Consider the following 907,010-nt stretch of genomic DNA (forward strand, 5'->3'; position numbering starts at 1 on the left):
ACGACGAAACCCAGACCTCACCGCACACAACCAGTCCGATCGGCCAGCAACTCGAAACGAGTTCTAAGAAATCAAGTGGACCAAGGATAGGCTGAAGCTCTCCTGCAGCTCGGTTGCAGCATGTGGCTGGCTGAAAGATGACCGGAGCTGCGAGATCGAGCCCGATGCCCAAGTAGCGCAGCGGTCTAGAGCTCCAGTGGGCCGAGGACGGTCTGGAGCTCGCCTGCGGTCTGGAGCAAGCGCCCACGGAGTGCGTGTTTCCGCACGTGGTAGTCCCGGTCGAGGACCGATGTGGTGAGTGCGAACCTGGTGTGGGTGTAGTGGGATTCGTGGGCGATGACGGCGATGCAGGCCCCGACCTCGCAGTATTGGCCTCGTGCGCTCCAGATGCCGCGCGGCCCCGATTCCAGGTGCGGTTTCAGGTCTTCGATGGTGGTCGGGCTGCGGTCGGTCAGTGCGGGCATGCCGATCCGGTCAAAGTATCGGTACAAGTACCAGTTCGGTCTGTTGGAGAGCAACGCATGGCCAGCCGCGGTCGCGTGCGCAGAATCCCGGCGCAGTCCCGATAGCAGCGCGGGTTCGGGCCCTTCGTGGGGCTCGACGTAGAACGGCAGCCGGAGGCCATCCTCGGCGAGGACGGCGAGGGCGATGTCGTGGCGGGTCTCGGCGGCGTACTCGGCCAGGGCGGCCATAATCCGGTCTGGATCGGCTGCTGTCGGGCGAATCGGTACGGCGTCAGGATCGAGGTAGTACCGGTGGTCGCTTTCGTCGAAGTGGACTTTCCCTTCGAGGATGAGCGCTTCGAGGTAGGGCCTGAGGGTTTCGGTGTGCACGCCGAGTTCGCTTGAGGCTCGTCCAATGGTGACGCCGTTGTGCTGTTGTTCCTCCAGGTATGCCAGCACTCGGAAGGTCCTGCGCGCTCCTTTTGACGCTCGAGGGCGGTGGATCGCCCGTGTGGGCGGTGTCTGTTCGTCGGTGGGCATCGGATGTCCTTCGGCTGCGGGTCGCTGAACCCAGGCCCTGAATATTTCGGATTTTGCCCCCAAGTCTCCGGTTGTAGGGGAGGCACTGGCAGATGTGGGCCGCGACACTAGGTGAATGGTCGAGACGAAGAATGTTACTCACGGTTACGTGCTAGGTACAAGTGTTCGAGCGCTGATCGCGGCGGCGAGCGGGGTGCTGCTCACCCTCTCGGCATGTTCGTCCGAATCCCCCGAGCAGGAATCGGCCCCGGATTCCACCGACGACGCGACCAGGAGCTACCCGGTACCCGAAGAGATCCTTGATCCGGCGGATGCCGCTGTCGCCGCGTACGAGCGGTACTGGCGCACCGTTGCCGAGGCGACCGCGATCCCCGACCCCGAATACCCTCAGCTACTCGACGCCGCCGCGGGTCAGGCCTTGGAATGGGGCCAGTCGCTCGTGCAAGGCGGCGTCGACCGAGGCCAGATCGGTTCCGGCTCGCCCAGTCACGACGCCGTGGTCACTGACCTGTATCCGGACGACGAACCGACCGAGGTCGTCATCGCCGATTGCATCGACTCCACCGGCTGGCTGGTGCTCGACGCCGATTCGGGCGAGCCGGTTTCTGGAGAGGAGTACGGGACGAGCAAGGTCAGTGCCCTCGTCGAACGCATCGAAGGGCGCTGGCTCGTCACCGAACTGGTCAAGCAAGGGATCGGGACATGCTTACTCGCCGCCGAGCCTGGTTCGCGGTCGCCACCGGGCTCGGGATGACTGCGACCATTCTCAGCGCCGGAACAGCCAGCGCTGAGTGGACCGACGTCGAATGCGACCGCAACAAGTACGAATGCGAGGTCTCGGCTGGAAGTGACGCCGATCCTGGAGGCACCGCGGGGGTGCCTCCGGGTGAGGGGGACGACGGGGCGTATGGCGACGGTGAGGAGCCGCCGTCGGTGTCCGATCCCGGTGTGCCGGACCAGGAAGTGTGCGAGTCGTGGATCGATGCGACGTTCGATCTGGACTCGGACTATCGGGCGGGCCCGCGTCCTTCTGAGGACCACAAGCTCATGCACACCTCCTGCAAGTACCCCGATGGGACCGGGTCGATCGATTCGGAGTGGGTGGAGGTCGACGAGGACGGCAATGTGGTCGTCGATCCTGCGGTTCTCGCGCAGCAGGCCGTCGATGCATTGGCGCTCCCGGCCCCGCGAATCGATGCCTCGCCGCCGGGTGCGCAACTGGTGAACCTGCCGGTGTGGCTGTGGCTTGAAGACGACTCCTGGCAGGAGCAGACCGCGACGGCCTCGGTGCCGGGGACGACCGTCACCGCAGTCGCGGTCCCGGTCCTGGCTACCTGGGAGATGGGCGACGGGGCCACGGAAACCTGCTATTCCGCTGGCACCGAGTGGACCGAGTCCGCCGAAGCCGAAGATGCCTCGCCTGACTGCGGCCACACCTACACCAGCACCTCTGCCGGAGCGCCCGGCGGCGAATACCCGGTGGACGTCACCGTGACCTGGAACATCACGTGGTCCGGGGGCGGGGAGTCGGGGACCGAGCCGGACATGACCACCGCCGCCGCGACGTCGTGGCCGGTGGCGCAATCGCAAGCGGTCGGCGAGGCCGACTGACTGCAGCACCGACACATTGACGCGGATCATCACGGGGGATGCGATGACGCTGACACGGGAGCGACCGGCTGTCGCCGGTCCTAACGAAACCGACGCCGGTCGGAAACGATCTGGCAGGAGCTGGTGGCGGGGGCGGCGCTGGCCGCGCGCGCTCATCGGCGTGGCCCTGGTGGTGCTCTGCATTGCTGCGGCCTACCAGTACACCGCCGGGGCCGACGACCGCCAGACCGTCCTGATCACCGCGACCGCGCTGCAAGCGGGCCAGACCATCACCGAGGCCGACCTCGCCCAGACCGCGATCGACCCCGGGGATCTCGTGGTCGTCGATGCCGCGGACATGGGCTCGCTGGTCGGGCGGACCGCGGCGCTGCCGGTCGCCGCGGGCACGGTCCTCACCCCGTCAATGATCGGGGCCGCCGCCGTGCCCGGCCCGGGCCGCGCCGAGGCGACGCTCGCGCTGGCCGACGGCGCCTTCCCGGCCGGCCTGGCGGCGGGGGCGAGCGTCGTGGTCGTCGCGCTGCTCGAAGGCGTGCCCGACCCGTGGCAGCTGGCCGCGGTCGTGCGGCACGTGGAGCTCGTCGACGGCGGGGCCGAGGTCGGCATCGAGTTCGATGCGGTCGACACCGGGGGGCTGGCGCGGGCGCGTCTGGCCGACCCGGTGCTCATCAGCGTCGGCCCGGTCGTCGAGGCGGGTGAGTGACATGCCGACCGTGACTGTCGCTTCGCTGTCCGGGGCCCCGGGCGTCACTGCGACCGCGCTCGCGCTCGGGGCCTGGTGGCCCGAGCCCGATCGCGTGGTGGTGGAGGCCGACCCGTCCGGGGGGAGTCTGGCGGTGCGCTGCGGTCTGGACGCGCGGCCGGGTCTGGTGGAGGTCGCCGTCGCCGACGGCCACGACGACCTCGACGGGACCGGGGCGCTCGCGGAGGGCGTGCAGACCGCCCGCTGCGGCGGCCGGGACGTGCCGGTGGTGTGCGCGCCGGTCGAAGGCGTGCAGGCCGCCCCGACGATCCGCCGCCTGACCCGCCCCGACTCCAAGGCCCTGCACCCCTCGGGGATGTGGGTGGTGGCCGACTGCGGGCGCGCCTGGCCCGCCTCGCCCGCATGGCCGCTGCTGGCCCGCTCCGACCTCCTCGTCCTGGTCGTCCCGGGCACCGTCGCGCAGTCGATGAACGCGCTCGGCGCCGTCCCGGCCCTGCACCGCGCCGGTGTCCGCGTCGCGTGCCTGGTCGCGGCGGGCCGCTACGACGCCGAGGCGTTCCGGTCCCTTGTGGTCGCTGAGGATCTGCACCTCCCGGTCCTGGGGGACCTGCCCCCGGAGGCCGGGCCGGGACGGGCCCGGCGGGGGAGCGCGCGGGCATGGAAGAACGTGGCGCAGCGGGCGCGGGAGTGCGCCCGGGTGCCGATGGCGGCCATCGGGGCCGCATCGGAATGGGGGAGTGAGACATCATGACCGTGTTGAACGGGACGCGCAGCGAGGTCGTGCTCGACCTGGCCAGCCGCGCCCGCGCCGCCCTCGCGCAGGTGCAGGAGGCGCCCGCTGATCCTGCGGGCCGCCGCGACCTGCTCCAGGAGACCGCGGCGCAGATCGTGCGGTCCTTCCAGGCCGAGCGGCTCCAGGCCGGGGCCGACATGCTCGGCGATGACGAGGCGAGCGACCTGGCCGCCGACCTGGTCCGGCGGCTTCAGGGGCCCGGCAGGCTCCAGGCGCTCCTGGCGGATGCGACGGTGCGGGACGTGTGGTGCGAGGGCTGGGACGTGGTGTGGGTGCTGCGCACCGACGGCACGAAGGAGCGCGTCGCGCCCTTCGCCGACTCCGACACCGACCTGGTCGCCCTTGTCGTCCAGCTCGCCGCCGACGCCGCGCACGCCACGGAGCAGGAACGCCGGTTCGACCCCTCCGCGCCGATCCTGGATCTCCAGCTCGAAGACGGCTCGCGCCTGAACGCCGCCGCGTGGGTGTGCAAGCGGCCCTCGCTGTCGATCCGCAAGCGCCGCAAGGACTTCAAGAGCCTGAACGACCTCGTCGCCTCGGGGATGATCACCGAGGAGGTCCGGGAGTTCCTGACCGCGGTCGTGCGCTCCAAGTGCAACTGCGTGGTGGCCGGGCCGACCGGCGCGGGCAAGACCACGCTGGTGCGGGCCCTGGCCGATGTCATGCGCTTCGACGAGCACCTGATCACCATCGAGGACGTCTACGAACTGGGCCTGGACGAGGACACCGCACACCATGGGATCGTTACTGCCTTCCAGGCCCGCGAGGCCAACGGCGAAGGCGCCGGGGCGGTGTCGATGGACGCGCTGCTCAAGTGCGCGCTCCGCAAGAGCCCCGACCGAATCCTCGTCGGCGAGGTCCGCGGCGAAGAAGCGGTGACGATGCTGGAGGCGATGAGCAAAGGCGACCGGGGGTCGCTGTCGACCATCCACGCCGAGTCCTCGCTCGGAGCGATCAACATGCTCACCCTCCAGTGCCTCAAAGCCCAGACCCCGCTCACGTCCGCCGCGGCCGCACGCCTGATCGGCCTGGCCGTCAACGTGATCGTGGTCCTGGAGATGAACGCGGACGGCGTCGGCTACGTCGCGGCCATCCGCGAGATCACCGGCTCCAGCAATGAGACGCCCACCAGCAACGAGCTGTGGGAGCCCGGACCGGACCGCCGCGCCCAGTGGGCGCTGTGGCCCAGCCACGACCTCGCCCGACGCCTGGCCCAGGCGGGCTGGCAGGGCGTCCGCGAACGGGGGCTGCGATGAGCACCGCCGCACTCGCCATCGGCGCCCTGGCCGGACTCGGCCTGTTCCTGGCCGTCAGCGCACTGTGGCCGCGCACCGAACCCGACCCGCTCGACCCGGCCGCGTACTGGGGCCTGCGCGCGCGCATGTGGCTGCGCGCCAACGTCAAGCGCCTGCTGTGGGCGCTCGCTGCTGCCGTGCTCGTCTGGATCGTGACCGGCGGGTGGATCGCCGACGTGATCGGCGCCGCGGCCCTGGCGTACTTCGCGCCCGTCGTCTTCGGCGACGCGAAGCAGCTCAAGGCCGCCGCCGACCGCGCCACCGCCGTCGCCTCCTGGACCGAGTCGATCCGCTCGGCCCTGACCGGATCGGCCGGACTCGAACAAGCCATCAGCGCGGCCGCGGCCTTCCCGCCCGCCGGGCTCGAAACCGAAACCGCCGACCTGGCCGCAGCCGTCCGCAGCGGCCAGCGGCTCGACCTGGCACTGAGCGACTTCCGCGACCGCATCGACGATGCGACCGGCGACATCGTCGTCTACACCCTCCAGCGGGCCTGGCGCCGCGGCGGGAACCTCGGCGACGTCCTCGCCCGGCTCGCCGCCGCGGCCCGCGACCGGGCCCGCATGCAGCAGCGCGTCTCGGCCGCCCGCGCCGGGAACCGCACCACACTGCGCCAGTTGACCGTCGCCGCCCTGTGCTTCGCGCTGGTCCTGCCGCTGCTCAACCCGATCATGCGCGATGCGCTCGACACGCAGTGGGGGCAGGCGTTCCTGTTCATATGCGACGGGCTGCTGGCGGCCGCCATCCTCATGATGGTCCGCCTCGCGGCCTGGGAGCGCCCGCCCCGGCTCATCGCACAGGAGGACCGGCCATGAACACCGCAGTACTTCTCCTCGGCGCAGGCACCGGGACCGGGCTGGCGATGATCGCCAGCGCCCTGTGGCCCACCCGCCCCACCCTCGCCGGAGCCGTCAGCGCCTACCGCGCAGACACCGCTGGGGCGAGTGCGCCCAGGGCTGGGCGCTCGGGCAGCGAGCAGGAAGCCGGCGACATCGCCTGCCTCGGCCTCGACCCCGCCGCGGTGCACCAGCGCCGAACCCGGACGCAAACATGGCTGGTCGCCGCCGGTCTGGGCCTAGCCCTGCTGCTGGCCGCGCGAGGATCCACCGCCTGGCCCCTGGTGCTGCTGGCCGCAGGCGGGTGCGCGCTGGCGGTCCCGAGACTCGCCGCGATGCGCCTGCACCGCAAGGCCGAGGCCGCCCGCGCGGACTTCCGGTACGTGACCGGCACGATCGCGGACGTCGTCACCGTCGACCTCGCCGGAGGCGCCGGTGTCGAAGGCGCCCTGGAGGCCGCGACCGCGGCCGGGGAGGGCCGCGAGTTCGCCGCGCTCCGCGCGGTCCTGAACCGCGCCCACCTGTCCGGCCAACCGGTCTGGGAGGCGCTGCGCGCCTTCGGGTCGCGCATCAGGGTCCCGGCCCTGTTCGACCTCGGCGGCGTCATCGGGCTCTCGGCGACCGAAGGCGCCCAGGTGCGCGAGACCCTGACCCGCCGCGTCGAGTCCGCGCGCGCGAGCGACCTGGCCGACGTCGAGGCGGCGAAGGCCGCCGCCACCGAGCAGATGACCGTCCCCATCGTGCTCATCGTCGCCGCCATCGTGCTGCGCCTCATCGTCCCCTCCATCGTCGCCGTCCAGAACACCATCTGACACCGAACACGAACGAAAGCGAGGCCGTCATGAACACCGATCACCATAGGAGACAAGGGCTCCTGCCGCCGATGTCCGACAGCCCTGCCACCGGGCCGCGCGAGCGCCTGCGGGCCCTCATCGACAGCGGCGACCGCGGCGCCTCGGCGATGGAGTACGCCGGTGTCACCGGCGTCGGCGCGCTGCTCGTCGCGGCGGTCTACCTGCTGCGAGACAAAGTCGAGTCGCTGGTGGACGCCGTCACCGGCTATCTGCCGTTCTAAGGCGCAAGCGATGACCTTGCAACTCCAGCTGCAACGGCCCACGCTCGACCGCGGCGCGGTCGCCTTGGAGGGCGTCAACGCCTGGGGGCTGGGGCTGCTCACCCTCATGGCGTTCTTCACTGTGGTGATGTGGGGCCTGGCCAAGGACTCGGCGCGCGCCGCCGCCGAAGCCGCGCTCTACGACGCCCAAATGGAGTACGCGACCGCAGGCGACGGCATTGCGATCGGCAGTGAGGTCGTCGACGTGCGTGCTGGCCAGACGCTTCAGAACGCGGAGGTCACCGTCGACCGGGGCGAGGAGACGGTCACCGTGACCGTCACCGGCGACGCCTACCCCGTCCCGCTGCCGATCGAGGTCACCCTCGCCGGGCCGGTCGAGCGGTTCGTCCCCGAAGGAGCGGGCCGATGAACCGCATGCCGCCGCTGCACCACCGGCACCGGCTCGACCGGGGCGCGGTGTCCCTCGAATTCGTCGCCGGGTGGCTCCCGCTCATCGTCGTCCTGATCCTGGCCGTCGTCGACTCGATCGCGGCGAACTCGGCGAAGTCCGACGCGTACAACATCGCGCGGTCGGCCGCCCGCGCCGCCAGCATCGCCACCGACGCCGCCGCCGCGCATGCCGAGGCCGAAGCCGTTGCCGCGCAGGGGTTGGACGACCGCGAATGCGTCGACCCGGAGGTGGTGGTCGACGTCGGCGACTTCGCGCCCGGCGGCATGGTCACCGTCACCGTCACCTGCGGCTTCGACCCCATCCTCGGGACACCGCGCCGCTACACCAAAGTTGCCGCCTCCCCCGTCGACCAGTGGCGGGTGACCGGCCCATGACCCGCGCACTGCGCTCCCAGGAGCGCCCGCCCGGCACGGTGCGGCGCGGGATGGCTCTGCCCATCGTCCTGCTGATTCCGATCGCCGTCATGTTCTGGGGGATCACTGCCGACGGCGGCAACAACAACGTCTACCGCGAAGAAGCCCGCGACACCGCCACCCAAGCCGCGCGGGCCGGGGCCGACGAGATCGACCTCGACTACCTGCGCACCACCGGCATCGTGCGCCTCGACCCGGCCGCCGCCGAGACCGCGGCCGCCGCGTGGATCGCCGCGACCGGCCACACCGGCACCGTCGCCGCCACGGTGGACTCCGTGACCGCCACCGTCACCATCGACCAGCCCCTCAGCCTGCTCGCGCTCACCGGGCGCGAGTCCGTCGACGTCACCGTCGCCGCGGCCGCCGCGCCCCGCACCGGCGTCACCGAACCCGGAGACCTGGGAGGCACCTGATGGACACCACACTCGATGCCCAGCACCGCGCCAGCACCGCGCGAGCCGTCGGCGCCGGGCTGATCGTCGCCGCGCTCCTGATCGGCCTCCCGCTGATCCTCATCAACACCACCGGGGCCCCCTGGACGTGGGACCCGGACTGGATGCGGGTGCGCAACGCCCTCACCCACTGGCCCTGGCCCCAGACCGCGATCCCCTACCTCATCGCGGTCCTCGGCTGGGCCGCATGGGCGGCCATCGCCGTCGCTATCGGCCGCGACGCCGTCCTCGTCGCCACCGGCCGCGCCACCGAGCGCCCCGCGATCACCCCCCTGCGTATCTTGACCGCCACCCTCCTCGGCTCGGTCGCGGCCACCGCGCCGGCCTGGACCGCCAGCGCCGAGGCACCTGCCGCCACCGAGACCTGCCCTGTCCCCGGCGAACCCGCCCCTGCTGATGCAGCAGAAGCCGACCCCGAACCCGAACCCGTGGCTGATGCGGTCGTGACCGTCGATCGCCACGACCCGGACCGGGCGACGCTGTGGGGCATGGCCGAGGACCACTACGGCACCGGCACCGAGTACAAGCGGATCTTCAACGCCAACAAGGGCATCACCCAATCCGACGGATCGATCCTCACCGACGAGGACCACATCGTCGACGGCACCGCCATCACCATCCCCGGCACCGCACCCGACCCCGAGCCAGAGCCCGATCCCGAGCCGGAAACGGAACCGGAGCCGGAGCCGGAGCTCGAACCCCAGCCCGAGGAAGACCCGCCGGACGAGGCCAGCGCCCCCGACGACGACATGGCCGAACCGCCCGGCGCCGCACCGGACACCGATGCCGAATCCGAGCCCTCGCAGCCGACGGCCACCGCCGACGAACCCGCAGCCGCACCCGCGTTCGACCGCGGCGCCTGGATCGGCGTCGGATCATTCATCGCCCTCAGCACGGCCGCAGCACTGCTCGTCCGCCACCACCGCCGGAGCCGGGCGAAACCAGAGCCCGAACCGGCCGCACCCGACACCGTCGTCACACCAGCCGGTGCCGAACCTGAGAGCGAGGAGCCGTTCACCGGCCGCCTGGTCGACCTCGAAGGACTCCTGCAGCAGCACCAGGAGGCCGAGCACAACCGCGCACCCGAACCCGCCTTGTCCACCGGCACCACCGAGACCAGTGAGATCACCGTCCTGGACCACGCCCACGGCGGCCTCGGCCTGACCGGGGCCGGCGCGCCCGGCGTCGCCCTCGCGGCCGTCTGGAGCGCACTCGCCTCCGGCGCCACCGTCGTCACCGACGCCGACACCGCGACCAGCCTCGGACTCCACACCCACGACACCGCCCTGCCACTCGAACTGCGCGTCGTCCAAGACCCCGCCGACCTCGCCGTCGCGGTGCGCATGACCCAGTCCCGCATCGCATACGACACCGCAACCGACACGCTCGCCCAGCGCGCCACCATCATCGTCACCGACCACGCCACCGCCACCGAACTGCGCGCGGGGCTGCTGGACGAGGACGCCACCTATGCGATCGTCCTCGGCCCGTGGGAGCACGCCTGGCTCGACGTGGCCGCCGACGGCACGCCCACCGGCGGACGCCTCAACGCCGGTCCCGTCGCCCACCTCGGCCAGTGCTACCTGCTCGACGCCGACACCTGCAACGACCTCATCGCCGACCTCGCTACCACAGCAGCAGCCGACACCACCGCCGAAGCGAACGAGGACAGCACTCCGGAAGCGGCCCCGCCGGAAACCGCCGAGCAGCCCGCCCCCCACGACTCCGCCGCCGACCCCGCCGACGATGCCGATGCCGATGCGCCGCACGGGACGTTCGAGCTGACGCTGTTCGGGCGGCCCCGGCTCACCTGGGACGGCGCAGAAGTGCGCTTCACCCGCAGCGCCTGCATCGACACCCTGGCCGTGCTCGCCCTCCACGACGGCGCCATGACCGCCGACGAACTCTCCGAAGCCATCACTCCCGACGCTTCCATTTCACAGGCCGCGACCCGCCGGACCTCCACCATCAGTGCCGCCCGCGCCGCCTTGCAGACCCGCACCGGCACCAAGGAGCAGTTCATCACCTACGACCGGATGACGAACACCTACCACCTCGACCGCTCCTGGTTCCACACCGACCTCGACACCGTCACCGAGCACCTCGCCCAGGCATCGGGCACCGACGACCCCGCCGAGCGCACCGCACACCTGCAGGCCGCCCTGCGCCACTACGCCGGTCCGCTCGCCGCCGACCTCGACGAAGTCTGGGACCTCATCGAGATGCGACGGCACTGGCAGCAGACCCTCCACCGGGCCGCGCTCGACCTCGCCGCGCTCTACACCGATACGGGCGAGCACGAACGGTGCACCGCCGCACTCGAACGCGCCATCGCCATCGACCCCGACGCCACCGAGGGATGGGCGCAGTTGGCGGCGCACCACCGTCACCTCGGCGATGACGCGAAAGCCGACGAGATCGAGTCCCGCGCCCACCACCACCGTGCCACCAAGCTCGCCCGGCACCGCCACGACCAAGGAAGGCGATAAGCGATGACCACCACCATGCCGCCCGCCGCGGCGGGCACCACCGCCGACCACATCAGCGCCGCCATCGCCGCGCTCCCCGAGCCCGAGCGGGACATCCTCCTGCGCCACGGCCTCCACCCCGACCCGCCGCCGCTGGCCCGCCTCGCCCGCCAGCACGGCATGCAGCGCCAGCAACTGCACAACCTCGAGGCCAGAGCCCGCAAGCACCTCGCCAGCGCCTGCCAGACGCCAGCGCTGCACGAGCTGTACGCTGCAGCCGCGCAGATCATCACCGATGTCGTGCCCCTGCAACGGGTCCTCGACCGCGTCCCGCAGCTCCGCGCCGAGGCCGAGGGGGTGCCGCTGTGGCGGGTCCTCGCCTGCGCGATGCGGCGCTGGTGGACCGAAGACGAGTGGATCGCGCCCCAACCCGTCGCACGCGCCGCCGCCCAGTGCGCCATCGCCGTCACCGCACTCCTGGACGAGCACGGCGCCGCCCCGCAATGGGTGGTCGAAGACGACCTGCCCCGCTCCCTGACTCCAGCCGAGGCCCAGCGGTGGCTGGCCTACTGCGGCGGCTTCACGGTCCGGTCGGAGTACGTGCTCGCACCGTCCACGACGATCGCCGACCGCGCCGCGCACCACCTCGTCCTCGCGGGCACGCCCCGGGACTTCGAAGAGGTCTACCAGCACGTCGGCGCCGGGTCGAGCCGCATGTCGGTCTACCAGGCGCTCATCACCGATCCGCGCCTGATCCGCTGCGCAGCGCATACCTGGGCCCTCGCCGCATGGGACATCAAACCGGCCCGCGGCATCAAAGACCTCATCGGGAACGAACTCGACGCCGCGGGCACGCCACTGCCCGTGCACGAGGTCGTGGCCGCCGTCCTGTCCCAGCACCCGGTCACCGCACCCAGCGTCCATAGCGCTGCCTCGAAGCCTCCGTTCACGATCGTGGACGGCCATGTCACCTGGCTGCATCCGGCAGCCGACCAACGAAAGGAAGCCCGATGACCACCCACACCGAGATCGTCCGCACCGACGACCTCACCGGCGAACCCGCAGCGCAGCCGGTGGTATTCGGCTGGGGCCCGCACGTCTACGAGATCGACCTCGCCGACGCCAACGCCACCGCGCTCAGCGCAGCGCTCGCACCGTTCATCGAAGCGGGCAGGGTGATCGGCGGCATCCGCACCCGCGCCGGCCGAGCCCTCGCCGGAGCCGAGGTCACCGGCCGCCCAATAGAAGCCCACGGGCGCATCAGAGAGGCGTTGAGCGATGTCTACCAGTAGACGGCCGAGCTGGCGCGCGCTCGCGGCCGCAGTCGCCTCCAGCGCGCTGCTGGTCGTGGGCTGTTCCTCGCGGGCACCAGTCCCCGGGGAAGGCGGGACGATGAACCCCGACGGGAGCGATGCGGATATCGGGTCCTACAGCATCATGGCCGAGTGGGACGGGTGCACTGTGCTTGACGATTTGGCTGCCGTGGAGGAGCACATGGGCATCACGGCGTGGGGGACGAACGGACTCCTGTCGACGGACATCCCCGGCGGCATGGACGGCGAGGCGTACAACTGCACCGCCTACCTCGCGCAACTGCCCGCGTATGAGCACCGCAGCGAGGTGACCGGCGACAAGACCTTCTCGGGCAATGCGAACATCGATGTCGGTGTCACGCCATGGGATTCCGATGCGGAGGCGACCGAGAACTTCCAGGTCCGCGTCGAGCAACTCACCTGGGCCCTCGACACTGGCGGCACCGAGTACACCGGCGTGGTCGACGGAGCGTTCCCGCAGGAGGCGGCAGGGGAATGGGACGAGACCTACTACCACGGCGGCCGGTCCAGCACCGGCTACGTGCTCTCGGCCATCGCCCGCCGCGCTGATCTGGTGATGTATGTGTTCGCCGACTACTCCAACGACCCGGCCGCCACCATGGACAAGGACCCGGTCTACCCGTTCACCGACCAGTCGTACACAGACTGGATCCTCGGGGAGTACCTACCCGACACGTACGAGCACGTGATGGCGCTGAAAGCCCAAGGGACGCAGGCAGGTATCGCCGCCGAATGACCCACCGACCTGGAGGGGGGAGCCGGGCCGACGCGGGTCGGGAACGGCCGGGCCGCGACACGTCAGGTGTCCGCCGCGGACTGGCCGTAGCCCGTGGATTCATTGTACGGGTGTTCCCCTGAGCCTACTTCTTGCTGTATTCGATGTAGTTGACGAGACTTCTGTGCCTGATGTTGTGTGGGTGAAGTCTTGTTTTCTCTAGATGTCCTTGATGCAGAAGCTGGGGCGGCTTAGCGCCCTCGTCCGGTGGTTGACCGGAGAGGAGCGAGTGTGCTGGTTCGGGTTCCTTTCCCGTTGACGGGCTTCAGCAGACGCCGCGGTCGTCGGCGCCGGTGCCATTGCCGTAGACGCCGAGGCTGATCTCGGCACTGGTGTCGGCGACCATGTCAATCGGTTCCTGCTCGACGATCTCACAAGTGTCCCTGCCCTGGCCGTAGTAGTCCATGTAGTCGACCGACCAGAAGGTCACGTTGTAGAAGCCTGCTTGGTTGAGTTCGGCCTCGGCCGCGTCGAGTTGGAGCGTGCGCACGTCCGGGACGGTGACGCCGTCGGGTTCTGCGGATGGTGTGTCGTTCTCGGTACCCGTGGGGCTGTCGGTATCCCCGCTCGACGGATCGGTCGGCGCACCGCTGAGGTCCGTTTCCGCATCGCTCGTCGTCACCTCCGGAGTTGACCAGTCCGGACCCCACGTCGTCTCCTGGTCACCAGAGGGAGCCTTCCCCGGTTCCGAGGCCCACAAGGCTATTCCTGACAGCGTCAAGACTGCGACGACGGCCGCAAGGATGCCGGACGGAGAACCCCAGAACTCCCAATCCCGCGGCCCCGCAGGCACGCGCGACCGGCGGGGCCGCCGTGGGGGTGCTTCGGTGAGCCATCGCGGCAGGCTCGGCAAACGCAGCCGCGGTTCGCGCACGGTCCGCTGGAGCACCGCTGAGCGCGTAAGCCAGACCGCGCATACTGCCAGGAGGACACCGACGCTGATCGTGACCCATCCGAGCGTCACCGCTTGTCCTCCAACCGTGTCACCACGAAGCAGCAGGCGCAGATGACGACCATGATCACGAACACCGCGAAGGACCCCGCGGCAGTGAAATCGCGTTCGAACCGGTCGCCAGCGCGGATGGTCGCGGCGATGTCCGCGTACCACAGGGACGCGAAGATCATCAGGATCACGGTGCATCCGGTGAGGGAGGTGCGGAAGACAAGGAAGCGGCGGGTGCGCGCGCCCATGAGGTCCCCGGTCGCGGTCGCACCGAGGACGGTGGCGACCAGGAGCAGTTCGCCGCTGCCGAGAACGGCCGTTGGCGAGGCTTCCATGCCGCGGGTCTGCAGGCTCATCCAGTTCACGGCTACGGGAAGGACCGCAAGGACGATGCCGTACAGGAGCCACCGGATGAACGCGGCCCACAGTTCGGCGAGGTCAGCCGGGTCCGCTGGCTCCTCGTCTCGGGCCGGTTCGGTCGCGTCAGTCGTCGTTCGAGTCATAGGGGGTGCTCGTTCGGTTCAGGTTTCGGGTGCCTCCCAGGGTACGGGGAGGACGCGACGCATACGGCCCCAGCCGTTCCGGACGCAACCCTCCGAGGGATGGCGTGATGCTGCGTTCTGCATGCATCGTGCCAGCGGGCGTCGTGTTCGACGTCGCTGGCGGTGCTCTGCTCCCCCCGCGGCCCTGCACCGGCAACGTTCCAAAGCGACCCGGTGAGATCGCATCGACATGTTCGAGTCCGCCCCAGCTCGACCAGACCTCATGACAAGGACACCGTCCTCTACACAGAGGGCCTGAGCAAAGCCGCAATCTTCATGCAAGCCCTGGGGAACACCTGTGCGAAAATATCGGGCGTGAGAACTACGGGGAACTGCCGACGCCCGCACCTGTCCACCTTCATGGAGTGGGCCGCCGAGCCGATACTGCACCTGCACGCCCTCCCGACCGGGCCGTTCACCTCGCGCAGCGTCCAAGTCCGCGAGCTCCGGCTGTGGGTCGTAGTCACCGCCGACCAGTACGCAGCAACCGAGTTCGACGCGTATCCGCTCGACCTGGCGGCGCTGGCGGCCGCCCAGGAGGTCACCCGGGATCCTGACACGAGGGGGATCTACCGCACGTGGGTCCCCGACGGCCAGCAGCCGCCCGGCGAGCCGATCACCGGTGCGGCGCGGGGAGTGTTCCGCTCGGATTCTGCCGACTGCGGGCGCTGAAGCCGGGGCGGCGACAATGCAAGAGCCGATGTTCACCGCCGGAGCGGGATCGCCGCGCCCCATGTGGCCGCATCCTCGCTGACGGGCGTTCGTTACACCAGCATGGACGACAATCCCACCCCGATGCCCTCCCATGCCGACCTGGAAGCCCTGATCGGCCTGCCCGTGCCCCAGCCCGGCTCCGAGGACTGCCTCGTCTGCGGCGGGACCGGATGGCTCGAATGGGCCATGATCGAACCGGTCGAGGAGTCGGATCTCCCCGGGCCAGACCTCGCCGAACGCGTCGGTCTCGATTCCGACCCCGACGATGTCGTCCCCTGCGGCGCCTGCCAGGAGATGCCCCCCGGCATGGAGTGGGCACTGCCGGACCCGCTGCCGGAGATGCCCTCGCGTTGATCGGGAGACGGGGCCGGGGTAGGGCCGGAGTCGTGGCGTTCCTGGGGCGTCCCTACTGGGGTGGTGTGAGTTTCAGGGCTTCGTCGGCCAGGAGGACTGAGCGGGCCAGGTGCGCGCCGCGGGTCGTCAGGTCGTAGTCGTCCAGGAGGTTGGCCGTGTCCTGGATGCGCTCGGAGGTCAGGGTGACCTCCGGATACCAGCGGTGCAAGCTCATCTCCAGCCATGCGGGGAACGGGTCGCCGGGGATCGCGGTGGCAGCCATGACTTTCTCAGCAGCCTGCTGGTTGACCTGGTGGACCAGGACCACCCAGCAGAGGTAGAACACCGCGGCGCTCGCTTGCGCATCGCGGGACGCGAGCGTCAAGTACCGGCCCTGGCACTCATCGCATTCGGCGGCCCGCGCCCGGATCAGCTTCCCGCACAGCTCCCAGAAGGGCACCTCCGAGCGCTCGAAGCGCTGCAGCAGCTCTGCCTCCACCGGGCTCGGCGCCTGCTCGTGCCGGTGCGCCATGACGGCCTCCTCAAAGATCGGCGGTCCCCGTCCTCGGCGATTGTCGCAAACCATCGGAGCGGCTCGCGCGAGCGACGAGGGGCCGTGTTCTGCCCGCGGCCCAGCGAACGGCCAGGTGAGGCACATGGAAGCGGCCCGCCTCGCCCTCGGCCTGCCGACAGGTCCGGGCCCGGCCCCGTCGTGGTGCACGCGAAATCACCGGAAAGAGGGGTTCCCCTCATGTGGCCGGGGTGTCCCAGGTGTCGTCCTCGAGGAGGCGGGCCAGCGGTGTCCTCCAGGCTTCGCTGCGGGCGCGAGCGTGGTCCTTGGCGGCGTGGCGAGCCGATCACCGGTGTACAGCGCGGGCGGTGAGGGCCCATCGCGGCCGCGGCATGCGGGTCTATAACGGACCGCGGCACCTAGTCGCAAGCGTACGCTGACAGGAAATGAACATGTTCAAAAATCTCTGATTGGTTGGGACGCACATGCCCACGCCCCGCCCCGCACCGCGCCACACTTATTTCGCCGCTCTCGCCACCGTGGCCGCGACTGTGCTCGCCTGCGGCGGATGGGGCGGCCCAGCACCCCATGAGGAAGCCCCCGCCGAGCCGGTGCACATCGACACCGTGCTCGGCACCTGGCAGGATCCGAGCGGTCGCACCATCGAATTCTTCGACGACCGCACGTTCGTTGCAGTCGGCGACACGTTCGGCCCCGGGTTCGGGCACGAGGTGCCGACCGGGGTCGTGGAAGGCGCCTGGCGGCTGTGCTCGGACCATCGAGGCTTCCACGACTGGGACGACGACGCGGCCGTCGACACCGGATGCTCGGCGACGGCGGCTGAGGGGCGCTGGATCGCGCTCGAGGACCCCGATGAGGTCGTCGAGGGGTGGATCGACGACCTGTTCTTCACTGGCGAAGGCGAGCAGCTCCAGCTCTACCCCTGGTTCATCGACGTCGGCCCTGACGAGGACGACTTCTACACGAAAGTCGACTGAAGCGATCGGCCACAGGGCCATGGCCAGTGCCGAGGTTCCGGCCGCCGCGACGCAGACAGCACCGGTACACCGATCCCCCCGAGAGGTTGCGCAGTGAAGCAGTTCTGGAAGTCGTTCCTGCTCTGGTCCGCCCTGAACACCGGCATCATCGCGGTGCCGTCACTGCTCCTTCCGCTCCTGGCGACCGGTGGGCCTGATATCGACGGGCTGGAGCTCATGGCGCACGTCGCCGCTAGAGGGGTTGTTCTGGGCGTGGGGTTCGTGGTGTTGCCGTCCGCGCTGCTCACCACGATGCGGTCCGTGACCCGTTCGAGCAGCTGGCACTTCATCCCGTATCTTGCGATGGTGCCGTACGCCGTCGCGGCCATGGCCGCCGTCGGCATCTTCTTCGGGTACCTGCTGGTGCTGCAGTTGATCAGCACGGTGGTCATGCACGGGATGATCGCGCATCGCCTTCACGAAACGGCATGATGGTGGCCTTTAGTTCTTGCCGTTCCCGGCCAGATAATGCCAGCAGTGTGAGGTCTGGGGACATGCTTGACGAAACGTTCTCCAGAGATCCTTGACGGAGTCGCATGAGATCGTTGACGGTCCCCGGACTTGCTTGACGGCCTTCGGAGTCAGAGGCTGCGGCCGTTGATGCGGTAGCTTGTCCCGGCTTCGGCGGTTCTGGGGTGGGTGGAGATCTCGGTATCGCCGTCGAGGACTCGGAAGAGGTGTTCCTCGATGATCACGGTGACGGTCCGGCCCCCGGTCGACCTCCAACTCCCGCCAGCAGTGAGGCGTTCGCCGCGCCGTCGACGCACGAGGACACTACCGCGAGCACCGCCCGACGCGCCGTCCCGGAGCACGAGGGCGACATCGGGGCCGTCGAGTGGGACGACGTCGTCGCCGCCAACGGCAGGCTGCGGCTGCCAGGAGGCAAGCAGGAGCTGAAGTTCCAGATGGCCCTCGCAGGAACACCGGTCGCCGTCTGGGCGGACGATCGCAGCATCCACATCACCCGGGACGGGCACCTGCTTCGGTCCCGTCCATCGCGTTACGCCGCAAGCGACCTGGTCAAGCTCATCGAGCACGGCGCACACCCTGCCGGTCCCGAGCCGGCCCCGAAGGCGTTGATCGACGAAAGCGGCACGGGCATCGTCGAGGTTGAGCGAACCGTCTCGCGCGACGGCATGGTCGGCCTCGGAGGAAAGCTGCTGAAGCTTCCGCTCTGGCTTGTCGGCCAGGAGGTCACGCTCCGGTTCGACCGCGATCTGCTCTACGTCATCGCCGCCACCGGACTGGTCGCCAGCATGCCCGCCGAGGTTCCAACCGAGAAGCGAGCCTGTCCGGCGCACACGCCCCCACGACGGAGACCTTGCCTCCACCCGCACCGCTCCCGAGGACCGTCCGGCGCGTCTCGCCCGGAGGCGAGGTCAGCATGGCCGGACAGCGGCTCAAGGTCGGACCGTCCTACGCGAGTCGCGACGTCACGATCGTGATCGAGGACCACCTGTTCCGCGTTCTCCACAACAACATCGAGATCGGCGCCTTCACCCGCGAGAACCCCGACAAGCCGATCCACTTCAAGACCAAACCGACCTGGTAACCAGGACATACCATGCGATTCCGGGAAGTCACGAACCTGTCAACGATTACCTGGAACTGTCAACGATCTCGTGAAGCAGTCAAGTCAACGATGTCCTGTGAACCCTCACACTGACAACAAACACCAGATAAATGGCCGGGAACCTGGATTTCTAGGTGGCCACCCTCATAGGCGCAAGAGGGCTGGGTACGGTCGCCAGCCACGGTTCAGCACCGATCATCCGCAGGCCCCTTGTCGACCGTGAGGTTGCGTGCCTGGCCAGGTGCGGGCCTGACCGATAACGCTGGCGAGCGGGGAGGCCCTGGCCGACATCGGCTACCGCGGGCCGCCGCAGGCGGTTCGCGGTGGTCCTGACCATCAAGCGCCGCGCCGCGCCACGTCCGTCGGACCGCCGGCTGCGCGCTGGTCTCCGATGCAGGACTGGGGCGCGCGAGCCGACCGGCCGTGAACCGGGCCGCGCTGCGAAGGGTAGGCGCGCCTGTGGTGATCAACGAAGCGCCCCCTGCGTGACATGTGCCGCCGAGCCCATCGGATCCGCCGCGACCAGCGGATATGGTTGATTTGTCACCGCTTCGGTCGAGCCGGATCTTCACAGGAGCGACCATTCCCAGCTAGAATGGCGCCATGAGATTGCGAGATCGACTGTTCGGGAGCATCTCCCGTGACCAGTTCGACCCACAGTCGCTGTACCTCGTCGGTACGGGCAAGGACGATCGACGCCCAGGTCGGGTCATGTCCACAGATCGGCTCTGGGAACAGCATTGGACCGATGGCCTGAGTGCCCCCCGGCTGCGGGAGGCAGGGCGCCGACGTCGGTCGAGACTCCGAACATCTGGGTACCTGGCCTTGGTGCTCTTCCAAGACGCGCCCTGGACTGAGGACGATCTTGAGCTTCTTCGCACCGCCCCCGCGGTGACTCCGCGAGCTGACCCGGACCTTGCCCAGCAGGACGTCGTCTCCTGGAACGACGAGATCATCGCACTTACACCACTCTACGTCCAAGAGGAGGGCCGCTGGTACCTCCAGGCGCACAAGCAGCGACTCCGTGCCACGGTCGTCGACCCGCGATCGGTGCGCGCCCTGCCTGATCATCTCCAGTCAGGACGCTGCGGCTAGGGCTGAACACTTCGCACCGGTCTGGCCAACCGGCCAGACCCGTGCGAAACGACCGCGACAGATGAGAACCTACGAGCGACTCATCGGCGGTTCGCCAGTTGCCGCCTGGTCTTGGCGTACTCAGCGAACCGGAATTTGACGATTTTCGAACGATCGTTCGTTCGCGCCACCAGCCCTTCGGGGGCGCCGGTTCCGGACTCGTCGATGCCAGCGCACGAGGCGGGAATGAGATCGGCCATCCATTGCTCGGTCTCGTCACGCCCGGTCGGGATGTCGTCGCCGTCGCAGGTCGCGATCGGCGGGACTTTCTTCAATCCGATGCTGTCCGCGATCTCCGTCGACACGGGAGCGAATCCCTCATGGCCGCGTTCCCGCCAGCCCGCGATCCGATCGAGGGACCAGGTCAGCACCGTCGGGGGGATGGTGCGGGCGTCGAACCATCGCGCTCCTGCCTTGGTCTTGTCGGCTGTGTACTGCGTCCAGGCGCGGCCGATTCCGGCCCCGAACACTTCGGCGTACACCACGAGAACGGTGTCGCCCTGCCACACTTCGGCGAGGCGCTCTGCGGCGGGCCGCAGCGCGGCGACCATCGCGAGGTTATCCTCCGACTGGTTGGCGAGCCGGTCACCGCGGGCGTAGAGCAGTTGCTTCCGGTTCCCGATGACGTAGTCGTTGTCAGGGAGGATGATCATTCGGCAGTTCGCACCGTCGACTTTCTCGGTGAGGAGGATGTCCTCGCCGGGCTGGAACGTCACGTTCGTTGCGTCGCCGAGCATGCCGCGTTCGCCGATGACGTGGTAGGTGGGTATCGAGGGATAGGCAGTGGCCGTGTCGAGCGCGGCGAAGTCGAGGTTCAACGTGTTTTCTTCCGGGAATGTGGAGTGTGAGAAGCGGCTGCTAGCTGTTGCGGTCCTCCACCTCGAGCCGTAAGAACCTCGCTCCCCGGTCGCGCATAAGCTGCGCGACCGGGAAGTTGTCGAGTCTGGTCCTCCGCTATCTGCGGATCCGAGGACGCCATATCACCGCCTCCGACGTAAGAACATGGCTGGATGCTCCGGAAGCATGCCGATCCTTCCTGCCCAAGTTGCAGTTTGGCCGGTAAGGCGGCGCCCCGTTGCAGGTCAGAACGATGAAACTGAGGACTTGCGCGGGCCGTGGGGACCCAAAACAGGGCAGACTGCGCCAGGCGCAGCCGGTGCTAGCCGGATGCACTTCCTGGTTGCTTGCGGTTCCTCAGGCGTGCAGCGGCCCTATAGTGGCCCCAATCTGTTCTAGACTTCCATCAACGGGTTGAAAATGCTGCTCATTGGGGACGAAGGCGGAAAATCGGCGTCCGCCTGAAAAGCGGACGCCTGCAAGAGAGCTACTGCTGGGCCTGCTGGGTCGTTGGGTTCAGGCCGGGTCGCGTGTCGACGCAATCGGTGTCTGATTGCCTTCGGGGTCGTGCCCACTGTCGATGGAGTGGGATCCGTATGCCTGTTATCAAGCTGTGATGATGTCTGGTGTTGAGTGGCCCGAGGGTAGTGGCCTCGGTCCAGAATGCGGGTGACCGCGGTGCCGACCTGGCCGTGTGCGGAGTCGAGGTTCGCCAATGAAGGCTTCGAGGGGAAGCTTCGGCGGCATTCGTGTTGAATGTTCGACATGATTCGTCCCTTTTGGTGTTGTTGTGGAGGGTGCGCTTGGTCTTGACAGGACGGTTCGGCAACCGATAGCTTTCCATACCGTTGCGGTCGGTGTTCGACTGCTCGCTGAGCCCATAACTGAAAGCGACCCCCGTGAAGCCCCACCTTCCCCCCATCACCCTTCGCGCTGTCTCCGCCTCTGGAGCCTCGGCAGCATCGGTGACCTTTCTCCGCGGTGTGCGCGACTCGAAGCGCTGGCGTGTTCCGCTGCTGGTCTTTACGGCGTCGGTTTCGATTGCGTCGGGACTGCTGGCGGTTCCTGCCTCTGCGGAGGACGGTGCCCCGGCCGCGTGCGCTATCGATGCCGGTGCGGTCGCGGAGATCGAGGGCGAGCTTGAGGCGGTCGAGCAGGCGGCGGTGTGCGGGCGGACTGTGGAGGTGACCGATCAGCGCAGCGAGTTCGGGACCGTGGTGGCGCTGCCGTCGGGGGGGTTGAAGGCGCAGATCGGTGTGGAGCCGATCCAGGCTCTGGACGAGTCTGGTGAGTGGGCGCCGATCGACACGACGCTCGAGATCGCCTCCGACGGGTCGGTGCGGCCGGTGAACATCACCGAGGAGGTGGCGTTCTCCGCGGGTGGTGCGGCGCCGTTGGCGACGGTGGACTACGGTTCGGCCGGTGTGTTCGCCCTCGCCTGGCCCGGCGAGCTCCCTGAGCCGGTTCTCGATGGGCCGCAGGCGGTCTACGCCGATGTCATGGCCGGGGTGGATCTGGTGGTCGAGGCGACCGCGCAGGGCTTCCGGTATGACCTGGTCGTGGCCGACGCCGAAGCGGCGGCCAACCCCGACCTGGAGGCGATCGTCTTCGATGTCGAGGCTACCGGTGTCGAGGTGGCCGAGTCCGCGTCCGGCTCGGTCGAGGTCAGCGTCGACGGGCAGGCCGAGATGGCCTCGGGTGAGGCGCTCATGTGGGAATCGCCCGCCGGCAGCGACGGGACCGCGACCGTCCCGGACCTGACACTGATCACCGACACCCCGACCGATCCCGATCAGGAGGTTGCGCCGGTCGATGTGGCTCTGGAGTCTGCGGACCTGGTGCTGCGCCCGGACCTGGAATTGTTGCGCGGGGCGGACACTCGCTACCCGGTGGTGATCGACCCGCAGTGGGATGGCGGCATTCAGGACAACCTGTGGGGACTGGTGAACACCAAGTACCCCGACTCGACGTTCTACCGGGGCAAGAACACCTCGGGCGACTACTTCATGTCCAACACCAGTACCTATGGCAACGCCGGGGCCGGGCAGACCTGCGATTCCTGGTCGGAGTTGACCTGCTACTCCAGCACCTACGACATGCGGTCGATGTTCCGCATGGACACCGACACCATCACGCAGAACGACTACCGGGTCCCGAGCAAGGGCGTGTTCAAGATCGTCCAGCGGCATTCGGCGTCGTGCTCGAACGGGGCGGCGCGGATCTACCGCACCGGCGGCTACAACGCGGACGACACTTGGAACACCCAGCCGTCGTGGAACGAGTACGTGGCAATCTCCTCGGCGAACAACGGCGCGCTGTGCGACGGGTCGGCGTACGTGTCGTTCAACGTCACGAGCATGGTGCAGATGGCCGAGGACAACGAGTGGGCGAACCTCACCCTCGGATTGCGGGCGCCCGATGAGTCGCCCTCGCCGGATCTGCTGCAGTGGAACCGGTTCGACTCCTACACCGCGGTCCTGGAGATCACCTACGACGTCATCCCGTACACGGTCACCAAGCTCCAGCTCAACGGCGCTTCATGCACCGCAGTGTCGGCAGACACCCCATGGATCACCGACCGGACCCCGGAACTGAGTGGCCTGGTGCGCTCCTCCGATGCCACGGTGAAGTGGACCATGCAGGTCAAGGAGTCCGGCTCGAACGAGACGCCCTTCTACGAGTACACCTCCGGGGCGCTGACTTCAAACTACCGGCAGTCGAGAACGGTGCCGACCTCACCGGTGCTGGGGGACGGTGTCTACTACTGGCATGCCAAGGGCATCAGCGCCACGAACAGCTCACTGACGTCGTCGTGGTCCTCGCCGTGCCGGTTCAAACTCGACGGCACCAAACCCTCGACGCCGAGCGTCACACCCGGGGCCGAAGCGCCGTACGCGGTCGGTGACACGCTCTCGCTGACGCTGCAATCCACCGACTCGACGGTGAACGGCGTGTCCTCAGGGATCGCGCGCTTCGAGTACTCGTGGCAGACGAACACTTACGACCAGTCGCTGGCCTCGACGGGAACGGCGACGCTCACCCGCGCGAACTTGACCGCGGGGCGGCACGTGCTGTACGTCCGCGCGGTCGATGCGGCCGGGAACGCCTCCGACGCGAAGACGTACACGTTCTTCGCAGGCAACGACATCCCGGCGACTCCCATGGCGGCCTGGCGGTTCGAAGGCGACACCGCCGACGACACCGGTGAAGGCCACCACCTCACCCTGGCGGCCGGGGACGCGGTCGCCTACACCACCGACCGCGACGGCCGTCCGAACTCGGCCCTGGCCCTGGACGGTGCGACCTGCCTGCACACCGGCGACGGCGTGATCTTCACCAGCGGCGCCTACTCGCTGACCGCATGGGTGCGGCTCGACACGGTCGACAACACGACCGAGCGGCCGCTGGCGCAGATCGGCGACAGCGGCGCGGGCTTCCAAGTGTGGTACTCCGCGAGCGCGAACCTGTGGTACTTCTCGGTCCTGGACGCCGACCAGAACTGGTACAGCATCGGTGCCGCACCCACCGCAGCGCTCGGTGAATGGGAGCACATCGCCGCCACCTACGACCCCGACGCGCAGATAACCCGCCTCTACCTCGGCGGGACCCTCGTCGCCGAGCGAACGGCCGCATTCACCCCTTGGAACGCCGCCAGTGATTTCGGGGTCGGCTGCAAACCCGACGCCTCAGCTACGACCGCGGTCAACGGCGCGATCGACCAAGTCGGCGTCTGGCAGGGCCTGCTCACTGACGCCCAAATCCAGGCCGCGATGACCGACCTGCCCGGCGCGAGCGTCCAAGCAGACTGGACCTTCCGCGACGACGGCACCGACGAGTCCGGCCACGGACGGAACCTCGACACCGACGGCCTGACCGTCGGATCGGACCCCTACCACCGCCCCTCCGGATCGGTTGAGCTGGACAACTCCACGTGCCTGGAGTACCCCGAGCCGGTCGTCAGCACGGACCGGTCGGTGACCATCGCCTCCTGGGTCAAGTTCGATATTTCCGGCGAATCCGACACCATCGCAGCCATCGCAGGCGTCAACAACGCCGCGATCGTGCTCCGCAAACTCACCTCCGACCAGATCCAACTGCGGATCACCTCCAGCGACAACCTCGAAGACGGCACCGCAACGGCTCCAACCGTGTACTCGCGGACTACCGCGGCTGATGCGCCACTGAGCCCGGGCGAGTGGTACCACGTCGCCGGGACTTATGATGCCGCTGCGGGCACGATGAGCCTCTATCTCAACGGTGTGCTCGCCTCCACCCGGACCGTCCCGGTCGATCTGTGGCGTGCCGAGGGGCCGACACTGATCGGCTGCAACGGCCGCACCTCCGACGGCTACCGCACCGGCCACCTCAAAGGCGCGCTCCACGGCCTCAGCCTCTGGCGCGGCGCCGTCGACGCCGCCCAGATCGCCGGACTCATGGGCAACCCGCCCGCCGAGATCGCCGCATGGTGGGACTTCAACAGCTTCCAGTCCGATCCTGAGATCCCGGTCGATCCAACCGCGGACGTCTCCGGCAACGGCCATGGATTGACGTTCTCTGAAACGGTCGATCCGTACACGATCGGTTGGAACAGCGAGCTTGACAACGCGCTCGGGTTCGACGGCACCGCGTTCGCCCAGACCTCGGGGCAGGTGATTGACACCGATGCGTCGTTCACCGTAGCCACCTGGGTTCGCGCCGACAGTCTGGCCGCCGACGGGGTCGCAGTGAGTATCGCGGGCGAGAGCCGGGGCATGATCACGCTCAAGTATTCGGCGGCGAACGCAGCCTGGCAGTTCGCTGCCCCGCCGACCAGCGAATACGGATGGCGGACCGCAGGGTTCGCCGCGACCCCCGTCGCGGACGACTATACGTTCCTGGTCGGTGTGTTCGACCTCCTGAAGAATGAACTGCAGCTCTATGTGGACGGAAAGCCGGTCGCGACCAAGAGCGACGTGGTCCTGCCCGCGTCGACAGCGCCTGTCGTGATCGGTGCTGAGGGCAATGCGGACGGCACCATCCGCAACGGCCTCATCGGCGCGGTCGACGACACCGTCATCTGGCAAGGTGCCCTGGACTGCCGGGAGATCGCCACAATCGTCGATCCGCAACTCCCCGAAGAAGTGTGCTGACATGCCCGACCGCTCCACCTCCTCGATAACTCTGCACCAGCTTCGGAGGATCTCAATGCGCTTGCCTTCGTGGCAGAACCGGTCCCGCGTTTTGCTCGCGATGACGGCTGCGGCAACCGTACTCACGGCCGGCCTGACCTCCGGCCCGGCCTGGGCAGCAGATTTCCAGCGGGATGCGCAGACGTTCTCCTCCAGCTCGGTATCGTCCGTCGGGTCCGCGGAGTCGGCCTTCGAAGACAGCGCTACGAACTGGGGTGGCGGTGGGGCCGACGCCGCCGAAGGCTCTGGTCAGTGGACGGCTACCGACCTGTCTTCGGCCGGTTCCTGGTCCCAAGGCGGCTCGTCGGGCTCCTACAACTACTCGTACGCTCTGCGGGTCCCGCCTGCGACGGGCCCGACTCCGAGCCTGTCCCTCTCCTACTCGTCGGCCTCCCATGACGGGTTGACCTCCGGGACGAACAACCAGGCCTCGTGGATCGGCGACGGCTGGGGCTACTCACCCGGCTTCATCGAACGCACCTACACCGGATGCGGCTCCGAAGCTGAGCAGGACGGCAACAACGGCACCGATCAGACCGGCGACCTCTGCTGGGACGGCGACTCCCCGTCCATAACCATGGCGCTGGGCGGCATCAACACCGCACTGGTCCTCGATGACGAAAGCGGCACCTGGCGCGCCGCGGGTGACGCGAACTGGCGCATCGAGCACCTCGGCAGCGCGGCCACCGCCTCGACAGCGACGAGCGAGCAATGGAAGGTGACCGGCAGCGACGGTACGCAGTACTTCTTCGCAGCCGACCCGGTGAACAACGGCTCGCGCTGGACCGTACCGGTCTTCGGAAACCACTCCGGGGAGTCATGCTACAAGTCCGGGGACTTCCCCGGATCCCGATGCAACCAGGCATACCGATGGATGCTGGACAAGGTCGTCGACCTCAACGACAACATGACCCGCTACGTGTACGGCACCGAGACCGGATACTACTCGCCTGCCGCCGACAGCACCGAGAACGCGGTCGCGTTCACGCGATCCGGCTGGATCAAGCGGATCGAGTACGGTCTGCGCAGCGACGACTCTGCCGTGACCGCAACCGGACGAGTACAGTTCCTCTCCGACCAGCGGTGCCTGTCCGACTGCTACACGACATCCGGAGACCCGAAGTCCTCGAACTGGCCCGACACACCATGGACCCTCGACTGCGAGACCGGGACGGGTTGCGAGCAGTACGCGCCGGTGTTCTTCTCCACCAAGCGCCTCGGTGAGGTGATCGCCGAAGTCTGGAACCCGGCCACGGGCGTATTCGACACCGTCGACTCCTGGGAACTCACCCATGAGTTCAAGGACTACGGGGACAACTCCCAGGTCGTACTCTGGCTCGCGGCGATCCAACACACCGGCCATGTCGGCGACGGCGAGATCTCGACTCCGGCAGTCGAATTCGGTGCCCAGTTCCTTCCCAACCGAGTTGACGACGGCTCAGCGGACCCGATGATCTGGCGGCCCCGCCTGACCTCGATCAAGAACGAGACCGGCGCCGTCACTACCGTCAACTATTCCGAGCCCGACTGCGGCGAAGGCGATCTGCCCACTGTCGAGGAATCGAACTCCCAGCGATGCTACCCGGCGCAGTGGATCCCCGAGGGAACGTACAACGCCGTCGACGCCTACTTCCACAAGTACGTCGTCACCTCCGTCGCCGAGACCGACACCACCGGCGGAGCGGACACCGCTTGGACCTACTACGAGTACTCGACCGCCGGGGGCGGCATCGACGTCCTCTGGGCATGGAACGACTCCGAATTCACGCCTGACGATCTGCGCACTTACAGCCAGTGGCGCGGATACGCCCAGGTCACGACCCTGACCGGCGATCCCGCTGACCCAGGTCCTCAGCTTCGGAGCGCCTCCCGCTACTACCGGGGCATGGACGGCCAGCCGCTGCCCGGAGGTGGCGAGCGCGACGTCGCGCTGACGAGCACGCAAGGCGATTCCGAACCCGACCATGAAGCCCTCGCCGGACAGGTGTGGGAGCAGATCACGTACGACAACACCACCGTCATCGGTTCGACCGTCACTCGCTACTGGACGAAGAACACGGCCACCAGATCCCATGACGGCGGGGACCTGAAGGCCTGGATGACAGGGCCGGATGAAGTCCTCGCCCGCACCAAACTCTCAGCCACCTCCTGGCGCGAGACCCGTGCGACCACCACGTACGACTCGAAGGGCCGTGCAACGGAGGTCAGCAACGAGGGCGACACGGGCCAGTCCGGCGACGAAATGTGCACGACGACCGAGTACGTCGACAACGTCGACAAATGGATTCTCGATGCACCCTCCAGGATCGAGACCGTGGCCGTTGACTGCGGCACGACTCCGTCTCGACCCGGCGATGTCCTCAGCGATGTCCGTGCCTACTACGACGACAATGCGTTCGGAGAGGAACCCGACTTTGCGCGGATGACGAAGTCCGAAGCCTTGGACCGGTGGGACAACGGCCCGAAGTACGAGACCCTGGCCGAATCCGCCTACGACGACCTCGGACGTGAGATCAGCTCCACGGACCCACTCGGCGCCGTCACCACGACCACCTACACCCCCGCCGGGGCGGGCCCGGTCACCGCAGTGACCACGACGAACGCGCTCGGCCACGTCGACTCGATGACCCTCGACCCGTCCTGGGGATCGGTCACCTCCGCCACCTCTGCGGCAGGCCGCACGACCACGATCACCTACGACGCGATCGGCCGGTCGACCGCTGTCTGGTACCCCGGCCAGGACGCGCCGACCGAAGTCCCGAACCTGAAGTTCACCTACAGTGTCTCCGACACCGCCCCGAGCACCACCACCACCGAGACCATGATCTGGGACCAGACCTACCTGACCGAGATCAAGATCTTCGACGCTTTGATGCGGCCCCGCCAGACCCAGGCCGAGACCTACGGCGGTCGGTTGATCAACCAGACCGAGTACAACTCGTACGGGCAGGTCGTCTACTCCTCCGGCGCCAACTTCAACAACGAATCCGGTCCCACCGGCAATCTGGTCCGCATCTCCCGGTCCAACGACGTCGCGCGCACCGAGTACGTCTACGACACCGCCGGCCGCGTGACCGCTGAAGTCTTCGTCGTCAAGGACGAGGAGCAGTGGCGAACGACCACCGCATACGGTGGCAACGACGACTACTGGCAGACCACCGTCACCCCGCCCGAAGGCGCATCGGCGACAGCGACGCTCACCGACGCGCAAGGCCTCATCGCACAGGCGCTCCAGTACCACGGCAATGCCCCGACCGGCGATCCCGACACCACCTCGTACACCTACACGCCGATGGGCCTACTGGAGACGGTCACCGACCCGTCCGGATACGAATGGACGTTCGACTACGACCTGCGCGGCCGCCAAGTGGCCGCTAACGATCCCGACACCGGCACCACCACCACGGCATACGACAAAGCAGGCCAGGTCCTCTCCACCACCATGATCGGGGACCCGAACACGACCGACGACGACACGACGCTCTCCTACGACTACGACGACCTCGGCCGCCAGATCAAGAAGTGGGAAGGCACGGGCGAGGACAGAACGCTCCTGTCCGAATGGGTGTACGACACCGCCTCGAGCTACGGCAAGGGCGCGCTGCACAAGTCGATCAACTACGTCGACAATCAAGCCTGGGTCCAGGAGTACCGCCGCTACGACGTCACCGGCGGTCCCACACAGGTCCTGACCACACTCCCCGCCGCCGCAGGCGGCCTTGCAGGTTCCTACTACGAGGCGTTCACTTACAACCCCGATGGCAGCATGCGGACCTCGGTCGGCAACGCCACCGGCGGCCTGAAGGCCGAGACCATGACCTACGGGTACGACGAGATGGGTCAGCCCGACCGTGTCTCGGGCACCAGCGCCGACTTCGGCACCGGCACCATCTACGTCGACGACGCCGTCTACTCCCCGTACGGACAACTGCTCCAACGGCGCCTCGGCGACCCCGCCGACGTCGGCGGCACCTCCGGCCAGACGTGGCAGACATGGATCTACGAAGAGGGCACCGGCCGGCTCGCCGAGTTCTACTTCGACAAGGACACCGCCGGCGAGTTCGACGGCACCAACTACGGCATCGCCGCACTCTCCTACGAGTACGACGACGCCGGGAAGATCCTCTCCATCACCGACCAGCCAGTCCACACCTCCGACGCCCTCCAGCCCGAAACCCAGTGCTTCCAATACGACTACCTCAACCGCCTCACCGAAGCCTGGGCCCAAGCCGGAGCGACCGAATGTGCTGACACCCCGACCGACGCGTCGGTCGGAGGACCGGGCGCCTACTGGTCCTCCTACGAGTACAACCTCGCCGGGAACCGCACCAGCGAAACGCACTGGACCACGAGCGGCCGCTTCACCGACACCTACACCTACGAGCAGGGCACCCACGCCCTCACCAACGTCGCCACCACTGAGAACGGCGAAGAGAACACCAACTTCACCTACAACGCGACCGGATACACCACCTCCATCGACCGCGGAGCCAGCGGCGGCGACCTGACTTTGCTCGACTGGAACTCTGCAGGCCGCCTGGCCACTTCCACGAACGGCGAAAACGTCACCCGGTTCTACGACGACGCCGACGGCAGTCGGCTCGTCCGCAAGGACCCCAACGGCGACATCACCGCCTGGGTCGCCGGCTACGAACTCCACTACGACGCCGCCGCAGGTACCAAGGTCGCCACGCGGTACTACACCCACGGTGGTTCCGTCGTCGCCCAACGCGTCGGCCTGGGAGACATCCTCTTCCTGTCCGGCGACCATCACGGCACCGGGCAGTGGATCGTCAACGGCGGCACCCTCACCGCCACCGTCCGCCGCTACGACCCCTTCGGCAACGAACGCGGCCTCACCCTTGGCACTTGGCCTGACGAACGCGGCTTCATCGGCGGCATCGACAACGAGACCACCGGCCTGACCACCATCGGCGCCCGAGAGTACGACCCGACCTTCGGTCGCTTCGTATCGGTCGACCCAGTCGCCGACTACACCGATCCGCAGCAACTCAACGGCTACGCCTACTCCAACAACAACCCCGTCAACCTCTCCGATCCGACCGGGCTATGCGCGACCGGACCCAGCGTCATCCCTGGCACCTGGGAGGGTCCCTGCGCCGGATCTGGACCGAGCACAGGTGGCGGAGGCAGTGGTGGAGGCTCGTCCAATGGACCTACTGCAATCGCGGCTAGTGACGATGGCACAATCTATGGTGAGCAGTACTCAGATGGCGAAGGCGGTTGTGTCTACTTCTTGCAAGGTGCTGTAGGTGTGCCTTGTGATATGTGGCAGGGAGATCTTCAGGAACTCGTTGAGGAGATCGAGGAATATCTTTATGATATTGGTGAAAATCCCGACGTTGTTACTGAAATGTTCGACCCAACTCAAATTGCGTGGGCGACAACTGACCTATGTTTCGGTGGCGACTACTACGCGAATGTGGTCGACAATTGCCAGATGGACTATCTAGAGACACTCGATGATCAGAGGATGATCCTGGATCAAGCCTGGGCGATGGATGCTGCGGAGAGTAACCATATGGCTGCAGCTTGGATTGCCGATCTCTCGGGCGGCATTCTCCAGGCTGGAAGTGCATCCTTTTCGATGCCGTGGGTGAAGACGAACACTAGTCTGCGCACCTATTTCCGAAGTTCATGTAAGTCCTTCGAGGCTGGCACGCTTATCCTAATGGCTGACGGCTCGAAGAGGCCAATTGAAGAAGTCAATGCAGGTGAGAATGTTCTATCCGTGGACATGCTTACTGGAGAGACTACTTCCTCTGCGGTCCTCAACACCTTTGCGACGCCTGAGCAAGTTAGAAGCCTAGTCACTATCGGCGTAGACGCGAACAACGATGGTCGAACTGACAGCGAGATTCTAACAACCCAGGGTCACGCTTTCTGGGCTGTTGACGTCGAAGAGAACCCTCGGTCAGGCGATACTGGTACTTGGGTTAACGCCGGAGATCTGACAACTAATTCTTGGATCAAGACCTCCTCGGGAACCTGGAGTCCCGTTACTGCGGTCACGGCGCTGGCTGCGCCCCAGGAAACTTTCAACCTCAGCGTAGCCGAGACGCATACTTACTTTGTGGCTGCTGACGACGCGGCCCTTCTAACTCACAATTGCATGTGGGACTTGGATTCTCTTGCGTCTAGCGCGCTGAGGCCTGACAAGAACGGTCTTACCGTCGCAGGCCGCTCGTATCAAAAGCATATGAACCGTGGTGACCTTGATCAGGTTCAAGGACGAAACCTCAACTCGACGGGACAGGATCTTCTTGAGGACATTCTCACGAATCCGGGAACCAAAGTTGAGCAAGTCAATTCAGGCAACTTCGCTGGCGGGGTACGATTCATTATGCCGGGGAAAGATGGCGGACGCGGTTACGGCGCTACATTCGATTCAAATGGTGTGTTCCAGTACTTTGGGAGGTATTAGCGGAATGAGACTCGAGCCTTGGAATGCTAGCCCTCTCGACAATAGTCTCGGAGAATGGGCTAAACCAATACTTTTGAATACCGTAGTATTGGTGCGTTATGTTTCACCTCTAGGGGAGGACTGGCCCTCAGGGCATCAAGCACGAGGCACTCACGAGGTTGACATGGCGGTTCAGTTTCAAACTCAGGACGATCGTTCGCTGATCTTTAGTTGGTCGATGAACGGAATCGAGGAGGGTGTCGCCCTCGAGCAGAGAATTCCGGGCGAAGCTGATGACGGTCTTTTCGGTACTCCAGTCGACGTAAGCCAGGTTGATGATTGGAATCGTCTCATTCCAATCCGAGTGTTCGGGCTTGAACCGGTTTGGCACATACCGAACGAAGGTGCGAAAAGGTCACCCTGTGCATTCCGTGTACTGGTCGATGAGGGGCGCGAGCTCGTGATTTCGCTTGGGAAGATTGAAAATGGGCGTCCAACGTACATCCCGGATAGTTTGTTGGTCTTCTTTGACCCGGCCAAAGCCCGGGATTACTTGGCGTCGCTTAATTCAATTGTTGGTAGCGGATTACTTGGAGCTGGTTTCAGGCCGTAGTCGTTTCCGGTTCTCCAACTCGGATGGGTTGTATCAGGCGGAAGTCTGTATGGGAGTTCCCTCGAGAAGAGGACATGATTTCGCGTTATTGACAAGTCACTCAACGGTGTCCACAGTTCAATGGATTCCTAGCGACGCGTTCACCAGGGAAAGTGTGTGCCGTCGGGCAGCACGCAGGCTCCGTGATCGGCGGGCCCGAGCTGTTCGATGCGGTCGGCGACGCCCGGAATCGCCTCATCGAGCGGGGTGGCTTTCTCCGCGTGGTCGTTGAGGTCGGTGCGCAGATATCCGGGCCACAACGCCGCTACCACTTGGCTGGTGTCGGTCAGCTCCACCGCGATCATGCGGGTAAGCGCGTTGAGCGCGTACCGGCTGGCGATGAATGCATGATTCTCGGTGCGGCTCAGATCGCCGAGCGCTCGGGTCGGCATGGTGATGTTGACGAGCCGTGCAGCTGGGCGCAGCAGTGGCAGAAACCGCTGGGCTACCAGCAGCGGGCCGACCGTGTTGACGCTCAGCAGGTCGAGCATCTGTTTCCCGTCCACATCGGCGAGTCTGGCGCTGTGATGAAGGATCCCGGCGTTGTTGACCAGCAGGTCCAGCCCGCCGCATCGTGAGGCAACCAGCTCGCCTGCGGCGTCGATGTCGCGCTGTGACCGTACGTCCAGGGGTATCACCTCCAGCCTGTCGGTGGCCTGAGCGGCGAGTGCCGGGGCGCGGCCGGGATCACGGACTGCAGCGAACACCCGGGAAGCGGGTGCGGCGGGGATCTTCGGGGTCTCGGCGAAGTCGATCGGGCGGTGGAGGGCCCGCCGGGAAGCTGATGGCGCCGAAGGGCTCCGGTCGCAGAAGACCGGCCGCAAGACCGGGTCGGGGCGGTTCCTGAGCGAGTCCGAGGAGGCCGCGGTGCGCCAGACGATCCTGGACTTCACTCCCGAGGATCTGGGCCTGGGCGGGCTGTTGTGGACGACCGGGAAGGTCCATGCCTTTATCAAGGCGCACTTCGGTGTCCGGTTCTCCCACGGCGGGAGGTGCAAGCTGCTCGACCGGCTCGGCCTTTCCTTCCAACGTCCCGACCACCGCGCCCGCGAGGCCGACCCTGAAGCGATGGATGCCTGGACGAATAGCGAGTTCCCGGCCATCCGGGCCAAGGCCGAAGCCGAGGACGCGGTGGTCATGTTCGCAGACCAGGTCGGGGCGCGTTCGGACCATCTCTCGGGTCGCACGTGGGGCGAGCGGGGCAAGACGCCGGTCCTGGCGCGGACGGGGAAGCGCTTCGGACTGAACGCGATGAGCGCGATCTCGACCCGGGGCAAGCGGTACTTCACGATCTTCCCCGGGAAGTTCGACGCGAGGACGGGAGTGGGTCACCGCCAGGGCCGACGCGATCGAGCTCCATTTCCTGCCCTCCTACGCCCCGCACCTCAACCCCGACGAGCTGGTCAACGCCGACCTGAAACGCCAGCTCGCCGACAAGGTCATCACCACCAGGGAAGAGCTGGTCGCCGAGACCCGCTCCGTGCTCCGCAGTATCCAGAAGCAATCAGAGCGCGTCGTCGGCTACTTCCAAGCCCGCTACACCAGATACGTTCTGGACACCGTTGAGTGACTTGTCAATATTTGAAGTGTATGCATTCGATTTTCATGCTCGACCGACGATCGGTACTAACTTGGTTTTTATCCTCGCCTCCGTCTGCCGGGGGCTCCACCTCACCTGAAGTGACTGCGTCGCTTCGTGCTGGCCGACGGCTTTTATGGTGTGGCGATGGATGGTTTTGACAGGGAGATCGAGCGAGCCGTGAACCGGGCCGGTGGGACCGCGCTTGGACTGAATCTGGTCGCGGTTGTCCTCGTGGCGCTCACCGCACTCGCCATGGCCGGACTTGGCAACAATGGCGCCTCGCACATCGAGGCCGGCTCAGCAATCGCTGCGTTCGTCGCCGCGGCCCTCCTCCACGGACTGGCGAGGCTGGTCCATCTGAACGCCATGCAGCTCATGGAGATCTGGCGGCAGGGTAGCCGCTCTGACCACTAGTGATCTCTAACCAGCGGTGCTGGTTAGGTGTCCCCGGTTGAACGCAAGTGAAGCCCTTGCTCGATGATTCTTGTTGCGACACAAGGAATCACAAACAGCAAGGGCTTCGGTTGTCTATTCTTCCCGATGGCGGGCTCGCTGATGCCGCGGGGTCGTTGGCGGCGTTCCGCGCCGGGTTCTACGGGTGCATGACCGCTCGACCTGATGCGTGAGGGACCCGACCACACCCGATCCTAGACACCTCGACGCCCGGCAGGCGTGATCGAAACGCATCCGGTTGCGCGATCTCCCGCAAGCCGAAGCGCCCGTCAGCGGACGATCGCGGGAGGGAGGGCCGGGACATGGTGATCCCACAGCGGCGGCAGCACCGTCGGCTCCCATTCCGAGTCCGGCTTGAACTCGGTCAGGGTTCCGTCAAAGGGATACGCCCCGGCCTCGATCAACGCGATCACGCGTTCGCCCTCGGCCCTGATCGGGGCCGCTTCCTCCACCGACCAGTAGTCGGGATGGCCCGTCCGCTCGGCGAACTCGTCTTCGTCCTTCCAGTTCCATGACCGATCGGGTCTCACCCAGATGTCGAGCACCAGGTCGGTCATGTCGATGCCGCCCGACCATCGCCGCGAGGGCGTCTCCAAGTTCACATACCAGCCGAAGAAGACCCCATCGGCGTCAAAGAACCACCAGATCGAATGCGAGGCGCCCGGCGGGGTGAGCCACAGGACATTGGTCCCGGCCCACCGCCCCGGAGACAGCATCGTCGGGACCACGGCCAGCTCGTCGACGCTGAACTTGCGGACACGCTCGCCGTTCAACGTTGTTCGCCACATGACCTGCGATCCTTCTGCCGTCCAGGTCATCAGTCCGCGGGCGTCGTCGGCGACGACCCGCGCCGCCATCGCTGAGGTGATGCGGCCATCGTGATGGATGTCCCGGCGGAGGACTGTCTGTCCGGCCTGAAAGCTCATGGCGCAGAGCCTAAAACAGAGAGATCCTTCAGCTACCCAAGGTCGGACGCGTCCCAAACTTTCCGCCCGAACCCGTCCCGGCACGGATCGAGCCAGGCCGAGCGCGATCCAAACTTTCCGCCCGAACACTGCGACCCGACTTTCCGTCGATCAGCGTCCATCGATGTCTCGCCGCCCGCACTGCGACCCAAACTTTCCGCCCGAGCGCGTCCCAAACCACCTGTCGAAATCAATGTAGTTGGGCGTAATGGGTCCCTAGCAGGCGTGATCAACTTTGTTTTGTTGTTTGATATTGTGTATGTGGATGCGGCCATGATGAAAGCGGCAGAGGAGGATCAGGTTGTCGGCGTTGGTGTCGCCGCCGTCGGCCCAGTGGGTGATGTGGTGGGCTTCGGTCCAGGCGACCGGCCTGGTACAGCCGGACCAGGCGCACCCTTCCCGCTGCTCCAGTTCGAGCTTGCGGCGCAGGGCCTGGTTCGGGAGGCGGGCGGCTCTGCCGAGTTCGATTGCCTCGCCGGTGGCGTAGTTGAAGACGCCGGGGATGATCCCGGCTTCGCAGGCGAGGTAGCGGGCCTTGGCGACTGAGATGGGCTGGCCCTCCAGGAGGGGAGTGCGGCCGGTGTCCTTGCCCTGCAAGGTGTCGATGTCCACCATCAGGTCCAGGGTGGCGGTGTGGCCGTGGCGCTTGACTGCGTCGGGGCTGGTGCCGTAGCCCGCCAGGAGCTGGTGGAGGGCTTCGGCGTGCCGGTTCGGCTGGGCCGGAAGCACACCCTCACTATCGGCCTCGTCTTGGCGCGGGGGCGGGCAGGCGGTCTTGAGGTACTTGTCGAGGAGCCTGCCCGTGTCGCCTGAGAGTTCGCCGGAGAGGGCCCACATGCCGTTGTCGGTCTCGGCCAGTTCGATCCATTGGAGGGACTGCTCGCCGAGGGAGTCGAGGAGTTCGGACTCTTCGGCGAGGTGGGCGGCCAGTTCGTCGAGGTGCCGTTGGAGGTCTTTGAAGGGGGCGTGGGTGCAGTACTGGGCGATGAGGTGTTCCGGTGTCGCGCAGAGGGTGTCCGCATCGAAGGGGGAGGGGACCGGGGTGCGGAAGGGGGTGAGGGCGAACAGGCGCACCGCTGGGGTCCGGTCCAACTGCCGCACCGCGTAGGCGACCTGGTCGATCCTGGCCTGCCCCGAGACGGCTGCTTCGACCAGTGCCCGGAACTTGGTGGAGAGGCGGGCGATGGCCGCGATGTCCGAGGCAGTGCGGTGGGTGAAGTCGAAGGTGGAGACGAGCCAGTCGCGCAGGGCTGAGAAGCCGAAGGCGGTGCGGTGGAGGTTCGCCTGCTTGGCGTCGATGACCGCGGCGAGGACCTGGGCGTACTGGGAGTTGACCACCGAGGCGGCGGTGTCGAGGAGGGTCCGGATGGTCTGGGCCTGGTCGCTGCTGCTGCGGGCTTGGATCGTGTTGGTCGCCATCGGGATCACCCCCTCGCCTGTCGCTGTTCTCGAATCTCTCGCCTGTTTCCGTCTGCCTGTTCGATGATCGTGCTTCAATTGTGACTCTGTGTGCTAAAGTGCGTCAACACCCAGAAGGGTGATCTTTGGTGAGGAAGTTTCACCCAGCCCCACCCGAACCACCCGCGGACCCCAAGGCCGCCAACCCAACCCAAGCGCAATGGGACCTCTTCGTCGCTGCCCGCTCTAACCAGGACCCAATGCGACCCGCAGGCTGAAACGTCACCAGCCAGCAGGCCGCAATTCACCCACCCGTCAGTCCGAACCTCCAGGCTGAGGCGATGAGACGTTTGCTCACCGCTGGCGCGGTGGCGGTCGTGGCCGCCTCCGCGCTGTTCATCGCCATGCCCTCGCCCGCCGACGCGCACCCGAAGCGCGACTTCGACCTTCAGGCCCACCGCGGCGGGATCGGCCTCGTCGTCGAGAACACCTTGCCCGCGTTCGCGAACGCCCTCGAACTGGGTGTGTCCACGCTTGAGCTGGACGTGCAGATCACCGAGGACGGCGAAGCTGTCGTCACCCACGACCGCAAGGTCTCCGGGGCGAAGTGCCTCGACACGGCCCCGGCGTTCGCGGGCGACCCCGAGTACCCCTATGTCGGGAAGTACATCACCAACCTGACCCTCGACCAGGTCCGCACGCTCGACTGCGGGTCCCTCGCGCAGGCGGCCTTCCCCGGGCAGGAGCTGCACCCGGGGGAGCCGATGCCGCTGCTGTCGGAGGTCTTCGGCCTGGTGCGCGAGTACCGCGCGAACGGCGTGAAGCTAAACATTGAGACGAAGGTCGAAGCCGGTGCGCCGCAGGAGACCGCGCCGCGCGAGGCGTTCGTGGAGACGGTGGTCGCCGAGATCCGGGAGGCCCGGATCGGCCGACAGGTGACCATCCAGAGCTTCGACTGGGGCGCACTGATGCTCATGGGCGAGACCGCGCCGGAGCTGCCGCTCGTGGCGCTGACGAACATCGACTTCCTCCAGACCGGGAAGCCCGGGGCGTCGCCGTGGCTGGGCGGCATCGACATCGACGACTTCGGGGGCGACCCGATCGCGGCGATCGACTCGTTCGGCGCCGACGCGTTCTCGCCGGTCCACGGGTCCCCGCAGAACGGCAAGGTGGGCGACGCGGACTACGTGCCGTACGTGACCGAGGCGATGGTGGACCACGCGCACGACTACGGCATCAAGGTGATCCCGTGGACCGTCGACGACGAGGCGACCATGCGCAAGCTCATCGACGACGGGGTGGACGGCATCATCACCGACTACCCGGACGTGCTGCGGAACGTCATGCAGGACTACGGGTTCAAGCTCCCGAAGCGGTACCGCTCCTGCTGACCGCTCGATTACGGTTCGGCCACAGGCGGAACCGGGACGCGCGCCGGGCGTCTCATGGGGGACCCCTTGAGAAGGAGACCCCCATGAGACGCCTCATCGCCATACCCGCCGCGGCCCTGCTCGCGTTCGCCGCCGCCTGCTCCGAGGACAGCGGCGAAAGCGCCACGACCGCGGACATGTCGGGCCAGGCCGCGCCGGGCGCGGTCGAGCCCTACGACCCCGACGCGGAGATGTACGAGGTCAACGAGGCCGTCGACCCCTCCGAGGAGCCCGAGTCGACGTTCGCCGTCGACGTCGACACCGCGTCCTACGACTACGCCCGGCGGGCCCTGCTGGACGGCGAGCTGCCGCCGCAGGACCAGGTCCGGCCCGAGGAGTTCGCGAACTCGTTCGACTACGGGTACGAAGAGCCCGAAGGGAACGGCTTCTCGGTGCGGTTCGACCGCCAGGAGCTGCCCGACTGGTACGACTCCGGGGACGCCTCGGAGGTGCTGCGGGTCGGGCTCCAGACGCGGACCGTCCCGGACGAGGAGCGCGCGGACGTCAACCTCACCTTCGTCATCGACGTCTCCGGTTCGATGGAGGGCGACCGCATCCAGATCGTGCGCGACTCGCTGACGATGCTCGTGGGGCAGCTGCGGCCGACCGACTCGGTCGCGGTCGTCACGTACGAGACCGACTCCGACGTGCTGCTGGAGATGACCGAGGTCGCCGACGGCGACGAGATCCGCGACGCGATCGACGACCTCGAAGCGCGCGGGTCCACGAACATGCAGGCGGGCCTGGAGGACGGGTACGAGCTGGCCGCGGAGTCCTTCGACGCGGACCGCGACAACCGGGTGATCCTGCTGTCGGACGGCGAGGCGAACGTGGGCCTCACCGAGCACGACGCGATGCTGGAGGAGATCGGCGGCGAGATCGCCGACGGGATCACGCTGCTCACGGTGGGCGTGGGCGACTCGTACAACCAGGAGCTGCTGGAGCAGCTGGCGGACAACGGGAACGGCTGGGCCGTGTACTTCGCGTCCGAGGGCGGGGCCGAAGAGGTGTTCTCCGAGCGGCTCACCTCGACGCTCGGCGTCGCCGCGGAGGACGCGAAGGTCCAGGTCGTGTTCGACCCGGCCACGGTCGCCGACTACCGGCTCATCGGGTTCGAGAACCGGGCGCTGGACGACGACGAGTTCGAGGACGACTCGGTCGACGCGGGCGAGGTCGGGCCCGGCCACGCCGTCACGGCGCTGTACGCGGTCACGCCGACCGGCGAGGCGGGGGAGTACGCTTCGGTCGCGGTCCGCTGGACCGACCCCGAGACCGGCGAGACCGGGGAGGCGTCGGCCGAGGCGGCCGTGGACGCCGATGCGGGGCTCGACACCGCGCTCCTCGCGGCGGCGTTCGCCGAAGTCCTCCGCGGCTCCGCGTCGTTCACGTGTGCGGATCTGCTCGACGACGCGGAGGCGCTCGCCGCCGCGAGCGACGACCCCGATGTGGACGAACTCGCCGACCTGATCGCGATCGCGGCCGAACTCGGCGCGTGATCCCGGAGGGGCCGGGCGCCGCGTCCGGCCCCTCCCGATCGAAAATTGAGCGCCGCCGCCTCCGGCCGCTAGCCGCGCGGCCGGACTTGCAGCGCATCGCGTGTTTTCGCAGGCCCCAGCGTTTTTGAACACGTTCGGAACACACCTTCCGAGGCTTGTGAAAGCTTTCACAAGAACGTGGATCCGGACGTTCCGGCACCTATCTTCAAGGCATGGACGCAACCCAGCTCCTCGCCCAGGCCGCCGAAGCGGCGGCCGACCCCGCGGGCCTCATGCCCGCCCGGCAGCAGATGGCGCTGTCGCTCGGATGGCACATCATCCTCGCGTGCTTCGGCGTCGCCTTCCCCGCGATCATCTTCGCGATGCACCTGCGCGGCATCAGGAAGAAGGACCCGGTCGCCCTCGGACTCGCGAAGCGGTGGGGCAAGGCCTCCGCGGTGCTCTTCGCGATCGGCGCGGTCTCCGGGACCGTCCTCAGCTTCGAGATGGGCATGCTCTGGCCCGGCCTCATGGGCACCTACGGCGACGTGCTCGGCCTCCCGTTCGCGTTCGAGGGCCTCGCGTTCTTCCTCGAAGCGATCTTCCTCGGCATCTACCTGTACGGCTGGGGGCGGATGCCGCAGAAGCTGCACCTGCTCATGGTGGTGCCCATGGCGATCACCGGCGTCATCGGCACGTACTGCGTGCTCGCCGTGAACGCCTGGATGAACGTCCCGGTCGGCTTCGACGTCATCGACGGCGAGGTCACCAACATCGAGCCGTGGGCGGTGCTGTTCAACCAGCACGCGTTCATGCAGTTCGCGCACATGTGGGTCGCCGCCTACATGGTCGCCGGGTTCTCCATCGCCGCCGTCTACGCCGCGGGGATGCTCAAGGGCCGCCGCGACCGCCACCACCGGCTCGGGTTCATGGTGCCGTTCGCGTTCGCGACGATCGCCGCGCTCGCGCAGCCGTTCGTGGGCCACTTCCTCGGCGAGGGCCTCGACGAGCGCCAGCCCTCGAAGCTCGCCGCGTTCGAGCTCGCGCAGGAGACCGACGAAGGCGCCTCGCCGCTGCGCCTCGGCGGCGTCATCATCGACGGGGAGATCAAGGGCGCCATCGAGATCCCCTACCTCGGGTCGATCATCTCGATGGGCTCGCTCGACCCCGTGCCCGGCCTCGACCAGATCCCCGACGAGGACGAGCCGCCCGTCAACTTCACCCACCTCGCGTTCCAGGCCATGATCGGCCTCGGGCTGCTGCTCATGGCCGCCGTCGCTCTCTACTGGTTCCTCAGATGGCGCAGGCGGGACCTGCTCGACAACAAGTGGTTCCTGCGGTTCATGGCCGTCACGGGCGTCCTCGCGGTGCTCGCGATGGAGGCCGGGTGGATCGCCACCGAGGTCGGGCGGCAGCCGTGGATCGTCTACGGCGTCATGCGGACCACCGAGGCCGCGGGCGACCACGCGGGCGGATTGTGGGGGATCTACGGCGGCTCGGTCGTCCTCTACGGCGCCATGTCGGTCGGCGCGATCGTCGTGCTCCGGTCGATGGCCCGGCGCTGGCGCAAGGGCGCCGCGGACCTGCCGAGCCCGTACGGGCCGCAGTCGCCGCTGGCGCGGGCCGACGGGCCCGACGAGGTCCGCGACTGCACGGATGAGAAAGGCGCAGACGAGAAGGAGGACGCCCGATGATGACCCTCGAATTCGCCGTCGCCGCAGCGCTGTTCGCCGGGGTCCTGTGCTACGCCGTGTTCGGCGGGGCCGACTTCGGGTCCGGGTTCCACGACCTGACCGCGGGCGGCAGCCGCCGGGGCGCCGAGGTGCGCACCCTCATCGACCAGAGCATCGGGCCGGTGTGGGAGGCCAACCACGTGTGGCTCATCTACGTGCTGGTGATGTGGTGGACCGGGTTCCCCGAGTCGTTCGCCGCGGCCATGACGACCCTGTACGTGCCGCTGCTGCTGGCGCTGGTCGGGATCGTGCTGCGGGGCGCGAGCTTCGCGTTCCGCAAGTACAGCGAGACGCTCGCGCAGGCGCGGCTGTTCGGGGTCGTGTTCGCGACCTCCTCGGTGCTCGCGCCGTTCTTCCTCGGCACGATCGCCGGGTCGCTCGCGTCGGGGCGGGTCCCCGCGGGCGGGTACGGGGACGCGTGGTCGTCGTGGATCGCGCCGACGCCGCTGCTGACGGGCGCGATCTCGGTGGGCACGTGCGCGTTCCTGGCCGGGTCGTTCCTCACCGCCGACGCGGCCCGGCGCGGCCGGCGGGCGCTGGCGGAGCGGATGCGGCGCCGGTCCATCGTGGTCGGCGCGGCGACGGGCCTGATCGTCTTCGCGGGGCTCATCCCGATCGAGCACGACGCGCCGACGCTGTGGGAGGGCCTGATCGGCCGCGCCGCGCCGGTGATCGCGCTGTCCGCGCTCGGCGGGGCTGCGACGCTGGTCCTGTTGTGGCGCAGGCGGTTCGGGCTGGCGCGGGTGACGGCGGTGGTCGCGGTGGCGGCCGTGATGGCGGGCTGGGGGATCGGCCAGTACCCGTGGGTCCTGGTCGACCAGGTGACCATCGCGGAGGCGGCGGGCGCGCGGGCGACCTTGCAGGGGCTGCTGGTGGCCGTGGGCCTGGCGGGCGTGATCGTCGGCCCGGCCCTGGGTTATCTGCTGTACCTGACGCAGACGCCGCAGTGGAGCGACCAGGGTGCGGAGGGTTCCGAGCGCGTCCACTGGAGCGCCCGGATGAGCGACTGAACGCCAGTACTTGACTACATAGGACATACTTGGTTCCGCGGTGGATACAGTGGAGGGCCGGGCGCGCGATGCGCCCGGCCCTCCGCGCGAGCCCTGGGGGACCGCGGGGGAGTGCTTAGATGCTCAGCGACCAGCTGTTGAACGTGCCGGTCGAGCCGCCGCTGTAGGTGTCGGTCACCAGCAGCGTCCAGGTGCCGGACCTCGCCTCGCTGGAGAGGTTGAGGCTGTAGGTGCGGCTGCCGAAGTTGCCGGTGCTCGAACTCGACGCCTGGACCGTGCGCACGGTCCCGTCGGGGGCCTGGAGCTGGACCTGGATGTCGCCGTAGTACGGGTGCGTGATGCTCACCGTGACCGAGCTGGCGGTCGAGGCGGAGCCGGTGCAGCTCAAGGAGATCGCGCGGGTGATCGTGCCGCCCTCGGTGATCGTCCCGGCGGTGGTGTTCGAGCCGGTGCACCCCGTGGGGGTGCCGCCGGAGGAGCCGCAGTAGTTCGTCAGGTGCGACTGGATGGCGGTCTTCTCCGCGGAGTCGATCGTCAGGTCGTACAGGTACTTGACGTGGGTCCAGGCCTTGACGTAGTCGCAGCGCACGGAGCTGTTGGAGGGCATCCACTCCGCGGGGTCGTAGTCGCTCTTCGAGGAGTTCGCGGAGGTCGTGGCGATCCACAGCTGCGGGGAGTTGATGTCGTTGGCGAACGCCTGGCGCTCGGCGGTGGTCCAGGCCCACGCGCCCGACGCCCACGCCTCGGAGAGCGCGACGACGTGGTCGATGGTGGCGTTGGAGACCGAGGTGGTCCAGGTGTTGTCGAAGTCGGACTGCCAGTTGCCGGAGGTCGGCTGGCAGCCGTCGGAGGTGACGACGTTCTGGCCGTCGCGCTTGAGGATGTACTGGCGGGCGGTGCAGCTGCCGGTGCCGCTCACGGACTTCCAGTGCGGGAACAGGTCCCGGTCGTAGGTCGAGCCGTGGGACTCGGCGGCGACGGTGAGCGCGTTCAGCTCGGACTGCGCGGTCGCGGTGGAGGGGATGCCCGGCGGGCGCACGGCCTCGGCGGGGGCGGCGTCGACCGCGAGGAGGCCGAGCAGCGCCAGCGCGGCGGCGGCGAGCGCGGCCGTGACGCGGCGGGTGAGGGTCCAGGATGACATTCGGGGCTCCTGAGGCGATGGGGGAAGGTGATGGGGAACCGGTTGCGGGGCAGGCTGACGGGGGATCCGGTGCATCGGCCTCCCTCGATGTAAACATGGGATCATGGGCTCAGGCAAGGGTTTCGGGCGAATGTTCACGAGCCGGACATGACGGCGCCGCCCGGCCGACGGCCGGGCGGCGCTGGAGTTCCCGTCCCTACTGGACGTCGCGGCGGGGGCTGAGCCGGTCCACGAACCAGATGTCGAGGACATCGCCGACGACGGTGCGGACCGCGTCGTTCGCCTCGGTGAGCGCCTCGCCGTCGGTGCGGCCGATGACGACGAACATCAGGTAGTGCCCGTACGTGTTGTAGCCCAGCTGGGTGTCGGCGCGGCCGAGTTCGGCGGCGTCGCCGTCGGTGCGCAGCACGGCGAATCCGCCGTCGAGGTCGCTCGCGATCGCGGCCCGGATCGCCTCGGCCTCTTCGGCGGTGGCGAGGTTGAGGACGCCTGCGGTGGCGGCGTACTCGCCGTCGGGGTTCACGATCGTGGCGCGCGCGGCCTGCGTGCAGTCGGCGTCGGCGAGGAGGTCGGCGAGTTCGTCGAGCGCGGCCTCGGCGCAGTCGGTGAGCTCTTCGGTCTGGAGGACCTCGTAGGTCCCGGCGGCCCCCGCGGGCGCGAGCGGGCCGGTGCCGAACAGCTCCTCGGCGGTGAACGGCGCGGCGTCGGTCTCGCGGCTCGCGATCGGGTCGACGACCTCGGGCGCGCCCGACGCGTCATCCACTGAGGACTCCTGGTCGGCGACGCCCCCGTTCGGCGCCTCCGGGTCCTGCTCGCCCTCGCGGAGCACGATGAACGCGCCCGCCGTGCACGCCGCCGCGACCGCCAGGCCGCTCACGACCGCGAGCGCGACCAGCCACCACTTCGTGCGGCGCCGCGCCCGCTGGGCGGCGCGGCGCAGGGGGCGCGAGGCCTGGATGCTCTCCAGGTGCGCCTCCATCTCCTCCTCCGGCGAGCGCGTCGCGTCCAGTGCGAGCTGCGCGCGCTCCTCCTCGCTGAGACGGACGGTCGGCGCGTTCATCCGCGCGCGCTCGTCGTACTCGTCCCAGTCGAATCCCGGTTCGTGCTGGTTCCCTTGCCCCGCCTGCTGCGGGACCCCGAAGGGGGACGGGCCGTGTGCCATGCTGGCAGCTTAGCCCCGCACCGGGGCGAAACGGTGAATCGTTCCCCCTGGAGATGGACGGCGCGAGCCCCGTTCACCTCAGCGGGCGACACCTGTGACCCGCGGTCCCCCGCCCGCAGGTCCCGGCCCCTCGCCCCGGCCCGGCGAGCGACAATGGTCGGCATGTCCAATGGCCCAGCCGACCAGCCCGAGCACTACTTCAGCGAGCAGCCCGCCGTCGACGACCGCGAGCGCACCATCGCGTTCGACCTCGACGGCGTCGAATACGAGCTGACCACCTCCACCGGCGTCTTCTCCGGCAGCCGCCTCGACCCCGGCACGAGCGTGCTCCTGCACAAGGTCGTCCTGCCCGACACCGCCGGCGTCTTCCTCGACCTCGGCTGCGGCTACGGGCCCATCACCAAGGTCCTCGCCCAGCGCGACGACGCCGAAGTCTGGGCCGTCGACGTCAACCGCCGCGCCCTCGACCTCACCCGCCGCAACACCGAGCGGGCCCCGGGCACGGTGCACGTCGCGGTCCCCGAGGAGGTCCCGGAGGACCTGCGCTTCGACGAGATCTGGTCCAACCCGCCCATCAAGGTCGGCAAGGAGGCCCTCCACGACCTCCTCGACACCTGGCTCCCGCGCCTCAAGGACGGCGGCGTCGCCTGGCTCGTCGTCTCCAAGCACCTCGGTGCGGACTCGCTCGCGCGCTGGCTGGCCGAGCGCGGCTGGACCGTCGACAAGCACGCGAGCGCGAAGGGCTACCGGGTGCTGAGGGTCGACCGGTCCGGGTCGTAACGGCAGAGGTGCCTTTGCTTGCAAAGCAAAGACACCTCCGCCACGAGAACACCTTTGCTTTGCAAGCAAAGACGCCCCCATTTGACAAACGCCTTTGCTTTGAAAGCAAAGGAAACGGCGAGGCGCCGGAGGCGCCCCGCCGTCACTGCGTTACTGGATGCCCTCCTTGATCAGCCGCCACTGCTGGCAGGCGGCGCCGTTGGCGGTGTACTGCTGCGCCACAGCGCCGTCCGCCGTCGAGCAGCCGTCGATTTCGAGGAGCTTGCCGCTGTTGGCGTTCGCGAACTTCCAGTAGCCGCCGCTGGTCGCGGCCGTCCACGACTGGGTCGAGCTGCCGGTCGGGCCCCACTGGACGGCGTCGACGCCGTCGGCGGTCTGCGCCGAGGGGATCTCCAGGAGCTTGCCGCTGTTGCGGTTGGTGAACTGGACCGTGGAGCCGCCGGAGACGGTCCACCGCTGGGTCGCGTGGTTGGTGTCGCCCCACTGGCCGACGGCCGCGCCGTCGGTGGTCAGGGCGCTGATCACTTCGAGGTACTTGCCGCTGTTGCGGTTCTGGACCTGGAAGACCGGGTCGAGCGCGGTGCTGCGGTACAGGTGGATCACGTCGAGCTCGGCGAAGTTGGTGGCCTTGGTGAACCGGATCGTGTTGTTCCCGGCGTTGAGCGTCACCGACTTCTGGGCCCAGCCGAACCGGCCCCAGTCCACGGTCACCGGATAGCTGATCGACGAGGCGGTGCCGCCGTTGACGCTGACCGAGTGGGTGGCGGCCGAGCCGTAGCCGTTGTCGTAGCGCACGTTCATCGTGTAAGTGCCCGCGGCGGGGACGTTCACGGTGAACTCGACGTAGTCGCCGGTGTCGTTGATGTTGCCGATCTTCGAGCCGTTCGACGCCTGCACGTGGGTGACCGTGGAGACGCTGTTGAGCGTCGCGTTCTCGGCCTCGTACTGCTGGGCGTCGAGCGGGATCGAGCCGACGCGGATGTCGTTCAGGTCCGTGGTCGTGTTCTCGACGTTCACGGCCTGGTAGAGGGTGCGGCCGTCGGCGCTGTAGTCGATGCCCTGGGCGAAGCCGGAGAAGTTCCCGCCCTGGGTGTCGGTGGCGTCGTAAGTGACCGCCATCGGCAGGCGCTCCCACGGGCCCTCGCCGAGGTTGTAGTTGACGTAGAAGTTCTGGCCGCCGTCGATGTTGCCGCTCGCGTCGAGCGACCACTTCGAGGCCACCACGACCATCCCCTTCGGACCGCCGCTCGGCACCCACTTGACGTACGGGGAGGAGCCGATGCCGCGGCCGTTCGCGAGCTGGATCGGTGAGCCGATGCTGGTGGTGGTGCCCCAGTTCAGGCCGTCTGCGGAGATCTTGTAGTAGACCGGCGCGGTGTTGTTGGACTGGCTGGGGCGGTTGACGACCTCGAAGGTCGCCATGTAGCGGCCGTCGGGCAGCTCGGTGACGGTGATCATGCCGGGGCGGTCGCTCTGGTTGGTCGGGGCCGAGACGTTGACGAGGGAGCCCCAGGTCTGGCCGCCGTCGGTGGAGCGGCGGTAGGAGACCGCCTGGAGGACGCCGTTCGCCTTCTGGCGCTCGTCGGAGAAGTACGCGACCAGGCCGCCGCTGCCGTCGATCGCGAGCGAGGGCTCCCACACCGTGGTGGTCGTGGACGACGGGGACGGGTCGTAGACCGCGGGGCCGCCGGTGTCGATGGTGGACAGGTAGCTCCAGCTCGTGCCCTGGTTGGTGCTCTTGTAGACGACCAGGCGGCTGGAGGAGCGGTCCTCGGGCATGATCATGCCCGCCAGGAGGATCGTGCCCGCCGTCAGGTTCCCGGTGGTCTCGGTGACCTCGAACAGGAACGGCTGCGCGGTGCGGGTGAGCGCCGGGAACTGGTCGCTCGGGTTGACGTCGGTGACGTGGGTCCAGCTGGCGCCGTCGTTGGTGCTGCGGTAGATCGGGTAGACCTGGTCGCCGTTCTGGAGGACCAGCTGGTCGTACGTGACCAGTTGCGTGCCATTGGAACTGCCGCTGTTCTTGAGCACGATGATCTTGGCGTAGGTGGTGCCCGCGGGGGTGCCGCCCTCGGGGTTGAACGAGCTGCCGGCCGCGGGCGAGTACACCAGCGCGCCGTTCCCGGTGGTGACGGCCGCCGCGGGAGCGGGCCACCCGATGACCGCTGCCATGGCGGCGGCGAGGAGGAGGACCGCCGCGAGGAGGAGGGCGCCTCCTCGCCGGAGGTCGAGGGATTGGGCTTGTCGCATGAGGAGCTCCCGTTCTTTACAACGTTGTAGTTTGGGTGCGGGTCATCGTAAGACCCGATGGGACTGGAGGTCAAGTCCCAGGTCACGGATGCAAAACCGGCCTCAAACGGGCCGCGGAGGGCAATGGCGACAGCCCCGCGGATCCGCGATGCGCCGTGTCCGCTTGCTGACACACCGGTTGCGAAAACCGCTCGCGATGGCGTAGCGTGACCGCCGAACAACGAAACCCGCGGGAGTCCGATGCATCGGGCTGAGAGGGGACTCGGTAGTCCCGACCGTCGAACCTGATCCAGGTCATGCTGGCGCAGGGAGAAGGAGCCATGCGAGCGATTCGTCTTCCCCGACTTCACGTCATCACCGACACCCGCGCCGCCGTCGCGCCGACGGCCGCCGAGGCCGCCTCCTCGGGAGCGGCTGCGCGCCGGCGCGACCCGCTCCGCGTCGCCGCCGCCGCGCTGGCGGCCGGGGCGCGGCTGATCCAGGTCCGGCCCGAGGACCACTACACCGACCGGGCCGCCTTCGACCTCGCCGCCGCCGTCGCGGCCCTGTGCGACGCGCACGGGGCGGTGTGCCTGGTCAACGACCGCGTCCACATCGCGCAGGCCGTCGGCGCCGACGGCGTCCACCTCGGCGCCGAGGACCTCCCGCTCGACGCCGCCCGGCGGCTCCTGCCCGCGGCGATCATCGGCGGCACCTGCCGCGACCCCGAGTCGGCGCGCGCCGCGCGGCGCGCCGGGGCCGACTACCTCGGGGTCGGGCCCGTCTGGGGCACGACTACGAAAGCTGGTCTGCCGCAACCGATCGGCCTCACCGGCCTCGCGGCGGTCTGCGCCGCGGTGGACCTGCCGGTGATTGCGATCGGCGGCATCACCGCGGAGCGCGCGGCCCTGTGCCGCGAGGCCGGGGCGCACGGCGTCGCGGTGGTCGGCGCGGTCGCCGCCGCGGCCGATCCCGCCGCGGCTACGGCGGAACTCCTTGCGGCCGTGGGCGAGACGCCTGACGCGGCGCGGGCGGCGGGACCGGCCTCGACCGATGATGCCGCGCACCGTCGGATCACGACGCAAACCGGGGGCGACGCTCCGCGTCGAGGAGCGGTCGGACCGTCCGCGGCCGAAGGCGCTGCGCGCCATGAGGAGGCGTCGGCATCGATCGCCTCGCGACCAAGCGACTCCCTACGAGGGACGGGCGCGGGCTGATGCGGGTCGCCGTCGTCGGTGGCGGCTCGATCGGGCTCGCCGTCGCGTGGCGGGCGGCGCAGGCCGGTGCGGAGGTCGTCGTGCACGACCCCGAGCCCGGGTCGGGCGCTTCGCGCGTGGCCGCCGGGATGATCGCGCCCGTCACCGAATCCCATTACGGCGAAGCGGCGCTGACGCCGTTCATGGCCGCCTCCGCCGACGCCTGGCCTGCGTTCGCCCGCGAACTCGAAGCGGCCTCCGGCCTGCCGGTCGGATTCTGCGACATCCCCACCGTGGTGGTCGGCGTCGAGGACGGCGACCGCGCCGAGGTCGAGCGCCAGACCGAGTTGTACCGCGAGACCGGGCGCGGTGTCGAAGTCCTTGGGGGACGGGCGATCCGCAGAGCCGAGCCGCTGCTCAGCCACCGGGTCCGGGCCGGGGTGCTCGCGACCGAGGACCGGGCCGTCGACCCGCGGGCCGTGCACGCGGCGCTGCTCGTCGCGGCCGAGCGCGCGGGCGTCAGGTTTGAGGCGGGCGAGGTTGCGGAGGGCGAGGTCGCGGACCTAGGGGCGCTCGACGCCGACCAGGTCGTCATCGCGGCGGGCTGCGGCTCGGCGCGGTTCGGGCTGCCGGTGCGGCCGGTGCGCGGGGTCGTGCTGCGGCTGCGGGCCGCCGCCGGGCAGGCGGTGCCGCGGACCACGGTGCGCGGCTACGTGAAAGGCCAGTCGGTGTACATCGTGACCCGCGAGAACGGCGAGGTCGTGGTGGGCGCGACGAGCGACGAGCGCGGCTTCGACCGCACCACCGGCACCGCCGGGGCGGTCCACGACCTGCTGCGGTGGTCGATCGCGCTCGTGCCCGAGATCGCCGAGTACCACCTCGGCGAAGTGACCGTCGGCTTCCGGCCCGGCACCCCCGACAACCTCCCGATCATCGGCCGCCTCGGCCCGCGCCTCACCGCCGCGACAGGCCACTACCGCAACGGCATCGCCCTCATCCCGGCCACCGCCGACGCGACCGCCGCGATCCTCCGGGGCGAAGCCCCGGCGGCGGTCGCACCATTCGATCCGGCGAGGTTCGGCCCGGCAGCGCCAGGTCCGGCAGCGCCCGGCTCCGGGGACGGACCCGCACCTGCGGCGACCGGATTCGAAGGCAGCCCCGAGCCCCGGCCCGAGCCGAAATCAGCCGCCCCGGACACAAGGGTGCCCCGGGGGTCCGACAGTTCCGGGCTCGGCCGGTTTGCGGGCAGCGCCGAGCCCCGGCGCGCGACGGATTCGAGCGCCCCCGAATCAACAGTGCCCCGCGGGTCCGACAGTTCGAGCGATCGGGAGGAAATGTGAGCGTTGTTGTGAACGGGGAAGCGCGAGAAGGGATCGCGACCGTCGCCGATGCGGTGGCGGCCGTGACCGAGGCGCGGCGGGGGATCGCCGCGGCCGTCAACGGGGAGGTGGTGCCGCGGTCGGAGTGGGACCGGGCCCTCGCCGACGGGGACGCCGTCGAAGTCCTGACCGCCACGCAGGGAGGCTGACCGTGGACACCGTGCTCAGCGAACGCGACACCGCGTTCACCATCGCCGGGCGGACCTTCGGGTCCCGCCTCATCCTCGGCACCGGCGGCGCCGCCAGCCACCGGCAGCTCGCCGAGGCCATCACCGCCTCCGGGACCGAGCTGGTCACCGTGGCGCTCAGGCGCGTCGACCCCGGCGCGACCGGGTCCGTGCTCGACGTCATCGAGCAGTGCGGCGTCGGCGTCCTCCCCAACACCGCGGGCTGCTTCACCGCCGAACAGGCCGTGCGCACCGCGCGGCTCGCCCGCGAGGCGTTCGGCACCGCGTGGGTCAAGCTCGAAGTGATCGGCGACGAGGACACGCTCCTGCCCGACCCCGTCGAACTCCTCGACGCCGCCGAGACCCTGGTGCGCGAAGGGTTCACGGTCCTGCCGTACACCAGCGACGACCCGGTCCTGGCCCGCCGCCTCGAAGACGCCGGGTGCGCCGCCGTCATGCCGCTCGCCGCGCCGATCGGCACCGGCCTCGGCGTCCGCAACCCGCACAACCTGGCGCTCATCTGCGACAGCGCCGCGGTCCCGGTCATCTGCGACGCCGGGATCGGCACCGCCTCCGACGCCGCCCAGGCCATGGAACTCGGCTGCTCGGCGGTCCTCCTCGCCACCGCGGTCACCCGTGCGGCCGACCCGGCGCTCATGGCCGCCGCGATGCGCGACGCCGTCAACGCCGGCCGCGCCGCCCGGCTCGCCGGGCGCATCCCCAAGCGGCACTTGGCGAAAGCGTCCACCGCGTTCGAAGGGATGGCCGACCTGTGAACCGCGTCCACCCCCAGCCGCCCGTCGCCCTCACCATCGCCGGGTCCGACTCCGGTGGCGGCGCCGGAATCCAGGCGGACCTGCACACGTTCGCCGCGCACGGCGTGCACGGCACGAGCGTCCTCACCGCGGTCACCGCCCAGAACACCCGCGGCGTCAGCGCCGCCGAAGCGGTCTCGGCCGGGCTCGTGCGGGCGCAGCTCGACGCGGTCCTCGGCGACTTCCCCGTGGCCGCGGCGAAGACCGGGATGCTCGGCGGCGCCGAGCTGCTGGAGCTGGTGGCCGAGTACGGCGCGGCCGACCGGCTGCCGAACCTCGTGGTCGACCCGGTCATGGTCACCACCACCGGCGACTCCCTGTACGCCGGGGACCCGGCCGTGTACCTCGGCGGCCTCGGGCCGTTCGCGACCGTCCTGACCCCCAACCTCGTCGAGGCGCAGCTGCTCCTCGGGCGCGCCATCGCGTCGGTCGACGACATGCGCGAGGCCGCCCGCGCGCTGGCGACCTACGGGCCGCGGGCCGTGCTCGTCAAAGGCGGGCACCTCGACGGGCGCGAGGCCGCGGTCGACGTGCTGTGGAGCGACGGCCAGATGCTCGACCTCGCCGCCCCGCGCGTCGCCACCCGCAACGACCACGGCACCGGCTGCACCCTCGCCTCCGCGATCGCCGCCCGCCTCGCCCTCGGCCACCCGCTCCCGCAGGCGGTCGCGGGCGCGAAGGTCTACGTCACCGAGGCCCTCAAGGCCGCCGCCGACTGGCACCTGGGCACCGGCCCCGGCCCGGTCCACCACCATCACGGCCGCAAGAGCGCCGCGATATGAGCCGCCCGATGAATCGCTGGCAACGCAAACACCGCCCGGATTCCGAATCGCGGGCCCCCGGGTCCAACCCTGCGCCGCGGGTACGACAGTTCGCGCCGCCCCTGCGCGATCGATTGATCGAGATCACTGAGGAGAGAGCATGAACGGCAGAAGCAAGGTGTACGTCGAGGGAGCGGCGGGTGTGCGGGTTCCGTTCACCGAGGTCGCGTTGAGCGGCGGGGAGCCCGCGGTGCGGTTGTACGACACGTCCGGGCCCGGGTCGGACCCGGAGGTCGGGCTGCCGCGGCTGCGGGCGCACTGGATCGCCGAGCGGGAGGGGGACCGGGACACGATCGAGCACGACGGCGCCCCGCTGCCGTGCCGGACCCAGCTGCACTACGCGAAGCAGGGCGTCGTCACGCCCGAGATGGAGTTCGTCGCGATCCGGGAGGGCCTCGACGCCGAGTTCGTGCGCGCCGAGATCGCGGCCGGGCGGGCGATCCTGCCCGCGAACGTCAACCACGCCGAGACCGAGCCGATGGTCATCGGCAAGCATTTCCTCACCAAGATCAACGCGAACATCGGCACCTCCGCCGTCTCCGACTCCATCGCCGCCGAGGTCGAGAAGCTCACCTGGGCCGTCAAATGGGGCGCCGACACCGTGATGGACCTCTCCACCGGCAAGCACATCCACGAGACCCGCGAGCACATCATGCGCAACTCGCCCGTCCCGATCGGCACCGTGCCGCTCTACCAGGCCCTCGAAAAGGTCAACGGCGACCCCGTCAAGCTCACCTGGGAGGTCTACCGCGACACCATCATCGAGCAGGCCGAGCAGGGCGTCGACTACATGACCGTCCACGCCGGGGTCCTCCTGCGGTACGTGCCCCTCGCCGCCGAGCGGGTCACCGGGATCGTCTCCCGCGGCGGGTCGATCATGGCCGCCTGGTGCCTCGCGCACCACGAGGAGAACTTCCTGTACACGCACTTCCGCGAGCTGTGCGAGATCTTCGCCGAGTACGACATCGCGTTCTCCCTCGGCGACGGCCTGCGCCCCGGGTCCATCGCCGACGCCAACGACGAGGCCCAGTTCGCCGAGCTGCGCACCCTCGGCGAGCTCACCCACATCGCGTGGGAGTACGACGTCCAGGTCATGGTCGAGGGCCCCGGGCACGTCCCCATGCACAAGATCAAGGAGAACGTCGACCTCCAGCAGGAGATCTGCGGCGAGGCCCCCTTCTACACGCTCGGGCCGCTCACCACCGACATCGCGCCCGCCTACGACCACATCACCTCCGCGATCGGCGCCGCCATGATCGGCTGGTTCGGCACCGCGATGCTCTGCTATGTCACCCCGAAGGAGCACCTCGGGCTCCCGAACCGCGACGACGTCAAGGAGGGCGTGATCGCCTACAAGATCGCCGCCCACGCCGCCGACCTCGCCAAAGGCCACCCGCAGGCCCAGGCCTGGGACGACGCCCTCTCCAAGGCCCGCTTCGAGTTCCGCTGGCAGGACCAGTTCAACCTCGCGCTCGACCCCGATCGGGCCCGCGAGTACCACGACGAGACCCTCCCCGCCGAGCCCGCCAAGACCGCGCACTTCTGCTCCATGTGCGGCCCCAAGTTCTGCTCCATGAAGATCAGCCAGGAGCTGAAGGAGTACGCGGCGAAGGGCATGGCCGACAAGAGCGAGGAGTTCGCCGCCGCGGGCGGGCGCGTCTACCTCCCCGTGGTCGACAAGTAGCTCACGCATAGCTGTATCCGAGGTCACGGCGGCCGCCTTCAGGGCGGCCGCCACCACCGCGTAGACTTGGCAGCTGTTGTTCGAGTGCCCACACGCTGGGCGCTGTCCAACGAATCCCGGACGGCCGCGATGCGGCCGGCGCGCGCCGCACGCGGCCGCGGGGATTCAGGCGGTCCCGCCCTCATCTGCGGGATTCGTTCCACACCGACAACGAAAGCTAGGTAACACTGTGCCGACGTACACTCCCAAAGCGGGTGACCTCGACCCGCAGTGGCTCGTGATCGACGCGACCGACGTGGTGTTGGGTCGTCTCGCGACGCACGCAGCCGATCTGCTCCGGGGCAAGCACAAGCCGACGTTCACGCCGAACGCCGACACCGGCGACTACGTCATCGTGGTCAACGCCGACAAGGTCGTGCTGACCCGCAACAAGCTCCAGACCAAGAAGGCCTACCGCCACTCCGGCTTCCCGGGCGGTCTCAAGGAGAAGTCCTACGCCGAGCTGATGGACAAGGCCCCGCACAAGGTGGTCGAGAAGGCCGTCATCGGCATGCTGCCGAAGACCAAGCTCGGCCGCAGCGTGTTCAAGAAGCTGAAGGTCTATGCGGGCCCCGGCCACCCGCACGCCGCCCAGCAGCCGCAGCCGTACGAGATCAAGAAGGTCGCGCAGTAGGCGCGGGCAGGAGCAGACACATGAGTGACGAGATCCAGGCCACCGAGGCCGTCGAGACCGAGGCCGTCGAGGCCCCCGCCGCCGCTGAAGCCCCCGTCGAGACCCCGGAGGCCGTCGAGGCCCCCGTGGACGTCCCCGTCGAGGTGCCCGCCGACGTCGCCGCCGCGCCGTCCGTGCCCAGCATCCCCGTGGTCCCCGTCGACCGCCCCATCCAGACCGTGGGCCGCCGCAAGCGCGCCATCGCCCGCGTCCGCCTGGTCCCGGGCACCGGCAAGTACGTCGTCAACGGCAAGAGCCTCGAAGACTACTTCCCGTCCAAGGTCCACCAGCAGACCGTCGCGGAGCCCTTCGTGACCGTCGAGGCCGGCGACAACTTCGACGTCCTGGTCAACATCCACGGCGGCGGCGCCACCGGCCAGGCCGGCGCCCTGCGCCTCGGCATCGCCCGCGCCCTCGTGGAGATCGACCCGAACACCCGCCCGGCCCTCAAGGCCGCCGGCTTCCTGACCCGCGACGCCCGCGAGAAGGAATCGAAGAAGTACGGCCTCAAGAAGGCCCGCAAGGCGCCGCAGTACTCGAAGCGCTAGCACGCCTTCCCCCTCCCGAGGGGGACGCGCTAGTCTGCACAAGCGACGGGGCTGCCGAGGAGGACATCCTCGGCGGCCCCTTTTTCCATGCCACCAGGCAGGCCGAACCGGCACTGCCACCGACCGACCGGTCCGGTCCCGGTCCGCAGGGCACGCGAGAGGCCCGCGGACGCCGCGCCCGGCACCAAGATGGGAAGCCACACCGTGTCACGACTGTTCGGCACCGACGGCGTACGGGGGCGGGCGAACGCCGACCTCACGCCCGACCTGGCACTCCGCCTCAGCATCGCCGCCGCCCGCGTCCTCGGCGCCACCGGCAGGCGCACCGTCGCCGTCATCGGCCGCGACCCCCGCGCCTCCGGCGAGATGCTCGCCGCCGCCAGCGCCGCCGGACTCGCCGCCGCCGGAGCCAAGGTCATCGACCTGGGCATCCTCCCCACGCCGGCCGTCGCGCACCTCACCGCCCTCACCGGCGCCGACTTCGGCGTCATGGTCTCCGCCTCCCACAACCCCATGCCCGACAACGGCATCAAGTTCTTCGCCGCGGGCGGGCGCAAGCTCCCCGACGACGTCGAGGACGCCATCGAAGCCGCCATGGACGACCCCGCCCCCCTCCCGCAGGGCGAGGGCGTCGGCCGCATCGCCCGCTCCGTCGACCCCGTCGAGTCCTACATCGAGCACCTCGTGGCCGTCTGCCCGAACCCGCTCACCGGCATCAAGGTCGTCGTCGACCCCGCCAACGGCGCCGCGACCGGCGCCGCCCCCGAGGCCCTCCGCCGCGCCGGCGCCGAAGTGATCACCATCAACGACGACCCCGACGGCCTCAACATCAACGAGGACTGCGGGTCCACGCACATGGACGGCCTGCGCGCCGCCGTCGTCGCGCACGGCGCCGACGCCGGGATCGCGCTCGACGGCGACGCCGACCGCTGCCTCGCCGTCGACGCCGAAGGCAGCGTCGTCGACGGGGACGCCATCATGGCGATCCTCGCGCTGGCGATGCGCGACGCGGGGAACCTCCGCGGCGGCGTCCTCGTCACCACCGTCATGAGCAACCTCGGGCTGCACCAGGCCATGGGCGCGGCCGGGATCGAGCTGGAGACCACGAAGGTGGGGGACCGGTACGTGCTGGAGCGGCTCGCCGAAGGCGGGTTCTCGCTCGGCGGGGAGCAGTCCGGGCACATCATCATGTCCGACCACGCCACCACCGGGGACGGCTCGCTCACCGCGATCATGCTGCTCGCGCGCATGGCCGCCACGGGGCGGAGCCTGAAGGACCTCGCGTCGGTGTTCACGCCCGCGCCGCAGGTGCTGCTGAACGTGCGGGTCGCCGACAAGTCCGTGATCGACCACGAGGACGTGAAGAACGCCGTCGCGCTGTGGCAGGCGAAGCTCGGCGCCGACGGCCGGGTCCTGCTGCGGCCCTCCGGGACCGAGCCGCTCGTGCGCGTCATGGTCGAGGCCTCGGAGGAGCCGGTCGCGCAGTCGGTCGCCGCCGAGCTCGCCGCGGTCGTGGAGCACGCCCATTCCTGACCATTGACCACCGTCTCTGTACGCGGGAGGGCCGCTTGGGGGTGCCCTCCCGCTTGGCATAGATGGACTAGGCTCACGGTTTATGGACAACCCAATCGTCTGGATCCTGATCCTCGTTCTGCTGATCGGCCTGATCGTGCTGTTCGCCGTCATCGGCGGGCGCAACAAGCTGGTCCGGCTGCGCAACATCACCCAGGAGTCCTGGGCGCAGATCGACGTGGAGCTCCAGCGCCGGTACGACCTGCTGGACAACCTGATGTACATCGTGCAGCAGGCCGCGGGCGCCGAGAACGCCACGCTCCGCCAGGTCGCCGAGGCCCGTTCGGCGGCGATGCAGGCCAGGCAGGACCCGAACGCCGGCCACGGCGTGCAGGGCCAGGTCGAGGGCCAGCTCGGGAACGCGATCCGCGGCGTCATCCACATGCAGGAGGCGTACCCGGCGCTCCAGACCAACCAGAACTTCCTCCAGCTCCAGACGGAGATGGCCGAGACCGAGAACCGCATCGCCGCCCCGCGCCGGTTCTACAACGCGAACGTGCGCGAGTACAACACCGCGCTCCAGGTCTTCCCCGGCTCGATCTCCGCGAAGATGGGCGGGTTCGCGCCCGAGGAGTACTTCGAGCTCGACACCCCCGAGGCCCGCACCGCCCCGAAGCTCCGCGAGATGGGCCAGCCCGGCTTCATGCAGCAGCCTCAGCAGCAGCAGATGCCGCCGCAGCCCGCGCCCGGCCAGCTCCCCGGCTACGGCCAGCCCCAGCAGCCCGGGTACGGCCAGCAGCCGGGCTACCCGCAGCAGCCGGTGCAGCAGCCCGGGTACGGGCAGCCGCAGCAGGCGCCGGGCTACGGCCAGCAGCCCCCGCCCGGATACGGCCAGCCGCAGCCCGGGTACGGTCAGCAGCCCGGCTACCCGCAGCAGCCCCAGCAGCCGCAGCAGCCCGGGTACGGCCAGCCGCCCTACGGCCGGTAGCCCGCCCCCCGATCCCCCTGCCCCCCGCCGGGCGCCCCTTGCGAGCCCGGCACACCGTAAGAAGGAATGCGCCCCGTGGATAGCAGCAACTGGGTGGTCTACGTCGTCTGCGGCGTGGTCGTCGCCGCCATCGCCTACTTCGGCTGGCGGGCCCGCCAGAAGAAGATCGCGATGTACCGGGCCTGGGCGGCCCAGTACGGCTTCACCTACGAGCCCTCCGACAACTCCGTGGTCGGCCTCTCCAGCGAGGACCCGTTCAACAACGGCCACTCCCGCAAGGGCATCGACGTCTTCCGCGGGATGTACAAGGGCTCCCACATCGTGTTCTTCCAGTACCAGTACTCGACCGGCAGCGGCAAGGAGCGCAAGACCTTCAACCACCAGGTCGTCGGCATCGGGCTCCCCACGACCCGGCCGCTGCTCGACATCAGCCAGGAGAACTTCCTGACGAAGCGGTTCGCGAAGGACATCGACTTCGAGAACCAGGCGTTCAACGACTTCTTCCGCATCAAGTCCCCGAACCGCCGCTTCGCCTACGACGTGATCCACGCCCGCACCATGGAGTGGATGCTCGCCGACCAGCGCGCCCGCTCCTACCAGTGGCGGTTCGAGGGCCCCTGGCTCATGACGTTCCGCTCCGGGGCGCTCAAGCTCGAAGAGGTCTTCTTCTACGCCGACTTCCTCCTCGACATCTACGCCCAGGTGCCCAGGCACGTCTGGTCGAACAACTAGCTCCCAGGGCCGCGCCGCGAGGCGCGGCCCGCTGCGTCTCCGGCCCGGGCATGCCGGGGCCGACCGGTAGCGATATCCTTGTCCCGGCCGCTCTGCGCGGCCGTTGGCCCGTGGTGTAATCGGCAACACTACTGATTTTGGTTCAGTCGTTTCAGGTTCGAGTCCTGGCGGGCCAGCCACATTGCTTTCAGCGCATGCCGTCGATGACGGCTGCGAATCCCGTTTCCGCCGCTCCGATGAGGGCGCCTTCGTCGCCGAGGACGGGGGTGCGCAGGCGCAGGCGGGAGCGGAGGTGGGGGAGGGTCGTCTCGGCGAGGGCGGAGCGGACGGGGGCGGCCGCGGAGAGGTAGAGCTCGCGGAGCCAGCCGCCGAAGAGGATCTCGTCGGGGCCGGTGGCGGTGACGACGGCGCCGAGGGCGCGGCCCAGGTCCTCGCCGGAGCGGCGGAGGCCGTCGCGGGCCGCCGCGTCGCCCATGCCCGCGGCGAGGGTGGCGTGCTCGATGTCCTCCGCGTAGCCGAAGACCTCCATCTCGGCCTCCAGGCACCCGCGCAGGCCGCACGCGCATTCGCGGCCGCCGGGCTGGACCACGATGTGCCCCAGCTGGATCGAGCCGCCGCGCTGGGCGCGGCCGTCGGCGACCAGGCCCGCGGTGAGGCCGCGGCCGCCGTGCAGATAGAGCAGCTTGACCGACTCGTGGGCGTCGCCGCGGGACCATTCGCCGACGGCGGCGGCGGTCGCGGTGTCGACGACCTGCCAGGTGCGGCCGGTCGCCGATTCGAGGTCGGCGGCCAGGTCGCGCCCGGCCCAGCCGAGCTCGGTGGAGTGGGCGACGACCCCGGCGTCGACGAGGCCCGGGACGGCGGCCACCGATTCGAGGGCGTCGCGGGCGGTCCCGCCGGTGACCACCTCGACCGCTTCGACCGGGTCGGCGCCGTCGAGGGCGGTCTCGGCGCGTTCGAGGACCTCGCCGCCGAGGCCGACGAGCGCGAACCGCACCCGGTCGGCGCGGATCTCGACGGCGGTCACCGTGGCGGCCTTGGGGACGCACTCGACGAGCGTGGAGGGCCGGCCGGCCGAGCCGGTCGACCGCCCCGTCGTCTCGTGGAGGTGCCCCGACTCGGCGAGGTCGGCCGCGAGCGCCCCGATCGTCGACCGGTTGAGCCCGAGGGCCTCGGTGAGCTCGGCGCGGGTCTGAGGACCGTGCCGGTGGAGCTGCTCGACGAGCGCCGCGCGGTTGCGTCGCCGCAGCTCCTCGGTCCCGGTCCGGGCCACCGGTCAGTTCCTGCCGAAGAGCTTGCCCCGGCCCCGCGACATGGCGTCGACGCCCGCCGCGAGGAGCAGGACCGCACCGGTGACGCCGAACCGCACCCCGGCGCTGAGGCCCATGAGCCCCATGCCGTTGTTGATGATCGCCACCACCGCTCCTCCCAGGAGGGCAGCCCGCACCGTGCCCTTGCCTCCGAAGAGGCTAGCACCGCCGATCACCGCCGCCCCCACGGAAAGCAGCAGCACATTGGACCCTCCGGTGTTCGGGTCGACCGAGGCCGCGCGGGAGGCGGCCACGACGCCGCCGACCGCGGCCATGCCCGAGCAGATGACGAACGCCGCGATCCGGACGCGGTCGACGTTCACCCCGGCGCGCACCGCGGCCTCGGGGTTGCCGCCGACGGCGTACAGGTGGCGCCCGAACCTGGTGCGGTGCAGGACGAACGTCCACACCGCGAACAGGCCGCCGAGGATCACCACGACGACGGGCACGCCGGTGAGGGAGATGATCTGCGGGTTCGCCGAGCGCTCCAGGTTGAGCAGGAACACGCCCGCGGCGAGCAGCGCCGCGAGGGCCCCGACGCGCGCGAGCACCACCGCGAGCGGCTCGTGCACGAGCGACCGCGCGATGCGTCGCCGCCACCGCTGGATCTGGATGGCGCCGTAGGCGGCCACGGTCACGGCCAGGAGCGCCCAGCCCTGCCACCGCTCCAGGTTCCCGCCCGCGATGGTCTTGACGGTCTCGTCGTTGATGGAGATGTTGCTGCCCTCGTCGAGGATCATGAGGACGATCCCCTGGAACGCGAGGAACGCCGCGAGCGTGACCACGAACGACGGGATGCCGAGCTTGACGACGAGCGTGCCGAGGACGAGTCCGATGACGACGCCGGTGGCGAGGGCCGCCCCGATGGCGATCGTCCAGTGCACGCCCCAGTCGGTGAGGATCACGGCCATCACGGCGGCGCACACGCCCGACGCGAAGCCCGCGGACAGGTCGATCTCGCCGAGGATGAGCACGAACACCAGGCCCATCGCGATGCACGCGACGGCCGCGCCCTGCCCGAACAGGTTCGCGAGGTTCCCCACGGACAGGAACACGGGCTTGGAGAGCCCGAAGAACACGCACAGGGCGATGATCCCGGCGACGGCCGGGAGCGCCCCGACCTCCCCGGAGCGCACGTTCGCCCAGTAGGACCGCGCGTGGTCGACGACGGCACGGGCCGCGCCGGGCTCGGCGGGAGGCGCGGCGGCCTCCGCGTCGTTCGGAAGCACAGGAGTGGTCACGGCCGGGCTCCGTTCTGGTCGGTGAGGCCGAGCTGGCCGGAGCGGCCGCTGGTGATGAGCTCGACGACCTGCGACTGCGTGGTGTCGGCCGCGTCGAGGACGGCGGCCATGCGCCCCAGGTAGAGCGCGGCGATCCGGTCGGCCACGGCGAACACGTCGTTGAGGTTGTGGGAGATGTAGAGGACGGCCAGGCCCTGGTCGGCGAGGCGCCGGATCAGTTCGAGCACCTGGCGGGTCTGGGCCACGCCGAGCGCGGCCGTGGGCTCGTCGAGGATGACGAGCCGGGAGTTCCACAGGACCGCCTTGGCGATGGCGACGGTCTGGCGCTGCCCGCCCGAGAGGCTCGCGACGGGCTGGCGGAGGTTGCGGATGGTGCGCACGGCCAGCGAGGAGAGGGTCTCGGCGGCGAGCTGCTCCATGGCGTCGTCGTCGAGGACGATGCCCCGGCGCTTCTCGCGCCCGAGGAAGAGGTTCTCGACCACGTCGAGGTTGTCGCACAGCGCGAGGTCCTGGTAGACGACCTCGATCCCGAGCCCGGCGGCGTCGCGCGGGCTGGAGATGGTCCGGACCTCGCCGTCGACGCGGACCTCACCGCCGTCGACGCTGTGGATCCCGGCCACGCATTTGACCAGAGTGGACTTCCCTGCGCCGTTGTCGCCGACCAGGGCGCAGACCTCTCCGGCGCCGATCGCGAGATCGACGTCGGAGAGGACCTCCACCGGTCCGAAGCGCTTCGAGATGCCGGTGAGTTCGAGCAGCACCGTATTCTTCTCCTTTAACCGATCCCGTGCTCGGTGCACAGGGCCGCGTAGTCGCCGGCGCACAGCTCGGCCGGGTCGGCGTAGCCGTCGTCGACGACGTCCTGGATGTTGTCGATGGTGATGGCGACCGGCTCCAGGAGCACCGACGGGACCTCCGCGGAGCTGATCGGGTCGGTCACGCTCGCCTCGGTCTCGGGCGTCTCGCCGTTCGCGAGGGCCACCGCGAGCTCCGCGGCCGCGTCGGCCTCCTGCTTGACGGCCTTGTAGACGGTCATGCACTGGTCGCCGGTGAGGATGTTCTGAAGCCCCTGGACGGTGGCGTCCTGGCCGGTGACCGGGACGGTCCCGTTCAGGTTGTTGCGCTGGAGGACGGTGATGACCGCGTGGGCGAGGCCGTCGTTGGCGGCCAGGACCCCGTCGATCTCGGCGCCGGTGTCGGTGAGCATCTGCTCGAACAGCGTGCCGGCCTGGGCGTTGTCCCAGTCGGGGACCCACTCGTCGGGGCCCTTCTCGAAGGTGCCGTCGGCGTACAGCGGGTCGAGGACCGAGTCGTAGCCGTTCTTGAACAGGGTCGCGTTGTTGTCCGTCGGGGAGCCGTTCAGCTCGGCGATGAGGGAGGGGGCCGCAGCGCCTTCGAGGCACGCGGCGAGGCCCTGGCCCTGGAGGACGCCGACCTGCTCGTTGTCGAAGCTGACGTAGTAGTCCGCGCCGCCGTCCTCGGTGAGGCGGTCGTAGTCGATCGTGGCCACGCCCTGGGACTTGGCCTTCTCGATCACGGTCTTGCCGGTGCCTGAGTCGAGGTTCACGGTGACGAGGACGTCGACGCCGTTGGTGAGCATCTGGTCGGCGATGGTCTGGAAGTCCTCGCGGCTGCCCTGGGCGTTCTGGATGTCGTAGTCGACCCCGGCGGCCTCGAACGCCTCTTCGAGGTACTTGCGGTCGGCGGTCTCCCACCGGTCGGAAGAGGCCGAGTCGGGGAGGATGACGCCGATGAGCGGGGTGTCGCCGTCGCCTCCGGCGCCGTCGTCCCCGGAGCCGCACGCGGCCGCGGTCAGGGTCAGGGCCGCCGCGCCCAGCGCGGCGGAGAGTCGGAGCGGAATGCGGGTGGAGTGCATGAGAGGTACCTCCGAGATTTGTTGTTGACTGCAACATATGATGAGCGACACAAGTCGCACAAGAGGCGGCGGGGTGGAGAACGTGTTCCACACGTAACGATTCGGTAATGGGGCGACCACTCGCCGGTCCGGCGGCCCGGGCCGTTCACGTCGGCGCCACCGACTACCATGGCCCATCATGAGCAGTGAGCGTTCTGCGATCATCCTGGCCGCCGGCCTGGGGACCCGCATGAAGTCCACCAAACCCAAGGTCCTCCACGAGGTGCTCGGCCGCACCCTGGTCGGCCACGTCCTCCGCAGCGTGCGGGCGATCCGGCCGGAGCGCCAGATCGTGGTCGTCGGCGCCGCCGCCGACCAGGTCCGCGCCCACCTCGCCGAGGTCGCCCCCGAGGCCGACACGGTCTTCCAGGACCAGCAGCTGGGCACCGGCCACGCCGTGCGCATCGCCATGGACGCCAATCCGGACCTCAAGGGCACCGTCGTGGTCGCCTTCGGCGACGCGCCGCTGCTGCGCTCCTCGTCCATCGCCGAGCTCGTCGAGGTGCACGAGAAGAAGGGCAACGCCGTCACGGTCCTCACTGCCGTCGTCGACGACCCCACCGGCCTGGGCCGCATCGTGCGCGACAACGAGGGCAACGTGCTCCGCAACGTCGAGCACCGCGACGCCGACCACGCCGAGCTCGCCATCCGCGAGATCAACTCCGGGACCTTCGCGTGCGACGCCGACGTGCTGCGCGAGCAGCTCGACCGCCTCTCCACCGCGAACGACCAGGGCGAGTACTACCTCACCGACATCATCGAGCTCGCGCGCGAGGCCGGGCACACCGTCGGCGCCGTCGTCGTCGACGACCCCACCGAGACCCTCGGCTGCAACGACCGCGCGCAGCTCGCCGACCTGCGCCGGATCCTCCAGGGCCGCATCAACACCGAGCTGATGAAGTCCGGCGTCACCATGGACGACCCGGCCACCACCTGGATCGACGCCACCGTCAAGGTCGCTCCCGACGTGCTCATCCGCCCCGGCGTGCAGCTCAAGGGCGCCACCGCCGTCGATTCCGGCGCCGAGATCGGCCCCGACACCACGCTCACCGACACGATCGTCGGCGCGGGCGCCGAGGTCGTGCGCTCGCACGCCGTGCAGGCCCACATCGGCGAGGGCGCGCACGTGGGCCCGTTCGCGCACCTGCGCCCGGCCTCGAAGCTCGCCGAGCGGGCCAAGGTCGGTGCGTTCGTCGAGACCAAGAACGCCGAGATCGGCGCGGGCGCCAAGGCCAACCACCTCGCCTACCTCGGCGACGCCACGGTCGGCGCCGACGCGAACATCGGCTGCGGCGTCATCACCGCGAACTACGATGGGCTCAAGAAGCACCGCACGGAGATCGGCGAAGGGGCCTTCATCGGCTGCGACACCACGCTCGTCGCCCCCGTCTCCGTCGGCGACGGCGCATACGTCGGCGCCGGGTCCACGATCGTCAAGGACGTCGAGCCCGGCGACCTCGCCGTCGCCCGCGCCCGCCAGGCCGCGCTGGAGGACTGGGTCGCGAAGAAGCGGCCCGGAACGGTCTCCGACAAAGCAGCAAGGCGAGCGAAAGGTGAGGCGGGAGTGTCCGAAGCGTGACGCGACACTAAACGCCCCGGTCGGCTACCGCCGACCGGGCCGGTCGGGGACACTGGAACCGTCGAGGTTCTGGTGAGACGACCTATGGGGGAGCCCACGTCATGGCGAGCATGTCCGCTGTCAACTCCAAGATGCTCATGCTGTTCTCCGGGCGCGCGTACCCGGAGCTGGCCGAGGAGATCGGCAAGCACCTGGGGGTCGCGCCGACCCCGATGAGCGCGTACTCGTTCGCCAACGGCGAGCTGTTCGTCCGCTACCAGGAGTCCGTGCGCGGCTGCGACGCCTTCGTCGTCCAGTCCATGCCCGCCCCGATCAACGAGTGGGTCATGGAGACCCTCATCATGATCGACGCGCTCAAGCGCGGCTCCGCCAAGCGCATCACGATCGTCCTGCCGTTCTACCCGTACGCCCGCCAGGACAAGAAGCACCGCGGCCGCGAGCCCATCTCCGCGCGCCTGGTCGCCGACCTGTTCAAGACCGCCGGCGCCGACCGCATCCTCACCGTCGACCTGCACACCGCGCAGATCCAGGGCTTCTTCGACGGCCCCGTCGACCACCTGTTCGCCATGGGCACGCTCGCGCGCTACGTCGAGGAGAAGTACGGCGACCGCCCGATGGCGATCGTCTCGCCCGACACCGGGCGCGTGCGCCTCGCCGAGCGCTGGTCCGACCGCCTCGGCGGCTGCCCGATCGCGTTCGTGCACAAGACCCGCGACCCGCTCAAGCCCAACCAGGTCGTCGCGCACAAGGTCGTCGGCGACGTCGAGGGCCGCACCTGCCTGCTCATCGACGACATGATCGACACCGCGGGCACCATCTGCTCCGCCGCCGAGATGCTCGCGAAGTCCGGCGTCGAGGACATCGTCATCGCCTCGACGCACGCGATCATGTCCGGCCCCGCCGTCGAGCGCCTCGCCGCCGCCCCCGTCTCCGAAGTCATCGTCACGAACACGCTGCCCCTCCCCAAGGAGGCGCAGGACCTGGAGAAGATCACCACCCTCTCGATCGCCCCGCTCGTCGCGAAGGCCATCTGGGAGGTCTTCAACGACGGCTCCGTCACCACCCTGTTCGGCGGCCTCTCCTAAATCACATATCGACGCCCGTGGCAAGCCCCACCGGACGCGCGTAGTACTCTGGTGGGGTTGCCGACGGCGAGGGTGTCCTCCAGAGGGCGCCGTAATCGACGCAAAGGCGTAGGTCTTTTCAGGGCTGCTGTGCCCTTCTGAATGCCGACGTGAGCGTCGAGCGCCGCATGAATCGTTGCTAAAAAACAGGGGAGTATTTCCGTGTCCGAAGTTCGTATCAGCGCAGAGCCTCGCACTGACTTCGGGAAGGGCGGTGCCCGCCGTACGCGCAGGGCTGGAAAGGTTCCCGCGGTGGTCTACGGCCACGGCGAGAAGCCGCGCCACATTTCCCTTCCCGGACTCGAATTCGCCGCCGTCCTCCGCAAGGGCGGGCTGAACCAGCTCATCCAGGTCGAGGTCACCGACGGCACCCGCGAACTGGTGATCCCCAAGGACCTCCAGCGCGACCCGCTCCGCGACGAGATCGTCCACGCCGACCTGCTCATCGTCCGCCGCGGCGAGAAGATCACGACCGAGGTCCCGATCTCCTTCACCGGCGAGGTGGAGAAGGGCGGCCTGGTCGTCCACGAGCTCACCAGCCTGAACGTCGAGGCCGAGGCGACCCACATTCCCGAGTCCATCGAGGTCGACCTCGAAGGCCTGGCCATCGGCTCGCAGCGCACCGTCGCCGAGATCGCCGCCCCCAAGGGCGTCGTCATCCTCAACGACGGCGAGCAGACCGTCGCCACCGTCGCCGAGCCGCGCGCCGAGGCCGCCGCGGACACTGAGGCCGAGGGCGAAGCCGAAGAGGCCGCCGAGGCCGAGGCCCCCGCGGAGTAGATTCGACTCATGACCGACACCCCGACGCTCGTGGCCGGCCTGGGCAACCCCGGGCCGAAGTACGCCGCGAACCGTCACAATGTCGGTTTCATGGTCGCCGACGCCCTCGCCCGACGCGTCGGCGGCACGTTCGCCGTGGCCCGCAAGGCCCGCGCCGAAGTCTGCGAGGCCCGCCTGGGGGTAGGCGGGCCTCGCGTCATCCTCGTCAAGCCCATGACGTACATGAACCTCTCGGGCGACTCGGTCGCCCCGCTCGCGCAGTACTACGGGATCCCCGCCGAATCGGTCATCGCCGTCCACGACGAGCTCGACATCCCGTTCGGGGAGATCCGCATCAAGCGCGGCGGCGGCGAAGGCGGCCACAACGGCCTGCGCTCGCTCTCGAAGTCCCTCGGCACCAAGGACTACGCCCGGGTCCGGTTCGGCGTCGGCCGCCCGCCCGGCCGCCAGGACGCCGCCGACTTCGTCCTCAAGGACTTCGCCAAAGCCGAACGGCCCGAAGTGGACCTCGGCATCGAACTCGCCGCGGACGCGGTCGAGGCGATCATCGAGAAGGGCTTCGTGATGGCGCAGAACGCTGTGAACGCAGCGAAGCGGAGTGAACCGAAGGTTCAGTAACGCCCCTTCTTAGGTTTCTCTTGCACCGCTTCCACTTTCAGGTGGATTCCCCTCACCCTCCTCGCGTGTGGACCAGTCTCATGTACTCCTTAGCGTGACAATTCCGTCACTCTTCGTCCACTCGGTCGTTAGATCCGTTGTGACGGTTACCGAGGCACGTGAGAGCACCCAGGGCATGCAGGCGCGGGGGCGCGTCTACTCCATCAGTCCTCAGGGGACCCGGCCCTACAGCGGCCCTCCCGCGTGGCAGCGGAAGTACTTCGCGGGCATCATCGGCTCCGACGTCGCCGCGGGCATCCTCGGTGCGGGCCTGGCGTTCGCGGCCCGCTTCGGGCACCTCGACGGGCACACCCGCATCTACGCGCTCGCGCTCATCGCCCTGCCCGCCGTGTGGCTGGCCGCGCTCGGGCTCTCGCGGGCCTTCGAGAAGCGGTACCTGTTCGTGGGCACCGAGGAGTACCAGCGCGTCGTGCATGCCGCGGTGGGCCTGACGGCCGTCGTCGCAATCGTCTCCTATGGACTCGAAGTGCCGACCTCGCGGGTGTTCGTGCTCATCGCGATCCCCACGGCCGCAGCGTTCTCCATCACCGCGCGGTTCGCGTGGCGCAAGTGGCTGCACCGGATGCGCCGCTCCGGCAGGTGCATGAAGCGGGTCGTGCTGGTCGGTCACGAGTCCTCCGTCGCGGCGCTCATCGTGCAGCTGCGGCGCGAGCACTACCACGGGCTCAACGTCGTCGCCGCCTGTCTGCCGACCGAGCGGCCGCGGGGCGCGCTGCTGGAGTTCAACACCCGGGTGCGCGGCAGCTTCGACCGGATCGCCGAGGCCGTCGCGGCCGAGCGCGCCGACACCGTGATCGTCCTGTCCTGCCCCGAGATCGACGGGAAGGCGCTGCGGCGCCTCGCGTGGAAGCTGGAGCGCAGCGAGGTCGACCTCATCGTCGCTTCGGCGCTCGTGGACGTTGCGGGCGACCGCACCACCGTGCGCCCCGTCGACGGCCTGCCGATGCTCCACCTCGACCACGCGCGCCTCACCGGGGTGCGCCGGGTCGCCAAGGACGCCGTGGACCGGCTCGGGGCGGCGTTCATGCTGCTCATGCTGTCGCCGCTGCTGCTCGGCGCCGCGTTCCTCATCCGATGTACGTCGCCGGGCCCGGCCCTGTTCAAGCAGGAGCGCATCGGCAAGGACGGGCAGCCGTTCACGATCTGGAAGTTCCGCACCATGTACACGGACGCGGAGCGGCGGCTCGCGGAGATCGCGCACCTGAACGAGTCGGACGGCGTGCTGTTCAAGATGAAGGACGACCCGCGCATCACGACCGTGGGGAAGTACCTGCGGCGCTTCTCGATCGACGAGTTCCCGCAGCTGGTCAACGTGCTGCGCGGCGACATGAGCCTGGTCGGGCCGCGCCCGCCGCTCGCCGTGGAGGTCGCCGCCTACGAGTCGGACATGCGCCGCCGCCTCGCCGTCAAGCCCGGCATGACGGGCCTGTGGCAGGTCTCGGGCCGCTCGGACCTGCCGTGGGAGGAGGCCGTGCGCCTCGACCTGCGGTACGTCGAGCACTGGACGCTCTCGCTGGACTTCGTGATCCTCCTGCGCACCGTCACCGCGATCCTGCGCCCGCAGGGCGCGTACTAGGCCCCGCGCCCCCCGGGGCCGGGTGTGTCGCCGCTGAGGCGCCCCCGAGTCAACGATGGCGCGGGGGTCCGACATCGCCGGGGCACGGCGCCCCCGCGGTCGGGTGTGGCGGAGCGCAAGCGCCCCCGAGTCAACGATGGCGCGGGGGTCCGACAGTTCGGTACCGATGGTTTGGAGATCGATTGAACCCGGGAATCCCTCCCATTTTGCGGGATGAGGTCGCTCAGCATTTGGACGCGGAAGGGCCGCAGCGTAGACTGACCGGCATGCACGACGCCCCAGGCCCCGCGTCAGAGACCGGAGCCCCCACCGCCACGCCCCAGGCCGCGGCGCCAGACGACACGGCCCTGGCCGCGTCGCTCGCGACCGGCGCCGGGGAGCTGCTGCTGGCGATCAGGGCCGAGCTCGGCTTCGCCGACTCGCGTGCGCTCAAGGCCGCGGGGGACCTGCGCGCCAACGACTTCCTGCTCGGCCGCCTCAGCGCCGAGCGCCCCGGCGACGCCGTGCTCTCCGAGGAGGGCAAGGGCGAGGCGGGCCGCGTCGGCACCGAGCGGCTCGGCGCCGACCGCGTGTGGATCATCGACCCCCTCGACGGCACCCGCGAGTACTCCGAGGAGGGCCGCGACGACTGGGCCGTCCACGTCGCCCTCTGGCAGCGCGGCCTCGGCCTCACCGCCGCGGCCGTCGCCCTCCCCGCGCAGGGCGTGACCTTGCGCACCGACGAGGTCTACCCGGTGCCCGCCGCCTCCCCCGCGAAACCCCGGATCGCCGTCTCCCGGACCCGCCCGCCCGCGCAGGCGCTGGCCGCGGAGGCCGCGCTCGGGGCGGAACTCGTGCCGATGGGCTCGGCCGGAGCCAAGGTCATGGCCGTGGTCGCCGGTACAGTCGACGCGTACGTCCACGCCGGCGGCCAGTTCGAGTGGGACTCCGCCGCGCCCGTGGCGGTGGCCCTGGCCTCCGGATGGCACGCCACGCGGATCGACGGCGCTCCGCTGCGGTACAACGAGGCCGACCCCTACCTTCCCGACCTGCTGGTCTGCCGCCCCGACCTGGCCGAGCCGCTGCTCGCCGCCGTCGACGGGCACTGACCGCACCGGTCCGCAAGGGCCGCAAGACAACGACCGACACCCCGTCCGGGGTCGAGCTGAGAGGAGCACTGCGCCGGTGAGCGACTATCGAATCAGCCATACCGCCGCGCTGGAGGCCGAGGCGATCTTCATCTTCCGTGAGGTCGCGGCCACCTGTCAGCGCCCCGTGCTGCTCTTCTCGGGCGGCAAGGACTCGATCGTCATGCTGCACCTGGCGCAGAAGGCGTTCGCGCCCGCGCCGATCCCGTTCCCGGTCATGCACGTCGACACCGGCCAGAACTTCGCGGAGGTCATCGACTACCGCGACCGCCGCGTCGCCGAGACCGGCGTCCAGCTCATCGTCGCGTCCGTGCAGGACGCCATCGACCGCGGCATGGTCACCGAGCCGCCGGACGGCACCCGCAACCGCATCCAGACGCCCGTGCTCCTGGAGGCAGCCGAGAAGTACCAGTTCGACGCCCTGTTCGGCGGGGCCCGCCGCGACGAGGAGAAGGCCCGCGCCAAGGAGCGCGTGTTCTCCTTCCGCGACGACTTCGGCCAGTGGGACCCGAAGAACCAGCGGCCCGAGCTGTGGAACCTGTACAACGGGCGCGTCCACCCGGGCGAGCAGATCCGGGTGTTCCCGCTGTCGAACTGGACCGAGCTCGACGTGTGGCGCTACATCGGCTCCGAGTCGATCCCGCTGCCCGAGGTGTACTTCGCGTCCGAGCGCGAAGTGGTCGACCGCGGCGGGATGCTCTACGCGGTCAACGAGTTCATCCAGGTGCGCGAGGGCGAGACCGTCTTCAAGGAGACCGTCCGCTACCGCACCGTCGGCGACGCGAACCTGACCGCCGGGGTCCGCTCCGAGGCGACGACCATCGAGGAGATCATCGCCGAGGTCGAGGTCACCCGCGTCACCGAGCGCGGCGCGACCCGCGGCGACGACAAGACCTCTGAAGCGGCCATGGAAGACCGCAAGCGGGAAGGGTACTTCTAGATGACCGACACGCTGACCTCGCGCGAGGACACGCACGAGCTGCTGCGCTTCGCCACGGCCGGTTCGGTCGACGACGGCAAGTCCACGCTCATCGGGCGGCTCCTGTTCGACTCGAAGTCGCTGTTCGACGACCAGTGGGACGCTGTGGAGGCCGTCTCCGCGGGCCGCGGCGACGAGTACACCGACCTGGCGCTGCTCACCGACGGCCTGCGCTCGGAGCGCGAGCAGGGCATCACCATCGACGTCGCGTACCGCTACTTCTCCACGCCCGAGCGGAAGTTCATCATCGCGGACACCCCCGGGCACATCCAGTACACGCGGAACATGGTCACCGGCGCCTCGACCGCCGACCTGGCGCTGATCCTCGTGGACGCCCGCAAGGGCCTGGTGGAGCAGTCGCGGCGGCACGCGTTCCTGTGCTCGCTGCTGCGCGTCCCGCACATGGTCCTGTGCGTCAACAAGATGGACCTCGTGGACTACGACGAGGCCGTGTTCAAGCAGATCGAGAACGAGTTCAAGGCGTTCGCGACGAAGCTCGAAGTCCCCGACCTCACCGTGGTCCCGATCTCGGCGCTCAAGGGCGACAACGTCGTCCACCGCTCCGAGAACATGCCGTGGTTCCAGGGCCCGAGCCTCCTCCACCACCTGGAGAAGGTCCACATCGCCTCGGACCGCAACCTCGTCGACGTGCGCTTCCCGGTCCAGCACGTGATCCGGCCGCACTCCAGCGACAACCACGACTACCGCGGCTACGCGGGCCAGATCGCCTCCGGCGTCATGAAGCCCGGCGACGAGGTCATGGTGCTGCCCAGCGGCTTCACCTCCCGCATCGCGTCGATCGAGACCGCCGACGGGCCCCTCGACGAGGCGTTCCCGCCCCTGTCGGTCACGGTCCGCCTGGAGGACGAGCTCGACGTCTCCCGCGGCGACATGCTCTGCCGCCCCGGCAACCAGCCGCGCGTCGCCCAGGACATCGAGGCGATGGTCTGCTGGATGGACGAGTCCCGGCCGCTGCGCCTGCGCGGCAAGTACGCCATCAAGCACACCACGGCCGACGCGCGCGCCGTCGTCAAGGACGTCCAGTACCAGCTCGACGTCAACACCCTCCACCGCGACGAGTCCGCGAACGAGCTGAAGCTCAACGAGATCGGCCGCGTCACGCTCCGCACCACGAAGCCGCTCCTGTGCGACGACTACCGCCGCAACCGCTCCACCGGCGGCTTCATCATCATCGACGAGTCCGACAACCGCACCGTCGGCGCGGGCATCATCGTCTAAGTGCTGCAAGGAGGAACGGGCCCGGCCGAAGGCCGGGCCCGTTTCAGCTCTCCTCCCAGGCCTTCTTGACTCTGACGGGGGCCTTGGCGTACCAGGCGTCCTCGATGAGTTCGGTGAGGCGGGGGAGGTCGATGCGGTCGAGGTCGACGAGGATCATGGCGTAGCCGTCGTAGTGCTTGGTGGTGTAGTAGGTCGGGTCCGCGGAGGCGAGGAGGGCGGCTTTCTCGCTCGGGTCGCAGACGATCGCGAGGCCGCCTTCGGCCTCGGTGCGGAGGCGGGCGAAGAAGCGGCCCTTCACTTTGAGGGAGGGCGTCTGCCAGCTGGTGGTCTCTTCGACCTCGGGGTAGCGCATCGCGATCTCGACCACGTCGTCCCAGGTAGCCATATGTCCATGTTCCCGCAAGGGTGCGACATTCTCAGGCCGTCAGGGGTTGATCCAGTTGCCGATCGTGATGAGGCTCGCGGCGGAGGCGCCGAGGACGGCGGTGGCGACGACGGCGGCGGCGAGGAGCCGCAGCGGGGTCTGGGTCCAGTCGGGGCCGATCTGGTGGCGCATCGCGGGCATCGAGCCGGTGCCAGGCTCGGGCTGGGGCGACTCGTACGCCTCGGGGATCTCCTCGGGCTTGGGCCGCATGAACGCCGACGTGGGGAGCAGCTGCGTGTCGCCGGAGGTGAGGCCGCCGTCGATGCGGACGTGGTCGACCTGGACGGTCACCGGCCCGACCGCGCCCCGCAGGCCGTCGCCGACGCGCGCGAACTGCGTCGTGTCGTCCGAGCGGGGCCGCGAGGGCTCCGTGCGCGGCTGCGAGGTCTCCCAGGAGTACCGGAACCGGTTGGACTGCATGTCGGTCGGCGGCGAGCCGTCGCGGCCCGCGCGCGGGACCGACCAGCCGCCCGCCCGGGGCTCCTCGCGGGGCGCCGAGGGCTCGGCGAAGCGGCCGTGGTCGTCGGGGCGCTCCCAGGAGTAGCGCGGCCGGGACGGCTCGCGCGTGCGGGGGAGCGCGCCGGAGACGGTGTCGACCTGGACGGTCTTGAGCTCGTCGGTGCCGCGGCCGTCGCCGACCCGGGGCAGCTCCCCGGTCGTCGGGTGCGCCGGGTCGCCGTATCGCGGTCCCCAGTTGTCGCTCACGGCGGACTCCCTAGTTCTCGACGGTCGAGAGGATCCTGTCGCGGTGGCCTTCGAGGTTCTCGATCTCGGCCTGCTGCACCGTGATCGTGCGCTGCGCCGCATCCGTGACCAGCGAGTTGTCGGTCAGGTCCAGCGCGGCCTTCGCCATGTCGACGCCGCCGATGTGGTGGTCGATCATCAGGTTCGCGAACATGACGTCCGCGTCGGTCCCCGTGGTGGCCTTGAACTCCGCGAGCTGCTCGTCGGTCGCCATGCCGGGCATGAGCCCCCCGGCCGCCTCGGAGTCGTGGGCGTGCTCCTCGCCCGCCCACGCCATCGGCTCGCCGCTGGACAGCTGCACGCCCCACTGGCGCAGCCAGGAGCGGTACATGCCCATCTCGGCGCTCTGCGAGGTGGCGATGTCGTACGCGACGGCCTTCATCGTCTCGTCGGAGCCGTTCTGCCACTCGTACATGGCCATGTCGACAGCCTGCTGGTGGTGCGTGATCATGTCGCGCGCGAACCCGGCCTCGACGGAGTCGTTGCCGGGGGAGGACGTGCCGACCACGTAGCCGACCGCCCCGCCCGCGGCGAGCATGAGCACCGCGGTGATCGCGATCAGCACCGCGGGACGGCGCCACAAGCCGCTCATTCGTCCTCCTTCAGCGGGCGCCCTCGCGGAGCGCCCGCACCCTCGTCATGCCTAACGAGCGTCGGCCCGAAAGGTTCGCCGCCGTCAGCCCGTCGGCATCTGCCCGGCGTCCTCGACCGTGGTCGAGACGCCGCCGGAGCACGCCGCGTTGGCCTCGGCCGTGTTGTCGGCGTTCTGGATGTAGTAGTCCAGGAACTCGTCGATCTTCGGGTCGTTCAGGTCGTCCGTCTGGTACTGGACGCCCCACGCCTGGACCGACACTTCCACGCCCTGCTCGGGGTAGGGGCTCATGAGGGTGTAGTCGCGGCCGTTGATCTTCTCGGAGAGCTGCGCGATGCCGTCGCCGTCGACCAGCGCCGGGTCGTAGGTCAGCCAGACCGCGCCGTGCTCCAGGGAGTGGACGGCGTTGCCGTCGACGATCGCGGCCGCGTACACCGAGCCGGTGCAGGTCTGCCACGCGCCGAGGTGGTTGCCGCCGGTCGGCGGGGTCGTCTCGTACGTGGGGTTGTCGTTCGAGGTGTCCTCGTCGCCGTCGACGTGGGTCTGCTGGACCACCCACGGGTGCTCCAGGTCCTCTTCGGTGACGTCGCCGTCCTGGAGGGCCTTGGAGACCTCGGAGTAGTTGGCGTACTCGCCGTAGTAGTCGGTGACGCCTTCCGGCGGCTGGCTCCGGTCCCAGACGACGAACACGGCGGCCCCGATGAGGCCGAGCGCGACGACGCCGACGCCGGCGAACGTGAGGATCAAGCCCCACGGCTTCGGCTGCTTCACCTGGACCGCGCGGCCCTTGCGGCCGGGTCCGGACTTCGCGTTCTTCGAGGAGGTGTCGAAGGCGCTCTTGCCGGAGCTCTTGGCGGGCGTCTTCCCGGCGCCCTTGGCCGGGGTCTTGCCCGAGGTCTTGGCCTTGGACGAGCCCTTGGACCCGGCGGACTCCTTCACCGGAGTCTCCTTCGGGTCCTCGGCGGAGTCGCCTTTGCCAGTGCTGCCCTTGCCGGCGCTCTTGGTGGCGGATTGCTTCTTGGTAGCCATATCGCGGGGCGTGCCTCTATCGTCGACGACAGGTTGAGCCAGCGGCACCGGGGGAGGGCCCGGCATGAACACCACTCGCGTAGGCCACCTTACCTGGTCGGGCCGCGACCCTTCTTTAGAGACGAGGCTTATTCGCGGCCCGTGCCCGTCCGGCTACGACTCGACCGTGGTGTTCACCCCACCTGCGCAGGTCGCCATCGACTCCGGGTTGAACCGGTCGTTGAGGATGAACTCGTCCAGGTACGCCTCGATCACCGGGTCGGCCGGGTCGTCGGTCTGGTACCGGTTGCCCCACGACTGGAGCGACACCGCAGGCCCCTGCCCCGGGTACGGGCTCATCAGCGAGTAGTCCCGGTTCTGGATCAGCAGCGCCAGCGCGTCGACCGCCTCCGGCGCGACCAGTTCCGGGTCGTACGTCAGCCACACCGCGCCGTGCTCCATCGAGTGGACCGCGTGCCCGTCGATCAGCGGCGCGTCGTACACCGACCCGGTGCACGTCTGCCACACGCTCAGGTGGTTCCCGCCCGCCGGCGGCACCAGGTCGTACACCGGCGGCTGCCCGTCCCAATCGGTCGCGGTGTCCACGTGCTCCTGCTGCGCCACGAACGGGTACTCCAGGTCCTCCGCGGTGACCTCGCCGTCCTGGATCGCGGCCATCACCGTCACGTAGTCGCCGTACTCCCCGTAGAACGACTCCACGCCCTCGATCGCGACGCCCTGCGCCGCCTCCTGCGAGGTCTCGTCGCCGGCCGCCGCGCCGTCCTCCCCCGAATCGGCGGCCGGAGTGCAGGCGGCGAGGGCCGCCAGGGCGAAGAGTGGAGCGAGCGCGGTCCAGCGGGTGCGAAGCGTGCGCATGTTCGGAGCCTTCCGTCGGAGTTGCCACTGACAACCTACCGGTGCAGGCCACACGGGCCTTTATCACTCGCAGGCCCAGAAGCCGGGAGTCTACGATTACCGGGTGACTCCTGAGACGCTCGCAGAGAAAGTGCTGTCCGCTACGCGCGATGCCTTCGAGGCCCTGAACCTCGACGCCGCCGTACTGCCCGCCGCGACGGCGGTGGAGCGACCCAGGGACCCCAAGCACGGCGACTACGCCTCCAACATCGCGCTCCAGACCGCGAAGAAGGCCGGCACCAACCCGCGCGCCCTCGCCGAGCAGATCGCCAAGAATTTGACCAGCACCGACGGTGTAGCCAAGGTCGACATCGCCGGGCCCGGCTTCCTCAACATCACCCTCGACGCCGCCGCCGCGGGCGAGATCGCCGGGAAGATCGTCGCCGCCGGAGACACCTACGGCGCCAACGAGTCCATGGCCGGGCACAACGTCAACCTGGAGTTCGTCTCCGCGAACCCGACCGGGCCCGTCCACATCGGCGCCGTCCGCTGGGCCGCCGTCGGCGACGCCCTCGCCCGGGTCATGCGCGCCTCCGGCGCGAAGGTCACCGCCGAGTACTACTTCAACGACGCCGGCTCCCAGATCGACAACTTCTCCGCGTCGCTCCTCGCCAGCGCCAAGGGCGAGCCGACCCCCGAGAACGGCTACGGCGGCGCCTACATCGCCGACATCACCGCCGACGTGCTCAAGCAGCACCCCGACGCGCTCGACGCCGACGACCCGCAGGAGGTCTTCCGGGTCGCCGGGGTCGACCTCATGTTCGCCGAGATCAAGTCCGACCTCGCCGACTTCGGGACCCACTTCGACGTCTTCTTCAACGAGAAGGACCTCCACGACAAGGGCGAGCTCGACGCCGCCGTGGAGCGCCTCGACAAGCAGGGCCACATCTTCGAGTCCGAAGGCGCGCTCTGGCTGCGCACCACGACCTTCGGCGACGACAAGGACCGGCCGCTGAAGAAGTCGAACGGCGAGTGGACCTACTTCGCCGCCGACTGCGCCTACTACCTCGACAAGCGCGAGCGCGGCTTCGACAAGCTCGTCATCATGCTCGGCGCCGACCACCACGGCTACATCGGCCGCATGCAGGCCATGAGCCGGGCCTTCGGCGACGAGCCGGGCACGCTCGAAATCCTCATCGGCCAGCTCGTCAACCTCCTGCGCGACGGCAAGCCGCTGCGGATGTCCAAGCGCGCGGGCACGGTCCTCGGCCTCGACGACATCGTCTCTGCGATCGGCGTGGACGCCGCCCGGTACGCGCTGGCGCGCTACTCCGCGGACTCCTCGATCGACCTCGACATCGACCTGTGGACCCGCAACTCCAGCGACAACCCGGTCTACTACGTGCAGTACGCGCACGCCCGCATCGCCGGGGTCCTGCGCAACGCCGCCGACCGCGGCGTCGACAAGGGCGAGACCTACGACGCGTCGGTGCTCACGCACGAGCGCGAGTCGGACCTGCTCAAGGCCCTCGCGGAGTTCCCGTCGGTGGTCGCGACCGCCGCCGAGCTGCGCGAGCCGCACCGGGTCGCCCGGTACGCCGAGGAGCTCGCGGGCGCCTACCACCGGTTCCAGCACGACTGCCGGGTCCTGCCCGTCGGCGACGAGGAGCCCACGGACCTCAACCGCGCCCGGCTGTGGGTCGTCGACGCGACGCGCACGGTCCTCGCGAACGCCCTCGCGCTGCTCGGCGTCTCGGCCCCGGAGCGGATGTAATGCGCACGCACGAAGCCGGTGCGCTGCACGGCGACTTCGACTCGCTGCGCCCGTCGTGGCTGGGCGTGCCCGATGACGTGAACACGCTGCTGCCGCAGCTGTGGGCCCGGAACGTGGAGCGCGCCGAGGACGGCGTGGTCCACGTCGGGGGGATCTCCGCGGAGAAGCTCGCGGCCGAGTTCGGCACGCCCGCGTACGTGTTCGACGAGGACGACTTCCGGGCGCGCTGCCGGGCCTGGACCGAGGCGTTCGCCGACTGCGACGTGTTCTACGCGTCGAAGGCGTTCTGCTCCAAGGCCGTGCTCCGCGCGGCCGCCGAGGAGGGCCTGTTCGTCGACGTGTGCACCGCGGGCGAGCTCGCGGTGGCGCTCGCGGCCGGGCTCGACCCGGCCCGGCTGGGCCTGCACGGCAACAACAAGTCCCTCGCCGAGTTGCACCAGGCCGTGGAGATCGGCGTGGGCCGGATCGTGGCCGACTCGTTCCAGGAGATCGAGCGGCTCGAAGCGATCGCGCGGGAGCTGGGCAAGCGCCCGAACGTGATGATTCGCGTGAACGTGGGCGTCGAGGCGCACACGCACGAGTTCATCGCCACCGCGCACGAGGACCAGAAGTTCGGGTTCTCGCTCGCCGACGGCGTCGCCTACGAGGCCGCGCGCCGCGTCATCGCCGCCGAGCACCTGAACCTGCTGGGCCTGCACTCGCACATCGGGTCGCAGATCTTCGACACCGCCGCGTTCGAGGTCTCGGCCGCGCGCGTGGCCCGCCTCCAGGCGAAGCTCCAGGCCGACTTCGGCGTCGTGCTCGGCGAGCTGGACCTCGGCGGCGGCTTCGGCATGGCGTACACGACGCAGGACGACCCGCAGGCGCCCGCCGACATCGCGTCGTCGCTGCGCAAGATCGTCGACGACGAGTGCGCGGCCGCGGGGATCAGCGTGCCGCGCCTGTCGATCGAGCCGGGCCGCAGCCTCATCGGGCCGTCGATGTTCACGCTCTACGAGGTCGGCACGGTCAAGCCCGTGACGCTCTCGGGCGGGGCCTCGCGCCTGTACGTCTCCGTCGACGGCGGCATCAGCGACAACATCCGGACCGCGCTCTACGACGCCACCTACTCGGCGACGCTCGCCTCGCGTTCGTCCTCCGCCACACCGGCGCTCGCCCGCGTTGTGGGAAAGCATTGCGAATCCGGCGACATTGTTGTTAAAGATGAATTCCTCCCGGCCGACGTCAGGCCGGGGGACCTGCTCGCGGTCCCGGGGACCGGCGCCTACTGCCGCTCCATGGGCTCGAACTACAACCACGTGCCCCGCCCGCCGGTGGTGGCCGTCCGCGACGGCCAGGCCCGGGTGATCCTGGCACGTGAGACCGTCGACGACCTGTTGCGTCTCGACGTCGGCTAGACCGGGCGCGCCCGCGCGACCGGCTGAACCCACAGAAAGAGGACACCAGCGATGAAACTCGCGCTACTCGGATGCGGCACCGTCGGCAGTGAAGTCGTGCGCCTCATGCGAACGCGCGGGGAGGAGCTGGCGGCCCGGGTGGGGGAGCCGGTCGAGATCGTCGGGATCGCCGTGCGCCGCCTCGACCGGGACCGCTCGCACCTGCCGGTGCCCAAGGAGCTGTTCACCAACGACGCGCTGAGCCTCGTCAAGCGCGAGGACGTCGACATCGTCGTGGAGGTCGCCGGGGGCATCGAGCCCGCCCGCACCTGGATCACCACCGCCCTCGGCGAGGGCAAGTCCGTCGTGACCGCGAACAAGGCCCTCCTCGCCGAGGACGGCCCGGCCCTCGCGGCCGCCGCGAAGTCCGGCGGCGCGGACCTGTACTACGAGGCCGCCGCCGCGGCGGCGATCCCGCTCATGCGCCCGCTGCGCGAGTCGCTCCACGGCGACACGATCAACCGGGTCCTGGGGATCGTCAACGGCACCACGAACTACATCCTCAGCAGCATGTCGCAGACCGGCGCGGCGTTCGAGGAGGCCCTCGGCGAGGCCACCGAGCTCGGCTACGCCGAAGCGGACCCGACCGCCGACGTCGACAACTACGACGCCGCCGCGAAGGCCGCGCTCATCGCCTCGCTGGCGTTCCACACCCACATTGACCTCGGCGAGGTCTACCGGGAGGGCATCCGCGACGTCACCGCCGCCGACATCGCGTCGGCCGCCGCCGAAGGGCGCGTCGTCAAGCCGCTGTGCATCGCCACCCGGGAGGCCGACGGCGTGTCCGTGCGCGTCCACCCGGCGATGATCCCCGCGAGCCACCCGCTCGCGAACGTCAACGGCGCGTACAACGCCGTGTTCGTCGAGGCCGAGTCCGCGGGCCGCCTCATGTTCTACGGAGCGGGAGCGGGCGGCACCGAGACCGCGTCGGCCGTGCTCGGCGATATCGTGGCCGTGGCGCGCAACAAGCGCGGCGGGATCACCGCGTTCCCGCCCGAGGCCGCCTACCAGGACCTGCCGGTGAAACCCATCGGCGAGGCCCGCACCCGCTACCACGTCAGCCTCGACGTAGTGGACGAGCCCGGCGTGCTCGCCCGCGTGGCGGCCACCTTCGCCCACCACGGCGTCAGCCTCGCCACCGTCCACCAGTCCGGCCGCGGCGACGACGCCCAGCTGGTGGTGGTCACCCACACGGCCGCCGACAAGCAGTTGTCGGACACCGTCGAAGAACTGTCGCAGCTGACGTCGGTGCACCAGGTCACCAGCGTCATGCGCGTCGAAGGAGAATGAGGACGAGATGTCCCCTTCCGCCATGCGCCCCGGCTGGCGCGGCCTGATCGAGGAATTCCGCGACCGCCTGCCCGTCACCGAGGCCACGCCCGTCGTGACCCTCCAGGAGGGCGGCACGCCGCTGCTCCCCGCGCCCGTCCTGTCCGCGAAGACCGGCTGCGACGTGTACCTCAAGATCGAGGGCCTCAACCCGACCGGGTCCTTCAAGGACCGCGGCATGACCCTCGCGGTCTCCAAGGCCGTCGAGGACGGCTCGAAGGCCGTCATCTGCGCCTCCACCGGCAACACGTCGGCGTCGGCCGCGGCCTACGCCGCCCGCGCGGGGATCACCTGCGCGGTGCTCATCCCGGCCGGGAAGATCGCGCTCGGCAAGCTCGCGCAGGCGCTCGTCCACGGCGCCAAGGTCCTCCAGGTCGACGGGAACTTCGACGACTGCCTGACCATCGCCGACAAGCTCGCCATCGAGTACCCGGTCACGCTCGTCAACCACCTGAACTACAACCGCATCCTCGGGCAGAAGACCGCCGCGTACGAGGTCGTGCAGGTCCTCGGCGACGCCCCGGACATCCACTGCCTCCCGGTCGGCAACGCGGGCAACATCACCGCCTACTGGCTCGGGTACAACGAGGACCACGCCGCAGGCGCGGCCACGAAGCTCCCGCGGATGCTCGGCGTCCAGGCCGCCGGGTCGGCCCCGATCGTCGACGGCCGCGTCGTGGAGCACCCGCAGACCATCGCCACCGCGATCCGCATCGGCAACCCCGCGTCGTGGACGAAGGCCCTCGACGCCAAGGCCGAGTCGAACGGCGACATCATCGCCGCCACCGACCGCGAGATCCACGCCGCGTACATGCTCCTGGCCCGCTCCGAAGGCGTCTTCGTCGAACTCGCCTCCGCCGCGTCGGTCGCGGGCCTGCTCAAGCAGGCCGCCGCGGGCTGGCTCGAACCCGGCCAGACCGTCGTCTGCACCGTCACCGGCAACGGCCTCAAGGACCCCGACTGGGCCGTCTCCACCGCGCCGCAGCCGCAGACCGTCCCCGTGGACGTCCTGCAGACCGCCACCGCACTGGGGCTCTAGTTGGGCGCCTTCGCCATGCACAATTACGGCTCCGCAAGCGTCGCCGAGGGCGGGCCGCGGGCGACCGTCCGCGTCCCGGCCACTTCAGCGAACCTCGGCCCCGGCTTCGACTCGCTCGGCCTCGCCCTCGACCTGTGGGACGAGGTCACCGCCGAGGCGACGAGCGGCACGGCGGTCACCGTCGAGGTCGAAGGGGAAGGCGCGGGCACCGTCCCGAGCGACGAGCGCCACCTCGTCGCCTCCTCGATGATCCGCACGTTCGCGTCGCTCGACCTCACGCCTCCCGGCTTGAACCTCAAGTGCCGCAACAGGATTCCGCACGCCCGCGGGCTCGGGTCCTCCTCCGCGGCGATCGTCGCGGGCATCATGCTCGCCGACGCGCTCGCCGGCGCCGGCCTGACGCGCGCGCAGAAGCTCAAGCTCGCCAGCGACATCGAGGGCCACCCCGACAACGTCGCGCCGTGCCTGCTCGGCGGCTTCACCATCGCCTACTCCACAGAGGACGGAGCGAAGGCGGTCGCGCTCGACCCGTCGCCGCGGCTGCACCCGTGGGTCTACATCCCGCGGGCGAAGGGCCTGACCTCGGTCGCCCGCGCCGCGCTCCCGGCCACGGTCGAATACGCCGACGCGGTGTACAACCTCTCGCGTTCGGCGCTGCTCGTGGCCGCGGTGACGGTGCGCCCCTCGCGCCTCTTCGAGGCCACCGAGGACCGCCTCCACCAGCGGTTCCGTGCCGCGGGAATGCCCGAGAGCACCCGGTTGTTGGAACAGCTGCGTGCCGCCGGAATCGCCGCGGCGATCTCCGGTGCGGGACCGACCGTGCTCGCCCTGGCGGTGGACGGCGCCGACGTCCCCGAGGCCCCCGAAGGCTTCGAGGCGAGGCGCCTGGACGTCGCCGACGGCGCAGTGCAGGTCGCACCGGCTCCGAACGAGTGATCCTCGGGTCCGTTGTTGGGAATGGCAAAGGTGCGCTACTATTCCAGTTAGACGACCACCCGGTGTCGTGACTGCTCGAAGCCTTGCTTATGCTTGTAGTCACAACAGCTGCGGCGCATCCAGCGCACGCCTGATCTCTTGTTTGGGTCATCACCCTCAACCATGGATTTGTGACTTTGCAAAGCTCCAGCGTGGCATGGCACGGTTTCGACGAAGGAACAGTCGCTGTCCGCATGGATCGCAATCAGCGGAGATCGGCGCCACGTGTCTCACCGTGCACGATCATTCAACGCGAGCTCGCCGGTCACAAACCCAGAGGCGTCGCCTCGATCAGGACCGTCTGCCCAGCGGACAGCCCAGGGGTGTTGCACCCGGTGTCAACCGTCGTCTTCCATCCGCCGCGCCCGCTCGGGCCGAGGCGGCCGAAGCGATGGCGGGACGCAGACCAGAACATCGGCATTGCGGCTATTTGAAAGACGCGGAAACTCCTCGAATCCCATTCGAAGTTCCGCCAGGGAAGGAATCCATTGAGCGACACCACCGGCACGACGTCGGACCGGATGAGCGATGCGGCGCCGACTTCGGGAGAGGAACTCCCCGAGGCCAAGAAGCGCCGCCGGGCAGGAACCGGTCTGGCCTCACTGCTGATGCCCGAGCTCCAGCAGATGGCGCAATCGCTCGGCATCACCGGCGTTGGCCGGATGCGCAAGAGCGAGCTGATCGCCGCCATCCAGGAACGGCAGGATGCGGGCTCGCAGCCCGGCGGTGCCAGCGCAGAACAGGAGGCCCCGCCAGTGCCTGACTCCGAACAATCACCGACCGCCGAGGGTCCGCAGGCCACTGTCGACACCGCGCCGGGCGACAACGGCTCCGAGAGCGCCGACGCCAAGGGCGGCAGTGCCGTTCGCCGGGCCACCCGCCCGGCCGGCCCGCCGCAGCCGCGCCGTCGCCAGGAGCACCAGCCGACGTTGCAGGACGACGAGGGCGGGTCCGCCGAGACCGCTTCGTCCGTCGCGACCATCGAGTCCGATGAGGACCGTCCGCAGCGCCGCCGCCGCACCCGTGAGAACGGGCGCGAGAACGGCCGCCAGGACCGCCGCGACGAGCAGCCCGAGGGCCGCGGCGACTCCCGCGAGCGCCGCAGCGAGCGCAACGAGCGCGACGACGACTACGACGACCGCGGTCCCCGCGACGGTGACGGCGAAGGCCGCCGCCGCAAGCGCCGCGACCGCTCCGACCGCCGCCAACGCGGCGGGCGCGACGAGAACGAGCGCGGCCAGCAGGGCGGCGGTGGCGGCGGCGCCCAGAACGACGAGCTGCTCGTCCCGGTCGCCGGCATCCTCGACATCCTCGACAACTACGCGTTCATCCGCACCACCGGCTACCTGGCCGGACCGGACGACGTGTACGTCTCGATGTCGCAGGTCCGCAAGTACCGGCTGCGCCGCGGCGACGCCATCACCGGCGCCGTCAAGCCCAGCCGCGGCGAGGAGCCCGGCAACGGCAACGGCGGCAACCAGGGCAAGCAGCGCCGCGAGAAGTACAACCCGCTGGTGCGCCTCGACACCGTCAACGGCATGAACCCCGACGACGCGAAGAAGCGCGACGAGTTCTACAAGCTCACGCCGCTGTACCCGCAGGAGCGCCTGCGCCTGGAGACCGAGCCGAACGCGCTCACCACCCGGGTCATCGACCTGGTGGCGCCGATCGGCAAGGGCCAGCGCGCCCTCATCGTCTCCCCGCCGAAGGCCGGCAAGACTATGGTGCTCCAGGCGATCGCGAACGCGATCACCACGAACAACCCCGAGTGCCACCTCATGGTGGTCCTCGCGGACGAGCGCCCCGAAGAGGTCACCGACATGCAGCGCTCGGTGAAGGGCGAGGTCATCGCCTCGACCTTCGACCGGCCGCCGTCGGACCACACCACGGTCGCCGAGCTCGCCATCGAGCGCGCGAAGCGCCTCGTGGAGCTGGGCCACGACGTGGTCGTGCTGCTCGACTCGATCACCCGCCTGGGCCGCGCGTACAACAACTCGTCGCCCGCGTCGGGCCGGATCCTGTCCGGCGGCATCGACTCGACCGCGCTCTACCCGCCGAAGCGCTTCCTGGGCGCCGCGCGGAACATCGAGCACGGCGGGTCGCTGACCATCATCGGCACGGCGCTGGTCGAGACCGGCTCCATGGGCGACACGGTCATCTTCGAGGAGTTCAAGGGCACCGGCAACGCCGAGCTCAAGCTGGACCGGAAGATCGCCGAGAAGCGCACCTGGCCCGCGATCGACGTGCACCAGTCGAGCACCCGCAAGGACGAGCTCATGATGAGCCCCGAGGAGCAGGCGGTCATGCTGAAGCTCCGCCGGGTCCTGTCCTCGCTGGAGCCGCAGCAGGCGATCGAGCTGCTCATCGACCGGCTGAAGAAGACCCAGACGAACGCCGAGTTCCTGATGTCCATCGTCAAGAGCACGCCCGGCGACTAGTCGTGTGAAGTGTGAGGCCGCCCTGGTTGAGAGCGGCCTCACGCCTTACCATTGATCGTTGGTGCGCAGGTCGCGCACCCGACCAGAGCCCTGCGGGGCCCGATGCGGTACCGGTTCACGGCGGAAGCCGACCCGGCGACCGATATGAAAGGGAAGTCATGAAAGAGGGCATCCACCCTGAGTACGTCGTCACCGAGGTGACCTGCTCCTGCGGGAACAGCTTCACCACCCGGTCGACGGTGACCAGCGGCAAGATCCAGGCTGCGACCTGCAACAAGTGCCACCCGTTCTACACCGGCAAGCAGCGCATCCTCGACACCGGCGGTCGCGTGGCCAAGTTCAAGGCCCGCTACGCCAAGGCTGCCGAGAAGGCCCAGGCCGGCAAGTAGCTGTGCTCCGCGGCGTCCGTGTCCCTGCGACACGGGCGCCGCGTTTTTCGTCCCGTCCGATGTCTTGCAAGGCTTTCTTAAGGAACAGAGATGACGTCCGCAGCCGACAACCGCCTGGAAATGCTCATCGCGGAATACCGCGACCTCGAAGTCCAGATGGGCGACCCCGCCCTGCACGCCGACCCGGCGCAGGCCCGGCGGGTCGGCCGCCGCTACGCGGAGCTGTCCCCGATCGCCAAGACCGCCGAGGACATCGCGACGGCGAAGGAGGACCTGGAGACCGCCGAGGAGCTCGCGAAGGAGGACGCCGACTTCGCGGAGGAGGCCGAGGGGCTGCGCAAGCGCATCCCCGAGCTGGAGGAGAAGCTCGCGGAGCTGCTCGTGCCGCGCGACCCCGACGACGCCAAGGACGTCATCATCGAGATCAAGGCCGGCGCGGGCGGCGAGGAGTCCGGCCTGTTCGCCGGGGACCTCATGCGCATGTACCTGCGCTACTTCGAGCGCATGGGCTGGGGCGTGGAGACCCTCGAAATGGTGCCCACCGACCTCGGCGGCGTCAAGGACTCCTCGATCGCCGTGCGCACCAAGGGGAACCCCGAAGGCGGCAACGGCGTGTGGTCCCGCATGAAGTTCGAGGGCGGCGTGCACCGCGTGCAGCGCGTGCCCGTGACCGAGTCGCAGGGCCGCGTCCACACCTCCGCGGCCGCGGTCGTCGTCATGCCCGAGGCCGAGGAGGTCGACTTCGAGCTGAACATGAACGACGTGCGGGTCGATGTGTACCGGTCCTCCGGGCCCGGCGGCCAGTCCGTCAACACCACCGACTCCGCGGTGCGCCTCACGCACGTGCCCACCGGCGTCGTGGTCACCTCGCAGAACGAGAAGAGCCAGCTCCAGAACAAGGAGGCGGCCATCAAGGTCCTGCGCGCCCGCCTGCTCGCGAAGCAGCAGGAGGAGGCCGCCGCCGCGGCCGGGGCCGCGCGGCTCTCGCAGGTGCGCACCGCCGACCGCTCCGAGCGCATCCGCACCTACAACTTCCCGCAGAACCGGCTCACCGACCACCGCGTCGGCTTCACCGCGTACAACCTCGACCAGGTCATGGACGGCGCCCTCGACGAGGTCCTCGACGCCCTCGCCGCAGCCGACCGCGCCGAGCGCATGGCGCGCGGTTCTGAGTGACGACCTGGACTGACACCGTGGCCGCCGCCGCGACGCTGCTCGCGGCGGCCGGCGTCCACTCGCCGCGCAACGACGCCGAGCTGCTCGCCGCCCACGTCTCGGGGCTCACCCGCGCGCAGCTGCTCATCGCCGACGGGCCCGACGAGCGGCAGCGCGCCGAGTTCGACGCGCTCGTAGCGCGCCGCGCCGCCCGCGAGCCGCTCCAGCACCTCACCGGCTCGGCCGCGTTCCGCTACGGCGAACTGGCGGTCGGCCCCGGCGTGTTCGTGCCCCGGCCCGAGACCGAGCTCCTCGTGGACTGGGCGCTCGCCCACTTGCCGGAGGGCGGCACCGTCATCGACGCGTGCTCCGGCTCCGGTGCCGTCGCGTACTCGATCGCCACCGAGCGGCCCGACGCGCGCGTCTGGGCCGTCGAGGTCGACCCCGACGCCTTCGAATGGCTCGAATCGAACCTCGAAGGCACGAACGCGGTGCCCGTGCTCGCCGACGCGACCGCCGCCTCCACGCTGAACGAGCTCGACGGCCTCGCCGACCTCGTCACCGCGAACCCGCCGTACGTGCCGTTCGAGATCGAAGTGGCGCCAGAGGTCGAATTCGACCCGTCCGGGGCCGTCTACGCCGCCGAGGCCGGGCTCGCGGTCATCCAGCCGCTCGCCGTGCGCGCCGCGAAGTGGCTCAAGCCCGGCGGGTGGTTCGGGTTCGAGCACGACGACACGCACGGCACGGTGGCGCCGGAGATCCTCCGTGTCAGCGGATTCACCGATGCGGAGGACCACGACGACCTCGCCGGCCGGCCGAGGTTCGCTACGGGAAGGCTAGGCTTGCTGCCGTGAGGCTGTTCAATTGCAGGAAGATCAAGGACCGCGCTACCGGCATCAAGTCCGCCGCGCGCGCCGTCACCGGCGGCCGCCTGGTCGTCATCCCCACCGACACCGTCTACGGGATCGGCTGTGACGCGTTCAACCACGCCGCCGTGAAGGCGCTCCTCGCCGCCAAGGGCCGCGGGCGCGACATGGCCCCGCCGGTCCTGGTGGGCTCCAAGCGCGCCCTCGACGGCATCGCCTCCGACGTGCCCGACTCTGCGAAGGAGCTCATCGAGGCGTTCTGGCCCGGCCCGCTCACCGTCGTGGTGCCCTACACCCCGACCCTGACCTGGGACCTCGGCGACACCGACGGCACCGTCGCGGTGCGCATGCCGCTGCACCCGCTCGCGATCGAGCTGCTCAAGGAGACCGGCCCCATGGCCGTGTCCTCCGCGAACAAGACCGGCCAGCCCCCGGCCGAGACCGCCACCGACGCGAAGGCCCAGCTCGGCTCCGACGTCTCCGTGTACCTGGAGGCCGGGCCCAGCGAGGACAACCTGCCCTCGACGATCGTCGACTGCGTCGCGCACCCGCCGCAGCTGCTGCGCGAGGGCGCCCTGACCCTGGAGCAGATCCGCAAGATCGTCCCCGACACGCTCGACCGCGACGGCTACGGCCCCGGCCAGCGCCCCGAGGACCAGGAGCAGGACGAGAACGCCGAGGCTCCCGAGGCCGCCGACGAGGCCCCCGCCGAGGAGAGCTCCGCGTGAGCGCGCCCTTCTCGGTCCTCCACGTGTGCACCGGCAACATCTGCCGGTCGCCCATGTCCGAGCGCATCCTCGACGGCCTCACCGGCGACGCCGTGTACAACCACGGCGCCGGGACCTCGTCGTGGCACGAGGGCGACGACATGCAGCCGTTCTCCGCGCGCGAACTGGAGGACCGCGGCTACGAGTCCGCCGGGCACGGCGCCCGGCACCTCGTCCGCGCCCACGTCGCGGCCTCGGACCTGATCCTCGTCGCCACCTCCGGGCACGCCGAGTTCATCGCCGAGTCCTACCCCGAGGCCGCCGGGAAGACCTTCCTCGTGCGCACCTTCGGCCGCATCGCCGCCGACGCCGCGGCCGAGCTGCCCGAGGGCGACGTGCAGACCCGCGGCAAGGCCCTCCTCGCGCTCGCCGAGGCCCGCTGCGGCGACTACGAGGACGCCGACCTGGCGGACCCATGGGGGATGAGCCGCACGGAGTACGCGCGGATCGCCGACCAGCTCGAAGCCGCCCTCAAGCCCGTCGCGGCGGCCCTGGAGGGCCAGTCGTGAAAACTGCGAGGGGCTTCCTGAAGCCGTGCTTCGCCGTCGCCGGGATCGCCGCGGTGATCGCGGCGGTCGTCGGCTGGATCACCGCGGGCGGGCCCGGCGCCTGGGGCGCCCCGGCAGGAGTAGCGTTGGCCGCCTTGGGTTTCGCCGGCTCGGTGCAAGCGGTCGCAGCAGCCGAGAAGATTGACCTGCGTCTCACCCTGCCTATGGCCTTGATCACATACGCGCTCAAGCTCGTAGTCGCGTTTTTTGCATTGTGGACGGTCCAATCGACGGTTCCGAATGCCTTGCTCCCCTTCGCCTGCGGGATCGTCGGCGGCGCCGTCGCGTGGCTCGCGACCCAGGCTGTCTGGGCATATAAGGCCAAGATTCCTTACATCGAGCTCGACCAGCCGTCTTGACGCGTCCTTGACGCCCGCTTGCGATGCGACACGCGGTGTTTCGTGGAGGTTGACAATTGCGCACGGATGGCGCTCATCTCAGCGAACCCGCTGGGCAGTTCCTGCTCAGTAGCTGTTAGAGTTCAATCCGACATGGCCGACATGGAACCCCCCGAACGCAAGCCCCAGCCCGACGGTTCGGACATGGGCTGGCGCGCTCTGGGATATCTGCTGTCCGGGATCATCGTCTGGGGTGGTCTCGGATATCTCGTCGACCTGTGGCTCGGACTGCCCAAAGTCGGGCTCCTGGTAGGGATGCTGGTCGGTGCTGGAGCGGGGATGTACCTGCTCATCAAGCAGATGTCGCCGTAGTTTTTTGTGACCGACACTGACTGAGAGGCGTGGCTCGCGTGACCGACTCAGCCATCGTGCTGGCCGAAGGGGAGTCCCACTTCCCGCCCGGTATCCACAGCTTTGACTTTGCCGACTGGTTCTCCGGGCTCACCGGGACCGCGCTCGCCCACATGTTCACCACCATCACGCTGGGCGTGTGGCTGACGGTCGCGATCCTCATCGTCTTCTTCCTGTGGGCCTACCGCAAGCCCCAGATCGTCCCCACCAAGAAGCAGTGGCTGGCCGAGTCCGCCTACGGCTTCATCCGGAACACCGTCGCCATCGACCTCATGGGCAAGAAGGACGGCGTGAAGTTCGCCCCGTACCTCGCGACCCTGTTCCTGTTCATCGTCCTCATGAACTTCTGGGCCATCGTGCCCGGCATCCAGATCTCGCCGAACGCGCACATCGCGTTCCCGGCGATGCTGGCGATCCTCTCGTGGATCATGTACGTCTGGGTCGGCATCAAGCAGCACGGCCTGGGCAAGTGGCTGAAGATCACGGTCGTGCCCCCGGGCGCCCCGGCGTTCATCTACCCGCTGCTGATCCCGATCGAGATCCTCCAGAACATCATCCTGCGCCCGGTCACCCTGGCCCTGCGGCTCTTCGCGAACATGTTCGCGGGCCACCTCATCCTGCTGGTGTTCATCCTCGGCGGGTTCGAGATGCTCAACTCCAGCAACTTCTTCATCCAGGGCCTGTCGATCTTCTCGTTCGGCATGGGCATCGCGATGACCCTCTTCGAGCTCATCGTCATCCTGCTCCAGGCGTACGTCTTCACGCTCCTGACGGGCATGTACATCCAGGGGTCCCTCGCGGAAGAGCACTAGAGCTCCCCGAAGCTTCCACCCCTCACCCAGAGATTTCGCAATTGAACAACATCGTGCGCGTGACGGTCACGCCACGCTGACACCTAGGAGAAAGCCAGATGGAAGGCTCCGTCAACGTCATCGGTTACGGCCTCGCTGCGATCGGCCCCGGCATCGGTGTTGCCCTCATCTTCGCCGCGTGGATCACCGCCACCGCCCGCCAGCCCGAGTCGGCCGGCATCACCCGCCCGATGCTGTTCATGGGCTTCGCCCTCGTCGAGGTGCTCGCGCTGTTCGGCCTCGTCCTCGCCTTCGCCCTCGGCGGCGGCAACTAGTAACCCTTCAAGGGAGTCATCATGATTCACGCCGCCGAAGGAGGGGCCGGGATCCTCTTCCCGATCTGGCAGGAAATGCTGATCGGGGCCATCGCTTTCGGTCTGCTGTGCTTCGTGCTCATCAAGTTCGTCTTCCCCCGCATGGAGAAGACGTTCGAGGCACGGGTGGACGCGATCGAAGGCGGCATCGAGCGCGCTGAGCGGGCTCAGGAAGAGGCCAACCAGACGCTGGAGGAATACCGCCGGAAGCTCGCCGCAGCGCAGGAGGAGGCCGCCGCGATCCGCGACGAGGCCCGCGCCGACGCCGTGGCCGCCAAGGAGGAGATCCTCGTCTCCGCCCGCGAGGAGTCCAACCGGATCATCGCGGCCGGGCACGCCCAGGTCGAGGCCTCGCGCCAGCAGCTCGTCCGCGAGCTGCGCAGCGAGGTCGGGAACCTGGCGGTCGACCTGGCCGGGAAGATCATCGGCCAGCGCCTCGCCGGCGACGCCGACACGACCGCGACCGTCGACCAGTTCCTGGCCGAGATCGCGGACGACACGGCCGAGACGAGCGGAGCGCGCTGATGTCGACGACTGGACGCGAAAGCATCGAGGCCGGCCGGGCCGTGCTGGAGGCCGCCGCCTCCGGCGCCTCGGCCGGGCAGCTCACCGAGTGCGGCGATCAGCTGCTGGGAGTGACGCGGTTCCTCGTCGACCAGCCTCGGCTGCGTCGCGCCCTGTCCGACCCCGCCCGCGAGGCGGACGACCGCGAGGGCCTGCTCCGCGGGCTCCTCGCCGGTCAAGTCGGCGACACCGCCGCTGACGTGGTCGCCGCCCTGGTGCGCGGCCGCTGGAGCAGCCCGTCCGAACTGGTGGACGGCACCGAGCAGCTCGCCGTCGAGGCGCTGCTGCTCGCCGCCGCCAAGGACGGCAGCCTGGCGAACGTCGAAGACCAGCTGTTCCGCTTCGGACGGCTCGTCGACGGCGACGCCGAGCTCGCCTCGGTCCTCGGCGCCACCGGCACCGACCCCAAGGGCCGGGCCGAGCTCACCGAGCGGCTGCTCGACGGCAAGGCCGAGCCGGTGACGGTGAAGCTCGCGGCCGCCGCATGCTTCGGCATCGGCGGGCGCAGCTTCCACGCCTCGCTGGCCTACCTGGTCGAGGTCGCCGCGGCGGCCCGCGACGAGGCCGTGGCCTACGTGACCGTGGCCAAGCCGCTCGACGAGAACGGCGAGCGCCAGCTCGCCGCCAAGCTGTCGCTCGTCTACGGCCGCCCGGTGGCGCTCAAGGTCACCGTCGACCCCGCGATCGTCGGGGGCATCCGGGTGCGAGTCGGCTCGGAACTGTGGGACGGCTCCGTCTCGCGGCGCCTCGACGAAGCCCGCCAAGCCTTGGCCGGACGCTGATCCAGCCGGTAGAAACAGAAAGGGAAACGTTCAGATGGCTGAATTGACCATCTCCTCTGACGAGATCCGCAACGCGCTCGACGCGTACGTCTCGTCGTACCGGCCGGAGATCACCCGCGAAGAGGTCGGTACCGTCACCAGCGCCGGCGACGGCATCGCGATCGTCGAGGGCCTGCCCTCCGTCATGGCCAACGAGCTCCTGGAGTTCGAGGGCGGCGTGATGGGCCTGGCCCTGAACCTCGACGTGCGCGAGATCGGCGCCGTGCTCCTCGGCGACCCGACCAAGGTCGGCGAGGGCCAGCCCGTCAAGCGGACCGGCAAGGTCCTCTCGGTGCCGGTCGGCGACAAGTTCCTGGGCCGCGTCGTCGACGCCCTGGGCAACCCCATCGACGACCTCGGGCCGATCGAGGCCGAGGCCGAGCGCGAGCTCGAAGCCCAGGCCCCGAACGTCATCAACCGCCAGTCGGTGTCCGAGCCGGTCGAGACCGGCATCAAGGCCATCGACTCGATGACCCCCATCGGCCGCGGCCAGCGCCAGCTCATCATCGGCGACCGCAAGACCGGCAAGACGCAGGTCGCGATCGACACGATCATCAACCAGCGCGCGAACTGGGAGTCCGGCGACCCGAAGAAGCAGCTGCGCTGCATCTACGTGGCGATCGGCCAGAAGGGCTCCACCGTCGCGGGCATCAAGGGCATGCTCGAAGAGCACGGGGCGATGGAGTACACCACCATCGTCGCGGCGAACGCCGACGAGCCCGCGGGCCTGAAGTACCTGGCCCCCTACACCGGTTCGGCCATCGGCCAGCACTGGATGTACGGCGGCAAGCACGTCCTCATCGTCTTCGACGACCTCTCGAAGCAGGCCGAGGCGTACCGCACCGTGTCGCTGCTGCTGCGCCGCCCGCCGGGCCGCGAGGCCTTCCCGGGCGACGTGTTCTACCTGCACTCCCGCCTGCTGGAGCGCTGCGCGAAGCTCTCCGACGAGCTGGGCGCGGGCTCGCTGACCGGTCTGCCGATCATCGAGACCAAGGCCGGCGACATCTCGCAGTTCATCCCGACCAACGTCATCTCGATCACCGACGGCCAGGTCTTCCTCGAAGAGGGCCTGTTCAACTCGGGCGTGCGCCCGGCGATCAACGTCGGCACCTCGGTGTCCCGCGTCGGCGGCGCCGCGCAGACCAAGGGCATGCGCTCCGTCGCGGGCTCGCTGCGTCTGGACCTGGCCCAGTACCGCGACCTGGAGGCCTTCGCGGCCTTCGCGTCGGACCTGGACGCCGCGTCGCGCGCGCAGCTGGACCGCGGTCTGCGCATGGTCGAGCTCCTCAAGCAGGGCGTGGCCGCGCCGCTGCCCATGGGCGAGGAGACCATCTCGATCTGGGCGGGCACCGCGGGCGAGCTCGACGACATCCCGGTGGGGGAGGTGCGCCGGTTCGAGAACGAGTTCCTGACCTACATGCGCGCCAACCACAAGGACGTCGTCGCCCAGCTCAACGCGGGCAAGGACAAGGTCTCGGGCGACATCGAGGACACCCTCAAGCGCGCCGTCGCCAAGTTCAAGCAGATGTTCAAGGCCAACGTCGACGACCTGCACGTGACCGACGTCGCCGAGGACGCCCTTGAGGGCGACGTCGACGTCGAGACCGTCAAGCGCGTCAAGAAGGGTTAGCCATGTCAGCGCAGCTTCGTACTTTGCGCAAGCGGCTGAAGTCGACCCAGTCCATCAAGAAGATCACCAAGGCGCAGGAGCTGGTCGCGACCAGCCGCATCGCCAAGGCGCAGGACCGGGTGGCGGCTTCCCTGCCGTACGCCCGGGCCATGACGAGCGTGATGACGTCCCTGGCGTCGAACGCGTCGATCAACCACCCGCTGCTCCAGCCGCGCGCGGCGGTGCGCCGGGCGGGCGTCCTGGTGGTCACGGCCGACAAGGGGATGTGCGGCGCGTACAACGCGAACGTCATCCGCACGGCCGAGCAGCTGGTCTCGCGCCTGTCCGAGGAGGGCAAGGTCCCGGTCCTGTACGTCGCCGGCCGCAGGGGCGTCGACTACTACCGGTTCCGCTCCCGGCCGATCGAGCACTCGTGGACCGGGTTCTCCCAGCTGCCGAGGGTCTCGGACGCGCAGGAGATCACCCGGACGCTGCTCGCGGCGTTCATGTCCGGCGCCGACGACGAGGGTGACGACGCGGGAGCGGACGGTATCCTCGGAGTGGACGAGCTGCACATCGTCCACACCAAGTTCGTCTCGCTGCTGACGCAGACGCCCGAACCCCGGCAGTTGGCTCCCCTCGAAGTCGAGGAGGTGGAGGAGTCCGAGCTCGACGAGCACGTGCTCCTCCCCGACTACGAGTTCGAGCCGAACCCGGAGGCGCTGCTCGACGCGCTGCTGCCGAAGTACCTGACGACTCGCATCTACGCGGCGCTGATCGACAGCGCGGCCAGCGAGTTGGCGTCGAAGCGCCGGGCCATGAAGGCGGCCTCGGACAATGCCGATGAATTGATCAAGACCCTGCGGCGGAGCGCGAACGCGGCGCGGCAGGCGGCGATCACGCAGGAGATCAGCGAAATCGTGGGCGGGGCCAGTGCCCTTTCCGCCGCAGGAAGAGAGTAACGATGACTGACACCCAAGGAGTGGGGCGCGTCGTACGGGTCATCGGGCCCGTCGTCGACGTCGAGTTCCCGCGAAACGCCATCCCGGCGATCTTCAACGCACTCCACGTTGACGTGACCTACGGCGGCGACGTGAAGACGCTGACCCTGGAAGTCGCCCAGCACCTGGGCGACAGCCAGATCCGCGGCATCTGCATGGCCCCCACGGACGGCCTCGTCCGCGGCGCCGAGGTGCGCGACACCGGCGGGCAGATCAAGGTCCCCGTCGGCGACGGCATCAAGGGCAAGGTCTTCAACGTCCTGGGCGAGTGCCTCAACCTCCCCGAGGGCGAGACGCTCGAAGCCGACGACCACTGGGAGATCCACCGCCACGCCCCGGCGTTCGCGCAGCTGGAGCCGAAGACCGAGATGCTGGAGACCGGCATCAAGGCGATCGACCTCCTCGCCCCGTACGTCAAGGGCGGCAAGATCGGCCTGTTCGGCGGCGCCGGCGTGGGCAAGACGGTGCTCATCCAGGAGATGATCATCCGCGTGGCCCAGAACTTCGGCGGTTCGTCGGTGTTCGCGGGCGTCGGCGAGCGCACCCGCGAGGGCAACGACCTCATCGCGGAGATGGACGAGGCGGGCGTGCTGCCCAAGACCTCGCTCGTGTACGGCCAGATGGACGAGCCGCCGGGGGTGCGCCTCCGCGTCGCCCTGTCGGCCCTGACGATGGCCGAGTACTTCCGCGACGTCAAGAACCAGGAGGTGCTGCTCTTCATCGACAACATCTTCCGGTTCACGCAGGCCGGTTCGGAGACCTCCGCGCTGCTGGGCCGCATGCCCTCGGCCGTGGGCTACCAGCCGACCCTCGCCGACGAGATGGGTGAGCTCCAGGAGCGCATCACCTCGCTCCGCGGCAAGGCCATCACCTCGATGCAGGCCGTGTACGTTCCCGCGGACGACTACACCGACCCGGCGCCGTTCACCGCGTTCACCCACCTGGACGCGACGACGAACCTGGAGCGGAAGATCTCCGACAAGGGCATCTACCCCGCGATCGACCCGCTGGCCTCGAACTCCCGCATCCTGGAGCCCGAGGTCGTCGGCGCCGAGCACTACGCGGTCGCCTCCACAGTGAAGCAGATCCTCCAGAAGTACAACGAGCTGCAGGACATCATCGCGATCCTCGGCATGGACGAGCTGTCCGAAGAGGACAAGCTCGTCGTGGGCCGCGCGCGCCGCATCGAGCGCTTCCTGTCGCAGAACACCTTCGCGGCGAAGCAGTTCACCGGCGTCGAGGGCTCGTTCGTCCCCGTCAAGGAGACCGTCGAGGCCTTCAAGAAGATCGCCGAGGGCGAGTACGACCACTTCCCCGAGCAGGCGTTCTTCATGTGCGGCGGTCTCGACGACCTGCACCGCAACGAAGAGGAGCTCCGCAAGAAGGGCTAGCACCCGCTTGCAGCGACAAGGCGAACGGCCCCGGAACCGCGCGGTTCCGGGGCCGTTCCCTTCACCCCCTGGTGAAAAGCCCTATCCGTCGTCGCCGTCGTCGTCGGACCCGGTCTCGGGGACGCCGCCGACGCAGGCCACGGTGTACTCGACCTCGTCGTCGGCGCCCTCGAACTCGATCTCCAGGGACGCGGCGGGCCCCTGGTCCACGTTCGCGGCGTTCCATCCCTGCGCGGGCGTCCACCACTCGATGCGCACCAGGTCGCCTTCGCAGACCGCCAGGAACGTCCCGCCGGGCCCGCCGAGGACCCGCCCGCCGTCTTCTGCGGTCGGCGTCGCGCTGGAACTCGGTGTCGCCGTAGGGGAATCGCTCGAACTCGGCGAGGCCGCATCTTCCGAGGCGTCCTCCCCGGCCTCCTCCAGCGACGCGAGCACGTCCTCGTCGGACATCGGCTGCTCGGGGCCCGCGAGGCTCCCGCCAGACGCCAGCGCCACCGCGCCGATCCCCGCGGCCACGGCGACCGCCGCGAACGTCACCCACCCGGCCACTGCCCATTTCCTCTGCATGCCACCAGCGTGCCGCCTCGATCGTTAAGACCGCGATAAGGCCGCTCTAAACCTGCGCAGGTCACGTCCGCGAGGTTGGTGCCGGGCGTGCGCATTGCATACCATTCCGCCCATGGCCCAACTGCTCCTGATCGAAGACGACGAGCGGGTCCGCACGGCGCTCATGCGCTCGCTGCGGGACCTGCGCCACCAGGTCGCCTCCGCGCCCGATGCGATGACGGGCCTGCGCGCCGCGATCGACCACCGCCCCGACCTGGTCGTCCTCGACCTGGGGCTGCCGGACCTCGACGGCGCGCAGATGCTGCGGATGCTCCGCGGCGTCTCCGATGTGCCGGTGATCGTGGCGACCGCGCGCGACGACGAGGACGAGATCGTCCGCGTCCTCGGCTCCGGCGCCGACGACTACGTGGTGAAGCCCTTCACCGCCAAGCAGCTCGACGCCCGCATCCAGGCCGTGCTGCGCCGCACCGGCTCCGGCGGCCCGGCCGCCGACCCTCACGTGACCGTGGGGCCCTTGCGGATCGACCCGCGCGGCCGTGCCGCGCACCTCGACGGCCGCCCGCTCGAACTGAGCCCCAAGGAGTTCGACCTGCTCCACTACCTCGCCGCCCGCGCCGGGGAGGTGGTCGCGAAGCGCCAGCTCCTCACCGACGTGTGGGACCTGCCGTTCGGCGGCGCAGACAAGACCGTCGACGTCCACCTGGCGTGGCTGCGCCGCAAGCTCGGCGAGACCGCGCAGGCCCCCAGGTTCCTGCACACCGTGCGCGGCGTCGGCGTCAAGCTCGTCGACCCCGAAGGGGGCGCGCGATGAGGGCCCGGCTGACGCTCCTGGTGGCCGCCACGGCGAGCCTCATCCTGCTCGCGTTCTCGATCCCGATGGCGATCCTGCTGCGCAACAGCGCCGCCCAGCACGCCGTCGACTCCGCCGAGCAGGAGGGGCAGTCGCTGGTCACGATCATCAGCTCCGGCGACCGCGCAGCCGCGCGCACCGCGGTCGACACGCTGAACGCCAACTCCGCGTACCCGGTCACGGTGTTCTGGCCCGACGGGACCCTCGCGGGCCGCGACGCGCCGCGCTCGAACGCCGTCGACCTCGCCGCGCGAGGCCACTCGATCACCGCCGAGACGGCCGAGGGCCGCGAAGTCCTCTTCAGCGTCAACGTCGACGGCGAGACCGCGGTCATCCGCGTCCACGTCACCGACGATCAGCTCGGCGCCGGGGTCGCGCGCTCGTGGCTCCTCCTCGGCGCCATCGCGGTCCTGCTCCTCGGGTTCGGACTGCTCCTGGCGTGGCGCCTCGCCCGCGTGATCCTGGTGCCCCTGAACGACCTCGCGGCCGTGTCGCACCGGCTCGCGAACGGGGACCTGGAGGCCCGCGCCGACGCCGCCGGGCCCTCGGAGCTGCGGAACGTCGGCACCGCCCTGAACACCCTCGCCGACCGGATCAAGGAGCTCCTCGAAGCCGAGCGCGAACGCGTCGCCGACCTCTCGCACCGGCTCCGGACCCCGCTCACCGTCCTGAAACTGGAGACCGAGGCCCTCGGCGACCGGGAGCGCGAGCCTGTGGAGCGGGCGGTCGCCGACGTCGAGCGCGCCGTCAACGAGGCGATCCGCGACGCCCGCAACCCCGCCGAGGCCGGGTCGTGCGACGCCGCGGCCGTGGTCGCCGAACGCGTCGAGTTCTGGTCCGCGCTCGCCGAGGACACCGCCCGCGAATGCCGGGTGCGCCTCGCCCCCGGGCCGCTGCCCGTCGCATTGTCGGCCGCGGACCTCGCCGCGGCCATGGACTCGCTGCTCGCCAACGTCTTCGCGCACACCCCCGACGGCACGCCCTTCGAAGTCCGGCTGACGCCCCGCTACGACACGGGGGCCACTGTAGACGTCGCCGACGAGGGCCCGGGGCTGCCGGACCTCGGCGTGTTCCAGCGCGGCCGCTCCGAAGGCGGCTCGACGGGACTGGGCCTGGACATCGCCCGGCGCGCCGCGGCCGCCTCGGGCGGCCAGCTCGTGTTCGGCCAGGGCCCGGGCGGCAGGGGCGCGCTCATCAGGCTCGAACTCGGCTGACCCCGGGGAAGCACTCGTGCAGCGCCCGCGCCCAGGGGTTCCCGTGCATGCCGGGCGCGAGCACCGCGACCGCGAGGCAGTACTTCGACACCGGCACCGGGCGCGCGCCCATCGACCACAGGAGACGGTCCGCCGCGCCGCCTTCTTTGGCGGACTTCACTTCCACGAGACTGACCGGCCGCGACTCGACCGCACCCGACTCGGACACGCACCGCAGGTCCTCGTCGCACGTGATCCGCACGCCCGCGGCCGGGTCGACGAGCGTGTGCCGCCGGTAGTCGGTGCGCAGCCGCGCCTCCAGGCCCGCCGGGACGCGCATCCCGTACGCGTCCCACAGGGTCCGCGCGAGGTGCGCGGCGGCGTCGGCGGTGATGACCGCGGCGTCTGAGGCCGCGTACGGGAGCCGCTCCTTGACGGTGTCCTGCCGCGCGCCCTTCACCTTCACCTCGAACGCGCACTCCCCGGAGTCGGCGTACAGGCGGGTGCGCACCTTGAAGCGGCGCCGCCGCCCCTGCCGGTGCTGCCGGTACGTCAGCAGGTCCGGGGTGTCGAAGTACACCGACTCGTAGGAGAAGCGGCGGCGCCCGCCGATGTCGAGGCACGCCCAGTCGCCGCTGTCCGCCAGGCGGTCCCGGAACCACCGGTACCGCTCGGGCGAGAGCAGGTACTTCGTGTCGGTGCGGGTCTGGAGGTCCGCGGCGGCCACGACCTCGTCGAGGCCCATCCCGGGGAACGCGTCGAGGCCGCTCATCGGGTCCTCGCCAGCGGCACGGTGCGCTCAGCGGGGACGTGCGGCGCGGGCGGCGGGTTCGGCTGGAACCGCACGTCCACGGTCATCGTCTCGCGCACGTAGTCGGTGTCGACCACCTCGAACTTGCGGACCCGCGCGTCGAGGCGCCGCTCCAGGTCCTCGCGGAGGCGCTCCTCGTCGCGGTGGACGGTGTCGAGGACGACCATGCGGTGCCGGGACCGGTTCGACAGGCGCGGGTGGTCCGCGACGAACATGGTGAGCACCAGCAGGACCGACAGGCCGATCATGACCGCGGGCCGCGACGCCCCGATCCCGTTGATGAGGCCCAGGGCCAGCGCGGTGAAGTAGTAGCCGACGTCGCGCTGGGAGATCTGGTCGGACCGCAGCCGCAGGATCGACAGGACCCCGAACAGCCCGAACGCGAGCCCGAGGCTCACCTGCTGCGACAGCATGAGCGCCGAGACCGCGAAGACGCCGACGTTCAGCGCCACGTACGCCAGCGCGAGGTCGGTGCGCCGGTGCCGCCGGTAGTAGATCGCGCAGGCGAGCACGGTGATGGCGAACAGGTCGACGGGCAGGGCGAGTGCGAGCGCGAGACCCACGGTTCCTCCTCAGTGGACGGCAATTCCGCTTTCTTCAGCGGCACTGGGGAAACCGTAGGCGCGCGGAGGTTAAGACTCCGATAAGCGGTGAATAAAGGGCGGACAACCGGTGAACGGCTAGATCCCGCGGCCCCGCCGGTGGAGCGCCGCCATGACCGCGGGGACGCCGACGATGCCCGCCGCTGCCGCCGCCGCGACCGCGGCCCGCGGCTCGCCCGGGTTCGCCTTCGTGGCGCGCAGCGCCCACCGCAGCGCCTCCTTGCGGTCGCCGATGGCCGCGTGCCAGCAGGCGATCTGCCCGTAGACGCGGGCGGCGCCCTCGGGGCTGCCGTGGATCTCCGGGTGCCGGTCGAGGATCCACCGCAGCGACGAGATCTTGGTGTCCCAGCGGGTCTCGAAGTGCGACCCGGCCCAGTTGACGAGCGCGTACGGCGTGTCCACGTGCGCGATCGGCCGGCGCCGGGACGCCCGCAGGAGCATGTCCCAGTCCTCGTTCTGGCTGCCGGGCGCGTCCTCGGCGACGAGCCCGAGACCGCCCAGGAGCGCCGAGCGGCGGAACAGGAACGTCGAGGAGTGGAGCATCATCATGCGGGACCTGAGCAGGTCCGCGTGCCGCACCGTCGACTGCTGCGCGAGCCGCGCGTTCCGCCTGCCGCGGTAGTCGACCTCGATCGCGGTGGTGCACAGCTCCGCCTCGGTGCCCAGGGCCGCCACCTGCGCGGCGAGCTTCCCGGGGAGCCATTCGTCGTCGTCGTCGAGGAACGCCACGAGCTCGGTGTCCAGCGCGGTGATCCCGGTGTTGCGGGCGCCCGCGAGGCCCGGGGTGCGCTCGTTCTTGACCTCCCGGACCGGCCGGTCGCCGTCGTCGGCGAGGTCGCCGGTGGGTTTGGCGCGGTCGAAGACCACGACCACTTCCAGGTCGCCGGGGTAGAACTGGGTCAGGACCGAGCGCAGGGCCGCGCGCACCTGCTGCGGGCGGTCGTGCGTCGGGATCACGACTCCGACTGAGGGCCAGTCAGTCACGTGCGCTCACCTCTTCAAGGGCGGGTTCCTCCAAGGGTGCCTCGTCTTCGGCGAGGTAACCGTACCGGCCCAGGAGCGGGCGCGTCAGCGTCGACACCATCCGCCGCGTCCCGTCGGGCAGGTCCTCGGTCCACGCCTCGTCGGGCCGGATCGGGATGCGGCCCACGGTGAACCGCATCGGGTTCCCGGCCGCCGAGTGGCTCGGGCCGAGATCCGCCCAGCCGTCGCCGATGAAGTTCAGGTCCGACTCGACCAGGTCGAGCCCGCAGAACCGCGCGAGCGAGGCGATGACGCGCCTGGGCCGCTGGATGATCCGCTCGTACCTGACCCGCCGCACCGGCACCCCGCGGCGCGCGAGCAGGCTGAACGCGGCGTTCTGCGCGTTCCACAGCATCGCGGCCTTCGCGGGGGAGTAGCGGGTCATCTGGTCCCCGGTGGGGGACTCGGGCCGGCGCACCTGCTTCGTCCACGAGTACGCGACGCCCCGCGAGTCGCGCACGACGTGCATCACCCGCAGGTCGATCTTCGGCGACCACCGCAGGCAGTACGCCAGCGACGCGTGCTTGGAGGAGTCGACGACGACCTGCGCGCGCGTGTCCTTCGCGGCGGCCGAGTAGATCTTCTCGAAGTACTCGGCGTACTCCGCGACGAGCTGGTGCTGCGCCGGGGCGAGCTTCTTCGACGCGAGCGCCGGGATGTGCCTGGTCCGGTCCACCGTGGCCTTCAGCGCGTTGAGCCGCTCGACGTCCACGTCCTCCCAGGACCCGAACGCCCGCTGCCCGATCCTCTGCCAGAACTCGCAGTGCGAGAACGTTGCGCCGCACGCGCACATCTCGTTCCCGACCAGGTCCCGCTCCCACAGGTGGGTGATCTCCCCGAGCGGGACGACCCCCGGGAGCTGTCCCAGCAGCCGCTCCAGGAGCGTGGTGCCGCTGCGGCCCAGGCCGCCGATGAAGACCACTTTCACGCGGTTCTCGGACTGCTCGGACTGCTCGGCCGTTCTCCAGCTCACTGAACCCTCGCTCACCCTCGTTGCCCCCTGTCGACTCCTATAACGAGCCGAGGTGGGGTCGGGGACACGCCCTGCGGCGAAAAATCCCGGAAAACCGCGCGCGGGGCCTTAGCGTCTGATGTCATGGAGCGCTTGGGCCCTGCGCGCGCCGACGGCGCCGACGGCAGGACTTCGACACGGATCCGCATGGGCGGCATCGGCATCGACCCGGTCACCGGGGCCGCGGCGGTCGCCCGCGTGCTCGACGCGATCGAGGCGGGCCGCGGCGGGCACATCGTCACCCCGAACGTCGACATCCTCGCGGCCGCGCGCCGCTCCCGCGCCCTGCGCGCGGTCGTCGGCGCCGCCGACCTCGTCACCGCCGACGGCGCCCCGCTCGTGTGGGCCTCCCGCGTCGCCGGGACGCCCCTGCCCGAGCGCGTCGCCGGATCGGACCTCGTCTGGAGCCTCTCCGAAGCCGCCGCCGAGCGGGGCCTGCGCATCGCGCTCCTCGGCGGCACCCCCGACGACGCCGCGCGCCCCACCGAGCGCGCCGCCCGGGTCCTCGAAACCCGCTATCCGGGACTGAAGATCGTCGGCGCCTGGTGCCCGCCCATGGGCTTCGACCGCGACGCCGCCCTCTGGAACGACCTCGCCGGGCGCCTCGCCGCCGCCGCACCCGACCTCGTCTACGTCGGCCTCGGCTTCCCCAAGCAGGAACTCGTCTCCGTCCGCCTGCGCGCCACCGCGCCGCGGACCTGGTTCCTCGGCTGCGGCGCGAGCATCGACTTCATCGCCGGGTACCGGCGCCGCGCCCCGAAGTGGATGCAGCGCACCGGCACCGAATGGCTGTTCCGCATGTGCTCCGAGCCGCGCCGCCTCGCCCGCAGGTACCTGCGCGACGACCTCCCCGAAGCCGCCCGGCTCCTCGCCGAGGCCGCGCGGGACCGCCGCAGAAGGCCCTGAATCGCCCCCAGAGGCCCGTGCTAGCGCCGCCGGGCGATGTACACGACGTCGGTGGCCCACTTCGACATCGGCGAGCACAGCGCCGCGTCGGCGGCCTTCGACGCCCACGCCCACGGCGCCCGGTAGCAGCCCTGCGTGAACATCGTGAAGCCCTGCATGCCGACCAGGTCGAACCCGTGCCGGTCGAACAGCTCCCGCATCTCCTCGTGCGACAGCTCCTGGAACCACGTGTGCGCGTCCAGGCGCCCGAACGTCTTGCGCAGGTGCCGCAGCGACGACGCGTTCCCGTGGTTCTCCACCAGCAGCAGCCCCGAGTCCGCGTCCGGCAGCGCCGCCGATGCGAAGTCCATGAGCTGGTCCCGCAGGTGCAGGTCCACGTTGAGCACGAACCGGAACGCCGTCACCAGGCGCTGGCGCGTCTCGTCCGGCTCGGGCACCGCCAGACCCGGCGCCACCAGGTGCGCGTGCCCGGGCGTGCCCAGCTCGCGGCCCTTCTGGAGCATCGCCTCCGACGTGTCGTACCCGTGCGAGACCGACACCAGGCCCGCGAGCATCCGCGCCACCCGGCCCGTGCCGCACGCGAAGTCGTGGTGCACCGGCGGCATGGCGAACGCGTGCGGCACGAACCCGCGCAGCCACCCGGTCTGGCGGCTCGACACGATCGACGAGAACGTCCCCGGCGCGTAGGTGCGCTCGGCGTACTTCTCGACCGCGGTCGGGTCCTGGAAGACCTCGGTGTAGTTGGCTGCCACGGTGTTCCCTTCGACGTTCAGATCCCTGCCCGGTAGCGCAGGAGCGCCACCGCCCACGCGGCCCCCGCCGCCCCGAGGGCGGCGAGCGTCCACAGCGGCCCGAACGGCGCCGCCGCCAGCGGCAGGGCCCCGAACAGCAGGCCCGCCGCGAGCAGGGCCCGCCTCGTCAGCGCCCCGAACGGATGCAGCCCGAAAGCGCGCCACAGCTGCGCGAGTGGAACCAAATTATTGACCAGAACGGCCGCCGACCACGCGATCGCCGCGCCGACGACCCCCATCGCGGGAATCAACGCGAGGTTCAATCCGACATTGACGACGAGTGAAATCGAGACGTCGATCAGCTGCCACGAGGTCTTCCCCGCCATCGACAGCATCGAGTCGACCACCCCGCACGCCGCCCCGATCATCATCCCGGGCACCAGGATCCACACCACCAGCCGCGCCTCGCCCGTCGCGTACTCCCCGCCGAACAGCCGCAGGTACCAGTCCGCGAGCAGCCCCACCGCCAGGTACACCGGCCACGTCAGGGCCACGATCCACGCCGTCGACTCCTGGTACAGGGCCCGCGCCGACGCGGGCTCCCCGGCGGCCATCGCCGCCGCCGCGCGCGGCTGCACCGACTGGCCCACCGCGCCCGAGGCCATCTGCCCGACGATCACGAACCGCGTCGCCACCGTGTACACCGCCGCCGCGCCGAGGCCCGCGAGCGCCGCGACCATGATGATGTCGAGGCGCTGCAACCCCAGCTGCGCGACGCTCGCGGCCGCCCGCGGGGCCGTGAACCCCCAGAACGCCCGCCCCGACACCCGGTCGGGGAACGCCGGGTCCACCGCCGCCGCCCGGTGGCGCCGCAGCAGGTACCAGCCCGCCGCCAGCGCCGCCGGCAGGTACGGCAGCACCCACGCGAACGTGATCCACTGCGCGGTCGCCGTGCCCGCCAACGCGATCGCCCCGAGACCCGCGAGCTGCGCGACCGTGCGACCGAGCTTGTCGATGACCACCGACGGCCCCATGAGCCGGTACCCGCGGGTCGCCGCGAGCAGTGACTCCATCGCCACCGACGCGGGGATGAACACCGCGAGGAGCCGCACCAGGTCCGGGCGCGCGAACAACTCGGCCGTCAGGAGCAGCACCAGCGCCGCCGCGAACGACGCGATGGCCGCGGGCCACAGCCCCAGACGCAGGACCGACCCGACGGCCGCGTCCCGCCCGTTCCGGTGCAGCCGCGCGACCCAGTACACGAGCCCGGTCGGCGTCCCCAGCCGCGCGAGCGCCCCCGCGAGCATGAACACCGACGTCGCCGCGAAGAACGCGCCCGCCTCCGCGGGGGACAGCGCCACGGCCGCGAGCCATGTGACGGCCAGGCCCCCGAGCCCGGAGACCGCGGCCCCCACGAGGTTCGCGAGGCCCCCGCGCGCGGTGCCGCGCAGCTCCTCGCGCCCGGCGGCCTCCTGCGCAGCGCCTTGCGCGGTCAGCGCCGCCAACTCGGCACGCCCCCAAGCCATTCCGCGAGCCGCTCGTCGTACGGCCCGTAATGCTCCGTCAGGAGCTCGCGCAGCTCCGGGGACATCGGCGAGGGCCGCCCCCGCGCGTTGTGGCGCACGAACTGGAAGTCCCCGATCCACGGCAGGCCCAGGAACCGCAGGACCCGCTCGAACGCGTCGTCGGGCCGCGTGAAGAACTCGCCCGAGTCGAGCACGAGCACCCGGTCCCGGCCCACGTGCTCCGCGAGCGGCTCCAGGAAGTCCGTGTACTGGCCGCGCGCGGTGTACGCGTGGTGCTGGTGGTCGAAGCTGTACAGCGACGGGTCGGCCCGGAGCCGCGCCTCGACGCCGTCGAGGCGCGCGGACTCGGCCTCCACGGCCTCCGCGAAGTCCGCGATCGGCTCGAACCCGCGCGCCACCTCGTGCGCGTGGTGCGACCAGGCCCGCTCGACCGGGTCGCGCACGAGCACGATCACCTTGACGCCGGGCAGGTCCCGCGCGAAGCGCTCGGCCGCGAGCGGGTGGTACAGGTAGTACGGGCTCGACTCGAACGCGACCGGGGCGAGCCCGGTCCGGTCGGCGATCCGCGCCGCCGCGCCCTGCGTCGGGAAGTGCCCGCGGTACCACGCCGGGCCGCGCCGGTAGTTCGTGTCGAAGTAGTGGACGCCCTTGTGGAGCACCGGCTTCAGGATCGCCGGGTGCTGGGCCAGGGCCCGGTACAGGGACGTGGTGCCGCAGCGCTGGCCGCCGCACACGAGCAGGCCCGGCAGCATCCGCGAGGAGGCCGTCAGGCGCCCGAAGGTGCGCGACGAGTGGCCGACGACGGCCTTCAACTGGGTCGGGATGCGCTCGCGCAGTGTCCGCTGGCTCATGGTGCTTCCTTGCCGCTCAACAGGTTCCGTCGGTGGAGCCGGCCTGCGCGGTCCGCTGGCGGGCGATGTGGCGCAGCAGGGTCGGCAGGAGCCAGCGGCCCAGCGCCCCGAGCGCGGCGCCCGCGCGCTCGGCCTGGTCGCCCATGTAGCGGGCGGCGAGGTCCACGAGGTACAGCAGCGCCGTCGGCTCGGCCTCGCCGGGCGCGACCCCCATGGGGGCCAGGATCTGCGGCGCGTCGGCGACGAGCCCGAGGACGGCCGTGGTCGGGTCCGTGGCCTTGGTGACGATGTCGTCCTGGAGCCGGTAGTGCGCCGCGTCGAAGCCGTAGGGGACGCCGGTCTCGAACCGCTCCAGGTCCCACAGGCAGATCCGGTCGGGCGTCTCGCGCATGTTCCACGGGGCCCAGTCGCCGTGCCAGGCGCCGAACGTCATCGTCGTGGACCCGTACCGGTCCAGGAGCGTCTCCCCGGCGGTCTGGAGCGTGTCGGCGTCGGTCTCGCCGCGGTCGGTGAGGGCCTTGAGCCGCAGGCGCAGCCGCGCGGCGTAGTCGGACTCGCCGAGCGGGAACCGGCTGGTGCCGCACGCGTCGGCGAGCTCGCGCATGGCGGCGCTGCGGCGCGCGGGCCCGAGGTCGGCGGGCGCCTCCCACGCCGGGAGCGCGGAGGTGACCATCAGGTTGTGGCCGTTCCAGTTCCCGGCGTGCAGGAGCCGCGGCACCTGCACCAGCTTCAGGTCGCAGAACTCGCTGAGGCGCTTGGTCGCGGCGGTCTCGGCGTCCACGAGCTCCCTGGTGAGCGCGTTGACGCCGAGCTTCGCGAACGCGACGGTGTTCGCGTCCCCGTCGAGGATCTGGAGCACCGGCTTGCGGTTCGCCCGCGCCGGTCCGATGTGGATGCTCAGGTGCACGTCGTGGCCGAGGACCGCCGCGAGGTGGTCGTCGATCCCCTCGGCGCCGCCCACTTTGACGCGGTGCGGCAGGAGCATCCGGTCCAGGCCCAGGCGCAGCGCCAGGACCGCGGCGTCGCGCTTAAGTCGGGCGCCGCGCGCGGCCGGGCGCGCGTACCGGGCGAGGGCCGCGGCGGCGACCTTCCGGTCGGCGGCCGGGATGAGCACGCGGGGCTTGCGCCGTCCGGGCACGACGATGTACGGGCGCGCGGGCGCGTCGGCGGCCGTGCCTCCCGGGTACAGCTGATCGACGACCTCGGCGAGGTACGTCGCCCGCCGTCGCAGGTCGTCGGCGGTCTTCAGTGCTCGACTCATCGGTTCTCCGTCTCTGGCCCCTGGGCAGCGGGCGCGGTGGTTCTGTTGGCGGCGAGGAGGACGTAGCTGAGCAGGGTGAGCAGGAGCGGCGTCACGAGGGCGTTGTAGTAGAACATCGTCAGCAGCGAGAACGCGACGACGGCGCTCCCGGCGATGCCGACCGCGGAGTGGTCGGATCTGAAGCGCCACAGGACCGCGAGCGCGAAGCCGAGATATGCGACCGTGCCGGCGATGCCGTGCGCGAACATGACCTGCCACAGCTGGCCGTTGCCGCCGAGGGTCCGCCCGCCGCAGCGCGGGCACTCGGGCGTCGGGCCGACGGCGATCGACTCGCCGGACCCGAGGGTCTTGCGCGTGGACCCGAACCCGAGGACCGGCGAGTGGGCCATGACCAGTTCGGTGGCGCGCTCGGAGGAGAACGCCCGGCCCTCGTCGGAGTGGCCGTTGTCCATGCGCGCCTGCACCACCGTCCCCAGGGGAGTGAGGACGACGAGGAGCACGGCCGCGCACCCGGCGCCGCCGAGCGCGAGCATCCCGCCGGGCCTGCCCGACACCAGGAGCCGCAGCGCGGTGAAGACCGCGACCGCCGCGAGGCCCAGCCACAGGCCGCGGTTCATCGAGTAGACCGCGGGCACCAGCGAGACCGCCAGGAGCACCACGGCCGCGACGCGCCACTTCGTCTTCACGGGCGCGCAGAACGCGGCGACGACGAACCAGACGGCGGTGATTGCGAAGTTGTTGCCCCACGTGTTCGTGTAGCCCCACGGGGCGGCCGGGCGCGGCGTCTCGTAGCCGAGGAAGTCCATCGTCTGCGCGGCCTGCGGGTGGACCAGCGACTGCACGAACCCGTCCTTCGCGACGGCCTGCGGCAGCAGCGCCTCCACCGGGGACGTGTACTCGAAGCCGCCGAAGAACGTGCCGAGCAGCCCGCCCGCGACGGTGACCGCGAACAGCCACGCGAGGAGCCGGATCAGGTGCGTGCGGCCGAGCTTCCCTTCGACGACGAGGTTGTACGCCCACAGCGCGATGAGCGTGCAGCAGCAGTAGAACCCGAACCGGTAGGTCGCGCCCGGCAGGCTCGACAGGAACGTCTCGGGGACGACCCCGGGCGGGTCCACGCCGAGGTTCGCGAGGCTGAGGACTACCGCGAGCAGGAACAGCAGCCACCACCCGAACGCGGGCGGCACCGCGATCGACCTGCGGCGCACCAGCTTCACGGCGGCGACCGCGGCGACGAACGGAATCGCGAGCACCCCGAGCCCCAGCGCCCACCACAGCGGGTAGGCCGCGAGCAGCCACGTCAGCGACGCGCCCTCGCGCCCCCGTGCTTCCTCTGCTCCACTGCGGTCGGCCGTGCGGACGGCCGCGAGCAGCGTCATCGGGGCTCGGCGGCCGGGGCCGCCGACGGCACGGCCGGGATCACCTCGGTCGACGCGTCCCCTTCGACGGGTTCGAGCGAGTCGGTCGGCGTCTCGTCGGCGGTCGGCGTGCGCCGACCGCCGAGTTCGCGGCGCGCGGTCGGCAGCGGCACGGTGTTCATCGGGCCGAGCACGGCCGGGAGCAAAACCGCACCCAGCAGCGGCGTGTCGATCTGCCGCATGGCGACCGCGGCGGCCGCGGTCTCGCTGATGGCGTCCCGCTGGGACTGGACGGCGAGGATCACGGCGTCGGCGTGCCCGGCGAGGAGCTGCGCGTCCGCGGAGCACGACAACGGCGGCGCGTCGACGACGACGAACCGGCCCGCCTCGGCGAGCTTCGCGAACGTCTCGGCGGCGGCTTCGCTCGTGGGCCCGGTGGCCCTGGCGGCGGCGCCGGGGCCGATGACCGACAGGCTCGGCTGCCGCGGCGCGGCCTGCACGGCCTCGGTCAGATCGATGCGGCCCGACCACGCGTCGGCGAGGCCCGGGACCGGGTCGGTGCCGAACAGCTCGGGCAGGCCCACGGTGGTGCTCGGGTTCGCGGCCACGGCCGTGACGCGGTCGCCCGCGCGGGCCATCGCGGTGGCGAGGTTCGCGGCGACGACGCTCGCGGCCGGGCCGGGCGCGATCCCGGCGACGACGATGACGCGCTGGTCGTGGGTGAGCTGCGAGGCGACGATGTTGCGCAGCTGCGCGAACACGCGCCCGCCGGGGCTGTAGGCCCCGAAGACCTCGCGGCGCTGGAACTTCACGGCCGGCGGCACGGAGGCGACGACGTCGAGTTCGCACCGGTCGACGAGGTCGGCCGGGTAGGACACCTTGCGGGCCAGGCGGTGCCGGGCCCACGCGAGCATGAGGCCCAGAGGCAGCCCGGCCCCGAGGGCCGCGGCGAGGTTGAACATCGCGTTCGGGCTGATCGGCGCCTGCGGCAGCGACGCGGCGTTGATGACGCGCCCGGGCGCCACGGCCTCGGTCTGCGCCTGGAGCCCGGCGATCTCGGTCTCCAGCTCCGCGGCGCGGCTCTGGAGGTCCTCCAGGTCCGATTCGAGTCCGGAGCGCCCGCCGTCGCCGGAGTCCATGCCGTCGAGCCGGTCCTCCGCGGCGGCGATCTCGCCGTTGACGGTCTCCAGCTCGACGTTCGCGGCGGCGGTCTCGCGGTCGAGCGAGGCGGTGGCCCCGGCGAGCCGGTGCGCGAGGTACGCCTCGCTGAACGCGACGGAGCCCTCCTGCGCGGCCTCCGGGCTCCCGGCCTGGAAGCTGATCTCCAGGACCGCGGTGTTCGGCGGCACGGTCACGGACACGTGCGAGACGAGGTCGTCGGCCGGGCCCGCGCCGAGCGCGTCGGCGGCCGCGTCGGCGACCTCGGTGGACTTGACGAGCTGCGCCTCGGTGTCCAGATTGACCTGTCCGGCGGTGCGCGCCCCTTGGACCGCCGTATCGCTCGCGGTCGGCAGGACCAGGACCGATGCCGTGGACTCGTACACCTCCGGGCTCAGCTCGGTGTAGGCGACGCCGGCGGCGAGCGCCGCGGCGGCGGTCCCGGCGACGAGCCACCAGGAGCGGCGGACGATGACGCCGTAGTCGGCGAGTGTGCGGGCGGCAGGGGTCCTCAACGCGAAGCCCTTTCTGGTTCTAGGGATCTCGAATGAGTAACGAGCGACGCGTGCCCGAGGTGACGGGCGCGGCGCGCGGCGCGCGCGACGAGGGTTGTGTTTGCGAGAGGAGACGAGTAGAAACCAATTTGTTCGCTAATATGGTGATTCGCAATATTGAGTCCGGATCACATTGGACGGAAGAAGGTGGACCATGGGCGGCTCCGAGTCCCGGCAGCGGCTTCCGCTCGCGACCGGCCGCGGCATCGTGACCGTCCTCGCGGTCCTTCCGCTGGTCCTGGCGGGTTTCGTCGTCGGCTACGGCGTGGGCTCGGGGGACGGCCGCTTCGGCGAGCCGATCCGCGAGGCCTGGGATGGCGGGCAGGGCACGGTCGACCACCGGCCCCTCGCGGCGTCCTTCACCGCCACGGGCGTCGAGGGCCGCGCGCCCGACGCGCCGTCGGTGCTGCCCGTCGGCTACTCCGACGACCTCGGCATCGCCGTCGCGCACCTCCAGTTCGCCGTGGACGAGACCACGGTCCGCCCGTCGCACACCGCGGAGCTGCGCCTGCCGATCGCCGTGCCGCCGGACTCTGAGGGCATGACCGTCGAGGTCGCCTCCGTCCACCCGGTGAGCTGCCTGTGCTCGCTGACGGCCGCCACCGCGCCGCCGTACGGCACGGTCTGGGACGCCGTCGAGGTGAACTCCTCCACTACCGAGATCGTCTTCGACGTCACCGGCGCGATCAACGCGCCCGGCCGCTACGGCTTCGCGATCACCAGTCCCGACCGCAAGGCCTACCTCGAACTCGAAGGCGCCGAGTACAACACGGGCCCGGCCCTGCGCACGGTCTCCGAACCGGACACGCCGACCGGCCCGCTCCCGCCGACGGCCCCGGCCCCGACCGGCCCGGCCACGTCGGCCCCGCCGCTCCTGCCTTCCGACGCGCCGTCCGATGCGCCGTCGCAGTCGCCGTCCGCATCGCCGAGCGGACCGCCGAGCGAGACGCCGAGCGCATCGCCCGGGCCAACAGACGGCACGGTCCCCACCGCGCCGATGGACCCGGCCGGATCACCGGCCCCGACGACCGATCCCACGGGCGTCCCGGGCATGCCCGCCGCCGACCCGACCGAGCCGCTGCCGGAGTCGGGCCAGTCGGAGGACCAGCTGAGCGTCTGCTCGACGGGGGACAAGCTGGTGCCGACGTGCGGCGCGCTCGTCGGCGTCGCGCCCGCGGCGCACACCAGCCGCGTCAAGGAGGACGAGCTGCTCGCGTTCGAGGAGCGCGTGCAGCACACGCAGCAGATCTACCACGCGTACGAGCGCGGCGACGACCGCCTGTTCCCGACGCCCGCGCAGATCGCGCTCACCGAGGACCCGGCCAATCCGCGGACGCTGTTCATCAACTGGAAGCCGCGCATGGCGAACTGGGCTGAAATCGCCGCGGGCGACCCGGAGACCGACGCGTACCTGGACCGGCTCGCCGAGCACATCACCGCGAACTTCGACAAGCCGTTCTTCTTCACCGTCCACCACGAGCCCGAGAACGACGTGGTGCAGCGGGAGGGCTCGGGGATGGAGGCCTCCGACTACGCGGCGATGTTCCGGTACGTGGTGGAGCGGCTGCGCGCGCACGGCGTCGACAACCTCGTGTCCGTCATGAACTACATGGGCTACCTCAAGTGGGTCGAGAAGCCCTGGCACGACCAGCTGTACCCGGGCGACGACGTGGTCGACTGGATCGGCCTGTCGGGCTACGGCCAGTCGCTCCACGACGACGGGCGCTCCGACTTCGGGGAGATCGTCGACCAGACCAAGGGCGACACCGCGTGGCCCGGGTTCTACCACTGGGTCGCGAAGGAGCATCCGGCCAAGCCGATGATGCTCGCCGAATGGGGCGTGTTCCACGAGGAGGACTACCCCGACCACCAGGCCGCGGTCTTCCAGGCCGCGCGGTACCAGATGGCGCACTACCCGCGCCTGAAGGCGATCGTCTACTTCGAGACGCCCGCGGACTCCAACGGCGGCAGGAACTCCGAGATCCACCTCGACGACGGCGCCCTGGAGGCCTTCCGCGACCTGATGCGCTCGCCGTACTTCGACGTGCGCCTGGAGTGAGATTCGCCGCTCTTGCGCGGCGGAGCACGCGTTTTCGTCGGACCCGGGGGCGACCCTTGGACCGGCACCCAGGGCGGGCGGGTTCTTTCCCTCCCACCCCGGGAGGGGCCGCCCTCGGCCCGCCGCCCGCGCGGGTGAGCCCTCAGTCCGCTTCGGCCGCAGGGGCTTTCGGGTGGCGCTTGTACGGGGACACGTAGCGGTCGCCAGGGATCCAGAAGCGCCAAGCGGTGTCGGCGGCCTTCGTGATCCCGGTGCGCGGCCCGGCGAGCGACGCGACCGGCTCGCCGCGGCTGACGGCGCCGACCATGTCGCGGCCGTCGTCGTCGCGGCCCCAGCCCATCGCCTGCGCGAGCCGCGCGGGACCGCGCGCGAGGTCCCGCTCCGCGACGTTCTCGCCGCGCCGCCCCTGGGCGACCGGCGCCCCGTCGACGACCTCCCCGGCGCGCAGCAGCACCGCCGCGCCGGCGCCGTCGGCGCCGCACACCAGGTTCGCGCAGAAGTGCATGCCGTACGTGAAGTACACGTACAGGAACCCCGCGGGCCCGAACATCACCTTCGTCCGCGCCGTCGGACCGCGGAAGGAATGCGAGGCCGGGTCGTCCTCGCGGTACGCCTCGACCTCCGTCAGCCGCACCGAGACGCCGTTCGCGGTCACGATGCAGCCCAGCAGCTCCGGGGCCACGACCACCGAGTCCCGGGCGAAGAAGTCGCGGTCGAGCGCGCGGCTCACGCGCACCCGGTCGGCGCGTCCTCGGCGGCCGGGACCTTCTCGGCGATCACCGTCGACAGGTCGTTCAGCACGTCGACGGGCTGCTCGTGCTCCGCGGGGACGCTCACGCCGACCGGGACCTGCCGGTCCAGGGTCGTCCACTCCACGCCCGCCTCGTCGGAGTACCAGCAGACGCCGTTGAGCTTGTAGACCGCGTCGGTGTCCGCGACCTCCACGGGCGCGGCCCCGCAGGTCGCCACCACCGCCGGGTCGCCGTACGCGAGCACCGACTCCGCGGCGCCCGCGCCGCCCTCGACGGGCCGCGCGTCCAGGCCCCCGGCCGCCTCCGGCGCGGTCGCCGTCAGGGCCAGGCAGATCACGGCGTCGTCCTCGGTCAGCTCGGGCACGGCGACCGTGACCGGCGACAGGTCCGCCTGCACCAGGTCGGAGTGCTCCTCGGCGACAGGGGCCATCGCGTTGTAGATGAGCACCCCAGCCACGGCCGCCACCGGCACCGCCACCACGGTCGCGATGACCGCGGGAAGCCTCGACTCGCCCACCGGGCGCCCCCTCAGAGCTTGAGGATCGAACAGGTCAGCGTGCGGGTTATGCCCGCCACCCGCTGGACTCTACTCACCACCGCGTGCCCGAGCGGATCGCCGGTGGACGCCTCGGTGAGCACGACCACGTCGTACGGGCCGGTCACGGTGTCGACGCGGACGACGCCGTCGATCCCGGACACGGCCTTGGTGACCGCCTCGGCCATGCCGACCTCGGTCTGGATGAGCATGTACGCCTGCACCATCGTGAGGGCACCTCCCCGTGACTGGCGAAGCGCGGTGGCCTTGGACCCGACACGGGCGGGCCTGACCGCTTCCCGTTCGCCGTTGAGCGAAGATTACCGAGTGATCCACCGACCTTCAAGCGACCGAGGAATGGAGCGATCGTGAGCGAGACCGTCGCCGAGGTCGGCGAATTCCGCCTCATCGAGCGCTTCACCCGCCACTTCGGGACCACCGACGCGGTCCTCCTCGGCCCCGGCGACGACGCCGCCGTGGTCGCCGCGCCCGACGCCCGGGTCGTCGCCTGCACCGACATGCTCGTGGAGGGCAACCACTTCCGCCGCGACTGGTGCTCCGCGGCCGACGTCGGCCACAAGGCCGCCGCCGTGAACCTCGCCGACATCGCCGCCATGGGCGCCCGGCCCACCGCGCTCCTCGCCGCGGTCTGCGCGCCGCAGGACACGCCCGCCGAATGGCTCGAAGGACTCGCCTCCGGCCTCGCCGACGAGGCCGCCGCGGTCGGCGCGGCCGTCGTCGGCGGCGACACCACCCGCGGCGACCAGCTCACCATCACCGTCACGGCCCTCGGCGACCTCGAAGGCCGCGCCCCGGTCACGCGCGCGGGCGCCCGGCCCGGCGACGTGATCGCGCTGGCGGGGAAGACCGGCTGGGCCGCGGGCGGCCTGAACGTCCTCTCCCGCGGCTTCCGCTCCCCGGGCGCGCTCGTCGGCGCCTACCGGCGGCCCCAGCCCCCGTACGCGGCCGCGCGCGACGCCGCCCTCATGGGCGTCAACGCCATGATCGACATCTCCGACGGCCTCCTCGCCGACCTCGGTCACATCGCGTCGGCCTCGGGCGTCGCGATCGACGTCGACACGGCGGCCCTGCCGATCCCCGAGCCGATGCGCAACGCCGCCGAAGCCCTCGGCTCCGACGCCCGCCGCTGGCTCCTCACCGGCGGCGAGGACCACGCCCTCGCCGCGGCGTTCCCCGCCGACGTGCTGCTCCCGGAAGGCTGGCGCCGCATCGGCTCGGCCGCCGAAGGCGGCGGCGTCACGGTCGACGGCCGCAAATGGTCCGGCCCGACGGGCTGGGACCACTTCGCGACCGCGTAACCGAGGGCCGGGCCTACCCGCCCTTGGGTGGGTAGGCCCCAACCTCCCGCCCGGGTGCGACGAAAACGCCCGGGTTCCCACCCGGGCGTAGCGAGGATCACGTGATCCCCGGAAACGACAAAGCGCCGCCGGGGCCGAGCCCCGGCGGCGAAAGTCTTCTCGGCGTCAGCCCTTAGCGGGTGACCTTGCCGGCCTTGATGCACGAGGTGCAGACCTTGGCGCGGCGCTTGTTGTCGCCGGAGCCAGTCGCGATGCGGATGGTCTGCAGGTTCGGGTTCCAACGACGACGGGTCTTCTTGTGGGACCACGGGACGTTGTTGCCGAAGCCCGGGCGCTTGGCACAGACTTCACACACGCTCGACATAATCCATAACTCCTGCTTGACGTTCATTCGACCCGCCTGACGGCGGGCAACCCGGCAATTCTAACGGACCCGGGAAGGCCCCTGCCATCCAGGTCAGGGGACCTGCGCCACAGCCGCGGCCGCACGTCCTTCCAGGACGCCGTTCCACTGCTCTGTACTGTGGCGGCTGCCGCCGTCCGCTACCGTCGGTGACTCTAGGATGGGCGTTAATCCCGTAGGCTGGCCGCATACAGATGATGTGCCGATGCCCATAGCTTCTTTGGTGAGTCGAACATGAGCAACACCCCGCAGCAGCCTGCCGACGGATGGCAGTCCCCGCAACAGCCCCCGGTGTACCGCCCCAACGAGCAGCCGCCGGAGGAACCGCCGCCGTGGTCGCCCGAGAGCCAGCGGATGTCGGGGATGAGCCAGCAGCAGCCGGGCCCGGTCGAGTCCGACGGCACGGTCAAGTACGTCGGCGGCCCCGGCCAGCCCTCGCAGCCGCCGTTCGGCCCGCCCCCGGGCGTCCCCATCTCGCCGTTCGACCAGCCGGCGCAGTCGCCTCAGCAGATGCCGCCGCAGATGTCCCCGCAGCAGATGCCCGCGGCCGACCCGTTCGGAGGCGGCGGCGGGATGCCGGTCTCCGGCATGCCGGTCTCGGGGATGCCGCCGGTCTCGTCGATCCCGGCCTCGGGCATGCCGGTGTCGGGCCCCGCGGGCCAGTACGGCCAGCAGCCTCCTTACGGGCAGCAGCCGCCGTTCGGCGGCGGCCAGTTCGGCCCCCAGGGCGGCCAGCTCGTCCCGGTCTCCGGCGGCGGGGCGCAGCCGTGGGGCGCGCCCGACACGATCCAGCGCAAGAAGAAGGGCGGCAAGGGCCCCATGTGGCTCCTGCTCGTCGGCGTCGTGGTCATCGCGGCGGCCCTGGGCGTGGGCGGCTTCTTCCTGTTCAACCCGAGCGACGACCCCGACGACCAGGCGACCGGCACCATCTCCTCCCAGGAGGAGGAGCCGACCGGCGAGGCGTCGGAGTCCGGCGAGCCGACCGCGAGCGAGGAGGCCACCACCGAGGCGGCCCCCGAGCCCGAGACGCCCGCGGCGACCACGGTCCTCGCGAACGACGGCTCCGGCCTGAGCATCCTCGTCCCCGAGGGCGCCGCCGAGGCCACCAGCCCGCCCGACGTGTTCTCCGACGTCACCGGGACCACGCTCGGCGCCGACGGCCCGACCGTGTACTTCGGGACGTTCGACCCCGCCAAGATCGGCGTCGCCGACGACGTGGACCTGGAGACGCTCGGCGCGAACCTCCAGGCCGCCGCCGCCACCTGGGCGGGTGGCGCCGCCGAAGGCGCCTCCGGCAGCCAGTACCGCGTGGACGCCCGCGCCGCGTACTTCAACACGTTCACCGTCGGCGGCAACACCGTCATGACCGCGATCGTCCAGAACGGCAGCTCGTACGTCGGCTTCGTCGGCTCGGCCACGCCCGAGCAGGTCGAGGCCCTGGAAGCGGCCCGCACCAGCATCAGCTTCGGCCCCTGATCCAGCGCCCTCCGGGGGAGGCGGCGGCACCGACCGGTACCGCGGCCTCCCCCGGAGGCGTATCCTCATGGCCCGTGGTGGAAATCCCTGAGACCGGACGCCAGGCCCTCGACGCGGACCTCATGCGCGAGTGGGCCGCGCGCGGCATCGACACGCTCACCCGCCACCGGCGCGGGGTCGACGAGCTGAACGTGTACCCCGTCGCCGACTCGGACACGGCGACGAACATGGTCGCGACCCTCCAGGCCGCCTTCCAGGGCGGCACCCCCGGGCTCGGTCTCGAAGCGCTCCTCGACGAGGCCGCCGGGCGGGCCCTGCTCTCGGCGCGCGGGAACTCCGGGGTGATCCTCGCGCAGATGCTCCGCGGCCTCGCCGACGCGTGGAACGCCGACGCGATCGACGCGAAGGGCTTCGCAGCCGGACTCAGGGCCGCGACCGACGCCGCCACCGGGGCCGTCGCCGTGCCGCAGGCCGGGACGATCCTCACCGTCGCCGAGTCCGCCGCGACCGCCGCCGCGAAGGCCGCGCCGTTCGGGCTCGTCTCCGCGTCCCGCGCCGCCGCCGAGGCCGCCGCCGCAGCGGTCGCCGCCACCCCCGGGCAGCTCCCGGCGCTGGCCCGCGCCGGGGTCGTCGACGCCGGGGGCCTCGCGCTCGCCCTGCTCCTCGAAGCGCTCGTGGAGACCCTCACCGGCTCCCGCCCGACCGGGGCCCTGGACCTCCTGGAGCGCCACCGCGTGCGCGCGGTCGAGGAGACCGAGCAGGTCCCGCGCGAGACCGGCTCGGAGGTCTACGGCTACGAGGTCCAGTACCTCCTCGAAGCGGACGCGGGCGCCGCCGCCGAGCTGCGCCACCGGCTCACCGACCTCGGCGACTCCGTCGTCATCATCGGCTCCCGCGCGGCCCGGGACGTCACCACGTTCAACGTCCACGTGCACGTCAACGACATCGGCGCGGCCATCGAGGCCGGGATCGAGCGCGGCCGCGTCCACCGGATCTCCGTGACCCGCTTCGACGACACCGTCTTCGAAGGCACCGCCGCGGTCCACGCGAACGCCCGCATGCACGCCGCGCCGGCGCGTCGCCCGGACCCCGAACCCGAGGCGCCCACGCGGGCCCTCCTCGTCGTCACCGAGTCCGCGGGCCTGCGCGGTTTCCTTGCGGCCGAAGGCTGCCGCACCGCCACCGAAGCCCGCGCGGGCGCCGAGCTCGCCGCCGCCCTCGCCGACGGCGCCGACAGCGTCGTCGTGATCACCGACACCGATGCGGCCGCGCGGACCGCGCACCGCGCCGTCGAGGCCGCCCGCGGCGACGGCGGACGCCGGGTCGCCGCGCTGTTCGCCGTCACCCGCGTGCAGGCCGTCGCCGCCGTCGCCATCCACGACCCCGAGCGGCCGTTCGACGACGACGTCACGGCCATGGGCGAGGCGATCAAGGCGTGCCGCACCGGCGAGGTCCGCACGGTCCCCGACGGGTTCGCCGCCGTCGTCCACGGCACGGCTGCGGCGGTCTTCTCAGGGGCCGCCGAAGCGGCCCGCGACCTCGCCGACCGGCTGTGCGCCGAAGGGGCCGAACTCCTCACGGTCCTGCCCGGCGCCGGGTCGGACCCGGAAACTGTCACAGCCTTGAGTCATCATGTGCGCGAGGCGTGGCCGACCGTGGAGATCCAGCAGTTGCCCGCCGCAGAAGACGAACCGCTGCTGCTGATCGGAGCCGAATGACCGTAGGGCTGGAGACCCGGCTGCGCGAGGTCCTGGGCAAGAAGACCGCCGACGCCCTCGCCGACGGACTGGGGCTGGAGACCGCCGGGGACCTCCTCGGCCACTACCCGTTCCGCTACGCGCAGCGCGGCGAGCGCACCGACCTCGCCTCGCTCGGCATCGGCGACGACGTCACCGTCGCCGCGCAGGTCCGCGCCGCCGTCAAGAAGACCTTCACGCCCCGCTCCGGCAAAGGCCGCGGCAGGGGCGGGCGCGGCGAGCTCCTCGAAGTGATCGTCGCCGACGAAGCGGGGCGCTCCCTGACCCTCACGTTCTTCAACCAGGGCTGGCGCGCGAAGGAACTCGTCGCCGGACGCTGGGGCCTCTTCGCGGGCAAGGTGGCCCAGTTCCGCGGCCGCCTCCAGCTCAACTCCCCGCAGTACCAGCTCCTCGCCGAAGACGCCGACGACCCGGCCAGCGCCATCGAAGAATTCGCCGGGACGCTCATCCCCGTCTACCCGGCCACCGCCGAACTGCCGACCTGGAACATCGCCAAGGCCGTCCACACCGTCCTCGGCCTCGTCCCCAGCCCGCCCGACCCGCTCCCCGCGCCCCTGCGCGACCGCCTCGGGCTCCTCGACTACGGCACCGCGCTCCACCAGATCCACCGCCCCGAGTCCCACGAGTACCTCGGCGCCGCCAAGAAGCGCCTCAAATGGCAAGAGGCCCTGGTCATGCAGACCGTCCTCGTGCGCCGCAAAGCCGAGTCCGCGGGCGAGGCCGCCGACCCCTACCCCGAAGGCGGCGCGATCCTCGACGCCTTCGACGCGCGCCTCCCGTTCGACCTCACCGCCGGGCAGCGCCAGGTCGGCGCCGAGATCGCCGCCGAACTCGCCCGCGAGCACCCCATGCACCGGCTCCTCCAAGGCGACGTCGGCTCCGGCAAGACCCTCGTCGCCCTGCGCGCGATGCTCCAGGTCGTCGCCCACGGCGGCCAGGCCGCGCTCCTCGCCCCCACCGAAGTCCTCGCCGCCCAGCACCACCGGTCCATCGCCGAGATGCTCGGCGACCTCGCCAACGGCGGCCAGCTCGGCGCGCCCCCCGAGGCCACCCAGGTCGTGCTCCTCACCGGCTCGGCCACGGCCGCCCAGCGCCGCCCCGTCCTCGACGCCGTCAAGACCGGCGCCGCGGGGATCGTCATCGGCACCCACGCGCTCCTCTACGAGGGCGTCGAGTTCGCGAACCTCGGCCTCGTCGTCGTCGACGAGCAGCACCGCTTCGGCGTCGAGCAGCGCGACGCCTTGCGCGCCAAGGCGAACAAGCCTCCGCACACGCTAGTCATGACCGCCACGCCGATCCCGCGCACCGTCGCCATGACCGTCTACGGCGACCTGGAGACCAGCCGCCTCACCGAGCTCCCCGCGGGCCGCAGCCCCATCGCCACGCACGTCGTGCCGTACGGCGACGGCCGCTGGATGCAGCGCACCTGGACGCGCATCCGCGAAGAGGTCGCCGCCGGACGCCAGGCCTACGTCGTCTGCCCGCGCGTCGGAGGCGACGACACCGATGATCCGAACATCGGCGACAAGCGCCCGCCGCTCGCCGTCACCGACGTCATCGAGGAGCTGCGCGGCAACCAGCTCCACGGCCTGCGCCTGGGCCTCCTCCACGGCCGCCTCGACGCCGACGAGAAGGACCGCGTCATGCGCGCCTACGCCGCCGGGGACCTCGACGTCCTCGTCGCCACCACCGTCATCGAGGTCGGCGTCAACGTCCCCAACGCCACCGCCATGGTCGTCCTCGACGCCGAGCGCTTCGGCATTTCCCAGCTCCACCAGCTCCGCGGCCGCGTCGGCCGCGGCAGCCACCCCGGGCTGTGCCTCCTCGTCTCCGAGGCCATGGAAGGGACGCCCTCGCGCGAGCGCCTCGACGCCGTCGCGTCCACCACCGACGGCTTCGCGCTGGCCGAACTCGACCTGGAGCAGCGCCGCGAAGGCGACGTGCTCGGCGCGGCCCAGTCCGGCATGAAGTCCCATGTGAAGCTCCTGTCGCTGCTCAAGGACGCCGACATCATCGCCGCGTCGCGCGCCGAGGCGGCCGCGCTCATCGACGCCGACCCGGAGCTCAAGCGCTTCCCCGAGTTCGCCGCGCTCGTCGACGATCTCGCCGCCGACAGGGGCGAGTTCCTGGAGAAGGGCTGACGGCGCGGAGGCGGACTAGACTCGGATCCAAATGACCAGAATCATCGCCGGCAGCCTGAAGGGCCGCCGCCTCGCCACGCCCCCGGGGGACCGCACCCGGCCCACCTCGGACCGGGTCCGCGAAGCGCTGTTCAACTCGCTCGCGCCCGGCGGCGACCTCGACGGGCTCCGCTTCGCCGACCTGTACGCCGGTTCCGGCGCAGTCGGCATCGAGGCGCTCTCGCGCGGCGCGACCGCGGCCCTGTTCGTCGAGTCGCACCCGCTCACCGCGAAGCTCCTCCGCAAGAACCTCGCCGACCTCGGCGTCTCGGGCGGCGAGGTGATCTGCGCCCCTGTCGAGAAGGCCGTCCAGAACGGCCCGGCCGAGCCGTACGACATCGTCTTCGCCGACCCGCCGTACGCCGTCACCGACGCGGCGGTCGCGGGCGTCCTCGAAGCGCTGGTCGAGCACGGCTGGCTCGCGCCGGACGCCGACGTGGTCGTGGAGCGCGGCGGCAAGGACGCCGCGGTCCCGTGGCCCGCGAAGATCGCAGAAGACCGCGTCCGCCGCTACGGCACCACGGCACTTTGCTACGGTCACGCCCTGTGAAACCTGAAGCCCGAATCGCCGCCTGCTCCGGGTCATTCGATCCGGTGACGTACGGTCATCTCGACATCTTCGGACGCGCCGCCCAGTTGTACGATGAAGTCTGGGTCGCGGTCTTCCACAACGCCTCCAAGAACGCGCTGTTCAGCGTCGAGGAGCGGGTGGAGCTCCTCAAAGAGACCACCGCGGACATGCCCAATGTACGAGTCGCGTCCTTCCAGGGACTGGTGGTCGACTTCTGCCAGAAGCACGGCGCCGGAGTGCTCGTCAGAGGCGTGCGCGCGGCCTCCGACTTCGACTACGAACTACAGATGGCCCAGATGAACTACGGGTTGGCGGGTATCGAGACGGTGTTCATCCCGACCAACCCCCTCTACTCGTTTCTGTCGTCCTCGATGGTCAAGGACGTCACGAAATGGGGCGGCGACGTCTCGTCGCACGTGCCCGAAATCGTCCAATCGCGACTGATCGAGCGCTTGCGGCAGGAATAGCAGCACTTTCCACCCTCATACGGGACAATGTCCCCATGACAGACATCGACGGGAGCAAATCGGTGGGTGCGCTCGACCGGATCGAAGAGATCATCGCTTACGTGGAGCAGGCGAAAGCCGTGCCCATGTCCCGCGCCTGCAAAGTCGACCGGGCCGAGATGATCGCCATGCTCGAAGAGCTCCAGAACGAACTCCCCGGCGACCTGCGCCGGGCCGAGGCCATGCTCCAGGAGCGCGACAACATCATCAACGCCGGCGAGCGCGAGGCCGAGCGGATCATCGCGGAGGGCGAGTCGGAGCACGCGCGGCTCGTCTCGCGCCACGAGATCACCGTCTCGGCCGAGCACGAGGGCAACCGCATCATCGCGGAGGCCCGCGGCGAGGCCCAGCGCCTGCGCGACGAGGTCGACGAGTACGTCGACACGACCCTCGCGAACTTCGAGCAGTTCCTGCACCGCGCCCTCTCGGGCGTCGAGCGCGGCCGCGACAAGATGCACACCCTCCGCGAGATCGGCTCCTTCGCGCCCGCGCAGCAGGAGCAGTTCGAGGACGAGAAGCCGCTCCCGCAGATCTAGCGGGGGAGCGGCGGACGCTCCCCGGTCGGCATGGGCGCGAGACCGGCCCGCGGGCCGGGCGGCGCAGCCGCCCCGGCCGTGAGGCCGCGGGTACGGCGCCCCGGTCCCAGGACCTGTGGCGCAGCCGCGGTCGGCTTCGGCCGGACCGTCGCCGGTTGCGGCTCGGCCGCGAGGCTGGAGGCGGCGCGGGCAGGGCGCTCCCGGGTGGGAGGGTAAGGCGCCAGTCTTGCCCGCGGGTCCGACAATCCGGGCCCGCGGACGGGGCGGGTATCGCCGACATCACGTCACCGCTCGGCTCCGGCCTGGGTTGGGCCGGGCACCGGGGCTGATGTAGCATTACCGGTCGGCCTCGATCGAGGCGCACCTCCCTGAACCGAAGGACCGCAGCACGCCCATGACGACCGCTCCTGATCCCGCCGCGCCGCTGGTGTTCGACACCGCGGAGCTCGGGCGCAGCTCGGGCACGACGATGCACGTCGCGCTTGAGGTCCCGGCACCCGCCGGGCTCGGTCTCGCGGGCTACGAGGTCCCGGAGTCGGCCCCGCTCGACCTGGACTTCCACCTGACCGCGGTCAGCGAGGGCGTCCTCGCCGACGGCACGGTCGCGGCGGTCGCCGAAGGCGAGTGTGCGAGGTGCCTCGCACCCGTGGAGGACGCTCTCAACGTCCAGGTGCAGGAGCTGTACGCTTACGAAGGCTCCGTCACCGACGCGACCACCGAAGCCGACGAGATTCTGCGGCTCAGTGGGGACCTGCTCGATCTGGAGCCCGCGGTTCGGGACGCGCTGGTGCTGGCGATGCCGGTCACCCCGCTGTGCCGACCTGACTGCCCGGGGCTGTGCGCCGATTGCGGCGTCCCCTGGGACGAACTGCCCGACGACCACGTTCACGAGACCGTGGACCCCCGTTGGGCGGGTTTGGAGAAGCTTCGGCTCGCCGACACCGACGGCGAATCGAAATAGCACAGCGAATAAGTATGGAGTTCTGAAGTGGCTGTTCCGAAGCGTCGTATGTCGCGCAGCAACACCCGGCACCGTCGGTCGCAGTGGAAGGCGACGCCGATCCAGCTGGTCGAGTGCCCGCAGTGCCACGCCAAGAAGCGCGGCCACCAGGTCTGCGAGGTGTGCGGCACGTACAAGGGCCGCCAGGTTCTTGAGGCCTAAGTCCTCCCGCTTATGGGCGACAAGGCAGTACAACATTTCGAAGCGGTGTTCGGGGTCAGCGAGATCGACCCCGAACTGCTGCGTCTCGCCCTGACCCACCGGTCGTACGCGTACGAGCACGGCGGGCTGCCCACGAACGAGCGGCTGGAGTTCCTCGGGGACTCCGTGCTCAGCCTCGTGGTGACCACGGCGCTGTACCTGAACCACCCCGACCTGCCCGAAGGGCAGCTCGCGCGCCTGCGCGCGTCGGTGGTGAACATGAAGGCGCTGGCGGGGGTCGCGCGCCGCATGGGCGCGGGCGGCATCGGCCCGCACCTCCTGCTCGGCAAGGGCGAGGAGACCTCCGGCGGCCGCGGCAAGAACTCGATCCTGGCGGACGCGGTGGAGGCGCTGCTCGGTGCGGTCTACCTCCAGTACGGGGTCGAGACCGCGAAGCGGGTGGTGCACCACTTCTTCGACCCGCTCATGGAGGCCGCGGCCGGCCAGGGCGCGGCCCTGGACTGGAAGACCAGCCTCCAGGAGCTGACGGCCGACTCCGGTCTCGGCGTGCCCGAGTACCGGATCACCGAGTCGGGCCCCGACCACGCCAAGCAGTTCACGGCCTGGGCCGTGGTCGCGGGCGAGGAGTTCGGCGAGGGCACCGGCGGCTCGAAGAAGGACGCCGAGCAGATCGCCGCCAAACTCGCCTGGCAGGTCCTCTCGGACCGCATGGGTGTCAAGCAGCGGTAAGACTCACGCGAGGGGCGGGAACCGGAGATCCGGTTCCCGCCCCTCGCGCTATTTCTGACACTTCGGGCAGTAGTGGGCCGAGCGGTCGCCGATGACTTCGCGGACGATCGGGGTGGCGCAGCGTTTGCAGGGCTGGCCGGCGCGGCCGTAGACGGCGAGTTCGCGGGCGAAGTAGCCGGCTTCGCCGCGGGCGTCGACGTAGAGCTCGTCGAAGGAGGTGCCGCCGACGGCGAGGGACTCGGTGAGGACGTCCTTGACATGGCCGAGGAGTTCGAGGGCCTTGCGGCGGCTCAGGGAGTCGCCCGAGCGGCGGCCGCGCAGGCGCGCGCGCCACAGGGCCTCGTCGGCGTAGATGTTGCCGACGCCGCTGATCCAGCCCTGGTCCAGAAGCGCCTTCTTGACCTCGATGGTGCGCTTGAGGAGCCGGTCGGCGCTCGCAGAGGCGTCGAAGACCGCTTCGAAGACGTCGGGGGCGATGTGGCCCATGGTCTTCGGCACGTCGTCACCCATCTCGGACAGCTCCCAGTACCCGAAGGTCCGCTGGTCGATGAACCACAGCTCGCGCGCGTCGGTGAACGTGAGGCGACCGCGCAGGTGCTTGTGGGCCTCGCGGCCGTCGGTGACGACGTGGAGCTGGCCGCTCATGCCGAGGTGGCAGATGAGCGCCCGGCCGTCGTCGAGAGAGAGCCACATGAACTTGCCGCGGCGGCCGGTGCCGGTGATCTCCAGGCCCTTGAGGTTCGCCTGGAAGTCGGCGACGCCGGGGGCGTGGCGGCGGACGGTCCGCGGGTTGTAGACCTCGGCGGTGCTGATGCGTCCGCCGCGGAAGGCCGCGTCGACCCCGCGGCGGACCGTCTCGACTTCGGGGAGTTCTGGCACGTTTCAAGTATGCCCAGGGGCTCCGGCTAGCTCAGTTGCGGGTGCTTCTCCCTGACGGTGTCGATGCCGTAGTTGATGGCGAAGGCGATCGCGGCGAGGCGCGAGTTGACACCGAGCTTGCCGAGCACGTTCTGCACGTGCGACCGGACCGTCGAGACCGACACCCCCATCTGGTCGGCCATGTGGCTGGTCGGCTCGCCGCGGACGATGCGGCGGAGCACGTCGTCCTCACGGGGCGTCAGGTGGTGCGCGAGTTCGAGGGCGTCCTGGTCGCCGAGGAGCGGCGCGGGCTGGAGCGCGGCCCGCAGCAGCTGCGGGTCGTAGTACGGCGGGCTCGCGAGGCTGGCGTCGATGGCGCGGAGCAGTTCGCTCGGGAGGATGTGGGTGTTCGCGATGCCTGCGGCCGAGACCGAGACGGCCTTGCGGAGCACCGATCCGTCTTCACGGTCGGTGATGAGGAAGACCGGCCGCTTGCAGTCGGTCAGGACCCGGTTCCGGGAGACCGCTTCGAGGGCGACGAGGCAGCAGTCGACCTGCGCGTCCGCGGCGGCGAGCGCTTTGGCGCTGCGGGCCTCGACGGGGTGGTCGCCGCGTCGGTGGAGCAGGGGTCGAATGCTGGCGGAGAAGACCTGGTTCGGGTCGTACAGCATGACACGCACGGTGGCACCTCATCCTTCGGGTGTGCTTCGGTCGCCTCCCCAGATGCACGCCCGTTCAGGCGGCCACCCCAGCATGACTGTTGGTAATCGCCCAGTCCAGCATTGAGTCGGATGGACGACAGTACGAGGTCGCGGCGCCGTTCACCTGCGATAATGCGGCCCCTGAAGGGCTAGCCGAACATCTGCACCCAGTAGATGGTGCCGTCGCGGTCGTACGCGCCGATCCCGATGACGTCGTAGCCGCAGTTGAGGATGTTGGCCCGGTGCCCCTCGGAGTTCATCCACCCCTCCATGACCGATTCGGCGTCGGGGTAGCCCATGGCGATGTTCTCGCCGACGCCGCCCTCGTAGCCCTGGGCGTTGGCCCGGTCGGTGGGGGTGCGGCCGTCCTGGGAGGTGTGGTCGAAGTAGTCGTTCTCCGCCATGTCCTCGGCGTGGAGGCGCGCGGCGGTGTCGAGGCGGGAGTCGCGGGCGAGGTCGCCGCAGCCGTTCTCGGCGCGGCGGTCGTTGACGATGCCGAGGATCTCCGACTCGGCGTCGGCGTACGGGGCGTCGTCGCCGCCCCCGTCGTCCCCGCCGCCGCCGGAGCCGCCCCCGTCGTCCTCTTCCTCTGCGGCCGTGGTGGTCTCGGCCGCCTCGGTGGTGGGCTCCTCCTCGGCCTCCTGCGGGAGGATCTCGGCCTCCTGGAGGTCCGCGAGCGGGGAGACCGTGGGGCTCTCCTCGGCCGCTGCCGACGATGACGCGCTGGTCGCGGGGTCCTGGGACGCCGCTTCCGTGCCGTCCAGTGGCGACCCGACCGCCCACAGTGAGGTGGCCCCCGCCGCCAGGCCGAACGAGGCCAGGATGGCGATGAACATCCGGCGCGTGCTCTCGGCGGGGTCGCGGTGGCGTCCGCCCTGGAGTCTTCGCATGGGGGTACGGCTCCGTCGCGGGGGGAAATACACGGGGGTTTTTCGCGTTTCACGGGGACCCTACCAGGTTCGGACCGGGCGCGCACTGAGCGCGGTGTGACCGGGCGCCTACGGGAGTACCCCCGCAGGTGTGACCCCCGTCGAATCCGGGGGTAGAAGCATGTGCAAAGCTTGACGAAGACCGCCGGAAAGGCGGAAGATAGTGGGTGACGGCCAGTGTTCACGAGCCGTGCTCCACTGGTCCGGCAAGGGGCAATCGGCCCCGGCGGCTAAAAAAATCACTCAGCAAATGCGACGTCTTTTCCGGTGCGTACGCCAACGCCACCAGACGACGTGATCGCAAGGAGAAACTATGGCGAAAGCCCTCTACGGCCACATCGGCCAGGCTCCCAACAAGCGCCTGCTCGAAGAAGTGGTCCAGCTACGCGCGCGAGTACGGAACCTCGAGACCGAGCTTGCCGAGCTGCGGTCCCGCGAGGACGAGATCGAGCAGGACCAGGTCGAGGAGCTGATGCGGCTGCACGAGCCCGCGTTGACCTAGACCGTCACTCGCACAACGGAAGATAGGCGCGCCAGCTGCCAGCAGCGGGCGCGCATTGTCGTGTTCGGAGGGCGTTCACCCCGCGGAACCCCGGGAACCCGGTCCGGGTTCGTCCTCTTTGAGAGCTTTGATCTCCCCGTTCCGGTCACACCCGCCTTGTAGGCTGGGACGGTCCCGTACCCCGACGACGCCGACAGCCGGAGCGACCGTTGCACCTGAAGAGCCTCACGCTGAAGGGATTCAAGTCCTTCGCCTCGGCCACCACCCTGCGCTTCGAACCGGGGATCACCTGCGTCGTCGGCCCGAACGGCTCCGGCAAGTCCAATGTCGTCGACGCCATCGCCTGGGTCCTCGGCGAGCAGGGCGCGAAGTCCCTGCGCGGCGGCAAGATGGAGGACGTCATCTTCGCGGGCACCACCGGCCGCCCCGCGCTCGGCCGCGCCGAGGTCACCCTCACGATCGACAACTCCGACGGCGCGATCCCCATCGACTACTCCGAAGTCTCGATCACCCGCCGCATGTTCCGCTCCGGCGAGGGCGAGTACGAGATCAACGGCGACCGCTGCCGCCTCCTCGACGTGCAGGACCTCCTCTCCGACGCCGGCATCGGCCGCGAGATGCACGTCCTGGTCGGCCAGGGCAAGCTCGACTCCTACCTCCACGCCCGCCCCGAGGACCGCCGCGCGTTCATCGAGGAGGCCGCGGGCGTCCTCAAGCACCGCAAGCGCAAGGAGAAGGCCCTCCGCAAGCTCGAAGGCATGCAGGGCAACCTCGACCGGCTCTCCGACCTCACCGGCGAGCTGCGCCGCCAGCTCAAGCCCCTCGGCCGCCAGGCCGAACTCGCGCGCCGCGCCCAGACCATCCAGATGGACCTGCGCGAGGCCCGCCTGCGGCTCCTCGCCGACGACCTCGCGTCCCTGCGCCAGAACATCGCGAAGGACCTCGCCGACGAGGAGGCGATCAAGGAGCGCCGCGCCGTCCTCGCCGACGAGCACGAGCGCCTCGCCGCGCAGGTCGGCGAGGTCGAGACCGCGCACGCCGCCGACAAACCGCGCCTCGCGCGCCTCCAGGAGACCTGGTACCGCCTCCAAGCGGTCGCCGAGCGGCTCCGGTCCACCGCGCAACTCGCCGCCGAGCGCCGCCGCTACCTCGCCGAGGAGCAGGACGACCGCGCCGGACGCGACCCCGAGGTCCTGGAGACCGAGGCCCAGCGCATCCGCGAGCAGGAGATCGAGCTGCGCGAGGGGATCGCCGAGGACTCCGAGCGGCTCGCCGCCGCCGTCGAGGCCCGCGAGGAGACCGAGACCGCGCTCAGCGACGCCGAGCAGCGCATCGTCGGCGCCGTCAAGGCCGCCGCCGAGCGCCGCGAGGCCCTCGCGACGCTGCGCGGACGCGTCGACTCACTCAAGTCCCGCACCGCGGCCGCCGCCGAGGAACTCGAACGCGCCTCCATCGCGCTCGCCGAGGCGAAGGAGCGCGCCGAGGCCGCCGCCGAGGCGCACGCCGAGGCCGAGGCCGAGAGCGAAGCGGTCGAGACCGACTCCGAGTTCGACGAGGCCCTCGCCGAAGCGAAGGCCCGCACCGCCGCCGCGAAGGCCGAGCTCGACCGCCTCCAGGCCGCCGAGCGCGACGCCGACCGCGAGGCCTCCCAGTGGGCCGCCCGCGAAGAGGCGCTCGCCGTCGGCCTGCGCCGCAAGGACGGCGCCGCCGCCCTGCTCTCCCGCGACGACGCCGTCCCCGGCGTCCTCGGGTCCGTCGCCGCGCTCCTCACCGTCAGGCCCGGCTACGAGCCGGTCCTCGCCGCCGCGCTCGGGCGCCTCGCCGACGCCATCGCCGTCACCGGCCCCGCCACCGCCGCCGAGGCCATCCGCCTCCTGCGCGACGAGGACGGCGGGCAAGCCGGCTTCTTGATCGCCGGTGCGCAGACGCACGTGGCCGTCCCCAGTGGACTCCTCCCGGTCGCCGACACCGTCTCCGCGCCCGCCGAGCTCGCCTCCACCGTGCGCGCCGTGCTCGCCGGGATGGTCGTCGCCGACGACCTCGACGCCGCCCGCGCCATCGTCGAAACCCACCCCGACCTCACCGCCGTCACCCGCGCAGGCGACGTCCTCGGCGCCGCGACCGCCCACGGCGGCTCCGCGAAGGCCCAGTCCTACATCGAGATCCAGGCCGCCGTCGACGAGGCCCGGGACAAGAAGATCGCCGCCGAATCCCTCGCCGCGCAGCTCGGCGAGCAGCTCGACGCCGCCCGCGAGGCCCACGCCGAAGCCGAGGCCGCCGCCGAGCAGGTCCGCGGCGCCCAGCGCCAGGCCCAGGCCGCGCACAGCGTCGTCGCCCGCCGCCTCGCCGAACTCGGCGCCGCCGCCCGCAGCGCCGAAGCCGAGGTCGCCCGCCTCGCCCAGGCCAAGGACCGCGCCCAGACGGCCCGCGAAGCCGACACCGCCGGACTCGGCGACCTCGAAGCGCAGCTTGAGGAACTCGAATCGCTCCCGGAGATCGAGGAGCCCTCCACCGACGAGCGCGACGTCCTCTCCCGCCAGCTCGACGCCGCCCGCCAGAACGAGATGGAGACCCGCCTCGCGGTCCGCACGGCCGAGGAGCGCGCCTCCGCGCTCGCCGGACGCGCCGACGCCCTCGCCCGCCAGGCCCAGTCCGAGCGCGCCTCCCGCGCCCGCGCCGAGGCCCGCCGGGCCGCCCGCGCCCGCGGCGCCGCCGTCGCCGCGCTCGTCGCCGAGGCCGCCGAGGAGACCGGCGTGCGCCTCACCGACTCCCTCGAAGCCGCCGCCATCGAACGCGACACCGTCGCCGCCGAGCAGGCCCGCCGCGAAGCCGCCCTCACCGAGCTGCGCACCCGCGCCGCCGCCACGGCCGCCGAACTCGAACGCATCACCTCCGCGGCCCACCGCGACGAGGTCGCCCGCGCCGAGCAGCGCCTGCGCATCGAGGCCCTCGAAGAGAAGGCCGGCGCCGAGTTCGGCGTCGACATCGAGACGCTCATCGCCGAGTACGGGCCCGACCAGCCCGTCCCGCCCAGCGCCGACGAGATCGCCGCCGCGGCCGAGAAGGGGAAGCCCGAGCCGCTCCCGGCCGACTTCGACCGGCCCCTCATGGAGAAGCGCGCCGCCCGCGGCGAACGCGAGCTGAAGCTCCTGGGCAAAGTGAACCCCCTTGCGCTGGAAGAGTTCGCGGCCCTCGAAGAGCGGTACAAGTTCCTCAGCGAGCAGCTCGAAGACGTCAAGAAGACCCGCGCCGACCTCACCACGGTCGTCAAGGAAGTGGACGACCGCATCCAGCAGGTGTTCGCCGAGGCGTTCGCCGACACCGCCCGCGAGTTCGAGCACGTCTTCCAGACCGTCTTCCCCGGCGGCGAGGGCCGCATCCTGCTCACCGAGCCGGACGACCTGCTGCGCACCGGCGTCGAGGTCGAGGCCCGCCCGCCCGGCAAGAAGGTCAAGCGGCTCTCGCTGCTGTCCGGCGGGGAGCGGTCGCTGACCGCGCTGGCGCTGCTCGTGGCGATCTTCCGCGCCCGCCCCAGCCCGTTCTACCTCATGGACGAGGTGGAGGCGGCGCTCGACGACGTGAACCTGGGGCGCCTGCTCGATCTGCTGCGTCAGCTCCAGGAGAACTCGCAGCTGCTCATCATCACGCACCAGAAGCGGACGATGGAGATCGGCGACGCGCTGTACGGGGTCACCATGCGCGCGGGTGTCACGCAGGTCATCAGCCAGAAGTTCTCCCGCGAAGAGGAGTAAGGGCAGCCCAGTACAGTGGTTGACGATCGTCAACTCGTGGAGGGCTTACCTGTGGACAACCTGTGGATCTGGGTGGTCGCCGCCGTCGTCGCGGTCGCCGTCATCGTCGGTGTGGTGGTCGCCGTGCGCGGCCGTTCGAAGTCCGCCGTCGAGGCTCCCGCCGAGGAACCGCAGGTCGAGGCCGCGCCGAAGGCCGAGACTCCGGCTGAGGCGCCGAAGCCGGCCGCTCCGGCGGTCGAGACGCCCGAGCCCGTCGCGGGCCGCCTGGTGCGGCTGCGCTCGCGCCTGGCCCGCTCGAACAACGCGCTCGGCAAGGGCCTCCTGGCGCTCCTGGCGAGCGACAAGCTCGACGACGGCGTCTGGGACGAGGTCGAGGAGACGCTCCTGACCGCCGACGTCGGCCTGGACGACACGACCGCGGTCGTGGAGCGCCTGCGCGAGCAGGTCAAGGTCCTCGGCACCCGCGACCCCGAGGAGCTGCGGCGCCTGCTCAAGGCCGAGCTGACCGCGGTCCTCGAACCGGACCTCGACCGGTCCATCGCCACCGCCGCGCCCTCCGGGGAGGGCCCCGCGGTGATCCTCATGGTCGGCGTCAACGGCTCGGGGAAGACCACGACCTGCGGCCGCGTCGCCCGGGTGCTCATCGCCGAGGGCAAGTCCGTCGTGATGGGCGCGGCCGACACGTTCCGCGCCGCCGCCGCCGAGCAGCTGGAGACCTGGGGCGCCCGCGTGGGCGCGAAGGTGGTGCGCCGCGGCGAGGGCGCCGACCCCGCCTCGGTGGCGTTCGACGCGGTGAAGGCCGGTGCCGACGACGGCGCCGACGTGGTGCTCGTGGACACCGCGGGCCGCCTCCAGAACAAGGCCGGGCTCATGGACGAGCTCGGGAAGGTCAAGCGGGTCATCGAGAAGCAAGGCCCGGTGGCGGAGACGCTCCTGGTGCTCGACGCGACCACCGGGCAGAACGGCCTCCAGCAGGCGAAGGTCTTCGGCGAGGTCGTGCAGGTGACCGGCATCGTGCTGACCAAGCTCGACGGGTCCGCGAAGGGCGGGATCGTGATCGCGGTTCAGCGGCAGTTGGGGGTACCGGTTAAGCTGGTCGGACTCGGAGAAGGCCCGGACGACCTGGCCCCGTTCGAGGTCGGAGCGTTCGTCGACGCACTCGTCGACGGCGCCGAGAGCTGACACAGCACGCAGGCGCAAGGGCACAGCGGGGACCGGTGAGCCAAGACGAGATTCCGCTTATTGGCGGCAACACGAGCACGGTCATCCGGCTGGGCGACACGGTCCGCCGGAACACCGGACCCTGGACCCCCGCGGTCCACGCGCTGCTCCGGCACCTGGAGGGCGCCGGGTTCACGGGCGCGCCGCGGGTGCTGGGCGTCGACGAGCACGCGCGCGAGGTGCTGTCCTTCGTGGAGGGCGAGCCGGGCAAGTACCCGCTCGCGCCGCACTGGACCACCGACGAGACCATGAGCGCGGTCGCGAAGATGCTGCGCATGTACCACGACGCGCAGTACGGCTTCCGGCCGCCGCCGGGCGCGACCTGGCGGTCCTTCGGGCCGCCGCCGCCCGACACCGAGGTGATCTGCCACCACGACGCCGCGCCGCACAACGTGGTGTGGCGGCCCGACGGGACGCTGTCGCTCATCGACTTCGACCTGGCGAGCCCGGGGGCGCGGATCTACGACGTCGCGTACGCGGCGTGGACGTGGGTCCCGATCTTCACCGACCGCGACTCGATCACCTTGGGCTGGAAGAAGCCCGACCGGGCGCGGCGGCTGCGGATGTTCGCCGACGCGTACGGGCTCTCCGACCGGGACCGCCAGCGGTTCATCAAGGTCATCCGCAAGCGGATCGTGGACCACATCGAGGGCATCCGCCGCATGGCCCAGGCGGGCGACCCCGCGTTCGAGCGGATCGTCCAGAAGGGGCACCTGCGCCGTCCGGCGCGGGACCTGCGGCTGCTCGACGCCGAGCGGTACATCCTCGACGAAGCCCTTCGGTAGGCGAAGGGCGAAGACCCGCCGACGAGCCGGGAGCCGGGGGTCTTCGCCCAGGGGAGCGCTCCCAATCATGAATCGCCTGCCCGTCGGATGGATCTGGCGGTTCGTTCGGGGGAGCGCCGGGACTTTGGCGCGGGGATGGATTTGAGGGAATTGGAGCAAACCTACCGTGTGAGCGTTTGCCTGTCAATACATTGTCAAACGTCAATATTAAGTGCCCCGGGCGGGTATGCCCGGCGCGCGAGTTCCCAAGGGGCGCAGCAAGACGGGCGCCCCGGCCGTCTGCACTCGGCCGGGGCGCCCGACTCCTCAGGAGCGAAGTTCTGCTAGGCCAGGAGGTCCCCGGCGCGGGTGAGGACGAAGGCCGCGACGTTCCGGCTCAGCTCCACGCCCGCGAGGTCCGCCGAGCGCGAGTGGATGCCCGACCACACGCGCGCGTCGGTGTTCTCGGTGGTCAGCGGGTGCCACGTGGTGTACGTGCGGGTCACGCCCGGGGCGGTCGGGCTCGGGATCGTGAACGCCGCGCCCGGCCCGTCGCCGACGAGCTGCGTGAGCACCTCCTCGGCCGATCCGGAGTAGGTGTTGTGCCCGCTCGGGTAGTCCGGGTGCGAGGGCGTGGTGTGGAGGGGCGTCCAGGACGGGTCCTGCACGGTGGCGGGGTCACCATCCTCGACGGCCCCCGCGATGGCGGTGACCGGGCGCCACCACAGGTGCGCGTACTTCGAGTCCGACGTGGCGATCTGCGTGTCGACCGACGCGACGTGGAACAGCGCCACCAGCTCCACCTGCTCGCGCAGCGACCCCGAGTGGTGCTCCAGGGCCGCCCGCAGCACCGGGTTGTACAGCGTGAACGAGGAGCCGAGCCAGAACTGCGCGGTGTCGGTCTGCGCCTGCGTGCGCGCGGTGCTGTTCAGGCCCCCGTACGCGTACACCTCGTCGAGGTCGGCGCGGTACTGCGGCGTGCCGAGCGCCGGGGGCGCGTCGAGGCGGAACTGGTCGGCGCTGTCGAGCGCGAACGGCACGGCGAAGCGGGTGCCCGCCTGGGCCGCGGGCCCGAACGCGGGCGGCGTCGGCTGCCACACGCCCGGCGCGGCGGCCGGGGGCGTGAACGGAGCGTTCACCGAGGCCGGGTCGAGGCCGTCGCCGGCGCGTTCTTCGAGCAGGTCGTCGGCGCGCTCGACGCCCGCGGCGACGCCCTTGCGCTTGGCCCGCCCGTCGGGGACGCGGGCGAGCGCGGCCTCCAGCGCGTCGTCCAGGGCCGCCTGCTGGGTCGGCGCGAGCGCGTACAGCGCCCGGTGGACCGCGGCCGCGAGCGCGGCCTCGCGGTAGTGGCCCGCGTTGACGCCGTGGGGGACGCGGCGCACGGCGCGGGCCGCGGCGAGCCACGCGATGGCCCAGGTGCGGCTGTTGGTGACCTGGGTGGCGGCGGGCGCCGCGGTGACGGCGGCGTCGGTGGCGTCGAACCAGCCGAGGACGGCCGCGCCGTGGCCGTGAGCGGCCGCGGGCGCGGCGATGCCGATCGCGGCCCCGGTGGCGGCGATGGGCGCGGCGGCGAGGACGGCGCGGCGGGATATGGAGGTGCGGGTGGAGGACATGGGTCTCCTTGCGGTGCGGTGGGATTGAAGGCGGGGAACGGTGATTCGGGGCGCGGACGATCCGCAGCGGCGTGATCGGCGCCGGAAGAGGGGGAGTGGCCCGCCGGTCCGGGAGGCGTCGCAGGGGAGGAACGGCCTGGCGCGGACCGGCGGAGGTCTCAGCGACAGAGGGCGCTGGCGACGCGCATCTGGTCGACTTCGCGCCGCTGTGCGAGTGCGTTGGCGGGCTTCATGAATCGAAGATAGCAGTAATCCCATCGGAATACTAGAGAATACTTCGGATCGTTCCGCCCGCGAAACCGTCCGGCAACGGGACCGGGGGCGGACCAGGCGGGCGAGGAGATCGGCCGCGACGGCGGGGCGGGCTCTGCCCACCCGCTGGGTGGGTAGTTCTACCTCCCACCCTCCCGACCTGGACCGACATTCCGGGCCCGCGCCGTCACCCGATCGGGTCGTGACGTGCGTCGCGGCCGTCAGGCCGCGGTCCAGCGCAGCTCACGACTCGCCAAGGGCCCGTAAGGCGTCAGCGCCGCCAAGTCCGCCTTGTACTCGCCGGGCTCGCGGTCCAGGGCCCGCGTGAACCGCCGCTCGGCGTCCTTCGGCGGCGCCGCGATCGGCTCGCCGTTCCACACCCCGCCGACCGCGTACGGGTGCTCGGGCCTGATGCGCACCGCGGGCGCGCCGTCCTGGGCGACCACGCCGACCGCGACGTCCGACAGCCGCGGGTACGCCCCCGCGGACTCGCGCAGCAGCCGCTCGGTCGGCAGCACCCCGCCCTCCTGGAACACCGGCACGAACCCCTCGGGCGCCCACGCCGCGCCCGTCACCGACGCGTGCGCGAAGTACGCCCACCACAGCGCCGGGTCCTGGATCGCCTGCCGCGGCCCCACGTGCACGGGCCGCGCGGGCCGCTCGCGGGCCTGGAGCTCGGGGAGGCTCAGCGGCCGCCCGTCCTCGTCGGCCCAGTACGCGCCGTGCTGCCCGTCCAGGAGCACCCACCGGTCCAGGTCGTCGATCCACGCCTCGGCGACGGCGTGCCCCTGCCCGACCCCGTCGTGGTAGTCCCCGCGCCGCAGCCACACCCGCCGCGCCGGGATGCGCAGCGCGTTCAGGCCCTGCGCGAGCACGATCGAGTACTCCACGCACGAGTACCGCGCGCCGAGCGCGACCTGCTCCAGCACGTCGACCGCGTCGCCCGCGTTGATCCGCGCGTTCGCGTGCCGCCACAGCGCCGACGTCCACGCCAGCAGGTCCCGCGCGGTCTGCCACGCGCCCTCGCTCGGCCGCGGGAGCCGGGACGCGAGCTGGCCCTCCCGGTGCGCCTCGATGCGGTCCAGGCGCAGCGGCGCCCCCGCCCCCGGCTCGGGCCACGCGGTGATCCGCAGCGGCGGCGCCGGGACGTTCGCCTTGGCGCGCTCCAGGACCCGCGCCCAGTCCGGGTCCTTCCCGAACGCCGCCGACAGCTCCGGCTCGAACAGGTCCGTCTGGTGGAACCCGGCGTCGATCGCCTCGTCGAGCGTCGCCCGGGCGCCCTTGAGCCCCACCTTGTGGGCCGCGATCGCGAGCGACGGCGCCCAGAGGTCCCGCCAGAACTCCGCGTCCGCGCGCAGCGTCTTCTCCAGGTCGAGGAGCGTCCACCACCGCGCGCCGCGCATCGCGTCCTGCGCGACGGTGCGGACGCGCGCGAGTTTCACCGGAGAAGGGGCCTGTGCCATGCGTATGAGCGTAGTCACCGCGGGCGCGGGCGGAAAGGGCGTTGTGTCCGCGGCGGGAGGGCGCTAGAGTGAGCGGCATGATCCTTTAGAAGAGATACGGCCGCTGTGGGCGCGAGCGCCGACCGGCCGACCACGATGAGTGCGGCTTCCGCTGGAAGCCAGGCCATGAGACGTCGAGCAACGCTCCGTTTCGCGCTCACGTCTCTTCAAGCTCGACCCGAGAAGGGGATCCGCATGACTGAAACTCCCGAACCGCAGCAGGACGCCGCCGACGACGCGCCGCTCAACCGCGAGGAGCGCCGGGCGCTGGCCCGCGGCAAGAAGACCGGCAAGGCCGGGCACCAGTCGATCGGCGACAAGAAGTCGAAGGTCCGCTCGCAGATGCCGAAGGGCGGGGTGGGCAAGTTCCAGCTCCCGACCAAGAACGGCTGAATTCACTCAGAAGCGAAGCAGAGGCCGCCGGACCGCAGGGTCCGGCGGCCTCCGCCGTTCATCGCGGCACTAGGTGCCGCTCTAGATCGCCTCGCAGGTCACCGTCGGCGTCGCCGCCGGGGTGGACCCGATGAAGCCGAACACCTCGCGGCTCTGCCCCGAGGCGACCGTGCCGTTCCAGCCCACGTCGGAGGCGGTGACGCCCGCTCCCGAGCTGGTGATCGCGGCGTTCCACGAGGACGTGATCCGGGTCGAGCCCGCCCACGTCCAGGTGAGCCGCCAGCCGTCCAGGGCGGCGCCGGTGGCGGTCACCGTGACCTTGCCCTGCCAGCCCGAGCCCCAGTCGTTGACGACGCCGATCACGGCCGTGCAGTCGCCGTCCGAGGGCCCGCCGGTGGTCGGGTTCTCCGAAGGCGAGGTGGTCGGGTCGGTCGGGTCCGGGTCGTCGCCGAAGACCGTGGCCCGCTCGGCCGTGTTCTGGATGCCGTTCGCGGAGGTGAAGACCCGCTGGCCCCACGTCGTCAGCGCCGACGGGTTGAAGCTGGTGGTCTGGTCGAGGTCGCCGCCGGTGTTGCCCGAGTAGGACCACGCCAGCCACCCGATGCCGCGGGCCTGCGCCTCCGACTGGATGGTCTCCCACGCGACCGTCTGGCCCTGGAAGGTGTCGCCGTACTCGCCGACGATGAGCGGCAGGTTCATCTCCTCGAACGCGTCGAAGTAGTCGATGACCGTCTGCGGGTTCGAGTAGACCGCGTACATGTGGATCGAGAACAGCGTGTTGCCGTCCTCGTCCGCGGCCGCGACGGTCTCCGCGTTGTCGCGCATGACGTTCTGCCAGTCCTGGCCCCAGTTCGGGGCGTCGACGACGAGCGTGTGCTCGAAGCCGATGGACCGCATCCGCTCGATCGCGTCCACGGTCTGCTGCGTCCACTGCTGCGGGTTGGTGTTGCCGACCGGCTCGTTGCCGATGTTGATGAGGACGTACGCCTCCTCGCCGTCGAGCACGCTGAACAGGCCCTGCCAGAAGGTCACGGCCTGATCCAGGGTGGCCGCGCCCGACTCCTCGCCGTAGCCGGTGGTGTCGTGGACTTCGAGCATGCAGATCAGGCGCTGCGCCTTGCACTCGTCGACGATCTGCTGGACCCGCGCGGCGGTGGAGACGCCCCAGTTGCGCTGGCCGGAGCCGAGGACGACGCGGACGGTGTTCGCGCCGAGGTCGGAGATCTCGCCGTAGCTGGCGAACTCGCCTTCGTACCAGACGTCGGGGTGGGAGGTGCCGCGCATGATGAACGGGTTGCCGTTCGCGTCGATGAGCTGCGTGCCGTCGATCGAGAAGCCGCCCTGCTGGGCGCCCGCCGGGACGAGCTGCCACAGGCCGCCGAAGGCGAGCGCTGTCGCGGCCAGTACGGCCATGAGCCATCTGCGCATCCGACGCCGTGCCGGGGCGGCGTCGGTCGTGCCGTGTTCCATGGTGATCCCATCTGTAGGTTCGGGTGAGAGGTGAATCGGTTCAGACCGACCTTCACATAGAGAACCATAAATATCGATGGGGTTCAAGACGTGCTTCGGATTTCCCCTTGCAGCGGCGATGCCGGATGCGGCTTCAGGCCCGCGCCGGTCCGGTGGAGGCGCGCGGGGAGAGCTGCGCGGGCCGGCACTGAACCGAGAAAGTGCGGTCGGCGTCCGGTTCGGCGCCGATGACCGACAGGAGCGCCTCGGCGCACTGCGAGCCGTAGGCGCTGATGTCGCGGGTCAGGGACGTGAGTGCGGGGTGGGTGAGGCGGCACAGCGGCGAGTCGTCCCACGCCACTATGGACAGCCGCCCGGGGACGTCGATGCCGAGTTCGTGCGCGACGCCGAGTCCGGCCACGGCCATAACGTCGTTGTCGTAGATGACCGCGGTGGGGCGCCCGGCCGAGGACAGGAGCCGCCGGGTGATGCGCGCGCCCTGCTCGCCGGTGTAGTCGCTGTGGAACGTCTCCATCGACTCCAGGCCCAGCCCGGCCGCGGTCTCGGCGTAGGCGTTGTCGCGGATCCCGGTGTGCAGCAGGTGCGCGAACCCGGCGACCCGCGCGATCCGCCTGTGGCCCAAGGCGTGCAGGTACCCCAGGATCTCGCGGCACGGCTCGGCGTCGTCGTGCCAGACCGCCGGGAGGCGCGCGCCCTCGATCGGCCCGCCCACGGCCACCGCGGGCAGCCCCAGGTCGGCCACGAAGCCGAGCCGCCGGTCCTCGGTGCCGACGTCGCACATGAGGACCCCGTCGACGCGGCGCTCGGCCCACCAGCGCCGGTAGACCTCCAGCTCCTCCTCGACGGTGTCGACGATCTGGAGCGTCAGCCCGAACGACCCGGCCGAGAGCGTCGCCTCGATGCCGCTGATGAGCTCCATGAAGTACGGCTCGATGCCGAGCGTGCGGGCCGAGCGGCGCAGCGCGATGCCGACCGCCTGCGCTGAGGACACCGACAGCGACCGGGCGGCCCGGTTGGGGACGAAGCCCATTTCGGCGGCGATCGCCAGGATCTTCGCGCGCGTTGCCTCGGAGACCCCGGGCCTGCCGTTGAGCGCGTAGGACACCGCGCCCTTCGACACGCCCGCCGCGGCGGCGATGTCGGCGATGGTCACGCGCCTGGTCATCGGCGGTCCTCTCGGGGGTGATCGGGGGCGGCTGCCGGGGGGCTGGAGCGCCCGGCGGCGGTGAACCGGTTCAGCCGAGTTCTTCAATGTATCGACATGCATCATTTCAAACCGGCCGCGGCGGCGTCAACGGACCGACCGGGCCCGTGCGGGCGCGCCGGTCCGGGGCGCTTACGCGGTTCAGCCGGAGCGGGCGCGAGCTACGCTGCCGACTGTCGTGTTCTCCTCGTTCAGGAGCGCGCCACCTACGGCAACGCCCTCTCCGGAATCAAGGCATAGGACTAGGAGCTTCATTGAGCGCCAAGCGAACCCTGCACGAAGGCTGGACCGTCACCGGGGACCCCGGGGCGCCGCTCGCCGTCACCGCGATCCCGGCGGCGGTGCCCGGGGAGGTGGTCTCGGACCTCCTCGCCGCGGGCCTCGTCGGCGACCCGTACACCGACCAAGCGGAGCATGAGCTCGCCTGGGTCGGCCGCCACGATTGGACCTACCGGACCAGCTTCGATTTCGAGGGCGGGGACTGGGACGGGGTGGACCTGGCCTTCGACGGGCTCGACACGGTCGCGCGCGTCTCGCTCAACGGCGCCGCCGTGGGCGAGACCGCGAACATGCACCGCCGCTACCGCTTCGACGCCCGCGCCGCGATCCGGGAGGGCGCCAACGAACTCGAAGTGGCGTTCACCGCGCCGTACACGTACGCGGAGGCGCAGCGCGAGCGCCTGGGGGACCGGCCGAACGCGTACCCGGAGCCGGGGAACTTCATCCGCAAGGCCGCGTGCAACTTCGGCTGGGACTGGGGCCCGAACCTCGCGGGCGTGGGGATCTGGCGGCCGGTGCGCCTGGAGACGTGGCGGACCGCGCGGCTCGCCGAAGTCGTGCCGCACGTGTCGATCGAAGTGGCCGACGGCGCCGTCAAGGGCGTCGTCGAGTTCGCGGTGGACCTCCAGCGCGCCGGGGACGCAGACCTCGAACTCGTCTGCACCGCAGGCGATCAGACCACGACCGTGCGCGTTCCGGCGGGCACGGGGGCCTCGCGGGCCCGCGTCGAGGTCCCGAACCCGCGCGCGTGGTGGCCGCACAACCGCGGCGCCCAGTTCCTCTACGACGCCGCCGTGTCGCTGCGCTCGGGCGGCGAGGAGCTCGACTCCTGGTCGCACCGGATCGGCTTCCGCAAGGTCGAGCTCGACACCGAGCCCGACGAGGACGGCCGCCCCTACCAGTTGAAGATCAACGGCCGCCCCGTGTGGGTCAAGGGCGTCAACTGGATCCCCGACGAGGCCCTGTTCGGCCGCATCGACCCGGCGCGCATCGAGCGGCGGCTGCGCCAGGCCGTCGCGGCCGGGATCGACTACCTCCGCGTGTGGGGCGGCGGGGTCTACGAGTCCGAGGACTTCTACCGCCTCTGCGACGAACTCGGCCTCATGGTCGGCCAGGACTTCCTGTTCGCCTGCGCCGCATACCCGGAGGAGGAGCCGTTCTGGTCGGAGGTCGAGGCCGAGGCCCGCGACAACCTCGCCCGCCTCGCCCCGCACCCGAGCCTGGTGACGTGGACGGGCAACAACGAGAACCTCTGGGGCTGGCACGACTGGGACTGGCAGGAGCCGCTCGGCGATCTGACCTGGGGCGCCGGGTACTACCACGACCTGCTCCCGAAGCTCGTCTCCGAAGTGGACGGCACTCGCCCGTACTGGCCCGGCAGCCCCTACTCCGGTGCGCGCGAACTGCACCCGAACGAGCAGGCCCACGGATCGGTCCACATCTGGGACGTGTGGAACCGGGAAGACTACGCGCACTACCGGGACTGGAGGCCGCGGTTCGTCGCCGAGTTCGGCTACCAGGCGCCGCCGACGTGGGCCACGGTGCGGCGCATGACGACCGACGAGCCGCTCCGAGCCGAGACCCCGAACATGCTGTGGCACCAGAAGGCCGCCGACGGACAGGTGAAACTCCAGCGCGGCCTCGACGCGCACCTGCCGCCCGTGCGCGACTTCGACGACTGGCTGTACTTCACGCAGGTGAACCAGGCCAGGGCCGTGCGCCTCGGCATCGAGCACTTCCGGTCGCTCCAGCCGTACTGCACCGGCTCGGTCGTGTGGCAGCTCAACGACTGCTGGCCGGTGACCTCGTGGGCCGCGATCGACGGCGAGGAGCGCCTCAAGCCGCTCTGGTACGCCCTCAAGGACGCCTACGCTGACCGGATCGCCACGTTCCAGCCCGAGGGCGACGGCGTGAAACTGGTGCTCGTCAACGACTCCGACAAGCCGTGGGGCTCGGTCGTGGGCTTCTGGAAGTGCACGCCGCAGGGCCGCATCAACGGCCGCGCGCTCCTGACCATCGGCGTCGCGGCGCGCGACACCGCCGAACTCGTCCTCACCGGCGAGGTCGCCCCCAAGCCCGGCGAGTTCCTGGTGACCGGCCGCGAGGATTTCCCGCGCGCGACCTGGTTCACCAAGGAGGACAAGGACATGGACTGGCCCACCGCCGAGTTCACGGCCGAGACCAGGCCCGTCCCCGGCGGCGTCGAAGTGAAGGTCACCGCCGAGACCGTGCTGCGCGACCTGTGTCTCTTCCCCGACCGCCTCGACCCGGCCGCGACGGTCGACAAGGCGCTCCTCACGCTCATCCCCGGCGAGGAGGCCGTGTTCACCGTGACCAGCGAGGCCATCGCGGCATCAGCGGCACTCACGGCCGCCCTCACGTCGAAGCCCGTGCTGCGCGCGATCAACGACTGACCGTTTCTGTTGCGCGGGCGGCTGGGCCGCCCGCGCATCCGCATGCTGAGATCGAAAACGGGCCGATACGCGGCATTCGAGTAGAGTGTCTGCGACCGGCCCGGCCCGACCGCCCCTCCCGCCCCACCGGAGGACCGTGCGCCGCCCCCGCACAACAGAAACGGTCCCCGATGATCCAACGCATCAGCGCCTTCACCGGCACCTGGCTGCCCGCCATCGTCCTCGCCGCCGCCGCGCTCGCCTTCGCCACGCCCGGCACCTTCGCGCCGCTCGGCGGCATCGTCACCTACCTGCTCATGATCATCATGCTCGGCATGGGCATGACGCTGCGGCCCGCCGACTTCACGATCATCGGCCGCCGCCCTTGGCCCGTGATCCTCGGCGTCATCGCCCAGTACCTGGTCATGCCCCTGGTCGGCTACGGCCTCGCCCGCGCCTTCGACATGGAGCCGATGCTCGCCGTCGGCATGATCCTCGTCGGCGCCGCGCCCGGCGGCACCGCCTCCAACGTCATGGTCTACCTGTCCAAAGGGGACACCGCACTGTCGGTGGCGATGACCTCCGTCTCCACCCTCCTCGCGCCGCTCCTCACCCCGGTCCTGGTGCTGTGGCTCGCCGGGGAGTTCCTGCCCGTCGACGCCGGGGCCCTCCTCGTCTCGATCCTCCAGATCGTGCTCGTCCCGGTCGTCGTCGGACTCCTCCTGCGCCGCTTCGCGACCCGCTTCGTCGAGAAGGTCATCGACGCCCTGCCGCTCGTGTCGGTCGTCGGCATCACCCTCGTCGTGATGGCCGTCGTCGCGGGCAGCGCCGACGCCCTCCTCGAAGTCGGCGCGCTTGTGCTGCTCGCCGTCGTCCTCCACAACGGGTTCGGCCTCGGCCTCGGCTACGCCCTCGCGAAGCTCGGCCGCCTCCCGGTCACCAGCCGCCGCGCCGTCTCCATCGAGGTCGGCATGCAGAACTCCGGGCTCGCCGCGGCGCTGGCGACCGCGCACTTCAACCCCGTGGCGGCCCTGCCCGCCGCGGTGTTCTCGGTGTGGCACAACATCTCCGGCTCGCTCCTGGCCGGGTACTGGTCCCGCCGCCCGGCCCGCGATGCGGAGCCGGTGCCCGAGGACGCCGCGTCCTGAGCGCAAGGAAACGGCCCCGCCCGGGAACGGGCGCGGCCGTTTCGCATGCGTCTCTTAGGAGTTCTCGGCGCCTTCCTCAAGGGCCGCTTCGCTCGCCTCGGGCGTCGGGACAGGGCCGATGCCGCCGACGACCGGCTCGTTCGGCTCGGGCTCCGGCTCCTCCTTGACGGGCATGGGGAGCGACCGGGAGATCCGCAGGCTCGTCTGGACCAGGTCCCAGCCGAGCGGGAGCGCGGTGCCGTCGGGCAGGTCGAGGTCCAACGCGAGGTCGTCGGCGAGGCCGGCCTGCTTGGCGAGCTTGACGACGACCGGGTGCGCGGAGCGGTTCGGGGCGTAGCACCACTTGGGGGCGGCCAGGCCGAAGTCGCGGGCGAGCATGACCGCGGCGACCGCGGCCGGGCCGTCGACGAGCATCGCCGTCGAACGCGTGGCCGCGGTGAAGATCGCGGCGGCCATCGCGCCGAGCTGGGCGCCGCCGAGGCGCGCGATGAGCTCCTGCGGGCTGCGCTTGAAGCCGCGGTTGAACGCGAGGTGGTCGCGCAGGGCCGAGACGCGGCCCATCCACGCGGCGTCGAAGACCGAGCCGCCGGGGGCGTGGAGCTGCGGCTGGAAGTTGGTGATCTCGTCCTTCGCGATGAACGAGCAGACCGCGACGGACGCGGTCACCGCGCCCGCGCCGAGCCCGGAGATGAGGAGCACGTCGGCGCCTTCGTCGATCGCGCGGTCGGCGGTCTCGCGGCCGAGGCGCAGCGCCTCGTTCAGCTCCGTGTCGTCGAGGAGCGGTCCCTCGCGGCCCTCGCTGGCGCCGGTGCGGACGACCGTGAGCGGCAGCCCGGAGCGGGCGGCCTGCTCGGCGAGGGGGCCCTCGCCGCGTTCGAGGGCCGCGGCCTGCTCGTCGACGGGCGCGTAGTCGCCGGCGTCCCAGTTCTCGGGGTACCCGCCCGCGAACAGGAGCATCCGCGGCGCCGTGAACGGCTCGGGGTCGTCGGTGGCCTGCATGCGGGCGGCCCAGCCGACCGCGGCCTGGAGGCGGCCGAGGCCCGACCCTTCGATGAGCGCGTCCTGGAGCCGCGCGTTCGCGCGGGTCGTCCACACCCCGTTGGGGAACTTCGCTTTCAGCTCGGCGAGGGGCCCGGCGTCGGTCGTCTGTGTCACGGCACAAGGCTAGCGCGGGGGCGGTGGGGCACAATTGCCAAGTGACCACCATCGAGTTCGCCAAAGGGCACGGCACCGGCAACGACTTCGTGATCGTGCCCGACCCCGAGGACGCCCTGCCGCTGAAGGACGCCCAGGTCGCGCTGCTGTGCGACCGCCGCTTCGGCATCGGCGGCGACGGCCTGCTGCGCGTGGTCCCCTCCGAGGACCCGGTCGCCGAGTGGTTCATGGACTACCGGAACGCCGACGGCTCGATCGCCGAGATGTGCGGCAACGGCGTGCGCGTCTTCGTGCGCTACCTCCTCGACAAGGGCCTCGCGGAGGGCCCGGAGGTCGCCGTGGCGACCCGCGCCGGGATCAAGACCGTGACGGTGGCGGGGGATGAGCTGCGCGTCGACATGGGCGCGGCCGAGTTCGGCGCGGTCTCGCAGGCGTCGGTGGAGGGCTTCACGTGGCCCGGCCAGGCCGTCTCGATGGGGAACCCGCACCTGGTGTGCCACCTCGGGGACGAGGCCGAGCTGGAGGCCCTGGAGCTGTTCCACCAGCCGCGCTACGACGCGGCGCTGTTCCCCGACGGCGTGAACGTCGAGTTCGTGACCGGCACCGCCCCGCACGTGCGCATGCGCGTCCACGAGCGCGGCGTCGGCGAGACCGCCTCCTGCGGCACGGGCGCGTGCGCCGTCGGCGCGGTCGCCCTGCGCCACGCCGGGCTCGACACGGGCGTGTGCAGAGTGGACGTCCCCGGCGGGACCCTCACGATCGAGGTCACCGCGGACACCCTGTTCATGACGGGCCCGGCCGTGATCGTCGCCGAGGGCGCCTTCCGGCTGTAGTGGCGGGCGCGCGCCGCCCGAAGGGCGTGGGTGGGCGGGCTAGTAGTAGTTCCATCCCTAACCCCCACCCTCCCAGGGGAAGAGGATAGGGCCGACTCTGCCGCGGGGGTGCGACAGAAACCGGCCCTCATCGTCGTCGTGTCACCCGGGCGGGTGACCGACTACCGCATCACGCGCTTGACCGCCGCCGCGACCGCCGGGGCCACGTTCGGGTCGAAGACGCTCGGGACGATGTAGGTCGCGTTGACCTTGTCCTCGCCGACGCAGTCGGCGATGGCCGTGGCCGCCGCGAGCGCGGCGTCGTCGTTCCAGTCGCGGGCCTGCGCGTCGAGGAGCCCGCGGAACACGCCGGGGAAGGCGAGCACGTTGTTGATCTGGTTCGGCTGGTCCGACCGGCCGGTCGCCACGATCGCCGCGTACCGGGCCGCCTCGGTGGGGGAGATCTCCGGGTCCGGGTTCGCCAGCGCGAACACGATCGGGTCCTTCGCCATCTTCGCGACGTCGGAGCCCTTGAGGATGTTCGGGGCGCTCACGCCGATGAAGATGTCGGAGCCCTCGACCGCGCCGGAGAGGTCCCCGGAGTAGTCGCCCTTGTTGAAGTGCTCGCCGAGCCACTTCCACGTCTCGTTCTCGCACTCCATGCCGGAGTGCAGGGCGCCGTCGCGGTCGACGGGGATGATGTCGCCGATGCCGGCCTTCTCCAGCAGCCGCATGATCGCGGTCCCGGCGGCGCCGCAGCCGACGACGGTGGCGCGCACGTCCTTGAACTCCTTGCCGACGACGCGGAGGGCGTTGGTGAGGGCGGCGAGGACGACGATCGCGGTGCCGTGCTGGTCGTCGTGGAAGACGGGGATGTCGAGGCGCTCGCGCAGGCGGGCCTCGATCTCGAAGCAGCGGGGGGCGGCGATGTCCTCCAGGTTGATGCCGCCGTAGGTGGGGGCGAGGGCGGCGACGATGTTGACGATCTCGTCGGTGTCCTGGGTGTCGAGGCACACCGGCCAGGCGTCGACGTCGCCGAACTTCTTGAACAGGGCCGCCTTGCCCTCCATGACGGGCATCGCGGCGGCGGGGCCGATGTTGCCGAGGCCGAGGACGGCGGAGCCGTCGGTGACGACGGCGACGGTGTTGCGCTTGATGGTGAGGCGGCGGGCGTCGTCGGGGTTCTCGGCGATGGCCATGCAGACGCGGGCGACGCCGGGGGTGTACGCCATGGACAGGTCGTCGCGGTTGCGCAGGGGCACCTTGGGGGCGACCTCGATCTTGCCGCCGAGGTGCATGAGGAAGGTGCGGTCGGAGACCTTCTTGACGTCGAAGTCCGGCATGGATTCGAGGATGTGCGTGACCTGCTCGGCGTGCGAGGCGTCGGAGGTGTCGCAGGTGAGGTCGACGGTCATCCGCTTGTTGTCGGAGCCGACGACGTCGAGTGCGGTGACGATGGCCCCGGCCTGGCCTACGACGGTGGCGAGGCGTCCCGCGGCGCCCGGGTCGGCCGAGAGGGCCAGCCGGACGGTGATCGAGAACCCTGCGCTGGGAAGACGGGCAGTGCTCATGCCGCTCCTTTGATGTGCACTTCGTTGTGGACCAGTTGCCGGATGCTTGAATGATGCCACTGTTCGGGACGCCGCCGCCTGGGCCCTGCGCTGGGCCGGGGCCCCGCCACAGCGCCCCGGAGCGGCAGGGATCGACGCCGTTCGCTGTGCGCGATATCGGCTCGCCTCCGGGGGCGGCGCGTGTCAAGCTTGTGGTGATGCACGAACCTTTTGAGAACACCCGAGAAGACTTCTCCTCCGACGCCCCCTCGACGGGCGAACTGGACCTGGAGGCGCGCCAGGCGCTGCGGCGCGTCGCCGGTGTCGCCTCCACGGAGCTCGAAGACGTCACCGACGCCGAGTACCGGCGGCTGCGCCTGGAGCGCGTCGTCCTGGTGGGCGTCTGGACCGAGGGCACCATCGAGGACGCCGAGAACTCCCTCGACGAGCTCGCGCAGCTCGCGGAGACCGCGGGCTCCGAGGTCGTCGACGGCCTGATCCAGCGCCGCTCCAAGCCCGACGCGGGCACGTTCATCGGCTCCGGCAAGGTCAAGGAGCTGAAGGACACCATCGAGGCGCTGGGCGCCGACACCGTGATCGCCGACGGCGAGCTGTCACCGGGCCAGCTGATCGCCCTTGAGAAGGCCGTGAACGTGAAGGTCATCGACCGCACGGCGCTGATCCTCGACATCTTCGCGCAGCACGCGAAGAGCGCCGAGGGCAAGGCCCAGGTCGAGCTGGCGCAGCTCCAGTACCTGCTGCCGCGTCTGCGCGGCTGGGGCGACGCGATGAGCCGCCAGGCGGGCGGCCGGGCCGGCTCCAACGGCGGCGTGGGCCTGCGCGGCCCCGGTGAGACGAAGCTGGAGACCGACCGGCGGCGCATCCGCGCGAAGGTCGCGAAGCTGCGCCGGGAGCTCGCGAAGCTCACGGTCACCCGCGAGACGAAGCGCGATTCGCGCACCCGCAACCGGGTGCCGGGCGTGGCGATCGCCGGGTACACGAACGCCGGGAAGTCGAGCCTGCTCAACGCGCTCACGGGCGCGGGCATCCTGGTGCAGGACGCCCTGTTCGCGACCCTCGACACGTCGACGCGGCGCTCGCGCACGGCCGAGGGCCGGGAGTACACGGTGACCGACACGGTCGGCTTCGTGCGGCACCTGCCGCACCAGCTCGTGGAGGCGTTCCGCTCGACCCTCGAAGAGGTCGCCGAGTCGGACCTGGTGGTCCACGTGATCGACGGCTCGCACCCGGACCCGCTCGGCCAGGCCGAGGCGGTCCGCGAGGTGCTCGCCGAGGTCGGCGCCGAGGAGATCCCGGAGCTGGTCGTGGTCAACAAGCTCGACCTGGTCGACCCGGACACGATGCTCCAGCTGCGCTCGGACTGGCCCGACGCGGTGTTCGTGTCGGCGCACTCGGGTGAGGGGATCGACAAGCTCCGTGACGCGATCGAGCAGGCGCTGCCGCAGCCGGACACGGAGCTGACGGTCTGCATCCCTTACGTCAGAGGCGATCTCGTGTCGCGGCTGCGGTCGCGCGGCGAGGTGCTCACCACTGAACACCGAGGTGACGGCACGGTCATCACGGCCCGTGTTGACGACCGGCTGGCCGGTGAATTGCGAGCGTTCGTCCTGGAAAAGGACTGAATCGCAGTGGTCCTGAACATGTCTCATGGGGGTCCCCGCGCTGACATGGCGTGTTCTGGAACACTTGCGTGATGCGAGAGCGCCGTGTGGGCCGTCGGCCCCTGCCTGCGCGGCTCGTCGCCGGGACGGCCGGAGTGCTGGTCCTGGCCACGGCCGCGTCCCCCGTCTTCGCCCAGGATGAAGAGTCCGGCGGCGAGGTGCTGTGCAATCTCCACGGCACTCAGGCCCCCGCGGGCATCGCCGCCGCCGCTGACGGCGACGGCTGGTGGATCGTGTCCGGCGGCACCGAGCAGGACGCGACCCTGTCGGTGGACCGGACCGGCGCGGACTGCAACGTGCGCCCCGCGGACGAGGCGTGGATCGACCACCAGCCCCGCGACCCGCAGGCGCTGGTCCTCGACGACGACGGCGGCGAGTTCCTGTGGGTCGGGGACATCGGCGACGGCGCCAACCGCGAGTGGCTGACCCTGAACCAGCTCGACCTGAACGACCTCGCCAACAGCGCGGTCTGGCGCTACGTCTTCCCCGACGGGCCCCAGGACGTCGGCACGTTCCTGCTCCTGCCGGGCAAGAAGCCGCTGTTCGTCACCGCTGACGCAGGCGAGGCCACGCTCTACTCGACCTCCGGGGACAACCAGCCCGAGAACACCCCGCTCGACGAGGTCGGCACGGTCGCCCTCCCCGACGGCGGCACGGTCTCCGGCGGCGCACTGAACGCCGACGGCTCGAAGGTCGCGCTGCGCACCGAGGGCAACGTCTACGAGTGGACCGTCGAGGGCGGTGACGTGCTCGCGGCCCTGGGCGGGGAGCCCGTGGCGACGCCGGTCGCCGACTCCGGCCAGGCCGAGGGCCTCACCTACGACGCCGACGGCAACTTCATCACCCTCGCCTCAGAGGACAACGACGGCTCGTTCGGCACGGTCACCCAGTACGCGCCCGCCGCACCGGTCGCCGAGGAGGAGACCTCCGGCGGCGACGACGAGGCCGCGCCCGCCTCCGGCGACGACGGCAAGAGCCTCGTCGACCGGATCCTGGACCTGGGCTTCGGCACGATCGTGAAGATCCTCGCGGCCATCGCGATCCTCGGCATGCTCGTCATGGTCCTGGGCATCGTGGTGATCCGCAAGCACCGCAAGGCGAACGGCGACGGCAAGGACGAGGACGACGAGCTCGGCTTCGCCGCCGAGGAGCCCCCGCGCGGGCGCAGGGAGTCGTCCTTCCTCGCCGACGACGACCCCGTCGACCTGGGGATCGACTCCGGCCAGCCCGACCCGGACCTGGGGGAGGTCGCCCGCGGCAACGTGTACGGCGGCGCCCGCCAGGAGCCGAGCGGCAACGTCTACGGCGGCGGCCAGCAGGCCCGCCCCGAGCCGCAAGGCGGCGTCTACGGCGGCGGCGCCCGCCAGGAGCCGTCCGGGAACGTCTACGGCGGCGGAGGCGGCCAGCCGCCGCAGGGCCGCCCCCCGCAAGGCGGCCGCCAGGAGCCCCAGTACGGGGCGTTCGAAGGCGGCGGCCACGGCAGCGTCTACGACAACGCCGGGCCCGGCCAGTCCTTCGCCGCCCGCCCGGAGCCCTCCGGGAACGTCTACGGCGCCGGAGGCGGCGGGGGCCAGCAGCCGCCGCGGCGCGAGCCCACCGGCAACGTGTACGGCGCCGGAGGCGGCCGGCAACAGCAGCAGCGCCCGCAGGGCGGGGTCTACGGCGGCGGCAACGCCGAACGGACCCCTGACGCCGATGACGGCTACTGGGGCCCGCCTGAAAGCGGCACGACTTACGGTCGAAACCGCTAGGCGCACAATGTAGTTGGCGTTCGAGTACTGATTCCGCCGTCGCGCTAGATCTTGCGGAGCACCGCGACCACGCGGCCGAGGATCTCGGCCTCCGAGGCGTCGATGGGGTCGTACAGGGCGTTCGCCGGGAGCAGCCACGGCTTGCCGTTCTTGCGCTTCCAGGTCTTCACGGTGGCCTCGCCGTCGATCATCGCGGCCACGATCTCGCCGTTGAGCGCGTCGGGCTGCTGGCGCACCACGACCCAGTCGCCGTCGGTGATCGCGGCCTCGGTCATCGAGTCGCCCTTGACGCGCAGGAGGAAGTGGACGCCCTCGCCCACGAACTCCGCGGGCAGGGGCATGACGTCGTAGTCGCGCTCCTCGGCCAGGATCGGCTGCCCCGCGGCGATCTCGCCGACCATCGGGACGTACCGGGGCCGCGGGTGCTGGGAGCAGGTCTGGACGCCGCCCGGCGTGGACTGGCGCACCCCCACCGCGCGCGGCCGTCCGGCCAGGCGGTTGAGGTAGCCCTTCCGTTCGAGCTGCTTCATCTGGTACGCGACGGACGACGCCGAGGCGAGTCCGACCTCCGCACCGATCTCGCGGACGCTCGGGGGGTAGCCCTTGTTGTTGATGAACTCCTCGATGTATTCGAGGACTTGCTGCTGCCGACGCGTCAACTTGCGCGTTTTCGGCCGGGATGTCGTGGTCTCGCTAGCCACAGGAGGCTCCTGTAAGACAAATGGGACGGTATGTCTGATTCCGACAATGTAACTCACGTGCAGGTTCTAGTCAAACATTCGTGCGACGTCGGCGTGTCGCCGCGCTGGTAGGAATGTGTTTCGGGGCGTATTCACCCGAACGGGTGAACGATAATACGCGGCGGCCTGGTTGACTGCATGTCCCGGGGTGTCCGGTCTCCAGTGCTCGCGAGTCGCCGTTCTGCGCTATTCTTGGCACTAGATCTTGTGGTGTGTTGTATCGTCTCTCACTAGGTGTTGGGGTTCCCGCACCCGCCGGGATGGCGAGGGGGCAGACTGTCCCTCCCGGCGCGACGGCCGGGCCGCCCGACAGCGTCGCTCCGACGGTGTCGGTGGTCCGCGAGACGATGGTTGTGAGAAGGAGACTAGCGATATGCGATGCCCTTACTGTCGCCATCCCGACAGTCGCGTGGTCGATTCGCGCGAGGCGGAGGACGGCAAGATCATCCGCCGCCGCCGGGTCTGCCAGGAGTGCGAGAAGCGCTTCACCACCGTCGAGGAGTCCATCCTCGCCGTCGTCAAGCGCTCAGGGGCCACCGAGCCGTTCAGCCGCGGCAAGGTCGCCAGCGGCGTCCTCAAGGCCTGCCAGGGCCGTCCCGTGGACGCCGACGACGTCGCGAAGCTGGCCCAGGCCGTCGAGGACGAGATCCGCTCGACCGGCGCCGCCGAGGTCCCCGCCCACGAGGTGGGCCTCGCGATCCTCAAGCCGCTCCGCCAGCTCGACGAGGTCGCCTACCTGCGCTTCGCCAGCGTCTACCAGGACTTCGAGTCCCTGGAGGACTTCGAGGCCGCCATAGCCCAGCTCCGCGAGGAGCACGCCGCCCGCAACGGCGGCTAGCGCACCACCCTCAGAACATCCGATTCCCATGACCAGGCATGAGCAGACAGGGGCGAGGAACATGCCGAAGACCACCAAGGCCGCAGCGACGACCACCAGGACCGCCAAGAAGACCACCGGGCCCGCGGAGAAGGGCCTCACGGTCGAGCGCGTCTTCACGACCGCCGGCGTCCACCCGTACGACGAGGTCGAATGGGAGCAGCGCGACGTCGTCATGACGAACTGGCGCGACGGCTCGATCAACTTCGAGCAGCGCGGCGTCGAGTTCCCGGAGTTCTGGAGCCAGAACGCCACCCAGATCGTCACCTCCAAGTACTTCCGCGGCGCCCTCGGCACCCCACAGCGCGAGACCGGCCTCAAGCAGGTCATCGACCGCGTCGTCCACGCCTACCACGTGGCGGGCGAGAAGCACGGCTACTTCGCGACCGCGGAGGACGCGCAGGTCTTCGCCGACGAGCTCACCTGGCTCCTGCTCCACCAGTACTTCAGCTTCAACTCCCCGGTCTGGTTCAACGTCGGCACCGCCGCGCCCCAGCAGGTCTCCGCGTGCTTCATCCTCAGCGTGGACGACACCATGGAGTCGATCCTCGACTGGTACAAGGAAGAGGGCATGATCTTCAAGGGCGGCTCCGGCGCCGGGGTCAACCTCTCCAAGATCCGCGCCTCCGCCGAGCTGCTCTCCTCCGGCGGCAACGCCTCCGGCCCGATCAGCTTCATGCGCGGCGCCGACGCCTCCGCGGGCACCATCAAGTCCGGCGGCGCCACCCGCCGCGCCGCGAAGATGGTCGTCCTCGACGTCGACCACCCCGACATCGAGGCGTTCATCGACACCAAGGCCCGCGAGGAGGACAAGATCCGGGCCCTGCGCGACGCCGGCTTCGACGTCGACCTCGGCGGCGAGGACATGTTCTCGGTCCAGTACCAGAACGCCAACAACTCCGTGCGCGTCTCCGACGTGTTCATGAAGGCCGTCGAGGAGGGCACCGACTACGCCCTCACCGCCCGCCAGACCGGCGCCGAGATCGAGCGCCGCGACGCCCGATCCGTGTTCCGCCGCATGGCCCAGGCCGCGTGGGAGTGCGCCGACCCGGGCATCCAGTACGACGACATCATCAACGACTGGCACACCAACCCGAACACGGACCGCATCTACGCGTCCAACCCGTGCTCGGAGTACATGAGCCTCGACGACTCCTCGTGCAACCTCGCCAGCCTCAACCTCATGAAGTTCCTCGGCGAGGACGGCTCCTTCGACGTCGACCGCTTCACCAAGGCCGTCGAGTTCGTCATCACCGCCATGGAGATCTCGATCTCCTTCGCGGACTTCCCGACCGAGAAGATCGGCGAGACCACCCGCGACTACCGCCAGCTCGGCATCGGCTACTCGAACCTGGGCGCCCTGCTCATGACCTCGGGCTACGCCTACGACTCCGACGAGGGCCGCGCTCTGGCCGCCGCCATCACCGCGCTCATGACCGGCGTGTCCTACCGCCGCTCCGCCGAGATCGCCGGAGCCGTCGGCCCCTACGCCGGGTACGAGCGCAACGCCGAGCCGCACCAGCGCGTCATGGCCAAGCACGCCGCGGCCGCCGACGCGGTCGAGACGTTCGGCGACGTCGACGCCACCGTCCTCGAAGCCGCGAAGGCCGAGTGGGCCAAGGGCAACGAGATCGGCGCCGTCAACGGCTGGCGCAACGCCCAGGCCTCCGTGCTCGCGCCGACCGGCACCATCTCGTTCATGATGGACTCCGACACCACCGGCATCGAGCCGGACCTCGCCCTCGTCAAGCACAAGAAGCTCGTCGGCGGCGGCTCCATGGAGATCGTCAACCAGTCCATCCCGCGCGCGCTCACCCGCCTCGGCTACAACGCGGACGACCGCCAGGCCATCGTCGACTACGTCGCCGAGCACGGCCACGTCGTCGGCGCCCCGGCCCTGCGCGAGGAGCACTACCCGGTGTTCGACTGCGCCATGGGCGAGCGCGCCATCGCGCCGATGGGCCACGTGCTCATGATGGCCGCGGTCCAGCCGTTCCTGTCGGGCGCGATCTCCAAGACCGTGAACCTGCCCGAGTCGGCCACCGTCGAGGACATCGAGGAGGTCTACTTCCAGGGCTGGAAGCTCGGCCTCAAGGCCCTCGCGATCTACCGCGACAACTGCAAGGTCGGCCAGCCGCTCTCCGCGAAGAAGAAGGAGATCGACAAGGCCGTCGAGGAGGCCGTGGAGCAGGCCGTCGAGACCATCGCCGTGCACGGCCCGGTCCGCCGCAAGCTCCCCAAGAAGCGCCCGAGCCAGACCATCTCGTTCTCGGTCGGCGGCGCGGAGGGCTACATGACCTCCTCGTCCTACCCCGACGACGGCCTCGGCGAGGTCTTCCTCAAGATGTCCAAGCAGGGCTCGACCCTCGCGGGCGTCATGGACGCCCTGTCGGTGTCCATCTCGATCGCCCTCCAGTACGGCGTGCCGCTGGAGAAGTACGTCGAGAAGTTCACCAACATGCGCTTCGAGCCCGCCGGCATGACCGACGACCCGGACATCCGCATGGCCTCCTCGGTGGTCGACTACATCTTCCGCCGCCTGGCCCTGGACTACCTGCCGTACGAGGAGCGCGCCGCCATCGGCATCCTCACCACGGCCGAGCGCACCGCCGAGCTCAACGGCGAAGACCCCGCCAAGGTCTCGCAGCCCGAGGTCGACCTCGACGCGCTCCGCGCCTCCGCCCCCATCGAGGAAGCAGTGGCAGAGCGCGTCCAGATCGAGTCCAAGCCCTCGCGCCTGGACATCCTCACCTCGGCCCAGGCCCGCAGCGCCGACGCGCCGCTGTGCATGAACTGCGGCACGAAGATGCGCCCCGCCGGCTCGTGCTACGCCTGCGAGGGCTGCGGCGCCACCAGCGGTTGCAGCTAGGCATCGATTGACGTGAGAGGGGCCGTTCCGCACCCGCGGAGCGGCCCCTTTCGCGTGGTCTGATCCGCTTGTGTCCCATAGGCCCCCGCGCTCGCGTCCAGCGCACGCTGGCACAACGGCAATAGAATGGTGGTTACCGCCCGCCCCTCGCTTCCCGGAGGCATCAATGCAGCCCTTGGCTCCCGGCGATCCCGAACGGATCGGTCCCTACCGGACCATCGCCGAACTCGGCCGCGGCGCCATGGGCCGCGTGTTCCTCGCCAGCGCCCCCGACGGCCGCCCCGTGGCCGTCAAGCTCATCGCGGCCGCGCTCATCCAGGACGAGGAGTTCCGGGCCAGGTTCCGCCGCGAGGTGGACGCCTCGAAGCAGGTCGCGGGCGCGTACACGGCCTCGGTGCTCGACGCCGGGCCCGACGACCAGGTCCCATGGCTCGCCTCCGAGTTCCTGCTGGGCCCTAACCTGAAGGACGTCGTGGAGTCGTCCGGGCCGCTGCCGGAGGCGGCCGTGCTGCGCCTCGCCGCGGGGCTCGCGTCGGCGCTGGCCGCGATCCACAAGGCCGGGATGGTCCACCGGGACCTGAAGCCCGCCAACGTGATCCTGGCCGCGGACGGACCGCGGGTGATCGACTTCGGGATCGCGCGCGCCGCCGACGGGATCACCGACACGAACCTGACGAAGACCGGCGGCGTCATCGGCACGCCCGGGTTCATGTCGCCCGAGCAGGCCGAGTCCGGGACGGTCTCGGCCGCCTCGGACGTGTTCTCGCTCGGCTCGGTCCTGGTGCTCGCCGCGACCGGCACGAGCCCGTTCACGGGCGCCTCGACGCTGGAGACGCTGAACAACGTGGTCCGGTCGCAGCCGGACCTGTCGGCGCTGTCGCCGCGCGTGCGCGCGATCGCCGAGCGGTGCCTCATCCGCCTCCCCGGCGCGCGCCCCACGCCCGCGGAGCTGATGTCGCTCATCGGCCCTGTGGCGCCCTCTACGCGCCCGTGGCCGGACGCGGTGAACGCCCTCGCGGAGCGCCAGCGCTGGGAGCTGTCGAGCCTCCTGGGGGACTCGGGCGTGCCCTCGACGCTCGTCGACAGCGCCGCCCCGACGGGCCCGCCGCCGACGCCGAACGCGCCGACGTCGGTGTTCGACTCGCCGTACCCGGGCGCGGTGCCCGGCGGCGAGCCCCCGGCGCCGAGCACGGCGTTCCCGATGTCCGCGCCGCCCGCCTCGCCGGTGACCTCGGTGCCGTACGCGCAGCCGGGGTCCTACTCGGCGCCCCCGCAGTCCCCGGCGCCGGGCTACGCGCCCGGGCAGGTCTCGCCGGGCCAGTACCCGGCCGGGCAGCCGACGATGCAGTACACGGCGCCGCAGCAGACGGCCCCGCAGTACACCGCTGCGCAGCAGGCGGGGCAGTTCGGGCCGCCGCAGTACCCGGGCCAGCCGCCGGCGTACGGGGCGCCGCCGCCGTTCGGGCAGCCGCAGAAGTCGAACGCGACGGCCGTGGGCGTCACGGTGATCGCGGCGATCCTCGCGATCGCGCTCATCGGGGGCCTGGTGTGGTTCCTCAACGGCGACGGGGACGACCCGGGGGGCGACGACGACCCGACCGGGGCGATCTCGCAGAACGACCCCGACGACCCGGAGACCTCGGACCCCGACGACCCCGAGACGTCCGAGCCGGACGAGGAGACCACGGCCGCCTCGGGCGGGTGGACGGAGGTCTACTCCGACTACCCGATCACGCTGACGACGACGTTCGACGAGAACTCGACCTGCGAGTACGCGATGGTCGACTTCGACGACATCACCACGACCGGCTCGATCTACGTCGAGTACCTCACCGACGACGCGGCGGCGTCCTACACGGACCTGGTCCTGAACCCGTGCGACATCGACTACTCGACGAACACGGGTCTGACCAGCTACCTGTACACGCCCACGGGGATCTCGGGGACGTTCTTCGACGCCTCGGTGACCCCGGAGGACTGCTGGGCGGAGATCGACGGGTCGTACCCGGAGCTGTACTGGACGATCGACCCGTGGGACCCGGGCGCGGCGCCGCTGACCGAGGGCATGAGCCTGTGCATGTACACCGACAAGCTCCAGATCGTGGTCGCCGACGTCACGTCGGTGGTGCCGGAGGACTCCTCGGCCTGGATGAAGGTGGAGTTCACGGCGGCGGTGTACGCGCCGGCCTAGCTTTTTCAAGCACGACCGTGCTATTTTGAGGACGTGCGGAAAGGCGAACTCACCAGGCAGGCCATCCTCGACGTCGCGGTCCGGATGGCCAGGTACTCGGGGCTGTCCGGGCTGACCATCGGGTCGCTCGCGGCCGCCGCCGACATGTCCAAGTCCGGCGTGTACGCCCACTTCAAGTCCAAAGAGGCCCTTCAGCTCGCCTGCATGGAGCGCAACAGCGAGCAGTTCAGCGAGGAGGTCGTGCGCCCCGCGCTGAAGAAGCCGCGCGGGACGACCCGGCTCCAGGCCGTGGTCGAGCACTGGATGGACTGGTACGCGCGCCCGGGCGGCTGCCTGTTCCTGGCCGCCGCCGCCGAGTTCGACGACCTGCCTGGCCCCGTGCACGATCGCATGGTGGCCGAGCAGCGCCTGATGCTCGACTCGCTCGCCCGGATCGCCTCGACGGCGGTCGCCGAAGGCGAGCTCGACGAAGACACCGACGTCTTCCAGGTCGCGCAGGAGGTCTTCGGCATCCTGCTGTCCTACAACTGGATGAGCCGCATCCTGTCCTATCCCGACGCCGCCGACCGCGCTTGGGCGGCGTTCCACCGGCTGATCGACAGTCACCGTTCCTGACCAGGAAGGCCACGCACCCATGGCGTCCACCACCCAGAGCTCCGGCTCGTCAAATAAAAGCACGACCGTTCGTGCTCCTTGGTACCTCCGCTCGGCCTTCACCGCAGCAGAGCGCGTCGCGCCCGGTCCGGCCGCGAAGTTCCTGTGCGAGATGTGGTTCCGCCTCCCCGCGGGACCCGACAAGCGCCTGCGCGGCGAGGCCCCCGCTGGGGCCTCGGTCTTCGAGCTCGAATGCCTCGGCACGACCCTCTGGGGCTACGACTGGGGCGAGGGCCCCCTCGTCTACCTCGTGCACGGCTGGGGCGGCTCGACCGGCGACTTCAAGTTCATCGCCGCGAACCTCGTCGCCTCCGGCTTCCGCGTGGTCGCCTTCGACGCGCCCAGCCACGGCAACTCCGGGGCGGGCCCGTGGGGCGACCGGCACGCCAACGGCATGCACCTGGTCGACGCGATGAGCGCGGTCCACGAGAAGTTCGGCACGCCGTACGCGGTCGTGGGCCACTCCATGGGCTGCCTCAGCGCCGTCCACGGGATGCTCGCGAACGGGGAGGACCTCGCCGCCGTCCGCCTGGCGATGCTCGCGCCGTTCATCGGCGGCAAGGAGGGCTTCCGCGACACGATCGGCGCGATCGTGCCCGTGGGCCCGCGCATCATGGACCGCCTCGCGCCCCTCGGGGAGGCCAAGGCCGGGGTGAAGCTCGACGACTTCTCCCTGCGCGGCCTCGACGTGCCGTCCCCGGCGCTCGTCGTCCACGACCGCCGCGACCGGCCCAACCCGTTCCGCCACGGCGAGGCTCTCGCCGCCGCCTGGCCGAACGCCGAGCTCCTCGCCACCGAGGGCCTGGGCCACCGCAAGATCCTGGTGAGCCCGGCCGTCAGCAGCGCCGTCACGCAGTTCTTGAAGCAGGGGTAGGGAAGCGGAAAGGCCGGGTCCGAACGGACCCGGCCTTTCCTGCTGTCTCGCTTAGCCTTCGTAGTGGATCGTCAGGCGCGTCCACGCACCGATGTTGATGTAGGTGCCGTCACCGACCGGGAACTCCACGTTCGGCGCCAGCGGCTCGTCGGAGCCGTTGAGGAACGTGCCGTTCGAGGAGCCGACGTCCATGATCGTCCACGAGCCGTCGGGCTTGGCGTACAGGCGCGCGTGCTGGGCGCTCACGCCCGGGTCCGCGACGTCGCCCGACAGGTCGATGTCCGGGGTGATGCCCCGCTTGGCGCTGTAGCGGCCGATGCCCAGCTCGCCCTTGTCGAGCGGGAAGCGGCGCGGCTTAGCGAACGACGGGTACTGGAGCTGCGAGGCCCCGTCGGAGGCCGCGACCTTGTTGAAGTACCCCTGGTCCGCGGTGACGGCGACGCCCCAGCGGGTGGCCGCCTGGCCGGCGGGCGCGTAGTTCGACGCGAGGTCCGCGGGCTGCGCGTCCGGCATCGAGAACCCGCCGGTGCCCGTCGAGGGCGGCGCGGAGGTCGGGGCGCCGAACGGCGCGGCCGGGACGCCCGGAGGCGGCCCGGGAGGCGCCGAGGTCGGCGCGTACGACTGCTGCGCGTACGGGTCCTGCCCGTACCCGCCGGGCTGCTGCCCGTACGGGTCCTGCGCGGGCTGGCCGTAAGGGTCCTGCTGCGACGGCTGACCGTACGGGTCCTGGCCGTACCCGCCCGGCTGCTGGCCGTAGGGGTCCTGCTGCTGCGGCTGCCCGTAGGGGTCCTGCCCGTAGCCTCCCGGCTGCTGCTGCCCGTACGGGTCCTGCTGCTGCGGCTGGCCGTACGGGTCCTGCCCGTAGCCGCCGGGCTGCTGCTGCCCGTACGGGTCCTGCTGGCCGTACCCGCCGCCCTGCGGCTGCGACGGCTGACCGTACGGGTCCTGGCCGTACCCGCCCGGCTGCTGGCCGTACGGGTCCTGCTGCTGCGGCTGCCCGTAGGGGTCCTGCCCGTAGCCCCCCGGCTGCTGCTGCTGGCCGTAAGGGTCGGGCTGACCGTACGGGTCGTTCGACGGGTAGCCCTGCCCGAACGCGGCAGGGGACTGCGGAGGCTGGCCTTGCTGCCACGCCGGGTTCGGGGTCCCGCACTGCTCGCAGAACTGTGCCTGCGGGAACGCCCCGCACGCGCACTGGTACCCGCCCGGCTGTGGGGCACCGCCGTAGGTCGGCTGGTAGGTCAAGGTCGTCCCCCTCCAAGCATTTGGGTGTACTCGGCCTCGCTGACGACACCGAGCAGCGGGGCGGCCCCGTTCTCCCCGTTCGGCGAGCCCTGGTCAGCGCGCTCGCGCGCGCGTTCGTCGACCTGGACCGAACCGGGGGATTCGAGTTCCACCACCGCGACACTGATGTTGTCATGCCCGCCGTTAGCGAGCGCTTGTCGTGTCAACGCTACCGCCTTCTCGCCAACACTGCCGTCCGGCAGTGGCAGAAGGTCGTGATCGTCATTGAAATAACGCGACAGACCATCGCTGCACACTACGACATGCCCTCCGCCCAGGTCCACGCGGAGGAGGTTCGGGTTCAGGGTCGGCGCGTCCGCGCCGAGCCACGCCAGCAGGGCTTTCGCGTACGGATTCTTGTACCGTTCATCGGACGGGTCCACGCCCTGGTACTCCAGCCGCGCCTGGATCGTGTCGTCCACCGTCAGGCACCGCGCCTCCTTCTCGCCGGCCCAGTACGCCCGCGAGTCCCCGACCCAGCACAGCACCGCCTGGTTCCCCTCGACCACCGCCGACACGTACGTCGACGACGGCGGCGAGTTCGGGTACTGCTTGCCGACCGCGGCCACCGCCGAGTGGGCCGCGCCCACCCCGCGCCGCGACGCGTCCTCCGCCGACAGGCCCTCGGCGAGCGCCGAGCGGATCTCCGTCACAGCCGCTTCCACCCCTGCGAGTGAAGCCCGCTCGGAGTCGGAGGCGCCCGAGACGCCGTCGCACACCACCGCGATCTTCCGGCCGTCCTCGGCCAGCGCGATCGCGATCGAGTCCTGGTTGTAGTGGTGGCGCTTCCCGACGTCCGTCGCCGCGCCGATCCCCGGCATCTCGAACGTCAGGTGGTCGTCGGAGCCGCCCGGATGGTCCGGGTTCTCCTCGACCGCCGCCGACGAGCGCCACGGGAGGGCCTCGGCGGGGACCTCGAACTCCTCCAGGTCGCCGCCGCAGTCCTCGCAGAAGCGGCCGAGGTCTGCCGGGAGACCGCAAGCGGTGCAACGCTTCGCGGCGCCCATGGTCGGTGAGGGCTGCATAGGGCTCCTTCGCTACAGCATCGTGCGGGGGCGGTGGCGGTTCGCCAGGTCGAAGTAGTACACCTGGTCCTCCCTGCGGGTGCAGGCGTGGGCCAGGTCCCGGTAGGACCGCTCCAGCGCCAGGCGCAGCTCCCGCTCCTCGGGGCGCGCCCCGAAGACCGGCGGCTCCGCGGCCGGACCGGTGCGCTGCACCGTGTCCAGCGCCAGGTGCAGGATCCGCGTGGACACCAGGTGCCGGCGCCGCGGTTCGAGCTTCAGCTCGTCCAGCCGCCCGGCCATGTGGTGCAGGTCCAGCAGCGACGGCGGCGCGGTGCGCGAGTGCAGCGCCGTCTGGATCGCCGCGGTCTGCGCGATCCCGTACTGCGCCGAGGTCTTCGGGACCTGGTGCAGCGTCGTGATCGCGTCCGTCGAGTTGCCTTCGAGGTCGAGCAGGCGCGCCCGGCCGTACGCGGCCGACACGAACCGGTGGTCGCACGCCCAGATCCGCGTGTAGTGCGGCAGCGCCAGGTCCGCGCGGCCCGCGAGCTCCGCGCATGCCGCCAGCGCCAGGCGCGGCGACAGCTCGCCGGGCAGGTGCGAGTAGACCGCGTCGAAATGCGCCGCCGCGGTCGCGAAGTCCGCGGCCAGCAGCGAGATGATCCCGCGCAGCCACGTCACCTGCCACGTGTTCCCCTCGCGCTGCGCGAACTGGTCGAGCACCGCCGCGGCCTGGTGCAGCTCGCCCGCGTTCACGAGCGTGCGCACCCGCCGCAGCTGCACCTCCGGGCTCTGCTGCGGCGCCGAGTTCAGCTCCTGGAGGATGCCGTTCACGTCGGTGGCCTGCTGCGTCGCCAGGAACGCGGCCATCGGGTCCGCGAGGTCCACCATCGGCGTCGGCAGCGCGTGCGCCACCTCGAACGGGTCGCCGATCTTGTGGACGTCGTACTCCACGTCCGGCTCCCCGAACACCGACTGCTCGCCGGAGAACAGCGTCGACGGCTCCGAGCGCGGCTCCCCGCGCTGCACCGACTGCACCTCGTGGAGCACCCCGCGCACCTGCGTGCGCATGTCGTCGGCGTCCTGGAACCGCGAGCGCGGCTCGATGTGCGTGGCGCGCAGCAGCAGCCGGTGGAACGACCCGTACTCCGCGAACTGCGGGGCCTCCGACGCCGGGGGCAGGTGGTCCCGGTACGTCGTCGTGAAGCCCTTGAAGTCCAAGGCCAGCACGGCCATCGACCGGCCGATCGTGTACAGGTCCGAGGTCACCGACGGGCCCACCGAGAGGATCTCGTCGTTCGGCACGGAGTACCCGGGCGTCCCGTAGATCGCCGACTCCATGTCCTCGACGTGCCGCACGGCCCCGAGGTCGATGAGCTTCAGCCACGTCTCCACGTGGATCACGTTGTCGGGCTTGAAGTCGCAGAACAGCAGGCCCCGGTCGTGCAGGTAGCTGAACGCGGGCAGCAGCTCCGCGGTGTACGTCAGCACCTGCTCCAGCGGCAGGGGCTTGCGCTCGCCCTCGTCGTCCGTCGCGTCCCTGATGTCGCGCAGGGACTTCCCCGCGATGTACTCCATCACGATGTACGACTGGAGCTGCCCCGACCGCGGGTCCGCCGCGGTCACGAAGTCGTGGATGTCCACCACGTTCGGGTGGTCGATCCCGACCAGGAACCGCCGCTCGTTGATCGCCGCCTCGATCGCGTCCTCGTCCGAGGTGTTGATGAGGCCCTTGATGACGACCCACCGCTGCGTCAGGTCGTCGGCGAAGTTCCGGTCGTTCGCCAGGTAGATCCAGCCGAGCCCGCCGTGCGCGATCGCGCCCAGCACCTCGTACCGGTCCGACAGGAGGTCCCCGGGCGACAGCGCCGGCGTGAACCAGTACCGCGCCCGGCAGTACGGGCAGAAGCCCTCCACACGGCCCGTACGGCCCGCCTGCGGGCGCCCCACGGGCTTCCCGCACGAGGAGCAGAACCGCTTGTGCTCGGGCACCTGCGGGGTCGCCATGACCGCCTCGGCGGGGTCGCGCGGCGGCACCGGCGGCATGTCCGACAGGCCCCCGCGCTGGCGCGTGCTCGACGTCGTCGACCGCGTCACCGGCCCGGTGATCGGCTGCGGCAGCGGTGCGGCCGGGGCCCGGTACGGCGCCGGAGGCGGCGAGGCGACCGCGTTCGCGGGCACCACCTGCTGCGACTGCGCTACCTGCGCTTGTGCCGCAAGGGCCTGCGGCGGCCCGACGGGCGCCGTCATACTCGGCGGCGACAGCGCCGCCGTCCCGGGCTGGAGCGCCGCGTTCGGGGGCGGCGAGCCCGTCCCGGGCGGCCCGGGAGGCGCGGGCGCGAAGCCCGGCTGCGGCGGCACCGCCGGAGGCGTCGACATGCGCCTGCGGACCGCGAGCGTGTCGCTCTCCTCGGTCTGCGGCTGCTGGTACTGGCCCGCCATGTACCGCTGGGTGTGCTCGGGCGGCGGCTGCTGGTCGCTCATGCGGTCCCCTCAATCCCGGTACTGCGTGGTCAGCGCGGCCGGCCCCGTCGCGAGCGGCCCGGCCAGCCACTCGTCGTACGAGTCCTGCCAGCGCCCGTCCGCGATCATCGCCGCGAGCGCGCCGTTGACGAACCGCGCGAGGTCGGTGTCGCCCTTCTGGAACGCGATCCCGTAGTGCTCCTCGGAGAACGCGTCCCCCACGACCTGGAGCGTCGGGTCCTGCACGGCCATCCCCGCGAGGATCGTGTCGTCGATGGCGACGCCGTCGACGGTGCCCTGCTGGAGCAGCACCAGGCAGTCGTTGAAGTCCGGGACCGTGACCGGCTGGACCTCCGGGTTCACCGCCGCGATGTTCCCCACCGAGGTGGAGCTCGCACCGGTGCACACCAGCTGGTCGGCGGTCATCTCGGCGAGGCCGGCGATCCCGGAGTCCTTCGCGACGAGGAGGCGCTGGCCCGCGTGGTAGTACTCGGTCGAGAACTCGACGTTCTCCCACCGCTCGCAGGTGATGGACATGGTCCGCACGACCATGTCCACGCGGCCGTCGGCGAGGGCCTGCTCGCGGTCGGCGGAGTTCATCGGCACCCAGCGGACCTTCGTCGCGTCGCCCATGATCGCCTGGACCATCGCGGTCGCGATGTCGATGTCGAACCCGGCGAGCTCGTTCGTCTCGGGGTCGCGGTAGCCCATGAGGTTCGTGGACTGGCTGATGCCGATGCTGATCTGCTCGGGGTCCTCCAGGAGCGCGCGCGCCTGCTCGGCGGTGACCGAGCCGGGGGAGTAGGAGGAGAGCGGGTCGCAGGAGGTGTCGGCGTCGGCGGGGCTCGCGTCGGGCGAGAAGTTGACCCCGTCGGGCAGCGGCGTCGGCACGTCGACCACGGGCGGCTCCATGCTCGCGGGCCCGGTGCACGCGGCGAGGGCGAGGCACGCGGCCGCGGCGAACGCGGCGGCGGTTCTTCCGGTTCGGTTCATGCGTAGTACTCCGCCACTCGGACTTGGATGCCGACGGCCGCGCAGATGAGCGCGGCCAGGGACAGGGCCGCGAGGCCCGCGGCGGCGCCCTGGAGCGACCGCTGCGCGTCGAGGGTCGCGTCCACGAACCGGTCGGCGCTGGTCTCGGTGGCCTCGGTCAGGGCCGCGTTGAGGCCGTTGAAGGAGGTCTGGAGGCTCGCCTCGTCGTCGCCGACGGCGAGCGCCACGGCCTCGGTGTAGCTGCCCTCCTGGGCGAGCTTGACGACTTCGCCGTGGCCGTTGCTCCACGCGGTGGCCGCGTCGCGGGCGTCGTCGATCTTCGCCGCGAGGTCGGGGTCGTCGGCGAACGCGTCGTCGAGCTGGTCGAGCAGGCCGCCGTCGGCGGTCAGCTCCTCGATGTGCTCGGCGTACCGGTCGGCCGCCTCGGGGGCCTCGCCGCGGGCGATGAGCAGCAGCGACTCCTCGGCGCGGGCCTGCTGGGCCGCGATTTCGGCCTGCGCGAGCAGTTCGAGCGGCCGCGAGCCCTCCTCGTGGGACCGGGACGTGTGGCTCGCCGACGCCAGCGACGCCATCGCCAGCCACCCGGCGAACACCACGAGCAGGACAGTGGCGCCCACGAGCCCGAGGTTGAACGTGCGGTTGGTCTTGCGGGTGAGCCACAGCTGCGCCCACACGAGCGTGCCGAGCGCGGCGATCACGAGCGCGGCGGCGGCCCACGGGAACGCCGCGGCGCCGTCGCGGGACTCGGTGAGCTGCGCGAGCGCGTTCTCCTGGAGCGTGTGCGCCGAGGGGAGCATCTCCTGGCGCATGAGCGTCGAGGCCTGCTCCTGGTACGTGGCGCCGACGGGCTCGCCGAGGCGGTTGAAGGTGCGCGCCGACTCGACCAGGCCCGTGTACACGGGGAGGCGGGCGTTGAGCTGGGCCACGAGTTCGACGTCCTCGGCGTGCTCGACCTCGCCCGCGGCGGTCGCGAGCGCGACCGTGGCGTCGCGCAGCGCGGTCCGGTACGCGTCGTTCATCGACTCCGAGGGCGTGCCCGCCGTCAGGTACGAGGACGCCGCGGTCGCGTCGGCCTGCGAGAGCGCCTGGTACAGCTGGAGCGCGGCCACCGAGAGGCGACCGGACTGGCTGGTGGTCTCCTCGATGACCGCGGACTTCGCGAGGATCGAGGTCATGCCGGTGACGCCGGCGCCGAGGATGAGGACCGCGAGGACCGCGAGGACGCCCCGCAGCTGGCCGGGCGTCTGCCGCAGCGCGGCCGCGACCCGGTCGGTCCACCGCCCGGGCGCCGCGCCGGGCGCGGGCGGTCCCGCGGCAGGCGGCGCCTGGGTCGGGGCTGGAGGGGACTGGACGGCCAAAACTGCTGCACCTCAACTCGAAGACGACTGTCGGGACTGCGCCGCGCGCACGGAACCGTGACTGGAGTGTCGGGGGACTCCCACATGGTATCGGCAAGCGGCAAGGAACGCGGGCTGCCGCCCTGTCGCGAATCCTCCCGGTACGGTAGGCCCCGTGCAGCACCCGAAGAGCCCGCCCCCGAACGCCGCCAACAGGTCCGATGCGGACGACGCCGCGTGGATGCGCCGCGCCTGCGACCTGGCGCTGCGCTGCCCGCCGTCGGCCACCGCGTTCAGCGTCGGCGCGGTGATCGTCGCGGACGGGCGCGTCGTCGGCGAGGGCTGGTCGCGCGCCGAGGGCCCGCACGACCACGCCGAGGAGGTCGCGCTGCGCCAGGCCGGGCCCGCCGCCCGCGGCGCGGTCGCCTACTCGTCCATGGAGCCGTGCGCCCGCCGCGCCTCCAGGCCGCGGCCCTGCGCGCACCTGCTCGCCGACGCCGGGGTCGCGCGCGTCGCGTACGCCATGCCCGAGCCCGCGAACTTCGTGTCCGCGCCCGGCGGGGACGCCTTCCTGCGGGAGCACGGCGTCGCGGTGACCGTGATGCCCGAATTCGCGGCGGCGGCCGAAGAGCCGAACGCGCACCTCCTATAACCTGGGACCCATGAGGCCGATCATCGACGCTGTCGAGGCCGCCGCCTGGACCGACGCGGTCCCCATCGACGTCCGGTGGACGCTCGGCGGCGACTCCAAGGAAGCCGAGTACGCCGCCGGGCACCTGCCCGGGGCCGTCTGGCTCGACTTCGACCGGGACGTCTGCGGGAAGGTCGGCCCCGTCGGCGGCCGCCATCCGCTGCCCGAACCCGAAGCGCTCCAAGTGGTCCTGCGCGCCGCGGGGATCGACGACGGCACGCCCGTGCTCGTCTACGACGGCGGCGATGGCATGTCCGCCGCCCGCACCTGGTGGACGCTCCGCTGGGCCGGGATCGAGGACGTGCGCGTCCTCACCGGCGGCCTCGCCGCCTGGAACGCGGCCGGGCTCCCCCTGGAGACGCAGGTCCCGCAGCGGCCTGAAGGCAACGTCACGGTGCGCCCCGGGGGCCTGCCCGTGCTCGACGCCGACGGCGCCGCCGCCTGGGCCGCCGAGCACAGCCTCGTCGACGTGCGCAGCCCCGAGCGGTACCGCGGCGAGATGGAGCCCGTCGACCCCGTCGCCGGGCACATCCCCGGCGCGATCAACCGGTTCCTCGGCGAGGACGACCTCGCCGACGTCGATCGCCTCCGCGCCCGCTACGAGTCCCTCCCCGAGCCCGCGTTCTACTGCGGCTCCGGGGTCGGCGCGGCCCGCAGCGCGCTCGCCGTCACCGCCGCCGGGCTGCCGACGCCGCCGGTGTACATCGGATCCTGGAGCGACTGGGCCTCACGGGGCCGCGAGGTCGCCCGTGGGGAGGAATCATGAAGCGACTCCTGATCGCCGCCCCGGCGGCGCTCCTCTTCGCGCTCGGCGCGTGCAGCGACGAGGCGCCCGAGGACGAGGGCCCGCTCGACACGGCCGCCAACGAGGAGACCGCCTCCGTGGAGGACACCGAGCCCGTGGAGCTCGACCTCGCCGACGCCGCGGGCGCCTGCCCGTACATCGACTCCGACCTCCTCAACTCCACGACCGGCGAGGACTTCCGGTTCGCCTCGGGCGGGCCCGGCGAGGACGCGGGGGAGGACGCGCCCGCGCAGCTCACCTGCGCCGTCCAGACCGGTGAGGCCGCCTACCCGGACCTGACGCTGTTCATCATCGGCACCGAGGCCACCGTGGACGTCTACGAGGACGAGCTCGCCGACGGCACCTCGGAGGTCTCCGGCCTCGGCGAGGCCGCCTACTGGGTCGTCCACACCGAGGACACCGGCGCGGGCCCGGCCCTGGAGATGGGCTGGTACGAGGGCGGCACCATCTTCGAGATGCGCTACACCACGCCCGCCGGCACCGACGCGGCCGCGGTCGAGGGCCTCGTGGACGGCTTCGCGCAGCTCGCGGTCGGCGTCTCGACGGCCCACGCCGAGGCCGCCGGATAACCCGCGAAGACCCGAAACGGCCGCCGGACCACAGGTCCGGCGGCCGTTCCTCTCCTGAACGCGAGCGCCCTCCTTGCCGGGGGTGCAAGGAGGGCGCTCAGGTGCGGAGTGCAGTTCGGGGGGTTTCAGCCCATCGGCTCCGGCAGCGGAGCTGTCGCGCGGTTGAAACCGTTTCCAACGCTTTGGTCAGCCTACTACCCGGTAGTCCGGTGGTCAAGACTCGGTGACGCGTTTGGAACGCAGCGCAATCGCGATGAAACGGCTTGCGCCGCAACGGAATCGGACTAAACGACAGGAACGGCGAAGATCTTCGCGGCGTCGTCCACCGACAGGCGCAGGGTCTTCGTCGCGGAGGTCACCGCGACCTGCCCCTCCTGGCGGTCCACCGCGATCTCGGCGCCCGGGTCCACGCCCGCCTCGTGCAGCGCGTTCAGCAGGTCCGGGTGGGTCTGCGCCGACTCGCACAGGCGCGTCACGCGCACCTTCGCGCCCGCGGAGACCACGCTCATGGGCCGCTCGTCGGCCTCGTGCGCGTCGGACGGCGCGTTCGCGTCCAGCTCGCCCAGGCCGGGGATCGTGTTCCCGTACGGCGACCGGGTGGGGTGCTTGAGCAGCTCGTACACGCGCTTCTCGACGGTGTCGCTCATGACGTGCTCCCACTTGCACGCCTCGTCGTGCGCCTCGGTGTAGGACATCCCGATGACGTCGACCAGGAGCCGCTCGGCGAGCCGGTGCTTGCGCATCACCGCGACCGCCTGGCGGCGGCCCTCCTCGGTGAGCTCCAGGTGCCGGTCGCTCTTCACGTTCAGCAGGCCGTGGCGCTGCATCCGGCCGACGGTCTGCGAGACCGTCGGACCGCTCTGCTCCAGCCGCTCGGCGATCCGGGCGCGCAGCGCAGGGACGCCCTCCTCCTCCAGTTCGAGGATGGTGCGCAGGTACATCTCGGTGGTGTCGACGAGGTCCGTGGTCACAGCTTCGTTCCTTCACTCTGTCCGCCCGCAGGGCACCGGGCGGGGTGGGTCAAGTAGCCGCCAGACCCCCTGTCTGCACCAATGGTATACGGCGATCAGGCCACATAGTCGGCGAGCCGACCCGCGTAGTCGGGCTGGCGGAGGCGGTGCAGCGCGTTCTTCTCGATCTGGCGGACCCGCTCGCGGGAGAGACCGAAGTCCGCGGAGACCTCTTCGAGGGTGCGCTGGCGCCCGTCGTCGATGCCGAAACGCAGGCGGAGGACGGTTTGTTCCCGCTCGGGGAGGGAGGCGAGGACGTTCGCGATGTGGCGGCGCAGCAGCGCGTAGGAGACCGCGTCGTCGCCGGCGTTCTCGCGCGGCAGGTGCGCGACCAGGTCGCCGAGGGCCGTGGAGTCGTCCTCGCCGACGGTCTGGTCGAGGCTCACCGGCTCGCGGTCGTAGGACATGAGCTCCAGGACCTTGCCCGGGGTCGTGTCGAGCTCGCGGGCGATCTCCTCGTAGCGGGGCTCGCGGCCCAGCTCGGCCATGAGGTCCTGGCGCACCCGGTTCATCCGCTTGATCTGGTCCACCGTGTGGGCGGGCACCCGGATCGTGCGGGACTGGTCGGTGACGGCCCGGTTGATGGCCTGGCGGATCCACCACGTGGCGTACGTGGAGAACTTGTAGCCCTTCTGGTAGTCGAACTTCTCGACCGCGCGGATCAGGCCCAGGTTCCCCTCCTGGATCAGGTCCAGCAGGCTCATCCCGGCGCCGGAGTAGCGCTTCGCCACGGACACGACCAGGCGCAGGTTCGACTCCAGCATCCGCTGCTTGGCGGCGCGGCCGTCGGCGGCGACGCGGGCCAGGTCGCTGCGCAGGTCGGGGTCGGTGGTCTCGGAGATGCGGCACTCGGCCATGAGGCCGGCCTCGATGGCCTTCGCGCACTCGACCTCCTCGCACGCGGTGAGGAGGCGGTGCTTGCCGATGCCGTTGAGATAGGCGCGCACGGGGTCGCCGGAGTACTCGGTCGCGCGCTGCGCCGGTCGCTGGGCCGGTCGCTGACGGATGCTGTCGACAGGTGCCATCGGTTTCGCCTTTCGCTGCAATCCCCCCGTGCGGGAGGGGCCCCGCACCGCGCCCGGCGGGCACCGGGCTGAGGAGTACCAGCTTGCAGCGGATTTCGAGCGTTGCGATCCCCCGGCTCGAAGGGTGGCACGAACCCGGGAGACACGATCAGATATTCGGCTTCGGGGCCTGCCAGCGATACCTGATGGCCACCATCCGTACAACGAAGATCGTCGCGATGGCGATCAGCATGAGCGTCCAGTGCCCGATCTGCGACTCCCATCGCGCGCCCACCGACACGATGATCGCGCCGATCACCGCGGCCATCGCGTAGAAGTCCTCGCGCAGGACCGCGGGGATCTCCTGGACGAGCACGTCGCGCAGGATGCCGCCGCCGATACCGGAGAGTACTCCGACGATGCAAGCCGCGTAGACCGCGAAGCCGTAGTCGAGGCCCTTCAGCGTCCCGACCACGGTGAACAGCGCGAGCCCGGCCGCGTCGAGGACCAGCATCGTGGGGCGCATCCGCGACAGCGCGGGGTGGAACCGGAACACGACGAGCGACGCGAGGACGGCGACGAGGGGGTACCGCCAGTCGGTGAGCACCAGGGGCTTGGCGTCGATGAGGATGTCGCGCACGGCGCCGCCGCCGAGCGCGCACAGCGTCCCGATCACGACCACCCCGAACAGGTCGAGGCGCTTGCCGACCGCGGCGCTCGCGCCGGAGGCGGCGAACACCGCGGTGCCGATGAGCTCCGCGACGAGGCTCAGGCTCGTCGGCTCGAATCCCGAGATTGCAGTGACCACACGTGCGTTATAGCAGGCAGCGCCGCGTCACACCGGTGCTCCGGGGGGAACGCGGGAGCCGCGGTCCGCGCTAGGCCTTCATCTTCTCGTAGATGTCCTTGCACTGCGGGCAGATCGGGAACCGGTCGGGGTCGCGCGAGGGGACCCACATCTTGCCGCACAGGGCCTTCACCGGGACGCCGTCGACCATCGCGGCCATGAGCTTGTCCTTCGGGACGTAGTGCGAGAAGCGCTCCTCGTCGCCGTCCTCGTAGGTGTAGTTCGGCTGGGTCTGGGTCTGCTCTTCGAGCAGGGTGGAACCGCCGCCGTCCAGGCCGCCGGTGCCGGTCTCGGGAAGTCCGCTCACGTTGACTCACTCCTCATCGCGCGGGCAATATCCGTCAATATTGCCACGCGGCGGGCCCTCACTCGGAATCGATCATGGGCCTGTCGGGCGCCTGGAGCGTCTCGGCCCGGCGCTGGCGGTGGAAGAAGCTCCCGGGGCGCTTGACGACCCGGTCGTTCGCCAGGAGCACCGCCAGCCACGGCAGCACCGCCATGCCCGCGACGCCGAACAGCAGCCACAGCCACAGCAGCGGCACGTCGAGCATGACGAGAATGCCGAGGAGGATCACCAGGAACGCGCGGATGGACATCATCACGACATAGCGGATCGTCCGGTACCGGCGCTCCTCTTCAAGGGAGATGGCCGCATCGGTGATGACCGCTGTCTTCTCACGCCGACCCACCCTTCGAGCGTACGCCTGCGCCATAGGGGAGGATCGGGGGCATGAGAGCAGTGGTCCAGACCGTCGCCGAGGCCGAAGTCACCGTCGACGGCGCGAGCGTCGGCAGGATCGGGGAAGGGCTCCTCGTCCTCGTCGGCGTCACCCATACGGATGGAGACGACGAGGCGCGCTGGATCGCCGAGAAGATCTGGAGCCTCCGCATCATGGAGGGCGAGCGGTCCGCGTCCGACAACGAGGCGCCGATCCTGCTCGTCAGCCAGTTCACGCTCTACGCCGACACGCGCAAGGGCCGCCGCCCGTCCTGGAACGCCGCGGCCCCCGGGCCGGTGGCCGAACCCCTGGTGGAAGCCGTCGCGGCCCGCCTCCGCGCGCTCGGCGCGCACGTCGAGACCGGGAAGTTCGGGGCGATGATGCGCGTCTCCAGCGTCAACGTGGGCCCCAACACCATCCTCCTGGAGCGCTGAACGTGACCGTCCCGATGTACGGCTGGCAAGCGGGCGCCGGGACGGCCGCCGCGGCCTAGAATCATCCGGGTCCGTCGTCCACCGGAAGGAGCCCGCATGATCCCGGCCGCCCCACCCGAGTCGCTTCCGTCGCTTCGGGTCTGGCAGCGCAAGGCGATGGTGTCGTACCACCGGGGTCAGTCGCGGGACTTCCTCGCCGTCGCCACCCCGGGCGCCGGGAAGACCACGTTCGCCCTGCGCATCGCCTACGACCTGCTCGCCGACGGCACCGTCGACACGGTCACGGTGGTCTGCCCGACCGAGCACCTGAAGGTCCAGTGGTCGGGCGCGGCGGCGCGGTTCGGCATCCAGCTCGACCCGGCGTTCCGCAACTCCGACGTCCATAGTGCCACCGACTACCACGGCGTGGTCCTCACCTACGCGCAGATCGGCGCGGACCCGGCCGTGCACCGGCGGCGCACGCTCGCCCGCCGCACGCTCGTGATCCTCGACGAGATCCACCACGCGGGCGACGCCCGCTCGTGGGGCGACGGCGTCAAGACCGCGTTCGAGGAGGCCGAGCGGCGCCTGGCGCTCACCGGCACCCCGTTCCGCAGCGACGACAACCCGATCCCGTTCGTGGAGTACGAGGAGTACGACGACGGCGCGAAGCGCTCGCGCGCCGACTCCCTCTACGGCTACCGGGACGCGCTCGCCGACGGCGTGGTCCGCCCCGTCATGTTCATGGCCTACTCCGGCCAGGCGAAGTGGCGCACGAGTGCGGGCGACGAGCTCGCCGTGCGCCTGGGGGAGCCGCTCACGAAGGACCTCACCAGCCAGGCGTGGCGCACCGCGCTCGATCCGGAGGGGGAGTGGATCTCGCAGGTGATCCGGGCCGCCGACCGGCGCCTGTCGTCGCTGCGGGCCGCGGGCATCCCGGACGCGGGCGGCCTCATCATCGCCTCGGACCAGAACTCGGCCCGCGCGTATGCGGGCATCCTGAAGCGGGTCACCGGCAAGAGCGCCACGATCGTGCTGTCGGACGACGCGGGCTCCTCGGAGAAGATCGCGAAGTTCGCGGTGTCCGATCAGGAGTGGCTGGTGGCGGTGCGCATGGTGTCGGAGGGCGTGGACATCCCGCGCCTGGCGGTCGGCGTGTACGCGACGAACGCGCACACCCCGCTGTACTTCGCGCAGGCGATCGGCCGCTTCGTGCGGTCGCGGCGCCCGGGGGAGACCGCGTCGGTGTTCCTGCCGAGCGTGGTGCCGCTGCTGAGCCTCGCGGAGAACCTGGAGCAGGACCGCGACCACGTGATCAAGCCGAAGTCCGAGGACCAGGACCCGGAGCTGCTGCTGGAGCAGGCGCAGCGGGTCCTCAACGAGGGCACCGAACTCGGCGGGCAGCGCGAGACCCTGGAGTCGAGCGCGGAGCTCGACCAGGTGATCTTCGACGGCGGCTCGTTCGGCCTGCCGGTGCAGTCGGGGAGCCACGAGGAGCAGGAGTACCTGGGCCTGCCGGGGCTCCTGACGCCCGAGCAGATCCACCTGCTGCTCCAGAAGCGGCAGCGCGAGCAGATGTCGAAGCAGGGCGGCGGCGCGCGCACGGAGGTCGCCGAGCGCCAGACGGCCGAGCCGCCGATGACGAACGCGCAGCGGCGGTTGAAGCTGCGCAAGCAGTTGAACGCGCTGGTGGGCGCCCGCTCGTTCGCGACGAACGAGCCGCACGGGAAGATCCACGCGACGCTGCGCTCCAAGTGCGGCGGCCCGCCGAGCGCGCAGGCGACCATCGAGCAGCTGGAGGAGCGGATCGCGGAGATCCGTTCGTGGTAGCGAAGCGGGCGATCAGGTCCGGGCGGCGCAGCCGGGAGGCGCAGCCGCTCCTGGTGACTCGATAGCCCGGAGACGAGGCAGGGCCCGAGCGGATTTCCGCTCGGGCCCTTGAAGTCTCGTGAGGCGCTAGTTCTCCGAGGCCATGAGGTCGGTGCCGCGCCACTCGAATTCGGGGTCGGCGGTGAAGTCGATGGCGATCGGGACGAGCTTCTCGGCGAACTGGTTCGCGTGGTGGCCGCAGAAGACGAGGTCGCCGCCTTCGGCCAGGGTCACGCGAAGCTTTGCCGCGGCGCTACACCGATCGCAGCGCTCGCCCGCGATCGGACGTTCCTCCGTCTGGGGCGGGGGCGTCAGGGTGGATGTCATACCAGGTCCTCCGCTGCGTTCGGTCGTTGTGCGATCTGCACAACGCGGGTGTTCTGTCAGCCGGTTGACCGGCTCGTTCCGTTCAACGCCTGCACTGTACTACCCCTTCCCGACAAGTTCCGACTGAGACTCGGCTCACTCGCTCTTGCGGTCGCGATAGTTGTTCCACACCGTAGCCCACCTAGCGGCGATCGACAACCCGGCGCGTTGTTCAGGTACCCACCCGTTCGGGTGATACACACCAGGTCCGGGCCTCGCGGCGGCGGCCGGTTCGCCTGCGGCGTTTGCCGACAGCGAACGCGGTGCCGCTAATCGAGGTAGTCGCGGAGCACCTGCGAGCGCGACGGGTGTCGCAATTTGGACATCGTCTTGGACTCGATCTGGCGGATCCGCTCGCGCGTGACGCCGTAGACCTGACCGATCTCGTCCAGGGTCCGCGGCTGGCCGTCGGTGAGGCCGAAGCGGAGCCGCACGACGCCGGCCTCGCGCTCGGAGAGCGTCTGGAGCACCTGCTGGAGCTGGCCCTGGAGGAGCGAGAAGGAGACGGCGTCGACGGCCACGATGGCCTCGGAGTCCTCGATGAAGTCGCCGAGCTGGCTGTCGCCCTCGTCGCCGATGGTCTGGTCCAGCGAGATCGGCTCGCGGGCGTACTGCTGGATCTCCAGGACCTTCTCCGGGGAGATGTCCATCTCCTTGGCGAGCTCGTCGGGGCTCGGCTCGCGGCCGAGGTCCTGGAGCAGCTCGCGCTGGATGCGGCCGAGCTTGTTGATGACCTCGACCATGTGGACCGGTATGCGGATGGTCCGCGCCTGGTCGGCCATGGCCCGGGTGATCGCCTGGCGGATCCACCACGTGGCGTACGTGGAGAACTTGTAGCCCTTGGTGTAGTCGAACTTCTCGACGGCGCGGATGAGGCCGAGGTTCCCCTCCTGGATGAGGTCCAGGAACGCCATGCCGCGGCCGGTGTAGCGCTTCGCGAGCGAGACGACGAGGCGGAGGTTCGCTTCGAGGAGGTGGTCCTTGGCGCGGTCGCCGTCGCGGACGATCCATTCGAGGTCGCGGCGCATCTGCGTCGGGATCTCGCCGCCGGCCTCCTTGAGCTGCTTGATGCGCTCGACGGCGTACAGGCCGGCCTCGATGCGCTTGGCGAGCTCGACCTCCTGGGCCGCGTTGAGGAGCGGGACCTTGCCGATCTGCTTGAGGTAGGCGCGGACGGAGTCGGCCGAGGCCGTCATCTCGGCGTCCTTGCGGGCCTGCTTCAGGGCTTCGGAGTCCTCCTCGTCCCACTCGAAGCCGTCTTCCTCGTCGTCGTCCTCGTCGTCCTTCTTGGACTTGCGGGACGTCGCCTTCTTCGCGGCCTTCTTGCGGGACGCCTTCTTCGCGGGGGCCGCGGCGGCGGCCTCGGCCAGCGCGTCGTCGTCCTCGGCCGCGGCGGCCAGCTCGGCCTCGTCGGGCTCCTCGTCGCCGGAGGGGGCCTTCGCGGGGACGGCCTTCTTGGCCGTCTTCTTCGCGGCGGCCTTCTTCGCGGTCTTCTTGGCGGCCTTCTTGACCGGGGCCTCGGCCTCGTCGGTCTCGGCGGCGGGGGCGGCCTTCTTCGCGGCCGTCTTCTTCACCGCGGTCTTCTTGGCGGCCTTGGCCGTCGTGGTCCGGGAGGAGGTGGCGGTGCGGGCGGCGGGCACCCGCTTGCGGGTGGAGGAGGAGCCGTCCACGACCACGGTGACGTCGGCCTCGGCGAGCGCGCGGAGGACCTTCTTGCCTTCGGCGGGGGAGGCCGACGCCGACTCCAGAACCTGGGCGACCGTCGCGGACGTCAGCTGCCCGTTGCTCTCTCGGGCCAGAGCGAGCAGCGAGTCGGTCAGGGAATTGACGTCTGTGCCGGTGGGACGTGCGTCAGTCACGAGCAACCTTCCGAGGCAATGGCGGGCACGGCGCAGCCGGGCTCCATAGCGGGTGAGCATTGGATATTGGGTCGGCAGCCCAGGTCGGCACAACGACCGGGCAGGCGTGAATTGTAGCGCCGAAATTCGCCTGCGGCCCGTCCGTGATGCCGTTTCGAGCTGTGTTTCCGCATTTTCAGTGAGGGCGTCGGGGGTGACGGCCGCCTATTCTACCGTGCAGGTGCCCTCCGGCGCCTCGATGCCGCCGCTCTGCGCGAACGACTGGCGCGCGTCGGAGGCCGACCTGACCTCGCGGAAGTCGCTCCCGAGGGTGATCGTGATCGGCTGGTCCCAGTCGAGCGCGAAACCGTCCCGGCCCTGGTAGAAGTACGCGTACGTGTGCAGTCCGGCGGCGTACTGCTCGGGCCCGTACTGGACCAGCGCGGTGCCGTCGTACTCCTCGGGGGCGTCGCCGGTGTCGACCACGACGAAGCCGCGGTCTTCGAGCTGGGAGGCGGCCTGCTCGGCGAGGCCGGACTGGTCGGTCCCGTTGAGGACGACCACTTCGATCTCGGAGGGGTCGGGGATCGGCGCGGTCTTGATCTCGACGGCGCCGGGCTCGCAGTCGCTGCTCGCGGAGAGCTGCGAGTCGTTCCTGATGGCCCAGAGCGTTGCCAGTCCAGCGACCAGCGCCAATGCGCACAGCACGATCAAAGCGCGGATACGAGCGATACGCACGGTTGCCTCCCCGAGTGTTCAACACCAGCAGTTCATCTTCTGGCACCTAGACGATCCGACGTCCCGCAAACGTTGCCATGGAGAGGCTATCGTGCGCGGGTCGTCTTCGTGGGCGAGAGGCGGTACACTCGCAGCCCTCCTAAAGAAAGTGTTTCTCGCCACAACAGGGATGAAAAAGCGGGGGGCATCGTGTATAGGAATGGACTGCACGCGGTAAGGTACGCCGCCTGCACGGAGGAACCGAACCCGCCGAACCCGAGCCGAGCCGCCGTGTACCCGAGCACGACGGCGGCACCCCGAGCCCGGATCCGGTGCCACGATTGCAAAACCAATGGGAGTGGAAAACGATGGCAACCGACTACGACGCCCCCCGCCGGGACAAGGAAGAGAGCGCCGGGCCCGACGGCATCGAGGCCCTTGCGAAGGGCCGCACCGATCAATCGGGGTCGGTCGATGTCGATGAAGCCGAGGTCGCCGAGAACTTCGAGCTGCCCGGCGCCGACCTCGGCGACGAGGAGCTCTCGGTGAAGGTCCTGCCCATGCAGCAGGACGAGTTCCGCTGCTCCTCGTGCTTCCTGGTCCACCACCGGAGCCAGTTCGCCAAGGAGAAGAACGGGCAGCCGATCTGCAAGGACTGCGCGTAAGCGCGAAGATCGACCCCTCGGAAAGCGCACGGCCTGCGGGAGCGTTCCGCGGGCCGTCTCGCTTGTCCGGGAGGGCCCGTTCACCTCGCGTTCAGACTGCGGCCGACTCCGGCGCCAGCATCGCGTCGCGCAGGCGCTCAGGACGGCGCGAGGACACGATCCAGTACGGGGTCGGGTCCTCCGGGTCGTCCAGGACGATCCGCACGCCCCGGTTCAGCCACGGCCGCTGCACCGCGAACGCCAGCGGGTGCTGGGCCACGCCCAGCGCGTCGGAGTACGCGACGGGCTCCAGCACCTCGACCGAGGCCACGGCCGACATCGGCAGCCGCGCGTCGTCCACGTGCAGCCACACCTCGCCGGACTCCTCGACCACCCGCACCGGGAGCCGCCCCAGCCACCAGGCCCCGACCAGGGGCGCGACCAGCACGACCGCGCTGGCGGCCACGCGCCACCAGCGCAGGTCGCCCATGTTCGACAGGGCCGCGGCGATCACCGCCAGCGCCAGGACGGCGAGCCAGCCCGCCACCGGGAGGCTCATGCGCTCGGCGTACCGTTCCCCACTCCTCATGTCTGAGACCATATCCCCGCCCCCTCGGCGACGCGTATCCACCGTGAGACGACACTCAAGGTGGAAGCCGGGGCGGAGCCGTAAATGTGCGCAGCCGGACCCGTGACGCGGCGTGCGGCGCGAGTGAGAGGAACCCGATGACCGCGGAAGTCCCGGTCGCCATCCGGCGGCTCGACCCCGACCTGCCCGTCCCCGCCTACGCCCACGAGGGCGACGCGGGCGCCGACCTGTACGCCGCGGAGGGCGTGGAGCTGAAGCCCGGGGAGCGCGCGCTCGTGGGCACCGGTGTGGCCGTGGCGATCCCCGATGGGCACGTGGGGTACACGAACCCGCGGTCGGGGCTCGCGCACCGCCTCGGCGTGACCATCGTCAACGCGCCCGGCACGATCGACTCCGGCTACCGCGGTGAGATCAAGATCAACCTCGTGAACCTCGACCCCGAGCGGACCGCCGTCATCGAACGCGGCGACCGTGTCGCACAATTGGTTGTCCAACCGGTGGTGCGAGCCCGCTTCACCGAAGTCGACGAGTTCGCGCCCACGGCGCGCGGCACGGGCGGCCACGGATCCACCGGCGGGCACCGCCGACTTGCAGAGGAGAGCGAACGTGTTTAAACGGCGACGGGGGTCGAAGAAGCAGCGCCCCGCTGAGGGCGCGGTCCTCGACTCGCTGGCCGAGAGCGGCGACACCTACGAGCGTGAGGCCACCGAGGGCCCCTACGACGTCGCCGACGCCCCCGAGGACGAGATCCGGCGCATCGACCTGGGAGCGATCCGACTGCCCGTCCCCAAGGGCGTGGGCTTCCAGGCGCAGACCGACGCCAAGGGCAACATCAGCCAGGTCCTGCTCACCACGGGCGCGTCCGCGCTCCAGCTCCTCGTGCGCGCCGCCCCCCGCTCCGAGGGCATCTGGCCCGAGATCCGCGAGGAGCTCGCGGCCACCGTCAAGGGCCAGGGCGGGGAGACCGAGGAGGTCGAGGGCCGCTGGGGCACCGAGCTCATCGCGAAGGTCGCCACGAAGAAGGGCGTGAACTCGGTGCGCTTCTGCGGCGTCGACGGCCCCCGCTGGTTCGTGCAGGCCACGTTCCAGGGGCAGCGCGCCCTCGACGAGGACGCCGCGCCCGAGCTCGACGAGGCCCTCACGAAGCTCGTCATCGACCGCGGGAGCATCGCCATGCCGGTGCGCGAGCCGCTGCCGCTGAAGCTCCCGCCGAAGATGGCCGAGGAGGCCGCCGCCCGCATCGCGCAGCGCAAGGCCGAGGGCGGCGACGGGTCGCGCGCGATCATCGCCGCCGGGGACACCCCGCGGCCGCAGGTGCGCCGCAAGCCCTCGCCCCGCCCGAAGCGGTAGTGGACGCCGCCCCCGCGCGGAGCGGCCTGCGCGGCTGGTTCAGGCGCTTGGCCGTCCCGCACCAGGAGCTGTTCGCCGCCGAGGTCCGCCGCGAGACCGACCCGGACGCGGTCCCGCTCGCGGACCTGGAGGCGCGGCAGCTGGCCGTCGTCGCCGGGCGCCTGCGGGCCGTCGTGCACCGCACCGACGGCCGCTCGCCGTCCGTGGAGGCGGAACTCTACGACGGCACCGGTCAGGTCGCATTGGTCTGGATGGGCCGACGGCGTATCGTGGGCTTGGAGGCCGGGACCAGGCTCGTCGCACGCGGACGGGTCGGCCGGCTGGGCGACGGACGCCTCGCGATCTACAACCCGACCTACGAGCTGCGCCCCTGAGCGCGGACCGTCCCGATCTGGAAGGCCCGCTTTGAGCACCGAGACGCCGAGCCGCAAAACGGACGCCGAGACCCGCGACGGGGCCGACCCGGACGAGCTCCCGCCGTTCACCGAGCAGCTCTCGCAGCAGCTCGGCGGCGTCAAGGGCGTCGTCGAGGCCGCCGTCCCGATCACCCTGTTCGTGGTCCTCAACCCGCTCCTGCCCGAGCAGATGGGGCCGCTCAGCGGCCTCCAGTGGGCGATCATCCTCTCCGCGGCGAGCGCGCTGGGCATCGCGACCTGGCGGGCGCTGCGCAAGGAGTCGATCCGCCACGCGCTCAACGGGCTCTTCGGGATCGCGCTCGGCGCGTTCCTGGCGTGGCGCTCCGAGGACGCCCGGAACTTCTACCTCCCCGGGATCATCCAGGGCGCGGTCTACGGGGTCCTGCTCATCGTCTCGGCGCTGGTGCGCCACCCGGTGATCGGGTGGATCTACGCGGTCGTGGCGCAGGGCGGCAAGAAGGAGTGGCGGCAGAACAAACCGCTCGTGGACGTGCTCAGCCGCATCACGATCCTGTGGGGGATCGTCTTCCTCGTCAAGAACGCGGTCCGGGTGTGGCTGTACTGGATCGACGCGGAGAACGCGCTGGGCCTGGTGACGCTGTTCGGCGGCTGGCCGGTGACGATCGCGCTGACGGCGTTCACGATCTGGGCGGTGCGCCGCCACATGAAGGCCGTGGAGGCCGCGGGCGCCGCGTCCCCCAACGCGGCCTAGAGACGTGCGCAGAACGGCCCGGAGCGGACGCTCCGGGCCGTTCTCAGTGTCCGCCTAGGTCGGGAAGCACTCGAACTCCGGTGCGCTCGTGAGCGATCCGGAGACGTTGAACCCGAACTCGACGGTGCCGTTCAAGGCGACCGCCGCGTTCCAGGAGACCGGGGACGCCATCTCGACGCCGCCCATGGTGCTGTGCTCGGCGTTCCACATCTGGCTGACCGTCACGCCCGACGACGGCCAGGTCCAGTGGAGCATCCAGTTGTGCATGGCCTGCGTGCCGGTGTTCTTGACCTTCACGCTGACCGTGGCGCCCGAGCCCCACGAGTTGACGGTGGCCGACGCGGAGCACGCGTACCCGGCGGCCGGGCCGCCGGTCGTGGGCTCCTCGGTGGGCTCGCCGCTCGTGGGGCCGCCGGTCGGCTCGCCCGTGGTGGGCCCGCCGGTGGGCTCCTCGGGCTGGCCGTCGCCGAACCACACGTCGGAGCACGAGTAGAACGACTGGTCGAAGTGGCTGGCCTGCCAGATCATGAAGACCACGTGGTGGCCCGAGCGGCCGGGCGCCGAGACCGGGATGTCGACGAGCGTGCCGCCGCCGCTGGGCGGGGTGCGCCCGACGCCCGGGTCGATGTCGCCGGTGTCGGCGAGCAGTTCGAGGTCGGCCCAGTCGAGCGCGTCCGTCTCGGCGTCGTAGCCCTGCTTCGTGACGTAGATCCGGTAGTAGTCGGCCCCGTGGTTGGCCTGGTCCCAGTTGGTGAACGTGAAGTTGCTGTTCACCTGGGTGGTCTTCCAGGGTCCGGGGTCGTCGAGGGGGGCGTACCGGGTGCCGCCCGTCAGGCCGCCGGAGCAGAGGTGGTTGTCGGGCAGGGCCGCCTGGTGGTTGCCGCCCACCTGCTCGCGGTAGAGGCCGTTCCAGTTCCACATGGCGTTGGGGTCGTTCTGCCAGGCGGCCCAGCACATCGGGTCCTCCTGCGCCATGTCCGGGTTCTGGAAGTCCGAGCCCCACCGCTCCCAGCAGCTGTAGTGCCGCGAGGAGGGGCCGATGGCGGTGCCGTGGCTGGAGGCGGGCTGGACGAACAGGACCGCGGCGGTCCCGGCCGCGAACAGCGCGGCGATGAGGACGATGAGGCTGCGCAGCCGTGTGCCGCTGACGCCTCGTCTTCGGAAGTTGAGCATGATAGCGCTCCCAAAATATAGGAACATTGAGAACTTTCAATGTAACGTGGGCGCGGACCGGAAGTAAACCCCACCAGGGGGAATTTCGTCGGCTCGTGCGGTCAAAAGCGGGACTTGCCGAGCATGACCGCCCGCGTCGCGTCCTCGGCGTCCTCGTGGCACACGAACACCAGCTCGTCGCCCGCCTCCACGGTGTCGTCGGGCGTGGGCGCGATGACCCGCCGGCCCCGGATGACCGCCACGAGCGCCACGTCGTGCGGCAGCGGCACCTCCGCGACCCGCCGCCCCACGTGCGGGGCGTCGGCGGGCAGCGTGATCTCCACGAGGTTCGCCTGCGACTGGCGGAACGTCAGGAGCCGCACCAGGTCCCCGACGCTCACGGCCTCCTCGACGAGCGCGGCCAGCAGCCGCGGCTTCGAGACCGAGACGTCGACGCCCCACTCCTCGTTGAACAGCCACTCGTTCTCGGCCCGGTTCACGCGCGCGACCACGCGCGGCACCGCGAACTCGGTCTTCGACAGCAGCGACACCACCAGGTTCACCTTGTCGTCGCCGGTCGCCGCCACCGCGACGTCGCACATCTCCAGGTGCGCCTGCCGCAGGTTCTCCAGCTCGCACGCGTCGGCGAGCAGCCACTCCGCGTCCGGGACCCGCTCGGGCCGCATCGAATCGGGGTCCCGTTCGATCAGGAGCACCTGGTGGCCGTTGCCGACCAGCTCCGACGCGATGGACCGGCCCACGTTCCCGGCCCCGGCGATCGCCACCCGCATCACGAACCCCCCTGCGGGGCCGCGCCCGCGATCCGCTTGATGCCCGCCTCGTCGCCGTCGGCGACGAGCATGAACACCTGGTCGCCGTCCTGGAGGACCGTCGACGCGGTCGGCAGCGCCGCCCGCCCGAACCGGTTGATGTACGCGACCCGGTGGCCCGTGGCCTGCTCCAGCGCCGACAGCGCCGTCCCGTACCAGCCCTCGTCGCAGATGACCTCGATGAGCGACAGCGTCGCCGTCGGGTCGCGCCACAGCGCCTCCTGCCCGTCGGGCACGAGGTGGCGCAGCAGCCGGTCGGCCGTCCACCGCACCGTCGCCACCGTCGGGATGCCGAGCCGCTCGTACACGGTGGCCCGCTGCGGGTCGTAGATCCGCGCGATCACCTTCGGGACGCCGTAGTTCTCGCGCGCGACCCGCGCGGCGATGATGTTCGAGTTGTCGCCCGAGGACACCGACACGAACGCGTCCGCGCGCCCGATCCCGGCCTTCGCGAGCACCTCCCGGTCGAACCCGACGCCCCGCACCGTGGTCTCGTCGAAGTCGGGGCCCAGCCGCCGGAACGCCTTCGGGTCCTGGTCGATGATCCCGACCGTGTGCCCGCGCTCGACCAGGCTGCGCGCCAGGGACGAGCCGACGCGCCCGCACCCCATGATGACCACGTGCACCGGCACACCACCCCTCGATCGGACGTGCAGTGACCTTACCGCGCCCGCCAGGGGCGCGCCCCGCTCGCGTCCGGGATGAACATTCCGGAATTCCCGCCCGAACCCTGCAACATCCGGCGCCCGAAAGCGTCTAGACAGTGGACCTCCCACTCTCGCAAAGGAGCACTGATGGCACACCACCCGTCCCTGTCCCGCCGCGCCCTCATCGGCGGCATCGCCGCCGGGGCCGTCGCCGCCGCCGCGACGGCCTCGCCCGCCGCCGCGAAAGGCGGCCGCAAGCCGAAGAAGCTCGTCCCCGGCGACCTCGTCGTCGTCCCCGCCCCCGGCGGGCCCTCCACCGCCGCGGCCGTCGCCCGCGGCACCGCCATCCTGGAGAGCTGGGGCCTGCGCGTCGAGCTCACCGAGCACGCGCTCGACACGTTCGGGTACCTCTCGGCGCCCGACGAGGACCGCCTCGCCGACCTCAACTACGCGCTCGCGCACCCGGAGGCCAAGGCGCTCATGACCGTCCGCGGCGGCTACGGGACCACCCGGATCATCGACGGCGCCGACGTCGAGGCCCTGGAGGACCACCCGAAGCTCGTCATCGGCTACTCCGACATCACCGCGCTGCACTTCGCGGTCGCCGAGCAGACCCGCATCCCCACGCTGCACTCGCCGATGATGGCGTGGTCCTCGAACAACACCGCCGCGACCGCCGAGTCCCTGAAGGCCGCGATCATGACCGCCGACCCGGTGGTCCTCACCCGCGACCCGGCCGAGTCCACCGCGGGCGTCGAGGTCCCCGGGACCGCCTCCGGGAAGCTCCTCGGCGGGAACCTCTCGCTCATGGCCGCCGAGCCGGACCGGTCCAACTGGCCCGACCTCGACGGCGCGATCCTCCTCGTCGAAGAGGTCGAGGAGGCCCGCTACCGGGTCGACAACATGCTCACCCGGATCATCCGCGCCGGGCACTTCGACGGCCTCGCCGGGATCGCGGTCGGCCAGTTCGTGCCGCACCCGCTCGACGAGCACAAGCCCGGCGAGTGGACGATGAACGAGGTCCTGCTCGACAAGCTCGGGGACCTCGGCGTGCCCGTCCTCGGCGGCCTCAAGATCGGCCACGACCTCGACCCGCGCGTCGTGCCCCTCGGTACCGAGGCGGTGCTCGACACCGATGCCGGGACGCTCACTGTCGAAGCGGCCGTGAAGGACTAGCGCGCGCGACCGGGGCCGCGGGGAAACTCGCGGCCCCGGGCCCGGCCGCGGGACGCTACGCTACGGCCGTGACAAGGTCGTGGGCGGTCCTCAAACGGCTGCTGGTGGGCGAGCCGTTCGCCTCCGGGCGCGGATCGTCCCTCGTGCTCTCGAAGCGGTACGCGATCCCGCTGCTCGCGGTCAACCCCATCTCCTCGATCGCGTACGCCCCCGAGCAGGTGTTCCTCGTCCTCGGCGTCGCGGGCACGGCCGCGTACGCGCTGTCGCCGTGGACCGGCCTCGCCGTCGCGGCGGTCATGGTCGCGGTCATCGCCTCCTACCGGTACACCGTGCAGGCCTACCCGGGCGGCGGCGGGGACTACCGGGTCGTCACCGCGAACTTCGGGCCCGGCGCGGGCCGCCTCGCCGCGGCCGCGCTCGTCCTCGACTACATCCTCACCGTCGCCGTCTCGACCGCCGCGGCCGTCGCCGCCCTCGACGCGCTCATGCCGGGACTGCACCCGTGGCGCGAATGGCTCGCCGCCGCCGCGATCGCGCTCCTCGCCGCGTTCAACCTGCGGGGCCTGCGCGTCTCCGGCCGCGTCGCCGCCGCGGTCACCGTCGCGTTCGTCGCCGGGGTCGCCGCGATCGTCCTCACCGGCCTCGCGCGCCTCGCCGCGGGGGAGGACCTGACCTCTTCCGCGCCCGCCCCCGCCGAGGAGGCCGAGTGGACCTCCGCGGCCCTGTTCCTGCTGTGCGCCAGGGCCTTCGCGGCCGGGTCGGTCGCCGTCACCGGCGTCGAGACCTTCACGACCCGCGTGCGCTTCTTCCGGCCCCCGCGCGGGCGCAACGCCGCCGCCGCGATCACCACCGTCGGCGCGGCCACCGTCGCCCTGTTCACCGGCACCGTGGTCCTCGCGTTCCTCGTCCGCGCGCAAGGGCCCGAAGCGCGCGGGTACCCGCTCCTCGCGCAGCTCTCGGACGCCGCCTTCGGCGCCTCGCCCGCCGTGCGGTGGCCCGTCATGCTCGCCACCGCCGGGGTGCTCCTGCTCGCCGCGAACACCGCGTTCGTCGGCTTCCCGCAGCTCGCGTCGGTGTTCGCCGAGGACTCGCTGCTGCCCCGCCAGCTCCACAAGCGCGGCGACCGCCTCGTCTACTCCAACGGCATCCTCATCCTCGCCGTCGCCGCCGCGCTCCTCGTCGTCCTCTACGGCGGCGGCGCGTTCGAGCTCATCGGCCTGTACGTCGTCGGCGTGTTCCTCTCGATGGTCCTGTCGCACGCCGCGATGTCGCGCCACTGGCGGCGCGTCCTCGACGTCGAACGCGACCCGGCCCGCCGCGCCCGCGCCCGCCGGGCCCGCGCCACCGCCGTCGCCGCGGTCCTCGCGTGCGCCGCCGTCCTCGTGATCGTCGCGTTCACGATGTTCCGGCGCGGCGGCTGGATCGCCGTCCTCATCATCGGCGGCTGCTACCTCCTCATGCGCGCCATCAGCCGGCACTACGCGGCCGTGCGCGGCGAGATCGAGCACCCGAAGGGCAAGCCGCAGCTGCCCTCGCGCAGCCACGCGATCGTCCTCGCCTCCAGCGTCAACCTGCCGCTCATGCGGATGCTCTCCTACGCGAAGGCCACCCGCCCCGACACCGTCACGGCCCTCACCGTCAACGTCGACGCCGCCGCGTCCCGCCGCCTCGTCGCCGAATGGGACCGCCGCCGCATCGGCGTGCCCCTCACCGTCCTCGACTCGCCCTACCGCGAGATCACCGGCCCGATCGTCGACTACGTCAAGGCCCGCCGCCGCGACGCCCCCAGGGACGTCGTCACCGTCTACCTCCCCGAGTACGTCGTCGGCCTCGGCCCCCAGAAAGGCCGCCTCTCCCGCGGCTACTTCAACTGGTCGACGAGCCTGCTCCACAACCAGACCACCAAGGCCCTCCACCGCCAGCTCAAGTACGAGCCCGGCGTCATGGTCTGCACCGTGCCGTGGATCCTCGGCGACAGCACCGAGCCGCCGCCGCTGCGCCGCATCCCCAAATAGCGCGTCCCGTATCCTTGCGTGCGGCCCGCCGCGCCCGGCGCGGGCCGGGAGGAAGAAGGACACCATGATCGTCACCGTCGGAGACGTCGCGGCCGGAGGCCACTGCGTGGCCCGCGTGGACGGCGAGGTCTACTTCGTGCGCCACGCCCTCCCCGGCGAGCGCGTCCGCATCGAGATCACCGACCGCAAGAAGCGCTTCGCGTTCGCCGACGCCGTCGAGGTCCTCGACGCCTCCCCCGACCGCGTCGAGCCCCCGTGCCCGTGGGCCGGGCCCGGCAAGTGCGGCGGCTGCGACTTCCAGCACGCCAGCCCCGACGCCCAGCGCCGCCTCAAAGCGAAGGTCCTGTTCGACCAGCTCACCCGCATCGGCGGCATCGACCCGGCCCTCCTCGAAGGCGTCGAGGTCGAGGCCCTTCCGGGCGGGCCCCTCGCATGGCGCACCCGCATGCAGTACGCCGTCGACGAGGACGGCCGCCCGGGGCTCCGCAAGCACAAGTCGCACGAGCTCGTCCACATCGACTGGTGCCGCATCGCCTCCGAGCGCCTCCGCGAAGCCGACGTGCTCGACCGGACCTGGGACGGCATGGGCGCCGTCGGCGTCGTCGAGGCCGACGACGAGCAGCTCGCCGTCTACACCCAGCTGCGCCGCACCGCCCGCCCGCACCACAAGAGCGGCCCCAAGCTCCTCCACCAGACCGTCGGCGACACGACCTTCGAGATCGGCTTCGACGCGTTCTGGCAGGTCCACCCCGCCGCCGCCCCCACGTTCCTGGAGACCGCGCTCGACTTCCTCCAGCCGCGGGAAGGCGAGTCCGCGTGGGACCTGTACGCGGGCGCCGGGCTCTTCGCGAGCGGCCTCGCCGCCGCCGTCGGCGACACCGGCCGCGTCATCGCCGTCGAGAACGCGCCCGCCGCGCGCACCGCCGCGAACCTCGCCGCGTTCAAGAACGCCGGGGCCATCGACGGCGACGTCGCCTCCATCGCCCCCGACCTCGGCTCGGTCGACCTCGTCGTCCTCGACCCGCCCCGCGCCGGGGCCGGGCCCGAGGTCGTCGTGGCGCTCGGCGAGGCCCGGCCGCGCGCGATCTGCTACGTGGCGTGCGACGCGGGCGCGCTGGCGCGGGACGCGAGCGACCTCGCGATCGAAGGCTATGCGCTGACACGCATCCGCGCGTTCGACGCGTTCCCGATGACCCAGCACTTCGAGACGGTCGCCCTCTTCGAGCCGGTCGACTGAGGCGCACAATGGTCGGGTGAGGTAGCCTGTCGCCGCAACGGAACGCACGCCTCGGAGCCGATCGATGACCAACACTCCCACCGGGCCCGGCCCGAACCGCCCGCCGCAGGCCCCCGGTTTCCAGTACCGGCCGCAGGACCCGGGGGAGGTCCAGTACGGGCAGCCGACCGGGCCGGTCCTGCCGCCGCCGCCCACCTGGGGCCAGCGCTGGGGCGTCCTCCCGAAGGACGACCGGCCCAAGCAGGTCACGGTGATCCTCCAGACGCTGTGGATCCACTTGGCCGCCACCGTGGTCGCGACCCTGCTCGGCCTCACCGGCTCCGCGGGTCTGAGCATCGCGCTGGGCATCCTGGCCGCTGCCGTGAACCTCGTCCTCATCTGGGCGGTCGCACGGGAGGCCCTGGGCCGCTTCGGCTCTGACGACCCGCGGCTTCCGATCTATATCGGACTCGGGGCACTGGCCCTCATCGCGCTGTTCCGGGTCTTCAACCCGTTCACGGTGGTCCCCGCGATCCTCCAGATCACGGCCGCGCTGCTGATCCTGGTGCTCGCGTTCACCAAGCCCGTGCGCGCGTGGCTCGACCGCCCCGGCAACCGCCGCAAGGGAACCGACGCCCCGCCGCCCGCGGCCCCGCAGGCCCCGCCGCCGCAGTGGCGCGACCCCGCGGGCCCGGGAGCGCAGGCCCCGTACGGCTACGGCGCCCCGCAGCAGCCGGGGCCCCCGCAGCCCGGCCCGCCGCAGCAGCAGCCGGGCCCGCAGTACAACTGGCCGCAGCAGCCGCGCTGAACCCGCCTGCGGCCCTGCGTCAGTCGCACCCGCACGGGCAGCAGTCGCAGTCGCAGCAGTCGCATCCGTCCCGGCAGCAGCCTTCGCGGCGCTTGCGCGACCACGGGCCCTCGTAGTGCTCCCGGCAGCACATCTGGCAGGTGCAGCACAGGAAGGTGAACGCGCAGAGCCCTGCGAAGAAGTTCCGCCCCTCGGGCCGGTACCGGTCGTGGTCGTAGTAGTCGCGGTCGCGGCGGCGCTCCCGGTAGCGGCGGTACTCGCGCCGCTCGGCGGCCGGGTAGGTCGCGCAGGTCGAGCCGAATGTGCGCGAGACCGCATGGTGCGCATAGCGGTCCAGCAGCAGGCCCGTCATCGTCCGGTCGACCAGCGACGCCGACTCCAGGGCCGCCCGCAGGTCGGCGAGGGCCCCGCGCACCAGCGGTCGCGCGCCCTCGACACCGGTCCCGGTGGCGGCCAACGGGTTCCACGCGCCCTTCGCGGCGTCGTCGTCGAAGTCCTCCGCGGCGTCGAGCAGGTGCGCCAGGCGGCCGAACGCCGCGCCGGCCCTGCGGAACGCCCCGGCGTTCTCGGGCCTGCCGCCGAGGACCGCGGCGTGCGCGAACAGCTCGGCGGTGGCCGTCTCGGTCGGGGCCGTGACCTCGGCGAGTGCGGTCCCGGGCCCGCAGGCGGCTTCGGCCTCGCGCTGGCCCGCGATGGCCGCGACGAGCGGCTCGACGTCCAGGGCGATCGACTCGCCTAGTCCGATCGCTTTGGCGCGCAAGCGGTCCGCGGTCATCCCGGCGAGGCCGCGGGCGCCGGGGCGGGCGGCGATGCCGTTGCCGTCCTCGACGTGGTCGCGCAGCTTCGCGGAGGCGAGCAGGAGCGAGGCGGTCGCGGCCAGCCGCGGGCCGCCGCCGGTGGCGACGGTCTGGCGGCGCATGCCGCGCAGCGCGCACGGCCCGGCGTTGCGGGAGTCGGCCTCGTCGCCGAGCTGGGCCTCCACGAGGACCGACAGCGCGAGCGCGTCGTAGTTGGTGGTGAGGCGGGCGAGGTGCCCGGCGTCGTCGCGCAGTTCGAGGCACAGGCCGCAGAAGTGGCCCATCCAGCGGGGTTTGAGGTCGTCGGGGGTGCGGGACGGGCAGGGGGCGAGCATGCCGAACAACGGGTCTCCTAGCTCGTCGGCAGCGCGCCGGCGGGGCCGGCGGCTGAAGGCGGGTCCTGCCCGGGGATGCTACCGGCTCCCTGCTACGCGAACGGTCCGCGCGTCCCGGGCGGCCGGGCGCACCGCGCCCGGCCGCAACGGGCCTTACCCCAAGGGGGTCAGGTTGTCCGGCATCTCGTCCCAGGTCAGGCGCACGTGCGCGAGGGTCCCGAAGCCGAGGGTGTCGAAGCCGCCGGAGGTGGTGCCGTAGTCGCCACCGCCGCCTTCGGGGCTGTTCGCGCCGCACATGTTGGCCACGTTCGGCATCGCGAAGCCCTTGCGGGAGGTGTAGTGGTGGAACACCATCTCCCACACCGGCCGCACCTGGCCGCGCCCGCCCGAGCCGATGACGGTCTGCTCGCTGTAGGCGCAGTTCTGGCCCGTGCCCCAGCTGTAGGTCGTGTACGGCACGGTGTTGCCGAGGTTGTAGCGCGCCACGTACTCCGCGGCCTTCGCGAACGAGTTGTTGTTGGCGCTGTACAGGTCGATCCCCTGGTTCCAGGCCATCTCCATGAACGTCGCCATGAGCCCGATGCCCATGATCGAGTGCCCCTGGTCGCGCCCGGACTCCTGCCACTGCGCGAGCCCGCCCGAGTACAAGAACGGGATCGCGTTCTCGATGGAGCCGTTGCCCTCGCCGTTCCAGAAGTAGTCGATCGCCTGGTCCCGGATGGCGTTGTCGTCGCAGATGAGGCCGATCGCGAGCTTGGACGCCATGTTGCACAGGTCCCAGTTCGCCCAGTAGTTCGTGATGCACGCGTCGTTGTGGTTGGTGAGGAACGAGTTGTTCATCGGCAGGAAGATGCTCGTCATCATGTCCTGGAACGCGCCCAGGTCGAACCCGGACTGGCCGCGCACGATGTCGGCGGCGCAGCAGAACTGGTAGCCGTAGATGCCCGCCGCGAGGAACCGGTCGGCGTTGCCGGTCACCGTGGTCAGCGTGTTCGACCACGCGTTGAGGATCTCGATCGCCTTGTCGCGGTGGGCGGTCGTTCCGGCAACGCGCCAGCGCAGGGCGTTCTGGTACGCCGCGTGGATGTCGTTGTACAGCTGGGGGTAGTTCTGGCCGTCGCCGCCGCGGATGATCGTGGCGGTGGGCCGGGCGGTCCAGGTGCTCTGGGCGTGGGAGTTCGCGATGAGCTTGTTCCAGCCCGAGAGCCACGGCTCCAGGCCCGCGTTCACTTTGGCCTTCATGCGGTCGAAGTCGGCCTGGGTGTGGAGGAGGCCGGGGTGGACGGCCAGGGCCGAGACGTCCTCAGTGGACGATTCCTGCGCTGCGGCGAGCCCGAGGCCGCCCGCGCCCGCGACGGCGAGGCCGCCTGCGGCGAACGCGCCCTGGATCAGGCGCCGCCGCTTGAGGCTCGGGCCCTGAACCGGGGTTCCGGTCTTGCTGTGGTTGTCGTACGACATGGTGCTCCTATGCGCCATGCGGTGCGCGATGCCGGGGAATGCCACCGCCAACCTGGCGGCCCCCGGTCCTGAGACCGGTTGCCGTGAGCCAGCATAACCGACCCATCAACATATTTCAATACAAACGAACGCTCTGGGACTGTGCCGGTGCGGGACCGGGGATCGGCCGGTCCCGCACCGGAGGCCGCCGCCTGTGGGGGCGGGCGGCCGGGCCGCGTACGGCCGACGCGCGCGTGCGCCGCAGCTGGAGGCGGCTCAGTCCTCGTTCCTGCCGCGGGGCCCCCAATGCCCCGGAGCCGTGGCGCCGCGCGCGGGCACTATGCGATGAGGTCCTTGAACTCGTTGTCCTGGAGCCACGCGGTGACCCCGGCCTGGACGTCGCCGCCGTTCTCGGCGAACACCAGGTTCTCCAGGTCCGCGAGCTGCTCGTCGCTCATCGCGAACGTCTCCAGCGCGCCCGCGACATCCGCGAACTCCTCGCTGAACCCGGTGCGCGCCAGCACGTTGATGGTCTCGGCCTCGCCGAGGGTCGTCTGCGGGTCCGCGAGGTTCTTCAGGTCGTACTTCGCGTACGCCCAGTGCGGCTGCCACAGGGTCACCACGATCGGCTCCTCCGCGGCGATGGCCGAGTCGAGCTCGGTGAGCATCGCCGTCGTCGAAGAGGTCTCCAGCGTCAGGTCGGTGATGCCGTACGTCGGGATCGCGCTGTTCTGCACGGCCTCGGTGAGCCCGGCGCTGGCCTCGATGCCGACGATGCGGCCGCCGAAGAGGTCGGCGTTGGCGTTGAGGTCCTCCAGCGAGTCGACGTCCACATAGGTCGGTACTGCGACGGTGAGCGCGGCGTTCTCGTTCCAGGTGCCGAGCTGCTCCAGCTGGTCCCCGTACGTGTCCATGTAGGTCTGGTGGGTGATCGGCAGCCAGCCGTCGAGGAACACGTCGAGGTCGCCCGAGGACAGGCCTTCGAACAGCGGCCCGACCTCGGTGAACTCCTGCGTGGTGACGGTGTACCCGGCGGATTCGAGGGCCTGGCGCCACAGCTCGGTGGCGACGACGGCCTCGTCCCAGTTGATGTAGCCGATGACGATCTCGCCTTCGCCTTCGGGCAGGCCGAAGTCGACGCCCTCGGCGGCGGCGTCGCCGGGCTCCTCCTCGACGGAGCATCCGGCCAGGACCAGGGAGGCGGTCGCACCGGTGGCGACGGCGCCCTTCATGATCGAACGTCGTTGCATGTCTCCTGCTTTCCGGCGCACGGGCGCGCCTTCCTCTGGGGGCGTTTGGTACTGGGGCGGTTTAACGAGCCGCGAGCCTGGCGGCGCGGGCCACCGGGGTGCGGTCGGACAGGCCCTGCGTGACGCGGTCCAGGAGGATCGCGAGCAGGACCACGGCGAGCCCGGCGTTGAACCCGGCGGCGATGTCGAGGCGGCCGAGCGAGCCGGAGATGACGGCCCCGAGGCCGCCCCCGCCGACGAGGCCCGCAATGACCACCATGGACAGTGCGAGCATGATGACCTGGTTGAGCCCGGCCATGATCGTGGGCAGCGCGAGCGGTAGCTTGATCCGCACGAGGATGCGCGCGGGGGAGGCGCCGAAGGCCTGCCCGGCCTCGACGACCTCGCGGTCGACTTGGCGCAGGCCGAGTTCGGTGAGGCGCACCCCCGGGGGCATCGCGAAGATGATGGTGGCGATGATGCCGGGCACCACGCCGACGCTGAAGAGCATCACCACGGGGATGAGGTACACGAACGCGGGCAGCGTCTGCATGAAGTCCAGGACCGGCCTCGCGATAGCCGAGAACGTGCGGTTCTCGGCGGCGGCGATCCCGAGCGGGATCGCGAGGATGATCGCGATGACGGCGGCGACGAGGACCATCGACAGGGTCTGCATCGTCTGCTCCCAGTACGGGGTCCACGCGACGACGAACATGCCCAGGCCGATCCCGGCGCCGAGCTTCCACCCCTTCGCGGCCCAGGCGGCCGCGGCGAACAGCAGCACCATGACTCCTGAAGGGAGCCACAGCAGTCCGTCGGCGAGGTGCACGTACAGGAACTCCAGCCCGGCGTCGACGGCGTCGAACCCGGCGGCCCACGCGTCCCGCGCCCAGCGGATGAACGTCTCCATCCAGTCGCCGAACGGCATGTCGGGCAGGGGCTTCCAGATGTAGGTCCAGAGCCAGTTGCGGAGGTACTCGATCATGCGGGCTGGGCCTCCTGCTCGGTGTCGCCGACCGCTTCGGGGTCGGGCGCGAGCGACTTGATGATGGACCGGGGCGTGACCACGCCGAGCGGGTCGGCGTTGTCGTCGACGACGAGCAGCGGGGCCTTCGAGTTGAGGACCGGCTCGTACAGCTCGTTCACGGGCACGCCGGACTCGACCTTCGGGAACGCGCTCGTGTCGCGGGTCCCGCACGGCTCCATGACCGCCTCGGCGGTGAGCACGCGGGTGCGGTCGACGTCGGCGGTGAACTCGGCGACGTACTCGTCGGCCGGGTGCATGAGGATCTCCTCGGCGGTGCCGAGCTGCTTGACCTCGCCGTCGCAGATGGCGATCCGGTCGCCGATCCGCATGGCCTCGTTGAGGTCGTGGGTGATGAAGACGATGGTCTTGCCGAGCTTCCCCTGGAGGTCGAGGAGCTGGTCCTGCATCTCCTGGCGGATGAGCGGGTCGAGGGCGCTGAACGCCTCGTCCATGAGCAGGATCTCGGTGTCGGCCGCGAGCGCCCGGGCCAGGCCCACGCGCTGCTTCATGCCGCCCGACAGCTGCGCGGGCAGCTTGTCCTCGTGCCCGGCGAGGCCGACGAGCTCGACGGCCTCCCTCGCGCGCTCCAGGCGCTCGGTCTTGTTCAGGCCCTTGATCTCCAGGCCGAACGCGACGTTCTCGACGACCGTGCGGTGGGGGAGGAGCGCGAAGTGCTGGAACACCATCGAGATCTTCTCGCGGCGCAGGCGGCGCAGCTCCCGGGCCGAGAGCGAGCCGAGCTCGACGCCGTCGATGCGGATCGTCCCGGAGGTGGGCTTGATGAGGCCGTTGAGCATCCGGAGCAGGGTGGACTTCCCCGATCCCGACAGGCCCATGACCACGAAGATCTCACCGGGCTCGATGGCCCAGCCGTGGTCCACGACGGCGGCGGTCACGTTCCTGGCGTTGAGTTCTTCCTTCGGGACTCCGGCCTTGAGTTGGGCGACGGCGCTTTTGGCGCCTTTGCCGAAGACCTTGTACAGGGACTCCACTTCGATCGCTGGCATTGCTTCCTTTCACAGCGCGGCACGCCCGGCCTTGGGGGAGGGGGCGCGGCGCGGGGCGTCATCCGGGGGCGGCAACACTTGGAACAGTAGTCAACAACTGTGGTTTTTCAACCCCGAGCACCGCGTGAGAAGATCGACACGGGACGTTGCGGACCAGTGTTTCTGCTGGTAGAAGCCGTGAAAGTCGCCATTAGCTTGTTGCCAGTTGGATTGTCTACAAACAGACATTCGACAGAATTGAGACCGTGCGGAGACCCCTCCGAGTCCGATTTGTGACCTCGTACCCGGTCGCTACTTCAGCCGGGCCGCCTTCGCGCGCGCCGTCAGGTCCGCCAGATCCCCGTCGCTCAGCCCGAGCTTGCGGGCCTTCTCGTACTCCCCGGCGATGTTGGTGCCCATCCGCATCGGCGAGTCCGTCCCGAGCACCACCGCGATCCCCGCCTCCAGGAACCGCGGCAGCGGGTGCGCCTCAAGCGCGGGCACCATCCCCAGCACCACCGCCGACGTCAGGCACACTTCGACCGTCACGTTCCGCTCAGCGAGGAGCCGCATGATCCCCGGGTCGCTCGCCGCCCCCACGGCGTGCCCGATCCGCCCGATCTCCTCGATCTCCGCGAGCACCGCCAGGTTCGAGGCGTTGAACGCCCCCGCCGGGACCGTCACCCCCAGGCCCGCCGCGCCCGCCGCCTCGGCCACTACCCGGCCCCGCGACCAGTCCGCCTCGGCCGCATACGGGACGTAGATGATCTCCACGCCCGACAGGCCCGCCGCCGCGGCGTCGGCGAACGCGTCGCACAGCTCCCGCAGCATCGGGTCCCACAGGTTCATCGACAGCACCGCGCCCGCGTCGAACTCCGGGTAGTCCTCCGCGACCCGCTCCCGCGCCGCCTCGAACCGCTCCATGAACTGCGGGTACACCACCGACTCCTGCGGCAGCCGCAGCTCGGTGTAGACGGCGCCCCCGCGCGCCGCCGCCGCCAGCGCGTCGACCAGGATGCCCTCGTAGACCTCCGGGTCCACCGCGTCCAGGTCGAACCGCGGCACCGCGGACATCCGCTGGAGCCGGGCCAGCCCCGGCGCGACGTCGCGCACGCTGTCGCGCCGGTCGCCCCAGTCCACCGGGGAGGAGCTCAACACCTGATCGAGGCGCGCGGGCCATTCCGTGTTCTGGTGCAGGTCGATGAGGTCCATGTTGGGATGATCACATTCCGATCACGGAGGGGCCGGGCTTTCGCCCGGCGTGTCCCTTTCGGGGACTGACCGCTTTCCGACAGTCAGGCGCGGTGTCCCTCCTTCGGATGAATTTCCGGTGCCCGGCTGCGGACTCCGTCGTACACGTGCCGCCGTGACGGCCGCCCGTCCGGACCGTGACCGCCGCCCGGCCCCGGAATGACTCCCTGATCACGGCCCCCGGACCCCCATGAGACACGTCCCAGGCGCACTCGCTGAGGTTCCCTCCAGGCGGTGCCGCGGATAGACTTCCGCGTTATGAACCCGCACGACGAACCCGAGATGGGCCCGCTGTTGTCGAGCATCGGCGCACTGGCCGATTTCAAGTCGCTGGACGAGGACGACCTCCCGGAGCTCGCCGACGAGCTGCGCCGGTTCCTCGTCGACGCGGTCGCCAGGACCGGCGGCCACATCGGCCCCAACCTCGGGGTCGTCGAGCTCACCATGGCGATCCACCGGGTCTTCGACTCCCCCCACGACCAGATCGTCTTCGACACCGGCCACCAGTCGTACGTCCACAAGGCCCTCACCGGCCGCGCCGGCGACTTCGCGGGCCTGCGCGGGCGCGGCGGCCTCACCGGCTACCCCAGCCAGGCCGAGTCGCCCCACGACCTCGTCGAGAACTCCCACGCCTCCACGTCCCTCTCGTACGCCGACGGCCTCGCGAAGGCCCACGCGCTCTCCGGCTCCGACCGCCACGTCGTGGCCCTCGTCGGCGACGGCGCGCTCACCGGCGGCATGTGCTGGGAAGCCCTGAACAACATCGCCGCCCGCGACGACCTCAAGCTCGTCATCGTCGTCAACGACAACGGCCGCTCCTACGCGCCCACCGTCGGCGGCCTCGCCAAGCGCCTCTCGGCCCTGCGCCTCAACCCCGGCTACGAGCCCGCGCTCCGCAAGATCCAGGAGCTCGTCGAGCGCATCCCCGTGTTCGGCCGCGCCGCCTACGCGGGCCTCCACGCCGCCAAGACCGGCCTCAAGGACGCCCTCGCCCCCCAGGGCATGTTCTCCGACCTCGGCATCAAGTACGTCGGCCCCGTCGACGGCCACGACCTCGGCGAGCTCACCCTCGCCTTGGAGCGCGCCAAGGGCTTCGGCGGCCCCGTCATCGTCCACGCCCTCACCGAGAAGGGCCGCGGCTGGGCCCCCGCCCGCGCCGACGAGGCCGAGCAGATGCACTCCCCGCCCGCGTTCGACCCGATCACCGGCGAGCCCGTCGGCTCCTCCAAGCGCCGCTGGACCGGCGTGTTCGCCGACGAGCTCGTCGCCCAGGCGAACCTGCGCCCCGAGGTCGTCGCGATCACCGCGGCCATGCCCGGCCCCACGGGCGTCGACAAGCTCATGAAGCTGCACCCGAACCGCGTCTTCGACGTCGGCATCGCCGAGCAGCACGCCGTGACCTCCGCGGCCGGGCTCGCCATGAACGGCATGCACCCCGTCGTGGCCGTGTACTCCACGTTCATGAACCGCGCGTTCGACCAGACCGTGCTCGACGTCGCCATGCACAAGCTGCCGGTGACGTTCGTGCTCGACCGGGCCGGGATCACCGGCCCCGACGGGCCCAGCCACTACGGCATCTGGGACACCTCGATCTTCCGCGTCGTCCCCGGTCTCCGCATCGCCGCGCCGCGCGACGCCGCCACGCTCCGCGAAGAGTTCGCCGAGGCGCTCACCGTGGACGACGGGCCGACGATGCTGCGCTGGCCCACGGGCGCGGTGCCGGAGCAGGACATCGCCGCCGTCGACGTCCACGAAGGACTCGACGTGCTCGTCAAGCACGAGGACGACGAGCTCCTGATCACCGCGTGCGGCTCCCTCGCCGGGACCGCGGTCGAGGCCGCGTCCCTCCTTGCGGCCCAAGGCATCCGCGCCACCGTGGTGGACCCGCGCTGGATCTCCCCGGTCCCCGATGCGCTCGTGAAGCTCGCGGGCCAGTACCCGCTCGTCGCGACCGTCGAGGACGGCATCCGCACGGGCGGCTTCGGCGACGCGCTCGCGCAGGCTCTGCGCGACTCGGGCGACGAGACCCCGCTCGTGGACTTCGCCGTCGAGCGCGGCTGGCACCCGCACGGCTCCCGCGGCGAGCTGCTGGAGGACCTGGGCCTGACGCCCGCGGCGATCGCCGAGCGCCTCGCCGCCGAAGTCCACCGCCGCGGCGAAGCCGAAGCGCACCACCACCACTAGCCGTAGACGCAGAGCGGCGCGGCGGTCCTGGTGGGACCGCCGCGCCCGGTGCTACTCATTCAGACGCCGCGAAGCGCTGATCGGTTGCATCCTCATCGCATCGCTTTCAGTCCCTGCCTGATCCGGGCGAGGTCGCGGCGGCGCTTCTCGAACGTCGCGCCCGCGCCGATGAGGACGACGCCGCCGATCGCGGGCGGGATCCACACCGGGATGTAGTCCCACACCAGCGACAGCTCGTTGATCGTGAGCACCGCGAGCGCGATCGACCCGAGCACCAGGGGCGCCTGCCAGCGGCGTCCCAGTCCCGCGATGATGACCGCGATGGCGGCGGCCCCCACGCCGACGCGGCGGGCCGGTTCGCCGTCGCCGAGTGCGAGCAGCAGCGAGGGCCCGATGCCGATGAGGATCGGGACGGCGAGCGTCGCCCACGACCCGGTCTGCGGGCGCTTCTCCAAGCGCCACAGGCCGATGAGGAACAGGACCGCGGCCGGGGGCGCGGTGAAGAACTCAAGGGTCTGCACCTCCTGCGCGGCCAGCAGCAGCCACCAGCCGACGGTGCCGGTGCACAGGGCCGCGATGATGTAGCCCCACTTGCGGACCGGCACCATGAGCGCGGTCCCCGCGAGCGCCAGCGTGTACACCCCGAACTGGGCGGGCAGGAACAGCCGCAGGTCCGAGCCCTCCCAGACCGCCTCGACCCACGGGAACAGGCCGCCGATCACGGAGACGGCGGCGACGACGTGCGCGAGGACCGAGCCCAGGACCCGGTCCGGGCGGCTGCGCCGCGGCGCGCCCGCGGCGACGGCGAGCATCGCGGCGGCGGTCACGGTGAGCCAGAACGGGACCCAGCCTTCGCCGGGGTCGATCGAGCGCGAGTCGGAGGCCGCGAGGGCCGCGATCGGGGCCCACACCGCGAGGGCGACCCAGCCGCAGCACCGGCCCGCGAGCGTGCGGGAGGCCAGGGCCGTGACGAGGCCGACGACCGCGCACAGCGTGAAGCCGATGAAGGGCACCGCGTCCCACTGCTCGGGGTCGCTGTGCCACAGCAGGATCGAGGTGGAGACGACCGCGAACGTGAGCGCGAGCGCCGCGCCCTGGACGCGGAACCGCACCGGCAGCAGCACCGCCGCGAACGCCAAGGCCACCAGGACGATCGGGATCTCCCACGTGAACACTCCGGCGGGTTCGGCGCCGAACCACAGCACCCCGAGGCCGCCGAGCGTGATGAGCGAGGCCGCGAGCGCGGTCCCCGCGCCGACCAGGTAGGAGGCGATCCGCAGCGGCTCCCCGAGCGGCTCGCCGAGGAGCGGCGCGACCAGGCGGGCGGCGAGGAACACGGCGAAGTAGGCGCTCAGGTCCGGCGCGTCGAACGCGACGGTGGCGAAGGCCGCGAGCGCGGCGAGTCCGGCGCCCTGCGCGAGCGCGAAGCCCCACTTGTAGTCGCGCGACCCGGCGGTGGCGAAGGGGACGATCGCGGCGGCGAGGAGCGCGAGCGACGGCACGGCCAGCTCGCCCGAGCCGGAGCGGACGGCGAGCGTCCACGCGCACAGCACGAGCGATCCGGCCGCCGAGGCGGCGATGAGCATCGACGTGGTGGAGACGCGCAGCCGCTTCGCGAAGCCCACGCCGACGAGGTTCGCGGCGGCGAGCACGGCGACGGCGGCGGCGACGGGCGGGACGACCGGGTCGTCGAGCCCGAACGCGGCCCGCAGCCCCGCTGAGCACGCGGCGACCACTGCCGCGCAGGTGAGGAGGCGGGAGGCCCACAGGTCCGAGCGCGCGTACCGGCCCGGGAAGCGGGCGGTGAGCCACGCGGCGATGCCGAGGGCGAGCGCGATGGTGAGCATGAGGATGACGGCGAGGCCGAGGTCGCTCGCGGCGGCGTACGAGGCGCCGATCGCAGCGAGCGGGAGCATCGCCCAGCTCGTGGCGCTCAGCCGGGATGCGCCGCGGTAGGCGGCGAGCACGGCCAGGACTCCGGCGGTCCAGGCGCCCACGGTGTCGGGCCCGAAGTCGGTGCCCGGCGGGCGGTACAGGTAGTAGCCCGCGAGGGTCGTGCACCACAGCGCGAGCGCGCCGAGCGCGGCGAACGTCTCGGCGGTGGCCCACAGCTTGAACCGCTTGAACGGGAACGGGACCGCGAGCAGCAGGATCGTGGCGATGCTCAGCACCGCGGCCCGGCCCCCGTTGCCCATGTTGCGCCAGGCCACGGCCGTGAAGATGATGAGCGCGGCGGCGACGAGCAGCCCGCCGAGGCTCAGCAGCACGGTCTGCACGGTCTTCGTCCCGACCTCCCCGCCCGGAGGCGGAGGCGGCGGGGGGAGGTAGGCGGCCGGTGCGCCGCTGGGCGGCGTGTGCGGCTGGGGTGCGTAGGGCGCGGCGGCGGCCGGTGCCGCCTGCGGAGTGCCGTGCGCGGGCGTCTGCGGCACCTGCGGAACTTGCGGCACCGGAGCGGCCTGGGCCTGCCGCTCGGCTTCGGCGAGATATCCGGCGGCCACCTCGCGGAGGCCGTCGAGCACCTCGATCCGCTCCGCCTCCACGGCGGCGCGGCTGGTGAGGGCGGTGGGCATCGACGCCAGGACCGCGTCGAGGTCGCCGAGCCGCTGCAGCAGCGGCTCGGGTCCGCGCCCGCAGGCGGCGCACCCGGCGGCCGTCGATGGACGCCCGCAGCGGGGGCAGTTGTACGTCGTCATGTGCACAGTGTGCTGGGCCTGTCAAATCAAGCACGGCACAAAACGGGCGCCAGTTGTGCACGTCCCACAACCCGACCGCCCCGCGGCCTCGTCAGGGACCCCGTATTTTTCAGGTTTCCTCCAAACGGACCACCAACGCGATCCCCTTGGACTCCCATAAGCGGCAGCCTGCACCGCCAAATCCGGGAAGTCGATATCCCTTCTCCCGGTGTCAGGGCGATTCGGATCTGACGGATCCGCGCTAGGGACGCCCATGTGGTTGATTCACCTCCTCATGTGGTGTGTCGCCGCCGGCTTCCACTCCGGGACGGCCGGCTGTCCGATGTCGCTCCTCCGGGTCGCGGGTGCGCCTGGCGGATATTGCTTCCCGGTGGGCGTGCTGGTGCCCATCGGAGGTGGTGCGTCCCTCTGGGCAGGCTTGCGCCCGTGCCGGGATGATGCGTCCTCCGGGCAGGCTTGCGCCCGTGTCGGGGTGGTGCGTGTGTGTGGCCGTGGCCGCGGTGTGCGGGTGCGCATCGGGGTGGTGTCGCGGTGCCGGGTCCTCTAATGCCCGGCCGGGTGCGGCACTTCCCTGCGTGTGCGCGGTCGCTGCGTGCGGCGTGTGTGTTCGGCCTCGTCGGTCGCTTGCTGGTCCGGTCGTGTGTCTCGTAGCGGACACCGCCCGGGGTCGAGGTGATCCCTTCCCCGGGTCCCCCGCCCGATCACCATGCCCCCGCCAAGGGGGGTGGTTGACTGCTGCGGGTCCCGATAGCACTCCGAGATGAGATCTGCCGTCGGCCCGACACCTTGCGTCGGCGGCGCTGCCTCGGAAAAGGTCTGGTTTGCCGGTCGGCCAGAGGCTTGGCTTAGTCTGCTTACACCGCCCGACACCTGTACGATTTCCCTGTCCCTGTGCGTACCCCAATCATCCCTCGCACCAGGCGCCACTGTCATCACCCACACGCGGGCAATACCCTCACGTTCCGCCCCCAACCCCCCACTGCCCCAAGGCAACCCGCGCACCCCCGGCCCACCACCCACCCTCTCGTCGCCGCCCGCACGAACCCCAACCCCCACCCCACCCGCAAGCAGCAAGGACCCCCGCACCATCCCGATGCGAGGGCCCTTCCAATTCCCCGACAAGCGTCAGCGCATGGCCTTGAGCGACCGGCCGATCCGGGCGAGGTCGCGGCGCCGCTGCTCCAAGGTCGCGCCCGCGGCGATGAGGACCGCGCCGCCGATCGAGAGCGGGATCCACTTGGGGACCGCGCTCCACACCAGGGCGATCTCGTTGACCGCCAAGGCCGTCAGCACCACCGCCCCGAGGACCAGCGGCGCCTGCCAGCGCCGCCAGGCGCCCGCCATCAGCACCGCCACGGCGGCCGCGCCGACCGCGATCCGGCGCCAAGGGTCGCCCTCCGGCCCGAGCGCCATGACCAGCGACGGGCCGAAGCCCACCGCGAGCGCCGGGCCCAGCGCGAGCCACGAGCTCGTCGCCGCGTCGTGCCGCAGCAGCCACAGTCCCAAGCCGACCAGCACGACGGCAGGCGGCACGGTGTACCACTCCACCGCGGTCGCCCCGCCGTACGCGGCGAACATGAGCGCGGCAACGACCATCGAGGCGCACGAGCCGAGCACGTGCCCGAGCCGCTTCGCCGGGTTCGCGATCGCGGCCGCCGCCAGTGCGCCCGCGTAGGCCGTGAACCCCAATGGCGCGTCCAGGCTGATCCCGTCTGCCAGCGCGATCCCGGTGAGCCACACCAGGTACACCCCGATCATGGAGTGCGCGCCGACCCGGCCCCACACCAAATCCGCGCGGCCGCGGTCGCCGCTGCTGTCGCCGCCGCGGCGAACGAACCAGGTCGCCGCGAGCAGCACCGAGACGACCCCGACCGCGACCGCCAGGGCCGACCCGGGGTCGAGGTCGTTCGTCGCAGGACGGTAAGCCCACGCCAGCGCCGCCGCGGTGACCGCCGGGTACGCCGCCGTCCACCCCAGGACCCTGCGGCCCGTCCCGGGCGAGGTGAACGCCACCAACACCGCCAGCGCCGCGACCGCGGCCAGGGATGCGGCCGACCTCCCGGCCAGCGCCCCTGCGCTCATGGCGGCCGTGGCCGCGGCCAGCGCCAGGAAGTCGCGCCGCCAGCCCTTGGCGACGAGGAAGACGCCGACCGCGCTCCCGACCGCGATCGCCGGAACCTCCCACTGCACCAGCGGGTTCGGCTCGGCCCCGTAGGCGACCGGCAGCGCCGTGGCGCTCACGAACGTGCACCAGGCCAACACCGAGGCGCCGATGACCATGGCGCCCTTGCGGAGGGCGTCTGCGAGCGCTGCGGGGAAGATGAAGGAGACGGCGAGCGAGAGCACCGCGGCGGCGAAGAACGCCGTCAGCTCGTACGCATCGGTGATCACCGCGCCGAGCACCGCGAGCGAAGCCGTGACGGCGCTGGCGGCCGCGCCGAGCGGCAGGCGCTCGTAGCCGTTCGGGTCGGTCCAGGAGGCGGCCAGGATGACCGCGACCGCCGAGAGGCCGAATGCGGGGACCGCGACCAGCGGCTCCAGGGACCGGAGTGCGAGGACCCACGAGGCGATGGTGAGCGCGCCCGCCGCCGAGCCGAGGACTGCGACGGCAGCGGTGGAGGCTCCTGCGAAGCGGGCGTGGGCGGTTGCGAGCATGCACGCGGCGGCGAGGAGGCAGCCGGTTGCCGCCGCCACCGGCAGGATCGCGGCGTCGAGGCCGAAGGCGGCCCGCATGCCTGCGAGGAAGACCGTGGTGATCGCGGCGGCCAGGAGCACGCGCGCGGACCACTGGTCGGCGCCCGTGTGTCGGGTCGGGGCGGCTTTCACGGTCCAGGCGGCACCGGCGAGGAGGAGCCCGATGGCGCCCATGTGGAGTGCGGCTTCGAGGGCGTCGCCGAAGGCGGCGAACGCGGCGCCGGTCGCGGCGAGGGGGAGGAGCGCCCAGGCTGGGGCGGCGACGCGGGCGGCGATCCGGTAGAGGGCGGCGGCGACGAGGACGGCCGCGGTCCAGCGGGCGACGGACACGGCGGTGAGGCCGGTGCCGCTCGGCAGGTACAGGTAGTACCCGGCGAGTGCGGAGCACCACAGCGCGAGCGTGGCGGTGGCCGCGAGCGTCTCGGCGGTCGCCCACAGGCGGAACCTGGTGAGCGCGAACGGGACGGCCATGAGCAGGCCGGTGGTCCCGGCGAGGATGGTGAGCCGTCCGCCGTCGCCGAGCTGGCGCCAGGCGACGGCGGTGAAGACGATGACTCCGGCGGTGAGCAGGAGCCCGCCGAGGCACAGCAGGACGATCTGGACGGACTTGGCGGTGACCTCGGCGCGGCGGCCGGGCCGGTCCGCGGGAGGCGGAGGGGGTTGCGGCGGAAGGTGTTCCGATGCGGTTACGGGCTGATCCATACGCACAGTGTCGAGGCGATGTCAAACCAGTAACCGGACAAATCGGGCATTATTTGTGGAGTTCCGACAGTGTCCGGAGCCGCCGCGCCGCCCGGTCGCCCCGTTTTTCTCGGGTTCCTCCAAACGGACCGCGGCCGCGGGGCCGAATCGAGGGCACCCGACATCGGAGCGCCTAAGGGACCCCCGGTTTTCAGTATCTCTCGGGGGTACGACATTTCGGGGAAATAGGAACGGGCCTCGCGTTGTGGAGATCGCGAGGCCCGTTCCGTCGGGAGGAGGATAAGTCGTTAAGACGCGCTCTCGTAGGCGTCGATGATGGACCAGGCGAGGTCCTCCCACTGGGCGTAGTAGTCCGGGAAGGCCGAGACCTGGACGGCCTGGGCGGCGGAGGCGATGGACATGTCCTCCCAGCCGTCGACGTCCTCAAGGGTGCCGTAGAACTTGCTGGCGGAGGTGGAGACGTCCATGAGCTCCTCGACCGAGCCCCAGCCCATCGAGGTGCGCTGCTGGAAGATGCCGACCGAGTCGTGGTCCTCGTAGTGGACGTCGGAGTCGGTGTAGTCCCAGGACTCGGGGACGTCGTTGGAGGCGGCGTTGTAGAGCTTCGCCTCCTGCATCGCGGTGGCGAGGGCGACGGCCCAGCCGTTCTCGTCGAAGCCCATGTCCTTGCCGGTCTCGATGATCGTGACGGCGTTGGCCTCCTGCTCGTCGTCGATGCCTTCGACATCGATGTCGACGGGCCCGGCGGGCTCCTCGGTGGTCTCCTCCACGACCGGCTCGGGGGCCGGCTCGGTGGTGGCCTCCTCGGTCGGCTCCTCGGTCGCGGGGGCCGCTTCCTCGGTGGTCGCCTCCTCGGTGGTGGCCGGGGCCTGCTCGACGGCGGCGGTCTCCTCGACCGGCTCGTCGGTGTTCGAGATGGCCCAGGCGGCGGTGGCGCCCGTGCCGGTGAACACGGCGGCCGCGAGGCCGACGGTGGCGATGCGGCGGAAGCGGTGGTGCTCCCCGGCCGCGTCATTGAAGGACAGCCGCTGGGAGAGCGCGGCGGCGGCGCTCCGGACCGGACCGGTCACGCCTTCGATGATCTTGCGAAAATGCACTGGGCAAACCTAGGGGCGAAAATCCCCAGGTCAAACCGGGTCGCGGCCGCGGAAACGCAGGTGGCAAGGGGTTTCCGTACCGGCGAGTAGACTCTATGGCTTTTGCCCGGTACCGGCCCTATCGGCGCCCTCGCCCGAGCGCGTCACCGCTGCCGTCCGGCCCCGTCGGTACACGGGACGAGCCCGGACTCGTCCTTTCGGAGGAGTCCGGGCTCGCCGCAAAGATAATGTGATCGGGCACACCGGACGCTACGAGGCGAAGGGCTTTCCGGTCACATCGGTCGAAATCCCCTCGCGGTCCAGGTACGGCGTGAGGCCGCCGAGCCAGAACGGGAAGCCCGCGCCGAGGATCATCGCGAGGTCCACCTGCTTCGCCGAGGGCACGACGCCCTCGTCGAGCATGAGGCCGATCTCCTCGGTCAGGCCGCGCAGCACGCGCTGCTCGACCTCCTCCGCGGACTGCGGCGAGTCACCGAGCGCGATCTGCGCCTTGGCTTCCTCGGTGAGCTTCCCCTTGCCCTTGTGCGCCGGGTCGAAGACGGGGAAGTCCGCCTCGGCCATGCGCCGCAGGTTCTCCGACGCGGGGAAGCGCGGCCCGAGGTCCTCGTTCAGGTGCTGGCACAGGTGCCAGGCCACCTGGAGGCCCACGAGCTCCAGGAGCGCGAACGGGCGCATCGGCAGGCCCAGCCGGTCGAGGGCCACGTCGGCGGTCTCGACGGGCGTGCCCGCGTCCACCGCGCCGGTGACCTCGGCGAGCATGCGGCCGAGCAGGCGGTTCACGATGAACGCCGGCCGGTCCGCCGAGCCCACGGCGGTCTTCTTGAGCTTCTTCGCGACCGCGTAGGCCGTCGCCAGGGTCTCGTCGTCGGTCGAGTCGGTCGCGATGACCTCCACGAGCGGCATGACGGCCACCGGGTTGAAGAAGTGCATGCCCACGAGCCGCTCGGGGTGCTTCAGCTGCGAGGCCATCGCGGTGATCGAGAGCCCCGAGGTGTTCGTGACGAGCAGGGCCTCCTCCGAGACGATCGGCTCGATCTCGGCGAACACGGCCTGCTTGACGCCCAGCTCCTCGAAGACCGCCTCGATGACCAGGTCGCAGTCGGCGTACACCGACTTGTCCGCGCTGGCGGAGACGAGCGCGCGGAGCTTGGCGGCCTTGAGCTTCGAGGTGCGGCCCTTCGCTTCGAGCTTGTCGATCTCGGCCTGCACGTACGCCAGGCCCCTCTGGGCCCGCTCCTCGTCGAGGTCGGTCATGATCACGGGTACTTCGAGGCGGCGCGCGAACATGAGCGCGATCTGCCCGGCCATGAGCCCGGCGCCGACGACGCCGACCTTCGTGACGTCCTTCGCGAGCCCGGGGCTCGGGGCGCCCTCGGGGCGCTTGCCGAGCGAGCGGACCAGGTTGAACGCGTAGATGCTGGCCTGGAACTGCGGCCCGGCCTCCAGGTCGGCGAGGGCCTCGTCCTCGGCGAGGGACCCCTCCTCGAAGGAGGCGTGCTGCGCGAGTTCGAGCAGGTCCAGGGCCCGCACCGCGGCGGCGGAGGCGTTGTGGACCTTCTCGTCGACGAGCTTGCGGGCGCCCGCGATCACGGCCGGCCAGGCGTCCCGGTCGATCTCGGGTCGCTCGACGGCGATCGCGCCCGTGGCGACTCCCACCGCCCAGTCCAGGGACTCCTCGATGAAGTCGGCGCCCTCGAACTCGGCGTCGGCGATGCCCAGCGGCACCAGGTCGGCGCCCTTGAGCATCTTGTTCTGGTTCAGCGGGTTCCCGACGACGACCTGCGCGGCCTTCTCGATGCCGATGAGGTTCGGCAGGAGCTGCGAGCCGCCCCAGCCGGGGATGAGCCCGATCGAGACCTCCGGCAGGCCCAGGCCCACCGCGGTCTTGGAGACGGTGCGGTAGTGGCAGTGCAGCGCCAGCTCGAATCCGCCGCCGAGCGCCGTGCCGTTCACAAACGCGAACGTCGGCACCGCGGAGTCCTTGAGCCGCTTGTACAGCGCGTGCCCGGCCTGCGCGAGCGCCAGGCCCTGCTCGCGGGTCTCCAGGCTCGGCATGAGCTTGATGTCGGCGCCCGCCAGGAAGATGAACGGCTTCCCGGTGACGGCGACGAGCTTGACCCCGTCCTCGGCCTCGACGGTGTCGAGGGCCCGCCACAGGCTCTTGAGGCCCCCCGGCCCGAACGACGAGGGCTTGGTGTGGTCGTAGCCGTTGTCGAGCGTGATGATCGCGGCCTTGCCGCCGAGCCCGCGGGGCTCGACGAAGCGCACGTAGGACTCGGTGACGACCTCTTCCTCGAAGTCGGGGAGGTCGAGCGGCGTCGCGGACATTAGTTGGCCCCCTTGAAGTTCGGGTTCTCCCAGATGACCGTGCCGCCCTGGCCGAGGCCGACGCACATGGTCGTGATGCCGTAGCGCACCTCGGGGTGCACGGCGAACTCGCGGGCGAGCTGCGTCATCAGCCGCACGCCCGAGGAGGCCAGCGGGTGGCCCATCGCGATGGCGCCGCCCCACGGGTTCACCCGCGGGTCGTCGTCGGCGATCTTGAAGTGGTCGAGGAACGCCAGCACCTGGACGGCGAACGCCTCGTTGATTTCGAACAGGCCGATGTCGTCGATCGTGAGCCCCGCGCGCGCGAGGGCCTTCTCGGTGGACGGGATCGGCCCGACGCCCATGGTCTCGGGGTCGACGCCCGCGAACGCGAAGCCGACCATCTTCATGGCGACCGGCAGGCCCAGCTCGGCGGCGGTCTCGGCGTCGGCGATGAGGCACGCGGTGGCGCCGTCGGTGTTCGGCGAGGAGGTCCCGGCGGTGACGCGCCCGTGCGGGCGGAACGGGGTGCGCAGGTTCGCGAGCCCCTCCATGCTCGTCGACGGCCGCGGCAGCTCGTCGGCGACGGCCACGGTCCAGCCCTCGTCGGAGCGGGCGGCCATCGTGGTGATGTCCGCCGACAGCTGCTCCACCGCTGCGGCATAGCGCTGCTGCGTCTGCACCGCGTACGCGTCGGCGCGCTCCTTGGTGAGCTGCGGGTACAGGTCGTGGAGGTTCTCGGCGGTCACGCCCATCTGGAGGGCGTCCGGGTCGACCAGGCGCTCGGCGATGATCCGCGGGTTCGGGTCCACGCCCTCGCCCATCGGGTGGTTCGACATCGACTCCACGCCCCCGGCGATGGCGATGTCGTACTGGCGCGAGGCGATCGCGGCGGCGACGTTGGTCACCGCGGTCATCGCGCCCGCGCACATGCGGTCGATCGAGTAGCCCGGGACGGACCGCGGCAGGCCCGCCAGGAGCGCGGCGGTGCGGCCCAGCGTCAGGCCCTGGTCGCCGATCTGCGTCGTGGCCGCCAGCGCCACCTCGTCGACCCGCTCAGGCGGCAGACCCGGGTTGCGGCGCAGCAGCGTCCTGATGCAGCGGATGATCAAGTCGTCGGCGCGGGTCTCCTCGAAGAGTTTCCCCGCCTTGCCGAACGGGGTGCGGACCCCGTCGACGAAGACGACATCGCGGATGGTGTCGTTCACGCCAGCCCCTCCTTTGGGTATGCAGCGTCGGTGAGAGTGCACGTCGGCACGAGTGCAACGTCACAACCGATGTTACCCGTTAGTAAGTTCAGTGTCACGGCCCCCCGCCGCGTGTCGGACATCCGTCTTCCGCGAAACGTTCGCCCTGCTCGCGACCGCCCCCGGAGACGGCGAAGGCCCCGCCTCGGCGGGGCCGTTCCGGCGTGCAGGGGTTCAGTCCTTGAGCGCCTCGGCGAGGCCCTCGGCGAGGAGGTCGATCTGCCATTCCCGGGCGCCGCCTTCGGCGAGGACCGTGCGGACGTGCTTCTCGGAGACCTTCTTCGGCGGCTCCCACGCCAGGCCCCGCACCAGCGCGGGGGAGATGAGGTTCTCGGCGGGGAGGCGGTGCTTGCCGGCGATCTCGGTGACGACCTCCCGGGCAGCGGCGAGGCGCTCGGCCGCGACCGGGTCGCGGTCGGCCCAGCGGTGGGTCGCGGGCGGGCCGTCCTGGGGCGGGGTCGTCGACGGCAGCTCGTCGGCGGGGACGAGCCGCGCGTCGGCGAGGGCCTGGAGCCACAGGCGCGCGTTCGTGCGCCCGCCGCGGCGGCGGAACCCGGGCAGGCCCATCAGCTCCGCGAAGTCCGTCGGGTCGGCGGTCGCCGCCTCCACGATCGCCGCGTCCGGCAGGACCTTCCCGGGCGCGCGGTCGAGCTTGCGCGCCAAGGCGTCCCGCGCCTCCCACACCGCGCGCACCCGGCCCAGGGCCTTCGCGCCGCGGACCTTGTGGATGCCGGAGGTGCGCCGCCACGGCTCCTTGCGGGGCTTCGGCGGGCCCGCGGTGCGCACGTGCTCGAACTCGGCCTCGGCCCACGCGGACTTCCCCTGCTTCGCCAGCTCCGCGGCCAGCTTGCCGCGCAGCTCCGTCAGCAGCTCCACGTCGAGCGCGGCGTACACGAGCCAGTCGTGGGGGAGCGGGCGCGAGGACCAGTCGGCCGCCGAGTGCTGCTTCTCCAGCCGGTACCCCAGCAGCTGCTCCGTGATCGAGGCGAGCCCGACCTTCTCGAAGTCGCACAGGCGCGCGGCCAGCTCCGTGTCGAACAGGCGTGTGGGGTGCAGCTCCAGCTCCTCCAGGCACGGCAGGTCCTGGCTCGCGGCGTGCAGGATCCACTCCGGGCCCGCGAGCGCCCGGCGCAGCGGGCCGAGGTCCTCGATCGGGATGGGGTCGACCAGGATCGTGCCCGCGCCGGCCCGGCGCAGCTGGATCAGGTACGCCCGGCCCGAGTACCGGAAGCCGGAGGCGCGCTCGGTGTCCACCGCGATCGGACCCGACCCTGCTTCGAGCCGCTCGGCGGCCTCGGCGAGGTCCGCGGAGGTCTGGATCAGCGGGGGCATGCCTTCGCGAGGCTCGGTGAGGAGCACGGCTTCTGGTTCGGGCTGGGGATCGGTCACCTGTTCACCGTACGGGCAGGTAACCTGCGCGCGCTACTGCCCCGCCGTCCAGGAGACCGATTTCCACCCGATAGTGGGCTCATCACCCTATTTCTCCTCTATCGTGGACGGCCGCCCCCGCCGACCTCCCTCACAGTGCCCCTCCCGGTGCGGGCCACATCGCACTCGCCGCTGCGGGCGGACCGCCCCCGCGCGTGCAAGGATGGCCCTGTGGTCAACGCCGTTCCTTCCCCGCACGAGTCCCCGTTCCTCGCGGCCTGCCGCGGTGAGGAGCCCGTTCACACGCCCGTCTGGTTCATGCGCCAGGCCGGCCGCTCCCTCCCCGAGTACAAGGCCGCCCGCGGCGAGACCTCCATGCTGGAGGCCTGCCGCACCCCCGAACTCGTCTGCGAGATCACGATGCAGCCGGTGCGCCGCCACGGCGTCGACGCCGCGGTCTTCTTCTCCGACATCGTCGTCCCCCTCGCCGCCATCGGCGTCGGCATCGAGATCGTCCCCGGCGTCGGCCCCGTCGTCGCCGAGCCGTTCAGCACCGAGGCCGACGTCAAGCGCCTGCGCAACCTCGACCCCTGCGACGTCCCCTACATCACCGAGGCGGTCGGCCTCCTCGGCAAGGAGCTCGGCGCGACCCCGCTCATCGGCTTCGCCGGGGCCCCGTTCACCCTCGCGTCCTACCTCGTCGAGGGCGGCCCCTCCCGCGACCACGCGAAGACCAAGGCGCTCATGAAGTCCCGCCCCGACGTCTGGCACGCCCTCGCCTCCCGCCTCGCCGCCATCTGCGGCGAGTTCCTCCGCGTCCAAGTGGACGCCGGAGCGAACGCCGTGCAGCTCTTCGACTCCTGGGCCGGGGCCCTCTCGGAGGCCGACTACCGCGAGTTCGCCCTCCCGCACTCCACCGCCGCGCTGGCGGGCGTCGCCGAGTCGGTGCCGCGCATCCACTTCGGCGTCGGTACCGGGCACCTGCTCGAAGCGATGGCCGAGACCGGCGCCGAGATCTCCGGCGTCGACTTCCGCACGCCGCTCGACGAAGCCGCGAAGCGCCTGCCCGGCAAGGTCCTCCAAGGGAACCTCGACCCGGCGCTCATCCTCGCCGACGACGACGCCCTGATCGCCGAGACCGACAAGGTCGTCGCCGCAGGCCGCGCCGCCAAGGGCCACATCTTCAACCTCGGGCACGGGGTCCTCCCGTACTCCGACCCCGCGAAGCTGAAGCTCGTGGTCGACCGCGTGCACGAGACCACCGCCCGATGAGCCCCATGACGCCCGCCCGCGTCACGGGCACGCCGGGGCGCACCCGGGTCCTCGTCGCGGGCGGCGGCATCACCGGGGTCGCCGCCGCGCACCGGCTCCGCGAGCGCCTCGGCCCCGACGCCGAGATCATCATCGCCGAGCAGTCGATGCGCCTGGGCGGCAAGATCCGCACCGCCGACTTCGCCGGGCGCCCGGTCGAGACCGGCGCCGAATCGCTCCTCGCGGCCCGCCCCGAGGCCATTCGGCTCGCCGAAACCGTGGGCCTGGGCGACGCGATCGTCCACCCCGCGGCCCTCAAGCCCGCGCTGAGCCTCGGCGGCGAGCTCGTCGACTTCCCGGCCGGGCACATGATGGGCATCCCCGGGGACCCCGCCGACGTCGCCGCCATCGCGAACGCGAAGGAGCGCCCCGACAACGGGCTCCCGATCCTCGAAGCGGGCCAGGACATGTCCGTCGGCGCGCTGGTGCGTTCGCGCCTGGGGGACGAGGTTCTCGACCGGCTCGTGTCCCCGATGCTCGCGGGCGTCTACGCCGGGGACGTCGACCGCCTCTCCGTGCGCGCCGTCATGCCGCAGCTCGCCGCCGCGCTCGAACGCCATGCGCGCCTGACCGAAGCGGTCGCCGAGATCAAGCGGCCGTCCACGGGCAAACCGGTGTTCGCGACGATCGACGGCGGCCTGGACCGGCTCGTGACCGCCACGTCCGCCGCCGCGCGCGCTGAAATCCGCCTCGGCATGACCGTGCGCGAGCTGCGCCAGACCCCCGACGGCTGGGAGGTCATCACCGGCCCGGTGCCCGACCCGATCCGGGTCCGCGCCGACGCCGTCGTGGTCGCCGTGCCCGCGTCCCCCGCCGCCGAGCTGTTGCGCGCCGTCGCCCCCGAGGCCGCCGCCGCGCTCTCCGGGGTCGCCTACGCCTCGGTCGCCTTGGCCGCGTTCGCCTTCGATGGCGTCGAGCTCCCCGAGCGCTCCGGGTTCCTCACGCCCGCATCTGAAGGCAAGACCGTCAAGGCCGCGACCTTCGCGTCGAAGAAGTGGCCGCACCTGGGGCGCCGCCGCCAGATCGTGCGGGTCTCCATGGGCCGCCTCGGCGAGGAGGCGCTCCTCCAGTACGACGACGCGACCCTCGCCAAGACCGCCCTGCGCGAACTCGGCGAGCACCTCGGGCAGCGCCTGCCCGAGCCCGTCGAGCAGCGCATCGACCGGTGGGGCGGGGCCCTCCCGCAGTACGCGCCGGGCCACGTCGCCCGCGTCGCGGCCGCCCGGGTCGCGCTCGCGCGCCACCGCGGCGTCGCCATCGCCGGGGCCGCCGTCGACGGCGTCGGCATCGCCGCGTGCATCGCCTCAGGCCAGGCCGCCGCCGACGACATCGCTCAGCAACTCGCACCGAAGTAGAAGGGCCGCACCGTGACCGAACGCCAGTCCAACAACCCCAACGCCGCGCGGATCAAGGAACTGAACGACACGATCCGGTACACGCTGTGGTCGGTGTTCCGCGCCGAGGAGCCCATGCCGTCGATCCGGCAGGACCTCGCCAGCGACATGGAGGCGTTCTTCTCCAAGCACTGCGGCGACCAGGGCGTCACCGTGCGCGGCACCTACGACCTCACCGGGATGCGCGCCGACGCCGACCTCATGGTGTGGTGGCACGCCGAGAGCAGCGACGACCTCCAGAAGGCGTACTCGGACTTCCGCCGCTCGGCGCTGGGCCGCCACCTGGCCCCCGTCTGGTCGAACATGGCCGTGCACCGGCCCGCCGAGTTCAACCGCAGCCACCTGCCCGCGTTCCTCACCGAGGAGCCCCGCGGCTACGTGAGCGTCTACCCGTTCGTGCGGTCCTACGAGTGGTACCTCCTCCCCGACGAGGAGCGCCGCGACCTGCTGCGCGAGCACGGCCAGATGGCCCGCGACTTCCCCGACGTGCGCGCCAACACCGTCCCGGCGTTCTCCCTCGGCGACTACGAGTGGATCCTCGCGTTCGAGGCCGACGAGCTGCACCGCATCGTCGACCTCATGCGCGAGCTGCGCGCCTCCCGCGCGAGACTCCATGTGCGCGAGGAGATCCCGTTCTTCACCGGCAAGCGCCGCTCGATCACCGACATCATCAACGACCTGCCGTAATGGACCAGGGCTTCGGCATCGGGGTCACCGCGGCGCAGGTCGCGGTGATCGTCCTGGTCGCCCTCGGGGTCCTCTACGCGATCCTGTTCGCGACCGCCGCGCTCGGACTCGGCGGCTTCACGATGTTCGAGCGCTTCCGCAGGAAGCGCGAGGAACCGGAGGACGACGGCATCGATGGGCTCTTCTAGCTGGCTCTTCCCGGTCCTGCTCATCGCCGCCGCGGCCCTGGTCGCCGAGAGCGTCAGGCAGCTGCGGCGCCGCTGGACCCTCGTCAAGGTCGAGGGCCGCTCCATGGAGCCCGCGCTCAAGGACGGCGGCGAGGTCCTCGCCAAGCGCACCAGGCGGATCGCCGTCGGCGACGTCGTCGTGGTCGCCGCCCCCGACCCGGACCTCGGCTGGGCCGAGGTACGGCGGCTCAAGGCCCCGTGGTGGATCAAGCGCGTCGCCGCCGGGCCCGGCGACGCGGTCCCCGGCGGCGAGGGGACCGTCCCGGCCGGGCACTACTACCTCCTCAGCGACAACCCCGACGGCGAGGACTCCCGCCGCCACGGCCCGTGCCCCGAGCAGATGATCTTCGGCACGATGGTGCACGGTTTCTGACGGGATAGGCGATCCTAACCACCGGGCGCGTCGTCCCGGTATTCGAGACGTGGCAGACTGGAACCATGCCAGCGCTTCGTTCTCGCACTTCCACGCACGGCCGCCAGATGGCGGGCGCTCGCGCGCTGTGGCGCGCCACCGGTATGACCGACTCCGACTTCGGCAAGCCGATCGTGGCCATCGCCAACTCCTACACCCAGTTCGTCCCCGGGCACGTCCACCTCAAGAACATGGGCGACATCGTCGCCGAGGCCATCGCGGAGGCCGGGGGCGTCTCGAAGGAGTTCCACACGATCGCCGTCGACGACGGGATCGCCATGGGCCACTCCGGGATGCTCTACTCGCTCCCCTCGCGCGAGATCATCGCCGACTCGGTGGAGTACATGGTGAACGCGCACTGCGCCGACGCCCTGGTGTGCATCTCCAACTGCGACAAGATCACCCCGGGCATGCTCATGGCCGCGCTGCGGCTGAACATCCCGGTCGTGTTCGTCTCAGGCGGGCCCATGGAGGCCGGGAAGACGATCGACAGCGACGGGATCGTCACGCAGAAGCTCGACCTCATCGACCCGATGATCGCGGCCGCGAACGACGACGTGTCGGACGCGCAGCTGCTCAAGATGGAGGAGCAGGCCTGTCCGACCTGCGGCTCCTGCTCGGGCATGTTCACCGCGAACTCCATGAACTGCTTGACCGAGGCGCTGGGCCTGGCCCTGCCGGGCAACGGCTCGACCCTCGCCACGCACACCGCCCGCCGGGCCCTGTTCGAGCAGGCCGGGCGCACCGTGATGGACCTGGCCCGCCGCTACTACGAGCAGGACGACGAGTCGGTGCTGCCGCGGTCGATCGCCACCAAGTCCGCGTTCGAGAACGCGATGGCCCTCGACGTGGCCATGGGCGGGTCCACGAACACGATCCTCCACCTCCTGGCCGCCGCGCGCGAAGCGGAGCTGGACTTCAACGTCGCCGACATCGACGCGGTCTCGCGCCGCGTCCCGTGCCTGGCGAAGGTCGCGCCGAACTCGGCGAAGTACCACATGGAGGACGTGCACCGGGCCGGCGGCATCCCCGCGATCCTCGGCGAGCTGCGCCGCGGCGGCCTGCTCCACGAGGAGGTCGGCACGATCCACTCCGCGTCGGTGGACGAGTGGCTCGGCACGTGGGACATCCGCGCCGAATCGCCTGCGCCCGAAGCGGTCGAGCTGTTCCACGCCGCTCCCGGGAACGTGCGCACCACGCAGGCGTTCTCGACCTCGAACCGCTGGAAGACCCTCGACACCGACGCCGAAGACGGCTGCATCCGGTCCGTCGAGCACGCGTACACCGTCGACGGCGGCCTGGCGGTCCTGTTCGGGAACCTCGCCGAGGACGGCTCGGTGGTCAAGGTCGCGGGCGTGCCCGAGGAGAACTGGACGTTCACCGGCCCCGCGCACGTCTTCGAGTCCCAAGAGGACGCCGTGCAGGGCATCCTCGACAAGTCCGTGGTCGAGGGCGAAGTGGTCGTCATCCGCTACGAGGGCCCCAAGGGCGGCCCCGGCATGCAGGAGATGCTGTACCCGACGTCGTTCCTGAAGGGCCGCGGCCTGGGCCGCAAGTGCGCGCTCATCACCGACGGGCGCTTCTCCGGCGGCACCTCGGGCCTGTCGATCGGGCACATCAGCCCCGAGGCGGCCGGCGGCGGGCTCATCGCCCTCGTCGAGGACGGCGACGTCATCTCGATCGACATCCCGAACCGCAAGCTCGAACTCCAGGTCGACGACGCGGTGCTCCAGCAGCGCCGGGTCGCGCAGGAGAAGCGCGAGCAGCCCTACACGCCCGTGAGCCGCGACCGGGTCGTCTCCCGCGCGCTCCAGGCGTACGCGTCGATGGCGACCCCCGCGAGCGACGGCGCCGTCCGCAAGGTCGACTGAGGACAGAAGCCGCGGCGGGGTCCTCCGAACGGAGGGCTCCGCCGCTGGCGTTCCCGGGGCAGAATGAAACCGCCCTCATTCCCTCGAAGCCACCCGGAGCAGCCGCATGGCCCGCACTGTCAGCCAGTGGAACTGGACGGATTTCGGCCAGGAGTGGTCCCAGACCGCCGCGATCAACGAGCTCAACCACGACATCGGCGCCGAGCGCCGGGCCCGCCGCCGCGAGCTCGAAGCCGTCCAGAGCGAGATCGGCCAGGGCCTCAAGCAGGTCGGGTCGCGCCTCGACACCGTCGCCGACCGGATCGACCTCCTCCTCACCTGGACCGACCTGCGGTTCCAGGTCCTCGAACTCGACGAGTACCAGGCGCGCAGGGAGATCCGCTCCGCGTTCCGCGCCCTCGCCGAAGGCCGCCCCGCGCGCTTCCCGGAGCTCCCGGACCTGCCCGGGTACTGGCTGCCGCCCGCCGCGGCCGCGATCCTCCCGCTCGTGTTCCGCGGCAGAGGCGGCGCGAACGCGAAGGGCGCCAACCTGACCACGGGCCTCGACGCCGCGCGCGGGCGCGACGCCGTGCGCGCCGAGCTGTTCAATCTCGCCGTCGGCCGCTGCTTCGGGCAGGCCGTCCTCGTCGACGCCGCGTTCCTGCGGCTCATCGCCGACCCCGCCGACCTCGGTGAATGCGGGGACGGGCAGGTCGCAAACGCCTGGCGCGCACTGTGGGAGCACGCCGCGCTCGGCGCCTTCGGCCCGAACGCGGCCGTCCAGCTCACCGGGCGCCTGCGCGAGCTGTTCGACCCCGAGAAGCTCGACGACGAGGAGACCGCCGCCTGGGACGCGGCGATCCTCGGCACCGGAACCGTTGCGGCCGAAGCGTTCAACGCCCTGCGCGTGCACCTCGCCGCCGAGCCCGAGCCGGTCGACCTCGCCGACCTCGACCGCCGCGACGGCCGCTGGCGCCGCTACCTCGAAGAGCTCATCGAGGAGCCCAGCCCCGCCGAGCTGCCGATCGTCGGCGAGATCGAATCCCTCGGCTTCGACGACGGACCCGACCGCTCCCGCCCCACCTGGGCCGAGCCCGCCGGGACCGTCGCGGCCCTCGTCCGCCGCGACCTCTTCGAGCCCGAGACCCCGATCGCGCTGCGCCGCCTGGCACTCGACCTCGCCGCGCCGCTCCTGCGGGCCCGCCTCGAACACCTCCAGGAGTCCATGGAGGCCCCCGCGCCCGCCGTCGTCACCGTCAGGCGCCGCGGCGCCGCCGTGGACGTCACCGCCGCCGGGCACGACGCCGACGAGGCCGCCGCCCTCGAAGACCGCATCGGCCTGCACTTCGACACGAAGGGCCCCTCCAAGCCCGTGTACACGGCCACCGGCGCCGCCATCGGCGTGCTCGCCGCGGCCCTCGCCGCGTTCGGCCAGTGGGTCCCCGCCGTGTTCGTCGCGCTCGCCGTCCTCATCCCCGTCCTCATGTACCGCGGCGACGACAAGAAGGCCCGCAAGGAGACCGAGAAGCGCGACGGGCAGCTCGCGGACCTGCGCGCCGCGCTCTTCACCGCCCGCGCCGACGCCTCCGAGGCCGACAAGGCGGCGGCCGCGGCCCACCTCGCCGACCGGACCGCCCTCGAACGCCTCATCAAGGCCCTGCCCGGAGCCGACTGACCGGACGCGAACGGGAATCGCGGAGGGCCCGAGACGGAAACGGCGGACCATGCGGCATCCTGTAATGCACGAGGCTTCCTACGATCGGACCAGTGGATGACGCCAACCCCCCGTCGCGTCCGGCAATCGCTGTCGTGGACCGCGACCGCCGCAGTGTGGTGCTCCGTGCTCGCGGCGGCCGTCGCCGTCGCCCTCGACACCGCGTTCGGGACCATCGCACCCGGGACCGCCGCCGCCCTCGGCTCCGTCGGCGCCGCCTGCGCCGGATCGCTCATGTGGCGCGCCGCCCGCCGCATCGAGGCTGGCCGCCGCACCACCTACCAGCTCATGGCCGCCGGCATCCAGACCATGGCCGCGTCCTTCGCCGCCGCGGTCTGGCTCCCCGACCCCGCGGGGGACGCCGTCGCCGGGTCCGGGTTCGCCGCGGCCGTCGTCCTCTGGGCCCTCGCCCTCCTGCGCCTGCCCGACCGCGGCTGGGCCCCGCAAGCGGTCCAGCGGCGCCTCGTCGACGGCTCCTTCGTCGGCCTCTGCGTGCTCTTCTTCGCCTGGACCCTGTTCGCGCGCCCCCTGTTCGCGCAGATGCGCGGCCCCCTCGGCGAAGGCGACCTCGCCATCGTCATCCCCGGCATGATGGGGATCGTCATGCTCGGCGTCGGCTTCACCACCACCTTCCGCATCCAGCGCTGGCGCCGCCGCCACGCCTCCGCGTACCTCGCCGTCTTCGCCGTCCACTTCACCGGCCTGTCCACGTTCGTGGCCTGGCAGTGGCTGCGCCCCGAGGAACGCGTCCTGTGGTGGTCCGTCGCCTGGGTCGCCACCTGCGCGGCCCTCCTCGGCGTCACCTACTTCGCCGCCCGCCACCACAAGCCCGCCCCGATCGACAAGCCCAACTACCCCGGCGTCCACTACACCGTCATGGCCGGAGCCGGCGCCCTCGCCGCCGCCACCGTCCTCATCAACGGCGCCACCCGCGGCGCGCTCCCGCTCGACGCGGCCCTCCTCGGCCTCGCCGCCGTCGGCGCCCTCGGCGCCCGCCTCGTCCTCACCTACTTCGACGTCAGACGCGTCACCGGCGAGGCCGCGGCCCGGCAGCGCCGCCTCTCCGCGATCGTCGGCGTCGCCTCCGACACCGTCCTCGTCCTCGACGAGAACCTCAAGGTCACCTGGCACCCCGAGGACTCCGCGTGGCGGCCCGCCACCGAAGCGGGCGAATGCCTCGGCGCGTCCTTCCTCGACCTCGTCCACGTCGACGACCGCCGCCACACCCAGGAGGACCTCCGCACCCTCCTCGACGGCCTCAGCCACACCGGCCAGGTCTCCCTCAACGTCCGCGTCCGCGACGCCTCCCGCCGCTGGCGCCACACCGAGACGGTCGTCTCCGACCTCCGCGGCCGCCCCCAAGTGCGCGGCCTCGTCGCCCGCGTCGAGGACGTCGGCGCCCGCAGGAGCCTGGAGACCGAGCTCGCCCGCATGGCCTACTCCGACCCCCTCACCGGCCTCGCCAACCGCCGGGCGCTCCTCCAGAGCCTCGAAGACGGCGTCGCCGCCGAAGAGCACCAGACCGCCCTGCTCCTGCTCGACCTCGACGGCTTCAAGAACGTCAACGACACCCGCGGCCACGACTTCGGCGACGAGCTCCTCGTCGAGGTCTCCCGCCGCATCAAGGAACTCCTGCGCCCCACCGACGTCGGCGCCCGCCTCGGCGGCGACGAGTTCGCGATACTGCTGCGCGCCAGCCGGGCCGAGGCCGTCGCCACCGCCAAGGCCCTCGTCGCCCGCCTCGGCGAGCCCTACGAGTTCCACGACGAGTCCACCGTCTTCGTCACCGGCTCCGTCGGCATCGCCACCGCCGCAGAGGGACTCGGCGACCCCGAACTGCTCCTGCGCAACGCCGACCTCGCCCTGCGCGCCGCCAAGCAGGCCGGGAAGAACCGCTACGCCACCTACGACGCCGAGTTCGACCGCGTCGTGCGCCGCAAGAACGAACTGTCCCAAGAACTGCGCGGCGCCATCCTCCGCGACGAGCTCCGCCTCGTCTACCAGCCCGTCTTCTCCACCGCCGACCGCTCCATCGTCGGCGCCGAGGCCCTCATGCGCTGGCACCACCCCCGGCTCGGCCACGTCAGCCCCGCCGAGTTCATCCCCGCCGCCACCGAGTCCGGCCTCACCCAGGACCTCGCCGTGTGGACCGTCAACCGCGCCGCCGAGCAGCTCGCCGCGTGGGCCAACGGCGGCATCAAAGCCTGGATCTCCGTCAACGTCTCCGTCAAGGAGCTCCACACCCACCTGTTCGCCACCGAGGTCAACACCGCGCTCATCGCCGCGGGCGTCCCCGCCAAGCGCCTCGTGCTCGAAGTCACCGAGCACGACTTCTCCCACCAGATGAACACCCTCATCGCCCAGCTCGGCGCGCTGCGCGGCGCGGGCGTGCGGATCGCCTTGGACGACTTCGGATCCGGGTACTCCTCCCTCGGCCAGCTCGACCGCCTCCCCGTCGACATCCTCAAGATCGACCGCGACCTCATCGCCAAGGACGACGGCGGCGTCGGCCCCCTCGCCGCCGTCACCGTCGCCCTCGGCCGCATCCTCGGCATGGAGGTCATCGCCGAAGGCGTCGAGACCGACCTCCAGCTCAACGCCATGATCACCGCCGAAGCCCCACTGGTGCAGGGCTACCTGCTCGCCAAGCCCATGGACCCCGACGACCTGACGCGCTGGCTCACCGAGGAGCCCAGGGCCCTCCCGTCCGGGCCGTACGACGTGCCCGGGCCCCGCGACACGCCGAGCGACGTCCCGGAGTCTGAGAAAAGTTGACTCACGGGCCGGAATCGTGAATCATGGGGGGCGTGCCGCAGCAGAACTACGACCAGAACGCGACCGAGGCCCTCGCCGCCCGGCCGCTCGTCGTAGTACTTACCTAGCGCACCGTCGTTCCTTGACGGTGCGCTCGCCCCGTGCGTCCTAGCACGCGGGCGATTTTTTCTGCCCGGGGAACGACGCCGCATGTCGAACCAGCCACATCTCCCTATTGGACGAAGGACATGAGCACACCAGTGAAGGCACCCAAGCCAGGCCCGCAGGCCGGATCGGCGGGGACGCAGGCTGCCAAAGCTCAGCCCGCGAGGCCGAAGGCACCCAGGCCCGCACCCCCGCTCGGCGCTCCCGCCGCCGCGCCCGTCCTCACCGGGGCGCAGGCCGTCGTCCGCGCCCTCGAAGAGCTCGAAGTCGAGGCGGTCTTCGGCATCCCGGGCGGCGCGATCCTCCCGGCCTACGACCCGCTCCTGGACTCCGAGAAGGTGCGCCACGTCCTCGTCCGCCACGAGCAGGGCGCCGGCCACGCCGCCCAGGGCTACGCGCTCGCCACCGGCCGCGTCGGCGTGTGCATGGCGACCTCCGGCCCCGGCGCGACCAACCTGGTGACGCCGCTCGCCGACGCCCACATGGACTCCGTCCCGATCGTCGCCATCACCGGCCAGGTCGCCTCGACCGCGATCGGCACCGACGCGTTCCAGGAGGCCGACATCGTCGGCATCACCATGCCGATCACCAAGCACTCGTACCTGGTGACCACCGGCGAGGAGATCCCGCGGGTGCTCGCCGAGGCCTTCCACGTGGCCTCGACCGGCCGCCCCGGGCCCGTCCTCGTCGACATCCCCAAGGACATCCTGTCGGGCTCCGCGCCGTTCGTGTGGCCGCCCAAGATGGACCTGCCCGGGTACCGGCCCACGACGCAGCCGCACGGCAAGCAGATCCGCGAGGCCGCCGCGCTCATCGCCGAGGCCAAACGCCCCGTGCTCTACGTCGGCGGCGGCGTCGTCAAGTCCGGCGCCCACGCCGAGCTGCGCGAGCTCGCCGAACTGACCGGCGCGCCCGTCATCACCACGCTGATGGCCCGCGGCGCCTTCCCCGACTCGCACCCGCAGCACCTGGGCATGCCCGGCATGCACGGCTCGGTGCCCGCCGTCCACGCGCTCCAGAAGTCCGACCTCATCGTCGCCCTGGGCGCGCGCTTCGACGACCGCGTCACCGGCAAGCTCGACTCGTTCGCGCCCGAGGCGAAGATCGTCCACGTCGACATCGACCCGGCCGAGATCGGCAAGAACCGCGAAGTGGACGTGCCGATCGTGGGCGACTGCCGCGCCGCCATCGCCGCCATGACCGAGGCGTACGCCGACCCCGGCAAGGAGCGCCTGAAGACCTGGTGGGAGACCCTCGACGACCTGCGCGGCCGGTACCCGCTGGGCTACACCGACATCGACGACGGCCTGCTGTCCCCGCAGTACGTCATCGAGCGCCTGGGCGCCCTCGCCCCCGAGGACACCATCTGGACCGCGGGCGTGGGCCAGCACCAGATGTGGGCCTCCCAGTTCATCAAGTACGAGACCCCCGGGACCTTCCTCAACTCGGGCGGCCTGGGCACCATGGGCTTCGCCGTCCCGGCGGCCATGGGCGCCAAGCTCGGCGAGATGGGCCGCACCGTGTGGGCCGTCGACGGCGACGGGTGCTTCCAGATGACCAACCAGGAGCTCGCGACCTGCGCGGTCGAGGGCATCCCGATCAAGGTCGCCGTCATCAACAACGGCAACCTCGGCATGGTGCGCCAGTGGCAGACCCTGTTCTACGACAAGCGGTACTCCAACACGAACCTGTCGACGCACCACTCCGAGGCGTCCCCGCGCATCCCCGACTTCGTGAAGCTCGCCGAGGCCCTCGGCTGCGTCGGCCTGCGCGCCGAGACCCCCGAGGAAGTGGACGCGGTCATCGCCCAGGCCAACGCGATCAACGACCGGCCCGTCGTCGTCGACTTCACCGTCGGCCCCGACGCCATGGTGTGGCCGATGGTCCCCGCCGGGGTCTCCAACGACGAGATCCTCTACGCGCGCGACGTGCGCCCCAACTTCGACGACGAGGGCGAGATCTGAGATGAGCAAGCACACGCTGTCCGTCCTCGTCGAGAACAAGCCGGGCGTCCTCGCCCGGGTCGCCGCCCTGTTCTCCAGGCGCGGCTTCAACATCGAGTCCCTCGCCGTCGGGCTGACCGAGCACCCCGGCGTCAGCCGCATCACCATCGTGGTCGACGTCGAGGCGGGCTCGCTGGAGCAGGTCACCAAGCAGCTCAACAAGCTCGTCCACGTCCTCAAGATCGTGGAACTCGAAGCGGGCGCCTCCGTGCAGCGCGAACTGCTGCTGGTGAAGGTCCGCGCCGACGCCGCCACCCGCGGCCAGGTGATCGCGGCCGCCGAGCTGTTCAAGGCCCGCTCGGTCGACGTCACACCCGACACGGTCACCTTCGAGGTCACCGGGAACCACGACAAGATCGAGGCGTTCCTGGAAGTCCTGGAACCGTTCGGGATCAAGGAGCTCGTCCAGTCGGGGACGGTCGCACTCGGGCGGGGGGCCAAATCGATGGCCTCGCTGTCGCGCTACGTCTCACCGAATAGCTAGTCAAGAAGGAAGCATTTGCATGTCCGCTGAAGTGTTCTACGACGACGACGCCGACCTGGCCCTCATCCAGGGCAAGAAGGTCGCCGTCCTCGGCTACGGCTCGCAGGGCCACGCCCACTCGCTGAGCCTGCGGGACTCCGGCGTCGAGGTCGTCATCGGCCTCCAGGAAGGGTCGAAGTCCCGCCCGAAGGCCGAGGAGGCGGGCCTGAAGGTGCTCACCCCGGCCGAGGCCGCCGCGTGGGCCGACGTCATCATGATCCTCGTCCCCGACACCGTGCAGGCCAAGCTGTACGCCGACGAGATCGCGCCGAACCTGTCCGCCGGGAACTCCCTGTTCTTCGGCCACGGCTTCAACATCCGCTACGACCTGATCCAGGCCCCCGCGGACGTCAACGTCGCCATGGTCGCCCCGAAGGGCCCGGGCCACATGGTCCGCCGCCAGTTCGTCGACGGCAAGGGCGTCCCCGCCCTCGTCGCGGTCGAGCAGGACCCGTCCGGCGACACCCAGGCCGTCGCCCTCTCCTACGCGAAGGCCATCGGCGGCACCCGCGCCGGCGTCCTCAAGACCACCTTCAAGGAGGAGACCGAGACCGACCTGTTCGGCGAGCAGGTCGTCCTCTGCGGCGGCACCGCCGAGCTCATCCGCGCCGGCTTCGAGACCCTGGTGGAAGCGGGCTACGCGCCCGAGGCCGCCTACTTCGAGTGCCTGCACGAGCTCAAGCTCATCGTGGACATGATCTACGAGGGCGGCCTCACCAACATGTGGTACTCCGTCTCCGACACCGCCGAGTACGGCGGCGTCTCCCGCGGCTCGCGCATCATCAACGACGACACCCGGAAGGAGATGAAGCGCATCCTCGGTGAGATCCAGGACGGCACCTTCGCCAAGGAGTGGGTCGCCGAGTCCGAGAAGCGCGAGAACTTCAAGAAGCTCCAGGCCGTCCAGACCGACAACCAGCTCGAAGAGGTCGGCAAGAAGATGCGCGACCTCATGCCCTGGGTCCAGCGCAAGATCACGGAAACCGCCTAGGTTTTCAGCACCCCGACCGGTGGGCCGGGAGCCGCGAAGCGGCTCCCGGCCCACCGTCGTTCGGGCTCGGCGCGTTCGCGGTGACGATTCCGGATCTGCGGCATCTGCGGTAAAACTGTGGAATGGCACTGAGGATCGACAGCCCGGCAGTCGAACAGCTTGCGCGCGAACTGGTCGAGGCGACCGGCGAATCCCTGACCGAGGCCGTGGAGACGGCGATCCGGGAGCGGCTGGACCGACAGACCCGCGGCGCCCGCGCCCGGCGCATCCGCCGCCGCATGGATGCACTGCGCGCCGAGCTCTGCTCCTTGCCCCGGGCGGACAATGCAGCATCTGGTGTGCTGAATCAGCCGATTGTGTAACCGCTCGTCAACTGCGGCGATCATTTGCTCTAGGCCCCTAGAGGTCGATACTCTAGGGTCGATAGAGTTCGCTGCATGATGATGATGGCCGCTCCGCTGAAGCGGCGTGAGGTTGTGACCGCACTGCTCAAGGCCGGATGTTCTCCGCGAGGCACCGCCAAGCGCGGAGGCCACGAGATCTGGAACTGCCCTTGTGGGGCTCACACGACCGCGTTGCCACGGCATCGAGACATCAGTCCCGGTACCTGTGCCAGCATCATCAGGCATCTGGAATGCCTGGAGGAGGGGTGGCTGCGATGAAGGAATACACCGTCACTGCGACGCGAGTGCACGGCCTGTGGGAGCTCGACGTCCCCGGTGTCGGCGTCACCCAGTCGACCACCGCCGGAGGCGCAGAGGAGATGGTCCGCGACTACCTCGATTGCCTGGGAGTCGCGGAGGCCGATACCGCTCCTATCGCCATCGTCTGGCACATCGCCCCTGAAATTGACGCCCGCATCATCGAGGCCAGAGAAGACGCTGCGAAGGCCGCCGAACTCCAAGCGCAGGCGTCCCGCATCAATCGCGAGACCGTGGTGCTGCTCAAGGAGTCAGGGATGACCGGCCGCGATATCGCGGCCGTCCTCGGGATCTCGGAACAGCGCGTCTCGCAGCTTTCGAAGGCCGCCTGACCGCTTATAGGCCTGTGGTTTATAAAACTGTGGACCTGCAAACCTGAGGCCGGAAGCCGCGGAGCGGCTTCCGGCCTCTTTATTGCCTGTCAGTGCTGCTGGTATTGGGCGGCGTAGACCTGGCGGGCGGCGGGGGTGAGGGCCGGGCCGACCTGGTTGATGAGGTTGGCGAGTTCGTGGCCGACCTGGCCGATGTCGCAGTTGAGGCCGGCGAGGGCGAGGATGCTGGCGCCGCTCGACACGGACATCGAGAACATGAAGCCGCCGTTCATCTCCGTGAGGTTGGAGATGACCGGGTCGGCCTGGAGCGACCGGGCCGCGCCGGCGAGGAGGCTCGTCAGGCCCGAGGCGATGGCGGAGAGGCGCTCGGCCTCGTCGCGCGGCAGCGTGTTGTTCGAGGCGATGAGCAGGCCGTCGGCGGCCACGGCGATCACGTGCGTCACGTGGGGCACCCGGCCGACGAAGTCGTTGAGAAGGAAGTCCAGTTGCGCACTAGTGGTGTTCATGATCGTTCTCCGGGTCATTTCTCATTTTGGGGTCCAGCGGTCCTGCTGCTCGAAAGGCCGCGGGCGTACGCGGAGTACGTCGCGCCGATGCTCCGGGGGTTGCGCTCGATGACCATGCCGTCCTGACCCGGGCTGGGGGCGACCGCGCCGGGGACCAGATTCGTCATCGGGTCCCGCCGCGGCAGGCCGTTCGGCCCGAACGCGGGCGGTTTCTTCGGTTGGGGCAGTGCGTGACCGGCCCGCAGGGACGGGTCGGCGTGCACCACGGTCACGTCGAACTTGATCTCCGGGAGCTCGGAGAGCACGGCCGTCGTCGAGGAGGAGAGTACCGGGAGCGGGCGCGTGTCGTCCACAGCGGAGACACGCGGGCTCGGACCCGCGGGGAGCGCCTTCGGTTCGGGCGCAACGTGCTTGGCGGGCTGGCGCTGCCCCGGGACCTGGGGCGGCGCGGCGTCGGCGCCGTCGGGGCGGCCGAACAGCGGGGCGTTGCGGCGGGGCCGCGGCAGCGGCACGGTCCGGGCCCCGGCCGCGGTGCCCGTGAGGTTCTCCGGGCGCTGGCTGCGCGGCGGCGGGGTGAACGAGAGCAGCGTGCCGGGCACGGCGATCTCGGCGACGACGCCGCCGCCGATCGAGGGCCGCAGCTCGACTTCGATGCCGTGCCGCCCGGCGAGGAAGCCGACCACGGTGAGCCCCATGGCCTGCATGGCCTCCAGGTCCACCGGGGTGTCGCGGCGGAGGCGGTCGTTGAACCGCTCCATCCGGTCGGGCTCGATGCCGATGCCGTGGTCGCGCACCTGGATGATGACCTTCCCGGTGAGGACCCGGGCGGTGATCTCGGCGGCCGACTCCGAATAGCGGGTGGCGTTGTCCATGAGCTCGGCGAGGAGCTGGACGACGTCGTCGACGTGGTCGGCCTTGACCCACGCGCCCTCGTCGGCGGCGGCCTCGATGCGCGTGTAGTACTCGATGCGGCTCTGGGCCGCGATGAGCACGTCGTCGAGCGAGGCGTCGGTGGTGCGGACCTTCGCGGCCGAGGAGCCGCCGAGGACCAGCAGGGAGTCGTTCGCGCGCCCGATGAGCGACGCGAGGTGGTCGAGGCGGAACAGCCGCTGGAGGCGCTCGGGGTCCTGCTCGTTCTGCTCGGCCGCGTCGAGTTCGGCGGTGAGCCGCCCGGTGAGCGAGTGGCCGCGGCGGGCGAGGCGCACGAAGATCGCGCCGACGTGGTACCGCAGGAGCGCCTGCTGCGCGGAGACGCGGATGGCCTCGCGGTGGACGATGTTGAACGCCTCGCCGACCTCGCTGAGCTCGTCGTCGCCGCGGACCTGCATGGGCGGGGTCGTGCGGGCGGCGTACTCGAACGGGCTGAGCCCGCCCAGGCCCTGCTGCTGGTCGACGCGCTTGACGGCCTGCGGGAGGTCGACCATGGCGATCTGGCGGGCCGAGCCCGACAGGTCGCGCAGACCCCGCGTGACCGAGCGGCCGATCGTGAACGCGATGAGGAACGCGATGGCGAGTGCCACGATCGCGATGATCGATTCCGTTGCGAGCCTTCGGATCGCGGCGGCGCTGACGGCTTCGGCCTCTGCGGTCGCCTCGTCGAACGAGGCGGTCACGAGCTCGGTGGTCGCCGCGTGCCGGGCGTCGTACGCGGCCATGAGCGCGTAGTGCTCGACCTCCTGCTCCTCGTCGGAGCGCGAGCCCGCGATGGTGCTCTCGAACGCGTTGGCCTCGCGGGCGTCGGCGGCGCCGAGGCCGCCCACCTCGAAGACGGCGGCGTCGGGGTCGGTCTGGGCGAGCATGCGGCGGTACTCGGCGAGGGACTCCTCGCGGGCGGCGGTGAGCCGCATGAAGGTCCGGTGCTTGCCCGCGAGCGGGCGGCCGTCTTCGAGCGAGAGCACGAGCATGCGGATCTGCTCGGAGGACTCGTCGATCGCGGCCAGGAGCGCGGCGGTGCGCACGGTCCGGGTCAGCTCCGAGGTCCCGGCGAGGTCGACGACGTGGTCGAGGACGGCCGCGAGGCGGGAGACCACGGAGTTGTACACCGTGAGGTGGACGGCGGCGACGGAGCCGTCGCGGACGGCCTCGCGGGCGATGCCGAGCCGCTCCAGCGGCGCGTCGGCGCGGTCGAGGAGCGCCTCCGATTCCTCGTCGAGGTCGAGGGAGGCACGGGTCGCGGCGAGCGCGTCGAGCGCCGCGCCGGTGTCGGTCTCGTTGCCCGCGAACGAGTTCTGGATGGACTCGACGTCGGTGACGCCGGTCTGCTCCTGGTACACGAGCCGGGCGGCGTCCTTGCGCTCGGCCTGGATCGCGACGATCACGGCGTTGACGTCCCGGGCGAGCTCGACGGCGTCGGCGGTCGCGCCGATGTCGCGCGCCTCGTCCGCCGACTCGACCAGGCGGAGCGCTACCATCCCGGCCAGGGTGAGCGCCGGGACGAGCAGCATGATCGTCAGCTTGGTCCGGATTCTCATGCGGGACCAGGGGCCGCCGCGCGGGCGCCGCTTCGACTGCGAAGGCGGGGACTCGGCTAGCTCATCGTTCATCTCAGGGGTTCCTTCGGCGGGCGCGGCGCTACTCGACGCCCAGATAGGCTTTCACGACTCGGGGGTCTTGCAGGAGTTCGGAGGCGGGGCCGCTGTGGGCGATCTCCCCGGTCTCCAGGACGTGCCCGGTGTCGGCCGCGCGCAGCGCCCTGCGGGCGTTCTGCTCGACCAGCACGACGGTCACGCCCGAGGCGCGGATCTTCTCGATGACCGCGAATACCTCGTCGACCATCTTGGGGGCCAGCCCCATCGAGGGCTCGTCCAGCAGGACGACCCGCGGCCTGGCGATCATCGCGCGCGCGATCGCCAGCATCTGCTGCTCGCCGCCGGACAGCGACCCGGCGGGCAGGGCCCGCCGCTCGGCCAGGACGGGGAACAGGTCGTACATCTCGGATTCGGGGGCCGCCTGGCGGCGGCGCCGGTGCGCGCCGAGGAGCAGGTTCTCGGCGACGGTGAGGGTGCCGAGGATCTGGCGCCCTTCGGGGACGAGGACGAGCCCGGCGGCGACGCGGCGGTGCGCGGGGCGGCGGGTGACGTCCTCGCCTTGGAAGCGGATGCGGCCCGCGGCGGGGCGGACCAGGCCGGAGGCGGCGGCGAGCACGGAGCTCTTGCCCGCGCCGTTGGCGCCGACGAGGGCGAGGAGGCCGCCTTCGGGGACGCTGAAGGACACGTCCCTGACGGCCTGCACGCGCCCGTAGGCGACCTTGAGCGAGTCGACTTCGAGGATCGGTTCAGACATGTTCGGACTCCTCGTGCTCGGTGCCCAGGTACGCCTCGACGACCCGCGGGTCGGCGGCGACCTCGCGCGGCTCGCCCTCGGCGATGACCTCGCCGAAGTCGAGGACGACGAGGCGGGTGCAGGCGTCGAGGACCATCTTCACGTTGTGCTCGATGAACAGGACGGTGACGCCGTCGTCGGCGAGGCCGCGGATGAGCGCGGCGAGTTCGAGCGCCTCGACGTGGTTCATGCCCGCGGCGGGCTCGTCGAGGATGAGCAGGGTGGGGTGGGCGGCGAGGGCGCGGGCGATCTCCAGGCGGCGGCGGTCGCCGTAGGAGAGGGCGCCGGGGCGGGCGGCGGCGCGGTCGGCGAGGCCGACGCGCTCCAGCTGGGCCCAGGCGAGCGCGAGGGCGCGGCGCTCGTCGCGGCGGGCCGACGGGAGCCACAGGAGGCGGCGCAGGTACGTGGAGCGGCTGACGACGTGCGTCCCGACGAGGACGTTGTCGAGGACGGTGAGGCGCTCGAACAGCTTGGAGTGCTGGAAGGTCCGGCTCACCCCGGCCTGCGCGAAGCGGTGGGGGCGCGAGCCGATCGGGACGCCGAGCACGGTTCCCTCTCCGGCCGTGGGGGGTTCGAGGCCGGAGATCATGTTGACGAGGGTGGTCTTCCCGGCGCCGTTGGGGCCGATGACGCCGAGGACCTCTCCGGCGCGGATCTCCAGGTCGACGCCGCGCACGGCGTTGACGGCGCCGTAGCTCTTGGCGAGGCCGGTCACGGAGGCGAGGGGCGTCCCGGGGTCGGGGAGCGGGTCGAGGGCGTCGAGGGGCGCGTAGTCGGGGCCGGGCCGCGTCGGCGCGGGTCGCAGCCGCGCGAACAGGGTCGACAGGCCGCCGGGGAGGAACAGGATCACCGCGAGCAGGAGCACGCCGGTGACGAGCGGGTGGATCCAGCCCGCTTCGAGGCCGAGGGCGTTCTGCACTTCCGGGACGGCGCCGAGGAACACGGCGCCGAGGACGGGCCCGAAGAACACGAGGTAGCCGCCGAGGACGGCGGTGACGAGGCCGCTCACGGTGAGGCTGAAGTCGAACGAGACGGGCGTGATGCGGCCGAAGAAGTACGCGAACATGACGCCGTAGACGCCCGCGATGGCGCCGGAGGCGACGAACGAGGCCATGCGGGTGCGGGCGACGTCGACGCCCATGGACCCGGCGGCGAGCTCGTCCTCGCGGACGGCGGCGAACGCGCGGCCCGAGCGCGAGGGCCCGAGCCGCCAGAACAGGTACGCGAGGACCGCGACGACGGCCCACGCGAAGTCGAAGGTCACCCACCGGTCCAGGCGCATGCCGAGCGCGCCGTTGGTCCACTCGGCGTTGTTGATGAGCACGCGGATCATCTCCGCGGACGCGATGGTCGCGATCGCGAGGAACACCCCGCGCAGGCGCAGCACCGGCAGTCCCACGACGAACGCGGCGGCGGCGCCGACGAGCGCCCCCATGGGCAGGCCCACGATGACGGGGGAGATCGATCCGGCGATGGGCTCGGTCGGGACCACGAGCGTCGAGACGTAGGCCGCGAGGGACGCGAACCCGGCCTGGCCGAGGCTGAGCTGCCCGGCCATGAGGACCACGTGGAACGAGTAGGCGAGGATCGCGCCGAGCGCGATCGTGGTGATGAGGGCGTCGTATCCGGCGAGCATCAGACCTCCCTGACCTTGACGTGGCCGAAGAGGCCCCTCGGGCGCAGCACGAGCACGGCGAAGAGCAGCGCGAACGCGACCATGCTCTTCCAGGTGGAGTCGAACAGGTGGATCGTGAGGGCCTCGGCGACGCCGAGCACCACCCCGGCGGCCATGGCGCCCCACAACGAGCCGAGGCCGCCGAGGATGATGACGGCGAAGCCGACCAGCTCGATCGAGGCGCCGAGGTCGCGCCCGGCCTGGCCGAGGTTGAGCGCGAGGAGGGCCCCGGCGACGGTGCCGAGCGCCGACGAGAGCGCGTACGTCCCCGCCGTCACCCGCCCCACGTTGACGCCGAGGACCTTCGCCGCGGTCGGGTTCTCCGCGACGGCCCGCATGGACCGGCCCAGCGAGGTGGCCGAGACGAGCCAGGCGAGGCCGAGCATGAGGACCAGCGCGAGGCCGAGCGTCACCAGCTGCGTCAGGGTGACCCGGACGCCGGCGACCTCGAAGAGCCGGTTGGGGAAGTAGTCCGCCGCGAAGTGCTGCGGGTCGGTGCCGTAGCGCGCCTGGAGGAGCGCGATGACGACGCCGCCGAGCGCGACGGAGGAGATGAGGCCGGCGAAGTGCTCGTCGTCCCGGCCGCGCAGCGGCCGGAACGCGATGCGCTCCACCAGGACCCCGGCGAGCGCCCCGAACAGGGCCACCACCGGGAACAGGATCCAGATCGGGATCGCGGTCCGCGCCGCGACCTCGATGCCGATGAACGCCCCGGCCGTGAACACCGCCGGATGGGCGAGGTTCAGGTGTCGGAGCACGCCGAACACGAGCGTGAAGCCGATCGCGAAGAGCGCGTAGATCGAGCCTGCGAACACGCCGTTCGCCAACTGTTGCAGCATGTCTGGATTCCTGTGAAGTGGTGGGGAAGGGGGTCCGCCGGGGGTCCCGGCGAAGCGGTTACAGCAGCGTGAAGGCGCCGTCGTGGACGATCTGGACGACGGCCTCCTGGGTCACCTCGCCGTTCTCGTCGATCGAGATCGGGCCGAGGATGGAGTCGTATTCGAGGATCTGGCCGAGGTTGTCCTTGATGGCCTCGCGGTTCGCGTCGCAGTCGGCGCGGATCGCCTGGTCGAGGAGGTACGCGGCGGTGTACGCCTGGGCGGCGAACTGGTCGGGCGCGCGGCCGTACTTCTCGGTGTAGTTGGCGATGAACTCGGCGTTCCCGGTGGTGTCGGAGGCCGCGCTCCAGGCGCCGCCGACGATGAGGCCCTCGGAGGCGTCTTCGAGGGCGCCGACGAGGACGGGGGAGTTGAAGGCGTTGCCGCCGACGATGGGGGCCTCGATGCCGAGGTTGCGGGCCTGCTTGACGAGCGGGACGGTCGCGCCGGGCAGGGCCGAGAGGATGACGGCGTCGGGCTCGGCTTCGAGCACGGAGGTGAGCTGCGCCGCGAAGTCGGTGTCGGCGGTCTCGAAGGTCTCCTCGGCGACGATCTCGATGTTCTCGTCGTTGAGGACGTCCTTGATCGTGTTGGCCGCGGAGGTGGTGAACTCGTCGGCGTTGTCGTAGAGGACCGCGACCTTGGTCAGGCCCAGGGCCTCCTTGGCGGCGGGGATGGACGCGGCGAGGGCCACTTCCTCGGGCAGCGAGGCGCGGAAGATGTAGTCGCCCATCTCCGGGATGCCCTCGGCGGTCGTGGAGACGCCGAGCGCGGGGACGCCGGCGCTCTCGGCGTCGGTGTAGGTCGTGAAGGCCATGTTGGAGAGGGTCGGGCCGACGATGGCGGACACCTCGTCGCGGTCGATGAGCTTCCCGAACGCGGCGACGGAGTCCTCGACGCTGGTCTTGTCGTCCTCCTGGATCACCTCGTAGGTGATGCCCCCGGCGGCGTTGAGTTCTTCGAAGCCCATCGCAAGGCCCTCTTGCTGATAGGTGCCGGCGAACGCGGCTGCTTCGGTGAGGCTGAAGACGGCGCCGATCTTGACGGTCTCGTCGATGGTGCAGTCAGCTCCCGTGCCCGAGCCGGAGAGGGCGCTGTCGGAGGAGGCTTCGTTCGTGTCTTCCGAGACACAGGCACCGGTCGCGAGCAGGGCGGCAGCGGCCAAGACCGCGCCGGTGGTGGATTTGAGGCGCATGTTCTTCCTTGAATGGAAATGATGGTAAGAGAGGCTCGTGGGGTCTTTGGTGGGGAAGCCACCGTCTCGTGGGGGATCAGGCGGCACGCAGGCCACCTTATAAGGACGGTGAGAGCCGCACAAGACCGGACAACAATAAGTTTGCGCGACTAGCGGGCTTTACCGTGAACAATCAGGGTGAACATCGCGCACTCTGTGAAAGGTTGTGAACAGGCGGACGGACGACAGTGCACTGTGGGCGGTTGACTGACTGCGGAGCGTCACCGTCCCGTCGCGCTCCCGGCCCTCAACGTGTGACCGGCCTCGCGTCTATCCTGGGGGTGTGGCTGTGAACGGTGTGAAGACGTACCAGGTGAAGACGTACGGCTGTCAGATGAACGTGCACGACTCCGAGCGCATCGGGGGCCTGCTCGAAGCGGCGGGCTACGTCCCGGTCGAGGGGGAGTCGGCGCCGGACCTGGTCGTGTTCAACACCTGCGCGGTGCGCGAGAACGCCGACAACAAGCTGTACGGCAACCTGAGCCACCTCGCGCCCGCGAAGCGCGCCAACCCCGACATGCAGATCGCCGTCGGCGGCTGCCTGGCGCAGAAGGACCGCGGCGAGATCGTCAAGCGCGCCCCCTGGGTCGACGCGGTCTTCGGCACGCACAACATCGGCTCGCTCCCGGTCCTCCTGGAGCGCGCCCGCCACAACCGCGCCGCCGAGGTGGAGATCCTGGAGTCGCTGGAGACGTTCCCCTCCGCGCTCCCCACCAAGCGCGACTCGACCTACTCGGGCTGGGTCTCGATCTCCGTGGGCTGCAACAACACCTGCACATTCTGCATCGTGCCCTCCCTGCGCGGCAAGGAGAAGGACCGCCGCCCCGGCGAGATCCTCGCCGAGGTGCAGGCGCTCGTCGACGAGGGCGTCTCCGAGGTGACCCTCCTGGGCCAGAACGTGAACACGTACGGCGTCGAGTTCGGCGACAAGCTCGCCTTCGGGAAGCTCCTGCGCGCGTGCGGGGAGATCGAGGGCCTGGAGCGCGTGCGCTTCACCAGCCCGCACCCGAAGAACTTCACCGACGACGTGATCGCGGCGATGGCCGAGACCCCGAACGTCTGCCACCAGCTGCACATGCCGCTCCAGTCCGGCTCCGACCGCGTGCTCAAGGAGATGCGCCGGTCCTACCGGTCGGCCGCGTACCTGGAGATCCTCGACAAGGTCCGCGCGGCCATGCCCGACGCGGCCATCACCACCGACATCATCGTGGGCTTCCCCGGCGAGACCGAGGAGGACTTCCAGGCCACCCTCGACGTCGTGGAGAAAGCGCGCTTCTCCAGCGCGTTCACGTTCCAGTACTCGATCCGCCCCGGCACGCCCGCCGCCACGATGGCCGACCAGATCCCCAAGGCCGTCGTCCAGGAGCGGTACGAGCGGCTCGTCGAGCTCCAGGAGCGCGTCTCCTGGGAGGAGAACCGCAAGCTCGAAGGCGCCGAGGTCGAAGTGCTCGTCACCGTCGGCGACGGCCGCAAGGACGAGGCCACCGGCCGCCTCTCGGGCCGCGCCCGCGACGGCCGCCTGGTCCACTTCACCGTCACGCCTTCCGAATCGGACCCCACCGGGAACGCCGAGGGCGTGCGCCCCGGCGACGTCGTCACCACCGCGGTCACCTACGGCGCCCCGCACCACCTCGTCGCCGACGGCCCGGTCCTCAAGCACCGCAAGACGAAGGCGGGCGACGCGTGGGCCTCCGGCAAGGCCACCAAGCTCCCCGGCGTCAGCCTCGGCATGCCCTCGATCGGCAAGAAGCCCTTGCCGAAGCAGGACGCCCCCGGCTTCGGCACCTGCTGACCGGCCCCCGGCCCGGCGCATGAGGCGGCCGTCGGCCCCCCGTGCCAGAATCGGGCGATGGAACAGGAAATCGACGTACAGGCCAAGCGCGACCTCATGTACGGCGAACTGGACTTGAGTTCGCTGTCGCTGTTCTCGGGGTCGTTCATCAACTACGGGTACTGGGGCGAGGTCGCGCCCGGTCGCGACATCACGCTCGCCGAGCGCACCGCCAGCCAGGCCGAGCTGTACCGGCAGACGCTCGCCCGGATCCCCACGCCCCCAGGGGTGGAGCTGCTGGAGATCGGCTGCGGCATCGGCGTGGGGACCGCGCTCGTCGCCCGCGAGTACGCGGCCTACGCCACGGGCCTCGACCGCTCGAAGGCGCAGCTCGCCCGCGCCGCCGACGCCAACGCCGAAGCGCTCGAACGGCTCTCGGGCCGCCTGTCGTTCCAGGAGGGCTCGGCCACCGAGCTGCCGTTCCCCGACGACGCCTTCGACGGCGCCTACTCCGTCGAGGCCCTCCAGCACGTGGACGACCTCGCCGCGGTGGGCCGCGAGGCCCGCCGCGTCATCCGGCCCGGCGGCCACTTCGCGGCCGCCACGTTCTTCGCGCCCGTGGACTCAGGGGACGGCCCGCTCGCCGACCTGTTGGAGACCGTCGCCTCCGGCGTCGACGTGGTCCACTCCCTCGGGGCCTTCACCGCCGACCTGGAGCAGGCCGGATTCGCGGACGTGGCCGCCGAATCCATCGGCGGCCACGTGTGGCACCAGTTCGACCGCTGGGTCGCCCAGACCGAGTTCAAGGACTCCTGGGGCCGGAACCTGCTGCGCTGCTACGAGAACGGCTGGCTCGACTACTACGTCGTCACCGCCTCCTAGCGCCGGCCTAGACCAGCGAGTCCTCCCACTGCCGGTGCAGCGTCGCGTACTCGCCGCCGCGGTCGATCAGCTCGTCGGGGCGGCCGTCCTCGATGATCCGGCCGTGCTCCAGGACCAGCACCCGGTCCGCGATCTCCACAGTGGAGAGCCGGTGCGCGATGATGATCGCCGTGCGGTCGGCCAGGATCGTGCGCAGCGCCCGCTGCACCAGCCGCTCCGACGGGATGTCGAGCGAACTGGTCGCCTCGTCCAGGATGAGCACCCGCGGGTCCGCCAGGAACGCCCGCGCGAACACCACCAGCTGCCGCTGCCCCGCCGACAGGCGCCCGCCGCGCTTGCGCACGTGCGTGTCGTACCCGTCGGGCAGCGCGTCGATGAACTCGTGTGCGCCGACGACCTTCGCCGCCTCCACGATCCGCTCCCTCGACGCCCCCGGCTTCCCCAGCTCGATGTTCTCCGCGATCGTGCCGTTGAACAGGAAATTCTCCTGCGTGATCATGACGATGTTCCCGCGCAGGTCCGCCTCCGACAGGTCCCGCAGGTCCACGCCGTCGAGCGACACCGACCCCGAACCCGGGTCGTAGAACCGGCTCACCAGCTTCGCGATCGTCGTCTTCCCCGCGCCCGTCGCGCCCACCAGCGCCAGCGTCTGCCCGCCCGGCACGCGCAGGTCCAGCCCCGGCAGGACCACCTGGTCCTCCCGGTACCGGAACTCCACCGCGTCGAACCGCAGCTCGCCGCGCGGCGACGCGATCGCCTTCGGCTCCAACGGCTCCGGCACCTCCACTGGCTCGTCGAGCACGCCCGAGAGCTTCTCCAGCGCCGAGGTCGCCGACTGGAGCACGTTGTAGAACTGCACCAGCTCGTTCAGCGGGTCGAAGAACCGCTTCATGTACAGCAGGAACGCCGCGAGCACACCGAGCTCGGTGTTGCCCTGCATGACCTGCCAGCCGCCGAACAGCAGCACCACCACCGTCGCCAGGTGCCCGATGCCGCGCATCCCGCCCGACATGAACGCGTTCTGCTGGTGCCCCTTCGCCTGCGCGAACTGGTTGTCGGTGTTCAGCCCCGCGAACAGCTCCCGGTCGCGCGGCTCGCGCCGGTACGCCTGCACCGCGCGCACCCCGCCCATCGACTCCACGAAGTACACGATCAAGAGCGCCACGGTCTCGCGCGCCTTGCGGTACGCCACCGCCGACACCTTGCTGAACCAGCGGCCCAGCAGCAGCATCAGCGGGAACGTCAGCAGCGACACCGCCGCCAGCATCGGGTCGATCACCAGCATCACGATCGTGATCGTCACGACGTTCAGCGCCGCCAGCACCAGGTCGTCGACGCCGTTCTCCGTCATCTCCCGGATCGACTCCATGTCCGAGGACTGCCGGGCCGTCACGCGCCCCGACGTGAACCGCTCGTGGAACGACACCGACAGGTCCTGGAACTTGCGGAACACCCTGCCGCGCAGCGCGAACAGCATCGCGTTGCCGACCTTCGCCGACTGCGCGATGTACAGCCGCACGCACACGTACTTCAGGACCGACACGAGCGCGAACACGACCGCGATCCCGACGAGCATCGTGTAGTCGCCGCGCTCGGAGATCGCCGGGATCGCGTTGTCGATCCCGAACATGACCAGCAGCGGCGTCGCCATGCTCGTGAAGTTCTGCACCACCAGGATCGCGCACAGGAACGCGATCCCCTTCTTGTGCGGGCGCATCATCCAGCCCAGCAGCGCCCGGCTCTTCTGCCGCAGCTCCTTGATCGACTCGGCGTCGTCCACTTCGGCGCTGGTGCGGTCGGCCTCCGCGGACTCGGCGCGCCCGCGCCACGCCGCGTGCTTGTCGGGCTTCTCGGTCTCGGTGACGGTCACGCCGCAACCTCCTCGGACTCGGCCGACAGCACGTCGACGTACTCGGGACTGGACGCCATCAGCTCGGAGTGCTTCCCGAACGCCGCGATCCGGCCCTCGTGGAGCAGCGCCACCTTGTCGGCCAGGGCCACGGTGGACGGCCGGTGGACCACGACCAGCGCGGTCGTGTCGCGCAGGACCTGCGCGAGCGCGCGCTCCACCAGCTCCTCGGTGTGCACGTCGAGCGCGGACAGCGGGTCGTCGAGGACGAGTACCGCGGGGCGCACGACGACGGCGCGGGCGAGCGCGAGGCGCTGGCGCTGGCCGCCGGACAGGGACAGGCCCTGCTCGCCGATGCGGGTGTCGAGGCCGTACGGCAGGTCGTAGACGAACTCGGCCTGGGCGACGCGCACGGCCTCTTCGAGGTCCGCTTCGCTGGCCCCGGGGCGTCCGAGGGCGAGGTTCTCGCGGACGCTCATGGAGAACAGCGTCGCCTCCTCGAACGCGGTGGTCACGACCGAGCGGAGGTTCTCCAGCTTGAGGTCGCGGATGTCGGTGCCGTCCAGGAGGATCCGTCCGGCGGTGGGGTCGTTCAGGCGCGAGGGCAGGGACACGAGCGTGGTCTTGCCCGAGCCGGTCTTGCCCGCGATGGCGACGGTCTCGCCGGGCTTGACGCGCAGGTCGACGCCCGCTAGGATCTCGCGCGAGTCGTCCTCGAACGCGAACCGCACGTCCTCGAAGACGAGCTCGCCGCGGACCTCGCTGCGGTCGATCACCTTGGCGTTCGGGCGGTCCTTGATGGCCGGCTCGGTGTCGAACACGTCGTAGACGCGGTCGGCGGCGGTCATGGCCTCGTTGCCGTGGGCCATGACCCAGCCCGAGGCCTCGATCGGCCACAGGAGCGCGAGCTGGAGCATGATGAACGCGGTCAGGTCCCCCACGGACAGGGACCCGCCCGCGACCATGGTCGCGCCGAGCACGAGGACGCCGCCGACACCGGCCGTGGCGATGGCGTCGTAGCCCGACCAGGACCGGGACGCGATCATGCTCTTGAAGATCGAGCGGGACCGCAGCTCCTCGGCCTCCTTCTCGAAGCGGGCGGCCATGAGCGGGCCGCGCCCGAGCGCCTTGATGGCGCGGATGCCGAGCGCCGACTCCTCGGCGGCGCTGGAGACCTCGCCGGACTGGTCCTGCTCGGACCTGGCCGCGGGGAGGTACTCGCGGAAGAACTTGCGGCCGATGAGGAACAGCGGGACGGCCGTGGCGAGGACGATGAGGGCCAGGCGCCATTCGATGAACAGCAGCTGCCCCATGATGATGGCGATCATGCCGACCGAGGTGATCGCGAAGACCAGGCCGCCGGCGAAGAACCGCCGGACCATGCCGAGGTCGGAGGTGACGCGGGAGAGGAGCTGCCCGGTCTGCCACCGGTCGTGGAACCCGGTGTGGAGCACCTGGAGGTGCTCGTACAGGGCGCCGCGGATGTCGGCCTCGATGGCCATCGCGGTGGTGGTCTGGAAGTAGCGCCGCACCAGGTTGAGCAGTGCGTCGGCGGCGCCGAGGACGGCGATGACGCCCACGATCGCCCACAGCCCGGGGATGTCCCGGTGCGCGATCGGCCCGTCGATGGCACGGCCGACCAAGGGCGGGATCGCCAGGCCGGACACGATGTTCAAGAGCACCATCGACCACAGCAGCGCGAGGCGGTACCGGTACGGATGCAGGTACTTCTTCATCCGCCACAGGTTCGTCAGCGCCGACTTCTGTTCGGGGGGATTGTCGGATTCTTCTGGAGTTTTCAACCGCTCTGAGCCCACTGTTCAAACCTACGAGCGGCCTGTGACATCGTGCAACCGATTTCCCACCTGCCGACCGGTAAGTGACGGCAGGTGGGGGCACGCCGTCACTCAAGCAGTTGCGCGCGAAGGGAATCCGACTGATCGAACTCGATCGCGGCGATGTAGTCGACCATCGACCCGTAGCGGGCCTTCATCTCCGCGAGCGTCTCCAGCATCGCCTCCGGGGGCGTGCGCAGGCCCGACTCGAACCCGGGCCTCCCCAGGTTCGCGTCCCGCCAGGCCCGCCACCGGTCGATCCCGAACTCGGTCAGCGCGTACTCGGCGGCGATGTCCTCCTCGCCGACGCCGAGCGCCGACAGCAGCGCCGCCGCGACCAGGCCGGTCCGGTCCTTGCCCGCCATGCAGTGGAACAGGACCGGCTCGCCCGAGGCGATCACGTCGAGGGAGTCCTTCACGCTCCGGTACCCGGATTCGAGCATCGCCGAGTAGCGCTGCCGCAGGAACGGGACCACGTCCGCGCCCTCGGGGTAGTCCTTGCCGATGTTCTCCCACTTGACGTGCAGCAGCTCGAAGTGGTGGAACTCGACGCCGCCGGTCTCGGGGAACCGCCCGTACTCCTCCAGCTCCTCGCTCCGGCGCAGGTCGATCACGTGCCTGATCCCGAGCCGGTTCACGAGCAGGTCCACGTCGGCGTCGGTGACCATGCCGAGGTTGTCGGACCGGAACACCCGCCCGGTCCGCACCTTCCGGCCGTCGGCGGCGTCCCAGCCGCCCAGGTCGCGGAGGTTGAAGATCCGGTCGGCGTCGATGAACTGGCGGGGGAGCGGTTCGAGGGTCATTGCGGCTGCCTTCCTGTCCGGGGGTGACGCGGTAGGGGCGGGGCAGAGCGAATGGCGCGGACCATAGCGGTCCACGCCGTCGTAGCCCATATCCGATTATCCCGATCCGTCCGCGAACGCCAAACTGACGTCCAACGGAGGGCAGGTTCCGTCTACTTGGAGCCCTCGGCCAACTGCAAGAACTGCTTCTTGCTCGCCAAGTCGGCCTCGGCCTTCTTGATCCGGCCCGCGTTCCCGTCGGCCTTCGCGCGGGCGAGCTTCTCCTCGGCCTCGGCGACCTGCTGGCGCATCTGGAGCAGCAGCGGGTTCTCCTCGACCGGGACCTTGCGCCACGCGGTGTCGAGCGCGTCGCGGAGCTTGTCCTCGACGTTGCGCAGGCGCCGCTGGAGCTTCGCCTGGTTCTTGCGCGGGACCGCGCCGATGTCGTGCCACCCGGCCTGGAGCTCGCGGAACGCGTTCTGCGCGGCCTTCGGGTCGGCCTCGATGTCGAGGGCCTCGGCCTGCTTGAGCAGCTCCTCCTTCGCGGCCTGGTTCGCCTCCAGCTCCGCGTCGCGGGCCGAGAACACCTCGGAGCGCGCGTTGAAGAAGACGTCCTGCGCCGCCCGGAACCGCTTCCAGGCCTTCTGCTCGGCGTCGGGCGCGAGCCGCCCGGCCTCTTTCCACTCGGCCATGAGGCCCTTGAGCGCGTCGGCGGTGGGCCCCCAGTCGGTGGAGGTCGACAGCGCCTCGGCCTGGGCGATGAGCTCTTCCTTCTTCGAGCCGATCACCTTGCGCTCGGCGTCGAGCTGCGAGAAGTAGGCCCCGCGGTGGCGCGTGAACGTGTCGCGCGCGGCCGAGAAGCGCCGCCACAGCTTCTGATCGGTCTTCCGGTCGACCCCGTGGATCGCCTTCCACTCCTCGATCATCTCGCTGAAGCGCTGCCCCGACGCCTTCCAGTGGCTGTCGCGCGACGCCAGGTCCTCCGCCTCGGCCACCAGGGCCTCCTTGGCGGCGACGGCCTCGGCGCGCTCGGTCTCCTTGGCGGCCTTGAACTCGCCGAGCTTGTCCTCCGCGTGCTTGGAGAGGCCGTCGAGGCGGGTCGCCAGGCCCTCGACGTCCCCGACCACCGCGGCCGTGTCCAGGCCCTCGCGGAGCTTGCGCAGCTGCGAGGCGGCCTGCTCGACGTCGGCGGACTCCGAGTTCAGGCGCGCGGCGATGAGATCGACCTCCACGACGAGGTCGGCGTACTTGCGCGCGAAGTGCGCGAGCCCCTCCTCCGTGGAGCCGGCCTGCCACGAGCCGACCGCGCGCTCGCCGGAGGAGGTCTTCACATAGACCGTGCCGTCGGCGTCGATGCGGCCGAAGCTGGTCCAGTCTCCGAGGTCACTCATCGCGGTAATCTCAAATCCTTCACACGAACTTAGGGACGTATTTCCCGTACCTTACGGTGGTCGGCGGGTCGCCGCCAGCCGGGTGGGGGCCGCGCGAACCGAGGGGGTCGTTCAGTTGAGGAGCGTAGTCGGCGGCAACCCAACCCTACAACCGCCGGTGATCGCCGTCGTAGGCCCTACCGCGGCCGGGAAGACGGCGCTGTCGATCGCGCTCGCCGAGGCCCTGGGCGGGGAGGTCGTCAACGCCGACTCGATGCAGCTGTACCGCGGGATGGACATCGGCACCGCGAAGATCACCGCGGCCGAGCGCCGCGGCGTCCCCCACCACGTGTTCGACGTCCTCGACGTCACCGAAGCGGCCGACGTCGCCGGATACCAGCGCCTCGCCCGCGAGGCGATCGCCGACATCCGCGCCCGCGGGAACCGGCCGATCCTCGTCGGCGGCTCCGGGCTCTACGTGCAGGCCGCGCTCGACGAGATGGACTTCCCCGGCACCGACCCCGCGATCCGCGCCCGCCTCGAAGCCGACCTGGAGCGCGACGGCTCGGCCGCGCTGTGGGAGCGCCTGAAGGCCCGCGACCCCGAGGCCGCGAAGGCGATCCTCCCCTCGAACGGGCGACGAGTCGTGCGCGCCCTCGAAGTCGTGGAGCTCACCGGCTCCTTCACCGCCTCGCTCCCCGAGCCGAAGGCCCACATCGAGGCCGTCCGCATCGGCGTCGACCTCGACACGCCCGTCCTCGACGAGCGCATCGAGCGGCGCGTCCAGCACATGTGGGACGCCGGGCTCCTCGACGAGGTCCGCGACCTCGAATCGAAGGGCCTGCGCGAGGGCCGCACCGCCTCCCGCGCCCTCGGCTACCAGCAGGTCCTCGCCCACTTCGCGGGGGAGTACTCCGAGGAGGAGGCGTTCCGGCTCACCGTGCAGGGCACGCGCCGGTTCGTGCGCCGCCAGCGCTCCTGGTTCAAACGGGACGGCCGCATCGAATGGTTCGATGCGGCCGATCCCCAGCTGAATCAGAAGGCGGTTACGCGCGCGGGTTCGGCGCCGTCGTCTCCTTCGGGTCGGTGACCGACACCGGCGCGAACAGCTCGTTGATCTTCGCGTAGACGTCCTCGGGCAGCTTCACGCCGACGGCCTTGACGTTCTCCACGACCTGCTCGGGGCGGGTCGCGCCGATGATCGCCGCCGAGACGTTCGAGTTCTGGAGGACCCACGCGAGCGACAGCTGCGCGATGGTCAGGCCCAGGTCCTCGGCGATCGGGCCGAGCTGCTGCACGCGCTCCAGGACCTCGTCCTTGAGCCAGCCCTCGACGAACCGCCCGAACTTCGGGTCGGCGCCGCGCGAGCCCGCCGGGGCCGCCTGGCCCGGCTTGTACTTGCCCGAGAGCACGCCGCCCGCGAGCGGGGACCACACGATCTGGCCGATGCCCAGCTCCTCGGACGCCGGCACGACCTCCTCCTCGATGACCCGCCACAGCAGCGAGTACTGCGGCTGCGAGGACACGAGCTGGATCTTCAGGTCCTTGGCGAGCGCGGCCGCGGCGCGGATCTGCTCGGCGGTCCACTCGGACACGCCGATGTAGTGGGCCTTCCCGGAGTGGACCACGTCGGCGAACGCCTGCATGGTCTCTTCGAGCGGGGTCTCCACGTCCCAGCGGTGCGCCTGGTACAGCTCGACGCGGTCGGTCTGGAGCCGCGTCAGCGAGTTGTTGATCGACTCCTTGATGTGCTTCGCCGAGAGGCCGCGGTCGTTCTTGCCCGGGCCCATCGGCCAGTAGACCTTGGTGAAGATCTCGATGCCGTCGCGGCGCTGGTCCTTGAGGGCCCGCCCGAGGACCTCTTCAGCGGCGCCCTGCGCGTACACGTCGGCGGTGTCGAAGGTGGTGATCCCGGCGTCGAGGGCGGCGTTCACGCACGCGACGGCGGCGTCCTCCTCCACCTGCCCGCCGTGGGTGATCCAGTTGCCGTAGACCAGTTCGGAGATGACGAGGCCGGAGCGGCCGAGATGACGGAATTCCATGGGTACAGAGCCTACCTGCCGAGCGGCTAGCGGCGAAAGCAACCGTCATCACACGGGCTACAGGGGCCCGTCGTCGATCGAGACGGCCGCGTCGAGGTGCCGCAGCGACTCGCCGCGGTCGCCGCGCACGGGCAGGAGCTCGTTGCCGTCGAATCCGAGTGCGCCCCACGAGTACCCGTCGGTGACGAGGAACCCCGCGGGGTGGACCTCGACGCGCTGGTAGCGCGGGGGGACGACGACGCGGCCGGTCTTGTGGACGGCGATGACGCGCCCGCGCTGCCCGGCGACGGCGACGCCGTTGACGAACCCGGTGACGGTGCGCCCGTCGGCGGTGGGGGTCTCCATGGACCCGTAGAGCATCGGCACGACGACGGTGCCGTTGCGGTCGATGGCGCCCCAGTCGGCCTGGCAGACGGCGGCGACGCCGCCGCGGAAGTCCCCGGCCTGGCTGAACGCGGCCTGCACGACGGGCCGCCCGTCGTGCCCGAGGTACCCGAAGCGGCCGGTCTGCGGGTCCTGGAACCGCTCGGGCGCGGGGTACCCGGCGCGCTCGGCCCAGCCGCGCGGCGGGGCGCCGAACCCGTACTTCGCGGCGTGCTCCTCGATGAGGCTGAGGGCGGTCTCGACGATCTGCATGACGAACCCGTGCGGGTTCTGCTCGGAGGCGCGCTGCACGTGGATGAGCGATTCGGTGATGCGGCCCTGCGCGATGCACGAGAGCCCGGCGTAGGCGCGCACGGCCCCGGTGAGGGTCCGCGGCAGCTCCCCGGCCTCGGCGAGCGCGAACAGCTGGTCGGCCTCCTCGTAGCGGCCCCGCACGCGCAGGATCTGGGCGAGGCGGGCGCGGGCGGGGGCCAGGAGGAGGTCGGCGCCGACGGCCTCGGCGTACTTGACGGCCGCGGCGGCGTCGACCTCGGCGCCGTCGAAGTCGCCGAGGACGCGGAGGATGACGGCCCGCACCCCGAGCAGCCGCGACTGGTCGGCCTCGGCGGCGTGGCGGGCGAGCCGGAGGGTCGCCTCTTCGCGGATCTGCTGGAGGGCGACGGTGTCGGCGATGGCGTGGCGCATGGTGGCGCGATCGAGTGGGCCGAGGGCGCGGAACAGCCCCGCCCGCAAGTCCGCCGCGACATCAACCACGTTGACTACTTTCCGGGGTCAGAGAGGGCTACGTCAGTATCGAGGGTAAGCCATCGGGACCGGGGAGGGACAGTCGAGCGACCCCGGGCGCGATCGCCGTGCATTGGCGGGGCCGGGCGGCCCCGCCTCGTCATTTGACAATCTTGCCGAGGTCGTCCTCGGTGGCCTTGTAGCTCATGCGGGCGCGCGGGTTGCGCATCGAGCGCGGCATGATGCCCCGCTGGATCGCGTACCAGTACAGGCCGCCCATGCGCTGCGTGGTCTTCGGGAATCGCTTGAGGACGATGCGCTTGACGCGGCGGGTGAGGAGCACCGACTCGATCACGATCGCGGCGGTCAGGACCAGCAGCGCGATGAACAGGTAGCTCTGGAGCTGGACCGAGCCGGTGGACAGGATGAGGATCGCGAACGCCGCGAACATGTAGTACTGCCCGATCGACCAGCGCGAGTCCACGATGTCGCGCACGAGCAGCCGCTCGGCGCCGCGGTCGCGCGGGAGGTGGTACTTGTCGAAGAGCGGGTCGCCCTTCCACTGGCCCTCGGCGATGCGGGCGCGCTCGGCCCTGACGTCCTCGCGCGCCTGCTTCTTCTGCTCCTTGGTGAGCGGGCCGGCCTTCTTGGCGGCCTCCCGCTTCTCCTTGTTCGTGAGCGGCGGGTTCACCGGCGGCCGGGCCTTCGACTGGTTGGGCCGCTTGGGCGTGGCCTTCCCCTTCTTGTCCGTGGCCGAAACCGGCTTCGGTTCCTCGGTTTCCGGTGCTGCCTGGACGGACTTCTTGGCCACGGACGATCGGCCTTCCTCAACTCGCTGCGGGCGGTGCTCCTGCAAGCATACCTACGTCCCGGACTTCGCCTATTTCGTGACAGGTCGCTCGATCTTCGCGCCGAGGCCGAGGAGCTTCTCCTCGAAGTTCTCGTAGCCGCGGGTGATGTACCGGTCCACGCCGTAGACGCGGGAGGTGCCCTCGGCGGCCATGGCCGCGATGAGGTGGCTGAAGCCCGCGCGCAGGTCGGGGATCTGGAGGTCGGCGGCGTGCAGCTTCGAGGGCCCGGCGATGACGGCCGAGTGCAGGAAGTTGCGGCGGCCCCACCGGCACGGGGTGCCGCCGAGGCAGTCGGAGTACAGCTCGATGTTCGCGCCCATCCGGCGCAGCTCGGAGGTGTAGCCGAAGCGGTTCTCGTACACGGTCTCGTGCATGATCGACAGGCCGTCGGCCTGGGTCAGCGCGACCACGATCGGCTGCTGCCAGTCGGTCATGAGCCCGGGGTGGACGTCGGTCTCCAGCGCGACCGGCTTGAGCGGGGTGCCCGGGTGCCAGAAGCGGATGCCGCCCTCGACGGGGTCGTCGTCGACCTCGTACGCGCCGCCGATGGAGCGGAACACGTTGAGGAACGTCATCATGTCGGCCTGCTGCGCGCCGCGCACGAACACGCTGCCCTCGGTGGCGAGCGCCGCGGACGCCCACGAGGCGGCCTCGATGCGGTCGGGGAGCGCGCGGTGCCGGTAGCCCTTGAGCTCGTCGACGCCGACGATCTCGATGACCCGGTTGGTGTGGACCTTGATGATCGCGCCCATCTTCTGGAGGACGCAGATGAGGTCGATGATCTCCGGCTCGATCGCGGCGTTCCGCAGCTCCGTGGTGCCCTTCGCCATGACGGCGGTGAGCAGGACCTGCTCGGTGGCGCCGACGCTGGGGAACTCCAGCTCGTAGCGGATGCCGTGGAGCCCGTTCGGGGCCGACAGGTGCGTGCCGGAGGCGTCCTTCTCGACGACCGCGCCGAACTGGCGGAGCGCGTCGAGGTGGAAGTCGATGGGGCGGCCGCCGATGTTGCAGCCGCCGAGGTCGGGGATGAACGCGCGGCCGAGGCGGTGCAGCAGCGGCCCGCACAGGAGGATCGGGATGCGGCTGGTCCCGGCGTGGACGTTGATCTCCTCGACGCCCGCGGACTCGACCGAGGTCGGGTCCATGTACAGCGTGTCCCCGTCGAGCTCGACGTCGACGCCGTGGACGCGGAGCAGGCCGGTGACGACCTCGACGTCGCGGATCGCGGGCACCGAGCGCAGGACCGAGGGCGACGTCCCCAGCAGGGCGGCGACCATGGCCTTGGAGACGAGGTTCTTCGCCCCGCGGACGGTCACCTCCCCTTCCAGGGGGGTGCCGCCGTGGATGATCAGCATGTCCTCGGAAAGCGGGGTGGCGTCGGTGCTGCTCAACAGATCTCCTCGGATGGAAGGGAGTACTGGTTACGGAAGCCGGGAAGCGTCAATGCGACGGCCGTTTCGCGGCGGTGTCTCGTTCACCGGGAATCGACTTGGCGGACCAACGATAACGGAATAGCCACATGGAAAACGCCCAGGTAGCCGTATAACCCTCGGTGATCATGCGCACCCGCGGCTCCGAGGAATACACGTTCGGGGGACCCGGAACCGTTCACCTCGCGGACGTCTTTGTGGCGAACGACTCCGGGCCCTTGCCGCTACGGCAGTGCGAGCATCCGGTCGAGCGCCTCGCGCGCGTACGACGCGGTCCGCTCGTCGACGGTGATCACGTTCGGCACGCGCCCGGCCACGAGCTCTTCGAGCGCCCACACCAGGTGCGGCAGGTCGATCCGGTTCATCGTCGAGCAGTAGCAGACCGTCTTGTCCAGGAACGAGATCTTCTTGTCCGGGAAGCGGTTCGCCAAGCGCCGCACCAGGTTCAGCTCGGTGCCGATGGCCCATGAGGAGCCGGGCTCGGCCGCTTCGAGCTGCTTGATGATGTACTCGGTCGAGCCCACGTAGTCCGCGGCCTCGACGACCTCGTGCTTGCACTCGGGGTGGACCAGGATGTTCACCTCGGGGTCGACGCGGCGCATCTCCTCGACGCATTCGAGCGTGAACCGGCCGTGGACCGAGCAGTGGCCCTTCCACAGGATGATCTTCGCGTTCCGCAGCTCGTCGTCGGTGAGCCCGCCGTTCGGCTTGTGCGGGTTGTAGAGCACGCAGTCGTCGAGCGAGTAGCCCATGTCGCGGACCATCGTGTTGCGGCCCAGGTGCTGGTCGGGCAGGAACAGGACCTTCTCGCCGTGCTCGTAGGCCCAGCGCAGGGCCCGCTCGGCGTTCGAGGAGGTGCAGACCAGGCCGCCCTCGCGGCCCACGAAGCCCTTGATCGCGGCCGTGGAGTTCATGTACGTGACCGGGACGGTGACGTCGGCGATCCCCACGCGCTGGAGGTCCTCCCAGCACTGCTCGACCTGGGAGGCGGTCGCCATGTCGGCCATGGAGCAGCCCGCGGCCATGTCCGGGAGGACGACCCGCTGGTGGTCGCCGGTGAGGATGTCGGCGCTCTCGGCCATGAAGTGCACGCCGCAGAACACGATGTACTCGGCGTCGGGCCGCGCGGCGGCCTGCTGCGCGAGCTTGAAGGAGTCGCCGGTGACGTCGGCGAACTGGATCACCTCGTCGCGCTGGTAGTGGTGGCCCAGGACGAACACGTTGCCGCCCAATGCCTCCTTCGCGGCCTTCGCGCGTGCGACCAGGTCGGGGTCGGAGGGCGCGGGCAGCTCGCCGGGGCAGTCGACGCCGCGCTCGGACCCGGCGTCGGAGCCGCGGCCGAGGAGCAGGAGCGCGGTCTGGGTGTTCGCAGGTTCAGTGAAGCCCGTCATGGCCGCAATCGTAGTCGCTTCCGAGGCTGCTTCGGCCTCCTCGAATCCGCGATGTGGATTCCGGAAAGCGGTTACCGCATCGTCCGCGGCATCCACTACCCTCTAGGTGTGCGCATCCTCATAGCCCCCGACAAGTTCGCCGGAACCATGAGCGCCGGCGAGGCCGCCGACGCCGTCGCCGCAGGCTGGCTGCGCGCCCGCCCCGGCGACACCGCCGAGACGCTGCCGCTCGCCGACGGCGGGCCCGGGTTCGTCGAGGTCCTCGCCCGCGCCAAGCCCGGCGCGGAGCTGCGGACCGTCGACGTCTACGACCCGCTCGGACGCCCCACGCAGGCCGACTACCTCCTCGACGGCGACACCGCCTACATCGAGTCCGCCGCCGCCTGCGGCCTCCACCTCCTCGGCCCCGGCGAGCGCGACCCGCTCGGCGCCACCACCTACGGCGTCGGCCTGCTCGTCTCCCACGCCGTCGAGCACGGCGCCCGCCGCGTCGTCGTCGGCCTCGGCGGCTCCTCCACCACCGACGCCGGAGCCGGGATGCTCACCGCCCTCGGCTGCACCTTCCGCGACGCCACCGGCCGCCCGATCGCCTACGGCGGCATGGGACTCCCCGAGGTCGCGTCCGTCGACTGGCAGCCGCGCACCCGCGGCGCCGAGTTCATCGCCGCCACCGACGTCGACTCGCCGCTCCTCGGCCCCCACGGCGCCGCGCACGTCTTCGGCCCCCAGAAGGGCGCCGACCCGCAGCAGGTCGCCTTCCTCGAACAGGCCGTCGCGCACTTCGCTCAGGCCGCCGAACCCGCGACCGGGTACGTCGGCGCAGCGAACCTCCCCGGCGCCGGAGCCGCCGGGGGCCTCGGGTTCGCCCTGTTCCTCCTCGGCGGCACCCGCGCCTCCGGGGCCCGCCTCACCTGCGACGCCGTCGGCCTCGACGCCAAGATCGCCGCCGCCGACCTCGTCATCACCGGCGAGGGCTCCTTCGACTCCCAGAGCCTGCGCGGCAAACTCGCCGCCGAGGTCGCCTCCGGCGCCGCCGCCCACAGCAGGCCCTGCCTCGTCATGGCCGGGCGCTCCGACGTCGACGCCCACCCCGACCTCGCCGGGGTGCATTCCGTCACCGAACTGCTCGGCAGCGCGAAGGAGGCCATGGCCAGACCGGTCGAGGGACTCACCGCGCTCGCCGAGAAGGTGGCGAAGGAATGGCGGGAATAGGTACCGTCGGACATCAGCCGTTATGGCGAGTCATTCCACTCCCCGAGTGATCTCGGGAATAGGAACACTTCCGATGCGGTTGGGTACTGTTGACGGGTCGAATCGACCCGGTCGACCCGGGTCTCGCACACATCAGAGGAGTAGCAAGTGAGCGCCACTCAGCAGGCTGACACCGAGCAGTCCACCGAAGCCAAGGACGCCAAGGTCGGCGTCGTGCTCACGGATGCCGCGGCCGCCAAGGTCAAAGCCCTGATCGAGCAGGAAGGCGAAGAGGGCCTGCGCCTGCGCGTCGAGGTCAGCCCCGGCGGCTGCTCCGGCCTGCGCTACGGCCTGTACTTCGACACCGACGTGCGCGACGGCGACATCGTCCAGGACTACGAGGGCTTCGGCGTCATCGTCGACAAGATGAGCATCCCGTACCTCATCGGCGCGAACATCGACTTCGCCGACCGCATCGACGCCCAGGGCTTCACCATCGACAACCCGAACGCCCAGGGCTCCTGCGCCTGCGGCGACTCGTTCCACTAGGCCCCCGGCCAGACTCGCGCAGCCCGGTCGGACGCTTTCGCCGGCCGGGCTTCGCCGTGCGCTAGGCTGAGCGCCCCCCGCCGGACGCATCGCATTCGTCCCGCGAATTCCTTTTCCGATCTTCCAGTCCCCGACTGATGCGAGGACCATCTCAGTGGCACTTGTCGTGCAAGGCATGAAGACCGCCGTCACCGGCACCACCGCCGAAGCCGTCGGCACCGGCCTCGCCCGCCTCGGGCAGTCCCCGGTCGTCCTCGGCGGCGACGAGCTCGACCTCATCGAGGTCATGGAGCGCGGCGGGTCCCTCGGGCTCATCCACATCGGCCCGGCCGAGCCCAAGGCCATGCACGCCTACGCCGACCAGGCCCGCGACCTCGGCCTGGAGTTCAGCGCCGATCCCGGCGACCTGGAGGGCGAGGAGGCCGTCGAGTTCCTCACCGGCGCCAAGTTCCTCGTCACCAGCGAGCACCGCTACCACCTGCTCCAGGCCACGACCGGCCTCGCCGACGACGAGATCCTGGAGCGCGTGCGCGTCCGCGTGACCACGCTCGACCAGGACGGCGTCGAGATCGCCGGGCACGACATGGACCGCGTGCGCGTCCCGTTCGCCCGCGCCCGCGAGATCATCGACCCCGCCGGAGGCGTCGAGGCGTTCACCGCCGGGCTCCTCGCCGGGCTCGGCTGGGGCATGAGCCTGCGCCGCGCCTCCGAGGTCGGCAGCCAGCTCACCGCGCTGGCGCTCGAATCGGTCGGCCCCCAGGGCTACTCGGTCAACCCCGTGGAATTCGTGAACCGCCTGGAGCAGTCCTACGGGCCCGCCGCGGCGGCCGAGGCATCCGCATACCTGTTGCCTGATTGACCTCCTCTTCGCCCTGTCGGGGAAGATTCCCGGCTTGCGGTTCGCTGTCGCGTTCCGTCTACGGGAGGGTTCCTGTTTCAACGGGCCGTGCCGGGTATCCCCGGTCTTACCGGCCCTCCGCAGGCGTTTTGCGTGTCCGCCAGCCCGGCGGCCACGAGGCGTCTTCCTTCGCGCCTGATGTTGATCTCAGCATTCTCATCCCGGTCGTGGATGGCGCCGCAGTCGCAGATCCAGGAGCGGACACGCAGCCCTTCGGGCCCCTTGGGACCTGACAGCGCCCCGCATGTCGAGCACAGTCGGGTGGACGGGAAATACCTGTCTATCTTTGCAAGAACACGGCCGGTGCGGGCCGCCTTCGAGGCGAGCATGTCCAGGAACCGGCCGAAAGCGGCGTCTTGGATGGACTTCGCACTGCGCCCGCGGGAGAGGCCTTTGACGCACAGATCTTCGACATAGAGAGCTTGGTTCTCGCTCACGAGTGCCTTGACCTGCTTGTGCAGCCAATCGTCCCTGCGATTTCTGGTCTTCTCATGGAGGTTCGCAATACGGAGCCGGGCTTTGGCCCGGTTGTTCGATCCCTTCTGTGTTCGGGACAGTGCTTGCTGCGCCTTCTTCAGCTTCCGCTCCAGCCTCCGGAAGAAGCGGGGGTTGTCTATGACCTTGCCGCCGCGCAGCACTGCAAAGGACTTCAATCCCAGATCGACACCGGTCTCGGCGTCCGGATCCGCCAGTGGTTCCAGTCGCTCGGCGTCGTTGTCGACACGGACCACGAAGGAAGCGAAGTACTTCCCGGTAGTGGTCTTGACGATCGTCACCGAACTGGGTTCCGATGCCAGGCCACGCGACCAGGCGACCTTGAGTTCGCCGATCTTGGCGATGTACAGGCGACCGCTGGCCCTGATACGGAATCCGTTCCGGGTGTAGCGAGCCGTCTGGCGCGCCGACCTACGCCTGAACCTGGGAGGTCCGACACGATCCCCGGCCCGCTTTCCGGTCAACGACTCGAAGAAGTTCCGGTACGCCGCTTGGCAGTCTCTGAGCGCCTGCTGTAGTGGGACCGTGGAGACCTCGGCCAGCCAGGATCGCTCCGTGGTGCGCTTGGCCTTGGTGATGAGTTGCTTGTCCAGCGCTCCCGTTGAGGGATAAGGCAGACCGGCTTTGAAGGCTGCGCGCCGGGCCGCGACTGCGTCGTTGTACACCGTTCGGACGCACCCGAACGTTCGCGCGAGCGCCTTGCGCTGCGGACCGGTCGGGTAGATCCGATAGGAGTACCGAAGTAGCACGCCTGTTCAACGAACGTCGTTCGGACTTGGATGCGGGGCCGTGCTCATGACGCCGCTCACATTCATGTTCTGGATGGCCAACCGGCTGTGGCGGGCCGAATCGACGCGAGGTGCGCGAGGCGCTGGTGAACTCACGGGTCGTATTGTCCCGCAACGGCAACTCCGCTCCCGCAAAGCGGGATATAGGCGGGCAGACCGGTGGTGGACTGCACGTGCAAGGTCTCTGCTTACCGTCCGACAGGTAACGATTTCACAACGCACTCTTTTATTCTGTTGTGTTGTGCGACATGGTGTGAGTTATCCCACGACCCACTCACACCCTGGAGCGTTCCCAGTGCGACGAATGCGAATGACGGTGGCCGCGATCGCGGCCGCCGGGCTCGCGGTATCCACCGCTGCCTGTAGCGGCGATGAAAGCGATGTCGACGGCGAGGGCGGCGGCAGCGGCGGCACCGTCAACATGCAGATCGGCGAGATCCGCAGCCTCGTCCCAGGCGGCTCCGGCGAGTCCGAGGGCTACCGGATCATGAAGAACGTCTACGACGGCCTGGTCTACTACGACCGCGAGACCGGCGAGCCGGAGAACCTGGTGGCCGAGGACATCTCCTCGGAGGACAACACGGTCTGGACCATCAAGATCAAGGACGGCCTGACCTTCCAGAACGGCGAGCCGGTGAACGCCGACGCCTTCATCCGCTCCTGGGACCGGACCGCCCTCGCGTCCAACTCCCTGCCGCTGAACTACTTCTTCGCGACCTTCGAGGGCTACGCGGAGATGAACCCCGACCCGCTGCCCGAGGACCAGTGGGCCGACCCGGAGGTCCCCGAGTGGGCCCCGATCGACGTCACCCACCTCTCCGGCGTGACCGCCGTCGACGACCTCACCATCGAGGTCAAGCTCTCCGCCCCGTTCATCGGCTTCCCGACGATGCTCGGCTACGAGGCGTTCTACCCGGTCGCCGAGGAGTGCCTGGCCGACCTCGAAGCCTGCGAGGCCAAGCCGATCGGCAACGGCCCCTTCATGTTCGAGGAGCCCTATGACATCGAGAGCGGCGGCACCGCCGTCCGCTGGGAGGACTACGCGGGCGACATGCCGGCGCACATCGACGCCGTCAACTGGAAGGTCTACCTCGAAGGCGACGACTGCTGGGCGGACTTCCTGACCGGCGACATCGACGTCTGCCGCCCGACCGCCGCCGACTACGAGAACGCGATGAACGACCCCGACCTGGAGTCGCGCCACATCCAGCAGGACGACCCGTCGATCCTCATGCTCGCGTTCCCGCTCTACGACCCCCAGTACCAGGACGTCAACGTGCGCCGCGCCATCTCGATGGCGATCGACCGCGAGGGCGTCGCGAACGTCGTCGGCCCCGAGCGCTTCTACGCGCTCGACCAGTGGGTGCCCGAATCGATCCTCGGCGGCGGCACGCACTCCTGCGGCGAGTACTGCACCTACGACCCCGAGGCCGCGGCCGCGCTCCTGGAGGAGGCCGGCGGCTGGCCCGAGGGCGAGAAGATGCAGATCTGGGTCAACGACGCGGCCGACAACGTGGACATCTTCCGCGCCATCGGCGACTCGATCTCCCAGTCGCTGGGCATCGAGTACGAGCTCGTCACGCTCGACTTCCCCGAGTTCCTCGCCACCCGCGAGGAGCACGGCGTCGACGGCCCGTTCCGCTCCGGCTGGAGCCCGGACTACAACCTGAACGAGAACTACCTGGAGCCGATCTACGGCGGCGGCGCCTCGGTCAACGACCAGGGCTACGAGAACGCCGAGTACGACGCGAAGATCGCCGAGGCCGGCTCCGCCGCGACCCTCGACGAGGCCGTCGCGCTCTACGCCGAGGCCGAGGCCATCCTCGCCAACGACATGCCGAGCGTTCCGGTGTTCGGCGAGCGGTTCAACTACTTCTACACCGAGCGGCTCGAAAACGTGTACGTCCACCCGATCTACAGCGGACCGGGCGGCGACTGCGAGCTGCGCGAAGTCACGATCGCCGAGTAGCGCCCGACAACTGAAGACCGCCCGGGCGGAGCCGCCGCGGCCGCGAGAGCGCGCCGCGGCGGCCCCCGCCCGGCGGATTCTGGAACTGGAAAGAACCAATGGGACGCTATGTGATCCGCCGACTCCTCCAGGCCCTGCTCACCCTGGGGATCGTGCTCTTCCTCCTCCACTACCTGACCGCGCTGTCGGTCCAGATCAGGGGCAATCCGGCACTGCTGTTCTTCGGCGGCGACCGCACCCCCGACCCGGGCATGCTCGCCCAGGTCGAACGCCTCTACGGCCTCGACAACAAGTGCTACGAGCGCACGGGCGACCCGTGCCTGGCCCCGTTCGTCGACCGCCTCCAGAACTTCGTGCAGGGCGACTTCGGCACCACCCTCAACGGCAACCGGGACGTCGGCCAGCTCCTGGCGATCTACATCCCGAACACGCTGCGGCTGTTCATCTTCGCGACGATCACGCTGGTGGCCGTCTCGATGGTGCTCGGCACCTGGGCCGCCCGCCACCGCGGCAAGTTCATCGACCACACCGTGCGCGGCACCACGATCCTCGCCGACTCGATCCCGGTCTTCCTCATCCTGCTGTCCTACGTGTACATCGTGGCGGTGCCGCTCACCCGGTGGGCCAGGGACATCTGGGGGACCGAGTCGTTCATGGGCCAGGTGTTCAGACCGAACTACAACCCCGACTACCCGTGGACGACGATCATCATCCCGGGCATCATCGTCGGCACCGTCGGCCTCGCCTCCATGACGCGCCTGATCCGCGCCAGCCAGCTGGAGAACCTCGGCTCGGACTTCGTGAGGACCGCGAAGGCCAAGGGCCTCAAGCCGCTGCGCATCACGATCGTCCACGTCATCCGCAACTCGATGATCCCGATCATCACTGGCATCGGGTTCCTGTTCGCGTTCATGCTCTCCGGCGCCGTCCTCACCGAGGGCGTCATGGGCATCCCCGGGATGGGCCGCATGATCTTCCAGGCGGTGCAGCGCCAGGAGGGCAACCTCGTCATCGTCGGCCTCACGGTCTCGGCGGTCGTCGTGGTGTTCGTGAGCCTGATCGTCGACCTGCTCTACGCCGTACTCGACCCGAGGATCCGCTATGAGTGAGCTGACCGCCCCGACGCCGACCGCCGAGCGGCAGGCGTCCCTCTGGTCGGACGCCTTCCGCACCATGCGCAAGCGCCCCGACGTCATCATCGCGAGCCTCGTGCTGCTGTTCGTGTTCGCGATGGCCGCGTTCCCCTCCCTGTTCACCGACCAGGACCCCACGGTGTGCTTCGGCCGCGACGCCAAGCAGCGGCCCGGGACCTGGTTCACCGGCGAGCATCCACTGGGGACCGACGCGTTCGGCTGCGACTTCGCCGCGACGCTCGTCCACGGCACCCGGCCCACCATCGCGCTGGCGCTGAGCGTCATCGTCGCGTCGGTCGTGGTGGGGCTGATCCTGGGCATCCTGGCGGGCTACTACGGCGGCTGGCTCGACACGCTCATCTCCCGCGCGCTCGACGTGTTCATCGTGATCCCGATGCTCATGGGCGCGGTCCTGATCCTGAGCCTGTTCCGCGGCCGCGTCTCGACCGACACGCTGGCCGAGACGATCGCCGTGCCGTTCCTCGCCCTCTCGTTGTTCGGGTGGATGGAGTTCTGCCGGTACACGCGCGCGGCCACGCTGGAGACGAAGAACCTCGACTACGTGGTCGCCGCGAAGTGCCTGGGCGCCTCGGACCGCCGGATCATGTTCAAGCACATCCTGCCGAACGCGATCGTCCCGGTCACCGCCGTCGTCCCCACCACCATCGGCGGCATCATCGTCACCGAGGCGGCGCTGGCGGTGCTCGGCATCGGCGTGCAGCCGCCCGCGACGAGCTGGGGCGTGCTGCTGTCCAAGGGCACCGAGTGGGCCGGCGGCGGGTACGTCTACCTCTTCGCGTGGCCGCTGGGCCTGCTCATCCTGACCGTGTTCGCGTTCGCGACCTTCGGGGACGCCCTGCGCGACGCCCTCGACCCGAAACTGAGGTGACAGCGGTGGCAGAGACCGTACGCGTCATCGGCGACACCCTCCCGGGCGCCGACTTCAACTCGCCGCTGCTCGAAGTGGACGGACTGCACGTGGAGTTCCGGGTGCGCGGCGAGCGCATCCCTGCCGTGCGCGGCGCGAGCTTCACCTTGGAGCAGGGCCGCACGCTCGCCGTCGTCGGCGAGTCCGGCTCCGGGAAGTCCGTGACCTCCCAGGCGATCATGGGCATCCTCGACACCCCGCCCGCGAAGATCACCGGCGGGGCGGTGCGCCTGCACGGCGTGGACCTCCTTGAGCAGAACGAGGAGACCCGCAGGGCGGTGCGCGGCAACCACATCGCGATCGTCTTCCAGGACGCCCTGTCCGCGCTCAACCCCTTGTGGTCGGTCGGCTTCCAGATCGGCGAGCTGTTCCGCGTCCACCGCGGCACCAGCCGCAAGGAGGCCCGGCTCAAGGCGATCGAGCTGCTCGACCAGGTGGGCATCCCCGACGCGAAGAACCGCGTCGGGCACTACCCGCACCAGTTCTCCGGGGGCATGCGCCAGCGCGTGATGATCGCGATGGCGCTCGCGCTCGACCCGGAGGTCCTCATCGCCGACGAGCCGACGACGGCCCTGGACGTGACGGTGCAGGCGCAGATCATGCGGCTGCTCAAGCGCATCCAGACCGAGCGGCGCATGGGCCTGATCCTCATCACGCACGACCTCGGCGTGGTCGCCGACGTCGCGGACGAGGTGGCGGTCATGTACGCGGGCGAGGTCGTGGAGCGGGCGGGCATCCGGGACGTGTTCAAGCGCCCGGCGCACCCGTACACGAAGGCGCTGCTGCGCGCGATCCCGCGCGTGGACACGGTGGGCCAGGAGCTGGAGGTGATCGGCGGGCTGCCGCCGAACCCGGCGCGGCTGCCGGGCGGCTGCCCGTTCCACCCGCGGTGCTTCGCCGCGGAGGACAAGTGCAAGACCGAGGTGCCGCCGTGGGCCGAGCCCGCGGAGTTCCACGGCTCCCGCTGCCACTTCGCCGAGGAGGTCTACGCCGATGAACGCTGAACTGGGCCAGGCGGACCGGGGTGTCGACCCGGTCCTGGAGGCGAAGGACCTCGTGAAGCACTTCCCGATCCAGCGGGGCGTGGTCGTCAAGCGCACCGTGGGGCACGTGCAGGCCGTGGACGGCGTGGACCTGAAGCTGTACCCGGGGAAGACCCTGGGCGTGGTGGGGGAGTCGGGGTGCGGGAAGTCGACGCTCGCGAAGCTCCTGGTGGGCCTGGAGTCGCCGACGTCGGGTTCGATCAAGTTGCAGGGCAAGGAGATCGGCAACCTGTCGAACCGGCGCATGCGGCCGTTCCGGCGCGACATCCAGCTGGTGTTCCAGGACCCGTACACGTCGCTGAACCCGCGCCTGACGGTGGGCGACATCGTGGGGGAGCCGTTCGAGATCCACCCGGAGGTGGTGCCGCGGGCGAAGCGGGCCGGCGAGGTGAAGGAGCTGCTCGACATGGTCGGGCTCAGTCCCGACCACGTCAACCGCTACCCGCACCAGTTCTCGGGCGGCCAGCGGCAGCGCATCGGCATCGCCCGCGCGCTCGCGCTGCGCCCGCAGGTGCTGGTGTGCGACGAGCCGGTGTCGGCGCTGGACGTGTCGATCCAGGGGCAGGTGATCAACCTGCTGGAACGGCTTCAGAACGAGCTGGGCCTGGCGTACGTGTTCATCGCGCACGACCTGTCGGTGGTGCGGCACATCGCCGACGAGGTCGCGGTCATGTACCTGGGCAAGGTGGTCGAGCAGGGCACGGGCCCGGAGATCTACGACCACCCGAGGCACCCGTACACGCAGGCGCTGCTTTCCGCTGTGCCCGTGCCGGACCCGGACCTGCGGGGCCAGCGCGATGAGATCGTCCTGCAGGGGGATGTGCCGTCCCCGATCGATCCGCCTTCGGGCTGCCGGTTCCGCACCCGCTGCTGGAAGGCGACCGACCACTGCGCCGAGGAGGTCCCGTCCCTCGACGTGGGCGACAACGGCACTCATCCGACGGCGTGCTTCTACGCCGAGGAGCGCGACGTCACGCACGCGGTGAAGTAGCCCGCTGCGGGACGGGAGGCCGGTTCCCCCTGTCCGGCCTCCCGTCCCGCGTTCAGTCGTCGGGGCTGGTGCCCTGCAAGGCTTCCCGGAGCTTCTCGCCGCCGATCTCGGCGATCGTCGTGCCCGCTTGGAGGGTGTGGAAGACGGGGGTCGCGGGGTCGGCGAGGTCGATGAGGGTGGCCGCCGATCCGGCGACGTACCTGACGGCGTCGTCGCCGCAGGAGAGGTCGCGGCGGTTGACGACGGCGGGGCCGGTCCAGACCATGGCCGGGCCGAGCCTGCCGGCGAGCTGGAGGTGGTAGTGGCCGGTGAGGATCACGCGCACGTCGGTGCCGTCGATCGCGTCGGCGAGGTCGGCGGGGTTGATGAGCGTCGGGGGTTCCTGGATCGCGTTGGGGAACCGGATGGGCGGGTGGTGGAAGGCGAGGACGGTGCCGCGCGGGGCGGGGGCGGCGAGGAGGCCGCGGAGCCAGGCGAGCTGCGCGGTGCCGATGCGGCCGTGGACTTTCCCGGGGACGAGCGTGTCGAGGGTGACGAACCTGATGCCGTCGAGGGCGGTGGCCGCGGCCCGGTCGGGGCCGTCGACGGCGTCGACCGCGCACGGGCCGCCGGAGGGCCCGAGGTGGCCGCTGCCGAGGACCTCGGTGAAGTTCCGGCGGTCGTCGGCGTTGCCGGTGGTGAAGAGGACGGGCGCGCCGCGGTCGGCGGCGTAGGCGCCGATGAGGTCGCGGGCGAGTTCGTAAGCGCCCGTTGCGCCGTCGTCGGCGATGTCGCCGGTGACGACGACGAGGTCGATGCGGCGCAGCGGCTCCAGGTGCGCGAGGAGCCCGGTGAGCGCCGCCTTGGCGTCGATGCCGGTGCGGTGCAAGGAACCGTCGCCGGTCAGGTGCGTGTCCGAAAGGTGCAGAACCCTCATCGGGTGAGGCTAGCGGTCACTTCCGCGGCCGGTGCCTCGTGGTCTTGCGGACGGTTCCGTCGGGGTTGAACGCGGTCCACTCGCCGGTCTTGCGGCCGTGGTCGTACTCGCCGCGGTCGAGGGGCGCGCCCTCGGCGGTCCAGCGCTCCCAGAGGCCGTGCTTGGCCTCGGCGTCGTCGAAGCCGCCGCGCTGGAGCAGTTCGCCGTTGGCGCGCCACCAGGTCCACCGGCCCGCGACGAGCCCGTCCTGGAAGGGCCCTTCGGATCTGAGCCGCCCGTCGTCGCCGTAGTGGCGCCACACGCCCTGGCGGCGGCCCTCGCCGTACTCGCCGACCATGTATCCGCCGTGCTGGTCCCGGTCCGACCACAGGCCGGTCTTGCGCCCCTGCGCGTCGAGCTCGTCGGGGCAGTCCTCCGGCCGCGGTGCTGTCGATTCGCCCATGCCCCCACCCTAGGCGCGCTCACGCCTGGACGGGCCGGTTCGGGCACGTCGGGCCGGGACCTCGTAGGATGGAATATCACTCGATGATCGGAGACTCCCATGTTCCGACCGCTGACCGGGCTCCCGGACCCCGCCCCGCGCCGTTCGCGGGCGGCCTTCCTGACGACGGCGGCGGTGGCGGTCGTCTCGCTGGTGTGCGCGGTCGCGGTGTGGATCGCCGCGGCCGAGGCCCGCGCGGGGGCCGCCGAGGCCCTCCGGGCCCGCGGCGACGACTTCGTGGAGGTCTACCTCCTGCACCTCGACGAGATCGTCCGGTTCCGGTTCACCGACTCCGCGGTCGCCTACCTCGCCGTCGCGGTCCTGTTCGCCGCCTTGGCGGTCGCGATCCGCTTCGGTCCCCAGTGGTCGGTCCATGCAACCGTGGGCCTCAGTGCCGCGGGCACTGCGATCATCGCCTGGTTCGGCATCGCGAAGGTCGCGGGCGACCTCCCGCTCGGCGACTGGGCGAGCTACGAGCTGACCGCGCTCCTCAAGGACGCCGCCCCGTCCTGGTTCGGCCCCGCCGACCAGCTCCCGCTCCTGGCTGCCGCCGCGGGCCTCCCGCTCATCGCCGTCCTCCTCGCCGCAGAGCGCCTGCGGGCCCGCGCCGAGGACGAAGCCGACCTCACCTTCTGAGACGGGACCGGGTCGCGGCCGCCACGGGGGTGAGCGGACGCGGCCCGGAGACCGAACGGACTTACGCGGCCTTGGCCGCCTCGTAGCGCGCGGCCACGTCGCGCCAGTTCACGACCTCCCACATGGCTTTGACGAAGTCGGGGCGCACGTTCTTGTACTGGAGGTAGTACGCGTGCTCCCACGCGTCGAACGCGAGCAGCGGCACCGAGGTCTGTGCGACGTTCCCGTGGTGGTCGTAGACCTGCTCCACGATGAGCCGCTTGGAAGTCGGCTCGTACGACAGCACGCCCCAGCCGGAGCCCTGCACGAGCGTCGTCGCCGCCGAGAGCTGCCCGTGGAAGCCTTCGAACGACCCGAAGTACTCGTTGATGGCGTCGGCGAGGTCGCCCTCGGGGCGGTCCCCGCCGTCGGGGCTCATGTTCTCCCAATACAGGGAATGCAGCACGTGTCCGGAGACGTTGAACGCGAGGGTCTTCTCAAGGCCCACGATCGACGTGAAGTCGCCCTTGTCGCGCGCCTCCTCGATGCGCTCCAGGGTGTCGTTGGCGCCCTTGACGTACGCCGCGTGGTGTTTGTCGTGGTGCAGTTCGAGGATGTAGCCGTTGATGTGCGGCTCCAGCGAGCCGTAGTCGTAGGGCAGGTCCGGAAGCGTGTAGACGGTCATCGTCGCCTCTCTCTATCGCGGCAGTTCGAACACTGTTGCCACCGTTTCACAACTGCAAGTTGTTTGCAATAGAAAGCCGCACGGGTCGCCCCGTGATCCCGGTCGTCTTAGGACTTAAGTCGCAGTCGTTCTGAGGCGCAGTCGTTCTGAGGCGCAGTCACCTTGCGAGGCGCCGGATCGATTCCACGATCCCCGGCAGGACCTCCAGGAACCGCTCCACCTCGGCCTCGGTCGTCTCCCGGTGCAGCGACACCCGCACGTTCCCGTGCGACAGCACCCCCATCGCCTGGAGCACGTGCGAGGGCCGCAGCCGCGTCGACGCGCACGCCGATCCCGACGACACCGCGAACCCGGCCCGGTTCAGCTCCGTCAGCAGCACCTCGCCGTCCACCCCCAGGCACGAGAACGTGACGATGTGCGGCAGCCGGTCCACCGGGTCGCCCGGCAGCTCGACCTCCGGGACCGTCTCGGCGATGTGCTCCCGGATCCGGTCCGTGAGCACGCGCATCCGCGCCGACAGCTCCTCGCGCTCGGCGACGACCGCCCGCAGCGACGCCGCCGCGGCCACCGCCGCCGCCACGTCCACCTCGCCGATCGCCTCCCGGATCGACGAGTCCTCCCCGGGGAACGGGTTGCGCCAGCGCACCCCGCTGCGCACCACCAGGATCCCCGCCCCCGACAGACCGCCCCACTTCCGCGCGCTCGCGGCCAGCACCGACCAGCCCTCGGGCACCGGCTCCCACGGCAGACTCGCGGCCGCGTCGACCACGAACGGCACGTCCCCGGCGTTGGCCGCGATCTCCGCGATCGGCTGCCGGGTCCCCACCTCGTGGTTCGCCGACTGCACGGCGAGCACCGACGCGTCCCCCTCGACCGCGGCGAGGGGATCGGGATCGACCCGCCCGAGCCGGTCCACCGGGACCACCGCCACGGTGCCCCCGCGCGCTTGGTGCCATTGCGCCGCGTGCAGCACCGCCGAGTGCTCGACCGCGCTGTGGACGAGCGGGCCGGGGGTGCTGCGGGCCGCGATGACGCCGAGTACCCCGGCGTGCACGGCCTGTGTCCCGCTCGATGTGAAAGTGACCTCATCAGCACTCACGCCGAGCGAGGCCGCCGCCGACTGGCGGGCCGCCTCCAGCAGCATCCGGGACCGGCGGCCCAATGTGTACAGACGTCCGGGCCCCGCCCAGCCCTCCGACAAAGCCGCAGCATAGGCGTCGCGGGCCGCCGGATGGGGCGGCTGGGCGGTCGCGCCGTCGAAGTAGGTCTCGGTCACCGTTCCAATCTAGAAGACGCGCGTCCCCGAACCCAACCCCTTGCGCCCCGCTTCACGAGCCAAGCAGTAGGCTCTTGCCGTCAAGTCCGTGCCATGTCGCCTGCCCGGCGGCGGACGCCCGGAGCCGAGCGCTGAGAAAGGCATGAGACAGGTGGTCGGAACACCGTCCCGAGAACGTCGCGGCCGAGCCCGCCGCGCGATAGGTCTCACCGGGATCGCCGCGCTGCTCCCAATCGTCCTCGCGGGGTGCAGCCTTGACGACGCCTTCTACTTCGGCTGGCCGCGGACCCGCCCCACCACGCAGTCCGAGCAGATGTTCGACCTCTGGATCGGCTCGACGATCGCGGCCCTCGCGGTCGGCGTCATCGTGTGGGGCCTGATCTTCTGGTGCGTCGCCGCCTACAAGAAGAAGGACAGCGACACCGAGCTGCCCCGCCAGACGAAGTACAACCTCCCCGCCGAGCTCACCTTCACGGCCCTGCCGTTCGTGCTCATCGGCATCCTCTTCTACTACACGGTCGTCGTCCAGGACAACGTCACCGAGCTGAGCGAGCAGCCGCAGGCCTGCACCGAGGTCACGGCGTTCAAGTGGAACTGGCAGTTCACCTACACCGATGAGAACTGCGAGCCCCTCACCGGCGCCGACGGCCAGCCCGTCACCGAGACCGGCGACTCGGACTACATCCCGATCATCGTGGTCCCCAACGAGGACGACGTGCGCTTCGTCGGCAACGCCGAGGACGTCATCCACTCCTTCTGGGTCCCCGACCTGCTCTTCAAGCGCGACCTCATCCCCGGCAGCGAAGCGCAGACCACCCGCTGGGAGGTCGACTTCAACTCCGAGGGCACCTTCGTGGGCCGCTGCGCCGAGCTCTGCGGCGCCTACCACGCCTTCATGAACTTCGAGATGCGCGTGGTCTCCCCCGAGGACTACGAGACCTTCGTGAGCGCCCGCGTCGAGGGGATGACCACCCCCGAGGCGCTGGAGCTCATCGGCCAGGACCCGTACGCGACCACCACGCACCCGTTCAACACCGACCCGGCCTCGGGCGAAGCGAGCTAGGGGACCAGCGATGAAGACCGAGAACAAGCTGTTCGCGATCGTGGCCGTCACGATGTTCATCTTCGCGGCCGGATACGGCTACTGGACCCACCTCAACGACAACCCCGCCTACGGCCACCCCGGCCAGGTCGAATGGGTCGGCACCATCGCACTCATCTTCTCGGGCCTCCTGACCGGCATGGTCTGGCTCGTGTTCTGGGTGATCTCCCGCCGCATCGACCCGCGCCCGGAGGACCGCCCCGACGGCGAGATCTCCGACGTCGCGGGCGAGGTCGGCTTCTTCAGCCCCGGCTCCTACTGGCCCCTGGGCCTGGCGCTCGCCGCGGTCCTCACCGGCCTCGGCCTCGTCTTCTGGCTCCCGTGGCTCATCACCGCCGGGATCGTCGCGGTCCTGTTCGCCGTCGGCGGCCTGACCTACGAGTACTACACGGGCACGCGCAAGCTCGGCCCGCAGTAGCAGCAGTGCATTGAAGGCCCGGAGCGCCACGCTCCGGGCCTTCCGCGCGTCTGTAGGGTGTGGGCGTGACTCCCTCTGTGCGGCGCCGGAAAGCGCCTCTGCTGCGGCGCTTCGTGGGCACGGTCTTCTACAGCCTCCCGCACCCGGTGCGCCGCCGGATCGTGCGGATCGCGACGCCCACGTACACGCTCGGCTCCGTCGTCCTCGTCATGGACGAAGACCGCACACGTCTCCTGATGCTCAAGCAGCCCCCCGGGAAGCGCTGGTCCCTCCCCGCGGGCCTCCTCAACCGCCGCGAGCAGCCGATCGAAGGCGCCCGCCGCGAACTGTGCGAGGAGACCGGCATCGAAGCCGACCTCGACGAGCTTGTCCCCGCGAAGCCCAACGCCGTGGTCCACACCGACGGCCGCTGGGTCGACAACGTCTTCCGCCTCGTCCGCGACCCCGAGACCACCGAGGTCATCGTCGACGGCCATGAAGTCTGGGACGCCGGGTGGCACCCCGCCCACGACCTCCCCGAGATGACCCGCGCGACCGCGAAGCTCCTGTCCCACTACGGACTCGGCCCCCTCGCCGAAGGCGACCCGGCAGAGGAACCCCCGGCCTCGGCTTGAACAGGTGGAACGAGATGGCCGGTACGCCGGATTCTGTCGTTGAGCGGCCATCCATCTTGGTGCACCGTCGCCGATGCACTCGCGCGGTCTACCCGTGAAGGTGCCCTGACGGGCTCGGGCGGGCCGCCCTCGAACCTTCACGCAGCGCCTCGCGGCGCCTCTTGACCTTGCTCCGGGTGGGGTTTACCGAGCCGCCGCCGTCACCGGCGGCGCTGGTGGTCTCTTACACCACCGTTTCACCCTTACCAGCGCGAACACTGGCGGTCTGTTCTCTGTGGCACTGTCCCGCGGGTCGCCCCGGGTTGCCGTTAGCAACCACCCTGCCCTGAGGAGTCCGGACGTTCCTCGACAGCAATGGTCTCCCGTCACTGCCGCGGCCGCCTGGCCATCTCGTTCCAGCGGTCAAGCGTACGCTGACCCGGCCATGAATCTGCTCCAGGTCTCCCTGCTGGTGGCCGCGGGCCTCCTCGGCGGCGGGCTCAACGCCGTCGCCGGAGGCGGGTCGCTCATCACCTACCCCACGCTGATGGCCGTCGGCGTGCCCGCGCTCCAGGCCAACGCCACCAACGGCATCGCCGTCGCCCCCGCCTACGCCGCCGCGGCCGTCGGCTCCCGCGAGAACCTCCGCCCCCAGAAGCGCCGCGCGCTCCTGCTCATCCCCACCGCCCTCGCGGCCTCCGTGTGCGGCGCGCTCCTGCTGCTGAACACCCCGCACTCGGTCTTCGAGGCGATCGTCCCCTACCTGGTCCTCGCCGCCACGGTCCTCATGGCGGTCGGCCCGTGGATCAACCGCAAGGTCACCGCCCTCAACGGCGGCCGCCAGCCCCACGCCCTCGCCCTGCACGCCGGGGTCTTCGCCGGATGCCTCTACGGCTCCTACTTCAACGCCGCGCTCGGCCTCATCCTCATGGCCGTCATCGCCATGAGCGTCTCCGAGAAGCTCGCGAAGGTGGGCGCGCTCAAGAACTTCTGCACCACGATCGTCGGCGTCGTCACCAGCGTCATGTACGGCATCTGGGCCGACGTCGACTGGCTCGCCATCGCCGTCCTCGTGCCCGCCACGTTCATCGGCGGCTACATCGGCGCCCGCGTCTTCCAGCGCATCCCCGAACGGCCGCTGCGCATCGCGATCGTCGTCTACGGGCTCGTGCTCTCCGGCATCCTCGTCTACCGCTCGCTCTCCTAAAAACTGGACTTCGCGCAAGTCACATGACGTAAGGCACGGAAGCGCGGAAGAATAGGCGCATGCCGACGCTTCGTATCGCCCTCGCCCAGGACAACCCCGTCGTGGGCGACCTCGACCGCAACGCCGAACTCATCCGCAGCGCGGCGACCGCGGCCACCGCCGCGGGCGCGCACCTGCTCGCCACCGGCGAGCAGTCCCTCACCGGCTACCCGGTCGAGGACCTCGCCCTGCGCCACTCCTTCGTGGAGGCCAGCCGCGAGCGCCTCGCGCGCCTCGCCGAGGAGATCGCCGCCGACGGGAACGGCGCGCTGCCCGTCGCCGTCGGATACCTGGACGCCGACGGGTCCGTGCCCGCGAACATCGGCGCGGTCGGCGGGCGCGGCATCCGCAATGCGCTGGCGCTGATCCAGGACGGCAAGGTCCTGTTCCGCTACTACAAGCGTCACTTCCCTAACTACGGCGTCTTCGACGAGGAGCGGTACTTCGTGCCCGGCCACGAACTGCACCTCGCGCGCATCGGCGGCGTCGACGTGGCCTTCACCATCTGCGAGGACGTGTGGGGCGGGGTCCCGATCACCGCCGCGGCGCAGGCCCGCGCGGGCCTGGTGGTCAACGTGAACGCCTCCCCGTACGAGCAGGGCAAGCAGGAGCGGCGCCGCGCGCTCGTGGAGCAGCGCGCCGCCGAGGCCGGGGCGCCGATCGCGTACCTGAACATCGTGGGCGGCCAGGACGAGCTGGTCTTCGACGGCGGCTCGTTCATCACCGCCGCCGACGGGAAGCTCCTCGCCTCGGGCCGCCGCTTCGGCTCCGAACTGCTGGTCGCCGACCTCGAACTGGCGGCCGCGGGCGAAGGCGACCTCGCGAACCACTCCGCGACCGAGATGAGCACCGTGCTGCACGTCCTCTCCGAGGAACCAGCCGCGGTCGAGACCCGCATCGAGCCGCCGTTCGCGCCCGAGCTCGACCGCCTGGAGGAGATCTGGGAGGCCCTGCGCCTGGGCCTGGGCGACTACGTGCGCAAGAACGGGTTCAAGTCGGTGGTCTTCGGGCTCTCCGGCGGCATCGACTCCGCGCTCACCGCGGTCCTGGCGCGAGACGCGATCGGCGCCGACAAGGTCCACGTCGTGGCGATGCCGAGTCAGTACTCGTCGCAGCACTCGGTGGACGACGCCGCCGACCTGGCCGAGCGCTGCGGCCTGCACTACTCGGTGGAGCCGATCCAGCCGATGGTCGACGCGTACGTCTCGCAGATCGCGCTCTCGGGGCTCGCCGTGGAGAACCTCCAGGCGCGCGTGCGCGGCACGCTGCTCATGGCCCTGTCGAACCAGCACGGGCACCTGGTGCTCGCGCCGGGCAACAAGAGCGAGTACGCCGTGGGGTACTCGACGATCTACGGCGACGCCGTCGGCGGGTTCGCGCCGATCAAGGACGTCTACAAGACCCTCGTCTACGAGCTCGCGACCTGGCGCAATGAGAAGGCCCGCAGCCTCGGCGAGACCGAGCCGATCCCGGAGAACACGATCCTCAAGCCCCCGAGCGCGGAGCTGCGGCCGGACCAGAAGGACTCCGACTCGCTGCCCGACTACGAGGTCCTCGACGGCGTCCTCGCCGGGTACGTGGACGGCGACGCCGGGCGCGAGGACCTGATCGAGCAGGGCTACCCGGCCGACGTGGTCGAGCGGATCGCCGGCCTGGTCGACCGCGCCGAGTACAAGCGGCGCCAGTCGGCGCCGGGCACGAAGATCACCGTGAAGTCCTTCGGGCGGGACCGGCGCCTGCCGATCACCAATCGCTTCCGAGGGAAGTAGCCGATCACCCCGGGGCCCCGCCCCGGGGTGATTTGTCACATCGGCATTGCGGAAGCGTGACATAGATATCGATGAGCGTTAGTTTTGTCCAGTAACCACCCGGGGACCGGCGAGCCGGCCACGAGGAGATTCTGGAGCACGACGATGTCGTCATCTGTCAACGAAGCACCTGCACCCGACGAGATCCCGAGCCTGTACGGGCCGGGCAAGACCGTCAAGCGGGTCCGCACCCGCCACCTCATCGAAGCCAAGGAGCGCGGTGAGAAGTGGGCGATGCTCACGTCCTACGACCAGTACACGGCCGCCCTCTTCGACGAGGCCGGCATCCCGGCGCTGCTCATCGGCGACTCCGCCGCGAACAACGTCTACGGCTACGAGACCACCCTCCAGGTATCGGTCGAGGAGCTGCTGCCGCTGGTCGCGGCCGTCGCCCGCTCGACCCACCGCACCCTGATCGTCGCCGACCTGCCGTTCGGCTCCTATGAAGCCGGGCCCGCGCAGGCCCTGGAGACCGCCGTCAGGTTCATGAAGGCCGGCGCGCACGCCGTCAAGCTCGAAGGCGGGCGCCGCATGGCCGCGCAGATCCGGGCCCTCACCGGCGCGGGCATCCCCGTCATGGGGCACATCGGGTTCACGCCGCAGAGCGAGCACACGCTCGGCGGCTACCGCGTCCAGGGCCGCGACGCCCAGGCCGCGGAGATCGAGGCCGACGCGCACGCCGTCGCCGAGGCCGGGGCGTTCGCGGTGGTCCTGGAGATGGTGACCTCCTCGGTCGCCGCCGAGATCACCAAGCAGCTCCCGATCCCGACCGTGGGCATCGGCGCCGGGTCCGAGACCGACGCGCAGGTCCTCGTGTGGCAGGACATGGCCGGGCTGCGGCGCGGCAAGCCGCCGCGCTTCGTCAAGCGCTACGCCGACCTCGCCACCGTCCTCCAGGACGCCGTGAAGGCCTACGCCGACGAGGTCCGCGCGGGCGAGTTCCCCGCGAAGGAGCACGGCTTCGAATAGGAGTCCCCGCCGGGCGCGTGTGACGAAGCTTGCGACTCGCATCCGCGCCCGGCCCTAGGGGTTCCACTTGGGCATCGCGTAGCGTTTCCGTACGTGAACGACGCCATCCTGCTCTTCGACTACGACGGCACCGTGCGGCTCGGCTCCGAGCACGCCACCCATTACGCCCGCCTCGTCGCGGCCGAACTCGAACCCGAGGACGAACGCGCCTTCCTCGCCGCCCACGCCGCGTTCGTCGCGGGCAAGCCCACCACCGCGTCCACATTCGACGCCTACGACGCCGACAACGCCGTGCGCCGCCTCGCGGGCGAGTACGGCGTCCCCGACGCGGTCCGCGCCGCCGCGTACGAGGCCACCCGGGAGCGCATGGCCGCGGGCGAGTTCAAGGTCTGGGGGCCCGTGCGCTTCGCGGAGTTCATCTTCAGCCTGCCGCGCTCGGTCGAGATCCGCCTCGTGACCAACGCGCCCGAGGCGACCCTCGAACCCGTGCTCGACCGGCTCGGCCTCGACGGCCTCTTCGACTCCGTCGTCGGCGACGCCGCCAAGCCCGTGGGCCTGGAGCGGATGCTCGACGACCTGCTGGAGGACCGCAAGCCCGAGCAGATCCTCAGCGTCGGCGACATCCCCGTCAACGACCTCGCCCCCGCCGCCGACCGCGGCTGCCCGACCGCCTACATCGACCACTACGGCCGCCCGTGGCCGCGCGCGACCGCCACCGGACGCTCCGTGGAGGACCTGTACCCGTTCATCCACCGCTGGGCGACCGAAGGCCGCTGAGCCGCTGGAGTCGAGCGCGTGCACGTGAGGGTCACGCGCGTCACGGGCTCGTGAACCCAGCATGTCGCACCCGGCGTTTATGCTGGGGTTGCGCCCTGAGCCGACCGATCCCCGGCTCAGGGCGTCCTACGTCTTCACGGGGGGGATTTCAGGCGGCGATCTTGTCGCCCACGCGGATGATCGCGCGCTCAGGGGTCTTCAGGTACAGCCCGAAGTGGTTGTCCAGCTCGTTGATGATCGCGCGGTGCAGCTCCTTGTCCCGCTCGTTGGACCCGTCGGGGGTCCAGCTCGGCAGGACGCACCGCTCGCACGGCTTGTGGAGCACGAACTCGTTGTCGCCCAAGCGGATCGGCGTGCCGATCGGGATCTTGTACTCGGCGAAGGGCTCCAGGTCGGCCGAGGCGATCACGTTCGGGCGGAACCGCGCCGCCTCGATCTCGCGGCCCATCCGCTCGCTCAGCGCCTTCAGGCTCGCCTCGAAGACCACGAGGATGCGCTCCCCGCTGCCCTTGACCGGCCGGATCTCGACGCCCTTCTTCGCGTCGATCGTCTCGGCCAGGCGCGCGGGCAGGCCCGCGTCGTCGAGGCCCCAGGCCGCGCCGCCCGCCTCGTAGAGCACCGGGTCGCCCGCCGACGAGTCGGCGGTGCCGCACTGCGCCGGGAACGCGGCCTCCCACCCCATCATCTTCGGGTGGCTGCCGCCCCACACCGCCTTGTCCGTGCCGGGCTCGTACACGCCGAGGCGCCGGTCGCCCGCCATCCCGGCCGCGTCGACCACCGCCGACGTCAAGGGCTCCCCCCTGAGCCCCTTGACCGGATAACGCCACAATTTCTGGATCTCACCTGCGAACACGCTCCCGAATGTACCTCCTCTCACGTTTTGGAGTCGGCCTGGACGGGTTAACTTCGAGGACATAATCAGGTGAGACAATTGCCGCCCCAGGACCAGAGGAGACCAGCCATGGAACGGCAGAAGGAGTTCGTGCTTCGCACGCTCGAAGAACGCGACATCCGCTTCGTGCGGCTGTGGTTCACGGACGTCCTCGGCACGCTCAAGTCCGTGAGCGTGGCGCCGGCCGAGCTGGAGTCCGCGTTCGAGGAGGGCATCGGCTTCGACGGCTCCGCCATCGAGGGCTTCGCCCGCGTGTACGAGTCCGACATGGTCGCCATGCCCGACCCGACCACGTTCCAGGTCTTCCCGTTCGAGGGCCGCGGCATCGGCGAGTCCGCGCGCATGTTCTGCGACATCCTCACGCCCGAGGGCGCCCCCTCCTGGGCCGACCCGCGCCACGTGCTGCGCCGGGCCCTCTCGAAGGCCGCCGACCGCGGGTTCACGTTCTACGTGCACCCCGAGATCGAGTTCTTCCTGTTCAAGGACATCTTCCCGGAGACCGGCGCGAAGCCCGAGCCCGTCGACGACGGCGGCTACTTCGACCACACCACCCACTCCGTGGCCCGCGACTTCCGCCGCCAGGCCATCCTCGCTCTGGAGCGGGTCGGCATCTCCGTCGAGTTCTCCCACCACGAGGTCGCCCCCGGCCAGCAGGAGATCGACCTGCGCTACGCCGACGCGCTGACCACCGCCGACAACATCATGACGTTCCGGCACATCGTCAAGGAAGTCGCGATGACCAACGGCGTCACCGCGTCCTTCATGCCCAAGCCGTACAACACGCAGCCCGGCTCCGGCATGCACTCGCACCTGTCGCTCTTCGAGGGCGAGGACAACGCCTTCCACGACCCGGGCGACGAGCAGCGGCTCTCCAAGACCGCCAAGGCCTTCATCGCCGGGCTCCTGCGCCACGCGCCCGAGTTCACCGCGATCACCAACCAGTGGGTCAACTCCTACAAGCGCCTCTACTCCAGCGCCCAGCCCGGCCAGATCTCCGAGGCGCCCTCGTACGTCTCCTGGGGCAAGGCCAACCGGTCCGCGCTCGTGCGCGTCCCCGTCTACGGCAAGCCGAACTCGGCCCGCGTCGAGATCCGCTCCCTCGACTCCGCGACGAACCCGTACCTCGCCTACGCCGTCCTCCTCGGCGCCGGCCTCAAGGGCATCGAAGAGGGCTACGAGCTGCCCGCGGGCACCGAGGACGACGTCTCCGCGCTAACCAGCGCCGAACGCGTCGCCGCCGGCTACCAGCCCCTCCCCGGCAACCTCGTCGAGGCCCTCGACAAGATGGAGTCCTCCGAGCTCGTCGCCGAAGTCCTGGGCGAGCACGTCTTCGACTACTTCCTGAAGAACAAGCGCCAGGAGTGGGAGGACTACCGCACCCAGGTGACCGCCTTCGAGCGGAAGCGCTACATCAATCTGTGACGGTTTAGCATGTACGGGTGACCACCGCACTCGTCATCGAGAACGATCCGGAGCAGGGCCTCGGGCGGGCCGCCGCATGGCTGGCCGAGGCCGGTATGGAGCTCGACACGGTGCGGCCGCACCTCGGTGAGGCCGTGCCGAACTCGGCCGGGGGGCACGAGGCCCTCATCGCGCTCGGGGGCGGCCGCGGGAAGGACTGGAGCGACGAGCTCACCGGGCTCCTCGCCACCGCGGTCGCCGACCAGACGCCGCTCCTCGCGATCTGCTCCTCCTCCCGCCTCCTCGCCGCCGCGTTCGGCGGGCGCGTGGAGGACCACGACGCGCCGAACGGCCCGCGGATGCTCGCCAAGCGCGACGCCGCCGGACGCGACCTCATCTTCGGCCCCGCGCCCATGACCATCGACGTGATCCGCTGGCGCCGCCAGGAGCTCGTCGAACTCCCCGAGGACGCGACCCTGCTGGCCGCGTCCCCCCAAGGGGCCCTTGAGGTCTTCCGCATCCGCGACAGCGCCTGGGGCGTCCAGTCGCACTTCGAGTTCACGCCCGAGCAGCTCGCGGGCTTCGGCGGTTTCGACGAAGCCGCGCTCGCCAAGGCCGCCGAGGTCGACGAGCACATCGTCCACACGTGGAAGCCCATCCTCCAGCGGTTCGCGAAGGTCGCCGCGGGCGAGAAGAAGGCGCTGCCCCTCCTTGACGTCTGAGAGCGAGCACGCGGTGGACGCGGACGAGGCGCGCCTCGCGGTCGTCGCGGCCAGCAACGCGCTGGCCGAGTTCCTGCGCGCCCACCCCGAGTCCGAGCCCGCGCTCACCGAGGACGAGGACGCCGGGTTCGCGCGCCTGCGCGCGGCAGGGCCCTTCCAGCTCAACACCGCCTGGAAGGAGAACCTGCTCCGCATCGCCGCCGCCGACCTCACCGGCCGCACCGATCTGCGGGCCACCTCCGACGCCCTCTCCCGCCTCGCCGACGCGGTCCTGGCCCGCGGGCTCGACCTGGCCCGTGAAGAGCACCCCGGGGACGCCCGGCTCGCCGTGATCGCCATGGGCAAGACCGGCGCCGAGGAACTGAACTACGTGTCCGACGTGGACGTCGTGTTCGTCGCCGAAGGGGACCTCGCGCTCGCCACCCGCCAGGCCGCGCGGCTGATCCAGGTCGTGGGCCCCGCGACGTGGCCCGTCGACGCCGGACTGCGGCCCGAGGGCCGCTCGGGCGCGCTGGTGCGCACCGTCGAGTCGTACACCGCGTACCTCAAGGACTGGGCCCGCACCTGGGAGTTCCAGGCGCTCCTCAAGGCCCGGCCCGCCGCGGGGGACCTGGAGCTGGGGCTCGCATGGCTCGCGGCCGTGCAGCCGTTCATCTGGGGCGCGGCCGACCGGCCCGGCGTGGTCGCCGACATCCGCGACATGCGCCGCAAGGTCGTCGACTCTGTGCCCGCCGCCGAGCGCAAGTACGAGATCAAACTCGGCCCGGGCGGCCTGCGCGACATCGAGTTCGCCGTCCAGCTCCTGCAGCTCGTCCACGGCCGCGGCGACCCCGCTCTCCGCGTCCGGTCCACACTGGAGGCCCTCGACGTGCTCGTCGCGGGCGGGTACCTGGCCCGGCGCGACGGCGAGGACCTCGCCGAGACCTACGTCTTCCTGCGCACCGTCGAGCACCGGCTCCAGCTCCAGCGGCTCCTGCGCACCCACCGCGTGCCGAGCGAAGGCGAGCCGCTGCACCACCTCGCCCGCACCCTCGGCTACAAGACCGACGAGGGTTTCCTCGCCGCCTGGCGCGCGCACGCCACGACCGCGCGGCGCCTCCACGAGAAGCTCCTCTACAAGCCCCTGCTGGACGCCGTCACGCGCGTGTCCACCGCCGAGCTGCGCATGAGCGAGGCCGAGGCCGCCGGGCGCCTCGCCGTCCTCGGCTTCAACGACCCCGCGAGCGCGCTCACCCACATCAAGAAGCTCACCGCGGGCGTCTCCCGCACGGCCACAGTGCAGAAGGCCCTCCTGCCGGTCGTCCTCCACGAGCTCGCCGACTCGCCCGAGCCCGACCGCGGGCTCCTCGCCTACCGGCAGGTCTCCGACAAGCTCGGCTCCACCCCCTGGTACCTGCGGCTGCTGCGCGACGGCGGCCCCGCCGCGGTCCGGCTCGCGCGCCTGCTCGGCACCTCCCGGTACTTCACGTCCTTGCTGCTCCATGTGCCGCAGTCGCTCCGGTACCTCTCCGACAACGCGGACCTGACGCCGCGCCCGCGCGAGGAACTGGCGCTCGGGATGCGCCAGGCCGCCGCGCGGCACGCCGACGCGACCGCCGCGATCGGCGCCGTCCGCTCGATCCGGCGCCGCGAGCTCATCCGCATCGCCGCCGCCGACCTCCTCGGGCTCCTCGACGACCAGGACGTGGGCCTGGCCCTCTCGGACCTCACCGATGCCGTGCTCGAAGCGGCCCTGGAGATCGGCGCGCGCGGGCTCGGCGACGCGCCGCCGATGCTCGTCGTCGGCATGGGGCGCCTCGGCGGGCGCGAGACCGGGTTCGGGTCCGATGCGGACGTCGTGTTCGTCCACGACGGCGCCGACGACGCCCAGCGCAAGGCCGCCGCGAAGATCGTCGGCACCGTGCGCACCCTCCTCGCCGCGCCCACCGCCGACCCGCCGCTGGTCCTCGACCTCGACCTGCGGCCCGAAGGCAAGGGCGGCGCGCTCGCGCCGAGCTTCGCCGCGTACCGCCGCTACTACGCCGACCGGGCCCGCCTGTGGGAGCGCCAGGCGCTCCTGCGCGCCCGGCCCGTCGCCGGGGACGAGGCCCTCGCCGCACTGTGGACCGAGTTCGCCGACGGCGTCAGGTACCGCCCCGGCGGGCTCACCGAGGCCGAGCGCACCGAGTTCCGCCGCGTCAAGGCCCGCGTCGACTCCGAGCGCCTCCCGCGGGGCGCGGACCCCAACGGCCACACCAAACTCGGCCGCGGCGGCCTCGTCGACATCGAGTGGACCGCGCAGCTGCTGCAGCTGGAGCATCCCGAAGCGCCGGGCATCCGCACCACCCGCACCGTCCCGGCCCTCGAAGCCGCGGCCGCGGCCGGGCACCTGAACGCCGCCGACCTGCTGTCGCTGCGCGAGGCGTGGCTGTTCGTCTCGCGGGTGCGCAACGACATGACGCTCGCGCGCGGCGTCCCCCGCGACGACCTGCCGCGCTCGGGCCCCGAACTCGCCGCGCTCGCACAGACCCTCGGGTTCGGCGAGGACACCGAGCGGTTCCTCAACGAGTACCGCCGTCTCACCCGCCGCGCCCACGAAGCCGCGCAACGGATCGTCCTGGGCGGCTTACACTCGAACCGCCAGGCGGAACGGGGGAGCGGATGATCGACTACACCGTGGTCACGGCCGACGGCGCCGAGGACCGCCGCGGAGGCGGCGATCGGCTCAGGGCCGACGCGGGCGCCGAGGGCGCGTTCGCGTGGGTCGAGTTCGCCGCCGACGACGCCGACGCCCTGCCCGAGGCCCTCGCCGCGCTCGGCATGGACCGCTTCGGGACCTACCCCGCCACCGCCGTCCACCCCCGCCCCAAAGTGGAGATCGTCGACGACGCGGCGCTGCTGCTCGTCAAGACCGTCTGGTACATCGAGGCCACGCGGCAGGTCGAGACGGGGGACCTCGCGATCTTCACCGACGGCCGGTCCCTGGTCACCCTGCGCCGCGGCGTCGTGGACCCCGTTCCCCATGTGCGCGAACGGCTCCGGGACGCGAAGTTCCGCTCCGGCGGGCTCGCCGCGGTCGTCCACGCCCTGTTCGACGCCGTCGTGGAGCACTACGACGACGCCGTCGAGGACCTCACCGACGACGTCGCCGACCTGGAGCGCGACGTCTTCTCCGGGCAGCGCATCGACCGCAACCAGGAGATCTACTTCCTCATCCGCGAGACCCTGGAGTTCCAGAACGCGGTGCGGCCGTTGATCACGTTCGCGCACTCGGTGCGCCAGGGCCGCTCGGGCGCGCCGCTGTTCGACCGCTCCGGCTTCGGGGAGGTCGCCGGGCACCTCATCCGCGTCGACGCCTCTGTCGAGACTTGCATGAGTCTCCTGACGACCGTCCTCACCGCGCACCAGGGGCAGATCGGGACGTGGCAGAACGAGGACACGAAGAAGATCTCGGCGTGGGCGGCGATCGCGATCGCGCCGACGATCATCTCCGGGATCTACGGCATGAACTTCACGGTGATGCCGGAGCTGCACTGGACCGTCGGGTATCCGCTCGCGCTGGCGGCGATGGCGATCGTGTGCTTCCTACTCTTCCGAGGTTTCAAACGCAACGGCTGGCTGTTACGGATCGATGTCCGTGAATCGCAATGGTGAAACGGCGAGGGGCGGACCCGCCGTGCGCCGCATCGCGAACGATGCCCTTGCGCGGCGGATCCGCCCCTCCGGCCCTGCCTGCCTTCAACGAACACCATAGCGGTGCCCCGCAAAACGAAAACGTCGAGCCAATGGTGACGGTCCGTGCGCGCCGCGGCCGCGCTCCCATTTCGGTAGCAAAGCCGCCATTGAAATTTTTCAATCCGAATGCTTGACTTTCGACAGGCCCTCCCATAAAAATAAAGATACCTATCAGTTAAGTCTCTTTACTTTTGGGAGGAACATTGAGACGACTGAGGACCCGACGGTTCATCGCCGTCGCGAGCGCGGCCCTGGCCCTGCTCACGACCGGTCTGATCTACACCGTCGCGAATCCCTTCACCGCCAACGCCGCCGTGACCTGCAACGAGCCGTGGGCCGCCTCGGAGGTCTACGTCGGCGGCGACCTCGTCAGCCACGAGGGCTACAACTACAAGGCCAAGTGGTGGACCACCAACGAGGAGCCCGGCACCACCGGCGAATGGGGCGTCTGGCAGACCCTCGAAGCCTGCGGCGGCGGCACCGACCCGACGACCAGCGCGAACCCCACCAGCCAGGAGCCCACCGAGGAACCGACCGGTGAACCCGGCACCGGCGGCGACATCAACGCCGCGTACTTCACCGAGTGGGGCGTCTACGGCCGCAACTACCACGTGAAGAACATCGTGTCCTCCGGCTCGGCCGAGGACCTCACCCACATCAACTACGCCTTCGGCAACGTCAAGAACGGCCAGTGCACCCTGGACGACTCGTACGCGGCGATCGACAAGGCGTACACCGCGGACCAGGCCGTCGACGGCGTCGCCGACACCTGGGACCAGCCCCTGCGCGGCAACTTCAACCAGCTCCTCAAGCTCAAGGAGATGTACCCGCACATCAAGATCGTCTGGTCCTTCGGCGGCTGGACCTACTCCGGCGGCTTCGGCCAGGCGGCGCAGAACCCGGCGGCCTTCGCCGAGTCCTGCTACAACCTGCTGCACGACGCCCGCTGGGACGGCCTGTTCGACGGCATCGACATCGACTGGGAGTACCCGAACGCCTGCGGCCTCACCTGCGACTCCAGTGGGACGCAAGCGTTCACGAACCTGATGAGCGCGCTGCGCTCGAAGTTCGGGAACGAGCTCGTGACCGCCGCGATCACCGCCGACGGCACCTCCGGCGGCAAGATCGACCTCGGCGGGTACGGCACGGCCGCCCAGTACGTCGACTACTACCAGGTGATGACCTACGACTACTTCGGCGCCTGGGACGCCGACGGACCCACCGCACCCCACTCGCCGCTGAACTCCTACAGCGGCCAGCCCATCGCCGGATTCGACGCCTCGACGGCGATCGCCAAGCTCAAGTCGCTCGGCGTCCCGTCCTCGAAGCTGCTGCTCGGCTTCGGCTTCTACGGCCGCGGCTGGACGGGCGTCACGCAGGCGGCGCCGGGCGGCTCCGCCACCGGCGCGGCCCCGGGCACCTACGAGGCCGGCATCGAGGACTACAAGGTCCTCGTGAACGAATGCCCCGCGACGGGAACGATCGCGGGCACCGCTTACGCCAAGTGCGGCAACGAGTGGTGGTCCTACGACACCCCGGCGACGATCGCGACGAAGACGGCCTGGCTCGACGGCCAGGGCCTCGGCGGCGCGTTCTCCTGGGAGCTCTCCGGCGACACCAGCAACGGCCAGCTGGTCAACGCCATCGCCGCCGGTCTGAACTAGGAGCCGTCCCGCTCCGAACCCGGATCGCTGACCCCGGACAGGTCGGCGGGGGCCGCCGCACCGGCCCCCGCCGACCGTCCTATCTCACGAACTTCGCGGGCTTCGTCGCGAGCGTCATCGCCCATTCGAGCGGGCCGCGCTTGAGCAGCCGCTTCCAGATGAGCGCGAACAGCATCGCGGCGACGCAGAACACCGCCCACATGCGCCAGCCGGTCTCGTAGCCGACCCCGTTCGCGGGGTGGTCCACGAGGAACCAGACGCCCGCGATGTGCGCCACGTACACCGTCAGCGACATCGATCCGACCGCGATGAGCGGCGCGAGGACGCGGCGGGACCACGTGCTCACGGCGCCGCAGTAGGCGAGCAGCGCGACGAGCCCGACGATGACGCTGATCGCGACGCCGATGTTCCCGGCCAGCTCGAACGGGGTGCCCGAGTGCGGCGAGGCGCCGGTCAGGCTCGCCCAGTCGAGGCCCGACCCGGTGCCGACCGTGTCGCCGGCGGGGAGCTTGTCCCACAGCGAGGCGTGCTCCTCGTCGAACGCCTTCCACTGCTCCTCGGTCCACGCGTCGGTGTCGGCGCTGCCGACCGCCTCCTTCCACGCCTTGTCGAAGGCCGCATACGACTCGTCGTCGAATCCCGTCGCGGTCTGGGGCATGAGCTTCCCGAGCAGCCACGAGCCCCCGTAGCCGAGCAGGCCCAGCGCCGGACCGACGACCGCGAGCCGCACCCGGACGGCCTTGCGCGCGAAGTCCAAGCGCCCCAGCGCCATACCCGTGAAGATGTACGCCATCCAGGCCATCGCCGGGTACGTGCCCATGAGCAGCAGCGACAGCAGGCCGTCCCCGCCCCACCGCACGAGCGGGTCGTGCGCGTCGAAGCCCTCGGTCCAGGTGGCGGTCCACATGAGCTGCACCAGGATCGGCCCGCCGAGGCCGCACGCGGCCGCGAGGATCGCGAGGGTCCGCGCCCGCAGCTTGATGAACGGCAGCGCGAGCAGGAAGTACAGGCCGTAGAACGCGAGGATCACCACGATCGACGTCCCGGTGCTGGTGAGCCAGGTGCCCAGCGCCAGCAGCAGCACCGCGCGGATCGCGATCTTGACGACGGCCTGGCGCAGCGGCCGGCCCGTCTTCGGCTCCGAGCCGCCCGCGATGAGCACGAGCGACAGCCCGGCGAGCGTCGCGAACAGCGCCGACGAGCGGCCGTGGGGGAGGTCCATGAGGAAGGACCTCCACGTCCCGAACTCGTCGGACCACGGGCCCACGTGCGAGTAGTACATGCCGAAGACGGCGACGGCGCGGGCGGCGTCGAGGCCGACGATGCGCCCGATCGACGCGCCCCGGTCCGGCGGCGGCGCGAGCGCGGGGTCCTGCGACCCCGGTTCCTTCGCCCGCAATGCAATGGTGTCAGTCATGCAGCCAGGGTGCGGCGGGCCGGGGGCCGTTCCCATCCCTCGATGCGCGGGACCGCGCCCGCCGCCGGGACGGGGCCGTCCCGCCGCCCGGCCGTTCCGCCCCCGCCGATCGGCGGGGACCCCGGACCCTTCCAGGACCCCGAACTGCGAGAACGCGCACACCCGGAGTGCGCCGCACGCGCGGGGAGTGGCGCGCGCGTGCTACGAATCGGGGACCGAAACAGAGGAGGCCGCATGATCCGGGTACTGGTCGTCGACGACGAAGCCCTCATCCGCACCGGCTTCCAGCACATCCTCGACGCCGCCGGGGACATCGAGGTCGTCGCCGCCGTCTCCGGGCGCCAGGCCCTCGCCGAGACCGCCCACCTCCACCCCGACGTGGTCCTCCTCGACATCCGCATGCCCGACGTCGACGGCCTCACCATCCTCGAACGCCTCCGCGCGCTCCCCGCGCCGCCCGTCGTCGCCATGCTCACCACCTTCGACACCGACGAGTACGTCGCCGCCGCGCTCCGCATGGGCGCCGCCGGGTTCCTCCTCAAGGACACCGACCCCGAGCACCTCGCCGTGCAGGTCCGCACCCTCGCCGCCGACGGCGTCGTCCTCTCCCCGAAGGTCACCTCCACCGTCGTCGACGGCTACCTCGCGGGCCGCACCCGCTCCTCCGCGGCCGTCGAGCGCCTCTCCGCCCGCGAACGCGAGATCCTCGTGCTCCTCGCCGAAGGGCTCTCCAACGGCGACATCGCCGCCCGGCTCTACCTCGGCGTCGGCACCGTCAAGGACCACGTCAGCGCCATCCTCACCAAGCTCAAGGTCAACGGCCGCGTCCAGGCCGCGCTCGTCGCCGAGCGGGCCGGGCTCCTGCGGGGCGACCGGTGAAGCGCCGCTGGCGCCCGTGGATGACGGACGCGGTCCTCGTGGCCGTCGCCGCCGCCGACCTGTGGTTCACGTACTGGTGGTGGCCGCCGCTCACCTTCGAGATGGCGACGACCGCGATCGGCGTGGCCGCCCTCGCGTTCCGCCGCCGCTTCCCGCTCGCCGTGTTCGCGCTGACCCTCCCGACCGCCTATTTCATGGGCGAGGCCGCCGCGCCCCTCATCGCCCTCTACACGCTCGCCGCCGCCACCCACCGGCGCTGGCTCCTGGCCGTCGGCTCGGTGGTCCTCGCGATGTGCATGATCTGGCCGCTCGAATCGGGCCCCGCCGACCTGTTCGCCGACTCGTGGTGGCTCGCGAGCATCGCCTACGCGCTGGCCCCGGCCGCCGCCGCCGCGTTCCTCGGCCAGCTCGTGCAGGTCCGCCGCGAGCTGTCCGCGCGCCTGGAGGAGATCACGGCGGCCCGCGAGCACGAGCAGCTCATGGCGACGCAGAAGGTCCTCGCCGAAGAGCGCGCGCAGCTCGCCCGCGAGATGCACGACGTCGTCTCGCACCAGGTCTCGCTCATCGCCGTGCGGGCCGGCGCGCTCCAGGTGAGCACCGCCGACCCCGAGGCCAAGGACGCGGCCGGGACGATCCGCAAGCTCAGCGTGCGGACCCTGGACGAGCTGCGGCACATGGTGAACGTGCTCCGCGCCGGAGGCGGCGGCCCCACCGGGCTCGCCCCGCAGCCGACCCTCGCGCAGCTCGGCGACCTCGTCGGCAACAGCGGCATCGAAGCGGCCCTTCGCATCGGCGCCCTGCCCGACCTGGACCCGCCGAAGGAGCGGGCGATCTACCGGACCGTCCAGGAGTCGCTCACCAACGTGCGCAAGCACGCCCCGGGCGCCCGCGCCGACATCGCGCTGGCCCACGCCGACGGGGCGGTCACCGTGACCATCGCGAACACCGCGCCGACCCGCACCCCGGTCGTCCTGCCGAGCTCCCGGCACGGCCTCCTCGGCCTCCAGCAGCGCGCGGCCCTCCTCGGCGGCACGCTGACCTGGGCCCCGACCCCGGAAGGCGGCTGGCGGAACACGCTCGTCCTCCCCGCTTGACCCGCCGCCCTGCATATACGTATAGTCTCCATATACGCAGCAGTCGAGGGAACGGAGAACGGCCGTGGTGAGGATCGTCGCCGACACCGAGCAGTGCGCCGGGTCGGGCATGTGCGCGCTGACCGCGCCCGAGTACTTCGACCAGAACGACGAGGACGGCCGCGTCGTCCTCCTCGCCGACGAGGCCGAGGACTGCGACACCGAAGTGGCCGAAGCGGTGCAGCTGTGCCCCGCCGCGGCGCTGCGCCTGGAGTAGCCGCCGGGCCCGCCCGGTCGGGCGGGCCCACACGCGGGGCCCGCGTCAGCCGACAGGGGGGACCGTTTCGCTAGTATGTGCGGAACTGCTGCGCTCCAATGCGCACCGGCACTGGTCACAATCCTGTTAGGAAGGCGAAGCCGTGGCGAAGAAGACCGTGGTCACGTTGTTCGACGACATCGACGGGAGCGAAGCGGCCGAGTCGGTCGAGTTCGGCATCGACGGCTATCTGTACAGCGTGGACCTCTCCGGCGCCCACGCCGACGAGCTCCGCGACCGCCTGACCGCCTACCGCGAGTTCGGGACCGAGCTGGGCCGCTACCACGTGGCGCGCGCCGTCCCGCCCCGCGCGCCCCGCGTCCCCACCCGCGACGACCGCGACCGCAACCGCGACATCCGCCGCTGGGCCGAGGAGAACGACCTGCCCGTCAAGTCCCGCGGCAAGCTCCCCGACGGCGTCGTCGCCCGCTACAACGAGGCCCACGCCCGCTAACCACTGGGCGATCGCGAACGCGGCCAGGAAGCCGAGGACCGCGATCAGCCCCGTCCACAACCGGGCGTCCTCGAACGCCTCCGGGATCATCGTGTCGGCGATCATCGACAGGATCGCGCCGCCCGCGAGCGCGGTGATCGCCGCGAGCAGCGTCGCGGGGGCGTCCCCGAGGAACGCGTACCCCGCCGCGGCGGCCAGGCCGCTGGCGAGGGCGATCAGTGTCCACAGCCCGAACACGTAGGCGCGCCCGCGCCCGGCCCTCCGCATGCCCGCCGCGCTGGAGAGCCCTTCGGGGACGTTGCTGACGAACACGGCGACCACGGTCGCGGCGCTCACCGGCCCGCCGCCGAGGAGGCTCGTGCCGATGACGATCGACTCCGGGATGCCGTCGAGCAGCGCCCCGAGCGCGATGGCGGTGCCCGACCCCGGCTGATCGGACTCGCTGGCCTGCTGGGCGCCCGAGCGCTTGCGGTGCCGCGCGCCGCGGCGCGCGAGGACCACGTTGGCGAGCGTGTAGGCGAGCGCCCCGGCGACGGCGCCGAGCGCGGTCGGGACGAGGCCGCCGCGCTCGTTCGCGTCGGCGATGAGGTCGAACGCGACCGCCGACATGAGCACGCCGGACCCGAACGCCATGACCGCCGCGATCACCGCCTGCGGCACGCGGACCAGGTACCCGACGAGCGCGCCCGCGACGAGCGCGCCGCCCGCGAGCAGGCCCCACCCGCCCGCGCTCAGCCAGCCGGGCACCGGACGCTCCACGCTCGTGCCATGGGCGCCAGTCTAGGGCCTGCCTAGGGGTCAGAACGGTCGAAGACGAAGCGGGGACCGCCGGCGTCCCGGCGGTCCCCGTGCCTGTTTCGCCTACGCCGAGAGAATCTCCCGCAGCGCGGCGGCGAACTCGTCGGGCTTCCCGGTCTGGCCGTACTCGCCGCCGAGGAACGCGCCGTGGTCGCCGGGCATCACCGTCGGCTCGACGCCGATGCGCTCGGCGACGGCCCGGCCGCCGCGGGCGGCGAAGGTCTCGCCGGACTCGGCGCCGACCGCGATGACGATGCGGGTCGGTGCGGCCCGGAGCGCCTTGAAGTCGTGCTCGTAGGCGCCGCAGGTGACGATGTTCTGGCCGACCAGGGGGTCGTCGCGGGTGCCGTCGTCCTCGGTCGGGAGGCCGAACGCCGCCGGGTCGGGCGCGGGCCCGTCGAGGTAGGCCGGGGTGAGCTCGCCGTCGTACATGACGACGGCGATGAACTTCGCCATGGCCGGGCCGAACCCCGAGGTCTTGTAGGTGTCCTGGATGTCGCGCATGACGGCCAGGGCCGACTCGCGGTCGGGGAGGGCGCTGGCGGCGGGCGGCTCGTGCGCGACGAGGGTCCGCACCTGCTCGGGGTGCTTCGCCACGAGCGCGAGCGCGTTGACGGCGCCGCCGCTGGAGGCGAACACGTCGACGGGCCCGCCGACGGCCGCGATGACCCGGTGCAGGTCGTCGGCGTGCTCCTCGGGCGTGGACTCGGCGGCGCCGTCGGTGCGGCGGCTGCGCTCGGACCCGCGCGGGTCGTAGGTGACCACGCGGCGGTCCGGGAAGTGCGAGGCGAGCGTGACGAACCCGGCCGCGGCCATCGGCGAGCCGATGACCAGCAGCGTCGGCGCGTTCGCCGTCTCGCCCTCCCGCACGTCGTAGTACAGCTCGGCGCCGGGCGCGTCCAGCGTGTGCGTCTTCGGATCGGTCATGTCGTCTCCTCGTGGATCAGGGTTCCTGGGGATAGGACGAGACTGGATCACCGGATTCATCGCCGCACGCGAATCGACGAACCGGTCAGCCGGTGAGGACCGCCAGCCTCCCTGTCGCGCGGGTCATCGCCACGTACCGGTCCACGGCCCCTTCGATGCCGGTGCCGAACCCGTCCGGGTTCACGAGGACGACGAGGTCGAATTCGAGGCCCTTCGACAGCTCGGGCGTGAGCGAGCGGACGCGCGGCGGCGGCGTGAAGTCCGCAGCGCCGATGACGCACGCGGTGCCGTCGGCGTGCGCCGCGAGCCACTCCTCCAGGATCGCGTCGAGGTCCGCGAGCGGGCCGTGCGTCACGGGAATGCCGCTGCGGCGCACCGAGGTCGGCACGTTCGCGTCGGGGAGCGCCTCCCGGATGACCCGCTCTGCCTCGGCCATGACCTCCTCGGGCGTGCGGTAGTTGATGCTGAGCGAGCTGATATCGATGCGGCCCATGCCGACCCGCTCCAGGCGCTCGGTCCACGACTCGGTGAACCCGTGGCGGGCCTGGGCGCGGTCGCCGACGATCGTGAACGACCGCGACGGGCAGCGCTGGAGCAGCATCTGCCACTCGGCGTCGGTCAGCTCCTGCGCCTCGTCCACCACGACGTGCGCGAACGGGCCCGCGAGCAGGTCCGGGTCGGCGGTCTCCAGGTCCTCGTAGTGGACCAGGGCGTCCTGGAGGTCGAGTCCCTTGAGGAGGATCATCTCCTCGACGTTCCCGTCGCCCGCTTCGAGGAGGTCCTCCACGACCTTGTCGATGACCTCGCGCTCGGAGGCGATCTCCGCCTCGCGGCGGCGGGCGTTGCGGGAGGCCTCGGGGTCGCCGAGGCGGCGGCGGGCGGCGTCGAGCAGCGGCAGGTCGGACGCGGTCCACGCGAACGGGTCTTTGCGTTGCAGCCGTTGCACCTCCTCCTCACTGAGGTGCGGGGCGCACCAGGCGAGGAACTCCGGCGAGGCCCAGAACGCGGCGACGAGGTCGGTGGGCTCGATGACCGGCCAGGCCTTGTCGAACGCGGCCAGGAGCTCGCGGTTGCGGGCGAGGGACCGGCGCAGCAGTTCCTCGGAGACGTCGGCGTCGTCGGGGAGCTTCGCCAGCACGATCTCGGCGAGCTCCTGCCAGACCTGGTCGCGCGCTTCGTTGTGCGCGATCCCCGACTCGGCCGCGGCGAACGCGTCGGCCCAGTCGGCCGCGCTGAGGTACACGTCGCCCCAGTTGGTCTCGACGCGCAGGCCGCGCTTCGGCGGCTGCTCGTAGCGGCGCGCGGCGGGTTCGATGGCGCGCACGAGGTCCGCGCTCGCCTTGAGCCGTGCGACCTCCGGGTCGGTCTCGGCCGCGGCGTCGGCGCCGCCGGGCACGAGGTCGCGCAGCGTGCAGGTCTGGACGCCCTCCTCGCCGAGGCTGGGGAGCACGTCGGAGACGTACGCGAGGTACGGCTCCGAAGGGCCGACCACGAGCACGTCGCCGCGGTGGTGGCCCAGGCGCGGATCGGAGTACAGCAGGTAGGCGGCGCGGTGGAGCGCGACGACGGTCTTGCCGGTGCCGGGGCCGCCGTCCACGACGAGCGCGCCGCCCGACCCGGCGCGGATGATCGCGTCCTGGTCGGCCTGGATGGTGCCCAGGACGTCGCGCATCCGGTCGGAGCGCTCGGTGCCGAGGCTGGCGATGAACGCGGACTGGTCGTCGAGCGCGGCGGCGTGGCCGGTGAAGCCGTCGGCGGTGAAGACCTCGTCCCAGTAGTCGGTGATCCGGTCGCCGGTCCAGCGGTAGCGGCGGCGGCTCTCCAGGCCCATCGGATCGCCGTGCGTCGCACCGAAGAACGGCTCGGCCGCGGGGGAGCGCCAGTCCACGAGGAGGCGCCGGCCCTGCCCGTCGGTGAGGCCGATCCGCCCGATGTAGACGGTGTCGCCCGCATCGTCGACGGCCTTGCCGAGGCACAGGTCCAGGCCGTACCGGCGCAAGGTCTGGAGCCGGTTCGTCAGCCGGTGGATGTCGCGGTCGCGGTCGGCGGCGTGCTGGCCGTCGTACTGGCCCGACCCGCCCTCGGCCTTGAGCGTCTCCTCCAGGCGCGCGGACAGGTCCGCGATGGATGCCTCCAGGCTCGCCGCGATGGCGGCGAAGTGCCGCTCGTCGTCGGCGATGAGCGCCGGATCTGATTTGGCCGCAAGGCGGTCGGGGAGTGCGAACGGACTCGTCAACTCAGTTCCCTTCGATGAGGAGGCGCGCGGCGCGCTCGGCGCCGTCGGTGCGGATACGTCCGGCAAGTGCGGCGGCACGCTCTTTCGTCTCGGGCGCCAGGGCGGTGCGCAGCGCCGCGGTCATCGATTCGTACGTCGGGTTCGGACCGTCATGGGCCGCACCGACGCCGAGCGCGGCGACGCGCCCTGCCCAGTACGGCTGGTCGGCGATCTGCGGCACCACGACCTGCGGCGCGCCCGCGAGCGCGGCCTTGTGGGTGGTCCCTGCCCCGCCGTGGTGGACCACGGCGGCGACGCGCGTGAAGAGCCTGCGGTGGTTGGCCTCGCCCACGGCGAAGGCGTCGTCCCCGCCGTCGGGCACCAGGTCGGCCCAGCCGCGCGAGACGACCACCCGGCGGCCCTGGTCGCGGATCGCCGCGACGGCCGCTTCGGCCGCGTCCCGGCCCGACTGGAACGGCATCGACCCGAAGCCCACATAGACGGGGGCTTCGCCCGCGTCGAGGAACGCCTCCAGGGCCGCGGGGAGCGGCCGGTCGTCGGGCGCGAACCACGCACCCGTGTGCTCTACCTCGTAGCCCGGCGCGGGCGTCCACGGGCCCAGCTCCGGGTCGGTGGCGAGCCACGGGCGGTGGTCGAGCAGGTAGGCGCGTACGTCGGTCACGGGCTTCATGCCGAGTTCGGCGCGGCGTTCGTTCAGCGGCGGGCCGTAGAGGGCGTGGAGGTTCTCGCGGTCGACCTCCCACAGTTTGAGGTTGTCCGTCTCGCCTTCGGGGAACGGCTTCCCGGGCCGGCCGTGCGGGCGCACGTGCGGCGACGGCAGCACGCCGGGGACGAAGCCCGCGTACACGAACCGCGTCCCGAGCCGCTCCGCCGCGAGCCTCGCCCCGACTGGCGGCAGGCCGGTCCCGAGGACGGCGTCGCAGCCCTCGCCCGCGGCCACAACCGCGGTGTACTGGGCCTCGACGAGCCCGGCCGCGCGCCGGGGCGCGTCGGCCATCGACGGCGGCTTCGGCCCGCTGATCTGCGGGCGCACCGGCGCCCCCATCGGCACCAGCTCGACGCCGAGCCCGCCGAGGAGCTGCGCGAACTCCTCGTCCGGCGGCGCGCACACCACCGCCTCCGCTCCTTGCGCGCGCAGCGCGGCGGCCAGCCCCGCGATCGGCTCGACGTCCCCGCGCGACCCGAAGGTCGTCATCAGAAATCGCATTCCCGGCTCCCGTCTCGTGGTCAGGATGCATATTGTGCAGCAGGTCAGAGGGCATTTGCGCACCCCGATGCACCCGGCGGCGCGGGAGTCGTTGTATAAACTGAAGTGGGAAGGAGCGATGGGCCCCTTCCCTTCGCCGTTCCCGGGCCCGGAACGGCGCTCCGGGCAGTCCGCCCCCACACTCCGAAAAGCACGGTCGAGAATCGGTGTTCATCGATCCATTTCGGGTACCTCCCTCGCAGGCCGACACCCCGGTCGGCCCTGACGTGAGGAGCCCTCCATGGCCGCGTTCCAAGCCCTGTTCTACCTGATCGCCATCGTCCTGCTGGTGATCGCCGCCCTGCCCCTCGGCCCGCGCCGCACCCGCGGCATCGGCCTCGGCCTGCTCGCCGCGGCCTTCGCCCTGACCGCGTTCGCGGCCCCGACGATCGACACCGCGTTCTGACGCCGCCCTAGTGCAGGAACTTCAGTCCCATGACGCCCGCGACGATGAGGAGCAGGCACAGCATCCGCGGGACGGTCGCGGGCTCGCCGAGGACGGCCATGCCGTACACGGCAGTCCCGACCGCCCCGATGCCGACCCATACCGCGTAGCCGGTGCCGATCGGGATGCTGCGCATGGCGTAGGCGAGCCCGGCCATCGACCCGGCGAGCGCGACGAAGAACAGCAGGCTCGGCCGCAGCTTCGAGAGGCCCGACGAGGCCCCGAGCGCGGCGGCCCAGACGGTTTCGAGGATTCCGGAGAGAACGAGGACGACCCATGCCATGGCGGCACCTCCAAGACGAGCGCTGATATCTGCTCCGCCGTCTTGTCGTGACCGGGTACGGCGAACTCGTCCGGGGCGTCGGCCCAGGGCCGCGTCCGCCTCCAGGATAGCTCGATTCCGCGGAACGGGCCATCGGGCCGCGCGCCGCCGGTACGCTGCTGCGGTCGACCGCGCTGGAGGGGCAATGAGCAGCAACGACTTCGTCTACGTCACGCACGTCAGGACCACGCCGGAACGGCTGTGGCAGGCCCTGACCGAACCCGAGTTCACGACCCGGTACTGGGGCGTCGCATTTGACACCGACTGGACGCCCGGCTCGCCGATGGCGTGGGCCGAGGGCGGCGCGACCACCGCGGCGCCGGGCCAGGAGGTCCTCGAATACGACCCGCCGCGGCGCCTGTCGTACACGTGGCACACCTTCACGCCCGAATGGGCCGCGCGCGCCGGCGTCGCCGAGGACGTGCTCGCCAAGCTCGCCGCCGAGCCGCGCTCGAAGGTCCGCTTCGAGCTCGAACCCGCCGGTGACGCCGTCAAGCTCACGGTCGTCCACGACGGCTTCCCCGACGGGAGCACCGCCCGCGACATGGTCTCGGAGGGCTGGCCCGCGCTCCTGTCGAGCCTGAAGTCGCTCCTGGAGACCGGCGAGCCGCTGTCTTAGGGGACGCGGCCCGTCTCGTAGGCCCACATCGCCGCCTCGACCCGGTTGCGCACGCCGAGCTTCGCGAGGACGCCCGCGATGTGGGTCTTCACCGTCCCGAGCGAGAGGTAGAGCCGCTCGCCGATCTCGGTGTTCGTCAGGCCCGTCGCGAGCAGCGCGAGGACCTCCTCCTCCCGCGCCGTGAGCGGCGGGCTCGGCTGCCGCACCTGCTTCGCGGGGCGCGAGAACTCGCCGAGGAGCCGGGCGGTGACCTGCGGGGAGATGAGCGCGTCGCCGTTCGCGGCGGCGCGCACGGCCTCGCCGATGAGCTGCGGGCCCGACTCCTTGAGCAGGAACCCCTTGGCGCCCGCGCGGAGCGCGCCGTGCACGTACTCGTCGAGGTCGAACGTGGTGATGACGACGACCGCGATCGGCTCGGCGATCCGTGCCCCGGCGAGCAGCGAGGTCGCTTCGATCCCGTTGAGCCCTGGCATCCTGATGTCGAGGAGCGCCACGTCGGGGCGCAGCGCCTGCGCGAGCCGCACCGCCTCGACGCCGTCGGCGGCCTCGCCGACCACGTCCACATCGGGCAGCGACTGGAGCAGGAGCCGCAGGCCGGTGCGCACGGGCTCCTGGTCGTCGGCGACGAGCACCCGGATCATGCCGCACCCCGCAGCGGGACCGACGCGCGCAGCGTCCAGCCGCCGTCCGGGCCCGGCCCGGCGCTCGTCTCGCCGCCGAGCAGCGCCGCGCGCTCCGCCATCCCTTGCAGCCCATGGCCTTCGCCCGAGGCCGGGCGCGGCGGCGCGCCGTCGTCGGCGACGGTGACCCGCGCCGCCGCATCGTCCACTTCGACCACTACCTCGATCCCCTTCGCTCCCCGGGAGTGCCTGCGCGCGTTGGTGACGCCCTCCTGCGCGATCCGGAACAGCGTCGAGGCGACGATGCTCGGGATCGCCACGGGCGCGTCGATCCGCACGTCCACCGGCGGCGGCCCCGGGTCGGCGAGGCGCGCCAGCTCCTCCAGGCCCGGCGTCGGCGCGAGGCCCGCGGGGGCGCGGAGCGTGCGCACGAGCGAGCGCATGTCCGCGAGCACCGCCTGCGCCTCGGATTCGATGACCCGCAGCGACTCCGCGACCTGCGCCGGGTCCGCGGACGCGACCTGCGCGCGGATGACGATCGCCGAGACGTGGTGCGCGACCGTGTCGTGCAGGTCCCGCGCGAGCGCCTCCCGCTCCCGCGAGCGCACCGAGTCCGCCTGTCGGGCGCGGGACTCGACGCGCTCGCGCCGCAGCGCCCCGATGAGGCAGGCGCCGCCCATGAACGCGACCGCGGCGATGAGGTCGGCCACCGGGTCGCTCCCGAGGAGGCTCGTGAACACGAACCCGGCCGTCACGACCGCGGCGCCGACGACCCGGTCCCGTCCTGCGCCCCAGCGGAACACGGCGTACGGCACGGTGAGGAACGCGAACGTCGCCACCAGCGCGTTCGGCTCGATCCCCGCGATGCGGTGCGCGAGCGCGAAGGCCGACGTGGACGCCGTCATGACCGCGACGCTCGCCAGCGGCGCGGACCGGCGCCACAGCAGCACCGGGAGGATCGCGATCGTCACCAGCGCGGTCGCGAGCGGCCATTCGAGGTCGGGCCGCACCGCGCCCTCGAACACGGACACGAGGGCCACGCCCGCGATCAGGATCGCGTCCCGGGCCCTGGGGCCTTCGCCTCCGACCGCCCGGGGCCGCGCCCACGCGCCGATCGCGATGCGCCGCAGCCGGTTCATGCCGGGACCGCTTCGAGTCGCAGCGCCCGGCGGCGCCGGGCGACGACCCATTCCGCGACGAGCGCGTTGATGATCCACCCGGCGTCCATCTGCACGAGCCGCATGAGCGCGTCCGGGTCTCCGAAGATGATGAGCGCCGGGCCCGAGGTGAGGACCTGCGTGCCGGCGCCCATGCCGAGCGCGTACGCGCGGATCATCCACGAGCCGTGCGCGACGTAGTCGCGGCGTGCGATGGCGGCGATCCCCAGGCCGATGAAGGCGAGCATGAGGGTGCCGACCACGTAGCGCGAGAACGCGACCGGGCCGGTGTCGGTGGGCGGCACGTCGTAGAACGCGGTCATCCACAGCCCTGTGGACGCGACGATGATCCCGGCCGGCACGAGGAGGTACCGCCCGGCGAAGCGGTGCCAGCCGTTGCGCCTGCGGCGCAGGCACGGCAGGAACTGGAACGCGCCGATGATGGCGTACACGAGCGCGCCGAGGATGTGCATGACGACCGGCAGCGGCATCTGCATGAACCGGGCGTTCGCGTCGGTCTCCGGTGCGCCCGAGGCGATCTCGCCGATGCGGAACGCCCCGGCGATCGAGGGGACGAGCGCGAGGAGGATGAGCCCGGCGGCGATCATCCACTCGCGACGGTGGTGGGCTTGGAGGGGCGGGGTGGTGTCCATACGGCAATCCTCGCCGCGGCCGCGGCCCGGCCGCTTCAGCCATGTGGCCGGTTCTCCCCGGGAGGTACTTGTTAGGCAAACCTAAATTCATGTAGGCTCAGCTAACTTCACGGCACTGACCTCACGGTCCCGACGGAAGGAGGCGCCATGCGCCCATCGGCTGCGGAGACGGCCCGCACCCTGGCCCGCGGACGGCTGCCCGGCCTCGTGCGCTTCGATGACGGCCACCTCGGCGGCCTCCCCGTCGCAGGTATCCGCCACGCCGCCGACCGCCTCGGGCGCCCGCTGCTCCTCGCCCCCGCGGGGGAAGAACTCGCCACCCGCCTCGCCCGCTCCGACGGCCCGGTCCGCCTGTCGCTCACCGTCGACGACGTGCCGCCCCGACTCGGCGCCCCCAGCCTCGGCCGCGTCCGCATCGTCGGCACGCTGCACCAGGTGCCCGCCCGCGAGACCCGTTCGGCCGTCCTCGAATACGCGGCGTCGAGCGCCGACGCCGACCTCTTCGACGTCGGCTCCGACACCGGCGACCGCGTCGCGATCCACCGCCTCGAACCGTCGCGCATCACCCTCAACCGCGGCGGCGCCACCGAGATCCTCGACCCCGTCGCGTACGCCGCCGCCGAGCCCGATCCGCTCCACGAATGCGAGCAGGACCTCCTCCACGACCTCGCCGACCACCACCTGCCCCAGCTGGAGGACTACCTGCGCCGCCTCCTCGACGACCCCGCGGCCTTCGCGCACTGCTCGCCGCAGGCCATGCGGCTCGACCGCTACGGCATCGTCCTCGACCTCAATCCGGACCCCGACTCCGCCGAGCGGCGCCGCTGGATGCGCCTGGAGTTCGCCCGCCCCGTCGCCGGGCAGCACGACCTCGCCCACCTGCTCCACCCGATCCTGTGCGCCCGCCGCCGCTGCGGCGACGGGGACGACTGAGGGCCGGGCCCGCCGCGGCGGACCCGGCCCCTTCCTCCGCTAGTCGCACTCCCAGAGCACGGCCTTCAGGATGTGGTTCCCGGCCTCGTCCTCACCGGCGAACACCTGGCCCGCCAGCCGGTCGCCGTCCTCGCTCACCTCGGAGACCATGTCCCCGAACCAGTTCTGGGCCGGATCGACCAGGCCCGGCAGGAACGTGAGGTCGCTGTCCGCGTCCACGACCGCGGCCTCCGGGTCCCTCGCGCCGCCCGTGAGCCCGTCGCCGTTGATCGCGGGCGCGTAGTTGAGCTTCAGCACTTCGACGGTGCCGTCCTCCAGGTTCCAGCGGACCGCGTTCTCCTCCTCGCTCGTGAGCAGGTATCCGACGACCCAATCGCCCGCGATGTCGTTGGTGGAGAACGCCATCACCGCGGCGGGGTCGACCCAGTCGGGCAGCGCCAGCTCTTCGCCGGTCCCGTCGGCGTGCCACACGTACGGCGCGTGGGTCCCGTCGTCGTAGTTGACGCCCCCGGCGATGTTGCCCTCGTCGTCGATGGCGTTGGCGCTGCCGCTGCTCGCGCCCTCCGGGAGCGGGAGCGCCTCGGGCTTGACCTTGCCTTCGCGCCAGACCACCGGCACGATCACGTCCTGGCCGTTCATGCCGACGATGTCGCCGTCGTCGTTGATGTCGTTCGCGGCACCGCCGTCGTTCGCGGCCAGCTCGGAGAGCACGCCGTCCTCGTAGACGTAGGGCCGGATGCCGCCGTCGACCCAGGCCGATCCGACCGCGACCCCGTCCTCGTTCACGCCGCTGAGCGACTGGTCCTCGCCGGGCATCGGGACCTCGGTGACCTCGCCGTCCTCGTACAGGTACGGGTAGCGCTCGTAGGTCTCCAGCCCGGCCGGGTAGGCCCGGTAGGCGACCACGGACCCGTCGCCGCTCATGCCCGTGACGATGCTGAAGTACTTGTCCTCCGGCATCGGCAGCTCCTGGAGCACGCACGCGTCCTCCTCCGGCACGGCGACCGCCGCCTGCCCCGGCATGACCGCGGCCGCCGCGGCGGCCGCCGTCAGCGCACCGCCCGCCGCCAGCACGCGGCGGATGCGGGTTCCCAACGGCTCGTTCGTGTTCGGCACGATGTCGTCCTTTCGTGGGGATGCCGGGGCGCCTCGCCCCGGCCGCACCAATTACGCGTGCCCGACTCGCGTGCGTTGCCGCGATCCCGGCGAAATCCGCGTGACCCTCCGACCACGTGCTTGCCCCGCCGGTGCATCCTGTGACGGACCGTTCCGACCTACTTTCGGGAGCCGACCATGGGCGACGACTCCAAACGTCCCCACCCCGCAATCGTCGCGCTGCTCCTCGCTGTGTCCGTCCTCATGCTCGCCATGTTCCCGCTTGCGCTGTACGCCAACACCATGGCCTTGATCGACGGCTACAAGGCGTCCCACGGCACCGCCGGAACCCCCGGCACCGCCACCGTGGAGTCGGCCGTCGACACGAGCGACGAACAGGTCTGCCGAGGCACCTTCACCCCCGGTGACGGCGGCCCCGCCACCGACGCCCGCATCGAAGTCGAGGGCCGCTGCGAGGAGGGCCAGCGAGTGGAAGCCCGCTTCATGCCCGGCCGCTCCACGCTCTTCACCGGCTACTCCGAACCCCGCGCCTGGGCCGCGGGCGCCGGCGACTGGGGCGCCTTCATCCCCCTCGTCGTCCTCTTCGGCCTGCTCAGCCTCCCCCTCGTCCTCCTCGTCTGGATGATCGTCGCCAAGCTGACAAAACGCCTCCTCAACGGCCCCGCCGCCCCCACCATCTGACCTCCCGCCCCAGCTCAACCCCCACCACCCCACCCCGAACACCGACCAGCGCCCCCGCGCCGAAGTGCTGTACCCTTGCGAAGGCCGCGCAGCGGCCAAACCGGGACGTGGCGCAGCTTGGTAGCGCACTCGCTTTGGGAGCGAGGGGTCGCAGGTTCAAATCCTGTCGTCCCGACTCAAAAAACCCAGGTCATTCGCGGTGCCCTCGACTGAGAAAAACGGCGCTCTCGGCTCCCGTTGCTCATTCGTTGCTCTAGATCAACCAGGATCCACCGGCACGCTGCTGTTGGAAAGCCTCATTCAATGTGACCTCGGTCGCAGTCAAGTTGGATTCGTTGAGTCCTTCTGGGCCGCAATGCTTCTGCTTGTCGACTTCGTTCCAACGGGCTGAATCCTGGTCCGCCCACGTGAAAACAGCCCCGGCGAGCTGCCGAGGCCGGTCCTTGCTGCAGGTCAGTTGTGGGCGGCGTTGTACTCGTCGATGATCGCCTGAGGGATGCGTCCACGGGGCGCGACGGTCTTGCCGGCGCTTTCGGCCCACTCCCGGATCGCCTTGTTCTGGTCGCGATCAGCTGAGGCGCGCCGTGGTTCGGACGCCTGCCGGACGGGCCCTCGCGCGGCACCGAGACTGTAGCGGCCGAGTCGGGTGCCGGCCTCCTGGAACTCCTCCAACGCATCCCGCAGTTCTTTGGCGTGCGCATCGGAGAGGTCGATCTCGTACGCCTGGCCATCGAGTGCGAAATTGACGGTCTCGTCAGCCTTGCCGCCGTCGATGTCATCGATCAGGACGACCTGCGTCTTCCTCGCCATGCGTGCTCCCTATTGAATGTGCGACATTGCGATATTTCCGCATGTTAACTCACGGGCAGGAAGGTGTGTCAATGGCTGTCGGCGACACGACACCGCGAAACCCTTCCAGTTCCGATTTTCGAGCCGGGCGCGGCGTCTATGGTCAAGACCCTTGTACCTGCCGAAAGGTGTGAGCATTGAGGACTCTTAGGTTGCTGCCGCTCCTCATCGTGAGTGCGCTCGCGTGCGTGCTTGCCGCACCGGTACCGGCGGTCGCGAACGCCAGTCCCGCCACCGGAGGCGAATCGCTGCAATCGTGCATCGACCGGGCCCTGCGTGAACACCGAGCGAACTGGGTGTGCACCGGCCCCAGTTCAGGCGTTCCCGATCGGGACGAGGACGACACCTGGTGCGTCGGCAACGTCTGCCACCGCGTCAAGTCCGCCTACCTCGCCTCTTCCCGTGCCGATGCCGCCTACGGGAACCAGGACGGCGTCATCGGCACCTTCTCGGTCAACGTCAACACCAACCTCAACGGCCGCCAAGCGAAATGGACGATCAACCTGGCCTGGAGCACCGGCCCCGCCATCGCCTACGTCGGATTGAACCTAACCTGCCGCGAGGACAAGAACAATCTGCCCGACTCCATATGCGGCTCCAGCTCCTTCAAACCCGCCATTGGGCCAGCCGCGGTCTCCTGGAAGAGCCGCACCATCAACGGCGAGCGCCTAAACAACTCGAACCCCTACTATGCCGAGCTCTCCGGCCAGTTCGACGCCGGTGGCTCCCGGTACGGCATGGACACCCTCCGGACCCTCACCTTCAACTGCTACGGCGACGACAACTGCTACTTCCCCGACCGGGCACAGGAGCACACCCAATGAGCACACCCGAACACGACGCCCCCGTCATCACCAAGCTCCCGGAAGCCGACGCACGAGGATTCGTACGCATTGAAGGCAGGGAGTACCTGGAACTGACTGAGAATGGCTGGGGCGCACTCATCGCCGCAGCCGCCGACTCCGAACGCGTCCGCCGCACACCGCTGCATCCCGGCGACTACCGGGTGCACACCATTCAGGAGCGCGACGGCGCAACCGAAACCTCGCAAGAGCCCCGCACTCACGAGGACCAGCGCGACATCGACGATGCGATCGACGAGCACCTGGCTGAAGCCGGCTTGGAACCGCGCCCGCGCGGCTACCGCTGGTTCCTTCAAACCCCACCCGGCACCGACGATGCGACGGCGTTCTGGCGCCACCTCAACCGCACCTTCGCAGACCTCGCCAGCAGCGCCCCTGACCCAGCAGAGGCATTCCAGGCACTCCAAGCCATCATCCGCAGTCTGTACGGGGGAGAGGACGGAGCTACCTGACAGAAGCGGTCAAGCACTCAAGGCGATCCGGGAGAGCCACGCTCATAATCTGGAGGTCGGTGGTTCAAATCCGACTCCTGCTACCACGAAATACCAGGTGAAACCCGGTTTCCTCGAAAGAGGGAGTCGGGTTTTCCATACCTGTTGCTCGTTCGTTGCTCGGATAAACCATGATTCCCCGGCACCCACAAAAACGCTAGACGTTGATTCAGTGTTTCAGGTCACTATTGTGGCTTGTGTCGTGGCAGGCTTTTCAAAAGTCCCCAACCTCGCTGCTGAGTTGTTACGCCTGCCAGGCAAAGACGGGTTCATGAGCGGCGCATGTTGACCTTGAGCACCGAACCATTGGGGTCAACGGTGCTCACGGGTCCGAGCGCCTGCAAGCGGTGCGCAAGTTCTATTACGGCGTGTGTGAGTGGCAGCTTGAGGCGTCGCCCGTTGGCGGAGGTCATCTGGTCGTATTCGCCTTCAAGGGCGGCGAGGATCGGCTTGAGGTCCGATAGCGAGCACTGATCCAGTTGAGGTTCGAGCAAGGGAAGGACCAGGGGTGCGGAGCCGGAAGCGACGGCAATGCGGTGGATCTCCTTGAGTGGGAGGAGGATGTTGTGCTTTCGCGCGTAGCGGGCAGCGGCTTCAAGTGCGTCGCGTCGATTCGTGGGAGTGAACGAGCGTAGCTCCGTGATGATGTCAGCTTTGATACTCCCAGCAACTTGCTTGCTTTCCAGCAGCATAGGGAGGTCGGTCTCGGGAATCTCGTTTGGAGAGCAGTAGTGCGCAAATGCGCTGGAGGTGGTGATCGCGAATTCCCTAGTCGCCCAGTCGGTGTCGCGCGTCAGAGCGAAGGTCGCGGCGTCGTCCTCGATGATGCGGCGTTTGATGAGCAAGCCGATGAGTCTTCCGGGTTCTGGTTCGATCTGGTCGGGTACGAGGCGGTGTTGGAGGCTGAGGCTGACGACGAGGCGGACCCTCACCAGGGGATCGGGGATCGCTGACCGAGCGGCGAGGATTAGATACGCGAGCGCGGCTCGTTCCTCCTCGGGTTCGCCGTCTGTGCTGATCTGCTTCTCCGCGGTCAGGAGGCTACCGAGTCCGGCATCGATTCCACCGATGGACTCCACATAGGCGGTGATGTTGGCGAAGGTGGCGGGGAAGCGATGTGCGGCTGCCAGGAATGGCCAGGCGGACTCGGGGAATGCCGTCACAAAGTGGTTTTGACAGCCGGGTGCGGAACGTTCGATGACAGTGGCCAGGTGGGGTGACTTGCGCTCGGCGAGGTCTTCGAGCACGGTGATGTAGGAAGGCGTGCTACTGAGTGCGAGACGGTATTCGTCCTGGTCGAGGACGTTGTTGAGGTAGGCCTCGAGGTGGTCGAGCACGTGCACGTAGACGTACCGGTTGCTGACATGAATTTCGTCGAGCGTCAGGTGCTGTGGCTTCCAGAGCGCTGTGATCAGGTTCTGCCGGGTGACGGGGAAACGTTGGAGGGTGACGACGATCTTTCGTGCTGGTTCTGACAGCGGCGCGAGCGAGGGGAAGGAAGCGTCGACGTTGCTGATGAACTCAGCGAGCGCTTCGCTGGACTCGGCGGTGAGGTCGTGGGTGGTCAGGGTTGTGAACTCGGGATAGTGCTGTTCCAGGTACTCGCGGACTGCGGTGTCGGTGCGGTAGTGGATCTCGGAGGCGAGCGATCCCAGGGCGGTATCGAAGTACGCCTGTCGGGTCGGTTCGTCGGCGTTGAGGTCGGTGACGAGGAACGAGAAGATGTTGGTCCAGGTTGCCGTGAGTTCGCGTATCAGTTCGGTTTGGTGTTTGCCGCCGGCAAGGTAGGCGGTGAGGAAACGGTGCCGTGCCTCGCCGGAGTCGAGCAACCAGGTGACGAACTTGCCGATGAGGGGGTGTTCGTTGGCAAGGAGGTAGTCCCAGACGGCGATGTTGAGCATTGCGAGGTTCGCGATGCTGCTGCCGCGTTCGCGAAGTACGGCCTCGACATCGTCGGGGTCCAGGTCGAACTGCTCGTCCATCACGTTCGGGTCGACGTGGTGCATGATGAAGTTCGCGGCCTTGGGACCGACGCGTTCGGTCTGGTAGGTCGCGGTGTAGAGGGTGAAGTCGCGGTTGAGATACCCGTGCTGCATGAGTTCGACGGCGAGTTCGGACTGCAGGAGAACTTTGGCGATGTCCAGGAAGGTCATCTGGTCGCTGTTGTAGGTGATGGTGAGGTCGGTCATTGCCGCGAGTTCACGCATGTCAGCATGGAGTAGGTGGTCACGGCTTTGCTTGATGTCGATGAGGCGCACCGTCAATGCTTCGCGAGCATCATTGTCCCAGTCGGTTAGGGCGACGGGGCCATCGAGAACTTCCGAAGCGTCCTCGGGTGCGACCTGGAGTTGGGTACCGCGATTCGTTATTGCTATCAGCGGATTGGTCCCGGTGAGAAACCGATCCCAGAACTGGGGGGAACGAAGCTTGTCCTCGTTGACAACCGCGCCTTCGAACTGATAGTTGCTAATCGTTCCCAGGAGTCGGCGAGCGGTGCGACTCAGGTCAGCGATGAGCCTGTCGCCGAGGTTGGTTGCCCTCTCAGTTGCGGCGTCGAGACGCTGGAGCTGCTGGCGGACGGCAGTCGCCTCTGAGTCGAGTCGGGCTATGTGTTTGCGTACCAGGTCTCGTCCGATGCGGTAGAGCTGATCGAGCAGGCTGGTGCCGAACCGGATCGCTTCGAAGTCGGACAGGTGTGTGTTCTTGTACAGGACCATCGCGAAGAGCTGATCGTCCTGGAGGTCGAGTCCGCTGCCGTCGGTGCCGATGAGTTTCGCGCGGAACACGGCGAACTCGTTGCGGAGGTTCTTGAGCAGTCGCATCTCGGCGACGTGACGCGCGGTGCGGTCGAACAGCTCCAGGGAGACCTTATGGTCGAGGTCTTTCATGATGCGGAACATGTGGTCGCGCGTGTTTCGGTGGGTGATGAACGGGACCATGGGAATAACGAGGTCGAAGAACTTGGTGCGGTTGGCGCGGGCAACTTCTCCGGCGGCGGCGTCGCCCCGGTCTGCGGCCACGCTGGGCTCAGATTGATCGGCACCAATGTTCGGGGCGAAGCCGAGCTGGTCGAAGATACTGTCCTTGATCGCGTAGATGAAGCGGATCGTGCGGCCACCTAGTTGTTTGGCGCCGTTGAGCGTCGTGTTGAGTGCCCGGAGCGTCTCGAAGATGTGGGGGTCCTCGAACCGGTCGAGGTCTTCGAAGATGACCAGGTCGAGCTTGGTGACCTCGAAGAAATACACGATTTCGTCGAGGTACTCGTCGAAGTAGGTCGAGGTCGGAGTGGAGAGCGAGATAATCGTCGATCCGGCACCGATCTGATCGATGTGGATCTGGTTGTGAAAAAGCAGCCGGAGTCCGAGGATGAAGCTGACCGAGCTCAGCGCGACGAAGAGATGGTCCCATCGGCCCAGATCTGGTTGCGCAAAGGCAAAGAGTTTGTCCGTCCAGCCGGCGAGGGCGAACAGGAGGAAAAGCGGCAGGCCGAGGGCGAGGGCGATTCCGACCTCGCGCCAGGGTCGGAGGCCGCTGATTCGTCGGTACCGTGACCCGGGCAGCCGCACGGGATCCTCGCGGTAAAGCAGCTGCTTGACGATCTCCTTCTGGATTAGGTTGGTGATTGTGTCGGCTGGCGATGGCTCGACGCCTGGAGCGGGATGGGCCTTGGCGATGCCGAGGGAGGCGAAGGAAATCTGGATGGCCTTCTTGCCCTTGTAGTCCGCGGCAACCTGGTCGAGGACACTGCTCTTGCCGGTCCCGTAGCTGCCGGTCAGGGCGATGTTTCGGACCGCTTTTTCCTGGAGCTTGACGGTGATGGCATCGGTGTAAAGCCCGTGATCGGCCTCGGAAAATGCCGGCGTGAGCGTCAGAAGCGACAGCGTCGCACCCTGTTCCGTGTTCGAGCCATTGCTGTGGCGGCTCATGAGCGAACTCCTTCGGCCAGTCCGGAATCGGGCGACCGGTGCGGCCTGGCCGATTCAGTGCCACATCTTAACGCCGCACGGGCTCTGTTGTGGATCTGCATCACTGAAAGGAGTGCTGCCGTCAGAAGGCCGGCGCCTGCCCTGCCGCACCTCGCCACCCCTGCTCCACCGGAGCCGACCTCATCGGCCCATCCGCCTCGGACAAACGCGGTCATCGAGCATCATTGGGTCTTCGCCGACGACGGCGTGGTCTTCCTCCACGCCTCCCTCGCCGATGTCCTCCGCACCCTGACCCTGGAGATCGAGCTCACCGAACGGCTCCAGTACCAGCGGATCGCCGACGGCACCACTCTGCGCGAGCAGCTCGACGCGCGAACTGTGCTTGTCGGAGCATTGCGTTAGCGTGGTGCTTAACCTTAACCGGTAGCCGCCGATTAGCGGCTCCTCCCGCACCTCTTGAGGACGATCCCGTGGCGAACCCAGAACAACTCGCTCAGTTCATTCGTTTCAGATTGCACGATCTGGGCAGTCAGAACGCTCATCATGAGTTCGAGCATCTGTGTCGGTATGTGACTAAGGCGCGCTTCGTCAGCAATGTCATCCCGGCAACAGGGCCGGTCTCAGCGAAGGGCGATCAGGGCAGGGACTTTGAGACTTTCAGGACCTATCTGAAAGACGAGCTTCCGTTCTCCGTCGGGTTCCTCGCGTTGGCAACTGAAGATACCGTTGCATGTGCCTGCACCCTCCGATCAAAGGATCTTCGCACCAAGATCAAGAGCGATGTGGAATCGATCTGCTCCCAGGGCACCCCGGTCGACCAGGTCTACTTCTTCACCTCTGAGGGGCTTGCCTCCGGCATTCGCCATGAGGTTCAGGACGAGGTTCGTGCCGAGCACGGAGTTGAACTGGAGATCGTGGACGGTGCAGCCCTGTCTGAGTTGCTCGCGGACCCCGAGCTTTACTGGATCGCAGAGGAATACCTCCACCTGCCTGCGGAACTGCAGCCTCCTCCTCCGGAGCCCGATCCGTCGCTGCCTGGGTGGTATGTGAAATTGCGAGGCGATTGGCAAGCCCGGACCGAGCCGCCGAGCGCATTTGGCGACCTTCTCGAACTCTCCCGTTGTCTGCGATACGCCACCTTCCACGATGATGCCAGTCGCGATCTCGCTGGCTGGATGCAACTGACTGAGCGGATTCTTAACAGTCACCCTGACCTTGAGATGCGTCAGCGTGTCCGATACGAACTGGCCGTCGCTCATCTTCGCGGCACCGGCACTCTGGTTCCGGCCGAGCAGCACGTTCTCGACTTCTTCGCGGAGCTGAACTCGGTGAACAGCCCGACGTTGCTTTCGGATGCGAGTCGATTGCTGCAATACTGCAGCGCCTCCTCGGTCAGTGGTACTTCCAACTTGACGTGGCCCCAAGTCGCTGCCTGGATCGACCAGACGCGCGAGCGCACCCGGATCTGTTTGGAGGCGAGCCCGCATCACCATGCTCGATCTATCCTGCTTGAAGTCACCGTGACGCTGGCACTGCAGATCGACAACACCCTGATTGCTGAGCATCCGCTTCCCCCAGGGGAGCAGATTGAGATTCCGGTCGGAGAATTCGATTACGGAGACCTTCCCCCAGTCCATCCGCAAATGCCACTCCTCGACCTCGATGGCGGCATGGCTGCACTGGTCGAACTCGTCGACGCGCTGCCCGACGCACGGATGCTCCCGATCGAAGCCCTCACCGAGCGCTTCAGCCTCCTGACACCGATCCTCGTCGGTCACGCCCAGTACTCCAAGGTCCGGGACGGTCTTGACGCTGTCCTGGCAGCTCAAGGCGCTCACGATAAGGTCGCGCACCAGTGTCTGCAACGTGCAATGCAGCTAGCTCGGACCGGTCAGCTCTTGCATGCGCTCCGTGAATTGCACGAAGCCAAGATCAACTGGTGGCACGGTGACACCCTGCACGAATCCCTCCATGCCATGAACATCATCGCCGACATCTACGGCCACCTCCACATGCCCCTGGCCGCAAAGAAGTACGCCCTCGCTGTCGCGGCCATCGCCATGCAGTCGACCGACGACCACGATCGCTACTACGTTCCTCGCGCCCTCTTCCAAGCCGCCAGCTACGACCACCAGGCCGGCGCCTGGATCACCTCGGCCGAGACCACTGCCGTCGCACTCCTCGCACAATTGCAGTACACCGCAGATCCGATCAACTTCGGCCGCTTCCCCTACCTCAAATACGCGATCACTCAACAGCAAGTCACCTTCATTGCCGCGCAACAGCACCGGCCCGCACTAGTAGATCCGCTCCGACAGATCCTTGACGTCGCCGGATTCGGCCAGCATCTTTACGAGAGCATTACCGAATCCAACGAAACCACCTCCTGGGACGAGCAACAGTGGATCGAGTCCACCGACGACATGACCGCAGCCCCGTTTGCTGATGCCGACCGTCAATGGCAGACCCGATTCTCCGCCCTCGGACTGCGATGGCGAGTTGTGTCCGACAACCACCGCACCTCTGTCCTCGCTGCAGAAGAGTTCACCGCGTCAATGCAAGTACTTCTCGTCGAGCTCGCCTCACTCGACCCGCTCTTCCTTCCTGCTGATCTCGAGATCGAGGTCCGAACACCATCCCGCTCGGGGGCCGGCACTTTCGACTTCGACGCCCAAAGCAGCCAGGAACACCCCGACCGCTGGATCGTCGACGCACCAACAGGGCCAGTCGACGTCGACCGGTGGCCACGGCAACTGCTGAAAGTCGCGGTGAAAATCCTGATCGCGCACTCCATGCTGCCCGCGCGCGAGTTCCTCGGGCTCCTGAACCAGGCATTCGCATCTGGCCTCGCCCACAAACTCGAATTTGGACGCCCATACCGCGAACTCGCCGACCTCAATGGAGCCGACTACCGCAGTCCCGCCGCCGCCGTTCACGTACCCCCGCTCGGTGACCCTGACGACTTCCCTGATCGGTGCGCCCCACACCTCAAATCACCCACCACACCAGGGCCCGGCTACTCAACCGAAACAGCCTTGGCGGAGGTTCGGGCCCGATATGAGAACCTGCCTCCAGTCTTGCGGCACAGCCTGCCGCGGCTCCTGGCCGATCCCAGCGCATTCGCTGTCTTCTCCGAGCTCAGAACCGACGGCTGGAAGGACTGGCATCTGCTCAATGCCCTTGCCAACCTCGTGATAAACGCGAGAATCACGGCGCGCCACGGCACTCACACTGCCGAGGCCATCGAGAGCTACCAGCGACACCTCCGTGAAGAACAACACCGGCCTGAAGCGCCCGACGATCCTTCTATCGAACCCAGCGACGTCACGCGGGTCTCGCTCGAATTCGCCCTGGGAATGTCGGCAACCGCCACCGCGCTCGGATGGGGTCTGCAGTTCAACCGGAACCCCATCGACTCCGCATCGGTGTTGACCATCCTCGGCAACCGGTACGGATATTGGATTGACGATCTCCCGCACGGGGACTTCTTCGGCTGGAGCACCCAACACAATCCAGCCGAGCCCCGACCGCGAGACGACCGATGACTAGCTCTGGGCCCGCTCAAAGTCGGGGAGAGGTCATCGAGTTCGACTGGCTGTGGGTGAGCTGGAGGCTCAGACTGTTCCCACCTTGTTGAAGCGGTGAAACGGTGTGTCGGGCCTCTTCGTGCTGTTTGTTTTCGAGGTGTGGAGCGGTGATTCGGAGACAAGCAGCAAGTTCGGGCGTGAGCAGTTCGCGATCGGACAGTACTTGGACAAGGTCGGCGGCCAGGATGGTTTGGCTCGCGGCTACCGACGGATCTCGGGCGATCAGCTGCCAGGTTGATCCCCAGGTAGATGCGATCTGCTCGTGAACGGCTTCGCGTTCAGTGACGGGAAGCGCATCGTAGATGTCGTGCGCGATGGCAATGGAGAGCTGCTGTTCTGCAGTCGCGGCCAGGCCGGTGGCGATTGCGGGAACGTCCGGGCTGTCGATGGTGAGGGCGGCGCTTGCTGCAGCCCACCAGGAGTGGTGTCCTGCGCGGCCTTCTTCGGGGTAGGGGCCGAAGGGGTGGGCGGGGTCGTCGGTTTCGATGCGCATCTGGTCGCGGTGGGCGGCGGCGAGGGCGATGGCAGTGCGCCAGCGGTTGTAGGTGGGCTCGTCAGTAGGGGCCTCGCCGAAGGCTTCGGTCCAGGCGGGGTGCTCGGTGATGGCGTGGTCGGCGAGGTGGTCGACGCGGGCCCGGATGGCGTCGGCGACGTGGTCGAGGTAGTCGCGGAGTTCGGTGGGGACGGCGTCGCTGTGGTGGAGTGAGGCGGGTGCTGCGGCCCAGGGGAGCTGGTGGGGTCCGTGCTCGATTGTCTGGAGGCGTTGGTGCCAGGTGAGTTCGTGGCCGGCTTCGAGAGCGAGGCCGGTGAGGGTGCGGTTTGGGGCGAGTTCGTCGATGAGTTCGGTGGCGTCGCCGCCGGCGTTTTCCCAGGCTTTGATGGTCCAGGCGAGGGCGGGCCAGGCTTGGCCGGTGTGGGTGGGGTCGAGTTCGATGAGGCGGGTCTGGCGTTCGATGCGCCAGGCGAGGTTGGGTGCGATGGAGTCGAGGCCGTCGAAGTCGCGTTGCGCGACAGCGCGATGGAGCGCCTCGTTGGAGTACAGGCCGGCTTCTTCGGCTCGGCGTAGTGACCCGATGACCGCGGGCCAGGCCCGCTCGGCGGCGACACGCTCGGCGAGTTCCGAGCCGAGGATATCGGCGAGTTCAGTCCGGTAGCGATCGGCGGCCCGTGTCGGCTCGGCCGAGTGTGCGGCGTTAGCCGGGAACCGGACGGGCCGGGGGTGGAGCGCGGTCTCGTCGTCAAGGTTGGCGTCAGGGAAGTGGGCGTGCAGGAGCCCACGGTAGCGGGGGAGGTCATCAGCGGTGGGCTGAGCGCCTGCGGGTGGTGGGGTGTGGCGCTCCATGTGGCCGTTGATGCGGCCGATCAGCACGGCGGCGACCGAGCCTGCGTCGTCGACGGGTCCCCGGGCGGTGGCGAGGGTGAGGATCTGTTCGGGGTTCCATCCGGCGGCTTCGGCCCCCGCGAGGGTCCCGGCGAGGGCGCCGCGGCCGTTGGCCTCGATGTCGGCCAAGTGCTCGGCGTCCAGGATGGGGGTGAGTATGCGGGTGATGAGCTCGGCGTAGTGGTGGTCGGCGGCCATCTCGGTGGCGGTGCGGTAGCGGGCGATGAGCTCGTGGAGGTCGCCGGATCGGGCGGTGAGTCGCTGGTCGGTCGCGGTCGCGGAGAGGTTGTCGCTCTCGCGGGCGAGGATCTGTTCGGCGATCTCGCGGGCGGCGGTGGTGTCGGGTTCCCACTTGGGGCGGTCGAACTTGCGGTCGGGGTCGGCAGGGATCTCGGTGTGGGTGACCGCGTAGAGGAAGGTGGCGAGGGCGGCGCGGGTGGCGGCGACGTAGAGGGCGTCGCGGCTCATCTGGTCGGTGAGGACGGGGTGGGCGGTATCGACGGTCATGCCCTGGCAGCGGTGGACGGTGGCGGCGTAGGCGAGTTCGACATGCTCGGCCACGTACTCGGCCGGGAGCGTCATCGTGCCGCCGGATTCGCGGGACTTGACCTTGAGCGACCCGTCCTGGCCGGTGTCGAGGACGTCCCAGGTGGCGCCGTTGCGGACGAAGTCCTTCCCGCCGCAGTACTTCAGGTCGTATTGGTTGTGGCGGGTGACGATCCAGTCCCCGCGCCCCGCGGTCTGCCCGTTCCCGAGCGCTACCCCGGTCTCGGCGACCTGCCCCGCGATGATCCGGTCGGCGCGAGCCCAGGCGGAGAGGGTGGTGACGTCGGTGTTGGCGTAGGCCATCATCAGGCTCGACTTCCCGGCCGCGACATCAGCTTTCCATCCGGCATAGGCCGCATGGAGCATCGCGTCCCGGGACCCGCCCTTGAGCCGTCCGCGGTCCTGGAAGTAGTCGAGCCCGGCCGCATCACCCTCTCGGAGACGAAGTGACGATTCGGCGAAGGCGGGGTCGGTGAAGCGGTGGAGGTCGCGCAGTTCGGTCGCCCCGACTTCAGCGGCGATCAACCGGAGGACGCCACCGGAGGCGACGGCACCGAGCTGGCAGTCATCGCCCAGGAGCCGCACTTGCGCGCCTGCATGCCCGGCGAGGGCGGTGATGCGGTCGAGGTTGAACGTCCCGGCCATCGACGCCTCGTCGACCAGGAACACGTCCCCGGGACGGAGATCATGGACCGAGGTGGGGAGGACTGTTGCGTCGCCTCCGGCGCGTCGGTCGCCTTGGGCGTCTTCGATCCTGCGGAGCGCTGCGACGAGTTCGGGGCCGTTGCGGAGGTTGCCGGGGTTGATCTGCCATAGGAACTTGTCGATCGTGTCGCAGGTGATGCCGAGGTCGGCGGCAAGGACGTTCGCGGCCTGCGCCGAGGGCGCGAGGCCGATCAGGCGGCGCCCTTCGGCGGCCAGGGCCTCCTTGTAGGCGCGCATCGCGGTCGTCTTGCCCGACCCCGCGGGACCGATACCGACAGCGAGGAGCCGGTCGTCGGTGGTGAACGAAGTGACCAGCTCCCGCTGACCCGAATCCAGCACCTTCCCATGCCGGGCCTCGAATCCGGTGATCCGCTCCGCGACAGCAGCGGCGCTCGCTGACCATACGGTGGGTGTCTGCGCGGCCTTGACGAGCCGCTGCTCGGCGTCGAGGACGGCCTGCGAGGTGTACCGGTCGGACTCGTGGCGCTTGAACACACTCGTGCCGTCGCTGCGCTGCAACAACACCGGCTCGGTCACCGGCGCCTCGCTACCGAGCTGGATCGAATGCCTTTCCCCGAGCGCGGCAGCGACGATCCGATCCACCACCTCGCGCTGTTCCTCGGGACCGAGCACGGTATCGACGTCGCGGATCGCTCGTGCGGCCTCGGCGTGGAGGTTCCACCGGCCCCAGGTGGCTCGCTCCTCACCGACCCGCGCGATCACGGCGTCAGCGAGCCGCTTGATCTCCCCAGGTTCCAGCCGAGCCTCAACCTCCGGCTGCTGTGCGCCGGGAACGGCGGTCTGGACGTGCTGGAGGGCATCGGGTCCGAATCGGGCGAGCGCTTGGGCGGTCCAATCGGTGCGCATCTGGTCGAGGCTGCGCGGCGCTGCCTTCCCTTCGCGGGTCTCCAGCGTCGCTTGCTGGGCGAGGTCGTAGGCGGCCTGCGGGTCCGGGTCGCGCCCGTGCCGGGCACGAAACTCCGAGCGCAGGGCGCTGTAGCGGGCCTCGATCGCGGTGCGACGAGCGGAGAAGTGCTTCAGGACCGCGGGGTCGATGCCGTCGATCTCGCCGAGGGACCGGTTCGCCTTCGCCGGCCCCGGCCGGTCGGCGAACGCGACGCCGAGTCGTGCGGTGAGTTCGGCTTCGATGGCGGCGTTGTAGGCCTCCGAGACCACGATCCCGACCGCGTACAGCGCGGTCCCGCCAAGGGAGCGCCACTATCGGGCTCGTGCATCGACGACGGAGCCCATCTCATCGATGATGATTCCGGCGTGTGCTACGTGATCCCTTCAGGCGGGATGAGCAGGAACCGCCTGGTGTGGAAGGTACGCTGGCTTCGGCGATAGGCGCGGAGGAAGTGCTGATTGCTGTCGGTCCTATTGAACCGTCCCCGACAGCGATCGACCTCGGGCAACGGGTGCGGCAGCTGTTGGCCGGGATTCTCAAGCGAAGCAACGATTTCGCCGCACTGAACGAAGGGTCTGGAACAAGCGGTGGGAACCTCAGCACATACGCTGCGGATGCGTCTGGCGGACGCTGGGTCATGGTGAGGGTCGTCGAGCTGGAGGACGGGTCCAAGTTGCTTTCCGAGCCAGGCTCAGCCGCTTTCGGTGCCTAGCAGTTCATCCCGTGCAGGACGTCACCCGAGCTAGGCTTTTGAATCAGCTTCCGAGTAGCGATCAGTCTCGGTTGGAAGCAAAGTTCGCAAACACGACCTAGTAATACGTTCGCGAGTGAAAAGATGGCCGCGGCAGACAAGGAAGGCAACGAGAGTAGCAGTCCGGTTATGCCGGCGTTTCCCCAGAGGAATTTCCGATGGGCTACTGCTGCATTCGCCCAGATCTGCTGCGAGATCGCCGTGGTAAGCGCATCCGGATGCTGAATGAGATCGCTGAGATCGTTGATGTAGGCATCTGGGCGAGCCCGGTAAATGGTCGCGACATGGTCGTAATACAGTAGGTTTATGGCACTGCTAGAGGATTTTGTTCTCGGTCGGAGGGCCATGCTGGCACTGAACCAGCTTGCGAGGAGCAGTATGGCGCACACGATTGCCGAAATGCGGAAGGCAACTCCCGAATCGAACTCGGTTCGAACTAGTGTGAAAAGTGCTCCGCCCAGAACTCCGCATGCGGTCAATGCGGCAGCTGCCTTGATCTCGGCGTGCTTGATCCAATCGTTGATCAGTAAGAGCGTATTCCACGCGTTTTCTGCGTCCGGTTTTGAACGCCGCGACGTTATCGCATCCAAACCGTATCTCCACTTCTTCACCCTCTACCTCCTAGGTTGGACATCCAAAGCCATGCAGGGCGGTTGTACTTCTTGACCTGCACTTCCACTCGGGTGAAGCGATTTGCTTCCAGACCGAGGTGCCCTTCTCCGATGACGTATTCATAGAGCTGATCGGAGACGAGTACTGCAAGATCGGCTTCGGGGTTCTCGATCATTGCGCGGCGAATCGGATCGCTTTCGACCAGGCGAACGACTTCCACAATTGTGTTGCCGCTGAGGCCGATTGCCGCGACGCCAACCGGCCCTACTGCCAGAGAGAGTCGCAACCGAAGTCGATCAGTGTACTGTTTGTTGTTGAATGCGAGCTTCTCATCCCACGACCGAATGATGCGAGGGAGGGCGCGGTGCAGTTCGATCGAGGCGGGAAGGAATACGTTCATGCCGTCGCCTGTGCCCTGGTGCTCCGTCTCTTTGATGCTGAGGCCGAGCTCGTCAAGCACCCCCAGCACAAGGTGCTTCAGGCGCTCCTGTGCCGCATCCTTTGCCGGTGCCGTTCGCAAGCTGTATTCGACGATATCTACCGCGAAACCCATCCGAACCAAAGTGCGTTGTGGACGTCCTTGGGGTTTGGCGGATGGCGCATTGTCGGGGTGCAATATTCCGAAGACAGGTCGAGCCGTGGGTTGCGACCCCTGGCTCGGCGATCCATAGTGGCTACGCCATGCCGTCACGATGTCGCGGGCGGCTTCCCTTGCCGTGTGCAGGTACTCCACATCATCGTCGAGCTGCTTCGGCAACCGCTGAGCGAATTGCAGGTCGGCGCCGCAAAGCTCTGGCATGGTCGCAGTCATGTTGTCGATCGCGATCTTGACGGTGTTCCGCATGGCCCGCAGTTCGGCCAAGGCCCCGGTCAGTGCGATGTCGTCCGCATGCAATCCATTCCAGTCTTCTTCTGCGGTCCCTGCTCCAGAAAGGGGGCTGACCGACCCGGCCAACCGCTCGCGCCTGTCATCTGCGCGCTTGAGTAGTTCTGACACTGACCGGCCGTTGCCGCGTACCCGTGTCTGGCGGCGCAGCTTTGCGGCATGCATCAGGTAACGCGCCAGCGGCGGGAGGGCGGTATCGCCGCGGCTCCAAGTCCATTCGTTGAGAGCGCTGCTCTGGTGATGGGGAACGACCACGGCGAGGCATCGGTGTGAGCGCTCGTCTTGAGGTGAGATCTCCCAGACGTGGAACCCCTGCGGATTCGTCCAAGGTTGCTCCCACCATCGAGTCTGCTCCTCCTGTCTGGGGAGCGTATTTCGAACCTCTATGGCGAGCTCGGCGACGTCTCTGTCGGACTGGGCCTGGAACACGGTGACCACACCGAGTTGCGCATCAGTTCCCAGACTGGAGATCTCACGCCACCATCGGTCGAACTCGAACCAGCCAGGAGGCAGGGCCGAACCGATCCGCAGTCTCCGTGCGCGCGAGTCGTACGGCGATGCAAAGGCGATCGACAGGTTGACCACGTCATGGTCGCGGCGGGCGATGGCCTGGAGATCCGCTGATCCGTCTTCGATCCCCGCGATCGCGCTCTCGACGGGGAAGTCTTCGAAGTCGGTGGGCAGGCAGGTCGGCAACCCGGTGTGGGAGATGGGATTCGACATACCCAACCTGTCACGGCATCTGTCCCAAATGCCGCTGATCTCTTCGTGGGCTGGTCCAGCGTTCGGGCCATCGACCGGCGCGAAGAGGTGGACTACCAGTTCTTGGTCAAACAGGTCGCTTCTCGTCACCGTCACGCTCGAATCTGAATTTCCTGCTGCTCTCAGGGTTGCCATCTTCGGTCAAATCTCGGCTCAGCATGCGCATCAGATGGGTCATGTGGTGACGGATACCTGCTGGAGGCGGTTTGGAGGGATTCGCGCCGAGTCTGTTGCTTAGCACCGGCCCGGCCACCTCGAGTTGTTCGAGGTGGGCGCGGAATAGATCGCTACGGCCGCTACTCGAGGAGTCCTTCATAAGCACCAAGTCTATAGGGAAGCTGGTTCAGACGGCGTCCCGAGCAGATCGTGAGAACATCGAATTCCGTCGTTGAGTGGTGCCCTCCGCAATGCTATCTGCACGCGACGCGCGGAGGGTGGATTCGGACTGGCGGGGATAGGTGTCATGGTGTCGGATCATGCTTCGAGGTAACTGATCTTGCTTGCGTGTCGTGAGCTCAGGAGGTCGACCGGATGTTGCCAACGTGTCCAGGTCTGTCCAGTGCGGCTGCGGAGCAAGATCAATTCTGCTTATCGACCGTGCCGGATTGTCCGCGGCTTCGATGGGACCAGGGAGATAGACAAACTACGCTATAGTTGTGGCTCTAAATATCCCTCAAGGAGCCTCTGCATGGATGGTCTCGTTTCCGTCGGCAAGATCACCAAATGGGTGAAGTCGAGACTCGCCGGTGAAGCGGTCGCCCAAGACAAGTCCTCTCGGGCGCCCGATTCGACCTCCATGATCCTGGGCGAGGGTCAGGTATCCGTTGCCCCCCCTTTGGCTCGATTGAACAAAAGGACGCAAGGGCGAGAAGCGTTGATAAGCGAGCTTCGCAACGGGGTCAGGCGTCCGAGCGTTCATGTTCTTGCCGGTGGCGGCGGTTCGGGCAAGACGCGAGTCGCCCTTGAGCTTGCCAAGCATGCTGAACGGGAAGGCTGGGAGGTCTGGTGGGTCGCCGCGAACCGAATCAGCGGTTCCATGCGGGAAGTCGCGAGTCGGATCGGGGTGCCCACGGGTCAGATCAACCAGGCTTGGTCAGGGCGCGCACATCCTCCTGATCTGACCTGGAAGTTTCTTGACGAACTGTCGGAGCCGTGGCTGCTGGTCTTCGACAACGCCGACGACCCGGACGTGCTGAACCCTTCGGGCGGACCCGTCTCTGATGGAACTGGCTGGCTGCGCAAGCCCGTCGGGGTCCATGGAGCGGTGCTGGTTACGAGCCGGGACCGAAACGAGCAGGCATGGGGGGAGTGGAGCGAGGTGCACGTCGTTCCGCCGCTGGAGGGCCTGGCGGGGGCGCACATGCTCAGGGATCTGGTCAGGGATGCGGGGTCGTTGGAAGATGCCCGCAATCTCGCCGAGGCGCTCGAGGGGCTGCCATTGGCGCTCTGGGCCGCTGCGAAATACCTTCAGTCGGCGCGGGGGCCGCGTGCTCTGGGAGCTGTACGCGGGGCTACGGATTTCGCCGGTTACCAGCAGCGACTTCGAGACTGGGCTTCGTCGCCGCTTGGAGAGACCGCCGGAGGAACCGCTGAGTCCTTGGGCTTGAGTGCGGTGGAGGGCACGCTGATGCTCTCGCTCGAGTTGATCGATCGACGGTCGCCGCAGGCTGTTGCGCTTTTGAGGGCCTTGTCCTGCTTCTCCTACGCGCCCATCCCGTATCATGCGCTTCTCAACACGGACCTGCTTAACCAGTCGCCACTGTTCCCTCGCCTTGGTGAAAGGGATTGGGAGCGAATGTTGGGCATTCTTGGAGACTTCGGACTGGTGGATTTCCAGGAACTCGATCGATCCGACCCGCGGTGGGCCTCAGTTGTCTCGATGCATCCAGTGTTTCAGGGGATCCTACGAAGGAGCGAAAAGATTGAGCGTGATCGGAGCGAATACTGTCGGCTGAACATAGCCCTTCTGGAGCGAGCTCTGCGCGATTGCGATCCAGACCAGCGCAAAGACTGGCAGGTCTGGTCCGACCTGGCCCCCCACAGTGTTGAAGCAGTACGGAACACCTTGCTAGGCCAGCCTATTGACGACTCTAAACTGGTCGCCGACGCGGTTGAGCTCGGCCGCAGGACCGTCCGCTGGCTGATCGCGTCGGGTCTCCTCAAACCAGCCGAGGACCTGGTGCAGAAACTCATCAAGGAGTGCGGGAGTTTCGGTTTGGATGCCGGCGATCGTGAGATTCTGGGGCTTCGACACGAGTACGGGCGGATTCTGCTTGAGCGCGGTGACGCGAGCGCAGCAGAAGCAGAGCTCAAGCAGGTCATCGTTGAGCGAAGTCAACTGCTGGGGGAGGACGATCCGGACACGCTGGCGAGTCGGCACAAGTACGCCCGCTCGATCCTCGAACAATCCAGATGGCGTGAGGCGGAGCCACTGCTGGTGGAGATCCTTCGGGCCGAGAACGAGCATCAGGTTCGCGGCCCTGAACACTCCGACACGATGGTGGTTCGGCACAGCCTTGCTCGTGCGATCCTCTATCAGGACTCTCGGGTGGAAGAAGCAATGGAAATGCTCGAGGACATCCTCGAAGTCATGCACCGAAATTGGCCCCCGGACAATCCGCAGACTCTCTTCGTTCGGCAGTCCAAGGTGACCGCCTTGCAGATGCGAGAACGCTGGGACGAGGCTCTCGACGAGGTCGAAGCCGCGCTGGAGGATGCAAACCACTCCACGGCAGGAGCACCGTCCCCGGAGTCATTCATGTTGCGTCATCAAAAAGGGGTCGTACTCCTGGGTCTGGGTCGTGAAGACGAAGCTTGGGCACATCTCAAGGACCTGCATCAAGAAGAACGCGTCGCTCTCGGCATGACGCATGCGACCACTGAGCTGACATCAAACCTGCTCGAGCGCATGCGACAGCAGTTTCCTGATTGAACTCAATTCCCGGTTGGAGTTGCGCCCATGACAGATCCATACGATCGATTGCAGGAGCTCGGCCTTGAGCTGCCGACGGTTAGCGCGCCGAAAGGGTCGTATATACCTGCGAAGCGTGTCGGGAACCTGGTGTTCATCGCGGGGCAGATTCCGCTTCGCAACGGCCGGCTCCTCGCATCGGGCCGAGTCGGCGGTGAGGTCGAGCCGTCACAGGCGAGAAACCTCAGCGTGCAATGCCTCTTGGCCGCTCTGGCGGCCGTCCACTCGATCGCAAGCCTCAGTGACGTCTCCGAGATCGCAAGGCTCGTTGGCTACGTCGCCTCTGTTCCCGGCTTCCATGCGCAGCCCAGTGTGATCGACGGTGCCAGTGATCTCCTCGTTGCGGTCTTCGGGGAACGGGGACGTCACGCCCGAACGACCGTTGGAGTGCCGGAGCTGCCGTTGAACGCCCCTGTCGAGATCGAACTGACAGTCCAACTCGTGGACTTATGCGCCCCGGGGTCCTTGGTCGACTGGGGATTGGACCGGGCGAGCAGTTCCGGTCACTCTGATGCCGCTGGCGGGGTCTGCTGGAATGTCGATAACGATCCTGCTGGGTCTACCCATGTCCTGGCCCTGAAAGACCTCGACCCGCGCCGGTGTGGAGACCAGATCAAGTTCTCTGAGGTATCCGCCGAGCGCGGCCGCAGCAGCGCCCGTCGCCGGATCCTCGTAGACTCCTCCAGGCGGGAACGGATTGCGAGCGAAGAAGACTTGCGGTCTGGCTCGCCAGATCACGTTGACTGTCGCCCAATCGTATGCTGCCATGAGCGTTGCCAAGGCGTCCATGTCGTAGTGGAGCGCAGCTAGACGCTCCCGTGTGTCAACTGCGATGACCGGATGCCATGCGCCGGCGTATGCGGCTTTCACGGGGAACGCAGGATCGAGCGCGGCGCCCGTCCAACCGAACGCGTGCAGCAGCGAATCGAGCGCTTCCAAGGGCAGCGCCGCTGTCTGCGGTACGACACTGGTCAATGTGGCGGAGACAGCGTTGTCCGAGGTACGTGAGGTCGCGACCGTAACGTATCCGGCTTGTGTGCGTAGGAGCATGTCACCGGTGCCAAAGCGTTCCGCGAAGGCGACTGCCGCTGCGATCGTGGCATGGCCGCAGAAAGGTACCTCGACCTTGGGGCTGAAGTACCGCACTTGGATCGCGTCACCGACAGACTGCAAGAAGGCGGTCTCCGAGTACCCGACCTCTCGGGCGGTTTTCTGCATTTCTTCCGAGCTTGCGCCAGCTGCGTCGAGCACCACTCCCGCCGGGTTTCCGCCGCTGGGACCATCGCAGAACGCGGTGTATCTAAGTACTTCCATCGACATGGTTCAGTATCTCAACTCTCGATTCATTCGGTTTCATCCGCGTACCGCGCGATCTCCGTCCTCTAGAGCGTGGGATCAACCCCAGGTGAGCAGGCGGCCGTCATCGGTCAGGCCCAGAGAAAAACCGAGTGAAATCCGTCGGGCTCCCCGGCTCGGTCTGACGGCGTGGAAGAAGCGCGGATTGAGCAGCAGAACGTCGCCGACATTCGGACGGATTTCCAGCGATTCCGCTCGTGCGACCACCGTTTCAGCGTAGCCATATGAGTTCGGCAGCCGATGCGACTCATCCTCCGGCATCCAGTGGTGTCGCCAGATGACGGTTTCACCTCCCTCTTCTGGGACGCTCAAATACAGGTTGAACGCGAACTGTGCGATCAGGTTCTCATCCACCAAGTTGGTCGGAAACTCCCGCCGTGCATCATCGAAATGCACTTGAAAACCGTTGTTCGGTTCGCGGAAGACTCCGGGTGCAAAGCTACGCCCTCGCCGCGTTCCGATTTCGACAGGGAAAGGGAGCTCCGCTCCAATCCGCTCGCGGCAGAGCCTGAACGGATCGTACGGCAGCTTCAGGCGGCCGGTAATGTCGCCATTACTGTCGAGTGCTTCCCAGTAACGGTCGGAGAGAGTGCCATGCTCGTTGTAGTCGCTCACGGCGACCCCGAATCGCATCACCTGAGGGTAGACGCGCTCGGAACCGTAGGACTCGAATTCGGCTTCAAGAAGACGTTCGAGGAGATCTTGCTGCTCTTGGGCTGTAAGGAAATCCGGGATCCGGATGGCTGCGATCTTCTCGGCGGCCAAATCGGCAAGAGTGTTCCGCTGGATCGTCGATGAGGTCACGATTTCGAACAGAGGATCGTGTGACACGGTAGCGTCCATGATGCACCTGTAATCTCGCCAGATTTTTCGATGGCTATCCAGGTTATCATCGAACGTCTAGGTAACGCCAGATTCAATTCGAGCAACGAGCAAGGTAAGCATGATGAACCGCCAATCCAGTCCGCGGTGACACTGGACCGATCATGCGCCACATCTGTCTCAATTCAGCTAGTCCGATACACGAGTTGTGATGCGACCTCCAAGCGGCGCGCGTCGCTTTCAACGGTCTCCCTGGCGATTTTTCGTGCGATTTCAGAGCGGTCCGCCTGCTTGTTCTGGGAGGCAGATGATTGGGTCGAAGATGATTTAGAGGAACGGGCAGAAGCCGCCATCGTGGGTCCTTTGCGTTGATGTGTCGTTTCCGCCATGTCAATCACCGGCTGGCGACCGCTGACGGCTGCGGTGAGCGTTTAACCCGCTAAGGAATTCGATTACCTTACCGTAGACGGCCGCCAACCTCCACGCACCTACCGGCACTCGTTTGGGTGATGTCGTGTCCCTGACAGGCAGTGCCGTTCTGCAACGTGAGGTTCTCAGTGTCACGGTGATGTCGTCTCCAACCGTCACTTCCCGGCTGGTAGGGCGCAATTGACACTTGATTCACGTGTTCCAAATATGCGAAATTGCACACTAGCTTGAAGGAGGCCACGCGGACTCAATGTCCAGAAGAATGTGATGCGTGAATGGCCACGAGTTCCCAGCAGGGGTCTAGCAGTTCAGTGAATCCACCTTTCCGGCAATGCGGCGGTTATCGTTTCGTAGAGGAAGAGCCGGCGTCGGCGTTGAGGACGTCGCGGTCGGGAGGGAGACTCGCTCGGCGAGCATGCGTGAAGGTCGATGGGGAAGGCGGGCGGGCGCTGTTCGTTGGGGGTGCCTGGGTGACGAGCCGGTTCGGGGTCGCGGACGGGGTCAGGTGAGGCTTTCGGTGATGCGGAAGTCGCGTTCGAAGCCGTCGGGGAGTTCGGCCAGGGCTGTCCGGTAGGCCGGGCTCTCGTACGCGGCGACTGCCTGTTCGAAGGTGTCGAATTCGATGAGGACGACGCGTTCGGGGATGCCGGCTTCGTGGGCGACGACTCGGCTGCCGATGCTGGCGAGGACTCGACCGCCTGCGGCTTTGACGGCTATGCCTGCGAGTTTGTTGTAGGCCGTCAGCTTCTCGGGGTCTTCGATGGCGGGGTAGACGCTGACCCAGTAGCCCTTGGGCATGGAACGCTCCTGTCTCGGGATGAGCGCTTCGGATTTCGAAGCGGTGGTGCGATGTGTGATACTAGTGCTTCGGAATCAGAAGCACAAGAGTTGGCGGAGGGTCATGAACGCGTCGTCCACGCCCAGGCCGGGGCGGCCGGTCCGCGGGTCCACCACGGGGCGGTCGCTGATGGCGGCGCTGGACCTGTTCGGGCGCAGGTGGACGCTGCGGATCATCTGGGAGCTGGGGGAGGAGCCGCTCGGCTTCCGGCTGCTCCAGCGGCGCTGCGACGACATGTCGTCCAGTGTGCTGCGGCAGCGGCTTGTGGAGCTGCAAGAGGTTCGGATCGTCGAGGTGCTGGACGACGGCGGTTATGCCCTCACCTCGCTCGGGCATGATGCCCGCGAGGCTCTTGGGCCGGTCATCGAGTGGTCGCGGCGGTGGGCTGCGGAGCTCGCCGACGAGGGCTAGCGCGATCGATCCAGGGCGTCGGCGGCTTTGCGGAGGTCGGCGGTGAAGCGGGTCAGGGCTTCCTCGCGTTCGTCGCCGCTGAGGCGGATCACCGCGGAGGGGTGGACGGTGGCGAGGAAGCGGTAGGGCTTCGGGGCGCCTTCGATGTCGAGGTCGAGGAGGCGGCCGCGTTGGGTGGTGACGCGGAATTCGGGGCCTTGGAGGGATTGGGCGGCGGTGGCGCCGAGGGCGACCACGAGGTCGGGGTGGACGGCGTCGAGTTCGGCGAGGAGCCAGGGGCGGCAGGCGAGGGTCTCGCCGCGGGAGGGCTTCTTGTGGAGGCGGCGGTTGCCGTGTTCGGTGCGGGTGAACTTGAAGTGCTTGACGGCGTTGGTGACGTAGACCTGGGAGCGGTCGATGCCGGCGGCTTCCAGGGCCCGGTCCAGGAGGCGTCCCGCGGGGCCGACGAAGGGTTCGCCTTCGCGGTCCTCGGTGTCGCCGGGCTGTTCGCCGACCATGAGGAGGCGGGCGTCGTCGGGGCCGTCGCCGAAGACGGTCTGGGTGGCGTCGCGGTACAGGTCGCAGCCTTCGCAGGAGCGGGCGGCCCGGCGGAGCCGGTCGATGCCGGCGTCCTCGGGCGGGGCGGCGCCGGGCCATCGCGGTGCCATGTCAGACCGACTCGTCGCGGAGGGGCGCGGTCGCCGGGCCCTGGAGGACCGCGCCGTCGGTGCCGAAGCGGGAGCCGTGGCACGGGCACTCCCAGGTGCGCTCGGCGTCGTTGAAGCCGACGACGCAGCCCATGTGGGTGCAGGCGGCCGACCGCGTGTGGAGGTCGCCCGCGTCGTCGCGGTAGACGGCGCGCAGGCGGCCGTCGACGCGGATGACCGCGCCCTGGCCGAGATCGAGCTCGTCGGCCGAGGCGACGGGGGCGTGCCGGAGGCGGTCGCCGACGAGGTGCGTCATCACGGTCTTCTGGTTGGCGGCGATCGGTCCGGCCTCCTTCATGATGCGGAGGCGCGAGGGGTCGAACAGGCCCGCCCACGCGGGCGGCGCGCCGGTGGCGAGTCCGGTGATCAGGCGCGCGGCGGCCATGCCGTTGCTCATGCCCCAGCCGCCGAACCCGCAGGCGACGTAGAGCCCGTCGCCGCCGGGCATCCCTCCGATGTAGGGGACGCGGTCGGGCGTGCCGTTGTCCTGCGCGGCCCAGCGGTAGGCGATGTCCTTGGCGCCGAAGCGGTCCGCGGTCCAGGCCGCGAGTGTGCGGTACCGTTCGCCCACGCCCGGCTCGCCCGGCGTGAACGCCTCCCCGGTGACGATGAGGAGCCGCCGCCCGTCCGGCAGCGGGGCGGTGCGCACCGACCGCGTGTCGTCGGCCGTGGTGAGGTACATGCCGCCGGGGTCGGCGTCCGCGGGGACAGGCGCGGCCACGACGAGTTCGCGCCGCGGCTTGAGCCGGGAGAGGAGCCGCGCCCGGTTGACGACCGGGTAGTGCGTGGCGATGACGGCCTCGCGGCACCGGATCGCCGCACCTCCTGCGACGGCGAGCCGGTGGCCGCCGTCCTCAGCGGCGACGTCAACGACGCGGGAGCCCTCGAAGACGCGGCCGCCGCGGGCGAGGAGGTCCTCGGCGACGGCCAGCAGGAACTTGCGGGGATGGAACTGGGCCTGGCCCTCGACCCGGACCGCGCCCGCGACGGGGAACGGCAGCCCCGTCTCGGTGGTGAACGCGGCGTCCAGCCCGGCCTCGCGGGCGGCCTCGGCCTCCCGCTGCAGGGACTCGGTCTCCGAGTCGCGCTCGTCGTAGACGAACGAGGCCGTGGTCTCCAGGTCGCAGTCGACGCCCAGGTCCTCGGCGGTGCGGCGGACGTGCTCGATCGCCTCGGTCTGCGCCGTCGCGTAGTCGCGGGCCGCGTCGGCGCCGAACGCGTCGCTCAGATGCGCGTAGACCAGCCCGTGCTGGGCGGAGAGCTTCGCCGTGGTGTGGCCGGTGACGCCAGCGGCGACCCGGTCGGCCTCCACCAGCACGACCGACCGTCCCGCGAGCGCGAGTTCGCGCGCGGTGCACAGTCCAGCGATCCCGCCGCCGACGACCGCGATGTCGGCCTCGGCGTCCTCCTGGAGCACGGGACGCGCCGGGCCCGGCGCGGAGGCCATCCAGTACGACGCCATGGCGCCGCCGAGGGCGCCCTCGTGCTCGTCCATGAGGACCGGATACCCCTGCCGGACCCGTCGTACTCACGCACGCACCCGCATGCGGCCCGGTCGGCGGCGGGTTTCGGGGCGCGCCCCGGCGGGCACCAGACGGTGACCGAAGAGGACCGCGAACGCGAAGGAGGCGCCGTGCAGCCGCTCTGGTACCGGAACGCCGTCATCTACGCCGTCGACCCGGCCGTGTTCCGCGACGCGAACGGGGACGGGTGGGGCGACATCCAGGGCCTCACGCGGCGGCTCGACCACCTGCGCGGCCTGGGCGCCACCTGCGTGTGGATCCTGCCGTTCTACCCTTCGCCGTTCAAGGACGGCGGCTACGACATCACCGACCACCTCTCGGTCGACCCGCGGCTCGGCACCGTCCCCGACGTCGTCGAGCTCCTGGAGGAGGCCGAGGAGGCGGGCATCCGGGTCCTGTTCGACCTGGTCGTGCAGCACACCTCCGACCAGCACCCGTGGTTCCGGGAGGCCAGGTCCGACCCCGACTCGCCCTACCGCGACTACTACGTCTGGGCCGACGAGCCCCCCGACGACGGCCTCGAATCCGTCTTCCCCACTGTGGAGGACGGCGTCTGGTCCTGGGACGAGGAGGCCGGCCAGTACTACCGGCACATGTTCTACGCCCACGAGCCCGACCTCAACACCGCCAACCCCGAGGTGCGCAAGGAGATCCGCCGCATCATGGCGTTCTGGCTGCGCCTCGGCGTCTCGGGCTTCCGCGTCGACGCCGTGCCCTACATGGTCAGCCAGGCCGGAGCCCCCGGCGGGTTCGAGGACGCCGCGGACTTGCTGTGCGAACTGCGCGAGTTCGTGTCCCTGCGCCACCCAGAGGCCGTGCTCGTCGGCGAGGTCGACGTCCCCTTGGAGGAGTACGAGGACTACTTCCTCGACGGCGATGGCCTCACCATGCTGCTCAACTTCTGGCTCAACAACCACGTCTGGCTCGCCCTCGCCCGCGGCGAGGCCGCGCCCGTCCACAAGGCGCTCGACGAGCTCCCGCCGACCCCGCGCCGCAGCCAGTTCGCGAACTGGCTGCGCAACCACGACGAGCTCGACCTCGAACGGCTCACCGAGGCCGAACGCGAGGAGACCATGCGGGCCTTCGCACCCGAGGAGGACATGCGCGCCTACGGCCGCGGCATCCGCCGCCGCGTCGCCCCGATGCTCGGCGGCGACCCCGCCCGCCTCGCCGCCGCCCACGCGCTCCTCCTGTCGCTCCCCGGCACGCCGGTCCTCCAGTACGGCGACGAGATCGGCATGGGCGACGACCTGTCCCGGCGCGAGCGCTTGAGCGTGCGCATCCCGATGCAGTGGACCTCCGACGAGAACGGCGGCTTCTCCTCCGCGCCCAAGGACCGGCTCGTCGCCGAACCCGTGCGGGAAGGCCCCTTCGGCTACGAGGAGGTCAACGTCTACGACCAGCACCGCAGCCCCGGCGGCGGCCTCCTCGCGCGCGTCGGGGACCTCGTGCGGACCCGCTTGGGCCTCACCGAGATCGGCTACGGCCGCCACCGCGTCCTCGACACCGGGTGCCCCTCCGTGGTCGCCCTCCGGCACGACGACGGCGAGGACGGTTCGGTCGTCACGCTCGTCAACCTCGCCGACGCCGACGTCGAGGCCCGCATCCCCGACGAGGACCTGGACGACCTCGTCGACGTCCTCACCGACCGCGAGTACCCCCGCGACGGAGACGACCCGCCGGTCTTCAAGCTCGGCCCCTACGGCTACCGCTGGATGCGCCCGCGGGCGCACGTCTTCAAGTGAGGAGCCCCCGGTGGAGATCGGATACCACGCCTCGCACGAGCAGTTCCCGCCCTCGCGCCTCGTCGCCACGGCGGCCGCGGCCGCGGCCGCCGGGTTCGCGGCCGTGCTCTCCTCGGACCACTTCGCGCCCTGGAGCATTGGACAGGACGAATCCGGGTTCGCCTGGACCTGGCTCGGCGCCGCCATGGCCGCCACGAGCGTCCCCTTCGGCGTCGTGACCGCCCCCGGGTACCGCTACCACCCCGCGGTCACCGCGCAGGCCGTCGCCAGCGTCGAGGAGCTCTACCCCGGGAGGTTCACACCCGCGCTCGGCAGTGGCCAGGCCCTGAACGAGCACATCACCGGCGCCGTGTGGCCGCGCAAGAGCGAACGCAATGCGCGCCTGGCCGAATGCGCGGACATCATCCGCCGCCTCCTCGACGGCGAGACCGTCGACCACGACGGCCGCGTCACCGTGCGCGCCGCCCGCCTCCACACGCGCCCGGCGGCCCCGCCGCTGCTGTTCGCAGCCGCGCTCTCGCCCGGGACCGCGCGCGAGGTCGCCGCCTGGGCCGACGGGCTCATCACCGTCAACGCCCCCGACGCGCACCTGCGCGAGATCATCGGCGCCTTCCACGAGGGCGGCGGCGAAGGCAAGCCGCGCCACCTGCAAGTCCACGTCTCCTGGGACCCCGACGAGGACCGGGCCCGCGGCCAGGCGCTCGACCAGTGGCGGTTCGTGGCGCTCCCCGCCGAGCTCAACCAGGAGCTGGAACTGCCCGAGCAGTTCGACGCCGCCTGCGCCCACGTCCCGGCCGCCGCCCTCGAACCGGGCGTCCTCGTCTCCGCCGACCTCGGCCGGCACGCCGCCGCGCTGGCCTCCTACGCCGAGCTGGGCTTCTCCCGCATCTACGTCCACCAGGTCGGGACCGACCAGGAGCGCTTCATCGACGCGTTCGGCGAGCGCGTCCTGCCGCAGCTCGCCTGACCCGTTCGACGGCTTGCGGCGCAAGCGGAAGGCCCTCCAGGCCGCGGTGTTCCCGGCGGTGACCGCAGTGCGGCCTAGAGGGCCTCGTCCGTCGCTCGTCGGTCAGACGACGGTGAGCTGCGTGGGGCCGGACCACCACTGGCCGTCGTCGTACCATTCGGCGTACCAGAGGATCTCGTGGCCCTCGGTCCAGTCCTTGTTGCAGTAGACCCAGACCTTGGAGGGGCCGAGGTTGTCGTAGCAGTAGCCCGCACGGGAGCCGTTGCCGTCCCACCAGGTGATCTGGATCGGGTAGCCGTCGTCCTTCTTGTCCCAGACCCAGATGTCGTCGCCGACCGGCTGGACGCAGGCGCTCAGGTTGGTGTTGGTGTAGCAGTCCCTTGTGGCAGAGTACCAGTCGATGTCCTTCGCTGTGTTGAACTCGTACTCCACGGCGGCGGCCGGAACGGCGGTGCCGAGTCCGACGAGCAGGGAGGCGGCGAGCGCGGCGAGGAGCGCCGCAATGCGGTTGCGCATCAAACAAAGTCCTTTCGGATCGGGGACGGTGCCCGTCAAATGACGGTCTTGAAGGTCTCGGCTTCGTACATCCAGCCCTCGGCCGTGTGGTACATGAAGCCCCAGTAGAGGGTGCGGCCGTCGACCCAGTCCTTGTTGCACCGCACCCATGCCTTCGCGACCCCGAGAGCGTCGATGCACATGCCGTCGCGGCCGGAGACGGGTTCGGACCACCACACGGCCACGCCGTAGCCGTCCGGGTCCCGGTCGAGGATCCAGATGTCGTCGCCGTTTTTCTGGATGCAGCCGTCGCCGTCGGTGTACCAGTAACCGCGGTCCCAGGCGCAGTCCTTCGCCGGGCTGTCGCTCCAGTCCGCGTCGAGCGCGTAGTCGATTTCGGACGCGGCCGCCGAGACGTCCGCCGAGGCGGGAGAGGCGACCGCTGCGGCGGCCGTGAAGGCCATCACGAGCGAACCCAGCACTGCTGCAATGCGTTTGATCATCCGAATAGTCTCGGGCCCGCCGTTTGACCCGGGTTTGACCGGCGATTAATCAGCTGCCGGCGAGCCGGGCCCGCACGGCCGCGGCGCCGGGGTGGCCGAGTTCGTCGAGGATCACGGCGGCCCGCTGCCAGGCGGTACGGGCTTCGCCCATCTGGCCTGCTGCGGCGTGGGTCTCGCCCAGGCTGGTCAGCGCCGCGGCCGTGAAGTTCCGCTCCCCGGCCTCGCTGCCGAGTTCGACTGCGCGGCTGAGGTGTTCGACCGCCCGGGCGTACTCGCCGAGCTGTGCTTCGATGGTGCCGAGGCTGTCGAGGACGTTCGCCTCGCCGATCGTGTCGCCGATGCCGACCGCGAGGTCCAGCGCGGCAAGGCAGTGGTCGCGGGCGGCCGCGGGGTCGCCGAGGCGGGCGTGGCAGAACCCGATGTTGTTCAGCGCGCGGACGCGCCCGGCGGTGTTCCCCGCGCGCGCATACAGCTCCAGGCCGCGGACCGCGTGCTCCAATGTGGCGGCGAAGTCTCCGGCGGCGCCGTCGAGGACGCACAGCACCAGGCAGGTGTCGGCCTGCCCGTTCCAGTCCCCGGCGGTGCCGAAGTGCGCCAGGGCCTGTTCCAGGTGCTTGCGGGCTTCGGCCTTGTCGCCGTGGTTGGACTGGACCATGCCCAGTCCCAGGTGCGCCGAGGCCAGGCCGTGGACGCTGTTCGCGCGCTCGGCGGCGCGCAATGCGGTGCGGTGCACGGCCTCCCGTTCGGCGGCCGCGTTCTGGCGGCGCAGGTAGGTCTCCAGGCTTCGCGCCAGCTGCCATGCGTGCGTGTGGAACTCCTGCTTGAACGCCTCCTCGACGGCGCCGAGCAGGACCGCGCGCTCGGATTCGAACCACGCCGCGGCCCGCTCGCGCCGCTCGGGCGCGGCGAGGGCGGCCCCGGAGACGTGGTCGCCGTCGTCGGCGAGCGGGAACGGCGTGATCGCCGCCGCCGCAGTGTCGGCCGAGCGCAGCAGCCGGTCGAGCAGGCGCTCGACGGCGTCGCGGCGGGCGGCCTCCCCGTCTTCGGCGGCGGCAAGTTCGGCGGCGTACGCGGCCAGCAGGTCGTGGAGGCGGAACCGGCCGGTCCTGAACTCGCCCGCCAGTCCCAGGCGCACGAGTTCGCCGAGGGCCAGGCGGGCCGCGGCGGGCGGTTCGCCCGTCAGGGCCGCCGCCGCCTCGGCGGTGAAGTCCGGTCCCCAGTGGAGTCCGAGGAGGCGGAACGTGCGCGCCGCGGCCGGGCTCAGCGCGCGGTACGAGCAGGCGAACGCCGACCGCAGGTCCATACTGGAGTCGTCGGCGAACGCGAAGCCGTCGAGCGGCGCGGTCCCGGCCTCCAGCTCGTCCGCGAGCGCGTCCAGGGGCGCGCCGGGAATGCCTGCGGCCCTTGCCGCCACGACGGCGAGCGCCAGCGGCAGCCGGGCGCACTGGTCGATGATGCGGGCCACCGCTTCGGGTTCGGCGTCGGCGCGGCGCGCGCCGATCCGCTCGGCCAGGAGGTCGCGGGCGTCGCCGCGGCCGAGGACGTCGAGGGCGACGGGGCGGAGGCCGTGCCGTGCGACGAGGCCGGCCAGGCTGGTGCGCGCGGTGATGAGGACGCGGCAGGCGTCGGTGCCCGGCAGGAGCGGGCGGACCTGGTCCTCGTCGCGGGCGTTGTCGAGCACGACGAGCATCCGCCGTTCGGCGAGCAGGCTCCGGTACAGCGCGGACCGGGCTTCGGCGCTCGCGGGGACCTGCGCGGGCGGGACGCCGAGGGCGTCGAGGAAGACGCCGAGCACGACCCCCGGGTCGAGCGCGCGTCCGGCGGGGTCGAAGCCGCGCAGGTCCGCCCAGAGGTTCCCGTCGGGGAAGTCGCCCGCGGCGCGGTGGGCCCAGTGGACGGCCAGGGTGGTCTTGCCCGAGCCGGGGATGCCGGTGACGACCGCGACCGGGCCCGCGCCGCGGTCGAGGCGCGCCAGCTCCTCGGCGCGGCCGGTGAAGCCCGCGATGTCGGCGGGGAGCTGGTGCGGCACCGGGCGGTCGAGGCGCGCGGCCTCCTCCCGCGAGCGGCCGAGGAGCCTGCGGTGCTCCCGCTGGAGTCCGGGGCCGGGTTCGACGCCGAGCTCGTCGACCAGAAACCGCCGCGTCTTCCGGTACAGCGCAAGAGCTTCGGCGGTGCGGCCGGAGTCGCCGAGCGCCGCCATGAGGAGCTGCGCGGGACGTTCGCGCACCGGGTGGCCGGCGACGAGCGCGGCCAGCTCGGGGACCACGTCGCGCGCCGCGCCCGCGGCGATGTCGTGCGCGAGCCGGTCTTCGAGCGCCGCCAGCCGCTCCTCTTCGAGCCCGGTCCGGAGGCCCTCGCGCCATTCGTCCCCGGCGATGTCGGCCAGGGCCGGGCCCCGCCACAGCCGCAGCGCCTCGTCGAGGAGCGGGCCGGTTCCGGGGGCCTCGCCGCGGCGGGCCCTGCTGACGAGGTCGCGGAAGCGGTACAGGTCAACTTGCGCCGGGTCGCAGTCGAGCCGCCAGCCCCGGCCGACCGTCGCGAGGGCGACCGCGGGGTCCCCGGCGAGGAGGCGCCGCAGGCGGGTCACGTAGACGCGGACGGTGTTGAGCGCGGAGGCGGGCGGCCCGGCGGGCCAGAGCGCGGCGATGAGGCGCTCGGCGGTGACCGCGCGGCCGAGGTCGAGGAGGAGCAGGGCCAGGACGCACCGCAGCTGCGCCGTGGTGGGGCCCAGCGCGTTCCCGTCCCGCAGGATCTCGACCGGGCCGAGGACCCGGAACCGCGTGCGGACGGGACCGGCCGCCGGGGTTCGTCCGTCCATATGCGCACCGCCCAGAACATGAAGAAGTTCCCGGTACGGTAGCAAGCTCCGCCTCCGGCCTCATCGGACTCGGCTCCGCGCGGCGGCCTCAGTCCGCGGGCCGCCAGGCCCTGACGAGGTCGAGGAGGCCGGGGAAGCGGGCGTCGAGGTCGGCTTCGCGGACGGTGTTGCGCCGCTCCAGGCCGACCTGGCGCTGGCGGACGACGCCGGATTCGCGGAGGACCTTCCAGTGGTGGGTCCGGGTGGACTTGGGGCGGTCGATCTTGAACCAGCCGCAGGCGCGCTCCTCGCCCCCGGCGTCGCGGAGGTAGGCCTGGACGATGCTCAGGCGCAGCGGGTCGCTGAGGGCGCTGAGCACGTGTTCCAGGCGCAGCTCGTCGCGCGCGGGCTCGGGGAGCAGCCCGGTGGCCGGGTCTGCGACGGCGGGTTCGGGCATGTCGGCTCCAGGTGTCGTGTCTCACGGTCCGCTAGTACGAGTTGCATCGTACTACGGTTTTATGTTCGACTCTATTCGAACTAGTTCGAGTTTACTCGTACAATCGAAGGAGTCCCGCCGTGGTCTCGCAGCTCACCGCCCCGCCCGCCGCCGTCCGCGGCCCCGGCACGGCCTGGACCTGGCTCGCCGCCTGGCCCATCGCCTCGATCTTCATGCTCGCGAACGCCGCCGCGCCGCTCTACGTCGTCTGGCAGGCCGAGTTCGGCTTCTCCAAAGGCACGCTCACCGCGGTCTTCTGCTGGTACATGGTCGGCATGGCCGCCTCGCTCCTGGTCTCCGGCACCGCCTCGGACCGCCTGGGACGCAAGGCGGTCCTGCTCCCCGCCCTCGGACTCGGCGTCGTGGCCGCGGTCCTGTTCGCCACCGCCCAAGGCGTGCTCGCGCTGTCGGTCGGCCGCGTGCTCGCCGGGGCCGCGACCGGCGCGATGGTCTCGGCCGGGACCGCGGCCGTCACCGACCTCGCCGGAGACGGGCGCCGCCGCCTCGCCGCGCTCCTCGGGTCCGTCGGCGTCGCCGTCGGCACCGGCCTCGGCCCGCTGTGGGGCGGCCTGCTCTCCGAGACGCTCCCCGGGCCCACCTCGACGGTCTTCTGGATCCAGATCGCCCTGCTGCTCACCGCGATCGCGGTCGTGGCGCGGATGCCGCTCGGCCGTCCCGAGCGGGCCGCCGCCGGCGGCTGGGTCCGCGTTCCGCGCGTCCCCGCCGACTCCCGGCGCCGCCTTCTCGCGGCCGTCGCCGTCGCCGGACCCGCGCTCGCGACCACCTCGTTCATGCTCTCGCTCGCGCCCTCGCTGCTCACCGAGCAGCTCGGCACCGACAACCGGATCGTCGCCGGAGCCGTTGCGGCCCTGGCGTTCAGCGCTTCGATCCTCGCGCAGGTCCTGCTCAAGCACCTGACGGTGCCGCGGCTGATGCTCACCGCCGGGGCCGCCACGATCGCCTGCGCGGCCGCGCTCATCGCCGCCGTCGCGACCGCCGCGCCCGTGGTCCTGCTCCTCGCCGCGGTCTTCGCCGGGGCCGCCCAGGGCCTCGCGTTCCTCGGCGGCCTCTCGATGCTCAACCGCGCCGTCCCGCAGACCGCGCTCGCCGAAGCCAACGCCGCCTTCAACATCAGCATCTACGCCCTCGCCGGGGGCCTTTCGCTGGCGCTCGGCTACCTCTCCGACGCCGTCGGGCTCGGCGCCGCCATCGACGACTTCGCGATCGCCCTCGCCGTCCTCACCGTCATCGGCCTTGCCCTCGTCCGCCGCGCCCGCTGAACCGGGAAGGCATGTCAGGGTTCGAGGCCGCGGATCAGGGCTTCGAGGCCCGTCTCGAATTCGCGGTCGGGGGTGAGGCTCGACAGGGCGGCGGCGATCGATCGGAGGCGCTCGGTGCCGGGGGCGGGGTCGGCGGGGGGCGCGGCGGAGGGGGCCGACTGCTCTTCGAGGACGCAGCCGATGACGTAGCGGCTCACGGCGATCGAGGCGAGGACCGCGTCCACCGGGGCGATGCCGTGGCGTTCGAACAGGTCGATGCGGGCGAGGGTGGTCGCGGGGTCGGGCGTGCGGGGGCCGGTGGCGGCGATGAGGCGGGCGCCGTCGCGGACGGCGAGGAGCGCGGCGCGCAGGCTCCGGGCGTTGCGGTCCAGGAATTCCTGCCAGGTGTCGCCGTCGCGGGGGAGGCGCTCGGTGTGGCGGCGGTCGAGGACCTCCGCGGCGGCCGCGTCGAGGAGCGCGGCCTTGCTGGGGAAGTGGTGGTAGAGCGCGGGCTGGCGCACGCCGAGGTGCTTCGCGATGGCGTGGAGCGACAGGGCGTCGAGGCCCCGCTCGTCGAGGACGGCGAGCGTCGCGTCGATGATCGCCGAGCGTTCCAGTTGTCGTGGGTGCGGCACCCTGTCCGACCTCGCCTCCGGGGTCCGTGGGCGGGCCCTCGCCCGCGCATGCTTATCGATGATAACCTCGTTCTCGTTCATGTTTATCAGTGATAAGCTTCAGACGAGGCGGACAGGGGGAGTCATGTCGGACGAGAGCAAGGGTGCGACTCGGTACTGCCGCAAGGCCGCCTGGACGCTCGTCGCGATCACCCCGCTCATCGCCGAGCTCGCGCTCGGGTCCACGCCGGTCCGCATGGCGTGGCTGGTGCTGCTGTGGATCCCGATCTACGGCGCGGGCGTCCTGCTCATCCGCGAGCTGGCGGTCCGGCGCGGCCGCGGCTGGCCCACCATCCTGCTCCTCGCCGTCTGCTACGAACTCCTCGAAGACGGCATCGGCTTGCAGGCCTTGACGAGTCCGCACCTGTACGACGCCGCAGACTGGGGCGCGCGCATCCTCGGGTTCAACGTGCCCTACTGGTTCGCCAACACGGGCTACCACGCGGTCTTCACGGTCGCGATCCCGATCGCGTTGACCCGGCTGCTGTTCCCTTCGCACCGGAACCGCCCCTACATAGGCCGCTTCGGGTTGACCTCGACCGCGATCGTCATGGCCCTCGGCGTACTCGTCCTCCGCGTCTCCGTGCCGCCCTCGGAGGACCCCGGCTACCAGGCGCCCCTGCCGTTCGTGATCGGCTGCCTCGCAGTGGTCCTCGTCGTCGGCGTCCTCGCACTCACCGCGGTGCCCGCGCCGGACCGGCCCGTCACTGACGCTCCCGTCCCGGGCCTCCTGAGTCTCGCCCTCGCCGCCGGACTCGCGACCCTGGCGTTCTTCGCCCTGACGTTCCCGGCGTTCGGGGCCCGGCAGCCGGCGTTCACGGAGGGCCTGTGGGTCCTCCTGCCGCTCGCGGTCGCGGCGGCCGGGATCGCCTGGGGCTACCGGACCCTGCTGCGCTGGACCGATTCACGCAGATGGACCGACCGGCACACGCTCGCCCTCATCGGCGGCGCGCTCGTCGCGCACAGCGTCGGAGGCATGGTCATCATGGCGCACAACGCGGTCGACCGCCTCGGCCTCGCCGCGATCATCGCCGTCACGCTCCTCGCGGTCTTCCTCATCGATCGCCGCCTGCGCGCCAGGGAGGCCCTCGCCGTCGCGTGAACGGGCCCGGAGATTGACAGAGGTCGAAGTCGCAAATACTATGGCGGCACCCTCACCTGAAAGTTTCATGAAATCCCCGGAACTTTCGGAGACCTCGTATCCCTCCTCCGCGATGGAGCCTGCAACCCATGACTCATCAAGCACGCGAACGGCGCCGACGGCTGCCCGCGCTCGCGGCGGGAGCCCTGCTCCTGCCCGTCGCCGCCCTCGCGTTCGCCCCTCCCGCCGCCGCCCAGGACGACGTCGTCTACGCCTCCGACTTCGAGGACGGCACGGTCGGCGACTGGGCCCCGCGCGGCCCCGTCACCCTCGCCGTCGAGGACGGCGCGCTGCTCACCACCGGGCGCAGCGCCGACTGGCACGGCCCCTCGGTCGACCTGACCGGCGTCATCGCCCCCGGCGGCGTGTACGAGATCGCCGTGTCCGTGCGCTTCGCCGACGGCAGCGCGGGCGACGCCCTCACCGCCACCGTGCAGCGCGAGACCGCCGACGGCACCTCCTACGACAGCGTCGTCTACCAGGCCCCCGCGGGCGGCGACTGGACCGTGCTCAGCGGCGAGTACAGCATCGCCTCCCCCGCAACGGCGCTCACCTTCTACATCGAGTCGCCTACAGTGGACGCCTCCTACTGGATCGACGACTTCACCGTCACCGAGCTGGAGCCGCCCGGCATCGAGCCCGACATCCCGAGCCTCAAGGACGTCCTCGCCGACGACTTCCGCATCGGCGCCGCCGTCGACCCCCGCGACATCACCGGCGACTCCGGCCAGCTGCTCAGCAAGCACTTCAGCCAGATCACCGCCGAGAACCACATGAAGCCCGACGCGATCCAGCCGACCGAGGGCGAGTTCACCTTCAGCGCCGCCGACGAGCTCGTCGACTACGCCGAGGCGAACGGCATGGAGATCTACGGGCACACGTTCCTGTGGCACACCAGCCAGGTCCCCGAATGGTGGTTCGAGTACCCCGAAGGCCATCCGAACGCCGGTGAGCCCCTTGGGAACTCCGACGAGGACCGGCAGATCATGATCGATCGCCTCGAAGCCCACATCGGCGCGCTCGCCGCGCACTACGGCGACCGCGTCCAGGCCTGGGACGTCGTCAACGAGGTCATCAGCGACAACAACGCCGAGGTCTACCGCCACAGCCGCTGGTACGAGATCTTCGACGGCCCCGAGTACGTCTACGAGGCGTTCCGCATCGCCCGCGAGCAGTTCGACGCCGTGGGCGCCACCGACGTCAAGCTCTTCATCAACGACTACGGCACCGAGAACCCCGGCAAGCGCGACAACCTCTACAACCTCGTCGCCGACATGCTCGACGCCGGCGTCCCGGTCGACGGCGTGGGCCACCAGACCCACATCAACCTGAACACCTCCATCACCCAGATCGAGGACAGCCTCCTCAAGTTCGCCGACCTCGGCGTGCTGCAAGCCGTCACCGAACTCGACGTGGCGATCGGCGCGCCCGGCCCGGACGAGGAGTTCCCGCAGCTGGAGGCCCGCCTCATCCAGCAGGGCCACTACTTCCGCGACCTGTTCGCCATGTACCGCGAGCACGCCGACCTCCTGGAGTCGGTCACCGTCTGGGGCCTCCACGACGGCCGCTCCTGGCTTCGCTCCGAGACCCGGCCGCTGGAGAGCCCGCTGCTGTTCACCGATGCGCTGCAATCGAAGTGGGCCTACTGGGGGATCGTCGACCCGAGCGTCCTGCCCGAGATCCCCGACGAGGAGGAGCCCGAGTACGCCCGCGTGCAGGTGCCCCTCGCGGACACCGCGCCCGCGATCGACGGCGAACGCGACGCCGTGTGGGACGGAGCCTCCACGGTCGCAACCGAAGTCGTCATCGAAGGCACCGCCGACGGGGCCACCGCCGACGTCTCGCTCCTGTGGGACGAAGCGGGGCTCTACGCCCTCTTCGAGGTCACCGACCCGTCCCTGGACGAGGCCAGCGCCAACCCCTGGGAGCAGGACTCGGTGGAGGTCTTCCTCAACCCCGGCAACACGAAGGAAGGCGGCTACGGCCCCGCCGACGGCCAGTACCGCGTCAGCTTCACCAACGCGGTCTCGGTGGGCGGCAACGGACCCGACGCCGGCGAGCTCACCAGCGCCGCCGCCGTGACCGACACCGGGTACGTCGTGGAGGTCGCGGTCGCCATGGCGCCCGAGCAGGCTGCGATCGGCACCGAGCACGGCCTGGAACTCCAGGTCAACGACGGCACCGACGGGGCCCGCACCGCGGTTCACACCTGGTACGACCCGACCGGGCTGTCGTGGAACACCAACGCGAACTGGGGGATCGCCGAGTTCGTGGAGGACGTGGAGGCCCCCGGCGAAGGCGGCGGGAAGCTCCCGACCACCGGCGCCGCGCTCACCGCGGCGCTCGCCGGAGCCGCGGCCCTCGGCGTCCTCGGCTTCGTGATGGTCCGGCGCCGCCGGGCCGCCGCGGACTGGGGCGAGTAGTAATCGGTCCCGGGCGGGTCCGCCCGCCCAGGACCGCTCACGGATGCATCCGCGCGCCCTTGACGACCCGGTCGACCGCGTTCTTCGGCCCGTACACGCCGATCCCGGCGAGGTCGAGCTTCGCCGCCGGGACGGCGCGGACGGCGGCGCGGTTGTCGCCGTCGTGGCCGGTCGCGAACAGCTCGGTGGTGAACAGCGACAAGCGCATCCCGCGCGCGAGCGCCTTCGCGTGCGCGCCGGTGAGCTGCGCCGCGGTCCCCTCCAGGATCATCACGGGCTGGCGGAACATCGGCAGGTACGCATTCGCGTCGGCGTCCTCGTACGGCTCGCCGACCACCTCCGGCTCGGCGGTGCCCAGGCCGCTGACGAGGAACGCCGTGACGTTCAGCCGCTGCCAGACGGCGAGGTCGTCGCGGAGCAGCACCGCGATCTTGGTGTCGAAGCGGACGGGCGCGGTCTCAGGTTCCATGCGGGCAACGCTACGGAGCGCCGGGCCGCGGCGTCTTGTACGTTCTTAGCGTGGCGGTTCCCGAGGTCAGGGCGTGGCGCCCGGCCGTGGCCGGGGTCGCGGAGGCGTTCCACGCGCATTTCACCGACCACGCCTACCCGATGCACGTCCACGACACCTGGACGCTCCTCATCATCGACGAGGGCGCGGTCCGCTACGACCTGGACCGGCACGAGCACGGCGCCCTCCGCGGCTTCGTCACGCTGCTGCCGCCGCAGGTCCCGCACGACGGCCAGTCGGCGACGCCGCACGGATTCCGCAAGCGGGTGCTCTACCTCGACGACACCCTCTTGGACACGGCCCTCATCGGCCGCGCCGTGGACGGCCCCGAGATCGCCGATCCGCCGCTGCGCCAAGCCGTTCACCGGCTCCACGAGTCGCTGCGCGGGCCCGGTGACGAGCTGGAGGCCGAAAGCCGCGTGGCGCTCGTCGCCGACCGGCTGCGCCGCCACCTCCTCGGCCGGGAGCCCGCTTCGGCCCCGGTGCGGGACCGGCGGCTCGCGCACCGCCTGCGCGACCTCCTCGAACGCCGCCTCGCGGCCGGGATGAGCCTGCGGGAGGCGGCGGGGGAGCTGCACGCCCACCCCGTACATCTGGTGCGGGCCTTCAGCACCGAGTTCGGGATCGCCCCGCACCAGTACCTGGTGACCCGCCGCGTCGACCGCGCCCGGCGCCTCCTCCTCGACGGCCTCCCCGCGCCCGCAGTCGCGGCGGCCACCGGTTTCTACGACCAGTCGCACCTGACGCGGCACTTCAAGCGGGTCGTGGGGACGACCCCGGCGCGCTTCGCTGGCTCAACTTCCAGACCAACCGTCTTGTTATCAGTAGGTTGTGGATTCGAATCGCCTAGAGCCAGCCCCGCTCATCAGCCAACCTCGCCGCCTCCGCACGGTTCCGAGCACCGAGTTTGCCGATCGCCGTGGACAAGTGGTTCCGCACGGTGCCCTCGGTGAGGTGGAGCGCGGCGGCCATGTCGGCGACGGTGCCGCCGTCGAGTGCCAGGCGCAGGGCCTCGCGCTCGCGGGCGGTCAGCGGGCCCTCGCCGGTGGCGAGGGACTCGGCGGCGAGCGCCGGGTCGACCACGCGCAGTCCGCTGTGGACTCTGCGGACGGCCTCCACGAGCTGCTCCGGCGGCGCGTCCTTGACGACGAAGCCGACCGCGCCCGCGGTCATCGCGCGCGCCAGATATCCGGGCCGCCCGAAGGTGGTGCAGATGATGATCCGGCACCCGGGCCGGGCCCGGCGCAGCTCGGCGGCGACCGCGAGGCCGTCCTTGCCGGGCATCTGCACGTCGAGGAGCGCCACGTCGGGCGCGGTGCGCGCCGCCGCGTCGAGGACCTCGTCCCCGGACCCGACCTGCGCGACCACTTCGATGTCGGGCTCCAGCCCGAGCACGGTCGCGAGCGCGCCGCGCACCATCGCCTGGTCGTCGGCCAGCAGTACCCGGATCATCTGACCTCCGCCTTCACGGTGAAACCGCCGTCCGGGTCCGGACCGGCGTCGAGCACGCCGCCGACGGCGGCGAGCCGCTCGGACAGGCCGCGCAGGCCCGTCCCCGGGGCGCCGTCGCCCCCGCCGCGGCCGTCGTCGGCGACGCGGATCCAGTTGCGGCCCAGCGTCACCGTAACTCGGGACGCGCCCGAGTGGCGGATCGCGTTCGTCACCGCCTCGCGGACCACGTACCCGAACACGGCCTGGTGCGCCGGGTCGACATCGTCCACCGCGCGCGGCAGGTCGGCGTCGATGTCGGCGGCCCGCAGCGCGGCGCGAGCCCCAGCAAGCTCGCCCGCGAGGGACACCTCCCGGTACTCCGAGACCGTAGCGCGCACGTCCGACAACGCCGCCCGGGACAGCGCCTCGACGTCGCGGATCTCGTTGATGGCGCGCGCCTCGCCCTGCCCGGTCTCCAGGAGCCGCCGCGCGGCCCCGGCCTTGACGGTGATCGTGGTCAGGCTGTGGCCGAGGATGTCATGGAGGTCCCGCGCGAGCCGCTCGCGCTCGGCGCCGACCGCGAGCGCCGCGATCTGCTCGTTCGCGGCCCGCAGGCTCCGCACGGTCCTGATGAGCCGCACCACGAAGAACAGCGTGGTCGTGATCCCGAACATCGCCCACAGGTCGCTGTAGGTGAACCCGACCCCGAGGCCCGTCGCGCCGCCGACCGCCTCGATGACGCCGAGGGCGAGGACCGTGCCGCCGTCGAGGACGAGCATCCAGCCCAGCGGCAGGCCCATCGCGATCGGGATGATCGCGTACAGCAGGCCGTAGACGCCGCCGGTGTCGAGCCCCGCGAACAGCGTCCACCCGAGCGCCAGGATCACCGCGCCGAAGCCGACCCGCTGCCACATGCGGCCCGTCGACACCGCCCACGGGAACACCGCGTAGCAGGCCGCGTAGGCCAGGACGACCGCGACGACCGCCCAGTCCGCGTCTCCGGCGGCGTTCATGACCACCGGGATCACGAACGGCGCCAGGAAGACTCCGGCCAGCAGCAGCCACCGGTAGTTGCCGCGCCCGGCGAACGGGCCGGTGGCGCTGCCGCTCCACCAGCCCTCGCCGGTCCCGTTCGACTGTCGCACGGGCCCTCGCCTCTCCACGTCTTCCCCGGTCAGGCCCGGGCCGAGTCCTTACGGTACCGCCAGACCACGAGGGCGCCCAGCACGATCGCCCAGGCCGCGAGCACCGCGACCGACAGGCCCAGGCTCCGCGTCAGGTCGGTCGTGACCGCGCCGCGCCCGATCTGCGTGAGCCAGTAGCTCGGCAGGAACGGCGAGACGGTCTGGAGCCAGCCCGGCATGGCGTCCACCGGGATCCACAGGCCGCCGAGGAACCCCATCGCCAGCGAGACGCCCATGTTCACCGGCTGGAGCGTGTCGGGGGTGACGAGCTGCCCGATGAGCAGGCCCAGCAGCACGAACGGGACCGCGCCGACCCAGATGCCGAGGATGATCCGGGTCCATTCGCCGCCGTCGAGGCGCACGCCTTCGGCGATGACGGCGAGCAGGGGGATCGCGACGACCACCGGCAGAGCCAGGAGCATCCCGGTGAGGCCCTTGCCGAAGATGTAGCCGCGGCCCGACAGCGGGGTGAGCCGCAGCTGCCGCTGCCAGCCCGCGGCGCGCTCGACCGCGAGGCGCGCGCCGTTGTTCATGGCCGCGAACACGGCCCCGAACGCGATCATGTTCACCATGATGACGGCGACCGCCGAAGCCTTCTCAGGCCCGGATCCGGTGACGAACACGTTGGCCTGCAACAGGAACAGCAGGACCGGGAAGAAGAACGCGAAGATCAGGAAGCGCGGGTTGCGGAGCATCCGCACGATCTCCAGGCGCGTGTAGGTCGGGTTCATCGCAGGCTCCTTAGTCGCTGATGAGGGAGAGGAAGGCGGATTCGAGCCCGGCGGCGGCGATCTCGATGTCGCGCGCGCCGGGGTGGGCGGCGAGGAGCGCCCGCAGGGTGGCGTCGGAGTCGGCGGTGGCGATCTGGGCGCGGCCGTCGCGGAGCTCGCACGCGGTGACCGCGGGCAGCGCCAGGAGCGTGTCCGCATCGGCGCCGGGGACGGCGGCGCGGATGGTGCGCCCGCCCGCGACGGCCCTGACCTCGGCGACCGTGCCGTCGGCGGCGATGCGGCCGCCGTTCATGAGGACCACGCGGTCGGCGTACTCCTCGGCCTCTTCGAGGTAGTGGGTGGCGAACAGGACGGTGCGCCCGCCCGCGGTGTCCTCGTACATGGCCTTCCAGAAGTCGCGGCGCGTGGCCGGGTCCATGGCGGCGGTGGGCTCGTCGAGGACGAGGAGCGCGGGGTCGGAGACGAGCGCGATGGCGAAGCGCACGCGCTGGGCCTGGCCGCCGGAGAGGCGGTTCGCGCGGCGGGCGGCGAGGTCCTCGCACCCGGCGCGGCGCAGGGCCCGCTCGACGGGGATCGGCTTGCGGTGCAGGGAGGCGACGAGGCGCACGGTCTCGGCGACGGTGAGGTCGTCGAGGAGCGTGCCGTTCTGGAGCATCGCCCCGATGGCGCCCTCGCGCACGGCCTCGGCGGGGGAGCGGCCGAAGACCGCGACGCTCCCGGCGTCGGGCGTCGTAAGGCCGAGGATCATGTCGATGGCGGTGGACTTCCCGGCGCCGTTGGGGCCCAGGAGGGCCACGACCTCGCCGGGGCGGATCTCCAGGTCGATGCCGTCGACGGCGGCGACGTCGCCGTAGTGCTTCCGCAGGCCGCCGAGGGCGACCGCCGGAGGAGTGCTCGTGTTGCTCATGCATAGAGCTTCGCTTCGAACGGGCTCTGGCGCCTCGACCGCGCGTCACGACCTTCCCCTGACGAATGTCACGGGCGGGGCTCCTCCGAGAGTCAACTAAATAGATGATGTTGACTGTCTCAATGTGTTGATGTTAGCCTTCACATCATCTGTTCCGGCTGCCTGTCACCTTATTGGAGTGGCCATGTCCTCATCGCCTTCCGCGCGGCTCAGCCGCCGCGGACTGCTCACCGCGGCCGCCGCGGTGCCGCTCGCCGCAGTGCTCCCCGGCGCCGCTGCGGCCCAGACCGCCTATACCGGCTACCTCATGGTCCACTTCATCGGCGAAGGCGCCGGCGGCGAGCAGATCTACCTCGCCGCCAGCGACAACGGCCTCAACTGGACCGACCTCAACCGGAGCCAGATCGTGCTGCGCAGCCCGATCGGCACCCAGGGCGTGCGCGACCCCGTGCTCATCCGCAACCAGGCCGGGAACCGGTACTGGATCGTCGCCACCGACCTGCGCATCGGCTCGGGCACCTCCTGGGACGACGCCGCCAACCGCGGCAGCCGCAACCTCGTCGTGTGGGAGTCCGCGGACCTCGTCAACTGGTCTGCGCCGTGGCTCCTCGGCGTCGCGAACTCCATCGGGGACGCCGGGAACGCCTGGGCCCCCGAGGCGATCTGGGACGCCGCGGCCGGGAACTACCTCCTCTACTGGGCCACCAACTCGACCCTCAACGGCGTCAAGAAGCACCGCATCTGGAGCGCCCGCACCACCGACTTCCGCACCATCACCACCCCGCAGGTCTACATCAACCTCGCGGGGAGCGAGGGGCTCATCGACACGCAGATCGTCGAGGTCCCCGCGTCGACCGGCGGCTACCGCTACTACCGCGCCTCCAAGACCACGCAGATCGTCATCGAGGGCGCGAACTCCCTCACCGGCACGTGGACGCGCCTGGGCGACCTCGCGAACCTCACCGGCGGCGGCGTCGAGGGCCCCATGTGGGCGAAGTTCAACGACCGCACCGAATGGGCGCTGTGGCTCGACCAGTACGCCACGGGCCGCGGCTACATGCCCGTGCTCACCACCAACCCCGCGGCGGTCTCGGGCTACCGCACCACCTCCGGGTACAGCCTGGGCGCGAACCTGAAGCGCCACGGCTTCGTCCTCAACATCACCGCCGCCGAGAAGACCCGGGTCCTGAACCGCTACCAGGCGCCGGTCTGGAACCGGCTCCAGTCCTACAACTTCCAGGACCGGTACGTGCGCCACTCGAACTTCGACGTGCGCATCGACGCCGGGGTCAGCCCGGCCGCCGACGCGCAGTTCCGACTGGTCCCGGGCCTGGCGTCCTCCAGCGCGGTCTCGTTCGAGTCGGTGAACTTCCCCGGGTACTTCCTGCGGCACTCCAACTACGACTTCGTGCTCGCCCCGCGCGAGGCGACGTCCCAGTTCAGCGCCGACGCCACCTTCAACCGGGTCGCGGGGCTGGCGGACTCCTCGTGGAGCTCGTTCACCTCGTACAACTACCCGACGCGGTACATCAGGCACTACGACTACCTGCTGCGGCTCGACCCGGTCTCGACGGCGACGGAACGGGCGGACGCGACGTTCCGCGTCGTCACCTGAGCCCCTCCCGGGGCGGGCCCCCGAAGCGATCACGAATCGAGAAGCGCGGGGGCCCGTCCCGGAAATAGCCTTTGAGCATGACCTACATCGAACAGATCACCATCGAGGCCGCCGACCCGAAGGCCGCCGAGGACTTCTACACGACCGCCTTCGGGCCCGGCGTCCCGCTCAGGTTCCGCGCCTCCGACGCGCCCACGTCCGGGTTCCGCGGCTTCACGCTCGACTTCATCGCCGCGCAGCCCGCGAACGTGGACCTGCTGTTCCAGGCCGCGATCGACGCCGGGGCCACCGTGGTCAAGGCCGCCGAGAAGTCCTTCTGGGGCTACGGCGGGGTCCTGCGCGCCCCCGACGGCACGGTCCTGAAGTTCGCGTCCTCCTCGAAGAAGGACACCGCGCCCGCCGAGAAGAAGTACACCGACGTCGTGCTGCTCCTCGGCACCGCCGACATGAAGGCCTCCAAGCGGTTCTATGTGGACCACGGCCTGGTCGTGGAGAAGAGCTACGGCGGCAAGTACACCGAGTTCGCCGCGGGCGACGGGCAGGTCAAGTTCGCGCTCTACCCGCGAAAGGCGTTCAAGAAGACCGCGTTCGTCGACCCCGAGGGCTCCGGCTCGCACCGCATCGCCATCGGCGGCACCGGCGGCTCCTTCACCGACCCTGACGGCTTCGCGTGGGAGCAGGCCTAGCCCAGGTCGTCGGCGGTCGCGACGACGACCCCGTACAGATCCGCCACGGTGGCGAGCGCCGCGGTGTGCAGCTCCTTCGCCGACGTCTCGCCGGCCGCGGTGCCGAGCGGCCGGGTCGCGCACGCGTCGGCGACCACCGTGGGCCGGTCGCCGCGCAGGAACGCGCCCTGCGCGGTGAACGCCACGCACATGTGCGTCATGAACCCGGCGACCACCAGGTCCTTCCCGCCCGCGGCGTCCAAGATGCCGCCGAGTTCCGTGCCCACGAACGCGTCCGGGGCGGTCTTCACCACGACCGCTTCGCCCTCGACGGGCGCGACCTTCGGATGGATCTGCCCGATCTCGGCGCTGTAGTCGTACGGCCCGGGGCCGCCGTCGTTCACGACATGGACGACCCTGGTCCCGGCCCGGCGGGCCCGCGCGAGCAGGTCCGCGGCGGCGTCGAGCGCGGGCTCCCAGCCCTCCAGCTCCATGACGCCGCGGGTGTACGTGTTCTGGTAGTCGATCAGCACCAGCGTCGAGTCCGACAGCTTCGCCGGGGTCCGGTCCAGGCCGACGACCTCGCGCAACGTGATGGCGCCCATGGGTTTCCTCCTCTGGTTCCGGCCGCCGTCCGGCGGCCCGGCTCCACGCTACGGCCGCCGCGGCATGTCTGCAATGTCGAGCAACTTGCAGATCCGGACATGCCCCTGCTAGCGTCGGGCCGGTGAACCAGCGCCTCGTCGTCATCGTGCTCTTCGACGGCGTCGACCTCCTCGACGTCACCGGCCCGCCCGAAGTGTTCGCGCTCCTCACGCGCGAACTCGGCGACGCCGCGGACTACCGCGTGGTCCTCGCGGCCGAGACCGACGCGCCCGTCACCACCTTCGCGGGCGTCCGCGTCCTCCCCGACACCACGTTCGACGACCTCTCCGGCCCGATCGACACGCTCATCGTCCCCGGCCGCGTCGAACCCGGCCCCGACGGGCGACTGCGCGCCGCCGCCGACCCCGAGGTCGTCGCCCGCGTGAAGGCCCTCGCCTCCCGCACCGCCCGCATCGCGTCGGTCTGCGTCGGCGCCCACATCCTCGCCGACGCCGGGCTCCTCGACGGCCGCCGCGCCACCACCCACTGGTCCACCGCGGCCCAGCTCGCCGCCGAGCACCCCGCCGTCGAGGTCGACGCCGACCCGATCTTCATCCGCGACGGCCGCGTGTGGACCGGCGCGGGCATCACCGCCTGCCTCGACCTCACCCTCGCGCTGGTCGCCGAGGACCACGGCGAGGCCGCGGCCCTGCGCGTCGCCCGCCAGCTCGTCATGTACCTCAAGCGGCCCAGCGGCCAGAGCCAGTTCAGCGTGCCCCTCGAACCGGTCTCCACGACCCGCCGCGTCGAGGACCTGCGCCACCACATCGCCGGGCACCTCGCCGACCCGCTCGCGATCGGCGACCTCGCCCGCCTCGCGCACCTGTCGGAGCGCCAGCTCACCCGCGTCTTCAAGGCCGAGCTGGGCCGCACGCCCGCCGCGTACGTGGAGGCCGCGCGGGTCGAGGCCGCCCGGCACCGCCTCGAAGGCGGCGACGACACGCTCGACCGCATCGCGACCGCGTGCGGCTTCAACACGGTCGACACGCTCATCCGGGCGTTCCGCCGCCAGCTCGGCACCACCCCCACCGAGTACCGCAACCGGTTCCGCACGGCCGCGTGAACGCCGACGGGCCGGACCCCCGTGGAGTCCGGCCCGTCGGCGCGCGGGTCAGCCGGCCGGGATGAGCGCGTACAGCGCCGCGACGAAGCCGAAGCCGAGCAGGCCGAGCACCGTCGTCATCGGCGTCCACACCCGCAGGCCGTCCTTGACGGACAGACCCAGGTAGCGCGTGACGATCCAGAAGCCGGAGTCGTTCACGTGGCTCAGGCCCAGCGCGCCGTAGCCGATCGCGAGCGCGACGAGCGCGAGGTGCACCGAGTCGGACCCCATGGCCTGGACCGTGGGCAGCAGCAGGCCCGCGGTCGTCGTGATCGCGACGGTCGCCGACCCCTGCGCGGCGCGCATGATGAGCGACATGAGGAACGCGGCCAGCAGGACCGGGATGCCCGCGTCGGCGAGCGTCTCGGCGACGGCGCCGCCGATGCCGGTCTCGGTGAGGATGCGGCCGAAGCCGCCGCCCGCGCCGGTGACGAGGATGATCACGGCCGCGGCCGGGAGAGCCGATTCCATGACCTCGCCGAGCTTCGCGGCGGACCATCCGCGGCGCACGCCGAGCGCGAACATCGCGGCGGCGATGGCGACGACGAGCGCGAAGATCGGCTGGCCGACCATCGCGAGGACGCCGTTCCAGGTGCTCCCGGCCGGGAACATCGGGGCGATCGTGGTGCCGACCATGATGAGCGCCAACGGAAGCACGATGATCCCGAGGATGGTCCAGGCGCTCGGGGCCCTCTCGCCGTCGGCGAGGGTCCCGTTCCGCGGGCCGTCCTCGGTGCCGAAGGCGTCGAACATCTCCTTGGCGGCGGGGATCATCGCGAACTCGCGCAGGTTGAACCACTTGCCGAGGAAGTACGCGGCGACCGCGAGCGGGATCGAGATGAGCAGCGACAGGATGGTGATCCACCCGACGTCCGCGCCGAGGACCGCGGCGCCGCCGACGATGCCCGGGTGCGGCGGGACCGCGACGTGCACCGCGAGCATGATGCCCGCGACCGGCAGGCCGAACTTGATCGGGTTGACCCCGGCGGCCTTCGCGAACGCGTAGATGATCGGGACGAGGATGATGAACCCGGCGTCGAAGAACACCGGGATCGCGAGGATCGCGGCGGCGGCGGTGAGCGCGACGGCGACCCGCTTGGGGCCCAGCCAGCTCGTGAACTTGCCCGCGAGCGATTCGGCGCCGCCGGAGATCTCGATGATCTTCCCGAGCATCGATCCGAGCGCGACGAGGACGGCGACGGACCCGAGGGTCCCGCCGACGCCGGCGATGATCGCCTGGACGACGCCGAGCCGCTCGGGCTCGGTGTCGGTGGCGGCGACCGTGGTCAGCGGGAGGCCCGCGGCGACGCCGACGACGATCGAGGTCAGGATGATCGCGTAGAACGACTGGACCTTGAACCTGATGATGAGGAGCAGCAGCAGCGCGATGCCGGCGAGGCCGACCGCGATGAGCGCCGGGAGCGGCAGCGTGTAGCCCATCGCCTACGCCCCCTTGCCGTCGCGGCGCTCGGGGGCGACGACGCGGATGACCGCGGAGTCGTCGAGCGCGCCGAGGCCCTGGGCCTCGCCGAGGAGGAACAGCTGCTCGGCGGCGGCGGCCACGGGCGCGGCCAGGTGCGCGTTCCGGGCGGCGCGGCCGACGATCCCGAGGTCCTTCACGAAGATGTCGAGGCGGCTGAGCACTTCGGCGCCGCCCTCGTCGTAGGCCTGGAGGGCGCGCGGGCCGCGGTTGCCGAGCATGAACGAGTCGGCGGCCCCGGCGGTGAGCGCCGCGAGGGTCCGCTCCCGGTCGAGGCCGAGCGCGTCGGCGAGCGCGAGCGCCTCGGCGGCGGCCGCGATGTGGACGCCGCACAGGAGCTGGTTGACGGTCTTGAGCGCCTGTCCGTCCCCGGCCTTGTCGCCGACGACGGTGAGCGTCGAGGCGAGCTGCTCTAGGACGGGCCGGGCCTGTTGCAGCGCTCCGGGTTCGGCGCCCACGACGATGAGCAGGTCGCCCTCGCCCGCGCGGACCGGGCCGCCGGAGAGCGGCGCGTCCACCAGGCGCGCGCCGTGCTCGGCGAGGCGCGCGGCCGTGGCGGCGATCCCGTCGGTCCCCACGGTGCTCGTGAGGATCACGACGGCGCCGGGCGCGAGGTGCCCGGCGAGGCCGTTCGCGCCGAAGAGGAGGTCGTCGAGCTGCTCGCCGGTGCGGACGGCGACGAGCACCGCCCCGGCCCCGGCGGCGGCCTCGGCCGCGGTGGCCGCGGGCGCGACCCCGCGTTCGGCCGCGAGCGCGAGCCGTTCGGGCGCGATGTCGAAGCCGCGCACCGTGAAGCGCTCGGCCAGGCGCGCGGCCATGGGCAGGCCCATCGCGCCGAGGCCGATCACAGCGACGTTGCTGTCCATTGTGTGTTCTTCCAATCTGGGGACGGGGATCAGTCGGTGAGCGTGCCGACGACCTGCGCGAGCGAGTCGGCCTCGCCGACGTTGCCCGCGAAGACGATGTAGGGGATGCCGACGGCGGGCCCGGTCTCGGGCCGCCACAGGGAGACGATGCCCGGGAGCATCGGGCCGACGACGGTGGCGCGCCGGATGCGCAGCCCCTCGGTGGCGGTGTCGCTGGAGGTGATGCCGCCCTTGGCGACCACGAACCGCGGCGGCGCGAGCGCCAGGACCCGGGCGACGAGGTCCACGACGCCGCTGGAGACCTTCCGGGCGATGTCGAGGCTCTCCTCGCCGTCGCGGCCGGTCACGAGCTCGCGCGTGGTGTGGACGACGACGGTGCCGTGCGCGAGCGCCGCGGCGGTCGCCTCGGCCCGTTCGGCCAGGTGCGCGTCGCGCCGGTCGTCGATGAGGCGGCGGACGTCGAGCTCGATCGTGGCGGTCCCGGGGCGGGCCTCGCGGAGCCGGTCGAGCTGTGCGGTGGTGAGCGGCACGTGGCTGCCGACGACGACGAGCCCGCCGCGGTCGTCGGCGAGGTCGAGCTGCGCCCGGGTGACCGGCTCGGCGATGTCCTGTCCGATGTGGGCGCGCACGTACGGCGGGCCGACGCGCAGCAGCGCCGCGAGTCCTTCGCGTTCGAGCCGGTGCAGCGCGATGGCGACGACCCGCATGTCGGTCTCGTCCACGACGTCGACCGCGACGACGGTCCCGGTCTTCAGGCCCCGCAGGAACGCCGCGACCGCGTCCGGCCCGCGGCGGATCGTCCCGATCGCGAGGACCGCGACGTCTGCCTTGGAGATGCGCCCGGCGGTCTTCTCCTCGACCCATTCCCGCAGGTCGGAGCTGCGGAACCCGAACGTGGCGTCCTGCGCGAACGGCGTCTCGCCCACGGGAGTGGCCTCGCCGTCGACGACCCAGTAGTGGACGCCGTCGACGGTGATCCGCCCGGCGTCGGGGAACGCGGGCACGAGCAGCGTGAACGCGGGGGCGGCGCCGCCGTGCGCGGTGATCGCCTCGGTGAGCACGTCGGTCTCCAGCGGGAAGTGCCCGCGGAGCGTCGAGTCGGAGCGGGACACGAACGTGAGCCGCTTCCCGGCCCGCCCGGCCGCGGCCAGGGCGACGGCGACGACCTCGCGGTTGCACTGCGCCGCTTCGGCGGGGTCGAGGGAGCGGGTGTTGGTGAGGACGTAGACGGCGGGGGCCCCGGTCGCGAGCGCCCAGTCGAGGTCCGCGGCCTCCCACGCGGTGAGGACGGGCAGGCCCGCGACGGACTGCGTCCCGGTCGGGTCGTCGTCGAGGACGACGAGCACGGCGTCGGGGTCGGCCTCGGCGCGCACGTCGGCGGCGGCTGCCTGGGCGGCTTCGGGCACGGTGGCGAGCAGCGTCTCGACGCGCACGGGAACTCCTATGTTCGCGGGTCTCACGGAACCCGGCCATCAGATATCAGATATCTGATAACCCGGGACGGCCATCATGCCTCGCCGAATCCGGGATTGTCAAACCGGCACGCGGTCAGCGCCTGCCGTGCACGTATTCCACCAGGTCGCCCCTGGTCTGCTCCATGTGACTCGCCATCGCGTCGCGCGCCGCCACCGGGTCGCCCGACTCGATCGCCGCGGCCACCGACTCGTGCTCGGCGATGGCGTGCTCGCGGATGTCGAACACCGCGCTCGTCTCGCTGCGCGTGTCCGCGAGCATCGCGGTCAGCGGCAGCAGCGCCGCCACCAGGATGCGGTTGTTCGCGGCCCGCAGCACCGCCTCGTGGAACTCCAGGTCCGCCTCGACGAACCCCGCCACATCGGTGCGCGCGTGCGCCGCGCGCATCCGGTCGATCTCGCGGCGCATCGCGTCCACGTCCGGGTCGCTGCGGCGGACGGCCGCGAGCTGGGCCGCCCCGGTCTCGATCATCATGCGCACTTCGAGCAGCTCCAGCGAGGACCGCTCGCGCTCCCCGGCGCTGCGCGCGTGCCGCACCACCGCCTCCAGGCCCGTCCACTGCGCGACCGGCGCCACCCGGTGCCGCCTCCCCGGGACCTGCACGATGACGCCCTGCGCCTGGAGCAGCCGCACCGCCTCGCGCAGCGTCAGCCGCGAGACCTCCAGCTCCTCGGCGAGCACGCCCTCCGGAGGGAGCGCCGCGCCGGTCGCGATGGTGCCGTCGATGATGGCGTCGAGCACCCGCTCGACCACCTCCTGCGTCCGCGACGCGCGCGCCATCGGCTTCCTCCTCCGTCGGCGCAAGCGTAAGCCAGCGGGACGCCACCCGGTGTCGGACCCCGGTGGCACGATTGCCTGATGGCATACGACGAGGGGCTGGCCGAGCGGATCCGCGACGTCTTCGACAACCGGCCGTACGTGTTCGAGCGGAAGATGTTCGGCGGGCTCGGATGGATGGTCCACGGCAACATGGCCGCGGCCGTCCTCGGGCAGGGCGGCGCGATGGTCCGCGTCGCCAGGGACGACTACGAGGACCTCCTGGCCGAGGACGGCGCCGAGCCGATGGTCATGGGCGGGCGCACCGTGACCGGCTGGATCCGCCTGGGCGACGACATCTGCGCCTCCGACGTGGACCTGCGCACCTGGGTCGACCGGGGCATCGCCTTCGCAGAGACGCTCCCGCGCAAATGACGGCGCGGGCGCTCCTCCGGGTCCGGCCCGGCACCGGAGCGCCCGCGCCGCCGCTACGCCTCGACCGCTTCGTCGCCTTCGGGGTCCTCCGCTTCTTCGAAGCGCTCCTTGACGTTCGCGAGGTGCCCGTTCAGCGAGTTCGCCTGCCCCTCGTGCTCGGCGCCGAGCCGGTGCAGGACCCGGTCCGCGACGGCCTGCGCCCCCGCGAAGTCGCCGTTCGCCTCATGGGCGGCGATCATCGTGTGCGCGGCCTGCACGGCCGCGTCGACCAGGAACTCCCCGTCCTCGGCGACGTCGAGCACCGCCGCGCCGACCTCCAGCAGCCGCGCCGCCCACTCGTCTTCGGTCTCCTCCCGCTCGTTGCCGCGCATGCGCGCCTCCTGAAGGAGCGTCTTCGCGTACTCGTCGCGGCACGACTCCCGGTACCGCTCGTGGTGGCCCTCGTCGCGCCAGTCCGCTTCGAGCTCCCTTGCGAGCGCGAGCATCTCGTCCAGCGCCGCCCCCAGGTCCGCGTCGTCGGTGCGCAGTCGCGCCCACAGGGCCGCGCGCACCGGGTTCGCGGCGGCCGACAGGGACCCCAGCTCGCGCCACGCGGCCGCGGACCGCCCGTACGCGTCGACCGCGGACTTGGCCTCGCCGGTGCGTTCGAGCAGTTCGCCCGCGAGGTGCGCCGACTGGGCGTAGAACGCGGGGTTGGGATGCGCGAGCCCGCCGTCCATGAGCCGCAGGGCCTCCAGGATGTGCGTGAGCCCGGCCGGGGCGTCGAAGGCGCGCTGACTGTGCTCTGCGAGGAGGCTGCGGGCGTCGAGGAGGCGCCAGTGCTCGTCCTCGTGCATGGCGGGCAGGTCTTCCAGGGCCGCTTCGAGGATGACCACGGCTTCGGCGCTGCGCTCCTGCATCGCGAGGGCCTTGCCGAGGAGGTGCCGGGCCACGCCCGCGCAGCCGGTCTCGCCCGCGCGGTCGTACCAGTGGGCGGCCTGCACGGCGTAGTGCTCGGCGGTGCGGGCGTCGCCGAGGTTGATCGAGCACTCGGTGGCGGTGAGGTTGAGCGCGGCCACGGGGAACGGCGGGTCGTCGTGCTTGACGGCGGCGAGGCCGGTCTCGGCGACGGCGAGCGCCTCGGCGAGGCGCCCGGCCTGGTTGAGCATGGCGCCGTACTGGAACGCGCCGATGAACGTCTCGAAGCGGAAGCCGCCCGCGCAAGCCAGGTCGAAGGCGTTGCGCAGCGCCTCGACGCGGCCTTCGAACCCGGTCTCGAACTCGGGGAGCATCCGGGCGAGCTGGGTGCGCACGAGGAGCGCGCGCCGGTTCGGGGCCAGGGCCGCGAGGTCGGCGTCCGCTGCCGCGAACGCGGCGGCGAGGTCCGGTCCGGGCCGCTCGCCGAGCATGAGCCCGGCCTGGAGCTGCGCCATGAGGATCTGGGCCCGCGCGCGGACGGCGTCGACATGGACAGGACTGTCGGGCGCGGACTCGGCGAGCGCGTCGGCTTCGGCGAGCAGTGCGGGCGCGGCCTCGCGGAACGCGGCGGGCTCGACCTGGAGTGCCCACGCGGCCTTGGCGATGCGGCACAGGAGCGCGCGGCCGGGCTGCCCGGCCTCGGCGAAGAGGTTCGCGGCGAGCGCGGCGAGGTCCTGGGCGGCTTCGAGGGCGCCGTCCGGGTCGGCCTTGGCGAGGAGCACTTCGGCCTCGTCGGCCGGGTCGAGGTGCGCCCCTTGGGTTTCGGCGATGCGGGCGACGGCGAGCCACCGCTGCACGCGGTCCTCGGCGACGTCCTCGACGCCCGCGCGGGCCCGCACGAGCGCGTCCTCAAGGGGCAGGTCCTCGGCCTTGTCGGGCGCCGGGACCGGTGCGGCCTGCGGGAGCGCCTTGAGCCCCAGCGGGACGTACGGGTACGGCTCGGCCGGTTCGACGCGGGCCTGCGACCGGTCGGAGTGGACGGTGGAGCCGTTGCGGCGGTCGTAGCGGGCGCACAGCGCGCGCCGTTCGGCGTCGGCCCAGGCGTGCAGGTCGTCGGCGGTCCAGTCGCGGTCCTCGGGCCCGGCGAGCAGGGTCCCGCCCATGCCGCGGGCGCGCAGGGCTCCGGCGAGGGCCTGGACGCCTTCGAGCCACTGGAGGCGCACGGACGGCTCCAGCGCCATGCCGTAGGCGCGGCGGTCGGCCGCGAGGATCTCGATCCCGCGGGCCTCGTTGCCGGTGAGCGCGCAGAACCGCAGGTGCCGGGCGATGTAGCCGAGCATGTCGTCCTTGTCGCGGCTGATGCGGTACCCGTGGTGGTGGTTGGCGCGGGCGGCGTCGAGGCGGCCGAGGCGCGCGAGCGGCAGCAGCGAGTCGGCGAGCGTGTTGTGCGGCTCGTGTGCGCAGTGCAGGTCGCCTTCGAGGAGCGGGGCCCACGCGGCCACGGCGGCCTCGTCGTCCCCGGCGCACGCGGCCATGTCGCCGATGTCGTTGACGCGGCAGGCCTCGCAGTCGCTCATGTCGTCGGGCTCGGTGGTGCGCACCAGCTCGGCAGCGCGGGCGGCGCGCTCGTCGTCGCCGAGGTGGTAGGCCACCCAGTGCTCGGCCTCGTAGTAGGGGTGCAGGGAGTGCCCGGCCTCGGCGTAGCGGGTGCGGAACTGCACGAGGGCGTCCTCCACGGACGCCAGCGGCACGTCGGGGTGGTCGCGCAGCTTGTACACGATCCACTTGAACTGCCAGTACACCGAGCGCAGGAGCGCGGCGTCGAAGTGCTCGGGCGCGGTGTCGAGCTCGTGCAGGAGCCGCGCGTAGGGGACGAGGAGCCGCGTCGAGTCGGCCGAGTACTCGTAGCAGTCGACCAGGGCCGCGAGGACGGAGTTGAGGAGGGGCCGGTCGCCGTCGGCCTCGACGGCGACGAGGTGCTCCTCCAGGGCGGCCAGGCGGGCCTCGCCCCGGAGCTGCCATCGGATCTCGTTGAGGCGCTTGCGCAGTGCGTCGGTGTCGGTCATGGGGCTTCCGTCATGTCGGAGTTCGTCGGTGCCAGCAGTCTGCCAGTGTGCATCCCGTGATCCACCCGTGGCCTGCGTCCAAGCCTCAGCCGTGCCACCGCCGCCACAGCGCCGCGTACGACCCGCCCGCGGCGATCAGCTCGTCGTGGGAGCCGAGCTCGGTGATCCGGCCCCGCTCGACGACGGCCACGCGGTCGGCGTCGTGCGCGGTGTTCAGCCGGTGCGCGATGCTGACTACGGTGCGGCCCTTCAGAATCCGGTTGAGGCCCTGCTCGATGTCGCTGGCCGCGTTGGGGCTGAGCATCGAGGTGGCCTCGTCGAGGACGATGACCTCCGGGGCCGCGAGGATCACGCGCGCGAGCGCCACCTGCTGCACCTCGGCCGGGGTGAGCGCGTGGTCGCGCCCGCCGACCTTCGTGTCCAGGCCCTCGGCGAGCCGCTCGGGCAGGCTCCCCGCGCCGACGACCGCGAGGGCCTCCCGCAGCTGGTCGTCGCTCGCGCCGGGCGCGCCGAGGCGCAGGTTCGACGCGAGCGTGTCGTTGAACAGGTGGTACTCCTGGGTCGCGAGGATCACGAAGCGCCGCAGGGCGGCCTCGCCGATCCCGTCGGCCTCGGCCCCGCCGATGCGCACGGCCCCGCTGTCGGGCCGGTGGATGCCCGCCATGATCCGAGCCAATGTGGACTTCCCGGCGCCGGTGGGGCCGACGAGCGCGAGCCGCTCGCCGCGCCGCAGCGCCAGGTCCACGTCCTTGAGCACCGGCTTCTGAGGGTCGTACCCGAACGTGACGCCCTTGAGCTCGACGATCTCGTCCGCATCCCGCTGCGGCTCGGCCGTCCCGGCCGCCGCCCGCTCCCCGCGCACCCCGATGAGCCTGGCGAGGGAGATGCTGCCGTTCTGGACCCATTCGAGCGACAGGATCATCTCGATCGACGGCGCCACGGCCATCTGCATGATGAGCACGACCGTGGTCGTCTGCGCGATCGTCAACTGCCCGTTCGCGGTCAGGATGCCGCCGAGGAGCAGCGTGGTGAGGCACGGCAGGAACGCCGAGAAGTCGAGCACCGGGAACAGCCTGCCGCGCAGGCGCATCGAGTCCATCTGGGCGCCCAGCAGCTTGTCGATCGCCTTGTCGGTGTGCGCGATGCGCCGCCGCTGCCAACCGAGCGCCTCGACGGTCTTGACGCCGTCGATGGTCTCGGCCACCGCCGACGTCAGGTCCGCCCGCGCGGCCTGCACGGCGTGGAAGATCCGGAACGCCCGCCTGAAGTACCAGCGCATCACGATCACGATGGGCGGCACGGCGACCAGGATCGCCGCCCCGAGCACCGGCGAGACCCAGAAGGCCCCCGCCACGTACACCGCCACCGTCACGAACCCGGTGAAGAACTGCGGCGCCGCCTGCACCAGCGAGTACTGCACCTGCCCGATGTCGAGGCTCGTGCGCGACAGCAGCTCCCCGGTCCCGGCGGCCTCGACCTGCGCGGGCGGGAGCGCGAGCGTGCGCTCCATGAACTCCTCGCGCACGTCGGCCACGATCCGCTCCGACAGGACCGCGAGGTTCCGGTACGACGCCCACGTCAGGACCGCCTGCGCGAGCAGCGAGACCAGGATCAGCGGGATCTGCCAGACCAGGTCCGCGCCCGGGTTGCCGTCGCCGCCGCGCGCCCACGCGGCGAACGCGTCGGTCATGCCGCCGACGATGTACGGCGTCGACATGCCCGCGAGGGCCGCCGCGATCACGAGCGCGACGATGAGGACGAAGCGGGCGCGGTGGCGCCCGATAAGGAGCCGCAGGTACGCGCGGGTCTCGGCCGGGGAGGCGATCGGCAGCGCGCTCACCGGGCGACCGCCGCCCGGTAGTCGGTGCGCGCCATGAGCTCCGCGTGCGTCCCGGAGGCGACTTCCTCGCCGAGGCCGTGCCCTTTGAGGAACTGCACCCGGTCGCACACCGCCAGCAGCTGCGGCGCGTTCGTGACGATCACCGTCGTCCGTCCTTTCCTATGCCTCGCAAGTCGTTCGGCGATGCGCGCCTCGGTCTGCGCGTCGCACGCGCTGGCCGGGTCGTCGAGGATGAGGATCTCCGGGTCGGCCAGGAGCGCCCGCGCGAGGATGAGGCGCTGGCGCTCGCCGCCGGAGAAGTTCCGGCCGCGCTCGCCCGCGACGGTGGCGAGGTCGTAGCCGTCGGCGGGCACCTCGTCGCTCTCCAGGAGCGACGGGTCGACGCCCACGATGTCCACTGCGGACGCCGTGTGCAGGGCCCGCATGATGTCGGCATCCGTGCGCTTCCCGTCCACGTCGAGCTGGTCGCGCAGCGGCCCGCTGAACAGCTGCGCGCGGGCCTCCATGAGGTGGACGCGGGCGCGGACCTCAGCGGTGTCGAAGGCCGCCAGCGGGACCGAGCCGATGCGCGCGGTCTCGTCGCCGTACCCGCCGAGCCGGTCGAGGACCTCTGTCGCGCCGAGGCCGTCGGCGGTCGCGATCCCGGTCGTCAGGCCCGGTTCGATCCGCGCCCCGCTCACCGGGTCCTCCAGCACTTCCCCTGCGGGCCAAGGCGTCCCGCTCCCGGTGGACGGCTCGGGGTGCTCGTCCTGGAGCCGCCGGAACCGCGAGGAGGCCACCACGGCCCGCGTGAACGCGTCGACGCCCTGGATCGTGTACCCCAGCGGCCTGGTCAGCGCGATGAGGTACCCGAACAGGGCCACGAACTCCCCGGCCGTGACCGTCCCCTCCAGCGTCAGCACCGCGCCCAGCCACAGCACGACCACCAGCAGCGTCCCCGGCAGCGCGAGGCGCGCCAGCTCCAGGAAGGCGACCGTGCGCCGCACCCTGATCCCCGCCTCCATCGACGCCCGCGACGCGGCCCGGTAGCGGGCGCTGAAGTGCGCCTCGCCGCCGATGCCGCGCAGGACCCGCAGGCCCGCAACCGCATCCGTGCCGATCCCGGTCTGCTCGCCGATCCGCGACCGCAGCTCGCGCCCGCGCGCTTCGAGCCGGAAGAACAGCGGCCGCAGCGACGCGAACATCGCCGGGACGCCCACGCCCACCGCGAGCACGAACCACCACGACATCCCCGCCAGGATCGTGAGCGCGAGCGCGAACGCCAGCAGCGCGGACGCCAGGCGCCCGAACATCATCGACAGCGCCGCGAGCGAGTGCGCGTCGGCCGCGGAGATCGCCACCAGCTCGCCCGCGTCGGCCCGGCTCCTGAGCTTCGCGCCGACCGCGACGACGGTGTCCACCAGGCGCCGCTGCACCCGGAAGTCCGAGTCCATCTGGTTGTACATCATGTACACGAAGCTCGCGACGCCCGTGACCGTCGCGATCCCGATGCACACGGCCAGCGCGCCCGACCACCAGTACAGGGCCGCGCGGTCGCCGCCGACGAGGCCCTCGTCGATGGCCCTGCCGACCACGTACGGCACGAACTGCTGGCAGCCCAGGAACGCGAACGACACGAGCGTGCTCGCGAGGAGGGTGCGCCACTGCGACTTGAAGAGCCACCCGATGACCGCGGCGGCGTCGTTCGGGTGCGCGAGGGGCCCGCCGGGGTCGCGCGGGGGAGTGAAGCGTGCCATGCGGCTGCGCCTTTCGGAGTGTGCTGCGGCTGCGTCGAGGCAACGACAGGCACCCTACGCGCCGACCATCACGAACCGGAAGCGATTTTCCAACGGTTGGAAGAAGCGGTTCGCGGGGCGGCCTCAGTCCGCCAGTCCGGCGTCGCTCACCAGCAGCGCCAGCTGCACCCGGTTGTTCAACCCGAGCTTCGCCAGCGCCGCCGACACGTGCGTCTTCACCGTCGGCACGCTCAGGTGCAGCGCCGCCGCGATCTCCGCGTTCGACCGGCCCCGGCCCACCTCCGCGGCCACCTCCGACTCCCGGTTGTTCAACGCCCGCAACCGCTCCCGCGCCGGACCCCGCCGGTCGTCGACGCCCCCGACCGCCAGATCGATGAGCCGCCGCGTCACCTCCGGCGACAGCACCGGCTCCCCGGTCGCAACCCGCCGCACCGCCGCCACGATCTCCGCCGGCGGCGTGTCCTTCAGCAGGAACCCGCCCGCGCCCGCCCGCAGCGCCCGCCGCACATGCCCGTCCGCCTCGAACGCCGTGAGCACCAGCACCTCCGGCGCGCCCGGGACGGCCCGCAGCCGCTCCGTCGCCGCCAGCCCGTCCACTCCCGGCATGTGCAAGTCCATGAGCACCACGTCCGGCCGCGCCTCCGCCACCAGCGCCGGGACCTCCGCGCCCGACCCGGCCTCGCCGACCACCTCGACGTCCCCGGCCCCGCCGAGGATCAGCCGCAGGCCCGCCCGCACCAGCGGGTCGTCGTCCACGACCAGGACCTTCACGCGCTCGCTCATGCCGTCCAGGGTAGCCACGCCCGCACCCGCCAGCCCCCGTCACCGACCGGCCCGTATTCGAGCCGCCCGCCCGCGAGCGCGATCCGCTCCTCCAGGCCGATGAGCCCGTGCCCCGACCCGGGCCCGGTGTCGCGCCCCGGCCCGTTCACCACCTCCACCGCGAGCCCCTCGCCCGGCCCGCCAGAGACCGCGACCTCGACCGCCGCGCCCTCGGCGTGCTTGCGCGCGTTCGTCAGCGCCTCCTGCACCACCCGGTACGCCGTGCGCCCCGACCGCTCCGGCGCCTCCCCCTCCGCGGTCGAGGAGAACGCGATCCGCGACCCCGGCCGCGCTTCCTCCACGAGCGCCCGCAGGTCCGCCATCGACGGCTGCGGCAGCTCCCCGATCGGCGCCCGCAGCACCGCGATCACCTCCCGCAGGTCCCGCATCGCCAGATGCGACTGCTCCCGCACCACGCCCGCCGCGCCCCGCAGCTCCTGCGGCGACAGGTCCGACCGGTACTCCATCGCCCCCGCGTGCAGGCTCAGCAGCGACAGCCGGTGCCCGAGCAGGTCGTGCAGCTCGCGCGCCAGCTCCTCGCGGGCGCGCTGGCGGGCGCGTTCGCGCTCGTCGCGCTCCTGCTCGGCGGCGCGCGCCCGCAGCGCGTTCCGGTACCGCGTGACCATGCCCCAGCCCGCGATGCCGCCGTACAGGACGACCGCGAACAGGAGGTTCCCGAGGACGCCGAGTTCCTGCGGGCGCAGCAGCGAGTACACCCCGGCCGCGGCGAACGCCGCCGCGAACACCCACGCCGCGGTCTTGAGCGGCCGCCGCACGGTGACGGCGTACAGCAGCACCACGAGCGGGAACGCGATCGTCTCCGAGAACGACGACAGCGCCGCGGCGGCGAGTCCGGCCTGCACGGGCCAGCGTCGCCGCAGCCACAGCAGCCCGAGTCCCACGATCCCGGCGAGCTGGTCGGCCTCGAACAGCCACGGCGGCGACGGCAGCCCGAGCCGCATCCGGTCGCCGCTGATGTACAGCCACGCGAACACGCCGAGCGCGAACAGTGCCGTGTCCGCCGCCCACCCGCGCGCCCCGCGCCGCTCTTCCGCCATCGCCCGAACCTATCCGCCCCCCGCCGCCCGTCCAACGCTCCGCGCCAGATCCGATACCGAAGTAGCGCCGCCCGCTCCGAAGGTCGCGCCGCGTCGGGGGAGATGCCGAGCGCTAGTCGCTCACCGGTCGTGTTTGCGGCGCTTCCGCGACCCGCCGCCCGCACGGTAGGCCATCACAGCGAAGGAGATCACGACGAAGGCGAGGGCGAGCAGTGTGATGGGCGTGCTGCTATCGAGGGTTCGGTACATCAGGACTCCTTGGTTTTCGCTGCCGGTCATCCGCTTTCGCCGGGGCCGCGGTCGGGTGCGGCACTCCTGACACCGTAGGACGCGGTTTCCACGTGGCCGGTGTCCTGCCCTCGGACCGGACCAGGGTCGCCGAACGTCGCGACGCCTCCGCGGTGAGGGGACTACGCTCGATCGGTCGGGACCGACCGGAACAGGGGGGACCATGCTCGAACGGCCGCCGGCGGCGCCTGCGATCAGCCTCCGGCCCATCGCCCCGGAGGACGCCGAGGCCGTCGCCGCACTCCGCGCCGCCAGCCGCGACCTGCTCTCCCGCTGGGAGCCCGATGAGGACGACGCCTCGTACACGCTCGCGGGCGTGCGCGACTCGATCGAGGCGGCGCAGGCCCGGACCCTCGCGGGCACCGGCCGCTCCTATGTGATCCTCGACCGGGGGCGGCCCGTCGGCGGGCTGCTGCTCAACACGATCGTCCAGGGCCCCTACATCCGCACCTGCTCGGTCGGCTACTGGGTCGCCGCGGCCGAGACCGGCCGCGGCATCGCCACCGAGGCCGTGCGCCAGGCGAAGGCCGTCGCCTTCGACGAACTCCTCCTCGACCAGCTCCGCGCCGAGACCCTCCCCGACAACTTCGCCTCCCAGAAAGTCCTGTCCCGCAACGGCTTCCGCCGCCTCGGTCTCACCCCCTGCTACTCCCTCGCCACCGGGCGCCTGCGCGACCACGTCCTCTTCGAGGCCCCCAACCCCCGAACGGAACCCCAATGGACCTGACCTACCCCGAGACCGGCGCCACCCGCACCGGCCCGCTCCCGCCCGGCTACCGCCACCTCGAACGCACCGCGGTGCTCGACGCGCCGCTCGCCCGCCCCGCCGAGATCCTCATGACCTGGGGCCTGCACGAGCGCTGTGGCCTGCATCCCGAGGCGACCGGGCCGCGCGCCGCGGTCGGCGTCGACGTCTCGCTCCGCTTCGCAGGGGTCCTGCGGATTCCGTGCCGCGTGGTGTGGGCCGAGGAGAGCGCCGAGTTCACCGGCTTCGGGTACGGTTCGCTCCCGGGCCACCCCGAGCGCGGCGAGGCCGCGTTCCTGCTCGAAGCGGTCGGCGACCGCACGAGGTTCACCGTCCGCTCGTTCTCGGTGCCCGGCACGCTCGCGAGCCGCCTGGCCGCGCCCGTCGCGCGGGCCCTCCAGACCCGCGCGACCGAGCGCTGGCTCACCGCGATGGCGGCGGCGCTGCGGTTAGGGCCTATTCGTCCGAAACGCTGAGGGTGGTGGGGCGGGGCCGTTAGATTTCGGCTCTGGGAGGAGGTGCGTCATGGACATCGCGATACTCGGCGTGGGGAGTCTCGGGGAGGCCGTGCTCATCGGGCTGCTCGAATCGGGGATGCCGCCCGCGCAGATCTGGGCGACCGCGCAGCCCGCCGAGCGGGCCGCGGTGCTCGCCGACGCGTACGGGATCGAGGTGGGCACCGACAACGCGAGCGCGGCGACCGAAGCCGACGTGGTGCTCGTCGCGGTGCGGCCCGGGGCCGTCGAAGGGGTGCTCGACGAGATCGCGCCGGTCCTCGAAGGGGACGCGGTCGTCGTGTCGCTCGCCGCGGGCGTGCCGCTGCGGCGCATCGCCGCGCGGCTGCCCGAGGGCGTGACCGCGGTGCGCGCCATGACGAACGTGGCCGCGCGCGCCCGCGAGGCCGCGACCGCGCTGACCGCCCCCGACGGGACCGACCTGACGGAGATCGAGGACCTGTTCGACCGCGTCGGGGTCACCGTCACCGTGGAAGAGCCGATGATGGACCTCATCACCGCCGTGGGCGGCTCGGGCCCGGCGTTCCTGTTCTACCTCGCCGACGCGATGACCACCGCGGCCGTGGACGGCGGCATGGACCCGCACGCCGCGCGCGTCATGGTCGACCAGATGCTCCTCGGCGCCTGCCTGCACTTGCAGTCGAGCGACCGGCCCGCGGCCGAGATCCTCGACGACATCACCACGCCCGGCGGGACCACCGCGGCCGCACTGGACGTCCTGAACGCCGCGGCCGTCGACGACACCGTCAAGCGCGCGGTCGGCGCGGCCGCCAGACGCGGCCGCGACCTCGCGCGGTTAACGCCTCGACCCGCTTCTCCTGCGCGCGTTCGCGGCGCAGCACCATCGCCGCGACCGAGGCGACCACGACGACGATCGCCGCGATGAGCATCACCAGGTATGAGCCCTTGAGGCCCGAGGTGAACGCGTCGTACGTGAGCGGCGCGAACGAGGCGTCCCCGGCCTGCCTGATGAACTCCTCGCGCACCTGCGACAGCGCGAACAGCGCCGTCCCGGCGAGGATCGCGGCGAGCAGGCCCACGACGAGCGCCGCCACCCACCGCCGCGGCGCCACCACGACGGCGATGATCAAGAGCGCCAACGCGATCCACGGCAGCCACGTGGCCGCCCACTTGAGCTGGTCGGTGCGCTCCTGGAGCTCGGGTACCTGGTCGGAGTCGACGAGCACGTACTGCGCGTCGATCGCGGGGATGTCGGCCGCGTACGCGAAGTCGTTCTCCGCCAAGCGCTCCTTGACGACCTCCACCACCCGCCCCAGGTCCAGGGTGAGCGTGTTCCCGTCGGCGACCAGCGAACCGGCGTTGTCGCCTTCGAGGGCCGACACGAGCGAGGAGTGCGCCTCGGTGACGGCCGCGTCCCACACCTTCAGGAACGCCGGGCTCGCCACGAACTCGTTCACCTCGGTCTCGATGTAGGCGCGGAGGCTCTCGGCCGCGGAGGCGATGAGGTCCTTGACGTACGCGGGCGGGTCCTCGACCCCGGCCCAGCCGGAGGCCTGCTGGGTGATCGCGTCGACGTCGATGGCGTTCGCGATCTCCGCGGTGACGCGCTCGGCGATGGCGGCCTGCACCTGCTCGTCCTCGGCGATCACGTCGGTGCGCTCCACGAACCGGTCGGTGGTCAGCAGCTCCAGGCGCGCGTAGTACGCGGCGACCGCGCCGGTCACGGCGACGACGGCGAGCAGGCACGCGAGCATCGCCACGATCCACCTTACGACACGCCACACGCCGCCTCCGGACTCGCCGTCCTTCTCGACGGCCGCGGGCTCTTCGGTCGGCGTCTCGCTCACGGGAACCTCCACATCGACTGATCCTCACCATAACCAGCGCAAACGTGCCGCGCCGGGAAACGGAACGGGCGGCGGGGGAGTGCCCCGCCGCCCGCGCGTTCAAAAGCGCTACGTGTAGTCGTCCGCGAGGTATCCGCGGATGTACGGCCACACCCGGTCCATGCGGACCGCCTGGTTCGGGCAGCCGCCGAGGTGGTGCAGGCCCACGACCTCCCCGGTGGACCGGTCGATCACCGGCGAGCCGGAGGACCCGCCCTCGGTGTCGCACAGGTAGTCGAGGTCGGTGTTCCAGCCGCGCCCGTGCACCGCCGGGTCGAGGACCTGGCAGCGCGAGCCCTGCTGCTCCGAGGAGCTGTCGGCGGCGATGCGCTTCGGCTTCCCGGCCGGGTGGCCGGGGATGAAGACCTTCTCGTTCTCGCTGGCGCCGCCGGTCGCGATCGGCAGGGCCGGCAGGTCGGCGACGGCTTCGGGGTCGTCCACGGTGAACAGCGTGAAGTCGAGCGTGTAGTCCGTGGCGAGGACGTTCGCGCCGCTCACCTTGATCGGGTCCCGCGTCTCGGGCTCGCCGCACTCGACGCACTCGAACCCGAACTGGACCTCGGTGCTCCTGGCCTCGGACCCGGTGCTGAAGCAGTGGTTGTTCGTCAGGAACCGGTTGTACCCGGCCTTCCAGCCGGTGCAGTACGACTCGCCGTCGATGATGAGCCGGGCGACGGACTGCGCCGCGTCGTACATGAGCGGCTCGGAGTCGCGGTAGCAGGGAGCGCTGCGCGAGTCGTCCTTGCCGCAGATGCTCTCGGGGGACGGCTCGTCGGCGGCGGGCCGCGCGTCGAGTTCCGCGTCGTTCAGGCCCCGCGAGTACTCGGCGACGCGCGCGGCGGCCTCCGTCCCGTCGGGCAGGTCGTTGAGCACGACCTCGGCGGCGTCCCCTTCGACCGAGAGCGCCCACAGGCCGCCGTCGGCGACGTCGGCCGGGCCGTACTCACGGGACTCGCCCCCGTCCGGGCGCGCCACGGTGATCGTGTCGCGCGCGCCGAGTACCACATCGTCGAAGCGGACCTTGATGAACGCGGCGTCGTCGTGGGCGATCCGCTCCTCGACGCCCGCCTGGAGCCCGATGTCGGCCGGTGCGGTCTGCGCGATCTGGTCGGCCCTGAACCCGGGGGTCTCGGCCGCGGCGGCCGGGGTCGCCATGAGGACCGCCGCCGCGGCGAACGCACTCGCCGTGAACGCGAGCACTGTCCTTTTCGTCCTGTTGGATGCCATGGCCCCGAAGCGTAGGCGACGGCCGGGGCGGCGGCGGGGGATCGGTGAAATCGGGCGGGGCCGCGGCCCCGCCCGAAGCCGCTAGTTGTACTGCTCGTTCCAGTCGTGGCGCCACTCGTCCCAGTTCGCGAAGACGCCGCCCACGATGCCCAGGACGATGAGGAGGATGAACGCGATGATCGAGATCCACCCTAGGATGATCGCGGCCCGCGCGAGACCCTCGCCGGAGTTGTTGCGCCGCGTGATCTGGCCCTTGGCGACGTAGCCGAGGATCAGCCCGAGGATGCCGATCGGGCTGCACCAGCCCACGATCGCGAGGACGAACGCCGCGATGGCGAGCCCGTTCATCTCCCGGGGCGCCCTCGCCGGAGCGCCGCCCTGCCCGTATTCCTGCGTCATGGTGCCTCCATTGAAGACGGAAATGTGCGCAGTGTATGAAGCCCCGGTGCCCGGTCGTCCCCTTTTCGCGAAATCAGGCCTGCCCGCGGAACCACGCGAGGGTCGCGGCGATCGCCTCCTCGTGCGGGGTCAGGTGCGGCTCGCCGAACGCGGCGCGGAACGCGGTGTCGTCCACGACCCAGTCGCGGTCGCGCTGGTACCAGGTCTCGCCGAGCTCCCTGACGACCGGGTTGACCAGTCCCAGGGCCAGCTGCATGCCGCGGCGCAGCGCAGCGCTCCGGCCCGGTCCGCCCGCGGCGTCCCACACCATGTCGAGGAACTCCGTCCCGGTCGGCGCGGTGAGCACCGGCAGGTGCCAGGCCCGCCCGTCGGCCTCGGGGCGCTCCCCGAGGGTGACGAGCCCGGCGGCGATGTCGGGCAGGTAGGACACGGTGTGGAGCACGTCGGGGTCGCCGACCCAGCGGGCGGTCTTCCCGGCCGCGGCCGCGGCGAAAACGGTCGGCCCGAGGATCGTGTTGAGGCCGCGCGGCCCGAAGTAGTCGGAGGCGCGGCCGAGGGTCGCGCGCACGCGGCCCTCGCGGTGCGCGGCGAGGATCATCTCGGCGACCTTGGCGCGGGCCCGGCCCTTCGGGTTCGTCGCCGCGTACGGGAGGTCTTCTCCCATGGGGCCCTTGACGGGTCCGTACATGTACAGGTTGTCGGCCATGACGAGGCGGGACCCGGACCGCTCGACGGCGCTGAGGACCGCGTCGGTGAACCCGGGGAACTCCTCGGGCCACTTCGCGTACGGCGGCTGCGCGCACTGGTAGACGACGGCGGCCCCTTCACATGCGGCGGCCGCGCCCTCGGGGGTGGTGACGTCGGCGGCGAGCCCGTCGGTGCCGCCGCCATGGCGGCTGACGGCGCGGACCCGGTGGCCGCGGGCCCGCAGCTCGTCGGCGACGGCGCCGCCGATGGCGCCGGTCGCGCCGAGGACGGCGTGCAGATCGGTCATGGGGGCTCCCGATTCCTCGTAGGTGGAACCGTTATACCCCTGCCGCGGCGGGCGCGTCCCAGTCGATGCGGTGGCGCTGGATCGGCCCGAGGGTCTTCTCCGGGTCCATCGCGGTCTTGAACATCAGCGGCATCATGAGCGGCATCACCGCCTGCGCGAACGCGCCGGGCGCCTTGGCGCGGTTGATCTTCGCGGCGTTCGCGGCGATGCGCTCGACGCGGGGCCGCCGCAGCCGCTCGTACGCGGCGAACGCCTCAGGCACCGGGAGGTCCCGCAGGCACCTCGCCAGCTCGATCCCGCTCTCGATGGCGAGCGACGCCCCCTGCCCGGAGCTGTTCGACGGCGCGTGCACGCTGTCGCCCACCAGGACCGCGCGACCGCGGTGCCACACCGGCACGCTCGGCATGATCCACAGGGGACCATGGCTCAGCAGCCGCTCGGCGGGCGTGCGCCGCAGCAGCTCCGCCCCGGGGTCGTCGTCGGCGTAGATCTTCAGCAGCCGCGCCATCCAGTCCTCATTGGAGGTCTCGCGGAGCGCCTTGGCGGGCAGGGGGTCGACGAACGGCAGGTTCACGCCCCACCGCGTGCCGCCTTGCGGCAGACGCCAGTACAGGTAGTACGCGCGCTTGCCGAACGCGAACGTCATGACCTCGGGCCCCACCGGGACCTCGTGCTCCGACACGGCCTCGAACGAGATCATCCCGGTGTACTTCGGGCCCGGGTTTGCGGCGTCGACGAGGCGCCGGACCGCTGAATGGACGCCGTCGGCGCCCACGATCACGTCGGCGCTCGCCTCGGTCCCGTCGCCGAACACGGCGGTCGCGCCGTCCCCGTCATCGCGGATGCCGTCGAGGTGCTTGCCGAACACGAACTTGACGCCCATGGCCTCGGCCCGCTCGTGGAGGACCCGGTGCAGGTCCGCCCGGTGCAGCGTCCACATCGGCCCGACGTCGCCGAGCTGCGGGACGGTGAAGCGGTGGCGCTTCCCGATCGTGAGGTTCTGGGCCGAGACGGGGTCGCCGATCGCGGCGACAGCCTCGTCGGCGCCGATGATCTCCAGCGCCCGCTTGCCGTTCGCGGCCAGCGCGAGCGTGCCGCCGACCCCCTCGGGCCGTCCGGGGTACGACTCGTAGACGGTGGCCTCGATTCCGGCCTTCACCAGGGCCGCGGCGGTGACCGGCCCGGCCACGCCGCCGCCGATGACCGCGGCGGTCCTTGCTCTCGTCGTCATGGTGGTCTCCTTGCAGGGGTTCAGGAAGGGTCGCCGGAGGAGTCGGCGGAGTGCTGCTCGGCGTGCTCCCACGCGGAGGCGGCGTCGCCGTCGAGGCCGCCGTGCTCGTGGAAGGACCGCCACTTGTCGAGGTCGGCGAAGGTCCCGGTGGCGATGTCCGCGATGAGGGCGTAGATCCACTTGATCTCGGCGCGGGCGGTGGCGAGGGCGTACTCGTCCTCGATGAGGAACATGCGCGGCACGGTCCCCTTGTGCCGGTGGAGCTCGCCCTCGTCGGCGGCGAGCCCGGCCTCCAGGGCCCGCAGGCGCCCGCGCAGCAGCTCGACCACCTCGTCGGGCGGGAGGACGACGGCGACGGACAGGCCGGCGCGGAACCGGGTGTGGTCGCCGTCGACGGTGGCGAGGAGCTCGCGGGTCCAGTCGGCGAGCTCGGCGCGGCCCTCGGCGGTGATCCGGTAGACGGTGCGCTCGGGCCGGTTGCCCTCGCGGGCGGTGCCGGCGGCCTCCAGGAGGCCGCGCTTTTCGAGGGCCGCGACGACCGAGTAGAGCGAGCCCCACTTGACCTTCATGTCGCGGTCCTTGCCCCACCCGCGGATGGCCTGGCCCATCTCGTAGGGGTGCATCGGTTTCGACGCCGCCACGGAGAGCACCGCGAGCGCCGTCAGGTTGCCGCGTCTGCCGGACATGCGACCTCCTCGAATCAATTACTCGTTTTCGAGTATACGAGTTCGAGTAATCGAGTGCAAGCGCTGCGTCGGCCGGGCCGAGCGCTACCTCAGCCGGGCCGCCAGGGCCTCCACGCCGTCGAGGATCACGCCGAGGCCGAGCTCGAAGAGGTCGTCGAGGTCCATATCGTAACCGTCCGACATGGACCCGGTGGGTCCGAAGAGCTTGGCGAAGTGGGGCACCGACGACATGAACGCGTCGTCGCCGAACTTCGGCAGGTACTGGAGGTCGGTCCACTCCTCGGAGGAGACGCCCGTGAGCGAGACCGCCTCGTCCTCGCGCTCGACGTTCATCGCCAGGCCCACGACGTGCGTGTAGAGCAGCACGTGCACGTCGAAGTGCAGCTTCGGCGGCAGGTCGAGCCCTTCGAGCGCGCCGAGGAGCCGGTCCCCGAGCCGGATGATCCCCGGCAGCGGCAGCGGCCGGGTCAGCGGCTGGATGCGGCCGAGCCACGGGTGCGCGCGGTGCAGGCGCCACAGCTCCCGCGCGAGCGACTCGACCTGCGCGCGCCACGGATCAGATTCGTCCACAGTGAACTCGCGGGAGCCGTACATCGTGTCGCCCATGAGCTCCACCAGCTGCTCCTTGTCCTCCACGAAGCGGTACAAGGACATCGGCGCCACCCCGCACCGCCCCGCCACCGCGCGCATCGAGACCGCCTCCAGCCCTTCGACGTCGGCGATCGCCACGGCCTCCTCGACCACGCGCGCCCGCGTCAGCTCCGCCGCGGGCTCGCCCGCTTTCGCCCCGCGCCGCGGCGCCACCACCGTCCCCGACCGCGGCCGGGTCACGACCAGCCCCTCCGCCCGGAGCACGTCTAGCGCCTTCGTTGCTGTGGCGAGCGCCACACCAAATTCTTGGGCGACCTGCCGCGTGGACGGCACCTTGTCGCCCGGCAGGAGCTCCCGGTCGGCGATGCGCCTGCTCAGCTCCGCGGCGATGCGCGCGTACGGCGGTTCGATCGTTGCGGCCACGGCGGCCCCTCCCTCGTGCTGTCCTACGACAGATCCTAGTGCGCACCGGCCTCCCGCGGCCCCGCTGTCCTAGGGCAGATTCGGAGTGTATTTGCAGGTCAGAGCCCAATCTTCTACGGTGGTCCCAGACAACGCAGTACAACGTATCCCAGGAGAACCCCGTGAACACCACCGCGAAGACCGTCCTCATCTCCGGCTCCTCCGTCGCCGGCACCGCCCTCGCCTACTGGCTCCGCGAGCAGGGCCTCACCCCCGTCGTCGTCGAGCGCGCCCCGGCCCTGCGCCGCGGCGGCCAGGCCGTCGACGTCCGCGGCGCCGCCCTCACCGTCCTGCGCCGCATGGGCCTCGAACCCGACGCCCGCGCCCTCAAGAACGAATCCAAGGGCATGAACGTCCTCGACCCGGAAGGCAACGAGCTCATGCGGTCCGAGGAGTTCGCGCTCTCCTCCGGCGCCCTCGACTCCGAGGACATCGAGATCCTCCGCGAAGACCTCGTCGACCTCGTCCACGCGAAGCTCGACGGCGTCGAGTACCTCTACGGCGACTCCATCACCGCCATCCGCGACGAGGACGACGGCGTCACCGTCGAGTTCGAGCACGCCGACGCGCGCCGCTTCGACCTCGTCGTGGGCGCCGACGGCCTCCACTCCAACACCCGCCGCATCGCCTTCGGCCCCGAAGCCGACTACATCCACCACCTCGGCACCTACCTGTCGGTCTTCAGCCAGGACAACTTCCTCGGCCTCGACCGCTGGCAGACCTGGTTCAACGACGGCGTGAACGGCGGCGCGGTCATGACCGTCCGCGACAACCGCGAGCTGCGGATCTTCCTCGGCTTCGGCGCCGGGCCCATCGAGTACGACTACCGCGACACCGAGGCCCAGAAGGCCCTCGTCGCCGAGCACCTCGCCGGGTTCGGCTGGAAGGTCCCGGAGTTCCTGGAGCGCATGCGCACCGCCGACGACTTCTACTTCGACTCCATGGCGCAGATCAAGATGGACGCCTGGTCGGCGGGCCGCACCGTCCTCCTCGGCGACGCCGCCCACTGCGCCGCCCCGCTCTCCGGGCAGGGCACCAGCCTCGCCCTCGTCGGCGCCTACGTCCTCGCCTTCGAACTCGGCCGCACCGACGACCACGCGCTGGCCTTCGCCCGCTACGAGCGCCGCATGCGCCCCTTCGCCGAGGCCAACCAGGAACTCGCCCACATCGACCGCCAGAAGGTCGACCCCGACGAGTCCACCCGCCGCCTCGACGCCGTCAAGAACGCCATCGACCTCGACGCCCTCGTCGAATAGCTCAATCCCTCGCCGCCTCCACCCGCTCCAGGATCGCTTCCGTGAGCCGGTGGAGGCGGTCTGCTGCGTCCGGGTCGAAGTCCTTGCCGGTCAAGGGGAGCGGGGTGGTGCGGCGCCAGGCGGTGACGGGGGCGGCGGGCGGGCCGTCGATGAGGGCGGCCATGGGGACGATCGCCTTCGCGACGCGCTGGGCGAAGAGGGCGGCCATGGCGTTGGTGAAGGCCCGCTTCGGCTGGGGGAGCGGGTCGGCCATGCCGGTCTTGACGAACATCGGGTTGTAGACGACGTACTTGGCGCGCGTGTCCGGGTGGCGCCGCGGGAAGTCGACGGCGAGGAGGTCGATGGAGCGGGACGCCTGCGTCGCGGCCTTCATGCCCTTGTACGGCTCGCGCTCGAACGAGATGTCGTCCCAGAAGATCCGCCCGGGGAACCCGCCGGGCGCACCGAGGTTGAAGACCACGGGCGCCTCGGCGCGGTCGAGGAGCGGGACGAGTCCGTGGCCGATCACGAAGCGGCTCAGGTAGGACAGCGCGAACGTGTACTCCAGTCCGTCGGCGGTGAGGACGCGCCGCTGCTGGAACCGCTGCGTCGCGAACACCACCCCGTCCAAGGAATCCACTGAGGACTCGATCTCGGCGGTGACCGCGTGCATCCCGGCGACCGTGCTCAGGTCCGCCCGCAGGAAGCGGGCCCGGTCGGCGGCGCCGAGCCGCGCGGCCGCCTCGGTGAAGGCCCGGCCCTTCGCCTCGCCGCTGGCGACGGCGATGACGCGGTCGCCGCGCTCCAGGAAGTGCAGGCCCAGGCCGCGGCCCATGCCGTCGGTGCCGCCGGTGATCAGGTAGGTGCGCACGGGGGTGCCGCCTCTCGTCGTAAGTCATCGATCGATGACAAGGCTAGACCGGGCGCCGCGATATGTCAACACATGATGACTTATGCTGACTTCATGAACGCGCCCAAGCGCCGCGACCGCGCGGCCACCCGCTCCGCCCTCCTCGACGCCGCCCGCCGCCGCTTCGCCGAGCACGGCTTCGACGGCACCGGGGTGCGCGAGATCGCCGCCGACGCCGGAGTCGACGCGACGCTGATCTTCCGCTACTTCGGTTCCAAGCAGGACCTCTTCGACGCGGCCCTCGCCACCGAAGTGCCCGCAGGGCTGGGAGAGCGGGCGGCCGGGCCGGTGGAGTTCACCGACGCGCTCGTGCAAGCGGTCGTCCTCGGCGACCCCGCCGAGAACGACGGCGAGCACCCGCTGCTGCTCATGCTCCGCTCGGCCGGGCGCCCCGAGGTCCGCGCCCGCCTCCACGAGGAGGTCTGCAACGGCTACCTCGCGGACCTGGCCGCCCGCTTCGACGGCGAGGACGCGGCGCTGCGCGCCGAGCTCGTCGGCGCGCTCCTGCTCGGCATGGGCGTCATGCGCGCCGTCGTCGGCTCGCCGGTGCTCCCCGCGGCCGACCCCGAGCGGGTCCGCGCCCGCGTCGCCGCCATGGTCGCCGCGCTCGAAGCCTAGGGCCTGCGGGCCGCGACCGCTTGGCGGCGTTCGAATTCGGCTTCGATGCGGTCGAGGAACGCGTCGACCTCCTTGACCTCGTAGCCTTCGCGCAGGCGCGTGGAGGTGAACATCGAGGAGCGCACGTCGTCGGCGGTGAGGCGCTGGGGGCCGGTCGGGGGTTCGACGAGGGCGAGGACCACGCGGTCGAGGAACGCGTCCACCTCGTCCTGGTCGTAGCCCTCGGCGAGCTGCACGGCCGTGAACTTCACGCCGCGGACCTCGTCGGCGGTGACCACCGCCTCCGTGGACGGCGCGGGCGCCGGGACGGCCTGGCGCGCAGGCGGTTCCGGCATTGCGGCCGGGACCTTCCGCGGCGGGCCCTCGTGCCGGTTCGGCGCCAGCGCGAGCGACTCGGCGGCGATGTGCGTGCCGCACTTCTGCGGCTCGGGGAGGCCGCGCGCGTGGGTGCGGCGCAGCAGCTCCTTGTAGATGTCGTTGAGCGTCAGCAGCTCCCCGGCGTCGGCCACGCCCTCCTTGAGCACGTCGAGCAGCAGTTCGGTGAACGCGGTGTGCCGCAGCCCCTCGAACGCGTACGAAGGCGAGTTCGCGGGGGAGGAGGTGAGCGTGAAGTTGCCCTTGATCCGCAGCTGCCCGGTGAGGTCGTCCCCGAGCAGCGGCTCGATCGCGATGCCCGAGTAGCAGGTGTCGAGGATGACCACTTTCATTGCGGCGCGCGAGTACTGGACCGCCTTGTTCAAGAGCCGGAACGGGATGCCGCTCCACGGCAGCAGCGCGTCGGACGTCCCCGTCATCGTCAGGTGCAGCATGCCCTCGTCGTCGACGAGCCCGTGCCCGCTGTAGTACACGAGCAGGAGGTCCTCGGCCTCCTTCGCGGCCCGCTCCACGGCCGCGCCGACCTCGGCCAGGCTGTCCGGGTCGGTCAGCGTCAAGCAGTCGCCGCCGGTGATCCCGGCGTCCCGGGCCAGGGCCTCCCGCATGGCCTCCACGTTGTTCCTCGCGGCTTCGACGCGCTTCAGGTGCCGGTACGAGGTCGTGCCGATGAGCAGGGCGCGCGACCGCGCGCCGTCGGGCAGGCGCACCGCTACTCTCCCAGGTCGAGTCGCTTCGCGACCGATTTCGCGATCGGGCCCTTCGCGGTGATCCGCACGCGCGAGCCGTCGGCGGCGCTCACCTCGACCTCGATCTCCGAGCGGCGGGATTGGATCCACACGCTGATCGTCCGCCCGAGCGCGTCCAGGCCCCCCGCGGCGATGGCCGCGAGGAGGATGTCCGTGCCCGCGCCGAGTTCGCCCTCCTGGGGTTCGGCCGGTTTGAAGTCGACCCGCCCCCGGTAGTCGTCGTCGCGGTTCAGCCACTTCCGCAGCAGCACCAGTTCCCCACGGGGGTCGTCGGATCCGGTCACGGTGAGTTCGGCGTCCATCGGCCGATTCTCCCAGACCGGCGCCGATGGCGCCGTTCCCCGGTCCGCCGAAAGAAAACCTGGAAACATCCGAAGGACGCGATGAATCCCCGCGGCCCGCCGCGTCTACACGTGCAGACACCGACAACCCCGAACACGGAGGATCGAGATGACCGCCAACGAGAACACCACCGGCTTCCCCTACACGCTCACCGGCGAGGTCGACGTCCCCGTCGCCACCGTCTGGCGGGCCTGGACCGAGAACGACCACTACGAGAAGTGGAGCTACTCCAAGCCCGGCTCGGTCGAGCTCGACGCGACCCCGGGCGGCAAGTACACCTCGGTCGTCGTCACCCCCGACGGCCAGGAGTTCCCGATCACCGGCCGCTACATCGAGGTCGTCGAGAACGAACTGCTCGTCATGGGCATGGACATCCCCGGCGGCGAAGAGGTCATGCGCCTCGACCTCACCGACCTGGGCGAAGGCCGCACCCGCCTCGTGATCTCCCAGACCTGCTCCACGCAGGAGGAGCACGACATGGCCAAGGAGGGCAGCCAGATGCTCCTCGACTCCTGCTCGGCCTACGTCGCCACGATGTGACCCCGCGCGGGACCGGACCGGCCAGGGTCCGGTCCCGGACCCGGGCCGCGCACAGGTTTTCCTGTCGGTCCCTCCGGCTAGCCTCTGACCATGCAGCTCACGACCCGGCGGTTGAACCGCGCCACGCTCGACCGCCAGTCCCTCCTGCACCGCGCCGAGGCCGACGTCGAGTCCGCGGTGCGCGGCGCCGTCGCCCTCCAGACCCAGTCGCCCGTCTCCGGGTACATCGGCCTGTGGAACCGCGTCGCCGGGTTCGACCCCGCCGACCTCGACGCCGCCTACAAGGAGGGCCGGGTCCTGCGCGGCAACCCCGTGCGCATGACCTTGCACACCGTCGCCGCCGACGAGTACCGCACCTTCCGCGAAGCCACCGAGCCGTCCCTGTACGCCGCGAAGCTCGGCGGCCGCATCGCCGCCGCCGGGATCACCGGCACCGAGGCGTACGAGCTGTCGGAAGCGCTCTACGAGGCCCTGTTCGCCGCCGGCGAGGTCCGCACCGCCCGCGAATGCGAGGCCTGGCTCGCCGACCGCCTCGACGCCGCCACCGCCAAGGCCGTGTGGCCCGGCATCCGCCAGTACGCGCCCCTCCTGCGCGCCCCCGGCGCCGGACCCTGGGGCTTCACCGACAAGGTCGAGTACACCGCCGCCCCCGACAAGCCCGCCCTCCGCGACGACGAGGCCGCCGAAGCCGGACTCGCCGCCCTCATCCTGCGGCACATCGAAGGCTTCGGGCCCGTCTCCGTCGCCGACGTCGCCCAGTTCGCCATGGTCCAGCGCGGCCGCGTCAAGAAGGCCCTCGTGCCCCTCGACCTCGAACTCCACCAGGGCCCGAACGGCGAAGTCCTCTACGACCTGCCCGGCGCCGCGCTCCCCGACGAGGACGTCCCGGCCCCGCCGCGCCTGATGGCCATGTGGGACAACGTGTTCCTCGCGTTCCACGACCGCGCCCGCACCGTTCCGCCCGAGTACCGCACCACCCTGATCCGCAACAACGGCGACGTCCTCCCGATGCTCCTCGTCGACGGCCTCGCCGCAGGCGTCTGGCGCACCGTCGACGGCGCCATCGAGGCCACCGCCTTCCACCCCCTCCCCGAGGACGTCTGGGCCGCCCTCGCCGAGGAGGCCAAGGGCCTCGCCGCGCTCCTCGCCGACCGCGAAAGCGACGTCTACCGCCGCCACCACCACTGGTGGGACAAGCTCCCGGACGCGGCCCCCGACCGCGAGACCGTCGTCCTCGCCGGGGAATGACCCGCCGCGCCCGCCCGCGCCCCGGATACGATTCGGCTCACCGCAACGGAAGGAGCACGCCATGAGCGGCCGCGAGCACCACTACGAGGTCACCGTCGAATGGACCGGCAACACCGGCAACGGGACCGCCAAGTACTTCGACTACGGACGCGACCACGACATCACCGCCCCCGGCAAGCCCCTCATCCGCGGCAGCGCCGACCCGGCGTTCCTCGGCCAGAAGGAGCGCTGGAACCCCGAGGAGCTGCTCGTCGCCGCGCTCTCCGAATGCCACATGCTCACCTACTTCGCGCTGTGCGCGCGCGAGCGCATCGTCGTCACCGCCTACACCGACGCCGCCGCGGGGACCATGACCGAGGAGAAGGGCAACAGCGGCCGCTTCACCGAGGTGGTGCTCCATCCGGTCGTCACCATCGCCGACCCCGCCGACGCCGAGCGCGCCGCCGCACTCCACCACGACGCCAACCGCGACTGCTTCATCGCCAAGTCGGTGAACTTCCCCGTCCTCCACGAGGTCGAGATCCGCACCGGGTCCTGACGGGGTTCAGGCCGGGGTGCAGGGGACGGTCTCGGGCAGCACCCAGCCGTCCTCGACATCGGCCGAGAAGCTCGGATCGACGCTCTCGCCGGGCGCGATGGCGGCGTTGAACATGATGTCGCCGTAGCGGTCCCCTTCGAGGTGCTCCAGCCCCCACGCCGCGGTCACCTCCATGCCGTCCAGGGCGAGCAGGACCTCCCAGCCGTCGATCGGCTCGGCCCCGGTGTTCGCCACCGACACCGCCACCGAGATCGACGACGACCACTCGGTGTCGAGCGACAGCGACGCCGTGCACTCCGGCCCGGCGTCCGCCGCGCTCGCCGAGGTCGCGGCGGCAGCGGCGGAGGTCGTCGGATCACCGCTCGGGGACGCCGCGGACGACTCGGGCGACTCCGGGGACGTCGCCGGGGCGCTCGCGCTCGTCGTCTCCGCGGCGGCCGTGAACTGCGGACCCCCGGGCGTGTCGGCCTCGGCCAGGTCCGGGTCGTGCTCGTCGCGCAGCGCCCCGAACTGCCACACCGCCGCCACGGACACCAGCGCCGCCACGACGACGAGCACCAGGAGCGAACGCCCGTGGATCCGGCCGCGCAGCACGCCGCGGTCCATCCAAGCGCGCATGGGGCACCTCCGGAGGGGTCGAGGGCAGGAGCGGACGCGCCGCGCGCAGGCCGCGGCGCGGAGGGGGGTGCCGTGTCCACGGTGAAGCGTACAAGGCCCTTGTGCGCTGGCGAAACGCCCCGATTAGTGCGACTCGATCCCGTTGCGCCGGTGTCGTTCCCGTCTCACTCCCGTCCCTCGTTCGGGGGACGGGCGGCCCGGCGGGCCTGGTTTCTGTCGGACCCGCGCGGAAGGATCGCCGCTATCTTCCCCGGGGTGGGTGGGGGTTAGGGATGGTAATACGGGCCCGGCGCATTCGAACCGCGCCAGCCGGGTACGCACCGGTGTAGATTCAGGCCGGGCGCAGCCGGGCGTCCGCCGGTCAGGACCGAAGGGACCCCTTATGCGCGCCGTCGTCGCCACCGACTTCCACACCGAGCCGACCCTCGCGGACCTGCCCGTCCCCGAGCCCGGTCCGGGGGAGGTGCTCGTCAAGATCGCGGCCGCGGGCGTCAACCCCTTCGACTGGAAGGTCGTCGAGGGCGCCATGCGCGGGTCCGTGCACCACGAGTTCCCGCTCGTCCTAGGCTCCGACGGGGCCGGGACCGTCGTGAGCGCCGGGGAACCCGGCCTGGAGGACGCCCGCTTCGAGCCCGGCGACCGCGTGTTCGGGCAGTTCATGGACGTGAAGCTCGGCCGCGGCTCGTACGCCGAGTACGCGATCACCAAGGCCGCCAAGCTCGCCCGCCTCCCCGACAAGCTCGACTTCGCGACGGCCGCGGCCATCCCCACCGCCGGGGCCGCCGCCCACGACTTCGTCGAGGGCACCGGCGCCGGGCCCGGGCAGACGCTCCTCGTCAACGGCGCGTCCGGCGGCGTCGGCCAGGCGGCCGTGCAGCTCGCCGCCGCCCAGGGCATCCGCGTCATCGCCACCACCGACCCCGACACCGCGGCCCTCCTGCGCGACCTCGGCGCCGCCGAGACCGTCGACTTCACCGCGGGCCCCACCGCCGACCAGGTCCGCGCCGCCCACCCCGACGGCATCGACGCGGTCGTCGACCTCGTCTCCGGGCCCGCCGACATCGAGCCGATCGCCCTGCTGCTCAAGCCGAACGGCGCGATCGTCTCCTCCAACGGCGCCGTCGACGCCGACGCCTTCGCGGCGAAGGGCCTGCGCGGCTCGAACCTCTACGCCAACGCCCGGCCCGGCACGCTCGCGTCCCTCGCCGAGTCGGTCCAGAGGGGACAGATCCGGTTCCTCATCGACCACGAAGCGCCCCTTGAAGAGGCCGCCGCCGCGCTCGACCGCCTCAAGGCCGGCCGCTCCCGCGGCAAGACCGTCCTCACTGTCGCTTGAAGCCGGGTCGACCGACCCGGTCCGGCTCCAGCGGGCACCCGGTGTCCGCCCTCGCGGCCAGCTCCGCGCGGAGCGCCGTCAGCTCCGCGATCTTCGCGTCCACGGCGGTGATCCGCTCGGCGAACAGCGCCGAGAGCGCCGCCGCCGTGTCGGGCGCGCCGCGCAGCTCCTCGCCGTGCCGACCGATCTCGGCGAGCGTGAATCCGAGGCGCTGCGCCGTGCGCACGTAGTCGAGCCACGGCACGGCCTCCTCGGGGAAGTCCCGGTAGCCGTTGGGGGACCGGTGCGACTCGACCAGCCCGATCCTCTCGTAGAACCGGATCGCGTCCCGGCTCAGCCCCGACCGCTCCGACAACGCACCGATCCGCACGGACCCTCCCTCGCGACTTGACATTGGAGTGCACTCCACCGTTTACGGTAGCCCGACCCGAACGAACGGAGCACTTCCATGTCCGCTGTCCTCGACACCGCCGCGCCGCAACGGCACTCCTACCTCACCGTGGTCCGCGCGAGCGCCGTCTACGACCTCGTCGTCACCGCCGGGTTCGCCACGCCGTGGACGCTCGCCCTGGTCCACGCCGGTCTGGACGGCCTCAGCGGCGCACTCGGCCTCGCCGCGTTCCCCGCCCTCGACCCGATGCAGGTGCTGTACGCGAACCTCATGGGCTCGGTCGTCGTCGTGTGGTCGCTGCTGCGGCTGCTGCGCCCGCAGCGCGTCCACGGCCTGTTCGACGGCGCCGCGCGCGTCCTGTTCTCGCTCTGGATGGCCTACGCGCTGGCCCACGGGGGCCCGGACCTCCTGTGGGGGTTCCTGGCCGTCGAAGCCGCCTGGGGCGCAGCGCAGCTCGCGCCCTGGCTCCGGAAGCGGTGAGCGCCGCCCCGCCGCTCGCGGCGGGGCGGCGCCCGGTTCAGCAGCCGATCCGGCTCGGCCCGAAGGCGACGTCGTCGTACCAGACGGTGTCGGCGTCGTTCCCGTAGCTCTCCCAGCCGAGCCGCAGGTCCGCGAGGTCGGGGTTCCAGCCGGGCTTGGAGAGCCACTGCTCGTCCACGTCGTGGGTGGGGGTGCCGTCGACGGTGAGCCCGGTGACGGCCTGGCCGTCGACCCAGGTCGCGAGGTTGCCGCCGCTGATCTGGTACTCCACGCACACCCAGGTGTCCACCGGGAAGGACGCGCTGAGCGCGACCCCGGCGGGGCTCTGGGCGGGCAGGGTCGCGTCGTCGGACTCGCGGTTCCACTGGAGCTTTGAGTTCTGGCCGCCCAGGCGCAGGTCCGCGTTGTTGTCGTTGCGGTCCTGCATGGCGATCATCGTGGTGTGGTTCGGCGGCTGGGCCGTGGTGTGCCGCATGTACACCCGGAACCACTCGGCGTCGGCGGGCAGCGAGCGGCCGACGAACACGTGGTTGCAGTACGTCGCGCCGCCGTTGACGCGCACCGACTTCCCGCCGCCGTTCGCCACCGTCGTGTCCACAGTGGCGGTGCCGGTGCCGGTGCAGTCCTGGGCGCCGACGCTCCACGCGCCGCCCGGGACGGTCCCGGTCTGGTCCTCGAAGCCGTCGCAGACGGCCCCGGCCGGGCAGTCGCCCGGGTCCGGCGGATCGGTCGGGTCGTCAGTCGGATCGTCGGTCGGGTCGTCGGTGGGCGACTCGGTCTCACTCGGGGTGTCCGTCGGCTGCTCCACGGTGCCGCACTCGACCCCGTTGAGCGTGAACGCGGTCGGGGAGGCGCCCGAGCCGGAGACGACGAGGCCGAACAGCTCGCGGGTCTGCCCGGCGCCGACGGCGGCGTTCCAGCCGACGTCGGAGCCGGTGAACGTGGTGCCGGACTGGGACCAGGAGACGTTCCAGGCGCTCTGCACCTGCGCGCCGGGCTTGAGCTGGAACTCGATGTCCCAGCCGTCCACGGCGCCGTCTTCGGCGGTGAGCGAGACGGCGGCCTGGTGGCCGGAGCCCCAGTCGCTCACCACCTTGTAGTCGAGCGCTTGGCAGCCGACGGCGTGCGCCGGGCCCGCCGTCACGATCCCCAGCGTCGCGGCGGCGACCGCCGCCGACAGTGCGACGGCCGCGGCGAGGCGCCGCGGCCGGGTTGGCATGGATGCCATGCAGGTACTCCTCTGCTCGGATCCGCTTCACCCCAACCCGACCGCGGACAGGCTTATCTATCGATACTAATAAATATCACGATTTACCCGTGCGTGGGAGCGCGCCTACGGATTCTCGGTGCCGGGTTTGCGCATCACGAGGTGGCAGAAGTGGAACCCGCGCACCGGGTCCTCCTCCGGCGGGCTCACGAGCCGCGCGACCTCCGCGAACCCGGTGTCCCGCAGCAGGTCCGCGACCCGCTGGTAGGACCACTGCCACGCGGGGGCCACCCGGTGGTCGAACGGCCACGCGAGCCGGTCGGTGCGGTCGCTGGCCTGGAAGCTGAGCGACAGCAGCCCGCCCGGCGCGAGGACCCGGTGGAACTCGGCGAACACCGGGCCGATCTCCTCGGGCGGCGTGTGGATGATCGAGCCGCGCGACAGCACGCCGCCGAGGCCGCCGTCCGGCAGGTCCAGGGCGCTCATGTCGCCGAGGGAGAACGCGATCCCGGGGTGCTCGCGGCGCGCGAGCGCGATCATCTCCGGCGACAGGTCGATGCCCTGCGCGTCGAGTCCGAGCGCGTGCAGGTATCCGGTGATATGCCCTGGGCCGCAGCCGATGTCGGCCACAGGTCGCGCGCCGCCCTCCTTGACGCGCTCGGCGAACGCGTCGATCATCGCGCGGTCGAACGGGTGCTCGCGCAGCGTGTCCTTGAACGTCTCGTAGTAGAGCTGGGCGACCTCGTCGTACCGGGTCCGCGTCTCGTCTCGGGGTTCGGCCATGGGACGAGACCCTATCGCGCCGCGCCTAGGGCCGCCAGATGACGACCTCGACGCCGCGCACGCGCTCGGCGAACCGCCCGCCAGGGGCCGCGTCGCGCAGCAGCAGCCGCAGGTCCGCCTCGAACACGGGAAGCCGTGGGCCGAAGTGGTGCGGCGCGGAGCTCGACAGCGAGAGCACGGCCGCCACGATCTCGTCCTCGCTGCGCTCGGCGATCCGGCCCTCGTCGACGGTGATCCGCTCGGGCCCGGCGTACCCGGCGCGGGCCATGACCTCCTCCTCGGACCCCTTGGTGCCGTGGGGGAGCAGGCCCTGCCCGGCACGGCGCACCGGCCCCAGGTAGCGGGCCACGAGGTCGTCGATCGCGTCCCACGGCGGGGCCGGGAGCGGCAGCGGCTCGGCGGTGTCGACGCCGCGGTGCGTGGTCGCTCCGATGTGGACCCACGCGCCCGCGGGACAGATCATGCCGCGCACGCGCTCGGCCACAAGGTCCTGCTCCATCCAGTGGAAGGACTGCGCGAACGCGACGACCCGGAACGTCCCGAGCCCGCCGGGGAGCTCCTCGGCGCGCATGCGGCGCCAGTCGAGGCCCGGCGCCTTGAGCCGCGCTTCGGCGATCATGCCGGGGTCGGCGTCGACGCCCACGGCCTCGGCGAACAGGGGCGCGAGGAGCACGGTCAGCGAGCCGGGACCGCAGCCGACGTCGAGGAGCCGCCCGGTCCCGTCGAGGCCGAGCGCGTCGCGCACGGCGTCGGCCAGGCCCGGCGGGTAGGGCATCCGGCCGGTCCCGTAGTGCGCGGCGGCGCCCGCGAAGAGCGTCTCGTCCCATGCCCAGGCGTCCATCCCGGGGATGCTACCGGCGGCCGCGGCGCCTTCCGAGCGCATTTCCACCTTCCGGGTCACTCGGCGCCGGTGAACGCGGTCCGGAAGCTGATGTGGCTCGCCATGTGCGCCAAGTACTTCGGGTCGGTGACGCGGATGGTGAACCCGGCCTGGTCGCCGTCCGCCTCCGGGTCGACCGCGAACGAGGCGATGACGGCGTCGGCGCGGCGCCGGAACTCCTCGCCCCTCGGCTTGGTCAGCAGGTACGCGTGCCCGTCGGAGGTGCCCCGGCCGCCGTCGAGCTGGCCCTCGTACGCGCTGTAGGCGTTGACCTTCGGGACCACGGGCTCCTTGGTGCGGTGGTCGAGCACGAAGCCCTCGTCGTCGATCCACACGCGCTTGCCGAGGATGAGTTCGAAGCACTCCGCGAACTCCGCGGCGGTGCCGGGGTCGATGTCGGTGGCGCCGAAGCCCTGGAACCAGGCGTCCATGAGCAGTTTGAGCCCGAACCCGGTGCCGTGGTCGGGGCCGTCGCCGAGCCGGACGCCATCGCCGATGAGGCTCGTGAGCGTCCCGTCGAGCGTGTTTCCCTCACGGCCCCAGGTCCACACGTCGAAGATGTACGTCATGGCCGTGAATCATAACCAGTGCGGGCAATTCCGGCGAAGGAGGTGATAGATCACACTCTATGTCTCCGGGTCAGCGCCCAGTGTGCGGGGCGGCGGGGGCCGTCCAGGAGTCGAGCAGGCGCAGCGCCTGCGCGCTGGGCGAGTCCGGTTCGACGTTGTAGACGCACAGCGTCTGGTCGGGGTCGTCGGGGAATTCGAGCGACTCGTACGCGAACTCGATCTCGCCCGCGACGGGGTGCCGGTACGCCTTGCGCCCGTGGGTGCGGCGCAGCACCTGGTGGTCGTTCCACCAGCCGCTGAACTCCGGGCAGCCGAGGGTCAGCTCGCCCACGAGGTCGGCGAGCTGGCGGTCGTCCGGGTGGCGCCCGGCGTCGAAGCGGAGCACCGCGACCGAGTCGCGCGCGACGGTCTCCCAGTCCACGACCCGTTCGCGCGCTTCGGGATCGAGCAGGTACCAGCGCGCGAGGTTGCGCCGCTTCGCCGGGAGCGCGTCGAAGTCGGTCATGACGGCCTTCGCGAGCCGGTTGACCGCGAGCACGTCGGTGCGCCTGCCGATGATGAACGCGGGCACCGATTCGAGGCTCTGGAGCGTCAGCAGCAGGCCCGGGCGGACGCGCTGCGCGGCGAGCGGCCCGCGCCGCCTGGGGGCGCGGCGGCCCGCGAGGTCCTTGAGGTGCTCGCGTTCGGAGGCGTCGAGGCGCAGCGCCTCGGCGAGCGCGTCGAGCACCTCGGGGGAGGGGTTGCCGGCCCGGCCCTGCTCCAGGCGCGTGTAGTACTCGACGCTCATGTTCGCCAGCCGCGCGACCTCGTCGCGGCGCAGGCCCGGGACGCGCCGCACGCGGCCGTCGTCGGGCACGCCCGCGTCCTGCGGGTGCACGCGGGCGCGGCGGCTCCGCAGGAAGTCCGAGATCTCGGTGCGCTGGTCCATGGCCCCAATTCTGCCCCGCCGGACCGGCCCCGGGCGGCGCCTGACTGGTACTGGCGGTACCAGTCGCGGGAGGGGATTTCTAGCGGCGCTTCGGGCCCGTTTCCGGTGCTGTACTCGATTGCAGGGCGGCCGGACCGCCTGGAAACCGAACGCACCGAAGGATCACGACATGTCTACTGTGAACACCGTTCTGCCCCTTGCGGGCCGCGTCGCCGTCGTCACCGGGGCCTCCAGCGGCCTCGGCGAGGCCGCCGCCGAGCTGCTCGCCCAGCGGGGCGCGAAGGTCGCCGTCCTGGCTCGCCGCGCCGACCGCCTCGCCGCGCTCACCGGGCGCATCGAAGCGAACGGCGGCACCGCGCTCGCCGTCCCGGTCGACGTCACCGACGCCGAAGCGGTCCAGTCCGCCGCGGCCCGGATCGAGGCCGGGTTCGGCACCGTCGACCTCCTGTTCAACAACGCCGGCGTCATGCTGCCCTCGAAGATCGCGGACGTGCGCGCCGACCTGTGGAATCAGCAGGTGGACCTGAACATCGGCGGGCTCCTTAACACCGTCGCCGCGTTCGTCCCGCAGCTGCGCAAGGCCGCCGCCGACAAGGGCGTCGCGGACCTGGTGAACACCTCCTCGATCGGGGCGCAGAACCTGTTCCCCACGTTCGAGGTCTACTGCGGCACCAAGGCGTTCGTCACCCACTACTCCCGCAACCTGCGCATCGAGCTCGGCTCGCAGGGCGTGCGCGTCGCGGTCGTGGAGCCGGGGATCGTCCGCACCGAGCTCCAGGGCCACGTCACCGAGCCCGACGCGACCGCGTGGCTCGACGAGACGTTCAAGACGATGGAGGTCCTCGAACCCGCCGACGTCGCCGAGGCGGTCGCGCATCTGGCCGCGCTGCCCGCCCGCGTCAACATCGAGCGGCTGACGATCATGCCGACGACGCAGGCGAACTAGGCCCCCGCCGACGGACCGCACAGGCGTCCGTATTCGCGTGCGGTGTTCCCGGGGTGTGTGAAAGGATCGCTTCGGAAATTCGGAGGGGTGCAGCGCGCGCCCCGGGAACGGACCCACGGAGGGCACGCCATGACCAAGCTCGGCAGGACCGGAATCGACGTCTACCCGCTCGTCCTGGGCACCAACACGTTCGGCTGGACCACGGACGAGGCGGAGGCCCACCGCATCCTCGACGCCTTCGCCGACGCGGGCGGGACCCTCGTCGACACCGCCGACTCGTACTCGGCGTGGGCCCCCGGCAACAGCGGCGGGGAGTCCGAGACCGTCATCGGCTCCTGGGTCGCCAAGCACCCCGGACGGCTCATGATCGCCACGAAGGTCTCGCAGCACCCGGAGTTCAAGGGCCTGTCGGCCGCGACCGTCAAGGCCGCCGCCGACGCCTCGCTCCAGCGCCTCCAATCTGAGGCGATCGACGTCTACTACGCGCACTTCGACGACGCCGAGACGCCGCTCGAAGAGACCGTCGCCGCGTTCGACGCGCTCGTCACCGAGGGGAAGGTCCGGCACGTCGCCGTCTCCAACTACAGCCCCGAGCGCCTGCGCGAATGGCTCGACATCGCCGAGCGCACCGGCGCGGCCCGCCCGGTCGCGTTGCAGCCTAAGTACAGCCTCGTCAGCCGCGCCACGTTCGAGCCGGCCCTGCGCGACATCGCGGTCGCCGAGGACCTCAGCGTCTTCCCCTACCACGCGCTCGCGAGCGGCTTCCTCACCGGCAAGTACCGCACCGAGGCCGACCTGGAGCAGAGCGTCCGCGGCGGCTCGGCCGCCAAGCACCTGAACCCGGCCGGGCTCGCGGTCATCGACGGCCTCGCCGACATCGCCGAGGACCGCGGCGTCGCCATCGGCACGGTCGCCCTCGCCTGGGTCCGCACCCGCCCCGGCATCGCCGCCCCGATCGCGGGCGCCCGCGAACTCGCCCAGCTCGCCCCGCTGCTCGCCTCCGCGGAACTCGACCTCTCGCAGGACGAGCTCGACCGCCTGACCGCGCTCTCGGACGCCGTGGGCGCCTGACGGTCCCGAACGAGCCGGGGCCCGCATCGCCGACCTGCGATGCGGGCCCCGCCCGTTTCCCACCCGTCCGCCTAAGCGGCCGGGGCCTTCGCGTAGACCTCGATCTCGCTCAGGATGATCCACCCCGCGGTCCCGCCGGAACCGGCGGTCATGACCACCCGCACGGCGGACGTCTTCGCGTTCACCTCCACGTCGATCACCGGGACCTCGTCGGTCGGCACGTCGACGAATCCCGCGTCGACCCAGTTCCCGTCGGCGTCGCGGTACTGCACCGTCAGCGTGTCCGCATAGGACGGACGGCCGCCGTCGCTCCAGAAGTAGGAGACGACCCGGGTCACGTCCCGCGCCTCCGGCAGCTCCACCGTGATCGCGTCCTCGGTGTTGAACGGCCCGGACTTCCAGTTCGACCAGGCCTTGTCCGTGAGGACCCCGTTGCGCAGGGCCGCAGTGGAATAGCCCGGCTCGGTGTACGTCGCGGTGATCGCAGTCCCGTCGGCGAGCGCCGCGTTCGCCTCCACCGGGTCGGTCACCTCCACGTCGACCACCGCGGGCAGCTCCGTGCCGTCGACGAGCACCGCGGTGCCCTCGATCCGCACGGTCCCGTAGTCGTCGAACGCGCCCTCCGCGGGCTCCTCCCACGTCACCGGCACCGCGGCCTCGGTCCCGTGGTCGCCCAGCGCCGTCACCGTCTCCGGCAGCGGCGGCACATACCCCGGGTACGTCTTCGCCGACGCCGGAGCCGTCTCCGAGAACGTGTCGACGCTGACCTTCGCCTTGGCGCGGAACGTGTTCCCGAGCGCGTCGACCGCCTCGCCGAACACCGTCACCGTCTTCACCCGGTTCCACGTGGACTCGCGCGGCATGTCCCACTCGACGGGGAGCGCCCCGCGCACGCCGTCGCGGTACACGCCCGGCACCGTCTCCGGCAGGACCGGCACGAAGCCCGGCACGGTGTACGCGCTCACCTGCTGCGCCCGCAGCACGGTCTCGTCCACCACGCCCCAGCGCTGATTGGCCGCCGAGGTCGGCGTGTACGTCTGCACCGGCGACCCGTCGGCGGTCGCCTCGCCCCACACGTCCAGGACCAGGCCCGTCCCCACGTTCACGGGCACGTACGTGCCGTCGCCGGTGGTCGACAGGTACCACGTCGCCGCCTCCGACGGCTCCCCGTCACCGGACTCCAGCACCGCGAGCCCATCGCCGATCGCCAGCCGCGCCCCCGTGGCCGCGTTGACGATCGCGTACCGCTCGCGGTTCGAGTACCCGTCGGTGAGCCGCTCGACCTCCCACAGCTGCTCGCCGTCGTACTCATCGTCGGTCTCGATGACGATCCCGGTGCCGTCCGCGTTCGGCGCGATCGACTTGCCGCTCTGCACGCCGTCGAAGCGGTACACGTGCCCGTCCTGGAACAGCGCCGCGTCGCAGTCGACGCCCGAGACGCCCTCGACCACGAACGTCGTCACCGACTTCGCCGGGACCGTCAGCGTCGCCTCGCCGCCGCGCACCCGCACCGCGTCGCCCTCGACGAGCGCGCCGTCGGCGCTGGTGACCACCGGGGTCACCGAGGCGCCGCGCGCGATCCGCTCGAAGTTCGACAGGTCGAGCGTGATCTCCATGTCCGCGTCGGTGCTGTTGGTGTACACCACGTTCGCGCCGCTGCCGTCCGCCTCGACCGCCGCGGTAGTGGCCGCGTTGTCGGTGGCGATCACGTGGTCGCCCGGCTCGATGTAGTGCGTGAAGTTCTGGATCGTGTAGTACTTCGTGTTCACCTTGATCGGGCACGTCTCCAGCGTGTCCTCGGCGGTGCAGTCGAACGGCAGCTGGATCGAGCCCCAGCTGTGGCCCGCGGCGACGTCCTCGACCGGTTGCCACAGCACCCACGCCGTGGGCTCCAGCTCCCGCAGGTCGTCGGTGATCCGCGAGGCGATCCCGATCCCGTTCTCCATCGACGTGTAGTCCTGGCCGGAGGTCCACGACCCCTCGACCTCGCTCATCCACAGCGGCTTGTCCGCGGCCTTCGCGAGGTCGCGGGCGCTCGTGCGCTGCCCGGTGCCGTAGGTGTGGACGTTCATCTGCTCGACGTTCGCCCGCGACTCCTCCGTGTACGCGTTCCAGTTGCGCACGAACGTGCCCGGATTCGTCTCGTCCATCGCCGAGACGACCGCGTCGAGCTCGGACTCCGACAGCTGCTCGGCGAGCGCGTTGATGACGAGCTGCTGGAGCTCGGGCCCGGCGTGCGCGCCCTCCTGGCGCCCGCCCGTGGGCTGCACGCCGTCCGGGCCGAGCTGGGTGCCCCAGTAGTTCGTGTTCGGCTCGTTCAGCGGGTCGACGGTGTCGAACTCGATGCCGTGCTCGGCCTCGACGCGCTCCATGACCTCGGTCAGGTAGAGCGCGAACTCGTCCACGGTGTCGGTGCGGATCTGGTCCTGGTTCGCGTCGAACCCGCCCGAGACGTACCCGGAGACGGTCTGGAAGTACGGCGGCGAGTTCGAGAACGCCTCCCAGTGGGTGACGTCGTCCTTGACCGCGTCGATCCACCACCGCTGATTCGCGTCGGCGTCCCAGTTCCAGTGCTCGGGGTTCTCCGGGTCCCACCAGTCCTTGTCGGCCTGGGTGGTGCCCTCGGGGGCGGCCCACCAGCCGGGGACCGCGGAGGCCCCGCCGCGCAGGTACTCGTTGTCGATGTTCGGGGCGTTGCCGCCGCCGATGTTGTACCTGGCGATGTTCAGGTTGAGGCCGTCCTCGCCGAAGACCATCTCCGCCAGCTCGTTCCGGATCTCGTCGGGGTAGCCGCCGGTGGCGTTCGCGAACCACACGAGGCTGGTGCCCCAGCCCTCGAACGCCGCCTGCTGGTACGACGGGTCGAGGACGACCGTGACCGCGTCCGCGGCGGCCTCCTCGGCGCTGGCGGTGAGCACCGGCAGGCTCGGCGCGGCGACCGCCGCCGCGAGCCCGGCGGCGCCGACGGCGGCGATGCCGCGTCGGAAGCCGTTGCGGCGCAAGCGCTGCGCACGCGGGGGACGGGGGGATGACATCGTCGTCTCCTTCGGGGGGTCGCAATCGAATCATTTGGATATTCACACAGAACCGAACGGTTGTAAACACCCTTCGTATAACCGATTGAAAAACTCGTCCGCGGGACCGCTCCCGTACACCCGCGTCACCGCCAGGATCGACACGTCGTCGTCCATCCGCGAGGCGAACCGCGACGCGTCCTCCCACACGAACTCCACCAGCGACCGCGGCGACGGCGTCACCAGGCCGTCGAGATGCTCCGCCAGCGGGTAGTAATGCCCGTCGGAGTCCCGCGCCTCCACCAGGCCGTCAGAGAACGCCAGCAGCGTCGCGTCGATCTCGAACGGCACCGCCGCCGAGGCGCGGTGCCGCACCGGCTCGGCCAGCCGCAGCCCCAGCACCGGCGCGGTCTTCAGGTCCACCTCCTCGACCCGCTCCCCGCGCAGCAGCAGCGGCAGCGGATGCCCGCACGACAGCAGCCGCACCTCGTCGCACTCCTCCGAGAACTCCGCGAGCAGCACCGACGCGAACAGCTCCGGGATGTACCCGTGCGCGCCGTCCTCCAGGATGCGCCGCTCCATCCGCCACGCCACCCCGCCGAGATCCTCCTCGTCGAGGATCGCCTCATGGAACACCGACAGGAGCATCGACGCCGCGCCGACCACGTCGAGGCCGTGCCCCTGCACGTCGCCGAGGATCAGCCGGGTCCCGTACGGGCTCGGCCGCACGTCGAACAGGTCCCCGCCGATGCTCGCGCCCTGCTGCGCCGAGTGGTACAGCCCCGCGCACGCGAGGTCCCCGACCCGCTCGGGCAGGTCCGGCAGGACCGCGCGCTGCGCGGCCTCCGAGACCGAGAGCACGGTGACCAGGCCCTTCTCGAAGCGCTGGCGGATCCAGGAGATGCCCACGGCCGTGGCGAAGACGATGCCGACGACGACGATGTCGTCGGCCTCGAAATGGCGCGCGACCGGGATCGGGGCGGCCACGACGATGAGCGCGAAGGCCGCGATGAACCCGGTCCAGACCGGGCCGAGCACGAACGCGGCGAGCACGGGGACGACGGCCATCGCGATCCCGGCGTGGAGCGGGTCGGGCCGGAAGAGCATGAAGAACGAGGCGCCGAAGAGGGCGACGAGCGGCAGCAGCCGGACCCACAGCGGGATTGCCGTGGCCGGACGCAGTCCTCCCAGGAACGTGGCCCGCGCGCTAGCCATGGCCCGAGTCTAGGGGTCTATTCCGTTTCTACCTGCGGTTTCGCGCAGTTCGGGCGAACCGTTAGGACACTGCGCCTTCCGCGGCCCCGGGGCGTGCGGCGTCGTACCCGGCCTGGGCCTGGAGGACCTCGCCCATGTTCGCGTACAGGTACGACACCATCTCGCGCAGCCGCGCCTCCATGCCGGCGCCGACCTCGGTGAGGCGGTACTCGACGCGGGAGGGGAAGCCCTCGGAGGGCTCGCGCAGCACCAGGCCGTCGCGTTCGAGGTGGCGCAGGCCCTGCGCGAGGGCCTTGTCGTTGATGCCGCCGACCGCGCGCCGGATCTCGCTGAACCGCCGCGGGCCGTCGTGGAGCGACAGCACAATGAGCGTGCCCCAGCGGCCCGTGACGTGGTCGAGGACCGGCCGCGACGGGCAGTCCTCGGCGAGGACCTGGAACTCGCCGAGGTCGGGGCGGTCGCTGAGGTCTTGGAACTCGCTGAGGACGTGCGGGACGGGCCGGGTGGTCATCCGTTCATGTTACCTCCGCGATAGTACTTTCGTTTTGATTGTGCTTTCATTTAGAAAGTGAAATGATCGTCGCAACCGACATTGAAGGAGCAGCACATGTACGTCGTGACCGGTGCCACCGGCAAGTTCGGGACCCTCGCGGTCGAGGGCCTCGTCAACCAGGTCCCCGTGGAGCAGATCGCCGTCGTCGTCCGCGACCCGGCCAAGGCCGCCCGCTTCGGCGAGCTGGGCGTGGAGGTCCGCAAGGGCGACTACAGCGACTCCGCCTCGCTCAAGGACGCGTTCCGCGAGGGGGACCGGGTCCTCTTCGTCTCCGGCAGCGAGGTCGGGCAGCGGGTGCCGCAGCACAAGGCGGTCATCGACGCCGCGAAGGCCGCGGGTGTGGCGCTCCTGGCGTACACGAGCGTCCTCGGCGGCCCGGCTGCCGACTTCGAGCTGGCCCGCGAGCACCAGATCACCGAGCGGTACCTCATCGACTCCGGCGTCCCGTACGCGCTGCTGCGCAACGGCTGGTACCACGAGGTCTACACCGAGGCGCTCGGCCAGTCCGTGGCGAACGGCGGCCTGCTCACCAGCGCCGCCGAGGGCTCGCGCGTCGCGTCGGCCGCGCGTGCGGACTACGCGGCGGCCGGGGTCGCGGTGCTCACCGGCGAGGGCCACGAGGGCGCCGAGTACGAGCTGAGCGGCGACGAGGCCTGGTCCTTGGAGGAGTTCGCGGCCGAGGTCTCGCGCGTGATCGGCAAGGAGTTCCCGGTCAACCGCGTCACGCCGGAGGCCCACCGCGGCATCCTCGAAAGCGTGGGCCTGCCGCCGACGCTCGCCCCGGTCATCGCCGGCATCGACGACGCCATCTCGCGCGGCCTCCTCGCCGGCACCAGCGGCGACCTGTCCCGCCTCATCGGCCGCCCGACCACGCCGATCGCCGACGCCATCGCCCAGGGCGCGAAGAACCTGTAGCGCAACCGAAGACAGGAGAAAAGCGGCCCGCAGACCGATGTCTGCGGGCCGCTCCGCCGTCCGGTCCCGGGAAGTGCCGTCCCGGCCGGGGGCTAGCGGAAGGCGTCGGCGTGCTCGCGGGCCCAGTCGTCGAAGGTCCTCGCGGGCCGGCCGGTGAGGCGCTCGACCGTGTCGGAGGCGCGCAGCGTCCACTCGGGCGGGTCGGCGCGCCAGCCCATGACGTAGTCGATGGCGCCCTCGTCGTAGCCGAGGGCCTGCATCCGCAGGCGTCCCTGGTCCTCGTCGAGCGCGGTGAAGCGGATGTCGCGGCCGCTCGCGATGGCGATCGACGCGACCTGGTCGGGCACCGTCACGACCCCGGGCCCGGTGAGCGGGATCTGCCGCCCCGCAAGGTCGTCGGTGGTCAGGGCGAGGGCGGCGACGGCCGCGATGTCGGCCTCGTGGACCGGCGCGTGCCCGATGTGGGCGAAGGGTTCGTTGACGGCGCCGTGCTCGCGGATCTCCTCGGCCCACGTGAGCGCGTTCGACATGAACTCGCCGGGCTGGAGCTCCACCGGGTTCAACGCCGCGAACGCCTCCTCGACCGGCCCGCGGTACCCGTTCCACAGCAGCGACACCCGCTTCACCCCGGCCGCGATCGCGGCCGACGCGAGCTGCGCGCTGTGCGGCACGGTCTCGTTCTTCGGCCCGAACGTCGTCATCAGGTGCAGCCCGGTCGCCCCGTCGAGCGCCCGCTCCATCCCCGCGAGGTCCGTGAAGTCGCCCGCGACCGCCTCGACGCCCGCGGGGAACCGCGCCTTCGCCGGGTCGCGCGTGAGCGCCCGCACCGGATGCCCGGCCGCGGCCAGCCGCTCGACCAGGTGGCGGCCGACATTGCCCGTCGCACCGGTGACCAGGATGGTCATGTTCTCCTCCTCGGGTCCGCCCGGACCGGTCGGTCCGCGCCCGCCCAAGGCTAGGAACGGGACCGGTGCCCGCCATCGGTCCCGCGTCCCGGTTCCCCCTGCACCGCAGGTCCTAAGACCCCGTCACTCGCCCTTCCACCACACCTCGAAGTCGTCGAAGACGTGCTCGCCGGGCGCGCCGTCGAGCGCCTTCACGACCCGCTGGAGCTCGCGGAGCTGCGCGACGGTCATCGGCAGCGGCGCCTCGTCGGGCTGGTAGGTCCACCCGCGCGGGTACGAGACGCCTGGGCGCGTGGACATCTCGACGTGGCAGCCGAGCAGGTGCGACACCGGGTGCGCCTCGCACCACGCCACCAGTGTGTCCACTGTGCTCTCGAACGCCTCCCAGTCCTGCACGTACAGGCGGCCCGGGTAGAACGTGTCGCCGGTGAGCAGCACGCGGGTGGCCCGGTCGTAGAAGACGGTGGCCGAGCGGTGGTGGCCGGGCCCGGGGATGACATCGACGGTGCGGCCGCCGAGGTCGAGCTCCCGCGGAGTGAGCGGCCAGTCGTCGAAGCCGTAGTGCGCGACGACCTCGTCGAGGTCCGGGCCGACGACCGTGGTGCGCTCGCGGTCCGCGAACTGGGCGTCGGCGGCCTTGTGGTCGCCATGCCCGTGCGTGTGGGCCACGACCAGCTCGTACTCGGGGTTCGGATGATCGGCGAGGAAGGCGTCGATGAGCGCGTCGACGGTGCGGCGCAAGGGGAAGTAGACGGCCTCGGGGGTCGCGCCGGTGTCCACCAGGAGCGCCCGGTCGTTCCCGAAGAGCAGGAACATGAACGGGGCCTCGAAGTTGACGGACATGTTCTGCCGCATGATGACCGTGCGGGGCTCGGCGGCGTGGACCTGGATCTCGGGAGCGGGGTCGTGCTTGGCCGAGGGCCAGCCCGCGTGCCAGTCGACGTTCAGGTTCAACGGTGAATCGCTGATGGCGGTGCCTCCTTCTGCGGTGCACCGAGCCTACGACGGCCCTGCTCAGCGCGGCACGCACATTCCGGCCTCGATGCGTACTGAGTGAGTTTTTGAGATGGTTGGACAAACCACTGGACTAATTACCGGCGGCGGGGAATACTGGGCGGCGGCGCCCCGGGGACACCTCGTCTCGTCCCCGGGGCCGCGCACCCGCCCCGGAAGGAACCCCGTGCCGACCACCACCGCCCCGGCCCGCCCGGCCCACCGCGAGACCAAGCGCCGCCGCGTGCTCGCCCTCGGCGCGCTCGCCCTGGGCGCCTTCGGCATCGGCCTCACCGAGTTCGTCGTGGTCGGCCTCCTCGGGCCGCTCGGCGAGGACCTCCACGTCTCGATCTCCACCGCCGGCCTCCTCGTCACCGGCTACGCCGCCTCGGTCGCGATCGGCGCCCCGATCATGACCGCCATCGGTGCGAACCTGCCCCGCAAGACGATGCTCGTGATCCTCATGGCCCTGTTCATCGCCGGGAACGTGCTCGCCGCCGTCGCGGTCACCTACGGCCAGCTCATGACCGGGCGCGTCGTCTCGGCGCTGTGCCACGGCGCGTTCATGGGCATCGGCCCGATCATGGCCGCGAGCCTCGTCGCGCCCGAGAAGCGCTCGCGCGCCATCGCGCTCATGATGACCGGCCTGACGCTCGCCAACGTCGTCGGCGTGCCCTTCGGCACCGCCCTCGGCCAGCAGCTCGGCTGGCGCGCCGCGTTCTGGGCGATCGTCGCCATCGGCGCCGCGTCGCTCGCCGCGATCCTCCTGTTCGTGCCCGCGCGCGCGAACGACAAGGGGGAGGGCCTGCGGGGCGAGCTCGCGGTCTTCCGCCGCCCGCAGGTGTGGCTGGTCCTGACGATCACGATGCTCGGCTGGGGCGCCGCCTACGCCGCGATCACCTTCCTGGAGCCGCTGCTCACCCGCGTCTCCGGCTTCGAAACCTCTACGGTCCCTTGGCTGATGCTCCTGTTCGGCGTGGGCCTCACCGCCGGGAACCTCCTCGGCGGGCGACTCGCGGACCGCGCCGTCATGCCCGCCCTCTACGGCACGCTCGCCGCCGCCACGGCCGCGCTCGTCGTCTTCGCGTTCGCCGTCCACTCGCCGGTCCCGGCCGCGATCATGGTCTTCGTCCTTGGCGCCGCCGGGTTCGCGATGGTCCCGGTCCTCCAGACCCGCGTCCTCGACGCCGCCGAAGGCGCCCCCTCGCTCGCCTCCTCGGTCAACGCCGCCGCCTTCAACGTCGGCATCGCCCTCTCCGCCTGGTTCGGCGGCCTCGCCATCGACGCCCACTGGGGCCTCACCGCCCCCATCTGGATCGGCGTAGCGATGGGCGCCGCCGCCCTCGCCGTCACGGCGGCGGCCTCGCGGAGGACATGAAACGTCGGCTCCGAGGCGTGCGCCCGGAGTTAAGCCGATGCCCGTGGGTCGGGGCCGCTCCAAGTCGGGTCGTCGCCGGTGGCGTCGGTTTCCGGGGTGTCCGGTTCGTCGGCCCACCAGTCCCATTCGAGTACGCCGACGTCCGAGCCCGGCGGGAAGCGGACCGAGAACAGGCTCCGCTTGTCCCGCTGGTCGATGTCGGCGGGAACTTCGACACCCCGAGCGCGGGCGTACTCATACAGGTCCGGGTCCGGCATCGCCTCGTCCATGTACTTGCTCACCAGCTCCGCCATCAGCTCCGGGTCCCGCGTGACCGCCCGTCCCATCGATCGCATCTCCTGTTCCGTTGATCCGCTTGAATACTCGCGAGCCGTCGTCGTTCACAGCCCAGATGTTGAGCACGCTTCCCTCGGGCAGGAACGCGTGGGTGTTCTCCTTGCAGCCTCGCCCGAGATTGTCGCAGGGTTCGGCGTTGAGGTAGAGCGTCGTCTCCCGCATCCGCTCACGGTGCATCGTCGCGGCCACTTCGCCCTCGATATGCCCGCGGTTCGGTGTCGTATTCCGGTAGCGCTCGCGCACACTCGCAGGCGGAAACGGGGATGAGCCAGGCGGGCGCGCCCGCAGTACACGGTCTGAGTGCGGCGCGCCATCCTCGCGATAGAGCCTTCCCTCTGCGGTGCCTGCCTCGCTGTACCGACGCAGGCCCGCGAGCTTGGTCGCGTCGAACTTGCGGGGATTGAACGCCGCCGCGACGGGCAGTTGTCCGCCTCCATCGTGCTGGCCTGGCGCCGAGTCGTTGCCCCGCCCGATGTAGTCGGCGTACTCCTTCAACAGGTCGAAGCCCGCGCCGATCGCGGCGACCGCTTCGGCGAGCTGGCGTTGCGCCTCAACCAGCGATGCGAGACCGATGTGCGCATCGTCGTCGGCGGAGTCCGCGAGCACCGCTTGCAGCGCCGCGTACACGTCGGCTAGCTGGCTCTCGGCGCCGCGGGCCTCTGCTGTCGCCGCATCGGCCGTGTCCAATGCCGCCTGTAGACCGGTCGATGCCATGGGGGTACCTCACCGTAGGGGAGCGACAGCGTACGGAACTCGTTGGCGGAGTGCAAGTCCCGCGCCGCCGCTCACCGGATCGCCTGGTGACATCGCGCGGCGGAGCCACGCCTACAGCAGGAGGCCGGCCGATCTCCACCAAGATCGGCCGGCCCTGGAAGCCCGGTGGCCCGCCCGAGGTTCAGTCGCCGGGCCGCCGGGCGGCTTTGGGGGTTAAGCGGTGTCGGGTTCGACGATGAGCGCTCGGCACTGTTCGAGGATCCAGGGGCACCACGGGTCGCGGCGCCAGGCGGTCGCCCATTCGGGGACGTCCTCGGGGTCGTCGGTGAAGCGGCAGCACTCGCGGGCGCCTGCGCCGTCGTCGACGTCTAGGAGGTAGTCGATGATCTTGGGCGTGCGGCCGGGTTCCGAGCCGAGCGAGTAGAGCGTGAAGACCGCTGGGCCGCGCCGGAAGTCGCCGAGGTAGCCGTCGACGCCGGGCTTGCCGTCGGAGCGGAAGTTGTACGGGTCCTTGTCGGGGCGCACGCCGTTACCCATTGCACTGCCTCGTTCGGGCCGGGTTCGGGTTGCTTCCGTTGTGGAAGACCTGGAACGCTGCGTCACGGGCCCACTCGCGCCACTCCGCCGAACGGCTGCGCCACTCGTCTCCCCAAGTGGCGTGGAGGTTCTGCGAGGTGAGGCCCGAGACGATCAGGACCAGGTCGGCTCGGTTGTCGTCGGCGCACACCTGGAACGAGTCCGGTGCATCCGCGCTTGAGGCGTAGACGGTGTAGCGGTGCGCACCGTCGCTGAATCTCCCGCGCTCCAACGGGTCCGGCGCCGGCGCGGTTCTCGGGCGAGTACTCGGATACGACATCGCTTCCTCCATTAGAGATTGTCGGATTCCCGACACTTCCGGTGCCGGGGGACCGCATTGGGTCGCTGGGAGGCACGGTCCCCCGGTCTTCCACCACTCGCGGGATAGGTCACCAAACCCGCGATGAATCCACCATAGGACATGTTTTGGCTGGTCAACGGCTATGTCACCCTTGAAGTTATGGTGTTCAGCTATGGGTTTCCATGGTGGGTGTTCAATTTCGGGACGCCGAAATGGAACCCCGTTGCGGGGTCCCGAAACTGCGACGAGTCGTGATGAATGTCGTTGGGATTCTTTGTGCGATCATCGCTACTACCGGTGATTCGCGCAGCATAGGGAGGCCGCGATGGCAGGAACGGTCCTGAATCAGAAGTTGGCACGGTCATACCTCTTCGCAGAGGTCAACACCATCGCGGAAACTGCCGGATGGACCCCGAACCAATTCGCCAAGGTGATGGGCAAGAGCGGCAACACGATCCGCGCTTGGCTGGATAGGTCCCGTCTCCCTGACCTCGGCAACCTGTCGCTCATCTGCGATCGCGGAGGAGTGGATGAGCCTCGCAAGAAGTTCATCCTTCATGTGGGCGAGCAGCTTCTGACCGGGTCTGAGTTGATCATGAACCTGGATCAGCGGAACATGTATGTCGTCGAGAGCGCCGAACGTACCTACGGAACCTTTGTCAAGTGGGACCCGGTCCTGCCGTCCTCGCTTGTTCAGACCGAGGCATTTCACATGGTGCTACAACCAGATCCGCTTGAAGGTGCGGCAAGCAAGATCAAGCACTGGCTGCGGAAGGCGCAGCGCCAGGAGAACTTCTTCAGTCGAATCGGGACCCCCGAGGCGCCGACCGCGGAGATATACGTACCCGCAAGCATCTTTGTTGTGTTCGAACGACTATCTGTAAAGGACAGAATGGCGCAAATCGATCGGATGATCGAGGTCAACGAAATGCCAGGGTGCGAGGTGCTTGTTGTCCGATCGCCTCTGATTGTCCCATTTGCATTCGACCTGTTCATGGCGGATGAGCGGAGCTTGGCCGGGCCGGATTTCGTCTACGTAGAGACCTTCGACCAGAGCCGCCACGTGGTCGAGCCACAGCACCTTGCCGTGTATGATCAAGGCCGCAGCCTCCTGCGGGCTGACTCGCAAGGGATTGAAGGGTTTCTAGATGGTGGGATACACCGGCTGGCGAAAGAGCACCCGGAGTAGCAACACGGCAAACTCTGACTGTGTCGAGTGCCGTCAGACCTGGCGGAAGAGCTCTCGGAGCAACAACACTTCCAACGCTGACTGTGTTGAGGCCCGGAACACGGCTGCCGGATTCCAGGTGCGGGACTCCAAGCTCGGGCATGACTCCCCGGTCTTCGACCTCGGTGCTGCCGACTTCACGAGCCTGCTTCGCGCCACGGGCCGCAGCTAGGCCCCCAGAATCGAACGGCCCCCGCGCTTCGCGCGGGGGCTTTTTCAGTCTCCGAGGGCGAGGACCTGCTCTAGGAGCGGCTTCACGCGATCATCGGCGGCCACGTAATAGACGAAGGTGCCTTCCCGACGCGTGGTGACCAGGCCCGCGAGGCGGAGCTTGGCGAGGTGCTGGCTGACGGCGGTGGGGCGGGCGCCGGTGAGGTCGGCGAGGCAGGCGACGTTCTCCTCGCCCTGGAGCAGCGCCCACATGAGCTTGAGGCGGGTCGGGTCGGCGAGGATGCGCAGCGCGTCGGCGGCGGCCTTGACCTGGTCGTCGTCGGGCATGGTGAAGTTCGGCAGGCCCTCGTGCATGTGGCCGAGCCTACCCGATCTTGCTATCTGCGTAATTGCGAATATACGATGATGCGCATGTTTGCTTCCATGTTCCGGCTGCCCGACGTGCGGTGGGCCGCCCTGGCGCTGGCCTGCTTCGGCGTCGGCGCCGCCGCCCAGTTCGCGGGCGCGCCCGCCTGGGCGTGGCTGCCCGCGTACCTCGCCTGCTACCTCGCGGGCGGCTGGGGCCCGGCGTGGGAGGGGATCAGCGCACTCGCCAAGCCGCGCTTCGAGGTCGACCTCCTCATGGTGATCGCCGCCGTCGCCGCGGCCGCGATCGGGCAGTGGTTCGACGGCGCCCTGCTCATCGTCATCTTCGCGACCTCCGGCGCCCTCGAAGCCGTGCTCACCGAGCGCACCGCCGACTCCGTGCGCTCCCTGCTCGAACACGCCCCCGACCGGGCCGTGCGCCTGCGCGACGGCCGCGAGGAGACCGTGGACGCGGCCGACCTGGCCCCCGGCGACACGGTTCTGATCCGGCCCGGCGACCGCGTGCCCGCCGACGGCACGGTCACCGCAGGGGAGTCTGAGGTCGACGAGTCGACCCTCACCGGCGAGGCCCTGCCCGGTCGCAAAGCCCTTGGCGCGCAAGTGCTTGCGGGCACTGTCAACGGCACCGGCGCGCTGGAGGTCCGCGTCGATCGCGCCAGCGCCGACTCCGTGCTGGCCCGGGTCGCGCGCCAGGTCGAGGAGGCCTCGGAAGCGAAGTCCAAGACCCAGTTGACGATCGAGCGCGTCGAGCAGCCCTACTCGCTCATCGTGGTCGCCGCGACCCTCGCGCTCCTGGCGGTCCCGCTGCTCTCCGGGGCCGCGTTCGAGCCGACCCTGCTGCGCGCCATGACCTTCATGATCGTCGCCAGCCCCTGCGCGATCGTGCTCGCCACCATGCCGCCGCTCCTGGCGGCCGTCGCCCTCGCCGGGCGCCGCGGTGTACTCGTCAAGAGCGCCTTGATGATCGAGCGCCTCGCCGAAGTCGACCAGGCCGCCTTCGACAAGACCGGCACCCTCACCAACGGCCGCCCGCGCATCGAACGCATCGAGGTTCTCGGCAGCGCGATCGACGGTGCTGTCGACGGCGACGGCGGTCGTAGCGCCATCGACGGCGACGCCAGCGCCAGCGATGCGCGCCTGCGCCGCCTCGTCGCCGCCGCCGAGGCCCGCTCCGAGCACCCGTTGGGCCGCGTGCTCGCCGCGATCGGCGATGCGAACGGCGCCACGGACTTCCAAGCGGTGCCCGGGCGCGGCGTGCGCGCCCGCGTCGACGGGGCCGACGTCCAGGTCGGCCACCCGGTGCTCCTCGACGACGCCGAGGAGGACCCCGCGGCCCGCCGCCTCGTCGCCGAGCTCGAATCGCAGGGGCTCACCGTCGCGGTCGCCGTGGCCGACAAGCGCCCGATCGGAGTCATCGGTCTCACCGACACCGTCAGGCCCGAAGCGGCCCAAGCGGTCGCGGCGCTCGAAGCGCGGCTCGGGTCCAGCGCCCGCCTGCTCACCGGCGACCACCCGGCCGCCGCCCGCCGCGTCGGCGCCGCGGTCGGCATCGACCGGGTCGACGCGACGCTCCTGCCCGGCGACAAGGCCGAGCGGCTCGCCGGGACCCGCACCCTCTACTGCGGCGACGGCATCAACGACGCCCCCGCGCTCGCGGCCTCGCACGTCGGCGTCGCCATGGGCGGGACCGCCTCCGATCTCGCCCTGCAATCGGCCGACGTCGTCCTAGTCGGCCAGCGCCTGACCGCGCTTCCGGCCGCGGTCGACCTGGCGCGCAAGGCGAAGCGCGTCGCCACTGCGAACCTCGCGTTCGCCGCCGCGGTGATCGCCGTCCTCGCGACCTGGGACCTTGTGGGCGACCTCCCGCTCGTCCTCGGCGTCGCCGGGCACGAGCTGTCGACCGTGATCGTGGGGCTCAACGGACTCCGGCTCCTCAGCGGCCGCCACTGGAAGGAGACGCGGGTCTAGCGCGCGTGCTCGTGGCGCCACCCGCGCCGCCGCGAGCGTCGCCTTCGCCGCAGTCACTTCGGGGCTCGTGACGCCACAAGGCCGCCGCGAGCGCCGCCCTCGCCGCGTGCGCTGCGCTCCCGCCCATCGGCCTCCAGACCGATCGCTCCGCCGTGGCCGTCCCGCTCGCCGCACCCCGAGCCGTCGCCGCCGCGCTCGGCGGCCCCGTCATCGCCCGCGCCGGGTCCGCGCCGGATGCGTTCCTCGCCACATTCCCGGTCACCGGCGCCCTCGCCGTCCTCGGCCGGCCCTGGCAACGAGCCTGCGCGCCCGCACTCGACGCCCCCGGGACTGGCGAGGCTGTCGCATGTGGCCCCTATGATGACCGCCAACCCCTCCTGCCCGTCCCCCCGCACGAATCACGGAGCATCCGCCCATGACCTACCCGCCCCCCGGCCCCTACGACCCCAACCAGGCCCAGGGCTACCCCCCGCCCCCGCAGCCCGGTTCCGCCCCCCAGCCCGGCTTCGGCGCCCAACCGCAGCCCGGCGGATACAGCGCCCCGCCCCCGCCCTACGGGACGACCCCGCCCCCGCCGCCGCCCGGCTTCCCCGCGCCCCAGCAGCCCGGCCCCTACGGCGCGCCGCCGCCCATGCCCCCCGCGAACCGCGGCGGCGGCTTCATGGCGAAGGTCCTCAGCGTCATCGGCGTGATCGTCGTCGGCATCATCGTCGTGGTCGTCAAGGCCCTCATCCGCGACGCGGGCGACTCCAACGACACCAGCGACGCCACCTCGACCGACAACGCCACCGACACCGTCCTCACCGACGAGCAGATGGAGGCCGCCGAGGCCGCCGAAGTCGGCGACTGCATGACTCAGGCGACCGGCGGCACCGGCGACATGGTCGTCCCCTGCGACGACGCCACTGCGTTCTGGACCATCACCCTCGTCTCCGACGACTCCGGCGCCGAGGTCGACATGTTCGGGGACCTCTCCGACACCGCCGTCGCCGGCACCGTCTGCGGCGAGGAGTACCTCGGCTGGACCCCCGGCGAGCTGTGGAAGTCCTACCAGTACGTCTACACCGAGGAGATCGAAGGACTCGGCGGCCCGGTCGACTACTTCTACTGCGTCGAGGCCATCGACAAGGAGGACGCCAACGGCGGCCGCCCCGTCACCCCGGACTCGGGCGACTGCACCGACGGCAGCCTCCTCACCTTCGACTGCGCCAGCCCCTCCGCCACGTACGTGGTCGACGCCGTCGAGGTCTACAACCCGCCGATCGACGAGCTCACGTTCGACTACACCACCGCCATCGGCGGCTGCCCCGACTCGGACTACTACGCCACCCCGGTCAGCGTCGAGGAGAACTTCACCAGCATGGTCTACCTCGCGTATTGCAGCAGCGACAACGCCTGACGCACCGGCCCTGAGGGGGTGGCCCGCGGCTCGCGATGAGTCGCAGGCCACCCCCAAATCCGTTGCGCCGCCCCGCTGCCGGACCCAATACTCAGGGCGTGCAGAACTACGGCGTCCTCGCGACCGACCTCGACGGCACCCTCCTCGACGACCGAAAACAGCTCTCCGAACGCAACCGCGCCGCCCTCCTCGCCGCCCGCGCGCAAGGCATCGCCGTGGTGGCCGTGACCGCCCGCATGCCCCGCGGCATCGACGCCATCCCCGGCCTCGCCGAATCCGTCGACTACGCGATCTGCAACAACGGCGCGATCTTCTACGAACCCGCCACCGGCGCGATCGACCTGCGCCGCACCATCCCCGCCCCCGACGTGATCGACCTCCACGCCCGCGCCCGCCGCGCACTCCCGAACGCGCTGTTCATGATCGAGACCGGCACGGAGATGTTCGCCGAAGGAGCCGACCCCGGGGCCCGCGCCTACTACGGCGAGCCCTGGCACGGCGTCGACGCCCTTGAAGACGTCCTCGCCAGCCTCGACGGCGTCGTGGAATACCGGGTCCAGGACAGGTCCATGGACGGCCCGGCGATCCGCGCGGCCCTCGACGGCATCGAGGCCCCCGGGATGGTCCGGTGGGCATGGGGCAGCTACCCGGTCCTGGAGTACAACGCCGAGACGGTGAACAAGGGGGCCGCGCTGGCCGAGTGGTGCGCCGAGCGGGGCTTCACGGCCGAGGCCGTGATCGCCTTCGGCGACATGCCCAACGACGTCTCGATGCTCGCCTGGGCGGGCCGCTCGTACGCGATGGCCGGGGCGCCCGCCGACGTCGCCGCGGCCGCCGGTTTCCCCGCCGCCTCGAACCGGGACGACGGGGTCGCGCAGGCGGTCGAGGCGCTCCTCCGCGGTCCGGAGCCCGTGCGCGCCGACTGACTCCTTGGGGGACAAGGGGATCGGGCGGGACCCGGGTAGGAGTGAGGCCCCGCCCGATGAAGGGCGTTCAGCCGCCGACGGAGCCGCCGTCCGCGGCCGGACGCCCTGATTGGGAGGTGGGCCTTGAGCCTAAGGACCGGGCCGTATACGTCGAGTACATGCGGCGCGGGCGCTGCCCGAGCCCTGGCACCGCGCGCCTACCATCGGAGGCCCGACCAGATCCAGCCCGATGGGATGATGTCGCACATGCCCGGTCAAACGTTCAGCGGTCACCGCCTGGTGTCCCGCGTCGGCGCCGTCGTCGAGCCCGAGCACATGGCGAGAATCGTCCGCAGCATGCGGATCATCGGCGCCTGCCTCGGGATCGCGCTCATCGCGGTATCCGTGGTCGTGCCGTTGATGAACGGCGGATTCGAGTGGACGGCCTACCACGGCGCGTCCTATCGCAGCAGCAGCGGGACCGGGTTGTCCTGGGAGGCCACGGGCCTCCTGGTCGGGGCCGTCTTCCTGGTCGGACCGCTCGCGACCGGATGGGCGTTCCGGCAGGGCGCCGGAGAAGTGCTCTATCTCGACGGGTCCCGCCTGATGGTGGTGCGGCCGGGGCGCCGCGCGCCCGAGGTCTTCGACCTCGCCCGCGCGCGGTCGGAGGTGCGGCTGGACAAGGTGCCCGGATCGAGGCCGGGCAGCGCGGAGGCGCGCGAGCAGGTCGGCAGCTTCCGGCCGGTCCTGGTGCTGCACAACGAATCCGGCCGCGAAACGGTCATCGAACTCGCGAACCAGCGTTCGCGGGCGATGCGCTTGAGGCATGAGACCCGGATGTTGGAGGCCGCCATGCGGGTCACGTTCGACCCGGCGGTCGAGCACACTGCGGGCCAGCTGCGCACGGTCCTGCGCTGGACGAAGCTGCCGGTCATCCACGACGCCGCGCCCGACGCGATCCCGGCGAGCCCGGCGGACGCGGACTCCGGACCGATCCCGCGCACTCCGGTCATCGAGGGCGTCGAAGGGCCGGAGCTTGAGATCACGGGCCGCCGCTGAGCGGTCCGGCGAACGCCGCAGCGGACGGCGCGACTGAGCCGACCGGTCCCGGCTGCGTCGCAGCGGGGACCGGCCGGCCGTGTCAGGTCATTCCCCCGAAGGCGCGGCGATCACGACGCCGCTCGGGAGCGGCGTCCCGAAGTTCGGGGTGCCGTTCGCGTTCCAGGTGATCGGCTGGACCCGGGTCTGTCGGGTCGAGCCGCAGCCCTGGGACGAGGTGGTGTTGCCGTGGTAGACGAGCCACTCCTCCGTGCCGTCGGGCGAGGTGAAGAACCCGTTGTGGCCCGGGCCGAACACGCCGCCGCCCTGCTGGAGGACCGGGGTCGCGGTCTTGGTCCAGGAGGACGCCGACAGCGGGTTCGACCCGGTCAGTTCGAGCAGGCCGAGCTTGTAGTCCGGCGTGTTGCACGAGGACGCGGAGAACGTCACGAACGTGCGGCCGTTGTGCTGGAGCACCGCGGGCGCCTCGTTCGTCCTGCCGCCCTGGATCTCCCAGCTGTAGGTCGGCTGCGAGATGGTGACGTGCGAGCCGGTCACCGTCCACGGGTTCGACATCGCGGCGATGCGGATCGACTGGTCGGCGCCCACCCACTCCGACCACAGCAGGTAGAGCGAGCCGTTCAGTTCGAGGTACGAGCCGTCGATGTTCCACTGGTTCGGCAGCGGCGTCCCCATGAACTCGTACGGCCCCATCGGGGTCGAGGGGGTCGAGCGGAGCACGTGGAGCTTCTGGCCGTCGAAGTTCGTCTGCGAGTTCCCCGAGGTGTACATCAGGTACCAGGTGCCGCCGATGCGGTGGAACTCCGGCGCCCAGTGCGAGCAGCAGCGGCTGGCGTTGCCGCTGTCGTTCCACACCACGGTGTCCGCGGCCGTCTTGAGGCCGTTGAGGGTGGTGGCGCGGCGCATCGTGACCGTGGAGTCCCAGGTCGTGGTCGACATGTAGTAGTAGCCGTCCCAGTACTCGATCCACGGGTCGGCCCCGTTGTCGCGCAGCGGGTTCGAGACCGTGGGCTCACCGGAGGCGGGAACCGCGGCGAGGCGCCACTTCTGGGCGTTCAGGCCGTTGTAGGTGTACTGCGAGATCCGCGCTCCGGCCGAAGTGGACCATTCCCACAGGTCGAGGGCCTTGCCTGAGAAGCGGTTGATGAAACTGAACGTGCCGTCGGCGTGCTCGGTGACCGACCACTGCTGGTTGGTGCCGCCGAGGTCGGTGTACTGGGCGATCGTGGCGCCGTCGGCGGCGTTCCACTCGTAGACCTCCAGCACCTGGCCCGAGTGCCGGGCCTCGATCTTGTAGTAGCCGCTGCCGACCGACACGAACCGGAACTGCTGGCAGGTGCACTGGTTCGGCGTGTACTGGTTGAGCAGCGCCCCGGCCGTGGTCGAGGCGTTCTGGACGTCGAGGGCGAGCCCGGAGTGGGCGCTCGTGACGGTGAACCAGGTGTTCGTGGTGATGGCGGCCTTGGCTGGCGTCGCCGTGGCGACCGACAGGCCGAAGGCTGCGAGGGCCGCGATGACGGCGGTCGCGAGCAGGGCCCGGCCGCGAGTGAGGGTCGAGGACATCAGGTGGGCTCCGATCAGCTGCCGTTGAGGACGGGCCAGCCCGCCGAGTTCCATTCGATCCGCTCGATGTCGAGCGTGAAGCCGCCGTTCGAGCCGTACGCGTGGTAGGCCATGAGGCCGCGGTGGATCGACTGGCCGCCCGCGGCGACGTTGCTCCCGTACGCGCCGAGCACGACCGTGCCGCCGCCGTTGCGCATGTCCACTCCGGACGCGTCCACGAACGGACCCGTGGGGGAGGTGGACCGGCCGACGGTGATCTTGTACGTCGAGTTCGCTCCGGCGCAGCACGTGCCGATCGAGGTGAACAGGTAGTAGTAGTTCCCGTGCTTGGTCATCGAGGGCGCTTCGATGCCGCCGCTCTTGGTGGCCAGGCGGATCGGTGTCGCGCCCGAGGCGGGCTTGCCGGAGGGCCAGTCGAGCTGGATCGTGTGGATGCCCTGCCACCAGGACCCGAAGACCATCCAGTGGCGGCCGGAGTCGTCGACGACGATGTTCGGGTCGATCGCGTTGTAGGCGTTGCCGCTGTACGACTGGAAGACCGCGCCCCTGTCGGTCCAGCCGTAGCCCGGGGCCGACGGGTCGAGGGTCGGGCTCGTGGCGAGGCCGATCGCCGAGCGCTGCGATCCGAACGTGGAGGCCGCGTAGTAGAGGTAGTAGAGGCCCTGCGCGGCGTCGTAGTGGATCTCGGGCGCCCACAGGTTCGTGACGCCGGGGATCTGCTGGGTGATCCACGTGGGCTTGGCGTTCCAGACGGTGCCGATGGACTGCCAGGTCCGGCCGCCGTCGGTGGACCGGCGGATCGAGGGCGTGCCGCCGCCGAAGCGCTCGTCGCCCGTGGCGAAGACGTACCAGGGCTCGCCCGCGCACCCGGCCCACAGGGCGGGGTCGTGCGCGCCGAGGCTGCCGCCGACCGAGGACGGCTGGGCGGGAGCGCAGTCCTGCCGTGCGGTGATGTCGGCGTTCGCGTTCACGTTGACGAGCATGAATGTGGCGGCGGTTGTCAAGGCGGCGATCAGCACGGCGAGCGCGGCGGTGAGCCGCCGCCTCCGCCCCGTGCTGACGGTGGTCTCGGTTCTCATTTTTGGACTCCTTCTGCCCCTGTGTGAGGGAGGGGCGGCCGAGTCGGGGCCGGGTGTGGTACCGGGTGACGCTCGGCCGTCGAGGACTGGATCTGTCTTGATATTCGCGTATGTCGATATACGCGTAGACAGGCTAACCGAGTTTTACCGCTAACACAAGGATTTTCTACAACGTTGCATTCTGTGGTTCACCGGTCCACGGAATGCAGCAGGCCGCCGTCCCGGTCGGGACGGCGGCCTGCGCTGCGGGTCAGCGGAACGCCGCGGCGTTCCGCTTCGCCCACTCGGCGAACGAGGTCGCGGGGCGGCCGAGGAGGCGCTCGACCTCGGGGCTGACGTGCAGCTCGGCCCGGTTCGGGGCGCCGATGACGTCGAGCGAGCCCTCCACGATCTCGGCGGGCCAGTACTGGAGGAGCTGCTCGAAGGCGGCCTCGCGGGTCTGCTCGGTGAACGCGACCGGCTCGCCGATGGCCGCCCCGATGGCCTCGGCCTGCTGCCGGGGCGTGACCAGGGCCGGGCCGGTGAGCAGGTACGCGCGGCCTGTGTGGCCGTCCTCGGTGAGCACGGCGGCGGCGACCTCCGCGATGTCGCGGGGGTCGATGAGCGGCAGCCCGACGTCCCCGAACGGCATGATCATCTCGCGGCGGGCGCGGATCGTCTCTGCGGCCCAAGGGATCGCGTTGCTGGCGAAGCCGCCCGGCCGCAGGAGCGTCCATTCGAGACCGCTTGCGGTGACGGCGTTCTCGAAGGCCTGGGTCTCCACGCTCGGCCTGGTGACGGCCCGCTCGGAGGAGAGGAAGACGATCCGGCCGATGCCGGCCGCGTCGGCGGCCTTGAGGATCGCCGCGATGTCGAGCGAGTGGTCGAGGGTGAGCAGGAACAGCCGGTCGGCCCCAGCGAAGGCGGCGTCGAGGGTCTCGGGCCGCGTGAAGTCGGCGGTGCGGTGCGCGACGCCGGGCGGGAGCTCGGCCTCGCCGCGGGACACGGCGGTCACGTCCTCGCCGCGGGCGGCGAGGATTTCGACAAGCGGGCGGCCCACGTTGCCGGTGGCTCCGGTGACGACGATCATCTTGGTTTCCTTCCGTAGACGGTGTGAAACCCAAGGTAGGAGCGAAACTTACTTCTGGGAAGGACGTACCTTGAGGTAAGCTCATGACATGCCAGGAGGAAAACAGGCAGCGGTGCTGCCGGCGCCGGAAGGCAGTGGGCTCTTTCACACCGACTGCCCCGCAAGGCAGGTGCTCGACCACATCACGAGCCGCTGGGGCATCTGGGTGCTGCTCGCCCTGCGCGACGGGGAGCTCCGCTTCTTCGAGCTGCGCGAGCGCATCGACGGCATCAGCGAGAAGATGCTCTCCCAGACCCTGCGCACCCTCGTGCGCGACGGCCTGGTCTGGCGCGAGGTCGAGCCGTCCACCCCGCCGAAGGTCACTTACGGCCTCAACGAGGTCGGCCGCGGCACGAGCGACCGCCTCGTGGAGATGTTCGACTGGATCAAGGCCAACGCAGAGGTCATCTGCGCCGAGCGGGGCGGGCCCGACGCGAACTGACGCGGATCGTGCATCCTATATCCTATAGGATGCAGGATCCGGTCAGATGAGGGTGAAGCGCTGGGAGTCCCCCGAGTCGCAGGCGGCCGTGGCGGTCGGTTCGCCCGAAGTGGATGAGCGGCCTTCGAGGATGCCGACGCACAGGCCGGAAGCCGAGGTCTTGATGGTGTACTCGCCGCTGCCGAGCGGGGTGAGCTCCCAGAACTGGGTCTCGGTGAACTCGCAGGAGTAGGCGGCCATGAGGTAGCCCTCCTGGTCGGCGGGCGCGTCGGCGCCCATGCAGGCGCTCCAGTCGGCGAAGTGCATGTTGAACACGTACACGCCCTCGTCCCAGGCGACGACCTGGAGCGTCGAGGGGTTCGTGGAGGAGCAGGAGGCGAGCACGACGACCGTGCGGCCCTCGTTGTTCGGCTCGGGGCCGGTGCTCAGGCACAGGCCGCTGGCCTCCTGCTTGATCCGGTACCAGCCGTCGGCCGGGTACTCCGGTTCCGGTTCGGGCGCTTCGGATTCGGGCTCATCGGTGGTGTCACGCGGCGCGTCGGCGACTTCCTCGCCCGTCGTCTCGGAAGGGGACGGCGACGGGCTGGGGGAGGGCGAGGGAGACGGCGAGTCCGAAGGGGACGGTGTCGAGGCGAGCGAGGTGGCGGCGTCCTGCGCGGCGGCGCCGGACCCGCCGCCGTCCCCGGCGGCCATGACCGCGGCGACCACCGCCACCGTCAGCACGAGGGCGACGACGGCGGCGCTTCCAGCCATGGTCTGGCTGGTGCCCAGGCGCATCCGCGCCCGTTCGAGGCGGTCGCGCAGGCGCGCGGGCAGGTCGTTCGGCGAGGCGTGCCGGGGCCCGCGGGGCGCGGGAGGCGGCCAGGGTTCCACAGGAGGGGTCCTTACAGGAGGGTCAGGGGACCAGCAGGGCGAACCGCTGGTTCGGGTCGTCGGGGTCGCACGGGGCGGTCGCGAGGGCCGCGCCCGCTTCGGCGGCGGCGCCCTCCAGCAGCCCCAGGCACAGGCCCGAGGCGAGGACGGCGAGGGTGTAGGAGTCGGCTCCGGCGCCGGTGAGCTGGAACCGCTGGAGGTCGGAGTCCGCGCATTCGTAACCGGCGCTGAGGTATCCGGGCTCGTCGGCGGGGTCGTCGGCGCCCCAGCAGGCCTGCCAGTCGTCCTGGACGAAATCGAGCTTCACGGTGTAGACGCCCGCGCCTTCGGAGGCGAAGCCGAAGCTCGCGGGATACGTTGCGGCGCAATCGCCGAGGACCATCACGGTGCGCGCGTCGTTGCCCGGCTCGGGCCCGGCGGTCGCGCACAGCCCGGTGGCCTCTTGGCGGACGAGGTAGGCGCCGTCGGCGGGCAGCGTCGGGGCCGTGTCCCCTCCCGCCTCGGCGGAGGCGGTCGCGTCGCCGGAGGGCTCGGCCTGCGGCTGCGGGTCGTCCCCGCCGCCGGAGGCGAGCACGGCGGCCACGATCGCCACGAGCAGCACCATGGCGACGACGGCCGCGGTCGCGGCGACGGCGCGGTTGGCGCCGATGCGGTCGCGCAGGCCCGCGAGCGAGGACTGGATCTTGTCGGGCAGGTCGCGCTGCGGCGCACGCGGATCGGTCTGGGTCACAGTGGAGGGTTCCTAACTCGGGGGAGGGGCGGGCCGCCCCTCCCGGTTCACTGGTCCTTGCGCTGGTCCACGAAGGCGTCGACGTAGCTCTCGTAGAGCTTGCCGGTCTTCTCGTCGAACAGCTGCTGGAGCGCCGCGTTGGCCTCGCGGAAGTCGAGGTTGCCGCGGTGCTGGTCGCTGCTGGGCGGGTCGTTGGCCTTGAGCAGCTCGTCGGAGTCGCGCAGGCGGTACTCGCCGTCGGGGCCCTTCTCGACCAGGCGCGAGTCGATCGCGCGCACGTCGTCGACGTCCACACCGGACTTCGGGTCGTCGAGCAGGTTGGAGACCACGGAGTGCGTGACCTCGAAGCCGAACTTCTCGTACTCGGGGTCGCCCTCGCGGTCTCCCTGGGCGGGGGCGCCGTTGTCGGCGAACTGCCAGATGCCGCTGGACTCGATCTGGTTGGGCGACCACTTGCCGAGCTCCAGGCCCTCGCGGATGAGGATCTGGCCGACGCCCTTGATGGCCTTGACCTGCGGGATCTCGGTGACGATCTCCTTGAGGATCGTGGAGGCCGAGCGCACCCACGTGGCGTGCTGCTTGTCCACCGTCGCCTCGTCGGCGGCGTCGCCCGTGGCGTCCTCGTACACGTTCTTGTACGCGGTGTCGAGCAGGCCGATGAGGCCGCCGTCCTCCAGGGCCTCCTTGCGCGCGTCCTGCCAGCCCTTCCAGTCGGCCATGTCGCCGGCCTCGGCGATGACCTTCGCGTAGGCCGCCTCGCCGAGCGCGTTCCCGGCGGTCTTGTCGCCCATGACGAGTTCGACGAAGCGGGCGCGGGTCCCCTTGTCCAGGAACATGTCGTCGGCGCGGGGGTCGTCGCTGAGGGTCAGCTCGGAGTCGCGGTCGACGTTCGGCGCGTCGAGGTAGTCGATGTAGGTGATCGCGGTGCGGCCCATGGACTGCGCGATGAGCGGGTTCGCGACGCCGAGCGGCGCCTTGTCGAACTCGCCGATGTTCCCGTACCCGTCGGTGAAGAACTGGTACGCAGACTCGTCCCAGTGCTCGGCGGCCTTGTCGTTCGTCATCGTGGTGATGAGGTGGTAGGCCGCCTCGGTCGCCAGGTCCTGGAGCTCCTTGTCCCCGGAGGTGGCCGCGCGCGGGATCCAGTCGACGAGCTTGGCGCCGGTGGCGCCGCCGTCCTCCCACTGGTGGCCGAACATCTCGCGCAGGACGTGCTCGGCGGTGTCCTCTTTGTAGAACGGGTGCTCGATGTCCCCGTTGAGGATCGCGGTGTTCGCCTCGAAGTTGGCGGTGCTGTGGTCCAGGAGCGTGCGGGCGGTGGCCTCGCTGACGGTGAAGACCGATCCGCTGCCGTCGGAGTCGAGGTGCTCGGCCGTCGCGATCGTGATCGCCGCGGAGAAGTCCCGGCCGCCCTGCATGAGCGCCATGCCCTGGTCGTCGAGCGCGTCGAACATCGACGCGAGGGCGCGCAGCTCGTCGCCGTCGGAAGGTTCGGACATGCGGTAGGGGAGGGCGTCCTTGCCCTTGCCGCCCGCATAGGCCGCCACGAAGTTCCGCACGGAGTCGGGGAGGCGGGCGGTGCCGCCGCCGAGCTTCTCGTCGGAGACGGCGAGGAGGCCGCCGCCCATCCCGGCGAGGATGAGCGCCTTGTCGGCGTCGGACCAGTTCGTGTCGCCGAGCAGGTCCGGCATGTCGAAGACGCTCTTGTCGACCGCGCCGAAGAACCGCTCCAGGTAGTCGAGCTCGCCCGCGGACAGCCGCTCGCCGATGGACTGGAGGTAGTGGGCGCGTTCGATGAGCGCCTGGAGGGCGCCGAGCTGGCCGCGGACCGAGGCGGGGAGGTCCTCCACGTTGCCCCGCGCGATCGCGTCGAGCAGGTCCTTGCCGAGGACGCCGCCCCAGTCGCCGGTGAGCGGCAGCGGGGCGTTCATCCCGAAGAGGCTGTACAGCGCCCAGGAGTCGACGCCGCCTTCCGCCATGGCGCGCAGGTTCTCCGGGGTCGGGCCCTCCTTGAGGCGGGCGCCGGTGTCGGCGGCGTCCTGCTTGAACTTCTCGTACGCGGCGTTCGCGGCGGCGTTCATCTCGGCGAGCTTGAGCTGCCCGGCGTAGGCCGTGGCCTCCTCGGTCGCGGCCTCCCGCTCGGCGGGCGTCAGGTTCGGGGTGCCGCCGCCCACTTCGGACTCGCGGATGCCGAACGAGTCGCCGACCGCGGCCTCCCACTCGGCGAGCAGGGCCTTCACGGCCTCCTTGTACTCGCGCACCGAGCCCGCCCACTGGACGGTCACGGCCGAGCCCCAGACGGCGCCCTCCATGGCGGCGGTCGCCGCGGACAGGAACTCGCCGCCGCGGCGCTTGATCGGCTCGGACACCAGCTCGCTGAACTCGACGGCGGTGTGGTCCATCCGGGCGACGACGTCGGTGCCCTGGCCGAGGATGCGGCCGCTGTGCGCGTCGAGGGTCCGGGCCGCCGCTTCGAGGGCGTCCTCGTCGGCGGTGGTGGTCGGGGGGTCGAAACTGCCGAGGGTGGGAATGGCTGCCATCGTTGTCGCCCTTCCGGATCGGGGGTGGATCAGGGTTGGATGGTGGGAGGCGTCGGGTCCGGCGGGTCGATGAGGAAGTTGCCGTAGTTCAGGTCGTCGGTGTCGACGCCGTCGGTCACGGTGATCTTGGCGCTGCCGCCGACGCTCTCGCCGTGGGCGGCGGTCTTGGCGAGGTCGGTCGACCACTTCTCGCCGAAGTCCTCGTAGCCGCCGAGCACCTCGGGCTCGCCCGCCGCGGCGATGGCGCCCTCCAGGGTGCCCATGAGGTCGCCGCGGAGGCTGCCGTAGCTCTCGGCGAGGGTCATGACCTCGTCGCCGCCGGCGCTCGCGCGATTCGGGTTCATTCCCAGGTAATCCATCGGTCCTCCAGGGGGGTGCAGGCGCGGATTGCGGTCAGCGTACCGAAATCCTGTGAGGATTGGAATAACAACTGGTGAACTGTCTTGCTTGCGCCACAACGGAAGTGACCAATGTTGCACGAGTCGTGGAACCGCTTCCCGAGTGGCTCCGGAGTCCGGATCGCCTCTTTACTTCCGCTTCATGAGCGTGTCAACATGTACCGATACGCTCCATGCACGGGCCATCCACATCCTTACCAAAGGAGGCACCCCCATGGCCGGAAACGAGTTCGGTCTCACCGAGGCCAATGCGCTCAACGTCAGCGCCAACGACCACGCCCTCTCCGTCGAGGAGCTCTTCGGGCAGCTCCAGGCGCTCATCCAGGAGATGGAGAACGACGTCAACGCCCAGGGCGGCAACGCGCTCACCGCGTTCCGGACCGCCAAGGCCGAGTTCGTCACCGCCTACAACGCCCTCGCCGACAAGTACGGCGTCTCCTCGATGGCGCAGGGCGCCACCAGCACCGACGGTTTCACTACCGACGACTCCAACGAGGCCGGGTACACCACCGCGGGCGGCGGCCTCCCCGGTATCAAGCCGATCAACATCGCCGTCTAGAAGGGACCGTCCATCATGCCTGGCGCAGGATACGAACTGTACGGCAACGTCGGCGAGCTCCAGAACCTCGCCGGTGTCCAGCACACCTACCGCGGCCGCTTCGAGGCCATCCTGGGGCAGATCCAGGGCGCGGTCGGCACCGTCACCCCCAAGTGGGTCGGCGCCGGCACCGCCGGCTTCCAGACCTTCAACACCACCACCGAATCCGAGTTCACCGACGTCCAGGCCGCGTTCAACAAGCTCGCGACCGCCACCGAGGACGCCGGGACCAACTGGAACGGCGCGATCTCCCGCATCGACGCCCGGTGGGGTTCTTGACCGAGCCGCAGACGGCGTCCGACCCCGGCACCGAACTCGCGCCGATGGTCATGCGGCGCACCGGCCAGAGCGAGCGCTACGTGCTCCAGGCCGCCGCGCTGCGCCGCCGCCAGCTCCGCGCCGCCGTCCTGTACGGCTCCGCCCGGAGCTGGCGGCAGCGCCAGCCCCTGTGGCCCGCCGCGCTCATCGGCGCGGTCGCGGTGGCCCTCATCGTCGCCGCCATCGCCGTGGCCGGCGCCTTCCAGAAGCAGAAGGAGCGCGACGCCGAGGAGCAGGCCGAGCGCGCCGCCGCCGTCACCGCGCCCTACGACCAAGACTGAACGCGCCCAGCGACCAAGACTGAAAAGGCCCACCTTGCCCGGTCGATACAGCACCGTCACGATCGTCGGCCCCCGCGCCACCCGCGACCTCGCGCTCCCCGACGACCTGCCGGTCGCCGAACTCCTCCCGCAGCTCCTGCGGCACACCGGCCCCGAGGAGCCCGAGGCCGACGGCACCGGCTGGGCCCTGTCCACCATGGACGGCGCGACGTTCGCGCCCGGCGACACCCTCGCCGCCGCCCGCGTCCCCGACGGCGGCGTGCTCCTCCTCCACGACGCCACCGCCGCGGCCCTCCCCGACACCGTCGAGGACGTGCGCGACGCCGTCGAGGACGCCGTCGACGCCGGAGGCGCCCGCTGGGAGTCCGGCACCGGCCGCCTCCTCGCCGTCGCCACCGCCGGGGTCCTCGTCGCCGCCGCCGCGCTCAGCCCCGGCGCCGACACCGCGGTCCTCCTCACCGGCGGCCTCGTCTGCCTCCTCGCCGTCCTCATGTCCTGGTGGTCGGCCCGCCAGCACGACTTCATGACCCACCTCGCGCTCATCGGCGGCGCCCTGTGGGCCGGGCGCACCGGCCACACCGCCGTCGAGGTCCTCGCCGCCGACGGCCACGCCCAAACCGCGACCCGCATGATCGGCGCCGGGCTCGCCGCCCTCGCGTTCGCCGTCGTCGCCCGCGCCGGGGCCCGCCTCGCCACCGCCTACGCCGTCGGCATCGCCGTCGCGCTCGGCCTCGGCGCCCTCGCCTGGGCCCTGTGGGCCCGCATGGGGCTCACCGCCGTCCGCGCCGAGACCCTCGCACTCCTCGTCGCGCTCTTCGCGATCGCGCTCGTGCCCCGTCTCGCGATGTCCTCCGCGGGCCTGTTCGCCCTCGACCGCGACGTGCGCGCGGGCGAGCCCACCAGCGAGGAGCACCTGGCCCGCCGCCTCCAGGCCACCGACGCCCGCCTCACCGGCGCCGTCTGCGGCCTCGCCGCCACCGCCGCCGCGGCCTCCGCCCTCCTTGCGGCGCAGGCGGACCCGTGGGCCTCGCTCATGGGCGCGGGCGGCGCGCTCGCGCTCCTGACCCGCTCGCGCATCTTCGAGCTCGTGCGACACGTCGCCCCGCTGCGCCTCACCGGCATGGCCGCGCTCGCCTGGGCCGCATGGCTGTGGATCGGCCACTCCGACCCGCTGCTGTCGTGGCTGCCCGCGCTCGCGGTGCTCGCCGGGCTCGCGTACGTCTCGGTCGCGTCGGTCTCCCGCTCGGCGGTCTCGGCCGCGTGGTGGCGGCGCGTGGTCGCCGTCGCCGAGACGCTCCTGGTCGCGGGGCTCATCGCGCTCGCCGGGCACCTGTCGGGCCTGTACGCGATGATCGGCGGGATCTGATGGGCACCGAGGTCGTCCGCCGCCCGGCCCGGCGCCCCGCGCCCGAGGTCGGCACCGATCCGATCACGCTCGCTTCGCCTCCGGCCCTGGGCGAGCCGCCGTCGGCGGCGATGGGCGCGCCGATGCTCATGATGCCGCTCATGTCCGGCTCGGGCGCGATGATCATGGTCCTGTCGAACCTCCAGCGGCCCCTGTACGCCACGGCCGGGCTGCTCATGCTCGTCGCGAGCGTCGCCATGGGCGTGGTCCTGTTCGTGGCCATGCGGTCCGGGCCGCGCCGCAAGCTCCGGCAGGAGCGCGAGCGCTACCTCGACTACCTCGAAGACGCCCGCCACACCATCCGCGAGGCCGTGAAGGCCCAGCGCGACCACGCCGCCCGGCGCCATCCGCACCCCGGGCTGCTCCTGGGCCTCGCGTGCGACCCCGGGCGCCGCTGGGAGCGGCGCAACACCGACCCCGACCTGCTGCACGTCAGGTGCGGCCTCGCCTCGGTCCCGCTGAGCCGGTCGCTGTCGCTGAAGATCGACGAGCAGAGCCCCCTCGTCGTCTACGACCCCGTGTGCCATTCCGGCGCAGAGGAACTCGTGGAGCAGTACGCGAACCTCGCCGACCAGCCGCTCACCGTGCCCGTCGGGGACGTCGGCGAGACCGCGATCGTCGGCGAGTTCGCGCGCACCCGCGCCGCCGCGCAGGCGATGCTCGCGCAGCTCGCGGTCCTCGTCGCCCCCGAGGACCTGCGCATCGCGATCGTCGCCCACCCCAACGTCGCTCCCCAGTGGACTTCGCTGTCGTGGCTGCCGCACCTCCTCGCCGACCCGGCCTCCGCGGAGGCCCCGGTCCCGCTCATCTGCCCGACCACGGCCGAGCTCGCCGAGCTGCTCGCCGACGACCTGGCGCTGCGCGCCGCGGAGCTGCGGCGCCGCCGCGGCGGCCCGCCCGGGCCCGGCGCGCGGCGGCTCCTCGTCGTCGTCGACGGCGAGCACCAGGTGTCGCTGCCGGGGATCGTCCCCGACGCCGAAGGGCTCGAACTCCTCGGCGTCCACGTCTGGACCCTCGTCGCCGAGCAGCGCCAGGAGCCCGAGCACACCGCGATCCGGATCAAAGTGGACGCCGAATCGATCGCGGTGACCCGCATCGAACGCGGCGACGGCGCGGTCGGCGAGACCACCGCGACCGGCCGCCCCGACCGGCTCGACCCCGCCGACCTGGCCGCCCTCGCGCGGGCCGTGAGCCCTTGGCGGCTCGCGCTAGACGACGTCTCCCACGCCCTCACGGGGGTCCACGGCCTCGCCGACATCCTCGGTGTCGCCGATCCGGCCGATGTGGACTGGCGTCGCACCTGGGCGCCCCGCGAGGAGTCCTCGCTGCTGCGCGTGCCGTTCGCCGTGGACGCCGACGGCCGCACCGTCGAGCTCGACCTCAAGGAGTCGGCGCTCGGCGGCATGGGCCCGCACGGGCTCATCGTGGGCGCCACCGGGTCCGGCAAGTCCGAGGCGCTGCGCACGCTCGTCGCCGCGCTCGCGGTGCGCCACCCGCCCGACCGCCTCGCGCTGCTCACTGTGGACTTCAAGGGCGGCGCGACGTTCGCCGACTGCGACGACCTGCCGCACTCGGCGGGCGCGATCACGAACCTCGCCGACGACCTCGGGCTCGTCGACCGCTTCGCCGAGGCCCTCTACGGGGAGATGACGCGGCGCCAGCAGATCCTCAAGGACGCCGGGAACCTCCCGAACGTCCACGCCTATGCGCGCCTTCGGGAGTCGAACCCGGAGCTGGAGCCGCTGCCGCACCTGCTCGTCATCATCGACGAGTTCTCGGAGCTGCTGACCGCGAAGCCCGACTTCTCCGACCTGTTCGTCGCGGTCGGGCGCATCGGCCGGTCCATCGGCGTGCACCTGCTGCTGGCGACCCAGCGCCTGGAGGCGGCGCACCTGCGCGGCCTCGAATCGCACCTGTCGTACCGGATCGGCCTGCGGACCTTCTCGGAGGCCGAGAGCCGCGAGGCCATCGGCGTGCCCGACGCCTACCGGCTCCCGCCCGAGCCCGGCTCCGGCTACCTCAAAGTGGACACCACGATCTTCACGAGGTTCAAGGCCGCCATGGTCTCCGGCAAGTACACGCCGCCGCGCGACGTGGAGCAGCGGAGCCTCCCGGTGCTGCCGTGGCCCGTGCCGCCCACCGTGAACGTCCTCGACGCGCTCGTCAACTCCGCGGCCCTGCGCCCCGGCGGGGAGCAGCCGGACCCCGAGCACTCCGTGCTCCGCGTCCTCGTCGCCTCCCTCGCCCTCGCCGCGCAGACCGACGGCGCCCCGCCGGTCCGCCCGGTGTGGCTGCCGCCGCTGCCGGAGTCCATGCCCCTCAACGCCGTCGACACCGAACCCGCCGAGCGGGGCGCGCGCCTCACCGCGGTCCTCGGCCTCGCCGACCACCCGCGCGAGCAGCGCCAGGACGCCCTCGAATGGGACCTGTCGGGCGCCGACGCGAACCTCGCCGTGCTCGGCGCCCCCACCTCCGGCAAGTCCACGCTCCTGCGGACCCTCGTCTCCGGCCTCGCCCTGCGCTACCCGCCGAACGCGTTCGCCGCGTACGTCATCGACTTCGGCGGCGGCGCGCTCGGCGGCCTCGCGAAGCTCCCGCACGTCGCCGTCGCGGCCGGACGCGCCGAACCGGAACTCGTCGCCCGCACCCTCGCCGAGGTCCGCTCGCTCCTCGACGCCCGTGAGAACCTGATGCGCGCCAAGGGCATCGACTCCGCCGCCGGACTGCGCCGGGCCGCGGCCGACGGGGCCGTGGACGTCCCCGGCGACGTCCTCCTGGCCGTCGACGGCTGGGGCGGCCTCACCGAGGCCAAAGAGGACGCCAACGACCTGCTCATGGAGATCGCCTCGCGCGGACCGGCACTCGGCGTCCACACCGTGCTCACCGCCGTCAACTCCACGCAGATCCGCTCCCGCCTCGCCGCGTCCATCTCCGGGCGCATCGAACTGCGCCTCGCCGACGCCTTCGACTCCGGCATCGACCGCAAGCTCATCGAGCAGCTCCCCAAGGAGTTCCCCGGCCGGGTCCTCACCGCCGACAAGAAGTTCGGGCACGTCGCCCTGCCGCGCATCGACGGCTCCGACTCGGCCGAGGACCTCGCGGAGGGCTTCGCCGACCTCGCCGAAGCGGTGCGCCGCCGCTGGCCCGGACCCGGCGTCGCCGCCGTCAGGGCCCTCCCGACCTCGCTCGCGCTCAACGACCTCGTCCCGCCGCTCCACAGCCCTGCGGAAGGCGACCCGTTCGCGCTCGCGCCGGTCGTCGGCCTCGCCGAGAGCGACCTGCGGCCCGCCGCGATCGACTTCACCGCCGACCCGCACCTGATCGTCTTCGGCGACACGCAGACCGGCAAGTCCACTGTGCTGCGCGCGATCATGCGCCAGATCGCGCGCCGCCCCGGCGCCGAGGCCGGGATCTTCCTCGTCGACTACCGCCGCTCCCACCTCGAAGAGGTCCCCGAAGGGAACCTCGTCACGTACTGCAACACCGGCCCGCACGCCGCGCAGAACGCCGCCGAGCTCGCCGAGGCCCTCAAGAAGCGCCTGCCCGGCCCCGAGGTCACGCCCCAGCAGCTGCGCGAGCGCTCCTGGTGGACCGGCCCCGAGGTGTTCGTCGTCGTCGACGACTACGACCTCGTGCCCACCTCTGCGGGCAACCCCCTCGCGCCGCTCACCGAGCTCGCCGCCCACGGCGCCGACCTCGGCCTGCACCTCATCCTCGCCCGCCGCACCGGAGGCGCCAGCCGCGCCGTCTACGAGCCGCTGCTGCGCCAGCTCGCCGACATGTCCAGCCCCGGCCTCATGTTCTCCGGCGACCGCCTCGAAGGACGCCTCCTCCACGGCACCGCCAGCCGCCAGCTCCCGCCCGGCCGCGCCCTCCTCGTGCGCCGCGGCGCCGCCCCCGACCTCGTCCAGATCGCCCGCGCCTGACCAAAGTCGCACGGGACCGATACCCCCGTCACCAGGCTCGATACCGCGGAACGATGCGCCGCGGCGCCCCGCGCCCGTAGCGTCGGGGCCATGGACCAGACCGCCAGGACCGCCGCGCCCCGCCTCGTGCCCGCGATCGGGCTCGCCCTCCTCGCACCCGTGTGCGCCGAGCTGCTCTCCGGCTACGACGACACCACCGGGCACCCCGTCGTCCTCGTCTTCATGGTCCTCGTCGGCGCGGCCCTGTACGGCGCGCCCGCGCTCCTCATCCGCGAGACCGCCCGCCGCACCGGCCTCGGCTGGCCCGGCGTCCTGCTCCTCGCCGCCGCGCTCGGCATCGTCCAGGCCGGGATCATCGACCAGTCCCTGTTCTCCACCGACTACCGCGGCATCGACTACTGGGCCGCGATGACCGAACCGACCCGCATCGACGCGCTCGGCATCAGCGCGATCACCGTGCTCACGTTCGTCGGCGGCCACATGGCGTGGAGCTTCACCGCCCCCATCGTCATCGTCGAAGCGATCCACACGCGCGGCCCGCAGCGGCCCTGGCTCCGCGCCCCCGGCCTCGCCGTCACCGCGCTCGCCTACCTCGCCGCCGCGTACTTCGTCCTCCGCGACCACTACGCCAACGAGACCGACCACGCCTCCCCGGCCCAGCTCACCGGCGCCGCCGCGTGCGCCGCCGCCCTCATCGCGCTCGCGTTCCTCCTGCGCCGCAACCCGATCCGGCGACCCCGGCGCGTCCCGCCCGCGTGGGCCCTCGTCCCCGCCAGCGCGGCCGCCATCATCGCCTCCACGGTCTCCTACTCCTGGACCGGCTTCGCGCTCGCCGCGGTGCTCCTCGGCGGCGGCGCGGTCGCGGTCGTCTTCTGGTCCCGCTCCACGGCCTGGACGCCGCGGCATGTGGTCGCCCTCGCCTCGGGCGCCCTGTACGCGGTCGTCCTCCCCAGCTTCATCACCGACCCGATCGGCGAGGTCGACCCGGTCGCGAAGTACGCCAACAACGCCGTCATGACTCTCCTCGTCATCGCCCTGACCTGGTGGGCGATGCGCCGCTCCTCTCCGGAGGCGGCGCCGCGCTAGAGTCGGGCCCGGACCCGACCGAAGGAGCACCGCATGGCACGCACCGCAGTGGTCAGCGGCGGCGGCACCGGCATCGGCCTCGCCGTGGCCGAGCGCCTCGCTGCCGCAGGCGACGACGTCATCCTCACCGGCCGCCGCGAGGACGTCCTCGCCGACGCCGCGAGCAGGATCGGCGAGCACGCCTCCTATGTGGCCGCCGACCTCGAAACCCTCGAAGGCGCGGCCGCCGTCCTCCAGCACGCCTCCGAGCACGCCGGCCGCATCGACGTCATCGCCGCGGCCGCGGGCGGCAACACCGCCGCGAAGGCCCCCGCCGACCTCCAAGGGCTCGAACGCGTCTCGTGGGTCTGGAACGCGAACCTGCGGCTCAACGTGATGACCGCCGTCCACCTCGTCGAGGGCCTCAAGCCGATCCTCAACGACGGCGGCCGCATCCTCCTGTTCAGCTCCATCGCCGCCTACCGCGGCTCCGGCACCGGCAGCTACGGCGCCTCGAAGGCCGCCCTGCACCCGTACGCGATCGACCTCTCCTCCGAGCTCGGCTCGCGCGGCATCACCGCGAACGTCATCGCCCCCGGCTACACCGAGGACACGGAGTTCTTCGGCACCAGCATGACCGAGGAGCGCCGAACCATGCTCATAGGACAGACCGACAACAAGCGGCCCGGCACCCCCGGCGACATCGCCGCCCTCGCCGCGTGGCTCGCCTCGCCCGAGGCCGGGCACGTGACCGCGCAGATCATCCAGTCCAACGGCGGCGCCCTGGCCGGGCGCTGACGTGGACGCGCTCTGGTCGACCGTCCCCGACATCGCGATCCCCGTCGGCTTCACCGTCCTCCACGCCTACCTGTGGCTGCGCCTGGTCCGCGACACCACCCGCCGCGGCTCCCGCTGGCGCCTCGCCGGCGGGATCGCCTTGGGCGCCTTGGGGGCACTCGGGATGCTCGCCCAGTGGTTCACGCCCTCCGTCCACGGCCCCATGTGGTTCCAGGCCGCGGTCGGCTGGCCGGGCTGGATCTGGTTCGGCGTCATGATGTACCTGGCGGGCGTCCTCATCATCGCCGAACCCGTTCGCTGGCTCCTGCTGCGCCGCAACAGGATCGATTCCGATAAAGGCCTACTCAAGAAGGCGATCGCCGAACCGGAGGGCACCCCGGAAGGGCTCTCCCGCCGCCGCGTCGTCTCCCGCGCGATCGGCCTCGGCGCCACCGCGGTCGCCCTCGGCACCGTCGGCGACGGCCTCTACGAGGGCTACCGGACGCCGCGCCTCAAATCCCTGGAACTCGCGCTCCCGCGCCTCGACCGGGCCTTCGACGGCTACCGGATCGCGATCGTCGGCGACACCCACTTCTCCGCGATCCGCGGCAGCGGCTACTGCCGCCGCGTCGTCGACCGGATCAACGGCACGCAGCCCGACCTCATCGCGTTCGTCGGCGACCTCGCCAGCAACGAGGCCGACCAGCTCCGCGACGCCACCGAACCGCTCGCCGACCTGTCCGCGCGCGACGGCGCGTTCTTCGTCTCCGGCAACGCCGAGCACTACGTGGGCGCCGACGCCTGGTACGAGCGCGTCGAGGAGCTCGGCATGACCGGCCTCCCCAACACCCGCGTCGAACTCGCCGGATTCGACCTCGCGGGCGTCAACGACCTCATCGTCGAGCAGCGCCACATGGAGGCCACCGAGACCGGCCCCGACTTCGAAGCGGCCCTGGGCGACCGCGACCCCGCCCGCCCCGTCGTCCTCCTCGCCCACCAGCCCAGCGCCGTCGACCGCCTCGCCGGATACGGCGTCGACCTCCAGCTCTCCGGCCACACCCACGGCGGCCAGATGTGGCCGGTCCACCTCCTCTCGCGCTGGCGCAGCGGCCAGCTCACCGGCCTCGAAACCCACCACGGCACCCAGGTCTACGTCACCAACGGAGCCGGCACCAACGGCCCCCCGATCCGCGTCGGCGCGAACGCCGACATCACGGTGATGACCCTCCGCGCGGGCTGAATCCTCTTCTTCCCGCCGTCTTCCCGGCGTTCCGGCCGGATTGTCGGTGGCGGCGGGTAGCGTCGGGCGTCCGCACAGGGAGGGAACCGCGCCATGTCCCGCAACACCGACACCGTCAACCGCTACCTCGACGGCTTCCGCCGGAGCGACCACGAGCAGATCCTGTCCTGCCTGACCGACGACATCGCCTGGACCGTCTACGGCGCGTTCCAGCTCAGCGGCAAGTCCGCGTACGACGCAGCGATCGAGGGCCCCGGCTTCATCGGGCCGCCCACGCTCGACGTCGTCCGCATGGTCGAGCAGGGCGACACCGTGATGGCCGAGCTGACCGGCGCCGCGACCCGCGACAACGGCGAGGAGATGCGCATGTCCATGGCCGAGGTCTTCGTGATGAGAGACGGCCTCATCTGCGAGCGCCGCGCCTGGGTCATCGAGCTGAAGGAGAACGACTACCGCTGACCTGCGGGTCCGCGAACCGGCCCGGGATGTCGGTCCCGGCCGTTAGGGTCGGGGCCATGGACATCATCTTGATCCCAGGCTTCTGGCTCGACGCGTCCTCCTGGGACGACATCACCCCGTCCCTGGAGAAGGCCGGACACCGGACCCACGCGCTGACCCTCCCCGGCATGGAGTCGCCCGACGCCGACCGCTCCGGCATCGGCCTGCGCGACCACGTCGACTACGTGATCGCGAAAGTCGACGAACTCGACGGCCCCGTCATCCTCGTCGGCCACTCCGGCGGCGGCGCGGTCGCCCACGCCGTGGCCGACGCCCGCCCCGACCGCATCGCCCGCGTCGTCTACGTCGACTCCGCTCCGCTGGGCCCCGGCGGCGTCATCAACGACGAACTCCCGGTGGTGGACGGCGAGATCCCGCTCCCGGACTGGAACGTCTTCGAGGACGAAGACCTCGTCGACCTCACCCCGGAGCTGCGGGAAGCCTTCCGCGCCAGGTCGATCCCGACTCCCAAGGGCGTCGCCTACGACAAGCAGGTCCTGAACGACGAGCGCCGCTTCGACGTCCCCATCACCATGATCTGCTGCGAATTCAGCTCCGCGATGGTCCTCGCCTGGATCGAACAGGGCGTCCCCTTCGTCAAGGAGCCCGCTTCGGTCAAGGACGTCACCTACATCGACCTGCCGACCGGCCACTGGCCCCAGTTCACCAAGCCTGCGGAGCTGGCCGAGGCTCTGGTCTCGGCCGTCGGCAAGGCGTAGTCCGTCTGGGCCGCGGTGCCGCTTGCGGCACCGCGGTCACTCGTCCTCGGCGAGTCGGACCCGATACTCGGCCGCAATCGACCGGAACTCTTCCAGCCCTTCGATTTCGACCCCTGGGCAGGCGGCCAGGAAGTCCAAGTCCTCAATGAAACCGGCCACCGGCTCGACGGTTGGCTGCGATTGCAGTGCCGTGTCGAGTTGCTCCCGCGCTTCCTCCGTCTGTCCGAGGAGCAGCAGATCGACGACATGGTTGAATCTGGACTCGTCGGAGTCCGGCTCCGATCGGAGCAGTTCGATCGCGGCGAGGGCCTCGCGGTGCGCCTCGTCGCGCCGACCCACGGATATCAGCGCCACCGTGTGCAGCGATCGCAGAATGCTGTCCGAAGGGGACTCGGCCGTCATCCGAGCAGTCTCGGCGAGGGCCGCCTCAGCGTTCCCGCTCGCGAGGTGCCCCATGACACGCCGCTCGAAGAGCCATTGACCGACGACTCCGAGTTCGATCAGCCGTTCGACATCGGGGAGGACGAGGTCGTATCGCCGCAACGCCACGAAGGCGTCGTTGCGCAGTTCCAACGCCCACTTGGAATCAGGATCGAGTTCGATCGCCTTGTCGAGGTCGGTCAGAGCCTCCTCTTGTCGCCCCGCCGAGAGGTGTGCTGATCCGCGGTGGGCGTACGGAGTGCCGTCTCCAGGGAGTAGCTCGATAGCCCTTCCGTAGTCGGTGTGCGACTCTTCAATGCGTTCCATGAGTTGCAGATTGGCGCCCCGCTCCATGTAGTAGTCGGCGTATTCGGGGTCGAGTCGGATGGCCTGGTCGAAGTCGCGCAGCGCCTCCTCGTAGCGGCCCATCAACCGAAGGACAATACCGCGACGCGAGTGGTACCAGTCGTTTTCCGGTGCGAGTTCGATTGCGCGGTTCCAATCGGCCAGCGACTCCTCGAACCGGCCTTGCCTCCGATACGTCACGCCACGGCTCGCCAGCGCCAATGTGCAGACTCCCGGATCGAGCTCGCCGCCATCGATCAGAAAAGTCAGGAAAGCGGTGTCGTCGTCTTCATCCTTGAGCAGCTCGGTCAGGCGCGGCCCCCATGACCGCAGGCGCTCAGATTCCGTCGACTTCCCCACTTCGGTGAGCATCGCGGCCCAGCGCCGAGTGACCGCGATGCTCATATACGTAGCCCGGACGATCCGTTCGAGCGCGCTGGGCAGTGCGATCACCGGGGTCGCGCAGAGGCGATGGTAGGTCTCCTCCAAAGCGAGGACCCTCCATTGCTCGTCGTCCCATTGTTCGTTCGAGGCGATCCCGAGCAACTCCTGTTCGGCGGCGAAGTGGTCGGCGAGGGCCTGGTGGCGTTCGCGCCACTGCTGCGGGGAGGCTATGCGGGCCGAACGGAGCATCGGGTCGCGGACGGCGTCGTGGTAGCGCCAGTAGTCGCCTGCGCGGGAGACGAAGGGCAGGCCGCGGAGCCAGTCGAACAGGTCCTCATTGCCTTCGGGAAGCAGGTCGCGGTTGAAGCGGCGGGGCAGGGCGGCTGCTTCGGCGAGTTTGCGGCGCTGTTCGTCGGGCTCCCACTTGAGGAAGCGCTTGACCGCGTCTTCTGTGGGGTCGAGGACCGCGCCGGGGTCCTGCGGGCTGTTCTCGGCGAGGGTTGCCAGCCACATCGGGATGCGGCCGGAGAGCGAGAGGATCACTTCCACGACGGGTTCGCTGGTGACGCCGCGCTGGGCGAGGAGGCCGCGGGCCTCCTCCTCGGTGAAGGGTTCGAGCGGGTAGGCCGCGATCAGGCTGCGGAGCGGGGACCAGCGGTTGTCGGCCAGCGCGAGCTGTCCGGCGATCACGGTGACGACCTTCGCCGAGAGGCCGCCGAACTTGCCCGAGAACAGGTCGAGGAGCCAGTCCTCCAGATACGGCGCGGTGCGCTCGAAGGTGTCGAAGCAGAGCACGACCGGCCGCTCAGCGGCGATCCGATTGACGGCGCCGACGAACTCCCGCGTCAGCACGTCGACCGGGGACAGCAGCAGGTCGATGTCGGCTTTCTTCTTGAACTTCTGCACCAAGAAGGCGCGGAACCGGTTGGCTTGCGATGCAAGCGCATCGGCATCGACGAACTCGGTGATCGCACCCGCCACCGGCACCGTCTTCGCGAGGGCCATTCCCGCCCGCACCGTGCTCGTGGTGAGCATGTCGCCAAGGGGCGCGTTCGGATCGCTCTCAAGTTCGCTGCGGCGCTGGCGGTAGGTGGCGAGCTGGGCTTCGAATTCGGTGAGGCGGGCGTCCTGGGCGGCGAGGTCGGCGGCGATGGCGGACATGGTCTCGACGACCTCGAAGTAGTCCTCGTCCACATAGGCGCAGACGGCGCCTTCGGCCTGGGCGATGCGGCGGAACTGCTGGAGGAGGAAGGACTTGCCGACGCCGGCGATGCCGGAGACGTTGACGATGTAGCGGCGCGCGGGGTCGGCGGGCGGGAGGTGGAGGTTGGTGCGGAACTCGGCGAGCCGCGAGTCGCGGCCGACGAAAGCGTCCTGCTGGCGGCGGCGCAGGATGTCCTGAAGGGTCGGTGCCGCGTCGTCCAAGTGCTCACTCCCGGGGGTGCGGATGATCGCCTCCAAGGGTAGGGCAGGGCGGCTCGCGGCGGTGGCCGGGACCGTCGAAATTTCCCCGCTGAACTGGGGAAATCGAGGTGCTCGCGGGCGGGGAAAATGTCGTACCCCGAACGTATGATCGAAGGTAAGGACGGTCCTTGGAAGCCGCTGAGGACGCCCTCCCGAGAGGAGCCGAACATGCTCGAATCCGCCCCCGTTCAGCAGCCCGCCGCGCGGGATGCCATGCCGCACCTCGGTTACCGCGCGTGGCAGCGCTATCAGGACGCCGCGCAGACGGCCGTGGTCCTCCGCGGGATCGCCGCCGACGTCGCGGTCGTGCCGACCCCTGTGGACGCCGACGAGCTCGACGAGATCGAGGTGGCCCGCCGCTACCTCGCCGCGCTGGAGGCCAAGCGCCGCTTGCAGGTCAAGCTCGCCGACATCGCCCCGGCCGCCGCCTCGTGGGAGGTGCTCGCCTCCGGGCGCGGCGACTTCTCGGTCGCCGACTCCGCGAAGATCCTCTCTCGGGACCCGTCGATCGAGATCGGGCAGAACCGCCTGTTCGCCGCGCTCGGGGACCTCGGGTGGACCTACCGCCAGCGCAGCGACCACTCGTGGCGCGTCTACCAGTCCGCGATCGCGGCCGGGAGGCTCTCCGAGATCCCCCAGTCGCACTCCCACCCCAGGACCGGCCGCCGCGTCATCGACCCGCCGCAGATCCGCGTCACCGCCAAGGGCCTCGGCGAACTCCGCGAACGCCTCGCCGGAGGCCGCACGGAGGTCCTGGTCGAACTGCCCCGCCGCATCCCCGGCGAGGCCCTCGCGGAAATCGAGGAGGCCGCCCGCGAGTAGCGGGTAGGGGGATGTCGTACCCGTCGGGCATCGTTGATGCCGGGGCGGGTGCCTCCCCCCGCCATTACGCCTGCCCAAGAACCCCTTGGCCGGGCGGCCGCGTGAGCGGCCGCCCGGTTTGCGGGTGTCAGAAGTCGAAGTCGTCGATGTTGTCGGCGTTGAACCGAGTGGGCGGGCCGAGAGTGACGACGCCGTCGGCGCCCACCGTGTACTCGCCGAGGTCGCCCGCGGTGAACACCTCGCCTTCGGCGCCGGTGATGATGCCCGATGCGGCGGCCGCGCCCGTGTAGGCGGCGAGTTCGCCCAGGGCGGTCGGGTCCCAGAGGGCGAACTCGGTGACCGTGCCGTCGGTGACGAACTCTCGCATCTGGTTCGGCGTGCCGAGGCCGGTGAGCGCCACCTGGCCCTTGAACTCCGAGCCCGACAGGTACCGGGCCGCCGCGGCGATGCCGACCGTGGTGGGGGAGATGATCGCCTTCAGGTCCGGGTGGGCCTGGAGGAGGCCCTGGGTCTCGGAGAACGACTTCTCGTCCTCGTCGTCGCCGTACACGACGTCGACCAGCTCCATGTCGGCGTAGCTGGGATTCGACTCCAGCTCGGCCTCCATGACCTCGATCCACGCGTTCTGGTTGGTGGCGTTGGCGGTCGCCGAGAGGATCGCGATCTCGCCGGTCGCGTCGATCTGCTCCGCGGCCATCTCCAGCAGCGCCAGGCCGACCTCGTCGCTGTTCACCTGCGACACGAACAGGTCCCGGCACGAGGGGTCCACATCGGAGTCGAAGGTGACGACGACGGACCCGCCCGCGCGGGCCTGCTCCAGCGAGGAGCACAGCGCGTTCGGGTCGTTGGCCGACAGGAGGATCACGTCGGTGGCCTGCTGGCTCAACGTGTCGATGTAGCTGACCTGCGACGACGCCGACGCGTCGGAGGGGCCGGTGTACTCGAACGCGCCCTCCAGGGCGGTCGCCGCGGCCTCCGCGCCGGTGCTGGAGGCGTCGAAGTACGGGTTGTTCACCGACTTCGGGAGCATCGCGAACGACAGGCCGGTCTCGTACTCGGCGTTGGGGTCGGCGCTGGCGTCGCCCGCGGGGCCGCCGCCGGAGTCGTCGTCGCCCTGGGTGGTGCCGCCGCAGCCGGCGAGGAGGGCCGCGGCCAGGATCGGGGTGGTGAGGAGGGTCAGGCGTCTGCGGTTCATGGGCTTGCTGCCTTTCATGCGGTTCGGCCGGTGGCGGTGGTGCGGCGTCTGCGGAGTGCGGTCCGCAAGGCGCCCAAGGCGTTCGGTGCGAGGACGGCGGCGATGAGGAGGGTTCCGGTGACGACGGTGAGCGCCTCGGTGGAGACGTGCGCCAGGCGCAGCGCGTTCTGCACCGACACCAGCAGGACCACGGCGGCGAGCACGCCGGGCAGCGCGCCCTTGCCGCCGAAGATCGACACGCCGCCGAGGAGCACGACCGCGATGACGGTGAGTTCGAGCCCGGCCGCGTTGTCGGCGCGCGCCGAGGAGTACCGGAGCGTCCAAAGGACGCCGACGAGTCCGGCCATCGCCCCGGAGGCGACGTACAGCCAGAACTTCAAGCGCCCCACGCCGATCCCCGCATACGAGGCGGCGATCGGGTTCGCGCCCGCCGCGTAGATCGAGCGGCCGACCGGCGTCGCGTGGAGCACCAGCCCGCAGATCAAGGCGAGCACCAGCATCGGAATCAGCACGTTCGGCACGGGCCCCTCGCCGATCGTCCCGAGCGTCCAGCCTGTGAACAGCCGCGGCCAGTCGGCGACCGCCGTGTCGCCGAGGAGCACGTACGCCAGGCCCCGGTACAGCGCGAGCGTGCCGATCGTGACCGCGAGCGACGGCAGTCCGAAACCGGTGACGAACAGCCCGTTCACCGCGCCGAGCACCGCCCCGAGCAGCACGGCGACCGGCATGATCGTCTCCAGCGCCATCCCGCCGTTCCACATGACGCCCATCGCGGCGCTGGTGAGGCCCACGGTGCTCGCCACCGAGAGGTCGATCTCCCCGGTGGTCACGATGAGCGTCATCGTCAACGCCAGCAGCAGGATCGGCGCCAGGTCGAGGACGATGTACCCGGCGTTGCGCGCGGTCCCGAAGTGCTCCACCGTCATCGACGCGACGACCAGGAACACCGCCGTGGCGGCGATGATCGCGGCGTCCCAGGAGGCGAGCGGGCGCGCGAGGCGGCGCAGATCAGTCGGCCGGTCAGTGGACATGGGACCCCTTCGTTCGCAGTGCCCTTGCGGCCCTGAGGTTCACGAGCCGGTCGAGCGCGATGGCCGCGAGGATCAGAGCACCGACGATCGCCTGCTGCCAGAACTGGTCGATGCGCAGCACCGGCAGGGCGTTGTCGATGACGGTGAGCAGCAGCGCCCCGAGCCCGGCGCCGAGCGCCGTCCCGGACCCGCCGAAGATCGCGACGCCGCCGACCACGACCGCGGCGACCACGTCGAGCTCCATCCCGTATCCAGCCGAGGCGTCCACGGTCCCGAACCGGGCCGCGTACAGCACCCCGCCGAGCCCGGCGAGTGCGCCCGACAGCACGTATGCCGTCATCAGCCGCCGTCCCGCCGGGACGCCCGCGAGGCGCGCCGCCTCCGGGTTCGACCCGAGCGCGTACAGGTCCCGCCCGGCCCGGTACCGGCCCAGGAACACCCCGACCGCGGCCAGGACCAGCACCGACACCGCGAACAGGTACGGCACGCCGAGCACGTGCCCGCTCCCGAAGTCGAGGAACCCCCGCGGCAGGTCCGAGGCGTTGATCCGCGAGCCGCCCGCGATGAAGTACACGACGCCGCGGAGCACGTACAGCGTCCCGAGCGTCGCCACCAGCGGCGGCACTCGTCCGAAATGGACGATGACGCCGTTGAGCGCCCCGCACGCCGCGCCCACCGCCAGGCCCAGCAGCAGCGCCAGCGCCGTCCCCATCCCGGTGGCGCTCAACGCGCTTCCCGTGACGTACGCCGACAGCCCGAGCACCGAGCCCACCGACAGGTCGATCCCGCGCGTCAGCACCACCACGGTCATCCCGCACGCCAGCAGCAGCGTCACCGCCGCCGCGAACAGCAGGTCCCGCACCGACTGCGCGCTGAGGAACCGCGGGTTCAGCGCCGTCGTCACCCCCACGAGCACCGCGAGCGCCACGACGAGCCCGAGCGCCCGGAACCGCAGCACCAGGTCGAGCCCCGCGGACCCGGTCCGCGCCTTCGCGAGCGCCGTCATGCCGCCCCCGTCGCCAGCACCATCACCGACTCCTCCGTCGCCTCGGCCCGCCCCAGCTCCCCGGCGATCCGCCCCTCGCGCATCACCAGGACCCGGTCGGCCATCCCGAGCACCTCCAGCAGCTCGGAGGACACCATGAGCACCGCGACCCCTTCCGCCGCAAGCGAAGACAGCAGCCGGTGCACCTCGGCCTTCGTGCCCACGTCGATGCCGCGCGTCGGCTCGTCGACGATGAGCACCTTCGGGCCCGTCGCCAGCCACTTCGCGAGCACGACCTTCTGCTGGTTCCCGCCCGAGAGCGTCCCGGCCGCGTCCGCGAGGTCCCCGAACTTGACGTTGAGTCGCGCGCTCCAGTCCGCCGCCGCGCGACGCTCCGCACCGCCGATGAGGAACCCGAAGCGCGACAAGCGGTGCCGCCGCGTGATCGTCGCATTGCGCATAATGGACAGATCGAGGAGCAGGCCCTGCTGGCGCCGGTCCTCCGGCACCAGGGCCACCCCGGCCCGCATCGCCGCCCGCGGGCTCCCCGCGGGCAGCTCCCGGCCGTCCACTTTCACCGTTCCGGCCTCGCGCGGCCCGATCCCGAACACCGCCTGCACGACCTCGCTGCGCCCCGCGCCCACGAGCCCCGCGAGCGCCACGATCTCCCCGGCCCGCACCGTGAAGGACACGTCCCGGCACAGCCCCTCGCGGGTGAGCCCCTCGACTTCGAGGACCACCTCGCCCGCCGCGACGTCCTGCTTCGGGAACATCGCGCCGAGCTCCCGGCCGACCATGCGCCGCACCAGCTCCTCGACGGCGACGTCGGCGAGGAGGTCGGTGGAGACGTGCGCGCCGTCGCGCATCACGGTGACGCGCTGGCACAGCGCCTCGACCTCGTCGAAGCGGTGGGAGATGAACAGGATCGCGGCGCCGTCCTCGCGCAGGGCCCGCACGACCCCGAAGAGGCGCTCCACCTCGACGCCGGAGAGCGCGGCGGTCGGCTCGTCCATGACCAGGACGCGAGCGCTGCGGGAGATGGCCTTCGCGATCTCGACGAGCTGCTGGTCGGCGATCGACAGGCCCTTCGCGGGCCGGTCGGGGTCCATGGGGACGCCGAGGCGCGCGAAGAGCGCGGCGGCGTCCCGGTTCATGGCGGCGCGGTCGATGAGGCCGAAGCGGCCCTTGGGCTGCCGGCCGATGAAGAGGTTCTCGGCGACGGAGAGGTCGCCGAACAGCGCAGGCTCCTGGTAGATCACGGCGATCCCGGCGTCCATCGCGGCGGCGGTGTCGGCGAAGGCGACCGGCTCGCTGTCGAGTTCCACGGTCCCGGCGTCGGGGCGGTACAGCCCCGCCAGGATTTTGATCAATGTGGACTTCCCGGCGCCGTTCTCGCCCACGAGCGCATGGACTTCGCCGGCGTAGAGGTCGAGGTCCGCGCCGCGCAGGGCCCTGACGGCGCCGAACGACTTGGCGACGCCCTTGAGCGAGACGACGGGAGCGGCGGGCGGCGGTGCGGCCGCCGGGGCGGGATCGGGTTCGAGAGCAGGCAAGTGGCCCCCAGAAAGTGAATCGTTTCAATGCATCGATCTATTCGGTACTCTACAAACCCGAACGCCCCCAGGTCAATACCCGACAACACTCACCCTTGGTGCACGACTCGGACCTGTCCGTAAATTGCTGGTATTTCCGGGTTCGCCCCTTTGATCTTTTAACAAACCGTGTTAATGTGCGGATTCCTCGATTTCCGCACCACGGAGGTTCGCGATGGTCTCAAGAAGATCCATGATCGCCCTGACCGCGGCCGGAGGGGCCGTCGCCGCCAGCTCGCCCTGGTGGCGCACCTGGGCCGTCCCCGCGGCCGACGCCGCGCCCGCCACCTGCGAACTCGCGCTCGCCAACGACACCGACACGAGCGACGTGCACGCGTACGTCACCGGCCGCGAGTTCGGCACCGACCGCATGATGCTCCTGCGCCCCGGCGGCCAGGGCCCCTACTACATCGAGCAGCCCGGGAGCACGAACACGCCGCTCCCGGTCGACTGCGCGATCCCGCTGAACGCGCCCGGCGCCGCGCCGGTCGTGGTCACCCTGCCGCGCATGTACGGCGCCCGCGTGTACTTCGTGCGCGAGTCCAAACTGGAGTTCTTCGTGAACCCCGGCCCCGCGCTCGTCGAGCCCGCGTTCCAGAACGCCAACGACGCGAACTTCGGCAAGATCGCCTCGTTCTGCGAGTTCACCTTCAACGACGTGCAGCTGTTCGTGAACGTCAGCTACGTCGACCTCGTCACCGCGCTCCCGATCGCCCTGCGCCTCCAAGGCGACGGCGACCACTCGGTGGCCGCGCTCGACCGCGGCGCGGTCGAGAGCATCGCCGCCGACCTCGAAGCCCAGGCCGCCGCCGACGGCCAGCCGTGGGACTCCCTGGTCATGCGCGACGGCGGCGGGAAGATCCTCCGCGTCATGTCGCCGCAGAACGTCATGGCCCCCTACTTCGGCCAGCCCGACATGCCGTTCAACGGCTACTGGAGCGGCTACGTGAACGAGGTCTGGGAGCACTACCGCGCCAACGACCTCCGCATCGACCTCCAGGGCGGGCGCGGGGTCCTCACCGGCCGCGTGCAGGGCGACAACCTCGTCTTCAACGACGGCTCCACCTTCACCAAGCCCGACGACCGCGACATCTTCACCTGCAACCACGGGCCGTTCGCCAACGTGCCCACCGACTCCGACGCGAAGAAGGCCGCCCTCGCGCGCCTCGCCGCCGCGTTCAACCGCAGCACCGTCCACAACCACCCGGACCAGCCGAACGGCGCCCCCGTCGCGGACTTCTACGCCCACGACATCACCAACCACTACGCGCGCGCCGTCCACGACAACTCGCCGATCGGCTACGCGTTCCCCTACGACGACGTCACCCCCGACGGCGTCCCCGACCAGTCCGGCGTCGCCTTCGACGGCAACCCGACCCGCCTCACCCTGACCGTCACCTGACGGCCCCGCGGCCGGGGCGACCGAATCGCCGCGCGCGAACAGAGAGCGCTCTCTCGTGCGCGGGTCGCCCCGGCCGCGGCCTCACCGCCCCTTCGGCGTCAGCAGCCCCCGCTCGTACGCGGCCGCCACCGCCGCCGCCCGGTCGTTGACCTCCAGCTTCGCGTACACGTGCACCAGATGCGTCTTCACCGTCGCCTCGCTGATGAACAGCGCCCGCGCCGCCTCCCTGTTGCTGCGGCCCTTCGCGATCAGCGCCAGCACCTCCAGCTCCCGCTCGCTCAGCGGCCCCGCCGCCGGCTCCGGCCGCCGCACCCGCGCCATGAGCACCGACGCCACCGACGGCGCCAGCACCGTCCCGCCCTCGTGCGCCGCCCGGATCGCCCGCCGCAGCTCCTCCGGCGACGCGTCCTTGAGCAGGTACCCGGCCGCGCCCGCCTCGACCGCGGGCAGCACGTCCGAGTCCGTGTCGTACGTCGTCAGCACCAGCACCCGCGCCGCCGACCCCCGCGCGGCCAGCTCCCGGATCGCCGCCACCCCGTCGGTGCCCGGCATCCGCAGGTCCATGAGCACCACGTCCGGTTCCAGCGCGAGCGCCCGGTCCACCGCCTCGCGCCCGTCGGCCGCCTCGCCCACCACCTCGATGTCCCCGCCCCGCGCGAACATGCCGCGCAGCCCGTCGCGCACCACCGGATGGTCGTCGGCGATGAGCACGCGGATCGGCTCAGCCCCCATCGGGCACCGCCGCGAGCGCCGGGACGATCGCCGAGACCACCGTGCCCCGGCCCGGCTCCGACTCGACCGACAGGCTCCCCGCGATCCGGCCCACCCGCTGGCGCATCGCCGGGAGCCCGTACCCGCCCTTCGCCCCCGCCGCGGTCCGCCCGGGCGCGAACCCGGACCCGTCGTCGCGCACGTCCAGCGCCAACTCGTCCTCCATATAGGAAAGGGTGATGCCGACGCGGCCCGCGCCGGCGTGCTTGGCGGCGTTGGTGAGCGCCTCCTGCGCGACCCGCAGCAGCGTCACCTCCACCTCCGGGTGCATCGGCCTCGCGTCCCCTGTGGTCACCACTTCCACCGGAACCCCTTGGGCCGCCGACCATTTCGCGGCGACCTCCGCGAGCGCCTCCGGCAGCTGCGCCTCCTCCAGCGTCGCCGGGCCGATCGCCCGCACGGTGCGCCGGGCCTCCGCGAGGCTCTCGCGGGCCAGCTCCACGGCGCTGTCGAGGTGGCGGCGCCGCTGCGCCTCGTCCGCCGCCGCGTCCACCGCCCGGAGCTGCGCGATGATCCCCGCGAGGCCCTGCGCGACGGTGTCGTGGATCTCGCGGGCCATGCGCTGGCGCTCGTCGAGGACGCCCGCCTCGCGCGCCTGCGTCATGAGCTGCATGTGCAGGCCCGCGTTCTCCTCCATGGCCGCCTCGCGCGCCGCGAACGCCTCCTCGCGCTGGGTGCGGAGGCGCTCCATCCGGTCGTTCATGACGAACCCCAGGCTGATCGCGACGGTCTGGATGCACACGATCACCGCGTACACCGCGATGCCCTCGGCACTCGGCTCGTCGGTCACCGTCGAGTTCACCACCAGCGACGTCGCGCCGATCCCGACCACCACCATCCACAATGGACGAAGCAGCCCGGCGTGGAAGAACCCGGTGATCACGAAGACGAAGAACAGCATGTCGAAGCGCATCAGCGTGAACCCGAGGACGGTGAGCCCCGCGAAGTACACCGTCATGCGCGCCAACGGGACCTGCGGCTCCGCCGACATGCGGGTGAACCCGAAGTACACCCAGAGCGCGGCCGCGGCCGACAGGACCGCGACGGCAGTCCGGTCGGCCGGGGGCATCTCGGTGATGAGCGAGCTGAGGCAGACGCTGATCGCGAGCGTCAGGTACGGGACCACGTCCATGAACCGGCCGTAGAACCCGAAGATCCGCGACTGGCGCGACTTGACCTCGGCCTCCGCCTGCTCGGCTCCCATGCTCGTCACTCCCACTTGAAGATCCGCGCCGACGCCGCGCCCGCGGCCACGGCGATCACCGCCATCGCCAGGAGCTGCACCGGGTCGGGGCTCTCGCCGTTCCAGCTGTCGAGCAGGGTCTGCACGCCCGGCGGCACGTAGTCGCCGACCCGGGCCACCGCGTCGGGGAGCATGAACCGGGGGAGGTACACGCCGCCGAAGAACATGACCGACATGAACAGCACGGTCGAGATCCCGGAGGCGGCCCGCGCGGTGCCCGCGACGGCCGCCACGAGCATACCGATCGCGAAGACCGCGGTGATCCCGAGGACGAACGCGAGCGCGAACCCCAGCGGGTTCTGCGGCAGCGGCACGCCGTAGGCGAGGCGGCCCGCCACGACCACGAGCAGCGCCGAGACCAGGGCCGCCGCGACGTTCACGATCAACTGCGCCGCAAGGAGCTTCGCGGGATGCACCGGCGTGGTCCGCATGCGGCGCAGGACGCCGCGCTCGCGGTAGCCCGCCATGACCGCGGGCAGGGTGGTGAGGCCGATGACGGCCACGGACATGACGATCACCGAGGGCGCGAAGTAGTCCACGAACCGGACCCCGCCCATGTCGGCGGACGGCTCGCGCAGGATCGGGACGGCGCCGAGCCCGACGAGGATGACCGTCGGCAGGAGCAGGCCGATGACGAGTGAGGTGGGGTCGCGCACGAACAGGCGGGCCTCGGCGGCGGTGAGTTTCAGCAGTGACGACATGAGGGTTCTCCTCTTCCGTTGCGGGGGTTCAGGTTCGGATTCAGATTCCGGTTCCGGTGCTCAGGACTCGACGGGCTTGCCGGTGAGGGCGACGAACGCGTCGTCCAGGCTGACCTGCTCCACGCGCAGGTCCGCGGCGACGATGTGGTTGCGCGCCAGGACCGACGCGACGGCCTGGAGCAGGTTCCCGGACCCGGCCACGACCACCTGGGAGCCGTTCCGCTCGACCGCGGCGACCTCCGGGAGGTCCAGCAGGAGCGCGTCGGGGAAGTCCGCGGAGGGCCGGAACCGCACGCGCTGCTCGGCGCTGACGCGCGCGGTGAGCCCGGCGGGCGTGTCGACGGCGACGACCTTCCCGGCGTCGATCACGGCGAGGCGGTCGCACAGCCGCTCGGCCTCGTCCATGAAATGCGTGACCAGCACGATCGTGACGCCCGAGTCGCGCACCTGCTCGATGAGGTCCCACGTGTCGCGCCGCGCCTGCGGGTCGAGGCCCGTGGTCAGCTCGTCGAGGACGGCCACGCGCGGGTTCCCGATGAGCGCCAGCGCGATCGACAGCCGCTGCTGCTGCCCGCCCGAGAGCTTCCCGAAGGGGGTCTTGCGCTTCGCGCCCAGACCGAGCGAGTCGATGAGCCGCCCGGGGTCGGCGGGGGAGCGGTAGAACGAGCGGTACAGGTCGAGCGCCTCGCCGACGCGCATCCGGTCGGGCAGGCGGCTCTCCTGGAGCTGGATGCCCAGGACCTGCCTGAGCTCCTTCACGTCCCGCGCGGGGTCGAGCCCCATGACCGAGACCCGGCCCGCGTCGCGGGCGCGCAGGCCCTCGACGCACTCGACGGTGGTGGTCTTCCCCGCCCCGTTGGGGCCGAGGATGCCGAAGATCTCCCCTTCATCCACTGTGAACGAGACGCCGTCGGCGGCGCGCTGCTCGCCGTAATGCTTCACCAGGTTTTCGACTTCGATGATCGCCATGGGTTCCTCCCTGTCCGGTACGGGAACAACCCTCGCAGCGACCGCGCCCGCCGCCATCGCCCGCGCGGCGGAGCCACCGGTTGATCCGCCGCGTCAACCGATCGGTTGACGCCTCCCCCCGACGGTCATGTCGTTTTCCGGCCAGACACGAGGCGACACGGCTGCTTTGATTGCCCCATGACGAACGACCGGGCCGCGCGCTTCCGCGCCCTCCACACCACCCCGCCCCTGATCCTCCCGAACTGCTGGGACGCCGCCAGCGCCGCAGTCATCGCCTCCGCAGGCGCCGCCGCCATCGCCACCACCAGCGCCGGAGTCGCCTGGAGCCTCGGCCGCCCCGACGGCGACCGCCTCGACCGCGACGCGGCCATCGCCCTCGTCGAACGGGTCGCCCAGGCCGTCGACGTCCCGGTCACCGCCGACATCGAATCCGGCTTCGGCGCCACCGCGAAGGACGTCGCAAAAACGCTGGCGGCGGTCGCGGAGGCGGGCGCGGTCGGCGTCAACATCGAGGACACCGTGGCCGAGACACCGGGCTCCCTGCGCCCGATCGCCGAACAGGCCGAACGCCTCGCCGCGGCCCGGGAAGGCGCGGGCCCGGACCTGTTCCTCAACGCCCGCATCGACATCTACCTCGCCGGCATCGGCGACCCCGCCACCCGCTTCGACGCGGTGGTCGAACGCGCCGCGGCCTACGCGGCGGCGGGATCGGACGGCATTTTCGTTCCGGGCGTCACCGACCCCGACACGGTCGCTGCGCTCGTACAGGCGATTGACTTGCCGCTCAACGTGATGGCGGGCCCCGGCGCCCCCGCGCCCTCCGCGCTGGCGGCCCTCGGCGTCGCCCGGATCAGCCTGGGCCCCCGCCTCGCCTCCGCGGCCTACGCGGCGGCCCGCCGTGCGACGATCGCCCTCCTCGAAGCCGACTCCTACGCCCCCATGGAAGACGGTATCGACTTCGGGGAAATGCAGACCCTCCTCGACCGCAACTGACTGCAGTGAGCTGAGCCGCGCCCCAGGCCCGGCGGGTCGCCGACCTCCGCGCCACTCGGCGCGGCTCAGGGCAACGTGTCGGTGCACCGAGGCACTATCGAAACGGGGGCGCCTCAGCGCGCCCGAAATGTGCAGAACCGCCGAGGCGCTCCCGAATCCCGTCACCCCTGCGGGGCGTCGCGGATCATGCAGGTGAGGCGGCCGGTGCAGATGCGGCGGTCGTCCTCGTCGCTGACGACGATCTCGTAGGTCGCGGTCGAGCGGCCGCGGTGGATCGGGACCGCCACGCCGGTGACCGTGCCGGAGCGGACCGCGCGGTGGTGGGTCACGTTCAGGTCCACGCCGACCGCGATGCGGCCGGGCCCGGCGTGGAGCATCGAGCCGACCGACCCGAGCGTCTCGGCGAGGACCGCCGACGCGCCGCCGTGGAGGAGCCCGTACGGCTGCCGGTTCCCCTCGACGCCCATGCGCGCGACGACGCGCTCCGGCGCGGCCTCCAGGACCTCGATGCCCATGCGCGCGCCCAGCTCCCCGGCGGAGAACAGCTGCTGGAGGTCCATCCCCGCACCAGCGAACTGGTCGAGGACCTCGGGCGGGAATTCGGTCATGTCGGGCGGCTCCCATCAGACGTCGGCCCGGCCGCATCGTCGCGGCCGGGGCGTCAGCCGAGTCTAGATCCTCCCCGGCGCGCCCGGGAATTCACCGGCCGGACACCTCCGCCCGTGCATTTCGGACACGTTCCATGAGAGGATCGCTCAGCGAATCCTCCTCCGCTTCCCTTGGGACGAAAGGCGACCGCCTTGCACCGCACCCGGAACGCCGCCGCGATCGGCGCCACGGCCGTCCTCCTCGCGAGCGGCGCGCTCCTGTGGCTCGCGCCCGCCGCGGGCGCCGACGAGCCCGCCGTCACGGTCGACTTCACGACCCCTGTCGCGCAGCTCGAACCCGGCGACCTCGGCGCCTCGATCACCGGCTACGGCGGCCTCAACTACATCGTCAACAGCGACGCGCACCGGGCCGCGATGGCCGCCCAGGGCTTCGGCGCGCTCCGCATCGAGCTCGAATACGCCGTCCCCGGCGACCACGCCAGCCGCATCGTCTGCGGCGGCGACTACTGCCACACCGACTACGACGGGGACCAGTGGATCGACGCGATCCGGTCGCTCGGCGCGGAGCCGATCCTCGTGGTCCCCGCCGAACCCGGCGACGCGCTCGCGCTCTTCGAGCACTTCGACGCCCAGGCGCCGATCACGAAAGTGGTCGTGGGCAACGAACTCGACGCGGGCGATCCGCCCAAGATGGACGCCGCGACGTACAGCGCCCGCTTCAACGAGATCGCCGCGGGCATCCACGCCCTCGATCCGGGCGTCCAGGTCGGCGGGCCCGGGACGGCCTACGACAACACCCCGTACCTGACGACGTTCCTCACCGGCTCGGGCGACCACGTCGACTTCGTCGACTACCACGACTACGGCAAGGGCACCGAGGCTAAGCCCGCGGAGCAGCTGCTCGCGGAGGCCGCCGACTACGGGACCGACATCGCCGCGGTGCGCGCGCTCATCGACGCGACCGTCCCGGCCCGCGCCGACGAGATCGGCATCCAGATCGGCGAATGGAACATGGACTGGGCCGACCCGAGCCCGGCGTGCGCGTCGATGACCACGCACCTCCCGGCCGTGTGGGGCGCGGCGGTGCTCGGCACGATCCTCGAAGCGGACGCGACCGCGCTCGTCTACGGCGACAAGAACGGATGCCTCGGCCTGACCGGCGAATGGGGCGAGGGGACGGGGGCGGACTTCGTGGACATCGATGAGCCGCTCCCGGTCTACCACGGCATCGGCATGTTCACCGGCGAGGACCTGTTCCGCCCCTTCGGTTCCACCATGGTCGCGACCACCAGCCCCGACCCGCTCCTGTACGTGTTCGCCTCCACGGGGGAGCGGAACGTCGTCCTCGTCAACACCGGCACGGCAGCGGCGACCACCGGCATCGACTTCACCGGGCTCACCGCCGCGACCGCCGACGTCTGGCGCACCACTGACGCCGACCGCACCCCGCACCTGGACGGCGCCGCCGCGATCACCGACGGCGCCATGACGATCGACCTCCCGGCCCGCTCGGTGACGACGCTGGTCATCGGCTGACCTTCGGAGGGCACGCAGATGCCGCGGCGACCGATGGGCCCCCGGTACAAGGGTGCCTCGGGGGTCCGACAGTCCCGTCCGAGTGGACCCGTTCGGGGGCCCGGCGGCTCGGCCGCCGGGCCCCCGAACGCGTCGGGGGTGGGGGATCAGATCGGTGTGCAGGTGACCGCCGGGGTCGCGGGGGAGCCGGTGCCGATGAAGCCCCATGCGGAGGTCTTCGTCTGGCCCGCGGCGACCGCGCCGTTCCAGTCGACGTCGGTGGCCGTCACGGAGGTCCCGCTGCTCGTCACGGTGGCGTTCCAGCTGCTGGAGATCGTCTGGCCGCCCGTCCACGTCCAGGTCAGGCGCCACCCGGAGATCGCCGCGGAGCCCGCGGTGACGTCGACGTTCGCCTGCCAGCCGGAGTTCCACGAGCTCACGACCTTGATCGCCGCCGAGCACCCGCCCGCCGGGCCGCCCGTGGGCGTCGTGACCGGGTCGGTGGGGGAGGTCGTCGGGTCGACGTCGGTGTCGTACCCGAAGAACTCCAGCGCCTTCGCGGCCATGCCCCACGAGTACAGGTTGTGCCCGGTCCCCTGGAGGCTGATCGCCTCGACCGCGGCCTGGGCGCCGGTCCCGCCGTAGCGGGTCCGGTTCCAGTTCGCTTGCGGCACATCGGAGTAGTCGGGGGTCTGGTCGGTGCCGTGGACGTTCGTCCACTGGTCGATCTGCTCCTGGAAGTTCGGGTACCGCAGCGTGTCGTCGGCGGTGCCGTGCCAGATCTGCATCCGCGGCCACGGCCCCGAGTAGCCGGGGTTGTTGTTCCTGACGGCGTCGCCCCACTGCTGCGGGGTGCGGTTGATCGTCCCGCCCGAGCACTCCGAGTTCCACTCCGAGCCGTTGGTCGTGGCGAAGCACGTGTACGGCACGCCCGAGAACGACGCGCCCGCCGCGAACACCTCGGGGTAGACCGCGAGCATCACGTTGGTCATCATTGCGCCCGAGGAGATGCCCGTCGAGTAGACCTGGTCGGGGTCCACGTTGTACCGCGCGTCCACCCAGTCCATCATGGACTTCACGCCGACCGAGTCGCTCCCGGTGCCCGCCAAGGACGCCGCGGACGACACGTCCCAGCACTTGCTCGACCGCGTCACCGACGGGTACAGCACGATGAACCCGTACTGGTCGGCCAGCTGCGCCCACTCGGTGCCGCTGTACATGGCCGGACCAGACCCGGTGCAGTAGTGGATCGCGACCACCAGGGCCGGTTCGGGATCGACGTTGTCGGGGACGTACAGGTACATCTGGAGGTTGCTGGGGTTCGTCCCGAAGTTCGTGATCTCGGTGAGGCTCGCCGCGCTCGCGGGCCTGGGGATCATGACCGCGATGAGCGCGGCCGCGGCGACGAAGACGGCGGCCGCAGCCGCCATCAGTCCTCTCCGCATGCGGGGGAAGGAGATTGTGGACATGGAGACCTCTCTGGACGCTGCCGGGGGCGTCTTGCGGCCCTCGGATCGGACCGCGCGAGCCGGAGGATAAGGATGAGGATCGCGATGAGGGTCCACACACTATATATGCACAATCTTCAATATGCAAGCGCTCCCAACAGCGCCTGAAGCCGACCGTCCCAATGCGGGCGGGCCCTCCCGGCTCCGCGACTGCCGTAGCATGCAACAGCACCCGACACGAGGAGCGCCCATCGACCCCGCCATCCTGACGCCTTACAAGGTCATCGACGTCGCCGACGGCCTCGGCGTCATCGAGCTCGTCGAGGAAGGCGAGCGGGCGTTCCGGCTCCGGCTCGCCGAAGACGACGTCGCCGCCGACGCCGACGCGCACGAAGGTTCCCTGGAGTGGATCGCCACCCGGCTCCTCCACCCACGCGGCCTCACCGGGCACCACCGGCTCAACGCCTGGACCGAGCCGCCCGAATGGGACCGCCTCCGCCGGTGGCTGCGCCACGTCGAACCCGGCGACGACCCGGCCGGCCCGCTCGCGCCGCTGCTCGGCCTCCTCGCGCCCGGGCCGTACGCCGTCGGCGTCGAAACCCTCCCCAAGCCGTTCATCGCAGGGACGCGCCAGAACCGGCCCTCGCGCTGGTACGCGGGCATGGAAGGCAAAGGCGAGGCCTCGGCGATCATCCCCACGCACCACTGGGCGCCGCGGCGATCCACCGTGGACGAGCACCGCCGCCTCATCGAGTACGAACGCCGCCGCCCCGCCTCGATCGTGCTCACCCACCCCGATTCCGAGGTCTACTACCTCCTCGACGGCCACCACAAGCTCGCGGCGTACATGGCCGCGGGCCGCGACCCCGTCGCGGTCGTCATCGAACTGGGGACCGGACCGCGGCCCGACTACCTCGCCTATCTCGACCAGCCCTCCGACGAGTACCGGATCGAAGAGAACGAATCCGGGAGCGGCGCCCTCACCGTCACGGGCTGCGACGGCACCTCGTCGCTGCGAATCGGCAAGCGGCCCTTCATGGTCGAGGGGTACACGTGCCGCGGCTCGCTCGACCGCCTCGCCGTGTCCACCGGCGACGCCCGCCTGCGCCGGCAGCTCCCGCGCCTGCGCGAACAGCTCCGGCTCGCCGACCCGGGCGCCGCCGCCGCGCTCACCCGCGCCGTGTGGGGCCTGCTCGCGCCCGGCCGCTACGGCCTGCGCCGCTGGGTGCCCGACCGCTACCACCTCATGCCCACCGGCGAGCACCGCCACTGGACCTGGTACCTCGGCATCTCCACCCCGGAGTTCGGGACGGCCCTCCTCGCCACCGACCGGTGGCCGAGCCCCCATACAGCCGCGGTCCGCGACTACCGCGAGCGCATCGCCGCAGGCGAGCGCCCGCTCGTCCTGACCCTGCGGGCCGCGCCGCCCCCGCCGGTCGAGGACGACGCTGAGGACGCGGTCGCGTTCGTCATCGACGGCCACCACAAGCTGCGCGCCTATGAACTCGCCGGGATCGCCCCGCACTGCCTCGACATCGCCCGCATCGGCGCCGAGCCCACCTGCCCGCCCGGCGACCTCCGCGCCGTCGTCGCCGACACGCCCGAACTCCAGGAAGCGACCTCGCACCTTCAGCGGTACCTCGACGACCCCCGTTGAGCGCGTCCAGTGAACGCGGGGCGGGTCAGGCGCGTTCGCCCGCTGCTGCGGCTATGCCGAGGCCGATCATCGCGGTGCCGCCCGTGCGGGCGAGGACGAGTTTCGGCTTGGGGCGCTTGAAGACGTCGCGGACTGCCGAGGCCACGAGGCCCCAGACGGTGTCGCAGGCCGCCGCGAGGGCTGCGAAGGTGCCGCCGAGGATGAGCATCTGGATGGTCGCCGAACCGGCGGAGGGGTCCACGAACTGCGGCAGGATCGCCAGGTAGAACAGGATCGTCTTGGGGTTGAGCAGGCCGACCATGAAGCCCTCGCCCATCGTCGCCAGCGTGCGCTTCGGCGTCGCCCGGTCCTCCTCGGGGGTGGCGAGCATGCCGCCGCGGTCCCGGAACGACTTGACGCCCAGGTAGATCAGGTACGCCGCCCCGGCGTACTTGACGATCGCGAACGCCGGCGCCGACTCCTGGATGAGCGCCCCCAGGCCCACGGCCGCGAGGGCCGAGGCGCAGAAGGTGCCCACGGCGTTCCCCCAGGCGGTGAGGACCGCCTGCCGCCGCCCGTAGATCAGCGCCCGGCTCACGGTGAACATGACCGACGGTCCCGGGATGAGGATGAGCACGAGCGAAGCGGCGACGAACGTCAGGAAGTGCGCGGTATCGGTCATGCTCCGATCAAAGCACCGGCGCCGCGCTCCCGGCAAGCCGATTCCCGGCCGCGGCCGTCCCGTTGCCGAACCGACGCCTCTCCGGCTCCTCGTGACACTCCGTGCACGGACGCCTCCGGTGTCACAAGGCCGGGCGTCCACAGCAGAGGTCCGCGTGGTACAGAGTTCTCCTTACATCCCTCATCCATCGCAGGAGCCCGCATTGGTCCTTCCGCCCGGGGCGGGGACGCCGCCCCCAGACGACCCCACCCTCCCGATCCAGCGCCTCCAGCCGCGCTGGCCCCTGCCCGCCCCTCCCGCCAACCAGTTCCCGCCGCCGCAGGTGCAGCCGCGCGGCGACGCCGCCCGCGTCGTCGGCGGGTTCGCGCTGCTGGCCGTTCCCGTTGCGGCGCTGGTCGTCGCGTACGTGCTGCCGACGATCCGCACGTTCCAGTTCAGCCGCCTCGGCGGTCCCGGATTCGTCGACCCCGAAGATGTCGGGGGTGCGAACTACGATCGGGTGGTCGACGAAGGCGCGTTCTGGAACGGCCTGGCGCACCTGATCGGCCCGACCGCGCTGCTGGTGCTCGGCGGGGCCGTCGTCGCACCGCTGCTGGCGCTGCTCCTGCACCGCGCCGGGGCGAAGGTCCGCGCGGTCTCGCGCGTCGTGTGGGCCCTCGCCGCGGTCTCGTTCGCGCCCGCGGCGCTGACCGTCGCCTGGCTGGTCTCGGGCGTCGCCGACGGCCGCGGTTCGGACGCGACCGTGTACGACTGGCCGCTGCTCGTCTCCGGCGTGGTCGTCGGGACGGGCGTGCTCGCCGGGCTCGCGGCCCTGCGCGGCGACGGCGGTCGCGCGGGCGCCGTGCTCACGACCGCGGGCCTGACCGCGATCGGGCTGACCGCCGCCGGGCTCCAGACGTTCGCCTACGGCACGATCAGCGGCCTGCCCGCCGACGCGCCCGTGCCCCTGCGCCAGATCTACGACGGCATCCAGGGCGGGCTCGACGTGGGCGGCGCGGCCGCGAAGTCGATGCTGCTCTTGGCGATCCTCGCCGTGCTCGGCGTCGGCGCCGCGGTCCTGTTCGCCGCGGCGCGGGTGCGGATCGACGTCGTGCCCGCCAAGGCGGCGCCCCGTGAGGCCGCGCCGCGGTCGGAGCCGCAGCAGGTCCGCGAGTTCGGGTTCGGCCCGCCCGGGGCCTTCGGCCCGCAGTCGACGATGCCCGGTTCGACCGTGTCCGGTTCGACCGCGTTCAGTCCGGCCGCGCCGGGGGCGGTCGGACCGGGCGTGCCGGGCCAGCGGATGCCGGGGCCGGGCCCTGTGGCCGGCGGCACGCCCGGGTCGTTTCCCGGCGGGCAGCGCCCCATGGCCGGAGCGCCCGGGGCCTTCCCCGGCGGACGAGGCCCGGGCCCGGCGGCCGGGTCCTCGCCCAGCGGTCCGGCCGGGCCGGGCGAGCCCGGTGCGGCGCAGCCGGTCCCGTCCCGCGCCGGGGCCGTCGTCCTCGGGGTCCTGGTGCTGCTCGCCGCGGTCGGGGCGGTCGGCTACTTCCTGCTGCCGTGGGCGTCGCGGGTCGCCGAGGGCGGGCCGGAGCCGCTGGACCTGTGGTTCGTCATCCGCCGCACCTGGGGCCCGCCGCTGGTGACGACCGCGATCGCCTTGGTCGCGGCCGGGGTCGGCGGGTTCGCGATCGGGGCGCTGCGGCCGGTCGGGGACGCGTCGCGGTGGCTGCTGCTGCCGTTCGCGCCGTGGCTCTTCGTCGGCACCGGGCCGCTCGCGGCCGCGAACCTCGAAGCCGTCGCGGGCGAAGGCGAATGGGTCACGATCGGGTCGTTCCCGCCGCGGGCGTGGATCGCGGTCCCGCTGCTGTTCCTGTTCACGGCCCTGTGCTGGGGCCTGGAGGACCGCCGCCGCGCGCTCGCCGCCGAAGGCCGGGGGAGCGCGAACGGGGCGTTCGCCAAGGCCGCGTGGCCGTTCGCGCTGCTGGCGGCGCTGGCGCTGCTCCTGGTCCACGTGCAGGACCTGTTCTGGACGCAGCTGACGTTCCAGGACATGCTCAGCTCCGGCGTGATGGTCTACGCCCTGTCGAACCTCGACCTGGAGCACACCGGCATCACGTACGGGTTCCCGCTGCCGCTCCTCGCCGTCTACGCAGTCGCGGCGGTCGCGTTCGCGCTCTGGTACCTGCCGCGCCTGGCGATCCGCACCGGCCGGCCCTGAAGACGCGGAACGGGGGCCGACTTGCCTCGGCCCCCGCTCCGTCCGCCTCTGCTAGTTCCTGACGAACTCGATGTCGTGGAAGCGGCCCGCCGCCGTGTCGTAGTGGAGCCGCGCGCCCTCCATGTACCCGAACAAGGGCCCCCAGTCGTCGTGCTCCGCGTCGGGGAACAGCGCCACGAGCCCGCACTCGATGTGGCCGCCGTGCCCGATGACCAGGGCCGCGTCCCCGGGGCCGAGCGGGGCGAGGAGCTCGGACCACTGGCGGGCGAGCGCGTGCGAGTAGTCGCTGACGGCGCTGCCGCGGCGGCTGACGAGGCGCGCGAGCCGCGTGAACGGGGCGCCGACGTCGTGGTTGGCGGCCTGCGACTCCTGGAGGAACGCGTTCACATTGTGGAGGGTGGGGAGTTCGACGGTGACCGCGAAGCCCATCGCGATGGCCGTCTCCCGCGCCCGCGGGGCGACGCTCGTGGCGACGGTCTCGAAGGGCCCCATGAGGGTCCCGGACCAGCGCGCCAGTTCGACCCCCTCCTGCGAGAGGTGGACGGCCTCGTCGCCGTTGCGCTTGCTGTGCCGTCGGATTTCGAGCATGGGCATGGCGGTCTCTTCTCTTCTCGAACACGCTGCAAGCGGGTGGAGCGTGTGGTGCGCCGGCGGTCCGCATCGAGCCTACGCGGCAGGTGAGGACCCGGACGAAGGTGGCTGCGTGACCCAGGTCAAGCACCGGTTCGGATCGCGCCCAAGGGTTTCAGGGACGTTTCAGGGCTTGACGGCGATGCCGGCCATCTGGGTCCGCTCGTACGGCTCCATGTCCGCGACCTCGGGGACGGCGCGCCCGGGGTCCTCCGGGAACCACCGCGGCACGAACTCCAGGCCCGGCGCGACCAGCGGCATCCCGAGGAAGTGCCGCTCGATCCGCTCGACCGGGCGGCACCAGCCGTTCCCGAGGGTCTCCAGGCACGCGCGCGACAGTGCGTGCTGCGCCGGGTCCCCCGTGTCGGGCCAGGACGTGATGAACAGGTGCGAACCCGAAGCGAGCGGCTCCATCAGCGCCGCGATGATGTCGTCGGGCCGTTCGTCCTCGGCGATCTGCATGATCATGCCGATGAGCATGAGCCCCACGGGCCGACCGAAGTCGATCGCCTCGCGCACTTCGGGATTGGCGAGGATGCCCGCCGGGTCGCGGAGGTCCGCGGTGACCACGGTCGTGGTCCGGTCGTCGGCGAGCAGCGCCCGGCCGTGCGAGAGGACCATCGGGTCGTTGTCCACGTAGACCACGCGCGTCTCGGGGTTGATCTCCTGCGCCGCCTCGTGGGTGTTCTGCTTCGTGGGCAGGCCGCAGCCGATGTCGAGGAGCTGGTCGATCCCGGCCGAGCGCACCATGTACTGCACGCCGCGGATGAGCGCCGCCCGGTTGAGCAGGGCGCACTCGCGGGCCTGGGGGATGTGCTGCATGAAGACGTCGGCGGCCTCGCGGTCGGCCTTGAAGTTGTCCCTGCCGCCCAGGATCGCGTCGTAGACCCTGGCGGTCGAGGGCACGTCCGGGTCGATCCCTGGGGGAGGCCATTCGGGGGCTGCTTCGTTCACGGCAATCCAATCGGCGATGAATGGGCAGTTCACAGGGGGATCCGGGGGCGTCACGGCGGGCTGGGCGCGATGCATCCGGTGAGGCCGGTCGACACCCGGCCCCGGACGGTCCCGCCGCCGGTGCGGGACGTGGCTCCAGCCTACGCCATCGCACCGCCGGTCCCGTGGGACGCTCCCCAAGGGGTCGTTGACGATCCGGTCGCCCCGAACCCGGCGCGCGCCGTCAGGCCGGGAGCCGCCGCGGATGCCGCCCGACCGGCCGCGGCACCCGCGCCGCGCCCTCCGCGAGCCGCCGCCGCACCGCCGTCGCGAGCGGGTCCCCGAGCGCCGCGAGCACCGGCTCCGCGGTGCGCCACTCCTCCCGCGCCCCCGCGAAGTCGCCCAGGTCGAACCGCAGGTTCCCCAGCCGGTACCGGAACCGGCCCTCGCTGAGCTGGTCGCCGATCTCGCCCGCGAGCGCCAGCGCGCTCCCGTACGCGTCCGCGGCCCGCCGGTGGTCGCCCATCTCCAGGCACGTCTCGGCGATCACCTGGAACGACCGCATCTGCGCCCACCGGTTCCCGATCACCTCCGAGCGGTCGAGCGCGGCCCGGAACATCTTGAGCGCCATCTCGAACCGGCCCTCGCCCGCGTAGGCCCGCCCGATCGCGCACAGGCTCGACCCCTCGCCCCACGGCGTCCCGGCCCGCTCGGCGTTGTCGTACGCGCGCCGCGCGTGCTCCAGGGCCTCGTCGACGCGCCCGCGCCGCACGCACGCGTGGCTGAGCCCGCACAGCGCCTGCACGAGCCCGGCCGCGTCCCGCACGTCCTCGTAGTGCGCGACCGCGTCCTCCAGCAGCGCAACGGCCTCGTCGGGCCGCCGCAGCTCCGTGTACGCCTCCGCGAGGTTCACCGCGAGCGCCGCCGCCACCGCCGCGTCGCCCGTCCGCTTCGCCGAGGCGAGCGCCGTCTCGCCCGACGACGCATAGGACTGCCAGTGCCGCATGAGGACGCAGTGCCCGCCCGCCGCATACGCGAGGCGCCACGCGTAGTCGTGCTCGCCCGCGTCGGCCGCGAACCGCACGAGCGCGTTGATGTTGTGTCGCTCCCGCTCGTACCAGTGGAGCGCGTCCCGCGCGGTCGTCACCGACGCGTCCGGGAGGGCCGGGACGTCGAGGCCGAACCAGTCGGGCATGAGCAGCCGCGTCGCGGCCGCCGCGGTCCCGGTGTACCACGCGAGGAGGCGCCGCGCGGCGTCGTCGGGCTCGTCTTCGGCGATCCACCTCGTGGCCGCGTACAGCCGCAGCAGGTCGTGCATCTGGTACCGGCCCGGCCCGGGGGACTCGACCAGGTTGGCGTCCACGAGGGTCTCCAGGCGGTCCTCGGCGTCGGCCTCCGGAATACCGGCGAGCCGCGCGGCCACCAGCGGCCCGAAGTCCAGGCCGGGGAACAGCGCTCCCAAGCGCCGGAACACGAGCCGCTCGCCCGCTTCAAGAGCCCTGTAGGACATGGAGAACGCCTCCATGAGCTGGAGGTCCCCGGCTTCGAGCTCCGAGAGGCGCCGCCGCTCGTCGCGGAACCGCTCCGTCAGCGTCCCCACCTTCCACTGAGGACGCGACGCGAGCCGGGCGCCCGCGATCCGCAGCGCCAGCGGCAGGTTCCCGCACTGCTCGGCGAGCTCCGCGGCGGCCACCGGCTCGGCCGCGACCCGCACGGCCCCGGCGGTGCGCGCGAGCAGCTCCAGCGACTCCGCGGCGCTGAACGGCTCCAGCCGGAGCGTCTGCGCCCCTTCGAGACCGACGAGGCTGCCGCGGCTCGTGGCGATGACGACGCACCCGGGCGTGCCCGGCAGAAGCGGCCGCAAGTCCGCTTCGCCGCGGGCGTTGTCGAACACGAGCAGGCACCGGCGGTGCCGCAGCAGCGACCGGTAGGCGCTGGCGAGCTCGTCGAAGTCGGCGGGCACGCGCTCGTCGGGGTGCCCGAGGGTCCGCACGCACTGGCGCAGCACCGTCTCGGGGGCGAGGCGCCGCTCGTCGAAGCCGCGCATGTTGATGAACAGCTGCCCGTCGGGGAACTCGGGCGCGAGCCGCTGCGCGAGGTGGACGGCGAACGTGGTCTTGCCGAGCCCGGGGCCGCCGGTGATGCCGATGACGATGGGGGAGCGGCGGTCCGGCTCGTCGAGCGCGTCGAGGACGGTGTCCAGGAGCATCGCGGTCTCCGCTTCGCGCCCGGCGAAGTCGGGGAGGTCGGCGGGGAGCTGGTACGGCAGGGGTGCGGCCCGCGGGGCGCTGCGGGCGGGCGCGCCCGCGACGTCGCGCTGGAGCCGGTGCCACCGCCGCGTCCAAGCCTCGGGGTCGGCGCCGCACGCGGACGCGTACGCCTGCACGACTTCCAGCGACGGCATCTCGCGGCCCGACGCGGCCCGCGCGAGGGTCGACGCGGAGTAGTGCGCACGGGCGGCCATGGCCCGGTAGGTACTGCCCGGTGCGGCGGCGCGGAGCTCGCGCAGCCGCTGTGCGAACTGCTCCAGGGGACCCCGCCCGGGGTCGATCGGTTGCTCAGGTCTTCCCATGGCCTCGCTCTTCGCCTCGGAACCGTGCCGGTCGGGTCATCCGGGTGAACAAGTCTCATCGTATCGAGGGGAGGCAATGTTCGCGGTGCGAACACGCGGCGGCCGTCCCCCGCACGGGTTGCTTTGTCGCGCAACAACCGCGGAAGTAGTCGACAACCGTGACGCTCCGTAGCGTTCTTGCCGGAACCCGTTTCGAACACCAGGACGCATTCGCGGCGCGATGCGTCGGACAGGAGCCAGCAGATGGACACCTCTCCCACCGACCACCGCATCCGGAACGTGGTCGTCCTCGGCGGCGGCACCGCCGGGTGGATGACCGCCTCCTATGTCGCCAAGGCGTTCCAGGGCACGGTGAACGTGACCGTCCTGGAGGCGCCCGCGGTGCCGCGGATCGGCGTCGGCGAGGCCACGGTCCCCAACCTGCACAAGGCGTTCTTCTCCTTCCTCGGCATCGAGGAGGACGAGTGGATGCGGGAGTGCAACGCCAGCTACAAGATGGCCGTCAAGTTCGTCAACTGGCGCACCGAGGGCGAGGGCGAGGCCGCCTCGCGCACCCACGAGGGCAGGCCCGACCACTTCTACCACACGTTCGGCATCCTCCCGAACCACGAGCGCCTCCCCTTGTCGCACTACTGGTTCGCCGACAGGCAGGCCGGGCGCACCGAGGACCAGTTCGACTACGCGTGCTACCGCGAGCCGGCCGCGATGGACGCGAAGCTCGCGCCGCGCGACCGCGAGGGGAACCGCTGGACCAACTACGCGTGGCACTTCGACGCGCAGCTCGTCGCGGACTTCCTGTGCCGCTTCTCCGTCAAGACCCTCGGCGTCACCCACATCCAGGACCGCTTCACCGAGGCCGTGCGCGACGAGCGCGGCTTCGTCACCGCCCTGAAGACCGAGACCGGCCGCACCATCGAAGGCGACCTGTTCGTCGACTGCTCGGGCTTCCGCGGCCTGCTCATCAACCAGACCCTCCGCGAGCCGTTCCTCGACATGAGCGACTACCTCCTGTGCGACAGCGCGGTCGCCGCGGCCGTCCCCCACGACGACGAGGCGAACGGCATCGAGCCGTACACCTCGGCGATCGCCATGAAGTCCGGCTGGACCTGGAAGATCCCCATGCTCGGGCGCTTCGGCTCCGGGTACGTGTTCTCCAGCCGCTTCACCGACCGCGACACCGCCTCCGCGGACTTCTGCCGCCTGTGGGGCCTCGACCCCGACTCCACGGCCCTGAACCAGATCTCGTTCCGCGTGGGCCGCAACCGGCGCACCTGGGTCAAGAACGTCGTCGCCGTCGGCCTCGCCTCCTGCTTCCTCGAACCCCTCGAATCCACCGGCATCTACTTCATCTACGCGGCGATCTTCCAGCTCGTGAAGCACTTCCCCGACAAGCGGTTCGACCCCGTCCTCGCCAAGCGCTTCAACGCCGAGATCGAGACGATGTTCGACGACTCCCGCGACTTCATCCAGGCGCACTTCAAGTTCGCGCCCCGCAACGACACTCCCTTCTGGCGGGAGAACAAGCACCTGGTCCTCGACGCCGGGATGCAGGAGAAGGTCGACATGTACCGGGCCGGGATGCCCGTGAACATGCCCGTCGCCGACGAGTCCACCTACTACGGGAACTTCGAGGCCGAGTTCCGCAACTACTGGACCAACGGCAGCTTCTACTGCATCTTCTCCGGGCTCGACCTCGTCCCCGACCACGTCTACCCCGCGCAGGCGCTGCGCCCCGGCGACGCCGCCGGCGCGCGCGAGGTCTTCGCAGGGATCGCCGAAGAGCGCGACCGGCTCCTCGGCACCCTCCCCACCGCTTACGAGTCCCTGCGCGAGCTGCACGGGAAGTAGCACGCCGCCGGGCCCGGCGGCCCCCACCGCCGGGCCCGACTCCTGAAGGGCGACAACGCATGCACCGCAACGGCACCACCCTCGACGACCCCCGCTTCGACGGGCCCCGCACGGCCGGGCTCGACCCGCTCGGCGCCGACGCGCCCCTTCGCGCCGTCCCCGAGATGAACGCCGCCGCCGACGTCCCGGCCCTCACCGCGGCCCTTCGGCGGCTCACCCCCAGCCTCCCCGAGGTCGCCGCGTTCGACTTCTGCGAATGCCTCGCCGCCATGCGCGACCTGGGGCTCCTCCTCGGCTCCGTCAAACGCCACGGCGTCCAGCCCGTGCCGCTCGTCCCCGGTCTGGAGGCCGTCCTGGTCGAACTCGGCCGGCGCACCGACATGATCCCGCGCGACACCGTCCACCACTACACCGAGTGGAACCCCCTCGGCGAGCGCCAGCGCATGTACACCGGCGACCCCCAGGAGACCGTCCTCATGGGAGGGCCGCGCGCCTCCATCCCCGAGCTCGGCCGGGCTTTGGAGCGCTGCAACGACCTCGCCGACACCGACCTCGCCGACCCCGCGTTCGTGCCGCTCCTCGACGACCTCTCCGACGCCCTGGGCGCCTTCGAGACCGCGATCGCCGACGTCGTCGCCCGCGTCTCCCCGGAGTTCTTCGCGCAGCGGATGCGCCCCTACTACGAGGAGGTCGCCGTCGCCGGGCACGACTGGCTCGGCCCCGCCGCCGCGCACGTCCCGCTCTACCTCGCCGACCTCGCCCTGTGGGCCTCCGACGACAACGACCCCGCCTACGAGGCGTTCCTCGAAGAGTCGGCCGAGCACACCCTCCCCGCCTGGCGGGCCCTGGTCGGCCAGTGGCGCGACCGGCCCTCGATCGTGCGGCGCCTGCGCGAGGCCGCCGCCCCCGACCCCGAGCCCTGGGCCCGGCACCTCGCCGCCCTCCACCGCGTGATGCGCCGCCTCGTGGTCTTCCGCGGCCGCCACCTCGGCATCGCCCGCAAGGCGTACAAGGAGGAGGTGCGCCTCTACGAGCTCGGCTCCGGCGGCGGCTCCATCGGCCTCCTCCAGTCCATCCTGGACTTGACGCGCGACAACGCGGCCATCGCCAAGTCCCTCGTCCCCGCCGGGAGGGCCGCATGAGGATCGCCATCGCCGGAGGCGGCATCGGCGGGCTCACCGCCGCGCTCGCGCTCCACGCCGCCGGGCACCGCGACGTGCGCGTCTTCGAAGCCGCGACCGAGTTGCGGCCGCTCGGCGTCGGGCTGAACATCCTGCCCAGCGCCGTGCGCGAACTCCACGCGCTCGGCCTCGCCCCGGCCGTCGAGGGCCACGCCGTGACCACCGCGGAGCTCGCGTTCTACACGCGCCGCGGCGATCTCGTGTGGTCCGAGCCGCGCGGGCGCTTCGCTGGGCACCGGTTCCCGCAGTACTCGCTGCACCGCGGCCTCCTCCAGCAGGACCTCGCCGACGCCGTCGCCGCCCGGCTCGGCCACGGCACCGTCGAGACCGGCCGCCCCGTCACCGGCTACACCGTCCACGACGGGCAGGTCACGGTCCACACGGGATCGGGGGACGTCGAGGCGGACCTCCTCATCGGCGCCGACGGCCTGCACTCGGCCGTCCGCGCCGCCATGCACCTCGACGACGGCGAGCCCGACACGAACGGGATGTGGATGTGGCGCGGCACCACGCGCGCCGCGCCGTTCCTCACGGGCGCTTCGATGGCCGTGCTCGGCGACGACCGGGCCAAGTTCGTCGTCTACCCGATCCGACCCGCCGACGAGACCGGGAACGCCCTGATCAACTGGGTCACCGGCCGCCCCGCCGACGGGCCCTCGGCTGCGCAAAGCCTCGCCGACCGCAAGCGGGAGGTCCTCGCCCAGTTCGGCGACTGGAAGGTCCCGTGGACCGACGTCCCCGGGCTCGTCGCCGCCGCCTCGCAGATCCACGAGTACCCGATGCTCGACCGCGCGCCCCTGCCGACCTGGAACGACGGGCCCGTGACGCTCATCGGCGACGCCGCCCACCCGATGTACCCGGTCGGCTCCAACGGCGCCACGCAGGCGATCATCGACGGCCGCGCCATCGCCTGGCACCTCCACGATGCACCTGACGTGCCGACCGCGTTGCGCCGCTACGAGTCCGAGCGGCTCCCCGCGACCCGCGGCGTCCAGGAGGCGAACCGCCGCATGGGCCCCGAGCGGGTCATCGACCTCGCGTGGCAGCGCGCCCCCGAGGGGTTCGACCGCATCGAGGACGTGTTCACCGCCGAAGAGCTGCAACGCATCTCCGACGACTACGCGTCCACCGCCGGGTTCACCGTGGAAGAGCTCGACGCCGACTCGCCGTACGGCACCGGGGGGCCGCGATGAGCGCCGCGCCCGCCGCCCCGCACGCCTGCGACGGCACCTGTGCCGCCTCCGGGGACCTGCGGACCCTCATGGCCGCGTTCCCCACCGGCGTCGCGGTCGTCGCCGCCGCCGACCCCGCGGGCGAGCCGATCGGCATGACCTGCTCGTCGCTGTGCTCGGTCGCGCTGGAGCCGCCCACGCTCCTGGTGTGCCTGCGCGAGCACGGGCCCACCGCCGCGGCCGTCCTCGCCTCCGGCAGTTTCACCGTCAACCTCCTCGACGACCGCGCCCGGCCCGTCGCCGAGCTGTTCGCCTCCGGCGCCGAGGACCGCTTCGCGCACGTCAGGTGGCGCCCCGGCCCCTGCGGGCCCCACCTCACCGCCGACGCCCACACCACGGCCGACTGCCGCGTCGACCGCGCCTTCACCGTCGGCGACCACGTCGTCGTCCTCGGCGCGGTCGACCGCGTGACCGCCCGCCGCGAGCCGCGCCCCCTCCTGTACGGCCTGCGGCGTTTCAAGACCTGGGAAGGAGCGGGGTCCCCTGGGGACTCCGAGGGCCCCCTTGGTGCCCGAATGCACGCAACAACCGACAACACGGAGAACTGATGAACATCGCCACCATCGTCCTTGCCCTGCTGCTGGCGGTCGCCTTCGCGGCGTCGGGGGTCGTCAAGATCCTCACGCTGCCCCCGGCCAAGGCCGACGCCGACCGCTTCGGCATCTCGCACAACGCCTACAAGGCGATCGGCGTCCTCGAATTCCTCGGCGGCGCCGGCCTCGCGATCGGCGCGCTCGTGGCCGACTTCTGGTGGGTCGGCGTCGCCGCCGCGGCCGGGATCGTCGCGCTCACGATCGGCGCGCTCCTGACGCACCTGCGCGTCAAGGACCCGGCGGGCAAGGCTGCCGGGGCCCCGCTGTTCGGCATCCTGACCGCCGTCGCGGGCGTCCTCATCTACCTGAACGCGTAGACCGCCCAGGGGCCCGGCCCGGCCGGGCCCCGCCGACCCCGTTCCCTCCGCACCGAATCGAGAGCCGCATGGAGTACCGCCGCGAACCGATCGCCGTCGTCGGCATGGGCTGCCGCTTCCCCGGCGCCGACGGCACCGACGCCCTCTGGGAGCTGCTGCTCGCCGGGGGCGACGCCACCGGGCCCACCCCGAAGGACCGCTACGACGCCGAGGCCCTGTACTCGCCCGAGCCCGCCCTTGGCAAGGTGATCGCGAAGCGATCGGGATACCTGGAGCGCGCCTTCGACTTCGACGCGCCGTTCTTCGGCATGACGCCCGCGCAAGCGTCCTATCTGGACCCGCAGCAGCGGCTCCTCCTCACCGCCGCCTACGAGGCGTTCGCCGACGCCGGGCTCACCCGCGAGGCGGTCGCCGGGACCCGCACGGGCGTGTACGTCGGCAACATGAACCTCGACTTCTGGGACGTCATCGCCCGCCGCGGCCCCGAAGCGATCACGCCGTCGGTGATCTACAACCTCCGGTCCGTCCTCTCAGGACGCCTCGCGTACGAGTTCGACCTGCGCGGCCCCAGCATCACCGTCGACACCGCCTGCTCCTCCTCGCTCACCGCCCTCCACCTCGCGTGCCTCTCCTTGCGCGCCGGGGAGACCGAGGCCGCGCTCGTCGCGGGCGTCAACCTCAAGCTCAACGCCGAAGAGGACCTCCTGCTCTCCCAGGCGCGCATGTTCGCCCGCGACGGCCGCTGCAAGTTCGGCGACGCCCGCGCCGACGGCTTCGCGCCCTCCGACGGCGCCGCCGCCGTCGTCCTCAAGCCCCTCGCCAAGGCCCTCGCCGACGGCGACCCCGTCCACGCGCTCGTCCTCGGCGGCAACCTCGGCAACGACGGCCGCGCCTCCGGGTCGCTCCTCGCGCCCTCGATCGACGCCCACGCCGAGATGCTGCGCCTCGCCCACGAGGACGCCGGGATCGACGCGGCCGACGTCGACTTCATCGAGGCCCACGGCACCGGCACGCCCCTCATCGACCCCATCGAGTTCGCCGCGATCGGCGACGTCCTCGGCAAGGACCGCCCCGCCGACCGGCCCGTCCTCGTCGGCTCCGTCAAGACCAACATCGGCCACACCGAAGGCGCCGCCGGGGTCGCCGCCGTCATCAAGACCGCGCTGTCGCTCAAGCACCGCCGCCTCCCCGCGAGCCTCCACTACGAGACCCCGAACCCCAAGATCGACTGGGCCGCACTGCCCGTCGCCGTCCCCACCGCCACAGTGGACCTCGACGGCCGGGGCCGCCCGCTCCTCGCGGGCGTCAGCGGCCAAGGGATCTCCGCCGCCAACGCGCACCTCATCCTCGGCGAGGCCCCGCGCCGCGAGGCCGCCCCCGACGACGGCCGCGCCTACCCGTTCGTGCTCTCCGCGGCCACCGGCCCGGCCCTCCTCGACCGCGCCCGCGACTGCGCCGCATGGATCTCCGGCACCACGCACGCCCTCCGCGACGTCTGCTACAGCGCCGCCGTGCGCACCACCCACCACGCGCACCGCGCCGCCGTCCACGCCGAGACCCGCGCCGGGCTCGCCGCCGCGCTCCTCGCCATCGCCGACGGCGACGCCCCCGCGCCCGAAGGCGTCGGCGCCGCGTTCTGCGACGGCGAGGACGTCGACTGGACCGCCGTCTTCGACGACACCGCCACGTTCGTGCGCCTCCCGCACTACCCGTGGCAGTACGCGACCTTCCCGATCCCGGAGGAGGACCGATGACCGCCGTCATCATCGGTCTCGGCAGCGCGCTTCCCGAACGGGAAGTGGGCAACGACGAGCTCGCCGCGCGCCTCGGCGTCACCTCCGACTGGATCGAGCGGCGCACCGGCATCCGCGCCCGCCGCTTCGCCGACGCGACCACCCCCACCTCCGCCCTCGCCGCCGAAGCGGCCCGAGGCGCCCTCGCCGACGCCGACACCGATCCATCCGAAGTAGACGCGTTCCTGGTCGCGACCTACACGCCCGACCACCAGATCCCCGCCACCGCGCCGCTCGCCGCCGCCAGGCTCGGCCTCGCCTGCCCGGCCTTCGACGTCAACGCCGCCTGCTCCGGGTTCGTCTACGCGCTCGCCACCGCCGCCGGACTCATCGCCACCGGAGCCCGCCGCGTCCTCGTCGCCGGGGCAGAGACCGCCTCCACGCTCACCGACCCCGGCGACCGCACCGTCCATCCGCTCTTCGGCGACGGCGCCGGAGCCGTGCTCCTGCGCGCGGGGGAGCCCGACGAGGACGGCGCGCTCCTCGCGCTCGACCTCGGCGCCGACGGCACCGGCGCCGCGAGCCTCATCGCCCCCGGCTCCGCGTCCAAAGCCCGCCTCGGCACCGATACGGAACGCCCCCAACCGGACCCGTCCACGTACTACATGGCGATGGACGGCCGCGAGGTCTTCCTCCAAGCCGTCGCCCACATGACCGCCTCCTCCCGCGCCGCCCTCGACCGCGCCGGACTCAAATCCTCCGAAGTGGACCGAATCTGCGGCCACCAGGCCAACATCCGCATCCTCCGCGCTGTCGCCGACGAGCTCGGCGCCGACCACGAACGGCTCCTCGTCGACCTCGACCGCACCGGCAACACCGGGGCCGCGTCGATCCCGCTCGCCCTCGACCGGGCCCGCCGCGAAGGCCGCCTCGAAGGCGGCCACACCGTCCTCCTGACCGCCTTCGGCGGCGGGTTCACCTGGGGCTCGGCGCTGCTGCGCTGGCCCGGAACCGCACAACACCCAAGGAGCGCAACATGACCACCGCCGCACGCGTCGCCGCCGTCGTCGCCAAGTGGTGCCAGGCCGACGCCGCCGACCTCACCGCCGACACCCGCCTGGAGGACCTCGACCTCGACTCGCTCAGCCGCCTGGAGGCCGCGCTCGGGCTCCAGCGGGAGTTCGGCGTCTCGATCGACGACACCCGCATGAACGACGCCGAGACCATCGCCGACGTCGTCGACATCGTCGAGACCAGCCCCGCCAAGGCCGCAGACGGGAGCTGAGCGTTGAGCACCACCGCCGTCCTGCTCCTGGCGCTCCTCCTCGTCGTCCTCGCCTGCCGGGCCGCGCACGCGGTCTGCAAGCGGATCGGGCAGCCGCCGGTGATCGGGGAGATCCTCGTCGGGATCATCCTGGGCCCCAGCCTGTTCGGGGCGCTCGCGCCCGGCGCGCACGCGTCCCTGTTCGGGCCGGGGCTCCTGGCCGTCATCGACGGGGTCAGCCAGATCGGCCTGGTGCTCTTCATGTTCACCGTCGGACTCGAATTCCCGATCGGGCGGCTGCGCAGCACCGCCCGCGTCGGCCTCGCGGTCTCGGGCGCGGGGATGGTCGTCCCGCTCGCGCTCGGCTTCGCGTTCGCGCTCTGGTCCGGGCCGCGCCTCGATCTGTTCCCCGGCGGCGTCGACCCCAGGATCGGGGCGCTGTTCATCGGCCTGCTGCTGTCGATCACCGCGTTCCCGGTGATGGCCCGCATGATCGCCGACCACGGCCACGTGACCACCCGCTTCGGCTCGGTGTCGCTCACCGCGGGCGCCCTCGACGACGCCGCCGCGTGGATCCTCCTCGCGGCGGTCCTCGCCGCGTTCGGCACCGGCGGCGACGCGGCCGCGCTCATCGCGCTCGGCGGCCTCGCCGCCCTCGCCGCGGTGCTCTTCGCAGTGCGCCGCTGGGCCCGGCACTGGTTCGACACCCGCGACCCGGGCCGCGACGCCGTCCTCGTCGCCGCCGCGCTCGCGCTGCTCGCCGCGGCCTGGTTCACCGAGCTCATCGGCGTCCACGCCGTGTTCGGCGCGTTCGCGCTCGGCGCGGCCGTCCCGCGCGGGGCCGCCGCCGAGGCGCTCTCGGAGCGGATCAGGCCGCTGACCACGGTCCTGTTCCTGCCGCTGTTCTTCGTCCACTCGGGCATGAACACCGACCTGGGGCTCATCACGGGTCCGGGCCTCCTCGCCGGGGCCGCCGCGCTCGTGGCGCTCGCGTTCGCCGGGAAGCTCGGGGCGTGCACGACCGCGGCCCGCCTGGCGGGGGAGTCGTGGGCCGACGCGGCCCGGATCGGCTGCTACATGAACGCGCGCGGGCTCATGCAGCTCGTCGCCCTCGACATCGGCCTGCGCGCGGGCCTCGTCGACCAGGCCGCGTACGCGATGATCGTCGTCGTCGCGGTCGCCACCACCTGCTTCACCGCGCCGGGCCTGGCGGTCATCGACCGCCTCGCCCGCCGCCGGATTCCGGAACGGGAGACCGTCGGAGCCCCGGCGTAGGGTGGGCGAGCACACCGGCACCGGCCGTGGCCTCGCAGTATGCTTGCAGGATGGAGGATTACGCGGGCGAGCCGGCCGGGATCGGCGCCGCGCTGGTGCGCACGTCCTTCCTCGTCGACGCCGTCTACGCCGACGCGGCCCGCCAGTTCGACCTCACCACCGCGCAGTCCCAGCTGCTGTGCATCATCCTCCCGCGGCCCTTCGGCATGTTCGAGCTCGCGAAGGCCCTCGGCCTCGCCAAGTCGAGCATCACCGGGCTCGTCGACCGCTGCGAGCGGCGCGACCTGGTGCGCCGTGAGGCCGTCCCCGGCGACGGCCGCGCCTCCCTCGTCACGCTGACCCCGAAGGGCGCCCAGCTCGCCGAGGAGCTGCACGAGGTGATCCTGAAGCGCACCGCCGAACTGACGGCCGGACTCGACGACGCCGAACGCGACACCCTCCTGGGCCTGCTCGCGCGGGTCGTCACCGGCAACCGGGCCCCGTCGGCCGCCGACGAGGGCGCGTGCCCGTCCGCCGAGTGCTGACACGGCGAAGCCCCCGCCGCCCGGAGGCGGCGGAGGCGATGCCGTAGGTCAGGACGCGCCGAACATGTCGGCGAAGCGGCCGTTCATCAGGTCGCGGCCCTTCCACTGCGCGACCTGCTCGGTCGGCATGAGGACCGGCCCGTCCTCCGAGGGGACCTGGCCCACGCCGTACTCGGGCCCGAGCGGCAGCAGGATCACCCGGATCGGGTTCGGCCGGTACTCCTCGACCGGCTCCGCCCCGTTGACCTGCGCGATGATGTTGGCGGCCACCACCTCCGCGTGCTTCGAGGCGGCGCCGGCCCGCTTCTCCTCGGCCACGTCGGTGAGGTCGCCGACGGCGTACACGTTCACGTGACCATCCACATTGAGCTTCGCGGTGACGGCGATCTGGCCGCGCCCGTTGAGCGGCGCGAGGCCCTCGCCGAGGTACCCGGAGTTGGTGCTCGCCCCGTAGGCGCGGAACCAGATGTCGGCCTCGACGGTCTCGCCGCCGATGCTCGCGCGCACGTCCCCGGCCCGGCCGGGCTCGACGTCCGGCTCGGCGTCGAAGGCCGCGCCCAGGCGCACCTCGACCTTGAGCTCCGCGAGCTGGCGCACCAGCTCGGCGCGGAACTCCTCGGCGTACCCGGGGACCAGCTCGGCGGCGGGGTCGACGATCGTGATCCGCTTGTCCGGCCACACGTCCCGGATCTCCCCGGCCAGCTCCAGGCCCACGGGCCCGGCCCCGGCGATGAGCACCCGCTCGGCGCCGGCCAGCTCGGCGTGGGTCTCCTTGAAGTGGGCCAGGGCCTCCGCGGTCGAGTCGGTGCGGGTCTTCGCGGGGTACGGGTAGGCCGAGCCGGTCGCGAGGACGATGTAGTCGGCCTCGACGCGCCCGCCCGAGGCGAGCGTGACGCCCCCGGCGTCGACGGCGGCCGCGTACTCGCGAATGTGACTGCCGCGCTTGAGGACCCCGCTGTAGGGGAAGAAGATCTGCTCGGCCCACTCCTCGGGGCGGGTGAGGGCGCGGAGCGCGCCCGCGGCGTGGACGAAGGCGTCCTTGGGTTCGATGAGCACCACGTCGGCGTGCTCGTCGAGGGCCTTCGCGACGGCCGCGCCGCCGTACCCGCCGCCGACGACCGCCACGGTCCTGCCTTGCTGCGTCATGATCGTGCCTCTTCCGAAAAAGTAGTTCGTACTACGAACCATAATAGTTCGTAGTACGAACTACAAGCGGCCGCGGCGTGACCCCGACCACCGGCGGAGATCCCTGCCGCACAAGGTGACACGACGCCAGAACTCCGATACCGTCTGTGCATGAGCGCGACCACCGATGCCTCGACCGACCTGCCCGGCGACCCGCTCCGGCAGCTCACCCTCGACCAGCTGCGCCAGCGCACCAGCGAGAAATGGCGCCACTACGACCCCGACGTGCTGCCCCTGTGGGTGGCCGAACTCGACGTCCACCTGGCCGAACCCATCGCCAAGGCCGTCACCGACACGATCGCCGCGGGCGACACCGGCTACCCGTCCGGCACCGGCTACGCCGACGCCGTCGCGGCCTTCGCCGCCGAGCGCTGGGACTGGGACCTCGACCCCGGCCTGATCCGGACGGTGCCCGACATCATGCTCGGCGTGGTCGAGATGCTCAAGGCCGTCACCGGGTCCGGCGACGCGATCGTCGTCAACAGCCCCGTGTACCCGCCGTTCCACACCTTCCCGGTGTTCAACGACCGCAAGGTGATCGAAGCGCCCCTCGGCGCCGACCACCGCATCGACTTCGCCGCCCTCGCCGCGGCCTTCGAGGTCGCGCTCGGGCGCGGCGGACGCGCCGCGTACCTGCTGTGCCACCCGCACAACCCCACCGGGACCGTCCACACCAGAGCCGAACTGGAACGCGTCGCGCGCCTCGCCGCCGACTACGGCGTACGCGTCGTGGCCGACGAGGCCCACGCGCCGCTCGTCGCCCCCGGCACCCGCTTCACCCCGTACCTGACCGTCGCGGGCGGCGAGACCGGCCTCGCGCTGACCTCGGCCGCCAAGGGCTGGAACCTCCCCGGGCTGCGCGGCGCCGTCGCCGTCGCCGGGACCGCCGCCGAAGCGGACCTCGCGCGGATGCCCGAGCAGATGTCGAGCAGCATCAGCCACCTCGGCTCGATCACCCACGCCGCCGCGTTCCGCGAGGGCGGGCCGTGGCTCGACGCGCTCCTGCTCGGCCTCGAAGCGAACCGGCGCCTGCTCGCCGACCTCCTCGCCGAGCACCTCCCTGCCGTCAAGTACCGGCCGCAGCCGGGCACGTACCTCGCGTGGCTCGACTGCCGGGCCCTGGACCTGGGCGACGACCCGGCCGCGGTGTTCCTGGAGCGCGGCCGCGTCGCGCTCAACTCGGGGCTGCCGTTCGGGACCGGCGGCAAGGGCCACGTGCGCTTCAACTACGGGACCTCGCCGGAGATCGTCACCGAGGCGGTGGAGCGGATGGCATCCGCAGTCCAAAACTGACAACGCAGACAAGCTTCACATTACTGCCGGGTAACGGTAGTCTCCTGGCTACAGGCCATTGACGGCCATCCATGTTTCGGCCATGCCTCTGAACCGGAGACTGCCATGTCCACACCCCGGAGACGTTGGGCCGCAGCGATCCTCGCTGCGGCGCTGACCACCCTCACCATGTCCGCCGCGGCCGTTCCCGCCCAAGCGCAGGAACGCCCCGACATCGTCCCCCTCCCCGCGAACCTCGAAGCGATCCGCGCCGCCGAGGCCGAAACCCTATACGGCGACTCCGACATCCGCCCGCTCGAAGACCGCCAGACCTCCCTGGTCTCCATGGGCGACAGCGAGATCTCCGGCGAAGGCGTCGGCAACTACGACCCCAACACGCACCGCGAAGGCAACTGGTGCGACCGCTCCTACGACCAGGCGCTCTTCCGCACCGGCATCGAGAGCGACGTCCAGTACAACGTCTCCTGCTCCGGCGGCGCCTCCCCGCACCTTGTCGAAGGCTCCGGCGCAACCCAGTGGGACGAACTCAACCAAGGCGACAACCTCGCCATCAAGGCCCGCAACACCCACGTCAAACTCGTGTGGATCGTCGTGGGCGCCAACGACGAAGGCGGCATCGAGTTCGGTCCCACCGCCACCGAGTGCGTCACCAACCGCATCCTGTTCCTCGGCCCCTGCTGGCCCGACCACACCGAGGACTGGGAGGCCCGCGTCGAGGTCACCCAGGACGGCGTGGAGACCGCCATCGACGCGGTGCGCCAGACCATGACCGACGCGGGCTACCTCGGCACCGACTACGACCTGGTCGTCATGTCCTACCCGAGCCCCGGCGGCCCCGACGTCGAGGACAACCCCGACTTCCCCGGCTGGTACTCCGGCGGCTGCCTGCTCTACCTCGCCGACGCGGCCTTCGCGCGCAACAAGGCCGTGCCGCTCTTCGAGGACGGCGTGCGCGACGCGGCGCTGGCGAAGGGCGCGCGGTACCTGAATGCCCAGCGGCTGTTCGACGGCCACGGGGTGTGCGAGGCGCAGCCTTGGGCTCGCGGCGTCTACGTCGAGGTCGGGGTCCTGCCCTCCGAGAACGCGTTCCGGCAGTCGCTGCACCCGAACTTCCTGGGGCACGGCGCGTTCGCGGAGTGCATCACGGAGTTCTACGAGCATCCCGACTGGGACACCTCGACGTGCGTCGACCCGGGGAGCACGAACAACGCCGTGCTCTACGAGGGCCTCTTCGAGTTCCAGGACCTGAAGAACACCGCGACCGGCCTGTGCGTCGACGCCGAGGGCTACGACTCGCGCAACGGCACCGACCTGGTCTCCTGGACCTGCCACGGCGGGCGCAACCAGGGGTTCTGGTACGACGACGAAGCGCGGTCGCTGCACGTGGAGCTGTCGCACGACCGGTGCGTCGACGTCGAGGGCGGCCGCATGCAGGCGGGCACCCCGCTCGTGCTGTGGGACTGCCACGGCGGCCTCAACCAGGAGTTCGTGTTCGGCTCGGGCGGCATCCACCCTGCGGGCCACTCGAACCTGTGCGTCGGCTTCGACGGCACCGCGGCCGGGTCGCCGCTGGTCCTGACGTCGTGCGGGACGAGCGCGAGCGCGATCGCCCCTGCCGCAAGGAACTACGCGGACCCGGTCGGCTACGGCTACGACGACTGGATCGGATCGAGCGTCTACTAGGGACGACGCTGGGCGGCCCCGGTGACGGGGCCGCTCAGCGCCGCCACCGCAGCAGCAGGTCCGGCAGGCCCTCCTCGTTCCCCGAGCCGTCGTCGGCGCCGACCTCCGAGAACCCGTGCCGCGCATAGAACGCGCGCGCCCCTGTGTTCGCCGCGAACACCCGCAGGTCCAGGCTCCGCCTCCGCCGCTTCGCCCGCTCCAGCAGCGCCTCCCCGATCCCGCGGCCCTGCGAGCCCGGCTCGATGTACAAGTGCGCCAGCAGGTCCCCGTCAAGTGCGGCGAACCCGACCGGCACGCCGCGGTGCTCGGCCACCAGCACCTCCGACTGCGGGACCATGACCTCCCTGACCCACCAGTCGGTCTGCTCGCGCGTGTACAACGCCGGCAGGTACGGCATCCCGCTCCTCGCGGCCCAGAAGATCCGCGCCACCGCGTCGACGTCCCCGGCCCAGCCGCGCCGCACCAGTGGGAACGTGTCGAGTTCGATGGTCTCTGCGATGCGCCGCAGTTTGAAGCCCGACCTGAAGGCCGGGTACTGATCGCGCAGTTCCCGCTCGGCCTCGGTGAGCTCGGCACGCACCCGCGCGAGCAGCAGGCGGCCTTCCCGGTCCAGACCTGCCCCGAGATAGGCGGTCACCACCCGCTCAAGGCCGTCGCGGACCGCCGCGAACCGCTCATGCGGCTCATCACCGATCCGGCGCCACTCGTACGCGACGGCGAACCGGGTCGCCTCGTGCGCATCCGGTCCAGGCCAGCGCCGCCCGCGCCGGTACCGGACCTCGTCCGGCTCGGGCTGCCGTCGACCCGCTCGCTTCGCCTCCATTCGCCTGGCCGCGAACGCCTCCTGCTCGACCATCCGTGCGTTCCGGCTGGCCTCCAAGCGGTCCAGGGCCCGCACGAGGGACTCGGCGTCGAGCTTCCTCCTGCCATCCGCTCCAGTGAGGAACGCCCACGACGCATGGAACCCCATCTGCCGGTAGTCCTCCAGCGCGCAACGCAGCGCCGTGTACCGCTGCCCCATGGGCAGCTCGGGGTTGCGTACGCGCCGCGCGCGGGTCTGGAAGGTCACCGGGGGACTGTACTACCGCAGGCCCGGGAAGTCCTCAGGGTTTGCGGCCATGAACTCGGCGAACGTGCGAGGTCGCCGCCCGGTGAGCCGCTCGACCTCGCCGGTGACCTCCTGGAAGCTTCCGCTGCCCATGGAACCGTACAGCGACGCCAGCTCGGCGGCCTGCTGCGGCGCGAGCCCGAACCCCAGCAGCCGCGCCGCGACGGCCTCCTCCGAATGCGGGTGGAACCCGACCGGGCGGCCCCAGCCGCGGCTGAGCTGCGCCGCAATCCACTCGTAGGAGATCGCTTCGGGTCCGGTGATCTGCAGCGTCCCACCGGGTTCAGGCTTGTCGGTGAACAGGGCCGCGGCGCACGCGGCGATGTCGTGGCAGTCGATGAACGCCATCCGGCCCGGACCGTCGGGGCCGATGAGCGCGCCCTGCTCGTCCCACAGGACCGTTGCGGGGCTGAGGAAGTTCTGCATGAACCCGCCGGGCCGGAGCATCGTCCACTCCAGACCTGAAGCCTTCAGGTGCGCCTCGGCCTCGCCGTGCCCGCCCTCCGACATCCGGCCGCCGATGCGCGCGTTGAGCACCGACAGCTTGACGACGTACCGCACGCCCGCGCCCTTCGCGGCGTCGATCGCGTTCCGCTCCCAGCGGACCATCGGCTGCTCGCCGTCCTCCAGCACCAGCTGCGCCCCGGGGGAGGCCAAGAACATCCGGTCGACGCCGTCCATCGCCGCCGCGAGCGACGCGGGGTCGTCGAAGTCGCCGACCGCGTACTCGACGCCGAGGGCCTCGCCCTTGGCGGCGTCCCGCACGAGCGCCCGCACCGGCGCTCCTTGCGCTTTCAGTTGCGCGACAAGGTGCCTGCCGGTGGAACCCGTTGCTCCGGTCACGAGGATCATTGCCGTCTCCAATGCAAGTGGAAGAATATCGTCCGTTTACTGAAGCTAGCATAAGCGGAAGAGAATCGTCCAGTACTATCGACGGGTGACCGCGAACCCAGCACCGCCCCTGCGCGCCGACGCCCGCCGCAACCGCGAACGCCTTCTCGCGGGCGCGGCGACCCTCATCAGCGAGCGCGGCGCCGACGTGCCGATGGAGGAGATCGCCCAGCACGCGGGCGTCGGCGTCGGGACCCTCTACCGGCGCTTCCCCGACCGGCACAGCCTGATCCGCGAACTGGCGGCCGACATGTTCCGCCGCGGCATCGCCATCGCCGAGTCCGATCCGGGCGGCCTCACGGGGTGGGACGCGCTCGTGCGGCTCGTGCGCTTCTGCGGCGAGCCCGAACTCGGCGCGCTCGCTTCCGCCTTGCGGCCCTGGCTCGCCGAGCACCGCGACGCCGACGCCGATCTGCGCGACTTGACGATGACCTGGCTCGACCGCTTCGAGCGGACCGTGCGCCGCGCGCAGGAGGAGGGCGCGATGCGCACCGACATCGACGGTGCCGACCTGCTCAACTTCATCAGTCTCGTGTCGTGCCGCATGCCGGAGCTGAGCGCGGAGGCGAGCCGCGACGCCACGGCCCGCTACCTGGAGATCGTGCTCGACGGCCTCCGCGCCTGACGCGGATCGTCAGGCGCGGAGAGGAATCCGTCTGGTTCTAGTCCGCGATGTCGCCGTAGATCAGGCCGCGGCCGTTGGTGGCGATGTAGACGCGCCCGTAGACGTCGGGGTCGCCGGTGACGGCCTTCCCGGTCCAGGCCCACTGGTGGGCGTCGTCGTTGACGCGGACCCAGTTGCGGCCCTCGTCGGTCGAGCGCCAGATGCCGCGGGTGGTTCCGGCCTTCGCCGACGCGAAGATCGTCGGGTACCCGTGCCTGTTGCGCGCCTTGCCGAACCCGACCGCGTCGGCCTCGGCGAAGTCCCGCACGCGGGTCCAGCGCTTCCCGCCGTCGGTGCTGCGCCACATCCCGTACGTCTTGCCGGTCTCGCCGCCGGCGAGCCACAGCTGCGCCCGCTTGCTGGGCACGGCCCGGAAGTCGACCAGGCCGCTGGCGGGCAGCCCGGCGGCCCCGGTGGCCGCGAACGCCAGGCCGCCGTTGACGGACGCGTAGAAAGCCCCGGATGCGAACGCGTAGAACCGGTTCGCGTCGACCCTGTCCGCCCGCACGAGCGCCCCCGCCGGGAGCCCTTCGACCGGCGTCCACGTCTGGCCCAGGTCGGTGCTGAACACCGGCGCGGTCGTGCCGTTCCCGGGGGACCAGACGATCACCGCCCCGTCGGCGCCGACGGCGACCGTGCCGCCGTTGCCGCCGCCCGTGACGCCGTCGAGCCGGGCCGTCGTCAGCCAGGTCGCGCCGCCGTCGACGGAGACCCCGACATGCCCGTCGACGTCGCCCTCCACATCGCCCGACCCGACCACCACGTCGCGGTTCAGGGCGGCGAAGTCGACGCTGCGCCCCGACGTCCAATTGGGACGCCGGATCTGGACCCCGGCCTCGTCCAGGTCCGTCTGCACGAACCCGCCGAGGTCGCCCGTCGCGGAGACGAGGGTCCCGCCGAGCGCCGCGATGTCCTGCACCGCGGTCTCCTCCAGGCCCTCGGCCCGCACGGCCACGGTGAACGGCTCGACCGGCAGCGCGATCTGGTGCCCCGCTTCGGAATCCCAGCCCACGAGCGCGCCCTGCGCGTCCCACTGCGTCAGCGACTCGGTGCCCCAGATCGTGGCGCCGGTGCCCCACATGATCCGGTCCGAGTCGTGCGGGTCGATGGCGAGCGCGTCGATCATCCAGCCGTGCTTGACCGCGTACGCGGGCCCGTCGTCGCTGTTCCCGAAGCTCAGCCAGGCGCTCCCGGTGCTGTCCATGTCGAACCGGTCGGCGCGCGCGGGCGGCCACGACCAGTTCGCGTCCCACACGTAGTCCCAGCTCGTCTCCCACGTCGCACCGGAGTCCGTTGAGCGGTAGAGGATCTCGTCGGGCCACCAGTTGTTCTGGGTCGCCACCATGAGCGTGCCCGGCGTGCTCCGGTCGACGGTGAGCCCGCCGAAGCCGGGGATCGTGCCGATCGGGTTGTACCCGGGCGTCACGTCGGTCCACTCGCCCGTCGCGAGCGACAGGCGCTGCACCGACCCGCCGCGGCCCGCCGACGGCGCGCCGTTGTAGGGCCCGGGGTCCCAGCCGGTCACCACGAACAGGTGCCCGTTCTCGTGGTCGACCGCGGCCTGCTTCGGGATGGTCCGGTTCCCGTCGGCCCGGCCCAACGCGGCGGCCGCGCCGTCGACGGCCTGCCAGGTCGCGCCCCGGTCCGCGGAGGCGTACAGCGGGTCGTCGGGGTCGGCGACGCCGACGAAGATCCGGTCCCCGGCGGTGTCGAAGTCGATCCAGATGACGCCCTGGTTGTCGTCGGAGTAGTCGCTGGAGGGGTCCTGCACGAAGTTCCCGGCGTTCGGGAACGCCTCGACCTTCGCCCACGTGCGTCCGAAGTCGACGGACCGCCACAGCCCGTTTCCGTTCGGCGCACCGAGATAGACGACCTTGTTGTCGGAGGGGTCGACGGCCAGCCGCTCGCCCATCCCGCGGCCGGGCATGTTCCCGCCCTGCTTGAACGGCAGCTCGGCCACGCCCCACGAATCCCCGTAGTCGTCCGAGTAGAGCACCGCGCCGCTGTTGGGGTCCCAGTCGTTCGTGTAGGTCCCGACGGCAGCATAGACCCGCTTGGGCTCCACCGGGTCGGTCGCCACGGAGACGACCCCGGTGTAGCCCCACAGGTCCCACCCGACCCAGTCGAGCAGCGGCTTCCAGGTTTGCGCGCCCTCCTGCCAGCGGTACAGCCCGCCGATGTCGGTGCGCGCGTAGATGAGTCCGGCCTCGGTCTCGTTGAAGACGATGCCGGGGACGTAGCCGCCGCCGTTCACGACGGCATTGCGCCAGGCGTAGCCGTCCTCGCATCGCCCGCCCGCTTTCGCTGCGGCAGTGCCGGGTACGGCCGCAGCGGCCACCGCCGCCGCGCCGAGCGAAGCGGCAAAAGTGCGTCGTCGCACAGGTGCTCCTCAAGGGTCACCGGAACCCCGGGCCCACCAGGCCCATCAGGTCCCGAGGGGTTAGTTGGGAGCCCCAACGTAACAGCCTCGCCTCACCCAGAGCAACACCCCGAACCCCCGCCGCTGTCACACCCCCCAGGCACCCTTGTGCCGGGGGCCCAGAATCCGGTCCACCAAGGAGTAGTCCGCGCCCGACAACTCCCACCCTGCGCCTCTCGCGGGCGAACATGTCGTACCCCTCGGGCACCCTTGTGCCGGGGGCCCGGCGAACGGGGTCGCCCGGCTCTGCACCTGTCCTCGAAACGGTCCGGCCATAGACGTGGGAGCGCTCTTCCGTTACTGTGGAACACGGTTGGGACTTGTCCGTACGCTCACCCCTCTAGGAGCCGACACATGGGCGCGAGCCTGCCCACCCTCCTCCGCCGTCCCCCGATCCTCTGGTCCGCGCTGGCCGTCGCCCTCGCGGCCGCCGTCGTTACGGTGCTCCTCGTCGTCCCCGGCGCCGACGACGGGCCCGCCGACGGGAACGGCGACTACCTCGACGCGGGCCTCCCGATCGACGAGCGCGTCAACGACCTCCTCTCCCGCATGACGATCGAGGAGAAGGTCGGGCAGATGACCCAGGTGACCGTCGGCGCGATCGACCCCTATCCGGCCGACGTCGCCGAGTACGGCATCGGCTCCCTCCTCAACGGAGGCTCCGAAGCCCTCTTCGACACCGCAGAGGAATGGGCCGCGATGATCGACGGCCACCAGGACCAGGCGCTCGACTCCCGCCTCGGCATCCCCCTCATGTACGGCATCGACGCCGTCCACGGCAACACCGCGATCCCCGGCGCCGTCGTCTTCCCGCACAACATCGGCCTCGGCGCCGCCCACGACCCCGACCTCGCCGGGCGCGCCGCCGCGATCACCGCCGCCGAGACCCGCGCCGCCGGGATCCACTGGACGTTCGCCCCGTGCCTCTGCGTCGCCCGCGACAGCCGCTGGGGTCGCACCTACGAGTCCTACGGCGAAGACCCCGGTCTCGCCTACGAGTACGCCGGGCCCGTCGTCACCGGCTACCAGGGCGACGACCTCGCCGCGAACACCAGCGTCCTCGCCACCGCCAAGCACTACGTCGGCGACGGCGGCACCGCCTACGGCTCCTCGACCACCGGCGACTACCTCCTCGACCAGGGCGTCACCACCCTCACCGAGGACGAGCTCCGCGCGATCCACCTGGCGCCCTTCGAAGCCGCCGTCGACGCCGGGGTCGGCTCGGTCATGGCCTCGTACTCCTCCACCGACCTCGGCGGCGGCCCCGTCAAAGTCCACGCCGACGAGTACCTCCTCACCGAGGTCCTCAAAGGCGAACTCGGCTTCGACGGGTTCGTCGTCTCCGACTGGCAGGCGATCGACCAACTCAGCACCGACTACAACGAAGCGGTCCGCACCGCGATCAACGCGGGCGTCGACATGGTCATGGTCCCCGTCGAATACAGAGCCTTCATCGCCGCGCTGCTCGCCGAAGTCGAGTCCGGCGGCGTGAGCGTCGAACGCATCGACGACGCCGTCTCCCGCATCCTCACCCAGAAGTTCGCCCTCGGCCTTTTCGAGCACCCCTACGCCGACACCAGCGGCGCCGCCGCCATCGGCTCCGACGAGCACCGCGACGTCGCCCGCGCAGCCGCGGCCGCCTCGCAGACCCTCCTGCGCAACGACGGCGACCTCCTCCCGCTCACCGGGCAGGAGTCGATCTACGTCGCCGGGTCCGGCGCCGACTCGATCGGCCGACAGACCGGCGGCTGGACCGCCTCCTGGCAGGGCTCGCTCGACCCGCCCACCGAAGGCACCACGATCCTCGCAGGCATCCAAGAGGTCGCCCCCGACGCCGCGGTCACCTTCAGCGAGGACGCATCCGCCCCCGTCGACGGCGCCGACGTCGGCATCGTCGTCGTCGCCGAGGACCCCTACGCAGAAGGCGTCGGCGACGCAGGAGCAGGGGACCACGACATGGCCGTCTCCGAAGCGGACGCCGCCGCCATCGCGACCGTCTGCGGCGCGGTCGACTGCGTCGTCATCGTCGTCTCAGGGCGCCCCATCGAGATCGAACCGCACCTCGACGGCGTCGACGCCCTCGTCGCCGCCTGGCTCCCCGGCAGCGAAGGCGCCGGAGTGGCGGACCCGATCTTCGGCGCGACCCCCTACGACGGGCGCCTCCCCGTGAGCTGGCCGCACCGGACCGATGACGAGCCGCTCAACGTCGGTGATCCAGACTATGACCCCCTCTTCGCGTTCGGCTTCGGACTCCAGACCGCTTGACCTCCGTCCGTGCCGCCGCCCGGCGCATGGCGGCGACACGGTCCCCGGCTTCCGCCAGTCGCGGCAAGTCTGCCCGCGAGGTACGACAATCCCGGTCAGGATCGGCCGGCGGTCTCCGCGTCGATCCACTCCAGGTACTCGGGGTTCCCGGCCGTGATGGGGAGCATGACGACCTCGGGGACCTCGTAGCCGTGACCGGCCTTGAGGTGGGCCTCCAGATCGGGGTAGGCGGCGGCGGTGGTCTTCAGGACGACCCGCCACTCCTGCGCGGTGTCCACTTTCCCCTCCCACCAGTAGATGCTGCACAGGGGGCCGAAGACCTGCGCGCAGGCGGCGAGCCTCGCCTCGACGGCGGTGCGCGCCAACGAGGCCGCGGACTCGGCAGAATCGGTGGTCGTGACCACTTGGACGTGCTCGAACTCGGTCATAGCCGCCTCCAAACCGCTTTGCACGAGGGTAGCGTCAGAAGGGGTCCCGCGGGAACCTATTCGTAGGCCGTGCAGGGCACCGAATCGGGCAGGTCGAAGCGGTCGTCGACCTCCGCCTGGAACCCGGTCACCGCGTCCTCACCGGGGTCGAGCCGCCCGTTCCAGTTCTTCGCCCCGAACCAGCCGCGGCCGAGGTCGTCCATGTTCCAGTAGTGATAGATGTCCACATCGTCCAGGTCCAGGTCGATCTCCCAGGTCTCCAGCCGCTCGTCCCCGACGTTGACCACCTCGACCGACACGTCGATCGACCCCTGCCACTCCTCGTCCAAACTCAGATAGGCGACGCACGCGGCGCCCTCCACGGTCGACTCTTCCTCCTGCGGCGCTTCGGTATCCGGCGGGGGAGCGTCCGTCGTCGACGACTCCGACGGCGAATCGGACTCCTGCGACTCCGACACCGACTCCGACGGCGTCTCCAGGGCCGAGCTCGCCGTCTCCGCGACCGCCGCCGCACTCGAACCGTCCTCGGCCGCCGACGGCCACTCGGTCGTCGGCCCGTCCACCGCGCTCACCGGCTCGCGGTCCGAATCCCCGCCGAACACCCCGAGCTGCCACATGGCGATCAGCGCGACCACGCCTGAAAACGCCCCCAGGATCTGGAGCAGCCGCCCGTGCAGCCTCCCTTGGGGCTCCGGTTCCGACCTGTGCATCCGACCGCCTTCCAATGAGGACGCCCTCGCGGGTCCGCAATAGAGGACGCGCGCCGATCCGCACGGCTCAGCCTACCTGCACACAAGTGCCCGAACGGTCCGCGCTGATTCGCCCCGATACCCGATGAACTGGGATTTCATCCGCACTCGTGATGATTCGTCACCCCTTTCGAGTCACCTTGCACCCCTGGTGGACCGCGCCGCGACACCGCGCCCCCCCGCCGCGGCCTCGTTCCCGGCCGCCCCGCATCCACCGGGCCTACACTGGCCCGATGAGCCGCGCCCAAGAGACCGATCCCGCGCAGGACGCGCCCACCGTCCACCCGCCGAAGGACCACGCCGTCGGCATGCCCGCCGTCCTCAACTCGGTCCGCGTCGTCGGCTCACAAGCCGGAATCAAACGCGGCCTCCCGCTCCTGCGCAAGGTCAACCAGACCGACGGCTTCGACTGCCCCGGCTGCGCCTGGCCCGAACCCCTCCACCGGCACCCCGCCGAGTTCTGCGAGAACGGCGCCAAAGCCGTCGCCGAAGAAGGCACCCGCCTGCGCGTCGGCCCCGACTTCTTCGCCGCCCACCCCGTCGCCGACCTCGCCGACAAGTCCGGGTACTGGCTCGGCCAGCAGGGCCGCCTCACCGAACCCGTCTACCTCGCCGAAGGCGCCACCCACTACACGCCCGTCACCTGGGACGACGCCTTCTCGCTCATCGCCGGTGAACTCACCGCCCTCGACAGCCCCGACGAGGCCGCGTTCTACACCTCCGGGCGCACCAGCAACGAGGCCGCGTTCCTCTACCAGCTCTTCGCCCGCAAATTTGGAACTTCCAATTTGCCCGATTGTTCCAATATGTGCCATGAATCCTCGGGCTCGGCGCTGGCCGAGACCATCGGGATCGGCAAGGGCAGCGTCCTCCTCGACGACCTGTACCAGGCCGACCTCATCATCGTCGCGGGCCAGAACCCCGGCACCAACCACCCGCGGATGCTCACGGCCCTGGAGAAGGCCAAGCGCGCCGGGGGGAGGATCGCCACGCTCAACCCCCTGCCCGAGGCCGGGCTCCAGCGCTTCAAGAACCCGCAGACCGCCCGCGGGCTCGCCGGGCGCGGCACCGACCTCACCGACCTGTTCCTCCAGATCAAGGTCGGCGGCGACCTCGCCCTGTTCAGCCTCCTCAACCGGATGCTCCTGCGAGCCGAGGCCGACGCGCCCGGCGTCATCGACCGCGACTTCATCGACCGGTACACGCACGGCTTCGACGCCTTCGCCGCCCACCACGCGGACGGCGACGACGAGGCCGTCCTCGCCGAGGCGGTCCGCCGCACCGGCCTGTCCCCGGTCGAGATCGAGCGCCTGTTCACCATGGTCCTGGCCGCCGACAAGATCGTCGTGTGCTGGGCGATGGGCCTGACCCAGCACCGGCACGCGGTCCCCACGATCCGCGAAATCGTCTCCTTCCTCCTCCTGCGCGGCAACATCGGCCGCCCCGGCGCGGGCGTCTGCCCCGTGCGCGGCCACTCCAACGTCCAAGGCGACCGCACCATGGGCATCTGGGAGCGGATGCCCGACCGCTTCCTCGACGCCCTCGGCACCGAGTTCGGCTTCGCGCCGCCCCGCCGCCACGGCCTCGACACGGTCGACACCATCCGCGCGATGCGCGACCGCCGCGTCAAGGTCTTCTTCGCCATGGGCGGCAACTTCGTGTCCGCCAGCCCGGACACGACCACCACCGAGGACGCCATGCGCGGCTGCCGCCTCACCGTGCACGTCTCCACGAAGCTCAACCGCTCGCACGTCGTCACCGGCGCCCGCGCGCTGATCCTCCCGGCCCTCGGCCGCACCGACGTCGACGCGCCCGGCGGCCGCGAGCAGTTCGTCACGGTCGAGGACTCGATGGGCATCGTCCACTCGTCCCACGGCCGCGTCGCCCCGCTCAGCCCGCACATGCGCAGCGAAGTCGCCATCGTCGCCGGACTCGCCCGCGCCGTCCTCGGCGACGCCGACGACGTGCCCTGGGAGGACTTCGCCGCCGACTACGACCGCATCCGCGACCGCATCGAACGGGTCGTGCCCGGCTTCGCCGACTACAACGCCCGCGCCCGCGTCCCCGGCGGGTTCGCCCTCCCGCACGCGCCGCGCGACGAACGCGCCTTCCCCACGGCCACCGGCAAAGCGAACTTCACCGTCAACCCGGTGACCTCGCCCGAGGCCGGGCCGGGCCGGCTGCTGCTCCAGACCCTGCGCAGCCACGACCAGTTCAACACCACCATCTACGGGCTCAACGACCGCTACCGCGGCATCCACGACGGCCGCCGGGTCGTGCTCGTCAACCCTGACGACGCCGCCGAACTGGGCCTGGCCGACGGCGCCTACTGCGACCTCGTCAGCGAATGGTCCGACGGGGACCGCCGCGCCCCGCACTTCAAGATCGTCCACTACCCGACCGCCCGCGGCTGCGCCGCCGCGTACTACCCCGAGACGAACGTGCTGGTCCCGCTCGACTCGGTGGCCGAGTTCAGCAACACCCCCACTTCCAAATCCATCGTCGTCCGCTTCGAGCCCGACAGCGCCTCCGAAGCCGCTGCCGTCGCGCCCGCCGCCCCCTTACCGGCGCCCTCCTCGCCGTGACCTTCGACCGCGGCCCTTGCGGCCCCGGCTCCCGTCGAGCTATGCAGGCAAGAGAACCACCGAGCACCTGAATCCAAGCTGAAGCCGCCTGAAGGCAATTTAAGGAACCACATGGGCCGCGTGACCGTCCGCCGCAAGACCACCCGCCTCGCCGACGGCGAGCGCACCGGGCGCATTGACACGCTCGTCGTCGAGGAGCCCCTCGAACTGCGCGTCGGCGGCGAATCCCTCCAGGTCACCATGCGCACCCCCGGCGACGACTTCGATCTCGCCTCCGGCTTCCTCCTCTCCGAAGGCGTCATCACCAAGCCCGCCGACGTCCTGACCATGCGTTACTGCGCGGGCGTCGACGCCGACGGCGAGCAGACCTACAACCTCCTCGACATCGCCCTCGCCCCGGGCGTCGAGCCGCCCGCGAAGTCCGCCAAGCGCAACTTCACCGTCACCTCCGCGTGCGGCGTCTGCGGCAAGGACAGCCTCGAAGACGTCCGCACCAAGGCGGTCTGGGACCTCGCCGAGGACGCCACGGTCGTCGACGCCGACGTCCTCGGCGACCTCCCCGCGCGACTGCGCAAGTCCCAGAAGATCTTCGACAAGACCGGCGGCCTCCACGCCGCCGCCCTCTTCACCGCCGACGGCGAACTCCTCGCCGCCAAAGAGGACGTCGGCCGCCACAACGCCGTCGACAAAGTCATCGGCCAGGCCCTCCAGCAGGACCTGCTTCCCTTGCGCGGCACCGTCCTCGCCGTCTCCGGCCGCGCCTCCTTCGAACTCGTCCAGAAGGCCGTCATGGCCGGCATCCCCGTCCTCGCCGCGGTCTCCGCCCCCTCCTCCCTCGCCGCCGACCTCGCCGACGAGTCCGGCCTCACCCTCGCCGGCTTCGTCCGGGGCGGCGCCTTCAACCTCTACACGCATCCCGACCGCGTCAACTGACCCCGGCGTGTCGCCACCCCGATCTACTCATCGGTAACTAATCTCTCCTGCAGGAGAACACCTGAACGGGGGACACCATGTGCAAGCCGCAGAACCGAACCCGAGTCGTGTTGGACGAATCCGAGATCCAGCGCCGCCTGACCCGACCCGAGCGCCCCACAATGGCCGAACGCTATGCCCAAGCCTCCACATCAGATGAACGAGACCGCTTCTACGCCAACGACGCCCGCCGCATCGCACCGGAACCGTCCCGCCGCACCGACCGCCCGCCGTCGACCGTGTGGATCACCAAGCCGATCCTCAAGACCCGCGGCTGGACCGAGGCCGCCATCCGCGAGTTCCTGCCCCGGCCCGAAAAGCACTACTCCAACCCGCACGTGAAGGGCCGCAGCCCGATGCCGCTCTGGAGCGCCCGCACGGTCGGACGCGTCGAAGCCACCGACGACTGGCAGCTCTGGCTCGCCCAATCCCTCGCCCGCCGCGGCATCACCCTGCGGCACCTCACCGAATCCATCCGCGACAACGGCTTCCGCCACCGATTCCAGACCGCGCACCGCGCTATAACCGCCTATCAGGAATCCCGTTACCGAATTCGATAGCGACCAGACTGACGAATTCGGGTGCATGTGACCACAGTTCCATGCACCCGAATTTCCCTCTATTGTGGGCCGGTTGCAGATTGTCACAATCGCGCCTTGTCGATGTGTTCTGAGGACGGTCATACACGCGTTCGATTATTGTCGTATGGATATCCCGCCGCAGGTCAAGATCAACTTCTGAGGGCTGACAAACGCAGGACGAGACGGTATCGTGCCTGTATTCATCCCGCCCTCCCTTGCGCCTGAAACGGAACCCCTTCTATGTCCGACAATGCATTCACTGTCCCCGAGATCAACCTGCTGCTCTCACTCGTGCATCTCCGCGGCGCGGGCGATACCGGTGTCTTCAAAGTCGCCTTCGGCTTCGACAAAGTCGACCCGAAGAAGATGCGGGAGCCTCTGGTCGAGAAGGGCCTCCTCACGGTCGACGAAAGCGTTCGCCCTTTCCGATACGAGCTCACCGACGCGGGCTGGCGAGCGGCCCGCGAGGCCCTCGTCGAACCGGGCCAGACGGGCCTGAGCAACCGCACCGCCCGGGTCCTCTGGGCCGTAGTCCGCGACATCGCCCTTCACATGGGCAAGACCGGCATCCAGTTGGCCGACATCTACGCCGACGAGGCGGCCGAGGAGGTCGAGTTCGAAGCCGCTGAGGCTGACTCGGGCGGGCCGCAGTCGCTCGGCGAGCGGATCGTCGCGTCTTATCGCGAACTCTCCGGCGAGCCCCCGAACTGGGTTCCGCTGCGGGCGCTCCGCAAGCGCCTCGACGGCGAGGATCGCACCGAGGTCGACAAGGCGCTCACCGAGCTCCACACGACCAGGGAGGTCGAGCTGATCCCCGAGACCAACCAGAAGATCCTGACCGACGACGACCGGGAGGCCGCACTCTGGCTCGGCGGCGAGTACCGCCACCTCATAGGGATCGAGGTGCGATGAGCGACGCATTGGAGGCACTGCGCCGAGCACCCGGCGACTTCGCCGTGACCCCGGACGACATCTGGGACGAGCGCGCCCGCCCACATGTGCCCGGCATCAACGAGACCGCGATGCGAGCGGTGGAAGCACAGATCGGCCTGGCCGAACGGAGCACCAAGTCCAGCGTGTACGGCCTGCCCTTGGTCGGCGAGGGCGGCAGGGGCAAGAGCCACCTGCTCGGGCAGACCCGGATCACCGTCCAAGAACGAGACGGATTCTTTGTTCGGCTTAACATCCTCCACTTCGACCAGTTCTGGCCGAACCTGGTGGGCAGCTACCTTTATGCACTCAACATGCCGCACCGCAAGGCTCCCACCGGACTCGCGCACCTCATCAAGACTCTCGGCGAGCAGGCGCGCGTGTCCGACAAGGTCATGCGGCGCATCCTGAACGACCGACAGCCCGACGACGAGTCGGCGACCCGCTTCATCGAAGCGGTCAGGGAACTGGACCCGGCTCTCGGCGGTACCCGTAAAACCCTGCGTGCCCTGCTCTACCTACACTCGCGCGACGAGTACGTGGCGAACCTCGGCGAGGAGTACCTCACCGGTGGTGAAGTGGACGTCGACCCCGAGTACGGCATCAATCGCTCGAACCCGAAGTCGCCCAAGGAAGTCGTGCGGGACATGTCTCACCTCATGTCGCGTTGCGGTGCCACGGTGATAGCGGTGGACCAGGTCGACGACATCGTCCGAGCGTCGCAGGTCGGAAGCGAGGAGCGCCACCGTCAAGGCGCCAACCAGCTCTTGGACATGCTCGGAGTGAATCTGGTGGACGTCCGTGACGAGACTCGCCGGACCACCGTGATCCTCGCATGCCTCTGGGGCACTTGGCGGTCGTTCGAGAGCTCGACAGCGGGCACGGTCGCCCAGCGCTTTGTACCGGTCGTTCCCCTTGATTCGGGTCTGCCGAACGGAACAGTGGCGGCAGCCCTCATTGCGGCGATTCTGGCACCCGTCTACGAGGAGGCGGGGTTCGAACCCCCTTATCCCAGCTATCCGTTCCCGGAGCGGAGCCTCGGGAACGCGGCGAACTTCAGTCCGCGTCAACTGCTTCGAATCGTCAACGCGCACCTGCGCTCTTGCGTCGCGGCTGGAGCCGTGACGGAAATCGAGCAACTGGAGGACGCGGCGCCGGTCAACCCCGGTCCAAAGATCATCGAGCTTCCGCTGATCGACCTCGACAATGAGTTCGAGCGGTTCAAGGCCGAAGCAGACCTGACCAAGACCACCGAGTCCAGCGCCGAGTTCCACCTGCTGCGTCCCTGGCTGCTCTCGGGCCTGAACGCCTACCGGACCGAATCGGGCCGGGACCCCGAGCAGTTCAAGGTGATCCAGTCGGTGGGCGAGCGGCAGGGCTTCCACGTCGAGGTCCTCGACAAGTCCGAGCCGCGCGCCAGGCGCTGGTCCTTCCGCGCCCTCGCCACCGGCAACGGCAACGCCGTCCTGTCGCGCGTCCGCGGCCTCTACGCCTGGGCCAAGCTCGGCGAGGCCGACCCCATCGAGGACGCGCACGGGATCCTGTGGGTCACCGCGCCCGAAGACAGCTGGCGGCGCTGGTCCTCCGGTTCGCAGGTCCTGGAACTGGTCGACCGCTTCGGCCGCCACGGAACCGAGATCCTGGCCTCCGAGAACGACCTCAAGGTGTTCTACGCACTGCACCGGATGGAGACCCAGCGCATCCCCGGCTATGAGGACTGGCTCCGCCGCCGCCGACCCGCGTCCGGGACCTACCTGCTCAGGGCGGTCTTCGGTGCGCCCGTCGAAATCCCGGTGAGCCCCGCCGCACCCGCCGCGCCCCAGGGCACTCCGATCGTCCAGGGCACCACCGAGACCCGGACGAGCACCGCCGGAGACCCGCGGTTCCTCACCATCCCGCTCCAGGGCGGCGCCCACGCCCGCGCCACCGCGACAGGCGGCAGCATCAACGTCGGCGCACTCGGCGACGGCGCGACCAGCAGGGTGGGCTCCATCGGGAACTCCGCGGTGGGCCAGGTCGGGATGGCCGAAGTGCTGAAATACCAGCTTCCCGCCCCGAAGGCCCCCGCCATCGGGCGTCGGCTCGACGGCCGCCCCGTCTACGCCGACCTCAAGGCGATGGCCAAGCACACCGGCGTCTTCGCGGGCTCCGGATCGGGTAAGACGGTCCTGCTGCGGAGGATCATCGAATCCGCTGCGCTCCAAGGCGTCTCGTCGATCGTCCTCGACCCGAACAACGACCTGTCCCGCCTGGGTCAGCGCTGGCCCGAACCGCCCGAGCACTGGCTCGACGGTGACGCGGCGTGGGCCGAGCAGTACGGCGAGACCGTCGAGACGGTCGTCTGGACCCCGGGCCGCAAGAAGGGGCGGCCCTTGAGCTTCAAGCCGCTCCCGGACTTCGCGGCCGTGCTCGACGACACCGACGAGTTCGACATCGCGGTGGACACCGCCGTGAACTCCCTCGTGCCCCGCGCGCGGATCGGCAGGGCAACCCCGAAGGACGACCACGCGAAAGCCGTGCTCAAGCAGGCGCTCGCGGCCTACGCCCGCGACGGCAGCTCCGACTTCGAAGGCTTCCTGCTGTTCCTCGAAGACCTGCCCGACGAGGCCAGCTCGATCGTGAAGGCGCCGGATATCGCGCTGCGGCTCGCGTCGACCCTCCGCGCGGCCGTCATCAACGACCGCGTGTTCGGCGGCTCCGGGCCGTCGCTGGATCCCGGCGTGCTGCTGACGCCGTCGGAAGGGAAGCGGGCCCGAATCTCCGTCATCAACTTCATGGGGCTGCCCACAGAAGAGCAGCGGCAGGGCTTCGTGAACCAGCTCGAACTCGCGCTCTTCTCCTGGGCCAAGCGCAATCCGGCGATCGGAGGACCGCTGTCGGGCCTGCTCGTGCTCGATGAGGCGCAGACGCTCGCGCCCTCCTCCGGGACGACGATCTGCCTCGCGTCGACGCTCGCGCTGGCGTCCCAAGCCCGCAAGTACGGCCTCGGGATGCTGTTCGCGACCCAGGCGCCCAAGGGCATCCACAACCAGATCGTCGGCAACTGCGGCACGCACTGGTACGGGCGGATCAACGCCCCGATCCAGATCGCGGCGGCCGTCGAGGTGGCGCAGACCAAGGCGGGCACCTCGGTCGACCTCGCGCGGCTCTCGGCGGGCCAGTTCTACATGGCCGCCGACGGGAGTCCGACCGACCGCATCGACGTGCCGATGTGCCTGACGTACCACCCGTCGACCGCGCCGACCGCGGAGGAGATCCTGGCGGCGGTCGGGCGGACCGGCGAGGAGGCGGGCGAGTGAACGAGATCATCCGGGAGCGGGTCGCGGCGTTCCGAGAGAAGGCCGATCTGCCCGATCTGGACGACGCGAAGCTGTTCGAGGCGTTCGCCGCGCACTGCGTGCTGCATCAGTTCCACGAGGACGAGTTCAACGCCGGGCAGCACCGGACCGGCGGCGGGAACGACCTCGGCGTGGACGCCTGGGGGATCGTCATCAACGGCGACCTCTTCAGCGACCTCGACGGCGTGAAGGGCGCGGTGGAGTCGAGCCGCGAAATGAACGTGGTCGTGATCGTGCTGCAGGCCAAGCAGAGCCAGAACTTCGAAGGCAAGGTCGTGTCCGATCTGGCCGACAACCTGCGGCAGATCTGCGGCCGGGCCCCCATCGCGTACACGGCGTCTCCGGAGGTCCAGGAACTGCACGAGGCGATCGGCCTGATCTACGACAACCACCAGAAGCTGCCCGACCACAGTCCGCGGCTCGAAGTCCGGTACGTGCACTGCGGCGACGAGGCCAACGCCGATCTCGAAGGCAAGTGCCGGTCGGCGGAGGCCGCGCTCGACGAGCTCGGGCGGTTCCAGTCGATCCGGTTCGAGGCGGTCGGGTGGCGGCGGCTGAATCAGCTGTACCAGCGGTCGCAGCGGAAGATCAACGTCGCGTTCGAGTGGCCGAGCAAGGTCGCGATCCCCGCCATCGCGGGGGTCAAGGAAGCGTGGATGGGGACGATTCCCGCGTCGGTGTTCGTGGAGCGGCTCCTGGTGGACACGGGCGGCAGCATTCGGAAGTTCCTGTTCGAGGACAACATCAGGGACTTCCAGGGCGAGTCCAACGAGGTCAACAGCGGCATCGCGGAGACGCTGGCCGACCCGGTCAAGCGCAAGCGGTTCGTGGTGCTCAACAACGGGATCACGGTGATCGCGCGGAGCTTCGGCATCTCGGGTTCGGAGTGCCACATGAGCGACTTCCAGATCGTGAACGGCTGCCAGACCGGGCACGTGCTCTTCGAGCACCGCGACCAGCTCACTGACGACGTCCATTTGAAACTGACGGTGATCGAGACCGAGGACGAGGTCATGTCCGACACGATCACGGTCGCCACGAACCGCCAGACCCAGATCCCCGCCGAGGACCTGCGCGCCAACCGGCAGATCCACCGCGAGATCGAGGACTTCTTCCTGACGCAGCGGGCGCCCCGCGACCTCTACTACGAGCGCCGCAGCGGCCAGTACGACGCGCGGTCGGTGACGATGACGCGGGTGGTGAAGCAGAACCAGCTCGTGCAGGCGTACGCGTCGGTGTTCCGGGGGCACGCCTTCGAGGCCACTCGGACGGCGAAGCTGCGGCGCGACCCGGTCGTGCGGATCTTCCACCCGGAGGGCCACGCAGTGGCGTACTACACGGCGGCCGCCGCCTGGTACCAGGTCGAATGGCTGTTCAGGAACAACCGGGTCGAGGGGAAGTGGCGGCCCGCGCGGTTCATGCTGATGGCCGCGGTGGTGGCGAGGTTCTCGAAGGGGGCGAAGCTCCCGCAGGGCCGCGCGAAGGCCGAGCGGCACTGCGAGGGGCTCCTGGCGCAGATCTGGGACCGCGACGAGGTCGAGCGGCTGGTCAGCCTGATGGTGGGGCGGCTGGAGCGGATGACGGACGCGGAGTCGTCCAAGCAGCGGCTGAGCGACCTCGCGCGGACCAGGGGGTTCACGGAGCGGTTCCTGAAAGAGGCCGCGGGCGTCGAGTAGGCCGGTGCCGACGGGTCCGTTCCGGCGGCCGGGCCGGGTTGCTTCGCGCGGATGTTTGCCCTAATATCGATCTACTTGAATGTTTGGGCAGTCGTCCGTACGAGCCCTCCGGTTGCGGGGGTTCGGGTCCTCGACAACCGGGGACGGCTGAGCCCCCTATCTTGAGGAGCTCAACCGATGGAAGTCATACCCAAGGACGGTCGTGCGCGCGTGCGGCTGCGGCGAAGGGCCGCAGCGGTGTTCGCGGCGTGCGGGGCACTGCTGGCGGCGTCGCTGGCGTTCGTCGCGGCCGGCCCGGCATCGGCCGCCGCGTGCGACTCGGTGCAGTACGCGATCACGTCGCAGTGGGGGACCGGGCACAACGCCTCGGTCTCGATCAAGGCCGGGTCGGACGGGCTGAACGGCTGGAAGGTCGAGTTCGACCTGCCGGGCGGGTCGTCCGTGCAGAACGCGTGGAACGTGGACTTCGCAGTGTCCGGCGCGCACTTCACCGGCGAGGACGTCGGCTGGAACGCGCAGGTCTCGGCGGGCCAGACCCGCGAGGTGTTCGGCATGACCGTCACCGGGACCGGGACGATACCGACCGGGTTCAAGGTCAACGGGACCGCGTGCGGCGGCACCTCGACGCCCACGCAGACGCCGACCGCCGGCGAGCCGACCGAGACGCCGACCGGGAACCCGCAGCAGCAGAAGCAGACCCGCACGCCGTCGTTCCTCATCGAGGCCGGCGCGGAGACCGACAACTACGTGGAGTCGGCGAACTTCACGGTCCGCTGGGGCGATGCGATCGACGCCGTCGCGTGGGGCCAGCAGCACGGGTACGCGAACTACCCGCAGTGGGTCGCGGACCACATGGAGGAGATCTACGACTACTACGTCGACCAGGTCGACTTCGTGAACCCGGCCGACCACAGTGTCGGGTCGCGGTACCGGATCAACCTGTACCTGTGCGGCACCTGGTCGAACGGCTTCCTGCCGCCCGCGAACTGGGCCGGTCCCGACGACATCGGCGTGGGCCACATGTGCCTGCCGTACGACAAGATCTGGGACGACTGGGTCGAGTCGCACGAGTTCAACCACATCCTCCAGTCCTACGCCGTGGACATCAACATCGCCAACGGCAACGGCAACGGCGGCGGCTGGGGCGCGGGCAATCCCGTCGCCGGGCCGGTGTGGGAGGCCCACGCGAACTACATGGCGCGCATGCAGCGGCCCGAGGTCGTCGTCGGCTCCGGGTACTATGTGGACCGCCAGCACTTCCGCTGGCTCGCGCAGGAGACCTACTATGGCGACTGGCTGATGTTCGACACGATCGCCGAACTCTACGGCGCCGAAGCCGTCGACCGGCTCTGGTTCGAGGCAAAGCAGGGCGAGCATCCGATCGACACGATCAAACGCGTCCTGCAACTCGACCAGCAGGAGTTCGCCACGCTCATCGGCGAGATGACCTCCAGGCAGGTCGTCTACGACTTCGACGAGGGCGCGGCCATGCGCTCCGACCTGTGGCGCGGCGGCGGCAGCTACCGTCCGCTGCACACCGATCCGCTGACGAGCCTCGGCTCGAACCGCTACCGGATCGGCACCGCCGACGCGCCGCACCAGTACGGCCACAACATGATCCGCCTCAACCCGACCACGTCCAACGTCAGCGTCGCCCTCACCGGGGCCTCCAGCCTCTCCGGCGCCGACTGGCGCTTCCGCCTCGTGGCCGTCAAGGCCGACTTCTCGGTCCGCTACAGCCCGCTCTACGCACCGGGCCAGACCGCGAACTTCTCGCTCCAGAGCGGGGAGACCCACATGATGCTCGTCGTCGCGGCCACCCCGTCGGTGCACCGCAACTACACGATGTGGCAGACCGGCGTCGGCGACCCGTTCCCCTACGAACTCACCATCACCGGAGCCACTCCGTCCTAACAGGGCATGAGATGTGCGGGACGGCGGCCGCCGTCCCGCACGTCCGCTACCGGGACCAGGACGGGTCGCGGCCGGTGAGGGCTATGAGGCGGTCCTGCGGGGTGGCGTCGGGGGCGGGGTCGACGGGCGGGGCGTAGATGCCGTCGCGGGCCTCCTGGTCGTCGGCGTCCTGGGCGACGAACGCAGTGAGGATCTCGACAGTGGCCGGGTCGAGGTCGTAGGCCTGGCCCGTGGCCTTGGCGAGGTCCCAGCCGTGGATCGCGACCTCGTTGAGGCCCACGAGGCCCATGATCGCGGCGGGGAACGTGACGCCCCCGGCGGTCGCGTCGCCCTCCCAGGCGGTCGGCTCGGCCCAGGCCGCGGCCAGCGTGTCGAGCTGCTCCGCCAGTCGGGCGCGCCAGTCCGCGGGCGGCGTCGGCGCGGGCGTTTCGGGCGGCGCGTCGTTGTACGGCCCGCGCTCGCCGCGGGCCGCGGCCGTGAAGGCCAGCGTCAAGCCGAGGAAGTGGTTGACGACCTGGCCCACCCGGTACTCCCCGCAGGGCGTGGACGCCGCCAACTGCTCGTCGTCCACGCCCGCAAGGAGGCCGGCCACCAGGTCGGTCACGGTCTTGAAATCGGCACCGGGTTCGGTCATGTGCGCTCGCTCCTCAGTTCGCTCGGTCTGCACCGGTAGTGACGACGGAGCGCGCTCCGATTCATCGGTGCCTACAGGTTCGCGGCCGCGTAGGCGTCCATGCCCGCGCGGAGGTAGGTCGCGAGGCCCTCGGCGACGGCGTCGTAGGTGGCGATGAACGCCGGGTCGTCGGTGTAGAGCGCCGCCAGGCCGGTGTACGCCTCGGCGGTGGGGGCCGTGCCCCAGAGCTTGGCGATGAACGCGTAGTGGTCGGCGACGACGGCTTGGACGGCGGCCGAGTCGGCGGGCTCGCCGGCCTCCTTGAGCGCGGCGAGGCGGCGGTGGAGCTCGTCGAACTTGGCGGGGATCGCGCGGCGTTCCGCTTCGGGCATCGCCCTGACGGCGGTGTCGCTCGCGTCGACGGCCGCGTCGCCCCAGCGGCGGCGGGCCTCGGCCTCGTATTCGGCCTGCTTGCCGGCGTCGAGGCCGTCGAACCAGGTCTCGGGTGTCATGGTCTGGTCTCCTTCGAGTTGGCGGATGGTGGCGGCGACCGTGTCGGCCAGGCGGTCGAGGCGCTCGCGCTCCTCGTCGAGCTGCTCGGCGTGGCGCTTGAGCGCGTCCGCTTCGGGGAGCGCCCCGTCGACGATCTCGGCGATGACGTCGAGGCGCAGCCCGAGGCGCTTGAGCAGCAGGATCCGCTGGAGCCGCAGCAATTCGGCCTCGCCGTAGCGGCGCAGACCGCCGTGGCCGGTCGCCACCGGTTCGAGGATGCCGATCGCGTCGTAGTGGCGCAGCGTCCGCGAGGTCACGCCCGTGAGGCGGGTGACCTCGGTCGTCGTCCATGTGCGCATGTCGGCCTCCTTCCGGATCGAAGGTACGGCTTGACGTTACGTCAACCGCAAGCCGAGAAACCGGAGACGGCCGACACACGTCCCGCTTCAGATCCGCAGGTCCGGCTCCCGCCGCAGATACTCGCCCGGCGTCGTCCCGAACGACGCCCGGAACGCCCCGATGAACGCGCTCGGACTCGCGTACCCGCACGCCCCCGCGATCCGCGTGACCTGCTGCCCGCTCGCGAGGAGCACCAGCGCGTGGTGCAGCCGGAACTGGCCCCGCCACTGTGCGAACGTCATCCCCGCCTCCTCCCGGAACAGGCGGCTCAGCGTCCGCTCCGACGCCCCCACCGCCGCGCCCAGCTGCGCGAGCGTGCGCCGGTCCGCCGGGTCCTCCTCCAGCAGCGCCACGACCTCCCGCAGCCGCGGGTCCGCCAGCGCGGGCAGGAACCGCTGCGGCGCTTCGACACTGCGCAGCAGGTCCAGGACGACGCGGGCGAGCCGCCCCCGCACGTCGGGCGCCATCGCGGCGTCGTCGGTCAGCGCCGTCACCGCCTCCCGCAGCAGCGGCGTGAACGCCAGGACCGTGGGCCGCTCCGGGAACGGACCCTCACCGTCCACATCGAACAGGATCGCCCGCATCTCAGTCGCCCCGAACGCCCGGTGCGAATGCGCGGTGCCCGCGGGCATCCACGCGCCCTGCGACGGCGGCACCACCCACACCCCGGCCGCCGTGAACACCCGCAGCACCCCACGCCTCGGATAGATCAGCTGGTGGCCGGTGTGCCGGTGCCAGTCGATGCGCTCCTGGTGCGAGAGCATCCGGATCGGCGAACTCGGAATCACCTGACCGTCTGTCGACATAACTCGGCAGAATACCGTTAGCCGGAGCCTCCTCGGCCTCGGAATCCTTGATCCGAACGGACAAGGAGCACCGACATGACCCAGACCACGCCTTCAGGTCCCATTCAGGTACCCGCGGCTACGGTGGCCGGACCGCCGGGCGACGGCGCACCGCACCAGACCGCGGACGCGTCGCCGCCGGAACCGCCATCGGGCAGAGAGGAGGCGCCTAAGGAACACCGAGCCAGGGACGCACCGGCTTCGCCACTGCGCCGCATGTGGCTGTGGGGCACCGCCCACGCGGTCGACGACATGTACCAGGGGCTCGTCCCCGCGGTCGTGCCGTACTTCGTCCTCGACCGCGGCTACGGGTACGTCGCCGCCACCGGGCTCACGCTCGCCGCCGCGCTCGGCAGCTCGATCCCGCAGCCGTTCATCGGCCTCGCCGTGGACCGGCGACGCCTGGACTGGTTCGCGCCCGCCGGGGTCGCACTCGCCGGGATCGGCCTCGGGCTGGCCGGCATCGCCGGGCCCTACCCGCTGGTGCTCGCACTGATCTTCCTGTCCGGCCTGGGCGTCGCCATGTTCCACCCGGCCGCCGGGAAGGGCGCGCGCGAGACCGCCGGGGACAGCGCCGCCGCGATGAGCGTCTTCGCCGCGGGCGGCAGCGTCGGGTTCTTCCTGGCGCCCGTGCTCGCGACACCGGCGCTCATGGCGATGGGCGTGGGCGCGACCGCGCTGTTCATCCCGCCCGCGGTGCTCATCGCGTTCGTGATGCTGCGCAAGCACACCCGCGCGGCCGTCAGTGCGGCCAAACCGCGGGAGGGCGCCGACCGGTGGGGGCCGTTCGCGGTCCTCACGGGGATCGAGGTGGTGCGCTCGCTGCTGTGGGTCGGGATCATCACGTTCATCGAGCTGTACTGGATCCGCCACCTCGGCTCCGGGCACGCCGTCGCCGGGATCGCGCTGGCCGGGTTCATGCTCGGGAGCGTCATCGGGACGCTGCTGGGCGGGCGGCTGGCCGACCGGTTCGGCGCGGTGCGCACCACCAGGATCGGCGGGGTGCTCATCATCCCGCTGCTGATCCTGCTGCGCGTCGTGCCCGACCAGTACGCCGCGCTGGCGGTGGCGCTGGCCGTGGGGATCGCGATCAACATCCCGTTCGCGGTGCTCGTGAAGCTCGCGCAGGACTACCTGCCGACCCGGCCGGGGACCGCTGCAGGGGTGACGCTGGGCCTGGCGATGAGCGTCGGCGGGCTCTTCGCGCCCGCGTACGGCCTGATCGCCGAGGCTCGCGGGCCCGAGGGAGTCTTCACCGTGCTGTGCGTCGTGCCGGTCGCGGCGGTGGTGCTCGGGCTGTTCTTGAAGCGGCCCTGACGATCACCCGAACCCGGCGGACGCATGGGCCCGGGGTCAGCGGCCCTCGGCGAGCGCCGCGAACACCTCGGCTTCTCGGGTCATGTAGCGGCGGGCCTTGCCGGAGAACAGGACCCGCGCAACCCAGGCGCCGGGGCCCGACCAGGTGATGCCGAGGGCGAGTCGAGTGCGGCCCTCGCCGTCGGCGCGCGCTTCGTGCACCGCATCGGTCCGTACGCCTCCCGACGACGCCACCCACGTGAACCCTTCGCCGGGCCGCCAGTCGGTGACCTCGTAGACGGCGGTCGCCAGGCCCGGCTGGGCCACGCGGAACCGGGCGCCGACGGTGATCGGGCCGGGGTCGCCGAGGCGTTCGACGCTGCTGACCGTGGGCAGGAGCTCGGCCCAGCGGTCGAGTTCGCTCATGACGGCCCACACTTCGGCAGGGGCCGTGCGGATCTCACGTTCGACCAGGATCATCTCCACATCGTAGAGTCCGATCGAAGGAAGTCAATCCCCGCTGAGATTCCGCCCGGCCCCGGCCCGATGCTCGGATCGAAGGAAGCCGGTGCGCGCCGCGGCTCGTTACTCCGGGTCGAACGCGGCGCGCTCGTCGTGGAGCCACTGCGCGAAGGTACGCGCGGGGCGGCCGAGGACACGTTCGACGTTGTTGTTCACCGTCGCCGGGGTGTCGCCGAGGTTCGCCGCGACGCCCAGGAACGAGTCGAACATCGCCTCCGGGAACCACTCGGGCCGTCCGGCGAGCGCCTGTTCCCGCGTGAGCTCCTCGACCTCCACTGGCCGTCCGAGCTCGGCGGCGATGGCGGCCACGACTTCGCGCTGCGACAGCGACTCGGGGCCGGTGATGACGAGGCTGCGCCCGCGGAACTGCGTGCGGGTCAGCAGGTCGGCGGCGACCTCGGCGACGTCGCCGAGGTGGATCGGATTGATCCGCCACTCGGGGAACGCGATCGAGACCCGCCCGGCGCGGACCTGCGCGGCCCAGTCGCGGAAGACGTTGCTGCCCAGCCAGGACGGGTAGAGCACGGTGTGCGGGAGGCCCGATTCCCGCACGGCGGCCTCCACGGCCTGGTGCGCGGCGCCGATAGGCCCGGCGTGCTCGACCGGGTCGTACGCGGCGGGGGAGGAGAGCAGGACCGCGTGCTCGACCCCGGCTTTGACGGCGGCTTCGAGGAAGTCGCCGAGGTCGCCGCGCGTCGGATACAGGAAGACGGTGCGGACGCCGTCGAGCGCGGCCGCCGCACCGGACGGTTCGGTGAGGTCGAGTGCGACCGCTTCGGCCCCTTCGGGAACTGCGAGGTTCGTCAGATCGCGGGCGGAGGCCCTGACGGCGTGTCCGGCCGCGGCGAGGGTGCTCGCGACGCGCGAGCCGATATTGCCGCGCGCGCCGGTCACGAGGATCGGGCCGTCGAGGTTGGTCATGGGTGTCGCTCCTGGTTTCGGGCATGCGAACGCCGGGCGCAGGGCGCGCCCTCACGTAGCATGCGGGTGGAACACTTTTGCTTTCAAAGCAAAAGTGGAATCTCTTTGCTTTGGAGTCAAAGGTAATACATCTTTGCTTTGAAAGCAAAGATAATTTGGTGATGAGGGAGATTTGGGGGTGCGGCCGTGGCCGCTCGCTGGGGCGTCGATGACGCGATCCGGGAACTGCTGCTGCTCATGCCGCGGATGGTCGGGCGCGCGAAACGGCTGCCGGTGCCGGAGAAGGTGCGCTCGCTCGACCTGAGCCCGCGCCACCTCTCGTTGCTCGCGCTGCTGCTCTTCGACGGGGCCGCGACGGTGAACGACCTGGCCGCCCGGCTCGAAGTTGCGCCCACGACCGTGAGTCTGATGGTGGGGGAGCTCAGCCGGAAGGGCGTGCTCGAACGCCGCGAGGACGACGCCGACCGCCGTCGGCGGATCGTCTCGATCTCCGACGAGATGCGCCCGGAGATCGAGGCGTGGCTCGCGGGGAGCGCGGCCGCCTGGCGGAAGGCGCTGACGCCGCTGACCGAGACGGAGCGGGTCGTGTTCGTGGAGACGCTCGTGGCATATGAGCGCGCCCTTGAGGAGTCCTACGGCGACTAGCGCTCTCGGCGGCCGATGCGCCGCGAGCCGCGTGGTCGAGGTGCGGCGCGCCTGCGAAGGGGTGTCGGCTCGACCGGCAGCGGGAAAGAGCGGTCGGACCCTGCGCAGCGGGGCGGGATGGACGGAGACGGCTTCCGAGGCGCGGTCGCGGGCTGTGCGCTGTGCGCCGATCAGGGGCGGGGCGGGGCCGTTGAGTCTCGTACGACCAGTGTGGTCGCGAGTTGGACGTGGTGGGAGTCGGGGACTTTGCCTGCGGCGAGGTCGATGACCGTGCGGGCCGCGACGCGGCCCATTTGGCGCAGGGGCTGCTTGACCGTGGTGAGCGGGGGCTCCATCCACATTGCGTTGTAGGTGTCGTCGAAGCCGACGACGCTGAGGTCGTCCGGGATGGCGAGGCCGTGGCGGCGGGCGCTGCGGAGGACGCCTACCGCGATGGAATCGCTGGCGGCGAAGATCGCGGTCGGGGGGTTGTCGAGGTCGAGCATGCGGTCGGTGAGGACGGCGCCGGTGGACTCCTCGAACTTGCCCGAGCCCATGAGGGCCGGGTCGAGGTCGATGCCGGCGGATTCGAGGGCCTCGCGGTAGCCGTGGAGGCGCTCGCGGGCCGGGACGGACTGCACGGGGCCGCCCGCGAAGCCGATCCGCCTGTGGCCGAGGTCGAGCAGGTGGCGGGTGGCCTGGACGCCGCCGGCCCAGTTGGTGGCGCCGAGGCTGGTGACGCGCTCGTCGAGGGGGTTCGCGGGGTCGATGACGACCAGCGGCAGGTCGGCCTGCTCGCAGGCGGTCATCTCCTCCGCCGTGAGCTCGGCGGTGACCACGACCAGGCCCGCGGCGCCCTGCGCGGCGATCTCCTTGATGCGGTCCGCGCCCAGCGGGACCGGGTGGCCCGGGCCGCCCTCCTCAAGGGAGCTGGTGACCACCTCGACGCCGAGATCCCGTGCGCCGCTGATGATCCCGTCGAGCACGTAGACGGCGTACATGTTCAGGATCGTGTCGAACACGACGTGGATCGACTGCCCGCCGGGCGTCTCGCGCGGCCCCGTGGTCGGCACGTACCCGAGCTCGGCGATGGCCTCGCGCACGAGCCGCCGCGTCTCCTCGGCGACGCCCGGCCGGGCATTGAGCACCTTGGAGGCCGTGGCCTTCGAGACGCCGGCGCGCGCGGCGACCTCGGACAGCGTCGCGCGCGGGCGGGCCGGATCGCTCATGTGGTGCACCTCGTCCATGTCGTGTACCGACATGATAGCCGCCCGCCGGAAACAGTTTCCGGCGACAGGAAACCGTTTCGGGATCGAGACGGCGTCCGGACCCCGCTCCCCGGACGCTACATCACACACCGTTTCTATTGCGACACAATGGACTTCACTGCTTATAATGACGCGGTCCTCCGGCGGGGCCGTCCGAACGGCGCCCCCGCCGGCCCTGTCGACAACTAGGAGACCCTGTGTCCTTCAAGGAAGGCAAGTCCCTCCGCGCGCTCGGCCGCATCGCCGCCGTCGCCGCGGCCGCCGGTCTCGGCGTCGCCGGACTCGCGGCCCCGGCCTCGGCCGACATCACGATCCAGCAGTACGTGGCGCTCGGCGACTCGTACGCCTCGGGCGTCGGCGCCGGCGACTACCTCGCCGACGACGGCTGCTACCGCTCCGCCAACGCCTACGCCAGCCAGTCGGCCACCGCCCTCGGCGAGCGCCTCTGGTTCGAGGCCTGCTCGGGCGCCCGCGTCGAGGACGTCGTCGCCAACCAGCTCGGCCACCTCCGCCCGGTCAACACCGAGCACGTCACCATCGGCGTCGGCGGCAATGACGCGGGCTTCTCCTCGGTCCTCGGCGCCTGCGCCGGAACCGACACGGCCCTGTGCGAGAGCGCGATCGCGAACGCGCGCAACATCATCACCACCTCGCTCCCCGCCGAGCTCGACGACCTCTACACCCAGGTCGAGACCAAGGCCCCCGACGCCGACATCGTCGTCGTGGGCAACCCCCGCCTCTTCGCCGAGACCGCCTGCGCGGGCGCGCTCGCGATCACCCCGGCCGAGCAGGCGCTGCTGAACGACGCCGCCGACCTCCTCTCCGAGACCACCGCGGCCGTCGCGGCCGACCACGGCTTCGACTTCGCCGACCCGCGCGCCGCCTTCGACGGCCACGGCGTCTGCTCGGCCGACCCGTGGATCCTCGGCTACACCGGCAACGTCGAGTCGTTCCACCCGAACGCCGCCGGGCAGGACGCCTACACCGGCGTCGTCCTCCCGCTGCTCGACTACTAGAGCGCTGCACCCGACCGGCCCGCGGGGGATCCCCGCGGGCCGGTTCCCGTTGCGGCCCAACGCGGCCACACACATTGGACTCCGACTCATAGAATGGCGGCACCAGCGGCGGGGGCCCCACCCGACAACCGCCGCGAGGCACCCAGAAGGAGACCAATGACCGCAACTCCCAGCAAGACCCGCGGCATCCTCGTCCGCGTCGCCGCGGTGGCCGCAGCCGCCGGCATCGGCGGCGCCGCCTTCGCCAGCCCGGCCTCGGCCGACTGGTGGACGCCGCGGTACGTCGCGCTCGGCGACTCCTACGTCTCCGGCGTCGGCGCCGGCGACTACGAGGACACCACCTGCTACCGCTCCGCGAACGCCTACCCGGTGCTCGCCGCGGAGGCGACCGGTGCGCAGCTGTCGTTCGACGCCTGCTCGGGCGCCCGCGTCGAGGACGTCGTCGCCGACCAGCTCGGCAACCTGACCTGGCGCACCAGCGAGGTCACGATCGGCGTCGGCGGCAACGATGCGGGCTTCTCCTCGGTCCTCGGCGCCTGCGCCGGGACCGACACGGCGCTGTGCGAGGCCGCGATCGCCAACGCGCAGAACATCATCACGACCTCGCTCCCGGCGGAGCTCGACGACCTGTACACCCAGGTCGAGGACCTGTCGCCGTGGGCCGACGTCACCGTCGTGGGCAACCCGCGCCTCTTCAGCGGCGCGACCTGCGCCGGCTCGCTCGCCATCACCCCGGCCGAGCAGGCCCTCCTGAACGAGACCGCCGACCTGCTCGCGGACACCACCGCGGGCGTCGCCGACGACCACGGCTTCGCGTTCGCCGACGTGCGCGACGCCTTCGTCGGCCACGAGGTCTGCACCGCCGACGCCTGGATCCTCGGGTACACCGGCAACGTCGAGTCCTTCCACGCGAACGCCGCCGGCCAGGCCGCGTACGCCGAGGTCGTCACCTCCTACCTGGAGGACTGCTAGTCGGGTGGCGAAGGGCCCGCCGCGGGCCCTTCGCCACTTCGTTCCCTCCGCCGGACCGGCCTCCGGGCCGGTCCGGCCCCTCCGGGACAATCCCGGTATGCCGCGACGCTCCCGCAAGCCCGCCCGCCCCGCCAAGTGCCCGTGCGGCTCCGGCGAGACCTACACCGCCTGCTGCGGCCGCTTCCACACCGGCGCCGCCGCGGCCCCGACTGCTGAAACCCTGATGCGCTCGCGCTACAGCGCCTTCGCGGTCGGCGACGAGGCGTATCTGCTGCGCACCTGGCATCCTGACACGCGTCCCGACCGGCTCGACCTCGCTGCGGACGGCCGCACCTGGACCGGCCTCGACATCCTCGACACGACCGGCGGGACGCCGCTCCACACCACTGGGACCGTTCGCTTCCGCGCGAGCTACACCGACGCCGACGGGCCCGGCTCCCAGACCGAGAACAGCGTCTTCGAACGGCTTGGCGGCGCCTGGTTCTACGTGGACGCCCTCGGCTTCGAGTAGGCGGTGGGCGCTCCCGGGTCGGTGCTGCTTGGCGGTGAGCGGTCCTCGTGAGCTTCGCGTCGCTCCGTGGTGAGTGATCCTCGGGTTTGGAGTCACCCCCGTCTGCAAGGGTGCCTGCGGGGTGTGACAGCGATGAGAGATTCTCTGGTTCGGTGGCGCCCCCGGCTTCAAAGATGCCCGTGGGGTCCGACAGAGGGGCGGGGCGCTGCTCAAATCGTCGAATAGTTGTCGATTGGTTGACAGGTGTCTAACCTCGTCGGGTGAGTTTCGACCCTCCCTCGCCCGCCAAAGACCGCCGGGTGCGACGAACGCGCGCCGCGCTGCTCGGTGCTGCCATTGCGCTGGTCAGTGAGCGCGGGACCGCGAATGTGCCGGTCTCGGACATCGCCGATGCGGCGGGTGTCAGCCGCCAGCTCGTGTACCTCCACTACGGCGACCGGGACCGGCTGCTGCTCGAAGCGGCGCTGGACCTGGTCCGGCGGGAGCTGTTCGAGCCGTGGCGGGCGGCGCCGGAGACGGCGGTGGGGCGGGCGCGGTCGCTCGCGTTGGCGCGGCATTTCGCGGCGCACAGGGGGTTCTACCGGGCGATGTTCAACTCCGCGAGCGCGTTCGCGCTGAACCGGGAGGTCAGCGGGCTGCTGTCGCCGCTAAGGAGCGAGTCGATGCGGGCGCGGTTCGGGGACGTGCTGCCGGGGCGGCTCGACCACGATCTGGCCGCGTTCATCACCGGCGGGTTCGGGGCGATGGTGTACCTGTGGGTGACGGAGGGGGAGGACCCGCTCGACCCGGAGTCGATGGCCGACCGGATCACGGCGGTCGGCGGCCTGCTCGGGGCCGCCCTGGAGCATCTCCCGGGGGCCGCGGCGCAGGCCGCCGCCGAGTAGCTACTCCTTGGCGATCTTCTCCAGGTCGGCGACGGCCTCGCTCAGGGAGACCGGGTCGAGGCCCGCGGGGAAGCGCACGGTGTCGACGACCTGGACGGCGTCGGGGTCGAAGTAGGGCCCTCCGGCGTAGCCGGGGGAGAAGCCGACGCGGACGGTGCCGGAGCGGTAGCGCCGTTCGATCCCGACGGTCGTGCCGCCGTCGCGGACGGCGGCCCAGGTGCTCTTGGCGAGGCCGTGGACGGGCCCGGTGCGGGCTTTGCGGCCCTCGAAGCGGGTGAGGCGGCCGGCGGCGGCCTCGGCTTCGGTGACGCTGCGGGCGGGCCTGCCGAGCTGGTCGAAGGGTTGGAGGACTTCGTAGTCGGCGAGCTGGCGGACCCAGGTGTCGAGTGCGCCGTCCAGGAGGACCGGGTGCGCGAGCCGGATCGCGGCTCCGGCGGGGAGGTCGATCGCGTCGTCTTCGGCGTCGGCGAACGTGTCGTCTTCTGCCACCCGGAACGCCGTCCCGTCCGCCGTCCAGACCAGCCTGCGGGCCAGCGTGCCGAGGAGCGGGTGCGCGAGGAGGTGCTCCCGGAACTCGTCCAGGGTCCAGGTGCGGCCGTCGGCCATGGCCCGTTCCAGCCGTACCGCCTGCTCGGCGACGACCGCGTTGGACCCGGTCTCGGGGACGAGGCGGTCGGCGAGCTGGTCGGTGTCGAGGCCGAGTCCGGCGGCGACGAGCTCGACCTGGTTCACGGCGGCGGCCTTGACGGCCTTCGAGCCGCGGAACCGGGTGAGGCGGTGGACGGCGCGGAGCGCGTCCTCGGATTCGACGGCGCCGAGCACTTCGAGGCCGTTGAGGGCCCGCTTGGAGTAGTTGCGGTCGGGCCAGGCGCGGATGAGCCCTTCGAGGCGTGCGACCGCGTCGGCGTCGGCGAAGCGCGCGAGCTGCGTCATCGCCCACGCGTCCTTCGCGGGCGCGTCGTTGGTCTCCCAGGCTTCGAGGATCGCCCACGAGAACGCGCTCAGGCTCGCCGGGTCGCAGTGCGCATTGACGATGTCGAGCCCCGCGTAGGGGATCGCGGGCGAGTCGAGGGCCATCGCGCCGACGACGTGCGTGACCGCCTCGCGCGGCAGGCGTTCCCGGCCGCCGCGCAGGAGCACCGGCATGTTCAGGACCGGCTCGACCCAGTCGGGGAGCTTGGGCGCCTTGCGGCCGTCGAGGTCGAGAGGGTCGACCGCGAGGATTTCCGCTACCGAAGTGGCTGTCTCCTCCCCGTACGGTGCGACCGCGGCGAGGACGGCCGCTTCGCCGAACCTGCGGGCGACATCGCGAAGCACCGCTTCGGCGGCTTTCCGCTGCTTGCCCGCCCTGCTGACCGCGTCGGGGGCGAGCCAGCGCGCCGCCTCGAGGCCGTGGCGGTCGAGCCAGTCGCCGACGCTGAGGCGGGTCGAGCGCAGGCGCACGAGCCAGTCGGCGGCGATGCGGGCCGCCGCGGGTCCGGCGAGCGGCGGGAGCGCGCGGTGGCCGTTCGCGGATTTCGCCAGGGCCGCAAGGGCTTCAGCGGTGTCTTCGGTTTCGGCGAGCCGCCGCTGCATGGCGTCGGGGCTGTCGCGCCACCGGTCGCGTTCGCCGTCGCGCCAGTGCAGCCCGTCCTCGCCGAGCGGCGCGACGTCAGCGACGAGCTTCTTCCGCTTGGGGGCCTTGCGCTTCCACGGCGGGCTCGCCAGGAACTCGGGGAGCGCGGCGGTCTCGGGCGGAGCGTCGGCGAGGCTGACGAGTCGCTCGATCGCTTCCGCCACTTCGGGTTCGGCTTTCTCGCGGGCCGTTTCGAGTTCGGGCACGGTCGTGACGAGGTGCGCGAAGCGCGACCGCAGGGACGGTTCGGCCCGGTCCGTGAGCTTCGCGATCATCCGCAGGGTGCGGCGCGGGAAGCGCGCGGCCATGTCGGGCACGTCCGGGAAGGTCCGTTCGGCGACCATGTTCGCGAGCAGGTATTCGACGGCCGCGTCGCTGGGGAGCCCGGCGAGCACGGCGTGCATCGAGGATTTCCCGACGTGTTCGTGCGTGTCGATGCTCAAGGCGCCGATGAGGAACGGTGCGGCAGCGGCGCCGAGCGCCTCCACGAGCGATGCGGCTCCGGGGGCCTGGCCGCGGTGGCTGGGGAGCCGGTGGATCTGCGCCGTCGCGAGCTCGTCGGGGGAGCCGACGATCGCGGCGAGCAGGTTCTGGGAGTACCAGGTCTTCTCGTCGCGTTCGGGCCATTCGGCGAACACCTCGCGGGCCCAGTCCCGCTCGGTCGGCATGGCGTAGGCGCGGACGAGCCGCTGGTAGTGGTTGCGGCCGAACGGTTCGAGGAGTTCCCGGAAGTGCCGGTACTCCGGTTCGGGGAGCGTCGACAGCATGGTGCGCAGACTCAGCGCCTCGGGGCCGCGGGCCCAGATCTCGCCGAACGGGCGCGCGGGGGCGAACTGGAGCGCGGGCCGTTCCGGGCGGTACCGCGAGGACACGAAGTTCTTCCCGGTGTCCGCGTTGACGATCCGGGTCTCGCACTGCCGCATGAGCGCGACCACCGCGAAGTCGGCGCCGTGCTCCGCGATCCAGGCGTCCATCTGCACGTAGTCCCGGGTCACCTCCCACAGGCTCAAGTGGGCGGCCGCCGTCTGGAACGCGGCCGCCGCGCCGAGCGGGTCGGGCTCGCCGCCGAGGTACGCCCGGACGGCCGCGGCGATGGCGGGGTCGGTGACGGCGGCGTCGGCGGCGGCGAGGATCCGGTCCGCGGCGCGCTCCCTGACCTCGCGCCAGTGCCCCGGCATGGCCGCGTTCGGCTCGTACGCCCGCGCGGACGGGTACCCGCGCCGCGGCGCCGGGTCGAGTTCGAGGGAGCCCCGGTAGTCGAGCCAGGGGCGCGCGGGGTCGGGGTCTTCGTGCGGCAGCGGAACACTCATGGGGGACATTCTGGGCCGGGCGTGCTCACTCCTCCGCGAGCGGCTCCAGGACCCGGTTGTGGTGCCGGTCGAACACCATCGTCGTGTTGAACCGCGCCACCTCCGGGCGGGTCGCGAGCCGGTCGACCAGGAACGCGTGCAGCCGTTCGGAGTCCTGCACCGCGATGTGCAGCATGATGTCGCTGCCGCCGGAGACCACGAACAGCGTCACCACCTCCGGCCACGACCCGACGGTCTCCCGGAACGTCTCGTAGATCGACCGCTGGTGCCGCGCCAGCTGCACCGACACGAGCGCCTCCGCGGTGCGCCCCAGGGCCTTCAGGTCCACGTCGGCGCCGTAGCCGCGGATCACGCCGCGGCGCGTGAGCGCCCTGACCCGCTCCAGGGCCGTCGAGGGCGCCACGCCGAGGCGCCGGGCCAGCTCCCGGTTCGACAGCCGCGCATCCGACTGGAGGAGGCGCACGATCGACGCGTCAAGTTCGTCCATCCACGGATTATGCACCCGATTCCGACCGTGCGTTCGGTGAGACCGCCGAACGGCCGACCATGCGTCTAGCGTTGGTCCACATGACCACCCGCTCCACCGGGTCCCTCGGCACCGCCCGCGGGACCGCCCTCTACCTCGGCGCCATCCTCGGCCCCGGCGTGCTCGCCCTCCCCGGCCTCGCCGCCGCCGCGGCCGGGCCCGCCGCGATCGTCGCCTGGGTCGCGCTGCTGCTCCTCTCCATTCCCGTCGCGGCGACGTTCGCCGAACTCGCCGCCCGCCGCCCCGACGCGGGCGGCGTCGCCACCTTCACCCGCGCGGCGTTCGGCGACCGCGCCGCGGCCGTCTGCGGCTGGTGGTTCTTCAGCGTCATCCCCGTCGGCGCCAGCTCCGCCGCGCTCGTCGGCGCCGCCTATATCGCCGACGCCGCCGGGCTGGGCCACGGCGCCGTCGTCGCCATCGCCGCGGTCCTCCTCGCGACCGCGTTCGCCGCCAACCACATCGGGCTGCGCCTCTCCGGCGGCGCGCAGCTCGTCCTCATGGGACTCCTCGCCGCGCTCCTCGCCGTCGCCTGCATCGCCGCGCTCCCGCACTTCGACCCCGCGAACCTGACGCCGTTCGCCCCGAACGGCATCGCGGGCATCCTCTCGGCCGCCGCGGTCCTGTTCTACGCGTTCTCCGGCTGGGAGGCCGCCAGCCACCTGTCCGGCGAGTTCAGCGACCCCGCAAGGCAGCTGCGGCGCGTCACGGCCCTCGCGCTCGCCGTCGTCGCCGCGATCTACCTGGCGCTCGCCACCGCGACCGCCGGCGTCCTCGGCTCCTCCGCGGGCGAATCGGCGACGCCGCTGACCGACCTGCTCGCGTACGCGTTCGGTCCGGCCGCGGCCCCGCTCACCGCCGTCTGCGCGGCGCTGCTGAGCCTCGGCGCGATGAACACGTTCATCGCCGGGGCCTCCCGCCTCGGCGCGGCCCTCGCCCGCGACGGCGCGATGCCCGCGCCGCTCGCGAAGGGCCACGAGCCGGGCCGCACGCCCCACCGCGCGCTGCTCCTGCTCGCTGCGTTCACCGGCACCGCGTTCGCGACCACGACCGCGTTCGGCCTGGGCCTGGACCAGCAGATGCGCGCGACCTCCGCGGTCCTCGCCGCGGTCACCGTCACCGCGTGCGCCGCCGCGGTGAAGCTCCTCCAGGGCCGCGCCCGGCAGCGCGCCGTCTTCGCGACGGCCTGCACCGCCCTCATCGGCACGGCCCTCACCTGGTACCTGCTGCTGCCCTTGGGGATCGCGGCCCTCGCCCTCGGCTACCTGCACCTGAAGCGCCGCCGCGCCCCGCTCCCGCCCGAAGCAGTCCCGCCCGAAACCGTTCCGCCCGAAGCCGTCCCGGCCGAGGCCTAGTCGAAGACCACGACGACCTTGTCCGCGGCGCCCGGCGTCGCGGCGGTCGCCAGCGCCTCCTGAGCCTGCTCGAACGGGAAGACGTCGCTGACGATGACCGAGAACTTCTTCCAGTTCGCGGCGATCTCCTCGGTGACCTGGAAGATCTCGTCCGGGTACCCCATGGACAGGACGATGTCGACCTCGGAGTCGAGGAGGTCGCCGAACGGGACCTCCACGGGCTTCTTGTGGACGGCGACGATCCCCACGGTGGCCCGGTGCTTCGCGGCGGCGAGCGCGGTCGCGAGGACCGCGGGGGCGCCCGCGGCGTCCAGGTACACGTCGGTCCCGGCGCGGGGCTTGCCGAAGGCGGTGGCTCCGGCGCCGTGGAGCTCGGTCAGCCGCGCGGCGACGTCCTCCTTCGAGGAGTCGACGACGGCGTCGGCGCCCACCGCCAGCGCCTTCTCCAGGCGCGCGGGCTGGATGTCGATGACGGTGACGTGCGCGGCGCCCGCGAGCTTGAACCCGATCGCGGCCCCGAGCCCGATCGGCCCGGCCCCGAAGACCGCGACCTTGTCGCCGGGCTTGACGCCGGTGCGGTTGACGGCGTGGCGGGCCACGGCCATCGGCTCGTTCAGCGCCGCGACGTGGAACGGCACCTCGTCGGGCATGACCGCGAGATTGACGCCGACGCGGGCGTCCTCGATGAGCAGGTACTCCGAGAGCGCGCCCTGCGGCCCGCCCGAGCCGGTCATGCCGCTGCCGGGGCCGATCGGGTTGACCACCACGTGGTCCCCGATCTTCAGGCCCTCGACCTCCGGGCCGACCTCGACGATCTCCCCGGCGGGCTCGTGGCCGAGCGGCGTGGCGCCCTGGCGCGGCGGGATGCCGCCGATCTGCACGTAGAACCCGTCGGAGCCGCAGATGCCGCAGGCGCGGACCTTGACAAGGACGTCCTTCGGCCCCGGCACCGGTGTCGGCACCTCGACCACGTCCGTCGCACCCGGCCCCGAGACGATGACCGATTTCATAGCTTTCCCCCTTTGCGCACCCCTGTGCTGACCGCGCTAATCTTAAGTCAGTCAGTTGACTTAATGCAACGGATCGAGTGAACCGCCGCCCCCGGGCCCGGCCCGGGGGAATACTGCGACACGGGCCGCCCCGCCGGGCGGCAGGGACCAAAGGGGGACTCATGGGAACGCAAGACCGCTTCACCGGCAAGACCGTCATCGTCACCGGGGCGGGATCGGGCATCGGCCGCGCCACCGCGCTGCGCCTGGCCGCCGAGGGCGCGACGGTCGTCGCCGCCGACGTCAACCAGGAGAGCCTCGACAAGCTCGCCTCCGAGATCGAGATCCGCCCCGTCGCGGGCGACCTCACCGCCGCCGAGGTCATCGACCGGGTCGTGGCGGCCGCCGACGGCCGCATCGACGGCCTCGCCAACGTCGCGGGCATCATGGACGGCTTCCTCCCCGCGGGTGAGGTCGACGACGCCACCTGGGACCGCGTCTTCGGCGTCAACCTCACCGCCCCGCTGCGCCTCATCCGCGCCGCGCTCCCGGTCATGACCGCCTCCGGCGGCGGCGCCATCGTCAACGTCTCCTCCGAAGCCGGCATCCGCGGCTCCGCCGCGGGCGCCGCCTACACCGCCTCCAAGCACGCGGTCGTCGGCCTCACCCGCCACGTCGCCGTCGTGTACGGCAAGGACGGCATCCGCTCGAACGCCGTCGCGCCCGGCGGCGTCGCCACGAACATCGAGGCGACCCCGAAGTCCCAGCTCGGCATCGAGCGCCTCCAGCCGTACTTCGTCAACGCCGGGAACCCGGCCCAGCCCGAGCAGCTCGCCGCCGCCATCACCTGGCTCCTCAGCGACGACTCCAGCAACACCAACGGCGTCGTCCTCGCCAGCGACGGCGGCTGGAACGCCGTCTAGGCCGACTCGAACGCCCGCTCCGACCACATCGGAGCGGGCGTTTCGCTATCCGGCCGTGCGCAGGTGCCGCCGCGCCGTCATCAAAGCGAACCCGAGGAGGTTCTGGCCCTGCCAGGTCCGCGGGTCGGCCGCGCGCGGATCGTCGGCCTCCAGGCCGATGCCCCACACCGGGTCGTCGGGGCTCGCCTCCACCAGCATGCGGTCTCCTGTGGACAGCAGGAAGTTCCGCAGTTCGCCGCGCTGGCCGAACTTGGCGATGCTGCCGCGCACCACGATCTGGAACCGGTGCCGCTCCCACACCCGCAGGTCGAAGTCGGTGACGGTGCGCCCGAGGGCGCGGGCGCGCTCGGGGTCGTCCTCGGCGAGGATCGCCGCGGCGGCCAGCTCGTCCTCGAACAGCTTCGCCTTGGACCACATCATGTAGTGCTCGGCGGTCGCGAAGCGCCTGCCGCCCACGCGGATCGGCGCGGGCCACCACTGGTCGAGGCACCCGGGCGCGAGCCGCCCGCCATGAGTGCGCTCGTGGTCCCGGAAGAACAGGAACCCGGCGTCCTCCCTGGGGGCCGCGTACTCCGGCTGCGGCGCAGCGGGTCTGACGATCCGCGACGGCGCGTCGGCGCGCCGCTGGAACGGGCTCCACGGCTGCTCCGCGGGCGGCTCGGGCGGGGCCGGGTCGTGCGGGGCGAACGGCAGGTCGATCTCCGGGGGCCCGTCGGGGGTGAAGCCGTCGATCAGCGCGTCGAGCTGCCCGTCGTCATAGCGCTGCTGGAGGACCCGCAGCGACTCGCACGTGTCGAGCAGGCCGCGGCTGGCGCAGCTGAGCGCGTCGGCGACGTGCAGCGACTCGGCGAAGGCCATGACGGCATTGGCGCGCATGGTGTCCGCGTCGGTGGCGAGCGCTTCGGCCAGATGCTCGGCGGTGCGGAACGCGCAGTATCCGGCGAGCTGCGGGAACGGCTGGGGCGCACCGGCGGCCATGAACCCGGCGGTCACGATCCACCTGACGGTCCCGGCCACGAGGTTCGGGTTCCCGGCCACGTTCGCGGCCTCCTCGGCGGCCTTCGCGAAGTGCCCCAAGTGCCCGTGGCCGTCCATCGGCTCCGCCGAGGCCGTCAGCAGGTCCTTCAGCTCGTCGGCGAGGCGGTCGATGCCCAGAGCCGGGGGTTCGGGCTCGGGAGGGGCGAGGTCCAGCCCTTCCGCGTCGGTCATGTAGTACAGCGTCCAGGCCCGGTCAGCCGGGCCCGCGGGCGCGCCGGAGGGCGGAGCGCCGTCGGGGGTCGGCGGCGTCGCACCGCCGGAGTCGCTCATCGCCATAGCCTGCCAGGGGAAGCGCCCGGAGGCAATCGTCCGGGGGCCGCATTCGGGCGGCTCCCGCGATCCCTCGGTACGATGAGGACGGGTCACAAGGAGCACCGATGTCCTCAGCCGAGATCAAAGCGATCGCCATGCTGCTCAGAGCGCGCAACGCCATCGACGAGCGCATCGCCGACGTCGTCGGCCGCCCTGCCGCGCACGGGCACCTCTCGGACTGGATCGCCGCGCAGGTCTTCGACATCGCGCTCGAACCGACCGCCGACCGCGCCATCGACGGCTACTTCCGGGCCGGGCCGCTCGCCGGCCGCAGCGTCAACATCAAGCACTACCCGCGCAACCAGGGCCTGCTCGACATGACCGACGCCGAAGACCTCGACACGTACCTGGTCCTCACCGGCCCGCGTGGCACTTCCGCTGCGGCCCACCGGCCCTGGTCCATCGAGCACGTCTACCTCTTCGACGCGCAGGGCCTGTACGACACGCTCCACTCCGAGATGCGCCGCATCGGGGTCGCCACCAGCATCCCGTCCCGCTACTGGGACCAGGCCGAGATCCACCCGGTCTCGCGCAACGCGAACTTCCCGCTCTCCGCGGAGCAGACCGCCGCGCTGGAGGAGTTCCGCGCCGACGCCGTCTGACCCGAATATGGCGAGGGGTTGTCGTGGCCGCTGGCAAGGTTTGCCGTTAGGATTCGGGGCACTGGGGTGATGTCAACCCGCAGTCGTGATGATGGCAATCTGACGGAGGAAGCGTGCTCGATATCAGCCCACTCACCTGGGCCTTGACGATCGGACTCATCGTCGTTCTACTGGCGGTGGACCTGCTGCTGGCGGCCCTGCGGCCCCATCATGTCGGGTTCAAGGAAGCGACCGCCTGGTCGGTGATCTACATCGCCATCGCCGTGCTGTTCGGCGTCTGGTTCGGCATGCAGTACGGCAATGCCGCCGGCACGGAGTACTTCGCCGGCTACATCATCGAGAAGAGCCTCTCGGTCGACAACCTGTTCGTGTTCGTCATCATCATGACGACGTTCGCGGTCCCCGACCACCACCAGCACAAGGTCCTCACGTTCGGGATCGTGCTCGCGCTCATCATGCGCGCCATCTTCATCGCGCTCGGCTCGGCGCTCATCAACTCGTTCTCGTTCATGTTCCTGGTCTTCGGGCTGCTGCTGGTCTACACCGCGATCCAGCTGTTCCGCCACAGAGACGAGGACCCCGACGTCGAGTCGAACCTCATGGTCCGCGGCGCGCGCCGGTTCCTGCCGGTCTCCGCGGACTACATCGGCGGCAAGCTCTTCGCGAAGGAGGGCGGCCGCAAGGTCGTCACGCCGCTGTTCATCGTGCTCATCGCGATCGGCTCGGTGGACCTGCTGTTCGCGCTCGACTCGATCCCCGCGGTCTTCGGCGTCACGCAGGAGGCGTACATCGTCTTCACCGCGAACGCGTTCGCGCTCCTGGGCCTGCGCGCCCTGTTCTTCCTCGTGAAGGGCCTGCTCGACCGCCTCGTGTACCTCTCGCTGGGGCTCTCGCTGATCCTGCTGTTCATCGGCGCGAAGCTCATCATGCACTGGGCCCACGTCGACGTGAACACGTCGATCCCCGAGATCACCACCCCGGTCAGCCTCGGCGTCGTCATCGGCGTGCTCGTGATCGTCACGATCGCGAGCCTCATCAAGACCCGCGGCAACCCCGACGAGAAGGCGCACGCCGGATCGCTCTCGGCGACAAAGAAGAAGGAACCCGAGCAGTAAGGCACTCACGGCCCCGGATCGTGCATCCTATAGGATATAGGATGCACGATCCGGGGCCTTACCTGTCTCAGTGCGCCCGTCTCGCGAGCAGCATGAGCACCAGCAGCAGCGGCGCCGGCAGCAGGAACGCCTCCCGCAGCCCGATCTGACCGTCGAGCCACGCCAGCGCCGCGGGCGCGGCGAGGATCGCCGTCCCGGACGCGAGCGACGCGATCGACGCCGAATGTCGCGACGTCAGCCCCTCGATCCCGACCATGCGCCCCAGCATGATCGGGTACAGCGGCGCGATCCCCAGGCTCGCCAAGGCGATCCCCGCGGTCACCGTCACCGGGTCCTGCCCGAGATAGACGAGCACCGTCCCGGCGATCGTGACCGACGCGGCCGCGCCGACCGCCCACGGCCGGTCCACGAACCGCGGCCCGACGAACCGCCCCGCGGCCATGCCGATCCCGAAGCTCGCGCCCAGCGCCGACGCCGTCCCCAGCGCGACGCCGGTGTCGGCCAGCCGCGCCACGGCCCACACCACGAAGCAGAACTCGCACGCGACGCTGAGGACGATCCGCAGCCACCCGAGCGATGCGGGCCCCACCGGGATCCGGCCCCGCTCGACCTCCGCTTCGACGGGGCCGCGGACCGTCCGGTGCACGGTCCCGGCGACCAGCGCCGGGACCGCGGCGAGGATGGCCCAGCGGCCCGCCGTGCCCGCGGTCTCCAAGGCCCCGAACGCGAGCGGTGCCAGCACACCCGAGGCGCTGGCGGTCCCGACCGCGATCGTGATCCGCTTGGCGGCGCCCGGTCCGCGCAGGAGCGACGGGGTCGCGAGCGCGATCGCGGCGCACCCGACCCCGACGAGGACCGATCCCGGCCCGGCGACGGCGAGGTCCGGCGTGACGGCCATGGCGACCGCGCCGACGGCGGTGGCCGCGCAGGCGGCGCGCAGGACCCGGCCCGCGCCCGCGCGGAGGACGGCGGGGCCGGTGGCGGCGGCGAGGACGAGCCCGGCGCCGAACATCATGGTGAGCCAGACGAGTCCGCCGCGGGGGCGGTCGAGTTCGGCGGCGATCCCGGCGAGGTAGGGCCCGAAGGAGGAGACGAGGAAGCCGAGTCCGGCCTGCGCGAGGACGACGACGCGGCCCACGGCGCGGTCGGGGGCCTCGACCGCGGTGTCAGCCGCCATGGCGGCGGCCCGGTTCGGCCCGGGACCCGGCGGACGGCTCGGATCCGCCGCGGCCGGCGGTTCCCGCCGCGTCCCTGGATGCGACGGAATCGGCGAGTCCGGCGGCGGGCGCGCCGCGCTCGCCGCGGCGGTCCGGACCGCTGAGCGGCGCGCCGCGTTCGATGAGGTCGGCGAGTTCGTTCAGGTCCCGAAGGGACACATCGCCTTCGAGGCCCCGCAGCGCGGCGGTCATCGCGCCCGCGGCGCGCCCGGCCGCGAGGCCCGGCTCGGAGTCCTCGACGACGAGGCAGTCGGCGGGGTCGACGCCGAGCGCCGCGGCGGCCTTCATGTAGCCCTCGGGGTCGGGCTTGCCGCGGTCGACGTCGTCGAAGGTGAGCAGCAGCGGCGGGACGATCCCGGCCGCGTCCAGGCGGGACTTGGCGAGGCGGTCGTCGGCGCTGGTGACCACCGCCCACGGGATGCTGGAGCGCTCCAGGGCCGCGAGCAGTCGCGTTGCACCCGTGGCGGCCACGATGTCGGCGACGTCCTCGTACTGGAACTCCAGCTGCCGGGCGGCGGCCGCGGCGACGCCGGGCGCGTCGAGGTCGGGCCGCAGGATGGCGACGGTGGTCGGGGCGGGGTTGCCGTGCGGGTCGGCGAGTGCGACCTGCGGGTCGACGCCGTACTCGGCGGCCCACGCCGCCCAGGCGCGCACGACCGCGCCGTCGGAATCGACGAGGGTGCCGTCCATGTCGAACAGGACGGCCGCGGGGTTGCTGTAGCTTCGCATGAAGCCCTCCGGGGATCATTTAAACTCGTAGCGCGAGGATAAACGCTGGAGGTGGCATGGCGCAAGCCCGAGCATCGGACCCGGACTCCGGACCCATCAAAGTGGGGCGTGCCGAGGCCGCCCGCTGGAGCGGCGCGCTCGACCTCCTGCGGCTGGTGCGGGCCCGGCCCGGCGTCACGCGCGCCGAGGCCGCGCGCGTCCTCGGGGTCGGCAGCGGCACCGCGACCGAGATCTGCTCGCGCCTGCGCGCCCTCGACCTGATCGCCGAGCACCCCGCCCCGCCGACCGGCCGCGGCCGCCCCACGACCACGCTCCACGCCCACCCGGACGGGCCCCTCGTCGCCGTCGTCGACATCCGGCAGGCCGAATGGCGCGTCGCCGTCGCCGATCTCGAAGGGACGCTGAGCGAACCGGCCACCGGCCGCCACGGCTCCAAGCGCCCCGAACCGGTCTTCGCCGCCGTCCGCGAGGCCGTGGAGGCGCTGAGCGCGCGGCACGGCTCGCGCATCCGCGCGGTCTCGGTCTCGGCGGCGGCCACGGTGCGGCGCGGGCGCATCGGCCAGTCGAGCGTCCTCGGCTGGCGCGACGTCGAGGTCGAGCCGCTGCTTCCCGTTGTGCCGCAGGTGATCGGCAACGACGCGACCCTCGCCGGGCTCGCGGAGGCGCGCCTCGCCCACCCCGGCAAGTCCGTGCTGTACCTGACGATCGAGGTCGGGATCGGCGGCGTGTTCGTCGACCACGCGTTCGCCGTCACGGGCGCTTCGGGCGCGGGCGGCGAGTTCGGGCACGCGCCGTTCGGCGACCCCGCGGTGCCGTGCCCGTGCGGTGCCGCGGGCTGCTGGGACGTCGCGGTCGACGGCCGCGCGGTCGCGCGCCTGCTCGGCCGCCCCGAGCCCGACGACCCGCGCGCCTACCTCATCGACGCGCTCGTCGACCCCGGTTCCCGTGCGGCCGTGGAGCAGTGCTCGGCGTCCCTGGGCCGCGGCGCGGCCGGGCTCGCGAACATCCTCGACCCCGAGGTGGTCTCCTTCGGCGGTCTCGCCCCAGAGTTGCGCCGCGCGGCGCCCGACGCGTTCGCCGCCGCGTTCGAGGCGGGCCTCATGGGCTTCCGCCGCGACGACCCGCCTGCCGTGATCGCCTCGGCGCTCGGCCCCGACGCGTTCCTCCTCGGCGCGGCCGAGGCCGCCTTCGACGTGGTACTCACCGAGCAGTCGATCGGCGAGTGGACGGCCGCCCGCTTCGGTTAGACCTTCGCGGGGACGGCGTCGCGGGACCTGTCGTAGACGGGGACCCATTTCGCGAGCCAGCCGACGCCGAACCAGGAGATGACGCCGAGGGCGACGGCGGCGGCGCCGAGGGGGAACGCGAGGGAGACGAGGCTGATGAGCCCGGGGCCCGCGACGTTGCCGAGGTCGGCGCAGAGGCGCCAGGCGCCGAGGAACTGGCGTCGGCCCAGGTCGGGGGCGACGTCGGAGCCGAGGGTGAGGACGATGCCGGAGGAGACGCCGTTGCCCAGGCCCATGACGCAGGCGACGACGCCGACGAGGACCGCCGTGTCCGCCAGCGGCAGGACCAGGAATCCGATGCCCATCACGAGCATGGCGGGGAGCGCGACCCACATGCGGCCGAAGCGGTCCATGATCGCGCCGCCGGGGTAGAAGAGCAGGATGTCGACGCCTGCGGAGATGCCGACGATGATGCTCGTGGTGGTGGCGTCGAGGCCCTGGTGGGCGGCCCAGAGCGGGATGATCGCGGTCCGGGAGGCGCGGGCGATCATGATGAGGAAGACGCCGGAGCCGAGGTGCGCGAGGACCTTGCGGTGGTCGCGGATGACCTGCCAGAGGCTCAGGCGCGCTTCGGGTTCGGCCTCGGGCGCGGGTTTGCGCCGCGCGCCGTCGCCGGGGAGCTCGGGGAGGAGGAGGCTGAGCAGGCCGCCCGCGAGGCTGGTGCAGGCGGCGAACGCGAAGGCCGCGCCGATCGAGAACTGGGCGATGAGCGCCGCTGCCACGAACGGGCCGATGAACGAGCCGATGCGGAAGGTCCCGCCGAGGGTCGAGAGCGCGCGGGCGCGGTAGGCGATCGCGACGGCCTCGGAGAGGTAGGCGTGGCGGGCGAGGCCGAAGACCGCGGAGGCGAGGCCGATCGCGAACACGCAGACCGAGACGACCAGGAGCGACGTCGTCTGGGAGGCGACGACGAGCGCGCCGGCCTCGACCACGCAGGCGGCGAGGAGCACGGGCTTCTCGCCGAAGCGCTGCGCGAGGGACCCGGCGGGGAGGTCGCCGGTGAGCTGGCCGAAGCCGATGAGGCCGACGATGATCGCGGCTTGCGTGACGCTCGCGCCGAGGTCGAGCGCGTAGAGCGCGATGAGCGGGACGACCGCCCCCATGCCGATGGAGATCAGGACGGTCGGGCCGTAGATCGGCACGAACAGGCGCCGCATGCTGATCGTCGACTGGGCAGGCTCGGACACAATCGCGAACGTACCAAGCAGTGGTGACCCCGGCTCACATCGCGGAACCCGGATGTGACGAATTCGAACCGGTCGGCCGGTAAGTAGCGGGGGAGGGGCGGCCGGAGGGCACGCCGGATCGGGCGGCGCCGCCGGGCGCCCCCGGATCAACAATGCCCGGCGGGTACGACAGCGGGAGCGGCGGGGGAGTTTTCGGGCAGCCGGAATGGCGGGGCGCGGTCGGGCGCCCCCGGATCAACGGTGCCCGGGGGGTACGACAACGGGAGCTGGGGCGAAGTTTTCGGGCAGCCCGAATGGCCGGGCTCGGCTGGCCGCCCCCGGATCAACGGTGCCCGGGGGGTACGACATTGCGGGCGGGGCCCGGGGCGGAAACCGCCCCGGGCCCCGCCCGCGGTGTGGGCTGAGTTAGGTGACCGTGCAGGTCACCGTCGGAACAGTGCTGGTGCCGGAGGCGATGAAGCCCCAGGCGTTCTGGGTCTGGCCCGAGGCGATCGAGCCGTTCCAGCCGACGTCGTCGGCCGTAACGGTCGCTCCGGAGCTGGTGACCGTGGCGTTCCAGGAGCTGGTGATGCGCTGGCCTCCCGCCCAGGTCCAGGTCAGGCGCCAGCCGCTGATCGCGGCGCTGCCGGCGGTGACGTGGACGTTGCCCTGCCAGCCGCCGTTCCACGAGCTCGCGACCTCGACCCGGGCCGTGCAGCCGGAACCGGTCGGCGGCGGCGAGGTCGTCTCGGCCGGGCTCGTGGTCTCCGCCGGGGTCGTCGTCGACCCCGGGTTGCCGCTGCCGAGTGTCGGGGTCGTCCAGTTCCGCCACTGCGACAGATTGGCGGACTTGCTGGGGTGCATGGTGATGACGCCCGGCGGGGTGCCCGAGCCCTTGAGGAAGGCGTTGATGGACTGCTGGAGCGGGGTGCGCCATTCGCTTCGCGTGGCGCAGTGGGTGCCGTCGGCGACATTCGAGTGGTACGAGAGGTTCGACCCGGCGCCGAGCGCCTTGTAGACCTCGGCGCCGCCGAGGGCCGCCACCGCGCCCGAGCGGGCGCCGAGCCATTCGACGTGGGGGTTGTCCATGATGAACAGGCCGCGCGGGGCGATCATGCCGACGATCTCGTGGGTGTCGACCGGGAGGCCCGCCGGGTTGCCCGTGTAGGCGCTGAACGCGTCGCCGAGCCACGGCTGCTCGCCGTAGGCGCTGCTCAGCGGCTGCGAACCGGACTCCTGCGCGATCGAGCGCATCGCGCCGACGCCGCCCGAGCCGGACTCGATGGGCATCGTCAGGTCGATGCGCTGGTCGAACGCCCCGGCGACGAACGCGCCCTTGCCGTACCGGGAGCACCCGGTGACGCCCGTGGAGCTGTTGAGGATCGACCCGCCCGACTGCTCGATGACGTCGATGATGCGGCTGACGCCCCACGCCTGCGCCATGAGCACGCCCGTGGAACTGGTCGCGCCGTAGAGCGTGTAGAACGCGCCCTGCTTGTTGTTGCGCGGCGTGCCCTCGGCGCCGACCGCGCCAGGGTCGTAGTTGATGACCGCCGCGCCCGAGGCGAGGATCGTCTGCGTGTCGGCGCCGAAGCCGCCGTAGACGATCACGGCCGGGAACGGCCCGGAGCCGCTGGGGAGCTGCACCGAAGCGGAGAAGCTCGTGGAGCGGCCGTTGTCGCTGACGTTGACGGTGATCCGCGAGGAGGTCACCGTGCCCGTGACGGAGTCGGGCTGCGGCTTGTCGCCGTAGATCGTGCGCTCGGCGAGCTCCTTGATCTCGGAGCGGCGGCACTCCCACTGGTCGCGGGTGGTGATGCGGGTGCCGTCGAGCTTCGTGAACGGGTCGGGGAGCAGCGAGCTGGAGGCCCAGCTGCCGGGGATCGCGACGGCGCAGTCCGCGCCGTCCCATTCGGATAGTGCCTGCACCTGCGCCTCCGCGCTGAACCGGGTCGAGAGCGCGAGCGCCGAGGCGAGGGCGATCGACGCGAGGGCGACGAGCGCGAACCGCAGCCCGCGGCGGTGCCGGGCGCGCTGATGGACGAGGGGATCGGGGGAGGGCGGGGCGCAGCCGGGCGCGATCGATGATGCCATGTGCCAGTCCTTGTCTGGTGGGGCGAGTCCATCATCGACGGTGCGGGGCGGCCCCGGACGGGCCGGCGTCAACGGTGGGACCGCTCGAACCGAAACTTCCAGTGGAACTTCCGTGAGGGTCACCACAGAATACATTGACCAACTTCGATACACAACGTCCGTCACCCGCTCCGCGGGGTAGGATCGGCACCCCGCGCGGGGCCCCGTGCGGCGACCCGTCCGCGCGAGGTGCACGATGCCGTTCCCCAAGGCCGACCACGATCTCCCCATCGGCACGGGCGCCGCGGGCGTCCGTATCGAGACCGACGCCATGGGGGAGGTCGAGGTCCCCGCCGAGCACTACTGGGGCGCCCAGACCCAGCGCGCGCTCCAGCACTTCGCGATCGGCGACGACCGCATGCCCGTGGGCCTCTACCGCGCCTACGGGATCGTCAAGCAGGCCGCCGCGCTCGTCAACGCCGAAGCCGGGCGCCTCGACCCGAACCTCGCCGCCGCGATCGTCCACGCCTGCGAAGAGGTCGCCGAAGGCTCCCTCGACGAGGAGTTCCCGCTGTACGTCTGGCAGTCCGGCTCCGGCACCCAGTCGAACATGAACGTCAACGAGGTCATCGCCAACCGCGCCAGCCAGCTCCTCGCCGCAGGGCTGGGCCGCGACCGCATCGTCCACCCCAACGACCACGTCAACCTCGCGCAGTCCACGAACGACACCTTCCCGACCGCGATGCACGTCGCCACGCTCCTCGAAGTCCGCGACGGCACCCTCCCGCAGGTCCTCGCCCTCGCCGCCGCCATCGGCGACCGGGCCCGCCGCTGGGCCGAGGTCGTCAAGATCGGCCGCACCCACCTCCAGGACGCCACGCCGCTCACCGTCGGCCAAGAGTGGTCCGGCTGGGAGGCGCAGCTGCGCGACGCCGCCGCCCGCCTGGAGCAGTCCCTTGACGCAATCTGCGAACTCGCCGCCGGTGGCACCGCCGTTGGCACCGGCATCAACGCCCCCAAGGGCTTCGGGGAGGCCATCGCCGCAAAGCTCGCCGAACTCACCGGCCTGCCGCTCGTCACCGCCCCGAACAAGTTCGCCGCGCAGGGCTCCCTCGACGGCATGGTCGCCGTCAGCGCCGCGCTCCGCGGCGTCGCCGTGGCGCTCATGAAGGTCGCCAACGACATGCGCTGGCTCTCCTCGGGCCCCCGCGCGGGCCTGCACGAACTCCGCCTGCCCGAGAACGAGCCGGGGTCCTCGATCATGCCCGGCAAGGTGAACCCGACCCAGCAGGAGGCCGCGGTCATGGTCGCCCTCCAGGTCATCGGCGAGGACTCCGTGGTCGCCGCCGCGGGCGCCCAGGGGAACTTCGAGCTGAACACGATGCGGCCCATCGTCATCCAGAACGTGCTCCACTCTGCGCGCATCCTCGGCGACGTGTGCGGGACGCTCCGCGTCCACTCCGTCGAGGGCATCGAGCTCGATGAGAAGGCCGTCGCCGACTACGTTGACCGCTCGCTCATGCTCGTCACCGCGCTCAGCCCGCACATCGGCTACGACAAGGCCGCCGCCATCGCCCACAAGGCCGACCACGAGGGCTCGACCCTCCGCGAGGCCGCCGTCGCGCTCGGCGTGGACGCCGCGGACTTCGACCGGATCGTCGACCCCGCGACCATGGTCGGCGACCCGCGCCGCGACCTCGGCCTCTGAACCCGGCCTCTGACCCTGGACTCCGAACCCGCCCTAGGCGACCGGCGCGGCGGTAGAGTCGGCGCCATGATCGCGATCGACCTCGACGGCAGGACCGCACTCGTCACCGGCTCCACGCAGGGCATCGGGGAGGCCATCGCCAGGCAGCTCGCCCGCGCGGGCGCCCGCGTCGGCGTCAACGGCCGCAACCCCGCCACCGTCGCCGAAGCCGTCGAACGCCTCGCCGCCGAGACCGGCGGCGACTACTTCGCGGCCCCCGGCGACCTCGCCACCGAGGACGGCGCCGCGCGCCTCGCCGAGTCGCTCCCCGCCGTCGACGTCCTCGTCAACAACCTCGGGATCTTCGGCGCCCAGCCCGCCCTCGACATCACCGACGACGACTGGCGCCGCTACTGGGAGGTGAACGTGCTCTCCGCGGTGCGCCTCATCCGCACCTACCTGCCGGGCATGACTTCCCGCGGCTGGGGCCGGGTCCTCAACATCGCCTCCGACTCCGCGATCGTCATCCCCGAGGAGATGATCCACTACGGCACCAGCAAGACCGCGCTCCTGGCCGTCTCCCGCGGCTTCGCGAAGACCGCCGCCGGAACCGGCGTCACCGTCAACGCCGTGATCGCCGGGCCCACCCACACCGGCGGTGTCGAGGACTTCGTGTACCAGCTCGTCGACAAGGACCTGCCGTGGGACGAGGCGCAGCGCGAGTTCATGCGCCTGCACCGGCCCCAGTCGCTCCTGCACCGGCTCATCGAGCCCGAGGAGATCGCGAACCTCACCGCCTACCTCGCCTCGCCGCTCGCCTCGGCGACGACCGGCGCGGCCGTCCGCGTCGACGGGGGCTACGTCGACTCGATCATTCCCTGAGGGCCGCACCAGGCTTCTGACGCGCGCGTCCACAAGAGCAGGATCACCGCGAGCGACACGCCGAGGCCCGCCGTCGCCCCGAACCACGACGCGGCGTCCGCCGCCACGGTGAGTCCCGCGACCCGCGGGCCCTCGAACCCGGGCCCGCCGTACCACGACAGCAGGCCCAGCGCGATGGCCGCCGCTTCGAGGAGTCCCGCGAGCTTCCGCGCAGTGTTGCTGCGCCGCATGATCATCGCCGCGAGTGCGCCCCGGCACACCGCGAACGCCGCCGTGCCCGCCGCGAACCGGTACAGCGACGGCCCCGCCCCCGCGGGCACCGCCGTCCCGCCCGCCCGCAGCTGCGCGAGCGCCACCAAGGCGAATCCGAGCACGCACGCGCACAGCAGCCCCGCCCCGCACAGCCCCGACAAGGCGACCACCGCGGCGCGTGTCGATCCGGGCAGGTCGGCGAGGGAGGGCTCGTCCATGGGCGTCCTTCGGAGGAGAAGCGGGCGTTCCCTCAACGGTATAGCGCGCGCGAGCGTCGCCGTCGGTGACGGCCTTCGCCGGGCTGCCGCCTTGCGCGTCCGCCCGTCGGTTATGTAAATTGATGAAAGTAAATACTCACGACCTTCGATTCCCGGCATGTCGCGGGCCGTGATCCCGACTCCGACAAGGAGAACCGTCAACCATGGCCTCAATCTCCGTGCGCTCGCGCCGCTCCGCGCTCGCACTGGTGGCACTCCTCGCCGCCGCCCTCGCGGCCGCGTCCCTCAACTTCTGGCAGACCTCCAGGGCCGAAGCCTTCGAGACCGGTACCTGGTACAACGTGCAGTCCCGCAGCTCGGGTCTGGTGCTCGGCATCCGCGCGGCGTCGCTCGACAGCGGTGCCGAGCTCGTGCAGTGGTCTGCGAACGGTTCGCAGGACCAGCAGTTCCGCTTCACCGATGTGGGCGGCGGGTATTACAAGATCGAGGTCCGCCATTCGGGCAAAGTCCTCGACGTCGCCTCGGGCTCCACCGCTGACGGGGCGAAGGTCCAGCAGTGGGGTGATGCCGGAAGCGCGAACCAGCAGTGGCGGATCACTGAAAGCGGTGGGTATGCGACGTTCGTGAACCGCGCTTCGGGCAAGGCCCTCGATGTCTGGGAGTGGTCGACCGCCAACGGCGGCAGGATCTCCCAGTACACGGCGACCGGCGCCACCAACCAGCAGTTCAAGCTCATCCCCGTCGGCACCCGGCCCGCCAACGTCGACCGGCTCGAAGGCTTCGGGCAAGGGGTGACCGGCGGCCAGGGCGGCACCACCGTCACCGTCACCACCCAAGCCGACCTCGAACGCTACGCCGCCGCCTCCGGCGCCTACACCATCCGCGTCGCCGCGACGATCAACATCAGCCCCAAAGGCAAGGAGATCCCGGTCGGCTCCGACAAGACCGTCATCGGCGTCGGCACCTCCGGCCAGATTGTCGGCGGCGGGTTCTTCCTCGGCACCGGCACGAACAACGTCATCATCCGCAACCTCACCATCCGCGACACCCTCATGGCCGACGACGACCCTGGCGACGACGCCTACGACTACGACGGCATCCAGATGGACACCGCCTCCAACGTCTGGATCGACCACAACCGCATCTACAACATGAACGACGGGATCATCGACTCCCGCAAGGACACCACCAACCTCACGGTCTCCTGGAACGAGCTCGGCCCCGGCAACAAGTCCTTCGGCATCGGCTGGACCGAGAACGTCACCGCGCGGATCACCATCCACCACAACTGGATCCACGGCACGAACCAGCGCAACCCCAGCACCGACAACGTCGCGCTGGCGCACCTCTACAACAACTACCTCCAGGACATCAGCGGCTACGGGAACTACGCCCGCGGCTCCACGAAGATGGTCCTGGAGAACTCGTACTTCGACAACGTGAACGACCCGTACTACCCGGACTCGACCGCGCAGCTGCGCCAGTCCGGCAGCATCTGCGTCGACTGCACCGGCGACCGCGTCACCAGCGGCTCGGCGTTCAACCCGTCCGACTACTACTCGTACACCCTCGACAGCGCGAGCTCCCTGCCGACGCTGCTCGACACGTACGCGGGCCCGCAGTCCTGGCTCGGCGTCTAGCACTGAAGGTCCCCGGGGGCCGCGCCTCCGGGGACCGCCCGCCGTCGATTCGTCCATGCGAACCGCCGGAACGGCCATGGACGCCGACGTCACGGCCCCCGTACGGTTCACCCCATGCCGATTTCGTCCCGTTCAACCGAACGCCTCGCCATGACGCTCTGGGACTTCTCCTGGTACGTGCGCACCGGCCCCGGCGAGCCCTTCGAGGACCTCGACGCCGCCTTCGCGCGCGCCGTCGACCTCGGATACAACGCCGTCCGGATCTGCGCGATGCCCTTCCTGCTGTTCAGGTCCGGCATCGACACGCGCACCTTGCGGCTCGAACCGCTCGGCGGCGACTACGGCTCGCGGGTCCGCTGGTACGACGTGCGCGAACCGACCGTGATCGACGCGAAGGCGCACCTGCTCGACTTCTTCCGGGCCGCCGACCGGCACGGCGTCAAGGTCATCGCCTCCTCCTGGGAGTACCAGCAGAGCCCGGCCTTCGCCGACGACCCGGCCTGGTACGAGGCCCTGCACGCCGTCGACCCCGAGGACCGGCTCACCGTCCTCGCGGAGGCCCAGGCCGACCTGGTCGACTTCCTCGCCGAGCACGGCCTTGCCCACGTCATCGCCTGCGTCGAGCCGCACAACGAGGTCCAGATCGGGCACCTCACCGCCGGTCTCCCGGGCGCCGAGGACGCGGTCGTGGAGCTCCGGGACCGCCTCGAACGCGGCATCGCGGCCTTCCTCGCCCGGCACCCCGACGTCCCCTGCGCCCCGAACTACGGCGGCGTGCCGATCGGCTCCCTGCGCGGCCTGCCCCGCAACGCGACCGCGCTCGGGTTCCACCCCTACGTCTACGGCGTCCTCGACGACCTCATCGACGAGTTCGGCCTCCGCCGCGCCCCCGCCGAGTTCCCGCAGGACGCGGCGAACGAACGCCTCCTGCGCGCCGACGCTCCGCCGATCGCCGAATGGGCCCTGCCCGAGTCGAGCGCCTGGAAACTCAAGGCCTCGATCATGCAGCCCTCCGAGATCTACGTCCACGACTGGTGCGACCCCGACAAGTTCGACCGCTACCTCTACGAGGGCTACGGCGCGCACCGCATCGCCATGGCGAACCGCCTCCGCGACTGGATCGACGTCGCCGCCGACCACGCGAAGCGCCTCGGCATCCCCTGCTACTTCGGGGAGGGCTGGGTCGGCTACACGCCCCGCGACGGCCGCTTCGAGGAGGGCCCGGTCGGCGCCCAGATCTGCCGCGACGCCGTCGCGCACTCGGTCCGCGTCGGCGCATGGGGCACGATCGTGTGCTCCAACGCCGCCCCGCAGCATCCGATGTGGGCGGACGAGGCGATCCAGCGCGAGCTGAACGAGGCCTTCCTGAAGGGCTGAGCGCGCGTCAAAGCGGTCCGGGCGCCGATCGGCGCCCGGACCGCTCCGTTTCAACAGGGTGGGGGAGCGTTCAGCGGCGCGCTACTGGGCGAGGCCGCAGGGGTTGGTCTCCTCGCCCTCGTCGAGGGTGTCGAGCTGGATGAAGCCCGCCGCCTCGATGTCGGCCTTGGCGGCGTCGGAGCAGATCCAGCCCCAGTCGACGTCGTTGTCGCCGAAGAGGTTCTGGAGGTCGGAGCGGATGCCGCCGGCGTTGGTGCCGTCAGCGGGGGTCTGGTCGATCACGACGTTGAACAGCGGGCGGGACAGGAAGAAGCCCGTGGTGTTCAGCTTGACCGGCTTGACGTTGCTCGCGTCGGCCGGAACGGCGGTGTTGTAGCGGCCGACCGAGAACGGGACGATCGCGTTGGCGTTGCCGTCGACCGCGGAGGCGTCGTGCTCCTGGACGGCGTCGACGCAGGTGCCGGGCGCCGAGACGCCGATGGCGGCCAGGAACGCGGAGCGGGTGCCCGAGCCGGTCTGGGGGATCTTGGCGTCGATGAGCGCGGTGGACCACGCCGGGTTCAGGTCGCTCCACTGGTCGACGGAGCAGTTGTAGATCGAGGCCAGCTGGGCCGCGGTCAGGCCGTCGGGGACGTTGGTCCCGGCGGAGTCGCCGGGGAAGGAGCCGACGGCCGCGTTGTTCTGGTTGGACGCGTAGCGCATGTTGTCGAGCGCGAACGGCAGGAACAGGACCTGCGGGCCGGCGGTCACGCCGCCGCAGAGGCTGTCGCTCGCCTGGCGGGCCCGCGAGGAGCGCGCGAAGTCGACGAAGCTGTCCTGGGTCCCGTCGCACGCGGCGTCGAGGCGCAGGTGGTTGATGCCCGCGCCGGAGCCGTTCGGGCGCACGATCGTCTCGTTGTTCGCGTCCTGGACGCCGTCGTTGTCCTGGTCCACCGCCCAGATGGTGTCGCCGGGCAGGCCCGTGGCCGGGTTCACCGCGTCCCAGGACGCGATGTCGCCGCCGGTGAAGGCGGCGTTGTAGGTGGCCGCGAGGTCGTTCAGCGCGAACTGGGTGGTGTCGGAACCGACGCCGACGATGTCGGCGCCGTCGGGCTGGAACGACGGGTCCGCGTTCGCGGCGCCGAGCCCGGTGGTGATGGCGAGCGCCACGCCGGCGGCGGCAGCGGCGGTCCTTGCCATGATTCGCATGGGTACTCCATTTGAGTCAGGTGGTTGCGCTTCGAAGCGAAGCAACTACGAGACTGAAGGAACGCGAGCCCCGGAACTACCACCTCGCGGCCAAGACCGCGTCAACTGGCCATGCCCAGCCGGTTAAGGAGCCGTTGAAGCGCCAGCTCACACGGGCGGCCGGTCCGACTCGGGGCCGGTGGGCGAATTGCCTGCTGACAAAACCGCGAAATGTCCAGTTCATACCGTCCCATGTATGAGGTAAATCACGGGCCATGCGGCGTGAACCTCCGGTTCATTCCCTTGTGGGCTCTCGGTCATAGCGTGCCCGTTGGATCGCAGTGCGTGAAGGAACACCCGACTTCCGAGGAGCCTCCCCCTTGAATCCCCTTGAGCCGCTTGCCACCCGAAAACCGCCCGCCGGGACGACCGCGGTCCTCCCGCAGACCCCCGACGTCACCGGCGCGCTCCCCGCGGACGGGACCGCCCGCGGCGCGCTGCTGGAGGCCGACCGCGTCTCCGCCTGGTTCGGGAGCCGCAAAGTCCTCGAACGCGTCTCGCTCGCCATGCGCCCCGGCACCGTCACCGCCCTCATCGGCCCCTCCGGCTGCGGCAAGTCCACGTTCCTGCGCATCCTCAACCGGATGCACGAGCTCGTCCCCGGCGCCGCACTCGGCGGCGAGGTCCGCCTCAACGGCGCCGACGTCTACGCCCCCGACCAGCGCATCACCGAGACCCGCCGCCGCATCGGCATGGTCTTCCAGAAACCGAACCCGTTCCCCGCCATGTCCATCGAGGACAACGTCACCGCCGGGCTCAAGCTCACCGGGACGCGGCGCACCCGCGCCCAGAAGCGCGAGCTCGTCGAGCGGTGCCTCACCAAGGCGGGCCTGTGGCGCGAGGTCCGCGACCGCCTCGCCCAGCCCGGCTCCTCGCTCTCCGGCGGCCAGCAGCAGCGCCTGTGCATCGCCCGCTCGCTCGCCGTCCGGCCCGACGTCCTCCTCATGGACGAGCCCTGCTCCGCCCTCGACCCGACCTCCACCCGCCGGATCGAGGACACCATCGCGGAACTCCGCAACGAGGTCACCATCGTCATCGTCACCCACAACATGCAGCAGGCCGCCCGCGTCTCCCAGTACAGCGCCTTCTTCCTCGCCGAAGAGGGCGCCCCGGGCGCCGTGGTCGAACAGGCCGACACCGAGACCATGTTCGGGTCGCCCGCCGACCCCCGCACCGCCGACTACATCCACGGCCGCTTCGGCTGAGACGGCGGCACGCACATGGCGACACCCCCTGACGCGGCCCTGCGCCGCGCACGCCGCAACGGCCCACGAGGCCGCGACACGAGAATCGGATGCCGATGGTCCGCTTCGACATACGCCCCGCCAACCAGGGCGGCTACCTCTGGAGACTCCTCAGCGACAACAACCGCACCATGGCGACCGGCGCCGACCTCTCCGAGGACCGCGCCGACTGCCTCGACAAGCTCCGCCGCGCCGCGGACGCCGCCGCGAGCCAGCGGCCCCGCCTCGTCCACGAGGACGACGGCACCTGGTCCTGGACGCTCTACGACGGCGACGACCCCGTCGCCCGCTCGGCCGCCGCGTACTCGCGCCGCATCGACTGCGTCCACGCCATCGACCGCTTCGTCGAACTCTGCGGCGAGCTCGCCCCCGGAGCGGCCGACGACGCCGTGTTCCGGCCCGCCCGCCGCCGCTGACCGGCGCACCCACCGGAAAGAGGCCCCCCGTTGACCACCGCACCCGCCGCAGGCGAGGCCGCCGCCGGCGCCGACACGCCCAGGCGGCTCCACCACGGGCACTCCGCCGCCGACCGCGCCTTCCGCGGCGGCGCCCGCGGCGCCGGACTCCTCGTCCTCGCGCTCATGGCCGGCATCGGCCTGTTCATGCTCTCCGAGTCCGGCATCGCCCTCGACGAGTTCGGGCTCGCGTTCTTCACCGAGAACGAATGGGACATGGAGACCGGCGAACTCGGCGTCACCGCCCTGCTCCTCGGCACCGTCACCGTCGCGGCCGTCGCGATCGCCATCGCCGTCCCGTTCGCGCTGGCGACCGCGCTCTACATCACCGAGTACGCCCCGCTGCGCTCCAGGCGCACGCTCATCGCCCTGGTCGACCTCATGGCCGCCGTCCCGTCGGTCGTCTACGGACTCGTCGGCCTCATCGTCCTCCAGCCGGTGCTGGTGGACGTCGCGCGCTGGATCCACGACTTCTTCGGCTGGATCGCGGTCCTCGACGTGCCCGGCGCGAACCCTGACACGACACTGTGGAACAACGAGGCGAACCGGTACACCTCCTCGGCGTTCATCGCGGGCGTCGTCGTCTCCCTCATGGTCCTGCCCATCGTCGCCTCCGTCATGCGCGAGGTCTTCTCCCAGGCCCCCGCGGGCGAACGCGAGTCCGCGCTCGCCCTCGGCGGCACCACCTGGGGCGTCATCCGGTCCGTGGTCCTCCCGTTCGGCAAGGGCGGCATCATCGGCGGCACCATGCTCGGCCTCGGCCGGGCGCTCGGCGAGACCATCGCCGTCGCGCTCATCATCGTGCCCGCCTTCGACCTCAAGGTCCGCATCCTGGAGAACGGCACCATCACCATCGCCGCCCAGATCATCAACCGGTTCGGCGAGTCCTCGCCGGTCCAGCTGTCCGCGCTCATGCTCGCGGGCTTCGTCCTGTTCGTCTTCACCCTGGTCGTGAACACCCTCGCGGCCATGGTCGTGGCCCGCAGCCGCAGCGGCGCCGCCACCGAGATCTGAGGTCCCCCACAGTGACAGCACTAGCCGCGAAGGAAGCCGAGGCGACGGAGGCCGAGGCGCCGCCCGCACCCGAGCCCGCCGCCCCCGAACCCGAACGCGACGAGCCACGCCGCATCGCCGCCGCCGACAAGGACGACCGCATCGTCCAGGCCGGCAGCGCCGCCGGCTCGCTCGGCCTGGTCTGGATCCTCTACTACCGGGTCCTGCCGACCGAGGGCGCCCTCGGCTTCGTCCTCTGCTGGTACGCCGCGTTCCTGGCCCTGTACGTCCTCCTCACGCTCCGGCGCCGCGGCCGCGTGGTCCTCGCCGACCGCCTCGCCGCCACCGTGATCCGCTCCGGCGCGATCGTCGTCGGCGCCGCCCTCGCCACCGTCATCGCCTCCACGTTCTGGCGCGGCCGCGAAGCCCTGTCGCACTGGAACTTCTACACCCAGGACCTCGTCTTCGACGACTCCACCGACCTCTCCCAGGGCGGCATGCTCCACGCCGTGATCGGCACCTTGGAGATGATGCTCCTGTCCATCGCCGTCGCGCTCCCGCTCGGCGTCGCCTGCGCCGTGTTCATGTCCGAAGTGGGCGGCCGGCTGTCGCGGCTGGTCCGCACCGTCGTCGAGGCCATGACCGCCCTCCCCTCGATCGCGGCGGGCCTGTTCATCCTCATCGCCGGGATCCTCCTCCTCGGCATGGAGCAGAGCGGCTTCGCCGCCGGCCTCGCGCTCGCGGTCATGATGCTGCCGATCATCACCCGCGCCTCCGACGTCGTGCTGCGCCTCGTCCCCGGCGGCCTCAGGGAGGCGAGCCTCGCGCTCGGCGCCTCCCAGTGGCGCACCGTCTGGCACGTGGTCCTGCCGACCGCGCGGCCCGGCCTCGCCACCGCCCTCATCATCGGCGTCGCCCGCGGCGTCGGCGAGACCTCGCCGGTGGTCCTCACCGCCGGGTACTCCAACTTCGTCAACGCCAACCCGTTCTCGGGCTGGCAGACCTCCCTGCCGCCGTTCATCTACAACAACGCGCGGCTCCCCGAGGAGGAGATGATCGCCCGCGCCTTCGGCGCCGCCTCGGCGCTCCTGGCGCTCGTGCTCCTCCTCTTCGTCGTCTCCCGCATCGTCGCCTCGCACCGGAAAGGAGGGCGGTCATGACGCCCGCAACCCAAGTGCGCCAATGGATTCCGCGGACGCTCGCCCTGATCGCGGTCGCCGCCGTCGCCCTGGTCGGCGGCGCCGGACCCGCCAGCGCCCAGAGCCTCCCGCCGATCTCGGGCTCCGGCTCGACCTGGAGCTTCAACGCGCTGAACACCTGGATCGGCGACGTCGACTCCAACGGCCTCACCGTCAACTTCAACCCGGTCGGCTCCTCGCGCGGCCGCGCCGACTTCCGCAACGGCACCACCGACTTCGGGGTCACCGAGATCCCCTACCAGGGCGGCCGGGACGCCGCGGGCAACCAGGACGACATCCCCTCCCGCGGCTTCGGCTACATGCCGATCGTCGCGGGCGGCACCGCGTTCATGTACAACATCCAGGTCCGCGGCGAGCCGTACACCGGCCTGCGCCTCTCGGGCGACACGCTCGCGAAGATCTTCACCGGCGCGATCACGATGTGGAACGACCCGCAGATCACCGCCGACAACAACGGCGTCGAGATGCCGGACAAGAAGATCATCCCGGTGGTCCGCTCGGACGGCTCGGGCACGACCGCGCAGTTCACGACCTACCTGGACGAGCAGCACCCGGACGTGTGGCGGCCGTTCTTCGGCCGCAGCGGCCTGACCTCCTACTACCCGACCGCGGACGGGTTCGTGGCCCAGAACGGCTCCGACGGCGTGCAGCGGTACATCAGCGCCGACTACGGCGACGGCGCGATCGGCTATGTGGAGTACTCGTACGCGCTCGAACGCGACTGGCCGGTCGCGAAGGTGCTCAACGAGGCCGGGTACTACACGCTGCCGACGCAGTACAACGTCGCGGTGGCGCTGACGAAGGCGGAGATCGAGACGGAGAACACCGACCCGGCGGTGTACCTGACGCAGGACCTCACGGGCGTGTTCAACCACGCCGACCAGCGGGCGTACCCGCTGTCGTCCTACTCGTACATGATCCTGCCGACGGACAACTCGAACGGCATGACCGACGCGAAGGGCGAGACGCTGAGCCGCTTCGCCGGGTACTTCCTGTGCGAGGGCCAGAACCGGGCCGGGCCGCTCGGGTACTCGCCGCTGCCGCTGAACCTCGTCATGGCCGGGTTCGACCAGATCGAGCGGATCCCCGGCAGCGCGGGGGACGAGCTGACCGACCCGGCGAACTGCAACAACCCGACGTTCGACGGCTCCGACCCGGACCGGAACCTGCTCGCGGAGATCGCGCCCGCGATCCCCGAGTGCGACAAGGTCAACGAGGGGCCCTGCGAAGGGGAGACCGACAACGGCACCGGCGGGCCCGGCGGCTCGGACGGCGGGGGCGGCTCCGGGGACGGCACGGGCGGGTCCGGTGACGGGACCGGCGGCACCGGCGACGGGACCGGAGGCGGCACCGGCGGCACGGGCGCCGACGGGACCGGGGCCGACGGCACCGACGGCGTCCTCATCGACCCCGACACGGGGCTGCCGATCGGCACCGACGGGGACGGCGACGGCCTCGGCGGCACGATCCTCGCCTCGTCCGAGGCCGGGGCGATCCCGCTGACCGCGATCGTCCTCGCCGCGGTCCAGCTGCTCGCGATCCTCGTCGTCCCGACGATCGCCGCCCGATACCTGACCGGCCGCGCCGCCAGACGCGCCGCCGCCACCGACCGTCCCACCGGCTAACGGAGGCCCACAGTCATGCACCGCAACCGATTCGGGGCCCGCAGGCCCCGCAGGGCCCTGGCGGCGGCGATCGCGTTCACGATCGCGGCCTCGGCGGTCCTGCTCGTCCCGCTCCTGCGCTCGGCGCCCGCGCAGGCCCAGTCCGACGGGAGCGCCCTCACCCGGGACGTCGTCTTCAGCGACGGCGCGACCGGCCGGATCACCGTCTCCAAGACCGAGGAGCTGCGCAACGAGATCGTCCGGATCGAATGGTCCGGGTTCCTGCCCTCGATGCAGCCGAACAACGTCCCCGGCAGCTACGGGGCGCTCGCCCAGACCCGCTACCCGGTGGTCGTCCTCCAGTGCGCCCACGCCCCCGGCGAGGCCGCGACCCGCGACCACTGCATGGGGAACTACCGCACCGTCCACCCCATGGCCGACCTGTCCGAGACCTGGTCCACCGCACCGGAGCCGACCTCGGCGGTCCTGCCGTTCACCGACCTCGCGGGCACTTCGTACGCGGACCCGGCGCTCGGCGAGAAGCCCAGCGACTGGCTCACCTACGGGTACGGGGAGCGCGTCGGCCTCACCGTCGCCGACGGCACCGGCGCGATCGACTTCCCCGTCCGCACCGGCGACGAGAGCCCCGCGTCCCTGGGCTGCGGGCGCAGCCCCGCCGCGGGCGAGCCCGCCACGGAGTGCTCGCTCGTCATCGTCCCGATCCGCCCCATGACCTGCGACCCGACCGCGTCCGCGCGCGAGCGCCTGAAGTGCAGCCAGACCTCCAGCTCCTCGCTCCAGACCCACAACTACACGGCCGGGTTCATGGCCGCCCACTGGCGCAACCGCATCGAGGTCCCGCTCGGGTTCGCCCCGCCGGACGGCTACTGCGAGGACACCGGGCAGTCGCGCCTGCCCGTCATGGGCAGCGAGCTGACCGCCGAGGCCCTCTACTCGTGGATCCCCGCGATGTGCCAGGCCGACGACCCGCTGGAGATGACCTACCTGGCGACCGGCGAGAACCTCGCGCGGCAGCAGTACGCGGTCGGCGAGGAGGACTTCGTGCTCGGCTCCCGGCCCGCCGACGGCGGCGACCGGCCCACCGTGCACGCCCCGACCGCCATATCCGGGTTCGGGATCGCGTTCGTCCTCGATAACAGCGACAGCAAGCAGGTCACGCAGATGAACCTGAACGCGAGGCTCGTCGCGAAGCTCCTGACGCAGAGCTATCCGGGGAAGTTCTGCTACAGCGAAGAACCGTGGCTCTGCGACCACTTGGCGTCCAACCCGATCGACCTGCTCGCCGACCCCGAGTTCCAGGCGCTCAACCCGCACATCACCCAGCACAGCGGCGGGCACGGGAAGGGCCCCGACACGTTCGACATGGGCGACCCGATGGCCTCGCTGGTGCTCCCGTCAAGCCTCGGCGACATCCCGGCCGCGGTCACCGAGTGGCTCCTCGCCGACGACGACGCGGCGGCGTTCCTCGCCGGGGAACCCGACGAGTCGGGCATGACCGTGAACCCGCTGTTCACCGAATGGGCCCTGCCCTCAGACGGCTTCGAGTGGCGCGACGGCTACACGGTCGCGACCGACGACCCCGACGTGACGCAGCCGTACGACCCGGTCCTGAAGACCTGCGGCGGCGGCGTCAACTACTGCCCCTACACGGGCGTGAACCTGCCCGAGGCCATGTCGCAGTCGAGCGCGAGCATCCGCACGATCGCCGCGCGCGTCCTCGCGATCGCGCACTCGCTCCAGGAGACCCGGTTCTCGACCACCGCGGTCGCCGAGGGCCAGCCCCTCGAACTGAAGCGGTCCGACCCGCAGGACATGGGCTTCCGCAACATGATCGGCATCGTCGACCTCGCCACCGCCGACCGGTACGGCCTCAACCTGGCGAACCTGTCGACCGGCGGCGCCGACGGCGAGGGCGCGCCCGTCTTCGCCGCGCCCACCACCGCGAACATGTTCAAGGCCGTGCAGGGCGGCGTCATCGACGAGGACTCGGGGATGATCGCGATCGACTACGGCGAGGTCGCCGCCCGCGGCGCCTACCCGGGGACCATGCTCGTCTACGGCGCTTCCGCGACCGACGGCCTCGACGACGCGACCGCCGCGGGCTACGCGGACTTCCTCGAATACGCCGCGATCCCGGGCCAGGACCCGGGGCAGGCGCAGGGCCTGCTCCCCGCCGGATACCTCGCGCTGCCGCCGCAGCTCGCCGTCCAGGCGGTGCAGGCGGCCGAGTCGATCCGCACCCAGGACGGCGCCGTCGTCGTCCCGCCGCCCGTGGACGACCCCGACGACCTCGACCCGCCGCCCGGCGGCGTCGACGACGACCCGATCGGCGGGTCCCCGACGGCGCCGCCCGCGTCGGTCCCGACCGGGACCCCCTCGGGGGACGCCACGTCCGGCGCCGTCCCGGACCCCGGGGCCGACCCGAGCGCCGACCCCACCACCGGGGCCCCGCCCGGCTCCGGCGACGGCGCGTTCCAGACCACTGCGACGGACGCCGAGGCCGCGGGCTGGGCGACCTGGGCGCTGCCCGGTGCGCTCGCCCTCGGCGCGGGCGCGCTCGCCGCGGCCATGGCCTCCGGCGCGGTCGGCGCCGACCCGGACAGCCGCCTCGGCCGCCTCGTCCACGCCGCCGCCCGACCCGCGCGGCGCCTCGCGGCCGCGGGCGCGAACCTCGTGAGGAGGCGCTGATGGCCCGCCCCCGCACGGCCTCGGTCCGCGCCGTCGCCCGCTCCCTCACCCCTGCGCTGCTGCGCATCTCGGTCGGCGCGCTCGGACTCGTCGTGTTCGCGGTCGGCCTGTCGCAGGTGCAGGCGCACCGCGAGCAGGCCGTCCTCGACGACGCCATCAGCGCCGAGATCGCCGACCCCGGCGCGATCCTCGGATCGATCCCCGCGGGCACGCCGCTCGCGAAGCTGACGATCGAGGAGATCGGCCTCGACGGGGCCGTGGTCGTCCAGGGCACCACCGCCGCCGACCTCGACTCCGGTCTGGGCCACCGCAAGGACTCGGTCCTCCCCGGCCAGACCGGCGTCTCGGTGGTCTACGGGCGCCAGTCGATGTTCGGCGCCCCGTTCGCGGAGCTCGGGTCGCTGCGCTCGGGCGACGAGATCGACGTGGTCACCCCGGACGGCGAGTTCACGTTCACCGTCGACGGGGTGCGCCGCGACGGCGACCCGCTGCCGGTGCGCGCCGAAGGCGACACCGCGCTGGTCCTCGTCTCCGCGGAGGGCAGCCCGTTCCGGCCCGTGAAGTCGATCTATGTGGACGCCACGCTCACCGACCGCGAGCTCGCCGCGGGCGCCGTCACCGAGGCCACCGCTCTGGAAGCGGTCGGCGCCGACGAGACCGCGATGGCCGCCGACCCCGGGGGCTGGTTCACACTCGTGCTGTGGCTCCAGGCGCTCGTCGTCGCGCTCGTGGCGATGTCGTGGACGCGGCACCGGCTCGGCCGCGGGGAGGCCCTCGTCATGGGCCTCCCGGTGCTCGCCGCCGTCATGTGGAACCTCTACGAGGCCGCGTTCCGGCTGCTGCCCAACCTGCTCTGACACGGGCGCGGGCCCCGGCGGCGATCCCGCCGGGGCCCGCGATCCTCAAGCGCGACCGCGCCTCGGCATCAGGCGAGGACGGTGGCGTCGTACCCGAGGATGCGGCTGGTGCGCACGGCCGCGACCCCGAGGGCGTCGTTGAGCGCGGTCGCCCCGGCCCCGGTGAAGTGCCAGGCCACGCCCTGGGCGGTGGTGCCGCCCAGGCGGAACAGGTCGATCCGGTCGCCGAGGTTGACGCGGCCGCTGACCATCCCGGTGGCGGCGTCGATCACGAGCCCGGTGACCGCGGCGAACTCGCAGTCGCCGGTGAAGACGATGCCGCCGCGCAGCTCGGTCGTCCCGTCGGCCGGGTCGCCGACGACCTTGAACTCGTACGTGGTGAGGGCGGCCTCGGTCTTGGTCGCGAAGAGGCCGTAGTGCTCGATGCCGAGCGCGTCGAGCCCGGCGGCGGTGGTGGGGTCGATGGTGAGGGTGCTGGTGCCGACGACCTGGGAGGACACCCAGGCAGAGGTCTCGACGGCGCTCGTATCGGCGGCGGCGGTCTCGGCGGACGCCGGCGCCGCCCCGGCGCCGATCACCGCGGCGACCGCGGCGGCGCCGACGAGGCCCTGGAACAACTTGGTGCGCATGTGCTGACTCCCGTCAGAGAGGGTCGGAGCGAATCGCTCCTCATCGGAGACTACCGATCGGCGCTATTGAGAAATACTGTGCGACAAGAAGTTCCGTACGTATTCAATATCCAGAGTGGTCTTGTTTCACCATCGCTGTACAGGGTTTCCCCGGCGGTGCCCGAACAGGAGTGAACCAGTGCAGAACGCGCGAATCCGGAATACAAGAAATGCCCGCCTCGCGGGCGGGCATCGTCTCGGAGCATATGGAGCGGGTGACGGGAATCGAACCCGCGCAATCAGTTTGGAAGACTGAGACTCTACCATTGAGCTACACCCGCGCGTCCGCGCGAAGCGGAACGGCCACAAGTGTAGCGCATCCCCTCGCGTGGCTCGGATCACTCGCCGTGAACGACGCTCCGCAGCCCCCCGGTCAGGTGACCCAGGAACGCCGGGTCCTCGTACGCGGAGACGTCGTGGCCCAGCGCCGTGTAGAAGCACCGGCCCGCTTCGAGGCGGCGGTGCCACGCGAGCGGGTGCGGCGCCCCCATCGCGAGGTCGCCCGCCTCGTACGTCGACTCGTCGGCCTCCAGGAGCACTTCGACGTGCTCGGGCCGCGCGTCGAAGCTGTACCACTCGTCGGTCCACGCCCACCGCTTCGGCAGGTGCGCCGTCGACGGATGGTCCGCGGCGACCACGTCGATCTCCCCGGGGGTGCACCCGGGCGGATGCCCGATGAACCGGGCGCCCACCAGCTCCTTGTAGAACGGCCAGGACCGCTCCGCGGTCGAGGCGCCGTGGACCCCCATCCAGCCCCCGCCGCCGGTCACGTAGTCGGCGAGCGCGGCCCGCTCCAGCTCCCCGAGGACGTCCCCTGAGGCCGACAGCCACACGACGGCCGCGAACTTCGCCAGCTCGACCGGGTCATGGACGGCCGCGTCCTCGGTGTGCTCGACCTTCCCGCCCAGCTCGGTCGCGATCGCGCGCAGTGCGTCGACGCCCGCGGGGATGGAGTCGTGCCGGAATCCGGTCGTCTTCGTGAAGACCAGGAACGTAGGGGTATCCATGCTGCACTCCTCGGGAGAACGATTGCAGGCCGTAGTCTAGGCGATCTCGGCCTCCTGCGCCCGGGGCGGCCGCGCCGCAGCTCAACAGTGACGCGCGGCGATATCGACCACACCCGGCGGGGCCGCGACCCCCCGACGACCTAGACTCGATCGGAGCGGGGGTTCGTGCAGCGCTGGCGGCGGCCCACAGGCCCGGATCAGGCATCCGGCCGACGCGAAAGCAATTGAGCGAAATCTGATCGAGGAGTACGTCTGTGAAGAGCACTGTCGAGACCCTGAGCCCGACCAGGGTGCGGCTGTCGGTCGAGGTGCCGTTCGAGGAGCTGGCGCCGTACATCAACGAGGCGTACAAGAGCGTCGGGCAGCAGATCCGGGTCCCCGGCTTCCGTCCGGGCAAGGCGCCCCGCCAGGTGATCGACCAGCGTATCGGCCGCGACTCGGTCTACGCCCAGGCGATGGACCCGGCCGTGCAGGCGAACCTGAACAAGGCCGTCACCGAGAACGAGGTGAACGCGCTGGGCCGCCCGGAGCTGACCGAGGTGAAGCCCATCGAGGAGGGCAAGCCCTTCGAGTTCACCGTCGAGACCGACGTCACCCCCAAGTTCGAGCTCCCCGACTTCGCCTCCCTGAAGGTGACCGTCGAGGCCGGCGACGTGACCGAGGAGGACGTGGACAAGGACCTGGAGTCCCAGCGCCTGCGCTTCTCCTCGCTCAAGGCCGTCGAGCGCCCCGCCGCGGACGGCGACTTCGTGCAGATCGACCTGCGCGCCACCCAGAATGGTGAAGAGGTCGAGGGCGGCTCCGTCACCGGCATGAGCCACGAGGTCGGCTCGGGCAACCTGCTCGACGGCCTCGACGAGGCCCTGGTGGGCATGTCCGCGGGCGATGAGAAGACCATCGAGTCGACCCTCGCCGGCGAGCAGGAGGGCGAGAACGCCCAGGTCGAGGTCAAGGTCACCCAGGTCAAGGAGCGCGAGCTCCCCGACCTCGACGACGACTTCGCCGAGATGGCCAGCCCGTACGACACGCTTGAGGAGCTGCGCACCGCGACCCGCGAGCGCCTGGAGAACCAGGGCAGGACCGCGAAGGCCAACGAGGCCCGCACGAAGACCCTTGAGGCCCTCATCGAGGCCGTCGAGCTGCCGCTGCCGGAGAAGACCGTCACCGACGAGGTCGAGCACACCCGCGGGCACCTGCTTGAGCAGGTCCAGCAGGTCGCGGGCGGCTTCGAGGAGTACCTCCAGATGGTCGGCAAGTCCGCCGAGGAGTTCGACCAGGAGCTGCGCGACGACGTCGAGTCGAACCTGCGCCAGTCGATCGTCCTGGGCCAGATCGCGCGCGAGCGCGAGCTGGAGGTCTCGGGCGAGCTCATGACCGCCGAGGTCGTGCGCCAGGCCCAGCAGCGCGGCGTCCCGCAGGACCAGTTCCAGCGCTTCGTCGACGAGCTGCGCACCAACGGCGGCCTCCAGCAGATCGCCGCCTCGCTGCGCCAGCAGCTGGCCCTCGAAGAGGTCGTGAAGGAGGCGTCGGTCGTCGACGCGTCCGGCACCGAGCTCAGCGAGGAGGACCTGTTCCCGGGCCGCGCCGCCGCCGAGGCCGAGGCCGCCGGTGACACTGAGGGCGACTCGGACGAGTCCGAGGACCGCGACGCCGAGGACCGCAACTAGCAGCACCTCCGCACCCGATTCACTTGGGGCCCAACGCGAAAGCGTTGGGCCCCTTGTCCTTTTCAGATGATTGGACGGGCTTGGTCCGGGTCTGGCCTGAATTTTTTGCTACTCGCGGGTAGAGACGGTCGTCACTTTCGCCTATGGTGTGTATCTAACCTCTTCGATGCAACGACGCAACGTCCCTGGGAGTGCCCCCCATGATCCCCACCCGATCTGGTCCCATCGCAGGTAAGACCGGCGCGGCCCTGCTCGCGGCCGCCCTCCTCGCCTGGCCCGCCCCGGCCGCCGCGCAGGAGGACGCCGGAGGCGAGGACCTCCAGTTCGATTACGGAGCCGACGCCGCCTCCTGGTACTGGACCCGCCAGATCGACCAGACCCTCGAACTCGGCCCGCTCGCCCAGCAGGTCGAACTCCCGAACCCCCAGGCCGCCACCACGATGCCGGTGGCCGTCGAACTCGGTGAGAACACCAAGGTCTCGGCCCTCTCCTTCAACCTCGCCGAGCGCGGCGTCCCCGAAGGCTCCGAGGTCACCTCGTTCACCCTCACCGTCGCCGAAGGCAACGACGCGGGCGACGCTCCCACCTTCAACCCCCTCTCGAAGCTCATCCAGGCCTGCCCCATCACCGAGGCCTGGTCCGCCGGCGAGGCCGAGATGTGGGACGTGCAGCCGCCCGTCGGCGACGGCTGCGTCGAAGGCGTGCGCGAGGAGCCCGACCCCGACGCGGTCGCCGAGGCCGAGGACCTCCTCGCCGCCGCCCAGGAGGCCGCCGAGAACGGCGGCGAGAGCCCCGAGGTCGTCGAGGTCCCGCTCCCCACCTGGACGTTCGACCTCACCGCCATGGCGAAGGACTGGGGCCAGGACCCGTTCGCGAACTACGGCGTCATGTTCATGCCCGTCATGGACGACGCCACCCCGGTCGACACGTGGCAGGTCAACCTCAAGCTCCCGCTGCGCGACGACACCGAGACCCCGATCGACGAGTACGAGGCCACGGCCTACCGCCTCGGCGCGGCCTTCTCCTACATCCCCGGCACGCCCGAGGACGACGGCGCGGCCGACCCGGGCACCGACGGCTCCGGCACGACCGGCGGCGGGTCCTCCGGCGGCGGAGGCGGCTCCGGGGGAGGCGGCGGCGAAGGCGCCGAGGAGTCCCCGACCGAGAAGGCCACCTCCGCGGAGGAGATGGCCCCGGCCGCGTACGAGCCGTTCGAGCCCGTCGCGCCCTGGTACGTGTGGACGCTCATCCCCGCGGGCCTCGTCGCCGCGTACCTGCTGTACGCCGTCATGGGCGCCTCCGGCGCCGCCGCGGGCGGCAGCGGCGCGATCGACCGCATCCGCGCCCACAACCTCGACCGCCGCGGCTGGGCCCTGCCCGTCCCCGCGGGCCTGTGGCAGCGCCTCACCGGGCGGGGTGAGCGCCCATGAGCCGCAAGCGCATCGCCATGGCCTTGGCGGCCGCCGCGCTCCTGGCCCTGCCCGCGTGCGGCCAGTACGACGGCGTCCACGACGACTTCGTCGAGGCGGGCGGCGAGAACCCCGGCCTCGGCGGCGAGGACGGCACCGGCGCCGACGGCACCGACGGGACCGACTCGTCAGGCGACGGCTCGGGCGGCGGCACCGGCGGCGAGACCGACGACGGCGGGGGCGGCGGCGGTGGCGGCGGCGGGAACGACAACGGGAACGCCGGGAACGGCGACACCACCGGCGTCACCGACTCGACCATCACCATCGGCATCCACGCGCCCCTGACCGGCGCGGCCCCGCTGCGCCAGGACTCCTTCGAGACCGGCAAGGACCTGTACTGGCAGTACGGGAACGGCGGGCAGCCCGTGGAGATCTTCGGCCGCACCGTCGAGACCGTCTTCGCCGACGACCAGTACCGGCCCTCCACGGCCCGGCAGGTCTGCCAGACCATGGCCGAGGAGCAGAAGGCGTTCGCGCTCATCGGCGCTGGCGGCACCGACCAGATCCAGGCGTGCGCCCAGTACGCCGCGAGCGAGGACGTGCCGTACCTGTCCACCGGGGTCACCGAGACCGGCATGGGCTCCCTCGACACCTACTTCGCGGCGTCGATGACCTACCACCAGCAGACCCCGATGCTCGCCGACTACATCAAGAACGAGCTGGGCGTGACCGACCCGTCCCGGGTCGCCGCGGTCGTCACGAACACCCCGAACTTCGACGACGCCGTCGAGGGCTTCACCGACGCGTTCGGCGACGTGGACGTCTTCCGCCCAGACAAGAACGAGCGCGGCTCCTCCGCGGCCGGGAACCTCTGCACCGGCACCGTCGGCAATTACGACGCGGTCTTCGTCCTCACCAGTCCCACGTTCTACCTGGAGATGGCCGCCGCCTCCGGCTGCCGCCCCCAGTTCGTGGGCGTCGGCGTCTCCATGGGCCTCGACCAGGTCGCCTCGACCGGTTGCAGCGCAGCCAGTTCCACCGAGGGCGCCCGGTTCTTCAACCCGACCCCGGCGTTCGCCGACGCGGGCGAGTACGACCCCGACTTCCTCGCGGCCGTGGACGCGGCCGGGATCGAGGCCGACGACGTCACGTGGATGATGTGGGGCCAGTCGAAGGTCCTGCACCAGATGCTGGAGAAAGCGGGGGAGAACCTCGACAGAGGCGCCTTCCTCGACGCCGTGGCCGGTTCGAGCTTCTCGACGGGAGTGTTCCCCGATCTGAACTACAAGAACGGGCCCTTCGGCGCCACGCAGGTGAGCGTCCTGCGCAACGTCTGCGACGGCGGCGGCCATTACGAGACCGACTTCGCGTTCGTGAACGGGTTCTGACATGGGCGCCTTCTTCGCACTGGGGATCTTCCAGGGCGCGGTCTACGGGCTGCTCGCCGTGGGCATCGTCCTCGTCTACAAGGCCAAGCGGGTCTTCAACTTCGCGCAGGGCGAGTTCGGCGGCGTCGCCGCCTTCGCGGCCTTCTACCTCGTGGTGAACCTCGGCCTGCCCTACTGGACCGGCATCCTCGGCGGCCTCGCCGCCGCGGTCGCCATGGGGCTCGCCGTCGAACGGGTCATCGTGCGGCCTTTGGAATCCGCGTCCCGCACGATCATGCTCGTCGCCCTCGTCGGGGTCGCGCTCTTCACGATCGCGATCATCGTCCTGCTCGGCCAGCCCGTCCCGCGCGTCATGCCGCCGCTCGTGGAAGGCTCGGGCGTCAACATCCTCGGCGCCGGCATCCTCCCGCAGCAGCTCATCCTCCTCGCCGTCCTCGCCGTGCTCGCGGCCGCGATGGCCTGGTTCTTCAAGACCGACCTCGGCCTCGCCGTCCTCGCGTCCTCACAGGACACCCGTGCGGCGCAAGTGGTCGGCATCAGCCCCGTCGCGATCTCGCGGCTCGTGTGGGGCATGGCCGCGCTCCTCGGCGGCATCGCCGGGCTCCTGTACGCGCCCGTCGGCATCTTCACGCCCGGGTTCATGACCCTCACAATGCTCGTGCCCGCCTTCGCCGCCGCGGTCCTCGGCGGCATGACGAGCCTCCCCGGCGCGTTCGTCGGCGGCATCGCCATCGGCGTCGTCCAGAACCTCGGCATCTACCTCCTCGGACAGCAGCTCAAGGTCCCCGGCGCCGCCGAACTCGGCGTCTTCGCGCTCCTCATGCTCGTCCTCCTCATCCGCCCGCAGGGCCTCCTCGGGAAGGAAGCCTGACATGGCCACGGCCACGATGACCTTCGGCCGCATCAAGGCCGCGCGCCGCTTCGGCCTGGCGCTGCGCGTCGCCGTCGTCCTCGCGCTCCTCGTCCTCGCCGCGCTCCCGCTGCTCCTCGGCGGCGACGTGTGGGCGCAGCGCATCAGCCGCGCCGCGATCTACGCGATCATCGGCCTCTCCATCAACACGCTCACCGGGCACGCCGGGCAGATCTCCCTGGGACACCAGGCGTTCGTCGGCATCGGCGCGTTCGCCGCGGCCTTCATGGCGTCGCGCCTCGGCGCGCCCCTCGGCTTCGGCCTCGCCGCCGGGGCCCTCGCCGGGATGGCCACCGCCGCGATCGTCGGCATGGTCGCCCTGCGCGTCACCGGCCTGTACCTCGCCCTCGTCACCCTTGCGTTCGGTCTCACCGCCGAGACCACGATCTTCAACTGGCGCGAGTTCACCGGCGGCGGCGCGGGCGCGTTCGCACCCCGGCCCGCGCTCGTCTCCTCCGACCACGCGTTCGCGCTCCTGTGCCTCGGCGTCCTCGCGCTCGTCCTCTACGCCGACTGGCGCCTGGTCTCCACGAAAGCGGGCCGCGCGCTCGCCGCGGTCCGCAACGACGAGCGCATCGCCTCCACCCTCGGCATCAACGTCACCGGCTACAAGCTCGCCGCGTTCAGCCTCTCCGGCCTCGCCGCGGGCCTCGCGGGCGGCCTGTTCGCCCACTGGAACCAGGTCGTGCAGGCCATGGACTTCGAGTTCCAGGTGGCCCTGGTGTGGGTCCTCATGACCGTGGTCGGCGGCCTGCGCTCGCGCCTCGGCGTGATCCTCGCGTCGGCGTTCTTCGCGCTCCTGCCGCTGACGCTCCCGAACTTCCTCGCCGGGCTCCCGTGGCAGCCGCCGTTCCTCAACGAGGCGGTCTACCACGTGCTGCCGCCGTTCATCGTCGTCGTGATGCTCCTGATCGTCCTCCGGTTCTTCCCCGGCGGCCTCGGCCAGCTCCTCAGACCCGCCACGCGCTGGCTCACGAAGGGAGGCGACCGGTGAAGCAGCTCCTCAAAGTGGACGGACTGCATCTGCGCTTCGGCGGCCTGCAAGTCCTCAACGACCTGTCGCTCACGGTGCGCGAAGGCCAGATCGTGGGCCTCATCGGCCCCAACGGCGCGGGGAAGACCTCGTGCTTCAACTGCCTCACCGGGATCTACCAGCCCCAGGGCGGCCGCGTGTACTTCGACGGCCGCGACGTCTCGCACCTGCCCACCCACCGCCGCGCCCGCCGCGGCATGGCCCGCACCTGGCAGAACCTCGGCGTCATCGACTCCCTCACCGTCACCGAGAACGTCATGCTCGCCCAGCACCAGCGCGCCGGGTACTCCGCGCTCGCGGGGATGCTCGGCCTCGTCGGGACCTGGCACCGCGAGCGCGAGCTGCGCCGCGACGCCGCCGAGATCATCGAGTACTTCGGCCTCGACGACGTCGCCGACGAGCGCGCCGGCGAGCTCCCGTACGGCGTGCGCAAGACCTGCGACATGGCGATGGCCCTCGCGACCGACCCGAGGCTCCTCATGCTCGACGAGCCCGCTTCGGGCCTCAGCCCCGAAGAGGCCCTGGGCCTCTCGACCACGCTGCGCGAGCTGCGGGACCGCCTGCGGCTCACCATCCTCATGATCGAGCACCACGTGCCGCTCGTGGCCGAGGTCTGCGACTACGTCTACGTGCTCAACTTCGGCGAGCTCCTCACCGAAGGCGAGCCGGAGGCCATCCAGCGCCACCCCGAGGTGATCGCCGCCTACCTCGGCGGCACCGCTGAAAGCGCCGCCGAACCCGAAGCGGCGGACGACGACACGGTCCAGTTCGCCTCCGAGCCCCCCGAATGGCCCCTCCTGGCGGAAGGCAAGTCCAATGGCACTGCTTGAGGTCGAGAACCTGCGCGCCGGGTACGGCTCCGTCCCGGTCCTCCACGGCGTCGACCTCGCCGTCGAGGAGGGCTCCAACGCGGTCCTCCTGGGGCTCAACGGCGCCGGGAAGTCCACCACCCTCATGACCCTCGCCGGGCTCCTCCCCGTCACGGGCGGCGAGATCCGCTATGACGGCGAGGTCCTCAAGGGGCCCCCGGGTGCGCGGGTGCGGGCCGGGATCGTCCTCGTCCCCGAAGGGCGCCATGTCTTCCCGGCGCTCACCGTCAAGCAGAACCTGCGCCTGGGCGCGTGGACGATCCGCCGCGACGCCCGCCGCCTGCGCGGGAACCTCCGCGAGGTCTACGCGATCTTCCCGCGCCTCGAAGAGCGCGCCGACCAGCTCGCCGGGACCCTCTCCGGCGGCGAGCAGCAGATGCTCGCCATCGGCCGCGGCATGATGTCCTCCCCGCGCCTGCTCCTCATCGACGAGGCCTCGCTCGGCCTGTCGCCCAAGCTCACCGAGCAGGTCTTCGCCGCCGTCAAGCTCATCAACCAGCGCGGCACCACCGTCCTCATGGTCGAGCAGAACGCCGGCGTCCTCGCCCAGGCCGACACCGCCTTCGTCATGCAGCAGGGCCGCATCACCGTCTCCGGCTCCGGCGCCGACACCTTGGGCGACGAGGCCGTCAAAGCCGCCTACTTCGGCACCTGATTCTCACCGTTCCTCTTGTGCGGCAACGAGTTTCATGATTGCATGTTCCGATCCGCACACATAGAACGGACGCCTCTCATGAGAACGATCTGCAATAGACTCGGCCGAACCTCAAGGCGCGCAGCGATCCTGATCGCCGCCGTCGCGGTCACGATGCTCGCACTGCCGTCGGCCGCGATGGCCGAGGACAACTACTTCAACTGGTGTACGCGCGCCGACACCTCCTGCCAGACCGGCGTGGAAGTGGGCCTCGTCGAAGGCGAGTGCATGACGGCCCCGGCCGCCTACCACAAGACGCAGGTCTGCATCAAGTACGACGGCGACTACGTCTACGTCTACGACGGCCAGGCCGACGGCTACGCCGCCATGGCCGAGATCGGCAACGACAACGGCAGCATCAACTCGCGCCTGTGCCGCAACAACAAGGGGTACGGCACCTGGGTGAGGTGCAACTTCGACTGGGCCGAAGCCGGCGAGCACCGCGCTTGGGGCGGCTACAAGATCAGCACCATGGAGATGCCCACCGAGTTCCTGTGGGCCTGGAACGGCAAGTAATCCCGGCTGAACCGGTCCGGGCCGCGTCCCGTCAGTCCCGCTGACAGGGCGCGGCCCGCGGTGTCACCGCTGTGTCAGTGCCGTGTCAGCGCCGCCCCCGAACATTCCTGTCATGAACGAAACGCACAGCGCGGCCACCGCGCAGCAGCCCACCGGCTTCGTCGCGAAGCTCCTCGCCGACAAGCACTCCGTCCCGCTCTCCATCGCCCTCCACCTCGTCCCCGGCGCCCTCATCGTCGCCGTCTACGCCCTCGTCGGGGCCCCGATCAGCCGGGCCCTCGACGCGCCGATCTTCGCGGCCTGGGCCATCGCGCTCGTGGTCGTGCTCTTCCCGATCATGTTCGGCCTGCTCTGGCTGGGCAAGCAGAAGACCGGCCGGTACACGCTGCGCGGCGGCGTGGTCCACTACCGCGACAAGCCGTTCTCCCGCGGCAAGATCACGCTGATCGGCATCGGCTTCCTGCTGTACATGACCGTCGTGTCGCTCTCGCTCGCCCCGCTCGACGCCTGGACCTACGACCACTTCTTCACCTGGGTCACGTTCGAGAGCTCCGGCAGCTCCGGCACGACCTACCTCGACTCGTACGACAAGAGCGTCGTCCTGACCACGCTCCTCATCTGCGGCCCCTTCACCGGCTTCATCCTGCCGCTCATCGAGGAGTACTACTTCCGCGGCTTCCTCCTGCCCCGCCTCCCGCAGCTCGGCCGCTGGGCGCCGCTGTTCAACACCACCCTGTTCTCCGTCTACCACTTCTGGGCGATCTGGACGGTCCCCTCGAAGATCATCTTCCTGCTCCCGGGCGTCTGGTTCGTCTGGGGCAAGCACGACATCCGCGCCTCCATCTGGATGCACCCGGGTTCGGCGCTCCTGATGACCGTCGTCGGCGCCACCGCCTACGCCTTCGGCGCCATGTAGTCCCGCACTGCGAAAGCGGCGCCCTCCCGACCGGGAGGGCGCCGCATTCGGCGTTGTCAGGCGGCGCGCAGGACCAGCGTGCAGCGGCCCGTCGCGGGAAGCGGCACGTACAACCGGATTCCTTGGGCCGCATCGGTGCCGCCGAGGTGCGTGTAGTCCTCGCCCGGGTGGTAGCCGCGGGTGAACGCGCCTCTGGCGTCGACCTCGACCGCGATCCTGTCGCCGCCCTTGCGGTAGACCGCGCTCGTGCCTTCGGGCTCGAAGCCGCCGTCGACGGGGCGGACGCCTTCGAGTTCGCCGCCGTCGCGGAAGGCCAGTTCGAGGACCTGGCGCACCCGGCCCGGATCGGCCGCGATCTTCACCGCCACTTCGCGTTCGCCCACGGTGATCTGGACGCTCGTCTCCAGCGCGACCGGCTCGGCGGGCCGGTGCGCGAAGTCCATCGCCGCGGAGAACCGGCCCTCGTCGGCCAGGTCATAGACCGCGTCCCCGCGCCGGAACCCGGCCGGAAGCGGCCCGTAGTAGGCCGCGCTCGCCCGCTCGCGCAGCAGGAACGTGCTGCCGTCGGCGTCGAGCCCGTCGGCCCGGAACGGCCCGAGCCCGAAGAAGTCCCTGGAGAGCCGCACCGAGTCCAGGACTGCCTCACCTGCAAAGAGCCGCAGGAACGTCGGGTTCGTCGCGAGCCCGGACCGGATGCGGCCCTGCGCCGCGTAGTCCGAGCCGCCGTACACGGTCGCGGCGAAGTCCCCGTCCCGCGACACGGCCAGGCCCGACCCCGCGAACACCGCCGTGCCCGCCTTGCGGGCCTCGGGCTCGGGAAGCTCCCCGGCCAGATCGGGTTCGAGGAGGATCTCCGTCAGGGCGCTTGCCGGGTCGGCGATCCCCTCGATGCCCGCCGCGACGGCCGCGAAGTCGCCGCGCCCGCGTCGGATCGCGAACCGCCGGAACTGCATCAGGAACGGCGCCAACGCGATCGTCCCCTTCTGGTCCTGCCGCCGCGAGTGGACCGTCTCCACCGTGCCGTCGGGCAGCGTCGCCGCCGCGACGGCCTCCAGGCTGCGCTCGACCAGGTCGAGGAGCGCGGGGCGGCCGAGGTGCTCGCCGATCGCGATGAGCGCCGGGTTCGACACCCACAGCGCGTAGTTCGGGCTCCGCTCCGAATACCAGCCGTCCGCGTCGATGTCGACGCCCTCGGACAGCCACTCGTCGACGCGCGCCACCAGCCGCTCGTCGGGCCAGTGCCGGTGGAGCTTCGCGAGCGCCGACGACAGCTCCCACCGGTGGTTCGGCGTGTGCACGCCGCCGAGCCGCAGCGGCTCCGCGGCGCGGGCCGCGACCGCGGCCAGCGAGTCCCCGAGGGCCGCGAACCCCTCCGGGGCGGTCGCCAAGAGCGCGTAAGCGTCGCACAGGTCGTTGACCGTGAAGGCCGTGTCGGGGGGCGAGGCGAAGTTCTCGCCGTCGAACAGCCCGTTGCCGACCTGCATCCCGGCCAGGAAGTCCACGAGCCGCTGCGCCGCGCCCTCGGCCTCCGCCGACGCGAAGAACGCGGACGCCGGGTTCACCGCGCACGCCACCAGCGCCTTCGCGGCGCCCATGACCGCCCGGTGGTGCGGGTCGGACCCCAGCAGGGCGTCCACCCCGCCGAGCACCTCCCGCGCCCGCGCATCCGCCGCGGCGGTCGCGGCGCCGGCGAACTCAGTCCTTGAGTCCCGCATTGATGTCCTCGTTCATGACGTACTTCTGGAACACGATGAAGATGAGCACGAGCGGCAGGATCGACATCACTGAGGCGGCCAGCAGCAGCGGCCAGTCGATGTTCTCGGCGCCCACGATGCTGCGCAGGGCGATCTGGAGCGTGAACTTCCGCTCGTCGCCGACCACGATCAGCGGCCACACGTAGTCGTTCCAGCGCCACTGGAACGAGAAGATCGCCAGCGTCATGATGATGGGCCGCGACATCGGCAGCATGATCCGGAAGAAGATCCCCGCCTCGCGGGCGCCGTCGATGCGCGCGGCCTCCACGATGTCGTCGGGCACCGACAGGAAGAACTGTCGGAACATGAACACGCCCGTGACCGTGAGGATCGAGGGCACCACGAGCCCCGCGAACGAGTCGTACATGCCGAGGTCCCTGATCACCAGGAACGTCGGCGACATGATCACCTCGGTCGGGAGCATCGTCGTCGCCAGGAGGCAGACGAAGAAGATCCGCACCCACCGCTGCTCCCGGTACTTCGCGAGCGCGTACCCGGTCATGGCGCTCGCCATCACCGTCAGCACCGTGGTCGTGAGCGCCACCGCGAGCGTGTTCGAGAAGTACAGCATGAAGTCGAACCGGTCCCACGCCTTCTCGAACCCGGCGACCGTCGGGTTCTCGGGCAGGAACGACAGCGGGTACTGGAACAGCTCAGAGCCGGGTTTGAAGGCGCTCAAGAGGAACCAGAGCAGCGGGAACGCGTACACGGCGGCGAGCAGCCACAGGAACGCGGTCATGGGGATCGCGGAGCCGAGCTCCTTCGCCTTGCGGGCCTTGCGGGTGCGCGGTTCGCCCGCGGTGGTCGTCAGGGTGCTCATGCGCCTCGCCTCCGGTTGACCCACATCTGGAGCAGCGCGATGGACAGGAGGATGAGCAGCAGGATCATCGACACCGCGCTGGCGTAGCCGATGTCGGCGCGTTTGAAGCCGGTCTCGTAGATGTACTGGATGAGGAACACGTTGGAGGTGCCGGGCCCGCCGCCGTTGAGCGCCTGGACCATCGCGAACTCCTTCATGGCGCCCAGCGAGGACAGCAGCACCACGAGGAACGAGGTGGGCGCGATCGACGGGAGCGTGATGTGGCGGAACCGCTGCCAGGCGTTCGCGCCGTCGATCTCGGCGGCTTCGTAGTAGGCGCGCGGCACGTTCTTGAGCGCGGCGATGAAGATGAGCATGTTGAACGCGGTGCCGCCCCAGGTGGCGGCCATGACCACGACCATGAGCGCCAGGTCCGGGTCGGTCTGCCACGCGAGCGGGTTCCCGCCGAGCTCGGAGACGACGTAGTTGACGAAGCCGAAGCTCTCGCCGAACATCCAGCGCCAGATCACCCCGGCGACGATGGGGGAGATGAGCCACGGGAAGAAGAACACGACCTTCGCGGCGGCGCGGCCCTTGGCGTAGTCGGAGACCAGGAGCGAGGCCACGGTCAGCGACATGACGTACATGAGCGGGACGCTGAGGACCGCGAACAGGAGGCTGCGGGTGAGCGCCTGGTAGAACGTCGGGTCGCCGAAGAGCTTCTCGTAGTTGGCGAGGCCGATGAAGTCGTAGTCGCCGATGCCGGTGTAGTCGGTGAACGAGTAGATCAGGCCCAGGCTGCCGGGCCAGACGAAGAACACGGCGAACAGGACGATGCTGAGTCCGGCGAGCCCGATCGGCGCGAGCCGGTACTTGGGGCGCCGGCCCTTGCCGGGCCGCGCGAGCGGCCCGGCCGGGGCTTGGGTGTCGATGGCGGTGGCCGTCAAGGTCTACTCGCAGATGATGTTCTCGTTGAGCGAAGCGATGATGTTCGCGATGGTGGTGGCGACGTCCTGCTCCCCGTTGGCGAGCTTCACGGCCTCGTCCTTGAGCGGGTCGGCGTCGGACCCGGAGGTCTGGCCCCTGTAGGTCATCTGGAGGGCGCTGCTCTCCTGCGCGGAGGAGACCGGGTCGGAGGCCGCGATCTCCTCGTTGTACAGGTCGAAGCTCGCCTGGGATTCGCCGTAGTCGATGTCGAGGCCCTGGATGACCGGGAGGAACCCGGAGATCTCCGAGATCTCGGTGTAGTTCTCGGCGCTGAACAGCCAGTTCAGGAAGTCGAGCGCGGTCTTGGACTTCTCGCCGCTGTAGACCACGATGTAGCCGCCGCCGAGGTTGGTGGCGCGGCGGGTCTGGGCGGGCATGAGGGCCGAGGCCCACTCGAAGTCGGCGATGTTCGCCTGGAAGTCGGCGACCTGCCACGAACCGGAGTAGTAGGCGGCGACCTGGCCGGACTTGAACAGGGCGTTTGCGTCGTCGCCGGAGACCCACACGGAGCGGGGCATGATGTCGTCGTCGTTGATGTCGGCGAAGAACTGGAGCGCCGCGGTCGTCTCGGCCTCCTTCGTCGAGTACGTGCAGTCGTCGCCGAGGGTGAACCCGTCGGATCCGAACTGGTACATCATCGAGCGCAGGCGGTGCGAGGACGGGTCCATGACGAGCCCGTAGCGCGCTCCAGTGGCGGCCTTGACCTCCTTGACCGCTGAGATGAACTCGTCCCACGTCCAGATCTGGTCCGCGGTGGTCGGGTACGTGACGCCGGCCTGGTCGAAGAGGCTCTTGTTGACGTAGAGGCCCACGGCGGTGAGGTCGGTGAGGAAGGTCGGGACGGCGCCGTCCTCGTTCTCGGTGACCAGGTTCTCCATGACGCCGCGCTCGGCGGCGAGGTCGGAGAGGTCTTCGAGCTGGTTCATCCAGATCGGGTCGATCGCGGTGACGCGGGCGAGGTCGGGCAGTCCGTCGGCCTGGGCGGCGTTGCGGAGCTTGGTGCCGAAGTCGTCGTACGGGACGTCGTCGATGTCGACGGTGACACCGGTCTCCTCGAAGTACTTGTCGGCCATCTTCTGGAAGCCGCCGCCCTGGTTGGCGTCGCCGGACAGCCAGAACTTGAGGGTGTCCGAGCCGCCTTCGTCGTCGCCGCCGCCGATGAACCCGCAGGCGCTGAGGGGGAGGGCCGCCGCACCGGCGGTGCCGGCGCTGAGGACGAGTCTTCTCTTCATTGAGCTCTCTTTTCGGGAAGGGGATGCGAGTGCCACAGGTCACTCGGTGAAGCGCTTGCCCGAAACTACCAGACTTTCGACTAGCGCGCGACAGTAGGTCCCCACCAGTGCTTTTGCAGGCCCCGGACGCGCACTTCCGGGGCCTGCGAGCGCGCTTGCGGCGCTTGGGAACGCGATTGAAAGCCCTGGTGTCAGTCGGCCTGCAAGGCCTTCTCCTCGGTCTTCGCGGGCTCGGCCGGGGCTTCGGTCTTCGCGGCCCGCTCGGCCGCGGCGGCGGCCTCCACGGCCTCGTCGGCCGCCTGCTTCAGGAGCTCGGCCGTGCGCTGGGCGGTGCGCTCGGCGGCGTCGAAGAGGGCCGACATGACGACGAGGGTCGAGCCGATGAGCACCAGCGCGAGGCCCGCGGCGCCGCCGGAGACGAGGAAGGGCATCTGGCCGTCGACGTAGGCCAGCTCGGCCATGCCCATCCAGCCGAGGGTGAGGACGGCGCCGCCGGCCAGCCAGAACAGGATGCCGAGCAGACGCAAACGGGCGGTAGGGGAACCGGACACAATTGACTCCATTGGGGACGTATGAGGGTTTGTCGGGAATCTGTTACTACGAGGTAACCAAATCTATCAATATTTTGGTACCTTGTGACAGATGCCATAGCCCGTTTTCTCCTGAAGGGTGACCTTTCATGGCGATGCATTCCCCCGCCCGTCGGCTCCTCGTCACGGCAGCGGCCGCCGCCCTCGGCGCCACCGCGTTCGCCGCGGGCCCCGCCTCCGCCCAGACCGCCGAGATCCTCGGCGCCGACAGCCCCGACGCCGTCCCCGGCTCCTACATCGTCGCCTTCGAAGACGGCGCCTCGGCCGCCGTCGTCGACGACTTCGGCGGCGACGTCGAGACCGCCTTCGACTCCGTGGACGCCGTCCTCGCCACCATGACCGAGCGCGAGGCCGAACGCCTCGCCGCCGACCCCGACGTCGCCTACGTCGAGCAGAACCGCACCATCGAGATCCAAGCGACCCAAGCGGACCCGCCCTCCTGGGGCCTCGACCGCGTCGACCAGGCCGCCCTCCCGCTCGACGCGTCCTACACCTACCCGAACGCCGGAGCAGGCGTCCACGCCTACATCATCGACACCGGCATCTGGGCCTCCACCGCCGACTTCTCCGGCCGCACCGGCACCGGCTACTCGGCGATCCTCCCCGGCCTCCAGGGCCTCGACTGCAACGGCCACGGCACCCACGTCGCCGGGACCGTCGGCGGCACCGAGTACGGCATCGCCAAGGAGGTCACCATCGTCCCGGTCCAGGTCCTCAACTGCCTCGGCTCCGGCACCACCGCGGGCGTCATCCAGGGCGTCGACTGGGTCACCGCGAACGCCGTCAAGCCCGCCGTCGCCAACATGAGCCTCGGCGGGGGCCTGAGCGACGCCCTCGACGCGGCCGTCGCCGCCTCCATCGAATCCGGCGTCACCTACGCCGTCGCCGCCGGCAACGAGACCGCCGACGCCTGCGGCGTCTCGCCCGCCCGCACCCCCGGCGCCATCACCGTCGCCGCCTCCACCGACGCCGACGCCCGCGCCGACTTCTCCAACTTCGGCGACTGCGTCGACCTCTTCGCCCCCGGCCAGGACATCACCTCGCCGTACCTCCTCGGCTCCCCGTCCAGCCTCAGCGGCACCTCCATGGCCTCCCCGCACGTCGCCGGCGCCGCCGCCGTCTACCTCTCCGCCCACCCGACCGCCACCCCCGCCCAGGTCGCCGCCGCCCTCACCGGCGCGGCCACGACCGGCGCGATCACCGACGTCCAGGGCAGCCCCAACCTGCTGCTCCGCGTCACCGCCTAGCGCCGCGATCAGGAGGACCCGGCCCCGCGCCGGGTCCTCCGCGTTTGCGCCCCCGCCGCAACGGACACCCGGTCCGCACTGCCGCCCGCGCCGATGCCCCAGACTGGTCCTCCGCCGCGCTCCGCTGGAAGCGAACACGGAGCCCAGCCGCGTCCGATCGTCGCCCCGACGGGCTAAGGTCTGGATTGGCAGCCGCAACGCTGAGCCCATATCGCCGAGACAGAATGAAGGTGCAAAGACATGGAGCATTCGATTCCATTCTCCTCGCAGCTGGAGAAGGACGTCGTCAACGCGATCGCCCGCCGGGGCAACGGGGGCGCGACCGAGCCCGGTCTGGACGCCATGGTCTTCGACCGCCTGCTCAAGGAGCGCATCATCTTCCTCGGCTCCGAGGTCACCTCCGAGCTCGCCAACCGGCTCTGCGCCCAGCTCATCCTGCTGGAGGCAGAGGACGACGAGCGCGACATCAAGCTCTACATCAACTCGCCCGGCGGCTCGGTCTACGACGGCATGGCCATCTACGACACCATGCAGTTCATCAAGAACGACGTCCAGACCATCGCCATGGGCATGGCCGCCTCCATGGGCCAGCTGCTCCTGTGCGCCGGGACCTCGGGCAAGCGCTACGCGCTCCCGCACGCGCGCATCATGATGCACCAGCCCTCCGGCGGCATCGGCGGCACCGCCTCCGACGTGGCGATCCTCGCCGAGCAGATGCTCTACACCAAGCAGATGTTCCAGGAGCGCGTCGCCCACCACACCGGCCGCACAGTCGAGGAGATCGAGGCCGACTCCGACCGCGACCGCTGGTTCACCGCCGCCGAGGCGAAGGACTACGGCTTCATCGACCACGTCGTCCAGCGGGTGTCCGAAGTCCCCGCCGAGTCCAACTAGACACCCAGGAGGGGAACCTGATGATGGACATCCACGCCCAGTCCGGAGCGTTCGACCCGCGGGCCCGCTACATCGTCCCGTCGTTCACCGAGAAGACCTCGTACGGGATCAAGGAGATGAACCCGTACAACAAGATGTTCGAGGACCGGATCATCTTCCTCGGGTCCCCCGTGGACGACACCTCGGCCAACGACATCATGAGCCAGCTGATCGTCCTCGAAGGGAACGACCCCGACCGGGACATCATCATGTACATCAACTCGCCCGGCGGCTCGCTCACCGCGCTCATGGCCATCTACGACACCATGCAGTACGTGCGCCCGGACATCCAGACCGTGTGCATGGGCCAGGCCGCCTCGGCCGCCGCCGTGCTCCTCGCCGCCGGGACCCCCGGCAAGCGCACCGCGCTGCCGAACTCCCGCGTGATCATCCACCAGCCCGCCACCGAAGGCACCTTCGGCCAGGCGTCCGACATGGAGATCCAGGCCCGCGAGATCATGCGCATGCGCGACCAGCTGGAGAAGATCCTCGCCCGCCACACCGGCCAGGACGTCACCAAGGTCCGCCGCGACATCGAGCGCGACAAGATCTTCACCGCCGACGAGGCCGTCGCCTACGGCCTGGTCGACAACGTCCTGACCTACCGCAAGAAGAACGCCCTGCCGGCCGAAGCCGCCGCGTAGGACGCGCAGCCGCAGGAAGCGCGCGGCGGGCCCGCCCGGCCCGCCGCGCCTCCCCGCGGCCCCGAGCCCCCGTCTCCCGCCGATCGCCCCCGAGCCCCGCCCGTCCGCGATACCGTGGCGCTGGCGCACCCGCCGCCCGGTACCGGACCCGCCATCACGGTCTGAGACTGCCCTGGCGCCGTGGCCGCAAATGCGAAATACTGGATCGAGACACCGGTTCGTCCTGAATCAACGGAGCAATGCACGCACGCTCGGCGGCCCTGGATCGCATGCCGCCGAGGGAGGGAGTTACCGCGATGGCCCCACGCCTGGGTGACAGCGAGATCTTGAAGTGCTCGTTCTGCTCGAAGTCGCAGCGGCAGGTGCGCAAGCTGATCGCGGGTCCGAACAACGTGTACATCTGCGACGAGTGCATCGACCTGTGCAACGAGATCATCGAAGAGGAGTTCGCCGAGGACGCCGAGGTGGTCTGGGAGGACCTGCCGAAGCCCAAGGAGATCGTCGAGTTCCTCGACCAGTGGGTGATCGGCCAGGACCACGCGAAGCGCGCGCTCGCGGTCGCCGTCTACAACCACTACAAGCGGGTGCAGCTCGACGAGCTCGGCTCGATCCGCGGCGGCGACCACGTGGAGCTCCAGAAGTCGAACATCCTCATGGTCGGCCCCACCGGCTCCGGCAAGACTCACCTCGCGCAGACCCTCGCCCGGATGCTCGACGTCCCGTTCGCCATCGCGGACGCCACGGCCCTCACCGAGGCCGGGTACGTGGGCGACGACGTGGAGAACATCCTCCTCAAACTCATCCAGGCCGCGGACTTCGACGTCAAGCGCGCCGAGACCGGCATCATCTACATCGACGAGATCGACAAGGCCGGACGCAAGGCCGAGAACCCGTCGATCACCCGCGACGTCTCCGGCGAGGGCGTCCAGCAGGCCCTCCTGAAGATCCTCGAAGGCACGATCTCCTCGGTCCCCCCGCAGGGCGGGCGCAAGCACCCCCAGCAGGACCACATCCAGATCGACACCACGAACATCCTCTTCATCTGCGGCGGCGCGTTCGCCGGGATCGAGGAGATCATCAAGGGCCGCATCGGCAAGCGCACCGTCGGCTTCACCGCTCCGCTGCACGCCGAGGCCGCCGAGGGCGACGCGATCGTCTCCCAGGTCATGCCCGACGACCTGCTCAAGTACGGGCTCATCCCCGAGATGGTCGGGCGCCTCCCGATCCTCACCACCGTCGACCATCTCGACAAGGCCGCGCTCCTGCGCATCCTCACCGAGCCGCGGAACGCCCTGGTCAAGCAGTACCAGCGCCTCCTCGAACTCGACGGCGTCGAGCTGGAGTTCGCCCCGGACGCCTTGGAGCCGATCGTCGAGTCCGCGCTGCTGCGCGGCACCGGCGCGCGGGGCCTGCGGGCCATCATGGAGGAGGTCCTCCAGCCCGTCATGTTCGAGATCCCCTCGCGCGCCGACGAGGTCGCGAAGGTCGAGATCACCGCGGACGTGGTGCGGCGCAACGTGAACCCGACGCTCGTGCCGCGCACGAAGGCCACGCCGCGGCGGGCGGTGCGCCCGCGCCGCGAGAAGTCGGCCTGAGGCGAAGGAAAGCTAAAGGCGGTTACCATCCCTAGCCCCCCCACCCAGAGGGGACCGTAGTCGCCAGCGTTGCGCGCGGGTATGACAAGAACGGCCGCTGATGGCGGCCGTGTCACCCGAAAGGGGACTAGTCTTCCTTGTTCTCGTCGCGCAGGCGGCGGTCGATGTCCCGCAGGAAGTCGGGGTCGTCGTCGGGGGCCACCGGCCCGTTGGGGTGCTTGGGCCCTCCGGCGCTCCCGGTGCGGCCCGTGCCCGGCTGCGGGCGCGGCGGGCGCGCCCTGCCCACGGAGAACCACAGGATGCCGCCGGCGACCGGCACGAGCAGGATGATGAGGACCCACCATCCGCGGGTGAGCTTCCGGGGATGGTGCTCGCCCCCAAGGCAGTCGGCGAGCGCGGCGATGACCAGCGCCAGGTGCGCCAAGAACAGGAAGACGAACGCGCGGATCATGTCCCCAATCATGCCTGCTTGCCGCCATCCGTACAACAACGGCTCGGGGTGTTGCGCCCTCCGTGGTGTTACTCGATAGTAACTTCGTAGGATATAGTCGGCCCTAGGCTCAGGGTCGGTGCAAGGCCCTTTACTGTGTCGCCAAGAACGACCTCGGAGGTTGGTCTATGAACATCGTGGTTCTGGTCAAGCAGGTCCCGGACTCGGGGCTCGCGAGACAACTGGACGCCCAGCTGCGGGTGGACCGCAACGGCGCCAACAACGTCATGGGCGAGCTCGACGAATACGCCGTCGAAGCCGCGCTCCAGCTCAAGGAGGCCCACGGCGGCGAGGTCACCGTCCTCACCCTCGGGCCGGGCCAGGCCACCGAGACCGTGCGCAAGGTCCTCGCCATGGGCGCCGACAAGGCCGTCCACGTCGAGGACGACGCCGTCGGCGGCTCCGACGCCCTCACCACCTCCGCGATCCTCGCCGCCGCGCTCGGCCGCCTGGAGTGGGACCTCGTCATCGCCGGCGCCGAGTCCACCGACTCGAACATGGGCGTCATGCCCCAGCTCCTGGCCGCCCGCACCGGCGCCCCGGCCCTGACCGGCGCCCGCAAGATTGACACCGACGGGTCCTCGATCACCGTGGAGCACCAGCGCGCCAACGGATACGACGTGCTCACCGCGGCCCTGCCCGCGATCGTCTCGGTCTGGGACACGATCAACACCCCGCGCTACCCGTCGCTCAAGGGCATCATGGCCGCCAAGCGCAAGCCGGTCGAGACCCTGACCCTCGCCGACCTCGGCGTCGCCGCAGCCGGTCCGGCCGCCGCGTCGAACGAGGTCGTCGAGGCCGCCGCGCGCCCGCCGCGCTCCGCGGGCCAGATCGTCACCGACGAAGGCCAGGGCGGGTCCGCCCTCGCCGGATTCCTCGCCGCCGAGAAGTTCATCTAGGAGCCCGCCATGACCGACATCCTCGTGTACGTACCGAACTCCGGCAAGCACGCCGCCGAGGTCCTCACCCTCGCGCGCTCCCTCGGCGACGTCTCCGCGATCGCCTTCGACGACGCCGCCGCCTCGCTCGCGGGCGAGTACGGCGCCGCGAAGGTCTACCGCGTCGAGGCCCCCGGCGCCGACGACTACTTCGTCGATCCGAAGGCGACCGTCCTCACCGACCTCGCCCGCAATGCGAACCCGGGCTTCTTCCTGCTCCCGAGCACCGACGAGGGCAAGGCCCTCGCGGCCCGCGTGGCGGTCGCGCTCGACAACGGCCTCATGACCGACGTGTCGGGCCTGGACGCCGACGGCACCGCCTCGCAGGACGCCTTCGCGGGCGCCACGATCCTGAAGTCCAAGTCCACCAAGGGCTTCACGCTCGCGACCGTCAAGTCCGGCTCCACCGAGCCGACCCCGGCCCCGGGCTCGCCCGCGGTCGAGACCGTCAACGCCGTTGTGGCCGAAGCGGACCAGCGCGTCAAGATCGCCCAGCGGGTCGACGAGCCCGCCGGGGACCGCCCGGCGCTGGCCGAGGCGCGCGTGGTCGTCTCGGGCGGCCGCGGCGTGGGCTCGGCCGAGGACTTCGCGCTCATCGAGCGCGTCGCGGACGCCCTGGGCGGCGCGGTCGGCGCTTCGCGCGCGGCCACCGACGCCGGGTACTACCCGCACAAGTTCCAGGTCGGCCAGACCGGGACGACCGTGAGCCCGCAGCTGTACCTCGCCGCGGGCATCTCCGGCGCGATCCAGCACCGCGCGGGCATGCAGACCTCGCGGGTGATCGTGGCCGTCAACAAGGACGCGGACGCCCCGATCTTCGGCATGGCCGACTTCGGCGTCGTGGGCGACCTCTTCCAGGTCCTCCCGCAGGCGCTTGAGGAGATCGAGAAGCGCAAGTAGCGAACCACCGGCGCGGCCGGTCCGCCCGAGAGGGCGGACCGGCCGCGTTGTGCGCGAAGGCTTCTCGTGTTCGCAGTCGCCCCCGGCTTCAACGGTGCCCGGTGGGTGCGACATCGGGATCGGGGCGGGCGTCCCGTGGACCGGAAGGCCGTCACTCGGTCGTAACAGTCGTGGGTTAGGCTTCCCCGAGCCCCTCGTTATAGAGAACCTACAGATGATGTTGGAGGAATCCGCAATGGTCGCCTCAACCGCCACGATCGCCGCTCCCCGCGTGCTCGCCGACCTCCTGCCTGCTTCGACCCGGGCTGCTGCGCTCGTCCGGGACGGGGTGCTGGTGCTCGCGGGCGCCGGCGCCGTCGGCGCCTCCGCGCAGGTCGCGTTTACGATCCCGCAGATCAGCCCGGTGCCGTTCGTGCTCACCACGTTCACCGTGCTCCTCGTCGGCGCGGCCTACGGCCCGCTGCGCGCGGCCCTCGCGCTCGGCCTCTACCTCGTCGCGGGCGCCGCGGGCGTGCCGTGGTTCACCGAGGGGACCTCCGGGTTCGCGATGCCGACCTTCGGCTACATCATCGGCTTCCTCGCCGCCGCGGTCGCGGTCGGCTTCCTCGCCAAGCGCGGCGGCGACCGCACCATCGTGAAGACCGTGGGGCTCATGGTCATCGGCAACGTCATCATGTACGCCTTCGGCGTCCCCTACCTCGCCGCCTCGCTCGACCTGAGCGCCTCGCAGGCCCTCGACGCCGGCATGATCCCGTTCCTCGCGGGCGACTTCGTCAAGCTCGTCTTCGCGGCGCTCCTGCTCCCGGGCACCTGGTGGGCCGTCCAGAAGTTCCGCAACCAGGACTAAAGCAGAACAACCAGCAAGGGCGCCTTCGGTTTCACCGAAGGCGCCCTTTGCCGTCTGCCTAGCTGATGTCCCAGCCGATGCCCAGCGCTCCCGGGCGCGGCACCGGCTCAGCCAGCGCCACCGTCCGGTTCGGGCCCAGCTGGAGATCGCCGGTCTCGCGCTTCTCGCGCTGGAGGCTCGACTGCGCGAAGCGGTACACCCGCTTCGGGATCGCGTCCGAGGCGAACCGCACCTGGAGCGAGTACTGGTCCACCGGGTACCGGAACGCGTTGCCGTGCCCGCTGGAGACGCCGCCGTTCCCTTGAACGACGATTTCGAACAGGTGGGTCGCGCCCTTCGGCAGCGGCGTGTCGAACACGATCTCGGCCAAGGCGACCGGGGCGTCGTCGTGGCGCAGCACGTTCGGGACCGTGCAGTCGCGGACGGGCTTGAACTCGATGTCGTCGATGTCGCAGCCGGTGTCGCCGCGGTAGAGCAGGATGTACCGGTCGACGTCGTCGCGCCTCGCGCGCACCAGCATCGACAGCTCGAACACCGACTCCTGCCACTGCGAGTCGACGTGGACGATGACCTGCTGGCTGAGGATGTCGAGGGTGTGCTCGCGGGAGGCGGGCACCTGGTCGCACAGCTCGCGGACCGCGTCGCCGCCGAGGACGGCGTCGGGGCGGGGGAGCTGGCCGCGGATCGAGCGGGGGCCGCGGGCGCGCTTGGGGCCCAGGAGGACGCGGAGGGACCCGGCGGGGAGCTCCAGGAGGTCTTCGAGGGCGGTGACCGCGGCGAGGGACTCGGCGCGCTCGGGGCGGGAGCGGCCGGACTGCCAGTAGCTGAGGCTGGTCGTGGAGACGGTGATGCCGCGCATCGAGAGGCGGTGCCGGATGCGGTCGAGGCCGAGGCCGCTGGTCTGGATGGCGACGCGCAGCGCGGTGTGGAAGGGCCCCGCGCGGAGCGCTTCGGCGAGCTCTGGCGTCATAGGCACACACTTTCTCTCGACACGGTTTGCTCGGTGGTTTCACAACCCGCGTCCGGGGCGGCGAATCCTGTATACCGGAAAGGTAGGAGGATTCGTCAGATTCTATCGCGGGCCCACCATCGGGTCCGAGGCCGACATCTCGGGGCCGCGAAGCGCACGTTCTCACAGACCGGAATGCGCCCGGGGCGGCACCGCTGCCGGAGGGAGTGAGCCGCGACGCGCCGTACCATAGAGAGGCCATGGCCTATCTCGATCACGCCGCCACAACGCCGATGCTCCCCCAAGCGCTCGACGCCTACGTGCGCACCGCCCAGTCCCTCGGCAACGCCTCCTCCCTCCACGGCTCCGGGCGCACCGCCCGCCGCACCGTCGAAGAGGCCCGCGAACGCATCGCGGAGGCGCTCGGCGCCAAACCCGGGGAGGTGATCTTCACCGGCTCCGGCACCGAGGCCGACAACCTCGCCGTCAAGGGCATCCACTGGGCCCGCCGCGCCGACGGCCGCAACCGGGTCGTCACCACCGCGATCGAGCACCACGCCGTCGCCGACGCGGTCGCCTGGCTCGGGGACCACGAGAAGGCCGACGTCACCGAACTGCCCGTCGACAAGATCGGCCGCATCGACACCGCGGTCCTCGCCGCGCTGCTCGACGAGCGCGCCGCCGAGATCACCGTCATCACGTGCATGTGGGCGAACAACGAGGTCGGCACCGTCCAGCCCGTCGCCGACATCGCCGCCCTCGCCGCGGCCCACGGCATCCCCGTGCACACCGACGCCATCCAGGCCGTCGGCCACGTCCCCGTCGACTTCGCCGCCTCCGGCGCCGCCGCCCTCACCCTCTCCGGGCACAAGCTCGGCGGCCCCACCGGGACCGGCGCGCTCCTGCTGCGCCGCGACGTCACCGCCACGCCGCTGCTCCACGGCGGCGGCCAGGAGCGCGAGATCCGCTCCGGGACCCTCGACGTGCCCGGGATCGCCGCGCTCGCCGAAGCCGTCGACCACGCCGTGCGCACCCGCGAGACCGAGGCCGCCCGGCTCGCCGCGCTGCGCGACGACCTCGTCGCCCGCATCCGCCGGGCCGTCCCCGACGCGGTCTACAACGGCGACCCCGACAACCGCCTGCCCGGCAACGCGCACCTGTCGTTCCCCGGCTGCGAAGGCGACGCGCTCCTGATGCTCCTCGACGCCGCCGGTGTCGAATGCGCCACAGGCTCCGCGTGCTCAGCCGGGATCGCCCAGCCCTCCCACGTGCTGCTCGCCATGGGCGCCGACCCCGACGACGCCCGCTCCTCCCTGCGGTTCACGCTCGGCTGGCCCACCACGGAGGCCGACGTCGACGCCCTCGTGGCCGCCCTCCCCGAAGCCGTCCGGCGCGCCAAGACCGCCGGGCTGACCTAGTTAGCATGGAAGGCGTGAAACTGCGAGTACTGGCCGCCATGAGCGGCGGAGTCGACTCGGCCGTGGCCGCGGCCCGCGCCGTCGAGGCCGGGCACGACGTCACCGGCGTCCACCTGGCGCTGTCCAAGAACCCCCAGACCTACCGGACCGGGGCCCGCGGCTGCTGCACCATCGAGGACTCCCGCGACGCGCGACGCGCCGCCGACGTCATCGGCATCCCCTTCTACGTGTGGGACATGGCCGAGCGCTTCCACGAGGACGTCGTGGAGGACTTCTACAGCGAGTACGCGGCCGGGCGCACCCCCAACCCGTGCCTGCGCTGCAACGAGAAGATCAAGTTCGCCGCCGTCCTCGACCGCGCCATGGCCCTCGGCTTCGACGCCGTCGCCACCGGCCACTACGCCCGCAAGGGCGACGACGGGCTCCTGCGCCGCGCCGTCGACCCCGGCAAGGACCAGTCGTACGTGCTCGCCGTCCTCACCCCCGCGCAGCTCGCCCACTCGATGTTCCCCCTCGGCGACACCCCCAAGGACCGGGTCCGCGCCGAAGCCGAGGAGCGCGGCCTCGCCGTCGCCCGCAAGCCCGACAGCCACGACATCTGCTTCATCGCCGACGGCGACACCGCCGGGTTCCTCAAGAACAGGCTCGGCAGCGCCACCGGCGACATCGTCGACAAGGCCACCGGCGAAGTCCTCGGCAGCCACGACGGCTCCCACCAGTTCACCGTCGGCCAGCGCCACGGCCTCGGCCTCAAGCGGCCCGCCGCCGACGGCAAGCCCCGCTACGTCCTCTCCATCACGCCCGTCGACAACCGCGTCGAAGTCGGCCCCCGCGAGGCCCTGCGCGTCGACCGCATCCGCACCGGCGCTCCCGTGTGGCTCGCCGCGGAGCGCACCGGCTCCTTCGAAGCCGAGATCCAGCTCCGCGCCCACGGCGAGGTCTACCCGGCCACCGTCACGGTCGAAGACGGCGGCCTCACCGCGCGCCTCCACAAGCCCGCGTTCGGCGTCGCAGCAGGCCAGGCCCTCGTCGTCTACGACCCCGACGCGACCGAAGGGGACGCCGTGCTCGCGTCCGGCACCATCGACGCCTCAGCGTCTTCCGAAGCAGAGTCCCTTGAGGCGGCCGGTGTCTGAGGAACAGCCCGGCGCGCTCCCCACTGGGGTCGCCACCGGCGTCGGCTCACTGCCCGGCACCGACATCGCCGAGGCCGTCAACGTCGTCTTCGGGGAGCTCCCCGAATGGCCCCACCTGCCCGAACTGCCCAACCGCGGCCTCGGCGCCGACATGATCGGCCGCGGCGCGGCCCTCCTCGCCGGGCTCCCCGTCCAGTGGTGGGGCTTCCGCTGGGAGATCGCCGACCTGCCCGGCGTCGACGCCCGCCGCGCCGCCGACTTCCTCGAACGCGACCTCGACGCCCTCCACGAGACCAACGCCTCCGGGCCCGTGCGCCTCACCGCCGTCGGCCCGTTCACGCTCGCCGCGAACCTGTGGCGCCGCACCGGCGGCGCGATGCTCGCCGACCCCGGCGCGGTCGCCGACCTCGCCTCGTCCCTCGCCGAGGGCCTGCGCGAGTACGTCGCCGCCGCCCAGGCGCGGATGCCCAAGGCCGCCTTGTCGATCCAGCTCGACGAGCCGAGCCTGCCCGCGGCGCTGGCCGCCCGGATCAACACCGAATCGGGCCTCGACTTCTACCGGCGCGTGCCGGTCGAGGTCGCCCGGGACCGCATCCGCGAGGTCGCCGAGGCGGTCGGCGTGCCGCTCGTCGTCCACTGCTGCGCGCCCGACGCGCCCGTGGGGCTGCTCCGAGAAGCCGGCGCGCAAGCGGTCTCGATCGACCTGACGGCCTTCGACCTCGACGACGTGCCGCGCGTCGACGCCCTGGGGGAGTACCTCGACGGCGGCGGGCGGCTCATCGCGGGCGTCGTCCCGCCGCTCGGGCAGCCGCGCCCGGGTGTCGACAAGGCCGCCGCCGACCGGATCCACGCCCTGTGGGGCCGCCTCGGGTTCGCGCCCGAGCAGCTGGTCCGGCAGGTCAGCGTGAGCACGACGTGCGGCATGGCCGGGGCGAGCCCCGACTACGCGCGCTTCGCGATGGAGGCGAGCCGCGAGGCCGCCAAGCGGCTCCACGGCTGACCTATTCGGCGCCGATGCCGCCCGGCGGTACCTCGCCGGTGCGCTCCTGCCATTCCTTCGTGGTGTTCAAGTGCGGGAACGGTGCTGAAGGGACCGGCAGGCCGAGCGCGTCGCACAGCGGCGCCCAGCCCGCGCCGGTCGTGAACTCGACCAGGCGCTCCGCGGGGACCGTCGCCCGGACCCGCTCGTGGTACCGGCGGTACGCCGCCTCGACCGCGTCCCGGTCGGTGCGCGGCGCGCCCTCGAACGTCTTGTCCCAGACCGCGGCGATCATGTCGATCCACTCCCCGGTCTCGTCCGCGCCGTCGTCCATGCCTTTGAAGATGGTGTCGCTGCAGCTCCGCCACCAGGTGTCGAACGAGTCGCGCCGCGACAGGACCACGATCGCGTCCGGGTAGGCCTCGGCGAGCTCGGCGTAGAACGCCGACGCCGGCCAGTCGACGGCCGCCGCGTACCCGGCGAGCAGCCCGTCCCAGTCGACGGGTCCGCCCCCGGCGGCCGCGAGGAACCCGGCCGGATGGGTGTCGAGGTGCGCGAACACCTCCGACATGTGGTGGCACGGCGCGCCGAGGAGCGTCTCCAACGCGTGCTTGAGGGTCATCGTCCCGGTGCGCGGCAGGCCCGCGCCGATCACTCGGAGCATGGGATGAAACTAACCGGACATGTTACGGCCCTGCAAACTCGGTGCACGGAACGTCCAGACGGGACGCTAGCCGCGCGCGGTGTACAGCTCCCACGACTGGAGCGCGAGCTGCGCGGCCGCCTCCTCGGCGTCCTCGCCGGTGCCCGCCTCGGACACGCTCACCAGGACCACCAGCTCGTCGTACACCGCCGCGTACTCCAGGCCGCCCCCGTTCACGGTCGTGAACCCCGAGGCGGACCCGGTCAGGCGCGGTTCGACCGTGTACGTCGGGATCGCCTCCCGCTCGTCCTGCATGCCCTCGACCCCGGCGATCGCGTCCGCGGGCGTGGGCCACCGGAACGTCTCGATCATCAGGTACTTCATCCCGGGCCCGTAGTAGCCGCAGTGGAGGACCCGGTCGCCGCGGTCCAGGGCCGGGTCCAGGTCCTCCGCGTACTGCGAGGGGTCGTCGGGCACGAGGCCCCGGTCCCCGGTCGCGGAGGTCCCGAAGAACTCCGTCATCTGCGCGAGGTCGTACTCCGCGCAGGTGTTCCAGTGCCAGAACCCGTCCGGGTCGGCGTTCGGCTGGCTCAGGTCGACATCGGAGGACTCGGCGGCGTCCACGTCCCAGTCGGGGAAGGTGCAGTACGGGTCCGGTTCCCCGGCGCCCTCCGCGGCCTCGATCGCGCGCTGGTAGCCCCAGTTCCACGCCATGACGTCGCGCTCGTCGTCGAAGTCGTCGCCGCCCAGCAGGCAGTCGCGGTCCTCGGCGGGGAGGTCGGCGAACTCGGGCGCGGCGTCGGCCGAGAGGCCCTTGAGGTAGTTCAAGTCCAGCTTGTGGTCGTGGTCGATGTTGTAGCGGGCGATGAGCGCGTCGGGGTTCACGGCCGCCAGGCCCAGGAGCGCGATCGCGCCGGAGGCGAGCACGGCCCGCGGCAGCCAGGCCGCGCGGAGCTTCCAGCAGCCGACCAGGACCATCGCGAACAGGACCGCGAGCCAGAACTCCACGGTGAAGATCCAGACGCGCAGCCGCGTGAGCCCGTACGTCTCGGTGTACGTGTACATCCGGTACGTCGCCGAGACCACGACGGCCATCGACATGAGCGCCAGCAGTGCCAGCAGGACCCGGACCGTCCACCGGTCGGCCTTCGAGCGCTTCGGCGCCAGCCACGCGGCGATCGCGATGAGCGCCAGCGACAGGACCGCGACGAAGCTCAGCTGCCAGAAGCCGCGGCGCGCGTACTCGGCGAACGTCAGGCCCGCCGTCTCCATCACGTACGCCTCGCCGCCGAAGTACACGCGCAGCTGCACCGCGATGAACGCCGCGAACAGGAGGTTCAGCGCCGCCAGCGGGATCGCCAGCTCGAACCGCGACACGGTGCGGTGCTCGGCCTGCTCCTCGGCGTCCCAGCGCGGCTTCGCCGCGGCCGTGTAGGCCCACACCAGGACCAGCGGGACCAGGACCGCCGCGAGCACCAGCCGCAGGAACACCTCGATCGGGTTCAGGTCCGGCAGCAGCCTCGCCACGAGGTCGGCGAACGTCGAGTCCGCGGCGGCGAACAGGCCGCCGAAGACCAGCAGCAGCGCCACCGTCACGCCCGCGGTCCATGCGATGCGCACGGTTCCGGGGTTGCGGGAGTCCTGCTCGGTGCGGCCGCGCCGCGCCCACCTGAACGACTCCGCGATGCCTTCGAGCCACGCGAAGCACATCGCCAGCGCCGTCCCTCCGATGCGCCGCTGCGGTGCCAGGACCAGCGGTGTCAGCGCGAACGCGGCGAGCGCGCACAGGGCCACGACCCAGCCCGCGTCCCGCACCGCCGCGACCGACCACAGGAGCACCACGAGGACCGCGCCCGGCAGGCGCGGCAGGAGGTCGTCACGCGACGTCAGCAGCGGCACCGCGACGAGCGCGATCCCGGTGAGCGCCAAGCCGATCCCGACGCCGCCGCCGGGGAACGCCGCCCAGGCGCCGAACAGCGCCACGACGAACACGAGGATCACGGTGGTCTGCGACGCGCTCAGCTCCGGCCGGTGCCAGCGGGGGTTCGGGAGGATCATCGGCGGCGGGGGAGGGGCCGCGTAGTACTGCTGCTGGTAGGGGGCGCCGCGGTGCTGCTGCGGCATCTGCGGCGGCGGGGCCGGGACCAGCACGCCCTGCTGCACCGGCGGCCGCTGCGACTGCGGCTCGTGCTGCTCGGCCTGCGGCGGCGTTGGCGTCGGCGACGCTTCCGGCGCCTGCGACGCCTCGGGCGCCTCGCGGGGCTCAGGGGCTTCGGGCGCTTCGGCGGGGGAGTCGCCGGCGGCCGGATCGTCCTGCGGCGCAGGGGCGCCGTCGGGTTCGCTCATGATCGAGACCCTTCCGTCTGAGAGGATTCCCGAGGGTAGCGGAGGCCCGCCGCACGGGAATCCCTTGTAGCAGTGGGGACCGTGAGGTCCGCATGTAACACCCCTGAGCGGCCCGTTCCGACGCATCGCGTGAGCAGCCCCACGTCGTGCAACCGTATGGTTCACTGAGAGCGTGGAAGCGCACGGCGGTGAAGAACTCGGCTCGATCGGCAACCGGCTCAACTGGCTCCGCGCCGGAGTCCTCGGCGCGAACGACGGCATCGTCTCGACCGCGGGCATCGTCATCGGCGTCGCGGGCGCCACCACGGACCGCTCCACGATCCTCGTCTCCGGCGTCGCCGGGCTCGTCGCGGGCGCCTTCTCCATGGCCGGGGGCGAGTACACCTCCGTCTCCACGCAGCGCGACACCGAGGCCACCCTCGTCGCGGCCGAGCGCCGCGAACTCGACCAGGACCCCCAGGCCGCCGAGGACGAGCTCACGACCAACCTGGAGCGCCGCGGACTCTCCGCCGAGACCGCCCGCGCCGCCGCCCGCGAGCTCTCGGCCCGCAACCCTTTGCGCGCCCACGCCGCCGTCGAGTTCGGTCTCGACCCCGACGACCTCACCAACCCCTGGCACGCCGCGCTCTCCTCGTTCATCAGCTTCACCTGCGGCGCGCTCCTGCCGCTGCTGGCGATCACGCTCCTGCCCGACGGCGTCCGCGTCTGGGGCTGCGCCGTCGCCGTCGTCGCCGCGCTCGCCGTCACCGGCTGGACCTCCGCCACCCTCGGCGGCGCCCCCCGCCGCCCCGCGATGCTCCGCATCATGGCCGTCGGCGCCGCGACGATGGTCGTCACCTACGCCGTCGGCTCCCTCTTCGACGTGAGCGCCTAAAGCCAGGTCGCGCGTTTGAAGACCACCCACAGGACGGCGGCGGAGACGACCATGAGGCCGAGGGCCATCGGGTAGCCGAGGGTCCAGGAGAGCTCGGGCATGTGGGTGAAGTTCATGCCGTAGACGCCCGCCACGAGACCGGGTGTGAACAGGATCGCGGCCCAGGAGCTGATCTTCTTGACCTGGTCGCCCTGCTCGTGGGTCTGGGCGGCGAGTTCGCGCATCTCCTCGTTCTGGGCCTGGGTCACGAGCGTGGAGTGGACGGTGAGGGCGTTCTGAAGGAGGGCCCGGAAGGTGTCGGCGCGCTCGACGGTCTTGTAGACGTTGTCGAGGACGTCGCGCATGTCGCGGCGCAGCTCCAGGTCGACGCCGTACTTGTCGTAGCCCGCTTCGAGGGACTTGAGCACGGTCACGAGCGGGTGGGTGGCCCGCTGGAACGCCATGGCCTCGCGGAACAGCTCGTAGATCCGGCGCGTGACGGCCGCGTCGCCGGAGAACATGGCCTCCTCGATCTCGTCGATGTCGTTCTCCATGCCCGCCATGACGGGGCGGTAGCCGCGCACGACCTCGTCCATGACCAGGTACAGGACCGCCTGGGGCCCGAACGCGCACAGCTCCGGATGGGCTTCGAGGCGCCCGCGGACCCGGGAGAGGTCGGGGGACTCGGCGTGGCGGATGGTGATCGCGAAGTTCGGGCCGATGAACAGGTGGACCTCGCCGAACTCGACCTCCTCGGGGCCGTCGAGGTAGCGGGCGGCGCGCAGGACCACGAACAGGGTGTCGCCGTAGCGCTCCAGCTTGGGGCGCTGGTGCCCGGCGGTGGCGTCCTGGATCGCGAGGTGGTGGAGCTCGAACTCCTCGGCGACGGCGCGGAGCTCCTCGCCGGTGGGCCGGTACAGCCCGATCCACGCGAAGCCGCCGTGCTCGTGCAGGTCCTCGAAGGTGTCCTCAAGGGACACATGATGGGTCTCGCGGACGCCCTTGCGGTAGATGGCGCTGTCGACGATCGGCATGCGGCCAGTCTAGGTGCGCTCCGCCGCGGCGCCGAGGGCTCGTCATGTCAGTTCGGCGTCAAGAATCCCTCGTCAAGTGGGACACGGGCATCGTCAGGTACCGGTCGATGGTCGGCCCGATCGTCTCGGCCAGCTCCTTCTCGCCGAGGGAGGCGAGGGGCTCCAGTTTCAGGATGTACCTGGCGATGACCAGGCCGAAGACCTGCGAGGCGATGAAGTTGGCGCGCACGGGGATGTGGTCGACGGTGTCGCCGAGGGTCGCCTGCACGGTCTTCACGATCCGGTGCTCGAACAGCTGCTTGAGCACGAACGACATGGCGGGCTTGGAGAGGCTGGAGCGGACCACGGCCAGCAGCTTGTCGCGGTGGGCGCCGTCCCAGATCCGCACGAACGCGTGCACGAGCCGCTCGCCCGCGCCGTCGATGCCGCCCGCCAGGAGCGCGGCCTCCACCTCGGGCGCCGGGTCGAACGGCAGCTCGATGGCGGCCATGAACAGCTCGTCCTTTGACCCAAAGTAGTGGTGGATCAGCGAGGGGTCCACGCCCGCCTCGCCCGCGATCCGCCGCATCGACACCGACTCGTAGCCCTCGTCGGCGAACAGGCGCCGGGCGGCGCCCAGGATCTCCGACCTGGTGTCGGGGTTCCCGGTGCGCCGTCCGGTCCGCTTCGCTCTCGCCACGGGACGACCTTAGTCGGTCCGTCGCCTGAGCGTCGCGGCTCCGAGCACGGTTGCGACGACGACCGCACCGAGCACCACCGCGAGGTCGGCCCACATGTCCGACGTGACCTCGGTGTGCGCCTGCACTTCCGCGAGCGCCTTCACCGCGTAGGTGAGCGGCAGCGCGTCCGAGACGCCCTGCAGCCACCCGGCCATCTGGTCGGCGGGCCAGATCAGGCCGCACAGGAACAGCTGCGGCACCACGAACACGGGCATGAACTGGATCGCCTGGAACTCGGTGGTCGCGAACGCGGACACGAACAGCCCCAAGGCCATCCCGAACAGCGAGGTGACGATGCAGATGAGGAACACCGCCCACGTCGGCCCGGCCGTGTCGAGCCCGAGCCACAGGAACGCGACGCCCGCGGCGACGGCGGTCTGGGCCGCGGCGGCCGTGCCGAACGCGAGCGCGTAGCCCACGACCAGGTCGAGCTTCCCGGTCGGGGTGGTCATGAGCCGCTCCAGGGTCCCGCCGGTGCGTTCGCGCAGCAGCGTGATGGAGGTGATCATGAACATGAGCATGAAGGGGAACGCGGCCAGCAGGATCAGGCCGGTCTTGTCGAACACCTGCGGCGCGTCGTCCATGATCGCGCTGATGAGGGCAATGATGAGCGCAGGCACGGCGAGGATGAGCCCGACCGTGCGGTGGTCGTTGAGGAGCTGGCGCAGGATGCGCCCGGCGGTGATGAACGTGATCCGCAGCGACATGTCACCGCGCCCCTTCGAGTTCGCGGATGAGGTGGAGGAACGCGGCTTCGAGGTTCGCGGTCCCGGTGGACTCGCGCAGCGCCGCAGGGGTGTCGTCGGCGATGAACCGCCCCTCGCGCAGCAGCAGGAGCCGGTCGCAGCGGTCGGCCTCGTCCATGACGTGGCTGGAGACCAGGAGGGTCGCGCCGCCCGCGGCGAGCGCGCGGAACTGGTCCCACAGCTCCTCGCGGATGACCGGGTCGAGCCCGACGGTGGGCTCGTCGAGGACGAGCACCTCCGGCTCGATGACGAGCGCGCACGCGAGGGAGGTGCGGGTCTTCTGGCCGCCGGAGAGGTTCCCGGCGAGCTTGTCGGCGTGGTCGCCCATGCCGACGCGCTCGATGGCGCGCATGGCCTCGTGGCGGTCGCGCCCGTAGAGCGCGGCGAAGTAGGCGACGTTGGCCTTGACGGACAGGTCCCGGTAGATCGAGGCGTCCTGCGTCACGTACGCGACGCGGCCGCGCAGCGGCTTCGCCCCGGCGGGCTCGCCGAGGACGGTCACGGTGCCGCCCTTGACCTTCTGGGTGCCGACGACGGCGCGGATGAACGTGGTCTTGCCCGAGCCGGAGGGGCCGAGCAGGCCGGTGACGGTCCCGGGGGCGATCTCCGTGGAGACGCGCTTGAGGACGGGCTTCTTGCCGCGGTCGACCACCAGGTCGGCGACGGCTATCGCGGGGGCGGGCGGCATCGGGGCCTCCAAGCAATTCAACGAGTGATGAATTCACCGTAGCACGAGAATTCATCGCATGGTGAAATGCTACGCCGCGAACCGCTCCCGGCGCGTGAAAAGGCCGGCCCCGCGGTCGAAACCGCGGGGCCGGCCCTATCGGAGGGTTCAAGCTCTAGAGGACGCCCTGCTCCCAGGGGCCCCAGATCGCGACCGTGCGGCCCGGCTCGGCCCGGTCGCCGCGCGAGCGCCCGCGCAGGTTCGCGAACAGCACCTTCCCGTCGGGGGAGAACGCCGCCCCGCACCACTCGGCCGCGCCGTCGTGCGCCGCCAGGTCCAGGACCTCGCCCTCGCGGGTCAGGCCCCGCAGCGCGGGCGCCTCCCGCACGCCCTCGCACAGCACCAGGCCCTGCGCGGGCGAGACCGCGAGCCCGGCGGGGAACGGCAGCAGCGCCGCGTCGGGGGACTCGAACACCAGCTTGAGCGTGCCGCCGCGCAGGCCGCGCGGGCGGAACTCCCATAGCTGGCCCTCGCCCTCGTCGCCGCCGGAGACCGACGAGGCGTACACCGCGCCGTCGGCGTAGAAGCAGTCCTGGAGCCGCCCGAACACGGCCGCGCCCCGGGCCCAGCCCTGGTCGAACACCGCGAACGGGTCGCCTTCGGCGCCGGAGGGGTCGGGCTCGTCGACGTCGACCCACTCGACGTACGCGGCGCGCCCGGCCCGGCGGCCGGTCCGCGTGTCGCGGTTCCACTCGTCGGCGAACTTGAGCATCTGGAGCTGCCCGCCCTCGGCCGGGCGCCCCGGCACGTTCGGCAGGAACCGGTAGAACCCGGCCGAAGCCTGGTCCTCGGTCAGGTACACCGCGCCCGTGCGCGGGTCCACCGCGGCCCCGCCGTGCACGAAGCGGCCCATGTCCTTGAGCGGCAGCGGCTCCGACTCCTCGTCGGCGTCGGCCGCGACCTCGAAGACGTACCCGTGCGGGGCCTCCCAGCCCGCGCCCGTCCCCGACACGGTCTCCTCGCACGCGAGCCACGAGCCCCACGGGGTCGCCCCGCCGGAGCGGCTCGCCACGGTCCCCGACAGCGACTGCCGCGACCCGTCGAGCGCGAACACGCCGTCCCGCCACGACACCGCGAGCGTCGTCGTCCCGCCCGAGGCGAGCGCGTCGTACCGGTGCTTCGCCTCTCCCGCGGCGGGACCCGGGACGCCGCGCACGCCGTGGCCGCGCACCAGCCGCCACTCGCCGCGTCGGCCCGTCGCGAAGCACGCGAGGCCGCCGTGCGCCGGAGGCACCGCGCCGCCGTCGTCCATCGCCGCGCCCGCCACCGAGAACACCGCGAAGTCGAAGCCTTCGGGGAGCCGCAGCGTCTGCGAGAAGCCCGAGGCATCATCGGTGCGGGTCAGCTCCCGCGGCGGTCCGTAGCCGCCGTTCCCGGGCGCCTGCCGGGCCCGCAGGCCGTCCTCGGCGCGCGCGGCCCGGGCCGCGAGGCCCGCCACCGCAGGGGACGCGAAGCCGCCGTCCGCCGCGCCGCGGCGCAGGAAGCTGCGGCGGTTGGAACCTTGAAGAGTCACCAAGACCTGGGCTCCTTCGTGAGGAGGGTGCGGGGGCGGGCGGGCACTACCGGGCTGATCATCGCGGCCCAAAGGGAGTGGAAGGCAATCAGCACGTGAACGGAAAGTGACCGGTTGCATAAGGCTTCGACCTCCGCGAAACGTCGGACCCGGCTGACACAATGGGGCCGTGAGCACGACTGACATCGACGAAGGCCCTGACCGCACCGGCGACCCCGAGTTCGAGCGAGCGCGCGCCCGCGTCGAAGCACTCGCCCCGGAGATCACCGCCCACCGGCGCCGCTACTACGAGGACGACGCGCCGACGGTCTCCGACAGCCAGTTCGACGAGCTCATGCACGAACTCATCGACCTTGAGACCCGCTACCCGGAGCTCAAGAAGAACGACTCGCCTACCGAGCAGGTCGGCACCTTCTCCGAGGCGTTCGCGCCGGTGACCCACCTGGAGAAGATGCTCAGCCTCCAGGACGTCTTCAGCCTCGACGAGGTCCGGACCTGGGCCGACCGCATCACCGCCGAGGTCCCCGGCGAGCGGTACCTCTGCGAGGTCAAGATCGACGGCCTCGCCGTCGACCTCGTCTACGAGAACGGCCGCCTCACCCGCGCCGCCACCCGCGGCGACGGCGTCACCGGCGAAGACGTCACCGCGAACGTCCGCACCATCGCCGCCGTCCCCCAGCGCCTCGCCGCCGCCGACGGCTTCCCCGTGCCGAGCCTCCTCGAAGTCCGCGGCGAGGTCTACTTCCCGACCGCCGACTTCGAGCGCCTCAACGAGAGCCAGGTCGCCGCCGGGAAGGCCCCGTTCGCCAACCCCCGCAACGCCGCCGCCGGGTCCCTGCGCCAGAAGGACGCCGCCAAGACCGCCGAGCGGCCCCTCTCCTTCATCGCCCACGGCCTCGGCGCCCTCCAGGGCTTCGAGCCCGACTCCCAGTCCCACTCCTACGCCGCCCTCGACGCCTGGGGCCTGCCCGTCAGCCCCTACTGGCGCGTCGTCCCCACCATCGACGAGGCCTTCGCGTACATCGAGGAGTTCGGCGGCAAGCGCCACAAGCTCGTCCACGAGATCGACGGCATCGTCATCAAGATCGACGACTTCGGCGTGCAGCGCCGCCTCGGCGCCACCAGCCGCACCCCCCGCTGGGCCGTGGCCTTCAAGTTCCCGCCCGAGGAGGTCAACACCCGCCTCCTCGACATCAAGGTCTCCATCGGCCGCACCGGCCGCGCCACCCCCTACGCCGTCCTCGACCCGGTCCGCGTCGCCGGATCGGAGGTCGAGTTCGCGACCCTCCACAACGCCGACCAGGTCAAGGCCAAGGGCGTCCTCATCGGCGACATCGTCGTCGTCCGCAAGGCCGGCGACGTCATCCCCGAGATCGTCGCCCCCGTCGCCGCCGCCCGCACCGGCGACGAGACCGAGTTCGCCATGCCCGAGCGCTGCCCCGAGTGCGACTCCGTGCTCGCGCCCGCCGCCGAAGGCGACATCGACCTGCGCTGCCCCAACGCCCGCTCCTGCCCCGGGCAGCTGCGCGAGCGCCTGGCGTTCGCCACGGGCCGCTCCTGCTTCGACGTGGACCGCATGGGCTACATCGCCTGCGCGGCCCTCGTGCAACCCCTGGAGCCCGCCGAACCGGTCCTCACCGACGAGGGCGGCGTCTTCGACCTGAAGATGGACGAGCTCCTGCCGATCCGCGTGGTCGTGCGCGACCCCGACTCCGGGCTCCCCAAGATCGACGAGAAGACCGGCGAGCAGAAGGTGGTCACCCCCTTCGCGCGGCAGCCCGACAAGAAGACCGGCGAGATCCTCCCGCGCAAGAACGCCGAGGAGATGCTCCAGAACCTGGAGGCCGCCAAGTCCCAGCCGCTGTGGCGCGTCGTCAACGCCCTCTCGATCCGCCACGTCGGCCCCGTCTCCGCGCAGGCCCTCGCCGAGCACTTCCGCGACCTCGACCGCATCGCCGAGGCCGACGAGGAGGAGATGGCCGCCGTCGACGGCGTCGGCCCGACCATCGCCGCCGCCATCAAGGACTGGTTCGCCGTCGACTGGCACCGCGACATCGTCGAGCGCTGGCGCGCCGCGGGAGTGCGGATGCGGGACGAGGCCCCCGACCCCTCCGAGGCGCTCCCGCAGACCCTGGAGGGCGTCACGATCGTGATCACCGGCGGCATCGACGGGTACACCCGGGAAGGGGCCGCCGCGGCCGTCAAAGCGCGCGGCGGGAAGTCCTCGTCCTCGGTCTCGAAGAAGACCGGCGCGGTCGTCGCGGGCGACAAGCCGGGCTCGAAATACGACAAAGCCGTGCAACTGGGTGTCACCGTGGTGCAAGGGGAGGACTTCGACCGGCTCCTGGAGCACGGATTGGGCGAGTTTTCCTCGCAGTCCGAGGATTCCGGCGACGGGAACGAACCGGAATGATCACAAGTCGGTAACGATCCGTATTCCGATCGGGGGGGATGCTCGTTAGAACCAGGCAGAGTCATCCTGTGGAAGCTTGCCCCTCGCCGCGTGCGCGGCGCGGACCTGTCCGCCCCAAGGGGCCGCCAGGTCCGAAATCGACCTCGGGGTACCCTGCCGCCGACGTGCGGAGAACGGTTTCTGTCACGGACATGTCGCGCCTGGTCACAAGTGTGCCGCATGTGCTCCCAGCGTTGTCTGGGAGCGAAAATCGCGATATGACAGAGGAGTCGGCCACGACCGGGCCGCGGTGATTCTGGCGCGTCGCCTCGGAACGGTGTGGCAGTGGGAGGAGCGATATGGCCACGACGCTCATGCGCAACACTGCGCCTAGAGAGCATCCAGGCCGGTACTACGGCTTCACGTCGGCGGTCGCCGTGCTGGCGATCGTCGGCGCCGGGTTCACCGCCGTGCGCGCCGGAGCGTTCGACGGCGGCGCCTTCGACGTGCCCTTCGCCTTCTGGCTCACCGCGGGACTCGCCGTCATCGCCGAGCTGCGCCCGACCCGCTGGGGCGGCCTGTGGATGTCGCCGATCGCCTCGATCTACCTGGTCTACGTCCTCGCCACGATGGTCACCTGGGGCTTCCTCCCGGCCCTGATCGCGCAGTCCGCGGCCATGTCGCTGCTGGTGGCGCAGATCCACGCCTCCGGGTGGCGGATGGTCTTCAACCTGTCGCAGCAGGGCCTGGCCCTGTGCGTGGCGTGGTTCGTCTGGAACGGCATCGCGGGCGGCACCACCTGGAACGGCGACGCCATCGAGCTCATCGCCGTGTTCGCCGCCGGCACCAGCTGGATGCTCACGTCCACGGCCCTGGTCGCGGGCCGACAGAGCCTGCGCACCGGCAGGCCGTGGAGGGAACTGGCCTTGGACTGGCTCAAGAGCGAATGGGCCCTGCGGGCCACGCAGATCGCCATCGCGCCGATCCTGGCGACCGCGGCCATGTCCTCGTGGTGGCTCGTGGCCGCCTCGGCCATCCCGATCTTCAGCGTCTACCGCATCCTCCAGACCGCGGCCGACCGCGAGCGCGAGGCCGACCACGACCCGCTCACGGGCCTGCTCAACCGCAAGGGCTTCCAGGAGGTCGTCGACGGCAAGCTCGCCGACGCCGCCGAGACGAAGACCGCCGTGGCCGTGCTCATCCTCGACCTCGACCGGTTCGCCGACGTCAACTCCGCGCTCGGCCACGAGGTCGGCGACCAGCTCCTCGTCGAGCTCGCGAAGCGCTTCACGACCGACAAGCCGCCCGGGAAGGAGATCGCCCACCTCGGCGGCGACGAGTTCGCGTTCGTGTGGTCCGAGCTCGACGGCATGACCGACCCGATGGAGTGCGCCCGCGAGATCCGCGCCCGCCTCGACGCGCCGATCGTCCTGTCCGACGTCAGCATCGAGGTCGACGGCTCGGTCGGCATCGCGGTCTTCCCCGACGACGGCGCCGACTTCCAGACCCTGTTCCGCCACGCCGACATCGCCATGTACGAGTCGAAGCAGCGCGCCGGGTCCTACACGCGCTACGGCGCCGAGTTCGACCACCACTCGCCCGAGCGCCTCCACCTCCTCGGCGACCTGCGCCGCGCCCTGGACCACCCGGACGCGCCCGGCGTGAACCTCTTCTACCAGCCGCAGGTGCGCCTCGCCGACGGCGCGGTCATCGGCGCCGAGGCCCTGCTGCGCTACAGCCACCCGGAGCGCGGCGTCGTCAACCCCGCCGAGATCATCGAGACCGCCGAGCACTCCTCGGTCATGCGGATGCTCACCGAACGGGTCGTCGACATCGCCCTGCGCCAGCTCCGGGCCTGGAAGGAGCACGGCTACGACCTGCGCATGGCCGTGAACGTCTCCGTCCGCGACCTCCAGTCGCCGGAGTTCACCGACTTCCTCACCGAGCGGATCGACGCCTACGGGGTCGACGCCGCGAAGCTCCAGCTGGAGATCACCGAGTCCGCGCTCATGGCCGACCCGCGGCGGGTGCTCCAGAACGTGCAGCGCCTCTCCGACCTCGGCGTGGGCATCAGCCTCGACGACTTCGGCACCGGGTTCTCCTCGATGCAGCACCTGCGGCGCCTGCCGGTCACCGAGATCAAGATCGACAAGTCGTTCGTCACCACGCTCATCGACGACCCCGACAACGCCGCGATCGTCTCCACCACGATCGACCTGGGCCGGGCCCTGGACGTCGAGGTCGTCGCCGAGGGCGTCGAGGACGAGAACGTGCGCAAGCAGCTCGAAGGCTGGGGCTGCCACGCGGGCCAGGGCTGGCACTTCGCCAAGCCCATGAGCGCCGACGCGTTCGAGCGCTGGATGGCCGACCACCGCAAGCACAACTGAGACCGCCACGGCCACAAGGGAGACCGTTCGCACGGGCCGACCTGGCCCGGCGATCCCGGAACCGTCCCGGCGAATGTCGGTCCCGTATGCGAGGCTGATTCCATGAACACCGCAGTCCAAGACGATGTGCTGGCCGAGTTCGAGCCGCACCGGCGCGAGCTGTGCGCCTACGCCTACCGGATGCTCGGCTCCTCCTTCGAGGCCGAGGACGCCGTCCAGGACGCGTTCACGCGCGCCTGGAAGTCCTACGCGTCCTTCGAGGGCCGCTCCTCGCTGCGCTCGTGGCTGTACAAGATCACCACGAACGTGTGCCTCGACATGCTCAAGGGCCCCCAGCGCCGGGCCCGCCCGATGGACCTCGCCCCCGCCTCCGACGCCGGCTCGCCCCTGCCGGCGCCCGAGCCCGACTACATGTGGGTCGAGCCCATCCCCGACTCGATGGCCTTCGGCGCCGACCCGGCCGCCGCCGCCGAGGCCAAGGACACGCTCCGCCTCGCGTTCGTCGCCGCCGTCCAGCACCTGCCCGCCAAGCAGCGCGCCGTCATGCTCATGCGCGAGGTCCTGCGCTTCTCCGCCGCCGAGACCGCCGAGACCCTCAACCTCAGCCCCGCCTCGGTCAACAGCGCCCTCCAGCGCGCCAAGGCCACCATGGAGAAGGTCAACACCGACCCCGCGGCCGACGCGCCCGCCATGGACGACGCCGACGTCCGCAAGCTCGTCGACGGCTACGTCTCCGCCTTCCAGGCCTACGACATGGACGCCCTCACCGCGCTCTGCACCCAGGACGTCAACCTCTCCATGCCGCCGTTCCCGCTCTGGGTCGAGGGCCGCGCGGGCGTCGCCGAGTTCATGCTCGGCACCGGCTCCGCCTGCCGCAACTCCCGCCTCGTGCCCGTCGGCGCCAACGGCCTCCCCGCCTTCGGCCACTACAAGCCCAGCGACGACGAGCCCGGCCTCTGGACCCCCTGGTCGATCACCGTCCTCGAACTCCGCGACGGCGCCATCGCCGGCCTCAACTACTTCCTCGACACCGCCCGCCTCTTCCCCCTCTTCGGCCTCCCGAACGAGTACCGCGAATAGCGCGGCCCCTGTAGTGCGCCCCGTCTGCGAGGACGGGGCGCAACCCCTCGGCCCTGAACGGGAGCCCGACATGGAAGAAGTCCCTGAAACGAGTCCCGCCCCGGTGGAGCCCACGAGCGGGGGCCTCGACTGGGGCGCCCTGAAGCCCTGGCACCTGCTCATACTGCTCTGCATCCTGGCGGTGGTCGCCGCGGTCGTCGTGACCGTCGTGCTCGTCTCCAACGCGGCCAGGAAGCAGCGCCGGTACCCGCACCCGCCGCCGACGTACCCGCCTCCCGGCGCCCAGCAGCAGTGGCCCGGCCGCCCGCCGCAGCCCGGTCCGCATCAGCCGCCCCAGGACCCCCGCGACTTCCCGCCGCAGCCGCCCGGTCCCGGTCCGCAGTGAGCCGACGGCCGCCCCGCGTTGTGCGGGGCGGCCGTCGGCGTTTTCTGGTTTCCTTTGCAGCTCTTACTGGTAGGGCATGTAGAAGGGTTCCCACTGGTGGCCGTCGGGGTCGATGAAGGTGCGGCCGTACATGCCCACTTCGGCCTCTTGGACGCGGCGGTCGTTCATGGGGGTCTCCTCGGTGCCTCCGGCCTGGAGGGCGGCGTCGGTGAGGTCGTCCACCGCGTCGCGGTTCGGAAGGGCGAGGGCGTAGGCGGCGGAGGAGTAGGCGACGGTGTCGCCGAGGGGGCGTTCGGCGAAGGTGGTGAAGAAGTCCTTGGTGAGCAGCATGAGGCAGATGTTGGCGTCGACGACGACGCAGGCGGCGTTCTCGTCGGTGAAGTCGGCGTTGACGCGCCAGCCGAGGGCCGTGTAGAAGTCCTGCGAGCGCTTCAGGTCGGCGACGGGCAGGTTCAGGAAGATCATCTTGCTCGCCATGGGCTCACGCTGCTTTCCGGTTCGGTGCCTTCCGTATGAGGACGAGGCGCGGAGTCCGGATTCATCGCCGGGGCCCGGATTTCCGCGCGACCGCTCGCCGCCCGCTCACCGCCCGCTCGGCGGCGTCTCAGCGCCGGTTCGCCGCACGACGGCGGCGTCCCGGCGACACGCCTGACAACGGTGCTTCTCGCGGGCCCCCGAAGGCCCTAGATTCCCAGGTGACACACGTCACCGTGTCGACCTGAGCCGGTCACGACCGCGGGACGCATTGCCCTTCAAGGAGGAAGGCTCGATGACCACAACCCCCGAAGAGAACGGACCGCCGCCCGAGGTCAGCGAAGCGGACATCGCCGCGATGCACGACGACCCGCGGTTCGTCGAGCTCAAGCGCACCCTGTTCCGCTTCACCGTCCCGGTCCTGCTGGCCGCGCTGGCCTGGTACCTCGTCTACGTGCTCCTGTCGGCGTACGCCCGCGACTTCATGGGCATCGTGCTGTTCGGCAACATCAACCTGGGGCTGATCCTGGGCCTGAGCCAGTTCGTCGTGACCTTCTACGTCACGTGGGCCTACAACCGCTTCACCGCCCGCAAGTTCGACACGCAGTCCGCTGAGCTGCGCGACGACATCATGAACGGGGGCGCGAAGTGAACACGCTCGCACAGGAGATGAGCGACGGCAACCGGATCCTGACGATCGCCCTGTTCATGGTGATGGTCCTGGTGACCATCTTCATCACCATCCAGGGCGGCCGCAAGACCAGCACCGCCACCGACTTCCACTCCGGCGGCCGCGGCTTCTCCGCGTGGCAGAACGGCTTCGCCGTCGCGGGCGACTACGTCTCCGCCGCCTCGTTCCTCGGCATCGCCGGGACCATCGCCCTCTACGGCTACGACGGGTTCCTGTACTCCATCGGCTTCCTCGTCGCCTGGCTGGTGGCGCTGCTCCTCGTCGCCGAGTCGCTGCGCAACTCCGGCCGCTTCACCGTCGCCGACGCGCTCTCGTACCGGATGCGGCAGCGCCCGGTCCGCACGGCCGCTTCCATTGCCACCCTGAGCATCTCGATCTTCTACCTGCTCGCGCAGATGGTCGGCACCGGCGCGCTCGTGACGCTCCTGCTGGGCATCAAGGAAGGCGAGACCTTCCTCGGCATGGACTCGGGTGCGGCGAAAGTCGTGGGCATCGTCGTCACCGGCCTGCTCATGGTCGCGTACGTCGCGTTCGGCGGCATGAAGGGCACGACCTGGGTCCAGATCTTCCAGGCCTGCGTCAAGATCGGCCTCGCGTTCGTCCTGGCGATTCTCGTGCTCGTCCACTACAACTTCAACCTCTCGGCGCTGCTCGGCGACGCCGCGAACGTCTCCGGCCAGGGCGCGGCCTTCCTCGAACCGGGGCTGCGCTACGGGGCGGAGGTGCCAGGGGACGCGCTCCAGACACTGTGGAACAAGCTCGACCTCATCAGCCTCGGGCTGGCGCTGGTCCTGGGCACCGCGGGCCTCCCGCACGTGCTCATCCGCTTCTACACGACGCCGGACGGCAAGACCGCCCGCAAGTCCGTCAACTGGGCCATCGGCCTGATCGGCATGTTCTACCTGCTCACCCTCGTGCTCGGCTTCGGCGCCGCCGCGATGGTCGGCAAGGACGCGATCATCGCCGAGAACCCGGCCGGCAACTCGGCCGCGCCGCAGCTCTCGCAGGTCATCGGCGAGGACATCGCCGGATCCACGGGCGGCGCGATCATGCTGGCGCTCATCGCCTCCGCCGCGTTCGCGGCGATCCTGTCGGTGGTCGCCGGGCTCATCATCGCCTGCTCCTCCTCGCTCGCCCACGACCTCTACAACGGGGTCTTCAAGCGCGGCAAGGCCAGCGGGCACCAGGAGGTCGTCTTCGCGAAGTTCGCGGCGGTCGGCGTCGGCGCCATCGCCGTCGTCATCGCGGTCTTCGCGCAGGACCTGAACGTGGCGTTCCTGGTCGCGCTCGCCTTCGCGGTGGCCGCGTCCGCGAACCTCCCGACGCTGCTGTTCAGCCTCTTCTGGAAGCGGTTCAACACCGCGGGCGCCGTCGCGGGCATCTACGGCGGCCTCATCTCCGCCATCGGTCTGGTGATCTTCTCGCCGACCTTCTCAGGCACGGAAACTTCGCTGCTCGGCGAAGGGGTCGACATCGCATGGTTCCCGCTGTCGAACCCCGGCCTGGTGTCCATCCCGCTGGGTCTCATCTGCGCCGTGGTCGGCACGCTGATGAGCTCCGAATCGAACCCCGACCGGTTCGCGTCCATGCAAGTCCGGGCGCTCACCGGCGCGGGTGCGGAGCGGGCCTCGGCACACTAGGCGGCCCCCAAGGGGAGGGCCGGGGCGGCCCTCCCCGCTGCATCAGGGCCCGTCCGCCGGACGGGCCCTGATGTGCGCCACGTTACAGTTATGTTGTGATCGCGCGATCCCCTCATCGCCAGCGTCGGCGGACCGGCAGCGCGGCGACCCTCGCCGCGCTCCGCTTGTCGCGCCAGACCGGCGAGGCCCTCGCCGACGGGCTCACCGGCAAGGGCGCCCAGGTAGCCGCCCGCCGCCTCGCGCGGCTCCTCGCCGCCGACGCCGTCGCCCTCGCCGACTGCGAACGCGTCCTCGCCGTCGCCGGGAGCATCGATCCCGATGCGGCCCAAGCACTCCTGGTGGAGACCCTGGACGTCCTCGAACCGGTCACCGCCCCGCCGCTGCGCGCCGCGCCGCTCGTCGTCTCCGGCGACCTCGCCGGGTGCCTGCTCGTCTCCGGGGACGTCAGCGACGCCGACCTCGCCGAGGCCGCCGACCTCGTCGTCCGCGCCCTCGACCACGCCGACCTGGTGCGCGCCCGCGAGCGCATCGCCGAAGCCGACCTGCGCACCCTCCGCGCCCAGATCTCCCCGCACTTCATGCACAACGCCCTCGCCGCCATCAGCGCCCACACCCGCACCGACCCCGAACGCGCCCGCGAACTGCTCACCGACTTCTCCGACTACCTGCGCTACTCCTTCGCCGGGACCGGGGACTTCGCGACGGTCGCCGACGAGCTCCACGCCGTCCAGACCTACCTGGAGCTCCAGCGGGCCCGCTTCGACGACCGACTCGACATCACCGTGCGCATCGCCCCGGAGGTCCTGCCCGTGCCCATCCCGTTCCTGGTCGTCCAGCCGATCGTCGAGAACGCCGTCCGCCACGGCTTCGAGACCAAGCCCGGCACCGGCCACATCGCCGTCCGCGGCTTCTCGGAGGGGCCGCTGTGCGTCATCGAGGTCGAGGACGACGGCGACGGCATGGACCCCGACGTCGCCAAGGCGATCCTGACCGGCTCGCGCGCCGGATCGGGCCGCATCGGCCTCGCGAACGTGGACAGGCGGCTGCGGGCCGTCTACGGTCCCGAGTACGGCCTCTGGCTCGACACCGCCCCTGGCGCCGGGACCAAGGCCACCGTGAGAATCCCCCGCTACGCCCGAGGAGTCCACGCATGAGCAGCGGATTGCGCGTCCTCGTCGTCGAGGACGAGTCCTCCACCCGCGCCGAGCTCGCGGGGCAGCTCGCCGAGCAGCCCAGCGTCGGCGAGGTCCAGAGCGCCGCCGGAGGCGACGAGGCCGTGCGCCTCCTCGGCGAGGGCACCTTCGACGCCGCGTTCCTCGACATCGCCATGCCCGGCCTCACCGGCATCGACGTCGCCCGCATCCTGCGGCGCCTCTCGCACCCCCCGGCCATCGTGTTCGTCACCGCCTACGACAACCACGCCGTCGAGGCCTTCGGCCTCGGCGCGGTCGACTACCTGCTCAAGCCCTTCCGCCCCGAACGCCTCGCCGAAGCCGTCGCCCGCATCGGCCGCCGCCGCTCCGGCCCCGCCCCGGCGGGGGACAAGGCAGACGACCTCGCCGTCGTCCAGGTCGAGCTGGCGGGCCGCACGGTCTTCGTCCGCCGCGACGACATCGCCTACGCCGAAGCCCACGGCGACTACGTGCGGCTCCACTCCGGGCGCCACTCGCACCTGCTCCGGCAGTCCCTCACCTATCTCGAAGAGGTATGGGACGCAGCCGGTTTCGTGCGCGCCCACCGGTCCTTCCTCGTCAACCTCGCCTCGATCACCGAACTGCGGGTCACTTCGACCGCCGGGCTCGTGGCTGTTACGGGCGCTGGCGAAGTCCCCGTCAGCCGCCGCCACTCCCGCCTCCTCCGGGAGCGCCTTCTTCAAGCCGTGCGCGGAGACGCATGATTCAGAGGGTCCGAGTCACCAGCCCCCAGACCCGCCTCGCGCAACGGCGCGGGGCGGACGCCATGGGGCGGCTCAGCCATCTCGCCGGGCGGCCCGGGATGCCCTCCTCCGCGATCGACCTCGAAGCCGCAGAGCGCGCCCTGCGCCGCCAGCGCCGCCTTGCCGTGCGCACCGCCGCCGCGCTCGGGATCGCGCTCGCGGTCCTGCTCGCGGCCGCCGCGCTCGTGCCCGGCCGCCTCGGCTGGGCGGTCCTGTTCTTCGCGCCCTACCCGGTGCTCCTCTCGCTCGCCGCGGTCCACGTGCGCCGCGCCGAGCGCGTCGAGGACGACCACGCGCCGGGCGGCCCCTGATGCTCGGGCTCGCCTCGATCACGCTGGTGCTCGTCGCCAGCGTCGTCATCGGCGTGTGGGGCGTGCGCGCCGCAAGGTCCACACCGGACTTCCTGGTCGCCTCCCGCTCGATCGTGCCCGGCTGGAACGCCCTCGCCATCGCGGGGGAGTACGTCTCGGCCGCTTCGGTCCTCGGTCTCGCGGGCCTGCTCGTGAAGAACGGCGTCGGCGCGATGTGGTACGCCGTGGGCTTCACCGCCGGGTACGTGCTCGTCGCGGCCCTCGTCGCCGGCCCCATGCGCCGCAGCGGCGCGTACACCGTGCCCGACTTCGCGGAGTACCGCCTCGGCTCGCCGCGCATCCGCCGCATGTGCGGCCTCGTGGTCCTCGTCATCATGCTGCTTTACTTGCTGCCGCAGTTCAAGGCGGCCGGGGTGGTCCTCGAACTCGTCTCCGGCATCCCGTACTGGATCGGCGTCCTCGGCGCCGGGCTCGTGGTCTCCTCGACGATCGCCGTCGGCGGGATGCGTTCGGCCACTTACGTTCAGGCGTTCCACTACCTCGTGAAGCTCGCGTTCATCGCGGGCCCCGCGGTCGTGCTCATCGTCCTCGCCGGGTCCGACCGCCGCGAGGCCGCGCTCGCCGCCCACGGCCCCGACCCGGACTGGGCCCGGCCGTTCCTGGACCTCGACGGCTCGGGCCACTCGCTCCTCGCCACCGTCTCCGTCCTCGTGGCGACCACGTTGGGCGCCATGGGACTCCCGCACGTCGTGATGCGCTTCCACACGGTCGCGGGCGCCCGCGCGGCCCGCCGCGTCGCCGTCTCGGTCATCGTGCTGCTGAGCCTGTTCTACCTGTTCCCGATCGTCTACGGGCTCCTCGGGCGCATCGCCGTGCCCAGCCCGGAGGAGACCGACGTCGTGCCCGTCCTCGTCCCCGAAGCCATCGCCCCGGGCACCGTCGGCGCGGTCCTGACCGCGCTCGTCGCGGCGGGCGCGTTCGCGGCCTTCCTGTCGACGTCCTCGGGGCTGCTCCTCGCGCTCGCCGGGGGCCTCTCGCACGACCTGTTCGGCGGCTCGCTCTCCAAGCTGCGCATGGGGGTCCTCGTCGGGACCGCGCTCGCGGTCGTGCTGTCGCTGCCCGCCGCCGACGTCGACATCAACGTGCTCGTCGGCTGGGCCTTCGCGGTCGCCGCCTCCACCTTCTGCCCGCTCCTGACCCTCGGCATCTGGTGGCGCGGCCTCACCGCGACCGGCGCCACGGCCGGGCTCCTCGTCGGCGCCGCCTCCTCCACCGGCGCGGCCCTCGCCTCGGTGATCCTCGACCTGCCGCCGGGCACCTGGTCGATCCTCCTCGCCCAGCCCGCGCTGTGGACGGTCCCCTTGGCGTTCATCACGATGGCCGCCGCGTCCCGGCCCTCCTCGGTCCCCGACTGGGCCGGCGAGGCCGTGCTCCGCCTCCACGTGCCCGGCCGCTACTCGACCGGCGACACCGGCCCCATCCGCAGCGGCGAAAAACGATTCGACGGCTCCCGGTCCCTCCGGTAGCCTGGCCCGCATGTCGGGATCACTCGGGCTCAACGCGTGCGCCGCGTTCGGCCCGTACTTCACGCGGCTCCGCGCGGCGGCCTAGGCCCCGCACGCGCACGCCTCCACCGGCTCCGGCCGGTCCTTGACGGTGCCCTCTGACGGCACCCGCTGCGCCACTGCGCGGTCTAGGCGAATCAACCGTCCTGATTCGACTACTTCCGCAGAGGTCTCCCATGTCCCGCAGCCGTACTCCGCGCTCCACCTACGCCCGCGTCTCGAACCGCAAGCGCCTGTCCCAGAACTTCCTGGCCGACCCGCGCCTCGCGGCCCGCCTCACCGCCGACGTCGGCCCCGACGACCTCGTCGTCGAAGTCGGCCCCGGCGGCGGCATGCTCACCGGCCCGCTCCTGGACCGCGCCCACCGCGTCCTCGCCTACGAGAAGGACACCCACTTCGCCGAACGCCTCCGGTCCCGCTACGGGCACCTCGACCGCTTCCGGCTCCGCACCGGCGACTTCCGCGACGCCGAACCGCCGCGCGAGCCGTTCCGCGTCATCGCCAACGTGCCCTTCGCGATCACCACCGACATCGTCCGCTGGTGCCTGGACGCGCCCGCGCTCACCAGCGCGAGCCTCCTCGTCCAGCGCGAGTTCGCCCGCAAGCACACCGGCGACTACGGCCGCTGGTCCAAGCTCGCCGTCGACGCCTGGCCCGAACACGAACTCGCCCTGGGCATCCGCATCGGCCGCGAGCAGTTCCGGCCCGTCCCGAACGTCGACGGCGCCGTCCTCCACCTGACCCGCCGCCCGAGACCGCTCCTGCCGCGCCGCGCCCTCCGCGACTACCGCGACATGGTCGCCCTCGGCTTCACCGGCGTCGGCGGCTCCCTCGCCGCCTCGCTGCGCCAGGCCGTCCCCGCCCGCGCCGCCGCCCGCGCGTGCGCCGAGGCCGGGATCGCCAAGGACGCCCCGGTCGGCCTCGTCCACCCGGACAAGTGGATCGCCCTGTACAAGGCACTCACCCGATAGGTACCAAGGGGGTACCGGACGGGCCGCCTCGGCCGATTAAGGTTGAGATGCCCGGCCCGGTACCCCCTCTCTTGGAGCCATTCATGAGCGAAGCCATCTGGATCGAGCTGATCAAGGTGCTGCCCGCCTTCCTCTGGATCGGTTTCGGCTTCATCGCGCTGGCCGTCGCCAAGCGCATCTTCACGCAGCAGGCGCCCCGCATGACCAAGGTCGAGACCCCTTGGGTCACGGTCGAACTCGCCCAGCAGGCCATCGAGGAGTCCTACGCCCGCGGCCCCGCCGCCCTGCCCCAGCCCGACTGGAACGGCCCCTTGCCGCCGATCCCGGTCCAGCCCGGCGGCTACGCGCCGCCGCCCGACTTCGCCCCGCCGCCGATCACCGCCGCCGACGACGAGACCACCGAGTCGGTACGCCTGCGCCCCATGAACACCCCGCCCGCCGACGAGCCGAACGACAACGGCGCCAAGCCGAAGAACGACGAGCCGCCGATCCCGCTCACCGAGCCCCGGCCCACCACGTACTACGCGCCGCCGCTGCCCGCCACGCAGAACAACTATCCGGGCGCGGTTCCCATCGCGCCTTATCAGCAGCCGATCTATGCCTCGCCCGAAACCCAGCGAGGCCTGCGCGCGGCCGCCCGGCTCGCGCTCGCGACCGATCTCCTCAACGGAGGTGCGATCCTCTGGGTCGACGACCACCCTGAGTGGAACGAGGCGCTGATCCGTCTGTTCCGCAGCGCCGGAATCAGGGTCGACACCGCGGTGTCGACCGATGACGCCATGAGCGACCTCGCGAGGGACTCCTACGACCTGGTCATCAGCGACCTGGGCCGCCCGAACGAACCCGATGGCGGCAACGCCGGGGTCAACCTGGTCGACCGCATGGTCACCGCGGGCATTCCCACCCCGGTCGCGATCTTCTCCGATGTCCCAGCGGTCCGCGCGCTCTCACATCCGCGCATCGCCGTCTCCACGAACATCCCGGAAGAACTCGTGGACACCGTCGTGGACATCGTCGGCACTCGCCGCGGTCAGCAGTCCCAGAGCTCAAGCTCCGGCTCAAGCTGGATCGACCGCCTGCAAGGCAACTAGCGCAAGCGAAGCGGCGGGCGGGGCCATTGTGTGGCCCCGCCCGCCGGTCTTTCAATGTCGAGCTGTTGTCAGCTCCGCTTGTACTGCTCCCACCAGGTGAACGAACCCTTGTAGGCGCTGGGGGTGTTGTCGGCGGCGTGGCTCGCCAGCCCGTTCTTGCCGTAGAAGTAGTCGTGGACCTGCGCCCGCGCGACGGCGACCATGTCGGTGTCGCCGATGGCGTTCGCGTGGATGTGGTAACTGAAGCCCTGCTCGGGGGTGCGCAGCCAGGCCGCGAAGCCGACGTCGCGGAGGGCCTTGACCGTCTGCCAGCGCTGCGTCGTGGACATGCCGCTGACGCTGACGTCGACCACGCCGCCGCCGTCGTGCGTGCCCGCCGAGGACGGGTTGCCGGTCGTGTAGGAGCCCTGCGTCAGTGCGAGGCTCCAGGAGAGCTTGCCGTCTGCGGCGGCGAGCATGTTCTTGGTGCGGGTGTTGACCCGCTTGCCGCCGTAGGAGTCCGAGTTCGATCCGATGCTGACCTGGCGGGTGACGGTGTACAGGCCGGTCTCGCTGCCGAGGCGGGTCAGTGAGGTGGGGCCGGGGATGCCGTTGGCGTCGAGGCCGGAGTAGCCGAGGGACTTCTGCCAGTCGGAGTACGCGGTGACGGTGGAGCTGCCGTAGTGGCCGTCCACCAGGGAGGCCGCGAGGTGGTTCTTCGCGTCGAGCGCCTGCTCGACGGCCTTCACCGAGGCCGCCGCGTTGAGGGTGGTCCCGGTGCCGGACTTCTGGGGGTCGACCATCGCGGCCACGAGCACGAGCTCCATGTCGACCGAGGTCGCGGCGCTCGCGGACTGGAGTGCGAACACGGACGGGACCGCGGCGGCGCCCACTGCGCCGCCGACCATGAGGGCCCGGGAGAGCACCCAGCGGCGCGAGCGGGGGATTCGCGATTCTTGGTGGGTCATGCGATTGCGTCCCTTCGGAATTCCTGCGGCGGCGCTGCTCGCCGCCGCGGACGGAGCGGGGATCGGTCGGGGGGTAGAGGTTCGAATCGTGACTGAGACCATATCGAAGATTTTCTTCGTTGAGAAGGACTCTGGTGAAACAAAACTCCAAGTAACCGTTGCCGGACCGTCGCTCCGTGTCGAATGGACGGTCGCCTCCCCGCTCAGGACGCCAGCGCGCTCACCTCGTCCGTGAACCGCTCGGGGGCGCTGAGGTGCGGATACCGGCCCTCAGTGCCGTACACGGTGCACACGGCGCCGGGGATGCGCTCGGCGAGCCACGCCGCGTAGCCCGGCCGCGGCTCGGACGCGAACACTGACACGTAGCGGCACTTGATCTTCCGCGGGCCCGCGGTGATCTCCTCCAGGGCCGCCGCCGTGTCCTCGTCAGCTGCGGGCGCATCGAGGGCCTGCTCGATGGCGGCCACGCCGTGGGCGACGTACCGGCACGCGAACAGCGAGGCGATGATCGCGGCCCGCCCGTAGGCCGCGACGACCGGCGCGCGGGTGCCCATGCCCACCACGAACTGGGCGAGCGTCTCGGCGCGGTCGCCGATCCGGCCGCCTTCGGGCAGGTCGAGCACGGCCACGGCGTGCGATGCGGCGAGGCGCGCGGCGACCGGCCACCACGCGGACCGGTCCTCGCCGGTCTCGGTCAGCAGCAGCACGGGGCGGCCCTCGGCGCCCCACAGCTCGCCGGTCCACTCGGGTTCCAGCAGGTGGTTCTCGGAATACAAGGTCGGCACGAGGTGGCTCCAGTCGGGAAGTGCGGCAACGGGACGGCGCGCCGCAGAACCGCACGGTCAGTGCGTCGGCGCGCAGGCTGGTCTCACGCCGGAAGCGGCGGTGCGCGTCCCGCGCAGACCCAGGCCCCGAACTGGAGCGCGACAGTCCCGCGGCGGCCCGGCCCCGCGGACTCCCGGTGCGCCACCGGCCCGCCGTCGCCCGCGTCCAGCCATGCGGCCTCGCGGACGGTCGTCAGGCAGCTGCGCCACACCAGGGACAGCACGGCCAGCACGAGGCCGTACATGAGGAGCGCTATCGCGAGCGACGCCTGGTCCGAGACGTGGCAGTGCCCCAGGAGCAGGATCGAGAGCGGATGGGCCGCAACCCATGCGAGGTACCCGAACGCGAACACCGCGGCGGCGGTGAACAGCTTCAGGCCGATCGCGCGCTGACGGTGAATGGCGGTCCTCCCCAGATGTCCCGGAAATCGTAGTGCATCGTCCGCGAGCGTCCCTCGGATACGCCCAGGTCGCCTGATTTCCGGCGAATTCGCAGGTCAAACCTCACATCGGGCGTTAATCGATTGCCGGTTGTCGGACCCTCCCTTTACGCTCGGCAAGTGAGGTTCCTCCGTGCTCCCGAATACCCGCTCGCCGACCCCCTGCTCCCGGACGGCTCCCGCGGGGACCCCATCGAACCTCCGCGCACCCCTTGGCGCCTCCTCGCCTGGCTCGCCAGCCGCAACAAGGGCCTCGCCGTCGCCGCGCTCATCACCTCCGGCATCGCGCTCGGCTCGCTCCCGGTCCTGCCGTACTTCCTCACCGGCGCCGTCGACAACGGCCTGCGCGAGCACGACTGGGGCGCGCTCGCGTTCTGGGCCGGCGGCATGGTCCTCGCCGGGTTCGCCACCGCCGGGATGATCGTCTGGTCCCACCGCCTCACGGTCTACTGGCGCATGGACGCCTCGTACCGCACGCTCCAGCTCGCCACCCGCAAGGTGAACCGCCTCGGCGACGAGCTGCGCCGCAAGGTCACCACCGGCGAGGTCGTCTCCGTCGGCGCCACCGACATCAACCGGATCTCCTGGGCCGTCGACTCCCTCTCGCCCACCGCGGGCTGCGTCATCGGCCTCATCGCCGTCGGCGTCCTCCTGTTCAACACCTCGGTCGCCCTGGGCCTCACCATCTTCATCGGCGTGTTCGTCGTCGGCCTCGTCACCGGCCCGGTCCTCAACAAGCTCCAGGACCGCCAGGAGGCCTACCGCGAGCGCGTCGGCGACATCACCGGCCGCGCCTCCGACATCGTCTCGGGCCTGCGGGTCCTGCGCGGCATCGGCGGCGAGGCCCGCTTCACCGCCTCCTACCGCCAGGACTCCGAGGCCCTGCGCGAGGCCGGGTACAAGGTCGCCGCCCCGCAGGCGTGGCTCAACGCCCTCGGCGAAGGCACCCCCGCGATCCTCCTCGGCGTCGTCATCTGGATCGCCGCCCGCCAGGTCGCCTCCGGGGACCTCACTCCCGGCCAGATGGTCGCCGCGTTCGGGTACACCAGCGCCCTGCTGCTGCCCGTCCACTGGCTCATCGGCTGCACCTACCGCATCATCGAAGGCCGCGTCGCCGCCGGGAAGGTCTGCGAGCTGCTCAACACCCCCGAGCGCGACGCGCCCGCCGAGATCCTCCCCGGCCCCGCCGCCGGGGCCGAACTCCACGACCCCGAGTCCGGACTCACTATCGCGGGCGGCGAGCTCCTCGCCGTCGCCTCCGCCGACTCCGAGCAGGTCGCCCGCGTCTTCGACCGCCTCGGCGGCTACGAGCGCTCCGAAGCCCGTTTCGGCGACGTCCCCGTCGCCGGGCTCGACCGCGACGAGCTCCACCGCCGCGTCCTCGTCGCCGACCACGACGCGTACCTGTTCGCGGGCACCCTCGCCGCCGCGATCGGCGCCCGCGACGGCCGCGACCGCGTCGACACCGCCATCGAAGCGGCCTCCGCCGCCGACGTCGTCGAGTCCCTCCCGCACGGCCTCGACACCGAGCTCGACAACCAGGCCCGCACGCTCTCCGGCGGCCAGCGCCAGCGCCTCCGGCTCGCCCGCGCCGTCGCCGCCGCCCCCGAGGCGCTGCTGCTCCACGAGCCGACCTCCGCAGTCGACTCGCACACCGAGGCCCGCATCGTCGACCGCCTCGCCGAGACCCGCTCGGGCCTCGCCACCGCCGTCGCCACCACCTCGCCGCTGTGGCTCGGCCGCGCCGACCGCGTCGCGTTCGTCCAGGGCGGCAAGGTCACCGCCACCGGCACGCACCACGAGCTCGCCGCCGAGCACCCCGACTACCGCGCACTCGTCTCCCGGGAGGAAGCATGACCACCACGGCGCCCGAACGCCCCGCCGCCGGCCAGCTGCCCGTCGCCGACACCCCCGCGGTCCGCCGCGCCTTCCTGCGGCTGCTCCTGTCCGAGAAGCGCCGCGCCGCCGCCGCGGTCGGCCTCCACCTCGTCGCCGCGGTCGCCGCCGCCGTCGCGCCGCTCCTCCTCGGCGAGATGCTCGACCGCCTCACCGCCGGAGAAGGCACCGGCGCCATCGACCGGCTCGCCCTCGGCCTCATCGCCTCCATCGTCGCCGTCGTCGCCTTCACCTGGCTCGGCACGTTCGTGTCGCACCGCCTCGGCGAGAAGCTCTCCGCGCGCATGCGCGTCGAGTTCGTCGACCGCGCCCTGCGCCTGCCGATGCCCGTCGTCGAGCAGGCCGGGTCCGGCGACCTCATGACCCGCTCCTCCGCCGACGTCCCCGAAGCCGGGGTCCTCTTCCGCGACGGCCTCCCGCAGATCATCGTCTCGGTCCTCAAGGTCATCGTGTTCTTCAGCGCGATGCTCTGGGCCAGCCCGCTCCTGGGCCTGTGCATGCTCGTCGTCGTGCCCTCGCTGTACATCGGCACCCGCTGGTACCTCAAGCGCGCCCGCACCGGCTACCTCAACGAGCGCCAGGCCGAGTCCGGCATCGGCGACACCATCGGCGCCTCCGCCGACGGCGCCCGAACCACCGAGGCCTACCGCCTGCGCGAGATGCGCGACGGCGCCGGGGACGCCACGGTCGCCCGCCACTGGAAGGCCGCCCGCTACACCCTGTTCCTGCGCAGCGTGTTCTTCCCGTTCCTCGACGGCGCCTACGCCCTCCCCACCGCCACGGTCCTCCTCGTCGGCGGCGCGCTCTACTTCGACGGCGCCGTCACCCTCGGCACCGTCGCCTCCTGCGCGGTCCTCACCCGCCAGATCATGTTCCCCATCGACCACATCCTCATGTGGGTCGAGAAGGTCCAGCGCGGCTTCGCCGCCATGTCCCGCATCGAAGGCGTCGCCGAAGCCGAGGACACCGAGGCGAACGCCACCACCGAGCGGCCCGTCGACGGCACCGTCGACCTCATCGACGTCCGCTACGCCTACCCGTCCGGCACCCGCGACGTCCTCCACGGCGTCACCCTCAGCGTCCCCGCAGGCCAGCGCCTCGCCGTCGTCGGGCCCTCCGGCGCCGGGAAGTCCACGCTCGCGCGGCTCATCTCCGGCTCCGACACGCCCCGCGAAGGCCGCGCCGCCATCGGCGGCGTCGACGTCGCCGCGCTCCCGCTCGACGAGCGCCGCCGCCGCGTCACCCTCGTCACCCAGGAGCACCACGTCTTCACGGCCTCCCTGCGCGACAACCTCATCCTCGCGAAAGCCGACGCCGCCGACCAGGAACTGCACGACGCGCTCGCCGCCGTCGGCGCCGACTGGGCCTTCGACCTGCCCGAGGGCCTCGACACGGCCCTGGGCGGCAAGGCCCGCGAGCTCGACGCCGCGTCGGCGCAGCAGATCGCGCTGGCGCGCATCATCCTCGCCGACCCCGACGTGGTGATCCTCGACGAGGCCACCGCGATGCTCGACCCGCGGGCCGCCCGCGACACCGAGCGCGCCCTGGCCGCGGTCCTGGAGGGCCGCACCGTGATCGCCATCGCGCACCGGCTGCACACCGCGCACGACGCCGACCGGATCGCCGTCGTCGAGGACGGCCGCGTCGCCGAACTGGGCAACCACGACGAGCTCATCGCGCTCGACGGCCACTACGCGGCGCTCTGGCGGGCCTGGCACGGCGAGCCCGAGCATCGCGACGGCAATCTGGCCGCGGTCGGGAACCCGTTGTAGGACATACAGAAATGGGCCCCGAGCGAAAGCCCGGGGCCCGTACTGGTCCGAGAACACCACCACAAGTCGGAACACCCACCGACTCGTTCTTAGCAAGGAAACAGAAAGGAAACCAGGAAACCCGTTCCGAACCAGTGCCGAAAGAGTATCACGTCACATTCGCCGTGGCTAGGGGGTCGTATCCACCCCGCTCTATCTGTGACAAACCGTTCCCGCGACCCGTCCGTCACACTCCGCGGCACCGGACCGTCCGCGAGGCTATGACCCGTCCGCGCCCCGGCCGTGCCCGCCTCGGGCCGCCGCCGCGCACGGCCTAGACTCGACTGGTCTTCCCGCAGCTAGTAACCGTTAGGAAACACCTGTCGTGAGTACGATTTCACGCGAGGAAGTCGCGCACCTGGCGCGGCTGGCCCGCCTTGAGGTCACCGATGACGAGCTCGACGCCTTCGCCGGACAGCTCGACGTCATCCTCCAGTCGATGAAGACGCTCGCCGAAGTGGACACGGACGGCGTCCAGCCGACCTCGCACGCGGTGCCGCTGGTGAACGTGTTCCGGGAAGACCAGCCCCAGCCGTCCCTGCCCCGCGACGCCGTCCTCGCGGGCGGCCCCGACACCGCCGAGGACCGCTTCCGCGTCCCGCGCATCCTGGACGAGGAGGCTTAGATGAGCCGCATCATCGACAAGACCGCCGCCGAACTGGCCGCGGACATCCGCGAGGGCCGCCTCACCTCCGTCGAGGCCACCACCGCGTTCCTCGACCGCATCGCCGCCGTGGACGGCACGATCAAGGCGTTCCTGCACGTCGACCGCGACGGCGCGCTCGCCACCGCGGCCGAGGTCGACGCCGCGATCGCCGCCGGCGAGACCGTCGGCCCGCTTGCGGGCGTGCCGATCGCGATCAAGGACGTGGTGGTCACCAAGGGCCTCCCGACCACCGCGGCCTCCAAGATCCTCGAAGGCTGGATCCCGCCCTACGACGCGACGATCGTCGAGCGCATCAAGGCCGCGAAGATGCCGATCCTCGGCAAGACGAACATGGACGAGTTCGCGATGGGCTCCTCCACCGAGTACTCCGCGTACTTCAAGACCCTGAACCCGTGGGACACCGGCCGCATCCCCGGCGGCTCCGGCGGCGGGTCCGCCGCCGCGGTCGCCGCGAAGATGGCCCCGCTCGCCATCGGCACCGACACCGGCGGCTCGATCCGCCAGCCCGGCGCCGTCACCGGCACCTTCGGCGCCAAGCCCACCTACGGCGGCAACTCACGCTTCGGGCTCATCGCCTTCTCCTCGTCGCTCGACACGCCGGGCCCGGTGTCCCGCAACGCCCTCGACGCCGCACTCCTCCACGAGGTCATCTCCGGGTACGACCCGCGCGACTCGACCTCCATCGACGCGCCCGTCCCGCCCGTCGTCGAGGCCGCCAAGGCCGGGGCGAACGGCGACCTCACCGGTGTCAAGCTCGGCGTGGTCCGCGAGTTCGAGTCGACCTACGACGACGCCGAGCAGGGCGTCGTCGACGCGTTCCGCCAGTCCGTCGACCAGCTCGCGAAGCTCGGCGCCGAGATCGTCGAGGTCTCCTGCCCGTCGTTCGCGTACGCGCTGCCGACGTACTACCTCATCGCCCCCTCCGAGGCCTCCTCGAACCTCGCCCGCTACGACGGCGTCCGCTACGGCCTGCGCGCCGGGGACGACGGCAAGCACTCGCTCGAAGAGGTCATGAGCCTCACCCGCGAAGCGGGCTTCGGCCCGGAAGTGAAGCGCCGCATCATCCTCGGCACCTACGCGCTCAGCGCCGGGTACGTCGACGCGTTCTACGGCAAGGCCCAGAAGGTCCGCACGCTCATCAAGCAGGACTTCGAGAAGGCGTTCACGCAGGTCGACGCGATCATCAGCCCGACCACGCCGTTCATCGCGTTCGAGTTCGGCGCCCGCACCGGCGACCCGTACCAGATGTACCTCGCCGACCTCTACACGATCCCGACGAACATGTACGGCGGCCCCGGCGTCTCCGTCCCCGTCGGCCTCTCCGAGGGCATGCCCGTGGGCCTCCAGGTCATGGGCCCGGTCCTGGGCGACGACATCACCTACCGCGTGGCGGCCGCCCTGGAGTCCACCCAGGACGTCCTGCTCGCCGACACCGCGCCCGAACTCGAAGGGAAGTAAGCGAACATGACGAAGTTGAACACCTTCGAGCAGGCCGTGGCGACCTACGAGCCCGTCCTCGGGCTCGAAACCCACATCGAGCTCGACACGAAGACCAAGATGTTCTGCGGCTGCGCCACGACGTTCGGCGCCGAGCCCAACACCCAGGTCTGCCCCGTCTGCCTGGCCCTCCCCGGCGCCCTCCCGGTCGCCAACCGGGCCGCCGTCGAGGCCACCATCAAGATCGGCCTCGCCCTCAACTGCACCATCGCGTCCTGGACCCGCTTCGCCCGGAAGAACTACTTCTACCCGGACATGCCGAAGAACTTCCAGACCTCCCAGTACGAGGAGCCGCTCTGCGAGGACGGCTACGTCGACGTCGTCGTCGACGGCGAGGTCCACCGCGTCGAGATCGAGCGCGTCCACCTCGAAGAGGACACCGGCAAGACCCTCCACGTGGGCGGCACCACCGGCCGCATCCACGGCGCCACCGAGTCCCTCGTGGACTACAACCGCGCCGGCATCCCGCTGGTGGAGATCGTCACCCGCCCCGTCCCGGGCACCGGCGCCCTCGCTCCCGAGGTCGCCCGCGCCTACACCGCCGAGCTGCGCGACATCGTGCGCTCCCTCGGCGTCTCCGACGTCCGCATGGAGCAGGGGTCCCTCCGCTGCGACGTCAACCTCTCGCTGAACAGGCCCGGCGAGGAGTGGGGCACCCGCACCGAGACGAAGAACGTCAACTCGCTGCGCTCGGTCGAGCGCGCCGTCCGCTACGAGGTGCGCCGCCAGTCCGCGCTCCTCGACGCGGGGGAGCGGATCTTCCAGGAGACCCGCCACTTCCACGAGGCCACCGGCGAGACCAGCCCCGGCCGCTCCAAAGAGGAGGCCACGGACTACCGGTACTTCCCGGAGCCCGACCTCGCCGTCATGGAGCCGTCCCGCGAATGGGTCGAGGAGCTGCGCGCCTCCCTGCCGGAGCTCCCGCGCAAGCGCCGCGAGCGCCTCCAGGCCGAATGGTCCCTGGGGGACAAGGACATGCAGTCGGTCGTCAACGCCGACGCCGTCGAGCTCATCGAGGCGACCGTGGCCGCCGGGACGACCCCCTCGGGGGCCGTCAAGTGGTGGCTCGGCGAACTCTCCCGCCGCGCCAACGAGTCCGGCGAGGAGCTGGCCGCGCTCGCGATCACGCCCGCGCAGGTCGCCGAGCTCCAGGGGATGGTCGACGACGGGCGCCTGAACGACAAGCTCGCCCGCCAGGTCATCGACGGCGTCCTCGCCGGCGAGGGCTCCCCGGCCGACGTCGCCGCCAAGCGCGGCCTGGAGGTCGTCTCCGACACGGGCGCGCTCGAAGCGGCCGTCGACGAGGCCATCGCCGCGAACCCGGCCGTCGCCGACAAGATCCGCGGCGGCACCCACGCCGCCGCGGGCGTCCTCATCGGCGCGGTCATGAAGGCCACCAAGGGCCAGGCCGACGCGGGCACCGTCCGCCAGATCATCCTGGACAAGCTGAGCTAGTCCACCACAGCGAAAGGCCGGGCGACACGCCCGGCCTTTTCGCGTTCACTGTCCGTTTGATTCCAGTGTGAGCTGCGAGTCTCCGGGTACCCCGGAGAGCGATGTTGTTCACAGAGGATGGGTATCCTGGAGCGGTCAGGTGCACTGCGACCCGAGGAGGTGAGAGCCATGGGCGACGACCCCGGATCTAGTCGAGATACGACCGCGTTCTTCCCATTTTGCTTTCACCGTGCCTCGCGCCCTCTTATCGTGAAGCGGGCGGCCTGACCTGCGTTTTCTGCTGACGCGTCGAGGGGCACGGCCCTTTCCTCGTGTTAGGAGGTGGCTGACGCATGGCGACGACCATTCAGCCCATTTCGCCCGCGGCGGTCGATGAACTCGCCGCACTCCGGCTCGAACTCGCCGACTTCTCGACCGTCGAGCTCGTCGAAGAGCTCCCCCGCATGGACCTGGCCGACCAGGCGCTCAGGTTCCGCCTGCTCCCCAAGGACCGCGCGCTCGTCGTCTTCGAGGAGCTCGACCCGGTCCACCAGCAGGAGCTCATCGACGGCCTCAAGACCGACTTCGTGCGCGAGCTGCTCGAATCCATGGAGGCCGACGACCGGGCCAAGCTCTTCGACGAGATGCCCGCCAAGGTCGCGACCCGCTTCCAGTCGCAGCTGAGCGCCGCCGACCGGCGCCAGACCGCCCAGCTCCTCGGGTACGACTCCGAGTCCGCCGGGCGCATCATGACGCCCGACTACGTGTCGCTGCGCGCGTCGATGACCGCCGCCGCCGCGATCGAGCGCATCCGGCACCTGCGCGAGCGGCCCCGGCACCTCGACGTGCTGCCGGTGACCGACGGGCACCGCAAGCTCCTCGGCACCGTCACCCTCGCCGACCTCGTCAGCGCCGACCCCGACACCGAGGTCGCCGACCTCATCGCCAGCGAGCACTACCAGGTCTCCACCGACACCGACCAGGAGGAGGCCGCGCGCCTCATCCAGGAGGCCAACCTCAACGCGCTCCCGGTCGTCGACCACGAGGACCGCCTCGTCGGCCTCATCACCTGGGACGACGCCATGGAGGTCCTCGAAGCCGAGGACACCGAGGACGTCGCCCGCAGCGCCGGCGCCGAGCCGCTGGACCGGCCGTACCTGTCGGCGGGCGTGTTCATGCTGGCGCGCAAGCGCGCCGTGTGGCTGCTCGTCCTCGCCGTCTCGGCCTCGCTCACCGTGACCGTGCTCAACTACTACGAGACGTACCTGGCGAACGTCACCGTCCTCGCGGTCTTCATCTCGCTGCTCACCGGCACCGGCGGGAACTCCGGGTCGCAGGCGTCGGTGACGATCATCCGCGCCATGGCCGTCGGCGAGGTCCGCTTCTCCGACGCCTTCCGCATCACCTGGCGCGAGTCGCGCGTGGGCTTCGTCCTCGGCGCGCTGCTCGCGCTCGTCGGCGGACCCGTCGTCGGCTTCGTCTACGGCTGGGACATCGGGCTCATCATCGGGATCACCCTGCTGGTGATCTGCACGTGGTCCACGTTCGTCGGCTCGCTGCTGCCGCTGCTGGCCAAGAAGGTGGGCATCGACCCGGCCCTCGTGTCGGCCCCGATGGTCTCGACCCTGTGCGACGCCACCGGCCTGCTCATCTACTTCTCGGTGGCGGCCATCGTCCTCGGCCCGGCCCTCACCGGCTGAGCCGCAAGCGAAAAGCCCCCGGTGCCGTGCCGCACCGGGGGCTTTCCCAGTTCTACTGCGCCAGTGCTTCCGCGAGGAAGTCCGTGCGCTGCTGGACGATCGACGTCAGCGACTCCGCCGAAGCGGCCGCGTCGCCGCCGCTCAGCTCGGCAGCCGCCTGCGCGGTCTCGACCGCCTCCAGCGCCGCTCCCGAGGCGTACAGCGCGTCGTACATCTCCTGATACGCGGCGTCGTACTCGTCCTGGAACGCCTCCGACGCGAGGAACCGCTCCTTCAACTCGTTGCCGCCCATGCCGCCCGCGAAGCCGCCGTCCTCACCGCCCTCGGGCATCCCGCCGCCTTCGGGCATCTCCATGCCCTCCGGGAGCTCCATGCCCTCGGGCAGCTCGCCGCCGAAGTCGCCCATGCCGCCACCGCCGCCGATCGACGCGGTGTCGTCGGGCGCGAGGTCGGCGCTCTGGAGCGTCAGGTCCAGGTCCCAGGTCAGGATGGAGATGAGGCCCGTGTCGTAGTCGTACCAGAGGTAGAAGTTCCGCCCCGGGCCCGCCATGTCGTCGCCGTTGCTGATGAGGTTCTGGAAGGCCGTGTACTGCGCGAACGAGTCCACATCGACCCAGTCGCCCAGTTCGGCGTCGAACGTCTCGTCGTCGGCCTCGCTCAGCCACTCCAGGAAGTCCACGATCGGCTGCACGTCCGCCGACCCCTCCATGCTCAGCTGCTTGAAGTCGTCGTCGTATTCGTTCGGGTCGTCGCCTTGGTACTCGAACGACCCGGACGCCAGCGCCTTGTACAGCACCCCGGAGCTCTCCCCGTAGGTGTCGTCGGCCCAGGTCACGTCCATGACGTCCACGACCCGGCGGGTGACCGCCTCGCCGCCGTTGACCGACACCGTCGAGTAGGTCCAGTCGTAGGAGGACTGGCCGCTCTCCTCCAGCAGCTCCAGCGCGACGGCCTCGTTCAGCGAGGTGCCTTCGGTGCCGGCGCCGCCCATCGAGGAGTCGACGCGCAGGGTGATCTGCCGGTTGCCCTGGTACACCTGCCCGTCGACGTACTCGGAGAAGTCCACCAGCCACGGCAGGCCCTCGGGGTCGTCGAAGCTCAGCGTCGACCCCCCCATGCCTCCCATGCCCCCGGCGCCGCCTTCGCCGCCGCCGGGCATCTCCATGCCTTCAGGCATCTCCATGCCCTCCGGCAGCTCCATCCCCTCGGGCATCTCGCCGCCGCCGGGGAAGCCCCCGCCGTCCTCGCCGCCGCCCATCGACATCCCGCCGCCGAGCGCCGACAGCGTCGAGTTGCCCTTCAAACGAATCCCCACGTCGGAGATGGTGACGCCGTCGATGGTGATGTCGGCCTTGATCCACTCCTTCTCGCCGGAGTCCTGGAAGGTCTCGATCATGTCGTCGTAGTCCGCGTCGCTGTACGACAGGCTGATCTCGTGCGCCACCGAAGTGTCGAACAGGTCCACGGTGCCCTGGATGTCGTTGGTGACCACGAAGCCCTCGTTGGCGTCGGAGTACACCAGGGCCGTCGCGCGCACGGTCCCCACCACCAGCGTGAGCACCGCGATCAGCCCGACCGAGCCCGCGATGAGCTTCCAGTAGTGCCTGAGGCTCACCGGGATCCGGTGGCGCAGCTTCCTGCCGGCCACGGCTACAGGTCCGTCTGGTCGTAACCGGTCAGGACGGTCACCTGCTGGCCCGAGGTCACCTCGCGCAGCTCGCCGAGGAGCCCCGCGGCGTTCTTGGCCTTCTTCAGGCGCACCGTGTACGTGTACTCCAGCAAGGCGCCGCCGCGGATCGTCTCGATACTGACCTGCTCGTACTCGTCGGTGTTGCGGATGAGCACGTCGTCGATGCGGTCGGCGTAGTCCTCGTCGGTCGGCACGTGGACCTTGACGACCTGGCGCTGCACGTTGTGCGCGAACCAGTTGAACCGGTACATGAGCACCAGCACCAGGCACACCACGACCGTCGCGATGATCGCGAGCAGGTAGAACCTGGTGCCGCAGGCCATGCCCACGCCCATCACCAGGAAGATGTACCCGACGTCGCGGGTCTCCTTGAGCGCGTTGCGGAATCTGATGATCGACAGCGCGCCGACGAGCGCGAAGGCCCGCGCCACGTTCGAGCCGACGATCAGCATGATCACCGCGATGATCATCCCCATGACGATGAGGGTCTGCACGTACGACTGGCTGTACGAGACGTTCCGGTGCGTCCACCGGTAGACGAGCCCGATCACGCAGCTCAGGATGAAGGAGAGCGTCAGCGAGATGGCGATGTCCGCCACGCTGAACTCTGCCGAGAGGTCGTTGAAACCGGTAAGGAAGTCCATGGTCGCTTTCTGGTTCGGGCTAGACGGAAGCCGAGGCTTCGTTCTTGGAATGGACCGAGTAGTCGTCCTCGGTGGGGACGTGGAAGACCGAGCGCGGGGCCATGCCGTGCGCCTCGATGCTCTGGCAGTACTTGGAGATCCGCACGACGGACATCCCGAGGCGCGCGGCCATGTCGGTGACCCAGTACGGGACCCGCTCGTTGGCCTTGACCTCCACGATCGCCTTGTGCGGCGGGATGATGAGCCGGTTCTCGACCTCGGCGCCCAGGTGGAAGTCGCGGTCGCGCCCCCGCACCCGGTGGTCGATCGTCACGCGCAGCCCCAGGTCGGCGTCGGAGCCGAGGTACGCCTCGCGGCTGTACGCCGTGATCGCGGTGGGCCGCAGTCCGTGCCCCTCGACCAGGCCCATGACCTCTTCGAGGAACGGCCGCTGCTCAGGCAGGTGGTCGATGAGGACCGCCTCGTCGCACAGCTTGCGCGCCAGCAGGTACGGCACCTTCACGCGCCGCTTCTGCGTGACCCGGTTGACCCGCTGCTTGATCTCGATGTAGACCGGCGTCTCGTCGGTCAGTTCGTGCCGCTCGCCGTACGCACGAACCCGGACCTTGCGGCGGAACCGCAGGCCCTCGATCTTCTCCCAGTAGTACCGCAGCGAAGCGGAGTCGTAGTACAGGCTCGCGACCGGGTAGCCGCCGCGCACGGTGAACGGGTCGGCCTCCATGCGGGCGGCCAGCTCCTCGCGGAGCCGCGGCACCTCGTCGTACGACAGCAGGTACTTGATCTCGAAGCGGTTGAACGAGTGCAGCGCGCTGGCAGTGCGGCGCAGGTGTCCGGCGTCGGGTCCGGTCATTGGCGCTCCTTGTCATTCGGGAACGCAATGAGTCAAACCGCGCAAACTGGAATTGAACTCTGGGTTAACTCAAGAACAGCTCAAGGTCGACGGAACATGAACAGAAAACACTAATCTTCCTGCGGCGCAGTCGACTCCGCGCCGTTCTGGATCTCGCCCTCGTTGACCTGCTCGTCGGTGGGGATCACCGTCCGGTCCAGCGTCACGTCCGTGGTGTCCCCGGCGCCGACCGAGATCGAGTCGTACGCGGTGAGCGCCTTCGTGTCCGGGTCGAAGTACAGGATGTCCATCTCCATCTTCCCCGTCGCCGACGACGTGAAGTGCCGCAGACCGCCCGCGCCCGTGGACCCCTCGACCATGAGCGACGTGCCCTCGCCGAGGTCCGACACCGACCGCTCGTGCATGTGCCCGGCCAGCACCAGCGGCACCACCCCGGCCAGCGGCTCGGCCATCGGCGGCTCGTGGACCATCGCCACGTCGGCGCCGCCCGCCTCCTCGATCGAGGCCGCCAACCGCTCCCCGGACTCGGTGAGCATCTGCTGCACGTACGCCTTGTCGGGCAGGTTCCCCTTGTCGGGCGTGAACTGCGGGTCCGCGACCCCCGCGAACCGGAGCCCCGCGATCTCCCGCACCTCGCCGTCGAGGATCACCACGTTGTCGTACGCCGCGAGCGCCGCCACCGTCGTCGCCGAGTCGTGGTTGCCCTTCACGAACACGTACGGCGCGTCGATCTGCTCCACGCCGCGCGAGAAGATGTCGGCCTCCTGCTCGGAGCCCCAGTCGTTCATGTCCCCGGTGTCGGCGACCGCGTCGATGTCGAACTGCCCGACCACGGTCTCCATCAGGTGCCACGCGTTCGGGTTCAAGTGCAGGTCCGAGACGTGCAGGATGCGGATCGAGTCGTCCTCGATGCCGACCTGCGGCATGTCCATCGCCAGCGTGTAGAACCCGGAGATGTTCGTGACGATCTGCTGGAGGTCCCCGACGTACTCCTCGTAGTTCTCCGCGATGTTCTCGGCGCTGCCGACCACGCTGGGCGCGTAGGTGAGCAGGCCCTCGTACCGCGGCTGCGAGACCGCCTCCGCGCGCAGCGTCGCCGCCGCCCACCCCACGAGCGCCACGGTCACCGTCAGCGAGGTGACCCCGGTGAGCAGCGCGCGCCGCATGTTCCGGAACGCGAGCGCGCCGACCAGCAGCCCGCACAGCGTCACGATCGCGAACGCCTCCACGGCCACGCGGATCACCGCGTCGGTGACGTCCGAGGCCAGGTTCTGCGACGCGGTCGTGAACCCGTCGGGGGAGTTCATGATGTACTGCGCCTCGACCGGGTCGATCGAGTCGAGCGACAGGTCCAGGCCGATCGGCCCGTCGTGGCTGTCGAAGATGATGTCGCCCAGCGGCGGGATGTTCACCTTCGTCTCGCCGCTGACGTCGGGGTGGATCGACACGGTCGTGTCGAACGGCCCGATGTCGGCCTTCGTGCCGCCCACCAGCGCCAGGCCCGCCGCGGCGGACCCGACCCCGAGCAGCAGCACCGCCGCGACGACGGCGCCGCGCCGCGTCGCCGGGGCGTCCTTGAACCTCGACCAGCCCGCGGCCGCCTTGCGCCACACGGATCTCCCGCGCCGTGCAGCACGGCGCGCGGTGTCTCGGAGGCGGCGCAGGGCGGGGGACCGGTCGTTCATCTAGACCCTTCCTTGTGCGGCGTAGCTGGTGGAGAAGCGGATGATGCGGTCGTCGGCCTCGTTCGCGGTGCAGCCCCGCTCCTCGACGCAGCGGCCGTCGCGGTTCGAGGTGGTCACCCACAGCATCCCGTCGGGGCCCATGGCGACCGATCGTAGTCGACCGAACTCGCTGACGACGGCCGCTTGCGGCTCGCCCGCGACCGCGCCCGACGAGTCGAACTGGGCGATCCACAGGCGCTGGCCGCGCAGGCACGCGGTGACGAGCGAGTCCTCCAGGAACACGGCCCCGGCGCAGGAGCCCTCGAAGGGCTCCCAGGTCAGGACCGGGTCGGTGTACTTCGGGTCGCCGCCGGGGCCCTCGTAGTACGGCCAGCCGTAGTTGGCGCCGGGCTCGATGCGGTTGACCTCGTCGGCGATGTCCTGGCCGAACTCGGTGGCGTACAGCTCGCCCGCGGCGTTCCAGGCGAGGCCTTCGATGTTGCGGTGGCCGAGGGAGTAGACCGGGGACGCCGGGTCGGGGTTGCCGTCGGCGGGCGCTCCGTCGGTGGTGATGCGGAGGATCTTGCCGCCCAACGAGTCCGGGTCCTGCGCGGCGGCGTCGTCCCCGGCGTCGCCGGTGGCCGCGTAGAGGAACCCGTCGGGGCCGAATTCGAGGGCGCCGCCGTTGTGGTGGTCTGAGGAGGGGATGCCGGTGAGGACCGGCTCGGGCGCGGCGTCGCTGGTGGGGTCGACGCGGACGATCCGGTTGTCGTCGCCGCTCGTGTAGTAGACGTACACGGCGTGGTCGTCGTCGTAATTGGGGGAGACGGCGATGCCGAGGAGGCCGCCTTCGCCGGTGTCGTCGACGTCGACGGTGCGCAGTTCGGCGGGCTCGCCCGCGGTGCCGTCGGCGGCGATCGGGATCTGGAGGAGCCGCCCGGTGCGCTCGCCGACGATCGCGGTGCCGTCGGGGAGGAAGTCGAGGCCCCAGGGGACGTCGAGGCCCTCGGCGACGACGTCCATGAACGTGGCCGGGCTCTCGGGCGCGCCCGACGGGGTCGGCAGGTTCGGGGGCTCGCCGGTCTCGGGCTCGGGCGGCTCGCCGAAGGAGCACGAGGCGAGCGTGAATGCGGCGGCGGCAGCCGCCGCGGCCGAGAGCAACCTGCGCATGGCGACAACCTTATAGGCAGTCCACGACAGCACTCGTTCCCCGCGAATCACCGCCCGGGGGTCCCCAGACGGGGGCCGTTCTATGCCTCGCCTCGCGCAAGCGATTGCTCCGACTAGGCTTGGGACCTGTGAAAGTCTGGATCGCCCACGAAGCAGGCCGCGCCCTCCTGGGCGAACTCCCCGCGGACGTCGACGTCGAGGTCTACGACGGGAGATCCGACTACCCCTCCGACCCCGCGACGGTCGAGTTCTGGGTCCCGCCGTTCCTCGCCCAGTCGAAGGTCACGACCCCCTTGCGGGACATGACGTCCCTGAAGGCGATCCAGCTGCTCAGCGCCGGCGCCGAGGTCTGGGTCCCGGTCGTCCCGCCCGGTGTGACCCTGTGCGACGCGCGCGGCGTCCACACCGGGGTCACCGCCGAATGGACCGTCGGCGCGGTCATCGCCTCGATGCGGGGCTTCGACCTGTTCGCCCGCCAGCAGGCCCGCCACGAATGGCGCGTTGAGTGGACCACGACCGCGGTCGGTAAGCGCGCCTTGATCGTCGGCGCCGGCGACATCGGCGAGAAGGTCGCCGATGTGCTCACCGCGCTCGGCGTCGAGGTCGAGAAGGTCGCCCGGCGCGAGCGCCCCGGCGTCCACCCCATCGCCGCGATCGACACGCTCCTGCCGGAGTTCGACATCGTCATCCTGATCCTCCCGCTCACCGACGCCACCCGCGGCCTCGTGGACGCGAAGTTCCTGTCCCGCATGAAGGACGGCGCCCTCCTCGTGAACGCCGCCCGCGGCCCGATCGTCGACACCGACGCCCTCGTCGCCGAAGTCGCCTCCGGCCGCCTCCGCTGCGCGGTCGACGTCGTCGACCCCGAGCCCCTCCCGCCGGGCCACCCCCTCTGGGACCTCGACGGCGCCCTCATCACTCCGCACGCGGGCGCTTCAGTCGACGGCACCCTCGACCGCGCCTACGCCCCGATCGGCCCCCAACTCCGCCGCTTCGCAGCGGGCGAGCCTTTGGAGAACGTCGTCTCGGACGGCTACTAGCGCTCGTCCGGCGCGTCGGTGCGCAGTTCCTGGCCGCCGATCTCCAGGACCTGGGGGAGGTTCTCGGGGCGGAGGGGGTCGAGTTTGACCTGGGACTGGTCCGCGAGTATGGCCTGGACGCCCTCGTTGCCGGTGGCGAAGCCGTCGATCTGCTGCCAGGGGATCTCGCGGGTGGAGAACATGCCGCGCACCGCGATGCCGTCGGTGGTGACGTCGACGCCGGAGCGCCACGCCCACATGGAGATCCCGAGGGGCACGAAGAGGAGGACGACGCCGAGGACGACCGAGACCGGGCTCCACAGCGGCCGCTCCACGATGAGCGACAGGGACAGCGGGGCCACGGTCAGCCATGCGACGAAGGCCGCGCCGGTGATCGCCGCGGAGCGGCGGACGCGCAGGCGGCGGGTCGGGAGCGGAGAGTCTGCGGACGTCATGCGTCCAGATTGACACACGCGGGCGCGGGGCCCGCACAGTGCCGGTCCGGTTTCTGTCCGATTGTCGCTTGACGTGCGCGCCGCGCGTGGCACGATCAGGTCATCGGCAGCGGAACGAGCCTGGTGGGGGTGAGTGTGGCCGTCAAGATCACATTCCGTCCGACGACGCGACAGGTCATCGGCCGCGCCCTCTTCCTCGGCGGCGTCTCCGCGCTGGTCGCGCTCGTGCCCGCCGTCGGGTACATGCTCGCCGCGGGCCACTGGTCCCACCTCACCCTCGGCGGCCTCGTGCTCGTCGCGGCCGCGGTGGCCCTCGCGGTCGCGTACGCCGGGGCCCGCCGCCACGGCGTGATCCTCGACGAGCGCGGCATCCACCCGCTCGAATCCCAAGGCCCGCAGGCGAAGTCCGAACGCTACGCCGCGTGGACCGAGGTCGCGGACATCCGCGCCGAGCGCCGCGCCGGGCGCACCGTCCCGGTCGTCTACGTCAGCGACCCGTCGCAGCGGCCCTGGCGCCTCCAGGCCCCCTACTCCGGCCGCGCGCTCTCGGCCGACGACGAGCTCGACGAGAAGATCTTCGTCATGCGCTCCCTCTGGGAGGGGTACCGGCGGGGCCTGCCGCCGCGCCGCGCCGAATAGGGCATCGATCCTCGTCACTGGCGGCAAGCGTGAGCCGAATCCTGAAACTTCCGAAACTGTTCAGTGCCACCGATACGGAATGCGATTGCCAATCGTGACTCGATCGTGACCTTTGCGGCGACTTACCAGCCTTGACGCTGTTTTGGCGGTGCCGTACGCTCACGCCTATTACCGAAAGTTTTCGAATCTGTTCCGGAAATCCCCCAACAGTTTCGGTACGCCGCGGAGTCGTGCAGGGCTCCGGCGGACCCCTTCATGTGCACTGCGCGACCACGGAAGGAGCGCTCGACGATGAGCACTCAGCAGCCCCGCAACCCCTCCCAGCGGTCCGCCCTCCAGTGGCACCCCGCTCTCACCCGCCGCAGCCTCGTCCTCGCGAGCGGCGCCGCGATCACCGCCTCCGCCGCCGGATGCAGCTTCTTCTCCACCGAGAACGACTCCGCCGAAGGCGGCGGCGACAAAGGCCCCGAAGCCCCCATGCTCGCCGAGCGAGTAGAGGCGGGCGACCTCCCGCCCGTCGAGGAGCGCCTCCCCAAGGAGCCCCTCGTCATCACCCCCGCCGAATCCTCCGGCGCCTACGGCGGCACCTGGACCACCGCCGTCACCGGCGCCGCCGACGGCCCCTGGCTGTGGCGCACCATCAACGACGGCCACCTCCTCGAACGCTCCCGCGACTGGACCGAGATCCGCCCCAACATCGCCGTGAGCCTCGAACCGAACGCCGACGCCACCGAGTTCACGATCGTCCTCCGCGAAGGCGTCAAGTGGTCCGACGGCGAGCCGCTCACCACCGCCGACGTCGAGTTCGCCTTCGTCAACGTCGCCTCCAACCCCGAACTCACCCAAGGCTTCCCGAGCGAACTCGCCTCCATCGACGGCACCCCCGCCGAACTGGAGATCGTCGACGACTACACCTTCATCGTCAGGTTCAACTCGCCCAAGCCCCTCTTCCGCGACGACATGGCCGCCGGCACCTCCGGCCAGCGCTTCACCATGTACCCCCGCCACTACCTGGAGCAGTTCCACCTCGACTTCAACCCGAACGCCGACCAGGAGGCGATCGACGAGGGCTTCGACGGCTGGGTCGCCCGCTTCACCTCCAAGGGCAACCTCTGGAACTTCATGTGGGAGAACCCCGACCTCCCCACCCTCCTCCCGTGGATCTGCAAGAAGCCGATCTCCGACGCCGACTACGCCCTCTTCGAGCGCAACCCCTACTACTGGAAGGTGGACGAGGAGGGCAGCCAGCTGCCGTACCTCGACGAGGTCCGCTACAACATCATCGCCGACGTCGAGACCATGTTCGCCCACGCGATCAACGGCGACTACGACTTCCACTCGCGCCACTTCAACGACAACGCCCACCGCGCCGACGCCGTCGACAACGAGGGCAACGGCGACTACACCGTCGTCGACCTCGAATCGACCTACTCCAGCGACATGAACCTCGCGTTCAACATGAACCACCAGAACCCGGCGCTGCGCGCGATCTTCAAGGACAAGCAGTTCCGCATCGCCATGTCCCACGCGATCAACCGCCAGGAGCTCATCGACGTCCTCTGGAACCGCGTCGGCGAGCCCGCCCAGGCCGCCCCCCGGCCCGAGTCCCGCTTCTACGACGAGGCCTTCGACACCCAGTACCTCGAATACGACCCCGACACCGCCAACCAGATCCTCGACGACGCCGGGTACGCGCTCGGCGCCGACGGCGTGCGCACCGCCGCCGACGGCACCCGCCTCGAATTCACCGCCGCGGTCGCCGACGACGCGCTCCTGGGCACCATCTGGATCAACGCGCTCGACATGATCGTCGACACCTGGGCCGAGGTCGGCGTGCAGCTCCACATCGGCAGCCAGCCCCGCGAGAACTGGCAGGTCCTCGTCAACGAGAGCGACTTCGACCTGACCGTGTGGACCGGCGACGGCGGCAACATCGACGAGACCACCTCCGTCTACTGGTACATGGCCGCCGGTCCCGGCGGCGGCGCGTTCTTCGGCCGCCAGTGGTCCGAGCTGTACACCAGCGGCGCCACGCAGGACCCGCTCGTGGAGGAGCCGCCCGCGTTCATCACCGAGCAGTGGGACCTCTACGACCAGTTCAAGGCCGAGCCCGACGAGGCCGCCCGCGACGAGATCTTCAAGCAGATCCTCGCCATCGCCAAGGAGGAGTTCCTCGCCATCGGCACGGTCCGCGGCCAGGGCGCCTGGGCCGTGGTCGCCAACCGGCTCAAGAACACCGGCGGCGCCATGCCCGAGAACCCCACGTACGGGACGCCCGGCCCGGCCGCGCCCGAGCAGTGGTACATCGACGAGAACTAGTCAGGCAGAGGGACAACCGTGCTTCGATACCTGGGTCGCCGCGCGCTCTACATGGCGGCGACGCTGCTGGCGATCTCGCTGGTGGTCTTCGTGATCATCAACCTGCCGCCCGGCGACTACGTGACCGCGCTCCAGTCCCGCTACGCGGCGCAGGGGCAGGGCCTGACGGTGCAGGACATCGAGAACCTGCGCGTCAGGTACGGCCTCGACGGGAACCTGCTCCAGCAGTACTGGCACTGGTTCACGCAGATCGTCCTGCACGGCGACCTCGGCATGTCGTTCGAGCACGAGAAGCCCGTCGCGCAGGTCATCGCGCCGCGCCTGGGCTGGACCATCGCGGTCTCGCTCATCACGCTGCTGGTGACGTGGGCGCTGGCGTTCCCGATCGGCGTGTACTCGGCGGTCAAGCAGCACTCGGTCGGCGACTACGCCGCGACGACCGTGGGCTTCCTCGGCCTCGCCACCCCGAACTTCCTGATCGCGCTGGTGTTCATCTACTTCAGCGTGACCTGGTTCGGATCGGTCCCCTCGGGACTGTGCTCGCCGGAGTGGTGCGACGCGTCGTGGAACCTCGGGAAGCTCCTGGACCTCTTGGGCCACTTGTGGATCCCGATGATCGTCATCGGCACGGGCGGCGTCGCGGGGCTGGTGCGGATCATCCGCAACAACCTGCTCGACGAGCTGCGCCGCCCGTACGTGACGGCCGCGCGGGCCCGCGGGGTCCCCGAGGGTCCGCTGCTGCGCCGCTACCCGCTGCGCGTGGCGCTCAACCCGTTCGTCTCGACGATCGGGTGGATCCTGCCGCTGCTGCTGGTCGGCGACATCGTCGTCGGCCAGATCCTGAGCCTGCCGACGCTGGGGCCGATCCTCCTGGGCTCCTTGAAGTCCCAGGACATGTACCTGGCCGGGTCGATCATCATGGTCCTCAGCGTCGTCACCGTCATCGGCACGCTGATCTCGGACCTGCTGCTCGGCTGGCTCGACCCCCGCATCCGACTCGGACACCAGAGGTGACGCCCCGATGACGCTCAAAGAATCGGACGCCCCCGACGGGATGACCCCCAGCCCGAGCGAGGTCCAGCGGACCCGCGCCTCGCAGCGCCAGCTGGTGTGGTGGGCCTTCAAGAAGCACCGGCTCGCGCTCGTCTCGGCGTGGCTGCTCGCCGCGATGCTCGTCGTCATCGCGCTGTGCGAGTTCGTGGCCCCCTTCAGCGACCGCCACCGCGACTCGGAGTACACGACGGCGCCGCCGCAGGTCCTCAAGCTCTGGGACACCGACGGGCCGGACGGGTTCCGCCTCGGCCTCCACGTCGACGGCTACACGTCCGAACAGGACCCCCGGTCCCTGCGGATCACCTACGAGGCCAACCCGGACGACCGGGTCGACGTCGGCCTCTTCGTCAAGGGCGAGGAGTACGAGCTCTTCGGCCTCATCCCGATGGACCGGCACCTGATCGGCCCCAAGGACATCGACGACCCGATGTACCTGTTCGGGACCACCACCGACGGCCAGGACCTGCTGAGCCAGCTCGTGTACGCCACCCGCGTCTCGGCCTCGGTCGGCATCATCGGCGTGCTGCTGGCGTTCCTCCTCGGCATCGTCCTCGGCGCGGTCTCCGGCTACTTCGGCGGCTGGATCGACAACGTGGTGCAGCGCCTCATCGAGCTCATCATGTCGGTCCCGTCGATCCCCCTGTGGCTCGGCCTCGCCGCCGCGCTCCCGGCCACGATGGGCCCGGTGGGCAGGTACTTCATCATCACGACGATCCTCGCGCTCGTCGCGTGGACGGGCCTGGCGAGAGAAGTGCGCGGCCGGTTCCTGGCGCTGCGGTCCGAGGAGTTCGTGACCTCGGCGCGCCTCGACGGCTCCAGCCACGCGCGGGTCATGTTCCGGCACATGCTGCCCTCGTTCTCCTCGCACGTCATCGCGGCACTGAGCCTGTCGATCCCGGGCATGATCCTCGCCGAGACCGCCCTGTCGTGGCTCGGCATGGGCCTGCGCCCGCCCGCGGTCTCGTGGGGCGTGCAGCTCCAGGATGCGAGCAAGTGGAGCGTCCTCTCTGGAGCGCCGTGGCTGCTCATCCCGGGCCTGTGCGTCGTCCTGGTGGTCCTCGCGTTCAACTTCGTCGGCGACGGCCTGCGCGACGCCGCCGACCCCTACAAGCACTAGGTGAGCAATGGAGCAGACCTTGAAACCGCTGCTTGAGATCTCGGGGCTGCGCACCAGCTTCGACACGTTCGACGGGAAGGTCCGCGCCGTCGACGGCGTCGACCTCGAAGTCCACGCGGGCCGGACCCTGTGCGTGGTCGGCGAATCCGGCTGCGGCAAGTCCGTCACGGCCCGGTCGATCCTGCGCCTCGTCGAGGACTCCGGCTCGATCGACGCCGGGAGCATCACGTGGCACGGGGACGGCGAGCCGTTCGACATCCTCTCGCTCGACCCGCGCGACAAGCGCCTCCAGCGCCTGCGCGGCGGCGACATCGGCATGATCTTCCAGGAGCCCGCCGCGTCCCTGCTGCCCCTGCGCACCATCGGCGCCCAACTCATCGAGACCCTCAGAATCCACACCGGACTCGACAAGAAGGCCGCCCGCGCCAGGGCCGTCGAGCTGCTCGACGCGGTCGGCATCCCCGACCCGAAGCGCCGCATCGACGCCTACCCGTTCCAGCTCTCCGGCGGCATGTGCCAGCGCGCCATGATCGCGATCGCCCTGTGCGCCAACCCGTCCCTGCTCATCGCCGACGAGCCGACCACGGCCCTCGACGTGACGACCCAGGCGCGCATCCTCGACCTGCTCCGCGACCTCCAGGCCGAGCACCATATGGCGGTCATGTTCATCACCCACGACCTCGGCGTGGTCGCCGAGCTCGCCGACGAGGTCGCCGTCATGTACCTCGGCCGCGTGGTCGAGCGCGCGCCCGTGGACGAGCTCTTCGCCGATCCCAAGCACCCGTACACGAAGGCGCTCCTGGCTTCCGTCCCGGTCCTCGGCCGCGACCGCGGACGCGACCTGCCGACCATCCCCGGCACTGTCCCCAACCCGCTGCACCGCCCGTCCGGCTGCTCGTTCCACCCCCGCTGCGCCGAGGCCGTCGCCGGGAAATGCGACATCGACGCACCGACCGAAGTGGACTTCGGCGGCGGCCGGACCGCCGAATGCGTCCTCTACGACACGGAAGGGGCCAAGGCATGACCGACCCGCTCCTGGAGGTCCGCGACCTCCACGTCCGATTCCCCGTGCGCCGCAACCTCCTCGGGCGCACCACGGTGGAGAACCACGCCGTCTCCGGCGTCGACCTCGCGCTGGTGCCGGGGGAGACCCTCGCGCTGGTGGGGGAGTCCGGCTGCGGCAAGACCACGCTGGGGCGCACGATCGTCGGCGCGCAGAAGGCCACGAGCGGCTCGGTCCTGTTCGAGGGCAAGGACCTCACGGCGATGCGCGACCGCGACCGGGCCCGCTACCGGCGCCAGATCCGGATGGTCTTCCAGGACCCGTTCTCGTCGCTGAACCCGCGGTTCACGCTGCGCCAGATCATCGGCGACCCGCTCGTCGCCACGGGCGAGGCCCGCGGCTCGGAGCTGGAGGACCGCGTGGCCGAGATGATGCGGCGCGTGGGCCTGAGCCCGGACTACATGGACCGGTACCCGCACGCGTTCTCGGGCGGGCAGCGCCAGCGCGTGAACATCGCGAGGGCGCTGATCGTGAACCCGCGCCTGGTGGTAGCCGATGAACCGGTGTCCGCATTGGACGTCTCCGTGAGGGCCCAGATCCTCAACCTCCTGCGGGAGCTGCAATCCGAACTCGGCCTGACGTACCTGTTCATCTCGCACGACCTCTCCGTGGTCGAGAACCTCGCCGACCGGGTCGCGGTCATGTACTTCGGGCGCATCGTCGAGCTCGCGTCCACTGCGGACCTCTACGAGCGCCCGCAGCACCCGTACACCGAGGCGCTCATGTCGGCAGTCCCGATCCCCGACCCGTCCCTGAAGGGCCGCGGCGGGCGCATCCTCCTGCCCGACGAGCTCCCCGACCCGTCGAACCCGCCCCCGGGCTGCGCCTTCGCGCGCCGCTGCCGCCACGCCGTCGAGGGCCGCTGCGACACGGGCGCGATCCCGCTAGAGGACGGCGTCCGCTGCGTGCGCCGCGAGGAGCTTGACCTCCAGGGCATCGTCGCGACACAATCCTGAGTACGTCTGAATACGCTTGCCAACGATCTTGAAGGGCCGGTAGTGGCACACCCGAACTCCGACATCATCCCCACGGTCGAGGGCCTCGCCTACGGGGGCGACTACAACCCCGAGCAGTGGCCGCGCGAGGTCTGGGACGAGGACGTCCGGCTCATGCGCGAGGCCGGCGTCAACATCGTCAGCGTCAACATCTTCGCCTGGGCCAGTGTGCATCCAGGGCCCGACACCTGGGACTTCGAGCAGCTCGACGCGATCATGGACCTCCTCGCGTCAGCAGGCATCAAGGCCGACCTCGCCACCTCCACGGCGTCCCCGCCTCCGTGGTTCTCCCAGCTCCACCCCGAGACCCTCCCGGTCAACGCCGAAGGCGTCCGCCTGAACGCCGGCGCCCGCGCCGAGTACTGCCCGCACGCGCCCGCCTTCCAGGCCAAGGTGGTCGAGATGGCGTCCCGCCTCGCCGAGCGCTACGCGGGCCACCCGGCGCTCGCCATGTGGCACGTCGGCAACGAGTACTACCGCTCCTGCTTCTGCGACGCCGCCGCCGACGCCTTCCGCGCCTGGCTCCAGGACCGCCACGGCTCCCTCTCGGGCCTCAACGACGCGTGGGGCACCACGTTCTGGTCCCAGACCTACACCGACTGGTCCCAGGTCCTCCCGCCCCGCATCTGCGCCGAGACCCCCAACCCGGGCCTCCTCCTCGACTGGCAGCGCTTCAGCTCCGACGCGCTCCTGCGCCTCTTCCGCTCCGAGGCCGACGCCATCGCCGGGTTCAGCCCCGACAAGCCGATCACCACCAACCTCATGGTCACCGGCGACTTCTCCGGCCTCGACTACCACCGCTGGGGCGACCACGTCACGGGCCCGAACCGCCTCGTCGCCACCGACCACTACCTCATCCCCCCGCACGACTCCGACATCGAATGGCCCGCCCAGGTGGCCTTCGGCGCCGACGCCTCCCGCGGCCTCGCCGCCGGCTCCCCCTGGCTCCTCATGGAGCAGTCGACCAACTCCAGCGCCTGGCGCCGCGGCTACTTCGCCAAGCGCCCCGGCGACCAGCTCCGCCACTCCCTCTCCTACGTCGCCCGCGGCTCCGAGGGCGCCATGTACTTCCAATGGCGCGCTTCCCGATACGGCGCCGAGCGCTACCACGCCGCGATGCTCCCGCACGGCGGCGAGGACTCGAAGGTCTTCCGCGAAGTGAAGGAGTTCGGCGCGCAGCTCAAGCGCCTGGCAGAGATCAAGGGCTCCACGGTCGTCTCCCGCGCCGCGATCCTCCTGGACTTCGAATCCTCCTGGGCCGCAAAGACCCCGGGCCAGCCCTCCTCCGACATGGCGACGTACCCCGAACTCCGCCGCTGGCACGCCGCCCTCTGGCGCCGCGGCATCACCACCGACCTCGCCAACCCCGCCTGGGACCTCTCCGGCTACGAGTACGTCTTCGCCCCGCACCTGTACCTCCTCGACTCGGACGCGAACCTGTGCGCCTATGTCGAGAACGGAGGAACGCTGGTAGTGGGCCCCTACTCCGGAGTGGTCGACCGCAACGACCACGTCCACCCCGGCCTCCCCGGAGCGATCCGCGACCTGATCGGCGTACGCGTCGAAGAGTTCATCCCCCTCCCCGAAGGCGAACGCGCCCGACTCGACGACGGCACCGAAGGCCAGACCTGGACCGAAGCGGCCCACCCGATCGACGCCGAAATCGTCGCCAGCTTCAAGGACTACCCGGAGACCGGCGCGATCTTCCACCGCCGACTCGGCCGAGGCGACGTCTGGTACCTCTCAACCCGACCCGTCGACCTCAACCCGCTCTTCAACCGCCTCAGCCTCTTCTCCGACACCCCAGAGGGCCTGGAACTCGTCCGTCGCCGCCATGAAGACGGCAGGACCTACCTCTTCGCAATCAACCACACCGGCACCCCACAACTCGTCCAGGCTTCCGGCCACAACCTGCTGACAGGCAAGGACTGGACGGAAAGCGGCCAACTGGCTCCCGGTGAGACAGCGGTCATCCGAGCACAAGCTGCGGCGCATACGCAATGACGATGAACCGGGCCGACCGCCCGACAAAGCAGACGGCGACGAACACAGGAGTCCGAACCCGCGTCCCGGCAATATAAATGCTGGTGGCCAACAGCGGCGGCAACCCCAAGAACGCACTGACGAACAACACGGGAATGGTGAGAGCAGGCCGCTCCAACAACCTGGTCAACCAGGACCCAGCGGCCCGAAGCGGCCCTCCGACCGCCCGCATCCGTTCCCGCACAACCGACACGGGCCGCGCACCACGCGCGGCCCGCTTCCGCTTCCGATGCTCGGATGCGGCTCCCACCCACTCCCGCACCCGCTCCGACCGGAACACGCCCCGCGCCCCCAGAAAGATGACCGTCTTCCCCACGGTCTGCCCCGCCGCCGCCGTCAACCCCACCCCGACCGGCCAGCACCCCGTCACCGCCACCACCCCGACCACATACGGCTCAACAGGAGTAACAGGAAAAAACGCCGACACCAACGCACTCGCAAACGTCGAGACGTACACAGCGATCATGCATCATCCGTCTCTGTCGCGGGGGTGGGACGCAGCGCGGAGCTGTACGGGGAACCTTATCGGTCCCCTGCAATTTCCCGACAGCCCGCGCTTGTCGATCGCCGCCCTCTAGAACAAGAACACTGCCGCCGCTACGAGCAGCAGCACGGCGGCAAGCGCGAAGCAGATCATTGCGGCACGAAGGAACCGGAACTTGACGAGTGCCAGAGTCGAGAGGACGGACTGTTCCTTGGAATAGGACGCCAGCTGGGCCTCCTTGTCGCCTGCCAGCAGCCGCGCGCGATCGGCCACCTCGCTTGCAGAATGATTCGCACCTGCACGGATACCGATGTCGCTGGAGGGGAGCCTTGGCCAGAACACCGATCCGAGGCACCCGATTCCAAGGATGAGCAGCAGGGATCCGACCCAGGCGACCACTCTGACCGCGGTGGAAGGGTCGGTTAGTGAGGGCGCTGCGAGCAGCACGGCCGCAAAGGGGACTGCACCCGCGGCGAGGAAAGAGGCTTTGGTGTCCGCGTGGGCGATCATCTGACGGGAGTGGTCGATGTCGCGTTGGACCAGTTCGACCATGGCCTCGGTGGCAGGGGCTAAAGCGGGTGGCATCATCTTCTCCAAGGTGCGCGGCTCATTTCCGATCGTGCCAGAACCACGGTGCTGCTTGGGTTCACCAAGTTCCTAAAACACTCCGTTGGAAGGTACGCGACAGTACCGCGAGATCCCGGCGATCTTTGGGACGGTCCAGCTGCCGCTTGTAGGCTTCGAGATCATCGAGTCGCATGTAAGGCAGGCCGTCTAGGATCTCCGCTGATTCGATCAGCACGTCGGTTTCGGCGCCGTCCATGAACCAGTGGTCGCACACCTCTACCAGGCCTTCATATAGCCGAACAACCAGCGCACCGCTGAACTTGGCGTACTCCTTGTAGCCGCGGCCGAGTTCGACCAGCTCGTTTGCGCGATTCCAGGTCTGTCCCCTGGCTACAAGGTCCACATCTGATATCCGCGACCGGTGCTGAGTGGGCACGAGGCGGCCGCTCCCGACGATGACGAAGTCCTTCGGGTCGAAGTTTTCGTCCCTGATGAGCCTCCGGACCAGGGCGATGAGTTGCCAGCCGTCGTGAGTGCGGTCATGTGTTCTCGCGTCACGGGCTCTCCCCACGAGAGGGGCGTTTTCCGCAAGGCCGCTGGCAATTGCCACTTGCTTCTTCCTAGTTCGATCGGAACGCGCTCAATGGGATCGGAACCGCACGCTATGGCGTGCATTGGCGATTAACGGCGACTGCTTCTCATTGAGCAGGAAGCGCTCAATCGCCGCGGGGTCCTTGATGGTCAAGGAACCTCTTCCAGTGGACACGATCCCTTCCATACGCATTCGTTTCAAAACGAGTGCAGCGGACTCCCTCGAGAGGCCGCTCAGTGACCCGAGATCTCGCTGGGTCACGCCGCTGATGAGAATGCCCCGAGGAGTCTGCTTGCCCATCCCCGCGGACAGCAGCCGCAGAATGCCACGGGCGACCTTGAACTCGCTGGTCGTCAAAGACTCGACTTCCGGCTGATCCTTGTCGAGGATCCGGTTTGCGAGGTACCGCATCATCGCCAGGTTCACTCGCCGTTCGGTCATGAGGAATTCGAGCCAGATCGGCCCGGGTATGAAGTGGGCCTCCACCTCATTGATGCAGACGAGGTCCGCCGAACGCGGCTTTTCCATGATGACTGCAAGCTCTCCGGCGATGCTGCCGGGCGCGAAGATGTAGACGATGCCCTTGGGTCTTCCTGCAAGTGCCTTGATGTGGCCCGAGTGGAGGTAGAGGACGAAGTCGCTCTTGTCGCCCTCCCGGAGCACGATCGTTCCAGCCGGATAGGACACCGGGTGCCCGGCGGGCAGGAGGCGGTTGAGTTCCTCTTGTGTGAGGAATCCACTCGCTTGTGTGTTGCCGGACATGTTGTTGAGTGTAGTGCTGCACACAAGCGGATCTTGGCAATGAAGCGCCGGAGTGTCGGGAATCCGACTTGAATCTGGTTCCCTTGGGGCGGAAGGGGACTGGGTTATGAGGCCGTCGTCTCGGGGGCGGGTGCGTCGGCCGGGACCTGCGGGTGTCTCAGGCCCGGGTGGTCCTTCGGGAGGGTTGCCTTGATTATCCAGCCGCTGGTGAGGAGGCAGAGGATGAGGAGGGGCCAGGAGAGGAGGATTTGGGCGAGGCCGCCGCCGATGACGGCGAGGTCGTCGCTGTCGGCGTTCCAGAAGGGGGTGAGGACGGCGACGCGGAGGGTGTACATCGCGACCCAGGCCCAGGAGGCGAGGGAGTAGGCGCGGAGGAGGGCGGGGTCGAGGCGCCAGTGGGTGCGCTGGCCGAGGAGGGCGCCGACGATGAGGCCGAGGAGGGGGCGGCGGAAGACGATGAAGCCGGCCCAGACGAGGGCGCTGGCGGCGTTGGAGACGATGCGGGGGAGCAGGATGTCCTGGGCGCGTCCGGTGTAGAGGACGATGAGGACGGCGACCGCGACGCTCAAGAGGCCGAGGACCACGGCCCGCGGCTTCTGCTTCTGGACGAGGCGCACGGCCGCGATGGCGGCGGCCGATGTGAGGGATGCCCCAGCGGCCCAGGCGATCGAGTTCCCGGTCAGGAGCCAGGTGAGGACGAACACCACAAGCGGGGTGGTGGCGTCGAAGGCGCCGCGCTTGCCGCCTAGTAGGCTGACGAGCGTGTCTTGCCGCACAGTATCGGACAACTCCCGACCCTCACCTCTCGACCCGGTATCTCAGGCAAGGCTACCCTAACCGCAGTGGCCGGCCGGGTCTCGGACCCGCGGCCTCGACTACGGATGGATTGGCACGGTACCGGATGCTCGGCACACATCGGATCACCGAAACGCAGCTCGTCGACCTGCTCCGCCGTGCCAGAAAAACCGACTTCGGCCGCTGGAACAAGGCCGACCTCGTCCGCGGCATGTCCGACCTCGGCTGGCAGGTCCGCTCCGCGGAGGTCGACATCGGCATGTGGCGCGCCGAGACCGGCTACGACACCGGCAACGCCATCGCCGACTCGATCCCGCCGCAGACCCCCGTCACCGGACGCGCCGACTTCTACTCCATCGAGGTCATGGTCCTGCGCTCCGCCGAGCGGGGCCGCCAAGGCGAGAACCACCGCACCCTGATCTTCCGTGAAGTCCTGCGGACCATGATGGCCGAGCTCGGCGCGCCCGAGATCCGCGGCGGCGACGGCGGGCCCTGGATCCGCTGGTACCGCGACGGCCTCATCTTCGAACTGCACCTGCGCCGCTTCCACGGCGGCGTCACGCTGCGCCTGCTCTCGCCCGACCTGTTCGAACAGCTTGAGGCCCACGCCATCGGCAAGGGCGACATCTCCGGCTGGTCGGCCTACGCCCGCTCCGGCGCGCGCCCGCCCGAGCCCGCCTGCCACGACATGGGCGAGTTCACCGAGCGCCTCAGCTCCCTCCTCCAGGACATGGCCGCCGACGTCCCCGTCGTCGACACCTCCGGCACCGTCCTCCTGCGCACCGGCGACTGGTCCGCCAGGTACGTCGCCGCATTCGTGGACGACGGCCTGCGCGTCGAGGCCAGCGCCGCGGTCTCCGGCGCCTGGCGCGGCGGGCTCTCGAACCTGCCGAGCATGGGCTTCCGCGCCCCCAGCGGCACCCAGCCGAACTGGTCGCGCACGTTCAACTCCACCGACCGCACCGCCACCAACCAGGCCGCCCACATGATGGTGGACGCCCTGCGGGCCTTCGGCATCCAGGACCTGTTCGACATCGTCTACGACGGGTTCACCGCCGACGGCGAGCGCATGTACCTCCCGGTCCTCGGCATCGGGAACGGCGAGAACCCGTACTAGCGGCGGCCGGACCCTACTAGCCGCGCGGCTAGAATCGGATCATGATCGTCGACCTCCGTTCCGACACCGTGACCCGCCCGACCCCGGGCATGCTCGAAGCCATGGCCACCGCCGACGTCGGCGACGACGTCTACGGCGAGGACCCCGCGGTGAACGCCCTCGAAGCCGAAGCCGCCGCCCTGTTCGGCAAGGAAGCGGCCGTGTTCACCCCGACCGGGTCCATGGCCAACCAGATCGGCCTGCAACTCCTCGTCCGCCCCGGCGAGGAACTGCTCGCCGACGTCAAGGCGCACGTCGTCAACTTCGAGATGGGCGCCGCCGCCGCGCTCGGCGGGATCTCCACCCGCACCTGGGCCGGTGAGCACGGCCGCGTCGACGCCGACCTCATCGAGCCGCTCATCAACCGGCCCAACCCCTACGTCACCGTCACCCGCGCCATCGCCGTCGAGAACACCCACAACATCGGCGGCGGCACGATCCAGCCCATCGAGGAGCTGCGGCGCCTCAAGGACCTCGCCGACGCCTACGGCCTCGGCCTCCACCTCGACGGCGCCCGCATCTGGAACGCCCACGCCGCCACCGGCACCCCCTTCGCCGACTACGGCCGCCTCTTCGACACCGTCTCCGTGTGCCTCTCCAAGGGCCTCGGCGCGCCCGTCGGCTCGCTCCTCATCACCGACGCCGAGCGCGCCCAGCGCGCCCGCGTCATCCGCAAGCGCCTCGGCGGCGGCATGCGCCAGGCCGGGTTCCTCGCCGCGGCCGGGAGCTACGCGCTGGCGAACCACATCGACCGCCTCACGGAGGACCACGCCCGCGCGCAGCACCTGGCGCGGTCGCTGGAGCCGTTCGGGATCTGCGACGCGGCGCAGGTGGAGACCAACATCGTGCTCGTGCGCATCCCCGAGATCGCCAAGGTCGCCGCGGCCGCGGCGGACCAGGGCGTGAAGATCTCCGTGCTCGGCGCGGACTGGGGCCGGATGCTCACGCACCTGGACGTGGACGACGCCGGGATCGAGCACGCGGTGAAGGTCCTGGGCACGCTGCTGGGCAAGTGACCGAACGGACGGTTGCCGATCGTGCGGTCAGTAGGTAGGTTAGGCATGCCTTTATTAGTCCTGCCTAACCTGCCGGAGGTCGGTGCGTGTACGCCTGCATCTGCCACGCGGTCCACGAGAACGAGGTCCGCGACTGCATCCGCGCCGGCGCGCGCACCGAAGAGGCCATCGGCGAGGCGTGCGACGCGGGCACAAGCTGCGGCACGTGCCACGACCGCCTCCAGGACATGATCGAGAGCTACTTCACGGACGCCGCGCCCGCGGCCGCCTGAGCGCCCGCCGTATCCGTATTTTCCCGTCCCTTTAGGCGCCCCTCCGTTAGGATAGGTTGTCCTATTTTAGGTATTCCTGGCTGGATTTGGGCCCCGACCTGGGCCTAGTCTGGGGCCACCGGTCGCCGACCGGGCCACTGGACGACCGGGAAGGACACCGCCGATGCAGGGCGACAAGAAGGTCATCGAATTCCTCAACGAGCAGCTGACCGCGGAGCTCACCGCGATCAACCAGTACTTCCTGCACTACAAGCTCCAGGAGAACTGGGGCTACGCGAAGCTGGCGAAGTACACCCGCGCCGAGTCCATGGACGAGATGCGCCACGCCGAGATCCTGACCGACCGGATCCTCTTCCTCGACGGCATGCCGAACTACCAGCGCCTGTTCCCGCTGCGCATCGGCACCTCCATCAAGGAGATCTTCGAGTGCGACCGCCTCATCGAGGTCGAGGCGATCGACCGCCTCAAGCGCGGCATCGAGCACATGGAGTCGGTCAAGGATTACGTCTCGCGCGACCTGTTCGAGTCGATCCTCAAGGACGAGGAGCACCACATCGACTACCTGGACACGCAGCTGGAGATCCTGGAGAAGATCGGCGAGGCGCTGTACATCCAGAGCCTCATCGAGCAGCCCGAAGAGGCGTAGGGATACGAGCACTTGGAGGGGGCCGGCTTTCGCCGGCCCCCTTTCTTCTTGCGGCAGAGCCCCTCACATCTCCACCACAGTGGTAGGTCGCCGCCTTGACAGCGCCGACGAGAGGATCGTAACATATCAATACTTTGAATGGAAGTTTCCGAAACTTTCGGAACCAGGCTATGCTGAGCGTGCAGTCGCGGGCCGGCACTCCACGACTCCGGCCGCGGCGACCCCTCACTTCGCAAAGGAGCGTCCATGCCGCATCCCTCCCCTCACCGCGACCCCGACTTCCAGAACCCCACCCGCCGCACCGTCCTCGCCGGTGCGGCGGTCGCGAGCGGCGCCGCCGTGCTCCCGCTCGCGTTCGCGAGCCCAGCGCACGCCGACGACCTGCTGCTGTCCACCGACTTCTCGACCGGCACCACCGAGGGCTGGTACGCCCGCGGCGCGGTCGCCCTCTCGGTGAACGCCGACGGGAACCTCCTCGTGGAGGGCCGCACCGCCACCTGGAACGGCGCCGCCATCGACGTCACGGCCCACATCGAGGTCGGCGTCCGCTACCAGCTGCGGGTCCTTATGCGCCTGCCCTCGGGCACCGAGGCCGCCGACCTGCGCACCACCGTGCAGCGCGACGCCGCCGGATCGACCGCCTACGAGTCGGTCACGTGGAACACCGCGGTCACCCCCGACGCCTGGACCGAGTTCACCGGCACGTACTCGATCACCCAGGCCGCCGGCCAGCTCCAGTTCTACGTCGAGTCCGCGTCGAGCCTCACGCCGGTCCTGGTCGACAACTTCACGCTCACCCGCATCGAGGAGCCCGAGATCCAGGACCTGCCGCCGCTCAAAGACGTCCTCGAATGCGACTTCCCGATCGGCTGCGCCGTCGAGCCGCGCGAGGTCGTCGGCAAGCCCGCCGAACTCCTCGCGAAGCACTTCGCGCAGGTCACCACCGGCAACCAGATGAAGCCCGACGCGATCCAGCCGACCGAAGGGGTCTTCGACTTCTCCAGGGCCGACCAGATCGTCGACTTCGCCGAGGCCAACGGGATGCGCATCTGGGGCCACACCCTCCTGTGGCACAACCAGACCCCGGCCTGGTGGTTCCAGGACGCCGACGGGAACCCGCTCCAGAGCACCCCCGAGCACCGGGCGCTCCTGCTCGCCCGCTTCGAGGCCCACGCGACCGCGCTCGCCGCGCACTACGGCGACCGCGTGTGGGCCTGGGACGTCGTCAACGAGGTGGTCGACCCCGAGCAGGCCGACGGGCTGCGCCGCTCGCGCTGGTACGAGGTCTTCGGCGGCGGCTCGTACATCGGCGAGGCCTTCAAGATCGCCCGCCGGGTCTTCCCGCGCAAGGTGAAGCTCTTCCTCAACGACTACAACACCGAGTTCCCCGACAAGCGCGAGGCCGTCTACAACCTCGTGCAGGACCTCAAGCGCAGGCGCGTCCCCATCGACGGGATCGGCCACCAGGCCCACGTCGACTACAAGCGCGACCCGCAGCTCCTCGGCGAGTCGATCGACGCGTTCCGGCGCCTGCGGGTGCTCCAGACCGTCACCGAGCTCGACGTGTCCGTCTCCGACTACATGGAGGAGTCCCTGCCGGCGACGCCGCCCGAGCGGCTGGTCGCGCAGGGCTGGTACTACAAGGAGCTGTTCGACGTGCTGCGCGCCCGCTCCCGCCACCTCGAATCGGTGACGATGTGGGGCCTGTACGACGCGGTCTCGTGGCTGCGGACCTGGCCCGTGCCGCGCCCGCACGAGGCGCCCCTGTTCTTCGACGACCGCCTCCAGGCGAAGGCCGCCTACTGGGGCGTCGTCGACCCTTCGAAGCTGGAAGGCCAGCCGGAGTAGGGAACCGAGACGTCCGGGAGCGGGGCATTCAGATCCGGGGCCCCGCTCCCGGACCCGCGCCGCGGCGTCATTTGCCCGCGCGCCGCATCGGGACGTGCGGGATGCCGTCCTCCACGTACTCCTCGCCGTCCTCGACGAACCCGTACTTGCGGTAGAAGCCCGCCGCGTAGGTCTGCGAGTCGAGCACCACGTCCGCCTCCGGGCCCGCGAGGTCGAGGGCCGCAGTCATGAGCCGGCCGCTCAGGCCCGTGCCGCGCTCTTCCGGGACGCAGCAGACGCGGCCGATCCGCAGGTTCGCGCCGTCGTGGAGGAGCCGCAGGCACGCCACGGCCTCGCCCGGTGCGTCGCCCGCGGCCCAGAAGTGGACGGTCGCCGCGGCGGTGTCGTGGCCGTCGAGGTCCGGATACGGGCATTCCTGCTCGACCACGAACACGGACTGCCGGAGTCTGGCCAGGGCGAACACGGTGGGCCCGTCGAGTTCGCCGAAGCGGCCCTGTCGAATTTCACGCATACCCGCCATTAGAGCAGCGTTCCAGTTCGAGCGGTTGGACGCTTCTGCAACTGTGCTCTAGGCGCTCTAGGCGTATTCGTCGGCGATCTCGCGCGCCCGGTCCCGCGCCGCCTCGATCGCGTCCGTCACCGCGGACCTGGCCCGGTGGTTCTCCAACTGGCGCACCGCGCTGATCGTCGTCCCCGCCGGGGACTCGACGGCCTCGCGCAGCGCCACGGGGGAGTCGCCGCTCTCGCGGAGCATCCGGGCCGCGCCCAGGGCCGTCTGCGTCACCAGCTCCTTCGAGACCTCGCGCGGCAGTCCCATGAGGACGCCCGCCTCGGTCATCGCCTCGGCGAGGTAGTAGAAGTACGCCGGGCCCGAGCCGGAGATCGCGGTGACCGCGTCCTGGTGCTTCTCGTCCACGACCAGGGTGCGCCCGAGCGGCTTGAACAGCTCTTCGACCGCCGCGAGGCACCGCGCGTCGGCGTGGGTGCCGGGGGAGAGGACCGTCATCGCCTCGTCGACGAGCGCCGGGGTGTTCGGCATCGCCCGCACCACTGGCGTCGCGTCGGGCAGGCGCTTCTCGAAGAACGCCACGGGAAGGCCCGCGCAGATGCTCACCAGCGGCGTGTCCGCGCGGAACGCGCCCGACAGCTCGTCGAGGAGCGCTCCCGCGTCCTGCGGCTTCACGGCGACCACGACGACGTCGGCGTCGGCCACGGCCGCCGCGTTCGGCTCGACGCGCACGCCGTACTGCTCGCGCAGCGCGGCCGCGCGCTCGGCGCTGCGGGCCGTGGCTGTGACCGCTTCGGCCGACCACCCCGCGCGCAGCAGGCCCGACACGATGGCCTGCCCCATCTTCCCCGCTCCCAGTACCGCGACTCTCCGCATCACCGCTCCTCCCGCGTTCCGGACTGCCCATCGATTGTGCCTCGCCTCACGGGGAACGGCCGCCCGGTCGTGGTGCCCGATAATGCGAAAAGTAGATGTATTGCGCGTTTCGTCACCTTGGTCCGGCCGAGCTGCCACGATAATCGGACTCAGGCACTCAGGGCGATTGGGGCGTTATGGACGTTCTCGACTTGGCGCGGATCCAGTTCGGCGTCACGACCGTCTACCACTTCCTCTTCGTGCCCGTCACCATCGGGCTCTCGCTCCTGGTGGCGATCCTCCAGACCATGTGGCGCTCCACCGGCAAGACGGTGTACCTGCGCGCCACCAAGTTCTGGGGGAAGCTCTTCCTCATCAACATCGCCATGGGCGTGGTCACCGGCATCGTCCAGGAGTTCCAGTTCGGCATGAACTGGTCGGCGTACTCGCGGTTCGTCGGCGACGTGTTCGGCGCGCCCCTCGCGTTCGAGGCGCTCGTGGCGTTCTTCCTCGAATCGACGTTCATCGGCGTGTGGATCTTCGGCTGGGACCGCCTCAAGCCCGGCCTGCACCTCGCCTCGATCTGGCTGGTCGCCTTCGGCACCATGGCCTCCGCGTACTTCATCCTCGCCGCCAACGCGTTCATGCAGAACCCGGTCGGCTACCAGCTCAACGAGACCGCCGGACGCGCCGAGCTCACCGACTTCGGCGCGGTCCTCTCCAACCCCGTCGCGCTCGCCGCGTTCCCGCACACCGTGTTCGCGTCCTGGCTCACCGCCGGGGTCGTCGTCGTCGCCGTCTCCGGCTACCACTTCATGCACCGCCGCGACCTCGACGTGCACCGGCCCGCGATGCGCCTGGGCGTCATGACCACCCTCGTCGGCGGGCTCGGCCTGATCCTCTCGGGCGACTCGCTCTCGAAGGTCATGACCTCGACGCAGCCGATGAAGATGGCCGCCGCCGAAGCGCTCTACCAGACCACCTCGAACGCGCCGTTCTCCGTGCTCACCATCGGGTCCCTCGACGGGCGCCACGGCACCCCGATCATCGAGATCCCCGGGCTCCTGTCGTTCCTCGCCACCGGCTCCTTCAGCGGCACCGTGCAGGGCATCAACGACCTGAACGCCCAGTACAACGAGATCTTCGGGCCCGGCGACTACGTGCCGTACATCCCGCTCACCTACTGGTCCTTCCGGTTCATGATCGGCTTCGGGCTCCTCGCCATGGCGATGGCCGTCATCGTCTGGTGGTTCACCCGCCGCGGGCGCCTGCCCGAGCACCGCCTGTTCTGGCCCATCGCCATGTGGATGGCCCTGACCCCGTTCCTCGCCAACAGCTCCGGGTGGATCTTCACCGAGATGGGACGCCAGCCATGGGTCGTGTTCAGCCTCTACCAGACCAGCGAGGCCGTGTCGCCGCGCGTCGGCGCAGCCACCGTCGCGACCTCGCTCATCGGGTTCACGCTCGTGTACCTGATCCTCGCCGTCATCGCCGTGAAGCTGTTCTTCAAGTTCGCGAAGGCGGGCCCGCCCGCCGAGGAGCTCGCGATGTCCACGTCGAGCCCCTCCGACGACCCCGACAAGCCGATGGCCTTCGCCTACTAGCCGAGGACGCCCAATGGAACTGACGACCATCTGGTTCATCGCCGTAGCCGTGCTCTTCACCGGCTACTTCGTCCTCGAAGGGTTCGACTTCGGCGTCGGCATCCTCATGCCCGTCCTCGGCCGCGAGGAGCGCGAGCGCCGCGCCATGATCAACACGATCGGGCCGGTCTGGGACGGCAACGAAGTCTGGCTCATCACCGCCGGCGGCGCCATGTTCGCGGCGTTCCCGCACTGGTACGCCAGCCTGTTCTCCGGGTTCTACCTGCTGTTCTTCCTGATCCTCCTCGCGCTCATCGTCCGCGGCGTCGCGTTCGAGTACCGCGGCAAGGGCGACACCGACCGGTGGCGACGCGGCTGGGACCGGTGCCTCACCGCCGGGTCCGCGCTCGCCGCGTTCCTGTGGGGCATGGTCGTCGCCAACCTCGTGCGCGGCGTGCCCCTCGACGCGAACTTCGACTACACCGGCTCCTTCTGGTCCCTGCTCAACGGATACGCGCTCCTCGGCGGCCTCACGATGCTGCTCCTGTTCGCCACGCACGGCGCGTACTTCCTGCACCTGCGCACCACCGGCGCCCTCAGCGACCGCGCCCGCGCCCTCGGCCTCAAACTCGGCGTCGCCACCGCGGTCCCCGCGCTGGCGTTCCTGCTGTGGACCCAGATCGCCCACGGCAACGCCGCGTCGCTGGTCCTCATCGTCGTCGCCGTGCTCGCGCTCCTCGCGGGCCTGGCCCTCGACTTCAAGGGCCGCAGCGGCTGGGCGTTCGCCGCCACCGCGCTCACGATCGGGCTCGCCTCCGCGGCACTGTTCTGCGCCCTGTGGCCCGACGTCCTGCCGTCCACATCAGACGCCGCCAACAGCCTGACGCACGAGAACGCGGCCGCCACGCAGAAGACCCTCGGCATCATGACCTGGGCCGCGATCGTGTTCCTGCCGATCGTGCTGCTCTACCAGGGCTGGACCTACTGGGTCTTCCGCAAGCGCGTCGCCGTCGAGAGGATCCCGGTCGCATGACCCAGCTCGCCCCGAAACCCGACACCGGCGCGTTCGACCGCCGCCTGCTCCACCGCGCGAAGGGCGCCACCGTCTACATCGGCGTGTGCGCCGGGCTCGGGCTCGCCCAGACCGCGTGCGTGATCGCCGGGGCCTGGCTCATCGCCTCCCTCATCGCCGGGGCCTTCGCCGGAGGCCGCGACCTCGCCTCGCTCGCACCGGAACTCATCGGCCTCGCCGCGGTCCTCGGCGCCCGCGCGCTCCTCGCCTCTGTGCAGGAGGCCGCCGCGCACCGCGCCGCCGCGGGCGTCAAGTCCGGCCTGCGCCGCCAGGCCCTCGACAAGCTCATGCACCTCCCTTCGGGCACGCGCCACACCGGGGAGACCGCGAACCTCCTCGTCCGCGGCGTCGACGCCCTCGACGCGTACTTCGCGCGGTACCTGCCGCAGCTCGTGCTCGCCGCGATCGTCCCCGTCGGCGTCCTGGCCGTCATGGTCGTCGCCTACCCGCCCGCCGCGCTCATCGTGCTCCTGACGCTGCCGCTGATCCCCTTGTTCGGCATCCTCATCGGCCGCTACACGAAGGCCCGCGCCGAACGCCAGTGGGCGTCCACCTCCGCGCTCGCGCACCACTTCGCCGACCTCGTCGCCGGGCTCCCCACCCTGAAGGCCTTCGGCCGCGCCGCCAAGCAGGCAGGCGCCATCGAGGCGACCACGGGGGAGTACCGGCGCCGCTCGATGTCGCTGCTGCGCGTGGCGTTCTGCTCCGCGCTCGTCCTCGAACTCGCCGCGTCCCTCTCGGTCGCGATCGTCGCCGTCACCGTCGGCGTCCAGCTCGTGGAGGGCGGCCTCGCCGGGGCCGCCGGGCTCCAGACCGCGCTGCTGGTCCTCATCCTCGCGCCCGAGGCGTACCTGCCGCTGCGCAACGTCGGCGCCCACTACCACGCCAGCGCCGAAGGGCTCGCCGCCGCCGAGCAGGTCTTCGGCATCCTCGCCGAGGCCCCCGAGCCCGGCGCCGAACCCGCCCCGGAGGCCCCGCAGACCGGCGCCGCCGCGCTCCCCAGCGCCCCGCACATCGCGCCGCCGCTGCGCCGCGCGCCCACGATCATGTTCCGCCGCACCGTCTTCGCCTACCCGGGCCGCGACCCGCTCCCGGAGCTGAGCCTGACGGTCCCCGCCGCGCAGACCACCGTCCTCACCGCCCGCTCCGGCGCCGGGAAGTCCACACTGCTCGCCGCGCTCCTCGGCTTCCGGCGGCCCGTCGGCGGCTCGATCGCGTTCGACGGCACCGACCTCACCCGCCTCGACCTCGAAGCGATCCGCCGCTCCGTCGCGTGGCTCCCGCAGAAACCCGTCCTCATCGACGGCACCGTCGCCGACAACGTGCGCCTCGCCGTCCCCTACGAGCCCTCCGACCCGGCCGTCGCCAAGGCCATCGCGGCCGCGCACGCCCCTGACGGGCGCCGCCGCGTCGCCGCCAGCGGCGCCGGGCTCTCCGCGGGCGAGGCCGCCCGCGTCGGCCTCGCGCGGCTCCTGCTCCGCGCCGACCTCCTCGACACGCCCGTGCTCCTCCTCGACGAGCCGACCGCGCACCTCGACGCCGACACCGAGCGGGCCGTCCTCGAATCGTTCGAGCCGTACCGCGAGAACCGCACCGTCCTGATCGCCTCCCACCGCGACGCGGTGCGCGCGATCGCCGACCGAGAGGTGGACTGGTAATGGCCAAGCGCCCCAACACGATCGCGCTGAGGCTCGGCCTCGGCGCCGTCCTCGGGTCCCTCGCGCAGCTCTCCGCGCTCGGCCTCCTCGCCGTCTCCGCCTACCTCATCTCCCGCGCCTGGGAGCAGCCCCCGATCCTGTACCTGATGGTCGCCATCACCTCGGTGCGCGCCTTCGGGATCGGCCGCGGCGTCCTGCGCTACGCCGAGCGCCTCGTCTCCCACGACGCGGCCTTCCGCGGCCTCGAACGCCTCCGCGTCGCCGTGTGGCGCAAGCTCGTGCGCCTCGCGCCCGCCGGGCTCCCCGTGTGGCGCTCCGGCGACCTCCAGGCCCGCCTCGTCGACGACGTCGACGGCACCGGCGACCGGTGGCTGCGCGGCACGCTCCCGCTCGCCGCCGCCGTCATCACCGCCGCCGCGGCCGTCGTGATCCAGTCCGCGATCCTCCCCGCCGCCGGGGCGATCCTCGCCCTCGCGCTCCTCGCCGCGGCCCTCGCCGGGCCCGCGCTCGCGTCCTGGTCCGCCCGGTACGCGCTGCGCGCCACCGCCGCCGAACGCGGCGACCTCACCGAGAACGTGCGCGCCTGCCTCCACGGCCGCGAAGAGCTCGTCGCCGCAGGGACCGACGCCGTCGCGCTCGAACGCGCCCTCGACGGCGACGAGCGCCTGCGCCGCGCCCACGCCCGCATCGCCTGGAGCGCCGGACTCGGCCACGCGGCCGGGCTCCTCGCCATGGCCGCCGCCGTCACCGGCGCCCTGTGGACCGGCATCCCCGCCGTCGCCGACGGGACCCTCGACGGCGTCCTCCTCGCGTGCCTCGCGCTCGTCCCGCTCGCCGCGTTCGAGCCCGTCCTCGCCCTCCCCGCCGCCGCGCAGCAGACCGCCGCCGCCAAGGAGAGCGGCCGCCGCCTCGTCGAGATCACCCGCGAGCCCGAGCCGCGGCCCGACCCCGCAGAGCCCATGGACTTCGAGCCCAACCCGCTCGGCGGGCCGCCCTACATCGAGATCAAGAACCTCACCGTCACCTGGCCCGGCGCCGACCGGCCCGCCCTCGAAGGGTTCAACCTCAAGATCCAGCCCGGCGAGCGCGTCGCCGTCATGGGCCCCTCCGGGTCCGGGAAGTCCACGCTCGCCGCGGCCCTCATGGGCTTCCTGCCGTACGAGGGGTCGCTGCGCTTCGGCGGTGTCGAACTCGCCGAATACGACGGCGACGACGTGCGCCGCACCGTCGGCCTCTGCTCCCAAGACGCCCACGTGTTCGACACCACACTCGCCGAGAACCTGCGCCTCGCCCGCACCAATGCGACTGACGACGAACTGGTCCGGGCCCTGCGCTGGGCCGGGCTCCGCGACTGGTTCGACGGCCTGGAGCTGGGCCTCCAGACCCCGCTCGGGGAGCACGGCCGGACCGTCTCCGGCGGCGAGCGCGGCCGCATCGCCCTCGCCCGCTGCCTCCTCGCCGACCGCGAGGTCCTCGTCCTCGACGAGTTCGACGCCCACCTCGATTCGGCCACCGCCGAACGCGTACTCCGCACGGCCGCGGCCGCTCTTGAAGGCAAGACCGCCGTGATCATCACCCACCGCCCCCTGCCCGACGGCGTCGTCGACCGGACCGTGCACCTGCGCCCGCCGGTGCCCGCGCCGCGTGACGCGCCGCTCAGTGCGCTTTTGGACCTGGCTCCACGTGGGTAGACTCCCGGAACGGTACTCCCAGTACCGAGCGGTGGAATTGCATAGAACCGGCCCCGTCCGGGGCCTTCCGACTCGCCTAAGGCATTGATGCAGCAGTGAACACATCTGCTCCCACATCCGGTACCAAGCCGCCCAGCTCGGGGCAGCGCTGGCCCGACGGATGGACCAAGCTCCACGTCTACCTCACCGACCTCGACGAGGTCAAAGCCGTCGCGGAGTCCTACCGGCCGGTCATCGACCTCGCCGCGGACAAGCCCGTCGCCCACGAATGGCTCCACGCCACCATCGCGTCCGTCGAGTGCGACGCCGCCGGGCTCGGCGACGACGTGCGCCGCAAGCTCGTCGAGCGCCTGCGCGAGAAGGCCGCCGAGGTCCCCGCGTTCAAGCTCACCGTCGGGCCCGCGCTGGCCGCGACCGGCGGGGTCCTGCTCGACACGTTCCCGGGCACGGGCTTCGACGACCTGGTCGCGAACTGCGTCGAGGCGATCAACGAGATCGTCGAAGGCGACGTCGGCCGCCCGTGCGGCGGGCCGGGGCACGTCTCGCTGTCCTACCGCTCCGACGCGGTCGGGGTCGACACCTCCCGCGGCGCGATCCAGAACAAGCTGCGCGACGTCCGGCCGGGTCGGACGGAAATCACAGTCACCGGGGTAGACCTCGTCCGAGTCATCCAAAGCGAGGACGCATCGACCTACACGTGGGAGCACGTGGCGCGGATTCCCTTGGGCGCGTAGGCATCTCATTTCTCCAACGGGCGTCGCCTCCGGGCGGCGCCCGTTGTGGTTGACGCCTGGGACGCGAATCTGCAACCATTTTGTCACTGCCCTGTGGCCTACTGTTGAGACACGTGTCAGAGACCGGCCACGTGGCGTTCAGGCGTGGTCGACGAAGACCTGCCTCCGCCTGCGCCGGCAGCAGTCCCGGTAGACCCCGGATCGGCGAAAGCCGCAAGTGTCAGGAGGTGTCGATTGTTCGCAGCCGATGACCGTCGTATCGCAACCCGAGCGACAGAGTTCGTCCGACCGGCCGAAGAACTGGTGGAGCCCAAGCCCCTCGATCCTCCGGCCGCCGCCCGCACCGAGGTCACCGAGCCCTACGGCTTCTTCACCGACCTCGACTCCGGGCACATCCTCCACTCAGGGGAGATCCGCCCCGCGTACGCCCTCGGCGCCCCCACCCCCCTGGAGGTGTGGCGCCGCAACCTGGAGATCGTCACCGCGATCCTCACCGCCGCGGGCGTCGACTTCTTCGCCGTGCCCGGCTTCAGCCTCACCCGGCCCGTCCTCGGCGTCGCCGCCGCCGACCGCCAGCGCGTCTGCACCGCCCTCGCCATGCTCTGCGAGTCCACCGGCGGTCGCCTCTCCGTGCCCGAGCCCGCGTTCCGCGAGTCCGAGCTCGGCCTCACCCGCCCCGAATGGGCCCGCCGCGCCGACATGGGCGACGTGCCGCTGGTCCGCGCCTCCTGGCTGTGGACCGATTCCGGGCGGGACCTCGTCTTCGGTCCCGACTACGGCTGCGACGTCGAGTTCTGGACCGAGACCGGCGACGGGCACCTCTTGGCGCCCAGGCACAACCGCATCAGTCCCCTCGTCCGTCAGGGCGGCGCCCGGGTGTCGGCTCCCGGGCGCCTCTTCACGACCCTCGCGGGCGGCGCGCGGCAGGACCTCCCGAACCTGCCCACGCGCACCGAGTTCGCGCGCCCCGGACCCGACCACGTCGGCTTCCCCGTCGACGTCGTCTACACCTGGGTCGACGGCGCCGACCACGCCTGGCTGCGCCGCCGCGCCGACGCCGACCAGTCGCCGTACCACGCGGAGTCGGCGAACGACGCCCGCTACATCGACCGCGAGGAGCTGCGGTTCTCGCTGCGCTCCCTGCACCTGAACGCGCCGTGGGTCCGCCACGTCTACCTCGTGACCGACCGGCAGCGCCCGCACTGGCTCGACGCCGACGCCCCCGGGCTCACCGTCGTCGACCACGCCGACCTGTTCGACGACCCGGACGCCCTGCCCACCTTCAACTCCCACTCCATCGAGACGCAGCTCCACCGCATCGAGGGACTCAGCGAGCACTTCCTGTACTTCAACGACGACATGTTCATCGGGCGCCCCGTCGGACCGCAGCTGTTCTTCGAGCCCAACGGGCTCGCGAGGTTCTTCCCCGCGCAGACCTTCATCGACATGGACCCGGTCTCGCGCGCCGACACGCCCCCGAACGCCGCGTTCAAGAACGACCGTGCGCTCATCGACCGGGCCTTCGGGCGCACGATGTCGCGGATGATGAAGCACGTGCCGTACCCGTTGCAGCGCAGCGTCCTCGCCGAGATGGAGAAGGAGTTCGACGAGGAGATGGCGCGGACGGCCGCGAGCCCCTTCCGCAACGTCACCGACGTCTCCGCGGTGACCCTCCAGCACTACTACGCGTACCTCTCGGGCCGCGCCGTCTCCGGCCACGCCCAGGACGCCTACGTGGAGCTGGGGATGCCGGATGTGGCCGAGCGCCTGGAGCTGCTGCTGGAGCGGCGCGACCGGGAGACGTTCTGCATCAACGACGCCGGGCTCCCGGAGGAGCTCGCCGAGGAGCGCTCGGCGATGATGCGGCGCTTCCTGGAGGCGTACTTCCCGGTGGCCTCGCCTTGGGAGAAGGCGCTGGCGCTGTAAGCGAAAGGGCCCGGATCGTGCATCCTATAGGATATAGGATGCACGATCCGGGCCCCTTAGGGCCTTACTTCAGGCCGCGCCGCTCCAGGAGCGGGTCGATCTCGGCGTCGCGGCCGCGGAAGCGCCGGAAGGACTCCATCGGGTCGATGGAGCCGCCCTTCGACAGGAGCGTCTCGCGGAAGTGGTCGCCGTTGGCGCGGGTGAGGCCGCCGTTCTCCTTGAACCACTCGACGGTGTCGGCGTCGAGGATCTCGGACCAGATGTACGAGTAGTACCCGGCGGCGTAGCCGATGGAGATGTGCGCGAAGTAGCCCGAGCGGTAGCGCGGGGCGATCTCGGGCAGGTAGATCCCGGCGTCTTCGAGGGCCTTGCGCTCGAAGGCCTCGACGGCCGCGTACGGGTCGTCGCCGCCGTCGGGGACCTCGTCGGGGGCGAGGCGGTGCCACGCCTGGTCGAGGAGCGCCGCGCCGAGGTACTCGGTGGAGGCGAAGCCCTCGCCGAACTTGGCGGCGGCCTTCCACTGCTCGATGAGCTCGGCGGGTGCCTGCTCGCCGGTCTCGTGGTGGCGCGCGTAGTTCGCGACGATCTCGGGCCAGTCCTCCCACATCTCGTTGACCTGCGAGGGGTACTCGACGAAGTCGCGCGGGGTCGAGGTCATCGCGGTCTTCGGGTAGCGGCAGGCCGACAGGAGGCCGTGGAGCGCGTGCCCGAACTCGTGGAACAGCGTGGTCACGTTGTCCACGGAGATGAGCGCGGGCTGCCCCTCGGAGGGCTTGACGATGTTCAGGTTGTTCACGACCACGGGCTTGTCGCCGGTGAGGTCGGACTGGACGACGAGCGCGTTCATCCACGCGCCGCCCTTCTTGGAGTCGCGGGTGAAGAAGTCGCCCACGAACAGCCCCAGGGGCTCGCCGCTGTCGAGGACCTCCCACACGCGGGCCTCGGGGTGGTACCCCTGGAGGTCCTCGCGGAGCCGGAACGTCAGGCCGAACTCCTTCTCGGCGGCGTAGAACACGCCGTCGACGAGGACCCGGTCGAGCTCCAGGTACGGCTTGAACGCCTCGGCGTCGAAGCCGTACTTGGCCTGGCGGACCTGCTTGGAGTAGAACGACCAGTCCCATGCGGCCAGCTCGAAGCCGCCGTCCTGGGCGTCGATGACCTCCTGGAGCTCGGCGGCCTCGCGGCGGGCGTTGCGCACCGAGGCCTCGGCGAGCCCGGCGAGGCGCTCGGCGATGATCCCGGCGTTCCCGGCGGTGCCGTCCGCGGCGATGTACGCGGCGAAGTGCTCGAAGCCGAGCAGCCGCGCCTTCTCGGCGCGGAGGCGGATCATCCGCAGGAGGGTGGCGGCGTTGTCGCGGCCGCGGCCGATGGTGGCCTTGTAGAGGCGCTCGCGCAGGTCCCGGTTCTTCAGGTCCTCCAGGAGCGGGTGGCGCGAGAAGTTCGACTGGGTGATGAGGTACCCGTCGAGGCCGCGGTCCTTCGCGGCCGCCGCGGCCGCGCCGATCTGGTCCTCGCCGAGGCCGTCGAGCTCGGCGGCGTCGGTGACGTGGACGGCCGCGTCGTTGATGTCGGTGAGGATCACCTGGTTGAACTTGGACGCCAGCTCGGCCAGCTCGGTGTTGATCGCGGCGAGGCGGTCCTTGCCGTCCTGGTCGAGGGCGGCGCCGCCGCGCACGAAATCGGTGCGGTACCGCTCCAGCAGGCGCAGGTCCTGCTCGTCGAGTCCCAACTCGTCGCGCTTGGCCCAGAGGGCGTCGATGCGCGCGTACAGGTCGCCGTTGAGGAGGATCTTGTCGCCGTGGGCGGCGAGCTTGGGGCTGAGGTCGGCCTCGATGGCGTTCAGCTCGTCGTCGGTGTCCGAGGAGTACTTGTTGAAGAACACCAGGGAGACCCGCTTGAGCGTGCCCAGGCCGGAGCGCTCCAGGGCCACGATCGTGTTGTCGAACGTCGGCTCGGCGGGATCGTTCGCAATGGCCTCGACGGCGGCGAGCTGCTCGGCCATGCCGGCCTCGAACGCGGGGGCGTAGTGCTCGTTGCGGATGTCCGCGAACGGCGGGAGCTTGTAGGGGAGTTCTGAGGGGGTCAGGAACGGGTTCTCGTCGGTCACGCTGGCTCCTCGCTGCGTTCATCTCCAATGGCGGTGGGCCGAATCCTATTGCCCGTACCAGCCGCGCGGCAAGTGGAATCGAACAGCAGTCGACAACCTCACCGAACGCCACCGCCCGGGATTAATATCGGTCCCATGTCTGAATCGAGTCCGCTGTTCGTGGCCAGCGACGTCCACGGCCACTACGACGCGCTGACGGAGGCGCTGCGGGGACGGGGACTCGTCGACGGGGACGCGAAGTGGACCGGCGGCGACGCCCGGCTGTGGATCCTCGGGGACCTCTTCGACCGCGGCGAGGAGGGCGTGGCCGTGGTGCGGCTGCTCCGCAGGCTCGCCGGGCAGGCCGCCGCCGAGGGCGGCCACGTGGACACGCTCGTGGGCAACCACGAGGTGCTCGTGCTCGGGTCCCGGCGCTTCGGGGACGTCGCGTTCACCGACGTCGACGGCATGGACCGGCAGTTCCTGCACTGGTGGGTCCTCAACGGCGGCTTCGAGGACGACCTCGCCGAGCTCACCGAGGACGAGGTGAGGTGGCTGGAGACCCGCCGGGTCCTCCACGTCGTGGACAAGTCGCTCCTGGTCCACTCCGACACCGAGTCGTACCTCGGGTACGGCCGCAGCGAGGAGGCGGTGAACGCCGCCGTGCGCAAGATCCTCGCCTCCGACGAGCCCGAGGAGTGGTGGCAGCTGTTCCGGGAGCTGACGCGCCGCCACGAGTTCATGGGCGAGGAGGGCCCCTCGCGGGTGCGCTCGATGCTCCGCTCGTTCGGCGGGGAGGAGCTCGTCCACGGGCACTCGACGATCCCCGACACGACCGAGCTCGAACCGTCCCAGGTGACCCAGGCCCGCCGCTACTGCGACGGGCTCGCGCTCAACGTGGACGGCGGCGTGTACCAGGGCGGCAAGTGCCTGGTGGTCCGCCTCAACTAGCTCCCGTCCCCGCCCCAGAAGTAGAACGGCGGCGGCGTGGCCGCGCGGCCCGCGCGCGACTCCAGCCACAGGCTCACCGCCCCGGCCGCGGCGACGCCGAGCGCCGCCCACCCGGCGAGCGGGGAGAAGGCGATCGCGTAGCCCAGCCCGGCCGCGGCGGCCGTGGCGATCATCGCGGTCAGGAAGGCCCTGCGGAAGGCGCGCCGATGTTCGCGGCGCTCGACGACTCGGTTGTGTCCCATATCCGACACAACGAGGAAGGGCCTTGAATCGACACGCTGCATGTGCAGGTTTCACGAGTTCGAGCGACCGAAACCCGGCAAATCCCCTGATAGGCGACAGTGGACCGGACCCGCCGGGCAAGACTGTAAGCACGCTCCACCTGAGCGTCACATTGGCAGTTCGCGGCCGTTGTGCCGAAACCGAAAAGACGGTAAACACATAGTGTCGGGGCGCCTCGTGCGGCGCGTCCGGTGCCGCGCCGGCGGAACCGAACCTCGTGCGGGTCAAGACAACCAAGCACTGCTGACGACCGCCGCACCGCGCCCCGGCCCGGCTTTCCGGCGAGGCCGCAAGGAACGCACAACCGAATACCGCACGCAACTGCGAGACCCGATCCCCTGAAGTCCCGAAGCAACGTGTAACTCCTATATAGACGGTGGGGTCTGACATGGAGTCCGAAACGCAACCTATGGGGCGGCGCGTCGCCTACTGGCGCCAGCGCCGCGGCATGTCCCAGCAGGTCTTCGCCGACCGCATCGGCAAGTCCAAGAGCTGGGTCGACAAGATCGAGCGCGGCGTCCGCCGCCTCGACAAGTACTCGGTCATCACCGAGCTCGCCGAATCGCTGAGCGTCGACGCCGCTCAGCTGCTCGGCCGCGAGCCCCGGCGCCGCCCGGGCCTCGGCGGCTGCCTCGACCAGGTGGAGGTCGAGTCCATCCGCCAGTCGCTCGAACGCTACGAGCGCCTCGGCCGCTTCCTCGAAGCCGCCCCGATCGACCCGACGCCCATCCCCGAACTCAAAGGGGCCGTGAACTACTGCTGGCTCGCGTTCGAGAAGGGCCACTACCCGGTCGTCGCCAGGTCGCTCATCCAGCTCCTGCGCGACACGCCCCTCGCCGAGGACCGGCCCATCGGCGGCACCAGCGCCGACGCCGCCGAACTCATGACGCAGGTCTACCAGATCGCGTCCACGGTCCTGCGCAAGCTCGGGGAGGCCCAGCTCGCCTGGCTCGCCGCCGACCGCGCCATCTCCGCCGCCAACCGCGGCAACGACCCGCTCCTCGCCGGCATCGCGACCACGCGGGTCGCCAACGCGCTCAGATCCCTCGGCCGCTACCAGGCCGCGCTCGACCTGAACGTGCAGGTCGCGCACGGCCTCATCTCCGAGGCCGGAGGCGAGTCCTCCAGCCCCGCGGCGATCAGCGTCTACGGGGCGCTGCTCCTCCAGGGCGCCATGGCCGCCGCGCTGGCCGGGGACGCCACGACCAGCGACGACCTGCTCGACAGCGCCTCGCGGGCCGCGAACATCCTCGGCCGCGACGCGAACTACTACTACACCTCGTTCGGGCCCACGAACGTCATGCTGCACCGCGCGGCCGCGTTCGTGGAGCTCGGCGAGGGCGGCGACGCGCTCGCCGTCCACGAGGCCATCCCGCCCGCGGCGCTCGGCGACCTCGTGGCCGAGCGGCGCGCGCACCACTACCTGGACATGGCCCGGGCCTGCGTGCAGGTCGGCGACATCGAGCAGGCCGGGCGGCACCTCGTGACCGCCGACCGCAACGCGCCCGCGGAGATCCGCTGCCGCCCGCTCGCGGTGGACCTCATCGACCAGATCCTCCACCGCACCAAGGGCGAGCCCGCCCAGGACGTGCGGCGCCTCGCCGAGGAGGTGGGCGCCCTCGCCTAGACCAGGGCCGGTACCGGATTCGCCGGACCGTCCCCGCGCGCACGGTGCGCGAGTGCGCCCGGAGCCGCCGCTGCTCAGGCTCCGGGCACACCCCTCCCCGCACGGCGCGGAACGTCAATAGACTCACGGGATGCGCACGCTCAGCGAGATCACCGCGGCACTCGACGACCTGTACCCGCGCCGCTGGGCCGAGGACTGGGACCGGGTGGGCCTGGTGCTGGGCCGCGGCGGGAACTCCGTGCGCCGGATCCTCTGCGTCGTCGACGTCGTGCCCGCCACGGTCATCGAGGCGATCGAGGCCGACTGCGACCTCATCGTCGCCCACCACCCGCTGCTGCTGCGCGGCGTCTCCTCCCTCGACCCCGCCGCGGGCTACAAGGGCGACCTCGTCCACACCCTCATCGAGTCCGGCATGGGCCTCTACACCGCCCACACGAACGCCGACGTCGCCAGCCCCGGCGTCTCCGACGCGCTCGCCGACCGGCTCGGCCTCGTCGACTTGCGGCCGCTGCGCCCCCTCGACGGCCCCGAGCACCACGGCACCGGGCGCGGCCACGGCCGCATCGGCCGCCTCCCCGAGACCCTCACGCTCGCGCAGCTCACCGAGCGCGCCGCCGCGGCCCTCCCGCCGACCGCGTGGGGCGTGCGCGCCGCGGGCGACCCCGACCGCCACATCAGCACCGTCGCCGTCTGCGGCGGCGCCGGGGACGCGTTCCTCGCGGACGCCGCGGCCGCGGGCGCCAACGCGTACCTCACCGCCGACCTCCGCCACCACCCGGTGAGCGAGCACGTGTCCGGAAGCGGCCCGGCCCTCATCGACGCCGCCCACTGGGCGACCGAGCGGCCCTGGCTCGATACTGTTGCCGAACGACTGTCCCGTCTGGTCGAGGACGTCCGCGTCTCCGACCTCGACACCGATCCGTGGACCATCCACCAGAAACCCGGGGTGAACTGAAGTGAAAGCCGACCTCTTCGATCAGCGCCGCCTGCTCGAACTCCAGGCGGTGGACACCACCCTCGCCCAGCTCGCGCAGCGCCGCAGGAACCTCGACGCCGACCCCGCGTTCGCCACCGCCTCGCAGCGCCTGCGGGCGCTGGGGGACAAGGCCGCCAACCTCACCGGCGACATCGCCGACCTCGACCGCGACATCGACCGCGTCGAACGCGAAGTGGACCTCGTCAAGAACCGCGCCTCCACCGACCGCGACCGCATGGGCGCCGGGGCCTCCGCGAAGGAGCTCGAAGGGCTCCAGAGCGAACTGGAGTCCCTCGCCCGCCGCCAGAGCACGCTCGAAGACGACGAGCTCGAACTCATGGAGCGCCGCGAGGCCCTCGACGCCGAGCTCGCCGAGACCCGCCGCCAGCTCGACGAGGCGAAGACCGTCCTCGCCGACGCCGAAGCCGAACGCGGCCGCCGCCTCGGGGAGATCGAGACCGAGACCGCCGACGCGACCTCCACCCGCGAAGCCCTCGCCATCAACATCCCCGACCGCCTCGTCGAGCTCTACGAGCGCATCCATGCCAAGCAGCCCATCGCCGCCGCCGAGCTCGTCGGCCGCCGCTGCGGGTCCTGCCGCATCGAGAAGTCCCCGGCCGACATGATCCCCATCAAGTCCGCCCCCATCGACGAGGTCCTCCGCTGCGAGGAGTGCGGCTGCGTCCTCATCCGCACCGAGCTCCCCAAGTCCGGGCCCGCCCCGCTCGCGTCCGAGGACGAGCTGAAGAAGTACGAGTAGCGCGAAGGGGCCGTACGCGATCGCGCACGGCCCCTTCGGCTTCCGACTCACTGCTTGCTGAACTCGGCCCAGCGCTCCACCAGGTCCACGGCCTTGCCCTCGTCGAGGGCCGTCGCCGCGATCTCCAGGTTCGCCGCCAGCAGGCCCCGCCGGATCTTCACGTCGTGCAGGTCCACCGCGTCGATGAGCCCCTGGCGCGAGGCCAGCGCCGCCGCCGCGTTGATGAGGACCGCGTCCCGGACCGGACCGGACTCGCCCGCGAACACCCGCCGCGCCACGTCCGTGTTGAACCCGATGTCGCCGCCGCGCAGCGCCTCCGGGCCCGCGTTCGCCAGCCCGATCTCGTTCACGTCGATCGAGCCCTGCGACACCCGGCCGCCCGAGGCGATCCACTCCGACGTCGTCGCCGACGTCGAGATCTCGTCCAGGCCGTCGTCGCCGCGGACCACGAACACCGAGGCCCCGCGGGCCGCGAACACCTGCGCCATCAGCGGCGCCTTCACCGGGTCCGCGCAGCCGATCAGGCCCGCCTGCGGCTGGCCCGGGTTCGTCAGCGGCCCCAGCAGGTTGAACACCGTCGGGATGCCCAGCGCGGCCCGGATCGGGCCCGCGTGCCGCATCCCGGGGTGGAAGGTCCGCGCGAACGCGAAGCCGATGCCCACCTCGCGCACCGAAGCCTCGACGCGCTCCGCGGTGGCCTCCAGGTCGACGCCCAGGGCCTCCAGCAGGTCCGCTGAGCCCACGCTCGACGACGCGGACCGGTTGCCGTGCTTGATGACCGGCACGCCCGTCGCCGCGACCACGATCGCCGCCATCGTCGAGATGTTCACCGAGTTCGAGCCGTCGCCGCCGGTGCCGACGATGTCGACCGCGACGCCCAGGTCCGTCAGGTCCAGCCGGGTGGTCTCGGCGAGCATCCGGCCCGCGATCGCGCCGATCTCCTCGGGCGTCTCACCCTTTGAGCGCAGCAGCACCGCGAACGCCGCCAGCTGCGCCGGATCGGCGTTCCCGGCCATGATCTCCGCCATCGCCCAGTCGGCGCTCGCCTCGTCGAGATGGTCGCCGGACGACAGGCGTGCGAGGACATCGGGCCAGGTCGGATCAGACATGTGCGCTCCCGGGGAAGGAAAAATCAGGCGGCGCGCTGCGCCGGCGCCGAGCCAGCGGCCCGGTTGACCAGCAAGTCTACTACCGTCTGCCCGGTTGTCACGGGGTTAAGCGGGTGCTTCAGCACCGCATCGGCCCGCGACCACGCCGCCAGCCAGCGGTCCGCGTCCCGCGCGACCACCACCGCCAGCGTCGGCGGCTCGTCGAACTCGTCGCGCAGCTGCCGCGCGATCCCGAGGCCGCCCGCGGGCTGCGCCTCCCCGTCGAGGAGCACGAGGTCGATCTCGTACTTGTCGATGAGGGCCACCGCCTCGTCGTACTCTCCGGCGACCGCGTACTCGATCCGGACGCCCTCGGCCGGCGCTTCGCCGATGGCCGACCGCATCTGCTCGATGACCGCGGGTCGATGACTGTAAAGGAGGACTGCGTACTCAGCCGTTGAGGTGCTCACGCTTCGCATATTAAACGGGCCACACTGAAATGGGAAGACCGGCGCGGCCACTTCCCCCGCCCGAAGTGCCTACAGTAGGCGAACCGTGAATGACCTGGGAACACGATGGGAAGAGGCCGGAAGCCTACTCCGCGCGACACGCGCGAAAAACACACCCCATGCGCAGCTTGAAGCCGCCGGACCGTAATAATGTGCGCGTGACTGCCGCCGAAGCAACTATCGACCCCAGCCGAATCCACTCACTGACCCGGCCCAATGTCGTCAGTGTCGGCACCATCGTGTGGTTGAGCAGCGAACTCATGTTCTTTGCGGGCCTGTTCGCGATGTACTTCTCCATCCAGGCCGCCGCCCCCTCGATGTACGAGGCGGGCTACGAGCACCTTGAGATCCCGTACGCGCTCGTGTTCACCGTGATCCTCGTGGCCTCCTCCGTCACCTGCCAGCTCGGGGTCTTCGCCGCCGAGCGCGGGGACGTGTACAAGCTGCGCCTGTGGTTCGCGATCACCTTCATCATGGGGCTGGTCTTCGTGCTCGGCCAGGTCAACGAGTACCGCAACCTCGTCGGCGAGGGGCACTCCATCTCCGCCGACGGCTACTGGACCATGTTCTACCTGACCACCGGGTTCCACGGCCTGCACGTCACCGGCGGCCTGATCGCCTTCATCGTCTACCTCATCCGCACGACGATGGGCCGCTTCACCCCCGCCCAGGCCACCGCGTCCATCGTGGTGTCCTACTACTGGCACTTCGTCGACGTGGTCTGGATCGCGCTGTTCGCCGTGATCTACTTCCTTCCGATGGCCCAGTACTGAGACTGACCGGCCGCCCGCGCCTCCCACCCGGACGCGCCTGCGGCCCAAGGCAATAGGCCTCGGCCCCCGGGCCGAGGCCACAACCGAGAAACGCGACGGCCGCCCCCCGGAGGCGGTCGCCGGCCGGACGTGGAAGCCCCGACAGGCGCCCCGCCCGGTCCGAGCTAGATAAAGGTGAGGCAACAACCGTGGCTGCATCAGCGAAACGCCGCCGAGGCTGGCGCAAGCGCCTCGGCGCGCTGGCCAGGTTCACCGGCGCACTGGTCATCGTCGGAGGGATCTACTCGGTGTTCTCGCCGAGCCTGTACGCGCAGGAGGCCGAGGACAACGCGATCGACTCGGAGGTCGTCAAGGGCCAGGAGCTCTACGACACGAGCTGCATCTCCTGCCACGGCGACGACGGCGAGGGCATCGAGGGCCGCGGCCCCAGCCTCATCGGCGTCGGCTCGGCGGCCGTCGAGTTCCAGGTGAACACCGGCCGCATGCCGATGGCCGCCCAGGGCGCCCAGGCCCCCGACTCGGACTACCCCGTGTTCACCGAGGAGGAGGCCGAGTGGCTCGGCGCCTACATCGAGTACCTCGGCGGCGGCTCCGCGGTGCCCGACGACCTCGAAGCGCTCGTCGAGAACTCCGACGTCGCCGAGGGCGGCGAGCTCTACCGGGTGAACTGCTCCTCCTGCCACGGCTACGCCGGCGGCGGCGGCGCCCTGTCCTCGGGCGCGCACGCGCCCGCGCTGACGGGCGTCTCCGACGAGGAGATCTACCAGGCCATGCTCACCGGCCCGCAGAACATGCCGGTGTTCGCCGACAACGAGCTCACCCCCGAGCAGAAGGCCGACATCATCGCCTACGTCCAGTACGTCGTCAACGGCGACAAGGACCCGGGCGGCGTCTTCTCCCTCGGACGGTACGGCCCCTCGACCGAAGGTCTGGCCATCTTCCTGGTCGGCATGACTGCGCTCCTGCTGACCACGCTCTGGATTGCAGGTAAATCGTGAGTGCCCACAACGACAGCGCCCGTGACGAGGTCGAGCCCGTCGACCTCTCGGACCCGAAGCTGACGCGCTTCGAGGTCTACAAGGAGGGCCTGCGCCGCGACGACATCGAGATCATCCACTACGAGCCGCGCTTCCCGAAGCCGGGCACGAAGACCGAGAAGCGCATGGAGCGCATCGTCAGCGGCCTCTTCCTGCTCTCGGGTCTGTTCGCGACGCTCTTCGTGGTGGCGTACATCTGGTGGCCCTGGGAGTACGAGGGCGCCGCGACCTGGCAGGACCCGCAGACCTGGTACACGCCGGTCCTGGGCTTCACGCTCGGGTTCTCGCTGCTGTTCTTCGCGGTCGGCGTGCTCACCTGGGCGAAGAAGCTGCTCCCGGTCGAAGAGCTGGTGCAGGACCGCCACGACGGCGGCTCCTCCGCGGACGACCGGAAGATCGCCGAGTCCACGGTGGACACCATCGTCGAGGACATGGGCCTGCGCCGCCGTCCCTTCCTGGTGAAGACGGCCCTGCTGGCCGCCGCGCCGCTCGGCCTCGCCGCGGTCGCCCCCCTGGGCGCCCTCATCAAGGACCCGGGCGACATGTACACCGTCACCGGCTGGAACGCCGACCGGTACAACGACGGCAACCCGATCCGCCTGATGATGAAGGACGGGGCGCTCGTGCGGCCCGACATGGTCTCCGCGGGCGGGCAGATCACCGTCTACCCGGCGATCGACCACGGCGCGACGAACCAGTTCCCGACCGCGCCGACGCTGCTCATCCACCTGCGGGAGACCGACGCGGCGACCCTGCGCGGCAACCTGTACCCGATGTACCAGGACGTGGACGCGATCTGGGGCAACTTCGTGGCCTACTCGAAGATCTGCACCCACGTCGGCTGCCCGGCCTCGCTGTACGAGCAGCAGAGCCAGCGGCTCCTGTGCCCGTGCCACCAGTCGCAGTTCAACGTGATCGACAACGCCGCGCCCGTGTTCGGCCCGGCGACCCGGCACCTGCCGATGCTGCCGATCACGGTCGACGACGAGGGCTTCTTCGTCGCGACCTCGGACTTCCTGGTGCCCCCGGGGCCGGCGTTCTGGAACCGCCCGTCCCTCCCCGAGGAGGATGAGAAGTGAAACGCCGCAACGGCTCCAGCGACAGCCTGCTGACGAAGGCGGGCGGCGAGCTCGACGACCGCTTCAAGCTCGCCGGACCGGCCCGGGTCCTGTTCAACAAGGTCTTCCCGGACCACTGGTCCTTCCTCCTGGGCGAGATCGCGCTGTTCTCGTTCATCCTGCTGCTGCTCTCGGGCACGTTCCTCGCGCTGTTCTTCGACCCGTCGATGGTCGAGGTGACCTACGACGGCGCGTACGTGCCGCTCCAGGGCGTCGACATGTCGCGGGCCTACGAGTCCACGCTGCACCTCTCGTTCGAGGTGCGCGGCGGCCTGTTCATGCGGCAGATGCACCACTGGGCGGCGCTGCTGTTCATGGCGTCGATCCTCGTGCACATGCTCCGGATCTTCTTCACCGGCGCGTTCCGCGCGCCGCGCGAGACGAACTGGATGATCGGCATCGTCATGTTCTGGCTGGGCTTCTTCGAGGGCTTCTTCGGCTACTCGCTGCCGGACGACGGCCTGTCGGGCACCGGCCTGCGCATCATGGAGGGCATGACCGCCTCGGTGCCGTTCATCGGCCCCTGGGCCTCGGCGGCCCTGTTCGGCGGCCAGTTCCCGGGCACCACGGTCATCCCGATGCTCTACATCATCCACGTCTTCATCTTCCCGCTGCTGCTGCTGGCGCTCATCACGGTGCACGTCGCGCTCGTGTTCATCCAGAAGCACACGCAGTGGCCCGGACCGGGGCGCACCGAGCACAACGTGGTCGGCTTCCGCATGTTCCCGAACTACGTGATGAAGCAGGTCGGGTTCATGCTCTTCATCTGGGGCGTGCTCGCCGCGATGGCGGGCCTGTTCCAGATCAACCCGATCTGGCTGTTCGGGCCGTACGAGGTCTCGGTCGTGTCCTCGGCCTCGCAGCCGGACTTCTACGTCATGTACCTGGACGGCCTCATCCGCCTGTTCCCGGCGTGGGAGCTGCGCATCCCGCCGTACTTCACGCTGCCGGCGGTGTTCTGGCCGGCCATCGCGGGCATGGGCCTGTCGGTGCTGCTCCCGCTGGTGTACCCGGCGCTGGAGCGGCGGTTCACCAAGGACCGCGGGCACCACAACCTGCTCCAGCGCCCGCGCGACAACCCGGGCCGCACCAGCCTCGGCATGATGGTCGTGGTCTTCTGGATCATCGGCGTCATCTCCGGCGGCAACGACGTGTTCGCCGAGAAGTTCCACATCAGCCTGAACGCGATGACGTGGGCGGGCCGCATCGGGATCGTCGTCCTGCCGATCATCACGTACTACGTGACGTACCGGATCTGCCTGGGCCTCCAGCAGCACGACCGCGAGGTGCTCGCGCACGGCCTGGAGACGGGCATCCTCATGCGCGACCCGAACGGCCGCTTCTACGAGGTGCACCAGCCGCTCGCCGAGCCGGACGAGCACGGCCACACCGAGCTGGAGTACAACGGCTGGGTCGTCCCGAAGAAGATGAACCGCGTCGGCGCCCTGCCGCCGCAGGACAAGGGCTTCTTCAAGTCGATCGAGGAGCCGTCGGAGAACGGCGCCTCGTCGCATGAGGAGATCGAGTCGGGCAAGCATTAAGCAAGCCAAAGGGAACGGGCCCCGCCGGAAGGCGGGGCCCGTTTCGCTTGCGCGGGAAGGCGAGGAAGGCTCGATGCGGAGCGCCCCCCGTTTCGAGTGTGGCGCGGGGGTGCGACAGCGCGGCGGCTGCGAGGCCGAGTCGCGGGTCGGACCCGCGAGGCCGCCTCGCGCTAGTAGCGGTCGACGGTGGTGATGAGCTTCTCGGCGAGTTCGTCGGGGTCGAGCTTCTCGCGGGCGAGGGCCAGGTAGAGGGAGTCGAGGTCCGGGTAGCCCAGGGACGACGCGACGCCGTGGAGGGGCTGCTCTCCGGCGAGGCCGCGGCCGCGGGCGATGAGGGAGCGCCAGAGGCGGTTCTTGCCCGCTTTGAGCTCGTCCTCGAAGCGCTGCATGGGGATCACGGGGAGCTCGCCGGTGGAGTCGCCGTCGTCGATGGCGCCGAACCAGTCGTTGATGTGGAGCTGCGCCTCGGGGGTCTTGGCGTGTTCGAGCCACTGCTTCGAAGGGCCGTAGGGCTGCTCGGCGGTGAGGACCAGCTCGACGGTGTCGCCGTCGCGCAGCGGCTGCGCCAGGGGCGCGATCTCGCCGTTGACGTACGCGGCGATGAGCCGGTGGCCCTTGGACGGGCCGGAGCAGTAGGCGACGTCGACCGGGGTGGACGCCTTGGGGACCGTGAGCTGCTCGCCGTCGCCGGTGAACACCAGGATGTCCTGGTCGGCGAGGTCGCAGCGGAGGGAGTCGAGGAACTGGCCGGAGTCGGCGACCTCGTTCTGCCAGTCGAGGAGGCGCTGGAGCCAGGGGAGCTGGATCTCCATCTGGTCGCCGCCGGTCTGGCGGAGCCCGGCGACGATGCCGACCTCGGCGGTCTCGTGCATCTCGCGGGTGCGGATGAGGAACTCGATGGGCTGGCCGCCGGGGCCGGCGACCGCGGTGTGGATCGACTGGTACAGGTTGAACTTCTTGGCGGCGATGAGGTCGCGGAACTTGCCGCCCACGGGCTTCCAGAGCCGGTGGATCGCGCCGAGGGCCGCGTAGCAGTCCGTCAGCGGGCCGTCGACGACGATGACGAGGCGCGGCGGGTCGGCCGGGCCGGTGCCGGGGTGCTTCTGCATCTCGCGGTACACCGAGTACGGGTGGCGGGGCCGGTCGAGGAGGCGCGCGGTGACCTTGAAGTCGCGCAGGGCGCGGCGCACCTGCGGGGCGATGTGCTCGACCTGCCGCTTGCGGTCGGTGTCGGAGCCGATGTGCTCCTTGATGCGCTGGAAGACCTCCGGCTGGAGGGTCTCCAGGACGATGTCCTCCAGCTCGCGCTTGATGACGTACAGGCCGAGGCGGTCGGCGAGGGGGATGAGGACGTCCTGCGTGGCCTCGGCGATGCGGATCTGGCTGGGGCGCTTCTTGAACTTGATGGTCCGCATGTTGTGGAGCCGGTCGGCGAGCTTGATGATCATGACGCGGATGTCGCGCCCGGCGGTGAGCACGAGCTTCCGGAACGTCTCGGCCTCGGCGGCGGAGCCGAGGTGGATCTTGTCGAGCTTGGTGACGCCGTCGACCATGACGGCGATCTCGTCGCCGAAGTCGCCGCGGAGCGCTTCGAGGGAGTACGGGGTGTCCTCGACGGTGTCGTGGAGGAGCCCGGCCGCGATCGTGGGGGTGTCGACGCCGAGGTCGGCGAGGATGGTGGACACCGCGATCGGGTGGGTGATGTACGGCTCGCCGGAGCGGCGGGCCTGGCCGCGGTGCATCTGCTCGGCGATGCGGTAGGCGCGGCGGACCAGGAGCATGTCGGGCTGCGTGTAGTGGGCGCGGTGGGCCGCTTCGAGCTGCGCGACCTTCCCCGCGAGGTCCCACGGGTCGTCAGGTCTGGCAGTCCGAGTAGCCGAAAGCAATGCGCGCAACATGTTAGCCTCCGATGCCCAAGGTTGACCGCATTCTAGATGTACAACGATTCCTGGAGAGAATCGACACTAGACACTGTCGGATTTCGGCAGGGCCGCCGTTTCGAGCGGATGACACAGCGTACCCGGGAGCGGGTGTCCCCGGAAACCTCAAGCGCCGCAAATGAATGCGAGACGACTCACGTCCGTTTCGCACCTCGGGCCCCGTTCCGGGGACTGGAACGGTGGGTTCGCTTGGGACAGCGGAGTGTTCGCGAGCAAGTCTCACGATGTGGGCCGCCCCCGGCTTCAAAGGTGCCTCATGGGTGCGACAGGGGTTCAGGGCGCGGCGCGTCTCCAGGGGCTGGGGTCGTGGGGGACGGCGCCCTCCCAGCGCTCGGCCCCTTGGAGGGGGCTGGCCCAGGTGCCTTCGACGAGGACGAGGCGGACTTCGGGCTTGGCGAGCCAGTCGAGTAGGAGGCGGGACTCGGCGGCGTGGGCGGCGTCGAGGACGTCGTCGGCGGGGGCGATGACGCGGGCGGTGTCGCGGAGCTTCGCGATGTAGGGCATGGGGTCGGCGCGGGGCGGGGTCTTCACCGCTCCGGCGAGGAGGCCGGAGCGGATGACGGCGACCTCCCAGCCGCCGCCCTTGGCGCGGCCCGCGGCGACCAGTTCCCCGGCCGCCACGAAGTTCCTGACGCGCTGCGAGGACGCGGCCAGGGCCAGATAGGCCCCGAGCTCGTCCCGGCGCTCAGCGGCCGCCTCGAAGCGCTCGGACCCGGCGAGTTCCGCGAGGCGCTCCCCGACCGCTTCGGCGATCGGCGCGGGGTCGCCGTCCATGGCGCGGGCGGCGCGCTCGACGAGGGCCGCGTACTCCTCGACGGTGACCGTGTGGCGGCACGGCTCCGCGCATCTCCCGATCTCGCCGAGGACGCACGTGGGGGAGGTCTTCTTGGGGGACAGGCGGGTCCGGCACGAGCGGATCGGCAGGGCCGCCTCGATCGCGCTGATCGCGGCCTGCGCCTGCGTGCCCGAGGCCGGGCCGAGGCGGGGCGTGCCGGGCTCGGGGGGCTTGCGGGAGACCTGGAGGCGCGGGTACGGCTCGTCGGTGAGCCGGACCCAGCTGCGGTGCTCGGGGAACTTCGCGGCCCGGTTGTACGGCGGCTTCCCGCCCGCGATGAGGCGCAGCTCGGCCACGCCCGCCTCCAGCCGGTGGGCGCACTCGACGACCTCGACGCGCTCGGCCGACGCGAGCATGTCGCGCAGGCGCCGCCGCTGCTCGGCCGCCGAGAAGTAGCTGCGCACCCGGCTCGCGACGTTCACGGAGACGCCGATGTACAGCGCCCGGTCGTCGGCGTCGCGGAAGATGTACACCCCGGGCCCCTGCGGGAGGCCGTCGGCGAGGTGGCGCTTGCGGCGCTGGAGCTCCGAGGGGATCGCGCGGCAGAACTCGGCGAGCTCGGCGTCGGTGACCACCCCGTGGCCGCTGGCGCGCTCGATGAGGCCGTGCAGCACGGTGACGGTGGCGCGGGCGTCGTCCAGGGCCCGGTGGTTCGGGGTCACTGGCGAGCCGAAGAGGCGCGCGAGCGTGCCGAGGCGCCGGTTGGGGACCTCGCTCTTCTCGGTGAGGCGCCGCGCCAGGACCACGGTGTCGACCACGGGCGGGCGGGGCCAGCGCGTGTCGGTGAGTTCGCAGGCGTGGCGCAGGAACCCGACGTCGAAGCCCGCGTTGTGGGCGACGAGCGTGGCCCCTTGCGCGAACTCCAGGAACATCGGCAGGACCGCTTCGATGCCGGGCGCGTCGGCGACCATCTCGTCGGTGATGCCGGTGAGCCGGGTGACGCGCGGGTCGATCGGCTCGCCGGGGTTGACGAGGGTCGAGAACTCGCCGACGACCTCGCCGCCCTTGACCTTGACGGCGCCGATCTCGGTGATCCCGCACGCGTCGGCGGCGAGCCCGGTGGTCTCCAGATCGACCACGCAGAAGACGACCTCGCGGAGCGGGGTGCCGAAGCTGTCGAGGGCGGGCTGCGTGAAGCCCGCCCCGCCGTCCTCGCCCGGGCCGTCGCCCGACCCGCCGCGTCTGTACATACCGGCAACCCTAGGCGCGACCTGTGACACCCGGCCTGTCGCGGTTGTTCGAACGTCGTTTGCGCCGCAGCGCGGACTTCACCCGGTCGGTGGTGCGCGCCGAGCGGCGCGACAGCCGCGCGGACTGCTCGGCCCGGCCCGCGCCGATCTTCGCGATGAGCGAGGCGGGCCAGAACATGGCCGCGTACTTGCGCCGCGTCGGCACGCTCTTGTCGAGTGCGGTGTGCAGGTCCCGCAAGGCGTCGGCGAGCCCGGCGGGGTCGGCGCCCCTGGGGGAGTACCGGTGCAGGGCCATCGCGGAGCCGAGCGCCGTCGCGGCCTCGCGCGCGCTGGGCGCGGCCGTGGCGAGGACGCCCGCGGCCTGCCGCGGCGTGTACGAGTCCGGTATGGACACGCCGTAGTCGAGGGCCAGGTCCATGGCCTCGTCCCAGGCGGTCTTCGCGGTCACGGTGCGCGGGTTGAGCCGCCGCCTGCGCACCGTCCCGCGCCACAGCGCGGGCAGGAACGGCACCGCGAGGAGCAGCAGGAGCAGCAGCCAGCTGGGGTGGAACGGCAGCGCGGCGCCGCCGTCCGATCCGGCGCCCGCCTCGGCGGACGGGCCCTCGCTCGCGCCGCCCTCGGGCGGGAGCGTCTGCCCGGACTCGTCGGTCGCGGGCGCGGTCGGCTCCTCGGTGGAGATCTCGTTCTCGCTGGGCTCGGCCTCGGGGTCGACGGCCTCGTCGGGCTCGCTGGCCCACGGGAAGCCGACCGAGCCGGGGACGCCCGTGGCGGGGGTCGGGTCGAACGTGACCCAGCCGGGCCCGTCGTAGTAGACCTCGACCCACGCGTGGTAGTCGTCGCTGGTGAGCAGCCACTGGTCGGCGTCCACGCGCGAGCCCTGGGACATGCCCACGACGACGCGCGCGGCCACGTCGGCCTCGCGGAGCATCCACGCCATCGTGGCCGCGAACTGCTGGCAGTAGCCCTGACGGGTCTCCAGGAAGTCGAGGATCGCCTCGTCGTTGCCCGCGTCGGCGGTCTCCAGGGAGTACCGGAACCCGTTGGACACCGACAGGTAGTCCTGCACGGCGAGGACCTTCTCGTGGACGGTGGTCGCCCCGGCGGTCACGCCGTCGACGATCTCCGTCAGCTCGGGCACGTCCGGGTGCTCGGTGTTCGGGCCCCACCGCTCGTCGGAGGTCTTCATGCCGTCCGCGGCCGCGAGCGTCTCGGCGTCGGGCGCGGGCTCGGCGTACTCCACGGTGTACTCGTCGACGTCGCCCATGTCGCTGCCGTCGCCGACGATGACGCCGGTGTCCGGGTCGACGCGCCAGTCGCCGTCGATGTCGAGGTCTACCGGGCTCCCGTACACGGGGACCACGGGCGCCTGCATCTGGAGATTCTGGATCTGCGCGGTGTACCGCTCGCCGCCGGGGTCCGGCAGCTCGTCGAGGTTCTGGGTGCCGTCGTACTCGTTGGGCGCGAAGCCGTCGTTGGTGAGCTCGTCGAGGACGTGCATCCGCAGGTAGCGCGGGTTCGGGTCGTCGGTGGTCACGCGGAGCACGTCGACCGGGTCGGGCCGCATGAGCGAGCCCGAGAGCTGCGCCCACGGGTTGACGTCGCCGAGCCCGTACGACTCGCCGCCCTCGATGCCGTCGGCGACGTTGTCGATGAGCCCGGACGTGTTGGCGGGCACGACGGTGAGCACGGCGAGCGCCACCGCGATGAACCCGGCCGCCGACCAGCGCGCGGTGCGCGCCATGGGCGAGGGGAACGACCGGCCGACGAGCTGGCCCGCGCCCGTGAAGCGGTGCCCGAACGCCGAGACGCGCTTCAGGTTGTCGTCGCCGAGGATCCACAGGTACGCGATCGCGGGGAGGATGAACCAGAACCACGCGGTCGCGTCCGGGGCCACCGACACCGGCACCAGGTACATCGTCAGGAGCGTCAGGCCCGCGAGCGCGGGCGTGCGCAGGCCGACCACGAACATGTCGTGGAGGATGGCGACGACGCCGACGCCGACGACGGTGAGGAACATGATCCCGCCGGTGGCCTCCACGGGCGGGGCGTTCACGATGATCGCGCCGATGCCGTCCTGCGAGAGCGCCGCCCAGTGCTCGAACGTCGCCGGGAGCGGCACCAGGAACAGCAGGCCGGTGCCGCCGCCGAAGCCGACGGTGAGGACCACGACGAGCGTCGCGGCCATCGCGAGGGTCTGGAGGCCCTGGCCGCGCCCGGCCGCGCGCATGAGCGACCCGGCGGTGGCGATGAGGGCGATCGTGAGCATCACCGGGAAGATCCAGCCGAGGCCGTCGAAGATCCCGATGAGCGGCGTCAGGGTCAGCGCGAGCGTGGACGCGGCGACGACGGTGGCGTGGCGCTGTCCGTTCATGGATAAGTCCTCCACGCGCTCAGTCGCGTCCACACGCGGCGCAGCTCGGTCCCGGCCACGACCGGGATCACCTGCCAGCCCGCGGACGCGAGGGCGGACACGGCCTGCCCGTGCTGATGCGCGAACGCCTGCTCGCGCGGGTCGACGCGGCTCGTGGCCGCCTTCGGGATCCACCGGACCGGGTCCACGACCAGGGCCGTGCACCGGCCGCCGCGCCGCGCGAGGCGGCCCAGCGCGGACGCCTCCTCCGGCGTCAGGTGGCCCAGGAACGCGACGATCCCGGACACCGAGCGGGCCCGCTGGGCCTTCTCGACCATCGCGGCGACAGGCGCCTCGGGGGCCGCGGCCACCGTCGCCAGGTACCGCATCGCCTGGCTGTAATCGCCTTGGCGGCATTCGAAGTCGCGGTGCGCGGTGATGAGCCACGGGTCGATGCCGTCGCGCGCGAGCCGCACCGTCGCCGACGCGGCCGCGTCCACCATCCACTCGAAGCTCGACAGCTCGCCGCGGTGCGCGCCGCGGCGCACGTCCAGCAGGACCGCCGCGTTGTTCTCCCACGGCTGCTCCTCGCGGCGCACCATGAGCTGCCCGCGGTGCGCGCTGGCCTTCCAGTGGACGCGCCGCATGTCGTCGCCGTTGCGGTACTCGCGCACCGCGATGTCGTCGTTGCCGGTGATCGCGACGGTGTGCGCTGCGGACTCGCCCGAGGACATGCCCGCGCCGCCCGGCAGCAGCAGGCTGCGCAGCGGCTGGATCCGCGGGGTCACGATGAGCTCCGTGGTCACCGGGAACTCCTGCACCGACACGGCCAGGCCGAACGGGTCCGACGTGCGCACGGTCAACGGCCCCAGCTCGTACGCGCCGCGCGAGCCGGGCGTGATCGTGTAGTTGACGACGCTCCGCGCGCCCGGCGCGAGCCGCTCCAGCACCAGCCGGGGGCGGTTCCCCAGCCGGTACGGGATGCGGTCCTCCAGCATGAGCGCCGGGGGACGGCTGCGGCCGGTGTTCTGGATGCCCAGGCGCACCTGCGTGGCCTGCCCGGCCTCGACCTGCGCCGGATTGAGCACCCGGTTCGACTCCAGGGTCGGCCGCGTCCACCGCAGGACCGCGAGGCCGCCGAGGGGGGCGATCGCCGCGAGGGCCGCGGCGCGCAGCAGGTCGCCCTCGCCCACCGCCAGGGCGGTGAGGCCGACGACCACACTCACCGCCAGCAGCGTCTTGCCGCGTCCGGTGAGCTCCACGCCTAGAACCTCCCCGGGTGCGACACCACCGGCACGTGCCTCAGGATGTCGGAGACGATCGCCTTCGTGTCGCCGCCGCCCATCGTGGTCTCCGTCGTGGGGATCAGGCGGTGCGCGAGCACCGGCACGGCGAGCTGCTGCACGTCGTCGGGGAGCGCGAAGTCGCGCCCGTCCATCGCCGCGAGCACCTGCGTGCACCGCAGCAGCTGGAGCGTCGCCCGCGGGCTCGCTCCCAACCGGACCTGCGCGTTCGTGCGCGTCGCCGCCACCAGGTCCACCACGTACCGCTTCAGTTCCGGCGCCAGGTGCACCGCGCGCGCCGCCGCGATCATCCGCACGATCATCTCCGCGTCGGCGATCGGCCGCAGCGCGTCCAGCGGGTTGTACTCCTCGCGGCGGTCCAGCAGCGCCAGCTCCGCGTTGATGTCCGGGTACCCGATCGCCAGGCGCGCGGCGAACCGGTCGCGCTGCGCCTCCGGGAGCGGGTAGGTGCCCTCCATCTCGACGGGGTTCTGCGTCGCGATCACCATGAACGGGCTGCGCAGCTTGTACGTGTTCCCGTCGACGGTGACCTGCCGCTCCTCCATGCACTCCAGGAGTGCGGACTGGGTCTTGGGGCTGGCCCGGTTGATCTCGTCGCCGAGGATCAGGTTCCCGAAGATCGCGCCCGGCTTGAACACGAAGTCGCGCTTCTCGGGGTCGAAGATGCTCACGCCCGTCACGTCCGAGGGCAGCAGGTCGGGGGTGAACTGGATGCGCCGCACGGAGCAGTCGATCGACCGGGCGAGGGCCTTCGCCAGCTGGGTCTTGCCGACGCCGGGCACGTCCTCCAGCAGCAGGTGCCCCTCCGCGAGCATGACCGCCAGCGCCAGCCGGATCGTGTGCGACTTCCCCTCGATGACCCATTCGACGTTCGTCAGGATCGCCTCGGCCGTGGCCTTGAACTCCTGCGGCGAGAGCGGCGCGGGACCCTGCCCCGCCTGCGCCGTGCTCTGGAGCGGCATCGTGCCGTCGGGCTTTTCGGGGGACGACTCGAAGGTCAACGGTCCTCCTGGGGAGTCGGTGAGGTGGGTGGGTGCGGCGTGCACCGGAACCGCCGCGCGTTCTGGTCATCCTACTCGGACCCGCCCAAGCGTTATGTCCCGTGCCACCTGGGCGGCGCTCGGCTACACTGGGGGCATGCCTCGGCGATTCGAGCTCCTTACCTAGCCGTGCGGGACAGATCCCAGCACGGCCACCCCAGCGTGTCTGGGGTTTTTTGCTGTCTAGGGTCAGTACCCGGAGAACGCCGACCGAACCCAGAGCCTCATCGGACCACAGGACGAGCCATGACCGAACCCGCACACCGCTACGACGCCAAGCTGGCCAACGCGATCGAACCGCGCTGGCAGGAGCGCTGGGAGGCCGAGCGGACCTTCCGCGCCCCGAACCCGTCCGGCGAGCTGGCCGAGCCCGGCCACCCGCGGGCCGGCGCCCCGAAGAAGTTCGTGATGGACATGTTCCCGTACCCCTCGGGCGCGGGCCTGCACGTCGGCCACCCGCTGGGGTACATCGCGACCGACGCCTACTCGCGGTACCTGCGCATGGCCGGGTACAACGTGCTGCACCCGCTGGGCTTCGACGCGTTCGGCCTGCCCACCGAGCAGTACGCGATCGCCACGGGCCGCCAGCCCGCCGAGATCACCGCCGAGAACATCGGCGTCTTCCGCCGCCAGCTGCGCCGGGTCGGCATGGGCTACGACAACCGCCGCGAGTTCGCGACCACCGACCCGGACTACTTCAAGTGGACCCAGTGGATCTTCCTGCAGATCTTCAACTCCTGGTACGACACCGAGGCCGGCAAGGCCCGGCCGATCGGCGAGCTGATCGCCGCGTTCGAGTCCGGTGAGCGCACCGTCGGCGGCCGCGCCTGGTCCGAGCTGAGCGACGTCGAGCGCCGCCGCGCGGTCGACGAGCACCGCCTGGCGTACGTCACCGAGGCGCCCGTGAACTGGTGCCCCGGCCTGGGCACGGTGCTGTCCAACGAGGAGGTCACCTCCGAGGGCCGAAGCGAGCGCGGGAACTTCCCGGTGTACACGCGCACCCTGAAGCAGTGGATGATGCGCATCACCGCCTACGCCGACCGGCTGCTGTCCGACCTGGACGGCCTGGACTGGACCGAGTCCCTGAAGTCCATGCAGCGCAACTGGATCGGCAAGTCCACCGGCGCCTACGCGGACTTCGCGACCTACGCGGGGGACATCCGGGTGTTCACCACCCGCCCCGACACCCTGTTCGGCGCCACCTACATGGTCCTGGCCCCCGAGCACCCGCTGGTCGACGCCCTGACCGCCGAGACCTGGCCCGCTGACGTCCCCGCCGCGTGGACCGGCGGCCACGACACCCCCGCCGGGGCCGTCGCCGCCTACCGCGCCCAGGCCGCCGCCAAGACCGACGTGGAGCGCCAGGCCGACGCCAAGGAGAAGACCGGCGTCTTCACCGGCGGCTACGCCACCAACCCCGTCAACGGCGAGACGGTCCCCGTCTTCATCGCCGACTACGTGCTGGCCGGGTACGGGACCGGCGCGATCATGGCCGTCCCCGCCCACGACGCCCGCGACTTCGACTTCGCGACCGCCTTCGGCATCCCGATCGTCCAGGTCGTCTCCGACGGCACGGAGTGGGACCGCCAGGAGGTCCTGTCGGGCACCACCGGAACGATCGTCAACTCCGGCTTCCTGGACGGCCTGTCCGTCCCCGAGGCCAAGGACCGCGTCATCGCGTGGCTGGCCGAGCACGGCCGCGGCGAGAAGGCCGTCACCTTCCGCCTGCGCGACTGGCTGTTCAGCCGCCAGCGCTACTGGGGCGAGCCCTTCCCGATCGTCTACGACGAGACCGGCCTGCCCGTCGCCCTGACCGAGGACCACCTGCCGGTCGAGCTGCCGCAGCTGGACGACTTCTCGCCCAAGACCTTCGACCCCGAGGACGCCGACTCCGCGCCGGAGCCGCCCCTGGGCCGCGCCAAGGACTGGGTCGAGGTCGAACTGGACCTGGGCGACGGCCCCAAGCAGTACCGCCGCGAGGTCAACACCATGCCCAACTGGGCCGGGTCGTCCTGGTACGAGCTGCGCTACACCGACCCGAAGGCCGCCGCCGTGCTGGCCGACCCCGCCAACGAGTCCTACTGGATGGGCCCCGAGAACACCGAGGACGTCGGCGGCGTCGACCTGTACATCGGCGGCGTCGAGCACGCCGTCCTGCACCTGCTGTACGCCCGCTTCTGGCAGAAGGTCCTGTTCGACCTGGGCCACGTCTCCAGCCGCGAGCCGTTCCGCCGCCTGTTCAACCAGGGCTACATCCAGGCCTACGCCTACACCGACGAGCGCGGCGTCTACGTGCCCGCCGAGGAGGTCGAGGAGCAGGCCGAAGGCGTGTACACCTACAAGGGCGAGAAGGTGAACCGCGAGTACGGCAAGATGGGCAAGTCCCTGAAGAACGTCGTCACGCCCGACGAGATCTGCGAGTCCTACGGCGCCGACACCTTCCGCGTCTACGAGATGTCGATGGGCCCGCTGGCCGACTCCAAGCCGTGGGAGACCCGCGCGATCGTCGGCTCCCAGCGGTTCCTGCAGCGCCTGTGGCGCAACATCGTCGACGAGGAGACCGGCGAGACCGCCGTCGCCGACGTGCCCGCCTCCGAGGAGACGCTGCGCGAGATCCACAAGGCCGTCGCGGGGGTCCGCGACGACTACGAGAACCTGCGCATGAACACCGCCGTCGCCAAGCTGATCACGCTGAACAACCACGTGACCGGCCTGCACCCGGTGCCGCGCGAGGCCGCCGAGGCCCTGGTCGTCATGGTCGCGCCCGTGGCCCCCCACATCGCCGAGGAGCTGTGGGAGCGCCTGGGGCACACCGGGGGCATCGCGTACGTCGACTTCCCGGTCGCCGACGAGCGGTACCTGGTCGAGGACACCGTGACCTACCCGGTCCAGATCAACGGCAAGGTCCGCGGCCGCATCGAGGTCGCCGCGGACGCGTCCGAAGCGGACGTCAAGGCCGCCGCGCTGGCGGAGGAGAAGGTCGCGGCGAACCTGGACGGCAAGGACGTCAAGAAGGTCATCGTCGTGGCCGGCAAGATGGTCTCGATCGTGGCGAAGTAACGCGCCGCAACGGCATCGAGGGGCGCGGACCAGCGGGTCCGCGCCCCTCGGCGTCTCCAGTCCGCCCATAGATTGACATGCATCGATCCTCGCACTAGGCTGTGCCTCACCTCGTTGGGAGCGCTCCGCCCCCCGCGGGCCCCATCTGCTGAACAGCCTCGTTCCCTCACGGCGCGGCACCACCTTGAGGAGCTTTCTCGTGCTGCCTACCCGAACGCACCAGTCACGAACGCGCCGGAGGGCGCTGCTCGCGGGGGTCGTCACCGTCGCGACCGCCGCGCTCGGCATCGGCCTCTCGACCCAGTTCGCCAGCGCGCAGCAGACGACGCTGCGCGGGGCCGCCGACGCCCTGAACAAGGACATCGGCGTGGCCGTCAACTACAACCTGCTCCAGAGCAGCGCCCAGTACCGCGAGCTCGTGGCGACCGAGTTCAACTCCCTGACCGCCGAGAACGCGATGAAGTGGGACGCGACCGAGCCCAGCGACGGCAACTACACGTTCACGCAGGCCGACGCGATCGTCGACTTCGCCGAGGACAACGGGCAGACCGTCCACGGCCACACCTTCGTGTGGCACCAGCAGACCCCCTCGTGGGTGCAGAACCTCTCCGCCTCGGCGCTGCAGACGGCGATGGTCGACCACATCAACACCCTCGCGAACCGCTACGAGGGCCGGGTGGACTCCTGGGACGTGGTGAACGAGGTCGTCAGCGACTCCAACGGCGCCATGCGCGACTCGTTCTGGCTCCAGAAGCTCGGCGAAGGCTACATCACCACCGCGTTCCAGACCGCCCGCGCGGCCGACCCGAACGCCGACCTCTACATCAACGACTACTCGATCGAGGGCCAGAACGCGAAGTCGAACAAGATCTACTCGATCGCGCAGGGCCTGGTGAACCAGGGCCTGCTCGACGGCGTGGGCTTCCAGTCGCACCTCATCCTCGGGCAGGTGCCCTCCGACATGGAGGCGAACCTCCAGCGCTTCGTCAACCTGGGCCTGAAGGTCCGCATCACCGAGCTGGACATCCGCCTCCAGACCCCGGCCGACGCGAACGAGCTCGCGCAGCAGGCCAGCGACTACGCGCGGGTGGCGAACATCTGCAAGAACCTCGCCGACTGCTCCGGCATCACCGTGTGGGGCGTGCGCGACGGCGACTCGTGGGTCCCCGGGGTCTTCCCCGGCTACGGCGCGCCGCTGCTGTTCAACGACGACTACTCGAAGAAGCCCGCGTACACCTCGGTCCTGAACGCCTGGGGCGGCACGGTCACGAACCCGACCACGACCCCCGGGACCACCACGCCCGGCACCACCACCCCGCCGCCCACCGGCAGCGGCTGCACCGCCACCCTGTCGGTCCAGAGCCCCTGGAACACCGGCGCCACGTACGCCGGGACGGTGAAGGCCAACCAGAACCTCTCCGGCTGGACGGTGTCGTGGACCTGGCCCGGATCGGAGCGGATCTCCAACGCCTGGAGCATCCAGGGCACGCTGACCGGCGCGACGGTGACCGGCTCGAACGCGGCCTACAACGGGACGCTCGCCTCGGGCCAGTCCACGACGTTCGGCTTCAACATCACCAAACCGGACGGCGCGACCGCCTCGGTCCCGACGGTCACGTGCACGCCCGCGTGACCCCTTGACCCCGCTCCCTTCGCAGTAGAAGGCCGGGGCCCGGACGATTCCGTCCGGGCCCCGGCTGCGGCGTGGGCGGCGGTCAGCCGAGTTCGGCCTGGAACATCCAGGACTGCTTCTCCAGCTCGGCGGTGATGCCGATGAGGAGGTCCTGGGAGACCGGGTCGGCGGACTCGGTGGTCTCGATGCGCTCGCGCATGTTCGCGATGATCGCGGTGTACGCCTCGATCATGAGGGACACGACCTCGGTGTCGGAGATGGTGCCGTCGTGGATCTTGGGGACCGAGGAGGACTCGGCCACGGTGCTCGCGCGGCCGTCGGCGCTGACGCCGATCGCGATCGCCCGCTCGGCCACGAGGTCGGCGGCGTTGCGCGCCGACAGCACGATCTCGTCGAGCTGGAGGTGGAGCGAGCGGAAGTTCTTGCCGTAGACGTTCCAGTGCGCCTGCTTGCCGACCAGCGACAGGTCGATGAGGTCGACGAGCGCGCCTTGCAGCGCCTTGGCGGTCGTGTCGCGGTTCTCGTCGGTGAGGCTGGAGCGAACGGTCGACATATCGGTGCACCTCGCAGAGCAGCAGTCGGTTCCGGCAGTGACAAGCAGATCGTAGTCTTCCCCGGCTCGTCCGGTGGCAAACTCGGCCCCGCGGCGGTCCGGGCAGTGCCGCCTTCCCGGCCGCCTCCCCCGCTCGCCATTTGTTGGGATAGTCGATAAACTAATGCGTGTCGTGCCGTCCCCGGCCCGGCCGCCGCCCTCCGCACCCTGAACGAGCAGGAGCAACGAATGCCTTACCGCCCGCCGCTGGTCGCCCGCGAGTTCTTCGTCGCCGACCCCCCGGAGCTGCCCCAGCGCGCCAACGGCGAGCAGGGCCTGTCGTCCGTCACGAGCGCCCAGGTCGTCGAGGCCGGCGCCGACGCCGTCCTCCTCAAGGCCGCCACGAGCGCGGGGGAGGAGCTGTACGTCTCCATCGCGGCCGTCGCCGAAGGCGTCGTGCGCACCCGCCTCGCCGCCGACCCGGCCGCCCGGCCCGCGGCCGAGCAGATCATCGAGCTCGTGCACGCCGGGACCTACGGCGGCGCGAAGGTCACCGTCGCGGACGGCACCGTCACCGTCGACGCGGGGGCCCTGCGCGCCGTCGCGACCCTCGACTCCTGGTCCCTGCACTACACCGACGCCTCCGGGAGGACCCTCCTCTCCCAGAACCCCGGCGAGCAGGACATCTCCGGGCGCCTGCGCACCCTCCCGTTCGGGCGCTCCCTCGTCGACGGCGAGCCGGCCGCCTACCACGAGTCGTTCACCCCCGCCCCCGACGAGGCATTCGCCGGGTTCGGCGAGCGCTTCGCGCCGCTCAACGCCCGCGGCCAGCGGCCCGTGATGTGGAACTTCGACGCGTTCGGCTCGGAGTCCATCCGCGCCTACAAGAACGTGCCGTTCTACGTCTCCGACCGCGGCTACGGCGTCCTCGTCAACTCGGGCGCCCCCGTCGAGTTCGACATGGCCCAGCAGACCCACTCGGCCGTCGAGATCCTCGTCCCCGACGAGGTGCTGGAGTACTTCGTGCTCGCGGGCGACCCCGTCACCGTCCTCGACCGCTTCGACGGCCTCACCTCCCGCCCCTCGCTCCCCCCGAAGTGGGCCTTCGGCACCTGGATCTCCTCGGGCTTCTTCGTCGACACCGCCGAGCGGGTCATGGAGCGCGCCAAGAAGATCCGCGAGCGCGGCATCCCCTGCGACGTGCTCCACCTCGACACGTTCTGGCAGCGCGAGCCGCACTGGTCCGACATGCAGTGGGACGACGAGAGCTTCCCCGACCCCGCCGGGATGCTCGCGGCCCTCGCCGAGCAGGGCTTCAAGGTCTGCCTGTGGATGAACTCCTACATCTCGGCGAAGTCCGCGGTGTTCGCCGAGGGCGACGAGCGCGGCTACTTCCTCAAGAACGCCCACGGCGAGACGTACGTGGCCGACGTCTGGAACGGCTCGCACGAGCCCAGCGGCATCGTCGACTTCACCAACCCCGAGGCCACCGCGTGGTGGCAGGACCTCCTGCGCGGGCCCCTCCAGGCCGGCGCGGCCCTCTACAAGACCGACTTCGCCGAGGGCGTGCCCGCCGACGCGGTGGCGCACAACGGCATGACCGGCACCGAGCTGCACAACGTGTACACGCTGCTCTACAACGACGCGGTCGTCGAGGTCACCCGCGAGGTCAACGGGCACGAGCTCGTGTGGGCCCGCTCCTCGTTCCTCGGCGGGCAGCGCCACTCGGCCCAGTGGTCCGGCGACGTCCAGACCACCTGGAACGGCCTCGGCGGCACCATCCGCGGCGGCCTCTCGCACGGCCTGTCGGGCATCCCGTTCTGGTCCCACGACACCGGCGGCTTCAACGGCACCCCCACCGACGACCTGTACATCCGCTGGGCCCAGTTCGGCGCGCTCTCCCCGCTGCTGCGCTACCACGGCACCACCACCCGCGAGCTGTGGGAGTTCTCCGAGGAGGCCGAGCGCCTCGCCGTGGAGTCGCTGAAGCTGCGCTACTCGCTCGCGCCGTACCTGTACACCGCCGCGGTGAAGTCCTCGCGCACCGGCGAGCCGGTCCTGCGCGCCCTCAACGTCGACGACCCCGCCGACCCGGTCTCGTGGACCGCCGACCAGGAGTTCCGCCTCGGCACCGACCTCCTCGTCGCGCCCGTGAACGACCCGTCGGGCGAGCGCAAGGTCTACCTCCCGGCCGGGAAGTGGATCGACTTCTGGACCAAGGAGGTCCACGAGGGCGGCCGCTACCTCGACACCCGCCACGACCTGGAGACCTTCCCGCTGTTCGTGCGCTACGGCGCGATCATCCCGCGCGTCGAGCCCGGCGAGACGATCGGCGAGGAGCCCTTCGCGGGCATCACCCTCGAACTCTGGGGCGCCCCGACCGAGGGCACCGTCATCTCCGACGTCGACGGCGACACGACCATCGCGATCGAAAAAGTTTCTGAAACTTTGGTGACCCTGGTTTCGACCGGTCCGGCGGACATCGCTAATGTGAGCGTCATCGATGTTGCGGGCGCGCCCGCGAAGGCCGAGCTGGAGCGTAAGTAGGAACATGAGCCTTGTCGCCGGAGTCGACTCCTCCACCCAGTCGACGAAAGTCCTCCTTGTAGACGCCGAGACCGGCGAGATCGTCGACTCCGGCAGGGCCGCGCACCCCGACGGGACCGAGTGCCCGCCCGAAGCCTGGTGGGACGCCCTCCAGGAAGCCGGGCGCGGCCTGCTCGAACGCGCCGACGCCGTCGCCGTCTCCGGACAGCAGCACGGCATGGTTGCGCTCGACGCCGACGACCGCGTGGTGCGTCCCGCGCTCCTGTGGAACGACACCCGCTCGGCCCCCCAGGCCGAGCGGCTCACCGCCGAGCACGGCGGCCCCGCATCGTGGGCCGCCGACACCGGCCTCGTCCTCGCCGCGTCCTTCACCGCCACCAAGCTCGCCTGGATGGCCGAGCACGAGCCCGGAAACGCCGCCAAAACCGTTTCGGTGATGCTCCCGCACGACTGGCTCACCATGAAGCTCCGCGGCGCGACCGCCGCCGACGCGACCACCGACCGCTCCGACGCCTCGGGCACCGGCTACTGGAACCCGCACACCGGCGCCTACACGACCGAGCGCCTCATCCAGGCCTTCGGTCGCGACCTCGTCCTCCCGCGCGTCGCCGCCCCGAACGAGACCGTGGGCCGCACCCCCTGGGGCGCGGCCGTGGCCCCCGGCACCGGCGACAACGCCGGCGCCGCACTGGGACTGGGCCTCGGCCCCGGCGACGTCGCCGTCTCCCTGGGCACCTCCGGCACCGTCTTCGGCGTCTCCGACGTCCCCGCGAACGACCCCTCGGGCCTCGTCGCCGGTTTCGCCGACGCCACCGGCCGGTTCCTGCCGCTGGTCTGCACGCTGAACGCCGCCCGCGTCCTCGACACGTTCCGTACCCTCCTCGGTGTGGACCACGCGGAGTTCGACGCGCTCGCTTTGTCCGCCGAGCCCGGCGCGGGGGGCCTCACCCTCCTGCCGTACCTCGACGGCGAGCGCACGCCCGCGCGGCCGAACGCCACCGGCGTCCTCGCCGGGATCACCACCGGCGCCACCCGCGCCGACCTCGCCCGCGCCGCCGTCGAAGGGATGCTCTCGGCCCAGGCCGACGGCCTCGCCGCGATGGCCGCGCAAGGCCTGGAGGCCCGACGGGTACTCCTCATCGGCGGCGCCGCCGCCTCCGAAGCCGTCCGCCGGATCGCCCCCACCGTGTTCGGCGTCGACGTGGAAGTCCCTCCCTCGGCCGAGTACGTGGCCCTCGGCGCCGCCAAGCAGGCGGCCTGGGCCCTGTCCGGCCGGGACACCCCGCCGCAGTGGAAGAACGGGGACACGGAGCGGCTCACCGGCACCGCCGCTTCAGTGTCCGAGCAGTACGCGACCTTGAGGAACGAAACCGCCTCTTGGGAAAAGCACCAATAGCAAAGGAACGATCATGACCGACAAGTACGCACCGGTGCCCGAGGACAAGTTCTCGTTCGGCATCTGGACGGTCGGCTGGGCGGCTCAGGACGTCTTCGGCTCGGCCACCCGCGCCGACATGGCCGCCGACCGGGCCGTCCGCGAGCTCGCGGAGATCGGCGCCTACGGCGTGAACTTCCACGACAACGACGTGTTCCCCTTCGACGCCACCGACGCCGAGCGCGACGCCAAGATCGGCGCGTTCAAGAAGGCCCTCGACGAGACCGGCCTCAAGGTCACCACCGCGACCACGAACCTGTTCGGCCACCCGATCTTCAAGGACGGCGGGTTCACCCACAACGACCGCGACGTCCGCCGCTTCGCCATCAGCAAGGTCATGCGCAACATCGACCTCGCCGCGGAGCTGGGCGCCGAGATCTACGTGGCGTGGGGCGGGCGCGAGGGCGCCGAGTCCGGCGGCTCCAAGGACGTCCAGTCCGCGATGGCCCGCATGAAGGAGGCCTTCGACGTCCTCGGCGACTACGTCGTCGAGCAGGGCTACGACATCCGCTTCGCCATCGAGCCCAAGCCGAACGAGCCCCGCGGGAACATCCTGCTGCCGACCCTCGGCCACGCGCTCGCGTTCATCAACGAGCTGGAGCGCCCCGAGCTCACCGGCATCAACCCCGAGATCGGGCACGAGGAGATGGCCGGGCTCGACTACGCCGCGGGCATCCGCCAGGCCCTGTGGCACGGCAAGCTCTACCACATCGACCTCAACGGCCAGACCGGTCCGCGCTACGACCAGGACCTGCGCTTCGGCGCCGGGAACGTCGGCGGCGCCTTCTGGGTCGTCGACGCCGTCGAGGAGGGCATCGCCAAGGGCCAGTACACCGGCCCGATCCACTTCGACTTCAAGCCCCCGCGCACCGAGGACGACAAGGGCGTGTGGGTCTCCGCGGCCGCGTGCATGCGCAACTACAAGATCCTCAAGGAGAAGGTCGCCGCGTTCCGCGCCGACCCCGAGGTGCAGGAGGCCCTCAAGGCCGCCCGCGTCGACCAGCTCGCGACCCCCACCTTGAGTGAGGGCGAGACCTGGGCCGACCTCAAGTCCGTCGAGGTCGACGTCGAGGGCCTTGCCGCCAAGGGCATGGCCTTCGAGGCGCTCGACCAGCTCGCCCTGGAGCACCTCTACGGCGTGCGCTAGACCGTCGGGCTGAACTTCAGCGGACATGGAACCGGGCCCGGAGCAGCAGCTCCGGGCCCGATTCGCAACCCCACACCCATCAGTAGGATCTGCGCCTTGCGGCGCTGTCACCCTCAGGAGGATTCGATTTCCCCTTGGCCCGAACATTACGGACGGGCCCTTCACAGACCCGGTGAGAACCATGAGAGGTTCATTTGAACCACCGGGGCGCTAGCGCTCCACGGGACGCGTCGGCTCCGGGACGCCCGCGAGGCCGAAGTCCCGCTGCCAGATCCCCACGCCGTGCCAGTCCCCGTGTTTGAAGCCCGCGTCGCGGATCGTCCCCAGCAGCTCGAAGCCGAACCGCCGGTGCAGGGCCTCGCTGCCCGGGTTCGGCTGCGTGATCTGGGCGATGACGCTCCTGAACCCCTGCTTCTCCAGGCGGGCCAGCAGCTCGGTGTACAGCTTCGAGCCGATCCCCAGGCCCTGGTGGGCGGGGGAGACGTACACGGTCGACTCCGCGGTCCACGCGTACGCCTGCTTCGGGCGCCACGGGCTCGCGTACGCCACCCCGGCCACGGCCCCGGCGGCCCCGGCCACGAGGTACGGGTAGCGCTCCCGACCCGCGGCCAGCTGCTCGGCCCACTCCTCGACCGGGTAGGGCTCGGTGCGGAAGTTGCTCGACGACTCGGCGATGTAGTGGTTCACGATCGCGCAGATCGCGGGGACGTCCTCTGCCTGCGCGAAGCGCACGGCGACCACATCGGTGCTGCTCATGGCGAAAGCTTAGCCAGCCGTGCGGCTAGGGGCGCAGGTCCGTCCCGCAGTCCGGGCGAACGCCACAGGGCGTTCGACACACCGGAGTTCACCACACCGTCGAGGGCCGCCACGCCACCATCGACGGGCGCAGCCCGCCGGTCGCCCGGAAGTCCTCCACCGCCCGCGCCAGCGAGCTGAGCGCGATGTGCGCGTCCGGCGGGAACATGCTCGCGGTGTCCATGTCGCGGTACAGGCGGATCTGCGGCGCCCAGCGCTGGTCGGAATACGACACCCAGGCGCCCGGACCGTAGTCCTCGCCCCCCGGGCCGTAGTACGCCAGCGCGCCCACCTCGGTCTCGCGGTCCGCGATGATCTTCAGCCCGTGGTCGGGCCGCCCGCCCGGCTCGTACCCGGGGCGGTCGCGCACGAGCGCGGTCGCGACCTGCACGAGGTCCGCGGCGACGATCGTCGCGACCGCGGCGGCCACGCCGTCGGGGTCGTACGCGAGGAGGATCTGCGTGCCGTGGTCCCTGGTCTGGAGCCTGAACTCGGCGCAGTATCCGGCGACATGCGCGCCCGCGGGGCCAGCGCTCATGGGCGGTGCTCCTTCCGAGACAGGAGAGGCGGACGTGCGGGAGTGTGAATCGTGTTGGTATTCGACTCGGATCGCCATGGAGGACACCGCACTTCAGATTGTCGGAGTTTGTGAACGACAGTACGTGCGCCGTCAGGCGGTTTGTTCGATCAGTCGGGAAGTTGACAGAAAAGCACTGATATGCCGTGACAACCTGTCCATGCAAGTAGCAGATTCCACTCAGGAGCCGCCGCACGGCCGCCGTCCGGACCGGCTCCCCGTTCCGCACGCGCGGAAGGCAAAATAGCCGTATGCGAGTGGAGCTGCTGGGACCGGTGCGGATCACCGGCGACGACGGCGCCGAGATCCCCGTCCCGGCCGGCCGCCAGCGCGTCCTCCTGGCCCGACTCGCCCTCGACCCCGGCCGGCACGTCACCGCCGACGCCCTTATCGCCGCGCTCTGGCCCGACGAGGCGCCCGCCAACGCCGCCGGGGCCCTCCACACGCAGCTGTCGCGCCTGCGCCGCGTCCTCGGCGACCGCGTCGTCCACGGCCCCGGCGGCTACCGCCTCACCCGCGTCGACACCGACGTCGAGGAATTCGACCGCACTGCGGCGCAAGCGGAAGCGGCCTCCAGAGAGGACTCCCCGACTGCGGTCAGGGACCTCGCCGCCGCCGCACTCGCCCTGTGGCGCGGCCCCGCGCTCGCCGGCCTCGAACAGCAGGGATTCGCCGACGCCGCCGTCGTGCGCCTCGCCGTGCGCCGCGAAGCCGTGGCCGCCCTCCACATCGAGGCCCGCCTGCGCCTCGACGGCGCCGAAGCGGTCCTCGCCGACCTCGCCGCCCGCCACGCCGCCGACCCGCTCGACGAGCCCGACGCCGCCCGCTACATGCGCGCCCTCGCCGCCTCGGGCCGCCGCGCCGACGCGCTCGCCGTCTACGACCAGGTGCGGGCCAAGCTCGCCGACGACCTCGGTGTCGACCCGTCCCCGGTCCTGGGCGAAGCCCACCTCGACGTGCTGCGCGGCATCGAGCCCGTCGTCCCAGAGGCGCAGCCGGACCGCCTCCCGCGGCCGCTCACCGCGTGCATCGGCCGGGACGCCGAGCTCGCCGAGCTGCCCGCGCTCCTCGAACGCCACCGGCTCGTCACCCTCACCGGGCCCGGCGGCACCGGCAAGACCCGCCTCGCCGTCGAGGCCGCGCACCGGCTCGCGGCCTCCGGGCAGACCGTGCGCATGGTCGAGCTCGCGCCGGTCACCGACCCCGGGAAGCTCCCGGAAGTCGTCCTCGACGCCCTCGGCCTCGCCGAGTCGGTCACCGCCCGGCGCAGCGACGACCCGCAGACCCGCCTCGTGGAAGCCCTGTGGGGCAGGGACCTCGTGCTCGTCGCCGACAACTGCGAGCACGTCGTGGAGGCCGCCGCCGGGCTCCTGGCGCACCTCCTCGCCCGCGTCCCGGCCCTGCGCGTCATCGCGACCAGCCGCGAGGCCCTCGGCATCACGGGGGAGACCGTCGTCGGCGTCGGCCCGCTCCCGCTGCCCGACCGCGACGCGCCTTTGGACGAGGTCCGCGGCCACGACGCGATCCGCCTGTTCGAGGAGCGCGCCCGCGACGGCGACCCCGGTTTCGCCGTCGACGCGGCCAACGCCGCCGCCGTCGTGGACCTCTGCACCGCCCTCGACGGCCTCCCGCTCGCCATCGAGCTGGCCGCGGCCCGCTTGCGCGCCTTGAGCATCGAGGACCTCGCGGCCCGCATCGGCGACCGCTTCGGGCTCCTCGCCCGCGGCCCCCGCACCGCCGAGCCGCGCCAGCGGACCCTCCGCGCCGTCGTAGACTGGAGCTGGGACCTGCTGGAGCCGCGCGAGCGCAGCGTCCTCGCCCGCATGTCGGTCTTCAACGGCTCCGCCGACCTCGACGCGGCCTGCGCGGTGTGCTCCGCGGACGCCGACGACATCGCCGGGCTCGTGGAGAAGTCCCTCGTGCAGCGCCTCCCCGGCGGCCGCTACCGGCTCCTGGAGACCGTGCGCGAGTACGCCGCCGCGCGCCTGTCGGAGGCGGGCGAGACCGCCGAGCGCTACGAGCGCCACGCCGCCCACTACGCCGACCTCGCCGCGGAGGCCGAGCCGCACCTGATGCGCGCCGAGCAGGTCGAGTGGCTCGACCGCCTCGCCGCCGACCACGGCAACTTCACCGCCGCGATCCGCCGCATGATCGCCGCCGGGAACGCCCCCGCCGCCCACCGCTCCATCACGCCGCTGTCCTGGTACTGGTGGATGCGCGGCCACCGCCGCGAAGGCCAGGAGCTCGCGATGCAGGTGCGCGCCATGCCGGGGGAGGTCGACCCGCTGCGCCGCGCCGAGATCGTCCTCGCGGGCACCTGGGGCCTGTGGTCCGGCTGGCTCGACCCGGCCGAGGTCCAGGCCGATTTCGCCGAGGCGCAAGCGCTCTGCGAGGAGCACGGCCTCTATCAGGCCGACCCGCTGCTGCTCATGATCCCGCTCATCCGGGCCCTCCTCGCGGACGACGAGGGCGCGCTCCACGCGGTCCTCGCCGCGCTCGACCCCGAACGGGACGCGTGGGTCCGCGGGATCGGCCTCCTCTTCGCCTCGGAGTACACCGAGCGCGTCTCGGGTCCGGGCGCGGCGCTCGCCGACCTCGCGGAGGCGAACCGGATCTTCACGCGGCTGGGGGAGCGCTTCGGCCTCATCATCACGCTTCAGGGCCTCGCCGCCGGGCGGATGTCCGCGGGCGACTACGAGGGGGCCCGCGCGCTCCTGATCCGAGCTTTGACCGCCGAGGCCGAGTTCGGGGCGGACCTGGCCGAGTCGGTGATCGTGGAGTACCTGTGGCGCCTCGACGCCCGGCACGGCGCCGAGCCCGCCGCGGTGCTGGAGAAGATGCGGGAGCTGGCCGCGCGCGCCGAGCGGGTCGGCAACTCCGAGAACGTCATCGCGGCCCGCACGTCTGCCGCGATCTGCCTGCGCCGCTTGGGAAGGCTCGAAGAGGCCCGCGACGAGCTGCTGTCGGCCGAGGCGGACCTGCCGCAGTTCCTGGACTTCTCCGAGGTGGCCGTGCACCTGTACCGCGAGCTCGTGCACGTGGCGCAGGACGGCGGCGACCCGGACCTGGAGGCCCGGGCCGCCGCGATGCTCCACGGCTCGAACTGGCCGTTCAGCTCGTGAGCTTCTTCCTGTAGGCGCGCAGGGACAGCGGCACGAACACCGCGAGGATCGCGGCGCACCAGCCGAGCAGCGCGAGGGCCTCGCCGCCGGGCGTCTCGCCCGCGAGCAGCACCCGCATGGTGTCGGCGAGCGCGGTGAGCGGGTTGACGCGGGCCCACCACTGGACGGGGCCGGGGAGCGTCTCGATCTCCACGAACATCGTCGAGGTATACGCGAGCGGCATGAGCAGGCTGACCATCCACGTCTGGATCTGCTCCTCGGACTTCGCGGTGAGCCCGACCAGGGCCATCGACCACGAGGACGCGAACAGGAACAGCATCACGGCCGCGGCCGCTCCGGCGACGCCGAGCACGCCGCCGTCGGCGCGGTAGCCGATGGCGAACGCGACGCCGCCGACGATGAGGAGCGCCCACAGGTGCTTGATCATGTCGGCGGCGACCCGCCCGGCCAGCAGCGCGAACCGCGAGACGGGCATGGCGGTGAGCCGGTCGAACACGCCGGTCTTGATGTCGGCGAACAGGCCCAGCCCGGTGGAGACGATCGCGAAGAACAGGCCCATGGCGATGAGCGTGGGCCCCGCGTAGTCGAGGAACGCCTGCCAGGAGCCCATCATCTGCCCGCCCATGAAGAACGTGATCGACAGCAGGATCATCATCGGGATCATCAGGTAGTCGACGAGCTGCGCGGGCTGGTGCCGGATCGAGGCGAGGGACCTCGCCGTCATCGACGCGGCCTGCGCGAGCGGACCGCGCGTCGTGGTCCATGTCGTGGCGGCGGTGCTGGTCGTGGCGGTCATGCGGCCACCTCCTCCTTCTGCGCGTTCTTCTGCTGCCCGGTGCGGTGCCCCGTCAGCGACAGGAATACTTCGTCCAATGTGGGCTCATGGAGGCCGAACGCGGCCAGGTCCGTCCCGGCCTGCACGACCCGGGCCATGACCGCGGTGGCCTCGCCGGGGTGCGCGACCGGGACGGCGACCTCGTCGTTCTCGATGCGCGGGGCCGCGCCGACGGTCCAGTCCGCGAGCTCGGCGAGCTGCTGGAGCGCGTCGGGCCGGGCCGGGCGCATCCGCAGCACCAGGCCGCCGACGGCCTGCTTGAGCTGCGAGGGCGTCCCGGAGGCGATGACCCGCCCGGAGTCGATCACGGCGATCGAGTCGGCGAGCTGGTCGGCCTCTTCGAGGTACTGCGTGGTCAGCAGGACCGTGGTCCCCTCGGCCACGAGTTCGCGCACGACCTCCCACAGGCCGCTGCGGCTGGTCGGGTCGAGCCCGGTCGTGGGCTCGTCGAGGACGAGCACGTCGGGGCGGCGCACGATCGACGCCGCCAGGTCGAGGCGCCGCCGCATCCCGCCGGAGTAGCCGCCCGCGGGCCGGGCGGCGGCGTGTGCGAGGTCGAACCGCTCGATGAGCTCGTGCGCGCGGGCCTTCGCCTGCGCCCGTGACGCGCCGAGGAGCCGGGCGATGAGGACGAGGTTCTGCGCGCCCGAGAGCCCGGCGTCGACCCCCGCGTACTGGCCGGTGAGGCCCAGCCGCTCGCGGACCTTCGCGGCGTCGCGCACGACGTCGAGACCCAGGACCCGGGCGCTGCCCGCGTCGGGGACGGACAGGGTCGACAGGACCCGCACGGCCGTGGTCTTCCCGGCCCCGTTGGGGCCCAGCAGCCCCAGGACCGTGCCGGGGGCCGCGCCGAGGTCGACGCCGTCGAGGGCGCGGACCTCGCCGAAGGACTTCACCAGCCCCCGGACTTCGATCGCATACTTCATTTGCAGGGCGCCTCTCTGGTATTCGGTGGGTGTGCGTCCACCTTGGCGCCCTTGCCTTTCACCGCCCTTTCACGCCGCTGTCACGGCACGTGAAAGGGCCGCCCCCGCGATGCGGGAGCGGCCCTTCAGGTGCGGAATCTAGCCCTTGATGGCGCCGGTGATGACGGCCTTCGTGAAGTGCTTCTGGATGAACGGGTACATGATCACGATCGGGACGATCGTGCACACGACCACGGCCATCTTCAGCGCCGAGTCCGGCGCCTGCGTCTGGTACTGCGAGACGTCGGCGGCGGCCCCGGGCAGGCCCTGCGTGGACATGAGCATCCGCTGGAGCACCACCTGGATCGGCTGCGTGTCGAGGCCGGGGATGTACAGCACCGCCGAGAAGTAGATGTTCCAGTAGCCCACGGCGTAGAACAGCGCGATGACGGCGAGGATCGCCTTCGACATCGGCAGCACGATCTTGAACAGGGTGCGGAACTCGCCCGCGCCGTCCATCCGGGCGGCGTCGAGCAGCTCGGTCGGGACGCTGTTCATGAAGAACGAGCGCAGCACGATCAGGTTGAACGCGTTGAGCGCCATCGGGAGCACCAGCGACAGGTAGCTGTCGAACAGGCCGAGCTTCTGGACCACCAGGAAGCTCGGGTACAGGCCCGGCGCGAACAGGAACGTGAAGAGCACGAGCATGAGCAGCGGCCGGTGGAGCAGCGAGCCGGGCCGCGAGAGCCCGTACGCCGCGCCGATCGTGAGGATCATCGACAGCGCGGTGCCGCCCGCGGTCAGGCCCAGCGTCAGCAGCAGCGACTTGGTGAGCGCGCCGCCGTCGAAGATCTCCTGGTACGCCTGGAAGCTCAGGTCGGTCGGGATGAGCAGCAGGTTCCCGCCCGCGCGGGTGAGCGCCTCCTCGCTGGCGAAGCTGGTCGCCACGACCGCCCAGATCGGCAGGACGATGGCCGCCGCGTAGCAGATCAGGAACAGCGCCTTGACGGCCTTCCCGAGCCACGAGGGCTCCTCGTCCCAGACGGGGCGCGCGTTCTTGCGGCGGGGCTTGAGTCGGATGTCGGTGGCGGTCATGACTTCTGGTAGATCCCTTGCTCTCCGAGGCGGTGGGCGACGTTGTTGGCGACGAGGACCAGGATCAGGCCGATAACGCCCTTGAACAGGCCCGCCGCGGTGCCGAAGGACGGCCCGTCGGTGCCGATGACGCTGCGGTAGTAGACGAAGGTGTCGAGCACCTCGGTGGTCTGGAAGCCGACGGCGTTGCGCTGCAGCTGGTACTGCTCGAAGCCGACGTTGAGGATGCCGCCGATGTGGAGGATGAGCAGGAGCACGATGACCGGCCGGATGCCCGGCAGGGTGATGTGCCACATCCGCCGCCAGCGGCTCGCGCCGTCGACCGCCGCGGCCTCGTACAGGCTCGGGTTGATCGACGCGAGCGCCGCCAGGAAGATGATCATGCCCCAGCCCGCGTCCTTCCAGGCCCACTGGAGCCAGGCGAGGAACAGGAAGCTGTCGGGGTCGGAGGTGAACGTCATCCGATCCCCGCCGAAGCCCAGGAGCCAGTTGGAGACCAGCCCGTCAGAGCCGAGGACCTGCACGAACACGGTCACGACCAGGACCCACGAGAAGAAGTAGGGCAGGTAGACCACGGATTGGAAGAGGCTGCGGACCTTCGTGGAGATCACGCTGTGCATCACGAGTGCCAGGACGATCGACAGCGGGAACAGGAACAGCAGGTTCGCGAACGCGTACTTGAGCGTGTTCAGCAGCGCGGGCAGGAAGTACGGGTTGGCGAAGAGGCGCTCGAACCACGCGAAGCCCACGAACTGGTTCTCCCAGAACGGCCGGTGGGGGCTGTAGTCCATGAACGCGATGATGTTCCAGGCCGAGGGCCAGTAGAAGAACACCGCGAGCTGCGCCAGCGCGGGGAGCGTCAGGAGCAGCAGGGGCCAGTCGTGCCGGAGGCGCTGGGCCACCGTCCGCTTGTTCCTGATACGGACGCGTTCCCGCCCCCCGCTCGGGGCCGGGGGCGCTGAGGTCTGAAGAGCTGCCATCGCTTGTGAGAGTCCAGTCGGTGAGTGCCTGCGGGGACGGGAGGCCGGGCCGCGGGCGGTCCCGCGGCCCGGCCGGGCGTCTTAGCCGTGCAGCTTGTCGTACGCGGCGGTGTAGTGCTCGCGGCCGGTCTCCCCGCCGTTCGCCTTCCAGGTCTCGACCATCTCCGGGATCGCGGACAGGTCGGCGCGCCCGAAGGCGATGTCGTTCTGCTGGTCGATGAGGACCTGGCCGGCCGACTTGAAGTCGGCGGGGCCCTCGACGCGCATGCCCTCGAAGATGTTGACCTCGGCGAAGTCCTTCACGGACGCGTTGTACTCGAAGCGCGCCTGGACCATCTCGGGCGTGCCCGTGAGGAATTGCTGCACGTGGCCGGACATCGTCTTGTGGTTCACCGGGGCCTGGACGACGGAGGTGCCGAGCTCGTTGAAGACCGGGGTGCCGTCGGCGCCGTAGGTGAAGTGCGTGCCCTCGATGCCGTAGTTGATGAGCTCGTACTCGGTGGTGCCGTACGGCGCGGAGCAGAAGTTCGCGAAGTCCAGGAACTCCTCGACCTGCTCCTTGGAGAGGTCCTTGTTGAGGAACGTCCAGCTGTCGACGCCGGTGTTGACGTGCACGAGCGGCTCGCGGCCCTTCGCGGACAGCGCGCCGAGCGGGGCGATGGTGCCGCCGGTGCCCTCGGCGGTGGTCTGGTCGATGAAGCCCTGCCACCACGAGATGCCGTCGAGCTGGAACACGATCGTCCCGGCCTTGTGCAGGGCCTGGCCGTCGAGCGTGCCCGAGGGGAGGTCCGGGTGGACCAGCTTCTCGTCCCAGATGGTGCGGCGGAATTCGAGCCACTCGGTGTACTCGGGGCGCTCGCAGTTGTGGACGAGCTTGCCGTCGATGTAGGCCCACCCGTCGCCGCCGGCGAGGCCGAACCACTGCGGGGTGAGGTAGTCGGTGCCGCCGAAGGCCCAGCGGCCGTTGGCGTCGTCGGAGACGGCGCGGGCGACGTCGAGGAGCTCCTCGACCGTGGTCGGCATGGCCTGGCCGGCCGCTTCGAGCAGGTCGGTGCGGGCGAACATGGCGTTGCCCGGGCCGCCGGAGAAGGAGCCGGGGATGCCGAAGACGCGGGCGGTCTCGGGGTCGGCCGGGTCCTTGGACCACACCGACTGGCCCCAGGAGGCGGTCGGGAGGCCGGCGAGGAGCGGCCAGCGCTCGGAGATGTCGCCCTTGACGATGTCGGTCAGGTCGTAGAACGAGTTGACCACCGTCTCCTGGAAGTTCGGGTGGGCGAAGAGCATCCAGCTGAACAGCATGATGCCGTCGCCGAACTCGTTGGCGTTGAGCCACTGGACCGAGGTCTCCGCGAAGGTGTTGCCGTCGGCCTGGCGGAGGTTGACCGTGGTGCCGCCGCTGGCCTCGGCGATCGCCGCGAAGTACGGGTCGTCGCTGGAGGGGGCCTCGCCCCACATCGGGACGGTGATCTCGAAGGTGCCGCTGTTGGAGGGGACGGCCTCGATCGCGGGGACCGGGTCGGGGTAGGTCGTGAAGCCGGACGGGTGGTTCGGCGGCTCGCCGACGAGGTCGGGCTCGACCGGGAGGGGCCATTCCTTGTACGTGGGCAGGAAGTCGAACCCGTCCGTGGCCTGCGAGGTGCCGCCGCCCGACTCGATGTCGCCGCACGCGGCGATGAGGGGCAGGCCCGCGGCACCCGCGGCACCGAGGCCGGCCACCTTGAACAGGGAGCGGCGCCGGAGGGGCGACCTGTCGGAGGGAGTAGCCACGTTGCTGTCCTTTCGGTCTGACTGAATTCGTGAGGGGGTTAGCCGCTAATTAGTTCGGCTATTCGATAAACTAAAGTAGCGCACGGTGGCAGGCCCCACAAGCGGGGGGTCACGCGAATCGGGCGCGGATTGATCACGATTCGGGAACGGGCCTTGTAGTTGAACGTGCACATAGACCACTGTCAGGGACTGCCCGACGACCGCTTGTCGCCATCCACGACAATGCCCAACGAGACCGGCTTCGGACACGATGGGCCACGAGCTCGCAACAGGAGGACAACATGGCGATGCGGATAGCGGCGAAGTCCGCCGGTCCGGGCGATGCCGAGGAGGCGCCCGGGCGCGCCAAGCGGGCCGACTTCACCGACGTGCGCGCCAACAACCTCGGGTTCGTCCTCCGCCAGGTCCGGGCCGAGGGCCGGTGCTCGCGCGCCGACCTCGCCGCCAAGACCGGCCTGAACAAGGCCACGGTGTCCTCGCTCGTCGCCGAGCTCATCGAGCGCCGCGTCCTGCGCGAGTCCGGCTCGGTCATCGGCAACATCGGACGCCCAGCGGTCCTCCTGTCCGTCGACACCGGCTACTACGCCTCGCTCGGCGTCGAGGTGAACGTCGACTACATGACGCTCGTCGCCGTGGATCTCGCCGGGAACCGCCTCCTGTCCTGGCGCCGCGCCCACGACGGCGCGGGCGCCACCCCCGGCAAGTCGGTCTCGGCGCTGGCGGGCCTCGCCAAGCGCGCCGTGGACCGCATGGACTCCGAAGGGCGCCAGATCCTCGGGCTGGCCGTGGCCGTCCCCGGCATGATCGACAACGACGGCGTCGTGCAGCGCGCCCCGATGCTCGGCTGGTCGGACTTCGACCTCACCGGCCGCCTGCGCCAGGCGATGCGCGACCCGAAGTACGCGGTCACCGCCGACAACGACGCGAACCTGGGCGCGGTCGCCGAGCAGCGCTTCGGGTCCTGGGCCGGCGTGTCCAACATGATCTACCTGACCGGTGAGATCGGACTCGGCGCCGGGCTCATCGTCGACGGCGAACTGCGAAGGGGCGCTTCGGGGTTCGCGGGCGAGATCGGGAACCTCCTGGTCGAGGTCGACGGCCGGATCGGGCGCGTCGAGGACCTCGCGGGCATCCGCGCCGTCCTCGATGAGCTGTCCGAATCGGACGACATCGCCGGGACCGAGGTGGAGGCGGAGGTCGAGGACATCGTCACCCGCGCCCGCGCGGGCGAACCGCGCGTCACCGAGGCCCTGGACCGGATCGGCCGCGCCCTCGGCGCGGGCATCGCCCTGGCCGTGGACCTGCTCAACCCGGAGGCCGTCGTCCTCGGCGGCCACTACCAGGCGCTGAGCCCGTGGATCGGCCCCGCCGCCGAGACCGAGCTCGCGGCCCGCACCCACGCCTCCGGCGCGGGCGGGGCCGAGGTCGTCGTCTCGGCCCTCGGCCACGAGGCTCCGGCCCTCGGCGCCGCCACCGGCATCCTCAACGACATCGACGCCGGGCTCATGCCGACCCCGCTCGGCCGGTAACGCCCGATCCGCCCGGTTGTTTCAGAACTGTTACTCCGGCCGTTTCCGCAGGTGACGCCTGCCGGAAACGGACGAGAACCGTCAAACATGCACGCTGCCGCGCCCCGTCCGCCTTGACCGGCGGGCGGGCCGGGGTGTAGAAATCTTGCATTCCTCAATCGAAGCGCTTCGACAAGCTTCTTCAATGAAAAAGCCGCCACCAGGTGGAACACCCTGATCTTCGAAGCGCTTCGATGACGCAAGACACAGCCAGCGACAGCGACGTCCAAGCAAGGAAGACCCTCATGACCGACCCGCGTCCCGCCTTCCGCGACTTGCCATTCCGCGACCCCGCCCTCCCCCGCGAGGAGCGCGTCTCCGACCTCCTCGCCCGGCTGACCCTCGACGAGAAGATCGGCCTGCTGCACCAGTACCACCGGCCGGTCGAACGGCTCGGCATGGGCCCCTTCAAGACCGGGACCGAAGCCCTCCACGGGCTCGCCTGGCTCGGCGAGGCCACCGTCTTCCCGCAGGTCGTCGCCCTCGGCGCCACCTGGAACCCCGAGCTCGTCGAAGAGGTCGGCGCCGCCGTCGCCGACGAGGTCCTCGCCTTCAACCACGAGGACCCCGTCAAGGTCGGGCGCAACGTCTGGGCCCCCACCGTCAACCCGCTGCGCGACCCCCGCTGGGGCCGCAACGAGGAGGGCTACTCCGAGGACGCCTGGATGACCGGGCTCATGGGCGGCGCCTACGCGCGCGGCCTCAAGGGCGACAACGGCTCCGTGTGGAAGACCGCGCCCACCGTCAAGCACTTCCTGGCCTACGGCAACGAGGCCGACCGCTGCACCACCTCCTCGAACATGCCCCCGCGCGTGCTGCGCGAGTACGAGTTCGCCGCCCACCGCCCGGCACTGGCGAGCGGCGACGCGGTCGCGGTCATGCTCTCCTACAACCTCGTCAACGGCCGCCCCGCGCACGTGACCCCCCTCGTGAACACCGAGCTGCGCACCTGGACCGCGGACGAGGTCTTCATCGTCTCGGACGCCTACGCGCCCAACAACCTCGCGCAGCTCCAGGGCTACTTCGAGGACCTCCCCACCGCGTACGCCGCCGCCGTCAAGGCCGGCCTCGACTCCTTCACCCAGGACGACGACCGCGCCGAAGGCGTCCTCGCCCACGTCCAGGCCGCCCTCGACCGGGGCCTGCTCGACGAGTCCGACATCGACACCGCGGTGCGCCGCAACCTGGTCGTGCGCTTCGGCCTCGGCGAGTTCGACCCCGAGGACCCCTACGCGCACATCGGCCGCGAAGCGGTGAACTCCCCTGAGCACCAGGCGCTCGCGCGCGAGGCCGCCACCCAGTCGATCACCCTGCTCAAGAACGACGGCATCCTGCCGCTCAAGGCCCCCGAGAAGATCGCCGTCATCGGCCCGCTCGCCGACGTCCAGATGCAGGACTGGTACTCCGGGACGCTCCCGTACGCCGCCACCGCCCGCCAGGCCCTCGCCGCGCGCGCCGAGGTCGTCTACAGCGAGGGCGTCGACCGCATCCGCCTGCGCCACAAGACCGGGTACCTCACCGCCGTCGACGGCGGGAAGTCCCTCAAGATCACCGACACCACCGGCGCGGCCGCGCAGTTCGACCTGTTCGACTGGGGCGGCTGGTCCTACACCCTCCGCAACGTCGCCACCGGGAAGTACGTGGACGGGCGCCTCGACGGGACCGTCGGCGCGGACTCGGCCGGCCCCCACGAGTTCGACGTCCACGAGACGTTCACGATCGTCGAGCTCGAAGGCGGCAAGCTCGCCGTCCAGCAGCGCTACAAGGCCGAAGGCGCCGACGCTGGCAAGTGGCTCGCCATCGAGGGCGGCCGGATCACCCTGACCGAGGACCGGAGCGGCGCCGCCGAGTTCGACTTCGACTTCGTCGTCAAGGCCCGCGAGGCCGCCGCCGAGCTCGCCCGCGAGGCCGACGTCGCCGTGGTCGTCCTCGGCGACCACCCGCTCGTCAACGGCCGCGAGACCGAGGACCGCCAGGACCTGAACCTGCCCTCCGCGCAGGCCTGGGTCCTGGGCGAGGTCCTGAGCGCGAACCCGAATACCATTTTGGTCATGTCCTCCTCCTACCCCTACGCCGCGAACTGGGCCGCCAAGCACGTGCCCGCCGTGGTGTGGTCGGGCCACGGAGGCCAGGAGTGGGGGAACGCGCTCGCCGACGTCCTCTACGGCGACCGCGACGCCGAGGGCCGCCTCCCGCAGACCTGGTACACCGACGCCGCCGAGCTGCCGGTGATGCTCGACTACGACATCGTCGCCTCCGACGCGACCTACCTGTACTACCTCGGCCAGCCGCTCTACCCGTTCGGCCACGGCCTGTCCTATGCGGACTTCACGTACGCGGACCTCAAGGTGGACAAGGACCGCGCGGGCTCGGGGGACGAGCTGACCGTGACCGTCGACGTCACGAACGCCTCCGACCGCGACGGCGTCGAGACCGTGCAGCTCTACTCCCACCAGTGCGGCTCCCGCGTCAAGCAGCCGCTGCGCCAGCTCCGCGGGTTCCGGAAGGTGCGACTCGCCGCGGGCGAGACCCGCACCGTCTCCTTCACCGTCGCCGTGGACGACCTCGCCCACTGGGACAACACGACCGGCCGCATGATCGTCGAGAAGAGCCGCCAGCGCCTCATGGTCGGGCGCTCGGCGACGAACATCGTCCTGTCCGCGTCGGTGCGCATCGACGGCGAGACCGCCGGGCCCCGCGACCTCGCGAAGCCGCTCGCGGCCGCCTCCAACGACGCCTACGCGGGCGTGCTGTGGCGCGACGAGACCCGCGCCTCCGGCGACGTCATCGCCGCCGAAGAGGCCGGGGGCTGGATCATGCTCGGGGACTGCGACTTCGAACCTGGTTACACGACGGTGACCGCGCGCGTCTCGGGCCACGCCTCGCAGCTGCAACTGCGCGTGGACGACCCGCTCGACGGCGACGTGCTCGCGAAGATCGACACGCCGATGACCGCGGGCGTCTACGACTACGCCGAGGTGACCGTGGACTTCGGCGGCGCCGAAGGCGTCAAGGACCTGTACGTGACGTTCGAGTCCGGCCCCGTCCGCCTCGCCTCGCTGACCTTCGGCGGGCAGTCGTAGTGGCCGGCCCTGGCCGCGGCGTCACCATCGCCGACGTGGCCGCCCGCGCCGGGGTCGCCGCCTCCACCGTGTCCTATGTGATCTCGGGGAAGCGGTCGATCTCGCCGGAGACCGCCGGGCGGGTCATGCAGGCCGTCGCCGACCTCGGCTACCACCCGCACGCGGGGGCGCGCTCGCTCGCGTCCCGGCGGGCCGGGGTCATCGCGATGATGTTCCCGATCCGCGACGGCATGCACCTGCCGGTGCTCATGCAGTTCGCGGCCGGAGCGGTCGCCGAGGCCCGCCGCCACGACCAGGACGTGCTCCTCATGACCGCCGACGAGGGCCCCGCGGGCCTGGCCCGCGTCGCCGCCTCGGCCATGGTCGACGGCCTCATCCTCATGGACGTCGAGGTCCGCGACCCGCGCGTGGAAGTGCTGCGCCGCCTGGGACTCCCGAACGTCCTCATCGGATTCCCCGCGGACTCGAAGGACCTGACCTGCGTCGACCTCGACTTCACCGCCGCGGGCCGCGCCTGCGCCGACTACCTCGCCGATCGCGGCTGCGGCGACATCGCGCTCCTCGGCGCCGCCGAAGCGGTCTACGAGCGGCGCACCGGCTTCGCCGAGCGGGTCCGCGAGGGCTTCCTCGGCCGCCCCGGCGTCCGCGCGGAGGTCCGGCCCTGCCCGAACTACCCGACGGAGGTGCAGCGCGCGGTCAAGGAGCTCCTGGCCGCGCGGCCGGACCTCACCGGGCTCGCCGTCCACAACGAGCCCGCGGTCGGGCACGTCATGCACGCGCTCGCCGACGCCGGGAAGCGCGTGGGGGAGGACTTCCACGTGGTCGTCATCGGCCCCGACGAGGTCGCCGAGCGCGTCCACCCGCAGCTCCCGTCGGTGCTCGTCCCGGCCGAGACGCTCGCCCAGACCGCGGTGCGCCACCTCATGCGCAAGCTCGACGGCCTCGACGTCCCCGACTCGACGCTCCTCGAACCGCAGCTGACGATCCGCTAAGGCGCGCAAAGCAGAACGGCGGCCCGGAGGATGGTGGTCCTCCGGGCCGCCGTCTTCCCCGCGCGGGGAGAGTGCAGCTTTCGTCGCGCCGCTACCCGACGTCCAGCCCCTGCTCCTGGAGCCAGGCCAGGGAGTCGACCTTCTCGCCGTCGATGAGCACCTCGAAGTGCAGGTGCGGGCCGGTCGAGTTGCCGGTGGTGCCGGCCAGGATCAGGGCGTCGCCCTTCTCGACCTCGTCGCCCACGTTCACGAGCACCTCGGAGGCGTGCGCGTAGCGGGTCTCGACGCCGTCCCCGTGGTCCACGTAGACCACGTTCCCGTAGCCGCCGGCCTCGTAGCCGACGTACGTCACGGTGCCCGCGCCCACGGAGACGATCTCGTCGCCCTCGTTGTTGCCGAAGTCGGTGCCGCCGTGCATGGAGCCGTTGCGCATCCCGTAGTAGGAGGTGATCGACGCGGTCGACGGCAGGCCCCACGGGTTCGCGGCCGCCTCGGCCTCTGCGGCCGCTTCGGCTTCCGCCTCGGCCTGCGCCTGCGCTTCCGCCTCGGCGGCGGCCTTCGCCTCGGCCTCGGCGGCGGCCTTGGCCTCCGCTTCGGCCTGCGCCTGCGCCTGGGCCTCGGCCTGCTCGGCGGCGTAGTCCGCGGCCATGCCGGCCAGGACGTCGTCCACCTTCCAGTCGGCCTGGACCACGGTGGCGTCCATGTCGACCTCGGCGTCGGCGGCCTGCGCCGCGGCCTGCCCGGAGAGGGCCGACACCACCCAGCCGGTGATGATCGCCGCCGCCAGGCCCCCGCTCACGAGACGCCAGGTGTGACGTTCGCGACGGATGCGGCGGCGCCGGATCACGGCGCGGAGTCGGCGGCTGGTCAGTTCGCGTCCTGCGTTCTCGCAGGTGTCGTCATGCTTGCCCATAAGACCGGGAAACCTACCGGATCCAATCCGGACAAACCCGGCTCGACCAGCGAAACCACACCCGAACTGGTCCCCTTGCGGGCGAGGTCGGCACCCGGGGGCGGCCGCGCTTCCTCCGAAAGGAGGAGGCCGATAACAGAACGTGAACAGTTCCTCGCAAATGGTGTCTTCGGTTATATCGGCGCGACCGTGACGCACGCCGCCGCCTAAACTTGGAAAGCCTGCGGCCAATCGGCCCGAAACCCGCTTTGAGGAGTGCCCCATGATCACCGCCACCGGTCTTGAGCTGCGCGCCGGATCGCGCATCCTCGTGTCCGGGGCCGATCTGCGGGTCCAGCCCGGCGACAGGATCGGACTCGTCGGGCGCAACGGCGCCGGCAAGACCACCACCATGAACGTCCTCGCGGGCCTCACCCAGCCCTACAGCGGGAAGATCGAGAACAACGGCCCCTTCGGATACCTCCCGCAGGACCCGCGCTTCGCCGACCTCACCCAGACCGCGAGCAACCGCGTCCTCTCCGCCCGCGGCCTCGACCAGCTCCTCGCCGACCTCGCCAAGACCGAGGTCGAACTCGCCGAGGTCGCCGACGACGCCCAGCGCGACAAGCTCGTGCGCCGCTACTCCCGCCTCGAAGAGCAGTTCTCCGCCCGCGGCGGCTACCAGGCCGAGTCCGAGGCCGCCCGCATCTGCTCCAAGCTCGGCCTCGAAGACCGCATCCTCGCCCAGCCCCTGGAGACCCTCTCCGGCGGCCAGCGCCGCCGCGTCGAGCTCGCCCGCATCCTCTTCTCCGACGACGGCGACGGCATCCTCCTCCTCGACGAGCCCACCAACCACCTCGACGCCGACTCCATCAACTGGCTCCGCGGCTTCCTCGCCGGGCACAAGGGCGGCCTCGTCCTCATCACCCACGACGTCGAGCTCCTCGACGAGGTCGTCAACACCGTGTGGTTCCTCGACCCGACCCGCTCCGTGATCGACCAGTACAACCTCGGCTGGAAGGCCTACCAGCGCCAGCGGGCCGAGGACGCCGAGCGCCGCCGCCGCGAGCGCGCCAACGCCGAGAAGAAGGCCGAGGCCCTCACCCGCCAGGCCGCCAAGCTCGGCGCGAAGGCCACGAAAGCCAAGGCCGCCAAGGGCATGCTCCGCCGCGCCGAGGCCATGATCGACAACCTCGAAGAGGACCTGCTGCAAGAGAAGGTCGCCGACGTGCGCCTCCCGCAGCCCGCCCCCTGCGGCAAGGTCCCGCTCACCGCCACGGGCCTGTCCAAGTCCTACGGCTCGCTGGAGATCTTCACCGGCGTCGACCTCGCCATCGACCGCGGCTCCCGCGTCGTCATCCTCGGCCTCAACGGCGCGGGCAAGACCACGCTCCTGCGGATGCTCGCCGGGACCCTCGAACCCGACACCGGCGCCGTCGAGCCCGGCTACGGGCTGCGCATCGGCTACTTCGCGCAGGAGCACGACACGCTCGACCACACCGGCACCGTCCTGGAGCAGATGCAGTCCGCCGCCTCCGACTCCGGCGCCGACCTGCCCGACTCGGAGCTGCGCAAGATCCTCGGCGCGTTCCTGTTCCCCGGCGACGACGTCCACAAGCCCGTGCACGTCCTCTCCGGCGGCGAGAAGACCCGCCTGGCGCTGGCGAGCCTGGTCTGCTCGGGCGCGAACGTGCTCCTCCTCGACGAGCCCACGAACAACCTCGACCCAGCGAGCCGCCAGCAGGTCCTCGACGCAGTCGACGGCTTCACCGGCGCGATCGTCATGGTCACCCACGACCCGGGCGCGGTCGAGGCCCTCCGCCCCGAGCGCGCGATCCTCCTGCCGGACGGCGACGAGGACCTGTGGTCCGACGATCTAATGGAGCTCGTCGAGCTCGCCTGATCCGAGCCCCGCTCGCGGAACGTCCCGCTTTCGGGCGATAACCGGGCCGGCCGGGCCGGTTCCTGTCGGACCCGGCGGGCAGGATCGCTCCTATCTTCCCCGGGGCGGGTGGGGGTTAGGGACGGTTATCAGCCCGAGTACATCAAGACGATCGCGGCGCACGCGCCCGCGGCGGCACTGATGATCGGGGCCCGCACCGAGTGCTTGCGGTCGGCCCGCGCGGTGGCGGCGACGATGAGCCACGGGCACAGGGCGATCCAGCCGTATTCGGGGTGCTCGGGGTTCGAGCCGCTGAGCGGGGCGATCATGAGCGCCAGGAGCGGGCCGATCATGAGCGGCCACGCCGAGCTGGTCCCGAAGCGGCGCAGGCTCTCCACGATCGCCGGGCCGCACGCCACGGCCACGAGCGCGGGCATGAGCGCCACCCACCACAGCTGCCCAGGGTGCGCGGCGATCTCGCCGATGGCCGCGTTGTAGGTGTCCACGAGGCCGTACGGCCACGAGGACCCGGTCATCGCGGCGAGCGCCAGCACCGCCAGCGCCGCGCCCGCCGACACCAGGATCTGCCCGGGGCGGCGCCGCGCGAAGTAAAGGCACAGCAGCGACACCGCGAACCACGCGGCGCCGTACGACAGGAGCGCGGCGATCCCGAGGAGCCCGCCCGCGGCGGCGGCGCCCCAGAACGCGTCCCAGCCCTTGACGCGCCGCTCGGAGGCCACGGCGCCGCACGCGAGGACCGCGGCGCACGCGGCGGCGGCGATCCCGTCGACGCCGAGCGTCGCCCACGCGGCCCACGGCCCGAGGATGAGCACCGGCGCGAGCGCGCGGGCCGCGACCGGGCCGGACACGGACTTGACCGCGACGAGCACCAGCGGCACCGACAGACACGACAGGGCGATCACCGTGATCGCAAGGCCCGCTTCGGAACCGGTGTACGACACCAGGAGCGCGATCGCGCCGCGCGCGCCGTCGGTCGCCGTCGACATCGTCGTCGGGTCCACATTGGTGTGCAGCGCGGCCGACCACGCGATGGAGGCCAGATAGGACAGCACCAGCAGCACGTGCCACGACATCCGCACGGCCGCAGGGCGGGTCGCGACCCCGAGCACGGCCGCCGCCGCGAGCGGCGCCACCACCATGCCGGGCGTCACCCGCAGCGACAGGTTCTGGGCCGGCCACCACGGGAGCGTCGTCGGACCGACCACTTCGGTCGTCGAGACCGCCACCGACGCCATGGTCAGCACGACCACGGTGAGGCACAGCCAGATCCCCAGGTCGCGCAGGCGCGAAGGGCGCCGCGCCGGGGCGAGGGCGTCGACCCGGTCGGTGAATGAGGTCTGCGGTGCGGTCACGTCACGAAACTATCGGGTATCCGACAGAAACGTCCGCCGGGCGAGAGAACTCCGGCAAACTTCACAACACACCTTTCATCACCCTCCGTATCCGGGAAAGGACTCATGACCCCCGAATCCATTCCTCCCCCCGAGGGCGTCCCCGCCGATGCGGGCGCCGCGAAGACCGATCCGAACCGGCAGGTCCGCGGCGACGAGCGCCGCGAGCTCACCGACCGCGTCACCGCGGCCTACGAGCAGGGCCGGAGCATCAGGGACATCGCCTCAACGATAGGCCGATCGTACGGTTTCGTGCACCGACTGCTGGCGGAAGCGGGCGTCGACTTCCGGACCCGCGGCGGCGCGCGCAAGGGCGGCGGGAAATAACCTGGGCTCCTCCGGGCGTTCCACGTTCGGATAACGAACGACGAAACGGCCCAAGCCCCACCACCGGACTGCCGCGGACTGCCACCGACCTGACCGGACGACGACTGCACTTGGGCACTTGCACACGGGAGGCCCAGTGTCATCGATGGGACCCGCCGGTTGGGACGCAATGCGCTCGATGCGGCGCGCGGACGACCTCAAAGGCGTCACACTCAGCCGCGGCGTGAAGCGCCGCATCCTGCGGTTCGCGCGGCCCTACCGCCGCGACATCGCCCTGTTCATCGGGCTCGTCACGCTCATCGCCGCGATCGGCGTCGCCACGCCCGTCCTCGCCGGCGACATCGTCAACGAGCTCACCGGCGCGGACGGCACCCAGAGCGGCGTCATCAGGCTCGCCTCGATCATCGCCGGCCTCGCCCTCGCCGAGGGCCTGCTCAACCTCGCCATGCGCTGGTACGGCGCGAAGCTCGGCGAGGGCATCATCTTCGACCTGCGCCGGGCCGTGTTCGACCACGTCCAGTCCCAGCCGGTCGCGTTCTTCACCCGCTCGCAGACCGGCGCGCTGGTCTCGCGGCTGAACAACGACGTCATGGGCGCCCAGCGGGCGTTCACGAGCACCCTCTCCGGGCTCGTCTCCAACGGCATCGCGGTCGCGCTCATCATCGGCGTCATGTTCTTCCAGTCCTGGCAGATCACGCTGCTGTCGCTGGTGCTCGTCCCGGTGTTCCTGGTCCCCGCCAAGTGGGTCGGCCGCAAGCTCGCCGCGCTCACCAAGGAGTCCTTCGACCTGAACGCGGCCATGAACACCCAGATGGCCGAGCGGTTCAACGTCGGCGGCGCGATGCTCGTGAAGCTCTTCGGCCGCCCCGACACCGAGTCCGCCGAGTTCGCTGGGAAGGCCGACCGCGTGCGCGGCATCGGCATCACCACCGCGATGTACGCGCGCACGTTCATCGTCGCGCTCACCCTCGTCGCGGGCCTCTCGCAGGCCCTCGCGTACGGCCTCGGCGGCGCGCTCGTGTTCGCCGGGCAGCTCAGCGCGGGCACCGTCGTGACCCTCGCGCTGCTGCTCACGCGCCTGTACGGGCCGCTGACGGCCCTGTCGAACGTGCGCGTCGACGTCATGAGCGCCCTCGTGTCCTTCCAGCGCGTCTTCGAGGTCCTCGACCTCAAGCCGCTCATCGAGGAGAAGCCCGACGCCCGCGAGCTGCCCGAAGGGGCCGCCTCGATCGCGTTCCGCGACGTGCGCTTCCGCTACCCGGGCGCCGACGAGGTCTCCCTCGCCAGCCTGGAGGACCTGGCCCGCCCCGACCGCTCCGACAGCGGCCGCGAGATCCTCCGCGGCGTCTCCTTCGACGTCGCCCCCGGCCAGCTCGTGGCCCTCGTCGGCCACTCCGGCGCCGGGAAGACCACCATGGCGGGCCTCGTGCCGCGCCTGTACGACGTGACCGGCGGCGCCGTCGAGGTCGGCGGCGTCGACGTGCGGGACCTCAAGGGCGAGTCCCTGTCGGCGAAGATCGGCATGGTCACCCAGGACGCGCACCTGTTCCACGACACCGTCCGCGAGAACCTCGCGTACGCCCGCCCCGAGGCCACCGACGAGGAGATCTGGGCGGCCCTGGACCGCGCGCAGATCGGCGACACCGTGCGCCGCCTCGAATCCGGGCTCGACACGGTCGTGGGGGAGCGCGGCTACCGGTTCTCCGGCGGCGAGAAGCAGCGCCTCGCGATCGCCCGCGTCCTGCTCAAGGCCCCGCCGATCGTCATCCTCGACGAGGCCACCGCCCACCTCGACTCCGAGTCCGAGGCCGCCGTCCAGCGCGCCCTCGACACGGCCCTGGAGGGCCGCACCTCGCTCGTCATCGCCCACCGGCTCTCCACTGTGCGCCGCGCCGACACGATCGTCGTCCTTGAGGACGGCGAAGTGGTCGAGTCCGGCACCCACGACGACCTGGTGGACCGCGGCGGGCTCTACGCGGAGCTCTACAAGACGCAGTTCGAGGAGCGCAGCGGATCGAACGAGGAGTTCAGTGAGGAGCGCAGCGAGGACCGCTCCGAAGAGGTCGAAATCGGTCCGGACGGGCCCCTTTCGACCGCCGCATGAGTGACATGGGCCATATCTGCTCAGAGCGAAACCACATCGTTGCAGGTCAAAGCCTTACACGTGAGGATGATTTCGTGCTGACAGGTTTCAAGAATGCAGGCGTACTGTAGGGTCCAAAGGCCGCTTCGGTTCAGTATTCGCCGAAGCGGTGAAGCGCCAGCAATGGCGGCACACCTCAGACCGCTACGCCAACGCCCCAGCTAGGTACCCCCTGGACCGGGTCCGCGGCGGGTCTGAACATCAACATCGCAAGGAAATGCAGTAATGGCGCAAGGCACCGTTAAATGGTTCAACGCGGACAAGGGCTTCGGCTTCATCGCTCCTGACGGCGACGGTCCGGACATCTTCGTCCACTTCACCGCGATCACGGGGAACGGCTACCGCACCCTGGAAGAGAACCAGCGCGTGGAGTTCGAGATCGAAGCCGGCAAGAAGGGCCCGCAGGCCGCGAACCTGCGCGCCCTCTAGGCAATCGAGCACGAAGCCGCTGCCCTTCATTCCGAAGGACAGCGGCTTCTGTGGTGTCCGGGGTCCTACCAGTGGTAGTAGACCACCAGCTCCTCCGCGTCGCCGCCGACGCCTTCCGGCAGCTCGCGCTCGTCGATGACAGTCCCGTCCGGATCCACCAGGTACTGGACGGCGGTGCCGCCGGTATGCGTCAGGACCAGCATCGACCCGTCGGCCAGGAACACGACCTGCCGCTCGTCGCCGTCGACGGGCAGCTCCAGCTCCTCGCCGGTCGCCGTGTCCACGTAGACGTCGCAGAGCCGACCGGCCGAATCGCCCTCCGCCTCTTCGTACTCCTCGAAGCACGCTTCGCCGCCGTCGGCGGAGATCCCGGCGTCGAGCCACTGCTCGTCCTCCAGGCTCGCCTCCAGTCCTGGCAGCTCCTGCGCGACCGTCCCGTCGAGGTTGTACACGGTGGTGCGCCCCACCCAGAGGTGCTCGCCGTCGGGAGCCCACTCCGAGGCGCAGAACAGGTCGTCGCCCGGCCCGGCGATCGGGGTCAGTTCACCGCTGGGCATGTCGAGCACGTAGGTCTTGGGGTCCTCGAACCCGGTGGGTTCCGTGAACAGCAGCTTGTCGGAGTCGGGGGACCAGGCGATCTCGCAGTGGATCGGCTCGACCGAGAAGTACGGGAAGCCCTCGGTGAAGTTCGTATCGAACCCGATCTCCAGATAGGCGGCGCCGCAGGAGTCGGCGCGGTCGACCGCGAACACGCGGTTGCCGTCCGGGGCGACGTGGAAGAGGTACTCGCTGTCGTTGTCGAGCGGATCGACCGAGCCGTCGGCGCCGAGATTCTGGGTCCACTCCATCCAGCCGTCGTTCACCGAGCGGTACCCCAGGATGGGCGGCAGCTCCGTCAGCTCCTGCTCGGTCCCGGACTCGCCGCGGTCGGGGAACTCGATGCCGAGGTCGTCCCAGTCCTGCGGGCGGACGCCGCAGCCGTACTCGATATCCTCCGCCTCGCCCTCGGAGGTCGTGACCTCCTCGGGGCTCGTCGTCGGGTCTTCGGCCGGACCTGGTCCCGGGTCCTGCTCGTCGCCGAGCCAGGCGGCGGTGCCGGTTCCGGCGATGGCGAGGGCGGCGGCGACGCCGGCGGCGCCCGCGATGAAGCGGTTCCTGGACATGGTGCGTGCCTTCCTGTAGGCCCCGGCCGCGAGGTCGCGGCCCGGTTCGGCGTGGTCGTCCCCGATGTCGTGGAGCAGCGAGCGGATCGACTCAGGCATTGCGCTCTCCGATCTCGATGGTGAACTCGCGCTCCCATTGGGCGAGTTGGACGTCCGCGTCCCCGAGCACGAGGTGGGGGAAGCGGTTCCTGAGGTTGCGCAGGCCGCGCTGGACGCGGGCCCGCAGCGTGGTCACCGGGCAGTCGAGGACGGCCGCCGCGGCGGCCTCGGTCCGGTCCTCGAAGTAGCGCAGCACGATCGCGGCCCGCTGGTTCGGCGGCAGCGACAGCAGGGCCGCGTGGACGGCCAGGCGCAGCGTCGTGTCCTGCTCCTGCGCGGCCCGCTCGGGCACGGCGTCGACGGCGATCTCCGCGACCTTCGTGCGCCGCCACCGGCTGACGTGCAGGTGGTACATGGTGCGCCGGGTGTACGCCTCGGCGTTCGCGGTGCGGTGCAGGCGCTTCCACGCCCGCCAAGTGCGGGCGAGGGCGTCCTGCACGAGGTCTTCGGCGAGGCCGCGGTCGCCCGTCAGGAGGTAGGCCGACGCGCACAGCGACCGCGACCGGGCCCGCACGAAGTCCTCGAACTCGCCCTGCCGCGTCTGCGGCGCCCCCGGCGGGGCAGAAGGTTCGCTCACGTTCGTTCCGTTCCGTTCTGTGCTTCCCAGAACTGGGTATGGGTGGATACCTAGCAAGACGGGAATCCGCACGCCGCCGCGCATCATACGAACGGCTGACCATCCTCACCCGAACGGCCGATCCGAAAAATCGCGTTGTCTCCCTTGGAGGGTTTGTGCAGACTGTGCCGATGAGCATCATCGAATTCAGTGCCGACGACGCCGTACTGATCGACCGCGCCTTCGCCATCCTCATCGCGGCCCACGACGCCGACACCCCCGAGAACCCCACCTACCCTGAGCGGTACTTCCGGACGCTGTTCACCCACGTGTTCCCCGGCCGCGAGCGGTACTGGTTCGCCGCGGTCGACGAGGAGGGGCAGGCCCTCGCCTGGGCCCGCACCGACTTCTTCACCGACGACAACCCCGAACTGGCCTTCTACGAGCAGTACGTCCACCCCGACCACCGCACCGCCGGGGCCGACGCGCTCCTGCGCGACCACGTCGAGTCATTCTGCGCCTCCCGCAACCGCACCACGGTCCTCACCACCGTCTCCGTCCACTGGGAGGGCGGCCCAGACCGAGACGACGCCGTCGTCAACGACCTGGAGGCCCGCGGCTATACGCGCGCGCTCACCACCGTCAACCGCCGCAGCCCTGCTGACCCGCTCGGCACCGAGACGGAGGAGCGCATCTACCGGGAGGCCCTCGCCAAAGCCGGGGACGCCTACGAGGTCCGGCAGTGGACCGGCCCGGTGCCCGAGGAACTGGTCGACACCATGTGCCGCATGCAGACCATGATCTACTCCGAGGTCCCCATGGGCGAGGTCGAGATCGAGCCCGAGGTGATCACCCCCGAGAAACTGCGCGCCAAGGAGGCCGTGAACGCAGAGGAGGGCCGAACCAAGGTCGTGTCCGTTGCGATCGAGCGCGCCACCGGCGAGATCCAGGCCTGGACCGAGCTCAACCTCGACGACGGCGACATTGTGAACAGCATGCAGGGCATCACGATCGTCGACCCGGCCCACCGCGGCCACCGCCTCGGACTGCTCCTCAAGCTCGCGAACCTGCGCCTCCTGCGCGAGCACTCGCCGACCACGCAGTGGATCTGGACCGACAACGCCGACGTCAACGCCCCCATGATCGCCATCAACGAACTCCTGGGCTACGCCACCGTGGACGCCAACGCCGAATACCAGCTCAAGGGCTGAACCGCTCAGGCGCCCTTGGGTTCACGCATCCACGGGCGCCTGCGGCGGACCCCGGCCGTGGACGGTCCGGGCCATACTCGGACCATGCAGATCACCCCTGTGGACCCGGCCGACGACCGCGCGGCGGGCGACATCCTCGCCCTCATGAACAGCGTCCTGGAGGCCGACGCCCCCGAGAACCCGCGCCCCGTCGAGCAGTCGCTCCGCGCCGAGCTCCGCCAGGACCGGCCCGGCCTGGAGATCGCGTACTTCGCCGCCGAGGACGACGGCGCGTTCGCCGGATACCTCGGGGTCGCCCTCATGACCGACGACAACCCCCACCTCGCCATGGCCGAGCTCATGGTCCACCCCGACCACCGCCGCCGCGGCATCGGCACCGCCCTCCTCGACCACTACACCCGGTACGCCTCCTACCGCGGCCGCACCGACCTCACCGCAGGGACCCTCACCACCTGGGGCGACGGCCCCCGCCGCCCCGACACCGGCGCGAACTTCCTGGAGCGCAACGGGTTCAGCCTCGCCCTCGTCAACGTCCACCGCCGCAGCCGCACCGACGCCCTCGCCCCCGAGGACGAGCGGCGCCTCTGGGACCAGGCCCGCGCCGCCTCCGGCGACTACGACCTGCGCGCCTGGACCGGCCCCGCCCCCGACGACCTCATCGAGTCGCTCGCGCGCCTCGACGCCATGACCCGCGTCGAGGTCCCCACCGGCGACATCGAGCTGGAGGCCGAGCACGTCGACGTCGCGCGCGCCCGCGCCAAGGAGGCCGCCGTCGCCGCCGTCCACCAGGTCCCCGTCAAGGCCGCCGCCGTCCACCGCGCCACCGGCGCCGTCGTCGCCTACACCAACCTCAACGCCTACGAGGATCCCGAGGCCCGCCACGCCGGCCAGGGCATGACGATCGTCGACCCCGACCACCGCGGCCACCGCCTCGGCCTCCTCGTCAAGCTCGCGAACCTCCGCCAGCTCCGCGAGCGCTTCCCGCGCGTCGCCGAGGTCTGGACCGAGAACGCCGACGTCAATGACCACATGGTCGCCATCAACGACCTCCTCGGCTACGAGGCCGTCGACGCCCTCAGCGTCTACCAGCGCAAGCTCCAGACCTGACAGGACGTTTCCGTAATTCGGTTGCCGAGTGTCATACCCCCTGGTCAGACTGTGCAGATGAGCAACATCCAGATCGTCGAACTCGACCCCGCCGACGACGACCTCGTCGCAAGCGCGTTCGAAGTGCTGCGCGCCGCGCACGCCGCAGACGCGCCCGAGGCCCCCGCACCCCACTGGGGGAACTTCTCCCTGGGACTGGTCCACCCCGACCCCGCCGAGCACGGCCCGACCTTCGTGGCCGTCCGCGACGGAGAAGCCGTCGGCCTGGCCGAGGCCGGCTACCCCCGGCGCGAGAACCTCCATTTCGGATGGGCTAGCATCCACGTCCATCCCGACCACCGCCGCCAGGGCATCGGCTCGGACCTGCTGAACCACTTCATCGAAGACGCGAAGAGCCGCGGCCGCAGCACCCTCACCATCGACACCCGCCTCACCTGGGAAGACGGCGTCGAGCGGTCGAAGGCCGGGCAGCTCTTCGCCGAGAAGCACGGCTTCGAGCAGGCCCTCACCTGGATCAACCGCCGCTGCGCCGTCGACGCCCTCGCGCCCGAGACCGAGCAGGCCCTCCTTGAGCAGTCCCAGGCCGCCGCGGGCGACGCCTACGAGATCGTCTCCTGGATCGGCCGCACGCCCGAGCACCTCGTCGACACCATGGCCCGCATCGACTCCACGATCCTCGAAGAGGTCCCGCTGGGCGACCTGGAGCTCGGGCCCGAGACCATCGACGCCGAGCTCAAGAACGCCCGCGCCGACCGCAACGAGGCCATGGGCGTCAACGCCGTCCAGACCATCGCGATCGACAAGGCCACCGGCGAGGCCGTCGCCAACACCGCCGTGTTCGCCTACAGCGACCCGGAGTACCCGGACGCGTTCCAGGGCATCACCATCGTCAACCCCGAGCACCGCGGCCACCGCCTCGGCACGCTCCTGAAGATCCTCAACCTCCGCCTCGTGCGCGAGAACTTCCCGCAGGTCCGCCACATCTGGACCGACAACGCCGACGTCAACGCCCCGATGATCGGCATCAACGTCGTCCTCGGCTACGAGATCCTCGACGGCGGCGCGGAGTTCCAGCGCAAGTTCGACGCCTAGCCCGACCCCCGAAAGGGTGTCTCCAGGCACAAGCCGACCGTGAGAGTGGCGACCGCTTCTCACGGTCGGCTATTGTTCTTAGCTGGCCCTAGTTCTTCATTGCAGAGGCCCGATCAGGCGCGTCCCGCCCCATCACCGTCGGCTCATGGTGAAACCGATATTCCGCGGAACGTGCGTCACTTACGAAGTCGTTCTCGCGGAAGGCGAACCATGACTCTTGACCAAACTGTGCCGGATGCTGCCATCAGTGAATCCGACATTGCCCCCGAAACCACTGAAACCCTCGAATCCTCCCCGTCGGAGGCCGCGGTGACCGAGGCTCCCGCAGCCGACGCCGCGCTCGCGGAGGAGTTCACCGTCGAGACCGACGAGGTCCAGGCCCCCGAGGGCCCGACCTTCGAGGAGCTCGGCCTCCCCGAGAAGATCACGGCCGCGCTGGCCGAGCAGGGCATCATCACGCCCTTCCCGATCCAGGCCGCCACGATCCCGGACGCGATCAGCGGCCGCGACATCCTCGGCCGCGGCCAGACCGGCTCGGGCAAGACCCTGGCCTTCGGCCTGCCGACCCTGTCGCGCCTCGCCGCGGGCGGGCGCACCAAGGCCAAGCGGCCGCGCGCGATCATCCTGACCCCGACCCGCGAGCTGGCGATCCAGGTCGCCGAGTCGCTCCAGACCTTCGGCGACGCCGTGGGCATCGAGATGAAGGTCGTCTGCGGCGGCACCGCGTTCTCCCGCCAGATCGACGCGCTCCGCGCCGGGGTCGACATGCTCGTCGCCACCCCGGGCCGCCTGCGCGACCTGATCCGCCGCGGCGAGTGCTCGCTCGAAGACGTCGAGCTCGCGATCCTCGACGAGGCCGACCAGATGGCCGACATGGGCTTCCTGCCCGAGGTCGAGGAGCTGTTCGACCAGCTTCCCACCGGCGGCCAGCGGATGCTCTTCTCCGCCACGCTGGAGGAGGAGATCGACGTCCTCGTCCGCAAGTACCTGTCCGACCCGGTCGTCCACTCGGTCGACCCGCCGGCCGGCTCGGTCACCACGATGAGCCACCACCTGCTGCTCATCGGGCCGCGCGACAAGGCCACCATGACGGCCGCCGTCGCCGCCCGCCCGGGCCTGACGATGGTGTTCGTGCGGACCCAGCTCGCGGTGGACCGCATCGCCGAGGAGCTGCGCGAGGCGGGCGTCAACGCCGAGGGCCTCCACGGCGGCATGACCCAGGCCGACCGCTCGAAGGTCCTGGAGCGCTTCAAGAACGGGCGCCTCGACGCGCTCGTGTGCACCGACGTCGCGGCCCGCGGCATCCACGTGGACGGCGTCGACATGGTCCTCCACGTCGACCCGCCGAAGACCCACAAGGACTACCTGCACCGCGCCGGCCGCACCGCGCGCGCCGGGCAGTCCGGCCACGTGGCGACCCTGGTGCTGCCGCACCAGAACCGGTCGATGTTCAGCCTCATCGAGCGCGCCGGGGTGGACGCCACGCGCCACTACGTCAACGACAACTTCGACGCCGAGCTGACCGCGCTCATGGGCGCCCGGAACTTCACCGACCTGCGCGCGGTGTCCTCCGAGCACCAGGCGACCCGCAACGACGACGAGGTCAAGCGCCTCGAACGCCAGATCGAGCGCCTGAAGGAGGACGCCGAGGGCCTGCGCGCCGAGGCGGCCCGCCTGCGCGAGCAGGCCGAGCGCGAGATCCTCGAAGGCCCGTCCAAGCGCCGCGACGACCGCGGCCCGCGCCGCGACCGCGAGGACCGCGGCGGCTACCGCGGCAACCGCGAGGGCGGCGGCCGGGGCGGCTACCGGGGCAACCGCGAGGGCGGCGGCCGCGGTGGGTACCGCGGCGACCGCGAAGGCGGCCGCGGCGGCTACGGCGAGCGCCGTGAAGGCGGCCGCGGGGGCTACGGCGACCGCGACAACCGGGGCGGCTACGGCGACCGCAACCGCGGTGGCTACGGCGACCGCGAGGGCGGCCGCGGCGGCTACCAGGGCAACCGCGACGGCGGCGGCTACGGCAACCGCGGCGGCGGCTACCAGGGCGGCCGCGACAACGGCGGCTACCGCGGGAACCGCGAGGGCGGCTTCCGCGGCGGCGACGACCGCGGCCGGGGCGGCTACGGCGACCGGGACCGCGGCGAGCGCCGCGGCTACGGCGACCGCGACCGCCGCGACCGCTGGTAGGCACTGAGCATGTGAACTGAGGCCGACGGGGATTCCCCCGTCGGCCTCAGTCGTCTTCTCTCGGGGGAACCGGGCGCGGCGCGCCCGAAGTACCCTTGCGGGACCGCAGCTCCGCACCCCTGAAAGGTCCTGAATGGACGACGCCTCGCGCTCGGCCGCCGCCCTCGGCATCGACTTCGGCACCCACAACACCGTGGCCGCGGTCCTGCGCGGCGACGGGCGGCGGCACCAGATCCTCTTCGACGGCCATCCGCTCCTGCCGTCAGGAATATATATCGACCACGATGGATCACTACTGGTTGGCAGGGACGCGGCGAGGGAGGCCCGCCGCCACCCCCACCGCTACGAGCGCAACCCGAAGCTCCGCCTCGATGCCCCCTCGCTGCTCTTGGGGGACAGGGAGGTCTCGATCGGCGACGCCGTGCGCGCCGTCCTGCGCCGCGTCCTCGCCGAGTGCACCGCGGTCGCCGGGCCGCCCCGGTCGGTCACCATCACGGTCCCCGCCGCCTGGGGCCCGAACCGCCGCCACATCGTCACCGACGCCGCCCTCGCGGCCGGCCTGCCCGCCCCGCTGCTCCTGCCCGAGCCCGTCGCGGCGGCCCGCTACTTCGCGGAGGTCCTCGGGCGCCGGATCGAGTCCGGCCGGGCCCTCGTCGTCTACGACCTCGGCGCGGGCACGTTCGACGCGAGCGCGGTCGCCTTCGGACCGGGCGGCTTCGAGGTCCTCGCGGTCGACGGCTCGGACCGCGTCGGCGGCCACTACCTGGACCAGGCGCTCGTCGACTACCTCGGCGGGCGCTTCGCGGGGACCGAGGAGCGCTCGTCGGCCTGGCGGGCCCTGCTCGGCGAGCCCTCTAACAACCGCGATGCGGGCGGCGAGGTGCTGCGGGCCCGGTTCCAGCTCTACGACGAGGTGCGCGAAGCGAAGGAGCGGCTGTCGCGCCGCTCGACCACCGAGGTCCTCGTCCCGGGCTTCGCCGCCGAGGAGCTCCTGACCCGCGCCGAACTCGACCTCCTCGCCCGGCCGCTCCTGGCGCAGACCGTGGCGATCACGAAGGCGGTGATCCGCGAGGCGCGGCTCTCGCCCGACCAGGTCGCGGGCGTCTTCATGGTCGGAGGCGCGAGCCGGATGCCCCTGGCCGCCACGATGATCCACCAGGAGCTCGGCATCGCGCCGACGATGATCGAGCAGCCCGAACTCGTGGTCGGCGAAGGGGCCGTGGCCGTTGCGGGCCAACCCGTGACCCCCGCGGCAGTCCCGCCCCCGGTGCTCCCGCTCACCCCTGCCGCAGTCCCGCCGCCGACAGATCCGGTCACCGTGGTGCAGCCGATCGTCCAACCCCCGCCTCCGCCGCGGCGCCGCGGCCTCCCCGTGGCGCTCCTCGCCATCGCGACGGTGCTCGCGGCGGCGCTGGTCGGCGGCGGCGCATGGTGGCTGGGAAGCCTCGACGGCCAAGCGGCGGAAGAGGACCCGACGACGCACGCCGAATCATCGAACGCGGAGTCAGAGGACCCCGCCACGAACACGCCTGAACCCGAGGAGACGACGACCTCCGCCGCACCCGAGGTGATCACCGGCGAGGTCTACTGGAACTGCCCGCAGACCCGCTCCTACTGCGCCGACCAGGGCGGCGAGCCGGGCATCCGCGGCTCCGCGTCCGACTCCACCGCGATCGGCTATGCGGCGGTGGGCACGGTCTTCGAACTCGTCTGCTACGAGACCGCGGACCTGATCACGCCCCGCGGCAACGAAGGCGAAGAGGGCTACTGGGACTACCACGAGGGCAAGGACGCCTCGGACGTCATGGTCCGGGTCGTCCTGGGGGAGAACGAGTTCGGTTACATCCCGTTCGTATGGCTCATCATCGACCCGGCCGACGTCAACTCCCTCGGCGGCCTGGCCGAGTGCTAGCCCGGGCGGGCGGTGGGGCCCGCCCGGACGTCTCGTTAGGCCGTGGCAGCGGCCGGCTCGGCCGCCTCCTCGTCCTTCTTCCTGTTGAGCCACAAGCTGTCAAGCGCGAGCAGCCCGCCGCCGGAGAACCCGATGGCGATGGCGAACACGGCCAGCGTCAGCACATACTCGTAGCCGCCGTTCATCGAGAAGAACCCTCCGTCGAGGTGCACGAAGTACATCGCGCCCAGCATGACTGCGGCGAGCGCGAGCCCCACCAGCGGCAGCAGCGCCCCCGCGATGAGCAGGAAGCCGCCGACGAGCTCGGTCGTGGCCGCGAAGTAGGCGGACAGCGTGGGTGCCGGGATTCCCATGCCCTCGAAGCCTTGCGCGGTCGCGTCGATCCCGTTGGTGCTCCACTTCTGCCACCCGTGCGCGATGAACACGACCCCGAGCGCCACACGCCCGATGAGCAGCCCGATCGGTTGGAGTCTTGCGATCACATTGCCTCCCATTGCGAATGCTGCCCCCATACAAGGACAGGCTTAGTTGACTGTTCAACTAACCCGCGAGCATACCAACGAGTAGGGGTCTGTGTAAATATGACCCACCTTCAGATATCTAACGTGATTTGCGCGGTAAAGACCTGCTCACAAGCAAGGCCGACAGGAGTATCCTGCCGACCCGTCGACTGCACGCTCCCTAGTGGCGGCGGACCGCTTCTTCGACCAGTTGGAGGATTCGGGTGATCTCCAGGTCGTCGCGGCCGGTGGCGAGGTAGCGGACGAGGCCGTCGTACATGAGCTGGAGGAAGCCCGCGAGGACCTCGATGTCGACGTCGGTGCGCAGGACGCCGACCTCGCGCTGGTGCTCCAGGCGCTCGCGGCTCGCCTCGGCGATGGCCTCGCGGCGGCGGCCCCAGGCCTCGGCGAACTCGGGGTCGGTGCGCAGGCGCCGCGCCACCTCCAGCTGCGTCCCCAGCCACCCGGAGATCTCCGGCTTGTCGGCCCCCGCTGTCAGGTCCTGCATGACGCCGACCAGGCCGCGCTCGGCCACCGTCGCCGCCATCTCGGCCGCGTCGACCGACGCGACCGCCAGGAACAGCGCGTCCTTGTCCCTGAAGTGGTGGAAGATCGCCCCGCGCGAGAGCCCCGTGGCCTCTTCGAGCCGCCGCACCGTCGCGCCCTCGTACCCGAACTTGGCGAAGCACGAGCGGGCGCCGTCCAGGATCTGCTGGCGGCGCGAGTCGAGGTGTTCTTGGCTGACGCGAGGCACCCGGCAATCTTGCCACCTGGGATTGGCCCCGGGCCAACGAGTCGCCTACCGTTGTCCCCATGGACAGGTGCGGACGACGGGGGAGCGGCGCGTGAAACTCAGCGACTTCTGGGAGCGGATGGACGAGACCTTCGGCCCGGCCTACGCCAGGTCGGTGGCCTCCGACGCCACCATCGGGCAGCTCGGCGGCCGCACCATCGACCAGGCGCTCGCCGAAGGCGAGAACGCGAAAGCGGTGTGGATGGCGGTGTGCCGGGCCTGGCCCGAGCGGATCCCGGCGCGGCTCGTGCGCTGATCGGCGGATCCCTCGTGTTGCGAGTTGCGCCGTGTTCGAACAAGCCGTTGTCCTACCTTGTCGGAGGGTGCGGCTACCGTATTCGACATGGCTAAGCAGACAGGATCCAAGGGAGGCGGGATGAACTCCGCTCAGGACAAGGCCAAGGCGCTCGATCTCGCGCTGGCCCAGATCGACAAGCAGTTCGGCAAGGGCTCGGTCATGCGACTGGGGGAGAAGCCCAAGCAGAACGTCAAGACCATCTCGACCGGATCCATCGCGCTCGACGTGGCCCTCGGGGTCGGCGGCCTGCCGCAGGGCCGCATCATCGAGATCTACGGCCCGGAGTCCAGCGGTAAGACCACGATCGCGCTCCACGCGATGGCGAACGTGCAGGCCGAGGGCGGCGTGGCCGCGATGATCGACGCCGAGCACGCGCTCGACCCGATCTACGCCGAGAAGCTGGGCGTGAACGTCGACGACCTGCTGGTCTCGCAGCCCGACACCGGCGAGCAGGCCCTGGAGATCGCCGACATGCTGGTCCGCTCCGGCGCCGTCGACCTCATCGTCATCGACTCGGTGGCCGCGCTCGTGCCGCGCGCCGAGATCGAGGGCGAGATGGGCGACTCGCACGTGGGCCTCCAGGCCCGGCTCATGAGCCAGGCGCTGCGGAAGATCACCGGCGGCCTGAACACCACGGGCACCACGATGATCTTCATCAACCAGCTCCGCGAGAAGATCGGCGTCATGTTCGGCTCGCCCGAGACCACCGCCGGCGGTAAGGCGCTCAAGTTCTACGCCTCGGTGCGCCTCGACATCCGCCGCATCGAGACGCTGAAGGACGGCGGCGAGGCCGTCGGCAACCGCACCCGCGTCAAGGTCGTCAAGAACAAGGTCGGCTCGCCGTTCCGGCAGGCCGAGTTCGACATCCTCTACGGCATCGGCGTGTCCAAGGAGGGCTCGCTGATCGACATGGGCGTCGAGCACGGCATCGTCAAGAAGTCGGGCGCCTGGTACACGTACGAGGGCGACCAGCTCGGCCAGGGCAAGGAGAAGGCCCGGGCGAACCTCAAGGAGAACCCGGACCTCGCGCTGGAGATCGAGAAGCGCATCAAGGAGAAGCTCGGCGTCGACGCGGCCGCCGCCGACGCCCCGGCGTCGATCGAGGACGAGATTGAAGAAGCCCCGGTCGACTTCTAAGCCGAACGACCCGGAAGAGGCCCGGCAGTACTGTCTCCAACTGCTGTCGGGCCGTCCCCGGACGCGCACCGAACTCGGCGACTCCATGCGCCGCAAGGGGTTCGAGGAGCACATCGTCTCGGAGATCCTGGAGCGGTACTCGGAGGTCGGCCTCATCGACGACGCCGTCTTCGCGCGCGCCTGGGTCGAGTCCCGCCACCGCTCCCGCGGCCTCTCGAAGCGGTCGCTGGTCGGCGAGCTGCGCCGCAAGGGCGTCGATCCGGACTTCATCGACGCCGCCGTCGAGCAGGTCAGCGACGAGGACGAACGCGAAGCGGCCCTGGAACTCGCCCGCCGCCGCTACCGGTCCTTGGCGGGTCAGAGCGACGACGCCGTGCTGCGCAAGCTCGTGGGCATGCTCGCCCGCAAGGGCTACGGCTCCGGCATCGCGATCCCCGTGGTGAAGCAGGTCCTCGCAGAGGCCGAGAGCGACGCCGCGGAGCTCCTGGACGAGGACGCCCACTTCGAGTGAGGGCGGGAGCGGGAAGGGGAAGCGGCAGGGTCGGGGTGTTCCATCATCCGGAATGCGGCAGGTCGGTAAGGAGCCGTTAACGCGATCGACATACCATTGCCGCTGACGACGCAGCGCCGCGCCCGGTCCTCCGTTGCTCCTTACCTTTGCGAGGTATCCATGACCGAACCGAAACCTGTCGTGGTCATAGCCGACCCGCTCGCGCCCGCTGCGATCGAGGTGCTCTCCGGGGACTTCGACGTCCGGGAGATCGACGGGACGAACGTGGACTCCCTCCACGCCGCGCTGGTCGAGGCCGACGCCGTGATCGTCCGGTCCGCGACCACCATCGACGCCGCCGCGCTCGAACACGCGCCGAAGCTCAAGGTCGTCGCCCGCGCGGGCGTGGGCCTCGACAACGTCGACCTGCCCGCCGCCACCGAGCGCGGCGTCATGGTCGTGAACGCGCCCACCTCGAACATCGTGTCCGCGGCCGAGCAGGCCATCACGCTGCTGCTCGCCAGCGCCCGCCACATCGCGCGCGCCGACGCGTCGCTGCGCGCCGGCCGCTGGGACCGCAAGAAGTTCACCGGTGTCGAGATCCAGGGCAAGACCCTCGGCGTGATCGGCTTCGGCAAGATCGGGCAGCTGGTCACCGCCCGCATGCAGGCGTTCGACATGGACGTCGTCGCGTACGACCCGTACGCCCAGCCCGCGCTCGCCGCGAAGCTCGGGGTGCGCCTGGTCGACCTCGACACGCTGCTGTCGCTCGCCGACTTCATCACCATCCACCTCCCGAAGACCCCCGAGACCGTGGGGATCATCGGCGAGGACGCGCTCAACAAGGTCAAGCCGGGCGTGCGGATCGTCAACGCCGCGCGCGGCGGGCTGATCGACGAGGACGCGCTCGCCGCGGCTCTCCAGGACGGCCGCGTGGCCGCCGCCGGGCTCGACGTGTTCGTGAAGGAGCCGTGCACCGACTCGCCGCTGTTCGCGCTGGACAACGTCGTGGCCGCGCCGCACCTGGGCGCCTCCACGCGCGAGGCCCAGGACAACGCGGGCCTGGCGGTCGCCAAGAGCGTGAAGCTCGCCCTGTCGGGGGAGTTCGTACCGGACGCGGCGAACGTGCAGGCCGGGGGCGTGGTCCACGAGGAGGTGCGCCCGCTGCTGTCGCTCGCGGAGCGCCTGGGCCGGACGTTCAACTCGCTGGCCGGCTCGGCCGTGCAGTCGGTGACGGTGGAGGTCCGCGGGGAGGTCGTCGCGCACGATGTGACGGTGCTCCAGCTGGCGGCCTCGAAGGGGCTGTTCGTGGACGTGGCCGACTCGGTGACGTACGTGAACGCGCCGCTGGTGGCCGAGCAGCGCGGGGTCGAGGTCGGCCTGTACACGTCGCAGGAGTCGCCGGAGTACCAGACGCTGGTCACCCTGCGCGGCGCGATGGTCGACGGCCGGGGCCTCACCGTCTCGGGGACGATCAGCCCCGGGCCGCACGGCGGCCCGCGGCTGACGGACATCGACGGGTTCGAGCTGGACATCGACCTGGACGGGTCGCTGCTGTTCCTGCGCTACACGGACCGGCCCGGCGTGGTCGGCCTCATCGGCGGCGCGATCGGCGACCTGAACATCAACATCGCCGCGATGCAGGTGGCGCGCAAGGCCGCCGGGGGCGAGGCGGTCATGGCGATGGCGCTCGACGCGCCGGTGCCGAGCGAGGTGCTGGGCCGCGTGAAGGACTCCGTGGGCGCGACCGGCGCGAAGGCCGTGACCCTCCAGGACTGAGGGATTCACTGAATCCCCTGCGTCTCAGCCGTTCCATCTGCTGAGAGCCGTTCGTCGGAATGCGGGACGGGTGCGTTATGGTGAACGCACCCGCCCCGCATTCCCCGTTCCCGGCCGCGATGCCGGACGGGTCCGAGTGCGCGGCGTCGAGGAAACGGAAACCAGAGAGGCACCATGAGCAGGATCGCGGTCATCGCCGGCGACGGCATCGGGCAAGAGGTCACCGCCGAGGCGCAGAAGGTGCTCGCCGTGGCCCTCCCGGGCTACGAGTACACCGAGTACGACCTCGGTGCGCGCCTGTACAACCGGACCGGCGAGATCCTCCCCGACAGCGTGCTGTCCGAACTGGACGAGCACGACGCGATCCTCCTGGGCGCCATCGGCGACCCGACCGTCCCGCCGGGGGTCCTCGAACGCGGCCTGCTGCTGAAGCTCCGCTTCGAGTTCGACCAGTACGTGAACCTGCGGCCGAGCCGCCTGTACCCGGGCGCGTCCTCGCCGCTGGCCGACGTCAAGCCCGGCGACATCGACTTCGTGGTCGTCCGCGAGGGCACCGAGGGCCTGTACACCGGCGCCGGAGGGAACCTCCACACCGGCTCGCCCGCGGAGATCGCCACCGAGGAGTCCCTGAACACGCGGTACGGCACGGAGCGGGTCATCCGCGACGCGTTCGAGCGCGCCCGCCGCCGCCGCGGCCACCTGACGCTCGTCCACAAGACGAACGTGCTGGTCCACGCGGGCGGCCTGTGGAAGCGCGCGTTCGACGACGTGGCCGCCGAGTACCAGGACGTGACCACCGAGTACCAGCACGTGGACGCCGCGGCGATGTTCCTCGTGAACCGGCCGCACACCTTCGACGTGATCGTCACCGACAACCTGTTCGGCGACATCCTCACCGACATCGCCGCCGCCGTCACCGGGGGCATCGGCCTGGCCGCGACCGGCTCGATCAACCCCGACCACACGCACCCGTCGACGTTCGAGCCCGTGCACGGCTCGGCCCCGGACATCGCCGGGCAGGGGATCGCCGACCCGGTCGCCGCGATCTCCTCCACCGCGCTCCTGCTGGAGCACCTCGGCCGCGCCGACGCCGCCGCGGCCGTCAACGCCGCGGTGGAGCGCGAGCTCGCGTCCCGCGACAGCGGGGCCCAGATCCGCACCGGCGAGGTAGGCGACCGAGTAGCCGCCGACGTCGCCGGACAGCTCAGCTAGACCCAAGCAACAGCTTCAGCGCCCGGCGGGCCCGCGTTCGACCAGAACGCCTCGCCGGGCGTTTTCCCGTGTCAGGCCCCAGATGACAGGCTGCCGCCCGACCACCTGAACGAGCGGTAAGTTAAGCATCAGGACCAGTAACGACAAGCACACACCCGACCTTGTGAATCCGAAGGACAGATCATGACCACCGACGGTCTTCCCGACCTCAGGCGCGAGCCGCACCCGAACCCGACCCCGGACGCCGAGCGCGAGGCGATCCTCGCCAACCCCGTCTTCGGGACCGTGTTCACCGACCACATGTTCACCATGACCTGGACCGAGGGCCGCGGCTGGCACAGCGCGACCCTGAAGCCGTTCGGCCCGCTCACGCTCTCCCCGGCGGCCGCGGTCCTGCACTACGCCCAGGAGATCTTCGAGGGCCTCAAGGCCTACCGCCACGAGGACGGCTCCCTGGGCCTGTTCCGCGCCGAGGCGAACGCGCGGCGCCTCAACATCTCCGCAGACCGCATGGCGATGCCGCACCTCCCCGAGGAGTGGTTCCTCGCCTCGATCCGCGAGCTGCTCGCCGCGGACGGCGACTGGGTCCCGAGCCAGGACGAGGCCACCCTCTACCTGCGCCCGTACATGATCGCCTCCGAGTCGTTCCTCGGCGTGCGGCCCGCGAAGGAGTACCTGTACCTCCTCATCGCCTCCCCGGCCGCCGCGTACTTCAAGGGCGGCCCCAAGCCCCTGACGCTGTGGGTGTCCGAGGAGTACAACCGGGCCGGACCGGGCGGCACCGGCGCGGCGAAGGCCGGCGGCAACTACGCCGCGAGCCTCCTGCCCCAGTCCGAGGCGATCGAGCACGGCTGCGACCAGGTCATCTTCCTGGACGCCGTGGAGTACAAGTACGTCGACGAACTCGGCGGCATGAACCTGTTCTTCGCCTACGAGAACGAGCGGGTGCTCTACACCCCCGAGCTCGGCACCATCCTCGCCGGGATCACCCGCGACGCGATCCTCACGCTCGCCACCGAGGCCGGGTGGGAGGTCCGCGAGACGAAGTACTCGATCGACCGCTGGCGGGACGACGCCGAGTCGGGCCTGCTCACCGAGGCGTTCGCGTGCGGCACCGCCGCCGTCATCACGCCCGTGGGCACCGTCAAGGGACGCAAGGGCTCGTTCACCATCGGCGGCGGCGAGGCCGGGAAGTTCACGATGCAGCTGCGCCAGACGCTCCTGGACCTCCAGTACGGGCGCACCGAGGACACCCACAACTGGATCACCAAGCTCGACTGACCAGCGGCGACGCGCGCGTTCCCGCGGCACAGTCAGCTACCCGACAGCGGACTCCGCGTCCGCGTGAAAACCGGACAAACCATGGTCCCCTTCCCGTACCTTTGATTCCACGTGTGTCAATGGCTCGGGGAGGGGACGCATTGGCTGAGGTCACGATCCGGCTGAACCGGCTGGGGCTGGAGCGCGGCCGCATGTGGCAGGCCGTGGTGGCCGCCGTCGCCGTCGTCCTGCCCGTCGCCGTGTGGATCGGACTCGAACGGGCCCTTGGGGACTCCGTGCAGAACATCGGCGAAGGCGACACCCTGTTCCTCCAGTCCTACCCCGTCGCCGGGGCCAGCCTCGAATACGAGCTGCCCGGCTCCGGCTGGACCAGCCCCGGCGTCCACTTCGCCGACCAGCGCCAGAACTTCGTGCGCGACCACCTCACCGCCTCCGTCGAGGTCGACTCCGGCGTCGACAGCCTCGAACGGCTCCTCGACCGCCGCGTCCAGCCCGTCATCGCCCAGAACGGCTACATCTACAACAACATCCGCGCCTACACCGACGCGGCCGCCGGGCTCGCCGGGTACCGCGCCGACATCATCGGCATCGACTCCGCCGGGTCGATCACCGTGGTGGGCAACGACAAGGGCGCCGCCGCGATCCTCGTCCTCATCGCCCCCGGCGCCGACCCCGCCGCCGCCGACGTCGACCCCGAGCCGTACGTCGCCACCTTCGAGCTGGAGGGCAAGTGACCGTCCGCACCGAACGCGTCGTCGTCGAGTCCCAGGGCGCGTTCATCCGCATCAGGCGACCCGCCTACTGGCTGTTCGTCGCCTGCCTCGTCTACGGCCTGCTCGAACTCGGCCGGATCTTCTCGCCCGACTACGGCGACATCGCGACCGCCCTGTGGGCCTCCATCGCCGTCAACGCCGTCCTCGCGATCGTGTTCCTCCAGATCCTCTCCCGCCTGGACCTGTTCGAACGCGAACCGCCGACCGTGCGCGCGGCCGCGATGGCCTGGGGCGGCATCGTCGCCGTCGCGCTCGCGATGCTCGCCAACAACGCCGCGCTCGTCGTCCTCGCCGAACTCGCCGACGCCAAATGGGCCCGCACCTGGGGGCCCGCGATCGTCGGCCCGATCAACGAGGAGTGGCTCAAGGCCCTCGGCGTGGTCATGCTCGTGCTCATCGTGCGCGAGCACTTCGACCGCTCCATCGACGGCCTCATCTACGGCGCGCTCGTCGGCCTCGGCTTCCAGGTCGTCGAGAACCTCACGTACGCGGTGAACTTCGCGGCCCTGAACCCCAACTCCGACATGGCCGGGGCGCTCACGGTGACGTTCACGCGCGTGCTCGTCGCCGCCCCGTTCTCGCACCCGCTGTACACCGGCGCGGCCGGGCTCGGCATCGCGTTCTTCGTGACCCAGACGCGGCGCTCGTTCAGCACCCGCCTGGGCGTCATGGTCGGCCTGTTCGCGCTCGCGCTGGCGATGCACGGCCTGTGGAACCTGCCGATGCCGTCCTCGTTCCCCGCGGGGCTCGCGATCCCGCTGACCTACGGCAAGGGCCTGATCATCCTCGGCCTGTTCTTCGTCCTGTACCACTTCGCGGCCCGCGCCGAATGGCGCTGGTTCGTCACCACCATGTCCGATGAGGACGAAGCGGTGATCACGACCGAGGACCTCACCGAGATGCGGTCGCTGCACTCGCGGCGCAAGGCCCGCAAGCGGGCCCAGAAGCGCTGGGGCAAGGACGCCTCCCAGCTGCTGCGTCAGCTCCAGCACGAGCTGGTGAGCCTGGCGACGCTCGTCGCCCGCGACCAGCGCCGCGGCGACCGGGACGGCGACAGCCCCGACGTGGCCGCCGTCAAGCGCAACATCACCGCGATCAGGGCCGAGCTCGACCAGGCCAAAGGCGCTGTGGCGGCGAAGAAGTAGGAGGGGTCAGCCGCCGACCGGGCCCTTGCGGGGGATCGGGGCGACCGAGCCCTTCTCGGCCTGCGCGGGCGCGCTCGCCGACTCGCTCGACGGCTCCTCGCTCGGCGTGTGGCTCATGGTCACCGACTCGGACGAGCCCGGGTCGGTCGTCGGCGCCTCGCTCGTCGGCTCCTGGGTCGGCTCGCCGCTGGTGGGCTCCTCCGTGGGCGTCGTCTCCGTCGGCTCCTCGGTGGGCTCCTCCGTCGTCGGCTCCTGGGTCGGGGAGCTCTCCTCCTCGGTGGGGCCGCGGGTGCCGTCGTCGCCGCCGATGGGCACCAGGTCGGGGGAGCGGCCGCCCGTGCCGCCGCCGCTCCCGCGGCCCTGGGTCGCCGCTCCAGCGGTCGACTCCTCCGCGCTCGGGTCGGCGGCGTCGCCGCCCCGGGGCGCCTCCTCCTCCGCGGCCGTGCCGGCCGCTTCGGCGTCCTGGCCAGTCGTGTCCGAGCCGAGCCCGAACCAGCCCTCGATGATGTCCGCGTCGTCGCCGTCGGCGATGCCCGGCACACCCGCGCCGCCGCGCACGAGCGCGCCGGTCGCGATGACCCCGCCGGCGACGGTCGCCACCGCGATCACCCCGATCCGCCGGAACCGCTTCGAGCGGCGCAGGTCGTAGCCGAGCGAGCGGACCGCGCCCTTGGTCTCGCGCCCGATGGCACCGAAGAGTCCCACGTGTCTCCCACCGTCCGTTCGTGTCCTTCACTCGGATCAACGATCGGGGCGACGAAGGGTAACCGTCAGGTCACCCGTGCGGGGGTCATGCGAACGACCGACTCCGAACGGGGGACCGGGCGAGACGGCGATCGTCCACTGACGGCCGGAATGATGTCACGGGCTGAGGCCGGTCGGCTCAGGACGCCGTCGGGCCCGTGCCGAGAATTCGGCACGGGCCCCTCGGGGTCGCGCTTAGCAGGTGCCCCAGCTGGAGTCCTTACCCCAACTGGTGTCCTTACCCCAACTGGTGTCCTTGCCCCAGCTGGTGTCCTTGCCCCAGCTCGTGTCCTTCTGTATGTGGTTCATCGTGTTCCCTCCTCTCCTGTGTCGCTCATGTCCTGACCGGTTCCGAACGGTCCTCGGCGGGAGGCGCCGACCGCTCGGAGACTTGCGGCTCGTCCGGTGCGGCGAGCCTGAAGACGAGGCCGATCGCGAGCGCGACGACCGAACCGGCCGCGCCGCACAACGCGATCGACAAGGCCGGGGACAGCGCTTCGGCGAGGACGCCGGCGAGCGCCATCCCCAGCCCCTGGGCGGTCTGGAGGCCGGCGGCGGCGAAGCCGATGGCGCGGGCGCGGATCTCGTCGGGCACCTGGAGCACGAACCTGACCTCGGCGATGACGACGAAGCTCGAACACAGGCCGGAGACCGCCCACAGCGCTACCGCAGCCCAGACGCCCGGCTCGGCGAACGTCACGACGAGCGGGAGCCCGGCGGCGAAGGCGAGCGGCACCGTCAGCCGCCGCCGCACCTCGGTTCCCAGACGGGCCACCAGGAGTCCGCCGATCGCCATCCCGGCGACGTCGGCCGCCATGAGCAGGCCGACGGCGGACGCTCCCGCGCCGATCTCGGCGACGTACGGGGCGGCGAGCGATTCGGGCACGACGTAGAACCCGAACGTCCAAGCCAGCGCGGCCAGGCCCATCAGGCTCCGGTTCCTCGCCACGAGCCGGACCCCGGCCAGGGCGAACCGGCCCTTCGGGGCGCTGTTCCCGGTGTCCCCGCCGGTCTCGGGCAGGTGCGGGCGCAGGCCACAGCGCACGAGTGCGGCCGAGACCAGGAAGGTGAGCGCGTTGACGGCCAGGACCAGATGCGGGCTGCCGGTGGCGGCCACGACGACCCCGCCCAGGGCGAACCCGGCGATCTGCGCGATGCCGTCCGTGGCGCCGGTGATGCCCATGCCGACCTGGTAGCGCCCGCCGGGCAGGACTTTGGGGAGGGTCGCGATGCGGGCGGAGGAGAACAGCGGTTCGGGGCAGGCGACGGCCACCACGAGGAGGCCGAGCACCGGCAGCGGCATTGCCGGAACTGCCATGAGCCCGATGAGGACCGCCCGCAGTACGTCCACAGTCCACATGACGGTGCGGCGTGAGTACCGGTCCGCCAGGCCCGCGAGCAGGGGTGCGGTGAGCAGCGGCGGCAGGTAGGTCGAGGCGTAGACCAGCGCGGTGAGCGCCGCCGACGAGGTCCGTTCGAACACCAGCAGCGACAGCGCGACCCGCGCGAACTGGTCGCCGATGCGCGACTGCGCCTGAGCGATCCAGAGCACCCGGAACTCGCCGACGGCGAACACGTCGCGGAATCGGGCCGCCTGCTCTGACATGCGTCTCCTAGGTGTCGACCCGAAGCCGGGACGGGTGGGACCGTCGGGGAGGAACTGTGACGGACGACGCCATTGCATCCGCTGCGGCCGTTGACGGCAAGCTTCCGCTGAACTATCTTGAACTCGCCCGTCCGCCGCCCCCGCCAGCGGAGACCCGTGAATCCCGAACCCCGCCGATCCGGCAGCGCCATCGCGCAGCTCTCCTCCTGGCTGGCCGTGCACCTCTCCGACAGCGGCCGGACCGTCGCCGAAGTGGCCGACGAGCTCGGCGTGAGCGAGGAGACCGTCCGGTCCTGGCTCGCCGGCCACCGACCCGGCGACGAGGACGGCGCGTTCGCCCACCTCGACACCCCGGCCAAGCTCGGCGGCTGGCTGCGCGCCCGCATCGCCGACTCCGGATGCAGTGTCCGGCAGATCGCCGAGACCACCGAGAACGTCAGCCGGGTGACGATCTACTACTGGATCCGCGGCGAGTACCTCCCCAAGCCCCCGACCGGCGACGCCCCCGACCGCTTCGACCAGCTCCTCAGCAACCCGCGACTGGGTCTGAGCCTGCGCGAGCGCGTCGAGCTCGACGAAGTCCGCCGCCGCCTCACCGGCACCTCCCTCAACGCCGAGAAGCCCGTCGCCGACTGGGCCTCCCGCGCACTCCCGGCCGACGACAGGGCCTTCTTCGGCCGCAACCAAGAGCAGCGACGCCTGGACCGCCTGCTGCGCGAGCACCGGCGCGGCCGGTCGGTGGTCGTCGCCGCGCTCACCGGCATCGGCGGCGTCGGCAAGACCGCGCTCGCCGTGCACTGGGCGCGCAGCCGGGCGGTCAAAGCGCGCTTCGTCGACGGCTGCCTGTACGTCAACCTCAACGGCTACGCCGATCTGCCTCCGACCGACCCGCACCAGGCGCTCGCCGGCCTGCTCGAACAACTGGGCGTCGACCCGGAGGCCGTGCCGGACGACCCCGACGCACTGGCCGCGCGCTACCAGGAGGCACTGCGCGGCAAGCGAATGCTGATCGTGCTGGACAACGCCCACGCCGAACCGCAGGTCCGCCCGCTCATACCGACCGAGCCGGACTGCCTGGTCCTCATCACCAGCCGCAGCCAGCTCGACGGACTGCGCGCCACCCACTCCGGCGCCGTCCACCTGCCCCTGGACACCCTTTCAGGCGCCGAAGCCGCCTCGCTCCTGCGCGGCCTCCTGGGACGGCCGATCGCCAACGACGCCGAAGCAGACGAGATAGCGGCCTTCGCCGACGCCTGCGGCCGCCTGCCGCTCGCCATCCACATCGCGGCCGCGAACCACCGAACCCACCACGCACGGACCGCCTCCGTCGGCGACTACGCCCGCATGCTCACCGAGAACCGACTCGGCCGCTTGAACGTCGGCCCCACCGACCCGTCCACCTCGGTCGCCGTGGTCTTCGACCGGTCCTACCGCCACCTCTCCGCCCCGGCGCAGCGCACCTACCGCCTCCTCGGCCTCCACCCGGGCCTCGACCTGTCCCCGGCACTGGCGACCAGCCTCACCGGCATGAGCGCCGACGACACCGCCGCCGCCCTGATGGAACTGACCCGGGCCAGCCTGCTCACCAAGAGCCTCGAAGGCCGCTACTCCCTCCACGACCTCCTCCGGGAGCACGCCACCGCGCTGGCCGAGCGCACCGACTCGGAGGCCGAGCGCCGAAAGGCCATGCGGCGGCTGCTGGACCATTACACGCACACCGCCTGCCCTGCGGCCGCGATGATTCGGCCGAGCATCGACGAGCTCGCCATCCCGCTGGGAGTGCCGAGTCCCGGCACCGCCCCCGAATCCCTCACCGAGCGGGAGGCGGCGCGGGCCTGGTTCCAAGCGGAGCATGCGGGCATGGCCGCCGTCGTGCTCCGCCAACCGGCAGGCGAACTCGACGTCCAGGTCTGGCAGTCCGGCTGGGCGCTCTCCGGCTTCTACTACGTGCGCGGCCACATGCGCGACCAGGTCGTCCTCCAGCTCGCAGCCCTGGGCGCCGCGGAGCGGATCGGCGATTCGGCCGCGCAGGTCCACTCCCACCGGGTCCTGGCCTGGAGCTATACGGGGCTCGGGCGTTTCGAGGACAGCCGGGCGCACCTGCTCCGGGCGTTGCGGCTCGCCGTCGCGGCCGAAGACCGCATCGCGCAGGCGGCCACCCACCACGGTCTCGCCAACCTGGCCGCGCTGCAAGGACATCACGGCGCGGCACTTGAACACTCCCAGTGGTTTCTGGAGCTCTCCAGTTCACAAGGCAGCCGCATCGGCGTGTCCCGCGCGCTGAACGCGGTCGGCTGGTATCACGCCCAGCTCGGCGAGTACAAGGAGGCGATCGAATACTGCGAACGAGCACTCGATGCCTGCCAAGCGGTCGAATCCGACCTCCGCCCCCACCTGGAGGCCGCCGTATTGGACAGCCTCGGCTTCATCCACCATCGCCTCGGCCGGTACGAACGCGCACGCTCCTGTTACGACCTGGCCCTCGCACGCGTTCGCGAAGCCGGATCGCGCCGAGGAGAGGGCGAGGTGCTCTCGTCTCTCGGTGAACTCCACCTCTCGGCCGGCGACCCCGACGCCGCCCGCGAGGCGTTGCAGGAGGCGCTGGGAATCCTCACCGACATCGGCCACGCCGGCGCCGCCGACCTCCGCCGCAGGCTCGCCGACCTCTGAAGCGGTGTCGCAGCCTGAGGCCGCGGCCGCCGGCCTAGAAGTCGCGCTTCACGGCCTTCACGAGGAGGCCCGCGAAGACCTCCAGGGCCGCGGGGTCGACGTCGGCCCGCGAGTCCTCCAGGGCCGCTTCCGCTTCCGCGGCGAGCGCCTCGATGCGGTGCTCGGTGTCCGCCAGCGCGCCGGTGTCCATGAGGACCGCGCGCAGCCGCGCCACGCCCTCGGCGTCGAGGTCCGGGTCCCCGAGCCCGGCGTCCAGGGCCGCCCGGCGGCCCGCGTCGGCCGCGGCCCAGGCCCGCGCGACCAGGAACGTGTGCTTGCCTTCGCGCAGGTCGTCCCCGGCGGGCTTGCCGGTCTGCGCGGGGTCGCCGAAGACGCCGAGCACGTCGTCGCGGAGCTGGAACGCCTCGCCGAGCGGCAGCCCGATCGCCGAGTAGTGCGCGCGGACGCGCTCGGGGGCGCCCGCGAGGGACGCGCCGATGAGCAGCGGCCGCTCGATCGTGTACTTCGCGGACTTGTAGCGGGCGACCTTCGCGGCGGTGGCCTCGGAGACGTCCCGGCGCACCTCAGAGAGCACGTCGAGGTACTGCCCGGCGCTCACTTCGGTGCGCATCAGGTCGAAGTCGCTCCGCGCGGCCGCGACTTTCTCGAACGGCATCCCCGCGGAGCAGAACAGCTCGTCGGACCAGGCCAGGCACAGGTCCCCGAGGAGGATCGCGGCCGCCGAGCCGAACTCCAGGGGCCGTCCCGACCAGCCTTCGCACTCGTGGAGGGACGCGAACCTGCGGTGGATCGAGGGGGCGCCGCGCCGCGTGTCGGAGCCGTCGATGAGGTCGTCGTGCATGAGCGCGGACGCCTGGAGCAGTTCGAGGGAGGAGACGCAGGCGACGAGCTCGTCGGAGTCCTCCAGGCCCGCCCCGCGGGCGCCCCAGTACGCGAACGCGGGCCGCAGCCGCTTCCCGCCGCCGAGCACGAAGTCGCGCACCGCGTCGGCGTAGACGCCGAGCCGTTCGTCGATGCCGCAGATGACCGCGGCCTGCCGGTCCAGGAAGGCCGCCAGGGCCGCGTCGACGCGCTCGTTGAGCTCCACGTTCCGAACGCTAGACGAGCTTCCGCGCGTCCCACCTGTTGGGTGTCCGCGAATGCAGGTCAGCACACGTGTGTCAGTCCCGTTACCGTTGGGTCATGACACTCGGGACGCCCAGCGTGATGCCGGTCAAGGCCGCCAAGATCGGCGACCTGCTGCGGTCCGGCGAGCCCAAGTTCTCGTTCGAGCTGTTCCCGCCCCGCGACGAGGCCGCCGAGGGCGTCCTGTGGCGGACCATCCGCGACCTGGAGCGCCTCGGCGCCGACTACGTGTCGGTGACCTACGGTGCGGGCGGGTCCACGCGGCTCAAGACCGTCGACACCACCAACCTCGTCAACTCGGAGACGACGCTGCTGACGATGGCGCACTGCACCGCCGTCGACCACTCCGTGGCCGAGCTGCGGAACCTCATCGGCCACTTCGCGAACGTCGGGGTCCGCAACATCCTCGCGGTGCGCGGCGACCCGCCGGGCAACCCGCGCGCCGACTGGGTCCAGCACCCCGAGGGCATCCTCCACGCCCGCGAGCTCGTCGAGCTCATCAAGGAGTCCGGCGACTTCAGCGTCGGCGTCGCCGCGTTCCCCGACGGGCACCCGCGCGACGTCGACTGGGACACCGGGGTCCGCTACTTCGTGGAGAAGTGCCGCGCCGGAGCCGACTTCGCGATCACGCAGATCTTCTACGACGTCGAGGACTACCTGCGGCTGCGCGACGCCGTCGCCGCCGCCGGATGCGACATCCCGATCGTGCCGGGCATCATGCCGATCACGAACATCAAGCAGATCGAGCGGTTCGCGGTCCTCACCGGGATGGTCTTCCCCGAGGCCCTCGCCGAGCGCCTGCGCGCCGTCGCCGACGACCGCGACGCGGTCCGCGACATCGGCGTCGAGGTCGCCACCGCCATGGGCGCGCGCCTCCTCGAAGAAGGCGCCCCCGGGCTGCACTTCACGACCCTGAACCACTCGCGGTCGACGCGCCGCGTCTGGAAGAACCTGCGCCCATAGGGAACCGGACGACACGACTGGGGGATTGCGGTCACTGCCGCAACACGTAGAGTCCTCTGCTATGTCCGATGCTGCGAATACGCGTGTGATGCCGTCTGCTACAACAAGACCCATGCGCACCCGAGTGCCCGCCGACTCCCTTGTAGGCCGGGTCATCCTCTCCACCCGGTTCCAGCCCGGCGCGGTCGTCGGCGTCGGCCTCACCGCGAGCCTCTTCATCCCCGTCTGCGTCGTCGTCGGCGGCCCCGTCGTCCTCATCGCCCTGCCGCTCCTGGCGGTCACGGCCCTCGCCGACGCCTCCTACATGCTCCTGGCCGCCCGCTCCACGAGCCTGTCGCGGCGCGTCCTCGTCCTCGAACCCCTCGCCGCGCGCTGCTCCGAAGGCGCCTGGCTGCTCGCCCTGTGGCTCCTCGGCGCCCCCGGCTGGGCCGTCACCGTCACCGGCGCCCTGTGCTGGATGTACGTCCTCACCCGCATGCGCGCCCGGCAGGTCGGCCTCAACGACCTCGGCATGACCACGATGGGGGAGCGCTCGGTCCGCGAAGTGGTCGTGGCCCTGGGCCTGGGCGCGTGCGGCGTGATCGCCGTCGCCGGAGGCGGCCAGTACGCCGAGTGGACCGAAGGCGTCGTGACGATCGCGATCACCGCGTGGATGCTCCTGGCGGCCCTCGGCCTGCTCCAGCTCGTCATCGTCGTCGGCGCGGCCCTGCGCAACGACTGACCGGGAATGATCCCGCGCCCCCGGGCGTTGAGGGTCGAATGCGCTCCGACGACATCACCGACGACCAGATCGCCGCCTTCATCGACTCCGCCGCGCGCGGACGGCAGGTCCCCGAGGAGACCCAGCGCCTGCGCGACGCCGAGGAGATGCTCGCCCAGAAGGACCCGCACGCCGCCCTGAAGTTCCTGGAGCCGCTCCTGCGCGACCACCCGGAGCACCCGGACGTCATGCTCGTCGCGGCCCGCGCCTACTTCAAGTCGGCGCAGCTGAACAAGGCGCTGGCGCTCTCGGAGAAGATGGTCGAGGCCAATCCGGCCGACTTCTACGCCCGCCTGCTCCTGGGCCGCACCCTCCAGCGGATGGGACGCAACGACGAGGCGCGCGGCCACCTGCGCCTCGTGGACGAGATCACGGAGTAGCCCGCTCGGGCGGCTCCAGCGCGGCCGCCCATGCCGGGACTGTTCGAACACCGCGTGACGCGGACGGGAACACAATGGGCCGCGGACTGCATTGTCCGCGGCCCTTTCGCATTGCTGCGCAAGGGTTCTCCTGTCGGATGGGCGACAATCCGTAGCGATGCGCTGATTTTGTGCGAAGTTGGGGGTTGGAAATGTCGTACCCCTGTGGTTCCATATTTCTCGAACGCAAGTTCGAACAGAGGTTTAGGAGGCCACCATGGCTGCTTCCCGACCCGGAGCCACCCGATCCGCATCGACCGTGTCGACCGCCGGCACCGGCTCCTCCCCCCGACTCGTGCAGGCCGGCACCGTCTCCAACTCCCGCCTGCGCATTCCCGCCGACCAGCTACCGAACCGCTCCCCGCTGCAACTGCTCGCCACCGCCCGCGCCGACCTCGACGACGCCGCCGAGCGCGTGCGGCCCGGCGAGCGCTACGCCGAGGCCCACATGGCGGCGCTGCGCGTCGCCGTCGCCGTCCTCGCCGTGCGCGCCGGGGACGCCACCGGCAGGCGCCGCCCCGGCCGCCCGTCGAGCACCTGGGAGCTCCTGCGCAACGTCGCGCCCGAGCTGGAGGAGTGGGCCTCCCACTTCGCCCGCACCGCCCGCAAGCGGGTCCTCGCCCAAGCGGGCATCCCCGACATCGTCACCCCCGAAGAGGCCGACTCCATCGTCGCCGACGCGCGGCGCTTCCTCGACGTCGTGGTCCGCCTGCTTGGGTTCAGTGCTCTGGCGCGCTGAACGAAGGTGAGGGAACGGGCTCGCTGACGGCCCGACCCCTCCGGGTGACCCCTGCCGTGCCCGGCGATATGCGCGCGACCGGTGCGCACCGGCGGTTATACGATTGGCGCTGGCGCTTGACAGGCGCCGGTGTTTCACCAGTCCAATCGCTAAGGGGTTCTGAGGCCGTGTATCGGACACACCTCGCCGGCACGCTGAGTGCCGCTGACGTCGACCAGCAAGTCACCCTCGCCGGATGGGTGGCGCGTCGCCGCGATCACGGTGGGGTGGAGTTCGTGGATCTGCGCGACGCCTCGGGCGTCGTCCAGGTCGTCTTCCGCGACTCGGAGGCCGCCGAGGCCGCCCAGAAGCTGCGCAACGAGTACTGCGTGTCGATCACCGGCACCGTCGCGCGCCGCCCCGAAGGCAACGAGAACCCGGACCTGCCGACCGGTGAGATCGAGATCAGCGCGACCGCGCTCGACGTGCTCTCCGAGTCCGCGCCGCTGCCGTTCCAGATCGACGACCATGTGGACGTCTCCGAGGACATCCGCCTGCGCCACCGCTACCTCGACCTGCGCCGCACCGGCCCCAACGACGCGATCCGCCTGCGCTCCAAGGCCAACCACATCGCGCGCAACCTCCTCGCCGAAGAGGGCTACGTCGAGGTCGAGACCCCGACCCTCACCCGCTCCACCCCCGAGGGCGCCCGCGACTTCCTCGTGCCCGCCCGCCTGCGGCCCGGCTCCTGGTACGCGCTCCCGCAGTCCCCGCAGCTGTTCAAGCAGCTCCTCATGGTCGGCGGCTTCGAGAAGTACTACCAGATCGCCCGCTGCTACCGCGACGAGGACTTCCGCGCCGACCGCCAGCCCGAGTTCACCCAGCTCGACATCGAGGCCTCGTTCGTCGACCAGGACGACGTGATCGCCCTCGGCGAGCGCATCGTCTCCGCGCTGTGGTCCGAACTCGCCGACTACCGGATCCCGACCCCGATCCAGCGGCTGACCTGGCACGACGCCATGGACCGGTACGGCTCCGACAAGCCCGACCTGCGCTTCGGCCAGGAGCTCGTCGAGCTCACCGACTACCTGCGCGGCACCGAGTTCCGCGTCTTCGCCGGCGCGATCGACGCGGGCGGCTACGTCGGCGCGGTCGTCATGCCCGGCGGCGCATCCCAGACCCGCAAGGAGCTCGACGGCTGGCAGGACTGGGCCAAGGCGCGCGGCGCCAAGGGCCTCGCCTACATCACCTTCAACGCCGAGACCGGCGAGCCGAAGGGCCCCGTCGCCAAGAACCTCTCCGAGGAGCACCTCGCCGGGCTCGCCGACGCCGTCGGCGCCAAGGCCGGGGACGCGGTCTTCTTCGCCGCCTCCGCCGACCGCCGCGAGGCCCAGGAGCTGCTCGGCGCCGCCCGCCTCGAAGTCGGCAAGCGCACCGGCCTCATCGACCCCGACGCGTGGGCGTTCTGCTGGGTCGTCGACGCCCCCATGTTCGAGCGCACCGACGACGGCGGCTGGACCGCGATCCACCACCCGTTCACCTCCCCGAACCCGGAGTGGATCGACAAGTTCGAGACCGACCCGGAGCACGCGCTGACGTACGCGTACGACATCGTCTGCAACGGCAACGAGATCGCGGGCGGGTCCATCCGTATCCACGACGGCAAGGTCCAGTCCCGCGTGTTCGACGTGCTCGGCCTCACCCACGAGGACGCCAAGGAGAAGTTCGGCTTCCTGCTTGAGGGCCTCAAGTACGGCGCCCCGCCGCACGGCGGCATCGCCTTCGGATGGGACCGCGTCTGCGCGATCCTGTCCGGCGCCGACTCGATCCGCGACGTCATCGCGTTCCCGAAGACCGGCGGCGGCTTCGACCCGCTGACCTCGGCCCCCACGCCGATCACGCCCGAACAACGCGAAGAGGCGGGCATCGACTACGTTCCGGAGACGGAAGAGGAGGAAGCGGGTACCGACCCCGTTGCCTCTTAGCCCTACGATGTCGTAGTGCGCGGCCCGAGCCGACGGCTCGGGCCGCACTCGTTTTCGGAGTGCCCGGCCGCCCCTCAGCGTTTTCCGAACTGGCAGGAGTCCTTGGGAAGTGGCCGCGGCGCGTTGACGGCTGATATATGTAACATCCGGCCGATGCAGGAGTAAGAGGAGCGGGTTCGACGTGCAGAGCGGGACCTCGGTGGCGGGGCGCTACCGATTGGACGAACGACTGGCCGCGGGCGGCATGGGGGAGGTCTGGAAGGGCACCGACACCCGGCTGGGCCGCACCGTCGCCATCAAGATCTTGCACGCCGGACTCTCCAACAGCGACAAGTTCCGCGCCCGGTTCCAGCTCGAAGCCCGCGCCGTCGCCGCCCTCCAGTCGCCCGGCATCGTCGCGCTCTACGACTACGGCGAGGAGGAGGGCGACGACGGCCTCATCTCCTACCTGGTCATGGAGCTCGTCCGCGGCCGGTCGCTCGCCGAGATCCTCCGCGACCGCGGTCCGCTCCCGCCCGCCAAGGTCATGCAGATCGTCGCCGCCGCTGCCGACGCCCTGGAGACGGCCCACCGCCACGACATCATCCACCGCGACATCAAGCCCGCGAACCTCCTCGTCGACGAGGAGACCGGCGCCGCCAAGATCGTCGACTTCGGCATCTCCGCCGCCCGCGGCGCCTCCGGCCTCACCGAGACCGGCACCGTCATGGGCACCCTCGCGTACGCCTCACCCGAGCAGCTCAACGGCGCCGAGCTGACCGGCGCCAGCGACCTCTACTCGCTCGGCATCGTCGCCTACGAGGCCCTCATGGGCCGCCCGCCGTTCGTCTCCGACACGCCCGTCGCGGTCATGAACGGCCACATGACCCAGGCCCCGCCCCCGCTCTCCCGCGACATCCCGCCCGGGGTCGCCCAGGTCGTCCTCCAGGCCCTCCAGAAGGACCCGCGCGCCCGCTACGGCTCGGCCGCCGACATGGCCCGCTCCGCCCGCGAAGGACGCGTCGTCACCGGCGCCCTCCCCGCCGCCGGATCGACCCCGCCCGACGGCCAGCAGACCCAGTACTTCGGCTCCGACCAGACCGCCCTCCTCGGCGGCGCCATGGCCGCGGGCGCAGGCGGCGACACCGCCGCGCAGCCCACGAGCCAGCTCGGCCAGACCGAGGAGAAGAACCGCGCCACCATGTGGTTCATCATCGCAGGCATCGTTGCGGCGCTGGCCCTCATCGGCGGCCTGATCTGGTGGATCAACACCAACAACGACGATCCCCGCGGGAACATCACCGACAACACCACCTCGCCCACCGAGACGGTGACGACCGAGAGCGAGTCGCCGACCGAAGAGGAGACGACCACCGAGGACGACGACGACACCTGGGACCGGACCACCGACGAGGAGACCTCGGAGACTCCGAGCGAGGAGCCGACCACCGAGGAGCCCACGACGGAGGAGCCGACAGGCGATCCCACGGGCGATCCGACTGGGGACCCCACGGGCGATCCCACGGGCGATCCGACTGGTGATCCGACCGATCCCGACCCGACTGAGGGTGCCACTCAGTAGCAATAGCAGCGCAACGCAATTGCGGCCCGCGGATCGTACATCCTATAGGAAATAGGATGTACGATCCGCGGGCCGCGCCGCGTTCGCTAAGCCTCGATCGGCCTGTACCGCAAGACCTTGTCGGTCCCGTTGCCGTTCGAGGTGGTCACCCACAGCCAGCCGTCCGGTCCGAGTTCGACCGTGCGGATGCGGCCGAGGGTCGACTCAAGGACCGCGACCGGTTCTCCCGCTTCGCCGTCGGCGACCGGGACCGTCCACAGGCGCTGGCCGCGCAGGGCCGCGATGTAGGCGGTGTCGCCCACGACCTCGGCGCCCGAAGGGGACGCCTCCGCGGTCGACCAGGTGGCGATCGGGTCGACGAACTCGGGCCCTCCGCCGGTGCCCTCGACCTCGGGCCAGCCGTAGTTGCCGCCCGCGACGCCGAAGTTCAGCTCGTCCCAGGTGTTCTGGCCCAGTTCCGAGAAGTACAGGTCCCCGTCGGCGTCCCAGGACAGGCCCTGGACGTTGCGGTTGCCCCACGTGTAGACCAGCGATCCCTCGAACGGGTTGTCCTCGGGCACTGAGCCGTCGGGGTTCGCCCGCAGGATCTTCCCGCCGAGGCTGTCGAGGTCCTGCGCGTTCGCGGTGTCGTTCGCGTCGCCGGTGGTGATGTACAGCTTGCCGTCGGGTCCGAACGCCAGGCGGCCGCCGTTGTGGTTGAGCGCGGAGGGGATGCCGGTGACGACCGGCACGGGGTCGAACGATTCGAGGGTGAACCGCACCACCCGGTTGTCCTCCTCAGTGGACAGATATGCGTAGACCCAGCCGTCGGTCGCGAAGGTCGGCGAGACCGCCAGGCCCAGGAGCCCGCGCTCGTCGATCGAGCTCGTGCCGCCGACGACGTCGAGCGTCCCCAGGACGGCCGGGTCGGCATCGGTGCCGATGCGCAGCACGTCGCCCGAGTTGCGTTCGGCCACAAGGCCTGAGACGCCGTCCGGGAGGAACGCGAGCCCCCAGGGGATGGTGAGGCCGGTGGCGACGGTGTCGCCGTTCGCGAAGTCGAACGCCGGGGTCTGCGCGGGGGCCTCGTCCTGCGCGGACGCCGCGGTGGTGCCCGCGGCCAGCATGATCCCGGCGAGCGCCGCGCCGATGGCGGGCAGTCTGCGTCGCATGGCTGCTCCTTCTCTCTCGTGGTGCCGGTACGGAAGCGGAGAAATCATGACATTGAGGTATTTCGATGGAATTGCCATCCTAAGCAGGTATCGCCCGTGATGTCCACCGGCAACCGACCCGTCATGTGAACGGAGCCGTACCCCGGCGCGTTGCCCGCGTCCCTTAAGCTCAGAGCAGGAACGCAGATCCCCAGACCCCAGGAGCACACCCATGCACTCCCGCACCTCCTTGCGCCTCACCGGCGTCGTCGCCGTCGCCGCGTTCGGCCTCGGCCTCGCCGCCTGCGGCGACGGCTCCAACGACACCGCCGGAGGCGGGTCCGGCGACACCGCGGACAACGAGGCCGCCGCGGCCCTGTCCCCGCAGGAGGCCGTGCTGGCCGCCGTGACCGGGCTCGACGACGACTCCTACGTCATGGAGTCGTCCATGACCGTCAGCGGCTCCGAGTTCGTCGCCATGACCACCACAGTCGACGGCGAGAACGCCAAGTCCGTGGGCGACATCTCCATGAGCGCCATGGCCGAGGCCGCGGGCGAGGAGATCGACCCGAGCATGGCCTCCCTGTTCGGCGACATGCACTCCGAGTCGATCATCGTCGGCGACACCGCCTACATGCAGTTCAGCGGCGGCATGTTCGACGGGATGGCCGAGCAGTACGGCGAGGACGCCTGGTTCACCCTCGACATGACCGAGGGCGACATGGCCGAGGTCTACGGCCAGTTCGGCGGCCTGGACCTCAAGGCCCAGACCGAGACCATGCTCAGCAGCCTGGAGAACGTCGAGGAGACCGGCGACAACACCTTCACCGGCACGCTCTCCGCCGACTCCGAGGCGCTCGCCCCCTTCGTCGAGGACATCCCCGACGCCGACGCCACCGCGCTCGAAGGCACCGAGGTGACCGTGACCCTCGACGACAACGGCCTGCTGAAGTCGATGACCATGGCCCTCCCCGAGATGGACGGCATCGTCATGGAGATGACCTCCGAGATCACCGAGATCGGCGGCTCCTACGACATCGCGGCCCCCGACACGGACAACCTCGTCCCGTTCGAGGAGTTCATGCGCTCGGGCATGTAGCCCCGCACGCTTTGAGGGCCGCCGCACCACCGGTGCGGCGGCCCTTCGCGCGTCCGGACGCCAGCCCACAGCAACGTCTCGGTTGTGCGGTCCGCTCATGCGCATGGCTTACGCTGAAGGCGAGATGGACGCACCAGGCCTGTTCGATATCGCCCAGCCGCCCGAGCCGCAGCAGTCGGGCATCCTCGGCACCGGCGCCGCCACCGGCGACGAGCCGCTCGCGGTGCGCATGCGCCCGCGCGCCCTCGACGAGCTCGTGGGCCAGGACCACCTGCTCGGCGCGGGGTCGCCGCTGCGGCAGGTCGTCGAGGGCCGCCAGCCGCTCTCGGTGATCCTGTGGGGCCCGCCCGGCTCCGGGAAGACCACGATCGCGCATCTGGTCGCCCAGTCCGGCGACCGGCGCTTCCGCGCGATGTCGGCCCTCAACTCCGGCGTGAAGGACGTGCGCGCCGCGATCGACGAGGCCCGCCGCATCCGCCGCACCGGCGGCCCTCAGACGATCCTGTTCATCGACGAGGTCCACCGCTTCACCAAGACCCAGCAGGACTCGCTCCTCGGCGCCGTCGAGGACCGCACGATCACGCTCCTGGCCGCCACCACCGAGAACCCGTACTTCTCCGTGGTCGCGCCGCTGGTCAGCCGCTGCGTGCTCCTGACGCTGCGGGAGCTCGACGCCACGGACATCGGCGAGCTCGTCGACCGCGCCGTCGCCGACGAGCGCGGCCTGAACGGCGAAGTGACCCTTGAGGCAGAAGCCCGCGAGCACCTCGTGCGCACCGCCGCCGGGGACGCCCGCAAGGCCCTGACCGCCCTCGAAGCCGCGGCCCTCTCGGTCGGCGAGGACGACACCATCACCGTCGCGGTCGTCGAGGCCGCCATCGACACCGCCGCGGTCCGCTACGACCGGGACGGCGACGGCCACTACGACGTGGCCTCCGCGTTCATCAAGAGCCTCCGCGGCTCCGACGTCGACGCCGCGATGCACTACCTGGCACGCATGGTCGTCGCCGGGGAGGACCCGCGGTTCATCGCCCGCCGCCTCGTCATCTTCGCCTCAGAGGACGTCGGCATGGCCGACCCGACCGCGCTCCAGACCGCCACCGCCGCCGCGACCGCGGTCGAGCGCATCGGCATGCCCGAGGCCCGCATCAACCTCGCGCAGGCCGTCGCCCACCTCGCGACCGCCCCGAAGTCCAACGCGGTGATCACCGCGATCGACGAGGCCATCCGCGATGTGCGCCAAGGGAAGATCGGACCGGTCCCGCCGGACCTGCGCGACGCCCACTACGGCGGCGCGAAGAACCTCGGCCACGGCGCCGCCTACGTCTACCCGCACGCCGACCCGCGCGGCGTCGTGCCGCAGCGGTACGCGCCCGACGTCGTCGCCGGACGCGACTACTACCGGCCCACCCGCCACGGCCTGGAAGGCGAGATCGGGCCCCGCCTCGACAAGCTCCGCCGCATCGTCCGCAAGGCCGACGAAGGCAGGAAGCCCGCCGATGGCGACTGACCGCCCGCCGCGGCCGGGCCGCCTCGCGGCGGCGCTGGAGGGCACCGGGGCCCGGATCGAGCGGCTGCGCATGGGCGTCATCGCGATCGGCGTCTCGGCGGTGCTGCTCGTGGCCGCGGTCCTGTTCCTCGGCCGCGCCGTCACCGTCGACCCGACCCGCCGCGCCGCCGACGAGCTCGCCGTCCCGGCCTGGGCCGCCGTGAGCGTCGCCGACGAGACGTACGGCTCGCGCTGGTGCGTGGGGGAGTGCCGGGTCCGCATGCGCACCTGGGAGTCCGAGGGGACCGTCGAGGACACGTCCCAGGTGTACTGGGAGGCCGTGCTCAACGCCGGGTGGGCCCCGGCCGAGCCGGGGACGTGCGTCGGCGGCATCGGCGAGGAGGGCTGCTATGTGCGCGACGAGCTGTACCTGGAGCTGTGGGTCGTACCCGTCGAGTGCGACGACCGGTACGAGCTGTGCGTCGGCTCGGAAGTGACCGCGGTCGTCGCCGCCCAGGCGGCCCTGCCGCGCCTCGCGGAGGACCGCCGCGCCCTCACCGAGGCCGGATAGGCCGGGCCGCGCCCCGTTGCGTCGGATGTCCGATCCCGCAAGGTAAGGTCGGGGCTGCGTCGCTTCTACGCGCGAACCGGGGAAGAATCACCAGCCGCACCGGTCGGCTGACATGCTTCAGCAAGGGGGAAGAGCTGTGCCAGGCGAGACGTTGGCGGTCGAGTTCGAGAACGTGAGCCTTGGAGAAGTCGCGTTCCTCATCATTGCGGTCGCATTCTTCATCTTCAGCCTCATGCTCGCGGTCGGTCTCATCCGAAAGCTCAACGGCACGGTCACCCGCGTCAACGGCATCCTCGACAAGGTCGACCACGAGATCGGCCCGATCCTGCGGAACGCGAACGCGACGCTCGACAACGTGAACGCCTCCCTCGTGCAGGTCGAAGGCGAGCTGGAGAAGGTCTCGGCGATCACCGGGAACGCCGCCCACATCTCCTCGAACGTCGCGAACGTCACGAGCCTGGTCGTCTCGGCCGTCGGCTCGCCGCTGGTGAAGGCCGCCGCGTTCGGGTTCGGGCTGCGCTCGGCCGTGAAGAAGCGCAACCAGGGCTACGACGAGGACCAGGTCCGCCGCATGGTCGAGGCGTCGCGCCAGACCAAGCGCGAGGCCAAGCGGTCCGCGAAGGCCCGTCGCCGCGCAGCGAAATAGTACGGCCGCGCGGCGAAGTAGTGCGGCCAAGTGACATCGTTCGTAAAACGGATTGAGGGGTCCCCGTGCTCAAGCGGATGATCTGGGTAGGCATCGGTGTCGTGGTCGGCGTCGTGGTGGTCCGCAAGATCACCAAGGCGGCGGAGTCGGTCACTCCGGGCGGGGTCGCCGAGCGGATCGGCGATGCCGGTGCTGGAATGAGGGAATCGCTCAAATCGTTCTGGGCCGACGTCTCCGAGGCCAAGCAGGCCAAGGAGGCCGAGCTGTACGAGGCGATCGAGCGCGGCGACGACATCGCGCCGCTCCTCACTGAAGAAGAAGACGAAGACGACGACCGGGCCGCGGGCCGGTTGTTCTAGCAGTAGCGAGACCTTGAAGGAGGTGCCCCATGGAGACCGCTGAAATCCGACGCCGGTTTCTGAAGTTCTTCGAGTCCAACGGCCATACGGTGGTCCCTAGCGCACCGCTCCCGGCGATCGAGGACCCGAACCTGCTGTTCATCAACGCGGGCATGGTCCAGTTCGTGCCCTACTTCCTCGGCCAGGCGAAGCCGCCGTGGGACACCGCGGCGTCGGTGCAGAAGTGCATCCGCACGCCCGACATCGACGAGGTCGGCAAGACCTCGCGCCACGGCACGTTCTTCCAGATGAACGGCAACTTCTCCTTCGGGGACTACTTCAAGGAGCAGGCGATCCGCTACGCCTGGGACCTGACCACCGGCTCGGTGGAGCAGGGCGGCCTGGGCCTGGACGGCGACCGCATCTGGGCGACGGTCTACCTCGACGACGACGAGGCGATCGACATCTGGCACAAGCAGATCGGGCTCCCGCTCGACCGCATCGTGCGCCGCGGCCAGGAAGACAACATGTGGTCCATGGGCATCCCCGGACCCTGCGGCCCCTGCTCGGAGCTGTACTACGACCGCGGGCCCGACTACGGCCCCGAGGGCGGCCCCGAGGTCGACGAGGACCGCTACCTGGAGTTCTGGAACCTCGTGTTCATGCAGCAGGAGCGCGGCGCGGGCCCTGCCAAGAAGGACTACGAGATCCTCGGCGACCTGCCGAAGAAGAACATCGACACCGGCATGGGCCTGGAGCGCATGGCGTCGATCCTCCAAGGGGTCGACAACATGTACGAGATCGACGAGGTCCGCCCGCTCATCGACAAGGCGTCGGAGCTGACGGGGAAGCGCTACGGCGTCTCCACCTCGCACACCGCCTCCGAGTCGCACCCGGACGACATCCGCTTCCGCGTCATCGCCGACCACGTGCGCTCCGCGCTCATGCTCATCGGCGACGGCGTCGTGCCCTCGAACGAGGGCCGCGGCTACGTGCTGCGCCGCATCATGCGCCGCGCGATCCGCTCCGTGCGCCTCCTCGGCTACGACAAGCCCGCGCTGCCCGAGCTGCTCCCCGTGGCCCGCGACTGCATGAGCAAGTCCTACCCCGAGCTCGCGCAGGACTTCGAGCGCATCTCCTCCTACGCGTACGGCGAGGAGGAGGCGTTCCTGAAGACCCTCAAGCACGGCACGACCATCCTCGACACCGCGGTCGCCGAGACCAAGACCGAGGGCGGGAAGACCCTGTCCGGGTCCAAGGCGTTCGAGCTGCACGACACGTACGGCTTCCCGATCGACCTGACCCTGGAGATGGCCGAGGAGCAGGGGCTCTCGGTCGACCAGGAGGGCTTCCGCCAGCTCATGGCGGAGCAGCGCCAGCGCGCGAAGGCCGACGCGGCCGCGCGCAAGACCGGCCACGCGGACCTGTCCGCGTACTGGCAGCTCCTCCAGGAGCAGGGCCCGACCGACTGGAAGGCCTACGAGTCCCTGGAGACCGAGTCCCGCGTCATCGGGATCCTCTCCGAGGGCAAGCCGGTCCCGGTCGCGAAGTCCGGGCAGATCGTGGAGGTCGTGCTCGACCGGACCCCGTTCTACGCGGAGTCCGGCGGCCAGCACGCCGACGCGGGCAAGCTCACCGGCCCCAGCTTCTTCGGCGAGGTCGTGGACGTGCAGCGGCCCGTGAAGAAGCTCGTGGTCCACCAGGTCCGCGTCCTCGAAGGCGAGCTCGTCCTCGACGACCGCGTCGAGGCGACCGTGGACGCCGAATGGCGCCTCGGCGCCCGCCAGGCGCACTCGGGCACCCACGTGGTGCACGCGGCGCTGCGCGAGGTGCTCGGCCCGACCGCGCTCCAGTCCGGCTCGTTCAACCGGCCCGGCTACCTGCGCCTGGACTTCTCGTGGCGGGCGAAGCTCTCCGACGAGACCAAGAGCGAGATCGAGGAGGTCTCGAACAAGGCCGTCCGCGACGACCTGCCCGTCTCGGTCAAGTACATGAGCCTGCCCGAGGCGAAGGACTTCGGCGCGGTCGCGCTGTTCGGCGAGACCTACGACGAGACCGTCCGCGTCGTCGAGATCGGCGGCCCCTGGTCGCGCGAGCTCTGCGGCGGCACGCACGTGTCCCACTCGGCGCAGATCGGCCCGCTCGTCCTCACCGGCGAGTCCTCGGTCGGCTCCGGCCAGCGCCGCGTCGAGGCCGCGACGGGCATGGAGGCGTACCGCTACCTCGCCCGCGAACGCGACCTCGTCTCGCAGATCGCCGAGGAGATCGGTGCGCAGCGCGGCGATGTGCTCGAACGGGTCCGCGCGATCCTCCAGCGCTCCAAGGACGCCGAGCGCGAGCTGGCGGGCCTCCAGGCGAAGCTCGTGTCCGGCCGCGCGGCCGAGTTCGCGCAGAACGCGAAGCAGGTCGGGGCCGTGAAGGTCGCCGCGGTCCAGGCGCCCGAGGGCACCAAGGGCGGCGACGTGCGCAACCTCGCGATGCAGATCCGCGGGCACCTGCCCGAGGACCAGCCGGGCGTCGCGGCGGTCGTCGCGACTGCCGGCGGCAAGGCCAGCATCGTCGTGGCGGCGAACGCGGCCGCGAAGGCGCAGCACGTCTCGGCGGCGGCGCTCGTGAAGGCCGCGCTGTCCGGCAAGGGCGGCGGCAACGACGACGTCGCGCAGGGCGGCGGCGTGCCCGCCGACCAGGCCCCGCAGCTGCTGGACGCGGTCGTCCGCGCCATCGGCGCGTAGATGGAAGACGCATCGAACGGCCCCGCACCCACCGAGTGGGTGCGGGGCCGCCGTCTCGGCATCGATCTGGGCAAGGCCCGCATCGGGGTCGCCGTGTGCGATCCGGACGGTCTTCTCGCCACTCCGGTCGCGACGGTTCGTCGCGACCTTAGAACCGCTGGTGAGCACATTCCGGCCGATATTCAAGAAATCGCCGAAACGGCCCGGGAATACGATGTGGTCGAAATCGTCGTCGGCCTACCGGTTACTCTTTCGGGTGAGGAGGGGCCGGCAGCCGCCCACACCCGAGCCTGGGTGGAACGGTTCGCCGACCACGTCTCGCCAACGCCGGTGACCCTGACCGACGAGCGCATGACGACCGCCGTCGCCACCCGCCGCCTGAACGAAGGCGGGGTGCGCGGGAAGCGGAAGCGCTCCATCGTCGACCAGGCGGCCGCGGTCGAGATCCTCCAGCAATGGTTGGACCGTCGGCGGAGGTAGGGACAAGGATGCTCGGCGATTTCAGGACCGAGGACGAGCGCTCGGCGGCACCGCGCAGCCACCGCCGCAAGGACTCCGGCAAGTCGCTGATCGCCATGACCCTGGTCGTCGCCCTCTTCGGCGTCCTCGGCGTCGGCGGCTGGTGGGCGTACAACAACGTCATCAAGGACTACTTCGTCGCCGAGGACTTCACCGGCGACGGCAACGGCAACCAGGTCGTGGTCACCGTCGAGCAGGGCTGGCTCGTCTCCGACATCGCCTCGGAGCTCGAAACCCAGGGCGTGGTCGCCTCCGCGAAGGCGTTCCTCAACGCCTCCGAGGACGACGGGAACTCCGGCCAGTCGATCCAGCCCGGCACCTACGCCATGGAGGAGGAGATGTCCGCCGCCTCCGCGCTGGCGTTCATGACCGACCCGGCGAACCTGACGCTCGACCACGTCGTCATCCCCGAAGGCAAGCGGTCCTTCGAGGTCTACGAGATCCTCTCGGCGTACACCGGCGTCCCGATCGCGGACTTCGAGGCCGCGGCGCAGGACCCGGAGGCGCTCGGCGTCGACCCGATCTGGTTCGAGGGCTTCTCGGACCGGCAGGTGAAGTCCGTGGAGGGCTTCCTGTTCCCGTCGGCGTACGAGTTCGACGAGACCTGGACCGCGGAGGCCATGCTCACGGAGATGGTCAAGCGGTTCAACGAGACCATCGACGAGATTGGCTTCCTCGACAAGCTCTCGTCAATCCAGGACCCGGACCCGGACTACGACCCGAGCGCCATGGAGAACCAGACGTTCTACCCGCCGACGGGCGGCGAGTTCAAGATCTACCCGTGGATGGCGCTCCAGATCGCCTCGATCGTCCAGTCCGAGTCCGGCATCGCGACCGACGACCCGAAGATCGCCCAGGTCATGTACAACAAGATGTACATCAACCCGTACGACCACGGGCAGACGAACTGCAACTGCTTCGAGTCCGAGGCGATCTGGAACTACGGGCGCCTGCTCAACGGCGACGACGCGATCACCTCCGGCGAGGACATCAACTGGGGCGAGGTCATGCGCGACCCCGACAACCCGTGGTCCCCCTCGGCCCCTGAGCACGCCGGGTACCTGCCGAGCGCGATCTCCAACCCCGGCGCCGCGGCGCTGGAGTCGGCGGTGGCCCCGGAGGCGGGCGACTGGCTGTTCTTCGTGACCGCCTACGAGGACGGCTCCGCGCTGTTCGCGGCGACCTACGAGGAGCACCAGGCGAACATCCAGATCGCCGAGGAGAACGGCATCCAATGATGAAGGCCGCCGTCCTCGGCAAGCCCATCGGGCACTCGCTCTCGCCGGTCATCCACAACGCCGGGTTCGCCGCGGCGGGGCTCGCCGACTGGACGTACACGCGCCACGAGTGCGACGAGTCCGGCCTGGCCGCGTTCGTCGACGGCCTCGACGACTCGTGGGCGGGCCTCTCGCTCACCATGCCGCTCAAGGAGGTCGCGCTCGACGTCGCCACGGAGGCCACTCCGGTCGCCGAGGCGATCGGCGCCGCGAACACGCTCGTCCTGCGCGGCGGCCGCCGCCTCGCCGACAACACCGACGCGCCCGGCATGGTCGACGCGCTCGCGGAGATCGGCATGAAGGAGGCCGAGGAGGTCGCCGTGCTCGGCGCGGGCGGGTCCGCGCGCGGCGCGCTCGCGGCCGCGCAGCAGCTCGGAGCGTCGTCGGTCACGGTGTACGCGCGCCGCCGGGAGGCCGTGCGCGAGCTCGAACCGGTCGCCTCGCGCCTGGGGCTACGCTTGAAGGCCGCCGACTGGGAGGACGCCGCCCGGGCCGGGCGGGCCGACCTGGTCGTCGCCACGGTCCCGAAGGGGGTCACCGACGACCTCCGGCCCGACTGGTCCGCCGACGCCGTCCTGTTCGACATCCTCTACGACCCGTGGCCGACGCCGCTGGCCGCCGGGGCCGAGGCCGAGGGCGTGCGCGTCCTCGACGGGCTCGCGCTCCTGCTCGCGCAGGCGGTGCGCCAGTGGACCCAGTTCACGGGCGTCGCGGACGCCCCGGTGGCGGCGATGCGCCGCGCACTCTACGACGCGGTCCCGTCCCGGACCGAGTGAAGGAACCGACGATGCACGAAGATCACGTCTTCCTCTACGACGGCGACTGCGCGTTCTGCACCACGTCGGCGAACTTCCTGGAGAAGCACGTGCGCACGACCGCGCGCGTCGTCCCGTGGCAGTGGGCCGACCTGGTGGCGCTCGGCGTCACCCAGGAGGAGGCCGAGGCGGCCGTCATGTGGGTCGAGCTGAACTTCCAGCGCTCGGGCCCGGACGCGATCGCGGTGCTCCTGCGCCGCGCCCAGTGGTACTGGCGGCCCATCGGGTGGGCCCTGTCCCTCAAGCCCGTCTCGTGGATCGCCTGGCCCGTGTACCGGTTCATCGCGCGCAACCGGCACCGCCTGCCCGGCGGCACCGCTGCGTGCTCCCTGCCGCAGGCCGAGCGCGACCGCCTCCGCGGGCAGCAGAGCAGCGGCTGACCGCCGACGGGGCCGTGCCATACTTCCCCGATGTCCGCTGACCGCACCGAACGCCCTTTGACGCGCACCGGCCGGATCGTCCGGGTCGGCGCCGCCCTCGCGATGGTCCTGGCGCTCATGGCGACCTCCGTGTGGGGCGAGGACGACTTCTTCCCGTTCGCGCCCTTCAAGATGTACTCGCGCGCCCACGACACCGACGGCTGGGCCGACTCCACCAACGTGTTCCTGGAGAACGCCGAGGGCGAGCGGATCGCCATCAGCGACAACGACACCGGGTTCCGCCGGGCCGAGCTCGAAGGGCAGCTGACCCGCTTCCGCGAGGACCCGGGCCTGCTCGCGTACATCGCCGAGGCGTACGAGGCCGCGCACCCCGACGAGCCCGAGATCGTCGCCGCCGAGATCATCACGAAACGGTACGAGCTGGTCGACGGCGCGCGCACCGGCGAGGAGACCGAAGAGGTCGTCGCCGCCTGGACCGAGGAGGGGGCCGCGTGAGCGTCCGCAGCGCCGTGAACGGCTTCTTCTTCGAGCCCGTGCCGCTTGGCCGGGTCGCCGCGATGCGGTTCCTCGCCGGGCTCTACGTGTGGATCGAGTGGTGGGCGTACATGCCCTTCATCTTCGGGCACCGCTTCGTCCCCGGCGAGCTGTACCAGCCGCTGTTCGTCGGCCGCGTGCTGCCGCTGCCCACCCCCACGTACTGGCTCGTCACCGGCACGCTCATCGTGATGCTCGCGGCGGCCGTCCCGATGATGTTCGGCTACCGGCCCAAGCTGTTCGGGTGGATCCTGTTCGCCGCGTACTTCGAGTGGATGGTCATCGCCAACTCCTACGGCAAAGTGGACCACGCCAGCTTCGGGTTCATGACCCTGCTCCTGGTGCTCTGCCTCATGCCGTCGCACGCGAAGTGGGGCGACAGGGAGCACCTCTCCGAGCGCGCCGGGTGGGGCTTCAAGCTCGTCCAGATCGCCGTGGTCCTCACGTACTTCCTGTCCGCGTGGGCGAAGTTCCGCTACGGCGGCTTCGACTGGGCCAATTCCGGGGTGTTCACGTGGGCGATCATCCGCCGCGGCACCGTCTTCTCGGACTGGATGCTCGACTTCCCGTGGCTGCTGCACGTCGCCCAGTGGGGCATGATCGCGTTCGAGCTGCTCACGCCGGTCGTCCTGTTCGTGTACAAGTGGAAGCGGGTCCAGTACGCGATCGTCGCGTTCTTCTACTGCTTCCACCTCACCGTGTTCCTCGCGATCGGCATCAGCTTCCTGCCGCACCTGGTCGCCATGGCCTGCTTCCTGCCGCTGGAGCGCATCGACCCGAAGGCGATCTTCCGCCGCCTCAAGAACCGCCGCCGCGCCGAACCCCCGAAGGCCCGCGAACCCGAACCCCAGTTCGACGCCTGACGCGGGTCCGCCCCTCGTGGCGGGCCCGTGCCATACTCTTGCCGTGTCCCCTTACCTACCCCGTATCTCCAGGGTCCGGCCCAAGGGACGCGTCCTGCGCGTCTCGATCACCATGGTCGTCCTCGCGCTCGTCACCGCCACCACCTTCTGGGGCGGCGACGACTACTTCCCGTTCGCGCCCTTCAAGATGTACTCCGGCTCGATGTCGCTCGACGGCTGGGCCGGATCGACCCGCGTCGAGGCCGTGAACGAGGAAGGCGAGCGGTTCAAGCTCACCGAGGCCGTCACCGGGTTCCGCCGCGCCGAACTCGAAGGCCAGAAGAGCCGCTTCATCGAGGACCCCGCGCTCCTCGAATACATCGCGCAGGCGTACGAGAACGCCAACCCCGACAAGCCCGAGATCGTCACCGTCGAGATCATCGAGCGCCGCTACGAGCTCAAGGACGGCCACCAGACCGGCGAGGTCCTCGAAGTCGTCGAGGCCGCCTACACCCGGGACGGAGCCGACGCGTGACCCAGCTCCCCTTGCAGCAGAAGGCCGTCGGCTGGTTCTTCCAGCCCGTCGCCCTCGGCCGCGTCGCCGCCATGCGGTTCCTCGCCGGCGCCTTCATCTGGGTCGACTGGTGGTGGTACATGCCGTGGATCCTCGGCCACCGCCACGTCCCGGGCGAGCTCTACCAGCCGCTGTTCATCGCCCGCGTCCTCCCGGTCTTCCCCGTCCCGAACTACTGGATCGTCGTCGGCACCCTCGCGGTCCTCCTCGCGGCCACCGTCCCCATGATGTTCGGCTGGAGGCCGCGCCTGTTCGGCTGGATCGTCGCCGCCGCGTACTTCGAGTGGATGATCATCGCGATGTCCTACGGGAAGGTCGACCACGGCAAGTTCGCGTTCCTGCTGCTCCTGTTCCTCCTGCCCACCATGCCGAAAGCGAAATGGGGCGACCGGGAGCACCTCTCCGAGCACGTCGGCTGGGGCTTCAACCTCGTGCAGATCGGCGTCATCTGCACGTACTTCTTCGCCGCCTGGGCCAAGTTCCGCTACGGCGGCTTCGAATGGGTCAACTCCGCGACCATGACCTGGGCGATCATCCGCCGCGGCACCGAGTTCTCCACCTGGATGCTCGACTACCCGTGGATGCTCCGCGCCGTCCAGTGGGGCATGGTGAGCTTCGAGCTGCTGACGCCGATCATCATGTTCATCGCCGCCAAACGACTCAAGTACGCGGCGGTCGCGTTCCTGTACTGCTTCCACGTCTCCGTGTACCTCGCCGTCGGCATCAGCTTCCTGCCCCATATGGTCGCCATGGCCTGCTTCCTGCCCCTGGAGCGCGTTTCGCCCCGTGACCTGGTTCGCAGGCTGAAGCGCGGGAAACGAGTTGAGGAAAGCGCTCCAATTTCCATACCGTTGAACAATGCCGATTCTCGAAGCCCGCAACCTCACGAAGACCTTCCGGCGACCTGACAAGGCCTCCGGCTTCAAGGGCGCGGTCAAGCACCTCGCCCAGCGCAAGTACAAGAACTACACCGCGGTCGACGGCATCGACCTGTCGATCGAGCCGGGCGAATCGGTCGCGTACGTCGGACCCAACGGCGCGGGCAAGTCCACCACCGTCAAGCTCCTCACCGGGATCTTGCGCCCTTCCGAGGGCACCGTCCGGGTGATGGGCCGCGACCCGCACACCGAGCGCATCGCCAACGCGCACGACATCGGCGTGCTCTTCGGCCAGCGCACCCAGCTGTGGTGGGACCTGCCCGTCGAGGAGTCCCTCAAGCTCCTCAAGCACATGTACGGCGTCTCCGACGCGGACTACAAGGCCCGCATCGCGCGCTTCGACGAGCTGCTCGACCTCGGCGAGTTCATGCCCGCGCTGGCGCGCACGCTCTCGCTGGGCCAGCGGATGCGCGCGGACTTGGCGTGCGCGCTCATCCACGCGCCCAAGATGGTCTACCTCGACGAGCCGACGATCGGCCTGGACATCTCCGTGAAGGACCGCCTGCGGGCGTTCCTGCGCGAGCTCGTCGACGACGGCACCACCCTGCTCCTGACGAGCCACGACCTCGCCGACATCGAGGAGGTCTGCGAGCGGATCGTCGTCATCGACAAGGGCGCGGTCGCCTACGACGGCCCGATCACGCAGCTCAAGGCCCACTACATCACCACCAAGGCCGTGAAGCTGTTCCTGGAGGAGGCCGCGGATGTGCCTGCGCTGGAACTGAAGTACCCGCAGTACGAGTGGGCCGCGGGCGAGGCCCCCAGTGAAGTCGTGGTCACCTACGAGTCGGCCCGCTTCACCACGGCCGAGGTCCTCGGCGGGCTCACCGCCGAACTCTCGCCGCGCGACCTGTCCCTCTCGGAACCGTCCATCGAGGACGTCATCCGCCGCCTCTACGCGGGAGAACTCACCCAGTGAGCAGTGCCTTCGCGGTCGACCGCGCGTTCGCGGTCATCGCGTTCAAGCGCCGCCTGGCCTACAAGACCCAGTGGCTGGTGGGCCTCGTCCTCGGCGGCGGCGCCATGCTCGTCTCGATGGCGATGTGGCGCGAGCTCCTCTCCGGCGGCGCGCTCTCGGGCTACGACTGGGACGCCATGCGCGCCTACGTCATCATCGGGTTCATCACCGCCACGATGGTCTTCGGCGCGGCCGACTGGCAGATCGCCGACCGCATCCTCGACGGCCACGTCGCGATCGACCTGACCAAGCCGGTCGACTTCCAGCGGGCCCGCGCGGCCGAGTACATCGGATCGATGTGCTCCACGGTCCCCACCGTGGTCCTCGGCGTGGCCGGGGCCTGGCTGCTGTTCGACCCGCCCGGCCCGGTCTCCGTCACGGCCGGGATCCTCACCGGCGTCAGCCTCGTCCTGGTGTTCCCGCTCGCGTTCGGCATCACGTACCTGACGGTCCTGGTGTGCTTCTGGACCAAGCGGTACCTGGGGGTCATGTGGCTGCGCGAGGCCCTCCTCGGCTTCTTCTCAGGGATGATGATCCCCTTGGCGTTCATGCCCTCCTGGCTCCAGGCCGTCGCCTGGGCCCTGCCGTTCCCGCACTTCACGACCACGCCGTCAGCGATCTACCTCGGCCACGTCGACACCGCGGGCGCCCTCGGGCTCCTCGCGGCGGAGGCGGCCTGGGCCGCCGGCATGTGGTTCGGGGCGCGGCTCATCTTCAACCAGGCGGTCAAGAAGGTGACGGTGCACGGTGGCTGACACGACGACCCATCCGGTGCGCCACACGGGCGGCGTCTACGGCCGCTCGATCGTCGCCCAGATCCGCGCCATCACCGAGTACCCGGCCGACTTCTGGGTCATGGCCTCGGCGGGCGTGATGTGGAACGTGCTCCAGTTCGCGTTCCTCACCGTCCTGTTCGCCGCCGTCCCCGACGTCGCGGGCTGGCGGTACCACGAGATGCTCATGCTCTCCGGGCTCCTCACCGTGGCCGCGGGCTCGACCGCGCTGCTGTGCGACGGCATCTGGAGCACCGGCACGTACGTCCTCAAGGGCGAGATCGACTACCGCATCACTCGCCCTGCGCCGGTCGTCGTCCAGGTCGCGAGCTCACACATCGGCATGCAGGGCTTCGGCGAGGTCGCGTTCGGGCTCGTCATGACCGTCTACGGGTGGATCGGCGCGGGCATGGGCCTCGCCGCGATCCCCGCGGGCGTCCTCGGCCTGGCGTGCGCGATCGTCATCGAGTGCGCGCTCATCACGATGCTGTGCGCGGTGAACTTCTGGATCAAGGGCACCAACTCGGTCTTCGCGTTCGTGATGCTCGACCTCCAGCACAACGCGATGACACTGCCGCTCGCGCTGTTCCCCGCCGCGGTGAAGCTCGTGACCATGTTCGTGCTGCCCGTCGCGTTCGTCAACTTCGTGCCCGTCGCGGTCCTCACCGGCCACCTCGGCCCCTGGTGGCTCGTCGGCCCGCCCCTGGCCGCCGCCGCGTCGGTTCTCGCGGCGGTCGGCGTGTACCGCCTCGGGCTGCGCTCCTACGACTCGTCTGGACACTGACACATGGCAAGCGTCGACGTCGCGCTCGCGACGATCTCCTTCAAGCGCAAGATCGCCTACAAGTCCACGTGGATCTTCTCGGTCATCTTCGGCGGCTGGTCGCTCCTGGCCGGCCTCGCCGTGTGGAACCACCTCATCGGCGACGGCGAGATGGGCGGCTACGACTGGCAGGCGATGAAGGCGTACCTCATCATCGGCTTCCTCACCTCGACCCTCGCGTGGGCCGGCTCCGACTGGGAGATGGCGAACCGCATCCTCGACGGCCTCGTCGCCGTCGACCTGACGAAGCCGGTGGACTTCCAGCGCGCCCGCGCGGGGGAGTACATCGGCGGGATGCTCGCCTCGGTCCCCGCCGCGCTCATCGGCACCGCCGCCGCGGTCCTGCTGTTCCGGCCCGCCGGGCCCGTCTCGCCGCTCGCCGCGGCCCTGACGGCGGTGAGCCTCCTGCTCATCTTCCCGCTCGCGTTCGGCATCTCGTACCTGTCGATCCTGACCTGCTTCGTGACGCAGCGGTACCTGGGCATCCAGTGGGCCCGCGACACGATGCTCGCGTTCTTTTCGGGGATGATGGTGCCGCTCGCGCTCATGCCCGGGTGGCTCCAAGGGGTCGCCTGGTCCCTCCCGTTCGTCCACTTCACCACCACGCCCGCCTCGATCTACCTCGGCCGCGTCGGCACCGCGGGCGCGCTCGGGCTCCTCGCCGCCCAGGCGGCCTGGGCCGTCGGGCTGTGGGTCCTCGGCAGGCTCATCTGGTCCCAACTCGTGAAGAAGGTGACCGTCCATGGCGGCTGAGCTCTCCGGGCCCCGGCACGCGTTCGGGGTCTACCGCCGCTCGATCGGCGCCTACCTGCGCTCGATCGGCGAGTACCCGGCCGACTTCTGGGTCATGGCCGTCGCGGGCACGTTCTGGCAGATCATGCTGTTCGCGTTCCTGACGATCCTGTTCGGGAACGTGAGCACCATCGACGGCTGGGGCTACCACGAGATGCTCGTCCTCGCCGGGTTCCTCGCCACCTCCTGGTCCTCCACGGCCCTGTTCTGGGACGGCGTCTGGGACACCGGGAAGATGGTCGTCGAAGGCGACATCGACTACCGCATCACCCGGCCCGCGCCCGTCCTCGTCCAGGTCGGCTCCAAACACGTCGGCATGCAGGTCTTCGGCGAGGCCACCCTCGGCGTCGTCATGCTCGCCATCGGCTGGACCGGCGCCGGCCTCGGCTGGTCCGCCGTCCCCGTCGGCCTGCTCCTCATGGTGTGCGCCATCGTCATCCAGGCCTCCCTGCTGACGATCGCGAACGCCGCGAACTTCTGGATGAAGGGCCGCTCCCCGGTCATCGCGTTCATGGTCACCGAACTCCAGAACGAGGCCATGCGCTTCCCGCTGACGATCTTCCCCGCCGCGGTCCGCCTCGTCCTCACCTTCGGCCTCCCGCTCGCGTTCGCCAGCTTCATCCCCGCGCAGATCCTCACCGGCAGGCTCGACCCGTGGTGGATCGCCACCGCCCCGGTCGCCGCGGGCATCTCCGCCGCCGTCGCCGTCTGGGTCTTCCGCATGGGCCTGCGCGCCTACGACTCCGCAGGCCACTAGGCCCGAAATAAAAGACTTGCGCGCCCCGGGCGCGATCCGCTAACCTTGCATCCGTTGCCCGGAGGCGGATCGCCCCGGGGCTTGTGAGGAATGGAGGTGTTACTGATGGCTGTCGTTGTCCACGCCCACGCCATGAAGCCCAGTTCACCTCCCGTCGCCGCCTCCTAATCTCTCTTCGCGGCGGACGGACTTCCTCACAGGAGCCATTCACCTTGCCTCGCAAGCAGCAATTCTCTGAATCCTTCCAGTCCACCAAGCGCCGCGACCGCGGGTCCCGCGAAGTCTTCTCCGATGAGGAGCGCGAACGCTACGAGTCGATGCGCACCGTCTTCGACGAGATCCCGAACGACGACCGCCCCCCGGCCGGGGACCGGTGGTCGATCTGGTGGGACTCCGAGCCGCTCCAGCGCGGCCCCGAGCCCCTGCCCGACTGGGTCATCACCGACCACGGCGCCGTCGACTACGAGCTCGGCGTCCTCAAGACCGGCAAGGAAGCGGACGTGTTCCTCGTCGAACGCGCACTCCCCGGCACCGACCGGGCCGTGATCCTCGCCTCCAAGCGCTACCGCAGCGCCGAGCACACCCAGTTCAACCGGGCCGGCGACTACACCGTCGGGCGCGCCGCCAAGCGCTCCCGCGACAACCGCGCCATGGCCAAGCGCACCACGTTCGGCCTCGAACAGGCCGCGGGACGCTGGGCCGCGGCCGAGTTCGACGCGCTCAAGCGCCTGTACCAGGTCGGGGTCCCCGTGCCCTACCCCGTGCAGGTCCACGGCACCGAGGTCCTCATGGAGTTCATCGGGCACGGCCGCACCGCCGCGCCCCGGCTCGCCGAGACCCGGCCCGAGCCAGGCGAGGCCGAGAGCCTGTGGGAGCAGGCCGCCGAGGCCCTGCGCCGCATGACCGAGCTCGGCTTCGCCCACGGCGACCTCTCGCCGTACAACACGGTGGTCCACGAGGGCCGCCTCATCGTCCTCGACCTCCCGCAGGTCGTCGACATCTACGCGAACCCGCTCGGGCTCGACTTCCTGACCCGGGACGTCGAGAACCTCGGCTCCTGGTTCGCGAACCGCGGGATCGACCGCGCGCTGGTCGACGACCTCCACGCGGAGGTCCTGGCGCTGGCGGCCAGGCCGTAACGGCGGTGGTGTCGGGGGCGGGATATAGCCTTGTGTTGTGGCAGTTGATTACCGTCCCGCCCCCGGCACGATCCCCACGCAGCCGGGCGTCTACCGGTTCCGGGACCGCGACCGGCGCGTGATCTACGTCGGCAAGGCGAAGAACCTCAGGAACCGCCTGAACTCGTACTTCGCCGACGAGACCCGCCTGCACGAGCGCACCCGCCGCATGGTGACCACCGCGCGGAGCGTCGAGTGGACCGTGGTCGCCACCGAGGTCGAGGCCCTCCAGCTGGAGTGGACCTGGATCAAGGAGTACGACCCGCGCTTCAACGTCATGTTCAAGGACGACAAGTCCTACCCGTGGCTCGCCGTGACCGTGGGGGAGGAGTTCCCGCGCGCCCAGGTCATGCGCGGCAACCGCCGCAAAGGGGTGCGCTACTTCGGGCCGTTCGGGTCCGCCTGGGCCATCCGCCAGACCCTCGACCTGCTCACCCGGGTCTTCCCGATCCGCACGTGCTCCGACACGGAGTTCAAGCGCTGCAACCGGATCAACCGCCCGAACCTCCTCGCCGACATCGGCAAGTGCTCCGCGCCGTGCGTGGGCCGCATCTCCGCCGAGGACTACCGCGAACTCGTGAACGGCTTCTGCGCGTTCATGTCAGGCGAGACCGCGCCCGTGCGCCGCCGCCTCCTCGCCGAGATGCAGGAGGCCTCCGAGGCCCTCGAATTCGAGCGGGCCGCGCGCCTGCGCGACGACCTCGCCGCCCTCGACAAGGTCCTGGAGCAGCAGGTCGTGGTCCTCGCCGAGGACGTCGACTGCGACGTCATGGCCGTAGCGGACGACGAGCTCGAAGCGGCCGTCCAGGTCTTCCATGTGCGCAAGGGCCGCATCAGGGGCCAGCGCGGCTGGGTCATCGACAAGGCCGAGCCGGTCGACCTGGCCGGGATCGTCGAGCGGTTCTGCCTCCAGTTCTACGGCGAGCAGAACGAGGTCGTGCCCAAGGAGGTCCTGGTCCCGGCCCTGCCGAACGACCACGAGGCGCTCGCGGAGCTCCTGTCGGAGCGCCGCGGCGCGAAGGTCGACCTGCGGGTGCCGCGCCGCGGCGACAAGCGGGCCCTCGCCGAGACCGTGGAGAAGAACGCGCTGGAGAACCTCCAGCGGCACAAGCTCAAGCGCGCCGGGGACCTGACGTCGCGCTCGAAGGCCCTCGAAGAGCTCGCCGACGCCCTGGACCTGCCGGAGGCGCCGCTGCGCATCGAGTGCTACGACGTGTCGCAGTCCCAGGGCGAGGACGTCGTGGCGTCGATGGTCGTGTTCGAGGACGGCCTGCCGCGCAAGAGCGAGTACCGGCGCTTCGTCATCAAGGGCGAGCGCAAGGACGACCTCGCGTCGCTCCAGGAGACGCTGCGCCGCCGCCTCTCCAAGCTCGGGGACCAGCCCGCCGGATCGCCTGTCGAGGACGGCGACGAGGAGCCCAAGCGCGGATTCCACTACCCGCCGCAGCTGCTCGTCGTCGACGGCGGCCAGCCGCAGGTCGCCGCCGCCGACCAGGTGTTCCAGGAGCTGGGGATCGACACGATCAACCTCGCAGGGCTCGCCAAGCGCCTGGAGGAGATCTGGCTGCCCGGCGAGGAGTTCCCGGTGATCCTCTCGCGCACCTCCGAGGCCCTGTACCTGATGCAGCGCGTCCGCGACGAGGCCCACCGCTTCGCGATCTCCCTGCACCGCACCAGGAGGCGCAAGAAGATGACGGCTTCGGCGCTCGACTCGGTGCCGGGCCTGGGGGAGTCGAAGAAGAAGGCGCTCCTGAAGCAGTTCGGGTCCGTGAAGCGCATCCGCGAGGCCGAACTGTCCGATTTGGAGGCTGTGCCCGGTATCGGGCCGAAACTGGCGGAGGCTTTGCAGACACATCTGCGTAATCCCGACGACAACGGCTCTTGAGACGGCTCTGGTAGCTATACGCTTGTCAATTCGGCCGCAGGGCCGGGGCCGTGTCAGCACGGCGGTTGGAACGAACTCGGGGATACTTGACTTATGGGTGTGGCAGCAGTGCATGCGGGTTCGAGCGACCGCAGCGAATTGGACCTCGTCATCGTCACCGGCATCTCCGGCGGCGGACGCTCGACAGTGGCCCGCGCACTGGAGAACGTCGGCTACTACGTCATCGACAACCTCCCGGAGTCGCTCGTCGGCCAGGCCGCCGAGCTGGCCGCCGCGGGCGGCGAGGAGGTCCGCCGGACCGCGATGGTCCTCGACGTGCGCTCGCGCGCGTTCATGACCGACCTCGTGGGCGTCATCGAGGACCTCCGCAAGGGCGGCTTCAAGCCGCACCTGGTGTTCGTCGACGCCGACGACGACGTCATCATCCGCCGCTTCGAGAAGGTCCGCCGGGCCCACCCGCTCCAGGGGGACGGGATGCTCGCGGACGGCATCGCCGCCGAGCGGCGCCTCCTGGAGCCGGCCCGCGGCTCCGCGGACACCCTGTTCGACACGACGCACCTGAACGAGAACCAGCTGCGCGCCCGCGTCGAGGACGCGTTCCTCGCCCCGTCGTCGCCGCGCCTCCAGTTCACCTGCATGTCGTTCGGGTTCAAGTACGGCATCCCCCGCGACGCCGACTACGTCGCTGACGTACGATTCCTTCCCAACCCGTACTGGGTCCCGGCCCTGCGCGAGCACACCGGCACCGACCCCGACGTCTCCGAGTACGTGCTCGGCCAGGACGGCGCCGAGGAGTTCGTCGAGTCGTACACGGCGCTCCTGCTCGGCACCACCCAGGGCTTCGAGCGGGAAGGCAAGCGGTACATGACGATCGCCATCGGATGCACCGGCGGCAAGCACCGCAGCGTCGCCATCTCCGAGGAGATCGCCAAGCGCCTGAACGCGGCCGGGTTCCCCGCGAACACCCACCACCGGGACCGCGGGAACGAGTTACTCCGTCACCGCACCACCGACACCCCCGATCCGAGGTAACCGCTGATGCAGAAAGTGGTCGCGTTCGGCGGCGGGCGGGGCCTGTCGGCCTCGCTGCGCGCGCTTTCGAGGCTCGACGTCGAGCTCACGGCCGTCGTCACCGTGGCCGACGACGGCGGCTCCTCCGGAGACATACGCGCGACCAGGCCCGTCCTGCCGCCCGGGGACCTGCGCAAGGCCCTCGTCGCGACCGCCGACCCGTCCCGCGCGGAGGCCGCGGAGCTGTTCTCGCACCGCTTCGGCGGCGACGACTTCCTCGCCGGGCACCCGGTCGGCAACATCGTGCTGCTGTCGCTGCTCGAACGGCACGCCAACCCCGTCGACGCCGTGGCCGCCGCGGGCCGCATCGTCGGCTCCCGCGCCCGCGTCCTGCCCATGTCGTGCACGCCCCTCGACATCGAGGCGGACCTCGCCGAAGGCGCCGGGACCCGCACGATCGTCGGCCAGCACGACGTCGCGGTCGCCGACGGCCAGGTCGCGGACGTGCGCCTCCTGCCCGCCGACGCCCCCGCCTGCCCCGAGGCCCTCGAAGCGGTCGCCGAGGCCGACTGGCACGTCTTCGGGCCCGGCTCCTGGTACACCTCCGTGATCCCGCACCTGCTCCTGCCTTCGCTCCGCGAGGCCATCGCCGCCTCCAAGGCCCGCAAGATCGTGGTGCTCAACCTCTCCGAAGAGAAGGAGACCGACGGCCTGACGCTCGCCGGGCACGTCGACACGCTGCGGCGATACGCTGAAGGTGTCCGGTTTCACTACGTCGTGTCAGGCGACGCCCGAACCCTCGACGATCCCGGATCGTTGAACAGTGCGGCACAATCGTTGGAGGCCCGGTTGGTCGCGGCGGACCTCGCCGCCGACGGCGTCACGCACGACGTCGGATCCCTGGCCGCCGTATTGGGAAACCTGCTGGTCGAAGATGGTGGTTAACGAATGGCGATGACCGCGGAGGTCAAGGACGAGCTCAGTCGCATCGAGGTCGCGAAGTCCTGCTGCCAGCGCGCCGAACTCGGCGCGCTCTTCCGGTTCGCCGGGGGCCTCCACCTCGTCGGACAGGGCAACGTGGTCGTCGAGGCCGAGGTCGACGCCGGGAACGTCGCCCGCCGCGCCAAGCGCATGATCGACAAGCTCTACAACTACGAGTCCGAGATCCACGTCCTCGTCGCCGCGGGCCTGCGCCGCAACAACCACTACCTGCTGCGCGTCATGGCCGACGGCCAGGCCTTCTCCAAGCAGATCGGCCTCACCGACCAGCGCGGCTACCCCGTCCGGGGCCTGCCCAACCACGTCGTCGGCGCCTACCCGTGCTGCGCCGAGGCCGCCTGGCGGGGCGCGTTCCTCGCCCGCGGCTCGCTCACCGAGCCCGGCCGGTCCTCCTCGCTGGAAGTGACCTGCCCCGGCCCCGAGTCCGCGCTCGCGCTCGTCGGCGCGGCCCGCCGCCTCGGCATCGCCGCGAAGTCCCGCGACGTGCGCGGCGTAGACCGCGTCGTCATCCGCGACGGCGACGCCATCGGCGAGCTGCTCACCCGCCTCGGCGCCCACGCCTCCGTCCTCACCTGGGAGGAGCGCCGCGTCCGCCGCGAGGTCCGCGCCACCGCCAACCGGCTCGCGAACTTCGACGACGCGAACCTGCGCCGCTCCGCGCGCGCCGCCGTCGCCGCCGCCGCGAAGGTCACCCGGGCCCTCGAAGTCCTCGCCGACGACGTCCCCGAGCACCTCGCGTCCGCGGGCCGCCTGCGCCTCGAACACCGCCAGGCCTCCCTCGAAGAGCTCGGCGCGCTCGCCGACCCGCCCCTTACCAAGGACGCCATCGCGGGCCGGATCCGGCGCCTCATCAACATGGCGACCAAACGCGCCCAGGAGACCGGCGTGCCCGGGCCCGACGACGTAGTCGCCGAAGAGGAAATGCTGGTCGCATAGGACGGCTTCGCCCCGATTCGCCACACCCGGCGTACCCGCCTCGACCGCCTGCTCACGGGTTAGGCTTAACCGCGATGTCACACCCCCGTCCCGGGTGTGACATGATCGGGGGAACCCGCCGCGGAAGGTCTGCGAACCGGAGCGGTTAGGGTCAAGGAGTGCTCGGCGACGTGGCCGAACAGCGATCTGTTCCACCGTCGCTCTTCGGCTGAACGGATCGCGTGCGAGACCGCCTCCGGTCTCATTCAGATATCCGATCCTGTTCTAGCGAGGAGATGGGCACGTGACCATCCGCGTTGGCGTCAACGGCTTCGGCCGCATTGGGCGCAACTTCTTCCGGGCGGTTCTCGCCTCCGGTGCCGACATCGAGATCGTCGCCTTCAACGACCTGGGCGACGCCGAGACCATCGGCAACCTGCTGAAGTACGACTCGATCCTGGGTCGCCTCCCCTACGAGGTCAAGGTCGGCGCCGGCGAGCTGACCGTCAACGGCAAGACCATCAAGGCGTTCGCCGAGCGCGACCCCGCCAACATCGCGTGGGACGAGGTCGGCGCCGAGGTCGTCATCGAGTCGACCGGCTTCTTCACCGACGGCACCAAGGCCGCCGCCCACCTGGGCGGCTCGGTCAAGAAGGTCATCATCTCCGCCCCGGCGAAGAACGAGGACCTGACCGTGGTCATGGGCGTCAACCACGACAAGTACGACGCCGAGAACCACCACATCATCTCGAACGCGTCCTGCACCACCAACTGCCTCGCCCCGATGGCGAAGGTCCTGAACGAGTCCGTGGGCATCGAGAAGGGTCTGATGACCACGATCCACGCCTACACCCAGGACCAGAACCTCCAGGACGGCCCGCACAAGGACCCGCGCCGCGCCCGCGCCGCCGCCCTGAACGTCGTGCCCACCACGACCGGCGCCGCCAAGGCCGTCGGCCTGGTGCTGCCCGAACTCAACGGCAAGCTCGACGGCTACTCGCTGCGCGTCCCGGTCCCGACCGGCTCCATCACCGACCTCACCTTCGAGGCCTCCAAGGCCACCACGAAGGAGGAAGTGAACGCCGCGCTCAAGGCCGCCGCCGAAGGCCCGCTCAAGGGCATCCTGTACTACACCGAGGACCCGATCGTCTCCAAGGACATCGAGACCGACCCGCACTCCTGCATCATCGACGGCCTCCTGACCAAGGTCATCGACAACCAGGTCAAGGTCTTCGGCTGGTACGACAACGAGTGGGGCTTCTCGAACCGCCTCGTCGACCTGGTCAAGCTGGTCGGCTAGCAGTCTGATGAAGACGCTCGACGAACTCCTCCAGGAGGGCGTCAACGGTCGGCGCGTACTCGTACGCGCCGACCTCAACGTGCCTCTGGACGGGAAGACCATCACCGACGACGGCCGCATCCGCGCCGTCGCGCCCACGATCAAGGCGCTCGCCGAAGCCGGCGCCCGCGTCGTGGTCTGCTCGCACCTGGGCCGCCCGAAGGGCGCCCCGGACCCCGCCTTCTCGCTGGCCCCCGTGGCCAAGCGCCTCGGCGAGGTCCTCGGTCGCGAGGTCGCCTTCGCGGCCGACACGGTCGGCACCGACGCCGAGGCCAAGGCCGTCGCCCAGGGCGACGGCGACGTCCTCCTGCTGGAGAACCTGCGCTTCAACAAGGGCGAGACCAGCAAGGACGACACCGAGCGGGCCGAGTTCGCCGGCCAGCTCTCCGCGTTCGGCGACCTGTACGTGGACGACGCGTTCGGCGCGGTCCACCGCAAGCACGCCTCCGTGTACGACGTCGCGAAGCTCCTCCCGCACTACGCGGGCTGGCTCATCGCCAAAGAGGTCGAGGTCCTCTCGAAGCTCACCGGCAAGCCCGAGCAGCCGTACGTCGTCATCCTCGGCGGCGCGAAGGTCTCCGACAAGCTCGCGGTCATCGACAACCTGCTCGACAAGGTCGACACGCTCATCGTCGGCGGCGGCATGATGTTCACGTTCCTCGCGGCCAAGGGCCACGAGGTCGGCTCGTCGCTGCTGGAGAAGGACCAGATCGAGACCTGCAAGACCTACCTGGAGCGCGCCGCCGAACTCGGCGTCGAACTGCTGCTGCCGGTCGACACGACCACGGCCGCCGAGTTCGCCGCCGACGCCGAGCCGCTCACGGTGGCCGTCGACGCGATCCCGGCCGAGCGCATGGGCCTCGACATCGGCCCCGAGTCCGCGAAGCTGTTCGCCGAGCGGATCGCCGGAGCGAAGACCGTGTTCTGGAACGGCCCCATGGGCGTCTTCGAGTTCCCCGACTACGCCGCGGGCACGAAGACCGTCGCCCAGGCGCTGGTGGACTCCGAGGCGTTCAGCGTGGTCGGCGGCGGCGACTCCGCCGCGGCGGTCCGCACCCTCGGCCTGCCCGAGGACGGCTTCGGCCACATCTCGACCGGCGGCGGCGCCTCCCTCGAATACCTTGAGGGCAAGACGCTCCCCGGCCTGGACGCACTGGAGAAGTGAACATGACTGAGACCCGCAAGCCGCTCATCGCCGGCAACTGGAAGATGAACCTCAACCACCTCGAAGCGATCGCGCTGGTGCAGAAGCTGGCCTTCAGCCTCACCCGCGAGCAGCTCGAAGCGGTCGAGACCGTCGTCCTCCCGCCGTTCGTCGACATCCGCAGCGTGCAGACGCTGGTCGACGGCGACAAGCTGACCATCGGCTTCGGCGCGCAGGACCTGTCGGCGCACCCGTCGGGCGCGTACACCGGCGAGATCGCCGGCTCGATGCTCGCGAAGCTGGGCTGCTCGTACGTGGCCGTGGGCCACTCCGAGCGCCGCCAGTACCACGAGGAGTCCGACGAGCTGGTGGCCGCGAAGGTCCGCCAGGCGCTCAACAACGGCATCAGCCCGATCCTCTGCGTCGGCGAGGCCCTGGACGTCCGCGAGGCGGGGAACCACGTCCCGCACACGGTCAGCCAGCTCATCGCCGCCGTCGACGGGCTCACCGAGGAAGAGCTCGCCAAGGTCGTCGTCGCGTACGAGCCGGTCTGGGCCATCGGGACGGGCCGCACGGCCACCCCCGAGGACGCCCAGGAGGTCATCGGAGCCCTGCGCTCGGCCCTGGCCGAGAAGTTCGGCGCCGTGGCCGAGCGGGTCCGCATCCTCTACGGCGGCTCGGTGAAGTCCTCCAACGTCGCCCAGATCATGGGCAAGGCCGACATCGACGGCGCCCTCGTGGGCGGCGCTTCGCTCGACGCTGAGGAGTTCGCCAAGATCGTCCGCTTCCCCGAGCACGCCGGGGCGTAAGAAGGTTTCGCCCGCAGTGCCCGAGCTGAGCACTGCGGGACGCAGACAGGGCCGCCGTACAACGACGTACGGCGGCTCCTTGCATTTACATTCGGCTACATGCCCTACGGTCTTCGGGTATATGCCCTGCGCTAAACTCGTGCCTGGCCCAAGCCCCAAACCGGGCCAGATTTGCTGAGAGGACACCCGATCACTGATGATGACGGTTCTGACTTGGGCCCTGCTGGTCATCCTGCTGCTGTCCAGCGCGATTCTCATCCTGATGGTGCTGCTGCACAAGGGTAAGGGCGGCGGTCTGTCGAGCATGTTCGGCGGCGGCATGTCATCGGTGGCGGCGGGCTCCTCCGTTGCGGAGAAGAACCTGACCCGGATCACCATCGGTGTGGGCATCATCTGGTTCGCCTGCATCATCGCCTTCGGGCTCCTGCTCCGCACGCTCGTGTAGAGCCCCAAAGACTTCGAGGGAGGGCCCCGACCGCGGTGCGGTCGGGGCCCTCCCTCGTGCCGCGTTCAGGAGTCCTCGTAGCGCTCCAGGCGCTTGCGCACGTCGCCGAGCTCGGAGTGCAGCCGCTGGTTCTCGACCTCCATCTCCAGGACCAGCTTGATCCCGGCGAGGTTGAGCCCTCCGGCCAGCAGTTCGCCGATCCGCTGGATGCGGCCGAGGTCGTCGTCGCTGTAGCGGCGCGTGCCGCCGGCGGTGCGGCTCGGCTCGATGAGGCCGCGAGCCTCGTAGACGCGCAGCGTCTGCGGCGCGAGGTTCATCAGCTCGGCCGCCACCGAGATGCCGTACACCGCGTGGTCGGACGCGTGTCGGTCGAGAGGCCGCGAATCCGGTGCCACATTTCCTCCTGCTGCCTGTGCTCCTGACGACTCCAGTTTATCTCCCTCCCACGGCTTGACGAAATCTCAAACGCGCGCTATAAATTTTGTGTCGTTACGTTCTCAGGTCTCATCCAGGAGGTGACCTTCGATGCTGATGCGTACGGACCCGTTCCGAGAGCTCGACCGTCTCGCGCAGCAGTTCCTGTCCCGCAACGATTCCCAGCTCATGATGCCGATGGACGCGTGGAAGGAGGAGCATTCCTTCACCGTCGAGCTGGACCTGCCCGGCGTCCGGGAGGCCGACATCGACCTTGAGGTCGAGCGGAACGTCCTCACCGTGCGGGCCGAGCGCCGCGCCGCCGACTCCGGCGACCGCGAGGTGATCCACTCCGAGCGTCCGACCGGCGTGTTCATGCGGCAGATCTTCCTCAGCGACGCCCTCGACACCGAGCACGTCGAGGCGTCCTTCCGGGACGGCGTGCTCACGCTGCGGATCCCGGTGGCGGAAGAGGCCAAACCGCGCAAGGTGCTGATCGGCACCGGCAAGCGCGAGATCGAACAGTAGCCGCGCCCGCCGCGGCACTTGGAGATTCGGGGCGCCCGGCGCTGCCGGACGCGCCCCGGTTTGGAGGCATATGACATGAGCGGAGCCTGTCACGACCGCCTCGACGGCGGTATCGAGTACGAGCTGTCCTGCGACGGCTGCGGAGCCCTGTTCCGCTGCGGCGACGACTCGTACTTCAGCTGGCCGGTCCTGTGCTCGGCCGCCGAAGCGGAGGGCTGGGGCGTCGCCCCCGACCTCGGCGGCGAGCACCGGTGCGGCGAGTGCGTCATCTCCCCTGAGCGCCGACCGGGCGCTCAAGACCGCCTCGTTCCCGCCTGATCCGGCCGCACGGCCTCCGCCCGGTGCTCGGGGTGTCCCCAGGCGGAGGCCGACGCTTTCCGTTGTGCAGCAGTGGAACCGAGACCGCCACGGCGTTCTGGGCCCGTCCGGGCAGTGCGCACAACCCCCATACATGACATCTTGCCACTGTGTGCGTTACGTCATAGAATTGCTCAGGGCGGTGCCCCAGCCGCTCCGGCCGGTGACTCCACGGCCACGCCCTCGGGGAGTCACGGTCTTCCTCCCGCTGACGCTCCGCAACCGTGGTCGCGCCCGGTCTACATCCACAGTAGATCCCCTGTCTGTGAGGAGCGATCACACATATGTCCAACGGACACGCCATCCGCGGCACCCGCATCGGCGCCATCCCCGGTCTCCACACCGAGCGCGGCGAGCCGGTGCCCCGGCAGAACATCAAGTACTGGTGCGCCAAAGGACACGAGACCGTACTGCAATTCGCACTGTACGTGGAAGTACCGCAGGAATGGGACTGCACCTGCTGCGGCTGGCCCGCCGGCCCCGACCAGGACAATCCCCCGGAACAGCGAACCGTCAAGCCGTACAAGACCCATCTGAACTACGTACGCGAGCGCCGCAGCGAGGAGGAGGCCGAAGACCTCCTCGCCGAAGCGCTCGCCGCCAGGGCCGCCGCGCGCGGCGAACGATCCCTCTTCTGAACCACCCCGCACCAGGCCGCCCGTCACTAGGTTGGGTGATCGGAGCGCCGGCCGCGCACCGCTGACAGGGTCCCACCACCCCAGCGCGACAGCGCCCCGCAAGGGAGGCCGAACAGACCGAGGGCCCGGATCGTGCATCCTATTTCCTATAGGATGCACGATCCGGGCCCTTACGCTTGCCTCAGAACTCCAGGTGCTTCAGCTGCGCCGCCGCGTCCTTGTCGACGAGCCAGCGCGTGTGGCCCTGGGCCTGCACGCGGCCCGCCGGGAGCTCGCCCTTCGACAGGGCCTCGTCCACGGCCGCAGCCTTGCCCTCGCCCGAGGCGATGATCCACACCGTGTAAGCGGCGTTGATCGCCTCCAGCGTCAGCGAGACGCGCTCGGGCGGCGGCTTGGGGGAGTTGCGCACCCCCACGGCCGCGCCCTCGGCGTCGAGCGCCGGGTTGCCCGGGAACAGCGACGCGACGTGGCCGTCCTCGCCGATCCCCAAGAGCAGCAGGTCGAACGCGGGCAGACCGGACCCGCCGGAAGCGGCCTCCAGTTCGGCCGCGTACAGCGCCGCCGCCTCCTCGGGCGTGTCCACCACGTCCGAAGCGGCCATCGGATGCACCCGCTCGGGGTCGATCAGGAGCTTGTCCAGGAACGCCGCGCGCGCCTGGGTCTCGTTACGCTCCGGGTCGCCCGAGGGCAGGAACCGCTCGTCGCCCCACCAGAAGTCGACCTTCGACCAGTCCACGACCGAGCGGATCTCCGACTCCAGCACGTACTGGTACACGCGCGCCGCGATGCGGCCCCCGGTCAGCACGATCGACGCCTCGCCCCGCTGCGCTTGCACGTCGGCGAGCCGGTTGATGAGCCGCGACGCGACCGCCTCCGCGAGCACCTCGGCGCCCTCGTGGACGATCACCGCGCCCGAGCGGCTCATACCGCGTGCTCCGCCGCGTACTGCTCCTGGAACGTGTCCAGGACCCGCCGGTACGCGGTGTCGGGGTCGATGTGCCGCAGCTCCTCGGCGAGCAGCTGGCCCAGGGTCCGGCCCTGGAGCGTCTGGCGGCGCTTCGGCAGCCCCGCCTGGCGCAGGACCGTGGTCCCGTCGGACTTCCGCTCGACCTCCATCGTCTCCCCGCCGGCCATCGTGAACGCCACGGAGGCGATCGCGGGCAGGTGCTCGGAGTTGCGCTCGACCTCGGTGTCGACCACGTCGGGCGCGACGCCCAGGCGCGTGTGCAGCCACGCGGCCATGAGCTGCGCCGACGGGTCGCCGTCGTCGGCCTTGATGGTGATCTTCTCGACCGACTGCGTGACCCCGTCGAAGGCGCTGGCGATGAGCGAGCGCCACAGGCTGATGCGGGTCCAGCAGATGTCGGTGTCGCCCGCGGCGTAGGACTCGGCGCGGCGGTAGAGCGACTGCACCGGGTCGGCCGCGCGGGCCGAGTAGGTGATGCGGCGGTCGGCGAACGAGCGCAGCTCGTGCTCCAGGCCGTAGCGGACCGGGTCGAGCAGCCACCAGGTCACGACCGGCACGTCCGGTGCGAGCATCGGCAGCACGATCGAGGTCAGGTGCGCGGCGGCCGGGCCGTCGAGGCGCAGGATGATCGCCTCGGCGGACCCGAGCCGTTCCCCTACGGTCACTTCGGCGTCGATGCGCGGCTCGGGCGCGTCCACGTCCCGGGGGATCGCGAGGATCAGCCGGTACGGGTGCTCCTGCGCGGCGAACGAGGCGGCCTTCTCGACCTCCTCGCGCTCGTCCTCGGTGGTCAGGGCGACCAGGTTGAGGGCCAGGCCGGAGGCGCCGCCGCCGGTCTCGTGGAGCTGCTTCTCCAGGGCCTTCATGATGTCGCCGGTGGTGGTGTCCTTCAGATGCATGTCAGGACCCTTCTACGCCCGGCGCCAGCGGCGGCCGGAGGACTGGAGCATCAGGTCGGCCCCGGCGGGGCCCCACGTGCCGGACTCGTACGGCTCGGGCTTCGTGGACTGCCAGTACGCTTCGAGCGGGTCGATGACCGCCCACGACGCGTCCACTTCCTGCGCGTCGGGGAACAGCGTCTTGTCGCCCAGGAGCACGTCCAGGATGAGCCGCTCGTACGCCTCGGGGCTGGACTCGGTGAACGTCTCGCCGTAGCCGAAGCCCATCGAGATGTCCCGCAGCTCCATGCCCGTGCCCGGGACCTTCGACCCGAACTTGACGGTGATGCCCTCGTCGGGCTGCACGCGGATCACGAGCTGGTTGTTGCCGAGCGTCTTGGTGTCGTAGTCGGCGAACGGCATGTGCGGGGCCTCCTTGAAGACCACCGCGATCTCGGTGACCCGCTTGGGGAGGCGCTTTCCGGTGCGCAGGTAGAACGGGACGCCGTTCCAGCGCCGGTTCTGGATGCCCAGCTGCACCGCCGCGTAGGTCTCCGTGGTGGAGGTCTGCGGGATGTTCTCCTCGGACAGGTAGCCCTTGACGGGGCGGCCCTGCACCCAGCCGTCGGTGTACTGGCCGCGGATCGCGGTGGACTCCAGGTCGTCGTGGAGCTTGATGGCCCGCAGGACCTTCAGCTTCTCGGTGCGGATCTCCTCGGCCTCGAACCCGTTGGGCTGCTCCATGGCCGCGATGGCGAGGAGCTGGAGGACGTGGTTCTGGAGGACGTCGCGGGCGGCGCCGTTGTCGTCGTAGAACCCGGCGCGGGAGCCGATGCCGACGTCCTCGGCCATGGTGATCTGCACGTGGTCGACGTAGTTGGAGTTCCAGATCGGCTCGAACATGGCGTTCGCGAAGCGCAGCGCGAAGATGTTCTGCACCGTCTCCTTGCCGAGGTAGTGGTCGATGCGGAACACGTCCTCGGCGGTGAACACGTCGTCGACGAGCTGGTTGAGCTCCTTCGCGGACTCGCGGTCCTCGCCGAAGGGCTTCTCGACGACGACGCGGCGCCAGCCGCCGCGGTCCTGGCGGTTGTCGGACATGCCGGTCCGCTTGAGCTGCTTGAGGACCGTGGGGAACGCGAGCGGCGGGATCGAGAAGTAGAACGCGGCGTTGCCGACGATGCCGTGCGTGATGCGCAGCTCGTCGACGGTGGCGTCGAGCTTGTCGAACGCCTCGTCGTCGTCGAACGCGCCCTGCACGAACTTGAAGTTGCCGGACAGGCGCGCCCACACCTCCTCGCGCCACGGGGTGCGCGCGTGGGACTTGGCGGCCTCGCGGGACATCTCCTCGAAGGTCTCGTCGCCCCAGTCGCGGCGGGCGAAGCCGACGATCACGAACGACGCCGGGAGCAGGCCCCGGTTCGCGAGGTCGTAGATCGCCGGGATGAGCTTCTTCTTGGCGAGGTCGCCGGTGACGCCGAAGATCACCAGGGCGCACGGCTCGGGGATGCGCGGCAGGCGCCGGTCGGCGGGGTCGCGCAGCGGGTTGGCGAGTACGTGGTCACCCATCTAGCTCAGCTCCCTCAGGGCGTGCACGAGCTGGTTGATGCCGCGCTTGCGGTCGGTCAGGTGGAGCCGCACGAGCGGGCGCTCGCGCGACTGGAGGGCCTGGCGGTCCCCGGCGGCCTGCGCGGCCTGGAGCCCGGCGAACGTGTAGTCGCGGCCCGGGATGAGCAGGTCTTCGCCGACCTCGCCGGTGAGCTGGAGGAACACGCCGGTCTGGCGGCCGCCCTTGTGGAACTGGCCGGTGGAGTGCAGGAACCGCGGCCCCCAGCCCCACGTGACCGGGGCGCCGGTGCGCTCGGCGAGGCCCGCGCGGAGCTTCGCCGCCTCGGCGTCGTCGATCCGGTCCAGGTACGCGAGCACCGCGATGTACGCGTCCTCGCGGTCGGCGTTGGTGAGCAGCTCGCCGAGCGCGCCCGCGACGGTCTCGGCGTGCGAGCCGTAGATCTCCACCGCGCCGTCCACCGCGTGCGGGCGCTCCTCAGGGAGGCCGTCGGCGAGGATGCGGTTGGTGTTCTCCTTGGACTCGGTCACGTTCGGCTGGTTGAACGGGTCGATCCCGATCAGGTACCCGGCGTAGGCGGTTGCGAGCTCCCACGCGAGGAACTGCGCGCCGAGCGGGCCGTTGACGACCACGTCGGGCATCGCCAGCTGCGAGCCCGCGGCCGGCAGGCCCGTCGAGGACCCGCCGACGGTGGCGTACACGCGGTCGGACCCGCGGGCGCCCGGCGCGGCCGGTCCTTCGAGGACGACCGGGAGGGTGCCCTTGCCGTCCTTGCCGAGGGACTCGGCGATGAGCTGCTCGGCCCAGTCGCCCAGGCCCACGACGCCCGTGCCGTCGTCGGCGATGGTGATGGTCGGCTTGGCGGCGATGACCGCGCCGAGGACCACGGCCGGGTTGTCGCCGTCGCTCTCGATCGTGGTCGCGAAGTCCTCGGCCTGCTCGATGAGCTCGGCGATGTCGGCGCCCGCGAGCGCGGTCGGGACGAGCCCGAACGCGGTCAGCGCCGAGTACCGGCCGCCGACGTTCGCGTCAGCGAGGAACAGGTGCGAGCCCTGCTCGTTCGCGAGCTTCTCCAGCGCGGAGCCGGGGTCGGTGACGAACACGAACCGGCCGGCCGAGTCCTCGATGCCCACGCCCTTGAACGCGGCCTCAAAGGCGCGCCGCTGGGAGTCGGTCTCCACGGTGGACCCGGACTTGGAGGACACGACGACGGCGGTGCGGCGCAGCGACGCCTCCCCGAGCTCGGCCAGGATCTGGCCGGGGTCGGTGGTGTCGAGGATGCTGATGCCCAGGTCGAGGGTGCGGGAGATGACCTCGGGGGCGAGCGAGGAGCCGCCCATGCCCGCGAGGGCGATGTGGTCGATGCCCTGCTCGGCGAAGTCGGCGCGGAGCTTCGCGAGCTGCGCGACGAGCTCCTTGGACTTGACGAACGTGTCGATCCAGCCGAGCCGGATCGCCGCCTCCGCTTCGGCCTCGGGGCCCCACAGGGTGGCGTCCTTGGCGGCGAGCCTGGCGGGGATGCCCTCGTTCTTGAGCCGGTCGACGCTGCCGTTCACGTCGACGCCGGTGGTGACCGCCAGTCCTCCTGCGGCTTCCATCTTGCCCATTGGCTCACTCACTTCTGTGCTCCGCTTTCCAACGACGTGCTCGTTTCGAGCTTGGACTCGATCTGCTCCAGGAGCTGGTTCCAGGAGACGATGAACTTCTCGACGCCCTCGTCCTCCAGGACCTTGACGACGTCGGCGTAGTCGACGCCGACGCGTTCGAGCTGGAGCATCACCGTGGCCGCGTCCGCGTAGTGGGGGCGGATGGTGTCGGCCTCGACCTCGCCGTGGTCGGCGAAGTCGTGGATGGTGCCCTCGGGCATGGTGTTGACCGTGCCGGGCGCGATGAGGTCCTCGACGTACATGACGTCGCGGTAGTCGGGGTTCTTCACCGAGGTCGACGCCCACAGCGGCCGCTGCGGGACGGCCCCGGCGGCCGCGAGGGCCTCCCAGCGCGGGGACGCGAACGCATTCTCGAACTCCTGGTACGCCAGGCGCGCGTTGGCGATCGCGGCCTTGCCCTTGAGGGCCTTGGCCTCGTCGGTGCCGATCGCGTCGAGGCGCTTGTCGATCTCGGAGTCCACGCGGGACACGAAGAACGAGGCGACCGAGCGGATCTGCGAGAGGTCGTGCCCGGCGGCCTTGGCGCCCTCCAGGCCCGCCATGTAGGCGTCCATGACGCCGCGGTACCGCTCCAGGGAGAAGATGAGCGTCACGTTGACGCTGATCCCCGCGCTGACCGCGGCGGTGATGGCGGGGAGTCCGGCCTCGGTGGCCGGGATCTTGATCATGGTGTTGGGCCGGTCGACGGCCCACCACAGGTACTTGGCCTCCGCGATGGTCGCCTTCGTGTCGTGGGCGAGCCGCGGGTCGACCTCGATCGAGACGCGGCCGTCCTGGCCGCCGGTCTGCTCGAAGACCGGGGCCAGGACGTCGGCGGCCCAGCGGATGTCGTAGGTGGTGATGGCGCGAGCGGCTTCCTCGACGCTCACTTTGCGGACCGCCAGGTCGGCGATCTGCCCGTCGTAGCCGTCTCCCTTGGAGATGGCGGTGGCGAAGATGGTCGGGTTCGAGGTCACGCCCACCACCGAAGATCCGGCGATGAGGTCCTTCAGGTTGCCCGACTCCAGTCGGTGCCGGGAGATGTCGTCGATCCAGACCGACACGCCCGCGGCCGACAGGCCCGCGAGGTTCTCGTTCGCGCTCATCGGTTCCTCCAGCTTTCCAGCTAGTACTTGATCCGCTTCAGTTCAGTTGTATTACTGCTGTGCCTTCTTGATGGAGGAGCGGGCCGCGTCCGCGACGGCGGCGGCGGTGATCCCGAATTCCTCGTACAGCTTCTCGAACGGCGCGGAGGCACCGAAGTGTTCCAGGGAGACGCTGACTCCCGCGTCACCCACGAGGCCGCGCCACGAGAGGGCGATGCCCGCCTCGACGGAGACGCGGGCCTTGACGGCCTTGGGCAGCACCGACTCCTTGTAGTCGTCGTCCTGCTCCTCGAACCACTCGATGGACGGGACGGAGACCACGCGGGCCTTGACGCCCTCGCCCGCGAGGGTCTCGGCGGCCTCGACCGCGAGCTGGACCTCGGAGCCGGAGCCGAGCAGGATCACGTCGGGGGTGCCGTCGGTGTCGAGCAGCGTGTACGCGCCCTTCGCGGCGCCCTCGGCCGAGGCGAACTTCGCGCGGTCCCACACGGGGATGTTCTGGCGGGTCAGCGCCAGCGCGGCCGGGCGGTCCTGCTTCTGGAGCAGGGTCTTCCAGACCACGGCGGTCTCGTTCGCGTCGCCGGGGCGGATGACGTCCAGGCCCGGGATCGCGCGGAGGGCCGCGAGGTGCTCGACGGGCTGGTGGGTCGGGCCGTCCTCGCCGAGGCCGATCGAGTCGTGCGTCCACACGTACACGACCGGGGTCTTCATGAGGGCCGCCAGGCGCACCGCGCCGCGCATGTAGTCGGAGAACACGAGGAACGTGCCGCCGTACGGGCGGGTCGGGCCGTGGAGCTTGATGCCGTTGAGGATCGTGCCCATCGCGAACTCGCGGATGCCGAAGTGGAGGGTCCGGCCGTACGGGTTGCCCGGGTACGCCTTGGTCTGGCGGCTCAGCGGCAGGAACGACGGCTCGCCGTCCATCGTGGTGTTGTTGGAGCCGGCGAGGTCGGCCGAGCCGCCCCACAGCTCCGGCAGGACCGGCGCGAGCGCCGAGAGGACCTTGCCGGACGCGGACCGGGTGGCGACGCCCTTCGCGGACGGCTCGAACTCGGGGAACGCGTCCTCGAAGCCCTCGGGGAACTCGCCCGCCCACAGGCGGTCGTGCAGGGCCTTGCGGTCGGGGTTCGCGGCGCCCCAGTTGTTGAAGTCGGTGCGCCAGGCCGAGTGGTCCTCGCGGCCGCGGGCCACGGCCTCGCGGGTGTGCGCGAGCACGGCGTCCTCGACGTAGAAGGACTCGTCGGCGGGGAAGCCGAGGATCTCCTTGGTCGCGGCGATCTCGTCGGCGCCGAGCGCGGAGCCGTGCGCGGCGTACGAGTTCTGCTTCTTCGGCGCGGGCCAGCCGATGATGGTCTTCAGGCGGATGAACGACGGCTTGTCGGTGACGGCCTTGGCCTTCTCGATGGCCTCGAAGAGGGCCTTCGGGTCCTCCTTGTAGCCGTCGCCGTCGCGCCAGTCGACGTGCTGCACGTGCCAGCCGTACGCCTCGTAGCGCTGGGCGACGTCCTCGCCGAGGGCGATGCGGGTGTCGTCCTCGATGGAGATCTCGTTGTCGTCGTAGATGACGACCAGGTTGCCCAGCTCCTGCACGCCCGCGATCGAGGAGGCCTCGTGCGTGACGCCCTCCTCGATGTCGCCGTCGGAGGCGATGACGTACACGAAGTGGTCGAACAGGCTCTCGCCCTGCTCGGGCTCGGGGTCGAACAGGCCGCGCTCGCGGCGGGCCGCCATCGCCATGCCGACCGCGGTGGCCAGGCCCTGGCCGAGCGGACCGGTGGTGGTCTCGACGCCCGCGGTGTGGCCCACCTCGGGGTGGCCGGGGGTGAGGGATCCCCACTGGCGCAGGCTCTTCAGGTCGTCCAGTTCGAGGCCGTACCCGGCCAGGTACAACTGCACGTACAGCGTCAGGCTGGAGTGGCCGCAGGAGAGCACGAAGCGGTCGCGGCCCTCCCAGTGCGGGTCGCTCGGGTCGTGCCGCATGACCTTCTGGAACAGCGTGTGCGCCACGGGGGCGAGGCTCATCGCGGTGCCGGGGTGGCCGTTGCCGGCCTTCTGGACGGCGTCGGCGGCGAGCAGCCGGGCGGTGTCGACCGCCTTCTGATCGAGTTCGGTCCACTCGAACTGTGCCACTGCGATACTCCTTGGTACTCGTCGTATTTGGGCCCTTGACGTGTGTCTTCTGACCCTACCTACACGCGGTGAACTTTATGCGCACTCTCTCGGGAGGCGGAATTCCGCTCGTTGTGAACCCGCCCACGAGCAGTCCTCGCGTCGGAAAGCGCCTGCTAGGGGCCCGTGACCCGCGGCCGGGTCACAACCTCACCGCCCGTATGGTGGGCCGTGATGAACGAGGACCCGACCCAGGCCGTCGCCGACACCCCCCGGCCCGCCCGCAAGCGCATCTCACTGCCCGATCCCGAAGCCGCCGCGGCGGCCCGGCCCGGCTGGAAGACGATCGTCGGCGCGTACGTGTCGCTGACGAAGCCCCGCATCGTGGAGCTGCTCCTCATCACCACCATCCCCGCGATGCTCGTCGCGGCGCGGATGGAGTTCGACGCGCTCCCGTCGCTGACCGCGGTCCTCGCGACCCTCATCGGCGGCGCGCTCGCCGCCGGGTCGGCCAACGCGATCAACTGCTACATCGACCGCGACATCGACCAGCTCATGGCCCGCACCTCGCGGCGCCCCCTCGCCAAGCACCAGATCGAGCCGCGCAACGCCCTGGTCTTCGGCCTCGTCATCGGCGCGGTCGCGGTCCTCGGCATGGGCCTGCTCGTCAACTGGCTCGCCGCGCTCCTCACCTTCGGCGCGATCGTCTACTACGACGTCGTCTACACGATCTGGCTCAAGCGGACCACCCCGTACAACACGGTCTGGGGCGGCGCCTGCGGCGCGGCCCCCGTGCTCATCGGCTGGGCCGCGGTCACCGGGCACATGTCCTGGATGGCCTGGATCCTCTTCGCGGTGGTCTTCCTCTGGCAGCCCCCGCACTTCTACGTCCTCGCCATGAAGTTCAAGGACGACTACGCCGCCGCCGGCATCCCGATGCTCCCGGTCGTCGCCCCGGCGAAGCGCGTCGCCGTCGAGTCCGTCGTCTACGGCTGGGCCATGCTCGCCGTCTCCCTCATCGCCGTCCCCCTCGGCGCCACCTGGCTCTACGGCACCGTCGCGATCGTCGCGGGCGGCATGTTCGTCTGGGAGTGCCACAAGCTCCTGACCCGCGTCAACCGCGGCGAGGACCCCAAGCCCATGCGCCTCTTCCACTGGTCCACCAGCTACCTGACGCTCCTGTTCCTGGCGCTGGCGGTCGACTCCTTCCTCATGTAGGACAAGCGAACGCAATCGGCGGGGCGGCCCGAAGGGCCGCCCCGCCGATCCGTGTTCAGGTGTTCTCTGGTGTGGCGATGAGTCGCCGGGCCTGTTCGAGGATCCATGGGCACCACGGGTCGCCCGCCCAGCCGGGGACCCATTCGGGTGCCGGTTCGGGTTCGTCGACGAACCGGCAGATCGCTTTGGGTCCGACGCCGTCGTTGCATTCGATCCGGTACTCGGCGGGACCCAGTGCGTAGGTGGTCTCCCGGTAGAGGGCGAACACCGCCGGGCCGCGGCGGAAGTCCCCGAGCCACCCGTCGGAGTCGGGGCGGGTTCCGGGTTCAGCCTTCACAGAACCGCACCCGCCCCTCGGGCCGGGGTCGGTTGTCGATGGCGCGGCCGTTGTAGAACACGCCGAAGGCCGAGTCCTCGAACCAGGCCTTCCACTCGGGCGCGAACGCCCGCCAGCCCTGGCCCCAGGTGGCGTGGAGGTGCCCGGAGTTGAGTCCGGACACGATGAGCACGAGATTGGCCGGGTTCTCGGCGACCGACACCTGGAACGAATCCGGAGCGGTGGCACTGGAGGCCCGGACGGTGAACAGGTTCTGCCGGTCGCCGAAGGTCCCTCGCACGAGCGGGTCGGCCCCGCGCCGATCATGGTTGGGATTGTCGGGCGCGTGCGCGACAATGGGTATGGACACGGATCAACCTCCGCTGTCTGTTAGGCCGGGGCGGGACAGGTTTCCTAGGCCATTCGACCCGCCCCGGCTGCTTTCGGTGGAAGACGCGAAATGCCCGCTTCCGCGAACCCTGTCACCAGAATCCGGTGATCGACTTCTCACGCCTAGTTGGTATCATGGCACACGGTTGTGAGTGAATCAAGATTGCGTGGCGCGACGAGCCGCGAAATTTCTGTCGATCACCCGACAGAACGATGGAGGCGAAATGGCAGGCGTATCGAACCCCGGACCGAGCCTTCGCTCGCAGTGGCTCGGCGAGAAGCTGCGCGAGCTCCGGAACTCCAAGAAACTCCCGCTCAAAGCGGTCGGCGAATACCTCCAGCGGGATGCGAGCACTATCAGCCGATACGAGAACGGCGAGTTCCCGATCCGCCTTATCGACCTGCAGGCCCTGCTCTCCCTCTACGGCGTGTCGGATCGGAAGGAGCGCGAGGGCTTCGAGCAGATATGCAAAGACTCGTGGCAGAAGGGCTGGTGGGATCAGCATCGCGACGACCTGGGAGAAGAATTCATCAACCTCCCGTGGCTCGAAAGCCGCGCGGACCGGATCTGCGCCTATCAGGTCATGGTCGTCCACGGCCTCCTCCAGACCCGCGCCTATGCCGAGGCGCTGATCCGGAACGTGGACGAGCGGAAGGCGAGCGAAGACCAAATCGAACGATGGGTCGACCTCAGAATCGATCGCCAGCGAGTGCTCTCAGACGAGGGTGGACCGAGCTTCGCGGTGATCCTGGAGGAGTATGTGCTCAACCGGCCGATCGGCGGCGCCGCAATCTGGCGTGCACAACTGGAGCACCTGATCGAGCAGAGCGAACGCGACAACATCGAGGTGCGGATCATGCCGGTCGACCGGGCGCCGCATGCCGGGCATCAAGGAACCTTCACCCTGTTCGAGCTGCCCGAGCCCTACACGCCAGTCGCCTACATCGACACCCTCGGTGGGCCGCTGTTCATCGAAGAACCGACCGTCCAGCGGTTCAGCGATGTGTGGAATGATCTGGATAGCCAGGCGCTCAGCCCCAAGCGATCCCGGCAAATGATCGCGAACCGCTTGAAGGAGTCTTGATGAGCACCGATCAGCAGCTCTCGGCATCGGAGCTGGCTGGAATCCCTTGGCGCACCAGTACCCGCAGCTCCGACAACGGCGGGCAGTGTGTGGAGGCCGGTCCTCTGGCTGACGGCTCTGGCCGGGTCGCGGTGCGGCACTCGCGCCACCCCGAGGGGTCGGTAATCGTGTACACCCGCGCCGAATGGACCGCTTTCCTCGCCGGGGCCAAAGACGGCGAGTTCGACTTCACCGACTGAAGCTCCTCAGCAGTCCGGCGCAGGAGTAATGCTGAACTGCATGTTGAGATAGGTCTCAGTCGAGTTCAGCGAGGTTGCGAGCAGCTCGGCGGGGCAGACGGTTTCGCTGCCCTGCATGATCTGGTTCGGCTCGCCCGCTCCGGGCTCAAGCACCGATGCGAACCACTCGGCGCCTGCGGCCTGGTCGGCGCCGGTGACCGCCGCAGCGGTCCAGCAGGTGTTGAGGAAGTCTTCGGTGGTTGTGGTGCGGATGCGAACTCGCTGAACGCGGCTTTTCACTCCTCGGTACCAGTCTGGGTCGGCATGGAAGTTCGCGGTTCCTCGACGAGGTCCGCGAAGGTGGTGTCGTGCTCGACGATGTAATCGCGATTGACCACGAACCAGAAGGTGGCGGCGAGGCAGAGGAACGCGACTATCAAGGTGTGGGCGATGAGTTTCTTCGATCCCTTCGGGTAGAGGAGGAACCGCGCGATCGCGAATGCGATGCATACACCGGTGAGGGTCAGCCCTAGCGGAAGGGCATGTTCGGCGATGAACTTCATATGTCTCGGCGGGCCTCTCGCCGAGTCTCGATGGCCCGAACACTCCAGTCAAGAATCCAAAGCGCGGCGAGTGAGGGGACTCCGACCAGAGCAGTGCCCAAGAACCCCCTGAGGATTGCATCCGGCTCGTGGTTGCCGGCAAGGTAGTAGCCGTACATCATCATGGCGCACAACGCAATAGCGGCAATCTGGGGCCGCACTCGACGCCATGCCGCAATCAAGAAGTCCACATCCCTCGTCCCTCGCTTGGCAACCTGAGTTACATGAGGATCGCACATCAACGGCCCCGATGGCGGCCGCGCTGGGGCGATGGCCGGTTCGCGGATTGTGTGCTCAAACGCGGTCGAGGAGGGCGGCCAGTGCTGGGTTGGTGTGGGCTGTTCTCCAGGTGCAGAAGAGTTCCACGGTGTCTCGGGGCATGTCCGGGATGGTGAGGAATTCGAGGTTGGGGAGCGCGAGGGTCGCGGCGGAGCTGGGGACGAGGGCCACTCCGAGACCGGCGTTGACGACGGCGGCGACGGTGTGGACCTGACTGATGTGCTGCACGTAGCGGGGCTTGACGTTCGCGTTGCGGAAGGCGGCCACGACGAGTTCGTAGAAGTACCAGGCCTCGCTGGGGGAGTAGGTCACCACGTCGTGCTCGGCGATGTCGGCGAGCGCGGGGGCGCGGCCGAGGCGGGTGAGCGGGTGCTCCTTCGGGGCGGCCAGGACCAGGGTGTCGGTCGAGACCAGGCGGGCGTCGAGGATCTCAGAGCGGGGGACCTGGCGGACCAGGCCCACTTCGATCTCCCCGGCGAGGAGCGCGTCGAGCTGCGCGTGGGTGACCATCTCGCTGAGGACCAGGTCGACTTCGGGGAGTTCCGCGGCTGCCGTCTTTATCCACTCGCCGAGGACCGTCAGCGCGGAGACGGCCGTGAAGCCGATCCTGATCGTTCCGGCCGTTCCCGCCGCTACTCGGCGGGCTCGCAGCGGGGCCATGTCGACGGAGGTCAGGAGACGGCGGGCCTCTTCCAGGAACACGCGGCCTGCGGGGGTGAGGTCGGCGCCGGTCGAGTTGCGGGTGAACAGTTCGAAGCCGATCGTCCGCTCCAGGCGCTGGACCTGGCGGCTCAGGGGCGGCTGGGTCATGTGGAGGCGGGTGGCCGCGCGCCCGAAATGGCCCTCTTCGGCGACGGCGACGAAGCCGCGGAGCTGGTCGAGGGTGTAGCTGCCTTCGGTCATGCCTTGAAGGTATCGGGTGATGTCCAAACGGTGTTTGACGGGTATGGGAACCGCTTTTAGGGTCGTCCCATCCCTACGACCACAGGAGTTCCCCCCGAATGACCCGATTCGCCCCCGCGGAGATCCAGACGGCCCTCGGTTCCGGACTGCTGTCCTTCCCGGTGACGCACTTCCGCGACGACCTGTCGTTCGACGAGGCCGCGTACCGCGAGAACCTGTCGCACCTGGCGTCGTTCCCGGCCGCCGGACTGTTCGCCGCGGGCGGCACCGGCGAGTTCTTCTCGCTGACCGCCGCGGAGACCGCGCAGGTCGTGCGGGCCGCCGTGAAGGAATCGGCCGGGGCCGTCCCGATCGTCGCCCCCGCCGGACTCGGCACCGCGCAGGCCGCCGCCTTCGCGAAGGACGCCGAGGAGGCCGGTGCGGACGCGGTGCTGCTGTTCCCGCCGTATCTGACCGAGGCCGGGCAGAACGGGCTGTTCGCGCACGTGAAGGCCGTCTGCGACGCCACTTCGCTGGGCGTCATCGTCTACCACCGCGCCAATGCGGTGTACGGGGTCGACACCGTTGCGCGCCTTGCCGACGCGTGCCCAAACCTCATCGGGTTCAAGGACGGCGTGGGGGACATCGAGTTCATGACCCGGCTGTACGCCACCCTGGGCGACCGGCTGCTGTACATCGGCGGTCTTCCTACTGCGGAAACGTTCGCGCTTCCTTACCTCCAGCTCGGGGTCACCACCTACTCCTCGGCGATCTTCAACTTCGTTCCCGAGTTCGCGCTCGCCTTCTATGAGGACGTGCGGGCGCAGAACTCCGCCGAGGTGTATCGGCGTCTGCGCGAATTCGTGCTCCCTTACCTGGAGATCCGCAATCTCGGTAAGGGCTATGCCGTCTCGATCGTCAAGGCCGGGATGCGCGCGGTCGGACGGAGCGCCGGGCCCGTCCGACCGCCATTGACCGAGCTGCGGGACGACGAGTTCGCCGCGCTCGCCGCACTGATCGGGAAGGCCGCTGCATGAGCACGTTCCCCGAAGTCGACCAGGCCGTCGCCGCCGCAACGACCGCGTTCGGCGCCTACCGGCAGACCGCCCCGCGCGTCCGCGCCGCGTTCCTCGACTCGATCGCCGACCGCATCGAGGCCATCCCCGACCTGCCGGAGACCGTGCACCGCGAGACGCACCTGCCGGTCGCCCGCGCCGAGAACGAGCGCGGCCGCACCTGCAACCAGCTCCGCATGTTCGCCCGGCTCCTCGAAGACCCCGCCTGGAATCGGCCCCGCACCGCACCGGGCGAGCCCGACCTGCGCCTGCGGCACGTGCCGCTCGGGCCGGTCGCCGTGTTCGGCGCCAGCAACTTCCCGCTGGCGTTCTCCGCGGCCGGAGGCGACACCGCCGCCGCGCTGGCCGCGGGCGCGCCCGTCGTCGTCAAAGCCCATGAGGCGCACCCGGACACGTCGCGGCTCGTCGGCGACGCGATCCAGGCAGCGGTGAAGGAGCACGGCCTGCCCGAAGGGGTCTTCACGCTCCTGTTCGGCCCCGGCCGCACCCTCGGCCAGGCGCTCGTCGCCCACCCCGGGATCAAGGCCGTCGCGTTCACCGGCTCGCGCGCCGCCGGGCTCGCCATCGCCGCGACCGCCGCCGCGCGGCCCGTGCCGATCCCGGTCTACGCCGAGATGTCGAGCGTCAACCCCGTGTTCCTCCTGCCCGGCGCGCTCGCCGATGACGCCGAAGGGCTCGCCCGCGGCTTCGCCGCCTCCGCGGTCCTCGGCTCGGGGCAGTTCTGCACGAACCCCGGACTCGTGTTCGCGCGCACCGGGAACGGGCTCGACGCGTTCCTCAAGACCGCTGCGGCTTCGTTCGCGGAGACGCCCGCGCAGCCCATGCTCACCGACGGCATCCGCGCCGCCTACGAGACCGGCCGCGAGCGCCTCGCCGCCCTCCCCGGGACCGAACTCGTCGCCCAGGGGACCGGCGAGCCCGCCGCCGCGCTGTACCGCACCGACGCCGCCACGTTCCTCGCCGAGCCCGCTTTGCGCGAGGAGATCTTCGGGGCGACGTCGCTCGTGGTCGCGATCGACTCGGAAGTGGAGACGCACCGGATCATCGACGTCCTCGACGGCCAGCTCACCGCCACACTCCACACTGGAGACGGGGACGCCGAGGAGGCCGCCCGGCTCGTGCCGCGGCTCGAACTGCTCGCCGGGCGGATCGTCCACGGCGGCTGGCCCACCGGGGTCGCGGTCGGCGAGGCGACGGTCCACGGCGGGCCGTTCCCCGCGACCACCGACGCCCGCACCACCTCCGTGGGCACGCTCGCGATCGACCGGTTCCTGCGTCCCGTCGCCTACCAGGACTTCCCGGCCGGACTCCTCCCGGAGGAGCTGCGGTGAGCACCCCCGTCGTCACGGGCCTCCGCGTCGTCCCCGTCGCGGGGCGGGACTCCATGCTGCTCAACCTGTCCGGCGCACACGGCCCGTTCTTCACCCGCAACCTCGTGATCCTCACCGACGACTCCGGCGCCACCGGCGTCGGCGAGGTCCCCGGCGGGCAGGCCATCGCCGACACCATCGAGGACGCGCGCGCACTGGTGGTCGGCAAGCCCATCGGCACCTGGAACGCGATCCTCACCGACGTCAGGCGCACGTTCGCCGACCGCGACGCCGCCGGACGCGGCCGCCAGACCTTCGACCAGCGCGTCGCCGTCCACGCCGAGACCGCCCTCGAAGCCGCCCTGCTCGACCTGCTCGGGAAGTTCCTCGACGTCCCGGCCGCGGCACTGCTGGGAGACGGGATCCAGCGGGACTTCGTGCCGGTCCTCGGGTACCTCTTCTACATCGGGGACAAAGGGAAGACCGACCTCCCGTACCGCGACGGCGACAGCGGTGTCGAGGGCGTTGACGACTGGTTCCGCCTGCGCGACAAGGAAGCCCTCACCCCCGACGCGGTCGTCGCGCTCGCCGAGGCCGCCTACGACCGCTACGGCTTCCGCGACTTCAAGCTCAAAGGCGGCGTCCTCCCCGGTCCCGAGGAGGCCGCCGCGGTCACCGCCCTCGCCGAGCGGTTCCCCGACGCCAGGATCACCCTGGACCCCAATGGGGCCTGGTCCCTCGAAGCGGCAATTGCCCTGTGTCGTAACCTAAGCGGCATTCTTGCCTACGCCGAGGACCCCTGCGGAGCCGAGGGCGGGTACTCCGGACGCGAAGTCATGGCCGAGTTCCGCCGCGCCACCGGGATGCCCACCGCCACCAACATGATCGCCTGCGACTGGCGCGAACTCGGCCACGCCGTGCGCGCCGGCGCCGTCGACATCCCCCTCGCCGACCCGCACTTCTGGACCCTGTCCGGCTCCGTGCGCGTCGCCCAGCTCTGCGAGGCGTGGGGCCTCACCTGGGGATCCCACTCCAACAACCACTTCGACGTGTCGCTGGCGATGTTCACCCACGCCGCCGCGGCCGCCCCCGGCGCGATCACCGCGATCGACACCCACTGGATCTGGCAGGACGGCCAGCGCCTCACCAAGGCGCCCTTGCAGATCCGCGACGGGCGGATCCCGGTGCCCGACGCGCCCGGACTCGGCGTCGACCTCGACCTGGACCAGGTCGAGGCCGCGCACGAGCTCTACCTCAAGCACGGCCTCGGCGCGCGCGACGACGCCGCGGCCATGCAGTACCTGGTCCCCGGCTGGACCTTCGACCCGAAGCGCCCCTGCCTGGCCTGACACCGTCCCTACGAACTGAACACACTCAATGAGGAGTCGAGAACGCATGAACCCCTTCCCCCGACGCGGGCTGCTCGCCGCGGCCGCCGTCTCCCCGTTCGCCGCCCTCGCGGCCTGCCAGGTCCAGGGCGGCGCCGACGCGGCGGAGAGCGACTTCCCGAAGCGAGCCGTCGACTTCATGGTGCCCTTCGACCCGGGCGGGTCCGGCGACCTCATCAGCCGCGCGATCGCCAAGGCCGCCGAAGAGCCCCTGGGCCAGTCCCTCGCCGTCACCAACAAGCCCGGCGCGAACGGCGCCGTCGGCCTCAAGGAGCTGCTGGCGGGCAAGGCCGACGGCTACTCGATCGCCCTGGCCGTCAAGTCGCTGTTCGCGATCACGCCGCTCGCCGTCGACGACCCGGAGGCGGTCGTCATCGACGACCTGCGGATCATCACGACGCTCACCAACGAGGCGTACGTCCTCGTGGTGCACGCCGACTCGCCGTACCAGACCCTGGAGGACCTGCTCGCCGCCGACTCGGTCAACTACGCGACCACCGGCGTGGGCACCGGCTCGCAGCTCTCGGCGCAGCTGCTGTTCACCGGCGCAGGGATCGACGCCACCGACGTGCCGTTCGACGGCGGCGCCTCCGCCGTCACCGCCCTCCTCGGGCAGGAGGTCGACGCCGTGTCCGCCTCGCTCGCCGAGACGATGCCGCAGGTCGAAGCCGGGGAACTGCGCCCGATCGCGGTGTTCTCCGAGGAGCGCAGCCCGTTCCTCCAGGACGTGCCGACCGCCGTCGAGGCCGGGTTCGACGTGGTCGTGGACCAGCGGCGCTTCATCGTCGCCCCCGCCGACGTCCCGGACGAGACCGCCGGGGTCCTCTCGCTCGCGTTCGAGGAGGCCCGCGAGGGCGCCGAGTACGGGCAGTTCCTCCAGGACAACTACATGGACCGCTGGGAGGTCGACAACCTGGAGGCCAAGACGCACCTCTCGGAGGCCGCCGCCGAGTACGCCGCGCTGGTCGAGGACGCCGGACTCCAGCTCGGCGACGGCGCATGAGCGAGGCCGTCATGTCCGATGCCGAAGCGCCCCAGGAGGAGGGGGCCGACGAGCCGCGGGCCGGCGGGCGCGTGCAGGCCGTCGTCGCCGGGGCGCTGCCGATCGCGCTCGGCGCGTTCGCGGCATGGCTCGCGTTCGGCCTGAAGCTCGGCAGCCTCACCGACCCCGGGCCGGGCCTGTGGCCGCTCGTCGTCGCCGCGCTCCTCGTCGCGTGCGGCGTCGCGATCGTGGTGGTCGCCTTGTCCGCCAAGGTCTTCGAGGCCGCACCCGCGAACCGCACGGAGTCCTTCACGCGCGGGACGGGCGCGGTGCTCGCCGCCGCGGCCGCGCTCGCCGTCTACGCCTCGCTGTTCGAGGTCGTCGGGTTCGAGCTGCCGACGCTACTGCTGCTGTTCGCGTGGCTGCGGTTCCTCAGCCGCGAGTCGTGGCTGACGAGCGCCGTGGTCGCCCTGTCCGCCACCGCCGTCGCGTACGCCCTGTTCATCCTCGGACTCGGTGTGCCGCTGCCGCACATCATCGCGTTCTAGCCGGAGCGGACCATGGACTTCTCAACCGTTCTCTCCGGCTTCGCGGTGGCGTTCGAGCCGCAGAACCTCCTGTTCTGCCTCATCGGCGTCACCGTGGGGATGCTCATCGGCGTGCTCCCGGGCCTCGGCCCGGCCGCGACGATCGCGATCCTGCTGCCGATCACGTACACGCTGGAGCCGACCGCCGCGGTCATCATGCTCGCGGGGATCTTCTACGGCGCCCAGTACGGCGGCACGATCACCTCGGTGCTCCTGCGGATGCCCGGCGAGGCGTCCACAGTGGTCACCGCTCTGGACGGGCACGCGCTCGCGCGCAAAGGCGAGGCCGGGCCCGCGCTCGGCGTCGCCGCCATCGCCTCGTTCATCGGCGGCACCGCCTCGATCCTGCTGCTGACGTTCATCGCGCCCGCCCTCGCGGGCGCCGCGCTGGCGTTCGGCCCGGCCGAGTACACGGTGCTGGCGCTCATCGGGATCTTCCTGGTGGGCACGCTCGGCTCCGGCTCGCTGTGGAAGAGCGCCGCCGCGGCGGCGCTGGGCCTGCTCATCGCCACGGTCGGGCTCGACCCGCTGCTGGGGACGCCCCGGTTCACGTTCGGCACGGACCAGCTCGCCGACGGCATCGACTTCACGATCGTCGCCATGGGGCTCTTCGGGGTCGGCGAGATCCTGTACAACCTGGAGCACCGCGACCGGCCCCAGCCCGCGGTGCCGTCGTTCGGGCGCGCGATCCCGAGCCGACTGCACTGGCTGCGCTCGCGGATGGCGATCCTGCGCGGCTCGGTGACGGGCTTCGTGCTCGGCATCCTGCCGGGCGGGGGCGCGACGATGTCGTCGCTGGTGTCGTACGCGGTCGAGAAGCGGGTGGCGAAGGAGCCGTCGCGGTTCGGCAAGGGCGCCATCGAAGGCGTGGCCGGGCCGGAGTCGGCGAACAACGCGGCGGCGACGTCCTCGTTCATCCCGCTGCTGACGCTGGGCATCCCGGCGAACGCGACGATGGCGGTCCTGTTCGGCGCGCTGATGCTGCAGGGGATCACGCCGGGGCCGGGCCTGATGAGCGAGCACCCGGACGTGTTCTGGGGCGTCGTCAACTCGATGTACGTCGGCAACATCCTGCTGCTCGCGCTGAGCATCCCGCTCATCGGGGTGTTCGTGCGGATGCTCAAGGTGCGGCCGGGCATCCTCGCGCCGCTGACGGTCGTGATCACGATGCTCGGCGCGTACTCGATCCGCAACAACGCCTTCGACATGCTGCTCATGATCGGGCTGGGGCTGCTCGGCTACGGGATGCGCAAGCTCGGGTTCGAGCCGGGGCCGTTCGTGCTCGCGTTCGTCCTCGGGTCGCTCCTGGAGGCCTCGTTCCGCCGGTCGATGCGCCTGTTCGGCGGCGACCTCACCGAGTTCGTGCAGCGCCCCGTCTCGGGGACGCTCGTCGCGGTCCTGGTGCTCACCGTCGTGGTCGTGCCGGTCCTGCGGACCGTGCGCGCCAGGCAGACCGAGCGGGCCGCGGTGGACTGATGCGGTCAGACGCCTTCGGGCCGGACGTATCCGAGCCGGCGGGACACCGTCCCGGCGGCCTCGGCCACGAGCGGCCCGAAGGCGGCGTCCGCGATCCGCGAGGTCGGTCCGGCCACGGACACCGAGCCGACGACCTCCCCGGCCTGGTCGAGCACGGGCGCGCCGAAGCAGGTGCTGGAGGCGTCGAACTCGCCGCGCTCCTCGGACCAGCCGCGGAGGCGGATCGCCTCGATCTCGCGGCGCAGGCGCGCGGGGTCGGTGATCGTCTCGCCGGTGAACTTCGCCAGTTCCAGGCCGTCGACGAGGGCCCGGGCCCGCTCGGGGTCGAGGCCCGCCAGGTACGCCTTGCCGACCGCGGTGGCGTGCAGCGGCCTTCGCGCGCCCAGCTCCGACCGGACCTGGACGGCGTGGCGGCCCAGCTCCCGGAACACGAACACGATCTCGTCGCCCGAGAGGACCCCGAGGTTCACGGTCTCGCCGGTCCGGGCCGCGAGGTCGCGCAGGAGCGGCGGGGCCGCGGCGAACACGTCCATGCGCTGCACGGCCGCCATCGCCATGCGGGCCGCGGCGGGCCCGAGCCGCCAGCGGCCGTCGGCGTGCGCGAGGTACTCGGCGGCCTGGAGCCGCTCCACCAGCCGGTAGACCGCGCTGCGGGACGCGCCCGTGGCCGCGACCAGCTCCGCGGTCGTGGCCCCGCCGCGCACCGTGAGCACGTCGAAGATCTCCAGGGCCCGGTCGAGCGAGCCTTTCGGGGGCGCCTCCGCGCGCGGCATGGGATGGTCCTCCGCAGTCCTTGGCGGCGCACGTCGAAGCGGGAGCGCCGGGTGTCCACAAGCGTAGTGGCCCGGCACGTCGCCGTGCCGGGCCGTCCGGCGTCAGGCGCCGAAGACTTCGGTCGCCGTCGTCCAGGCCCGCGCCTGCTCGCTCAGGCTCACCCCGATGCCGGGGCGGGCCGGGACGAGCATCCGCCCGCCCTCGGTCTCCAGGCGCTCGTTGAACAGCGGCTCCAGCCAGTCGAAGTGCTCCACCCACGGGTCGTGCTCGTAGGCCGCCGCGAGGTGCAGGTGCAGCTCCATGACGTAGTGCGGGGCCATGCGCAGGTGCGCGGCCTCGCCGAGCGCCATGATCTTCAGGAACGGCGTGATGCCGCCGACGCGCGGCGCGTCCGGCTGGATGAAGTCGGCCCCGCGGTGCCGGATCAGCTCGGCGTGCTCGGCCACGGAGGTGAGCATCTCGCCCGTGGCGATCGGCGTCGCCAGCTCGCGGGCGAGGTCGGCGTGGCCCTCCGCGTCGTACGCGTCGAGGGGCTCCTCGATCCACGTCAGGTCGAACTCCTCGAACGCCCGGCCCATGCGCACCGCCGTGCTGCGGTTCCACTGCTGGTTCGCGTCGACCATGAGGTCGATCCGGTCGCCGATCGCCTCCTTGACGGCCGCCACGCGCCGCAGGTCCAGCTTCGTGTCCGGCTGCCCCACTTTGATCTTGACGCCGCCGATCCCGCTCGCCGCCGTCGCCTGCGCGTTCTCGATCACTTCCTCGATGGAGGAGGACAGGAACCCGCCCGAGGTGTTGTAGCAGGCCACCGAGTCGCGGTGGGCTCCAAGGAGCTTCGCGAGCGGCAGCCCGGCGCGCTTGGCCTTGAGGTCCCACAGGGCGATGTCGAACGCCGCGACCGCCTGCACTGCAAGGCCGGAGCGCCCGACCGACGCGCCCGCCCACACCAGCTTCGTCCAGATCCGCTGGATGTCGCTGGGGTCCTCGCCGATCAGCTCGGGCGCGACCTCGCGCGCGTGCGCGAACTGGCCCGCGCCGCCCGCGCGCTTCGAGTAGCTGAAACCGACGCCTTCAAGCCCGGCCTCGGTGCGGATCTCCGCGAACAGGAACGCGACGTCGCGCAGCGGCTTCTGGCGTCCGGTCAGCACTTTCGCGTCGCTGATCGCGCCCTTGAGCGGCAGCGTCGCCGCCGAGATCCGGACCGACGCGATGCGGTCGGTGCTCGCCTCGCCGCGCCGCAGCGCGCTGAAGTACCGCTCGTTCGCAGCGGAGGTCTCTGCGGCGCTGGTGAAGTCGAGGAACGTGGAGTCGGTCAAGGGGTCCTCCCAGGACGGAAGTCCCGATGAACGGGACGGTATGCCGATGAATGGGACGCATCGAGCCTAGTTCACCTCCCCGTTCCACGCAAGATCCCCACGTGGCGCCCTGTTCGAGGGCCGCTGTCGCACCCGCCGCATAGTCTCGGTGCTTCCAACCCCGGTCGCTCGAAGGACGCGCATGACTGAACACGTTGCCCCCCAAGAAGACTCGCTCGAACTGCCCTCCGGCTGGGGCGCGCGCCCCATGTCGCGGCGCGGCCGCCGCACCGGGAAGCCCGTGGTCCTCGACGCCGAAGCGGGGGAGAAGCTGCGCCGCAAGATCGACGCCCGCGCCCCCAAGGTCCGACTCGCCCTGGCCCGCACCGACAACGCCGACCACGTGGACGCCGCGGAGGCGTTCCTCGCCGGGAAGGCCGACCCGCGCGGCGCCGCCGCGGTCGCCGCCCTCATGTGCGACGCCCACAGCCGCCACTCGGACTCCTGGCTGCGCCCCGAGTTCGACGGCTGGACCGCCGAGCACGGCCTCCCGTTCGCCGTGGCCGCCGCCGTCGAGCGCCTCGCCGTCCACCAGCGCTCCAGCAGCGGCAACGGATACGAGCACCGCGTCCTCGTGCCCGTCCACTTCGACTACATGAGCCCCCTCATGCACGAGCACGAGCAGGGCGGCCTCGCCGCCATCCGCTCGGTCCTCGCCGACCTGCCCGACGCCGAGTACGCCGACGTGGTCGCCGCAGTCGCGCCCGTCCGCGACACGCCCCTCAAGCGCATCGCCGCCGCGATCCTCCTGCCCGACGAGACCGCGTGGGCCGACGAGGCCATGCCCGAGTACGCGCAGGTCCGCTCCTACGGCTGGTGCGACGCCATCATGCTCCACTCCGTCAGCGCCCCAGGCCAACTCGTCGCGGGCGGGATCACCGTCCTCAACGAGTACTACACCGACACGGCCGCAGTCGCCGCGCTCCTCACCGGCCTCGGCACCGGGGCGCTCCCGATCATCGAGCACACGCTGAGCCAGAGCGGCCACCTGCCAGCCGAGTTCCGCAAGACCCTCTACCGGGCCGTCGCCGCGATCCCCTCCGACGCGGCCATGGACCTCCTCGTCAAGCGCCTCCACGAACCCCACGTGTTCGAGCCCGCAGCCGAGGCCGCCGCGCGCTTCCCGCAGCGCGCCCTGCGCACCGTCCTCGCCCGCGCCGGGCGCACCACCGGCGACGCCCGCTTCCGCCTCATCGCCCTCGCGTCTCTCGTCCCCGAGGCCGACCGGGCCTTCCTCGACGAGGCCGGCCGCGCCGCCCTCGACGCGCTCCTGGCCGAGAACGGCCGCGCCCCCGAAGCGGACGCCGCCGACCTGCCGCCGCTCCTGGTCGCCCCGCCGTGGACCGTCAAGCGCGCCAAGGCCAAGCCCGTCGTCATCGAGGGCCTCGAAGCCCCCGCGGGGATCACGCTCGCCTGGGCCCCGGGCGAGCAGGAGGAGTGGCTCGGCCTCAAGGAGAGCTGGGACTACGAAGGCGCGTACGAGGACTGGACCGAGCCCGGCCCCGACACCTACGACTGGCAGATCGAGTCGTTCCTCGCCTTCGGCGACCCCGCCAAGGCCGAACCGCACCTGCACCGGTGGCTGAACAAGGACTACTACGGCTACGAGTACACCGTCCTGCGCATCCTCGCCCGCTACGGCGAGCGCGTCGCCGGGCACGCCGTCGCCGCCGCGCGCAAGGACCCGACCTTCCTGCGTCTGCCCGGCCCGGTCCTCGGCCTCTCCGCCGCCCGCCTCGCCGCCGAGCGCCTCGACCGCCTCAAGTCCGCCCGCGCCTCGGCCGCGCAGTGGTTCGCGCGCCACGGCCTCGCCGCCGTCCCCTACCTCGTGCCCGACGCCCTCGGCACCGACAAGAAGCTGCGCCGCTACGCCGAGACGGCGCTCCTCCACCTCGCCATGCGCTTCGACGTCGCCGAGACCGCCGCCGCGGCCGAGCCCTTCGGACCCGAAGCGGCCCAGGCGATTGCGGCCCTCCTCGACGGCGACCCCCTCGAACCCCGCGGCGTCAAGCTCCCCAAGCCCGGCGCGTGGGCCTCCCCGGCGACCCTCCCGCAGGTGCTCCTCAAGAACGGCAAGGCCCTCCCGTCCGAGTCGGTGCGCCACCTGCTCACCGTCCTCGCGCTCGCGACCCCCGAGTACCCCTACCCGGGCCTCGACGTGGTCGCCGACGCCTGCGACCGGGCGTCCCTCGCGCGCTTCGGCCGCGCCGTGTTCCAGCTTTGGCTGTCGATCGGCGCGCCCCCGAAGGACCAGTGGGCGCTCACGCAGCTCGCGCACTTCGGCGAGGACGAGACGGTGTGGGCGCTCGCCCCGCTCATCCGCGAATGGCCCGGCCAGTCGCAGCACAAGCGCGCCGTCACCGGCCTGGCCGTGCTCGGCGCGCTCGGCTCCGAGGAGGCCCTGCGCGCCATCCAGGTCATCGCCGACCGCGTCAAGTTCAAGGCGCTCAAGGAAGAAGCGGGCCGACAGATCGAGCGCATCGCCGCCGACCTCGGGCTCTCCCGCGAGCAGCTCGCCGACCGGCTCGTGCCGGACTTCGGGCTCGGCGAGGACGCCGCACTCGTCCTCGACTACGGGACGCGGAAGTTCACCGTCGCGTTCGACGAGGCCCTGAAGCCGTTCGTCACCGACGAGGACGGCAAGCCCCGCAAGGTCCTCCCCAAGCCCGGCGCGAAGGACGACCCGGACCTGGCGACCGCCGCGTACCAGCGGTTCACCGCTTTGAAGAAGGAGCTGCGGGCAGTCGCCACCGACCAGATCGCGCGCCTCGAAGCGGCCATGGTCTCCACCCGCTCGTGGACCCCGGAGGAGTTCCGCCGGTTCTTCGTCGACCACGCGCTCACGCGGCACCTCGCGAGCCGTCTGGTGTGGACCGCCGAGACCGGCGGAGTCTTCACCGGATTCCGCATCGCCGAGGACGGCTCCTTCAGCGACGCAGAGGACGAGACCATCGACCTCCCCGCCGATGCCGCGATCCGCGTCGCCCACCCCGTCCACCTGGGGGACCAGGTCGCCGCGTGGGCCGAGATCCTCGCCGACTACGAGATCCTGCAGCCCTTCGACCAGCTCGACCGGCCCGTGCTCGCCTTCACTGACGAAGAGCTGGCGACCGGCCGCCTCACCCGCTTCGAAGGCGCGAAGGTCGAGGTCGGGCGCCTCCTCGGCATGACCAAGCGCGGCTGGTGGCGGGCCTCCCCCGAGGACGGCGGCGTCGAACCGGGCCTCGCCTACAAGCTCCCGAACGGCGGCTTCGTCACGATCGAACTCGACCACGGCATCTACGTCGGCGCGATCGGCGAGACCCCCGAGCAGACCCTCCGCGGCGTGCACCTCACCGACACCGAGCAGTACTGGTGGTCGGACGAGCAGTACGCGAAGCGCAAGCACCCCACGAACATCGACGCCGTCACCGCCGCCGAGGTCCTCGGCTCCCTGGCCCGCCTGACCGGCCGCTCCTGACCCGCTCACCTGCAAGGGGTGTCGCACCCGGACCGTATCCTCGGGGCGGCACCCCCCATCCCGGAAAGACGAGATGACTGCTCCCGACCTCCCCGCGGCCTGGGCCGCGAAGCTCCTCCCGCGCCGCGGAACGCGCCCCGGGACGCCGACCGTCCCGGACCCCGACGCCCCCGACCTCCTCGCCGAGCGGTTCGAGGTCCACGCCGACCTCCTCGCGCAGATCCTCCACATGAAGCGCAACCGCCGCCACCGCCAGCCGATCGGCGACTACCTCTCGGGCGCACCGGACATCGCGGGCGCCGTCGCCGCCGGGGAGCTGCTGCGGCACGTCGGCCCGCACACCGCCGACGAGTGGACCCGCCTCGAACTCGACGCCTGGCTCGTCGCCCACGACCTCCCCTGGACCGTGAGCGCGGTCATCGAACGCCATGCGGTGCAGCTGTTCGGGTACTACGACGAGGACGAGCGCCCCCACATGCGGCACCTGCACCTCACCGACGCCCGCTGGCACGACTACCGGTCCCTCCACCGCGACATGGACAACGGAATCATCGCCGACCTCCGCGCGCACCTCGCCGCCGCCACCGACGACGAGTACAAAGCCGTCGTCGCGGCCGCCGCCGAGCACCGCGTCGGACCCTCGCAGCGTCTCGCCGCCTCGCTGCTCCTCCCCGACGAGGCGGACTGGACCGCCGAGGTCTGCGACGAGTACGACGAGCACCGCTCCTCCGGCGCCACCGACCGGTTCCTGTACCACTTCGTGTCCGAACCCGCCCACCTCAAGGCCGCCCGCATCCACAAGTTCGAGGAGTACTTCCTCACCGCCGAGCACATCGCCGCCGCCGTGGACACGATGGGGGACAAGGCCGTCGGCCTCCTCTCCCGCACCTTCGGCTCCCGCTGGTACGTCAGCGCCGAGAACCGCCGTCTCCTCGCCAAGGGCCTCGCCCTGCTCCCCGCGGGCGCCGTCCACCTCGTCGAGCAGCTCGACGAGCCCCACGCCTTCGACGGCGCCGTCGAAGGCGCCCGCCGTCACCCCGGCCCCGTCCTGCGCGCCGTCGCCGCAGCGGCCCCCGGCGCCGCACCCGGGCAGCGCGGCCGCCTCGCCGCGGTCGCCGCCGCGGCCGGGCCCCTCGACGGCCTCACCGACGACGAGCGCACCGCCGTCGCGGGACTCGCGCAGCGGACCGTCCCCGACGCCGACCCAGCCGACCTGCCGCCCCTGCTCACCGCTCCGCCCTGGACCCGCAAGCGCCGCAAGCCGACCCGCACCGTCCTCGACCTGGAGCCCGTCGGCGAACCGCACCTCGCCTGGAAGGACGGCGAGCGGGAACGCTGGCTCGATCTCATCGCCTCCTTCGCGGACGACGCGGAGTCGGCCGAGTCCTGGCGCCGGAGGGCCCGCCGCATCACCGCGGGCGGCTTCCGCCACATCGTGTCCGGGGTACTCGCCTTCGGACCTCCCGACGCCGCCGAACCGCTGTACGCGCGCTGGCTCGCGTCCGACGCCGAACCCAGTGAGAACGAGATCCTCGCGATCCTCGCCCGCTACGGCCCCACCGCGATCGACAAGGCCGTCCAAGCCGCCGAGTACTGCGACTTCGACGAGGTCCTCGCCCCCGTGCGCAGCCTCGGCGCCGCCCGCTTCGTCGCCGAGCGGTACACCCGCCGCAAGTCCGACCGCGCCCGCGCCGCGACCTGGTTCGAGCGCCACGGCCCCGCCGCCGCCCGGTTCCTCGTCCCCGACGCCCTCGGCGCCGACAAGGACCGGCGCAAGTACGCCGAGACCGCCTTGTTCCACCTGGCGGTCCGCCTGGGGGACAGGGCGGTCGTCGCCGCGGCAGAACCCTATGGGCCCGAGGCGGTCGCAGGGATCGCGGCACTCTTCGACGGCGATCCCCTCGAACCGCGCGGCGTCAAAGTTCCCAAGCCCGGCCCGTGGGCCGTGCCGGTCATGTTCCCGCAGGTCCTCCTCAAGGGAGGCGACCGGGCGCTGCCCGAGGACGCCGTGCGGCACCTGCTCACCGTCCTCGCGCTGGCGACCCCCGAGTACCCCTACCCGGGCCTCGACGTGGTCGCCGAGACCTGCGACCGGGCGTCCCTCGCGCGCTTCGGGCGCGCGGTCTTCGAGCAGTGGCTCGCCGTCGGCGCGCCCCCGAAGGACCAATGGGCGCTCACGCAGCTCGCGCACTTCGCCGAGGACGCGACCGTGTGGCTCCTCGCGGACCGCCTGCGCGCCTGGCCCGGCGACGGCCAGCACAAGCGCGCGGTCACGGGCCTCGGCGTGCTCGGCGCGATCGGCTCCGAAGAAGCGCTGCGCGCCATCCAGACCACCGCCGACAAGGTCCAGTTCAAGGCCCTCATGTACGAGGCCATGGAGCAGATCAACCGGATCGCCGCCGAACTCGGCCTCTCGCGCGAGCAGCTCGCCGACCGGCTCGTGCCGGACTTCGGGCTCGGCGACGACGCGGTCCGCACCGTCGACTACGGGACCCGGACCTTCACCGTCGCCTTTGACGAGCAGTTGCGGCCCTTCGTGATCGACGAGGGCGGGAAGGCCCGGAAGAGCCTCCCCAAGCCCGGCGCGAAGGACGACGCCACCGTCGCCGACGACGCCTACCGGCGCTTCCAGGCCCTGCGCAAGGAGCTCAAGTCCGTCGCCAAAGAGCAGGTGAACCGCCTCGAAGCCGCGATGGTCGAGGGCCGCACCTGGGACGCGGAGGAGTTCCGCCGCCACCTCGTGGGCCACGCCCTCACCGGGCACCTCGTCCGCCGCCTCGTGTGGCTCGCCGACGACGCCGCGTTCCGCATCGCCGAGGACGGCACGTTCAGCGACCTCGACGACGACGCGTTCGACCTCCCCGCAGGGGCTTCGGTGCGCCTCGCCCACCCGGCGCTCCTCGGCGACGCCGCCGACCGGTGGGCCGAGGTCCTCGCCGACTACGAGATCCTCCAGCCCTTCGACCAGCTCGCCCGGCCCGTGGCCGCCTTCACCGACGAGGAGCTGACCACCGGCCGCCTCGCGCGGTTCGAAGGCGCCGCAGTGGACACCGGCCGCCTCCTCGGCCTCGCCCGGCGCGGCTGGCACCGCGCCCACCCCGGCGACGGCGGACTCGTCCCCGGGTTCACCTACCCGCTCGCGAGCCGCTGCTTCCTCGTCCTCCACATCACGCCCGGCATCGACCTCGGCTACGCCGCCGAGCACCCGACCCAGACGATCGCCTCCGCGCACCTCGCCGACCTGGAGACCTTCGGCGGCGACCCCGTGCCGCCGACCGGCCCCATCGACCCCGTCGCCGCCGCCGAGGCCCTCGGCGCCCTCGCCCGCCTCACCGGCTCCCGACCATGAAGGACAGACCCATGACTTCCGCAGACCGCCTTGAGATCCCCGCCGCCTGGCTCGCCGACCTGCCGCCGCGCCGCGGCGTGCGTACCGGCGAGCCGCCCGTCCTCGACGCCGACGCCTCCAAGCGGGTCCGCGGCCGGATCGGCTCCAGCGACGCGGACCTCCGGTACACCCTGGCCCAGCCCTACAACTCGGACTTCGCCGCTGCGGGCCTGCGCCACCTCGACGGCGACCCCGACCCCGAGGGCGCAGCCGTCCTCTCCACGCTGCTCGCGCTGGAGGTCAAGCGCGACTCGACGCTCCGCCCCGAACTCGACGCCTGGGTCCACGACCACGGCCTCGCGTTCGCGACCGCCGCATGCGCGCACAGCCTCGTCCTCCACGCCTGGAACGCGTCGGGCCGCTGGAACAAGCCGCACACCGTCCGGGAGCGCCAGGTCCGCCGCAAGAACATCCACGAGCTCGGGATCCTCCGGTGGGAGTACACCAGGTCCTTCAGGGTCCTGCGCGGGCTCCTCGCCGCCGCCGACGACGCCGAGTATGACGCGGCCGCCGCCGCGCTCGACCTCACCCGCACCGACCCCGTCGCGCGCTTCGTCGCCACGATCGTCATGCCCGAGCAGGCCGACTGGGCCGAGGAAGTGTGCCGCGAGCACAAGGGGACCGGCGACGCCGCCGCGCACATGCTCCTGTGCATGAGCGTCGACCGCCTCGACCTCCTCACGGCCGCAGGCGTCTCCAGGCTCGAACCGTGGGCGTTCAACCGGGACGTCGCCGCGGCGCTCCTCGACAACCTCGGGACCGACGCGCTCCCGGTCCTGGCCGCGACATCGCGCCAGCAGATCGACGCCGCCGACCGGCGGCTCATCCTCGACGCGATCGGGCGCCTGCCCTCCGATGAGGCCATGGACCACCTCATCGGCCGCCTCGACGAGTCCTACGTGTTCGAAGCCGCCGCCGCGGCCGCCGCCCGCTTCCCCGGTCGCGTGCTGCGCTCAGTGGCCGCCGCGGCCCGCATCGGCGCCCCCGAGCTGCGCCCGCGCCTCGCGGCGCTCGCCGACGACGCGACGAACGCCGCCCGCGGCGCCCTCGAAGGCGACGACGCGACCGTCATCGCCGACCTCCTCGCCCCCTCGCCGATCCCGGACGCCGACCCCGCCGACCTGCCGCCGCTGCTGACCGCCCCGCCGTGGACCGTCAAGCGCGCCAAGCGCAAGCCCGCCGTCATCGCGGGCCTGGAGTCTCGGGAGGAGCCCCGCTTCGTGTGGGCCGAGGGCCAGCGCGACCTGTGGAGCAAGCCCGGGTACGACTACTTCCGCGGGTACACCGACAAGGACTGGGCGAAGTTCGTCAAGCGCGGCCTCGGCCGCGGCGGCGCGCGCGTCCACTACAGCTCCGTGCTCACCTACGCGCCCATGTCGTTCGCGCTCCAGGCCCTCGAACACTGGGACGGCGCGTTCGCGCCTTACTCGACCGGTGACCTCAAGGTCATCGCCGCCCGCTTCGGCCCGCTCGCCGCGGACGGCCTCGCGACCGCCTTGCGCGCCAACCCGACCTACCACGAGGCGCTCGTGCCGATGCGAACCGTCGAGGGCGCCCGGATCGCCGCCGACTGGTTCGCGCGCCTCAAGGGCGCCCGCGCGAGCGCCGTCGCCTGGTTCGAGCGCCACGGCGCCGCGGGCGCGGCCCTGCTCGTCCCCGACGCGCTCGGCGCGGACAAGAAGCTGCGCGGCAACGCCGAAGGCGCCCTGTGGTACCTGGCGGTCCTGTGCGGCGCGGACGCGGTCGCGGCGGCCGCCGAGCCGTACGGTCCCGAAGCGGCGCAGGCGATCCGCGAACTCCTCGACGGCGACCCGCTGGAGCCGCGCGGCGTCAAGGTCCCCAAGCCGGCCGCGTGGGCCGCCCCGCGGCTGCTGCCGCAGGTCCTCACCGCCGCGGGGGACCGCGCGCTCCCGGGCGACTCGGTGCGCCACCTGATCACCGTCCTCGCACTGTCCACCCCGGAGTACCCCTACGCCGGTCTCGACGTGGCCGCCGTGGCCTGCGACCGCGCGTCGCTGACCCGCTTCAGCCGCGGCCTGTTCCGCTTGTGGCTCTCCTCGGGCGCGCCTTCCAAGGACGGCTGGGCGCTCACCCAGCTCGCCCACTTCGCCGACGACGACACCGTGCGCCTCCTCGCCCCGCTCGTGCGGGAATGGCCCGGCCAGGCCCAGCACAAGCGGGCCGTCAACGGCCTCGGCGTGCTCGGCGCGATCGGCTCCGAGGAGGCGCTGCGCGCCATCCAGGGGATCGCCGAGAAGGTGAAGTTCAAGGCGCTCAAGGAGGAGGCGCGCGTCCAGATCGCGGCCATCGCGGAGGGCCTGGGCCTGACCCGCGAGCAGCTCGCCGACCGGCTCCTCCCCGATTTCGGCCTCGGCGACGCGGGCGCGCTCGTCCTCGACTACGGGCCGCGCACGTTCACCGTCGTGTTCGACGAGCAGCTGAAGCCGTTCGTCACCGACGACGCCGGCAAGCCCCGCAAGTCCCTCCCCAAGCCCGGCGCGAAGGACGACGCCGAGAAGGCCGACGCCGCGTACAAGCGGTTCGCGCTCCTCAAGAAGGAGCTGCGCACGGTCGCCGCCGACCAGGTGCAGCGCCTCGAAGCGGCGATGATCCACGGCCGCACCTGGACCCGCGACGAGTTCGAGCGCTACTACGTCAACCACCCGCTCACCTGGCACCTCGCGCGCCGCCTCGTCTGGTCCGCCGAGGCGAACGGGGCCTCGACCGCGTTCCGCGTCGCCGAGGACCGCTCCTACACCGACGTCGAGGACAACGCGTTCGACCTCCCCGACGACGCCGTGATCCGCCTCGACCACCCCGTCCGCATGGGGGTGCGGGCCGCGGACTGGGCCGGGATCTTCGCCGACTACGAGATCCTGCAGCCCTTCGAGCAGCTCTCCCGACCCGTGCTCGCCTTCACCGAGGAGGAGCTGGCGACCGGCCGCCTGACCCGCTTCGAGGGCGCGAAAGTCGAGGTCGGGAAGCTCCTCGGCCTCACGAGCAAGGGCTGGCAGCGCGCCGCGCCCGAGGACGGCGGTGTCGAGCCCGGCATCCACTTCCCGCTCCCCGCGGGCGGATTCGTCACCGTCGCCCTCGACCCGGGCATCTGGGTCGGCATGATCGCCGAGAACCCGGTCCAGACCCTCTCGGGCGTGCGCATCATGGCGACCGAGAACTACTGGTGGTCCGCCACCGCCAAGGACCCGGACCCCGACCACCCCACCGACATCGACCCGGTGACCGCCTCCGAGGTCCTCGCGGCCCTCACCCGGGTCACCGCGAAGGACTGACCGTGGACCTCCCCGACGAGCGCGCCTTCGCGCTCACCCCCGAGCAGCTCGCCGCGGCCCTCCCGCGCCGCGGCGGGCGCGCGGCCCGCCCCTTCGCGATCCGCGAGGGCCAGACCGAGTGGTGGCGCCATATCGGCGTCGACGAGCGCCGCGACCCCCTCGACACCGCCGCCGACGAGCCGACCGGCGACCCCGAGGTCACCGCCGCCGACGAGCCGACCGGCGACCCCGAGGTCACCGCCGCGCTCCGCGCCTACCTCGACGGCGCCCCCGACCCGCTCGGCGCGGCCGCCGCGTTCCTCGTCGACGTCGCCGTCGGCACCCCGTTCTGGCGCGACCGCGAGTACAGCCAGTACGACGCCTGGCTCGGCGAGCACGGCGCCGTCTTCGCCGCCACGGCCCTCCTGGAGTACTACACGCTGCGGATCGAGACCCGCATCCACAGCGGCGCAGGCGACTGGCGCGCCCGCGCCGAAGGCCCCCTCGCCGTCACCCGCGCCCCCGACGACCCGCCGACCGCCCCGTACCGGAACCTCGTCACCGAGCTCCAGCGCCTCCGCGTCCACCTCGCGACCCTCCCCGAGGACGAGTACCGGGCCGTCGAAGCGGCCCTCGAAACCCAAGGGCGCGACCGCGTCCAGCGCCGCGCCCGCGCCTACGCGGTGCCCACGCGCACCGACTGGGTCGACCTGACCTGCGCCGAACAGCCCGGCTGGCGTTTTCGCGCCGGGTACAACCGGATGCTCCTCCAGAGCGTGTCCTCGATGGACCAGATCGCGGCCTCCGGCATCATCCGCCTCTCGGCCTATGAAGTGGACGCGGGCGTCGTCTTCACGCTCCTCGACGGCGTCGGCCCCGACTGCGCGCCGCTCCTCGCCGCCGCCGACGACCTCGCCGGGCTCGACACCGACCAGCGCGACCTCCTCTCCGGCGTCCTCGCCGCGATCCCCGACGACGCCACCGTCAGGTACTTCACCGGCGGCATCGCCGAGCGCCGCACCTGGGACGCCCTCCAGACCGTCGCCGACCGCTTCCCCGTGCGCACCCTCCGCGTCATCGCCGCCGACGCCCCCGGTCTCGACCGCGACGACCTGACCCGCCTCACGGGCCTCATCGAGTCCAAGCCGCTCCTGCACGGACCCGCCCGCGACGCCCTCGACGAAGCCGACCGCGACCGCATCGACGCCCTCCTGGAACGCCGCGGCCTCCCGCCCGAGACCGCCGATGTCCCTGCGGCCCTCGCCGAGACGCCGCGCAGCCGCAAGGCCGCCCCGGCCTGGACCGCGATGTGCGCCGCCGCGCCCGTGCTCCTCAAGGGCCGCAAGGCCCGCCTCCCGCAGGCCGCCGTCGCGAACCTCATCGCCGCGCTCGCCCTCGACACCCCGAAGTCCCCGCACCCCGCCGTCGACGCGGCGATCGCGCACTGCGACGCCGCGAGCCTCCGCGACCTCTCCTGGGCCGTGTTCACCGCCTGGGACCTCGCCGCCGACCGCGGCAACCCCTGGGCGTTCGCGCAGCTCGCGCGCTTCGCCGACGACGACGGCGTGCGGCGCCTCGAAGCGCTGATCCACGAGTGGCCGGGCCGGAGCCTCCACAAGCGCGCCGTGCGCGGCCTCGAACTGCTCGGCGCCGTCGGCACTGAAGAAGCCCTTGCCGCGGTCCACCGCATCTCCCGCACCTCCGGCTACAAGGGACTGAAGAAGGCCGCGCTCGCCGAAGTCGACCGGATCGCGGCCCGACTCGGGCTCGACGAGGAGCAGCTGCTCGACCGGCTCGTGCCGGACTTCGAGCTCGACGCCGACGGCCGCATGGCCCTCGACTTCGGGCCGCGCGCGTTCACCGTCGGCTTCGACGATCAGCTCAAGCCCTTCGTGATCGACCCGAAGGGCAAGGTGCGCAAGAGCCTCCCGAAGCCCGACGCGGACGACGACCCCGAGGCCGCGGCCGACGCCGCGGCCCGGTTCGACCGGCTCAAGCGCAGCCTGAAGTCCGTGGGCACCGAGCAGGTCAAGCGTCTGGAGCGGGCCATGACCGCGGGCCGGGTGTGGGCGCGCGCCGACTTCGAGCGGTACTTCGCGCGCCACGCCCTCATGCGCCACCTCGCCCGCCGCGTGGTGTGGCAGTACACCGAGGGCCGCGAGTGGACCTCGTTCCGGGTGGCCGAGGACGGCACGTTCGCCGACGTCCACGACAACGGCCGCCGCCTGCCCGAGCGGTCCGCGGTACGCCTGCCGCACCCGCTCCTCCTCGGCGCCGAGACCGCCGCGTGGGCCGAGGTCTTCGCCGACTACGAACTGGTGCAGCCGTTCGAGCAGCTCGCGCGCCCCGTCGTGGCCCTCACCCCCGAGGAGGCCGCGACCGGCCGCCTCGCCCGCTTCGAAGGGCGCAGCGTCCCCGTCGGGCCCCTCATCGGGCTGTGGCGCTCGCGCACCCTGTGGAGCTACAGCGACGCGTTCTCCGACCCCGGCGAGCCGCTCGGCCTCAAGCGCGAGCTGCCCGGCGACGGGTTCCTCCTGCTCGGCCTCGCGCCCGGCATCGACCCGGCCGCGCCCGGCGCCGAGCCGCATCAGACACTGAAGGCGGTGCGGCTCAGCACGGGCGAGTCCGCGGACGACCCCGCCCCGCGCGGCCTCGACCCCGTCGCCGCCTCCGAGCTGCTCGCCCTCCTCGAACGGCTCGCCGTTCGATGACCGGACGCCGGAGGGCATGTCGCACCCTGTCTCTATGATCTCAGGGAACCGACCGCCCCCGCGAAGGACCGACATGAGCGAAACCGTTGCAGCGCAAGAAGATCGACTGATCCTTCCTGCGGACTGGGCGGAGCGGCTCCTGCCGCGGCGAGGGGACGACCGGGGCAGAGCGGTCGAACCGGACCCCGAGGCGTCCCGCAAAGTGGCGGAACTGATCGCCTCCCGCCGCGACGACCTCGTGGCCGCGTTCGAACACCCCGACTGCGAACCGGCCGCGGGCCGCGCCGCCCTCGCCCACCTGAACGGGGCCCCGGACCCGCTCGGCGCGGCCGCCGTCCTCGCGGTGCTGCGGTTCGACGACCACTACCGCGGCGCGCTCTACGACTCCGGCGGCGAGCACGCGGCCAACAACCGGGAGCTGTTCGCGGCCCTGGTCGCCGACCACGGCCTCCCGTTCGCCGTGAGCGCCGCCATCGAGGACCTCGCCCTCGACACCAGCTGGACCACCCCGGGCACCTGGTCCCCGAACTCCCTCCCCACCGTCGCCCCCGGCGAGTTCGGGAGCCTCAAGTGGACCGTGGTCTGGTCCGATCCCGAAGGCGCGCTGCGGCTCCTGCGCGGCCTCATCGCAGCCGCGGACGACGACGAGTACCTCCGCGTCGTCGCGGCCGCGCGGGAGACCGCCGACACCGTCCTCAAGCTCGTCGCCGCCGCGGTCCTGCTCCCCGCCGAGACCGGCTGGGTCGACGCCGCCTGCCTCGCCCGCAACACCCACCCCGGGTACGCCGGGATCGCCGCCGTCGAGCAGGCCGTGCTGACCGCCGCGAGCAGCGCCGAGCACCTGAAGTCCTTCCGCTTCAACAGCCTGCTGTCGCACCAGGTCCGCCCGAACCTCCTCGCCGAGCTCGTGCGCAACCTCGGCCCGGCCGTCCTCCGCGCGCTCGTGCGGACCCTCGACCAGCGCAGCCTCGACCTCGCCCAGCGCGCCCTCGTCTTCGAGGCCATCGCGATGCTCCCCAGCGACGACGCCGCGCTCCTCGTGGTCGAGCGCGTCGACCGGCCCGGCGCGCTCGCCGCCGTCAAGCACGCCGCCGTCCGCTACCCGCGGCGCTTCGCGCGCGCCGTCGCCGCCCGCGCCGCGGCCACCGCGCCCGCCGACCGCTTCCGCCTCGCCGGGGCCCTCCGGCAGGAGGGCGTCCCCCTCGACGACGTCCTCAAGGACCTCGACGACGCCGACCGCGCCGCCGTCGAAGCGCTCCTCGGCGAAGCCGCGCCCCAGGTCGCCGACACGCTCCCCGCCGTCCTCGTCGCGCCCCCGTGGGCCGAGCGGAAGCGCCGCCGCGCCCCCGAGCCCGTCCCGGGCCTCGCCGCCCCCGCGGGCACCGAGATCCACTGGGCCCCCGGGCAACTCGAAGCGGCCCTGGCCCTCGATCCGGCCTTCGGCGAATGGGACGAGGACAAGTACTGGACCTCCGACACCGAGACGGGCCTCGGCCTCGCCGACCGCCTCCTGGGCCGCCTCGCCCGCGGCGGCGCCGCCGAAGCCCCCGCGATCCTCAAGAAGCTCAAGGACGCCCCCAAGTACGCGTACGCGCTCGTGCCCGTCCGCAGCGCCGAGGCCGCCGCCCTCGCCGCGGACTGGTTCGCGCGCCTCAAGTCCGCGCGCACCCACGCCGCCGACTGGCTCGACTTCCACGGCGAGCACGCCGTGCCCTACCTCGTCCCGTGCGCCCTCGGCGCCGACAAGCGCCTGCGCGACGGCGGCGAAGCGGCCCTGCGCCACCTCGCCCGCCGCCTCGGCGACCGGGCCGTCCTCGACCAGACTCCCGACGCGGCCCGGCCCCGCATCGAAGCGCTCCTGAACACCGACGGCCGCGTCCCCCTCGCGGGCACCGTCAAGCCCGGCGCCTGGGCCGACCCCGGCATGCTCCCCCCGGTCATGCTGCGCGGCAACGAGACCGCCCTCCCCGCCGAGGCCGTGCACCACCTCATCGCCGCGCTCGCCCTGTGGACCCCGCGCCTGCCGTTCCCCGGCGTCGACGACTACGCCGAGCACTGCGACCCCGCGTCCCTGCAACGCTTCTCGCTCTCCCTGTTCGACCTGTGGCTGCGCGCCGAAGCCCCCAGCAAGGACTCCTGGGCCGTCGACCAGCTCGGCGCGTTCGGCGACGACGCCACCGTCGCCGTCCTCGCCCCGCACGTCGCCGAGTGGCCCGGCCGCAGCCAGCACGACCGCGCCCTCACCGGACTCGACGTCCTGGCCCACATCGGCACCGACGCCGCGTTCACCGCCCTGCGCGACATCGAGCGGTCCTTCAAGTTCCCCAACACCGCTTCCGAACGCGCCCGCGAGCACGCGACCCGCATCGCCGAGGCCCGCGGCCTCACCTACGAAGGCCTCGCCGACCGGCTCCTCACCGACCACGGGCTGAGTGACCCCGACACCTTCGTCTTCGACTACGGCCCCAGGCGCTTCCACCTCGCCTTCGACCGGCTCCTCACCCCGCACCTCGCCGACGAGTCCGGCAAGCCCCGCAAGACCCTCCCCAAACCCGCCCAGCGCGACGACGCCGCCCTCGCCAAAGCCTCCCAAGCCCGCTACAAGGCCCTCGTCAAGAACGTCGAGCGCACCGCCGAAGAGCAGGCCGAACGGCTCCGCTCCGCGATGCTCACCGGCCGCGTCCTCACCCTCGACGACCTCCGCGTCCTCGACACCCACCCCATCGCCGGGGTCTTCCCGCGCCGCCTCGTCTGGCACTCGCACGGCACCGGCTTCCGCATCGCCGAGGACGGCGGCTTCGCCGACGTCCACGACCGCGAGTTCCACCCCGACCCCGCCGCGATCCGCCTCGCCCACCCCGCGCTCCTCGGCGACGACACCCCCGCCTGGATCGCCCTCTTCGCCGACTACGAACTCCTGCAGCCGTTCGACCAGCTCTCCCTCCCCGGCGACCGCTTCACCGACGAGGAACTCGCCACCGGCCGCCTCGCCCGCTACGACGGCTTCCAGGGCACCTTCGCCGAACTCGGCCGCCGCGTCGGCTGGACCCAGATGCACCGCTCCGGCGACGAGCCCGCCGAATGGGTCTGGCGCCTCCAGCAGCCCGTCCCCGGCGGCTGGATCCTCGGCGACGTCGACCCCGAACCCGCCAGGCACGACCCCGACCCCGCGACCGTCCACACCCTCACGAACCTGTGGCTCCAGGCGAACCGCAACCGCCGGCCCGCCCACGCCCGCCCGCTCCCCGGCAGCGCGCTCGACCCCGTCGCCGCCGCGACGCTCCTCACCCGACTCTCCGGCCACGCCGCCGACCCGACCGACCCGTCCTACGAGTAGAAGGCCGCACATGACCGCCAAGACCGCCGAACCGCGCCTCCAGAGGCCCCCCGCCGAGCAGCGCTACGCCGAAGAGCTCGCCAAGCTCGCCGCCGAGGACGACGCCCCCCGCCCGCCCGGCTGGGCCCTCAGCCTCCAGGCCGCCCGCACCTTCATCGTCGGCGACGAGTCCCGCGGCATCGCCAAGAAGTTCGTCGGCGACCCCTCCCTCATCGACCGGGGCCTCGTCACCCTCGCCACCAGCCGCGGCCTCATGCTCGTCGGCGAGCCCGGCACCGCGAAGTCGCTCCTGTCCGAGCTCATCGCCGCCGCCGTCTCCGGCGACTCCACCCTCACCATCCAGGGCGGCGCCTCCACCACCGAGGACCAGATCGCCTACTCCTGGAACTACTCCCTCCTCGTCTCCGAAGGCCCCACGCAGCGCGCCCTCGTCCCCGCGCCCCTCCTGCGCGGCATGTCCGAAGGCCGCGTCGTCCGCTTCGAGGAGATCACCCGCTGCCCCCTCGAAGTCCAGGACTCGCTCCTGTCGCCCCTCTCGGACCGCGTGCTCGCCATCCCCGAGCTCGACGGCGACTCCATGGTCTTCGCCCGCGAAGGCTTCAACATCATCGCCACCGCCAACACCCGCGACCGCGGCGTCAACGAGATGAGCGCGGCCCTCAAGCGCCGCTTCAACTTCGAGACCGTCTTCCCCATCGCCGACTTCAAGACCGAGCTCGACCTCGTCGAGCACGAGGCCGCCACCGCGCTCGCCCGCTCCGGCGTCCCGCAGGCCCCCTCCCGCGACGTCCTCGAAGTGCTCGTCCGCGTCTTCCGCGACCTGCGCGTCGGCGACGCCAACGGCGGCCGCCCCCAGGCCGTCATGTCCACCGCCGAAGCCGTGTCCGTCGCCCACGCCGTGGGCATCAAGGCCTGGTACCTGCGCGGCGGCAACGCCGAAGCGGGCGACATCGTCGACTGCATGGCCGGCGCCGCCGCCAAGGACTCCACCGAGGACCTCGCGCGCCTGCGCCGCTACCTGGAGCAGAAGGCGCCCAAGCGCAAAGGCCCGCACTGGCAGTCGCTGTACCAGGCCCGGAACCTGCTGCCCGGATGACGACACGCCTCCACGTGCAGGGGGTGCGGCACCACTCGCCCGCCTGCGCCCGCCTCGTCGCCGAGCGGATCGAGGAGCTGCGGCCCGCGGCCGTGCTCATCGAGGGCCCGGCCGACTTCAACGACCGGCTCGGCGAACTCGCGCTCGAACACGAACTGCCCGTGGCGATCTACTCGTACGCGAGCACCGGCACCTCCGTGCGCCGCTCGTGGACCCCGCTGTGCGACTACTCGCCCGAGTGGACCGCGCTCACCGAGGGCCGCCGCATCGGCGCCGACGTCAAGTTCATCGACCTCCCCGCCTGGCACGACGCGTTCGACGGCGTCGAGAACCGCTACTCCGACGCCGAGCGCCGCTACACCGAGGCCACCGACCGGCTCTGCGCCGCGTTCAGCGCCGACAACCAGGACGCCCTGTGGGACCACCTGGTCGAGAACGCCGACCCCGAGGGCCTCGCCGAGCGCCTCGACCGCTACTTCGACCTGGTGCGCGGCGAAGCCGACGCCAACGCCACCGACACGGTCCGCGAAGCCCATATGGCCCAGTGGATCCGGTCCGCGCTCGCCGAGACCGACGGCCCGGTCCTGGTGGTCTGCGGCGGCTTCCACGCCCCCGCGCTGCGCCGCCTCGCCGCCGAAGGCGACGCCGCGGCCCCCGAGGTGCCGCGCCCGCCCGAGGGCACCGAGGTCGGCGGGTTCCTCGTCCCGTACTCGTTCCGGCGCCTCGACGCGTTCGCGGGCTACCAGTCCGGGATGCCCTCGCCGGAGTTCTATCAGCGCCTGTGGGAGGACGGCCCCGCCGTCGCCGCCGGGGCCCTCATGGAGCGCATCACGACCCGCCTGCGCGGCAAGGGACTCCACGTCTCCACATCGGACCTCATCGGCGCGCGGGCGCTCACCGACGGGCTCGCGCGGCTGCGCGGGCACCGCGTGCCCGGCCGCACCGACCTCCTCGACGGCCTCGCGAGCGCGCTCATCAGCGACGACCTCGAAGCCCCGCTGCCGTGGACGCGGCGCGGGACCCTCACGGCCGGAACGCATCCGGTGGTCGTCGAGATGACCGCGGCCCTCACGGGCGAGCGTGTCGGCCGCCTCCACCCCGACACGCCCGCGCCGCCGCTCGTCGCCGACGCGCAGGCCGAGATGGAGCGCCTCGGGCTCGACAAGGACGGGTCCCTGCGCCTCGACCTCGCCCGCCCCGGCGACCTCGAACGCAGCCGTGTCCTGCACTGCCTGCGGCTGCTCGGCGTGCCCGGGGTGCGCCGCGACGACGGCCCCTCCGCGGGCGCCGACGTCACCGCCGAGGAGCACTGGACGCTCCGCCCCGGCGAGGAGCGGCTTCCCGCGCTCATCGAGGCGGGCGCGCTCGGCGCGACCCTCGGCGACGCGGCCCAGACGATCCTGGAGCAGCGCCTCGACCGCGACGGCGCGCTGGACGCCTTGGCGTCCATCCTGTTCGATGCCGCGCTGTGCGGCCGCGCGCACCTGACCGACCGGCTCGGCGCCGCCGTCGAGGCGGCCGTGGCCGACTCCAGCGACGTGGCCGCCGTGGGCCAGGCGCTGGCGGTCGCGCTCGCGCTGTGGCGCCACGACCACCTGTTCGGCACCGCCGGGAGCGACCTGTACGGCTCGGTCGTCGCCTCCTGCTGCGACCGGATCCTGTGGCTCGTCGAGGGGCTCCACGCCCCGCCCGGTCCCGCCGAGCCGGGGCGCCTCCATGCCCTTGTGGCCCTGCGGGACGCGGTGCGCCACGCGCCGGGCCTGGCCCCGGCGGCGGGCACGGTCACCGGTGCGGCCGACCGGATCGCGCTCGACCCGCAGGCCCCACCGGACCTGCGCGGCGCGGCCCTCGGCCTCGCCTGGGCCTTGGGCGCGCCCGCCGACGCCGCCGCGGCGGCCGAAGGCGCCGCGGCACCGGACCGCTTGGGCGACTGGCTCGCTGGGCTGTTCTCGCTCGCCCGTGAAGAAGTGGTGGCCGAGGACGAGGGCGTCATCGCCGCCGTGGACGAGCTCGTCGGGGACCTGAACGAGAGCGAGTTCCTCGAAGCGCTTCCGGCGCTGCGCCACGCGTTCGCGATGTTCCCGCCGCGCGAGCGCGGCCTCATCGCCGAGCGAGTCGTGGCCCTCCAGGGCGGCGGCGACGCCGCGTCGCTGACCGCGCGCCTGGAGGTCGACCCGATGACCGTCGCGGGCTCGCTCGCGCTCGAAGCGCGGGTGGAAGCCGTGCTCGAACGCGAGAACCTTCTGTTCGGAACGGAGACTTCATGAGCGCGGACCTCGAACGCTGGCGGCTCATCCTCGGCCCGGCCGCAGAGCGCAGCACCGGCGGCCTGAGCCAGGAGAACGCGGCCCGCGACGCCGCCCTCGACTGGCTGTACGGCCGCGACGAGGACCTCGGCAAGCGCGGCGTGCGCCGCGGCGGCGCCCGCGGCGCCGACCGGCAGGGCGGCGACGAGCCCTCCATCGTGACCACCGTGGACTGGCTCGACGGCATCCACCGGCTGTTCCCCAAGGAGACGATCGAGCGGCTCGAACGCGACGCGATCGAGCGGTACCAGATCAACGACGTGCTCACCGACCCCGACGTGCTCGACCGGATCGAGCCGAACCCGGCGCTGCTCAAGGCCGTCCTCCAGACCAAGCACCTGATGAACCCCGCGGTGCTCCAGGCCGCCCGCCGCATCGTCGAGGAGGTCGTGCGCCAGCTCGTGGAGAAGCTCTCGGTGCAGGTGCGCACGGTCTTCACCGGCAGCCGCAGCCGCAAGCCCAGCTTCCACCGCCGCGCCCGCGACTTCGACCTCAAGCGCACCCTCAAGGCCAACCTGAAGCACTACAGCCCCGAGGACCGCCAGGTCGCGATCGAGCGGCCCCACTTCCACTCGCGCACCTCCAAGCGCCTGGAGCAGTGGCAGCTGGTGCTCCTGGTCGACCAGTCCGGGTCGATGACCAGCTCGGTCATCCACTCGGCGGTGACGGCCGCGTGCCTCTACGCCCTGCCGGGCCTGAAGACCCACCTGGTCGCGTTCGACACCAGCGTCGTCGACATGACCTCCGAAGTGGACGATCCCGTCGAGCTGCTCATGAAGGTCCAGCTCGGCGGCGGCACCGACATCGCGAAGGCCGTGGACTACGCGGCCGGGCTCATCGAGAACCCGCGCCGCTCGATCGTCGCGCTCATCACCGACTTCTACGAGGGCGGCAGCGAAGCGCGCCTGGTCCACACCACGAAGCAGCTGTGCGAGCAGGGCACCCAGTTCCTCGGCCTCGCCGCGCTCGACGAGGAGGCGAACCCCTCGTACGACCGCAACCTCGCCGGGCGCATGTCGGACGTCGGCGCCCACATCGGCGCGATGACCCCCTCCCACCTCGTCGAATTCGTAGCGGAAAGGCTCGGCACGTGAGAGACGACCTCCTTGCCCTCACCCCCGACGCGCTTGCGGCCCTTGCCAACCGCGGCCTCGTCAAGCGCGCCGCGAAGGACCTCGACGCCGGGACCGTCCCCGAGCTCAGCCTCGCGGACGGCGCGCTCACCGCCGTCTTCCCCGACGGCGCCACCGCCGTGCTCCCCGCCGAAGGCGGCCTCGAAGCGGCCACCTGCTCCTGCGGCGCCCCCGGCAAGTGCCGCCACCGCGTCGGCGCGGTCCTCGCCTACCAGCGCGAGCAGGAGGCCGCGCCCGCGGCGGCCGAGGCCCCCGCCGACACCGGTCCGGTCAAGACCCCCGCGGTCATCACCGACGACCAGCTGCGCGCCGCGTTCGGCCCGCATGCGTTCAAGGCCGCCGAGGCCACCCGCAAGGCCGGGTACACCGCCCGCCTCACCTGGCCCGGCCCCGACCAGCACGCGACCGCCGAGCTCCCGGCCGCCACCGTCAAGTTCCTCGTCCCCGGCGACGTCGGCTACGCCCACTCCGACGCCACGGGCCCCGCCCGCGACGCCGCGATCGTCCTCGCCGTTTGGGCTTTCCGCGAGGCCGGCGAAGGCGCGGCCACCGTCAGCGTCGGCGGCGCGGACCCCTCGGAGACCCTCGCCGAATCCGTGCACCTGGTCCACCAGGTGCTCCTGGACGGCGCTGCCGGGGCCGACGCGGTCCTGCGCGCGGCCCTCCAGCGCGAGTCGAAGGCCCTGACCCGCCGCCGCGCCCACTGGCCCGCGGGCGCGGTCAACGACCTCATCGACCAGCTGCAGCGCTACGAGGACCGTTCCGCCGCCTACGATCCGCACCGCCTCGCCGTGCTCCTCGCCGAGATCCCCGCCCGCGCGAAGGCGGCCGCCCACCCGACCGGCACCCCCGCCGCGCACGTCCTCGGCTCCGAGGAAGCGGACGCCACCCCGCTGACCCTGGTGCGGCTCACCGGACTCGGCGCGCGCGTCGGCACCGAAGGGGACCGGCGCACCCTGGAGCTGTACCTCGCCCAGCCCGAGACCGGCATGGTCCTGTCGATCCGCCGCGACTGGCCCGTTCCCGAGAACGAGCAGGTCACCGGCGCCGACATCGCGGCCCGCCGCCTCGCCGGGTGCCGCATCGGCTCCCTCGCGGCCGGGAACACCGTCACCGAGGCCGCCACCCGCACCGCCGCCCGCGCGCTCAAGCTCGGCACCGGCCGCCTCGCCAAGACCCAGGTCCTGCCGCTCGGCCTCGCCTGGAACGACCTCCCGGCCTCGCTGCGCGCCACCGACTTCGACGCGCTCGCCGCCGAGCTCGGGGAGCGCCCGCCCGCGCTGGTGCGCCCGCGCGTGGCCGCCGAGTCCCTGCGGGTCCTCGCCGTCGCCGAGACCGAGCTGCTCGGCTACGACCCGGCCTCGCAGCGCCTGCACGCGTTCGTCACCGGCCCCGACGGCGGCACCGCGCGCGTCGTCGTCGCGCACACCCCGGCCGCCCCGGGCGCCCTCGAAGCCGCCGAGCAGGCCCTGAACGCAGGTCCCCTCGCCGTCGCCGGGCACCTCCACCGCCACCGCGGGGAGCTCATCGTCGAGCCCACCGCGATCCTCACCCCCGACGGCCCGGTCGTCCCCGACCTCGCCCCCGGCGACGACTCCGCGGAGCTCGAAGCCGCGGGAGAGTCCGCCGTCTCCGAGCCCGTCTCGGCCGCGATCGAGGACGCGATCTCCGTGTGCGCGGACCTCGCGCACCAGGGCCTGCGCCGCTCCCGCGAGCCCTCCCGGGTCCGCGTCGAGGCCGCCGCCGCGGCCCTGAACCGGGTCGGCCTCCAAAGGGCCGCAACGGATTTCGTGCACCTGTCCAAAGCGTTGGGGAACGAGGACGAGGCCGCGAAGAGCGCCGCGTGGACCGCCGCCGCCGTCCGCATGCTGGTCACCGCTGAGCTACACTAACCGTCTCTTGGGAAGATCCCCAGCCACAACACCAGCCACTCGGACACCACCGGGACCATCCGTCCCCTCCGCAGAGTCGGCGATCCACCGCGAAGCAAAGCAATGAGGCTTTTCCCGTGCCATCACACACCGTGATCGACCTGCAAGACCCGATCTTCCTCGCCCACCGCGGCGGCAAGCTCCGCACTTCGACCACCGTCCCTCTCGACAGCCGCGAGGACCTCTCCGTGGCCTACACGCCCGGCGTGGCCCGCGTGTGCGAGGCCATCGCCGCCGACGAGTCCCTGGCGCGCACGCACACCTGGCGCTCCAACGTGGTCGCCGTCGTCACCGACGGCACCGCCGTCCTCGGCCTCGGCGACATCGGCCCCGCCGCGTCCCTCCCGGTCATGGAGGGCAAGGCCGCGCTGTTCCGCCAGTTCGCCGACGTCGACGCCGTCCCGATCTGCCTGGACACCAAGGACCCCGACGAGATCGTCGCCGCGGTCGCCGCCATCGCGCCGTCCTTCGGCGGCATCAACCTGGAGGACATCGCCGCGCCGCGCTGCTTCGACATCGAGGACCGCCTCAAGGCGCTGCTCGACATCCCGGTGTTCCACGACGACCAGCACGGCACCGCGGTCGTCGTCCTCGCCGCGCTCACCAACGCCCTGCGCCTCCAGGAGCGCCGCGCCGAAGACCTCACGGTCGCCGTCGTCGGCGCCGGGGCCGCTGGCGTCGCGATCACCAAGATCCTCACCGAGGCCGGCGTCGGCGACGTCATCGTGTGCGACTCCACCGGCATCATCCACGAAGGACGCGGCCGCCTCAACTCCGTGAAAGCCCGCCTCGCCGCGGTCACCAACCGCGGCGGCCGCCGCGGCGACGTCACCGAGGCCCTCCGCGGTGCCGACGTCCTCGTCGGCGTCTCCGGCGGCTCGATCCCCGAATCCGCGCTCGAAGGCATGGCGCCCAATGCGATCGTGTTCGCGCTCGCGAACCCGACGCCGGAGATCGACCCCGAGACCGCGCTCAAGCACGCCGCGATCGTCGCCACCGGCCGCAGCGACTACCCGAACCAGATCAACAACGTCCTCGCGTTCCCGGGGATCTTCCGCGGCGCCCTCGACGCCGGGGCCTCCGAGATCACCGAGGCGATGAAGCTCGCGGCGGCCCAGGCCATCGCCGACATCGCCGCCGAGGACCTCGCCGCCGACCGCATCGTCCCCTCGCCGCTCGACCCGCGGGTGGCCCCCGCGGTCGCCGCCGCCGTCAAGGCCGCGGCCTGAACCACCGAGAGAAACGGCCCGGCGGCCTCCGCCGGGCCGTTCTCGCGCTCGGGCGCAAGGGAACACGGAGTGGCCGCCAGCTGTCATACTGCGAAGACGTGCCCCAGACGCCGCACTGAACCCTCCCCGGAAGGAGACGAGCAGTGGCGGAGCCCAAACCCCCGAACCTGCGCACCCGCGTCTCCACCGGCCTCCTCGCCGTCGTCGCGATCCCCCTGGTGCTGCCCGCCGCCGAACCCCTCTTCCAGGGCAACCTCACCCTGCGCCTCCTCATCGCCGTCGCCCTCGTCGTCCCCGGCGCGTTCATCGGCCTCCGCAGCCTCCGCCTCCGGCGCAACGCACCCCGCGCCGCCGAGGACCGCGCCGACCTCCACGACGCGCTCGTGCTCCTCGCCGCCGCGGTCGAGGAGGAATGGTCCCCCGAAGCGGTCCGCCTCGACCTCGCCCCCGGCGCCGACGCCCTCATCGACGTCTGCTGGCGCACCGCCCCAGGCCGCGGCGGCGCCTGGGGCGACCAGACCGGCGCCCTCTCCGAACTGCAGGAGCTGTACGACCAGACCGACCACCACACCCTCGTCGTCCTCGGCGACCCCGAGTCCGGCAAGACCGCGTCCATGGTCAACCTGACCCTCGCCCTCCTCGACGCCCGCCCCGCAGACTCCGACGCGCCCGTCCCCGTCCTCTTCCCCCTCGCCGACTGGGACCCGGACATGAGCCTCGAAGACTGGGTCGTGCGCCGCCTCGCCGACCAGCACGCCTGGCTCGGCGCCGACGAGCACGGCCGCGACCTGCCCCGGCGCCTCGTCCGCGGCGGCCTCATCCTGCCCGTCCTCGACGCCCTCGACGAGGCCCCCGCCAAGGCCCCGCGCACCGCCGTGCACAGCCGCGCCGCGCTCATCGAAGCGGTCAAGGACTCCCGGCACCTCCCCGGCGTCGTCGTCTCCTCCCGCCGCGCCGAATACTGGGAGGCCGAACGGCACGCCCGCCGCCCGGGCGCCGTCGTCATCGAACTCCAGCGGCTCGACACCGAGCAGATCCGCGCCTACCTCGACGCCGCGCTCCTCGACGGCGAACGCCCCCGCTGGGAAGGCGTCTTCGCCGCCCTCGACGGCGGCGGGCCCCTCGCCGACGCCCTCGCCACGCCCCTCGTCCTCGCCCTGACGCCCAAGGTCTTCGACGGTGCGAGCCCGGACGCCGACCCCGCCCGCCTCACCGGCTTCACCGACCCCGAGACCCTCAAGGCCCACGTCCTGCGCGAGTTCGCCCCCACCCGCTTCGCGCTGGCCCCCAGCGAGGACGACCGCCGCCACGGCCGCGTCGCCCGCGAGGACGCCATGCGCTGGCTCGCGTTCATCGCCGGCGGGACCGCCCGCGGCGACGACCGCGAGCCGATCCGCTGGTGGCGCCTGTCGCTCCTCGCGCGCCGCCCCACCCGCATCGCCGCATGCGCCGTCGGCGCGGCCCTCAGCTTCGCCTCGGTCTTCATGGGCGGCGCGATCGGCTTCCCCCGCACCGGCCTCGGCACGCCCGCGGCCATGGCGGTCGCCGCGCTCCTCGCCGTCGTCGCCGCCGTCGCCCTCGGCACCGCCTGCTACCGCAACCAGCCGCCCGCCCCTGCCGAAACCCAGGTGCAAGTGGACGGGCAGCACCTCATGGCCGCGTTGAAGAGCGGCGTCCCCATCTTCATCTTCGCCACCGCCGCCGGGATCGCCATGGTCGGCGTGACCCGCGGCCCCATCGTCGGCTTCGCGTTCGCCGTCCCCATCGCCGCCATGTACGCGATGGTCGCCCCCGACGCCGAGCCGACCGCCACCAACCCCCGGCTGCTCCTGCGCCGCGACCTGCGCGTCGGCTACGTCTTCGGCGCCGCCTACGGCCTCCCCGCGTTCCTCGTCGGCCTCCTCATGTCCGGCGACTGGCTGCTCGGCGCGGTCTTCGGGCTCACCGCCGCCCTCGCGGGCGCGATGCTCTACGGCCTCCAGTGGTTCTTCGCCCTCCAGGGCGGCAAGGCGGGCGCCGCGGCGTTCGTCCACCTCGGACTCGCGGTGCTCGCGCTGGCGCCCCGGGGCCACCTGCCGTGGCACGTGATGCGGTTCCTCGAAGAGGCCCACCACCGCGGCGTGCTGCGCCGTCAGGCCGGGGGCGCGTACGTGTTCCGCCACGAGAGCGTCGCCGCGGCGATCGAGGCGTGGGCGCCGCCCTCAGTTCTGCCAGGCCCCCGTGGCGAACGAGAAGGAGCGCAGCCGCTTCCGCACGTCGAGTGATCCGGGGTCGACCCCGAGCGCCCGCAGGTACGCCGCCGAGTCCTGGGTCCCGCCGGGGAACCCGCCCGCGTCCCCGGGGAACGGCAGCACCCGGCAGGGCACGGGACGGTCCGGCGCCTCGACGAGCATGCGCCGCTTCGCCTCCGCGCGTTCGCGCCACAGGGCGAGCCACCCGCCCGCGGGGCGCTCGCGCAGCTCCTCCGCGCCGACCCCGAGGTGCTCGGCCCACAGCCGCCGCCGCAGCGCCCCGATCTGCGCGTTCGTCGTCTTCGCTCCGGTGCCGTCGAAGTCGGCGATCGACAGGTTCACCTCCGTGGCCCGCGCGTGGCGGGCCTCGCCGGGCCCGAACGCCCCGATGAGCCTGCCGCCCAGGCGCACCGGCCACGGGGCCCGCGCCAGGTGCTCGGACGCGAGCTGCGAGAGCCCGTCGAGGTTCGCCGAGCCGACCGTGGCCCACGCGTCGTCGGCGACGGCCACTTTGGAGTGGATGTGGGTGCGGATCACCGAGCGGCCCTGGTGGCTCCACGCGGTGAACACCCCGAGCCGCTCCGCGGCGTCCCCGGCCCTGCGGAACAGCCGCTCCAGCGCGTCGCGCTGCCACTGCGGGTACCCGGGGATGTCGGGCCTGGCGTTGAGCAGCGCGATCACCTGCAGCCGTTCGCTGCCGCGCAGCGCCGCGGCGACGGCGTCGGCGACCTCCACCGACGTCAGGTACTGGTTCTCCAGGTACACGAAGTCCTCGGCCTGCTCCAGGGCCCGCCGGTACGACTCGAAGATCCCCGTCTCGCCTTCCGGCAGGCCGCGGTACCGGGCGCCGTGGAGCGTGCGGGTCACCTGCACCTGAAGGGTCCCCGCAGGTCCGGGCGGCTCGGCCGGAGGCAGGTCCGCGGGCCCTGCGTGTCCCCAGTGGAGCAGGAACGCGGCGTCGAGGTCGGCGACGGCGGGGCCGCGCACGACCGCGCTCACGTCGTGCGTCGGCGCCAGGACCGAACTGCGCCACCGCAGGTGCCCGCGCCGGGGATCGTCCACGAGGTGCCCGGTCCCGTCGAAGTACTCCTGCGCGAAGATCGACCCGATCGAGAACGCGACGGCCCCGTCGATGACGAACAGCTTCGCGTGCACCGGCACGGCCTGCGGCGTGCGCAGCCGCCTGATCCGCACGTCCGCCTTGCAGCGCTTGCCGTACCGCTGGAAGAACCGCTCCACCTGCCGCGAAGTGTTCGCGGGGGACCAGACCGGGAGCACGTGGTTGAGCAGGACGCTCACCTCGGCGCCGTTCGCGGCGGCCTGCGCGAGCCGCTCCTCCAGCCTGACGCTCCAGGGCGCGCCGGGCCGGCCCTCGACCGGCTCCCCGATGCCCATGCGCACGTGCGGCACGTCGAGCATGAACAGCATGCAGCGCACCGACTCCCGCGCCGACCCGACGGCGTCGGCCAGGCGTCCCCACGCGTCCTCGTTGTCCACCAGGAACTCCACGGCGTTCCCGCTGGTCGGGCGCGGTCCCTGGGCGGCGGCCGGGTTCACTCGGCGGGCGCCTTCGGGGCCCACAGTCCCCTTGCGCGCCATGAGATGAGCGAGGCGATCGTCCCGGCCGCGATCCCGGAGGCGAGGTCGGCGAGGTAGTGCTGGTGCATGAACAGCGTCGAGAGCACGATGAGCGCGCACCAGGCTGTGCAGAGGACGCCCGCCTTGCCGCCGTAGCGCAGCCAGTGGATCGCGAACACCGTGGAGAACCCGGTGTGGAGGCTCGGGAACGCGTTGTACGGCTCGTCGTTGCCGTACACGAACCGGACCAGGTCCGGCAGGAACCCCTCCCCGATCTCGACCGGACGCTCCACATAGGTCTGCACTGTGAGGTAGCACGTGTACGCGATGAGCAGCAGGATGATCCCCGCCAGCAGCGTGCTCAGCGCCAGATCCGCGGACTTGACGGCGAACACGACGGCGGTGAGGACCGCGAGGAGGAACGCCGAGAGGTACGGGATCGCGAACGCGGGCACGAACGGGATGTGCTCGTCGAGCGGCGTGCGCGGGATCCAGTCGGCGGGGCCGTGGTTCAGGGCCCCGTACAACGAGTAGAGCCCGCCGAGGACGAGGGCGAACCCGAGCGCGAACAGCACCTCGCGCCGGGCCCGGAGGGGATGTGCGGTCATCGTGTCAGCTTGGCACATCGGCGCTTCGGATGCGGCGCAGCCGTTTCCGCTTCACGCCTCGGCGAGCAGCCCCGCGAGCGCCGTGATGACCTCGCGGCCCTCCACCTGCGAGGCCCATTCCCGCGGCAGGGCAGCATGGCCGTACGCGGCGCCGTACAGGTTCCCGAGGATCGCGCCGGTCGAGTCGGAGTCGCCGCCGTGGCTCACCGACGCGACGAGCCCGTCCCGCACCTCGTCGGTCCCGAGCAGGCAGTACACGGCGATGGCGAGCGCCTCCTCCGCCACCCAGCCCTCCCCGAGCGGCGCGCACGTGTTCGGCCCGGGCGGCACGGTCCCGGCGAGCGCGTACGCCTGCTGGAGCGCGTCGGCGGTCTCGGACCGGTCGAGGGTGCGGCGCAGGTGCAGCATCGTCTCGGAGACGGCCTTCTGCGGCGCCTCGCCGTTCATCAGATACGCCGTGATCATCGCGAACGCGCCCGCGGAGGACCCGGCCGTCGGGTGCCCGTGCGTGAGCATCGAGCACTCCTCGGCGAGCCGGTACGCCTCGGCCGGGGAGAAGCGCAGCCCGAACGGCGCCGACCGCATGACCGTGCCGCAGCCCTTCGAGTTCGGGTTCACCCCCGGCCTCGCGCCGTGGGCGAGCCCGGAGATGCACGCGTTCCCCGGCGCGCGCCGCGCGTACAGCCACGGCTGCGCCGCGAGGCCCTCGGACGCCAAGGGCGGCATGGGCTCCCGCTGCGTCTCCAGCCACCGCAGGTACGCCTCCCGCACCGACTCGACCTCACCGCCCGGCCGCGCCAGCAGCAGCCCCTCGACGGTGAACAGCGTCATCTGCGTGTCGTCCGAGACCCGGTTGTACCGCATCTCGGTGACCCCGCCGGGCCCGAACTCCTCCTCGATGAACCGCCAGGCGTCGAACTCCACCTGATACCCCAGGGCATCCCCGACCGCCCCGCCGACCAGACACCCGAGAACGCGGTCGTACCGCGAAAGCGCTTCTGTCACGCCGGAATTCTAAAGCGCCCCCGCCGCACCGCCCTCTTCCGCGGGCGCCGCTCGGGAAAGCGCACGGCCCCGGGCGAGTGCCCGGGGCCGTCGTGCATCTCAGTTCCGGACGTCTCTCTGGCGTACTTCCGTCATCACTGAGGAAACGGTTCGGAAGTCGTTGTCGACATGCAGAATCATGAGCCCGTGCTGCACGGCGGTGGCGCAGAGGAGCAGGTCAACCGGCCCCGCGCTGCGGTGCTGGCCCATCTGCGTCAGCGTGTACTGCGCCGTTTCCACCCACGGCCACGCCTTCTTCGGGACGGGCGTCAGGGGGAAGAGCGCATCCAGGCGCTCGGCCATCTTGTCCCGGTCTCGCGGCCCTGTCGCCGAGTAGAGGATCTCCACTCTGGTCGGCTCGCAGGTGCGGACGAGGCCCGTATGGATCACGTTTGCCCACCGCTCGAAGATCGGGGGGTTCTTGTAGAGGAACCAGTACGCGGAGGCGTCGATCAGGTAGCTCATCGCGGGCTAGACCGTCGCCTCGCTCTCAGCTTCTACCGGCTCGAACGCCGCCTTCCTTGCTTCTTTCGCCGCCCAGTGGGCCCGTTCGGCCGTGTCGAAGTATCCCTCGGCGGCCAGCTCGATCAGTTCTTCCGAAGCCTTGATCCGCTTCAGTCGCACGACGTATTCCTCAAGCGCGCGGTTGATGGTCTCCTTCTTGGTCTTCGTGCCCATCAGCTGCATGGCCTCGGCCAGCGCTTCGTCGTTGATGTCGACTTGCGTCAGCGACATTAGCACCTCACATAATATCCATCGGGGTTGGACATCATCATGATATCAGAGGTGAGGCGCGTTTCCGTGCATTTGAAGGCGTGTCGCGTCTAGCTTGTCGCGGCGGGTTCGGTGTCGCGTTCGAGGATGACGTCGCCTTCGCGCTCGCCGTGGATCTCGTAGTGGAGCGGGACCGCGTCGGCGTGGGGGGCGCGTTTGCGGAGGCTGAAGGGGACCGCGACCGCGGCCACCCAGAGGACGCCCGCGCCGAGCATGTGCAGGCCCACGAGCAGGACCGGCAGGTCCAGGTAGTACTGCGTGTAGCCGATGACGCCCTGGAGGAGCTCGATCGCGAGGAGCGCGTAGGCCGTGCGGACCGTGTGCTGCGGGGCCTTCACGGCGTGCAGCGCCGCGATGAGCGCCACCGTGAGGCCGACCAGCAGCCACACCAGGTCCGCGTGGAACTGCGACATCAGCGCCGGGTCGAGGCCGTTGCGCGGCGTGTCGGCGTCGCCCGCGTGCGGGCCCGAGCCGGTCACGATCGCGCCGAGCACGATCACTGCGGCCGCCACGCCGACCAGGCCGCGGCCCAGCAGCACCACGGGGCGGGGGACCAGCGGAATGATCTCGCCGTCCGGTTCGCCCGAGCGCACGTACAGCGCGAACGAGAGCGCCACGAGCGGGATCGACGCCAGGAAGTGCAGGCCCACGACCCACGGGTTCAGGCCCGTCCACACGGTGATCCCGCCGATGACCGCCTGCACCGGCACGTACAGGCACGCCCCGAACGCCAGCTTCACCAGCGACGACCGCCGCGGCACCCGCAGCCACGCCGCGAGCAGCGCGGCCACCGCGATCGCCACGAGCACCCACGTCAGGACCCGGTTCCCGAACTCGATCGCGCCGTAGATCCCCATCTCGGGGGTCGCCACGAGCGAGTCCTCGGTGCACTTGGGCCACTCCGGGCAGCCCAGGCCCGACTCGGTCAGGCGCACCGCGCCGCCGGTCACGATGATGCCGACATTCGCGATCACACTGGCCAGCGCCCACCGGCGCACCGCGCCCGGCTTGCTGAACCACCGCTGCAACAGGTTCACCCGGCGAACCTAACCCGCAGCGCTCGCGCGCACGCCGTCCGGGTCTCCCGGTGTGGGCCGCGCCGTCCGTCCCCGGTGTGAGGTTAGGCAACCCTGCGTGCCCCGTCTCACGATCGGCCGTCTCGACGGTTCCCGGCGAATTAAGTAACATTTATCTTGTGGAAATGGTGACGAGGGCGACCAGCCACTCGACGGACGGGGACACCCGCCGCCGAGTGACCCGCCTCCTGCTCGAACGCGGCCACGCCACGGCCGCCGACCTCGCGCGGGACCTCGGCATCACCGCCACCGCCACCCGCCGCCATCTCGACGCGATGGAGGCCGAAGGCCAGGTCGAGACCCGCGTGGTCAAGACCGCCGGACGCGGACGGCCCGCCAGGAGCTACCAGCTCACGCCCGCCGCCCGCACCTCCTTCGGCCACACCTACGACGACCTCGCGATGGAGGCGCTCCGGTGGATCCGCCGCTTCGAAGGCGAAGGCGCCGTCAGCGGCTTCGCCGCCGAGCAGGTCGCGCGCCTGGAGGCCCGCTGCCGGGCCGCCATGGACGCGGTCGACTCGGACGACCCGATGGCCCGCGCGCAGGCGCTGGCCACCGCCATGTCGAGCGAGGGCTACGCCGCCACGGCGTCGGTCATCGCCTCGGGCGGGCAGATCTGCCAGCACCACTGCCCGGTGGCGGGCGTGGCCGCGGAGTTCCCGCAGCTGTGCGAGGCGGAGACGCGGGTGATGAGCCGCCTGCTGGGCGTCCACGTCCAGCGGCTGGCGACGATCGCCAACGGGGACGGGGTGTGCACCACCCACGTGCCCGGCAAGAGCGGCCCCAGGGCCGCGCACGGCGCCGGAGGACGCGGACCCGTTCCGCTGCCCGCCCCGGAGCGTGCCCAGACCGACAACCCGACAGGTCGAAGGTGAGACTTCAGATGACCGACACGCAGAAGAGCGAACCCCTGAGCCAGGAGGAGGCGCTCGCCTCCCTGGAGCGGTACGAGTACGGCTGGGCCGACTCGGACGTCGCCGGGGCGAACGCGCGCCGCGGCCTGACCGAGGAGGTCGTCCGCGACATCTCCGCGCGCAAGAACGAGCCCGAATGGATGCTCGACCTGCGCCTCAAGGGCCTCAAGCTGTTCGGCCGCAAGCCCATGCCGAACTGGGGCGCCGACCTCTCGGGCATCGACTTCGACAACATCAAGTACTACGTCGAGGCGTCCGAGAAGCAGGCCGAGTCCTGGGAGGACCTGCCCGAGGACATCAAGAAGACCTACGACAAGCTGGGCATCCCCGAGGCCGAGCGCCAGCAGCTCGTCTCCGGCGTCGCCGCCCAGTACGAGTCCACGGTGCTCTACCACTCCATCCGCGAGGACCTGGAGCAGCAGGGCGTCGTCTTCATGGACACCGACACGGGCCTGCGCGAGCACCCGGAGATCTTCAAGGAGTACTTCGGCTCCGTGATCCCGGTGGGCGACAACAAGTTCGCCGCGCTCAACACCGCGACCTGGTCGGGCGGCTCGTTCATCTACGTCCCCAAGGGCGTCCACGTCGAGATCCCGCTCCAGGCCTACTTCCGGATCAACACCGAGAACATGGGCCAGTTCGAGCGCACGCTCATCATCGCCGACGAGGGCTCGTTCGTGCACTACATCGAGGGCTGCACCGCCCCGGTGTACTCCTCCGACTCGCTGCACTCCGCGGTCGTGGAGATCATCGTGAAGAAGGACGCCCGCGTCCGCTACACGACGATCCAGAACTGGTCCTCGAACGTGTACAACCTGGTCACCAAGCGCGCGGTCGCCGAGCAGGGCGCCACCATGGAGTGGGTCGACGGCAACCTCGGCTCGAAGGTCACCATGAAGTACCCGGCCGTGGTCATGGTCGGCGAGCACGCCAAGGGCGAGGTCCTGTCGGTCGCCATGGCCGGCGAGGGCCAGCACCAGGACACCGGCGCGAAGATGACGCACGCCGCGCCGCACACCTCCTCGACCATCGTGTCGAAGTCGATCTCCCGCGGCGGCGGGCGCACCTCCTACCGCGGCCTGGTCCAGGTCGACGAGGGCTCCCACCACGCGAAGTCCACCGTCAAGTGCGACGCGCTCCTGGTCGACACCATCTCCCGCTCCGACACGTACCCGTACGTCGACATCCGCGAGGACGACGTCGACATGGGCCACGAGGCGACGGTCTCCAAGATCGGCGAGGACCAGATGTTCTACCTCATGAGCCGCGGGCTCACCGAGGACGAGGCGGCCGCCATGATCGTGCGCGGCTTCATCGAGCCGATCGCCAAGGAGCTGCCGATGGAGTACGCCCTCGAACTGAACCGCCTGATCGAGCTGCAGATGGAAGGCGCGGTCGGTTAAGCGACCCGGCACGGAGACTAGGAACCAGAGTTTTCTATGAGCATTGAAGTGGCCCCGAAGCCGCACACCCACGGCCTCGGCGAGGTGCCCCCGAAGACGAAGTCGCAGCTCCTGCGCTCGTTCGAGCCGGACGAGTTCCCGGCGCTGAACGGCCGCGAGGAGGACTGGCGCTACACGCCCGTCAAGCGCCTCGCCGGGCTCGACGACACCGGCACCGCCCCGGCGGCGAAGGCCGCCGAGTACGCCGTGCGCAGCCTGCCCGAAGGGGTCACCGCCCAGGCCGTCGGCAAGGACGACCAGCGGCTCGGCTCGATCCTGACCCCGTTCGACCGCCCCAGCGCGGTCGCCTGGGCCAAGACCGAGAAGGCCCTCCTCGTGTCCGTCGCGCCCGAGACCGCCGTGTCCGAGCCCGTCTGGATCGACGTCACCGGCGGCGGCCTCGACGGCGCCACCTGGGCCCACACGTACATCGAGATCGGGCACCACGCCGACGCGACCCTGATCGTGCGCCACACCGGCGCCGCCCGCCTCGGCGACAACGTCGAGGTCTCCGTCGGCGACGGCGCGCACCTGCGCCTCGTCGTCCTCGCCGAATGGGACCGCGAGTCCACCCACGTCGAGCACCAGAAGGCCCGCCTCGGCACCGACGCGAAGCTCGACCACATCGCCGTCACGCTCGGCGGTGACCTGGTCCGCCAGTACCTGTCCGTCGACTACGCGGGCCGCGGCGGCTCCGTCGACGCGTACGGCCTGTACTTCGCCGACACCGGCCAGCACCTGGAGCAGCGCCAGCTCGTGGACCACTCCGTCCCCGACTGCCGCTCGAACGTGAACTACCGCGGCGCCCTCCAGGGCGACACCGCGCGCACCGTCTGGGTCGGCGACATCCTCATCCAGGACGCCGCCACCGGCACCGACACGTACGAGATCAACCGCAACCTCGTCCTCTCCGACGGCGCCCGCGCCGTCTCGGTCCCCAACCTGGAGATCGAGACCGGCGAGATCGCCGGCGCCGGCCACGCGTCCACCACCGGCCGCTTCGACGAGGAGCACCTGTTCTACCTCCAGTCCCGCGGCATCCCCGAGGCCGAGGCCCGCCGCCTCGTCGTCAAGGGCTTCTTCAACGAGATCGTCGCGAAGGTCCCCGACGAGGCCCTCCGCGAGGAGCTCACCGAACTCGTCGTCGCCCGCCTCGACGCCGGAGCGGCGGCGGCATGACGGACGCCGACTTCCTGCGCGTGTGCGCGCTCGACGACCTGCCGGAGTCCGAGCCCGTCGCGGCCGACATCCACGGCACGTCGATCGTGCTCGTGCGCAAATCAGACGAGGTGTTCGCCCTCTACGACGAGTGCTCCCACGCCGCCGTGGCGCTCTCCGAAGGCGACATCGACGACTGCTCGATCGAATGCTGGCTGCACGGGTCCATGTTCGACCTGCGCACCGGCAAGCCGTCCGGGCCGCCCGCCACCACGCCCGTCCCGACCTACCCGGTCGAGCTGCGCGACGGCGACGTCTACCTCAGCCTGAAGCCCAAGACCACCAGCGAAACCGCCTAGAGGAAACCAGTACCGATGAGCAAGCTTGAGATCCGCGACCTGCACGTCTCGGTCAACACCGACGAGGGCGCCAAGCCGATCCTGCACGGCGTCGACCTGACCATCAACTCCGGGGAGACCCACGCCATCATGGGCCCCAACGGGTCCGGCAAGTCCACCCTGGCCTACTCGCTGGCCGGGCACCCGAAGTACGAGATCACCGGCGGCACGGTCCTCCTCGACGGCGACGACGTCCTCGCCATGACCGTCGACGAGCGCGCCCGCGCCGGCCTCTTCCTCGCCATGCAGTACCCGGTCGAGGTCCCCGGCGTCAGCGTCTCCAACTTCCTGCGCACCGCCAAGACCGCCGTCGACGGCGAGGCCCCCAAGCTCCGCACCTGGATGAAGGACCTCAAGGGCGCCATGGCCGAGCTGAAGATGGACGAGGCGTTCATCAACCGCAACGTCAACGAGGGCTTCTCCGGCGGCGAGAAGAAGCGCCACGAGATCGTCCAGATGGAGCTCCTCAAGCCCAAGTTCGCGATCCTCGACGAGACCGACTCCGGCCTCGACGTCGACGCCCTCCGCGTCGTCTCCGAAGGCATCAACCACGCCAAGGAGACCACCGACTCCGGCGTCCTCCTCATCACCCACTACACCCGCATCCTGCGGTACGTGAAGCCCGACTTCGTGCACGTCTTCGTCGACGGCCGGATCGCCGAAGAAGGCGGCCCCGAACTCGCCGAGAAGCTCGAAGCCGAAGGCTACGAGTCCTACGTCGGCTCGAAGGCCGCCTAGACCAGGAGGAGCCCGTGGAGGCTGTCACCAAGCTCGACGTCGAGGCCATCCGGGCCGACTTCCCGATCCTCAAGCGCACCATCGGGGACCGGACCCTGGCCTACCTGGACTCCGCTGCGACCTCGCAGAAACCCGTCCAGGTCGTCGACGCCATGCGCCGGTTCACCGAGCACTCGAACGCGAACATCTCGCGGTCCGTGCACACCCTCGGCGCCGAGGCGACCGAGGCGTACGAGGGCGCCCGCGCCCGCGTTGCCGCCTTCATCGGCGCGCCCAGCGCCGACGAGGTCGTGTTCACCAAGAACTCCACCGAAGCGATCAACCTGCTCGCGTACGCGTTCCAGAACGCCACGCTCGACCCGCACGCCGACCCGAGGCTCCGCCTCGCCCCCGGCGACGAGATCGTCGTGACCGAGATGGAGCACCACGCGAACCTGATCCCGTGGCAGCAGCTCGCCCAGCGCACCGGCGCGACGCTCAAGTGGATCGGCATCACCGACCACGGCCGCCTCGACCTCGAATCGGTCCCCGACGTCATCACCGAACGCACGAAACTCGTGTCGTTCACCCACGTCGCGAACCTGCTCGGCACCGTCAACCCGACCTCGCAGATCACCGCCCGCGCCCGCGAGGTCGGTGCCCTGGTCGGCCTCGACGCCTCCCAGTCCGTCCCGCACCTCCCGGTGAACGTGGCCGAACTCGGCGTCGACTTCATCGCCTTCACCGGACACAAGATGCTCGGACCCACCGGCATCGGCGTCCTCTGGGCGAAAGCGGACCTCCTCGACGCCATGCCGCCGTTCCTCACGGGCGGCTCCATGATCAAGACCGTCACCATGGAGCAGACGACCTTCGCCGACGCGCCCGCCAAGTTCGAAGCGGGCACGCCGCCGATCGCCGAAGCCGTCGGCCTCGCCGCCGCCGTCGACTACCTCGACGCGCTCGGCATGGAGAACGTGCGCGCCCACGAGAAGGAACTCGCCGGGTACATGCTCGAACGCCTGGAGACCGTCGACGGCCTCGCGATCATCGGGCCCCGCGTCCCGATCGGCCGCTCCGCCACCGTCTCCTTCACGCTCGAAGGCGTCCACCCGCACGACGTCGGCCAGGTCCTCGACGCCGAGGCCGTCGCCGTCCGCGTCGGCCACCACTGCGCCAAGCCCACCTGCGACCGCTTCGGCGTCAACGCCACCACCCGCGCCTCCGCGTACGTGTACAACACGCACGAGGAAATAGACCGGCTCGTGGACGCGTTGGGCAAGGTGCGAAAGGTGTTCACCTGATGAATCTCGACGAGCTGTACCAGGAAGTCATCCTGGACCACTACAAGCACCCGCGCGGCGCCGGCCTGCGCGAACCCTACGAGGGCGAGTCCCACCAGGTCAACCCGACCTGCGGCGACGAGATCACCCTCCGGGTCCACGTGGACGGCGACAAGATCGGGGACGTCTCCTACGAGAACGTCGGCTGCTCCATCTCCAAGGCCTCCGCCTCCGTGCTCTACGAGCTCGTCAGCGGCGCCACCGTCGACGACGCGCTGGCCCGCCTGGCCGAGTTCACCGAGCTCATGAACTCCAAGGGCCAGGGCGAGGGCGACGAGGAGACCCTGGAGGACGCCGTCGCGTTCGCAGGCGTCTCGAAGTACCCGATGCGCGTCAAATGCGCGCTCCTGGGCTGGATGGCGTTCAAGGACGCCCTGGTCCGCGCCGAAGCCTCGATCCCGGGAAGGACCGACGCATGACCGACAACACCGTGAAGGCCAAAGAGGACGACATCCTCGAAGCGATGAAGGACGTCGTCGACCCCGAGCTGGGCATCAACGTCGTCGACCTCGGCCTCATCTACGGCGTGCACGTGGACGAGTCGAACGTGGCGACCCTCGACATGACCCTGACCTCGGCCGCCTGCCCGCTGACCGACGTCATCGAGGACCAGTCCCGCTCCGCCCTGTGCTCCGGCGCCGACGGCGGCATCGTCTCCGACCTGCGGATCAACTGGGTGTGGATCCCGCCGTGGGGCCCGGACAAGATCACCGACGACGGCCGCGACCAGCTCCGGGCACTTGGCTTCAACGTCTAGAGCCCGCCCGGCCCCCGGCGGGGGCCGGATCGTCGAGATCGAGCCCGAGCGCCTCAGGCGCTGGGTCGAGAACTTCGCCGCGAGGAACGGCGGCATCGCCGCCCACCACGCCGAAGGCAACGCCTGGACGATCGAATCGAACGAGGGAACGTCGGCCGGTGTCCAATGGGCACTGGCCGACGGTCTCCCCGCCGGGTGGCTCCTCGACGACGACCCGCTCACGGCCGCCGAACGTCTGAGCGTCTACGCCCTCGAACCGCGGCGCATCGCCGTGCTCCTCGCCCGCAAGGGCGCGTATTCAGTCGGCGTTCTCGAAGACGGCCGCGTGAAGGTCTCCAAGACCGACACAGCATACGTCCAGGGCAAGACCAAGGCGGGCGGCCAGTCCCAGCAGCGCTTCGCGCGCCGCCGCGAAGGCCAGGCCCAGGCCGCCGAGAAGCGCGCGAGGGACGCCGTCTTCGCCGTCCTCGGCAACGCCCGCTTCGACTTCCTCGTCACCGGCGGCGTCGTGGACGGCATCCTCGACGACCCCCGCCTGGCCCACCTCAAACCGGCGGCCCACTTCGGCGACATCGCCGAACCCAAGCAGTCCCTCCTCACCGAGACCGCCTACCGCGCCATAGCCTTCCGCATCCGCGTCGTCCCGGGCGGCGCCGACCTACACTGAGGCGTCCCGTCCCCCTCCACGAAGGACGCCGCCTTGCGCACCTCGCCCGCCCGCGCGATCCTCCTTGCGACCGCGATCCAACTCGTCCGCTTCGGCCTCATCATCGGCGCCCTCGAAATCGCCCCCGACCTGGGTATTCACGGCTGGTACCAGGGCCTGTTCGCGAACGCCGTCTGCGCGGCCTTCGCCATCGGGGTGGTCACCTGGCTGCGGCTCTGGCGTCACTCCGGCCTGTTCGTGCTCTGGAAGTCCGGGAAGGCGCCGCTCCTCCTGCTGCCCTTCGTGATCGAGGCTCTGGTCTGGCTCGCCTACCCCGGCGGGTTCGCCTCGCAAGCCCCGGGGATCGGCCTCTGGGCCCTGACGCTCCTCCTCGTCGGCGTCAACGAGGAGCTGACCTCCCGCGTCGCGGTCCTCCAGACCCTCCGCACGGCCTTCTCCTCGACCTGGGCCGTCGTCATCGCCGGGGTCATGTTCGGCCTCCAGCACCTCTCGCTCCTGGCGACCGGCAGCCCCTCCACCGAGGACCTCCTCACCATCCTGGTCCTCACCAGCGTCTACGGCTTCTCCCTGGGCGCCTTCCAGTTCCGCTTCGCGTGGGTCCTCCCGCTCATCCTCGTCCACGCCGCCAGCGACTTCACCCAGATCCTGACCACCGAGCCTGTCCCCTTCGCCATGCACATCGTCATCACGCTCACCCTCCTCGCCTACGGCATCTGGCTGCTCAAGGGCCACAAGGAAGCCCCGACTGGCGCACCCCTGATCCCGCCGCGCTAGCCTTACTGAAACGACTGTTTCAGCAAGGAGCGATGCGATGGTCGACCCCACGGATTTCTCACTCTCGGGGCGCAGCGCCCTGGTGACCGGTTCTGTTCGAGGGCTCGGGTTCGAGATGGCCCGCAGCCTCGCGGCCGCGGGCGCGCGGGTGGCGGTCAACGGCCGCGACCCGGACACGGTCGAACCGGTCGCCGCGGGCCTGCGCGACGAAGGGCTCGACGTCGTCGCCGCCGCCTTCGACGTGACCGACCAGGAGGCCGCCGGGCGCGCGCTCGACCGCCTCGGCCCGGTCGACGTCCTCGTCAACAACGTCGGCCATCGCGACCGCCGCGGCCTCGACGAGGTGACCCCGACCGAGCTCGCCCGCATGATCGACGTCCACCTCGTCTCCGCTTACGCCCTCGCCCAGCGCGTTGCCGCGGGCTTCGCCGAGCGCGGCAGGCCCGGCCGCATCATCAACGTCTCCTCGGTGATAGGCCAGCTCGGCCGCGTCGGCGACGTCTCCTACGCCACCGCCAAAGCCGGCCTCGACGGCCTCACCAGGGCCCTCGCCGCCGACCTCGGCCCCACCGGCACCACCGTCAACGCCGTGGCCCCCGGCCCCTTCGCCACCGAGGTCAACGCCGCCCTCGTCGCCGACCCCAAGTGGGACAACTGGATCCGCACCCGCTCCGCCCTCGGCCGCTGGGGCCGCCCGCCCGAGATCGCAGGCGCCGTGGTCTTCCTCGCCAGCGACGCCGCCTCCTTCATCACCGGCCAGACCCTCGCCGTCGACGGCGGAGTGACCACCATCCTCTGAACCCCGCCGGTCGCGGCGCACTCGCGCCGCGACCGGCGGACTCGCCTTCGGAGGCTCAGCGATATCTGCCTGGTCCGATACTCTCGGCAGATGGCGTATGTCGTGAACCTCCACGCGGCCAGGAGCCAGCTGTCCGCGCTGGTCGAGCGGGCTGCTCGGGGCGAGCGCATCGTCATCGCGGAAGCGGGGAGGCCGGTTGTCGACCTCGTTCCGCACCGCAGCGGACCGGTGACCTTCGGCTGCTTGAAGGGGCAGGTCGAATACGACGAGTCCGTGTTCGACGTCGACCCGGACCTCCAAGCGATGTTCTACGGGGACGCTTCCAGGCGTACCAGCACCGGCTCACGCTCCTGATCGCCGATGCATCGCACCATTGTGCCCCGGCGCGCGAAGGCCGCCCCGGCGACGCCGGGGCGGCCTTCGCGCCATGCGGTCAGGCCGCGGCGAAGGTGAGGGATGTGGACCAGCCGCCTTGGATCTGGTCCTGGACCTTCATGTGCAGCAGTTGGAACGCTTCGAGCGCGCGGGCGTGCTTGAGGCCGCCGACGTCGATCGGGCGCAGGTCGGCGTCGAGGCACAGGCCGGTGACGGTCTTCTTGGCGTCCGGGTCGTCGGCCGCGATGAAGACGTCGAGCGGGACGGTCTCGGCGAGGCGCGACGCGAACGTCGTGTTGAACGCCTTGACGACCCGCGCGCCGGGCGCGGCCGCGGCGATCTCCTCGGCCGCGGACTTCCCCTCGGGCGTGACGAGCCCGTCGAAGGTGCTGAAGTCGACCGGGTTGCAGATGTCGATGACGGTCTTCCCGGCGAGGTCCGCCGCCCACATCGAGGCGACCTCCTTGCTGCCCTCGTACGGGGTCGCCAGCACGACGACCTCGGCTCCGGCGGCGTTGTTCAGCGGCTCGCCCGCGGCGCTGTCGCCGAGTTCGGCGGCCAGGTCGGCGGCCTTGTCGGGTTCGCGGTCGGCGATGCGGACGCGGTGCCCGCCGCGCACGAGGCGCAGCCCGATGCCGCGCGCCATGTTGCCCGAGCCCACGATCAGGACTTCCATGCGTGTCTCCTCCTCAATTCGTCCGGTAGGGACATCCAGGCGGGGTGTCAGGGGGCGGTCTCGGCGCGCACCTCGCACGCCTTCGCGTCGTCGTCCATGGGCGGCTTCGCGCCGCGGAGCGTCAGGTTCGGCAGGAACAACGTGAGGACGATCGTGACGGCGGCGATGGCGGCCGCCACGACGAACACCAGGTCCAGGCCGTCGGTGAACGCCTGCCGCACGACGAGCCGCACCGGCTCGGGCAGGTTCGCGACCACCGTGGGGGACTCCATGACCGCCGACAGGTCTGTCTTCCCGAACCCGGCGGCCTCCTGCGGCGTCAGCTCCGCGAGGGCGCCGGGCAGGTTCGCGGCGAGCTCGTCGTTCAGTTTCGAGGTCATGACGGCGCCGAGCACGGCCGTGCCGACCGCGCCGCCGAGCGAGCGGGCGAAGTTGTTGGTGCTCGTGCCCGCGCCGAGGTCCTCGATCCGCACGATGTTCTGCATCGCGAGCACCAAGGGCTGCATGAACATGCCCATGCCGATGCCGAGGACCAGCAGGTACAGGCCGGAGAGCCACAGCGGCGTCTCGACGTGGAGCTGCGTGAACAGCCCGAGCCCGGTCGTGATGACGACCGACCCGGCGACGAGGAACCACTTGTAGCGCCCGATCCGGGAGATCACGAACCCCGAGGACACCGAGGTGAGGACCATCCCGGCCATCATCGGGATCATGAGCAGGCCCGACGCGGTCGGGGAGTAGCCGCGGACCATCTGGAAGAACAGCGGGATGTACACGATCCCCGAGAACATGCCGACGCCGAAGACGAGCGCGATGACGCTGGCGAGCGCGAACGTGCCCTGCCGGAACATCCGCAGCGGCAGGATCGGCTCCTCCGCGCGGGTCTCGACCACCACGAACACCACCGTGAGGATCGCCGACACCGCGAACAGCCCGATGATGACGCCCGAGTTCCACGCGTAGTCGTTCCCTCCCCACGTCACGGCCAGGAGCAGGCACACCACGGCCGGGACGAGGCACGCCGCGCCGAGGTAGTCGATGCGCCGCGGCCGGGTCGGGAAGCTGTGGCGGCGCAGCACCTGGTCGACGGCGATCATCGCGGCGAGGCCGAGCGGCAGGTTGATGTAGAAGATCCAGCGCCAGTCCACTTCGGAGAGCCAGCCGCCGAGCACGGGCCCGGCGACCGAGGAGATCCCGAAGACCGCGCCGAAGAACCCCTGGTACTTGCCCCTCTCGCGCGGGGAGACGACGTCGGAGACGACGGTGAACGCGAGGGAGATGAGCCCGCCGCCGCCGAGGCCCTGGAGGCCGCGGAAGACGATGAGCTGGAGCATGTTCTGCGACAGGCCCGCGAGCGCCGACGCGGTGAGGAAGATGACGATGGCGACGAGGATGACCGGCCGCCGCCCGTACAGGTCCGAGAGCTTCCCGTACAGCGGCGTCGAAGCGGTGGTCGCGATCAGGTACGCGGTGACGACCCACGTGTAGTCGCCCATGCCGTCGAGGTCGCCGACGATCGTGGGGAGCGCGGTGCCGACGATGGTCTGGTCGAGCGACGCGAGGAGCATCGTGAGCATGAGCGCGCCGAAGAGCGTGTACAGCTCCCTTTTGCCCATGCTCGCAGCGCTCGGCCGTTCGTCGCCCATGGTTCCGAGCGTATGGCCCGCCTCCGCGGAGGCGGGCCGAAACGGGCCTATTGGGGCTTCTTGTCGACCGCCCACGATCCGGCCGGGACGATGACGTGCCCGACCTGCGCTTCGCTCTCGGTGTGGTTGACGATGAACCGCCACTCGCCGCGGTCGACGACGTCGACGCCGCGCCCGCCGGGCCCGGCGAGTTCGAGCTCCTCGAAGAGGCGGTCCCAGGCGTCGTCGGCGAGCTTGCACGAGACGTACCAGGCCTCGCCCTCGCCGAACGGATTGACGGTGACGGCGGGCTGGCCCTCGATGAGCTCGCCGGTGGCGTACTGGGTGACGCACTGGGCGCCACGCAGCTCCACGAGCTCGCAGAACCGCTCGGCGGCGCCGAAGTTCCACAGGGCGCGCCGCTCCCCGGCGGGCTGGGGGAGGTGCTCGGTGACGCGGATGCCGAACAGGTCGGTGAGCCCGCCCAGGTACCCGTCGAGCCACACCTGGCAGTGCTCATCGACGGCGCCGGTGAGGTAGGACGCGACGAGTCGCCCGCCCCCGGCGGTGAACCAGCGGAGGTTCTCGGCCGCGGCCTTGGAGAGGACGTATGTGGTCGGCGCGATCACCGTCGAGTACTTCGACAGGTCCCCTTCGGGAGACGCGAAGTCGACCACGACGCCCCGGTCGCGCAGGACGCGGTGGATCTGGGCGACGTTCTCCAGGTAGTCGACGGGCGCGGGCAGGTGCGGCCGGGCCGTGGCCCACCAGGACTCGGTGCTCCACAGGATCGCCACAGTGGCTTCGACGGGCGCGTCGACGGTGTGGGCGATGCCCGGCAGCGTGTTCCCGAAGTCGACCACTTCGCGGAACATGCGGGTGTTCTTGCCCGCGTGGGGGACGAGCGCGGAGTGCCACTGCTCGGCGCCGCCGCGCCCGGCCCGCCACTGGAAGAACAGGGCGCCCTTGGAGCCGCGGCTGATGTGGATCATCGAGTGGCGGGCCATGCGCCCGGGGGACTTGGCGACGCTGCCGTCCTTGGAGTGCACGGTGGCCGCGGCCTGCTCCATGAGGAGCCAGTCGCCGCCCCCGGCCCACGACCGGGACAGGTCGGCGTGGAGGGCGCTCTGCTGCTCGGCGCGCTCGTCGGGGTGGGACGGGTAGGAGTCGAACGCGACGAGGTCGACCTCCTCCGCCCACTTCCACGGGTCGACCGGGACCCATTGGCCGAACACGAAGTTCGTGGTGATCGGGACTTCGGGGTTCGCTTCGCGCAGGAGGTCGCGCTGCTCCTTGTAGTGCTTCAGCATCGCGTCGGAGGTGAACCGCTTGAAGTCGAGCTCGTGGGCGGGGTTGGCGAGGTACTGGGTGGCGCGCGGGGCGAGGATCTGGTCCCACTCCCCGTAGTGCTGGCTCCAGAACGAGCCCCACCAGGCGGCGTTGAGCGCGTCGAGCGTCCCGTACTTCGCTTCGAGCCATTCGCGGAAGGCCCGCTCGGCGTGCTCGGAGAACGACGCGGACCCGTACTCGTTGTGGACGTGCCACATCGCGAGCGCGGGGTGCTCGGCGTACCGCTCGGCGAGGGCGGCGGCGATGCGCCGGGACGCCTCCCGGTACGCGGGCGCGCAGACGTCGTACGTGTCGCGCGAGCCGTGGACCTGCCGGACCCCGTCGGGGCGCGTGTTCAGGGCGTCGGGGTGCGCGAGGGTGAACCACGGCGGCGGGGAGGCGGTCGGGGTGGCGAGGTTGACGCGGACGCCGCCGGCGTGAAGCTTGTCGAGGACGGTGTCGAGCCAAGTGAAGTCGTACTCGCCTTCGCGCGGTTCCAGTCGCGCCCAGGAGAACACGCCGACGGTGACGAGGTTGACCCCGGCTTCGCGCATGAGGAGGACGTCGTCGTCCCAGACCTCCTCGGGCCACTGCTCGGGGTTGTAGTCGCCGCCGTAGCTCAGGCCGTCGAGTCCTCGGGGCCAGTCCATGGGTCCTCCGCGCATCAAGGGGTCAGTTAGTTGCCACACAAAACTAACTGGCTTCGGGTGTTTTGCCCAGCCTAATGCGAGTGGACCACGCGACAGGTCCCGGTCAGTGCCCCTGGGCCCCTACTGCGCCGCGGCCTGGAGCGCCTGGAAGCGCTCGAATCGCAGCCGCTCGGGCCACGTGTCGTCGAGCGGCGGGAGCTGCGCCGGATCGGTGCCGATCGCCCACGCCAGCAGCAGGTCCGCGAGCTTCGGGTTCCGGGCCAGGCCCGGGCCGTGCATGTACGTGCCGATGACGTGCCCCGCCCAGGCGCCCTCGGTCGCGCCGTCGTTGCCCACGCCCGCGGTGACCCGCGCGAGCGGCTGCACGGCCTCGCCGAGGTGGGTGCGCCCGCCGTGGTTCTCGAACCCGGTGATCGGGCCGATGCCCAGCTGCGGGTGGGCGTCGCCCGCGATCTCGCCGACGGCCCGCGACGGGCCCCGGTCCGAGCGCAGGTCGAGGATGTTCAGGCCCTCGTAGGCCCGGCCGTTCGCGTAGAACGAGGAGCCGAGGAGCTGGTAGCCCGCGCAGATCGCGAGGATCGGCTTCCCGGCCTCGGCGGCGCGGGAGAGCGCGCCGTCCTGGAGGAGCCGGTCGGCCGCCACGGCCTGCGGGCCGTCCTCGCCGCCGCCGATGAGGTACATGTCCGCGGTGTGCGGGATGTGCTGGTCGCTGCGGATCTGCATGGGCTCCACGTCGATCCCGCGGGCGCGGGCCCGGTGCGCGAGCACGAGGAGGTTCCCCCGGTCCCCGTAGGTCGACAGGAGGTCGGGGTAGAGCCAGACGATGCGCAGGGTGCTGATTGCCACGGTCGGTCGCTCTCTTCTCGCTAGTTGACCCGGTTGAATTCGGCGCGGATGTCCTGGAACGCCGTGTAGTTCGCGACGACCTCCACCGGGCCCGGCGGCACCGCCGCGATGGCGGCCCTGATGTCGTCCACGACCAGGAAGTCGACCCCGTCGACCTCCAAACGCACGGCCAGGTCGGTGCGCCGGTCGCCCGTGACCACGACCTTCCGGCCCGCCAGCGACGTGAAGTCCACGTCGTAGATCCACGACGTGTCGAAGCCGTCGACCTCGCGCGCGTTCAGCGACAGCACCACCGGCGGCACCGGGTCGATCATGTCGAACGACTCCAGCCAGCCCGCCGGGTTCTTCGCCAGCAGCAGCCGCAGGTGCCGCCCGTCCCGCTCGACCTTCGCGTACCGGCCCGCGACCGACGCGACCTCCGACAGCCGCGGCGCCGCCTGCGCCGGGTCCACCCCGAACAGGCTCGCCACCGCGAGCGCGGTCGCCGCGTTCGCGCGGTTCACCCGGCCCGGGAGCTGGAGGTTCAGGTCGTAGCGGCGCCCGTCAGGGCCCACCACGGCCTCGCCCTGGTGGGCGACCGACCACTGCGGGCTCGGCCGGTTCAGGCCGCAGTTCGTGCAGCGCCAGAACTCGCCGAACCGGTCCAGGTGCGCGCCGCAGTTCGGGCAGATCGCCGAGTCCGCGGTCCAGCTCTGGCCCGCCGCGACCCACACCACCCGCGGGCACACCGACGCGGCCCACACGATGAGCGGGTCGTCGGCGTTCGCCACGATCGTCGACTGCGCCCCGGACGCCTGGAGCGTCTGGCGCCACTTCGCGGCGAGCGCGGTCACCTCCATGGCCCGGTCCAGCTGGTCCCGGGAGAGGTTGAGCAGGGCCACGACCTTCGGGTTCGCCGCGTCGAGCAGCTGCCCCAGGTAGTGCTCGTCGCATTCGAGCGCCGCGTACTCGGCCTTCGGGGCTTTCGCGAGCGCCGTCGTGTGCCCGGTCGGCATGTTCGCGCCGAACGAGTTCGTGGCGACCTTCCCGATCGCCTCCAGCGCGGCCGTCGTGAACCGGGTGGTCGTGGTCTTGCCGTTGGTGCCGGAGATGAGCACGACGTGCCGCCCCTCGGCGAGGAGTTCGAGCAGCCGGGGTTCGACGATCAACCCGACCCGGCCGCCGATCACCGAGCCGTCGCCCCGGCCCGTGGCGCGCGAGAGCGCCGCCGCGGTCCTGAGGAGCGTGGTGGCGAATTTCGCGCGTGGGGTCAGATTCGCGCTCATGCGGGCTCGCTTTCGGCTTGAACGGACACGGCGACTGCTGAGAAGAGTTTGTCACACGGCTCGGCGCAGGCGTGACGAGCGGCGGTGAAGCGTGAGGCGCCCCGCCCCAGCGGAGCCCGCCCGCCGCCGCCCTCCACTGTGACCGATCGGGGACGATCCGTGCGCGGGATCGGCGACGGAACGTGCGCATCGCATCGCACTCCGTCGGAACCCTTGCGGCCCAGGCCACTCGGACGGGTGAACAATGAATGAAACTCACCTCTTGGCCCCCCTGTTGCGCAAGCGTCACTCCACTCCCCTCCACCACCTCTGACCAGCCCCGACGCCGCGCCCAACACGGATGCCACGCGGAAACAACCCCCAAAGGTGGGGGAGAGTGGAGTAAGGTGGGGCGCAATGGCGGGGCAGGTGACCCGCCGGAGCGGTCGGGGAGGCCGCGCAGTCTGAGAGTCACGGGGGGTGGCGCCGATGTTCCTCGGCACCCATACCCCGCGCCTGGACGACAAGGGCCGCGTCATCCTTCCCGCCAAATTCCGGGAAGGACTGGCGGAAGGAGTCGTGATCACCAAGGGCCAGGAGCGGTGCCTCTACGTGTTCCCCGAAGCGGAGTTCACCCGCATCGCCGAGAACCTCCAGCAGGCCCCCATGTCGAGCAAGACCGCGCGCGCCTACAGCCGCGTGTTCTTCGCCTCGGCCCACGACGAGATCCCCGACAAGCAGGGCCGCGTCACCATCCCGCAGCGGCTCCGCGACTACGCCGGACTCGACCGCGACCTGGTCGTCATCGGCGCCTCGAACCGCGTCGAGATCTGGAACGCCCCGACCTGGGACGAGTACCTGGAGGCCTCCGAGGAGGCCTTCGCCGACATCGAAGAGGGCGACCTGCCCGAAGGAATGTGAGAAGGAGGTGAGCGGAATGAACGACGCCCCGCACGTGCCCGTCATGCTGGACGAGGTGCTCGGCTACCTCGCGCCCGCCGCGTCCCGGCCGGGGGCCGTGTACGTCGACGCCACCCTCGGCGCCGGCGGCCACGCCGAGGCGATGCTCACCGCGCACCCCGGACTCACCGTCATCGGCGTCGACCGCGATCCGAACGCCCTCGACCTCGCGTCCAAGCGCCTCGCCGGGTTCGGCGACCGGTTCGTCCCGGCCCGCGCCGTCTACGACGCGATCCCGGACGTGCTGCGCGACAACGGCTTCAAGGCGCTCGACGCGGTCCTGTTCGACCTCGGCGTCTCCTCGATGCAGCTCGACCAGCGCGACCGCGGCTTCGCCTACAGCCAGGACGCGCCGCTCGACATGCGCATGAACCCCGACGACGAGCTCACCGCCGAGATCGTGGTCAACACCTACGAGCCCGGCGAGCTCGTCAGGATTCTGCGCACCTACGGCGAGGAGAAGTTCGCGACCCGCGTCGTCTCCGCGATCGTCAAGGCCCGCGACCGGGCCCGGATCACCTCCAGCAGCGCGCTCGCCGAGCTCGTCAAGGACGCCATCCCGCAGGCGGGCAAGCGGACCGGGGGCAACCCCGCGAAGCGCACCTTCCAGGCGCTCCGGATCGAGGTCAACGGCGAGCTCGACACGTGGGAGCGGGCGCTGCCCGCCGCCCTCGACGTGATGAGCCCGGGCGGGCGGATCGTCGTCCTCTCGTACCACTCGCTCGAAGACCGCATCACCAAGCAGGAGCTGGCGAAGCGCGCCAGGTCTAACAGCCCCGCCGGACTGCCCGTCGACCTCCCCGGCACCGAGCCCACCTTTCGACTCCTTACGAAGAAGGCCCAGCAACCGACCCAGACCGAACTCGACCGGAACCCGCGATCGGCGCCCGCCCGGCTCCGCGCGGCCGAACGCATCGTACCGTCCACAGGAGCAGGAGGCGCAACATGAGCGACCAGTACCGTCGCGCTCAGGCCGACCCCGAGGAGATCATCAAGGCCGCCCGCCGCCGGGCCCGCGCCGCGTCCTCGCGGCGCCGCGGCCTCGTCGGCGACGCCTCCGACGCCCCTGCCTTCGACGGGAACCTCGCGGTCCAGCCCGCGCCCGCCGAGGCGCCGGCGGAGGCCCCCGCGGCCCCGGCCGCGCCGCAGCGCGAGACCGTCGTCATCCCGCGGACGAAGACGAGCGAGCGCACCTCCGCGAAGCCGGCCCCCGAGCCGGTCGAGGTGCCGCGCCCGGCGTTCGTCGGCGGCATCGTCGGCCTCGTCGTGGCGGGCATCGTGGGCCTGCTGCTGCTCAACTCGGTCATCAACGAGGACGCCTACCACCTCCAGGACCTGCGGAACCGGTCGGGCGAGCTGAATCAGACCGAGCAGGCGCTGTCGGACGAGCTGACGAACCTGAACTCGCCGAACAACCTGGAGGCCCAGGCCTCGCTGTTCGGGATGGTCCGCCCCGACAAGGTGACGTACCTGTACCTGCCGGGCGGCGAGACCGTCGAGCTGCCCTGGAACGAGGACTAGGAGTTCGATGACCGAAGCCGATCCCCCGCGCCGGCGCGACCCCTCCTCGATCAGCCGGGCGCGCCGGTACACGCCTCGCGGACGCACCGTCCGCGAGGCGGCGGAGGCGGGAGAGGACAACCGGGCCAGGGAGAACGGGGCGCGCGACCGCGAGGCCGCGCGCCGCGAGCGCAACCGGGCCGCGCAGCAGGAGAGCGGGACCGAGGACCTCGCGGCGAAGCGCCGCCGCGAGGCCGCGGCCCGCTCCCGCGAGCGCCGCCAGCGCGAGACCGGCGAGATCCCCGAGGCCCGCACCGAGTCCCGCCCCGCCCCCCAGAGCACCCGCCGGACCGCGCGCTCGGAACCGGTGCGCCGCACCGGGACCGTGCGCTCGACCGCGACCCGCCGCACCGGGAACGTCGGCCCCCAGCGCCGTCCGCTGTCGCGCGAGACCGGGCCGGTCGCCGTCAAGCCGCTGCCGAGGCTCCCGAAGCTGGGGAGCCCGCGGCGGCGCCTGCGCATGGCCGCGGCGTTCGTCATGATCCTGCTCGTGCTCTCGGGCACGCGCCTGATCCAGCTCCAGGTCACCGACTCCGCGGCGTACGCGGCGGAGGCGCTGAACCAGCGGCTGACGACCGAGCCGCTCCCGGCCGAGCGCGGGGCGATCCTGGACCGCAACGGGAACCGCCTCGCCTACTCGATCGAGTCGAACTACATCGCGGTCGACCCGGGCATGGTCGAGGGCGACCCGGCGGAGCTGGCCGCGCTGCTCGCGCCGCTCCTGGGCCGCAAGGCGTCGGAGATCGAGCCGATCATCGCGACGAAGGAGTCCGCGCAGGGCGACGCGATCCGGTTCGCGTACCTCCAGCGCGGCGTCGACATCGCGGTCGGCAACCAGATCGAGGACCTGAAGAACCCCGGGCTGATCGTCGGCGACGACGAGCGGCGCGTGGTCCCCGGCCACGACCTGGCCGCGAACCTCCTCGGCTTCACCGGCGGCGACCAGGGCGAGGGCCTCACCGGCATGGAGGCCGAGTACGACGAGTGGCTGCGGGGCACCGACGGCGAGGTCTCGTACGAGCGCAGCCAGTCCGGGCAGCCGATCCCGGGCGCGTTCTACCGGGAGGAGCCGCCGGAGCCGGGCAACGACCTCCAGCTGACGATCGACGCCGACCTCCAGTTCCAGGTGCAGAAGATCCTGGAGCAGACGGTGACCGACCACGACGCGACGTTCGGCTCGGCGATGGTCATGGACGTCCACTCCGGCGAGATGCTGGCGATGGCCTCGACGCCGACGTACGACGCGGCCAACCCGTTCGAGGTCGACAGCGACGAGGCGTACCGCGACTACGGCACGCAGGCCACTGTGGACCCCGGTTCGATCCACAAGGCGATCGTGTTCGCCGCGGCGCTCGAAGAGGGCTGCATCACGCCCGACGGGACGATGCAGGTGGACCAGACGATCACCAAGGGCGACCAGGAGTACCACGACACGTACCAGCACGGCGACGCCGTGCTGAGCCTGGCCGGGATCATCGCGCAGTCCTCGAACGTGGGCACGATCGAGCTCGCCGACTGCATCGGCAAGGAGAAGCTGTACGAGTACCAGCGGGCGTTCGGCCTCGGCGAGACCACCGGCGTGGGCGTCGCGGGCGAGGCCACGGGCATCCTCCAGGAGCCGGAGAACTGGTCGGGCACGTCGTACGGCTCGGTCCCGATCGGCCACGAGGGCACGGCGACGATCATCCAGATGGCGGCCCTGTACGCGGCCATCGCGAACGACGGCGTGTACGTGCAGCCGACGGTCATCGACCACAAGATCGAGGCCGACGGCACCGTGGTGGAGCAGGAGGAGCCGGAGACGCGGCGGGTCATCTCGACCGAGACCGCGCAGCAGCTCCAGTACCTCCTCCAGGCGCCCATCGCGGCCGAGACGGGCACGGGCCGCAACGCGGAGCTGGAGAATTACCACCTGGCCGGGAAGACCGGCACGGGCGGGCTCGTGGTCGACGGCGAGTACGCGCCGGGCAACGTGGCCTCGTTCGTGGGGTTCGCGCCGGCCGAGGACCCGCAGTACGTGGTGGCCGTGAGCGTCTACGTCCCCGGCGGGGGCGGCGGCGGTTCGACCACCGGCGAGGCGTTCAAGGAGATCAACGAGTTCGCCTTGGGCTACTTCGGGGTTCGTCCCGCGACGACCCCGCCTCCGGTGTTCGACGTCTGGGGCTGACGGAAGAATTCAGTGCGGCGCAGCCGCTCCGGTCCGGGATGCGGGCGGGGCGACGGGTGCGGGGTGATGCTCGCCGGAAACCTCCCCGAGGGGGAATCGGGGGTCGGCGTCCGGCGTTAGCATCGAAGGCGTCAAGGAAGAAGGAGCCGATTGTTTTGAACGATGACCCTTGGGCACTGTGTGAAGTCCTCGCCGAGCCGCCGGAGGCCCGGGGCGCGGTGCTGCTGCACTTCCTGGACGGGTTCATGGACGCGGGCCAGGCGGGACGCGGGGTCGTGGACCACCTGTTCAAGACCTGCGAGCACACGCCGATCGCCTCATTCGACGTCGACCAGCTCATCGACTACCGCTCCCGGCGGCCGAACCTGACGTTCTCGATCGACCGCTGGTCGGACTTCGAGGCGCCGCAGCTGGTCGTCTACCTCATGCGCGACGCCTCGGACCGCCCGTTCCTGCTCATGACCGGCCCCGAGCCGGACTTCGCCTGGGAGCGGTTCGTGGACTCCGTGGAGGACCTCGTCGAGCACTGGCACGTGCCCCTCACCCTGGGGTTCCAGGGCATCCCCATGGGGGTCCCGCACACCCGCGCGCTCGGCATGACCGTCCACGCGACCCGCCCCGAACTGGTCTTCGACAACCGCCCCGTGTTCAACGAGGTCACGGTCCCCGGGAACGCCGCGGGCCTGCTGGAGTACCGCCTCGGGGAGTCCGGCCGCGACGCGATCGGCCTGTCGGTGCACGTGCCCCACTACGTCATGCAGATGACCTACCCGGCCGCGACGATGCGGCTGCTGGAGGGCATCCGCGAGGCCACCGGCCTCGACCTGCCCGCCGACGCGGAGCTGGAGACCGAACGCGCCCAAGTGGACACGGACATCGCCGAGCAGGTCGCCGAGTCCGACGAGGTCGCCGACGTCGTGAAGACCCTTGAGGAGCAGTACGACTCGTTCACCGAGGCCGCCGACGCCGACGAGATGCTCCAGGAGGGCCGCATCCCCACCGCCGACGAGATCGGCGCGGCGTTCGAGCACTTCCTCGCGCAGCGCGACAAGAAGGACGACGACTGAAACGCATACGACGACGGGGCCCGACCGGAAAGGTCGGGCCCCGTTTCGCGTTGCGGCGCTCGCCTACTTGTGCTTGTTCTTCGAGGCGGTGCGCCCGCGCTCCTTCTGGTCCAGGACGACCTTGCGGATGCGGACGGTCTCGGGCGTGATCTCCACGCACTCGTCCTCGCGGCAGAACTCCAGGGACTGCTCCAGCGACAGCGCCCGCGGCGGGACCACGTTCTCGGTCGAGTCCGCGGCGGCCGCGCGCATGTTGGTGAGCTTCTTCTCCTTGGTGATGTTCACGTCCATGTCGTCGGAGCGCGAGTTCTCGCCGACGATCATGCCCTCGTACACCTCGGTGGTCGGGCCCACGAACAGCGTGCCGCGCTCCTGGAGGTTGATCATCGCGAACGCGGTGACCGCCCCGGCCCGGTCGGCCACCAGGGAGCCGTTGTTGCGGGTCTGGAGCTTCCCGAACCACGGCTCGTGCTTCTCGTAGATCGAGTGCGCGATGCCCGTGCCGCGGGTCTGCGTCAGGAACTCCGTGCGGAAGCCGATGAGGCCGCGCGAGGGCACCAGCCACTCCATGCGGATCCAGCCCGAACCGTGGTTCGTCATGGTCTCCATGCGGCCCTTGCGGGTCGCCATGAGCTGCGTGATCGCGCCCAGGTGCTCCTCGGGGGAGTCGATCGTCAGGCGCTCGACGGGCTCGTGGGTCTTCCCGTCGATCTCCTTCGTGACCACCTCGGGCTTGCCGACGGTCAGCTCGAAGCCCTCGCGACGCATCTGCTCGACCAGGATCGCCAGGGCCAGCTCGCCGCGGCCCTGCACCTCCCACGCGTCCGGGCGCTCGGTCGGGAGCACGCGGAGCGACACGTTGCCGACCAGCTCGCGGTCGAGGCGGTCCTTCACCAGGCGCGCGGTCACCTTGTGGCCCTTGCCGCCCTTGCCGACCAGCGGCGAGGTGTTCGTGCCGATCGTCATCGAGATCGCCGGCTCGTCCACGGTGATGAGCGGCAGCGCCACCGGGTTCTCCGGGTCGGCCAGGGTCTCGCCGATCATGATGTCGGGGATGCCCGCGATCGCGCAGATGTCGCCCGGCCCGGCCTTCTCGGCGGGCTTGCGGGTGAGCGCCTCGGTCATCATCAGCTCGGTGATGCGCACGTTCGACATGGTGCCGTCGCGCTTGATCCACGTGACGGTCTGGCCCTTGCGCAGCTCGCCCTCCTCCACGCGGCACAGCGCGATGCGGCCGAGGAAGTTGTCCGCGTCGAGGTTCGTCACGTGCGCCTGGAGCGGCGCGCCCTCGGTGTACTCCGGGGCCGGCACGTGCTCGATGATCGTGTCGAAGAACGGCTTCAGGCTGTCGGAGTCCTCCGGGACCGTCCCGTCCTTCGGCTTGTTCAGCGAGGCCACACCGTCGCGCGCGCACGCGTAGACGATCGGGAACTCGATCTGGTCCTCGTCGGCGTCCAGGTCCAGGAACAGGTCGTACGTCTCGTTGACGACCTCGTCGATGCGCGCGTCGGGACGGTCGGTCTTGTTGATGCACAGGATGACCGGCAGGCGGGCGGTCAGGGCCTTGCGCAGCACGAAGCGGGTCTGGGGCAGCGGGCCCTCGGAGGCGTCGACCAGCAGCACCACCGCGTCCACCATGGACAGGCCGCGCTCGACCTCGCCGCCGAAGTCGGCGTGGCCGGGCGTGTCGATGATGTTGATGATCATCTCGGAGCCGTCGGCGGGATTGGCGTAGTGGACCGCGGTGTTCTTCGCGAGGATCGTGATGCCCTTCTCGCGTTCCAGGTCACCGGAGTCCATGACGCGGTCGTCGACGGCGGCGCCCTCGCGGAAGGCGCCGGCCTGCTTGAGCATGGCGTCGACGAGGGTGGTCTTGCCGTGGTCGACGTGGGCGACGATGGCGATGTTTCGCAGATCAGAGCGTGTAGACACGACGACAATTGTCGCTCAGTGAGCCCGTCCACCTCGCGTCAACCCAGGTGATCGCGGACACCCCGCCCCCACCACGCCCGAGAGTACTGCTCACATTGTTGCTTTCCATGACAGATCGTCCGCACTTTCATACACTGCCGTGCTATGGGCGTATTCCATATATCCATCCGATTCGTTATGGTTCTCGCGCTCGCCGCCGGAGCGATCCTCGTCGGCGCGCTCCCCGGCTACGCCAAGATCACCGGCGCGGTCGTCTCGACCACCTCCGGCACGATCAACGTGCGCTCCGGACCCGCCACCGACCAGAAGGCCGTCGGCACCCTCGCCAAGGGCGCCAACCCCGAGGTCTACTGCAAGGCCCGCGGCGAGCAGATCGCCGGGCACGTGCGCACCTCCTCCACCTGGCTGCGCATCGGCACCGACCGCTGGATCTCCAACGGCTACGTCGCCTGGTCGCCCTCGCAAGACGTCCCCTGGTGCGCCGCCAAGACCAAGGCCCCCACCGGCTCCAGCGTCACCACCGGCGGCGGCGAGCTCAACGTCCGCGCCGCCGCCTCCTCCACCGCCGGACGCCAAGGAGGCCTCGCCAACGGCGCCGGCGTCCTCGTCCAATGCCAGGTCTGGGGCCAGCAGGTCGACGGCACCGCCGGGAAGTCCGGCGTCTGGTACAAGGTCGGCGACAAGCGCTACGTCTCCGCCGCCTACATCAAATGGAGCGCCGGCCTCCCCTGGCTCCCCTGGTGCGGCCAGGACCCGCCGACGATCCCGCGCGGCGGCAACCAGGGCTTCATCGACGCCCACGCCGCCGCCGCCCAGGCCAGCGACCGCGACACCGGCGTCCCCGCCTCCGTCACCCTCGCCCAGGCCATCCTGGAGACCGGCTGGGGCAAGGGCGCGCTGGCCCGCGAGGACCACAACCTGTTCGGCATGAAGTGCTTCGGCTCGCCCGGCGACCACGCGCTCGGCTGCCGCGACTACGCCACGTTCGAGTGCAGCCCCACCGGCGGCTGCTTCGACATGGACGCCACGTTCCGGGCCTACGCCTCGGTCGAGGACTCGTTCCAGGACCACGGCGACCTGCTCTCGAACTGGTCCCGGTACGCCACCGCGATGGACCACGCCGACGACGCCAAGCGCTTCGCCACCGAGATCCACAAGGCCGGGTACGCCACCGACCCGAAGTACGCGGAGAAGCTCATCGGGATCATGGACGACTACGACCTGTACCAGTACGACTGAACGGGTGATCTGGAACGGGCCGGGGCTGGCGCCCCGGCCCGTTTTTCCGTGCGATGAAGGATGAGTGAAAGCTCACAGTCGGGGCGGAATCCGCAGCTCCGAGCGAGGTAACCTCGACGAGCGGCCCGCCGCGGGCGCGACTCCGGCGCCTTTTCGAACAGCGGGCCTCCCAGAACTGTCGGACCCGAACGTTAGATTCCCACCGTGGCCAACGAGCACTCATCGACCGAACCGAAGAACCAGCACTCCGCGGGGACGATCGTCGTCCGCGGCGCGCGCGAGCACAACCTCAAGGACGTCGACCTCGACCTGCCCCGCGACTCCCTGATCGTCTTCACCGGCCTCTCCGGCTCCGGGAAGTCGTCCCTCGCGTTCGACACGATCTTCGCGGAGGGCCAGCGCCGCTACGTCGAATCGCTCTCGGCCTACGCCCGCCAGTTCCTCGGCCAGATGGACAAGCCCGACGTCGACTTCATCGAGGGCCTCTCCCCGGCCGTCTCGATCGACCAGAAGTCCACCTCGCGCAACCCGCGCTCCACCGTCGGCACCATCACCGAGATCTACGACTACCTGCGCCTCCTGTACGCGCGCGTCGGCGTCCCCCACTGCCCGCAGTGCGGCGAGGAGATCGGCCGCCAGTCGCCGCAGCAGATCACCGACCAGATCATGGCGATGGACGAGGGCACCCGCTTCCAGGTGCTCGCCCCCGTGGTCCGCAAGCGCAAGGGCGAGTTCGTCGACCTGTTCGCCGACCTCCAGCAACAGGGCTACGCCCGCGCCCGCGTCGACGGCGAGGTGTACGCGCTCACCGACGTGCCCAAGCTCAAGAAGCAGGAGAAGCACGACATCGACGTGGTCATCGACCGCCTCGTCGTCAAGCCCTCCTCCGTGCAGCGCGTCACCGACTCCGTGGAGTCCGCGCTCGGCCTCGCCGACGGCGTCGTCGAGCTCGACTTCGTCGACGTCGCGGAGGACGACCCGGCGCGCACGAGACGCTTCTCCGAGAAGCTCGCGTGCCCCAACGACCACCCGCTCCAGCTCGATGAGCTGGAGCCGCGCACGTTCTCGTTCAACGCGCCGTTCGGCGCGTGCCCGGTCTGCCACGGCCTCGGCGTGCGCAAGGAGGTCGACCCGGAACTGGTCATCCGCGACCAGGAGGCCACCATCCGGGACGGCGCGCTCGCGCCGTGGTCCTCGGTCGGCATGGGCGACTACTTCCTGTACCAGATCGTGTCCCTCGGCGAGGCCGTCGGCTTCGACGTCGACACCCCCTGGGCCGACCTGCCCAGCCGCGCCCAGAAGGCGGTCCTGTACGGCTACGACGAGACCCTCCAGGTCGCCTACCGCAACAAGCGCGGGCAGCGCCGCTCCTACGAGACGCGCTTCGAGGGCGTCGTGCCGTGGGTCGAGCGGCGCCACCACGAGACCGACTCGGAGTGGACGCGCGAGAAGTACGAGCAGTTCATGCGGGAGATCCCGTGCTCGACCTGCGAGGGCACGCGCCTGAAGCCCGAGGTCCTGGCGGTCACCGTCGAGGGCCTGTCGATCCACGAGGTCTGCACCCTCTCGGTCAACGACTGCTCCTCGTTCTTCAACGCGCTCAAGCTCTCCGACCGCGACACGATGATCGCCGCGCCGATCGTCAAGGAGGTCACGGCCCGCCTTCGCTTCCTGCTCGACGTCGGCCTCGACTACCTGACCCTCGCCCGCGCCGCCGGGAGCCTCTCGGGCGGCGAGGCCCAGCGCATCCGCCTCGCCACGCAGATCGGCGCGGGCCTCGTGGGCGTCCTGTACGTGCTCGACGAGCCCTCGATCGGCCTGCACCAGCGCGACAACAACCGGCTCATCGCGACTCTGGAGCGCCTGCGCGACCTGGGGAACACGCTCATCGTCGTCGAGCACGACGAGGACACCATCCGCATCGCCGACCACATCGTCGACATCGGCCCCGGCGCTGGCGAGCACGGCGGCGCGGTGATCTACTCCGGGCCCGTCGCGGGCCTCACCGACGCCGAGGGCTCCATCACCGGCGACTACGTCTCGGGCCGCCGCCACATCCCGGTCCCGGAGCAGCGCCGCAAGCTCGAACCGGGCCGCGAGCTCGTCGTCAAGGGCGCCAGGGAGAACAACCTCAAGGGCATCGACGTCGCGTTCCCGATGGGCTGCATGGTCTCGGTGACCGGCGTGTCCGGCTCGGGCAAGTCGACGCTCGTCAACGAGATCCTCTACAACACGCTCGCCTCGGAGATCAACGGCGCCAAGCTGGTCGCGGGCAAGCACCGCACCATCACCGGCCTCGACGGGGTCGACAAGGTCGTGGGCGTCGACCAGTCCCCGATCGGGCGCACGCCGCGCTCGAACCCGGCGACCTACACGGGCGTGTTCGACAAGGTCCGCAAGCTCTTCGCGGGCACCCCGGAGGCGAAGGTCCGCGGCTGGGGCCCGGGCCGGTTCTCCTTCAACGTCAAGGGCGGGCGCTGCGAGGCGTGCGGCGGCGACGGCACGCTGAAGATCGAGATGAACTTCCTGCCCGACGTGTACGTGCCGTGCGAGGAGTGCGGCGGGGCCCGGTACAACCGGGACACGCTCAAGGTCCACTACCGCGGCAAGACCATCTCCGACGTCCTCGACATGCCGATCGAGGAGGCCGCCGACTTCTTCGAGCCGATCCAGTCGATCCACCGGCACCTGAAGACCCTGGTGGACGTCGGCCTCGGCTACGTCCGCCTCGGCCAGCCCGCCCCGACCCTGTCGGGCGGCGAGGCCCAGCGCGTGAAGCTCGCCTCCGAGCTCCAGAAGCGCTCGACCGGCAAGACCGTGTACATCCTCGACGAGCCGACCACCGGCCTGCACTTCGAGGACGTGCGCAAGCTCCTCGGCGTGCTCGACGGCCTCGTCGACAAGGGCAACACGGTCATCACCATCGAGCACAACCTCGAAGTCATCAAGTGCTCCGACTGGGTCATCGACCTCGGCCCCGAGGGCGGCGACAAGGGCGGCACCCTCGTCGCCACCGGCACTCCGGAGGAGATCGCCGACATCGCCGCCAGCCACACCGGCGAGTACCTCCGCCCGCTCCTCGGCCTAGAAGGCAAGGCCAACGGCACCGGAGCGGCCGCGAAGCGCGCCCGCTCCGGCAACGGCCGCACCAGGAAATAGCAACACCACGACACGAGGGGCGCGGCCGCCAGGCCGCGCCCCTCGTGCATTGGGCCGTCGGGAGGTTGGTCCCAATCCGGGGCTCGGGCGTGTCGCATCGCCGTCGCCCCCGGCTTCAACGATGCCAGCGGGGTACGACAACATTCCGCCGCCGAGCCGCGGCGGCGCGTCGTAGGGGGTTGGGGGGCTTGGGGAGTGCGAGCATCTGTAGATGCTGTACGCCGGGGCGGTCGTGGTCGCGATGGTCGTGGTGCCGGGGCTGCGGCGGGCGGTGTCGGTGGCGACCGATCGGCGGCCGGCGCCGTGGCTCGTCGCGGCGGTCTCCGTCGGGGCGGCGCTGCTGATCGTCTGGCGCGGTGAGGGTCTGCTGCACCTGGCCGCGCTGTCCCTCGTGGCCGCCTCCGGGATCGCCGCCGGGTGGATCGACGCTTACGAGCGGCGGTTGCCCGATGTGCTCATCCTGCCGCTGTTCCCCGCGGTCGCCGCCCTCCTCGTCGCCGCGGGCGACGAGGACCGGCTGCTGCGGGCCGCGGCGGTCGCCGCCGCCGCGATGGTCCTGTTCGGCATCGCCTGCGCCGCAGGGCAGGTCGGGTACGGCGATGTGAAACTCGCCGGGCTTCTCGGGATGGTGCTCGCGTGGAGCGACTGGGAGACCGCCGCGGTCGCCCTCGCCGCCACCGCGTTCATCGGCGGGGGACAAGCCATTGCGGCGATTGCCATGGGCCGCAAGGACTTTCCCTACGGCCCCGCGATCCTCCTCGGGGCCGCGACCGCGCTCGCGCTCGGGCCGCTCGACGGTTCCTGAATGCGAGTTAGGTTCGGGCGGAGAAACTGTCGTACCCGTGGGGCAGGATTGTAAATGGGGGTCCCCAGGGGTCCGATTTGTGGAGACGCTCCCGAATTCAGGTGTCACTCGATCGGTTCGCGGTTTTCGCGATTTCGCCTTGCTCGGGCGGTGGCGTAGTTATATTCATGGCCGACCTGGCATCAAAGGGTCACAAGAGACACCCGAGCACTGAGAGGTGACAGTGATTCGTTTCATCGCCAAATCCGCCGTTGCGGCGGCAGCAGCCGGAATGCTCGCCGTGGGGATGGCCGCGCCGGCGCTGGCCGCGGAGACCACCGCCCCGACCACGGAGTCGAGCTACGAGTACGACCCGCAGGACTTCGGCGGCGTCAACTTCCTGTCGAACCTCTGCATCGGCAACTGGAGCGGCGACGTCATCAGCCTGCTCAACGTCGCCAAGAGCGACGTGACCGACCTGTGCAACGGGTGGGACCAGAACCCGAAGGGCGTCAACGTGGCGTCGAACATCTGCGCTCTCAACTGGGACTGGAGCAACGCCGCCAGCCTCGGTCTGCTCGGGACCTCGGACGTGGACAAGGTCTGCAACTGGTCGAAGCACCAGAAGCCGGCGAACCACTAGTCGCGGCGGCGCTCTCCGCACCGGGAGCGCGCGTCGAGGGGCGGCCATCGATCGATGGCCGCCCCTTTCGCCGTCCCCGGGCTCACCCTTCCCGGTCGCGGCGCGGTGAAGCGCTAAGGATCTGCAGTTATCCGGCGGTGCAGCCGACCCATGACGGCGCGATCGCGGGCCGCCCGTCCTTGGCGCCGATGAACCCGAACGTGAACGTCCGGCCCGGTTTCAGCGCGAGGCCGCCGGCCACGTCGGTGGCCGTGACCACCTGGCCCTCCTGGTCGAGCTGGACGCTCCACGAGTTCACGATCGACTGCCCGGTCGGGAGCGTCCACGTGAGGGTGATGTCCTCCAGCGGCACGGTCCCGGTGTTGGTCACCAGGATCTGCGCGTTGAACCCGCTCGGCCACTGGCCGTTGATCCTGTACTCGACGTCGCAGCTCGGCGCGGTGCGGACCCCGCCGGACTGGTCGGCCGCGAAGTTCGCGACCTGCGCCAGCGACGCGTTCCAGTTCACCGTGAGCTCGTTCGTCGACCACGACCCGATGTCGTCGATGTAGCACCGCTGCGGCGCGCAGTCGGTGAGCCACCGCTGCGCCACCGGGTCCCACGTGGACGCGACCGAGTTCGGGCCGCCCGAGAGCGTCCCGGCGGGCGGGTTCGGCAGCGACGGGTCGAGCTGGTGCGCGTACCAGCGGCTGTGCTGGTTCTCGGAGAAGTGCGAGCCGTACCCGGTCACATAGGAGTTCCCGAGCGCGTTGCGGCCCAGGATGTAGTCGAGGCCGGAGAGCACGCCGTCGCGGTACTGCGACTCGCCCGTGAGGTCGAACGCGGTGCCGATGACCACGAGGCGGTTGAGCACCACGCTGTTCGAGCCCCAGTCGAAGACGCCGTTCGCGCCGTTCCCGAGGTCCCACGGGTTCGCGTCCTGCTCGGCCAGGTAGTGGTCCGCACCGGCCACGACCTGCGCCACGACCTCGTCGCGGCCCGGGAGCGCGTTCGGCACGAGCGCCAGGTCGAGCTTTGCGAGCTGCGCGACCTCGCCCCACCAGAAGCCGCCCGCGGTGAACACGTCGGCGTCGTGGAGCTTCGAGTCGAGCACGAAGTCCTCATAGGTCTTCTCGCCCGTGGTCAGGAACAGCTCCGCGGCCGCCCAGTAGAACTCGTCCTCGACCTTGGAGTCCCCGTAGGGGCCGCCGCCGTCGGGGCTCGTGTCCGGCGCGTAGACGTCCGGGTGCGCGAGGGCCGCGGCCCACGCGGTCTCGGCCGCCTCCAGGGCCCGGGCCGCGAAGTCGGGGTCGTACGGCTCGAACAGGCGGGAGGCCTGCGCGGCCGCGGCGGCGAGGTTCAGCGTGGCGGCGGTCGAAGGCGGGTAGAGGTAGCGGGCCTGCGGGTCGTCGGCGGGCAGGAGCGGCAGGCCGGTCCAGTGCTCGTCGTGGATCTTGTGGTGCGCCATGCCGGCGAGTTCCTCACCGGCCGGGACCTGCATGGACATGAGGAACTCGACCTCCCAGCGGGCCTCGTCGAGGACGTCGGGGACGCCGTCGCCGTGCTCGGGGATGCGCATCGAGCCGTCGGCGAGCCGCCCGGTGTCGCCGGTGGGCGCGTGGAGGGCCCGCTCGTAGACCGAGAGGAGCTGCGCGGCGGAGATGCCGCCGTTGACGACGTACTTGCCGTGGTCGCCCGCGTCGTACCAGCCGCCGGTCACGTCCAGCGTGTAGTCGCAGGCGTCGGCGTAGCAAGGGACGGCGCCGTCGCCCTGGTTCGGCGCGGTGTCCGTGTGGCCCGCTTCGCGGCCGTACCCGGGCGCGACGGCGTCGTCGATGGCGATGCCGGAGCGCTGCGGGTAGTAGAACGAGATCGCGTCGACCGCGAGGTCGCGGTAGGCGTCGCCGCCGATCGCGAACGGGTAGGACGTCTCGCCGTCGGCGGTGATCGTGAAGCCCTCGCCCGCGGCGGTCACGCCCGAGAAGTCGATGACGTGGACCGACTCGCCCGACGTGGACTCGGCGCCGAACGGCGCGGTGTCGCCCTCGGCGACGAGCGTCCCTTCGGCGTCGTGGAGCTGCCAGGGGAGCGCGTCCTCGGCCTCGGTCACCAGCGTGGCCCGCTTGGGCCCGTCCTGGAGGTAGGCGACCTGGTTGACCCGCACGCGCGGGCCGGTGTCCGGTTCGTACACGGGCGGTTCGGCGCCGGTGAGCAACTTGACCTCCGATAGGCAGAGCTGCCACGGGTCGGCGTGGCGGCCGATCTGGAACGCGAGCTGCGCGTCCGTCCAGTCGGCCCCGGCCGTGAAGGTGTAGCTGAAGTCCTGGGACTCCGCGCCCAGGAGCGGGAACTCCTCCAGGGCGGTCGGCCACGGGTCGACGGGGCGCTGGACGAGGGCCCGGACGCTCACGTCCGTCGAGGCCCGCGCGGTGAACTGGAGCTCGTACGACTCGCCCGAGACGAGCGGCAGGCCGTCCTGGCCGACGATGGCGTCCCAGGCGTTGGCGGTGCCGCCGGGGACGTCGATGCACCACTCGCCGGCGTCGACGGCGCCGGTGAGGTTCGCGGTGGTCCACCACCCGGCGGTGCCGTTCGCGAAGTCGCCGTTGGTGATGAGGTCGGTCGGCTCGTCCTGGGCCTGCGCGGCGGGAGCGGCCGCGGCCGCCCCCAGCGCGAAGGCGGTCGCGGCGACGAGTGCCAGGTGTCGGCGCCGGGATCGGATCGGTCGTGCGGGTCGCGGCATGGGGGGCTCTCCTCGCGGGGTTGGGAGCGATTCCACGCACATCCTGTCATTGAAATTCGTGAATGTCAAGGCGGAGCGGTCAGCGCTGGGTCGGCGGCCCGCTCGTGCCGCGCACGACCAGCTTCGACTCCAGCTTCAAGGTCGCGCCCGGCTCGCGCACGCCCCTGAGCTGCTCGTCCGCGGCCTCGACGGCGAGGCGCGCGAGCCGCGGCACGTCCTGGCGGACCGTGGTCAGGTCGATGTGGCTGAGCCCGGCGATGTGCGAGTCGTCGTAGCCGACGATCGAGACCTGCTCGGGGATCTTCACCCCGGCCCGGGTGAACACGTCGAGCAGGCCGATCGCGCACTGGTCGTTCGAGGCGAACACCGCGGTCGGCAGCTCCGCGTCGTCGGCTAGCATCCCGCGCGCGGCGTCCTGGCCGCCCTCCTCGGTGTGGTTGCCGGGGATGATCCTGATCCGGTCGGCGAGGCCGTGGGCGCGCATCGCGTCGCGGTAGGCGCGGCGCCGCTCGGGCGCGCCGGGCTTCGAGCCGCCGTCGACGTGCGCGATGTCCCTGTGCCCCAGGCCGACGAGGTGGTCGACGACCTCGCGGGCGCCGGGCCGGTCGTACGAGGTCACGATGTCCACGGGCGCGCTCTTGAGGTGGCGCCCGAGGACGACGACCGGGAGTCGCGCTCCCAGATCGGCGATGTCCTCCTCGCTGATCGTCGGCCCGCACAGCAGCAGCGCCTCGCTGCGGTGGCCCACGAGCGCCTCGATGGCCTTCTGCTCGTCGCGGCTGGGGACCGCGGCGCTGAGCACCAGGTCGTAGCCGAGCTCCTCGGCCGTGGGGTAGATGGCCTCGACGAGGTCGACGTGGTGGGGGTTGCGCGCGGTGAACAGCACGCCGAGCACCTTGCTGCGGCCGCGCGCGAGGAGCCGCGCGGCCATGTCGGGCTTGTAGCCGAGGCGGGCGGCGGCCTCGAAGACGCGCTCGCGCGTCTCGGGGCTCGCGCCGGGCTGGTCCCTGAAGACGAGGGACACGAGGGCGCGGGAGACGCCGAGCTCGGCGGCGACGTCCGCCATGGTGGGCTTGCGCGACCGCGGTGCCGGGGAGCGGTCGGCGCCTCTGCGCGGGTTCGGGGGGGTCATCGGGTCGTGGTCCTTCCGATCTACTCGTAATGAAGTTTTTCATACGCGACCCCTTGACCGGGCGACGTGGCGCATGCCATTCTAACGGTACTAGCGCGCTCTAGTAGCGCGCGCTAACCAGACATTCTCGTACCAAACGGCGACCGCCCTTCCCGGTGGTCGCCCCACCATGCCCCCGAGGAGGCAATGTTGACTCCGCAGCGGCGAACCGGCCCAGGCCCTTTCGCGGTCGTCACCATGGGCCGCATCGGCGTCGACCTGTACCCGGCGCAGACCGGCGTCGCCCTCCCCGAGGTCGAGTCCTTCAACAAGTACCTGGGCGGCTCCCCGACGAACGTGGCCGTCGCCGCCGCCAGGTACGGGCGCCGCGCCGCGGTCATCGCGAAGGTCGGCGACGACCCGTTCGGCGCCTATGTGCGCAAAGCGCTGGGGGAGTTCGGGGTCGACGACCGGTTCGTGGGCACCGACCCGCACAACCCCACGCCGATCACGTTCTGCGAGGTCTTCCCGCCCGACGACTTCCCGCTGTACTTCTACCGCTTCCCCAAGGCCCCCGACCTGAACGTGACCGCCGAGGACCTCGACCTCGCGGCCGTCGCCGCCGCCGACGTCTTCTGGGCCACCGTCACCGGCCTGTGCGCCGAGCCGAGCCGCACCGCCACCCTCGCGGCCCTCGAAGCGAGCCGCCCCTGCCGCTTCACCGTGCTCGACCTCGACTGGCGCCCGATGTTCTGGGACAGCCCCGACGAAGGGCGGCAGTGGGTCGAGCGTGCGCTCGCGTTCGCCGACGTCGCGGTCGGCAACCTCGACGAAGTGGAGGTCGCCGTCGGCGTCCGCGACCCGCGGGAGGCTGCGAAGCGCCTGCGCGACAAGGGGGTCCGGCTCGCCGTCGTCAAGCAGGGGCCGAAGGGCGTGCTGGCCGTGGACGACTCCGGCGAGGTCGAGCTCCCGCCCGCGCCCGTCGAGGTCGTCAACGGCCTCGGCGCGGGCGACGCGTTCGGCGGGGCCCTTGTGGACGGGCTCCTCGCCGGGCTCCCCCTCGAAACCGTGATCGCCCGCGCCAACGCCGCCGGAGCGATCGTCGCGGGCCGCCTCGCCTGCTCCTCGGCGATGCCCACGGCCGCCGAAGTCGACGCGAAGCTCGCGGAGGCCGCCGATGCGCGCTGACGAACTCGCGCTCCTCACCCGCACCCGCGTCCTGCACCCCGAAGCGGTCGCCGAGGCCGCCGCCGCCCGCACCCGCGCCGCGAGCCCCGTCGGTCCCACCGGCAAGTGCTTCGTCATCGCCGCCGACCACCCCGCCCGCGGGGCCCTCGGCACCGGCGGCGACCCGCTCGCCATGGCCGACCGCGCCGACCTCCTCGACCGCCTCCGCACCGCACTCGACAACCCCGGCTGCACGGGCGTCCTCGGCAACGCCGACATCCTCGAAGACCTGCTCCTGCTCGGCGCTCTCGAAGGCAAGACCGTCTTCGGGTCCATGAACCGCGGCGGCCTCGCCGGGGCCGCCTGGGAGATCGACGACCGGTTCACCGGCATGACCGCCGCCGGGATCGAGCGCCTCGGCTTCGACGGCGGCAAGACCCTCACCCGCATCGACTACGCCGACCCGGCCACGCCGTCGATCCTCGAAGCCACCGCGCACGCCGTCGACGACCTCGCCTCGCGCGGCCTCATCGCCATGGTCGAGCCCTTCATCTCCACCCGCCGCGACGGCACAGTGGTCAACGACCTCTCCACCGAAGCCGTCATCCGGTCCGTCGCGATCGCCTCCGGGCTCGGCGCCACCACCGCCCGCACCTGGCTCAAGCTCCCCACCGCCCCCGACCCCGCCCGTGTCGCCGCCGCGACCACCCTCCCCGTGGTCCTCCTCGGCGGCGAGGTCGCCGACCTCGACGCCCAGCGCGACAAATGGGGCCAAGCGCTCGAAGCGCCGAACGCGATCGGCCTGACCGTGGGACGATCCCTCCTCTACCCGGCCGACGGCGACGTGGCCGCGGCCGTCCAGAAAGTGGTGGACCTGCTGTGAACCGATACCACCTGCCCGCCCGCTCGACCGAGGACGGCCTCTACGACACGGTCGTCACCCCCGAATCCGCCGGATGGACCTACTCCGGCCTCAAGATCCTCGACCTTGAACCCGGTGCGTCCCATGCCTTCCCGACCAGGGACGCCGAGCACCTGGTGCTCCCGCTCTCCGGGTCCTGCGAGGTCGCCTGCGACGGGTCCGTCCTCGCGCTCAGCGGCCGCCCCGACGTCTTCGCCGCCGCCACCGACTTCGCGTACCTCCCCAGGGACGCCGACGCCGCCGTCACCACCCCCACCGGCGGCCGCTTCGCCCTCGCCTCCGCGGTCTGCGACCGGAGCCTCCCGTTCCGGTACGGCACCGCCGACGCCGTCCCCGTCGAGGACCGCGGCGCCGGGACCTGCGCCCGCCAGGTCCGCAACTACTGCCTCCCGGACACCTTCGACGCCGACCGGCTCCTGGTCTGCGAGGTCGTCACCCCCGGCGGGAACTGGTCCTCCTACCCGCCCCACAAGCACGACGAGGACCGCGACGGCGAATCCGTGCTCGAAGAGATCTACTACTTCGAGATCGACCGCCCCGAAGGCTTCGCGTTCCACCGCGTCTACGGCACCCCCGATCGCCCCATCGACGTCAACGCCGAGGTCCGCTCTGGCGACGTGGTCCTGGTCCCGCACGGCTGGCACGGCCCCAGCGCCGCCGCCCCCGGCTACGACCTCTTCTACCTCAACGTCATGGCCGGCCCCGGCGACGAGCGCGCCTGGCGCATCACCGACGACCCCGCCCACGCCTGGATCCGCTCGACCTGGGAGACCGTCTGATGAGCACCGTTCGCCTCACCACCGCCCAAGCGCTCGTCCGCTTCCTCGCGAACCAGTGGACCGAGCGCGACGGCGAACGCCGCCGACTCGTCAACGGCACCTTCGGCATCTTCGGCCACGGCAACGTCGCCGGACTCGGACAGGCACTCCTCCAAGCCGCCCGCACCGGTGAAGCGGACATGCCCTACCTGCTCGCCCGGAACGAGCAGGCCATGGTCCACGCGGCCGCCGCGTACGCGAAGTCCGCCGACCGCCTTTCCACTTACGCCTGCACCGCCTCCATCGGTCCAGGCTCCACCAACATGGTCACCGGCGCCGCGCTCGCCACGATCAACCGGCTCCCAGTACTACTCCTGCCCTCCGACATCTTCGCCTCCCGTGCGCCCGACCCGGTCCTCCAGCAGCTGGAGGACACGAGAGCAGGCGACGTGTCCGTCAACGACGCGTTCCGGCCCGTCTCCAAGTACTTCGACCGCGTCTGGCGGCCCGAGCAGCTGATCCCGTCCGCGCTGGCGGCGATGCGGGTCCTCACCGACCCGGTCGAGACCGGCGCCGTCACGCTCTGCCTCCCGCAGGACGTGCAGGCCGAAGCGCACGACTGGCCGGTCGAGTTCTTCCGCGAACGCGTCTGGACCGTGCGGCGCCCCGGGCCCGACGCCGCCGAACTCGAAGCGGCCCTTGCGGTCCTGCGCTCGGCGCAGCGGCCGCTCATCGTCGCCGGAGGCGGCGTCGTCTACTCGCGCGCCACCGAGGAGCTGCGGGCCTTCGCCGCCGCGCACGGCGTCCCCGTCGCCGAGACCCACGCGGGGCGCGGCTCGGTCCAGTGGGACCACCCGCAGGCCGTGGGCGCCCTCGGCTCGACCGGGTCGCGGGCCGCGAACCTCCTTGCGGCCGAAGCGGACGTGGTGCTCGGCATCGGGACCCGGTACTCCGACTTCACGACCGCCTCCCACACCGTGTTCGGGGACGCGCGGTTCGTGAACCTGAACGTCGCGGCCCTCGACGCCGCCAAGCACAGCGCGGCGATGCTCGTCGCCGACGCCCGCGCAGGGATAGCCGCCCTCGGCCGCGGCCTGGGGGAGTGGCGGGCCGACGAGGCGTGGACCGCCCGCGCCAGCGTCCTGGCCGCCGAGTGGCAGGGGGTCATCGACCGGGCGAAGGACCTCGGGCACGCACCGCTCCCGGCGCAGACCGAGGTCCTCGGAGCCCTGAACGACGCGATGGGCGAGCGGGACGTCGTCATCAACGCCGCCGGGTCGATGCCCGGCGACCTCCAGATGATGTGGCGCTCAAGGGATCCGAAGCAGTACCACGTCGAGTACGGCTACTCGTGCATGGGCTACGAGATTGCGGCCGGGCTCGGCTGCAAGCTCGCCGACCCGGACCGGGACGTGTACGTGCTCGTCGGCGACGGCTCCTACCTGATGCTCGCCTCCGAGATCCCGACGCTCGTCTCCGAGGGCCTGAAGGTCGTCGTCGTGATCGTCCAGAACCACGGCTTCGCCTCGATCGGCGCACTCTCCGAATCGCTGGGCTCCCAGCGGTTCGGTACGAAGTACCGCTACCGGGACGAGCAGTCGGGCCTGCTCGACGGCGACGTGCTCCCGGTCGACCTGGCCGCCAACGCCGCCAGCCTGGGCGCGAACGTCCTCACCGCGTCCACCGTCGCGGAGTTCAAGGCCGCCTTGGCGACCGCGAAGGCCGCCACCAGAACCACTGTGGTCCACGTCGAGACCGACCTCCACTCGCCGGGCCTGCCGCAGAGCGCCTGGTGGGACGTGCCCGTCAGCGAAGTGTCCGAACTGGACTCGACGCGCGCGGCCTTCGACGCCTACACCGACAGCAGGCGCGCCCAGCGCCACTACCTCTGAGGAACCTGCGATGACGACCATCGAACACTGGATCGGCGGGGCCTTCACCCGCGGCGCCGCGACCCGCACCGGCACCGTCCGCAACCCCGCCACGGGCGCGGCCACCGGGGAAGTGCTCCTCGCCGAGCCCGCCGATGTGGACGCGGCCGCGGCCGCCGCCGCGAAGGCGTTCGACACCTGGGGCGACTCGTCGCTGTCGCAGCGCACCAAGGTCATGTTCCGCTTCCGGGAACTGCTGGTGCGCCACGAGGACGAGCTGGCGCGGCTCATCTCCGCCGAGCACGGCAAGGTCGTCGACGACGCCCGCGGGGAGATCGTGCGCGGCCGCGAGGTCGTGGAGTACGCGTGCGGGATCGCCGACGCGCTCAAGGGCTCCTACTCCGACCAGGTCTCCGGCGGCGTGGACGTCTTCAACTTCCGCCAGCCGCTCGGGGTGTGCGCGGGGATCACCCCGTTCAACTTCCCGATCATGGTCCCGATGTGGATGCACCCCATGGCGATCGCCACCGGGAACACCTTCATCCTCAAGCCCAGCGAGCGCGACCCGTCGGTCTCCAACCGGATCGCCGAGCTGTACGCCGACGCCGGGCTGCCCGACGGCGTGTTCAACGTCGTCCACGGCGACAAGGCCGCCGTGGACGCGATCCTCGACCACCCGGGCATCGCGGCGGTCTCGTTCGTCGGCTCCACGCCGATCGCGAAGTACGTGCACGAGCGGGCCACCGCCGCCGGGAAGCGCGTCCAGGCCCTCGGCGGCGCGAAGAACCACGCCGTGGTCCTCCCCGATGCGGACATCGAGTTCGCCGCCGACCACCTGACGGCCGCCGCGTTCGGCTCCGCGGGCCAGCGCTGCATGGCCGTCTCCGTCGGCGTCGCCGTCGGCGAAGCGGGCGACGCGCTCGTGGAAGTCCTGCGCCGCAAGGCCGAGGCGGTCAAGGTCGGCCCCGGCGACGACCCGGCCTCCGAGATGGGCCCGGTCGTCACCGCCGCCTCCCGCGACCGGATCACCGCGCTCGTGGGCGCCGGGATAGACCAGGGCGCGGTGCCCGTGGTGGACGGCCGCGGCCTCACCGTGCCCGGCCACGAGGAGGGGTTCTTCGTGGGCCCCACCGTCCTCGACCGGGTCGCGCCCGGCATGGCCGCCTACGACGAGGAGATCTTCGGGCCGGTCCTCGCCGTCGCCCGCGCCGCCGACGTGGACGAGGCGATCGCGCTCATCAACGCCAACCCGTACGGCAACGGCACCGCGATCTTCACCTCTTCCGGTGCCGCCGCCAGGCGGTTCCAGCGGGAGGTGAAAGTGGGGATGATCGGCGTGAACGTCCCCATCCCGGTCCCCATGTCCTACTACTCCTTCGGCGGCTGGAAGGACTCCCTCATCGGCGACTCGCCGATCCACGGCCCCGAAGGCGTCCGCTTCTACACCCGCGCCAAGACCGTCACGTCCCGCTGGCCCGAAGTGCGCCAGTCGGTCGAGGCCGCGTTCCACTTCCCGACCGCCAGCTGAACGGAGCACGTCAATGCCGACATCCGCCGCCCCGAACCTGCGCCTCGGCTCGGCCCCCGACTCGTGGGGGGTCTGGTTCCCCGAGGACGACCGCCAGCTCCCCTACGCGCAGTTCCTCGACGAGCTCGCCTCCTCCGGCTACGAGTGGCTCGAACTGGGCCCCTACGGCTACCTGCCGACCGACCCGGCCGTCCTCGCCGACGAACTCGCCAAGCGTGGGCTGAAGGTCTCCGGCGGCACCGTCTTCGGGAACCTCCACCGCCCCGAGCAGTACGAGGCCACAGTGGACCTCGTCGGGAAGGTCGCCGCGCTCACCGCCTCCCAGGGCGCGCAGCACGTGGTGTTCATCCCGCCGCTGTTCCGGGACGAGAAGACCGACGCGGTCAACGACGTCGTCGAGTGGGACGCCGACCAGTGGAAGACCGTGCACGCCACCGCGAACCGCATCGGGAAGCGGATGTTCGAGGAGCACGGCGTCCAGATCGCCGTCCACCCGCACGCGGACACGCAGATCTGCACGCAGGCGCAGATCGAGACGTTCCTCGACGGCACCGACTCCCGATACGTCTCCCTGTGCCTGGACACCGGCCACGTCGCGTACGGCGGCGGCGACAACCTCGACCTGATCGCCCGCTACGCGGAGCGCATCGGCTACGTCCACATCAAGCAGATGGACCCCGAGATCCTCCGCCAGGTCCGCGACGAGCGGCTGGGCTTCGGCGAGGCCGTCAAGCGCGGCGTCTGCGTCGAACCGCCCCAAGGGGTCCCGAACCCCGCCGACATCGTGGCCGCCCTCTCCGGGCTCGACGCCGAGCTGTTCGTGATCGTCGAGCAGGACCTGTACCCGTGCGAGCCCGACGTGCCCCTCCCGATCGCGCGCCGCACCCGCGAGTACCTGAACGGCTGCGGCCTCGGCGCCCGGCACCAGCAGCGCTGACAAATACCACATAGGAAAGGACCGGGACCCATGAAGATCGGCTTGATCGGCACCGGCTGGATCGGCGAAGAGCACGTCAGGCGCCTCGCCGGGTCCGTCGCGGGCGCGGAGGTGACCGCCGTGTCCGACATCGAACCCGAGCGCGCCGCCGCGGTCGCCTCGCTCGCCGGGGCCCGCGTGATCGGCACCGCCGAGGAGCTCATCGCGGACCCGGAAGTCCAGGCGGTCGTCGTGACCTCCTGGGGCCCAGCCCACGCCGAACAGGTGCTCGCCTGCATCGCCGCGGGCAAGCCCGTGTTCTGCGAGAAGCCGCTCACCACCGAGGCCGCCGACGGCCTGCGCATCCTCGAAGCCGAACAGGCCCACGGGAAGCGCCTCGTCCAGGTCGGGTTCATGCGCCGCTACGACGCCGGGTACCGCGCCATCAAGGCGGTGCTCGACGAGGGCGGCATCGGCGCCCCGCTCATGGCCCACTGCGCGCACCGCAACCCGACGCAGCCCGAGTCGTACCACTCCGACAAGCCGATGGTCGACACCGCCGTCCACGAGGTGGACGTGCTGCGCTGGCTCCTCGGCGAGGAGTTCGCGAGCGTCCAGGTCGTGGTGCCCCGCTCGACCTCGAAGCGGTTCCCGCACCTGGTCGACCCGCAGATCCTGCTGCTGGAGACGGCGTCCGGCGCGCGCGTCGACGTCGAGGTGTTCGTGAACTGCCAGTACGGCTACGACATCCAGTGCGAGATCGTCGGCGAGACCGGCGCCGTGCGCCTCCCCGACCCGGCCGCGCCGCTGGTCCGCGCCGCCGGGCGCGCCTCGTACGGGATCGTGCAGGACTTCCCGAGCCGCTTCGCCGACGCCTTCGACACCGAGCTCCAGGAGTGGGTCGACTCGCTGCGCTCGGGCGAGCCCGCCGGGCCCAGCGCCTGGGACGGCTACGCGGCCACCGTGGTCACCAACGCGGCCGTCGAGGCCCGCCGCACCGGGGCGGTCGTCCCGGTCGACCTGCCGGAGCGACCGGCTTTCTACAAGTAGGACAACGACTTTGCTCTGGGGTTAAGAAGGACGGGCCCGGCCGCGCGGCCGGGCCCGTTCCCGCTCACCCGGTCGGGATGCCGCCGTTCACCAGCGGCACCGGGTCCGCCTCGACCTCGCTGACCTGCCCGACCTCGACCTGGTACGTCGTGCCGTTGTAGTCCTGCACGCCGTCCTCGACGGTCATGATCCCCACGGTGCCGTACCCGCCGTGGTTCGACGCGCTGAACGCCAGCGGCACGATCCCGTTGCCCAGCACCGCACCCGACTCGACCGCCGCGATCAGCGACTCGCGGGTCGGGTCGTCCCCGGCCTTCGCGAGCGCCTCGGCGAACAGGTACCCGACGCTCATGCCGAGGACCGTGTTCGCCGTGAACGGCGCGCCGCCGTTGTACTCCTCGTTGATCTGCCGGAACAGCGCCGTCCACTCGCTGCCGGACCCGAACGGCAGGAAGTTCACGCACACCATGCCCTCCAGCAGCTGCGCGGCGGCCTCCTCGCCGAGGTGCCCCACCAGCGTCGGGTAGTCCGCGCCCGAGGACGACACGTACCACTGCGGGAACCAGTCCATCTGTGCGGCCGTGCCGACCGCCAGGGCCGTGTAGCCGTTGATCGTGGCGAGGATGTTCACCTCGCACCCGGCGGCCTTGAGGGTCCCGATCTGGTCGGTCAGGTCCTGCGAGGCCGTCGTGTACGTCTGGATCTCGGTGATCTCGTTGCTGCCCATGACCGCCTCGACGCCTTCGAGGAGGCCTTCGCCGTAGTCGTCGTTCTGGCCCAGGACGCACACCGTCGCGCCCGGCTCCTGCTCGACCGCGTACTGCGCGAGCGCCGCGCCCTCCGTCGTGTACTCCGCGTTATACCCGAACGCGTTGGGGTACAAGGCCGGCTGGTTCCACATCCGCGAGCCCGACGCGATGAACAGGTCCGGCACGCCCTCGTCGGCGAGGTAGTCCAGCACCACCGAGTGCGTCGGGGTGCCCAGGCCGTTGACGACGGCCAGCACGTCGTCGCGCTCGACCAGCTCGGTCACCACCTCGTTGGTCCGCTGCGGCTCGTACGCGTCGTCCTTCACCAGGTACTCGATGGTCCGGCCGTTCACGCCGCCCTGGTCGTTGACGTACGCGAAGTACGCCGAGGTCGCCGCCGACACCGCCGAGTACCCGGCCGCCGCCGGGCCCGACAGCGGCTGGTGCGTCCCGATGGTCACCGTCGTGTCCGTGACGCCGGGGGTCGCCTCCGGCTCCTCCTCCTGACCCGTGCAGGCCGTCAAACCGAGGGCCGCCGCGACCGCCAGGGCCGCCGCAGTCCTCGACGTCTTCGCGGGGGTCCGCATGTCGATCACCTCTTCGTGGTCGTGCGGGCGCCGCGATGGGAGAACAGCGATGGGGACGGCGGCCCGTACCCAGGGATACTAGGCGGTAACTTGCGTTCCCGCAGCCCCCGAAACCGCGCCGACCGGCCAGAACGGCCTCACCCTTCCGGTCGGATCCCGTGCGCGGGAATGCGAATGCGACTCGCGAAACGGTCATAGACTCGATAAGGGGGTGACCATCATGAACCATCTGACGGTCAAGAATTTCGGGAAGCCCGACGAGCACGTCGACCTCAGCGGCCACGGCCACCGCGACATGGTCATGCTCGACGGCATGCCGATCGAACTCGCCGAGTTCGAGCGCGGCTGGCGCTGGTCCACCGACGTCAAGCCGATGGCCGGGACCGACACCTGCCAGGTCCACCATCTCGGCTACTGCCTCGAAGGGCACCTGCGCGTCCACATGGACGACGGCACCGACCAGGACATCCACGCGGGCGACGCGTTCGAGATCCCGGCCGGGCACGACGCCGAGGTCGTCGGCGGCGGCAAGGTCGTCCTGCTCGACTTCGGCAAGGCCTTCGACAACCGCTGACTGCGCGGCACCGGGCCGCCTCCGCGACGGGGGCGGCCCCGCGCGCGTCCGGACCCTGGGACGCGATTCCCACCAGGGGCGGGGTCACACCGGCACAGGTGGCAGACTTGACGCGTGTTGCGATGGATGACAGCTGGAGAGTCCCACGGCCCCGAACTCGTGGTCACGATCGACGGCCTGCCCGCCGGTATCGAACTGACCAGTGAGGCGGTCGCCGCCGAACTGGCCCGCCGCCGCCTCGGCTACGGCCGCGGCGCCCGCATGAAGTTCGAGGCCGACGTCGTCAACTTCATCGGCGGCCTCCGCCACGGCCGCACCCTCGGCTCGCCCGTCGCCATCCGCGTCGGCAACTCCGAGTGGCCCAAGTGGGAGACCGTCATGGCCCCCGACCCCGTCGACCCCGCCGAACTCGACGGCGTCGCCCGCAACGCCCCCCTCACCCGGCCCCGGCCCGGCCACGCCGACCTCGCCGGCATGCAGAAGTACGACCACGTCGACGCCCGCCCGATCCTGGAGCGCGCCTCCGCCCGCGAGACCGCCGCCCGCGTCGCCGGCGGCACCGCCGCCAAGGCCTTCCTCAAGCAGGCCTTCGGCATCGACATCGTCTCCCACGTCAAGGCCCTCGGCCCCGTCCGCGCCAAGGACGGCCTCGTGCCCACCCCCGCCGACTTCGAGGCCGTCGACGCCGACCCGCTGCGCTGCATGGACCCCGAGGCGTCCGCCCGCATGGTCGCCGAGGTCGACGCCGCCAAGAAGGACGCCGACACCCTCGGCGGCGTCGTCGAGGTCCTCGCCTACGGCCTCCCGCCCGGGCTCGGCTCCCACGTCCAGTGGGACCGCAAGCTCGACGCGCGCCTCGCCACCGCCCTCATGTCGATCCAGTCCGTCAAGGCCGTCGAGATCGGCGACGGCCTCATGCAGGCCGCCGTCCGCGGCTCCTCCGCCCACGACGAGATCGTCCCCGGACCCGACGGCGTCGAGCGCCTCACCGACCGCGCCGGGGGCCTCGAAGGCGGCATCACCACCGGCCAGCCGCTCCGCGTCTCCGCGATGCTCAAGCCCATCTCGTCCCTGACGCGGCCCCTGCGCACCATCGACACGGAGACCGGCGAAGCCGCCGAGGCCATCAACCAGCGCTCCGACGTCTGCGCGGTCCCCGCCGGGGCCGTCGTCGCCGAGCACATGGTCGCCTACGTCCTCGCCGAGGCCGCGCTGGAGAAGTTCGGCGGCGACTCCGTCGGCGAATCCCGTCGCAACTACGAGAACTACCTCCAGCACCTGCGGGTGAAATGACCATGGCGCTCGTCGTGATCGTCGGGCCGCCCGGGTCCGGCAAGACCACCGTCGGCCGCGCGCTGGCCGAGGCGCTCGGCGCGGACTTCCGCGACGCCGATGCCGACATCGTCGCCACCGCCGGGAAGCCGATCGCGGACATCTTCGTCGACGACGGCGAGGAGCACTTCCGCGCGCTCGAACGCGAAGCGGTCCGCCGGGCCGTGGCCGAGCACGACGGGGTCCTGGCCCTCGGCGGCGGCGCCGTCCTCGCCGAGTCCACCCGCAAGCTCCTCGCCGACGTGCCGGTGGTCCACCTCCGCGTGGACCTCGCCGAAGCCGTGCGCCGCAACGAGATCGACAAGGGCCGACCGCTGCTCGCCGTCAACCCGCGGGCCACGCTGCGCCGCCTCCTGGAGGAGCGGCTGCCGCTCTACCGCGAGGTCGCCGACATCGAGGTCGACACCACCGGAAGGGACGTGGCCGACCTGACCGCCGAGATCGCCGCGAAGCTCGCCGTCCGCACCGTCGTCGTGGGCGACGCCGAGACCCCCTACCCGGTCCTCATCGGCCGTGGCACGGTCGACCGGCTCCCCGAGTTCCTCGGGAAGGCCGCGCGCGTCGCCGTGCTCCACACCGAGAGCACCGCTCTGCTCGCGGAGCGGGTGGGCGCCCTGCTGCCCGACGGCGTCGAGGCCACGCTCATGGAGCTGCCCGACGCCGAGGACGGCAAGACCGTCGCCGTCGCCGAGCAGTGCTGGGACGCGCTCGGCGCCGAGGGCTTCACCCGCACCGACCTCGTTGTCGGCGTCGGCGGGGGCGCGGTCACCGACCTCGCCGGGTTCGTCGCCGCCTGCTGGCTCCGCGGCGTCGCCGTCGTCCACGTCCCGACCTCGCTGCTCGGCGCGGTCGACGCGGCCGTCGGCGGCAAGACCGGCGTCAACACCGCCGCCGGGAAGAACCTCGTCGGCGCCTTCCACCCGCCGCGCGCCGTCCTCGTGGACCTCGACAACTTCGCGACCCTCCCGCGCCGCGACCTCGCCGCGGGCCTCGCCGAGGTCGTCAAGGCCGGGTTCATCGCCGACCCGGTCATCCTCGACCTCGTCGAACGCGACCCCGAGGCCGCGCTCGACGCCGCGAACCCCGTGGTCGCCGAACTCGTCGAGCGCGCCATCGCCGTCAAGGCCGAAGTGGTCGCCTCCGACCTCAAGGAGGGCGGCCTGCGCGCGATCCTCAACTACGGCCACACCTTCGCGCACGCCATCGAGAAGTTGGAAAAGTACCGCTGGCGCCACGGCGACGCGGTCGCCGTCGGCATGGTCTACGCCGCGCACCTGAACGCGATCACCGGCCGCGTCGACCTCGTCGACCGCACCAAGGCGGTCCTCGAATCGCTCGGCCTGCCCACGACCTACGAGGGCGGCCGCTGGGACGACCTCCTCCAGGTCATGAAGATCGACAAGAAGAACACCGGCGCCACCCAGCGCTTCGTGCTCCTCGACGCCCTCGCCGCGCCGGTCGTCGTCGACGACGTGACCGCCGCGCAGCAGCGCGAGGCCTATGAGAGGCTCACCGCATGACGACCGCTCTGGTGCTCAACGGCCCCAACCTGAACCGGCTCGGCAAGCGCGAACCGGCGATCTACGGCTCCCAGACCCTCGCCGACCTCGAAGCGCTCTGCGTGAAGACGGGGGAGGAGCTGGGTCTGGAGGTGTCCTTCCGCCAGACCAACCACGAGGGCGAGATGCTGGAGTGGCTCCACGAGGCCGCCGACAACGGCTACCCCGTGGTCCTCAATGCCGCCGCCTGGACCCACTACTCGGTCGCCGTCGGCGACGCGTGCGCCCAGCTCACGGCCCCGCTCATCGAGGTGCACCTCTCCAACGTGCACCAGCGCGAGGAGTTCCGGCACCACTCGTTCGTGTCGGCCCACGCGAAGGGCGTCATCGCCGGCCTCGGCTTCGACGGCTACACCGCGGCCCTGCGCCACATCGCCGCTCTCACCGCGTAGCCGCGCCGCTGGTCACAGCCGAAGCGGCCTGACCCGAGGGCGGTCCGACCGCCCGCTACCATTGACGGTCGGCCCAGTCAGACCTTAACGAAAGAGACGAACGCCCGTGGCATCCACGAACGACCTCAAGAACGGCATGGTGCTCAACCTGGAGGGCCAGCTCTGGCAGGTCCAGGAATTCCAGCACGTCAAGCCCGGCAAGGGCCCGGCGTTCGTGCGCACGACCCTCCGGCAGATCCCCTCCGGCAAGGTCGTCGACAAGACGTTCAACGCCGGCATCAAGGTCGAGACCGCGAACGTCGACCGCCGCACGATGACCTACCTCTACAAGGAGGGCGAGGACTTCGTGTTCATGGACAAGGACACTTACGACCAGATCCCGGTCGGCCCCGGCGTGGTCGGCGACGCCGCGAAGTTCCTCCTGGAGAACTCCGACGCCACCGTCGCCATGCACGACGGCAGCGTCCTCTACATCGAGCTGCCCGCCGCGGTCGAGCTCGTCGTCACCTACACCGAGCCGGGCCTCCAGGGCGACCGCTCCTCCGGCGGCACCAAGCCCGCCACCGTCGAGACGGGCGCCCAGGTCCTCGTGCCGCTGTTCATCGACAACGGCGAGAAGATCAAGGTCGACACCCGCGACGGCAAGTACCTCAGCCGGGCATAGGCGTGGGGAACCAGCAGAGCGGACCTGAGCGGCTCACCGCCCGCACCAAATGGCGGATGCGGGCCGTCGAGATCCTGTACGAGGCCGAGTCCCGCGGGGAGGGCGTCAAGCGCGTCCTGGCCGAGCGGGCCGACCGCGCGTTCACCGACCCCGAGGCGCCCCGGCTCCCGAAGTACGCCGAGGAGCTGGCGCGCGGCGTCGACGAGTACCGGTACGAGCTGGACGAGGCCATCGGCCGCGCCGCCGAGGGCTGGGCCGTCGAGCGCATGCCCGCGGTCGACCGGAACGTGCTGCGCGTGGCCCTGTACGAGATCATCTACGTCGAGGACGTCGACACGCCCGTGGCCATCAAGGAGGCCATGCGCGTGTGGGAGCAGATCGGCTCCACGGACGACACCAGGTTCGTGAACGCGGTACTCGACTCGGCGGCCAAGGCCGAGGAGTAGCTCAGACGCAGACGAAGAACGGCCGAGCCCTCGGGACTGGAAGCACAGTCCGGGCCCGGCCGTTCTTCGTCGCCGGAGGCGCAACGGGAAACGGCCGAGCCCTCCGATCCCGGGCCCGGCCGTTTCTCGTTGTCCTGCTTGGCTACTCGCCGTCCGAAGCGAAGAACGCCTGGAGGTCGTGGACGAGGACGCCGAAGTCCTCCAGCTTCTCGATCAGGCCGGACGGCGTGGTCGAGTACACCACCGCGAGGGTGTACAGGTCGTCGGCGCGGATCGAGAGGATCCGGCCGTTGTAGTCGCCGCGGCGCTGCTGGATGGAGCGCGCGAGCTTCGCGACGTGCTCCAGCTCGGGGTCCGGGTGGTCGTAGAGCGCCTCAAGGTTGAGGACGATCTTCTCGGCCTGCTCGACCGGGAGCGGGACGCCCTCCGGAAGCAGCTCCGAGACGGGGATCCGGTAGAAGTCGGCCAACTCGGCGAGGCGGCTGACCGTGATGGACCGGTCGCCCCGCTCGTAGGAACCGATGACGACGGCCTTCCACTTGCCGCCGGACTTGTCCTCGACGCCTTGCAGGGAAAGACCCTGCTGCATCCGAATGTCGCGCAGCCGGTTGCCGAGCGCCTTGGCGTAGTCAGATGTCGCCATGCTGGGATCAACTCCAATTTTCGGTACGAGAGGAATCCTATTGTTGACTACGGTCGGTGACCATCGGCCGTTGGGGTGCCCCCAAACAGTGTTCTTCGTCGCGTGGGGCCCGAAAGACTGACCGGCAAATCATGGCATACAAGTCAAATATGCAGCTAACGACGTCATAGTTTTGGGACTCGGGTTTACGCTCCGTCACCGGCGGCGTAGCATCGGCGGCGACGAAACCGTTCTTTAACAGACCGTCCAGTGAGGCGGAGAAGGAGGTTCGCGTGGTTTCCCCTGCCCTCAGGCAGACTGAGGAAGACCCGTCGGGCAAGCAGATCATCTCCGGCGACGACATCGGCCGGATCCTCGACCGGATCGCCCACCAGATCCTGGAGAAGACCAAGGGCGCCCCCGACACCATGCTCCTGGGCATCCCCACCCGCGGCGTCGCGCTCGCCGGACGGCTCGCCGACCGCATCCGCCGCTTCGCCGACCTCGACGTCCCCGCCGGCACCCTCGACATCACGCTCTACCGCGACGACCTGCGCCGCAACGCGCTCCGGGCCCTCGGCCCGACCGAGCTGCCGCCCGGCGGCGTCGACGACCAGCGCGTCATCCTCGTCGACGACGTCCTCTACTCCGGACGGACCGTCCGCGCCGCGCTCAACGCGCTCTACGACCTCGGCCGCCCCGCCAGCGTCCAGCTCGCGATCCTCGTCGACCGCGGCCACCGCGAACTGCCCATCCGCGCCGACTACGTCGGCAAGAACATCCCGACCGCCCGCGACGAGAACGTGGCCGTGCGCCTGACGGAGTACGACGGATTCGACGCGGTGGTCCTGACCGGAGGCCGGGAGCGATGAAGCACCTGCTCACCACCAAGGAACTGACCCGCGACGAGGCCGAGCTGATCCTCGACGTCACCGAGCAGATGGCCGAGGCCGTCACCGGCCGCGAGGTCCCCAAGCTCCCGGCGCTGCGCGGGCGCACCGTCGTGAACCTCTTCTACGAGGACTCCACGCGCACGCGCACCTCCTTCGAGACCGCCGCGAAGCGCCTCTCGGCCGACGTCGTGAACTTCGCGGCGAAGACCTCCAGCGTGAACAAGGGCGAGAGCCTGCGCGACACCGCACTCACGCTGCAGGCCATGGGCGCCGACGCGGTCGTCATCCGCCACCCCGCCGCGGGCGCCCCGCAGCGGCTCACCGAGTGGCTCGACGGCGCGGTCCTCAACGCCGGGGACGGCACCCACGCGCACCCGACGCAGGCGCTGCTCGACGCGTACACGATGAAGCGTCGCCTCGGCGGCATCGAGGGCCGCACCGTCGCGATCGTGGGGGACATCCTCCACTCGCGCGTGGCCCGCTCGAACGTGTGGCTGCTGTCGAAGCTCGGCGCGAACGTGCGCCTGGTCGGCCCGCCCACCCTGCTGCCCAAGGACATCGACGAGTGGCCGGTGGAGATCGGCTACGACCTCGACGCGTCCCTCAAGGGCGCCGACGCGGTCATGATGCTCCGCGTGCAGCGCGAGCGCATGCACGCCGCGTTCTTCCCGACCGCCAACGAGTACGCCCGCCTCTACGGCCTCGACGAACGGCGCATGACGCTCCTGCCCGACCACGCGATCGTCATGCACCCCGGCCCGATGAACCGCGGCATGGAGATCGCCGCGACCGTGGCCGACTCGCCCCGCGCCACCATCACCGAGCAGGTGACCAACGGCGTGTGGGTGCGCATGGCCGTCCTCTACCTGCTGCTGACGAACGGAGAAACCCGGTGACCGACCTCCTGATCAAGTCCGCCGACATCGTCGGGAAGGGACGGCAGGACGTCCTCGTCCGCGACGGCCGCGTCGCCGAGATCGGCTCCCTCACCGCCAAAGACGCGCAGATCGTGGACGCCGACGGCCTGGTGCTCCTGCCCGGCCTCGTCGACCTCCACACCCACCTGCGCGAGCCCGGCCGCGAGGACGCCGAGACCGTCTACTCCGGCACGCGCGCGGCCGCCAAGGGCGGGTACACCGCGGTGTGCGCCATGGCGAACTCCTACCCCGTCGCCGACACCGCCGGCGTCGTCGAGCAGGTCGCCGCGCTCGGCAAGGCCGCCGGGTACGCCGACGTGCAGCCCATCGGCGCCGTCTCCATCGGACTCGAAGGCAAGCAGCTCGCCGAGATCGGGGCGATGGCCCACTCGGCCGCCAAGGTCCGCATGTTCTCCGACGACGGCCACTGCGTCTCGGACCCGATCCTCATGCGCCGCGCCCTCGAATACGTGAAGACCTTCGGCGGGCTCATCGCCCAGCACGCCGAGGAGCCGCGCCTCACCGAAGGCGCCCAGATGAACGAGGGCGCCGTCTCGGCCGAACTCGGCCTGCCCGGCTGGCCCGCCGTCGCCGAAGAGGCGATCATCGCCCGCGACGTGCTCCTCGCCGAGTACACCGGCGCGCGCGTCCACTTCTGCCACGTCTCCACCGCGCGCAGCGTCGACATCATCCGCGAGGCGAAGGCCCGCGGCGCCAAGGTCACCGCCGAGGTCTGCCCGCACCACCTCCTCCTCACCGACGAGGCCGCGCGCACCTACGACCCGGTCTACAAGGTCAACCCGCCGCTGCGCCGCGAAGCCGACGTCGCGGTCCTGCGCGGCGCGCTCGCCGAAGGGGTCATCGACGCCGTCGCCACCGACCACGCGCCGCACGCCCCGCAGGACAAGGACTGCGAGTGGGCGGCCGCCCGCCCCGGGATGCTCGGCCTGGAGACCGCCCTGTCGATCACCGTCCTCGCTCTCGGCGGGCCCGCGGGCGCCGACTGGGACGCCGTCGCCGAGCGGACCTCCCGCACCCCCGCGCGCATCGCCGGGCTCGAAGCCCACGGCCGCGACCCGCAGCCGGGCACCGAAGCGAACTTCACGCTCGTCGACCCCGCCGCGACCTGGACCGTCGTCCCCGAAGGACTCGCGTCCCTGTCGCGCAACACCCCCTACGCCGGGATGGAACTCCCGGTCACCGTCCAGGCGACGTTCCTCAGAGGACGCGCCACCGTACTCAACGGCAAGATCGAAGAGGAGACGACCGAATGAGCAGCAGGGCACCCGCGATCCTCGTGCTTGAGGACGGCCGCGTCTTCCGCGGCGAGGCGTTCGGCTCCGTCGGCGAGACCTTCGGCGAGGCCGTCTTCAGCACCGGCATGACCGGCTACCAGGAGACCCTCACCGACCCGTCCTACTACGGCCAGGTCGTCGCCCAGACCGCGCCGCAGATCGGCAACACCGGCTGGAACGACGAGGACGACGAGTCCCGCCGCATCTGGGTCGCCGGGTACGTCGTCCGCGACGCCTCCCGCATCACCTCCAACTGGCGGGCCAAGCGCGGCCTCGAAGACGAGCTCGCCTCCCAGGGCGTCGTCGGCATCTGCGAGGTCGACACCCGCGCCCTCACCCGCCACCTGCGCGACAAGGGCGCCATGCGCGTCGGCATCTCCTCGCGCACCACCGACGCCGAGGAGCTCCTCGCGAAGGTCCGCAACACGCCGCAGATGGCCGGCGCCAACCACGTCGGCGCCGTCACCGCCTCCGAGCCGTACACCTACCAGGCCAAGGGCGCCGCGAAGTACACCGTCGCCGCCATCGACCTGGGCATCAAGCGGAACACGCCCCGCCGCCTCGCCGAGCGCGGCATCACCACCACCGTGTTCCCCGCGTACGCCGACGTCGACACGGTCCTCGCCGACGCCCCCGACGCCGTGTTCCTTTCCAACGGCCCCGGCGACCCGGCCACCGCCGACCACCAGGTCGCGCTCACCCGCGAGCTGCTGCGCCGCCGCGTCCCCGTCTTCGGCATCTGCTTCGGCAACCAGATCCTCGGCCGCGCCCTCGGCCTGGAGACCTACAAGCTGAAGTTCGGCCACCGCGGCATCAACCAGCCCGTCCTCGACCGGCACACGAACAAGATCGAGATCACCGCCCACAACCACGGGTTCGCCCTCAAGGCCCCCGAATCGGGCGAGTTCTTCGACACCGAGTTCGGGCGCGTCCAGGTCAGCCACGTGTGCCTCAACGACGACGTCGTCGAAGGGCTCACCTGCCTCGACACCCCCGCCTACTCCGTCCAGTACCACCCCGAAGCCGCCGGCGGCCCGCACGACGCCGACTACCTGTTCGACCGCCTCGTCGAACTCATCGAGACCACCAAGGGGGCCAAGGCAGATGCCTAAGCGCGACGACCTCAAGCACATCCTGGTCATCGGATCGGGCCCCATCCAGATCGGCCAGGCCTGCGAATTCGACTACTCCGGCACCCAGGCCTGCCGCGTCCTGCGCGAGGAGGGCCTGCGGGTCACCCTCGTCAACTCCAACCCGGCCACGATCATGACCGACCCCGAGTTCGCCGACGCCACCTACGTCGAGCCGATCACCACCGAGGTCATCGAGCAGATCATCGCCAAGGAGAAGCCCGACGCGATCCTCGCGACCCTCGGCGGCCAGACCGCCCTCAACGCCGCCGTCGGCCTCCACCAGGCCGGCATCCTCGACAAGTACGGCGTCGAGCTCATCGGCGCCGACATGGACGCCATCCAGCGCGGCGAGGACCGCCAGCAGTTCAAGGAGGTCGTCCTCAACGTCGGCGGCGAGGTCCCGCGCTCCGCGGTCTGCCACTCCATGGACGAAGTGCGCGACACCGTCAAGGACCTCGGCCTCCCCGTCGTCATCCGCCCCTCCTTCACCATGGGCGGCCTCGGCTCCGGCATGGCCCACACGTGGGAGGACGTCGACCGCATCGCCGGGAACGGCCTCGCCGAGTCCCCCACCACCGAGGTCCTCATCGAGGAGTCCGTGCTCGGCTGGAAGGAGTACGAGCTCGAACTCATGCGCGACCGCAACGACAACGTCGTCGTGGTCTGCTCCATCGAGAACGTCGACCCCATGGGCGTCCACACCGGCGACTCCGTCACCGTCGCCCCCGCGATGACCCTCACCGACCGCGAGTACCAGCACATGCGCGACGTCGGCATCGCCATCCTCCGCGAAGTCGGCGTCGACACCGGCGGCTGCAACATCCAGTTCGCCATCGACCCCGCCACCGGGCGCATGATCGTCATCGAGATGAACCCGCGCGTCTCCCGCTCCTCCGCGCTGGCGTCCAAGGCCACCGGCTTCCCGATCGCGAAGATCGCCGCGAAGCTCGCCATCGGCTACACGCTCGACGAGATCCCGAACGACATCACCAAGGCCACCCCGGCCGCGTTCGAACCGACCCTCGACTACGTCGTCGTCAAGGTCCCGCGCTTCACGTTCGAGAAGTTCCCCGGCGCCGACCCGACCCTCACCACCACCATGAAGTCCGTCGGCGAGGCCATGAGCCTCGGCCGCACCTTCCAGCAGGCCCTCCAGAAGGCCCTGCGCTCCACCGAGACCAAGGCCGCCGGGTTCTGGACCCGCCCCGACCCGGCCGACGCCACGCTGGAGAACACGCTCGAAGCGCTCCGCACCGCCCACGACGGCACCCTCTACACCGCCGAGCGGGCCCTGCGCCTGGGCGCGTCGGTCGCGGAGGTCCACGAGGCCTGCAAGATCGACCCGTGGTTCCTCGACCAGGTCGCCCAGCTCATCGAGCTGCGCGACGAGATCGAGGCCGCCGCCGTCGCCGACGCCGCGCTCCTGCGCCGCGCCAAGCGCGCCGGGTTCTCCGACGCCCAGATCGCGGCCCTGCGCCCCGAGCTCGCCGGCGAGGACGGCGTCCGCCGCCTCCGCCACCGGCTCGGCATGCGCCCGGTCTACAAGACCGTCGACACGTGCGCCGCCGAGTTCGAGGCCCACACGCCCTACCACTACTCGACCTACGAGGAGGAGACCGAGGTCGCGCCCTCGAACCGCCCGAAGGTCATGATCCTCGGCTCCGGGCCCAACCGCATCGGCCAGGGCATCGAGTTCGACTACTCCTGCGTCCACGCCGTCCAGGCCCTGCGCGCGGTCGGCTACGAGACCATCATGGTCAACTGCAACCCCGAGACCGTCTCCACCGACTACGACACCGCCGACCGGCTCTACTTCGAGCCGCTCACCTTCGAGGACGTCACCGAGGTCTACCACGCCGAGCACGAGTCCGGCACCGCCGCGGGCGGCCCCGGGGTCATCGGCGTCGTCGTCCAGCTCGGCGGCCAGACCCCCCTCGGCCTCGCCGAGCGCCTCCAGGACGCCGGGCTGCCCATCGTCGGCACCTCCCCGAAGGCCATCGACAACGCCGAGGACCGCGGCGTCTTCGGGCGCCTCCTCGACGACCTCGGCCTCGTCGCCCCCGACGGCGGCACCGCCACCTCCTACGAGGAGGCCCGCGAGGTCGCCGCCCAGATCGGCTACCCCGTGCTCGTGCGGCCCTCGTACGTCCTCGGCGGCCGCGGCATGGAGATCGTCTACGACGAGGCCACCCTCGCCGGGTACATCTCCCGCGCCACCGAGGCCAGCCCCGAGCACCCGGTCCTCATCGACCGGTTCCTCGACGACGCCGTCGAGATCGACGTCGACTGCCTCTGCGACGGCGAGGACTTCTACCTCGGCGGCATCATGGAGCACATCGAGGAGGCCGGCGTCCACTCCGGCGACTCCTCCTGCGCGCTCCCGCCGATCACCCTCGGCGCCGGCGTCATCGAGCAGATCCGCGACTACACCGCGAAGCTCGCCTTCGGCATCGGCGTGCGCGGCCTCATGAACGTCCAGTACGCCCTCAAGGACGAGCAGCTCTACGTCCTCGAAGCGAACCCCCGCGCCTCCCGCACGGTCCCGTTCGTCTCCAAGGCCACCGCTGTCCCGCTCGCCAAGGCCGCCGCCCGCATCGCGCTCGGCGCCAAGATCGGCGAACTGCGCGCCGAAGGGATGCTCCTGCCCGAAGGCGACGGCTCCGACGCCGGACCCGAGGTCCCCATCAGCGTCAAGGAGGTCCTCCTGCCCTTCAAGCGCTTCCGCACTGTCGAAGGCTCCGGCATCGACGCCGTCCTCGGCCCGGAGATGAAGTCCACCGGCGAGGTCATGGGCATCGACTCGTCCTTCGGCCTCGCCTTCGCCAAGGCCACGCTCGCCGTCTACGGCAAGCTCCCCACCTCGGGGAAGGTCTTCGTGTCGGTCGCCGACCGCGACAAGCGCGCCATCGTCTTCCCGGTGCGCCGCCTCGTCGACCTCGGCTTCACCGTCTACGCCACCGAAGGCACCGGCCTGGTCCTCAAGCGCCACGGCATCGACTTCACGCCCGTCGCCCGCCACTCCTCCGGCGAGGCCGTCGACGCCGTCAGCCTCATCGCCTCCGGCGACGTCGACCTGGTCATCACCACGCCCTCGGCCTCCCCGGGCCCGCGCACCGACGGCTGGGAGATCCGCTCCGCCGCCGTCGTCGCCGACGTGAGCTGCGTGACCACCATCCAGGGCGCCGCCGCCGCCACGCAGGCCATCGAATCGGCCTCGCGCGGCGAGATCCGCGTCGCCTCCCTCCAGGAGCTCCACCGGCGCCTGCGCGGCGCCGAGCGGGCCGCGGCCTGACAGCGATCACCGGGTGGGCGGACGGCCTGTAGCCGTTCCGCTCACCCGGTGAATTGACGTATACAGGAAAGAACATGCTGTACCAGAATCTCGCCCGCCCCGTCCTGTTCCGGATCGGCCGCGGGGACGCCGAGCGGGCGCACGACTTCACGATGCGCTGGCTGACGCGCCTGTCCGAGCAGCGGCAGGTGCGCAACGCGCTCATCAAGGCCAACCGCCTGAGCGCGCCCGTCACCGTCTGCGGCATCCCCTTCCCCAACCCCATCGGCCTCGCCGCGGGCCTCGACAAGAACGGCGTCGCCGTCGGCGCCTGGCCCGCCCTCGGCTTCGGCTTCGCCGAGATCGGCACCGTCACCGCCCTGCCCCAGCCCGGGAACCCCCAGCCGCGCATGTTCCGCGCCAAGCAGTCCCAGGCCATCGTCAACCGCATGGGCTTCAACAACGAGGGCGCCCAGGCCCTCGCCGCGCGCCTCCAGGCCAGCCCCGCCGTCGACTGCCCCCTCGGCATCAGCATCGGCAAGTCCAAGGCCGTGCCCCTCGAAGGCGCGATCGACGACTACCTGACCTCGCTGCGGTTCCTCTACCCGTTCGCCGACTACATCGCCATCAACGTGTCCTCGCCGAACACGCCCGGCCTGCGCCAGCTCCAGGACGCCGGCGCCCTCCGCGCCCTCCTCGGGGCCCTGCACACCGAGGGGGTGCGCCTGGCCGCCGGGCGCCCGACCCGCCCGATCCTCGTCAAGATCGCCCCCGACCTCACCGAGCCCGCGCTGGCGCAGCTCCTGGAGGTGTGCCTCGAATCAGGGGTCGCCGGGGTCATCGCCACGAACACCACGCTCGGGCGCGACGGGATCATCCCCGCGGAGGACGCCGTCGCCGCCGAGCCCGGCGGCATGTCCGGCAAGCCGCTCACCCTCGTCTCGCGGGAGATCGTCCGGTTCGTCCACCGCGAGACGAACGGGCGCCTGCCCATCATCGGCTCGGGCGGCATCATGACGCCCGACGACGCCCAGGCCATGTTCGACGCCGGGGCCAGCCTCGTCCAGATCTACTCGGGGCTCATCTACAACGGCCCCGGCGTGGTGCGCGGCAGCGCGCGCCGCTACCGCAAGACCGTCCGACGCCACCAGTCCGCAGCCCACTCCTGATACGAGGAACCATGTCTACCAAGGAATTCGGCGCCCGCGCCTTCCGTCTCGCCCAGGAGCGGGGCCCGCTGTGCGCCGGGATCGACCCGCACGGGTCGCAGCTGCTCCAGTGGGGCCTCGACGACGACCTGGCCGGGGCCGAGCGGTTCGCCATGACGCTCACCGAGGCCGTCGCCGAGCGGTGCGCGTTCGTCAAGCCGCAGTCGGCGTTCTTCGAGCGCTTCGGCTCGGGCGGCGTCGCCCTCCTCGAACGCGTCATCGCCGCGGCCCGCCGCGCCGGGGCACTCGTCATCCTCGACGTCAAGCGCGGCGACATCGGCTCCACGATGGCCGCGTACGCGCAGGCGTACCTCGACCCGGCCTCGCCGCTCGCGGCCGACGCGATCACCGTCAGCCCCTACTTGGGGACCGGCTCGCTCCAGCCCGCGTTCGACACGGCCGCCGCGCACGGCAAGGGCGTGTTCGTCCTCGCCCGCACCTCCAACCCGGAGGGCAAGTACGTCCAGATGGCGAAGCGCCGCGACGGCCGCTCGGTCGCCCAGAGCGTCATCGACGAGGTCGGCGAGCGCAACGGCGAGGCCGACCCGATGGGGTCCTTCGGGATCGTCATGGGCGCCACGATCGGCGCGTGCGCGAGCGAGGGGGAGGCCCGCCTGCGTGAGTCGACTTACGGAATCACCCACACCACCGTGAGCCAACGTGACTCCGCTCACGACCTCTCCCAGTTCAACGGGCCCATCCTGGTCCCGGGCATGGGCGCCCAGGGCGGGCGCCCCAGTGATCTTCCGCGCGTCCTCGGGCCCGCTACGAAGTTCGCAATACCGTCCTATTCCCGACAAATCGCGCAGCCGGGCCCTGCCGCGGCGAGCATTCGCACCGCCGTCGAGGCGTTGCAGGAGGAATGCCGCGCCGCGATGGGGGAATGAACCGCCGCTTTTCCGGCCCGAAATTTGCCCGACCCCCGGTCGCAGGCGTGTCGGTAGGTGGGGTTACCGTCTCCGAGCTGGGTATGCTTTGGCGATACCCGCACGTCAAGGTCCACAGGGACGAAACCATCGACTGCAAGGAGACCCCGTGCCGCTCCCTAAACTGACTCCGGAACAGCGCGCAGCCGCCCTTGAGAAGGCGGCGGCGGCCCGCAAGGCCCGCGCCGAGCTCAAGGAGAAGCTGAAGTCGGGCGAGACCACCCTGGAAGCGGTCCTCAAGTCCGCTGCCACCGACGACATCTCCGGGAAGATGAAGGTCTCGGCCGTGCTCAAGGCCCTCCCGGGCATCGGCGACAAGCGCGCCACCCAGATCATGGAGAAGCTCAAGATCGCCGACTCGCGTCGGCTGCGCGGCCTGGGCGAGCACCAGCGCGCCGCGCTTCTGGATGAATTCAAGGGCGACCAGGCCTAAGTTCGGGTAGTAGTAGTCGCGTGAGCATCGATCACCACCACGCCGCCCTCGCCCAGCGACTGACGGTCCTCTCCGGCCCGTCCGGCGTTGGCAAGGGCAGCGTCAAGGCACTCATCCAGGAGTACTACCCGTGGGTCTGGCTCTCCGTGAGCTGCACGACCCGCAAGCCGCGTCCTGGTGAGGTCGACGGCGCCGACTACCACTTCGTGTCGACCGAGCAGTTCGAGTCGATGATCGCCGCGGGGGAGTTCCTTGAATGGGCCTCCTACGCGGGGAACCTCTACGGAACCCCCCGCGGCCCGGTCGAGGAGCGCCTGCGCGCCGGACTCCCGGCGCTGCTGGAGATCGAACTGCAAGGGGCCCGCCAGGTCCGCCGGGCGATGCCCGACGCGCAGCTGGTGTTCCTGGCCCCGCCGTCGTGGGACGAGCTCGTCCGCCGCCTCACCGGGCGCGGGACCGAGGACGCCGCGACCATCGCGCGCCGCCTGGACGCCGCGCGCGAAGAGCTCGACGCCGAATCCGAGTTCGATCACACAGTCACGAACGTGTCGATCGAGCAGGCGGCCTCCGAGCTGGTAGAGTTGCTCAGTTCTCCGGCCATCGTAAAGTCCGGAAGCTTCTGAGCATCCAAGTCGTACACGAAGGACAACACGTGTCAGGGACTGTCGCCGACCCCGTCGGCATCACCAACCCGCCGATCGACGACCTGCTGAAGAAGAGCCAGTCGAAGTACCAGCTGGTCATCTACTCGGCCAAGCGGGCCCGTCAGATCAACGCCTACTACTCGCAGCTCGGCGAGGGCCTGCTGGAGTACGTCGGTCCGCTCGTCGAGACCACGCCCGAGGAGAAGCCGCTGTCGATCGCCATGCGCGAGCTCGACAAGGGCCTCCTTGAGACGAAGGCGTTCGACGACACCGAGAATTAGGCGGCGACGTTGAGCAGTGGTCCCCGCCCGCGCGGGGGTAGCTCGATCGTCCTGGGCGTGTCGGGCGGCATCGCCGCCTTCAAGGCGTGCATCCTGCTCCGCCTCCTCAAGGAGTCCGGCCACGACGTGACCGTGATCCCGACCGAGGCGGCGCTCAAGTTCGTCGGTGAAGCCACCTGGGAGGCCCTGTCGGGCCGCCCGGTGGCTTCCGGCGTGTTCTCGGACGTCTCCGAGGTCAAGCACGTCAGGCTCGGCCGCGAGGCCGACCTCGTCGCCGTCGTCCCGGCCACCGCCGACCTGCTCGCGCGGGCCGCGCAGGGCCGCGCCGACGACCTGCTCACCTCGACGCTGCTCACCGCGACCTGCCCGGTGGTGTTCGCCCCGGCGATGCACACCGAGATGTGGCTGCACCCCGCGACCCGCGCGAACGTCGCGACGCTGCGCGAGCGCGGCGTCCACGTCGTCGAGCCCGACTCGGGCCGCCTCACCGGCGCCGACACCGGCCCCGGGCGCCTGCCCGAGCCGGAGTCGCTGTTCGCGCTCCTCAAGGGCTTCCTGACTTCCCCGGCCCGCGACCTGGTGGGCCGCAAGGTCCTCGTCACCGCCGGGGGCACCCGCGAGCCGATCGACCCGGTCCGCTTCATCGGCAACCACTCGTCGGGCCGCCAGGGCATCGCCCTCGCCGCGGCGGCCGCCGCGCGCGGCGCCGACGTCACGCTCATCGCGGCGCACATCGACGCGCCGCTGCCCGCCGGCGTCCGCGTCGAGCGCGTCGGCACCACCGCGGAGCTCCACGACGCGACGGTCAAGGCCGCCGCGGAGGCGGACGCGGCGGTCCTCGCCGCGGCCCCGGCGGACTTCACGCCGAAGGAGGCCTCGGACCGCAAGCTCAAGCGCAAGGGCGACCTCGACCTGGCGCTGACGTCCACGCCGGACATCGCCGCGGCCGTCGGCCGGGCCAAGCGCCCCGGGCAGGTCCTCGTCGTGTTCGCCGCGGAGACCCACGACGGCCCCGAGCACGCGAAGGCCAAGCGCGAGGCGAAGGGCGCCGACCTGGTGGTGCTCAACGACGTGTCGGGCGGGGCCGTGTTCGGGAAGGCGGAGAACTCCGTCACGGTGTTCGACGCGGCCGGGCCCGTCGCCGCCCTCGACGAGGCGTCGAAAGAACTGGTTGCGGACGCGATCTGGGACGCGGTGGCCGCCCGGCTCCCGCTGGATGGACGCGACTGATACCACCGCCGCCCAGCGCGGCGACTTGGTGGGAAGATCGTGAGCGCATAGACTTGTGAGCTGCGAAGTCGGTAGTAGTGCGCTGCCGGAAGGCTTGGCAGTGTATTGAGTATTGGTTATGAGGAGTGCCGTGGCGCGTCGCCTGTTCACCTCCGAGTCGGTCACCGAAGGCCACCCGGACAAGATCGCGGACCAGATCTCGGACGGGATCCTGGACGCCCTGCTGTCCGAGGACCCCGCGAGCCGCGTCGCGGTCGAGACCCTCATCACCACCGGGCAGGTGCATGTCGCGGGCGAGGTGACGACCCACTCGTACGCGGACATCCCGCGGATCGTGCGCGACACGATCCTGCGCATCGGCTACGACTCGTCCAAGAAGGGCTTCGACGGCGCCTCGTGCGGCGTGAACGTCTCCATCGGCGGGCAGAGCCCCGACATCGCGCAGGGCGTCGACAAGGCGTGGGAGTCCCGTGTGGACTCCGCCGCGAACGACGAGCTCGACCTCCAGGGCGCGGGCGACCAGGGCCTCATGTTCGGCTTCGCGTGCCGCGAGACCCCCGAGCTGATGCCGCTGCCGATCGCCTTGGCGCACCGGCTGTCCCAGCGCCTCACCGAGGTCCGCAAGGACGGCACCGTCCCGTACCTGCGCCCCGACGGCAAGACCCAGGTCACCATCGAGTACCACAAGAACAAGCCGGTGCGCCTCGACACGGTCGTCGTCTCCAGCCAGCACGCGCCCGACATCTCGCTGGACTCGCTCCTCGCGCCCGACGTCGCCGAGCACGTGATCGCCCCGGTCGTGTCCGGGCTCGACCTCGACATCGACGACTACAAGCTCCTGGTCAACCCGACCGGCCGCTTCGAGATCGGCGGCCCCATGGGCGACGCGGGCCTGACCGGCCGCAAGATCATCGTCGACACGTACGGCGGCTACGCCCGCCACGGCGGCGGCGCGTTCTCCGGCAAGGACCCGTCGAAGGTCGACCGCTCCGCCGCGTACGCCGCCCGCTGGGTCGCCAAGAACGTCGTGGCCGCCGGCCTCGCCGAGCGCTGCGAGGTCCAGGTCGCCTACGCCATCGGCAAGGCCAAGCCCGTCAGCGTCGCCGTCGACGCCCAGGGCACCGAGACCGTGGACCCGGCGCTGATCGAGAAGGCCGTCCTGGAGGTCTTCGACCTCCGCCCGGCCGCGATCATCCGCGACCTCGACCTCATCCGGCCGATCTACTCCAAGACCGCCGCCTACGGCCACTTCGGCCGCGAACTCCCCGAGTTCACCTGGGAGGCCACCGACCGGGCCGCGGCCCTGAAGGAAGCCGTCTCCTAGCGGCCATCGGCTTCGCGCCGGGTGCCTCCGACGTCGGAGGCACCCGGTACTTTTATCGGATGGACGAGTCCCCGGCTATCGCAGCGGTCTGCATCGACCAGCCGCTGCCGCAGCTGGACCGGCTCTTCGACTACCTGGTGCCCGCGGACATGGACGTGCGGCCCGGGTGCCGTGTGCGGGTGCGGTTCGGGCGGCGGAAGGTCGCCGGGTTCGTCATCGCGCTCAAGCCCTCGACCGACTTCACGGGGAAGCTCCTGTGGATCTCGGAGCTAGTCTCGCCCGAGCCGGTCGTCACCGAGGAGGTCGCCGTCCTGGCGCGGGCGGTCGCCGACCGGTACGCCGGGACGATGTCCGACGTACTGCGGCTCGCCGTCCCCGAGCGGCGCGTCAAGGTCGAGTCCGAGGCGCGCGGCGAGGTCCTCGACGTGGCCGCGCCGAGTCCGGACCACTGGAAGAGATACAACGCGGGCGAGGCATTCCTGCGCGCGCTGCGCGAGCAGAAGTCGCCGAGGGCGGTGTGGAACGCGGTGCCCGGCGAGGACTGGCCCGCCCGGTTCGCCGAGGCCGCCGCGGCGACCGCCTCGGCGGGGCGCGGGGCCGTGCTGGTCGTGCCCGACCAGACCGACCTCGACCGCCTGGACGCCGCCCTGGAGGCCGTGCTCGGCCCCGACCGGCACGTGGTCCTCTCGGCCCAGGCCGGGCCCACGAAGCGCTACCGGGCGTTCCTGAAGGCCGCGCGCGGCGACGTACGGATCGTGGCCGGGACCCGCGCGGCCGCGTTCGCGCCCGTCGCCGACCTCGGGCTCACCGCGATCTGGGACGACGGCGACGGCTCCCACATCGACCGTCACGCCCCCTACCCGCACGCGCGCGAAGTCCTCCTCACCCGCGCGAACCTCGCCAAGGCCGCCTGCCTCGTCGGCGGCAACGCCCGCACCCCGCAGGCGCAGCTGCTCGTCGAGACCGACTGGGCGAAGTCCATCGTCGCGCCGCGCGGCGAGATCCGCTCGGCCGCACCGCGGATCGTCCCCGTCGGCGACGAGTCCGACCTCGAACGCGACCCCTCCGGCGGCACCGCCCGGCTCCCCACGATCGCCTGGGAGGCCGCCCGCGCGGCCCTCGCGAAGCAGCGGCCGGTCCTCGTCCAGGTCCCGCGCCGCGGCTACATCCCCGCCGTCTCCTGCCAGCGCTGCCGCACCCGCGCGGCCTGCCTGAACTGCTCCGGCCCGCTGCGGCTCCTGGGCCCGCGGCGCGACCCGGTGTGCGGCTGGTGCGGCACGGTCGCCCGCGACTTCCGCTGCGCCGAATGCGGATCGAACCGCGTCCGCGCGATCGTCATCGGCGCGGAGCGCACGGTGGAAGAGCTGGCGCAGGCGTTCCCGGACACGACAGTCGTGGAGTCGACGGGCGCGAACCGGCTCGACGCGGCCCCGCCGGGCGCGGCCGTCGTAGTGGCGACGCCGGGCGTGGAACCCCTTGCGGCCGAAGGGTACGGTGCGGTCCTGCTGCTCGACACGTGGGCATTGCTCACGCGCGCCGAGCTGACCGCGAGCGAGGAGGCCCTGCGCCGCTGGATGAACGCGGTCGCGCTCGCCCGCCACGACGGCACCGCCGTCGTGGTCGCCGACGGGGGACTGGCGGTCGTCCAGGCGCTCATGCGCTGGGACCCCGCGTGGTTCGCGGTGCGCGAACTCGAAGACCGCGCCGAACTCGGCTTCCCCCCGGTCATGAGGTTCGCGGCCCTCACCGGCCCGAACGGCGAACCGGAGAAGCTCGCCACCGACCTGCCGATTCACGCCGAGGCCATCGGCCCCATCCCCGTGGACGAGCACACTGAGCGCCTGCTCCTGCGCGTGCGCCGCCGCGACGGCGCGGCCCTCGCCGCGGTCCTCGCCAAGGCCACCGCGGAGCGCGCGGGCGCGAAGTCCGAACCCGTCCGCGTCCAGATCGACCCCCGCGAGATCGCGTGAGGCTCAGGCGCGCTTCAGCTTCGCCCTGATGAAGGCCCAGGCCGTCTTGAGGCGTTCGCGGAAGAAGTACGCGAACGCGACGGCGATGAGGACGAAGGGGATCGCGATCGGGAGGACCGTGGTGAAGCCGAGGAGGACCACGAGGGCCTCGACGCCGAGCAATGAGATGACGCCCATGTAGCCGAAGACGGTGACGGTCTGGGCCTTGACGACGAGGGCGATGACCGCGGTGCGGATTCGGTTCACGCAGTGGTTCCGCTCACCCGGTCGAGGTAGGCGGCGATGGCGTCGCGGTTCTTCAGGACGCATTCGGCCTTGCGGGTCATGCGGTCGCGCTGCTCGGCGAGCTGGGCGAGCATCTCGGGGTCGGGGACCGGGAAGTAGATCTGGCCGGGGCCGTCGAGGCAGGGGAGGATCTGCTTGATGATCTTGACGGGGACGCCCGCGTCGAGGAGGCCGCGGATCTGGCCGACGCGCTCGACGGTGGCCTCGGGGAAGTCGCGGTAGCCGTTGGGGGAGCGGTCGGCGGCGATGAGGCCGTGCTGCTCGTAGTAGCGGAGCATCCGGGCGGGGGCGCCGGTGCGCTCCGCCAGCTCGCCGATCCTCATATGGCCCGCCTCACTCCCGCTGGACTCTGACACTAGTGTCAAGGTTAGACGCTTGCTGCCATGAGCGAAACGACCCTCTCCCGGCCCGCGGCGCCACGGCGGGGGCGGCTGCCCCTGTCGGGGCTGCTGGCCCTGTCCACGGCCGTGTTCATCACCGTCATCACCGAGTCGCTGCCCGCGGGCCTGCTGCCCGGGATGCGCGCGGGTCTCGGCGTGAGCGAGGCCGCGATGGGCCAGGCCGTCACCGTGTACGCGATCGGCACGGCCCTCACGGTGATCCCGCTGTCGTCCCTCACCGCCGGCTGGGGCCGCAAGCCGGTGCTGCTGACGGCGATGGCCGGGTTCGTCGCCGCGAACACCGTCACGGCGCTCTCCGACGACTACGCCCTGACGATGGCCGCCCGCTTCGTGGCGGGCATGGCCGCGGGCCTGTCGTGGGCGCTCATGGTCGGGTACGCGCGGCGCCTGGCCCCGAAGGGCATGGAGGGCAGGGCGATCGCGATCGTCATGTCGGGCATCCCGCTGGCGCTGGCGCTCGGGGTCCCGGTGGGGACGTTCATCGGCGGGGTCCTCGGGTGGCGCGAGTCGTTCGGCGTCATGTCGGCGCTGGCGGTGCTGTCGATCGTGTGGATCGCCCTGGCGGTCCCGGACTTCCCGGGCCAGCGCGCCGAGTCGCGGACGCCGGTGCTCAGGGCCGCGGTGATCCCGGGCGTCCCGGCGATCATGGCGGTCATCGCGGTGTACGTGATCGCGTTCAACGTCCTGTACACGTACATCGCGGCGTTCCTGGAGCGGTTCGGGATGGGCGGCTCGGTCGACCGGGTGCTGCTCGTGTTCGGCCTCGCGTCGATCGCGAGCATCTGGATCACCGGCGCGCACATCGACCGGCGGCTGCGGCACCTGACGATCGCCGCGGCGGTCCTCACCGGCGCGGCGGCGGCTGCGCTCGCGGTGTTCGCGGAGGCCCCGGCGCTCGTGTACGTCGCGGTCGCGCTGTGGGGCCTCGGGCACGGCGGCGTGCCGACCCTGCTCCAGACCGCGGCCGGGCAGGCGGGCGCGAAAGCCGCGGACACCGTGCAGGCGCTGGTCGTGACGCTGTGGAACGCGGCGACCGCCGCGGGCGGGGCCCTCGGCGGCCTGATGCTGGTCCGGTTCGGGCCGCTGTCGCTGGCGTGGACCGTGGTCGCGGCGGGCGTGCTGATCCTGCTCGTCGTGGTGTCCGGGCGCAGACACGCGTTCCCGGCCCGCAGCGCGGTTGCGGAGCGGGGGCCGGTCCCGGCTTCGGACCTGCCGGACCGGGCCGACCTGCGGGACCTCGCCTAGGCGAGCCGCTCGGCGAGCTCCGCTCTGCCGTACGTTCCCAGCTTCTCGTGGAGGCGCAGGGCCCGGGTCCACTCGGCCCGGGCCGCGTCGTCCTCGCCGCGGGCGGCGAGCGCGTCGCCGATGCCGTGGCGGGCGCGGGCCTGCTCGTACAGGTCCGGGAGGGCCTCGGCGAGGTCGAGTGCTTCCCGGTGGGCCCGTTCGGCGGCGGTGGCGTCCCCGACGGCGCCGAACGCGAACCCGGCGTTGTTGAGGACCTCCAGCGCCAGTTCGGGGCTGGAGGTGGCGACGCCGGCTTCGGCGGTGCCGCCCGCGAGGCGGGCGGCGGTCTCGCGGTCGCCGAGCCGGGCGTGCGCGAGGGCCTGGAGCGACTGCACGTAGATCTCGCCGAGCGGGTCGCCGCTCTGGCGGTACGCGTCGAGGGCGTCGGCGAGCAGGGCGGCGGCGCCGTCGGCGTCGTCGTCGCGCAGGCGCAGGCGCGCGAGGCCCGCGAGCGCGGAGGCGAGGTTCTGGGTCCAGCCGCGGTCGGTGAAGGTCTTGACGGCGCGGTCGAACCCGGCGCGGGCCTCGTCGTCGTTGCCCACGAGCATGTCGACGTGGGCGACGTCGTCGAGGGCGTTGACCTCCCGGTCGGCGTCGCCGAGGTCGCGGAAGACCCGCGCGGCCTCGGTCGCGCAGGTGCGGGCCTCGTCGAGGCGCCACTGCTGGATGTGCAGCTGCGCCAGGGCCATGAGGGTGAGCGCGGCGGCCTCGACGTCGTCGAGCCCGGTCGCGAGCCGCAGTGACCGGTCGAGCGCGCCTTCGGCCTCGTCGAAGCGGCCGAGGGCCTTGAGGGTGTTGCCGAGCTGGCGCTGGAGCTTGACCTCGTGGGCGCGGTCGCCGGTCCGGCGGTCGGCGTCGAGGGCGACGCGCAGGCACGCCTCGGCCTCGCCGCGGACGCCGCGGATGTACTGGTAGCGCCAGAGGGCGTGGGCGAGGCGGCCCGCGTGCCAGTCGCGGTGCCCGGCGGCGGCGTGGCGGATCATCTCGCAGAGGGCGCTGTGGCGCGGGTCGAGCCAGGCGAGCGCGGCCTCCGGGCCGTCGAAGACCGGCACGGGAACGTCGGAGGCGGGGACGACCTCGGGTTCGAGGCCGAAGATCGCCTGCCAGGTCCCGGCGACCGCGGCGAGGTGCCAGTCGTAGAGGCGGCCCAGGGCCGCTTCGCGCTCCTCGCGCGGGTGCCCGTCGGCGTGCTCGCGGGCGTAGGCGCGCACGAGGTCGTGGACGCTCCAGCGGCCGTCGCCGTTCGCCGCGGCCAGGTGGACGCCCGCGAGGCGGTGCAGGGCCGCGTCGGCGTCGCGGACGGAGGTCCCGGTGAGGGCGGCGATCCCGGCGGCCTCGAACTCGGTCGCGGGATGGAGGCCGATCGCGTCGAGGGCGTCCCGGTCGGCCGCGTCCAAGCGGTCGCGGGTGAGGTCGAGGCAGGCGCGCAGGCCCGCGGCCTCGTCGCCGGGGAGGTCGAGGTTCGCCAAGGGCGCCTCGGCGATGCGGTCGCGCAGTTCGCCGATGGTCTGCTCGGGGTGGGCGAGGGTCTGGCACGCGGCCAGGCGGAGCGCGAGCGGCAGGTCGCCGCAGGCGGCGGCGAGGCCGCGGGCCGCCTCGGGGTCGGTGGCGACGCGGCCGCGGCCGATCATCGCGTCGAGGAGGTCCATCGACTCCTCGCGGGTCAGCGGCGCGAGGCGCAGGTGCGGGACGCCGTGCGTCGCCGTGAGCCCGAACAGGTCGGTGCGGGCGGTGATGAGCGCCGTGGAACCTCCGGTGCCGGGGAGGAGGTCGCGCAGCTGCTCGGGGCTGCGGGCGTTGTCGAGGACGACGAGGACCCGCCGGTGCCCCAGGAGCGAGCGGAACATCGCGGCCCGCTCGTCGCCGTCCGCGGGCACCTCCTCGGGGCCGGTGCCGAGCGCGGTCAGGAACCGGTGCAGGACCGGGCCGGGCGCGAGCGGGTCGGTGCCGGAGAAGCCCCGCAGGTCCACGTACAGCTGCCCGTCGGGGAACGCGTCGAGCGACCGGTGCGCCCAGTGCAGGGCCAGCGCGGTCTTGCCGATCCCGGCCGGGCCCGCGAGGACGACCGAGCGCGGGGATGCGGACTGGAGGTGCTCGTCGATGAGGTGCAGTTCGCGCTCGCGGCCGGTGAACGCGTGCGGGGCGCCGGGGAGCTGGCGGGGGACCTGCCCGGTGTCGGCGACGTCGGCGGCGCTGATGCGCGCGCACTGGGCGAGCCAGGTCTCGACGGCGGCCTCGTCGCCGCCGCAGGCGCGCACGAGCGCGGCCACGACCTCGGCGCGGGGGACCGCGTCGCGGTTGAGGACCGCCGCGAGGGTGCTCGTGGGGAGCCAGTCGCCGCGGTCGCGGGCGCGGCGGCTCACCTCCCGGATGCTCAGGCCGGAGGCCGCCCGCAGCTCCCGCAGCAGCGCGACGAGCTGCGGCGCCGAGCCGGCCGAGGAGGGGTCGAGGCCGTCGAGGGATTGACGCACGTCACGATTCTACCGAGAGGCCACTGCCCCGTCCGTCCCCGTCCCGGACGGACCGGGACACCCGGCCCCCTTGCCGCGCACCGGGATCGGTGATGCACTCGATGCGGATCCCCTGTGCTGTGAAAGGCGGTGCGCCGTGGCCGCGTACATTCCCGGGCCGAACCACATGGCGGCGAACGTGAAGCCCGCGCTGGACCGCTTCTGGTCGGCGCTCATCAAGCGGTGGCAGAAGGAGGCCGCGGAGTCGTTCCTCCGCCAGCAGGCCATCCGCACCGGCATCGTCGAGAACGCCGGCGCGACGCTGGACTGGCCGTACCTGAAGCGGCCCGAGGTCGACCTCCACCGCGGCGAATGCGACTACCTCGCCTGGGCGCAGGGCGGCGACGGCGCCGCGACCCCGACCTTCTGCGAGGGCCGCATGCCCGCGAGCGCCCCGCCGACGATGCCCGCGCGGATCACCTGCCCGCTGCCGCAGGTCATGACGGCCGTCCACGGCTGGGCCAAGACCGAGCGCGACGCGATCGAGAAGAAGGTCCCGAAGTTCGACGCCCAGGAGCTGCCCGCGCTCGACGCGGCGTACGGCGCCCTCAAGGGGCTCTACGAGGTCATCGCGGCGGCGGGCCCGGCTCCGGACGGGAGCCGAACCGCCGGGGCCGGCAGCCTGTCGGGGAGGGTCGCCGACCTGTCCGACGGGGACGGCACCTCCCAGAACTGGTGGGTCGAATGGACCGGGCTCGCCGCCGACGGGTTCAGGAGCGGATTCCTCCAGTCGGCCCTGCCCACCCTGGACAACCACCGCGTCCTCGCGGTCGAGCTCGCGAAACTCGTCAACTACCGGTCGGGGATCATCCAGATGGGGCGCGGCGACACCCTCCACCTCATCGATCAGGCCGCGACCGCCCTGGGCGCGACCGGGACCGTGCAGGAGGGCAACCCCTGGGTGGTCCTGGAGGGCCTGGGGAAGGTCCTCGCGTTCACCAAAGGGCCCGCCGAGGTGGTCGGCAAGGTCTTCGACTTCATCGCGTTCCTCGGCGAGGAGCTGCTCCCGACCCACGACGCGGTCAGGTACACCGGGGACCACCGCGCGATCGTCACAGCGCTCTCGCAGCACATGGACCAGCTCCGGGACCTCATCGACGCCAAGGAGATCGCCTACAAGACCGGCACCGGCGACCTCCGCTCGAAGCTCGACGCCGTGGGCTCGTTCGACCTGGAGCTGTACGACCTGACCGAGAACCGCGCCACCGGCACGCCCGCGGGGGACCGCAAGGGTTTCGGCGCGAACACCACGAAGCTCATCGAGCTCGCCGAGAAGATCGGCCTCGTCGCGGGCGCCTACGAGGAGCTGCCCGGGCGGCTCGCGCCCGTCCAGGCCGCCGCCGCCCACTTCGCCGACCGGGAAGGGCACGCCACGCCCCCGGATGAGGACGTACTCGCGATGGTCGAGGAGTTCCGCGGCTTCCTCAGCACGACCGCGGCGCGGTACTACACCGCCCGCGACCAGGTCGCCAAGGCCGCCGAGGACTACGAGGAGAGCGACAAGCAGGTCTCCAAGGCCTTCACCGACGTCCTGGAGCGCTTCCGCAGCAGCGAGGGCGGCACCAGGCGGCCCGCCGAGGGCTTCGACATCAAGGACGAGGCCGCGGACACCCGCCGGGCCGCGACCGCCGACGACGACCCCTACGCGAACGCCGAAGGCCAGGTGTACGAGACCACCGAGCACCTCGGCAGCGCCGCCTGAGGCGGGCGCTCAGTCGCAGACCGGGCCCGGGGCGGCGGCCGTTGCGCGGGCCAGGTCCCTGACGAGGTCGAGGTCGACCTTGGCGGGGGTGGAGAAGCGGAGGCAGCCTTTGCCCATGTCGTGGGCGGCGAGGCGGGCCGTGAAGGCGTCCTTGACGTCGGTGCGCATGAGGTAGAACGCGATGTGGCGCTTCTGGGAGGCGATGGCGACCTCGGCTTCGCCGCCGCGCAGGTAGCAGGGCATGCCGTAGGCCATGGCCTCGGTGAACCCGGCGAGCTCGGCGCGGCAGACGTCCCGGATCGCGGCCATGACGGGGCGGCGGTCGTCGGGGAGGGCCGCGAGGTACTCGTCCACGGTCGCGGCGCTGCTGGTCACCATGCGCCCAATGTAGCCGCCGGAACCGATGAATTCGGCCTCGCCGCCTCGTCTCAACTGGTGCAATCGGCTGTAGGCCTACAGCCACGGACCCGTTCTGGAGGACGCGACCATGCAGAAGATCGTCACCAACATCTGGTACGCCGACGGCGCCGCGCAGGAGGCCGCCGAATTCTACGTCTCCCTCTTCGACGACGCGAAGATCACCGGGAGCATCCCCTTCGTCGAGGACGCGCACGGCAAGACCGGGGAGGCCATGGTCGTCAACTGGGAGCTGGCGGGCCAGCAGTTCACCGGCATCAACGGCGACGCCTCCGCCAAGCACGACCACGCCATGTCCCTGCTCGTCAACTGCGACGACCAGGCCGAGATCGACCGCCTCTGGGACGCGTTCCTGTCCAACGGCGGCAGGGAGATCGAATGCGGCTGGATCGCCGACAAGTGGGGCGTCAACTGGCAGGTCTGGTCGACCGAGGCCGAGAAGTACGTCGGCGGGCCCGACAAGGCCGGCGCCGAGCGGGCCGTCAAGGCCATGTACGGCATGAAGAAGATCGACCTCCAGGGCCTCAAGGACGCCTACGAGGGCGAGTAGCGGCGGCCGCCCCGGTCCCCCGCGCGGGGGACCGGGCCCGCGCCCGCGAGGGAGGCGCCCGGCCCCGGCCCCTACCAGGATGGTCCCGTGAACGCCCGCTGGCACAATGGCCCCATGCGCCTCCTCGCCCCGCTCCGGTCCGGGGCCACCTACCGCGGGTGGGTCTGGCTCATCCTCGGCGGCGCCCTCATGATGCCGTTCATGATCGTCGGCGCCCTCGGCTACAACTGGCGCCACCCCGACGCCGGGTTCCAGGGCGTCATCGACCCGGGCGTGTTCGCCGCGGTCGTGCCCCTCGTCGCCGCCGTCTCGCTCCTGCTGCCCGACCGCGAGGTCGAGCGCACCGCCGCCCGCCGCCTCCTCGGCGCCGAGTTCGCCCCGCCCGCCGACGACGCCACCTGGAACGCGCGCTGGCGCACCGGCTGCTGGTTCACCCTCCACGCGGTCGTCGGCGGCCTCCTCTCGGGCGCCACGCTCGCACTCGTGCCCTTCACCGTCTACCTGGCGGCCAACGGCGCCCGCGCCGTGGTCGGCCTCGACACCTCCGGCGTGTACGGCGGCTGGCTCACCGACTGGGGCCTGCTCACCGGCCCGGCGTTCCTCGTCGCGCTCGCCTACCTCGCGGCCGCCGTCGCCGCGGGGATGCGGGCCCTCGCGCCGCACCTGCTCGGCCAGGGCGCGGCCGACCGGCTCGCCGCCTCCCGCGCCGAGACCGCGCGCCTCGCGGCCCGCAACCGGATCGCCCGCGAACTCCACGACTCCGTCGGGCACGCCCTGTCGGTGGTCGTGGTCCAGTCCGAGGCCGCCTCCCGGCTCATCGGCACCGACCCCGCGTTCGCCGCGACCGCCATGGCCGCGGTCGGCGAGACCGCGCGCGACGCGCTCGCCGAGCTCGACGCCGTCATCGGCGCGCTCCGCGAGGACCGCGACGGCGCCCGCGGCCCGCAGAAGGACCTCGCCGACCTCGAAGCGCTCGCCGCCGAGTCCGGCGTGCGCACCGAGCTCCGCGTTACGGGCGACCGCGAATCCTTGGGCCGCTTGACCTCCCGCGAGGCGTACCGGATCGTCCAGGAGGCCCTCACCAACGTGCTGCGCCACGCCGACGAGCCGCGCGCCGCCGTGGACCTCGACATCGACGACGCGGGCGTCGCGGTCGCCGTCGCGAGCTCCGCCGCGCGCAGGCCCCGGCCCCGCCCCGGCGGGCGCGGCCTCATCGGCATGGCCGAGCGCGCCGCCGTCCTCGGCGGCACCGCCGCGGCCGATTGGGACGCCGGGACCTGGACCGTCCGCGTCGAACTGCCGAAAGGGACCGCATGACCGCGCCGCTGCGCATCGCGCTCGTCGACGACGAGGCCCTTATCCGCTCCGGGTTCGCCGCCGTCATCGGCGCCGAACCCGACCTCGACGTGGTCGCCGAAGGCGCCGACGGGATCGACGCGGTCGCCATCGCGCGTTCGGGGAAAGCCGACGTCATGCTCATGGACGTGCGCATGCCCAAGGTCGACGGCATCGAGGCGACGGCCCGCATCACCGCCGAACTCGCCGCCCCGCCGAAGATCCTCGTCGTCACCACCTTCGACAACGACGACTACGTGTGGCAGGCCCTGCGCGCGGGAGCCGACGGGTTCCTGCTCAAGCGCACCCGTCTCGAAGACCTCCTCGCGGCCGTCCGCCTCGTCGCCCGCACCGACGCGCTCCTGTTCCCCGAAGCCGTGCGCCGCCTCGCCGCGAACATTCCGGACCGCAAGGTCCCCAAGGGCTTCGGCGACCTCAGCGACCGCGAGCGCGAAGTCCTCGTCCTCGCCGCCCGCGGCCTGTCCAACGCCGAGATCGCCGCCGAGCTGTTCCTCGGCCGCGAGACCGTCAAGACCCACCTGAGCAGCGTCTACACCAAGCTCGGGGTGCGCGACCGCACCCAGGCCGTCATCGCCGCCTACGAAGGCGGCCTCGTCTAGCTCCCGCACGCGGACCCGGGGCCTCGCGCCCCGGGTCGCTTCGTGCTATGGTTCATTAGTCAAGTAATGAACCTCTGAACCAACGAACCCTAAGGAGGCGAGATGTTCGATGACGGCTCACCGATCTACCGGCAGATCGCCGACCAGATCAAGGCCGAGATCATGAACGGATCGCTCGAACCGGGAGGCAAGGTCATGTCGACCAACCAGTACGCCGCGTTCTACCAGATCAACCCGGCCACGGCGCAGAAGGCGTTCCGGGAGCTGGTCGACGAGGGCGTCCTCTACAAGCAGCGCGGCGTCGGCATGTTCGTCGCCGAGGACGCCCGCGACAAGCTGGCCGCCGACTTCCGCGAGCGCTTCTTCGAGCGCGTCCTGGCCCCCCTGGTCCGCGAGGCCCGCCAGGCCGGCATCCCCCTGACCGACATCATCGACTACCTCAAAGCTCAGGAAGGCGTGCTGAAATGAGCCTGTCCGTCACCCTCCGCGACGTGTCCCTGCGGTACGGCGCCGAAGCCGCCCTCACCGGGATCGACCTCGACCTGGAGGCCGGGAAGATCTACGGCCTCCTCGGCCGCAACGGCGCGGGCAAGACGAGCCTGCTCAGCCTCGTCGCCGCGTTCCGCAAGCCCTCCACCGGCCGGATCCTCGTCGGCGGCGAGCCGGTGTGGGAGAACGCGTCGGTCGTCTCCCGCGTGGCCCTCATCCGCGAAGGCGGCGACTTCGACGACACCGAGACCGTCAAGGCCACCATCGAGTCCGGCTCGATCCGGCCCTCCTTCGACACGGAGTACGCCTACAAGCTCGCCGACCGCTTCGAACTGCCGCTGAAGAAGCGCGTCTCCGCCCTCTCGCGCGGCAAGCGCTCCGTCCTCGCCGCGGTCTGCGGACTCGCCGCCCGCGCCGATCTCACCATGTTCGACGAGGTCCACCTCGGCATGGACGCGCCCACCCGCGACGCGTTCTACAAGGAGCTCCTCGCCGAGTACCTGGAGCGGCCCCACACCGTGGTCCTCTCCACCCACCTCATCGACGAGGTCGCCAACTACCTCGAAGAGGTCGTCATCGTCGACCGCGGCCGCATCCTGCAGCATGCCGACATCGAGGCGTTCCAGGGCATGGGCGCCACCCTCACCGGCCCCGCCGCGGCCGTCGACGCCCTCGGCCTCGACGCCCTCGCCGAGCAGCGCCTCGGCGGCACCAAGAGCATCACCGTGGCTTCGGCGCTCGACGCCGACACCCGCGAGCGCGCCGCCGCGGCCGGGATCGAGATCGGCCCCGTCGGGCTCCAGGACCTCTTCATCCACCTCACCGACCCGAACCGGAAGGAAGCCTGACGCGATGACCGCCCCCGCACTCGCCACGCGCCGCTACGGGCTCGGCGCCGGGCTCGCCGGCGCCGCGCTCAACTACTTCAAGTACTGGATGCTCGCCGCGGCCGTCCTCTGCTTCGCCGTGCCGCTGCTCATCGCCCAGTACGCCGGCATCGAGCTCTCCGCCTGGTACTACGCCGTCAACGCGGGCAAGTGGTTCACCGCGTTCGTCGGCGGCGGCTTCGTGTTCACCCTGCTGCCCCAGATGATCGCCGCCGGGCTCACCAGGCGCGAACTCGCCGCCGCCATGGGCGTCTTCGGCGTCCTGTGGTCCCTCGCCCTCGGCGCCGTCGGCTTCGCGGGCCTGTTCGCCGAGCGCGCCTACTACGGCGCGTTCGGCTGGTCCCAGGGCATCGACGCCACGAGCGGCATCGCGCCGATCGGCTCCGCCGCCGACACCGCCGCGTTCGCCGCGTACCTCCCGCTGCTGTTCCTCGCCTACTTCGCCGCGGGCACCGTCATCGGCGTCGCCTCCTACCGGTGGGAGCACGCCGGATGGCTCCTGGTCGTGCCGGTCCTCCCGGTCGTGTTCGGCCTCGACGTCGCCCTCTACAGCACCGAGCCGGTCGGCCCCGGCTGGATCGGGTTCCTCGGCAGGTTCATCGACGAGTGGGGCCGCGGCCCGCTCGCCGCCGCGATCGTCCTCGCCACCGCCGTCCTCGCGGTCGCCGCCCGCCGGCTCCTCATCGACGTCCCGCTGCGCTCGAAGCAGGCCTGATCATGACCGCCGTCCACCACGCCGCGCACCCCGGGCGCCGCCTGCGCCTCGGCCTGGGCATCGCGATCGGCACCGCCCGCGGGATCCGCTGGCTCGCCCTCGCCTGGATCGTCCTCACCCCGTTCCTGTCGATCCTGCTCATCGGCGCGATCGAGACCGGCCTGTGGGCGATCACCGCCACGGTCTTCCAGTGGTTCGTGGCCGCCGCCGCGGGCCGCTGGCTGTACGCGAACCTGCCCGCGACGATCGGCCGCGGCGTCACCCGCCGCGAGCTGACGGCCGCGTTCCTCATGTTCGGCGCGCTCGCCTCGGTCGCCACGGCGGCCGTCGTCACCGCCGGGTTCGCCGCCGAGCACGCCCTCCTCGCCGCGTCGGGGAACGCCTTCGGCACCTGGGGCGAGACGCTCGCGAACGGCGCCAGGTACCTGCTCATCACCCCGATCTACTGCTTCACCGGCGCCCTCATCGCCGCCGGGGCGCTCCGCTTCGCGGGCCGCGCCTGGTTCACCCTCACCGTCCTCGTCGCGGCCGCCGGGCAGTACGCCGGCGTCCTCGTCCTGGAGTTCGCGGCCCACCGCGGCGGCGCCGACCTCGCCGCGTGGGCCGGGACCTGCCTCGCCGTCACCGCCGTCCTCGTCGCGGCCCTGACCGCGACGCTCCGCACCGTTCCCGTCCGATCGAAATGAGCCGCACCATGACCGTCATCGACCATCCGGCCGCCGCACTCGGCCGACGCCGCTACCGGCTCGGCGCGCGCATGTTCACCACCGCCGTCCGCTGGCTCCGCTGGTGGCTCATCGCGGCCCTCGCGCTCGCCGTCATCGGCGGACCCGTCATCCACGCCGTCTGGGGCGCGAACGCGGGCGCGTGGACCGCCACCATCTCGGTCCTCCAGTGGTTCGCCGCGATCACCGGCGGCATGTACCTCCACACCTCCCTGCCCGGCCTCATCTCCCGCGGCGTCACCCGCCGCGAGATCACCGCCGCGTTCCTCGTCTTCGGGGCGCTCGCCTCCGCCGGGCTCGCCGCCCTCGCGCTCACCGGATTCGCCGCCGAGCACCTCATGCTCGGCCTCGTCGGCCAACCCGCCGACACCTGGGGCGAAGTCCTCGAAAAGGGCGCCAGGTACCTCCTCATCGCCCCCGCGTACTTCTTCGCCGGGGCCCTCGTCACCGCCTCGGCCGCCCGGATCGGCAAGGAGGGCGCGTTCGTCGTCGTCATGTTCCTGCTGTTCCCGGCCCTGCTCATCGCGGGCACCCTGTCGCTGGAGATGTTCGGGTACACCGTGGACGCGTTCACCTGGCGGGCCGCCGCCTGGGCCGGGTCCGGCATCGCGTTCGTCGCCGCCCTCGTGGCCGCGCTCGTGCTGGTCCTGCGGTCCGTGCCCGTGCCCAAGCGGGGCGGCTGAGCCATGGGCCTCCTCCTCGCCGACGTCCCGTTCCCGGTGCTCGTGGTCGCCGCGTGCATCGCGGCGGGCGTCGTCGCGGGGCTGCTCCTCGCCACCGGCACCCCGCCGGTCCCGCCGAGACGCGCCACACGGCCGCCCGACCCCTCACGTGCGGCCCCGGGCGGGTGGGACACTGGTGACCGGCCAGTACACGCTCCGGAAGGTCAGCACATTGTCGATCCAGCCCATCCGCATCTTCGGCGACCCGGTCCTGCGCACCGCTGCGGAGGAAGTCGACACCTTTGACAAGGAACTGCGGAACCTCGTCAAGGACCTGCTCGACACCATGCGCGACGAGGGCGGCGCCGGCCTCGCCGCCCCGCAGCTGGGCGTCGGCAAGCGCGTGTTCTCCTTCGACGTCGACGACGTCATCGGCCACATCGTCAACCCCGTCCTCGAATTCCCCGACGAGGAGGAGCAGGACGGCCCCGAGGGCTGCCTGTCCCTGCCCGGCCTCTACTTCGACACGATCCGCCGCCAGAACGTCGTCGCCAAGGGCTTCAACGAGTACGGCGACCCCCTCCAGATCGTCGGCACCGGCCTCATGGCCCGCTGCCTCCAGCACGAGACCGACCACCTCGACGGCATCATCTTCATCGACCGCCTCGACTCGGAGCGCCGCAAGGCCGCGATGACCGAGATCCAGGCCCAGGACTGGTACAACGAAGACGTCAAAGTCAAAGTCACCCCCCACGACTCCAAGGGTGTGTTCTTCAAGCGATGAGGATCGTCTTCGCCGGGACCCCGGAGGTCGCCCTGCCGACCCTGGAGGCCCTCCACGCGTCCGCCCACGACGTCGTGGCCGTCCTGACCCGTCCCGACGCCCCCACCGGCCGCGGCCGCAGGCTCCACCGCTCGCCCGTCGCCGCCTGGGCCGACGAGCACGGCATCGAAGTCCTCACCCCCGCCAAGCCCCGTGAGCCCGAGTTCCTGGAGCGCCTCGCCGACCTCGCCGCCGACGTCGTCCCGGTCGTCGCCTACGGCGCGCTCGTCCCGCCCGCGGCCCTCGCGATCCCGCGCCTCGGCTGGATCAACCTGCACTTCTCGCTCCTGCCCGCGTGGCGCGGCGCCGCCCCCGTCCAGCACGCGGTCCTCAACGGCGACGCCATGACCGGCGCCTGCGTCTTCCAGCTCGAACCGGGCCTCGACACCGGCCCCGTCTACGGCCGCCTCACCGAGCCCATCGGCCCCCGCGACACCTCCGGCGACCTCCTCGGCCGCCTCGCCGTCGCGGGCGCCCGCCTCACCGTCGACGTCGTGGACGGCATCGGCGCCGGGGCGCTCATCGCCGTCCCCCAGGACGAGGACGGCGTCTCCCACGCCCCCAAGATCACCGTCGACGACGCCCGCGTCCGCTGGAGCGACCCCGCGTTCGCCGTCGACCGCCGCGTCCGCGCCGTCACCCCCGCCCCCGGCGCCTGGACCGACCTCGACGGCCAGCGCCTGCGCCTCGGTCCCGTCGTCCCCGATCCTGAAGGGCCGCAACTGGAACCGGGAGAGGTCGCCATCGCCAAGAAGACCGTCCACGTCGGCACCGCCACCGAGCCCGTCCGGCTCGGCCAGGTCCAGCCCGCCGGGAAGAAGCCCATGGACGCCGCAGCATGGGGCCGCGGCCTCCAGACCGCCCCGAGGTTCGCATGAGCGACGACCGCAGCCGCCGCAGGCGCCGCGACGAGGACGCCCCGCGCCCCACCGTCAACCCGCGCCGCATCGCCTTCGACGCGATCCGCGCCGTCACCGCAGACAACGCCTACGCCAACATCGTGCTGCCCCGCATGATCCACGAGACCGGCCACACCGGCCGCGACGCCGGGCTCATCACCGAGCTCACCTACGGGACCCTCCGCAGCCTCGGCACCCTGGAGCAGATCCTCGCCGCCGCCTCCGGACGCGACGTGCGCGAACTCCAGCAGGACCTCCTCGACGCGCTCTGCCTGGGCGCCTACCAGCTCCTGTACATGCGAATCCCCGCGCACGCGGCCGTCGCCACCACCGTCAGCCTCGTCAAGGCCGCCGTCAGCCCCCGCGTCTCCGGTCTCGCCAACGCCGTTCTGCGCAAGGTCGCCGCCAAGGACCTCGACCAGTGGTGCGAGCAGCTCGCCACCGGCGACCGCCTCCGCGACCTCTCGCTGCGCCACGCCCACCCCGAGTGGATCGCCCGCGAATTCGAAGCCGTCCTGGGGCCGGACGAACTCGCCCCGGCGCTCGCCGCCGACAACGTCGCGCCCCCGGTCCACCTGTGCGCCAAGCCCGGCCGCATCACCAAGGGCGACCTGTCCCGCGAGACCCGCGGCGGCCTCCACGGGCAGTTCTCGCCGTACGCGGTGTACCTGCCCGGCGGCGACCCCGGCCGCGTCAAGTCCGTCGCCACCGGCCTCGCGCACGTCCAGGACGAGGGCTCGCAGCTCGTCGCCGTCGCGCTCGCCGAAGCGCCGCTGGACGGCCCGGACAAGGCCTGGATCGACCTGTGCGCCGGGCCCGGCGGCAAGACCGGGCTGCTCGGCGCGCTCGCGGCGCAGCGCGGCGCGCACCTCGACGCCGTCGAGGTCCAGCCCCACCGGGCCGAACTGGTCGCCAAGGCCGCCAAGGGACTCCCGGTCACCGTCCACACCGGCGACGGCCGCCTCTTCGGCGAGCCGAACACCGCCGACCGCGTCCTGGTGGACGCCCCGTGCTCGGGGCTCGGCGCGCTGCGCCGCCGCCCGGAGGCGCGCTGGCGCAAGCAGCGGTCCGACCTGGACGCCCTGGTGCCGCTTCAGCGGGAGCTGCTGGCGGCGGGACTCCGGTTGGCGCGCAAGGGGGGCCTGGTCGCGTACGTGACCTGCTCGCCGGTGCTCGACGAGACCTCGGAGGCCGTGGAGTCGGTGCTCAAGGCCGGGGGAGCGGAGCTGGTGCGGCCCGAGTGGCTCACCGGCCGCGTCCCGGATTCGACGCGCGGCGATTTCGTGCAGCTGTGGCCGCACCGGCACGGCACCGACGCGATGTTCATGGCGCTGCTGCGCAAGACCGGCAACCGGTAACTTCCCAGTTCGACCGCTCCCGGGGCTCCGCCCTGCCCTTTTGACGGGTGGGGTGACAGAAGTCCGATGATTGGTAGCGCTACCATACATTGACATCAGTGAATGTACTCCGGGCTACCGGCATCTAGACCCCAAGGAGCACCAGATGAACCGACGAAACCGCCTCGCGGCGATCGTCGCGGGAGCGGCCACCGCCGTGGTCGCCGCGCTCAGCGCGGGCTTCCTCCTCAGCCCCAACGCGGGCGCGCAGGACGTCTCCGCACAGGCGCAAGCACTGTGGACGAACCCGAACACGGCGGCGGCCCGCTGGGTCGCCCAGAACCCGAACGACTCGCGCGCCAACATGATCCGCGACCGGATCGCCGAGACCCCCGCGGGCACCTGGTTCACCCAGACCAACCCCACGGGCGGGATCGCCGCCCAGGTCTCGGCCGTCGTCGACGGCGCGGCCGCGGCGGGCGCGGCCCCGATCATGGTCGTCTACAACATCCCCAACCGCGACTGCGGCGGCGCCTCCGGCGGCGGCGCGTCCAGCCACGAGGTCTACCGCGGGTGGATCGACCAGATCGCCGCCCAGATCGACGGCCCCGCGTACATCATCCTCGAACCCGACGTGATCGCGCACGACTGCTACAACTCCACCGAGCGGGCCCAGATCAACGCCTCGCTCTCGTACGCGGCCCAGAAGCTCAACGCCGCCGACCCCGCCGTCAAGGTCTACATCGACGCCGGGAACTCGGCCTGGCTCACGCCCAGCGTCGCGGGCTCGCGCCTCCAGGCCGCGGGCATCCAGAACGCGGACGGCTTCTCGCTCAACGTCTCCAACTACCGCACCACCGAGGAGTCCACCGCCTGGGCCAACCAGGTCCGCGGCATCGTCGGCTCCGGCAAGACCGCCGTGATCGACACCAGCCGCAACGGCAACGGCCCGCTCAACCCGCCGAACCCCAACGACTGGTGCGACCCGCCCGGGCGCGCCATCGGCAAGTTCCCGACCACCGCCACGGGCGTCGCGGGCATCGACGCGTACCTGTGGGTCAAGCTCCCCGGCGAGGCCGACGGCTGCGCGGGCGCCGCGGGCCAGTTCATCCCCGACCTCGCCTACCAGCTCGCGAACAACGCCGGCTCCGGCTGGCCCGGCCAGGTCGAGCCGACCGACCCGATCACCTCCGACGACCCGACCAGCGACGACCCGACCTCGGACGACCCGACCACCGGCGGGCCCTCCGGGGACTGCACCGTCCACATCGACACGGTCTCCTCCTGGAACGGCGGCTGGCAGGGCAAGGTCTCGATGACCGCGGACGAGGCCGTCAACGGCTGGACCGTCTCGTGGACCTGGCCGGGCGGGCAGTCGATCCAGTCGAGCTGGAACGCGCAGGTCACGACCTCGGGCTCCACGGTCACGGCCAAGGACGTCGGCTGGAACGCCGCCGTGGGCGCGGGCCAGACGAAGGAGCTGTTCGGCTTCGTCGCCTCCGGCTCGGCGGCGGACTTCGACGTCTCCTGCTGAGCAGAAAGCTGACCTGAGCCACAGAAGGCACCAGGTGTCCGGCCTGCGTCGCGGTTTCGCGACCTACACTGTCCGTGTGGCACAGTTCCAAGCGGCGCAGGCCGACACCGTCATCGCACCGAGCCTCCTGGCGGCGGACTTCGCCCGCCTCGCGGAGGCGGCCGACGCGGTCGAGGGCGCCGTGGACTGGCTCCACGTGGACGTCATGGACAACCACTTCGTCCCCAACCTCACGCTCGGCCCCCCGATCGTCAAGTCCCTCAAGGCCGCCACCGACATCCCGCTCGACTGCCACCTCATGATCGAGGACCCCGCGCGGTGGGCCGTCGGCTACGCCGAACTGGGCGCCTACAACGTCACCTTCCACGCCGAGGCCAGCGACGACCCCGTCGCGCTCGCGAAGGACTTGCGCGCAGCAGGCGCCAAGGCCGGCCTCGCCATCGACCGCGACACCCCGGTCGAGGACTACCTGGACCTCCTGCCCGAGTTCGACACCCTCCTGATCATGACGATCAAGGCCGGATTCGGCGGCCAGCAGTTCATCCCCGCCATGCTCGACAAAGTCCGCACCGCCCGCGCCCGCGCCGCCTCCGGCCACCTGGAGCTGCGCATCGAAGTCGACGGCGGCATCGCCGACGACACGATCGCGGCCGCCGCCGAGGCCGGGGCCGACGCGTTCGTCGCCGGGACCGCCGTCTACGGCGCGGACGATCCAGCCGCTGCGGCCGGGCGCCTGCGCGCCTGCGCCGACGCGGCGCGCTCCCCCCATTGAGCCGCGCATGGCCCCTTCCACCCCCGACCTGGTCCTGATCGCCGACGCCGACCCCGAGATCGCCGAGTTCCTGGCCTCGCGCCTGCGCGCCGACGGCTTCGACACGGCCCTCGCCCGCGACGGCTACCAGGCGCTCGCCGGGATCGCGCTGCGCCGCCCCGGCATCGTCCTGCTCGAAGCCGACCTGCCGTTCATCGACGGCCTCGCGCTCACCCGCCAGCTCCGCGCCGACCCGGCCACCGCGAGCCTGCCGATCATCCTGCTCGGCGCCCAGCCGTCCTCGGCCGACAAGATCGCCGGGCTCAAGGCCGGGGCCGACGACTACATCGCCAAGCCCTTCGACCCCGCCGAGGTCTCCGCGCGCATCGACTCCGCGATCCGCCGCCACCGCGAGGTCCGCGAGTCCTCCCCGCTCACCGGCATGCCCGGCAACGACCGCATCCTCCGCGAGCTCCAGTCCTGGATCAAGCGCGGCGACCCGTTCGCCTTGTGCTACATCGACATCGACCAGTTCAAAGCGGTCAACGACGTGTACGGGTTCGTGCGCGGCGACGAGTTCATCAAGGGCCTCGCCGAATGCGTCTACTCCGCGGCGGGCGACGCGGGCGCCGCCCCGGTGTTCCTCGGGCACGTCGGCGGCGACGACTTCACGATCCTGTGCGTCCCCGAGCACGTGGAGGCCGTCACCGGCTTCCTCAACGACCACTTCGCGCGCCGCGTCCGCCAGCTGTGCGACCCCGAGGACGCCGAGCGCGGCTACATCGAGCACGCCGACCGCGTCTCGCGCCGCATGACCCGCTCGCGCCTGCCCACCCTCTCCATCGGCGTCGCCCTCTCCACGCAGCGGCGCTTCGCCGACGCCTACGAGGCCGTCGCCGAGGCCACCGCCCTCAAGAGCGTCGCCAAGTCCCACTCCGGGACCTACGTCGCCTACCCCGAGGGCCGCGCCCCCGGCCGCGGCGGGCGCCGCCCCGTGTTCTGGACGAACGAGCACTGACCGGCCTGCCGGCAAGTAGGGTGCGTCACAGTGCGGACCGCCGCGGAATAACTCCGTGGCACAATTCCTTGTAGCAAACGCGCGTCAGCGGGGTCGGTGCAATTCCGAGCCGGCGGTGAGCGGCAACAGCCGCGAGTCCGCGACCCGTCCGCAACCAGCGGACGGTTGACCTGGTGAGAATCCAGGACCGACGGTCAAAGTCCGGATGGGAGCAGACGCAACGCGGGCGGCCATTGGTGGCCCCTGCGAGCTATTCTCTTGCCCCCGCCTGCGCGCCGCAGATTACGCAGCAGGTAGGGAGTTCCCATCGTGTTCACCGGAATCGTCGAAGAACTCGGCGAGGTCGTCAAGGCCAGTGAAGCGTTCCTGGCCGTCCGCGGCCCGCTCGTCACCTCCGACGCCGCCCTCGGCGACTCGATCAGCGTCAACGGCGTCTGCCTCACCGTCGTCCAAGTGGACGGCGACGTCTTCACCGCCGACGTCATGGCCGAGACCTACCGCCGCACCGCGATCGGCGACCTCCGCGAAGGCGACCGCGTCAACCTCGAACGCGCCGCCACCCTCACCACCCGCCTCGGCGGGCACCTCGTGCAGGGCCACGTGGACGGCGTCGCGCACATCGTCAAGCGCACCCCCGCCGCCGAGTGGGAGGAAGTCACCTTCCGCCTCCCGGCCGGACTCGCGAAGTACGTGGTCGAGAAGGGGTCCATCACCGTCGACGGCACCTCCCTCACCGTCGCATGGATCGAGGGCGACGAGTTCAGCGTCGGCCTGATCCCCACCACCCTGGAAGCGACCACCTTGGGCCGCAAGCAGGTCGGCGACCCGGTCCACATCGAGACCGACGTCGTCGCCAAGCACGTCGAGAAGCTGCTGGAAGCCGCTGGAGGCACCCGATGAACGACATCCGCCTGGACACCGTCGACGACGCCATCGCCGCGATCAAGGCCGGCCGGCCCGTGATCGTGGCCGACGACGAGGGCCGCGAGAACGAGGGCGACATCATCTTCGCCGCCGAGGACGCCACCCCCGAGCTCGTCGCGTTCACGATCCGCCACACCGGCGGCTACCTGTGCGTGCCCATGCTCGCCGATCGCGCCGACCTGCTCCAGCTGCCGCCCCAGGCCGCCGAGAACCAGGACCCGCGCGGCACCGCGTACACCGTCACCGTGGACGCCCGCCGCGGCATCTCCACCGGCATCTCCGCGGCCGACCGCGCGCACACCATCGGCACGCTCGCGAACCCGGCCACCGTCGCGGGCGACCTCAACCGCCCCGGTCATGTCGTCCCCCTGCGCGCCAAGGACGGCGGCGTGCTCGTGCGCACCGGCCACACCGAGGCCGCCGTGGACCTGGCCCGCCTCGCGGGCAAGCAGCCCGTCGGGGTCCTCTCCGAGATGATGAACGACGACGGCACCATGATGCGCCTGCCGGACCTGCGCGGGTTCGGCGACGCCCACGGCATCCCCGTCATCACCGTCGCCCAGCTCGTGGAGTGGCGCCAGCGCAACGAGGTCCACGTCAAGCGCCTCGCCGAGGCCCGCCTGCCGCTCGAAGCGGGGGAGTTCACCGCCGTGGGCTACCGGGCCGTGTTCGACGGCAACGAGCACGTCGCACTCGTCAAGGGCGACATCGGGGACGGCGAGGACGTGCTCGTGCGCGTCCACTCCGAGTGCCTCACCGGCGACGCGTTCGGCTCGCTGCGCTGCGACTGCGGCCCGCAGCTCCAGGCCGCGCTGCGCGCGGTCGAGGCCGAGGGCCGCGGCGTCGTGCTCTACATGCGCGGCCACGAGGGCCGGGGCATCGGCCTGGTGCACAAGCTCCAGGCGTACCAGCTCCAGGACCAGGGCCGCGACACCGTGGACGCGAACCTCGAACTCGGCCTGCCCGCCGACGCCCGCGACTGGGGCATCGGCGCGCAGATCCTCGAAGACCTCGGCATCAAGTCGATGCGGCTGCTGACCAACAACCCGGACAAGCGCGCCGGGATCGAGGGCCACGGCCTCAAGGTCGTCGACCGGGTGGCGCTGCCGACGTACGCCACGCCCGACAACCTCGCCTACCTGACCACCAAGCGCGACCGGATGGGGCACCTCCTCGCGGACCTGCCCGTCCTGTCGCCCGTCACCGCAATGGAAGCCGCATAACATGGCCGGACACGGAGCACCCGCAGTCAAGGTCCCCGACGCCGCCGGGCTGACGCTCGGCGTCGTCGCCACGGACTGGAACGCGAGCGTGGTGGAGCAGATGCTCAAGCGCGCGCTCGACGCCGCCGAGGACGCGAAGGTCGCGGAGGTCAAGGTCCTGCACGTCGCGGGCGCCGTCGAGCTCCCGATCGCCGCGCAGGCCCTGGCCCGGAAGTACGACGCCGTGGTCGCCCTCGGCACCGTCATCCGCGGCGGCACCGCCCACTTCGACTACGTCTGCAAGTCGGTCACCGAGGGCCTGACCCGGGTCGCGCTCGACGAGTCGACCCCCGTCGCCCACGGCGTCCTCACCGTCGACAACCAGGAGCAGGCCGTGGCCCGCGCCGGGTTCGCCGACTCCACCGAGGACAAGGGCTACGAGGCGGTCGTGGCCGCACTCGGTGCGGCCCTTGCGATCCGCTCGCTCGACTAGCTGTAGTGCCGGAACTCCGGCCACAGCTCCGACCAGTTCAGGGCCGGACCGCGGCAGACGCCGACGGTCCGGCCCTGCTCCTCGTTCTCGACCCCGACGTGGTTGTCCAGCACGGCCACCGCCGTGCACTCCTCGAAGTAGTCGTCGACGCGTTCCAGCGGCAGGCCCACGGTGACCACGGTCGTCGCCGACTCCGGCGGCGGGCCGTATTCGAAGAGCGCGTTGTGGCCGCTGTAGACCGGGCCCGCCTGCGCGGCGTACCGGTCCAGCGCGCCCGCCTCGCCGTAGTTGGACGTGATGACGACCGTCCGCGCCGCCTCCTCGGGTGACAGGGACATGACGACCGACTCGACCTGGCGGGCATAGGCCCGCCAGCCGATCTGGTCGGGCACCGTCCCGTTCATGGCCGGGATCGGCGTGTCGTCAACGGCCTCAACGGGAATGAGCGGCAGTGCGACCACCGCCGAGACGGCCGCGTTCAGGGCGACCGCTGTGGTGAGGAGCGCCCGTCGCCCTCGCGAGGCCGCCCAGGCGGCGACCGGGACGCACCCAGCCGCGTAGACGGCGGCGAGGAGCCCGATCGGGTAGTAGAACTGCCCGCCGGTGACCAGCACGATCACCAGCAGCACTGGATAGGCGACGGCCAGCGCCCGGACCGGCCGCCACTCGGGCCGCCGGAAGAGCGCCCAGAGCCCCGCGGCCCAGACCGGCACGAGGAAGACTCCGAGCAGCAGGAACTGGAACGGCAGCAGAAGGACGCGGTTCTCCGCGCCGTCCCCGTCGCGGATCGCCGCGGCCATCTCCAGCTGCGGCCAGCCGTTCAGAGCCTGGTAGACGAGGTTCGGCGAGCCGATCACGAGCATGAGCGCGACGCCGATCCAGAGCCACTTCGACCGCAGCCCGTTGGGTGAGCGGACTTCGAGGAGCCCCGCGGCGAGGCCGATGAGCAGCAGGACGATCAGGTGCTTGTTGTACAAGCCGATCCCGGCGGTCGCGCCGGCCGCGAGCCACCAGCGCGGATCGCGGGTGAGGGCACGGATCGCGAACAGCAGCACCGCGACCCACACGAGGAGGTCCACGGTCGCGGTCGACAGCAGATGCCCGAACCCGAGCGCGACCCCGGCGAAGGCGAGCCCCCAGACGCAGAGCGCCTGCGCGGCCTTCCCGCCGCCGAGCTCGCGGGTGATGAGGGCGGCGAGCCACAGCACGCCGACCATGCACAGGATCGACGGGAACCGGAGTGCCCAGACGGTGTTCCCGAGGGCCGCGATCGACAGGTGGCCGAGCAGGGGCGTCAGCGGCCCCTGGTCGGCATAGCCCCAGGCGGGCTTGAGCATCAGGAAGTACAGCTCGTCGCGGTGGTAGTCGTACCGGCCGTTGGTGATCGCGAGGACGGCGGCGAGCGCGAGGCTCGCCAAGGCCGGGTGGAGCTTGAAGAGAGGACGCATGGCGGCCTTTCGGGGAGAGGGGGTCCCGGACCGAGCGTACCGTGCGGACTCCCCACCGGCCCTTCGGCATCGGCTGCGCCGGAGAGGTGCGCGGGCCGACCTGCACTGCGCCGGCCCGGCGCATCCGGGGCTAGGCCGCGTCGATCCGTGCGAAATACGCGTCGACGAGGGGCTTGCCGACGCCGGTCATCCACTGCTCGAAGGTCAGCAGGCCGGGGTGGATCGCTTTGAGGGCCGGGATGTCGACCTCGATCCGGTGCTCGTTGATGAGCCCCAGGGTCTTCGCGGTCGACGGGCTCTGCTCGGCCACCGCGGTGGCGTCGATCGGCACGTACGGCACTTCGCGGCCGGTGACCCGGGAGATGATCGCGACCTTCTCCAGCTGCGTGATGTCGTCCCCGGCGAGCTCGTACGCCTTCCCGGCGTGCGTCTCGGGGTCGGCGAAGGCGATCGCGGCGAAGGCCGCGATGTCGTCGGCGGCGATGTGCGGCTCGTAGGTGTCGGCGTGGAGGAGCGAGACCAGGGCGCCGTCCTGGAGCTCCCGGAAGGAGTCGAAGGTGTTCTCCATGAACGAGGTCGGCCGCAGGATCGTGTACGGCAGCCCGCTTTCCCTGACCGCGGCCTCCGCCTCGGCCTTGCGCTGGAGCATGTCCATGTGGGGCTCCAGCGGCCCGCCCACGCCGACCGAGGAGGAGTGGACGAGGAACGCCGCCCCCGCCGCTTTCGCGGCCGCGGCGAGGTTCGCCGCCGAGCGCGCCTCGTGCCCGAGGTCGTGGCCGTAGGGCCCGCCCTCGTAGGCGCCCGCGTGGACGCTGAAGGCGCCCCAGGCGCCCTCGGCCGCCGCGGCGAGCGAGGCCGGGTCGTCCAGGTCGCCGCGCGCGACCTCCGCTCCGGCCTCCTTGAGCGCCTTCGCCTTGGCGCTCGCCGGGTCCCGGGTGAGGGCCCGGACGCCCCAGCCGTCGGCGAGGAGCCGGGCGGCGACGGCCCCGCCTTGACGGCCGGTCGCGCCGGTCACGAGAATGGTCCTGTTCGCAGGCATACTGCGGTCCTTTCCGTTCCTGGAGTCGCCGACTAGTATCGGAGGCGGCGACCCGGTTACTGAAACGGAACAGTACACCCGTTTATCGGCGGGCGCGAGAGGGGGCACCGTTGCAGACGGCAGTGAAGCGAGTCGAACGCGCTGACGCGCAGCGCAACCGGCGGAAGGTCCTGGAGACCGCCGACCGGCTCTTCGGCGAGCGCGGCACCGCGGTCTCCCTCGGGGAGATCGCCGCCGCCGCGGGCGTCGGCGCGGGCACCGTCTACCGGCACTTCCCCACGAAGGACGCCCTGCTCGCGACGGTCCTGGACCACCGCCTGTCGCAGATCGCCGAGTACGGCGAACGGGCGCTCGGCGAGCGCGACCCCGACGCCGCGTTCTTCGGCTACCTGCGGTTCGTCACCGGCCGGGCCCTGGAGAACCGCGCCATCTGCGAGGCCCTGACCGCCCGCGGCGACTGGATCGAGCCCGAGAAGGCCGGCGGCCGCTGCGTCATCGACAATCCGCTGGCCCAGCTCCTGCGGCGGGCCCAGCAGGCGGGCGCCGTCCGGTCCGACCTCGACCCGGGCGACGTGCGCGCCCTCATGTCGGGCTGCACCGGCATCGCCGGGTCCGCCTCCTCCCGCGAGCAGGCCCAGCGGCTCGCCGAGATCGTCTGGGACGGCCTCCGCCCGCAACGAAACCCCGAAACGAGTAACGAAACTCCGGCCTCGGTCGAGACTCGTAACGAAACCGCCGTAACGGAAGGCGCCTGCCCGGTCTGCGGCACCCCCGTCGCCCATGCCGGAACCGGCCGCCCCGCCAAGTACTGCTCCCCGGCCTGCCGCCAGAAGGCCTTCCGCGACAAGCGGAAAGGGGCCTAGTCAGGCCCCTGGCAACCGGTTGGCAAACGCTCGCCTAGGATCGTGCGGAGCCGACCGCGAAGGAGGCCGCCATGGCCCGCCGATTCCCCCCGCACGTCCTCCGACCCGTGACCGACCTCGACGGCGTCTGGGACTTCGCCTACCTCGGCGACGTCGAGCCCGACGACGTCGACCCCGCGACCCTCGTCTTCGACGACGTCATGGCCGTCCCCGGCTGCTTCGACGCCACCCCCGCCTACGCCGGCCGCCGCGGCCTCGCCGCCTACCGCACCCGCGTCGCCGCGCAGCCGGGCCTCCAGCGCCTCGTCTTCGAAGGCGTGCAGCACTGGTGCCGCGTCCTGTGGAACGGCGAGCCGATCCGCGACCACGCGGGCGGCTTCACGCGCTTCACCGCAGAGACCCGCTCCGACGGCGGCGAAGCGGAAGTGATCGTCCTGGTGGACAACCGCTTCGGCGAGCGCTCGCCGCTGCACATGGAGCACTTCGACTGGTACCACTTCGGCGGCATCAGCCGCTCCGTGGCCCTCCACCGCCTCGGCTCGGTCCGCATCGACGCGCTCGCGATCGACACGCGCTCCGTCGAAGACCGCCGCGTCGAGGTCCGCATCGACTACACCGCCGACGCCCCGGCCACCGTGCCGCTCGCGCTCTCCTGCGACGGCCGCGCGCTCCTCGCCGAGGACGTCGACCTCGACACCGCCGGGACCCTCGTCCGCACCGTCGAGATCCCCTGGGCCGCACCGTGGACCACCGCCGAGCCGAACCTCTCGGTCCTCGCCGCCGAACTCGGCGGCGACGACCTCCGCGAGCGCTTCGGCCTGCGCCGCATCGCGGTCGAGGACGCGCGCCTCACCCTCAACGGCGAGCCGCTGACCCTCCTCGGCGTCAACCGCCACGAGCTCCACCCGCAGTTCGGCCACGCCCAGCCCGCCGGGCTGCTCATCGCCGACGTGCAGCAGCTCAAGGACCTCGGCGCGAACTTCGTGCGCGGCAGCCACTACCCGCTCGACCCGCTGTTCCTCGATCTGTGCGACGAGGCGGGCCTGCTCGTGTGGGAGGAGTCGATCGGCTGGCAGTACCCCGTCGAGCACCTCACCGACCCGGCGTTCGTCGAGGCGCAGCTCGCGCACATCGCCGAGATGGTGGCCGCCGCGCGCAACCACCCCTCGGTGATCCTGTGGGGCGTCCTCAATGAGTGCCCGAGCTGGTCGGAGGCCGGATACCCGGTCTACGAGCGGCTGCTGGGCCGCCTGCGCGAGCTCGACGCGACCCGTCCGGTCACGTACGCGAGCCTGAACGCACACGACGACAAGTGCTTCGACCTCGTCGACGTCGTCAGCGCCAACACCTACCCGGGCTGGTACTGGGGCGACGTGCCGGGCATCCCGGCCGAACTCGACCGCATCGCCGCGCACGTGGACGCCCTGGGGCACAAGGACAAGCCGCTCATCATCTCCGAGATCGGCGCGGGCGCGGTGCCCGGCTGGAACGACGCCAACCGCTCACTGTGGACCGAGGACTACCAGACCGACCTGCTCACCACCGTCGTGGACCACGTGATCGGCCACGACCGCATCTCCGGCCTCGCCATCTGGGTCTTCGGCGACTTCCGCACCACCGAGCACCGCGACATGCTCCTCAAGCGCCCCCGCGGCGTCAACGACAAGGGCGTCGTGGACGAGTACCGCCGCCCGAAGCAGTCCTACAAGGCCGTGCGCGAACGCTTCCGCAAGCTCTGAGCCGCAACGTGAAAGGGGCCTCCCGCCGCTCGGCGGGAGGCCCCTTCGCTCACGTGCTGAGCGAGTAGCTGTTGACCCGGAAGTCCTTGCCGCCCGAGGACGAGGTGATCTCCCAGCCGAGCTGGATCTGGTCGATCCTGACGTTCGGCATGCGCCCGGTGTTCACCAGCCACTGGCAGATCGCGGTGATGTTCACCGACCCGCTGGTGAACTGGCTGTCCGCCAGGAAGCTGTACACGGGGTTCGACCCGTTGGAGCCCTGGTGGTAGCGCCAGTTGCGGCCGCCGAGGTTGACCGTGGTCTGCTGGCCGCCGATCGGCCCGACCGGGCCGTACCACTGCGTCCAGATCATGATCTCGTGCGCGTGGCCGTTGCCCCACACGTCGTACGTCGTGTTGTAGGCCAGGCCCGACCCGGTGGGCACCGTGACGTTGAAGTTGCTGGAGACGTTCCCCATGCTGGAGACGGTGCGCCCCAGCGTGTACGACACGTTCGGGTAGGACTTGATGCCGCCGGTGTTCGGGTGGTTCGCCCACACGCCCCAGTTGCTATAGGAGTTCGCCCAGATCGACTGCGGCCCGTAGCCGGAGCCCCAGACGTTGTTGTAGAGCGTGTAGGCCCCGTTCTGCCAGGTGCCCCAGCGGTCCGAGGAGGACCAGGTGGCGGCCTGCGCCGGGGATTGGAGGGCGCCGACGGCGCCGGCGGTGGCCAGGGGAGCGGCCATCGCGGCGGTGAGGAGCGATCTGCGTCGCATGGGCGGAGCGCCTTTCTCGTGAAGCACGGTTCCAGTCGCGACATTCATTCGACGAATGTCGATGTTTAAATTAGATCATACGACCAAATTAATGTCTAGGCCCGAATCCTCCGGATCTGCCCCCGCCGTGATCTCGGTCTCGGGCGTCCCGCACTCCGGTCGCCGCGCCGCGTCGGCGGCGGTCCGCGCCGCCGCGGCGCGTAGCATTCACGGATGTGAAGACCTTCGAGCAGCTCTACGCCGAACTTTCCGAGAAAGCAGTCACCCGACCCGAGGGCTCCGGCACCGTCGCCGCCCTCGACGCCGGCGTCCATGCCATCGGCAAGAAGATCGTCGAAGAGGCGGCCGAGGTCTGGATGGCCGCCGAGTACGAGTCGGACGAGGCCGCGGCCGAGGAGATCTCCCAGCTCCTCTACCACCTCCAGGTGATGATGGTCGCCCGCGGCATCAGCGTCGAAGACGTCTACCGGTACCTCTAGAAAGGCCCATCCGCATGCTCCGCATCGCCGTGCCCAACAAGGGCGCGCTCTCACAGGGCGCCACCGACATGCTCGCCGAGGCCGGCTACCGGCAGCGCCGCTCCAGCCGCGACCTCCAGTCCGTCGACGCCGACAACGGCGTCGAGTTCTTCTACCTGCGCCCCGGCGACATCGCCACGTACGTCGCCTCCGGCGACCTCGACCTGGGCATCACCGGACGCGACCTCGCCGTCAACTCCGGCGCCGAGGTCGAAGAGGTCCTCGCGCTCGGCTTCGGCCGCTCCACGTTCCGCTACGCGGGCCGCCCCGGCGTCATCGACTCCGTCGCCGGGCTCGACGGAAAGCGCATCGCGACCTCCTACCCGGGCGTCGTCCAGCGCGACCTGGACGCCCACGGCGTCAAGACTGCCATCGTCGAGCTCGCGGGCGCCGTGGAGAACGCGATCGCCCTCGGCGTCGCCGACGCCATCGCCGACGTCGTCGAGACCGGCACGACCCTCAAGCAGGCCGGGCTCGCCGTCTTCGGCGACCCGATCATGCACTCCGAGGCCGTGCTCGTCCGAAAGAGCGGCAACGGCGCCGGCGCGGCCGTCGAGCAGCTCCTGCGGCGCCTGCGCGGCGTCCTCGTCGCCCGCTCGTACGTGATGCTCGCCTACGACGTGCGCGCCGAGCTCCTCGAAGCCGCGGTTGAGCTGACCCCGGGCATCGAGTCGCCGACGGTCTCGCCGCTGCATCGGGAAGGGTGGGTCGCCGTCCAGTCGATGACCGAGCGCGCCGACCTGCACCGCGTCATGGACGCCCTCTATGAGCTGGGCGCCCGCGGCATCCTCGCCTCGAACATCGACGCCTGCCGACTCTGATCACGACAGCCGCGGCCGCTCCAGTGCGGCCGCGGCGTCCGCGCGGTCCCGCAGCTCGGCGGCCATCGCGACCGCCTCGCGCGCGTCCCGGTTGACGGCCACGGCGTCGTGCCCGAGCCCGCCCGCGGCCATCGCCCGCACCGTCGCCAGGCCCTGCATCCGCTGAACGCGTCCCTGCGTCACCTTCACCGACTGGATCCGCGCGTACGGCAGCGCCACATGCGTGTTCACCCACAGGCCGTGGCGCACCACGAACGCCCGCTCGGTGAGCGCCGCACCGGTCCGCTTCCACCGCAACGGCATCCGCCACCGCGCCCGCCGCGGCGGCAGCGCCGTCGCGAACACGCTCGGCAGGTCCGGGACCGCCGCCGCGGCCACCGCGGCGACCTCGCCGGGCGCGCCCACCGGCAGCGCCGTCGTCGACCGCACCGCGGTCGCGCTCTGCTGCGCCACCGCGGCCGTCCACACCTCCACGCGCTTCCACTGCCGCGAGCGCCACAGGACCGGTTCCGCGAAGCTCACGCCCGTCACCCGGTCCACCGGGACGGTCTCGTGGCTCGTGTCCGTCAATCCCCGCTGGATGAGCAGGTTCGTGCCGTCCCGCGCGATCCGGAACCGCCCGTTGCGCAGGAACCGGTTCACCGCCGCGATCGTGCTCTGGACGTAGCCCACCAGCGCCGGGGCCAGGAACCCCACCCACACGACCGTGGCGACGCGCGTGAACCCGAAGATCGACCCGGCCACCGCGAACGCCGTCCCGAACACCGCCAGGAACGTGATCTGCACCGGCAGCGCCTCCAGGAACGAGGCCAGCGCGAGGCGCCGCACCGTCAGCTGCGGCACCAGCAGCCCCGCGTCCCGGTCCGGCACCGCCTCCGGCGCCTCCTCGTCCTCGGCGGGCTCGGCGACCGGCGCGGCCGGGCGGCCCGCTATCGCCAGCAGCTCAGCGCGCAGCGCCAGGGCCCGGTCGGCCTTCAGGTACGCCAGCCGCGCGTCCGTGCCGTCGCCCCCGGCGACCTCGATGTTCAACTGCGCCAGGCCGAACAGCCGGGCCCGGATCGGCCGCACCAGGTCCACGGACTGGAGCCGCTCCAGCGGGACCGTGCGGTGGCTGCGCGTGAACACGCCGCCGTAGATGTGCAGCTCGCGGCCCCAGATGACGAAGCCGCGGTACTGGAGCGCGATGAGGCTCGCGATCCCGCCGATCACGGCCGCCGCGAGCGCGATGTAGATCGCGAACAGGAAGTTCCGCGACGTGAACGCCTGGATGCCAGCGGCCGCGGCCGCCGCGGTCAGGAACCGGAAGCTCTCCAGCAGCGGCGTGAGCGGGTGCAGGCGCTGGCGCTGGACGCCCTCCGGCGGGGCGCTCGGCGCCGCGACGGGCGCCTCGGGCCCGAGCGGCGCCGCCGCCAGCGGGGGAGCGGGCTCGTCGCTCACAGGCCCTCCCGGACCTCGGCGGCCCGGAGGGCGAGCCGGTCGCGCAGCGCGGAGGCGACCGCCGGTTCGAGGCCCGGCACTTCGGACGTGGAGCCGAGGGCCGCGGTGCGGACCTGGACCGTGGTCAGGCCGAACATGCGCTCGATGGGCCCCGCGGAGAGGTCGATGAGCTGGATGCGGCCGTAGGGGACGATGTTCAGCCGGCGCGTCAGGAGCCCGTGGCGCACCAGCAGGTCCTCCTCGCGCTCGGCGTAGCCCCAGGTCGCGACGGTGCGGGCCACGGCCCAGGCCCGCAGCCCCGCGAGCACGACGTACCCGCAGAGGGCCCACAGGACGCCGCGCCAGCCGAGCCAGATGCCCAGCGGCACGGCCGCCACGACGGCGAGGAGGAACAGGTTCAGCAGGCTCCGCAGCACCCACACGGTGCGCAGCTTCGGCGACATCGGCTGCCAGGTGACCTCGCCGGGCCACAGATCCCACACCGGGACCGTCTTCGCGCTCATGCCTTGATCATTCCACTCGCCGCGTCTCGCACGGGAATCCGCGCGCAGTGAGGAAGTCGCGCAGCACCGGCAGGTGCTCCTCGCACGCGGCCCAGCGCTTGACGCGCTCGGCGCCGTGGATGCGCGGGTTGCGCCACAGCAGCATCCACGCGGCCTCGGCGCGGCAGCCGCGGGAGGAGCACACAGGGTTCTCGTCGGACACAGTGCGATTGTGCGTCATGCGCATCAGCCGTGGCGAGGCCAAACGGCTGTGTCGATGAACGCCTCGACCGCCTCGATGACGTCGGCGAGGGCGTGCGCGGAGTCCACGAGCGGGCGCCCGCGCAGGAACATGCCGTGGTCGGCGCCGCGGATCTCGCACACCTCGCCGGGCAGCTCGCGCGCGAGCGCCCCGTTCCAGGCCGGGTCGGCGGTGCCGCCGATGAGCAGGAACGGCGCGGTGGCGCGGCGCAGGGCCTGGACGATCGGGTAGTCCTTGAGCAGCGGCGTGAACCAGACCGCCGGGAGCCCGTGGTGGGCGGCGAGGACGGCCGCGGCGGTGCCGAGGGACTTGCCGACGAGCAGCGGCGGGTCGTCGTTGTGGACGCGGTCGAGGACCGCCTCGGTCTGCTCGCAGACCCCTTCGATCATGGTCTGCTCGTCGGCGGCGAGCCGGTCGACGTCCGTCCACTGGATCGGGTACGTGCGCGCCCCGCGCGACTGGAGCGCGACGTGGGTGTACATCAGCAGGGGCCCCTGGACGCTGTAGTTGCGTCCAGGAAGGAGGAGGGCCTGGCGACGACGGGGCATGAGAGTGATTCTAGTTCGGTCGGAGGTGCCGGTCCGGTCCTTGAAACGCGCCCTGCCCGGAGACGAGAAGGCCCGCACGACCACGGGGGAAGTCGTGCGGGCAAGAGAAGCATAGCGCTCCGACATTTCGCAGCAACGGATTGAATCCGCGCGGCGTGTCACTCCGCGGGGCAAAAACCCCCTGGGGGTTTGCCGAATCACGGCGTGCGCAGTCTAGACCTGCTGCGCCCCAAGGGGTTCGGCGAGAACTGTCGGGTTCCCGACAAAAGGCGGTGCGATGTCCCGAAACGGGTCCCTCCGGGCCCCTGCGCCTCTGAGGAGCGCGCATTACCATCGACAGCACCGGACCACTTGACAGCCACGTCGCCGAACATGAGAGCTGGAGCCGATATGGGATCACCCGAGGGATCGGGAGCGAACGGCCTGCCGACGCCGGCGGAGAACGCCGCGCTGCTGGAAAAGGCCCTGTTCGAGATCAAGAAGGTCATCGTCGGCCAGGACGCCCTGGTGGAGCGCATGTTCGCGGCCCTCCTCGCCCGCGGCCACTGCCTCATCGAAGGCGTGCCCGGCGTCGCGAAGACCCTCGCGGTCGAGACCATGGCGAAGGTCGTCGGCGCCGAGTTCAACCGCATCCAGTTCACCCCCGACCTGGTGCCCGCCGACATCGTCGGCACCCGCATCTACCGCCAGTCCTCGGAGTCCTTCGACGTCGAGCTCGGCCCGGTCAACACCAACTTCGTGCTCGCCGACGAGATCAACCGCGCCCCCGCCAAGGTCCAGTCCGCGATGCTCGAAGTCATGGCCGAGCAGCGCATCTCCATCGGCGGCCAGACCCACGTCCTCCCCAAGCCGTTCCTGGTCATGGCCACCCAGAACCCCATCGAGCAGGAGGGCGTCTACCCCCTGCCCGAGGCCCAGCGCGACCGGTTCCTGTTCAAGGTCAACGTCGGCTACCCCACCGACGCCGAAGAGCGCGAGATCGTCTTCCGCATGGGCGTCGACTCGCCCATCCCCGAACGCGTCCTCGACACCGACGACCTCCTGCGCCTCCAGCAGGCCGCCGACGGCGTGTTCATCCACAACGCGCTCGTCGACTACGCCGTGCGCATCGTCATGGCCACCCGCAACCCGACCGCCGCGGGCCTGGGCGCCATCGCCCGCCACATCCAGTACGGCGCCAGCCCCCGCGCGTCCCTCGGCCTCATCCGCGCCACCCGCGCCATCGCGCTCCTGCGCGGCCGCGACTACGCGCTCCCGCAGGACCTCGACGACATCGCGCCCGACGTGCTGCGCCACCGCCTCGTCCTCTCCTACGACGCCATGGCCGACGGCATCACCGCCGACCGCCTCGTCGGCCAGCTCCTCGCCGCAGTCCCCGCCCCCACGGTGACGCCCCGCCAGGACGCCGCCCCGCGCCCCGCCGAACCGGCCTACCAGCAGCCGCCGCAGCCGGGGGCCTGGTAGCCGCGTGAACGCCGCCGACCTGCGCGCCCTCGACCGCCTCCAGCTCATGGTCACCCGCCGCCTCGACGGGCTCCTGCACGGCGATTACCTGGGCCTGCTCCCCGGCGCCGGGTCCGAGCCCGGCGAGGCCCGCGAGTACCGGGCCGGGGACGACGTGCGCCGCATGGACTGGCCCGTCACCGCCCGCACCACCGTGCCGCACGTGCGCACCACCATCGCCGACCGCGAACTGGAGACGTGGCTCGCGATCGACCTGTCGCCGAGCCTCGACTTCGGCACCGTCGGCATGCTCAAGCGCGAGCTCGCCGAAGGCGCCGTCGCCGCCTTCTCCTACCTCGCCGGACGCGGCGGCAACCGCATCGGCGCCGTCGTCACCGAAGGCGGCCCCGCGAAGGCCATCCCGCCGCGCCCCGGCCGCGGCGGCGCGCGCTCGCTCCTGCGCGCCGTCACGAGCCTGCCGCGCGGCGAAGGCGCGGGCAACCTCGCCGAGCTCATCGACAAGACCCGCCGCCACGCCCGCCGCCGCGGCCTCGCCATCGTCGTCTCCGACTTCCTCGAAGACGAGGACGACCCGAGCGACTGGCCCCGGGAACTCCGCCGCCTCGCCGTGCGCCAGCAGGTCCTCTGCGTCGAAGTCCTCGACCCCGCCGAACTCGCCCTCCCCGACGTCGGCGTCCTCGACCTCATCGACCCCGAGACCGGCGCCGTCGTCGAAGTCCAGACCGGCAACGCGCGCTTCCGCGCCCGCTACGCCGAGGCCGCCGCCGAGCAGCGCGCCCGCATCGCCGCCGGCATCCGCTCCGGCGGCGCCGCGCACCTGCGCCTGTCCACCGGCTCCGACTGGCTGCGCGACATCGCCGCGTTCGTCGCCGAACGCCGCCACCTCGCCGCCTACCGCTAACGCCTACAACGCCAAGGAGAACCGTTGATCCGCCTGCTCGAACCCGCGTGGCTGCTGGCGCTCATCCCCGTCGCGATCCTCGCGGCGGTGTACGTCTGGGCCCAGTTCGCCCGCAAGCGGATCGCCGTCAGGTTCGCCAACGCCTCGCTCCTCGCCAAGCTCGTGCCGAAGCTCCCCGGCTGGCGCCGCCACCTCCCCGCGGGCCTGCTCGTCATCGCGCTGGCGGTCCTCGTCGGCGGCATGACCCGCCCCGCGGTCGACGTCGAGGAGCCGCAGGAGCGCGCCACGATCATCCTCGCGATCGACGTGTCCCTGTCGATGATGGCGACCGACGTCGACCCGACCCGCATCGACGCCGCGAAGTCCGCGGCCTCCGACTTCGTCGCCGAGCTGCCCGAGCAGTACAACGTCGGCCTCGTGTCCTTCGCCGGGTACGCCTCGGTCGTCGTGCCCCCCACCAAGAACCGCGCCGAAGTGACCTCCGCGATCAACGGCCTCACCCTCGCCGAGGCCACCGCCACCGGCGACGCCGTGTTCGCGTCCCTCCAGGCCGTGCAGCAGGTCATGCCCGACGAGTCGGGGCAGCTCGCGCCCGCCCGCATCCTTCTGCTCTCCGACGGCTACCGCACCGCCGGGCGCACCGTCGATGAGGCCGGGGAGGCCGCCGCCGCGGCCGAGATCCCCGTCTCGACCGTCGCGTTCGGCACCGACGAGGGCGTCATCGAACTCGACCAGGAGCTCGTCTCCGTGCCCGTCGACCGCGAGGCCCTCGCCGGGCTCGCCGAGGAGACCGGCGGCGAGTACTACGAGGCCGTCACCGCCGAGCAGCTGCGCGCCGTCTACGAGGACATGGGCTCGTCCCTGGGCTACCGCACCATCGCCGAGGACGTCTCGCAGTGGTTCATCGGCACCGCGATGATCCTCCTGTTCGCCGCCGCCGGGCTAAGCCTGGCGTGGACCTCCCGCCTCACCTGAGTCTGTCCGGCGCCACACGGTCCGTGAAGGCCCCTTCGCCCCTGAAGTGGCCCGTCGCTACGATCGTCGGTGGCTTCGTACAAAGAACATGAGGGAGTTCGGACAATGGCGCGCACGGTCCTGGTCACCGGAGGCAACCGCGGAATCGGCCTGGCGATCGCCAAGGCCTTCGCGGCCCAGGGCGACAACGTCGCCGTCACCCACCGCGGCTCCGGCGCCCCCGACGGCCTCTTCGGCGTCCAGTGCGACATCACCGACACCGCGTCCGTCGACGCCGCGTTCACCGAGGTCGAGGACAAGTTCGGCCCCGTCGAGATCCTCGTCGCCAACGCCGGGATCACCGACGACACGCTGCTGCTGCGCATGAGCGACGAGCAGTTCGAGCGCGTGGTCGACACCAACCTCAAGGGCGCCTGGCGCGTCGCCAAGCGCGCCTCTTCGAAGATGCTCCGCGCGAAGTTCGGCCGCATGATCTTCATCTCCTCGGTCGTGGGCCTCTACGGGAACGCCGGGCAGACCAACTACGCCGCGTCCAAGGCCGGGCTCGTCGGCCTCGCCCGCTCCGTCACGCGCGAACTCGGCTCGCGCAACATCACCGCGAACGTCGTCGCCCCCGGCTTCGTGCAGACCGACATGACCGATGCGCTCCCCGAAGCCCAGCGCAAGGCCTACCTCGACTCGATCCCCGCGAAGCGCTTCGGGGCCGTCGAGGAGATCGCCGGAGCCGTCACCTGGCTCGCGGGCGACAGCGCCGCCTACGTCAACGGCGCGGTCATCCCCGTCGACGGCGGCCTGGGCATGGGCCACTAGGCCCGGATAGTTTTCAAGCACTGATCACGCACGGAGGAACACACATGTCTGGAATCTTGGACGGCAAACGGCTGCTCGTCACCGGTGTCATCACCGAGCAGTCCCTCGGCTTCGGCGTCGCCAAGTACGCGCAGGAGCAGGGCGCCGAAGTGGTCCTCACCGGTTTCGGGCGCCTCTCCCTGGTCGAGCGCATCGCCAAGAAGCTCCCGAAGCCCGCGCCGGTCGTCGAGCTCGACGCGACCGACCCCGAGCAGCTCGCCGGGCTCGCCGACAAGGTCCGCGAGCACGTCGACGGCCTCGACGGCGTCCTCCACGCCATCGCCTTCGCCCCGCCCGGCGCCCTCGGCGGGAACTTCCTGAACACCGAGTGGGCCGACGTCGCCAAGGCCGTCGAGGTCTCCACGTTCTCCTACAAGTCCCTCGCCGTCGCCTGCCTCCCGCTCATGGAGCACGGCGGCGCCGTCGTCGGCCTCGACTTCGACGCGCAGCAGGCCTGGCCCGTGTACGACTGGATGGGCGTCGCCAAGGCCGGCCTGGAGTCGGTCAACCGCTACCTCGCCCGCGACCTGGGCCCCAAGGGCATCCGCGTCAACCTCATCTCCGCGGGCCCGCAGCGGACCATGGCCGCGAAGTCCATCCCCGGCTTCGAGGCGTTCGAGGAGGCGTGGACCAAGCGCGCCCCGCTCGGCTGGTCCCTCACCGACTCCGAGCCCGTCGCCAAGGCCTGCGCGGCCCTCCTGTCCGACCTGTTCCCGGCCACCAGCGGCGAGATCATCCACGTCGACGGCGGGTTCCACGCCGTCGGAGTCGAGCGCACACAGCAGTAGCGGAGCCGCCTCATGACAGCCATCGACACTGACGGCTACGACGCCGTCCTGCTCGTCTCCTTCGGCGGACCCGAGGGCCCCGGCGACGTGCTGCCCTTCCTGCGCAACGTCACCCGCGGCCGCGGCATCCCCGACGAGCGCCTCACCGAGGTCGCCGAGCACTACTACCACTTCGGCGGCATCTCGCCCATCAACCAGTGGTGCCGCGAGGTCATCGAAGCACTCCGCCAGGAGTTCCGCAAGAGCGGCATCGACCTGCCGATCTACTGGGGCAACCGCAACTGGCCGCCCATGCTCGTCGACGCCGTCACCCAGATGACCGGCGACGGCGTCAAGAAGGCCCTCGCCCTGTGCACCAGCGCGTACGGCTCCTACTCCTCGTGCCGCCAGTACGTCGAGGACATCAACGCCGCCCGCGCCGCCGTCGGCGAGACCGCGCCGCAGATCGACAAGATCCGCCACTTCTTCGACCACCCCGGCTTCGTCGGCGGCTTCGCCCGCCAGCTCAAGGCCTCCCTCGACCAGATCGAGGACCAGTCGCAGACCCGCGTCGTCTTCACCGCGCACTCCATCCCCGACGTCATGGAGGAGTGCTCCGGCCCTGAAGGCGCCCGCTACTCCGACCAGGTCGCCGAGGCCGCCGCGCTCGTCGCCGAGCGCGCCGGATGGACCGGGCCCTTCGACGTCGTCTGGCAGTCCCGCTCGGGCCCGCCCGCGATGCCGTGGCTCGAACCCGACATCAACGACCACCTGAAGGTCCTCGCCTCCGAAGGCGTCGACACCGTCGTCGTCAGCCCCGTCGGGTTCCTCTCGGACCACATCGAGGTCCTCTGGGACCTCGACAACGAGGCCAAGGACACCGCCGCCGACCTGGGCCTGCGCTACCTGCGGGCCGGGACGCCGACCGTCGACGCCGACCTCGTCGGCATGTTCCGCGACCTCGTCGCCGAACGCGTCCAGGGCGCGCCCCTGCGCCGCCTCGGCAAGCTCCCCGTCTGGGACCCGACCGTCGAGGGCTGCTGCCCCGCGCGCCGGCCCCCGGCCCCGGAGAAGCGCGGCCGCTAGACCGCCCGGGCCCGCGCACGGAGCCGCTTGCACCTAGGGCCTGGCCCGCGGATCAGAGCGGTCGTTATCCGGCCCGTTCGCCCGCTCGCTGCGTTGTCGGGGCCTCCCAATACAACCCCGGTATTGGGAGGCCCCTCCGCCTTGCGAGCGAACGAACGGACTCGGATACCGCCACGCCCTGATCCGCGGGCCAGGCCCTAGCGAGCCGCGCCGAGCGCGGGCCCGGACCGTAGTCCCCGCAGGTCCTCCGCTCGTGACATGCTTGTGGTGTGGACGACGTATTCATCTGGATCATCGTCGCCGTTATCCTCGGCGCGGTCGAACTCTTCACCGGCACCCTGGTCCTCGCCATGGTCGCCGTCGGCGCCGTGCTCGCGGGCATCGGGGCGGCCGTCGGCGCCCCCCTCTGGCTCCAGGCCGTGCTCTTCGGCGTCGGCTCCATCGCCTCGATCTTCGGCCTGCGGCCCTTCCTCAAGCAGGCGCTCGAATCCGACACGAAGGAGCAGGCGCACCGCCCGTTCGGCACCCGCGCGATCGAAGGCGCCGACGCCCGCGTCATCGAGACCGTCGACCTCTCCGGCGGCCTCGTCGAGATCGCCGGGGACAACTGGACCGCCTACCCCCTCGAACCCGACCAGCTCCTCGAACCCGGCGACACCGTCACCGTCGTCGAGATCAAAGGCGCCACGGTCATCGTCTGGAAGCAGTCGTTACCGATAGGCGGCCGTTCAGTACCCTCGTGCCCATAGCCCGCCCGATCCGCCAGACCACTGGAGGCTGAGAAACCATGGAACCCGTAGGCATACTGCTCCTGATCGTCGCGATCTTCCTGATCATCGTGCTGTTCCGCTCGATCAAGATCGTGCCCCAGCAGTGGAACTACATCATCGAGCGCCTGGGCCGCTACCGCCGCACGCTCGAACCCGGGCCGCGCCTCCTCGTCCCCTTCGTGGACTCCGTCCGCGCCAAAGTGGACCTCCGCGAGCGCGTCGTCAACTTCCCGCCCCAGCCGGTGATCACCGCCGACAACCTCGGCGTGCAGATCGACACCGTGCTGTACTACATCATCACGCAGCCCACCGCGGCCGTGTACAACATCGACGACTACCTCGCGGGCGTCGAGCAGCTCACCACCACCACGCTCCGCAACGTCGTCGGCTCCATGGACCTGGAGAAGACCCTCACCAGCCGCGAGGAGATCAACGCCCGCCTCGCCGCCGAGCTCGACAAGGCCACCGACAAGTGGGGCCTCAAGGTCACCCGCGTCGAGCTGCGCTCCATCGAGCCGCCGCTGAGCATCCGCGACGCCATGGAGAAGCAGATGCGCGCCGAGCGCGACCGCCGCGCCGCGATCCTCAACGCCGAGGGCACCAAGCGCTCCTCGATCCTCATGGCCGAAGGCGAGCAGCAGTCCGCCGTCCTCCGCGCCAAGGGCGAGCGCGACGCCGCCGTGCTCCGCGCCGACGGCGAGGCCAAGGCCATCCAGACGGTCTTCGCGGCCATCCACAACGCCAAGCCCACCGACCGCCTCCTGACCTACCAGTACCTCCAGACGCTGCCCTCGATCGCCCAGGGCACCGCCAACAAGGTCTGGGTCGTCCCCGCCGAGCTCACCAAGGCCCTCGGCGGCATCGGCAACGCGTTCGGCGGCGGCGACAAGTCCGGCCCGAGCGAGGAGGAAGAGGTCGAGGTCGACACCAGCGCCCTCGAACTCGACGACTCGGCCCTCCAGGCCCTCGAAGCGGCCCAGCAGGCCGCCCGCGAGGTCCAGGACATCGGCGAAGGCAAGGAGCCCGGCCAGCTCCCGCCCGCTCCCGCGTAAGCGCACGTGACAGCCGGGACCTCCCTCACGGGCGGTCCCGGCCGTTCCGCTTCCCATGGGGCAGAATCACCACGTGCCCGCTATCGACATCTCCGACCCCGAAGACGAGCGCCTCGCCGACTACCGGGCCCTCACCGACCTGGCCCTGCGCACCCGCTTCGAGCAGCCCCACGGCCTGTTCATCGCCGAAGGCCACCAGGTCATCGGCCGCGCCCTGCGCGCCGGATACCGCATGCGCTCCATGCTCATCGACGCCAAGCGCGTCGACCAGCTCTCCCACCTCGCCGAGGACGCCCCCTGCTACGCCGCCGGGCCCGACGTCCTCGAATCGGTGACCGGCTTCCATGTCCACCGGGGCGCGCTGGCGTCGTTCCATAGGAAGCCGCTGCCCGAGCCGGGGGAGTTGCTGACCTCCGTGAAGCGCCTCGTGGTCCTCGAAGGCATCAACAACCACACCAACATCGGCGCGATCTTCAGGGTCGCCGCGGGCCTCGGCTTTGACGGCGTGCTCCTCGCCCCCGACTGCGCCGACCCGCTGTACCGGCGGAGCGTGCGCGTCTCGATGGGGGAGGTGTTCGCGGTCCCGTACGCCTACCTCGACGAATGGCCCGCCGGCCTCGCCCAGGTCCGCGAGGCCGGGTTCACGCTCCACGGCCTGAGCCCCTCGCGCGGCGCGATCGACATCGGCCGGGTCACCGCCGAGGAACGCGAGCGCCCCGCGCTCCTCTTCGGCGCCGAAGGCCCCGGCCTCACCGCGGCCGCGCTCGACGCCTGCGACCGCACCGTCGTCATCCCGATGCACGCGGGCGTCGACTCCCTCAACGTCGCGGCCGCCACGGCCGTGGCCTGCTGGGAGCTCTCGCAGCCGACCCCGCGCTAGAGCGAGACCGTGGTGAACTCCGACTCGCAGGGCGGGCCCCACGTGTAGGAGAACTTCAGCGCGTCGAGCTCCAGGTGCGCGGCGAGCGCGGTGTGCGTGCGCAGCTCCTCCGGGTCGGTCATGACGGGGTGGCGGCACAGGGCCAGCGGCCCGCCGTCGTGGTCCCGCATGGCCGCGTACAGGTGCTCGGCCGTCACGGGGGACTCCTTGGCCAGCAGGTGCTCCATGCGGTCGCACCGGTGGTACGTGGAGACGCGGCCGGTCTCCAGCCAGCTCTGGTACACCCCGAGCGCCTCGGGGTCGCGGAAGTGGTTGGCGTGCACCAGGGGAGCGGCGCCGTCCTGGTAGATCACGCGCGACCCGAGCGGCGACGTCTCCACCGTCACGACACCCGACGACGCGCTCCCGACGAAGAAGTTCGCCGAACAAGCGGGCCGGGGAGCCACCGCATGTCCGACAGCCTCAGCGAGCGTGCTCGACTGCAAGATCCGCCACGTCCGGAGGTGGAACGGCACCGAGTCGATCTTCCAGTCGTCGACACTCGCCCCGAGTCCGTTGACGCACAAGCCGATCCCGGCCGAGTTGATCCCGATCTTGGTCCCTGCGACGCCCGCCTCGGTGAACCCGACCACGGTCGTCTCGCCGTGCCGCCACTGGAGCAGCGCGCCTTCGACCCCGGTGAACCAGTCCCAGTTCTGCCCGATCTGCGTGCCGCCCGCGGCGAAGACCCCGTCCGATCCGCCGAACGACGTGCACTCCGACCGAATGCTGTCGACCGACGGCCGCCCGAACTCGCTCCAAGCACTGTAAAGAAGCTCATACCGAGCGTTGAGCAGCGCGATGTCGAGGATGTTCTGCCCGGACCCGTCGGCGATGCCGTCCATGATCGCCCGGTACTGCGAGTCCTCCTTGGTGAAGATCCCGAGGTACCGCTGCGACCGCTCGGCGAGCGAGTCCTCCGGCAGCCCGGAGGTGAGCATCCGCGACCGGTACACGGCCACGTTCGTCGCGATCTGCTCCCTGAGCTGCTCGCCTTGCTGGACGCCTTGGCGGTAGGGACTTCCCTGGAGGTGGATGAGGGGCAGTTCAGTCATGCGAGCCATTGTGACAGAAGCGATATTGCCCCGCCACTGCGAATCTCAGCGGCCCATGAGCGACTGCTCGACCTGCGAGTAGTGGATGGTCCACCACTTCACGAGCCCGGTCTGGCCGGGCAGCAGGTGGTCGCAGGCGGAGTTGTGGCGCACGTAATGCCACTCGATGACCCAGTTGTCGGTCAGCCGGTCCCACCAGAGCTGATGGGTCGCCAACCCGATCTCAGGCTCGCCGACATCAAAGACAGACCGATACCCTCCGGCGAAGGCCCGGATCCGATCGCAGTCCAGACCCCGCTCATCGCCATAGGTGAAGTAGAACACCGCGGCCCGCGCCATCTCCCGCGCGTACGACGAAACCGTGAGGCGGTCCCAGTCAAGAATGGCCGAAATCCGATCGTCGGGCCCGTGCAGCACGTTGTGCGGATGCAGGTCCCCGTGCGTGTACCCCGTGTACTGCGGCGCCAGATCCGGCGGCCGCCGGTCCCCGAGCCGCACCAGCAGCCCCCGCTTCAACCGCAGCGTCTGCTCCGCAGTCGCCTCGAACCCGGTCTTGTCCCCGCGCCCGGCGGCGACCAGCTCCAACAGCCGGTCGACCTTCTGCAAAGCAGCTTCCGTCGTCGGAGGATTCTCGACCTTGGGCGCCCGATCAGCAGGAATGGAAGCATGCAGGGTCCGGTGAAGCCGCCCGATGACGGACCCGAGATCCCGGCAGGCGTCCCGCGACATGGACAGCCCGCTCCGGTGCCGCCCGCCGACCCAAGGGAAGACACCGAACTCCTCGCCCTCCAGGAAGATGGTGGTCCGCCCGTCCCTGCTCAGGACAGGCAGCACCACCGGGACACCGTTGCCCCCCAGGGTCTGCAGCACATGGAACTGGAACTGGAGCTCAGGCCCCGTGACGTCCCTGAACAGCTTCAGCAGGTACGAACCGCTCGACGCGTCCACGCGCCAAGACCGGTTCATCAACCCGGTCTGCACCCGCTGCATCTGGTAGATCTGCCCCAGATCCCAATGCGCCAGCGCCGCGTCGGGGAGTCTTGGCGCGGTCACGGTCATACCCCCAAGCGTAGCCGCCGCCCGCCCCTCCCCCCGACCGCGAACCCCCCTTGCGCAACCCTCAAATCCGTCGTGTAAAGTTTCGTCTCGTGCCGGGGCAAGCCAAAAGGCCCAACTGGCAGCCAAAACAAACTCCATATACACTCTCAGTGTGCACGCGCGGGTGGCGGAATGGCAGACGCGCTAGCTTGAGGTGCTAGTGTCCTTTAACGGACGTGGGGGTTCAAGTCCCCCCTCGCGCACATTGGGTTTCATGTTTGAACCCGTAGGTTTGTGAAAACCGTTTTCAGGAACGGCGTTGCTTTTCGGAGCAGCGCCGTTTTTGGTTCTCCGGGACCGTACATGGTCCAGCAGCGGCTCGGCCGCACCCGCCTCGGTCCGGGCGGTTTGGATGCCGTGCTGGTCACGGTCGAGATAGAGGACCTTAAAGCAGATCTGGTTGAGCACCTTGCGGTCGGCGTCGGAGGCGGCGCGGTAGACCGTCCGTGGTGAGGCCAGGAATTCCAGGAGTGTCTCGACGGTCTGACGGGCCTCGGTCGCTTCAGTGGCGTCGGCGTGTTCGAGCTGCTCGTCGATGGCGGCCTTCTTGGTCCGCAGGTCGCGGATGCGCTCGGTGAGTTTCGCTGCGGGCCAGTCCGGGTCGCCGACCAACTCGACGCACTGGTTCTCAGCGGATTCGAGGCGGGCCCTCTCGCGGCCGAGCTGCTCCCGAACCGCTTTCGTGGTCCGCTCCTGGGAGCCGAGCACGTCGTCGAGGTGCGACCGGACCTCCTCGGCCTCAGCCGGGGCGATCGTGAAGGTCGCCCAGTGCGAGGCGACGTGCTCCTCGACGGCTTCGACGGCCATGCGCGGCAGGTCGCACTCGCCGCGCGTCCGTCCCAAGCACAGGTAGTAGAAGTAGAACCGGCCGGTCTTGGACTTGCCGCGCTCAAGTGTCAGCCGCGACTTGCAGCGGGCGCACGCGACGGTGCCTTTGAGGAAGTGGTCCCACTTGCGCTCGCGGACCCCGGCCTGGCGCTGGCTGAACAGCACCTCCTGGACGCGGTCGAACACTTCCGCCGACACCAGCGGCTCATGTCGCCCCTCGTATTCGCGGTCCTTGTATGGAAGCTTGCCGAGGTAGTACCGGTCCTTGAGGATGCGCCCGATCGCGTGGATCGACAGCGGTGTCCCGCCCGGGAAGCGCTTGGTCGGACGAGTGCGCAGCCCCGCGGCGGTGGCCGAGTCGCGAAGCTGCCGGAAGCCGTGCAGGCCGGTCGCGTACTGCTCGAACAGCATCCGCACCAAGGGCGCCCGCTTCGGATCGAGGACGACGGTGCGGACCGTGCGCCCATCGACAGTCTCGGCGGTGTTGAGGTAGCCGAGGCGGGTCCTGGTGGGCGTCCCGCCCCGCTGCGCCTTCGCCTCCATCTTGTAGGCGATGTCGTCCCCGGCCGCGCGCGACTGGTACTCGTTGACGACGTCGAGAATGCCCGCGAGCATGTCCCCGGAAATCGAGTCCGCAGTCGGGTCCTTGACCGAGACCAGTGAGACGCCGAGCTGCTTCAGCTCCCGGCGGGTGAGCGCGGCATCGGCGGCGTTGCGGAAGATCCGCGACCGCATGTAGATCACGATCGCGTCCACATCCCCGCGCTCCTTGACCCGCCGCATCATGGCCAGGAACTTCGGCCGCCGGTCGATGCTCTTGGCTGACCTCCCCGGTTCGACGTACTCCTCGACCACGGTCAGGCCGAGTTCGCCGGCCAGTTGCGTGCACGCCTTCCGCTGGGCCGGGATCGAGTTCCCCTCGGGGTCGTAGTCGGTGTTGACCTGCTTGGGGTCCGAGACCCGCAGGTACAGCACCGCCTTCCCGCCCCGCACCTTCACAGCCTCTGCTGCGGTACTGGTGGATGTTCTGCGCTTGGTCATGGCTGGCGCCTCGTCTCCTGCTCGTCTGAACGGTCGATGACGCCCCGCACCCCGCCGCCGGAGTCGGCACTGCCTGAGCGGATCGTGATCCGCACCAGCACCTCCGCCAGGCGGCGGGTGTCGATGCGCTTGCGGCGCTGGCCGCTGACGCGGATCGGACCGCCCGCGCCCCTCATGCGAACCACCCGCCGGTATCGGCCCAGGTCAGGGCGTCGCATGCGACGGTAGGGCGACTCCCGCGGAAGATCAAGCCGCGCTCAGCGGGCCGTAGGCGCGCTGATGCGCGAGTGGTGGTGAAGTCGAAATGGCCGCCAGGGCGAACCTGGGCGGCATCAAGTGATGTGGTGGGCAAGACGGAGCGTCTCACCGGGCACAGCGATCCAGGCGGCCACCCACTATACTCGTCTAATTACTCTCTGTCAATGGATGTGTACGGATTATGTCCGACGCGCTTACTGCCGTTGCCGGAGGCCGGGGTGCGTGCACCCACCCCGATTACTGGCGCGCACCCTCCAACACCCTTTGGAGGGTGCGCGCCAGTAACCGCCCTCTGAACTCCGGGGATTCGAGCCTGTCCGTGCCGGTTCGGGTGAGTAATCGGGACCGGTAACCGCCAGTAGTCACCAGGCGGTGTTCGCCCGGCGACTGCTCGATGTTCTTACCAATTAGGGAGCGCACACGCCGTGAGACTGTGAACCTTCGCAACACCGATCCGGTGTCGGCTCGCTCCGGAAACATCACGGCTGGCCGCCTGGACCGCCGCCAACACATGGTCTACATGCAGGGGTCCAGATCAAGGGATCCAACAGGCTCGCCGAGGCCCCGTCCACCCACACGACCCCGCGCACCCAGGGCCCGCGCAGCTCAAGGCCGCAGTTCTCGGCTGTCAGCCAGGGTGAATGTATATGTTCATTCATATACCCGCAGGCGCCCATCTACCGGACCGCGACCGCCAGCTCGCTGGTCCTCCTCATTTCCAGCGTTCCCTCTCTGCCAGTGCGGCTCCGTCGGCCGGAGGGTCCGGCCAACCCCTCCATGGCGGTGTTGGCGAGCGCCGGGGCCACAGCGGGCCGCTGGCGGGCCCATCCGGGCTCCACGTCGCCAGCGGATGGAGCTGCACCGTTCAGAACGACTGAGGATCGGATGGCGGCAGTTCGACGCCCGTTTTCTTGCCAGCCGTTGGAGACATGACTATGTCGTCGGGTTCAGAGTGCGAGCCAGGGATGGCTCACACACTGCATGAACGCCCCGCTCGGATCAAAGGAGAGGGCGTGGGTCATGGAGTGGGGTGTGGGAGGGGTTGATCAGGATGGGGTGATCAGGATGGGGCACAAACATCCCGTTATCAATCTGACTGAGAAGGATGCGCACCCGCGAGTCCAATGCCCGGTCGCAGGCTTTGCGAGTGGGCTGCTCGGCGCTGGTTCGCGCCGACTTGGCCCCGCTGCGGCGCGGACCCGACCTGTCCGGCGGCTGCCCGTACCTGGGTGGGTACGGCTTTCATGAAGCCGCACAAGGGCACACAGCGGGGGCGGGCGAAGAAGGGTCTTAGCTGGTGTTGGGGCGGACTTGTACCCGTTCTGATATGCCGCCCCGGGGGAGTATGTATATACGTCTGACTGGCGGTCGTATGGATTCACCCGCCGTGTCCTGCGGCTTTCGAACAGGAACCGCTCAACGGGGTGTCGGGAGCAGCAGCGGGGAACGTTGCGGATACGGCAGCGGGAGCCATTGCGCCGGTTACTTGAGCAATCCCGGTGGCTCCGTCGGGATCTCCGCGAACCTGCGGAACTGGCCCGCAGGATCGCCGACCACCCACCAGACGGCTCCGAGTGGATGGGTGCTCCGTTCGACCGTGCAGGTGACGATGACGAGTCTGTCGGTCAGATGGACGATCGCCGGATGAAGATTGGCTTCGCGGCCGGGACGGGTCAGTTCGATGACGAGGCATTGCGGGTCCGCCTTGTCTCCGAAGTGGGAGAGGGTGGTGGCTCGATGGCTGAGCGTCGCTCGGTAGGTGCGGGCCTTCGCGGTCAGCGTTGTCAGGGGTTCGGTCCCGGTGTCGTGCTCGAACCAGCAACGCCAGAACTCGGCGTGCACCTCCACGTCGAAGGCGCCGTCGGGTCGCAGCATCTGCTCACCCATCAGGGCGGTCGCCTCAGCCTCGCTGTGCCAGCGGACCAGTTCGACCGTCGGATCGGGACGGCTCGCCGCCGCGAGTCGGGTGTAGAAGTCGTTCACCGACTCCAAGTGGGCCCGCATCGGGTTGGCGATGAGCCGGCCGATGAGCGCTTCGGCAGCCGGGCGGCTCGGCGCCGCGCGGGGCTTGTCGCTGCCCTCGCGGTAGAACTCCGGCTTCGAGAGCCGCTCCTCCTCGACCGCGGCTTGGTGGAACCGCAGCCCGGTCCACGCCAGGACGTACCGGTACGCTGCTCTCGTCGAAGGACGGAACCGGTCCACGACCCCGAGCTCCCGCAACGTGTCCAGCCGGTCCCGCGCCGACGACCGGGAAGTGAAATGCGCCCGCGCGACCTGCTCCAACGTCAACACCCGCAGCCGCCCCAGGTCGGAGATAATCGCCCGATCACGGTCCGTCAGACGATGCGCAAGCGCCACCAGACTCTCGACCCGCTCCGAAGGAGCCCGCCACGAACCCACAGCCCACCTTCTCGGAATTGGGTGTCTTCAGGACCCGAATTATCTCGAAGGCCCCTGCGTAGTGCCGAGTTCTAGCAGTAAATGCTCGGTTCTGCTGAGTCTGTGCTGAGTCGGCACCGAGAGTTCGCGATGTTGGGATACTGGCGGCGTTCGTGCTGCTGAGGACACCGGAGGCGCTGTGATCACCGAGGACAATCTGCTGGTCGAGCAGGGCGAGGGCGACTACCTCTCGGTGCGGGAGCTCACCGTCGCGGGCAGCGACCGCGAGATCGGCCGCGACCTCGCCTCATACGCGAGAGCGCACTTCGGAACCCGGCTCGCCCGATACGCCGACCCGGTCTACGGCACCGCCCGCCGCGCCTACCTCGAACGGAACTGGCCCGCCTTCGCCGAACGCGCCGAAGCGTTCGGGCTCGACGCGGACAGTGACGGGTTCGACCCGACCGGCCTGGGCTACGACGTGCCGGTCCCGCCCGGCTGCTCGGCGGTGTGGGTGCCGCCCGCGCTCACCGACACCGGCCGCCCCCTGATCGGACGCAACCTCGACTGGTACACGATGACGTTCTCGGCGATGCTCGGCCGCGAACCGGCCTCCGGCGAGCACGGGTCCTACTCCCGGAACGTCGCCATCCGGTTCCGCCCCGACGGCGGCCGGGCCACGCTCCAGATCGGCAGCCACGACCTGCTGTGCCCCAATATCGACGGCATCAACGAGGACGGCCTGTTCGCCTGCATCCTGGTCGGCTCCACCGGCCGCGGCGACCTCGGCGCCGCGCCCGCTGGCGGGTTCGACTCGGGACTGTCGACCAACCAAGTCCTCGGCTTTATCCTCGACCGTGCCGCCACCGTCGCCGAGGCCAAGCTCGCCCTGCTGGGGCAGCACGTCTTCACGCCCATGGACAACGGCGAGCACTGGCTCATCGCCGACGCCCATGGTGCGGCCACGGTCTTCGAGATCGACGCCGACACCCGCCAGTACCGCTTCACCGACGCCGGGCCCGACGAGGTGTTCATCGTCGCCAACCACACCCTCCACCGCTACCCCGACCCCGGAACGTTCCCCAAGGTCGACATGGACGCCGAGCACAACACCTTCGTGCGCCACCTCCTGCTCCAGCGAGCCATCGACACCCACACCGGCCCCTGGACCGGCGAGGACGTCACCGCGTTGATCGACACGGTCAACTGCGCGTTCGCCGACAACAACAAGGCCGGCACCGCCAACGGCTGGCCCGAGCGGACCCTGTGGACCTACCTCGCCGACCCGGTTGAACGCAGCTTGACGGCCCGCTTCTACCGACGCGACGGCGACCCGATCCCGGGCACCAACCACCTCCAGACCTTCTACACCGAACCGCTCACCCTGCAACTCAAAGACACCCTTTGAACGCCACCGAGCTTGCGGAACTCGGCGGTCAACCTCAGCAAGGAGCTGACTGACTCGCGCCGCGGTTCAATCGCAGCAGGTGTCTTCGGTGGGGGTGGAGAGTCCGGCGAGGGCGAGGAGCGGTTCGGCGAAGGCGTCGCAGCAGAGGGAGTAGATGTTGCTGCGGCCTTTGGGGGTGACGGAGATGAGGCCGAGGTCCCGCAGGGGCGCGAGTCTCGGAGGTGTGCATCACCATGGGCTGCAGCGACGCCTGCCCAATCTTCCCGGGCAAGCGGTACCTCGACTGGAAACTCGACGACCCCGTAGGCCAAGGCGTCGAAGCCGTCCGCCCCATCCGCGACGAGATCAGAATCCGCATTGAGGGCCTGCTCGCCGAACTCTTCCCCGAGGACCAGAAGGCACGAGCACAAGGGAGGTTCGCGACGTACCAGCAAGCGCTCATCAGAGGTTGTTGTGCAGCGGGCGCTGACCATTTGCAACGACCTCGTTGATGGCGGCGACCTTCCAGACAATCCCTAGATCGCTGTCACGATGTATGCGGCCCGAGTAGATTCCCAGAAGAGTTGCCTGTTCGCCTGCTCCGATGATCGTTCCTTCCAAAGTCTGAAGTGGGCCACCGTCTGAGTAGTGAATGACGGGCGACCCTGACTGACCCGGCCGTGTTCTGCTGTCTATGAGGAAGCAGGGTTTTCCATCGAACTGAACCGCCATCTCGGACGCCACGGTTCCGCGCATCCAAACGCCGAAGTAACCGCCGGCCTTGATCGAGAACGGAAAGCCAATGATGCTGAGATCACTCGCAACCGAGACTCGCGGAGTGTACCGACCGTTCTCAAGGCTGTAAGGCCGGATCTCCACCTCATCGAGTTCAGTCAGCGGTAGAGCGACAACATCGACGCCTCTCCCAAGAAGCGGATGCTCAAGCCACAGCGGCCGCTCTTCCGCGTCGTAGAGAGGCTCGACGGTGGCTGCCCAGGCGACGTGGATTCCTGGCCTGCTGTGCCAAATCCGAACGGAATCCGGACAGGCTCCGGTCTGGTCGCTCAGAAGCTCGTTCGTGTCTGAGCGACGGCCGCTTAGATTATGGCGATTTGTAATGAGGTAGGGGGCTCCGTCATGCATCACTGCGAACCCGGTCCCGGTCGAGAGGATCTCGCCGCGAACGGTCATCTCCAGGAAGAGCGACATCACCGACTGCTCGGTCACAGGCATCTTTGAAGATTAGTTGCGCGTGCCGACGTCCAGATGAGGCGGTGCCCCGTTCGAGTTACGCGTTCCGGTTTGAATCACGTGACCGGTCGGCTGATGCTCGGTGCTCCTGCGATGGGCCACAATGGATCTCTTGTCCGCGCCCACCCGATGACACCCTGGGGAGTTCACTTGCGCATCAGGAGCGTTCGGATTCAGAACTACCGCTGCATCGAGGATCTGACCGTCGAGTTCGACACCGTCACGAGCCTCATCGGCCCGAACGACACAGGCAAGTCCACGGTCCTGGAGGCGCTGCACTGGTTCTTCAATGGTGTCGCGAAGGACCTCTCCTCAGACGACGTGAGCGGCTACGGAGCCAAGAGCGCCGCAATCGAGATCGAGGTGAACTTCGATTCCCTAAAGGCTGTCCCGTAAGCCTGTAAGGGTGAGGTTGTAGAGCCGGGCGATGCCTGACATCGCTTCAGCGACACCCTCGCCGCGCAGGCGGCAGTCGCGGAGCACATTCCAGCGCTTCATCTTCGCGAAGGTGTGCTCGATCTGAGCACGGATGTGCCGGTGAGAGGCGTTATGCGCTTCTTTCCAGTCGATCAGCGGTTCGTCCTTGGCGATGCGGCGGCGACGCCGCGAAACTTTCGAGTTCTGCCTCGAAATTTATTGACTGGAATCGGCGGATCTCGTACGCTACGGACAAGACATCGATGTGTCTCGATTCATACGTCTTAGTGATCGCTTGGGTGGGCGGGTCGCCCTTCGGGACGCTCTGCAGCGCACGGGACTTGATTCGCGTCGGGAGTTTACCGAGAACACGGGCGCCCCCGACGTTCAACTCCAGCTCGAAAGGCAAAGCTGTGCATACTCGACGGCGGATCCGAACCCGGATCACAGCAGTGTTGGCGGCCCTCGCGGCCGTCGCGGCGGCGGCCGTACTCACGCATACCGCTCACGCTCAGGAACCGTCAGTGAACCCCGGCATCGCCGCGGCGACCGCAGGATGCGGCTCGGCCCCGGCGCTCACCGACGGCACCCACACCCTTCAAAGCGGCGGGCAGTCCCGTTCGTTCATCCTCGACGTGCCCGACGGCTACGACCCCAACCGTCCGTACCGCGTGGTTCTGGGCTTTCACTGGTGGGGCGGCTCCTCGACCGACGTCGCCACCGGCCGGACCGTGGAGACCGGCACCTGGGCCTACTACGGCCTTAAGCGGCTCGCGAACGAGAGCACGATCTTCATCGCCCCGCAGGGGATCGACAACGGCTGGGCCAACACGGGGGGCCGGGACGTCCGCTTCACCGACGACCTGCTCGCCGTCGTCGAGAACGCCCTCTGCATCGACACCGAGCAGCGCTTCGCGCTCGGATTCAGCTGGGGCGGGGCGATGAGCTACTCGCTCGCCTGCGCCCGTCCCGACGTCTTCCGCGCGGTCGCGGTCTATGGATCGCCGGGCCTCATCAGCGGCTGCGACGGCGGCACACAACCGGTCGCCTATTTCGGTGCGCACGGCATCAGCGACAACTACAGCGGAGGAGAGTCCCAGCGCAACCGGTTCGTGCAGAACAACGGCTGCACCGCGCGCGACGTCCCTGAACCCGCCCAGGGCAGCCTGACCCATGTCACCACCGCGTTCTCGGGCTGTTCCGCTGACCATCCGGTGGTCTGGGCTGCCTTCGACGGCGGCCACATCGCCGCCCCGCAGGACGGCGCCCCCGGCGACAGCGGCTCTCGGACCTGGCTCCCTGGGGAGACCTGGACCTTCTTCCAGCAGTTCCAGGCGAGCGAGCCGTACGGGACCGCCGGCGCCGATTCGCCCCGGAACGCTCTGGCCGACGGGGAAAGGACGAACTCGTGACCTCCCGAAACGACGAGACCCGAGGGCGGCAGGCGGGAAACCTGAGCCGCCGATCGCTCATTGCCTTGGGCGCTCTCCCGGTGCTGGCGGTCGCCACGCCGGGTGCAGCGCAGTCGAGTGTGACCATCGACCCGTCGGCGGCACGCCAGACCATTCGCGGCTTCGGCGGCATGAACCACACGCCGTGGATCGGCGACCTGACCGCCGCTCAGCGGGAGACCGCCTTCGGGAACGGGGCCGGGCAGCTCGGCTTCTCCCTGCTGCGCATCCCGATCGACGAGACTAGGTCGAACTGGGCTCGCGAGGTCGCCACGGCCCGTCGCGCCATCGAACTCGGTGCGGCGGTTTTCGCCTCCCCATGGAACCCGCCCATGAGCATGACCGAGTCCTTCTCCGGCGGCAAGCGCCTGCGCTACGACCAGTACGGCGCGTACGCGCAGTACCTCAACGAGTTCGACGCGTTCATGGGGTCCAACGGTGTCGACCTCCACGCCGTCTCGGTGCAGAACGAGCCCGACTACGCACACGACTGGACGGCCTGGACCCCGGCCGAGATGCTCCGGTTCACGCGGGAGAACGCCGGGTCGATCAACACCAGGGTGATCGCGCCCGAATCCTTCCAGTACCGCAAGGTCCTCTCCGACCCGATCCTCAACGACGCCCAAGCGCTGGCCAACATGGACATCCTCGGCGCCCACCTGTACGGCACCCAGGTCCGGGACTTCCCCTACCCGCTCTACCAGCAGAAGAGCGCGGGTAAAGAGCTGTGGATGACCGAGGTGTACTACCCCAACAGCACCGACTCGGCCGACCTGTGGCCCGGCGCGCTCGACGTGGGACAGCACCTCCACCACGCCATGGTCGACGGGCAGTTCCAGGCGTACGTGTGGTGGTACATCCGGCGGTCCTACGGCCCGATGCGCGAGGACGGGCAGATGAGCAAGCGGGGCGCGAACATGGCGCACTTCTCCAAGTTCGTCCGCCCCGGGCATGTACGGATCGACGCGACCCCCAACCCGCAGGCGAACGTCTACGTCTCGGCGTACCGGGGCGCCGATGCGCAGATCGCCATCGTCGCCATCAACAAGGGGGCCTCGTCGGTGAACCTGCCGTTCACGATCCGGAACAGCACCGCCTCCAGCGTGTCCTCATGGGTGACAGACGGCAGCCGGAGCCTTCAAGCCCAGAATGCAATCGGTGTCTCCGCCGGCTCCTTCACCGCCCCGCTCCCCGCCCGGAGCATCACGACCTTCGTCACCGCAATCGGCGGTGGCGGCGGTGGCGGCACCTGCCAGGGACGCATCGAAGTGGTGAGCGATTGGGGGTCGGGTTGGCAAGGCAGGGTCACCCTCACCGCGGGCAGCCAGCCCGTTGACGGCTGGAGCCTGAGCTGGAACTGGCCCGGCGGCCAGCAGATCGCCAGTGCCTGGAACGCCGAGTGGTCCCAGTCCGGATCACGGGTGACCGCTTCGGACCTGGGCTGGAACGCCCGCATCGAGGCGGGGCAGAGCCGGGAGGTCTTCGGTTTCACCGCTTCTGGCTCGGCGGTCGAGCTCGATCTCGACTGCTAGAAATGGCTTGCGGCGGTGGGTCATCGCACCAATGACGACACCGTGGCGAGACCGAACGGGCGGCCCGACGGGCCGCCCGTTCGGATTCTCTTGGAGCGGATCTCGCCGAGGTCTACAGCCTGGGCGCTGTCCGGCGCCTCATGTGGCGAACCGCCACCAATTGACATTGAAGAGGTAGCCACCGCCGCCGGTGAATCGGAGGTACAGGTCCTGGGTTCCGGCGGCGCCGCTGACTGGACAGGTTGCAGTGGTCCAGGTCTGCCAGCCGCCGGTGACCGGCACCGCGCAGGTGCCCACGAGCGTGCCGTTCGGGCCGCCCAGACGGAGTTCGATGCTGCCGCCCGCGCCGGCTGAGGCGACGCGTGCGGTGAACGAGGAGGCGCCTGAGCCGAACGCGACGCCCTTGACCTTGATGTAGTCGCCGTTCTGGATCCAGCCGACGTTCATGCCGCCCTCGCTCGCGGGCTCGGTCTCGATGCCCGATCCCCAGGCGATCGTCTCGGCCTCCTGTCGGGTGTACGGGTTGAGGGTCCCGACCTGCGGCGCCCCGGCTGTGGTCATGTTGATGGTCGGGATGGTGCCGTTGGCGTTGTAGGAGAACCGTTCGACGGCCACGGAGCGAGCGAAGCCGCCACCGCCAGGGAGCGCTCCGTTGTGGTAGAAGAAGTAGGAGCTCCCGTTGAAGTCGACGATGCCCGGGTGGTTGGTGAAGGAGCTGCCCTGTCTGGGCATGACGGTGCCGCGGTAGGTCCAGGGCCCGGTGGGGGAGGGTGCGGTGGAGTAGGCGATGAACTCTGAGCAGCACTCGGCCGCGAAGATCATGTAATACTGCCCGTTGCGCTTGTAGACCCACGGCGCCTCTTCGTACAGCGTCGGCCTGCTGGGATTCCCCGTCCGCGTGCCGAATCCGGCGGTGGTGAGCGGAATCTGGGTGGGAGCGCCCGAGAAGCTGATCATGTCGGTGTTGAGCCGCACGTACCAGAGGTTGGGGTTTCCCCAGTACATATAGGCCTGGCCGTTGTCGTCGATGAAGATCGCGGGGTCGATCTCCCCGTTCTCGACCAAGGGCCGTCCGAGCGCGTCACGGAACGGTCCGGTAGGACTGTCGGCGACCGCGACGCCGATGGCCATCCTGCCGGTCGCGGCGTTGCGGACCGGCACGTACCAGTAGAACTTGCCGCCGCGCTGGGCCACGTGTCCGGCCCAGGCGTTCTCGTCGGCCCACGCGAACGTGTCGAGGTTCATCGGGGTGCCGTGGTCGGTCCAGTTGACCATGTCGGACGAGGAGAACACGCGCCATTCACGCATGTCGAAATAGGTCGCCCCGTCCTCGTCGTGGCCGGTGTAGAGGTAGACGCGGCCGTTGTACACCAGCGGTGCCGGGTCGGCGGTGTAGAGGTGTTGGACGATGGGGTTGTCGGCCCGGGCCGTGCCGGGGACCAGCGCTGCGATGCAGACGAGGATCGCGGACCAGCAGACGGCGGCGAGGCGCCGCCGGAGGTGCGTCGACATGGATGCCTCCTAGAAGGTCACTTGGAAGGTCGCGTCCTGGCGGGACGCCGAGTCGGAGCCGATCGGGTCGATGCGCAGGGCGTAGTCGGCGTGGCGCAGGTGGCGCTCGGGGAAGTTGTGGGAACGGAATGAGGACCAGGACGTGTCGGCCAGACCGGCGACGCGGTGGAAGGTCGCGTCCTGCGCGAACAGGGACGTGTTGTCGTTCGTGTCGAGCCGGAGCACGTAGTTCGCGTGCCTGAGGTAGCGGCCGGGGGCGTTCGCCGACTCGAAGGAGACCCCTGCCGCGTCGGCCAGTCCGGGACGCAGCCGCCACTGCTGGTCGGCGGGCGGTTCCATGGGGTACGGGTCAAGCCGGACGGTCTGGTCGATGTGGCGCAGGAACCGGTTCGGCGCGTTGTAGGACTTGAGCCGGTTCCACTGCGGGCGGCCCCATCGGTTGACGAGTCCGTTGAACTCGCTGCTCGTGATCGGCTTGATGGTCGCGTGCTTGACGCTCAACGGCGGGTTGTACTGGCGCTGGCTGAGCACGGTCCATGTGTTCCCGGCGAGGTTCGAGGACTGCCAGGCGTATTGCACCGCGTTGTCGGGCGAGAAGGAGTCGCCCCACAGCCAGTACGTGCCGCCGGAGACCGAAGCGGCGAGGATGGGCCCCTCGATGGCGCTGCCCTGGCGCAGCCCGCTCGTGATGGTGGTGAAGGAGTTCGCCGCACCCGTGGTCGATCGGGACACGTAGAGGTTGCCGTTGCCGAGGTTCTTGTACGCCAGGTAGAAAGCACCGCCATGGGCGAGGACGTCGCCGTCGAGGACGCTGAAGCCGGGATCGAAGAACGTCTGCGCTGCGCCCATGTTGACGAAGTCGCTCGTGTAGTTGACCATGAGCACGTCACGGACGCCGTTGTGGGCCGAGTAGACGACACCGTACTGGCCTCGGCCCGGGTCCCAGAACGCCGTCGGAGCCCATGAATGCGTCGCCATGGTGTGCAGTTGCACCCGCCGGTACCCGGTGAAGCTGGTGAGGTCGGCCGAGTCCCACACATGGATGTACTGGTTGTTGAGGTTGAAGATCCGGCCCTTGAGGTCGGTGGCGAGGACCACGAAGCCCCCGCTCTGCTTCCGGAGGATGAACGGGTCGCGCAGACCACCGGTACCGGCGGTGGGGGTCGCGACGGGGTTGTTCTGGTTGAGCGGCATCCAGTCCAGGCCGTCGGTGCTGACGGCGAGGTGGAGCGCGTAGCTGTCGTCGGTCATGGTCGGCGACTCCTTGAAGTAGCCCATGACGTACGACGAGAGGGCCTGCCCGAAGGCCGGCCCGGTCGGCATGAATGCTGTAGCGGCTGCGCTGGCAGCGGCGGCGAGGATGAGTCGGCGTGAGGGCATCACGACACTCCAATTCAGGGGAAATTGCAGTCGGATCAGCGCAGAGGCCGCGTGCAGCGCCGACACCGACGACTGGATGTGATCAGTAACATCCTATCGATGACTTTCATGAGCGTCAATATATCGATTCATTGTTTTCGGGCGCGGCTCCGAAAGTTGCGCGCCACTCGGGTCGGGAGCTTCGCTGCCGGAGCCGGATCGATGCTCAGCGCGGCAAGGGCGGGGCGACCGATTCGCGCCATATGACTTGCTGCAAGTTGGTCTCGCGCTCGGGCGCCTCCTCGCCCCGCACGGCGGCGACGAGGCGGCGCATCGAGTAGGCGCCGAGTCGGTGACGGTCCTGGAACACGGTCGTGAGGGAGGGAATGAAGTGGGCGCTCAGAACGGCATCGTCCCAGCCGGTCACGCTCACGTCGCCGGGGACCGACCAGCCGCGCTGGACTGATCCGCGCACCGCGCCCGCCGCGATGACGTCGTTCGCGGCGATGATCGCGAGCGGGGGAGTATCGTCTGGCAGCGCGAGCACGCACTCTTTGGCGGTAATGCCGCTCCACAGGCCGCCCACCACGCCGAGGGACTCCAGTCCGAGCCGGTCGACGGTCGCGAGGTAGGCGTCGCGGCGCGCGACGGCTGAGGGGTAGTCGGACGGGCCCGCGATGTGCAGGAACCGCCGGTGCCCGAGTTCGACGAGGTGTTCCATCATCTCCACCACCGGCTGCGCGTCGCTGAACGCGCCCGTCGCGTGCATCTCCGCGTCGAACTCGGAGAGCGCGAGAAACGGGGTGGCCGGCCCTTCGGCCGAATCCCGTGGCACCGGTGCCGGGGAGAAGGAGAGCACGCCCTCGTACTCGTCCGAATCGAGGAGCGCGTTGATCTCACGCGCATGCTCCTCGTTCTCCTGCGGGAGGCTGAAGACCTCGACGGCGTAACCGGCTTCGCGGGCGGTGGTGAACGCTCCTTCGAGGATGGGCACGAAATTCAACCCGGCGAGGGGGATGACGACCGCCAACCGGCCCGTCCGGCGCGTGCGCATCGAGCGGGCGGCGAGGTTGGGGCGGTAGTTGATCTCGGCGGCGGCCTGGAGGACTCGCTCCCGGGTCGCGGCGGAGATGCCACTGCGCCCGGTGAACACCAGTGAGACGGTCGACTGCGAGACCCCCGCGAGCCGTGCGACGTCGTGGCTGGTCGGTCGTTTCCCCATACCTTGCATCCTCCATCGTGAGAATCCCGCTCGAAGATCTTGACCTGGCGAGTGTCGTGTGCTCATACTACCTACTACGTTCTAGTAATACGTAGTAGAGGGTCGTGAGGAAGCATGCTCAGGATT

General features: G+C 70.9%; 800 protein-coding genes, 4 tRNA genes, 1 other RNA gene, 10 pseudogenes and 3 riboswitches. Of the genes and pseudogenes, 494 read left to right on the forward strand and 321 right to left on the reverse strand.

Annotation, left to right across the window (positions count from 1 at the left end):
* Positions 1-185: 185 nt before the first annotated feature.
* Positions 186-902, reverse strand: a complete 717-nt coding sequence (locus tag WA640_RS06235) for an IclR family transcriptional regulator domain-containing protein (protein WP_335986692.1) — start codon at positions 900-902, stop codon at positions 186-188.
* A gap of 196 nt (positions 903-1,098) precedes the next feature.
* Between WA640_RS06235 and WA640_RS06240 the strand changes: the two genes are divergently transcribed.
* The 15 genes from WA640_RS06240 to WA640_RS06310 all read left to right on the forward strand — a co-directional run bounded on the left by WA640_RS06240 (position 1,099) and on the right by WA640_RS06310 (position 13,147).
* Entirely contained in the window at positions 1,099-1,737 is a 639-nt protein-coding gene (locus tag WA640_RS06240) for a hypothetical protein (protein ID WP_335986695.1), read from the forward strand.
* Positions 1,738-1,916: 179 nt separating this feature from the next.
* The gene (locus WA640_RS06245; RefSeq protein WP_335986696.1) at positions 1,917-2,594 is read left to right on the forward strand and encodes a hypothetical protein; all 678 of its coding nucleotides are present in this window, start codon (positions 1,917-1,919) and stop codon (positions 2,592-2,594) included.
* Positions 2,595-2,754: 160 nt separating this feature from the next.
* Positions 2,755-3,294 carry an SAF domain-containing protein gene (locus tag WA640_RS06250; protein ID WP_335986698.1) on the forward strand — a complete coding sequence of 180 codons (540 nt, stop codon included), beginning with the start codon at positions 2,755-2,757 and terminating at the stop codon, positions 3,292-3,294.
* Between the two features lies 1 nt (position 3,295).
* Positions 3,296-4,045: a hypothetical protein gene (locus tag WA640_RS06255; protein WP_335986699.1), complete on the forward strand. Its 750-nt coding sequence runs from the start codon at positions 3,296-3,298 to the stop codon at positions 4,043-4,045.
* Positions 4,042-5,343 carry a CpaF family protein gene (locus WA640_RS06260; RefSeq protein ID WP_335986700.1) on the forward strand — a complete coding sequence of 434 codons (1,302 nt, stop codon included), beginning with the start codon at positions 4,042-4,044 and terminating at the stop codon, positions 5,341-5,343. The genes WA640_RS06255 and WA640_RS06260 overlap by 4 nt, the downstream gene beginning before the upstream one ends.
* Positions 5,340-6,197 (forward strand): type II secretion system F family protein, encoded by an 858-nt coding sequence (locus WA640_RS06265; protein WP_335986702.1) that lies wholly within the window; start codon positions 5,340-5,342, stop codon positions 6,195-6,197. The genes WA640_RS06260 and WA640_RS06265 overlap by 4 nt, the downstream gene beginning before the upstream one ends.
* A complete protein-coding gene (locus tag WA640_RS06270) occupies positions 6,194-7,030 on the forward strand; it encodes a hypothetical protein (protein ID WP_335986703.1) in 837 nt (278 codons plus the stop codon). The genes WA640_RS06265 and WA640_RS06270 overlap by 4 nt, the downstream gene beginning before the upstream one ends.
* Positions 7,031-7,101: 71 nt before the next feature.
* Positions 7,102-7,293, forward strand: a complete 192-nt coding sequence (locus WA640_RS06275; RefSeq protein ID WP_335986704.1) for a hypothetical protein — start codon at positions 7,102-7,104, stop codon at positions 7,291-7,293.
* Positions 7,294-7,303: 10 nt separating this feature from the next.
* On the forward strand, positions 7,304-7,702 hold the full coding sequence (locus WA640_RS06280; protein WP_335986705.1) for a hypothetical protein: 399 nt from the start codon (positions 7,304-7,306) through the stop codon (positions 7,700-7,702).
* Complete coding sequence (locus tag WA640_RS06285; protein WP_335986706.1) at positions 7,699-8,118, forward strand: hypothetical protein; 420 nt, start codon at positions 7,699-7,701, stop codon at positions 8,116-8,118. Before WA640_RS06280 ends, WA640_RS06285 begins: the two co-directional genes overlap by 4 nt.
* A complete protein-coding gene (locus WA640_RS06290) occupies positions 8,115-8,570 on the forward strand; it encodes a hypothetical protein (protein WP_335986707.1) in 456 nt (151 codons plus the stop codon). The genes WA640_RS06285 and WA640_RS06290 overlap by 4 nt, the downstream gene beginning before the upstream one ends.
* Entirely contained in the window at positions 8,570-11,098 is a 2,529-nt protein-coding gene (locus tag WA640_RS06295) for a BTAD domain-containing putative transcriptional regulator (protein ID WP_335986708.1), read from the forward strand. The genes WA640_RS06290 and WA640_RS06295 overlap by 1 nt, the downstream gene beginning before the upstream one ends.
* Before the next feature lie 3 nt (positions 11,099-11,101).
* Positions 11,102-12,091, forward strand: coding sequence for a hypothetical protein (locus WA640_RS06300; RefSeq protein ID WP_335986709.1), 990 nt, complete (start codon positions 11,102-11,104; stop codon positions 12,089-12,091).
* The gene (locus tag WA640_RS06305) at positions 12,088-12,369 is read left to right on the forward strand and encodes an Lsr2 dimerization domain-containing protein (protein ID WP_335986711.1); all 282 of its coding nucleotides are present in this window, start codon (positions 12,088-12,090) and stop codon (positions 12,367-12,369) included. Before WA640_RS06300 ends, WA640_RS06305 begins: the two co-directional genes overlap by 4 nt.
* Positions 12,356-13,147 (forward strand): hypothetical protein, encoded by a 792-nt coding sequence (locus tag WA640_RS06310; protein WP_335986712.1) that lies wholly within the window; start codon positions 12,356-12,358, stop codon positions 13,145-13,147. Before WA640_RS06305 ends, WA640_RS06310 begins: the two co-directional genes overlap by 14 nt.
* Positions 13,148-13,451: 304 nt before the next feature.
* Here the strand turns inward: WA640_RS06310 and WA640_RS06315 are convergent, their stop codons facing one another.
* Together WA640_RS06315 and WA640_RS06320 are read right to left on the reverse strand one after the other, a co-directional pair.
* Entirely contained in the window at positions 13,452-13,808 is a 357-nt protein-coding gene (locus WA640_RS06315; protein ID WP_335986713.1) for a PASTA domain-containing protein, read from the reverse strand.
* Between the two features lie 338 nt (positions 13,809-14,146).
* Positions 14,147-14,632: a hypothetical protein gene (locus WA640_RS06320; RefSeq protein ID WP_335986714.1), complete on the reverse strand. Its 486-nt coding sequence runs from the start codon at positions 14,630-14,632 to the stop codon at positions 14,147-14,149.
* Positions 14,633-14,986: 354 nt separating this feature from the next.
* Here WA640_RS06320 and WA640_RS06325 point away from each other — a divergent pair, with 354 nt between their 5' ends.
* Positions 14,987-15,343 (forward strand): hypothetical protein, encoded by a 357-nt coding sequence (locus tag WA640_RS06325; protein ID WP_335986715.1) that lies wholly within the window; start codon positions 14,987-14,989, stop codon positions 15,341-15,343.
* A gap of 102 nt (positions 15,344-15,445) precedes the next feature.
* Entirely contained in the window at positions 15,446-15,739 is a 294-nt protein-coding gene (locus tag WA640_RS06330) for a hypothetical protein (protein ID WP_335986716.1), read from the forward strand.
* Positions 15,740-15,791: 52 nt separating this feature from the next.
* Here the strand turns inward: WA640_RS06330 and WA640_RS06335 are convergent, their stop codons facing one another.
* The gene (locus WA640_RS06335) at positions 15,792-16,250 is read right to left on the reverse strand and encodes a hypothetical protein (RefSeq protein WP_335986717.1); all 459 of its coding nucleotides are present in this window, start codon (positions 16,248-16,250) and stop codon (positions 15,792-15,794) included.
* A gap of 464 nt (positions 16,251-16,714) precedes the next feature.
* Between WA640_RS06335 and WA640_RS06340 the strand changes: the two genes are divergently transcribed.
* Both WA640_RS06340 and WA640_RS06345 read left to right on the forward strand, forming a co-directional pair.
* Positions 16,715-17,227, forward strand: a complete 513-nt coding sequence (locus WA640_RS06340) for a hypothetical protein (RefSeq protein WP_335986718.1) — start codon at positions 16,715-16,717, stop codon at positions 17,225-17,227.
* A gap of 93 nt (positions 17,228-17,320) precedes the next feature.
* On the forward strand, positions 17,321-17,698 hold the full coding sequence (locus WA640_RS06345) for a hypothetical protein (protein ID WP_335986719.1): 378 nt from the start codon (positions 17,321-17,323) through the stop codon (positions 17,696-17,698).
* Positions 17,699-17,847: 149 nt separating this feature from the next.
* Here WA640_RS06345 and WA640_RS06350 read toward each other — a convergent pair whose 3' ends face one another.
* Entirely contained in the window at positions 17,848-18,567 is a 720-nt protein-coding gene (locus tag WA640_RS06350; protein WP_335986720.1) for a hypothetical protein, read from the reverse strand.
* An 83-nt stretch (positions 18,568-18,650) separates the two neighbouring features.
* Here WA640_RS06350 and WA640_RS06355 point away from each other — a divergent pair, with 83 nt between their 5' ends.
* Together WA640_RS06355 and WA640_RS06360 are read left to right on the forward strand one after the other, a co-directional pair.
* Positions 18,651-18,818 carry a hypothetical protein gene (locus WA640_RS06355; protein ID WP_335986721.1) on the forward strand — a complete coding sequence of 56 codons (168 nt, stop codon included), beginning with the start codon at positions 18,651-18,653 and terminating at the stop codon, positions 18,816-18,818.
* 912 nt (positions 18,819-19,730) lie between these two features.
* A complete protein-coding gene (locus tag WA640_RS06360) occupies positions 19,731-19,934 on the forward strand; it encodes a hypothetical protein (protein ID WP_335986722.1) in 204 nt (67 codons plus the stop codon).
* An 80-nt stretch (positions 19,935-20,014) separates the two neighbouring features.
* Here the strand turns inward: WA640_RS06360 and WA640_RS06365 are convergent, their stop codons facing one another.
* Positions 20,015-20,791 carry an RNA ligase family protein gene (locus WA640_RS06365; RefSeq protein ID WP_335986723.1) on the reverse strand — a complete coding sequence of 259 codons (777 nt, stop codon included), beginning with the start codon at positions 20,789-20,791 and terminating at the stop codon, positions 20,015-20,017.
* Positions 20,792-21,994: 1,203 nt separating this feature from the next.
* Here WA640_RS06365 and WA640_RS06370 point away from each other — a divergent pair.
* The 3 genes from WA640_RS06370 to WA640_RS06380 all read left to right on the forward strand — a co-directional run bounded on the left by WA640_RS06370 (position 21,995) and on the right by WA640_RS06380 (position 33,015).
* A complete protein-coding gene (locus tag WA640_RS06370; RefSeq protein ID WP_335986724.1) occupies positions 21,995-25,939 on the forward strand; it encodes a LamG-like jellyroll fold domain-containing protein in 3,945 nt (1,314 codons plus the stop codon).
* Position 25,940: 1 nt separating this feature from the next.
* Positions 25,941-32,423: an RHS repeat-associated core domain-containing protein gene (locus WA640_RS06375; RefSeq protein WP_335986725.1), complete on the forward strand. Its 6,483-nt coding sequence runs from the start codon at positions 25,941-25,943 to the stop codon at positions 32,421-32,423.
* 163 nt (positions 32,424-32,586) lie between these two features.
* Entirely contained in the window at positions 32,587-33,015 is a 429-nt protein-coding gene (locus WA640_RS06380; protein ID WP_335986726.1) for a hypothetical protein, read from the forward strand.
* A gap of 140 nt (positions 33,016-33,155) precedes the next feature.
* Here WA640_RS06380 and WA640_RS06385 read toward each other — a convergent pair whose 3' ends face one another.
* Positions 33,156-33,761, reverse strand: a complete 606-nt coding sequence (locus WA640_RS06385; protein ID WP_335986727.1) for an SDR family oxidoreductase — start codon at positions 33,759-33,761, stop codon at positions 33,156-33,158.
* A gap of 22 nt (positions 33,762-33,783) precedes the next feature.
* On the opposite strand from WA640_RS06385, the pseudogene WA640_RS28795 reads away from it, so the two are divergent.
* Together WA640_RS28795 and WA640_RS06390 are read left to right on the forward strand one after the other, a co-directional pair.
* Positions 33,784-34,624 (forward strand): annotated as a pseudogene (locus WA640_RS28795) (IS630 family transposase).
* A gap of 126 nt (positions 34,625-34,750) precedes the next feature.
* Positions 34,751-35,050: a hypothetical protein gene (locus WA640_RS06390; protein ID WP_335986728.1), complete on the forward strand. Its 300-nt coding sequence runs from the start codon at positions 34,751-34,753 to the stop codon at positions 35,048-35,050.
* Positions 35,051-35,358: 308 nt separating this feature from the next.
* Here the strand turns inward: WA640_RS06390 and WA640_RS06395 are convergent, their stop codons facing one another.
* Together WA640_RS06395 and WA640_RS06400 are read right to left on the reverse strand one after the other, a co-directional pair.
* The gene (locus WA640_RS06395) at positions 35,359-36,015 is read right to left on the reverse strand and encodes a DUF402 domain-containing protein (RefSeq protein ID WP_335986729.1); all 657 of its coding nucleotides are present in this window, start codon (positions 36,013-36,015) and stop codon (positions 35,359-35,361) included.
* Between the two features lie 255 nt (positions 36,016-36,270).
* Positions 36,271-37,473 carry an HNH endonuclease signature motif containing protein gene (locus tag WA640_RS06400; protein ID WP_335986730.1) on the reverse strand — a complete coding sequence of 401 codons (1,203 nt, stop codon included), beginning with the start codon at positions 37,471-37,473 and terminating at the stop codon, positions 36,271-36,273.
* 320 nt (positions 37,474-37,793) lie between these two features.
* Between WA640_RS06400 and WA640_RS06405 the strand changes: the two genes are divergently transcribed.
* The 4 genes from WA640_RS06405 to WA640_RS06420 all read left to right on the forward strand — a co-directional run bounded on the left by WA640_RS06405 (position 37,794) and on the right by WA640_RS06420 (position 43,100).
* Positions 37,794-38,843: a glycerophosphodiester phosphodiesterase family protein gene (locus tag WA640_RS06405; RefSeq protein ID WP_335986731.1), complete on the forward strand. Its 1,050-nt coding sequence runs from the start codon at positions 37,794-37,796 to the stop codon at positions 38,841-38,843.
* Between the two features lie 83 nt (positions 38,844-38,926).
* Positions 38,927-40,378, forward strand: coding sequence for a vWA domain-containing protein (locus WA640_RS06410; protein WP_335986732.1), 1,452 nt, complete (start codon positions 38,927-38,929; stop codon positions 40,376-40,378).
* A 212-nt stretch (positions 40,379-40,590) separates the two neighbouring features.
* The gene (locus WA640_RS06415) at positions 40,591-42,051 is read left to right on the forward strand and encodes a cytochrome ubiquinol oxidase subunit I (RefSeq protein ID WP_335986734.1); all 1,461 of its coding nucleotides are present in this window, start codon (positions 40,591-40,593) and stop codon (positions 42,049-42,051) included.
* Entirely contained in the window at positions 42,051-43,100 is a 1,050-nt protein-coding gene (locus WA640_RS06420) for a cytochrome d ubiquinol oxidase subunit II (protein WP_442904706.1), read from the forward strand. The genes WA640_RS06415 and WA640_RS06420 overlap by 1 nt, the downstream gene beginning before the upstream one ends.
* Before the next feature lie 115 nt (positions 43,101-43,215).
* On the opposite strand, the gene WA640_RS06425 is transcribed toward WA640_RS06420, so the two are convergent.
* A complete protein-coding gene (locus tag WA640_RS06425; RefSeq protein WP_335986736.1) occupies positions 43,216-44,241 on the reverse strand; it encodes a proprotein convertase P-domain-containing protein in 1,026 nt (341 codons plus the stop codon).
* 196 nt (positions 44,242-44,437) lie between these two features.
* Complete coding sequence (locus WA640_RS06430) at positions 44,438-45,403, reverse strand: hypothetical protein (RefSeq protein WP_335986737.1); 966 nt, start codon at positions 45,401-45,403, stop codon at positions 44,438-44,440.
* 162 nt (positions 45,404-45,565) lie between these two features.
* On the opposite strand from WA640_RS06430, the gene WA640_RS06435 reads away from it, so the two are divergent.
* A complete protein-coding gene (locus WA640_RS06435; RefSeq protein WP_335986738.1) occupies positions 45,566-46,183 on the forward strand; it encodes a class I SAM-dependent methyltransferase in 618 nt (205 codons plus the stop codon).
* 150 nt (positions 46,184-46,333) lie between these two features.
* On the opposite strand, the gene WA640_RS06440 is transcribed toward WA640_RS06435, so the two are convergent.
* Positions 46,334-48,433, reverse strand: coding sequence for an RICIN domain-containing protein (locus WA640_RS06440; protein ID WP_335986739.1), 2,100 nt, complete (start codon positions 48,431-48,433; stop codon positions 46,334-46,336).
* A 221-nt stretch (positions 48,434-48,654) separates the two neighbouring features.
* Positions 48,655-48,761: riboswitch (TPP riboswitch) on the forward strand.
* Here WA640_RS06440 and thiE point away from each other — a divergent pair.
* From thiE to WA640_RS06500, 12 genes and pseudogenes are all read left to right on the forward strand, one after another.
* Positions 48,754-49,419 (forward strand): annotated as a pseudogene (thiE, locus tag WA640_RS06445) (thiamine phosphate synthase); the annotation flags it as partial. (Overlaps the previous riboswitch by 8 nt.)
* A 209-nt stretch (positions 49,420-49,628) precedes the next feature.
* On the forward strand, positions 49,629-50,948 hold the full coding sequence (gene thiO / locus WA640_RS06450) for a glycine oxidase ThiO (protein WP_335986741.1): 1,320 nt from the start codon (positions 49,629-49,631) through the stop codon (positions 50,946-50,948).
* Positions 50,945-51,136, forward strand: a complete 192-nt coding sequence (thiS, locus tag WA640_RS06455) for a sulfur carrier protein ThiS (protein WP_106364981.1) — start codon at positions 50,945-50,947, stop codon at positions 51,134-51,136. Before thiO ends, thiS begins: the two co-directional genes overlap by 4 nt.
* A gap of 2 nt (positions 51,137-51,138) precedes the next feature.
* The gene (locus WA640_RS06460) at positions 51,139-51,930 is read left to right on the forward strand and encodes a thiazole synthase (protein ID WP_335986742.1); all 792 of its coding nucleotides are present in this window, start codon (positions 51,139-51,141) and stop codon (positions 51,928-51,930) included.
* Positions 51,927-52,751 (forward strand): bifunctional hydroxymethylpyrimidine kinase/phosphomethylpyrimidine kinase, encoded by an 825-nt coding sequence (gene thiD / locus WA640_RS06465; protein ID WP_335986743.1) that lies wholly within the window; start codon positions 51,927-51,929, stop codon positions 52,749-52,751. Before WA640_RS06460 ends, thiD begins: the two co-directional genes overlap by 4 nt.
* A gap of 139 nt (positions 52,752-52,890) precedes the next feature.
* Positions 52,891-54,474 carry a phosphomethylpyrimidine synthase ThiC gene (gene thiC / locus WA640_RS06470; protein WP_335986744.1) on the forward strand — a complete coding sequence of 528 codons (1,584 nt, stop codon included), beginning with the start codon at positions 52,891-52,893 and terminating at the stop codon, positions 54,472-54,474.
* 229 nt (positions 54,475-54,703) lie between these two features.
* Positions 54,704-55,147 carry a 50S ribosomal protein L13 gene (gene rplM, locus WA640_RS06475; protein ID WP_106364978.1) on the forward strand — a complete coding sequence of 148 codons (444 nt, stop codon included), beginning with the start codon at positions 54,704-54,706 and terminating at the stop codon, positions 55,145-55,147.
* 20 nt (positions 55,148-55,167) lie between these two features.
* Entirely contained in the window at positions 55,168-55,734 is a 567-nt protein-coding gene (gene rpsI / locus WA640_RS06480; protein ID WP_106364977.1) for a 30S ribosomal protein S9, read from the forward strand.
* Positions 55,735-55,938: 204 nt separating this feature from the next.
* The gene (glmM, locus tag WA640_RS06485) at positions 55,939-57,267 is read left to right on the forward strand and encodes a phosphoglucosamine mutase (protein ID WP_335986746.1); all 1,329 of its coding nucleotides are present in this window, start codon (positions 55,939-55,941) and stop codon (positions 57,265-57,267) included.
* An 82-nt stretch (positions 57,268-57,349) separates the two neighbouring features.
* Complete coding sequence (locus WA640_RS06490; RefSeq protein ID WP_335986747.1) at positions 57,350-58,234, forward strand: LemA family protein; 885 nt, start codon at positions 57,350-57,352, stop codon at positions 58,232-58,234.
* Positions 58,235-58,309: 75 nt separating this feature from the next.
* Positions 58,310-58,966 carry a hypothetical protein gene (locus WA640_RS06495; protein ID WP_146148133.1) on the forward strand — a complete coding sequence of 219 codons (657 nt, stop codon included), beginning with the start codon at positions 58,310-58,312 and terminating at the stop codon, positions 58,964-58,966.
* A gap of 104 nt (positions 58,967-59,070) precedes the next feature.
* Positions 59,071-59,145: transfer RNA gene (locus WA640_RS06500), tRNA-Gln, on the forward strand.
* An 8-nt stretch (positions 59,146-59,153) separates the two neighbouring features.
* Here the strand turns inward: WA640_RS06500 and WA640_RS06505 are convergent.
* Genes WA640_RS06505 through WA640_RS06520 form a run of 4 tightly spaced genes read right to left on the reverse strand, consistent with a single transcriptional unit; the run spans position 59,154 to position 63,393 of the window.
* Positions 59,154-60,239: an ROK family protein gene (locus WA640_RS06505; protein WP_106364972.1), complete on the reverse strand. Its 1,086-nt coding sequence runs from the start codon at positions 60,237-60,239 to the stop codon at positions 59,154-59,156.
* A gap of 3 nt (positions 60,240-60,242) precedes the next feature.
* Complete coding sequence (locus WA640_RS06510; protein ID WP_335986750.1) at positions 60,243-61,517, reverse strand: sugar ABC transporter permease; 1,275 nt, start codon at positions 61,515-61,517, stop codon at positions 60,243-60,245.
* Positions 61,514-62,278: an ATP-binding cassette domain-containing protein gene (locus WA640_RS06515; RefSeq protein WP_245889011.1), complete on the reverse strand. Its 765-nt coding sequence runs from the start codon at positions 62,276-62,278 to the stop codon at positions 61,514-61,516. Before WA640_RS06515 ends, WA640_RS06510 begins: the two co-directional genes overlap by 4 nt.
* Positions 62,279-62,292: 14 nt before the next feature.
* On the reverse strand, positions 62,293-63,393 hold the full coding sequence (locus WA640_RS06520; RefSeq protein ID WP_106364969.1) for a sugar ABC transporter substrate-binding protein: 1,101 nt from the start codon (positions 63,391-63,393) through the stop codon (positions 62,293-62,295).
* Positions 63,394-63,571: 178 nt separating this feature from the next.
* Between WA640_RS06520 and glmU the strand changes: the two genes are divergently transcribed.
* The 8 genes from glmU to WA640_RS06560 all read left to right on the forward strand — a co-directional run bounded on the left by glmU (position 63,572) and on the right by WA640_RS06560 (position 72,514).
* Positions 63,572-65,011, forward strand: a complete 1,440-nt coding sequence (glmU, locus tag WA640_RS06525) for a bifunctional UDP-N-acetylglucosamine diphosphorylase/glucosamine-1-phosphate N-acetyltransferase GlmU (RefSeq protein ID WP_106364968.1) — start codon at positions 63,572-63,574, stop codon at positions 65,009-65,011.
* A 101-nt stretch (positions 65,012-65,112) separates the two neighbouring features.
* Positions 65,113-66,096: a ribose-phosphate diphosphokinase gene (locus WA640_RS06530; RefSeq protein WP_106364967.1), complete on the forward strand. Its 984-nt coding sequence runs from the start codon at positions 65,113-65,115 to the stop codon at positions 66,094-66,096.
* Positions 66,097-66,297: 201 nt separating this feature from the next.
* Positions 66,298-66,915 (forward strand): 50S ribosomal protein L25/general stress protein Ctc, encoded by a 618-nt coding sequence (locus WA640_RS06535; RefSeq protein ID WP_335986752.1) that lies wholly within the window; start codon positions 66,298-66,300, stop codon positions 66,913-66,915.
* A 9-nt stretch (positions 66,916-66,924) separates the two neighbouring features.
* Positions 66,925-67,533, forward strand: a complete 609-nt coding sequence (pth, locus tag WA640_RS06540; protein ID WP_335986753.1) for an aminoacyl-tRNA hydrolase — start codon at positions 66,925-66,927, stop codon at positions 67,531-67,533.
* A gap of 139 nt (positions 67,534-67,672) precedes the next feature.
* Positions 67,673-69,169 (forward strand): sugar transferase, encoded by a 1,497-nt coding sequence (locus WA640_RS06545; RefSeq protein ID WP_335986754.1) that lies wholly within the window; start codon positions 67,673-67,675, stop codon positions 69,167-69,169.
* 266 nt (positions 69,170-69,435) lie between these two features.
* Entirely contained in the window at positions 69,436-70,257 is an 822-nt protein-coding gene (locus WA640_RS06550; protein WP_335986755.1) for a 3'(2'),5'-bisphosphate nucleotidase CysQ, read from the forward strand.
* A 76-nt stretch (positions 70,258-70,333) separates the two neighbouring features.
* Complete coding sequence (gene cysD, locus WA640_RS06555) at positions 70,334-71,236, forward strand: sulfate adenylyltransferase subunit CysD (RefSeq protein WP_106364962.1); 903 nt, start codon at positions 70,334-70,336, stop codon at positions 71,234-71,236.
* On the forward strand, positions 71,237-72,514 hold the full coding sequence (locus WA640_RS06560; protein ID WP_335986756.1) for a sulfate adenylyltransferase subunit 1: 1,278 nt from the start codon (positions 71,237-71,239) through the stop codon (positions 72,512-72,514). It abuts the gene before it with no gap.
* Between the two features lie 43 nt (positions 72,515-72,557).
* Here the strand turns inward: WA640_RS06560 and WA640_RS06565 are convergent, their stop codons facing one another.
* The 5 genes from WA640_RS06565 to WA640_RS06585 form a co-directional block, all read right to left on the reverse strand.
* A complete protein-coding gene (locus WA640_RS06565; protein WP_335986758.1) occupies positions 72,558-72,899 on the reverse strand; it encodes an MmcQ/YjbR family DNA-binding protein in 342 nt (113 codons plus the stop codon).
* Positions 72,900-72,938: 39 nt separating this feature from the next.
* Entirely contained in the window at positions 72,939-73,643 is a 705-nt protein-coding gene (locus tag WA640_RS06570; protein WP_335986759.1) for a hypothetical protein, read from the reverse strand.
* A 10-nt stretch (positions 73,644-73,653) separates the two neighbouring features.
* Positions 73,654-74,274 carry a DUF305 domain-containing protein gene (locus WA640_RS06575; protein ID WP_335986760.1) on the reverse strand — a complete coding sequence of 207 codons (621 nt, stop codon included), beginning with the start codon at positions 74,272-74,274 and terminating at the stop codon, positions 73,654-73,656.
* 84 nt (positions 74,275-74,358) lie between these two features.
* Positions 74,359-75,303, reverse strand: coding sequence for a DUF3105 domain-containing protein (locus WA640_RS06580; protein ID WP_335986761.1), 945 nt, complete (start codon positions 75,301-75,303; stop codon positions 74,359-74,361).
* A 153-nt stretch (positions 75,304-75,456) separates the two neighbouring features.
* Entirely contained in the window at positions 75,457-76,158 is a 702-nt protein-coding gene (locus WA640_RS06585) for a DUF3105 domain-containing protein (RefSeq protein ID WP_245889010.1), read from the reverse strand.
* Between the two features lie 103 nt (positions 76,159-76,261).
* On the opposite strand from WA640_RS06585, the gene argS reads away from it, so the two are divergent.
* The 20 genes from argS (at position 76,262) to atpD (ending at position 96,153) form a co-directional block, all read left to right on the forward strand.
* Positions 76,262-77,911: an arginine--tRNA ligase gene (argS, locus tag WA640_RS06590; RefSeq protein WP_335986762.1), complete on the forward strand. Its 1,650-nt coding sequence runs from the start codon at positions 76,262-76,264 to the stop codon at positions 77,909-77,911.
* Positions 77,911-79,308: a diaminopimelate decarboxylase gene (gene lysA, locus WA640_RS06595; RefSeq protein WP_335986763.1), complete on the forward strand. Its 1,398-nt coding sequence runs from the start codon at positions 77,911-77,913 to the stop codon at positions 79,306-79,308. Before argS ends, lysA begins: the two co-directional genes overlap by 1 nt.
* Positions 79,309-79,359: 51 nt before the next feature.
* The gene (locus WA640_RS06600; protein WP_335986764.1) at positions 79,360-80,637 is read left to right on the forward strand and encodes a homoserine dehydrogenase; all 1,278 of its coding nucleotides are present in this window, start codon (positions 79,360-79,362) and stop codon (positions 80,635-80,637) included.
* 7 nt (positions 80,638-80,644) lie between these two features.
* On the forward strand, positions 80,645-81,715 hold the full coding sequence (gene thrC / locus WA640_RS06605) for a threonine synthase (RefSeq protein ID WP_335986765.1): 1,071 nt from the start codon (positions 80,645-80,647) through the stop codon (positions 81,713-81,715).
* A 15-nt stretch (positions 81,716-81,730) separates the two neighbouring features.
* A complete protein-coding gene (gene thrB / locus WA640_RS06610; protein WP_335986766.1) occupies positions 81,731-82,651 on the forward strand; it encodes a homoserine kinase in 921 nt (306 codons plus the stop codon).
* A 527-nt stretch (positions 82,652-83,178) separates the two neighbouring features.
* A complete protein-coding gene (rho, locus tag WA640_RS06615) occupies positions 83,179-85,128 on the forward strand; it encodes a transcription termination factor Rho (RefSeq protein WP_335986767.1) in 1,950 nt (649 codons plus the stop codon).
* Positions 85,129-85,286: 158 nt separating this feature from the next.
* Entirely contained in the window at positions 85,287-85,517 is a 231-nt protein-coding gene (gene rpmE, locus WA640_RS06620; RefSeq protein WP_106364949.1) for a 50S ribosomal protein L31, read from the forward strand.
* A 90-nt stretch (positions 85,518-85,607) separates the two neighbouring features.
* Entirely contained in the window at positions 85,608-86,693 is a 1,086-nt protein-coding gene (prfA, locus tag WA640_RS06625) for a peptide chain release factor 1 (protein ID WP_106364948.1), read from the forward strand.
* Positions 86,690-87,526, forward strand: coding sequence for a peptide chain release factor N(5)-glutamine methyltransferase (gene prmC / locus WA640_RS06630; protein WP_106364947.1), 837 nt, complete (start codon positions 86,690-86,692; stop codon positions 87,524-87,526). The genes prfA and prmC overlap by 4 nt, the downstream gene beginning before the upstream one ends.
* Complete coding sequence (locus WA640_RS06635; RefSeq protein WP_335986768.1) at positions 87,523-88,266, forward strand: L-threonylcarbamoyladenylate synthase; 744 nt, start codon at positions 87,523-87,525, stop codon at positions 88,264-88,266. Before prmC ends, WA640_RS06635 begins: the two co-directional genes overlap by 4 nt.
* Positions 88,263-88,814 carry an arsenate reductase/protein-tyrosine-phosphatase family protein gene (locus WA640_RS06640; RefSeq protein ID WP_335986769.1) on the forward strand — a complete coding sequence of 184 codons (552 nt, stop codon included), beginning with the start codon at positions 88,263-88,265 and terminating at the stop codon, positions 88,812-88,814. Before WA640_RS06635 ends, WA640_RS06640 begins: the two co-directional genes overlap by 4 nt.
* Positions 88,811-89,212 carry a hypothetical protein gene (locus WA640_RS06645; RefSeq protein ID WP_335986770.1) on the forward strand — a complete coding sequence of 134 codons (402 nt, stop codon included), beginning with the start codon at positions 88,811-88,813 and terminating at the stop codon, positions 89,210-89,212. The genes WA640_RS06640 and WA640_RS06645 overlap by 4 nt, the downstream gene beginning before the upstream one ends.
* A 132-nt stretch (positions 89,213-89,344) precedes the next feature.
* The gene (locus WA640_RS06650; protein ID WP_091053281.1) at positions 89,345-89,563 is read left to right on the forward strand and encodes an AtpZ/AtpI family protein; all 219 of its coding nucleotides are present in this window, start codon (positions 89,345-89,347) and stop codon (positions 89,561-89,563) included.
* 38 nt (positions 89,564-89,601) lie between these two features.
* A complete protein-coding gene (gene atpB, locus WA640_RS06655; protein ID WP_106364944.1) occupies positions 89,602-90,414 on the forward strand; it encodes a F0F1 ATP synthase subunit A in 813 nt (270 codons plus the stop codon).
* Positions 90,415-90,512: 98 nt separating this feature from the next.
* Entirely contained in the window at positions 90,513-90,728 is a 216-nt protein-coding gene (locus tag WA640_RS06660; protein ID WP_106364943.1) for a F0F1 ATP synthase subunit C, read from the forward strand.
* Between the two features lie 21 nt (positions 90,729-90,749).
* Complete coding sequence (locus WA640_RS06665) at positions 90,750-91,292, forward strand: F0F1 ATP synthase subunit B (RefSeq protein ID WP_106364942.1); 543 nt, start codon at positions 90,750-90,752, stop codon at positions 91,290-91,292.
* Positions 91,289-92,113 (forward strand): F0F1 ATP synthase subunit delta, encoded by an 825-nt coding sequence (locus WA640_RS06670; protein WP_442904707.1) that lies wholly within the window; start codon positions 91,289-91,291, stop codon positions 92,111-92,113. Before WA640_RS06665 ends, WA640_RS06670 begins: the two co-directional genes overlap by 4 nt.
* Before the next feature lie 34 nt (positions 92,114-92,147).
* Positions 92,148-93,782: a F0F1 ATP synthase subunit alpha gene (atpA, locus tag WA640_RS06675; protein ID WP_335986772.1), complete on the forward strand. Its 1,635-nt coding sequence runs from the start codon at positions 92,148-92,150 to the stop codon at positions 93,780-93,782.
* A gap of 2 nt (positions 93,783-93,784) precedes the next feature.
* The gene (locus WA640_RS06680; RefSeq protein WP_335986773.1) at positions 93,785-94,723 is read left to right on the forward strand and encodes a F0F1 ATP synthase subunit gamma; all 939 of its coding nucleotides are present in this window, start codon (positions 93,785-93,787) and stop codon (positions 94,721-94,723) included.
* 2 nt (positions 94,724-94,725) lie between these two features.
* Entirely contained in the window at positions 94,726-96,153 is a 1,428-nt protein-coding gene (gene atpD / locus WA640_RS06685) for a F0F1 ATP synthase subunit beta (protein ID WP_335986774.1), read from the forward strand.
* An 81-nt stretch (positions 96,154-96,234) separates the two neighbouring features.
* On the opposite strand, the gene WA640_RS06690 is transcribed toward atpD, so the two are convergent.
* On the reverse strand, positions 96,235-96,720 hold the full coding sequence (locus tag WA640_RS06690) for a hypothetical protein (RefSeq protein WP_335986776.1): 486 nt from the start codon (positions 96,718-96,720) through the stop codon (positions 96,235-96,237).
* A 112-nt stretch (positions 96,721-96,832) separates the two neighbouring features.
* Between WA640_RS06690 and WA640_RS06695 the strand changes: the two genes are divergently transcribed.
* Positions 96,833-97,531 (forward strand): response regulator transcription factor, encoded by a 699-nt coding sequence (locus tag WA640_RS06695; RefSeq protein ID WP_335986777.1) that lies wholly within the window; start codon positions 96,833-96,835, stop codon positions 97,529-97,531.
* A complete protein-coding gene (locus WA640_RS06700) occupies positions 97,528-98,784 on the forward strand; it encodes a sensor histidine kinase (RefSeq protein WP_335986779.1) in 1,257 nt (418 codons plus the stop codon). The genes WA640_RS06695 and WA640_RS06700 overlap by 4 nt, the downstream gene beginning before the upstream one ends.
* Here the strand turns inward: WA640_RS06700 and WA640_RS06705 are convergent.
* The 4 genes from WA640_RS06705 to WA640_RS06720 all read right to left on the reverse strand — a co-directional run bounded on the left by WA640_RS06705 (position 98,765) and on the right by WA640_RS06720 (position 102,172).
* On the reverse strand, positions 98,765-99,535 hold the full coding sequence (locus WA640_RS06705; RefSeq protein ID WP_335986781.1) for a polyphosphate polymerase domain-containing protein: 771 nt from the start codon (positions 99,533-99,535) through the stop codon (positions 98,765-98,767). The two genes, WA640_RS06700 and WA640_RS06705, sit on opposite strands and share 20 nt — an antisense overlap.
* On the reverse strand, positions 99,532-100,137 hold the full coding sequence (locus WA640_RS06710) for a DUF4956 domain-containing protein (RefSeq protein WP_335986782.1): 606 nt from the start codon (positions 100,135-100,137) through the stop codon (positions 99,532-99,534). Before WA640_RS06710 ends, WA640_RS06705 begins: the two co-directional genes overlap by 4 nt.
* 117 nt (positions 100,138-100,254) lie before the next feature.
* Positions 100,255-101,160, reverse strand: coding sequence for a glycosyltransferase family 2 protein (locus WA640_RS06715; protein WP_106364935.1), 906 nt, complete (start codon positions 101,158-101,160; stop codon positions 100,255-100,257).
* Entirely contained in the window at positions 101,153-102,172 is a 1,020-nt protein-coding gene (locus tag WA640_RS06720) for a sulfotransferase (RefSeq protein WP_245889007.1), read from the reverse strand. The genes WA640_RS06715 and WA640_RS06720 overlap by 8 nt, the downstream gene beginning before the upstream one ends.
* Before the next feature lie 123 nt (positions 102,173-102,295).
* Here WA640_RS06720 and WA640_RS06725 point away from each other — a divergent pair, with 123 nt between their 5' ends.
* Positions 102,296-103,117, forward strand: a complete 822-nt coding sequence (locus WA640_RS06725) for a WecB/TagA/CpsF family glycosyltransferase (protein WP_335986783.1) — start codon at positions 102,296-102,298, stop codon at positions 103,115-103,117.
* Positions 103,118-103,137: 20 nt separating this feature from the next.
* On the opposite strand, the gene WA640_RS06730 is transcribed toward WA640_RS06725, so the two are convergent.
* The 6 genes from WA640_RS06730 to WA640_RS06755 are packed head-to-tail and all read right to left on the reverse strand — an operon-like array spanning position 103,138 to position 110,517.
* Complete coding sequence (locus WA640_RS06730; RefSeq protein WP_335986785.1) at positions 103,138-103,869, reverse strand: class I SAM-dependent methyltransferase; 732 nt, start codon at positions 103,867-103,869, stop codon at positions 103,138-103,140.
* A gap of 17 nt (positions 103,870-103,886) precedes the next feature.
* Positions 103,887-105,374, reverse strand: a complete 1,488-nt coding sequence (locus WA640_RS06735) for an MATE family efflux transporter (RefSeq protein ID WP_106364932.1) — start codon at positions 105,372-105,374, stop codon at positions 103,887-103,889.
* The gene (locus tag WA640_RS06740) at positions 105,341-106,225 is read right to left on the reverse strand and encodes a sulfotransferase family protein (RefSeq protein WP_335986786.1); all 885 of its coding nucleotides are present in this window, start codon (positions 106,223-106,225) and stop codon (positions 105,341-105,343) included. The genes WA640_RS06735 and WA640_RS06740 overlap by 34 nt, the downstream gene beginning before the upstream one ends.
* Positions 106,226-106,241: 16 nt before the next feature.
* The gene (locus WA640_RS06745) at positions 106,242-107,486 is read right to left on the reverse strand and encodes a hypothetical protein (protein ID WP_335986787.1); all 1,245 of its coding nucleotides are present in this window, start codon (positions 107,484-107,486) and stop codon (positions 106,242-106,244) included.
* Complete coding sequence (locus WA640_RS06750) at positions 107,483-108,865, reverse strand: hypothetical protein (RefSeq protein ID WP_335986788.1); 1,383 nt, start codon at positions 108,863-108,865, stop codon at positions 107,483-107,485. Before WA640_RS06750 ends, WA640_RS06745 begins: the two co-directional genes overlap by 4 nt.
* Complete coding sequence (locus WA640_RS06755) at positions 108,862-110,517, reverse strand: Wzz/FepE/Etk N-terminal domain-containing protein (protein WP_335986789.1); 1,656 nt, start codon at positions 110,515-110,517, stop codon at positions 108,862-108,864. The genes WA640_RS06750 and WA640_RS06755 overlap by 4 nt, the downstream gene beginning before the upstream one ends.
* 193 nt (positions 110,518-110,710) lie before the next feature.
* On the opposite strand from WA640_RS06755, the gene WA640_RS06760 reads away from it, so the two are divergent.
* Positions 110,711-112,615 carry a glycosyl hydrolase gene (locus tag WA640_RS06760; protein ID WP_335986791.1) on the forward strand — a complete coding sequence of 635 codons (1,905 nt, stop codon included), beginning with the start codon at positions 110,711-110,713 and terminating at the stop codon, positions 112,613-112,615.
* A gap of 142 nt (positions 112,616-112,757) precedes the next feature.
* Here WA640_RS06760 and WA640_RS06765 read toward each other — a convergent pair whose 3' ends face one another.
* The 3 genes from WA640_RS06765 to WA640_RS06775 are packed head-to-tail and all read right to left on the reverse strand — an operon-like array spanning position 112,758 to position 114,129.
* Positions 112,758-113,351 carry a DNA-3-methyladenine glycosylase gene (locus tag WA640_RS06765; protein WP_335986792.1) on the reverse strand — a complete coding sequence of 198 codons (594 nt, stop codon included), beginning with the start codon at positions 113,349-113,351 and terminating at the stop codon, positions 112,758-112,760.
* Positions 113,342-113,884: a DUF3515 family protein gene (locus WA640_RS06770; RefSeq protein ID WP_335986794.1), complete on the reverse strand. Its 543-nt coding sequence runs from the start codon at positions 113,882-113,884 to the stop codon at positions 113,342-113,344. The genes WA640_RS06765 and WA640_RS06770 overlap by 10 nt, the downstream gene beginning before the upstream one ends.
* 11 nt (positions 113,885-113,895) lie before the next feature.
* Positions 113,896-114,129 (reverse strand): Lrp/AsnC ligand binding domain-containing protein, encoded by a 234-nt coding sequence (locus tag WA640_RS06775; protein WP_335986795.1) that lies wholly within the window; start codon positions 114,127-114,129, stop codon positions 113,896-113,898.
* A 141-nt stretch (positions 114,130-114,270) separates the two neighbouring features.
* On the opposite strand from WA640_RS06775, the gene WA640_RS06780 reads away from it, so the two are divergent.
* Positions 114,271-115,221: a thiamine-phosphate kinase gene (locus WA640_RS06780; protein ID WP_335986796.1), complete on the forward strand. Its 951-nt coding sequence runs from the start codon at positions 114,271-114,273 to the stop codon at positions 115,219-115,221.
* A 172-nt stretch (positions 115,222-115,393) separates the two neighbouring features.
* Here the strand turns inward: WA640_RS06780 and rpmB are convergent, their stop codons facing one another.
* Positions 115,394-115,585, reverse strand: a complete 192-nt coding sequence (gene rpmB, locus WA640_RS06785; RefSeq protein ID WP_030157716.1) for a 50S ribosomal protein L28 — start codon at positions 115,583-115,585, stop codon at positions 115,394-115,396.
* Between the two features lie 273 nt (positions 115,586-115,858).
* Here rpmB and WA640_RS06790 point away from each other — a divergent pair, with 273 nt between their 5' ends.
* The 9 genes from WA640_RS06790 to rnc all read left to right on the forward strand — a co-directional run bounded on the left by WA640_RS06790 (position 115,859) and on the right by rnc (position 124,541).
* Entirely contained in the window at positions 115,859-117,100 is a 1,242-nt protein-coding gene (locus tag WA640_RS06790; protein WP_335986797.1) for a hypothetical protein, read from the forward strand.
* Between the two features lie 74 nt (positions 117,101-117,174).
* Positions 117,175-118,818, forward strand: a complete 1,644-nt coding sequence (locus WA640_RS06795; protein ID WP_335986798.1) for a DAK2 domain-containing protein — start codon at positions 117,175-117,177, stop codon at positions 118,816-118,818.
* A complete protein-coding gene (recG, locus tag WA640_RS06800; protein ID WP_335986799.1) occupies positions 118,815-120,998 on the forward strand; it encodes an ATP-dependent DNA helicase RecG in 2,184 nt (727 codons plus the stop codon). Before WA640_RS06795 ends, recG begins: the two co-directional genes overlap by 4 nt.
* Positions 120,999-121,029: 31 nt before the next feature.
* A complete protein-coding gene (gene rsmD, locus WA640_RS06805) occupies positions 121,030-121,587 on the forward strand; it encodes a 16S rRNA (guanine(966)-N(2))-methyltransferase RsmD (RefSeq protein WP_106364920.1) in 558 nt (185 codons plus the stop codon).
* The gene (gene coaD / locus WA640_RS06810) at positions 121,584-122,075 is read left to right on the forward strand and encodes a pantetheine-phosphate adenylyltransferase (protein ID WP_106364919.1); all 492 of its coding nucleotides are present in this window, start codon (positions 121,584-121,586) and stop codon (positions 122,073-122,075) included. The genes rsmD and coaD overlap by 4 nt, the downstream gene beginning before the upstream one ends.
* Positions 122,076-122,137: 62 nt before the next feature.
* Positions 122,138-122,650: a hypothetical protein gene (locus WA640_RS06815; RefSeq protein WP_106364918.1), complete on the forward strand. Its 513-nt coding sequence runs from the start codon at positions 122,138-122,140 to the stop codon at positions 122,648-122,650.
* Between the two features lie 394 nt (positions 122,651-123,044).
* Positions 123,045-123,611 carry a YceD family protein gene (locus WA640_RS06820; protein ID WP_106364917.1) on the forward strand — a complete coding sequence of 189 codons (567 nt, stop codon included), beginning with the start codon at positions 123,045-123,047 and terminating at the stop codon, positions 123,609-123,611.
* A gap of 27 nt (positions 123,612-123,638) precedes the next feature.
* Positions 123,639-123,812, forward strand: a complete 174-nt coding sequence (gene rpmF, locus WA640_RS06825) for a 50S ribosomal protein L32 (protein ID WP_091053207.1) — start codon at positions 123,639-123,641, stop codon at positions 123,810-123,812.
* 12 nt (positions 123,813-123,824) lie between these two features.
* Positions 123,825-124,541: a ribonuclease III gene (rnc, locus tag WA640_RS06830; RefSeq protein ID WP_106364916.1), complete on the forward strand. Its 717-nt coding sequence runs from the start codon at positions 123,825-123,827 to the stop codon at positions 124,539-124,541.
* A gap of 48 nt (positions 124,542-124,589) precedes the next feature.
* Here the strand turns inward: rnc and mutM are convergent, their stop codons facing one another.
* The 3 genes from mutM to WA640_RS06845 all read right to left on the reverse strand — a co-directional run bounded on the left by mutM (position 124,590) and on the right by WA640_RS06845 (position 126,990).
* Positions 124,590-125,420 carry a bifunctional DNA-formamidopyrimidine glycosylase/DNA-(apurinic or apyrimidinic site) lyase gene (gene mutM, locus WA640_RS06835; RefSeq protein WP_335986801.1) on the reverse strand — a complete coding sequence of 277 codons (831 nt, stop codon included), beginning with the start codon at positions 125,418-125,420 and terminating at the stop codon, positions 124,590-124,592.
* Positions 125,421-125,446: 26 nt separating this feature from the next.
* Entirely contained in the window at positions 125,447-126,070 is a 624-nt protein-coding gene (locus tag WA640_RS06840) for a helix-turn-helix transcriptional regulator (RefSeq protein WP_335987547.1), read from the reverse strand.
* Positions 126,071-126,249: 179 nt separating this feature from the next.
* On the reverse strand, positions 126,250-126,990 hold the full coding sequence (locus WA640_RS06845) for a CAP domain-containing protein (RefSeq protein ID WP_335986802.1): 741 nt from the start codon (positions 126,988-126,990) through the stop codon (positions 126,250-126,252).
* 352 nt (positions 126,991-127,342) lie between these two features.
* Between WA640_RS06845 and WA640_RS06850 the strand changes: the two genes are divergently transcribed.
* The 4 genes from WA640_RS06850 (at position 127,343) to WA640_RS06865 (ending at position 133,289) form a co-directional block, all read left to right on the forward strand.
* Entirely contained in the window at positions 127,343-127,531 is a 189-nt protein-coding gene (locus WA640_RS06850) for a hypothetical protein (protein ID WP_106364912.1), read from the forward strand.
* 209 nt (positions 127,532-127,740) lie between these two features.
* On the forward strand, positions 127,741-131,283 hold the full coding sequence (gene smc / locus WA640_RS06855) for a chromosome segregation protein SMC (RefSeq protein ID WP_335986805.1): 3,543 nt from the start codon (positions 127,741-127,743) through the stop codon (positions 131,281-131,283).
* 51 nt (positions 131,284-131,334) lie between these two features.
* Positions 131,335-132,465: a signal recognition particle-docking protein FtsY gene (gene ftsY / locus WA640_RS06860; protein WP_335986808.1), complete on the forward strand. Its 1,131-nt coding sequence runs from the start codon at positions 131,335-131,337 to the stop codon at positions 132,463-132,465.
* 35 nt (positions 132,466-132,500) lie between these two features.
* Complete coding sequence (locus tag WA640_RS06865; RefSeq protein ID WP_106364909.1) at positions 132,501-133,289, forward strand: phosphotransferase enzyme family protein; 789 nt, start codon at positions 132,501-132,503, stop codon at positions 133,287-133,289.
* A 323-nt stretch (positions 133,290-133,612) separates the two neighbouring features.
* On the opposite strand, the gene WA640_RS06870 is transcribed toward WA640_RS06865, so the two are convergent.
* Together WA640_RS06870 and WA640_RS06875 are read right to left on the reverse strand one after the other, a co-directional pair.
* Positions 133,613-134,881, reverse strand: coding sequence for a vanadium-dependent haloperoxidase (locus WA640_RS06870; protein WP_335986809.1), 1,269 nt, complete (start codon positions 134,879-134,881; stop codon positions 133,613-133,615).
* Between the two features lie 473 nt (positions 134,882-135,354).
* Entirely contained in the window at positions 135,355-136,596 is a 1,242-nt protein-coding gene (locus WA640_RS06875) for a transglutaminase domain-containing protein (protein WP_335986810.1), read from the reverse strand.
* Between the two features lie 234 nt (positions 136,597-136,830).
* On the opposite strand from WA640_RS06875, the gene WA640_RS06880 reads away from it, so the two are divergent.
* Positions 136,831-137,028, forward strand: a complete 198-nt coding sequence (locus WA640_RS06880; protein WP_335986811.1) for a hypothetical protein — start codon at positions 136,831-136,833, stop codon at positions 137,026-137,028.
* A gap of 81 nt (positions 137,029-137,109) precedes the next feature.
* On the opposite strand, the gene WA640_RS06885 is transcribed toward WA640_RS06880, so the two are convergent.
* Together WA640_RS06885 and WA640_RS06890 are read right to left on the reverse strand one after the other, a co-directional pair.
* Positions 137,110-138,498 carry a cellulase family glycosylhydrolase gene (locus WA640_RS06885; RefSeq protein ID WP_335986812.1) on the reverse strand — a complete coding sequence of 463 codons (1,389 nt, stop codon included), beginning with the start codon at positions 138,496-138,498 and terminating at the stop codon, positions 137,110-137,112.
* Between the two features lie 133 nt (positions 138,499-138,631).
* A complete protein-coding gene (locus WA640_RS06890) occupies positions 138,632-139,663 on the reverse strand; it encodes a LacI family DNA-binding transcriptional regulator (RefSeq protein WP_335986813.1) in 1,032 nt (343 codons plus the stop codon).
* 293 nt (positions 139,664-139,956) lie between these two features.
* Here WA640_RS06890 and WA640_RS06895 point away from each other — a divergent pair, with 293 nt between their 5' ends.
* Complete coding sequence (locus WA640_RS06895) at positions 139,957-142,395, forward strand: glycoside hydrolase family 2 protein (RefSeq protein WP_335986814.1); 2,439 nt, start codon at positions 139,957-139,959, stop codon at positions 142,393-142,395.
* A gap of 170 nt (positions 142,396-142,565) precedes the next feature.
* Positions 142,566-143,522 (forward strand): bile acid:sodium symporter family protein, encoded by a 957-nt coding sequence (locus WA640_RS06900; RefSeq protein WP_335986816.1) that lies wholly within the window; start codon positions 142,566-142,568, stop codon positions 143,520-143,522.
* 54 nt (positions 143,523-143,576) lie between these two features.
* On the opposite strand, the gene WA640_RS06905 is transcribed toward WA640_RS06900, so the two are convergent.
* Positions 143,577-144,677 carry a nicotinate-nucleotide--dimethylbenzimidazole phosphoribosyltransferase gene (locus WA640_RS06905; RefSeq protein ID WP_335986818.1) on the reverse strand — a complete coding sequence of 367 codons (1,101 nt, stop codon included), beginning with the start codon at positions 144,675-144,677 and terminating at the stop codon, positions 143,577-143,579.
* A gap of 50 nt (positions 144,678-144,727) precedes the next feature.
* Here WA640_RS06905 and dapF point away from each other — a divergent pair, with 50 nt between their 5' ends.
* Positions 144,728-145,510, forward strand: coding sequence for a diaminopimelate epimerase (gene dapF, locus WA640_RS06910; RefSeq protein WP_442904708.1), 783 nt, complete (start codon positions 144,728-144,730; stop codon positions 145,508-145,510).
* A gap of 161 nt (positions 145,511-145,671) precedes the next feature.
* Here the strand turns inward: dapF and WA640_RS06915 are convergent, their stop codons facing one another.
* Entirely contained in the window at positions 145,672-147,060 is a 1,389-nt protein-coding gene (locus WA640_RS06915; protein ID WP_106364899.1) for an NAD-dependent malic enzyme, read from the reverse strand.
* Positions 147,061-147,257: 197 nt separating this feature from the next.
* On the opposite strand from WA640_RS06915, the gene hflX reads away from it, so the two are divergent.
* Positions 147,258-148,682, forward strand: coding sequence for a GTPase HflX (hflX, locus tag WA640_RS06920; RefSeq protein ID WP_335986823.1), 1,425 nt, complete (start codon positions 147,258-147,260; stop codon positions 148,680-148,682).
* 71 nt (positions 148,683-148,753) lie between these two features.
* Positions 148,754-150,472 (forward strand): hypothetical protein, encoded by a 1,719-nt coding sequence (locus WA640_RS06925; protein ID WP_335986825.1) that lies wholly within the window; start codon positions 148,754-148,756, stop codon positions 150,470-150,472.
* A 44-nt stretch (positions 150,473-150,516) separates the two neighbouring features.
* On the opposite strand, the gene lexA is transcribed toward WA640_RS06925, so the two are convergent.
* The gene (gene lexA, locus WA640_RS06930; protein ID WP_197717131.1) at positions 150,517-151,173 is read right to left on the reverse strand and encodes a transcriptional repressor LexA; all 657 of its coding nucleotides are present in this window, start codon (positions 151,171-151,173) and stop codon (positions 150,517-150,519) included.
* 412 nt (positions 151,174-151,585) lie between these two features.
* On the opposite strand from lexA, the gene nrdR reads away from it, so the two are divergent.
* From nrdR to WA640_RS06955, 5 genes are all read left to right on the forward strand, one after another.
* Positions 151,586-152,050 (forward strand): transcriptional regulator NrdR, encoded by a 465-nt coding sequence (gene nrdR / locus WA640_RS06935; protein ID WP_106364896.1) that lies wholly within the window; start codon positions 151,586-151,588, stop codon positions 152,048-152,050.
* Between the two features lie 61 nt (positions 152,051-152,111).
* Positions 152,112-154,958, forward strand: a complete 2,847-nt coding sequence (locus WA640_RS06940; RefSeq protein ID WP_335986830.1) for a vitamin B12-dependent ribonucleotide reductase — start codon at positions 152,112-152,114, stop codon at positions 154,956-154,958.
* 166 nt (positions 154,959-155,124) lie between these two features.
* Positions 155,125-157,149: a serine/threonine protein kinase gene (locus WA640_RS06945; protein WP_335986831.1), complete on the forward strand. Its 2,025-nt coding sequence runs from the start codon at positions 155,125-155,127 to the stop codon at positions 157,147-157,149.
* A 33-nt stretch (positions 157,150-157,182) separates the two neighbouring features.
* Positions 157,183-157,764: a TetR/AcrR family transcriptional regulator gene (locus tag WA640_RS06950; RefSeq protein ID WP_335986832.1), complete on the forward strand. Its 582-nt coding sequence runs from the start codon at positions 157,183-157,185 to the stop codon at positions 157,762-157,764.
* 19 nt (positions 157,765-157,783) lie between these two features.
* Positions 157,784-158,677 (forward strand): alpha/beta fold hydrolase, encoded by an 894-nt coding sequence (locus tag WA640_RS06955; RefSeq protein WP_335986833.1) that lies wholly within the window; start codon positions 157,784-157,786, stop codon positions 158,675-158,677.
* A gap of 51 nt (positions 158,678-158,728) precedes the next feature.
* Here the strand turns inward: WA640_RS06955 and WA640_RS06960 are convergent, their stop codons facing one another.
* From WA640_RS06960 to WA640_RS06980, 5 genes are read right to left on the reverse strand one after another with little or no spacing between them, the layout of a single operon-like run.
* A complete protein-coding gene (locus tag WA640_RS06960; RefSeq protein ID WP_335986834.1) occupies positions 158,729-159,919 on the reverse strand; it encodes an FHA domain-containing protein in 1,191 nt (396 codons plus the stop codon).
* Positions 159,916-160,983 carry a PP2C family protein-serine/threonine phosphatase gene (locus tag WA640_RS06965; protein ID WP_106364891.1) on the reverse strand — a complete coding sequence of 356 codons (1,068 nt, stop codon included), beginning with the start codon at positions 160,981-160,983 and terminating at the stop codon, positions 159,916-159,918. The genes WA640_RS06960 and WA640_RS06965 overlap by 4 nt, the downstream gene beginning before the upstream one ends.
* A 12-nt stretch (positions 160,984-160,995) precedes the next feature.
* On the reverse strand, positions 160,996-163,443 hold the full coding sequence (locus WA640_RS06970) for a serine/threonine-protein kinase (RefSeq protein ID WP_335986835.1): 2,448 nt from the start codon (positions 163,441-163,443) through the stop codon (positions 160,996-160,998).
* 9 nt (positions 163,444-163,452) lie between these two features.
* Positions 163,453-164,415 (reverse strand): glutamate ABC transporter substrate-binding protein, encoded by a 963-nt coding sequence (locus tag WA640_RS06975; protein ID WP_335986836.1) that lies wholly within the window; start codon positions 164,413-164,415, stop codon positions 163,453-163,455.
* Positions 164,412-165,773 carry a hypothetical protein gene (locus WA640_RS06980; protein WP_335986837.1) on the reverse strand — a complete coding sequence of 454 codons (1,362 nt, stop codon included), beginning with the start codon at positions 165,771-165,773 and terminating at the stop codon, positions 164,412-164,414. Before WA640_RS06980 ends, WA640_RS06975 begins: the two co-directional genes overlap by 4 nt.
* Before the next feature lie 154 nt (positions 165,774-165,927).
* On the opposite strand from WA640_RS06980, the gene WA640_RS06985 reads away from it, so the two are divergent.
* From WA640_RS06985 to WA640_RS06995, 3 genes are read left to right on the forward strand one after another with little or no spacing between them, the layout of a single operon-like run.
* A complete protein-coding gene (locus WA640_RS06985; RefSeq protein ID WP_219926802.1) occupies positions 165,928-166,404 on the forward strand; it encodes a deaminase in 477 nt (158 codons plus the stop codon).
* 10 nt (positions 166,405-166,414) lie between these two features.
* Positions 166,415-167,209, forward strand: coding sequence for a sulfurtransferase (locus tag WA640_RS06990; protein WP_335986839.1), 795 nt, complete (start codon positions 166,415-166,417; stop codon positions 167,207-167,209).
* Entirely contained in the window at positions 167,206-167,817 is a 612-nt protein-coding gene (locus WA640_RS06995) for a hypothetical protein (protein ID WP_335986841.1), read from the forward strand. Before WA640_RS06990 ends, WA640_RS06995 begins: the two co-directional genes overlap by 4 nt.
* 284 nt (positions 167,818-168,101) lie before the next feature.
* Here the strand turns inward: WA640_RS06995 and WA640_RS07000 are convergent, their stop codons facing one another.
* The 5 genes from WA640_RS07000 to WA640_RS07020 all read right to left on the reverse strand — a co-directional run bounded on the left by WA640_RS07000 (position 168,102) and on the right by WA640_RS07020 (position 171,367).
* Positions 168,102-168,788, reverse strand: a complete 687-nt coding sequence (locus tag WA640_RS07000; RefSeq protein WP_335986842.1) for a metal-dependent transcriptional regulator — start codon at positions 168,786-168,788, stop codon at positions 168,102-168,104.
* Between the two features lie 95 nt (positions 168,789-168,883).
* Positions 168,884-169,852, reverse strand: a complete 969-nt coding sequence (locus WA640_RS07005) for a sigma-70 family RNA polymerase sigma factor (protein WP_106364885.1) — start codon at positions 169,850-169,852, stop codon at positions 168,884-168,886.
* 148 nt (positions 169,853-170,000) lie between these two features.
* Positions 170,001-170,639, reverse strand: a complete 639-nt coding sequence (locus tag WA640_RS07010; protein WP_245889003.1) for a trimeric intracellular cation channel family protein — start codon at positions 170,637-170,639, stop codon at positions 170,001-170,003.
* Positions 170,640-170,709: 70 nt separating this feature from the next.
* Positions 170,710-170,985, reverse strand: a complete 276-nt coding sequence (locus WA640_RS07015) for a DUF3039 domain-containing protein (protein ID WP_245889002.1) — start codon at positions 170,983-170,985, stop codon at positions 170,710-170,712.
* Between the two features lie 58 nt (positions 170,986-171,043).
* Positions 171,044-171,367: a DUF3099 domain-containing protein gene (locus WA640_RS07020; RefSeq protein WP_335986845.1), complete on the reverse strand. Its 324-nt coding sequence runs from the start codon at positions 171,365-171,367 to the stop codon at positions 171,044-171,046.
* 41 nt (positions 171,368-171,408) lie between these two features.
* On the opposite strand from WA640_RS07020, the gene dtd reads away from it, so the two are divergent.
* Positions 171,409-171,831, forward strand: coding sequence for a D-aminoacyl-tRNA deacylase (dtd, locus tag WA640_RS07025; protein WP_335986846.1), 423 nt, complete (start codon positions 171,409-171,411; stop codon positions 171,829-171,831).
* 96 nt (positions 171,832-171,927) lie between these two features.
* Positions 171,928-173,640: a DEAD/DEAH box helicase gene (locus WA640_RS07030; protein WP_335986847.1), complete on the forward strand. Its 1,713-nt coding sequence runs from the start codon at positions 171,928-171,930 to the stop codon at positions 173,638-173,640.
* A gap of 126 nt (positions 173,641-173,766) precedes the next feature.
* On the opposite strand, the gene WA640_RS28800 is transcribed toward WA640_RS07030, so the two are convergent.
* From WA640_RS28800 to WA640_RS07045, 3 genes are all read right to left on the reverse strand, one after another.
* On the reverse strand, positions 173,767-174,006 hold the full coding sequence (locus tag WA640_RS28800; protein WP_091053111.1) for a DUF7455 domain-containing protein: 240 nt from the start codon (positions 174,004-174,006) through the stop codon (positions 173,767-173,769).
* Between the two features lie 308 nt (positions 174,007-174,314).
* Entirely contained in the window at positions 174,315-175,904 is a 1,590-nt protein-coding gene (locus WA640_RS07040) for an RNA polymerase sigma factor (RefSeq protein ID WP_335986848.1), read from the reverse strand.
* Between the two features lie 204 nt (positions 175,905-176,108).
* Positions 176,109-176,621 carry a LytR C-terminal domain-containing protein gene (locus WA640_RS07045; protein WP_106364880.1) on the reverse strand — a complete coding sequence of 171 codons (513 nt, stop codon included), beginning with the start codon at positions 176,619-176,621 and terminating at the stop codon, positions 176,109-176,111.
* Positions 176,622-176,968: 347 nt separating this feature from the next.
* Here WA640_RS07045 and WA640_RS07050 point away from each other — a divergent pair, with 347 nt between their 5' ends.
* The gene (locus WA640_RS07050) at positions 176,969-177,265 is read left to right on the forward strand and encodes a DUF4193 domain-containing protein (protein WP_106364879.1); all 297 of its coding nucleotides are present in this window, start codon (positions 176,969-176,971) and stop codon (positions 177,263-177,265) included.
* Between the two features lie 91 nt (positions 177,266-177,356).
* Here the strand turns inward: WA640_RS07050 and WA640_RS07055 are convergent, their stop codons facing one another.
* Positions 177,357-177,833 (reverse strand): DUF3093 domain-containing protein, encoded by a 477-nt coding sequence (locus WA640_RS07055; protein ID WP_106364878.1) that lies wholly within the window; start codon positions 177,831-177,833, stop codon positions 177,357-177,359.
* Positions 177,834-177,970: 137 nt separating this feature from the next.
* Between WA640_RS07055 and dut the strand changes: the two genes are divergently transcribed.
* From dut to WA640_RS07075, 4 genes are read left to right on the forward strand one after another with little or no spacing between them, the layout of a single operon-like run.
* Entirely contained in the window at positions 177,971-178,447 is a 477-nt protein-coding gene (gene dut, locus WA640_RS07060) for a dUTP diphosphatase (RefSeq protein WP_106364877.1), read from the forward strand.
* The gene (locus WA640_RS07065; RefSeq protein WP_181245815.1) at positions 178,440-179,183 is read left to right on the forward strand and encodes a DUF3710 domain-containing protein; all 744 of its coding nucleotides are present in this window, start codon (positions 178,440-178,442) and stop codon (positions 179,181-179,183) included. The genes dut and WA640_RS07065 overlap by 8 nt, the downstream gene beginning before the upstream one ends.
* Positions 179,183-179,557, forward strand: coding sequence for an OB-fold nucleic acid binding domain-containing protein (locus tag WA640_RS07070; protein ID WP_106364875.1), 375 nt, complete (start codon positions 179,183-179,185; stop codon positions 179,555-179,557). The genes WA640_RS07065 and WA640_RS07070 overlap by 1 nt, the downstream gene beginning before the upstream one ends.
* A 31-nt stretch (positions 179,558-179,588) precedes the next feature.
* On the forward strand, positions 179,589-180,311 hold the full coding sequence (locus WA640_RS07075; protein ID WP_335986852.1) for a DUF3159 domain-containing protein: 723 nt from the start codon (positions 179,589-179,591) through the stop codon (positions 180,309-180,311).
* A 54-nt stretch (positions 180,312-180,365) separates the two neighbouring features.
* Here WA640_RS07075 and WA640_RS07080 read toward each other — a convergent pair whose 3' ends face one another.
* From WA640_RS07080 to WA640_RS07090, 3 genes are all read right to left on the reverse strand, one after another.
* Positions 180,366-181,484, reverse strand: coding sequence for a lytic polysaccharide monooxygenase (locus tag WA640_RS07080; protein ID WP_335986853.1), 1,119 nt, complete (start codon positions 181,482-181,484; stop codon positions 180,366-180,368).
* A gap of 101 nt (positions 181,485-181,585) precedes the next feature.
* The gene (locus tag WA640_RS07085) at positions 181,586-182,254 is read right to left on the reverse strand and encodes a potassium channel family protein (RefSeq protein WP_106364872.1); all 669 of its coding nucleotides are present in this window, start codon (positions 182,252-182,254) and stop codon (positions 181,586-181,588) included.
* Complete coding sequence (locus WA640_RS07090) at positions 182,254-182,919, reverse strand: potassium channel family protein (protein ID WP_106365143.1); 666 nt, start codon at positions 182,917-182,919, stop codon at positions 182,254-182,256. Before WA640_RS07090 ends, WA640_RS07085 begins: the two co-directional genes overlap by 1 nt.
* A 168-nt stretch (positions 182,920-183,087) precedes the next feature.
* On the opposite strand from WA640_RS07090, the gene WA640_RS07095 reads away from it, so the two are divergent.
* From WA640_RS07095 to WA640_RS07110, 4 genes are all read left to right on the forward strand, one after another.
* Positions 183,088-184,116 (forward strand): S66 peptidase family protein, encoded by a 1,029-nt coding sequence (locus WA640_RS07095; protein WP_106364871.1) that lies wholly within the window; start codon positions 183,088-183,090, stop codon positions 184,114-184,116.
* A gap of 68 nt (positions 184,117-184,184) precedes the next feature.
* Positions 184,185-186,131 (forward strand): amino acid permease, encoded by a 1,947-nt coding sequence (locus tag WA640_RS07100; protein WP_335986855.1) that lies wholly within the window; start codon positions 184,185-184,187, stop codon positions 186,129-186,131.
* 64 nt (positions 186,132-186,195) lie between these two features.
* Positions 186,196-187,368, forward strand: a complete 1,173-nt coding sequence (locus tag WA640_RS07105) for a class I SAM-dependent RNA methyltransferase (RefSeq protein ID WP_335986856.1) — start codon at positions 186,196-186,198, stop codon at positions 187,366-187,368.
* A gap of 64 nt (positions 187,369-187,432) precedes the next feature.
* Positions 187,433-188,155 carry a hypothetical protein gene (locus tag WA640_RS07110; RefSeq protein ID WP_335986857.1) on the forward strand — a complete coding sequence of 241 codons (723 nt, stop codon included), beginning with the start codon at positions 187,433-187,435 and terminating at the stop codon, positions 188,153-188,155.
* Between the two features lie 19 nt (positions 188,156-188,174).
* On the opposite strand, the gene WA640_RS07115 is transcribed toward WA640_RS07110, so the two are convergent.
* From WA640_RS07115 to WA640_RS07140, 6 genes are all read right to left on the reverse strand, one after another.
* Positions 188,175-189,287, reverse strand: a complete 1,113-nt coding sequence (locus tag WA640_RS07115) for a DUF5685 family protein (protein WP_335987549.1) — start codon at positions 189,285-189,287, stop codon at positions 188,175-188,177.
* A 153-nt stretch (positions 189,288-189,440) separates the two neighbouring features.
* On the reverse strand, positions 189,441-190,745 hold the full coding sequence (locus tag WA640_RS07120; protein ID WP_335986858.1) for an alginate lyase family protein: 1,305 nt from the start codon (positions 190,743-190,745) through the stop codon (positions 189,441-189,443).
* A gap of 317 nt (positions 190,746-191,062) precedes the next feature.
* Positions 191,063-191,974, reverse strand: a complete 912-nt coding sequence (locus WA640_RS07125) for a glycine betaine ABC transporter substrate-binding protein (RefSeq protein ID WP_335986859.1) — start codon at positions 191,972-191,974, stop codon at positions 191,063-191,065.
* A 61-nt stretch (positions 191,975-192,035) separates the two neighbouring features.
* Positions 192,036-192,938, reverse strand: coding sequence for an ABC transporter permease (locus WA640_RS07130; RefSeq protein WP_335986860.1), 903 nt, complete (start codon positions 192,936-192,938; stop codon positions 192,036-192,038).
* Positions 192,935-193,987 (reverse strand): quaternary amine ABC transporter ATP-binding protein, encoded by a 1,053-nt coding sequence (locus tag WA640_RS07135; protein WP_335986861.1) that lies wholly within the window; start codon positions 193,985-193,987, stop codon positions 192,935-192,937. Before WA640_RS07135 ends, WA640_RS07130 begins: the two co-directional genes overlap by 4 nt.
* A gap of 291 nt (positions 193,988-194,278) precedes the next feature.
* Positions 194,279-195,178, reverse strand: a complete 900-nt coding sequence (locus tag WA640_RS07140) for a hypothetical protein (protein WP_335986862.1) — start codon at positions 195,176-195,178, stop codon at positions 194,279-194,281.
* A gap of 297 nt (positions 195,179-195,475) precedes the next feature.
* Here WA640_RS07140 and dxs point away from each other — a divergent pair, with 297 nt between their 5' ends.
* The gene (dxs, locus tag WA640_RS07145) at positions 195,476-197,401 is read left to right on the forward strand and encodes a 1-deoxy-D-xylulose-5-phosphate synthase (protein ID WP_335986863.1); all 1,926 of its coding nucleotides are present in this window, start codon (positions 195,476-195,478) and stop codon (positions 197,399-197,401) included.
* Positions 197,402-197,493: 92 nt separating this feature from the next.
* Here the strand turns inward: dxs and WA640_RS07150 are convergent, their stop codons facing one another.
* From WA640_RS07150 to WA640_RS07175, 6 genes are all read right to left on the reverse strand, one after another.
* Complete coding sequence (locus WA640_RS07150; RefSeq protein ID WP_335986864.1) at positions 197,494-200,094, reverse strand: SCO7613 C-terminal domain-containing membrane protein; 2,601 nt, start codon at positions 200,092-200,094, stop codon at positions 197,494-197,496.
* Between the two features lie 1,125 nt (positions 200,095-201,219).
* Positions 201,220-203,490 (reverse strand): SCO7613 C-terminal domain-containing membrane protein, encoded by a 2,271-nt coding sequence (locus WA640_RS07155; RefSeq protein ID WP_335986865.1) that lies wholly within the window; start codon positions 203,488-203,490, stop codon positions 201,220-201,222.
* A gap of 287 nt (positions 203,491-203,777) precedes the next feature.
* Entirely contained in the window at positions 203,778-204,587 is an 810-nt protein-coding gene (locus WA640_RS07160; protein WP_146148127.1) for a hypothetical protein, read from the reverse strand.
* 249 nt (positions 204,588-204,836) lie between these two features.
* A complete protein-coding gene (locus WA640_RS07165; protein WP_335986866.1) occupies positions 204,837-206,915 on the reverse strand; it encodes a 3-hydroxyacyl-CoA dehydrogenase NAD-binding domain-containing protein in 2,079 nt (692 codons plus the stop codon).
* Positions 206,915-208,102: a thiolase family protein gene (locus WA640_RS07170; RefSeq protein ID WP_106364856.1), complete on the reverse strand. Its 1,188-nt coding sequence runs from the start codon at positions 208,100-208,102 to the stop codon at positions 206,915-206,917. Before WA640_RS07170 ends, WA640_RS07165 begins: the two co-directional genes overlap by 1 nt.
* Before the next feature lie 213 nt (positions 208,103-208,315).
* A complete protein-coding gene (locus WA640_RS07175; RefSeq protein WP_335986867.1) occupies positions 208,316-209,530 on the reverse strand; it encodes a ribonuclease D in 1,215 nt (404 codons plus the stop codon).
* Between the two features lie 210 nt (positions 209,531-209,740).
* Between WA640_RS07175 and hemE the strand changes: the two genes are divergently transcribed.
* From hemE to WA640_RS07240, 14 genes are all read left to right on the forward strand, one after another.
* Positions 209,741-210,781 carry a uroporphyrinogen decarboxylase gene (hemE, locus tag WA640_RS07180; RefSeq protein WP_219926800.1) on the forward strand — a complete coding sequence of 347 codons (1,041 nt, stop codon included), beginning with the start codon at positions 209,741-209,743 and terminating at the stop codon, positions 210,779-210,781.
* Positions 210,778-212,175, forward strand: a complete 1,398-nt coding sequence (gene hemG / locus WA640_RS07185; protein ID WP_335986868.1) for a protoporphyrinogen oxidase — start codon at positions 210,778-210,780, stop codon at positions 212,173-212,175. Before hemE ends, hemG begins: the two co-directional genes overlap by 4 nt.
* A gap of 12 nt (positions 212,176-212,187) precedes the next feature.
* Positions 212,188-212,901, forward strand: coding sequence for a hydrogen peroxide-dependent heme synthase (gene hemQ, locus WA640_RS07190; protein WP_245888998.1), 714 nt, complete (start codon positions 212,188-212,190; stop codon positions 212,899-212,901).
* Positions 212,901-213,089 carry a hypothetical protein gene (locus tag WA640_RS07195; protein ID WP_335986870.1) on the forward strand — a complete coding sequence of 63 codons (189 nt, stop codon included), beginning with the start codon at positions 212,901-212,903 and terminating at the stop codon, positions 213,087-213,089. Before hemQ ends, WA640_RS07195 begins: the two co-directional genes overlap by 1 nt.
* Positions 213,076-213,501: a S26 family signal peptidase gene (locus tag WA640_RS07200; RefSeq protein WP_335986871.1), complete on the forward strand. Its 426-nt coding sequence runs from the start codon at positions 213,076-213,078 to the stop codon at positions 213,499-213,501. Before WA640_RS07195 ends, WA640_RS07200 begins: the two co-directional genes overlap by 14 nt.
* A gap of 65 nt (positions 213,502-213,566) precedes the next feature.
* Positions 213,567-215,411 carry a dihydroxy-acid dehydratase gene (gene ilvD / locus WA640_RS07205; protein ID WP_335986872.1) on the forward strand — a complete coding sequence of 615 codons (1,845 nt, stop codon included), beginning with the start codon at positions 213,567-213,569 and terminating at the stop codon, positions 215,409-215,411.
* Between the two features lie 106 nt (positions 215,412-215,517).
* On the forward strand, positions 215,518-217,065 hold the full coding sequence (locus WA640_RS07210; protein WP_335986873.1) for a hypothetical protein: 1,548 nt from the start codon (positions 215,518-215,520) through the stop codon (positions 217,063-217,065).
* 96 nt (positions 217,066-217,161) lie between these two features.
* A complete protein-coding gene (locus tag WA640_RS07215; protein WP_335986875.1) occupies positions 217,162-219,879 on the forward strand; it encodes a putative bifunctional diguanylate cyclase/phosphodiesterase in 2,718 nt (905 codons plus the stop codon).
* A gap of 227 nt (positions 219,880-220,106) precedes the next feature.
* On the forward strand, positions 220,107-221,987 hold the full coding sequence (locus tag WA640_RS07220; RefSeq protein WP_106364849.1) for an acetolactate synthase large subunit: 1,881 nt from the start codon (positions 220,107-220,109) through the stop codon (positions 221,985-221,987).
* 1 nt (position 221,988) lies between these two features.
* A complete protein-coding gene (gene ilvN, locus WA640_RS07225) occupies positions 221,989-222,510 on the forward strand; it encodes an acetolactate synthase small subunit (RefSeq protein WP_106364848.1) in 522 nt (173 codons plus the stop codon).
* Between the two features lie 19 nt (positions 222,511-222,529).
* A complete protein-coding gene (gene ilvC / locus WA640_RS07230; RefSeq protein ID WP_106364847.1) occupies positions 222,530-223,540 on the forward strand; it encodes a ketol-acid reductoisomerase in 1,011 nt (336 codons plus the stop codon).
* 122 nt (positions 223,541-223,662) lie between these two features.
* Positions 223,663-223,902: a type II toxin-antitoxin system VapB family antitoxin gene (locus WA640_RS07235; protein ID WP_335986876.1), complete on the forward strand. Its 240-nt coding sequence runs from the start codon at positions 223,663-223,665 to the stop codon at positions 223,900-223,902.
* An 84-nt stretch (positions 223,903-223,986) separates the two neighbouring features.
* A complete protein-coding gene (locus WA640_RS28805) occupies positions 223,987-224,202 on the forward strand; it encodes a type II toxin-antitoxin system HicA family toxin (RefSeq protein ID WP_442904709.1) in 216 nt (71 codons plus the stop codon).
* Positions 224,199-224,573 carry a hypothetical protein gene (locus WA640_RS07240; protein ID WP_335986877.1) on the forward strand — a complete coding sequence of 125 codons (375 nt, stop codon included), beginning with the start codon at positions 224,199-224,201 and terminating at the stop codon, positions 224,571-224,573. Before WA640_RS28805 ends, WA640_RS07240 begins: the two co-directional genes overlap by 4 nt.
* A gap of 89 nt (positions 224,574-224,662) precedes the next feature.
* Here WA640_RS07240 and WA640_RS07245 read toward each other — a convergent pair whose 3' ends face one another.
* From WA640_RS07245 to WA640_RS07270, 6 genes are read right to left on the reverse strand one after another with little or no spacing between them, the layout of a single operon-like run.
* On the reverse strand, positions 224,663-225,079 hold the full coding sequence (locus WA640_RS07245) for a roadblock/LC7 domain-containing protein (protein WP_106365138.1): 417 nt from the start codon (positions 225,077-225,079) through the stop codon (positions 224,663-224,665).
* A 14-nt stretch (positions 225,080-225,093) separates the two neighbouring features.
* Positions 225,094-227,622, reverse strand: coding sequence for a sensor histidine kinase (locus WA640_RS07250; RefSeq protein WP_335986878.1), 2,529 nt, complete (start codon positions 227,620-227,622; stop codon positions 225,094-225,096).
* Between the two features lie 28 nt (positions 227,623-227,650).
* Positions 227,651-228,361 carry an ABC transporter ATP-binding protein gene (locus tag WA640_RS07255; protein WP_335986879.1) on the reverse strand — a complete coding sequence of 237 codons (711 nt, stop codon included), beginning with the start codon at positions 228,359-228,361 and terminating at the stop codon, positions 227,651-227,653.
* On the reverse strand, positions 228,354-230,036 hold the full coding sequence (locus WA640_RS07260) for a branched-chain amino acid ABC transporter ATP-binding protein/permease (RefSeq protein ID WP_335986881.1): 1,683 nt from the start codon (positions 230,034-230,036) through the stop codon (positions 228,354-228,356). Before WA640_RS07260 ends, WA640_RS07255 begins: the two co-directional genes overlap by 8 nt.
* A complete protein-coding gene (locus WA640_RS07265) occupies positions 230,036-230,914 on the reverse strand; it encodes a branched-chain amino acid ABC transporter permease (RefSeq protein WP_219926799.1) in 879 nt (292 codons plus the stop codon). The genes WA640_RS07260 and WA640_RS07265 overlap by 1 nt, the downstream gene beginning before the upstream one ends.
* 58 nt (positions 230,915-230,972) lie before the next feature.
* Positions 230,973-232,148, reverse strand: a complete 1,176-nt coding sequence (locus tag WA640_RS07270) for an ABC transporter substrate-binding protein (RefSeq protein ID WP_335986883.1) — start codon at positions 232,146-232,148, stop codon at positions 230,973-230,975.
* A 328-nt stretch (positions 232,149-232,476) separates the two neighbouring features.
* Between WA640_RS07270 and miaB the strand changes: the two genes are divergently transcribed.
* On the forward strand, positions 232,477-233,979 hold the full coding sequence (gene miaB / locus WA640_RS07275; protein WP_442904710.1) for a tRNA (N6-isopentenyl adenosine(37)-C2)-methylthiotransferase MiaB: 1,503 nt from the start codon (positions 232,477-232,479) through the stop codon (positions 233,977-233,979).
* A 57-nt stretch (positions 233,980-234,036) separates the two neighbouring features.
* A complete protein-coding gene (locus tag WA640_RS07280; RefSeq protein WP_335986885.1) occupies positions 234,037-234,840 on the forward strand; it encodes a class I SAM-dependent methyltransferase in 804 nt (267 codons plus the stop codon).
* A 7-nt stretch (positions 234,841-234,847) separates the two neighbouring features.
* Here WA640_RS07280 and WA640_RS07285 read toward each other — a convergent pair whose 3' ends face one another.
* The 4 genes from WA640_RS07285 to WA640_RS07300 all read right to left on the reverse strand — a co-directional run bounded on the left by WA640_RS07285 (position 234,848) and on the right by WA640_RS07300 (position 240,697).
* Entirely contained in the window at positions 234,848-236,710 is a 1,863-nt protein-coding gene (locus WA640_RS07285) for an ABC transporter ATP-binding protein (RefSeq protein WP_335986886.1), read from the reverse strand.
* Positions 236,707-238,425, reverse strand: a complete 1,719-nt coding sequence (locus WA640_RS07290) for an ABC transporter ATP-binding protein (protein WP_335986888.1) — start codon at positions 238,423-238,425, stop codon at positions 236,707-236,709. Before WA640_RS07290 ends, WA640_RS07285 begins: the two co-directional genes overlap by 4 nt.
* Positions 238,426-238,592: 167 nt before the next feature.
* Positions 238,593-239,327 carry a tyrosine-protein phosphatase gene (locus WA640_RS07295; protein WP_335986890.1) on the reverse strand — a complete coding sequence of 245 codons (735 nt, stop codon included), beginning with the start codon at positions 239,325-239,327 and terminating at the stop codon, positions 238,593-238,595.
* 152 nt (positions 239,328-239,479) lie between these two features.
* Positions 239,480-240,697, reverse strand: coding sequence for a DUF349 domain-containing protein (locus tag WA640_RS07300; protein WP_335986891.1), 1,218 nt, complete (start codon positions 240,695-240,697; stop codon positions 239,480-239,482).
* A 115-nt stretch (positions 240,698-240,812) separates the two neighbouring features.
* On the opposite strand from WA640_RS07300, the gene miaA reads away from it, so the two are divergent.
* Entirely contained in the window at positions 240,813-241,766 is a 954-nt protein-coding gene (miaA, locus tag WA640_RS07305; RefSeq protein ID WP_442904690.1) for a tRNA (adenosine(37)-N6)-dimethylallyltransferase MiaA, read from the forward strand.
* Here miaA and WA640_RS07310 read toward each other — a convergent pair.
* The 5 genes from WA640_RS07310 to nadA all read right to left on the reverse strand — a co-directional run bounded on the left by WA640_RS07310 (position 241,723) and on the right by nadA (position 247,497).
* Positions 241,723-242,718, reverse strand: a complete 996-nt coding sequence (locus tag WA640_RS07310; RefSeq protein ID WP_335986894.1) for an aldo/keto reductase family protein — start codon at positions 242,716-242,718, stop codon at positions 241,723-241,725. The genes miaA and WA640_RS07310 overlap by 44 nt on opposite strands.
* A gap of 57 nt (positions 242,719-242,775) precedes the next feature.
* Positions 242,776-243,855 (reverse strand): WG repeat-containing protein, encoded by a 1,080-nt coding sequence (locus WA640_RS07315; RefSeq protein ID WP_146148125.1) that lies wholly within the window; start codon positions 243,853-243,855, stop codon positions 242,776-242,778.
* Between the two features lie 130 nt (positions 243,856-243,985).
* Positions 243,986-244,636, reverse strand: a complete 651-nt coding sequence (locus WA640_RS07320) for a DUF3043 domain-containing protein (RefSeq protein WP_335986895.1) — start codon at positions 244,634-244,636, stop codon at positions 243,986-243,988.
* A 69-nt stretch (positions 244,637-244,705) separates the two neighbouring features.
* Positions 244,706-246,031, reverse strand: a complete 1,326-nt coding sequence (gene murA / locus WA640_RS07325) for a UDP-N-acetylglucosamine 1-carboxyvinyltransferase (protein WP_106365136.1) — start codon at positions 246,029-246,031, stop codon at positions 244,706-244,708.
* Positions 246,032-246,330: 299 nt separating this feature from the next.
* Positions 246,331-247,497 (reverse strand): quinolinate synthase NadA, encoded by a 1,167-nt coding sequence (gene nadA, locus WA640_RS07330; RefSeq protein ID WP_106364829.1) that lies wholly within the window; start codon positions 247,495-247,497, stop codon positions 246,331-246,333.
* Positions 247,498-247,605: 108 nt separating this feature from the next.
* Between nadA and WA640_RS07335 the strand changes: the two genes are divergently transcribed.
* From WA640_RS07335 to WA640_RS07345, 3 genes are all read left to right on the forward strand, one after another.
* Positions 247,606-248,709 carry a glycerate kinase family protein gene (locus WA640_RS07335; RefSeq protein WP_335986896.1) on the forward strand — a complete coding sequence of 368 codons (1,104 nt, stop codon included), beginning with the start codon at positions 247,606-247,608 and terminating at the stop codon, positions 248,707-248,709.
* 147 nt (positions 248,710-248,856) lie between these two features.
* Entirely contained in the window at positions 248,857-249,237 is a 381-nt protein-coding gene (gene erpA, locus WA640_RS07340; protein ID WP_106364827.1) for an iron-sulfur cluster insertion protein ErpA, read from the forward strand.
* Between the two features lie 154 nt (positions 249,238-249,391).
* Positions 249,392-250,096 carry a hypothetical protein gene (locus tag WA640_RS07345; protein ID WP_335986898.1) on the forward strand — a complete coding sequence of 235 codons (705 nt, stop codon included), beginning with the start codon at positions 249,392-249,394 and terminating at the stop codon, positions 250,094-250,096.
* Between the two features lie 77 nt (positions 250,097-250,173).
* Here the strand turns inward: WA640_RS07345 and WA640_RS07350 are convergent, their stop codons facing one another.
* Complete coding sequence (locus WA640_RS07350) at positions 250,174-251,379, reverse strand: RNA-guided endonuclease InsQ/TnpB family protein (RefSeq protein WP_335986900.1); 1,206 nt, start codon at positions 251,377-251,379, stop codon at positions 250,174-250,176.
* Between the two features lie 343 nt (positions 251,380-251,722).
* Between WA640_RS07350 and WA640_RS07355 the strand changes: the two genes are divergently transcribed.
* The 5 genes from WA640_RS07355 (at position 251,723) to WA640_RS07375 (ending at position 257,482) form a co-directional block, all read left to right on the forward strand.
* Positions 251,723-253,387, forward strand: a complete 1,665-nt coding sequence (locus WA640_RS07355; RefSeq protein WP_335987551.1) for a peptide ABC transporter substrate-binding protein — start codon at positions 251,723-251,725, stop codon at positions 253,385-253,387.
* A gap of 110 nt (positions 253,388-253,497) precedes the next feature.
* Positions 253,498-254,496 carry an ABC transporter permease gene (locus WA640_RS07360; RefSeq protein ID WP_219926797.1) on the forward strand — a complete coding sequence of 333 codons (999 nt, stop codon included), beginning with the start codon at positions 253,498-253,500 and terminating at the stop codon, positions 254,494-254,496.
* Positions 254,489-255,409: an ABC transporter permease gene (locus WA640_RS07365; protein WP_106364824.1), complete on the forward strand. Its 921-nt coding sequence runs from the start codon at positions 254,489-254,491 to the stop codon at positions 255,407-255,409. Before WA640_RS07360 ends, WA640_RS07365 begins: the two co-directional genes overlap by 8 nt.
* Before the next feature lie 5 nt (positions 255,410-255,414).
* A complete protein-coding gene (locus WA640_RS07370; protein WP_219926796.1) occupies positions 255,415-256,452 on the forward strand; it encodes an ABC transporter ATP-binding protein in 1,038 nt (345 codons plus the stop codon).
* The gene (locus tag WA640_RS07375) at positions 256,442-257,482 is read left to right on the forward strand and encodes an ABC transporter ATP-binding protein (RefSeq protein ID WP_106364822.1); all 1,041 of its coding nucleotides are present in this window, start codon (positions 256,442-256,444) and stop codon (positions 257,480-257,482) included. Before WA640_RS07370 ends, WA640_RS07375 begins: the two co-directional genes overlap by 11 nt.
* 52 nt (positions 257,483-257,534) lie before the next feature.
* Here WA640_RS07375 and WA640_RS07380 read toward each other — a convergent pair whose 3' ends face one another.
* Together WA640_RS07380 and WA640_RS07385 are read right to left on the reverse strand one after the other, a co-directional pair.
* The gene (locus WA640_RS07380) at positions 257,535-258,398 is read right to left on the reverse strand and encodes a metallophosphoesterase (protein ID WP_335986905.1); all 864 of its coding nucleotides are present in this window, start codon (positions 258,396-258,398) and stop codon (positions 257,535-257,537) included.
* A gap of 16 nt (positions 258,399-258,414) precedes the next feature.
* Positions 258,415-258,840 carry a toxin-antitoxin system YwqK family antitoxin gene (locus WA640_RS07385; RefSeq protein WP_106364820.1) on the reverse strand — a complete coding sequence of 142 codons (426 nt, stop codon included), beginning with the start codon at positions 258,838-258,840 and terminating at the stop codon, positions 258,415-258,417.
* Positions 258,841-258,939: 99 nt separating this feature from the next.
* On the opposite strand from WA640_RS07385, the gene WA640_RS07390 reads away from it, so the two are divergent.
* Complete coding sequence (locus WA640_RS07390; RefSeq protein WP_335986907.1) at positions 258,940-259,515, forward strand: hypothetical protein; 576 nt, start codon at positions 258,940-258,942, stop codon at positions 259,513-259,515.
* 61 nt (positions 259,516-259,576) lie between these two features.
* Here WA640_RS07390 and WA640_RS07395 read toward each other — a convergent pair whose 3' ends face one another.
* Positions 259,577-260,179: a superoxide dismutase gene (locus WA640_RS07395; RefSeq protein WP_106364818.1), complete on the reverse strand. Its 603-nt coding sequence runs from the start codon at positions 260,177-260,179 to the stop codon at positions 259,577-259,579.
* Between the two features lie 157 nt (positions 260,180-260,336).
* Positions 260,337-261,464, reverse strand: coding sequence for a cysteine desulfurase family protein (locus tag WA640_RS07400; protein ID WP_442904711.1), 1,128 nt, complete (start codon positions 261,462-261,464; stop codon positions 260,337-260,339).
* Between the two features lie 133 nt (positions 261,465-261,597).
* Here WA640_RS07400 and ctaC point away from each other — a divergent pair, with 133 nt between their 5' ends.
* From ctaC to WA640_RS07415, 3 genes are all read left to right on the forward strand, one after another.
* Positions 261,598-262,518, forward strand: a complete 921-nt coding sequence (gene ctaC, locus WA640_RS07405) for an aa3-type cytochrome oxidase subunit II (protein ID WP_335986911.1) — start codon at positions 261,598-261,600, stop codon at positions 262,516-262,518.
* A 10-nt stretch (positions 262,519-262,528) separates the two neighbouring features.
* Complete coding sequence (locus WA640_RS07410; RefSeq protein ID WP_335986913.1) at positions 262,529-262,975, forward strand: cytochrome c oxidase subunit 4; 447 nt, start codon at positions 262,529-262,531, stop codon at positions 262,973-262,975.
* A gap of 65 nt (positions 262,976-263,040) precedes the next feature.
* Positions 263,041-263,589 (forward strand): NUDIX hydrolase, encoded by a 549-nt coding sequence (locus WA640_RS07415; RefSeq protein ID WP_335986915.1) that lies wholly within the window; start codon positions 263,041-263,043, stop codon positions 263,587-263,589.
* Between the two features lie 6 nt (positions 263,590-263,595).
* On the opposite strand, the gene rnpB is transcribed toward WA640_RS07415, so the two are convergent.
* Positions 263,596-263,982, reverse strand: an RNA gene (gene rnpB / locus WA640_RS07420) — RNase P RNA component class A.
* 31 nt (positions 263,983-264,013) lie between these two features.
* Here rnpB and WA640_RS07425 point away from each other — a divergent pair.
* The 4 genes from WA640_RS07425 (at position 264,014) to WA640_RS07440 (ending at position 268,368) form a co-directional block, all read left to right on the forward strand.
* Positions 264,014-264,775 (forward strand): sulfite exporter TauE/SafE family protein, encoded by a 762-nt coding sequence (locus WA640_RS07425; RefSeq protein ID WP_335986916.1) that lies wholly within the window; start codon positions 264,014-264,016, stop codon positions 264,773-264,775.
* 59 nt (positions 264,776-264,834) lie between these two features.
* Entirely contained in the window at positions 264,835-266,583 is a 1,749-nt protein-coding gene (locus tag WA640_RS07430; RefSeq protein WP_335986917.1) for an NAD+ synthase, read from the forward strand.
* 144 nt (positions 266,584-266,727) lie between these two features.
* Positions 266,728-267,591: a 3-methyl-2-oxobutanoate hydroxymethyltransferase gene (gene panB / locus WA640_RS07435; RefSeq protein ID WP_335986919.1), complete on the forward strand. Its 864-nt coding sequence runs from the start codon at positions 266,728-266,730 to the stop codon at positions 267,589-267,591.
* Between the two features lie 93 nt (positions 267,592-267,684).
* Entirely contained in the window at positions 267,685-268,368 is a 684-nt protein-coding gene (locus WA640_RS07440; RefSeq protein WP_335986920.1) for an HAD family hydrolase, read from the forward strand.
* 148 nt (positions 268,369-268,516) lie between these two features.
* Here the strand turns inward: WA640_RS07440 and WA640_RS07445 are convergent, their stop codons facing one another.
* A complete protein-coding gene (locus WA640_RS07445; protein ID WP_335986921.1) occupies positions 268,517-269,221 on the reverse strand; it encodes an MOSC domain-containing protein in 705 nt (234 codons plus the stop codon).
* Positions 269,222-269,329: 108 nt separating this feature from the next.
* Here WA640_RS07445 and glnA point away from each other — a divergent pair, with 108 nt between their 5' ends.
* The 5 genes from glnA (at position 269,330) to WA640_RS07470 (ending at position 276,761) form a co-directional block, all read left to right on the forward strand.
* Entirely contained in the window at positions 269,330-270,682 is a 1,353-nt protein-coding gene (gene glnA, locus WA640_RS07450) for a type I glutamate--ammonia ligase (protein WP_106366482.1), read from the forward strand.
* A 17-nt stretch (positions 270,683-270,699) separates the two neighbouring features.
* Entirely contained in the window at positions 270,700-271,383 is a 684-nt protein-coding gene (locus tag WA640_RS07455) for a type 1 glutamine amidotransferase (RefSeq protein ID WP_335986922.1), read from the forward strand.
* A complete protein-coding gene (locus tag WA640_RS07460) occupies positions 271,373-274,027 on the forward strand; it encodes a bifunctional [glutamine synthetase] adenylyltransferase/[glutamine synthetase]-adenylyl-L-tyrosine phosphorylase (protein ID WP_335986923.1) in 2,655 nt (884 codons plus the stop codon). The genes WA640_RS07455 and WA640_RS07460 overlap by 11 nt, the downstream gene beginning before the upstream one ends.
* A complete protein-coding gene (locus WA640_RS07465; RefSeq protein ID WP_335986924.1) occupies positions 274,024-275,016 on the forward strand; it encodes a CorA family divalent cation transporter in 993 nt (330 codons plus the stop codon). Before WA640_RS07460 ends, WA640_RS07465 begins: the two co-directional genes overlap by 4 nt.
* 284 nt (positions 275,017-275,300) lie before the next feature.
* Complete coding sequence (locus WA640_RS07470; protein WP_335986925.1) at positions 275,301-276,761, forward strand: glycosyl hydrolase family 18 protein; 1,461 nt, start codon at positions 275,301-275,303, stop codon at positions 276,759-276,761.
* A 79-nt stretch (positions 276,762-276,840) separates the two neighbouring features.
* Here WA640_RS07470 and WA640_RS07475 read toward each other — a convergent pair whose 3' ends face one another.
* Positions 276,841-278,178 (reverse strand): DUF418 domain-containing protein, encoded by a 1,338-nt coding sequence (locus WA640_RS07475; protein ID WP_335986926.1) that lies wholly within the window; start codon positions 278,176-278,178, stop codon positions 276,841-276,843.
* A gap of 234 nt (positions 278,179-278,412) precedes the next feature.
* Here WA640_RS07475 and WA640_RS07480 point away from each other — a divergent pair, with 234 nt between their 5' ends.
* The 3 genes from WA640_RS07480 (at position 278,413) to WA640_RS07490 (ending at position 280,407) form a co-directional block, all read left to right on the forward strand.
* Positions 278,413-279,057: a response regulator transcription factor gene (locus tag WA640_RS07480; RefSeq protein WP_335986927.1), complete on the forward strand. Its 645-nt coding sequence runs from the start codon at positions 278,413-278,415 to the stop codon at positions 279,055-279,057.
* Positions 279,054-280,151, forward strand: a complete 1,098-nt coding sequence (locus tag WA640_RS07485) for a sensor histidine kinase (RefSeq protein WP_335986928.1) — start codon at positions 279,054-279,056, stop codon at positions 280,149-280,151. Before WA640_RS07480 ends, WA640_RS07485 begins: the two co-directional genes overlap by 4 nt.
* Positions 280,152-280,215: 64 nt before the next feature.
* On the forward strand, positions 280,216-280,407 hold the full coding sequence (locus WA640_RS07490) for a ferredoxin (RefSeq protein ID WP_335986929.1): 192 nt from the start codon (positions 280,216-280,218) through the stop codon (positions 280,405-280,407).
* 499 nt (positions 280,408-280,906) lie between these two features.
* Here the strand turns inward: WA640_RS07490 and WA640_RS28810 are convergent.
* The 4 genes and pseudogenes from WA640_RS28810 to WA640_RS07520 form a co-directional block, all read right to left on the reverse strand.
* Positions 280,907-281,647 (reverse strand): annotated as a pseudogene (locus WA640_RS28810) (ZIP family metal transporter); the annotation flags it as partial.
* Between the two features lie 114 nt (positions 281,648-281,761).
* The gene (locus WA640_RS07510) at positions 281,762-282,625 is read right to left on the reverse strand and encodes an alpha/beta fold hydrolase (RefSeq protein ID WP_335986933.1); all 864 of its coding nucleotides are present in this window, start codon (positions 282,623-282,625) and stop codon (positions 281,762-281,764) included.
* Between the two features lie 85 nt (positions 282,626-282,710).
* The gene (gene helR, locus WA640_RS07515; RefSeq protein WP_335986934.1) at positions 282,711-284,861 is read right to left on the reverse strand and encodes an RNA polymerase recycling motor ATPase HelR; all 2,151 of its coding nucleotides are present in this window, start codon (positions 284,859-284,861) and stop codon (positions 282,711-282,713) included.
* 1 nt (position 284,862) lies between these two features.
* Positions 284,863-286,068, reverse strand: coding sequence for a glycosyltransferase (locus WA640_RS07520; RefSeq protein ID WP_442904691.1), 1,206 nt, complete (start codon positions 286,066-286,068; stop codon positions 284,863-284,865).
* Positions 286,069-286,348: 280 nt separating this feature from the next.
* On the opposite strand from WA640_RS07520, the gene WA640_RS07525 reads away from it, so the two are divergent.
* The gene (locus tag WA640_RS07525; RefSeq protein WP_335986936.1) at positions 286,349-286,513 is read left to right on the forward strand and encodes a hypothetical protein; all 165 of its coding nucleotides are present in this window, start codon (positions 286,349-286,351) and stop codon (positions 286,511-286,513) included.
* A 7-nt stretch (positions 286,514-286,520) separates the two neighbouring features.
* Here WA640_RS07525 and WA640_RS07530 read toward each other — a convergent pair whose 3' ends face one another.
* Positions 286,521-286,835, reverse strand: coding sequence for a DMT family transporter (locus tag WA640_RS07530; RefSeq protein WP_335986938.1), 315 nt, complete (start codon positions 286,833-286,835; stop codon positions 286,521-286,523).
* A 31-nt stretch (positions 286,836-286,866) separates the two neighbouring features.
* Positions 286,867-286,932: riboswitch (guanidine-III (ykkC-III) riboswitch) on the reverse strand.
* 87 nt (positions 286,933-287,019) lie between these two features.
* Between WA640_RS07530 and WA640_RS07535 the strand changes: the two are divergent.
* Positions 287,020-287,493 (forward strand): annotated as a pseudogene (locus WA640_RS07535) (SRPBCC family protein); the annotation flags it as partial.
* Here the strand turns inward: WA640_RS07535 and WA640_RS07540 are convergent.
* The 3 genes from WA640_RS07540 to WA640_RS07550 are packed head-to-tail and all read right to left on the reverse strand — an operon-like array spanning position 287,490 to position 289,923.
* Positions 287,490-288,134, reverse strand: a complete 645-nt coding sequence (locus WA640_RS07540; RefSeq protein WP_335986940.1) for a response regulator transcription factor — start codon at positions 288,132-288,134, stop codon at positions 287,490-287,492. The pseudogene WA640_RS07535 and the gene WA640_RS07540 overlap by 4 nt on opposite strands.
* Positions 288,131-289,252, reverse strand: a complete 1,122-nt coding sequence (locus tag WA640_RS07545) for a sensor histidine kinase (RefSeq protein WP_335986941.1) — start codon at positions 289,250-289,252, stop codon at positions 288,131-288,133. Before WA640_RS07545 ends, WA640_RS07540 begins: the two co-directional genes overlap by 4 nt.
* The gene (locus WA640_RS07550; protein WP_335986942.1) at positions 289,249-289,923 is read right to left on the reverse strand and encodes a DUF2306 domain-containing protein; all 675 of its coding nucleotides are present in this window, start codon (positions 289,921-289,923) and stop codon (positions 289,249-289,251) included. The genes WA640_RS07545 and WA640_RS07550 overlap by 4 nt, the downstream gene beginning before the upstream one ends.
* A 147-nt stretch (positions 289,924-290,070) precedes the next feature.
* Here WA640_RS07550 and WA640_RS07555 point away from each other — a divergent pair, with 147 nt between their 5' ends.
* Complete coding sequence (locus WA640_RS07555) at positions 290,071-290,856, forward strand: hypothetical protein (protein ID WP_335986944.1); 786 nt, start codon at positions 290,071-290,073, stop codon at positions 290,854-290,856.
* A 39-nt stretch (positions 290,857-290,895) separates the two neighbouring features.
* Here the strand turns inward: WA640_RS07555 and WA640_RS07560 are convergent, their stop codons facing one another.
* Complete coding sequence (locus tag WA640_RS07560; RefSeq protein ID WP_335986945.1) at positions 290,896-291,972, reverse strand: hypothetical protein; 1,077 nt, start codon at positions 291,970-291,972, stop codon at positions 290,896-290,898.
* A gap of 177 nt (positions 291,973-292,149) precedes the next feature.
* Between WA640_RS07560 and WA640_RS07565 the strand changes: the two genes are divergently transcribed.
* Positions 292,150-292,653: a hypothetical protein gene (locus WA640_RS07565; protein ID WP_335986946.1), complete on the forward strand. Its 504-nt coding sequence runs from the start codon at positions 292,150-292,152 to the stop codon at positions 292,651-292,653.
* Between the two features lie 101 nt (positions 292,654-292,754).
* Positions 292,755-292,828 (forward strand) — tRNA-Pro (locus tag WA640_RS07570).
* Positions 292,829-293,106: 278 nt separating this feature from the next.
* Here the strand turns inward: WA640_RS07570 and WA640_RS07575 are convergent.
* On the reverse strand, positions 293,107-293,463 hold the full coding sequence (locus tag WA640_RS07575; RefSeq protein ID WP_335986947.1) for a histone-like nucleoid-structuring protein Lsr2: 357 nt from the start codon (positions 293,461-293,463) through the stop codon (positions 293,107-293,109).
* Between the two features lie 191 nt (positions 293,464-293,654).
* On the opposite strand from WA640_RS07575, the gene WA640_RS07580 reads away from it, so the two are divergent.
* On the forward strand, positions 293,655-294,326 hold the full coding sequence (locus tag WA640_RS07580) for a hypothetical protein (RefSeq protein ID WP_335986948.1): 672 nt from the start codon (positions 293,655-293,657) through the stop codon (positions 294,324-294,326).
* Positions 294,323-294,817: a DUF5956 family protein gene (locus WA640_RS07585; protein ID WP_335986950.1), complete on the forward strand. Its 495-nt coding sequence runs from the start codon at positions 294,323-294,325 to the stop codon at positions 294,815-294,817. Before WA640_RS07580 ends, WA640_RS07585 begins: the two co-directional genes overlap by 4 nt.
* Positions 294,818-295,125: 308 nt before the next feature.
* Here WA640_RS07585 and WA640_RS07590 read toward each other — a convergent pair whose 3' ends face one another.
* Positions 295,126-298,782: a YobI family P-loop NTPase gene (locus WA640_RS07590; protein WP_335986951.1), complete on the reverse strand. Its 3,657-nt coding sequence runs from the start codon at positions 298,780-298,782 to the stop codon at positions 295,126-295,128.
* Between the two features lie 246 nt (positions 298,783-299,028).
* Here WA640_RS07590 and WA640_RS07595 point away from each other — a divergent pair, with 246 nt between their 5' ends.
* Positions 299,029-299,184 carry a hypothetical protein gene (locus WA640_RS07595; protein WP_335986952.1) on the forward strand — a complete coding sequence of 52 codons (156 nt, stop codon included), beginning with the start codon at positions 299,029-299,031 and terminating at the stop codon, positions 299,182-299,184.
* A gap of 68 nt (positions 299,185-299,252) precedes the next feature.
* The gene (locus WA640_RS07600; RefSeq protein WP_335986953.1) at positions 299,253-302,327 is read left to right on the forward strand and encodes a hypothetical protein; all 3,075 of its coding nucleotides are present in this window, start codon (positions 299,253-299,255) and stop codon (positions 302,325-302,327) included.
* A 16-nt stretch (positions 302,328-302,343) separates the two neighbouring features.
* On the opposite strand, the gene WA640_RS07605 is transcribed toward WA640_RS07600, so the two are convergent.
* From WA640_RS07605 to WA640_RS07620, 4 genes and pseudogenes are all read right to left on the reverse strand, one after another.
* A complete protein-coding gene (locus tag WA640_RS07605) occupies positions 302,344-305,868 on the reverse strand; it encodes an AAA family ATPase (protein ID WP_335987555.1) in 3,525 nt (1,174 codons plus the stop codon).
* Positions 305,854-306,207 (reverse strand): annotated as a pseudogene (locus tag WA640_RS07610) (relaxase domain-containing protein); the annotation flags it as partial. The gene WA640_RS07605 and the pseudogene WA640_RS07610, both read right to left, overlap by 15 nt.
* Positions 306,208-306,616: 409 nt before the next feature.
* A complete protein-coding gene (locus WA640_RS07615) occupies positions 306,617-307,270 on the reverse strand; it encodes a Pycsar system effector family protein (RefSeq protein WP_335986954.1) in 654 nt (217 codons plus the stop codon).
* Complete coding sequence (locus WA640_RS07620) at positions 307,267-309,015, reverse strand: CATRA conflict system CASPASE/TPR repeat-associated protein (RefSeq protein WP_335986955.1); 1,749 nt, start codon at positions 309,013-309,015, stop codon at positions 307,267-307,269. The genes WA640_RS07615 and WA640_RS07620 overlap by 4 nt, the downstream gene beginning before the upstream one ends.
* Before the next feature lie 592 nt (positions 309,016-309,607).
* Between WA640_RS07620 and WA640_RS07625 the strand changes: the two genes are divergently transcribed.
* Entirely contained in the window at positions 309,608-311,851 is a 2,244-nt protein-coding gene (locus WA640_RS07625) for a tetratricopeptide repeat protein (protein ID WP_335986956.1), read from the forward strand.
* Positions 311,852-311,878: 27 nt separating this feature from the next.
* Positions 311,879-312,331: pseudogene (locus tag WA640_RS07630) on the forward strand (RidA family protein); the annotation flags it as partial.
* A gap of 6 nt (positions 312,332-312,337) precedes the next feature.
* Here WA640_RS07630 and WA640_RS07635 read toward each other — a convergent pair.
* From WA640_RS07635 to WA640_RS07645, 3 genes are all read right to left on the reverse strand, one after another.
* On the reverse strand, positions 312,338-313,204 hold the full coding sequence (locus WA640_RS07635) for a PhzF family phenazine biosynthesis protein (protein ID WP_442904713.1): 867 nt from the start codon (positions 313,202-313,204) through the stop codon (positions 312,338-312,340).
* Positions 313,205-313,285: 81 nt separating this feature from the next.
* On the reverse strand, positions 313,286-314,089 hold the full coding sequence (locus WA640_RS07640) for a 2OG-Fe(II)-dependent halogenase WelO5 family protein (RefSeq protein WP_335986958.1): 804 nt from the start codon (positions 314,087-314,089) through the stop codon (positions 313,286-313,288).
* 909 nt (positions 314,090-314,998) lie between these two features.
* The gene (locus tag WA640_RS07645) at positions 314,999-315,295 is read right to left on the reverse strand and encodes a DUF1330 domain-containing protein (RefSeq protein WP_335986960.1); all 297 of its coding nucleotides are present in this window, start codon (positions 315,293-315,295) and stop codon (positions 314,999-315,001) included.
* Between the two features lie 103 nt (positions 315,296-315,398).
* Between WA640_RS07645 and WA640_RS07650 the strand changes: the two genes are divergently transcribed.
* Positions 315,399-315,746, forward strand: coding sequence for a winged helix-turn-helix transcriptional regulator (locus WA640_RS07650; protein WP_106366504.1), 348 nt, complete (start codon positions 315,399-315,401; stop codon positions 315,744-315,746).
* Here the strand turns inward: WA640_RS07650 and WA640_RS07655 are convergent.
* Positions 315,743-316,393: a UdgX family uracil-DNA binding protein gene (locus WA640_RS07655; RefSeq protein ID WP_335986961.1), complete on the reverse strand. Its 651-nt coding sequence runs from the start codon at positions 316,391-316,393 to the stop codon at positions 315,743-315,745. The two genes, WA640_RS07650 and WA640_RS07655, sit on opposite strands and share 4 nt — an antisense overlap.
* Before the next feature lies 1 nt (position 316,394).
* The gene (locus tag WA640_RS07660) at positions 316,395-317,927 is read right to left on the reverse strand and encodes an FAD-dependent oxidoreductase (protein ID WP_335986962.1); all 1,533 of its coding nucleotides are present in this window, start codon (positions 317,925-317,927) and stop codon (positions 316,395-316,397) included.
* A 138-nt stretch (positions 317,928-318,065) separates the two neighbouring features.
* On the opposite strand from WA640_RS07660, the gene WA640_RS07665 reads away from it, so the two are divergent.
* Together WA640_RS07665 and WA640_RS07670 are read left to right on the forward strand one after the other, a co-directional pair.
* Complete coding sequence (locus WA640_RS07665) at positions 318,066-319,700, forward strand: alpha-amylase family protein (RefSeq protein ID WP_335986963.1); 1,635 nt, start codon at positions 318,066-318,068, stop codon at positions 319,698-319,700.
* A 10-nt stretch (positions 319,701-319,710) separates the two neighbouring features.
* Positions 319,711-320,667, forward strand: coding sequence for a TIGR03885 family FMN-dependent LLM class oxidoreductase (locus WA640_RS07670; RefSeq protein WP_335986965.1), 957 nt, complete (start codon positions 319,711-319,713; stop codon positions 320,665-320,667).
* A gap of 102 nt (positions 320,668-320,769) precedes the next feature.
* Here the strand turns inward: WA640_RS07670 and WA640_RS07675 are convergent, their stop codons facing one another.
* The 4 genes from WA640_RS07675 to WA640_RS07690 all read right to left on the reverse strand — a co-directional run bounded on the left by WA640_RS07675 (position 320,770) and on the right by WA640_RS07690 (position 324,919).
* The gene (locus WA640_RS07675; RefSeq protein WP_335986967.1) at positions 320,770-321,183 is read right to left on the reverse strand and encodes a hypothetical protein; all 414 of its coding nucleotides are present in this window, start codon (positions 321,181-321,183) and stop codon (positions 320,770-320,772) included.
* 35 nt (positions 321,184-321,218) lie between these two features.
* Positions 321,219-321,665, reverse strand: a complete 447-nt coding sequence (locus WA640_RS07680; protein ID WP_335986968.1) for a hypothetical protein — start codon at positions 321,663-321,665, stop codon at positions 321,219-321,221.
* Between the two features lie 49 nt (positions 321,666-321,714).
* Positions 321,715-324,483: an AfsR/SARP family transcriptional regulator gene (locus WA640_RS07685; RefSeq protein ID WP_335986969.1), complete on the reverse strand. Its 2,769-nt coding sequence runs from the start codon at positions 324,481-324,483 to the stop codon at positions 321,715-321,717.
* Positions 324,484-324,571: 88 nt separating this feature from the next.
* Positions 324,572-324,919, reverse strand: a complete 348-nt coding sequence (locus tag WA640_RS07690) for an ArsR/SmtB family transcription factor (protein WP_106366514.1) — start codon at positions 324,917-324,919, stop codon at positions 324,572-324,574.
* Between the two features lie 119 nt (positions 324,920-325,038).
* On the opposite strand from WA640_RS07690, the gene WA640_RS07695 reads away from it, so the two are divergent.
* A complete protein-coding gene (locus tag WA640_RS07695) occupies positions 325,039-326,238 on the forward strand; it encodes an MFS transporter (RefSeq protein WP_335986970.1) in 1,200 nt (399 codons plus the stop codon).
* Between the two features lie 14 nt (positions 326,239-326,252).
* Here WA640_RS07695 and WA640_RS07700 read toward each other — a convergent pair whose 3' ends face one another.
* Complete coding sequence (locus WA640_RS07700) at positions 326,253-326,852, reverse strand: TetR/AcrR family transcriptional regulator C-terminal domain-containing protein (protein WP_335986971.1); 600 nt, start codon at positions 326,850-326,852, stop codon at positions 326,253-326,255.
* A 124-nt stretch (positions 326,853-326,976) separates the two neighbouring features.
* On the opposite strand from WA640_RS07700, the gene WA640_RS07705 reads away from it, so the two are divergent.
* Both WA640_RS07705 and WA640_RS07710 read left to right on the forward strand, forming a co-directional pair.
* Entirely contained in the window at positions 326,977-327,993 is a 1,017-nt protein-coding gene (locus WA640_RS07705) for a hypothetical protein (RefSeq protein WP_335986972.1), read from the forward strand.
* Positions 327,994-328,121: 128 nt separating this feature from the next.
* A complete protein-coding gene (locus WA640_RS07710; protein WP_335986973.1) occupies positions 328,122-330,455 on the forward strand; it encodes an endo-1,4-beta-xylanase in 2,334 nt (777 codons plus the stop codon).
* Between the two features lie 37 nt (positions 330,456-330,492).
* Here WA640_RS07710 and WA640_RS07715 read toward each other — a convergent pair whose 3' ends face one another.
* The gene (locus WA640_RS07715; protein WP_335986974.1) at positions 330,493-330,924 is read right to left on the reverse strand and encodes a DUF2000 domain-containing protein; all 432 of its coding nucleotides are present in this window, start codon (positions 330,922-330,924) and stop codon (positions 330,493-330,495) included.
* A gap of 35 nt (positions 330,925-330,959) precedes the next feature.
* On the opposite strand from WA640_RS07715, the gene WA640_RS07720 reads away from it, so the two are divergent.
* On the forward strand, positions 330,960-331,916 hold the full coding sequence (locus tag WA640_RS07720; protein WP_442904692.1) for a helix-turn-helix domain-containing protein: 957 nt from the start codon (positions 330,960-330,962) through the stop codon (positions 331,914-331,916).
* Here WA640_RS07720 and WA640_RS07725 read toward each other — a convergent pair.
* Genes WA640_RS07725 through WA640_RS07740 form a run of 4 tightly spaced genes read right to left on the reverse strand, consistent with a single transcriptional unit; the run spans position 331,810 to position 335,216 of the window.
* Entirely contained in the window at positions 331,810-332,415 is a 606-nt protein-coding gene (locus WA640_RS07725; RefSeq protein ID WP_106366520.1) for a response regulator transcription factor, read from the reverse strand. The two genes, WA640_RS07720 and WA640_RS07725, sit on opposite strands and share 107 nt — an antisense overlap.
* A complete protein-coding gene (locus tag WA640_RS07730) occupies positions 332,412-333,539 on the reverse strand; it encodes a sensor histidine kinase (protein ID WP_335986977.1) in 1,128 nt (375 codons plus the stop codon). Before WA640_RS07730 ends, WA640_RS07725 begins: the two co-directional genes overlap by 4 nt.
* 29 nt (positions 333,540-333,568) lie before the next feature.
* Complete coding sequence (locus WA640_RS07735; protein ID WP_335986979.1) at positions 333,569-334,309, reverse strand: ABC transporter permease; 741 nt, start codon at positions 334,307-334,309, stop codon at positions 333,569-333,571.
* A gap of 10 nt (positions 334,310-334,319) precedes the next feature.
* Positions 334,320-335,216, reverse strand: a complete 897-nt coding sequence (locus WA640_RS07740; RefSeq protein WP_335986980.1) for an ABC transporter ATP-binding protein — start codon at positions 335,214-335,216, stop codon at positions 334,320-334,322.
* Positions 335,217-335,400: 184 nt separating this feature from the next.
* Between WA640_RS07740 and WA640_RS07745 the strand changes: the two genes are divergently transcribed.
* Positions 335,401-336,831 (forward strand): glycoside hydrolase family 43 protein, encoded by a 1,431-nt coding sequence (locus WA640_RS07745; protein WP_335986981.1) that lies wholly within the window; start codon positions 335,401-335,403, stop codon positions 336,829-336,831.
* 77 nt (positions 336,832-336,908) lie between these two features.
* A complete protein-coding gene (locus tag WA640_RS07750) occupies positions 336,909-337,517 on the forward strand; it encodes a glyoxalase (protein ID WP_335986982.1) in 609 nt (202 codons plus the stop codon).
* Here the strand turns inward: WA640_RS07750 and WA640_RS07755 are convergent.
* Entirely contained in the window at positions 337,514-338,101 is a 588-nt protein-coding gene (locus tag WA640_RS07755; protein ID WP_335986984.1) for an isochorismatase family protein, read from the reverse strand. The two genes, WA640_RS07750 and WA640_RS07755, sit on opposite strands and share 4 nt — an antisense overlap.
* 122 nt (positions 338,102-338,223) lie before the next feature.
* Between WA640_RS07755 and WA640_RS07760 the strand changes: the two genes are divergently transcribed.
* On the forward strand, positions 338,224-339,204 hold the full coding sequence (locus tag WA640_RS07760; RefSeq protein ID WP_335986985.1) for a GlxA family transcriptional regulator: 981 nt from the start codon (positions 338,224-338,226) through the stop codon (positions 339,202-339,204).
* Between the two features lie 48 nt (positions 339,205-339,252).
* Here WA640_RS07760 and WA640_RS07765 read toward each other — a convergent pair whose 3' ends face one another.
* From WA640_RS07765 to WA640_RS07780, 4 genes are all read right to left on the reverse strand, one after another.
* Positions 339,253-340,683, reverse strand: coding sequence for a GntP family transporter (locus WA640_RS07765; protein ID WP_335986986.1), 1,431 nt, complete (start codon positions 340,681-340,683; stop codon positions 339,253-339,255).
* 3 nt (positions 340,684-340,686) lie between these two features.
* Positions 340,687-341,589 carry an NAD(P)-dependent oxidoreductase gene (locus WA640_RS07770; RefSeq protein ID WP_335986987.1) on the reverse strand — a complete coding sequence of 301 codons (903 nt, stop codon included), beginning with the start codon at positions 341,587-341,589 and terminating at the stop codon, positions 340,687-340,689.
* A gap of 29 nt (positions 341,590-341,618) precedes the next feature.
* A complete protein-coding gene (locus WA640_RS07775; protein WP_335986988.1) occupies positions 341,619-343,022 on the reverse strand; it encodes a four-carbon acid sugar kinase family protein in 1,404 nt (467 codons plus the stop codon).
* A gap of 115 nt (positions 343,023-343,137) precedes the next feature.
* Positions 343,138-343,842, reverse strand: a complete 705-nt coding sequence (locus WA640_RS07780) for a FadR/GntR family transcriptional regulator (RefSeq protein ID WP_335986989.1) — start codon at positions 343,840-343,842, stop codon at positions 343,138-343,140.
* Positions 343,843-343,920: 78 nt separating this feature from the next.
* On the opposite strand from WA640_RS07780, the gene WA640_RS07785 reads away from it, so the two are divergent.
* The gene (locus WA640_RS07785) at positions 343,921-344,253 is read left to right on the forward strand and encodes a TfoX/Sxy family protein (RefSeq protein WP_335986992.1); all 333 of its coding nucleotides are present in this window, start codon (positions 343,921-343,923) and stop codon (positions 344,251-344,253) included.
* A 53-nt stretch (positions 344,254-344,306) separates the two neighbouring features.
* On the opposite strand, the gene WA640_RS07790 is transcribed toward WA640_RS07785, so the two are convergent.
* From WA640_RS07790 to WA640_RS07815, 6 genes are all read right to left on the reverse strand, one after another.
* A complete protein-coding gene (locus WA640_RS07790; RefSeq protein ID WP_335986994.1) occupies positions 344,307-347,216 on the reverse strand; it encodes a hypothetical protein in 2,910 nt (969 codons plus the stop codon).
* Positions 347,217-347,301: 85 nt separating this feature from the next.
* Complete coding sequence (locus tag WA640_RS07795; RefSeq protein ID WP_335986996.1) at positions 347,302-349,056, reverse strand: ABC transporter ATP-binding protein; 1,755 nt, start codon at positions 349,054-349,056, stop codon at positions 347,302-347,304.
* Complete coding sequence (locus WA640_RS07800; protein WP_335986998.1) at positions 349,053-350,792, reverse strand: ABC transporter ATP-binding protein; 1,740 nt, start codon at positions 350,790-350,792, stop codon at positions 349,053-349,055. Before WA640_RS07800 ends, WA640_RS07795 begins: the two co-directional genes overlap by 4 nt.
* A 123-nt stretch (positions 350,793-350,915) precedes the next feature.
* A complete protein-coding gene (locus WA640_RS07805; protein WP_335987001.1) occupies positions 350,916-351,575 on the reverse strand; it encodes a response regulator transcription factor in 660 nt (219 codons plus the stop codon).
* Positions 351,572-352,672: a sensor histidine kinase gene (locus WA640_RS07810; protein WP_335987004.1), complete on the reverse strand. Its 1,101-nt coding sequence runs from the start codon at positions 352,670-352,672 to the stop codon at positions 351,572-351,574. The genes WA640_RS07805 and WA640_RS07810 overlap by 4 nt, the downstream gene beginning before the upstream one ends.
* A 120-nt stretch (positions 352,673-352,792) precedes the next feature.
* The gene (locus WA640_RS07815; protein ID WP_335987005.1) at positions 352,793-352,921 is read right to left on the reverse strand and encodes a hypothetical protein; all 129 of its coding nucleotides are present in this window, start codon (positions 352,919-352,921) and stop codon (positions 352,793-352,795) included.
* Between the two features lie 202 nt (positions 352,922-353,123).
* Here WA640_RS07815 and WA640_RS07820 point away from each other — a divergent pair, with 202 nt between their 5' ends.
* The 3 genes from WA640_RS07820 to proC (WA640_RS07830) are packed head-to-tail and all read left to right on the forward strand — an operon-like array spanning position 353,124 to position 355,106.
* Positions 353,124-353,687: a GNAT family N-acetyltransferase gene (locus WA640_RS07820; RefSeq protein ID WP_181245953.1), complete on the forward strand. Its 564-nt coding sequence runs from the start codon at positions 353,124-353,126 to the stop codon at positions 353,685-353,687.
* Positions 353,678-354,181, forward strand: a complete 504-nt coding sequence (locus tag WA640_RS07825; protein WP_335987008.1) for a DUF1990 family protein — start codon at positions 353,678-353,680, stop codon at positions 354,179-354,181. The genes WA640_RS07820 and WA640_RS07825 overlap by 10 nt, the downstream gene beginning before the upstream one ends.
* A 49-nt stretch (positions 354,182-354,230) precedes the next feature.
* Positions 354,231-355,106: a pyrroline-5-carboxylate reductase gene (proC, locus tag WA640_RS07830; RefSeq protein ID WP_335987010.1), complete on the forward strand. Its 876-nt coding sequence runs from the start codon at positions 354,231-354,233 to the stop codon at positions 355,104-355,106.
* A gap of 1,030 nt (positions 355,107-356,136) precedes the next feature.
* Here proC (WA640_RS07830) and WA640_RS07835 read toward each other — a convergent pair.
* From WA640_RS07835 to WA640_RS07860, 6 genes are all read right to left on the reverse strand, one after another.
* Complete coding sequence (locus WA640_RS07835) at positions 356,137-357,294, reverse strand: trypsin-like serine peptidase (protein ID WP_335987011.1); 1,158 nt, start codon at positions 357,292-357,294, stop codon at positions 356,137-356,139.
* A gap of 81 nt (positions 357,295-357,375) precedes the next feature.
* Complete coding sequence (locus WA640_RS07840) at positions 357,376-357,693, reverse strand: DUF4190 domain-containing protein (protein WP_106366540.1); 318 nt, start codon at positions 357,691-357,693, stop codon at positions 357,376-357,378.
* A 73-nt stretch (positions 357,694-357,766) separates the two neighbouring features.
* Complete coding sequence (locus WA640_RS07845) at positions 357,767-358,687, reverse strand: NAD-dependent epimerase/dehydratase family protein (RefSeq protein ID WP_335987014.1); 921 nt, start codon at positions 358,685-358,687, stop codon at positions 357,767-357,769.
* A 31-nt stretch (positions 358,688-358,718) separates the two neighbouring features.
* A complete protein-coding gene (locus WA640_RS07850) occupies positions 358,719-359,918 on the reverse strand; it encodes an FAD-dependent oxidoreductase (RefSeq protein ID WP_335987015.1) in 1,200 nt (399 codons plus the stop codon).
* 20 nt (positions 359,919-359,938) lie between these two features.
* Positions 359,939-360,604, reverse strand: a complete 666-nt coding sequence (locus WA640_RS07855) for a PadR family transcriptional regulator (protein ID WP_335987017.1) — start codon at positions 360,602-360,604, stop codon at positions 359,939-359,941.
* Positions 360,605-360,688: 84 nt separating this feature from the next.
* The gene (locus WA640_RS07860) at positions 360,689-361,618 is read right to left on the reverse strand and encodes a GntR family transcriptional regulator (protein ID WP_335987018.1); all 930 of its coding nucleotides are present in this window, start codon (positions 361,616-361,618) and stop codon (positions 360,689-360,691) included.
* 161 nt (positions 361,619-361,779) lie between these two features.
* Between WA640_RS07860 and WA640_RS07865 the strand changes: the two genes are divergently transcribed.
* On the forward strand, positions 361,780-362,913 hold the full coding sequence (locus tag WA640_RS07865) for an FAD-dependent monooxygenase (protein ID WP_335987021.1): 1,134 nt from the start codon (positions 361,780-361,782) through the stop codon (positions 362,911-362,913).
* A 1-nt stretch (position 362,914) separates the two neighbouring features.
* Here the strand turns inward: WA640_RS07865 and WA640_RS07870 are convergent, their stop codons facing one another.
* On the reverse strand, positions 362,915-363,763 hold the full coding sequence (locus WA640_RS07870) for an SDR family NAD(P)-dependent oxidoreductase (protein WP_335987022.1): 849 nt from the start codon (positions 363,761-363,763) through the stop codon (positions 362,915-362,917).
* Positions 363,764-363,856: 93 nt separating this feature from the next.
* On the opposite strand from WA640_RS07870, the gene WA640_RS07875 reads away from it, so the two are divergent.
* Positions 363,857-364,420: a TetR/AcrR family transcriptional regulator gene (locus tag WA640_RS07875; protein ID WP_335987023.1), complete on the forward strand. Its 564-nt coding sequence runs from the start codon at positions 363,857-363,859 to the stop codon at positions 364,418-364,420.
* On the opposite strand, the gene WA640_RS07880 is transcribed toward WA640_RS07875, so the two are convergent.
* Together WA640_RS07880 and WA640_RS07885 are read right to left on the reverse strand one after the other, a co-directional pair.
* A complete protein-coding gene (locus tag WA640_RS07880) occupies positions 364,417-365,502 on the reverse strand; it encodes a caspase, EACC1-associated type (protein WP_335987024.1) in 1,086 nt (361 codons plus the stop codon). The genes WA640_RS07875 and WA640_RS07880 overlap by 4 nt on opposite strands.
* Before the next feature lie 2 nt (positions 365,503-365,504).
* On the reverse strand, positions 365,505-365,843 hold the full coding sequence (locus tag WA640_RS07885; protein WP_335987025.1) for an effector-associated constant component EACC1: 339 nt from the start codon (positions 365,841-365,843) through the stop codon (positions 365,505-365,507).
* Between the two features lie 148 nt (positions 365,844-365,991).
* Here WA640_RS07885 and WA640_RS07890 point away from each other — a divergent pair, with 148 nt between their 5' ends.
* The 3 genes from WA640_RS07890 to WA640_RS07900 all read left to right on the forward strand — a co-directional run bounded on the left by WA640_RS07890 (position 365,992) and on the right by WA640_RS07900 (position 368,209).
* Positions 365,992-366,423 carry an SRPBCC family protein gene (locus WA640_RS07890; protein WP_106366549.1) on the forward strand — a complete coding sequence of 144 codons (432 nt, stop codon included), beginning with the start codon at positions 365,992-365,994 and terminating at the stop codon, positions 366,421-366,423.
* A 90-nt stretch (positions 366,424-366,513) separates the two neighbouring features.
* Positions 366,514-367,671, forward strand: a complete 1,158-nt coding sequence (locus WA640_RS07895) for a winged helix DNA-binding domain-containing protein (RefSeq protein WP_335987026.1) — start codon at positions 366,514-366,516, stop codon at positions 367,669-367,671.
* Positions 367,672-367,732: 61 nt separating this feature from the next.
* Positions 367,733-368,209 (forward strand): OsmC family protein, encoded by a 477-nt coding sequence (locus WA640_RS07900; protein WP_106366551.1) that lies wholly within the window; start codon positions 367,733-367,735, stop codon positions 368,207-368,209.
* Positions 368,210-368,215: 6 nt separating this feature from the next.
* On the opposite strand, the gene WA640_RS07905 is transcribed toward WA640_RS07900, so the two are convergent.
* Entirely contained in the window at positions 368,216-368,827 is a 612-nt protein-coding gene (locus WA640_RS07905) for a cellulose binding domain-containing protein (protein WP_335987028.1), read from the reverse strand.
* A 382-nt stretch (positions 368,828-369,209) separates the two neighbouring features.
* Here WA640_RS07905 and WA640_RS07910 point away from each other — a divergent pair, with 382 nt between their 5' ends.
* A complete protein-coding gene (locus WA640_RS07910) occupies positions 369,210-370,163 on the forward strand; it encodes an NADP-dependent oxidoreductase (RefSeq protein WP_335987030.1) in 954 nt (317 codons plus the stop codon).
* Here WA640_RS07910 and WA640_RS07915 read toward each other — a convergent pair.
* A complete protein-coding gene (locus tag WA640_RS07915) occupies positions 370,150-370,533 on the reverse strand; it encodes a MerR family transcriptional regulator (RefSeq protein WP_335987032.1) in 384 nt (127 codons plus the stop codon). The genes WA640_RS07910 and WA640_RS07915 overlap by 14 nt on opposite strands.
* 78 nt (positions 370,534-370,611) lie before the next feature.
* Here WA640_RS07915 and WA640_RS07920 point away from each other — a divergent pair, with 78 nt between their 5' ends.
* The gene (locus WA640_RS07920; RefSeq protein ID WP_335987034.1) at positions 370,612-371,034 is read left to right on the forward strand and encodes a hypothetical protein; all 423 of its coding nucleotides are present in this window, start codon (positions 370,612-370,614) and stop codon (positions 371,032-371,034) included.
* Positions 371,035-371,071: 37 nt separating this feature from the next.
* Here WA640_RS07920 and WA640_RS07925 read toward each other — a convergent pair whose 3' ends face one another.
* From WA640_RS07925 to WA640_RS07945, 5 genes are all read right to left on the reverse strand, one after another.
* A complete protein-coding gene (locus WA640_RS07925; RefSeq protein ID WP_335987035.1) occupies positions 371,072-372,262 on the reverse strand; it encodes a cellulose binding domain-containing protein in 1,191 nt (396 codons plus the stop codon).
* A gap of 105 nt (positions 372,263-372,367) precedes the next feature.
* A complete protein-coding gene (locus WA640_RS07930) occupies positions 372,368-373,024 on the reverse strand; it encodes a class I SAM-dependent DNA methyltransferase (protein ID WP_335987036.1) in 657 nt (218 codons plus the stop codon).
* 25 nt (positions 373,025-373,049) lie between these two features.
* Positions 373,050-373,865 carry a class I SAM-dependent methyltransferase gene (locus WA640_RS07935; RefSeq protein WP_335987037.1) on the reverse strand — a complete coding sequence of 272 codons (816 nt, stop codon included), beginning with the start codon at positions 373,863-373,865 and terminating at the stop codon, positions 373,050-373,052.
* Positions 373,866-373,921: 56 nt separating this feature from the next.
* Positions 373,922-374,473 (reverse strand): hypothetical protein, encoded by a 552-nt coding sequence (locus WA640_RS07940; RefSeq protein ID WP_335987039.1) that lies wholly within the window; start codon positions 374,471-374,473, stop codon positions 373,922-373,924.
* 70 nt (positions 374,474-374,543) lie between these two features.
* The gene (locus WA640_RS07945) at positions 374,544-375,401 is read right to left on the reverse strand and encodes a helix-turn-helix transcriptional regulator (protein WP_335987040.1); all 858 of its coding nucleotides are present in this window, start codon (positions 375,399-375,401) and stop codon (positions 374,544-374,546) included.
* Positions 375,402-375,570: 169 nt separating this feature from the next.
* Here WA640_RS07945 and WA640_RS07950 point away from each other — a divergent pair, with 169 nt between their 5' ends.
* Positions 375,571-376,347: an SDR family oxidoreductase gene (locus tag WA640_RS07950; protein WP_335987042.1), complete on the forward strand. Its 777-nt coding sequence runs from the start codon at positions 375,571-375,573 to the stop codon at positions 376,345-376,347.
* Between the two features lie 129 nt (positions 376,348-376,476).
* Positions 376,477-377,418: an aldo/keto reductase gene (locus WA640_RS07955; protein WP_335987044.1), complete on the forward strand. Its 942-nt coding sequence runs from the start codon at positions 376,477-376,479 to the stop codon at positions 377,416-377,418.
* Positions 377,419-377,489: 71 nt separating this feature from the next.
* Here WA640_RS07955 and WA640_RS07960 read toward each other — a convergent pair whose 3' ends face one another.
* From WA640_RS07960 to WA640_RS07970, 3 genes are all read right to left on the reverse strand, one after another.
* Positions 377,490-380,453 (reverse strand): glycoside hydrolase, encoded by a 2,964-nt coding sequence (locus WA640_RS07960; RefSeq protein WP_335987046.1) that lies wholly within the window; start codon positions 380,451-380,453, stop codon positions 377,490-377,492.
* 42 nt (positions 380,454-380,495) lie between these two features.
* The gene (locus WA640_RS07965; RefSeq protein WP_335987048.1) at positions 380,496-381,647 is read right to left on the reverse strand and encodes a PP2C family protein-serine/threonine phosphatase; all 1,152 of its coding nucleotides are present in this window, start codon (positions 381,645-381,647) and stop codon (positions 380,496-380,498) included.
* Positions 381,648-381,708: 61 nt separating this feature from the next.
* Positions 381,709-382,158, reverse strand: a complete 450-nt coding sequence (locus tag WA640_RS07970) for a winged helix-turn-helix transcriptional regulator (RefSeq protein WP_335987049.1) — start codon at positions 382,156-382,158, stop codon at positions 381,709-381,711.
* A gap of 96 nt (positions 382,159-382,254) precedes the next feature.
* Between WA640_RS07970 and WA640_RS07975 the strand changes: the two genes are divergently transcribed.
* Complete coding sequence (locus WA640_RS07975; protein WP_335987051.1) at positions 382,255-383,115, forward strand: SDR family oxidoreductase; 861 nt, start codon at positions 382,255-382,257, stop codon at positions 383,113-383,115.
* A gap of 92 nt (positions 383,116-383,207) precedes the next feature.
* On the opposite strand, the gene WA640_RS07980 is transcribed toward WA640_RS07975, so the two are convergent.
* Both WA640_RS07980 and WA640_RS07985 read right to left on the reverse strand, forming a co-directional pair.
* Positions 383,208-384,020, reverse strand: coding sequence for an NmrA family NAD(P)-binding protein (locus WA640_RS07980; protein ID WP_335987052.1), 813 nt, complete (start codon positions 384,018-384,020; stop codon positions 383,208-383,210).
* Between the two features lie 123 nt (positions 384,021-384,143).
* Positions 384,144-384,974: an MBL fold metallo-hydrolase gene (locus WA640_RS07985; RefSeq protein ID WP_335987054.1), complete on the reverse strand. Its 831-nt coding sequence runs from the start codon at positions 384,972-384,974 to the stop codon at positions 384,144-384,146.
* A 226-nt stretch (positions 384,975-385,200) separates the two neighbouring features.
* Here WA640_RS07985 and WA640_RS07990 point away from each other — a divergent pair, with 226 nt between their 5' ends.
* Entirely contained in the window at positions 385,201-386,391 is a 1,191-nt protein-coding gene (locus WA640_RS07990) for an MFS transporter (protein ID WP_335987056.1), read from the forward strand.
* A 29-nt stretch (positions 386,392-386,420) separates the two neighbouring features.
* Here the strand turns inward: WA640_RS07990 and WA640_RS07995 are convergent, their stop codons facing one another.
* The 4 genes from WA640_RS07995 to WA640_RS08010 form a co-directional block, all read right to left on the reverse strand.
* A complete protein-coding gene (locus WA640_RS07995) occupies positions 386,421-386,672 on the reverse strand; it encodes a hypothetical protein (protein WP_335987058.1) in 252 nt (83 codons plus the stop codon).
* The gene (locus WA640_RS08000) at positions 386,626-387,441 is read right to left on the reverse strand and encodes a DddA-like double-stranded DNA deaminase toxin (RefSeq protein ID WP_335987060.1); all 816 of its coding nucleotides are present in this window, start codon (positions 387,439-387,441) and stop codon (positions 386,626-386,628) included. The genes WA640_RS07995 and WA640_RS08000 overlap by 47 nt, the downstream gene beginning before the upstream one ends.
* Before the next feature lie 213 nt (positions 387,442-387,654).
* On the reverse strand, positions 387,655-387,978 hold the full coding sequence (locus WA640_RS08005; RefSeq protein ID WP_335987062.1) for a hypothetical protein: 324 nt from the start codon (positions 387,976-387,978) through the stop codon (positions 387,655-387,657).
* On the reverse strand, positions 387,971-388,297 hold the full coding sequence (locus tag WA640_RS08010; protein ID WP_335987064.1) for a hypothetical protein: 327 nt from the start codon (positions 388,295-388,297) through the stop codon (positions 387,971-387,973). Before WA640_RS08010 ends, WA640_RS08005 begins: the two co-directional genes overlap by 8 nt.
* Before the next feature lie 346 nt (positions 388,298-388,643).
* Here WA640_RS08010 and WA640_RS08015 point away from each other — a divergent pair, with 346 nt between their 5' ends.
* Both WA640_RS08015 and WA640_RS08020 read left to right on the forward strand, forming a co-directional pair.
* The gene (locus WA640_RS08015; protein ID WP_335987066.1) at positions 388,644-389,507 is read left to right on the forward strand and encodes a Scr1 family TA system antitoxin-like transcriptional regulator; all 864 of its coding nucleotides are present in this window, start codon (positions 388,644-388,646) and stop codon (positions 389,505-389,507) included.
* Positions 389,467-389,718 (forward strand): DUF397 domain-containing protein, encoded by a 252-nt coding sequence (locus WA640_RS08020; RefSeq protein WP_335987068.1) that lies wholly within the window; start codon positions 389,467-389,469, stop codon positions 389,716-389,718. The genes WA640_RS08015 and WA640_RS08020 overlap by 41 nt, the downstream gene beginning before the upstream one ends.
* A gap of 44 nt (positions 389,719-389,762) precedes the next feature.
* Here the strand turns inward: WA640_RS08020 and WA640_RS08025 are convergent, their stop codons facing one another.
* Positions 389,763-390,071 (reverse strand): ArsR/SmtB family transcription factor, encoded by a 309-nt coding sequence (locus tag WA640_RS08025; protein ID WP_106366574.1) that lies wholly within the window; start codon positions 390,069-390,071, stop codon positions 389,763-389,765.
* Positions 390,072-390,128: 57 nt separating this feature from the next.
* Here WA640_RS08025 and WA640_RS08030 point away from each other — a divergent pair, with 57 nt between their 5' ends.
* From WA640_RS08030 to WA640_RS08045, 4 genes are all read left to right on the forward strand, one after another.
* Positions 390,129-392,051, forward strand: coding sequence for a heavy metal translocating P-type ATPase (locus WA640_RS08030; protein ID WP_335987072.1), 1,923 nt, complete (start codon positions 390,129-390,131; stop codon positions 392,049-392,051).
* A 415-nt stretch (positions 392,052-392,466) separates the two neighbouring features.
* Complete coding sequence (locus tag WA640_RS08035) at positions 392,467-393,450, forward strand: hypothetical protein (RefSeq protein WP_335987073.1); 984 nt, start codon at positions 392,467-392,469, stop codon at positions 393,448-393,450.
* 98 nt (positions 393,451-393,548) lie between these two features.
* The gene (locus tag WA640_RS08040; protein WP_335987075.1) at positions 393,549-394,376 is read left to right on the forward strand and encodes an HAD family hydrolase; all 828 of its coding nucleotides are present in this window, start codon (positions 393,549-393,551) and stop codon (positions 394,374-394,376) included.
* Between the two features lie 246 nt (positions 394,377-394,622).
* On the forward strand, positions 394,623-395,414 hold the full coding sequence (locus tag WA640_RS08045) for a hypothetical protein (protein ID WP_335987076.1): 792 nt from the start codon (positions 394,623-394,625) through the stop codon (positions 395,412-395,414).
* Positions 395,415-395,501: 87 nt separating this feature from the next.
* Here the strand turns inward: WA640_RS08045 and WA640_RS08050 are convergent, their stop codons facing one another.
* The 3 genes from WA640_RS08050 to WA640_RS08060 form a co-directional block, all read right to left on the reverse strand.
* Positions 395,502-396,977, reverse strand: coding sequence for a family 43 glycosylhydrolase (locus WA640_RS08050; RefSeq protein WP_335987077.1), 1,476 nt, complete (start codon positions 396,975-396,977; stop codon positions 395,502-395,504).
* A 14-nt stretch (positions 396,978-396,991) separates the two neighbouring features.
* Positions 396,992-398,056 (reverse strand): arabinan endo-1,5-alpha-L-arabinosidase, encoded by a 1,065-nt coding sequence (locus tag WA640_RS08055; protein WP_335987078.1) that lies wholly within the window; start codon positions 398,054-398,056, stop codon positions 396,992-396,994.
* A 250-nt stretch (positions 398,057-398,306) separates the two neighbouring features.
* Positions 398,307-399,125 carry an NAD(P)H-binding protein gene (locus WA640_RS08060; RefSeq protein ID WP_335987079.1) on the reverse strand — a complete coding sequence of 273 codons (819 nt, stop codon included), beginning with the start codon at positions 399,123-399,125 and terminating at the stop codon, positions 398,307-398,309.
* A gap of 88 nt (positions 399,126-399,213) precedes the next feature.
* On the opposite strand from WA640_RS08060, the gene WA640_RS08065 reads away from it, so the two are divergent.
* The gene (locus WA640_RS08065) at positions 399,214-399,606 is read left to right on the forward strand and encodes a winged helix-turn-helix transcriptional regulator (protein ID WP_106366582.1); all 393 of its coding nucleotides are present in this window, start codon (positions 399,214-399,216) and stop codon (positions 399,604-399,606) included.
* 42 nt (positions 399,607-399,648) lie between these two features.
* Here the strand turns inward: WA640_RS08065 and WA640_RS08070 are convergent, their stop codons facing one another.
* The 4 genes from WA640_RS08070 to WA640_RS08085 are packed head-to-tail and all read right to left on the reverse strand — an operon-like array spanning position 399,649 to position 404,108.
* Positions 399,649-400,479: an RICIN domain-containing protein gene (locus WA640_RS08070; RefSeq protein WP_335987082.1), complete on the reverse strand. Its 831-nt coding sequence runs from the start codon at positions 400,477-400,479 to the stop codon at positions 399,649-399,651.
* Between the two features lie 22 nt (positions 400,480-400,501).
* On the reverse strand, positions 400,502-401,209 hold the full coding sequence (locus tag WA640_RS08075; RefSeq protein WP_335987083.1) for an RICIN domain-containing protein: 708 nt from the start codon (positions 401,207-401,209) through the stop codon (positions 400,502-400,504).
* Between the two features lie 47 nt (positions 401,210-401,256).
* Positions 401,257-403,749 carry a TPR repeat region-containing protein gene (locus WA640_RS08080; protein ID WP_335987084.1) on the reverse strand — a complete coding sequence of 831 codons (2,493 nt, stop codon included), beginning with the start codon at positions 403,747-403,749 and terminating at the stop codon, positions 401,257-401,259.
* A 29-nt stretch (positions 403,750-403,778) separates the two neighbouring features.
* Positions 403,779-404,108, reverse strand: coding sequence for a hypothetical protein (locus WA640_RS08085; protein ID WP_335987086.1), 330 nt, complete (start codon positions 404,106-404,108; stop codon positions 403,779-403,781).
* Positions 404,109-404,361: 253 nt separating this feature from the next.
* On the opposite strand from WA640_RS08085, the gene WA640_RS08090 reads away from it, so the two are divergent.
* The 10 genes from WA640_RS08090 (at position 404,362) to WA640_RS08135 (ending at position 414,974) form a co-directional block, all read left to right on the forward strand.
* Positions 404,362-404,706 (forward strand): hypothetical protein, encoded by a 345-nt coding sequence (locus WA640_RS08090; RefSeq protein ID WP_335987087.1) that lies wholly within the window; start codon positions 404,362-404,364, stop codon positions 404,704-404,706.
* A 15-nt stretch (positions 404,707-404,721) separates the two neighbouring features.
* Complete coding sequence (locus WA640_RS08095) at positions 404,722-405,024, forward strand: WXG100 family type VII secretion target (RefSeq protein WP_106366588.1); 303 nt, start codon at positions 404,722-404,724, stop codon at positions 405,022-405,024.
* Complete coding sequence (locus tag WA640_RS08100; RefSeq protein ID WP_106366589.1) at positions 405,012-405,344, forward strand: hypothetical protein; 333 nt, start codon at positions 405,012-405,014, stop codon at positions 405,342-405,344. Before WA640_RS08095 ends, WA640_RS08100 begins: the two co-directional genes overlap by 13 nt.
* Before the next feature lie 34 nt (positions 405,345-405,378).
* Positions 405,379-406,710 (forward strand): EsaB/YukD family protein, encoded by a 1,332-nt coding sequence (locus WA640_RS08105; protein ID WP_335987089.1) that lies wholly within the window; start codon positions 405,379-405,381, stop codon positions 406,708-406,710.
* Positions 406,710-410,675 (forward strand): type VII secretion protein EccCa, encoded by a 3,966-nt coding sequence (gene eccCa, locus WA640_RS08110; protein ID WP_335987091.1) that lies wholly within the window; start codon positions 406,710-406,712, stop codon positions 410,673-410,675. The genes WA640_RS08105 and eccCa overlap by 1 nt, the downstream gene beginning before the upstream one ends.
* Before the next feature lie 90 nt (positions 410,676-410,765).
* Entirely contained in the window at positions 410,766-411,761 is a 996-nt protein-coding gene (locus tag WA640_RS08115) for a hypothetical protein (protein ID WP_335987092.1), read from the forward strand.
* A gap of 33 nt (positions 411,762-411,794) precedes the next feature.
* On the forward strand, positions 411,795-412,538 hold the full coding sequence (locus WA640_RS08120) for an SDR family NAD(P)-dependent oxidoreductase (protein ID WP_335987094.1): 744 nt from the start codon (positions 411,795-411,797) through the stop codon (positions 412,536-412,538).
* A gap of 1 nt (position 412,539) precedes the next feature.
* Positions 412,540-413,757: a metallophosphoesterase gene (locus tag WA640_RS08125; protein WP_335987097.1), complete on the forward strand. Its 1,218-nt coding sequence runs from the start codon at positions 412,540-412,542 to the stop codon at positions 413,755-413,757.
* A gap of 93 nt (positions 413,758-413,850) precedes the next feature.
* On the forward strand, positions 413,851-414,216 hold the full coding sequence (locus WA640_RS08130) for a nuclear transport factor 2 family protein (protein WP_106366595.1): 366 nt from the start codon (positions 413,851-413,853) through the stop codon (positions 414,214-414,216).
* Positions 414,217-414,272: 56 nt separating this feature from the next.
* On the forward strand, positions 414,273-414,974 hold the full coding sequence (locus tag WA640_RS08135; protein WP_335987099.1) for an alpha/beta fold hydrolase: 702 nt from the start codon (positions 414,273-414,275) through the stop codon (positions 414,972-414,974).
* Positions 414,975-415,010: 36 nt separating this feature from the next.
* On the opposite strand, the gene WA640_RS08140 is transcribed toward WA640_RS08135, so the two are convergent.
* On the reverse strand, positions 415,011-417,809 hold the full coding sequence (locus WA640_RS08140; RefSeq protein ID WP_335987101.1) for a tetratricopeptide repeat protein: 2,799 nt from the start codon (positions 417,807-417,809) through the stop codon (positions 415,011-415,013).
* Between WA640_RS08140 and WA640_RS08145 the strand changes: the two genes are divergently transcribed.
* On the forward strand, positions 417,801-418,409 hold the full coding sequence (locus WA640_RS08145; protein ID WP_335987103.1) for a phage antirepressor KilAC domain-containing protein: 609 nt from the start codon (positions 417,801-417,803) through the stop codon (positions 418,407-418,409). The genes WA640_RS08140 and WA640_RS08145 overlap by 9 nt on opposite strands.
* Positions 418,410-418,536: 127 nt before the next feature.
* Here WA640_RS08145 and rhaS read toward each other — a convergent pair whose 3' ends face one another.
* The 4 genes from rhaS to WA640_RS08165 are packed head-to-tail and all read right to left on the reverse strand — an operon-like array spanning position 418,537 to position 423,173.
* Complete coding sequence (gene rhaS, locus WA640_RS08150; protein WP_335987105.1) at positions 418,537-419,604, reverse strand: rhamnose ABC transporter substrate-binding protein; 1,068 nt, start codon at positions 419,602-419,604, stop codon at positions 418,537-418,539.
* Between the two features lie 14 nt (positions 419,605-419,618).
* A complete protein-coding gene (locus WA640_RS08155) occupies positions 419,619-420,635 on the reverse strand; it encodes an ABC transporter permease (RefSeq protein WP_335987107.1) in 1,017 nt (338 codons plus the stop codon).
* Positions 420,625-421,641 (reverse strand): ABC transporter permease, encoded by a 1,017-nt coding sequence (locus tag WA640_RS08160; RefSeq protein ID WP_335987109.1) that lies wholly within the window; start codon positions 421,639-421,641, stop codon positions 420,625-420,627. The genes WA640_RS08155 and WA640_RS08160 overlap by 11 nt, the downstream gene beginning before the upstream one ends.
* A complete protein-coding gene (locus tag WA640_RS08165) occupies positions 421,638-423,173 on the reverse strand; it encodes a sugar ABC transporter ATP-binding protein (protein ID WP_335987111.1) in 1,536 nt (511 codons plus the stop codon). Before WA640_RS08165 ends, WA640_RS08160 begins: the two co-directional genes overlap by 4 nt.
* A gap of 232 nt (positions 423,174-423,405) precedes the next feature.
* Here WA640_RS08165 and WA640_RS08170 point away from each other — a divergent pair, with 232 nt between their 5' ends.
* Positions 423,406-424,614: a beta-1,3-glucanase family protein gene (locus tag WA640_RS08170; protein WP_335987113.1), complete on the forward strand. Its 1,209-nt coding sequence runs from the start codon at positions 423,406-423,408 to the stop codon at positions 424,612-424,614.
* 81 nt (positions 424,615-424,695) lie between these two features.
* Here the strand turns inward: WA640_RS08170 and WA640_RS08175 are convergent, their stop codons facing one another.
* From WA640_RS08175 to WA640_RS08190, 4 genes are read right to left on the reverse strand one after another with little or no spacing between them, the layout of a single operon-like run.
* Positions 424,696-425,346 (reverse strand): response regulator transcription factor, encoded by a 651-nt coding sequence (locus tag WA640_RS08175; protein WP_335987114.1) that lies wholly within the window; start codon positions 425,344-425,346, stop codon positions 424,696-424,698.
* Positions 425,336-426,589, reverse strand: coding sequence for a sensor histidine kinase (locus tag WA640_RS08180; RefSeq protein WP_335987116.1), 1,254 nt, complete (start codon positions 426,587-426,589; stop codon positions 425,336-425,338). Before WA640_RS08180 ends, WA640_RS08175 begins: the two co-directional genes overlap by 11 nt.
* Before the next feature lie 5 nt (positions 426,590-426,594).
* Positions 426,595-427,329 carry an ABC transporter permease gene (locus WA640_RS08185; protein WP_335987119.1) on the reverse strand — a complete coding sequence of 245 codons (735 nt, stop codon included), beginning with the start codon at positions 427,327-427,329 and terminating at the stop codon, positions 426,595-426,597.
* A 60-nt stretch (positions 427,330-427,389) separates the two neighbouring features.
* Entirely contained in the window at positions 427,390-428,298 is a 909-nt protein-coding gene (locus WA640_RS08190) for an ABC transporter ATP-binding protein (RefSeq protein ID WP_335987121.1), read from the reverse strand.
* Positions 428,299-428,475: 177 nt separating this feature from the next.
* On the opposite strand from WA640_RS08190, the gene WA640_RS08195 reads away from it, so the two are divergent.
* Complete coding sequence (locus WA640_RS08195) at positions 428,476-429,291, forward strand: isocitrate lyase/PEP mutase family protein (protein ID WP_335987123.1); 816 nt, start codon at positions 428,476-428,478, stop codon at positions 429,289-429,291.
* Between the two features lie 161 nt (positions 429,292-429,452).
* Here WA640_RS08195 and WA640_RS08200 read toward each other — a convergent pair whose 3' ends face one another.
* Entirely contained in the window at positions 429,453-429,899 is a 447-nt protein-coding gene (locus WA640_RS08200; RefSeq protein WP_335987124.1) for a PaaI family thioesterase, read from the reverse strand.
* A gap of 192 nt (positions 429,900-430,091) precedes the next feature.
* Between WA640_RS08200 and WA640_RS08205 the strand changes: the two genes are divergently transcribed.
* Entirely contained in the window at positions 430,092-431,435 is a 1,344-nt protein-coding gene (locus WA640_RS08205) for a GH39 family glycosyl hydrolase (RefSeq protein ID WP_335987126.1), read from the forward strand.
* Between the two features lie 146 nt (positions 431,436-431,581).
* On the opposite strand, the gene WA640_RS08210 is transcribed toward WA640_RS08205, so the two are convergent.
* The gene (locus WA640_RS08210; RefSeq protein WP_335987128.1) at positions 431,582-432,844 is read right to left on the reverse strand and encodes an extracellular catalytic domain type 1 short-chain-length polyhydroxyalkanoate depolymerase; all 1,263 of its coding nucleotides are present in this window, start codon (positions 432,842-432,844) and stop codon (positions 431,582-431,584) included.
* Positions 432,845-433,082: 238 nt separating this feature from the next.
* Between WA640_RS08210 and WA640_RS08215 the strand changes: the two genes are divergently transcribed.
* Positions 433,083-434,519: a hypothetical protein gene (locus tag WA640_RS08215; RefSeq protein ID WP_335987130.1), complete on the forward strand. Its 1,437-nt coding sequence runs from the start codon at positions 433,083-433,085 to the stop codon at positions 434,517-434,519.
* Positions 434,520-434,544: 25 nt separating this feature from the next.
* On the opposite strand, the gene WA640_RS08220 is transcribed toward WA640_RS08215, so the two are convergent.
* Complete coding sequence (locus WA640_RS08220; protein ID WP_335987131.1) at positions 434,545-435,180, reverse strand: LysE family translocator; 636 nt, start codon at positions 435,178-435,180, stop codon at positions 434,545-434,547.
* Between the two features lie 202 nt (positions 435,181-435,382).
* Here WA640_RS08220 and WA640_RS08225 point away from each other — a divergent pair, with 202 nt between their 5' ends.
* Positions 435,383-437,374, forward strand: coding sequence for a hypothetical protein (locus tag WA640_RS08225; protein ID WP_335987132.1), 1,992 nt, complete (start codon positions 435,383-435,385; stop codon positions 437,372-437,374).
* Between the two features lie 51 nt (positions 437,375-437,425).
* Here WA640_RS08225 and WA640_RS08230 read toward each other — a convergent pair whose 3' ends face one another.
* The 3 genes from WA640_RS08230 to WA640_RS08240 form a co-directional block, all read right to left on the reverse strand.
* Complete coding sequence (locus tag WA640_RS08230) at positions 437,426-437,968, reverse strand: hypothetical protein (RefSeq protein WP_106366841.1); 543 nt, start codon at positions 437,966-437,968, stop codon at positions 437,426-437,428.
* A gap of 162 nt (positions 437,969-438,130) precedes the next feature.
* Complete coding sequence (locus WA640_RS08235; RefSeq protein WP_335987135.1) at positions 438,131-438,958, reverse strand: SAM-dependent methyltransferase; 828 nt, start codon at positions 438,956-438,958, stop codon at positions 438,131-438,133.
* A 223-nt stretch (positions 438,959-439,181) separates the two neighbouring features.
* Positions 439,182-441,509 carry an ATP-binding protein gene (locus WA640_RS08240; protein WP_335987136.1) on the reverse strand — a complete coding sequence of 776 codons (2,328 nt, stop codon included), beginning with the start codon at positions 441,507-441,509 and terminating at the stop codon, positions 439,182-439,184.
* A 243-nt stretch (positions 441,510-441,752) separates the two neighbouring features.
* Here WA640_RS08240 and WA640_RS08245 point away from each other — a divergent pair, with 243 nt between their 5' ends.
* The 10 genes from WA640_RS08245 (at position 441,753) to WA640_RS08290 (ending at position 451,476) form a co-directional block, all read left to right on the forward strand.
* Positions 441,753-443,357 (forward strand): tryptophan halogenase family protein, encoded by a 1,605-nt coding sequence (locus WA640_RS08245; protein ID WP_335987137.1) that lies wholly within the window; start codon positions 441,753-441,755, stop codon positions 443,355-443,357.
* Between the two features lie 59 nt (positions 443,358-443,416).
* Complete coding sequence (locus WA640_RS08250) at positions 443,417-444,499, forward strand: monodechloroaminopyrrolnitrin synthase PrnB family protein (RefSeq protein ID WP_335987138.1); 1,083 nt, start codon at positions 443,417-443,419, stop codon at positions 444,497-444,499.
* Positions 444,496-445,731, forward strand: coding sequence for an FAD-dependent monooxygenase (locus tag WA640_RS08255; protein WP_335987139.1), 1,236 nt, complete (start codon positions 444,496-444,498; stop codon positions 445,729-445,731). Before WA640_RS08250 ends, WA640_RS08255 begins: the two co-directional genes overlap by 4 nt.
* Positions 445,728-446,318, forward strand: coding sequence for a flavin reductase family protein (locus WA640_RS08260; RefSeq protein ID WP_335987141.1), 591 nt, complete (start codon positions 445,728-445,730; stop codon positions 446,316-446,318). Before WA640_RS08255 ends, WA640_RS08260 begins: the two co-directional genes overlap by 4 nt.
* Entirely contained in the window at positions 446,318-446,680 is a 363-nt protein-coding gene (locus tag WA640_RS08265) for a DoxX family protein (RefSeq protein ID WP_335987143.1), read from the forward strand. The genes WA640_RS08260 and WA640_RS08265 overlap by 1 nt, the downstream gene beginning before the upstream one ends.
* Before the next feature lie 68 nt (positions 446,681-446,748).
* Positions 446,749-448,434, forward strand: a complete 1,686-nt coding sequence (locus tag WA640_RS08270; RefSeq protein WP_335987145.1) for a polyketide synthase — start codon at positions 446,749-446,751, stop codon at positions 448,432-448,434.
* The gene (locus tag WA640_RS08275; RefSeq protein ID WP_335987147.1) at positions 448,431-449,453 is read left to right on the forward strand and encodes a beta-ketoacyl-ACP synthase III; all 1,023 of its coding nucleotides are present in this window, start codon (positions 448,431-448,433) and stop codon (positions 449,451-449,453) included. Before WA640_RS08270 ends, WA640_RS08275 begins: the two co-directional genes overlap by 4 nt.
* A complete protein-coding gene (locus WA640_RS08280; protein WP_106366833.1) occupies positions 449,450-449,698 on the forward strand; it encodes an acyl carrier protein in 249 nt (82 codons plus the stop codon). The genes WA640_RS08275 and WA640_RS08280 overlap by 4 nt, the downstream gene beginning before the upstream one ends.
* A gap of 3 nt (positions 449,699-449,701) precedes the next feature.
* Positions 449,702-450,952 carry a cation:proton antiporter gene (locus WA640_RS08285; RefSeq protein ID WP_335987149.1) on the forward strand — a complete coding sequence of 417 codons (1,251 nt, stop codon included), beginning with the start codon at positions 449,702-449,704 and terminating at the stop codon, positions 450,950-450,952.
* A 50-nt stretch (positions 450,953-451,002) separates the two neighbouring features.
* A complete protein-coding gene (locus tag WA640_RS08290) occupies positions 451,003-451,476 on the forward strand; it encodes a MarR family winged helix-turn-helix transcriptional regulator (RefSeq protein ID WP_335987151.1) in 474 nt (157 codons plus the stop codon).
* Between the two features lie 48 nt (positions 451,477-451,524).
* Here the strand turns inward: WA640_RS08290 and WA640_RS08295 are convergent, their stop codons facing one another.
* The gene (locus WA640_RS08295; RefSeq protein ID WP_335987152.1) at positions 451,525-452,622 is read right to left on the reverse strand and encodes an NAD(P)/FAD-dependent oxidoreductase; all 1,098 of its coding nucleotides are present in this window, start codon (positions 452,620-452,622) and stop codon (positions 451,525-451,527) included.
* Positions 452,623-452,772: 150 nt separating this feature from the next.
* On the opposite strand from WA640_RS08295, the gene WA640_RS08300 reads away from it, so the two are divergent.
* A complete protein-coding gene (locus tag WA640_RS08300; RefSeq protein WP_335987154.1) occupies positions 452,773-453,954 on the forward strand; it encodes a MalY/PatB family protein in 1,182 nt (393 codons plus the stop codon).
* 105 nt (positions 453,955-454,059) lie between these two features.
* On the forward strand, positions 454,060-455,637 hold the full coding sequence (locus WA640_RS08305) for a ricin-type beta-trefoil lectin domain protein (protein WP_335987156.1): 1,578 nt from the start codon (positions 454,060-454,062) through the stop codon (positions 455,635-455,637).
* A gap of 34 nt (positions 455,638-455,671) precedes the next feature.
* Here WA640_RS08305 and WA640_RS08310 read toward each other — a convergent pair whose 3' ends face one another.
* Both WA640_RS08310 and WA640_RS08315 read right to left on the reverse strand, forming a co-directional pair.
* Positions 455,672-456,706 carry a GNAT family N-acetyltransferase gene (locus WA640_RS08310; RefSeq protein WP_335987157.1) on the reverse strand — a complete coding sequence of 345 codons (1,035 nt, stop codon included), beginning with the start codon at positions 456,704-456,706 and terminating at the stop codon, positions 455,672-455,674.
* Positions 456,707-456,718: 12 nt separating this feature from the next.
* Complete coding sequence (locus WA640_RS08315; protein ID WP_335987159.1) at positions 456,719-457,597, reverse strand: SDR family oxidoreductase; 879 nt, start codon at positions 457,595-457,597, stop codon at positions 456,719-456,721.
* Between the two features lie 85 nt (positions 457,598-457,682).
* Between WA640_RS08315 and WA640_RS08320 the strand changes: the two genes are divergently transcribed.
* Positions 457,683-458,261 carry a TetR/AcrR family transcriptional regulator gene (locus WA640_RS08320; protein WP_335987161.1) on the forward strand — a complete coding sequence of 193 codons (579 nt, stop codon included), beginning with the start codon at positions 457,683-457,685 and terminating at the stop codon, positions 458,259-458,261.
* 37 nt (positions 458,262-458,298) lie between these two features.
* Here WA640_RS08320 and WA640_RS08325 read toward each other — a convergent pair whose 3' ends face one another.
* Positions 458,299-460,680: a xyloglucanase gene (locus WA640_RS08325; RefSeq protein WP_335987162.1), complete on the reverse strand. Its 2,382-nt coding sequence runs from the start codon at positions 460,678-460,680 to the stop codon at positions 458,299-458,301.
* 393 nt (positions 460,681-461,073) lie between these two features.
* Between WA640_RS08325 and WA640_RS08330 the strand changes: the two genes are divergently transcribed.
* Complete coding sequence (locus WA640_RS08330; RefSeq protein ID WP_335987164.1) at positions 461,074-462,984, forward strand: glycoside hydrolase family 3 protein; 1,911 nt, start codon at positions 461,074-461,076, stop codon at positions 462,982-462,984.
* Between the two features lie 95 nt (positions 462,985-463,079).
* Here WA640_RS08330 and cutA read toward each other — a convergent pair whose 3' ends face one another.
* Together cutA and WA640_RS08340 are read right to left on the reverse strand one after the other, a co-directional pair.
* Positions 463,080-463,412, reverse strand: coding sequence for a divalent-cation tolerance protein CutA (gene cutA / locus WA640_RS08335; protein WP_335987165.1), 333 nt, complete (start codon positions 463,410-463,412; stop codon positions 463,080-463,082).
* A gap of 56 nt (positions 463,413-463,468) precedes the next feature.
* Positions 463,469-464,122, reverse strand: a complete 654-nt coding sequence (locus WA640_RS08340; RefSeq protein WP_335987166.1) for a cellulose binding domain-containing protein — start codon at positions 464,120-464,122, stop codon at positions 463,469-463,471.
* Between the two features lie 272 nt (positions 464,123-464,394).
* Here WA640_RS08340 and WA640_RS08345 point away from each other — a divergent pair, with 272 nt between their 5' ends.
* From WA640_RS08345 to WA640_RS08375, 7 genes are all read left to right on the forward strand, one after another.
* Complete coding sequence (locus tag WA640_RS08345; protein WP_335987167.1) at positions 464,395-466,746, forward strand: FdhF/YdeP family oxidoreductase; 2,352 nt, start codon at positions 464,395-464,397, stop codon at positions 466,744-466,746.
* Positions 466,747-466,857: 111 nt separating this feature from the next.
* Positions 466,858-467,679 (forward strand): formate dehydrogenase accessory sulfurtransferase FdhD, encoded by an 822-nt coding sequence (gene fdhD, locus WA640_RS08350; RefSeq protein WP_335987168.1) that lies wholly within the window; start codon positions 466,858-466,860, stop codon positions 467,677-467,679.
* Between the two features lie 161 nt (positions 467,680-467,840).
* Complete coding sequence (locus WA640_RS08355; protein WP_335987170.1) at positions 467,841-468,278, forward strand: hypothetical protein; 438 nt, start codon at positions 467,841-467,843, stop codon at positions 468,276-468,278.
* A 261-nt stretch (positions 468,279-468,539) separates the two neighbouring features.
* The gene (locus WA640_RS08360; RefSeq protein ID WP_335987172.1) at positions 468,540-469,211 is read left to right on the forward strand and encodes a hypothetical protein; all 672 of its coding nucleotides are present in this window, start codon (positions 468,540-468,542) and stop codon (positions 469,209-469,211) included.
* Positions 469,208-472,528, forward strand: a complete 3,321-nt coding sequence (locus WA640_RS08365) for an ATP-binding protein (protein WP_335987173.1) — start codon at positions 469,208-469,210, stop codon at positions 472,526-472,528. Before WA640_RS08360 ends, WA640_RS08365 begins: the two co-directional genes overlap by 4 nt.
* The gene (locus tag WA640_RS08370) at positions 472,525-474,243 is read left to right on the forward strand and encodes an AIPR family protein (protein ID WP_335987174.1); all 1,719 of its coding nucleotides are present in this window, start codon (positions 472,525-472,527) and stop codon (positions 474,241-474,243) included. Before WA640_RS08365 ends, WA640_RS08370 begins: the two co-directional genes overlap by 4 nt.
* A 177-nt stretch (positions 474,244-474,420) precedes the next feature.
* Entirely contained in the window at positions 474,421-476,157 is a 1,737-nt protein-coding gene (locus WA640_RS08375; RefSeq protein ID WP_335987176.1) for a DUF6055 domain-containing protein, read from the forward strand.
* 46 nt (positions 476,158-476,203) lie between these two features.
* Here WA640_RS08375 and WA640_RS08380 read toward each other — a convergent pair whose 3' ends face one another.
* From WA640_RS08380 to WA640_RS08390, 3 genes are all read right to left on the reverse strand, one after another.
* Entirely contained in the window at positions 476,204-476,791 is a 588-nt protein-coding gene (locus WA640_RS08380) for a TIGR03086 family metal-binding protein (protein ID WP_335987178.1), read from the reverse strand.
* Between the two features lie 71 nt (positions 476,792-476,862).
* On the reverse strand, positions 476,863-477,621 hold the full coding sequence (locus WA640_RS08385; RefSeq protein ID WP_335987180.1) for a MerR family transcriptional regulator: 759 nt from the start codon (positions 477,619-477,621) through the stop codon (positions 476,863-476,865).
* An 87-nt stretch (positions 477,622-477,708) separates the two neighbouring features.
* Positions 477,709-478,467, reverse strand: a complete 759-nt coding sequence (locus tag WA640_RS08390; RefSeq protein WP_335987182.1) for an AraC family transcriptional regulator — start codon at positions 478,465-478,467, stop codon at positions 477,709-477,711.
* 255 nt (positions 478,468-478,722) lie between these two features.
* Here WA640_RS08390 and WA640_RS08395 point away from each other — a divergent pair, with 255 nt between their 5' ends.
* Positions 478,723-479,823, forward strand: a complete 1,101-nt coding sequence (locus WA640_RS08395; RefSeq protein WP_335987184.1) for an MFS transporter — start codon at positions 478,723-478,725, stop codon at positions 479,821-479,823.
* Positions 479,824-479,859: 36 nt separating this feature from the next.
* Here the strand turns inward: WA640_RS08395 and WA640_RS08400 are convergent, their stop codons facing one another.
* Positions 479,860-480,282, reverse strand: coding sequence for an SRPBCC family protein (locus WA640_RS08400; protein WP_335987186.1), 423 nt, complete (start codon positions 480,280-480,282; stop codon positions 479,860-479,862).
* Positions 480,283-480,387: 105 nt separating this feature from the next.
* Entirely contained in the window at positions 480,388-481,245 is an 858-nt protein-coding gene (locus WA640_RS08405; protein ID WP_335987187.1) for an NAD(P)H-binding protein, read from the reverse strand.
* A 237-nt stretch (positions 481,246-481,482) separates the two neighbouring features.
* Here WA640_RS08405 and WA640_RS08410 point away from each other — a divergent pair, with 237 nt between their 5' ends.
* Positions 481,483-481,890, forward strand: a complete 408-nt coding sequence (locus tag WA640_RS08410) for a MarR family transcriptional regulator (RefSeq protein ID WP_442904714.1) — start codon at positions 481,483-481,485, stop codon at positions 481,888-481,890.
* Positions 481,891-482,060: 170 nt separating this feature from the next.
* Here WA640_RS08410 and WA640_RS08415 read toward each other — a convergent pair whose 3' ends face one another.
* Positions 482,061-483,116: a LacI family DNA-binding transcriptional regulator gene (locus tag WA640_RS08415; protein WP_335987191.1), complete on the reverse strand. Its 1,056-nt coding sequence runs from the start codon at positions 483,114-483,116 to the stop codon at positions 482,061-482,063.
* Between the two features lie 218 nt (positions 483,117-483,334).
* On the opposite strand from WA640_RS08415, the gene WA640_RS08420 reads away from it, so the two are divergent.
* The 4 genes from WA640_RS08420 to WA640_RS08435 all read left to right on the forward strand — a co-directional run bounded on the left by WA640_RS08420 (position 483,335) and on the right by WA640_RS08435 (position 486,520).
* The gene (locus tag WA640_RS08420; RefSeq protein ID WP_181245982.1) at positions 483,335-484,153 is read left to right on the forward strand and encodes an SGNH/GDSL hydrolase family protein; all 819 of its coding nucleotides are present in this window, start codon (positions 483,335-483,337) and stop codon (positions 484,151-484,153) included.
* Positions 484,154-484,309: 156 nt separating this feature from the next.
* Positions 484,310-485,125, forward strand: a complete 816-nt coding sequence (locus WA640_RS08425) for an SGNH/GDSL hydrolase family protein (RefSeq protein ID WP_335987192.1) — start codon at positions 484,310-484,312, stop codon at positions 485,123-485,125.
* Positions 485,126-485,222: 97 nt separating this feature from the next.
* Entirely contained in the window at positions 485,223-485,636 is a 414-nt protein-coding gene (locus WA640_RS08430; protein WP_335987193.1) for a YchJ family protein, read from the forward strand.
* Positions 485,637-485,935: 299 nt separating this feature from the next.
* Positions 485,936-486,520: a TetR/AcrR family transcriptional regulator gene (locus WA640_RS08435; RefSeq protein WP_219927000.1), complete on the forward strand. Its 585-nt coding sequence runs from the start codon at positions 485,936-485,938 to the stop codon at positions 486,518-486,520.
* Here the strand turns inward: WA640_RS08435 and WA640_RS08440 are convergent, their stop codons facing one another.
* Both WA640_RS08440 and WA640_RS08445 read right to left on the reverse strand, forming a co-directional pair.
* On the reverse strand, positions 486,521-489,445 hold the full coding sequence (locus WA640_RS08440; protein ID WP_335987195.1) for a DUF4132 domain-containing protein: 2,925 nt from the start codon (positions 489,443-489,445) through the stop codon (positions 486,521-486,523). It abuts the gene before it with no gap.
* Between the two features lie 25 nt (positions 489,446-489,470).
* On the reverse strand, positions 489,471-489,932 hold the full coding sequence (locus tag WA640_RS08445; RefSeq protein ID WP_335987197.1) for an Lrp/AsnC family transcriptional regulator: 462 nt from the start codon (positions 489,930-489,932) through the stop codon (positions 489,471-489,473).
* An 80-nt stretch (positions 489,933-490,012) separates the two neighbouring features.
* Between WA640_RS08445 and WA640_RS08450 the strand changes: the two genes are divergently transcribed.
* Positions 490,013-491,323, forward strand: coding sequence for an APC family permease (locus tag WA640_RS08450; protein ID WP_335987198.1), 1,311 nt, complete (start codon positions 490,013-490,015; stop codon positions 491,321-491,323).
* Here WA640_RS08450 and WA640_RS08455 read toward each other — a convergent pair.
* Positions 491,320-492,333 (reverse strand): zinc-dependent alcohol dehydrogenase, encoded by a 1,014-nt coding sequence (locus WA640_RS08455; protein WP_335987199.1) that lies wholly within the window; start codon positions 492,331-492,333, stop codon positions 491,320-491,322. The genes WA640_RS08450 and WA640_RS08455 overlap by 4 nt on opposite strands.
* A 161-nt stretch (positions 492,334-492,494) precedes the next feature.
* On the opposite strand from WA640_RS08455, the gene WA640_RS08460 reads away from it, so the two are divergent.
* Positions 492,495-493,235 (forward strand): SDR family NAD(P)-dependent oxidoreductase, encoded by a 741-nt coding sequence (locus WA640_RS08460; protein ID WP_335987200.1) that lies wholly within the window; start codon positions 492,495-492,497, stop codon positions 493,233-493,235.
* 45 nt (positions 493,236-493,280) lie between these two features.
* Here the strand turns inward: WA640_RS08460 and WA640_RS08465 are convergent, their stop codons facing one another.
* Positions 493,281-494,543 carry an NADAR family protein gene (locus WA640_RS08465; protein WP_335987202.1) on the reverse strand — a complete coding sequence of 421 codons (1,263 nt, stop codon included), beginning with the start codon at positions 494,541-494,543 and terminating at the stop codon, positions 493,281-493,283.
* Positions 494,544-494,650: 107 nt separating this feature from the next.
* On the opposite strand from WA640_RS08465, the gene WA640_RS08470 reads away from it, so the two are divergent.
* Together WA640_RS08470 and WA640_RS08475 are read left to right on the forward strand one after the other, a co-directional pair.
* Positions 494,651-495,187: a hypothetical protein gene (locus tag WA640_RS08470; RefSeq protein WP_106366906.1), complete on the forward strand. Its 537-nt coding sequence runs from the start codon at positions 494,651-494,653 to the stop codon at positions 495,185-495,187.
* Between the two features lie 113 nt (positions 495,188-495,300).
* Positions 495,301-496,302 (forward strand): TerC/Alx family metal homeostasis membrane protein, encoded by a 1,002-nt coding sequence (locus WA640_RS08475; protein ID WP_106366905.1) that lies wholly within the window; start codon positions 495,301-495,303, stop codon positions 496,300-496,302.
* Between the two features lie 67 nt (positions 496,303-496,369).
* Here WA640_RS08475 and WA640_RS08480 read toward each other — a convergent pair whose 3' ends face one another.
* Together WA640_RS08480 and WA640_RS08485 are read right to left on the reverse strand one after the other, a co-directional pair.
* Complete coding sequence (locus WA640_RS08480; RefSeq protein ID WP_335987203.1) at positions 496,370-497,479, reverse strand: MFS transporter; 1,110 nt, start codon at positions 497,477-497,479, stop codon at positions 496,370-496,372.
* On the reverse strand, positions 497,469-498,248 hold the full coding sequence (locus WA640_RS08485) for an HAD-IA family hydrolase (RefSeq protein WP_335987204.1): 780 nt from the start codon (positions 498,246-498,248) through the stop codon (positions 497,469-497,471). The genes WA640_RS08480 and WA640_RS08485 overlap by 11 nt, the downstream gene beginning before the upstream one ends.
* Positions 498,249-498,304: 56 nt before the next feature.
* Here WA640_RS08485 and WA640_RS08490 point away from each other — a divergent pair, with 56 nt between their 5' ends.
* Entirely contained in the window at positions 498,305-499,495 is a 1,191-nt protein-coding gene (locus WA640_RS08490; protein ID WP_335987205.1) for an ROK family transcriptional regulator, read from the forward strand.
* Here the strand turns inward: WA640_RS08490 and WA640_RS08495 are convergent.
* Positions 499,492-500,721 carry an MFS transporter gene (locus WA640_RS08495; protein ID WP_219927010.1) on the reverse strand — a complete coding sequence of 410 codons (1,230 nt, stop codon included), beginning with the start codon at positions 500,719-500,721 and terminating at the stop codon, positions 499,492-499,494. The two genes, WA640_RS08490 and WA640_RS08495, sit on opposite strands and share 4 nt — an antisense overlap.
* A gap of 405 nt (positions 500,722-501,126) precedes the next feature.
* Complete coding sequence (locus WA640_RS08500) at positions 501,127-502,794, reverse strand: glucuronyl esterase domain-containing protein (RefSeq protein WP_335987208.1); 1,668 nt, start codon at positions 502,792-502,794, stop codon at positions 501,127-501,129.
* 235 nt (positions 502,795-503,029) lie between these two features.
* Between WA640_RS08500 and WA640_RS08505 the strand changes: the two genes are divergently transcribed.
* Positions 503,030-504,481, forward strand: a complete 1,452-nt coding sequence (locus WA640_RS08505) for a class II fumarate hydratase (RefSeq protein WP_335987210.1) — start codon at positions 503,030-503,032, stop codon at positions 504,479-504,481.
* Between the two features lie 69 nt (positions 504,482-504,550).
* Positions 504,551-505,342, forward strand: coding sequence for an SDR family NAD(P)-dependent oxidoreductase (locus tag WA640_RS08510; RefSeq protein WP_442904715.1), 792 nt, complete (start codon positions 504,551-504,553; stop codon positions 505,340-505,342).
* On the opposite strand, the gene WA640_RS08515 is transcribed toward WA640_RS08510, so the two are convergent.
* Entirely contained in the window at positions 505,318-505,812 is a 495-nt protein-coding gene (locus tag WA640_RS08515) for a hypothetical protein (RefSeq protein ID WP_335987214.1), read from the reverse strand. The two genes, WA640_RS08510 and WA640_RS08515, sit on opposite strands and share 25 nt — an antisense overlap.
* A 203-nt stretch (positions 505,813-506,015) precedes the next feature.
* On the opposite strand from WA640_RS08515, the gene WA640_RS08520 reads away from it, so the two are divergent.
* Both WA640_RS08520 and WA640_RS08525 read left to right on the forward strand, forming a co-directional pair.
* On the forward strand, positions 506,016-507,452 hold the full coding sequence (locus WA640_RS08520) for an RICIN domain-containing protein (protein ID WP_335987216.1): 1,437 nt from the start codon (positions 506,016-506,018) through the stop codon (positions 507,450-507,452).
* 114 nt (positions 507,453-507,566) lie between these two features.
* Entirely contained in the window at positions 507,567-508,829 is a 1,263-nt protein-coding gene (locus tag WA640_RS08525; RefSeq protein WP_335987217.1) for a cellulase-like family protein, read from the forward strand.
* An 81-nt stretch (positions 508,830-508,910) separates the two neighbouring features.
* Here the strand turns inward: WA640_RS08525 and WA640_RS08530 are convergent, their stop codons facing one another.
* Positions 508,911-510,017 carry a PstS family phosphate ABC transporter substrate-binding protein gene (locus WA640_RS08530; protein WP_335987218.1) on the reverse strand — a complete coding sequence of 369 codons (1,107 nt, stop codon included), beginning with the start codon at positions 510,015-510,017 and terminating at the stop codon, positions 508,911-508,913.
* Positions 510,018-510,376: 359 nt separating this feature from the next.
* Here WA640_RS08530 and WA640_RS08535 point away from each other — a divergent pair, with 359 nt between their 5' ends.
* The 7 genes from WA640_RS08535 to WA640_RS08565 all read left to right on the forward strand — a co-directional run bounded on the left by WA640_RS08535 (position 510,377) and on the right by WA640_RS08565 (position 519,117).
* Positions 510,377-511,261, forward strand: coding sequence for a phosphate ABC transporter ATP-binding protein (locus WA640_RS08535; protein ID WP_442904696.1), 885 nt, complete (start codon positions 510,377-510,379; stop codon positions 511,259-511,261).
* A gap of 95 nt (positions 511,262-511,356) precedes the next feature.
* Entirely contained in the window at positions 511,357-511,716 is a 360-nt protein-coding gene (locus tag WA640_RS08540; RefSeq protein ID WP_335987220.1) for a hypothetical protein, read from the forward strand.
* 30 nt (positions 511,717-511,746) lie between these two features.
* Positions 511,747-512,769, forward strand: coding sequence for a phosphate ABC transporter permease subunit PstC (pstC, locus tag WA640_RS08545; RefSeq protein WP_335987221.1), 1,023 nt, complete (start codon positions 511,747-511,749; stop codon positions 512,767-512,769).
* A gap of 11 nt (positions 512,770-512,780) precedes the next feature.
* A complete protein-coding gene (gene pstA / locus WA640_RS08550) occupies positions 512,781-513,908 on the forward strand; it encodes a phosphate ABC transporter permease PstA (RefSeq protein ID WP_335987223.1) in 1,128 nt (375 codons plus the stop codon).
* On the forward strand, positions 513,905-515,572 hold the full coding sequence (gene pstS, locus WA640_RS08555) for a phosphate ABC transporter substrate-binding protein PstS (protein ID WP_335987225.1): 1,668 nt from the start codon (positions 513,905-513,907) through the stop codon (positions 515,570-515,572). Before pstA ends, pstS begins: the two co-directional genes overlap by 4 nt.
* 15 nt (positions 515,573-515,587) lie before the next feature.
* Positions 515,588-518,260, forward strand: coding sequence for a hypothetical protein (locus WA640_RS08560; protein WP_335987227.1), 2,673 nt, complete (start codon positions 515,588-515,590; stop codon positions 518,258-518,260).
* Complete coding sequence (locus tag WA640_RS08565; RefSeq protein WP_335987228.1) at positions 518,260-519,117, forward strand: sortase; 858 nt, start codon at positions 518,260-518,262, stop codon at positions 519,115-519,117. The genes WA640_RS08560 and WA640_RS08565 overlap by 1 nt, the downstream gene beginning before the upstream one ends.
* Before the next feature lie 68 nt (positions 519,118-519,185).
* On the opposite strand, the gene WA640_RS08570 is transcribed toward WA640_RS08565, so the two are convergent.
* From WA640_RS08570 to WA640_RS08580, 3 genes are all read right to left on the reverse strand, one after another.
* Positions 519,186-519,746: a hypothetical protein gene (locus WA640_RS08570; protein ID WP_335987230.1), complete on the reverse strand. Its 561-nt coding sequence runs from the start codon at positions 519,744-519,746 to the stop codon at positions 519,186-519,188.
* 246 nt (positions 519,747-519,992) lie between these two features.
* A tRNA-Gly gene (locus WA640_RS08575) sits at positions 519,993-520,066 on the reverse strand.
* A 57-nt stretch (positions 520,067-520,123) separates the two neighbouring features.
* Positions 520,124-520,792 (reverse strand): ThuA domain-containing protein, encoded by a 669-nt coding sequence (locus WA640_RS08580; RefSeq protein ID WP_335987231.1) that lies wholly within the window; start codon positions 520,790-520,792, stop codon positions 520,124-520,126.
* A 254-nt stretch (positions 520,793-521,046) separates the two neighbouring features.
* On the opposite strand from WA640_RS08580, the gene tig reads away from it, so the two are divergent.
* The 9 genes from tig (at position 521,047) to WA640_RS08625 (ending at position 530,194) form a co-directional block, all read left to right on the forward strand.
* The gene (gene tig, locus WA640_RS08585; protein ID WP_335987232.1) at positions 521,047-522,459 is read left to right on the forward strand and encodes a trigger factor; all 1,413 of its coding nucleotides are present in this window, start codon (positions 521,047-521,049) and stop codon (positions 522,457-522,459) included.
* 200 nt (positions 522,460-522,659) lie between these two features.
* A complete protein-coding gene (locus WA640_RS08590; RefSeq protein ID WP_335987233.1) occupies positions 522,660-523,889 on the forward strand; it encodes a hypothetical protein in 1,230 nt (409 codons plus the stop codon).
* Positions 523,886-525,256 carry an ABC transporter substrate-binding protein gene (locus tag WA640_RS08595; protein WP_335987235.1) on the forward strand — a complete coding sequence of 457 codons (1,371 nt, stop codon included), beginning with the start codon at positions 523,886-523,888 and terminating at the stop codon, positions 525,254-525,256. Before WA640_RS08590 ends, WA640_RS08595 begins: the two co-directional genes overlap by 4 nt.
* Position 525,257: 1 nt before the next feature.
* Entirely contained in the window at positions 525,258-526,127 is an 870-nt protein-coding gene (locus WA640_RS08600) for a branched-chain amino acid ABC transporter permease (RefSeq protein WP_106366892.1), read from the forward strand.
* 1 nt (position 526,128) lies between these two features.
* Positions 526,129-527,160 (forward strand): branched-chain amino acid ABC transporter permease, encoded by a 1,032-nt coding sequence (locus WA640_RS08605; protein WP_335987236.1) that lies wholly within the window; start codon positions 526,129-526,131, stop codon positions 527,158-527,160.
* Positions 527,157-528,029, forward strand: a complete 873-nt coding sequence (locus WA640_RS08610) for an ABC transporter ATP-binding protein (protein WP_335987238.1) — start codon at positions 527,157-527,159, stop codon at positions 528,027-528,029. Before WA640_RS08605 ends, WA640_RS08610 begins: the two co-directional genes overlap by 4 nt.
* Positions 528,016-528,723, forward strand: a complete 708-nt coding sequence (locus WA640_RS08615) for an ABC transporter ATP-binding protein (protein WP_106366889.1) — start codon at positions 528,016-528,018, stop codon at positions 528,721-528,723. The genes WA640_RS08610 and WA640_RS08615 overlap by 14 nt, the downstream gene beginning before the upstream one ends.
* A 78-nt stretch (positions 528,724-528,801) precedes the next feature.
* Positions 528,802-529,278 carry a hypothetical protein gene (locus tag WA640_RS08620; protein ID WP_146148263.1) on the forward strand — a complete coding sequence of 159 codons (477 nt, stop codon included), beginning with the start codon at positions 528,802-528,804 and terminating at the stop codon, positions 529,276-529,278.
* Between the two features lie 112 nt (positions 529,279-529,390).
* On the forward strand, positions 529,391-530,194 hold the full coding sequence (locus tag WA640_RS08625; RefSeq protein ID WP_335987240.1) for a CPBP family glutamic-type intramembrane protease: 804 nt from the start codon (positions 529,391-529,393) through the stop codon (positions 530,192-530,194).
* A 56-nt stretch (positions 530,195-530,250) separates the two neighbouring features.
* Here the strand turns inward: WA640_RS08625 and WA640_RS08630 are convergent, their stop codons facing one another.
* The 5 genes from WA640_RS08630 to WA640_RS08650 form a co-directional block, all read right to left on the reverse strand.
* The gene (locus WA640_RS08630) at positions 530,251-531,909 is read right to left on the reverse strand and encodes a hypothetical protein (protein WP_335987242.1); all 1,659 of its coding nucleotides are present in this window, start codon (positions 531,907-531,909) and stop codon (positions 530,251-530,253) included.
* Complete coding sequence (locus WA640_RS08635; RefSeq protein WP_442904716.1) at positions 531,890-532,687, reverse strand: carbohydrate ABC transporter permease; 798 nt, start codon at positions 532,685-532,687, stop codon at positions 531,890-531,892. Before WA640_RS08635 ends, WA640_RS08630 begins: the two co-directional genes overlap by 20 nt.
* A 77-nt stretch (positions 532,688-532,764) precedes the next feature.
* Positions 532,765-533,679, reverse strand: a complete 915-nt coding sequence (locus WA640_RS08640; RefSeq protein WP_442904718.1) for a carbohydrate ABC transporter permease — start codon at positions 533,677-533,679, stop codon at positions 532,765-532,767.
* Positions 533,680-533,697: 18 nt separating this feature from the next.
* Positions 533,698-534,966 carry an ABC transporter substrate-binding protein gene (locus WA640_RS08645; protein WP_335987248.1) on the reverse strand — a complete coding sequence of 423 codons (1,269 nt, stop codon included), beginning with the start codon at positions 534,964-534,966 and terminating at the stop codon, positions 533,698-533,700.
* A gap of 191 nt (positions 534,967-535,157) precedes the next feature.
* On the reverse strand, positions 535,158-535,517 hold the full coding sequence (locus tag WA640_RS08650) for a hypothetical protein (RefSeq protein ID WP_335987250.1): 360 nt from the start codon (positions 535,515-535,517) through the stop codon (positions 535,158-535,160).
* A 128-nt stretch (positions 535,518-535,645) separates the two neighbouring features.
* Here WA640_RS08650 and WA640_RS08655 point away from each other — a divergent pair, with 128 nt between their 5' ends.
* The 4 genes from WA640_RS08655 (at position 535,646) to clpX (ending at position 539,975) form a co-directional block, all read left to right on the forward strand.
* Complete coding sequence (locus WA640_RS08655; protein WP_335987251.1) at positions 535,646-536,803, forward strand: S8 family peptidase; 1,158 nt, start codon at positions 535,646-535,648, stop codon at positions 536,801-536,803.
* A gap of 240 nt (positions 536,804-537,043) precedes the next feature.
* Entirely contained in the window at positions 537,044-537,697 is a 654-nt protein-coding gene (locus tag WA640_RS08660) for an ATP-dependent Clp protease proteolytic subunit (protein WP_425433442.1), read from the forward strand.
* Positions 537,698-537,717: 20 nt separating this feature from the next.
* On the forward strand, positions 537,718-538,380 hold the full coding sequence (locus tag WA640_RS08665; protein WP_106364391.1) for an ATP-dependent Clp protease proteolytic subunit: 663 nt from the start codon (positions 537,718-537,720) through the stop codon (positions 538,378-538,380).
* 296 nt (positions 538,381-538,676) lie between these two features.
* Positions 538,677-539,975, forward strand: coding sequence for an ATP-dependent Clp protease ATP-binding subunit ClpX (clpX, locus tag WA640_RS08670; protein WP_335987252.1), 1,299 nt, complete (start codon positions 538,677-538,679; stop codon positions 539,973-539,975).
* A gap of 127 nt (positions 539,976-540,102) precedes the next feature.
* On the opposite strand, the gene WA640_RS08675 is transcribed toward clpX, so the two are convergent.
* On the reverse strand, positions 540,103-540,426 hold the full coding sequence (locus WA640_RS08675; RefSeq protein ID WP_181245780.1) for a PLD nuclease N-terminal domain-containing protein: 324 nt from the start codon (positions 540,424-540,426) through the stop codon (positions 540,103-540,105).
* Between the two features lie 167 nt (positions 540,427-540,593).
* Between WA640_RS08675 and WA640_RS08680 the strand changes: the two genes are divergently transcribed.
* The 3 genes from WA640_RS08680 to WA640_RS08690 all read left to right on the forward strand — a co-directional run bounded on the left by WA640_RS08680 (position 540,594) and on the right by WA640_RS08690 (position 543,150).
* Complete coding sequence (locus WA640_RS08680; RefSeq protein ID WP_335987254.1) at positions 540,594-541,364, forward strand: electron transfer flavoprotein subunit beta/FixA family protein; 771 nt, start codon at positions 540,594-540,596, stop codon at positions 541,362-541,364.
* Positions 541,365-541,373: 9 nt separating this feature from the next.
* A complete protein-coding gene (locus WA640_RS08685) occupies positions 541,374-542,303 on the forward strand; it encodes an electron transfer flavoprotein subunit alpha/FixB family protein (RefSeq protein ID WP_335987256.1) in 930 nt (309 codons plus the stop codon).
* A gap of 235 nt (positions 542,304-542,538) precedes the next feature.
* On the forward strand, positions 542,539-543,150 hold the full coding sequence (locus WA640_RS08690) for a biotin transporter BioY (RefSeq protein WP_106364396.1): 612 nt from the start codon (positions 542,539-542,541) through the stop codon (positions 543,148-543,150).
* Positions 543,151-543,208: 58 nt separating this feature from the next.
* Here the strand turns inward: WA640_RS08690 and WA640_RS08695 are convergent, their stop codons facing one another.
* On the reverse strand, positions 543,209-544,120 hold the full coding sequence (locus WA640_RS08695) for a hypothetical protein (RefSeq protein WP_106364397.1): 912 nt from the start codon (positions 544,118-544,120) through the stop codon (positions 543,209-543,211).
* 239 nt (positions 544,121-544,359) lie between these two features.
* Between WA640_RS08695 and WA640_RS08700 the strand changes: the two genes are divergently transcribed.
* The 3 genes from WA640_RS08700 to WA640_RS08710 are packed head-to-tail and all read left to right on the forward strand — an operon-like array spanning position 544,360 to position 547,653.
* A complete protein-coding gene (locus WA640_RS08700; protein ID WP_335987259.1) occupies positions 544,360-545,517 on the forward strand; it encodes a cysteine desulfurase family protein in 1,158 nt (385 codons plus the stop codon).
* Positions 545,518-545,537: 20 nt separating this feature from the next.
* Positions 545,538-546,653 (forward strand): tRNA 2-thiouridine(34) synthase MnmA, encoded by a 1,116-nt coding sequence (gene mnmA, locus WA640_RS08705; RefSeq protein ID WP_442904719.1) that lies wholly within the window; start codon positions 545,538-545,540, stop codon positions 546,651-546,653.
* The gene (locus WA640_RS08710; protein WP_335987263.1) at positions 546,646-547,653 is read left to right on the forward strand and encodes a uroporphyrinogen decarboxylase family protein; all 1,008 of its coding nucleotides are present in this window, start codon (positions 546,646-546,648) and stop codon (positions 547,651-547,653) included. Before mnmA ends, WA640_RS08710 begins: the two co-directional genes overlap by 8 nt.
* Before the next feature lies 1 nt (position 547,654).
* Here WA640_RS08710 and WA640_RS08715 read toward each other — a convergent pair whose 3' ends face one another.
* Both WA640_RS08715 and WA640_RS08720 read right to left on the reverse strand, forming a co-directional pair.
* Positions 547,655-548,296 carry a sulfotransferase family protein gene (locus WA640_RS08715; protein ID WP_335987264.1) on the reverse strand — a complete coding sequence of 214 codons (642 nt, stop codon included), beginning with the start codon at positions 548,294-548,296 and terminating at the stop codon, positions 547,655-547,657.
* A 66-nt stretch (positions 548,297-548,362) separates the two neighbouring features.
* Entirely contained in the window at positions 548,363-550,621 is a 2,259-nt protein-coding gene (locus tag WA640_RS08720; RefSeq protein WP_335987265.1) for a DUF4153 domain-containing protein, read from the reverse strand.
* 172 nt (positions 550,622-550,793) lie between these two features.
* Here WA640_RS08720 and WA640_RS08725 point away from each other — a divergent pair, with 172 nt between their 5' ends.
* A complete protein-coding gene (locus tag WA640_RS08725) occupies positions 550,794-551,495 on the forward strand; it encodes a VIT1/CCC1 transporter family protein (RefSeq protein WP_335987266.1) in 702 nt (233 codons plus the stop codon).
* Here WA640_RS08725 and WA640_RS08730 read toward each other — a convergent pair.
* From WA640_RS08730 to WA640_RS08750, 5 genes are all read right to left on the reverse strand, one after another.
* Entirely contained in the window at positions 551,492-552,508 is a 1,017-nt protein-coding gene (locus WA640_RS08730) for a magnesium and cobalt transport protein CorA (protein WP_335987268.1), read from the reverse strand. The two genes, WA640_RS08725 and WA640_RS08730, sit on opposite strands and share 4 nt — an antisense overlap.
* Before the next feature lie 58 nt (positions 552,509-552,566).
* Positions 552,567-553,187, reverse strand: a complete 621-nt coding sequence (locus WA640_RS08735) for a TetR/AcrR family transcriptional regulator (RefSeq protein WP_335987270.1) — start codon at positions 553,185-553,187, stop codon at positions 552,567-552,569.
* Between the two features lie 9 nt (positions 553,188-553,196).
* A complete protein-coding gene (locus WA640_RS08740; RefSeq protein WP_106364406.1) occupies positions 553,197-553,934 on the reverse strand; it encodes an ABC transporter permease in 738 nt (245 codons plus the stop codon).
* A gap of 1 nt (position 553,935) precedes the next feature.
* The gene (locus tag WA640_RS08745; protein ID WP_335987273.1) at positions 553,936-554,661 is read right to left on the reverse strand and encodes an ABC transporter ATP-binding protein; all 726 of its coding nucleotides are present in this window, start codon (positions 554,659-554,661) and stop codon (positions 553,936-553,938) included.
* Positions 554,662-554,815: 154 nt separating this feature from the next.
* Positions 554,816-556,213 carry an alkaline phosphatase PhoX gene (locus WA640_RS08750; protein WP_335987275.1) on the reverse strand — a complete coding sequence of 466 codons (1,398 nt, stop codon included), beginning with the start codon at positions 556,211-556,213 and terminating at the stop codon, positions 554,816-554,818.
* A 169-nt stretch (positions 556,214-556,382) separates the two neighbouring features.
* Here WA640_RS08750 and ligA point away from each other — a divergent pair, with 169 nt between their 5' ends.
* The 4 genes from ligA (at position 556,383) to WA640_RS08770 (ending at position 562,457) form a co-directional block, all read left to right on the forward strand.
* A complete protein-coding gene (gene ligA, locus WA640_RS08755) occupies positions 556,383-558,626 on the forward strand; it encodes an NAD-dependent DNA ligase LigA (protein ID WP_335987277.1) in 2,244 nt (747 codons plus the stop codon).
* Between the two features lie 338 nt (positions 558,627-558,964).
* Positions 558,965-560,992 (forward strand): putative bifunctional diguanylate cyclase/phosphodiesterase, encoded by a 2,028-nt coding sequence (locus WA640_RS08760; RefSeq protein WP_335987279.1) that lies wholly within the window; start codon positions 558,965-558,967, stop codon positions 560,990-560,992.
* 102 nt (positions 560,993-561,094) lie between these two features.
* A complete protein-coding gene (locus tag WA640_RS08765) occupies positions 561,095-562,072 on the forward strand; it encodes a sigma-70 family RNA polymerase sigma factor (protein WP_106364410.1) in 978 nt (325 codons plus the stop codon).
* A gap of 70 nt (positions 562,073-562,142) precedes the next feature.
* Positions 562,143-562,457 carry a hypothetical protein gene (locus WA640_RS08770; protein ID WP_335987282.1) on the forward strand — a complete coding sequence of 105 codons (315 nt, stop codon included), beginning with the start codon at positions 562,143-562,145 and terminating at the stop codon, positions 562,455-562,457.
* Positions 562,458-562,520: 63 nt separating this feature from the next.
* On the opposite strand, the gene WA640_RS08775 is transcribed toward WA640_RS08770, so the two are convergent.
* Positions 562,521-562,934, reverse strand: coding sequence for a VOC family protein (locus WA640_RS08775; protein ID WP_106364412.1), 414 nt, complete (start codon positions 562,932-562,934; stop codon positions 562,521-562,523).
* A gap of 292 nt (positions 562,935-563,226) precedes the next feature.
* Here WA640_RS08775 and WA640_RS08780 point away from each other — a divergent pair, with 292 nt between their 5' ends.
* From WA640_RS08780 to WA640_RS08815, 8 genes are all read left to right on the forward strand, one after another.
* Complete coding sequence (locus WA640_RS08780) at positions 563,227-563,583, forward strand: DUF485 domain-containing protein (RefSeq protein WP_106364413.1); 357 nt, start codon at positions 563,227-563,229, stop codon at positions 563,581-563,583.
* Between the two features lie 17 nt (positions 563,584-563,600).
* Positions 563,601-565,262, forward strand: coding sequence for a sodium:solute symporter family transporter (locus WA640_RS08785; protein WP_106364773.1), 1,662 nt, complete (start codon positions 563,601-563,603; stop codon positions 565,260-565,262).
* 98 nt (positions 565,263-565,360) lie between these two features.
* On the forward strand, positions 565,361-566,416 hold the full coding sequence (locus WA640_RS08790) for a sensor histidine kinase (protein ID WP_442904720.1): 1,056 nt from the start codon (positions 565,361-565,363) through the stop codon (positions 566,414-566,416).
* The gene (locus WA640_RS08795; RefSeq protein ID WP_335987285.1) at positions 566,413-567,159 is read left to right on the forward strand and encodes a LytR/AlgR family response regulator transcription factor; all 747 of its coding nucleotides are present in this window, start codon (positions 566,413-566,415) and stop codon (positions 567,157-567,159) included. The genes WA640_RS08790 and WA640_RS08795 overlap by 4 nt, the downstream gene beginning before the upstream one ends.
* The gene (locus WA640_RS08800; protein ID WP_335987286.1) at positions 567,156-567,509 is read left to right on the forward strand and encodes a hypothetical protein; all 354 of its coding nucleotides are present in this window, start codon (positions 567,156-567,158) and stop codon (positions 567,507-567,509) included. The genes WA640_RS08795 and WA640_RS08800 overlap by 4 nt, the downstream gene beginning before the upstream one ends.
* Entirely contained in the window at positions 567,509-569,035 is a 1,527-nt protein-coding gene (locus WA640_RS08805) for a sodium/solute symporter (RefSeq protein ID WP_335987287.1), read from the forward strand. Before WA640_RS08800 ends, WA640_RS08805 begins: the two co-directional genes overlap by 1 nt.
* Positions 569,036-569,250: 215 nt before the next feature.
* Complete coding sequence (gene erm, locus WA640_RS08810) at positions 569,251-570,045, forward strand: 23S ribosomal RNA methyltransferase Erm (RefSeq protein ID WP_335987288.1); 795 nt, start codon at positions 569,251-569,253, stop codon at positions 570,043-570,045.
* An 83-nt stretch (positions 570,046-570,128) separates the two neighbouring features.
* Positions 570,129-571,136 (forward strand): response regulator, encoded by a 1,008-nt coding sequence (locus WA640_RS08815; RefSeq protein ID WP_335987289.1) that lies wholly within the window; start codon positions 570,129-570,131, stop codon positions 571,134-571,136.
* A gap of 68 nt (positions 571,137-571,204) precedes the next feature.
* Here WA640_RS08815 and WA640_RS08820 read toward each other — a convergent pair whose 3' ends face one another.
* From WA640_RS08820 to WA640_RS08830, 3 genes are all read right to left on the reverse strand, one after another.
* A complete protein-coding gene (locus WA640_RS08820; protein WP_106364420.1) occupies positions 571,205-572,083 on the reverse strand; it encodes a peptidoglycan-binding protein in 879 nt (292 codons plus the stop codon).
* Between the two features lie 203 nt (positions 572,084-572,286).
* Positions 572,287-572,868, reverse strand: coding sequence for an alpha/beta fold hydrolase (locus WA640_RS08825; protein ID WP_335987290.1), 582 nt, complete (start codon positions 572,866-572,868; stop codon positions 572,287-572,289).
* Between the two features lie 83 nt (positions 572,869-572,951).
* Positions 572,952-573,260, reverse strand: a complete 309-nt coding sequence (locus tag WA640_RS08830) for a hypothetical protein (protein WP_335987291.1) — start codon at positions 573,258-573,260, stop codon at positions 572,952-572,954.
* Positions 573,261-573,467: 207 nt separating this feature from the next.
* Here WA640_RS08830 and WA640_RS08835 point away from each other — a divergent pair, with 207 nt between their 5' ends.
* From WA640_RS08835 to mgtE, 6 genes are all read left to right on the forward strand, one after another.
* Positions 573,468-575,204, forward strand: a complete 1,737-nt coding sequence (locus WA640_RS08835; RefSeq protein ID WP_335987292.1) for an ABC transporter ATP-binding protein — start codon at positions 573,468-573,470, stop codon at positions 575,202-575,204.
* Positions 575,201-577,015: an ABC transporter ATP-binding protein gene (locus tag WA640_RS08840; RefSeq protein ID WP_335987293.1), complete on the forward strand. Its 1,815-nt coding sequence runs from the start codon at positions 575,201-575,203 to the stop codon at positions 577,013-577,015. The genes WA640_RS08835 and WA640_RS08840 overlap by 4 nt, the downstream gene beginning before the upstream one ends.
* Positions 577,016-577,379: 364 nt before the next feature.
* Positions 577,380-577,679: an Asp-tRNA(Asn)/Glu-tRNA(Gln) amidotransferase subunit GatC gene (gene gatC, locus WA640_RS08845; RefSeq protein WP_091054223.1), complete on the forward strand. Its 300-nt coding sequence runs from the start codon at positions 577,380-577,382 to the stop codon at positions 577,677-577,679.
* Positions 577,680-579,179 (forward strand): Asp-tRNA(Asn)/Glu-tRNA(Gln) amidotransferase subunit GatA, encoded by a 1,500-nt coding sequence (gatA, locus tag WA640_RS08850; protein WP_335987295.1) that lies wholly within the window; start codon positions 577,680-577,682, stop codon positions 579,177-579,179.
* Positions 579,180-579,185: 6 nt separating this feature from the next.
* Positions 579,186-580,673, forward strand: coding sequence for an Asp-tRNA(Asn)/Glu-tRNA(Gln) amidotransferase subunit GatB (gatB, locus tag WA640_RS08855; RefSeq protein WP_106364426.1), 1,488 nt, complete (start codon positions 579,186-579,188; stop codon positions 580,671-580,673).
* A gap of 332 nt (positions 580,674-581,005) precedes the next feature.
* Positions 581,006-582,352, forward strand: coding sequence for a magnesium transporter (gene mgtE / locus WA640_RS08860; protein WP_335987296.1), 1,347 nt, complete (start codon positions 581,006-581,008; stop codon positions 582,350-582,352).
* A 52-nt stretch (positions 582,353-582,404) separates the two neighbouring features.
* Here the strand turns inward: mgtE and WA640_RS08865 are convergent, their stop codons facing one another.
* The 5 genes from WA640_RS08865 to WA640_RS08885 all read right to left on the reverse strand — a co-directional run bounded on the left by WA640_RS08865 (position 582,405) and on the right by WA640_RS08885 (position 588,370).
* Complete coding sequence (locus tag WA640_RS08865) at positions 582,405-584,000, reverse strand: CotH kinase family protein (protein ID WP_335987297.1); 1,596 nt, start codon at positions 583,998-584,000, stop codon at positions 582,405-582,407.
* Positions 584,001-584,002: 2 nt separating this feature from the next.
* Positions 584,003-584,686 carry a DUF4956 domain-containing protein gene (locus WA640_RS08870; protein WP_106364429.1) on the reverse strand — a complete coding sequence of 228 codons (684 nt, stop codon included), beginning with the start codon at positions 584,684-584,686 and terminating at the stop codon, positions 584,003-584,005.
* Positions 584,687-584,705: 19 nt separating this feature from the next.
* Positions 584,706-585,536: a polyphosphate polymerase domain-containing protein gene (locus WA640_RS08875; RefSeq protein WP_106364430.1), complete on the reverse strand. Its 831-nt coding sequence runs from the start codon at positions 585,534-585,536 to the stop codon at positions 584,706-584,708.
* 110 nt (positions 585,537-585,646) lie between these two features.
* The gene (locus WA640_RS08880) at positions 585,647-587,221 is read right to left on the reverse strand and encodes a metallophosphoesterase family protein (protein ID WP_335987298.1); all 1,575 of its coding nucleotides are present in this window, start codon (positions 587,219-587,221) and stop codon (positions 585,647-585,649) included.
* A complete protein-coding gene (locus WA640_RS08885) occupies positions 587,222-588,370 on the reverse strand; it encodes a PQQ-dependent sugar dehydrogenase (RefSeq protein ID WP_335987299.1) in 1,149 nt (382 codons plus the stop codon).
* 128 nt (positions 588,371-588,498) lie between these two features.
* Here WA640_RS08885 and WA640_RS08890 point away from each other — a divergent pair, with 128 nt between their 5' ends.
* On the forward strand, positions 588,499-589,410 hold the full coding sequence (locus WA640_RS08890; protein ID WP_335987300.1) for a 2-hydroxyacid dehydrogenase: 912 nt from the start codon (positions 588,499-588,501) through the stop codon (positions 589,408-589,410).
* On the opposite strand, the gene WA640_RS08895 is transcribed toward WA640_RS08890, so the two are convergent.
* Positions 589,407-589,844 (reverse strand): PH domain-containing protein, encoded by a 438-nt coding sequence (locus WA640_RS08895; protein WP_335987301.1) that lies wholly within the window; start codon positions 589,842-589,844, stop codon positions 589,407-589,409. The two genes, WA640_RS08890 and WA640_RS08895, sit on opposite strands and share 4 nt — an antisense overlap.
* A gap of 129 nt (positions 589,845-589,973) precedes the next feature.
* Between WA640_RS08895 and WA640_RS08900 the strand changes: the two genes are divergently transcribed.
* The 7 genes from WA640_RS08900 to WA640_RS08930 all read left to right on the forward strand — a co-directional run bounded on the left by WA640_RS08900 (position 589,974) and on the right by WA640_RS08930 (position 599,034).
* On the forward strand, positions 589,974-590,483 hold the full coding sequence (locus WA640_RS08900; RefSeq protein ID WP_335987302.1) for a hypothetical protein: 510 nt from the start codon (positions 589,974-589,976) through the stop codon (positions 590,481-590,483).
* Positions 590,484-590,774: 291 nt separating this feature from the next.
* A complete protein-coding gene (locus WA640_RS08905) occupies positions 590,775-592,802 on the forward strand; it encodes an ABC transporter substrate-binding protein (protein ID WP_335987303.1) in 2,028 nt (675 codons plus the stop codon).
* Positions 592,803-592,820: 18 nt separating this feature from the next.
* Positions 592,821-593,816, forward strand: a complete 996-nt coding sequence (locus WA640_RS08910; RefSeq protein WP_335987304.1) for an ABC transporter permease — start codon at positions 592,821-592,823, stop codon at positions 593,814-593,816.
* A gap of 7 nt (positions 593,817-593,823) precedes the next feature.
* Complete coding sequence (locus WA640_RS08915) at positions 593,824-594,972, forward strand: ABC transporter permease (protein WP_335987305.1); 1,149 nt, start codon at positions 593,824-593,826, stop codon at positions 594,970-594,972.
* Positions 594,973-594,979: 7 nt separating this feature from the next.
* Entirely contained in the window at positions 594,980-595,996 is a 1,017-nt protein-coding gene (locus WA640_RS08920) for an ABC transporter ATP-binding protein (RefSeq protein ID WP_335987306.1), read from the forward strand.
* Positions 595,993-596,991: an ABC transporter ATP-binding protein gene (locus WA640_RS08925; RefSeq protein ID WP_335987307.1), complete on the forward strand. Its 999-nt coding sequence runs from the start codon at positions 595,993-595,995 to the stop codon at positions 596,989-596,991. Before WA640_RS08920 ends, WA640_RS08925 begins: the two co-directional genes overlap by 4 nt.
* 42 nt (positions 596,992-597,033) lie before the next feature.
* Positions 597,034-599,034, forward strand: coding sequence for a beta-galactosidase (locus tag WA640_RS08930; protein ID WP_335987308.1), 2,001 nt, complete (start codon positions 597,034-597,036; stop codon positions 599,032-599,034).
* Here WA640_RS08930 and WA640_RS08935 read toward each other — a convergent pair.
* From WA640_RS08935 to WA640_RS08955, 5 genes are all read right to left on the reverse strand, one after another.
* Entirely contained in the window at positions 599,000-599,539 is a 540-nt protein-coding gene (locus tag WA640_RS08935) for a hypothetical protein (RefSeq protein WP_335987309.1), read from the reverse strand. The two genes, WA640_RS08930 and WA640_RS08935, sit on opposite strands and share 35 nt — an antisense overlap.
* A 108-nt stretch (positions 599,540-599,647) precedes the next feature.
* Positions 599,648-600,145 carry a Pycsar system effector family protein gene (locus WA640_RS08940; protein WP_335987559.1) on the reverse strand — a complete coding sequence of 166 codons (498 nt, stop codon included), beginning with the start codon at positions 600,143-600,145 and terminating at the stop codon, positions 599,648-599,650.
* Between the two features lie 58 nt (positions 600,146-600,203).
* Positions 600,204-600,734, reverse strand: a complete 531-nt coding sequence (locus tag WA640_RS08945; RefSeq protein ID WP_335987310.1) for a hypothetical protein — start codon at positions 600,732-600,734, stop codon at positions 600,204-600,206.
* A 30-nt stretch (positions 600,735-600,764) separates the two neighbouring features.
* A complete protein-coding gene (locus tag WA640_RS08950; protein ID WP_335987311.1) occupies positions 600,765-601,478 on the reverse strand; it encodes a Crp/Fnr family transcriptional regulator in 714 nt (237 codons plus the stop codon).
* A gap of 104 nt (positions 601,479-601,582) precedes the next feature.
* Complete coding sequence (locus WA640_RS08955) at positions 601,583-602,254, reverse strand: DUF3159 domain-containing protein (RefSeq protein ID WP_335987312.1); 672 nt, start codon at positions 602,252-602,254, stop codon at positions 601,583-601,585.
* Positions 602,255-602,379: 125 nt separating this feature from the next.
* Here WA640_RS08955 and WA640_RS08960 point away from each other — a divergent pair, with 125 nt between their 5' ends.
* The 5 genes from WA640_RS08960 to WA640_RS08980 all read left to right on the forward strand — a co-directional run bounded on the left by WA640_RS08960 (position 602,380) and on the right by WA640_RS08980 (position 607,211).
* Positions 602,380-603,390 (forward strand): TY-Chap domain-containing protein, encoded by a 1,011-nt coding sequence (locus WA640_RS08960; protein WP_106364447.1) that lies wholly within the window; start codon positions 602,380-602,382, stop codon positions 603,388-603,390.
* A 44-nt stretch (positions 603,391-603,434) separates the two neighbouring features.
* On the forward strand, positions 603,435-604,445 hold the full coding sequence (locus tag WA640_RS08965) for a threonine aldolase family protein (RefSeq protein ID WP_442904721.1): 1,011 nt from the start codon (positions 603,435-603,437) through the stop codon (positions 604,443-604,445).
* A gap of 86 nt (positions 604,446-604,531) precedes the next feature.
* A complete protein-coding gene (locus WA640_RS08970; RefSeq protein ID WP_106364448.1) occupies positions 604,532-604,717 on the forward strand; it encodes a (2Fe-2S)-binding protein in 186 nt (61 codons plus the stop codon).
* A 163-nt stretch (positions 604,718-604,880) separates the two neighbouring features.
* Positions 604,881-605,363: a bacterioferritin gene (gene bfr, locus WA640_RS08975; RefSeq protein WP_106364449.1), complete on the forward strand. Its 483-nt coding sequence runs from the start codon at positions 604,881-604,883 to the stop codon at positions 605,361-605,363.
* Positions 605,364-605,609: 246 nt separating this feature from the next.
* Complete coding sequence (locus WA640_RS08980) at positions 605,610-607,211, forward strand: endo-1,4-beta-xylanase (protein WP_335987314.1); 1,602 nt, start codon at positions 605,610-605,612, stop codon at positions 607,209-607,211.
* Positions 607,212-607,278: 67 nt separating this feature from the next.
* On the opposite strand, the gene WA640_RS08985 is transcribed toward WA640_RS08980, so the two are convergent.
* Positions 607,279-607,722: a GNAT family N-acetyltransferase gene (locus WA640_RS08985; protein WP_335987315.1), complete on the reverse strand. Its 444-nt coding sequence runs from the start codon at positions 607,720-607,722 to the stop codon at positions 607,279-607,281.
* Between the two features lie 66 nt (positions 607,723-607,788).
* Complete coding sequence (gene proC, locus WA640_RS08990; protein WP_335987316.1) at positions 607,789-608,595, reverse strand: pyrroline-5-carboxylate reductase; 807 nt, start codon at positions 608,593-608,595, stop codon at positions 607,789-607,791.
* Positions 608,596-608,771: 176 nt separating this feature from the next.
* On the opposite strand from proC (WA640_RS08990), the gene WA640_RS08995 reads away from it, so the two are divergent.
* The 6 genes from WA640_RS08995 to WA640_RS09020 all read left to right on the forward strand — a co-directional run bounded on the left by WA640_RS08995 (position 608,772) and on the right by WA640_RS09020 (position 617,238).
* Positions 608,772-610,178: a cytochrome ubiquinol oxidase subunit I gene (locus tag WA640_RS08995; protein ID WP_335987317.1), complete on the forward strand. Its 1,407-nt coding sequence runs from the start codon at positions 608,772-608,774 to the stop codon at positions 610,176-610,178.
* Between the two features lie 13 nt (positions 610,179-610,191).
* Entirely contained in the window at positions 610,192-611,190 is a 999-nt protein-coding gene (gene cydB / locus WA640_RS09000) for a cytochrome d ubiquinol oxidase subunit II (protein ID WP_335987318.1), read from the forward strand.
* Positions 611,187-612,887, forward strand: a complete 1,701-nt coding sequence (gene cydD, locus WA640_RS09005; RefSeq protein WP_335987319.1) for a thiol reductant ABC exporter subunit CydD — start codon at positions 611,187-611,189, stop codon at positions 612,885-612,887. The genes cydB and cydD overlap by 4 nt, the downstream gene beginning before the upstream one ends.
* A complete protein-coding gene (cydC, locus tag WA640_RS09010; RefSeq protein WP_335987320.1) occupies positions 612,887-614,578 on the forward strand; it encodes a thiol reductant ABC exporter subunit CydC in 1,692 nt (563 codons plus the stop codon). The genes cydD and cydC overlap by 1 nt, the downstream gene beginning before the upstream one ends.
* Positions 614,579-614,673: 95 nt before the next feature.
* A complete protein-coding gene (locus WA640_RS09015) occupies positions 614,674-615,312 on the forward strand; it encodes a hypothetical protein (RefSeq protein WP_335987321.1) in 639 nt (212 codons plus the stop codon).
* Positions 615,313-615,615: 303 nt separating this feature from the next.
* The gene (locus tag WA640_RS09020) at positions 615,616-617,238 is read left to right on the forward strand and encodes a stealth family protein (RefSeq protein WP_335987323.1); all 1,623 of its coding nucleotides are present in this window, start codon (positions 615,616-615,618) and stop codon (positions 617,236-617,238) included.
* Between the two features lie 64 nt (positions 617,239-617,302).
* On the opposite strand, the gene WA640_RS09025 is transcribed toward WA640_RS09020, so the two are convergent.
* Positions 617,303-619,345 (reverse strand): M3 family metallopeptidase, encoded by a 2,043-nt coding sequence (locus WA640_RS09025; RefSeq protein ID WP_335987324.1) that lies wholly within the window; start codon positions 619,343-619,345, stop codon positions 617,303-617,305.
* 135 nt (positions 619,346-619,480) lie between these two features.
* Here WA640_RS09025 and WA640_RS09030 point away from each other — a divergent pair, with 135 nt between their 5' ends.
* The gene (locus tag WA640_RS09030; RefSeq protein WP_335987325.1) at positions 619,481-620,275 is read left to right on the forward strand and encodes a metallophosphoesterase; all 795 of its coding nucleotides are present in this window, start codon (positions 619,481-619,483) and stop codon (positions 620,273-620,275) included.
* Here the strand turns inward: WA640_RS09030 and WA640_RS09035 are convergent.
* Positions 620,272-620,517 carry a hypothetical protein gene (locus WA640_RS09035; protein WP_335987326.1) on the reverse strand — a complete coding sequence of 82 codons (246 nt, stop codon included), beginning with the start codon at positions 620,515-620,517 and terminating at the stop codon, positions 620,272-620,274. The genes WA640_RS09030 and WA640_RS09035 overlap by 4 nt on opposite strands.
* 428 nt (positions 620,518-620,945) lie before the next feature.
* Here WA640_RS09035 and WA640_RS09040 point away from each other — a divergent pair, with 428 nt between their 5' ends.
* The 3 genes from WA640_RS09040 (at position 620,946) to WA640_RS09050 (ending at position 623,920) form a co-directional block, all read left to right on the forward strand.
* Complete coding sequence (locus WA640_RS09040; protein ID WP_106364462.1) at positions 620,946-622,184, forward strand: helix-turn-helix domain-containing protein; 1,239 nt, start codon at positions 620,946-620,948, stop codon at positions 622,182-622,184.
* Between the two features lie 130 nt (positions 622,185-622,314).
* Positions 622,315-623,139, forward strand: a complete 825-nt coding sequence (locus WA640_RS09045) for a Nif3-like dinuclear metal center hexameric protein (RefSeq protein ID WP_335987328.1) — start codon at positions 622,315-622,317, stop codon at positions 623,137-623,139.
* A gap of 1 nt (position 623,140) precedes the next feature.
* On the forward strand, positions 623,141-623,920 hold the full coding sequence (locus WA640_RS09050; protein ID WP_335987329.1) for a zinc ribbon domain-containing protein: 780 nt from the start codon (positions 623,141-623,143) through the stop codon (positions 623,918-623,920).
* Between the two features lie 47 nt (positions 623,921-623,967).
* On the opposite strand, the gene trpD is transcribed toward WA640_RS09050, so the two are convergent.
* The gene (trpD, locus tag WA640_RS09055; RefSeq protein WP_335987330.1) at positions 623,968-625,029 is read right to left on the reverse strand and encodes an anthranilate phosphoribosyltransferase; all 1,062 of its coding nucleotides are present in this window, start codon (positions 625,027-625,029) and stop codon (positions 623,968-623,970) included.
* Positions 625,030-625,052: 23 nt separating this feature from the next.
* Positions 625,053-625,412: a hypothetical protein gene (locus tag WA640_RS09060; RefSeq protein WP_342761223.1), complete on the reverse strand. Its 360-nt coding sequence runs from the start codon at positions 625,410-625,412 to the stop codon at positions 625,053-625,055.
* A 263-nt stretch (positions 625,413-625,675) separates the two neighbouring features.
* On the opposite strand from WA640_RS09060, the gene ctaE reads away from it, so the two are divergent.
* From ctaE to qcrB, 4 genes are all read left to right on the forward strand, one after another.
* A complete protein-coding gene (gene ctaE, locus WA640_RS09065) occupies positions 625,676-626,290 on the forward strand; it encodes an aa3-type cytochrome oxidase subunit III (protein ID WP_360054683.1) in 615 nt (204 codons plus the stop codon).
* Between the two features lie 188 nt (positions 626,291-626,478).
* Positions 626,479-627,288: a cytochrome bc1 complex diheme cytochrome c subunit gene (gene qcrC, locus WA640_RS09070; protein WP_335987334.1), complete on the forward strand. Its 810-nt coding sequence runs from the start codon at positions 626,479-626,481 to the stop codon at positions 627,286-627,288.
* Positions 627,282-628,406 carry a cytochrome bc1 complex Rieske iron-sulfur subunit gene (gene qcrA / locus WA640_RS09075; protein ID WP_442904722.1) on the forward strand — a complete coding sequence of 375 codons (1,125 nt, stop codon included), beginning with the start codon at positions 627,282-627,284 and terminating at the stop codon, positions 628,404-628,406. Before qcrC ends, qcrA begins: the two co-directional genes overlap by 7 nt.
* The gene (gene qcrB / locus WA640_RS09080) at positions 628,403-629,986 is read left to right on the forward strand and encodes a cytochrome bc1 complex cytochrome b subunit (RefSeq protein WP_335987336.1); all 1,584 of its coding nucleotides are present in this window, start codon (positions 628,403-628,405) and stop codon (positions 629,984-629,986) included. Before qcrA ends, qcrB begins: the two co-directional genes overlap by 4 nt.
* 170 nt (positions 629,987-630,156) lie before the next feature.
* On the opposite strand, the gene WA640_RS09085 is transcribed toward qcrB, so the two are convergent.
* From WA640_RS09085 to WA640_RS09105, 5 genes are all read right to left on the reverse strand, one after another.
* Positions 630,157-631,884, reverse strand: coding sequence for a RelA/SpoT family protein (locus WA640_RS09085; RefSeq protein WP_335987337.1), 1,728 nt, complete (start codon positions 631,882-631,884; stop codon positions 630,157-630,159).
* Between the two features lie 315 nt (positions 631,885-632,199).
* On the reverse strand, positions 632,200-633,951 hold the full coding sequence (locus WA640_RS09090) for a DEDD exonuclease domain-containing protein (RefSeq protein ID WP_335987338.1): 1,752 nt from the start codon (positions 633,949-633,951) through the stop codon (positions 632,200-632,202).
* A 10-nt stretch (positions 633,952-633,961) separates the two neighbouring features.
* A complete protein-coding gene (locus tag WA640_RS09095; protein WP_335987339.1) occupies positions 633,962-636,322 on the reverse strand; it encodes a transglutaminase TgpA family protein in 2,361 nt (786 codons plus the stop codon).
* Complete coding sequence (locus WA640_RS09100) at positions 636,319-637,563, reverse strand: DUF58 domain-containing protein (protein ID WP_335987341.1); 1,245 nt, start codon at positions 637,561-637,563, stop codon at positions 636,319-636,321. The genes WA640_RS09095 and WA640_RS09100 overlap by 4 nt, the downstream gene beginning before the upstream one ends.
* Before the next feature lie 2 nt (positions 637,564-637,565).
* Positions 637,566-638,567 (reverse strand): AAA family ATPase, encoded by a 1,002-nt coding sequence (locus WA640_RS09105; RefSeq protein ID WP_106364775.1) that lies wholly within the window; start codon positions 638,565-638,567, stop codon positions 637,566-637,568.
* Between the two features lie 324 nt (positions 638,568-638,891).
* Here WA640_RS09105 and leuS point away from each other — a divergent pair, with 324 nt between their 5' ends.
* Together leuS and WA640_RS09115 are read left to right on the forward strand one after the other, a co-directional pair.
* Positions 638,892-641,705 (forward strand): leucine--tRNA ligase, encoded by a 2,814-nt coding sequence (gene leuS / locus WA640_RS09110; RefSeq protein WP_335987343.1) that lies wholly within the window; start codon positions 638,892-638,894, stop codon positions 641,703-641,705.
* Positions 641,706-641,904: 199 nt separating this feature from the next.
* Positions 641,905-643,338, forward strand: coding sequence for an endo-1,4-beta-xylanase (locus WA640_RS09115; RefSeq protein ID WP_219926761.1), 1,434 nt, complete (start codon positions 641,905-641,907; stop codon positions 643,336-643,338).
* A gap of 82 nt (positions 643,339-643,420) precedes the next feature.
* Here WA640_RS09115 and WA640_RS09120 read toward each other — a convergent pair whose 3' ends face one another.
* On the reverse strand, positions 643,421-643,891 hold the full coding sequence (locus tag WA640_RS09120; RefSeq protein WP_106364477.1) for a Dps family protein: 471 nt from the start codon (positions 643,889-643,891) through the stop codon (positions 643,421-643,423).
* A gap of 228 nt (positions 643,892-644,119) precedes the next feature.
* Between WA640_RS09120 and WA640_RS09125 the strand changes: the two genes are divergently transcribed.
* Genes WA640_RS09125 through xylA form a run of 3 tightly spaced genes read left to right on the forward strand, consistent with a single transcriptional unit; the run spans position 644,120 to position 648,999 of the window.
* A complete protein-coding gene (locus WA640_RS09125; protein ID WP_335987344.1) occupies positions 644,120-646,417 on the forward strand; it encodes a TIM-barrel domain-containing protein in 2,298 nt (765 codons plus the stop codon).
* Between the two features lie 4 nt (positions 646,418-646,421).
* Positions 646,422-647,813: a xylulokinase gene (xylB, locus tag WA640_RS09130; RefSeq protein WP_335987345.1), complete on the forward strand. Its 1,392-nt coding sequence runs from the start codon at positions 646,422-646,424 to the stop codon at positions 647,811-647,813.
* Between the two features lie 13 nt (positions 647,814-647,826).
* A complete protein-coding gene (gene xylA / locus WA640_RS09135) occupies positions 647,827-648,999 on the forward strand; it encodes a xylose isomerase (protein WP_335987347.1) in 1,173 nt (390 codons plus the stop codon).
* 210 nt (positions 649,000-649,209) lie between these two features.
* Here the strand turns inward: xylA and WA640_RS09140 are convergent, their stop codons facing one another.
* Together WA640_RS09140 and WA640_RS09145 are read right to left on the reverse strand one after the other, a co-directional pair.
* Positions 649,210-649,755: a GNAT family N-acetyltransferase gene (locus WA640_RS09140; protein WP_335987348.1), complete on the reverse strand. Its 546-nt coding sequence runs from the start codon at positions 649,753-649,755 to the stop codon at positions 649,210-649,212.
* A gap of 88 nt (positions 649,756-649,843) precedes the next feature.
* A complete protein-coding gene (locus WA640_RS09145; protein ID WP_181245783.1) occupies positions 649,844-650,332 on the reverse strand; it encodes an Imm1 family immunity protein in 489 nt (162 codons plus the stop codon).
* A 290-nt stretch (positions 650,333-650,622) separates the two neighbouring features.
* On the opposite strand from WA640_RS09145, the gene WA640_RS09150 reads away from it, so the two are divergent.
* Positions 650,623-653,493, forward strand: coding sequence for a BTAD domain-containing putative transcriptional regulator (locus tag WA640_RS09150; protein ID WP_335987349.1), 2,871 nt, complete (start codon positions 650,623-650,625; stop codon positions 653,491-653,493).
* Here WA640_RS09150 and WA640_RS09155 read toward each other — a convergent pair.
* The 5 genes from WA640_RS09155 to WA640_RS09175 all read right to left on the reverse strand — a co-directional run bounded on the left by WA640_RS09155 (position 653,483) and on the right by WA640_RS09175 (position 659,075).
* Positions 653,483-654,289: an ABC transporter permease gene (locus tag WA640_RS09155; RefSeq protein ID WP_335987351.1), complete on the reverse strand. Its 807-nt coding sequence runs from the start codon at positions 654,287-654,289 to the stop codon at positions 653,483-653,485. The two genes, WA640_RS09150 and WA640_RS09155, sit on opposite strands and share 11 nt — an antisense overlap.
* Positions 654,286-655,254, reverse strand: a complete 969-nt coding sequence (locus WA640_RS09160) for an ATP-binding cassette domain-containing protein (RefSeq protein WP_335987352.1) — start codon at positions 655,252-655,254, stop codon at positions 654,286-654,288. The genes WA640_RS09155 and WA640_RS09160 overlap by 4 nt, the downstream gene beginning before the upstream one ends.
* A 138-nt stretch (positions 655,255-655,392) precedes the next feature.
* Positions 655,393-656,328, reverse strand: a complete 936-nt coding sequence (locus WA640_RS09165) for a carbohydrate ABC transporter permease (RefSeq protein ID WP_335987353.1) — start codon at positions 656,326-656,328, stop codon at positions 655,393-655,395.
* Positions 656,325-657,230 carry an ABC transporter permease gene (locus tag WA640_RS09170; protein ID WP_335987354.1) on the reverse strand — a complete coding sequence of 302 codons (906 nt, stop codon included), beginning with the start codon at positions 657,228-657,230 and terminating at the stop codon, positions 656,325-656,327. The genes WA640_RS09165 and WA640_RS09170 overlap by 4 nt, the downstream gene beginning before the upstream one ends.
* Before the next feature lie 159 nt (positions 657,231-657,389).
* A complete protein-coding gene (locus WA640_RS09175; protein WP_106364488.1) occupies positions 657,390-659,075 on the reverse strand; it encodes an extracellular solute-binding protein in 1,686 nt (561 codons plus the stop codon).
* 281 nt (positions 659,076-659,356) lie between these two features.
* Between WA640_RS09175 and WA640_RS09180 the strand changes: the two genes are divergently transcribed.
* The 3 genes from WA640_RS09180 (at position 659,357) to WA640_RS09190 (ending at position 664,718) form a co-directional block, all read left to right on the forward strand.
* Positions 659,357-660,604: an ROK family transcriptional regulator gene (locus WA640_RS09180; protein WP_335987355.1), complete on the forward strand. Its 1,248-nt coding sequence runs from the start codon at positions 659,357-659,359 to the stop codon at positions 660,602-660,604.
* Positions 660,605-660,888: 284 nt separating this feature from the next.
* Positions 660,889-663,726, forward strand: a complete 2,838-nt coding sequence (locus tag WA640_RS09185; protein ID WP_335987356.1) for a glycoside hydrolase family 3 C-terminal domain-containing protein — start codon at positions 660,889-660,891, stop codon at positions 663,724-663,726.
* Positions 663,726-664,718, forward strand: coding sequence for a LacI family DNA-binding transcriptional regulator (locus WA640_RS09190; protein ID WP_106364490.1), 993 nt, complete (start codon positions 663,726-663,728; stop codon positions 664,716-664,718). The genes WA640_RS09185 and WA640_RS09190 overlap by 1 nt, the downstream gene beginning before the upstream one ends.
* Before the next feature lie 91 nt (positions 664,719-664,809).
* Here the strand turns inward: WA640_RS09190 and WA640_RS09195 are convergent, their stop codons facing one another.
* Entirely contained in the window at positions 664,810-665,631 is an 822-nt protein-coding gene (locus tag WA640_RS09195; RefSeq protein WP_335987357.1) for a M23 family metallopeptidase, read from the reverse strand.
* Positions 665,632-665,893: 262 nt separating this feature from the next.
* Here WA640_RS09195 and WA640_RS09200 point away from each other — a divergent pair, with 262 nt between their 5' ends.
* Positions 665,894-667,513 carry an ABC-F family ATP-binding cassette domain-containing protein gene (locus tag WA640_RS09200; protein WP_106364492.1) on the forward strand — a complete coding sequence of 540 codons (1,620 nt, stop codon included), beginning with the start codon at positions 665,894-665,896 and terminating at the stop codon, positions 667,511-667,513.
* Between the two features lie 128 nt (positions 667,514-667,641).
* Here WA640_RS09200 and WA640_RS09205 read toward each other — a convergent pair whose 3' ends face one another.
* Positions 667,642-668,865, reverse strand: coding sequence for a hypothetical protein (locus WA640_RS09205; RefSeq protein ID WP_335987359.1), 1,224 nt, complete (start codon positions 668,863-668,865; stop codon positions 667,642-667,644).
* 105 nt (positions 668,866-668,970) lie between these two features.
* Here WA640_RS09205 and WA640_RS09210 point away from each other — a divergent pair, with 105 nt between their 5' ends.
* From WA640_RS09210 to WA640_RS09220, 3 genes are all read left to right on the forward strand, one after another.
* A complete protein-coding gene (locus tag WA640_RS09210; RefSeq protein WP_335987361.1) occupies positions 668,971-669,231 on the forward strand; it encodes a helix-turn-helix domain-containing protein in 261 nt (86 codons plus the stop codon).
* A 145-nt stretch (positions 669,232-669,376) separates the two neighbouring features.
* Positions 669,377-671,335: an ABC transporter ATP-binding protein gene (locus WA640_RS09215; protein ID WP_335987362.1), complete on the forward strand. Its 1,959-nt coding sequence runs from the start codon at positions 669,377-669,379 to the stop codon at positions 671,333-671,335.
* A 264-nt stretch (positions 671,336-671,599) separates the two neighbouring features.
* Complete coding sequence (locus WA640_RS09220) at positions 671,600-671,803, forward strand: cold-shock protein (protein ID WP_106364496.1); 204 nt, start codon at positions 671,600-671,602, stop codon at positions 671,801-671,803.
* A gap of 65 nt (positions 671,804-671,868) precedes the next feature.
* On the opposite strand, the gene WA640_RS09225 is transcribed toward WA640_RS09220, so the two are convergent.
* Complete coding sequence (locus WA640_RS09225) at positions 671,869-673,065, reverse strand: hypothetical protein (RefSeq protein WP_335987363.1); 1,197 nt, start codon at positions 673,063-673,065, stop codon at positions 671,869-671,871.
* Positions 673,058-673,642 (reverse strand): SigE family RNA polymerase sigma factor, encoded by a 585-nt coding sequence (locus WA640_RS09230; RefSeq protein WP_335987365.1) that lies wholly within the window; start codon positions 673,640-673,642, stop codon positions 673,058-673,060. Before WA640_RS09230 ends, WA640_RS09225 begins: the two co-directional genes overlap by 8 nt.
* 170 nt (positions 673,643-673,812) lie before the next feature.
* Here WA640_RS09230 and WA640_RS09235 point away from each other — a divergent pair, with 170 nt between their 5' ends.
* The 5 genes from WA640_RS09235 to WA640_RS09255 all read left to right on the forward strand — a co-directional run bounded on the left by WA640_RS09235 (position 673,813) and on the right by WA640_RS09255 (position 681,127).
* Positions 673,813-674,832, forward strand: a complete 1,020-nt coding sequence (locus tag WA640_RS09235) for a hypothetical protein (RefSeq protein ID WP_335987366.1) — start codon at positions 673,813-673,815, stop codon at positions 674,830-674,832.
* A gap of 84 nt (positions 674,833-674,916) precedes the next feature.
* Entirely contained in the window at positions 674,917-675,939 is a 1,023-nt protein-coding gene (locus WA640_RS09240; protein WP_335987367.1) for a GNAT family N-acetyltransferase, read from the forward strand.
* Between the two features lie 57 nt (positions 675,940-675,996).
* Positions 675,997-677,031, forward strand: coding sequence for a GNAT family N-acetyltransferase (locus WA640_RS09245; RefSeq protein ID WP_335987368.1), 1,035 nt, complete (start codon positions 675,997-675,999; stop codon positions 677,029-677,031).
* Positions 677,032-677,340: 309 nt separating this feature from the next.
* On the forward strand, positions 677,341-679,215 hold the full coding sequence (locus WA640_RS09250) for a DEAD/DEAH box helicase (RefSeq protein WP_335987369.1): 1,875 nt from the start codon (positions 677,341-677,343) through the stop codon (positions 679,213-679,215).
* Positions 679,216-679,348: 133 nt separating this feature from the next.
* A complete protein-coding gene (locus tag WA640_RS09255) occupies positions 679,349-681,127 on the forward strand; it encodes an Hsp70 family protein (protein WP_335987370.1) in 1,779 nt (592 codons plus the stop codon).
* A 35-nt stretch (positions 681,128-681,162) separates the two neighbouring features.
* Here WA640_RS09255 and WA640_RS09260 read toward each other — a convergent pair whose 3' ends face one another.
* Complete coding sequence (locus WA640_RS09260) at positions 681,163-681,609, reverse strand: DoxX family protein (protein ID WP_335987371.1); 447 nt, start codon at positions 681,607-681,609, stop codon at positions 681,163-681,165.
* A 199-nt stretch (positions 681,610-681,808) separates the two neighbouring features.
* Entirely contained in the window at positions 681,809-682,381 is a 573-nt protein-coding gene (locus tag WA640_RS09265; RefSeq protein WP_106364505.1) for a TetR/AcrR family transcriptional regulator, read from the reverse strand.
* 91 nt (positions 682,382-682,472) lie between these two features.
* On the opposite strand from WA640_RS09265, the gene WA640_RS09270 reads away from it, so the two are divergent.
* The 9 genes and pseudogenes from WA640_RS09270 (at position 682,473) to WA640_RS09305 (ending at position 690,535) form a co-directional block, all read left to right on the forward strand.
* Positions 682,473-682,676, forward strand: coding sequence for a DUF3046 domain-containing protein (locus WA640_RS09270; protein ID WP_106364778.1), 204 nt, complete (start codon positions 682,473-682,475; stop codon positions 682,674-682,676).
* A gap of 120 nt (positions 682,677-682,796) precedes the next feature.
* Positions 682,797-683,855, forward strand: coding sequence for a recombinase RecA (gene recA / locus WA640_RS09275; RefSeq protein ID WP_106364506.1), 1,059 nt, complete (start codon positions 682,797-682,799; stop codon positions 683,853-683,855).
* A pseudogene (locus WA640_RS28815) lies at positions 683,830-683,937 on the forward strand (hypothetical protein); the annotation flags it as partial. The gene recA and the pseudogene WA640_RS28815, both read left to right, overlap by 26 nt.
* Positions 683,938-683,940: 3 nt before the next feature.
* A complete protein-coding gene (locus tag WA640_RS09280) occupies positions 683,941-684,366 on the forward strand; it encodes a regulatory protein RecX (RefSeq protein WP_106364507.1) in 426 nt (141 codons plus the stop codon).
* Positions 684,367-684,525: 159 nt separating this feature from the next.
* Positions 684,526-686,124 carry a phosphoglycerate dehydrogenase gene (gene serA, locus WA640_RS09285; RefSeq protein WP_335987372.1) on the forward strand — a complete coding sequence of 533 codons (1,599 nt, stop codon included), beginning with the start codon at positions 684,526-684,528 and terminating at the stop codon, positions 686,122-686,124.
* Between the two features lie 174 nt (positions 686,125-686,298).
* Positions 686,299-687,336 carry a 3-isopropylmalate dehydrogenase gene (locus tag WA640_RS09290; protein WP_335987373.1) on the forward strand — a complete coding sequence of 346 codons (1,038 nt, stop codon included), beginning with the start codon at positions 686,299-686,301 and terminating at the stop codon, positions 687,334-687,336.
* A 183-nt stretch (positions 687,337-687,519) separates the two neighbouring features.
* The gene (locus tag WA640_RS09295) at positions 687,520-688,617 is read left to right on the forward strand and encodes a branched-chain amino acid aminotransferase (RefSeq protein WP_106364510.1); all 1,098 of its coding nucleotides are present in this window, start codon (positions 687,520-687,522) and stop codon (positions 688,615-688,617) included.
* A 140-nt stretch (positions 688,618-688,757) separates the two neighbouring features.
* Entirely contained in the window at positions 688,758-689,351 is a 594-nt protein-coding gene (locus tag WA640_RS09300) for a hypothetical protein (RefSeq protein ID WP_335987374.1), read from the forward strand.
* Positions 689,348-690,535: a PrsW family intramembrane metalloprotease gene (locus WA640_RS09305; RefSeq protein ID WP_106364512.1), complete on the forward strand. Its 1,188-nt coding sequence runs from the start codon at positions 689,348-689,350 to the stop codon at positions 690,533-690,535. The genes WA640_RS09300 and WA640_RS09305 overlap by 4 nt, the downstream gene beginning before the upstream one ends.
* A gap of 6 nt (positions 690,536-690,541) precedes the next feature.
* Here WA640_RS09305 and WA640_RS09310 read toward each other — a convergent pair whose 3' ends face one another.
* Together WA640_RS09310 and WA640_RS09315 are read right to left on the reverse strand one after the other, a co-directional pair.
* Positions 690,542-691,240, reverse strand: coding sequence for a hypothetical protein (locus WA640_RS09310; RefSeq protein WP_335987375.1), 699 nt, complete (start codon positions 691,238-691,240; stop codon positions 690,542-690,544).
* Between the two features lie 373 nt (positions 691,241-691,613).
* Positions 691,614-692,885 carry an MFS transporter gene (locus tag WA640_RS09315; protein WP_335987376.1) on the reverse strand — a complete coding sequence of 424 codons (1,272 nt, stop codon included), beginning with the start codon at positions 692,883-692,885 and terminating at the stop codon, positions 691,614-691,616.
* 156 nt (positions 692,886-693,041) lie between these two features.
* On the opposite strand from WA640_RS09315, the gene WA640_RS09320 reads away from it, so the two are divergent.
* A complete protein-coding gene (locus tag WA640_RS09320; protein ID WP_335987377.1) occupies positions 693,042-695,555 on the forward strand; it encodes a tetratricopeptide repeat protein in 2,514 nt (837 codons plus the stop codon).
* A 34-nt stretch (positions 695,556-695,589) separates the two neighbouring features.
* On the opposite strand, the gene WA640_RS09325 is transcribed toward WA640_RS09320, so the two are convergent.
* The gene (locus WA640_RS09325; protein WP_335987378.1) at positions 695,590-696,642 is read right to left on the reverse strand and encodes a polyprenyl synthetase family protein; all 1,053 of its coding nucleotides are present in this window, start codon (positions 696,640-696,642) and stop codon (positions 695,590-695,592) included.
* A 95-nt stretch (positions 696,643-696,737) separates the two neighbouring features.
* On the opposite strand from WA640_RS09325, the gene metF reads away from it, so the two are divergent.
* From metF to WA640_RS09355, 6 genes are all read left to right on the forward strand, one after another.
* Entirely contained in the window at positions 696,738-697,643 is a 906-nt protein-coding gene (metF, locus tag WA640_RS09330) for a methylenetetrahydrofolate reductase [NAD(P)H] (protein ID WP_106364517.1), read from the forward strand.
* A gap of 112 nt (positions 697,644-697,755) precedes the next feature.
* Positions 697,756-698,364, forward strand: a complete 609-nt coding sequence (locus WA640_RS09335; protein ID WP_106364518.1) for a hypothetical protein — start codon at positions 697,756-697,758, stop codon at positions 698,362-698,364.
* 38 nt (positions 698,365-698,402) lie between these two features.
* Entirely contained in the window at positions 698,403-698,783 is a 381-nt protein-coding gene (locus tag WA640_RS09340; protein ID WP_106364519.1) for a tetratricopeptide repeat protein, read from the forward strand.
* A 256-nt stretch (positions 698,784-699,039) separates the two neighbouring features.
* Positions 699,040-699,561, forward strand: coding sequence for an SAV_6107 family HEPN domain-containing protein (locus WA640_RS09345; RefSeq protein WP_181245789.1), 522 nt, complete (start codon positions 699,040-699,042; stop codon positions 699,559-699,561).
* A 167-nt stretch (positions 699,562-699,728) separates the two neighbouring features.
* Positions 699,729-701,525: an aspartate--tRNA ligase gene (gene aspS / locus WA640_RS09350; RefSeq protein WP_335987380.1), complete on the forward strand. Its 1,797-nt coding sequence runs from the start codon at positions 699,729-699,731 to the stop codon at positions 701,523-701,525.
* 217 nt (positions 701,526-701,742) lie between these two features.
* Positions 701,743-703,086, forward strand: coding sequence for a serine/threonine-protein kinase (locus WA640_RS09355; protein WP_335987381.1), 1,344 nt, complete (start codon positions 701,743-701,745; stop codon positions 703,084-703,086).
* An 86-nt stretch (positions 703,087-703,172) separates the two neighbouring features.
* Here the strand turns inward: WA640_RS09355 and WA640_RS09360 are convergent, their stop codons facing one another.
* Positions 703,173-704,237 carry a PQQ-dependent sugar dehydrogenase gene (locus WA640_RS09360; protein WP_335987382.1) on the reverse strand — a complete coding sequence of 355 codons (1,065 nt, stop codon included), beginning with the start codon at positions 704,235-704,237 and terminating at the stop codon, positions 703,173-703,175.
* A 211-nt stretch (positions 704,238-704,448) separates the two neighbouring features.
* Here WA640_RS09360 and WA640_RS09365 point away from each other — a divergent pair, with 211 nt between their 5' ends.
* The 28 genes from WA640_RS09365 (at position 704,449) to secG (ending at position 730,798) form a co-directional block, all read left to right on the forward strand.
* On the forward strand, positions 704,449-705,315 hold the full coding sequence (locus WA640_RS09365; protein ID WP_335987383.1) for a hypothetical protein: 867 nt from the start codon (positions 704,449-704,451) through the stop codon (positions 705,313-705,315).
* Between the two features lie 103 nt (positions 705,316-705,418).
* The gene (locus tag WA640_RS09370) at positions 705,419-706,825 is read left to right on the forward strand and encodes a replication-associated recombination protein A (protein ID WP_335987385.1); all 1,407 of its coding nucleotides are present in this window, start codon (positions 705,419-705,421) and stop codon (positions 706,823-706,825) included.
* Positions 706,815-707,375 carry a hypothetical protein gene (locus tag WA640_RS09375; RefSeq protein WP_106364525.1) on the forward strand — a complete coding sequence of 187 codons (561 nt, stop codon included), beginning with the start codon at positions 706,815-706,817 and terminating at the stop codon, positions 707,373-707,375. The genes WA640_RS09370 and WA640_RS09375 overlap by 11 nt, the downstream gene beginning before the upstream one ends.
* 136 nt (positions 707,376-707,511) lie before the next feature.
* Positions 707,512-708,021 carry a DUF948 domain-containing protein gene (locus WA640_RS09380; protein WP_335987386.1) on the forward strand — a complete coding sequence of 170 codons (510 nt, stop codon included), beginning with the start codon at positions 707,512-707,514 and terminating at the stop codon, positions 708,019-708,021.
* 65 nt (positions 708,022-708,086) lie between these two features.
* Positions 708,087-708,380 (forward strand): hypothetical protein, encoded by a 294-nt coding sequence (locus WA640_RS09385; RefSeq protein ID WP_106364527.1) that lies wholly within the window; start codon positions 708,087-708,089, stop codon positions 708,378-708,380.
* 29 nt (positions 708,381-708,409) lie between these two features.
* Entirely contained in the window at positions 708,410-711,091 is a 2,682-nt protein-coding gene (gene alaS, locus WA640_RS09390; protein WP_335987387.1) for an alanine--tRNA ligase, read from the forward strand.
* Positions 711,092-711,571, forward strand: a complete 480-nt coding sequence (gene ruvX, locus WA640_RS09395; RefSeq protein ID WP_335987388.1) for a Holliday junction resolvase RuvX — start codon at positions 711,092-711,094, stop codon at positions 711,569-711,571.
* Between the two features lie 8 nt (positions 711,572-711,579).
* On the forward strand, positions 711,580-712,848 hold the full coding sequence (locus WA640_RS09400; protein WP_335987389.1) for an endolytic transglycosylase MltG: 1,269 nt from the start codon (positions 711,580-711,582) through the stop codon (positions 712,846-712,848).
* Positions 712,845-713,663, forward strand: a complete 819-nt coding sequence (locus tag WA640_RS09405; protein WP_335987390.1) for a shikimate dehydrogenase — start codon at positions 712,845-712,847, stop codon at positions 713,661-713,663. Before WA640_RS09400 ends, WA640_RS09405 begins: the two co-directional genes overlap by 4 nt.
* An 11-nt stretch (positions 713,664-713,674) precedes the next feature.
* Positions 713,675-714,082 (forward strand): thiol-disulfide oxidoreductase DCC family protein, encoded by a 408-nt coding sequence (locus tag WA640_RS09410; RefSeq protein WP_106364532.1) that lies wholly within the window; start codon positions 713,675-713,677, stop codon positions 714,080-714,082.
* A gap of 30 nt (positions 714,083-714,112) precedes the next feature.
* Complete coding sequence (locus WA640_RS09415; protein ID WP_335987391.1) at positions 714,113-714,577, forward strand: hypothetical protein; 465 nt, start codon at positions 714,113-714,115, stop codon at positions 714,575-714,577.
* The gene (locus WA640_RS09420; RefSeq protein ID WP_335987393.1) at positions 714,574-715,479 is read left to right on the forward strand and encodes an HTTM domain-containing protein; all 906 of its coding nucleotides are present in this window, start codon (positions 714,574-714,576) and stop codon (positions 715,477-715,479) included. Before WA640_RS09415 ends, WA640_RS09420 begins: the two co-directional genes overlap by 4 nt.
* A 43-nt stretch (positions 715,480-715,522) precedes the next feature.
* The gene (locus tag WA640_RS09425; RefSeq protein WP_146148103.1) at positions 715,523-715,993 is read left to right on the forward strand and encodes a hypothetical protein; all 471 of its coding nucleotides are present in this window, start codon (positions 715,523-715,525) and stop codon (positions 715,991-715,993) included.
* Positions 715,990-716,940 carry a hypothetical protein gene (locus tag WA640_RS09430; protein ID WP_335987394.1) on the forward strand — a complete coding sequence of 317 codons (951 nt, stop codon included), beginning with the start codon at positions 715,990-715,992 and terminating at the stop codon, positions 716,938-716,940. The genes WA640_RS09425 and WA640_RS09430 overlap by 4 nt, the downstream gene beginning before the upstream one ends.
* Positions 716,891-717,889: an ABC transporter ATP-binding protein gene (locus WA640_RS09435; RefSeq protein WP_335987395.1), complete on the forward strand. Its 999-nt coding sequence runs from the start codon at positions 716,891-716,893 to the stop codon at positions 717,887-717,889. The genes WA640_RS09430 and WA640_RS09435 overlap by 50 nt, the downstream gene beginning before the upstream one ends.
* Positions 717,886-718,683, forward strand: a complete 798-nt coding sequence (locus tag WA640_RS09440; protein ID WP_335987397.1) for an ABC transporter permease — start codon at positions 717,886-717,888, stop codon at positions 718,681-718,683. The genes WA640_RS09435 and WA640_RS09440 overlap by 4 nt, the downstream gene beginning before the upstream one ends.
* Positions 718,676-719,485, forward strand: a complete 810-nt coding sequence (locus WA640_RS09445) for an ABC transporter permease (protein ID WP_335987398.1) — start codon at positions 718,676-718,678, stop codon at positions 719,483-719,485. The genes WA640_RS09440 and WA640_RS09445 overlap by 8 nt, the downstream gene beginning before the upstream one ends.
* 3 nt (positions 719,486-719,488) lie before the next feature.
* Positions 719,489-720,277: an ABC transporter permease gene (locus WA640_RS09450; RefSeq protein WP_335987399.1), complete on the forward strand. Its 789-nt coding sequence runs from the start codon at positions 719,489-719,491 to the stop codon at positions 720,275-720,277.
* Positions 720,267-721,073 carry an ABC transporter permease gene (locus WA640_RS09455; RefSeq protein WP_335987400.1) on the forward strand — a complete coding sequence of 269 codons (807 nt, stop codon included), beginning with the start codon at positions 720,267-720,269 and terminating at the stop codon, positions 721,071-721,073. The genes WA640_RS09450 and WA640_RS09455 overlap by 11 nt, the downstream gene beginning before the upstream one ends.
* 212 nt (positions 721,074-721,285) lie before the next feature.
* Complete coding sequence (locus tag WA640_RS09460) at positions 721,286-722,212, forward strand: serine protein kinase RIO (protein ID WP_335987401.1); 927 nt, start codon at positions 721,286-721,288, stop codon at positions 722,210-722,212.
* 37 nt (positions 722,213-722,249) lie between these two features.
* Positions 722,250-724,136: an excinuclease ABC subunit UvrC gene (gene uvrC, locus WA640_RS09465; RefSeq protein WP_106364542.1), complete on the forward strand. Its 1,887-nt coding sequence runs from the start codon at positions 722,250-722,252 to the stop codon at positions 724,134-724,136.
* A 93-nt stretch (positions 724,137-724,229) separates the two neighbouring features.
* On the forward strand, positions 724,230-725,168 hold the full coding sequence (gene rapZ, locus WA640_RS09470; RefSeq protein WP_106364543.1) for an RNase adapter RapZ: 939 nt from the start codon (positions 724,230-724,232) through the stop codon (positions 725,166-725,168).
* A gap of 6 nt (positions 725,169-725,174) precedes the next feature.
* Positions 725,175-726,092: a gluconeogenesis factor YvcK family protein gene (locus WA640_RS09475; RefSeq protein ID WP_106364544.1), complete on the forward strand. Its 918-nt coding sequence runs from the start codon at positions 725,175-725,177 to the stop codon at positions 726,090-726,092.
* 3 nt (positions 726,093-726,095) lie between these two features.
* On the forward strand, positions 726,096-727,082 hold the full coding sequence (whiA, locus tag WA640_RS09480; RefSeq protein ID WP_106364545.1) for a DNA-binding protein WhiA: 987 nt from the start codon (positions 726,096-726,098) through the stop codon (positions 727,080-727,082).
* 283 nt (positions 727,083-727,365) lie between these two features.
* A complete protein-coding gene (gene gap / locus WA640_RS09485; protein WP_106364546.1) occupies positions 727,366-728,361 on the forward strand; it encodes a type I glyceraldehyde-3-phosphate dehydrogenase in 996 nt (331 codons plus the stop codon).
* Positions 728,362-728,368: 7 nt separating this feature from the next.
* Positions 728,369-729,565 (forward strand): phosphoglycerate kinase, encoded by a 1,197-nt coding sequence (locus tag WA640_RS09490; RefSeq protein WP_106364547.1) that lies wholly within the window; start codon positions 728,369-728,371, stop codon positions 729,563-729,565.
* Positions 729,566-729,567: 2 nt separating this feature from the next.
* The gene (tpiA, locus tag WA640_RS09495) at positions 729,568-730,353 is read left to right on the forward strand and encodes a triose-phosphate isomerase (protein WP_106364548.1); all 786 of its coding nucleotides are present in this window, start codon (positions 729,568-729,570) and stop codon (positions 730,351-730,353) included.
* 199 nt (positions 730,354-730,552) lie between these two features.
* Positions 730,553-730,798: a preprotein translocase subunit SecG gene (gene secG / locus WA640_RS09500; protein ID WP_219926789.1), complete on the forward strand. Its 246-nt coding sequence runs from the start codon at positions 730,553-730,555 to the stop codon at positions 730,796-730,798.
* A gap of 65 nt (positions 730,799-730,863) precedes the next feature.
* Here the strand turns inward: secG and WA640_RS09505 are convergent, their stop codons facing one another.
* The gene (locus tag WA640_RS09505) at positions 730,864-731,193 is read right to left on the reverse strand and encodes a MerR family transcriptional regulator (protein ID WP_335987402.1); all 330 of its coding nucleotides are present in this window, start codon (positions 731,191-731,193) and stop codon (positions 730,864-730,866) included.
* A 130-nt stretch (positions 731,194-731,323) separates the two neighbouring features.
* Here WA640_RS09505 and WA640_RS09510 point away from each other — a divergent pair, with 130 nt between their 5' ends.
* From WA640_RS09510 to WA640_RS09520, 3 genes are all read left to right on the forward strand, one after another.
* Entirely contained in the window at positions 731,324-731,740 is a 417-nt protein-coding gene (locus WA640_RS09510; RefSeq protein ID WP_335987403.1) for an Hsp20/alpha crystallin family protein, read from the forward strand.
* Positions 731,741-731,815: 75 nt separating this feature from the next.
* Positions 731,816-732,058, forward strand: a complete 243-nt coding sequence (locus tag WA640_RS09515) for a hypothetical protein (protein ID WP_335987404.1) — start codon at positions 731,816-731,818, stop codon at positions 732,056-732,058.
* Between the two features lie 323 nt (positions 732,059-732,381).
* Entirely contained in the window at positions 732,382-732,735 is a 354-nt protein-coding gene (locus WA640_RS09520; RefSeq protein WP_106364556.1) for an RNA polymerase-binding protein RbpA, read from the forward strand.
* 181 nt (positions 732,736-732,916) lie between these two features.
* On the opposite strand, the gene pgl is transcribed toward WA640_RS09520, so the two are convergent.
* The 6 genes from pgl to tkt are packed head-to-tail and all read right to left on the reverse strand — an operon-like array spanning position 732,917 to position 741,029.
* Entirely contained in the window at positions 732,917-733,660 is a 744-nt protein-coding gene (pgl, locus tag WA640_RS09525) for a 6-phosphogluconolactonase (protein ID WP_335987405.1), read from the reverse strand.
* Complete coding sequence (locus WA640_RS09530; RefSeq protein WP_106364558.1) at positions 733,657-734,601, reverse strand: glucose-6-phosphate dehydrogenase assembly protein OpcA; 945 nt, start codon at positions 734,599-734,601, stop codon at positions 733,657-733,659. Before WA640_RS09530 ends, pgl begins: the two co-directional genes overlap by 4 nt.
* A 12-nt stretch (positions 734,602-734,613) precedes the next feature.
* The gene (gene zwf / locus WA640_RS09535; protein WP_335987406.1) at positions 734,614-736,149 is read right to left on the reverse strand and encodes a glucose-6-phosphate dehydrogenase; all 1,536 of its coding nucleotides are present in this window, start codon (positions 736,147-736,149) and stop codon (positions 734,614-734,616) included.
* Complete coding sequence (locus WA640_RS09540) at positions 736,150-737,766, reverse strand: glucose-6-phosphate isomerase (protein WP_442904699.1); 1,617 nt, start codon at positions 737,764-737,766, stop codon at positions 736,150-736,152.
* Entirely contained in the window at positions 737,763-738,899 is a 1,137-nt protein-coding gene (tal, locus tag WA640_RS09545; RefSeq protein ID WP_335987408.1) for a transaldolase, read from the reverse strand. Before tal ends, WA640_RS09540 begins: the two co-directional genes overlap by 4 nt.
* Positions 738,900-738,950: 51 nt before the next feature.
* Positions 738,951-741,029: a transketolase gene (tkt, locus tag WA640_RS09550; RefSeq protein ID WP_335987409.1), complete on the reverse strand. Its 2,079-nt coding sequence runs from the start codon at positions 741,027-741,029 to the stop codon at positions 738,951-738,953.
* A gap of 213 nt (positions 741,030-741,242) precedes the next feature.
* Here tkt and WA640_RS09555 point away from each other — a divergent pair, with 213 nt between their 5' ends.
* Entirely contained in the window at positions 741,243-742,226 is a 984-nt protein-coding gene (locus WA640_RS09555) for a heme o synthase (RefSeq protein WP_335987410.1), read from the forward strand.
* 55 nt (positions 742,227-742,281) lie between these two features.
* Here the strand turns inward: WA640_RS09555 and WA640_RS09560 are convergent, their stop codons facing one another.
* Both WA640_RS09560 and WA640_RS09565 read right to left on the reverse strand, forming a co-directional pair.
* The gene (locus tag WA640_RS09560; RefSeq protein WP_335987411.1) at positions 742,282-742,563 is read right to left on the reverse strand and encodes a hypothetical protein; all 282 of its coding nucleotides are present in this window, start codon (positions 742,561-742,563) and stop codon (positions 742,282-742,284) included.
* Complete coding sequence (locus tag WA640_RS09565) at positions 742,553-742,912, reverse strand: hypothetical protein (protein ID WP_335987412.1); 360 nt, start codon at positions 742,910-742,912, stop codon at positions 742,553-742,555. Before WA640_RS09565 ends, WA640_RS09560 begins: the two co-directional genes overlap by 11 nt.
* A gap of 187 nt (positions 742,913-743,099) precedes the next feature.
* On the opposite strand from WA640_RS09565, the gene WA640_RS09570 reads away from it, so the two are divergent.
* On the forward strand, positions 743,100-744,017 hold the full coding sequence (locus WA640_RS09570; RefSeq protein ID WP_335987413.1) for a helix-turn-helix domain-containing protein: 918 nt from the start codon (positions 743,100-743,102) through the stop codon (positions 744,015-744,017).
* On the forward strand, positions 744,017-744,256 hold the full coding sequence (locus WA640_RS09575; protein WP_335987414.1) for a DUF397 domain-containing protein: 240 nt from the start codon (positions 744,017-744,019) through the stop codon (positions 744,254-744,256). The genes WA640_RS09570 and WA640_RS09575 overlap by 1 nt, the downstream gene beginning before the upstream one ends.
* 6 nt (positions 744,257-744,262) lie before the next feature.
* Here WA640_RS09575 and WA640_RS09580 read toward each other — a convergent pair whose 3' ends face one another.
* From WA640_RS09580 to WA640_RS09590, 3 genes are all read right to left on the reverse strand, one after another.
* Entirely contained in the window at positions 744,263-744,535 is a 273-nt protein-coding gene (locus WA640_RS09580; RefSeq protein ID WP_335987415.1) for a hypothetical protein, read from the reverse strand.
* Entirely contained in the window at positions 744,532-744,798 is a 267-nt protein-coding gene (locus WA640_RS09585) for a hypothetical protein (protein WP_335987416.1), read from the reverse strand. The genes WA640_RS09580 and WA640_RS09585 overlap by 4 nt, the downstream gene beginning before the upstream one ends.
* A 333-nt stretch (positions 744,799-745,131) precedes the next feature.
* Positions 745,132-746,019 (reverse strand): LysR family transcriptional regulator, encoded by an 888-nt coding sequence (locus WA640_RS09590; protein WP_335987417.1) that lies wholly within the window; start codon positions 746,017-746,019, stop codon positions 745,132-745,134.
* Between the two features lie 98 nt (positions 746,020-746,117).
* Between WA640_RS09590 and kdgD the strand changes: the two genes are divergently transcribed.
* From kdgD to WA640_RS09620, 6 genes are read left to right on the forward strand one after another with little or no spacing between them, the layout of a single operon-like run.
* On the forward strand, positions 746,118-747,035 hold the full coding sequence (gene kdgD / locus WA640_RS09595; protein ID WP_335987418.1) for a 5-dehydro-4-deoxyglucarate dehydratase: 918 nt from the start codon (positions 746,118-746,120) through the stop codon (positions 747,033-747,035).
* Complete coding sequence (locus WA640_RS09600; RefSeq protein WP_335987419.1) at positions 747,032-748,405, forward strand: aldehyde dehydrogenase (NADP(+)); 1,374 nt, start codon at positions 747,032-747,034, stop codon at positions 748,403-748,405. The genes kdgD and WA640_RS09600 overlap by 4 nt, the downstream gene beginning before the upstream one ends.
* Before the next feature lie 53 nt (positions 748,406-748,458).
* Positions 748,459-749,733 (forward strand): enolase C-terminal domain-like protein, encoded by a 1,275-nt coding sequence (locus tag WA640_RS09605; RefSeq protein ID WP_442904723.1) that lies wholly within the window; start codon positions 748,459-748,461, stop codon positions 749,731-749,733.
* A 46-nt stretch (positions 749,734-749,779) separates the two neighbouring features.
* Positions 749,780-750,775 (forward strand): Bug family tripartite tricarboxylate transporter substrate binding protein, encoded by a 996-nt coding sequence (locus WA640_RS09610; RefSeq protein ID WP_335987421.1) that lies wholly within the window; start codon positions 749,780-749,782, stop codon positions 750,773-750,775.
* Positions 750,772-751,302, forward strand: a complete 531-nt coding sequence (locus tag WA640_RS09615; protein ID WP_335987422.1) for a tripartite tricarboxylate transporter TctB family protein — start codon at positions 750,772-750,774, stop codon at positions 751,300-751,302. The genes WA640_RS09610 and WA640_RS09615 overlap by 4 nt, the downstream gene beginning before the upstream one ends.
* Before the next feature lie 12 nt (positions 751,303-751,314).
* Positions 751,315-752,817 carry a tripartite tricarboxylate transporter permease gene (locus WA640_RS09620; RefSeq protein ID WP_335987424.1) on the forward strand — a complete coding sequence of 501 codons (1,503 nt, stop codon included), beginning with the start codon at positions 751,315-751,317 and terminating at the stop codon, positions 752,815-752,817.
* Between the two features lie 5 nt (positions 752,818-752,822).
* Here the strand turns inward: WA640_RS09620 and WA640_RS09625 are convergent, their stop codons facing one another.
* Entirely contained in the window at positions 752,823-753,590 is a 768-nt protein-coding gene (locus WA640_RS09625; RefSeq protein WP_335987425.1) for an IclR family transcriptional regulator, read from the reverse strand.
* 102 nt (positions 753,591-753,692) lie between these two features.
* Positions 753,693-754,832, reverse strand: coding sequence for an L-talarate/galactarate dehydratase (locus tag WA640_RS09630; RefSeq protein ID WP_442904724.1), 1,140 nt, complete (start codon positions 754,830-754,832; stop codon positions 753,693-753,695).
* A gap of 256 nt (positions 754,833-755,088) precedes the next feature.
* Between WA640_RS09630 and WA640_RS09635 the strand changes: the two genes are divergently transcribed.
* From WA640_RS09635 to WA640_RS09685, 11 genes are all read left to right on the forward strand, one after another.
* A complete protein-coding gene (locus WA640_RS09635) occupies positions 755,089-758,406 on the forward strand; it encodes a DUF4132 domain-containing protein (RefSeq protein ID WP_335987427.1) in 3,318 nt (1,105 codons plus the stop codon).
* A gap of 73 nt (positions 758,407-758,479) precedes the next feature.
* Entirely contained in the window at positions 758,480-761,755 is a 3,276-nt protein-coding gene (locus WA640_RS09640; protein WP_335987428.1) for a DUF4132 domain-containing protein, read from the forward strand.
* Positions 761,756-761,766: 11 nt separating this feature from the next.
* The gene (locus tag WA640_RS09645) at positions 761,767-765,084 is read left to right on the forward strand and encodes a DUF4132 domain-containing protein (RefSeq protein WP_335987429.1); all 3,318 of its coding nucleotides are present in this window, start codon (positions 761,767-761,769) and stop codon (positions 765,082-765,084) included.
* A gap of 2 nt (positions 765,085-765,086) precedes the next feature.
* Positions 765,087-767,774, forward strand: a complete 2,688-nt coding sequence (locus tag WA640_RS09650) for a DUF4132 domain-containing protein (RefSeq protein WP_335987430.1) — start codon at positions 765,087-765,089, stop codon at positions 767,772-767,774.
* Positions 767,775-767,847: 73 nt separating this feature from the next.
* The gene (locus WA640_RS09655; RefSeq protein WP_335987431.1) at positions 767,848-771,111 is read left to right on the forward strand and encodes a DUF4132 domain-containing protein; all 3,264 of its coding nucleotides are present in this window, start codon (positions 767,848-767,850) and stop codon (positions 771,109-771,111) included.
* Between the two features lie 10 nt (positions 771,112-771,121).
* Positions 771,122-772,207 carry an ATP-binding protein gene (locus tag WA640_RS09660; protein ID WP_106364582.1) on the forward strand — a complete coding sequence of 362 codons (1,086 nt, stop codon included), beginning with the start codon at positions 771,122-771,124 and terminating at the stop codon, positions 772,205-772,207.
* Positions 772,204-774,474, forward strand: coding sequence for a DUF5682 family protein (locus WA640_RS09665; RefSeq protein WP_335987432.1), 2,271 nt, complete (start codon positions 772,204-772,206; stop codon positions 774,472-774,474). Before WA640_RS09660 ends, WA640_RS09665 begins: the two co-directional genes overlap by 4 nt.
* On the forward strand, positions 774,471-775,607 hold the full coding sequence (locus WA640_RS09670) for a VWA domain-containing protein (protein ID WP_106364584.1): 1,137 nt from the start codon (positions 774,471-774,473) through the stop codon (positions 775,605-775,607). Before WA640_RS09665 ends, WA640_RS09670 begins: the two co-directional genes overlap by 4 nt.
* Positions 775,604-777,538 carry a hypothetical protein gene (locus tag WA640_RS09675; protein WP_335987433.1) on the forward strand — a complete coding sequence of 645 codons (1,935 nt, stop codon included), beginning with the start codon at positions 775,604-775,606 and terminating at the stop codon, positions 777,536-777,538. Before WA640_RS09670 ends, WA640_RS09675 begins: the two co-directional genes overlap by 4 nt.
* A gap of 134 nt (positions 777,539-777,672) precedes the next feature.
* Positions 777,673-778,806 (forward strand): NAD(P)-dependent malic enzyme, encoded by a 1,134-nt coding sequence (locus WA640_RS09680; RefSeq protein ID WP_442904725.1) that lies wholly within the window; start codon positions 777,673-777,675, stop codon positions 778,804-778,806.
* 143 nt (positions 778,807-778,949) lie between these two features.
* Complete coding sequence (locus tag WA640_RS09685) at positions 778,950-781,070, forward strand: NACHT domain-containing protein (protein ID WP_335987435.1); 2,121 nt, start codon at positions 778,950-778,952, stop codon at positions 781,068-781,070.
* Here WA640_RS09685 and WA640_RS09690 read toward each other — a convergent pair.
* The 6 genes from WA640_RS09690 to WA640_RS09715 form a co-directional block, all read right to left on the reverse strand.
* The gene (locus tag WA640_RS09690; protein WP_335987436.1) at positions 781,008-782,636 is read right to left on the reverse strand and encodes a phospholipase D-like domain-containing protein; all 1,629 of its coding nucleotides are present in this window, start codon (positions 782,634-782,636) and stop codon (positions 781,008-781,010) included. The two genes, WA640_RS09685 and WA640_RS09690, sit on opposite strands and share 63 nt — an antisense overlap.
* Positions 782,591-783,223, reverse strand: a complete 633-nt coding sequence (locus WA640_RS09695; RefSeq protein ID WP_335987437.1) for a phosphatase PAP2 family protein — start codon at positions 783,221-783,223, stop codon at positions 782,591-782,593. Before WA640_RS09695 ends, WA640_RS09690 begins: the two co-directional genes overlap by 46 nt.
* Before the next feature lie 51 nt (positions 783,224-783,274).
* Entirely contained in the window at positions 783,275-784,228 is a 954-nt protein-coding gene (locus tag WA640_RS09700; RefSeq protein WP_335987438.1) for an ADP-ribosylglycohydrolase family protein, read from the reverse strand.
* 99 nt (positions 784,229-784,327) lie between these two features.
* Complete coding sequence (locus WA640_RS09705) at positions 784,328-784,732, reverse strand: PIN domain nuclease (protein WP_335987439.1); 405 nt, start codon at positions 784,730-784,732, stop codon at positions 784,328-784,330.
* A 6-nt stretch (positions 784,733-784,738) separates the two neighbouring features.
* The gene (locus tag WA640_RS09710) at positions 784,739-785,002 is read right to left on the reverse strand and encodes a type II toxin-antitoxin system VapB family antitoxin (RefSeq protein WP_335987440.1); all 264 of its coding nucleotides are present in this window, start codon (positions 785,000-785,002) and stop codon (positions 784,739-784,741) included.
* An 89-nt stretch (positions 785,003-785,091) separates the two neighbouring features.
* Complete coding sequence (locus tag WA640_RS09715; protein WP_335987441.1) at positions 785,092-786,078, reverse strand: COX15/CtaA family protein; 987 nt, start codon at positions 786,076-786,078, stop codon at positions 785,092-785,094.
* A 164-nt stretch (positions 786,079-786,242) separates the two neighbouring features.
* Between WA640_RS09715 and WA640_RS09720 the strand changes: the two genes are divergently transcribed.
* The 12 genes from WA640_RS09720 (at position 786,243) to WA640_RS09775 (ending at position 795,440) form a co-directional block, all read left to right on the forward strand.
* On the forward strand, positions 786,243-786,992 hold the full coding sequence (locus WA640_RS09720; RefSeq protein WP_106364593.1) for a helix-turn-helix transcriptional regulator: 750 nt from the start codon (positions 786,243-786,245) through the stop codon (positions 786,990-786,992).
* Positions 786,993-787,000: 8 nt separating this feature from the next.
* Positions 787,001-788,434, forward strand: coding sequence for a Fe-S cluster assembly protein SufB (gene sufB, locus WA640_RS09725; protein ID WP_106364594.1), 1,434 nt, complete (start codon positions 787,001-787,003; stop codon positions 788,432-788,434).
* 36 nt (positions 788,435-788,470) lie between these two features.
* Entirely contained in the window at positions 788,471-789,652 is a 1,182-nt protein-coding gene (sufD, locus tag WA640_RS09730) for a Fe-S cluster assembly protein SufD (protein WP_106364595.1), read from the forward strand.
* A complete protein-coding gene (locus WA640_RS09735) occupies positions 789,649-789,990 on the forward strand; it encodes a non-heme iron oxygenase ferredoxin subunit (protein ID WP_106364596.1) in 342 nt (113 codons plus the stop codon). Before sufD ends, WA640_RS09735 begins: the two co-directional genes overlap by 4 nt.
* Positions 789,991-790,005: 15 nt before the next feature.
* Complete coding sequence (gene sufC, locus WA640_RS09740; RefSeq protein WP_335987442.1) at positions 790,006-790,767, forward strand: Fe-S cluster assembly ATPase SufC; 762 nt, start codon at positions 790,006-790,008, stop codon at positions 790,765-790,767.
* A gap of 14 nt (positions 790,768-790,781) precedes the next feature.
* A complete protein-coding gene (locus WA640_RS09745) occupies positions 790,782-792,050 on the forward strand; it encodes a cysteine desulfurase (RefSeq protein WP_106364598.1) in 1,269 nt (422 codons plus the stop codon).
* Positions 792,050-792,508, forward strand: coding sequence for a Fe-S cluster assembly sulfur transfer protein SufU (gene sufU / locus WA640_RS09750; RefSeq protein ID WP_106364599.1), 459 nt, complete (start codon positions 792,050-792,052; stop codon positions 792,506-792,508). Before WA640_RS09745 ends, sufU begins: the two co-directional genes overlap by 1 nt.
* Positions 792,505-792,846 (forward strand): metal-sulfur cluster assembly factor, encoded by a 342-nt coding sequence (locus tag WA640_RS09755; RefSeq protein ID WP_335987443.1) that lies wholly within the window; start codon positions 792,505-792,507, stop codon positions 792,844-792,846. Before sufU ends, WA640_RS09755 begins: the two co-directional genes overlap by 4 nt.
* Positions 792,830-793,513 carry an acVLRF1 family peptidyl-tRNA hydrolase gene (locus WA640_RS09760; protein WP_335987444.1) on the forward strand — a complete coding sequence of 228 codons (684 nt, stop codon included), beginning with the start codon at positions 792,830-792,832 and terminating at the stop codon, positions 793,511-793,513. The genes WA640_RS09755 and WA640_RS09760 overlap by 17 nt, the downstream gene beginning before the upstream one ends.
* A 33-nt stretch (positions 793,514-793,546) precedes the next feature.
* Positions 793,547-794,287: a CPBP family intramembrane glutamic endopeptidase gene (locus WA640_RS09765; RefSeq protein ID WP_335987445.1), complete on the forward strand. Its 741-nt coding sequence runs from the start codon at positions 793,547-793,549 to the stop codon at positions 794,285-794,287.
* A gap of 37 nt (positions 794,288-794,324) precedes the next feature.
* Entirely contained in the window at positions 794,325-795,086 is a 762-nt protein-coding gene (locus WA640_RS09770) for an SDR family oxidoreductase (protein ID WP_335987446.1), read from the forward strand.
* 90 nt (positions 795,087-795,176) lie between these two features.
* Positions 795,177-795,440 (forward strand): type II toxin-antitoxin system Phd/YefM family antitoxin, encoded by a 264-nt coding sequence (locus WA640_RS09775; RefSeq protein WP_335987447.1) that lies wholly within the window; start codon positions 795,177-795,179, stop codon positions 795,438-795,440.
* Between the two features lie 79 nt (positions 795,441-795,519).
* Here the strand turns inward: WA640_RS09775 and WA640_RS09780 are convergent, their stop codons facing one another.
* From WA640_RS09780 to WA640_RS09800, 5 genes are all read right to left on the reverse strand, one after another.
* Positions 795,520-796,137 (reverse strand): NADPH-dependent F420 reductase, encoded by a 618-nt coding sequence (locus tag WA640_RS09780; RefSeq protein WP_106364606.1) that lies wholly within the window; start codon positions 796,135-796,137, stop codon positions 795,520-795,522.
* A 47-nt stretch (positions 796,138-796,184) separates the two neighbouring features.
* Positions 796,185-797,783, reverse strand: a complete 1,599-nt coding sequence (locus WA640_RS09785) for an MDR family MFS transporter (protein WP_335987448.1) — start codon at positions 797,781-797,783, stop codon at positions 796,185-796,187.
* Between the two features lie 47 nt (positions 797,784-797,830).
* Positions 797,831-799,741 (reverse strand): beta-galactosidase, encoded by a 1,911-nt coding sequence (locus tag WA640_RS09790; RefSeq protein ID WP_335987449.1) that lies wholly within the window; start codon positions 799,739-799,741, stop codon positions 797,831-797,833.
* A gap of 120 nt (positions 799,742-799,861) precedes the next feature.
* On the reverse strand, positions 799,862-800,587 hold the full coding sequence (locus WA640_RS09795) for a type 1 glutamine amidotransferase (protein WP_335987450.1): 726 nt from the start codon (positions 800,585-800,587) through the stop codon (positions 799,862-799,864).
* A 20-nt stretch (positions 800,588-800,607) separates the two neighbouring features.
* Complete coding sequence (locus WA640_RS09800; RefSeq protein ID WP_219926770.1) at positions 800,608-801,852, reverse strand: Mur ligase family protein; 1,245 nt, start codon at positions 801,850-801,852, stop codon at positions 800,608-800,610.
* Positions 801,853-802,320: 468 nt separating this feature from the next.
* Here WA640_RS09800 and mraZ point away from each other — a divergent pair, with 468 nt between their 5' ends.
* From mraZ to WA640_RS09825, 5 genes are all read left to right on the forward strand, one after another.
* Entirely contained in the window at positions 802,321-802,752 is a 432-nt protein-coding gene (gene mraZ, locus WA640_RS09805; RefSeq protein ID WP_106364785.1) for a division/cell wall cluster transcriptional repressor MraZ, read from the forward strand.
* Positions 802,753-802,768: 16 nt separating this feature from the next.
* Positions 802,769-803,740, forward strand: a complete 972-nt coding sequence (gene rsmH, locus WA640_RS09810) for a 16S rRNA (cytosine(1402)-N(4))-methyltransferase RsmH (RefSeq protein WP_335987451.1) — start codon at positions 802,769-802,771, stop codon at positions 803,738-803,740.
* The gene (locus tag WA640_RS09815; protein WP_335987452.1) at positions 803,737-804,312 is read left to right on the forward strand and encodes a hypothetical protein; all 576 of its coding nucleotides are present in this window, start codon (positions 803,737-803,739) and stop codon (positions 804,310-804,312) included. Before rsmH ends, WA640_RS09815 begins: the two co-directional genes overlap by 4 nt.
* A 7-nt stretch (positions 804,313-804,319) precedes the next feature.
* Positions 804,320-806,518 carry a peptidoglycan D,D-transpeptidase FtsI family protein gene (locus tag WA640_RS09820; protein ID WP_335987453.1) on the forward strand — a complete coding sequence of 733 codons (2,199 nt, stop codon included), beginning with the start codon at positions 804,320-804,322 and terminating at the stop codon, positions 806,516-806,518.
* Positions 806,519-806,673: 155 nt separating this feature from the next.
* Positions 806,674-807,585 carry a proteasome assembly chaperone family protein gene (locus tag WA640_RS09825; protein WP_335987454.1) on the forward strand — a complete coding sequence of 304 codons (912 nt, stop codon included), beginning with the start codon at positions 806,674-806,676 and terminating at the stop codon, positions 807,583-807,585.
* Positions 807,586-807,648: 63 nt separating this feature from the next.
* Here the strand turns inward: WA640_RS09825 and typA are convergent, their stop codons facing one another.
* On the reverse strand, positions 807,649-809,517 hold the full coding sequence (typA, locus tag WA640_RS09830; protein WP_106364614.1) for a translational GTPase TypA: 1,869 nt from the start codon (positions 809,515-809,517) through the stop codon (positions 807,649-807,651).
* A gap of 177 nt (positions 809,518-809,694) precedes the next feature.
* Between typA and gsmA the strand changes: the two genes are divergently transcribed.
* The 4 genes from gsmA to WA640_RS09850 all read left to right on the forward strand — a co-directional run bounded on the left by gsmA (position 809,695) and on the right by WA640_RS09850 (position 815,342).
* Positions 809,695-810,756 carry a sporangiospore maturation cell wall hydrolase GsmA gene (gsmA, locus tag WA640_RS09835; protein ID WP_335987455.1) on the forward strand — a complete coding sequence of 354 codons (1,062 nt, stop codon included), beginning with the start codon at positions 809,695-809,697 and terminating at the stop codon, positions 810,754-810,756.
* Positions 810,757-810,960: 204 nt separating this feature from the next.
* Complete coding sequence (uvrA, locus tag WA640_RS09840; RefSeq protein WP_219926772.1) at positions 810,961-813,915, forward strand: excinuclease ABC subunit UvrA; 2,955 nt, start codon at positions 810,961-810,963, stop codon at positions 813,913-813,915.
* A 211-nt stretch (positions 813,916-814,126) separates the two neighbouring features.
* Positions 814,127-814,720 (forward strand): A24 family peptidase, encoded by a 594-nt coding sequence (locus tag WA640_RS09845; RefSeq protein WP_335987456.1) that lies wholly within the window; start codon positions 814,127-814,129, stop codon positions 814,718-814,720.
* Between the two features lie 217 nt (positions 814,721-814,937).
* Positions 814,938-815,342, forward strand: a complete 405-nt coding sequence (locus WA640_RS09850) for a hypothetical protein (RefSeq protein WP_146148110.1) — start codon at positions 814,938-814,940, stop codon at positions 815,340-815,342.
* 127 nt (positions 815,343-815,469) lie between these two features.
* Here WA640_RS09850 and WA640_RS09855 read toward each other — a convergent pair whose 3' ends face one another.
* The gene (locus WA640_RS09855) at positions 815,470-818,064 is read right to left on the reverse strand and encodes a glycoside hydrolase family 9 protein (protein ID WP_335987457.1); all 2,595 of its coding nucleotides are present in this window, start codon (positions 818,062-818,064) and stop codon (positions 815,470-815,472) included.
* Between the two features lie 79 nt (positions 818,065-818,143).
* Entirely contained in the window at positions 818,144-819,196 is a 1,053-nt protein-coding gene (locus tag WA640_RS09860) for a LacI family DNA-binding transcriptional regulator (protein WP_245888983.1), read from the reverse strand.
* A gap of 186 nt (positions 819,197-819,382) precedes the next feature.
* On the opposite strand from WA640_RS09860, the gene iolC reads away from it, so the two are divergent.
* Genes iolC through WA640_RS09895 form a run of 7 tightly spaced genes read left to right on the forward strand, consistent with a single transcriptional unit; the run spans position 819,383 to position 827,387 of the window.
* Positions 819,383-820,363, forward strand: a complete 981-nt coding sequence (gene iolC, locus WA640_RS09865) for a 5-dehydro-2-deoxygluconokinase (RefSeq protein WP_335987458.1) — start codon at positions 819,383-819,385, stop codon at positions 820,361-820,363.
* A complete protein-coding gene (locus tag WA640_RS09870) occupies positions 820,353-821,225 on the forward strand; it encodes a Cgl0159 family (beta/alpha)8-fold protein (protein ID WP_335987459.1) in 873 nt (290 codons plus the stop codon). Before iolC ends, WA640_RS09870 begins: the two co-directional genes overlap by 11 nt.
* A complete protein-coding gene (gene iolB / locus WA640_RS09875; protein WP_335987460.1) occupies positions 821,222-822,043 on the forward strand; it encodes a 5-deoxy-glucuronate isomerase in 822 nt (273 codons plus the stop codon). The genes WA640_RS09870 and iolB overlap by 4 nt, the downstream gene beginning before the upstream one ends.
* A complete protein-coding gene (gene iolD, locus WA640_RS09880) occupies positions 822,043-823,914 on the forward strand; it encodes a 3D-(3,5/4)-trihydroxycyclohexane-1,2-dione acylhydrolase (decyclizing) (protein ID WP_335987461.1) in 1,872 nt (623 codons plus the stop codon). The genes iolB and iolD overlap by 1 nt, the downstream gene beginning before the upstream one ends.
* A gap of 10 nt (positions 823,915-823,924) precedes the next feature.
* Positions 823,925-825,421: a CoA-acylating methylmalonate-semialdehyde dehydrogenase gene (locus tag WA640_RS09885; protein WP_335987462.1), complete on the forward strand. Its 1,497-nt coding sequence runs from the start codon at positions 823,925-823,927 to the stop codon at positions 825,419-825,421.
* Between the two features lie 13 nt (positions 825,422-825,434).
* The gene (locus tag WA640_RS09890) at positions 825,435-826,358 is read left to right on the forward strand and encodes a TIM barrel protein (protein ID WP_335987463.1); all 924 of its coding nucleotides are present in this window, start codon (positions 825,435-825,437) and stop codon (positions 826,356-826,358) included.
* Positions 826,359-826,388: 30 nt separating this feature from the next.
* Positions 826,389-827,387 carry a Gfo/Idh/MocA family protein gene (locus tag WA640_RS09895; protein WP_335987464.1) on the forward strand — a complete coding sequence of 333 codons (999 nt, stop codon included), beginning with the start codon at positions 826,389-826,391 and terminating at the stop codon, positions 827,385-827,387.
* 64 nt (positions 827,388-827,451) lie between these two features.
* On the opposite strand, the gene WA640_RS09900 is transcribed toward WA640_RS09895, so the two are convergent.
* Positions 827,452-828,723 (reverse strand): ABC transporter substrate-binding protein, encoded by a 1,272-nt coding sequence (locus tag WA640_RS09900; protein ID WP_335987465.1) that lies wholly within the window; start codon positions 828,721-828,723, stop codon positions 827,452-827,454.
* A 220-nt stretch (positions 828,724-828,943) separates the two neighbouring features.
* On the opposite strand from WA640_RS09900, the gene WA640_RS09905 reads away from it, so the two are divergent.
* From WA640_RS09905 to nusB, 6 genes are all read left to right on the forward strand, one after another.
* Positions 828,944-829,297, forward strand: coding sequence for a cupin domain-containing protein (locus tag WA640_RS09905; protein WP_146148122.1), 354 nt, complete (start codon positions 828,944-828,946; stop codon positions 829,295-829,297).
* Positions 829,298-829,411: 114 nt separating this feature from the next.
* On the forward strand, positions 829,412-830,590 hold the full coding sequence (gene aroC / locus WA640_RS09910) for a chorismate synthase (protein ID WP_335987466.1): 1,179 nt from the start codon (positions 829,412-829,414) through the stop codon (positions 830,588-830,590).
* Entirely contained in the window at positions 830,587-832,149 is a 1,563-nt protein-coding gene (gene aroB, locus WA640_RS09915; protein WP_442904702.1) for a 3-dehydroquinate synthase, read from the forward strand. Before aroC ends, aroB begins: the two co-directional genes overlap by 4 nt.
* A complete protein-coding gene (gene aroQ, locus WA640_RS09920; protein ID WP_335987468.1) occupies positions 832,146-832,580 on the forward strand; it encodes a type II 3-dehydroquinate dehydratase in 435 nt (144 codons plus the stop codon). The genes aroB and aroQ overlap by 4 nt, the downstream gene beginning before the upstream one ends.
* A gap of 106 nt (positions 832,581-832,686) precedes the next feature.
* The gene (gene efp / locus WA640_RS09925; protein ID WP_106364626.1) at positions 832,687-833,244 is read left to right on the forward strand and encodes an elongation factor P; all 558 of its coding nucleotides are present in this window, start codon (positions 832,687-832,689) and stop codon (positions 833,242-833,244) included.
* A gap of 2 nt (positions 833,245-833,246) precedes the next feature.
* A complete protein-coding gene (gene nusB, locus WA640_RS09930) occupies positions 833,247-833,690 on the forward strand; it encodes a transcription antitermination factor NusB (RefSeq protein ID WP_146148112.1) in 444 nt (147 codons plus the stop codon).
* 142 nt (positions 833,691-833,832) lie between these two features.
* Here nusB and WA640_RS09935 read toward each other — a convergent pair whose 3' ends face one another.
* The gene (locus WA640_RS09935; protein ID WP_091034397.1) at positions 833,833-834,333 is read right to left on the reverse strand and encodes a transcriptional regulator; all 501 of its coding nucleotides are present in this window, start codon (positions 834,331-834,333) and stop codon (positions 833,833-833,835) included.
* Between the two features lie 272 nt (positions 834,334-834,605).
* On the opposite strand from WA640_RS09935, the gene pyrR reads away from it, so the two are divergent.
* The 13 genes from pyrR (at position 834,606) to WA640_RS10000 (ending at position 849,837) form a co-directional block, all read left to right on the forward strand.
* A complete protein-coding gene (gene pyrR / locus WA640_RS09940) occupies positions 834,606-835,184 on the forward strand; it encodes a bifunctional pyr operon transcriptional regulator/uracil phosphoribosyltransferase PyrR (protein ID WP_106364628.1) in 579 nt (192 codons plus the stop codon).
* Positions 835,181-836,101, forward strand: a complete 921-nt coding sequence (locus tag WA640_RS09945; RefSeq protein ID WP_335987470.1) for an aspartate carbamoyltransferase catalytic subunit — start codon at positions 835,181-835,183, stop codon at positions 836,099-836,101. The genes pyrR and WA640_RS09945 overlap by 4 nt, the downstream gene beginning before the upstream one ends.
* Positions 836,098-837,396, forward strand: a complete 1,299-nt coding sequence (locus WA640_RS09950) for a dihydroorotase (RefSeq protein ID WP_335987471.1) — start codon at positions 836,098-836,100, stop codon at positions 837,394-837,396. The genes WA640_RS09945 and WA640_RS09950 overlap by 4 nt, the downstream gene beginning before the upstream one ends.
* Entirely contained in the window at positions 837,393-838,529 is a 1,137-nt protein-coding gene (gene carA / locus WA640_RS09955; RefSeq protein WP_335987472.1) for a glutamine-hydrolyzing carbamoyl-phosphate synthase small subunit, read from the forward strand. Before WA640_RS09950 ends, carA begins: the two co-directional genes overlap by 4 nt.
* Positions 838,522-841,842: a carbamoyl-phosphate synthase large subunit gene (gene carB, locus WA640_RS09960; RefSeq protein ID WP_335987473.1), complete on the forward strand. Its 3,321-nt coding sequence runs from the start codon at positions 838,522-838,524 to the stop codon at positions 841,840-841,842. The genes carA and carB overlap by 8 nt, the downstream gene beginning before the upstream one ends.
* Before the next feature lie 74 nt (positions 841,843-841,916).
* Positions 841,917-842,990: a quinone-dependent dihydroorotate dehydrogenase gene (locus WA640_RS09965; RefSeq protein ID WP_335987474.1), complete on the forward strand. Its 1,074-nt coding sequence runs from the start codon at positions 841,917-841,919 to the stop codon at positions 842,988-842,990.
* A gap of 11 nt (positions 842,991-843,001) precedes the next feature.
* Positions 843,002-843,916, forward strand: coding sequence for an orotidine-5'-phosphate decarboxylase (gene pyrF, locus WA640_RS09970; protein ID WP_106364634.1), 915 nt, complete (start codon positions 843,002-843,004; stop codon positions 843,914-843,916).
* Positions 843,917-844,064: 148 nt separating this feature from the next.
* The gene (mihF, locus tag WA640_RS09975; protein ID WP_030156658.1) at positions 844,065-844,388 is read left to right on the forward strand and encodes an integration host factor, actinobacterial type; all 324 of its coding nucleotides are present in this window, start codon (positions 844,065-844,067) and stop codon (positions 844,386-844,388) included.
* 20 nt (positions 844,389-844,408) lie between these two features.
* Complete coding sequence (gene gmk / locus WA640_RS09980) at positions 844,409-845,011, forward strand: guanylate kinase (RefSeq protein ID WP_106364635.1); 603 nt, start codon at positions 844,409-844,411, stop codon at positions 845,009-845,011.
* Between the two features lie 29 nt (positions 845,012-845,040).
* Positions 845,041-845,313 (forward strand): DNA-directed RNA polymerase subunit omega, encoded by a 273-nt coding sequence (gene rpoZ, locus WA640_RS09985; protein WP_106364636.1) that lies wholly within the window; start codon positions 845,041-845,043, stop codon positions 845,311-845,313.
* Positions 845,314-845,322: 9 nt separating this feature from the next.
* Positions 845,323-846,543, forward strand: a complete 1,221-nt coding sequence (coaBC, locus tag WA640_RS09990) for a bifunctional phosphopantothenoylcysteine decarboxylase/phosphopantothenate--cysteine ligase CoaBC (RefSeq protein WP_335987475.1) — start codon at positions 845,323-845,325, stop codon at positions 846,541-846,543.
* A gap of 130 nt (positions 846,544-846,673) precedes the next feature.
* On the forward strand, positions 846,674-847,867 hold the full coding sequence (gene metK / locus WA640_RS09995; protein ID WP_335987476.1) for a methionine adenosyltransferase: 1,194 nt from the start codon (positions 846,674-846,676) through the stop codon (positions 847,865-847,867).
* Between the two features lie 92 nt (positions 847,868-847,959).
* The gene (locus WA640_RS10000) at positions 847,960-849,837 is read left to right on the forward strand and encodes a primosome assembly protein PriA (protein WP_442904726.1); all 1,878 of its coding nucleotides are present in this window, start codon (positions 847,960-847,962) and stop codon (positions 849,835-849,837) included.
* A gap of 3 nt (positions 849,838-849,840) precedes the next feature.
* Here the strand turns inward: WA640_RS10000 and WA640_RS10005 are convergent, their stop codons facing one another.
* Both WA640_RS10005 and WA640_RS10010 read right to left on the reverse strand, forming a co-directional pair.
* Entirely contained in the window at positions 849,841-850,083 is a 243-nt protein-coding gene (locus tag WA640_RS10005) for a hypothetical protein (protein WP_335987478.1), read from the reverse strand.
* A complete protein-coding gene (locus WA640_RS10010) occupies positions 850,080-850,445 on the reverse strand; it encodes a MerR family transcriptional regulator (RefSeq protein WP_106364640.1) in 366 nt (121 codons plus the stop codon). The genes WA640_RS10005 and WA640_RS10010 overlap by 4 nt, the downstream gene beginning before the upstream one ends.
* 60 nt (positions 850,446-850,505) lie before the next feature.
* Between WA640_RS10010 and WA640_RS10015 the strand changes: the two genes are divergently transcribed.
* Positions 850,506-851,768, forward strand: coding sequence for an MFS transporter (locus tag WA640_RS10015; RefSeq protein ID WP_335987479.1), 1,263 nt, complete (start codon positions 850,506-850,508; stop codon positions 851,766-851,768).
* Here the strand turns inward: WA640_RS10015 and WA640_RS10020 are convergent.
* Positions 851,765-854,278 carry an ATP-binding protein gene (locus tag WA640_RS10020; RefSeq protein WP_335987480.1) on the reverse strand — a complete coding sequence of 838 codons (2,514 nt, stop codon included), beginning with the start codon at positions 854,276-854,278 and terminating at the stop codon, positions 851,765-851,767. The two genes, WA640_RS10015 and WA640_RS10020, sit on opposite strands and share 4 nt — an antisense overlap.
* A gap of 136 nt (positions 854,279-854,414) precedes the next feature.
* Here WA640_RS10020 and WA640_RS10025 point away from each other — a divergent pair, with 136 nt between their 5' ends.
* Positions 854,415-856,019 (forward strand): hypothetical protein, encoded by a 1,605-nt coding sequence (locus WA640_RS10025; RefSeq protein WP_335987481.1) that lies wholly within the window; start codon positions 854,415-854,417, stop codon positions 856,017-856,019.
* 9 nt (positions 856,020-856,028) lie between these two features.
* On the opposite strand, the gene WA640_RS10030 is transcribed toward WA640_RS10025, so the two are convergent.
* On the reverse strand, positions 856,029-856,397 hold the full coding sequence (locus WA640_RS10030; protein WP_335987482.1) for an iron chaperone: 369 nt from the start codon (positions 856,395-856,397) through the stop codon (positions 856,029-856,031).
* A 109-nt stretch (positions 856,398-856,506) separates the two neighbouring features.
* Between WA640_RS10030 and WA640_RS10035 the strand changes: the two genes are divergently transcribed.
* The 17 genes from WA640_RS10035 (at position 856,507) to ribH (ending at position 871,400) form a co-directional block, all read left to right on the forward strand.
* Positions 856,507-856,986, forward strand: coding sequence for a VOC family protein (locus WA640_RS10035; RefSeq protein WP_335987483.1), 480 nt, complete (start codon positions 856,507-856,509; stop codon positions 856,984-856,986).
* 87 nt (positions 856,987-857,073) lie between these two features.
* A complete protein-coding gene (locus tag WA640_RS10040; protein ID WP_335987484.1) occupies positions 857,074-858,303 on the forward strand; it encodes a sensor histidine kinase in 1,230 nt (409 codons plus the stop codon).
* Positions 858,300-858,941 carry a response regulator transcription factor gene (locus WA640_RS10045; protein ID WP_335987485.1) on the forward strand — a complete coding sequence of 214 codons (642 nt, stop codon included), beginning with the start codon at positions 858,300-858,302 and terminating at the stop codon, positions 858,939-858,941. The genes WA640_RS10040 and WA640_RS10045 overlap by 4 nt, the downstream gene beginning before the upstream one ends.
* Positions 858,942-859,043: 102 nt before the next feature.
* Positions 859,044-859,409 (forward strand): GntR family transcriptional regulator, encoded by a 366-nt coding sequence (locus WA640_RS10050; RefSeq protein WP_106364648.1) that lies wholly within the window; start codon positions 859,044-859,046, stop codon positions 859,407-859,409.
* The gene (locus WA640_RS10055; protein WP_335987486.1) at positions 859,406-860,278 is read left to right on the forward strand and encodes an ABC transporter ATP-binding protein; all 873 of its coding nucleotides are present in this window, start codon (positions 859,406-859,408) and stop codon (positions 860,276-860,278) included. Before WA640_RS10050 ends, WA640_RS10055 begins: the two co-directional genes overlap by 4 nt.
* Before the next feature lie 4 nt (positions 860,279-860,282).
* On the forward strand, positions 860,283-861,032 hold the full coding sequence (locus tag WA640_RS10060; protein ID WP_335987487.1) for a hypothetical protein: 750 nt from the start codon (positions 860,283-860,285) through the stop codon (positions 861,030-861,032).
* A 2-nt stretch (positions 861,033-861,034) separates the two neighbouring features.
* Positions 861,035-861,718 carry a hypothetical protein gene (locus WA640_RS10065; RefSeq protein WP_335987489.1) on the forward strand — a complete coding sequence of 228 codons (684 nt, stop codon included), beginning with the start codon at positions 861,035-861,037 and terminating at the stop codon, positions 861,716-861,718.
* Between the two features lie 8 nt (positions 861,719-861,726).
* Positions 861,727-862,440, forward strand: coding sequence for a hypothetical protein (locus WA640_RS10070; protein ID WP_335987491.1), 714 nt, complete (start codon positions 861,727-861,729; stop codon positions 862,438-862,440).
* A gap of 211 nt (positions 862,441-862,651) precedes the next feature.
* Positions 862,652-863,203: a peptide deformylase gene (gene def, locus WA640_RS10075; RefSeq protein WP_335987493.1), complete on the forward strand. Its 552-nt coding sequence runs from the start codon at positions 862,652-862,654 to the stop codon at positions 863,201-863,203.
* Complete coding sequence (gene fmt / locus WA640_RS10080) at positions 863,200-864,120, forward strand: methionyl-tRNA formyltransferase (RefSeq protein WP_335987495.1); 921 nt, start codon at positions 863,200-863,202, stop codon at positions 864,118-864,120. Before def ends, fmt begins: the two co-directional genes overlap by 4 nt.
* On the forward strand, positions 864,081-865,499 hold the full coding sequence (locus WA640_RS10085) for an RsmB/NOP family class I SAM-dependent RNA methyltransferase (protein ID WP_442904704.1): 1,419 nt from the start codon (positions 864,081-864,083) through the stop codon (positions 865,497-865,499). The genes fmt and WA640_RS10085 overlap by 40 nt, the downstream gene beginning before the upstream one ends.
* Before the next feature lie 145 nt (positions 865,500-865,644).
* Positions 865,645-867,012 carry a glycoside hydrolase family 6 protein gene (locus WA640_RS10090; RefSeq protein WP_335987497.1) on the forward strand — a complete coding sequence of 456 codons (1,368 nt, stop codon included), beginning with the start codon at positions 865,645-865,647 and terminating at the stop codon, positions 867,010-867,012.
* Between the two features lie 76 nt (positions 867,013-867,088).
* Positions 867,089-867,784: a ribulose-phosphate 3-epimerase gene (rpe, locus tag WA640_RS10095; protein ID WP_335987498.1), complete on the forward strand. Its 696-nt coding sequence runs from the start codon at positions 867,089-867,091 to the stop codon at positions 867,782-867,784.
* Between the two features lie 7 nt (positions 867,785-867,791).
* On the forward strand, positions 867,792-868,781 hold the full coding sequence (locus WA640_RS10100) for a GGDEF domain-containing response regulator (RefSeq protein ID WP_106364657.1): 990 nt from the start codon (positions 867,792-867,794) through the stop codon (positions 868,779-868,781).
* A 79-nt stretch (positions 868,782-868,860) separates the two neighbouring features.
* Positions 868,861-869,002, forward strand: a riboswitch (FMN riboswitch).
* 88 nt (positions 869,003-869,090) lie between these two features.
* Complete coding sequence (locus WA640_RS10105; RefSeq protein ID WP_106364658.1) at positions 869,091-869,681, forward strand: riboflavin synthase; 591 nt, start codon at positions 869,091-869,093, stop codon at positions 869,679-869,681.
* Positions 869,678-870,928 (forward strand): bifunctional 3,4-dihydroxy-2-butanone-4-phosphate synthase/GTP cyclohydrolase II, encoded by a 1,251-nt coding sequence (locus WA640_RS10110; RefSeq protein WP_335987499.1) that lies wholly within the window; start codon positions 869,678-869,680, stop codon positions 870,926-870,928. Before WA640_RS10105 ends, WA640_RS10110 begins: the two co-directional genes overlap by 4 nt.
* Position 870,929: 1 nt before the next feature.
* On the forward strand, positions 870,930-871,400 hold the full coding sequence (gene ribH / locus WA640_RS10115; protein ID WP_335987501.1) for a 6,7-dimethyl-8-ribityllumazine synthase: 471 nt from the start codon (positions 870,930-870,932) through the stop codon (positions 871,398-871,400).
* Here the strand turns inward: ribH and WA640_RS10120 are convergent.
* Together WA640_RS10120 and WA640_RS10125 are read right to left on the reverse strand one after the other, a co-directional pair.
* Positions 871,397-872,848: an ArnT family glycosyltransferase gene (locus tag WA640_RS10120; RefSeq protein WP_335987503.1), complete on the reverse strand. Its 1,452-nt coding sequence runs from the start codon at positions 872,846-872,848 to the stop codon at positions 871,397-871,399. The two genes, ribH and WA640_RS10120, sit on opposite strands and share 4 nt — an antisense overlap.
* A gap of 130 nt (positions 872,849-872,978) precedes the next feature.
* Positions 872,979-873,887: an NmrA family NAD(P)-binding protein gene (locus WA640_RS10125; protein ID WP_335987505.1), complete on the reverse strand. Its 909-nt coding sequence runs from the start codon at positions 873,885-873,887 to the stop codon at positions 872,979-872,981.
* Between the two features lie 122 nt (positions 873,888-874,009).
* Between WA640_RS10125 and WA640_RS10130 the strand changes: the two genes are divergently transcribed.
* Both WA640_RS10130 and WA640_RS10135 read left to right on the forward strand, forming a co-directional pair.
* Positions 874,010-874,750, forward strand: coding sequence for a TetR/AcrR family transcriptional regulator (locus WA640_RS10130; RefSeq protein WP_335987507.1), 741 nt, complete (start codon positions 874,010-874,012; stop codon positions 874,748-874,750).
* Between the two features lie 71 nt (positions 874,751-874,821).
* A complete protein-coding gene (locus WA640_RS10135; protein ID WP_335987509.1) occupies positions 874,822-876,489 on the forward strand; it encodes a glycoside hydrolase family 2 protein in 1,668 nt (555 codons plus the stop codon).
* A 49-nt stretch (positions 876,490-876,538) separates the two neighbouring features.
* Here the strand turns inward: WA640_RS10135 and WA640_RS10140 are convergent, their stop codons facing one another.
* Positions 876,539-877,243, reverse strand: coding sequence for a GH12 family glycosyl hydrolase domain-containing protein (locus WA640_RS10140; RefSeq protein ID WP_106364666.1), 705 nt, complete (start codon positions 877,241-877,243; stop codon positions 876,539-876,541).
* 215 nt (positions 877,244-877,458) lie between these two features.
* Between WA640_RS10140 and WA640_RS10145 the strand changes: the two genes are divergently transcribed.
* Both WA640_RS10145 and hisG read left to right on the forward strand, forming a co-directional pair.
* The gene (locus WA640_RS10145) at positions 877,459-877,722 is read left to right on the forward strand and encodes a phosphoribosyl-ATP diphosphatase (RefSeq protein WP_125247498.1); all 264 of its coding nucleotides are present in this window, start codon (positions 877,459-877,461) and stop codon (positions 877,720-877,722) included.
* A 14-nt stretch (positions 877,723-877,736) separates the two neighbouring features.
* Positions 877,737-878,582, forward strand: coding sequence for an ATP phosphoribosyltransferase (hisG, locus tag WA640_RS10150; RefSeq protein WP_335987513.1), 846 nt, complete (start codon positions 877,737-877,739; stop codon positions 878,580-878,582).
* Here hisG and WA640_RS10155 read toward each other — a convergent pair whose 3' ends face one another.
* Genes WA640_RS10155 through WA640_RS10170 form a run of 4 tightly spaced genes read right to left on the reverse strand, consistent with a single transcriptional unit; the run spans position 878,583 to position 881,311 of the window.
* Entirely contained in the window at positions 878,583-880,019 is a 1,437-nt protein-coding gene (locus WA640_RS10155; protein WP_335987514.1) for a PH domain-containing protein, read from the reverse strand.
* Positions 880,016-880,522 carry a PH domain-containing protein gene (locus tag WA640_RS10160; RefSeq protein WP_335987515.1) on the reverse strand — a complete coding sequence of 169 codons (507 nt, stop codon included), beginning with the start codon at positions 880,520-880,522 and terminating at the stop codon, positions 880,016-880,018. Before WA640_RS10160 ends, WA640_RS10155 begins: the two co-directional genes overlap by 4 nt.
* Before the next feature lie 7 nt (positions 880,523-880,529).
* The gene (locus WA640_RS10165; protein WP_335987517.1) at positions 880,530-880,724 is read right to left on the reverse strand and encodes a hypothetical protein; all 195 of its coding nucleotides are present in this window, start codon (positions 880,722-880,724) and stop codon (positions 880,530-880,532) included.
* Positions 880,725-880,747: 23 nt separating this feature from the next.
* Positions 880,748-881,311, reverse strand: a complete 564-nt coding sequence (locus tag WA640_RS10170) for an alpha/beta hydrolase (RefSeq protein ID WP_106364672.1) — start codon at positions 881,309-881,311, stop codon at positions 880,748-880,750.
* 372 nt (positions 881,312-881,683) lie between these two features.
* On the opposite strand from WA640_RS10170, the gene WA640_RS10175 reads away from it, so the two are divergent.
* The 9 genes from WA640_RS10175 (at position 881,684) to WA640_RS10215 (ending at position 890,055) form a co-directional block, all read left to right on the forward strand.
* Positions 881,684-882,775: an AAA family ATPase gene (locus WA640_RS10175; protein WP_106364673.1), complete on the forward strand. Its 1,092-nt coding sequence runs from the start codon at positions 881,684-881,686 to the stop codon at positions 882,773-882,775.
* A 4-nt stretch (positions 882,776-882,779) separates the two neighbouring features.
* Positions 882,780-883,676, forward strand: a complete 897-nt coding sequence (locus tag WA640_RS10180) for a DUF58 domain-containing protein (protein ID WP_335987519.1) — start codon at positions 882,780-882,782, stop codon at positions 883,674-883,676.
* A gap of 24 nt (positions 883,677-883,700) precedes the next feature.
* Complete coding sequence (locus tag WA640_RS10185; RefSeq protein ID WP_106364674.1) at positions 883,701-884,651, forward strand: VWA domain-containing protein; 951 nt, start codon at positions 883,701-883,703, stop codon at positions 884,649-884,651.
* Between the two features lie 105 nt (positions 884,652-884,756).
* On the forward strand, positions 884,757-885,461 hold the full coding sequence (locus WA640_RS10190; RefSeq protein WP_335987520.1) for a beta-ketoacyl-ACP reductase: 705 nt from the start codon (positions 884,757-884,759) through the stop codon (positions 885,459-885,461).
* A 44-nt stretch (positions 885,462-885,505) separates the two neighbouring features.
* Positions 885,506-886,288 carry an enoyl-ACP reductase FabI gene (gene fabI / locus WA640_RS10195; RefSeq protein ID WP_106364676.1) on the forward strand — a complete coding sequence of 261 codons (783 nt, stop codon included), beginning with the start codon at positions 885,506-885,508 and terminating at the stop codon, positions 886,286-886,288.
* 12 nt (positions 886,289-886,300) lie between these two features.
* Entirely contained in the window at positions 886,301-887,353 is a 1,053-nt protein-coding gene (locus WA640_RS10200) for a ferrochelatase (protein ID WP_106364677.1), read from the forward strand.
* Positions 887,354-887,622: 269 nt separating this feature from the next.
* A complete protein-coding gene (locus tag WA640_RS10205; protein ID WP_106364678.1) occupies positions 887,623-888,102 on the forward strand; it encodes an NfeD family protein in 480 nt (159 codons plus the stop codon).
* Between the two features lie 38 nt (positions 888,103-888,140).
* A complete protein-coding gene (locus WA640_RS10210; RefSeq protein ID WP_335987521.1) occupies positions 888,141-889,175 on the forward strand; it encodes an SPFH domain-containing protein in 1,035 nt (344 codons plus the stop codon).
* A 55-nt stretch (positions 889,176-889,230) separates the two neighbouring features.
* On the forward strand, positions 889,231-890,055 hold the full coding sequence (locus WA640_RS10215) for a TrmH family RNA methyltransferase (protein ID WP_442904705.1): 825 nt from the start codon (positions 889,231-889,233) through the stop codon (positions 890,053-890,055).
* Here the strand turns inward: WA640_RS10215 and WA640_RS10220 are convergent.
* Positions 890,052-891,149, reverse strand: coding sequence for a C45 family peptidase (locus WA640_RS10220; RefSeq protein ID WP_335987524.1), 1,098 nt, complete (start codon positions 891,147-891,149; stop codon positions 890,052-890,054). The two genes, WA640_RS10215 and WA640_RS10220, sit on opposite strands and share 4 nt — an antisense overlap.
* 45 nt (positions 891,150-891,194) lie before the next feature.
* Positions 891,195-892,208, reverse strand: coding sequence for a phosphotransferase (locus WA640_RS10225; protein ID WP_335987525.1), 1,014 nt, complete (start codon positions 892,206-892,208; stop codon positions 891,195-891,197).
* Positions 892,209-892,365: 157 nt separating this feature from the next.
* Here WA640_RS10225 and WA640_RS10230 point away from each other — a divergent pair.
* Together WA640_RS10230 and WA640_RS10235 are read left to right on the forward strand one after the other, a co-directional pair.
* Positions 892,366-892,450, forward strand: a tRNA-Leu gene (locus WA640_RS10230).
* Positions 892,451-892,550: 100 nt separating this feature from the next.
* Positions 892,551-892,700 (forward strand): hypothetical protein, encoded by a 150-nt coding sequence (locus WA640_RS10235; protein ID WP_335987526.1) that lies wholly within the window; start codon positions 892,551-892,553, stop codon positions 892,698-892,700.
* Positions 892,701-893,075: 375 nt separating this feature from the next.
* On the opposite strand, the pseudogene WA640_RS28820 reads toward WA640_RS10235, so the two are convergent.
* The 3 genes and pseudogenes from WA640_RS28820 to WA640_RS10250 form a co-directional block, all read right to left on the reverse strand.
* Positions 893,076-894,116 (reverse strand): annotated as a pseudogene (locus WA640_RS28820) (recombinase family protein); the annotation flags it as partial.
* Entirely contained in the window at positions 894,113-894,334 is a 222-nt protein-coding gene (locus tag WA640_RS10245; RefSeq protein WP_335987529.1) for a hypothetical protein, read from the reverse strand. The gene WA640_RS10245 and the pseudogene WA640_RS28820, both read right to left, overlap by 4 nt.
* A 1,522-nt stretch (positions 894,335-895,856) precedes the next feature.
* Complete coding sequence (locus WA640_RS10250) at positions 895,857-896,732, reverse strand: replication-relaxation family protein (protein ID WP_335987531.1); 876 nt, start codon at positions 896,730-896,732, stop codon at positions 895,857-895,859.
* 220 nt (positions 896,733-896,952) lie between these two features.
* Between WA640_RS10250 and WA640_RS10255 the strand changes: the two genes are divergently transcribed.
* Positions 896,953-898,161, forward strand: coding sequence for a hypothetical protein (locus tag WA640_RS10255; protein ID WP_335987533.1), 1,209 nt, complete (start codon positions 896,953-896,955; stop codon positions 898,159-898,161).
* Positions 898,162-898,370: 209 nt separating this feature from the next.
* Positions 898,371-898,568, forward strand: a pseudogene (locus tag WA640_RS28825) (phosphotyrosine protein phosphatase); the annotation flags it as partial.
* A 34-nt stretch (positions 898,569-898,602) separates the two neighbouring features.
* Here WA640_RS28825 and WA640_RS10260 read toward each other — a convergent pair.
* Positions 898,603-899,373 carry a trypsin-like peptidase domain-containing protein gene (locus WA640_RS10260; RefSeq protein ID WP_335987535.1) on the reverse strand — a complete coding sequence of 257 codons (771 nt, stop codon included), beginning with the start codon at positions 899,371-899,373 and terminating at the stop codon, positions 898,603-898,605.
* Between the two features lie 168 nt (positions 899,374-899,541).
* On the opposite strand from WA640_RS10260, the gene WA640_RS10265 reads away from it, so the two are divergent.
* Entirely contained in the window at positions 899,542-899,787 is a 246-nt protein-coding gene (locus tag WA640_RS10265) for an ATP-dependent nuclease (RefSeq protein WP_335987537.1), read from the forward strand.
* On the opposite strand, the pseudogene WA640_RS10270 reads toward WA640_RS10265, so the two are convergent.
* Positions 899,770-899,988: pseudogene (locus WA640_RS10270) on the reverse strand (transposase); the annotation flags it as partial. The gene WA640_RS10265 and the pseudogene WA640_RS10270 sit on opposite strands and share 18 nt — an antisense overlap.
* Before the next feature lie 344 nt (positions 899,989-900,332).
* Here WA640_RS10270 and WA640_RS10275 point away from each other — a divergent pair.
* Together WA640_RS10275 and WA640_RS10280 are read left to right on the forward strand one after the other, a co-directional pair.
* Complete coding sequence (locus tag WA640_RS10275; RefSeq protein WP_335987538.1) at positions 900,333-901,220, forward strand: alpha/beta hydrolase family esterase; 888 nt, start codon at positions 900,333-900,335, stop codon at positions 901,218-901,220.
* A 65-nt stretch (positions 901,221-901,285) separates the two neighbouring features.
* Complete coding sequence (locus WA640_RS10280) at positions 901,286-902,791, forward strand: cellulose binding domain-containing protein (RefSeq protein ID WP_335987539.1); 1,506 nt, start codon at positions 901,286-901,288, stop codon at positions 902,789-902,791.
* A 138-nt stretch (positions 902,792-902,929) separates the two neighbouring features.
* On the opposite strand, the gene WA640_RS10285 is transcribed toward WA640_RS10280, so the two are convergent.
* The 3 genes from WA640_RS10285 to WA640_RS10295 all read right to left on the reverse strand — a co-directional run bounded on the left by WA640_RS10285 (position 902,930) and on the right by WA640_RS10295 (position 906,884).
* Entirely contained in the window at positions 902,930-904,303 is a 1,374-nt protein-coding gene (locus WA640_RS10285) for a glycoside hydrolase family 43 protein (RefSeq protein ID WP_335987540.1), read from the reverse strand.
* A 9-nt stretch (positions 904,304-904,312) separates the two neighbouring features.
* A complete protein-coding gene (locus WA640_RS10290; RefSeq protein WP_335987541.1) occupies positions 904,313-905,683 on the reverse strand; it encodes a glycoside hydrolase family 43 protein in 1,371 nt (456 codons plus the stop codon).
* Positions 905,684-905,888: 205 nt separating this feature from the next.
* Positions 905,889-906,884, reverse strand: coding sequence for a LacI family DNA-binding transcriptional regulator (locus WA640_RS10295; protein ID WP_335987542.1), 996 nt, complete (start codon positions 906,882-906,884; stop codon positions 905,889-905,891).
* Positions 906,885-907,010 lie beyond the last annotated feature (126 nt).

It is taken from the genome of Glycomyces sp. MUSA5-2, from assembly GCF_037034145.1.
In the GTDB taxonomy this organism is placed as follows: Bacteria; Actinomycetota; Actinomycetes; order Mycobacteriales; family Micromonosporaceae; genus Glycomyces; species Glycomyces artemisiae.

What these genes read in the sequence shown, in the direction of transcription:
- WA640_RS06240 (WP_335986695.1), top strand. Translation starts at nt 1,099, where the DNA reads ATGGTCGAGACGAAGAATGTTACTCACGGTTACGTGCTAGGTACAAGT.
- WA640_RS06255 (WP_335986699.1), top strand. Translation starts at nt 3,296, where the DNA reads ATGCCGACCGTGACTGTCGCTTCGCTGTCCGGGGCCCCGGGCGTCACT.
- WA640_RS06260 (WP_335986700.1), top strand. Translation starts at nt 4,042, where the DNA reads ATGACCGTGTTGAACGGGACGCGCAGCGAGGTCGTGCTCGACCTGGCC.
- WA640_RS06265 (WP_335986702.1), top strand. Translation starts at nt 5,340, where the DNA reads ATGAGCACCGCCGCACTCGCCATCGGCGCCCTGGCCGGACTCGGCCTG.
- WA640_RS06270 (WP_335986703.1), top strand. Translation starts at nt 6,194, where the DNA reads ATGAACACCGCAGTACTTCTCCTCGGCGCAGGCACCGGGACCGGGCTG.
- WA640_RS06275 (WP_335986704.1), top strand. Translation starts at nt 7,102, where the DNA reads ATGTCCGACAGCCCTGCCACCGGGCCGCGCGAGCGCCTGCGGGCCCTC.
- WA640_RS06280 (WP_335986705.1), top strand. Translation starts at nt 7,304, where the DNA reads ATGACCTTGCAACTCCAGCTGCAACGGCCCACGCTCGACCGCGGCGCG.
- WA640_RS06285 (WP_335986706.1), top strand. Translation starts at nt 7,699, where the DNA reads ATGAACCGCATGCCGCCGCTGCACCACCGGCACCGGCTCGACCGGGGC.
- WA640_RS06290 (WP_335986707.1), top strand. Translation starts at nt 8,115, where the DNA reads ATGACCCGCGCACTGCGCTCCCAGGAGCGCCCGCCCGGCACGGTGCGG.
- WA640_RS06295 (WP_335986708.1), top strand. Translation starts at nt 8,570, where the DNA reads ATGGACACCACACTCGATGCCCAGCACCGCGCCAGCACCGCGCGAGCC.
- WA640_RS06300 (WP_335986709.1), top strand. Translation starts at nt 11,102, where the DNA reads ATGACCACCACCATGCCGCCCGCCGCGGCGGGCACCACCGCCGACCAC.
- WA640_RS06305 (WP_335986711.1), top strand. Translation starts at nt 12,088, where the DNA reads ATGACCACCCACACCGAGATCGTCCGCACCGACGACCTCACCGGCGAA.
- WA640_RS06310 (WP_335986712.1), top strand. Translation starts at nt 12,356, where the DNA reads ATGTCTACCAGTAGACGGCCGAGCTGGCGCGCGCTCGCGGCCGCAGTC.
- WA640_RS06320 (WP_335986714.1), bottom strand. Translation starts at nt 14,632, where the DNA reads ATGACTCGAACGACGACTGACGCGACCGAACCGGCCCGAGACGAGGAG.
- WA640_RS06330 (WP_335986716.1), top strand. Translation starts at nt 15,446, where the DNA reads ATGGACGACAATCCCACCCCGATGCCCTCCCATGCCGACCTGGAAGCC.
- WA640_RS06335 (WP_335986717.1), bottom strand. Translation starts at nt 16,250, where the DNA reads ATGGCGCACCGGCACGAGCAGGCGCCGAGCCCGGTGGAGGCAGAGCTG.
- WA640_RS06340 (WP_335986718.1), top strand. Translation starts at nt 16,715, where the DNA reads ATGCCCACGCCCCGCCCCGCACCGCGCCACACTTATTTCGCCGCTCTC.
- WA640_RS06355 (WP_335986721.1), top strand. Translation starts at nt 18,651, where the DNA reads ATGGCCGGACAGCGGCTCAAGGTCGGACCGTCCTACGCGAGTCGCGAC.
- WA640_RS06375 (WP_335986725.1), top strand. Translation starts at nt 25,941, where the DNA reads ATGCCCGACCGCTCCACCTCCTCGATAACTCTGCACCAGCTTCGGAGG.
- WA640_RS06380 (WP_335986726.1), top strand. Translation starts at nt 32,587, where the DNA reads ATGGCGGTTCAGTTTCAAACTCAGGACGATCGTTCGCTGATCTTTAGT.
- WA640_RS06395 (WP_335986729.1), bottom strand. Translation starts at nt 36,015, where the DNA reads ATGAGCTTTCAGGCCGGACAGACAGTCCTCCGCCGGGACATCCATCAC.
- WA640_RS06400 (WP_335986730.1), bottom strand. Translation starts at nt 37,473, where the DNA reads ATGGCGACCAACACGATCCAAGCCCGCAGCAGCAGCGACCAGGCCCAG.
- WA640_RS06405 (WP_335986731.1), top strand. Translation starts at nt 37,794, where the DNA reads ATGAGACGTTTGCTCACCGCTGGCGCGGTGGCGGTCGTGGCCGCCTCC.
- WA640_RS06410 (WP_335986732.1), top strand. Translation starts at nt 38,927, where the DNA reads ATGAGACGCCTCATCGCCATACCCGCCGCGGCCCTGCTCGCGTTCGCC.
- WA640_RS06415 (WP_335986734.1), top strand. Translation starts at nt 40,591, where the DNA reads ATGGACGCAACCCAGCTCCTCGCCCAGGCCGCCGAAGCGGCGGCCGAC.
- WA640_RS06420 (WP_442904706.1), top strand. Translation starts at nt 42,051, where the DNA reads ATGACCCTCGAATTCGCCGTCGCCGCAGCGCTGTTCGCCGGGGTCCTG.
- WA640_RS06425 (WP_335986736.1), bottom strand. Translation starts at nt 44,241, where the DNA reads ATGTCATCCTGGACCCTCACCCGCCGCGTCACGGCCGCGCTCGCCGCC.
- WA640_RS06430 (WP_335986737.1), bottom strand. Translation starts at nt 45,403, where the DNA reads ATGGCACACGGCCCGTCCCCCTTCGGGGTCCCGCAGCAGGCGGGGCAA.
- WA640_RS06435 (WP_335986738.1), top strand. Translation starts at nt 45,566, where the DNA reads ATGTCCAATGGCCCAGCCGACCAGCCCGAGCACTACTTCAGCGAGCAG.
- WA640_RS06440 (WP_335986739.1), bottom strand. Translation starts at nt 48,433, where the DNA reads ATGCGACAAGCCCAATCCCTCGACCTCCGGCGAGGAGGCGCCCTCCTC.
- thiO (WP_335986741.1), top strand. Translation starts at nt 49,629, where the DNA reads ATGCGGGTCGCCGTCGTCGGTGGCGGCTCGATCGGGCTCGCCGTCGCG.
- thiC (WP_335986744.1), top strand. Translation starts at nt 52,891, where the DNA reads ATGAACGGCAGAAGCAAGGTGTACGTCGAGGGAGCGGCGGGTGTGCGG.
- rpsI (WP_106364977.1), top strand. Translation starts at nt 55,168, where the DNA reads ATGAGTGACGAGATCCAGGCCACCGAGGCCGTCGAGACCGAGGCCGTC.
- WA640_RS06490 (WP_335986747.1), top strand. Translation starts at nt 57,350, where the DNA reads ATGGACAACCCAATCGTCTGGATCCTGATCCTCGTTCTGCTGATCGGC.
- WA640_RS06520 (WP_106364969.1), bottom strand. Translation starts at nt 63,393, where the DNA reads ATGCACTCCACCCGCATTCCGCTCCGACTCTCCGCCGCGCTGGGCGCG.
- glmU (WP_106364968.1), top strand. Translation starts at nt 63,572, where the DNA reads ATGAGCAGTGAGCGTTCTGCGATCATCCTGGCCGCCGGCCTGGGGACC.
- WA640_RS06530 (WP_106364967.1), top strand. Translation starts at nt 65,113, where the DNA reads ATGGCGAGCATGTCCGCTGTCAACTCCAAGATGCTCATGCTGTTCTCC.
- pth (WP_335986753.1), top strand. Translation starts at nt 66,925, where the DNA reads ATGACCGACACCCCGACGCTCGTGGCCGGCCTGGGCAACCCCGGGCCG.
- WA640_RS06550 (WP_335986755.1), top strand. Translation starts at nt 69,436, where the DNA reads ATGCACGACGCCCCAGGCCCCGCGTCAGAGACCGGAGCCCCCACCGCC.
- WA640_RS06560 (WP_335986756.1), top strand. Translation starts at nt 71,237, where the DNA reads ATGACCGACACGCTGACCTCGCGCGAGGACACGCACGAGCTGCTGCGC.
- WA640_RS06565 (WP_335986758.1), bottom strand. Translation starts at nt 72,899, where the DNA reads ATGGCTACCTGGGACGACGTGGTCGAGATCGCGATGCGCTACCCCGAG.
- WA640_RS06575 (WP_335986760.1), bottom strand. Translation starts at nt 74,274, where the DNA reads ATGAGCGGCTTGTGGCGCCGTCCCGCGGTGCTGATCGCGATCACCGCG.
- WA640_RS06580 (WP_335986761.1), bottom strand. Translation starts at nt 75,303, where the DNA reads ATGGCTACCAAGAAGCAATCCGCCACCAAGAGCGCCGGCAAGGGCAGC.
- WA640_RS06585 (WP_245889010.1), bottom strand. Translation starts at nt 76,158, where the DNA reads ATGCGCACGCTTCGCACCCGCTGGACCGCGCTCGCTCCACTCTTCGCC.
- lysA (WP_335986763.1), top strand. Translation starts at nt 77,911, where the DNA reads ATGCGCACGCACGAAGCCGGTGCGCTGCACGGCGACTTCGACTCGCTG.
- WA640_RS06600 (WP_335986764.1), top strand. Translation starts at nt 79,360, where the DNA reads ATGAAACTCGCGCTACTCGGATGCGGCACCGTCGGCAGTGAAGTCGTG.
- thrC (WP_335986765.1), top strand. Translation starts at nt 80,645, where the DNA reads ATGTCCCCTTCCGCCATGCGCCCCGGCTGGCGCGGCCTGATCGAGGAA.
- thrB (WP_335986766.1), top strand. Translation starts at nt 81,731, where the DNA reads ATGCACAATTACGGCTCCGCAAGCGTCGCCGAGGGCGGGCCGCGGGCG.
- rpmE (WP_106364949.1), top strand. Translation starts at nt 85,287, where the DNA reads ATGAAAGAGGGCATCCACCCTGAGTACGTCGTCACCGAGGTGACCTGC.
- prfA (WP_106364948.1), top strand. Translation starts at nt 85,608, where the DNA reads ATGACGTCCGCAGCCGACAACCGCCTGGAAATGCTCATCGCGGAATAC.
- WA640_RS06650 (WP_091053281.1), top strand. Translation starts at nt 89,345, where the DNA reads ATGGCCGACATGGAACCCCCCGAACGCAAGCCCCAGCCCGACGGTTCG.
- WA640_RS06660 (WP_106364943.1), top strand. Translation starts at nt 90,513, where the DNA reads ATGGAAGGCTCCGTCAACGTCATCGGTTACGGCCTCGCTGCGATCGGC.
- WA640_RS06665 (WP_106364942.1), top strand. Translation starts at nt 90,750, where the DNA reads ATGATTCACGCCGCCGAAGGAGGGGCCGGGATCCTCTTCCCGATCTGG.
- atpA (WP_335986772.1), top strand. Translation starts at nt 92,148, where the DNA reads ATGGCTGAATTGACCATCTCCTCTGACGAGATCCGCAACGCGCTCGAC.
- WA640_RS06680 (WP_335986773.1), top strand. Translation starts at nt 93,785, where the DNA reads ATGTCAGCGCAGCTTCGTACTTTGCGCAAGCGGCTGAAGTCGACCCAG.
- atpD (WP_335986774.1), top strand. Translation starts at nt 94,726, where the DNA reads ATGACTGACACCCAAGGAGTGGGGCGCGTCGTACGGGTCATCGGGCCC.
- WA640_RS06690 (WP_335986776.1), bottom strand. Translation starts at nt 96,720, where the DNA reads ATGCAGAGGAAATGGGCAGTGGCCGGGTGGGTGACGTTCGCGGCGGTC.
- WA640_RS06695 (WP_335986777.1), top strand. Translation starts at nt 96,833, where the DNA reads ATGGCCCAACTGCTCCTGATCGAAGACGACGAGCGGGTCCGCACGGCG.
- WA640_RS06700 (WP_335986779.1), top strand. Translation starts at nt 97,528, where the DNA reads ATGAGGGCCCGGCTGACGCTCCTGGTGGCCGCCACGGCGAGCCTCATC.
- WA640_RS06705 (WP_335986781.1), bottom strand. Translation starts at nt 99,535, where the DNA reads ATGAGCGGCCTCGACGCGTTCCCCGGGATGGGCCTCGACGAGGTCGTG.
- WA640_RS06725 (WP_335986783.1), top strand. Translation starts at nt 102,296, where the DNA reads ATGGAGCGCTTGGGCCCTGCGCGCGCCGACGGCGCCGACGGCAGGACT.
- WA640_RS06735 (WP_106364932.1), bottom strand. Translation starts at nt 105,374, where the DNA reads ATGGCTTGGGGGCGTGCCGAGTTGGCGGCGCTGACCGCGCAAGGCGCT.
- WA640_RS06740 (WP_335986786.1), bottom strand. Translation starts at nt 106,225, where the DNA reads ATGAGCCAGCGGACACTGCGCGAGCGCATCCCGACCCAGTTGAAGGCC.
- WA640_RS06745 (WP_335986787.1), bottom strand. Translation starts at nt 107,486, where the DNA reads ATGAGTCGAGCACTGAAGACCGCCGACGACCTGCGACGGCGGGCGACG.
- WA640_RS06750 (WP_335986788.1), bottom strand. Translation starts at nt 108,865, where the DNA reads ATGACGCTGCTCGCGGCCGTCCGCACGGCCGACCGCAGTGGAGCAGAG.
- WA640_RS06760 (WP_335986791.1), top strand. Translation starts at nt 110,711, where the DNA reads ATGGGCGGCTCCGAGTCCCGGCAGCGGCTTCCGCTCGCGACCGGCCGC.
- WA640_RS06775 (WP_335986795.1), bottom strand. Translation starts at nt 114,129, where the DNA reads ATGGTGCAGGCGTACATGCTCATCCAGACCGAGGTCGGCATGGCCGAG.
- rpmB (WP_030157716.1), bottom strand. Translation starts at nt 115,585, where the DNA reads ATGTCGAGCGTGTGTGAAGTCTGTGCCAAGCGCCCGGGCTTCGGCAAC.
- WA640_RS06790 (WP_335986797.1), top strand. Translation starts at nt 115,859, where the DNA reads ATGAGCAACACCCCGCAGCAGCCTGCCGACGGATGGCAGTCCCCGCAA.
- recG (WP_335986799.1), top strand. Translation starts at nt 118,815, where the DNA reads ATGACCGTAGGGCTGGAGACCCGGCTGCGCGAGGTCCTGGGCAAGAAG.
- rsmD (WP_106364920.1), top strand. Translation starts at nt 121,030, where the DNA reads ATGACCAGAATCATCGCCGGCAGCCTGAAGGGCCGCCGCCTCGCCACG.
- WA640_RS06820 (WP_106364917.1), top strand. Translation starts at nt 123,045, where the DNA reads ATGACGACCGCTCCTGATCCCGCCGCGCCGCTGGTGTTCGACACCGCG.
- rnc (WP_106364916.1), top strand. Translation starts at nt 123,825, where the DNA reads ATGGGCGACAAGGCAGTACAACATTTCGAAGCGGTGTTCGGGGTCAGC.
- WA640_RS06840 (WP_335987547.1), bottom strand. Translation starts at nt 126,070, where the DNA reads ATGCTGTACGACCCGAACCAGGTCTTCTCCGCCAGCATTCGACCCCTG.
- WA640_RS06845 (WP_335986802.1), bottom strand. Translation starts at nt 126,990, where the DNA reads ATGCGAAGACTCCAGGGCGGACGCCACCGCGACCCCGCCGAGAGCACG.
- WA640_RS06850 (WP_106364912.1), top strand. Translation starts at nt 127,343, where the DNA reads ATGGCGAAAGCCCTCTACGGCCACATCGGCCAGGCTCCCAACAAGCGC.
- WA640_RS06870 (WP_335986809.1), bottom strand. Translation starts at nt 134,881, where the DNA reads ATGTCCTCCACCCGCACCTCCATATCCCGCCGCGCCGTCCTCGCCGCC.
- WA640_RS06875 (WP_335986810.1), bottom strand. Translation starts at nt 136,596, where the DNA reads ATGGCACAGGCCCCTTCTCCGGTGAAACTCGCGCGCGTCCGCACCGTC.
- WA640_RS06880 (WP_335986811.1), top strand. Translation starts at nt 136,831, where the DNA reads ATGACTGAAACTCCCGAACCGCAGCAGGACGCCGCCGACGACGCGCCG.
- WA640_RS06885 (WP_335986812.1), bottom strand. Translation starts at nt 138,498, where the DNA reads ATGGAACACGGCACGACCGACGCCGCCCCGGCACGGCGTCGGATGCGC.
- WA640_RS06890 (WP_335986813.1), bottom strand. Translation starts at nt 139,663, where the DNA reads ATGACCAGGCGCGTGACCATCGCCGACATCGCCGCCGCGGCGGGCGTG.
- WA640_RS06900 (WP_335986816.1), top strand. Translation starts at nt 142,566, where the DNA reads ATGATCCAACGCATCAGCGCCTTCACCGGCACCTGGCTGCCCGCCATC.
- WA640_RS06915 (WP_106364899.1), bottom strand. Translation starts at nt 147,060, where the DNA reads ATGAGCACTGCCCGTCTTCCCAGCGCAGGGTTCTCGATCACCGTCCGG.
- hflX (WP_335986823.1), top strand. Translation starts at nt 147,258, where the DNA reads ATGCACGAACCTTTTGAGAACACCCGAGAAGACTTCTCCTCCGACGCC.
- WA640_RS06925 (WP_335986825.1), top strand. Translation starts at nt 148,754, where the DNA reads ATGCGAGAGCGCCGTGTGGGCCGTCGGCCCCTGCCTGCGCGGCTCGTC.
- nrdR (WP_106364896.1), top strand. Translation starts at nt 151,586, where the DNA reads ATGCGATGCCCTTACTGTCGCCATCCCGACAGTCGCGTGGTCGATTCG.
- WA640_RS06940 (WP_335986830.1), top strand. Translation starts at nt 152,112, where the DNA reads ATGCCGAAGACCACCAAGGCCGCAGCGACGACCACCAGGACCGCCAAG.
- WA640_RS06945 (WP_335986831.1), top strand. Translation starts at nt 155,125, where the DNA reads ATGCAGCCCTTGGCTCCCGGCGATCCCGAACGGATCGGTCCCTACCGG.
- WA640_RS06955 (WP_335986833.1), top strand. Translation starts at nt 157,784, where the DNA reads ATGGCGTCCACCACCCAGAGCTCCGGCTCGTCAAATAAAAGCACGACC.
- WA640_RS06965 (WP_106364891.1), bottom strand. Translation starts at nt 160,983, where the DNA reads ATGCAGCCCTCACCGACCATGGGCGCCGCGAAGCGTTGCACCGCTTGC.
- WA640_RS06970 (WP_335986835.1), bottom strand. Translation starts at nt 163,443, where the DNA reads ATGAGCGACCAGCAGCCGCCGCCCGAGCACACCCAGCGGTACATGGCG.
- WA640_RS06975 (WP_335986836.1), bottom strand. Translation starts at nt 164,415, where the DNA reads ATGAACCGAACCGGAAGAACCGCCGCCGCGTTCGCCGCGGCCGCGTGC.
- WA640_RS06990 (WP_335986839.1), top strand. Translation starts at nt 166,415, where the DNA reads ATGAGGCCGATCATCGACGCTGTCGAGGCCGCCGCCTGGACCGACGCG.
- WA640_RS06995 (WP_335986841.1), top strand. Translation starts at nt 167,206, where the DNA reads ATGAAGCGACTCCTGATCGCCGCCCCGGCGGCGCTCCTCTTCGCGCTC.
- WA640_RS07005 (WP_106364885.1), bottom strand. Translation starts at nt 169,852, where the DNA reads ATGGCACCTGTCGACAGCATCCGTCAGCGACCGGCCCAGCGACCGGCG.
- dtd (WP_335986846.1), top strand. Translation starts at nt 171,409, where the DNA reads ATGAGAGCAGTGGTCCAGACCGTCGCCGAGGCCGAAGTCACCGTCGAC.
- WA640_RS07030 (WP_335986847.1), top strand. Translation starts at nt 171,928, where the DNA reads ATGATCCCGGCCGCCCCACCCGAGTCGCTTCCGTCGCTTCGGGTCTGG.
- WA640_RS28800 (WP_091053111.1), bottom strand. Translation starts at nt 174,006, where the DNA reads ATGACATCCACCCTGACGCCCCCGCCCCAGACGGAGGAACGTCCGATC.
- WA640_RS07050 (WP_106364879.1), top strand. Translation starts at nt 176,969, where the DNA reads ATGGCAACCGACTACGACGCCCCCCGCCGGGACAAGGAAGAGAGCGCC.
- WA640_RS07055 (WP_106364878.1), bottom strand. Translation starts at nt 177,833, where the DNA reads ATGAGGAGTGGGGAACGGTACGCCGAGCGCATGAGCCTCCCGGTGGCG.
- dut (WP_106364877.1), top strand. Translation starts at nt 177,971, where the DNA reads ATGACCGCGGAAGTCCCGGTCGCCATCCGGCGGCTCGACCCCGACCTG.
- WA640_RS07080 (WP_335986853.1), bottom strand. Translation starts at nt 181,484, where the DNA reads ATGCTCAACTTCCGAAGACGAGGCGTCAGCGGCACACGGCTGCGCAGC.
- WA640_RS07085 (WP_106364872.1), bottom strand. Translation starts at nt 182,254, where the DNA reads ATGCGGGTGGCGATCGCCGGGGCCGGGAACGTGGGCCGGTCCATCGCG.
- WA640_RS07095 (WP_106364871.1), top strand. Translation starts at nt 183,088, where the DNA reads ATGGCACACCACCCGTCCCTGTCCCGCCGCGCCCTCATCGGCGGCATC.
- WA640_RS07105 (WP_335986856.1), top strand. Translation starts at nt 186,196, where the DNA reads ATGATCGTCACCGTCGGAGACGTCGCGGCCGGAGGCCACTGCGTGGCC.
- WA640_RS07110 (WP_335986857.1), top strand. Translation starts at nt 187,433, where the DNA reads ATGACCAACACTCCCACCGGGCCCGGCCCGAACCGCCCGCCGCAGGCC.
- WA640_RS07115 (WP_335987549.1), bottom strand. Translation starts at nt 189,287, where the DNA reads ATGCTCGCCCCCTGCCCGTCCCGCACCCCCGACGACCTCAAACCCCGC.
- WA640_RS07120 (WP_335986858.1), bottom strand. Translation starts at nt 190,745, where the DNA reads ATGTCGTACGACAACCACAGCAAGACCGGAACCCCGGTTCAGGGCCCG.
- WA640_RS07125 (WP_335986859.1), bottom strand. Translation starts at nt 191,974, where the DNA reads ATGCAACGACGTTCGATCATGAAGGGCGCCGTCGCCACCGGTGCGACC.
- WA640_RS07130 (WP_335986860.1), bottom strand. Translation starts at nt 192,938, where the DNA reads ATGATCGAGTACCTCCGCAACTGGCTCTGGACCTACATCTGGAAGCCC.
- WA640_RS07135 (WP_335986861.1), bottom strand. Translation starts at nt 193,987, where the DNA reads ATGCCAGCGATCGAAGTGGAGTCCCTGTACAAGGTCTTCGGCAAAGGC.
- WA640_RS07140 (WP_335986862.1), bottom strand. Translation starts at nt 195,178, where the DNA reads ATGGACCTCATCGACCTGCACCAGAACACGGAATGGCCCGCGCGCCTC.
- dxs (WP_335986863.1), top strand. Translation starts at nt 195,476, where the DNA reads ATGAACCCGCACGACGAACCCGAGATGGGCCCGCTGTTGTCGAGCATC.
- WA640_RS07150 (WP_335986864.1), bottom strand. Translation starts at nt 200,094, where the DNA reads ATGACGACGTACAACTGCCCCCGCTGCGGGCGTCCATCGACGGCCGCC.
- WA640_RS07155 (WP_335986865.1), bottom strand. Translation starts at nt 203,490, where the DNA reads ATGGATCAGCCCGTAACCGCATCGGAACACCTTCCGCCGCAACCCCCT.
- WA640_RS07165 (WP_335986866.1), bottom strand. Translation starts at nt 206,915, where the DNA reads ATGTCCGCGACGCCGCTCGACCTCCCCGACTTCGAGGAAGAGGTCGTC.
- hemG (WP_335986868.1), top strand. Translation starts at nt 210,778, where the DNA reads ATGAGCCCCATGACGCCCGCCCGCGTCACGGGCACGCCGGGGCGCACC.
- WA640_RS07195 (WP_335986870.1), top strand. Translation starts at nt 212,901, where the DNA reads ATGGACCAGGGCTTCGGCATCGGGGTCACCGCGGCGCAGGTCGCGGTG.
- WA640_RS07200 (WP_335986871.1), top strand. Translation starts at nt 213,076, where the DNA reads ATGGGCTCTTCTAGCTGGCTCTTCCCGGTCCTGCTCATCGCCGCCGCG.
- ilvD (WP_335986872.1), top strand. Translation starts at nt 213,567, where the DNA reads ATGCCAGCGCTTCGTTCTCGCACTTCCACGCACGGCCGCCAGATGGCG.
- WA640_RS07210 (WP_335986873.1), top strand. Translation starts at nt 215,518, where the DNA reads ATGGCCCGCACTGTCAGCCAGTGGAACTGGACGGATTTCGGCCAGGAG.
- WA640_RS07215 (WP_335986875.1), top strand. Translation starts at nt 217,162, where the DNA reads ATGACGCCAACCCCCCGTCGCGTCCGGCAATCGCTGTCGTGGACCGCG.
- WA640_RS07220 (WP_106364849.1), top strand. Translation starts at nt 220,107, where the DNA reads ATGAGCACACCAGTGAAGGCACCCAAGCCAGGCCCGCAGGCCGGATCG.
- ilvN (WP_106364848.1), top strand. Translation starts at nt 221,989, where the DNA reads ATGAGCAAGCACACGCTGTCCGTCCTCGTCGAGAACAAGCCGGGCGTC.
- ilvC (WP_106364847.1), top strand. Translation starts at nt 222,530, where the DNA reads ATGTCCGCTGAAGTGTTCTACGACGACGACGCCGACCTGGCCCTCATC.
- WA640_RS07235 (WP_335986876.1), top strand. Translation starts at nt 223,663, where the DNA reads ATGGCACTGAGGATCGACAGCCCGGCAGTCGAACAGCTTGCGCGCGAA.
- WA640_RS28805 (WP_442904709.1), top strand. Translation starts at nt 223,987, where the DNA reads ATGGCCGCTCCGCTGAAGCGGCGTGAGGTTGTGACCGCACTGCTCAAG.
- WA640_RS07240 (WP_335986877.1), top strand. Translation starts at nt 224,199, where the DNA reads ATGAAGGAATACACCGTCACTGCGACGCGAGTGCACGGCCTGTGGGAG.
- WA640_RS07245 (WP_106365138.1), bottom strand. Translation starts at nt 225,079, where the DNA reads ATGAACACCACTAGTGCGCAACTGGACTTCCTTCTCAACGACTTCGTC.
- WA640_RS07250 (WP_335986878.1), bottom strand. Translation starts at nt 227,622, where the DNA reads ATGAACGATGAGCTAGCCGAGTCCCCGCCTTCGCAGTCGAAGCGGCGC.
- WA640_RS07255 (WP_335986879.1), bottom strand. Translation starts at nt 228,361, where the DNA reads ATGTCTGAACCGATCCTCGAAGTCGACTCGCTCAAGGTCGCCTACGGG.
- WA640_RS07260 (WP_335986881.1), bottom strand. Translation starts at nt 230,036, where the DNA reads ATGCTCGCCGGATACGACGCCCTCATCACCACGATCGCGCTCGGCGCG.
- WA640_RS07265 (WP_219926799.1), bottom strand. Translation starts at nt 230,914, where the DNA reads ATGCTGCAACAGTTGGCGAACGGCGTGTTCGCAGGCTCGATCTACGCG.
- WA640_RS07270 (WP_335986883.1), bottom strand. Translation starts at nt 232,148, where the DNA reads ATGCGCCTCAAATCCACCACCGGCGCGGTCTTGGCCGCTGCCGCCCTG.
- WA640_RS07280 (WP_335986885.1), top strand. Translation starts at nt 234,037, where the DNA reads ATGGAACAGGAAATCGACGTACAGGCCAAGCGCGACCTCATGTACGGC.
- WA640_RS07290 (WP_335986888.1), bottom strand. Translation starts at nt 238,425, where the DNA reads ATGAAGAAGTACCTGCATCCGTACCGGTACCGCCTCGCGCTGCTGTGG.
- WA640_RS07295 (WP_335986890.1), bottom strand. Translation starts at nt 239,327, where the DNA reads ATGACCCTCGAACCGCTCCCCCGCCAGTTCATCGACGCCGACCGGATC.
- WA640_RS07300 (WP_335986891.1), bottom strand. Translation starts at nt 240,697, where the DNA reads ATGAGTGACCTCGGAGACTGGACCAGCTTCGGCCGCATCGACGCCGAC.
- WA640_RS07310 (WP_335986894.1), bottom strand. Translation starts at nt 242,718, where the DNA reads ATGGAATTCCGTCATCTCGGCCGCTCCGGCCTCGTCATCTCCGAACTG.
- murA (WP_106365136.1), bottom strand. Translation starts at nt 246,031, where the DNA reads ATGCTGATCATCCACGGCGGCACCCCCCTGGAAGGGGAGGTGACCGTC.
- nadA (WP_106364829.1), bottom strand. Translation starts at nt 247,497, where the DNA reads ATGACGGGCTTCACTGAACCTGCGAACACCCAGACCGCGCTCCTGCTC.
- WA640_RS07355 (WP_335987551.1), top strand. Translation starts at nt 251,723, where the DNA reads ATGCGAATGACGGTGGCCGCGATCGCGGCCGCCGGGCTCGCGGTATCC.
- WA640_RS07365 (WP_106364824.1), top strand. Translation starts at nt 254,489, where the DNA reads ATGAGTGAGCTGACCGCCCCGACGCCGACCGCCGAGCGGCAGGCGTCC.
- WA640_RS07375 (WP_106364822.1), top strand. Translation starts at nt 256,442, where the DNA reads ATGAACGCTGAACTGGGCCAGGCGGACCGGGGTGTCGACCCGGTCCTG.
- WA640_RS07380 (WP_335986905.1), bottom strand. Translation starts at nt 258,398, where the DNA reads ATGAGGGTTCTGCACCTTTCGGACACGCACCTGACCGGCGACGGTTCC.
- WA640_RS07385 (WP_106364820.1), bottom strand. Translation starts at nt 258,840, where the DNA reads ATGGGCGAATCGACAGCACCGCGGCCGGAGGACTGCCCCGACGAGCTC.
- WA640_RS07390 (WP_335986907.1), top strand. Translation starts at nt 258,940, where the DNA reads ATGTTCCGACCGCTGACCGGGCTCCCGGACCCCGCCCCGCGCCGTTCG.
- WA640_RS07395 (WP_106364818.1), bottom strand. Translation starts at nt 260,179, where the DNA reads ATGACCGTCTACACGCTTCCGGACCTGCCCTACGACTACGGCTCGCTG.
- ctaC (WP_335986911.1), top strand. Translation starts at nt 261,598, where the DNA reads ATGAGACAGGTGGTCGGAACACCGTCCCGAGAACGTCGCGGCCGAGCC.
- WA640_RS07410 (WP_335986913.1), top strand. Translation starts at nt 262,529, where the DNA reads ATGAAGACCGAGAACAAGCTGTTCGCGATCGTGGCCGTCACGATGTTC.
- WA640_RS07425 (WP_335986916.1), top strand. Translation starts at nt 264,014, where the DNA reads ATGAATCTGCTCCAGGTCTCCCTGCTGGTGGCCGCGGGCCTCCTCGGC.
- WA640_RS07430 (WP_335986917.1), top strand. Translation starts at nt 264,835, where the DNA reads ATGCCGACGCTTCGTATCGCCCTCGCCCAGGACAACCCCGTCGTGGGC.
- panB (WP_335986919.1), top strand. Translation starts at nt 266,728, where the DNA reads ATGTCGTCATCTGTCAACGAAGCACCTGCACCCGACGAGATCCCGAGC.
- glnA (WP_106366482.1), top strand. Translation starts at nt 269,330, where the DNA reads ATGGAACGGCAGAAGGAGTTCGTGCTTCGCACGCTCGAAGAACGCGAC.
- WA640_RS07465 (WP_335986924.1), top strand. Translation starts at nt 274,024, where the DNA reads ATGATCGACTACACCGTGGTCACGGCCGACGGCGCCGAGGACCGCCGC.
- WA640_RS07475 (WP_335986926.1), bottom strand. Translation starts at nt 278,178, where the DNA reads ATGACTGACACCATTGCATTGCGGGCGAAGGAACCGGGGTCGCAGGAC.
- WA640_RS07480 (WP_335986927.1), top strand. Translation starts at nt 278,413, where the DNA reads ATGATCCGGGTACTGGTCGTCGACGACGAAGCCCTCATCCGCACCGGC.
- WA640_RS07510 (WP_335986933.1), bottom strand. Translation starts at nt 282,625, where the DNA reads ATGACCGATCCGAAGACGCACACGCTGGACGCGCCCGGCGCCGAGCTG.
- WA640_RS07520 (WP_442904691.1), bottom strand. Translation starts at nt 286,068, where the DNA reads ATGCGATTTCTGATGACGACCTTCGGGTCGCGCGGGGACGTCGAGCCG.
- WA640_RS07525 (WP_335986936.1), top strand. Translation starts at nt 286,349, where the DNA reads ATGGCCGCGTTCCAAGCCCTGTTCTACCTGATCGCCATCGTCCTGCTG.
- WA640_RS07530 (WP_335986938.1), bottom strand. Translation starts at nt 286,835, where the DNA reads ATGGCATGGGTCGTCCTCGTTCTCTCCGGAATCCTCGAAACCGTCTGG.
- WA640_RS07540 (WP_335986940.1), bottom strand. Translation starts at nt 288,134, where the DNA reads ATGATCCGGGTGCTCGTCGCCGACGACCAGGAGCCCGTGCGCACCGGC.
- WA640_RS07545 (WP_335986941.1), bottom strand. Translation starts at nt 289,252, where the DNA reads ATGAACCGGCTGCGGCGCATCGCGATCGGCGCGTGGGCGCGGCCCCGG.
- WA640_RS07550 (WP_335986942.1), bottom strand. Translation starts at nt 289,923, where the DNA reads ATGGACACCACCCCGCCCCTCCAAGCCCACCACCGTCGCGAGTGGATG.
- WA640_RS07555 (WP_335986944.1), top strand. Translation starts at nt 290,071, where the DNA reads ATGCGCCCATCGGCTGCGGAGACGGCCCGCACCCTGGCCCGCGGACGG.
- WA640_RS07565 (WP_335986946.1), top strand. Translation starts at nt 292,150, where the DNA reads ATGGGCGACGACTCCAAACGTCCCCACCCCGCAATCGTCGCGCTGCTC.
- WA640_RS07575 (WP_335986947.1), bottom strand. Translation starts at nt 293,463, where the DNA reads ATGGCGAGGAAGACGCAGGTCGTCCTGATCGATGACATCGACGGCGGC.
- WA640_RS07585 (WP_335986950.1), top strand. Translation starts at nt 294,323, where the DNA reads ATGAGCACACCCGAACACGACGCCCCCGTCATCACCAAGCTCCCGGAA.
- WA640_RS07590 (WP_335986951.1), bottom strand. Translation starts at nt 298,782, where the DNA reads ATGAGCCGCCACAGCAATGGCTCGAACACGGAACAGGGTGCGACGCTG.
- WA640_RS07605 (WP_335987555.1), bottom strand. Translation starts at nt 305,868, where the DNA reads ATGCGCACCGATTGGACCGCCCAAGCGCTCGCCCGATTCGGACCCGAT.
- WA640_RS07625 (WP_335986956.1), top strand. Translation starts at nt 309,608, where the DNA reads ATGGATGGTCTCGTTTCCGTCGGCAAGATCACCAAATGGGTGAAGTCG.
- WA640_RS07635 (WP_442904713.1), bottom strand. Translation starts at nt 313,204, where the DNA reads ATGGAAGTACTTAGATACACCGCGTTCTGCGATGGTCCCAGCGGCGGA.
- WA640_RS07640 (WP_335986958.1), bottom strand. Translation starts at nt 314,089, where the DNA reads ATGGACGCTACCGTGTCACACGATCCTCTGTTCGAAATCGTGACCTCA.
- WA640_RS07645 (WP_335986960.1), bottom strand. Translation starts at nt 315,295, where the DNA reads ATGCCCAAGGGCTACTGGGTCAGCGTCTACCCCGCCATCGAAGACCCC.
- WA640_RS07650 (WP_106366504.1), top strand. Translation starts at nt 315,399, where the DNA reads ATGAACGCGTCGTCCACGCCCAGGCCGGGGCGGCCGGTCCGCGGGTCC.
- WA640_RS07655 (WP_335986961.1), bottom strand. Translation starts at nt 316,393, where the DNA reads ATGGCACCGCGATGGCCCGGCGCCGCCCCGCCCGAGGACGCCGGCATC.
- WA640_RS07660 (WP_335986962.1), bottom strand. Translation starts at nt 317,927, where the DNA reads ATGGACGAGCACGAGGGCGCCCTCGGCGGCGCCATGGCGTCGTACTGG.
- WA640_RS07675 (WP_335986967.1), bottom strand. Translation starts at nt 321,183, where the DNA reads ATGCGCAACCGCATTGCGGCGCTCCTCGCCGCGCTCGCCGCCTCCCTG.
- WA640_RS07680 (WP_335986968.1), bottom strand. Translation starts at nt 321,665, where the DNA reads ATGATCAAACGCATTGCAGCAGTGCTGGGTTCGCTCGTGATGGCCTTC.
- WA640_RS07685 (WP_335986969.1), bottom strand. Translation starts at nt 324,483, where the DNA reads ATGGACGGACGAACCCCGGCGGCCGGTCCCGTCCGCACGCGGTTCCGG.
- WA640_RS07690 (WP_106366514.1), bottom strand. Translation starts at nt 324,919, where the DNA reads ATGCCCGAACCCGCCGTCGCAGACCCGGCCACCGGGCTGCTCCCCGAG.
- WA640_RS07705 (WP_335986972.1), top strand. Translation starts at nt 326,977, where the DNA reads ATGTCGGACGAGAGCAAGGGTGCGACTCGGTACTGCCGCAAGGCCGCC.
- WA640_RS07710 (WP_335986973.1), top strand. Translation starts at nt 328,122, where the DNA reads ATGACTCATCAAGCACGCGAACGGCGCCGACGGCTGCCCGCGCTCGCG.
- WA640_RS07715 (WP_335986974.1), bottom strand. Translation starts at nt 330,924, where the DNA reads ATGGAACCTGAGACCGCGCCCGTCCGCTTCGACACCAAGATCGCGGTG.
- WA640_RS07725 (WP_106366520.1), bottom strand. Translation starts at nt 332,415, where the DNA reads ATGATCCGGGTACTGCTGGCCGACGACCAGGCGATGGTGCGCGGCGCG.
- WA640_RS07735 (WP_335986979.1), bottom strand. Translation starts at nt 334,309, where the DNA reads ATGAACCCGACCTACACGCGCCTGGAGATCGTGCGGATGCTCCGCAAC.
- WA640_RS07740 (WP_335986980.1), bottom strand. Translation starts at nt 335,216, where the DNA reads ATGAGCAACACGAGCACTCCTCCGGCGGTCGCCCTCGGCGGCCTGCGG.
- WA640_RS07745 (WP_335986981.1), top strand. Translation starts at nt 335,401, where the DNA reads ATGTCCTCATCGCCTTCCGCGCGGCTCAGCCGCCGCGGACTGCTCACC.
- WA640_RS07750 (WP_335986982.1), top strand. Translation starts at nt 336,909, where the DNA reads ATGACCTACATCGAACAGATCACCATCGAGGCCGCCGACCCGAAGGCC.
- WA640_RS07755 (WP_335986984.1), bottom strand. Translation starts at nt 338,101, where the DNA reads ATGGGCGCCATCACGTTGCGCGAGGTCGTCGGCCTGGACCGGACCCCG.
- WA640_RS07765 (WP_335986986.1), bottom strand. Translation starts at nt 340,683, where the DNA reads ATGGGCTACACGCTGCCGCTCCCGGCGCTCATCGCGGTCGGCCTCGCC.
- WA640_RS07770 (WP_335986987.1), bottom strand. Translation starts at nt 341,589, where the DNA reads ATGGACAGCAACGTCGCTGTGATCGGCCTCGGCGCGATGGGCCTGCCC.
- WA640_RS07780 (WP_335986989.1), bottom strand. Translation starts at nt 343,842, where the DNA reads ATGGCGCGCGCGTCGCGGACGCAGGAGGTGGTCGAGCGGGTGCTCGAC.
- WA640_RS07785 (WP_335986992.1), top strand. Translation starts at nt 343,921, where the DNA reads ATGGCATACGACGAGGGGCTGGCCGAGCGGATCCGCGACGTCTTCGAC.
- WA640_RS07790 (WP_335986994.1), bottom strand. Translation starts at nt 347,216, where the DNA reads ATGACCGACACCGACGCACTGCGCAAGCGCCTCAACGAGATCCGATGG.
- WA640_RS07800 (WP_335986998.1), bottom strand. Translation starts at nt 350,792, where the DNA reads ATGGCACGCTTCACTCCCCCGCGCGACCCCGGCGGGCCCCTCGCGCAC.
- WA640_RS07805 (WP_335987001.1), bottom strand. Translation starts at nt 351,575, where the DNA reads ATGAGCGAGCGCGTGAAGGTCCTGGTCGTGGACGACGACCCGCTGGTG.
- WA640_RS07810 (WP_335987004.1), bottom strand. Translation starts at nt 352,672, where the DNA reads ATGGCGGAAGAGCGGCGCGGGGCGCGCGGGTGGGCGGCGGACACGGCA.
- WA640_RS07815 (WP_335987005.1), bottom strand. Translation starts at nt 352,921, where the DNA reads ATGTACCGAACCCTCGATAGCAGCACGCCCATCACACTGCTCGCCCTC.
- WA640_RS07820 (WP_181245953.1), top strand. Translation starts at nt 353,124, where the DNA reads ATGCTCGAACGGCCGCCGGCGGCGCCTGCGATCAGCCTCCGGCCCATC.
- WA640_RS07825 (WP_335987008.1), top strand. Translation starts at nt 353,678, where the DNA reads ATGGACCTGACCTACCCCGAGACCGGCGCCACCCGCACCGGCCCGCTC.
- proC (WP_335987010.1), top strand. Translation starts at nt 354,231, where the DNA reads ATGGACATCGCGATACTCGGCGTGGGGAGTCTCGGGGAGGCCGTGCTC.
- WA640_RS07835 (WP_335987011.1), bottom strand. Translation starts at nt 357,294, where the DNA reads ATGGCATCCAACAGGACGAAAAGGACAGTGCTCGCGTTCACGGCGAGT.
- WA640_RS07840 (WP_106366540.1), bottom strand. Translation starts at nt 357,693, where the DNA reads ATGACGCAGGAATACGGGCAGGGCGGCGCTCCGGCGAGGGCGCCCCGG.
- WA640_RS07845 (WP_335987014.1), bottom strand. Translation starts at nt 358,687, where the DNA reads ATGACCGATCTGCACGCCGTCCTCGGCGCGACCGGCGCCATCGGCGGC.
- WA640_RS07850 (WP_335987015.1), bottom strand. Translation starts at nt 359,918, where the DNA reads ATGACGACGAGAGCAAGGACCGCCGCGGTCATCGGCGGCGGCGTGGCC.
- WA640_RS07855 (WP_335987017.1), bottom strand. Translation starts at nt 360,604, where the DNA reads ATGTCCGGCAGACGCGGCAACCTGACGGCGCTCGCGGTGCTCTCCGTG.
- WA640_RS07875 (WP_335987023.1), top strand. Translation starts at nt 363,857, where the DNA reads ATGAACGCGCCCAAGCGCCGCGACCGCGCGGCCACCCGCTCCGCCCTC.
- WA640_RS07885 (WP_335987025.1), bottom strand. Translation starts at nt 365,843, where the DNA reads ATGGACGCCGAACTCACCGTGACCGGATCCGACGACCCCCGTGGGGAA.
- WA640_RS07890 (WP_106366549.1), top strand. Translation starts at nt 365,992, where the DNA reads ATGACCGCCAACGAGAACACCACCGGCTTCCCCTACACGCTCACCGGC.
- WA640_RS07895 (WP_335987026.1), top strand. Translation starts at nt 366,514, where the DNA reads ATGCAGCTCACGACCCGGCGGTTGAACCGCGCCACGCTCGACCGCCAG.
- WA640_RS07900 (WP_106366551.1), top strand. Translation starts at nt 367,733, where the DNA reads ATGAGCGGCCGCGAGCACCACTACGAGGTCACCGTCGAATGGACCGGC.
- WA640_RS07905 (WP_335987028.1), bottom strand. Translation starts at nt 368,827, where the DNA reads ATGCGCGCTTGGATGGACCGCGGCGTGCTGCGCGGCCGGATCCACGGG.
- WA640_RS07910 (WP_335987030.1), top strand. Translation starts at nt 369,210, where the DNA reads ATGCGCGCCGTCGTCGCCACCGACTTCCACACCGAGCCGACCCTCGCG.
- WA640_RS07920 (WP_335987034.1), top strand. Translation starts at nt 370,612, where the DNA reads ATGTCCGCTGTCCTCGACACCGCCGCGCCGCAACGGCACTCCTACCTC.
- WA640_RS07925 (WP_335987035.1), bottom strand. Translation starts at nt 372,262, where the DNA reads ATGGCATCCATGCCAACCCGGCCGCGGCGCCTCGCCGCGGCCGTCGCA.
- WA640_RS07930 (WP_335987036.1), bottom strand. Translation starts at nt 373,024, where the DNA reads ATGGCCGAACCCCGAGACGAGACGCGGACCCGGTACGACGAGGTCGCC.
- WA640_RS07935 (WP_335987037.1), bottom strand. Translation starts at nt 373,865, where the DNA reads ATGGACGCCTGGGCATGGGACGAGACGCTCTTCGCGGGCGCCGCCGCG.
- WA640_RS07940 (WP_335987039.1), bottom strand. Translation starts at nt 374,473, where the DNA reads ATGACGTACATCTTCGACGTGTGGACCTGGGGCCGTGAGGGAAACACG.
- WA640_RS07945 (WP_335987040.1), bottom strand. Translation starts at nt 375,401, where the DNA reads ATGGACCAGCGCACCGAGATCTCGGACTTCCTGCGGAGCCGCCGCGCC.
- WA640_RS07950 (WP_335987042.1), top strand. Translation starts at nt 375,571, where the DNA reads ATGTCTACTGTGAACACCGTTCTGCCCCTTGCGGGCCGCGTCGCCGTC.
- WA640_RS07955 (WP_335987044.1), top strand. Translation starts at nt 376,477, where the DNA reads ATGACCAAGCTCGGCAGGACCGGAATCGACGTCTACCCGCTCGTCCTG.
- WA640_RS07960 (WP_335987046.1), bottom strand. Translation starts at nt 380,453, where the DNA reads ATGTCATCCCCCCGTCCCCCGCGTGCGCAGCGCTTGCGCCGCAACGGC.
- WA640_RS07965 (WP_335987048.1), bottom strand. Translation starts at nt 381,647, where the DNA reads ATGGCTAGCGCGCGGGCCACGTTCCTGGGAGGACTGCGTCCGGCCACG.
- WA640_RS07970 (WP_335987049.1), bottom strand. Translation starts at nt 382,158, where the DNA reads ATGACCACCCGGCCCGTCCCGCACGTCCTCAGCGAGTTCCAAGACCTC.
- WA640_RS07975 (WP_335987051.1), top strand. Translation starts at nt 382,255, where the DNA reads ATGTACGTCGTGACCGGTGCCACCGGCAAGTTCGGGACCCTCGCGGTC.
- WA640_RS07980 (WP_335987052.1), bottom strand. Translation starts at nt 384,020, where the DNA reads ATGACCATCCTGGTCACCGGTGCGACGGGCAATGTCGGCCGCCACCTG.
- WA640_RS08000 (WP_335987060.1), bottom strand. Translation starts at nt 387,441, where the DNA reads ATGGCATCGACCGGTCTACAGGCGGCATTGGACACGGCCGATGCGGCG.
- WA640_RS08005 (WP_335987062.1), bottom strand. Translation starts at nt 387,978, where the DNA reads ATGGGTAACGGCGTGCGCCCCGACAAGGACCCGTACAACTTCCGCTCC.
- WA640_RS08010 (WP_335987064.1), bottom strand. Translation starts at nt 388,297, where the DNA reads ATGTCGTATCCGAGTACTCGCCCGAGAACCGCGCCGGCGCCGGACCCG.
- WA640_RS08015 (WP_335987066.1), top strand. Translation starts at nt 388,644, where the DNA reads ATGGCAGGAACGGTCCTGAATCAGAAGTTGGCACGGTCATACCTCTTC.
- WA640_RS08020 (WP_335987068.1), top strand. Translation starts at nt 389,467, where the DNA reads ATGGTGGGATACACCGGCTGGCGAAAGAGCACCCGGAGTAGCAACACG.
- WA640_RS08025 (WP_106366574.1), bottom strand. Translation starts at nt 390,071, where the DNA reads ATGCACGAGGGCCTGCCGAACTTCACCATGCCCGACGACGACCAGGTC.
- WA640_RS08030 (WP_335987072.1), top strand. Translation starts at nt 390,129, where the DNA reads ATGTTTGCTTCCATGTTCCGGCTGCCCGACGTGCGGTGGGCCGCCCTG.
- WA640_RS08035 (WP_335987073.1), top strand. Translation starts at nt 392,467, where the DNA reads ATGACCTACCCGCCCCCCGGCCCCTACGACCCCAACCAGGCCCAGGGC.
- WA640_RS08045 (WP_335987076.1), top strand. Translation starts at nt 394,623, where the DNA reads ATGCCCGGTCAAACGTTCAGCGGTCACCGCCTGGTGTCCCGCGTCGGC.
- WA640_RS08050 (WP_335987077.1), bottom strand. Translation starts at nt 396,977, where the DNA reads ATGTCCTCGACCCTCACTCGCGGCCGGGCCCTGCTCGCGACCGCCGTC.
- WA640_RS08055 (WP_335987078.1), bottom strand. Translation starts at nt 398,056, where the DNA reads ATGAGAACCGAGACCACCGTCAGCACGGGGCGGAGGCGGCGGCTCACC.
- WA640_RS08060 (WP_335987079.1), bottom strand. Translation starts at nt 399,125, where the DNA reads ATGATCGTCGTCACCGGAGCCACCGGCAACGTGGGCCGCCCGCTTGTC.
- WA640_RS08065 (WP_106366582.1), top strand. Translation starts at nt 399,214, where the DNA reads ATGCCAGGAGGAAAACAGGCAGCGGTGCTGCCGGCGCCGGAAGGCAGT.
- WA640_RS08080 (WP_335987084.1), bottom strand. Translation starts at nt 403,749, where the DNA reads ATGGCAGCCATTCCCACCCTCGGCAGTTTCGACCCCCCGACCACCACC.
- WA640_RS08085 (WP_335987086.1), bottom strand. Translation starts at nt 404,108, where the DNA reads ATGGATTACCTGGGAATGAACCCGAATCGCGCGAGCGCCGGCGGCGAC.
- WA640_RS08090 (WP_335987087.1), top strand. Translation starts at nt 404,362, where the DNA reads ATGGCCGGAAACGAGTTCGGTCTCACCGAGGCCAATGCGCTCAACGTC.
- WA640_RS08095 (WP_106366588.1), top strand. Translation starts at nt 404,722, where the DNA reads ATGCCTGGCGCAGGATACGAACTGTACGGCAACGTCGGCGAGCTCCAG.
- eccCa (WP_335987091.1), top strand. Translation starts at nt 406,710, where the DNA reads ATGGGCACCGAGGTCGTCCGCCGCCCGGCCCGGCGCCCCGCGCCCGAG.
- WA640_RS08115 (WP_335987092.1), top strand. Translation starts at nt 410,766, where the DNA reads ATGGACCAGACCGCCAGGACCGCCGCGCCCCGCCTCGTGCCCGCGATC.
- WA640_RS08120 (WP_335987094.1), top strand. Translation starts at nt 411,795, where the DNA reads ATGGCACGCACCGCAGTGGTCAGCGGCGGCGGCACCGGCATCGGCCTC.
- WA640_RS08130 (WP_106366595.1), top strand. Translation starts at nt 413,851, where the DNA reads ATGTCCCGCAACACCGACACCGTCAACCGCTACCTCGACGGCTTCCGC.
- WA640_RS08135 (WP_335987099.1), top strand. Translation starts at nt 414,273, where the DNA reads ATGGACATCATCTTGATCCCAGGCTTCTGGCTCGACGCGTCCTCCTGG.
- WA640_RS08145 (WP_335987103.1), top strand. Translation starts at nt 417,801, where the DNA reads ATGCCGCACCTCGGTTACCGCGCGTGGCAGCGCTATCAGGACGCCGCG.
- rhaS (WP_335987105.1), bottom strand. Translation starts at nt 419,604, where the DNA reads ATGAACCGCAGACGCCTGACCCTCCTCACCACCCCGATCCTGGCCGCG.
- WA640_RS08155 (WP_335987107.1), bottom strand. Translation starts at nt 420,635, where the DNA reads ATGTCCACTGACCGGCCGACTGATCTGCGCCGCCTCGCGCGCCCGCTC.
- WA640_RS08160 (WP_335987109.1), bottom strand. Translation starts at nt 421,641, where the DNA reads ATGACGGCGCTCGCGAAGGCGCGGACCGGGTCCGCGGGGCTCGACCTG.
- WA640_RS08170 (WP_335987113.1), top strand. Translation starts at nt 423,406, where the DNA reads ATGATCGCCCTGACCGCGGCCGGAGGGGCCGTCGCCGCCAGCTCGCCC.
- WA640_RS08175 (WP_335987114.1), bottom strand. Translation starts at nt 425,346, where the DNA reads ATGGGGGCTGAGCCGATCCGCGTGCTCATCGCCGACGACCATCCGGTG.
- WA640_RS08180 (WP_335987116.1), bottom strand. Translation starts at nt 426,589, where the DNA reads ATGGGAGCCGAGCAGGCGGAGGCCGAGGTCAAGTCGCGCCAGTCGCGG.
- WA640_RS08185 (WP_335987119.1), bottom strand. Translation starts at nt 427,329, where the DNA reads ATGTCGTCACTGCTGAAACTCACCGCCGCCGAGGCCCGCCTGTTCGTG.
- WA640_RS08190 (WP_335987121.1), bottom strand. Translation starts at nt 428,298, where the DNA reads ATGGCGATCATCGAAGTCGAAAACCTGGTGAAGCATTACGGCGAGCAG.
- WA640_RS08195 (WP_335987123.1), top strand. Translation starts at nt 428,476, where the DNA reads ATGACGAACGACCGGGCCGCGCGCTTCCGCGCCCTCCACACCACCCCG.
- WA640_RS08200 (WP_335987124.1), bottom strand. Translation starts at nt 429,899, where the DNA reads ATGACCGAATTCCCGCCCGAGGTCCTCGACCAGTTCGCTGGTGCGGGG.
- WA640_RS08210 (WP_335987128.1), bottom strand. Translation starts at nt 432,844, where the DNA reads ATGGCGGCTGCGGCCGCCGTCTTCGTCGCCGCGGCCGCGCTCATCGCG.
- WA640_RS08215 (WP_335987130.1), top strand. Translation starts at nt 433,083, where the DNA reads ATGCAACAGCACCCGACACGAGGAGCGCCCATCGACCCCGCCATCCTG.
- WA640_RS08220 (WP_335987131.1), bottom strand. Translation starts at nt 435,180, where the DNA reads ATGACCGATACCGCGCACTTCCTGACGTTCGTCGCCGCTTCGCTCGTG.
- WA640_RS08230 (WP_106366841.1), bottom strand. Translation starts at nt 437,968, where the DNA reads ATGCCCATGCTCGAAATCCGACGGCACAGCAAGCGCAACGGCGACGAG.
- WA640_RS08240 (WP_335987136.1), bottom strand. Translation starts at nt 441,509, where the DNA reads ATGGGAAGACCTGAGCAACCGATCGACCCCGGGCGGGGTCCCCTGGAG.
- WA640_RS08245 (WP_335987137.1), top strand. Translation starts at nt 441,753, where the DNA reads ATGGACACCTCTCCCACCGACCACCGCATCCGGAACGTGGTCGTCCTC.
- WA640_RS08250 (WP_335987138.1), top strand. Translation starts at nt 443,417, where the DNA reads ATGCACCGCAACGGCACCACCCTCGACGACCCCCGCTTCGACGGGCCC.
- WA640_RS08255 (WP_335987139.1), top strand. Translation starts at nt 444,496, where the DNA reads ATGAGGATCGCCATCGCCGGAGGCGGCATCGGCGGGCTCACCGCCGCG.
- WA640_RS08260 (WP_335987141.1), top strand. Translation starts at nt 445,728, where the DNA reads ATGAGCGCCGCGCCCGCCGCCCCGCACGCCTGCGACGGCACCTGTGCC.
- WA640_RS08265 (WP_335987143.1), top strand. Translation starts at nt 446,318, where the DNA reads ATGAACATCGCCACCATCGTCCTTGCCCTGCTGCTGGCGGTCGCCTTC.
- WA640_RS08270 (WP_335987145.1), top strand. Translation starts at nt 446,749, where the DNA reads ATGGAGTACCGCCGCGAACCGATCGCCGTCGTCGGCATGGGCTGCCGC.
- WA640_RS08275 (WP_335987147.1), top strand. Translation starts at nt 448,431, where the DNA reads ATGACCGCCGTCATCATCGGTCTCGGCAGCGCGCTTCCCGAACGGGAA.
- WA640_RS08280 (WP_106366833.1), top strand. Translation starts at nt 449,450, where the DNA reads ATGACCACCGCCGCACGCGTCGCCGCCGTCGTCGCCAAGTGGTGCCAG.
- WA640_RS08290 (WP_335987151.1), top strand. Translation starts at nt 451,003, where the DNA reads ATGGAGGATTACGCGGGCGAGCCGGCCGGGATCGGCGCCGCGCTGGTG.
- WA640_RS08295 (WP_335987152.1), bottom strand. Translation starts at nt 452,622, where the DNA reads ATGACGCAGCAAGGCAGGACCGTGGCGGTCGTCGGCGGCGGGTACGGC.
- WA640_RS08300 (WP_335987154.1), top strand. Translation starts at nt 452,773, where the DNA reads ATGAGCGCGACCACCGATGCCTCGACCGACCTGCCCGGCGACCCGCTC.
- WA640_RS08305 (WP_335987156.1), top strand. Translation starts at nt 454,060, where the DNA reads ATGTCCACACCCCGGAGACGTTGGGCCGCAGCGATCCTCGCTGCGGCG.
- WA640_RS08315 (WP_335987159.1), bottom strand. Translation starts at nt 457,597, where the DNA reads ATGATCCTCGTGACCGGAGCAACGGGTTCCACCGGCAGGCACCTTGTC.
- WA640_RS08330 (WP_335987164.1), top strand. Translation starts at nt 461,074, where the DNA reads ATGGGCGCGAGCCTGCCCACCCTCCTCCGCCGTCCCCCGATCCTCTGG.
- cutA (WP_335987165.1), bottom strand. Translation starts at nt 463,412, where the DNA reads ATGACCGAGTTCGAGCACGTCCAAGTGGTCACGACCACCGATTCTGCC.
- WA640_RS08340 (WP_335987166.1), bottom strand. Translation starts at nt 464,122, where the DNA reads ATGCACAGGTCGGAACCGGAGCCCCAAGGGAGGCTGCACGGGCGGCTG.
- WA640_RS08345 (WP_335987167.1), top strand. Translation starts at nt 464,395, where the DNA reads ATGAGCCGCGCCCAAGAGACCGATCCCGCGCAGGACGCGCCCACCGTC.
- fdhD (WP_335987168.1), top strand. Translation starts at nt 466,858, where the DNA reads ATGGGCCGCGTGACCGTCCGCCGCAAGACCACCCGCCTCGCCGACGGC.
- WA640_RS08355 (WP_335987170.1), top strand. Translation starts at nt 467,841, where the DNA reads ATGGCCGAACGCTATGCCCAAGCCTCCACATCAGATGAACGAGACCGC.
- WA640_RS08360 (WP_335987172.1), top strand. Translation starts at nt 468,540, where the DNA reads ATGTCCGACAATGCATTCACTGTCCCCGAGATCAACCTGCTGCTCTCA.
- WA640_RS08365 (WP_335987173.1), top strand. Translation starts at nt 469,208, where the DNA reads ATGAGCGACGCATTGGAGGCACTGCGCCGAGCACCCGGCGACTTCGCC.
- WA640_RS08375 (WP_335987176.1), top strand. Translation starts at nt 474,421, where the DNA reads ATGGAAGTCATACCCAAGGACGGTCGTGCGCGCGTGCGGCTGCGGCGA.
- WA640_RS08380 (WP_335987178.1), bottom strand. Translation starts at nt 476,791, where the DNA reads ATGACCGAACCCGGTGCCGATTTCAAGACCGTGACCGACCTGGTGGCC.
- WA640_RS08385 (WP_335987180.1), bottom strand. Translation starts at nt 477,621, where the DNA reads ATGCGCACATGGACGACGACCGAGGTCACCCGCCTCACGGGCGTGACC.
- WA640_RS08390 (WP_335987182.1), bottom strand. Translation starts at nt 478,467, where the DNA reads ATGTCGACAGACGGTCAGGTGATTCCGAGTTCGCCGATCCGGATGCTC.
- WA640_RS08395 (WP_335987184.1), top strand. Translation starts at nt 478,723, where the DNA reads ATGTGGCTGTGGGGCACCGCCCACGCGGTCGACGACATGTACCAGGGG.
- WA640_RS08400 (WP_335987186.1), bottom strand. Translation starts at nt 480,282, where the DNA reads ATGATCCTGGTCGAACGTGAGATCCGCACGGCCCCTGCCGAAGTGTGG.
- WA640_RS08405 (WP_335987187.1), bottom strand. Translation starts at nt 481,245, where the DNA reads ATGACCAACCTCGACGGCCCGATCCTCGTGACCGGCGCGCGCGGCAAT.
- WA640_RS08410 (WP_442904714.1), top strand. Translation starts at nt 481,483, where the DNA reads ATGCCGCGGATGGTCGGGCGCGCGAAACGGCTGCCGGTGCCGGAGAAG.
- WA640_RS08415 (WP_335987191.1), bottom strand. Translation starts at nt 483,116, where the DNA reads ATGGACGAGGTGCACCACATGAGCGATCCGGCCCGCCCGCGCGCGACG.
- WA640_RS08425 (WP_335987192.1), top strand. Translation starts at nt 484,310, where the DNA reads ATGACCGCAACTCCCAGCAAGACCCGCGGCATCCTCGTCCGCGTCGCC.
- WA640_RS08430 (WP_335987193.1), top strand. Translation starts at nt 485,223, where the DNA reads ATGCCGCGACGCTCCCGCAAGCCCGCCCGCCCCGCCAAGTGCCCGTGC.
- WA640_RS08440 (WP_335987195.1), bottom strand. Translation starts at nt 489,445, where the DNA reads ATGAGTGTTCCGCTGCCGCACGAAGACCCCGACCCCGCGCGCCCCTGG.
- WA640_RS08445 (WP_335987197.1), bottom strand. Translation starts at nt 489,932, where the DNA reads ATGGACGAACTTGACGCGTCGATCGTGCGCCTCCTCCAGTCGGATGCG.
- WA640_RS08450 (WP_335987198.1), top strand. Translation starts at nt 490,013, where the DNA reads ATGACCACCCGCTCCACCGGGTCCCTCGGCACCGCCCGCGGGACCGCC.
- WA640_RS08455 (WP_335987199.1), bottom strand. Translation starts at nt 492,333, where the DNA reads ATGAAATCGGTCATCGTCTCGGGGCCGGGTGCGACGGACGTGGTCGAG.
- WA640_RS08460 (WP_335987200.1), top strand. Translation starts at nt 492,495, where the DNA reads ATGGGAACGCAAGACCGCTTCACCGGCAAGACCGTCATCGTCACCGGG.
- WA640_RS08465 (WP_335987202.1), bottom strand. Translation starts at nt 494,543, where the DNA reads ATGAGCGACTCCGGCGGTGCGACGCCGCCGACCCCCGACGGCGCTCCG.
- WA640_RS08470 (WP_106366906.1), top strand. Translation starts at nt 494,651, where the DNA reads ATGTCCTCAGCCGAGATCAAAGCGATCGCCATGCTGCTCAGAGCGCGC.
- WA640_RS08480 (WP_335987203.1), bottom strand. Translation starts at nt 497,479, where the DNA reads ATGGCGGCTGACACCGCGGTCGAGGCCCCCGACCGCGCCGTGGGCCGC.
- WA640_RS08485 (WP_335987204.1), bottom strand. Translation starts at nt 498,248, where the DNA reads ATGCGAAGCTACAGCAACCCCGCGGCCGTCCTGTTCGACATGGACGGC.
- WA640_RS08490 (WP_335987205.1), top strand. Translation starts at nt 498,305, where the DNA reads ATGGCGCAAGCCCGAGCATCGGACCCGGACTCCGGACCCATCAAAGTG.
- WA640_RS08500 (WP_335987208.1), bottom strand. Translation starts at nt 502,794, where the DNA reads ATGGCATCATCGATCGCGCCCGGCTGCGCCCCGCCCTCCCCCGATCCC.
- WA640_RS08505 (WP_335987210.1), top strand. Translation starts at nt 503,030, where the DNA reads ATGCCGTTCCCCAAGGCCGACCACGATCTCCCCATCGGCACGGGCGCC.
- WA640_RS08515 (WP_335987214.1), bottom strand. Translation starts at nt 505,812, where the DNA reads ATGGACGAGCCCTCCCTCGCCGACCTGCCCGGATCGACACGCGCCGCG.
- WA640_RS08520 (WP_335987216.1), top strand. Translation starts at nt 506,016, where the DNA reads ATGGCCTCAATCTCCGTGCGCTCGCGCCGCTCCGCGCTCGCACTGGTG.
- WA640_RS08525 (WP_335987217.1), top strand. Translation starts at nt 507,567, where the DNA reads ATGCCGATTTCGTCCCGTTCAACCGAACGCCTCGCCATGACGCTCTGG.
- WA640_RS08530 (WP_335987218.1), bottom strand. Translation starts at nt 510,017, where the DNA reads ATGCGAATCATGGCAAGGACCGCCGCTGCCGCCGCCGGCGTGGCGCTC.
- WA640_RS08540 (WP_335987220.1), top strand. Translation starts at nt 511,357, where the DNA reads ATGGTCCGCTTCGACATACGCCCCGCCAACCAGGGCGGCTACCTCTGG.
- pstS (WP_335987225.1), top strand. Translation starts at nt 513,905, where the DNA reads ATGACGCCCGCAACCCAAGTGCGCCAATGGATTCCGCGGACGCTCGCC.
- WA640_RS08560 (WP_335987227.1), top strand. Translation starts at nt 515,588, where the DNA reads ATGCACCGCAACCGATTCGGGGCCCGCAGGCCCCGCAGGGCCCTGGCG.
- WA640_RS08565 (WP_335987228.1), top strand. Translation starts at nt 518,260, where the DNA reads ATGGCCCGCCCCCGCACGGCCTCGGTCCGCGCCGTCGCCCGCTCCCTC.
- WA640_RS08570 (WP_335987230.1), bottom strand. Translation starts at nt 519,746, where the DNA reads ATGCGCACCAAGTTGTTCCAGGGCCTCGTCGGCGCCGCCGCGGTCGCC.
- WA640_RS08580 (WP_335987231.1), bottom strand. Translation starts at nt 520,792, where the DNA reads ATGGATACCCCTACGTTCCTGGTCTTCACGAAGACGACCGGATTCCGG.
- WA640_RS08590 (WP_335987233.1), top strand. Translation starts at nt 522,660, where the DNA reads ATGATCCCCACCCGATCTGGTCCCATCGCAGGTAAGACCGGCGCGGCC.
- WA640_RS08595 (WP_335987235.1), top strand. Translation starts at nt 523,886, where the DNA reads ATGAGCCGCAAGCGCATCGCCATGGCCTTGGCGGCCGCCGCGCTCCTG.
- WA640_RS08600 (WP_106366892.1), top strand. Translation starts at nt 525,258, where the DNA reads ATGGGCGCCTTCTTCGCACTGGGGATCTTCCAGGGCGCGGTCTACGGG.
- WA640_RS08605 (WP_335987236.1), top strand. Translation starts at nt 526,129, where the DNA reads ATGGCCACGGCCACGATGACCTTCGGCCGCATCAAGGCCGCGCGCCGC.
- WA640_RS08615 (WP_106366889.1), top strand. Translation starts at nt 528,016, where the DNA reads ATGGCACTGCTTGAGGTCGAGAACCTGCGCGCCGGGTACGGCTCCGTC.
- WA640_RS08620 (WP_146148263.1), top strand. Translation starts at nt 528,802, where the DNA reads ATGAGAACGATCTGCAATAGACTCGGCCGAACCTCAAGGCGCGCAGCG.
- WA640_RS08625 (WP_335987240.1), top strand. Translation starts at nt 529,391, where the DNA reads ATGAACGAAACGCACAGCGCGGCCACCGCGCAGCAGCCCACCGGCTTC.
- WA640_RS08630 (WP_335987242.1), bottom strand. Translation starts at nt 531,909, where the DNA reads ATGCGGGACTCAAGGACTGAGTTCGCCGGCGCCGCGACCGCCGCGGCG.
- WA640_RS08635 (WP_442904716.1), bottom strand. Translation starts at nt 532,687, where the DNA reads ATGACCGCGTTCCTGTGGCTGCTCGCCGCCGTGTACGCGTTCCCGCTG.
- WA640_RS08645 (WP_335987248.1), bottom strand. Translation starts at nt 534,966, where the DNA reads ATGAAGAGAAGACTCGTCCTCAGCGCCGGCACCGCCGGTGCGGCGGCC.
- WA640_RS08655 (WP_335987251.1), top strand. Translation starts at nt 535,646, where the DNA reads ATGGCGATGCATTCCCCCGCCCGTCGGCTCCTCGTCACGGCAGCGGCC.
- WA640_RS08660 (WP_425433442.1), top strand. Translation starts at nt 537,044, where the DNA reads ATGGAGCATTCGATTCCATTCTCCTCGCAGCTGGAGAAGGACGTCGTC.
- WA640_RS08665 (WP_106364391.1), top strand. Translation starts at nt 537,718, where the DNA reads ATGATGGACATCCACGCCCAGTCCGGAGCGTTCGACCCGCGGGCCCGC.
- clpX (WP_335987252.1), top strand. Translation starts at nt 538,677, where the DNA reads ATGGCCCCACGCCTGGGTGACAGCGAGATCTTGAAGTGCTCGTTCTGC.
- WA640_RS08675 (WP_181245780.1), bottom strand. Translation starts at nt 540,426, where the DNA reads ATGATCCGCGCGTTCGTCTTCCTGTTCTTGGCGCACCTGGCGCTGGTC.
- WA640_RS08680 (WP_335987254.1), top strand. Translation starts at nt 540,594, where the DNA reads ATGAACATCGTGGTTCTGGTCAAGCAGGTCCCGGACTCGGGGCTCGCG.
- WA640_RS08685 (WP_335987256.1), top strand. Translation starts at nt 541,374, where the DNA reads ATGACCGACATCCTCGTGTACGTACCGAACTCCGGCAAGCACGCCGCC.
- WA640_RS08690 (WP_106364396.1), top strand. Translation starts at nt 542,539, where the DNA reads ATGGTCGCCTCAACCGCCACGATCGCCGCTCCCCGCGTGCTCGCCGAC.
- WA640_RS08695 (WP_106364397.1), bottom strand. Translation starts at nt 544,120, where the DNA reads ATGACGCCAGAGCTCGCCGAAGCGCTCCGCGCGGGGCCCTTCCACACC.
- WA640_RS08700 (WP_335987259.1), top strand. Translation starts at nt 544,360, where the DNA reads ATGGCCTATCTCGATCACGCCGCCACAACGCCGATGCTCCCCCAAGCG.
- WA640_RS08715 (WP_335987264.1), bottom strand. Translation starts at nt 548,296, where the DNA reads ATGCTCCGAGTGATCGGCGCGGGCCTGCCGCGCACCGGGACGATGACC.
- WA640_RS08720 (WP_335987265.1), bottom strand. Translation starts at nt 550,621, where the DNA reads ATGAGCGAACCCGACGGCGCCCCTGCGCCGCAGGACGATCCGGCCGCC.
- WA640_RS08730 (WP_335987268.1), bottom strand. Translation starts at nt 552,508, where the DNA reads ATGCCGATCGTCGACAGCGCCATCTACCGCAAGGGCGTCCGCGAGACC.
- WA640_RS08740 (WP_106364406.1), bottom strand. Translation starts at nt 553,934, where the DNA reads ATGTCGCTGCGGATCACGTTCATCACCGCCGGGCGCATCCTGCGCCAG.
- WA640_RS08745 (WP_335987273.1), bottom strand. Translation starts at nt 554,661, where the DNA reads ATGCCGCCCGCCCCCGCGATAGCCGTCGCCGACCTGGTGGTCGACCGC.
- WA640_RS08760 (WP_335987279.1), top strand. Translation starts at nt 558,965, where the DNA reads ATGGCCACGACGCTCATGCGCAACACTGCGCCTAGAGAGCATCCAGGC.
- WA640_RS08765 (WP_106364410.1), top strand. Translation starts at nt 561,095, where the DNA reads ATGAACACCGCAGTCCAAGACGATGTGCTGGCCGAGTTCGAGCCGCAC.
- WA640_RS08770 (WP_335987282.1), top strand. Translation starts at nt 562,143, where the DNA reads ATGGAAGAAGTCCCTGAAACGAGTCCCGCCCCGGTGGAGCCCACGAGC.
- WA640_RS08775 (WP_106364412.1), bottom strand. Translation starts at nt 562,934, where the DNA reads ATGGCGAGCAAGATGATCTTCCTGAACCTGCCCGTCGCCGACCTGAAG.
- WA640_RS08780 (WP_106364413.1), top strand. Translation starts at nt 563,227, where the DNA reads ATGACCACAACCCCCGAAGAGAACGGACCGCCGCCCGAGGTCAGCGAA.
- WA640_RS08785 (WP_106364773.1), top strand. Translation starts at nt 563,601, where the DNA reads ATGAGCGACGGCAACCGGATCCTGACGATCGCCCTGTTCATGGTGATG.
- WA640_RS08795 (WP_335987285.1), top strand. Translation starts at nt 566,413, where the DNA reads ATGAGCAGCGGATTGCGCGTCCTCGTCGTCGAGGACGAGTCCTCCACC.
- WA640_RS08800 (WP_335987286.1), top strand. Translation starts at nt 567,156, where the DNA reads ATGATTCAGAGGGTCCGAGTCACCAGCCCCCAGACCCGCCTCGCGCAA.
- WA640_RS08805 (WP_335987287.1), top strand. Translation starts at nt 567,509, where the DNA reads ATGCTCGGGCTCGCCTCGATCACGCTGGTGCTCGTCGCCAGCGTCGTC.
- erm (WP_335987288.1), top strand. Translation starts at nt 569,251, where the DNA reads ATGTCCCGCAGCCGTACTCCGCGCTCCACCTACGCCCGCGTCTCGAAC.
- WA640_RS08815 (WP_335987289.1), top strand. Translation starts at nt 570,129, where the DNA reads ATGAGCGAAGCCATCTGGATCGAGCTGATCAAGGTGCTGCCCGCCTTC.
- WA640_RS08820 (WP_106364420.1), bottom strand. Translation starts at nt 572,083, where the DNA reads ATGACCCACCAAGAATCGCGAATCCCCCGCTCGCGCCGCTGGGTGCTC.
- WA640_RS08840 (WP_335987293.1), top strand. Translation starts at nt 575,201, where the DNA reads ATGACCACCACGGCGCCCGAACGCCCCGCCGCCGGCCAGCTGCCCGTC.
- gatA (WP_335987295.1), top strand. Translation starts at nt 577,680, where the DNA reads ATGAGCCGCATCATCGACAAGACCGCCGCCGAACTGGCCGCGGACATC.
- gatB (WP_106364426.1), top strand. Translation starts at nt 579,186, where the DNA reads ATGACGAAGTTGAACACCTTCGAGCAGGCCGTGGCGACCTACGAGCCC.
- mgtE (WP_335987296.1), top strand. Translation starts at nt 581,006, where the DNA reads ATGGCGACGACCATTCAGCCCATTTCGCCCGCGGCGGTCGATGAACTC.
- WA640_RS08870 (WP_106364429.1), bottom strand. Translation starts at nt 584,686, where the DNA reads ATGGACTTCCTTACCGGTTTCAACGACCTCTCGGCAGAGTTCAGCGTG.
- WA640_RS08875 (WP_106364430.1), bottom strand. Translation starts at nt 585,536, where the DNA reads ATGACCGGACCCGACGCCGGACACCTGCGCCGCACTGCCAGCGCGCTG.
- WA640_RS08880 (WP_335987298.1), bottom strand. Translation starts at nt 587,221, where the DNA reads ATGAACGACCGGTCCCCCGCCCTGCGCCGCCTCCGAGACACCGCGCGC.
- WA640_RS08885 (WP_335987299.1), bottom strand. Translation starts at nt 588,370, where the DNA reads ATGCGCAGGTTGCTCTCGGCCGCGGCGGCTGCCGCCGCCGCATTCACG.
- WA640_RS08895 (WP_335987301.1), bottom strand. Translation starts at nt 589,844, where the DNA reads ATGACGTCCGCAGACTCTCCGCTCCCGACCCGCCGCCTGCGCGTCCGC.
- WA640_RS08905 (WP_335987303.1), top strand. Translation starts at nt 590,775, where the DNA reads ATGAGCACTCAGCAGCCCCGCAACCCCTCCCAGCGGTCCGCCCTCCAG.
- WA640_RS08915 (WP_335987305.1), top strand. Translation starts at nt 593,824, where the DNA reads ATGACGCTCAAAGAATCGGACGCCCCCGACGGGATGACCCCCAGCCCG.
- WA640_RS08920 (WP_335987306.1), top strand. Translation starts at nt 594,980, where the DNA reads ATGGAGCAGACCTTGAAACCGCTGCTTGAGATCTCGGGGCTGCGCACC.
- WA640_RS08925 (WP_335987307.1), top strand. Translation starts at nt 595,993, where the DNA reads ATGACCGACCCGCTCCTGGAGGTCCGCGACCTCCACGTCCGATTCCCC.
- WA640_RS08935 (WP_335987309.1), bottom strand. Translation starts at nt 599,539, where the DNA reads ATGATCGCTGTGTACGTCTCGACGTTTGCGAGTGCGTTGGTGTCGGCG.
- WA640_RS08940 (WP_335987559.1), bottom strand. Translation starts at nt 600,145, where the DNA reads ATGATGCCACCCGCTTTAGCCCCTGCCACCGAGGCCATGGTCGAACTG.
- WA640_RS08950 (WP_335987311.1), bottom strand. Translation starts at nt 601,478, where the DNA reads ATGTCCGGCAACACACAAGCGAGTGGATTCCTCACACAAGAGGAACTC.
- WA640_RS08960 (WP_106364447.1), top strand. Translation starts at nt 602,380, where the DNA reads ATGCTCGGCACACATCGGATCACCGAAACGCAGCTCGTCGACCTGCTC.
- bfr (WP_106364449.1), top strand. Translation starts at nt 604,881, where the DNA reads ATGCAGGGCGACAAGAAGGTCATCGAATTCCTCAACGAGCAGCTGACC.
- WA640_RS08980 (WP_335987314.1), top strand. Translation starts at nt 605,610, where the DNA reads ATGCCGCATCCCTCCCCTCACCGCGACCCCGACTTCCAGAACCCCACC.
- WA640_RS08985 (WP_335987315.1), bottom strand. Translation starts at nt 607,722, where the DNA reads ATGCGTGAAATTCGACAGGGCCGCTTCGGCGAACTCGACGGGCCCACC.
- proC (WP_335987316.1), bottom strand. Translation starts at nt 608,595, where the DNA reads ATGCGGAGAGTCGCGGTACTGGGAGCGGGGAAGATGGGGCAGGCCATC.
- WA640_RS08995 (WP_335987317.1), top strand. Translation starts at nt 608,772, where the DNA reads ATGGACGTTCTCGACTTGGCGCGGATCCAGTTCGGCGTCACGACCGTC.
- cydB (WP_335987318.1), top strand. Translation starts at nt 610,192, where the DNA reads ATGGAACTGACGACCATCTGGTTCATCGCCGTAGCCGTGCTCTTCACC.
- cydD (WP_335987319.1), top strand. Translation starts at nt 611,187, where the DNA reads ATGACCCAGCTCGCCCCGAAACCCGACACCGGCGCGTTCGACCGCCGC.
- cydC (WP_335987320.1), top strand. Translation starts at nt 612,887, where the DNA reads ATGGCCAAGCGCCCCAACACGATCGCGCTGAGGCTCGGCCTCGGCGCC.
- WA640_RS09030 (WP_335987325.1), top strand. Translation starts at nt 619,481, where the DNA reads ATGTCTGAATCGAGTCCGCTGTTCGTGGCCAGCGACGTCCACGGCCAC.
- WA640_RS09035 (WP_335987326.1), bottom strand. Translation starts at nt 620,517, where the DNA reads ATGGGACACAACCGAGTCGTCGAGCGCCGCGAACATCGGCGCGCCTTC.
- WA640_RS09040 (WP_106364462.1), top strand. Translation starts at nt 620,946, where the DNA reads ATGGAGTCCGAAACGCAACCTATGGGGCGGCGCGTCGCCTACTGGCGC.
- WA640_RS09045 (WP_335987328.1), top strand. Translation starts at nt 622,315, where the DNA reads ATGCGCACGCTCAGCGAGATCACCGCGGCACTCGACGACCTGTACCCG.
- trpD (WP_335987330.1), bottom strand. Translation starts at nt 625,029, where the DNA reads ATGTCTGATCCGACCTGGCCCGATGTCCTCGCACGCCTGTCGTCCGGC.
- WA640_RS09060 (WP_342761223.1), bottom strand. Translation starts at nt 625,412, where the DNA reads ATGCGGTCGGCCATCGGCGAAGCGCCGGCCGAGGGCGTCCGGATCGAG.
- WA640_RS09085 (WP_335987337.1), bottom strand. Translation starts at nt 631,884, where the DNA reads ATGTTGCGCGCATTGCTTTCGGCTACTCGGACTGCCAGACCTGACGAC.
- WA640_RS09090 (WP_335987338.1), bottom strand. Translation starts at nt 633,951, where the DNA reads ATGTACAGACGCGGCGGGTCGGGCGACGGCCCGGGCGAGGACGGCGGG.
- WA640_RS09095 (WP_335987339.1), bottom strand. Translation starts at nt 636,322, where the DNA reads ATGAACGGACAGCGCCACGCCACCGTCGTCGCCGCGTCCACGCTCGCG.
- WA640_RS09105 (WP_106364775.1), bottom strand. Translation starts at nt 638,567, where the DNA reads ATGCCGCTCCAGAGCACGGCGCAGGCGGGGCAGGGTCCCGCGCCGCTC.
- leuS (WP_335987343.1), top strand. Translation starts at nt 638,892, where the DNA reads ATGACCGAACCCGCACACCGCTACGACGCCAAGCTGGCCAACGCGATC.
- WA640_RS09120 (WP_106364477.1), bottom strand. Translation starts at nt 643,891, where the DNA reads ATGTCGACCGTTCGCTCCAGCCTCACCGACGAGAACCGCGACACGACC.
- WA640_RS09125 (WP_335987344.1), top strand. Translation starts at nt 644,120, where the DNA reads ATGCCTTACCGCCCGCCGCTGGTCGCCCGCGAGTTCTTCGTCGCCGAC.
- xylB (WP_335987345.1), top strand. Translation starts at nt 646,422, where the DNA reads ATGAGCCTTGTCGCCGGAGTCGACTCCTCCACCCAGTCGACGAAAGTC.
- xylA (WP_335987347.1), top strand. Translation starts at nt 647,827, where the DNA reads ATGACCGACAAGTACGCACCGGTGCCCGAGGACAAGTTCTCGTTCGGC.
- WA640_RS09140 (WP_335987348.1), bottom strand. Translation starts at nt 649,755, where the DNA reads ATGAGCAGCACCGATGTGGTCGCCGTGCGCTTCGCGCAGGCAGAGGAC.
- WA640_RS09145 (WP_181245783.1), bottom strand. Translation starts at nt 650,332, where the DNA reads ATGAGCGCTGGCCCCGCGGGCGCGCATGTCGCCGGATACTGCGCCGAG.
- WA640_RS09150 (WP_335987349.1), top strand. Translation starts at nt 650,623, where the DNA reads ATGCGAGTGGAGCTGCTGGGACCGGTGCGGATCACCGGCGACGACGGC.
- WA640_RS09155 (WP_335987351.1), bottom strand. Translation starts at nt 654,289, where the DNA reads ATGACCGCCACGACCAGCACCGCCGCCACGACATGGACCACGACGCGC.
- WA640_RS09160 (WP_335987352.1), bottom strand. Translation starts at nt 655,254, where the DNA reads ATGAAGTATGCGATCGAAGTCCGGGGGCTGGTGAAGTCCTTCGGCGAG.
- WA640_RS09165 (WP_335987353.1), bottom strand. Translation starts at nt 656,328, where the DNA reads ATGACCGCCACCGACATCCGACTCAAGCCCCGCCGCAAGAACGCGCGC.
- WA640_RS09180 (WP_335987355.1), top strand. Translation starts at nt 659,357, where the DNA reads ATGGCGATGCGGATAGCGGCGAAGTCCGCCGGTCCGGGCGATGCCGAG.
- WA640_RS09185 (WP_335987356.1), top strand. Translation starts at nt 660,889, where the DNA reads ATGACCGACCCGCGTCCCGCCTTCCGCGACTTGCCATTCCGCGACCCC.
- WA640_RS09195 (WP_335987357.1), bottom strand. Translation starts at nt 665,631, where the DNA reads ATGGGCAAGCATGACGACACCTGCGAGAACGCAGGACGCGAACTGACC.
- WA640_RS09200 (WP_106364492.1), top strand. Translation starts at nt 665,894, where the DNA reads ATGATCACCGCCACCGGTCTTGAGCTGCGCGCCGGATCGCGCATCCTC.
- WA640_RS09210 (WP_335987361.1), top strand. Translation starts at nt 668,971, where the DNA reads ATGACCCCCGAATCCATTCCTCCCCCCGAGGGCGTCCCCGCCGATGCG.
- WA640_RS09215 (WP_335987362.1), top strand. Translation starts at nt 669,377, where the DNA reads ATGGGACCCGCCGGTTGGGACGCAATGCGCTCGATGCGGCGCGCGGAC.
- WA640_RS09220 (WP_106364496.1), top strand. Translation starts at nt 671,600, where the DNA reads ATGGCGCAAGGCACCGTTAAATGGTTCAACGCGGACAAGGGCTTCGGC.
- WA640_RS09225 (WP_335987363.1), bottom strand. Translation starts at nt 673,065, where the DNA reads ATGCCTGAGTCGATCCGCTCGCTGCTCCACGACATCGGGGACGACCAC.
- WA640_RS09235 (WP_335987366.1), top strand. Translation starts at nt 673,813, where the DNA reads ATGAGCATCATCGAATTCAGTGCCGACGACGCCGTACTGATCGACCGC.
- WA640_RS09240 (WP_335987367.1), top strand. Translation starts at nt 674,917, where the DNA reads ATGCAGATCACCCCTGTGGACCCGGCCGACGACCGCGCGGCGGGCGAC.
- WA640_RS09245 (WP_335987368.1), top strand. Translation starts at nt 675,997, where the DNA reads ATGAGCAACATCCAGATCGTCGAACTCGACCCCGCCGACGACGACCTC.
- WA640_RS09255 (WP_335987370.1), top strand. Translation starts at nt 679,349, where the DNA reads ATGGACGACGCCTCGCGCTCGGCCGCCGCCCTCGGCATCGACTTCGGC.
- recA (WP_106364506.1), top strand. Translation starts at nt 682,797, where the DNA reads ATGAACTCCGCTCAGGACAAGGCCAAGGCGCTCGATCTCGCGCTGGCC.
- WA640_RS09280 (WP_106364507.1), top strand. Translation starts at nt 683,941, where the DNA reads ATGCGCCGCAAGGGGTTCGAGGAGCACATCGTCTCGGAGATCCTGGAG.
- serA (WP_335987372.1), top strand. Translation starts at nt 684,526, where the DNA reads ATGACCGAACCGAAACCTGTCGTGGTCATAGCCGACCCGCTCGCGCCC.
- WA640_RS09290 (WP_335987373.1), top strand. Translation starts at nt 686,299, where the DNA reads ATGAGCAGGATCGCGGTCATCGCCGGCGACGGCATCGGGCAAGAGGTC.
- WA640_RS09295 (WP_106364510.1), top strand. Translation starts at nt 687,520, where the DNA reads ATGACCACCGACGGTCTTCCCGACCTCAGGCGCGAGCCGCACCCGAAC.
- WA640_RS09315 (WP_335987376.1), bottom strand. Translation starts at nt 692,885, where the DNA reads ATGTCAGAGCAGGCGGCCCGATTCCGCGACGTGTTCGCCGTCGGCGAG.
- metF (WP_106364517.1), top strand. Translation starts at nt 696,738, where the DNA reads ATGACACTCGGGACGCCCAGCGTGATGCCGGTCAAGGCCGCCAAGATC.
- WA640_RS09335 (WP_106364518.1), top strand. Translation starts at nt 697,756, where the DNA reads ATGCGCACCCGAGTGCCCGCCGACTCCCTTGTAGGCCGGGTCATCCTC.
- WA640_RS09340 (WP_106364519.1), top strand. Translation starts at nt 698,403, where the DNA reads ATGCGCTCCGACGACATCACCGACGACCAGATCGCCGCCTTCATCGAC.
- WA640_RS09345 (WP_181245789.1), top strand. Translation starts at nt 699,040, where the DNA reads ATGGCTGCTTCCCGACCCGGAGCCACCCGATCCGCATCGACCGTGTCG.
- WA640_RS09360 (WP_335987382.1), bottom strand. Translation starts at nt 704,237, where the DNA reads ATGCGACGCAGACTGCCCGCCATCGGCGCGGCGCTCGCCGGGATCATG.
- WA640_RS09365 (WP_335987383.1), top strand. Translation starts at nt 704,449, where the DNA reads ATGCACTCCCGCACCTCCTTGCGCCTCACCGGCGTCGTCGCCGTCGCC.
- WA640_RS09370 (WP_335987385.1), top strand. Translation starts at nt 705,419, where the DNA reads ATGGCTTACGCTGAAGGCGAGATGGACGCACCAGGCCTGTTCGATATC.
- WA640_RS09375 (WP_106364525.1), top strand. Translation starts at nt 706,815, where the DNA reads ATGGCGACTGACCGCCCGCCGCGGCCGGGCCGCCTCGCGGCGGCGCTG.
- alaS (WP_335987387.1), top strand. Translation starts at nt 708,410, where the DNA reads ATGGAGACCGCTGAAATCCGACGCCGGTTTCTGAAGTTCTTCGAGTCC.
- ruvX (WP_335987388.1), top strand. Translation starts at nt 711,092, where the DNA reads ATGGAAGACGCATCGAACGGCCCCGCACCCACCGAGTGGGTGCGGGGC.
- WA640_RS09400 (WP_335987389.1), top strand. Translation starts at nt 711,580, where the DNA reads ATGCTCGGCGATTTCAGGACCGAGGACGAGCGCTCGGCGGCACCGCGC.
- WA640_RS09405 (WP_335987390.1), top strand. Translation starts at nt 712,845, where the DNA reads ATGATGAAGGCCGCCGTCCTCGGCAAGCCCATCGGGCACTCGCTCTCG.
- WA640_RS09410 (WP_106364532.1), top strand. Translation starts at nt 713,675, where the DNA reads ATGCACGAAGATCACGTCTTCCTCTACGACGGCGACTGCGCGTTCTGC.
- WA640_RS09415 (WP_335987391.1), top strand. Translation starts at nt 714,113, where the DNA reads ATGTCCGCTGACCGCACCGAACGCCCTTTGACGCGCACCGGCCGGATC.
- WA640_RS09435 (WP_335987395.1), top strand. Translation starts at nt 716,891, where the DNA reads ATGCCGATTCTCGAAGCCCGCAACCTCACGAAGACCTTCCGGCGACCT.
- WA640_RS09450 (WP_335987399.1), top strand. Translation starts at nt 719,489, where the DNA reads ATGGCAAGCGTCGACGTCGCGCTCGCGACGATCTCCTTCAAGCGCAAG.
- WA640_RS09455 (WP_335987400.1), top strand. Translation starts at nt 720,267, where the DNA reads ATGGCGGCTGAGCTCTCCGGGCCCCGGCACGCGTTCGGGGTCTACCGC.
- rapZ (WP_106364543.1), top strand. Translation starts at nt 724,230, where the DNA reads ATGGGTGTGGCAGCAGTGCATGCGGGTTCGAGCGACCGCAGCGAATTG.
- WA640_RS09475 (WP_106364544.1), top strand. Translation starts at nt 725,175, where the DNA reads ATGCAGAAAGTGGTCGCGTTCGGCGGCGGGCGGGGCCTGTCGGCCTCG.
- whiA (WP_106364545.1), top strand. Translation starts at nt 726,096, where the DNA reads ATGGCGATGACCGCGGAGGTCAAGGACGAGCTCAGTCGCATCGAGGTC.
- WA640_RS09490 (WP_106364547.1), top strand. Translation starts at nt 728,369, where the DNA reads ATGAAGACGCTCGACGAACTCCTCCAGGAGGGCGTCAACGGTCGGCGC.
- tpiA (WP_106364548.1), top strand. Translation starts at nt 729,568, where the DNA reads ATGACTGAGACCCGCAAGCCGCTCATCGCCGGCAACTGGAAGATGAAC.
- secG (WP_219926789.1), top strand. Translation starts at nt 730,553, where the DNA reads ATGACGGTTCTGACTTGGGCCCTGCTGGTCATCCTGCTGCTGTCCAGC.
- WA640_RS09510 (WP_335987403.1), top strand. Translation starts at nt 731,324, where the DNA reads ATGCTGATGCGTACGGACCCGTTCCGAGAGCTCGACCGTCTCGCGCAG.
- WA640_RS09515 (WP_335987404.1), top strand. Translation starts at nt 731,816, where the DNA reads ATGAGCGGAGCCTGTCACGACCGCCTCGACGGCGGTATCGAGTACGAG.
- WA640_RS09520 (WP_106364556.1), top strand. Translation starts at nt 732,382, where the DNA reads ATGTCCAACGGACACGCCATCCGCGGCACCCGCATCGGCGCCATCCCC.
- pgl (WP_335987405.1), bottom strand. Translation starts at nt 733,660, where the DNA reads ATGAGCCGCTCGGGCGCGGTGATCGTCCACGAGGGCGCCGAGGTGCTC.
- WA640_RS09530 (WP_106364558.1), bottom strand. Translation starts at nt 734,601, where the DNA reads ATGCATCTGAAGGACACCACCACCGGCGACATCATGAAGGCCCTGGAG.
- zwf (WP_335987406.1), bottom strand. Translation starts at nt 736,149, where the DNA reads ATGGGTGACCACGTACTCGCCAACCCGCTGCGCGACCCCGCCGACCGG.
- tal (WP_335987408.1), bottom strand. Translation starts at nt 738,899, where the DNA reads ATGAGCGCGAACGAGAACCTCGCGGGCCTGTCGGCCGCGGGCGTGTCG.
- WA640_RS09555 (WP_335987410.1), top strand. Translation starts at nt 741,243, where the DNA reads ATGAACGAGGACCCGACCCAGGCCGTCGCCGACACCCCCCGGCCCGCC.
- WA640_RS09575 (WP_335987414.1), top strand. Translation starts at nt 744,017, where the DNA reads ATGAGCACCGATCAGCAGCTCTCGGCATCGGAGCTGGCTGGAATCCCT.
- WA640_RS09585 (WP_335987416.1), bottom strand. Translation starts at nt 744,798, where the DNA reads ATGAAGTTCATCGCCGAACATGCCCTTCCGCTAGGGCTGACCCTCACC.
- WA640_RS09590 (WP_335987417.1), bottom strand. Translation starts at nt 746,019, where the DNA reads ATGACCGAAGGCAGCTACACCCTCGACCAGCTCCGCGGCTTCGTCGCC.
- kdgD (WP_335987418.1), top strand. Translation starts at nt 746,118, where the DNA reads ATGACCCGATTCGCCCCCGCGGAGATCCAGACGGCCCTCGGTTCCGGA.
- WA640_RS09600 (WP_335987419.1), top strand. Translation starts at nt 747,032, where the DNA reads ATGAGCACGTTCCCCGAAGTCGACCAGGCCGTCGCCGCCGCAACGACC.
- WA640_RS09605 (WP_442904723.1), top strand. Translation starts at nt 748,459, where the DNA reads ATGCTGCTCAACCTGTCCGGCGCACACGGCCCGTTCTTCACCCGCAAC.
- WA640_RS09610 (WP_335987421.1), top strand. Translation starts at nt 749,780, where the DNA reads ATGAACCCCTTCCCCCGACGCGGGCTGCTCGCCGCGGCCGCCGTCTCC.
- WA640_RS09615 (WP_335987422.1), top strand. Translation starts at nt 750,772, where the DNA reads ATGAGCGAGGCCGTCATGTCCGATGCCGAAGCGCCCCAGGAGGAGGGG.
- WA640_RS09620 (WP_335987424.1), top strand. Translation starts at nt 751,315, where the DNA reads ATGGACTTCTCAACCGTTCTCTCCGGCTTCGCGGTGGCGTTCGAGCCG.
- WA640_RS09625 (WP_335987425.1), bottom strand. Translation starts at nt 753,590, where the DNA reads ATGCCGCGCGCGGAGGCGCCCCCGAAAGGCTCGCTCGACCGGGCCCTG.
- WA640_RS09635 (WP_335987427.1), top strand. Translation starts at nt 755,089, where the DNA reads ATGACTGAACACGTTGCCCCCCAAGAAGACTCGCTCGAACTGCCCTCC.
- WA640_RS09640 (WP_335987428.1), top strand. Translation starts at nt 758,480, where the DNA reads ATGACTGCTCCCGACCTCCCCGCGGCCTGGGCCGCGAAGCTCCTCCCG.
- WA640_RS09645 (WP_335987429.1), top strand. Translation starts at nt 761,767, where the DNA reads ATGACTTCCGCAGACCGCCTTGAGATCCCCGCCGCCTGGCTCGCCGAC.
- WA640_RS09655 (WP_335987431.1), top strand. Translation starts at nt 767,848, where the DNA reads ATGAGCGAAACCGTTGCAGCGCAAGAAGATCGACTGATCCTTCCTGCG.
- WA640_RS09660 (WP_106364582.1), top strand. Translation starts at nt 771,122, where the DNA reads ATGACCGCCAAGACCGCCGAACCGCGCCTCCAGAGGCCCCCCGCCGAG.
- WA640_RS09665 (WP_335987432.1), top strand. Translation starts at nt 772,204, where the DNA reads ATGACGACACGCCTCCACGTGCAGGGGGTGCGGCACCACTCGCCCGCC.
- WA640_RS09670 (WP_106364584.1), top strand. Translation starts at nt 774,471, where the DNA reads ATGAGCGCGGACCTCGAACGCTGGCGGCTCATCCTCGGCCCGGCCGCA.
- WA640_RS09690 (WP_335987436.1), bottom strand. Translation starts at nt 782,636, where the DNA reads ATGGCGCGCAAGGGGACTGTGGGCCCCGAAGGCGCCCGCCGAGTGAAC.
- WA640_RS09695 (WP_335987437.1), bottom strand. Translation starts at nt 783,223, where the DNA reads ATGACCGCACATCCCCTCCGGGCCCGGCGCGAGGTGCTGTTCGCGCTC.
- WA640_RS09705 (WP_335987439.1), bottom strand. Translation starts at nt 784,732, where the DNA reads ATGAGCTACCTGATCGACGCCTCCGCGTACTGGTTCCTCTACAAGAAC.
- WA640_RS09710 (WP_335987440.1), bottom strand. Translation starts at nt 785,002, where the DNA reads ATGTCGCTGACGCAAGTCGACATCAACGACGAAGCGCTGGCCGAGGCC.
- WA640_RS09720 (WP_106364593.1), top strand. Translation starts at nt 786,243, where the DNA reads ATGGTGACGAGGGCGACCAGCCACTCGACGGACGGGGACACCCGCCGC.
- sufB (WP_106364594.1), top strand. Translation starts at nt 787,001, where the DNA reads ATGACCGACACGCAGAAGAGCGAACCCCTGAGCCAGGAGGAGGCGCTC.
- sufD (WP_106364595.1), top strand. Translation starts at nt 788,471, where the DNA reads ATGAGCATTGAAGTGGCCCCGAAGCCGCACACCCACGGCCTCGGCGAG.
- WA640_RS09735 (WP_106364596.1), top strand. Translation starts at nt 789,649, where the DNA reads ATGACGGACGCCGACTTCCTGCGCGTGTGCGCGCTCGACGACCTGCCG.
- sufC (WP_335987442.1), top strand. Translation starts at nt 790,006, where the DNA reads ATGAGCAAGCTTGAGATCCGCGACCTGCACGTCTCGGTCAACACCGAC.
- sufU (WP_106364599.1), top strand. Translation starts at nt 792,050, where the DNA reads ATGAATCTCGACGAGCTGTACCAGGAAGTCATCCTGGACCACTACAAG.
- WA640_RS09755 (WP_335987443.1), top strand. Translation starts at nt 792,505, where the DNA reads ATGACCGACAACACCGTGAAGGCCAAAGAGGACGACATCCTCGAAGCG.
- WA640_RS09770 (WP_335987446.1), top strand. Translation starts at nt 794,325, where the DNA reads ATGGTCGACCCCACGGATTTCTCACTCTCGGGGCGCAGCGCCCTGGTG.
- WA640_RS09775 (WP_335987447.1), top strand. Translation starts at nt 795,177, where the DNA reads ATGGCGTATGTCGTGAACCTCCACGCGGCCAGGAGCCAGCTGTCCGCG.
- WA640_RS09780 (WP_106364606.1), bottom strand. Translation starts at nt 796,137, where the DNA reads ATGGAAGTCCTGATCGTGGGCTCGGGCAACATGGCGCGCGGCATCGGG.
- WA640_RS09785 (WP_335987448.1), bottom strand. Translation starts at nt 797,783, where the DNA reads ATGGGCGACGAACGGCCGAGCGCTGCGAGCATGGGCAAAAGGGAGCTG.
- WA640_RS09790 (WP_335987449.1), bottom strand. Translation starts at nt 799,741, where the DNA reads ATGGACTGGCCCCGAGGACTCGACGGCCTGAGCTACGGCGGCGACTAC.
- WA640_RS09800 (WP_219926770.1), bottom strand. Translation starts at nt 801,852, where the DNA reads ATGAGCGCGAATCTGACCCCACGCGCGAAATTCGCCACCACGCTCCTC.
- mraZ (WP_106364785.1), top strand. Translation starts at nt 802,321, where the DNA reads ATGTTCCTCGGCACCCATACCCCGCGCCTGGACGACAAGGGCCGCGTC.
- rsmH (WP_335987451.1), top strand. Translation starts at nt 802,769, where the DNA reads ATGAACGACGCCCCGCACGTGCCCGTCATGCTGGACGAGGTGCTCGGC.
- WA640_RS09815 (WP_335987452.1), top strand. Translation starts at nt 803,737, where the DNA reads ATGAGCGACCAGTACCGTCGCGCTCAGGCCGACCCCGAGGAGATCATC.
- WA640_RS09820 (WP_335987453.1), top strand. Translation starts at nt 804,320, where the DNA reads ATGACCGAAGCCGATCCCCCGCGCCGGCGCGACCCCTCCTCGATCAGC.
- gsmA (WP_335987455.1), top strand. Translation starts at nt 809,695, where the DNA reads ATGGTTCTCGCGCTCGCCGCCGGAGCGATCCTCGTCGGCGCGCTCCCC.
- WA640_RS09845 (WP_335987456.1), top strand. Translation starts at nt 814,127, where the DNA reads ATGCTGTACGCCGGGGCGGTCGTGGTCGCGATGGTCGTGGTGCCGGGG.
- WA640_RS09855 (WP_335987457.1), bottom strand. Translation starts at nt 818,064, where the DNA reads ATGCCGCGACCCGCACGACCGATCCGATCCCGGCGCCGACACCTGGCA.
- WA640_RS09860 (WP_245888983.1), bottom strand. Translation starts at nt 819,196, where the DNA reads ATGACCCCCCCGAACCCGCGCAGAGGCGCCGACCGCTCCCCGGCACCG.
- iolC (WP_335987458.1), top strand. Translation starts at nt 819,383, where the DNA reads ATGTTGACTCCGCAGCGGCGAACCGGCCCAGGCCCTTTCGCGGTCGTC.
- WA640_RS09870 (WP_335987459.1), top strand. Translation starts at nt 820,353, where the DNA reads ATGCGCGCTGACGAACTCGCGCTCCTCACCCGCACCCGCGTCCTGCAC.
- iolD (WP_335987461.1), top strand. Translation starts at nt 822,043, where the DNA reads ATGAGCACCGTTCGCCTCACCACCGCCCAAGCGCTCGTCCGCTTCCTC.
- WA640_RS09885 (WP_335987462.1), top strand. Translation starts at nt 823,925, where the DNA reads ATGACGACCATCGAACACTGGATCGGCGGGGCCTTCACCCGCGGCGCC.
- WA640_RS09890 (WP_335987463.1), top strand. Translation starts at nt 825,435, where the DNA reads ATGCCGACATCCGCCGCCCCGAACCTGCGCCTCGGCTCGGCCCCCGAC.
- WA640_RS09895 (WP_335987464.1), top strand. Translation starts at nt 826,389, where the DNA reads ATGAAGATCGGCTTGATCGGCACCGGCTGGATCGGCGAAGAGCACGTC.
- WA640_RS09900 (WP_335987465.1), bottom strand. Translation starts at nt 828,723, where the DNA reads ATGCGGACCCCCGCGAAGACGTCGAGGACTGCGGCGGCCCTGGCGGTC.
- WA640_RS09905 (WP_146148122.1), top strand. Translation starts at nt 828,944, where the DNA reads ATGAACCATCTGACGGTCAAGAATTTCGGGAAGCCCGACGAGCACGTC.
- aroB (WP_442904702.1), top strand. Translation starts at nt 830,587, where the DNA reads ATGACCATGGCGCTCGTCGTGATCGTCGGGCCGCCCGGGTCCGGCAAG.
- aroQ (WP_335987468.1), top strand. Translation starts at nt 832,146, where the DNA reads ATGACGACCGCTCTGGTGCTCAACGGCCCCAACCTGAACCGGCTCGGC.
- WA640_RS09935 (WP_091034397.1), bottom strand. Translation starts at nt 834,333, where the DNA reads ATGGCGACATCTGACTACGCCAAGGCGCTCGGCAACCGGCTGCGCGAC.
- WA640_RS09945 (WP_335987470.1), top strand. Translation starts at nt 835,181, where the DNA reads ATGAAGCACCTGCTCACCACCAAGGAACTGACCCGCGACGAGGCCGAG.
- carA (WP_335987472.1), top strand. Translation starts at nt 837,393, where the DNA reads ATGAGCAGCAGGGCACCCGCGATCCTCGTGCTTGAGGACGGCCGCGTC.
- carB (WP_335987473.1), top strand. Translation starts at nt 838,522, where the DNA reads ATGCCTAAGCGCGACGACCTCAAGCACATCCTGGTCATCGGATCGGGC.
- WA640_RS09965 (WP_335987474.1), top strand. Translation starts at nt 841,917, where the DNA reads ATGCTGTACCAGAATCTCGCCCGCCCCGTCCTGTTCCGGATCGGCCGC.
- pyrF (WP_106364634.1), top strand. Translation starts at nt 843,002, where the DNA reads ATGTCTACCAAGGAATTCGGCGCCCGCGCCTTCCGTCTCGCCCAGGAG.
- WA640_RS10010 (WP_106364640.1), bottom strand. Translation starts at nt 850,445, where the DNA reads ATGAGGATCGGCGAGCTGGCGGAGCGCACCGGCGCCCCCGCCCGGATG.
- WA640_RS10015 (WP_335987479.1), top strand. Translation starts at nt 850,506, where the DNA reads ATGAGCGAAACGACCCTCTCCCGGCCCGCGGCGCCACGGCGGGGGCGG.
- WA640_RS10030 (WP_335987482.1), bottom strand. Translation starts at nt 856,397, where the DNA reads ATGGTGACCAGCAGCGCCGCGACCGTGGACGAGTACCTCGCGGCCCTC.
- WA640_RS10035 (WP_335987483.1), top strand. Translation starts at nt 856,507, where the DNA reads ATGCAGAAGATCGTCACCAACATCTGGTACGCCGACGGCGCCGCGCAG.
- WA640_RS10045 (WP_335987485.1), top strand. Translation starts at nt 858,300, where the DNA reads ATGACCGCGCCGCTGCGCATCGCGCTCGTCGACGACGAGGCCCTTATC.
- WA640_RS10050 (WP_106364648.1), top strand. Translation starts at nt 859,044, where the DNA reads ATGTTCGATGACGGCTCACCGATCTACCGGCAGATCGCCGACCAGATC.
- WA640_RS10055 (WP_335987486.1), top strand. Translation starts at nt 859,406, where the DNA reads ATGAGCCTGTCCGTCACCCTCCGCGACGTGTCCCTGCGGTACGGCGCC.
- WA640_RS10060 (WP_335987487.1), top strand. Translation starts at nt 860,283, where the DNA reads ATGACCGCCCCCGCACTCGCCACGCGCCGCTACGGGCTCGGCGCCGGG.
- WA640_RS10065 (WP_335987489.1), top strand. Translation starts at nt 861,035, where the DNA reads ATGACCGCCGTCCACCACGCCGCGCACCCCGGGCGCCGCCTGCGCCTC.
- WA640_RS10070 (WP_335987491.1), top strand. Translation starts at nt 861,727, where the DNA reads ATGACCGTCATCGACCATCCGGCCGCCGCACTCGGCCGACGCCGCTAC.
- fmt (WP_335987495.1), top strand. Translation starts at nt 863,200, where the DNA reads ATGAGGATCGTCTTCGCCGGGACCCCGGAGGTCGCCCTGCCGACCCTG.
- WA640_RS10085 (WP_442904704.1), top strand. Translation starts at nt 864,081, where the DNA reads ATGGGGCCGCGGCCTCCAGACCGCCCCGAGGTTCGCATGAGCGACGAC.
- WA640_RS10090 (WP_335987497.1), top strand. Translation starts at nt 865,645, where the DNA reads ATGAACCGACGAAACCGCCTCGCGGCGATCGTCGCGGGAGCGGCCACC.
- WA640_RS10100 (WP_106364657.1), top strand. Translation starts at nt 867,792, where the DNA reads ATGGCCCCTTCCACCCCCGACCTGGTCCTGATCGCCGACGCCGACCCC.
- WA640_RS10110 (WP_335987499.1), top strand. Translation starts at nt 869,678, where the DNA reads ATGAACGACATCCGCCTGGACACCGTCGACGACGCCATCGCCGCGATC.
- ribH (WP_335987501.1), top strand. Translation starts at nt 870,930, where the DNA reads ATGGCCGGACACGGAGCACCCGCAGTCAAGGTCCCCGACGCCGCCGGG.
- WA640_RS10120 (WP_335987503.1), bottom strand. Translation starts at nt 872,848, where the DNA reads ATGCGTCCTCTCTTCAAGCTCCACCCGGCCTTGGCGAGCCTCGCGCTC.
- WA640_RS10125 (WP_335987505.1), bottom strand. Translation starts at nt 873,887, where the DNA reads ATGCCTGCGAACAGGACCATTCTCGTGACCGGCGCGACCGGCCGTCAA.
- WA640_RS10135 (WP_335987509.1), top strand. Translation starts at nt 874,822, where the DNA reads ATGGCCCGCCGATTCCCCCCGCACGTCCTCCGACCCGTGACCGACCTC.
- WA640_RS10140 (WP_106364666.1), bottom strand. Translation starts at nt 877,243, where the DNA reads ATGCGACGCAGATCGCTCCTCACCGCCGCGATGGCCGCTCCCCTGGCC.
- hisG (WP_335987513.1), top strand. Translation starts at nt 877,737, where the DNA reads ATGCTCCGCATCGCCGTGCCCAACAAGGGCGCGCTCTCACAGGGCGCC.
- WA640_RS10160 (WP_335987515.1), bottom strand. Translation starts at nt 880,522, where the DNA reads ATGAGCGCGAAGACGGTCCCGGTGTGGGATCTGTGGCCCGGCGAGGTC.
- WA640_RS10170 (WP_106364672.1), bottom strand. Translation starts at nt 881,311, where the DNA reads ATGCCCCGTCGTCGCCAGGCCCTCCTCCTTCCTGGACGCAACTACAGC.
- WA640_RS10175 (WP_106364673.1), top strand. Translation starts at nt 881,684, where the DNA reads ATGAGAGCTGGAGCCGATATGGGATCACCCGAGGGATCGGGAGCGAAC.
- WA640_RS10190 (WP_335987520.1), top strand. Translation starts at nt 884,757, where the DNA reads ATGGCGCGCACGGTCCTGGTCACCGGAGGCAACCGCGGAATCGGCCTG.
- fabI (WP_106364676.1), top strand. Translation starts at nt 885,506, where the DNA reads ATGTCTGGAATCTTGGACGGCAAACGGCTGCTCGTCACCGGTGTCATC.
- WA640_RS10200 (WP_106364677.1), top strand. Translation starts at nt 886,301, where the DNA reads ATGACAGCCATCGACACTGACGGCTACGACGCCGTCCTGCTCGTCTCC.
- WA640_RS10210 (WP_335987521.1), top strand. Translation starts at nt 888,141, where the DNA reads ATGGAACCCGTAGGCATACTGCTCCTGATCGTCGCGATCTTCCTGATC.
- WA640_RS10215 (WP_442904705.1), top strand. Translation starts at nt 889,231, where the DNA reads ATGGGGCAGAATCACCACGTGCCCGCTATCGACATCTCCGACCCCGAA.
- WA640_RS10220 (WP_335987524.1), bottom strand. Translation starts at nt 891,149, where the DNA reads ATGACTGAACTGCCCCTCATCCACCTCCAGGGAAGTCCCTACCGCCAA.
- WA640_RS10225 (WP_335987525.1), bottom strand. Translation starts at nt 892,208, where the DNA reads ATGACCGTGACCGCGCCAAGACTCCCCGACGCGGCGCTGGCGCATTGG.
- WA640_RS10235 (WP_335987526.1), top strand. Translation starts at nt 892,551, where the DNA reads ATGGTCCAGCAGCGGCTCGGCCGCACCCGCCTCGGTCCGGGCGGTTTG.
- WA640_RS10245 (WP_335987529.1), bottom strand. Translation starts at nt 894,334, where the DNA reads ATGCGACGCCCTGACCTGGGCCGATACCGGCGGGTGGTTCGCATGAGG.
- WA640_RS10260 (WP_335987535.1), bottom strand. Translation starts at nt 899,373, where the DNA reads ATGCCTGTGACCGAGCAGTCGGTGATGTCGCTCTTCCTGGAGATGACC.
- WA640_RS10285 (WP_335987540.1), bottom strand. Translation starts at nt 904,303, where the DNA reads ATGTCGACGCACCTCCGGCGGCGCCTCGCCGCCGTCTGCTGGTCCGCG.
- WA640_RS10290 (WP_335987541.1), bottom strand. Translation starts at nt 905,683, where the DNA reads ATGCCCTCACGCCGACTCATCCTCGCCGCCGCTGCCAGCGCAGCCGCT.
- WA640_RS10295 (WP_335987542.1), bottom strand. Translation starts at nt 906,884, where the DNA reads ATGGGGAAACGACCGACCAGCCACGACGTCGCACGGCTCGCGGGGGTC.